At 66.5% G+C, this 922746-nt stretch carries 824 protein-coding genes, 7 tRNA genes, 2 other RNA genes and 7 pseudogenes (2 of these 840 cut by a window edge); 402 read left to right on the forward strand and 438 right to left on the reverse strand.

The genetic code is table 11. From position 1 onward, the window contains the following. Positions 1 to 195 carry the 5' portion of a helix-turn-helix transcriptional regulator gene (locus PBT88_RS10730; protein WP_270075343.1) on the reverse strand. 30 nt of this gene lie to the left of the window's left edge, so only the first 195 of its 225 coding nucleotides appear in the window; it begins with the start codon at positions 193 to 195; its stop codon lies off the left edge, out of view. A 286-nt stretch (positions 196 to 481) separates the two neighbouring features. Next, complete coding sequence (locus tag PBT88_RS10735) at positions 482 to 2014, reverse strand: FAD-dependent monooxygenase (RefSeq protein WP_270075344.1); 1533 nt, start codon at positions 2012 to 2014, stop codon at positions 482 to 484. A gap of 563 nt (positions 2015 to 2577) precedes the next feature. Between PBT88_RS10735 and PBT88_RS10740 the strand changes: the two genes are divergently transcribed. From PBT88_RS10740 to PBT88_RS10755, 4 genes are all read left to right on the forward strand, one after another. Then, positions 2578 to 3342 carry a response regulator transcription factor gene (locus PBT88_RS10740; RefSeq protein ID WP_270075345.1) on the forward strand — a complete coding sequence of 255 codons (765 nt, stop codon included), beginning with the start codon at positions 2578 to 2580 and terminating at the stop codon, positions 3340 to 3342. Beyond that, positions 3339 to 4775: a sensor histidine kinase gene (locus tag PBT88_RS10745; protein WP_270075346.1), complete on the forward strand. Its 1437-nt coding sequence runs from the start codon at positions 3339 to 3341 to the stop codon at positions 4773 to 4775. Before PBT88_RS10740 ends, PBT88_RS10745 begins: the two co-directional genes overlap by 4 nt. 69 nt (positions 4776 to 4844) lie before the next feature. Next, positions 4845 to 7076 carry a TonB-dependent receptor gene (locus tag PBT88_RS10750; RefSeq protein WP_270075347.1) on the forward strand — a complete coding sequence of 744 codons (2232 nt, stop codon included), beginning with the start codon at positions 4845 to 4847 and terminating at the stop codon, positions 7074 to 7076. Then, a complete protein-coding gene (locus PBT88_RS10755; RefSeq protein ID WP_270075348.1) occupies positions 7076 to 8287 on the forward strand; it encodes a histidine-type phosphatase in 1212 nt (403 codons plus the stop codon). Before PBT88_RS10750 ends, PBT88_RS10755 begins: the two co-directional genes overlap by 1 nt. Positions 8288 to 8525: 238 nt before the next feature. Here PBT88_RS10755 and PBT88_RS10760 read toward each other — a convergent pair whose 3' ends face one another. Both PBT88_RS10760 and PBT88_RS10765 read right to left on the reverse strand, forming a co-directional pair. Then, positions 8526 to 8795 carry a DUF3253 domain-containing protein gene (locus tag PBT88_RS10760; RefSeq protein ID WP_270075349.1) on the reverse strand — a complete coding sequence of 90 codons (270 nt, stop codon included), beginning with the start codon at positions 8793 to 8795 and terminating at the stop codon, positions 8526 to 8528. Beyond that, on the reverse strand, positions 8792 to 9064 hold the full coding sequence (locus tag PBT88_RS10765; protein ID WP_270079231.1) for a UvrB/UvrC motif-containing protein: 273 nt from the start codon (positions 9062 to 9064) through the stop codon (positions 8792 to 8794). Before PBT88_RS10765 ends, PBT88_RS10760 begins: the two co-directional genes overlap by 4 nt. A gap of 500 nt (positions 9065 to 9564) precedes the next feature. On the opposite strand from PBT88_RS10765, the gene PBT88_RS10770 reads away from it, so the two are divergent. The 5 genes from PBT88_RS10770 (at position 9565) to PBT88_RS10790 (ending at position 19725) form a co-directional block, all read left to right on the forward strand. After that, a complete protein-coding gene (locus tag PBT88_RS10770; protein WP_407696561.1) occupies positions 9565 to 11442 on the forward strand; it encodes an alpha-amylase family glycosyl hydrolase in 1878 nt (625 codons plus the stop codon). Between the two features lie 28 nt (positions 11443 to 11470). Then, positions 11471 to 12469, forward strand: coding sequence for a LacI family DNA-binding transcriptional regulator (locus PBT88_RS10775; protein ID WP_270075351.1), 999 nt, complete (start codon positions 11471 to 11473; stop codon positions 12467 to 12469). Positions 12470 to 12658: 189 nt separating this feature from the next. Then, entirely contained in the window at positions 12659 to 15070 is a 2412-nt protein-coding gene (locus PBT88_RS10780; protein WP_270079232.1) for a TIM-barrel domain-containing protein, read from the forward strand. A gap of 235 nt (positions 15071 to 15305) precedes the next feature. After that, positions 15306 to 18086 (forward strand): TonB-dependent receptor, encoded by a 2781-nt coding sequence (locus PBT88_RS10785; RefSeq protein ID WP_270075352.1) that lies wholly within the window; start codon positions 15306 to 15308, stop codon positions 18084 to 18086. Between the two features lie 121 nt (positions 18087 to 18207). Next, positions 18208 to 19725, forward strand: coding sequence for a tryptophan halogenase family protein (locus PBT88_RS10790; protein WP_270075353.1), 1518 nt, complete (start codon positions 18208 to 18210; stop codon positions 19723 to 19725). A 6-nt stretch (positions 19726 to 19731) separates the two neighbouring features. Here PBT88_RS10790 and PBT88_RS10795 read toward each other — a convergent pair whose 3' ends face one another. The 6 genes and pseudogenes from PBT88_RS10795 to PBT88_RS10820 all read right to left on the reverse strand — a co-directional run bounded on the left by PBT88_RS10795 (position 19732) and on the right by PBT88_RS10820 (position 31944). Then, complete coding sequence (locus tag PBT88_RS10795) at positions 19732 to 20415, reverse strand: DUF6445 family protein (RefSeq protein WP_270075354.1); 684 nt, start codon at positions 20413 to 20415, stop codon at positions 19732 to 19734. Positions 20416 to 20420: 5 nt separating this feature from the next. Further along, complete coding sequence (locus PBT88_RS10800; protein ID WP_407696454.1) at positions 20421 to 21935, reverse strand: tryptophan halogenase family protein; 1515 nt, start codon at positions 21933 to 21935, stop codon at positions 20421 to 20423. A 553-nt stretch (positions 21936 to 22488) separates the two neighbouring features. Continuing rightward, entirely contained in the window at positions 22489 to 29601 is a 7113-nt protein-coding gene (locus PBT88_RS10805; RefSeq protein WP_270075356.1) for an autotransporter outer membrane beta-barrel domain-containing protein, read from the reverse strand. A gap of 118 nt (positions 29602 to 29719) precedes the next feature. Beyond that, positions 29720 to 30173 (reverse strand): annotated as a pseudogene (locus tag PBT88_RS21295) (hypothetical protein); the annotation flags it as partial. A 160-nt stretch (positions 30174 to 30333) separates the two neighbouring features. Continuing rightward, a complete protein-coding gene (locus tag PBT88_RS10815; RefSeq protein WP_270075357.1) occupies positions 30334 to 31164 on the reverse strand; it encodes an alpha/beta fold hydrolase in 831 nt (276 codons plus the stop codon). A gap of 27 nt (positions 31165 to 31191) precedes the next feature. Next, positions 31192 to 31944: an SDR family oxidoreductase gene (locus PBT88_RS10820; RefSeq protein ID WP_270075358.1), complete on the reverse strand. Its 753-nt coding sequence runs from the start codon at positions 31942 to 31944 to the stop codon at positions 31192 to 31194. 107 nt (positions 31945 to 32051) lie between these two features. On the opposite strand from PBT88_RS10820, the gene PBT88_RS10825 reads away from it, so the two are divergent. Beyond that, positions 32052 to 32954 carry a LysR family transcriptional regulator gene (locus tag PBT88_RS10825; RefSeq protein WP_270075359.1) on the forward strand — a complete coding sequence of 301 codons (903 nt, stop codon included), beginning with the start codon at positions 32052 to 32054 and terminating at the stop codon, positions 32952 to 32954. Positions 32955 to 33150: 196 nt separating this feature from the next. On the opposite strand, the gene PBT88_RS10830 is transcribed toward PBT88_RS10825, so the two are convergent. Continuing rightward, entirely contained in the window at positions 33151 to 33732 is a 582-nt protein-coding gene (locus PBT88_RS10830; protein ID WP_270075360.1) for an FMN-dependent NADH-azoreductase, read from the reverse strand. A 135-nt stretch (positions 33733 to 33867) separates the two neighbouring features. Here PBT88_RS10830 and PBT88_RS10835 point away from each other — a divergent pair, with 135 nt between their 5' ends. Then, positions 33868 to 34215 (forward strand): winged helix-turn-helix transcriptional regulator, encoded by a 348-nt coding sequence (locus tag PBT88_RS10835; protein WP_326521537.1) that lies wholly within the window; start codon positions 33868 to 33870, stop codon positions 34213 to 34215. Positions 34216 to 34596: 381 nt separating this feature from the next. Continuing rightward, entirely contained in the window at positions 34597 to 35283 is a 687-nt protein-coding gene (locus PBT88_RS10840; protein ID WP_270075362.1) for a PilZ domain-containing protein, read from the forward strand. A gap of 84 nt (positions 35284 to 35367) precedes the next feature. Here PBT88_RS10840 and PBT88_RS10845 read toward each other — a convergent pair whose 3' ends face one another. Genes PBT88_RS10845 through PBT88_RS10870 form a run of 6 tightly spaced genes read right to left on the reverse strand, consistent with a single transcriptional unit; the run spans position 35368 to position 41768 of the window. Beyond that, positions 35368 to 35910, reverse strand: coding sequence for a chemotaxis protein CheD (locus tag PBT88_RS10845; RefSeq protein WP_270075363.1), 543 nt, complete (start codon positions 35908 to 35910; stop codon positions 35368 to 35370). Then, complete coding sequence (locus PBT88_RS10850) at positions 35907 to 36956, reverse strand: protein-glutamate methylesterase/protein-glutamine glutaminase (RefSeq protein WP_270075364.1); 1050 nt, start codon at positions 36954 to 36956, stop codon at positions 35907 to 35909. Before PBT88_RS10850 ends, PBT88_RS10845 begins: the two co-directional genes overlap by 4 nt. Then, the gene (locus PBT88_RS10855; protein ID WP_270075365.1) at positions 36953 to 37843 is read right to left on the reverse strand and encodes a CheR family methyltransferase; all 891 of its coding nucleotides are present in this window, start codon (positions 37841 to 37843) and stop codon (positions 36953 to 36955) included. Before PBT88_RS10855 ends, PBT88_RS10850 begins: the two co-directional genes overlap by 4 nt. Continuing rightward, positions 37840 to 39996, reverse strand: coding sequence for a chemotaxis protein CheA (locus PBT88_RS10860; RefSeq protein ID WP_270075366.1), 2157 nt, complete (start codon positions 39994 to 39996; stop codon positions 37840 to 37842). Before PBT88_RS10860 ends, PBT88_RS10855 begins: the two co-directional genes overlap by 4 nt. Before the next feature lie 13 nt (positions 39997 to 40009). Continuing rightward, positions 40010 to 40285, reverse strand: coding sequence for an STAS domain-containing protein (locus PBT88_RS10865; RefSeq protein ID WP_270075367.1), 276 nt, complete (start codon positions 40283 to 40285; stop codon positions 40010 to 40012). Between the two features lie 37 nt (positions 40286 to 40322). Further along, positions 40323 to 41768 carry a methyl-accepting chemotaxis protein gene (locus PBT88_RS10870; RefSeq protein WP_270075368.1) on the reverse strand — a complete coding sequence of 482 codons (1446 nt, stop codon included), beginning with the start codon at positions 41766 to 41768 and terminating at the stop codon, positions 40323 to 40325. A gap of 369 nt (positions 41769 to 42137) precedes the next feature. On the opposite strand from PBT88_RS10870, the gene PBT88_RS10875 reads away from it, so the two are divergent. The 7 genes and pseudogenes from PBT88_RS10875 (at position 42138) to PBT88_RS10905 (ending at position 47098) form a co-directional block, all read left to right on the forward strand. Further along, on the forward strand, positions 42138 to 42506 hold the full coding sequence (locus tag PBT88_RS10875; protein ID WP_270079233.1) for a response regulator: 369 nt from the start codon (positions 42138 to 42140) through the stop codon (positions 42504 to 42506). A gap of 18 nt (positions 42507 to 42524) precedes the next feature. Beyond that, positions 42525 to 42968, forward strand: coding sequence for a chemotaxis protein CheW (locus tag PBT88_RS10880; RefSeq protein WP_270075369.1), 444 nt, complete (start codon positions 42525 to 42527; stop codon positions 42966 to 42968). A gap of 30 nt (positions 42969 to 42998) precedes the next feature. Then, positions 42999 to 44012, forward strand: a complete 1014-nt coding sequence (locus PBT88_RS10885) for a chemotaxis protein CheB (protein WP_270075370.1) — start codon at positions 42999 to 43001, stop codon at positions 44010 to 44012. Then, positions 44009 to 44344, forward strand: coding sequence for a hypothetical protein (locus PBT88_RS10890; protein WP_270075371.1), 336 nt, complete (start codon positions 44009 to 44011; stop codon positions 44342 to 44344). The genes PBT88_RS10885 and PBT88_RS10890 overlap by 4 nt, the downstream gene beginning before the upstream one ends. A 572-nt stretch (positions 44345 to 44916) precedes the next feature. Beyond that, positions 44917 to 45045, forward strand: a pseudogene (locus tag PBT88_RS21230) (helix-turn-helix domain-containing protein); the annotation flags it as partial. A 99-nt stretch (positions 45046 to 45144) separates the two neighbouring features. Beyond that, a complete protein-coding gene (locus PBT88_RS10900) occupies positions 45145 to 45798 on the forward strand; it encodes a LysR substrate-binding domain-containing protein (protein ID WP_270075373.1) in 654 nt (217 codons plus the stop codon). Between the two features lie 118 nt (positions 45799 to 45916). Next, positions 45917 to 47098 carry an L-talarate/galactarate dehydratase gene (locus tag PBT88_RS10905; RefSeq protein ID WP_270075374.1) on the forward strand — a complete coding sequence of 394 codons (1182 nt, stop codon included), beginning with the start codon at positions 45917 to 45919 and terminating at the stop codon, positions 47096 to 47098. A gap of 85 nt (positions 47099 to 47183) precedes the next feature. On the opposite strand, the gene PBT88_RS10910 is transcribed toward PBT88_RS10905, so the two are convergent. From PBT88_RS10910 to kdgD, 4 genes are all read right to left on the reverse strand, one after another. Continuing rightward, positions 47184 to 48578 carry a carbohydrate porin gene (locus PBT88_RS10910; RefSeq protein ID WP_270075375.1) on the reverse strand — a complete coding sequence of 465 codons (1395 nt, stop codon included), beginning with the start codon at positions 48576 to 48578 and terminating at the stop codon, positions 47184 to 47186. Between the two features lie 112 nt (positions 48579 to 48690). Beyond that, on the reverse strand, positions 48691 to 50031 hold the full coding sequence (locus PBT88_RS10915) for an MFS transporter (RefSeq protein ID WP_270075376.1): 1341 nt from the start codon (positions 50029 to 50031) through the stop codon (positions 48691 to 48693). Between the two features lie 75 nt (positions 50032 to 50106). Continuing rightward, positions 50107 to 51717, reverse strand: coding sequence for an aldehyde dehydrogenase (NADP(+)) (locus PBT88_RS10920; protein WP_407696455.1), 1611 nt, complete (start codon positions 51715 to 51717; stop codon positions 50107 to 50109). Further along, the gene (kdgD, locus tag PBT88_RS10925) at positions 51692 to 52636 is read right to left on the reverse strand and encodes a 5-dehydro-4-deoxyglucarate dehydratase (RefSeq protein ID WP_270075377.1); all 945 of its coding nucleotides are present in this window, start codon (positions 52634 to 52636) and stop codon (positions 51692 to 51694) included. Before kdgD ends, PBT88_RS10920 begins: the two co-directional genes overlap by 26 nt. Before the next feature lie 213 nt (positions 52637 to 52849). On the opposite strand from kdgD, the gene PBT88_RS10930 reads away from it, so the two are divergent. The 4 genes from PBT88_RS10930 (at position 52850) to PBT88_RS10945 (ending at position 56032) form a co-directional block, all read left to right on the forward strand. Next, entirely contained in the window at positions 52850 to 53746 is an 897-nt protein-coding gene (locus PBT88_RS10930; protein WP_270075378.1) for a LysR family transcriptional regulator, read from the forward strand. Between the two features lie 179 nt (positions 53747 to 53925). Then, positions 53926 to 54912, forward strand: coding sequence for a hypothetical protein (locus PBT88_RS10935; RefSeq protein ID WP_270075379.1), 987 nt, complete (start codon positions 53926 to 53928; stop codon positions 54910 to 54912). After that, positions 54909 to 55634, forward strand: coding sequence for an ATP-binding cassette domain-containing protein (locus tag PBT88_RS10940; protein ID WP_270075380.1), 726 nt, complete (start codon positions 54909 to 54911; stop codon positions 55632 to 55634). Before PBT88_RS10935 ends, PBT88_RS10940 begins: the two co-directional genes overlap by 4 nt. A 143-nt stretch (positions 55635 to 55777) precedes the next feature. Continuing rightward, a complete protein-coding gene (locus PBT88_RS10945; RefSeq protein ID WP_270075381.1) occupies positions 55778 to 56032 on the forward strand; it encodes a hypothetical protein in 255 nt (84 codons plus the stop codon). A 202-nt stretch (positions 56033 to 56234) separates the two neighbouring features. On the opposite strand, the gene PBT88_RS10950 is transcribed toward PBT88_RS10945, so the two are convergent. Next, positions 56235 to 57353 carry an NADH:flavin oxidoreductase gene (locus PBT88_RS10950; RefSeq protein ID WP_270075382.1) on the reverse strand — a complete coding sequence of 373 codons (1119 nt, stop codon included), beginning with the start codon at positions 57351 to 57353 and terminating at the stop codon, positions 56235 to 56237. A 104-nt stretch (positions 57354 to 57457) separates the two neighbouring features. Between PBT88_RS10950 and PBT88_RS10955 the strand changes: the two genes are divergently transcribed. Continuing rightward, entirely contained in the window at positions 57458 to 57844 is a 387-nt protein-coding gene (locus PBT88_RS10955; protein ID WP_270079235.1) for a winged helix-turn-helix transcriptional regulator, read from the forward strand. A gap of 167 nt (positions 57845 to 58011) precedes the next feature. Here the strand turns inward: PBT88_RS10955 and PBT88_RS10960 are convergent, their stop codons facing one another. After that, a complete protein-coding gene (locus PBT88_RS10960) occupies positions 58012 to 58977 on the reverse strand; it encodes an alpha/beta hydrolase (RefSeq protein ID WP_270075383.1) in 966 nt (321 codons plus the stop codon). 103 nt (positions 58978 to 59080) lie between these two features. Next, positions 59081 to 59323, reverse strand: coding sequence for a GCG_CRPN prefix-to-repeats domain-containing protein (locus tag PBT88_RS10965; RefSeq protein ID WP_270075384.1), 243 nt, complete (start codon positions 59321 to 59323; stop codon positions 59081 to 59083). Between the two features lie 258 nt (positions 59324 to 59581). Between PBT88_RS10965 and PBT88_RS10970 the strand changes: the two genes are divergently transcribed. Together PBT88_RS10970 and PBT88_RS10975 are read left to right on the forward strand one after the other, a co-directional pair. Continuing rightward, positions 59582 to 60298, forward strand: coding sequence for a response regulator (locus PBT88_RS10970; RefSeq protein WP_270075385.1), 717 nt, complete (start codon positions 59582 to 59584; stop codon positions 60296 to 60298). Beyond that, on the forward strand, positions 60295 to 61644 hold the full coding sequence (locus PBT88_RS10975; RefSeq protein ID WP_270075386.1) for an ATP-binding protein: 1350 nt from the start codon (positions 60295 to 60297) through the stop codon (positions 61642 to 61644). The genes PBT88_RS10970 and PBT88_RS10975 overlap by 4 nt, the downstream gene beginning before the upstream one ends. A gap of 46 nt (positions 61645 to 61690) precedes the next feature. Here PBT88_RS10975 and PBT88_RS10980 read toward each other — a convergent pair whose 3' ends face one another. The 6 genes from PBT88_RS10980 to PBT88_RS11005 are packed head-to-tail and all read right to left on the reverse strand — an operon-like array spanning position 61691 to position 68535. Continuing rightward, positions 61691 to 62512 (reverse strand): HpcH/HpaI aldolase/citrate lyase family protein, encoded by an 822-nt coding sequence (locus PBT88_RS10980; RefSeq protein ID WP_270075387.1) that lies wholly within the window; start codon positions 62510 to 62512, stop codon positions 61691 to 61693. Further along, positions 62502 to 63650, reverse strand: a complete 1149-nt coding sequence (locus PBT88_RS10985) for a CaiB/BaiF CoA transferase family protein (RefSeq protein WP_270075388.1) — start codon at positions 63648 to 63650, stop codon at positions 62502 to 62504. The genes PBT88_RS10980 and PBT88_RS10985 overlap by 11 nt, the downstream gene beginning before the upstream one ends. A 55-nt stretch (positions 63651 to 63705) precedes the next feature. Continuing rightward, entirely contained in the window at positions 63706 to 65163 is a 1458-nt protein-coding gene (locus PBT88_RS10990) for an aldehyde dehydrogenase family protein (protein ID WP_270075389.1), read from the reverse strand. Positions 65164 to 65179: 16 nt separating this feature from the next. Continuing rightward, a complete protein-coding gene (locus PBT88_RS10995; protein WP_270075390.1) occupies positions 65180 to 66286 on the reverse strand; it encodes an NAD(P)-dependent alcohol dehydrogenase in 1107 nt (368 codons plus the stop codon). A 10-nt stretch (positions 66287 to 66296) separates the two neighbouring features. Further along, entirely contained in the window at positions 66297 to 67055 is a 759-nt protein-coding gene (locus PBT88_RS11000) for an SDR family oxidoreductase (protein WP_270075391.1), read from the reverse strand. 31 nt (positions 67056 to 67086) lie between these two features. Further along, positions 67087 to 68535 carry an aldehyde dehydrogenase family protein gene (locus tag PBT88_RS11005; RefSeq protein ID WP_270075392.1) on the reverse strand — a complete coding sequence of 483 codons (1449 nt, stop codon included), beginning with the start codon at positions 68533 to 68535 and terminating at the stop codon, positions 67087 to 67089. A 485-nt stretch (positions 68536 to 69020) separates the two neighbouring features. Between PBT88_RS11005 and PBT88_RS11010 the strand changes: the two genes are divergently transcribed. Beyond that, the gene (locus PBT88_RS11010) at positions 69021 to 69881 is read left to right on the forward strand and encodes a LysR family transcriptional regulator (protein ID WP_270075393.1); all 861 of its coding nucleotides are present in this window, start codon (positions 69021 to 69023) and stop codon (positions 69879 to 69881) included. 7 nt (positions 69882 to 69888) lie between these two features. Here PBT88_RS11010 and PBT88_RS11015 read toward each other — a convergent pair whose 3' ends face one another. Beyond that, positions 69889 to 71601 carry a GMC family oxidoreductase gene (locus PBT88_RS11015; RefSeq protein WP_270075394.1) on the reverse strand — a complete coding sequence of 571 codons (1713 nt, stop codon included), beginning with the start codon at positions 71599 to 71601 and terminating at the stop codon, positions 69889 to 69891. Positions 71602 to 71623: 22 nt separating this feature from the next. After that, positions 71624 to 72514 (reverse strand): transporter, encoded by an 891-nt coding sequence (locus PBT88_RS11020; RefSeq protein ID WP_270075395.1) that lies wholly within the window; start codon positions 72512 to 72514, stop codon positions 71624 to 71626. A gap of 132 nt (positions 72515 to 72646) precedes the next feature. Here PBT88_RS11020 and PBT88_RS11025 point away from each other — a divergent pair, with 132 nt between their 5' ends. After that, positions 72647 to 73588, forward strand: coding sequence for a LysR substrate-binding domain-containing protein (locus PBT88_RS11025; protein ID WP_270075396.1), 942 nt, complete (start codon positions 72647 to 72649; stop codon positions 73586 to 73588). A 27-nt stretch (positions 73589 to 73615) separates the two neighbouring features. Here PBT88_RS11025 and PBT88_RS11030 read toward each other — a convergent pair whose 3' ends face one another. Beyond that, positions 73616 to 75052: an aminotransferase-like domain-containing protein gene (locus PBT88_RS11030; RefSeq protein ID WP_270075397.1), complete on the reverse strand. Its 1437-nt coding sequence runs from the start codon at positions 75050 to 75052 to the stop codon at positions 73616 to 73618. Positions 75053 to 75162: 110 nt separating this feature from the next. On the opposite strand from PBT88_RS11030, the gene PBT88_RS11035 reads away from it, so the two are divergent. From PBT88_RS11035 to PBT88_RS11045, 3 genes are all read left to right on the forward strand, one after another. Then, entirely contained in the window at positions 75163 to 75507 is a 345-nt protein-coding gene (locus PBT88_RS11035) for a UrcA family protein (RefSeq protein ID WP_270075398.1), read from the forward strand. Then, positions 75507 to 76121, forward strand: a complete 615-nt coding sequence (locus tag PBT88_RS11040) for a LysE family translocator (RefSeq protein WP_270075399.1) — start codon at positions 75507 to 75509, stop codon at positions 76119 to 76121. Before PBT88_RS11035 ends, PBT88_RS11040 begins: the two co-directional genes overlap by 1 nt. Before the next feature lie 220 nt (positions 76122 to 76341). After that, entirely contained in the window at positions 76342 to 79005 is a 2664-nt protein-coding gene (locus PBT88_RS11045; RefSeq protein WP_270075400.1) for a TonB-dependent receptor plug domain-containing protein, read from the forward strand. 246 nt (positions 79006 to 79251) lie between these two features. Here the strand turns inward: PBT88_RS11045 and PBT88_RS11050 are convergent, their stop codons facing one another. Beyond that, positions 79252 to 80001: an SDR family oxidoreductase gene (locus PBT88_RS11050; protein WP_270075401.1), complete on the reverse strand. Its 750-nt coding sequence runs from the start codon at positions 79999 to 80001 to the stop codon at positions 79252 to 79254. Between the two features lie 111 nt (positions 80002 to 80112). Here PBT88_RS11050 and PBT88_RS11055 point away from each other — a divergent pair, with 111 nt between their 5' ends. After that, positions 80113 to 80667 (forward strand): TetR/AcrR family transcriptional regulator, encoded by a 555-nt coding sequence (locus PBT88_RS11055; RefSeq protein WP_270075402.1) that lies wholly within the window; start codon positions 80113 to 80115, stop codon positions 80665 to 80667. A gap of 100 nt (positions 80668 to 80767) precedes the next feature. Here the strand turns inward: PBT88_RS11055 and PBT88_RS11060 are convergent, their stop codons facing one another. From PBT88_RS11060 to PBT88_RS11070, 3 genes are all read right to left on the reverse strand, one after another. Next, positions 80768 to 81169, reverse strand: a complete 402-nt coding sequence (locus PBT88_RS11060; protein WP_270075403.1) for a GlcG/HbpS family heme-binding protein — start codon at positions 81167 to 81169, stop codon at positions 80768 to 80770. A gap of 216 nt (positions 81170 to 81385) precedes the next feature. Then, on the reverse strand, positions 81386 to 82423 hold the full coding sequence (locus tag PBT88_RS11065; RefSeq protein WP_270075404.1) for an aldo/keto reductase: 1038 nt from the start codon (positions 82421 to 82423) through the stop codon (positions 81386 to 81388). A gap of 40 nt (positions 82424 to 82463) precedes the next feature. Further along, complete coding sequence (locus PBT88_RS11070) at positions 82464 to 83195, reverse strand: SDR family NAD(P)-dependent oxidoreductase (RefSeq protein WP_270075405.1); 732 nt, start codon at positions 83193 to 83195, stop codon at positions 82464 to 82466. 135 nt (positions 83196 to 83330) lie between these two features. Between PBT88_RS11070 and PBT88_RS11075 the strand changes: the two genes are divergently transcribed. Together PBT88_RS11075 and PBT88_RS11080 are read left to right on the forward strand one after the other, a co-directional pair. Next, the gene (locus PBT88_RS11075) at positions 83331 to 83990 is read left to right on the forward strand and encodes a TetR/AcrR family transcriptional regulator (protein WP_270075406.1); all 660 of its coding nucleotides are present in this window, start codon (positions 83331 to 83333) and stop codon (positions 83988 to 83990) included. 160 nt (positions 83991 to 84150) lie between these two features. Beyond that, positions 84151 to 85047, forward strand: coding sequence for a LysR family transcriptional regulator (locus PBT88_RS11080; protein ID WP_270075407.1), 897 nt, complete (start codon positions 84151 to 84153; stop codon positions 85045 to 85047). Positions 85048 to 85081: 34 nt separating this feature from the next. Here the strand turns inward: PBT88_RS11080 and PBT88_RS11085 are convergent, their stop codons facing one another. The 9 genes from PBT88_RS11085 to PBT88_RS11125 all read right to left on the reverse strand — a co-directional run bounded on the left by PBT88_RS11085 (position 85082) and on the right by PBT88_RS11125 (position 96682). Then, positions 85082 to 85585 carry an SRPBCC domain-containing protein gene (locus tag PBT88_RS11085; protein ID WP_270075408.1) on the reverse strand — a complete coding sequence of 168 codons (504 nt, stop codon included), beginning with the start codon at positions 85583 to 85585 and terminating at the stop codon, positions 85082 to 85084. Between the two features lie 37 nt (positions 85586 to 85622). Then, positions 85623 to 86417 (reverse strand): SDR family NAD(P)-dependent oxidoreductase, encoded by a 795-nt coding sequence (locus PBT88_RS11090; protein WP_270075409.1) that lies wholly within the window; start codon positions 86415 to 86417, stop codon positions 85623 to 85625. Positions 86418 to 86488: 71 nt separating this feature from the next. Then, complete coding sequence (locus PBT88_RS11095) at positions 86489 to 86992, reverse strand: SRPBCC domain-containing protein (protein WP_270075410.1); 504 nt, start codon at positions 86990 to 86992, stop codon at positions 86489 to 86491. A gap of 3 nt (positions 86993 to 86995) precedes the next feature. Then, positions 86996 to 87598: an NADPH-dependent F420 reductase gene (locus tag PBT88_RS11100; protein ID WP_270075411.1), complete on the reverse strand. Its 603-nt coding sequence runs from the start codon at positions 87596 to 87598 to the stop codon at positions 86996 to 86998. 350 nt (positions 87599 to 87948) lie between these two features. Then, complete coding sequence (locus PBT88_RS11105) at positions 87949 to 89277, reverse strand: APC family permease (RefSeq protein WP_270075412.1); 1329 nt, start codon at positions 89275 to 89277, stop codon at positions 87949 to 87951. Then, positions 89274 to 90782, reverse strand: coding sequence for a S10 family serine carboxypeptidase-like protein (locus PBT88_RS11110; RefSeq protein ID WP_270075413.1), 1509 nt, complete (start codon positions 90780 to 90782; stop codon positions 89274 to 89276). The genes PBT88_RS11105 and PBT88_RS11110 overlap by 4 nt, the downstream gene beginning before the upstream one ends. A 4-nt stretch (positions 90783 to 90786) precedes the next feature. After that, entirely contained in the window at positions 90787 to 91902 is a 1116-nt protein-coding gene (locus PBT88_RS11115) for a pyridoxal phosphate-dependent aminotransferase (RefSeq protein ID WP_270075414.1), read from the reverse strand. A 169-nt stretch (positions 91903 to 92071) separates the two neighbouring features. Continuing rightward, positions 92072 to 95137: a TonB-dependent receptor domain-containing protein gene (locus tag PBT88_RS11120; RefSeq protein WP_270075415.1), complete on the reverse strand. Its 3066-nt coding sequence runs from the start codon at positions 95135 to 95137 to the stop codon at positions 92072 to 92074. A 144-nt stretch (positions 95138 to 95281) separates the two neighbouring features. After that, positions 95282 to 96682, reverse strand: coding sequence for a S10 family serine carboxypeptidase-like protein (locus tag PBT88_RS11125; protein WP_270075416.1), 1401 nt, complete (start codon positions 96680 to 96682; stop codon positions 95282 to 95284). Between the two features lie 259 nt (positions 96683 to 96941). On the opposite strand from PBT88_RS11125, the gene PBT88_RS11130 reads away from it, so the two are divergent. After that, positions 96942 to 98171, forward strand: a complete 1230-nt coding sequence (locus PBT88_RS11130) for an aminotransferase class V-fold PLP-dependent enzyme (protein ID WP_270075417.1) — start codon at positions 96942 to 96944, stop codon at positions 98169 to 98171. 20 nt (positions 98172 to 98191) lie between these two features. After that, complete coding sequence (locus PBT88_RS11135; RefSeq protein WP_270075418.1) at positions 98192 to 99709, forward strand: S10 family serine carboxypeptidase-like protein; 1518 nt, start codon at positions 98192 to 98194, stop codon at positions 99707 to 99709. Positions 99710 to 99754: 45 nt separating this feature from the next. On the opposite strand, the gene PBT88_RS11140 is transcribed toward PBT88_RS11135, so the two are convergent. Both PBT88_RS11140 and PBT88_RS11145 read right to left on the reverse strand, forming a co-directional pair. Beyond that, positions 99755 to 101842 (reverse strand): amidohydrolase family protein, encoded by a 2088-nt coding sequence (locus tag PBT88_RS11140; protein WP_270075419.1) that lies wholly within the window; start codon positions 101840 to 101842, stop codon positions 99755 to 99757. Further along, entirely contained in the window at positions 101842 to 102795 is a 954-nt protein-coding gene (locus tag PBT88_RS11145; RefSeq protein WP_270075420.1) for an ornithine cyclodeaminase family protein, read from the reverse strand. Before PBT88_RS11145 ends, PBT88_RS11140 begins: the two co-directional genes overlap by 1 nt. Positions 102796 to 102937: 142 nt before the next feature. Here PBT88_RS11145 and PBT88_RS11150 point away from each other — a divergent pair, with 142 nt between their 5' ends. After that, positions 102938 to 103411, forward strand: coding sequence for an Lrp/AsnC family transcriptional regulator (locus PBT88_RS11150; protein WP_270075421.1), 474 nt, complete (start codon positions 102938 to 102940; stop codon positions 103409 to 103411). On the opposite strand, the gene PBT88_RS11155 is transcribed toward PBT88_RS11150, so the two are convergent. After that, positions 103391 to 104320 (reverse strand): DMT family transporter, encoded by a 930-nt coding sequence (locus PBT88_RS11155; RefSeq protein ID WP_270075422.1) that lies wholly within the window; start codon positions 104318 to 104320, stop codon positions 103391 to 103393. The genes PBT88_RS11150 and PBT88_RS11155 overlap by 21 nt on opposite strands. Beyond that, the gene (locus tag PBT88_RS11160; protein WP_270075423.1) at positions 104317 to 105519 is read right to left on the reverse strand and encodes an amino acid aminotransferase; all 1203 of its coding nucleotides are present in this window, start codon (positions 105517 to 105519) and stop codon (positions 104317 to 104319) included. Before PBT88_RS11160 ends, PBT88_RS11155 begins: the two co-directional genes overlap by 4 nt. A gap of 135 nt (positions 105520 to 105654) precedes the next feature. On the opposite strand from PBT88_RS11160, the gene PBT88_RS11165 reads away from it, so the two are divergent. Together PBT88_RS11165 and PBT88_RS11170 are read left to right on the forward strand one after the other, a co-directional pair. After that, entirely contained in the window at positions 105655 to 106128 is a 474-nt protein-coding gene (locus tag PBT88_RS11165) for an Lrp/AsnC family transcriptional regulator (protein ID WP_270075424.1), read from the forward strand. Positions 106129 to 106241: 113 nt separating this feature from the next. Further along, positions 106242 to 108029: a peptidase M61 gene (locus PBT88_RS11170; RefSeq protein ID WP_270075425.1), complete on the forward strand. Its 1788-nt coding sequence runs from the start codon at positions 106242 to 106244 to the stop codon at positions 108027 to 108029. Between the two features lie 13 nt (positions 108030 to 108042). On the opposite strand, the gene PBT88_RS11175 is transcribed toward PBT88_RS11170, so the two are convergent. After that, positions 108043 to 108252, reverse strand: coding sequence for a hypothetical protein (locus tag PBT88_RS11175; RefSeq protein WP_270075426.1), 210 nt, complete (start codon positions 108250 to 108252; stop codon positions 108043 to 108045). Between the two features lie 400 nt (positions 108253 to 108652). Here PBT88_RS11175 and PBT88_RS11180 point away from each other — a divergent pair, with 400 nt between their 5' ends. From PBT88_RS11180 to PBT88_RS11195, 4 genes are all read left to right on the forward strand, one after another. After that, positions 108653 to 109594, forward strand: coding sequence for an LLM class flavin-dependent oxidoreductase (locus PBT88_RS11180; protein ID WP_270075427.1), 942 nt, complete (start codon positions 108653 to 108655; stop codon positions 109592 to 109594). Positions 109595 to 109861: 267 nt separating this feature from the next. After that, on the forward strand, positions 109862 to 111616 hold the full coding sequence (locus PBT88_RS11185; RefSeq protein WP_270075428.1) for a GGDEF domain-containing protein: 1755 nt from the start codon (positions 109862 to 109864) through the stop codon (positions 111614 to 111616). Positions 111617 to 111862: 246 nt separating this feature from the next. Continuing rightward, entirely contained in the window at positions 111863 to 112351 is a 489-nt protein-coding gene (locus tag PBT88_RS11190) for a methylated-DNA--[protein]-cysteine S-methyltransferase (protein WP_270075429.1), read from the forward strand. A 73-nt stretch (positions 112352 to 112424) separates the two neighbouring features. Continuing rightward, complete coding sequence (locus PBT88_RS11195) at positions 112425 to 114839, forward strand: DUF3772 domain-containing protein (protein ID WP_270075430.1); 2415 nt, start codon at positions 112425 to 112427, stop codon at positions 114837 to 114839. A 25-nt stretch (positions 114840 to 114864) separates the two neighbouring features. Here the strand turns inward: PBT88_RS11195 and PBT88_RS11200 are convergent, their stop codons facing one another. Together PBT88_RS11200 and PBT88_RS11205 are read right to left on the reverse strand one after the other, a co-directional pair. Continuing rightward, positions 114865 to 116052 carry a BaiN/RdsA family NAD(P)/FAD-dependent oxidoreductase gene (locus PBT88_RS11200; RefSeq protein WP_270075431.1) on the reverse strand — a complete coding sequence of 396 codons (1188 nt, stop codon included), beginning with the start codon at positions 116050 to 116052 and terminating at the stop codon, positions 114865 to 114867. A gap of 42 nt (positions 116053 to 116094) precedes the next feature. Then, a complete protein-coding gene (locus PBT88_RS11205) occupies positions 116095 to 117750 on the reverse strand; it encodes a S10 family peptidase (protein WP_270075432.1) in 1656 nt (551 codons plus the stop codon). Positions 117751 to 117841: 91 nt separating this feature from the next. On the opposite strand from PBT88_RS11205, the gene PBT88_RS11210 reads away from it, so the two are divergent. Both PBT88_RS11210 and ppk2 read left to right on the forward strand, forming a co-directional pair. Continuing rightward, a complete protein-coding gene (locus PBT88_RS11210; RefSeq protein ID WP_270075433.1) occupies positions 117842 to 119980 on the forward strand; it encodes a prolyl oligopeptidase family serine peptidase in 2139 nt (712 codons plus the stop codon). Positions 119981 to 120000: 20 nt separating this feature from the next. Then, positions 120001 to 120906, forward strand: a complete 906-nt coding sequence (gene ppk2, locus PBT88_RS11215; RefSeq protein WP_270075434.1) for a polyphosphate kinase 2 — start codon at positions 120001 to 120003, stop codon at positions 120904 to 120906. Positions 120907 to 120957: 51 nt separating this feature from the next. Here ppk2 and PBT88_RS11220 read toward each other — a convergent pair whose 3' ends face one another. The 6 genes from PBT88_RS11220 to PBT88_RS11245 all read right to left on the reverse strand — a co-directional run bounded on the left by PBT88_RS11220 (position 120958) and on the right by PBT88_RS11245 (position 130420). Then, a complete protein-coding gene (locus PBT88_RS11220) occupies positions 120958 to 121887 on the reverse strand; it encodes a glycine zipper 2TM domain-containing protein (RefSeq protein WP_270075435.1) in 930 nt (309 codons plus the stop codon). Positions 121888 to 121969: 82 nt separating this feature from the next. Beyond that, the gene (locus PBT88_RS11225) at positions 121970 to 122974 is read right to left on the reverse strand and encodes a CorA family divalent cation transporter (protein ID WP_270075436.1); all 1005 of its coding nucleotides are present in this window, start codon (positions 122972 to 122974) and stop codon (positions 121970 to 121972) included. 10 nt (positions 122975 to 122984) lie between these two features. Further along, on the reverse strand, positions 122985 to 124589 hold the full coding sequence (locus PBT88_RS11230; RefSeq protein ID WP_270075437.1) for an inorganic phosphate transporter: 1605 nt from the start codon (positions 124587 to 124589) through the stop codon (positions 122985 to 122987). Between the two features lie 84 nt (positions 124590 to 124673). Then, positions 124674 to 126077 carry an efflux transporter outer membrane subunit gene (locus PBT88_RS11235; protein ID WP_270075438.1) on the reverse strand — a complete coding sequence of 468 codons (1404 nt, stop codon included), beginning with the start codon at positions 126075 to 126077 and terminating at the stop codon, positions 124674 to 124676. After that, a complete protein-coding gene (locus PBT88_RS11240; protein WP_270075439.1) occupies positions 126064 to 127245 on the reverse strand; it encodes an efflux RND transporter periplasmic adaptor subunit in 1182 nt (393 codons plus the stop codon). Before PBT88_RS11240 ends, PBT88_RS11235 begins: the two co-directional genes overlap by 14 nt. Continuing rightward, the gene (locus PBT88_RS11245; RefSeq protein WP_270075440.1) at positions 127238 to 130420 is read right to left on the reverse strand and encodes an efflux RND transporter permease subunit; all 3183 of its coding nucleotides are present in this window, start codon (positions 130418 to 130420) and stop codon (positions 127238 to 127240) included. The genes PBT88_RS11240 and PBT88_RS11245 overlap by 8 nt, the downstream gene beginning before the upstream one ends. A 213-nt stretch (positions 130421 to 130633) precedes the next feature. Between PBT88_RS11245 and PBT88_RS11250 the strand changes: the two genes are divergently transcribed. After that, positions 130634 to 131494 carry a LysR substrate-binding domain-containing protein gene (locus tag PBT88_RS11250; RefSeq protein ID WP_270075441.1) on the forward strand — a complete coding sequence of 287 codons (861 nt, stop codon included), beginning with the start codon at positions 130634 to 130636 and terminating at the stop codon, positions 131492 to 131494. Between the two features lie 191 nt (positions 131495 to 131685). Here the strand turns inward: PBT88_RS11250 and fghA are convergent, their stop codons facing one another. From fghA to PBT88_RS11265, 3 genes are all read right to left on the reverse strand, one after another. Beyond that, positions 131686 to 132528 carry an S-formylglutathione hydrolase gene (fghA, locus tag PBT88_RS11255; RefSeq protein WP_270079236.1) on the reverse strand — a complete coding sequence of 281 codons (843 nt, stop codon included), beginning with the start codon at positions 132526 to 132528 and terminating at the stop codon, positions 131686 to 131688. 68 nt (positions 132529 to 132596) lie between these two features. Next, entirely contained in the window at positions 132597 to 132812 is a 216-nt protein-coding gene (locus PBT88_RS11260) for a hypothetical protein (RefSeq protein ID WP_270075442.1), read from the reverse strand. A 10-nt stretch (positions 132813 to 132822) separates the two neighbouring features. Continuing rightward, positions 132823 to 133164: a polyhydroxyalkanoic acid system family protein gene (locus PBT88_RS11265; RefSeq protein ID WP_270075443.1), complete on the reverse strand. Its 342-nt coding sequence runs from the start codon at positions 133162 to 133164 to the stop codon at positions 132823 to 132825. 82 nt (positions 133165 to 133246) lie between these two features. Between PBT88_RS11265 and PBT88_RS11270 the strand changes: the two genes are divergently transcribed. After that, complete coding sequence (locus PBT88_RS11270) at positions 133247 to 133477, forward strand: hypothetical protein (RefSeq protein WP_270075444.1); 231 nt, start codon at positions 133247 to 133249, stop codon at positions 133475 to 133477. Positions 133478 to 133564: 87 nt separating this feature from the next. Here the strand turns inward: PBT88_RS11270 and PBT88_RS11275 are convergent, their stop codons facing one another. Genes PBT88_RS11275 through PBT88_RS11290 form a run of 4 tightly spaced genes read right to left on the reverse strand, consistent with a single transcriptional unit; the run spans position 133565 to position 140388 of the window. Further along, positions 133565 to 135178 carry a family 43 glycosylhydrolase gene (locus PBT88_RS11275; RefSeq protein WP_270075445.1) on the reverse strand — a complete coding sequence of 538 codons (1614 nt, stop codon included), beginning with the start codon at positions 135176 to 135178 and terminating at the stop codon, positions 133565 to 133567. Between the two features lies 1 nt (position 135179). Continuing rightward, positions 135180 to 136964, reverse strand: a complete 1785-nt coding sequence (locus PBT88_RS11280; RefSeq protein ID WP_270075446.1) for a DUF885 domain-containing protein — start codon at positions 136962 to 136964, stop codon at positions 135180 to 135182. Further along, positions 136961 to 137986, reverse strand: coding sequence for an Ldh family oxidoreductase (locus PBT88_RS11285; RefSeq protein ID WP_270079237.1), 1026 nt, complete (start codon positions 137984 to 137986; stop codon positions 136961 to 136963). The genes PBT88_RS11280 and PBT88_RS11285 overlap by 4 nt, the downstream gene beginning before the upstream one ends. Before the next feature lie 17 nt (positions 137987 to 138003). Next, complete coding sequence (locus tag PBT88_RS11290) at positions 138004 to 140388, reverse strand: glycoside hydrolase family 127 protein (protein ID WP_270075447.1); 2385 nt, start codon at positions 140386 to 140388, stop codon at positions 138004 to 138006. 163 nt (positions 140389 to 140551) lie between these two features. Here PBT88_RS11290 and PBT88_RS11295 point away from each other — a divergent pair, with 163 nt between their 5' ends. Beyond that, positions 140552 to 142945, forward strand: coding sequence for a S9 family peptidase (locus tag PBT88_RS11295; RefSeq protein WP_270075448.1), 2394 nt, complete (start codon positions 140552 to 140554; stop codon positions 142943 to 142945). A gap of 22 nt (positions 142946 to 142967) precedes the next feature. Beyond that, positions 142968 to 145715, forward strand: a complete 2748-nt coding sequence (locus tag PBT88_RS11300) for a DUF5695 domain-containing protein (RefSeq protein ID WP_270075449.1) — start codon at positions 142968 to 142970, stop codon at positions 145713 to 145715. Positions 145716 to 145831: 116 nt separating this feature from the next. Here the strand turns inward: PBT88_RS11300 and thiD are convergent, their stop codons facing one another. From thiD to glmM, 3 genes are read right to left on the reverse strand one after another with little or no spacing between them, the layout of a single operon-like run. After that, complete coding sequence (gene thiD / locus PBT88_RS11305; protein ID WP_270075450.1) at positions 145832 to 146590, reverse strand: bifunctional hydroxymethylpyrimidine kinase/phosphomethylpyrimidine kinase; 759 nt, start codon at positions 146588 to 146590, stop codon at positions 145832 to 145834. After that, positions 146587 to 146811, reverse strand: coding sequence for a DUF1272 domain-containing protein (locus PBT88_RS11310; protein ID WP_270075451.1), 225 nt, complete (start codon positions 146809 to 146811; stop codon positions 146587 to 146589). The genes thiD and PBT88_RS11310 overlap by 4 nt, the downstream gene beginning before the upstream one ends. Then, the gene (glmM, locus tag PBT88_RS11315) at positions 146811 to 148148 is read right to left on the reverse strand and encodes a phosphoglucosamine mutase (RefSeq protein ID WP_270075452.1); all 1338 of its coding nucleotides are present in this window, start codon (positions 148146 to 148148) and stop codon (positions 146811 to 146813) included. Before glmM ends, PBT88_RS11310 begins: the two co-directional genes overlap by 1 nt. Positions 148149 to 148255: 107 nt before the next feature. On the opposite strand from glmM, the gene PBT88_RS11320 reads away from it, so the two are divergent. Then, complete coding sequence (locus PBT88_RS11320) at positions 148256 to 149185, forward strand: L-threonylcarbamoyladenylate synthase (protein WP_270075453.1); 930 nt, start codon at positions 148256 to 148258, stop codon at positions 149183 to 149185. 96 nt (positions 149186 to 149281) lie between these two features. Then, positions 149282 to 149491 (forward strand): hypothetical protein, encoded by a 210-nt coding sequence (locus PBT88_RS11325; RefSeq protein WP_270075454.1) that lies wholly within the window; start codon positions 149282 to 149284, stop codon positions 149489 to 149491. A 44-nt stretch (positions 149492 to 149535) separates the two neighbouring features. Here the strand turns inward: PBT88_RS11325 and PBT88_RS11330 are convergent, their stop codons facing one another. Both PBT88_RS11330 and PBT88_RS11335 read right to left on the reverse strand, forming a co-directional pair. After that, entirely contained in the window at positions 149536 to 150534 is a 999-nt protein-coding gene (locus tag PBT88_RS11330) for a M48 family metallopeptidase (RefSeq protein WP_270075455.1), read from the reverse strand. A 10-nt stretch (positions 150535 to 150544) separates the two neighbouring features. Beyond that, the gene (locus PBT88_RS11335; protein ID WP_270075456.1) at positions 150545 to 152347 is read right to left on the reverse strand and encodes a peptide MFS transporter; all 1803 of its coding nucleotides are present in this window, start codon (positions 152345 to 152347) and stop codon (positions 150545 to 150547) included. A gap of 172 nt (positions 152348 to 152519) precedes the next feature. On the opposite strand from PBT88_RS11335, the gene PBT88_RS11340 reads away from it, so the two are divergent. Together PBT88_RS11340 and PBT88_RS11345 are read left to right on the forward strand one after the other, a co-directional pair. Beyond that, a complete protein-coding gene (locus tag PBT88_RS11340) occupies positions 152520 to 153092 on the forward strand; it encodes a nitroreductase family protein (RefSeq protein ID WP_270075457.1) in 573 nt (190 codons plus the stop codon). Between the two features lie 49 nt (positions 153093 to 153141). Next, the gene (locus tag PBT88_RS11345; RefSeq protein WP_270079238.1) at positions 153142 to 153483 is read left to right on the forward strand and encodes a GntR family transcriptional regulator; all 342 of its coding nucleotides are present in this window, start codon (positions 153142 to 153144) and stop codon (positions 153481 to 153483) included. A 207-nt stretch (positions 153484 to 153690) separates the two neighbouring features. On the opposite strand, the gene PBT88_RS11350 is transcribed toward PBT88_RS11345, so the two are convergent. Beyond that, positions 153691 to 154995 (reverse strand): sugar transferase, encoded by a 1305-nt coding sequence (locus tag PBT88_RS11350; protein ID WP_270075458.1) that lies wholly within the window; start codon positions 154993 to 154995, stop codon positions 153691 to 153693. A gap of 474 nt (positions 154996 to 155469) precedes the next feature. Between PBT88_RS11350 and PBT88_RS11355 the strand changes: the two genes are divergently transcribed. The 3 genes from PBT88_RS11355 (at position 155470) to PBT88_RS11365 (ending at position 158443) form a co-directional block, all read left to right on the forward strand. Continuing rightward, positions 155470 to 156753 (forward strand): sugar transferase, encoded by a 1284-nt coding sequence (locus PBT88_RS11355; RefSeq protein ID WP_270079239.1) that lies wholly within the window; start codon positions 155470 to 155472, stop codon positions 156751 to 156753. Positions 156754 to 156877: 124 nt separating this feature from the next. Next, positions 156878 to 157654: a metallophosphoesterase gene (locus PBT88_RS11360; protein ID WP_270075459.1), complete on the forward strand. Its 777-nt coding sequence runs from the start codon at positions 156878 to 156880 to the stop codon at positions 157652 to 157654. Positions 157655 to 157873: 219 nt separating this feature from the next. Next, positions 157874 to 158443: a polysaccharide biosynthesis/export family protein gene (locus PBT88_RS11365; RefSeq protein ID WP_270075460.1), complete on the forward strand. Its 570-nt coding sequence runs from the start codon at positions 157874 to 157876 to the stop codon at positions 158441 to 158443. A 120-nt stretch (positions 158444 to 158563) separates the two neighbouring features. Here PBT88_RS11365 and PBT88_RS11370 read toward each other — a convergent pair whose 3' ends face one another. Continuing rightward, the gene (locus PBT88_RS11370) at positions 158564 to 158800 is read right to left on the reverse strand and encodes a hypothetical protein (protein WP_270075461.1); all 237 of its coding nucleotides are present in this window, start codon (positions 158798 to 158800) and stop codon (positions 158564 to 158566) included. 137 nt (positions 158801 to 158937) lie between these two features. On the opposite strand from PBT88_RS11370, the gene PBT88_RS11375 reads away from it, so the two are divergent. From PBT88_RS11375 to PBT88_RS11465, 19 genes are all read left to right on the forward strand, one after another. Continuing rightward, positions 158938 to 160347 carry an O-antigen ligase family protein gene (locus PBT88_RS11375; protein ID WP_270075462.1) on the forward strand — a complete coding sequence of 470 codons (1410 nt, stop codon included), beginning with the start codon at positions 158938 to 158940 and terminating at the stop codon, positions 160345 to 160347. Between the two features lie 127 nt (positions 160348 to 160474). After that, positions 160475 to 162745 carry a GumC family protein gene (locus tag PBT88_RS11380; RefSeq protein WP_270075463.1) on the forward strand — a complete coding sequence of 757 codons (2271 nt, stop codon included), beginning with the start codon at positions 160475 to 160477 and terminating at the stop codon, positions 162743 to 162745. Then, on the forward strand, positions 162745 to 163968 hold the full coding sequence (locus PBT88_RS11385; RefSeq protein ID WP_270075464.1) for a hypothetical protein: 1224 nt from the start codon (positions 162745 to 162747) through the stop codon (positions 163966 to 163968). Before PBT88_RS11380 ends, PBT88_RS11385 begins: the two co-directional genes overlap by 1 nt. A 21-nt stretch (positions 163969 to 163989) precedes the next feature. Next, positions 163990 to 165351 carry a lipopolysaccharide biosynthesis protein gene (locus PBT88_RS11390; protein ID WP_270075465.1) on the forward strand — a complete coding sequence of 454 codons (1362 nt, stop codon included), beginning with the start codon at positions 163990 to 163992 and terminating at the stop codon, positions 165349 to 165351. A gap of 19 nt (positions 165352 to 165370) precedes the next feature. Further along, positions 165371 to 166444 (forward strand): glycosyltransferase, encoded by a 1074-nt coding sequence (locus PBT88_RS11395; protein WP_270075466.1) that lies wholly within the window; start codon positions 165371 to 165373, stop codon positions 166442 to 166444. Beyond that, on the forward strand, positions 166441 to 167622 hold the full coding sequence (locus PBT88_RS11400; RefSeq protein WP_270075467.1) for a glycosyltransferase: 1182 nt from the start codon (positions 166441 to 166443) through the stop codon (positions 167620 to 167622). The genes PBT88_RS11395 and PBT88_RS11400 overlap by 4 nt, the downstream gene beginning before the upstream one ends. A gap of 34 nt (positions 167623 to 167656) precedes the next feature. After that, a complete protein-coding gene (locus PBT88_RS11405; RefSeq protein ID WP_270075468.1) occupies positions 167657 to 168886 on the forward strand; it encodes a 2-phospho-L-lactate transferase CofD family protein in 1230 nt (409 codons plus the stop codon). After that, positions 168873 to 169505: an HAD family hydrolase gene (locus PBT88_RS11410; protein WP_270075469.1), complete on the forward strand. Its 633-nt coding sequence runs from the start codon at positions 168873 to 168875 to the stop codon at positions 169503 to 169505. Before PBT88_RS11405 ends, PBT88_RS11410 begins: the two co-directional genes overlap by 14 nt. Next, positions 169502 to 170404: a glycosyltransferase gene (locus PBT88_RS11415; RefSeq protein WP_270075470.1), complete on the forward strand. Its 903-nt coding sequence runs from the start codon at positions 169502 to 169504 to the stop codon at positions 170402 to 170404. The genes PBT88_RS11410 and PBT88_RS11415 overlap by 4 nt, the downstream gene beginning before the upstream one ends. After that, entirely contained in the window at positions 170397 to 171119 is a 723-nt protein-coding gene (locus PBT88_RS11420) for an NTP transferase domain-containing protein (protein WP_270075471.1), read from the forward strand. The genes PBT88_RS11415 and PBT88_RS11420 overlap by 8 nt, the downstream gene beginning before the upstream one ends. A gap of 17 nt (positions 171120 to 171136) precedes the next feature. After that, a complete protein-coding gene (gene asnB / locus PBT88_RS11425) occupies positions 171137 to 173074 on the forward strand; it encodes an asparagine synthase (glutamine-hydrolyzing) (RefSeq protein ID WP_270075472.1) in 1938 nt (645 codons plus the stop codon). Beyond that, positions 173068 to 174168, forward strand: coding sequence for an EpsG family protein (locus PBT88_RS11430; RefSeq protein ID WP_270075473.1), 1101 nt, complete (start codon positions 173068 to 173070; stop codon positions 174166 to 174168). The genes asnB and PBT88_RS11430 overlap by 7 nt, the downstream gene beginning before the upstream one ends. 7 nt (positions 174169 to 174175) lie before the next feature. Beyond that, positions 174176 to 176059, forward strand: a complete 1884-nt coding sequence (locus PBT88_RS11435; protein ID WP_270075474.1) for an ABC transporter ATP-binding protein — start codon at positions 174176 to 174178, stop codon at positions 176057 to 176059. Next, on the forward strand, positions 176056 to 176994 hold the full coding sequence (locus tag PBT88_RS11440; protein ID WP_270075475.1) for a glycosyltransferase family 2 protein: 939 nt from the start codon (positions 176056 to 176058) through the stop codon (positions 176992 to 176994). Before PBT88_RS11435 ends, PBT88_RS11440 begins: the two co-directional genes overlap by 4 nt. Then, a complete protein-coding gene (locus PBT88_RS11445) occupies positions 176991 to 178124 on the forward strand; it encodes a glycosyltransferase family 4 protein (RefSeq protein ID WP_270075476.1) in 1134 nt (377 codons plus the stop codon). Before PBT88_RS11440 ends, PBT88_RS11445 begins: the two co-directional genes overlap by 4 nt. Then, positions 178121 to 179263 carry a glycosyltransferase family 4 protein gene (locus PBT88_RS11450; RefSeq protein ID WP_270075477.1) on the forward strand — a complete coding sequence of 381 codons (1143 nt, stop codon included), beginning with the start codon at positions 178121 to 178123 and terminating at the stop codon, positions 179261 to 179263. Before PBT88_RS11445 ends, PBT88_RS11450 begins: the two co-directional genes overlap by 4 nt. A gap of 72 nt (positions 179264 to 179335) precedes the next feature. Next, a complete protein-coding gene (locus PBT88_RS11455; RefSeq protein ID WP_270075478.1) occupies positions 179336 to 180448 on the forward strand; it encodes a glycosyltransferase in 1113 nt (370 codons plus the stop codon). After that, positions 180445 to 181323, forward strand: coding sequence for a sulfotransferase (locus PBT88_RS11460; protein ID WP_270075479.1), 879 nt, complete (start codon positions 180445 to 180447; stop codon positions 181321 to 181323). The genes PBT88_RS11455 and PBT88_RS11460 overlap by 4 nt, the downstream gene beginning before the upstream one ends. 45 nt (positions 181324 to 181368) lie before the next feature. Continuing rightward, a complete protein-coding gene (locus PBT88_RS11465) occupies positions 181369 to 182070 on the forward strand; it encodes an FkbM family methyltransferase (RefSeq protein WP_270075480.1) in 702 nt (233 codons plus the stop codon). A gap of 19 nt (positions 182071 to 182089) precedes the next feature. Here PBT88_RS11465 and PBT88_RS11470 read toward each other — a convergent pair whose 3' ends face one another. Continuing rightward, positions 182090 to 183007: a glycosyltransferase family 2 protein gene (locus tag PBT88_RS11470; RefSeq protein ID WP_270075481.1), complete on the reverse strand. Its 918-nt coding sequence runs from the start codon at positions 183005 to 183007 to the stop codon at positions 182090 to 182092. 131 nt (positions 183008 to 183138) lie between these two features. On the opposite strand from PBT88_RS11470, the gene PBT88_RS11475 reads away from it, so the two are divergent. Then, on the forward strand, positions 183139 to 185037 hold the full coding sequence (locus tag PBT88_RS11475; protein WP_270075482.1) for an acyltransferase family protein: 1899 nt from the start codon (positions 183139 to 183141) through the stop codon (positions 185035 to 185037). Positions 185038 to 185086: 49 nt separating this feature from the next. On the opposite strand, the gene PBT88_RS11480 is transcribed toward PBT88_RS11475, so the two are convergent. After that, positions 185087 to 186490, reverse strand: coding sequence for a glycoside hydrolase family protein (locus PBT88_RS11480; protein ID WP_270075483.1), 1404 nt, complete (start codon positions 186488 to 186490; stop codon positions 185087 to 185089). Between the two features lie 169 nt (positions 186491 to 186659). Between PBT88_RS11480 and PBT88_RS11485 the strand changes: the two genes are divergently transcribed. After that, positions 186660 to 187658, forward strand: a complete 999-nt coding sequence (locus PBT88_RS11485) for a GDP-mannose 4,6-dehydratase (RefSeq protein ID WP_270075484.1) — start codon at positions 186660 to 186662, stop codon at positions 187656 to 187658. Between the two features lie 15 nt (positions 187659 to 187673). Then, positions 187674 to 188942 carry a nucleotide sugar dehydrogenase gene (locus PBT88_RS11490; protein WP_270075485.1) on the forward strand — a complete coding sequence of 423 codons (1269 nt, stop codon included), beginning with the start codon at positions 187674 to 187676 and terminating at the stop codon, positions 188940 to 188942. A 10-nt stretch (positions 188943 to 188952) separates the two neighbouring features. Here the strand turns inward: PBT88_RS11490 and PBT88_RS11495 are convergent, their stop codons facing one another. Both PBT88_RS11495 and PBT88_RS11500 read right to left on the reverse strand, forming a co-directional pair. After that, a complete protein-coding gene (locus PBT88_RS11495) occupies positions 188953 to 189933 on the reverse strand; it encodes a DnaJ domain-containing protein (RefSeq protein ID WP_270075486.1) in 981 nt (326 codons plus the stop codon). A gap of 161 nt (positions 189934 to 190094) precedes the next feature. Beyond that, positions 190095 to 191015, reverse strand: coding sequence for a glycosyltransferase family 2 protein (locus tag PBT88_RS11500; protein ID WP_270075487.1), 921 nt, complete (start codon positions 191013 to 191015; stop codon positions 190095 to 190097). Between the two features lie 298 nt (positions 191016 to 191313). On the opposite strand from PBT88_RS11500, the gene PBT88_RS11505 reads away from it, so the two are divergent. Beyond that, on the forward strand, positions 191314 to 192390 hold the full coding sequence (locus tag PBT88_RS11505) for a glycosyltransferase family 4 protein (protein ID WP_270075488.1): 1077 nt from the start codon (positions 191314 to 191316) through the stop codon (positions 192388 to 192390). A 166-nt stretch (positions 192391 to 192556) separates the two neighbouring features. On the opposite strand, the gene PBT88_RS11510 is transcribed toward PBT88_RS11505, so the two are convergent. Together PBT88_RS11510 and PBT88_RS11515 are read right to left on the reverse strand one after the other, a co-directional pair. Then, complete coding sequence (locus PBT88_RS11510; RefSeq protein ID WP_270075489.1) at positions 192557 to 193426, reverse strand: hypothetical protein; 870 nt, start codon at positions 193424 to 193426, stop codon at positions 192557 to 192559. 54 nt (positions 193427 to 193480) lie between these two features. Beyond that, a complete protein-coding gene (locus tag PBT88_RS11515) occupies positions 193481 to 194971 on the reverse strand; it encodes an oligosaccharide flippase family protein (protein ID WP_270075490.1) in 1491 nt (496 codons plus the stop codon). A 418-nt stretch (positions 194972 to 195389) separates the two neighbouring features. On the opposite strand from PBT88_RS11515, the gene PBT88_RS11520 reads away from it, so the two are divergent. Genes PBT88_RS11520 through PBT88_RS11530 form a run of 3 tightly spaced genes read left to right on the forward strand, consistent with a single transcriptional unit; the run spans position 195390 to position 199460 of the window. Then, positions 195390 to 195968 (forward strand): polysaccharide biosynthesis/export family protein, encoded by a 579-nt coding sequence (locus tag PBT88_RS11520; RefSeq protein ID WP_270075491.1) that lies wholly within the window; start codon positions 195390 to 195392, stop codon positions 195966 to 195968. 31 nt (positions 195969 to 195999) lie between these two features. Continuing rightward, positions 196000 to 197277 carry an outer membrane beta-barrel protein gene (locus PBT88_RS11525; protein WP_270075492.1) on the forward strand — a complete coding sequence of 426 codons (1278 nt, stop codon included), beginning with the start codon at positions 196000 to 196002 and terminating at the stop codon, positions 197275 to 197277. Between the two features lie 50 nt (positions 197278 to 197327). Further along, positions 197328 to 199460 carry a GumC family protein gene (locus tag PBT88_RS11530; RefSeq protein ID WP_270075493.1) on the forward strand — a complete coding sequence of 711 codons (2133 nt, stop codon included), beginning with the start codon at positions 197328 to 197330 and terminating at the stop codon, positions 199458 to 199460. A 117-nt stretch (positions 199461 to 199577) separates the two neighbouring features. Here PBT88_RS11530 and PBT88_RS11535 read toward each other — a convergent pair whose 3' ends face one another. Beyond that, positions 199578 to 200489: a glucosamine inositolphosphorylceramide transferase family protein gene (locus PBT88_RS11535; protein ID WP_270075494.1), complete on the reverse strand. Its 912-nt coding sequence runs from the start codon at positions 200487 to 200489 to the stop codon at positions 199578 to 199580. 451 nt (positions 200490 to 200940) lie between these two features. Between PBT88_RS11535 and PBT88_RS11540 the strand changes: the two genes are divergently transcribed. The 4 genes from PBT88_RS11540 (at position 200941) to PBT88_RS11555 (ending at position 206117) form a co-directional block, all read left to right on the forward strand. Beyond that, entirely contained in the window at positions 200941 to 202251 is a 1311-nt protein-coding gene (locus PBT88_RS11540) for an O-antigen ligase family protein (protein ID WP_270075495.1), read from the forward strand. A gap of 7 nt (positions 202252 to 202258) precedes the next feature. Further along, positions 202259 to 203362, forward strand: a complete 1104-nt coding sequence (locus tag PBT88_RS11545; RefSeq protein ID WP_270075496.1) for a glycosyltransferase — start codon at positions 202259 to 202261, stop codon at positions 203360 to 203362. Positions 203363 to 203577: 215 nt separating this feature from the next. Continuing rightward, complete coding sequence (locus PBT88_RS11550; RefSeq protein WP_270075497.1) at positions 203578 to 204819, forward strand: hypothetical protein; 1242 nt, start codon at positions 203578 to 203580, stop codon at positions 204817 to 204819. A gap of 281 nt (positions 204820 to 205100) precedes the next feature. After that, positions 205101 to 206117 carry an acyltransferase family protein gene (locus PBT88_RS11555; RefSeq protein ID WP_270075498.1) on the forward strand — a complete coding sequence of 339 codons (1017 nt, stop codon included), beginning with the start codon at positions 205101 to 205103 and terminating at the stop codon, positions 206115 to 206117. A gap of 186 nt (positions 206118 to 206303) precedes the next feature. Here the strand turns inward: PBT88_RS11555 and PBT88_RS11560 are convergent, their stop codons facing one another. Continuing rightward, the gene (locus tag PBT88_RS11560; protein ID WP_270075499.1) at positions 206304 to 206795 is read right to left on the reverse strand and encodes an acyltransferase; all 492 of its coding nucleotides are present in this window, start codon (positions 206793 to 206795) and stop codon (positions 206304 to 206306) included. A 226-nt stretch (positions 206796 to 207021) separates the two neighbouring features. Here PBT88_RS11560 and PBT88_RS11565 point away from each other — a divergent pair, with 226 nt between their 5' ends. Both PBT88_RS11565 and PBT88_RS11570 read left to right on the forward strand, forming a co-directional pair. After that, positions 207022 to 208110, forward strand: a complete 1089-nt coding sequence (locus PBT88_RS11565; RefSeq protein ID WP_270075500.1) for a glycosyltransferase — start codon at positions 207022 to 207024, stop codon at positions 208108 to 208110. Then, positions 208103 to 208909 (forward strand): WecB/TagA/CpsF family glycosyltransferase, encoded by an 807-nt coding sequence (locus PBT88_RS11570; RefSeq protein ID WP_270075501.1) that lies wholly within the window; start codon positions 208103 to 208105, stop codon positions 208907 to 208909. Before PBT88_RS11565 ends, PBT88_RS11570 begins: the two co-directional genes overlap by 8 nt. A gap of 98 nt (positions 208910 to 209007) precedes the next feature. Here the strand turns inward: PBT88_RS11570 and PBT88_RS11575 are convergent, their stop codons facing one another. Beyond that, positions 209008 to 210126 (reverse strand): acyltransferase family protein, encoded by a 1119-nt coding sequence (locus PBT88_RS11575; RefSeq protein ID WP_270075502.1) that lies wholly within the window; start codon positions 210124 to 210126, stop codon positions 209008 to 209010. A 235-nt stretch (positions 210127 to 210361) separates the two neighbouring features. Continuing rightward, positions 210362 to 211375, reverse strand: coding sequence for a glycoside hydrolase family 5 protein (locus tag PBT88_RS11580; protein WP_270075503.1), 1014 nt, complete (start codon positions 211373 to 211375; stop codon positions 210362 to 210364). A 286-nt stretch (positions 211376 to 211661) separates the two neighbouring features. Between PBT88_RS11580 and PBT88_RS11585 the strand changes: the two genes are divergently transcribed. The 3 genes from PBT88_RS11585 to PBT88_RS11595 all read left to right on the forward strand — a co-directional run bounded on the left by PBT88_RS11585 (position 211662) and on the right by PBT88_RS11595 (position 213947). After that, positions 211662 to 212123 (forward strand): glycosyltransferase family protein, encoded by a 462-nt coding sequence (locus PBT88_RS11585; protein ID WP_270075504.1) that lies wholly within the window; start codon positions 211662 to 211664, stop codon positions 212121 to 212123. Then, the gene (locus PBT88_RS11590) at positions 212120 to 212614 is read left to right on the forward strand and encodes a glycosyltransferase (RefSeq protein WP_270075505.1); all 495 of its coding nucleotides are present in this window, start codon (positions 212120 to 212122) and stop codon (positions 212612 to 212614) included. The genes PBT88_RS11585 and PBT88_RS11590 overlap by 4 nt, the downstream gene beginning before the upstream one ends. Before the next feature lie 364 nt (positions 212615 to 212978). Then, a complete protein-coding gene (locus tag PBT88_RS11595; protein ID WP_270075506.1) occupies positions 212979 to 213947 on the forward strand; it encodes a glycosyltransferase in 969 nt (322 codons plus the stop codon). On the opposite strand, the gene PBT88_RS11600 is transcribed toward PBT88_RS11595, so the two are convergent. The 3 genes from PBT88_RS11600 to PBT88_RS11610 all read right to left on the reverse strand — a co-directional run bounded on the left by PBT88_RS11600 (position 213944) and on the right by PBT88_RS11610 (position 217409). Then, the gene (locus PBT88_RS11600) at positions 213944 to 215080 is read right to left on the reverse strand and encodes an acyltransferase family protein (protein ID WP_270075507.1); all 1137 of its coding nucleotides are present in this window, start codon (positions 215078 to 215080) and stop codon (positions 213944 to 213946) included. The two genes, PBT88_RS11595 and PBT88_RS11600, sit on opposite strands and share 4 nt — an antisense overlap. Before the next feature lie 63 nt (positions 215081 to 215143). Beyond that, positions 215144 to 216472: an oligosaccharide flippase family protein gene (locus PBT88_RS11605; RefSeq protein ID WP_270075508.1), complete on the reverse strand. Its 1329-nt coding sequence runs from the start codon at positions 216470 to 216472 to the stop codon at positions 215144 to 215146. Between the two features lie 151 nt (positions 216473 to 216623). Beyond that, a complete protein-coding gene (locus tag PBT88_RS11610) occupies positions 216624 to 217409 on the reverse strand; it encodes a hypothetical protein (protein WP_270075509.1) in 786 nt (261 codons plus the stop codon). 237 nt (positions 217410 to 217646) lie between these two features. On the opposite strand from PBT88_RS11610, the gene PBT88_RS11615 reads away from it, so the two are divergent. Continuing rightward, positions 217647 to 218387 (forward strand): metallophosphoesterase family protein, encoded by a 741-nt coding sequence (locus PBT88_RS11615; protein WP_270075510.1) that lies wholly within the window; start codon positions 217647 to 217649, stop codon positions 218385 to 218387. 3 nt (positions 218388 to 218390) lie between these two features. On the opposite strand, the gene PBT88_RS11620 is transcribed toward PBT88_RS11615, so the two are convergent. Further along, positions 218391 to 219185 (reverse strand): class I SAM-dependent methyltransferase, encoded by a 795-nt coding sequence (locus tag PBT88_RS11620; RefSeq protein ID WP_270075511.1) that lies wholly within the window; start codon positions 219183 to 219185, stop codon positions 218391 to 218393. Between the two features lie 102 nt (positions 219186 to 219287). Here PBT88_RS11620 and PBT88_RS11625 point away from each other — a divergent pair, with 102 nt between their 5' ends. Then, positions 219288 to 219593 (forward strand): hypothetical protein, encoded by a 306-nt coding sequence (locus PBT88_RS11625; protein ID WP_270075512.1) that lies wholly within the window; start codon positions 219288 to 219290, stop codon positions 219591 to 219593. Positions 219594 to 219694: 101 nt separating this feature from the next. Further along, the gene (locus PBT88_RS11630; RefSeq protein ID WP_270075513.1) at positions 219695 to 220531 is read left to right on the forward strand and encodes a metallophosphoesterase; all 837 of its coding nucleotides are present in this window, start codon (positions 219695 to 219697) and stop codon (positions 220529 to 220531) included. Positions 220532 to 220539: 8 nt separating this feature from the next. Here the strand turns inward: PBT88_RS11630 and PBT88_RS11635 are convergent, their stop codons facing one another. Then, on the reverse strand, positions 220540 to 221376 hold the full coding sequence (locus tag PBT88_RS11635) for an NAD(P)-dependent oxidoreductase (protein WP_326521538.1): 837 nt from the start codon (positions 221374 to 221376) through the stop codon (positions 220540 to 220542). A gap of 253 nt (positions 221377 to 221629) precedes the next feature. Between PBT88_RS11635 and PBT88_RS11640 the strand changes: the two genes are divergently transcribed. Then, positions 221630 to 222946, forward strand: coding sequence for a UDP-glucose dehydrogenase family protein (locus PBT88_RS11640; protein ID WP_270075514.1), 1317 nt, complete (start codon positions 221630 to 221632; stop codon positions 222944 to 222946). Between the two features lie 105 nt (positions 222947 to 223051). Here the strand turns inward: PBT88_RS11640 and galE are convergent, their stop codons facing one another. After that, a complete protein-coding gene (gene galE, locus PBT88_RS11645) occupies positions 223052 to 224062 on the reverse strand; it encodes a UDP-glucose 4-epimerase GalE (RefSeq protein WP_270075515.1) in 1011 nt (336 codons plus the stop codon). Between the two features lie 4 nt (positions 224063 to 224066). Next, entirely contained in the window at positions 224067 to 225998 is a 1932-nt protein-coding gene (locus tag PBT88_RS11650) for a S9 family peptidase (protein ID WP_270075516.1), read from the reverse strand. Positions 225999 to 226128: 130 nt separating this feature from the next. Here PBT88_RS11650 and acs point away from each other — a divergent pair, with 130 nt between their 5' ends. From acs to PBT88_RS11670, 4 genes are all read left to right on the forward strand, one after another. Continuing rightward, complete coding sequence (gene acs / locus PBT88_RS11655; RefSeq protein WP_270075517.1) at positions 226129 to 228009, forward strand: acetate--CoA ligase; 1881 nt, start codon at positions 226129 to 226131, stop codon at positions 228007 to 228009. A gap of 87 nt (positions 228010 to 228096) precedes the next feature. After that, positions 228097 to 228423, forward strand: coding sequence for a hypothetical protein (locus PBT88_RS11660; protein WP_270075518.1), 327 nt, complete (start codon positions 228097 to 228099; stop codon positions 228421 to 228423). Between the two features lie 155 nt (positions 228424 to 228578). Further along, positions 228579 to 228971: a hypothetical protein gene (locus tag PBT88_RS11665; RefSeq protein WP_270075519.1), complete on the forward strand. Its 393-nt coding sequence runs from the start codon at positions 228579 to 228581 to the stop codon at positions 228969 to 228971. Positions 228972 to 229231: 260 nt separating this feature from the next. Then, positions 229232 to 229855 carry a hypothetical protein gene (locus PBT88_RS11670; protein WP_270075520.1) on the forward strand — a complete coding sequence of 208 codons (624 nt, stop codon included), beginning with the start codon at positions 229232 to 229234 and terminating at the stop codon, positions 229853 to 229855. Between the two features lie 16 nt (positions 229856 to 229871). Here the strand turns inward: PBT88_RS11670 and PBT88_RS11675 are convergent, their stop codons facing one another. After that, positions 229872 to 231635 (reverse strand): retroviral-like aspartic protease family protein, encoded by a 1764-nt coding sequence (locus PBT88_RS11675; RefSeq protein WP_270075521.1) that lies wholly within the window; start codon positions 231633 to 231635, stop codon positions 229872 to 229874. 68 nt (positions 231636 to 231703) lie between these two features. Beyond that, a complete protein-coding gene (gene gor / locus PBT88_RS11680) occupies positions 231704 to 233050 on the reverse strand; it encodes a glutathione-disulfide reductase (protein WP_270075522.1) in 1347 nt (448 codons plus the stop codon). 227 nt (positions 233051 to 233277) lie between these two features. Between gor and lepB the strand changes: the two genes are divergently transcribed. The 9 genes from lepB to PBT88_RS11725 all read left to right on the forward strand — a co-directional run bounded on the left by lepB (position 233278) and on the right by PBT88_RS11725 (position 242009). Continuing rightward, positions 233278 to 234057 (forward strand): signal peptidase I, encoded by a 780-nt coding sequence (gene lepB / locus PBT88_RS11685; protein ID WP_270075523.1) that lies wholly within the window; start codon positions 233278 to 233280, stop codon positions 234055 to 234057. Beyond that, complete coding sequence (rnc, locus tag PBT88_RS11690; protein ID WP_270075524.1) at positions 234054 to 234719, forward strand: ribonuclease III; 666 nt, start codon at positions 234054 to 234056, stop codon at positions 234717 to 234719. The genes lepB and rnc overlap by 4 nt, the downstream gene beginning before the upstream one ends. Beyond that, entirely contained in the window at positions 234716 to 235639 is a 924-nt protein-coding gene (gene era / locus PBT88_RS11695) for a GTPase Era (RefSeq protein WP_270075525.1), read from the forward strand. Before rnc ends, era begins: the two co-directional genes overlap by 4 nt. Positions 235640 to 235709: 70 nt before the next feature. Beyond that, positions 235710 to 236390: a peptidylprolyl isomerase gene (locus PBT88_RS11700; RefSeq protein ID WP_270075526.1), complete on the forward strand. Its 681-nt coding sequence runs from the start codon at positions 235710 to 235712 to the stop codon at positions 236388 to 236390. A gap of 97 nt (positions 236391 to 236487) precedes the next feature. After that, complete coding sequence (locus PBT88_RS11705) at positions 236488 to 239250, forward strand: porin family protein (RefSeq protein WP_270075527.1); 2763 nt, start codon at positions 236488 to 236490, stop codon at positions 239248 to 239250. A 132-nt stretch (positions 239251 to 239382) separates the two neighbouring features. Further along, positions 239383 to 239826 carry a MarR family winged helix-turn-helix transcriptional regulator gene (locus PBT88_RS11710; RefSeq protein WP_270075528.1) on the forward strand — a complete coding sequence of 148 codons (444 nt, stop codon included), beginning with the start codon at positions 239383 to 239385 and terminating at the stop codon, positions 239824 to 239826. Positions 239827 to 239876: 50 nt separating this feature from the next. Beyond that, entirely contained in the window at positions 239877 to 240434 is a 558-nt protein-coding gene (locus PBT88_RS11715) for an isochorismatase family protein (RefSeq protein ID WP_270075529.1), read from the forward strand. 7 nt (positions 240435 to 240441) lie between these two features. Further along, a complete protein-coding gene (locus PBT88_RS11720; protein WP_270075530.1) occupies positions 240442 to 240771 on the forward strand; it encodes a hypothetical protein in 330 nt (109 codons plus the stop codon). Further along, positions 240768 to 242009, forward strand: coding sequence for an MFS transporter (locus PBT88_RS11725; protein WP_270075531.1), 1242 nt, complete (start codon positions 240768 to 240770; stop codon positions 242007 to 242009). The genes PBT88_RS11720 and PBT88_RS11725 overlap by 4 nt, the downstream gene beginning before the upstream one ends. Positions 242010 to 242026: 17 nt before the next feature. On the opposite strand, the gene PBT88_RS11730 is transcribed toward PBT88_RS11725, so the two are convergent. Continuing rightward, the gene (locus PBT88_RS11730; protein ID WP_270075532.1) at positions 242027 to 242923 is read right to left on the reverse strand and encodes a LysR family transcriptional regulator; all 897 of its coding nucleotides are present in this window, start codon (positions 242921 to 242923) and stop codon (positions 242027 to 242029) included. A gap of 100 nt (positions 242924 to 243023) precedes the next feature. Between PBT88_RS11730 and PBT88_RS11735 the strand changes: the two genes are divergently transcribed. Together PBT88_RS11735 and PBT88_RS11740 are read left to right on the forward strand one after the other, a co-directional pair. Further along, positions 243024 to 243782 carry an SDR family NAD(P)-dependent oxidoreductase gene (locus tag PBT88_RS11735; RefSeq protein ID WP_270075533.1) on the forward strand — a complete coding sequence of 253 codons (759 nt, stop codon included), beginning with the start codon at positions 243024 to 243026 and terminating at the stop codon, positions 243780 to 243782. A 101-nt stretch (positions 243783 to 243883) separates the two neighbouring features. Next, positions 243884 to 245920 carry a M13 family metallopeptidase gene (locus PBT88_RS11740; protein ID WP_270075534.1) on the forward strand — a complete coding sequence of 679 codons (2037 nt, stop codon included), beginning with the start codon at positions 243884 to 243886 and terminating at the stop codon, positions 245918 to 245920. 260 nt (positions 245921 to 246180) lie between these two features. Here PBT88_RS11740 and PBT88_RS11745 read toward each other — a convergent pair whose 3' ends face one another. Beyond that, positions 246181 to 246534, reverse strand: coding sequence for a hypothetical protein (locus tag PBT88_RS11745; protein WP_270075535.1), 354 nt, complete (start codon positions 246532 to 246534; stop codon positions 246181 to 246183). Between the two features lie 24 nt (positions 246535 to 246558). Between PBT88_RS11745 and PBT88_RS11750 the strand changes: the two genes are divergently transcribed. The 3 genes from PBT88_RS11750 to PBT88_RS11760 all read left to right on the forward strand — a co-directional run bounded on the left by PBT88_RS11750 (position 246559) and on the right by PBT88_RS11760 (position 248176). After that, positions 246559 to 246930, forward strand: coding sequence for a heme-binding protein (locus PBT88_RS11750; protein ID WP_270075536.1), 372 nt, complete (start codon positions 246559 to 246561; stop codon positions 246928 to 246930). A 117-nt stretch (positions 246931 to 247047) separates the two neighbouring features. Next, complete coding sequence (locus PBT88_RS11755) at positions 247048 to 247200, forward strand: hypothetical protein (RefSeq protein WP_270075537.1); 153 nt, start codon at positions 247048 to 247050, stop codon at positions 247198 to 247200. Positions 247201 to 247291: 91 nt separating this feature from the next. Continuing rightward, complete coding sequence (locus PBT88_RS11760; RefSeq protein WP_270075538.1) at positions 247292 to 248176, forward strand: diacylglycerol/lipid kinase family protein; 885 nt, start codon at positions 247292 to 247294, stop codon at positions 248174 to 248176. Here the strand turns inward: PBT88_RS11760 and PBT88_RS11765 are convergent. The 8 genes from PBT88_RS11765 to PBT88_RS11800 form a co-directional block, all read right to left on the reverse strand. Further along, positions 248173 to 250422, reverse strand: a complete 2250-nt coding sequence (locus tag PBT88_RS11765) for a glycoside hydrolase family 3 N-terminal domain-containing protein (RefSeq protein WP_407696562.1) — start codon at positions 250420 to 250422, stop codon at positions 248173 to 248175. The genes PBT88_RS11760 and PBT88_RS11765 overlap by 4 nt on opposite strands. A gap of 20 nt (positions 250423 to 250442) precedes the next feature. After that, a complete protein-coding gene (locus PBT88_RS11770) occupies positions 250443 to 251951 on the reverse strand; it encodes a glucoamylase family protein (RefSeq protein ID WP_270075539.1) in 1509 nt (502 codons plus the stop codon). Next, a complete protein-coding gene (locus tag PBT88_RS11775) occupies positions 251951 to 254866 on the reverse strand; it encodes a TonB-dependent receptor (protein ID WP_270075540.1) in 2916 nt (971 codons plus the stop codon). Before PBT88_RS11775 ends, PBT88_RS11770 begins: the two co-directional genes overlap by 1 nt. A gap of 168 nt (positions 254867 to 255034) precedes the next feature. Then, entirely contained in the window at positions 255035 to 255781 is a 747-nt protein-coding gene (locus PBT88_RS11780; RefSeq protein ID WP_270075541.1) for an NAD-dependent deacylase, read from the reverse strand. A gap of 70 nt (positions 255782 to 255851) precedes the next feature. Next, positions 255852 to 256019: a hypothetical protein gene (locus PBT88_RS11785; RefSeq protein ID WP_270075542.1), complete on the reverse strand. Its 168-nt coding sequence runs from the start codon at positions 256017 to 256019 to the stop codon at positions 255852 to 255854. A gap of 93 nt (positions 256020 to 256112) precedes the next feature. After that, entirely contained in the window at positions 256113 to 256436 is a 324-nt protein-coding gene (locus PBT88_RS11790) for a DUF962 domain-containing protein (RefSeq protein WP_270075543.1), read from the reverse strand. Continuing rightward, positions 256433 to 260005 carry a DNA polymerase III subunit alpha gene (dnaE, locus tag PBT88_RS11795; RefSeq protein WP_270075544.1) on the reverse strand — a complete coding sequence of 1191 codons (3573 nt, stop codon included), beginning with the start codon at positions 260003 to 260005 and terminating at the stop codon, positions 256433 to 256435. Before dnaE ends, PBT88_RS11790 begins: the two co-directional genes overlap by 4 nt. Before the next feature lie 76 nt (positions 260006 to 260081). After that, a complete protein-coding gene (locus PBT88_RS11800; RefSeq protein ID WP_270075545.1) occupies positions 260082 to 261095 on the reverse strand; it encodes a bile acid:sodium symporter family protein in 1014 nt (337 codons plus the stop codon). A 100-nt stretch (positions 261096 to 261195) separates the two neighbouring features. On the opposite strand from PBT88_RS11800, the gene PBT88_RS11805 reads away from it, so the two are divergent. Then, positions 261196 to 262056 (forward strand): LysR family transcriptional regulator, encoded by an 861-nt coding sequence (locus PBT88_RS11805; RefSeq protein WP_270075546.1) that lies wholly within the window; start codon positions 261196 to 261198, stop codon positions 262054 to 262056. A 33-nt stretch (positions 262057 to 262089) separates the two neighbouring features. Here the strand turns inward: PBT88_RS11805 and phhA are convergent, their stop codons facing one another. From phhA to PBT88_RS11820, 3 genes are all read right to left on the reverse strand, one after another. Beyond that, a complete protein-coding gene (gene phhA, locus PBT88_RS11810) occupies positions 262090 to 262956 on the reverse strand; it encodes a phenylalanine 4-monooxygenase (RefSeq protein ID WP_270075547.1) in 867 nt (288 codons plus the stop codon). 67 nt (positions 262957 to 263023) lie between these two features. Next, positions 263024 to 265141, reverse strand: coding sequence for an NAD-dependent DNA ligase LigA (ligA, locus tag PBT88_RS11815; protein ID WP_270075548.1), 2118 nt, complete (start codon positions 265139 to 265141; stop codon positions 263024 to 263026). A 73-nt stretch (positions 265142 to 265214) separates the two neighbouring features. Continuing rightward, a complete protein-coding gene (locus tag PBT88_RS11820) occupies positions 265215 to 265760 on the reverse strand; it encodes a MucR family transcriptional regulator (protein ID WP_407696456.1) in 546 nt (181 codons plus the stop codon). 267 nt (positions 265761 to 266027) lie between these two features. Between PBT88_RS11820 and PBT88_RS11825 the strand changes: the two genes are divergently transcribed. Together PBT88_RS11825 and PBT88_RS11830 are read left to right on the forward strand one after the other, a co-directional pair. Then, entirely contained in the window at positions 266028 to 266495 is a 468-nt protein-coding gene (locus PBT88_RS11825; protein ID WP_270075549.1) for a MarR family winged helix-turn-helix transcriptional regulator, read from the forward strand. A gap of 53 nt (positions 266496 to 266548) precedes the next feature. Beyond that, positions 266549 to 266878: a hypothetical protein gene (locus PBT88_RS11830; RefSeq protein ID WP_270075550.1), complete on the forward strand. Its 330-nt coding sequence runs from the start codon at positions 266549 to 266551 to the stop codon at positions 266876 to 266878. Between the two features lie 23 nt (positions 266879 to 266901). On the opposite strand, the gene PBT88_RS11835 is transcribed toward PBT88_RS11830, so the two are convergent. Next, positions 266902 to 267438 (reverse strand): GNAT family N-acetyltransferase, encoded by a 537-nt coding sequence (locus PBT88_RS11835; RefSeq protein WP_270075551.1) that lies wholly within the window; start codon positions 267436 to 267438, stop codon positions 266902 to 266904. 197 nt (positions 267439 to 267635) lie between these two features. On the opposite strand from PBT88_RS11835, the gene PBT88_RS11840 reads away from it, so the two are divergent. Further along, a complete protein-coding gene (locus PBT88_RS11840) occupies positions 267636 to 269486 on the forward strand; it encodes a M1 family metallopeptidase (RefSeq protein WP_270075552.1) in 1851 nt (616 codons plus the stop codon). A 46-nt stretch (positions 269487 to 269532) separates the two neighbouring features. Here PBT88_RS11840 and PBT88_RS11845 read toward each other — a convergent pair whose 3' ends face one another. Genes PBT88_RS11845 through metZ form a run of 3 tightly spaced genes read right to left on the reverse strand, consistent with a single transcriptional unit; the run spans position 269533 to position 271921 of the window. Continuing rightward, a complete protein-coding gene (locus PBT88_RS11845) occupies positions 269533 to 270321 on the reverse strand; it encodes a LysR family transcriptional regulator (RefSeq protein WP_270075553.1) in 789 nt (262 codons plus the stop codon). Then, positions 270318 to 270716 carry a Co2+/Mg2+ efflux protein ApaG gene (gene apaG / locus PBT88_RS11850; RefSeq protein ID WP_270075554.1) on the reverse strand — a complete coding sequence of 133 codons (399 nt, stop codon included), beginning with the start codon at positions 270714 to 270716 and terminating at the stop codon, positions 270318 to 270320. Before apaG ends, PBT88_RS11845 begins: the two co-directional genes overlap by 4 nt. Beyond that, positions 270713 to 271921 (reverse strand): O-succinylhomoserine sulfhydrylase, encoded by a 1209-nt coding sequence (gene metZ, locus PBT88_RS11855; protein WP_270075555.1) that lies wholly within the window; start codon positions 271919 to 271921, stop codon positions 270713 to 270715. Before metZ ends, apaG begins: the two co-directional genes overlap by 4 nt. A gap of 83 nt (positions 271922 to 272004) precedes the next feature. On the opposite strand from metZ, the gene PBT88_RS11860 reads away from it, so the two are divergent. Further along, positions 272005 to 272553, forward strand: coding sequence for a glutathione peroxidase (locus PBT88_RS11860; protein WP_270075556.1), 549 nt, complete (start codon positions 272005 to 272007; stop codon positions 272551 to 272553). 35 nt (positions 272554 to 272588) lie between these two features. Here the strand turns inward: PBT88_RS11860 and leuB are convergent, their stop codons facing one another. From leuB to PBT88_RS11920, 12 genes are all read right to left on the reverse strand, one after another. Next, the gene (gene leuB / locus PBT88_RS11865; RefSeq protein WP_270075557.1) at positions 272589 to 273632 is read right to left on the reverse strand and encodes a 3-isopropylmalate dehydrogenase; all 1044 of its coding nucleotides are present in this window, start codon (positions 273630 to 273632) and stop codon (positions 272589 to 272591) included. Between the two features lie 48 nt (positions 273633 to 273680). Then, complete coding sequence (gene recO, locus PBT88_RS11870) at positions 273681 to 274415, reverse strand: DNA repair protein RecO (protein ID WP_270075558.1); 735 nt, start codon at positions 274413 to 274415, stop codon at positions 273681 to 273683. 39 nt (positions 274416 to 274454) lie between these two features. Then, positions 274455 to 275471 (reverse strand): polysaccharide deacetylase family protein, encoded by a 1017-nt coding sequence (locus tag PBT88_RS11875; protein WP_270075559.1) that lies wholly within the window; start codon positions 275469 to 275471, stop codon positions 274455 to 274457. Between the two features lie 72 nt (positions 275472 to 275543). Beyond that, on the reverse strand, positions 275544 to 277460 hold the full coding sequence (uvrC, locus tag PBT88_RS11880) for an excinuclease ABC subunit UvrC (RefSeq protein ID WP_270075560.1): 1917 nt from the start codon (positions 277458 to 277460) through the stop codon (positions 275544 to 275546). 176 nt (positions 277461 to 277636) lie between these two features. Beyond that, positions 277637 to 278179 (reverse strand): F0F1 ATP synthase subunit B family protein, encoded by a 543-nt coding sequence (locus PBT88_RS11885; RefSeq protein WP_270075561.1) that lies wholly within the window; start codon positions 278177 to 278179, stop codon positions 277637 to 277639. Positions 278180 to 278189: 10 nt separating this feature from the next. Further along, on the reverse strand, positions 278190 to 278681 hold the full coding sequence (locus tag PBT88_RS11890; protein ID WP_270075562.1) for a F0F1 ATP synthase subunit B family protein: 492 nt from the start codon (positions 278679 to 278681) through the stop codon (positions 278190 to 278192). 55 nt (positions 278682 to 278736) lie between these two features. Further along, on the reverse strand, positions 278737 to 278970 hold the full coding sequence (locus tag PBT88_RS11895; RefSeq protein ID WP_270075563.1) for a F0F1 ATP synthase subunit C: 234 nt from the start codon (positions 278968 to 278970) through the stop codon (positions 278737 to 278739). A 43-nt stretch (positions 278971 to 279013) separates the two neighbouring features. Further along, positions 279014 to 279805 carry a F0F1 ATP synthase subunit A gene (locus PBT88_RS11900; RefSeq protein WP_270075564.1) on the reverse strand — a complete coding sequence of 264 codons (792 nt, stop codon included), beginning with the start codon at positions 279803 to 279805 and terminating at the stop codon, positions 279014 to 279016. 32 nt (positions 279806 to 279837) lie between these two features. Continuing rightward, entirely contained in the window at positions 279838 to 280158 is a 321-nt protein-coding gene (locus PBT88_RS11905; protein WP_270075565.1) for an AtpZ/AtpI family protein, read from the reverse strand. 107 nt (positions 280159 to 280265) lie between these two features. Further along, entirely contained in the window at positions 280266 to 280670 is a 405-nt protein-coding gene (locus PBT88_RS11910) for a YdbL family protein (protein WP_270075566.1), read from the reverse strand. Further along, positions 280667 to 280852: a YnbE family lipoprotein gene (locus tag PBT88_RS11915; RefSeq protein ID WP_270079243.1), complete on the reverse strand. Its 186-nt coding sequence runs from the start codon at positions 280850 to 280852 to the stop codon at positions 280667 to 280669. Before PBT88_RS11915 ends, PBT88_RS11910 begins: the two co-directional genes overlap by 4 nt. Positions 280853 to 280899: 47 nt before the next feature. Beyond that, a complete protein-coding gene (locus PBT88_RS11920; protein WP_270075567.1) occupies positions 280900 to 284055 on the reverse strand; it encodes a YdbH domain-containing protein in 3156 nt (1051 codons plus the stop codon). A 120-nt stretch (positions 284056 to 284175) separates the two neighbouring features. Here PBT88_RS11920 and PBT88_RS11925 point away from each other — a divergent pair, with 120 nt between their 5' ends. The 6 genes from PBT88_RS11925 to PBT88_RS11950 all read left to right on the forward strand — a co-directional run bounded on the left by PBT88_RS11925 (position 284176) and on the right by PBT88_RS11950 (position 289059). Beyond that, positions 284176 to 284754 carry a JAB domain-containing protein gene (locus PBT88_RS11925; protein ID WP_270075568.1) on the forward strand — a complete coding sequence of 193 codons (579 nt, stop codon included), beginning with the start codon at positions 284176 to 284178 and terminating at the stop codon, positions 284752 to 284754. A gap of 131 nt (positions 284755 to 284885) precedes the next feature. Next, positions 284886 to 286139 (forward strand): tyrosine-type recombinase/integrase, encoded by a 1254-nt coding sequence (locus tag PBT88_RS11930; RefSeq protein WP_270075569.1) that lies wholly within the window; start codon positions 284886 to 284888, stop codon positions 286137 to 286139. Beyond that, positions 286136 to 286555: a thermonuclease family protein gene (locus tag PBT88_RS11935; RefSeq protein ID WP_270075570.1), complete on the forward strand. Its 420-nt coding sequence runs from the start codon at positions 286136 to 286138 to the stop codon at positions 286553 to 286555. Before PBT88_RS11930 ends, PBT88_RS11935 begins: the two co-directional genes overlap by 4 nt. A 48-nt stretch (positions 286556 to 286603) precedes the next feature. After that, positions 286604 to 287377 (forward strand): PDDEXK nuclease domain-containing protein, encoded by a 774-nt coding sequence (locus PBT88_RS11940; protein WP_270075571.1) that lies wholly within the window; start codon positions 286604 to 286606, stop codon positions 287375 to 287377. Further along, complete coding sequence (locus PBT88_RS11945; RefSeq protein ID WP_270075572.1) at positions 287374 to 288336, forward strand: hypothetical protein; 963 nt, start codon at positions 287374 to 287376, stop codon at positions 288334 to 288336. Before PBT88_RS11940 ends, PBT88_RS11945 begins: the two co-directional genes overlap by 4 nt. A 6-nt stretch (positions 288337 to 288342) precedes the next feature. Then, positions 288343 to 289059: a hypothetical protein gene (locus PBT88_RS11950; protein ID WP_270075573.1), complete on the forward strand. Its 717-nt coding sequence runs from the start codon at positions 288343 to 288345 to the stop codon at positions 289057 to 289059. A 4-nt stretch (positions 289060 to 289063) separates the two neighbouring features. Here the strand turns inward: PBT88_RS11950 and qatD are convergent, their stop codons facing one another. Genes qatD through PBT88_RS11970 form a run of 4 tightly spaced genes read right to left on the reverse strand, consistent with a single transcriptional unit; the run spans position 289064 to position 293355 of the window. Next, positions 289064 to 289798: a Qat anti-phage system TatD family nuclease QatD gene (qatD, locus tag PBT88_RS11955; RefSeq protein WP_270075574.1), complete on the reverse strand. Its 735-nt coding sequence runs from the start codon at positions 289796 to 289798 to the stop codon at positions 289064 to 289066. Beyond that, positions 289798 to 290835, reverse strand: coding sequence for an aldo/keto reductase (locus tag PBT88_RS11960; RefSeq protein WP_270075575.1), 1038 nt, complete (start codon positions 290833 to 290835; stop codon positions 289798 to 289800). Before PBT88_RS11960 ends, qatD begins: the two co-directional genes overlap by 1 nt. A 23-nt stretch (positions 290836 to 290858) precedes the next feature. Beyond that, the gene (locus PBT88_RS11965; protein WP_270075576.1) at positions 290859 to 292145 is read right to left on the reverse strand and encodes an SGNH/GDSL hydrolase family protein; all 1287 of its coding nucleotides are present in this window, start codon (positions 292143 to 292145) and stop codon (positions 290859 to 290861) included. Further along, complete coding sequence (locus PBT88_RS11970; RefSeq protein WP_270075577.1) at positions 292135 to 293355, reverse strand: MFS transporter; 1221 nt, start codon at positions 293353 to 293355, stop codon at positions 292135 to 292137. The genes PBT88_RS11965 and PBT88_RS11970 overlap by 11 nt, the downstream gene beginning before the upstream one ends. A 79-nt stretch (positions 293356 to 293434) precedes the next feature. On the opposite strand from PBT88_RS11970, the gene PBT88_RS11975 reads away from it, so the two are divergent. The 3 genes and pseudogenes from PBT88_RS11975 to PBT88_RS11985 all read left to right on the forward strand — a co-directional run. Beyond that, positions 293435 to 294340 carry a LysR family transcriptional regulator gene (locus PBT88_RS11975; RefSeq protein ID WP_270075578.1) on the forward strand — a complete coding sequence of 302 codons (906 nt, stop codon included), beginning with the start codon at positions 293435 to 293437 and terminating at the stop codon, positions 294338 to 294340. Positions 294341 to 294728: 388 nt separating this feature from the next. After that, complete coding sequence (locus PBT88_RS11980) at positions 294729 to 294959, forward strand: helix-turn-helix transcriptional regulator (protein WP_270075579.1); 231 nt, start codon at positions 294729 to 294731, stop codon at positions 294957 to 294959. 108 nt (positions 294960 to 295067) lie between these two features. Next, positions 295068 to 295235, forward strand: a pseudogene (locus tag PBT88_RS11985) (JAB domain-containing protein); the annotation flags it as partial. Here the strand turns inward: PBT88_RS11985 and PBT88_RS11990 are convergent. After that, a complete protein-coding gene (locus PBT88_RS11990) occupies positions 295232 to 295720 on the reverse strand; it encodes an EF-hand domain-containing protein (RefSeq protein WP_270075580.1) in 489 nt (162 codons plus the stop codon). The pseudogene PBT88_RS11985 and the gene PBT88_RS11990 sit on opposite strands and share 4 nt — an antisense overlap. 153 nt (positions 295721 to 295873) lie before the next feature. On the opposite strand from PBT88_RS11990, the gene purB reads away from it, so the two are divergent. From purB to PBT88_RS12005, 3 genes are all read left to right on the forward strand, one after another. Further along, entirely contained in the window at positions 295874 to 297193 is a 1320-nt protein-coding gene (gene purB / locus PBT88_RS11995; protein WP_270075581.1) for an adenylosuccinate lyase, read from the forward strand. Then, on the forward strand, positions 297186 to 297743 hold the full coding sequence (locus PBT88_RS12000) for a biliverdin-producing heme oxygenase (protein WP_270075582.1): 558 nt from the start codon (positions 297186 to 297188) through the stop codon (positions 297741 to 297743). The genes purB and PBT88_RS12000 overlap by 8 nt, the downstream gene beginning before the upstream one ends. Positions 297744 to 297809: 66 nt before the next feature. Further along, positions 297810 to 300296 (forward strand): HWE histidine kinase domain-containing protein, encoded by a 2487-nt coding sequence (locus tag PBT88_RS12005; RefSeq protein ID WP_270075583.1) that lies wholly within the window; start codon positions 297810 to 297812, stop codon positions 300294 to 300296. A gap of 25 nt (positions 300297 to 300321) precedes the next feature. On the opposite strand, the gene fumC is transcribed toward PBT88_RS12005, so the two are convergent. The 3 genes from fumC to PBT88_RS12020 all read right to left on the reverse strand — a co-directional run bounded on the left by fumC (position 300322) and on the right by PBT88_RS12020 (position 302849). Next, positions 300322 to 301713, reverse strand: coding sequence for a class II fumarate hydratase (fumC, locus tag PBT88_RS12010; RefSeq protein ID WP_270079244.1), 1392 nt, complete (start codon positions 301711 to 301713; stop codon positions 300322 to 300324). 119 nt (positions 301714 to 301832) lie between these two features. After that, positions 301833 to 302288, reverse strand: a complete 456-nt coding sequence (locus PBT88_RS12015; protein ID WP_270075584.1) for a hypothetical protein — start codon at positions 302286 to 302288, stop codon at positions 301833 to 301835. Between the two features lie 81 nt (positions 302289 to 302369). After that, positions 302370 to 302849: an SspB family protein gene (locus PBT88_RS12020; RefSeq protein WP_270075585.1), complete on the reverse strand. Its 480-nt coding sequence runs from the start codon at positions 302847 to 302849 to the stop codon at positions 302370 to 302372. A 101-nt stretch (positions 302850 to 302950) separates the two neighbouring features. Between PBT88_RS12020 and hisB the strand changes: the two genes are divergently transcribed. The 8 genes and pseudogenes from hisB to PBT88_RS12060 all read left to right on the forward strand — a co-directional run bounded on the left by hisB (position 302951) and on the right by PBT88_RS12060 (position 308639). Then, entirely contained in the window at positions 302951 to 303571 is a 621-nt protein-coding gene (gene hisB, locus PBT88_RS12025; RefSeq protein WP_270075586.1) for an imidazoleglycerol-phosphate dehydratase HisB, read from the forward strand. Then, positions 303568 to 304191, forward strand: coding sequence for an imidazole glycerol phosphate synthase subunit HisH (gene hisH, locus PBT88_RS12030; RefSeq protein WP_270075587.1), 624 nt, complete (start codon positions 303568 to 303570; stop codon positions 304189 to 304191). Before hisB ends, hisH begins: the two co-directional genes overlap by 4 nt. After that, positions 304188 to 304937: a 1-(5-phosphoribosyl)-5-[(5-phosphoribosylamino)methylideneamino]imidazole-4-carboxamide isomerase gene (gene hisA / locus PBT88_RS12035; RefSeq protein ID WP_270075588.1), complete on the forward strand. Its 750-nt coding sequence runs from the start codon at positions 304188 to 304190 to the stop codon at positions 304935 to 304937. Before hisH ends, hisA begins: the two co-directional genes overlap by 4 nt. Then, positions 304934 to 305695, forward strand: coding sequence for an imidazole glycerol phosphate synthase subunit HisF (gene hisF / locus PBT88_RS12040; RefSeq protein ID WP_270075589.1), 762 nt, complete (start codon positions 304934 to 304936; stop codon positions 305693 to 305695). Before hisA ends, hisF begins: the two co-directional genes overlap by 4 nt. 124 nt (positions 305696 to 305819) lie before the next feature. Then, positions 305820 to 306116, forward strand: a complete 297-nt coding sequence (locus PBT88_RS12045; protein WP_270075590.1) for a PEP-CTERM sorting domain-containing protein — start codon at positions 305820 to 305822, stop codon at positions 306114 to 306116. A 50-nt stretch (positions 306117 to 306166) separates the two neighbouring features. After that, positions 306167 to 306475, forward strand: a pseudogene (locus PBT88_RS12050) (phosphoribosyl-ATP diphosphatase); the annotation flags it as partial. 107 nt (positions 306476 to 306582) lie between these two features. Further along, positions 306583 to 306963: a histidine triad nucleotide-binding protein gene (locus PBT88_RS12055; protein ID WP_270075591.1), complete on the forward strand. Its 381-nt coding sequence runs from the start codon at positions 306583 to 306585 to the stop codon at positions 306961 to 306963. 92 nt (positions 306964 to 307055) lie between these two features. Beyond that, a complete protein-coding gene (locus PBT88_RS12060) occupies positions 307056 to 308639 on the forward strand; it encodes an amino acid permease (protein WP_270075592.1) in 1584 nt (527 codons plus the stop codon). 69 nt (positions 308640 to 308708) lie between these two features. Here PBT88_RS12060 and PBT88_RS12065 read toward each other — a convergent pair whose 3' ends face one another. Then, a complete protein-coding gene (locus PBT88_RS12065; RefSeq protein WP_270075593.1) occupies positions 308709 to 309704 on the reverse strand; it encodes an adenosine kinase in 996 nt (331 codons plus the stop codon). 117 nt (positions 309705 to 309821) lie between these two features. On the opposite strand from PBT88_RS12065, the gene PBT88_RS12070 reads away from it, so the two are divergent. Beyond that, positions 309822 to 310199 (forward strand): hypothetical protein, encoded by a 378-nt coding sequence (locus PBT88_RS12070; protein ID WP_270075594.1) that lies wholly within the window; start codon positions 309822 to 309824, stop codon positions 310197 to 310199. On the opposite strand, the gene queG is transcribed toward PBT88_RS12070, so the two are convergent. From queG to PBT88_RS12090, 4 genes are read right to left on the reverse strand one after another with little or no spacing between them, the layout of a single operon-like run. Next, positions 310174 to 311304 (reverse strand): tRNA epoxyqueuosine(34) reductase QueG, encoded by a 1131-nt coding sequence (gene queG / locus PBT88_RS12075; protein ID WP_270075595.1) that lies wholly within the window; start codon positions 311302 to 311304, stop codon positions 310174 to 310176. The two genes, PBT88_RS12070 and queG, sit on opposite strands and share 26 nt — an antisense overlap. A gap of 30 nt (positions 311305 to 311334) precedes the next feature. Further along, positions 311335 to 311595: a hypothetical protein gene (locus PBT88_RS12080; protein ID WP_270075596.1), complete on the reverse strand. Its 261-nt coding sequence runs from the start codon at positions 311593 to 311595 to the stop codon at positions 311335 to 311337. A gap of 60 nt (positions 311596 to 311655) precedes the next feature. Then, the gene (locus PBT88_RS12085) at positions 311656 to 312120 is read right to left on the reverse strand and encodes a vgr related protein (RefSeq protein ID WP_407696457.1); all 465 of its coding nucleotides are present in this window, start codon (positions 312118 to 312120) and stop codon (positions 311656 to 311658) included. A gap of 25 nt (positions 312121 to 312145) precedes the next feature. Then, entirely contained in the window at positions 312146 to 312589 is a 444-nt protein-coding gene (locus PBT88_RS12090; protein WP_270075597.1) for a copper chaperone PCu(A)C, read from the reverse strand. A 166-nt stretch (positions 312590 to 312755) separates the two neighbouring features. Here PBT88_RS12090 and dnaK point away from each other — a divergent pair, with 166 nt between their 5' ends. Together dnaK and dnaJ are read left to right on the forward strand one after the other, a co-directional pair. Then, positions 312756 to 314648, forward strand: a complete 1893-nt coding sequence (gene dnaK, locus PBT88_RS12095) for a molecular chaperone DnaK (RefSeq protein ID WP_270075598.1) — start codon at positions 312756 to 312758, stop codon at positions 314646 to 314648. 157 nt (positions 314649 to 314805) lie between these two features. Beyond that, positions 314806 to 315921 carry a molecular chaperone DnaJ gene (gene dnaJ, locus PBT88_RS12100; RefSeq protein WP_270075599.1) on the forward strand — a complete coding sequence of 372 codons (1116 nt, stop codon included), beginning with the start codon at positions 314806 to 314808 and terminating at the stop codon, positions 315919 to 315921. A 183-nt stretch (positions 315922 to 316104) separates the two neighbouring features. Here dnaJ and PBT88_RS12105 read toward each other — a convergent pair whose 3' ends face one another. From PBT88_RS12105 to hrcA, 3 genes are all read right to left on the reverse strand, one after another. Continuing rightward, the gene (locus tag PBT88_RS12105) at positions 316105 to 316599 is read right to left on the reverse strand and encodes a hypothetical protein (RefSeq protein WP_270075600.1); all 495 of its coding nucleotides are present in this window, start codon (positions 316597 to 316599) and stop codon (positions 316105 to 316107) included. Positions 316600 to 316750: 151 nt separating this feature from the next. Continuing rightward, positions 316751 to 317311 carry a nucleotide exchange factor GrpE gene (grpE, locus tag PBT88_RS12110; RefSeq protein WP_270075601.1) on the reverse strand — a complete coding sequence of 187 codons (561 nt, stop codon included), beginning with the start codon at positions 317309 to 317311 and terminating at the stop codon, positions 316751 to 316753. Continuing rightward, the gene (gene hrcA / locus PBT88_RS12115; RefSeq protein ID WP_270079246.1) at positions 317308 to 318366 is read right to left on the reverse strand and encodes a heat-inducible transcriptional repressor HrcA; all 1059 of its coding nucleotides are present in this window, start codon (positions 318364 to 318366) and stop codon (positions 317308 to 317310) included. The genes grpE and hrcA overlap by 4 nt, the downstream gene beginning before the upstream one ends. A 127-nt stretch (positions 318367 to 318493) precedes the next feature. On the opposite strand from hrcA, the gene rph reads away from it, so the two are divergent. The 3 genes from rph to hemW are packed head-to-tail and all read left to right on the forward strand — an operon-like array spanning position 318494 to position 320969. Beyond that, on the forward strand, positions 318494 to 319210 hold the full coding sequence (rph, locus tag PBT88_RS12120; RefSeq protein WP_270075602.1) for a ribonuclease PH: 717 nt from the start codon (positions 318494 to 318496) through the stop codon (positions 319208 to 319210). Next, positions 319207 to 319809: an RdgB/HAM1 family non-canonical purine NTP pyrophosphatase gene (gene rdgB, locus PBT88_RS12125; RefSeq protein ID WP_270075603.1), complete on the forward strand. Its 603-nt coding sequence runs from the start codon at positions 319207 to 319209 to the stop codon at positions 319807 to 319809. Before rph ends, rdgB begins: the two co-directional genes overlap by 4 nt. 5 nt (positions 319810 to 319814) lie before the next feature. Further along, a complete protein-coding gene (gene hemW / locus PBT88_RS12130; RefSeq protein ID WP_270075604.1) occupies positions 319815 to 320969 on the forward strand; it encodes a radical SAM family heme chaperone HemW in 1155 nt (384 codons plus the stop codon). Positions 320970 to 320981: 12 nt separating this feature from the next. Here hemW and PBT88_RS12135 read toward each other — a convergent pair whose 3' ends face one another. Further along, positions 320982 to 322124 (reverse strand): penicillin-binding protein activator, encoded by a 1143-nt coding sequence (locus PBT88_RS12135; RefSeq protein WP_270075605.1) that lies wholly within the window; start codon positions 322122 to 322124, stop codon positions 320982 to 320984. A 58-nt stretch (positions 322125 to 322182) separates the two neighbouring features. Between PBT88_RS12135 and rsmI the strand changes: the two genes are divergently transcribed. The 3 genes from rsmI (at position 322183) to gshB (ending at position 324398) form a co-directional block, all read left to right on the forward strand. Continuing rightward, a complete protein-coding gene (gene rsmI, locus PBT88_RS12140; RefSeq protein ID WP_270075606.1) occupies positions 322183 to 323016 on the forward strand; it encodes a 16S rRNA (cytidine(1402)-2'-O)-methyltransferase in 834 nt (277 codons plus the stop codon). Next, a complete protein-coding gene (locus PBT88_RS12145) occupies positions 323013 to 323363 on the forward strand; it encodes a YraN family protein (RefSeq protein ID WP_270075607.1) in 351 nt (116 codons plus the stop codon). Before rsmI ends, PBT88_RS12145 begins: the two co-directional genes overlap by 4 nt. An 81-nt stretch (positions 323364 to 323444) precedes the next feature. Next, positions 323445 to 324398, forward strand: coding sequence for a glutathione synthase (gshB, locus tag PBT88_RS12150; RefSeq protein ID WP_270075608.1), 954 nt, complete (start codon positions 323445 to 323447; stop codon positions 324396 to 324398). Between the two features lie 22 nt (positions 324399 to 324420). On the opposite strand, the gene flgM is transcribed toward gshB, so the two are convergent. From flgM to PBT88_RS12175, 5 genes are all read right to left on the reverse strand, one after another. Continuing rightward, positions 324421 to 324720 (reverse strand): flagellar biosynthesis anti-sigma factor FlgM, encoded by a 300-nt coding sequence (gene flgM, locus PBT88_RS12155; RefSeq protein WP_270075609.1) that lies wholly within the window; start codon positions 324718 to 324720, stop codon positions 324421 to 324423. A gap of 94 nt (positions 324721 to 324814) precedes the next feature. Further along, on the reverse strand, positions 324815 to 325696 hold the full coding sequence (locus tag PBT88_RS12160) for a tyrosine recombinase XerC (protein WP_270079247.1): 882 nt from the start codon (positions 325694 to 325696) through the stop codon (positions 324815 to 324817). 32 nt (positions 325697 to 325728) lie between these two features. Next, positions 325729 to 326289: a DUF484 family protein gene (locus tag PBT88_RS12165; RefSeq protein WP_270075610.1), complete on the reverse strand. Its 561-nt coding sequence runs from the start codon at positions 326287 to 326289 to the stop codon at positions 325729 to 325731. A 55-nt stretch (positions 326290 to 326344) separates the two neighbouring features. Next, positions 326345 to 326683 (reverse strand): hypothetical protein, encoded by a 339-nt coding sequence (locus tag PBT88_RS12170; protein ID WP_270075611.1) that lies wholly within the window; start codon positions 326681 to 326683, stop codon positions 326345 to 326347. A 4-nt stretch (positions 326684 to 326687) separates the two neighbouring features. Beyond that, positions 326688 to 327188 (reverse strand): GNAT family N-acetyltransferase, encoded by a 501-nt coding sequence (locus PBT88_RS12175; protein ID WP_270075612.1) that lies wholly within the window; start codon positions 327186 to 327188, stop codon positions 326688 to 326690. Positions 327189 to 327224: 36 nt separating this feature from the next. On the opposite strand from PBT88_RS12175, the gene PBT88_RS12180 reads away from it, so the two are divergent. From PBT88_RS12180 to PBT88_RS12220, 9 genes are all read left to right on the forward strand, one after another. After that, the gene (locus PBT88_RS12180) at positions 327225 to 329393 is read left to right on the forward strand and encodes a primosomal protein N' (protein ID WP_270075613.1); all 2169 of its coding nucleotides are present in this window, start codon (positions 327225 to 327227) and stop codon (positions 329391 to 329393) included. 57 nt (positions 329394 to 329450) lie between these two features. Then, positions 329451 to 329972 (forward strand): EF-hand domain-containing protein, encoded by a 522-nt coding sequence (locus PBT88_RS12185; protein WP_270075614.1) that lies wholly within the window; start codon positions 329451 to 329453, stop codon positions 329970 to 329972. Positions 329973 to 330212: 240 nt separating this feature from the next. Continuing rightward, positions 330213 to 330767 carry a F0F1 ATP synthase subunit delta gene (locus PBT88_RS12190; protein WP_270075615.1) on the forward strand — a complete coding sequence of 185 codons (555 nt, stop codon included), beginning with the start codon at positions 330213 to 330215 and terminating at the stop codon, positions 330765 to 330767. Between the two features lie 2 nt (positions 330768 to 330769). Continuing rightward, positions 330770 to 332299: a F0F1 ATP synthase subunit alpha gene (gene atpA / locus PBT88_RS12195; RefSeq protein ID WP_270075616.1), complete on the forward strand. Its 1530-nt coding sequence runs from the start codon at positions 330770 to 330772 to the stop codon at positions 332297 to 332299. 21 nt (positions 332300 to 332320) lie between these two features. After that, complete coding sequence (locus PBT88_RS12200; protein ID WP_270075617.1) at positions 332321 to 333268, forward strand: F0F1 ATP synthase subunit gamma; 948 nt, start codon at positions 332321 to 332323, stop codon at positions 333266 to 333268. A gap of 17 nt (positions 333269 to 333285) precedes the next feature. Beyond that, a complete protein-coding gene (gene atpD / locus PBT88_RS12205; RefSeq protein ID WP_270075618.1) occupies positions 333286 to 334737 on the forward strand; it encodes a F0F1 ATP synthase subunit beta in 1452 nt (483 codons plus the stop codon). A 65-nt stretch (positions 334738 to 334802) separates the two neighbouring features. Continuing rightward, positions 334803 to 335105 carry an ATP synthase F1 subunit epsilon gene (locus PBT88_RS12210; RefSeq protein WP_270075619.1) on the forward strand — a complete coding sequence of 101 codons (303 nt, stop codon included), beginning with the start codon at positions 334803 to 334805 and terminating at the stop codon, positions 335103 to 335105. A gap of 240 nt (positions 335106 to 335345) precedes the next feature. After that, the gene (locus tag PBT88_RS12215; RefSeq protein ID WP_270075620.1) at positions 335346 to 336761 is read left to right on the forward strand and encodes an ArnT family glycosyltransferase; all 1416 of its coding nucleotides are present in this window, start codon (positions 335346 to 335348) and stop codon (positions 336759 to 336761) included. Positions 336762 to 336776: 15 nt separating this feature from the next. Beyond that, a complete protein-coding gene (locus PBT88_RS12220; RefSeq protein WP_270075621.1) occupies positions 336777 to 337904 on the forward strand; it encodes a glycosyltransferase in 1128 nt (375 codons plus the stop codon). Between the two features lie 154 nt (positions 337905 to 338058). Here PBT88_RS12220 and PBT88_RS12225 read toward each other — a convergent pair whose 3' ends face one another. Further along, on the reverse strand, positions 338059 to 338271 hold the full coding sequence (locus PBT88_RS12225; RefSeq protein WP_270075622.1) for a hypothetical protein: 213 nt from the start codon (positions 338269 to 338271) through the stop codon (positions 338059 to 338061). A 50-nt stretch (positions 338272 to 338321) separates the two neighbouring features. Here PBT88_RS12225 and PBT88_RS12230 point away from each other — a divergent pair, with 50 nt between their 5' ends. Then, positions 338322 to 338996, forward strand: a complete 675-nt coding sequence (locus PBT88_RS12230) for a Fe2+-dependent dioxygenase (protein WP_270075623.1) — start codon at positions 338322 to 338324, stop codon at positions 338994 to 338996. Positions 338997 to 339016: 20 nt separating this feature from the next. Beyond that, positions 339017 to 340177 carry an alpha-hydroxy acid oxidase gene (locus PBT88_RS12235; protein WP_270075624.1) on the forward strand — a complete coding sequence of 387 codons (1161 nt, stop codon included), beginning with the start codon at positions 339017 to 339019 and terminating at the stop codon, positions 340175 to 340177. A gap of 36 nt (positions 340178 to 340213) precedes the next feature. Here PBT88_RS12235 and PBT88_RS12240 read toward each other — a convergent pair whose 3' ends face one another. Further along, positions 340214 to 341023, reverse strand: a complete 810-nt coding sequence (locus PBT88_RS12240; RefSeq protein ID WP_270075625.1) for a DNA adenine methylase — start codon at positions 341021 to 341023, stop codon at positions 340214 to 340216. Between the two features lie 184 nt (positions 341024 to 341207). Here PBT88_RS12240 and PBT88_RS12245 point away from each other — a divergent pair, with 184 nt between their 5' ends. Genes PBT88_RS12245 through PBT88_RS12265 form a run of 5 tightly spaced genes read left to right on the forward strand, consistent with a single transcriptional unit; the run spans position 341208 to position 343124 of the window. After that, complete coding sequence (locus PBT88_RS12245) at positions 341208 to 341465, forward strand: hypothetical protein (protein ID WP_270075626.1); 258 nt, start codon at positions 341208 to 341210, stop codon at positions 341463 to 341465. Continuing rightward, on the forward strand, positions 341465 to 341917 hold the full coding sequence (locus PBT88_RS12250) for a hypothetical protein (RefSeq protein WP_270075627.1): 453 nt from the start codon (positions 341465 to 341467) through the stop codon (positions 341915 to 341917). The genes PBT88_RS12245 and PBT88_RS12250 overlap by 1 nt, the downstream gene beginning before the upstream one ends. Positions 341918 to 341921: 4 nt before the next feature. Continuing rightward, on the forward strand, positions 341922 to 342575 hold the full coding sequence (locus PBT88_RS12255) for an SOS response-associated peptidase family protein (protein WP_270075628.1): 654 nt from the start codon (positions 341922 to 341924) through the stop codon (positions 342573 to 342575). Continuing rightward, complete coding sequence (locus PBT88_RS12260) at positions 342572 to 342892, forward strand: hypothetical protein (RefSeq protein ID WP_270075629.1); 321 nt, start codon at positions 342572 to 342574, stop codon at positions 342890 to 342892. Before PBT88_RS12255 ends, PBT88_RS12260 begins: the two co-directional genes overlap by 4 nt. Positions 342893 to 342899: 7 nt before the next feature. Then, the gene (locus PBT88_RS12265; protein WP_270075630.1) at positions 342900 to 343124 is read left to right on the forward strand and encodes a hypothetical protein; all 225 of its coding nucleotides are present in this window, start codon (positions 342900 to 342902) and stop codon (positions 343122 to 343124) included. A 249-nt stretch (positions 343125 to 343373) separates the two neighbouring features. Here PBT88_RS12265 and PBT88_RS12270 read toward each other — a convergent pair whose 3' ends face one another. Together PBT88_RS12270 and PBT88_RS12275 are read right to left on the reverse strand one after the other, a co-directional pair. Beyond that, positions 343374 to 344705, reverse strand: coding sequence for a hypothetical protein (locus tag PBT88_RS12270; protein ID WP_270075631.1), 1332 nt, complete (start codon positions 344703 to 344705; stop codon positions 343374 to 343376). 282 nt (positions 344706 to 344987) lie between these two features. Further along, positions 344988 to 347030 (reverse strand): hypothetical protein, encoded by a 2043-nt coding sequence (locus PBT88_RS12275; protein WP_270075632.1) that lies wholly within the window; start codon positions 347028 to 347030, stop codon positions 344988 to 344990. A gap of 213 nt (positions 347031 to 347243) precedes the next feature. Here PBT88_RS12275 and PBT88_RS12280 point away from each other — a divergent pair, with 213 nt between their 5' ends. From PBT88_RS12280 to PBT88_RS12290, 3 genes are read left to right on the forward strand one after another with little or no spacing between them, the layout of a single operon-like run. Continuing rightward, positions 347244 to 348908, forward strand: a complete 1665-nt coding sequence (locus tag PBT88_RS12280; protein WP_270075633.1) for a phage tail tip lysozyme — start codon at positions 347244 to 347246, stop codon at positions 348906 to 348908. Positions 348909 to 348916: 8 nt separating this feature from the next. Next, positions 348917 to 350239, forward strand: a complete 1323-nt coding sequence (locus tag PBT88_RS12285) for a DNA circularization protein (protein WP_270075634.1) — start codon at positions 348917 to 348919, stop codon at positions 350237 to 350239. After that, positions 350239 to 351105 carry a phage baseplate assembly protein gene (locus tag PBT88_RS12290; protein WP_270075635.1) on the forward strand — a complete coding sequence of 289 codons (867 nt, stop codon included), beginning with the start codon at positions 350239 to 350241 and terminating at the stop codon, positions 351103 to 351105. The genes PBT88_RS12285 and PBT88_RS12290 overlap by 1 nt, the downstream gene beginning before the upstream one ends. Before the next feature lie 283 nt (positions 351106 to 351388). Here PBT88_RS12290 and PBT88_RS12295 read toward each other — a convergent pair whose 3' ends face one another. Further along, positions 351389 to 351559 carry a phage tail assembly protein gene (locus tag PBT88_RS12295; RefSeq protein WP_270075636.1) on the reverse strand — a complete coding sequence of 57 codons (171 nt, stop codon included), beginning with the start codon at positions 351557 to 351559 and terminating at the stop codon, positions 351389 to 351391. 80 nt (positions 351560 to 351639) lie between these two features. Between PBT88_RS12295 and PBT88_RS12300 the strand changes: the two genes are divergently transcribed. Further along, complete coding sequence (locus PBT88_RS12300; RefSeq protein ID WP_270075637.1) at positions 351640 to 353130, forward strand: ATP-binding protein; 1491 nt, start codon at positions 351640 to 351642, stop codon at positions 353128 to 353130. Beyond that, positions 353123 to 353461, forward strand: a complete 339-nt coding sequence (locus tag PBT88_RS12305; RefSeq protein ID WP_270075638.1) for a hypothetical protein — start codon at positions 353123 to 353125, stop codon at positions 353459 to 353461. The genes PBT88_RS12300 and PBT88_RS12305 overlap by 8 nt, the downstream gene beginning before the upstream one ends. Positions 353462 to 353472: 11 nt before the next feature. On the opposite strand, the gene PBT88_RS12310 is transcribed toward PBT88_RS12305, so the two are convergent. Beyond that, a complete protein-coding gene (locus PBT88_RS12310) occupies positions 353473 to 353796 on the reverse strand; it encodes a hypothetical protein (protein WP_270075639.1) in 324 nt (107 codons plus the stop codon). Positions 353797 to 353983: 187 nt separating this feature from the next. On the opposite strand from PBT88_RS12310, the gene PBT88_RS12315 reads away from it, so the two are divergent. Beyond that, the gene (locus PBT88_RS12315) at positions 353984 to 354220 is read left to right on the forward strand and encodes a helix-turn-helix transcriptional regulator (RefSeq protein WP_270079248.1); all 237 of its coding nucleotides are present in this window, start codon (positions 353984 to 353986) and stop codon (positions 354218 to 354220) included. Positions 354221 to 354385: 165 nt separating this feature from the next. On the opposite strand, the gene PBT88_RS12320 is transcribed toward PBT88_RS12315, so the two are convergent. The 7 genes from PBT88_RS12320 to PBT88_RS12350 all read right to left on the reverse strand — a co-directional run bounded on the left by PBT88_RS12320 (position 354386) and on the right by PBT88_RS12350 (position 361956). Next, a complete protein-coding gene (locus PBT88_RS12320; protein ID WP_270075640.1) occupies positions 354386 to 355309 on the reverse strand; it encodes a hypothetical protein in 924 nt (307 codons plus the stop codon). A gap of 6 nt (positions 355310 to 355315) precedes the next feature. Continuing rightward, positions 355316 to 356392 (reverse strand): DUF262 domain-containing protein, encoded by a 1077-nt coding sequence (locus PBT88_RS12325; RefSeq protein WP_270075641.1) that lies wholly within the window; start codon positions 356390 to 356392, stop codon positions 355316 to 355318. 122 nt (positions 356393 to 356514) lie between these two features. Further along, the gene (locus PBT88_RS12330; RefSeq protein ID WP_270075642.1) at positions 356515 to 357099 is read right to left on the reverse strand and encodes a hypothetical protein; all 585 of its coding nucleotides are present in this window, start codon (positions 357097 to 357099) and stop codon (positions 356515 to 356517) included. Between the two features lie 529 nt (positions 357100 to 357628). Beyond that, positions 357629 to 358951: a tyrosine-type recombinase/integrase gene (locus PBT88_RS12335; RefSeq protein ID WP_270075643.1), complete on the reverse strand. Its 1323-nt coding sequence runs from the start codon at positions 358949 to 358951 to the stop codon at positions 357629 to 357631. Between the two features lie 155 nt (positions 358952 to 359106). Then, positions 359107 to 359182, reverse strand: a tRNA-Ile gene (locus PBT88_RS12340). Positions 359183 to 359214: 32 nt separating this feature from the next. Continuing rightward, entirely contained in the window at positions 359215 to 360258 is a 1044-nt protein-coding gene (locus tag PBT88_RS12345; RefSeq protein ID WP_270075644.1) for a polysaccharide deacetylase family protein, read from the reverse strand. Positions 360259 to 360261: 3 nt separating this feature from the next. Next, positions 360262 to 361956: a sensor histidine kinase gene (locus PBT88_RS12350; RefSeq protein ID WP_270075645.1), complete on the reverse strand. Its 1695-nt coding sequence runs from the start codon at positions 361954 to 361956 to the stop codon at positions 360262 to 360264. A 190-nt stretch (positions 361957 to 362146) separates the two neighbouring features. Here PBT88_RS12350 and PBT88_RS12355 point away from each other — a divergent pair, with 190 nt between their 5' ends. Further along, the gene (locus PBT88_RS12355) at positions 362147 to 362626 is read left to right on the forward strand and encodes an Lrp/AsnC family transcriptional regulator (protein WP_270075646.1); all 480 of its coding nucleotides are present in this window, start codon (positions 362147 to 362149) and stop codon (positions 362624 to 362626) included. Between the two features lie 51 nt (positions 362627 to 362677). Here the strand turns inward: PBT88_RS12355 and PBT88_RS12360 are convergent, their stop codons facing one another. Next, positions 362678 to 363976, reverse strand: a complete 1299-nt coding sequence (locus PBT88_RS12360; RefSeq protein ID WP_270075647.1) for a tetratricopeptide repeat protein — start codon at positions 363974 to 363976, stop codon at positions 362678 to 362680. 167 nt (positions 363977 to 364143) lie between these two features. Between PBT88_RS12360 and yaaA the strand changes: the two genes are divergently transcribed. From yaaA to PBT88_RS12385, 5 genes are all read left to right on the forward strand, one after another. Next, the gene (gene yaaA / locus PBT88_RS12365) at positions 364144 to 364902 is read left to right on the forward strand and encodes a peroxide stress protein YaaA (protein ID WP_270075648.1); all 759 of its coding nucleotides are present in this window, start codon (positions 364144 to 364146) and stop codon (positions 364900 to 364902) included. 154 nt (positions 364903 to 365056) lie between these two features. Then, positions 365057 to 367864, forward strand: a complete 2808-nt coding sequence (gyrA, locus tag PBT88_RS12370; protein WP_270075649.1) for a DNA gyrase subunit A — start codon at positions 365057 to 365059, stop codon at positions 367862 to 367864. 45 nt (positions 367865 to 367909) lie between these two features. Continuing rightward, a complete protein-coding gene (locus PBT88_RS12375) occupies positions 367910 to 368035 on the forward strand; it encodes a hypothetical protein (RefSeq protein ID WP_270075650.1) in 126 nt (41 codons plus the stop codon). 97 nt (positions 368036 to 368132) lie between these two features. After that, positions 368133 to 369632 (forward strand): CpaF family protein, encoded by a 1500-nt coding sequence (locus PBT88_RS12380; RefSeq protein ID WP_270075651.1) that lies wholly within the window; start codon positions 368133 to 368135, stop codon positions 369630 to 369632. Positions 369633 to 369705: 73 nt separating this feature from the next. Further along, complete coding sequence (locus PBT88_RS12385; protein ID WP_270075652.1) at positions 369706 to 370704, forward strand: class I SAM-dependent methyltransferase; 999 nt, start codon at positions 369706 to 369708, stop codon at positions 370702 to 370704. Between the two features lie 143 nt (positions 370705 to 370847). On the opposite strand, the gene phaR is transcribed toward PBT88_RS12385, so the two are convergent. Beyond that, positions 370848 to 371408: a polyhydroxyalkanoate synthesis repressor PhaR gene (gene phaR, locus PBT88_RS12390; RefSeq protein ID WP_270075653.1), complete on the reverse strand. Its 561-nt coding sequence runs from the start codon at positions 371406 to 371408 to the stop codon at positions 370848 to 370850. 103 nt (positions 371409 to 371511) lie between these two features. Here phaR and PBT88_RS12395 point away from each other — a divergent pair, with 103 nt between their 5' ends. The 3 genes from PBT88_RS12395 to PBT88_RS12405 all read left to right on the forward strand — a co-directional run bounded on the left by PBT88_RS12395 (position 371512) and on the right by PBT88_RS12405 (position 374390). After that, positions 371512 to 372513, forward strand: coding sequence for an alpha/beta hydrolase (locus tag PBT88_RS12395; protein WP_270075654.1), 1002 nt, complete (start codon positions 371512 to 371514; stop codon positions 372511 to 372513). Between the two features lie 39 nt (positions 372514 to 372552). Then, positions 372553 to 373725, forward strand: coding sequence for an acetyl-CoA C-acetyltransferase (locus PBT88_RS12400; protein ID WP_270075655.1), 1173 nt, complete (start codon positions 372553 to 372555; stop codon positions 373723 to 373725). Between the two features lie 68 nt (positions 373726 to 373793). Beyond that, a complete protein-coding gene (locus tag PBT88_RS12405; RefSeq protein ID WP_270075656.1) occupies positions 373794 to 374390 on the forward strand; it encodes a HutD/Ves family protein in 597 nt (198 codons plus the stop codon). On the opposite strand, the gene PBT88_RS12410 is transcribed toward PBT88_RS12405, so the two are convergent. Continuing rightward, on the reverse strand, positions 374357 to 374905 hold the full coding sequence (locus PBT88_RS12410) for a hypothetical protein (protein ID WP_270075657.1): 549 nt from the start codon (positions 374903 to 374905) through the stop codon (positions 374357 to 374359). The genes PBT88_RS12405 and PBT88_RS12410 overlap by 34 nt on opposite strands. 150 nt (positions 374906 to 375055) lie before the next feature. Next, positions 375056 to 377254: an excinuclease ABC subunit UvrB gene (gene uvrB, locus PBT88_RS12415; RefSeq protein WP_270075658.1), complete on the reverse strand. Its 2199-nt coding sequence runs from the start codon at positions 377252 to 377254 to the stop codon at positions 375056 to 375058. A 108-nt stretch (positions 377255 to 377362) separates the two neighbouring features. Here uvrB and PBT88_RS12420 point away from each other — a divergent pair, with 108 nt between their 5' ends. Beyond that, on the forward strand, positions 377363 to 377824 hold the full coding sequence (locus PBT88_RS12420; RefSeq protein ID WP_270075659.1) for a DUF3617 domain-containing protein: 462 nt from the start codon (positions 377363 to 377365) through the stop codon (positions 377822 to 377824). Between the two features lie 74 nt (positions 377825 to 377898). Here the strand turns inward: PBT88_RS12420 and PBT88_RS12425 are convergent, their stop codons facing one another. The 4 genes from PBT88_RS12425 to PBT88_RS12440 form a co-directional block, all read right to left on the reverse strand. Further along, on the reverse strand, positions 377899 to 378570 hold the full coding sequence (locus PBT88_RS12425) for an outer membrane protein (protein ID WP_270075660.1): 672 nt from the start codon (positions 378568 to 378570) through the stop codon (positions 377899 to 377901). A gap of 203 nt (positions 378571 to 378773) precedes the next feature. Beyond that, positions 378774 to 380264, reverse strand: coding sequence for a hypothetical protein (locus PBT88_RS12430; RefSeq protein WP_270075661.1), 1491 nt, complete (start codon positions 380262 to 380264; stop codon positions 378774 to 378776). Between the two features lie 178 nt (positions 380265 to 380442). After that, positions 380443 to 381963 carry a fumarate hydratase gene (locus PBT88_RS12435; protein WP_270075662.1) on the reverse strand — a complete coding sequence of 507 codons (1521 nt, stop codon included), beginning with the start codon at positions 381961 to 381963 and terminating at the stop codon, positions 380443 to 380445. A 33-nt stretch (positions 381964 to 381996) separates the two neighbouring features. Beyond that, the gene (locus PBT88_RS12440) at positions 381997 to 383214 is read right to left on the reverse strand and encodes an MFS transporter (RefSeq protein WP_270075663.1); all 1218 of its coding nucleotides are present in this window, start codon (positions 383212 to 383214) and stop codon (positions 381997 to 381999) included. A gap of 120 nt (positions 383215 to 383334) precedes the next feature. Here PBT88_RS12440 and PBT88_RS12445 point away from each other — a divergent pair, with 120 nt between their 5' ends. Next, positions 383335 to 384963: an alpha-L-fucosidase gene (locus PBT88_RS12445; RefSeq protein ID WP_270075664.1), complete on the forward strand. Its 1629-nt coding sequence runs from the start codon at positions 383335 to 383337 to the stop codon at positions 384961 to 384963. Positions 384964 to 385117: 154 nt separating this feature from the next. Here PBT88_RS12445 and PBT88_RS12450 read toward each other — a convergent pair whose 3' ends face one another. The 3 genes from PBT88_RS12450 to PBT88_RS12460 form a co-directional block, all read right to left on the reverse strand. After that, positions 385118 to 387976: a TIM-barrel domain-containing protein gene (locus tag PBT88_RS12450; protein WP_270075665.1), complete on the reverse strand. Its 2859-nt coding sequence runs from the start codon at positions 387974 to 387976 to the stop codon at positions 385118 to 385120. An 18-nt stretch (positions 387977 to 387994) separates the two neighbouring features. Then, positions 387995 to 389587 (reverse strand): DUF5597 domain-containing protein, encoded by a 1593-nt coding sequence (locus PBT88_RS12455; RefSeq protein ID WP_270075666.1) that lies wholly within the window; start codon positions 389585 to 389587, stop codon positions 387995 to 387997. 172 nt (positions 389588 to 389759) lie between these two features. Further along, positions 389760 to 390815: a LacI family DNA-binding transcriptional regulator gene (locus PBT88_RS12460; RefSeq protein WP_270075667.1), complete on the reverse strand. Its 1056-nt coding sequence runs from the start codon at positions 390813 to 390815 to the stop codon at positions 389760 to 389762. A gap of 109 nt (positions 390816 to 390924) precedes the next feature. On the opposite strand from PBT88_RS12460, the gene PBT88_RS12465 reads away from it, so the two are divergent. Further along, positions 390925 to 391905 carry a heavy metal-binding domain-containing protein gene (locus tag PBT88_RS12465; RefSeq protein WP_270075668.1) on the forward strand — a complete coding sequence of 327 codons (981 nt, stop codon included), beginning with the start codon at positions 390925 to 390927 and terminating at the stop codon, positions 391903 to 391905. Next, positions 391905 to 392729: a heavy metal-binding domain-containing protein gene (locus PBT88_RS12470; protein ID WP_270075669.1), complete on the forward strand. Its 825-nt coding sequence runs from the start codon at positions 391905 to 391907 to the stop codon at positions 392727 to 392729. Before PBT88_RS12465 ends, PBT88_RS12470 begins: the two co-directional genes overlap by 1 nt. A gap of 30 nt (positions 392730 to 392759) precedes the next feature. Here the strand turns inward: PBT88_RS12470 and serB are convergent, their stop codons facing one another. Further along, positions 392760 to 393647, reverse strand: a complete 888-nt coding sequence (serB, locus tag PBT88_RS12475; protein WP_270075670.1) for a phosphoserine phosphatase SerB — start codon at positions 393645 to 393647, stop codon at positions 392760 to 392762. Between serB and miaA the strand changes: the two genes are divergently transcribed. The 8 genes from miaA (at position 393646) to PBT88_RS12515 (ending at position 401678) form a co-directional block, all read left to right on the forward strand. After that, positions 393646 to 394584: a tRNA (adenosine(37)-N6)-dimethylallyltransferase MiaA gene (miaA, locus tag PBT88_RS12480; protein ID WP_270079249.1), complete on the forward strand. Its 939-nt coding sequence runs from the start codon at positions 393646 to 393648 to the stop codon at positions 394582 to 394584. The two genes, serB and miaA, sit on opposite strands and share 2 nt — an antisense overlap. A gap of 74 nt (positions 394585 to 394658) precedes the next feature. Continuing rightward, entirely contained in the window at positions 394659 to 396407 is a 1749-nt protein-coding gene (locus PBT88_RS12485; RefSeq protein ID WP_270075671.1) for an acetolactate synthase 3 large subunit, read from the forward strand. Positions 396408 to 396435: 28 nt separating this feature from the next. Continuing rightward, entirely contained in the window at positions 396436 to 396771 is a 336-nt protein-coding gene (locus PBT88_RS12490) for a hypothetical protein (RefSeq protein ID WP_270075672.1), read from the forward strand. 5 nt (positions 396772 to 396776) lie between these two features. Beyond that, positions 396777 to 397292 (forward strand): acetolactate synthase small subunit, encoded by a 516-nt coding sequence (gene ilvN, locus PBT88_RS12495; protein WP_270075673.1) that lies wholly within the window; start codon positions 396777 to 396779, stop codon positions 397290 to 397292. Positions 397293 to 397340: 48 nt separating this feature from the next. After that, on the forward strand, positions 397341 to 398360 hold the full coding sequence (gene ilvC, locus PBT88_RS12500) for a ketol-acid reductoisomerase (RefSeq protein ID WP_270075674.1): 1020 nt from the start codon (positions 397341 to 397343) through the stop codon (positions 398358 to 398360). 171 nt (positions 398361 to 398531) lie between these two features. Continuing rightward, on the forward strand, positions 398532 to 399140 hold the full coding sequence (locus PBT88_RS12505) for a YceI family protein (RefSeq protein WP_270075675.1): 609 nt from the start codon (positions 398532 to 398534) through the stop codon (positions 399138 to 399140). An 86-nt stretch (positions 399141 to 399226) separates the two neighbouring features. After that, positions 399227 to 399853, forward strand: a complete 627-nt coding sequence (locus PBT88_RS12510) for a YceI family protein (protein ID WP_270075676.1) — start codon at positions 399227 to 399229, stop codon at positions 399851 to 399853. A gap of 286 nt (positions 399854 to 400139) precedes the next feature. After that, positions 400140 to 401678: a 2-isopropylmalate synthase gene (locus tag PBT88_RS12515; protein ID WP_270075677.1), complete on the forward strand. Its 1539-nt coding sequence runs from the start codon at positions 400140 to 400142 to the stop codon at positions 401676 to 401678. A gap of 57 nt (positions 401679 to 401735) precedes the next feature. Here PBT88_RS12515 and PBT88_RS12520 read toward each other — a convergent pair whose 3' ends face one another. From PBT88_RS12520 to PBT88_RS12530, 3 genes are all read right to left on the reverse strand, one after another. Continuing rightward, entirely contained in the window at positions 401736 to 402083 is a 348-nt protein-coding gene (locus PBT88_RS12520) for a glycine zipper 2TM domain-containing protein (RefSeq protein WP_270075678.1), read from the reverse strand. Positions 402084 to 402238: 155 nt separating this feature from the next. Next, positions 402239 to 404239, reverse strand: coding sequence for a TonB-dependent receptor (locus tag PBT88_RS12525; RefSeq protein WP_270075679.1), 2001 nt, complete (start codon positions 404237 to 404239; stop codon positions 402239 to 402241). A gap of 100 nt (positions 404240 to 404339) precedes the next feature. Next, complete coding sequence (locus tag PBT88_RS12530; RefSeq protein WP_270075680.1) at positions 404340 to 404753, reverse strand: hypothetical protein; 414 nt, start codon at positions 404751 to 404753, stop codon at positions 404340 to 404342. Positions 404754 to 405187: 434 nt separating this feature from the next. Between PBT88_RS12530 and PBT88_RS12535 the strand changes: the two genes are divergently transcribed. Together PBT88_RS12535 and PBT88_RS12540 are read left to right on the forward strand one after the other, a co-directional pair. After that, on the forward strand, positions 405188 to 405904 hold the full coding sequence (locus PBT88_RS12535) for a ZIP family metal transporter (protein WP_270075681.1): 717 nt from the start codon (positions 405188 to 405190) through the stop codon (positions 405902 to 405904). Between the two features lie 127 nt (positions 405905 to 406031). Continuing rightward, positions 406032 to 406277, forward strand: a complete 246-nt coding sequence (locus tag PBT88_RS12540) for a hypothetical protein (protein WP_270075682.1) — start codon at positions 406032 to 406034, stop codon at positions 406275 to 406277. 21 nt (positions 406278 to 406298) lie between these two features. Here PBT88_RS12540 and PBT88_RS12545 read toward each other — a convergent pair whose 3' ends face one another. Together PBT88_RS12545 and PBT88_RS12550 are read right to left on the reverse strand one after the other, a co-directional pair. Then, positions 406299 to 407159, reverse strand: a complete 861-nt coding sequence (locus tag PBT88_RS12545) for a hypothetical protein (protein WP_270075683.1) — start codon at positions 407157 to 407159, stop codon at positions 406299 to 406301. Then, a complete protein-coding gene (locus PBT88_RS12550) occupies positions 407156 to 407839 on the reverse strand; it encodes a nucleoside/nucleotide kinase family protein (RefSeq protein ID WP_270075684.1) in 684 nt (227 codons plus the stop codon). Before PBT88_RS12550 ends, PBT88_RS12545 begins: the two co-directional genes overlap by 4 nt. Positions 407840 to 408009: 170 nt before the next feature. Between PBT88_RS12550 and PBT88_RS12555 the strand changes: the two genes are divergently transcribed. Then, positions 408010 to 408930, forward strand: coding sequence for a nucleoside/nucleotide kinase family protein (locus PBT88_RS12555; RefSeq protein WP_270075685.1), 921 nt, complete (start codon positions 408010 to 408012; stop codon positions 408928 to 408930). 206 nt (positions 408931 to 409136) lie between these two features. Here PBT88_RS12555 and PBT88_RS12560 read toward each other — a convergent pair whose 3' ends face one another. Next, complete coding sequence (locus PBT88_RS12560) at positions 409137 to 410039, reverse strand: SDR family oxidoreductase (RefSeq protein WP_270075686.1); 903 nt, start codon at positions 410037 to 410039, stop codon at positions 409137 to 409139. Positions 410040 to 410136: 97 nt separating this feature from the next. Here PBT88_RS12560 and PBT88_RS12565 point away from each other — a divergent pair, with 97 nt between their 5' ends. Then, positions 410137 to 410985, forward strand: coding sequence for a helix-turn-helix transcriptional regulator (locus tag PBT88_RS12565; protein ID WP_270075687.1), 849 nt, complete (start codon positions 410137 to 410139; stop codon positions 410983 to 410985). Positions 410986 to 411061: 76 nt separating this feature from the next. Here PBT88_RS12565 and PBT88_RS12570 read toward each other — a convergent pair whose 3' ends face one another. Further along, positions 411062 to 411199, reverse strand: coding sequence for a hypothetical protein (locus PBT88_RS12570; RefSeq protein WP_270075688.1), 138 nt, complete (start codon positions 411197 to 411199; stop codon positions 411062 to 411064). Positions 411200 to 411429: 230 nt separating this feature from the next. Here PBT88_RS12570 and PBT88_RS12575 point away from each other — a divergent pair, with 230 nt between their 5' ends. Then, complete coding sequence (locus PBT88_RS12575; RefSeq protein WP_270075689.1) at positions 411430 to 412572, forward strand: hypothetical protein; 1143 nt, start codon at positions 411430 to 411432, stop codon at positions 412570 to 412572. Here PBT88_RS12575 and PBT88_RS12580 read toward each other — a convergent pair. From PBT88_RS12580 to PBT88_RS12590, 3 genes are all read right to left on the reverse strand, one after another. Then, a complete protein-coding gene (locus PBT88_RS12580) occupies positions 412569 to 414806 on the reverse strand; it encodes a GH92 family glycosyl hydrolase (protein ID WP_270075690.1) in 2238 nt (745 codons plus the stop codon). The genes PBT88_RS12575 and PBT88_RS12580 overlap by 4 nt on opposite strands. Then, on the reverse strand, positions 414803 to 416062 hold the full coding sequence (locus tag PBT88_RS12585; RefSeq protein ID WP_270075691.1) for a phosphatidylinositol-specific phospholipase C1-like protein: 1260 nt from the start codon (positions 416060 to 416062) through the stop codon (positions 414803 to 414805). Before PBT88_RS12585 ends, PBT88_RS12580 begins: the two co-directional genes overlap by 4 nt. A 198-nt stretch (positions 416063 to 416260) precedes the next feature. Continuing rightward, a complete protein-coding gene (locus PBT88_RS12590; RefSeq protein ID WP_270075692.1) occupies positions 416261 to 418747 on the reverse strand; it encodes a TonB-dependent receptor in 2487 nt (828 codons plus the stop codon). Positions 418748 to 418940: 193 nt separating this feature from the next. Here PBT88_RS12590 and PBT88_RS12595 point away from each other — a divergent pair, with 193 nt between their 5' ends. Further along, entirely contained in the window at positions 418941 to 419642 is a 702-nt protein-coding gene (locus PBT88_RS12595; RefSeq protein ID WP_270075693.1) for a TetR/AcrR family transcriptional regulator, read from the forward strand. Between the two features lie 103 nt (positions 419643 to 419745). Next, a complete protein-coding gene (locus PBT88_RS12600; protein ID WP_270075694.1) occupies positions 419746 to 421857 on the forward strand; it encodes a hybrid sensor histidine kinase/response regulator in 2112 nt (703 codons plus the stop codon). A gap of 166 nt (positions 421858 to 422023) precedes the next feature. Here PBT88_RS12600 and PBT88_RS12605 read toward each other — a convergent pair whose 3' ends face one another. From PBT88_RS12605 to cpdR, 3 genes are all read right to left on the reverse strand, one after another. Then, positions 422024 to 423892: an ATP-binding protein gene (locus PBT88_RS12605; RefSeq protein WP_270075695.1), complete on the reverse strand. Its 1869-nt coding sequence runs from the start codon at positions 423890 to 423892 to the stop codon at positions 422024 to 422026. Between the two features lie 206 nt (positions 423893 to 424098). Continuing rightward, positions 424099 to 424173: transfer RNA gene (locus PBT88_RS12610), tRNA-Val, on the reverse strand. 58 nt (positions 424174 to 424231) lie between these two features. Continuing rightward, on the reverse strand, positions 424232 to 424612 hold the full coding sequence (cpdR, locus tag PBT88_RS12615) for a cell cycle two-component system response regulator CpdR (RefSeq protein ID WP_270075696.1): 381 nt from the start codon (positions 424610 to 424612) through the stop codon (positions 424232 to 424234). 131 nt (positions 424613 to 424743) lie between these two features. On the opposite strand from cpdR, the gene PBT88_RS12620 reads away from it, so the two are divergent. Continuing rightward, entirely contained in the window at positions 424744 to 425616 is an 873-nt protein-coding gene (locus tag PBT88_RS12620; protein ID WP_270075697.1) for an N-formylglutamate amidohydrolase, read from the forward strand. Positions 425617 to 426027: 411 nt separating this feature from the next. On the opposite strand, the gene PBT88_RS12625 is transcribed toward PBT88_RS12620, so the two are convergent. After that, complete coding sequence (locus tag PBT88_RS12625; protein ID WP_270075698.1) at positions 426028 to 426804, reverse strand: SapC family protein; 777 nt, start codon at positions 426802 to 426804, stop codon at positions 426028 to 426030. A 62-nt stretch (positions 426805 to 426866) separates the two neighbouring features. Further along, complete coding sequence (locus tag PBT88_RS12630; protein ID WP_270075699.1) at positions 426867 to 428318, reverse strand: FAD-binding oxidoreductase; 1452 nt, start codon at positions 428316 to 428318, stop codon at positions 426867 to 426869. Positions 428319 to 428490: 172 nt separating this feature from the next. Here PBT88_RS12630 and PBT88_RS12635 point away from each other — a divergent pair, with 172 nt between their 5' ends. The 3 genes from PBT88_RS12635 to PBT88_RS12645 all read left to right on the forward strand — a co-directional run bounded on the left by PBT88_RS12635 (position 428491) and on the right by PBT88_RS12645 (position 431616). Further along, positions 428491 to 428961, forward strand: coding sequence for a hypothetical protein (locus PBT88_RS12635; protein WP_270075700.1), 471 nt, complete (start codon positions 428491 to 428493; stop codon positions 428959 to 428961). Between the two features lie 89 nt (positions 428962 to 429050). Next, entirely contained in the window at positions 429051 to 430502 is a 1452-nt protein-coding gene (locus tag PBT88_RS12640) for a DEAD/DEAH box helicase (RefSeq protein ID WP_270075701.1), read from the forward strand. A 109-nt stretch (positions 430503 to 430611) separates the two neighbouring features. After that, complete coding sequence (locus tag PBT88_RS12645; protein WP_270075702.1) at positions 430612 to 431616, forward strand: GGDEF domain-containing protein; 1005 nt, start codon at positions 430612 to 430614, stop codon at positions 431614 to 431616. Between the two features lie 550 nt (positions 431617 to 432166). On the opposite strand, the gene PBT88_RS12650 is transcribed toward PBT88_RS12645, so the two are convergent. Then, on the reverse strand, positions 432167 to 432733 hold the full coding sequence (locus PBT88_RS12650; RefSeq protein WP_270075703.1) for a TetR/AcrR family transcriptional regulator: 567 nt from the start codon (positions 432731 to 432733) through the stop codon (positions 432167 to 432169). Between the two features lie 89 nt (positions 432734 to 432822). Here PBT88_RS12650 and PBT88_RS12655 point away from each other — a divergent pair, with 89 nt between their 5' ends. After that, entirely contained in the window at positions 432823 to 433206 is a 384-nt protein-coding gene (locus PBT88_RS12655) for a hypothetical protein (RefSeq protein WP_270075704.1), read from the forward strand. 188 nt (positions 433207 to 433394) lie between these two features. Here PBT88_RS12655 and tgt read toward each other — a convergent pair whose 3' ends face one another. Continuing rightward, positions 433395 to 434519, reverse strand: coding sequence for a tRNA guanosine(34) transglycosylase Tgt (tgt, locus tag PBT88_RS12660; RefSeq protein ID WP_270075705.1), 1125 nt, complete (start codon positions 434517 to 434519; stop codon positions 433395 to 433397). Between the two features lie 69 nt (positions 434520 to 434588). After that, complete coding sequence (locus tag PBT88_RS12665) at positions 434589 to 436574, reverse strand: putative bifunctional diguanylate cyclase/phosphodiesterase (protein WP_270075706.1); 1986 nt, start codon at positions 436572 to 436574, stop codon at positions 434589 to 434591. 191 nt (positions 436575 to 436765) lie between these two features. On the opposite strand from PBT88_RS12665, the gene moaA reads away from it, so the two are divergent. From moaA to PBT88_RS12685, 4 genes are all read left to right on the forward strand, one after another. After that, entirely contained in the window at positions 436766 to 437779 is a 1014-nt protein-coding gene (gene moaA / locus PBT88_RS12670) for a GTP 3',8-cyclase MoaA (protein WP_270075707.1), read from the forward strand. A 27-nt stretch (positions 437780 to 437806) separates the two neighbouring features. Next, positions 437807 to 438610, forward strand: coding sequence for an NAD kinase (locus tag PBT88_RS12675; protein ID WP_270075708.1), 804 nt, complete (start codon positions 437807 to 437809; stop codon positions 438608 to 438610). A gap of 96 nt (positions 438611 to 438706) precedes the next feature. Then, positions 438707 to 438781, forward strand: a tRNA-Asn gene (locus tag PBT88_RS12680). A gap of 142 nt (positions 438782 to 438923) precedes the next feature. Beyond that, positions 438924 to 439466: a peroxiredoxin gene (locus tag PBT88_RS12685; protein WP_270075709.1), complete on the forward strand. Its 543-nt coding sequence runs from the start codon at positions 438924 to 438926 to the stop codon at positions 439464 to 439466. Between the two features lie 200 nt (positions 439467 to 439666). On the opposite strand, the gene PBT88_RS12690 is transcribed toward PBT88_RS12685, so the two are convergent. The 6 genes from PBT88_RS12690 to PBT88_RS12715 form a co-directional block, all read right to left on the reverse strand. After that, positions 439667 to 440146 (reverse strand): glutathione peroxidase, encoded by a 480-nt coding sequence (locus PBT88_RS12690; RefSeq protein WP_270075710.1) that lies wholly within the window; start codon positions 440144 to 440146, stop codon positions 439667 to 439669. Between the two features lie 21 nt (positions 440147 to 440167). Further along, complete coding sequence (gene cyoD / locus PBT88_RS12695) at positions 440168 to 440557, reverse strand: cytochrome o ubiquinol oxidase subunit IV (RefSeq protein ID WP_270075711.1); 390 nt, start codon at positions 440555 to 440557, stop codon at positions 440168 to 440170. Next, entirely contained in the window at positions 440554 to 441252 is a 699-nt protein-coding gene (gene cyoC / locus PBT88_RS12700) for a cytochrome o ubiquinol oxidase subunit III (RefSeq protein ID WP_270075712.1), read from the reverse strand. Before cyoC ends, cyoD begins: the two co-directional genes overlap by 4 nt. After that, the gene (cyoB, locus tag PBT88_RS12705; RefSeq protein WP_270075713.1) at positions 441249 to 443258 is read right to left on the reverse strand and encodes a cytochrome o ubiquinol oxidase subunit I; all 2010 of its coding nucleotides are present in this window, start codon (positions 443256 to 443258) and stop codon (positions 441249 to 441251) included. The genes cyoC and cyoB overlap by 4 nt, the downstream gene beginning before the upstream one ends. 1 nt (position 443259) lies before the next feature. After that, positions 443260 to 444147 carry a ubiquinol oxidase subunit II gene (gene cyoA / locus PBT88_RS12710; protein ID WP_270075714.1) on the reverse strand — a complete coding sequence of 296 codons (888 nt, stop codon included), beginning with the start codon at positions 444145 to 444147 and terminating at the stop codon, positions 443260 to 443262. Positions 444148 to 444275: 128 nt separating this feature from the next. Then, on the reverse strand, positions 444276 to 446516 hold the full coding sequence (locus PBT88_RS12715) for an FdhF/YdeP family oxidoreductase (RefSeq protein ID WP_270075715.1): 2241 nt from the start codon (positions 446514 to 446516) through the stop codon (positions 444276 to 444278). A 332-nt stretch (positions 446517 to 446848) separates the two neighbouring features. Here PBT88_RS12715 and PBT88_RS12720 point away from each other — a divergent pair, with 332 nt between their 5' ends. From PBT88_RS12720 to PBT88_RS12730, 3 genes are all read left to right on the forward strand, one after another. Next, positions 446849 to 449167 (forward strand): putative bifunctional diguanylate cyclase/phosphodiesterase, encoded by a 2319-nt coding sequence (locus tag PBT88_RS12720; RefSeq protein ID WP_270075716.1) that lies wholly within the window; start codon positions 446849 to 446851, stop codon positions 449165 to 449167. Positions 449168 to 449258: 91 nt separating this feature from the next. Further along, positions 449259 to 450278: a fumarylacetoacetate hydrolase family protein gene (locus PBT88_RS12725; RefSeq protein WP_270075717.1), complete on the forward strand. Its 1020-nt coding sequence runs from the start codon at positions 449259 to 449261 to the stop codon at positions 450276 to 450278. After that, positions 450275 to 450568: a 4a-hydroxytetrahydrobiopterin dehydratase gene (locus tag PBT88_RS12730; protein WP_270075718.1), complete on the forward strand. Its 294-nt coding sequence runs from the start codon at positions 450275 to 450277 to the stop codon at positions 450566 to 450568. The genes PBT88_RS12725 and PBT88_RS12730 overlap by 4 nt, the downstream gene beginning before the upstream one ends. 19 nt (positions 450569 to 450587) lie before the next feature. On the opposite strand, the gene PBT88_RS12735 is transcribed toward PBT88_RS12730, so the two are convergent. Beyond that, complete coding sequence (locus tag PBT88_RS12735; RefSeq protein WP_270075719.1) at positions 450588 to 451043, reverse strand: DUF1465 family protein; 456 nt, start codon at positions 451041 to 451043, stop codon at positions 450588 to 450590. Between the two features lie 204 nt (positions 451044 to 451247). On the opposite strand from PBT88_RS12735, the gene PBT88_RS12740 reads away from it, so the two are divergent. Beyond that, on the forward strand, positions 451248 to 451709 hold the full coding sequence (locus tag PBT88_RS12740; protein ID WP_270075720.1) for an Hsp20 family protein: 462 nt from the start codon (positions 451248 to 451250) through the stop codon (positions 451707 to 451709). Positions 451710 to 452027: 318 nt separating this feature from the next. Here the strand turns inward: PBT88_RS12740 and PBT88_RS12745 are convergent, their stop codons facing one another. Continuing rightward, the gene (locus PBT88_RS12745) at positions 452028 to 452225 is read right to left on the reverse strand and encodes a YdcH family protein (protein ID WP_270075721.1); all 198 of its coding nucleotides are present in this window, start codon (positions 452223 to 452225) and stop codon (positions 452028 to 452030) included. Between the two features lie 229 nt (positions 452226 to 452454). On the opposite strand from PBT88_RS12745, the gene PBT88_RS12750 reads away from it, so the two are divergent. Continuing rightward, entirely contained in the window at positions 452455 to 452607 is a 153-nt protein-coding gene (locus PBT88_RS12750; RefSeq protein WP_270075722.1) for a YdcH family protein, read from the forward strand. A gap of 426 nt (positions 452608 to 453033) precedes the next feature. On the opposite strand, the gene PBT88_RS12755 is transcribed toward PBT88_RS12750, so the two are convergent. Together PBT88_RS12755 and dksA are read right to left on the reverse strand one after the other, a co-directional pair. Further along, positions 453034 to 453390 carry a PilZ domain-containing protein gene (locus tag PBT88_RS12755; RefSeq protein WP_270075723.1) on the reverse strand — a complete coding sequence of 119 codons (357 nt, stop codon included), beginning with the start codon at positions 453388 to 453390 and terminating at the stop codon, positions 453034 to 453036. 123 nt (positions 453391 to 453513) lie between these two features. Then, positions 453514 to 453972, reverse strand: coding sequence for an RNA polymerase-binding protein DksA (gene dksA, locus PBT88_RS12760; RefSeq protein ID WP_270075724.1), 459 nt, complete (start codon positions 453970 to 453972; stop codon positions 453514 to 453516). 442 nt (positions 453973 to 454414) lie between these two features. On the opposite strand from dksA, the gene PBT88_RS12765 reads away from it, so the two are divergent. Continuing rightward, entirely contained in the window at positions 454415 to 455143 is a 729-nt protein-coding gene (locus PBT88_RS12765) for a hypothetical protein (protein ID WP_270075725.1), read from the forward strand. 104 nt (positions 455144 to 455247) lie between these two features. Here PBT88_RS12765 and PBT88_RS12770 read toward each other — a convergent pair whose 3' ends face one another. Continuing rightward, the gene (locus PBT88_RS12770; RefSeq protein ID WP_270075726.1) at positions 455248 to 455868 is read right to left on the reverse strand and encodes a hypothetical protein; all 621 of its coding nucleotides are present in this window, start codon (positions 455866 to 455868) and stop codon (positions 455248 to 455250) included. Positions 455869 to 455985: 117 nt separating this feature from the next. Further along, positions 455986 to 456426 (reverse strand): host attachment family protein, encoded by a 441-nt coding sequence (locus PBT88_RS12775; protein ID WP_270075727.1) that lies wholly within the window; start codon positions 456424 to 456426, stop codon positions 455986 to 455988. Positions 456427 to 456515: 89 nt separating this feature from the next. Between PBT88_RS12775 and serS the strand changes: the two genes are divergently transcribed. From serS to PBT88_RS12825, 10 genes are all read left to right on the forward strand, one after another. After that, positions 456516 to 457796, forward strand: coding sequence for a serine--tRNA ligase (gene serS, locus PBT88_RS12780; RefSeq protein ID WP_270075728.1), 1281 nt, complete (start codon positions 456516 to 456518; stop codon positions 457794 to 457796). Continuing rightward, positions 457796 to 458575 carry a 5'/3'-nucleotidase SurE gene (gene surE / locus PBT88_RS12785; protein ID WP_270075729.1) on the forward strand — a complete coding sequence of 260 codons (780 nt, stop codon included), beginning with the start codon at positions 457796 to 457798 and terminating at the stop codon, positions 458573 to 458575. The genes serS and surE overlap by 1 nt, the downstream gene beginning before the upstream one ends. Before the next feature lie 153 nt (positions 458576 to 458728). After that, positions 458729 to 459727 (forward strand): LysM peptidoglycan-binding domain-containing M23 family metallopeptidase, encoded by a 999-nt coding sequence (locus tag PBT88_RS12790; RefSeq protein WP_270075730.1) that lies wholly within the window; start codon positions 458729 to 458731, stop codon positions 459725 to 459727. Between the two features lie 9 nt (positions 459728 to 459736). Beyond that, positions 459737 to 460912 carry a GGDEF domain-containing protein gene (locus PBT88_RS12795; RefSeq protein WP_270075731.1) on the forward strand — a complete coding sequence of 392 codons (1176 nt, stop codon included), beginning with the start codon at positions 459737 to 459739 and terminating at the stop codon, positions 460910 to 460912. Positions 460913 to 460972: 60 nt separating this feature from the next. Further along, complete coding sequence (gene rimO / locus PBT88_RS12800) at positions 460973 to 462340, forward strand: 30S ribosomal protein S12 methylthiotransferase RimO (RefSeq protein ID WP_270075732.1); 1368 nt, start codon at positions 460973 to 460975, stop codon at positions 462338 to 462340. Between the two features lie 66 nt (positions 462341 to 462406). Next, positions 462407 to 463810, forward strand: a complete 1404-nt coding sequence (locus PBT88_RS12805; RefSeq protein WP_270075733.1) for a leucyl aminopeptidase family protein — start codon at positions 462407 to 462409, stop codon at positions 463808 to 463810. Between the two features lie 119 nt (positions 463811 to 463929). Next, positions 463930 to 464265 (forward strand): MarR family winged helix-turn-helix transcriptional regulator, encoded by a 336-nt coding sequence (locus PBT88_RS12810; RefSeq protein ID WP_270079250.1) that lies wholly within the window; start codon positions 463930 to 463932, stop codon positions 464263 to 464265. After that, positions 464186 to 465115 (forward strand): C40 family peptidase, encoded by a 930-nt coding sequence (locus tag PBT88_RS12815; protein WP_407696458.1) that lies wholly within the window; start codon positions 464186 to 464188, stop codon positions 465113 to 465115. Before PBT88_RS12810 ends, PBT88_RS12815 begins: the two co-directional genes overlap by 80 nt. 1 nt (position 465116) lies before the next feature. Then, complete coding sequence (gene argC / locus PBT88_RS12820; protein ID WP_270075735.1) at positions 465117 to 466058, forward strand: N-acetyl-gamma-glutamyl-phosphate reductase; 942 nt, start codon at positions 465117 to 465119, stop codon at positions 466056 to 466058. A 65-nt stretch (positions 466059 to 466123) separates the two neighbouring features. After that, complete coding sequence (locus tag PBT88_RS12825) at positions 466124 to 466549, forward strand: hypothetical protein (RefSeq protein ID WP_270075736.1); 426 nt, start codon at positions 466124 to 466126, stop codon at positions 466547 to 466549. Between the two features lies 1 nt (position 466550). Here the strand turns inward: PBT88_RS12825 and mltG are convergent, their stop codons facing one another. From mltG to PBT88_RS12840, 3 genes are all read right to left on the reverse strand, one after another. Beyond that, positions 466551 to 467510 carry an endolytic transglycosylase MltG gene (gene mltG / locus PBT88_RS12830; protein WP_270075737.1) on the reverse strand — a complete coding sequence of 320 codons (960 nt, stop codon included), beginning with the start codon at positions 467508 to 467510 and terminating at the stop codon, positions 466551 to 466553. 7 nt (positions 467511 to 467517) lie between these two features. Beyond that, positions 467518 to 468774, reverse strand: a complete 1257-nt coding sequence (fabF, locus tag PBT88_RS12835; RefSeq protein ID WP_270075738.1) for a beta-ketoacyl-ACP synthase II — start codon at positions 468772 to 468774, stop codon at positions 467518 to 467520. A 136-nt stretch (positions 468775 to 468910) separates the two neighbouring features. Continuing rightward, positions 468911 to 469147 (reverse strand): acyl carrier protein, encoded by a 237-nt coding sequence (locus PBT88_RS12840; RefSeq protein ID WP_270075739.1) that lies wholly within the window; start codon positions 469145 to 469147, stop codon positions 468911 to 468913. A gap of 123 nt (positions 469148 to 469270) precedes the next feature. Between PBT88_RS12840 and PBT88_RS12845 the strand changes: the two genes are divergently transcribed. Then, on the forward strand, positions 469271 to 470488 hold the full coding sequence (locus PBT88_RS12845; protein WP_270075740.1) for a glycosyltransferase family 87 protein: 1218 nt from the start codon (positions 469271 to 469273) through the stop codon (positions 470486 to 470488). 5 nt (positions 470489 to 470493) lie between these two features. Here PBT88_RS12845 and fabG read toward each other — a convergent pair whose 3' ends face one another. Both fabG and fabD read right to left on the reverse strand, forming a co-directional pair. Beyond that, positions 470494 to 471234 carry a 3-oxoacyl-[acyl-carrier-protein] reductase gene (fabG, locus tag PBT88_RS12850; protein ID WP_270075741.1) on the reverse strand — a complete coding sequence of 247 codons (741 nt, stop codon included), beginning with the start codon at positions 471232 to 471234 and terminating at the stop codon, positions 470494 to 470496. 14 nt (positions 471235 to 471248) lie between these two features. Next, positions 471249 to 472184 carry an ACP S-malonyltransferase gene (fabD, locus tag PBT88_RS12855; RefSeq protein WP_270075742.1) on the reverse strand — a complete coding sequence of 312 codons (936 nt, stop codon included), beginning with the start codon at positions 472182 to 472184 and terminating at the stop codon, positions 471249 to 471251. Positions 472185 to 472260: 76 nt separating this feature from the next. Between fabD and PBT88_RS12860 the strand changes: the two genes are divergently transcribed. The 5 genes from PBT88_RS12860 to rplI all read left to right on the forward strand — a co-directional run bounded on the left by PBT88_RS12860 (position 472261) and on the right by rplI (position 475424). After that, entirely contained in the window at positions 472261 to 473049 is a 789-nt protein-coding gene (locus PBT88_RS12860) for an acid phosphatase (protein ID WP_270075743.1), read from the forward strand. A 320-nt stretch (positions 473050 to 473369) separates the two neighbouring features. Continuing rightward, positions 473370 to 473945 carry a cell wall hydrolase gene (locus PBT88_RS12865; protein ID WP_270075744.1) on the forward strand — a complete coding sequence of 192 codons (576 nt, stop codon included), beginning with the start codon at positions 473370 to 473372 and terminating at the stop codon, positions 473943 to 473945. 190 nt (positions 473946 to 474135) lie between these two features. Then, positions 474136 to 474561: a 30S ribosomal protein S6 gene (gene rpsF, locus PBT88_RS12870; protein WP_270079251.1), complete on the forward strand. Its 426-nt coding sequence runs from the start codon at positions 474136 to 474138 to the stop codon at positions 474559 to 474561. 29 nt (positions 474562 to 474590) lie between these two features. Then, complete coding sequence (gene rpsR, locus PBT88_RS12875; protein WP_019833151.1) at positions 474591 to 474815, forward strand: 30S ribosomal protein S18; 225 nt, start codon at positions 474591 to 474593, stop codon at positions 474813 to 474815. A 12-nt stretch (positions 474816 to 474827) separates the two neighbouring features. Next, positions 474828 to 475424 (forward strand): 50S ribosomal protein L9, encoded by a 597-nt coding sequence (gene rplI, locus PBT88_RS12880; RefSeq protein ID WP_270075745.1) that lies wholly within the window; start codon positions 474828 to 474830, stop codon positions 475422 to 475424. 150 nt (positions 475425 to 475574) lie between these two features. On the opposite strand, the gene PBT88_RS12885 is transcribed toward rplI, so the two are convergent. The 8 genes from PBT88_RS12885 to PBT88_RS12920 form a co-directional block, all read right to left on the reverse strand. Continuing rightward, entirely contained in the window at positions 475575 to 476339 is a 765-nt protein-coding gene (locus tag PBT88_RS12885; protein WP_270075746.1) for a sterol desaturase family protein, read from the reverse strand. Between the two features lie 114 nt (positions 476340 to 476453). Continuing rightward, positions 476454 to 476864, reverse strand: coding sequence for a group II truncated hemoglobin (locus tag PBT88_RS12890; RefSeq protein WP_270075747.1), 411 nt, complete (start codon positions 476862 to 476864; stop codon positions 476454 to 476456). A 4-nt stretch (positions 476865 to 476868) separates the two neighbouring features. Then, positions 476869 to 478044 carry a 5-demethoxyubiquinol-8 5-hydroxylase UbiM gene (gene ubiM / locus PBT88_RS12895; protein ID WP_270075748.1) on the reverse strand — a complete coding sequence of 392 codons (1176 nt, stop codon included), beginning with the start codon at positions 478042 to 478044 and terminating at the stop codon, positions 476869 to 476871. Next, positions 478044 to 479477 (reverse strand): oxygen-independent coproporphyrinogen III oxidase, encoded by a 1434-nt coding sequence (gene hemN / locus PBT88_RS12900; RefSeq protein ID WP_326521539.1) that lies wholly within the window; start codon positions 479475 to 479477, stop codon positions 478044 to 478046. The genes ubiM and hemN overlap by 1 nt, the downstream gene beginning before the upstream one ends. Then, positions 479458 to 480171, reverse strand: a complete 714-nt coding sequence (locus tag PBT88_RS12905) for a Crp/Fnr family transcriptional regulator (RefSeq protein ID WP_270075749.1) — start codon at positions 480169 to 480171, stop codon at positions 479458 to 479460. Before PBT88_RS12905 ends, hemN begins: the two co-directional genes overlap by 20 nt. Positions 480172 to 480293: 122 nt before the next feature. Further along, positions 480294 to 480416, reverse strand: a complete 123-nt coding sequence (gene cydX, locus PBT88_RS12910) for a cytochrome bd-I oxidase subunit CydX (protein WP_270075750.1) — start codon at positions 480414 to 480416, stop codon at positions 480294 to 480296. 23 nt (positions 480417 to 480439) lie between these two features. Beyond that, on the reverse strand, positions 480440 to 481579 hold the full coding sequence (cydB, locus tag PBT88_RS12915) for a cytochrome d ubiquinol oxidase subunit II (RefSeq protein ID WP_270075751.1): 1140 nt from the start codon (positions 481577 to 481579) through the stop codon (positions 480440 to 480442). A gap of 25 nt (positions 481580 to 481604) precedes the next feature. After that, positions 481605 to 483218 carry a cytochrome ubiquinol oxidase subunit I gene (locus tag PBT88_RS12920; RefSeq protein WP_407696459.1) on the reverse strand — a complete coding sequence of 538 codons (1614 nt, stop codon included), beginning with the start codon at positions 483216 to 483218 and terminating at the stop codon, positions 481605 to 481607. 122 nt (positions 483219 to 483340) lie between these two features. Between PBT88_RS12920 and cydD the strand changes: the two genes are divergently transcribed. Genes cydD through kynU form a run of 4 tightly spaced genes read left to right on the forward strand, consistent with a single transcriptional unit; the run spans position 483341 to position 488742 of the window. Beyond that, a complete protein-coding gene (cydD, locus tag PBT88_RS12925; RefSeq protein WP_270075752.1) occupies positions 483341 to 485005 on the forward strand; it encodes a thiol reductant ABC exporter subunit CydD in 1665 nt (554 codons plus the stop codon). Further along, a complete protein-coding gene (locus PBT88_RS12930) occupies positions 485002 to 486633 on the forward strand; it encodes an amino acid ABC transporter ATP-binding/permease protein (RefSeq protein WP_270075753.1) in 1632 nt (543 codons plus the stop codon). Before cydD ends, PBT88_RS12930 begins: the two co-directional genes overlap by 4 nt. A 52-nt stretch (positions 486634 to 486685) precedes the next feature. Next, positions 486686 to 487495, forward strand: coding sequence for a tryptophan 2,3-dioxygenase (locus PBT88_RS12935; RefSeq protein ID WP_270075754.1), 810 nt, complete (start codon positions 486686 to 486688; stop codon positions 487493 to 487495). A gap of 32 nt (positions 487496 to 487527) precedes the next feature. Beyond that, positions 487528 to 488742: a kynureninase gene (kynU, locus tag PBT88_RS12940; protein ID WP_270079254.1), complete on the forward strand. Its 1215-nt coding sequence runs from the start codon at positions 487528 to 487530 to the stop codon at positions 488740 to 488742. A gap of 14 nt (positions 488743 to 488756) precedes the next feature. On the opposite strand, the gene PBT88_RS12945 is transcribed toward kynU, so the two are convergent. Further along, entirely contained in the window at positions 488757 to 489116 is a 360-nt protein-coding gene (locus PBT88_RS12945) for a GFA family protein (protein WP_270075755.1), read from the reverse strand. 191 nt (positions 489117 to 489307) lie between these two features. Between PBT88_RS12945 and PBT88_RS12950 the strand changes: the two genes are divergently transcribed. Continuing rightward, the gene (locus tag PBT88_RS12950; protein WP_270075756.1) at positions 489308 to 491236 is read left to right on the forward strand and encodes an NAD(P)/FAD-dependent oxidoreductase; all 1929 of its coding nucleotides are present in this window, start codon (positions 489308 to 489310) and stop codon (positions 491234 to 491236) included. 62 nt (positions 491237 to 491298) lie between these two features. Next, positions 491299 to 491916 carry a GntR family transcriptional regulator gene (locus PBT88_RS12955; RefSeq protein WP_270075757.1) on the forward strand — a complete coding sequence of 206 codons (618 nt, stop codon included), beginning with the start codon at positions 491299 to 491301 and terminating at the stop codon, positions 491914 to 491916. Positions 491917 to 491946: 30 nt separating this feature from the next. On the opposite strand, the gene PBT88_RS12960 is transcribed toward PBT88_RS12955, so the two are convergent. Further along, on the reverse strand, positions 491947 to 492627 hold the full coding sequence (locus tag PBT88_RS12960) for a PAS domain S-box protein (protein ID WP_270075758.1): 681 nt from the start codon (positions 492625 to 492627) through the stop codon (positions 491947 to 491949). Between the two features lie 217 nt (positions 492628 to 492844). On the opposite strand from PBT88_RS12960, the gene PBT88_RS12965 reads away from it, so the two are divergent. After that, the gene (locus PBT88_RS12965; RefSeq protein WP_270075759.1) at positions 492845 to 493180 is read left to right on the forward strand and encodes a hypothetical protein; all 336 of its coding nucleotides are present in this window, start codon (positions 492845 to 492847) and stop codon (positions 493178 to 493180) included. Between the two features lie 7 nt (positions 493181 to 493187). Here PBT88_RS12965 and PBT88_RS12970 read toward each other — a convergent pair whose 3' ends face one another. Then, positions 493188 to 494279 (reverse strand): ABC transporter substrate-binding protein, encoded by a 1092-nt coding sequence (locus PBT88_RS12970; protein ID WP_270075760.1) that lies wholly within the window; start codon positions 494277 to 494279, stop codon positions 493188 to 493190. A 74-nt stretch (positions 494280 to 494353) separates the two neighbouring features. On the opposite strand from PBT88_RS12970, the gene PBT88_RS12975 reads away from it, so the two are divergent. From PBT88_RS12975 to PBT88_RS13000, 6 genes are all read left to right on the forward strand, one after another. Then, positions 494354 to 495679 (forward strand): NAD(P)/FAD-dependent oxidoreductase, encoded by a 1326-nt coding sequence (locus tag PBT88_RS12975; protein ID WP_270075761.1) that lies wholly within the window; start codon positions 494354 to 494356, stop codon positions 495677 to 495679. A 133-nt stretch (positions 495680 to 495812) separates the two neighbouring features. Further along, positions 495813 to 498233 carry a TonB-dependent receptor gene (locus PBT88_RS12980; protein WP_270075762.1) on the forward strand — a complete coding sequence of 807 codons (2421 nt, stop codon included), beginning with the start codon at positions 495813 to 495815 and terminating at the stop codon, positions 498231 to 498233. Between the two features lie 130 nt (positions 498234 to 498363). Beyond that, positions 498364 to 499113, forward strand: coding sequence for a 4-hydroxy-tetrahydrodipicolinate reductase (gene dapB, locus PBT88_RS12985; RefSeq protein ID WP_270079255.1), 750 nt, complete (start codon positions 498364 to 498366; stop codon positions 499111 to 499113). Beyond that, positions 499110 to 499763 carry an endonuclease III gene (nth, locus tag PBT88_RS12990; RefSeq protein ID WP_270075763.1) on the forward strand — a complete coding sequence of 218 codons (654 nt, stop codon included), beginning with the start codon at positions 499110 to 499112 and terminating at the stop codon, positions 499761 to 499763. Before dapB ends, nth begins: the two co-directional genes overlap by 4 nt. A gap of 51 nt (positions 499764 to 499814) precedes the next feature. After that, complete coding sequence (locus PBT88_RS12995) at positions 499815 to 500195, forward strand: hypothetical protein (protein ID WP_270075764.1); 381 nt, start codon at positions 499815 to 499817, stop codon at positions 500193 to 500195. A gap of 53 nt (positions 500196 to 500248) precedes the next feature. Beyond that, positions 500249 to 500325: transfer RNA gene (locus PBT88_RS13000), tRNA-Arg, on the forward strand. Positions 500326 to 500380: 55 nt separating this feature from the next. Here the strand turns inward: PBT88_RS13000 and PBT88_RS13005 are convergent. After that, positions 500381 to 502765, reverse strand: coding sequence for a membrane-bound PQQ-dependent dehydrogenase, glucose/quinate/shikimate family (locus tag PBT88_RS13005; RefSeq protein ID WP_270075765.1), 2385 nt, complete (start codon positions 502763 to 502765; stop codon positions 500381 to 500383). A 294-nt stretch (positions 502766 to 503059) separates the two neighbouring features. Between PBT88_RS13005 and PBT88_RS13010 the strand changes: the two genes are divergently transcribed. Beyond that, the gene (locus PBT88_RS13010) at positions 503060 to 505618 is read left to right on the forward strand and encodes an HWE histidine kinase domain-containing protein (RefSeq protein ID WP_270075766.1); all 2559 of its coding nucleotides are present in this window, start codon (positions 503060 to 503062) and stop codon (positions 505616 to 505618) included. A 71-nt stretch (positions 505619 to 505689) separates the two neighbouring features. Further along, a complete protein-coding gene (locus PBT88_RS13015; protein ID WP_270075767.1) occupies positions 505690 to 506100 on the forward strand; it encodes a hypothetical protein in 411 nt (136 codons plus the stop codon). Between the two features lie 89 nt (positions 506101 to 506189). Here the strand turns inward: PBT88_RS13015 and PBT88_RS13020 are convergent. Then, positions 506190 to 506264: transfer RNA gene (locus PBT88_RS13020), tRNA-Gln, on the reverse strand. 69 nt (positions 506265 to 506333) lie between these two features. Beyond that, complete coding sequence (locus PBT88_RS13025) at positions 506334 to 507056, reverse strand: HAD family hydrolase (protein ID WP_270075768.1); 723 nt, start codon at positions 507054 to 507056, stop codon at positions 506334 to 506336. A 43-nt stretch (positions 507057 to 507099) separates the two neighbouring features. On the opposite strand from PBT88_RS13025, the gene PBT88_RS13030 reads away from it, so the two are divergent. Next, positions 507100 to 507588: a MarR family transcriptional regulator gene (locus PBT88_RS13030; RefSeq protein ID WP_270075769.1), complete on the forward strand. Its 489-nt coding sequence runs from the start codon at positions 507100 to 507102 to the stop codon at positions 507586 to 507588. Between the two features lie 43 nt (positions 507589 to 507631). Here the strand turns inward: PBT88_RS13030 and PBT88_RS13035 are convergent, their stop codons facing one another. From PBT88_RS13035 to PBT88_RS13070, 8 genes are all read right to left on the reverse strand, one after another. Beyond that, entirely contained in the window at positions 507632 to 508468 is an 837-nt protein-coding gene (locus PBT88_RS13035) for a pyrroline-5-carboxylate reductase family protein (protein ID WP_270075770.1), read from the reverse strand. Beyond that, the gene (locus PBT88_RS13040) at positions 508468 to 508980 is read right to left on the reverse strand and encodes a type III secretion system chaperone family protein (RefSeq protein ID WP_270075771.1); all 513 of its coding nucleotides are present in this window, start codon (positions 508978 to 508980) and stop codon (positions 508468 to 508470) included. The genes PBT88_RS13035 and PBT88_RS13040 overlap by 1 nt, the downstream gene beginning before the upstream one ends. 94 nt (positions 508981 to 509074) lie before the next feature. After that, positions 509075 to 509347, reverse strand: coding sequence for an accessory factor UbiK family protein (locus PBT88_RS13045; RefSeq protein ID WP_270075772.1), 273 nt, complete (start codon positions 509345 to 509347; stop codon positions 509075 to 509077). Between the two features lie 42 nt (positions 509348 to 509389). Beyond that, positions 509390 to 509944: a TspO/MBR family protein gene (locus PBT88_RS13050; RefSeq protein ID WP_270075773.1), complete on the reverse strand. Its 555-nt coding sequence runs from the start codon at positions 509942 to 509944 to the stop codon at positions 509390 to 509392. 63 nt (positions 509945 to 510007) lie between these two features. Next, the gene (locus PBT88_RS13055) at positions 510008 to 510763 is read right to left on the reverse strand and encodes a TlyA family RNA methyltransferase (RefSeq protein WP_270075774.1); all 756 of its coding nucleotides are present in this window, start codon (positions 510761 to 510763) and stop codon (positions 510008 to 510010) included. Between the two features lie 426 nt (positions 510764 to 511189). Further along, entirely contained in the window at positions 511190 to 513115 is a 1926-nt protein-coding gene (gene dxs / locus PBT88_RS13060; RefSeq protein ID WP_270075775.1) for a 1-deoxy-D-xylulose-5-phosphate synthase, read from the reverse strand. A 122-nt stretch (positions 513116 to 513237) separates the two neighbouring features. Continuing rightward, complete coding sequence (locus PBT88_RS13065) at positions 513238 to 513723, reverse strand: Fur family transcriptional regulator (protein WP_270075776.1); 486 nt, start codon at positions 513721 to 513723, stop codon at positions 513238 to 513240. Positions 513724 to 513733: 10 nt separating this feature from the next. Continuing rightward, positions 513734 to 514159: a MerC domain-containing protein gene (locus PBT88_RS13070; RefSeq protein WP_270075777.1), complete on the reverse strand. Its 426-nt coding sequence runs from the start codon at positions 514157 to 514159 to the stop codon at positions 513734 to 513736. Positions 514160 to 514292: 133 nt separating this feature from the next. Here PBT88_RS13070 and PBT88_RS13075 point away from each other — a divergent pair, with 133 nt between their 5' ends. The 4 genes and pseudogenes from PBT88_RS13075 to PBT88_RS13090 all read left to right on the forward strand — a co-directional run bounded on the left by PBT88_RS13075 (position 514293) and on the right by PBT88_RS13090 (position 517209). Then, entirely contained in the window at positions 514293 to 515414 is a 1122-nt protein-coding gene (locus PBT88_RS13075) for a COX15/CtaA family protein (protein WP_270075778.1), read from the forward strand. A gap of 176 nt (positions 515415 to 515590) precedes the next feature. Continuing rightward, positions 515591 to 516070, forward strand: a complete 480-nt coding sequence (gene rplM / locus PBT88_RS13080) for a 50S ribosomal protein L13 (protein ID WP_270075779.1) — start codon at positions 515591 to 515593, stop codon at positions 516068 to 516070. Continuing rightward, entirely contained in the window at positions 516070 to 516615 is a 546-nt protein-coding gene (gene rpsI / locus PBT88_RS13085; RefSeq protein WP_270075780.1) for a 30S ribosomal protein S9, read from the forward strand. The genes rplM and rpsI overlap by 1 nt, the downstream gene beginning before the upstream one ends. Positions 516616 to 516919: 304 nt before the next feature. Then, positions 516920 to 517209, forward strand: a pseudogene (locus PBT88_RS13090) (GIY-YIG nuclease family protein). A 681-nt stretch (positions 517210 to 517890) separates the two neighbouring features. Here PBT88_RS13090 and PBT88_RS13095 read toward each other — a convergent pair. From PBT88_RS13095 to PBT88_RS13115, 5 genes are all read right to left on the reverse strand, one after another. After that, entirely contained in the window at positions 517891 to 519465 is a 1575-nt protein-coding gene (locus PBT88_RS13095) for a peptide chain release factor 3 (protein ID WP_270075781.1), read from the reverse strand. 54 nt (positions 519466 to 519519) lie between these two features. After that, positions 519520 to 520446, reverse strand: a complete 927-nt coding sequence (locus tag PBT88_RS13100; RefSeq protein WP_270075782.1) for a hypothetical protein — start codon at positions 520444 to 520446, stop codon at positions 519520 to 519522. Continuing rightward, a complete protein-coding gene (locus tag PBT88_RS13105) occupies positions 520443 to 522401 on the reverse strand; it encodes a M1 family metallopeptidase (RefSeq protein WP_270075783.1) in 1959 nt (652 codons plus the stop codon). The genes PBT88_RS13100 and PBT88_RS13105 overlap by 4 nt, the downstream gene beginning before the upstream one ends. Positions 522402 to 522619: 218 nt before the next feature. Then, on the reverse strand, positions 522620 to 523369 hold the full coding sequence (locus tag PBT88_RS13110) for an HAD-IIB family hydrolase (RefSeq protein WP_270075784.1): 750 nt from the start codon (positions 523367 to 523369) through the stop codon (positions 522620 to 522622). A 26-nt stretch (positions 523370 to 523395) separates the two neighbouring features. After that, complete coding sequence (locus tag PBT88_RS13115; protein ID WP_270075785.1) at positions 523396 to 524169, reverse strand: class II aldolase/adducin family protein; 774 nt, start codon at positions 524167 to 524169, stop codon at positions 523396 to 523398. A gap of 145 nt (positions 524170 to 524314) precedes the next feature. Here PBT88_RS13115 and PBT88_RS13120 point away from each other — a divergent pair, with 145 nt between their 5' ends. Both PBT88_RS13120 and PBT88_RS13125 read left to right on the forward strand, forming a co-directional pair. Continuing rightward, positions 524315 to 525424, forward strand: a complete 1110-nt coding sequence (locus tag PBT88_RS13120; protein ID WP_270079256.1) for a DUF47 family protein — start codon at positions 524315 to 524317, stop codon at positions 525422 to 525424. 13 nt (positions 525425 to 525437) lie between these two features. Beyond that, positions 525438 to 526436 carry an inorganic phosphate transporter gene (locus PBT88_RS13125; protein ID WP_270075786.1) on the forward strand — a complete coding sequence of 333 codons (999 nt, stop codon included), beginning with the start codon at positions 525438 to 525440 and terminating at the stop codon, positions 526434 to 526436. A gap of 190 nt (positions 526437 to 526626) precedes the next feature. Here PBT88_RS13125 and PBT88_RS13130 read toward each other — a convergent pair whose 3' ends face one another. The 3 genes from PBT88_RS13130 to PBT88_RS13140 all read right to left on the reverse strand — a co-directional run bounded on the left by PBT88_RS13130 (position 526627) and on the right by PBT88_RS13140 (position 527454). Beyond that, on the reverse strand, positions 526627 to 527001 hold the full coding sequence (locus PBT88_RS13130) for a hypothetical protein (protein WP_270075787.1): 375 nt from the start codon (positions 526999 to 527001) through the stop codon (positions 526627 to 526629). A gap of 2 nt (positions 527002 to 527003) precedes the next feature. After that, on the reverse strand, positions 527004 to 527258 hold the full coding sequence (locus PBT88_RS13135; protein WP_270075788.1) for a hypothetical protein: 255 nt from the start codon (positions 527256 to 527258) through the stop codon (positions 527004 to 527006). A gap of 64 nt (positions 527259 to 527322) precedes the next feature. Beyond that, entirely contained in the window at positions 527323 to 527454 is a 132-nt protein-coding gene (locus tag PBT88_RS13140) for an aa3-type cytochrome c oxidase subunit IV (RefSeq protein ID WP_270075789.1), read from the reverse strand. Between the two features lie 162 nt (positions 527455 to 527616). On the opposite strand from PBT88_RS13140, the gene PBT88_RS13145 reads away from it, so the two are divergent. After that, a complete protein-coding gene (locus tag PBT88_RS13145; protein WP_270075790.1) occupies positions 527617 to 529047 on the forward strand; it encodes a sigma-54-dependent transcriptional regulator in 1431 nt (476 codons plus the stop codon). A 26-nt stretch (positions 529048 to 529073) separates the two neighbouring features. Here the strand turns inward: PBT88_RS13145 and PBT88_RS13150 are convergent, their stop codons facing one another. The 4 genes from PBT88_RS13150 to PBT88_RS13165 form a co-directional block, all read right to left on the reverse strand. Then, positions 529074 to 529502, reverse strand: a complete 429-nt coding sequence (locus tag PBT88_RS13150) for a response regulator (protein WP_270075791.1) — start codon at positions 529500 to 529502, stop codon at positions 529074 to 529076. A gap of 109 nt (positions 529503 to 529611) precedes the next feature. Then, a complete protein-coding gene (gene folP / locus PBT88_RS13155; RefSeq protein WP_270075792.1) occupies positions 529612 to 530739 on the reverse strand; it encodes a dihydropteroate synthase in 1128 nt (375 codons plus the stop codon). Between the two features lie 132 nt (positions 530740 to 530871). Then, on the reverse strand, positions 530872 to 532008 hold the full coding sequence (locus PBT88_RS13160) for a site-specific DNA-methyltransferase (RefSeq protein WP_270075793.1): 1137 nt from the start codon (positions 532006 to 532008) through the stop codon (positions 530872 to 530874). Positions 532009 to 532195: 187 nt separating this feature from the next. Beyond that, a complete protein-coding gene (locus PBT88_RS13165) occupies positions 532196 to 532795 on the reverse strand; it encodes a ribonuclease HII (protein ID WP_270075794.1) in 600 nt (199 codons plus the stop codon). Positions 532796 to 532898: 103 nt separating this feature from the next. On the opposite strand from PBT88_RS13165, the gene PBT88_RS13170 reads away from it, so the two are divergent. Next, complete coding sequence (locus tag PBT88_RS13170; RefSeq protein WP_270075795.1) at positions 532899 to 533066, forward strand: hypothetical protein; 168 nt, start codon at positions 532899 to 532901, stop codon at positions 533064 to 533066. 185 nt (positions 533067 to 533251) lie between these two features. Here PBT88_RS13170 and msrA read toward each other — a convergent pair whose 3' ends face one another. Next, positions 533252 to 533794: a peptide-methionine (S)-S-oxide reductase MsrA gene (msrA, locus tag PBT88_RS13175; RefSeq protein WP_270075796.1), complete on the reverse strand. Its 543-nt coding sequence runs from the start codon at positions 533792 to 533794 to the stop codon at positions 533252 to 533254. A gap of 193 nt (positions 533795 to 533987) precedes the next feature. Here msrA and PBT88_RS13180 point away from each other — a divergent pair, with 193 nt between their 5' ends. Continuing rightward, positions 533988 to 535301 carry a nucleotide sugar dehydrogenase gene (locus PBT88_RS13180; protein ID WP_270075797.1) on the forward strand — a complete coding sequence of 438 codons (1314 nt, stop codon included), beginning with the start codon at positions 533988 to 533990 and terminating at the stop codon, positions 535299 to 535301. 19 nt (positions 535302 to 535320) lie between these two features. On the opposite strand, the gene recG is transcribed toward PBT88_RS13180, so the two are convergent. After that, on the reverse strand, positions 535321 to 537381 hold the full coding sequence (recG, locus tag PBT88_RS13185; RefSeq protein WP_270075798.1) for an ATP-dependent DNA helicase RecG: 2061 nt from the start codon (positions 537379 to 537381) through the stop codon (positions 535321 to 535323). A gap of 73 nt (positions 537382 to 537454) precedes the next feature. Here recG and PBT88_RS13190 point away from each other — a divergent pair, with 73 nt between their 5' ends. The 3 genes from PBT88_RS13190 (at position 537455) to dcd (ending at position 542049) form a co-directional block, all read left to right on the forward strand. Next, positions 537455 to 537742, forward strand: coding sequence for an FAD assembly factor SdhE (locus PBT88_RS13190; RefSeq protein ID WP_270075799.1), 288 nt, complete (start codon positions 537455 to 537457; stop codon positions 537740 to 537742). A 142-nt stretch (positions 537743 to 537884) separates the two neighbouring features. After that, on the forward strand, positions 537885 to 541373 hold the full coding sequence (mfd, locus tag PBT88_RS13195; protein ID WP_270075800.1) for a transcription-repair coupling factor: 3489 nt from the start codon (positions 537885 to 537887) through the stop codon (positions 541371 to 541373). A 121-nt stretch (positions 541374 to 541494) separates the two neighbouring features. Then, positions 541495 to 542049, forward strand: a complete 555-nt coding sequence (dcd, locus tag PBT88_RS13200; protein ID WP_270075801.1) for a dCTP deaminase — start codon at positions 541495 to 541497, stop codon at positions 542047 to 542049. A 28-nt stretch (positions 542050 to 542077) separates the two neighbouring features. Here dcd and PBT88_RS13205 read toward each other — a convergent pair whose 3' ends face one another. After that, positions 542078 to 543181: an AI-2E family transporter gene (locus PBT88_RS13205; RefSeq protein ID WP_270075802.1), complete on the reverse strand. Its 1104-nt coding sequence runs from the start codon at positions 543179 to 543181 to the stop codon at positions 542078 to 542080. A 2-nt stretch (positions 543182 to 543183) separates the two neighbouring features. Then, positions 543184 to 545421, reverse strand: a complete 2238-nt coding sequence (locus PBT88_RS13210; protein ID WP_270075803.1) for a ribonuclease R family protein — start codon at positions 545419 to 545421, stop codon at positions 543184 to 543186. Between the two features lie 117 nt (positions 545422 to 545538). Between PBT88_RS13210 and PBT88_RS13215 the strand changes: the two genes are divergently transcribed. Then, complete coding sequence (locus tag PBT88_RS13215) at positions 545539 to 545724, forward strand: hypothetical protein (protein WP_270075804.1); 186 nt, start codon at positions 545539 to 545541, stop codon at positions 545722 to 545724. Positions 545725 to 545745: 21 nt separating this feature from the next. Here the strand turns inward: PBT88_RS13215 and PBT88_RS13220 are convergent, their stop codons facing one another. The 10 genes from PBT88_RS13220 to PBT88_RS13265 all read right to left on the reverse strand — a co-directional run bounded on the left by PBT88_RS13220 (position 545746) and on the right by PBT88_RS13265 (position 557049). Then, positions 545746 to 546783, reverse strand: coding sequence for an enoyl-CoA hydratase/isomerase family protein (locus tag PBT88_RS13220; RefSeq protein ID WP_270075805.1), 1038 nt, complete (start codon positions 546781 to 546783; stop codon positions 545746 to 545748). Beyond that, entirely contained in the window at positions 546780 to 547874 is a 1095-nt protein-coding gene (gene wecB, locus PBT88_RS13225; RefSeq protein ID WP_270075806.1) for a non-hydrolyzing UDP-N-acetylglucosamine 2-epimerase, read from the reverse strand. Before wecB ends, PBT88_RS13220 begins: the two co-directional genes overlap by 4 nt. Before the next feature lie 217 nt (positions 547875 to 548091). Beyond that, positions 548092 to 550086, reverse strand: coding sequence for an acetyl-CoA carboxylase biotin carboxylase subunit (locus PBT88_RS13230; RefSeq protein ID WP_270075807.1), 1995 nt, complete (start codon positions 550084 to 550086; stop codon positions 548092 to 548094). Next, complete coding sequence (locus PBT88_RS13235) at positions 550086 to 550322, reverse strand: hypothetical protein (RefSeq protein WP_270075808.1); 237 nt, start codon at positions 550320 to 550322, stop codon at positions 550086 to 550088. Before PBT88_RS13235 ends, PBT88_RS13230 begins: the two co-directional genes overlap by 1 nt. A gap of 28 nt (positions 550323 to 550350) precedes the next feature. After that, positions 550351 to 550701, reverse strand: a complete 351-nt coding sequence (locus PBT88_RS13240) for a lysozyme inhibitor LprI family protein (RefSeq protein WP_270075809.1) — start codon at positions 550699 to 550701, stop codon at positions 550351 to 550353. Beyond that, complete coding sequence (gene bioB, locus PBT88_RS13245; protein WP_270075810.1) at positions 550698 to 551684, reverse strand: biotin synthase BioB; 987 nt, start codon at positions 551682 to 551684, stop codon at positions 550698 to 550700. Before bioB ends, PBT88_RS13240 begins: the two co-directional genes overlap by 4 nt. Before the next feature lies 1 nt (position 551685). Then, positions 551686 to 553824, reverse strand: a complete 2139-nt coding sequence (scpA, locus tag PBT88_RS13250) for a methylmalonyl-CoA mutase (RefSeq protein WP_270075811.1) — start codon at positions 553822 to 553824, stop codon at positions 551686 to 551688. A gap of 87 nt (positions 553825 to 553911) precedes the next feature. Then, positions 553912 to 554334, reverse strand: a complete 423-nt coding sequence (gene mce, locus PBT88_RS13255) for a methylmalonyl-CoA epimerase (protein ID WP_270075812.1) — start codon at positions 554332 to 554334, stop codon at positions 553912 to 553914. Continuing rightward, positions 554334 to 555512 carry an acetyl-CoA C-acyltransferase gene (locus tag PBT88_RS13260; protein ID WP_270075813.1) on the reverse strand — a complete coding sequence of 393 codons (1179 nt, stop codon included), beginning with the start codon at positions 555510 to 555512 and terminating at the stop codon, positions 554334 to 554336. The genes mce and PBT88_RS13260 overlap by 1 nt, the downstream gene beginning before the upstream one ends. A 10-nt stretch (positions 555513 to 555522) precedes the next feature. Next, positions 555523 to 557049, reverse strand: a complete 1527-nt coding sequence (locus PBT88_RS13265; protein ID WP_270075814.1) for an acyl-CoA carboxylase subunit beta — start codon at positions 557047 to 557049, stop codon at positions 555523 to 555525. 113 nt (positions 557050 to 557162) lie between these two features. On the opposite strand from PBT88_RS13265, the gene PBT88_RS13270 reads away from it, so the two are divergent. Beyond that, positions 557163 to 558569, forward strand: a complete 1407-nt coding sequence (locus PBT88_RS13270) for a helix-turn-helix domain-containing protein (protein ID WP_270075815.1) — start codon at positions 557163 to 557165, stop codon at positions 558567 to 558569. Between the two features lie 6 nt (positions 558570 to 558575). Here the strand turns inward: PBT88_RS13270 and PBT88_RS13275 are convergent, their stop codons facing one another. Beyond that, on the reverse strand, positions 558576 to 558953 hold the full coding sequence (locus tag PBT88_RS13275) for a hypothetical protein (protein WP_270075816.1): 378 nt from the start codon (positions 558951 to 558953) through the stop codon (positions 558576 to 558578). Positions 558954 to 559074: 121 nt separating this feature from the next. Between PBT88_RS13275 and PBT88_RS13280 the strand changes: the two genes are divergently transcribed. The 3 genes from PBT88_RS13280 (at position 559075) to PBT88_RS13290 (ending at position 561205) form a co-directional block, all read left to right on the forward strand. After that, positions 559075 to 559677, forward strand: coding sequence for a TetR/AcrR family transcriptional regulator (locus PBT88_RS13280; RefSeq protein WP_270075817.1), 603 nt, complete (start codon positions 559075 to 559077; stop codon positions 559675 to 559677). Positions 559678 to 559797: 120 nt separating this feature from the next. Continuing rightward, positions 559798 to 560100, forward strand: coding sequence for a hypothetical protein (locus PBT88_RS13285; protein WP_270075818.1), 303 nt, complete (start codon positions 559798 to 559800; stop codon positions 560098 to 560100). Between the two features lie 295 nt (positions 560101 to 560395). Then, positions 560396 to 561205 carry a transglutaminase-like domain-containing protein gene (locus PBT88_RS13290; RefSeq protein WP_270075819.1) on the forward strand — a complete coding sequence of 270 codons (810 nt, stop codon included), beginning with the start codon at positions 560396 to 560398 and terminating at the stop codon, positions 561203 to 561205. 15 nt (positions 561206 to 561220) lie between these two features. Here PBT88_RS13290 and PBT88_RS13295 read toward each other — a convergent pair whose 3' ends face one another. Then, on the reverse strand, positions 561221 to 561703 hold the full coding sequence (locus PBT88_RS13295) for an Lrp/AsnC family transcriptional regulator (RefSeq protein ID WP_270075820.1): 483 nt from the start codon (positions 561701 to 561703) through the stop codon (positions 561221 to 561223). A gap of 132 nt (positions 561704 to 561835) precedes the next feature. On the opposite strand from PBT88_RS13295, the gene ald reads away from it, so the two are divergent. Further along, a complete protein-coding gene (ald, locus tag PBT88_RS13300; protein WP_270075821.1) occupies positions 561836 to 562921 on the forward strand; it encodes an alanine dehydrogenase in 1086 nt (361 codons plus the stop codon). Between the two features lie 54 nt (positions 562922 to 562975). On the opposite strand, the gene PBT88_RS13305 is transcribed toward ald, so the two are convergent. The 10 genes from PBT88_RS13305 to PBT88_RS13350 all read right to left on the reverse strand — a co-directional run bounded on the left by PBT88_RS13305 (position 562976) and on the right by PBT88_RS13350 (position 569000). Continuing rightward, positions 562976 to 563551: a nucleotidyltransferase family protein gene (locus PBT88_RS13305; protein WP_270075822.1), complete on the reverse strand. Its 576-nt coding sequence runs from the start codon at positions 563549 to 563551 to the stop codon at positions 562976 to 562978. Continuing rightward, on the reverse strand, positions 563548 to 564474 hold the full coding sequence (locus PBT88_RS13310; protein ID WP_270075823.1) for an XdhC family protein: 927 nt from the start codon (positions 564472 to 564474) through the stop codon (positions 563548 to 563550). The genes PBT88_RS13305 and PBT88_RS13310 overlap by 4 nt, the downstream gene beginning before the upstream one ends. A 309-nt stretch (positions 564475 to 564783) precedes the next feature. Beyond that, positions 564784 to 565395, reverse strand: a complete 612-nt coding sequence (gene folE / locus PBT88_RS13315) for a GTP cyclohydrolase I FolE (protein ID WP_270075824.1) — start codon at positions 565393 to 565395, stop codon at positions 564784 to 564786. Positions 565396 to 565488: 93 nt separating this feature from the next. Next, the gene (wrbA, locus tag PBT88_RS13320; protein ID WP_270075825.1) at positions 565489 to 566088 is read right to left on the reverse strand and encodes an NAD(P)H:quinone oxidoreductase; all 600 of its coding nucleotides are present in this window, start codon (positions 566086 to 566088) and stop codon (positions 565489 to 565491) included. Positions 566089 to 566240: 152 nt separating this feature from the next. After that, positions 566241 to 566489: a hypothetical protein gene (locus PBT88_RS13325; RefSeq protein ID WP_270075826.1), complete on the reverse strand. Its 249-nt coding sequence runs from the start codon at positions 566487 to 566489 to the stop codon at positions 566241 to 566243. A gap of 86 nt (positions 566490 to 566575) precedes the next feature. Beyond that, positions 566576 to 566652: transfer RNA gene (locus tag PBT88_RS13330), tRNA-Arg, on the reverse strand. A gap of 38 nt (positions 566653 to 566690) precedes the next feature. Beyond that, entirely contained in the window at positions 566691 to 567104 is a 414-nt protein-coding gene (locus PBT88_RS13335; protein ID WP_270075827.1) for a DUF1178 family protein, read from the reverse strand. Beyond that, complete coding sequence (locus PBT88_RS13340; RefSeq protein ID WP_270075828.1) at positions 567101 to 567928, reverse strand: carbon-nitrogen hydrolase family protein; 828 nt, start codon at positions 567926 to 567928, stop codon at positions 567101 to 567103. Before PBT88_RS13340 ends, PBT88_RS13335 begins: the two co-directional genes overlap by 4 nt. A 5-nt stretch (positions 567929 to 567933) precedes the next feature. Continuing rightward, positions 567934 to 568191: a glutaredoxin 3 gene (grxC, locus tag PBT88_RS13345; protein ID WP_270075829.1), complete on the reverse strand. Its 258-nt coding sequence runs from the start codon at positions 568189 to 568191 to the stop codon at positions 567934 to 567936. A gap of 50 nt (positions 568192 to 568241) precedes the next feature. After that, a complete protein-coding gene (locus PBT88_RS13350; RefSeq protein WP_270079257.1) occupies positions 568242 to 569000 on the reverse strand; it encodes a ComF family protein in 759 nt (252 codons plus the stop codon). A gap of 43 nt (positions 569001 to 569043) precedes the next feature. Between PBT88_RS13350 and PBT88_RS13355 the strand changes: the two genes are divergently transcribed. Next, positions 569044 to 569907 (forward strand): class I SAM-dependent methyltransferase, encoded by an 864-nt coding sequence (locus PBT88_RS13355; RefSeq protein ID WP_270075830.1) that lies wholly within the window; start codon positions 569044 to 569046, stop codon positions 569905 to 569907. 3 nt (positions 569908 to 569910) lie between these two features. On the opposite strand, the gene PBT88_RS13360 is transcribed toward PBT88_RS13355, so the two are convergent. Further along, a complete protein-coding gene (locus tag PBT88_RS13360; RefSeq protein ID WP_270075831.1) occupies positions 569911 to 570318 on the reverse strand; it encodes a (deoxy)nucleoside triphosphate pyrophosphohydrolase in 408 nt (135 codons plus the stop codon). Between the two features lie 70 nt (positions 570319 to 570388). Between PBT88_RS13360 and PBT88_RS13365 the strand changes: the two genes are divergently transcribed. Continuing rightward, complete coding sequence (locus tag PBT88_RS13365; RefSeq protein WP_270075832.1) at positions 570389 to 570565, forward strand: Flp family type IVb pilin; 177 nt, start codon at positions 570389 to 570391, stop codon at positions 570563 to 570565. Between the two features lie 129 nt (positions 570566 to 570694). Further along, entirely contained in the window at positions 570695 to 570856 is a 162-nt protein-coding gene (locus tag PBT88_RS13370) for a Flp family type IVb pilin (protein WP_270075833.1), read from the forward strand. A 112-nt stretch (positions 570857 to 570968) separates the two neighbouring features. Here PBT88_RS13370 and PBT88_RS13375 read toward each other — a convergent pair whose 3' ends face one another. The 4 genes from PBT88_RS13375 to PBT88_RS13390 are packed head-to-tail and all read right to left on the reverse strand — an operon-like array spanning position 570969 to position 574873. Then, on the reverse strand, positions 570969 to 571907 hold the full coding sequence (locus PBT88_RS13375) for an acetyl-CoA carboxylase carboxyltransferase subunit alpha (RefSeq protein ID WP_270075834.1): 939 nt from the start codon (positions 571905 to 571907) through the stop codon (positions 570969 to 570971). 11 nt (positions 571908 to 571918) lie between these two features. After that, complete coding sequence (locus PBT88_RS13380; RefSeq protein WP_270075835.1) at positions 571919 to 572869, reverse strand: tyrosine-type recombinase/integrase; 951 nt, start codon at positions 572867 to 572869, stop codon at positions 571919 to 571921. Further along, positions 572866 to 574740, reverse strand: a complete 1875-nt coding sequence (locus tag PBT88_RS13385) for a hypothetical protein (protein WP_270075836.1) — start codon at positions 574738 to 574740, stop codon at positions 572866 to 572868. Before PBT88_RS13385 ends, PBT88_RS13380 begins: the two co-directional genes overlap by 4 nt. After that, positions 574724 to 574873 (reverse strand): hypothetical protein, encoded by a 150-nt coding sequence (locus PBT88_RS13390; protein ID WP_270075837.1) that lies wholly within the window; start codon positions 574871 to 574873, stop codon positions 574724 to 574726. The genes PBT88_RS13385 and PBT88_RS13390 overlap by 17 nt, the downstream gene beginning before the upstream one ends. An 89-nt stretch (positions 574874 to 574962) precedes the next feature. Between PBT88_RS13390 and PBT88_RS13395 the strand changes: the two genes are divergently transcribed. Continuing rightward, the gene (locus PBT88_RS13395) at positions 574963 to 575517 is read left to right on the forward strand and encodes a shikimate kinase (protein WP_270075838.1); all 555 of its coding nucleotides are present in this window, start codon (positions 574963 to 574965) and stop codon (positions 575515 to 575517) included. After that, positions 575514 to 576629 (forward strand): 3-dehydroquinate synthase, encoded by a 1116-nt coding sequence (aroB, locus tag PBT88_RS13400; protein WP_270075839.1) that lies wholly within the window; start codon positions 575514 to 575516, stop codon positions 576627 to 576629. The genes PBT88_RS13395 and aroB overlap by 4 nt, the downstream gene beginning before the upstream one ends. A gap of 16 nt (positions 576630 to 576645) precedes the next feature. Here aroB and PBT88_RS13405 read toward each other — a convergent pair whose 3' ends face one another. From PBT88_RS13405 to PBT88_RS13420, 4 genes are all read right to left on the reverse strand, one after another. After that, a complete protein-coding gene (locus PBT88_RS13405) occupies positions 576646 to 577011 on the reverse strand; it encodes a DUF423 domain-containing protein (protein WP_270075840.1) in 366 nt (121 codons plus the stop codon). Further along, a complete protein-coding gene (locus PBT88_RS13410) occupies positions 577008 to 578795 on the reverse strand; it encodes a cation:proton antiporter domain-containing protein (protein ID WP_270075841.1) in 1788 nt (595 codons plus the stop codon). Before PBT88_RS13410 ends, PBT88_RS13405 begins: the two co-directional genes overlap by 4 nt. Next, positions 578792 to 579235: an iron-sulfur cluster assembly scaffold protein gene (locus PBT88_RS13415; RefSeq protein ID WP_270075842.1), complete on the reverse strand. Its 444-nt coding sequence runs from the start codon at positions 579233 to 579235 to the stop codon at positions 578792 to 578794. The genes PBT88_RS13410 and PBT88_RS13415 overlap by 4 nt, the downstream gene beginning before the upstream one ends. Positions 579236 to 579306: 71 nt before the next feature. Then, entirely contained in the window at positions 579307 to 579849 is a 543-nt protein-coding gene (locus PBT88_RS13420) for a CvpA family protein (RefSeq protein WP_270075843.1), read from the reverse strand. Positions 579850 to 580059: 210 nt separating this feature from the next. Here PBT88_RS13420 and PBT88_RS13425 point away from each other — a divergent pair, with 210 nt between their 5' ends. Further along, a complete protein-coding gene (locus PBT88_RS13425; protein WP_270075844.1) occupies positions 580060 to 580389 on the forward strand; it encodes a UrcA family protein in 330 nt (109 codons plus the stop codon). 47 nt (positions 580390 to 580436) lie between these two features. Here PBT88_RS13425 and rsmD read toward each other — a convergent pair whose 3' ends face one another. Both rsmD and PBT88_RS13435 read right to left on the reverse strand, forming a co-directional pair. Beyond that, positions 580437 to 580976 (reverse strand): 16S rRNA (guanine(966)-N(2))-methyltransferase RsmD, encoded by a 540-nt coding sequence (rsmD, locus tag PBT88_RS13430; RefSeq protein WP_270075845.1) that lies wholly within the window; start codon positions 580974 to 580976, stop codon positions 580437 to 580439. Between the two features lie 52 nt (positions 580977 to 581028). Beyond that, positions 581029 to 582279, reverse strand: a complete 1251-nt coding sequence (locus tag PBT88_RS13435) for a pseudouridine synthase (protein ID WP_407696563.1) — start codon at positions 582277 to 582279, stop codon at positions 581029 to 581031. A gap of 376 nt (positions 582280 to 582655) precedes the next feature. Here PBT88_RS13435 and PBT88_RS13440 point away from each other — a divergent pair, with 376 nt between their 5' ends. Then, complete coding sequence (locus PBT88_RS13440; protein WP_270075847.1) at positions 582656 to 583090, forward strand: response regulator; 435 nt, start codon at positions 582656 to 582658, stop codon at positions 583088 to 583090. Positions 583091 to 583182: 92 nt separating this feature from the next. After that, positions 583183 to 584841, forward strand: coding sequence for an AmpG family muropeptide MFS transporter (locus PBT88_RS13445; RefSeq protein WP_270075848.1), 1659 nt, complete (start codon positions 583183 to 583185; stop codon positions 584839 to 584841). A 2-nt stretch (positions 584842 to 584843) separates the two neighbouring features. Here PBT88_RS13445 and PBT88_RS13450 read toward each other — a convergent pair whose 3' ends face one another. The 5 genes from PBT88_RS13450 to PBT88_RS13470 are packed head-to-tail and all read right to left on the reverse strand — an operon-like array spanning position 584844 to position 589728. Further along, positions 584844 to 586172, reverse strand: coding sequence for a bifunctional folylpolyglutamate synthase/dihydrofolate synthase (locus tag PBT88_RS13450; RefSeq protein WP_270075849.1), 1329 nt, complete (start codon positions 586170 to 586172; stop codon positions 584844 to 584846). Positions 586173 to 586176: 4 nt separating this feature from the next. Continuing rightward, on the reverse strand, positions 586177 to 587031 hold the full coding sequence (accD, locus tag PBT88_RS13455) for an acetyl-CoA carboxylase, carboxyltransferase subunit beta (protein ID WP_270075850.1): 855 nt from the start codon (positions 587029 to 587031) through the stop codon (positions 586177 to 586179). Further along, positions 587028 to 587840: a tryptophan synthase subunit alpha gene (gene trpA / locus PBT88_RS13460; RefSeq protein WP_270075851.1), complete on the reverse strand. Its 813-nt coding sequence runs from the start codon at positions 587838 to 587840 to the stop codon at positions 587028 to 587030. Before trpA ends, accD begins: the two co-directional genes overlap by 4 nt. Further along, positions 587837 to 589099: a tryptophan synthase subunit beta gene (trpB, locus tag PBT88_RS13465; RefSeq protein WP_270075852.1), complete on the reverse strand. Its 1263-nt coding sequence runs from the start codon at positions 589097 to 589099 to the stop codon at positions 587837 to 587839. Before trpB ends, trpA begins: the two co-directional genes overlap by 4 nt. Then, on the reverse strand, positions 589096 to 589728 hold the full coding sequence (locus tag PBT88_RS13470) for a phosphoribosylanthranilate isomerase (protein ID WP_270075853.1): 633 nt from the start codon (positions 589726 to 589728) through the stop codon (positions 589096 to 589098). The genes trpB and PBT88_RS13470 overlap by 4 nt, the downstream gene beginning before the upstream one ends. A gap of 187 nt (positions 589729 to 589915) precedes the next feature. Here PBT88_RS13470 and PBT88_RS13475 point away from each other — a divergent pair, with 187 nt between their 5' ends. Next, positions 589916 to 590305 (forward strand): response regulator, encoded by a 390-nt coding sequence (locus PBT88_RS13475; RefSeq protein WP_270075854.1) that lies wholly within the window; start codon positions 589916 to 589918, stop codon positions 590303 to 590305. Between the two features lie 17 nt (positions 590306 to 590322). On the opposite strand, the gene PBT88_RS13480 is transcribed toward PBT88_RS13475, so the two are convergent. The 10 genes from PBT88_RS13480 to PBT88_RS13525 all read right to left on the reverse strand — a co-directional run bounded on the left by PBT88_RS13480 (position 590323) and on the right by PBT88_RS13525 (position 602136). After that, the gene (locus PBT88_RS13480) at positions 590323 to 591636 is read right to left on the reverse strand and encodes an aspartate aminotransferase family protein (protein ID WP_270075855.1); all 1314 of its coding nucleotides are present in this window, start codon (positions 591634 to 591636) and stop codon (positions 590323 to 590325) included. Between the two features lie 132 nt (positions 591637 to 591768). Beyond that, a complete protein-coding gene (locus tag PBT88_RS13485; protein ID WP_270075856.1) occupies positions 591769 to 593136 on the reverse strand; it encodes a glutamine synthetase family protein in 1368 nt (455 codons plus the stop codon). A 117-nt stretch (positions 593137 to 593253) separates the two neighbouring features. Continuing rightward, a complete protein-coding gene (locus PBT88_RS13490) occupies positions 593254 to 594669 on the reverse strand; it encodes an aminotransferase (protein WP_270075857.1) in 1416 nt (471 codons plus the stop codon). Continuing rightward, on the reverse strand, positions 594666 to 595499 hold the full coding sequence (locus PBT88_RS13495; RefSeq protein ID WP_270075858.1) for a gamma-glutamyl-gamma-aminobutyrate hydrolase family protein: 834 nt from the start codon (positions 595497 to 595499) through the stop codon (positions 594666 to 594668). The genes PBT88_RS13490 and PBT88_RS13495 overlap by 4 nt, the downstream gene beginning before the upstream one ends. A gap of 109 nt (positions 595500 to 595608) precedes the next feature. Continuing rightward, positions 595609 to 596727 carry an ABC transporter ATP-binding protein gene (locus PBT88_RS13500; RefSeq protein ID WP_270075859.1) on the reverse strand — a complete coding sequence of 373 codons (1119 nt, stop codon included), beginning with the start codon at positions 596725 to 596727 and terminating at the stop codon, positions 595609 to 595611. 1 nt (position 596728) lies between these two features. Then, complete coding sequence (locus PBT88_RS13505; protein WP_270075860.1) at positions 596729 to 597571, reverse strand: ABC transporter permease; 843 nt, start codon at positions 597569 to 597571, stop codon at positions 596729 to 596731. A 106-nt stretch (positions 597572 to 597677) separates the two neighbouring features. Then, complete coding sequence (locus tag PBT88_RS13510; RefSeq protein WP_270075861.1) at positions 597678 to 598541, reverse strand: ABC transporter permease; 864 nt, start codon at positions 598539 to 598541, stop codon at positions 597678 to 597680. Positions 598542 to 598652: 111 nt separating this feature from the next. Further along, positions 598653 to 600026, reverse strand: coding sequence for a glutamine synthetase family protein (locus PBT88_RS13515; protein WP_270075862.1), 1374 nt, complete (start codon positions 600024 to 600026; stop codon positions 598653 to 598655). Beyond that, positions 600023 to 601504: an aldehyde dehydrogenase gene (locus PBT88_RS13520; RefSeq protein WP_270075863.1), complete on the reverse strand. Its 1482-nt coding sequence runs from the start codon at positions 601502 to 601504 to the stop codon at positions 600023 to 600025. The genes PBT88_RS13515 and PBT88_RS13520 overlap by 4 nt, the downstream gene beginning before the upstream one ends. An 80-nt stretch (positions 601505 to 601584) precedes the next feature. Next, positions 601585 to 602136: a gamma carbonic anhydrase family protein gene (locus PBT88_RS13525; protein ID WP_270075864.1), complete on the reverse strand. Its 552-nt coding sequence runs from the start codon at positions 602134 to 602136 to the stop codon at positions 601585 to 601587. Between the two features lie 232 nt (positions 602137 to 602368). Between PBT88_RS13525 and PBT88_RS13530 the strand changes: the two genes are divergently transcribed. The 3 genes from PBT88_RS13530 to PBT88_RS13540 all read left to right on the forward strand — a co-directional run bounded on the left by PBT88_RS13530 (position 602369) and on the right by PBT88_RS13540 (position 608844). Further along, positions 602369 to 604888 carry a TonB-dependent receptor gene (locus PBT88_RS13530; protein ID WP_270075865.1) on the forward strand — a complete coding sequence of 840 codons (2520 nt, stop codon included), beginning with the start codon at positions 602369 to 602371 and terminating at the stop codon, positions 604886 to 604888. Positions 604889 to 604993: 105 nt separating this feature from the next. Beyond that, entirely contained in the window at positions 604994 to 606580 is a 1587-nt protein-coding gene (locus tag PBT88_RS13535) for a tryptophan halogenase family protein (RefSeq protein WP_270075866.1), read from the forward strand. A gap of 8 nt (positions 606581 to 606588) precedes the next feature. After that, entirely contained in the window at positions 606589 to 608844 is a 2256-nt protein-coding gene (locus PBT88_RS13540) for a beta-glucosidase (RefSeq protein ID WP_270075867.1), read from the forward strand. A gap of 202 nt (positions 608845 to 609046) precedes the next feature. Here the strand turns inward: PBT88_RS13540 and PBT88_RS13545 are convergent, their stop codons facing one another. Next, positions 609047 to 609487 (reverse strand): MarR family winged helix-turn-helix transcriptional regulator, encoded by a 441-nt coding sequence (locus PBT88_RS13545; protein WP_270075868.1) that lies wholly within the window; start codon positions 609485 to 609487, stop codon positions 609047 to 609049. Positions 609488 to 609621: 134 nt separating this feature from the next. Between PBT88_RS13545 and PBT88_RS13550 the strand changes: the two genes are divergently transcribed. Further along, positions 609622 to 610050 (forward strand): organic hydroperoxide resistance protein, encoded by a 429-nt coding sequence (locus PBT88_RS13550; RefSeq protein WP_270079258.1) that lies wholly within the window; start codon positions 609622 to 609624, stop codon positions 610048 to 610050. Positions 610051 to 610155: 105 nt separating this feature from the next. Here the strand turns inward: PBT88_RS13550 and glmS are convergent, their stop codons facing one another. Further along, the gene (gene glmS, locus PBT88_RS13555; RefSeq protein ID WP_270075869.1) at positions 610156 to 611994 is read right to left on the reverse strand and encodes a glutamine--fructose-6-phosphate transaminase (isomerizing); all 1839 of its coding nucleotides are present in this window, start codon (positions 611992 to 611994) and stop codon (positions 610156 to 610158) included. A gap of 260 nt (positions 611995 to 612254) precedes the next feature. On the opposite strand from glmS, the gene PBT88_RS13560 reads away from it, so the two are divergent. After that, positions 612255 to 613031, forward strand: a complete 777-nt coding sequence (locus PBT88_RS13560; protein WP_270075870.1) for an aspartyl/asparaginyl beta-hydroxylase domain-containing protein — start codon at positions 612255 to 612257, stop codon at positions 613029 to 613031. 33 nt (positions 613032 to 613064) lie between these two features. On the opposite strand, the gene glmU is transcribed toward PBT88_RS13560, so the two are convergent. Beyond that, positions 613065 to 614438, reverse strand: a complete 1374-nt coding sequence (gene glmU / locus PBT88_RS13565) for a bifunctional UDP-N-acetylglucosamine diphosphorylase/glucosamine-1-phosphate N-acetyltransferase GlmU (RefSeq protein WP_407696564.1) — start codon at positions 614436 to 614438, stop codon at positions 613065 to 613067. 56 nt (positions 614439 to 614494) lie between these two features. On the opposite strand from glmU, the gene gph reads away from it, so the two are divergent. Further along, complete coding sequence (gph, locus tag PBT88_RS13570; RefSeq protein ID WP_270075872.1) at positions 614495 to 615175, forward strand: phosphoglycolate phosphatase; 681 nt, start codon at positions 614495 to 614497, stop codon at positions 615173 to 615175. Between the two features lie 58 nt (positions 615176 to 615233). Here the strand turns inward: gph and PBT88_RS13575 are convergent, their stop codons facing one another. From PBT88_RS13575 to PBT88_RS13590, 4 genes are all read right to left on the reverse strand, one after another. After that, a complete protein-coding gene (locus tag PBT88_RS13575) occupies positions 615234 to 616247 on the reverse strand; it encodes a nucleotidyltransferase domain-containing protein (protein ID WP_270079259.1) in 1014 nt (337 codons plus the stop codon). A 142-nt stretch (positions 616248 to 616389) separates the two neighbouring features. Continuing rightward, positions 616390 to 617244 carry an HprK-related kinase A gene (locus PBT88_RS13580; protein ID WP_270075873.1) on the reverse strand — a complete coding sequence of 285 codons (855 nt, stop codon included), beginning with the start codon at positions 617242 to 617244 and terminating at the stop codon, positions 616390 to 616392. Next, positions 617241 to 617507 carry an HPr-rel-A system PqqD family peptide chaperone gene (locus PBT88_RS13585; RefSeq protein WP_270075874.1) on the reverse strand — a complete coding sequence of 89 codons (267 nt, stop codon included), beginning with the start codon at positions 617505 to 617507 and terminating at the stop codon, positions 617241 to 617243. Before PBT88_RS13585 ends, PBT88_RS13580 begins: the two co-directional genes overlap by 4 nt. 41 nt (positions 617508 to 617548) lie before the next feature. Then, complete coding sequence (locus PBT88_RS13590) at positions 617549 to 617977, reverse strand: hypothetical protein (RefSeq protein ID WP_407696461.1); 429 nt, start codon at positions 617975 to 617977, stop codon at positions 617549 to 617551. Positions 617978 to 618119: 142 nt separating this feature from the next. On the opposite strand from PBT88_RS13590, the gene PBT88_RS13595 reads away from it, so the two are divergent. From PBT88_RS13595 to phoB, 4 genes are all read left to right on the forward strand, one after another. Further along, positions 618120 to 619349, forward strand: coding sequence for an ATP-binding protein (locus PBT88_RS13595; protein ID WP_270075875.1), 1230 nt, complete (start codon positions 618120 to 618122; stop codon positions 619347 to 619349). 53 nt (positions 619350 to 619402) lie between these two features. Further along, a complete protein-coding gene (locus PBT88_RS13600) occupies positions 619403 to 619996 on the forward strand; it encodes a substrate-binding domain-containing protein (RefSeq protein ID WP_270075876.1) in 594 nt (197 codons plus the stop codon). A 123-nt stretch (positions 619997 to 620119) separates the two neighbouring features. Next, complete coding sequence (gene phoU / locus PBT88_RS13605) at positions 620120 to 620824, forward strand: phosphate signaling complex protein PhoU (RefSeq protein ID WP_270075877.1); 705 nt, start codon at positions 620120 to 620122, stop codon at positions 620822 to 620824. Positions 620825 to 620827: 3 nt separating this feature from the next. Further along, entirely contained in the window at positions 620828 to 621526 is a 699-nt protein-coding gene (gene phoB, locus PBT88_RS13610) for a phosphate regulon transcriptional regulator PhoB (protein ID WP_270075878.1), read from the forward strand. 105 nt (positions 621527 to 621631) lie between these two features. On the opposite strand, the gene pyrF is transcribed toward phoB, so the two are convergent. Genes pyrF through PBT88_RS13625 form a run of 3 tightly spaced genes read right to left on the reverse strand, consistent with a single transcriptional unit; the run spans position 621632 to position 624997 of the window. Next, positions 621632 to 622312 carry an orotidine-5'-phosphate decarboxylase gene (gene pyrF / locus PBT88_RS13615; protein WP_270075879.1) on the reverse strand — a complete coding sequence of 227 codons (681 nt, stop codon included), beginning with the start codon at positions 622310 to 622312 and terminating at the stop codon, positions 621632 to 621634. After that, positions 622309 to 622638: a hypothetical protein gene (locus PBT88_RS13620; protein WP_270075880.1), complete on the reverse strand. Its 330-nt coding sequence runs from the start codon at positions 622636 to 622638 to the stop codon at positions 622309 to 622311. The genes pyrF and PBT88_RS13620 overlap by 4 nt, the downstream gene beginning before the upstream one ends. 40 nt (positions 622639 to 622678) lie before the next feature. Continuing rightward, complete coding sequence (locus PBT88_RS13625; RefSeq protein WP_270079261.1) at positions 622679 to 624997, reverse strand: patatin-like protein; 2319 nt, start codon at positions 624995 to 624997, stop codon at positions 622679 to 622681. 131 nt (positions 624998 to 625128) lie between these two features. Here PBT88_RS13625 and PBT88_RS13630 point away from each other — a divergent pair, with 131 nt between their 5' ends. From PBT88_RS13630 to PBT88_RS13660, 7 genes are all read left to right on the forward strand, one after another. After that, complete coding sequence (locus PBT88_RS13630) at positions 625129 to 625632, forward strand: DUF4142 domain-containing protein (protein ID WP_270075881.1); 504 nt, start codon at positions 625129 to 625131, stop codon at positions 625630 to 625632. An 81-nt stretch (positions 625633 to 625713) separates the two neighbouring features. Beyond that, positions 625714 to 627087 carry a DNA repair protein RadA gene (radA, locus tag PBT88_RS13635; RefSeq protein ID WP_270075882.1) on the forward strand — a complete coding sequence of 458 codons (1374 nt, stop codon included), beginning with the start codon at positions 625714 to 625716 and terminating at the stop codon, positions 627085 to 627087. A gap of 251 nt (positions 627088 to 627338) precedes the next feature. Beyond that, the gene (locus tag PBT88_RS13640; protein WP_270075883.1) at positions 627339 to 629651 is read left to right on the forward strand and encodes an ATP-dependent helicase; all 2313 of its coding nucleotides are present in this window, start codon (positions 627339 to 627341) and stop codon (positions 629649 to 629651) included. 118 nt (positions 629652 to 629769) lie between these two features. Further along, positions 629770 to 630594: an alpha/beta fold hydrolase gene (locus PBT88_RS13645; RefSeq protein WP_270075884.1), complete on the forward strand. Its 825-nt coding sequence runs from the start codon at positions 629770 to 629772 to the stop codon at positions 630592 to 630594. A 93-nt stretch (positions 630595 to 630687) separates the two neighbouring features. Further along, a complete protein-coding gene (locus tag PBT88_RS13650) occupies positions 630688 to 631968 on the forward strand; it encodes an MFS transporter (protein WP_270075885.1) in 1281 nt (426 codons plus the stop codon). Further along, positions 631965 to 632885 carry a cysteine synthase A gene (gene cysK, locus PBT88_RS13655; RefSeq protein ID WP_270075886.1) on the forward strand — a complete coding sequence of 307 codons (921 nt, stop codon included), beginning with the start codon at positions 631965 to 631967 and terminating at the stop codon, positions 632883 to 632885. Before PBT88_RS13650 ends, cysK (PBT88_RS13655) begins: the two co-directional genes overlap by 4 nt. A 275-nt stretch (positions 632886 to 633160) precedes the next feature. Next, positions 633161 to 633406 (forward strand): GIY-YIG nuclease family protein, encoded by a 246-nt coding sequence (locus PBT88_RS13660; RefSeq protein WP_270075887.1) that lies wholly within the window; start codon positions 633161 to 633163, stop codon positions 633404 to 633406. 346 nt (positions 633407 to 633752) lie between these two features. On the opposite strand, the gene PBT88_RS13665 is transcribed toward PBT88_RS13660, so the two are convergent. Genes PBT88_RS13665 through hisI form a run of 3 tightly spaced genes read right to left on the reverse strand, consistent with a single transcriptional unit; the run spans position 633753 to position 636378 of the window. Further along, a complete protein-coding gene (locus PBT88_RS13665) occupies positions 633753 to 635543 on the reverse strand; it encodes an acyl-CoA dehydrogenase C-terminal domain-containing protein (protein ID WP_270075888.1) in 1791 nt (596 codons plus the stop codon). Between the two features lie 4 nt (positions 635544 to 635547). Then, positions 635548 to 635970, reverse strand: a complete 423-nt coding sequence (locus tag PBT88_RS13670) for a MerR family transcriptional regulator (RefSeq protein WP_270075889.1) — start codon at positions 635968 to 635970, stop codon at positions 635548 to 635550. A gap of 39 nt (positions 635971 to 636009) precedes the next feature. Then, positions 636010 to 636378, reverse strand: a complete 369-nt coding sequence (gene hisI, locus PBT88_RS13675; protein WP_270075890.1) for a phosphoribosyl-AMP cyclohydrolase — start codon at positions 636376 to 636378, stop codon at positions 636010 to 636012. A 98-nt stretch (positions 636379 to 636476) separates the two neighbouring features. Between hisI and purF the strand changes: the two genes are divergently transcribed. Then, on the forward strand, positions 636477 to 637934 hold the full coding sequence (gene purF / locus PBT88_RS13680) for an amidophosphoribosyltransferase (protein ID WP_270079262.1): 1458 nt from the start codon (positions 636477 to 636479) through the stop codon (positions 637932 to 637934). Positions 637935 to 638045: 111 nt separating this feature from the next. Further along, on the forward strand, positions 638046 to 638756 hold the full coding sequence (locus PBT88_RS13685; RefSeq protein WP_270075891.1) for an SDR family NAD(P)-dependent oxidoreductase: 711 nt from the start codon (positions 638046 to 638048) through the stop codon (positions 638754 to 638756). Between the two features lie 109 nt (positions 638757 to 638865). Here PBT88_RS13685 and PBT88_RS13690 read toward each other — a convergent pair whose 3' ends face one another. Further along, entirely contained in the window at positions 638866 to 640251 is a 1386-nt protein-coding gene (locus PBT88_RS13690) for a cryptochrome/photolyase family protein (protein WP_270075892.1), read from the reverse strand. Positions 640252 to 640272: 21 nt separating this feature from the next. Then, positions 640273 to 641190 carry a histone deacetylase family protein gene (locus PBT88_RS13695; RefSeq protein ID WP_270075893.1) on the reverse strand — a complete coding sequence of 306 codons (918 nt, stop codon included), beginning with the start codon at positions 641188 to 641190 and terminating at the stop codon, positions 640273 to 640275. Positions 641191 to 641325: 135 nt separating this feature from the next. On the opposite strand from PBT88_RS13695, the gene PBT88_RS13700 reads away from it, so the two are divergent. The 7 genes from PBT88_RS13700 to trmFO all read left to right on the forward strand — a co-directional run bounded on the left by PBT88_RS13700 (position 641326) and on the right by trmFO (position 648959). After that, positions 641326 to 642216: an alpha/beta hydrolase gene (locus PBT88_RS13700; protein WP_270079263.1), complete on the forward strand. Its 891-nt coding sequence runs from the start codon at positions 641326 to 641328 to the stop codon at positions 642214 to 642216. Continuing rightward, entirely contained in the window at positions 642213 to 642695 is a 483-nt protein-coding gene (locus PBT88_RS13705) for an RNA pyrophosphohydrolase (RefSeq protein WP_270075894.1), read from the forward strand. Before PBT88_RS13700 ends, PBT88_RS13705 begins: the two co-directional genes overlap by 4 nt. Positions 642696 to 642759: 64 nt before the next feature. Next, positions 642760 to 643794, forward strand: a complete 1035-nt coding sequence (locus PBT88_RS13710; RefSeq protein WP_270075895.1) for a DUF481 domain-containing protein — start codon at positions 642760 to 642762, stop codon at positions 643792 to 643794. Between the two features lie 223 nt (positions 643795 to 644017). Next, the gene (locus PBT88_RS13715) at positions 644018 to 645229 is read left to right on the forward strand and encodes a hydrolase (RefSeq protein ID WP_270075896.1); all 1212 of its coding nucleotides are present in this window, start codon (positions 644018 to 644020) and stop codon (positions 645227 to 645229) included. A gap of 53 nt (positions 645230 to 645282) precedes the next feature. After that, a complete protein-coding gene (locus PBT88_RS13720; RefSeq protein WP_270079264.1) occupies positions 645283 to 646242 on the forward strand; it encodes an arginine N-succinyltransferase in 960 nt (319 codons plus the stop codon). Positions 646243 to 646337: 95 nt separating this feature from the next. Further along, positions 646338 to 647588 (forward strand): N-succinylarginine dihydrolase, encoded by a 1251-nt coding sequence (locus tag PBT88_RS13725; protein WP_270079265.1) that lies wholly within the window; start codon positions 646338 to 646340, stop codon positions 647586 to 647588. 45 nt (positions 647589 to 647633) lie between these two features. Then, the gene (gene trmFO / locus PBT88_RS13730) at positions 647634 to 648959 is read left to right on the forward strand and encodes a methylenetetrahydrofolate--tRNA-(uracil(54)-C(5))-methyltransferase (FADH(2)-oxidizing) TrmFO (protein WP_270075897.1); all 1326 of its coding nucleotides are present in this window, start codon (positions 647634 to 647636) and stop codon (positions 648957 to 648959) included. A 119-nt stretch (positions 648960 to 649078) separates the two neighbouring features. On the opposite strand, the gene PBT88_RS13735 is transcribed toward trmFO, so the two are convergent. Next, complete coding sequence (locus tag PBT88_RS13735; RefSeq protein WP_270075898.1) at positions 649079 to 649570, reverse strand: EF-hand domain-containing protein; 492 nt, start codon at positions 649568 to 649570, stop codon at positions 649079 to 649081. 53 nt (positions 649571 to 649623) lie between these two features. After that, complete coding sequence (locus tag PBT88_RS13740; protein WP_270075899.1) at positions 649624 to 650304, reverse strand: squalene/phytoene synthase family protein; 681 nt, start codon at positions 650302 to 650304, stop codon at positions 649624 to 649626. A gap of 153 nt (positions 650305 to 650457) precedes the next feature. Between PBT88_RS13740 and PBT88_RS13745 the strand changes: the two genes are divergently transcribed. The 3 genes from PBT88_RS13745 to PBT88_RS13755 are packed head-to-tail and all read left to right on the forward strand — an operon-like array spanning position 650458 to position 653500. Further along, positions 650458 to 652230 (forward strand): TadE/TadG family type IV pilus assembly protein, encoded by a 1773-nt coding sequence (locus PBT88_RS13745; protein ID WP_270075900.1) that lies wholly within the window; start codon positions 650458 to 650460, stop codon positions 652228 to 652230. Further along, entirely contained in the window at positions 652227 to 652838 is a 612-nt protein-coding gene (locus PBT88_RS13750) for a TadE/TadG family type IV pilus assembly protein (RefSeq protein WP_270075901.1), read from the forward strand. The genes PBT88_RS13745 and PBT88_RS13750 overlap by 4 nt, the downstream gene beginning before the upstream one ends. Before the next feature lie 17 nt (positions 652839 to 652855). Further along, complete coding sequence (locus PBT88_RS13755; protein WP_270075902.1) at positions 652856 to 653500, forward strand: TadE/TadG family type IV pilus assembly protein; 645 nt, start codon at positions 652856 to 652858, stop codon at positions 653498 to 653500. A gap of 34 nt (positions 653501 to 653534) precedes the next feature. Here the strand turns inward: PBT88_RS13755 and PBT88_RS13760 are convergent, their stop codons facing one another. From PBT88_RS13760 to eno, 4 genes are all read right to left on the reverse strand, one after another. Further along, positions 653535 to 654953: a pyruvate dehydrogenase complex E1 component subunit beta gene (locus PBT88_RS13760; protein ID WP_270075903.1), complete on the reverse strand. Its 1419-nt coding sequence runs from the start codon at positions 654951 to 654953 to the stop codon at positions 653535 to 653537. 1 nt (position 654954) lies between these two features. After that, positions 654955 to 656016, reverse strand: a complete 1062-nt coding sequence (gene pdhA / locus PBT88_RS13765; protein ID WP_407696462.1) for a pyruvate dehydrogenase (acetyl-transferring) E1 component subunit alpha — start codon at positions 656014 to 656016, stop codon at positions 654955 to 654957. A gap of 113 nt (positions 656017 to 656129) precedes the next feature. Continuing rightward, positions 656130 to 656438 (reverse strand): FtsB family cell division protein, encoded by a 309-nt coding sequence (locus tag PBT88_RS13770; RefSeq protein ID WP_270075904.1) that lies wholly within the window; start codon positions 656436 to 656438, stop codon positions 656130 to 656132. A 53-nt stretch (positions 656439 to 656491) separates the two neighbouring features. Continuing rightward, complete coding sequence (eno, locus tag PBT88_RS13775) at positions 656492 to 657778, reverse strand: phosphopyruvate hydratase (protein WP_270075905.1); 1287 nt, start codon at positions 657776 to 657778, stop codon at positions 656492 to 656494. 160 nt (positions 657779 to 657938) lie between these two features. On the opposite strand from eno, the gene PBT88_RS13780 reads away from it, so the two are divergent. From PBT88_RS13780 to PBT88_RS13805, 6 genes are all read left to right on the forward strand, one after another. Further along, positions 657939 to 658523 (forward strand): hypothetical protein, encoded by a 585-nt coding sequence (locus PBT88_RS13780; RefSeq protein WP_270075906.1) that lies wholly within the window; start codon positions 657939 to 657941, stop codon positions 658521 to 658523. A 21-nt stretch (positions 658524 to 658544) separates the two neighbouring features. Continuing rightward, positions 658545 to 658880 carry a phage holin family protein gene (locus tag PBT88_RS13785; protein ID WP_270075907.1) on the forward strand — a complete coding sequence of 112 codons (336 nt, stop codon included), beginning with the start codon at positions 658545 to 658547 and terminating at the stop codon, positions 658878 to 658880. Continuing rightward, positions 658877 to 659269, forward strand: a complete 393-nt coding sequence (locus tag PBT88_RS13790; RefSeq protein ID WP_270075908.1) for a DUF3618 domain-containing protein — start codon at positions 658877 to 658879, stop codon at positions 659267 to 659269. The genes PBT88_RS13785 and PBT88_RS13790 overlap by 4 nt, the downstream gene beginning before the upstream one ends. A gap of 5 nt (positions 659270 to 659274) precedes the next feature. Beyond that, positions 659275 to 659841, forward strand: coding sequence for a hypothetical protein (locus PBT88_RS13795; RefSeq protein ID WP_270075909.1), 567 nt, complete (start codon positions 659275 to 659277; stop codon positions 659839 to 659841). Between the two features lie 102 nt (positions 659842 to 659943). Beyond that, the gene (locus PBT88_RS13800; protein WP_270075910.1) at positions 659944 to 660546 is read left to right on the forward strand and encodes an MlaC/ttg2D family ABC transporter substrate-binding protein; all 603 of its coding nucleotides are present in this window, start codon (positions 659944 to 659946) and stop codon (positions 660544 to 660546) included. A 91-nt stretch (positions 660547 to 660637) separates the two neighbouring features. Then, on the forward strand, positions 660638 to 660853 hold the full coding sequence (locus tag PBT88_RS13805; RefSeq protein WP_270075911.1) for a DUF4170 domain-containing protein: 216 nt from the start codon (positions 660638 to 660640) through the stop codon (positions 660851 to 660853). A gap of 4 nt (positions 660854 to 660857) precedes the next feature. Here the strand turns inward: PBT88_RS13805 and PBT88_RS13810 are convergent, their stop codons facing one another. The 5 genes and pseudogenes from PBT88_RS13810 to carA form a co-directional block, all read right to left on the reverse strand. After that, a complete protein-coding gene (locus PBT88_RS13810; protein ID WP_270075912.1) occupies positions 660858 to 661502 on the reverse strand; it encodes a rhomboid family intramembrane serine protease in 645 nt (214 codons plus the stop codon). Between the two features lie 26 nt (positions 661503 to 661528). Beyond that, a complete protein-coding gene (gene greA / locus PBT88_RS13815; protein ID WP_270075913.1) occupies positions 661529 to 662005 on the reverse strand; it encodes a transcription elongation factor GreA in 477 nt (158 codons plus the stop codon). Between the two features lie 97 nt (positions 662006 to 662102). After that, positions 662103 to 665453, reverse strand: coding sequence for a carbamoyl-phosphate synthase large subunit (gene carB, locus PBT88_RS13820; RefSeq protein ID WP_270075914.1), 3351 nt, complete (start codon positions 665451 to 665453; stop codon positions 662103 to 662105). Further along, entirely contained in the window at positions 665453 to 665836 is a 384-nt protein-coding gene (locus PBT88_RS13825) for a ribonuclease E inhibitor RraB (RefSeq protein ID WP_270075915.1), read from the reverse strand. Before PBT88_RS13825 ends, carB begins: the two co-directional genes overlap by 1 nt. Positions 665837 to 666168: 332 nt before the next feature. Beyond that, positions 666169 to 667338, reverse strand: a pseudogene (gene carA, locus PBT88_RS13830) (glutamine-hydrolyzing carbamoyl-phosphate synthase small subunit); the annotation flags it as partial. Positions 667339 to 667471: 133 nt separating this feature from the next. Between carA and PBT88_RS13835 the strand changes: the two are divergent. From PBT88_RS13835 to PBT88_RS13855, 5 genes are all read left to right on the forward strand, one after another. Continuing rightward, a complete protein-coding gene (locus tag PBT88_RS13835; RefSeq protein WP_270079267.1) occupies positions 667472 to 667927 on the forward strand; it encodes a GatB/YqeY domain-containing protein in 456 nt (151 codons plus the stop codon). Between the two features lie 128 nt (positions 667928 to 668055). Continuing rightward, entirely contained in the window at positions 668056 to 668406 is a 351-nt protein-coding gene (locus PBT88_RS13840) for a GIY-YIG nuclease family protein (protein WP_270075916.1), read from the forward strand. Then, a complete protein-coding gene (dnaG, locus tag PBT88_RS13845; protein ID WP_270075917.1) occupies positions 668403 to 670307 on the forward strand; it encodes a DNA primase in 1905 nt (634 codons plus the stop codon). The genes PBT88_RS13840 and dnaG overlap by 4 nt, the downstream gene beginning before the upstream one ends. Positions 670308 to 670315: 8 nt before the next feature. Further along, positions 670316 to 672352 carry an RNA polymerase sigma factor RpoD gene (rpoD, locus tag PBT88_RS13850; RefSeq protein WP_270075918.1) on the forward strand — a complete coding sequence of 679 codons (2037 nt, stop codon included), beginning with the start codon at positions 670316 to 670318 and terminating at the stop codon, positions 672350 to 672352. Positions 672353 to 672508: 156 nt separating this feature from the next. Beyond that, positions 672509 to 673174 carry a DUF6975 family protein gene (locus PBT88_RS13855; protein WP_270075919.1) on the forward strand — a complete coding sequence of 222 codons (666 nt, stop codon included), beginning with the start codon at positions 672509 to 672511 and terminating at the stop codon, positions 673172 to 673174. Positions 673175 to 673188: 14 nt separating this feature from the next. On the opposite strand, the gene PBT88_RS13860 is transcribed toward PBT88_RS13855, so the two are convergent. Continuing rightward, the gene (locus PBT88_RS13860; protein WP_270075920.1) at positions 673189 to 673479 is read right to left on the reverse strand and encodes a hypothetical protein; all 291 of its coding nucleotides are present in this window, start codon (positions 673477 to 673479) and stop codon (positions 673189 to 673191) included. Between the two features lie 12 nt (positions 673480 to 673491). Further along, complete coding sequence (locus tag PBT88_RS13865) at positions 673492 to 674577, reverse strand: anhydro-N-acetylmuramic acid kinase (RefSeq protein ID WP_270079268.1); 1086 nt, start codon at positions 674575 to 674577, stop codon at positions 673492 to 673494. A 47-nt stretch (positions 674578 to 674624) separates the two neighbouring features. Here PBT88_RS13865 and tyrS point away from each other — a divergent pair, with 47 nt between their 5' ends. Then, a complete protein-coding gene (gene tyrS / locus PBT88_RS13870) occupies positions 674625 to 675854 on the forward strand; it encodes a tyrosine--tRNA ligase (protein WP_270075921.1) in 1230 nt (409 codons plus the stop codon). Positions 675855 to 676031: 177 nt separating this feature from the next. After that, a complete protein-coding gene (locus PBT88_RS13875; RefSeq protein ID WP_270075922.1) occupies positions 676032 to 676364 on the forward strand; it encodes a PilZ domain-containing protein in 333 nt (110 codons plus the stop codon). A gap of 58 nt (positions 676365 to 676422) precedes the next feature. Here PBT88_RS13875 and PBT88_RS13880 read toward each other — a convergent pair whose 3' ends face one another. Then, entirely contained in the window at positions 676423 to 677484 is a 1062-nt protein-coding gene (locus PBT88_RS13880; protein ID WP_270075923.1) for an SDR family oxidoreductase, read from the reverse strand. A gap of 110 nt (positions 677485 to 677594) precedes the next feature. Between PBT88_RS13880 and PBT88_RS13885 the strand changes: the two genes are divergently transcribed. Then, the gene (locus PBT88_RS13885) at positions 677595 to 678038 is read left to right on the forward strand and encodes a winged helix-turn-helix transcriptional regulator (protein ID WP_270075924.1); all 444 of its coding nucleotides are present in this window, start codon (positions 677595 to 677597) and stop codon (positions 678036 to 678038) included. 172 nt (positions 678039 to 678210) lie between these two features. Next, positions 678211 to 680187, forward strand: coding sequence for a glycoside hydrolase family 97 protein (locus PBT88_RS13890; protein WP_270075925.1), 1977 nt, complete (start codon positions 678211 to 678213; stop codon positions 680185 to 680187). 489 nt (positions 680188 to 680676) lie between these two features. Here the strand turns inward: PBT88_RS13890 and PBT88_RS13895 are convergent, their stop codons facing one another. Both PBT88_RS13895 and PBT88_RS13900 read right to left on the reverse strand, forming a co-directional pair. Continuing rightward, the gene (locus PBT88_RS13895; protein WP_270075926.1) at positions 680677 to 682239 is read right to left on the reverse strand and encodes a tryptophan halogenase family protein; all 1563 of its coding nucleotides are present in this window, start codon (positions 682237 to 682239) and stop codon (positions 680677 to 680679) included. Between the two features lie 106 nt (positions 682240 to 682345). Then, on the reverse strand, positions 682346 to 685507 hold the full coding sequence (locus tag PBT88_RS13900; RefSeq protein WP_270075927.1) for a TonB-dependent receptor: 3162 nt from the start codon (positions 685505 to 685507) through the stop codon (positions 682346 to 682348). Positions 685508 to 685536: 29 nt separating this feature from the next. Here PBT88_RS13900 and PBT88_RS13905 point away from each other — a divergent pair, with 29 nt between their 5' ends. After that, a complete protein-coding gene (locus tag PBT88_RS13905) occupies positions 685537 to 685710 on the forward strand; it encodes a hypothetical protein (RefSeq protein WP_270075928.1) in 174 nt (57 codons plus the stop codon). Between the two features lie 8 nt (positions 685711 to 685718). Here the strand turns inward: PBT88_RS13905 and PBT88_RS13910 are convergent, their stop codons facing one another. After that, on the reverse strand, positions 685719 to 686642 hold the full coding sequence (locus tag PBT88_RS13910) for an ROK family protein (protein WP_270075929.1): 924 nt from the start codon (positions 686640 to 686642) through the stop codon (positions 685719 to 685721). Between the two features lie 241 nt (positions 686643 to 686883). Between PBT88_RS13910 and PBT88_RS13915 the strand changes: the two genes are divergently transcribed. Continuing rightward, complete coding sequence (locus tag PBT88_RS13915) at positions 686884 to 690327, forward strand: glycosyl hydrolase 2 galactose-binding domain-containing protein (RefSeq protein ID WP_270075930.1); 3444 nt, start codon at positions 686884 to 686886, stop codon at positions 690325 to 690327. A 48-nt stretch (positions 690328 to 690375) separates the two neighbouring features. Here the strand turns inward: PBT88_RS13915 and PBT88_RS13920 are convergent, their stop codons facing one another. Further along, positions 690376 to 691671, reverse strand: a complete 1296-nt coding sequence (locus PBT88_RS13920) for an MFS transporter (RefSeq protein WP_270075931.1) — start codon at positions 691669 to 691671, stop codon at positions 690376 to 690378. A 197-nt stretch (positions 691672 to 691868) separates the two neighbouring features. Here PBT88_RS13920 and PBT88_RS13925 point away from each other — a divergent pair, with 197 nt between their 5' ends. Further along, positions 691869 to 692630, forward strand: coding sequence for a GDSL-type esterase/lipase family protein (locus tag PBT88_RS13925; RefSeq protein WP_270075932.1), 762 nt, complete (start codon positions 691869 to 691871; stop codon positions 692628 to 692630). Continuing rightward, positions 692627 to 694105 (forward strand): carboxylesterase/lipase family protein, encoded by a 1479-nt coding sequence (locus PBT88_RS13930; protein WP_270075933.1) that lies wholly within the window; start codon positions 692627 to 692629, stop codon positions 694103 to 694105. The genes PBT88_RS13925 and PBT88_RS13930 overlap by 4 nt, the downstream gene beginning before the upstream one ends. Positions 694106 to 694113: 8 nt before the next feature. Here the strand turns inward: PBT88_RS13930 and PBT88_RS13935 are convergent, their stop codons facing one another. Then, positions 694114 to 695358, reverse strand: a complete 1245-nt coding sequence (locus PBT88_RS13935) for an ROK family transcriptional regulator (protein WP_270075934.1) — start codon at positions 695356 to 695358, stop codon at positions 694114 to 694116. 188 nt (positions 695359 to 695546) lie between these two features. Between PBT88_RS13935 and PBT88_RS13940 the strand changes: the two genes are divergently transcribed. Then, complete coding sequence (locus PBT88_RS13940; RefSeq protein ID WP_270075935.1) at positions 695547 to 697847, forward strand: beta-glucosidase; 2301 nt, start codon at positions 695547 to 695549, stop codon at positions 697845 to 697847. A 144-nt stretch (positions 697848 to 697991) separates the two neighbouring features. Here PBT88_RS13940 and PBT88_RS13945 read toward each other — a convergent pair whose 3' ends face one another. Further along, positions 697992 to 699035: a cupin-like domain-containing protein gene (locus PBT88_RS13945; RefSeq protein ID WP_270075936.1), complete on the reverse strand. Its 1044-nt coding sequence runs from the start codon at positions 699033 to 699035 to the stop codon at positions 697992 to 697994. A gap of 66 nt (positions 699036 to 699101) precedes the next feature. Between PBT88_RS13945 and PBT88_RS13950 the strand changes: the two genes are divergently transcribed. The 3 genes from PBT88_RS13950 to PBT88_RS13960 are packed head-to-tail and all read left to right on the forward strand — an operon-like array spanning position 699102 to position 703063. Next, a complete protein-coding gene (locus PBT88_RS13950; RefSeq protein ID WP_270075937.1) occupies positions 699102 to 700280 on the forward strand; it encodes an MFS transporter in 1179 nt (392 codons plus the stop codon). 30 nt (positions 700281 to 700310) lie between these two features. Beyond that, positions 700311 to 701234, forward strand: coding sequence for an acyl-CoA thioesterase (locus PBT88_RS13955; protein WP_270075938.1), 924 nt, complete (start codon positions 700311 to 700313; stop codon positions 701232 to 701234). Positions 701235 to 701293: 59 nt separating this feature from the next. Then, positions 701294 to 703063: an acyl-CoA dehydrogenase family protein gene (locus PBT88_RS13960; protein ID WP_270075939.1), complete on the forward strand. Its 1770-nt coding sequence runs from the start codon at positions 701294 to 701296 to the stop codon at positions 703061 to 703063. Positions 703064 to 703391: 328 nt separating this feature from the next. Here PBT88_RS13960 and PBT88_RS13965 read toward each other — a convergent pair whose 3' ends face one another. The 8 genes from PBT88_RS13965 to PBT88_RS14000 all read right to left on the reverse strand — a co-directional run bounded on the left by PBT88_RS13965 (position 703392) and on the right by PBT88_RS14000 (position 712340). Further along, positions 703392 to 704210 (reverse strand): HpcH/HpaI aldolase/citrate lyase family protein, encoded by an 819-nt coding sequence (locus PBT88_RS13965; protein WP_270075940.1) that lies wholly within the window; start codon positions 704208 to 704210, stop codon positions 703392 to 703394. 10 nt (positions 704211 to 704220) lie between these two features. Next, on the reverse strand, positions 704221 to 704970 hold the full coding sequence (locus tag PBT88_RS13970) for a GntR family transcriptional regulator (RefSeq protein ID WP_270075941.1): 750 nt from the start codon (positions 704968 to 704970) through the stop codon (positions 704221 to 704223). Between the two features lie 74 nt (positions 704971 to 705044). Then, positions 705045 to 706295, reverse strand: a complete 1251-nt coding sequence (locus PBT88_RS13975; RefSeq protein ID WP_270075942.1) for a CaiB/BaiF CoA transferase family protein — start codon at positions 706293 to 706295, stop codon at positions 705045 to 705047. Next, positions 706292 to 707464, reverse strand: coding sequence for an acyl-CoA dehydrogenase family protein (locus PBT88_RS13980; RefSeq protein WP_270079269.1), 1173 nt, complete (start codon positions 707462 to 707464; stop codon positions 706292 to 706294). Before PBT88_RS13980 ends, PBT88_RS13975 begins: the two co-directional genes overlap by 4 nt. 2 nt (positions 707465 to 707466) lie before the next feature. After that, entirely contained in the window at positions 707467 to 708867 is a 1401-nt protein-coding gene (locus tag PBT88_RS13985; RefSeq protein WP_270075943.1) for an MmgE/PrpD family protein, read from the reverse strand. Further along, on the reverse strand, positions 708867 to 710297 hold the full coding sequence (locus tag PBT88_RS13990) for an MFS transporter (RefSeq protein ID WP_270075944.1): 1431 nt from the start codon (positions 710295 to 710297) through the stop codon (positions 708867 to 708869). The genes PBT88_RS13985 and PBT88_RS13990 overlap by 1 nt, the downstream gene beginning before the upstream one ends. Positions 710298 to 710375: 78 nt before the next feature. Further along, positions 710376 to 710912, reverse strand: coding sequence for a MaoC family dehydratase (locus tag PBT88_RS13995; RefSeq protein WP_270075945.1), 537 nt, complete (start codon positions 710910 to 710912; stop codon positions 710376 to 710378). A 69-nt stretch (positions 710913 to 710981) separates the two neighbouring features. Further along, complete coding sequence (locus PBT88_RS14000; protein WP_270075946.1) at positions 710982 to 712340, reverse strand: carbohydrate porin; 1359 nt, start codon at positions 712338 to 712340, stop codon at positions 710982 to 710984. A 523-nt stretch (positions 712341 to 712863) separates the two neighbouring features. Here PBT88_RS14000 and PBT88_RS14005 point away from each other — a divergent pair. From PBT88_RS14005 to PBT88_RS14020, 4 genes are all read left to right on the forward strand, one after another. After that, a complete protein-coding gene (locus tag PBT88_RS14005) occupies positions 712864 to 714147 on the forward strand; it encodes a DEAD/DEAH box helicase (RefSeq protein WP_270075947.1) in 1284 nt (427 codons plus the stop codon). An 89-nt stretch (positions 714148 to 714236) separates the two neighbouring features. Next, complete coding sequence (locus PBT88_RS14010) at positions 714237 to 714986, forward strand: RNA polymerase sigma factor (protein ID WP_326521541.1); 750 nt, start codon at positions 714237 to 714239, stop codon at positions 714984 to 714986. Beyond that, entirely contained in the window at positions 714973 to 715968 is a 996-nt protein-coding gene (locus PBT88_RS14015) for a FecR family protein (RefSeq protein ID WP_270075948.1), read from the forward strand. The genes PBT88_RS14010 and PBT88_RS14015 overlap by 14 nt, the downstream gene beginning before the upstream one ends. A gap of 29 nt (positions 715969 to 715997) precedes the next feature. After that, positions 715998 to 718307 carry a TonB-dependent receptor gene (locus PBT88_RS14020; protein WP_270079271.1) on the forward strand — a complete coding sequence of 770 codons (2310 nt, stop codon included), beginning with the start codon at positions 715998 to 716000 and terminating at the stop codon, positions 718305 to 718307. Positions 718308 to 718364: 57 nt separating this feature from the next. Here the strand turns inward: PBT88_RS14020 and PBT88_RS14025 are convergent, their stop codons facing one another. Genes PBT88_RS14025 through PBT88_RS14050 form a run of 6 tightly spaced genes read right to left on the reverse strand, consistent with a single transcriptional unit; the run spans position 718365 to position 726865 of the window. Beyond that, positions 718365 to 719369, reverse strand: a complete 1005-nt coding sequence (locus tag PBT88_RS14025; RefSeq protein ID WP_270075949.1) for a YncE family protein — start codon at positions 719367 to 719369, stop codon at positions 718365 to 718367. A 27-nt stretch (positions 719370 to 719396) separates the two neighbouring features. Continuing rightward, positions 719397 to 722474 carry an efflux RND transporter permease subunit gene (locus PBT88_RS14030; RefSeq protein WP_270075950.1) on the reverse strand — a complete coding sequence of 1026 codons (3078 nt, stop codon included), beginning with the start codon at positions 722472 to 722474 and terminating at the stop codon, positions 719397 to 719399. Further along, positions 722474 to 723550 (reverse strand): efflux RND transporter periplasmic adaptor subunit, encoded by a 1077-nt coding sequence (locus PBT88_RS14035; protein ID WP_270075951.1) that lies wholly within the window; start codon positions 723548 to 723550, stop codon positions 722474 to 722476. Before PBT88_RS14035 ends, PBT88_RS14030 begins: the two co-directional genes overlap by 1 nt. Next, positions 723547 to 724866, reverse strand: a complete 1320-nt coding sequence (locus PBT88_RS14040) for a TolC family protein (protein ID WP_270075952.1) — start codon at positions 724864 to 724866, stop codon at positions 723547 to 723549. The genes PBT88_RS14035 and PBT88_RS14040 overlap by 4 nt, the downstream gene beginning before the upstream one ends. Continuing rightward, the gene (locus PBT88_RS14045; RefSeq protein ID WP_270075953.1) at positions 724863 to 726185 is read right to left on the reverse strand and encodes a sensor histidine kinase; all 1323 of its coding nucleotides are present in this window, start codon (positions 726183 to 726185) and stop codon (positions 724863 to 724865) included. Before PBT88_RS14045 ends, PBT88_RS14040 begins: the two co-directional genes overlap by 4 nt. Continuing rightward, positions 726182 to 726865 (reverse strand): response regulator transcription factor, encoded by a 684-nt coding sequence (locus PBT88_RS14050; protein ID WP_270075954.1) that lies wholly within the window; start codon positions 726863 to 726865, stop codon positions 726182 to 726184. Before PBT88_RS14050 ends, PBT88_RS14045 begins: the two co-directional genes overlap by 4 nt. Before the next feature lie 371 nt (positions 726866 to 727236). Between PBT88_RS14050 and PBT88_RS14055 the strand changes: the two genes are divergently transcribed. Beyond that, the gene (locus PBT88_RS14055; RefSeq protein ID WP_270075955.1) at positions 727237 to 727407 is read left to right on the forward strand and encodes a hypothetical protein; all 171 of its coding nucleotides are present in this window, start codon (positions 727237 to 727239) and stop codon (positions 727405 to 727407) included. A 370-nt stretch (positions 727408 to 727777) separates the two neighbouring features. On the opposite strand, the gene PBT88_RS14060 is transcribed toward PBT88_RS14055, so the two are convergent. Beyond that, a complete protein-coding gene (locus tag PBT88_RS14060; RefSeq protein ID WP_270075956.1) occupies positions 727778 to 728944 on the reverse strand; it encodes an L-dopachrome tautomerase-related protein in 1167 nt (388 codons plus the stop codon). Between the two features lie 366 nt (positions 728945 to 729310). Between PBT88_RS14060 and PBT88_RS14065 the strand changes: the two genes are divergently transcribed. Next, positions 729311 to 730447: an MFS transporter gene (locus tag PBT88_RS14065; RefSeq protein WP_270079272.1), complete on the forward strand. Its 1137-nt coding sequence runs from the start codon at positions 729311 to 729313 to the stop codon at positions 730445 to 730447. A gap of 20 nt (positions 730448 to 730467) precedes the next feature. Here PBT88_RS14065 and PBT88_RS14070 read toward each other — a convergent pair whose 3' ends face one another. The 6 genes from PBT88_RS14070 to PBT88_RS14095 form a co-directional block, all read right to left on the reverse strand. Further along, complete coding sequence (locus PBT88_RS14070) at positions 730468 to 731601, reverse strand: acetate/propionate family kinase (protein ID WP_270075957.1); 1134 nt, start codon at positions 731599 to 731601, stop codon at positions 730468 to 730470. Between the two features lie 2 nt (positions 731602 to 731603). Next, the gene (locus tag PBT88_RS14075; RefSeq protein WP_326521542.1) at positions 731604 to 734024 is read right to left on the reverse strand and encodes a phosphoketolase family protein; all 2421 of its coding nucleotides are present in this window, start codon (positions 734022 to 734024) and stop codon (positions 731604 to 731606) included. A 219-nt stretch (positions 734025 to 734243) separates the two neighbouring features. Further along, positions 734244 to 736478: a xanthine dehydrogenase family protein molybdopterin-binding subunit gene (locus PBT88_RS14080; RefSeq protein ID WP_270079274.1), complete on the reverse strand. Its 2235-nt coding sequence runs from the start codon at positions 736476 to 736478 to the stop codon at positions 734244 to 734246. A gap of 2 nt (positions 736479 to 736480) precedes the next feature. After that, positions 736481 to 737461: an FAD binding domain-containing protein gene (locus PBT88_RS14085; protein WP_270075958.1), complete on the reverse strand. Its 981-nt coding sequence runs from the start codon at positions 737459 to 737461 to the stop codon at positions 736481 to 736483. After that, positions 737458 to 738009 carry a 2Fe-2S iron-sulfur cluster-binding protein gene (locus PBT88_RS14090; RefSeq protein WP_270075959.1) on the reverse strand — a complete coding sequence of 184 codons (552 nt, stop codon included), beginning with the start codon at positions 738007 to 738009 and terminating at the stop codon, positions 737458 to 737460. The genes PBT88_RS14085 and PBT88_RS14090 overlap by 4 nt, the downstream gene beginning before the upstream one ends. A 278-nt stretch (positions 738010 to 738287) precedes the next feature. Beyond that, complete coding sequence (locus PBT88_RS14095; RefSeq protein ID WP_270075960.1) at positions 738288 to 738710, reverse strand: low affinity iron permease family protein; 423 nt, start codon at positions 738708 to 738710, stop codon at positions 738288 to 738290. Between the two features lie 375 nt (positions 738711 to 739085). Between PBT88_RS14095 and PBT88_RS14100 the strand changes: the two genes are divergently transcribed. The 7 genes from PBT88_RS14100 to PBT88_RS14130 all read left to right on the forward strand — a co-directional run bounded on the left by PBT88_RS14100 (position 739086) and on the right by PBT88_RS14130 (position 749632). After that, positions 739086 to 740408, forward strand: a complete 1323-nt coding sequence (locus tag PBT88_RS14100; protein ID WP_270075961.1) for an amidohydrolase family protein — start codon at positions 739086 to 739088, stop codon at positions 740406 to 740408. A gap of 77 nt (positions 740409 to 740485) precedes the next feature. Beyond that, positions 740486 to 741688 (forward strand): L-dopachrome tautomerase-related protein, encoded by a 1203-nt coding sequence (locus tag PBT88_RS14105; RefSeq protein WP_270075962.1) that lies wholly within the window; start codon positions 740486 to 740488, stop codon positions 741686 to 741688. A 127-nt stretch (positions 741689 to 741815) separates the two neighbouring features. After that, complete coding sequence (locus tag PBT88_RS14110; protein ID WP_270075963.1) at positions 741816 to 742811, forward strand: LacI family DNA-binding transcriptional regulator; 996 nt, start codon at positions 741816 to 741818, stop codon at positions 742809 to 742811. Between the two features lie 322 nt (positions 742812 to 743133). Continuing rightward, positions 743134 to 744069, forward strand: coding sequence for a YncE family protein (locus tag PBT88_RS14115; RefSeq protein ID WP_270075964.1), 936 nt, complete (start codon positions 743134 to 743136; stop codon positions 744067 to 744069). Between the two features lie 380 nt (positions 744070 to 744449). Further along, entirely contained in the window at positions 744450 to 745442 is a 993-nt protein-coding gene (locus PBT88_RS14120; protein ID WP_270075965.1) for a LacI family DNA-binding transcriptional regulator, read from the forward strand. Between the two features lie 137 nt (positions 745443 to 745579). Next, a complete protein-coding gene (locus tag PBT88_RS14125) occupies positions 745580 to 747979 on the forward strand; it encodes a glucose/quinate/shikimate family membrane-bound PQQ-dependent dehydrogenase (RefSeq protein ID WP_270075966.1) in 2400 nt (799 codons plus the stop codon). Between the two features lie 198 nt (positions 747980 to 748177). Next, positions 748178 to 749632 (forward strand): carbohydrate porin, encoded by a 1455-nt coding sequence (locus tag PBT88_RS14130; RefSeq protein WP_270075967.1) that lies wholly within the window; start codon positions 748178 to 748180, stop codon positions 749630 to 749632. A gap of 46 nt (positions 749633 to 749678) precedes the next feature. On the opposite strand, the gene PBT88_RS14135 is transcribed toward PBT88_RS14130, so the two are convergent. The 5 genes and pseudogenes from PBT88_RS14135 to PBT88_RS14155 form a co-directional block, all read right to left on the reverse strand. Further along, entirely contained in the window at positions 749679 to 750884 is a 1206-nt protein-coding gene (locus PBT88_RS14135) for an MFS transporter (RefSeq protein ID WP_270075968.1), read from the reverse strand. A 109-nt stretch (positions 750885 to 750993) separates the two neighbouring features. Continuing rightward, positions 750994 to 751944 (reverse strand): annotated as a pseudogene (locus PBT88_RS14140) (aldo/keto reductase); the annotation flags it as partial. A gap of 382 nt (positions 751945 to 752326) precedes the next feature. Further along, positions 752327 to 753745: a c-type cytochrome gene (locus PBT88_RS14145; protein WP_270075969.1), complete on the reverse strand. Its 1419-nt coding sequence runs from the start codon at positions 753743 to 753745 to the stop codon at positions 752327 to 752329. A gap of 2 nt (positions 753746 to 753747) precedes the next feature. Continuing rightward, entirely contained in the window at positions 753748 to 755340 is a 1593-nt protein-coding gene (locus PBT88_RS14150; RefSeq protein WP_270075970.1) for a GMC family oxidoreductase, read from the reverse strand. A 65-nt stretch (positions 755341 to 755405) separates the two neighbouring features. Continuing rightward, positions 755406 to 756056 carry a sugar dehydrogenase complex small subunit gene (locus tag PBT88_RS14155; RefSeq protein ID WP_270075971.1) on the reverse strand — a complete coding sequence of 217 codons (651 nt, stop codon included), beginning with the start codon at positions 756054 to 756056 and terminating at the stop codon, positions 755406 to 755408. Between PBT88_RS14155 and PBT88_RS14160 the strand changes: the two genes are divergently transcribed. Further along, a complete protein-coding gene (locus tag PBT88_RS14160; RefSeq protein ID WP_270075972.1) occupies positions 756049 to 756282 on the forward strand; it encodes a hypothetical protein in 234 nt (77 codons plus the stop codon). The two genes, PBT88_RS14155 and PBT88_RS14160, sit on opposite strands and share 8 nt — an antisense overlap. Before the next feature lie 262 nt (positions 756283 to 756544). Here PBT88_RS14160 and PBT88_RS14165 read toward each other — a convergent pair whose 3' ends face one another. Further along, positions 756545 to 757048 carry a GlcG/HbpS family heme-binding protein gene (locus PBT88_RS14165; protein WP_270075973.1) on the reverse strand — a complete coding sequence of 168 codons (504 nt, stop codon included), beginning with the start codon at positions 757046 to 757048 and terminating at the stop codon, positions 756545 to 756547. Between the two features lie 354 nt (positions 757049 to 757402). Between PBT88_RS14165 and PBT88_RS14170 the strand changes: the two genes are divergently transcribed. After that, a complete protein-coding gene (locus PBT88_RS14170; protein ID WP_270075974.1) occupies positions 757403 to 758113 on the forward strand; it encodes an IclR family transcriptional regulator in 711 nt (236 codons plus the stop codon). Between the two features lie 152 nt (positions 758114 to 758265). Here the strand turns inward: PBT88_RS14170 and PBT88_RS14175 are convergent, their stop codons facing one another. Further along, complete coding sequence (locus PBT88_RS14175; protein WP_270075975.1) at positions 758266 to 758811, reverse strand: TetR/AcrR family transcriptional regulator; 546 nt, start codon at positions 758809 to 758811, stop codon at positions 758266 to 758268. 171 nt (positions 758812 to 758982) lie between these two features. Between PBT88_RS14175 and PBT88_RS14180 the strand changes: the two genes are divergently transcribed. The 4 genes from PBT88_RS14180 to PBT88_RS14195 all read left to right on the forward strand — a co-directional run bounded on the left by PBT88_RS14180 (position 758983) and on the right by PBT88_RS14195 (position 763831). Further along, positions 758983 to 760074, forward strand: a complete 1092-nt coding sequence (locus PBT88_RS14180) for an alkene reductase (RefSeq protein ID WP_270075976.1) — start codon at positions 758983 to 758985, stop codon at positions 760072 to 760074. Positions 760075 to 760089: 15 nt separating this feature from the next. Beyond that, entirely contained in the window at positions 760090 to 761091 is a 1002-nt protein-coding gene (locus PBT88_RS14185) for an NADP-dependent oxidoreductase (RefSeq protein ID WP_270075977.1), read from the forward strand. A gap of 307 nt (positions 761092 to 761398) precedes the next feature. After that, positions 761399 to 762613, forward strand: coding sequence for an IS701 family transposase (locus PBT88_RS14190; RefSeq protein WP_270075978.1), 1215 nt, complete (start codon positions 761399 to 761401; stop codon positions 762611 to 762613). Positions 762614 to 762949: 336 nt separating this feature from the next. Then, on the forward strand, positions 762950 to 763831 hold the full coding sequence (locus tag PBT88_RS14195; RefSeq protein WP_270075979.1) for an alpha/beta hydrolase: 882 nt from the start codon (positions 762950 to 762952) through the stop codon (positions 763829 to 763831). Between the two features lie 261 nt (positions 763832 to 764092). Here PBT88_RS14195 and PBT88_RS14200 read toward each other — a convergent pair whose 3' ends face one another. Further along, complete coding sequence (locus PBT88_RS14200; protein ID WP_270075980.1) at positions 764093 to 765139, reverse strand: SMP-30/gluconolactonase/LRE family protein; 1047 nt, start codon at positions 765137 to 765139, stop codon at positions 764093 to 764095. Between the two features lie 693 nt (positions 765140 to 765832). Here PBT88_RS14200 and PBT88_RS14205 point away from each other — a divergent pair. Beyond that, a complete protein-coding gene (locus tag PBT88_RS14205; protein ID WP_270075981.1) occupies positions 765833 to 766468 on the forward strand; it encodes a TetR/AcrR family transcriptional regulator in 636 nt (211 codons plus the stop codon). A 19-nt stretch (positions 766469 to 766487) separates the two neighbouring features. Here the strand turns inward: PBT88_RS14205 and PBT88_RS14210 are convergent, their stop codons facing one another. From PBT88_RS14210 to PBT88_RS14240, 7 genes are all read right to left on the reverse strand, one after another. Beyond that, positions 766488 to 766847, reverse strand: a complete 360-nt coding sequence (locus PBT88_RS14210; RefSeq protein WP_270075982.1) for a carboxymuconolactone decarboxylase family protein — start codon at positions 766845 to 766847, stop codon at positions 766488 to 766490. Positions 766848 to 766927: 80 nt separating this feature from the next. Further along, positions 766928 to 767947 carry an SMP-30/gluconolactonase/LRE family protein gene (locus PBT88_RS14215; RefSeq protein WP_270075983.1) on the reverse strand — a complete coding sequence of 340 codons (1020 nt, stop codon included), beginning with the start codon at positions 767945 to 767947 and terminating at the stop codon, positions 766928 to 766930. A 29-nt stretch (positions 767948 to 767976) separates the two neighbouring features. Continuing rightward, positions 767977 to 769359 carry a tripartite tricarboxylate transporter permease gene (locus PBT88_RS14220; protein ID WP_270075984.1) on the reverse strand — a complete coding sequence of 461 codons (1383 nt, stop codon included), beginning with the start codon at positions 769357 to 769359 and terminating at the stop codon, positions 767977 to 767979. Position 769360: 1 nt separating this feature from the next. Beyond that, a complete protein-coding gene (locus tag PBT88_RS14225; protein WP_270075985.1) occupies positions 769361 to 769810 on the reverse strand; it encodes a hypothetical protein in 450 nt (149 codons plus the stop codon). Then, entirely contained in the window at positions 769800 to 770708 is a 909-nt protein-coding gene (locus PBT88_RS14230) for a transporter (RefSeq protein WP_270075986.1), read from the reverse strand. The genes PBT88_RS14225 and PBT88_RS14230 overlap by 11 nt, the downstream gene beginning before the upstream one ends. Before the next feature lie 119 nt (positions 770709 to 770827). Further along, complete coding sequence (locus PBT88_RS14235; protein WP_270075987.1) at positions 770828 to 771781, reverse strand: hydroxymethylglutaryl-CoA lyase; 954 nt, start codon at positions 771779 to 771781, stop codon at positions 770828 to 770830. Then, positions 771781 to 773526 carry a hydroxymethylglutaryl-CoA reductase, degradative gene (locus PBT88_RS14240; protein ID WP_270075988.1) on the reverse strand — a complete coding sequence of 582 codons (1746 nt, stop codon included), beginning with the start codon at positions 773524 to 773526 and terminating at the stop codon, positions 771781 to 771783. The genes PBT88_RS14235 and PBT88_RS14240 overlap by 1 nt, the downstream gene beginning before the upstream one ends. A gap of 155 nt (positions 773527 to 773681) precedes the next feature. Here PBT88_RS14240 and PBT88_RS14245 point away from each other — a divergent pair, with 155 nt between their 5' ends. Then, a complete protein-coding gene (locus PBT88_RS14245) occupies positions 773682 to 775016 on the forward strand; it encodes an aminotransferase-like domain-containing protein (protein WP_270075989.1) in 1335 nt (444 codons plus the stop codon). A gap of 63 nt (positions 775017 to 775079) precedes the next feature. Here the strand turns inward: PBT88_RS14245 and PBT88_RS14250 are convergent, their stop codons facing one another. Then, entirely contained in the window at positions 775080 to 775856 is a 777-nt protein-coding gene (locus PBT88_RS14250; protein ID WP_270075990.1) for a GntR family transcriptional regulator, read from the reverse strand. Between the two features lie 177 nt (positions 775857 to 776033). On the opposite strand from PBT88_RS14250, the gene PBT88_RS14255 reads away from it, so the two are divergent. The 6 genes from PBT88_RS14255 (at position 776034) to ada (ending at position 783287) form a co-directional block, all read left to right on the forward strand. After that, a complete protein-coding gene (locus PBT88_RS14255) occupies positions 776034 to 776996 on the forward strand; it encodes an alpha/beta hydrolase (protein ID WP_270075991.1) in 963 nt (320 codons plus the stop codon). 81 nt (positions 776997 to 777077) lie between these two features. Then, positions 777078 to 777590, forward strand: coding sequence for a sugar dehydrogenase complex small subunit (locus tag PBT88_RS14260; protein ID WP_270075992.1), 513 nt, complete (start codon positions 777078 to 777080; stop codon positions 777588 to 777590). A 51-nt stretch (positions 777591 to 777641) separates the two neighbouring features. Further along, complete coding sequence (locus tag PBT88_RS14265) at positions 777642 to 779237, forward strand: GMC family oxidoreductase (RefSeq protein ID WP_270075993.1); 1596 nt, start codon at positions 777642 to 777644, stop codon at positions 779235 to 779237. Positions 779238 to 779248: 11 nt separating this feature from the next. Next, positions 779249 to 780616: a cytochrome c gene (locus PBT88_RS14270; RefSeq protein WP_270075994.1), complete on the forward strand. Its 1368-nt coding sequence runs from the start codon at positions 779249 to 779251 to the stop codon at positions 780614 to 780616. Next, positions 780613 to 781965, forward strand: a complete 1353-nt coding sequence (locus PBT88_RS14275; protein WP_270075995.1) for a glycoside hydrolase family 28 protein — start codon at positions 780613 to 780615, stop codon at positions 781963 to 781965. Before PBT88_RS14270 ends, PBT88_RS14275 begins: the two co-directional genes overlap by 4 nt. Before the next feature lie 242 nt (positions 781966 to 782207). After that, positions 782208 to 783287, forward strand: coding sequence for a bifunctional DNA-binding transcriptional regulator/O6-methylguanine-DNA methyltransferase Ada (gene ada / locus PBT88_RS14280; protein ID WP_270075996.1), 1080 nt, complete (start codon positions 782208 to 782210; stop codon positions 783285 to 783287). Positions 783288 to 783334: 47 nt separating this feature from the next. Here ada and PBT88_RS14285 read toward each other — a convergent pair whose 3' ends face one another. The 4 genes from PBT88_RS14285 to PBT88_RS14300 are packed head-to-tail and all read right to left on the reverse strand — an operon-like array spanning position 783335 to position 786467. Continuing rightward, positions 783335 to 784219 carry a glyoxalase gene (locus PBT88_RS14285; RefSeq protein ID WP_270075997.1) on the reverse strand — a complete coding sequence of 295 codons (885 nt, stop codon included), beginning with the start codon at positions 784217 to 784219 and terminating at the stop codon, positions 783335 to 783337. Between the two features lie 21 nt (positions 784220 to 784240). Next, complete coding sequence (locus PBT88_RS14290; RefSeq protein WP_270075998.1) at positions 784241 to 784831, reverse strand: NADPH-dependent FMN reductase; 591 nt, start codon at positions 784829 to 784831, stop codon at positions 784241 to 784243. A 59-nt stretch (positions 784832 to 784890) separates the two neighbouring features. Then, positions 784891 to 785718, reverse strand: coding sequence for an alpha/beta fold hydrolase (locus PBT88_RS14295; protein ID WP_270075999.1), 828 nt, complete (start codon positions 785716 to 785718; stop codon positions 784891 to 784893). A 50-nt stretch (positions 785719 to 785768) separates the two neighbouring features. Next, positions 785769 to 786467: a pirin family protein gene (locus PBT88_RS14300; protein ID WP_270076000.1), complete on the reverse strand. Its 699-nt coding sequence runs from the start codon at positions 786465 to 786467 to the stop codon at positions 785769 to 785771. A 105-nt stretch (positions 786468 to 786572) separates the two neighbouring features. Between PBT88_RS14300 and PBT88_RS14305 the strand changes: the two genes are divergently transcribed. Beyond that, complete coding sequence (locus PBT88_RS14305) at positions 786573 to 787496, forward strand: LysR family transcriptional regulator (RefSeq protein WP_270076001.1); 924 nt, start codon at positions 786573 to 786575, stop codon at positions 787494 to 787496. Between the two features lie 88 nt (positions 787497 to 787584). After that, the gene (poxB, locus tag PBT88_RS14310; protein ID WP_270076002.1) at positions 787585 to 789309 is read left to right on the forward strand and encodes a ubiquinone-dependent pyruvate dehydrogenase; all 1725 of its coding nucleotides are present in this window, start codon (positions 787585 to 787587) and stop codon (positions 789307 to 789309) included. A gap of 146 nt (positions 789310 to 789455) precedes the next feature. Here poxB and cysK (PBT88_RS14315) read toward each other — a convergent pair whose 3' ends face one another. From cysK (PBT88_RS14315) to PBT88_RS14355, 9 genes are read right to left on the reverse strand one after another with little or no spacing between them, the layout of a single operon-like run. Then, positions 789456 to 790409 carry a cysteine synthase A gene (gene cysK / locus PBT88_RS14315; protein ID WP_270076003.1) on the reverse strand — a complete coding sequence of 318 codons (954 nt, stop codon included), beginning with the start codon at positions 790407 to 790409 and terminating at the stop codon, positions 789456 to 789458. Next, the gene (locus PBT88_RS14320; protein ID WP_270076004.1) at positions 790406 to 790999 is read right to left on the reverse strand and encodes an RBBP9/YdeN family alpha/beta hydrolase; all 594 of its coding nucleotides are present in this window, start codon (positions 790997 to 790999) and stop codon (positions 790406 to 790408) included. The genes cysK (PBT88_RS14315) and PBT88_RS14320 overlap by 4 nt, the downstream gene beginning before the upstream one ends. Continuing rightward, positions 790996 to 791805: an ABC transporter ATP-binding protein gene (locus PBT88_RS14325; RefSeq protein WP_270076005.1), complete on the reverse strand. Its 810-nt coding sequence runs from the start codon at positions 791803 to 791805 to the stop codon at positions 790996 to 790998. The genes PBT88_RS14320 and PBT88_RS14325 overlap by 4 nt, the downstream gene beginning before the upstream one ends. 23 nt (positions 791806 to 791828) lie before the next feature. Beyond that, positions 791829 to 792608 (reverse strand): ABC transporter permease, encoded by a 780-nt coding sequence (locus tag PBT88_RS14330; protein WP_270076006.1) that lies wholly within the window; start codon positions 792606 to 792608, stop codon positions 791829 to 791831. Next, complete coding sequence (locus tag PBT88_RS14335; RefSeq protein ID WP_270076007.1) at positions 792605 to 793462, reverse strand: ABC transporter permease; 858 nt, start codon at positions 793460 to 793462, stop codon at positions 792605 to 792607. The genes PBT88_RS14330 and PBT88_RS14335 overlap by 4 nt, the downstream gene beginning before the upstream one ends. Continuing rightward, on the reverse strand, positions 793459 to 794625 hold the full coding sequence (locus tag PBT88_RS14340) for an ABC transporter substrate-binding protein (protein ID WP_270076008.1): 1167 nt from the start codon (positions 794623 to 794625) through the stop codon (positions 793459 to 793461). The genes PBT88_RS14335 and PBT88_RS14340 overlap by 4 nt, the downstream gene beginning before the upstream one ends. Continuing rightward, entirely contained in the window at positions 794622 to 795392 is a 771-nt protein-coding gene (locus PBT88_RS14345) for a class II aldolase/adducin family protein (protein WP_270076009.1), read from the reverse strand. Before PBT88_RS14345 ends, PBT88_RS14340 begins: the two co-directional genes overlap by 4 nt. A 2-nt stretch (positions 795393 to 795394) precedes the next feature. Continuing rightward, on the reverse strand, positions 795395 to 796735 hold the full coding sequence (locus tag PBT88_RS14350; protein WP_270076010.1) for an NtaA/DmoA family FMN-dependent monooxygenase: 1341 nt from the start codon (positions 796733 to 796735) through the stop codon (positions 795395 to 795397). 20 nt (positions 796736 to 796755) lie between these two features. Further along, entirely contained in the window at positions 796756 to 798876 is a 2121-nt protein-coding gene (locus PBT88_RS14355) for a TonB-dependent receptor (RefSeq protein WP_270076011.1), read from the reverse strand. 299 nt (positions 798877 to 799175) lie between these two features. On the opposite strand from PBT88_RS14355, the gene PBT88_RS14360 reads away from it, so the two are divergent. Further along, a complete protein-coding gene (locus PBT88_RS14360; RefSeq protein ID WP_270076012.1) occupies positions 799176 to 800012 on the forward strand; it encodes a LysR substrate-binding domain-containing protein in 837 nt (278 codons plus the stop codon). Positions 800013 to 800232: 220 nt separating this feature from the next. On the opposite strand, the gene PBT88_RS14365 is transcribed toward PBT88_RS14360, so the two are convergent. The 3 genes from PBT88_RS14365 to PBT88_RS14375 form a co-directional block, all read right to left on the reverse strand. Continuing rightward, a complete protein-coding gene (locus tag PBT88_RS14365) occupies positions 800233 to 802326 on the reverse strand; it encodes a catalase (RefSeq protein WP_270076013.1) in 2094 nt (697 codons plus the stop codon). Positions 802327 to 802404: 78 nt separating this feature from the next. Next, a complete protein-coding gene (locus tag PBT88_RS14370) occupies positions 802405 to 803298 on the reverse strand; it encodes an SDR family oxidoreductase (protein ID WP_270076014.1) in 894 nt (297 codons plus the stop codon). A 42-nt stretch (positions 803299 to 803340) separates the two neighbouring features. Beyond that, positions 803341 to 804138 (reverse strand): SDR family NAD(P)-dependent oxidoreductase, encoded by a 798-nt coding sequence (locus tag PBT88_RS14375; protein ID WP_270076015.1) that lies wholly within the window; start codon positions 804136 to 804138, stop codon positions 803341 to 803343. Positions 804139 to 804264: 126 nt separating this feature from the next. Here PBT88_RS14375 and PBT88_RS14380 point away from each other — a divergent pair, with 126 nt between their 5' ends. Further along, positions 804265 to 805188, forward strand: a complete 924-nt coding sequence (locus PBT88_RS14380) for an alpha/beta hydrolase (protein ID WP_270076016.1) — start codon at positions 804265 to 804267, stop codon at positions 805186 to 805188. Here the strand turns inward: PBT88_RS14380 and PBT88_RS14385 are convergent. Next, positions 805180 to 806706, reverse strand: coding sequence for an FAD-dependent oxidoreductase (locus tag PBT88_RS14385; protein ID WP_270076017.1), 1527 nt, complete (start codon positions 806704 to 806706; stop codon positions 805180 to 805182). The two genes, PBT88_RS14380 and PBT88_RS14385, sit on opposite strands and share 9 nt — an antisense overlap. 512 nt (positions 806707 to 807218) lie before the next feature. Between PBT88_RS14385 and PBT88_RS14390 the strand changes: the two genes are divergently transcribed. Then, a complete protein-coding gene (locus PBT88_RS14390; protein WP_270079275.1) occupies positions 807219 to 808907 on the forward strand; it encodes a glycoside hydrolase family 15 protein in 1689 nt (562 codons plus the stop codon). A 56-nt stretch (positions 808908 to 808963) separates the two neighbouring features. Here PBT88_RS14390 and PBT88_RS14395 read toward each other — a convergent pair whose 3' ends face one another. The 9 genes from PBT88_RS14395 to PBT88_RS14435 form a co-directional block, all read right to left on the reverse strand. Then, complete coding sequence (locus tag PBT88_RS14395; protein WP_270076018.1) at positions 808964 to 810466, reverse strand: efflux transporter outer membrane subunit; 1503 nt, start codon at positions 810464 to 810466, stop codon at positions 808964 to 808966. Then, positions 810466 to 812091, reverse strand: a complete 1626-nt coding sequence (locus PBT88_RS14400) for a DHA2 family efflux MFS transporter permease subunit (protein ID WP_270076019.1) — start codon at positions 812089 to 812091, stop codon at positions 810466 to 810468. Before PBT88_RS14400 ends, PBT88_RS14395 begins: the two co-directional genes overlap by 1 nt. A gap of 2 nt (positions 812092 to 812093) precedes the next feature. Continuing rightward, positions 812094 to 813347 (reverse strand): HlyD family secretion protein, encoded by a 1254-nt coding sequence (locus PBT88_RS14405; RefSeq protein ID WP_270076020.1) that lies wholly within the window; start codon positions 813345 to 813347, stop codon positions 812094 to 812096. A 134-nt stretch (positions 813348 to 813481) separates the two neighbouring features. Continuing rightward, positions 813482 to 814915, reverse strand: coding sequence for a dihydrolipoyl dehydrogenase (locus tag PBT88_RS14410; protein WP_270076021.1), 1434 nt, complete (start codon positions 814913 to 814915; stop codon positions 813482 to 813484). Beyond that, positions 814912 to 815172, reverse strand: a complete 261-nt coding sequence (locus PBT88_RS14415; protein ID WP_270076022.1) for a ComEA family DNA-binding protein — start codon at positions 815170 to 815172, stop codon at positions 814912 to 814914. Before PBT88_RS14415 ends, PBT88_RS14410 begins: the two co-directional genes overlap by 4 nt. A gap of 3 nt (positions 815173 to 815175) precedes the next feature. Then, a complete protein-coding gene (locus tag PBT88_RS14420; protein WP_270076023.1) occupies positions 815176 to 815805 on the reverse strand; it encodes a glutathione S-transferase family protein in 630 nt (209 codons plus the stop codon). Between the two features lie 203 nt (positions 815806 to 816008). Further along, complete coding sequence (locus PBT88_RS14425) at positions 816009 to 817262, reverse strand: lanthionine synthetase LanC family protein (protein WP_270076024.1); 1254 nt, start codon at positions 817260 to 817262, stop codon at positions 816009 to 816011. A gap of 2 nt (positions 817263 to 817264) precedes the next feature. After that, positions 817265 to 818071: a T3SS effector HopA1 family protein gene (locus PBT88_RS14430; protein ID WP_270076025.1), complete on the reverse strand. Its 807-nt coding sequence runs from the start codon at positions 818069 to 818071 to the stop codon at positions 817265 to 817267. Next, the gene (locus tag PBT88_RS14435; RefSeq protein ID WP_270076026.1) at positions 818068 to 819102 is read right to left on the reverse strand and encodes an aminoglycoside phosphotransferase family protein; all 1035 of its coding nucleotides are present in this window, start codon (positions 819100 to 819102) and stop codon (positions 818068 to 818070) included. The genes PBT88_RS14430 and PBT88_RS14435 overlap by 4 nt, the downstream gene beginning before the upstream one ends. A gap of 162 nt (positions 819103 to 819264) precedes the next feature. On the opposite strand from PBT88_RS14435, the gene PBT88_RS14440 reads away from it, so the two are divergent. The 8 genes from PBT88_RS14440 (at position 819265) to PBT88_RS14475 (ending at position 828604) form a co-directional block, all read left to right on the forward strand. After that, complete coding sequence (locus tag PBT88_RS14440; protein ID WP_270076027.1) at positions 819265 to 820167, forward strand: ribosomal eL19 family protein; 903 nt, start codon at positions 819265 to 819267, stop codon at positions 820165 to 820167. A 170-nt stretch (positions 820168 to 820337) separates the two neighbouring features. After that, positions 820338 to 821672 carry a TULIP family P47-like protein gene (locus PBT88_RS14445; protein ID WP_270076028.1) on the forward strand — a complete coding sequence of 445 codons (1335 nt, stop codon included), beginning with the start codon at positions 820338 to 820340 and terminating at the stop codon, positions 821670 to 821672. Between the two features lie 91 nt (positions 821673 to 821763). Then, complete coding sequence (locus PBT88_RS14450; RefSeq protein WP_270076029.1) at positions 821764 to 823491, forward strand: TULIP family P47-like protein; 1728 nt, start codon at positions 821764 to 821766, stop codon at positions 823489 to 823491. After that, entirely contained in the window at positions 823488 to 824933 is a 1446-nt protein-coding gene (locus PBT88_RS14455; RefSeq protein WP_270076030.1) for a TULIP family P47-like protein, read from the forward strand. Before PBT88_RS14450 ends, PBT88_RS14455 begins: the two co-directional genes overlap by 4 nt. 8 nt (positions 824934 to 824941) lie before the next feature. Beyond that, complete coding sequence (locus PBT88_RS14460) at positions 824942 to 826573, forward strand: hypothetical protein (RefSeq protein ID WP_270076031.1); 1632 nt, start codon at positions 824942 to 824944, stop codon at positions 826571 to 826573. Between the two features lie 17 nt (positions 826574 to 826590). Further along, entirely contained in the window at positions 826591 to 826920 is a 330-nt protein-coding gene (locus PBT88_RS14465) for a hypothetical protein (protein ID WP_270076032.1), read from the forward strand. Next, positions 826917 to 827777: a hypothetical protein gene (locus PBT88_RS14470; RefSeq protein ID WP_270076033.1), complete on the forward strand. Its 861-nt coding sequence runs from the start codon at positions 826917 to 826919 to the stop codon at positions 827775 to 827777. Before PBT88_RS14465 ends, PBT88_RS14470 begins: the two co-directional genes overlap by 4 nt. Then, positions 827774 to 828604, forward strand: coding sequence for a hypothetical protein (locus tag PBT88_RS14475; RefSeq protein WP_270076034.1), 831 nt, complete (start codon positions 827774 to 827776; stop codon positions 828602 to 828604). The genes PBT88_RS14470 and PBT88_RS14475 overlap by 4 nt, the downstream gene beginning before the upstream one ends. Here the strand turns inward: PBT88_RS14475 and PBT88_RS14480 are convergent. Together PBT88_RS14480 and PBT88_RS14485 are read right to left on the reverse strand one after the other, a co-directional pair. Next, positions 828526 to 829533 (reverse strand): LLM class flavin-dependent oxidoreductase, encoded by a 1008-nt coding sequence (locus tag PBT88_RS14480; RefSeq protein WP_270076035.1) that lies wholly within the window; start codon positions 829531 to 829533, stop codon positions 828526 to 828528. The genes PBT88_RS14475 and PBT88_RS14480 overlap by 79 nt on opposite strands. A 77-nt stretch (positions 829534 to 829610) precedes the next feature. Next, a complete protein-coding gene (locus tag PBT88_RS14485; RefSeq protein WP_270076036.1) occupies positions 829611 to 831005 on the reverse strand; it encodes a glycoside hydrolase family 47 protein in 1395 nt (464 codons plus the stop codon). 218 nt (positions 831006 to 831223) lie between these two features. Between PBT88_RS14485 and PBT88_RS14490 the strand changes: the two genes are divergently transcribed. The 5 genes from PBT88_RS14490 to PBT88_RS14510 all read left to right on the forward strand — a co-directional run bounded on the left by PBT88_RS14490 (position 831224) and on the right by PBT88_RS14510 (position 837761). Beyond that, the gene (locus PBT88_RS14490) at positions 831224 to 831364 is read left to right on the forward strand and encodes a hypothetical protein (protein WP_270076037.1); all 141 of its coding nucleotides are present in this window, start codon (positions 831224 to 831226) and stop codon (positions 831362 to 831364) included. A gap of 191 nt (positions 831365 to 831555) precedes the next feature. Further along, positions 831556 to 831632 (forward strand) — tRNA-Arg (locus PBT88_RS14495). A 456-nt stretch (positions 831633 to 832088) separates the two neighbouring features. Continuing rightward, positions 832089 to 834410, forward strand: coding sequence for a putative bifunctional diguanylate cyclase/phosphodiesterase (locus PBT88_RS14500; protein ID WP_270076038.1), 2322 nt, complete (start codon positions 832089 to 832091; stop codon positions 834408 to 834410). A gap of 323 nt (positions 834411 to 834733) precedes the next feature. Further along, a complete protein-coding gene (locus PBT88_RS14505; RefSeq protein WP_270076039.1) occupies positions 834734 to 835135 on the forward strand; it encodes a Spy/CpxP family protein refolding chaperone in 402 nt (133 codons plus the stop codon). Between the two features lie 271 nt (positions 835136 to 835406). After that, positions 835407 to 837761, forward strand: coding sequence for a TonB-dependent receptor (locus PBT88_RS14510; RefSeq protein WP_270076040.1), 2355 nt, complete (start codon positions 835407 to 835409; stop codon positions 837759 to 837761). A gap of 27 nt (positions 837762 to 837788) precedes the next feature. On the opposite strand, the gene PBT88_RS14515 is transcribed toward PBT88_RS14510, so the two are convergent. The 5 genes from PBT88_RS14515 to PBT88_RS14535 all read right to left on the reverse strand — a co-directional run bounded on the left by PBT88_RS14515 (position 837789) and on the right by PBT88_RS14535 (position 845451). After that, positions 837789 to 838787, reverse strand: coding sequence for a zinc transporter ZntB (locus tag PBT88_RS14515; RefSeq protein ID WP_270076041.1), 999 nt, complete (start codon positions 838785 to 838787; stop codon positions 837789 to 837791). Positions 838788 to 838933: 146 nt separating this feature from the next. Beyond that, positions 838934 to 839455: a hypothetical protein gene (locus tag PBT88_RS14520; RefSeq protein WP_270076042.1), complete on the reverse strand. Its 522-nt coding sequence runs from the start codon at positions 839453 to 839455 to the stop codon at positions 838934 to 838936. A 76-nt stretch (positions 839456 to 839531) separates the two neighbouring features. Then, positions 839532 to 840992, reverse strand: a complete 1461-nt coding sequence (locus PBT88_RS14525) for an efflux transporter outer membrane subunit (protein ID WP_270076043.1) — start codon at positions 840990 to 840992, stop codon at positions 839532 to 839534. Positions 840993 to 841003: 11 nt separating this feature from the next. Beyond that, a complete protein-coding gene (locus PBT88_RS14530) occupies positions 841004 to 844189 on the reverse strand; it encodes an efflux RND transporter permease subunit (protein ID WP_270076044.1) in 3186 nt (1061 codons plus the stop codon). Beyond that, a complete protein-coding gene (locus PBT88_RS14535) occupies positions 844186 to 845451 on the reverse strand; it encodes an efflux RND transporter periplasmic adaptor subunit (protein WP_270076045.1) in 1266 nt (421 codons plus the stop codon). The genes PBT88_RS14530 and PBT88_RS14535 overlap by 4 nt, the downstream gene beginning before the upstream one ends. Before the next feature lie 139 nt (positions 845452 to 845590). On the opposite strand from PBT88_RS14535, the gene PBT88_RS14540 reads away from it, so the two are divergent. The 5 genes from PBT88_RS14540 to PBT88_RS14560 all read left to right on the forward strand — a co-directional run bounded on the left by PBT88_RS14540 (position 845591) and on the right by PBT88_RS14560 (position 853217). Continuing rightward, a complete protein-coding gene (locus PBT88_RS14540) occupies positions 845591 to 846262 on the forward strand; it encodes a response regulator transcription factor (protein WP_270076046.1) in 672 nt (223 codons plus the stop codon). Continuing rightward, positions 846259 to 847611 carry a sensor histidine kinase gene (locus PBT88_RS14545; RefSeq protein ID WP_270076047.1) on the forward strand — a complete coding sequence of 451 codons (1353 nt, stop codon included), beginning with the start codon at positions 846259 to 846261 and terminating at the stop codon, positions 847609 to 847611. Before PBT88_RS14540 ends, PBT88_RS14545 begins: the two co-directional genes overlap by 4 nt. A gap of 218 nt (positions 847612 to 847829) precedes the next feature. Beyond that, positions 847830 to 852017 carry a PAS domain S-box protein gene (locus PBT88_RS14550; RefSeq protein ID WP_270076048.1) on the forward strand — a complete coding sequence of 1396 codons (4188 nt, stop codon included), beginning with the start codon at positions 847830 to 847832 and terminating at the stop codon, positions 852015 to 852017. Positions 852018 to 852199: 182 nt separating this feature from the next. Then, a complete protein-coding gene (locus tag PBT88_RS14555; RefSeq protein ID WP_270076049.1) occupies positions 852200 to 852511 on the forward strand; it encodes a PilZ domain-containing protein in 312 nt (103 codons plus the stop codon). 151 nt (positions 852512 to 852662) lie between these two features. Beyond that, positions 852663 to 853217, forward strand: a complete 555-nt coding sequence (locus PBT88_RS14560; protein ID WP_270076050.1) for a hydrolase — start codon at positions 852663 to 852665, stop codon at positions 853215 to 853217. Between the two features lie 171 nt (positions 853218 to 853388). On the opposite strand, the gene secA is transcribed toward PBT88_RS14560, so the two are convergent. Both secA and PBT88_RS14570 read right to left on the reverse strand, forming a co-directional pair. Further along, the gene (gene secA / locus PBT88_RS14565) at positions 853389 to 856130 is read right to left on the reverse strand and encodes a preprotein translocase subunit SecA (RefSeq protein WP_270076051.1); all 2742 of its coding nucleotides are present in this window, start codon (positions 856128 to 856130) and stop codon (positions 853389 to 853391) included. A 103-nt stretch (positions 856131 to 856233) separates the two neighbouring features. After that, positions 856234 to 856896: an energy transducer TonB gene (locus PBT88_RS14570; protein WP_326521543.1), complete on the reverse strand. Its 663-nt coding sequence runs from the start codon at positions 856894 to 856896 to the stop codon at positions 856234 to 856236. 62 nt (positions 856897 to 856958) lie between these two features. Between PBT88_RS14570 and argJ the strand changes: the two genes are divergently transcribed. The 3 genes from argJ to PBT88_RS14585 are packed head-to-tail and all read left to right on the forward strand — an operon-like array spanning position 856959 to position 859416. Continuing rightward, a complete protein-coding gene (gene argJ / locus PBT88_RS14575) occupies positions 856959 to 858185 on the forward strand; it encodes a bifunctional glutamate N-acetyltransferase/amino-acid acetyltransferase ArgJ (protein WP_270076052.1) in 1227 nt (408 codons plus the stop codon). Between the two features lie 5 nt (positions 858186 to 858190). Continuing rightward, on the forward strand, positions 858191 to 858625 hold the full coding sequence (locus PBT88_RS14580) for a GFA family protein (protein ID WP_270076053.1): 435 nt from the start codon (positions 858191 to 858193) through the stop codon (positions 858623 to 858625). Next, complete coding sequence (locus tag PBT88_RS14585; RefSeq protein WP_270076054.1) at positions 858622 to 859416, forward strand: inositol monophosphatase family protein; 795 nt, start codon at positions 858622 to 858624, stop codon at positions 859414 to 859416. The genes PBT88_RS14580 and PBT88_RS14585 overlap by 4 nt, the downstream gene beginning before the upstream one ends. A gap of 19 nt (positions 859417 to 859435) precedes the next feature. On the opposite strand, the gene trxA is transcribed toward PBT88_RS14585, so the two are convergent. The 10 genes from trxA to PBT88_RS14635 form a co-directional block, all read right to left on the reverse strand. Further along, positions 859436 to 859756 (reverse strand): thioredoxin TrxA, encoded by a 321-nt coding sequence (gene trxA, locus PBT88_RS14590; RefSeq protein ID WP_270076055.1) that lies wholly within the window; start codon positions 859754 to 859756, stop codon positions 859436 to 859438. A gap of 55 nt (positions 859757 to 859811) precedes the next feature. Next, positions 859812 to 863222, reverse strand: coding sequence for a double-strand break repair helicase AddA (gene addA, locus PBT88_RS14595; protein WP_270076056.1), 3411 nt, complete (start codon positions 863220 to 863222; stop codon positions 859812 to 859814). After that, positions 863219 to 866173 (reverse strand): double-strand break repair protein AddB, encoded by a 2955-nt coding sequence (gene addB / locus PBT88_RS14600; protein ID WP_270076057.1) that lies wholly within the window; start codon positions 866171 to 866173, stop codon positions 863219 to 863221. Before addB ends, addA begins: the two co-directional genes overlap by 4 nt. Continuing rightward, complete coding sequence (locus PBT88_RS14605; protein ID WP_270079277.1) at positions 866166 to 866912, reverse strand: nucleotidyltransferase family protein; 747 nt, start codon at positions 866910 to 866912, stop codon at positions 866166 to 866168. Before PBT88_RS14605 ends, addB begins: the two co-directional genes overlap by 8 nt. Before the next feature lie 17 nt (positions 866913 to 866929). Then, a complete protein-coding gene (locus PBT88_RS14610; RefSeq protein WP_270076058.1) occupies positions 866930 to 867919 on the reverse strand; it encodes an aminoglycoside phosphotransferase family protein in 990 nt (329 codons plus the stop codon). Further along, the gene (tsaE, locus tag PBT88_RS14615) at positions 867916 to 868374 is read right to left on the reverse strand and encodes a tRNA (adenosine(37)-N6)-threonylcarbamoyltransferase complex ATPase subunit type 1 TsaE (RefSeq protein WP_270076059.1); all 459 of its coding nucleotides are present in this window, start codon (positions 868372 to 868374) and stop codon (positions 867916 to 867918) included. The genes PBT88_RS14610 and tsaE overlap by 4 nt, the downstream gene beginning before the upstream one ends. Next, complete coding sequence (locus PBT88_RS14620) at positions 868371 to 870668, reverse strand: PAS domain-containing sensor histidine kinase (protein WP_270079278.1); 2298 nt, start codon at positions 870666 to 870668, stop codon at positions 868371 to 868373. Before PBT88_RS14620 ends, tsaE begins: the two co-directional genes overlap by 4 nt. A 214-nt stretch (positions 870669 to 870882) precedes the next feature. After that, entirely contained in the window at positions 870883 to 873981 is a 3099-nt protein-coding gene (locus PBT88_RS14625; protein ID WP_270076060.1) for a TonB-dependent receptor domain-containing protein, read from the reverse strand. Positions 873982 to 874188: 207 nt separating this feature from the next. Next, entirely contained in the window at positions 874189 to 875610 is a 1422-nt protein-coding gene (ahcY, locus tag PBT88_RS14630; protein ID WP_270076061.1) for an adenosylhomocysteinase, read from the reverse strand. Positions 875611 to 875756: 146 nt separating this feature from the next. Continuing rightward, positions 875757 to 876317 (reverse strand): YqgE/AlgH family protein, encoded by a 561-nt coding sequence (locus PBT88_RS14635; RefSeq protein ID WP_270076062.1) that lies wholly within the window; start codon positions 876315 to 876317, stop codon positions 875757 to 875759. A gap of 103 nt (positions 876318 to 876420) precedes the next feature. Here PBT88_RS14635 and PBT88_RS14640 point away from each other — a divergent pair, with 103 nt between their 5' ends. After that, positions 876421 to 877374, forward strand: coding sequence for a glycosyltransferase family A protein (locus tag PBT88_RS14640; RefSeq protein ID WP_270076063.1), 954 nt, complete (start codon positions 876421 to 876423; stop codon positions 877372 to 877374). A 60-nt stretch (positions 877375 to 877434) separates the two neighbouring features. Beyond that, positions 877435 to 877911, forward strand: coding sequence for a peroxiredoxin (locus PBT88_RS14645; protein ID WP_270076064.1), 477 nt, complete (start codon positions 877435 to 877437; stop codon positions 877909 to 877911). Positions 877912 to 877945: 34 nt separating this feature from the next. Here PBT88_RS14645 and PBT88_RS14650 read toward each other — a convergent pair whose 3' ends face one another. From PBT88_RS14650 to PBT88_RS14660, 3 genes are all read right to left on the reverse strand, one after another. Then, positions 877946 to 879151 carry a GGDEF domain-containing protein gene (locus PBT88_RS14650; RefSeq protein ID WP_270076065.1) on the reverse strand — a complete coding sequence of 402 codons (1206 nt, stop codon included), beginning with the start codon at positions 879149 to 879151 and terminating at the stop codon, positions 877946 to 877948. 90 nt (positions 879152 to 879241) lie between these two features. Further along, on the reverse strand, positions 879242 to 880009 hold the full coding sequence (locus PBT88_RS14655; protein WP_270076066.1) for an alpha/beta fold hydrolase: 768 nt from the start codon (positions 880007 to 880009) through the stop codon (positions 879242 to 879244). Continuing rightward, positions 879990 to 880211, reverse strand: coding sequence for a hypothetical protein (locus tag PBT88_RS14660; protein ID WP_270076067.1), 222 nt, complete (start codon positions 880209 to 880211; stop codon positions 879990 to 879992). Before PBT88_RS14660 ends, PBT88_RS14655 begins: the two co-directional genes overlap by 20 nt. 298 nt (positions 880212 to 880509) lie before the next feature. Here PBT88_RS14660 and PBT88_RS14665 point away from each other — a divergent pair, with 298 nt between their 5' ends. Together PBT88_RS14665 and PBT88_RS14670 are read left to right on the forward strand one after the other, a co-directional pair. Continuing rightward, positions 880510 to 880806 (forward strand): PspC domain-containing protein, encoded by a 297-nt coding sequence (locus tag PBT88_RS14665; RefSeq protein WP_270076068.1) that lies wholly within the window; start codon positions 880510 to 880512, stop codon positions 880804 to 880806. A gap of 17 nt (positions 880807 to 880823) precedes the next feature. Further along, on the forward strand, positions 880824 to 881366 hold the full coding sequence (locus PBT88_RS14670; protein WP_270076069.1) for a DUF922 domain-containing protein: 543 nt from the start codon (positions 880824 to 880826) through the stop codon (positions 881364 to 881366). Between the two features lie 49 nt (positions 881367 to 881415). Here the strand turns inward: PBT88_RS14670 and PBT88_RS14675 are convergent, their stop codons facing one another. Both PBT88_RS14675 and PBT88_RS14680 read right to left on the reverse strand, forming a co-directional pair. Continuing rightward, positions 881416 to 882444: an aspartate-semialdehyde dehydrogenase gene (locus PBT88_RS14675; protein ID WP_270076070.1), complete on the reverse strand. Its 1029-nt coding sequence runs from the start codon at positions 882442 to 882444 to the stop codon at positions 881416 to 881418. A gap of 226 nt (positions 882445 to 882670) precedes the next feature. Then, complete coding sequence (locus tag PBT88_RS14680) at positions 882671 to 884914, reverse strand: S9 family peptidase (protein WP_270076071.1); 2244 nt, start codon at positions 884912 to 884914, stop codon at positions 882671 to 882673. Between the two features lie 102 nt (positions 884915 to 885016). Here PBT88_RS14680 and PBT88_RS14685 point away from each other — a divergent pair, with 102 nt between their 5' ends. After that, positions 885017 to 885907: an MBL fold metallo-hydrolase gene (locus PBT88_RS14685; protein WP_270076072.1), complete on the forward strand. Its 891-nt coding sequence runs from the start codon at positions 885017 to 885019 to the stop codon at positions 885905 to 885907. Between the two features lie 224 nt (positions 885908 to 886131). Here the strand turns inward: PBT88_RS14685 and rplS are convergent, their stop codons facing one another. From rplS to ffh, 6 genes are all read right to left on the reverse strand, one after another. Continuing rightward, a complete protein-coding gene (gene rplS, locus PBT88_RS14690; protein WP_270076073.1) occupies positions 886132 to 886512 on the reverse strand; it encodes a 50S ribosomal protein L19 in 381 nt (126 codons plus the stop codon). Continuing rightward, positions 886509 to 887255, reverse strand: a complete 747-nt coding sequence (gene trmD / locus PBT88_RS14695) for a tRNA (guanosine(37)-N1)-methyltransferase TrmD (protein ID WP_270076074.1) — start codon at positions 887253 to 887255, stop codon at positions 886509 to 886511. The genes rplS and trmD overlap by 4 nt, the downstream gene beginning before the upstream one ends. Further along, positions 887252 to 887581 carry a hypothetical protein gene (locus tag PBT88_RS14700; RefSeq protein WP_270076075.1) on the reverse strand — a complete coding sequence of 110 codons (330 nt, stop codon included), beginning with the start codon at positions 887579 to 887581 and terminating at the stop codon, positions 887252 to 887254. The genes trmD and PBT88_RS14700 overlap by 4 nt, the downstream gene beginning before the upstream one ends. Position 887582: 1 nt before the next feature. Then, positions 887583 to 888068 carry a ribosome maturation factor RimM gene (gene rimM / locus PBT88_RS14705; protein WP_270076076.1) on the reverse strand — a complete coding sequence of 162 codons (486 nt, stop codon included), beginning with the start codon at positions 888066 to 888068 and terminating at the stop codon, positions 887583 to 887585. Positions 888069 to 888208: 140 nt separating this feature from the next. Continuing rightward, positions 888209 to 888631, reverse strand: coding sequence for a 30S ribosomal protein S16 (gene rpsP / locus PBT88_RS14710; RefSeq protein WP_270076077.1), 423 nt, complete (start codon positions 888629 to 888631; stop codon positions 888209 to 888211). 127 nt (positions 888632 to 888758) lie between these two features. Continuing rightward, a complete protein-coding gene (gene ffh / locus PBT88_RS14715) occupies positions 888759 to 890252 on the reverse strand; it encodes a signal recognition particle protein (protein ID WP_270076078.1) in 1494 nt (497 codons plus the stop codon). A gap of 290 nt (positions 890253 to 890542) precedes the next feature. Here ffh and PBT88_RS14720 point away from each other — a divergent pair, with 290 nt between their 5' ends. The 5 genes from PBT88_RS14720 to PBT88_RS14740 all read left to right on the forward strand — a co-directional run bounded on the left by PBT88_RS14720 (position 890543) and on the right by PBT88_RS14740 (position 896069). Next, positions 890543 to 892186, forward strand: coding sequence for a putative bifunctional diguanylate cyclase/phosphodiesterase (locus PBT88_RS14720; protein ID WP_270076079.1), 1644 nt, complete (start codon positions 890543 to 890545; stop codon positions 892184 to 892186). A 48-nt stretch (positions 892187 to 892234) separates the two neighbouring features. After that, positions 892235 to 893065 (forward strand): diaminopimelate epimerase, encoded by an 831-nt coding sequence (gene dapF, locus PBT88_RS14725; protein WP_270076080.1) that lies wholly within the window; start codon positions 892235 to 892237, stop codon positions 893063 to 893065. Beyond that, entirely contained in the window at positions 893062 to 894324 is a 1263-nt protein-coding gene (gene mtaB, locus PBT88_RS14730) for a tRNA (N(6)-L-threonylcarbamoyladenosine(37)-C(2))-methylthiotransferase MtaB (RefSeq protein WP_270076081.1), read from the forward strand. Before dapF ends, mtaB begins: the two co-directional genes overlap by 4 nt. Next, the gene (gene ftsY, locus PBT88_RS14735; protein ID WP_270076082.1) at positions 894321 to 895265 is read left to right on the forward strand and encodes a signal recognition particle-docking protein FtsY; all 945 of its coding nucleotides are present in this window, start codon (positions 894321 to 894323) and stop codon (positions 895263 to 895265) included. Before mtaB ends, ftsY begins: the two co-directional genes overlap by 4 nt. 144 nt (positions 895266 to 895409) lie before the next feature. Continuing rightward, positions 895410 to 896069 (forward strand): inner membrane-spanning protein YciB, encoded by a 660-nt coding sequence (locus tag PBT88_RS14740; protein WP_270076083.1) that lies wholly within the window; start codon positions 895410 to 895412, stop codon positions 896067 to 896069. Positions 896070 to 896182: 113 nt separating this feature from the next. On the opposite strand, the gene PBT88_RS14745 is transcribed toward PBT88_RS14740, so the two are convergent. Beyond that, on the reverse strand, positions 896183 to 896809 hold the full coding sequence (locus PBT88_RS14745; protein ID WP_270076084.1) for a superoxide dismutase: 627 nt from the start codon (positions 896807 to 896809) through the stop codon (positions 896183 to 896185). A 222-nt stretch (positions 896810 to 897031) separates the two neighbouring features. After that, on the reverse strand, positions 897032 to 898057 hold the full coding sequence (gene pspF / locus PBT88_RS14750) for a phage shock protein operon transcriptional activator (RefSeq protein WP_270076085.1): 1026 nt from the start codon (positions 898055 to 898057) through the stop codon (positions 897032 to 897034). 373 nt (positions 898058 to 898430) lie between these two features. Here pspF and pspA point away from each other — a divergent pair, with 373 nt between their 5' ends. The 9 genes from pspA (at position 898431) to PBT88_RS14795 (ending at position 901981) form a co-directional block, all read left to right on the forward strand. Then, on the forward strand, positions 898431 to 899111 hold the full coding sequence (gene pspA / locus PBT88_RS14755) for a phage shock protein PspA (RefSeq protein WP_270076086.1): 681 nt from the start codon (positions 898431 to 898433) through the stop codon (positions 899109 to 899111). A 4-nt stretch (positions 899112 to 899115) separates the two neighbouring features. Next, the gene (pspB, locus tag PBT88_RS14760; protein ID WP_270076087.1) at positions 899116 to 899412 is read left to right on the forward strand and encodes an envelope stress response membrane protein PspB; all 297 of its coding nucleotides are present in this window, start codon (positions 899116 to 899118) and stop codon (positions 899410 to 899412) included. A 39-nt stretch (positions 899413 to 899451) separates the two neighbouring features. Continuing rightward, positions 899452 to 899835, forward strand: coding sequence for an envelope stress response membrane protein PspC (pspC, locus tag PBT88_RS14765; RefSeq protein ID WP_270076088.1), 384 nt, complete (start codon positions 899452 to 899454; stop codon positions 899833 to 899835). Between the two features lie 52 nt (positions 899836 to 899887). Next, positions 899888 to 900187 (forward strand): hypothetical protein, encoded by a 300-nt coding sequence (locus tag PBT88_RS14770; RefSeq protein ID WP_270079279.1) that lies wholly within the window; start codon positions 899888 to 899890, stop codon positions 900185 to 900187. Positions 900188 to 900198: 11 nt separating this feature from the next. Continuing rightward, positions 900199 to 900465, forward strand: coding sequence for a hypothetical protein (locus tag PBT88_RS14775; protein WP_270076089.1), 267 nt, complete (start codon positions 900199 to 900201; stop codon positions 900463 to 900465). Positions 900466 to 900507: 42 nt separating this feature from the next. Then, positions 900508 to 900798, forward strand: a complete 291-nt coding sequence (locus PBT88_RS14780) for a hypothetical protein (protein ID WP_270076090.1) — start codon at positions 900508 to 900510, stop codon at positions 900796 to 900798. Positions 900799 to 900832: 34 nt separating this feature from the next. Further along, a complete protein-coding gene (locus PBT88_RS14785; RefSeq protein ID WP_270076091.1) occupies positions 900833 to 901072 on the forward strand; it encodes a hypothetical protein in 240 nt (79 codons plus the stop codon). Positions 901073 to 901139: 67 nt separating this feature from the next. Next, the gene (locus PBT88_RS14790) at positions 901140 to 901553 is read left to right on the forward strand and encodes a SufE family protein (protein ID WP_270076092.1); all 414 of its coding nucleotides are present in this window, start codon (positions 901140 to 901142) and stop codon (positions 901551 to 901553) included. Then, positions 901550 to 901981: a hypothetical protein gene (locus tag PBT88_RS14795; RefSeq protein WP_270076093.1), complete on the forward strand. Its 432-nt coding sequence runs from the start codon at positions 901550 to 901552 to the stop codon at positions 901979 to 901981. The genes PBT88_RS14790 and PBT88_RS14795 overlap by 4 nt, the downstream gene beginning before the upstream one ends. Before the next feature lie 10 nt (positions 901982 to 901991). On the opposite strand, the gene PBT88_RS14800 is transcribed toward PBT88_RS14795, so the two are convergent. From PBT88_RS14800 to PBT88_RS14855, 12 genes are all read right to left on the reverse strand, one after another. After that, a complete protein-coding gene (locus tag PBT88_RS14800) occupies positions 901992 to 902303 on the reverse strand; it encodes a hypothetical protein (protein WP_270076094.1) in 312 nt (103 codons plus the stop codon). Continuing rightward, positions 902300 to 902836, reverse strand: a complete 537-nt coding sequence (locus tag PBT88_RS14805) for a J domain-containing protein (RefSeq protein ID WP_270076095.1) — start codon at positions 902834 to 902836, stop codon at positions 902300 to 902302. The genes PBT88_RS14800 and PBT88_RS14805 overlap by 4 nt, the downstream gene beginning before the upstream one ends. A 54-nt stretch (positions 902837 to 902890) precedes the next feature. Further along, complete coding sequence (locus tag PBT88_RS14810; RefSeq protein ID WP_270076096.1) at positions 902891 to 903544, reverse strand: YoaK family protein; 654 nt, start codon at positions 903542 to 903544, stop codon at positions 902891 to 902893. A 29-nt stretch (positions 903545 to 903573) separates the two neighbouring features. After that, an RNA gene (gene rnpB / locus PBT88_RS14815) (RNase P RNA component class A) lies at positions 903574 to 903937 on the reverse strand. Positions 903938 to 903991: 54 nt separating this feature from the next. Continuing rightward, positions 903992 to 904705 carry an N-acetylmuramoyl-L-alanine amidase gene (locus PBT88_RS14820; protein WP_270076097.1) on the reverse strand — a complete coding sequence of 238 codons (714 nt, stop codon included), beginning with the start codon at positions 904703 to 904705 and terminating at the stop codon, positions 903992 to 903994. Between the two features lie 54 nt (positions 904706 to 904759). Further along, on the reverse strand, positions 904760 to 905614 hold the full coding sequence (locus tag PBT88_RS14825) for a CheR family methyltransferase (RefSeq protein WP_270076098.1): 855 nt from the start codon (positions 905612 to 905614) through the stop codon (positions 904760 to 904762). Continuing rightward, positions 905605 to 906669 (reverse strand): chemotaxis protein CheB, encoded by a 1065-nt coding sequence (locus PBT88_RS14830; RefSeq protein ID WP_270076099.1) that lies wholly within the window; start codon positions 906667 to 906669, stop codon positions 905605 to 905607. The genes PBT88_RS14825 and PBT88_RS14830 overlap by 10 nt, the downstream gene beginning before the upstream one ends. A 63-nt stretch (positions 906670 to 906732) precedes the next feature. Continuing rightward, positions 906733 to 907098, reverse strand: coding sequence for a response regulator (locus PBT88_RS14835; RefSeq protein ID WP_270076100.1), 366 nt, complete (start codon positions 907096 to 907098; stop codon positions 906733 to 906735). A 76-nt stretch (positions 907099 to 907174) separates the two neighbouring features. Continuing rightward, entirely contained in the window at positions 907175 to 907612 is a 438-nt protein-coding gene (locus tag PBT88_RS14840) for a chemotaxis protein CheW (RefSeq protein WP_270076101.1), read from the reverse strand. 1 nt (position 907613) lies between these two features. Continuing rightward, positions 907614 to 909956: a chemotaxis protein CheA gene (locus PBT88_RS14845; protein WP_270076102.1), complete on the reverse strand. Its 2343-nt coding sequence runs from the start codon at positions 909954 to 909956 to the stop codon at positions 907614 to 907616. 101 nt (positions 909957 to 910057) lie between these two features. After that, positions 910058 to 910708, reverse strand: a complete 651-nt coding sequence (locus PBT88_RS14850) for a histidine phosphotransferase family protein (RefSeq protein ID WP_270076103.1) — start codon at positions 910706 to 910708, stop codon at positions 910058 to 910060. A 54-nt stretch (positions 910709 to 910762) separates the two neighbouring features. After that, entirely contained in the window at positions 910763 to 911353 is a 591-nt protein-coding gene (locus tag PBT88_RS14855; protein ID WP_326521544.1) for a M67 family metallopeptidase, read from the reverse strand. Positions 911354 to 911377: 24 nt separating this feature from the next. Between PBT88_RS14855 and PBT88_RS14860 the strand changes: the two genes are divergently transcribed. The 5 genes from PBT88_RS14860 (at position 911378) to PBT88_RS14880 (ending at position 916394) form a co-directional block, all read left to right on the forward strand. Continuing rightward, entirely contained in the window at positions 911378 to 912331 is a 954-nt protein-coding gene (locus PBT88_RS14860) for an RluA family pseudouridine synthase (protein WP_270076105.1), read from the forward strand. A gap of 58 nt (positions 912332 to 912389) precedes the next feature. Then, positions 912390 to 913295, forward strand: coding sequence for an RNA polymerase sigma factor RpoH (gene rpoH / locus PBT88_RS14865; protein ID WP_270076106.1), 906 nt, complete (start codon positions 912390 to 912392; stop codon positions 913293 to 913295). A 412-nt stretch (positions 913296 to 913707) separates the two neighbouring features. Next, on the forward strand, positions 913708 to 914481 hold the full coding sequence (locus PBT88_RS14870) for an SDR family oxidoreductase (protein WP_270079280.1): 774 nt from the start codon (positions 913708 to 913710) through the stop codon (positions 914479 to 914481). Between the two features lie 400 nt (positions 914482 to 914881). Next, complete coding sequence (gene mtgA / locus PBT88_RS14875) at positions 914882 to 915610, forward strand: monofunctional biosynthetic peptidoglycan transglycosylase (RefSeq protein WP_270076107.1); 729 nt, start codon at positions 914882 to 914884, stop codon at positions 915608 to 915610. A gap of 28 nt (positions 915611 to 915638) precedes the next feature. Next, the gene (locus PBT88_RS14880; protein WP_270076108.1) at positions 915639 to 916394 is read left to right on the forward strand and encodes a class I SAM-dependent methyltransferase; all 756 of its coding nucleotides are present in this window, start codon (positions 915639 to 915641) and stop codon (positions 916392 to 916394) included. Positions 916395 to 916414: 20 nt separating this feature from the next. Here the strand turns inward: PBT88_RS14880 and PBT88_RS14885 are convergent, their stop codons facing one another. The 3 genes from PBT88_RS14885 to ffs all read right to left on the reverse strand — a co-directional run bounded on the left by PBT88_RS14885 (position 916415) and on the right by ffs (position 918575). Next, positions 916415 to 916735: a YbaB/EbfC family nucleoid-associated protein gene (locus tag PBT88_RS14885; protein WP_270076109.1), complete on the reverse strand. Its 321-nt coding sequence runs from the start codon at positions 916733 to 916735 to the stop codon at positions 916415 to 916417. Next, the gene (locus PBT88_RS14890; protein WP_270076110.1) at positions 916732 to 918381 is read right to left on the reverse strand and encodes a DNA polymerase III subunit gamma/tau; all 1650 of its coding nucleotides are present in this window, start codon (positions 918379 to 918381) and stop codon (positions 916732 to 916734) included. Before PBT88_RS14890 ends, PBT88_RS14885 begins: the two co-directional genes overlap by 4 nt. 96 nt (positions 918382 to 918477) lie before the next feature. Then, an RNA gene (gene ffs / locus PBT88_RS14895) (signal recognition particle sRNA small type) lies at positions 918478 to 918575 on the reverse strand. Positions 918576 to 918649: 74 nt separating this feature from the next. On the opposite strand from ffs, the gene PBT88_RS14900 reads away from it, so the two are divergent. Then, the gene (locus tag PBT88_RS14900) at positions 918650 to 919048 is read left to right on the forward strand and encodes a GFA family protein (RefSeq protein WP_270076111.1); all 399 of its coding nucleotides are present in this window, start codon (positions 918650 to 918652) and stop codon (positions 919046 to 919048) included. Between the two features lie 17 nt (positions 919049 to 919065). Here PBT88_RS14900 and PBT88_RS14905 read toward each other — a convergent pair whose 3' ends face one another. Genes PBT88_RS14905 through PBT88_RS14915 form a run of 3 tightly spaced genes read right to left on the reverse strand, consistent with a single transcriptional unit; the run spans position 919066 to position 921601 of the window. After that, the gene (locus tag PBT88_RS14905; RefSeq protein ID WP_270076112.1) at positions 919066 to 919401 is read right to left on the reverse strand and encodes a 2Fe-2S iron-sulfur cluster-binding protein; all 336 of its coding nucleotides are present in this window, start codon (positions 919399 to 919401) and stop codon (positions 919066 to 919068) included. Beyond that, positions 919398 to 920519, reverse strand: a complete 1122-nt coding sequence (locus tag PBT88_RS14910) for a cysteine desulfurase family protein (protein WP_270076113.1) — start codon at positions 920517 to 920519, stop codon at positions 919398 to 919400. The genes PBT88_RS14905 and PBT88_RS14910 overlap by 4 nt, the downstream gene beginning before the upstream one ends. Further along, entirely contained in the window at positions 920516 to 921601 is a 1086-nt protein-coding gene (locus tag PBT88_RS14915) for a cysteine desulfurase family protein (RefSeq protein ID WP_270076114.1), read from the reverse strand. The genes PBT88_RS14910 and PBT88_RS14915 overlap by 4 nt, the downstream gene beginning before the upstream one ends. 101 nt (positions 921602 to 921702) lie before the next feature. On the opposite strand from PBT88_RS14915, the gene PBT88_RS14920 reads away from it, so the two are divergent. Beyond that, a complete protein-coding gene (locus PBT88_RS14920) occupies positions 921703 to 922341 on the forward strand; it encodes an alpha/beta hydrolase (protein WP_270076115.1) in 639 nt (212 codons plus the stop codon). A gap of 199 nt (positions 922342 to 922540) precedes the next feature. Here PBT88_RS14920 and PBT88_RS14925 read toward each other — a convergent pair whose 3' ends face one another. Further along, a protein-coding gene (locus tag PBT88_RS14925) for a threonine ammonia-lyase (protein ID WP_407696565.1) crosses the window boundary here: on the reverse strand, positions 922541 to 922746 show its 3' portion. Its footprint extends 718 nt past the window's final position; only the last 206 of its 924 coding nucleotides appear in the window; the start codon falls outside the window, past its right edge — the gene reads right to left on this strand; its stop codon occupies positions 922541 to 922543.

Genomic DNA, 922746 nt, shown 5'->3' on the forward strand with positions numbered 1-922746 from the left:
GGCAGCCTCATAGAAATACGGATTGGCAAGCCACTCGCCGACCGCCGCTTCGCGCCAACCCACGCAGCGTGTGCTGATGGCGATTTGGCGTGGGAAGGTCCCGGCTTCCATCTTCCTGTAGACCGTCGATCGCGTGAGGCCGGTTCGATCGAGCACGGCGCGGATCCGGAGGATGTGATCAGGTGGCTCTGCCATCGGCACTCATGCTGTCGAGAGGGGTGACACTACAGGAATGGAAAAAAATCCAGACCGCAAGAGAGCCGAAATCTGGGCCGCGACAAGAGAGTACAGCTGCACACAGCAACGTATCAAAAGCGATGGAAATATTTTTTCTACGCCCGACGACCGGATTGGCGAGAGCCATTCCAAGCGGTTTGTTACGCCGTTGTTGTGGGCCGCCGGGGAAAAACTGCCGGACGCCAGTGCGCCTGGCCCGAACATTCCAGGTCCGCGAAGCCCGTCCTGATGGCCGAAGGTCCGCTTAAGCAGAGTTTTCCGGTGCGCCGAACCAGCGCCTCATGACCTCCTGAACCTCGGCGCAGGAGGGGGCCTCCTCGCACGCCCAGGCGATGATGCCATCCGGCCGTATGAGCGCTGCTTGAATCCCCATGCGCTCGTGGGGCGTGGTGCTGACATAAGCAATCCGGTCGACCCACTCGCCGGGCAACCACTGCAGCACCGATCCGGCGCTGAAATCCAGAAGCAGTCCGCGTCCGGCCCTCAGATGCTCATTGACCCTGCTACCATCGGCAAACTCGAAATCCGGCGCACTGCGACCGGCGAGTGGATGGCTTTCACCCAAATCGTAACGGAGCCCCACGCCCCAGACGCGCTCGGCAAAATAGGTCGCACCATCGCCCGTGGCGATCACATCCCGAACGATGGCCTCCAGCGCGCGGGAACTGGCGCTGGGACGCATGAGCGCCACCTGCGCCCGCGACCAGTCGAGGATTTGTGCACCTACTGGCTGCCGTTCGCTCGCATAGGTGTCGAGCAGTGCGTCAGGGGCATCGCCTCGGATCGTGGCGGCCAGTTTCCAGCCCAGATTCATCGCGTCGCCGAGGCCGAGGTTCAGCCCCTGACCGCCCAGCGGCGAATGCACGTGCGCAGCATCGCCCGCCAGAAGCACCCTGTTTCGTCGATACATCGTCGCCTGATAGGCTCGGTCGGTCCATGTGGTGGCGATCTCAAGGCTGATGATCGACACGTCGGCGCTGGAGACCTTGCGCAGCACAGCTTCGATATGATCGCGGGACGGTATGATACGGTGGGAGACGCCGCCGTCGAAATCGACCATCGCGATCGTGCCTGGAGCAGCGTAGTTATACATGCCCGCAGGTGTGTAATGGCGACCGGGCGTCAGCACGCTCGGATCGGCCAGTACGACCTGCGCCGAATAGCCGGTGAACTCCGGATTGGTGCCGGTGAACGCGACCCCCGCCGCCTTGCGAACGGCGCTGCGCCCGCCGTCGCAGCCAACGAGCCAACGGCCTGCAAACATCTCGCCACCGGCACGGACGATGACGCCTGCATCCGATTCTTCGAAAGTCTCGAAGCCGCAGCTGCGACGGATTGTGGCGCCCAGCCTGGTCGCGCGTCGAGCCAATACGGCCTCGATACTGGCCATGTCCGCGGCCATGCTGCCGACGGCCCCGGGCAGGCGGTACGGCCACTGCGCGGTATCTATTTGATCGCAAAAGAATGGGATGCCGGCAAAGTGGCCGCCGGGCGCGCATTTCTGCTGCATCCAATGAGCGTTCGCAGGCGTCTCTCGCCGGGGAGAGCGTTCCTGTATCTCGTCGAGCAGATCGCGGCGATCGAGACTTTCGATGGTCGGGACCGACAGCCCGCGCAGCCCGAATGGCAAGCTTTTCAGCGCCGTATTCGGATGCTCAGCCTGTTCAAGCATCAGCACCGAGACGCCGGCGAGCCGTAGCTCGCCGGCAAGAAATAGTCCGACTGGACCAGCGCCAGCGATGATGACGTCGTAGAATGCGGTGTCGAGCGTGGGCATATACGGTCCTTGGTCGCTGTCCGACCGGAGCGTTTCTCGAGACCGAGCACCACGCGGACGAACCGTGAGCTGCCCAGGTGAGCATCCCATGTCCGTCGCGGGGATCTTCTGCACGAGGCCAAAGACCAGAGCCTTCGTTACCGAAGGGACTTGGGCTTACCAAACCAAGTCTGCCTTTTCCGACCTGCGAGTCATAGCCGCCTGGCGGCTCGCTTACAATGTCTCCTATGCGGATGGGTGGCGATCGGCCGCCCGCGTTCGAGACCTGCGGGCGAGGCCTCGGCCTTTTCGGAGAGGCGCCCATTGCCGGTCATGGAAACGCCTTGGGATGCGTCCCAATTGGCGACCGTCAGCTGCCCGAGGAGCTGGGCCACCGCCGCTCACTCGGAATGACTTCGGCTGGGACATGGCAGCTACCGACGAGCCAGAGTTGAAAGGCGGGTTCGGGAATAAGTGCCATGGCTGTGATACGACCGCTGCACCCCGGGACGAGCCGAGGCAGTCGAAGATGTTGAGAACCGCGTCCGGCGCCGAGCGAATATGATCATTCGAAAACGACGGCTGTGCGCGTCCGTATCTGCAAACTGTCACAACCCGTCGGTATCGGCGATCGTTTTCCGACGACCGACCAGGGATCGCCGCCGTTGCAACTGCTGCTTGTTGAAGATGATCCGCTGATCGCACGGGACTTGGCGGAAAAGCTCGGCGTGCTGGGGCATCAATGCCGGCATTGTGTCACCGGGGCCGAAGCCAGCGGCGTCTTCACCCAAGGCATGTTTGACGCGATCATTCTCGACCGGATGCTGCCCGATATCACAGGAACCGGACTGCTCCAGCTTCTGCGTGCGCAGGGCCCGCTGCCACCGGTCTTGATGCTTTCGGCACTCGGCAGCGCCAACGACAAGGTCGAAGGGCTCAATGCCGGCGCAGACGACTATCTTGCCAAGCCCTATAATGTCGGCGAGCTCAATGCGCGCCTGGCCGCGCTCGTCCGCCGCGGACCCCATGTCCAGGGCGACGTGATCAGCCTCTCGATCGGCCAGCTTCGTCTTGATGGCGCCACACATAAGGTTCGCTTCGGGGCCGAGCACGGGCATCTCAACCGGATCGAATTTTCGCTGCTGCTGTTCCTCATGCGTCATGCCGATCGACTGGTGACGCGCGCCATGCTGTTCGAAGGCGTGTGGACCCATTCCTTTCAGCCCGCCCCCAATCTGGTCGACAGCAATATCTCGCGGCTGCGTCGACGCCTCCTCGACCTGGGGTGCGATCCGATCGCGACCCGACGCGGCGAAGGTTATGTGCTGCTGACGGACCAATGCCTGTGACCGGCCCGCTGACCGGCGAGCGGCGGGGCGGCGAGCCGCGCATCGGCCGGCTTTCGCTGCGGATCGGGGCGGCGGTGGCGCTGGGGATGGTGGTGGCGGCGCTGATCGTGCTCGGTCTGACCAGCCTGCAATTTTCTCGCGAACTCGACGCGTCGCTGTACAAGGAGATGGGCAAGCTGATGCCGCCAGGCGCGCCGCGGGATACCGCCTCGGTCGCCGCGCGCGTGATCAAGCGCGCCGCATCCCGCTCGACGTCGATGAAGATCGCCCTTTTGTACGATGCATCGGGGCGCCGCATACTCGGCCGGGTGGATCTGCCGCTTCAGCGCGACGGGCTGGTGACGCTCAGCTATCGCGACGGCGATTCGAAGCCCAAGGACGGCCGCGCCTATACGATCCGACTGCGCGACGGGGCGCATCTGAGCGTCCTTCATCACGACGAGATGAAGGAAGTGGTGCGCGACATGCTGCCCGCGCTGATATTGTGCCTGGCGCTATCGGGCGCGCTGATGGGGATCTTGGCCAGCCGCGCGATGGCACGGATGATCGGGGTGCGCCTGGCGCTTACCCGCGCCACTGCCGACGCGATTGCGGCCGGGGATCTGTCGAAACGCATCCCTGTCGATGACAAGGAAGGGATCTTCGCGGCGCAGGCCGAAAGCTTCAACAGCATGATCGCGCGCATGGAGGAGATGGTCGAGGGGCAGCGCCATTTCGCCAGCCATCTGGCCCACGACCTGCGGACACCGCTGACGCGCCTGCGTGCGCTCCTGACCCGCGACGCCGCCGACCCTGCCGACTTTGCTCTCATGCGGTTCGCCGCCGAACGCGAATGCACGGCCATCATCGCCACCTTCGAGGCGCTGTTGCGGCTTTCCGAGATCAAGGCCGGGCGGCATGATGCGCCGCGCGCGCCGCTGATGCTGGCCGAACTGCTTGAAGACGTCGCCAATACGATGGAGCCGATGCTGGCCGAGGCCGGTTACGGGCTCGTTATCGGTCCATTCGCGCAGGCGGCCGTGATCGGTGATCGCGATCTGCTCCTCCAGCTTTTCATGAACCTGCTCGAAAACGTCGCGCTGCACACCAGCCCCGGCACCCATGCCCGGATCAGCATGCGCCACGAGAACGGAGAGGCGATCGTCATGCTGGCCGATGACGGGCCGGGTTTGCCCGAGGCCGACCGCGCGCGCGTGCTGCGTCCGTTCGAGCGAGGACAGGACAAGGGCGGCTCGCGCGGCAGCGGCCTCGGGCTCGCGATCGCCCAGGCGATCATGCGCTTTCATGATGGCAGCATCCAGTTGCGCGACGGCGCTCCGGGGATGATCGTGGAGATGCGTTTTCCCGCCTCGGCCAAAGAAACCATGCCTGTGCCGACGCACCTTGCAGCTTTGTCAGGTTCGGTCGAGCGATCTGTCATACCGGCTGCGTAGGCGCCCTCCCAATCGATTGATGGAAGGGTTCTACCGATGCGCTGTCCGACACTATTATGTGCCACTTCATTGTTCGCTTTGGCCACGCCCGCGCTGGCGGCGACCAACGCGTCCGACACGACGCGGGCCGATGTCACGGCCACCCAGGACATCACGGTGATCGCGCACGCGCTGCCGCTGGCGCCATCGTCGACGCCGCTGGACGTGACCCAGCCGACATCGGTCATCCAGTCCGGTTTCATCGCCAACAATATCGCGCCGCTGGCCAGCATCGACGATATCATCAAGTTCCAGCCCAGCGTGTGGAGCGAGAACCCCAACGGCCCCGGCATCGGCAAGGCTGAAACCATGGCGATCCGCGGTTTTCAGGATGGGCAGTATAACGTCACCTTCGACGGAATCCCCTTCGGTGACTCCCAGGATCTCCACCACACCACCTCGTCGCTGTTCATCGCTCACGCGCTACAGCAGGCACAGATCGATCGCGGGCCCGGCTCTGCAAGCACGATCGGCAAGGCGACCTTCGGGGGCACGGTGGGCTTCCTGTCGAAGGATCCGCTCGAGCATTTCGATATCGATACCTATGGCACGGTCGGCAGCTACGACACGCTGTCGGGCGGCGGCCGGGTCGATACCGGCAACATCGGCGGTTTCCGCATGTATGTCGAAGGCCAGCATGAGAAGACCGACGGCTATCTCACCGGGTCCAACGAGCATCGCGACAATCTGATCGGCAAGGCGATCTACGAGATCAGCCCGACGACCAAATTGACCGCGATGGCCAGTTGGAATCGCGAATATCAAAACACCACCCAGGGCGCCACGCTCCAGCAATATGCCCAATATGGCGACAATTACGGCCTCTGCGACAACAAGGCCGCGATGTGCTATTATGGCTATCAGCCGAGCCGCTATTCCACCGACTTCGAATATCTGCGTCTTCAGACCAGCGTCGGCCCGGTGCAGATCGACAACCAGGTCTACCATAACGGCTTCACGCACAAATATACCGAGTCGAGCGACGCTTCGGATGACAATATCGCCGACAATGGTGTGACGTTCTACAGCCCGACCACGATCGGCAAGAAGGTCGCTACCTATTCGAGCGACATCAAGGGCAAATACACCAATGCCGTCGTCAGCAGCTGGGGCGACACGCTGCGCTTCCAGGCGTCGACCGCATGGGCCGATATCAAATGGGGCGTGTGGTTCGATTCGCAGCATGACAGCCGTTATTCGGAAACGGTCGACATCACCCAGAGCAGTACGCCCGTCACCGGCAAGACCGGGACCGCTTATTCCTATAATTATGCCGATCTGGGAACGACCTGGCAGCCCTATCTCGAAGTCGATTTCCACCCGGTCAGTGGCCTCACGATCAATCCCGGCATCAAATATACCAACTACAAGCGTGACCTGCACGCGACGCTCAACAAGAAGGGCCCCAACGGCTATACCAGCATCGATTACGACGCCTGGCAGCCCTCGATTGCCGCCAATTATCGCATCACCAATGGCTGGTCGGCCTATGCGCAGGTGGCGCGCGGCTTCCTGGCGCCGCCGATCGCCGTCTTCCAGGTGGACGATCCCACCGAACTCAAGCCCGAACTGACGTGGAACTACCAGATCGGCACGGTCGTCCACGGTCGCCGCTGGAGCCTTTCGGCCGACGCTTATTATATCGATTTCTCGAACTCCCTCTCGGCCCAGACGACCATCGTCGACGGCACCTCGGAGAGCAGCTACGTCAATGCCGGCGGCGCGATCTACAAGGGGCTCGAATTCGAGGGCCAATATGTGCTGGCCAAGGGCCTGTCCCTCTACGGCAATGCCACGCTCAACTCGGCCAAATATAAGGACACCGGTGCCAGGCTCGAGGAGGCGCCCAAATGGACCGCCGCGACGGGCATCATCTACGAGGACAAGCACGGGCCCTTCGGATCGCTGATCGGCAAGTGGGTCGGGCCCCGCTATGGCAATGACAACGGCAATGTCGCGATGGGCGCCGGCTATCTCGACGGCAATGTCGCCGTTGCCGCCGGCACGATCGATGATCCGACCAGCCGCATCGGCACCACCTTCTCCGCCGATCTCGCCTTCGGCTGGCACTTCGAGCATGTTGCCGGACTGCTTCATCAGCTGACCGCGTCGGTCAAGATCGGCAATCTGTTCAACAGCCATGCCGTCACCGATTATGCCGGCACCCAATCGGCCGTGCAGTCGGGGCAGCAGGCGGCCTACAACCTCTACTGGCGCCAGCCGGGCCGCAGCGTGTTCTTCAACATCGAGACGCACTTCTGATGCGGCGCTTCGTACAGCGTTCGGTCGGCATGGTGACGGCGCTGGCGGCGCTGTCGTTGCCGGCGTCGGCGGCGATCGCCACGCCGGCCGGGGCGGCGCCGGGCTGGACACTCGATCGCGTCGTCGTGGTGATGCGCCACGGCGTGCGTCCGCCCACCAAGGCGGAGGCGTTGCCCGAAGGCCTGGCCTCCGCCCCATGGCCGGCCTGGGATGTGGGCTGGGGCGAGCTGAGCCATCATGGGGAGCAGGCCGTCGCGCTGCTCGGCACGTTCGACCGCGCCAGCTATGGCGGGCTGCTCGGATCGGGATGCCCGGCGGTTCGCGCCGTGGCGGATAGCGATCAACGGACGGTCCGCACCGCCGAAGTCTATGTCGCGGCGTTGCTGCCCGGCTGTACGGTCAGCGTGGACCACAAGGCGACGGGAGAAACCGATCCGCGTTTTTCGTCGGCGGGGGAAACGTCCTCCTTGTCGAGCGACCAGGCCCTGGCTGCGGCGAACGCCGCTCTGCCGCGGGGCGGCACGGCGCAACTCGACCATGATCTCTCCCCGGATTGGACCAGCATCGACCGCATTCTCGGTTGCCGCGCACCCGCCTGCATCGCCGCGCATCCGACGTCGCTGTCGACGACCGGCGGCAAGGTGAAGCTCGGCGGCGCGCTGGCGCTGGGGGGCAGTTTCTCGGAGACGCTGGCGCTCGAATATGCCGACGCTCAGCCGATGACGGACGTCGGCTGGGGGCGCGTCACCCGTGACGAGATCACCCGGTTGCTGGCGCTGCATTCCTGGGAGTTTGCCGTGAAGGCCCGGCCGCCGCTGATCGCGCGGGCAGGGGCCGCCGCACTGCTTGACCAGGTGGCGACGGCCTTGTCCGCGCCAGACGCCCCCGTCTTCAGCGTGTTTGTCGGCCACGATACCAATATGGCGTTGATCGGCGGCGCGTTGGGACTGCACTGGCATGCCCCGCAATTTGCGGTCGATGATCCCCCACCCGGGGGCGCGCTGATCTTCGAGCGCTGGCGAAGCGCGTCGGGCCGATATCGGCTCGTGCTTCGGTTCCGTAGCCAGTCCTTGGAGGAGATGCGCACCCTGGCGCCGCTGACCCCCGAAGCGCTACAACCCGTCATCTTCGCGCCATGCGATGACGGCATCGGGTGCGACGCCCCTGGCCTGCGCCAAGCTCTCTCTTCTGTAGAAGCGTCGCGGCGGTAGCGGCAGGAAAGCGCGGGATGGCGCGATCGGCCCGCTACACCTGTGAACGCAAACCGGGGGCAGGGCGCCGATCGGGTTATGACGTGCGACCGGCCGGTCGACAAAGGATCGCGCGTTCGCGTGGACCCCTGACCCTCGCCGAGGGTACAGAAATATGATTGCCCCGGCTCCCCGCTTATTGCGAGGAGCCGGATCGCAGGGCCGCCATGCCGGTCATTCGAGGTCGATCTCGACTGTCTCATAAGCTGCCGTTCGCGCGGGTAATCCGATACGGCCCGGATCGCGCCGATAGCGGCCTGCCTTTCCAGCTTAGTCCGATATCCTTCCGATTTACCAGATGATCGACCGCAGCATGGAAGATGGGCATCGCGGCGCGCCAATCCGCCTCGCCATTTGCGGACGCTTTTGCCGCTATCTTCCGTGCGACCTCGCTTGGGCATATCGTCGCGCTCGCCCCACGATCGGCAAGCAGGGTCAGCACGGTGGCACTTGCGACGTCGATCCTCATTTTGATTTTCGGCCGGACGTCATAAGATCGGGCTTGGGTGGCGGCTTCCACCCTGGCGGATGAACCGGCCGCTGCCGGCTTGTGCCAAGCCCCATGGCACCCGGCTGCTGGCGAACCAAATCCGACGTGTCGGCCTGTGCGGCCTCTGCAGCACTCGCTCCACCTCGCATCAAATTGATGCGGTCACGGAGGCGCCGCGCCTCCTCGAAATCCAGGGCGCTTGCCGCAGCATTCATCCTGCGTTGGAGATTCTCGATGGTGTCGGTCATCACCGCGCAACGCGCGACCGCGGCTTTGGGTGGCACCGCACCCTTTTCTGCCATGCCGACGATGCGACGTCGTTCCTAACCATCGACAGTCTGCGCCGCTCATGCGGATGCGAGTTCGGCGCTTCAAAAAGCGCTGGCCTTGGCAGGTTATAGAACGATGGCTCTGCGAAAACCGGGAAGCAACGTGTTCAGGCGGACATGGCGTGACCGAAGGCTCGATTGCTCGGTGCTCCGTCTCGTGAGCATCGACCATGTTCGACACCCCGTGGACGCAGCCACGGCATGCTGAATTGCCAAGAAAGAATTTATCCGGGACGATAGGCAGAGTCATCGAGCGACATCGGAAAGGCTCCCCTTGGCGCACTATCGGTGCAGGAATGACATGCGATGACGATTTGTCCCGCGCAAAAAAGACGCCGGCGCCGAGACATTGCAATCGTTTGCATTGCTGCGATAACGACAAGAAAAAAGGGGGGAGAGAGATGCGGTTCAACACGTTGATGGCTGCGCTGATATTGGCAACGGTGCCCGGCCTGGCTGTGGCTTCGCCGAGCAACTCCTCGCCTAATACCGCCACGTCCCATCTCGCCGGCCCTAATCTCGCCGCTCTGAGAGATCGCGCGCCCGAGGACGAAGTGGTCTATTTCCTGCTGCCGGACAGGTTCGCGAATGGCGATTCTGCGAATGATCGCGGCGGCGTCGCTGGCGATCGCATGCTGAACGGTTTCGATCCAAGCGATTCCGGTTTCTATCATGGTGGTGATCTCAAGGGCGCGATCGGGCGTCTCGATTACATCCAGTCTCTGGGGGCTACGGCGATCTGGATCGCGCCGATCTTCCGCAACAAGCCCGTGCAGGGATCGGGGGCACACGCTTCCGCCGCCTATCATGGCTATTGGATCACGGACTTCACCCACGTCGATCCGCATCTTGGAACCGACCAGGATTTCGCGGCCTTGGTCCAGGCTGCCCACGCGCGCGGCATGAAGGTGATCCTCGATGTCGTGATCAACCACACGGCCGATGTCATCCAGTATCGCGAATGCCCTCGACATCCCTGTCTCTATCGCAGCCGCGCCGACTTTCCCTATCAACGCCGGGGTGGCGTCGACGGCACGCCGATCAATACCGGCTTCGAGGGCGATGCGGTCGGCAGCATCGCCAATTTCGCGCGTCTGACGAGGCCGGATTACGCCTACACGCCCTATGTGCCCGCGGGCGAGGAGCATGAAAAGGCGCCCGAGTGGCTCAACGATCCCATCTATTATCACAATCGCGGCGACACGACTTTCTCGGGTGAAAGCGCGACGATGGGCGATTTCGGTGGCCTGGACGATCTTTTCACCGAAAATCCGCGCGTCATCCAGGGCTTCATCGATATCTACGGCGCCTGGATCGATCGATATGGCATCGACGGCTATCGCATCGATACGGCGCGGCATGTCGATCCCGCTTTCTGGAACGCCTTCGTACCCGCGATCCTGGCCCGCGCGAAAGCTGACGGGATCCCGAACTTCCACATCTTCGGCGAGGTCAATATCGATCGCATGGATCCGGGCTATCTTGCCCGATACACGCAGGTCGATCGGCTTCCGGCGGTGCTCGATTTCGCGTTCCGGCGCGCCGTGATCGACACGGTGGCAGACGGCAAGGGCACCGAAGAACTCGCCGAACTGTTCGCCGACGACGCGCTGTATCGCGGTGGTGAAAAGACTGCGCACCAGCTCACCACCTTCATCAGCAACCACGACAATGGTCGCTTTGCGTCGCTCGTGCTGAAAGCCCTTCCGGGAATTGCGGGGGACGAACTGATGCGCCGTGTGATCCTCGCTCATGCGATGCTCCTCACGCTACGCGGCGTTCCGGCCATCTATTATGGCGATGAGCAGGGTTTTTCCGGGGGCGAGGATCGCGCCGGTCGCGAGGACATGTTCGTGAGTGGGGTGGCCAGCTACAATGAAGAGCATCTGATCGGTAGCGGAGTTAGCGGACCAGGCGAGCATTTCGGAACGGACGGTCCCATGTTCCGGGCCATCGCGGAACTCGCACGTTTGCGCACCAGCCAAGCGGCGCTGACCAGGGGCCGCCAGATCACGCGGGCATCGCAGGATCAGCCAGGTATCTTCGCGGTATCCCGGTTCGATCCGGACAGCGATCGCGAGATCGTCATCGCATTCAACACCTCGACGGCGCCCATTCACCGCAATGTGCAGGTGAATGTGGGAAGCCGGGATTTCACGGCTCTGCACGGCGCATGCCCCGCAAAAGCGACGGCGCCGGGCAGCCTGACCATCGATCTGCCACCGCTGGGTTATATGGTTTGCGCCGCAGCACCCGCGGCACGGAACGGCTCGCGTTCCGCCGCCGGACCTGCGTAGAACAGCGGGCAAGAGAGGCGGCGCAGATATGAACAAGCCGGTTACGACCTTGGCCGACATCGCCGCGCTGGCGGGGGTGACGCCTGCGACGGTCTCGCGTGTGCTTTCGGGGCATCCACGGATCAGCGAGGCCACGCGCGGTCGGGTGATGGAGATTGCGACGCAGCATGATTTTCGTCCCAACCAGACGGCGCGCAATCTCAGGCTCGGGCGCACCCACGCGATTGCAGCCGTCGTGCCGCTGGGCCATCAGAGCGCCCAGCGTGTCTCGGACCCATTCTACACCACGCTGATCGGGCAATTGATGGACGAACTTGCCCGGCGCAACCATGCCATGCTCTTGTCAGCAGTGGCGCCATCCGATGGTGGCTGGCTTTCCGAGATCGCGCGGAGCGGTCGTGCTGACGGCATCATTGTGCTCTGTCAGTCCGACCAGGATGCGGTGCTGCGCGACGCGGCACGCACCTATCGTCCACTCGTCGTCTGGGGGGAAACCCAAGACGAGCCTTATTGCTGCGTCGGCACCGACAACCTGCTCGGTGGCAAGGCGAGCGCGCGCCATTTGCTCGAGGGCGGCAGGCGCTGCATCGCCTTCGCAGGCATGATGGATACGCCCGAACTGGTCGCGCGGTACGAGGGGTATCTCGAGGCGCATCGGGAATTTGACGTAGAGCCTGGTCCCCATATCCCCGTACCGTTCGCTTTCGAGGCGCAGGCGCGCGATCTCTATACCGCCCTGGATCGCTATCCCAGTATAGACGGCATCGTGGCCGCGTCAGACATGATTGCGATGAAGGCGCTGCACGAACTGTCGGAACGCGGCCGGAGCGTGCCGGGCGATGTCGCCGTGATCGGCTATGACGATGTCACGGTTGCCGCCCATACGGTGCCGCCGCTGACCACCATTCGCCAGGATCTTACGCTCGCGGCCTCGCTGATGGTCGATTTGCTGTTCCGTCGGATGCAGGGCGAAGACGCACCCTCGGTGCAGATTCAACCGACCGTCATCAAGCGCGAGTCGGCGTGACGGCTTGACGCGGAATTTTCGTGGCGCCACTGTGCAATCGATTGTTCAATAAAAAAACAACGTGGAGGGGTAGGGATGAGCATAGCCTTGGCTGGCCGTAAGGGGCTGGCTGCGATCCGAGCATGTTTGCTCGCGACGGCCCTGGCCATCCCTGCGATCGCTGCCGCTGCGCCCAGTTCGGACGTGACGATGGTTCCCGTGAGCGACGGCGTGGAGCTGCACCAGGGGCCGATCGTGATGAAGGTGACGGCGCTCACCAACGACATCGTTCGCGTGCGGATCGGCCGTAACGGCACGCTCCCCGAAGATGCGAGCTGGGCAGTGCCGGCGGATGTCCGTGGCGAACATGTTTCCGTGACCGCGGCGCCAGACGGTTTTGCCACTGCCGATCTCCGTGTCCGCTTCGATCCCGGCACCCTGCGGATGACGATGGTGACCGCCGACGGCCATGTCATCGTTCGCGACGCGCCGGATCCGGTGAGCTTCTCGGGTACATCCTTTACCCTGCGGCGTGAGGCACCTCAGGGCGAAAGCTATTTTGCGCTGGGCGACAAGACAGGGAGTTCGGCAGACCGGCGAGGACGTACCTTCGTCGACTGGAACACGGATGCTTTCGGTTTCTCGAGCAGCGACGATCCGATCTACAAATCGATACCGTTTTTCATCGGAGTCGGTGGAGACGGCGGCAGCTACGGTCTGTTCCTGGACAATACGTGGCGGTCTTGGTTCGACTTCGCGCATCTCGATCCCAAGACGCTCGTCATGGGCGCGCCGGACGGGCCGATCGACTATTATCTCATCGCTGGGCCTTCCACCGCGCAGGTCGTCCGTCGCTATACCGATCTGACCGGACGGACTCCGCTGCCGCCGATGTGGGCGCTGGGCTACCAGCAGTCGCGCTACAGCTACATGTCGGCGGACGAGGTGCGGCAGATTGCGCGGCGTCTGCGCGACGAGAAGATGCCGACCGACGTCATCTGGCTCGACATCGACTATCAGGATCGCAATCGTCCTTTCACGACCAACCCGACCACTTTCCCCGACCTCAAGAAACTGGTGGGCGATGTCGGAAAGGACGGCATCAGGCTCATCGCGATCACCGACCTGCACATCGCCAATCTCCCGAACCAGGGCTATGCGCCCTATGATAGCGGCACTGCCGGCAATCACTTCGTCCATCGCCCTGACGGCAGCGTCTATGTCGCGCCGGTCTGGCCAGGGCCGTCGGTGTTTCCTGACTTCACGACCGTCGCGGCGCGGCAATGGTGGGGCACGCTGTTTAAGGGACTAGCCAGCGACGGCATCGCCGGTTTCTGGAACGACATGAACGAACCGGCTGTCTTCGACACGCCCACCAAGACGATGCCGCTCGACAATGTCCACCGGATCGACGGCGACGGTTTCGCATCCCGCACGGCACCCCACACCGAAATCCACAATGTCTATGGCATGGAAAACGCCCGTGCGACGGTGGAAGGGCTGGAGACGTTGCGTCCCGACGAGCGACCGTTCGTCATGACGCGCGCCAGCTATGCCGGCGGCCAGCGCTACGGCGTCACCTGGACGGGCGATAACAGTTCGACCTGGGATCACCTGCGCCTGTCGGTGCATCAATTGCTCAATCTCGGCCTTTCCGGTTTCGCCTATAGCGGCTCCGATGTCGGCGGGTTCGCAGGTGGCCCGAGCGCCGATCTGCTCACCCGATGGTTCGAGATCGCCGCGTTTACGCCGATCTTCCGCGATCATTCCGCCAAGGATACGCCGCGTGCCGAGCCTTGGGTGGACGGGGCGGACCAGCTGGCGATCCGGCGCCGTTACGTCGAGGAGCGCTATCGTCTGCTCCCCTATATCTACGCCCTGGCCGATCAGAGCGCGCGGGTGGGCGATCCGCTGATGCGTCCGCTGTTCTACGATTATCCGAGCGCGATCCATGCCTCCTGCAATCAGGACATGACGTTCACCTTGGGCGGGAAGCTGCTGGTCGCGCCGCCCTCCAATCCCGAATCGCCCCAGCCCTATGACGTCTGCCTGCCGACCGGCGGGTGGTTCGACTATTGGACCGGGCTGCCCGTGCAGGGCGAAGCGAGCGTCAACGCCGATGCGCCGATCCAGTCTGCCACCCAAGCGGCGCTGCCGCGGCCGACGCAGGCGGAGGTGAAGATTCAGGAGGTGCCGCGGCTCGATCTGCTGCCGGTGTTCGTGCGGGCCGGTACGATCCTGCCGCGACAGCCTCTGGTGCAAAGCACGAGCGAAACGCCTGACGGCCCGCTCGAACTGGATGTCTATCCGGGCGATGGGTGCAGTGGCATGCTCTACCTCGATGACGGCCACAGCCTGGGCTATACGCGAGGTGATTTCCTGCGGCAGGAAGTTCGCTGCACCGTGACCCCGGACGGCGTTTCGCTACACTTTCTCGCCCGTGAAGGGCGCTACGCTCCGTGGTGGCACGCCATAGCGGTGACCCTGCATGGCTGGAAGGGGGGTGCCCATGTCATGGCCAATGGGAAGCAGGTCGCTGCCGAGACGAAATCCGGTGATCAATTGAGCTTCACAGTACCGGATAGCGAGAATGACAGCATTGTCACGGTGAACCGGCACTGAGCCATGTAACGGGCGTGGCTCGGGCCGTTGCACGAAGCACACATATCGAGATTTTTCTGCAAGGCCTCTTGCAAGGCCAAATTCGCCCAAGTAATCGATTGCACAACCATAAAGCGCGTAGAGCGCAATCGAGTTGGGGGAGAATGCGATGATCGACGCGTCCTGGGGTTCCCGTGTGTTCACGGGCCGTGGCAAGACTTTTCTGAAATCGGGTACGGCTATCCTCGCGGTTGCGATGGCGATCCCGGCTTTCGCGCAAAACGCCCAGCCGGCTCCGGAAAGCGGTACGGTCGCCATCGGCACGCCGGATGCGCCGGCAGCCGTGAGCGAAATCGTGGTGACCGGCTATGCGCGCTCGATCCAGCACGCGAACTCGATCAAGAAAGATTCTGTCAATATCATCGAGGCGATCTCGGCCGAAGACATCGGTAAGTTGCCGGACGTCTCGATCGCCGACTCGCTGTCGCGGCTGACCGGCGTTGCCGTGCAGGAAGCCGCCGGCCGCGCCAAATATATCTCCATCCGCGGCTTCGGGCCGGACTATACGACGACGACGCTCAACGGCCGCATGATTGCGACGGTCGATGATAATCGCCGGTTCGATTATGGCCAGTTCCCGGGCGATCTGTTCCAGCAGATCGAGGTCATCAAGACGCCCTCCGCCGATCTGCTGAACTTCGGCCTCGCTGGTACGGTCAATCTCCAGACCTATGATCCGCTGACCCAGAAGAACACGGTCGCGATCAACGCCCAGGGAGAGGTCGGTAAATATGGCTCGCTGAACCCCGACGGCACGAACAAGGGCTACAAGGTCTCCGCGATTCTGATGCACAAGTTTGCCGACGACACGCTGGGCGTCTCGCTCGGTTTCTCGGCGATCCAGGATCCGACACAGGATTATCACTGGGCGACCGGCGGTGGCAGCGGCAATTATTATGGCCCGACCAACCCGGATGCCGCGGGCAATATCGGCCCCGACGACATCCAGAATTATGTGAACACCAACACGCTCTACCGTCAGTCCGCCTTTGGCCATGTCGTGTGGAAGCCGAATGATCGCTTCGAGATGTCGGTGGACGGCCTCTACACGCAGAGCAAGATCAACGAGCTCTCGCGTGGCTGGGAAATGCCGCTGGCGAGCTGGAGCAAGGACACGCAGGTTCCGAACACGGAAACCTCGTCGGGCGGCTATGTCCAGTCCGAGCAGTGGATGGTCGATCCGGTGCTTCGCAACGACTATAATACGTCGCGCGCCAAGACGTTCGAGGTCGGCGCGAATATCAAATATGCGGTCACGGACAGCATCAAGCTGATGGTCGATGGCAGCTATTCGCACGCCAAGCGCCATGACAACACCTACGAGATCTACAGCGGCACGACGGATGGCGGCCTCGCGCTGGCGACGATCACGCGCAAGAATGACGGCACCTACGGGGTCGACATTTCGGGCAAGGATCTCGCCGATCCCGCCCAGGTGTCGCTCACCGATCCGCAGGGCTGGAACCAGGTTGGTTTCAACAACGTGCCTGACCTGAAGGACACGATGAAGCAGCTTCGGGCGGAGCTGAAGGGAGAGATTCACTCGGGTTTCTTCAAAAGCTGGCAGATCGGCGCCAATTATAGCGACGAGAAGAAGATCTCGAACTATTCGGGCTATTATATCTGCCTGCCCGGCGCGGCATCGGTGGCCGGCTGCGGAACCAATGACGGCGGTCAGGTCACCTACGTCACCATTCCCAGCTCCATCATCAAGGGCACCGTCGAACCTTATGCTGTGACGGGCACCCAGTTGATCGCGATCGATCCGGTTGCCGCGCAGGATCTCCTGCGGACCTCCGAGCAATCGGAGGCGAGCAACGTCGCGCGCGACTGGACGGTGCGCGAGAAGATCGTGACCGGCTATCTGCAGGCCAATTATGATACCGATCTGAGCGGCAAGCGCGTTTCGGGCAATATCGGTTTGCAGATCGTCCACACCGATCAGACATCGGTGGGCTATGGCGCGATCGACGCGACCAATGTCGCCGTCCAGCGCGGGGGTGACAGCTACACCGATTTCCTGCCCAGCGTGAACATGAACATCGAGATGGCGCATAACTTGCTGCTCCGCCTCGGCGCCAGCCGCACCCTGGCTCGCGCAACGATGGATGACGAGAATGCGTCTTATTCGGTGAGCTCCTGCGGCACGCAGGGATGCACCACCGTTCCGACGATCAACGGGAAGATTCCGGTCCTTCAGGCGCAGGGTGGCAACCCGGTGCTGCGGCCTTATTTCTCGAACAATGTCGATATCTCGCTCGAGAAGTATTTCGCGCATGATACCGGAAAGGTCTCGGCTGCGGTCTATTTCAAGGATATCAGCAACTTCACGACGCAGAACCTCAATCTGAACAGCGGCAACGTCAATAATGGCGGCCCCACGAGCAACACCACCGGGACGCAGGATTGCTCGGCATTTTCGGGCCTGCTGACGACGCCGCTCACACCCCAGCAGACATTGTCCTGCTACTCGACCGCGCCGACGAACGACGGCAAGGGCTATGTCTTCGGCTATGAGCTGAGCGCGACGTTCCCGCTCAAGACGCTTCTGCCGGCTCTGGATGGGTTCAGCGTCATTGGTCAGTACGCCCATACGGAAAGCGAGATCAAATTCAGCAACGGTTCGCGAATTACCTTGCCGGGCCTGTCCAAGAGCATCGTGCAGGCGCAGATCTTCTTCGAGAAGTGGGGTTTCAACGCGCGCGCGTCGCTGACCCATCGCTCGTCCTATCTCGGCGACTATCAGCTGTTCAACGCGCAGGTGACGGCCAACCTGACCAAGCCACAGACGACGCTGGATGCCCAAGTCGGCTATGATTTCCATTCGGGTGTGCTGAATGGTCTGTCGATCTACGTGCAGGGCCACAACCTGACGAACGCGAAGTCGGTCTCCTACGTCAACAACGACCCGAAGGAGGTCAACATCCGCGACCAATATGGTCCGACCTATCTGGCGGGGGCGACCTTCCGCTTTTGATCTCGGGCGAATTTTCAATGGCGGTCCGTCGTCACGGCGGGCCGCCACTTGTTTTTGCTCGGCGGGCCCCATTCCTGCAAGATAGGATGATGTTGAAGCGCCGGCCGGGCAGGAGATGGCAATGCGCGGAGATCGCGAAGTGAACGAAGGGCCGTTCCGCATCCTCATCGTCGGCGGGGGCACGGCGGGCTGGATGTCGGCCGCGATCATGGCCCGGCTTCTGCCCAAGCAGCATTATTCCATCACGTTGATCGAATCCGAGGAGATTGGGACGGTCGGGGTCGGCGAGGCGACCATCCCGCAGATCCAGCTGGTCAACGCCGTGCTTGGCATCGACGAAGACGATTTCATGCGGGCAACGCAGGGCACGTTCAAGCTCGGGATCGAATTCGTCGGCTGGGGAATCGCGGACAGCCGCTATATTCACGCCTTCGGCAACACCGGGCGGCCGATCGGGCGCACGCCCTTTCAGCATTTCTGGCTGCGCGGGCGAACGCTTGGCGAGCTTGCCACACTCGATAGCTACTGCCTCAATGCGGCTGCCGCCTATGCGGGCAAGTTTACGCGCGGCACGGATACACGATCCAAGACGCTGGGCGGCCTCGTCCATGCCTTTCATTTCGACGCGGGCTCTTATGCCCGCTTCCTCCGCCACTATGCGGAGCGCCACGGCGTTCGCCGCCTCGAGGGCCGGATCACGCATGCGACACGCGATGGCGACAGCGGCGACGTCGCGAGCGTCGCTTTGGGCGATGGCAGCCGCCAAGCGGCCGATCTGTATCTGGACTGTTCGGGTTTCCGAGGGCTCCTCATCGAGGAAGCGCTGCACACCGGCTATGAGGAGTGGACGCGCTGGCTGCCGTGCGATCGCGCGCTGGTGGTGCAGAGCGCAGGGGGCGCCGACATCACCCCCTATACCCGGGCAACGGCCAAGCAGGCCGGTTGGCAGTGGCGCATTCCGCTCCAGAACCGGATCGGTAATGGCCATGTCTATTGCTCGGGCGCCCTGGATGAGGACGAGGCCAGCTCTGTTTTGCTCGATGGCCTGGACAGCGCACCGTTGGGCGATCCGCGATCGCTCCGTTTCACCACCGGGCGCCGCAAGGCCTTCTGGAATCGCAATGTCGTCGCGCTCGGGCTCGCTGCGGGGTTCATGGAGCCGCTGGAATCGACCAGTATCCACCTCGTCCAGTCCGCCATCGAACGGATCCTGAAATTCCTTCCGAACGGCCCGATCCGCCCGGCCGATGTGGAGGCCTATAATGCCCAGACCATCTTCGAATGGGAGCGAGTGCGAGACTTCATCATCCTGCACTATCATGCCAATGCGCGGCCCGAGCCTTTCTGGCAGCAATGTGCGGCGATGCCGGTGCCGGACAGCCTGACCGCGAAGATCGATCTGTTCCGCGCCAATGGCCGCATCGAGCGCTTCCACGAGGAGCTTTTTTCCGAGGCCGGCTGGTTGCAGGTGATGGTGGGGCAGGGGATCGCGCCGCTGGGCTACGACCCGTTCGCCGATGGCCCAAGCGATGTCGAACTCCGCGAATTCCTGGCGCTTCTACGGCAGACGGTGAGCAGGAGCGTGGCGACCATGCCTGCCCATGCCGCATTTCTCGCCGAGCATTGTCGCGCTGCCTGAGAGCGCCTAGCTGCGCCCCATCAGAAAGGTATTGACGGTCAAGCGCGCCAACCGGGGATCAGGCGTGAAATCGAGATCGCCGGGCAGATCGGCACAATGGAGCAGATGGCCGCGATAGATCAGCGCGCGGTTCGGATGCGCCGCATAATGCCCTATCCGCTCGAACAGGGGCGTATTGCCCGAGATATAGGCGGGGCTTGGCAGGCCGTGCCGGGCCACGTCGCGATGAAGCGCCGCGTCATAATCGGCATGGCGGTCGGCCGAGATCGTTTCATAGCCGGTGCTTCGATGCCGGTAGAAAGCGGTGCCGCCCTTGTCGGCGCCGTCCAGATAATGCAGCAGCGCGATGCGCTCCGCTTCCCAACCGTCGAAATGCGGCAGGCGCTGGATCGGGGTGAGGTCCGCCGGCCGGGTCGTGACGATCGAATAGCCGGCTGAGATGATCTCGGGCGTGCGTGAATAGCCGAAGACATGGGAGATCAGGTCTTGCACGGGAGCGAGATAGGCCTCGATATCATGTGCCGGGACTTCGGCGCGGAGGCCGGGATAATGGCGACCCATCGGTCGATAATCCAAGGCTTCGGCCGCGGTGCGCATCCGATCGGGTTCGGGCACGAAATCGTCGATAATGATGATCGGCTGCCGTTCGCGGCCGATATGTTCGATTCGGATCGTGGGGGCGGTCGTCATGCGGATCAAGCGGGCTGCGCGCTGCCGACGAGACGACGGAGATAGTCCTCATGCGTCGGGAAGGTCTGTGCCGCGGCCTGCATCAATTCGCGCAACTTGCGTAACTGGGTCGGCGCATCGACGCCCGGTCGCGCGTCCGCAAGCCGATCGTAAGCGCGCGGGATCACGCCTTGTCCCAGATAGACCGCGAGCCAGCTCGGATTGCGGAACAACTCGTCATGGGGCGAGACCAAGCGGGCATCGGCGACGAAATGCTTGATCTTGTAGGCCAGTTCGTCCGGGATCGGGGCGTCGGCACATGCCTGCCAGAAGGGTTCCGGGCGCGAGTTCGCGTGATAATGCAGGATCAGGAAATCCCGGATCCGCTCCCACTCGGCGGCCGTGGCCCGATTGAACTCCTCGGCATGGAGCGGGGCGTGATGGCGATCGGGTAGCAGGCGCAGCAGGCGTTCGACGCCCATCTGGATCAGATGCAGGCTGGTCGATTCCAGCGGTTCCATGAATCCCGCCGAGAGCCCCAGGCTCACGCAATTATGGCTCCACGCCTGCCTGCGCCGGCCCGTCGTGAAGCGGAGCATGCGGGGCTCGGCCAACGGCTCGCCCTCGACATGACGCCGCAACACGGCCTGGGCCTCGTCGTCGCTGATGAAGCGTGAGCAATAGACCAGGCCATTGCCCTGACGATGCTGCAACGGAATGCGCCACTGCCAGCCCGCGCCGTGCGCCGTCGCCCGCGTATAGGGCGTAAGCGGCCCGTTATTGGCGCTCGGCATCGCGACCGCGCGATCGCAGGGCAACCAATGCGTCCAGTCTTCATAGGCGATGCCCAGCGCACCGCCGACCAGCAGCCCGGCAAAGCCCGAGCAGTCGACGAAGAAGTCGGCGGCGATCGCCCGTCCGTCGGCAAGCGACACTTGCGCGATATTGCCGTCGAGCGGATCCTGCGCGATCCCGGTTACGCGGCCTTCGTGGCGCACGACCCCACGGGCCTCCGCATGGCGGCGCATCAGCCGCGCATAGAGTCCCGCGTCGAAATGATAGGCATAAGCATGCGTCGACCGCACGTCGCGCATGTTGTCGAGCGGCGGTCCGAAACGATTTTCCTGCGCGAGCGCCTTGCACATCGAGTAATCGTCAAAGCGGGTGGTATCGCCCCGCAAATGCTCGCGGACCCAATAATGGTGCAGTCCCACACGATCGAAGTCGGCACCATGGGTGCCGAACGGGTGGAAATATCGATCCTGCGCCGTTCCCCAGCCGACGAACTCGATGCCGAGCTTGAACGTCGCCTTGGTCGCGGAAACGAACTCGGCTTCGTCGATGCCGAGGCTTGCGTTGAACGATTTGATCGGCGGGATCGTCGCCTCGCCGACGCCGACCGTGCCGATTTCGTCCGACTCCACGAGCGAAATCGCAATGGCCCCGTTGGTCGCATGGGCCAGCGCGGCCGCGGTCATCCACCCCGCAGATCCTCCGCCGATGATCGCGATGGAGCGAAGAGCGTCAGGGCGGTGCGTCATCTTGGTAATCCGCAAAATTCTGATGAGGGGAGGGATCGGAACACACTGATCGCTCTGTGGAATCGAGTGTAAATGTGGCCTCTGTCAGAGGCAAGCCGACGCACGCGACCCTGCCTGGAACGGCGAGCGCGCGATGGCCGATTTTCGCGTCGGCAACCAGATATATGAGCTGCTGTCATGTCCGCTCGCTCTGAGCTTCTGCCGGCTGGGTGGGCACCGGAACAGGATGATTTGATTTTGGCGACGATACAGCCTCGTCTTATTCGAGGGACGGTGCATGGGATAGGACATTGCCGTTTTGTTCGCCTATCGAGTGATGGGCTAGGTTGCGGGGGATGCCAGTGAGTGATTGACCGGTGACCTTTCCCCAGAGACGCTGGTCTGAAAACGTCCAAAGCCGGTCGATTAAACGTCAGCCGATCAAGCACGACCAGCCACCTGAACCCAAAGGCAGCTTCTCCACGGAGCCTGCCCGGAAGCTGCCTGTCGCACCAGCGTCCGGTATAGTATGACAGGTAGCCCGTCTTTAGGAGGCTGACTTCTATCCCAAGTCTCAGAACCGGAAACGTACACCGGCCGATGCCGACTCCTGATGGTCGTCGCTTCCGGTTTGCGACGCTGCATTGGCAAAAAAATCCAGACCACTTTCCAGGCGATAGTCGATGCCGCCGGACGCGGTGCCCACCAGCCGGGCGCGTGGGGCACCGGGCGCATCCAGGCCGAGACCGCCGCCGGCATACCCGGCCAGCGCATCGGTGTGAGCGCCCTCGATCTGGTAACGTACACCGAATGACACGAACGGACGGAACCGCGCAGCCGATGCCGCGCTGCGGCCGAATGAAACCGCGCCGTCTGTGAATCCTGCAACATGGCGGTCGTGCGAGACCGTCAGCGCAAAGGGGCTGCCACCAGTCTCGGACACGCCGCCGCGACTGGTACGGAGATAGGTCACGCCGAGCTGCGGGGTCACCGCCCAGTCACGTGGCAGGGCAATCTCGTAGCTCGCCTTCATGTCGCTGATCCAGCTGTGCAGGCCGTAGCGTCCCCTTGCCGAGCCCACCGGTAGGACGCGTGTCGTAGTCGCGCGGCTGCCGTCGTAGATGATCGCCGCGCTGAACCCAAAGCCGCTGGCCGTGTGCAGGCGGCCCTGCACACCCGCGACCGCGCCATTCGCCTTGGTGCGTGCCGCGAGCGCCCCGACCGTCTGGCGGTTGTTGATATAGCCGCCGAACGCACCCAAACTCCAGTTCGTGTCGCCATAGCCGATCCCGCTCAGGAAGCCGTATCCCTGGCTCCGCGCCGCCGATGTGCCGGCGCTTCGGTCTTCGTTGAGCTGGTGCCACTGCCCCAGCGTGGACGCCAACGTGTAGACATGCGCGCCCTCGCCGGTCGCAGCGAAGGATGGCCCGCGCGCCGCATCGACCAGGACCAGCGCGTTATCGACACCCATCTGGGTCGCCGAGGCATAGGCCTCCGGCGTCAGGCGGGCAAAGGCCTGCGGGTTGGAGGCGCCTGTGCTGGTCAGCAGGGCCGGCAGCGCGTCGAACAACGTGCTGGTCGAGGCCTGCGCTTCCAGCGTGGTGTTGGTATAGGCGATGCTGCGGCTGACCTGCGGGCCGAAGCCGCCGCTGTCGAGGAACTTGCCCAGCAGGTCGATTTCGTTGCCGCGCTGGACGACGAAGCCGAACAGGTCGGCCGGTTTGAGGACTGTCGTGTAGCCGCCGGTGATCCCGCCCGTCGCGGAGATCAGCGTGTATGCCGTGCCGGGCCGGAGCGTGCCGACCTCGACGAGCTGAAGCGTAGAGCCGGCGCCGATCGCAACGCTGCCGTTGACCATCAACTTGTCCGAAACGGCCGAAGACAGCTCGAACAGCGACGTGGAGCCGCTGGCGAGAGTGACGTTGCCGTTGACCGTCATCGTTCCCAGCGACGCACCCGGGCTGAGCGTGCCAGCGATGGTCACGTTGCCGTTGACGGTGCCCGCCGAGCCGAAGGTCGCGCCCTGGCTGACCTGGATTTGCGACGCGGTGATGATCGATCCAGCCTGGCCGACGAGGCGACCGCCCGTCAAGCCGAGCCCGGTGAACGCGGCGGTGCCGGAGATCTGCGCAGAGCCGGCTGACTGACTGTAGGTCTCGACATTGCTGATGTTGCCGAACATGACCGGCGCGCCATCGCTGCCCCCCGAAACGACGAGAATATCATTGCCCGCGCCGCCGTCCACCGAGCCATTGAAGCCGCCGGCGATGGTGAAGCGGTTGTCGCCCGCTCCGAATTGAACCTGATTCGCGGTCAACGAGCCGCCCGCCGCGACGACGATGTCGGTGTCGCTGGTGACGGTGCTGAAGGCCTGGGCGCCACTGAGCGTCAGCTGCCCGGTTCCTTCCGCCGCCAGCGTCTCGAAGCCGATGAGCGTGCCCGCAGCGAGTGTACGGCTGCCGGCGAGTTCGACGGTGGCGGTGTTAATGCCGGCTCCGCCATTGATTGTGCCGGCTAGCGTGCCGCCCGCGGCGAGCCAAAAATTGTCGTTGCCATCGCCAAGGTCGACTGCGCCAGCGAGCGTGCCGCCGTTCGCCACTGTCAACGATTGGTCGCCCGCGCCGAACGAGAGCGTCGTGCCGGGGCTGCCAAGCGTGCCGGTGACGGTGAGCGCATTGCCAGCCAGCAACACGGTCCCGAAATTGGTTGCCGTGCCCGACAGGCTGACCGGCGCTGTCGCCGTGAAGCGCAGCGTATTATTACCTGTCCCGCCGTCATAGCTTCCCGCCGCGTGCGTGGTGCCGAGCGCCAGCGTGTCGTCGCCGCCACCCAGCGAAACATTGGCGATGTCGCCGTCAACCACCAGCGTTTCGGCCGCGTCGGTTCCGGTCACGGTGCCGACGGAGTGGCCACCGAGCGAAAGGTTGAGGCTGTTGCCGCCCAGTGCGATCGACTGGAAGTTCTGGTCCAGCACCAGCGACAGCGTGCCGCTACCCTGCAGAGCGAGCCGCTCGAAGCCCGTGCGCTGGCCGATGCCGGTACGGTTGCCGGCCAGCACCACCGTGTAAAGATCATTGCCCGCGCCGCCGTCAACCGTGCCCGCGACGCTGCTGCCAACGCCCTCGACGAACTGATCGTCGCCATCTCCCAGCGAGACCGATCCCGAGATCGCGCCATTGTTGACCAGCAGGTCGTTGCCGCCGCCCAGCGCGACCGAGCCGGTAATAGTGCCATTGTTGACCACCGTCTCGGCCGCGTCGCTGCCAGTGATCGTGGTCGCGCCGTCACTGCCCAGCGTTTGACCGGCTGCGACAGTGAGGCTGCCGCCGGTGACGCCGATCGTGTCGGAATGAAAATTGCCGGTATAGATGACGTTGCCGTTGCCAACCTGATTGAAGCGCTGGAAATTGACGAACTGATCGCCGTTCACCGTGCCGCCGCCGGACGCATCGATGATCAGCGAGTTGAGCCCCTCGCCACCATCCACTGTGCCGGTAACGGTCGCGCTCGCCTGTTCCAGGAAGCTATCGTCGCCGGCGCCGAGGAAAACGTCGCCGGCGATCGTACCGCGGTTTTCGACCGTATCGTTACCGGCGCCGAGCGATATCGACCCGATGATGGTGCCGGTGTTGACGATCTTGTCCGCAGTATCGCCATAGCTCTGGATCGCGCCGGCGAGGTAGGTCGTGCCGTTCTGCACACCCAGATAGTCGTCATCGGCCAGTGTAGTACCGGTGCCGCCCCGGATCGTACCCGCATTGGTGAGGTCGAGCGCCATCCCGTTGGTGATGATCGCGGTGGACAGCGCCCCGGTCGCCTCGATCAAGCCGGTGCCAGCGTTGGCGATATGGGCGACGCCGTCACCATAGACGCCGATGGCTGAGGCCGGCACGGTAGAGGACGGAAAATAGGGGTTGCCCGGCTGGGGCGCGATGCCGCCAGCATTGGCACGGATCGTGCCAGAATTGGTAACGGTGACGCTGCTCTTGCCGACGCTGCCGTCGGTGACGGCGTCGTTGATGCCGATACTCACGGCTGTCCCGCCCGCAGTGCCCGTCTCGATCATGCCGCTATTGTCGAGCGTTACCGAGCTGGGCAGCAGTCCGGCATAATTGTTGATCGACAGCGACACCGCCGTGCCGCTCGCGGTGATCGTGCCCGTGTTGGTCATGGCGATGGACGGCGTCGCCATGACTGACGAGGACGCTGCGGGGCCAGCACTGCTGGTGTTGATTGCCGCATAGACCCCGCCACCTGTGATTTTCCCGTCGTTGGCGATCGCAATCTCGTCCTGCGTGTCCAGGTTGACCGTCAATTGGCTTCCGTCGTTCGCGATCGTTCCGCTGTTGGTAAATTCGAGCGCAGAACTCTGGCTGATCAAAATCGCGGAGTCCTCGAGCATATCTCCGCCAATCGTGCCGCTGTTGGCAAAGCGCTGGGTTGCGCCGAAAAAGCCGCCCGCGATCGTGCCTTGGTTCGTAAAGGCTGCCACCGCATAATCGTAGGTCGGAAGGATCGCACCCGAATAGGGAATGCCCGTCGTCACCATCCCATTGATCGTGGCCTGGTTGATGACACTGCCGTCGCCGCCGATGTAGACTCGGCCGGCAAAGGGATTCGTCGCGGTTATCATCGCGACGGTTCCGATCCCGGCGGCTTGGACCAGCGCGTCCTCGAAGTTGATGACGTTTGCTTCGCCGTCTAGCGCGACGATCCCGCTGCTGTTCAGAACATGGCCGAACGTGTCCTCACCGTCGCCGCCGTCTACTATACCAGAGACACCCGTCCCCGTACCGGTCTCCACGAATAGATCGGAAGCCGCCCCGAAGGTCACGTTGCCGGTGACCGTGCCGCCATCGGCGAGATAGGCCGTGTTGCCGTAGGAATATTGATAAGACGAGATATCGCCCACAATGGCGCCTCGGTTGATGATCGCCCCGCCCGACGAGACGTCGACCGCGGTGACGCCGCTGATCGTTCCAGTCGTCTCATTGGTCAGCGTCGCGCCATAGCCGCCCAACTGGACGGCGGTGGCTTGGCGGCTCTCAATCAACCCGCTGTTGACGATCGAGCCGGCCTGATAAAAAGCGCTCTGAACGGCGGTGCCGTCCACCTGGATCGTTCCGCTGTTCTGCAAGGTGTCGAAATAGGCCACGCCGACAGCACCGGAGCCCGGTGTATCGGTGATCGTACCCGCGTTGACGACATTTTGGGCATCGCTGATTCCGACACCGCCGCCCGCCAGCGTGATTGTTCCATTATTGGTGACGTTATGCCCGTTCAAGATGGCGATGGCCGGAAAATAGCTGCCTGCGGCGTTACTGGTCGCGATCGTGCCGTTATTGGTAACGTCAGCGGTTCCGGCGTTGATCGCGTAAAGTTGATTATAGCTGTAACCCTGCGCCCCGATTGTTAGGCTGAGCATACCATCGTTGACGATGGATAGTGCCTGAGCAGGCCCTGCAACACCCAGGGTCAGCTGATCCGCGGTCGGGATCGTCGCATCAATGAGCGTATGATCGCTGGTCGCGATGGAGCCGTTTAGCGTCACCGTGCCGTTGCCGGTCAGCCCGATCGCGGTGATGATCGGGGTGGGAGCGGTCAGTGTGAGTTGGGCATTGTTGTCGAGCTCGTAGGCGAGCGCCTCAAAGCTGGTTGGGAGCGTCAGGGCTGCGGCGGCATCGGCTTTCACGCGATAGCGTAACGTATTGTAGCCGGTGCCGGCATCGACTCCGCCCGTCGCCCCGGCGAAGGGTCGGCTCGAGTCGGTCCCGAGATTGACCACCAGCTGGTCGTCCCCTCCGCCCAAGCTGACGGCGCCGTTCACCGTGCCGCCCGCGTCGACGAAGATGTCATCGGACGAGTCGAAGCCGGACGTGGAGGCGAGATTGACGTCGCCGTTGATCGTGCCTGCGTTCACTACTCGAACTGAATATCCGACGTTGCCGACGCCGGTCCCGCCCGTGACTGTTCCGCCGGCGGCGTTGATCAGTGTTCCCGAATAGCCGAGCGCGACACCGGTTGCCCCGCCCGTGATCGTGCCGCTGTTGGTGAGCGTACCGGAAAGGTTCACACCCGTTGTCGCACCGCTGATCGTGCCGCTGTTGGTCGATGCGGCGTAATAATAGGAGCTATTGATCGCCGCGCCGATCCCGCCCGTCGAACCAATGACGCCGCTGTTGGCCAGGGTGCCATATGCCACCGTAGCAGCAGTCCCTGTAGCGGCGATGGTGCCGCTGTTCGTCAAGGTCGAGGCTGCCTGCGCCCCTGCACCGCCAATGGCTGTGATCGTCCCGATATTGATCAGCTCGGTGGGCGAACTCACCGCGAATTGGCTGGTCGCCGAGAGGTTGGCGGTGATGCTGGCCTGATTGGTGAAGGACAGGACCGAGCCGGTCGGCGTCGCGACCACGGCGGGTCCGTTTGTGGACAGGTTGGCCATGTTAACGACGCTACCATAGCCACTGAGCGCGATGCCGCCGGTACTGGCAAATGCAGGCGACAAGGTAATGGTTGCGTTGTTGCTGAGATCGACCCCCAGCAGCTCGAAGTTGGTTGGCAGCGCGACCGCGCCGAAGGTGGCGTCACTGCTGACGGCGATCGACAGCGTGTCCGTCCCCGCTCCCCCGTCAATGGCGCCCGTGATCGAGGAGATCCGGCCCGTGGCAGAGTCGAACGTCGCCAGCAACGTGTCATTGCCGGCGCCGAGCGTCAGATCGCCGTTGATCATGCCCTGGCGCGTGTCGATTACACTGTCCTGTCCAGCCGCTGCGGTCGATATAACCGACCCATTGATCGTGCCGGCATTGGTGAGCGATAGGGGGCCGCTCGTATTGATCGCTGTGCCGCCGCCGCCGAGGATGGCGCCGCCTGCATTGGTGACGTAAAGCGCGCCCGTCCCGCTCAGTGTGGCCGCCTGCCCGCTGGAGACGATCCGGCCCGTGTTGGCGATATACGCGCCAGATATGCTGGTCGCGATCGCAGCGTTGCCCCCGCCATCGACTGTGCCGGCGTTGTTGACCGCGCTTATGCCCCCCGACATGCCGCCGACGAACCCAGTTGCCTCGTTGGTGATCGACAGGAACCCGGCGAAGCCGCCGACCGGTACGGGAGCGACCAAGGCCGGCCCTGCCGTACCAGTCAGCGTTCCTGCATTGTCCATCGATACGCTGACATAGCCGTTGGGATTGCTCGGATCACGCGACACCGAAAGCGCCTGGGAACCCGTGACGGTGGCGCCGGCTGCGACGTTGATCGTCGCACTCGCGGAGGGATAGATGGTCATCGAGCTTCCGGGCGTGCAGTAGCTGACGGACGCGAACGCGTAGGGGTCGCAAGGCGCAGATGTCGGAGGCCCCGCTATCACCGCGATACCGGCTTTACCGGCGCCGTCGACCATACCGTCAATCGTCAAAACATCGTAGCTGGAGCTGACGGTAATGGCTGCCATGGCAGCCCCCGGATTCAAGGTCGCCCCCTGTGCCGCGACGACTTGTGTGTTGAACGTGTTCACGACCAGGCCGTTCGTATTGGTGCCGCTACAGTTGGTGGTCCCGTTTTCTTGGGTCGGATCCGGCGTGCACTGCGCGTGTGAAGCCGTCGGGAAGAAGAGTCCACATGCCAATGTGCTGGTGCCGATTGCGAGCGACAAACGGCAACGACGCACCGATGGCGTTAAACGGATCATATTGGCAGTCCCCTATTCCGGCCGGATGGCCGCCCCTACTTTTCCTCTGAGCAAATCCGATTGGGCTGTCCAGCACCGATCTTCGCCGGGCACGGCATGCAATCCGACTTATCGCCATCTATCGTCTTAAAATTGCCAAGCATTGATTGTAGGATTTTCGCACGGCGGCATCGTAAAAATCGGTCTCCGCGAACGGAGGTGTCTCAGTTTGAAATTGAAGGCGCCCGCTTCTTGCAAGGCCGCGCTTCGCGGGAGCCGGGGCTATCGCGTCAATCTTAGCGACGATACCCTCCATCGATCATAGGTGATCGGTGATCCCGGCCGCCATCGCGGGGGAGACGCGCAGCGTCTTATGGATGCGGCAAAAGTCGTAGAACGCGAAGTAAAGCGCCAACGCGCGGACGTGGTTTTCCAGCGTCTTGGAAAAACCGTTGGTAAGCCGGGGAAACCGACGCGTGACATCCGCGTGGTGAGGTTCTGGCGCTCAACATAGCTGGTCGAGGCGCGCGCGATATCGGGCTTGCCTTCACACGGATCATCATAGCGCCGATGCACGCGGCGGGGCTATGACGATCAGCTTCGTATCGACGTCCAGCACGGTCCACGTCCACACGTTGCCGGCGACTAACTTCACGACCCCGCGTTCGACAAGATTTTCCAAGCTGGAGGAATGACGCCGAGACAGTCGCCATCACCTCGGATGGTTGGAGGCACGGATTTGGGGGACGCAGGTCATCCTGCCGCTTCCTTGAAAAACATCAGGAGGTCGGCGGTCACGCGCTCGGCGTCGGTGATGATAATCGCGTGACCACTGTCGGCATATTCGATGTAGCGCGCCTGCGCGATCATGCGTGCGGCCGGGCGGCTGGTCGTGGCGGGTGCGACGTTCACGTCCTGCGCGCCGTGGAGGATCAGGGTCGGCACGGTGAAGGCGGCCATGTCGGCGCGGAAATCGGTTTCCGACCAGGCGCGCGCGCAGGCGATCGTCGCTCTGGGGGACGCCTGCATCGCCAGCTGGAGATACCAGTCGAGGATGCCCTGCGACACCGGGGGCTTGCCATTGCCGACGTTGAAGAAACCCTTGGCGAAATCGACGAGATAGCCCGGTCGGTCCTGCTCGATCCCGGCGACGAGTTCGTCGAACACGGCGCGATCGATGCCCTCGGGATTGTCCGCGGTCTTGAGTAGGATGGGGGTGACGGCGGCGACGAGCGCCGCCTGCGCGACCCGGGTTGTGCCGTGGCGGCTCAGATAGCGCGCGACCTCGCCGCCGCCCATCGAGAAGCCGACCAGCGTCGCGTCGTGGAGATCGAGATGATCGACCAGTTCCGCGATGTCGTCGGCGAGCCGGTCATAGTCATATCCGTCCCAGGGCTGGTCCGAGCGGCCGAAGCCGCGCTTGTCCGGCGCGATGACGCGGTAGCCGGCGGCGACCAGCGCGCTCGACTGATATTCCCAGAAAGCCGAGCTCAGTGGCCAGCCGTGGAGCAGCACGACCGGACGGCCCGTGCCCCAGTCGGTGTAGAATAGCGAAACGCCGTCCGATGTCGTGAAAGTGGGCATGGTCGTGATCCTGTTTATCGTGAAGTTTCAGCGGCCGCCCGAGACGGTCAGCATGGTGCCGGCGACGTAGGAGGCGGCAGGCGAGGCCAGCCAGGCGACCGCCTCGGCAACCTCCTGCGCCTCGCCCATCCGGCCCAGCGGCGTGCCGCTGCGAACCGATCGCTCGGCATCGGGCGAGGTCATGTCGGTGTGGATGACGCCGGGGGCGACGCCGACGACACGGATGCCTTCGCTCCCGACCTCGTTCGACAATCCCCGCACCAGCGTCTCGATCGCGCCCTTGCTCGCCGCATAAGCGACCAGTCCCGGCAATCCGCCGAGCCGCGCGGCGACCGAACCGAGCAGGACGATTGTGCCGCCTTTGCCGCCATGCCGCGTCGACAGGCGCCGAACCGCCTGCTGCGCGCAGAGCATCGTGCCGAGCACGTTGACGTCGAGCAGCCGGCGCAACGTCTCCGGTGTATGCTCGTCGATGCGGCGCTCTTCGCCGAGGATGCCGGCATTGGCGACGAGCAGCCGCAGCGGGCCGAACCGCGCGTCGGCCGCTTCGAACAGTGGCGGGATCGCGGCGGCATCGCCGATGTCGGCCTGGAAGGCGTCGGCCTGTCCGCCGGCGGCGCGGATCGCCGCGACCGTCTCGTTCGCGCCATCGGCGCCGTGGGTATAGCCGACCGCGACGGCATAGCCGTCCTGCGCGAGACGAAGGCAGGTCGCCCTGCCGATCCCGCGCGATCCGCCTGTCACCAGTGCCAGACCTGCGCCATTCTGCTGTCCCGCCACGATGCGTCTCCGTCAGCCGTTTCAATCGAGAATGATCTGGCCCAGCCGGGCCTGGAATATTAGATGGAAATGAGCGCAAAGCCTTTGAAGTAGGACTTCACAATCTGATGGCCGAGACCGACTTTCCCCAGTTCCTGCCGGCCTTCCTGGCGGTGGCCGAGACTGGCAGCTTTACCGCGGGGGCAGCCAGGCTGGGCCTGTCGCCGTCCGCCATCAGCCAGCAGATCCGGGCGCTGGAGCGCCAACTGGGTTGCGTGCTGTTCCAGCGCACCACCCGGAGCGTCCGGCCGACCGACGCGGGGCTGCAATATCGCGCGGCCGTCGCGCCTGCCGTGGCCGCGATCCGCGAGGCGGCCGAGGCTCTCGACCATCCGAATGCGGCGGCGCGCGGCAGGCTGCGCCTCACTCTGCCGCGTACCGCCTTCGAGACCGTGCTGCGACCAATCCTCGCCCGCTACAGCGCGCTTTACCCGCAGGTGACGGTGGAACTGTCGATCGATAATGCGCTCGTCGACATCGTGCGCGACGGCTTCGATGCCGGCATCCGCTTCGGCAATCTGATTGAGCAGGACATGGTCGCTGTGCGTGTCGCGCCCGACATGCGGATCGCGTTGCTCGCCTCACCCGCTTATCTCGATGCGCGCGGCCGCCCGACGCAGCCCCGGGATCTGGCGGAGCATGCCTGTATCGGCTTTCGCAGCGCGACCGCGGGCACGGTCGAGCCATGGCATTTGGCCAGGAAGGATAAGGCGGTGCGGCTCATTCCGAAGGGCCCTCTTGTCGTCAACAATACAGAGGCGCTGCTGGCGGCCGCCGAAGACGGCCTGGGCATCATCGAATTTGTAGAGGAACTGGCGCTGGACGGTATTGCCGCGGGCCGGCTCGAGAGCGTTTTGAAACCATGGTGCCCGATGCTGCCGGGATTCCATATTCATTATCCCGATCGACTTCGGACCAGCAGCGCGCTTCGCGCCCTGCTGGCGCTCTTGAAATCGGGTGCCGGGGGCTGAGCGCTGCCCCGTCCGTTGCGCGTATGGGCGATCGAGATGGTCGCCGGCGCGGTCGGTTCAAACACCTACTTCTATTATTCCAGCCGCGGGGTCACGCCGGCATGGGCATCGACGTGCCGCGCTGAAATTCCCTGCCGCAGGCCCGCTTCCTGGGTACACGGTTCGGGCTCCCAAGCGCGAACCGTGCACGTCGCGATCAGCCGACAGCGAGAGCGGCGGAAGAGGTGATCCGGCCGGCCTGTGCGAGCGCGCCGTCGATCGCATTGCGGCGCGCATCCTCGCCGCGGCCAATGCCTTCAGCGATGACGAATTCGACCTCCGCACCGACGAAGCTGAACACCGAGCGCAGCAGCGTCTCGGCATGCTCATAGGCGGCATAAGGCGAGTCCGCGCCATAGACATTGCCGCGCGCCAGCGCGACGATGACGCGCTTGCCCGACGCGAGCCCGACTGGACCGTTCTCACCATAGGTGAAGGTCTTGCCCTTTACCGCAATGTGATCGATCCACGACTTCAGCTGACTGGGGATCGAGAAATTGTAGAAGCCCGCGCCGATTACGACGACGTCGGCGTCGAGGAATTGCTGGACGTCCGTACCGCTCTCCAGCGCCTGGAACGCGGCGAGCGTCATATGTGGGATCGGCTCGGCGGCGAGATCGCGGTAGGTGATTTCGATGCTCGGATGCGCCACCTGGAGGCGCTCGACGATGGCCGCGGAAATAGCTCTGCTCGCGGAGCCTTCGCCGAGGATGCTGGAATCGAGATGCAACAATTTCATAGGAGATTCTCCGGTCTGGATTTGTGACCAAGAGCAGGTATGGGACCGGATGCGTGCCGCCAAGGACGCATATTTTCAGGACTAGGTCACATGGATATGCCTACTTCTCCAGGCGTGAGCGACAATTGCCGCAGGATGAGCAGCGTGCTCAGCCTCGTCGGCGACAAATGGACGGTGATGATCGTCATGGTGTTGGTTGAACGCCCGCGCCGTTTCAACGACATCAAGCGGACGATCGGCGGCATCTCGCAGCAGATGCTGACGCGCACTCTGAAGGCGCTCGATCGCGATGGCATGGTCAGTCGGACGGTCCATCCAACGGTGCCGCCGCAGGTCGAATATGCGCTGACCGGCCTGGGCCATTCGTTGGCCGAGCCGCTGCGTGCCTTGGGTGCCTGGGCGGGGGCGCATCTCGAGGAGATCGACGGCAACCGGCTGCGCTATGATCTGGTCAGGCGTGTCGCGCCCGACGCGGGGCGCTGACGGTCAGCGAACCCGCCGAGATCAGGAAATGGAAGGCATCGAACGCGGGATAAGGTGCGATGCCCTCACTCCGGCGCGCGTCCAGATATCGCGCAGGGCGTCCCATGGCGGATAGGCGACCCGCGTCACTGCGGCTCGTGGCGGTGCGCGTCGGGCGACCGTGGAAGCCAGCGCGCCCCTGAGCGCCGAGACCGCGAAGCGCAGATAATAAAGGTTGTGAGCCAGTCGCGGTTTGTATCCTGGGCTCCGATGGGAGGCGTCATGCTCGCAGCCTTCCTGATAACGCATGCGACTTTAGGCGTATCGCTCCGGCATTCTTTCGCGCCGATCCGAAATATTAACCGGCCTTTCCCTTAAATCTCGGGGAAAGCGCGAGGACGAATGAGACAAGCTGCAATCGACATGCCCGGCTCGGATACGCTGCTCGCGTGGTTCGATGTCAAGGAACGCATGATCCGGGTTACCGGCACGGGCATCTGGTCGATGGCGCTGCTCGATCGGCATATCGACCAGCTGAAGCGCCTCGTCGCGCGGTCGCGTGCCGGAGGAGGGGGGCTGCGGGTGCTGGTGGATCTCAGTGAGGCCGCCGTGCAGACCCCCGCCGTCGCCGCCCGCATCGCGCAGATGACCGACGAGATTTACGGCCCGGACGATCGGGTCGCCATCGTAGTCCCGTCCAGCCAGTTGAAAATCCGGATGCGCCATCTGGTACGCACGGCGCGCTCCAGGACGTTCCTCGCCCATGTGGTCGCGGAACAATGGCTCAGGGCTCATGACGAGGTCGCGCCGGCCCCTGTCGCGGCCGGCGACCGCGCGCGCCGGCGCCTGATCTCGCTGGTCACCACCATCGAGGCCGAAAGCGGTCGCCGGTTGGCCGTCCGCATCGTCAACATGTCCTCGACCGGACTTCTTCTCGACGGTCGCGCAAGCCTCCCGATCGGCGAACGGTTGCGGATCATCCTGCCCGATATCGGTGCCGTCGCCGGCCGCATCGTTCGGGTGCGCGACGATTTTGCCGGGGTGAAGCTCGACCAGTCGATCGCTGTGGAACGATTGCGGCTGGTTTAGACCGATCCCGATCGGACGGAAGAGGCGGCCCCGCATGCGCGGCCTTTCATCCCGGCTGAAGCAGAATGTCCGGTGCCGGCGATCCTAGAAGAACTGGACGTCACCGGTGGAGGCAGGCCTGGCGATCGGCGGCGCGACATAAGCCGTGTCGGCCACGTGGCGGCAGCGGGCGAGGCCGAGCGTCGGCCGGAACTCAATGCGCCGGGCGTTGCCGCCGCCGACATCCTCGCCGGTCAGGGCGATGCGTTCGTCGGCGAGGAAACGGCGTGCGAACCGGGCATTCTCGGCGCCGATGTCGCGAAACCCGTCGCGCATCGCCGCGCCGCCATAGAGCCGGGCGCGCAGCCGGCCACGCGCCGCGCCCAATTCCAGCATGGCATTGATGAGCACCTCCATCGCGTAGACGCCGTAGCGCAGCATCGATTTGGGATCGGTGGCACCGTCGCCGGGCTCGGCGAGCAGGAAGTGGTTGAGCCCGCCGACCTTCATCAGCGGATCGTAGAGGCAGGCGGCGATGCAGCTGCCGAGCACCGTCGTCAGCACGACATCCTCGGTCGACACGCGTGTCTCGCCCTGCAGGACGTTGATCCGGCGCAGCCCGTCGCGCGGCAGCGGCAGCGTCGTCATGCGCGGCACTCCACCAGCAGGCGCCGGGCGATCCGATCGAGCGGCAGTTCGAGGCCGACGGCACCGAGCGCCTTCGCCGCCGCCGGCATGCCGTAGACCACGCACGTCTCCTCATTCTGGGCGACGGTGAGCGCGCCGGCATCGCGCATCGCCTTCAGGCCGAGTGCGCCGTCGCCGCCCATGCCGGTGAGCAGTGCTGCCACCGCCGATCCGCCGACCGCCTTCGCCACGCTGCCGAACAGCCGGTCGACGGATGGGCGGTGGCCCGACACCTTGTCGCCCGCGACGAGGCGGCAGCGCCACGGCCCGTCGCCCGATATTTCGAGATGCCGCGCGCCGCCGGGCGCGAGATAGATCTGGCCCGCGACCAGCGGCGCGCCATGCGTCGCCAGCGCCACGCGGGGGCGCGACAGCCGGTCGAGCCTGGCCGCGAAGCTGGTCGTGAAACTCTCGGGCATATGCTGCACGATCACCGTTGGCGGGCACGCTTCCGGGAAGGTCGAGAGCAAGGCGATCAGCGCCTCGACGCCGCCGGTCGACGCGCCGACCGCGATGACCGCGTCGCCGCGCGGCCGATAGAGCGACGCCCGGGCGACGGGCACCGATGGCGCTTCGACGATGGCGCTACGCTGCCGCTGCCGCAGCCAAGGCAGCGCGCGTGCGGCGGCCTTCACCGTCTCGGCCAGCGCGGCCTGATAATCGGCGTTCATCGCGCCCGCGGCAGAGGGCTTGCCCATGCAATCGAACGCGCCGAGCTCCAGCGCGCGGATGCTGGCCTCGGCGCCCGTCTGGGTCAGCGTCGACAGCATGACCACCGGCGTCGGCCGCAGGCGCATGATCTTGTCGAGGAAATCGAGCCCGTTCATGCCCGGCATCTCGATGTCGAGCGTGACGACGTCCGGATCGAGTTCCCTGATGAGTCCGCGCGCCGACGCCGGGCCATCCGCGGTGCCGACCACTTCGATCTCCGGGTCGCGGGCGAGCGCGTGGGTGATGATCGCGCGCATCGCAGGGCTGTCATCGACGATCAGCGCGCGCACGCTCATTCGGTCACCTTGCGGAACATCGTCCGGCCGACGCATTCGAAGCGCGGCGCGACATTTGCCGCCAGCCGCTCGGAATGGCCGATATAGAGGAAGCCGCCGCGTTCGAGCGCATCGGCGAGCCGCGCCTGGAGCCGCGCCTTGGTCGCCGCGTCGAAATAGATCATCACGTTCCGGCAGAAGATGACGTCGAAACGCCGCCGGATCGGCCAGTCGCGCAGCAGGTTGAGCGCGCGGAACGCAACCGGCGCGCGCACGGCCTCCACGATCTCGATCCCGCCATCTTCGGCGGGGTGTGTCCAGAGCGCGCGCAGGCCGGCGGGGATCGTCCGGGCGGTGTCCTGCGCATACCATCCCTCCCGCGCGGCGGCGAGGCTGGACGCCGAAAGGTCGGTCGCCAGCAGACGGAAGTCGGTGCCGGCGAGGGTGCGCGCCGCCGCCCGGTCGAAGCCGAGCGCCGCCATCATCAGCGTATAGGGCTCCTCGCCCGAAGAACAGGCTGCGGACCAGACGCGCACCCGCCCGCCGCCGGCGAGCCGTTGTCGGAGCGCAGGCCATGCCTCGCCGGCGAAATGATCGATATGATGGTTTTCGCGGAAGAAGCTGGTGTGATTGGTGGTGAGCGCATCCACCGCCCGCGCCCGCTCCTCGGCATCGCTCTCGATCAGCGCGATATAGTCGGCGAAGTCGCGCAGGCCGCAGGCGCGCACGTGCCGGGCGAGCCGGCCGTAGACGAGCTGCGACTTGCTGGGGGCCAGGACGAGCCCCGCTTCCGCATAAGCCAGCTTCGCGATCGCCGCATGATCGGCCGTGCCGAACGCGATCTCCTCGTCGCGCAAGGACCGGGTTCCGCCGGCATCGCCGCCGACGCGCGCCGTCGCCGCGCTCATGCCGCGATCCGCATCGTGCGCCCGTCGCGCCGCCAGCGCCCGATGAGCGCATCGACATCGAGGATCAGCGCGACCCGGCCATTGCCGAGGATGGTGGCACCGGCAAGCCCCTGGATCGCCTGATAATTGGCCTCGAGGCTCTTCACGACGACCTGCCGCTGGTCCTGGATGGTATCGACCATCAGCACCGCCTGACCGGCATCGGATTCGACCACGATCAGCACCGCCTGCGTGGGATCGGTCTCGGCTTCCGTGACACCGAGCTGGTCGGCGACGCGATAGACCGGACACCATGTGCCCCGCACGTCGAACAAGGCGGATCGATCGCTCAGTCGCCGAACCGCGCCCTTGGCCGGGCGCAGGCTCTCGACGATGTGGCTGAGCGGGATGACGAAGGTCTGGTCGCCGACGGTCACGATCATGCCGTCGAGCACCGCGAGGGTCAGCGGCAGGCTGAGCGAGAAACTGGAGCCGCGCCCGAGTTCGGACTGGATGCCGATCCGGCCGCCGAGCGCCTGGACGTTCTTGCGCACCACGTCCATGCCGACGCCGCGCCCCGAGATGTTCGACACCGCCGTTGCCGTCGAGAAGCCCGGCGCGAAGATCAGGTTGTCGATATCCTCGTCGCCGAGCGTCGCTTCCGCCGCGATGATACCGCGCTCGATCGCCTTGGCGCGGACCTTGGCGCGATCGATGCCACGCCCGTCGTCGGTCACGGTGATGACGATGCGGCCCGAATGATGCACCGCGGACAGGCGGACGACACCTTCCTCGGGTTTCCCCGCCGCCAGCCGCTCGGCCGGCAGTTCGAGGCCGTGGTCGACTGCGTTGCGGATGAGGTGGGTCAGCGGCTCGCCGATGCGCTCGACAACGGTCTTGTCGACTTCGGTCATCTCGCCCTCGACATCCAGGCGGACGCGCTTGCCGGTCTCGGCCTCGAGTTCGCGGATGATGCGCGGCACCCGGCTGAACACCGTCTTCATCGGCTGCGCGCGGATCGCCATCGTGCTTTCCTGCAACTCGCGCGTCAGCAAGGCGAGGTCGTCCAGTTCGTCGATGCCGCCAAGCGCATGTTCGGACAGGCGCTGCGCCAGCATCGCCTGGGTGATGACGAGTTCGCCGACGAGGTTCACCAGCCGATCGAGCTTGTCGAGATCGACGCGGATGCTCTGGCCGGCAGCGGCCGCGCCACCGCGCGGCGATGCGGCGGCGGCCGGGTCCGAGCGCTGCACCGGGGGGAGCGGATCGGACGCTTCGGGCACGGCCGGGGCAACCGGCGCCGTGTCCGGAATGGGCCGATCGATGGCGACAGGCGGCGCCATGTCGTGCGGCGGCACCTCGTCCGGGGGAACCGCGATCGCCTCGCGCACGACGAGGAGTTCACCGCCGTCCATGAAGTCGAAAACGCCGCGGATATCCTCTTCCTCGACAGCCAGCGGCACGCGCGCCGTCCAGCCGACATGGCAAAGCTCGGGATCGAGCGCGGCGAGCCCGGGCAATGCCGCGCAGTCGGCGGTGATGAGGACACCGCCGAATGCCGCCAGTTCGCGCAACCAGAGCAGCGGCTCGGCGCCGTGATCGAGCGCGTCGGCGGCGGGGCGGAGGGTGACGCGCCAATAGCCTTCCGTCGGGATTTCGTCGGTGTCGTCCTGGTCGAGCAGCGTGTCGAAGCCATCGCCGATCAGGTCCAACAGGTCGTCGAAGCCGTCGCCTGCCTCTGCCGCGCCGTCGCCCGACGGTTCGTCGGCGGCGGCCGCGGGCATAGCTACGTATGCGGCCGGTACGCAGGCGCGCTGGAGCCGGTCGAGCATGGCGGCGTCGGCCGGCGGCGTGTCGGCGTCGCGGGCGGCGGCGACATGATCGGCGAGCATGTCGAACGCAGCCACGATCGCCGCGACGAGATCCGGCGTGAGCGGCAGCGTGCCGTTGCGGACGAGATCGAGCAGCGTCTCATAGGCATGGGTATAGGCCTGGAGCGGTTCGTGCCCGAACGCGCCGGCGCCGCCCTTGATCGAATGCACCGCGCGAAACACGGTGTTGATCACCTCGGCGTCGGGATCGTGGCCGCGAAACGCATCCAGGCTGCCCTCGATGGTCGCTAGGCCCTCTTCGCACTCCTGGAAGAAGATCTTCTGGATCTCGTCGAAGTCCATCTCGGCTGGTCCTTCAGTCGGCGGGCGCGAGCACGGCGTCGAGGCCGGCCAGCGTCGCCATATCGCGGAGCGGATCGCTGGGGTCGACGATCGCGAAGGCCAGGCCCTCGGCGGCGGCGGCGGCGCGCGCGGCGATCAGCACCTGAAGGCAGGCGAGCCCGATCCGCCTGACCTTGGCGCCGTCGAGCAGCAGCGGCGCGCCGCCTGTCAGCCTGCCGAGCAGCTCCTGCCGGAGTGGCGCGGCCGCGGCGGTATCGAGCGAGACGCCGAGCGCAAGGGATGTGGTCATGGTGCCGGCTTTCTGGTCTGAGGAATGACGGGGCGGCTCAGAAGGCCGACCAATCGTCCTCCGCCATCGCCACCGCCGCCCCACCGCGACGGCCGTTGCCGCCACTGCCGCTGGTCCGGGCGAGGCGCCGGCCCGCCTTGGCGGCGCGATCCTGCAGATGGTGGACAGGGCTGGCCGATTTCCCCACGGGCTCGACGCTGAGCGCGAACCGCGCGACCTGCCCGGCAAGAGCATCCGCCTCCGAAGACAGGGTGCGCGCCGCCGCGGTCGCCTGCTCCACCATCGCCGCATTCTGCTGCGTCACGCCATCCATTTCGGAGACGGCGGTGTTGACCTGCTGGAGCCCGGTCGCCTGATGCTCGGCCGACGACGCAATCGCGCCGACGAGCGTGCTGATCTCGCCGACCCGGGTGATGATCCGATCGAGCGCCTTGCCCGTTTCCGACACCAGGTCGACACCGACCTCGACCTGCCGGGACGAGGCGAGGATGCGCGTCTTGACGTCCTTGGCGGCCTCGGCCGAACGCTGCGCCAGCGCGCGCACTTCGGAGGCGACGACCGCGAAGCCCTTGCCGGCATCGCCCGCCCGCGCGGCCTCGACGCCGGCATTGAGGGCGAGCAGATTGGTCTGGAACGCGATGCCGTCGATCACCGTGATGATCTCGGAGATTTCGGCGGACGATCGCTCGATGCCGCCCATCGCCTCGACCGCGCGGCGGACGACCTCGCCGGATTGCTCGGCATCGTGGCGCGCCTCGCCGACGACGGTGTTGGCGCGATTGGCGCCTGCCGCCGTCTCGCGCACCGTGGAGGTGATCTCATCCATCGCTGCGGCGGTCTGCTCCAGGCTGGCCGCCTGCTGCTCGGTGCGCTGCGAGAGATCGTCCGAGGCCTGACGGATGTCGTGGGCGCCGTTCTTGATGCCCGACGCCGCCGCGACGACCGCCGACATCACTTCGGCAAAGGCCTCCATCGCAAAATTGAAATCGGTGCCGAGCGTTGCGAACGATCCCTCCAGCCGCGTCTCGATCCGCGCCGTCAGGTCTCCGCTGGCGAGGGCCGACAGGCCGGTGCCGACGCTCTCGACGATCATCGCCGCCTGCGCTTCCTTCTCGCGCTCCGCGATCTGCATACGCTGCGCATTTTCGCGGAACACGCTCATCGCCCGCGTCATGCGGCCCACGCAGTCCGCATAATCCGAGTAGCGGATCTCACCGTCGAGATCGCCGGCGGCGAGCGCCTCCATGCGGACCACGGTGTTGACATAGGGCGTGGAGATCAGCCGGCCGCTGATCAGCACGGTCAGCAGCGTGAAGAGAAGGAGCAATCCGGAGAAGCCGACATAGGCCATCGCCATATCCGGCGTCGCCTTGCTCGCGAGATAAGTGCTGCCGACGCCGAGCGCGGCGAAAAGCATGTGGAGGCACAAGAGCGCCTTGAACTTCGTTCGTATCGGCGCGCTTTTCTCGAACCAGCTCAGCATCGTGCAAACTCCGAAAAGCCATGAATAGACCGCTGCATGTCGTTACTATCGTGTAACGATATTGCATTATGGACGAATGTCGCGATTCGACGGCGTTAACGCGTCGATTTCCTGTCAAGCAAGCTATGAGCAACCTGCTAACCATTGCCTAATTCGATTTTAATACTTTGGTCTAATCGCGTTTTGTCGATAACCATTTCGATACCTGCGGCGACGATATCGAATATGGATCGTCAGGAATGGGGCGACGGACGAAGGTCGAACGGTTCGAATATCGGCGCCGAACATAAGCGGTGGCGCGGCGACGCCCGCATCGCGACACGCATCGGCTCGGAACTGGCGATCCGGCAGGAGTGGGCAGCGAGCATAATGACGACGAAGACGATCATGACAGTCGATGATTCGCCCAGCATGCGGATGCTGCTGCGGGCTGCCCTCAGCGATCTCGGCTATGCCGTGTCCGAGGCCGAGGACGGCGTCGCCGCGCTCGAGAAGTTCGAGCATGAGGCACCCGACCTGCTCATCACCGACATCAACATGCCGCGGCTGGACGGTTTCGGCCTGATCGAAGCGGTGCGCGACAAGCCGGATCTGCGCTGCCTCCCGATCCTGGTGCTGACCACCGAAGGTTCGACCGAGAAGAGGGCGCGCGCCCGCCAGGCGGGCGCGACCGGCTGGATCGTCAAACCCTTCCATCCCGAGAAACTCGCCGTGGCGATCCGCCGCGTTCTCCAGTGATCGACAGGAGCGCATGACATGATCCGGCAATTGATCACTTTCCAGCTCGGCGAGCAGATCCTCGGCGTCGACATCATGGCGATCCGGGAGATCCGCGCCTGGTCGCCGGCGACGCCGCTGCCCAATGTTCCCGCCTTCGTGCGCGGTGTCGTCAACCTGCGCGGCGTGGTATTGCCGGTGCTCGACCTGCGGCGCCGCCTCGGCTGGGGCGTGACCGAGCCGACGCCCCGCCATGTCATCATCGTGGTCAGCGTCGGCACGCAGCTGCACGGCCTGATCGTCGATGCCGTGAACGACATCGTCGCGCTCAATCCGGACGAGATGCAACCGCTGCCCGATGTCGGCGAGGCCGAGCCGTCCTTCCTCGAAGGGCTGGTCACGGTCGATGATCGCATGATCACGATCGTCGCGCTCGACCGTCTCGTCGATCCCGCGCCGCCGCCCGCCGCGATGGCGGCCTGATACGCACGCATTTATCGAAGGACAGCGGCGATGGCCGATACGAAAGTGCTGGTGGTCGACGATTCGCTGACGATGCGTGCCCTGATCTCGCGCGTCCTCGAGACGCTGCCGGGGATCAATGTGATCGGCACGGCGGACGGCGCGGCGGAGGCAAAAACCGAGGTGCTGCGGCTGAAACCGGACGTGATGACGCTCGATATCGAGATGCCGGGCATGAGCGGGATCGAATATCTCGCCGAACTCATGGAAGACCGGCCGATGCCGGTGATCATGTTCTCGACGCGCACCGAAGCGGGCGCCGCTTCGTCGATCGAGGCGCTGCGCCTCGGAGCGATCGACTGCTTTCCCAAGCCCAAGGCGGCGTCGCAGGCGGAGTTCGATGCGATCCTCTGCAAGCTCGGCACGCGCATCCGCACCGCGAAACATGCCGTGGTCAAGCCGACGAAATTGGCGGCTGTCCAGTCCTTCGATTGGAACGGCCGCATGCTGACCATCGGCATGGACGCCAGCGGCACGCGCAAATTATTCGAGCTGCTCGGCAGTTTTCCGGTCAATTGCCCGCCGACGCTCATCGTAGCGCATATCGCGCCGGAATTGATCGACGGTCTCGTCGAACGGCTGGACCGCCATGCCGCGGCAGCGGTGGTGAAAGCCGGCAACGGGATGCGGCCCGCGCAGGGCACCATCTACCTTACCCAGCCGGGACCGACCCATTTCGGCGTCGACCAATGGCCGGGCGGCCAGATCCGGCAACTGACGCGCGATCCGGTGTCCGGCGAGCGGCCGTCCATTTCCATCCTGTTCGCGGCGCAGGCCAAGGCCGCTGCCACCGATGCAGTGGGCCTGATGCTCACCGAGGCGGGCGAGGACGGCGTGGCGGGCCTCCGGGCGATCCAGCGGGTGGGCGGCCATGTCGTCGCACCGGCGCATCTGCTCGGCGGCGCGTCGGCAGACGGCGGCTATATTCTCCAAGGCGGCGATGCGCAGGAGCCCGTCGCGTGGGACAAGGTCGCCGCGACGATCCTCGGACTGTGCTCGCAATGAGCGTCACGGCGCCCGACGCGCCACGGTCGGCCGATCGCCGCTGCGCCAACCTGTCCGCCGACGCCGCCTCGGCGATCGCCGACGAGCTTGTCGGGCTGACCACCGCGCTTTCCGAACTGGCCTATGATCTTGGCAGCCATGGCGAGACCGTCCGCCGCCACATGGGCGCGCTCCAGTCCATCGATCTCATCACCCAAATCCACCTCAGTCTCGCAGATCTGCTTCGTTCGTCGGGGCCTTTCGAACAGCGCCTGGAGGGTGTCGTGGTCGAAGCGCTGGGGCAGAGGCTCCGCCAAAGCCTCGCGCAGGCTAAGCGTGGCGGCTCGCAATGACGATCGCCCGGAACCGAAATAACGGGCGGTTGCCGGCCTCCATCGCGTGAAAGGAGTCGATGCGGGACATCGATTCCGCGGGGCGGCTCGTCATCATCGAAAATAGGCCGGAGCCAGGGCGGATCGAGGTTCATCGGATCAGGCGAGGATCCGCGCCTGAAGCATGACGGTTGGAAACGAAACGATCACCCGATATCCTATCAATCCGAATGCCGATCCGGCGAAGCCCGCGTGACCACCGACAACCCGCTGGTTGCTTCGCTATATATATGCGGCCGAACCGGATGATCCCGGGCGAGCACGAGCGCAGCCGGGAAGCGTCTTACTTGTCGAAGGCGGCGACCTTTCCGGATATCCCAGCACATCGACCCAAATCCCGGGACAGCGATGTGCATTGTCCGGCAGGCCGTTCAATGGTCTTGCGGCATCGCGTCGACGTGGCCCAACGATGCTGAATGTTTTCGGCCTGACCGGATCGAGATGGCGCTCGCCTATGTCGACACCGAAGAGGTGAGGGCACATATCTCCGATCGAGATATAATCGCAGGCATCAGCGCGGCGGATCGTACAGAATGATATTCGACAGCCTCCAGCTCCAGTCATTCCTCCTGTTGGCGAGGGAGCGTCATTTCGGGCGGGCTGCGCGAAAGCTGTTTGTCACGCAGCCCGCGCTCAGCCGCCGTATCCAGCAACTCGAACTCAATTCCGGGGTCGCGCTCTTCAGGCGCGAGCGCAAACGCGTCGATCTGACCGCGGCCGGAGCCGCGTTCCTGCCGCATGTCGAAGCCATCGTCGAAGCGATGGAGGCCGCCCATCGGGCCGCGTTGAACGCCGCCGGCGCCCTGGCGGGTCGGGTCACGATCGGGTTCGACGGCGCGGGATCCTACACGCTCATTCCACGGTTGATCGAACAGGCCGCCCGGCTGATGCCCGAACTCGACATCGCATTCGTCGAGCTCAGTTCGATCGACCAGATGCGGGAGGTCGAGTTTCACCGGCTCGACATCGGGCTGGTCCGTCCGTTGCCGCACGACGCCGCGATCCTGACCGAGGCCGTGTTCAGCGAGCCGCTGGCGCTGGCGGTGCCGGCCGGCCACCGCCTTGCCGGACGGCGCTCTCCCAGGCTCTCGGATCTCGATGGCGAGCCGTTCGTCGCCTATTCCGAGGCCGGTCGCTATCTGCGCGATCTGATCGATGGCGAGTGTGCCGCCGCCGGCGCCACCCCGCATATCGTCCAGCGTATGTCGCGGACCCATTCGATCCTGGCGCTGGTCAGCACCGGACTTGGCGTCGCGATCGTCCCCGCGGGCAGTTCCGCCGCCGCGTTCGACAATATCCTGTTCAAGCCGCTGCCGATCGCGACCCGCGCCGAATGGCATGCGGCGTGGAGCCGCAAGGCGCCCGGAGCCCTGGTGCCCGCCGTGCTCGATCTGCTGCGCGGGCTCGATCGCTGATCGCCCGCCATCCATAATCGATGCGGAATGTGCATCGTCATCATGAAGATTCGCGTTTGGACCCGGCCCTCGGCGCGGGATAGCGCTCCCCCGTTACAGCCTGACTTGGGAGAGTCGTATGTTCGAGAAGCGCATCATTTCCGCCAATCCGCTGCAGGGCAATCTGCCCGCCGGGGAGGCCACGCTCGATCGGATCAGCAAGGTCACGGTCAGCCTCGCCTTCCTGCCGCTCAAGCGCCCGATCAGCGACGCCAAGGTGTTGACCGGCCGCCAGAAGCCGCTCACCGAAGTCGCCTTCGTCTTCGCTGAGATCGAGAGCGAGGGCGGCCTGCACGGTCTCGGCGTCACCTACTCCAAGCGCGCCGGCGGCCCCGGCCTCTATGCCCATGCCAAGGAGATCGCCGGCAACCTGATCGGCGAGGATCCGAACGACATTGCGCGGCTGTGGACCAAGCTGGTCTGGGCCGGCGCCTCGGTCGGCCGCAGCGGCCTCGCCACGCAGGCGATGGCGGCGTTCGACATCGGCCTGTGGGACATGAAGGCCAAGCGCGCCGGGCTGCCGCTCGCCAAGCTGATCGGCGCCCACAAGGACAGCGTCCGCACCTACAACACCTCGGGCGGCTTCCTGTCGTCGCCGATCGAGGAGGTGCTGGAGAATTGCGCGGCGTCGGTGGCAGACGGCATCGGCGGCATCAAGATCAAGGTCGGCCAGCCCGATCCGATGGCCGATCTGCGTCGCCTGGAAGCGGTGCGCAACCAGCTCGGCGACTTCCCGCTGATGGTCGACGCCAACCAGCAATGGGACCGGCCGACCGCCTTCCGCATCTGCCGGATCATGGAGCAGTTCAATCTCGTCTGGATCGAGGAGCCGCTCGACGCCTATGACGCCGTGGGCCACGCCCAGCTCGCCGCCGCCATGGATACGCCGATCGCGTCCGGCGAGATGCTGGCCAGCGCCGGCGAGCATCTCGAACTGATCCGGCTCGACTCGGTCGACTTCATCCAGCCCGATGCGCCGCGCGTCGGTGGCATCACCCAATTCCTCAAGATCATGACGATGGCCGAGCAGAAGCATATGAAGCTCGCGCCGCATTTCTTCATGGAACTGCACGTCCACCTCGCCGCCGCCTATCCGCACGACAGCTGGGTCGAGCATTTCGACTGGCTGGAGCCGTTGTTCAACGAGCGGATGGAGAAGCGCGACGGCCGCATGATCGTGCCGGCCCGCCCCGGCATCGGCATCAGCCTGAGCGATCAGGCCCGCGCCTGGACGGTGGCGACCGAGACCGTCACCAAATGAGCATCAGGCGGCCGCGGGACATCCTGCGGCCGCCGACCGCCCCACCGGCGCCGCCGACAGCGCCTGGGCCGCATAGGAGATAACGCTACAGCACGATGGCGGTCTTGAAGCCGGGCACGATGGCGTTGCGCCGATGGCGGTCACCACCCGGATCGAAGATGAACTGGATATCGGGCTGCAGGGTGAACCCGTGAACGATCGAGATCGCATAATAGCCCTCGATCACATATTCCCGCTTCCGCACCGCCACATCGCCGAGCCCATTATCGTCGACATAGCGCGCGGCATCGGTGATGCGGTGATTGAGCCGCGCGGTGCCGAAGGCGAGACCCAATTCGTCGCGCGGGCGGCCTGCGATCGGGCCGCTATAGTTGACGCCGAGGCTCAGCGCATTCTCGTTGTTCGGGCTCTGCGTCGACAGCACGGAGAGGTTGAGGAAGGCGGTGAGGCCGTGCGCGCCGTCCTTGCGCGGCTTGGTGAGCGGCTGGCGGACGTTGAAATAGCCACCCCATTCGGCATGGCGGACGAGCGCGCTGCCGCCGTGGAGCGAGCGGATCTCGCCGCGCGCATTGAGCACCGGATCATTCTGGTCGGCGTTGGAGAACAACATGCCGAGCGTATAGGTGCCGGTCAGCCCGTTGACCTTGGGCGTATAGACCAGTTCGGCCGGCAGCACGACGCCGGTCGCGCCCTTGAAGCCCACGTAGAAATTGCGCGTCATGTCGAGATTCTTGGGGTTATATTGGTAGACCCCGACCTTGAGCGTGAGGTTGCGCGCCACCTCCTCCTGCACGCGCACCGCCCATTGGCTGACCGGCGAGGTCGGCCACACCGTCGATGCGGCGCGGGTGTTGTTCCCCAGGCAGAAATAGCCGCTGATGAAATCGCAGCGCGCCTGGTTGAAGTCCTCGTTGAAATACATCCGGCCGAGCTTGACGTCGACGCCGCCCAAAATGCCGCCGCTGACCTTGGCGCGATACCAGAGCTGGCTGACCCGCCAGACCTCGCCACGGCCCTGGATCGATTGCGGCGTGACCAGCGTGTTGAGCCCGCTCTCGGCGTTGAAGCTGGTGCCGAAACGGCGGACGATGGTCGCCTGGAAGGTGCCCGGCAGGCCGAGCAGCGTCGGCAGGTCGGCGGTGACGCCGGCGGTGAACTGGCCGGCGGTGAGCGTCTTGTCGGTGGTGCCGCCGCGCACATTGCTGACGGTGTGGCTGACATAAGCGAGATTGGGGGTGAGGCCGATGTCTTCGAGACGATGGCGCAGCCCGCCCCAATCGCCCAGCAGATGCGCAGTGCTCGGCGCGTCCAACCGGGTGACCGGCGCATTCGGCGATTGGGTATCTTGCTGGGGACGCGCCATCGAGCCGTTCCGTCGCTTGTGCGGCGTGGGCACCGGCGGCGACGCGGCGGACGTGGCCGGCGCGACGACGATGGTCTGGGCGACAGGCACAGCTGTGCCGTCGGGTAAAATGAACATAAGCCCCTCCAGAGGAAGGCGGACCTTCGTGGGCCCGCTTCGTGTTTGACCCGGCGGCCGCTCGCCCCCGGTGCCGGCGGATGCCGGCCGTCATGCAGTCAGATGTGGATAGCTAGGCGGCGGTGGCGTCGCGCAGCGCGAAGCGCCGGATCGGGCCGACGATCATCGTGTAGCTGACGACGACCAGCAGCGCGTGGGCGGCGACGAAGGCGAGCGCGAGATCGAACGAGCCGGTCGTCGCGACGATGTAGCCGATCACGATCGGCGTCACGATGCCGGCGAGATTGCCGACCATGTTGAAGATCGAGCCCGACAGGCCGGTGACCTCGCGCGGTGCCGCGTCGGAGACGACCGCCCAGCCGAGCGCGCCAAGGCCCTTGCCGAAGAAGGATAGCGACATGATCGCGATCACCAGCGTCAGGCTGGTCACGAAATTGCACAGCACGATGGAGATCGCGCACAGCATGCCGATCACGATCGGCAATTTGCGGCTGAAGGTGAGGCTGTGGCCGCGCTTGATCAGCCGATCGGAGATGACCCCGCCGATGATCCCGCCGGCGACACCGGCGATCGCGGGCACCGCCGCGCCGAACCCGGCCTGCGTGTAGGACAGATGCTTGGCCTGAACGAGATAGACCGGGAACCAGGTGGTGAAGAAATAGGTCAGGCCGTTGACGCAATATTGGCCGATATAGATTCCGAGCAGCATCCGGTTGCCGAGCAGCTGGCGCACGATCGACCAGCTGAACGCAGTCTTCGGCGTCGCACTCGGCGCGTCGAGCTGGATCTGGGCGCCGCCGCGCATGATATGATCGAGCTCGCTTTGCGAGACATGCGGATGGCGGCGCGGCGCGTGGACAACCTTGGCGAAGATCGCGGCGCTGACGAAGCCGAGCGTGCCCATCACGAAGAAGACGTAATGCCAGCTGAAGCGATCGACGATCCAGCCCATCAGCGGCGCGAACAGGATCAGGGCTGCATATTGGGCGGAATTGAATATGGCGCTGGCGGTGCCGCGCTCGCTATCGGGAAACCAGGCGGCGACCAGCCGGGCATTGGCCGGGAAGGACGGTGCCTCGACGGCGCCGAGGCCGAGCCGGAGCATGAACAGCGCGATGACGGCAGAGGCTGGGGCCATGAAGGAGGCGAAGCCCGAGGCGAAGGTGCAGGCCGACCATCCGATGATCGAGGCGAGATAGACGGTCTTCGATCCATAGCGATCGAGCAGCGCGCCGCCGGGTATCTGTGCAAAGACGTAGCTCCAGCCGAAGGCGGAGAAGATGTAGCCCAGCGTCACCGGGCTGATCCCGAGCGCTGTCTTGATGGCCGATCCCGCGACCGATATCGCCGCGCGATCGGCAAAATTGATCGTGGTAAGAAGAAAGATGGTCGCCAATATCGCATAGCGCACATGGCTTTGCTGGACGATCGCCGGCTTCGCTTGCATTTCCATCAACCTCTCCTGGTCACCAATGTGATCCGCGTCGGCATTCTGCTGTGCCGCTCGAGGATCCGTTGTTTTTGTTCATCAATCCCGGCTCAGGGCACCATCCGTCATGCGCCACAGATGAAGGGGATTGCCGTCCCGCAAAGCGTCCGGCAGCAATGGTTGCGGCATATCCTGGTAACAGACCGGTCGCAGGAAGCGCCGGATCGCCAGCGTGCCGACGGAGGTGGTCCTGCCATCGGAGGTCGCCGGATAAGGGCCGCCATGGACCATCGCATGGGAAACCTCGACACCGGTGCCAAAGCCGTTGACGAGCAGGCGACCGGCCTTGATCTCCATGGTCGGCAGCAACTGCGCGACCGTTTCGCGGTCGCTGTCCTCCATATGGACGGAGACGGTCAGTTGCCCTTCGAGCGCCTCCAGCACATTCGCGAGCGCGGCGGCGTCCTTTACCCGGACGAGCAGCGACGCAGAGCCGAAAATCTCCGCTTGCAGCGCATGATCGCGCAGGAAGCGGTCCCCATCGGTAGCGAACAGCCGAGCGCTGGCCTGATAGCGACCGGTCGCCTCGGCACCGCGCGCTACGGTCGAAACCCCGTCGTGCCCGGCGAAGCTGGCGACACCCTGTTCGTAGGCAGCGTGGATGCCGGGGGTCAGCATCGTCTGCGGCGAAGCGCCTTCGATGCCCTCGGTCGCGCCCTTGACGAAAGCGGCCACGTCCGGCCCCTCGATCGCCAGGACGAGGCCGGGATTGGTGCAGAACTGGCCGGCACCGAGCTGGAGAGCGGCGGCGAAGCCCTGGCCGATCGCTTCGCCGCGCGCGGCCAGCGCTCCGGGCAGCAGGATCACCGGATTGATGCTCGACATCTCGGCATAGACCGGGATCGGCTCGCGCCGTTCGGCCGCCACCTTCATCAAGGCGAGGCCGCCGCTGCGTGAGCCGGTAAAGCCCACCGCCTTGATATGGGCATCGGCGACGAGGCCGGTGCCGATCTCGTTGCCAGCGCCATAGAGCATCGAAAAGACGCCCTCGGGCATCCCGCTCCTGGCCACCGCGGCGCGCACGGCCGAGGCAATCATCGCCGAGGTGCCGGGATGGGCATTGTGCGCCTTCACCACCACCGGGCAGCCGGCGGCGAGGGCGGAGGCGGTGTCGCCACCGGCGACGGAGAAGGCGAGCGGGAAATTGGAGGCACCGAACACGGCGACCGGGCCGATCGCGATATTGCGCAGCCGCAGATCGACGCGTGGTAGGGGCTGGCGATCGGGCATCGCCGGATCGATGCGGGCGTCGAGGAAATGGCCGGCGCGCACCACGTCGGCGAACAGCCTGAGCTGGCCGCAGGTCCGGCCGCGCTCGCCTTCCAGGCGTGGGCGTGGCAGGCCGCTTTCCCGCATCGCCCGCTCGATCAGCGCATCACCCAGCGCCACGATCTCGTCCGCGATCGTCTCGAGAAACGCGGCGCGCTGTTCGAGGCCGGTTTCGCGATAGGCCGGAAAGGCCGCCCAGGCGAGCGCACAGGCCTGCCCGACGTCCGTCGGCGTGGCACCGGGAAAGCCCGGCTCCAGACGCTCGCCGGTCGCGGGATCGACGGCGTGGATCATCGCCGCCGATCCGCGAACGGCATGGCCGCCGATCAGCATGTCGCCGGTCGGGCGGCCTTCCTCAAGCAGCACGACGGGCCTGCGCATAAGGCGCATTGGCCTTGGCGATCAGCGCGCTCAATTCGGCCTGCTCGGCTTCGCTGAGATCGGTGAGCGGCAGGCGCACCGGGCCGGCCGGGCGGCCGATCGCGGTGAGTCCGGCCTTGACGATCGACACCGCGTAACCGCGGCCCTTGTCGCGGATCTTGAGGTAGGGGAAGACGAAGTCGTTGAGCATCTTCACGACCGTCGGCTGATCCTTGGCGCGAACCGCCTTGTAGAAATCCACCGCCCATTCCGGCATGAAATTGTAGATCGCCGAGGAGTAGGTGGTGACGCCCATTTCGAGATAGGGCATCGCGAAGGTCTCGGCGGTCGGCAGCCCGCCGACATAGGTCAGCCGGTCGCCAAGCTTGGCGTAGACCTTCATCATCAGTTCGAGATCGCCGACGCCATCCTTGAAGCCGACAAGGTTGGGGCAGCGATCGGCGAGCTTCGCCAGCTCATCCTCATGGATCACGGCATTGGCGCGATTATACTGGATCACGCCGATCGACACCGACTTGCACACCGCCTCGATATGCGCGGCGAGGCCTTCCTGCTTGGCGCCCATCAGATAGGGCGGCAGCAGCAGGATGCCGTCGGCGCCGGCGCGCTCGGCGGCCTGGGCCAGTTCGATCGCCATCGCCGTGCCATAGCCTGCGCCCGCGATCACCGGCACGCGCCCGGCGGTCTCTTCGACTGCGGCGCGCACTACCTTGTCGACCTCGGCAGGGGTGAGCGAGAAGAATTCGCCGGTGCCGCCGGCGGCGAACAGGGCGGCGACATCGAAATCGAGCATCCACGCGCAATGCTCGCGGAACGGCGCCTCGGCGAAGCGATGCTCGGCATCGAAATGGGTGACCGGGAATGTCAGCAGGCCCTGGCCGATCGTCTGGGCCATTTCGCGCGGGGTCATCTTGGTCATCGTCATCCTCATTGCCACGGTGGCTGCGTCACGCGGCGGAGGGAGGTCCGGGAACGGGCATGAGGGGATATTCATCATATCATCCTCGATCCCGCGGGGCGGCTCCGGCCGTCCTCTTCCTGGAACGCCTTCCGCGCTCGACATCAGGGCTAGTCCTGCGGATCGATGTTGGCTAAGCCAAAGACTGTATCCGGCGATACAGGATTTGGATCGATGTTCGAGATGAGCCAGCTGCGCTGCTTCGTGGCCGTCGCCGAGCAGCTCCATTTCGGCCATGCCGCCGCCTCGCTCAACATGACCCAGCCACCGCTCAGCCGGCAGATCCAGCTGCTCGAACGCGCCGTCGGCGCACCGCTGCTCGAGCGCAGCAGCCGATCGGTCAGGCTGACCCCGGCAGGCCGCGTGTTCCTGCCCGAAGCGCGTCGCATCCTCCGCCTGAGCGAGAGCGCGATCCGATGGACCCAGCGCGTCTGGCGCGGTGAAGCCGGCACGCTGCGCATCGGCTTCACCGCTGCCTCTGGCTACGGCATGCTGCCCGACCTCATGTCGCGCATGCGCGACGCCATGCCCGATGTCGACGTGGTGCTGCGCGAGATGGTGACGAGCGCGCAGGTCGAGGCGCTCGCCGGTGGCATGCTCGACGTCGGCTTCGTCCGGCCGCCGGTCGATCTGCGTCGATTTTCGTCACGCACCTATCTCGTCGAGAAATTCGTGCTGGCCGTACCCGCCGGACATGCGCTGGACGGTCGCTCATCCGTCGATATCACGACCTTGCACGATCAGCCGTTCATCATGTTCTCGCCCGATGCGGCCCGCTATTTCCACGATATCCTCACCGATCTGTTCGATCGCACGCGGATACAGCCCCGGGTGGTCCATCAAGTGGGCCAAATGCACTCGATGCTGGGCCTCGTCGATGCCGGTTTTGGCGTCGCCATCCTCCCCGAAGCGGCGACACGTCTGCATTTTCGACATGTCGAGTACCGTCCCATCCACGCCGATGTGGAAATCGATGCCAGGCTCGAACTGATATGGATGGCCGATAATGACAATCCAGCTCTCGCCCGTTTCCTGGATATGACCGAAGCAGCATCTCCATCCGCCGAGTAACGCTGACCAAATCGGCCTTCCACCGAAATGCCGGCCGGGTTCCGCCGCAATCGATATCTTCAGGGGCAGGCCGTCGGCGGCCGCTCTGCTGTGCTCCCCTTTTCCGTCGCGCTCGTTCTGATCTCGATTGAACGGTTTGATTGATTGGCTAGTCTCGGGGCATGATCGCTTCCGATAGCTTGCGCAGTCGCTTGTTTCGCCATGACTACCGGATCGCGATCAACATCATTCGGGGCGCCTTTTCGGCATGGCATGACCGGCTATTGGCAGCGATCATGCTGATCATGGCACTGGCCGCGATCAGGTCATGGATCACGGATTGCCCGTGGACGATCGGCGCCTGGGCGGCTTTCGGTATGGGCATCATGGCAGGCGGCTTCGCGGGGCGCCTGATCGCGGCGCGTTCGGCCTTTCACGGCTTCGACGGCGTATTGGCGGCCGATGCTTTGCACCCGGCGACGCGCAGGCGTTACGCCGCCGCCTGGCACAGCATCGGCGTCGCGTTTCTGACAATGGTTGCGTTGATCGCACGGCCTTCGTTGCTGATCGTCAGTGTCGCCGCCTATGGCGCCGGGATGCTGTTGGCTGGCCTGATCGATGGCGTCCGCGGATCCCAAATCGACACTGGCCGGAAGAGGGCAGGGTGGATGCTTCGGTCATGGCTGCGGCGCCCGGTCGCCGGGATCGGAGGAGCGGGAATTCTGCTTGTCTTGCTGCCGCCGGCATCGATGCTCGGCAGGGGTGCGGCGATGGTGGTCGCCTGTATCGCGACGGTGTCGGTCGCGCTGTTGCTGACCCTCGTCGATGACGCCACCGTCCGCTTCATGACCCTTGCCGGTCATGGATCGCGGAGCCTTCTGGCCTATTACGGCAAGGCGATGGCGTCGTTCGTCGCCATCGCCGTACCCGGATCATGGCTCGTTCTCGGGTCGGTCGCGGCCGGCGCCGTCGCTGCGGCATCTGGCGCCATGCTGATCCTCCTGACCTTGCGGATCCTTGCCTATCGTCTTCACGGCAAACAATTCGCCGATTTCCTCGTTTCCGTCCTTGTGGGATTGCTCATGCTGACCGCCTCTTTCCTCCCCATCGCCTTGCCGGTCGTCGCCGCCCTCATCGTCTGGCACCTGCACGGCCGAGGGCGCGCGAAGACGTGGCTGGTGGCATGACCCCGGCCGTTCACCTCGTCGGCGCGACCGTCGCGCGAAGCGGACGAGTCGTCGTGCATGGTGTCGATCTGGCGATAGCGGGGGGATCGTGGTTCGGCCTTATCGGCGCGAACGGGTCAGGCAAGACCAGCCTGCTGCGGGCGCTCGCCGGACGGTTGCCTTTCGCCGGCGGATCGTGCCGCGTGAACGGCGATGAACTGGTCACGGATCGCGCCGCCCGCGCGTTGCGCGTCAGCTTCGCGCCGCCAGCCGACAAGCTTCCGGATGCCCTGCGCGCGCGCGATGTCCTCGAACTCGTTGGCGGGGCGATCGATGGCGTTCGCTCCCGCATCGCGGATTTGGAGGCCGCATTGGGGCTGGCCGAGCTGCTCGATCGCTGGATCGGGGACTGCTCGGCCGGCATGCGGCAACGCATTGCCATCGCCTCCGCGTTCGCGGGCGGTCACGCTGTGGTGGTTCTGGACGAGCCGTTCAACTGGCTCGATCCCGTGGCGATCTTCGATCTACGGCAGGCGATGCGCACCAGAGTCCATGGCGGCCTGACACTGATAACCGCGCTCCATGACCTCGGTACACTCGCAACCGCATGCGACACGGGCTTGATGCTCGCCGATGGGAAGGTCGCGATGACGCTGGACGAGCAGCGGCTGAAGGCGGCCGGCCACGATCCGCAAGCCTTCGAAATACAGACTATCGACCTTCTGCGATCGCGGACAGCCTAGCGATTGTCCGGCACCGTGGCGATGCCAACCAATCGCAGCCCGATTTCCCCTCTGGCCGATGCGGCCGGCCGCATCGAACTCACCGTTTCGAAAAGCGAGGCCCCGATGCATTCCGGTGAGAGGTCGCTATATGGATGCCCACCATGCCCAAGCACGACCTACCCGACGGCAACGAGGCCGGCAGCAATCTGATCGACTTTAGGGAACATCTGCGCAGGCGCACAGATCGTACCTTGCAAGACAATGGCGATCCGGAAACCGGGCCGTTGGATCGGGAAAGTTACCGGCTTGCGGAATATGGCGACGGGACGCCGCCACGCTTTCGTCACTACGGCCCGGTGTGGATCGCAATGGTCTTGGCTTTCGGCTGGATTATTTGGGTCATCATTCGTCGTTGAGATGGGCTGACATGGGACGTGCCGGTATATCCAGCACGGTCTTCTCACGAAGACGATGACCGATCGAACCTGTCATTCACTTCGCGGCGGTCCGATCGTCGATCGGGACGCTTCACGTCATCGATGCGATCCGCCAGAAACGCCTCCGGCTTATGGTCGCCGCAGCCGGAGCGTTGCGACGCGTCCGGCTGCGGTCGGCGGACTACACCAGTTCGCCGAGCGCGGCGGCGGTGAACCCCTTCAGGCGCGAAGCATCCCCTTCGCGAATATGCAGGGCCCATTCCGGGTCGCTGATCAACGCGCGGCCGACCGCGATCAGATCGAACTCGTCCTTCTCCATGCGCGTGATGAGCTGTTCGAGGCCGACGCTGGTCGAGGCTTCGCCACCAAACGCCGCCATGAAATCACCCGAGAGGCCGACCGAGCCGACGCTGATCGTCGCGGCGCCGGTCAGCTTCTTCGCCCAACCCGCGAAGTTCAGCCCGTGCTCGCCGTCGATCTCCGGAAATTCGGGCTCCCAGAAACGACGCTGCGAGCAGTGCAGCACATCGGCGCCGGCCTCGACCAGCGGACGGAGCCAGCTCTCCATCAGCTCCGGGGTCTCGGCGAGACGCGCTTTATAATCCTGCTGCTTCCATTGGCTGAGGCGGATGATGATCGGATAATCGGGGCCGACCGCGGTACGGACAGCGGCGATCACCTCGCCCGCGAGCCGGGCGCGTTCGCCGATCGTCGCGCCGCCATAGCGGTCCTCGCGCAAATTGGTGCTGGACCAGAAAAATTGATCGATCAGATAGCCATGCGCGCCATGGAGTTCGACCGTGTCGAAGCCCAGCCGCTTGGCGTCGGCGGCGGCGCTGGCGAAGGCCGCGACGGTGTCGGCGATCGCCTCCTCGCTCATCGTCTCGCCGCGCGCCACGTCGGGGGCATCATAGCCCGACGGGCTCTCGACCGGGGCGTCGGGCACCCACTCGGTCATGAAGCTCTTCACCGCGCCCGTATGCCAGATCTGCGGGCCCATGCGCCCGCCCGCCGCATGCACCGCATCGATCACGCCCTGCCAGCCGGCCAGCGCCTGATCGCCATGGAAGAAGGGGATGCCCGGATGGTTGCGCGAGGCCGGCCGGTCGATCACCGTGCCTTCGGACAGGATCAGCCCGACGCCGCCCGCAGCGCGGCGCCGGTAATAGGCCGCCTGCGCCTCGCCTGGAATGCCCTCGGCGGCGAACGAGCGCGTCATCGGGGCCATGACGATACGGTTGGCCAGTTCCAGCGACCCGATCTTGAAGGGACGGAACAGGGTGTCGGTGGGCGATGTCATTCCAAGCAGACTCCATTGCAACGGAGCCGCATAGGTATATCATGGATACCTAGCGTCAACGAGGCACCTCTAGTTGCCTAGGTATATGCGAGGAAACCTTGAACCTGCCGCCCGAATCCCCCTCTCGGCCCACATGCCAGCATTTTTCGGTCGATTGTCCCAGCCGCCTGCTGATCGATCAGATCGCCGACAAATGGTCGATGATGGTGCTGGTCGTGCTCGACGGCGGCCCGATGCGCTTCAACGCGATCAAGCGGCATCTGGAGGGCGTGACGCAGAAGGCGCTGACCCAATGCCTGCGTCGCCTGGAACGCAACGGCCTGCTGTTGCGGCGGGTCATCCCGATCTCGCCCGTCGCGGTAGAGTATGAGATCACGCCTCTCGGCCGATCGCTCCAGCCACCGTTCAAGGCGCTCTACGCGTGGAGCCTCGACAATTTCGATGAGGTCGAATCGGCCAGGAAAGCATTTGACGATCGATCTGCTGCTTGAGAAGCGGTCGGTTGCGATCCGTCGGATAAGTCGCCCCCGATGGCCATGCGGCGCGGGGCGACCAATGCCTATCGCCGAGGATGCGGATATTTCTGGACGGGAAGCGGAGGCATTGGCTGGCTCGTGACGAGCCGGAGGCAGCAGGATCCGCTTCTCGCCTCAGACGGTCAGGCGAGATTGCGGGACAGCCAGCTTTCATACCAGCTCGGCCATAGACCTGTCGGCGTGCCGGGTTGCCCCATCCCAAAACCATGGCCGCCGCTGGACAGGACATGTCGCTCCACGGGCACTCCGGCTCTCCGGTCGGCGTCCTCCAGGATGGCGGTGTTGGCGATGTTCGAGATAGGATCATCCTGTGCCTGAACGAGGAACATCGGCGGGCAGCCGCTCCGGATATGGCTCTCGACCGACCAATCGGCGCTGGCAGCGGGGCTCGGATGCTTGCCGACCAGCTCTATTCGGCTGGACGTATGATCATAAGGCGGCTCCAGCGTCACGATGGGATAAATCAACGCCGCTGCCATCGGCCGGGCGGAAAGTCCGTCGTATGAATCCATGGGCCGATAGGACTGGAAGGCTGAGCGCGCAGCCGTCATCCCCATCAGATGGCCGCCAGAGGAGAAGCCGAGGACGCCGATCCGGCCGGGGGCTATGCCGTATCGCGGAGCGCCTGCCTGGATGACGCGCAGGGCGCGCTGCGCGTCCTGGAGCGGGGCGAGGGGCCCATCATGCCAGCCCTCGCCCGGCAAGCGATAGCGCAACACGAACGCGGTCACGCCCCGTGCGGCCAGCCACCGTGCGGCGGGGCGGGATTCGGTGTCGACTTCGATCCTCTTGTACCCGCCGCCTGCCGCTACGAGCATCGCGGCACCCGTCGGCCGGGCAGGGCGATAGACTTCGAGAACGGGCATGGCGATGTTGCTGATCGCGCCTTTCGCGCCAATCGCGATATTGCCATGCGGGCCGCCTCCACCTGGCGGCCTGCCCGGCCAGAGCGAGACAATTTCGTCCGATCCAGAATCACCGGGCCCGGCGTTCTCGCCGGTACGGCCGGCATGGCCGCGCTTCGCCAAGGCGATCTGCGGCATGGCGAGGAGCCCGCCGGCGGCGATCATGAGGGTACGTCGGTTCATCATGGGGCGTTGTTCCTTGGCGCGATCGGTGGAGTGGCCGCACGCAGATCTGGTGCGGCCGGCTCCCGTTCAAACGGATAGGACGGGGTTTGCCAGGCTGGCGTCACCAGCCATAGCCCCACGGATGCCACCCCCAGTAACGGTGCGGACGGACGACGGCCGGATACACCACCGGGCGATAGCCGTAGGGAGCCGCAACGACGACCGGCGGCCGATAATTGGGGTGACAGCCGAACAGCGTCGGATGGTAGCCCCAGCCGCAACCGCCCGCGGCCTGGGCTGGAGCGGCGGTGATGCCGATGGCGCCGATCGACGCGATCGCGGCGGCGAGGGAAAGCAGACGCATGGAAACCTCCTATGTTTGAGCCATTCGCGCGCTGAGCCGCGAAGAAGGCCTGCGTACCGGGTCGAGCTTCCTGGGGGATTCCCGCGCCGGACAGTCCGCTTGTCGCTCGGAGTCGTCGCCGAATGATGCCGACCAGACCGAAAGATGTCGCCAGATGTGTCGGCTCGCCCGCCTGCGACAGGTTGCGACGATTTGGATCAGCGCGGACGCCGCGGGGATGGTATTGGCGCGGCTTCCCAAGGCAGATGCGGATCGAAAGTGGACAGTTCACATATCCTCGTGGTCGACGATCATCGCGATATCCGCGATCCGTTGGCAACTTATCTGCGCCGCTATGCCGAGAAGGTCAGCACCGCCGCCGATGCGGTGGCCGCGCGCAGGATTCTGGCGGGCGGCGCGATCGATCTCGTCATCCTCGACGTGATGATGCCGGGAGAAGACGGTCTGCTGCTCTGCCGCCACATCCGCGAAGCCTATGACGCGCCGGTGATCTTGCTGACCGCGATGACCGAGCAGACCGACAGGATCGTCGGATTGGAGATCGGGGCGGACGATTATGTGACCAAGCCGTTCGACCCGCGCGAGCTGCTCGCCCGGATCAAGAATGTGCTGCGCCGGACGCGGGCTTTGCCCCGATCCCGCGAGGCCGGGGCCGGCGAACGCTTTCGCTTCGATCGCTGGACCTTCGATACCGATCGTCGCGTCATCGAGGATGGCGAAGCGAGCGTAGCGCTCAGCACCGCCGAATTTCGGCTGCTGTCGGCGCTTGTTCGGCACCCCAGGATGGTCCTGTCGCGCGATCAGCTGCTCGACCTGACGAGTGGCCGGGTCGGCGATGGCTTCGATCGCAGCATCGACAATCAGGTCAGCCGGCTCCGGCGCAAGGTCGAACAGGCGCCGGACAATCCTGAAATCATCAAGACGGTCTGGGGCGGCGGCTATGTGCTGGCGGCCGATGTGGTACGGCTGGCATGACGATCTTGCCGCGGTCGCTGGCAGGCCGGCTCGCCTTCTTCTTCGTGGTGGCGGTAGCCTTCGCGCAACTCGTCGCGTTCCTGCTATTCACCCATGAAACGTCACGCCTCGATCGAGCAGCGGTGCGGACGCGGCTTGGCGATCAGGTCGAAACGCTGATCCGCCTGGTCGATGCGCTGACGCCCGACGACGCAGCCAAAGCCCTGGCGATCTACGATACGCCGCGGCATCGTTATGCCATCGGCAGGCAGGCGTCTGTCTCGATCGCCATGATCGAGCCCGAAACGGTCCCGCTGGGACGGAATATCAGTCGTCGCACGGGGGGGGCTGCCACGGAGGTTCGGCTCGCGCTCGGCGAAGCGGATGCGGGGACGCTCGACACTCCCTTGTCCAACGCGGCGCAGGGCGAGGCTCTGTTGATGTCGGCCCGGCTTCGCGACGGGCGCTGGATCAACGCGGCATTTCCTCCACGGGATCGGGCGCCTTCGTGGATGCGCATGGCGATTTATCAGATTGTGGCGAGCATCGTCGCCGTGCTCGTCGTCGCCGCCCTCTCCAGGCGCAGCATCGTGCGTCCGATGGCGGCGTTGGCCGATATGGCGCGCCGCATCGGTCAGGGTGCGACCGTACCCGTGCTTCCCGAAACGGGACCGGAGGAATTGCGGGTGCTGACCACCGCCTTCAATATGATGCAAGCGCGCCTCCATGCGTCGGTCGTGGATCGCACGCAGATGCTGGTCGCGATCGGCCACGATCTCAGGACGCCGATCGCCTCCCTGTGGCTGCGCGCGGAGATGATGGAGGAAACGGACCTGCGCGCGGCGATGATCGCGACCATCATTCAAATGCGGGACATGGTCGAAGCCGCCCTGAATTTCGCGAAGGCCGATGCGGGATCATATGTTTTTCAGGCGCTCGATCTCGTCGGGATCGTCGATTCCGTCGCAGGCGATTATCGCGCGCTCGGATTTGGCGTGACGTTGAATATGCCCGCGGCCGTCCCTTTTGTCGGCGACTCTGCCATGTTGCGGCGCGCGATCGACAATCTGGTCGGGAATGCCATCCGTTATGGCGAATCTGCGGAAGTGACGGTTTTCGAGGACGGGGATCGCGTCGTCATCCGGGTCGAGGACGACGGACCCGGTATTCCGGAAGCCCGGATGGAGGACGTATTCAAGCCATTCAATCGCCTGGAGGACTCACGGAGCGTGGATACGGGCGGGACGGGACTGGGGCTGGCGGTCGTCCGATCCGTCGTCCGTATTCACGGTGGCAGCATTGCCCTGAAGAACCGACAAAAGAACGGACTCTCCGCAGAAATTTCCGTCCCATATAGCGCAGGTTAGTCCAACCATGCCGGCGGTGTCGATGAGCGAACCTCCGGAGCTTCCGCTATAGCGATTTCGCGTCGGCGAGCAGGCGCTGCGCCTTGGCGACGAGCGGCTTGTCCACCATCTGCCCATCGAGCGCCACCGCCGCACCGCCGGAAGCCCGATCGGCCTCGATAATCCGCATTGCGCGCGCGATATCCTCGGCGCTCGGCGCCAGCGCTTGGCGCACGGCGGCCAGCTGGGCGGGATGGATGCAGAGCTTTGCGCCGAATCCGCGCGTTCGGGCGAGCTGCATCGCGTCTTGGACGAGCGCCGGATCCTTGAACCCGACGGTCACGCCGTCGATCGGCGAACTCAGGCCGGCGGCGCGCGACGCGACGACAAATTGCGTCCCGATCGTGACCAGAACCTCGTCGGATGTCGTGTCGAGGTCGAGCGCCAGGTCGATCGTGCCGAACGCCAGACGAACGACGCCGGATCGGCGGGCGATGGCCTGGATGTCGGCGACGCCGGCTGCGCTCTCGATCAGCGCGACGACAGGACTCATCGCCGCCACGCGATCGAGCGCCGATCCCACCTCGGCCTTCGGGAGCATGATCCCGAGCAGGCCAGAACAGGCCGACAGTGCGAGATCCTCCTCGAACCAGTCGCTGCCGCTCGCATTGATCCGGACGACGGCGCTGTTTCCCGCGCGGAGCCAGTCGCCGACGGCGTTGCGCGCCACATCCTTGGCCGCCGGTGTGACCGCATCTTCGAGATCGAGGATCACGATATCGGCCCCCGACGCGACCGCCTTGTCGAAGCGATCGGGCCTGTCGCCGGGTACGAAGAGGAAGGTGCGCGCGGCCGAGATGCGCGCCGATGCGCCGGATTCAGGCGACATGCGCGGCGGCTTCGGCGAGGCCCAGCTCCTTGAGGATCGCGTCGGTATGCGATCCGAGCGCGGGGATCGCGTCCATCCGCGCCGCGGTCTGCCCCGGTGGGAGCAAGGCGGGCACCGATCCGACCGGCGTTTCGACGTCGACCCAGCGATTGCGGGCGACGAGCTGGGGATGATGCCACAGGCCCGCCATGTCGTTGACGCTGGCGTTGGCGATCTTCGCCCTGTCGAGCCGCGCGATCACGGTGTCGCGATCGAGCGTGCCGAACACCCGCGCGATCAGAGCGCCGAGCTCGGCGCGGTTGGCCGAGCGCAGCGTATTGGTGACGAAGCGGGGATCGGTGGCGATCGCCGGATCCTCGAGAACGACCTGGCAGAAGGAGGCCCATTCGCGCTCGTTCTGAATGCCGAGCATGACGTCACCGTCGGCCGCCGGGAACGGCCCATAGGGAAAGATGGTGGCATGGCTGGCGCCGACGCGCGGTGCCTGCGGCGCGCCGTCATAGGCGTAGTACATCGGGAAGCTCATCCATTCGGCCATCGCCTCCAGCATCGAGACGTCGATATGCTTGCCGAGGCCGGTCTGCCCGCGCTCGATCAGCGCGGCGAGGATGTTCGAATAGGCGTACATGCCCGCCGCGATGTCGGCGATCGAGCAGCCGGCCTTGGCCATCTCATGCTCGGTTCCGGTCACCGACAGGAAGCCGCTCTCGCTCTGGATGAGCAGGTCGTAGGCCTTGCGGTCGCGATGCGGGCCGTCCTGGCCGTAGCCCGATATCTCGCAGACGATGAGCGCGGGATGCTTCTGTTTCAGGGTCTCGTAATCGAACCCCATCCGCGCGGTGGCGCCGGGTGCGAGATTTTGCACGAGCACGTCCGCCTTGGCGACCAGCCGGTTCAGCGCCTCGCGGCCGAGGTCGCTCTTGAGATCGAGCGCGAGGCTCTCCTTCGAGCGGTTGGTCCATACGAAATGCGACGACAGGCCGTCGACCCGCTCGTCATAACCGCGCGCGAAATCGCCCACGTCGGGTCGCTCGACCTTGATGACCCGCGCGCCGAGATCCGCGAGCTGGCGCGTCGCGAACGGCGCCGCGATCGCATGCTCCAGGCTGACGACGGTGATACCTTCCAGAGGCCGCATATCTTCTCCCTTCCCCCTAGGGAAAACCGGGGCGGCGATCGCCGCCCCCGGCCGATCATTTGTGGAACATCAGCGTCTTGGTGTTGGTGAACTCGGCCAAGCCCTCATGCCCGTTCTCGACCCCCATGCCCGACTGCTTGTGGCCGCCGAACGGGATGTCGATGCCGTGGATGTGGATCTCGTTGACCCACACCGTGCCGGTCTCGAGCCGCTTGGCGACCGCGATGGCCGCCTCGCGATCACGGCCCCAGACTGATCCGGCGAGCCCGTAGATCGTGGCATTGGCCTTTTCGACCACCTCGTCGACCGTATCGAAGGCGATGATCGGCAGGATCGGCCCGAACGGCTCTTCCTGCACGATGCGGCTGTCTTCGGGCGGATTGTCGACGATGGTGACGGGCACGAAATTGCCCGCAAGGCTCTCATCGATCGTGCCACCAAGCGGCACCTTGTAGCCCTGCGCCTTGGTGTCGGCGAACAGATCCTTCAGCTTGTCATATTGCATGCGGTTCTGGATCGGGCCGAGATCGGTGTTGGGATCCATGCCGTCACCGACGGTCTGCTGGCGCCCGAAGGCGACGAACGCCTCGACGAAAGCGGCATGGATGTCGCGATGGACGTAGAGCCGCTTGGAGGCGATGCACCACTGGCCGGAATTGCCGAACGCTGCCCAGAACAAAGTCGGGATCAGCGGCTCCCAATCGGCATCGGCGAGCACGATCGCGGCGTCGTTGCCCCCCAGTTCCAGCGTCACGCGCTTGAGCGTGCCGGCGCCCGATGCCATCACGCGCTTGCCGGTCGCGGTCGAGCCGGTGAAGCTGATTTTCGCGATGTCGGCATGTTCGGTCAGCTGCTGGCCGAGATCGTTGCCGCCCGACACGACGCTGAACACGCCAGCGGGAAACACGGTCTGCGCGATCTCGCCGAAGCGCAGGGTGCAGAGCGGCGTGTAGGGCGATGGCTTCATCACCATGGTGTTGCCCGTGACGAGGCAGGGCGCGACCTTCCACAGGCCGAGCAGGACGGGGAAGTTCCAGGGCGTGATCGCGCCGACGACGCCGAGCGGCGTGTGATGGACCTCGACGACATGATCGGCGGTATCTTCCAGCATCTCGATCGGCAAACGACGCTTGGCGACTTCGCGGACCCAGAAGATCGCGGCCTCGACCTCGCCCTTCGCCATCGAATGGCGTGGCTTACCCTGCTCCATGGTAAGCAGGGTGATCAGCTCTTCCTTGTGGGCCTCGAGCGCGTCGGCATAGGCCTCGACCAGCGCGCCGCGCTCGTCCCAGCTCAGCGCCGCCCATTTCGGGAAGGCGGCCTTGGCCGCGGCGATCGCCGCTTCCATATGCTCGGCCGTGCCCTCGGGTGCCTTGGCGAACACCGCGTTGGTCGCGGGATTGAGGACGTCGAAACTCTTGTTGGTCTCGACCATCCTGCCGTTGATGGTCAGCGCATAGGGGCCGTCGAAGTCGATCTTGGCGGCGGGCTTGAGTGCAGATGCCACGGTCATTTCATCTTCTCCGTTTTCAATGGGGACGCACGATGGGCTTCAGGACGCGCCCGGATTCGGAATCCGCGATGGCCTGATTGATGTCGGCGAGGTCGTAGAAGCGGACGAGCTTGTCGAAGGGGAATTTGCCCAGCCGCCACAGCTCGATCAGCTGAGGAATGAATATCTGGGGCACGCTATCGCCCTCGATGATGCCGCGGATCGTGCGGCCGAACAGCAGCGTGTTCATGTCGATGCTCGCCCGCACCCCCATCGCGGCCGCGCCGACCAGGCCGCAGGTGCCGGGAATGCGCAACGCGTCGACGGCCTGCACGAGCACCTTGTCGTTGCCGGTGCATTCCAGCGTGAAGTCGACCCCGCCGGTCTCGCTGATTTCGCGGATCCGCTCGACCGCGTCTTCCTTGCCGCCATTGATGACGTGGGTCGCGCCCAGCTCCCTGGCGAGCGTCAGACGATCGTCGTGGAGATCGATCATGATGATCTTCGCGCACCCGATCGCGGCGGCGGCCATCGCGGCGGACAGCCCGACCGAACCCGCGCCGAAGATCGCGATGCTCGACGCCGCATGCGGCTTGAGCGCATTGAGCACCGCGCCCGCGCCGGTCGAGACGCCGCAGCCGAGTGGCCCCATCAGTTCGAGCGGCACGTCCTTGCGGATCTTGATCGCGTTGCGCTCGGTCGCCATCGCGAAGGTGCCGAAGCTCGATTGCGCGAAGAAGGCGCTGCCCAGCGGATGGTCGTGCGCGTCGCAGATCGCCTGCGACCCGTCCATCCGCGCACCCTTGAAGTTGCGGTCGTAGAATTCCGCGCAATAGCCGGGCGCGCCCGACTTGCAGGCGTTGCAGGCGCCGCAATGGCCGAAGGCGAGGACGACGTGATCGCCGGGCGCGAGGGTCTTGACGTCGGCACCGACCTGTTCGACCACGCCTGCGCCCTCGTGCCCGAGCACCAGCGGGAGCGGCACCGGATAGCCCTGATCGCGCACCACCATGTCGGTGTGGCAGACGCCGGTGCCGACGATGCGCACGACGACTTCGTCGTGCCGGGGGGCGGCGAGTTTTACGTCCTCGATGACGAGCGGGCCGGCCTTGTCCCGGACCACCGCTGCTTTGCCTTCGAACATGATGCGCTCCTCAGATCACGCGGCCGCCGTCGACGGGGAGTTCGACCCCGGTGATGAACTCGGACGTGGCGAGATAGACGGCGGCGTCGGCGACATCGTCGGGCTCGCAGAACCGCCCCAGCGGGATCGACGACAGGAATTTGGCGCGGTTGTCCGGGGTATCCGGCATGCCCATGAAATCTTCGAGCATGCCGGTGACGCCCATCACCGGGCAGATCACGTTGACGCGGATCTTCCAGGGCGCCAGCTCGACCGCGAGCGACTTGGACAGCATGTTGGTCGCGCCCTTCGACCCGTTATACCAGGTCAGGCCGGGACGCGGGCGGATGCCGGCCACCGAGCCGACGTTGAGCATCACGCCGCCGCCATGATCGCGCATCATCGGCACGGCGGCCTGCACCATATGGTAGATCGCCTTGATGTTGACGTTGAGGATGCGATCGAAGGTCGCCTCGTCGACGTTCAGCAGCGGCTGGTTCTTGTGCGTGTAGCCGGCATTGTTGACGATGATGTCCGGCACGCCGAACGCCTCGACGGTCGCGGCGAGCGCCGCATCGATGTCGGCGCGCGAGGTCACGTCGGCGCGCACGCCGATCGCCCTCTCCACTCCAGTCGCCGCGCCGATCGCATCGGCGACCGCGTTGGCCTTCTCCTCGTTGAGGTCGACGATCACCACCTTGGCGCCGAGCCCGGCATAGCGATGCGCGATGGCTTCCCCGAAGCCGCTGGCGGCGCCCGTGATCAGAGCGACCTTGCCCGTCAAATCCATGTCCGAAATCCTCTCCTGAAGAAGCCGGCGATCAACCGTGGTTGATCACCATCGTTTTGGTCTTGCTGAAATCGTGGAGGGCAGCGAAGCCCTTCTCGCGACCATGGCCGCTCTTGCCCGAACCGCCGAATGGCAGCTCGATGCCGGCGCCCGCGCCGTAGCAGTTCACGAACACCTGGCCCGAGCGGATGCGCTTGACGAGCCGCATCTGGCGGGCGCCGTCGCGGGTCCAGACCGCCGCGACGAGACCATAGTCGGTGGCGTTGGCGAGGCGCACCGCGTCGGCCTCGTCCTCGAACGGCAGCACGGTGAGAACCGGGCCGAACACCTCCTCGGAGGCGATGACATTGGCCCTCGGCACGGGGCCGAAGACGGTCGGCTTCACATAATAGCCGTCGGCCGCAATGCCGTCGGCGAGTTGCCCCTCGGCGAGCACCGCGATGCCGTCCTCGCGCGCCCGATCGATGAAGCCCTGCACGCGCTTCTGCTGCTTGGCGGTGATGATCGGGCCGCAATCCAAATCCATCTCGGGGCTGCCGACGCGCACCTTGGCGAAGGCGTCAGCGAGGCGCGCCGCGAACTTGTCGTAGATCGCCTTCTCGACCAGCACGCGGCTGCCGGCCGAGCAGGTCTGGCCGCTGTTCTGGATGATCGCCTTGACGATGACGGGGATCGCCGCGTCGAGGTCGGCGTCGGCGAACACGAGATGCGGCGACTTGCCGCCGAGCTCGAGCGTGCAGCTGATATAATGGTCCGCGCACAATTTCTGGATGATCTGGCCGACCTCAGGCGATCCGGTGAACGACATGAAGTCGACGCCGTGGTGCGAGGCGAGCGCCGCGCCGGCGGTATGGCCCTTGCCGGTGACGACGTTGATCGAGCCTTCGGGGAAACCCGCTTCGGCCGCCAGCTCGACCAGCCGCAGCGACGACGCGCAGGCATCCTCGGCGGGCTTCAGGACGGTCGCATTGCCCACTGCCAGCGACGGCGCGAGCGTGCGGCCGAACATCTGCGCCGGGTAGTTCCAAGGCAGGATATGGCCGGTCACGCCATGCGGCTCGTGCAGCACGCCGACATGATAGCCGTTGAGATAGGGGATGACCTCGCCGTGGAGCTTGTCGGCGGCGCCGCCGTAAAATTCGAAATAGCGGGCCAGCGCGACGAAGTCGGCATCGGCGACGCTCTTGGGCTTGCCGGTGTCCTTCGCCTCGATCGCCGACAGCTCCGAGGCATTGCCCAGGATCAGTTCTGCGAACCGCGTGAGCATCCGGCCGCGCTCGGTCGCCGTCGTTCGCCCCCAGGCGCCGTCGTCATAAGCCTTGCGCGCAGCGACCACCGCGAGATCGACGTCGGCGATACCGCTGTCGGCGATGCTGCCGAACGGCTTGCCGGTCGCGGGTTCGTAGACGGGCATGGTCGCGCCCTCGACGGGATCGACCCAGGCACCGCCGATGAAGTTTCGCGTGAAGTCGATTTTCATGCCGTCTCTCCTGCTGGGCGCCCGGTGGGAACGAACTGCCGCGCAGTCGGGCTCGGCATCGCCGTTGATCGAAAAAGCCCGGGCAGCATGATGGTCCTCTCTCGTCGGGCGTCTTGGTCGCGCCGTGATGCGCCCGACTTAGGCCCGCCTCGCTATCCGGTCTAATAGCGGTTTGCGCGTATCTTCATTAGATCGAGATATCACGCAGGTGCAGCATCGCAGATGCGGCATTGTCGAATTCCTCTCGCTGCGGGACTTTTGATGCGTTCCCGGAAAACGCGTGCTGCAATGCAAAAATATGAGCCTTTTGGCGGCTCGCGTTAACCGGCTGCTTGTGCGCGCTGCCATGATCGACGGGCGAGGGGATCGCCCTGCGGCGAAAATCGTCAACAGCCGCCGCTCGACATCGGGATCATTCGCCGATTGCATGACATGCGCGATTTCGATTAAATCGGAATATGGAACTGCGACATTTACGCTACGCGTTGGCGATCGCCGAGGAGCGTCATTTCACCCGGGCCGCCAAGGTTCTTGGCATCGGACAACCGCCGCTGAGCCAGCAGATCAAGATCCTCGAGGACGAGCTTGGCGTCCGACTGTTCCACCGCCTCACCCGCGGGGTCGAGCTGACCGAGGCAGGGCGTGCGTTCATGCCGTTGGCGCAGGCCTCTGTCACCGCGGCCGAGCAGGCGGCCTATGCGGCGCAGCGTGCGGCGCGGGGCGAAATCGGCGGCCTCACGATCGGATTTACCAGCTCGGCGTCGTTCAATCCCCTGGTTCCGGGCATCATCGGCCGCTTTCGAGAGAATTTTCCCGGTCTGTCGATCGCGCTGGTCGAACAGACGACGGCGCGCCTGCTGAATAGCCTCGCCGACAACACGCTCGACATCGCCTTCCTGCGTCCGGCGCTGGGGGAGACGGACGATCTCGTGACGCGCCGCCTTCCCGACGAGGCGTTGTGGATCGCGCTGCCCGCGCGGCACCGTTTGGCAGGGCAGGGGTCGCTTGAACTGCTCGAGCTCGCGGGCGAACCCTTCATTCTCTATCCGCGTGCCAATGGCCGGCTGCTCTATGACAGCATCATCGCCGCCTGCCGCAACGCCGGCTTCTCGCCGCGCATCGCGCAGGAGGCGCCGCAGATGGCGTCGACGGTCAATCTGGTCGCAGCGGGCGTCGGTGTCGCGCTGGTGCCGGAATCGATGTGCCAGCTCCACGCACAGGGCGTGACCTATGCGCGGATCGCCGGCGACGGCCCGATGGCTCAACTCGTCGTCGCGCATCGGCGGGAGGGGCCCGTCCCCCCCGCCGTGCGCAACTTCATGAGCGTCCTGTCGTCGAAGACCTGAGCGCCGGTCAGGCGTTGGCGATGAACTTCGCCGCGCGCCAGCCGATCAGGATCGAGGGCGCATTGGTGTTGCAGGTGGTGATCGTCGGCATCACCGAGGCGTCCGCGACGCGCAGCCCCTCGACGCCGTAGACCTTCAGTCTGGGATCGACGACCGCCATCGCATCGGTGCCCATCTTGGCGGTGCCGACCGGGTGGAAATAGGTCGACACCGAATTTTTGAGGAACTCGCGATATTGCGCGGGATTGCTGGCGACCGCCTGGGTGGGCAGCAACTCGGCCTTGCGGATGTCGCGATAGGCGTCGGTATTGCCGATGTCGCGCGCGAGGTTGGTGGCGGCCCGCAGCGCGATGACGTCCTGCTCGACCTGGAGCCAGTTGGGATCGATCAGCGGCACAGCGCGGGGATCGGCCGAGGTAATCGTCACCGCACCGCGCGACTTGGGCCGCATCACGCCGGACAGGATGGCGTAGCCGTTGGTCTGCTGGAGGTTGAGCTCCTTGGTCGCGAACGGCAGGCTGACATAGAGCGCGTTGATGTCGGGCGCCGGCTGATCGGGCGACGACTTCCACCACATATAGACTTCGGAATGGTTGTAGTTGGTCGGCGGCAGCGGCCGCTTCGCCTCGAAGTTGACGCCCGCGCCGAGCACATGGTCCATCAGATTCTGGCCGACGCCCGGCAGGTCTGCGACCACCGGGATGCCGAGCCTGCGGAGCGTCGCGGCGTCGCCGATGCCCGACAGCGTCAGGATTTTGGGCGTCATCACCGCGCCAGCGGAGAGGATCACCTCCTTGCGCGCGCGCACCGTCGTCACCTGGCCGGCATGGAGATATTGGACGCCGACGCAGCGGCCCTTCTCGATCACCAGCTTGAGCACCGGCGCTTCGGTGAGCACGGTGAGCTTGGCGCCCTTCTCCAGCGCGGGGCGCAGGAAGGCGACGTCGGAATTCTGCCGGCGCCCGGCGTAGACTGTCATGTTGACCCACGCCGGCCCCTCGATCGCGGCCGCGTTGAAGTCCGGATTCTCCGCATAGCCGAGCGACTTCGCGCCTTCCATGAACGCACGCGCGCCCTCATGGCCCCTGGTCGGATTTGGCTGGGTGACATGGAGCGGGCCGCCTGCGCCGCGATAGTCGCTCGCGCCCCCCTGCCAATCCTCGAGTGCCTTGTAGTCGGGCAGGACCGACTTCCAGTCCCAACCCAGCGCGCCATTATAGGCCCAGTCGTCATAATCGAGCGGGCTGCCGCGGCCGTAGATCATGCAGTTGACGCTGCTGCACCCGCCCAGGCCCTCGCCGCGCGGATAGGGGATGACGCGGTCGTTGGCGTGGCGTTGCGGGGTGGTCGCATAGCCCTTGGTGAAAGCGGAGGCGAGCGCCTGCGGCCATTGCGACGGATTGTTGATGTCCTCGGCATCGTCCGAGATGCCGCCTTCGAGCACGAGCACGGACGCGCCGGTACGCAGCGCGAGCTGCCCGGCCGCGGTCGCGCCGGCCGAACCGGCACCGATGACGATATAGTCCGCGTCACGGGGCGCTGGTACGCTGCGGGTCGACTTCGCCCAGGCCGGCCCGGCCGCGAGGCCCAGCGCGTTGGCGACCGCAAAGCTTGCACCGGCGGCCATCGCCGACGTCAGGAACGCGCGGCGATCGAAGCGTCCGCGGTTGAGCCCGAGCAGCGCCTGGCCGAGCGCGCCCTCGTCGATATCCTTCGCCATAAACCTCTCCGAATTATCGTTCTTAGAGAATCTGGAGGAGGCGGACTTGGAACCGCATCCCCTCTTTGAAGCCGTTGCGGACGGAAATATCCTTGCCGCCTTGGATCATGATCTGATGATGTGCATCGAGCGACCGGCGCAACGTGCCGAGGAACGACCAGGTATGCGTCGAGTCATTCTGGCCGATGCCGTCCAGCGACGTGTCACCACCCGTCGTGTAGCTGACCCGCATGTTCACTTCGGTCTTGGGATCGAACAGGTAGCGCGCCCAGCCCTGGAACTCGAACATCTTGTGCTGTTTCAGGGGGCCATCCGGCGCTTTGTCATTGTCGCCGTAGAATGTCGCATCGGCGGCGCCTTCCGCGATCCAATGCTTGGTGATCTGCTGCGAGATCACCCCCTGCATTGCCCCTTTCCACCGGTTCTCACCGAGATTGAGGGCGCGCGTCGCCTTATAATTGCCGTCGGGAATGTAGAGATAGGGCGTGATGCCGACATAGGTGCCGCTCTGCGGCTTGTTGACCACCCACAATGTGCTGACCAGGATCGTATCGCCGACACCGCTCGTCGAGCCGAGACTGGCGGTAGAGCCGCTCGCGCGCAGCGATCCGAAGGGCTGGAGGATCTGATAATCGAAGGTCATGCCGGCGACCTTGCCGAAGCCGACATAGCGAAAAATGCCGACGTCGGTATCGAGGCGCGCCTTGTCGTCGATCTTGTGACCGTTCGCCCAGAGTGAGTCGGACGAGGCGTGCTGCATGTAGAGCAGCAGGAGGTTGGTCCCCGGCGGCGCGGGCACATAATCGCCGGCGTCGAACTTCACCGCGACGGCGGGTGCCGCCGCCAGCCCGGCCAGTCCTGCGATGATACCGAATTTCGTGAAAAGACGCCGCGACGTCCAGGCCTTCGCCATTACCCCCTCCATGTTCGCGATATGCGATTGCGTGTCTTGCGTGCACGCTGACATCGCTAAAACCACGGCTTCCGCTTGCGCGATATCGACATTATGCAAAGGGTGTCTTCGCAAGATGCGAAAGGAGGCCTCGTGTCTGATCTGACGTCGCTCAAATTGTTCGTTCGCGCGGCGGAATGTGGAAGCCTCAGCGAGGCCGCGCGGATGTCGAATCTGGCGATCGCCGCGGCCAGCCGCCGCATCGCCAATCTCGAGCATCGCTACAATGTGAAGCTCTTCCAGCGAAGCCGCCAGGGAATGGCGCTGACCGGGGCTGGCCAGGCATGCTTGGCCAACGCGCGCGCGGTTCTCGATCACGCGCAGGCGATGGATGCCGAGATGGCCGATTTTGCCGGCGGCGTGCGCGGCACCGTCCGCGTCCAGACCTGCCCATCGGCGATCATCCAGTTTCTACCCGCCGATCTCGCCGCCTATGCCGACGAACGTCCCGACGTGCGCCTCGATCTCGCCGAGAATGTCAGTAGCGATATCGTCGAGAACCTCATCTCCGAAAAGGGCGATCTCGGGATCATCATCGAGGGTACGCAGACCTATCAGCTGGAAACGCTGCCCTACCGGCATGATCGCCTTGCGCTGCTGGCGCCGCTTGGCACGCTCGGCGATCGCAAGAGCATCCTGTTCGCCGAAGTGCAGGATCGGGATTTCGTCGGCCTCCTGCAGGCGACCGCGCTGACCAGGACATTGATGACGGAGACTGCCAAGGCGGATCGCAAACTCCGCCTGCGCATGCAGGTCCGAAGCTTCGACGGGGTCTGCCGGATGGTCGAAGCCGGGTTCGGACTGGGCGTGTTGCCCGATATCGCCGCACGCGGGTTCGCGCGTTCAATGCGTCTCGACGTGGTGCCGCTCGCCGACGACTGGGCGCACCGCTCGATGCTGATCTGCTTTGCGCAGGGCGCGATGTCGTCGCGGATTACGAAGAGCTTGGCAGAGCATCTCAGTGCCTGCGCGGCCGACGGCATCTCTTCTTATCCTTGGCCGCAGGCTATGAGATCGCCGGTCGATCGAGCCTGATCTGCCAGCGCGTTGTCACCATTGGCTTCAATGATCGGAAGGAGGGATCGCAAGCCCCTGACCGCGACCGCAATGCGCCATCGCCGCTTCGAGAACTTCGAACACGCGATCATCCCCCATCCTCGCGACATTCAGGCGAAGGTAGCTGCCGGCACTCTGCGAGACGCTGAACACATTGCCCGGCGCCAGCACTATGTTGCTGCGCAGCGCATGGCGCGTGACCGCCACCGCATCCAGATCGTCCGGCAAACGAGCCCACAGGAACATGCCGCCGCTGGGCTCGATCCATGGCACGATTCCGATCTCCGCGAGGCGGGGAATGACGCGTGTCATCGTCTGTTCCAGCCGGCCCCGGATCTTTTCCATATGGCGGCGGTAGGCGCCATCGGTGAGCACGGTATGGACGAGCTCCGCCGAGATCGGGCTCGACGACATGCCGGTCGCGATCCGCAGATCGGCGAGGGCGGCAATCCAGTCTCGCCGCGCGGCGATATGGCCGCAGCGCACCGCGCTGGTCAGCGACTTCGAAAAGCTACCGACCCGAATAACCCGATCCAGGCCATCGAACGCCGCCAGTCGCGCGGATGGCACCGTCTCGAAATCGGCGAAGATATCGTCCTCGACGATCAGCAGGTCATGCGCCTCGGCCAGCTTCAGGAGGCGGTGCGCGACCGGTGCGGAGAGGCTGGCGCCGGTCGGGTTGTGGATGGCGGAATTGGTGATGTAGAGGCGTGGCAGATGCTCCTCCAGCGCCTGTTGGAAGGCCTCCACATCCGGCCCGTGCGGCGTGAACGGCACGCCGATCGGGCGCGCCCGGTGCGCGCGCAGCAGTGCTTGGAAATTGAAATAGCAGGGGTCGTCGATCAGCACGACGTCGCCCGGTTCGATCAGGAAGCGACAGATCAGATCGATTGCCTGGGTGCCGGAATCGGTCAGCAAGATCTGGTCGGTCGCGACGTCTACGCCCTGTTCGCCCATCCGTCGCGCGATCAGGCGGCGCACCGGTTCCGATCCCATCGCGGTGCTGTAGTTCGTCATGGAAGTCAGCGGCGCGGTGCGGGCGATGGTGCGGAGCCCCTTGCGCAGCAGCTCGACGGGAAGCCAGTCGTCGGGCAGGCAGCCGCCCCCCGCCAGGATCGCGCCGGGCCGTGGCGATAGCGACTCCCGCAGCATCCAGAGTGGATCGATCGCCAGATCGGCGCGGCTGTCGACCGCCGCGATCGTGAGCGGCGCGAGCGGGGCAGCGACGTAGAAGCCCGATCCCGGCCGTGCGCGGATCGCACCCTCGGCGACCAGCCGGTCATAGGCTTCGACGACGGTCGATTTCGAGACGCCGGCGGCCTCCGCCATCGCCCGCACGGAGGGCAGGCGCGCGCCCGACACCAACTGGCGTCGCTCGATGCGGGTGCGGACCAATGCCATCACCTGCTCGGTCAAGGTGCCGTCCGTCGCCTCCACCAGCATGACCGTATTGCTCCATCTGTCAGCACAGTTTGATCGAATTGTACTGCAAGTGTCTCTAGCGGTGCGCCGGCCTTCGAGCAAGACGGGCGGCGACCAAAAAGGAGGATATCATGTCGTTCAGGAACCATGCGACCGCGGTCGCTCTCGCCCTTTCCCTGGCCGCGCCGGTGACCGCTCGCGGCGTGGGCGACGACCTTACGACGAGCGTCGTGGTCAAGCGGATCGCCGTGCATTCGCCCGCCGATGCGCGCCGGCTCGAACGGCGCCTGGGTGAGGCGGCGCTGGCCGTCTGCGGCGCCGAGGGCCATGAACTGTCCGAATACCGCAACGCCATCCGCCGCTCCGCCTGCTATTCCGATGCCATGGCCGCCGCGCGCGCCAACGCCGGCATCGCCGACGCGAAGCGGAGCGCCATCGCGTTGGAGGCGCCGTCCGCTGCGAGCGGGAGGCCCTGATGCAGGCGGCCACGCTGATCACCTTGCTGTCCTTCTGCTTCGTGTCGTCGATCACCCCCGGGCCGAACAACATGATGCTGCTCTCCTCCGGCGCGACGTTCGGGTTGCGCCGGACAGTCCCTCACATCCTCGGCATTTCCGGCGGTTGCGCGGTCATGGTGCTGGTGCTCGGCTGGAGCGTCGCAGGCCTCTCCGATCGCCTGCCGTGGCTGTTTGTCAGCCTCCATATCGTGTCCACCGCTTATCTTCTGTGGTTGGCCTGGCGAATCGCGACGTCGACCGGTCTCCGCGAGGATGGCCGCCGCAGTCGCCCGCTGACGACGCTCGACGCGGCGGCCTTCCAGTGGGTGAACCCCAAGGCATGGGCGATGGTGCTGGGAGCGGTGGCGAGCTTCGCGCGAACCGATCACCTTGTGTCCGATGTGCCGCTGATCGCGCTCGTGCTGGCACTGGTCGGTTTGCCATGCATCGTGACATGGGCGGGATCGGGATCGATGCTCAAGGCATGGCTGTCGCGTCCGATCGTGCTGCGCCGCTTCAATGTCGCAATGGCGCTCCTGCTGGTCGCCTCGATCCTGCCCGGCATCTGGCAGGCGGTGACGCGAACCGCGTGAGGCTGCCCAGCCACGGATAAGCGCGGGCAAAGAACCACGCCATGCGCATCGATGCGCAACACTCTGGCTTGAGTGGCGAATAGGACACAATATTGCAAAAGGTTTCATGCGCCCGTCTATTATATTGACACATTCCCGCGCCCTCGTAACTTTTCGGAAACAAAGTGGAGAGGGTGCCCGAACCGTCGATCGGATTTCTTCGAGATCGGGGGGTATCGTCATGAATCATGCACGCAAGACGCTTGCAAGGGGGGCCTTGTTCGCCACTGTCGCAACCACATCGCTGATATTAGCCAATCAAGCCCGTGCTGCGCAGGCCGATGCGCCCGTTGCGGCGGCGTCCGCTGCGCCGGCCGTTGACGACACCATCATCGTCACCGGCACGCGCCGCACCGACCGGACGGTGACGGATTCGCCATCGCCGATCGATGTGATTACCGCCGCCGATCTGCGGACCCAGCCCACCGCCAATATCATCGACAGTCTCAAGAATATCATCCCGTCTTTCTTCGTCGGCCAGAATACGATCTCGGATGCGTCGAGCTTTGTACGGTCTCCCTCGCTGCGTGGTCTTCCCGGCGACGAGGTGCTGGTGCAGTTGAACGGCAAGCGATATAATCGCTCCTCTCTGGTCCAGGTCTATACCGGTGGCGATACCGGCCTTTCCTTCGGCGCGCAGGCGCCCGATATCTCGGCCATTCCTTCGATCGCGATCAGCAATGTCCAGGTGCTGCGCGACGGTGCGACCGCGCAATATGGCTCCGATGCGATCGGCGGCGTCATGAACTTCGGCCTGCGCAAGGATGCCGGTTTCGAGGTGCAGGGCCGCTGGGGCCAATATTATGCGGGTGACGGCGACAGCCGCCAGATCGCCGCGGATGGCGGCGTGAAGCTCGGCGAACGAGGATTCATCAACGTCGCCGGCGAATATAATGACGATCTCGGCACCAGCCGGGGCCATCAGCCGCCGGGTGCCTATTATCTTGCGCAAGCTCAACCGGGACTGGCCGATCAGATTCCCAACGCAGGCAAGGACAAGGCGCAAATCTGGGGTACGTCACCCTCGCACGGCTATAAAATCACCGTGAATGCCGGCTTCGACGTCACCTCGAACAGCGAATTATATGCTTTCGGCAACTTCGCCCGTACCCACACCGACGAGAGCTTCAACTATCGCCGTCCGGTCGCTTTCCCGTTGTCCGCAGGCGGCGCGCCGATCGACAACGGCACCGCCATCACCAACACCGGCATCAGCCGCAACGGCGCCTATGCCCCGGTCTATCTCACCCCTTGCCCGGCGGGCAGCGCCACCTGCCCGGCAGGCGGCTTCGTCGTCGACAGCAACACCTGGAGCGCCGCCACGCTCTATCCCGGCGGCTTCACGCCGCGCTTCGTCGGCGTGACCAAGGAGGCCTTCGGTACGGCCGGCTGGAAGGGCCATCTCGACGATGGCTTCACCTGGGATTTGTCAGGCTCGGTCAGCCGCCACGAACTCGCGCTGTCCATGTATGACTCGCTCAACTCGTCCTACGGCCCGCAGACCCAGACGAAATTCGATTTCGGCAGCTTCATCCAGAAGGAACAGGACGTCAATCTCGACCTGACCTATCCGCTGGAGGTCGGCTTCGCGAGCCCGATCACCATCTCCGGCGGCGGCGAATATCGTAACGAGACCTTCAGCGCGACGCCAGGCGACGAGCAGGGCTATGCGGCGGGCCCCTATGCCGCCCAGACGCTCTACACCCAGACCTCGCCAGGGGTCTATACGCGCAGCGGCACGGCGGCGCAGGGTGCCGGCGCAAGCGGTTATGCCGGCGGCAACCCGGCCTTCACCGGGTCGTGGAGCCAGAAGAGCTACGCCTTCTACGTCGGTGCCGAGACCGACATCACCCAGAAGCTCACCGTCGGTGCGATGGGGCGCTACGAACATTATAGCGATTTCGGCAGCGCCAAGGTCTGGAAGGCCAACGGCCTGTGGAAGGCGACGCCCTGGCTGTCGCTGCGCGGGACGGTCGGCACCGGTTTCCACGCGCCGACTCCCGGCCAGTCGCACGATGCGGTCGTGACCACCAGCTTCCTGGCCGGCAACGCGATCCAGCAGGGCACCTATCCCGTGGGCAGCGCACCCTCGCTCTATTTCGGATCGAAGCCGCTCAAGCCGGAGAAATCGACCAACTGGGGCGTCGGCGCGGTGCTGAAGCCGCTATCGCGGGTGACGCTGACCGTCGACTATTACAACATCAAGGTCAGAAACCGCATCTTCCTGTCGCAATCCTTCCCGGTTACGGCGGCCGACATCGCCATCCAGCCGGCGCTTGCGGCGGTGGGGGCCGGCGGCACGGTCCAATATTTCACCAACGCGCTCGATACGCTGACCCGTGGTATCGATGTCGTCGGCTCGTACCACACGCAAGTGCTCGGCGGGGCGCTCAACCTGACGCTCGCCTATAATTACAACAAGAGCACGGTCTCCAAATATGACGCCGCAGCGATCAGCAATGCGCAGATCATCGACATCAACAGCCTCGCGCCGAAGCATCGCATCATCACCTCGGCGGCGTGGTCGATCGGCGATTTCGCCATAAATGCGCGCGAGAATTTCTACAGTTCGTGGCGCGACGAGGTCGATTATCCCGGCCAGAAATTCGGGTCCAAATTTACGACCGATCTGGATCTGAGCTACACGGCGATGCAGCATTACACGCTGACCGTCGGCGCGAACAACCTGTTCAGCAACCATCCCGACAAGATCAAGGCGTCCTCCAGCAACCCGATCTACACCGCGACCAACAGCCTGCTCGACGGATCGGTCTATCCGCGCATCGGCGGTCCATTCGGCTTCAACGGCGGCTTCTACTATGTCCGCCTGCGCGTGAAATACTGAGCGCGGCCGACTGGATCCCGGTCTCCCGTCTTTCCGAAGGGGGCATGGCGGCCAGCATGGCCGCCATGCCCCCTCACTGACCGTTTCGACCCGGCAACCGAAGCGGCCCACATCCCACCTGTCAGGATCGCCGTCGACGCGTCCTGGTCGACACATGCTGACGTCTGCCCTCGGCATCGCCGCTGCCGTCATCCTCCGGCTCGACCGCGCTGCCCCGGGGCTGACTATGACGCCACGCTGATATGATCACGATCCCAGGAAAGCGCGCAAGGCACCATGGAGCCAAGGATAATGATCCTCGGCATGGGTGCTCAGCCTGGATTTGAGATCGCGTGTTTGATCGTCGGCCAGCACCTCGAGCGCTCCTGAGGCGATGCCATCATAAGCGAGGGAAACGACATGTTCCGGGCTGCTCTTCGGCACGTCATATTGACCGGACATCGGCGTGTCGATCATGCCGACCAGAAGCCCCACCACCTGGGTGCCTTGCCCCTCCAGCGCGAAGCGCAGACCATTGGTCGCCGACCATGCCGCGGCTTTCGAAGCGGCGTAGATCGTGGGCAGGCTGACCCACACTGACGACGACAAGATGTTCACCAGAGTGCCGCCGCCATGAGCGGCCAGCACCGGCGCGAAAGCGGTGGCGACGCGGAGTGTCCCAAAAAAATTGGTTTCGAAGATGCGACGGGCTTCGTCTTCCGGGCCGAAAAGCGTGTCTTCCGCCGGCGCGATCGCCGCGTTGTTGATGAGCATGTCGACATCGGCGGCCGCGGCGACCGCGCCAATAACGGCATCGGCATCGGTGATGTCGAGAGCCAGCGGCTGGATGCGCGGATCGCCCCAGCTTTTCGGCGTTCGTGCCGCCGCATACACCTTCGCAGCGCCGCGTTCGAGCGCCTGGTACACGAATTGCTCGCCCAGCCCGCCATTGGCCCCGGTAATCAGGACGGTTCGGCCGGCGAGAGTGGCGACCGGCTTGCTTGAGGACAGGTTCATGAGCTACTCCGAATTCAAGTGGGTGTATCCCCATATTTATCTGGGGAGTCACCCCATATAGTCAAGGGCGGAATGATGACTGTCGACCGAGGCTCGCCTGTGCCACGCCCCATGCGTGCCGATGCCCGCCGGAATCGCGATGCGATCCTCCGCGCGGCCCGCGACGTCTTCGAACTGGAGGGCGTGCTCGCCTCGATCGACAAGATCGCGATCCAGGCTGGTGTCGGGAACGCCACGCTCTACCGGAACTTCCCGACGCGGGAGGATCTGCTGGCGGCGGTCATGGGGGCGGACCTCGCCGAGGCGCAGGCGAAGGCCGATGCCTTGATGCAAGACGAACGCCCTCGTCAGGGGCTCGCCGAATGGTTGGCCTGGCTGACCTGGCGACTACGGATCTGGCACGATCTGCCGCAATGCGTCGCAGACGCGCAGGCTGCGCCGAACTCGTCAATGAACCCGGCCGTGTCCATGCTGGTGACCCAGACCGGCGCGTTGGCCGAGCGAGCGCGCCAGGCGGGGGATGCGATCGGTTCGGTCTCCGCGACCGAGCTGTTCGAATTGGTCACCGCGCTGTCGTGGGCAGTCGATCGCTTCGGCGATGACGAGACGGCGGCACGAAGGCGCGTCGAGGTCGCGACAGCCGGGCTTTTTACGCCGCGAAGCTAAGGCGGACGGCATCGGTCGAGATCGCGCGGCGCGAGCATGGTCCTGGCGACCGTGCCGGAAATACCGACTTCGCTCGGGCCATTGGAGAGCGCCCGCGGATTTACAGCCCGATGGCGGCCAGCCCCGCGGCGGCGACCTGTTCGTACTGTGGCGAAAGGCCGCCCGACACGCCGACCGCGCCGGCGCATCTGCCGTCTTTCATCGCCGGCAGCGCGCCCTGGAGAGGGAGGCGATCGGTCAGGGCCAGCATGGTCGGGCGGTCGGCGGCGAGTTTTTCGGCCGCGGCCGAGGGCGCACGGTTCATCGCCGATGTCTCCGCCTTGCGCAGCGCGACGTCGGCGGTCGCGTAGCCGGCCCCGTCCGACCGTACCAGACTGAGCAGCCGGCCGGCATCATCGACGACGGCGACGCTCATCGCCCATCCGTTCTTTTGCGCTTCCAGCTGACAGGCGGCGGTGATCGCAGCGGCATCGGCAGCATCGAGGACGGTCTTGGTGATCATGGGATCGATCCGATCTGTGGGTATCGAGATGAACCGCCGGGTCAGGCGGCCTGCGCGCCGAGCGCCTGCTCGAACTCCGCCGGCCGATATCGACGCGGCTGGTGCCGGCGGTCGGGGGCGTCTGCTGGATCCTCACGGTCTCCGGTTTTGGAGAGGGGGATCCGACACCGAGGCGCGGCGCCTCGGTGTCGGACATCCAGGGGAGCGAACTCGGTGTCAGGCGGCGCGGATGGGGGCCTTCTCGTTGAGGATCGGGAAGCCGCGCTGATGCCAGACCGGATAGGCGGCAGGCGCATCGCTGGCGGTGTCGAGCTTGGCGATCTGCTCGGCCGTCAGCGCCCAGCCGACCGCCCCGACATTCTCGATCAGTTGCTCCTCATTGCGGGCGCCGATGATGACATTGGCGACGGTCGGGCGCTGGAGCAGCCAGTTGAGCGCGATCTGCGGGATCGTCTTGCCGGTCTCGGCCGCGACCTCGTCGAGCGCATCGACGATCCTGAACAGCCGCTCTTCCTCGAAATGCGGACCGGTGCCGGCGATGTCATGGGCGCGGGTGCCGGGCTTGGCCGGCTGGTCGCGCCGGATCTTGCCGGTGAGCTTGCCCCAGCCGAGCGGGCTCCAGATCAGCGCGCCGACCCCCTGGTCGGCCCCGAGCGGCATCAGCTCCCACTCATAATCGCGGTTGAGCAGCGAGTAATAGACCTGGTCCGCGACATGGCGCGGATAGCCGTAACGATCCGAGGCACCGAGCGACTTCATCAGATGCCAGCCCGAGAAGTTCGACGCGCCAACATAACGGATCTTGCCGTCGCGGACGAGCTGATCGAGCGCCGACATCGTCTCCTCGACCGGCGTGTTATAATCCTGGCCGTGCAGCTGGAGGAGATCGATGTGATCGGTGCCCAGCCGCCCGAGCGCCTTCTCGACGGCTCCGATCAGGTGGAAGCGCGACGAGCCATAGTCATTGGGGCCGTCCCCGGTCGGGAAGGTGGCCTTGGTCGAGATCAGCACGCGATCGCGCTTGCCCTTGATCGCGCCGCCCAGGATCGTCTCGGCGAGGCCGCCGGAATAGACGTCCGCACTGTCGAACAAGGTGACGCCATGATCGAGGCAGACGTCGATCAGGCGGGAGGCACCGCCGGCATCCGTCGAGCCCCACGCCTTGAAGAAGTCGCCGGCGCCGCCGAAGGTGGCGGTGCCGAAGCTGAGGGCGGGAACACGAAGGCCTGAGGCGCCCAAGCGGCGATATTCCATGATGTCGTTCCTTTGATCGAAATGGAAGATGCGAACCTGTTCAGCTCATATACCAGCCGCCATTGACGTTGATCGTCTGGCCGGTGACGTAGCCATTGCCGGCGAGCATCACCGCGACCGAGGAGACCTCGTCGGGCTGGCCGAAGCGGCCGAGCGGTATCTTGTCCGGGGTAATCGCGTCATTGCCCTTGAGCATGTCGGTCTCGATCAGCGCGGGGGCGATCGCGTTGGCGGTGATGCCTTCCTGGGCGAGCTGGCTGGCATAGCCGTGCATCAGTCCGATCAGGCCGGCCTTGCTCGCCGCATAATGCGGCCCGATCACGCCCCCCAGCTGCGCCGCGACCGATGACAGGATGATGATCCGCCCGAAGCCTTGCGCCCGCATCGCCGGGAGAGCGGCCTGCGTCACGTAGAAGACCGAGCTCAGATTGACCCGGATCGTCTCGTCCCAGTCGGCGCTGGTGATCTGCGCGAGCGGCTTGCTGGGATTGATGCCGGCATTGTTGACGAGGATGTCGATCGTGCCCAGCGCCTCCGTGGCGGCACGAACAAGCCCCGCCGCGGCATCGGCATCGCCCAGATCGGCCGAAAGGGCTATAGATTTGCGGCCTCTGGCAACGATCTCGGCGGCCACCGCCGCCGCCGCCTCCCGGCCCTGGCGATAGCCGATCGCGACATGCGCGCCGGCTTCGGCAAGCGCGATCGCAATCTCCCGGCCGATCCCCCGCGATCCGCCCGTCACCAGCGCAACCCTGTCGGCAAGATGATCCATATGATGTCCTTCGGAATGCTGCCGCGTGGACGCCAGCCAATCTCCGCGGTTCGGTTGCGGCGACCGCTTGCTAGTGCTTAATGCACATTGCTGTGCAGAGTTGCAAGCTTTGGTGCAAAAGCTTATCGGGCTGGGATGGTCCAGACGCCGGAACGCTCGATCTTTGATATTCTTGCGACGACGCTGCCGGCGCCGTCGAAGCGCGACGCGATCCTTGCAGCTGCCAGCCTCGTCTTCATCGGGCAGGGCTATGAGGGGGCCAGCATGGAGCTGGTGGCGCAGAAGGCCGGCGCGGTTCGCCGCACGGTCTACAACCAGTTTCCCGAGGGCAAGAAACAGCTGTTCCATGCCGTGGCGGAAAGGATGTGGCGGTCGTTTCCGGTCATGGACATCGCGACCGACGAACAGGCGCTGGGTGATCCGGCCGAAGGGCTGCGCCGGATCGGCTACGGGATCGCGTCCTTCTGGGATCCACCGCTGGCCATCGAGTTCCTGCGCATGACGATCGGGGAATCCTCGCGCTTCCCGGAATTGATGCAGAGCTTCTTCGAAGTCGGGAAGACCCCGGCCGTCCGTGCCGTCACCGAATATATCACCACCCTGGGAGATCGCGGCGCGCTCACGATCGACGATCCGGACCTGGCTGCCCGCCATTTCCTCGGCCTGGTCGACGAGACCGTTCTATGGATGCGGGTGATGGGAAGTTCGGCGTCGCTGACGACGAGCGAGATCGAGCGCGTCGTCGAGCGGGCCGTTTCGATCTTCCTGGGTCATTACCAGGCTAAACCGACCTGAGCCTGCAGACCTCATAAGTCCGCAGCCAACGCCGCATGGAGGGCGCCGCGCCTCGATCCGCTCGGCGTATAGCGTCGTCGCCGGATCGAGACGTCGGCTACGCCTGGAATAGCCGGCTCATGCTCGAACTTCCGAACGCTATCGTGCATAGGCTGGTGTGATGACGAATTGGGACGATGTTCGCTATTTTCTGGCGGTCGCGCGCGGCGGATCGGTTCGGGCCGCAGCCGATCGGCTCAAGGTGACCCATTCCACGGTGATACGCCGCATCGGTCATCTCGAGGAACTGCTCGGCGCGCAGGTCTTCCAGAAACTGCCGTCCGGCTATCGCTTGACCGAGGCCGGCGAGGAAATCCTCGCGCTGGCGGAACTGATGGAAGGCGCGTCGCATCAGCTGGAAACCCGCGTGTTCGGTCGGGATCAAAATGTGCGCGGGCTGCTGCGCGTCGCCTTGCCGCCAACGGTCGCCACCCACTTGCTGATGCACGATTTCGCGGAGTTCTGCCGCCTGCACCCCGATATCGAATTACAGATCCTGTCGTCATCCGAGCTGGTCAATCTCACGACGCGCCAAGCCGACGTCGCGCTGCGCGTCGTATATGATCGCGATACCTTGCCCGCCCATCTGATCGGTCGGCAGCTCCGTGACGTTCACGGCGCGGTCTATATCGCTCGCGATCTGCTCGCAGCCCATCGCTCGGGCCGAGAGACGAAGGTCCGGTGGGTGTTGAAGCTGGAGGATGGCGGTGTCCCGGAATGGGCAAGGGAGAATGAGATCACCCCATCCGACGCTCCTGTCACGGTGACGGATTCCGAGGCGCAGATCATCGCGGTCAGGGCGGGCCTGGGCATGGCGCCCTTGTCCTGCTTCGTCGGCGATGTCGATCCGTCGCTCATACGGGTTCCGGGCGGTGCATTGCGCAAGCACGGCACCTTCTGGCTGCTGACGCACGGCGAGACCCGCAAGACGAAGCGCGTTCGGCTGTTTAGCGACTTCATCGCCCAGCGGTTCGACACCCACGCCACGCTTCTTGCGGGCCTGCTCGTGTCGGGGTGACCGGCAGAGCCTCGGCCATCCCGACCCGTGCCGCCTAAGCCGGCCTTCCTTGCGCGGCCTCGCGCTCGAGCGCGACCTTGGCGAGATCGTTCAGAAGCTTTTCGTGAGTGAGCCAGAACGCATCGGGCGCGGCCTTGGCCAGTTCGATCCAGTGCGGACCCCGCATGGTCTCCTCCGTCCAAAGATGGACGCCTCTTTCCGTGGGCGTGATGATCCATGCATGGTGGGCCTTCGATTCTGGGGAAACGAGCGGATGACCACCCCAAGCGATGCGGCTCATGGGCTCGAACTCCTGCACGGAGGCGAAGACGTCCTGGCCGGCCAGGTTCGTCTCGAAGCGCGTGCCGGATTGCAGGCTGCTATGCCCGTCCAGCAACCGGACGTGCTGGACACCGGGGTAAAAGCCGGGCCACGCGCCGGGATCGACGAGCAGGGACCAGATCGTCTCCGGCGATACAGCGACCTCCAGTTCGTTGGTGAAATGGATCGGGCACTGGCTCGGCGCCATGTCGGCGGGCCACTTTATGATCTCGAACATGAGCATCCTCTGACTTGAAGGAGGTGGGGAGGGGCTCTCAGGCGATCGATCGCAAGACGCCGCCATCGACCCGCAGAGCGGCGCCGGTGGTGCCGGAAGCCTGCTGCGAGCAGAGATAGACGACCATGTTCGCGACCTCTTCGGTCGAGGTGAACCGGTTGAGCAAGGTGGTCGGCCGCATCGTCTTCAGAAATTGCCGTTCGGCGTCCTCCTGGGTGATTCCCTGCTCTTCGGCGGTCTTCTTCATCCAGTTCGACAGGATCTCGGAGTTGGTCGGGCCGGGAAGGACGGAGTTGACGGTGACGCCGGTTCCGCCAACCAGTTCGGCAAGCCCCCGCGAGACGGCAAGCTGCGCGGTCTTCGTCATGCCATAGTCGATCATCTCTTTCGGGATGTTGATCGCGGATTCGCTGCTCAGGAACACCACGCGGCCCCAGCCGCGCGCCGTCATGCCCGGCACATAATGGCGTGCCGCGCGCACGCCGCTCATCACATTGGTCTGAAACAGGTCGAGCCATTCGCCGTCGTCCTGATCGAAGAAGCCGTTGGGCCGGGCCGTGCCCATGTTGTTGACGAGGATGTCGGCCTCCGGCGCCTGCGCCGCGAGGGTGGCGGAGCCTTTAGCGGTCGCCAGATCGGCGGCGACGCCGCTCAGCTCGGCATCTGGGAATTGGGCGCGCAACTCCCGCAGCGTGCTGGAGACCCTCTCCTGCGTCCGGCCGTTGATGACGACCGATGCACCCGCCCTGGCGAGTCCTTCGGCAATTGCGCGGCCGATACCTGCGGTCGAGCCGGTGACGATGGTGCGACGGCCCTTGAGGTCGATGTTCATGCTGGAATCCTTTGGCTCGTAGCGCGCCCGGCACAGAGGGTGCGGGCCGCGCTGAGGCATGGTGTCGGGGCTTATCCGGCGGTCTTGGCGACTTCGGCTTCCGCTGCACGCTTGAGTTCTTCGACCCAGCTTTGGTGGTAGCGGTAGAGCGCGCCGGGGTGCTTGCGGCCGAGTTCCTCGAGGAAGAACGGGCCCTGCTGGGTTTCCTCGGTCAGCAGATGGCAACCGGTGTCTGTCGGCGTGATGACCCAGCCATGATAGGCGCTCGATCCGGTCTCGTCGCCGTCGACGGTGGTCGACCAGGCGAGCCGGCGACCGGGCAGGCACTCGGTGACGACGAGGCTCATCGGGAAGCCGACGGTTACGCGGCTATATCGCGTGCCGAGCTGCAAGGCGGACTCGCCGCTCAGGATTTTCACCTGATCTTCGGGCGGGAAATAATCCAACCAATTCTCGGCATCGACGAGCAGTTTCCAGACGACTTCGGGGGGCGCTGCCACATCGATATCGTTGAGCGCGTAGATGGCCGATATTTTCGGGTCAAAAGCCTCGGGCCAGAGGACGTGATCATACATGGCTCAGCCTTCCTTCTTGAACAGATCCTGGAAAATCAGCGGTGCCCAGCTGGTGCCCCGCGCCTGGACGAGCATCCCGCCTTCGGCCAGCGCACCGAGTTTGACCGGCGCATAGCCAAGCTGTTCGACGAGCGCGGCCACGGCGTCGGTGGCGCCGTCTTCGTCGCCGGCGAGAAACGCCACGCGGCGTCCGCCCGCAACGGCGGGATCCTGGTCGAGAATCTTGGCGGGAAGGTGGTTGAACGCCTTGACGAGCTGGGCGCCGACGAAGGCCTTGGCGATCACCGCCGATGACGGAAGCTGCCCGAGATCCTCCGGCGGAACGGCATAGGCGTTGGTGACGTCGATGATGGTCTTGCCCTGCCAATCCGGCGCGGCCTTTGCGACCTCGGGGTGCGCCGGGAAGGGGACGGCCAGCAGGATGACATCGGCCTGAACGGCGTCACCGAGGGGCTCGGGAATGATGCCGGTGCCGATCGCAGCCGCCTGCGCCGCGATCGCATCGGGGGCACGCGTGGTCGCGACGACGACCTCGATGCCCTTTCGGGCGAACATCCTGGCCAGTGCCTGGCCGACGGGGCCGAAGCCGATAATCGCGTATTTCATGATCCATGTCCGATCGTTGTGCTCGGCGCCCTAAATGGGACCGACGCCAGTCGTTCGGGATTGGCCATTTGCGGACAGCGGTGGTGCATCCGCAGACCACTCCGGCGCCGACCTCCGTCCACCAGCTATTGTAGCGGGGACCACTGCGATGAGGCTGGCCAGGGTGCTTGGGCGCCGCCCGCCTGCGCCGACGGCAGTCGCTTTCGACAATCCGTCGGAAATGCCGCAATATGCCCCGCCATCGGCTCGCGATCCGTTCGCGCCCGGCGGCCCTATAAGGGTTTCCCGTGTAGCGTCCCCATGTCGGCGATGTTGGCCCTACAGCATCGTGCCGGCGCGAAAATATCGCGCTATCGGGGAAGATCGCCCATCGGCATATCGTGATCGCCCGAGGCCTGGCGGCTGAGCGCACGCATGGCGGCGCCCACGACGATCCACCCGCCGAGCAGGGCATAAGGCCGCCAGTCCGCTTCCAGCCCCACGAAGATCATCGCGAACGCGCAGAGCGCACCGGCATAGGCCAGCCCGCGCGTCCAGTGCTTGGAGAATTTGAAGGCCGCTTTGCCGTAGATATCCGGATGGCCTTCGGTAACTCGCGCGGCGACCAGGCAGATGCTGCCATATTTGAGAAGATTGGGGATGTTGACGGCAAGGAACAGGAAGGTCAGCTCCATCGGCAGCAGGAGACCGATGCAGGCGAGACCGAATACCGTGACGAGGGCGACATGGGGGGTCTGCCAGCGTGGATGGACCCGGCCGAGCGCCTTGGGCAACATGCCTGCCGCACCCATCGCATAGAGACTGCGCGAGAACATCGCGAAGAGCGCGTTAAGGGATTTTCCGATCGAAAGCACCGCGGCGAGCACGATCAGCGGCGTCGCCAGCGGCCCCATGAAGCGCTTTGCGGCATCGAGTATCGGGGCCTGGCTTGCCGCAAGACCGTCACCGCCGAGAATGGCGAGCGCGACGAAGCCGACCGCAAGGTAGAGCAAGGTGGCGGAGCCGATCGATACGGCGATGCCGATGGGGATGTTACGCTGACCATCATCCACCTCGGCTCCGGCCTCGGTCGCCGCTTCGATTCCGAAGAACAGCCCGGTCAGCAGCGGCGTCGCAGCGAGCATCCCGATAAAACCATGCGGAAGGAAGGGTTGCAGATGGGCCGTGTCGGCGGCGGTCGTGCCGCCCCAACCGACGAACAGCGCGAACAGGAGCAGCATGCCGGCGAGCAGGATCTTCTGGATCCGTGCCGCGATGTGGATGCCGAAGAGGTTGGCGAGCAGCGCGAGGCTGAAGAGGACCAGCATCGTCGGCTTGGTCGGCAGCGGCCACAGCATGGAAACATAGCGCACCAGCACCAGGGCGAGCACGACGATCGCCCCGACATTGGCGATGATCCGCACCCAGCCGATATAGAAACCCCAGACCGGGTGGAGGAAACGGGCCGGCCAGCTGAACGATGCGCCGGATACCGGTATGGCCGATCCCAGAAAGGCATAGCTCACCGCGATCAGATACATGGGCAGCGCCGCACACAGCGCGGACAGCAGCATCGCCGGCCCGGCAAGCTTCGCCGCCGGCCCGATCGCCGAAAAGATCGAGACGCCGACCGCCGTGCCGATGCCGAGCGCGACGACGCCCCACAGATCGATCCCCTTGGCGAGTTGCCGCTCGCTCAATGCTCGGCCCCGGCCAGGATGAAGCCGCGGAGGTCGGCCATCAGCTTGTGCCAGCTCGCATCGTCGGAATAGGCGACATGGCCCGCCGGATAATGTTCGCTGCGAAAGCGATCCGGGGGCAGGCTCGATTGCGCGAACAGATAATCCGTCGCGCCCACCGTCGTGGTCAGGTCATACAGGCCGCTGCCGACGAACAGCCGCAGCCGCGGCTCGGCCGTCATCACTTTCTCCAGCTGTGCCATGAACGGCCAGTCGTTGAACGGGGAATCGCCTTCGCCATAGGTCCAGGCGCCATCCACGGGAACGATCACCTTGTAGTGCGACGGGTCCGCGACGCCGAGCTGCTTGAGCTGCCCGAACACGGCCTTGCCGTAGAGATCGGACACCGCGGAGAACGGGTCGCCTCCCACGACCTCACCGGCGTTGGCCGGGCGAGGGGCGGTATAACGCGCGTCATAGCGGCCGAGCACCCGGCCTTCGCCGCGCAGCAGTTCGACCCGGAAACGCTCTTTCGAGATGCGCAGATCATGCGCGAGATAATAGCCTTTCGCGATGCCGGTCAGCTCCGAAAGCCTCGTCGCGATGCGGTCGCGCTCGGCCGGATCGAGGGCGCGGCCGCGATAGAGCGCATCCAGATAGGCAGGTCCGAACGCAGCGGCCTCGCGCGCGCTGCCGGCCGGATCGCAGGGCTGCGGCCGTTTGTGCTGATAGCAGGCGATCGCCGCCAGCGTGGGCAGCGCCAGGGGATAGGTGACGACATTGCCGGGACGTTGCGACGTCTCGATCATGTTGAGCGCTTGGCCGAGCAGCAGCACGCCGCGCAGTCTCAGACCCGGATCCTGCGCGTGCAGGGTGCCGGCCATCGTCGCGGCGCGGATGGTGCCGTAGCTTTCGCCCAGGATGAAGATCGGCGCGGCGGTGCGTCCATGCGCGGCCAACCATGCCCGGGCTAGCTGGGCGACGGCATCGGCGTCGCCGTTCACGGACTGGTAGAAGCCGCGATCCGCATCGGCCGCGATCGTCGAAAAGCCCGTGCCGGGCGGATCGAGGAACACCAGATCGGCGATGTCGAGCAGGGTTTCGCGATTTTCCACGACCGGGGCGTCGGACGGCAGCGCGGCGGCGGGATCCTGCGGAACTTCGGCACGCATGGGCCCCAGCGCGCCCATGTGGAGATAGGCGGAAGCCGCGCCGGGGCCGCCATTGAAGACGAACAGCACTGGACGATCCGTCCCGCCGGGACGGGTATAGGATATATACCCTGCGGTGGCGTCGAAATGCCCGGGCCTGCTGCGTACCGGCGCCAGGCCGACCTCGGCATCATAGCCCAGCGACTGGCGACCAGGGGCCTGCAGCGTCTGAGCGCTGCGGGCCTCGATGTGGAGCGGCGATAATGTCGGCTCGGTCTGCTGTGCCTTCAGCGCCGTCGGCCCATTGGCGCCAGCAAGCAATGCCGTGGCGGTCAGGATCGCGCGTAAGCATCCGGCTCCGGTTCGCCTTGTCATGCCGTCATACCCCCTTCGTCCCGGCCTGCTGCTCGCGGTAGCGCAGCAAACCGTCCGTCAACGCCTGCAAGCCATAATCAAGATCGGCCGGCGCGCGCGCAAAGCCGACGCGGATATGACCCGCCGCACCGAAATATTCGCCCGGTGCGACCACCACGCCACAGCGATCCGCCAGCCATTCGGAAAATGCGATGGTGTCGCTAATCCCGGTCAGCTTGGGGAAAGCGATGCAGCCGAAAAGGGGCAGCGCGCCGCTGACGAGATCCTCGTCGCGCCAAAAGCCGTGATAGGATTCGATGATCGGTCTTGCCCGGCGCATGATGTCGCTTCGATACGTCTCGATCGTGCGTGGGCGCTCCAGCACGAGGGCGGCGACGGCATGCGCCAGGTTCGATACTCCGAAATCGATCTCCTGCGCGAGGCTGCGGATGCGCCGCATCGTATCGGGCTCCGCCACGATCCAGCCGCAGCGCAGCGTGCTCAATCCATGCGATTTGGTCAGGCTGCTGACGCTGATGAGGGCGGGCGACAATTGGACGGCCGGGGCCGGGCGCAGTTCGGCATCGACATAATCGCCATAGACCTCGTCGACGATGACATGGATGCCACGGGCCTCGGCGATGGCGCCTATCGTGGCGAGCACGTCGGGTTCGGTCGACATGCCGGACGGGTTATGGAGGTTCGACAATATGATGAGCCGCGTCTGCGGGCCGATCGCCGCGGCCACCGCGTCCGGATCGATGGTGAAATGCTCGCCGCGTCGTTCGAAGCGGTCGACGCCGAAACCATGGGCTTCGGCGATCTTGTGGAACAGATCGAAACCGGGATTTTCAACAAGTATGCGATCGCCGGGCTGCATCAGCGCCCGGTAGACGAGCGAGAGCGCCCCGGTCGCGCCGGTGGTGCAGAGGATCTGCTCGGCCGGCAACGCATAGCGCCGGGCGAGCTGTTCGACGACATAGGGGTTCCCGCTGGCGAAGGCGCTGGTGTAGCGTGACGTGATCGGATCTGAGGAGAAACCCTCCAGCACGATCTGCCGCAGCAGCTCGAACGGCTCGGGAACCGAGCTGTCGAACAGGCTGACGAGCAGATTGCGCTCCGAACGGACGGCACGGATCACCTTTCGCACCCATCGCGAGTAGGAATCCGGATCCGGGACGGATGGAGGCTGTCCGCCCGCCGGGATGGGATGCAGGGACTTCGATCGGCTCATTGTTCGTTTCGTTTTCCGCGCGAAGCCAGGACTAGGAAAAACAGCTGCCCGGCGGTGAGGCCGGGCAGGGCCTTCTTCACCGCAGCTTGATGTTGGCACCGACGAAGAAGCGTCGGCCCAGGATGTCGCCATAGGCGATCTGGGGATAGGAGGGGCTCTTGTCGGTGAGATTGTCTACGCCGGCGCGCAGCGTGATCCGCCCGACGTCGAGCTGGGCCGAGATGTCATGGACGATGTTCGCCTTGAGGATGGGATCCGGCGTGGTCTCGATCGACACGTCCGAGCCGGAATGGGTCTTGGACAGATATTCGAGCTGATAGGTCAAGCGGAACGGGCCTTTGTCGTAGGCCAGATTGAAGCGGCCGTCCCATTTGGGAGACTGATAGGTGTCGTCAGTGCGCACGAAGGTCGCGCCGGTGACCGACGTGGTGAGCAATGTATTGTGGGTCAGCGCGGCGGTCAGCTGGAGATGACCGAGATCGCGACCGTGGAACAGGTCGCCGACCGCGAAGTGATAGTCGACCACGTAATTCTCGCCGTGATATTTGATCACGCCGGCGTTGAAGGTGGTCGTCGTTCCGGTGATGATCGTACCGCCGGGGCTGGTGCCGTCGCTGGAGGCAAGCCGCGTGAAGGCACCGCAAACCGCGGGATCCGGCTGGACATTGTCATAACATGCAGCGGTGAAGTCCTCGGTGGTGAAGGCCGAGAGGCCCTCCTTGAGATCGATCTCGATGCGGTCGGCGCTGATCGTCAGACCCGGCACGAAAGCGGGCTGCAGCACGATCCCATAGGTCCAGGTGTTGGAAATCTCGTTGTGGAGATTGGGGTTGCCACCCGTCGTCACGGTCGCACGCGCGAAATTCTCGGACGGATCCTGGAAATTGGCCAGCCGCTCCGCGGCGCTCAGCCCCGCGCCCGTCCCGTCGGCATCGACGCCATAGTTCGGATTGGCCTGGAAGGCGGCGAGGCAGTTCGCGCGCCGCACCGACGGATTGGGGCCGCCGTTGATGCGATCGGCGTCGCATGGATCATAGCCGGTCGAGGCAAGCCCGCTCGACGACGGTGCGAGCAGCTGGGTCAGCGTCGGAGCCCGGAAGTTGCGGCTGCGCGATCCGCGCAGCGTCACGCCCTTCACGACCTCCCAGCGCAATCCGAGATCCCAGACATTCTCGCGACCCGCATAGGAATTGTCGATGTGACGGAACGCGCCCTTGAACTCGAGCAGCTTGACCAGCGGCAACTGCCAGCTCTTGCCGATCAGCGGCACGATCATCTCGGCGGACAGCTCGTCGGTGTTGTACTGGCCGGACTGGGCGATTTCCGGTGTACCCGTGCCGAAAATTCCGAGGAGGTTCGCGGCCAGCGGATCGAAGCTCGCTTTCTCGTTGCGATGTTCATAGGCGACGTTGAAGTCGACGCTGCCGGACGGCAGCTTGACCACCGATCCGCCGAGAGTGGCAAGCAGATCGGCTTGTTCGTTCTTCCAGTCGAGACCGGCACGCGTGCTCACATAATTGCGTGCAGCGGTGCTCACATTGCCGTTGCCGAACGGATCGATCGGCGCGCAGGACGGATCGTCGTTGGTCGTATCGCTGTCGGCATTGATCGCGCAGACGATCTTGCCGTTGCTCGATACCGCATCGATCGCATTCTCGAACTTCGAATTGACGACCTGCCAACTGCGCTGATGGCCGTCGACCTGGGCGTAGCTGCCCGACACCGACCAGTAGAAATTATGGGTGCCGAGATTGAAGTCGCCCTCCAGCGTCAGCACCCCGCGATAGGTGTCGGTCGCGGTGGTCTGCACGTCGTTCGGCGTGAGATCGTAGAAATATTTGGACAGATAGAGCGGCGAGCCGGCGGCGAAGGCGGGGCTGGCGGCGCTCAGTACCGATCGGGCCTGGGTGGTCAGATAGGGATTGTCGACCGTGAAGCTGATCGGGCCGTCATAGCTGCCCGGATTGAGCACGGTATAGCTGTTGCCTTGCGGGATTTCGGTGCCGAGCGTGTGCGCATACATCAGCTCGGTCGAAATCTTGATATGATCGGTCAGATCATAATGGCCGAGCATGTTGGCGGTGTAGCGTTCGACGCCGGTGCGAAGCCCGGCCAGGTTCTGATATTTGAAGCCGTCGCCGCCCGATGCGAAGGGCACGCCCTGGAGGGTGCCGGTGTCGTAGGGGACGACGTTGCCGTCGCTGCCGAACTGGAGCGGGCTCCCGCCGCTTTTTGTGAGGAAGGCGCTGACGGGCGCGGCGCGGGTGAAGATCACGCCATTGGGATTAAATTCCCAGAACGTGCCGTTGAAGATCTCCTTGACCGACGGGATGCCGTCGTTCGGGCCGGTGTCGGCGCTGTTGCTTACCGTCAGGCGGCCGAGATTGGACAGCGGCCGCGCCGAGAACATCAGCGTCGGGGATTTCGAATAGCCGAGATCGATGGCGATGTTGCCGCGACCGTCGGAGAAGTTGGTGCCCGCGGTCAATCGCGCGCTGTGCGTGCCATAATCCCCGCGGCTCGATATGCCGTTCTGCACATCGACATCGAGACCGCTGAAATTCTGCTTGAGGACATAGTTGACCACGCCCGCGATCGCGTCCGAACCATAGACGGCGGCGCCGCCGCCTTGATAGACCTCGACACGATCGAGCAGGCCGAGCGGGATGATGTTGGAATCGACGGTCGCGTCGCCGACACCGTCCGAGGAGCCGATCCCCGACGAGCTGGTGACCATGCGGCGGCCGTTGACCAGGGTCAGTGTCCGCCCGACGCCGAGGTTGAACAGATTGGGGGCCTGATAGCCAGGGCCGCTCGAATTTCCGCTGCCGTCGGCCTGGTTGAGCACCGGCGCGTTCGACGGCAGGTTGTTGAGCGCGTCGGCCGCGCTGATGTAGCCGCGATCACTGATCGACTGGGCGGTGATCTCCGCGACGGGGGCGATGTTGTCCGCCTCGCTCCGGCGGATGCGCGAGCCCGTGACCACGATCATCCCGTCGCCATTGGCGGCGTCGGCGCTGGGCGTGGTCGATTGATCGATCGCCGGCGGCACCTCCTGCGCCATCGCCGGCGCCGCGCCGGCCGCTGCCAGCAGCGCGGTCGACAGCATCAATCTGCGGACGAATATGTGATTGTGAACCATGGAGCCCCCTTCGTTCCCCGAGCTATCTCGATCGAACCGATGGCGAGCATAACCGAGCGTGCCGGAATATTTTCGTCGTTGATGGGGCGGGGGGCGACCGGAAGCACAAATCCAAACCGGAAATTTGGGTCAGGCTTGCAAAATCTATGTGCGGGGATTCAGGAAGTCCGAGATTTCCTGCCCGAAATGGACGGTTTCGAGCGGATCCTGATACATCATGTGGCCGCCGGCGAAGCAGTGCAGCGCGATGCGCGCGCCGATCGACGCCGGCATCGCGGCCACGGTTGCCTCGTTGCCGGCGCAGCTGTTGAGGGAGTCATACATGCCGGCGGCCACCCACATCCGCAGGGCCGGGGCCTTTTCCATCGCGCGCAGCGCCCATGGCTGGGGCGGGCTCGGCGGCCCTTCGCCGGCCCGCGCACGGGCGAGCGATTCCGGCGTGATCGGGGACTGGTCATATTGCCAGCGATTGCCGGCATCGCTTTCCGGTGCGTCGATCCCGGCATAATGGCCATCGCGATAGCCGAGCGCGCCGCGATAATAATCGAGTATCCGTTGACCCTCGCCGGGATTCTCGTCGGCCTGGTCGGTGCGCCGCATGTCGAAGATTGCCAGCGTCTTGCCCTGATCGGCGAGCAGGCCGGTGCGGAAGTCGTGCGGCGAAACCCATAATGTCCGGGCGTCGATCGTCGCGGGATCGAGCCCCTGATAGCGGGCGAGCGTCGCGATCACCTCGGCCCGCTGCTGCTCCGTCAGTGCGGCGGGATCGGCCAGCGCCGGCGCATAGACGGTTTCCGCCCAATGCCGCGCTTCTGCGAGGGTTCGCGCCTGGTCGGCCAGCAGCGCCGGATCGAGCCGCCGCAAGGCGATGGCGGTGGCGACGCGGCTGTAGAGCGACAGCGCACGCATCCGATAGCGGTCCTGCGTATCGCCGAGCGGAATGCCGCCGGAGATGAGGGCGATGCCCGCGACCGGAATCTTCTGATCGATCAGGCGCTCGGCGACACCGGCGGCTCGCCATGTGCCGAAGCTTTCGCCGACGAGATAGAGCGGCGCCGAGCCGCGGCGATAGGCGATGCGGAAATCGCGCACGAAACCGGAGATGGCGGCGATATCGCCGTTGGTGCCATAAAAGTCGCTGGCATGATCCGTCGTGTCGGCCCGGCTGAAGCCGGTGCCGACCGGATCGACGAACACGAGATCGCTTGCCCCAAGCGGGCTGGTCGGGTTGTCGGCGAGCTTGCCGTCATGAAAGGTCTTGGGGCCCATGGCGTGGAATTGCAGCAGCCGAGAATCCGCGCCCGGCCCGCCGTTCCACACGAAGCTGAGCGGCCGCCCATGCGTGCCGGCCACGAGATAGGCGGTATAGAAGATCCGGCCATGCACCTCGTCCTTGAGATTGCGGGCCGGGAGCGTGCCGGCGCAAGCGACATAGCGGATCCGTCGGCCGGCAATGGTCGTCTCATGGCTGGTTTCGACAGCGTCGGGCGCGCAGCGTCGCGTCGTCGCGCCGCCTGGTCCGGCTGCCGCCAGAGCCATCACCATGGTTACGCCGCAAAACAATATCCGCTTTGGCATCGCATGCCCTCCCGACCGCATTGTTAGGTGCAAGGCCCAGGCATTTTTATGCGTAGATCGCCCGGCGCGGCCGCTCTTGATCGCGATTTGCGTTGTGGCATCGGGCAGATGCGGCAAAATCTGCAAAAACTATTCCGTCTCGCCGCGCTAAGCTGCCGCGAATGGCAAGGGGCGACATATGGGGCGAGGTCTGACACGACGGGGCATCTTGGCCGGGGCGGGGGCGATGCCGCTCGCGGCACGCGCCGCCGCGGCCGGACTGGGGGATGCCGGCGCCAGCCTGCCCGACGGTGCCAGTCTGCCCGACAGGGCCAGTTTCGCGGCCATGCCCGGCGTCTATCTCGACTCGGGCACGATGCACCCGATCCCGCTCGGGGCCCGCGACGCGGTGCGCGCCTATGTCGATCAGCGCGCGACGATGGACGGGCACTATCCGACCGACGCGGTCGAGCAGCGGGTGAAGGACAATTTCGCCAGGCTGATCAACGCGACGCCCGCAGAGATCGCGTTCGTCCAGAGCACCACCGCGGGCGAGCAATCGATCATCGATGCGCTCGGCTTTCCCTATCGGAAGGGCCGTATCGTCACCGATACGCTGCACTTCTTCGGCTCCTTCTATCTCTATGAGGAACTGGCCCGCCAGGGTGTCGATGTCGCATGGGTGCGGCCACGCACCGGTTCGGGCGTCGCGCGCATCGCGATGGACGATATCGAGCAGGCGATCACGCCGGGCACGCGGCTCGTCGCCTTGTCGCTGGTCTCGACCTATAACGGCTTCGAGCACGACCTGCAGCGGGTGTGCGAGATCGCCCATGCCCGGGGGGCGCTGGTCTATGCCGATATCGTCCATGCCGCCGGCACCGTGCCGATCGACGTGCGCGCGTCGAACGTCGATTTCGCGTCCTGTGCCAGCTACAAATGGCTGATGGGCGATTTCGGGCTGGGCCTGCTCTACGTCCGCGCCGACCTGCACGATCGGCTGCAGCGCACCCGGTTCGGCTATTACCAGCTCGAGGGTTTCGGCCCGCATGTCTATCCGTTCGATCCGCCCGCGACCAAGGCCGACTATCCGATCGCGGACGTCACGCCGCGGCCCGACATGGAAGGGCTGTTCGCCGGCGGCACCCACGCCCACACCGTCTCGGCGATGCTCGGCTGGTCGCTCGACTATATCCTCAAGCTCGGCGTCGACCGGATCGCGGAGCATCGCCAACCGCTGCTCCAACGTCTGCACGAAGGGCTGGCGACCCGCGGCTATGCGGTGGTGACGCCGCCCGAAAGCCGCACCCCGCTCGTCACCTGCGTGCTGGAAGGCGCGCATGACAGGCTCTCGGCGCCGTTGAAGGCCGCCAATGTGCAGATCACGCTGTCGCGCAACCGCTTCCGCGTCAGTCCGTCGGTGTTCAACGACATGGACGATATCGAACGCCTGCTCGCCGCGCTGCCGCGCGCCTGACCATCACAAGGGAAATGCCGATGCGCCCGACTGCCCTGATCTGCGCGATGCTGATCGCCGCCGCACCCGCCGCGCTGTTCGCCCAGGACGATAGCAAGGCGCCGATGTCGCCCGCCTTCCTGCGCGCGATGGAGCCGATGATCCCGCGCGATGCGGCGAACGACCGGGTGGTGACCACGCATCATGTCGTGAGCCTGGCCGGCAAGACGCTCGGCTACCGTGCGATCGTCACCGAACTGCCGATGCCCGGGCCGGACGGCGCGCCCGTCGCGGTCGGCGTCACCTTCGCCTATGTCGCGGACGAGGCGAAGGACGTTGTCGCCAGGCGACCGGTCATGTTCGTCTTCAATGGCGGCCCGGGCGCCTCCTCCTCGCCGCTGCATCTCCAGGCCTTCGGCCCGCGGCGCAGCGTCGGGGAGGGGGCCGCGGCGCATATGGAGGATAATCGCTTCACCCTGCTCGATGCCGCCGATCTCGTCTTCGTCGATCCGGTCGGCACCGGGGCCAGCATGCCGATCAAGGGCCAGGACGCCTCCGGCTATTGGGGTGTCGGCGGCGATGCGCGTGGCGTCGCGCTGATGATCGAGCGCTGGCTCGCCGCCCATGGGCGCACCGGCTCTCCGGTGATCCTCGTCGGCGAGAGCTACGGCACGTCGCGCGCGCTCGCCATCCTCCACGAAGACATGAAGGCGAAGACGGCGTTGCCCGATGGTGTGGTCCTGCTGTCGCTGGCGATCGGCGACAGCGACGGGCCGGTCATCTCCGACGCGGTGCTGCTGCCCACTTTGTCCAGCGTGGCTTGGTATCATCGCGCGATCGATCGCGGCGGCCGCAGCGTCGAGCAGCAGTTCGACGAGGCGCTGCATTTCGCGCAGACCGACTATGCGTCCGCGCTGATGCAGGGTCCGGCGCTCCCGGCCGCCGACAAGCGTCGCATCGCCGAGCGCATCTCCGCGATGATCGGTATTCCCGCCGCGACGATCGAGCATGATGATCTGCATCTCGATCGCCACGACTTCATGTTGCAGTTGCTGGCCGCCAAGGGACTGCGCACCGGCCAGCTCGACGGCCGGGCGACGCGGCTGATCTCCGAAAGCAACCAGCGTCCGCCGTTCGACGACCCCTCGATGTCGCTGGGTTCGGGGTCGGCCAGCACGGTCGAGACCTATCTCCGGGACGAACTGGGCTACACCGTGCCCAGCCCCTATCGCAGCCTGAATCTCGGCATCAATTTCAAGTGGAACTACGACAAGGACTATGGCGGCAGCTTCCGGGCGATGTCGCTGGCGCCCGATCTGAAGGACGCGATAGCCCTGAAGCCGACGCTGCGCGCGTTCACGGCCGGCGGCTATTACGACATCACCACGCCGGTCTATGCCGGCCAGTTCGCGCTCGAACAAAATGGCGTGCCGGCCGATCGCCTGGCGATCCACCGCTACAAGTCCGGCCATTCCGCTTTCGAGGATGCGGATGCGCTGGCCGCGCTCAGTGCCGATCTTCACCGCTTCGTCGCGCAGGTGGCGGCCGAGAAGAAGTAACGGGGCTCCCGCCGTCCCGGATCGTGCCGGGACGGCGGGACAGCATCAGTAGAGGAACTCGTCCATCGCGTCGTGCGACGGCCCCGATCCGGCGATCTTGGGCGCGGCGGGCGGTAGCGTCACCTTGGGCGCATCGGCGAAGGGCGTCACGCCGAACGCCGGGTAGATTTCCGACGGGAAATAGATGGTCCCGTCCTTCACCACCATCGCGATGCGGTGAAGCTCGCTCAGATTCTTGGTGGGATCGCCGGGGAGCAGGATGAAGTCGGCGATCTTGCCGCGCTCGATCGATCCCAATTCCTGGTCGCGACCCATATATTGCTCCGGCGCCAGGGTATCCATGCGCAGCACTTCGGGGATCGGGATGCCGGCCTCATGATAGATTTCCAGCTCGCGATGCACCGAGATGCCGGTCTGGTCGTCGGTGCCGGGCATCAGGCGGATGCCGCGATCGTGCAGCAGCTTGAGCGTCTCCTTCACCTTCTCGAACCCGCCGAGATAGCCCGCATCGTCTGCCGGGCTCGCGATCGGCGCGATCGCCTGGCGGCGGCGGCGCTGGAGGCCGATCGGCAGATGGTCGATATATTCGGCGACCGACGGCGATGGCTTGCCGTCGCGGCTCAGCATCAGCAGTTCGAGCGTGACCGCGGTCGGATCATGCGCGATCTTGCCCGCCACCATCATGTCGATCGTCTTTTGAACGCGCGGCGACTGGAGATCGAGCGTCGCGGTGCGCTTCATCGCCGTCAGCCGCAGCGGCGTGCGCGTATCCTCCTGGGGATCGAGCACCCATCCGAGCATCAACTGGTTGATGTGGGTCACCTCATCATAGCCGGCGCCGATCATCGCATCGGCATTCGTGAAGGCCGGGATATGTCCGGTCACGGTCATGCCCAGCGCGTGCGCTTCCTTGGCGATGGCAGGCACCCAGGCCGGGTTCATGCTGTTGTAGATCTTGATCTGCCAATAGCCGCGCGCGGCATACCAGCGAACCGCGTCGAGGGCCTTGTCCTGGCTGTCGACGACGATGCCGAGCCGGGCCGAATAGGGGCTGCGGCCTTCGAGGAAGCCGTTGGGCAGGATGCGCGGGCCGGCCACTTCTCCGGTGGCGATGCGATGCATCAGGTCGGGCAGGAAATTATTGTCGTTGCCCATATCGCGCACTTCGGTGACGCCCGCGGCGATATACAGCATCGCCGATTCCAGGCTGACATGCGCATGCATGTCGTGCAGCCCGGCCATCAGCGTGCCGCCCTGGCCATCGATCAGCGCCTCGCCGGGAGACGCGGGCGCGTCGAGCGGCTGGATGCCGCTGATCCGGCCATTGGCGAACACCACCGAGACGGGATCGCCGAGCTGGCCTGCGATCGGATCGAACACGCGCACGTTGCGGATGCGAACCGGCGCATCGATATTGTGGGCGAAGCGCTTCTGGAGCGTCGCATAGCGTTCGGCGGTCAGCCGGGTCGCCAGTTCGGCCAGCGCCGGAACGTCCGCCTCATGGCCTTCGCGCACGGTCGCGCCGCCGGTATCGAGAACGGCGAACAGGGCGCCCTGGCTGTCGAGCAGGATCATGGCGGGGGCCAGATCGATGCCGCTGATCGCGTAGGCCTGGTAGTGGCCCTTGCCGATCGATGCCGGCCCCAGCTTCTCGATGTGCAGCGTGCCGCCGGGCAGGGTCGTCAGTGTACCGTCGGGTGCCTTGAGCAATGCGCGGGCATAGAGGCCGAGCGCCCAGGGGCTCGCCGCCTGGCCGATATAGAGGCTGGCGCGGCTTGCCGGCACCTCGCGCGGACCCATCGAATCGCTCCAGCGTGCCGTCGTGCCGGTGCGCGCGAAGCTTTCATGGACATCACCGCCGAAGGTCGCCTTGCCATCCAGCTTCCAGGCCACCGGCAGGCCGTCCGGCCCGAGGTCTATCGCCTCGTCCATGGTCGGGCCGCGGCCGTTATTCTTCACGTCATAATGGATGGCGACATGGTTGCCGGTTTGGATCGCATCGACGAAACCGACCTTCTCTCCGTTGGCGACCACCGACAGCCGCTCCTGGTGGGATTGCGCGAAGGCGGGGCCTGACAGGCCGGCGAGCAGCGTGGATGCGGTCCATGCGGTGCGGATCAGGGAAAGCGCCATCAGCGATGCGAGCTCCGATAGAGATGGGCGGCCGCCGCCAGATCCTGCACCGCGTGGCCCAGGGATTTGTAGAGGGTGATATCCTGGTCGCCGGTTCGACCGGCGACGCGGCCGAGCAGCACGTCGCCGATCTCCGCGAGGATATGCCCGTCGGTGACGATGCCGGCGTCGCGAGCGACCAGGAACTCGGCGGCGGCATCGCGGGCCGAGGCGGTGCTGTCGGCGATATAGCGGCTCTTCGCGACCAGCGCGCTATCGACCTCGACCGGGCCGGGGCCACTCGATCCGACCAGGTTGACGTGCGTGCCGGGCTGCACCCAGTCGCCGAACAGGACCGGCTCGGAGGCCGTGGTGAGCGTGCAGATCACGTCCGCCTCGCGCGCGGCGGTTTCCAGATCGCCGGCACGCTCGGCGCCGAGATGGGCATATTGCTCTACCAGCGCATCGACCTTGGCGGGCGCGCGACCCCAGATCACTATGCGGGTGAAGTCACGCACCAGCGGCAGCGCCTTCAGATGGGTATGGGCCTGCCCGCCGGTGCCGACGATCAGCAGCGTGCGCGCATCCTTGCGGGCGAGCGCGTCGGTCGCGACGGCCGTCGCGGCGGCGGTGCGGATGTGGGTGATCTCCTCGGCATCGCAGACGGCCACCGGGCGTCCCTCATAGGGCTCGAACAGGACGACCAGCCCGCGATGCCGGCGCAATCCCGGCGACAGCGGATCGGCGAAGACGCTGATCGTCTTGGTGCCGAACATATCGTGGTCGCCCAACGCGCCGGGCATCTGTGCAAAGGTGCGGCCCGTGCCCAGCGAGATCATCGTGCGCAGCAACTGCCGTGTGGTGCCGGCGGACAAGGCCTGCATGACGTCACGTATCGCCTCGATGCAGTCGGCATAGCTCAATCCGTCGCGCACGGCCTGACTGTCAAAGATCGCGAGATCTTCCCGCTTCATCGTCTATTCCCCGCTGCCGAACTAGCCGTTTCGTCGAGATCGGAAGCTACGCTGCCCGGGCGGCGAAAACTTGTTGATTTTCGTACTCGCCGATATGCTTCGGCGGAGTTCAATTCACATAGCGAACGGATTGCGCATAAACATGGCTGATGATCTCGATCGCCTCGACATCAAAATCCTCGACCGGCTGCAGATCGATGCGTCGGAATCGTCCAGCGAGATCGCCGAGCGCGTCGGCCTGTCGCAATCGCCCTGCTGGCGCCGCATCCAGCGGCTCAAGGAGGAGGGGTACATCAAGTCGCAGGTCGCGGTGCTCGACCGCGAGAAGTTCGGCGAGAGCATGTACATCTTCGCCCAGCTCAAGATGGGGCGGCTCAATGACGAGGCCCGCGAACGCTTCATCCGTGCGATCGAGGGCATCCCGGAGATCACCGAAGCCTATACGCTGTTCGGCGAGATGGACGTGATGCTCAAGGTGCTCGCACCGAGCATGGCCTGGTATCAGAATTTCACCTTCCGCACGCTGTTGCGGCTTCCCGGCGTCGAGGACATCCGTTCGACCGCAACCCTTTCCGAGATGAAATGCACGCACCGGCTACCGCTGCCGTCGCCCTGACAGGAGGAAGCCGATGCCGACCAGCGCGAAGCCGCCGAGCTCGAACGGGCCGATGGCCTCGTGCAGCGCGAATGTGGCGAAGATCGTGCCGAATACCGGCATCAGGTAGAAGAACAGCCCGGCCCGGCCGGATCCGATCAGCGCGACGCCGCGATTGAACAGGAAGAAGGCGAGGACCGAGGGGCCGATCGCCAGATAGGCGAGCGCGGCCATGCCGCTACGGTCGTGCAGTGGCAGCGGCGCCCCTGCGAGCAACTGGAAGGGCAGCATCAGCGCGGCCGCGCCGGCGAAGGTCAGCAGCAGGAAGCTTGCCGGGTGCAGCCGCGGACGCCGCCGAAGCAGGGTTGCGTAGAGCGATTGCGACAGCATCGCGGCACCCGCCAGCAGCGTGCCCTGATCGAACGAGCCGGCGGCACCGGGCCGGCCCAGGATCACGGCGAGCACGCCGGACAAGGCAAAGCCGATCGCCATCAATTGGCGGCCGCTCACCCGGTCCCCGAACAACAGGAAGCCGCTGGCGACGATCGTGACCGGGATGGCGGACTGCACCAGCAGCGCCGAGGTCGCACTCGTCTGCCGCAATGCGAGATAGGCCAGCGTGTTGCTGCCGGCGAGGCCGAGTGCGGCAAGCGCCAGCAGCATCGGCCAGCCGCGGCGGATCTCGGGCCAGTCGCGACGCAGGTGCGGCAGCGCGAAGGGCAGGGCGAGCGGGATGGCAAACGTCCAGCGCCAGAAGGACAGGCTCACCGGCGGCAGATCGTGCGGCAGCGCGCGGCCGAGCACGAAGTTGCTTGCCCATAGCGAGGCGGCCAGCGTGAGCAGCAGATAAGGGCTGTTCCACAAGGACAGCCGGTCGCGGCGTGGCGATGCCGCGTCGCGCCATGGGCTCGAGCCTTGCGCAGCGGTCATGCGGCGACGTCCGCGTCGACGACGGCGTGCAGCGCGTCACAAAATCGTTCGATGCCGCCGATCCCGAAGCCCGCGATGTTGATGCGGCCGGAGCCGGCCATGTAGATGCCGTGCTCGCGCCGCAGATATTCGATCGGGCCGGGAGCGAGCGGCAGTGTCGCGAACAATCCCTTGCCCGTCGCGATCGGCGCCAGATCGAGATCGCCGATCCGGCCTTGCGCGCCAAGCTCGCCGCGCAGCGCGTGCAGCCGCCTGCGCATCGCCTCGCGTTCGTCCTGCCATAGCGCGGCGAGTTCGGGATCCTCGAGGATGATGCGCACCGTCGCCGCGCCATGATCGGGCGGCATCGACCAGTTGGCCCGCGCTAGGGCGAGCAGGTTCGATTGGACGACAGCGCCGGCTGCGGCATTGGGGGCCGTCGCCCACAGCGCCCCGACGCGCTCGCGATACAGGCCGAAATTCTTGTCGCACGAATAAGCAAGCAGGCCATAGCGGGATCGGCCAAGCACCAGCCGTGCGCCGGCGGCATCTTCGTCCCACCCGTCCCCCAGCCCCTGATAGGCGAGATCGACCAGCGGCAGCAGGTCGCGCTCCGCGACGACATCGGCGATCGCGCGCCACTGGGCGGGATCGGGATCGATCCCCATCGGATTGTGGCAACAACCGTGCAGCAGCACCGCATCGCCAGGCGCCGCCGCGCGCAGCGCATCCATCCAGGCCTCGGCATCGAACCGCTGCGCTGCCACATCAAAGGCATCGACCGCCATCGCCCTCAGCCCGGCCTGCGCGAAGATCGGGGCATGATTGGCCCAGCTCGGCGCCGCCAGCCAGATCCGTTCGACACCCGCCTGGACGAGAATTTCGGCGGCGAGGCGGAGCGCGCCGGTGCCGCCCGGGGTCTGGAGCCCCTGCCAGGGACGCATGAAATCCGCGCCGAATACGCGCGCGCCCAGCTCGGCGACGAACGCCTTGTCGCCGTCAGGCCCCAAATAGGCCTTGCTGGTCTGGCGGTCGAGCAGCCGCTGTTCGGCGCGCTTCACCGCCTCCAGCACCCGCGTTTCGCCCCGGTCGTCGCGGAACACGCCGACGCCCAGGTCGATCTTGTCGGACCGTAAATCGGCGGCATAGGCCGCGATGATCTTCAGCAGGGGGTCCGCAGGCTGGTCGCGAAGCAGGTCGAAGCGCATCTTGGTCCCCATCCGATGATCTGTACGGGCATGATCCTATGCGCATCGGGCGCCAAATATCGTGCGAATTGGAGATATTTTGCGCTATTTTCACACGGAATAAGCAGATTTCTGGACTATCGTGCATGAGCCGTGCATGATGCAGCGATGCCACACACGCTCGATCGATATGATGGCCGGATTCTCGAGGTCTGGCAGGCGCAGGGCGATATCGGCCCTGTCGAAATGGGCACGCGCGTGCATCTTTCGGCGTCGCAATGCTCGCGGCGGATGCAGCGGTTGCGCGCCGCGGGCTACGTGTCCCGCGTGGCGGCGGTGCTCGATGCCGACAAGCTCGGCATCGGGGTCAGCGCCTATGTGCTGATCACGTTGCGCTCGCACGATTCCGAATGGCTGGAAAAGTTCAACGCCCGGATCGCCGCGCTCGACGAAGTGCTCGAATGCCAGGCGCTGACCGGCGCGGCGGACATCATCCTCAAGGTCGCGACGCGCGATCTCGCCAGTTTCAACCGATTGCTGACGCGCGAACTCCTCACCGCCCCGGAAGTCGCCACCGCACGCTCGAGCATCGTGCTCGAAAATCTCAAGAGCACGACCAGCCTCCCGGTTCGTTATGCGTGATTTCGCGTTATTCCCGCATAGATCATGCGGGAAGAAGCGATCTGCACGCCCACTTTGCGGGGATTTCGCCCGGCGCGACGGCTAGGCTGACGGCGCACCGACGGAGAGATGTCATGGCTCGATATTTGTCGCGCGGCCGGGGACTTGCCCCTGTCGCCCTGATCCTGATCGGCGCGGCACCGGCCGCCCCCCGGCTGGCGATCGGGCTCGCCCCCGCCACGCCCGACGCCGCGCATCATATCCCTTATGTCGATGTCGTCGTGACCGCGCAGGATGTCCACGCCGCGCCGGGAGACCCGCTGTTTTCGCTGGCGCTGGTCGCCAATACCGTGACCACCAGCGCGAAAGACCTGACGCGGCTGGGCTTTGCCGATGAGGCCGGGCCGATCGGGGTGGCGGTGCGCGACGAGGCCGAGGACGGTTCGGACAGCCGGCGCGTCTGGCTTGCAAACCGTGCGGTGAACGGAACGGTCACGGTTCGCTATCGCGTGCCGATCGATAGCGCTGCACCGCCGCTCGCGCTGCCGCAATATGAGATGCGCACCGAAGGCGACACCTTTTCGGCGGCTGCCAACGCCTTCCTGCTGCTCCCCGACGATCAGCGTTCTCGTGTCGCCCAGGTTCGCTGGGATTTCGCCGCCTATGGGGCAGGCGGCGTCGGCGTCTCGAGTTTCGGCGTCGGCGATGCGACCAGCGCGGCGGCTCTGTCCACCGACCGCTTGAACTCGGTCTATTATATGGGCGGTCATCCCGGCACCTACCGGTCGAACGACGATGGTTTCTTCGCGGGCTGGCAGGGCCAGCCGCCGTTCGACATGGCACCGCTGATGTGCTGGGCAGGCGACCTCCACCGCTTCTATGGTCGCTTCTTCCGCTATGCCCCCGACAGCTTCGGGGTGTTCGGACGGACCAACAGCCGCAATCCGGGCAGCGGCATCGGCCTTGCCGACAGCTTCGCCTATACGTTCAACGATAGCTCGGTTCCCGCCGACCTGCGTACATTGCTGGCACATGAGATGCTGCACAGCTGGGTCAATTCGCTCGATGCCTCGATGGATAAGGCGGGCGGGCTCGACCGATCATGGTTCGGCGAAGGGCTGGCGGTGCATTACCAGCGCGCGCTGCCGTTCCGCGCCGGCATGATCTCGGCGCGCGATTTTCTGGCCGATGTCAACGAGACTGCCGGGCGTTATTATACCAACATCAAGATCGGCACGCCGAACGCCGACATCCCGGCCGGCTTCTGGCGCGACACCCGCGTCCGCGTGCTGCCTTATGATCGCGGATCGCTCTATTTCGACACCGTGGACGCGGAAATCCGGGCACGATCGAGGGGCGCCCGTTCGCTCGATGATATCGTCCGGACGATGCTGGCCGCGCGCCGGGCAGGAAAGCCGATGAACGAAGCCTTGTGGCGCAAACTGCTCAACGCCGAACTGGGTGCGCCGGGCGTTGTCGAGTTCGATGCGATGCTTGCGGGGCGGACGGTGATCCCGCCGTCCAATGCCTATGGACCCCAATTCCGCCGGGTCAGCCGGCCGCTGCGCCGCTTCGACCTGGGGTTCGATCCTGCATCGCTGCTGGCGCGACCCAGGATCGTCCAGGGCCTCGTCCCGGGCTCGCAGGCGGCGCTGGCGGGTCTGCGCGATGGCGACGAGATCCTCGACAGTTTCCCGCAGGATGCGCTCCAGGGCAACCAGCAGGCCTATCTGGCGATCGCGGTACGGCGCGGCGATCGATCGCTGGCCATCCGCTATCAGCCGCGCGGTGAGACGGTGTCGGCCTATCAGTGGGCATTGACCGGAGCCGGGCAGGGGCCGGCCCCGCAGCACGATCGGGCCAGTAGCTGCTCTGCGACAACAGGCGGTGATCGGCACGGCGACCGAATGGATCGAGACTAGCCGGCTTCGTGTTTCAGCGTCGGGCAGGGCTTTCCATCGGCTGCTGCGCGCAATTGGTCGCTGGGTCGGGCTGTACCGGGCGGCAATGGCGCTGCGCCCAGATCAGCAATCGGAGGACGCCGATCATGGGAATATCCCCGTCGCGGTGGATGCCCGCCGGCATCGGCGGCGCGGCCGGACGACCGGAGATCAGATCGCCATCGAGGGATGCGCTGGGCGTCATGCTGGAGAGACGCCGCAACAGGCGGAAATCCGCATCTCGTTAAACCCCGCCCAGATCGCGCCGGCCATATCTTCCCGGCCAGATCTTTTCGGGGTGGCACGTCGGGATATCCGACCCCATGCTCCGATCGCGACCTTCGCCAGCGGACCATGCTTCGCCAGCGGATCGTGCGAGATTATCGTGAGAGATTATAGAACAGCATATTCGATCTTATCATAATTTATCGGAATGCGGATCGAATCTAGGACCGATGCCACCATGCGGACGGACGCAGGCCGCCGATATTGGCATGGCCAGACCGCCCTCTCGAACGACGGATGACCCAATGAAGAAAATCGGTTTCCTTTCCTTCGGCCATTGGTCTCCCGCCCAGAATTCTGGGACGCGATCGGCCGCCGATGTGCTGCTGCAATCCATCGATCTGGCCGTGGCCGCCGAGGAACTGGGTGCGGATGGCGCCTATTTCCGCGTCCACCATTTCGCGCGCCAATTATCCTCGCCCTTTCCGCTGCTGGCGGCGATCGGCGCGCGGACCCGGCGTATCGAGATCGGCACCGGCGTCATCGACATGCGCTACGAGAATCCGTTCTACATGATCGAGGATGCGGGGTCGGCCGATCTCATTTCGGGTGGGCGTCTCCAGCTCGGCATCAGCCGCGGATCGCCGGAACAGGTGATCGAAGGATGGCGGCATTTCGGCTATGCCCCGCCGACCGGCGAAAGCGATGCCGACATGGGGCGCCGGCACGGAGAGCTGTTCTTCGAACTTCTGAAGGGGCGGGGATTCGCGCAGCCGAACCCGCAGCCGATGTTCGCCAATCCTCCGGGGCTGCTGCGTCTCGAGCCGCACGCCGAAGGGTTGCAGGACCGCATCTGGTGGGGCGCGGCCTCCGACGCGACGGCGGCCTGGGCCGCCAGGAAGGGCATGAACCTCCAAAGCTCGACCCTGAAGGCCGACGAGTCCGGTGAACCGTTCGATGTCCAGCAGGCACGGCAGATCCGCCGTTATCGGGAAGCGTGGAAAGAGGCGGGGCATGAGCGGCAGCCGCGGGTGTCGGTTTCGCGTTCGATCGTCGCGCTGATGAACGACACCGACCGTGCCTATTTCGGGCGCGGCGAGAGCAGCGACCAGATCGGTATCATCGACAATATGCGCGCCGTGTTCGGGCGCTCTTATGCGGCGGAACCGGATCGCCTGATCGATGAGCTGCGGGCCGACGAGGCGATCGCCGAGGCCGATACGCTCCTGCTGACGGTGCCGAACCAGCTCGGCGTGGCCTATAACGCGCATATCATCGAGGCCATTCTGAAGCATGTCGCCCCGGCACTCGGTTGGCGGTGAGGCCGGTCGCCGTCGGGACGGCGTGGCGTGGCGTGACGTGGCTGGTTCGCGGTTTGGGTTGACGGATTCGATGCAGGAATCCATGTCGCCATCGATATATCGAGCCTCAAGGGGCCGCTTCGCCTGACGTCCCCACCCACATCGAGGCGGGCGGCCGAGAGGACGACGGCACCGCCTGCGGAGGTGCGTAAACGGCGCGTTAGCTAATTCAGATTAGCGTGCCTCGAAGACAAATTGGATTGCTGGACGATGCGCCTTCCCCGGTATTTGGCCAGTACCGCCATCCTTGCCATCTCATATTTCCTGCTCGCCAGCGCCAGCATCCTGTTGACGCGGTTCGAGGGCGGCGCCGCCTTCCTCTGGCCCGCGACGGCGCCGCTGTTCGCCTTCCTCGTCATCCGGCATCCGCAGGAGTGGTTCTATCCCATCGCGGCCAGTGGGGCGGCGTCCTTTGCGGCGTCGTCCCTCTTTGGGCTCGGGCCGATCTTCGCCGTGCCCCTCGCCATCGCGATCGTCGCGGAGGCTGCGCTGCCGGCCTTGCTGTTGCGGAAGATCGATGCGGATCTGTCGTCGTTCGACAACATCCCGTCGCTGGTAAAATTCATTCTCGTGGCCGGCATCATCGGGCCGGCCGCCAGCGGTATCGTCGGAGCGGAGACGATCGCCCTTCGCGTCGGGCATGATTTCTGGCCGAACTGGCGGGCGTGGTTCGCCGCGCACAGCCTGGGCACCATCAGCATCGCGCCGCTGCTGCTGCTCGTCATGCAGGGCGACGGCCTGGCATGGCTGCGGGCCTCCAGCGTCCGCAACAAGATAGAAGCGATCGCCCTGCTGTTGCTGGTGGCGGCGACCTCGTTCGGCGTCTTCGAGCAACGGGAATATCCGCTGCTCTTCCTTCCCATGCTTCCCCTGATCATGACCACCTTCCGCCTCGGTCGCGTCGGGGCTGCTGGGGCGGTCGTGGTGCTGGCGACGATCGGCGGGGGCCTCACGCTTCTGGGGCACGGCCCGATCAGCCTCATGCACGGGTCGATCGGCGCACGGGCGCAGTTCTTCCAATTCTATCTGGCGATCGCCGTGTTGATGGTCCTGCCGGTCGCTGCCGAGCTTCGACGCCGGGAGGCACTGGTGCTGACGGTGCGGCAGACGGGCGCCGCCTATCGTCTGCTGGCCGAAAATCTCGGTGACACGCTGATCCATACCAGTCTCGACGGCGATGTTCGCTTCGCATCGCCCGCCATCCTCGAATTGACCGGCTACAAGGCCGCGGACGTGGTCGGCCGAAACTCACGAAATTTCGTCCTGGCGGAGGATTTTGCGGTGTTCTTTGCCGCCCGGGAGAAGGCCATCGCCGAGCCGGATCGGACCACGACCATCGAATATCGTGCGAAGGTGCGGGACGATGTCGTGATCTGGTGCGAAACGCGGATGCGAAGCTACACCAACGAGAAGGGGACGCCGATCGGCGTCATCCTGGTGGTTCGCGACGTGACCGCGCGCAAGGCGGCCGAGGCGGAACTCGCGCTGGAAGCGACGACCGACGCGTTGACCGGCCTTCCGAACCGCCGGGCGTTTTTCAGCCGGCTTCGCTACCTGCGGCAGGAGGTCGCATCCGGGCAGGGGGCCGGCTGCATCGCGATTTTCGATATCGACCATTTCAAGACGGTGAACGACACCCACGGCCACGCGTCCGGCGATCGGGTGCTCGCGACGGTCGCACATGTGGCGCAAGCGGCGATCCGAAGCGGCGATATGGTCGCCCGCATCGGCGGGGAGGAATTCGGCATGGTGCTGTGGGGCGCATCCATCGAGGCGGCGATGCAGACCTGCGAGCGAGTGCGCGCCGCCATAGCCCATGCGGCGGTATCGTCCGGCCCCGGCGCGAACATCCGCGTCACAGCCAGCTTCGGTGCAGCGGCGATCCGATCGGGCGCCGATGACGACGCGATCTACGATGCGGCGGACCAGGCCCTTTATGCGGCGAAGGCAAGCGGCCGGAACAGGCTTCGCGTCGCGAACTGAGCCATGGGATGCGGGCCGGACGGTTGCCCGATACTGAGTGCCGCTACCGCCTATCCTCGCTATCCAAAGCGGGAGGCGGAGCGACCCGGGAACGGCCAGGTCTTCGTTCCGGTTTTTCGCCTCGCCAGTCCGATAATATACATTATGTAAAATCGATGCGCCATCAGGGCCGGCGACGGTGGACGCTCCCTGCGATATCCGGCATCGCTACGCCAGCCGTCAGGAACACGCTGCAGAGACGATGTAATGGCCAATGCCTTCCGTACCATGCCTTCGCCCGTCGGCGTTCTCACTCTGGTGGCGAACGATACCGGGCTTGTCGCGATCCTGTGGGAGAATGATGCCCCCGATCGCGTCCGCCTCGGTGCCATGGTCGCGCAGACCGATCACCCGATCCTCGCCGAAACGGAACGCCAGCTCTCCGCCTATTTCGCCGGCACCCTGACCCGTTTCAGCATAGCACTCGATTTTCATGGCACCGAATTCCAGAAATCGGTGTGGGCGGCGCTGTTGACCATCCCGTTCGGAGAGACCCGCAGCTATGGCGAGATTGCGCGCCAGATCGGGCGACCGGGCGCGGTTCGGGCGGTCGGCGCCGCCAATGGGCGAAACCCGATCTCGATCATCGCGCCCTGCCATCGGGTGATCGGATCGAATGGCGCGTTGACCGGCTTTGCCGGCGGGCTCGAGGCCAAGGAGAGGTTGTTGGCGCTGGAGGGCGCCCGCCTGCTCTAGCGGCCATGCCTTATGGGCTGGGCAGCGCCTTATGGGCTGGGCGGCGCGACCGGCAGGCGCTAGGAAGCCGGTCATGAGGCTCCGCTTTTTTCTGCCGCTGCTCTGCCTGCTGGCGGTCACGTCCACGGCCACGCAGGTCGCCGCACAGGATGTCGATCCGATCGAAACGGCCACCACGGCGCTCGACAAGGCGTCGGACGAGTTCCGCGCGATCGACGCCGCCTATAACGACCGCACCGATGCCGCGCAGGCCCATGCCCTGCAAAATCGCGCGGCCGCAGTGAAGCAAAGCAGCGCCGATCAGGTCGCGGCGCTGTCGACCCAGTTGCAATTGATCGACGCGCGGGTCGCCCAGATCGGGCCGGTGACGCCGGGTCTGGTCGAGGCTCCGGACATCAGGGCGCAGCGCAAGTTGCTGGCCCAGCAGCGATCGACCGTCGACTCCGCGATCAAGCGCGGTAAGTTGCTCGGCACCGAGGCCGACCAGCTCGCGACCGAGATCAGCCAGGCCCAGGCCAATGCCTTTTCCGAGCGGATGTCGGTGCGGGTGCCGTCCCCGTTGACGAGCGGTTTCTGGGGGCCCTTTCTCGCCTCCTTTCCGCGCGACAGCAGCCTCCTGTCCGGCTTCCTGAAGACCGAGATCGATGCGATCGCAGGCGGCGCCCGCAGAGGCGGCCTGCTGCCGGCTCTGGCGGGGCTGATCATTGCGCTGGTGCTGATCGGCCCGGTTCGCATCAGCCTCCGCGCGGTCGGACGGCGTTATGTGATCGAACGGGCGCCGGGCAGCCGCATCCGGCGTTCGGGCCTGGCCCTGTGGCTGACGGTCGTGGGCACGCTGGTGCCGTGGCTGGCGGCGACCGTCTTCGTCAATGGCCTCCAGGCCGGCGAGATGATCGCGAAGGAGTGGGAGAAGCTGGCCGGCGGCTTCCAGATCGCCTGCCTGATCGCCGCGCTGATTTCCGCGCTGGGTGGCGCTCTGCTCCAGCGCCATCAGCCCTCGTGGCGGCTGATCGCGATTTCCGACGAGACCGCCAACCGGCTGCGGCCTTGGACCTTCGTCGCGTCCGGCGTCACCATGGTCAGCTTCGGATTGCTCGCGATCCGCGACGGCGTGAGCACGAGCTGGTCCGCGCAGGCGATGGCGGACGGGCTGTCGACGGCGCTCTATCTCGCATTGGTGCTGGGCATCCTGATCGGCGGCGCGCGCATCCGCGCCCAGATCATCCGCGCCGCCAGCGCCGAGGATGACACGCGCGGCGATCAGTCCGTCATCGCCTTCCTGTCACTGGCGACGTGGGCGATCGTGGCGGTGTCCCTGGTGTCGCTCGCCACGGGCTATGTCGCGTTCGGCCATTTCCTCTCGCGTATCATCGTGTGGGTGGCGGTCGTCGCCAGCACGCTCTATCTCGGGCTGGTCAGTGTCGACGATATCTTCTCCACCCTGTTCCGCCGCGATGGCAGGCTGGCCGACGCTTTCTATCATGGCTTCGGCGTCCGCCGCAGCCTGATCGATCAGTTCGGCGTGGCGCTCTCCGCCCTCATCCGCCTGATGCTGATCCTGATCGCTGCCGGTCTTGTTCTGTTCCCCTTCGGTTCGAACATTCCTTCGCTGTTCGGTCAGCTCGGCACGATCGCGAAGGGGGTGACGATCGGCCAGGTAACGGTCTCTCCCGGCGCGATCCTGCGCGCCGTTGCCGTGCTGCTCGTCGGCATGTCGGTGGTGCGCGGCTTCCAGAAGTGGCTGACCGGGCGCTATCTGCCTGCCACCGAACTGGATGCCGGCGCCCGCAATTCGATCGCGATGGTGGCGCGTTACACCGGCCTGATCCTCGCCGTGCTGTGGGCGATGGCCTCGCTCGGCATCGGCATCGAGCGGATCGCGCTGCTGCTCTCGGCGCTCTCGGTCGGCATCGGCTTCGGCCTCCAGGCGATCACGCAGAATTTCGTGTCGGGCCTGATCCTGCTCGCCGAACGGCCCGTCAAGATCGGCGATTGGGTGGTGATCGGCGATCAGGAGGGCGACGTGAAGAAGATCAGCGTGCGCGCCACGGAGATCCAGATCGCCGACCGATCGACCCTGATCGTGCCCAATTCCGAGCTGATCACCAAGAGCATCCTCAACAAGACGATGGCCGATGCGATCGGCCGCATCCAGCTGCAATTCTCGGTTCCGCTCGGCAGCGATATCAATCAGGTACGCGGCATCGTGATGGCGATCCATGAAGAACATCCGGCGGTGCTGGACGATCCCAAACCGAGCCTGTTCATCGATTCGATCGCGGACGGCCGGGTGAACTTCAACGGCTTCGCCTATGTGGCGTCCCCGCGCCTGGTCTATGGGACGCGCAGCGAAATCTGGTTCCGACTGCTGACCGATCTGCCGGATGCGGGGATCGAACTCGGCACCACGCCCCAGCAGGTCCAGTGGATCGGGGCACCGGCGACCGGTGCCGAAGGGGTGATCGGCACGTCGCCGCCTGCGGAATAACGGAATAACCGCCTGCGACGCGCTGCTAGAGTGCCCGTCCGGCCGCCCAGCCGCTCGCCCAGGCCCATTGGAAATTATAGCCGCCGAGCCAGCCGGTGACATCCACCGCCTCGCCGATCGCATACAGGCCGGGCAGCTTGCGCGCTTCCATCGTCTGCGACGACAGCTCGGTGGTGGCGATGCCGCCGACGGTCACCTCGGCCTTGGCGAAGCCCTCGGTGCCGTTGGGGCGGAAGCGCCAGTCTGCCAGCCGCCGCTCGGCCGCTTGCAGTGCCTTGTCGGAGAGATTGGCCATTTCGCCGGCCAGGGCCAGCCGCTCGGCGAGCGCTTCGGCCAGGCGATCGGGCAGCAGCGCGCCGAGCACGGATCGCGCGCCGGCCCGAGGTCGCGAGCGCTTGGCGTCACGGAACCAGCCATCCGGCTGGTCGGGCAGGAAATCGATACCGACATCCTCGCCATGCCGCCAGAAGGACGAAATCTGGAGGATCGCCGGCCCTGACAGCCCGCGATGGGTGAACAAAGCGGCCTCGCGGAACGCGGTCTTGCCGATCTTCGCCACCACATCGTGGGCGACGCCGGAGAGTTCCCGGAACAGCGCCTCGTCGGCGCCCAGCGTCAAGGGCACCAGCGCGGGGCGCGGATCGACCAGCTTGAGCCCGAAATGGCGCGCTATCTCGTAGGAGAAGCGGGTGGCGCCGAGCTTGGGGATGGAGGGGCCGCCGGTGGCGATCACCAGCGCGGGGGCGCTGGCGACGCGATCGCCATGGACGACGGTGAAGCGGCCATCGGCATGGGTGACGTCGCGCACGTCATGGCTGCAACGGATCGTGACGTCGCCCTGCCGGCACTCGTAGAGCAGCATCGCCACGATCTGGCGCGCCGATCCGTCGCAGAACAACTGGCCGAGCGTCTTCTCGTGCCAGGCGATGCTGTGGCGATCGACCATCTCGATGAAGTCGGCCGGCCGATAGCGGCCGAGCGCCGACTTGGCGAAATGCGGGTTGGCCGAGAGATAATGGGCCGGCCCCGCCCCGACATTGGTGAAATTGCAGCGGCCGCCGCCGGAGATCAGGATCTTCTTCCCCGGCTCGTCGGCATGATCGATCACCAGCACCCGCCGGCCGCGCTGGCCGGCGGTGGCGGCGGCCATCAGCCCCGCTCCGCCGGCCCCGAGGATGATCGCGTCGTAGGATTCGGGGGTGGGGCTCGTCATCCCCAGCCCCCTACCCTTCGATGGCCCGCACCTCCAGCCGGATCAGTTGGCGATATTGTCCGTCCGCCGGATGAAGCTCGCGACATTGTCATGCATCTGCTGGAGCGACTGCTGGTGCGCGTAGATCATGTGGCCGGACTCGTAATAATGATATTCGATGTTGTTCTGGAGGCTCGCCGGGATCGGCAGGTGATGCATCTCGTACCAGCCCTGATAATATGGCGTGGCGGCGTCATAATAGCCGCCATTCACCATCACCTTGAGCTGCGGATCGAATTTCATCGCCGCTGCGAGATCGGGCAGCACGCTGGTGCCGACCATCTTGAGCGCCGGCGCGCCGGGTGCCGCGTGGCTCCAGTCCCAATATCGGAAGACATCGGCCATCGGCTTGAACTGCTCGTCCTTGCCATAGCCGAGATCCTTGCGGGCATATTCGTTGAACGCCGAGATATAGGCCGAGCTCAGCGCCGCCGACTGCGGATCATAATCGGCATCCTTGGACAGCGGGTCCATGTCCGGCCCCGAGAAGCGGGTATCCAGTCGGCCGGTGGTCAGCCCGGATTCTTCCTGCAATTTCTTGGAGAAGGTCGGCCCGTCGATGCGGAGGTCTCCCTTCAGGATATAGTCGACCGGGAGGCCGGTATAATGCGCCAGCTTCTCGGCGACCTGCTGCTTGGTGGCCGGATCGATCTCGTCGCCCTGGGCCAGCGCAGACGCATAGTCGGTCGAGGCGAAATGCTCGACCTCCTTGAGGAAGGGCGCCAGCGCGGCCGGGCGACCGCCGGGGATGCGGTTATGATACCAGGCCGTCGCCGCATAGGTCGGCAGCTGGGTGACATAGCCCTCGACATTGCCCGGATTGCCGCCCTGCAGGCCGGCGAACAGGTTGAAGTCGAGGATCTGGGACAGCAGCACCACGCCGTTGAAATCGATATTGTCGTCGGTGGTCAGGCTGTTGATCAGCACCGCCGAGCGCGGCGTGCCATAGCTTTCGCCGAACAGATATTTGGGTGAGTTCCAGCGGCCATATTGGGTCAGGAAGCTCTTGATGAACTGATCGAAGGCATAGGCGTCCACGTCGATGCCGTAGAAGGCCTTTTCCTTGTCCTTGCCGGCGATACGGCTGAAGCCTGTGCCCGGCGCGTCGATGAACACCACGTCGGAGACATCGAGCAGGCTATAGTCGTTATTGACCAGCTGATAGGGCGCCGCCGGCGTGTGGCTGTCGTCTGCCGTCACCACCCGCTTGGGGCCGAATGCGCCCATATGGAGCCACACGGTCGAGGAACCGGGGCCGCCATTGTAGAGGAAGGTGATCGGCCGGTCGGCAGACGGCACGCCTTTCTTGAAATAGGCGGCGTAGAAGAGCGAGGCTTCGGGCTTGGCATTCTTCTTGTCGGCCCGATCGCTGTCCGACTGCTCCCGCCAGGCGGTATCGTCCCAGTCCTTGGGGTGGACGACGATCGTTCCGGCGACGGCATGATAGGCGATCGCCTTGCCGCCGACGGTGACGCTGCCGTCGCTGTCCGAGCGGGTCGGCGCGAAGAACAGCCCCGCACCCGGCACGACCGCCGGGCCGGCATCCTGCTTGCCATCCTGCTTCCGGGCATCGGGCGTGCCCTTAGCTGCTTCTGCGGCGTAGGCCGTGCCCCATGACAGCGATGCGACGGCGGCGAGCAACAGGCTTTTCGGAATCACGGCGTCCCTTTCGGTGTTTGATTTTGACAACACAGTAATCGCGATCCAATCTGGCCGACAAGGGGAAACCGGTTTCAGGGGATCATCGAACATGCGGATCGCTTTGGTGGCTGTTTCGGCGCTGGCGCTGGGCTTGGCAACGCAGGCCGCGGCGCAGGCCGCTGCATCCGATGACCCCTATGTCTGGCTGGAGGACAAGGACGGCGCGCGCGCGATGCAGTGGGTGGAAGCGCAGAACGCCAAGACCCTACCCCGACTGGACCATGATCCGCGCTACGCCGGCTTCTACAAAAGCGCCTATGCGATCTCGGCCGCGACCGATCGCATCCCCTATCCGGAACTGACCTATGGCCGGGTGCTCAATTTCTGGCGCGACGATGCCCATCCGCACGGCCTCTGGCGCTGGACGACGCCCGCCGACTACGCGACCAACAGCCCGCACTGGACGACGCTGATCGATATCGACGCGCTCAACAAGGCCGAGGGCAAGACCTGGGTGTGGAAGGGCGCGACCTGCATCAAGCCCGATCAGCGCCTCTGCATGGTCGCGCTTTCGGACGGCGGCGAGGATGCCGTCAGCTACCGCGAATATGATCTCCAGACCGGCGCGTTCGTGACCGACGGTTTCGCTCTGCCCAAATCGAAGCAGGACATATCCTGGCTCGACAAGGACACTCTGCTCGTCGCCCGCAATTGGGGCGCCGGCACGATGACGGCGTCGGGCTATCCGTTCGTGCTCAAGATATGGAAGCGCGGCCAGCCCCTCGATCAGGCGAAGGAGGTGTTCCGTGGCGCGGCGACCGATCAGGTCGGCAGCGGTGCCGGCGTGCTGTCGGACGCGCAGGGCCACCGCCTCACCCTGATCACGCGGGGCACAACCTTCTTCGGGCACCAGAGCTATGTGCTCGGCCCCAAGGGCGCCATCAAGCTGCCGATCCCCGACAAGGCCGACATCTTAGGGATGCTGGACGGCCATGTCGTGATCAGGACGAGCGAGGACTGGACCACGGCGGGCCAGACCATCCCGGCCGGCGCGCTGGTGACGGTCGACTATCGCCAACTCGATGGCGGCCCTCTCCATCCCAGCCTGCTGTTCCAGCCCACCGCCCGGCAGTCGATCAACGACGTCGCCGTCACCCGCGATCACGTCATCCTGACCATTCTGGACAATGTTCGCGGCCGGGCGATGATCCTGACGCCGGGTCGTGGCGGATGGACATCGCAACCGCTCGCGCTGCCCGATAATGCGACGATCAGCAATGCGACGTGGAACGAGAATGGCAACGACGCCTATCTCGAGGTGACCGGCTTCCTCACGCCGACGACGCTGTGGTCGCTGGATGCGGCGACCGGCAAGCTGGGCCAGGTCAAGGCGCTTCCGGCGCGCTTCGATGCGTCACAGGACGTCGTCGAGCAGTTCGAGGCGTCGTCCACCGACGGCACGAAAATCCCCTATTTCATCGTCCATCGGAAGGGCATCCCGCTCGACGGGACGACGCCGACGATCATGACCGCCTATGGCGGCTTCGAGATTTCGGAAACGCCTTATTATTCGGGCGCGATCGGCAAATTGTGGATCGAGCATGGCGGCAGCTTCGTGCTCGCCAACATCCGCGGCGGCGGCGAGTTCGGGCCGGCCTGGCACGAGGCCGGACGCAAGACCAAACGCCAGATCATCTATGACGACTTCGCCGCGGTGGCGAAGGACATCTTCGCGCGCAAGCTGTCCAGCCCGCCCAAATTCGGCATCTTCGGCGGGTCCAACGGTGGCCTGCTGATGGGCGTCGAGTTCAACCAGCATCCCGATCTGTGGCATGCCGTCACCATCGAGGTGCCGCTGCTCGACATGATCCGCTACGAGAAGATCGAGGCCGGTGCCTCCTGGGTGGACGAATATGGCAGCGTCTCGGTGCCCGCCGAAAAGGCCTTCCTCGAAACCATCTCTCCCTACGCCAATCTGAAGAAGGGCGGCGCCTATCCCGAGCCGTTCATCGTCACCACCACCAAGGACGATCGCGTCGGGCCGCAACATGCCCGCAAGTTCGCGGCGCGGATGCAGGAATATGGGCTGCCCTATCTGTTCTACGAGGATACGCTGGGCGGCCATTCGAGCGACGCCGATATCGCACAGGGCGCGCGGATGACGTCGCTGATGATGGTCTATTTCAGCCAGAAGCTGATGAACCCGATGGGATCGACGGAAGGATCGGCTGTCACAGCGACGAAATGATCGGAAGGTAGCGGTTGTTCATGACCCCATATCAGACCGATCTCGATCGCATCCGCGAGGAACTCACCGACAGCTTCGACGAGGAGCTGGAGATGGAGCTGGATGAGGCGCGCCTCGACAGCCTGCTCGAGGAAGGGCCGGGCGCGCGAGATTCGATCGATCGCCGCGTCTATTTCCGCGAGCTGTTCCGGCTCCAGCACGAACTGGTGCGGTTGCAGGATTGGGTGCAGAGCCAGGGCCTCAAGGTGGTCGTGCTGTTCGAGGGGCGCGACAGCGCCGGCAAGGGGGGCGCGATCAAGCGGATCACCCAGCGCCTCAATCCGCGCGTCTGCCGGGTGGCCGCCCTGCCCGCGCCCAACGAGCGCGAGCGCACCCAATGGTATTTCCAGCGCTATGTCGCGCACCTGCCGGCCGCGGGCGAGATCGTGCTGTTCGATCGCAGCTGGTATAATCGCGCGGGTGTCGAACGGGTGATGGGCTTCTGCACGCCTGAGGAATCCGAGGAATTCTATCGCTCGGTGCCGGAATTCGAACGGATGCTGATCCGTTCGGGCATCATCCTGCTGAAATATTGGTTCTCGATCACCGACGACGAGCAGCAGTTCCGCTTCGCGATGCGCATCCAGGATCCGCTCAAGCAGTGGAAGCTCTCCCCGATGGACGTGGAAAGCCGCCGTCGCTGGGAGGATTATACCCGCGCCAAGGAAGCGATGCTGGAGCATACCCACATCCCCGAGGCGCCGTGGTGGGTGGTGGAAGCGGTCGACAAGAAGCGGGCGCGGCTGAATTGCATCAGCCACCTGCTCGGCCAGATCCCCTATGACGACGTGCCGCGCGCCGAAGTCGTGCTCCCCGATCGCGTTCGGCACGAGGATTATGAGCGCCACCCCGTGCCGCGCGAGATGTACGTCCCCGAACTCTATTGAAGCCCAAACTTTATTGAAGCCCCCCTCCCTCGTCGGGAGGGGGACGTCCTCCTACCAGTGCCGGCCGCGATAGGGGCCATGTCCGTAATAGCCGCGATAGCCCCAGCGCGGGCCATAATGGCCGTAATACCAGACATGGTAGGGATAGGGGCGATACACCCAGGCGCCGCCATAATAGGCCCAGGGCCGATACCAGCCCGGCGCGGCATAGACATAGGGCGCCCCGGCATAGCCGCCATAGGAGAAGCTCGGCGCACCGCCGCGGACGACGAAGCCCGGCGGGCAGCCGGGGCTGGTCGCGTTGCTGCCGGAACTGTCGGCCACCACGGCGCCGCCCACCGCACCGACGGCGGCACCCGCCAGCGCACCTCCGCCATGATCATGGCGTCCGCCGATCACCGATCCCAGGATCGCGCCGGCGATCCCGCCGACAAGGGCACCCTGCCCGGCATCGCCATGCGCCTTGACGCAATAGGACTGCGCCCATTGCTGGGCATAAGCGGCATATTGCTGATCCGCGGCCTGCTGACGGGCGATGTCCGGCCCGGCCTGATAGCCCGGCGGCGGCGGCGGCGGCTGTGAACCATCATAACCGGCCGGCGGCGGCGGCGCATTGTCATAGCCCTGCCCCTGCTGGGGCGGCGGGCCGCCCTGATATCCCTGCGGCGGCGGTTGCGACGGGTCATAGCCCTGCTGCCGGTCGCCATAGCCCTGCGGCTGCTGGGAATAACCCTGCTGCTGGGGATAGCCCTGCTGCGGATACCCCTGCTGTTGGGGGTAGCCCTGCTGTTGGGAGTAATCTTGCTGCTGAGAATAGCCTTGCTGCTCGGGGTAGCCCTGTGCGGGCTGTTGATCGTCATAGCCGCCATTGGGGGGATAGGACTGATCCTGCGCTTGTGCGGCGCCGGCAAGGAGAGGCGTGAGGGCAAGCGACAGCGCGCTCGCCAAGAGGGTCGTTCTTCCCGGCATCGTCATGGACATGGTATCGATTCCGCAAAACAGAAATGAGCGCACCCTAGATGCGATGGGCCGTCTGAACGGCATGTGAGCAAATCCCTGCGACTTACTGTTTACGCACCAGACCCATCCAGCGCAGCAGCAGCCAGCTCGCCGCGGCGGAGAACAAGGCGACGCCGCTCGCCAGCAAGGTGCCATGGTCGCCCTGTGCGAACGGCAGCCCGCCGGTGTTCATCCCGAAGAAGCCCGTCACCAGGGTCGCCGGCATCATCAACGCAGTGAGGATCGAGAGCAGATAGACGTTCGCGTTGGTGCGCTGCGCCGCCTGGAGATCGAGTTCGTCGCGGAGCAGCTTGAGCTGGTTCTGCCCGGCCACGATATCGGCGTCCAGCGCGGACAGGCGCGGCTGGAAGCGCTGCGCGATCGGCGCCAGCCCTTCGGGCAAGGCCGGATGGCGTTCCATGCGTTGCAACGTCACCCGCGTACCGCCGATCATGCGGTGCAGCTGGGCCGATCGCCGACGTGCCGCGATCAGATCGCGGGTGTCCGGTGCCTCGTCGTCCACCAGCAGATTTTCTTCCGCCTCGAGCAGTTCGGTCGAGAGATCGAGCACCATCGAGGCGAGGCTGTCGGTCAGCACGCCCAGCACGAAATCCAGCGCGGTGGGCGTATCGGCCAGACGCTGGCCCTCCTCCAGCCGATTGCGGAACAGATCGGCGCTGTGGAGCGGGCGATAGCGGCCGGTGATGATCAGGCCGGGCTTCATGGCGATATGGAGGCCCCCGATCCGGCCGATCGACGACGGATCGAAGCCCCGCTCGAAATCATGGAGCACCAGCCCCACGGTATCGCCCTCGACCACCACGCGCTGGTGGCTGTCGCGGGTCAACAGCGCGGCGTGGACGGTGGCAGGAAGCCCCGCCTCCTCTTCCAGCCAGCGCAGGCTGCGCTGATCGGAAAGGTTGAGATGGATCCATCGGAAGCTGCAATCGGCCGGCGGGATCGCGGCCTGCAGCCCGCCATCCCCCTCATCCGTCAGATGATAACACCACACGAGGCCGGGTTGCCGGACCGTTTCCCGCAACTCGGCCTCACGATCGTCTGCCTTCAACCGCCTGTCCTTAGAAAATCCGCGACAGGATCAGATATAGCGTGCCCGAAAGCAGCATGGCGACAGGCAATGTGACGACCCACGCCGCGATCATGTTGCGGATCGTGGCCATCTGAAGGCCCGATCCGTTCGCTGCCATGGTTCCCGCCACGCCCGAGGAGAGGACGTGGGTGGTCGATACCGGCAGGCCGAAACCGTCGGCCAGGCCGATCGTCGCCATCGCCACCAGCTCGGCCGAGGCGCCCTGCGCATAAGTGAGGTGCGACTTGCCGATCTTCTCGCCGACCGTCACCACGATCCGCTTCCAGCCGACCATCGTGCCGAGGCCGAGCGCGAAGGCCACCGCGATCTTCACCCAGGTCGGGATGAAGCGCGTCGCCTTGTCGAGCGAGCCCTTATAGTCGGTCAGAGCCTTGGCCTCGTCGCCCTTGAAGGCGCTATCGTCCCCCGAGGTCAGGTGCTTGATCGCCTCGGAGGCGAGATACATGTCGTTGCGGACGTTCTTGGACGCCGCCGCCGGCACCTGCTTGATCGAGCCATAGGCGCTGATCTGGCGATCGATGTCGCCGACCAGCATGTCTAGCGCCGGCACGGTCTGCGGCGTCGCCTTCTTGTCCTCCAGATAGGTCGTCAGGGTCGCGCGCGCGTCGGTCGGCGCCGGCACGCCGTTTTCGTGCGCGATCAATGCCTTGTGGACCGATGCTGAGCCACTGTGGAACTGCTGCTCATATTGCGCGGGGACGGCGCGGTTGAGCGCATAGGCGGTCGGCACGGTGCCGATCAGGATCAGCATGATCAGGCCCATGCCCTTCTGGCCGTCGTTGGAACCGTGCGCGAAGCTCACCCCGGTGCAGGTGAACACCAGCAGGCCGCCGATCCACCACGGCGGCGGCAGGCCGTCCTTGGGTTCCTCGTAGAGTTTCTTGTTCTTGACCAGCACCCGCATCACCCAGAACAGCAAGGCCGAGAGGGTGAAGCCGATCAGCGGCGAGAAGAGCAGCGCCTCGCCGATGCTGGTCGCCTGCTTCCAGTCGACGCCGGACGTGCCCGAGCGGCCATGCAGCAGCGCGTTGCAGACGCCGACGCCGATGATCGAGCCGATCAGCGTATGCGAAGACGAGTTGGGGATGCCCCACCACCAGGTCGCGAGGTTCCAGATGATCGCCGCGATCAGCAGCGAGAACACCATCGCGAAGCCGGCATCCGATCCGACCTGCAGGATCAGTTCGACCGGCAGCAGCGAGACGATGCTGAACGCCACCGCGCCGGTGGAGAGCAGCACGCCGAGGAAGTTGAAGAAGCCGGACCAGACGACCGCGACATGGGCGGGCAGCGAATTGGTGTAGATCACCGTCGCGACCGCGTTGGCGGTGTCATGGAAGCCGTTCACGAACTCGAAGCCGAGCGCGATCAGCAGCGCGATGAACAGCAGGACGAAGGGCATGACCGCGCGGGCATGGACGCCGGCAGCCGCGGAATCGCTCCAGATGCTCCATGCGACGAACAGGATCGCGGCGATCACGGCGGCTGCAAAGCCCGCCAGCCCGGCCTTGCCGAACCCCTTGTCGAAATCGGGGCGCGAACTGCCCCCGATATTGCCTGCCACTGTCGCCATGACGCCATTCTCCCGATGCTGATCGGAAGGTTAATGACGGCCTGTGACAATTGTGGGTCCGGGGCGCTGCCCGAACCCGGCCTGCTACTTCACCACACCGCCCAGCGAATGCACCGTATCCACCGCCGTCGTCAGCTGGCGGGTGTGGAGATCGAGGAGCGATCGCTCGGCATCCAGCGCCGCGGTCTGCGCGGTGACGACCTCCAGATAATCGGAGGCACCGTCGCGATAACGGGTGAACGCCAGATCGCGCGTGGTCTCCGCCGCCTGGGCGGCATCCCGCTCGTCGCGTTCCTCCTGCACCAGGTCGCGGCCGGTGGCGAGATCGTCCTCCACTTCCTTGAACGCGGTGAGCACGGTCTGCTTGTAGTTGGCCGACGCCTCGGCAAATTCGGCGCGCGAAATCCGCACCCTGGCCGCGCGCGCGCCGCCATCGAACAGCGACAGCGCGAGGCTCGCCGGCCCCAGCGCCCAGAAATTGCTGGCTGCGCTGAGCAGGTTCGGCCCGGTCGTCTCATAGCCGCCACCGCCGCCCAGCGACAGCGACGGATAGAGCGCGGCCTTCGCGACGCCGATGCGGGCGTTGGCAGCATAGACGCGGCGTTCGGCGGCATCGATATCCGGCCGGCGCTGCAGCAGCGTGGAGGGCGTGCCCGTCGGGAACGACGGCGGCGTGTTCTGCTTGGGGTCGGCCGCCACCGAGAAAGTGGTCGCCGGCTCGCCGACCAGCACCGCAATGGCATGTTCGAACGCCGCGCGCTGGGCGTGGATGTCGATCAGCTCCGCTCGGGCGGATGCCAGCTGGGCCCGGGCGCGCGACGTATCGAGGCCGGAGGCGACGCCGCCCTGATGGCGGACGTCGGTCAGGTCATAGGCCTTCTGATAGGCCTCTACGGTCTGCTTCAGCAGGCCTTCGCGCGCATCGAGCCCGCGCATCCTGAAATAGGCCGTCGCCAGGCTGGTCTGAAGGCCGAGGCGCACGCCCGCAACATCCGCCGCGCTCGCCTGGGCCTCGCCCTTGTTCGCCTTGATCGAATTGCGGACGCGGCCGAACAGATCGATTTCCCAGTCGAACGAACCGCCGAGCTGATATTCATTGTAGGTTACCGAGCGGCCGGTGGTCGCCAGCGGCCGGTTGGCCGGCGCGCGATCCCGCTGGGCGCCGCCATTGGCGCTGATCTGCGGATAGAGATCCGCCTTGGCCTCGCGCAGCGCGCCGATCGCCTGGTCATAGCGGGCCACCGCAGCGGCGAGCGAGGGGCTTCCCGCCTCGATCCGCCCTTCGAGGCCGTTCAGCACCGGATCGCCGAACGCCTCCCACCAGGAGGCCGGCGAAGCATCGGCAGCGGGTGACGCCACCGTCCAGCCCGTCGGCACTTCCTTGTAGGCATCGGCGGCGGCGACCGCCGGGCGATGATAATCGGGCGCCAGGGAGCAGCCGGAAAGCAGCACCAGCGCGGCGGCGAGCGCCGGCTTACTGCTTCGCATTGGCGGCTCCGGGCTGGGCGACCTTCACGGTATCGCCGTTGGACAGCGCGTCCGGCGGGCTGTCGATCACCTTGTCGGTCTTGGTCAGGCCGGAGGTGACTTCCAGCGTATCGCCGGAGTCGCGACCGATCTTGATCGGATGGAGCACCGCCTTGTTGTCGGGGCCGACCGTCGCGACCAGCGTGCCGTCGCTACGATACAGCACCGCGCTCGCCGGAATGGTCACCGATCCGGCAATGCCGGTGATCGGGAACTTCACCTGCGCATAGGCACCCGGCTTGAGCGCCCCGTCGCCGTTGGCGACCTGCAATTCCACCAGCACGGTGCCGGACTGCTGATCCACCGCATCGGCGGTTCGGGTCAGCACCGCGTCGAAGGTCCGGCCGGGATATTCGGGCAGCGTGAGAGCGGCGTGGAGCCCCGGGTGGATCTCGGCCGAATAGACCTGCGGCACGCGGACGTAGATCCGCATCCGGCTGACGTCCGATACCGTGAACAGCGGCTGGGCCGCGGCGCTGCCCGAGGTGACGAGCTGGCCGATCTGGGTCGAGCGGCTGGTCACCACGCCTGCGAACGGCGCGATGATCCGGGAGAAGCCGGTCAGCGACGACAGCCGGCTGACATTCGCCGCGGCGGCGTTGGTCAGCGCCTTCTTGGCGGCCAGATCGCCCGACTTCTCGTCCGATTCCTGCTTGGAGACGGCGTCCTTCTGGAGCAAGGTCGTCCAGCGCGTCGCAGTGGTCGAGGCGAGCGCCTCATTGGCCTTCGCGGTCTGCAGGTCGGCGCGGGCGGCGACCAGTTGCTGGTCGACCTCGGGCGCGTCGATCGTCGCCATCAGCTGGCCGGACTTCACCGGCGAGCCGATATCGACATACCATTTGCTGACATAACCGTTGGTGCGCGCGTAGAGCGGCGCCGAGTTGAACGCCTGCACATTGCCCGGCAGCACCAGCGAATTGCCGCCGCCCGTTGCCGACGGGGTGACCACCGAGACCGACGGGATCGACTGGTCGTCGGTCCAGCTGCTGAGCTGGCTTTCCGAGCGATGGCGGGAGAATAGCCCCCACGCCACCACCAGCACGGCCACAATCACCGCGATGACGCCGATCTTCTTCAGCGTCCGGTTGTCCACCGACGGGGTATCCCCGTCGCCCGTGACGTCATGCATGCGCTTCCTCCAGGTGACCTGCGTTCGTCGGACGGCCCTTGCGGTGGGCCAGGCTGAACACGACAGGCACGAACATCAATGTAGCAAAGGTGGCAACGATCAGGCCGCCGATCACGGCCCGGCCCAGCGGCGCATTCTGCTCGCCGCCTTCGCCCAGCCCCATGGCCATCGGCAACATGCCGATGATCATGGCGAGGGCGGTCATCAGAACGGGGCGGAAACGGGTGACGCCGGCCTCGAACGCGGCCTTGGTGGCGTCGCCCAGCTCCTCCAGCTTCTCGCGCGCGAAGCTGATGACAAGGATCGAGTTGGCGGTGGCGACGCCCATGCACATCAGCGCGCCGATCAGGGCCGGCACGGACAGCGGCGTACCCGTCACGAACAGCATCCAGACGATGCCGGCGAGTGCGCCGGGCAGCGCGGTGACGATCACGAACGGATCGAGCCAGCTCTGGAAATTCACCACGATCAGCAGGTAGATCAGGATGATCGCGCCGATCAACCCGAAGAACAGCCCGGAGAATGCGACGTTCATCGTGGCATACTGGCCGCGCAGCGTCACCGTGACCCCCTTCGGTGCCTGCGCCTTGAGATCCTTCAGCACGGCGTTGATGTCGCCGGCGACCGCGCCGAGGTCGCGTCCGGCAGGGGTCGCGTAGATGTCGACCACCGGCAGGATGTTATAGTGGCTGACCACCGCACCGCTGACGCCGCGCTTGATGTTGGCGACGCCGCCCAGCACCTGGGTCGAGGTGGCGTTGGCCCCCGTCACCGGGACGTTGGTGAGCTCGTTGAGCGTGCGGATGCGATATTCCGGGGCCTGTGCGACCACCGAATATTGCACGCCGTTCTCGGGGTTCACGAAGTAGACCGGCGCGGTCTGCGAGGTGCCGGCGAGCGCGTTCGAGACCGACGTGGTGACGTCCTTCTCGGTCAGGCCATACTGGCCGATGCGGGAGCGGTCGGCGAGCACGTTCAGCGTCGGATAGCTGGCCGACTGCTGGATGCGTCCGTCGGCGGCACCCGGTATCGCCTTCAGGCGGCGCAGGATCTTTTCCGCATAGGCCATGTTGTCGGTGGCCTTCTTGCCGCTGATCTGGATGTCGATCGGCGCCGGCGCGCCGAAGTTCAGGATCTGGCTGGTGATGTCCGCCGGCAGGAAGGCGAAGTCGGTGCCCGGGAAGGCGTGCGGCAGCTGCTCGCGCATCGCGCGGATATAGTCCGCCGTCGGCTTGTGATCCTCGGACAGGGTGATCAGGATGTCACCGTCCTGCGGGCCGATCGTGCCGGAATTGTTGTAGGTCGTGTTGATGCCCGACACCGGCAGGCCGATATTGTCGACCATCGTCACCAGCTCGTGGCCCGGGATGATCTGGTGGATGCGCCGCTCGATCCGATCGAACTCCGCGGCGGTATCCTCGATGCGCGAGCCGACCGGCGCGCGCACGTGCATCGTGATCTGACCGGAGTCGACGGTCGGGAAGAAGTTGCGGCCAAGGAACGGAACGAGCAGGAAGCTCAGCACCACGACCACCAGAAAGCCGATCGTGAAGATCTTGCTCGCGCCCAGCGCCTTGCCCAGCAGTCCGCTATACCCCCGCCTGACCCGCTCGAACCGCGCCTCGAAGCCGCGCTGGAAGGTCACCAGCGGATTGCGCGACGCCGGGCGGGTGCCCTCACGATGCTCGTCGGTGTGCGGCTTGAGCAGGAACATCGCCAGCGTCGGCACCAGGGTGCGCGACAGGATGAACGAGCCGATCATCGCGAACACCACAGCGAGCGCCAGCGGCACGAACAGGAAGCCCGCAACGCCCGGCAGGAAGAACATCGGCACGAACACGATGCAGATGCACAGCAACGACACGAACGCCGGCGTCACGATCTGCGCAGCGCCGTCCAGGATCGCCTGGACGACGCCCTTGCCCTGCTCGAGATGGTAATTGATGTTCTCGATCGTCACCGTCGCGTCGTCGACCAGGATGCCGACCGCGAGGCTGAGCCCGCCCAGCGTCATGATGTTGAGCGTGTTGCCGGTGACGCCGAGGAAGATGATCGCGAACAGGATCGCGAGCGGGATCGAGATCGCGATGATCACGGTCGAACGCCACGAGCCGAGAAACAGCAGAATCATCACCGAGGTCAGCGCGGCGGCGATCACGCCTTCCTTGATCACGCCCGAAATGGCGGCGCGCACGAACAGCGACTGATCGCCGATCGCCATGACCTTCAGCTGCGGCGGCAGCGTCGAGGTGATGCTGGGGATCTTGGCCTTGACGCCCTCGACGATCGCGAGCGTCGACGCCTGGCCGTTCTTGAGCACGGTGAGCAGCACGGATCGCGTGCCGTCGACGTGGACGACGTTCTGCTGCGGCGCGAAGCCGTCGCGGACATGGGCCACGTCACGCATGTAGATGGTCGCGCCGTTGACGGTCTTGACCGGCAGGTCGTTGAACGCGTCGATCGAGTCCGGTGAGTTGTTGAGCGCGATATTATATTGGAACGTGCCGATCTTGGCGAAGCCGACCGGGTTGATCTGCTGCTGCGCGGCGATCGCATTGCCGACGTCCTGCGCCGACAGTCCCTTGGACTGGAGCGCCTGGGGATCGAGATCGATCTGCACCTGGCGCTGCTTGCCGCCCGACGGATAGGGCATCGCCGCGCCGGGAATGGTGACCAGCGACGGCCGGATCTGATTCTGGCCGATATCGAACAGCGTCTTCTCGGACAGCCCGCGACCAGACACGGCGAGCTGGAGGATCGGCACGGTCGAGGCATTGTAGTTCAGGATGAGCGGCGGGGTGATGCCTGGCGGCATCTGCTTCAGCACCGTCTGCGAGATCGACGTCACCTGCGCGGTGGCGGTGCGGATGTCGGCGGTCGGCTGGAAGTAGATCTTCACGACGCCGATGCCCTGCATCGACGTGCTCTCGATATGCTCGATGTCGTTGACCGTGGTGGTCAGGATGCGCTCGAACGGGGTGATGATGCGGCCGGACATGTCGTCGGGCGAGAGGCCGGCATATTGCCAGGCCGTCGCGATCACCGGAACGCCGATGTTGGGGAAGATGTCGACGGGGGTCCGCGCCGCCTGCAACACGCCGACGATGGCAATGAGAATCGACATGACAATGAAGGTCAGCGGTCGGGCCAACGCAATCCGGACGATCCCGTTCATCGTGCTCTATTACTCCGGGAGGCGCTTGCTGGGACGCAGGAAGGAAAAGTGCCGGACCTCACGCTCTCACCGCACGAGGGGGGGGTATGCGGGAACGCGAAGTCCGGACGCGACTGGCATTGCCCGCGCTGTCATGGCCAGTCCAGTATGGATTTGCAACTGATCAATATGTAAAAGCTATCAATCATGGAACTGCGCCATCTCCGATATTTCGTGAAAGTCGCCACCGAGCTGCACTTCGGCCGCGCCGCCGAGCAGCTCGGTATTTCGCAACCGCCGCTCAGCCAGCAGATCCGCCTGCTCGAACAGGAACTGGGCGTGCAGCTTTTCGAGCGATCGAGCCGCAAGGTCCGGCTGACCGTCGCGGGGCGATTGTTCCTGGACGAGGCGCAAGCGACACTGGCGCAGGCCGATCACGCGATCCGGATCACCCGCCGTGCGGCAGGCGGCGAGATCGGGGAGCTCACCATCGGGCTGGCCGCCTCGGCGCTGTTCGTGCCGCTGGTGTCCCATGCGATCAGCGCATTCCGTTCGAGCCATCCCGACGTCCACCTCGTCTTCACCGAATTGTCGATGCCCGCCCAGCGCGAACGGGTCGCGGCCGGCAGTCTCGACATTGGCTTCGTTCGCAGCGGCAACATACCGTTTCTTCCGAGCACTGTCATGGCCGAGCATCTGGTGACTGACAGAATGTTCGTGGCGATGAACAAAAAGCACCGGTTGGCGGCGGAAGACGGGCCGATCGCCGTCTCCGCACTCGCTGGCGAACCGCTGATCCATTACCCTTATGAGCGCGAAGGCTTCATGGACGACCTCCATCGGCTGTTCAGCAATGCCGGCATCCGCCCGGCGCTGGCGCTGGAGAGTACCGAAATGTCGACCTTGCTCGGGCTGGTCGCCGCCGGGCTGGGAATCTCCGTTCTGCCCGGTTCGCTGCTCAGGCTGGAGGTGGACACGCTCTGCTATCGCGAGATCGGCGACGACGACGCCCTCAGTTCGATGTGGCTGCTTCGCCGCGGCGCCCTCACCAACCCGGCCGCATGCGCCTTCATGGACCTGCTGGGATTGACCTAAAGCGGATCGACGTTCGGATTGGTGGGATATCGGGTGATCGTGTCGTTTCAGACCGTCATGCCGGACCCGTTTCAGCATCCCGCTTCCGCCGGGCGCTCGGCGCCAAGCTTTGCCGGGATCCTGAAACGAGTTCAGCATGACGATCGCTTCGGGCGCGGATCCGGGCCTGATCCGCCGCATGTCGATCGGCCCTAGACGCGGCGCAGCCGGGCGGCGTGCCAATGCAGCTGATCGGCCATGAAAGTGGAGATGGCATAATAGCTGTGGTCGTAGCCAGGCCGCATCCGCAGGGTGAGATCGATCCCGGCATCGGCGCAGGCCCGCGCCAGCAATTCGGGGCGAAGCTGGTCGGTGAGGAAGGCATCCCCCTCGCCCTGATCGACCAGCAATTCTGCCACCCGCGCGCCATCCTCGATCAGCGCGACCGCATCGTGGCGGCGCCAGGCCGAACGATCGACGCCGAGATAGCCGGTCAGCGCCTTCTCGCCCCACGGCACCTGGCTTGGCGCGACGATCGGCGCGAACGCCGAGATCGCCCGGTAGCGATCGGGCAAGCGCAGACCGATGGTCAGCGCCCCATGGCCGCCCATCGAATGCCCCATGATCGACTGACGCGCGAGGTCCACCGGGAAATACGCGGCGACCAGCGCCGGCAGCTCCTCGGTGACATAGCTCCACATCCGGTAGTTCGCAGCGAAGGGGGTTTCGGTCGCATCGACGTAGAAGCCCGCGCCGAGCCCGAAATCATAGCCGCCGGCCAGATCGTCGGGCACGCCCTCGCCGCGCGGCGAGGTGTCGGGCGCGACGAAGATCAGCCCGAGCTCGGCGCACGCTGCCCGGAACTCGCCCTTTTCGGTGACATTGGCATGAGTGCAGGTCAGACCCGACAGATACCACACCACCGGAAGACTGGCGCCGTCCTCATGCGGCGGAACATAGACCGAGAAGGTCATGTCGGTGCCGGTTGCCGAGGAAGCATGGCGATAGACGCCCTGGGTGCCGCCGAACGCCTTGTTGGTGGAGAGCGTCTCCAGCGCGGTTGCGTCGCGATTATCGTCCATGGGTGGGCCTTTTTGAGATCAGGTGACGCCGGCCGGGCGGATCAGCGGCTCAGATCGCCGATGAGATTGTCGAGCTGCCTGCGGGCGCCTTTGGCGTAGCCGGTGAACGTCGCCCGCTGCTCGCACGCATCGCGGGCGCTGCGATCGAGCGGATGATTCCAGCCGCACTGTTGGGGCGCAGACAGCGAGCGGTAATAGACATGGAAACCCGCTGCGCCGAGCAGCAGCCCCAATGCGAAGACGATCAGCACGCGCATCGCGGGCCTCTCAGGCCTTCGATCCGGGGGACACGCTATCGGAAGGCGCGGCCAGCATCTTTTCGGCACTGGTCTTCACGAAGCCGGAGATCGCCCCGGCCATCATGGACAGCATCAGCGGCACCGTGACACTCGCTTTTACCGACGTCTCCTCGATTTGCAGATCGGCGGAAACCTTCTGGCCCATCGCGGTGATGGCCAGCTTCACCCGATCCTCGTCGAGCCACGTCGCATCGACCTGGCCGCCGCCGGGAATATGGCGCTCCAGCTTCGGGATGCCGGCCTGGATACGGCGCCTGGCCTCGTCCTTGCCGAGCTGGTGGGGAATGTCGAACTGCAAGGGGGAAGCCATCGTCTAACCTGCCTAACCGCGGAGCGTCATCTCTAGGAGAGCACTGGCGGCTTGAGAAGCGATGATGTAGCCCGCGTCCCGCATGACCGGACCCGAACTTCGCGACACCCTGATCCGTGAGATCGTCAAGACTTATGGCGGCAGCGGCGCACGCTGGCGGCAGGCGGTAGGACAGATCAAGGTCTATTCCCGCGCCACCCACGCCCATTGTAACTGGGACGTGCGGGCCACCGGATCGCCGCGCCAGATCGAGATCGTCGAAAGTGCAGTCGACGCGATGCGGACCACCCTGCCCTTCGTCGAAGAATCCTGAGTCGAAGAATCCTGAAGAGCCCGTGGCGGCGGGGAGAAGTGTCGCCGGCAAGCGGCACCCCCTCCCCGTCACGTTAGATCACCGCCATCAGGGGGTGCTCGTGCAGGCCGGCGCGGCGTCACGCGCGGGCGTCGGCACATGTGCCGACGGCGCCAGCACCTGCCATTCGGGAACGCCGAACCCGGCATAATGGCCACCGGCCTGAGACGCCTGGAAGACCGCGCGCAGGCAGCGCGTGGTGATCGTCTTGAAGCGGGTCTCCTGCGGCGCATCGACCGCCGTGCCATAGCCCGAGGCGCCGGGAACGGGCTTCCACGCGCCATCCCAATATTGCAGCTGCCAGCTGGCCGGCGGTGCGACGCCCTCGCCCGATCCGGCCGGATGATCGCCCCAGAACCAGATGCGCGATCCGTTGATCGTCACCGGCTGCGGCCAGCGATATTCGATCCATTGCGACGCCGGATTGTGCGGAGACCAGCTGCCCCACATGTCGGGCGGCAAGGGGGCTTGGGGCACGATCCCGTCGTTCAGCGACTTGATCCAATATTGCGACGGCACCGGCATGTTGGAGGCGGCCGGCGTCGCCGCCATCGCGATGTTGCGGGTCGGCGCCGGCGCCGGCTGCGGCGCGCGCGTCGGAACCACCGGCAGGATCGCCGGCGGGCTCACGCTATCGTCGAAGTTCAGTTTGTCGAGCGCGACACTGCGCCGAAAATGGCCACCATTCTTCGCATCGGCCGTGTGATAAGCGAGATACCATTGGCCCTTGAATTCGACCGCACCCGAATGGGAGGTGGTGGACGACACCGGGCCGAGGAACACGCCGCGATAGGTCCACGGCCCCAGCGGCGACGAGGCCGTCCCATAGGCCAGGCAGGCATGATAGACGGCCGGTGTGCAATTCGATTGGGGGCCGGCATTGTTCGCCGCATAGAGCATGTAATAGGTGCCCTTGCGCTTCATCAGCCACGGCGCCTCGAAATATCCCTTGAGGCTATGGACCGGCACCTCTGGCCCCTTGGGGGTGATCATGTCGCGATCCAGCTCCATGCCACGCAGCTGGCCGAAGGTGCCCCAATAGATATAGGGGCGCCCGTCATCGTCGATCATGACGGTCGGATCGATATTCTGGATGTCGTTGGCGACGGGCACGCGCTCGGAGATGATCGGCCCCGAGGGGTGCGCATCGACCCACGGCCCTTCGGGCCTGTCCGCCACCGCGACGCCGATCGCGAAGCGATCCTGCGCGTCGCTGTCACGCTCCAGCACCGGCGCGTACATGTACAGGCGGCCATCCGGCCCCTTGACGATCTGACCGGCATAAGCGCGCCCGGCCTCCGCCCATTTGAACACCGTTTCAGGGCGCGCGATCGCCGGGTAATGGGTCCAGTCGCCCGAGGCCGGATCGGTGGTGGCGAGCAGCTGCCATTCGTTCATGATGAAGTCGTTGACGCCCACCGGTGCCTCGTCGCGCCCGGCGATGATCCACAGCGTGTCGCCCAGCACCACCGGCGCCGGATCGGTGGAATAATAGCGGCCGTCCGACAGGATCGGATTGCCGGCGCTGTGGAAATGCACGGGCGCCGAGGGCATGACGGTCGGCGCAGCCGCCACGGCAGCATCACCCGTTCCTGCCCAGCCAGCAGCGGGCAGCGCCGGCGCAGCCAGCGCCGCCGCCGCCAGGAACCACTTTTTCGTCATGTCATTCCTCGTCCGGATAGGGGCCCTTGCCGCCATCGGCGATGAGCTGGTCGATCCGGGCGTCGATCACCGGCAGCGGCACCGAACCGAGGGACAGCACGGCGTCGTGGAAGGCGCGGATGTTGAACTTCGGCCCCAGCGCCTTTTCGGCGCGGTGGCGCGCGTTCAGGATCGCCTGCTCGCCCATATAATAAGACAGGGCCTGCCCCGGCCAGGCGATGTAGCGGTCCACCTCGGTCTCGATCTCATGATCGGCCATGGCGGTGTTGTCGTGGAGATATTGCTGCGCCTGCTGGCGCGTCCAGCCCTCGGTGTGGATGCCGGTATCGACGACCAGACGCGCCGCGCGCCACATCTGGTAGCTGAGCATTCCGAAGCGATCATAGGGCGTGTCGTACATCCCCATATCCTCGCCGAGCGCCTCGCAATAGACCGCCCAGCCCTCGCCATAGGCCGAGAGATATTCGCTGCGACGGAAATCCGGGAGATCCTTGTTCTCGGCCGCCAGCGGCATCTGGAAGGCATGGCCGGGCGCGCTTTCGTGCAGCGTCAGCGCGGTCAGCGAATAAAGTGGGCGGGACGGCAGGTTGTAGGTGTTGACCAGATAGATGCCCGGCCCGCCGCGCCCGCCGGTATAGAAGGGGGCGAGGTCCGCCGGCACCGGCTTGATCGCGAAGCGGCTGCGCGGGAGATGCCCGAACCACTCGGAGGCCTTGCCGTCGAAGGTCTTGGCGATCCACGCGGCGCGATCGAGCAGATCCTGCGGGGTCTTGGCGTAGAAGCGCGGATCGGTGCGCAGGAAGGTCAGGAAAGCCGGCAGATCGCCCTGGAAGCCGACCTGCTTCATCACGTCGAGCATCTGCCCCCGGATCCGCGCGACTTCGGCGACGCCGAGCTGGTGGATTTCCTCGGGCGACTTGTCCTCGGTGACGAACTCGCGGATCTTGGAGCGGTAATAGGCCTTGCCGTCCGGCAGCGCATAGGCGTCGATGCTGGTCCTTGCCTTGGGGAAATATTCGTCGCGCATGAAATGCAGCAGCTTGGCGTGGGCCGGCACCACCGCATCGCCGATCGCCTGTAGCGCCTGCCGGCGCAGATCGGCCTGATCGGCCGCCGAGATCGTCGCCGGCCGCGTCTTGAACGGCGCATAGAAGGCCGAATCTTCCGGCGATTTCGTGTCCGCTACAGCCGCCAGGCCGACATCCCGGCCGACCAGCGTGATCTGCGGCGCGGTGAATCCGCGCGCGAGGCCGGCACGCATGTTGACGATCTGCTCGTCATAATAGCGCGGGATTTCGCGCAGCATCGCGATGTAGCTGCGATAATCCTCTTCCGTCTTGAACACGCCGCGCGGCCATTCGGCGATATCGCCCCAGAAGCTGCTGTCGGCGTTGAACGGCTTTTCGTAATCCCGATAACGCTGCGACGCGAGCAGCGCGTCGATCTGGCCCTGATAGACCGCGAAGTTGACGCGATCCTCGGTGCTCAGCTGGGATTGCGGAATGGCAGCGAGCTGTTGCGAAACCTGGGTCCAGCGCGCCAGTTTCTCGGCCTGCGCCTTCGGCCCCACGTCGGGCAGATGGAGCGGCGTGCCCTTGGGCGAATCCTCGTCCGGCGCCTGCATCGTCTGCCGCCAGCTATATTCGGCGCTTGCGATCGCCTTGAAACGTGCTGCGGCGGAACTCGACACCGTGGCGGCTTCGGCGGCCGTGGCGACGGGCAAAATCGGAACGGTGCCGGCCATCAGCAATCCCATCATCAGCGAAACACGTAATTGGGCGGTCATGCCTTTTTCCTCAATAATTCGATATCGGCGAGCAGCCGGGCCGAAACCCGGACGCCATCGCGCAGGCTGATCGCCCGCGCGGCATAGCGCCGCTGCGACGGAAGACGGGCGCCCTGCCCTTCGATCGCGGCAAACATCTTTTCCGCGCGTGCCAGATGCGTGCCGACCTCGTCGCCCAGGAAACCGGCGGGGTCGATCGCGATGATCAATTCGCCGCCGAGCGGTGATCCACCCCGGCCGGCATCATGCGCCATCGATTCCTGGCTGGTGAGATCGCCGATCAGCGGGCCAGCGAGCAATTCCACCATCGCGGCCAGCGCCGAGCCCTTGTGCCCCCCGAAGGTCCGCATCGCACCATCCAGCACCGCCTTGGCGTCGGTGCTGGGCTGGCCGTCGGCATCATAGCCCCAATCGTCAGGGATCGCCTTGCCGGCGCGGCGGTGCAGCTCGATCTCGCCGCGCGCCACCGCGCTGGTCGCGAAGTCGAACACGAACGGATCGCGGCCCGGGCGCGGCCAGCCAAAGGCGATCGGGTTGGTGCCGAACACCGGCTTGGTGCCGCCTGCCGGGGCGACCCAGCCATGGCTAGGGGTGAAGGCCAGGGCGACCAGCCCCTCGCCCGCCAGCGCCTCGACCTCGGGCCACAGCGCAGCGAAGTGGACGACATTGTTGAGCGCCAGCGCCGCGATGCCGAATTGGCGGGCGGCCGCGATCAGCGCCGGCTTGCCGGTCTCGAACGCCAGTTGAGCGAAGCCGCCCCCGCCATTGATCCGGACGATCGCCTTGCCGCTCGGTTCGGCCAAAGGCAGCGCGTTGGGCGCCACGACGCCCGCCGCCAGGCTCCGCGCCGCGACCAGCAACCGATAGAGACCGTGGGATGTGCAGCCGTCCCGCTCGCCGGCCACCATCGTCTCGGCCACCGCCTCGGCATGGTCGGCGGCGAGGCCCTGTTCGGTCAGGACGGCACGGGCGAGTGCCCGCACCTCGTCCAGCGTCATCGTCACGTCCGTATCGACCACCATCGCCGCTTCCGCCACCGTCACGCGGTCGCTCCCGGCTTCGCGGTGAACAGAACGACACCGAAGACCGGGCCCGCGGTGCTGCGATCATGCGGCAGGAACTTGACCCGCAGCACGCTCTTGCCCCGCGTCAGCGCCTCCGGCAGCGGATATTCGATGTCGAAGAACTTGCCTGGCTTGTCGTCGTGCAGCGTCTGGGTGGCGACCTTCACGTCATCGACCAGGATGTCGAACCGGTTGCCACGCTCACCACCCCAATAGGTCGCCTGCAAGATCAGCGGCCCGGGCTTGGTCTTCATTTCGAAGGCGAAATAGCCGCCCGAGCGGGCATCGCGCCCGTTCCGGCCGCGATAGGTGACCGGATAGGAGATGTCCGAGGTCAGCTTGTGGTCATGCTCCTGCTGCATCTCGCCGAGATGGACGGCATCGACCGACCGCGCGGCGATATCCTTGAGCCGCGCCTGATCGGCGACATAGGCGGCCTCCTCGGTCTTCCAGCTCGCCTCGGTGAAATGCTTGAAATAGACCGCGCTGCGCCGCTCATACTGGCGATAGAAGGGCACGAAGGTCAGGTCCGCCGGGCGGATCACGCCGTGCGTCGCATAGGTGCCGGCGGCCGCATCGGTCGCCGAGAAGGCGCTCAGCACATCGTCGCCGACCATCGCCGGATCGGGCTTGTTCCAGTCGCCGTCGGTGGTGCCGAGATCGGCAGCCAGCACCATCGGCCCGCGCAGGATCGCGATGGTGTCGGGGTCGCCGGCCGCGGCCTCCGTCCGCAGTTCGAGCGGCAGGTCGATGGTGACGACATCGCCCTGCTTCCACTTGCGCTCGAGGATCGCATAGCCCTGCGCGAACGTCGGCAGCACCGGCTTGCCGTTGACGGTGAGCACCGCCTTGCCGTTCGCCCAGCCCGGCACGCGCAGCGCGATCGGGAAGCGGCCGGGCTTGGCCAGCGTCGTCAGCGTCAGCCGCGATTGCGGCTCGAACGGGTAGCGGGTGTCCAGCACCAGATCGGCGCCCCGCGCCTTCCAGTGGACTTCCGACGGGATGTAAAGATTGACCAGCAGCGCGTTGCCGCCTTCCCAGAAGATCGCCGCGCCATGCTTGGAATGGCTCTCCATGCCGGTGCCGACGCAGCACCAGAAGGCATCGTCGTCCGGCGTCGAATAGCCGCGCACCGCGCCGGTCATCAGCGGGGTCATGTAGGTAAAGCCGGCGGTCTTGGGATCCTGCGCCGCCATGATGTGGTTGAGGTGGGTGCGCTCATAATAGTCGAACAGCGCGCCGTCCGGGTTCCAGCCGTAGAGATGCTCGGTGAGCTTGAGCATGTTATAGCTGTTGCAATGCTCGCAGGTCTGTTCGGTGATATGGTCGGCAATGGTGTCCGGCTCGGAGAAATATTCCCGATCCGCGTTGCCGCCGATCACATAGCTGTGATGCTGCGTCACCGCCTGCCAGAAGAAGCCGGCCCCGGCCTTGGGCGCGGGCTGGTTGGTCAGCTCGTAGATGCGGGCGAGCCCGATCAGCTTGGGCACCTGGGTGTTGGCGTGGAAATTGGCGAGCTTGTCCTGCCCGGCCTCCAGCGGATCGAGCACCTTGCGATCATAGATGCGCTGCGCGGTCGCCAGCCACTTGCGATCGCCGGTGCGGGCGTAGAGTTCGGCATAGCTCTCGTTGAGGCCGCCATATTCGCAGCTCAGCATCTCCTGCATCTGCGCATCGTCGAGCGCGGCGAACACCGGCTCGAAATAGCCGGCAAAGGCGATCAGCACCGCCAGCGCCTTGGGGTTGCCCCAGCTGCCATGGATATCGAGCAGGCCGGCATAGAGCTTGTGGACGGTGTAGAGCGGCGACCAGGCACCGTTGAGATCGAAGCCGCCCGACCGGATGTCGCCCTTCATGATCTCCGGGAAGATCTCGATCGCGTCGACGACGGTGGCGTCCTTCCGCTTGCGCTGCATCGCGCCGATATAGCCGTTGCCGCGCGCCTGCTGGGCGACGGCCAGCTCATCGACGATATAGTCCGCCCGCTTGCGGCAATCGGCGTCACCGGTCTGCTCGTACATCAGCACCAGCGCCGACATATAATGGCCGAGCGTATGGCCGGCGATGGTATCGCCCTCCCAGCCACCATAAATCTCCGCCTTGGGCTGGAGACCGGCATATTTGCGGAAATTGTGCAGCAGCCGGTCGGCGCTCAGTCGCAGCAGATAGGCGCGGTTGACCTCCACGGCGGTGGCATAATCCGATGGCCGCAGTCGCACTGCAGACAAGGGCAGCGGCTTGGCCGAACGAGGCAGCAACCCCGAAGAGGAAGAAGCGTTGGCCAATGCGTTGCCCGACGCCCCGGCAAGAGCGATGACCGCTCCACCCATCATCCATTCGCGGCGATTGCTCTCGATCATGTTCATCGTCCCAACTAGATACCGTATACGATTATGCAATTGGCGCCGGAAGGTCAATCCGACAATTCAAAGCGGGTTTGAAGCCATCCTCGAATAGAATTCAACACATAATATACCGTATAATATCCTTGACCAGTCCGGCGGCGACTGATGTAAGGCTGTCATGCGCACTCTCCATCACACCCCGTCCGATGTCGCGGCCAAGCGTGTTCGCCGCTTGGCATCGTCGTCGCTCGCCATCGCGCTGGCGATCGCCGGCTTCGGGGCGGGGGCGGCATCGGCGGCCGGCAGTGCGCCGGCGGCCCTGACGATGCTCGATCGCTACCATCTGGCCGACGCGTATCTCCATGGCATCACGACGGGGCTCGTTACCGATGCGGACCTGCGGGCCAGCTTCACGGCGGATGGCAAGGGCATCCTCTACCGTAGCGGCCCGGACGGCCATCGCATGATCCGCTATTTCGACATCGCCACGAACACCGGCAGCGCCATCATCGAGGACGGCAGGCTCGCCCAATTGCTGGCGCAGCAGCTCGGCCACCCCGTCCGCGCCACGGAATTCGCGCTCGACGATGCCAAGGTCGATCCCGCACGCGGCACCCTCACCTTCTCGTGGCAAAAGCATTGGACGCTGAGTCAGGGCAAGACCCTGACCGCCGGAGCGGATCTCGCCGCGGAGCCGGCCGACGGGCTTTCGCCCGATGGTCGCTATCGCATCGTCGCGCGCAACTTCAATCTCGTCGCGATCGATACGGCATCGGGCCGCGAGCTCCCCCTGACCACCGACGGCACGCGGGACCAGCCTTATGGCCGCAACATTTCCCAACTCGCCGATATCCTGAAGCAGGGCACCGAGGATCCGGTCCAGCCGGTCTCGCTCGCCTGGTCGCCGGACAGCAAGCGGATCTTCACCTGGCGGCTCGACACGCGCGAGGTGAAGCGGCTGACGATGACGCAGCAGAATCCACCGGGCAGCTTCTATCCGCGCAGCTTCAGCTACGTCTATCCGCTCGCCGGCGCCGAGAAACTGCCGATGGCGACCCGGCTGATCATCGATGTCCCCGCCGCCTTCGCGCGCGGCGCCGCCAAGATCGTCCCGGTCGCGATGCCGGCGGAAGCTTTGCTCTATCCGGCGGCGCCGGACATGGAATGGATCGGCGATCGCGCCCGCGCCAACTGGACCGCGCGTGGCTATGGCCAGATCGACGCCTATGACATCGATCCGGCGACCGGCGCCGCCAGGGTCGTGGCGCGCGAGACCGACAAGCCGCTGGTGACGATCACCGCGACCTCGCTCCAGCCCGCCCCCGAGCTGGGCGGCGAACTGGTGATCTCGGAGCGTTCGGGCTGGGCCCAGCTCTATCTGGTCAAGCCCGACGCGCCCGATGGCGGCACCGCGCTCACCCATGGCGCGTGGGAAGTCCGTTCGGTCGAACGGGTCGATGCCGACCGCCAGTCGATCCTGCTCACCGGCGCCGGCCGCGAGCCGGGCTGGAACCCCTATTGGCTCGGCCTGTACCGGATTTCGACCGAGGGCGGCACGCCGACCCTGCTGACCCCCGAACCGCTCGATCACCACGTCACTCTGTCGGACGACGGCCGCTGGGGCATCGACGTGATGTCGAGCCCGACCACGCCGCCCGAGACGGTGCTGCGCGACCTCAGCGACGGCCACATCGTCAGCCGGCTGGGCAAGGCCGATGCCCGCGCCCTGCTCGCCTCCGGTTTCACCCTGCCCGAGCCCTTCCAGGGCGTCGCCGCCGACGGCAAGACCCCGCTCTACGGCATGATCTTCCGCCCGGCCCATTTCGATCCGGCGCAGCATTATCCGATGATCGATGAGGTCTATACCGGCCCGACCATGTCGATCGTGCCGACCGGCTGGTCCCGCGCGATCCGGCAGGATGCCAACAGCGTCGCCCAGCTCGGCGCGATCGTGGTGATGATCGATGCGCGGGGCACCTCCGATCGCGGCCAGGCCTTCCGCCTTCCCGCCTATCGCAACATGGGCGAAGTCGGGCTCGACGATCATATCGCGATGATGCGCCAGATGGCGGCGCGCTATCCGTACATGGATACCGACAAGGCCGGCGTCTATGGCTGCTCGGCCGGCGGCTACGACGCCGCGCGCTTCATCCTGCGCCGCCCCGACTTCTTCAAGGTCGCGGTGGCGACGTCGGGCAATCAGGATCTCCGGCTCGACAAGGCCTGGTGGCCCGAGGTGACGATGGGCGATGCCGATCCGGCGACGTGGGATCGCGTGTCCAACATGTCGGTCGCCGGCCAGCTCAAGGGCAAGTTGATGATCGTCCACGGCGACATCGACGACAATGTGCCCGTCACCGAGGCCTATCGGCTGGAAAAGGCGCTGATCGATGCCGGCCGCGACGTCGATGTCGTGATCCTGCCCAATGCCAGCCATTGCGCGATGCCGCCCTATTTCTGGCGCAAGTTCAGAAATTATTTCGTCCAGAACCTGTTCGACGAGACGCCGCCGAGCCAGGCCGAGATCGACGCCGCGGGGCAGGCCGCCCCTTCTCCCACTTCCAATCGCTGAGATCACCATGTCCCCGCACAAGATGACATCCCGCGCGCTCTTCCCCATCGCCTTGGCGATCGCGACCGTCTCGACGCTGCCCGTCCTGCCGGCCGCCTCCGCGCAGGAGGCCCAGCCGAAGAAGCCGAGCTATCCCCCGATCCGGACGACATCGTTCAAGGTCGGCAATTTCGTTCTGGCCCTGCGGCAGGACACCCAGACGCTCGCGCGCCTGTCCCCCGCCGGCGAGCCCGCCTTCGATTTCGTGCCCGGCGCGCGCGAGGCGGAACGGCAGGCGGACGGCTATGTCCATATCGGCGATCTCAACCTGCGGCTGCGTACCGCCGGTGGCGACTGGCAGGATTTCGCCTCGGCCCATCTCCGCAAGCCGATCGCCGCCCTGAAGAGTGGTGGCAAGCTGCTCGCCGCCGCCGACATCACCGCCAGCATGGGCGCGGGCATCCCGCTCACCGTCGAGCGGCGCTGGGTCAACGAGGGCGGCGTGCCCGCCCTCCGCTTCACGCTGATCAACCGCTCCAAGGCGCCGGTCGAGATCGGCGCGCTCGGTATGCCGATGGTGTTCGACAACATCATCAGCGATCGCACACTGGAACAGGCCCACACCGAGGCGAGCTTCACCGATCCCTATATCGGCCGCGACGCCGGCTATCTCCAGGTTACGCGCCTCAACGGCAAGGGGCCGAGCCTGCTGGTGTTGCCGGAGAAGGACACCCCGCTCGAGGCCTATCGCCCGATCGACGTCGCCTATCGCGGCCATGCTCCCAACATTTTCTCCGATCGCAGCCCGCGCGACCAGACATCCGAAGGCTTCTACGACTGGACGGTGGCCAGCAAGGGCTTCGCCGACAAGGAGTGGAGCAAGGCCGGCGAGCAGTGGAACACACCGACCAGCTTCACCCTCGCGCCCGGCGAGCATCGCACCATCGGCCTGCGCTTCGTCCAGTCTCCCGCGATCGAAAAGATCGAGGATACACTGGTCGCGCAGAAGCGGCCGGTCGCAATCGGCATCCCCGGCTATGTCGTGCCGATGGACCTCGACGCGACTTTGTTCCTCAAGAGCCCGCAGCGCGTCGCCAGCATCGCCAGCTATCCCGATGGCGCGCTCGTCGCCACGGCGGACGGCAGCATCAACGGCTATGCCCGCTACAGCGTTCGCGGGCGGCAATGGGGGCGCTCGCGCCTAACCATCACCTACGTCGATGGTTCGGTGCAGACGATCAGCTACTTCGTCACCAAGCCGCTGGAGCAGACGATGGCCGATCTCGGCCATTTCGCCACGACCAAGCAATGGTATGACGACAAGAGCGATCCGTTTCACCGCTCGCCGGCGATCCTCACCTATGATCGCGACGCCGACAAGATCGTGACGCAGGAACCGCGCGTGTGGATCTCGGGGATGAGCGACGAAGGCGGCGCCGGCAGCTGGGTGGCGGCGATCTCCAAGCAGCTCGACAATCCCGATCCGGCCGAGGTCGCCAAGCTGGAACGACTGATCGACGAGACCGTGCTCGGCACGCTTCAGGTCAAGGATGGCGAGCATGCCGGCGGCGTGAAGAAGAGCATCTTCTATTACGAGCCCAGCGAGCATCCCGGCTATTACGACCCGACCGAGAATTGGAAGAACTGGACGAGCTGGTCCAAGAAGGATGCCGGCGATCTCGGCCGCGCCTACAACTATCCGCACGTCGCGATCGGCTATTGGGTGCTGTACCGCCTCGCCCGCAACCATCCGGGGCTGGTGACCGCGCATGATTGGCGCTGGTATCTCGACCATGCCACCATCACTGTCGATGCGATGATGCGCGATGCGCCTTATTACACCCAGTTCGGCCTGATGGAGGGCGACGTCTTCGTCGATATCCTGAAGGATCTGAAGCGCGAGGGGATGACCGGCGAGGCGACGAAGATGGAGGCCCAGATGAAGGGCCGCGCCGATCATTGGAAGACGCTGGCCTATCCGTTCGGCAGCGAGATGGCGTGGGATTCGACCGGCCAGCCCGAAGTCTATGCCTGGATGCGCTATTTCGGCTATGACAAGCAGGCCGACGAGACCCGCGACGCGATCCTCGGCTATGATCCGACGATCCCGAGCTGGGGCTATAATGGCGATGCCCGCCGCTATTGGGATTTCCTCTATGGCGGCAAGGTCTCGCGGATCGAGCGGCAGATCCACCATTATGGCTCGACCCTCAACGCCGTGCCCTTGTTCGACGCCTATCGCCACGATCCGGCCGATCTGCACCTGCTGCGCGTCGCCTATGGCGGAATGATGGGCGGGATCACCAATATCGACCAGAGCGGCTTCAGCTCGGCCGCTTTCCACAGCTGGCCCGACATGATGAAGTGGGACAGCTATACCGGCGATTACGGCATGGGCTTCTTCGGCCATGCCTATGCCGCCGCGACCTATCTGGTGAAGGATCCGACGCTCGGCTGGCTCGGCTTCGGCGGCAATCTCAGCGAGGCGACCGGCGTCGAGCATATCGTGCCCAAGGACGGCGCGCGCAGCCGGCTGTTCATCGCGCCGGCCGGGCTGTGGATCACGCTGGAAGCCGGCAAGATCGCCAGCGCCGACTATGCGCCGGCCACCGGCAAGATCATGCTGACGCTCGATCCTGCCGATGCCACGACGCCGCAGGCGCGCGTCTTCCTCGAAACCACCACGGCCGGTGCCAAGGCCTATGCGCTGCCGGGCGCAGCGCTGGAACGGGGCGGCTATTCTGTGCCGCTGTCGGGCCAGCCGACCACGATCGATCTTGTCGGCCAATAACGGATCGATCCGGCACGCCAACGAAAAGCCGGGCAATGTCATCGACATCGCCCGGCTTTTTACTCTTGCATGACAGAAATGCGGATCGATCGCCGGCGGCTGGCCGCGCCGCACTATCAGCGCTGCGGCATGCCAAGCGGGCCGCTGCCCCTCCCCAGCCCCGGTGCCGCGAGGATGGCCGCGCGAACATGCCGCCTCGCCGCCGCCACCGCCTGATCCAGCCCGTCCCCTTTGCCGAGGCCGGTCGCGATCGCGCTGGCCAAGGTGCAGCCCGTGCCATGGGTGTGGCGGGTCTCGATGCGATCGTCGATCCACGTCTCGGTCGATCCATCGGGGTGAACGAGGCGGTCGACGAGACGATCGCCCTCGCCATGACCGCCCTTGGCGAGCACCGCCGCCCCCGTTCGCGCCGCCAATGCCTCCGCCCCTTCCGGTGACAACAGGGCCAGTTCGGGCAGGTTGGGCGTGATCAGCGTCGCCATCGCCATCAGCCGCTCGAACGCGGCGATGGCGGCGTCATCGGCAAGCATCGCGCCACTGGTCGCGATCATCACCGGATCGAACACCAAAGGCATCCGCGCGTCGGCCATGGCGAGCCGATCGGCAACCGCCTCGGCGATCGGCGCCGATCCGATCATGCCGATCTTGATCGCATCGGCGCCGATGTCGGACAGCACCGCGTCGATCTGCGCCACCACTAGGGCAGGCTCCATCCGCTGCATGGCGGCCACGCCAAGCGTATTCTGCGCGGTGATCGCGGTGACAGCGGTCATCGCATGGCCACCAAAGGCGGTGATCGTCTTGATATCCGCCTGGATTCCCGCACCGCCGCTGCTGTCCGATCCGGCGATGACGAGAATGCGCGAGATGGTCACGCCGGATGCTGGCGGGCGGTGGAGGCGGGATAGGCCTTCAGCGTCTTGCCGACGCGGGTCGGCCGGTCGAGCAACTCGCCGCCGCAATTGGGGCAGCGTTCGTCCAGTGCTTCGGCGCAGGGGCTGCAAAAGGTGCATTCGAGCGAACAGATGAACGCACCGCCGTCGTCGGCGGGCAGGTCGATGCCGCAGCGTTCGCAATCGGGGCGCATCTCCAGCATCAGACAGCGCGCCGCACGGCTTCGCAGATATCCTCGACCACCAGCGCGACGAGCGCGGGATCTTCCCCTTCGGCCATCACCCGGATCAGCGGCTCGGTGCCCGACTTGCGGATGACCAGCCGACCGGTGCCGGCGAGCTTCTGCTCGGCCGCTGCGATCGCCGCCTTGACGCCGTCCGTCTCGAGCGGCTGTCCGCTCTTGAAGCGGACATTCTGGAGCTTCTGCGGCAAGGGCTCGAAACAGGCGAGCAGCCGGGACGCCGGCCGCCCGATCTCGACCAGCTCGGCCAGCACCTGCAAAGCGGCGAGCAACCCGTCCCCGGTGGTCGCATAATCCGAAAGGATCATATGCCCCGATTGCTCGCCGCCGACATTGAAGCCATCGCGGCGCATCGCCTCCAGCACATAGCGATCGCCGACGGCGGTGCGATGGAGGCTGAGGCCGGCGGCGGCCAGATAGCGCTCGAGACCGAGGTTGGACATCACCGTCGCCACGATGCCGCCGCCCTTCAGCAGGCCGCGGCGCTGCCAGCTGGTCGCGATCAGGGCCATGATCTGATCGCCGTCGATGATCTTGCCCTTCTCATCGACGATGATCAGCCGATCCGCATCGCCATCGAGCGCGATGCCGATATCGGCGCGCGTCTCCAACACCTTCTTCTGCAGGGCCTCGGGCGCGGTGGATCCCACGCCATCATTCACATTGGTGCCGTCCGGGGTGATACCGATCGCGATCACGTCGGCTCCCAGCTCCCACAGGGCGGCAGGAGCCACGCTGTAGGCCGCGCCGTTCGCGCAATCGACCACGACGCGGAGGCCGTCCAGTCGCAGATTTTCGGGGAAGGTCGCCTTCACCGCATGGATATAGCGGCCACGCGCGTCTTCGATGCGCTGGGCGCGGCCGATCTCCTCGGCCGAGGCGAGACGGGGCGGCTTGTCGAGCGCCTTCTCGATCGCCAGTTCGTCCTCGTCGGACAGCTTGTAGCCGTCCGGCCCGAACAGCTTGATGCCATTATCCTGATAGGGATTGTGGCTCGCCGAGATCATCACGCCGATATCCGCGCGCATCGCCTTGGCGAGCATCGCCACCGCCGGCGTCGGGATCGGGCCGAACAGGATGACGTCCATCCCGACCGAGGTGAACCCGGCGACCAGCGCCGATTCCATCATATAGCCGGACAGGCGGGTATCCTTGCCGATCACCACGCGATGGCGATGTTCGCCGCGCAGGAAATGCGCGCCCGCCGCCTGGCCGACCTTCATCGCCAGTTCCGCCGTCATCGGCGCTTCGTTGGTGCGCCCGCGAATGCCGTCCGTGCCGAAATATTTGCGCGCCATGCTCGCTCCTCGTCAATGGACGACCTCTTACACCGGCATCCGCTGCCCGTTCCACCCCCTCCAGCCGATCATTGCGGAGCGTCGGCGCGTGCGGTAGCGGGCAGGACATGATCCTGCCCATCGAAGACCGCGCCATCGCGCAGGCCGCGGCCCTGATCCGCGCCGGCCAATTGGTCGCGGTGCCGAGCGAGACCGTTTACGGCCTGGCCGCCGATGCCACCGATGGCGAGGCGGTCGCGCGCATCTATGCGGCCAAGGGGCGCCCCTCGTTCAATCCGCTGATCGTCCATGTCGGCAGCATGGCCGATGCCGATGCGTTCGCCATGCTCCCGCCGGCCGCCCACCGCCTGGCCAGGGCGTTCTGGCCCGGCCCGCTGACCATGGTGCTGCCGTCCCGCACCGGCTCGCCGATCGCCGCGCTGGTCATGGCCGGCCTTGCGACCATCGCGATCCGGATGCCCTCCCACCCGGCGATGCGGGCGTTGATCGAGGCGGCCGGCGTCCCGCTGGCCGCGCCGTCCGCCAATGCCAGCGGCAGGATCAGCGCGACGCGCGCGGAGCATGTCTCCGCCTCGCTGGGGGATCGGGTGCCCCTGATCCTCGACGGCGGGCCGACCCGGCACGGCCTCGAATCCACCATCGTCGCGGTCGAGCCCGAACGGCTGCGCCTGCTCCGCCCCGGCCCGATCGACGCCCCGGCACTCGAACAGGCATCGGGCCTGCCGGTGATGCTGGTGGAGAATGGCGCGATCGAGGCGCCCGGCCAGCTTTCCAGCCATTATGCGCCGGGCAAGCCAGTTCGCCTCGACGCCCGCGAGCGTCGCGCCGGGGAATGGCTAATCGGCTTCGGCGCCGTGGCCGGCGACGACACCCTGTCGGCGTCAGGCGATCTGGTGGAGGCTGCCGCCCGGCTGTTCGACGCGCTCCATCGCGCCGATGCCGTTTCCTCGACCGGCATCGCGATCGCGCCGATCCCGCACGGCGGCCTCGGCATGGCGATCAACGACCGGCTACGCCGCGCCGCTGCGCCGCGCTGACGTCAGATCGCGCAGGTCTTTGCCTGCATCTGGACCGTCTCTCCGTCGCATTCCGGCCATGGAACCGATGGCTTCGTGGTGCGATAACGTCCCGCGATGAAGACCAGCGACTCCAGCGAGGCTCCGCCGCCGACCGGCGATCTGGATATCCTCGTCGCGCGCATCCATCAGGATCTCCGCAAGGCGCGGGATGCGCGGGCGTGGCGGAGCCGGGCGCAATACCGCCACAAGATGCTGCTGGCGTTGCTGGTCGCTGCGGTGCCGATCGCGGAGTTCTTCTACCTGTGGTTCGACAGCGCTTTCTGACGGCCGGCGCCTCCCACGCACATAGGCCGGCGAGCAGGCGGATATCACCGCTTCCGCTGGTAATGCGGATCGAGCGGCTGTCCGGCGGCCCGCTTCGCATCGATCTCATCGGCGGCACGCTCCAGATCGCGCACCCGTGCGCCATTGCCGGGATGGGTGCCGTCGGAGAACAGCCCGCCCAGCGGATCGGCATGGGCCATCCGCTTCCAGAACCGGGCCGCCGCATGAGGATCATACCCGGCCCAGGCGGTCAGATAGACGCCGAAATAATCCGCCTGGCGCTCGGTGTCGCGGATCCGCGCGCCATTGCGCCCGATCCCGCGCAGCACGCCGTCGCTGACATGCGCGGTATCGAGAAAATCCCGGTGGCCGAGAATATTGTGGGACAGCTCATGACCGATCACGAAGGCCAGTTCGTCATCGTCGCGGGTGAAATCGAGCACGCCTTGCGAGACGCTGACGATGCGGCCGTCCGCGCTGGCGTTGCGGGCGCCGGACAGATCGAGCTGGACCGCCGATCGGCAGGCATCCGCCCCGTTCACCGTCACCGTCAGCGGCTGGCCGTCACGGCGTAGTTCCAGCGTCACCGGGCCTGCCGCAAACGCCGTGTCCAGCCTGTCGAGCAAGGCCGAGAAGCGGCTGCCATCGGCGCTGCGCTTCGTCACCCCGGGCAATTCGTCCGCGAGCCTCTGCCCGTTCATCAACAGGATCCCGTCGCCCACCTGGATGCCGGCCCCCGCACCGGCGCTGTCGGGCACCACCGCCGTCACCGTCGGCAGATCCGTCAGCCCGAAGAGCTGCGCCACCGCCGGGCGGAGATCCGCGCGATATTGCGAGGCATCCTGCACGACCAGCCCGGACAGGCGGGTGTGTCTGGGGCAATGCGCCCGCCCACCGGTCTGCAGCCGATAGGCGACCGTCGCCACCCGCAAATCCTTGGCCGCCAGGGCCTGTAGCGATGCGGCCAGTTCGGGATCGACCGGCATGGGCGGCATCGGCGGCGGCGGCGCGGCGGCGGCCAGAGCCCCCGCCGTGATCGCCATTCCGACCCTGTTAGGAAACGCCATGCATCAGGCGCTTGAGCACCGGCGTCAACGCCAACAGCAGGATGCCGGCACCGATCGTCAGTTCACCGCCGGTCAGGAAAGTGCCGAGATAGGTGTGCAGGCTGAGTTCCGGGTTGGTCACCTGCCCGCCGATGGTCTGCACCGATGCGGCCTGGGCGGCGGCGCCGGCCAGATATTCGCCGATCGAGATCGACAGGAACCACACGCCCATCATCATGCCTACCACCCGCGCGATCGACAGCTTGGTGATCATCGACAGCCCGACCGGCGAGATGAACAGCTCGGCGATCGAGTGGAGGAAATAGGTGAGCACCAGCCACCACAGCGACACCCGGAAATCATCGCCGGCGAAGGAACCGCTCGACGCCAGCACCACGAAGCCCAGCCCGACGAGGATCAGCGCCAGCCCGAACTTCACCTGGATCGAGGGCTCCCACCCCTTCTTCGCCAGGGCCAGCCATAGCCAGCTGACCACCGGCGCGAACAGGATGATCGTGATCGGATTGAACTGCTGCGTGTTCGGCGCCGAGATCGGGATACCGAACAGCTCCAGCGTGGTGTTGCGATCGGCGAACAGGGTGAGCGAGGACGCCGCCTGCTCGAACAGGGTCCAGAAGGTGACGTTGAACACGACGAGGATGATCGCCGCCACCATCATCTGGAACTCGGCGCGGGAACCGGCCTTCCAGGACCAGATCGGGATGCCGATCACGGCTGCCAGGAAGGTCGCGAACAGCACCTTGCCGAGGAACGGCGTCGCCACGACATAGCCCCACAGGCCACTGCCCGCGGCCGCCTCCGGCGTGTCCATCACATTGCTGAAGATCAGCCACACCAGCGGCGCCGCCACGATCGACAGAGCATAGATCAGCACCCGGCGATCCGGGCCCTCGTTCACCGGCGGTTCGCCATAGCCGGCAAGCCGGCCGCCATCGAACTGGATCATCGCATAGGCCACCAGAAGCCCGATCGAGACGGCGAGGAAACCCGCCCACCAGCCGAAATACTGGACCACGAACGGGCAGACCAGCTGGCCGCCGATCGAGCCGAGGTTGATGCCCCAGTAGAAGATGGTGAAGCCGGCATCGCGCCGGCGATCGCCCGGCCCGTAGAGGCTGCCGACGATGGTGGAGATATTGGGCTTGAAGAAGCCGTTGCCGATCACGACGAAACTGAGCGCGATCAGCATCACCGCGACGAAGAAGGGCGAGCGATCCGCGCCGGACCCGAAAGCGCCCTTGGCGATGGTGTCCGCGACATGGCCATCGGCGGCGAGCAACTGGACAGAGCCATCGGGAAGCCCGTGGATCACCAGGCGCTGGCCGTTGCGATCGATCGACTGCACGGCGTCGCCCGAATCGAGCACGGAGCCGCTCTGCTTCTGGATGACCTCGTAGCGGGTGCCGTCGATCGTCGCATAGGGCCTGGCCTGCTGCCCGCCGAAGCAGAGCAGGAAATAGCCGAACGCCATCACGATCGCGCCGAACTTCACCGATCGCTTCGACCCCAGATAGCGATCCGCCAGCCAGCCGCCGATCAGCGGCGTGAGGTAGACCAGGCTGAGATACCCCCCGACGATGCCGTTGGACTGGTGATCGCTGAGCAGGAAGAATTTGCTGAGATACAGCACCAGCAGCCCGCGCATCCCGTAGAATCCGAAGCGTTCCCACGCCTCGATCGAGAAGAGCCGGGCAAGCTGACGTGGGTGCCCCAACCATGAGCCGCCGTCCGTGCGGGCGACATCGGGGGATTGGGGTGCGAAGGTGGCGTCTGCGTCTGGAAGGACCATTGAGGCTCCGAAATAGCTGGCGGGCGGGCATCTCACGCCTCACCGATCATGGCGCGCAGACTAGCGATGGCGGCGGCGGCGGCAAGAGGTGCGAAAGAATATTGCGTTCCTCGGTCGGCGTTGTGGCGCCCCCGCTGTCGACGGCCGTCGTCCACTTTGCTAATCGGCTGCCATGCTCAACGATCTGTCCACGCCCGCCACGCTCGCTGCAACCCGCCGTTCGGGCAAGCCCCGCGAGATCGTCGCCCCCGGCCCGAACACGGCGCAGATGCAGCGCGTCCTCACCGCCGCAATGCGGGTGCCTGATCATGGCAAACTGGCGCCCTGGCGGTTCGTGGTGATCGGCGAGGACCGGCGCGATGCATTCGCCACTTTGCTGCAACAGGCGTGGCGCAGCGAACATGGCAGCGAGGATCGACCCGATGTCGAGGCGATCAACCAGTTCGCACGCCAGGCGCCCGCGCTGGTGGTGGTGATCTCGACGCCGATCCCCGGCAGCAAAATCCCGGTGTGGGAGCAGGAGCTTTCGGCCGGTGCGGCGTGCATGGCGATGCTGACCGCGGCCCATGCGGAAGGCTTCGTCGGCGGCTGGCTGAGCGGCTGGGCGGCCTATTCGCCTATGGTGGCCGAAGGGCTCGGCCATCCCGGCGGGCGGATTGCGGGCTTCCTCTTCCTCGGCACGGCCGGCAAGGATGCGGAAGAACGTCCCCGCCCGTCCTACGATAGTATCGTTTCGTGCTGGTGATGCCGAAAGCGGCTTGACCCGCCATGCTGTGTTACTACAGCACGTCGGCATGGCCCATGATGATCGCCCCGTCTATATCCGCCTGCGCGACGTGATCGCCGACGCGATCCTCGAGGGACGATATAAGGACGGTGACGCGTTGCCGTCCGTCCGGTCGCTGGCCGCCGAGCATGGCGCCAATCCGCTGACCGTCGCGAAGGCCTATCAGAGCTTCCAGGATGATGGGCTCGTCACCGTTCGCCGTGGCGTCGGCATGTTCGTCGCCCAAGGCGCCTCGGTTCGGCTCCGCCGTCGGGCTCGCGAGCAGTTCCTGCAGGTGGAGTGGCCAAGGATACGCGCGCAGATCGAGCGGCTTGATCTGAACATGACCGACCTGTTCGATATGGCCTGATCGCGAGCCGGCCCGATTTGGACCGCCGGCATTGCTTTCGGGAGGGTCGGGTTGGCCGCTCGCGGCAGATCCGCCTCAACCGATCGACATCCCGCGTCCGGATCGATCGATCGACGGCGACGCTTCCGCCCTAATACGCTCCGACCCCAATACCCTCCGACCCCAATACCCTCCGACAACGTCCCCAGCCTTGCCGGCCGAGGATGGTCAATAAGCGTTGCGATGGACGACCACACGCAGCGTGGCGATGAGGATCGAGATATCGCGCAGCACCGTCCAGCCGGTGACATATTCCAGATCGGACTGAAGGCGATTGATGAGATCGGACTGGAGCAAGGTGGCGCCGCGGAACCCACGGATCTGCGCCAGTCCGGTCAGTCCCGGCTTGCAGGCATGGCGATGCCAATAGCGCTCGTCGATTTCCCAGAACAGGCGATCGCCGGCGAGCGATCCCAGGGCGTGCGGGCGCGGGCCGACGAAGCTCATCTCGCCCCGCAGGATGTTCAGAAGCTGGGGCAGTTCATCGATGCTGGTGGCACGGATGATCCGCCCGACACGCGTGATCCGCTCGTCGTCCCGGCCGGTCGAGCGGTGCCCGCGTGCATCGAGGCTTTCCGATCGCATACTGCGGAATTTGTAGATGCCGAACAGACGGTTTCCTCGTCCGACGCGGGTCTGGACAAACAATATCGCACCTGCACTATCCAGCTTGATCGCGATCGCGACCAGCAGCAGCAGCGGCGACAGCAGGAGCAAGGCAGAGCCGGCAAGCGCCAGATCGAGCGCGCGCTTGAGCCCGCGCTGGCGCAGATCGAGCGGCCCAGCCGCGACCACGACCGTGGTATGATCCCCGAAACGCCCGGTTCCAAGCGGACCGATTTCGCCCAGCTCCGGGCTGACGATCTCGGCGTCGATATTCGCCCCCTTCAACACCATCGCCCATTTGCGACGCAATTCGGCGGGACAGGCGATCACCACCCGGTCGGCGGGCGCCAGCAGGCGCCCGATGCGATCGAGCATCAGAGGATCGGACAGGTCGCATCGCAGCCCCATCGACGCGGCATCGATGACGAATGCCCCCGGCGGCGAGGACAATTCGCATCCATCCACCACCAGGATTTCGCTATTAACCTGCGATCCGAAGCGATGGAGCACGGCGGTATGAAAGAGCACCCGCTCCACGCCGATGAAAAGACTTCCCAACATGCCGCCGATCAGCAGCATCATTCGCGAAACCTGCTCGCCGGCCTTGAGGAAGAACGCCGCCAGGACGACGCCCGCACATGCGATCAGCACCGATCGCACCGCCAGTTCGACGCCCTTCTTCCGCCTCGCCAACCCGTCCGAGCCGAACGCGCCGCTGTTCAGGCTGGCCAGCACATAGAAAAGGACGAAGGCATATATAATCGGCGCCGTGGTAGAGAATTCACGGTTTCCCGGCCAGGCGACACTGGCAATGACCGCCGCCGCGATCAGGCAGCCGATATCGAGCCCGAACAGCAGGATCTGCAATTGAAGCCGATGAATCAAGCGACGAGGGGGGAGCGCCAACTCCTGGAACGAAGGGTGCTTAATATCCTGTCGTGCCATATCCGAGTTGACCGTCACGACGCCCCCCGGCGAATTCCGACTCGATCCGTGGATGACGGATCTGCATTAAATTGCATTTAGCGAATTTTGTGCGGCACAGCAATTGATACGAACTCATTTCAAGTCGAAACGCATATTCCCTCAAATCGGCCTTTTCTGTCTTTCCAATAGGATGGGTCGCTTGTCCACCGGAATAGGTGGCTCGTCTCCCGCGATCTGGAGCGCGCCAATCCATCCGGCCATCGGCAAATCATTCCGCAACTAAAAATAGCAGGTAGACAGCGGCCGATATCAGCCAGATTATAGCCGAAAGTAGATCCTGGCTTTCCGATGGCGGGCCGTTGACACGATGAATGGATAAGCCGGGGGCTTCGTGAAGGGTAACGGTGCGTGCTGATGTTGCGCGATCCGGTCGTAGGGCGTTTGGGGAGCGTCATCGACAAGCTGAGAGTGCAACTCGCGCTCGGCCTGTTGGGTGGCGTATTGCTGCCGACTCTCATGCTGCTGCCCTATCTTGGCGACGAGACCCGTGCCGGTCGCGGCGTCACCTACAGCATCGTCGGGGGCACATTGGCGATTATCGCCGCGACACTGATCGTCCGCCGGGTATCCTCCTTTCCCGGAACCCGTGCATTCACCTATATTCTGCCGTCTTTCGCCAGCTGCTATGGGCTTGTACTGGCCGGGCTCTTTCTGGCGCGCCTCGAATATAACCGGCTGTTCCTGTCGGTTTCCTTTGCGCTCTCCTTGCTGATCGCGCTGGGCACCGCATTGCACATCGCGCGCACCGTGCGCCGCTGCTTCTGGCTGGTGCCGTTCGGCCGCACCGAGCGGATGCGCGAAGCCTCCCATGTCGACTGGGTCGTGCTGACCTCCCCGGTCGTGCCGAGCGATCCCAATGCGGTGATCGTCGCCGACCTCCAGCATGACCATGACGACGCCTGGGCCCATATGCTGGCGGTGGCGGCCGTCACCGGCCACGCCGTCTATCACACCAAGGTGTTGATGGAGTCGCTCACCGGACGGGTCTCGATGGACCATCTTTCCGAAAACAGCTTCGGCTCGCTCCTGCCGAATCTCGCTTACGTCCATATCAAGCGGACGATCGACTTGCTCGGCGTCGTGTTCCTCCTGCCCTTTCTTGTGATCCCCTTGCTGGTGATCGCGATGCTGGTGAAACTCAGCTCGCCGGGGCCTGTCTTCTTCGTCCAGGAGCGCATGGGGCATCGGGGCGTGCCGTTCCGAATGGTCAAGTTCCGGACCATGTATGTCCGCGCCAAATCCGGGTCCGAAGCCGCACGCGGCGATGCGATGACGGCAAACCGCGATCTGCGCGTCACCGCCATCGGCCATATTCTGCGCCGCAGCCGGCTGGACGAGCTGCCCCAGATCTGGAACATCGTCAAAGGCGAGATGAGCTGGATCGGCCCTCGCCCGGAAGCCATCCCTTTGTCACAGTGGTATCAAGGCGATATTCCTTTCTACCATTATCGCCACATCATCCGGCCCGGCATTTCGGGCTGGGCGCAGGTCAATCAGGGGCATGTCACCGATCTCGAAGCGGTTCGGGACAAGCTCAAATATGATTTCTATTACATCAAGAACTTCTCGGCGTGGCTCGATCTGCTGATCTCACTGAAGACGCTCAGGGTCATCTCAAACGGGTTCGGTGCCCGTTGAGGCCCCGCCGCCAGCCGCGCTTCATGGGGCTTGCCCGCGGCCACTTTCTTCCGTGGCGGAAAGGCCCTAAACGCGAACGCGAAGGACGGCACGTTTCGCCATCCTGAGCGTTCCGGACATCATAGTGCGCATACCATCATTTCTGCGCCGGAAAGCCGGCCATGTCGAACCGACAAGCGCGCCCGCCATTCCGCCCGGCGAGCGCGTCTATGCGATCGGCGATGTCCACGGCTGCGCCGACGAACTGGAACGCTTGCTCGATATGATCGCGCAGGACCATGCGGCTCGCGGCCCCGCCAGGCAGACGGTGATCCTGCTCGGCGATCTGGTCAATCGCGGCCCCGATTCCGCCCGTGCGGTCCAGGTGGCGCGAGACCTGCTGGCATCGGGCACGGGGCGCCTCGTGAAGGGCAATCATGAGGAGCTGTTCATCCTCGCCGGCCGCGGCGACCGCCGGGCGATCCGCACTCTTCTGGCGGTCGGCGGCCTCACCACTCTGGCCAGCTTCGGTTTGACCGACGAGGAGATCCATGGCGGAAACTATCACGACCTCGCGCTGCTGCTGAAGCAGAGGATTCCTCGCGACATATTGGCCTTTCTCGATGCCGCCGAACAGAAGATCGCGATCGGCGACTATCTGTTCGTCCATGCCGGCATTCGCCCCGGCGTCCCGATCACCGAGCAGAACAGCGCCGATCTCCGCTGGATTCGCGACGAATTCCTGACGAGTCAGGCCGCGCATGGCGCGATGGTGGTCCACGGCCACACGATCACCGAAACCGTCGCCGAGCGGGAAAATCGAATCGGTATCGATACGGGCGCGTATCAGAGCGGCATTTTGACTGCGATCGGGCTGGAGGGCAGCGCCCGCTGGTTCCTTTCAACGACTGCGAAACTCTAGGCCGATGGCTGCTCCGGTACTTGCCGGGCGATCGGGTTTGACCTAGACAAAAATCGGGGGCCGGAACTTATTCCAGGTCCGGGGCGTGGGGATTGGCGGTTGCGCGTAGGAACCCGATGGCTGGTGCAGTTGATGGCATTGGCGTTGTTGGCCGGCTGCGCCCAGCGCGACCGGCATATGGCCTATAATCCATCCAGTTTTACGGCACCTGATCCGGCCTTGAACACCGATTCGCTGACGACCTACCGCCTGGGAACGGACGACGTGGTCACGGTGACGGTGTTCGGCGTGGATTCGCTGACCGGCGACCGGACGGTCGATGCGGCGGGCAATCTCAGCATGCCGTTGATCGGATCGGTTCCCGCCGCGGACAAGACGGCAGCCGAACTGCAAGCCGAGCTCACCGCGAAACTCGGTGCGCGCTATCTTCAGAATCCGCAGGTCACCGTGGTCCTGAAAGCGGCGGCGGCGCGCGAAGTGACGGTCGACGGTTCGGTGAGCACGCCGGGGCTGTACCCGATCGGCAACAGGACGACGCTCCTCAAGACCATCGCGATGGCCCATGGCACCTCGCAAGGGGCCAATCCGAAGAAGGTCGTGGTGTTTCGCCAGATCAAGGGGGAGCGCAACGCCGCCGCCTTCGATCTGACGACGATCCGCAACGGCATCGATCCTGATCCGACGATCTATCCGAACGACATCGTCGTCGTCGATGGCAAGCAGACCAGCCTGTTCTGGACGACGCTGTTGCAGACAGTACCTCTGGCGGCGCTCTTCACGCGCTTCTGAGAATATATAATGGCGATCAAGTCCTGCGGGTCGCACAGTCAAGAGCAGTGTTGCAGCTTTAGTGTCGCCCTGTTAGGCTCGATCTGGGAACCGCTGCGGCGCGGTAGAATTTGAGGGGTTCTAATGGCTAAAATGATGATATTCGGGGCCGTTCTGGCTCTCGCGGCCAGTGGGCCGGCGATGGCGGCGCAGACGGGCGATTCTTCCGCGCCGTCGAATGCGACGAGCGGCACGGCCAAGGGTGGCGCCCAGCACGCGGGTGTCTTCCGCAGCCCCACCAATATTGCGATCGCTCTCGGCGGTCTCGCGGCGGTGGGCGTCGGCGTTGCCGTCGCGACGAGCGGCCATGACGGTCATCGCCCTACGAGCCCGTGACATCTGAACGGTATCGTTTTTACTGATTTCGATATTGCAGCGCTCCGCAGTCGATAGCGATCCTGCGGAGCGGCGTGCCGGCGTCGTTGCATTCCTGGATCAAGCCTGGAGCTTTATAGTTGTCGCGCGCGATCAGCCGATATCTGGCACCCATCTATCTGACGCTGTGTCTGCTGCTGGGAGGGGCTAGTGCGGCTGGCTTTCTGGCGAACTGCGCTCTGCAACTGATCGGGCTATTGTGCATCCTGACGGTGGTCCTGTCCGGCTCGTTGCCGGTGCTGCCGCGACCGGCCCGCCTTCTACTTTGCCTGTTCGGCGCGGCGGCGGCGTTGTTGCTGTTCGAGCTGCTGCCCTTGCCGCCTTTTCTCTGGCAGCTGCTGCCCGGGCGCGGCGTGGAGGCGCAGGGCTATGCACTGCTCGGCATGAGCGCACCGTGGCTGCCCGTCACGCTGTCGCCAGACGGCACGCTGTCCGCCCTCGCATCGCTGATCCCTCCCGTCGCCATGATTCTGCTGGTCTATGCGTCGTCCGGCTATGGGCGGCTGTTTTCCGTCTATGCGCTGGTCGCGATCGCGATCCTGTCGATCCTGCTCGGGCTGTTCCAGAGAATGCAGGGGCCCGACTCCCCTTATTATATCTATGAAGTGACCAATCTCGGCGGCGTCGTCGGCTTTTTCGCGAACCGCAATCACCTCGCCACATTGCTGCTGACGACGCTGCCGTTCGTGAGCGCGCTGGCGGTCAGTCCCAAGCGCAATGCCAAGCAGGATGAGTCGAAGGTCGGCCGCCTGATGATCACGTGCTGCATGGGCCTGCTCATCGCGGTCGGCATTCTGGTGGTGAAGTCCGCCGCAGGCTGGATGCTTCTTCCGCCCACCCTGTTCGCAGGCGTGGCGATCTTCCTGCGCGGCGAAAGCGGCGTGGTGCCCCGCCCGGTGTTGCAGATCGGCACGCTGCTGTGTGTGGTCTGTGTCATCGCGTCGATCGCGGTGCCGATCAAATCGAACGATCTCGGCGACAAGCTGAGCGGCATCGACCCCCATATGCGCAACCAGTCGATCCGCACGACGGCGGCCGCCTCGCTGCACTATCTGCCATTCGGATCGGGCGGCGGCACCTTCACCCGCGTCTATCCCGAATATGAGAATGCCGAAAACGCGTCGCTGGAATATCTCAATCATGCCCATGACGATTATGTCGAAGTCGCGCTGGAGCATGGCCTGCCCGGTATCGCGCTGATCGTCGCGGCATTCATTTTCTGGCTGACGCTGGTCCGCCAGGTCTGGGCTCGCGAACGGGGCGATGCCCTGGCCCGTGCCGGTTCGATCGCGGTCGGCCTCATTTTCGCGCATTCCATTGTCGATTACCCGCTGCGCACGGCGGCCATCGCGGCCGTCGCGGCGCTCGCCGCCTCACTGATGGTCGCGCCCGAGTCCGCGGAGATGCCGAACTGGCAATCCACGCGCCGGCAGAGGCGGAAGAGGGGCAAGAGCGCACGGACGATCGATATTTCGGTGACAAACCGATGACAGCTGATCGCGGCCCCGTTGCGCAGGGCTCGGCCTTGCCGCTTGCCATGCGGGGCGATGCCACTGCATCTTCGCCCATGCGATTGCCGATCGCGAGCAGCAGCCTTTTCCGGACAAACGCGATATCATGAACGACATCACAGCCACCTTCCCGCAGGATCGTCCGGAAGACCCGAAAGGGCCGCTGGCGCACAAGGGCACCACCGCCCTCGCCAACCCCATTCAGGTGGAAAAGCCACCTCATCATTTCGACGTCAACGAGGCGTGGCGCATCCTGATGAAGTGGCGCTGGCTGATCGTCGGCATCATGATCGCGTCGATCGCGGTGGCGATCATCGTCACCGTGCTGACGACGCCGATCTATCGTTCCACGGTGACGCTCCAGATCAATACCCAGCCGCTGCAGGTCATGCAGCAGCAGGAGAATACCGACGTTCAGCCGGTATCGCGCGACGAGGCGACGTTCCTCGCGACGCAGATCGGTCTGCTGAGCAGCCGGACGCTCGCCGAGCGGGTGATGCGGACGCTGAACCTGGCGGACAACAACGCCTTCGTGAAGGGCTATCCCAATCGGCAGGCCCGCGAAGGCGCGGTCATCGCCAAGCTCATGAAGAATCTCGAGGTGACACCGCTTCGCGGCAGCACCCTGATCATGATCGGCTATGACGATCCGGACCCGGCATTGGCGGCCCGCATCATCAACGCTTTCTCGCAGGGCTTCATCGATACCTCGCTTGAACGAGGCTATAACGCCACCGCGTTCGCCCGCCAGTTCCTGCAGAGCCGGCTCGACGCGACGCGCGGCAAGCTGGAGAGCAGCGAGCGTGCGCTCGTGGCCTATGCCCGTTCGCAGAATATCCTGTCGCTCGACGGCAGCGCCAGTGCCGCCGGCGGCAAGGACGGCGACAGCGCGTCCGCGCAGGACTCCCTGTCCGCCCAGTCGCTCGTCGCCTACAACGAAGCGCTGACAGCCGCGACGCGCGACCGCATCGCAGCGGAGGAGGCCTATCGCCAGGGCGATCCCGCAGCGAGCGCGGCGGCCGAGAGCAATCCGGCGGTGCAGCAGTTGCGGGGGCAGCTGGCCGGCGTTCAGGCCGATTATCAGCAGAAGCTCGGCACCTATCGCCCCGATTATCCCGAATTGGTTGCGCTGCGTCAGCGCATGGACTCGCTCAGCAGCGCGATCAGCAGCGAGACCCACAAGCTCGCCTCCGCGCAGCGTGATACGTTGCGCTCGGCCTATGTCTCCGCTCGTGGCCGCGAGCAGGAACTGCAGAGCCAGGTCAACACCTATCGCTCGAACGTGCTGGATCTCCGCAATCGCGGCATCCAATATAATATCCTGCAGCGCGATCTCGATACCAACCGCTCGATCTATGATGCGCTGCTCCAGCGCTTCAAGGAGATCGGCGCGGCCAGCGGTGTCGGAGAAAGCCAGGCCGCGATCGTCGACAACGGTGTTCGGCCGAGCACGCCTTATTATCCCAACGTCTTCGAGAATCTGGCGATCGGCCTGCTCGCCGGTCTCGTGATCGGCCTGGGCACCGCCTTCGCGATCGAATTCATCGACGACACGATCAAGACGCCGGACGATGTCATCAACAAGCTGAAGATCCCGGTGCTCGGCGTGGTGCCCAAGAACAGCAAGGGCATGACCTTCGTCGACGAGCTGAAGGACCAGCGTTCGGAGATCAGCGAAGCCTATTACACGGTGATGAGCTCGATCCAGTTCATCGCGGGCAGCAGTTTCCCGCGCACGGCGCTGGTGACGAGCACGCGGCCGAGCGAAGGCAAATCGTCGAGCTCGCTGGCCCTGGCGCAGAATCTCGCACGCACCGGCGCCAGCGTGGTGCTGGTCGATGCCGATATGCGCAAGCCTTCGTTCAAGACCAGCCTGCCCGAGGAAATGGGCCTGGCGACTTTGCTGCTGTCTAACGGCGACGTCATGGAGCATGTCGCCGCGACGTCCCTGGCCAACCTCTCGCTGCTGTCGAGCGGCCCGATCCCGCCCAATCCCGCGGAGCTGCTGGCGACGCCGCGGATCAACACGATCATTGCGGAGCTGTCGGCGCATTTCGACATCGTGCTGATCGATTCGCCGCCGGTGCTGGGTTTTGCCGACGTGCCGGTGCTGTCCGCAATCTGCGATGCGACGATCCTGGTGGTCGAAGCCGGTGCGGTTCGCCGTCCGTCGGTGCTGAGTTCGCTGCGCCGGATCATGGCCGCCAACGGCCATGTCGCCGGGGCGATCCTGACCAAATATAACCCCCGCAACGGTGGTTATGGATACGGTTATGGCTATGGCTATGGCTACGGTTATGGCTACGCCCCCGGCAGCTCGCCGCGCTACGGCCAGGATGCCGAGGTTCGTCAGCTCGATATCGACCGGATCGCGTGATGGCAGACGATGCCCGTTTCGTTCCCGGCCCGGTGGTGCGATGGTCGATGCTCGGCGCCGCGCTCCTGCTGGGCTGGATATCCGTCCGCGCCGGCGTGCAGGGCAATTTCCAGGAGAGCGACCCTGCGGTCGCCGTGCAGGCCTGGCCGGCGGGCGGCACCGCCCTGGAGGCGCTCGCCCGCGGGCGTGTGGCGGCGGCAAGCGGGGAGATCGACGACACCACCCGTTCGCTCTACCGCAGCGCGCTGACGCAGGAGCCGCTGCTTGCGAATCCGCTGGCGCTGGCCGCGCTCGATGCGGCCAATTCGGGCCATACCGACCGTGCCGAAAGGCTGATGCTGGCGGCGCGCGACCGCGACATCCGCATCCCGATGGTTCGCTTCTGGCTGTTCGATCATTTCGTGCGAACCGGCCAATATCCCCGCGCGCTCGATGAAGTCGGCCCGGCGATCCGGTTGCAGTCCGATTCCATCACCGCCATCATGACGGTGCTGGCGGCGATCGCCAGCACGCCGGACGGCAATAGCGCATTGGCGCACAAGCTCGCGTCGCATCCGTTCTGGGAGACGGACTTCTTCAACACCGCCAAGAACAGCACGCCGCCGGAAGCGTTGCTGACGCTGCTGTCCCGCCTGCCCAACCCCGCCCAGGCGCTGGACGAGCAGCGCGCGGTGTTCCTGGCGCTGATCGATGCCGGGGACGGCGCCCGCGCCTATCAGACGTGGCGTCAACTCGTGCCGGCGGTCTACCGCACGCAGATTCAGGGCGTCTATGATGGCAATTTCAGCCACTGGCCCGGTGCCGAGCCATTCAACTGGATGCTGACCAACGACAGCAACGGTACTGCCCGGATGGTGAGCGCGAGCGATCTGCCGCAATCCACGGCCCTCGACGTGCGCTATTTCGGAACCGACGCCACCATGCTGGCCGAGCAATATACCGATGCCGCGCCCGGTCTCTACAAGCTCGAACTGGCCGCCCGGCGGCGCAGCACCGCCGCCACCGGCGGGCGGCTCGCCATGGAGGTGCGCTGCATGCGGGGCGACCTGCTGGCGACCCTGCCGCTTGATCCGCTCGATCTGGAACTGCGCGCCTTCTCGATGCCGGTGACGGTGCCGGCAGGGTGCGGGCTGCTGCGGGTTCGGCTGGTGGGCGCACCCGGCGATCTGTTCAGCGAGGTCGAGGCCCAGATCACCGGCGTCACGCTGGTGCGTGGTGGCTGACCGAAGGACGGCGTCGACGCCATGATGCGCCTGCGCGCGCTGACCCGATCCGATCTGGGCCGGCGCCTTGCCCTTGCCACCGTGTCCAGCGGCATCATCTGGGCCGCCGGGACGGCCGCGACCTTCGCGGTGGGGGTGCTGCTGGCGCGCCGGCTGGGGCCGGCCGGCTATGGCGTCTATGGCACGGCGATCGCCATCGTCACGCTGCTCGCGGTGCCCGCCCAGTTCGGTCTGCCCCTGCTCTCGACACGGGAAGTGTCGGCGGCGCGCGTGCGCGGCCGGGCGGACGAGGTGGCGGCACTCGGCTGGTGGTTCGCCGCGATCGTCGCCGGCGCCTCCCTCTTCCTCGCGGGCGGGCTCCGGCTCGCGAACGATGTTCTGCCCCTCGCCCCGCCGATCCGGCCGGCGATCGCCGCGGCAGCTTTGCTGTTGCCGGCATTGGCCTTGTCCGGGCTGACCAGCGGACTGCTGCGGGGACGCGAGCGTGTGATCACCAGCCAGTTGCTCGATGTGCTGATACGACCGCTCGTCTTCGTCGCCGCATTGCTCGCATGGTCGCAGCCGCTGGGGCCATCGCAGGCGATCGGCGCACAGGTGGTGGCCGCAGGAACCATCGCGCTGATCGGCTTCGTGCTGTTCTTCCGCGGGCTGCCGCTCACCATGTCCGGTGGTGCCGTCCGTCTCCGCACCTGGTCTGCCGCGGCCTTTCCGATGACATTGATGGAGGCGATGCGCGCGCTCGAAGGCAGCTATGCCGTGCTGGTGGCGAGCTATGTCGCGAGTATCGCCGATGCCGGGCTGCTGCGGGTGGCGATCGCCAGTTCGGTGATCCTGCAATTGCCGATCTCGTTGCAGAACATCGTCACGGCCCCCTTCCTCGCCGGCGCCCACGCGGCGGGCGAGACCCGGCGCCTGGCCCAGATCGTGGCGGCATCGACATTGTTCATGACCGGCGGGGTGGCGGCGGTGCTGATCGTCCTCGCCGTCGCGGGACGATGGGCGCTCCCCTTCGCCTTCGGGCAGGGCTTTGCCGGCGCCTATGTGCCGCTGATGATCCTGGGCGGCAACCAGTTGCTCTCGGCCATGATCGGCCCGAACATCATGCTGCTGAGCATGACCGGGCATGAGCGTATCGTCGCCCAGGCATTCATCGCATCGGTGCTGGCGGGCGTGGCGACGGCGGCGGTCCTCACGCCGATATTCGGCGTCACCGGCACCGCCGCCTCGACCTGGGTGGTCACCGCGATCCGGGGCGTGCTGCTCAATCGCCACGCGCGACAAACGCTGGGTCTCTCGCCGTCGCTTCTTGCCGCGATCGGGCAGTTCAGCCGTCACGGTGGTTCGGCGCGTCCGGATGCGGCATCCGGGCGGGGTGGCCTGTGAACGCCCCGGCGCGCGTCTGATGGCCCGCATCGCCCTGCTGTTGCCGGACCTGCAAGTGGGTGGCGCCGAGCGCGTCACGCTGACTCTGGCCGCGGGCCTGCTCGCGCTCGGCGACGGGGTCGATCTGGTGGTGCTCCGCCGGGAAGGGCCGCTGCTCGATGAAATCCCCGCCGGCCTCCGGCTGATTTCGCTCGATGCGCCACGATTGCGGCAGGCGGCGCGCCCGCTCGCCGATTATTATGCCCGCGAACGGCCCGATGCGCTGCTCGCGCCGATGTGGCCGCTCAGCAGCATCGCGGTATGGGCCGCCCGCCGCAGCGATACGCGCGTGGTCGTGATCGAGCACAATATGCTGTCGGTCGAAGCCCGGACATGGCGGCTGGCCGCCCGCCTCCTGCTCCGGCCGGTCCTGCGCTGGACCCATCGCCGCGCGGCCGCCCGGATATCGGTGTCGCAGGGTGCGGCGGACGATCTGGCGAGGCTGAGCGGCTTGCCGGGAGATGCCGTAGAGGCAGTCTATAACCCCATCCCCCTGCCCATCCCCCCTGTCGAGGACGAACGGCTCGACTGGGGCGGAACCGGGCGGCGGATCCTGACCGTCGGCCGTCTCAAGGCCCAGAAGAACCATCGTCTGCTGGTCGAGGCGTTCGCCCGGATGAGCCGTCCGGAAGACCGGCTCGCGATCGTGGGAGAAGGCGAGGAGCGCGCCGAGATCGAAAGGATCGCCGCCGAGCTGGGTGTGGCGGACAGGCTGTTGCTGCCGGGCTTCATGGCCGATCCCGGTCGCTGGTATGCCTCGGCCGATCTGTTCGTGCTGTCGTCCGACTATGAAGGCTTCGCCAATGTCGTGGCCGAGGCGCTGGGCTACGGGCTGACCGTGGTGTCGACCGACTGCCCGAGTGGCCCTGCCGAAATCCTCGCCGGTCTCGGCCGGTTGGTGCCGGTCGGCGATGCCGCTGCGCTGGCGGCTGCGATGACCTCCGCACTGGATGCGCCGGACGCACCCGATGCCGCCCGAACGCGCGCGGAAGCCTTTGCGCCGCAATCGATCACCCGGCGCTATCGCGCGCTGTTGCTGGGTGATGCCGGATGACGATCCTCTACATCAGCCAGGACGGCATCGCCGATCATATCGGCCAGAGCCAGATCGCGCCCTATATTCTCGGGCTCGCCGCCCGCGGTCATGACATCCATCTGATCAGCGCCGAGAAGGACGGCATGGAACCCATCCTCGCCCGCTATCGCGCGCGTTTCGATGCGGCTGGCGTGCGCTGGACGGTGGTGCGCTACCATAAGCCGCTGCTCGGCACGCTGCGCGATCTTGTGGCGATGACACGCGCCGCGCGGCGCATCGCGCGGGTCGAACATATCAGCCTGATCCATTGCCGCAGCCATCCGACCATGCCCGTCGGCATGGCGGTGAAGCGCTGGACCGGCGCCAGGCTGCTCTTCGACTTTCGCGACTTCTGGGCGGACACCGGCATCGCCAAGGGCCGCTTCGTGCCGATCTACCGCTTCTTCAAGCGGCTGGAACGGCGCTTCATCGCGGCTGCCGATCACGTTAATTGCCTCACCGAGCGCGCGGCGGCGTATCTGCGCCGTGTCTATCCCGAACAGCAGGCCAGCTGGTCGGTGATCCCGTGCTGCGCCGATTTCGATCTGTTCCGGCTGGCCACCGATGCCGGTGCGACCCGCGCCGAACTGGCCATCGCCGGGGATGCGACGGTATTGCTCTATCTCGGCAGCATCGGCCCGGACTATCTGCTCGATCGGATGATGGCGCTGTTCGCGGCTTTGCGCGGCCTCCGCCCCGATGCGATATTCCTGTTCGTCGTCAACAATGCGGCCGAGACCGTCCATGCCGCCGCCGCCGCCGCCGGGCTGCCGCGCGAGGCGATCCGCGTCACTGGTGCCCCGCGCGAGCGCGTGCCGGCCTTGATCGGGGCGGCCAATCTCTCGGTGGTGTTCATCCGTGCCGATCTCTCGAAGATCGGCTGCTCGCCGACCAAGCTCGGCGAGACATTGGCCTGCGGCGTGCCGGTCGTGGCCAATGCCGGTGTCGGCGATCTCGACGCGCTGCTCGATCCCGCTGTCAATGGATCGCTCACCGTGACCGATTTCGCGCCGGCGACCTTGCGGGATGGGCTTGAACGGGTTTTGCATTCGTCCCTTTCCGGCGCAGAAATCCGCCAATCCGCTCTGGCGTTCAGCCTCGAATCCGGCATAAATGCCTATGCTTCGGTGTATGAGGCGCTCAGGGGGGGATCATGAGCCGGATGGATGCGTATCCCGTCTTGGAACGGCGATGCTGAACGTCGTCGTTTTGAACGGCGGCCGTGGCGCCGCGACGCTGCTGCCGTCGCTGCTCGATCTGCCGGGCGTCCGGCTGACCTCGATCGTCAACGCCTATGACGACGGCAAGTCGACCGGCGAGATCCGGCGTTTCTTCGGGATGCTGGGGCCGTCCGACCTCCGCAAGGTGCAGGCGCTGATGCTGCCGCAGGATGGCACCCAAGCCGCCGCCCGCGCGCTGTTCGATCATCGCTTCGCCGACGACATCGGCCATGCCGAGGCCTGGGCCACGCTCGCCCGGTTTCGTGACGGCGGCGATCTGCCGGCTGCGATCGGCGTGCTGCCGCTTCGGATCGCCAACGTGCTGCGTGGCTGGATCGATCGCTTCCTCGACGCGCTGCCGCTCGCGGAGACGGTGATCGGCCGCCGCTTTGCCTTCGGCGACTGCGCGATCATGAACATCCTCTACGCCGGCGCCTTCCTCGCCTGCGCGCGCGACATGGAGGAGACGGTGTCCGCCGTCGACCGGCTGTTCCGGCTGCGCGGCGTGGTGCTGCCCAACAGCTGCGACGATCGCTGGCTGGCCGCCGAGCGGGAGGACGGCACGATCCTGTCGACCGAGGCCGAGATCGTCGAATTGCGCTCGAACGACCGGCTCGCGCGGCTTTTCCTGCTGGAACGGCCGGTCGATGCGGAGGCGCTGGCGCGGCTCGATAGCGCCGACCGGGCGCGTTTTCTCGCTCAGCGCCACACGCCCGTCCGGCTGTCGGCCGGCGCGCGGCTGGCGATCGAGCAGGCCGATGCGATCATCTATTCGGCCGGCACCCAGCACAGCTCGCTATACCCGACCTATATGTCGCGCGGCATCGCCGCCGACATCGCGGCGAACAGCGGCGCCTTGAAGGTGTTCGTCACCAACATCGGCGCCGATTACGAGACGCCGCGCTATCGCACCTCCGATTTCGTGCAGGGCGCATTGCGCTTCCTCCGCCTCGGCGTGGAGCGCTTCATCGCCACCGAGGATCTGATCCACGTCGCGCTGATCAATTCCAGCCGGATCAAGCCCGACGAAACCTATGTCGACGACGATGCCGAGAATTTTGCCGATCTGCCGGTGATGCGGATCGTCGCCGATCTCGAATCCCGCGCGGCGCCGGGCAAGCATGATGGCGCGGCGATCGTGCGGTTGATCATGGAACAGCTCGATCGCCGCGAAGAGGCAAGGCGCCATGCACGGGCCTGAGCGGTTGCTGGCGGGGCGCCGGCTGTTCATCTTCGATCTCGACGGCACGCTGGCCGACAGCTCGCCGATCCATGCCGCCGCCTTCGCCACCGTGCTGGCGCCGCGCGGCATCGCCGTCGACTATCCCGCGATCGCCGGCATGGCGACCGCACCGGCGATGCGGCACCTGCTCGCCTTGGCCGGGCAGCAGCCCGACGACGCCGAACTCGCCGCGCTCGTCGCCGCGAAGCGGGCCGCCGCGCGACAGGCCCTCGTCGGGCTGCGCGAGATAGCAGGGGCCGGCGCCTTCGTCGCTTGTGCCGCCCGCCATCATCGGCTGGCGCTTTGCACCTCGGCGGCGCGCGTGACCGCCGACGCGACGCTCGCGGTGCTGGGGCTGGCGGATCGCTTCGAGACGATCGTTACCGCCGACGATGTCGCGAAGCCGAAGCCCGATGCCGAGGCGTTCCTGGCCGTCCTCGATCGTGCCGGGGTGGCCGCCGCCGATGCGCTGATATTCGAGGATAGCGAGGCCGGGCTTGCCGCCGCGCATGCCGCCGGGATCGATGCGATCCGGATCGGCGAAGGGGCCGCCGACTGGCCCCGCCTTACCCTGCTGCTGGATGGAGCGGCTGCGTGAAGATCCTCGCGGCGGTGGTCACGCATAACCGTTGCGTGCTGCTGGAACGCTGCGTCGATGCGATCCGCGCCCAGACCAGGCCGGCGGACGGCGTGGTCGTCATCAACAATGCCAGCACCGACGGCACCGTGGCGATGCTCGATGCCAAGGGCGTGGCCCATGTCGATCAGGCCAATCTCGGCTCGGCCGGCGGCTGGAACCGCGCCATCGCGGAGTGTCTCGCGGGGGGCTATGACGCCGTCTGGCTGATGGACGATGACGGCTATCCCGACGCCGATGCGCTGGCGGCCCTGGCCGGCAGCCTGACCGACGGCATCGCCTGCGTCTCGTCGGTGGTGCTGCGCGAGACCGAGCCGACCCATTTCGTCTTTCCCTTCCCGCTGCTCGATCGGGCCGGCCTGCCGGTGGTGATGGCCCGGCCACGCAAGCTGGCGACGCTCGCCGAACTGGACGGCATCGCGCAGGCCGGCAGCTATCCTTTCGCGCATCTGTTCAACGGCGCCCTCATCGCGCGGGCCGCGATCGACGCGGCCGGCACGGTCGATACCGGATTCTTCATGTTCGGCGACGAGGTCGATTATTTCTTCCGACTGCGCCAAGTGGGCGAAGTCCGTTCGGTGCTGGCCGCGCGTCATTATCATCCCGACGTCGCGCGCCGGCCGCTGACACCCGCCAAGCTCTATTATTATCTCAAGAATACGCTGATTTTGAACCGCCGTTACTTTGACAAGGTGGCGGTGCGTGATGCATTGACGCTCGGAGTGGGATTGGCGCGCTACGGCGCGCGCAATGGGTGGTATTCTCTCGTCATCATGCTGGTCTGGCGTCGGCGGCAATTGGTGCCGCGCGCCATATCTCGGGGTCTACGTGGAAAGGTAGGGCCCGACTTCAATGAGTGAACCCCGTGTGCTGATCGCCGCCGCCGGCGCGGGCGCGCGCGCCGGCCTGCCCTATCCCAAGACGCTGCATCCCGTGCAGGGCCGAGCGATCCTGGGCCGCCTGCTCGATGTGACGGCACGCCTCGATCCCAGCCCGACGATCATCGTCTCGCCGTCGGGACGTGCGCCGATCACCCAGTTTCTCGATAGCGAAGGCGCGCGCGCGCATCTGGTCGAACAGGCCTTGCCGACCGGTATGGGAGATGCGGTGCTGGCGTTCGAACGCTCGCCCGCCGCGGCCGGCGCGGATACCGTGGTGCTGGCGTGGGGGGACATCCCCTTCCTGTCCTCCGAGACCGTAGCGGCGACGCTCGCGCATCATCAGCGAACCGGCGCGGTGCTGACCTTCCCCTCGATCCGCGTCGACCGCGCCTACACGATCGTCTCGCGCGCTGCCGATGGCAGCGTCGCGGCGCTGGACGAGACCCGCCTGTCGGGCGCCGAACCCGGACCCGGCGAACGCGATATCGGCCTGTTCCTGTTTCGCGCCGCCCCGGTGCTGACCGCGCTGCGACAGTCGGCCGCCGAGCATGATCCGGCGCGGGGCGAGCATGGGTTCCTGCAGCTGATCCGGCGCCTGGTGGCCGCCGGGCATCGTGTCGAGGCCCCGCCGATCGCGACGGATCGCGAAACCATCTCCTTGAATGCCCTCAGCGATCTCGGGGCCGACGCCTGATGTGCGGCATTGCAGGAATGCTGACCATCGGGGCCGTCACCGAAACCGTGATGCGGGCCATGGCCGATGCGGTGGCGCATCGCGGCCCGGATGACGAGGGCGTGTGGATCGATGCCGGCGCAGGCATCGGCCTGGCCCACCGGCGGCTGTCGATCGTCGATCTCTCCGCGGCCGGGCACCAGCCCTTCCATTCGCGCTGTGGCCGCTTCGTGCTCAGCTACAATGGCGAGATCTACAACCATGCCGAACTGCGACGGACGATCGAGGAGAAGGGGCCGGTTCCGTGGCGTGGCCATTCGGATACCGAGACCCTGCTGGAAGCGATCGCGCTCTGGGGGCTGAGCGAGGCGCTCCAGCGTGCGAGCGGCATGTTCGCGCTGGCGCTATGGGATCGCGAGACCCGTGAACTCAGCCTCGCGCGCGATCGGGTGGGCGAGAAACCGCTTTATTATGGCTGGAGCGGCGATCGCCTGCTGTTCGGATCGAGCCTCGCCTCGTTCCGCGCGGTGCCGGGCTTCGCCGGCGAGGCCGATCCCGATGTCACCGCGCTCTATCTGCGGTTCAACTGCGTGCCGGCCCCCTATTCGATCTATCGCCGCGTCTACAAGGTGATGCCCGGTACGATCGTGACGATCGACCAGCGCGCCATCGGCCGGGCGCCGTCGCAGCCGCCGGCGGTGCCGTCCCGCCAGGTCGGGCTGTCCACCATGCGCTACTGGTCGCTCGCCACGGTGGCGAAGAACGGCGCGGGCCGAGCCGAGCATGATCCGGATCGTGCCCTCGCCACGCTCGAACAGCGGCTCACCACCGCCGTGGCGCAGCAGACCATGGGGGATGTGCCGATCGGCGCGTTCCTGTCCGGCGGGGTCGACAGTTCGCTCATCGTCGCCCTGATGCAGCGCGCGATCGGGGAACGGGTCCGCACCTTCACGCTCGGCTTCGACGATCCGTTGATGGACGAGGCCCCGCACGCCGCCGCCATCGCCCGCCACCTCGGCACCGAGCATCACGAACATTATATCACGCCGGCCGACGCGGCGGATGCCGTCGCCGCGATGCCGTCGATCTACGACGAACCCTTCGCCGACTCCTCCCAGATCGCGACCTATATCCTGAGCCGGGAGACGCGGCGCACGGTGACGGTGGCGTTGTCGGGCGACGGCGGCGACGAATTGTTCGGCGGCTATAACCGCTACATGATGACAAGCCGGATCTTCGATCGGCTTTCGATGCTGCCGGCCAGCGGGCGGCGGGGGCTCGGCCGGATGCTGGCCGGCATCTCGACCGACATGTGGGATCGGATGGGCGCGCTGCCCTTCGCCCCGAACGTGCCGATGCTCGGCAACAAGGCCCACAAGGTCGCCCGCGCAATGCGCTCCGGCGGTGGCTTGGACGAGATCTACGCGGCCTTCACCGAGGAATGGCATTCGGGCGTGCCCATTGCCCATGACAGGCGCATCGCCGCACCGGCCCTCGACGGCGCCTTCGAGGCCAAGACCCGCGAAGAGCAGATGATGTACTGGGACATGATGTCCTATTTGCCGGACGATATTCTGGCCAAGGTCGATCGCGCCTCCATGGCGGTAGGGCTCGAGGTGCGGGCACCGATGCTGGATCGCGATGTCGTCGCGGCCGCTTGGGAGACACCATTGTCGCTCAAAATTCGCGATGGCCAGAGCAAATGGTTGCTGCGCCAGCTTCTCTTCCGCTACGTGCCTCCTGTACTGATCGAAAGGCCGAAGACAGGGTTCGGCGTGCCGTTGGGTCGTTGGTTGCGTGGTCCGCTTCGGGATTGGGCCGAAAGCCTGCTCTCGACTGCCGCGCTGGATCGCGTCGCGGGTCTCGACGCGATCGCCGTGCAGCGTCGCTGGCAACAGCATCTGCGCGGGACACACGACTGGACGGCGGCCTTATGGTCCGTGCTCATGCTGATGGGGTGGCAAAGCGAGTGCTGATCTACTGGGCCTTCATGGGGTTCGCCTGCTTCATGGCGATGATCGAGCAGGGCGTCGAGCGGGTGAGCCACCGCGTCAACTTCATCTGGGTCATGTTCACGATCGCGCTTGCGCTGTTCATCGGCGGCCGATGGAAAACCGGCGGCGACTGGGGCAATTACTATGTGAACCTCGAGCCTTTCTATCAGATGCGGCTCGGAGAAGCGGCAGCGTCATCGAAGGATGTCGGCTTCACCCTGCTCGAGATCATCGCGGCCGAGTTCACCACCGGCATCGTCGTCATCACCATGTTCAGCGGCATCGTCATGGCGGTCGCGCTGCTGATCTTCTGTCTCCGGCAACCGCGGCCTTGGCTGTGCATGGCGGTGGCCTTTCCCTATCTCGTCGTCGTCTGCGGCATGGGCTATATCCGGCAGGGCATCGCCATCTCGTTCATCATGGTCGGCCTGACCGCCCTGGATCGCGACCGGATCGAACGCTATATCGGCTGGGTGATGGCCGGCGCGATGTTCCACGCGACCGCACTGGCGATGATCCCGCTCGGCGCCGTCGTCAGCAAGAAGAACCGGCTGCTGGTGATTGCGATGGTGGGCGCGATCACGCTTCTGGCTTATCATTACCTGATCGCCTCGCGCGCCGACAATCTGGTCACCAATTATGTCGATGTCGAAGCGGAATCGTCCGGCGCGCTCGTCCGTTCGCTGATGGGCGCCCTGCCCGGTGCGATATTCCTGGTGTTCCGCAAGAATTTCGGCCTGTCCGGCAGCGCGCTGCTCGCCTGGATGGCGCTGAGCGCCGCCGCGATCGCGACCGTGCCGGCGGTGCTGCTCTACCCGTCCTCCACCGTGGTCGACCGGCTCGGCCTGTACCTGCTGCCGGTGCAGTGCTTCGTCTATGCCCGCGCGCCCGATGCACTCGCCAGGAACGCGCAGCAGCGCCTGTTCTTCGCGATCGGCACGTTGTTGCTCTACATCGTCGTCTTCTTCACCTTCATCAATTACAGCGACCATGCCAAATCATGGGTGCCCTACCGCTTTTACCTGTTCGAGGATGGCATTTGCCTCGAATGCGGTGGCCCAGACCGGTCCTATTGACGTGTCGGTGACGACGCCCCCCGCGGCGGCCGCACCGGCACCATTGGTGGTGCTGACGCCGGTGAGCAAGACCGATCCGCGCGAGGCCAAAGCCAGCCGCGTGTCCGTGGCGATCGGCCGGCTGTTCGGCCAATTGTCCGCCCGGCGGCGGCGGCAGGCCGCGCGCATCTGGCTGTTCATGCTCGTCGGCGCCTTCGCCGAGATGATGAGCATCGGCGCGCTGCTGCCGTTCCTGACGTTGCTCGCCGCGCCCGAGCAGATGCAGCGCTATCCGCTGTTCACCGATCTGATCGCCTGGCTCGGCCTGCCCAAAGGCGGCCTGTTGCCGGTGGCGGCGACATTGTTCGTCACCACCGCCATCGTCTGCACGGCGATCCGTCTGCTGCTGCTGCGCTCCGCCCAGCGCTTCGTCTTCGCGGTCGGGCATGATCTCGGCATCAAGCTGTACGATCATCTGCTCCACCAGAGCTATCTGTACCATACGCTGCACAACAGCGCCGAGGTTCAGGCCGGCATCCAGAAGGTGAACAACATCACCAATCTGTTCCTGCAACCGCTGATGCAGGGCGTGATCTCGATCACCGTGATGATCTTCATCGTCGCGGCCTTGGCGTGGGCCGATCCGTTCCTGGCGGCGGTCGCGATCGGCGGGTTCGGCGGCGTGTATGTCGTGATCTCGTTCACCGTGCGGCGGGTTCTCCAACTCAACAGCGGCCGCCTGTCCTCGCTCGCGACGCAGCGCATCCAGGCCATTCAGGAGGGCATGGGCGCGATCCGCGACGTGCTGATCGAGCGCGCCCAGCCGCTCTATCTCGCCAAGTTCGCCAGGCTCGATCAATCCTTCCGCGACGCGCAATCGCTGACCACGCTGCTCGCCAATGCCCCCCGCTATCTGGTCGAGGGCATGGGGCTGGTGCTGATCGCGGTGCTGGCGATCGCGATGTCTCGGCAACCGGGCGGACTGCCCGCCGCCCTGCCGGTACTCGGCGCGCTGGCGGTCGGCGCGCAACGGCTGATGCCGCTGCTCCAGCAGGCCTATTTCGGCTGGTCGCAGATGATGACCAACTATGTGAACCTCACCAACGTGCTCGACGTACTCGACCAACCGGTCGAGCGCCCGGATCGCTCGGCGGCGCCCCTGCCCTTTTCGCGGGAGATCGCGCTGAGCGGTGTGAGTTTCGGTTATGGTGCGGCGGGGCAGGTGCTGCACGACGTCTCGCTCGCCATTCCCAGGGGCGCCCGGATCGGGCTGGTCGGGCGTACCGGCAGCGGCAAGAGCACGGTGCTCGATCTGCTGATGGGGCTGCTCCAGCCGCAGCAGGGCGCGATCACGGTGGACGGCGAGCCGCTCGCCGCCGCGCAGGATCGGTTCCGCTGGCAGGCCAATATCAATCATGTGCCGCAGGCGGTTTTCCTCTCGGACGACACGATCGCGGCCAACATCGCCTTCGGGCAGGAAGCCGGCGCGATCGACATGGCGCGGGTGCGCGCCGCCGCCGAAGCCGCCCATGCCACCGAGTTCATCGATGCTCTGCCCGATGGCTATGCCAGCACCGTCGGCGAGCAGGGCACGCGCCTGTCGGGCGGGCAGCGCCAGCGGATCGGCCTCGCCCGCGCGCTCTATGCCCGGCGCCCGGTGCTGGTGCTGGACGAAGCGACCAGCGCGCTCGACGCCGCCACCGAAGATGCCGTGATGGAGTCGATCCGCCGGCTGGACGAGGATCTGACGATTATCATCGTCGCCCATCGGCTCAGCACGCTGCGCCATTGCTCGACCATCATCCGCCTCGATGCCGGCCGGATCGCCGCGCAAGGCCCGTTTGCGGAGGTGATCGGCGCGGATGCGACCGCCCTCGCTTCGGAGAACCGCAGCCAACGGGCAGGAGCATGACCGAGGCGGGGGGCATATCGCCGGGTGCGGGGGCACAGGACGCCGACGCATCGGCGGCGCTGTCCGTCAGCATCGTCATCCCGACATGGAACAGCAGCGCCACCCTACCCCGCGCGCTCGCCTCGATCACCGATCCCGGCGCGGGAATAGAGATCATCGTCGTCGACGATCAGTCCGACGACCGGGCGTCGCTGCACGCCATCGTCGAGGCAGACGCGCGCGTCATCCTGATCGTCAAGCCCGAGCGGACCAATGCCGCGCACTCGCGGGCGATCGGGCTGGAACGGGCGACCGGCGATGTCGTGCTGTTCCTCGATTCCGACGATCATTATCTGCCTGGCCATATCGCACGGCGCCGTGCGCTCCACGCCGCGACCGGGGCGAGCGTCGTCGTCGGCCGGTTTCGTCTCAACGACGGTCGCCGCGAATGGGATGGCCCGATGAGCGCCTATGAGGGCGGCAGCATCGAGGCGTATCTGTTCGCCCGCGGCGGCGATGCTCGCTCCTCGACCCTCTCGGTCGCACGGGCGGCGCTGCGCGGGACGACCTTCGACGCGCGGCTCGCCAAGCATCAGGACTGGGGCTTCGCGCTCGCCGCCTGTCGCAACGGCGAACGGATCGCGTTCGATCCCGATGCGGGGGCCGTGATCAGTATCGCCGGCGGAGCCCGGATGAGCGCGCGCTCCCACGTCGAGGCGAGCCTCGGCTTCGCCCGCGATCATCTGACGCAGGAGGCCCATCGTCGCCGCTTCCTGATCGGACGCCTGCGCACCAGCCTGCGGCTGGGCGACATCGGCGCGGCGCGCCGGTTCCGGGCGGCGCTGATGCCCCTTCATCCCAGCCCCCGCGAACGCTGGGGCAGCGCCGCCATGATCGTGGCGGCCGGTCTCGGTATCGCCGCGCCCCTCCACCGTCTGTTGACGAGGCGACGGTGACGACGTCCGCTGCCTCCGAGCAGACGCGCGCACCGTCCCCCGGCGATCGGCACGGGGCATTGCCGCAGATCGTCCATGTCATTCCCTATGACGGCATCGGTGGGGTCGAGATCGCGGCCTCCAGCGTCGCGGCCGGCCCCTATCCGGGCTTCGTCTTTCGCAAGGTCTATATCGCCAGCAGGCGCGCTTCCATGCCGCGCGACCATATCTATGAATCCGGCGTGGGCGGGGAAAACAACCCGCTCGCCTTCCTCCGCACGATCGCCCATCTGCTGCGGGCACGTCCCGAAATCCTCGTCCTGTCGCTGTGGCGGTCGTGCATCGTGGGGATGGCCGTGAAACTGTTGCGGCCGCGCACCCGGCTGGTGCTTTTCCTCCATAACACCCGCCATTCCAACCCGGTGGATGCGCTCCTCACCCGCATGACGGCGCGGATCGCAGAAGCGATCTGGGCCGATTCCGCATCGACGGCGGCGCAGCGCCTCGGCCCCGCATGGGCATTGCGGGCGCGGCCGATCTCTTTCCTGACGGCGCGGATCCCGCGCGTCGCCGCCGAGCGGCCGGCGCCGCACTTCATCACCTGGGGCCGGCTGCATCCGCGCAAGCGGATCGAGTGGGCACTGGATTTCTTCGCATTGGTCCATGCCCGCCATGCCGATGCCCGCTTCACCATCATCGGCCCCGATCGGGGCGAAGGCGCGATGCTGGAGGCCAAGGTGGCAGCGCTGGGGCTGGCGGATGCCGTGCGCTTCCTCGGCGCAGCCGACATGCCGGACATCGCCCGTCACGCCGCGTCCGCCGCCTTCTTCGTCCAGACCAGCAAGTCCGAGGGAATGGGCATGGCGGTGGTGGAGGCGATGCAGATGGGGCTCGTTCCCGTCGTCACCCCGGTCGGCGAGATCGGCTCCTATGTCGAGAATATGCGCAACGGGGTCTGGTTCGCGACGTCCGAGGATGCCCTCGCCAAGGTCGAACGGCTGCTCGCCGATCCTGCCGCCTTCGCGAGGATGAGCGACGCCGCAGCGCTGACCTGGCGCGATCGCACGCTCTATGTCGACGAATTCGTGGCGGCCTGTACGCAGCTCGCCGCCCGTCCCGTCATCGCCGTTTCGCAAGAGGGACCGCGGTGAAGATCGTCGCCACGGTCAACGCCGCATGGAATCTCGTCAACTTCCGGATGGGCGTGCTGCGCGCGCTGATCGCGCAGGGCGACGAGGTCGTCGCGATCGCGCCGGAGGATGCGGGCTCGCGGGCGAGATTGGCGGAGGCCGGCATCCGGCTGGCGGCGCTGCCGATGGACAGCGCGGGATTGTCGCCGGCGCGCGATCTCGCCTTGCTCGCCGGTTTCCGCAGCCTGCTGGCCCGCGAACGGCCGGCGGCGATGCTCGGCTACACCATCAAGCCCAATGTCTACGGATCGCTCGCGGCGCGCAGCCTCGGCATCCCGACGCTCAACAACATCTCCGGCCTGGGCACCGGCTTCATGCGCGAAGGCCTGCTGAACCGGGTGGTGCGCGGCCTGTATCGCGTCGGGCTGAACGGCGCGCACACGGTCTTCTTCCAGAATGAGGACGATCGCGCGCAATTCGTGGCCTTGCGCCTCGTCCGGCCGCAGCAGACGGTGCTGTTGCCCGGATCGGGGATCGATCTCGATCGCTTCGCCGCCGCGCCCCCCAACGATCCATCCGGCGATGATCCGGCCTATCCGTTGCGGTTCCTGCTGGTCGCCCGAATGTTGTGGGACAAGGGCGTCGGCGAATATGTCGAGGCGGCGCGGATGGTGAAGGCGGACTATCCGCATGTCCGCTTCGGCCTGCTCGGCGGCCTCGGCGCCGAGAACCGTACCGCGATTCCCGCCGCGACGGTCGAACAATGGGTGCGCGAAGGCGTGGTCGATTACCATCCCGCCGTCGATGACGTGCGCAGGCCGATGGCCGGGGCGGACGTCATCGTGCTGCCCTCCTATCGCGAGGGCACGTCCCGCGTTCTGCTCGAAGCCTCCGCGCTCGGCCGGCCGATGATCACCACCGACGTGCCGGGCTGCCGCGATGTCGTGGAGGATGGCGTCGCTGGCCTGCTCGCCCGGGTGAAGGATGCCGGCTCGCTCGCCGATGCGATGCGCCGGATGATCCGGCTGGCCCCGGCGGCGCGGCACGCCATGGGCCGGTCGGCCCGCGCCCGCGTCGAGAGGGATTATGCCGAGCAGCGCGTGATCGACATCTATCTCGAACGCATCGGGATGGCGGTCGGATCGCGCGCTGTCTCTTGACAGGGTGCGCCTCCCCCTTGATCCCACGGATCGCGTCGTGACCATGGCTTTTTCCGATCCGGGCGGGGATGAATGAAGATCTGCATCGTCGTTGCCCGCTTCTCGTTCACAGGCGTGCCGCTTACCCAGATTCGTTTCGCCCGTGCCCTCGCCGCGCGGGGACATGACGTCGAGCTGGTCTTCGGCCATGTGCCGGCGAGCACCCACATGCCCGATATCGGCGCGGCGCGGCTGGTCGTACTGGGCCATGCGGCGGCGAGCGGCATGTTGCTGCCCTTCTGCCGCTACCTGCGCCGCAACCAGCCCGATATCGTCTTCTCGTCGCAGGACAATCTGAACGGCTTCGTGCTGCTGGCGGCGATCCTCACCAGATCGCAGGCGAAGATCAGCGGCTCTTCGCGGGTCAATCCCTTCTTCACCTATTCGAACCGCCCCTTCACCCGCAAATGGCTCTACAAGCAGGCGATGCGGATGGTGATGTGGCGGGCCGACGCGCTGACCTGCGTGTCGCAGGGGATGATCGGCGAATATCGCACGCTGTTCCGCAACCCGCCGCATGTCGTCGCCTATAATCTCGTCGACGATGCGCCTTCGCGGGCGCGGATCGACGAACCGATCGACCATCCCTGGTTCGTCGACAAGAGCGTGCCGATCGTGGTCAGCGCCGGCACGCTCTCGCCGCGCAAAGGCTATGCCGATCTCGTCGCCGCGTTCGGACAGTTGGTCGCCGGCGGCCGCGATGCCCGGCTGGTGATCTTCGGCGAAGGGCCGTCACGCCCCGATCTCGAACGGCAGGTCCGCGATCTCGGGCTGGAGGGCCGTGTCTCGCTGCCGGGCAATGTGCCCAACCCGCTGCGCTATTTCGCCCGTTCGGACGTGTTCGCGATGACCTCCTATTTCGAGGGCCTCGGCAATGTACTGATCGAGGCGATGATGTGCGGGTGCAGCCTCGTCGCGACCGATTGCCCCAGCGGCCCGGCCGAGATCCTCGATTTCGGCCGCTATGGCCGGGTCGTCCCGGTCGGCGATGTCGACGCGCTGGCGCAGGCGATCGCCGGGCAGCTCGATCACCCGACCGATCCCGCCTTGCTCGCAGAGGGTGTCCACCGGTTCGGCGAGGAGGCGGTGCTCGCCCGCCATTTCGAGCTGCTCGGCCTGCCCGGCCAGGAGCGCGGCGCGGCATGAACGCGAACCGCCCCGATTTCGTCTGCATCGGACCGAAGCGATCGGCGACGACTTGGCTGGCCGACCAGCTCAAGGCGCATCGCGATATCTGGCTGACCCCGATCCAGGAACTCAATTATCTCGATGGCGGCTTCGCCCAGCATCGCGACAAGCCCTATCTGCGGATGCGCTGGAGCATGTGGGAGAATGCCAAGCGGGTGATCCGCAACAAGGGGCCGGGGATCATCGCCGATCGCGCCTTCCTGCGCGTCGCCCGCCAGCTCGCCGCCGATCCGGCCTTCGATATCCCCGCCTATCGCGCGCTGTTTGCGCCGGCCGGCCGGCGGCTGTCCGGCGACATCTCGCCGATGTATGCCTCGATGACGGCCGCGCAGATCGAGCGGGCGCTGCCGGTGCTGGCGCGAAGCCATGTGATGCTGCTCGCGCGAGATCCGGTGCAGCGTTTCTGGTCCGAACTGTCGATGCACGCCCGCAAGCGCAGCTTCGGCAATGTCGATTATGGCTCGATCGCCGTGGTGCGATCCTTCTTCGAGGATCCGGAACGCCAACGGCAGCATCTGCTCAGCGACATCGTCACGCGCTGGCGGCAGGGCATCGGCGCGGATCGGTTGAGCATCCTGTTCTTCGACGATATCGCCACCGACCCGGAGGGCTCGCTCCGCCGGATCGTCCACGAAATCGGTGCCGACTGGAGCAAGCGCCTGCCGGGCGTCGCGCCGGGGCGGAACCGCAAGCGCGGCCGTGCCAGCCTCGCCCCCACGCTCGATGTCCGCGATGCGGTGGCCGGATGGTTCGGCGACGAACTCGATCGCTGCGCCGTTCTGTTCGGCCGGCACGGGGCCGAGTGGCGCGCCCGCCATGGCCAGCGACGCTGATGGAAGCCTCCCCCTCCAGACGTCCGATCTCCACGGAGAAGCCACGTGCGTAATCTCGACCGCATCATGCGCCGTCTCCGCAAGGAGTATCGCGCCTGGACCACCCCGAAGCGGGGGCGTGACGTCTGCGTCGATCTGGCCCGCGTCCTGAAGCCGGCGATGATCTTCGACGTGGGCGCGAATGTCGGCCAGTCGGCGGCGAAGTTCAAAAAACGCTTCCCGGCCGCGCACATCCATTGCTTCGAACCCTCGGCCGCCAGCGCCCGGCGCATCCGCGCCCGCAGGCTGGGCGGGGTCGAGGTGCATGAGATGGCGCTCGGCAGCGTAGCCGGCACGGCATCGCTCGCACGCGGCCATGACCCCGCGATCTTCCACATCGCCGAGCATGGCGCCACGGCGGGGGACGAGACCGTCGCCATCGAGACCGTCGATTCTTTCTGCGCCGCCGGTGGCATCGACCGGATCGACTTCATGAAGATCGACACCGAGGGCCATGATCTGGAGGTGCTCAAGGGCGCCGCGACGATGCTGGCGGCGGGCAGGATCGCCGCCGTGCAGGTCGAAGCCGGCATGAACCCGGAAAATGACTTCCACATTCCCTTCGAGGCGCTGAAATCCTTTCTGGAGGCCAGCGGCTACCGCCTGTTCGGCTTCTACGATCAGGTCAATGAATGGCCGACGAAGCAGCCGCACCTGCGCCGTGCCAACCCGCTGTTCGTCAGCCGCGAGATATACGCGCCGGCCTGATCGCGGGCGAGGCCGCCGGTCAGCCGCGCTCGCCCTGCATCAAGGCGCGCAAGCTGCGCCGGAGCCTCACGGGCGAGGCATAGAAATAGGCGAAGGCGAATAATTGCTTCGGGGTCGGCCTGCCATATCGCCGTGCGGCGGCGAGCAACGGTGCGAAACCGTCCCGCTGCCCGAAGGATGCCGCCATCTGGGCGGCGACGGTCAGGAAGAAGCCGCTCATCGCGCGCTCGGTCATGATCGCCCGCAGGCTCAGCGCCCAGCTGATCGAGCGGCGCCATGTGTGGGTGCGGCTGAGCGACAGGCGCGCGTCGGGGACATGATAGATCACCAGCGGTTCGGCGACGGTGACGAGGCGATGGCCATGCTGCTTGACCGCACGCACGACGAACTCCCAATCGTCATGCTGCTTCATGTCGGCGAAGCGGATCAGCCCGAACAGGGCGCGCGGCACCATCAGCGACGAGCTTTGCAGGAAGCTTTCCCCGCCCTTCGTCCAGGTCCGCCGGTCGAACAGCCACTCATCGACGGGGATGCGCTCGTCATAGGCCTCGCCCGGCCGGACGAAAGCCCCCGCCGTGCCGACGACGCGGGACAAGGTCATCAGCAGCGCCGGCTCGGCCGGCGCCGCGGCCAGCTGCGCGGCAAGCTTGTCCGGCAGCCATTCGTCATCGTCGTCGAGCAGCGCGATCCAGTCGCTCGCCGCCGCCGCCGCGCCGGTGTCGCGCGCCGCACCGGCGCCGCGATTGGCGGCATGTGCGATCACCCGCAGGCGCTCGTCCGGGATCGTTGCGAGCGCCCCACGCGTCGCCGGGTCGTCGCCGTCGACGACGACGATTACTTCTATGTCATGCACCGTCTGGGCAAGCGCGGTTCGCACCGCCCGGCAGACGAGCTCGGGCCGCCCAAAAGTCGGTATTACAACACTCACCAACGTCATGCCGGTCCCTCCCGCGCCTCCTTCTAGGGCGGGATCGCGCAACTCCCAAGCCGGGCAAACGCATTGAGATGCACCCAAAGCGGTGTTAGCGCTCGAAGGGTTCGATAGGGCGCCGGGGGACAGACAGAATCATGGATCGCGCGGAGCAGCGCCTGCCGGTTGTCGACGGGCTCCGTGCCTTTGCCGTGGTCGCCGTGGTGCTGTTCCACGGTTTTCCCGCGCTGGTCGGCGGCGGCTATATCGGCGTCGACATCTTCTTCGTGATCTCGGGGTTCGTGATCGCGCTGCGTTATCTGGAACCGATGATCGCGCGCGAGGTGGGCTACGGCCATTTCTTCCTGCGCCGTGTCCGCCGACTGGTGCCCGCCTATTTCGCGATGCTGATCGCCACCACCATCGCCGCCGCCTGCGTGATGGTGCCCAAGGATCTGATCAACTTCGCCACCAGCCTGATCGGGCAGGCGCTCTATCTCCAGAACATCGTCTTCTGGGTGCAGGGCGAATATTTCGATGCGGCGCTGCTGAAGCCGCTGCTGCACACATGGTCGCTGGCGATCGAGGAGCAATTCTACCTCTGCTTCCCGCTGCTGGTGCTGGCGCTGCGACGTTGCCCGCGCGGCACGATCGTCGCCTGCGTGATCCTGTCCCTGCTGGCGCTCGGCGTGGGCGCCTATGTCGAGCAGATCAGCCCGAAGACGACCTTCTACTGGCTTCCCTTCCGGGTCTGGGAGTTCTTTGCCGGGATCGGCGCCGCGATGCTGTTCCGGCGCGGCGTCGCCGATCGGCTGACGCCGCCGGCGGCGACGGTGATCGGTTTCCTTGCCCTGGCTGGCATCCTCGCTGCCGCTTTGCTGTTCGACAGCGACGATGCCAGCGTGCTGACCCAGGGCCTGCTCGCGGTCGTCGCCACCGCCGCGCTGTGCCTGGTCCAGCAGCGACTGGCACCGGGGCTGCGAACCCTGTTCACCAACCCGATCGCCCAGCATTTCGGGCGCATTTCCTACAGCTGGTATCTGTGGCACTGGCCGCCGCTGGTGCTCGCCTATCTGCTGCTCGGCCATGCCGCCACCGGCGGGATCGCGGTGGCACTGACATTGCTCGGCTATGGGCTGGGCGTCGCATCATGGCGACTGTTCGAACGCGGCGCCTCGCGCGCGGCATGGCTGGCGCCGCCGTCGCGGACGATCGCGCTGCTGCTCGTCTTCCTGCTGAGCGCGGCCGCGGCCGGCGCTGCGCTGATCGCCAGCAACGGCTTCCTCCAGCGCTATCCCGCCAACGAGCGGCCGCTGCTGCTGGCCGAGATGGATCGCCCCGATGGCCGCTGCACCTTCACCAGCCGGCTCGAGCATTGGCGCGGGCAGACCTGCCGGGTGAATGCCGTCGGCGGGCGCGGCGGCATCCTCTTCATCGGCGATTCGCATGTCGAGATGCAGAAGCATGCGCTGGCCGCACTCGGCGATCGCTATGGCGTCCCCGTCTTCATCACCAAGCAGAATTGCCGGGTCGTGGACTTCGGCGTCGATCGCAACTGCCACTGGCCGGTGTGGCGCGGCGTCGCGCGGGATATCCGGCGCGAGAAGATCAGCCGCGTCGTGGTGATCGCGCTATGGCCCGAGCCGTTCGATCCGGCGGCGTTCGACGCCGCCGTCTCGCGCATCCTCGCGACCGGGGCGAAGGTGGTGCTCGAACGCCCGACGCCACGCGACGAGCGGCTGGCACCGGCTTTCTATCTCGGCCATCCCGCGGACTGGGGCGATCAGAGCCTCTATCCCGCCGCCATGAACGAGGCTCGCCAGCGGCCCGTCAACGCGGCGATGACCGGCTGGGCAGCGCGCGACAGCCGCGTGAGCCTGCTCGATCCGGCCCCGTCCCTATGTCCGGGCGAACGCTGCCTGTTCGCGCAGGGCGGCGTGCCGCTTTATTCGGACACCCATCATCTGACATCGGCCGGCGTGCGGCTGATCGCCCCCATTTACGACCCGCTGTTCGCCGCCGCCGCCCGCGAACGTGCCGCCGCGCCGGGGAAATGACCGGCAGGGGCGACCGCCCCTGCCCGCGAACGGCCGGGCTTCAGCCCGTTCAGGCGCTCGGGCTCTTGGGGATCGCCCTGCCGTTCAGGGTCACCTGGCCTACGATCACCGACGCGCCCAGATCGACCGGCCCGCTGATGACGGTGCGTCCCTCGAACCGGCCCCGCGTGGCGGCCGGCTTGGGCGAGCGCTGGCTCATCGTGCAATCGCGGTAGATCACGCCCTCGCTGGTCGGTAGCACGCCGTCGCGGATCATCACGAAGCGGCAATGATCGAACAGCACGTTGTCGGCCTGGCCGAGCGGCGAGGCGACGCCCTTACGCAGGTTGAGCGCCCCGGTCGGCGACACCGCCGGATTGTCGGTGAACAGGCAGTTGGTGAATTGTGTCGCGCGCTTCGGATCGGGATCCGAGAAGGGATGCACCACATTGCCGGCGAAGGTGCAGCGATCGAAACGAAAGCCGGGCTTGTTCGGCCATACCGACCAATTGTCGGTGCCGACGAACACGCAGTCCGTGAAGGTCACGTCGGCGCTGTCGCCCGAATCCGCGACCATCGCGCAGCCGCGATTGTCGGCGAAATGACAGCCGACGAAGGCGAGATTGCGAACCGGCTTCTTGCGCTCCGCCTCGATATCGACGCCGGCGCTCGGCGCGCTCGCCACCGCGCCGCGCGCCGTCCGCGTAAAACTGGAATTCTCGATGCGGTAATCCTGCCCGCCGACGATGCTCATGCCCTGCCGGCCGTTGGTGTCCGCCTTGATCCCGGTGAACTGGCGGACTACGCCGGGGGTCGGATCGCGCGGCCCGTCGACATAGATGCCGTCATGCGGCTGGTGATGGGCGTTGACATTGACCAGGCGCTCCGGCCCCGGATTGTTGCGCAGCGCGACACCGATACAGCCGACCTGCCAACCCTTGTCGCCGTGCTTGCCGCCGAGGATCAGCGCGCCCGAATTGCCGTCCAGCTCGATATCCTGGATCAGGACGCCGCCGCTGCACAGGCTCGCCTCGATCATCGCGGCATAAGGCCGGGCCATGCCCTGCGGGCCCTTGCGGACGATTTCGGGATTGGCCGAGCCATCGGGCAGGAACATGCCGTAGCGCTGGCCTGGCGCGCACTTCATCGTTGCGCCATTGCCGCGGATCACCAGCGGGCGACGGCAATTCGCGAACGCCATCAGCCGCGCCTCGACGAATCCGTCCGGGCCATGCTGCTGGGTGCCGACCAGATAGGTCGTCCGCCTGAGCACCACCGTGCCGCCGCCGGCGGCGTTGACCGCATCGGACAGGCGCGCGAAGGCGTCGCTGTCATCGGTTCGGCCATCCCCCTTGGCGCCGAAACGCTCCGGCGTGAACGTCATTTCGGCCGCGATGGCGGGGCTGACACTGACGAATATTGCTGCGCCGGCGCTCAGCAGCATCCGGCGGCGATCGAGGACAGGTGCGGACATCGAAGCCTCCTCGGGTTTGTCTTGTCCTATCGTCTGCCGGAAGGCTTGTCGATGTGTCTGCTCTATGGCGATGCCGTCCTGAAGGGCTGCACACTATGTACGATTGCCCTTTCATCGGGATGACAGGAAGGCTAGCACCCGGCGCACACTGTGGGGAGCGAAGCCGGCTATGACGACACTCATCACCGGGGTGGCCGGCTTTATCGGAATGCACACGGCCGAGCGCATGTTGGCGCGCGGCGACACGATCGTCGGCATCGATATCGTCAACGATTATTACACGCCGCAGCTCAAGGAGGATCGCATAGCCTTGCTGCGCGAGCGGTTCGGCGATCGCTTCACCTTCATCCGGGTCGATTTCGCCGACATGCAGGCGCTCGACGCGGCGCTGAAACCCTATTCCTTCGATCGCATCATCCATCTCGGCGCGCAGGCCGGCGTGCGCTATTCGATCGAGAACCCGCACGCCTACGTCCAGTCGAACCTCGTCGGCCATCTCAACCTGCTCGAGATCGGCCGGCAGCGGAAAGTGGCGCATCTCGTCTATGCGTCGAGCTCGTCGGTCTATGGCGGCAATACCAGCCTCCCCTTCCGGGTCGAGGATCGCGTCGATCATCCGCTCTCGCTCTATGCCGCCACCAAGAAGGCGGACGAACTGATGAGCGAGACCTATGCCAATCTCTATCGCCTGCCGCTGACCGGGCTGCGCTTCTTCACCGTCTATGGCCCATGGGGGCGCCCCGACATGGCGATGTGGATCTTCGCCAAGGCGATCTTCGCCGGCGAGCCGATCCCGGTGTTCGGCGAAGGCCGGATGGAGCGCGATTTCACCTTCATCGACGATATCGTCTCGGGCGTGGTCGCCTGCCACGACAATCCTCCGCCCGACGATGGCGAGGAGAAGGCCGGCGGCAGCCGGGGGCCGCACCGGCTCTACAATATCGGCAACAACAACAGCGAGCAGCTTGGCCGCATGATCGCGCTGCTCGAACAGGCGTGCGGGCGCGAGGCGGTGAAGAACTATCTGCCGATGCAGCCGGGCGACGTGCGCGCGACCTATGCCGACATTTCGGCCATCCAGCGCGATCTCGGCTTCGCGCCGACCACGCCGATCGACAAGGGCATCCCCGCCTTCGTCGATTGGTATCGCCGTTACCACCAGATCTGATCGGGCGTCGGCAGCATGGATCAACCGCATATCGTCGTCGTCGGGCTCGGTTATGTCGGCCTGCCGCTCGCCGTCGCGCTCGCCCGCCACTTCCCGACCGTCGGCATCGACATCGATGCGACGCGCATCGCCGAACTGGAGCGGCATCACGACCGCACCAACGAGATCGATGCCGGCCGTCTCGCGGCGACCAGCCTGACGCTGACCAGCGACCCCGGAGCGGTTCCGCCGGCGGACATCTACATCGTCACCGTCCCCACCCCGGTCGACGCCGCCAATCGGCCGGACCTGTCGATCGTCGAGAGCGCATCGCGCATGGTCGGCCGGATGATGGCGGCCGAGCGCCGGCCGATCATCTGTTTCGAGAGCACCGTCTATCCCGGCGTCACCGAAGATGTCTGCGGGCCCATCCTCGAACAGGTGTCGGGGCTGAGGCGCGGCGCGGACTTCTTCCTCGGTTACTCGCCCGAGCGCATCAATCCCGGCGACCGCGAGCATACGATCGACCGCATCACCAAGGTCGTCGCCGGCGAGAATGCGGAGGTGACCGATCGCCTCGCCGCGATCTACGGCGCGGTGACGACCGGCGGCACGCACAAGGCGGAGTCGATCAAGGTGGCCGAGGCGGCCAAGGTGATCGAAAATGCGCAGCGCGACATCAACATCGCCTTCATGAACGAGATTACCCGCATCTTCTCGCTGATGGACATTTCGGTGTGGGAGGTGTTGCGCGCGGCCGGCACCAAATGGAATTTCCTGCCGTTCCAGCCCGGCCTGGTCGGCGGCCACTGCATCGGGGTGGACCCTTATTATCTCGCCCATGCGGCCGCCACCCTCGGCCACGATCCCGCGGTCATCCTGTCCGGCCGCGCGATCAACGACGGCATGGGCGCGTGGGTCGCAGACCAGCTCTCCGAACGATTGGCGCCAGCATCCGACGTGCTGGTGATGGGCCTCACCTTCAAGGAGGATGTGCCGGACCTCCGCAACAGCAAGGTGGTGGACGTCATCGCCCGGCTGAAGGCGCTTGGGCATCGCGTCGATGTCAGCGATCCGCGTGCCAATCCGGCCGAAGCGCAGCATGAATATGGCCTGGCGCTCGTCGCCAATCCCGGCATGGGCGCCTATGACAGCGTGCTGGTCGCCGTGCCCCACGCGCAATATCGCGCCGACGGTGCTGCGGGCATGGCACGCCATCTCAAGCCCGGCGGGGTGCTTGCGGATCTCAAGGGTCTGTTCGCTGGCCAGACGATGCCGGACGGCGTGACCTATTGGGGCCTCTGACCGCCGCGGATCAGAAATCGCCTGCCTGACGGTGCCCGGCTCGATCCTGCTTCGTGTCGGATGCGGCGAGAAATTCCCGCAGCGCGTCCGCGAACCGCCCGCCCCGCTTCGATATGCGGTGCAGCACGCCCTTGGGCGGTGCGTCGCCCTGTGCCGCGCGCAGCGTTGCCACCTGGCGCTGGATCTGCCCCAGCCGCCGGTCGATCGCATCAAGGCTGGAGATCCGCGTCACATAGAGATGCGCTGCACGATCGTGCCGGTCGACGAAATAGCCCGCGTCTCCGGACAGACCGCCTGGGCTCTTGGCGATCGCTGCGAACGCGGCCTGATCGAAGGCGACACAGAAATCGACGGCATCCCAGCCATCGGCATTGGCGGCCTGCGCATGGCATTGCTCGCTATACGCCCGCGCCCTGCCGAAATCACCGTCGGCGGCATAACGGTGATAGGCGCCGACACCCCGCGCCACGATCGCGCCGGACACCGAAGGCATGGCCTGCGCTTCCCGCGCCGTCGCGGCCGCGAGCAGCTGCACCGCGCGTTCCGCCGCGCCATCCGTATCATCGTCACTGGCCAGTGCCGCCGGCGACGCGTCTCCGCCGAGCAGGCGCTGTTCGATCTGCCAACTGCCAATGCCTGCCAAGCTCAGCACCGCGATCAGCGTCAGCCATGCATCATAGCGCCGGAACAAGGGGCGACGGCGACGGCGATGCACGACCAGTGCCCGGCTGCCGCTGCGGGATCGATCGAGGGCACGGACATTGACCACATCCCGCCGCCGCGCGGCCAGCCCCGCATCGTGCTGCGCCCGCAATTCCGGATCGGACAGATAATGGAAGGCCTCGTTGATCTCGGCGGCGCGCGCATGGGCCAGCGGCGAACGGCTACGATCGGGATGGTAGCGCTGGATCAGGCGCAGGTAATGCGCCTTGATCTTCTCCTGGCTGGCCGTGGCAGACACACCGAGCACGTCATAGTAGCTGCCTCGCACCCGCGCCTATGCCTCCAGCGGCTCACCAACCAGCATCAGTCCGCCACATGCCAACGCTATCCGAACATGTCAGGCGTTGGAAGGAACTTCCATCACGTTTCGAGAAGAAAAACCAATGCTAGAAACGTGCCGACGCGATATCGTCCGACTATTATTTCAGCTTATCCGGCGCTCGCCCCCTCGCGGTTGACGGATATCATCGCCGGATCGGAATTGCGGTCCCGAAGCGCAAGGAATGAGGTCGGCATGATCCGGCCTCGGCGCCGCGGCAGAAACGGGCCGATCATCATGCAGAGCGCCCGTATGAACGATGCTCGCGCGCGGACGACATCGCCTTTGAGAAGCGAAACCAACAGTCGGGCAACGGTCTTCAGCATCTGCCAGACATAGGTGAAATAATAACCGTGCTGGATCAGCACCGCGCCATTGCCCAACGAATAGAAGAAAGCCCGCTCCGCCCGATAATCGCCCGCGGTGTCCAATGGTGGATGGTCGATGAAAAACGAAGCCATCCTCCGCCCCTTGAAGCCATTCTTGAGAAGGCGATAGCCGAAATCGAATCCCTCGCTCGACCCGTGGATACAGGCGATCCCAAGTGTCGGATCAAACTGGGTCTGGACGAAGGCCTGGCGCCGCACCGTCAATCCCGGCTCCCACATGTGCGCGATGATGTTCCGTTCATCGAGCGGCGTGTCGGCGGAGAGACCTTCACCAGACATGACCGCGCCCGTCGAATGGATGTTGCAAGTCACGAAATCGAGATTTTCCGCATCCATCAGTTCCAGGACTTTTATGCCAAAATCATGATCGAGCGGAAAAGTATCGTCATCAAGGAAGCAGATCATATCCGAGCAAGCCGCCAGGCCGCCGATGTTGCGCTTCTCCGAAATGCTGATGAGACCGACCGGTATGACAATCACGCCGTCATAAGCAGGTACGTTCCCGAGATCGCACCCTTCCCAGACAAGAATGACTTCAAACTCTATGCCGATCTGTCGCCGCAGGTTCGCCAGCACCTCAGCCAGACGTTCGTCAGGTTTTTCCTTTTCAAAGGTGCAAACGACAAAGGAAATCGATCGCATTGGTGTTGCCTTCTGAATAAAATTTCGCCGCCGGCAACGCCTGAGCGCACCTGCTGCCGCGCTCAACGTATCGCTGCCGCATTCTCGTTGTATGTCGAGACGAGCAAATCGATATTTCCTAGCTTGATTTTACCGATAGCTGCCGCGTTCGGCCCGCGCAATCCTGCATGATGGGACAGCCGTAGACATGTCTACCCTACCCCCGTAAGCTTAGATGGGAACCACTCCCTAATCACTGCCCATTATGTCGGGTAGTTACCACGTCATTCGTCCCCTTGCCTCTTGCCGATGAAGACTGATGACACAGCCACGCGTAGTAATCTTACAAAATTATTATACCCCTTACCGGGCCGCGCTGTTCACAGAATTGAGAACGAAGAATCTACATCTGCGCGTCATCTATTATCAAATCCCCGAAAACGAAGGTCGAAAGTGGCGACCAGCGGAAGATTTGCCTTATGAATCGGCCCGTGTTCCTTCGCGCCAGTTTCGCAAGCTAGCCCTGTTCACGGTGCCGAAGGCGTTGTTCGCTGACGCAGACACCGTCATCCTGCTCGACGACAACCCTTCAAGTCTGTCGATGGCACTATTGGCGCTTCGATGCCGATTGCACGGCGTGCGCCGGCTCTTGTGGGTCGAGCATATTCCGGACAGCTTCAAGTCGCGCGCCAAGCGGCTCTACCAGAACCTATGCTCGCGCATGTTACTGATGCTCAGTGACGCGACGATCTGCTTTTCGCAGATGTCCGCAGCCTATGTGCGTGCGCTGGACAGGACGATCCCTATCAACCCAATGGTACAGGCCACGCCGGAGCCGAACCAACTCTCACCCCGTACTCCCGGTGAACCGATACGTCGCTTCGGCTATCTCGGCTCCGAAGGGCCGCGCAAGAATGTCGACACGCTGATTCGTGCTTTTTCTTCGCTAGCCGATCCGAACCTCGAATTACATCTGGCTGGCTTCAACGGTCACTCTGACGACCCGCGGGTGCATTGGCATGGCTATGTCGATGGCGATGCACGCGAAAGGTTCTTTGCCGGTATCGACATACTTGTCCTGCCATCGCAGGCCGACCCATGGGGCTTGGTGATCAATGAGGCGCTCCAGCGTGGCTGTCTCGCAATCGCGTCGAACCGGTGCGGAAGCTCGGAACTCGTGGCGATGATAGACGAACGCCTTGTCACCGGGACGGAACAAAACGAAATTGCCACGACGCTGGCCTACGCCCGCACACTTGATCGCGGGACTGTGATCAGATTGCACGCTCGGGCGTGCGCGGCCATGACAGGATATTCGATCGAGGCCGCCGCCACCGCGATGCACGACGCCATCGCACGAGGCCATAGGCCAGCCTTGGCACCGCTGGCGACGTGATAGCCGACAAATGCCCGTTCGCCGAGAAATCAGATAGATAAGCAAGGGTTCGCAAGCGCATGATAACGGAGTTTTCGCCTAAAAAGCGAAAATGACCTCGAATATATATCCACACCACCATTGCTAGCCAATCTCCGCGGCGTCTCCGGGCCAGAACGACACGGACTCAGGCGCTATTCCTCGTCCAACGATGATCGGCGCCCAGCTTGTGAACAAACGACTTTATGCGCGCGAGTACTCGTGCGCCTGCCGACGATGTCGGACGGTGCGTATAGCTCCATTGCACGGCCTCGGGCAGCGGCATGGCGCGGGCGCGATCAAGCAGCGCCGGAAGCGCCCCCAAAAACGGCTTGCGCAAATTATCATGCCAATAATGAAAGACGACATCATCGGCCTCAGAAAGTCGCCCGGCATGCATCACATGCCCAAGCGCAAATTGCTCGACAGTGTGAACACGCTGCTCATACTGCCAAATCTCGTCCATGAGATGCAAGGCCTCCCGCAACATGTGATGGTCGTCGGCGTGAACACCGATAATTCCCGAGTTCCACATGCTTTCGCCAGGATACAAAGCCACCGGCTTCCCATTCAGGTCACGGATCGCCCCCGTATCGAACAACTGCCCCAAAATGGCGCCGGCAGTACCCGTGCGCTGGGTCAACCGAATTTCCCGCATATGCAGACAGTGGCGGCCAGGGCCAACACGATCGAACAAAGCGGCCGGGTTTGACAGGAAATATGTGTCGCCGTCGGCAAGGATGACCTTCCCGCCTCGCTCCGTCAGAAAATCGAGAAGGCACGCCACCTTGCGCCGAAAGGGATAGGTTCCCGCACCCATCCACGAACCCAGAATATCGGGATTCAGAAATCTCGTCTCCACCCCCAGCCAGATAAATTCATCCGGCCTATCGGTATAAACAACGACGTCAACGCCATCCGATTCAGACAAAAAATAATTTGCCGACAGAATCGCGAACATCGCCTCCTGCTGGTAGCGGGATTTTCCGTAACAAAGATACAACAGTGTCTTGGTCATTGCGCCCATCACTTATTTTTATAGACGATGATTCAAGCAAAGCATTCCGACACCTCAACCACTCGCCTGCATACCCAACAGCATATAGCGGTCGACAGCCCCTCGGACACGCGCGGGCAGCGGCAGAGTGCCAATCACCGAATGCAGTTGCCGCCTGCAGAGCCAAAACACCATGCCAGCATAGACAAGACTGGCAACCACGCCCAGCAGCACGCCCGGGACGAGCCCGGACCGGACAGATGGAAGCAGCATTTTGATGACCAAGACCCCGGCCCCGACGGCCAAAGCGAGATAGCAGGGCAGCAACGCCTTCACGAACCGCCGTGGTGCCATGGTCGGATCAGCGCGGGTCAGGATCGCGAGCACGACTACTGCCACGACATATGCGCGCAGGCTGAACATGATGCCTAGGACCACCGGTCCATGTGTCGCACCGATCGAGAGGAAGATCATATTGGGAACGAGATCCACCACGGTAAGGATCAGTCCCATCCGTACCCAACCTTGGGATATGCTAAAGGTCTGGGACGATCCGATCACGGCATTGGTGGGATAGGCGACCGCCATCCATGCCAGCAATGGCCCTAAGGCAATCCACGCATGAGAGACGAACGTCGCGCTCACCGCTTCGGCACTGGCAAACAGCGCCAGAAAAGGAAAACTCAGAACCACGCAGGATATGAACATGATCTGCGCCAAAATTCCCGCCGCCCGTTGAGGGTCCGTGGCCAAGCGTGAGAAGATCGGCATCAGGACGCTTGTGAACGGCTGGTAGATCACGCTGATGACGAGATCGATGATCGTGCGCGCAATGCGAAACGTACCGGCGGTGGCGGGTCCAGCGAAGATGCCAATCGCCAGATCCGCCAGGCGCGTATTCGCCTGAACGCTCGCCTGGGCGAGACTGGTATAGCTTGCCATCCGCGCGAAGGCTCGAAGCTCTGCCCGATCGACGAAGAAACGAGGTCGAAATCCACTGCCAAAAAGTGCGACCGACGATGAAATGAGACTGGTCAGCAATGTGTTGGCGATCAGGCTCCAAGGTCCATAGCCGGCAAATGCCAAAAGGATGCAGAATGGCGCGGATCCAAACAATCCAGCCGTCCGGCGTATCGCCAACATCCGGAACTGGAATTTGCGGGTCAGCACCCCCTCGCCGACGACGCCCAACGACGTCGCCAGGGGCGCGAAGGCTGCCGGGACCATGTAGGACACAAGATTGGGCGCTTTGATCAAATGCGCGATCAACGGACTCAGCGCGATCGTGATCAAGGAGAAGACCACGCCTAGGCCGATCGCAAACCAAAACGCCGTGGCGAGAAAGTCGTCGGATGCCTCTTCGCGCTGGATGATGACCTGCACCGTGCCGTATAATGTCGCAACAAAAACCATCGGAAGCGAGATCGCAATCGCCGCGATGCCGAATTCAGCCGGACCAAGCAGCTTCGCTACAATGAAGAACAATGAAGCCTGAAGACCGCGCTCCACCAACATCTGACCGAGCGACCATGCGCTCCCACTCAAAGCGACCCGTGCAAAGCTCATCGTCTGCGATACTCGTCAGGAAAATGGAGACACAGCGACGAATGTTACAAGGTCCTCCGGTTCCCGTCCTGCTGGAAGAATGGGCATCCGACGTCTCTCGCCCATAAGAGCGGTCGTAGTATCAACATATTCGCCCTCTGCTCGTCAGCCAAGCGATATGTTTGGTGCGCCCACCAAGCGTATCGCAGACGGGGTAGCCATATCTGTTTCATCCTCGTTTCCGCAAAGAAGCCGCAGAGACGATAGTCGGATAGGATGTCGCCCTTAAAAACATGCCGGATAGTATATTCCATGGCGGACCAATCTCGTCATTCACCATGTGGTAGCCCGGCATTGAAGGCCTCGGTCACCTGCAGTTGCCACCATCAAGCGGTTATGCGACAAAGCCGACCTAAGCCCTTCTGGACTACGAATCCCCATGCAAATCCGTTCGATCCTTCTGCTCACGGTGCTGCTTGTCACCGCCGCTTGCGCTGAAAATGGCACAGGTCCTGTCATATCCAGTGGAGATCGGTATAGCTCCGCTGCCGCATCTGCGGCGGACTATCGCCTTGCTCCAGGCGATCGAATCAAGATCACGGTCTACAACGAGCCGAACCTAACGGGTGATTACGGCGTTTCCGCAGATGGGGCGGTTTCGTTGCCATTGATTGGCGATGTGCCCGCGACGGACCATACGGTGAATGAGGTGATTGCGGAGGCCACCACTCGCTACGCCGGGGGCTTCCTTCGCACACCGAAGCTTAGCGGCGAAGTCAGCATCTTTCGCCCTTTCTTCATACTTGGCGAAGTCGCGACACCGGGTAATTACCCGTATGTTGTCGGCATGACGGCGATGAACGCCATCGCTATCGCCAAAGGTTTCACCCCGCGCGCCAACCGTCGTATGGTATTCATCCGCCGTAAGGATGACGCCAAGGAGATCAGTTATCGCCTGACTCCGGAGCTGCGCGTTTATCCGGGGGATACGGTTCGCGTCGGAGAGCGCTACTTCTAAAGACGGGGTTGATTCGTTGGGGGTGGGGCAGATGATGACGCGCTGGAAGGCCTTGGCCTTGCCATCTGCCTTGCTTTTGGCAACGCCTGTTGTCGCGCAGGTCGAGGAAGGATTGATCGTCCAGCCGGCGATCCCGCAAAATTTCGGTCGAGACCGGAACGTCAGCGTGCAGCAGCAATCCCGCCCGGACTATGATCCGCTAGGCATACCGCTTGGTTCGCTGAACTTCTTCCCCGGTATCGAAATCGGCGGAGGTGGTGATTCGAACACCTATCTGACGGCAAAAAACCGGATCGCTTCGGCCTATCTCTATCAAGAGGCGTCGGCGCGTCTGATTTCAGGATGGTCGCGGCATTCGCTTCAGATCACGGGCTCTACGACGCAGCGAGAATATATCGGGCAATCCCAGCGAAACGAGGATCTTTGGACCATCGACGCTGACGGTCGTCTGGACATATATGATTCCCTGCAGGTCGAAGGGGATGCCAATATCTCACGCGGCTTCGAGAACATATTCTCGGGAGAAGTCACGCCGACAGTGGCGGCGCTTTCCCGGTATCGGCGCAATTTCGGCTCTATCAAGACCACCTACACGCAGGGCCGTATTCGCACCTTTCTGCTGTTGGATCATGCCGATTTCAATTTCGCCCCGGTGCCACTTCGTGCGGGCGGAGAGCAAAGCCAGAGCGAGCGCAACCGACAGATCACGCGGCTCACCGGCCAAATTGAGTATGCGCGAACCCCGTCGGTTTCCTTTTTCGCGCAGCTCGGCGGCAGTCGCACGAGCTTCAGCCAAGACCTGCCATCCGGCCTTCCCAATGTGGACTCGAAAGCGGTGCGGTTCCTCGGCGGCGTCAATGTGGATATCGCCCAGGGCATTCGCGGCACCGTCGGGCTAGGCTATAGCATTCGCAATTATGATGCGAGCGCCTATAAAACGGTGCGTGGTCTTTCGATCGAAACCCAGCTGCAAGCGTTCCCCACGTCGCGTTTGACCTTCGGATTGACTGCACAACGAACGATCGAAGATGCGACGATCGGTGGCTACGACCCCTTCCGGGATACCGCGTTGAGCGTGACTGCCGACTATGAAGTGCTGCGGAATCTGATCATCAGCGCCGCTGGCTATTATTCGCGGCAATCTTTTCTGGTCGAACACACTACCAGCAATGTTTACGGTGCCAGCGCGAGCGCACGCTTTCTGGTATCGCGACGCATCAGCCTTAGGGGGATACTGAACTATGGATCGTCTCCCTCCAATTCGGTGAGCCATACGACCATCGAAGTGGCCGCTGGATATCAATTGTAATATAATGCCATATGAATGGCGTTCGGTCGATCAACAGGGAATTCGGGGATATGGAAATCAGGCGCGAAGCGGATGAATACGAGGCTCGGCTTGCCGACGTCGTCAGTGTCGTTCGGGATACGGTTCGCCGGCGCTGGCTGACGTTGCTTGCAGTCACGGGCGTGGTGATGGTGCTGGGGTTCATCGTCGTCTCGCAAATGACACCAAAGTACGATGCGACTGCTAAGATAAGGCTGGATCCCGGCCGGAACCCCCTTAGCGGCAGCCAACAGCCGACAAGCGCCACCTTGTCCGATGATGCCATCGCAACCGAACTGACCGAAGCCCGTTCGCTCGAAGTCGCACGGGGCATCGTGCATTCGCAGGATCTGCTTTCCGATCCTGAATTCAATGGGGTTCTCGCTAAAGCGACCAACGCTACGGTGACCAATACCGATACCCGTGAGACGATCGTCGCCAACGAGTTGCTCCAACACGTCACGGTAACTCGCGAGAAGGATGCCTATGTTCTCGACATGACCGTGCGATCGATCGATCCGATCAAGGCGGCACGCTTGGCGAACTCTTTTGCCAAAGCTTATATCGATTATCGCACTGGCAAGAATGTCGGCACCGCGCGCCAGCAGACCGCTTGGTATCAGCAGCAATTGTCCGATCTCAATCATGATGCCACTCAGGCTGAGACACATGCGGCCGAGTATCGTGCCCGGGCCGGCATCCTCGAAGCCGGTGCAGATGGTAGCGGCGGCGGAACGATCGTGGACCAGCAGATTGCGCCCCTGGCGGGAATGCTGTCATCCGCGCAATCGGACGCTGCAACCGCGAACACGAATTTAGCGGAAGCGCAGGCGCAGGTTGCGCGTGGCGATTTCGCCAATGTCTCTTCGGTGCTCACCTCTCCGGTGATCCAGACGCTCCGCAATCAGCGCTCCCAACTGCTGCTGGCTCAGGGCGAAGTTGAAAAGCGTTATGGTGATCTGCATCCGGAAAGCATCCGCGTCCGGGACCAGGTCACAGCGGTCGATACGCAGATCAAGGCAGAAGCAAACCGAATCCTCGGCTCCCTGCGAGCCACTGCAGCCGCGTCACAGGCACGTGTTGGCAGCCTGAGAAAATCCCTCGACGAGCTCGAGCTGCAGCGGGAGCGCAGCGTTGAGGCATCCGCGGCCGCAGACGGGCTGCAGCATGAAGCGGATGCGAAACAGGCGCTCTACGACAAGATGTCGCAGATGTCCTTGGACAGCATGCAGGCCGCCGATTCGAAGATGGCCCTGGCCGAGGTGGTGGTTTCGGCTGAGCCGCCTGCCAAGCCGGTCGCTCCCAACAAGCCCCTCCTTTACGCCTTGTCGCTCATCGTTGCGCTTCTGGCCGGAGCCGCCACGATCACTGCCCTGGAGAAGCTGAGCAGCGGTTTCCGCTCGGTCGAGGATCTCGAACAGCAATTGGGGCTTCGCGTGCTGGCGGTCGTGCCGAAGGTGGCGAAGTCCGAAAATCCGGGCGAACTCATGCTCGATCGGCCGACGTCCATGTTTGCGGAATCGTTCCGCATCGCGCGCACCGCGATACTCGGGGCCCGCACCGACACGGACGTAAAGGTCATCGCGTTCACGTCCGCTTTGCCCGCGGAAGGCAAGACGACCTCCGCAGTCGCCTTCGCTCGAACCTTGGCGATCGCCAATGCGCGCGTGTTGCTGCTCGAGTGCGATGTCCGGCGCGCCGCCGTTCGGGAAATCGTCAGAAGCAATGCCCCCAAAGTGGGTCTGGTGGAACTGCTGCACGGCGAGATTTCGCTCGACGAAGCGATCAAGCCTGGTGACGTACCCAATCTCGATCAAATCCTGGTGGTAAGCCCATATTTTTCGGGCGAGAATCTGTTCGGCGAAGGCCGCATGGAGCAGCTGCTCAACGCCGTCCGTGATCGCTACGATTATATCGTACTCGATCTGCCGCCGCTTATGGGGTTGGCGGACGGGCGCTACCTGGCGGTATTTGCCGATGCTACGGCGCTCGTGGTGAAATGGAGCAGCACGCCGATCTCAGCCGCGACCTCGGCCGCAGGATGGTTGCGGAGCGATGGCAGCAAGCCGGTTGGCGTGATCTATACTCAGGTTGATCCGTCAGCCCATTCGGTCGGGGGCTTGTACTATTACTCGAAACAATATTCGGATTATTATCAAAGATGATCGCCGCCGCCGGGTTCGCTCGGCGGCGCTGGCGTTTTCCGGGCGGGTGGAAGTGGCCGCGGCTGCCGGGCGAGGAATGCACGGCCGGCAGCCTTGCAACGCGCTCCAGCTAGGGCGTCACAAGCCTGCAATCCTGTCAAGCGAGCGGCGCAGCTCGCGTAGCGGCCTCATCAGCAGCCCACGAGGCGAGACGATCGTTCGTTTGACGTCGATGAGGGTGACAGGCCCCGCCGCCGATAAAGTATGACACCCATCACGATAAGGCGCCGCGGCTGACGGAGCGTGCAAGATCCCGGCGGCCGAGAGGATGATGCTGTCGGGCTCCAACCGCTCGAAGCGGAGAAGACGCAACGCAGCGCCATACGTGCCTCGGCAGTCCTGGATAGGCAGATGCAGGACACCGCCTCGCCACAATGGGGTGCCTCCTGGGCGCGCCCCGTTTACATCTACGAGGACGGGGTTAGCGGGATGATCCGTCCACGGCCCTTCCAGCCGGTCTGCCCACGCCGCATGAAGATGAGACAGCCGCCCGCGCTCGGGAAAGGCAGGCGCATAGAATAGCCACCAGCGTGATCCGTCGTGAAAGGGGGTCGCGTCGAGCGGGATATGGCCGAGTTCGATCCGATGGGCCCGTTCCCACCGATATGGAAATGCCATCGCGCGATAAAGCCAGAGCCCGCCGGACTGAAATGCTTCGGGCAGGAGCCATGTTTCCCCGTCCGCCTCGAACACGAAGGGATAGGACAGATGCCATGGTTCTTGCAGCACCGATGTCTGCTCGACCAAAGCAAGGTCGCTATCAAAAACACTGACGGAAATGGTGCCGATCGCGTCGCGATAATCGAACTTCTCCGTAAAGACATAGAGCATGTTTCCACGCCAAAGGCCGAACGGATCAGCATGGTATCGCAGGTTTCCCGATCCGGGGATCCATGTCAGCGGCAGGTCGCCCAGCGATGCACGCGCAAGAATCTCGTCGACCGGTGCGGGCACGATCGCACATCGCCAGATATCCTTTCTCAACTGCACCGGAAAAACCGTGATGACGTTCCGCGTTCAGCGCGGCTGAGAGCATTGGCGATCGACGCCGGGGCAAGATCGCGTCCCATCCATCGCCGTCTGGCATATCGATGCGAATACGGAAACCATCTTCATCGATGACGGTCGATTAGGAGAAACCGCGCAAAAGGATGACGCCATTGCCGACATCACCAATCCCCCTCAAATGCACGCAACTACCGGCTGCACGATCGGTGGCCGCAGGCCAAGCAACAGGAACTATCATCAACCGCGGTTGAATGATCAACTCGTTGACGAAATGGATAATGCAACGCGCAGCATTGTCTCGGACAGCTTCGCTTGCGCCGCCCCTTCATGAGCCTTATCGCCGTGAAACAACAACGCCTGTCGGGATCGTGACCATCTCGTGAAACAATCCGCCGACGCTCCATCCTTCCGCCTGGCACGCATATCCCGCGCCATGACCCGTTCGCAGGAGATCGCGCCCAAGTGGAGCGAGTATCTCGCGATACTGACATTCGCGATGCTCATCGGGCTGACGCTGCTCGGTCCCTGGATGACGATCAGAAACGAGGCCGGACAGAATCTGATCCGCCAGGCCGGATACGGCACCATTTTGCTGCTCGCATTGGTGGCCATGCGTCCGTGGCGCCATCCGGAACGGTTGCTGGTCGTGCCCTGGCCAATCTTGCTGGCGCTGGTCTGGTGCTGGTTGACCTTGCTATGGGCGATCGACCCTGCGGTGGGGATGCGACGGCTCGTTCTCACGACGATCATCGCCTGGTCGCTGTTTGCGCTGGTGCGTCAGTTGGGCGCAGAACGGACGGTCGCGGTCCTGCGATTCATGCTCGTGGCGATGTTGGTGGTGAACTTTTTCGTCGTACTGGCCTATCCGACGATCGGCGTGCATCTGAACACCGACGGCGAAGGCTTCGGCGGAAAGTGGCGTGGGCTGATGGCTCATAAAAATTATGCCGGCATGGTCTGCGCGATAACGATCCTGTTCTTCGCGTTCGACGCAGCCGCCGTCCATCGCATGATCCGCATCATCGTCTGCGTCGCCGCCGCCGTGTTTCTCGTGATGAGCGATTCTCGCACGTCCATGGGAATCGGCGTGGCTGCCATCATGGCAGGCCTCCTCTTCACGTATCTTGCCGGCCGTAACGGGCAGCATCGCCTTGCGTCCCCGGCATTGGCATGGCTGCTGCTGATCATCCCGGCAGTGATTTTCGTCAGCATGGCGATCGATAATGCGCCCTACCTCCAGATGGTCAGCGATCCGTCCGGCTTCACCGGAAGGACGCAAATCTGGGCGGCGTTGATCAAGGCCTATGCCGATCATCCTTGGCTGGGCGTCGGCTACGGATCATTCTGGGATCTCGGTTCGGACGGCCCGATTTTTCGCTATGCGAGCGGCTGGGTCACGGACATGAGCGAAGGGCATAACGGCTATCTCGATCTCTTGGTGCAGACCGGGTGCATCGGCGCCGTACTGGTGCTATATGCCGTTCTGGTGTGGCCTGCCCGGCGATTGCTGCACGGCGGGAACCATCCCGCACGGGCGCTGGGCGCAGCGCTGGTGATATTTTGCGTTGGGCATAATTTCACGGAATCGCAGCTATTCGATCGCGACGCGCTGGCGCAGGTATTCCTCATGATCGCCATCGCTCTATTATGGGCAGTGACGGCAGCGCCCATTGGCGGGACGGCTATTTCCGTCCCTGACCGGCGCCATCGCCCCGTTCCGCCGCGCGCACCGCTTCGTCTCTGATCGCCTGATGGCGAAGACAGCATCGTCCGAGCGACGCATGATCATACTCGGCGGCTCGCGGCACCACCGCGGCGGTCTGGAGGCCTTTTGCGAACGCGCGGCGATTGCGCTGCCACGGCACGCCGCCAATTGGCAGGCGACCTGGTGGCCGACCGACACCGCTTATTTTTCGCTGAGGCATCTCGGCGCGCTCGTGCGGGCATGGCGACGACTGGGCCGGGTCAAGCCCCGGGAAGTCGATCTTATCTGGCTGCAATGGAGCACATTCGCGGACCTTTTATTCTTGCGTCGCGCACTGGCGCTGGGGATTCCCGTGATGGCGACGCCGCACCTTGGCGCCAATGCCCGGCTTCAGCGGGTGCCGGTGCTGCGTGCCCTCAGCACCAGGTTGCTCGCGCGTGCGGATCGGATTGCGCTGCTCTTCGCCGGGCAAGATACCGAAATCGCGCTTCCGTCTGGGGTGCCCCGAACAGTGACTGGATCCTTCCTTCCGGAGACGGCACTATCCGCCCGTCGCTCTATCGAGGGAACGGCGCCGCTAAAGCTGATCCATGCCAGCCGCCTGAGCCACGGCAAAGGCACGTTTCGGATGGTCGCGCTATGCGCCACGTTGCGCGCACAAGGCATCGCCTTCCACGCGCAAATCGCCGGGCGCGCCGATCCCGCAACGATGGCCGAACTGCGGCAGGCCATCGCCGATGCGGACCTGGGCGCTTCGCTCACCTTAACCGATTGGATGAATGAGGCCGCATTGATCGATGCCCTCGAACGGACAGATATATTGGTGCATTTGTCCGAGCTCGACAGCTTCCCCCTCATCGTCCTCGAAGCACTGGCGGCCGGGACCATGCCGATCGTCGCCGACATGACCGGGGCACGCGCCATGGCAGAGCGCTATGGCGGCTTCGTCGCCACGGGTACTGACGGCGGCGTGACAGCCGCCGCAGACTGGCTCGCGACGCAGGATCTGGCAGATCTGCGGCACAGAGCGGCCGATGTCGCCGCAGCGGTTCGCCGAGAACAGGCGTGGGAGAGTTGCGTGGGACGCGTCGTCGACGCCGCCAACACGACGATCGAAGGGCGGAACGCCAACCGAAGTCTTCGGGGTTGAAATATCGGTGGAAACCGGCAACGTCATCCTATGATGAAAACTTCGGTTTCAGGCGAAGACTTGGGCATCCCGGGTTGGCGGCACGTTCAGGGTAGATCGTAGATATGCAACGAAGGCGAAAAGCGAGTTCGGCCGAGGCTGGCGCCGGCGTCGATTACCCGTCGAAAGCGCTCGAAAGGCGCTCGTTTCGATGCTTTGTCGCCCTTGTCATATCCATGTTCCTGAACTTCGTTCTCGCAATCCTGAATCAACACGGGGTGGCGATGGACACCCAAAAAGTCACCATCATCCAGACCTTCGTCACGATCTGCTGCGGCAGCCTGCTATTTTCGCGATATACGAAAATAAGCGACACGTCGGTGATGGTATTGGCCGGGATATTCCTACTGCTTCTACTGACAAATTTCACCAATACACCTAATGTAAAAACATTTTACGACTGCCTCATTATCCCACTTTACATTGCGCTTGGTGCATCTGCTTTCGGCGTGAAAGAACGCTGGATGAATGGCCTGCTCTTGTTCGTTTCGCTGTTCGTAGGAATGGAGATCCTCGCTCCATCTTTGTATAGCTCGATGGTCAATCCGGGAGCCTACTTCACCGCAACGCGGGAGTGGGTCGGCGGGCAGACCGCAAACCATGCCATCGACGACGGCTTGTATATCGGTGCCTATAGAGGTGGCGGCTCGATATTCTCGCTTGCCGACCACCGTGTCTCGGGACCATTTCTGGAGCCCCTTTCGCTGGGATATTTCTCGATCATAATGGCCACCTATTTCGCGAGCATGTATCGTGGATCGCTATTGTATCGATTGATCGTAATCGGAATCTGCATCTTTCTATCACTACTATCCGATTCTCGTGCCGCTTCTGCAATTATTATTATTGGAACACCAATTTTACTTCTAAGGGTTAGGGTTCCGACGATAACTTCGTGGGCAGTCTCACCGATTATATTGTTGCTCTCCTGGTCTATATACTATTTTCAACCGCAATTTCTCACGGGAGATTATTTTTACAGGATCGGACTAACGTTCGAGGGCATGGATCAGATCACGATAGCAGATCTTGTTCTCGGAAGAGTGCCAATCGAGCACATGTTTGATAGCGGGTATTCCTACCTGCTCCATTGCGTGACTCCGCTGGGCGTGTTCCCGATCATTTGGTATTGTTGCGGCCTATTTACGCGACGTAGGAATTCCAACCCGACCATTTTTCTCATGCTATCGCTATATGCGACAACAACCCTGCTGCTGGGAGGCGCATTTTTCTCGATCAAAACCGCCAGCCTGCTCGGATACATTATCGGCATTGCGGGACTCGGCACCTCTCCACTGCAAGCTCTTAGACGTCTTCCGAAAAATCAGTTCACCTCACAGATACTGGCACCTGAGGAGATACCATCGGATGATGAAACACGCGCAATGCGAAGCGCGGCTACCCAGTTTTTTTCCTGACCATGTCGTTCACGGAATGACGTCATTGCCAATCAACGAGCTTCCCGATTTCACGTATAATAATTTAACTAACAGAATAAACTTGTTTAAATAATCAAATAAATGAGCATGCCACTTTGCTTCCAACGGTAAAGGCGGATCATGCATCGTCAGTTATGTTAACGGCGGCCTAGTATAACCATTTATTCTCCCCCAGTATTAACTGAACTGGCTAGAACTGAGTTTAGGGGATAGAAATGCGAAGTTCGGAGGCTAAACCACGATATGAGACACTCGATGCAATGCGTGGTTTTGCGGCACTTTTGGTTGCCACCTTTCATTTTAGCCGTCCGCTAGCCGAAAGCGGATATTTGGCCGTAGATTTCTTTTTAGCACTCTCGGGATTTGTGATCGCCAAAAATTACTCGGGACGTCTTCGGAACGATGCTGCGTTGAGCCTCGGGCGATTCATGGTGCTGCGCCTTATTCGGCTTTATCCACTTTTCTTTGCAGGATCACTCATTGGGATAGCGCACGAGATACAAAGCACTTGGCGGGGCGCAGGCATTCACCTTTCCTGGACGGCGCTACCCATGGCGTCCCTGCTAGATTTATTGATCTTGCCTTGGCCAGGTACGGACATGATGTATCCGATTAACGGAGTATTCTGGTCGATTGCCGGCGAGGTTATCGTCAATCTTCTTTTTGCGATCTGGCTGTTTAGGGCGTCCTCGCGGATCATCGCCGCGATCGTGGCCGTTCTGGCGCTATGCCTTTGCCTTTTTATCAAGGCTCCGAATTTTGCGGACAGCGGCGCTGTCTGGTCCCTTTCCTATTTGGCAGCCGCACGAACCATGTTTTCGTTCGCCGTCGGGGTGTTGATTGCGAGGTTCGAATTCTTTGCAAATCCCCGGTCCAGTTGGGCGTCTCTGGTCGTCATCCTAGGACTCGTTGCCATCCTGCTTGCGCCGATTGGCCTGGAGTGGCGACGCGCGTTCGATATCAGTGCGATCCTGATCGCCTTCCCGCTCCTGCTAATCGCGGGGACGAAACTCAACTTGCCACGCCCGCTGGTCGCGCCCGGCCTATTTCTGGCGGACATTTCATACGCGCTATATGCGATCCATCTGCCTATCACTAAAGTGGTAGCATATGTCCTCAAGGCCAAAAACATAGAGCCTTTGGAGGCGCTGCCATTGTTTTTGGCCGGTATAATCTTGATCTCGTTCTTGGCGGTCCATTTTTTTGACAAGCCGGCGCGAAAGTATCTGAGCGTCAAGTTTCACAGTCGGTTCTCCGCAAAGCCGCAAATGGTCTGAAGCGAACAACCAATTGACGAACAGCAAAAACCCGTAATAATCTTTAGTTTAATTGCGATAATTGTAAATAATTAGCTCATTTTTCACAGAAGGTATATTTCTATTATGCAACATTATTATTTTAATAACGAATATTTATTATTTAACAAAAAAATATAATTTTTAGGGATAATCCACAGGAGCGATCTAAATCTCGACAGGAAGTACTCGGATTAGTTTGGCTGGAATTCCCATATAAAGTCCGTTCGCTTCGGTAGTAGTCGTGATGACAGCTCCAGCACCAATGACGCACCCTTCCCGGATCGCGCACCCTGGTAGGATGATGCATCCAGCACCAAGCCAAACTCCATCTTCGATATGCACTGGCTGACTCTTGAGTTTTAAGCTGGCTCTTTTTTTCGGGTTTGAAGTTATATCGTGAGTACTGGTGATAATCGTAACACCCGGCCCAATACTCACGTCATTCCCAATCATAACCTCCCCTTCTCCGTTTGTTCGGAACCCTGTGTTGATAAAAGTGCGACTCCCAATCCGCACAGGTGCGATCGATAATTCGTTCGGGGTATCAATGAACGAATTTTCACCGAAATTTATTCCGACAGATTTCAATATTTTAATTCTAATAAACCATGGCACTATCCGTAAATTGTTGACCCCTAACATAACGTCACGGAGCATCCGATTAATCTTCCTCACGTAGCATCCCTTCATCGCAATTGCAGATTCGGCTTCACATCATAACCGATTGAGCTTGCCGGCAGGCAGAACTGGGTATCCTGCCGTCGACGCTAGAGCATTTTCACCAATCGGATCCACTTGCGCATGAACCGACCTGCACGGAATAGCCACCATCGCTGACCGGAATGGGACGACGCTCAACGCTTCGCGTTGCATCGCAACGCCTTTGCTGCAATGGCGGGCCGGAAATAGGGACGCTTTCAGGAGGCCGACGACATTGGTGATCGCTGTAGATCTTGTGTTGGCGACAAGGCCCAAAGCGTCGACCGGGATCGAGCGGTACGCCGTGAATCTCTTCAAGGCTCTGCGGGACATTTCACCCGAGACGATCGCGTTCGTCGACAGGCGCTCGACGGTTCTAGACGGGCCGGGCGTCATATCGATCGAAGGAGGCTTCAAAGGCTGGGCGCTGATGCCGTTCGCATCGTCCTATCGCGCCGCCAAATTCGACATCCTGCTGTGCCCCGCCTTCCCGCCCAGTCCTTTGGCGCTATTTTCGAAAACGCCGGTCAGCCGTATCATCCACGATGATTTCCCATGGACGCGCTCGGCGACCCTCAATGCCCGTGGTCGTTTTCTGTTCAGGGATGTCGAAACGCGAATGGCGCCCCGTTACAGGCCCTTGTTCGCGCCGACCGATCTGATGGCACGGAGTTTGGCCGGCATATTAGGCCGGGACGTCATCACGATCGGCAACGCCCCCGGGCTCGATCTCGACGCCGCGCCCCCGGTCGGCGAACGCCGCCCACAGCTCGTCGCCGTCGGCACGATAGAACCGCGCAAGAACTATGAAGCCGTGCTGGCCCTGACCACCCATCTGCCAAAATCCTGGTCGGTGGCGGTCGTCGGCCGCAAGGGATGGGGCGATGTCGCGACAGACTGGGATCGGCGCCTCGACGAAAAGGTGGGTTCGCTGACATGGCATGGCCATGCGTCGGACGCGGACTTGCTGGCGCTGTACCGGACGTCCAGCTGCTTTATCTCGATGTCGCTGGCTGAGGGTTTCAACATGCCGCTTGTCGAAGCGGGTAGTCTTGGCCTGCCGATCGTGTGCAGCGACATCGTAATCCATCGCACGGTGGCGCCGCCATGGGCGCACTTCGCCCCGCTCACAATATCCCCGGAACATCTGTCCGATATCGTCCTCCAGGCCTCCAGCGCCTTGCCCGCGGCGGCCGACGTGGCCGCCTACCGGCAACGGTTCAGCTGGAAGGCGATCGCGCACAAGCTTGAAAGAGACATCGCAGATGACTGATATGCGTCCTGCGGGTTCTCTACGGGCAAACCGCCGTTACGGTCTGAATTTCGAGCGCGCGACGTTCGAGCGGGTCGTCGAGATCGCGCTCGAACCTCGCGACGCGCCGCAGCTCTACTGCACCTGCAATTTGAATCATCTGCGCCTCTTGCAGACGGATGCCGAATTCCGCGACGCCTATCGCAAGGCCGGGGTGATCACCGTGGACAGCCGGCCGATCCAGTTGCTCGCGCGGTTGCAGTGCGCGGATTCGCTGCCGCTCGTCACCGGCTCCGATCTTTTCTCGGCACTTATTCCGAGACTCAGGCCAAGCGTGGATCGTCCCTTCTTCGTCACGAGTTCGATGGAAGCAGGCCATATCCTGGCGAGCCAACTGATGGATCAGGGCTTCGCGCCCGAGGCCATCGGCCATGTCAGCCCGCCCTTCGGCTTTCAGGACGACGAGCCTTATAGCGATCATCTCATCGAGCAGATCACGGCGCTGGGAACGACGCATCTCTTCATGGGTGTCGGCGCTCCCAAGTCCGAACGCTGGATTGCCCGGTATTTTGCCAAGTTGCCAGCGGCACACATCTTCTGCGTCGGCGCGGCGCTGGATTTCACGTCCGGCCTGAAGAATCGCGCTCCGTCATGGCTACGTCGCTTCAACCTCGAATGGCTGCACCGGATGCTCGGCGAACCGCGTCGGCTGGCCCCGCGATATCTGGGCGATGCCCTGTTCCTGGCACGGATTATCGGTGGGGGGCGGCTCGTCCAGGTCAGCCCTATGCCGCAAGATATAGGACATAATGTCGGATAGCGGCCGTGAAGCTCGTTCCAGATGCCCAGAGCGCTAACACGGAGCGCTCAAAACCTTAAAATCAGCACTGCATCGCCGTGATCAAAATAGCTTATCATTTAGGGTGCAGCTCGGCCCCACCTCGCCAAGCGGCACCGTAGCGGCGCATCATAAAAGCGGGCCAATCCCCAAGCCACGATCACTGCGCCTGCTATCGCCAATAGACCACTCCACGGCGCGAGGCTTTCCGCAGAAACGTGCCCTATTTTCACAAGCCGATCCCATGGCAATGTCGCATGGATGACATAGAGCGGATAAGAGACCAGCCCGAGCCATAGATAGGGCTTCGACCACCGCGGCTCGCTATGGAGCGCTGTGATGCACAGCAGCGGAAAGGCGAGCATCACGCACAGCGCATCCTTGATCCAGCCAAGCCAGGTGGGCAGCGCGAACAGCATGCTGGCGGCGATCAATATCAGCCACGGCGGCATCCGTATGTGCCACAACCGGCCAGCCGCGAGGAGCCGTGCCAACACTATCCCTGTGGAGAAACCTGCAGCGACCCGAAGCAGGCCGATTTCAGGCCGCTGCCAGTTCGAGCCGAAATCCAGCCCCCCCGCGTGCCACGCCGCGACGGCGAGCGCCGCCTGGGCGAGCATGGCCATGGCGATCACCATGCCGGGTTTCAGCCAGCGCAATGATAGTGCGTAGGCGAGGTTGATCAGCAATTCCCAAAACAGCGACCAGCACGGGATGTCGAGCGGATAAAGATCAGCGCGCGGCGCCGGGAAGAGATTAGGAAGTAGCAGCGCACCGCACAGCACGACGGGCAGCAGCGTGCCCCATGTCCACCCCGACCCGGCAAACAGCAGTCCGGTCATCGCGACAGCCGTCCCCACTCCCAGCCCCGCAAGATAGAGCGGCATGAGCCGGATTATCCGCTTGGCCATGAAATCCGAGACGGTCATGCCCTGTGCCAGCCTGTGCTCATAGGCGTGGGTGATAACGACACCGCTCATCAGAAAGAAGAGATCGACCGCGAGATAGGCGCTGCGGAACACAAATGGCCCGAGCATATCCTGATAATGGAAGGTCACCACCGCAAGCGCGGCAATTCCGCGAAGACCGTCCAGCGTGGCGAAATTGTGCGTGCGGCTTGGCTGCTTAGGGACTGCCGCGTTCGCTAAAGCTGCGGGCCGACCGAACCCCAATTCGGCCGCCTTCTCCTGCCCTGCCATCAAGAAGAGCCGGATAGCTGATATGTTGTTCGACCGTCGTCGCCGGCGAAACGAAACCATAGGATACCGACGGATTCAACTTGATCGGAGTCGCCTGAGCAGCGTCGCATTGTGATGTCAAAGAAACGACGCATAGTCTTTTTTCCTATCGCCCAGCCTGGCGCTTTGGGCACCCAAGCCGCCCAGGGCCATCACCTTCATCATGCTGAGATTCTCAGATCAGCACGTTATCATCTTAATATTTTCCGATAAAATGCCTCAGAACTGCCATTTGCGGCTTATCAACCGACCCTATCGGGTCGATGGTTTGGCTATTGTCTTTTCCCCAGACCCCGCCTCCAGCCCAGTAGGTGGCGCCGATAAAGACATCGTGATGGGACGTCATCACATCGACCATGTCTGTCAACTCGCGAAGCGAAGCGAGGCTAGGGCCGGTGCTGAACTCGCCGATAAATATTGTCCGCGAGTGGGATCGTGCCCAAGCGATGACGGGCAACAGAACCTTGGCGCCAATGCCAGGAATCGCGTCGGGACGAGAACCTCCGAACCCCTCGTCCAGATATTGGTGCATATCAAACCCAAAATTATCCGCCGGATCGACAGCACCAAGCATCACCGATCCGTTGCCGGAATCGATCCATGAATGCGCTCCGGTCCATGCAATGCCGGAAAACAAAACCTTTCCCCGACCACCATGATGCCTGATCGCCGCACAAGCGGCATTTTGCGCGGCCAGGTTCAAATGCGCATCCTGGTCATGAGGTTCGTTCATCAAACCATACCATATGCGCGGCTGTTTTCCGTAACGCAGGGCCAACCGCCCCCAAAAGTCGGCGAAGGCCGCGATCGTCGCGTCGTTATTGGCGGCCCCGATTACGCCCGTACCTCGACGCCCGTAATCATGCGCATCCAGCAGAATAGTTGCGCCTGCCTGGGTCACGACCTCAACAAGCCGATCGAGACCCGCCATCGCGGCAGGATCCAGCGGCGCGTTCAAGGTCGGCTGAAGCCGTGTCCATCGGAATGGCACGCGAAAGACATCGAATCCCTTGGACAGATAATATCGAAGATTGGATTCGTCCGGCCAATTCCACTGACCGCCGATCGCCTCAAATTCGGAACCCGCCAAATTCACGCCCATCAGGAATGGGGACCGATCTCGGATCGCGGCTTTACCGAAAACGGGGCCGGCGCAAAGAGGCAAGCCAGCCCCAAGGGCTACGGCCGCTCGGCGGGTCAGCATCTTCATAAAACAGGACTCCATCGATAGCGGCTGAGGCATCAACCCGCCGACGCCGGTTCGGCGGCAACGGCCTGTCCATGCGACGCCTAGCGCCTTCCACCGCACCTCGCCAAGCCGATCGCATCGCCATGTTCGGATGACGTCACGTGCCAGCGAACTCCGCCAATATGCCCGATCTGCGCGCTTGCGAAAACGGGTTTCATGGATTAGCCCGAGATCGGGTCACGACAATCTCACAGCTTTGCGGGAACGGAGCAATACAGGTGGGCAGTCGTTTTTTCGCCGGGGGAAAATGAGCGACCGTTCGCGCGATTTTACGGTGCTGGCAGTGTCGTCCGGTGGGGGTCATTGGGAGGAACTGTTGCTGTTGCGCCCGGCCTTTTCCGGCTTCAATCTGGTGTTTGCGACCACCAACGCGGAACTCGCCGAACGCGATCACATCGACCGCTTCCTCTTTCTTCCCGATGCCAATCGGGATGAGATATGGCGTTCTGTCCTGTGCTTTTTCGCGTCGATCCGGCTGATTATGCGTCTGCGCCCCAATGTCGTGATCACGACAGGCGCACTGCCGGGGTTGTTCTGCCTTATCGCTGCGCGGCTCACCCGCGCACATACTGTGTGGATCGACAGTATCGCCAATTCGGACAAACCGTCCTTGAGCGGCAGGGTTGCGCGCCCCTTCGCCCATGAATGGTTCACGCAATGGGCGCATCTGGCCACGCGAAGCCGGCGCTATGACGGGGCGCTGCTGTGATCCTGCTCACGGTCGGGACGCAATTGCCGTTCGACCGCCTCGTCACGATCGTTGACAGTCTCGCGCCGAGCCTACCCGAACGGGTTTTCGCGCAGATCGGGCATGGACATTACCGGCCTGAGCATATGGATTGGTGTCCCTTTGTCGGCCCGATCGAGTTCGAGCGACGCATCGAGGAATGCAGTTATCTGATCTCCCACGCCGGCGTCGGCACCTTGGTCATGGCCCAGAAACACGGCAAGCCGGTGATCTTGTTCCCGCGCCGCGCCGCGCTGAAAGAACATCGCAACGACCATCAACTCGCAACGGTTCGCGGGCTCGAAGGCCGACCAGGCGTTCAGATCGCCTATGACAAGGACGATCTGGCGAGGTTCATCGCTCAACCCAAACCCACGCCCGAGCGGCAGGACATCCTGCCGGAGCGCGATCGCCTGCGCCGCACGGTGGCAGACTTGATCGGCGCCGAACATCGGCGGCTGGCGGGATCGTAACCGGCCGACCGCCCCGCCCCCTCATTGGATTCCGGCCTCGCTCTTCAAGGCAGGTTTTGACATCGCCCCGTCTCGGACCCATCCATCCCCGAAATAGCCGCAGGCGACCGACATGAGCGACAAAAAGGCATTGCTGCTCGTGACCCACGTGCCGATCCGGAACGGGCCGCGAGGTCTCCAGATCGACGACCAGACGGCGGAGGGCATCGCGCAATGGTGCCGGCATTTCGATCGCGTAACCTATTATGGCATCGCGGATCCGTCGGGCGCCGCCGCTACGAGCTCGTCGTGGGTCGACACCGCCGATCGCTTCGCGGGGCGCGCCGACATCATCGCCCTTCCCCGCGCCTATCGGGTCGGTGCGATGCTGCGAGAATATGGGCGAGTTCGCAAGACGTTGCGCGAAGCCGTCGCCCAGCACGAACATCTGTGCTTTACCTTTGGTGGCATCATCGGCGACTGGCCGGCGCTCGCGGCACGAGAAGCGATCCGGCAAGATCGCCGATATGGTGCGTGGATCGACCGGGTCGAGGTCCCCATCATCCGCAACCGAATGGCTGGCGCTTCGCAAGGTCGGCGGCTCGCGGCTGCGATCGCGGCACCTCTGGGCGAGCACTATACGCGCCATCTTATCCGGCACAGCGCAGTGGCTCTGCTTCAAGGCGGCGACACGTTCCAACATTATGCGCGCTGGGCCTCTGCTCCCCACTGCACCTATGACACCCATACCCGCATTCACGACCGGATCGATGCCGCCACCGTCTCGGCCAAGCAAGCACGCCTTGTTGCCGGTGAACCTCTCCGGATCGTCTATGCCGGCCGCGCCGCCCCGATGAAAGGAACGGGCGACTGGCTGGATACGCTCGCCCTTCTTCACGCGCAGCAAATACCCTTTCGCGCCACCTGGATCGGGGATGGCCCCGATCTGGCGACGATGCGCGGACGGGTCGCGAGTGCCAGGCTGACCGGCCTGGTCGATCTTCCTGGCTTCGAGGGCGACCGCGATATTCTGCTCGACCGGATGCGGCAGAGCGACATGCTGCTCTTCTGCCACAAGACCCCGGAATCCGCGCGCTGCCTGATCGAAGCCCTCGTGTCAGGCTGTCCGCTCGTCGGCTATCGGTCGGCCTATGCGTATGGATTGGTCGCCACCCATGGCGGCGGAGCCTTCACTCCCCTGGACGATCCGAACGCCCTTGCCGTGCAGGTGGCAGAACTTCATCGCGATCGTGCCGGCTTCGCCAGGTTGATCGGCGATGCCGCAGCCAGCGGACGGCTCTATGACGAAGACGGCGTATACGCACACCGCGCCGAACTGATGCGTCGCGCCTAAGCTCGAGGGCCTGAGGCGGTGTCCCCTGCCGCTACGGCGTCCTTCACCGTGACCTCAGGCCGATGCCTTTGCAAACCGCCGAGCCAGCGGCGTACCGGCCGGTCGTAAAGCATGTCGACGAACTGGCAGAAGCAGAGCAGCAGGACCAGGAACGCCAGTCCGATCAACGAGGCCGATCGGCCCAGGACGTCCGCCGGCACAAATGCGTCGAGGAGATCGTGGCATGGCGTGTGGAGGACGTAGAGCGCGTAGGACAGGGTTCCGCCGAGAGCGAACAGGGTATTGATCCGCGTCGAGAAAGTGAGCGGCAACGCACAGCAGACGAGCAGCGGGAAGAGCAGCATCGCGCAGAGCAGATCGTAGAACGGATCCAGGCGTGGACCGGGGGCGATGCTCAGCGCCGCCCCGACCAGCAGCAGGATGCCCAGCGCCGTCGGCCAGCGTGGCAGCCGGGCGGTGAACCCTCCGGTCCACGATGACGTCCTGAAGATCAACACGCCTGCGAAAAAGGAAAAGCAGGTCCGCACCAGGCCGAACGGCATTTGCCGCGGCCGCCAGCCCAGATCGAGCGTGTGCATCAACATGCTGGAGAGGATCATGGCAGCGCCCGAAAGGGCCAGGATGATCGCGATCCGCCGATTGGTGAGCTGGCGGACGATCAGCGCATAGCCAAAATTGACGAGCAGCTCGAAGAAGAGCGACCAGGATGGCGCATTCAAGGGAAAGAGCAGCAGGTTCGGATCTCCCGCCACCGTCACCGACCAGAAGCGTGGGATCATCAGCGCGCCGGCCACGACGGCGAGTGGCAGGCCCATGCCATCAAGGCGATGGCCGGGGGCGATGAGCGCCGCGACGACCCCCATCGCCAGTCCCAGCAGGTAAAGCGGATATAACCGGACCAGCCGGACCCGCGCGAACGAGCGGAGATCCATCACACCTAATAACCGATGCTCATAGGCGTTGGCGACCACGACGCCGCTCAGCACGAAGAACATATCCACCGCCAGATAGCCCTTGGCCAGATGAAAACCGAACAGCTCTGGCGCATGGAATAGGACGACGGCGACGGCGGCGATCCAGCGAATGGCGTCGAGCAGCGGGAAGAAACCCCGGTCATGTCCTGTCTTCGTCAATACGCCCCCCTGCTGCCGCTCATCCTGCATCATCGCGCCATCGATCGACGCAGTTCGCTCGCATCACATAGGCGACATGCCTGCCCAGGGCACGCCAAAGCCCGCGCCGGCCCGTATCGCCAGCCATGCCGCCAGCACCAGCAGGAAGCCGAGCGTAAAAGCCGCATCCTGGCCGACGAAGCTGTTCGGCAGCTTCCGCTGCGCGATCCTGAGCACCCCATATCGCGCGAGTTCGCTCGCCGGCAGGGCGATCACGGCGCCCGGCAGGCCGAACAGAGCATAGCCCAGCGGCAGCACCGCCGCCATCACCAGCAGACGGATCACATTGGCGAAGCTGACGCTGCGCGGTTTTCCCTGGCCGAACATCGTGGCTTCGCCGAGCCATGCGAGCACCGCGATCCAGCTACTGGCGAGCAACACGAACAGGATCCAGCCCGCCTGCCGATAGCGAGGGTCGTAGAGCAGATCCACCACCCAGTCGGACCAGGCCATGACCGTGGCGATGCCGAACAGGAACAGCAGCAGGACATTGCGGCGTGCCCGCGCCAATTCGATCCTGACCAGGGGATCGGCAGCGATCCGGTCACGGGCCACGACGGGAAAGAGGATCTGCATCGCCAGGCGCGATGCCAGTGCGGACGGCACATCGGACAATGCCCTGGCCAGCCCGTAAATCCCCAGCACGGCCAGGCTCGCGATATGGCCAATCAACAGGCGATCGGCATAGACCGCGCCGAACAGCATCAGTGACGACAGCATCACCCATTTGCTGAAACCGAAGATCATCCGCCCAAAAGCGCGATCCACGCACAGGCGATGGCGCTGGTGCGGCAACGCGTAGCTCGCCGCCGATCGCAGCGCGATCGTTCCCAATATGCCCAGGATCGGCGCCCAGACATCGTGCAGCCACAGCACCAGTGCGATGTTGATGCCGAACCCGATCAGCTCGACCGAGAGCTCGAACAGGTTCTTCGACTTGATCTCGAAATGCCGGGCGAGGCTGAAGACCGAGGTCGAGGCCAGCGAGTTCAGGAAAGGCGCCGCGCTGATCGCGATCAGGACGGCGGTTTCGACGTGGTAAAAACGCGATACGGCGTAGGCCGCGAAGACGCTCACCATCGCGATCCCGGCGCCGCGCAGGAGTTGCAGCGTCCAGACGGTGTTCAGGAAACGCTCTTCATCCCCGTGGGGACTGTGGATGACATTCTGTTCCATGCCCATGTCGGTGAGCAACTCGGCGCCCGTGCGGATCGCCTGTGCGATCACCACCACGCCCAAGATATCCGGCGCCAGCAGATGCGACAGGACGACGCTCGTGAGGAAGCGGATGCCGGTCGAGACCGCATATCCCCCGATCGTCCACCAGCTTCGGGCGTTGATAGAGGCGCTCATTCCACCCACGCGGCTGGCACATTCGATCCCCGGAAAACGCGCGACGCTGCCATACCGCTATTGTGCAAAGGCAGACTGGGCAAAGGCAGGCAGGCTACATCGTCATGCTCGCGCCGGACAAGGCGAATGACGGCCATCCGGCGCACGGCCCTTATTTCATGACGACCTGCCAGCGGTTGACACGCAATTGTCCAAACCCCTGCACGGCTTCCGCGCCGAACGCCAGGCCGGGGAAGATATCGTCCCCACCGACCACGCCTTTGCTCCGCAACCACCGCAGCGCATGCAGCATATCCAGGCCGCCCGACGGAATATCCCGATAGCCGTCCGGTGCGAACATGCAAAAGGTGCCGCCCTTCCGAACCGTCCAGTGACGGCCACGATCATCGACATAATGGCCCACCAGCGGCACGCTTTCGAAGAAGCGACGGGTATTATCGGGAACATGCAGGAAGAAGCCGATTTCGACCTTGTGCGCGGTCACCGGAACCGTCGGCGGGTCGATATAGAATTCGGTCAATACATTGCCATCGCCGAACCGATTGGACATCGACCAATCGAAGCTCTGCGCCAGCGCCTTCAGATCCTTCACCTTGATGGGAACCACCGGCTGTTCGGGGCTGCTGCCATCATAATTTCCATAGCTCAGCGCGTCATAGGCCCAGACGCCGACATCGTTGCGCGGCGGGAACGGCGGCCAGCGCCAGGAAATCAGCGTGTTGGCCGGGAAATGCTTGAAATCGACGATCGCCGAATCCGCATTTCGGCTCCACATCCGGGTCGGGGCATAGCTTTCCCCGCCCCACGGCTGGACGTAAAGATAATATTGGCCCTTGGTAAATGGCGTTTTCGGAGGAACCTTCATCTGCCCCACACCGGCAGATGGCGTCGTACCCCAGAGCATTGCGGCGACCACGATCACGGCCGCCAATATCATGGCCGCACCTATCCGCAATATCCGCAACATTGATCTCCCGCCCTGTCGGGTCCGCCATAGCAATCATTCCGCACCTGCGAAACCATCGTTCGGATCGATAATCCCATCGGCGTGGTCGAATGGCGCCTCATGCCCCGCCCGCTCTTGTCCATCCGGGCGAGGCTGGCTAACGACGACGGCACGGTTCATAATTGTCGCTCAAACCATGAAGGCACTGTCCTGAAAGCCCTTCGGAACTTGTTCGGTCGCTCCGCGTCGCCCGCTACGGCAGTTGGCGATCGCGTCTACGCGATCGGCGACGTCCACGGCCGGGCCGATCTGCTCGAGCAGATGCTGGCGGCGATCGGCCAACATTCGGCCAAGCTTTCCGCGGCGCAGCGATTGCACATCATCTTCATCGGCGACATCATCGATCGCGGCCCGGATTCGCGGAAGGCTCTGGAGATACTCGACGAAGCCCGGCATCGGATGCCGGAGTTGCTGGTCCTGCTCGGCAATCACGAAGAGATGCTGCTGCGCGCACTCGCCGGAGACGAGTCAACAATCCGCGGCTGGATGCGCGTGGGTGGCGCGGAGACGGTGAAGAGCTTCGGCCTGGAACCGCTTCTCGAAGGCGAGGATGCGGTGCCCTGGGTCGCAGCCCTCCGCCGCGCCGTCCCCACGGCATGGGCAGAATGGATCGCCACCTGGCCGTTGACCGCGCGCTCCGGTGATTATCTCTTCGTCCATGCCGGCGTGCGGCCCGGCGTGCCGCTGAAGCGCCAGGTGCGGCCGCATTTCCTGTGGGGCCACGAAGCCTTTCTGGAAGACACGCGCGATCACGGCGCCGTGATCGTCCATGGCCATACAATCTTTCCTGAAGTCGACATCCGCCGAAACCGCATCGGCATCGACACCGGCGCCTATGGATCGAACCGGCTGAGCGCGATCTGCCTCGACGGCACGGACCAGACGGTGATAACGGTCAGCGGCGATTAGCGCTCAAACCGGTTCAAGTCGTACCGGATCATGGGGGGTCGCGACGAAGATCGTCTCGCCACGTTCCAGCCCGTAGCGGCTCACTTCCGGCTCCTCTGCCACATAGATCTCGTGGTCGAGGCCCGCGCGCGTCAATCGATCGAGAAAGTCGCGGCCATAGAGCCGCAGATGATCGTCCTTGTTGAAATGCAGATCCCGCTTCGCCTTCGTCACGATCGACGGGTCTTCATAGGTATGCGCCCACGCATCCACCAACGGCACCGTAAAGATGGTGCGGCCGCCCGGCTTGAGCACGCGCGCGATTTCGGCCAGCGCCTTATGGTCGTCGACCACATGCTCCAGCACATTGTGATGGATCACCGTGTCGAAGCTGTGGGCGGGAAACGGGATCGCCTGCATGTCGACCTGCATCTCGCCCTTGCGCGGAGCATAAGCGGCGCGGACATAGCGGCCGCCCGTGGCGTTGATCCGCTGCCGGTATCGCTGATCGAAACAGGCCTCCGGTGCGAAGTGCAGAACCTGCGCGCCATCGATCCAATCGGGATGACGACCGACCAGCAGTTCATGCTGGCGATGGCGCCCCACGGAACCGCATCGCGGGCACTCTCCGTCGAACACCATCGGCTGGCGCCCTTTGGCCCAGAAGTGACCCTGATAACCGCAGATCGGGCAGTCGCGGGGGTAGCGGCCCCGCACATCACGAAAGGCCTGGGCGCCGCGCTTCAAGAGCACATATTGGTCGGTGATCTTCCGTGGCAGCAGTGACTTCACCCAGCGCCGCACCCTCGCACTGTTCATCGATTCCCGTCCGTCCCTATCGAACGACGTGCATGGCCGATTTTTCCGGGCAAGTCATCGCGACATTCCACCGCGCGTTGCCGAAGGCGATGCCTCGTTGCTATGACATTGACGATGATGATGGTCGCCTTGCCCCCGACGGTGACGAGTGTCGGAGAGGCACCGGCCTCGAACAATCCCGATATCGTCGTGCGCGCCGTGCGCGGGCGATGCGAGATCGTCTACGCAGGTTCGACGCTGGACGGGCGCGGCCAACGGAAACTCGCGGGTGGCTGGCCTGCGGGCAAGCCGCTGCGGGTTCTCGAACCCCGTGGCGCCGATCGCCGATGCCTCGTCAAGATCACCTTGAGCCTCGCCGAACTCGGCTTCAACGATCTCGTCTTCGTTGATGCTCCGACACCGCCCTGAGACGCCATCTGCTCGACACTTGCGACGAAATGAAATCTCCGACTGCCCAGCCGGGTGATCGGCCTCGCCCGGCATCGTCGCCCCATGCTAGAGGCAGGAACATGAAGCGTCTGTTCGTTGCGTGCATGGCCACCATTCTCCTTCTGGCGGCCGGGATCGTCATCTGGGGCCATCTCAATTCCCGTCAGGCTCCGCTCGTCCATCGGGCGCGGATCGCATTGCCGAATTGGCCGCAGGGTGCGGCGCCGGTGCAGGTGCTGCTGATGAGCGACATCCATCTCGGCAATTGGAGCATGGACGTCTCGCGCCTGAACCGCATCGTGGATGCGGCCAACGCCCTTCATCCCGATCTCGTCCTCATCGCCGGCGATTTTCTGGCGGGCTACGATAACAGTCCCGAACGCGCGGGTCGGCTGGTCCTGCCGCTGTCGCGCCTTCATGCCCCTCTCGGCGTCATAGCGGCGATCGGCAACCATGATCGCAGCGGCGATCCGGCAGTCGTGCCGCAGGCATTGACGCGGGCCGGCCTGACCGTCCTGCTCGATCAGGCCGTCCGCCGCGGCCCGCTGGCGATCGGCGGCGCCGTCAACGGCTATGACGCCGCCCATCTGGTCGCGACGGCAGAGCAATTGCGTCTCGTCGGCGGCGCCCCCGTGCTGATCGCGCACGAGCCCGACGATGCCGCCAAACGCCCGCTGGACATGCCCTTGATGCTGGTCGGCCATACCCATTGCGGGCAGGTCGTGCTGCCGCTGATCGGGCCGCTGACGCCCGGCATCGTCAAGGATCAGCGGTACATGTGCGGCGCCGTCCGCGACGCGCCGGGGATGACCATCGTCACGGGTGGGCTGGGCACCAGCGACGCGCCGTTCCGCTTCGGCGCCGCGCCCGACATGTGGCTTCTCACCCTCGGCCCGTCTCTCGCGAAACGAAGCTAGCGGCGGCGCTACTGCGCGGACGCCCCTGTTACCGTCGCGGCGTTGGGCGTAGCGCTCTCGGAAACGTCGTCGGCGCCCCGCTCTCCGCCGACCAGCGGATCGAGCGGCCCACCCTTAGCAAGCACCATGCCGAGCGCCAGCGATGGCTCGCGAGACCGCGACATCCGCGTGCGGATGGCGGAGGCGATGATCATCGGAATGGCCCAGAACGGCCCGAACAGCAGCAACAGCAGCCTCAGGCACAATTTTCCGGCAGCAGCCGCCAGATCGGCCAATCCTCCGAGGAAATGAGCGATTTTCGACGCGGCTTTGCGCAATAATCCGGGGCCGGCATCCTCGGCTTTCTCTTTCGCTACGCGGGGCGCCTTGGCCGGGCGGATCTTTTTATCGGGCCGGACTTTTTTGGCGACGGCGCGGGCCGGTTCTTCGGCCGATATCCGAACGCCGGACGGGGCAATCTCGCTGTGCGTGGCGGCGAGGGCGGCGGGGGCGTCAGGCGTCTCCGGCCTGGCCCCGACATCGACAACCCTGTCCGCCCCCGCGACGGACGCGTGGCGTGGGGCCTTCCTGGGGCTGCCTTGCTCCACTGCCCTGGTCAGGATGATGTCACAGAGATCGGGCTGGTCGACGGCATAGACCAGAACGCCGCGCATCTTCATCCGCGACACCGCCGCCGGATCGTCGACGACGATCGCCAGCACGGCCTTCGAGCCCTCCGACACGATCCGCGCGCCCGCGCGCTCCAGCAGACGCCGCTGCTCGTCCGCGACCGGTCCTTCGCCCAGGAGGACCACCGGACGGCCACGGAGCCGCATGGTAAATGTCAGGCTATTACGATCGTCCACAATGCTTGCGCAAAGCCCCCCGGCATCGCTCGGCGACACCGCAGAGCAGGACCGAGTGTGGCGCACGCGACGCCGATCGGCAAGCCGGTCTGGCCCGGACGTCGAACGAGATCGATGGGGCAACCATTACACGAGGCAAGCGCCCGCCTCGTCCCCGCGACGCAACATAGCCCCTGTAAACGCGCACGGCCCCATGCTAGGCGAGCCCGCAAATCTCCTCAAAACTGCGGCCGGCAAGGGAAAACGAGCGGTTATGCGCATCACCATGATCGGCACAGGCTATGTCGGCCTCGTCTCCGGCGCCTGTTTCTCGGATTTCGGCCATGAGGTGATCTGCGTCGACAAGGATGCCAGCAAGATCGAGGCGCTCGAGCGCAATGTGATGCCGATCTTCGAGCCGGGGCTGGATGCTCTGGTCGACACCAATGTGAGGGCCGGCCGGCTGTCCTTCACCACCGATCTGGTTCAGGGTGTCAAAGGCGCGGACGCGGTGTTCATCGCCGTCGGCACGCCGTCGCGGCGGGGCGATGGCCATGCCGATCTCTCCTACGTGTTCGCCGCCGTCCGCGAGGTGGCCGAGGCGCTGGACGGCCCGGCCGTCATCATCACCAAGTCGACCGTGCCGGTCGGCACCGGCGACGAGGTCGAGCGGATCGTCGCCGAGGTGGCGCCGAACAAGGGCATCACCGTCGCCTCCAATCCCGAATTCCTGCGCGAAGGCGCCGCGATCGATGATTTCAAGCGGCCCGATCGGGTCGTCTGCGGCACCGACGACGAGGGCGCGCGCGCGGTGCTGTCGGGCATCTACCGGCCGCTTTCGCTCAACCAGTCGGCACCCGTGATGTTCACCGGCCGCCGCACCGCCGAGCTGATCAAATACGCCGCCAATGCCTTCCTCGCGACCAAGATCACCTTCATCAACGAGATCGCCGATCTGTGTGAGGTGGTCGGTGCCGACGTGCAGGAGGTGTCGCGCGGCATCGGGCTCGACAACCGCATCGGCCGCAAGTTCCTCCATGCCGGCCCCGGCTATGGCGGCTCCTGCTTCCCCAAGGATACGCTGGCGCTGCTCAAGACCGCCGACGACCATGAAAGCCCGCTGCGGATCGTCGCGGCCACCATCGCCGCGAACGATACGCGCAAGCGCGCGATGGGCCGCAAGGTGATCAAGGCGGTGGGTGGCGACGTGCGCGGCAAGACGATCGGCGTGCTCGGCCTCACCTTCAAGCCCAACACCGACGACATGCGCGATTCGCCCGCCATCGCGGTGATCCAGACGCTTCAGGATGCCGGCGCCAGGATCCGGGCGTTCGATCCGGAAGGCCATGAGCAGGCCAAGAAGGTGCTGACCGACGTGGACTTCATGGCCGGCGCCTATGATGTCGCGGACGGGGCGGATGCGCTCGTTCTCGTCACCGAGTGGGATGCCTTCCGGGCGCTCAACCTGAAGCGTATCGCCGGGATGCTGAAATCGCCGATCCTGGTCGATCTCCGCAACATCTATCCGCCGCAGGACGTGATCGATGCCGGGCTCCAATATACCGGCGTCGGCAAGCCCGCTTTCCTCTGACCGGCCGGCCTCTGCCCGGCCGGGCTTCCATCACGTCGCGGCGGCGATGGCCAAGCGCGCGCCCTGCCACCGCCGCCGCCAGCGGAATTGAGCCTGGGCCGGCGATCAGCGATCGCCGCGCCGCGCCTCCAGCCCTTTCTCCCATGCCAGCGCATGCGACACGATGGTATCGAGCCGGGCATAGCGCGGCTGCCAGCCGAACGTCTCGACGATGGCGTCATTCGCCGCCACCAGCGAGTCCGGATCGCCGGCGCGGCGTCCTTCCATCCGGCGCGCGATGGGCAGGCCGCTGATCGCCTCCACCGCGTCCAGCACTTCCAGCACCGAGAAGCCGCGGCCATAGCCGCAGTTCAGCGTCAGGCTGCGCTCGGGCTCCGCGATCAGCGCCTCGAGCGCCAGCACATGCGCGGCGGCGAGATCGGAGACATGGATATAGTCGCGCACGCCGGTGCCGTCCGGCGTCGCGAAATCACTGCCGAACACCGAGACATGGCTGCGCTTGCCGAGCGCGGCTTCTGTCGCGACCTTGATGAGATGCGTCGCGCCCTCGGTCGCCTGCCCGGCGCGCCCTTCGGGATCGGCGCCGGCGACGTTGAAATAGCGCAGCGCGCAATAGTTGATCGGATGCGCCGCGGCGGTGTCCTTCAGCATGATCTCGGTCATCAGCTTGGACATGCCATAGGGGTTGATCGGGATCGTCGGCGTGTCCTCCCGCACCGGGCTCACCGCAGGCACGCCATAGGTCGCCGCGGTGGACGAGAAGATCAGGTGCTTCACGCCGCCCGCCACCGCCTGCTCGATCAGGGTGCGGCTGTTGGCGGTGTTGTTGCCATAATATTTGAGCGGGTTGGATACCGACTCCGGCACCACCACCGACCCGGCGAAGTGCATGATCGCGCCGATGCCGAGCCCGGCGATGGTCCGCGCCAGGAAATCCGCATCGCCGATATCGCCTTCGACGAAGCTGGCGCGCGGATCGACCGCCCAGCGGAAGCCGGTGACGAGATTGTCGAGCACCACCACCGGCCAGCCGGCATCGGCCAGCGCCAGCACCGCATGGCTGCCGATATAGCCGGCACCGCCGGTGACGAGGACGGGAAAGGGCTTGGTCGTCATCGCGTCATTGTCCCTTCAGATAGCGATCGAACCACTCGATGATCCGATGCTGAAGATCGGCGACATGAGCGGGATCGCGGAAGCCATGGCCTTCGTCCGGATAGATGACGAGGCTGGTCGGCACGTCATGCGCCTTGAGCGCATTCCAATATTCGACCGACTGGGTCGGCGGCACCTCGATATCGCGCTCGCCGACCGCGATCAGCGTCGGCGTCTTCGCCTTGGCGATGAACTGGATCGCGGAGGCATCCCAATATACCTTGGGATCGTCGTACATCGTCTTGCCGAAGAACGGGATCATCCAGGTGTTGATGCCGTTGGTGCCGTAATAGCTGATCCAGTTGGATAGCCCGGCGCCCGCGTAGATCGCCTTGAACCGGCTGGTCTGGGTGTTGGTCCACATCGCCATGAACCCGCCATAACTGTGGCCCATCAGGCCCAGCCGATTGTCGTCGATCGGCGCGACCGCTTCGGCCGCATCGATACCGGCAAGGATATCCTTCAGATCGCCGCCGCCGAAATCGCGCTTGTTGGCGGCGGTGAACGCCTCGCCCTGCCCGTAGCTGCCGCGCGGATTGGGCAGGAACAGCCAGTAGCCGGCGCGGATCAGCGCGGCATTGTCCTTCTGCCAGACGAAGCCCGGCGTGGTCGCCGCCGACGGCCCGCCATGGACGACCGTGATCATCGGCGCCTTGCCGGCGGGAGCGTGGGTGAGGCGCGGGGCGAGCAGCCAGCCCTGTACGTCGTGGCCGCCGCTCTTCCAGGTGATGCTCTGCGCCTGAACGATGGCGGGATAGGCGTTGTTGTCGCTGGTGATCTGCGCCGGATGCGACACCGGCCCGGCGAAGATCGCGGGGCCATGCTCGAAATCCTGCGCGACCATCGCCATCGTGCCGCTGCGCGCAAACGCCACCCTGGCCCCTTCCGCCGCGATGCCGGCCTTGGCCGTCCACAGCGGCTCGGAGGCGCCCTTGGCCGGGTCGATCGGCACCACCGCCGCCTGATCGCCGAGCAGCGCGGTCCCGCGCAGGCCGCCTTCCCCCCAGGTCAGCGACGTAAAGGTGCCGCGATAGCCCGGCGTGACATCGGTCGCCGCCCCACCCGCGAACGGCACCGTCCAGACATCGCCGCCGACCGAGCCGAAATCGCTCATCAGCCCGCCGATGAAGGCGACCGTCTTTCCATCCGGCGACACGCGCGGAAAATTCACCTGCGTGGCGGGCGCCGTGATGGTACGCACCGCGCCGGTGGCCGCGTCGATCGCATCGATCGTCGCCACCCACCAATTGGCATCGCCATCGCCCTTCGCCGTCGTGGCGACGAAGCCCTGGCCGTCCGGCCTCCAGTCATATTCATAGACGAAGCGATCGGCCGGCGAGACGGTGCGCAGCGCGCCGCCGCCGGCCGGCACGATCGCGATCCGCTTCTCGTCGCTGGTCTCGCCGATCTCGCCGACCTGGCGGACGCCCGCCTGGGTCGCGCCGGTCTCCTTGCGGGCGCCGATCGTCACCAGCAGCGCGATCGATTGACCGTCCGGCGACCAGCGCGGGCTGGCCGCCAGGCCGTTGACCGTGGCGAGGCGCCGGGCACCCCGCGCGCCCTGCACCATCAGCGCGGAGGTGCCCGCCTTGCGATCACGCGCCACGAAGGTCAGCTGCCCATCAGGCCCGTAGGCAAGGCTGGAATAATTGCAGGTCTTGCAGGGATCGATCCGCGCCAGGATATGGCCGTCGGCGGTCGCGCGCACGACGATCACGCCGCGCGAGGCGCTTGAGGCATCCGGTTCGTCGGCGCTGTCCACCGTGGCGACCCGGTCGCCCGCCGGCGCGATCACCAGACCGTCGAAGGAATGGAGCGGTTGCGCCGCTGCCGACGAAGCGAGCGTCATGGCAATCACCGAAGCATAGCTGATCCGCACCGAATGTCCCTTGTTCATCGTCTTGTCCGTGGGGCACGCGATAGCACGTGCGGCACCGCGCGCAACGCGAGAAGCTGTTCTTCCAGCCACTTGCGCTGACCGGGCGGCGCCAGCACAAACCCATGCAGGATGAGGAGAGAGAGTCGATATGACCGACAGCCGTGGCGCGCAGCATCAGCGTTCGCTGGACGAACCCGACAGCTTCTGGCTGGAGCAGGCCGATCGGCTCGACTGGATCGAGACACCGACCCGCGCCGGCGACTGGTCGTTCGAGGAACAAGACTTCCATATCCGCTGGTTCGAGGATGGCGTCCTCAACGTCTCGGCCAATTGCATCGATCGCCATCTCGCCAGTCGCGGCGATACGATTGCCATCATCTGGGAGCCTGACGATCCCCAGGCCGAACCGCTGCGCTTCACCTATCGCGAGCTTCATGCCGAGGTCTGCCGCTTCGCCAATGTGCTGAAGGCGGAAGGGGTGAAGAAGGGCGATCGCGTCACCGTCTATATGCCGATGATCCCGGAGGCCGCCTTCGCGCTGCTCGCCTGCGCGCGGATCGGGGCGATCCATTCGGTCGTGTTCGGCGGCTTCTCCGCCGACGCGCTGGCCGGGCGCATGGCGGATTGCGGCAGCGCCTTCGTCATCACCGCCGACGAAGGCCGGCGCGGCGGCAAGCGCGTGCCGTTGAAGGCCTGCATCGACGAGGCGGCCGGCATCTTCCCCGGCATCGAAAAGGTTCTGGTCGTCCGCGCCACCGGCGGCGCGGTGACCATGCAGCCCGGCCGCGACATCTGGTATCACGAGGCCGCCGCCGGTGTGTCCGCGGATTGCCCGCCCGAGCCGATGAAGGCCGAAGACCCGCTCTTCATCCTCTACACCTCGGGTTCGACCGGCAAGCCCAAGGGCGTCGTCCACACCAGCGGCGGCTATCTGCTGTGGGCGTCGCTGACCTTCGCCACCACCTTCGGTTATCGGGCGCCCGAGGTGTTCTGGTGTACCGCCGATATCGGCTGGGTGACCGGGCACAGCTATATCGTCTATGGTCCGCTCGCCTGCGGGGCGACCACGCTGATGTTCGAGGGCGTGCCGAACTGGCCGACGCCGGCCCGCATCTGGCAGGTGGTGGATCGTCATCGGGTCGCGACGCTCTACACCGCACCGACCGCGCTGCGCTCGCTGATGAAGGAGGGCGACGATCCGGTGAAGGCGACGTCGCGCGACAGCCTCCGCCTGCTCGGCACCGTCGGCGAACCGATCAACCCCGAGGCGTGGCGCTGGTATCATGACGTCGTCGGCGACGGCCGCAGCCCGATCGTCGATACCTGGTGGCAGACCGAGACCGGCGGCCACATGATCACCCCCTTCCCCGACACCCCGACCAAGCCGGGATCGGCGACCTTGCCCTTCTATGGCGTCGAACCCCGGCTGCTCGACGGCGATGGCCATGAGTTGCATGGTGCGACCGAGGGCAACCTCGTGATCGCACGGGCATGGCCGGGCATGATGCGCGGCGTGTGGGGCGACGAGCAGCGTTTCTTCGATACCTATTTCCGCACCTTCCCCGGTGTCTACACCACGGGCGACGGCGCGCGGCGGGATGAGGACGGCTATTACTGGATCACCGGCCGCGTCGACGACGTGATCAACGTCTCCGGCCATCGCATGGGCACCGCGGAAGTGGAAAGCGCGCTGGTTCTCCATCATGATGTGGCGGAAGCCGCCGTCGTCGGCATGCCGCATGATGTAAAGGGTCAGGGCATCTATGCCTATGTGACGCTCAATTCGGGGATCGAACCGAACGATGCGCTGCGCAAGGCGCTGCGAGACTGGGTGCGCCGTGAAATCGGGCCGATCGCGACGCCCGACGCCGTCCAGTTCGCACCGGGTCTGCCCAAGACCCGTTCCGGCAAGATCATGCGCCGCATCCTCCGCAAGATCGCCGAGGGGGAGATCGCCGCGCTCGGCGACACCTCGACGCTCGCCGATCCGGCGGTGGTGGACGATCTCGTGAAAAACCGGGTGGGTTGAGCCGCAAACCACCCGCCGGTGCCGTCTTGCCATGATCCGGCGCCACCGCGATGATATGCCAAACAACGTGAAAGGCAGTGCATAGAGATGCGGATATTGATCGTCGGATGGGGCGCCCTCGCCGCCCTTTCGCTGGGCGCCGGGCCTGCGCTGGCGACCCATCACGGGAAGACCCATCATGCCAAGGCGCCAGCACATCATGCCGCTGCGGCCACGCATGGCTCTCATCATGGCAAGGCGAGCCGGAAGGCGACCACCCACAAGCCTGCGCTCGCGAAATCGGCTGCGTCCTCGGGCGCCACCACCGTGCCGAGCGGCGGTATCAAGCTCTTCTGCGGCCCCGGCAAGGGTCCGTTGATGGTCCGCAAGATGACCCAGGGCAGCGGCACGACCGTCACGGTGATCTGCCGATAGGAAATAGCGCGCCGCCGCGGCACGCCGATGCCGTTTGGCGAATGGACGGCATCGGCTCGACTGATCCGCGATGGGACAGGTGCCGCAGAGCGAGGGGAGCCGGTTCGATCCGCTTACGTTAGCACGCCATAGTCTCGTAGCATGGCGTAAGATGTATGGCGGATTTGCCGGTTTCCTGGATGTATCTCCTGTTCGTGGGCGGGTTCGCCATCTGCGGCGTGCAGGCCCTGTTGCGGGGGGACGCACCATGGACGCTTGCCCTGGGCATCGCCGTGCTGCTGTCGGCGGAGCGTGCCGGCATATCGCCGGCGATAGTGGCGTGGGGCATCGCCGGCTGGTTATTCTGTGCCGCCTTCCTGCTTCTCGTCCTGCTCGCGCGGATCTGGGACATACGGTTTTTGTCGGCTTTGAGCCTGATCGTCGGCGCGGCGCTGCTGACCGTTCCCGCCAGCGCGAGGAGCCGGCTCGCCGACGCATCGCTGCACGCCCCACCCGCAACCGCCGTGGCCTTCGAGTCGATCTTGCGGACGATGGTCGGCTTCCGATAGGGCCGCACAGGATGACGCGAGGTGCGGCGATGCGGACATGGCAAAACATCCCCGGCCGGATCGGGGATATCCATCGGCGAATCCGCTACCGTATCTGGTGGAGATGGTGGGCGTTCCGGATCGGCTCCGATGCGCTGGACGCATCCGGATATCCCCGCCCCGATGGGCCGAACGCCGCGCCGATCAGCCCCGATCCCGCGCGATTAGCGGACCAGTAGTCTTTGGCCTATACAGCAGGGCGTCCGTCTCGGAGGTCTGCTGTGTATCGCCCGCTTCTTGCCATCGTGCTTCTGCTGCCGGTCGCGGCCCAGGCCCAGGACGCCCCGGCGTCCGCCCCCACATCGGCGGTGGCACCGCGACAGATGCCGACCTATCAGGATAATGACGCCCAATGGCGCGGCGGAACGTCCGAAACCTATGGCACGGCCGACCTTCATCATCATGTCGACCAGACCCCGGCTCCGCCGCCGGTCCCGCAGGGTTATGGCTATGATCCTTATGGCGGCGGCTATGGCGGATCGGGCAACGAAGCCGGATCGCGGGCGGCGCCTGCCGATGGCGGGAAAAGCGCCAGACCTTATGCCCGTCAGGATCAGGTCGATCAGGGCAGCCCGAACGATGCCGCGCACCGTGCCGATCGTGCCCGTACTGCCGCTCTCAACCGCCAGATCCGGTCCGGCTACAACAACGTACCGCGCGCATCGAGCGGCGGCAGCTATGCGGCCGACCATGCCCGCTATCAGGCCGAACTCGCCCGCCACGCCCAAGACATGGCCCGATATCAGGACCGGCAGGCCGATTATGCCCAGCGCATCGCCGATTGGCAGGCGCGGACCTATGCCTGCGAACAGGGCGATGCGAGCGCCTGCGACGCGACGCGGTAAACACCCCTGCTGGTGATCAGGCCGTGATGCCGAAGCCCTTGGCGCGCTCGGGCAGCTTCGGCGCGAGCCGGATCGCGGCATCGATATCCGCCTTGCCGCCGGTGGCATCCCCGGTTCGCAGCTTGGCGATGCCGCGCCCATAAAGCGCCCATGCCATCCGGGGCGCATGGACGAGCCCGGCATCATAATCCTTGATCGCCCTGGCGAAATTGCCCTGTCGCAATGCGACGAGGCCACGGGTTGCAAGGAACTCGGGCACACCAGGGCGCGCCCGCAGCGCCGCGTTGCAATCCGCCATCGCGCTCGACAGATCCTGCCCGAGCAGCGCCCGCGATCGGCAGCGGCCGTTCAGGGCTTCCGGCCGGCGCTGATCGTCCGGATGCGCCTTGATCCACAGGGCGAACTGGGCGAGCGCCCTATCCGGCAGATCGATCTCATCGTAGAGCCACGCGATCGCGAGCCGTTCGTCCGCCGCCACCGGCAGGACATGGGCAGCGGCATCGAGATCGCTGGCCGCGTCGCCTGCGATACGCCCCTGACGAACCTTAAGCCCGGCCCGCAGCATCAAGGCAGGCACGTCGGTCAGCGACAGGGTGAGCGCCCGATCGAGATCGGCGCGGGCCTTCGCGGGCTGGTCCGCCTGCAGATAGGCCGTCGCCCGCTGGACGAGATAGCGTGGTTCGCTCGGCGCCAGATCGATCGCCCGGCCATAATCCGAGAGCGCCGCGGCGATATCATGCTGCGCCAGCGATACCGCGCCGCGCCGGCCGAAGCCTTCCGCATCGGTGGGCGTTGCCGCCATAGAATCCGGAGACGTCACGGTATCGCCCTGGCCGTCTTCATGCCGGGCCGTCAGATTGAACACCGGCCCGCCTTCATAACTGAGGAACAGGCGATGCTGGCTGTTCGAGACATAGACGCGGTGGGCGATGAAGAAATCCGCGCCCACCAGCATATCGGTGTCGGATTCGAGCTTGCCGATGCGGATACGCGACTTGCGAATCTCCTCGTCGCCGACCTTGAAACTGTCCACCGGCGCGATCCAGGTGCGGACGAGATTGCGGCCGGCACCGCCCATCATCCCGCCCGGCCGCACGCCGGGACTGTCGGGCCTGATCCCCGCCCGCGCCGCGGCATCGAGCGAGAGGATCGACACCGCCGCCCCGGTGTCGAAGGTGGCATGGACCTTGACGTTGTTGACCAGGACGGTGCCAACGGTGTGGGGGTTGGCCGGATTGCGCGCCGCGATCTCGACGACCGAATAGGGCTTGCCGTCCGTCCAATAGGCCATTCCAAGATCGCCGCAATTTTTGGCCTTCATCAGGCGGATCATGCCATGCGGCAGGTCATATTCGACGTCGCCGGCGGCGCCCCATATATTCTGCCCGAGCACGCCGGCGCCGCTTCCAACTTCGCTGCCGCCGACGATGAACTGGACGTTCGGGATATCGAGACCGGCAAGCGTGAAGCGCTTCACCTTGGTCAGCGAGATCGCGACATCGCCGTTGATCCCGCGCATCGTCACCCCCAGCGTACTGCCGACCGGAAGCCCCAAGCTGGCGGCGCTGCCCGGCGAGATGACGCTGAAGAAAGCGCCGCTGTCCGCAAGAAAGCGGGCGCTGGTGCCGTTGATCCCGACGCTCACCATCGGCCGGAGATCGTCCATCGTGACGGGCAGGTCGGCGACCTCGCCGATCGAGCATTTCACGGCTGCCGCAGCGGGATTCGCGACGACAGCGGGCACGACGAGCAGCACCCCGATCCAGGCCAGATAATGCACGGTCCCTCCGCTCTCTTCGAAGCGGAGGCAACCATAGTCCGCTGGCGCGCTCGCCGACCAGCGATATCCTATTTGAGGAGGACGAGCTCCTCCGCCATCGTCGGGTGCAGCGCCACGGTGTCGTCGAACTGCGCCTTGGTGAGCCCCGCCTTCACCGCGACCGCCGCCGCCTGGAGGATTTCCGGGGCATCCGGCCCGATCATGTGGAGGCCGAGCACCCGGCCGGTCGTATCGTCCACCACCATCTTGTAGAGCGACCGCTCGTTGCGGTTGGCCAGCACATTCTTCATCGGCCGAAAGTCCGACGAATAGACCTTCACGGTGCCATATTTGTTCTTCGCCTGCGCCTCGGTGAGGCCGACGGCGGCGATCGGCGGGTGGCTGAACACCGCCGACGGGATGCAGTCATAATCGACCCGGCGCGGATTGTTGCCGAACTGGGTATCGGCGAAGGCATGGCCCTCGCGGATTGCGACCGGCGTCAGCTGAACCCGATCGGTGACGTCGCCGACCGCGAAGATCGACGGCACCGCCGTGCGACTGTCCTCATCGACCTTGACCGCACCCTGCTCGCTGACCTCGACACCCAGCGCCTCCAGGCCCAGCCCCTCGCTGTTGGGACGGCGGCCGGTGGCGAACATCAGGCAATCGGCAACGATCGGCTCATGGCCTGCGGCATGGATGAGCAGCGTGCCATCCGCCTGCTTCTCCACCTTCTCGAAGGCGGCATTGAAGCGGAAATCGATCCCCTTCTTGATCGAGATCTGGAGCAACCGGTCGCGCACGCTCTCGTCATAGTGGCGCAGGATGTCGCCACCGCGGTTCACCACCGTCACATGCGCGCCGAACTCGTTGAAGATGCCGGCGAACTCGTTGGCGATATAGCCGCCGCCGCCGATCACGATCCGCTTCGGTATCGCGTCCAGATGAAAGGCCTCGTTCGAGGTGATGCCATATTCCGCGCCTTCACAGACCGGGATCGACGGACGCGCGCCGGTGGCGATCAGGATGATCCGCGCGGTCTTGCGCGTGCCGTCCGCCAGCTCGACCTCATGCGGCCCGACCACGGTGGCGCGCTGCCGGAAGGTCTCGACACCATGGCTGTCGAGCGTGTTCTGGTAGAGCCCCTCCAGCCGGTCGACATCGGCCAGCACATTGTCGCGCAGCACCGCCCAGTCGAAGTCGCAATCGGGCACCTGCCAGCCGAAACGCTTGGCGTCCTTCAGATCCTCGGCGAAATGGGCACCGTAGATCAGCAGCTTCTTGGGCACGCAGCCGCGGATCACGCAGGTGCCGCCGATCCGATACTCCTCGGCCATCGCCACTCTGGCGCCATGGGCGGCCGAAATCCGGGCCGCCCGCACGCCGCCGGAGCCACCGCCGATCACGAACAGGTCGAAATCATGATCGGACATGGAAGCTCCTTGGGACTGCGGGAATGAGCGCGATGTAGCGATCATGACCGCGTCCGCCAACGGCTTGTACCGATCACAGACATCGAACAGACAGCGATCCGTCTCCGAGGCCCTCTACACCGCTTGACCTCGGCGCGGCGCTTGCCCAAAGCCCGAACGTGCCCGTCACGCTATCGAATCCCGCAAAATCCGCCCGCCGCCGTTCCTCCGAAGGCTGGGGCGGCGCCGTGCGCTTCGTCCTTTCCGTCGCGCTGATGGGATTGGCGTTGCGCTGCTTCGTGATCATGCCACGCAGCATCCCGTCCGAATCGATGATGCCGCGGCTGCTCGTCGGCGATTATCTGATGGTGGCGAAGTGGCCCTACGGCTTCTCGCGCTTCAGCCTGCCCTGGGCGCCCGCCGGTCTGCACGGACGTCTGTTCGGCGCCTCGCCCGCGCGGGGCGACGTCGTCGTGTTCCGCGCGCCGCCGGACGATCATGCCGACTATATCAAGCGGCTGATCGGCCTGCCCGGCGACCGCATCCAGATGAAGGGCGGCGTGCTGTGGCTGAACGGCAAGGCCGTGCCCAAGGTCCGCGAGAGCGATTTCGTCATCCCGATGGCAGCCAACACCGAATGCAGCACCATCCCCAACGTCGAGACGCCTTACGGGCCGGGCGCGACGACGGAGGGCAAGCCCGACTGCCGCTTCGCGCGCTATCGCGAGACGCTGCCGGATGGCATCAGCTACGACGTGCTCGATCAGGGCGACACGCCGCAGGATGACACCCCGATATTCACCGTGCCGGCCGGCCATTATTTCATGATGGGCGACAATCGCGACATGTCGGCGGACAGCCGCTTTCCGGCGGTCGCCGGCGATGGCATCGGCATGGTGCCGGCGGAAAATCTCGAAGGCCGCGCGCTCTTCACGATCTGGTCCACCGATGGATCGGCCCATTGGCTGAACCCGGCGAGCTGGTGGCGGGCGCTTCGGTCCAACCGGATCGGGAGAGGGTTCCGATGACTGACCTGCCGCCACGCGAGGTGACACAGGCACTTGGCCACGAGCCGCGCGACCCTGCCCTGTTCCTGACCGCGCTCACCCACAGCAGCCATGCCGGCGACAGCTATCAGCGGCTGGAGTTTCTCGGCGACCGCGTACTCGGCCTGGTGATGGGCGAATGGCTGTTCGCCCTGTTCCCGGCCGAGCCCGAGGGCCAACTCTCCCGCCGCCTCAACGCGCTCGTCTCGGGCGAGACCTGCGCCGAGATCGCGCGCGATCTCGATCTCGGCCGGCATCTGCGCCTCGGCAAGCAGGCCCGCGACGACGGCGCGCAGTTCAGCACCTATGTGCTGGGCGATGTCGTCGAGGCGCTGATCGGCGCGTTGTTCCTCGAAGCCGGCATCGACGGCGCGCGCGCTTTCATCCGCAAGGCCTGGGGCGACCGGGTCCATGCCCAGGGCAAGGCGCCCAAGCATCCCAAGGCCGAGTTGCAGGAATATGTGGCCGCCAAGCAATGGCGCCCGCCGGTCTATGAGGTCACCCATCGCGGCGGCCCCCACCATGCGCCCGTGTTCACCATTACCGTCTCGATCCCCGGCCGCATGAGCGCCGAGGGCAAGGGCACCTCCAAGCAGGAGGCCGAAACCGAGGCCGCCCGCGCCATGCTCAAGGAACTGAAATGACCGACGCCACTCCCACGCCGAGCGGCCCGACGCGGTGCGGCCTGGTCGCCGTCGTCGGCGCCCCCAATGCGGGCAAGTCGACGCTGGTCAACGCGCTCGTCGGCCAGAAGGTCGCGATCGTCAGCCCCAAGGCGCAGACCACCCGCGTCCGGCTGATGGGCATTGCGATCGAGGGCCAGAGCCAGATCCTGCTGGTCGATACGCCGGGCATCTTCGATCCCAAGCGCCGGCTCGATCGCGCGATGGTCGCGGCCGCCTGGGGCGGCACCGAGGATGCCGACGTGATCGCGCTCGTCATCGATGCCAAGACTGGCCTCACCAAGCGCGTGCAGCCGCTGGTCGATACCCTCGCCAAGCGCGCCGAGCCGAAGATCGTCATCCTCAACAAGGTCGACGTCACCCCCAAGGAGAAGCTGCTCGCCACCGCGCAGGCGTTGCAGGAACAGCTTTCGCCCGAGGATATCCTGTTCGTCTCGGCGAGCAGCGGCGACGGCATCCCGCAGCTGAAGACGTTGCTCGCCAAGCGTGTCGCCGAAGGGCCGTGGCATTTCCCCGAGGATCAGGTCTCCGACGCCACCGACCGGATGCTGGCGGCGGAGGTGACGCGCGAGCAGCTCTATCTTCAGCTCCACGCCGAGCTGCCCTATGCCTGCGCCGTCGAGACCGAGAAATATGAGGAGCGTGGCGACGGATCGGTCGCGATCCACCAGCAGATCCTGGTCGAGCGCGACAGCCAGAAGGCGATCATCCTCGGCGCCCGTGGCGTCCGCCTGAAGGAAATCGGCAGCCGCGCGCGTACCGAGCTGATGACGGTGCTGGATCGCAAGAAGGTCCACCTCTTCCTCCATGTGAAGGTGAAGCCGGACTGGGAGGAGGATCGTGGCCTCTATCGCGAGATCGGGCTCGACTGGGTGGATTGATCGCCGCGTCGGCCATCGGGGTATATTCTGCGGTTTCGCGAGCGGAACGTGCTGGGTTAGGCTGATCGCCATGATCCGCAGATTCTCCCTCGCCTCCGCCCTTCCCGTCGCAATGCTGATCGCCGGCGCCGCCTTTGGCCAGGCCGTGCCGGCGCCCACGCCGCCACCCGCCGCGCCGCTGCCGGCGGCCACCGTGCAGGTGACGCTGACCACCAGCGCCGGCCCGATCATCCTCGCGCTGGAGAAGGACAAGGCGCCGATCACCACCGCCAACTTCCTCCATTATGTCGATGCCAAGCGGTTCGACGGCACGACATTCTATCGCAGAGTCAAGGTCGGGGACGGGTTCGGCCTCGTCCAGGGCGGCATCTCGCAAAATCCCAAGCTGGCCTTCCCGCCGATCAAGCATGAGCCGACCAGTCAGACCGGCCTGAGCCATGTCGATGGTGCGATCTCGATGGCGATGAACGCCCCCAACACGGCGCAGGGCGACTTCTTCATCATGGTCGGCGCCTCGCCCGGCATGGATGCCAATGCCAATCAGCCGGGTTACGCCGTGTTCGGCCATGTCGTGCAGGGCATGGATGTCGTCCGCCGGTTGCTGGACGCCCCGACCGATCCCGACAAGGGCGCGGGCATGATGAAGGGCCAGATGATCGCCGCCCCGGTCAAGATCCTCTCCGCACGCCGCACCACCACAGCGATCACGGCCCCCGACACCGCAGCGGCGCCGGCAGCGGCCACGCCCTGACATTTCCGATACGTTTCCGTTCCTCTTGCAGGGATGCAATCACGGCCGGGCGCAATTGTGCTAAACGCGGTTCGTTCAAGGGTGGGGAAATCCGGACGTGCGTAAAAATATGGGCCACGGACTCGTGGCGCTGGGGATGCTTGCCAACCTGATGCCGTGCGCGGCGATCGCCCAGAAGGAGGCACCGCCCGCACCGGCAGACAGCGACGAACCCCAGGATATCGTCGTCAACGGCGGCCATCAGGCCCAGCCCGGCGCAGTGGTCGGCGACATCCCGCCGGAACTGCAATATGGCCCGGCCGATATCCGCGCCTATGGCGTGAGTTCGGTCGCCGATCTGCTCAACGAGCTGGCGCCGCAGATCAGCTCGGCACGCGGCCGCGGCGGCGAGGCACCGGCAGTGCTGCTCAACGGCCGCCGCATCTCCAGCTTCTCCGAAATCCGCGACCTGCCGACCGAGGCGATCCTGCGCGTCGACATCCTGCCGGAAGAGGTCGCGCTCAAATATGGCTATTCGGCCGATCAGAAGGTCGTGAACATCGTGCTGCGCCGCCGCTTCCGGGCGGTGACGGCGCAGGGCGACGGGGCCACCACCACCGATGGCGGCGGCACCAACGGCCTCGGCGACTTCACCCTCACCCGCATCCATGGCGACGACCGGCTCAACATCGACGCCAAGGTGCAGGGCAGCGACAATCTGCGCGAGAGCGATCGCAATCTGATCTCGCGCTCGGCGGGCCGCGCTTATGATCGGGCCGGCAATGTCCAGGCGAGCGATGGCAGCCTCGATGCGCTGGGCGGGGCGACCATCGCCGGTGTCGGCGCTGGCGCCGCGACCGGTACGCCGACGCTGGGCGATTTCAACGCCGGCGTCGCCAACGTCACCGACGTCTCGCCCTATCGCACGCTCGCCCCCGCGACCAAGGAGGCAACGCTCAACGCCGTCTTGGCGCACCCCTTGTCCCGCACGGTGACGAGCACGCTCAACGGCACCTTCGATGCCACCCAGAGCGATACGTTGCTGGGCCTCGCCGGCTCCAATCTGCTCGTGCCCTCCAGCGATCCGTTCAACCCGTTCGGCGAGGATATCGCGCTCTACCGCTACCTCTCCAGCGATCCGTTGAAGCAGAGCGCGAAAACGATCACCGGCCATCTCGGCGCCACCGTCAACGCCGATGTCGCCAAGTGGCGGCTGTCGCTGACCGGCAATTATGATCATGCCGAAAGCCGCACCGTCACCCAGACCGGCCTCGATACCGCCGATCTGCAAACCGCGCTGGACGCCGGCGACGCCACGCTCAACCCGTTCGGCACGATCCCGGCGAGCCGGCTGGGCGGCACCCTGACCACCCGCGCCAAGGGCATCTCCAACAGCGGCAACGTCCAGTTCGTCGGCAATGGCCCGCTGTTCGACGTGCCGGCCGGTCCTTTCTCCACCACGGTCAAGATCGGCCTCACCGACACCGGCTTCGAGAGCAGCTCGACCCGCGCCGGGAGCACGCAGGACAGCAGCCTGTCGCGCCGCGATGCCAGCGGACAGCTCAATGTCGATCTGCCGCTGACCAGCCGCCGGCGCCATGTGCTCGGCGCGATCGGCGACATCACCGCTAATGCCAATGTCGCGATCGACCAGCTCTCCGATTTCGGCACGCTGTGGACGCTCGGCTATGGTGCGAACTGGACGCCGCGCGACGGCATCAGCGTCGTCGCGTCCGCCACCCATGATCGCGGCGCGCCGACCATCCAGCAGCTCGGCAATCCGGTGATCGTGACACCGGGCGCCCGGGTGTTCGACTATCGCACCGGGCAGACCGTCGACGTCACCCAGATCGCCGGCGGCAACCCCGATCTCCGGGCCGACAGCCGCCATGTCGAGAAGCTCGGCCTGAACCTGAAGCCCTTTTCGCAGACCGATCTGACGATCAGCGCGGATTATGTCCATTCGACCATCCGCAACGCGATCGCGGCGCTGCCTTCGCCGACCGCCGCGATCGAAGCCGCCTTTCCCGATCGCTTCACCCGCGATGAGGATGGCGATCTCACCACGATCGACGTCCGCCCGGTCAATCTCGCCCGCGAACGGCGGCAGGAACTGCGCTGGGGCTTCAACTATACGCGCAAGCTCAAGACGTCGCAGAAAGTGGTCGACGCCTTTCGGGCGTTGCGTGCGGCAGGCGGCTTCGGCCGTCCCCCAGGGGGCGGCCCGCCGCCGGGGGGCAACGCCGCACCGAACGGCGGCAACGCGGCGTCCGGCGGCGGCGATCGGAGCGCGGCGTCCGGCGGCGGCGGCGGCGGCGGCGGCGATCGCGGTGGCTTTGGCGGTGGTCCCGGCGGGGGCGGTGGTGGTGGTGGACGGGGCGGTTTTGGCGGCGGCGGTGGCCGGCTCCAATTCTCGGTCTATCATACCTGGTATTTCCGCGATGACATCCTCACCCGGGCCGGCGGGCCGACGCTCGACCTGCTCGACGGCGGCACCTCCGGGTCGGGCGGCGGGCAGCCGCGTCATGACGTCCAGGTCCAGCTCGGCGCCACCAACAACGGCATGGGCGTCCGGCTGACCGGCGAGTGGCAAAGCGGCACCACCGTCGATGGTGGCACCGACAGCGCCACCGGCAATCTGCATTTCTCGGACTTCGCCACCGTCAATCTGCGGCTGTTCGCCGATCTCGGCCAGAATCCCGCGCTGATGAAGCATGCCTGGGCGCGCGGGATGCGGGTCACCCTGGCGGTCACCAATATCCTCGACAGCCGCCAGCATGTCCGCGACGCCAATGGCGAGACGCCGATCAGCTATCAGCCCGCCTATCTCGATCCGACCGGGCGCTCGATCAAGATCAGCATCAGGAAGCTGTTTTTCTAACGGATCGTGCGAGCGGCACGGGTCCGACGGCGGATCGCCGTCCGATCTCGCGCGTGCTGGGGGCGCTCGCACCTTCTCGATATATGAAGTTTAGCTTTGCAGTTTTCCTGTCTATCTATATAGACGATTCCCATGAGCCATTCCTCTGTTGAACCGCCTGCGGCGACGCTGGCGCACCGCCTTCGCCGCATTGTCGGCAAGCTGAAACGCCGCCTGCGGGAGCAGGCCGACGTCGGCGATCTGACCCCGTCGCAGACGTCCGTGCTGCTGCGGCTGGAAAAAGACGGGCCGGCGACGACCTCCGGTCTCGCCCGGCTGGAAGGGATGCGCCCGCAATCGATGGGGGCGGTCGTCGCCGCGCTGGAGAGTGCCGGCCTGCTGCGCGGCGCGCCCGATCCGGCCGACCGCCGGCAGACCTTGCTGTCGCTGACCGATCAATGCCGGACGTGGATCAGCGAAGGTCGTGCGGCACGGCAGGACTGGCTCGCCCGTACCATCGGCGACCGGCTTTCTCCGTCCGAGCAGGCGCAGCTCCTCGCCGCGATCCCGCTGCTCGAACAGCTGGTGGACGAATGAGCATGTCCGCCCCCTGCCAGGACTCCCGCTGTACGTGGAAAGGATAAGCGATGCCGCTGACCACCCTCGATCCGGACACCGCTCTCGTCATCGTCGATCTCCAGAAGGGGCTTGCCGGCTTTCCCTTCATCCATCCGATCGCCGACGTCCTGGCCCGCAATCGCGCGCTCGCCGACGCCTTCCGGGCTGCCGGCCGGCCGGTCGTCCTCGTCAATGTCGCCGGCACCGCGCCGGGGCGAACGGAGCAGCCCCGGCGCCTCGCCGGCCCGCTGCCCGATGACTTTGCCGATCTCCTGCCCGAACTGGACCGGCAGCCCGGCGATATCGTCGTCACCAAGCGCTCATGGGGCGCCTTCGCGAACACCGATCTGGACACCCAGTTGAAGGCTGCCGGGGTCACCCAGGTCGTCGTCACCGGCGTCGCGACCGCGACCGGCGTGGAGTCGACGGCCCGCCAGGCCTATGAACTCGGCTTCAACGTGACGCTCGCCCTCGACGCGATGACCGATAGCCGGCCGGACGCGCATGACCATACGATCGCGAAGATCTTCCCGAGGCTCGGCGAAACAGGGTCGACCGCGGATATCCTCTCACTGCTGCAAGGATGATCCGGACATGGCGTGGTTCCCACTGCTTTCCTATGTCCTGGGCGGCGCGTGTCTGGCCAATGCCATCCCGCATGTCGCGAGCGGCATGATGGGGCGGCCTTTTCAGACCCCGTTCGCCAGACCACGTGGCGAAGGCCTGTCGTCGTCGACGGTGAACGTGGCGTGGGGCTTCGCCAACCTGCTGTTCGCCTATCTGCTGGTCTGCCACGTCGGCGATTTCGATCTGCACGACGGGTCGCAGGCGGCGGCGCTGGGGCTCGGCATGCTGCTGCTCGGCCTGTTCTGCGCCCGCCATTTCGGCCGCTTCCACGGCGGCAACACCCCGGAGCCGCTGTGAGCGCACCGGCGGCCGGCGCCTTCCGTTCGCTCCGAAGCCATAATTACCGGGTCTGGGCGGCGGGCGGCTTCGTCTCGAACATCGGCACATGGGTGCAGCGCACCGCGCAGGACTGGCTGGTGCTGACGATCCTCACCCATCACAGCGCATCGGCCGTCGGGATCGTCATGGCGCTGCAGTTCGGGCCGCAATTCCTGTTCCTGCCGTGGACCGGCTTTGCCGCCGATCATTTCAACCAACGCCGGCTGATGATGGCCACGCAGTCGGCGATGGCGTTGCTGGCGCTGCTGCTGGGGCTGCTCACCGTCACCGGCGTCGTGCAGCTCTGGCACGTCTATGTCTTCGCCTTCCTGTTCGGCACCGCCGCGGCATTCGACGCGCCGGTTCGCCAGACCTTCATCGCGGAGCTGGTCGGGGACGGCGATCTCGCCAATGCCGTGGCGCTCAACTCGACATCGTTCAACGCCGCCCGGCTGATCGGCCCGGCCATATCCGGCCTCATCATCGCGATGGTCGGAACCGGCTGGTCCTTCCTGCTCAATGGCGCGTCGTTCGTCGCCGTGCTGCTCTCGCTCGCCCTGCTCCGCACCGGCGAGCTTCACCCGCACCCGCGCGCGATCCGCACCAAGGGCAGCTTCACCGAGGGCTTCCGCTATGTGTGGGGCCGCCCCGATCTCCAGACGATCCTGATCATGCTGTTCGTGGTCGGCACCTTCGGCCTCAACTTCCCGATCTTCATCTCCACCATGGCGGTTCGCATCTTTCACGCGGATGCGCGCGGTTATGGCCTGCTGTCGTCGGCGATGGCGATCGGCACGGTAAGCGGCGCGCTGTTCAATGCCAGACGGGACAGGCCCCGCTTCGAATCGCTGCTGGGCGCCGCCTGCCTGTTCGGGATCGGCTGCACGTTGGCGGCCCTCGCCCCCGAATATTGGTCGTTCGCCGCGGCCCTGGTGATCATCGGCGTCGCCGCGCTGATCTTCACCAACAGCACCAACAGCCTGATGCAGCTTTCCACCGAGCCGGCGATGCGTGGCCGGGTGATGGCGCTGCGGGTCAGCGTCGCGCTCGGCGGCGCGCCGATCGGGGCGCCGATCGTCGGTTGGGTCGCCGATCATCTCGGCCCGCGCTGGGCGCTCGGTGTCGGCGCCGCATCGGGCTTCGCCGCCGCCGCCGTGGCCGTCTACGCGCTCACCAAGGGTGTCGGCCGCCACCGGACGCCCGCCCGGCAGACCTAGCGGCGGCGGCAGCCCGATCAGCCAGACTCGAAGTGCGGCGCGATCGTCTCCACCAGCCAATCGACGAAGACACGGACGCGCGGGGAAAGCTGGCGATTGCTCGGGTAGAGCACCGAGACCGGCGTCGGCGTCGGTAGGAAATCGGCCAGTATCTCGATGAGCGCCCCGCTCGCCAGATCGTCGGCGAAGCGATAAGCCGGCGCCTGGACGAGCCCCAGTCCGAGCCGGGCCGCCGTCGCGCTGCTGTCGGCGCCGTTCACCAGCACGCGGCTCGGCAGCGCCACCTCGATCACCTCCCCGTCGCGCGTGAACTCCAGCGGCAGCGTCTGACCGGTGCGTGAGGAAACGAAACCGATCATGACATGCCCGTCGAGATCGTCCGGCGTCGCCGGCACGCCATGGTCGGCGAGATAGCGCGGGCTGGCGACGGTGATCTCCTTCATCTCGCCGAGCCGCCGCACGACCATGTCGCTATCGGGCAGCGCACCGGCCCGCACGACGCAATCCACCCCCTCGCGGACCAGATCGACGAACCTTTCCCCCTCGCCGAGATGGACGGTCAGGGCCGGATGCCGCGCCAGCAAGGCGGGGAGCGCGGGCAGCAGCATCGTGCGGGCGAGGTAGCCGGCGACATCGACGCGGACCAGCCCGGCGACCGCGCCATTGCTCCCCCGATCGGCATCCTCGAGATCGGCCAGGATCGCGACGCAACGATGATAATAGGCCTCGCCCTCGACCGTCGGCTGGACATGGCGGGTCGAGCGTTGCAGCAGCCGGGTGCCGAGCCGCTGTTCCAGCGCCTTGATCGCGCCGGTCGCCACCGGGCGCGAGACGCCGCAATCCGCCGCCGCCGCGCTGAAGCTGCCCCGATCGACGATGCGGATGAAAAGCGCGAGGGTGGCGAGTCGATCCATGGCGATTATTCCATCCTGCAAAACAATGCTGGCAGAAACAGCCCTCTAATCATCCCGGCGAGGAACGCTAGATCAGCCTCCTCACCGAACGGAGGTTATCATGCCATCATATCCCATCGCGCTCGTCACCGGCGGCAGCCGTGGCCTCGGCCGCTCGACCGTGGAGGCGCTCGCCCGGCGCGGGGTCGCGTCGATCCTGACCTACAACAGCAACCGCGCCGCCGCCGACGAGGTGGTCGCAGCCGTCGAAGCGGCAGGCGCCAAGGCGATCGCGATCCGGCTCGATACCGGCGATACCGCCAGCTTTCCCGCTTTTGCCGATGCCGTCCGGCAGGCACTCGGCACGCTGGGCGCGGAGCGGTTCGACTATCTGGTCAACATGGCGGGCACGTCGCACAGCGGTTTGCTCGGCGATGTCACCGAGGAGGATTTCGATGCGGCCTATCGCGTCCACGTCAAAGGCCCGTTCTTTCTCACCCAGACGCTGCTGCCGCTGATCGCGGATGGCGGCCGGATCGTGAACATTTCCTCGGGCCTGACCCGCATCATCTATCCGGGCCGCATCGCTTATGGGGCGATGAAGGGCGCGGTGGAGGTGATGACCCGCTATATGGCCAAGGAACTCGGGCCTCGCCGCATCGCCGTCAACACGGTCGCGCCCGGCGCCATCCAGACCGACTTTTCCGGCGGTATGGTGCGCGACAATCCCGATGTGAGCCGCCACATCGCCGAAGCCACCGCCCTCGGCCGCCCCGGCCTTCCCGACGATATCGGCCCGATGATCGCATCGCTGTTGTCGGAGGATCATCGCTGGGTGAACGCGCAGCGGATCGAGGTGTCTGGCGGCCAGGCCATCTAGGCGACCACGCCCGGCCGGCGTGTTGCCCAGATAAGACATTGCCAAGAGGCCGAACGGCGGCCTAGCCTGCGACCATCCGTTCTTCGTGGAAGGTCAATCGAATGCGCCGTTCGGCCCTGCTCGCCGTCACCTGCCTCACCCTGTCTCCCGTCGCCTTGGCGACGCCGCTGGCGGCGCAGACGGCGGCTCCCAAATTCACGCCATGGGGCATCCGCCTGTCGGACATGGACACCGGCGTGAAGCCGGGCGACGATTTCTATCGCTACGCCAACGGCCACTGGCTCGACAGCACGACGATCGCGCCCGATCGCACCTCGGCGGGGATCGACGTCGTGCTGGCCGACGAGGCCGAGCAGCAGGTCCGCGCCATCGCCGAGGAGGGCGAGGCCAAGCCGGTCTCCGCCGCCGAGAAGCAGATTGGCGATCTCTACGCCAGCTGGATGGACGAGGCGGCGATCGAGAAGGCCGGCACTGCGCCGCTCAAGCCCTATCTCGCCCGCATCGCCGCGCTCAAGGACAGCCACGCGCTGGCGATGTTGACCGCCGAGACCGGCTATGCCGGCCCGACCGGGATCAGCATCTTCGCCGACGTCAATCGCCCCGGCCGCTACGGCGTCTATGTCGGCCAGGCCGGCCTCGGCATGCCGGGCCGGGACTATTATCTGCTCAAGGGTGAGAAATATGACGGCTTCCGCGCCGCCTATCGCGCTTATGCGATCACGCTGCTGACCCTCGCGGGCTTCAGCGACGCACCGGCGCGGGCCGATCGGATCATCGCGCTCGAAACCGCGATGGCGACCTCGCAATGGACGCCCGAGCGCGAGCGCGACATCCAGCAGACCAACAACCCGATGACGGTCGCCAAGCTCCAGGCACTGGCGCCGCAGTTCGACTGGCCGCAATTCCTCAAGACCTCCGGCATCTCCGCCACCGAGGTGATCGTCGGCGAGCCCACCGCCGTGCAGACCGCCGGCACGCTGCTCGCCTCGACCCCGCTCCAGACCTGGAAGGACTATCTCGCCTTCCACTTCATCAGCGATCACGCGCAATATCTGCCCAAGGCGTTCGACGACGCGCATTTCGATTTCTTCGGCAAGACGCTGAGCGGCCAGCCCCAGCAGCGGGCGCGCTGGAAGCGCGGCGTGCGTCTCGTCAACGGGATGCTCGGCGAGGCGGTCGGCAAAATCTATGTCGATCGCTATTATCCGCCCGAAAGCGATCGCCAGATGGGCGAACTGATCGCCAATCTGCGGGCCGCTTATGGCGACGAGCTCCAGCACCTCGCCTGGATGGACGACGCCACCCGCAAGCAGGCGCTGGAAAAGCTCGCCACCTTCGATCCGCGCACCGGCCATCCGGTGAAATATATCGATTATAGCGCCCTCACCCTGTCGCCGGGCGATCTGCTCGGCAATGCGATGCGATCCGAGAGGTTCGAGTGGAACCTGCTGCTCGCGCGCTACCCCAAGCCGGTCGACCGGAGCCTGTGGGACATGACGCCGCAGACGGTGAACGCTTATTATGATCCGACGGTCAACCAGATCACCTTCCCCGCCGCGATCCTCCAGGCGCCCTATTTCGATCCCAACGCCGATCCGGCGGTCAATTACGGCGCGATCGGCGCCACCATCGGCCACGAAATGGGCCATGGCTTCGACGATCAGGGCCGCCAGTTCGATGCCACCGGCAAGGTCCGCGACTGGTGGACCAAGACGTCCGCCGACAAGTTCAAGGTGCGGACCAGCATGCTCGGCAAGCAGTTCGACGGCTATGAGCCGGTGCCCGGCGTCCACATCAAGGGCGAGCTGACGATGGGCGAGAATGTCGGCGATCTCGGCGGGCTGGAAATGGCGTGGGGGGCGTGGCGGCGCTATGTGGCCGAACATGGCGATCCCGGCGTGAAGGGCGGCTACACCGCCGACCAGCGCTTCCTGATCGCCTACAGCTACTCGTGGCAGACCAAGCAGCGCGAGGATTCGATGCGCCAGCAACTGCTCACCAACGAGCACAGCCCGGCCGAATATCGCGTCAACGGCATCGTCCGCAATTTCGATCCCTGGTACAAGGCGTTCGACGTCAAGCCCGGCGACAAGCTCTACCTGCCGCCCGATCAGCGCGTCCATATCTGGGTGAACTGAACCTTGCGCCCTGTCGGACGAAAGCGGCCCCTGTGCTCGTCCGACAGGGCATATCGCAATGCCGGGCAAAACGGGTAGCGGGCATGACCCTGACTGCATGCCGCAGACCGGGGTTGTTTCATAGATACCGTCCTGGACCGGCGCGCCGAACCGACCCGACTGCAATGCGTCCCGCTTCTCCGGAATAGCCGGCACCGGACCTTTCGCATCTTCGGAAGGCTTTGTTGCCCAAACCGGAAAGGACCGTACCCATCACCGGATCAGCCCCATTTTCGGGGGCTTTTGAAACGGGTCGGTCGGGCCGGGCCGGCCGGCATCGCCGCCCATGACGGGTTGCATGATTGCATGCCCGAAACCCCGCTGGCATGAAGCACGCCGCGCGGCGCGAGACAGAATGCCCGACCGGAGAGGCCCACATCCGCAGCCGCATTCGGCCAATCTTTGGCCCGCGTGCAGCGCCAGCCCTGGGCGATGTTCGTTTCCGTCGCGCCCGCATTGACGTCAGACTCCAAGAAGGAAGCCAATCCATGCGCCATCGATCCGTTGGACGATTTCTCGCTTTTGCCGCGCTCGGCGGCCTTGCCTTCACGTCGGCCGCCCAGGCGGTCACTCACAGGCCCGTCCTCGAGGATGCCGACGTGCTCAAGCTCGCCAGCGTGGCGCGCGCGGAACTGGTGAAGGCACAGAGCACCGGTTGCATCGTCATCGCGGATCCCGACGGCCTTCCTCTGTATGTCGAGCGGCAGGCCAGCGCCTATCCGAACTGCCTGTCTGCGGCATTGGCCAAAGCCAAATCGGCCGCGCTGTTCGAGAAGGATACCAACGGCGACTACGAAGCCCTGAAAAAGGGCGATATGACGACGCTGGTGGTGCCGCACCTGTCGCCCAATCCGGGCGGCGTTCCGCTGCGTGCGGAAGGTTCGGTGATCGGATCGCTCGCGATCAGCACGGCGGATGGCGCCATCGACGAGAAGGTCGTCCGGGCGACGATCGCGACCTGGAATCACTGACCCGCGGCGTGCGGCCGTCGCAGCGATCCCTTCCATTGCGGCGGCCCAACTGCGTCGGCTAACGCGACGTTAACCCTTTGCGGCGCATGGCTGATCCCCGGACGGAGGAGACAGGCCATGCGCAGGATCGCCACATTCTATCGGGATCGCAGCGGGCTGGTCGGTGCGGATTTCGCGCTGATCATGCTGATGGTGCTGGCCGGCCGCTATGTCGCGATGACGCACGGCGATCAGATCGGCGCCTTGCTGGGTCCGCTGTTCAGCGCCTGAGGTCAACGCCGGAGCGCGCGCGACAAGCCGTTCCGCCCCCTTCGCATCGCCGCCGCGCCCTGCTACCCGTCCGCCAGCCATCCCGGCTGCCGTGAAAGGGACGATGCGCCAGCCGATCGTCGATATCGTCTATAATCCTGCTTCCGGTGGCTATGCGGCCGACCGGATCGATGCGTTGCGGGCAGCCTTTGCCGAGCGTGGCGCGGACGTCCGCCTGTCCGCCACCGGCCGTGACGGTGTGACGGTGAACCCCGAAGCCGATCATGTCTGCGTGGCCGGCGGCGACGGCACCGTTCGACAAGTCGTCGAGGCACTCCATCGCGCCGGGCTCGATCCGACGATCAGCATCTGCCCCACCGGCACGGTCAATCTGCTGATGCTGGAAACCGGGCAGGACGGCGCCCCGGAGGCCATCGCCGCGCGCGTCCTCGGCGGCGATGATATCCGCACCCATTATGGCGTGGCGGTCAACGACACCCTGTTCCTGGCGTGTGCCAATGTCGGGCCGGAGGCATGGGCCGTTGAGCGCGTATCGTCCGGGTTGAAACGGTGGATCGGGCGTTTCGCCTATGCCGTCGCGCTGTTGCCGCTGCTGATCCGCTGGCCGCGTACCCCGATCCGGCTCGCGGTGGACGCCCCCGCCGCAGGCCGCCGGACGATCGATTGCGAGGCCTTCTACGTCGCCAAGGGGCGCTATTTCGCCGGCCGTTGGCGCCTGTCGGCCGAGGCCAGCCTCCAGCGCCCGGACATCCGCGTCGTGGCGCTCGCGACGGCGCGGCGCATCGATATGGCGCGTTTCTGGTGCCGGCTCGCCCTGCATCGCCCGATCGAAACCATGCCGGGCGTCACCGCCTTCGCCTGCACCGCCCTGACCGCGACATCGGCCGTGCCGCTCGCCGTTCAGGCGGACGGGGATATCGCCACGACCCTGCCCGCCCGTTTCGAGATCATGGCGCAGCCGCTTCGCTTCGCCTAGACGAGTTCGAAGCTGCCCTTGAGCCCGGTTTCGGCAGAGGGCGCGATCCACAGATCGAAGGTGCCGGGCTCCACCACGGGCTTCAGATCCGGCCCCAGATGGCCGAGCATCGCGCGGCGGATGGTGAACCGGACCTCGCTCGATCCGCCCGGTGCGACCGCCACACGCTGCCAGTCGAGCAGGCGGCGCACCGGCTGGGTGATGGTGGCGACGCGGGCATGGACGTAGAGCTGCACCAGTTCGTCCGCGGCGCGATCGCCGCTGTTGCGGATGCGCGCCGAGACCGTGAGCCCCTCGTTCCCCGCAAGCCTGCCGCCGCCCATGTCGAGCCCGGCATAGTCGATCTTGCCGTAGGTCAGCCCGTGCCCGAACGGGAAGCGTGCGCCGTCGGGCGCGGTGCGGTACTGCGCCTTATAGGCCTGCTGCGGCCCCGGCGGGGCGGGCCGCCCGGTCGGCTTGTGATCATAATGCAGCGGTTCCTGCCCGCTTTCATAGGGGAAGCTGACCGGCAGCCGGCCCGAAGGACGGGCGACGCCGAACAGGATATCGGCGAGCGCATGGCCGGTCTCGCTGCCCAGAAACCATGTCACCAGGATCGCCGGCGCGGCCAGCACCGCACCCTCAAGCGCCAGCGCCCGGCCGTTCTTGATCAACACGATCATCGGCTTGCCGAGCGCCGCCACCGCCTCTGCCAATCGCATCTGCGGCTCCGGCACCACGATGGCGGTGCGCGACTGCGATTCGCCCGACATCTGCTGGCCTTCGCCGATCGCCAGCACCACGATGTCGGCCGCTCGCGCCGCCGCCACCGCCGCCGCGATGCCGCCGGGGATCGGCGTCTCGATATCCGATCCGGGGGCGACGCTCAGCCGCTCCGGATCGCGCATCGCCGCGCGCATCCCGGTCGCGAGGTCGATCGCCTGACGATCGTCGCCATAGACGTTCCACGGCCCGATCAGATCATGCTGGCCGGATGCGAAGGGGCCGATCAGCGCGATCTTCTCGGCGCCGTCGGCCTTCAGGGGCAGCAGGCCGCCGTCATTCTTCAGCAGGACCACCGAACGCTGCGCCGCTTCGCGGGCGAGATCGCGCGTCACCGGGGTTAGCACCCGCGCCTGCTCGCGACCGGGGCCGAGGCGGCGGAAGGGATCGTCGAACAGGCCCAGCCGCGCCTTGAGCGCCAGCACGCGCCGCACCGCCTCGTCCACCCGCGCCATCGACACGTCGCCGCTCTTCACCAGATCGGGCAGGTGCTTGAGGTAGAGGCCGCTCTCCATGCTCATGTCGACGCCGGCCAGGATCGCTTTCTTCGCGGCGTCGCGGCCATCCTTGGCGTAGCCCGCGGCGACCAGCTCCTCGTCGGCGGTATAGTCGGAGACGACGAGCCCCCGGAAATCCCATTTGCCGCGCAGCACGTCCGACATCAGCCAGTGATTGGCGGTGGCCGGCACGCCGTTGACCTCGTTGAACGACGCCATGACGCTGACCACGCCCGCACCGAGCGCGGACTGGAAGGGGGGAAAATAGGTCTCGCGCAGCGTGTGTTCCGAGATATCGACGCTGTTATATTCCATGCCGCCCTCGCCCGCGCCATAAGCGGCGAAATGCTTGGCGCAGGCGCCGACCGCATCGTCGCGAGCCACGTCGTCACCCTGGAAGCCCTCGACCCGCGCGGCGGCGAAGCGGGTGCCGACCAGCACGTCCTCCCCCGCCGATTCCACGCCTCGGCCCCAGCGCTGGTCGCGCGCAATATCCACCATCGGCGCGAAGGTGAGATCGATGCCGGCCGCCGATGCCTCCACCGCCGCCGCGCGCGCGGTACGCCGGGCCAGCTCGGGGTCGAAGCTCGCCGCCTCGCCGAGCGGCACCGGGAAGATCGTGCGGAAGCCGTGGATCACATCGGCGGCAAAGAACATCGGAATGCCGAGCCGGCTTTTCACCGCCTCCTGCTGGAGCTGGCGATGCCAGTCCGATCCGCGCCCGTTGAAGACCGACGAGACACGACCGGCACGCGCATCCGCCAGCTGCCCCCGGACATTCGGATTGCTGCCCGCCGGATTGAGCGCGGTCGCCGCCGTTCCGCCGATCGCCGACGCCATGATCGAAAGCTGGCCGGCCTTCTCCTCAATCGTCATCCGGTCGATCAGAGCATCGATGAACGCAGGTGTCGCCTTGCCCGCCGGGCCGAGTGCGAAGCCGACCGCCGGTCGCCCCGCCACCACCAGGGTGCCCGCGCCGGCCAGCATCGCCCTGCGCCCGATACCGCTCACGCCCCCTTCTCTGCCGAAGGATCGAGCCAGCCTCCCTTGAACCCGGCCTTGTCCAGCCCGGCCTTGATGTAGGGATTGCGGCTCATGATCTTCCAGATCAGGCCGGTGCGGTAATTCTCGATCATCGCCAGGATCGGCCCCTGGTCGATGCCGAGATAGACATTGTCGAACCAGCCCTTGCCGGGCACCAGCTTGCCCGTATCGATCTTGGTCTTCTGATCCTGGAAGGTCAGGTTGAAAGCGTCGAAGAAGCCATAGGTGCCATAGAGATCGTCGCCGTAGCGCTGGCGCATTCCCATCAGCGCCGGAATGCAGATTTCGGGCGCGAACGCGATCGAACCGCCGGCCGCGGTCGGCGCGATCGTGCCGTCGTCGATCGCCCCGACGCCGCGCGCCGCATAGCTGTGGAAGGCACGCTGCTCGCCCGCGATATCGAGCGTGACGTCGGCCGGGCCATCGCAGGCGGTGAGGCCGAACTGATCGGCGGCATAGCCGCGCCAGCCCATCGGATTGGCCAGCGCGTAATTGCGCTGGGCGATCGTCGCGCGGCGGCTATTCTCGAAATAATCGAGCCCCTTGGTGCGCATGAAATCATCCTGGATCTTGCGAAAATCGATCCAGATGTGGCTGTATTGATGGCCGAACATCGGCGGGAAGCGGAGCATCGACAGATCGCCGCTGTCGGTCCAGAAGGTCGCCAGTCGCTTGCTCCATGCGTCCCAGCTATCCTTGGGCAGGCCGTAGATCGGCGCGCCGAGCGCCAGGATATAGACCAGCATCCCTTCGTTATAGGCCACCCAGTCATAGGGGATGAACTCGCTCTCCGGCGTCCAGCCCAGCGCCACGACGGGGGCGCGGGTCATCGCCCAGCGCCAGTCGATCCGGGTGTAGAGCTTGTCCGCGAGGTCGCGGATCTCCTTTTCCTGCGGTTGGTCGTAATAGGTCTGGGCGAGCAGCACGCCGGCCATCAGCAGGGCGGTATCGACGGTCGAGATCTCCGACCCGCCGAACCGCACGCCGTCCTTCATGCCGAGGAAATGATAGAAGAAGCCCTGATAGCCGGTCATCCCCTCCGGCTTGGCGCCCTGCTCGGCACCGGCCAGGAAGCGCAGCATCGCCACCGTGCGCGCCGCCGCCTGCGCGCGCGGCACATAGCCCCGCTCCACCCCGATCACGAAGGCGGTGAGCGCGAAGCCCATCGCCGCGATGCTGGCAAAGTCCCCGGACGGAAAGCGATCCGGCGCGAGGCCCCGCTTGGGTTCCGTCGTCCACCAGAAATAGGCGAAGGTGCGCAGTTGCACGTCATCGAGAAACGCCTCCATCTGGGGCGTCATCTCCAGGGGCGGCAGGCCCGACGAGGCGGATCCCGAAGCAGATGCGATCGGAGATCGTATCTCGATCGGCGACTGGAACTTCACGCTGCTGCATCCCGCCAGCCCGGCCAGCCCGGCGCCCATCAGCACCCGCCGGCCGATCAGGCCGCTCTCGTTCTTGATATCATCCATCAGAAGGTGAAACGCGCACCGAACTGAAAGGTCCGCGGCGGGCCAGAAAGATCGTTCGGCGTACCGAAACTGGCGTTCGTGGTCGGCGAGTAGCCATCATAGCCACCAAAGTTAGCCCTGTTGAAAACATTGAACAATTCCGCGATCAGCTGGAAATCTGTCCGATCGTGGCCGAACAGGTGAATATCCTTGGTCAACCGGACGTCCACCTGCCTGAAATCCTTCGTGCGGCCCGTATTGGCGATCACCACGCCGGCGCCGGTGCCATTGCGGGTGTCGATCACCTGATAGGGTTGCCCGGAGCCGAATACCATCAGCGTGGAGATCTGGAAATCGAGCGGCAGCTGCGCCATGCCCGATACGACCACGCGATGCCGCTCGTCGCCGGCGTTGGGCAGATAGGGTTGCGCCGCCACATCGGGGTGATCGAAATTGAAATCATAGCCCCGTTCCTTGGAGAAGGAGAGCGTGTAGGCGATGTTGATCGACCAAGGCGAGGCCTTGGTGAACGGTTTGTCGATCGTCAGGTACATCCCGTCATATTTGCTGGCGCGCGCCTGCGTCATCGCGACGACGTTGGCGAAGCCGGTCACCGGGATGAAATCGTAGAAGCCGGTCGCATTGGGATTCACCGATCGGTTGACCGGATAATAGCCGATCTGATCCTGCGCCGAGACATGGTTGTAGCTGATTGAGGCGTTGAGCATCCGCCCGATCTTCTGGCGGACGCCGATGCTGAACTGATCGGTGCGCGGCGGCTTCACGTCGTTGCGGATGATGCGCAGCTCGCCGGCCGGCGCGTTGCTGCTGGCGATCAACTGGTCGAGCGCATCCTTGCTCATATAGCTGTCATTCCACTGGATGGTGTGCTGTCCGTTGCGATCGGCGCCGTCCTTGGAAAACTCGAAACTGCGCGAGGTATATTGGCGCAGCAGCTGCTCCTCGGCGGCGTTGCGGAACAGGGTGCGGTCATAATAGCGGCCCCAGCCGGCGAAGAAGACGGTGCGCTGGTCGCCGAACGCATCGAAGGACACGCCGACCCGCGGCTGGAAGGCCCCGAGGAACGGCTTCCGGTTCTTGCCGGTCGAGATATAGTCCGACGCGCGGAAGTCGCCGCCCTGCGCCGCCAGCGTGGTCTGCAGGGCATTGAGCGCCGCCACCGCATCGGGCGGGGTGACATAGCTGTTGTTCTTGGCGTTGGACTCATAATCCCAGCGCAGGCCGATGTTGAAGGTCACCTTGTCGGTCGCCTTCCAGTCGTCCTGCGCGAACAGGCCGACCTGGGTGTCCTTGGCATGGACGGTCGGATCGCCGACCCCGTAGAGCGCCTCGAACGGCTGGGTGAAATCCTCGTTCTGCGAGGGGTCGTTGTTATAGTTGAACACCGGATTGGCGTTGACCGCATCGTTCACCGTGTAATCGACGAAGGCGACCTTGCCGCCGAACTTGACGACATGGTTGCCGCCCAGGAAATCGATATTGGACAGCGTGACATTGTCGCGCAGCGTGAAGCCCTTCTGCACCACCTTCTGGCTGGTCGAGGCGCCACCGATGCGGATCGCATTATTATATTGCTGGCCGATCGTGTCGGGCTCGATCGGGGTCGGATCGAACTTGAAATAGAGATAGTCGACCGAGGCCTCGTTGAGGAAATCGCCCTTGTTGTGCTGCCAGCGCAGGCGCCCGGTATAGACCGTGTTCTTGATGTTCGATCCGGCCTCATAGGCGGTCTGCCCGCCAAATCCCTGCGTATCCTTCTCCTTGCGGATCGAGCCGGAGAGATCGATGGTGTCGGCCTCGGTGGCTTCGAGCGTCAGCTTGGCGAAGCCGAGATCCTCCCGGAACGGGCTGGTGAAGCTGCCCTCCTTGTCACCGAAGCGGGCAAGATTGTCCGGCGTGCGCTGGCCGAGCGTGACGCTCTCGACATTCCTCTGCTCATTGCCTTCATAGGCGACGAAGAAGTGCAGCCGGTCCTTGATGATCGGGCCGCCGAGCGAGGCGCCATATTGCTTCTGGCTGAACTTGCCGTCGTCGGCGACGCCGGCGGCCGCATTCTTCTTCTGGAAATAATCCTTGGAGCGCAGCGCGTCGATCTGGTCGAAGCCGAAGACCTCGCCGTGGAATTCGTTGCCGCCGGTCTTGGTCACCGCCGAGATCACGGTGGTGCCGGCATCCTCATATTCGGCCTTGTAGTTGGACGAGATGACCCGGAACTCCTGCACCGCCGCCTGCGGGAAAGGATTGCCCTTGGAGCTGTCGCCGCCGACGATGCCGCCCTGCTGGATGTCGGACTTGAGGCTGACGCCGTCGATGAAGACGTTGACCTGCGGCCCGCCCAGGCTCTCGCCGTTCGGGCTCTGGCTGACCCCCGATCCCGAGAAGGTCTTGCGGTTGGGATTGTTGCTCACCCGCACGCCCGGCGCGAGTTGCGCGAAGTTGAGGAAGTTGCGGCTTGCCTGCGGCAGGTTCTGGATCTGCTGGGTGGTGACGTTGGTGCCGACCTCGGAGGTACGCGTCTCGACCAGCCGGCGGCCGGTGACGACGATCTGCGGCCCCGAAAGCGCCGCCGCCACGGGCGGTGCGACATCGACATCCAGCGTCGAACTCTCGCCGACACCGACCGTCACCTGCTGCCTGGTCGTCGCAGCGCCGGCGGTGAAGGTGATCTCATAGGTGCCCGGCCGCAATCCGGGCAGCGCATAGCTGCCCTGCGCGTTGGCGGTCGCGCTTCTGCTGGCGCCGCTGTTGACGTCGACGGCGGTGATCGTCGCATTCGGCCCGTGCGCCACGGTGCCGCGGATCGAGGCGGTGACGGTCTGCGCCAAACCCGGTGTGGCGCAGGCCATCGCGGATGCCAGCAGGACGATACGAATGGAGGCGCGGCCGCACGGCGCGCGAGAAGCGGTATAGGACATCGGCATTCTCCCCTGTCGACCGGACGTATCGCCCTTATGGTCTTGGCGCCTGACGGCGGCGCTCGGGAGAAATCGGCTCGCGCGATGCTTTGTTCCGCCAAATGGCGGATTTAATGGCCCATTCGTCGCACGCGACGCTCAATTGCTACTAAAGTTGCAAAATCGCCGTCAGGCCGACGCTGCGCTACCCAGAATGTCATCGACCCAGGCTGGAACCAGCACGCCCGCCGTCCCCAGCCGGGTTTCGTGGAAATAGACGCTGCCAGCGGACGGCTCAAGGTTGAGCTCCAGCGTGTCGGCGCCGGCATGGCGCGCGGCCTGGACGAAACCGGCCGCAGGATAGACCGCGCCGGAGGTGCCGATCGAGACGAACAGATCGACAGCCATGATCGCCTCCTCGATACGTTCCATCCCATAGGGCATCTCGCCGAATAAGACGATGTCGGGGCGCAGTTCATCCTGCCCGCACGCCGCGCAGCGAGGACCGTCGTTCATCGCACCGGCGAACGCGGCGCGCGTACCGCAGGCGCTGCACAACGAGGACAGCAGCTCGCCATGCATGTGCAGCATCCGCTTCGCGCCGGCCCGCTCGTGCAGGTCATCGACATTCTGGGTGACGATCAGCAGCTCGCCCGGCCAGTGCGCATCCAGGAACGCCAGCGCCTTGTGCGCCGCATTGGGCGCGACAGAAGCGAGCCCGCGGCGGCGCTGGTCGTAGAAATCGAGAACCAGCGCGCGATCGATCGCCAGCGCCTCGAGCGTGCAGATCTCCTCGACCGCGCGCTTCTGGAGCACCCCGTCGGCATCGAGATATTCCCAATAGCTCACCGCGCCATGGGTACGGAAGGTCGGCACGCCGGACTCCGCCGACACGCCCGCCCCGGTCAGGATGACGATGTTCTGGATATCGCGCATCCCGCCATCATAATCCTTATGACCGGGGATCGCTATTGAGGAACGGGCGATGGAGCGCGTCGGACTTCGATCAGCGTGCCATGAACTCCACCGCCAGCGGCGCCGCGGCGAAGGCCTTCTGGAGCGCGATGATGTCGGCGTCCTCGCAATGCGCTTCCGGCGCGGGACCGGCCTCCGCCTCGATCTCGACGAGCGGCAGCCCCAGCCTCAGATGCAGCCAATGCGCGGTGGTGGTCATGTCGTGCGATCCCCTGCCACCAATCCGGCGGCCTCGATCTGGTTAACGACGGGCGCGCGGGAAGTTTTAGGGCTGTTTCGATCGAACCGTCGTTCAGCGCTCCGGCACGCCGGCCCGCGCCAGTTCACGGCCCAGTCGGCCGCTGATCCAGCAGCCATACATCACGAAATCCGCCGCGAGCGACCAGAGCGGATGCCGGAAGGTCGCCGGCCGGTTCCGCTCCACGCCGAAGTGCGCCACCCAGGCGAAGCCATAGCCCGCCACCGGCATCAGCCAGAACAACAGCGCGTGCCCGGTGATCATCCCGGCCAAACAACACAGGATCACCAGCGTCGTGCCGACATAATGAAGCGCGCGCGTCGCCGGTTTTGCATGTTCGCGGAGGTAGAAGGGCCAGAACTCCGCGAAGCTCTTCACCGCGACGCGACCAGTCTCGGTCGAGGCCGATCGACCCCCACCGGGGTCACGATCGGCGCCAGTCGGGCCGAGGCGATGCCTGGCAGCCGCTCGATCTGCGCGACCAGCTCGGCATCGAAGACATGGTCGTAGCCGACCCGCAGATGGGCGTGTCCGCCCTCCGGCAGCGCCGCCATGATATGCAGTTCGCCCTTGCCTTCGCGCGCGCCGGCGAGCGCCCGGGCCAGCGCCGCCACGCCCTCGGCACTATCGACCGTGACGTCCAGCCGCAGCCGCGTGGCCACCGTCATGCCCTCGAACGGGCGGATGTTGCGGATGGTGACGCGCGGCGTCTCCTCGCCCGGCTTGCGATCGAGCTCGACCGTCAGCAGCCCGCATCCACCCGCCTTGGCCGCCTCCTCGATCCTTTCCGACACATCGTCGTCGAAGCAGCTCGCCATGAACTGGCCGGAGGCATCCGAGCAGTTGATCATCAAATAGCGCCGGCCCCGCGCCGAGGTGCGCCAGCGGGCGTCCTCGATCAACGCCGACATCGTGGCCGTGGGCGCCTGCGGGCGGCGGCCGCGCTCGTCGGGCGCCTGTTCGGGCGGCGCCGGCATCGCGCACCATTCGGCGAAGCTGCGCGCGCCATGGGCCTGCGCGAGGTGGCGGTAGCTGTCGGTCGGGTGCGAGGAGAAATAATAGCCGAACGCCTCTTTCTCCGCCGCCATCGATTCGATCATCGACCAGCTCTTGCCGGCCGGCAGGCGGATCGGCGGCACCTCGATATCGTCGCCGCCGAACAGGCCGCCCTGCCCGCTGATGCGCGCGTCATGCGCCGCCTTGGCGTGGGCGAGGATGGTCTCGGCACCGGCCTGCACGGTCGCGCGATCGAGGCCGAGCGTCTCGAACGCGCCGCCCGCCGCCAAGCTTTCCAGCTGGCGCTGATTGAGCAGCCGCGGATCGATGCGATCGGCGAAATCCTCGAGCGACTTATACGGCCCGCTCTTGGCCCGCTCGACGCACAATTCCTCCATCGCCCGCTCGCCGACGCCCTTGAGCGCGCCCAACGCATAGCGCACCGACAGCACCTCGTCGGCGCCGACCTCGACCGAGAATTCGGCCTCGCTGTGGTTGATCGAGGGCGGCAGGCAGGCCACCTCCATCCGCCGCATATCCTCGGCGAAGATCGAGAGCTTGTCGGTCTGCGCCATGTCGAAGCACATCGAGGCGGCGAAGAATTCGGGCTTGTGGTGCGCCTTCAGCCACGCCGTCTGGTAGGCGACCAATGCGTAGGCGGCAGCGTGCGACTTGTTGAAGCCGTAGCCGGCGAACTTGTCGATCAAGTCGAACAGCTCATTGGCCTTCTGCGCCGGGATCTGGTTGTGCTCGGCGCAACCCTTCACGAAGATCTCGCGCTGCTGGTCCATCTCCGCCTTGATCTTCTTGCCCATCGCGCGGCGCAGCAGATCGGCGCCGCCGAGCGAATAGCCGGCGAGGATCTGCGCGGCCTGCATCACCTGTTCCTGATAGACGAAGATCCCATAGGTCTCCGACAGGATCGGCTCGAGCAGCGCATGGGGATATTCGACCACCTCGCGGCCATTCTTGCGCGCGCCGAACATCGGGATGTTGTCCATCGGGCCGGGCCGATAGAGCGAGACCAGCGCGATGATGTCCTCGAAGCAATCCGGGCGGACGGCGGACAGCGTGCGTCGCATCCCCTCCGATTCCAGCTGGAACACGCCGACGGTGTTGCCGCTCATCAGCAGCTCGAACACCTTGGGATCGTCCCAGGCGAGCTTGGACATGTCGACGCTGATCCCGCGCTTGGCCAGCATCTGCACCGCCTTGTGCAGCACCGACAGCGTCTTGAGGCCGAGAAAGTCGAACTTGACGAGGCCGGCATCCTCGACATGCTTCATGTCGAACTGGGTGACCGGCATGTCCGATCGCGGATCGCGATAGAGCGGCACCAGCTGGTCGAGCGGGCGATCGCCGATCACCACGCCGGCGGCGTGGGTGGAGGAGTGGCGTGGGAAGCCCTCCAACTGCTTGGCGAGATCGAGCAGCCGCTTCACCTCGGGCTCGCGCTCATATTCGTTGACCAGTTCGGCGACGCCGTTGAGCGAGCGCTCCAGCGTCCACGGATCGGTCGGGTGGTTGGGCACCAGCTTGGCGAGCCGATCGACCTGGCCATAGCTCATCTGGAGGACGCGGCCGGTATCCTTGAGCACCGCGCGCGCCTTCAGCCGCCCGAAGGTGATGATCTGCGCGACCTGGTCGCGGCCATATTTCTGCTGGACGTAGCGGATCACCTCGCCGCGACGGGTTTCGCAGAAATCGATGTCGAAGTCGGGCATCGACACGCGCTCGGGGTTGAGGAAGCGCTCGAACAGCAGCCCCAGCCGCAGCGGATCGAGATCGGTGATAGTCAGCGCCCAGGCGACCACCGAGCCGGCGCCCGATCCACGGCCGGGGCCGACCGGGATGTCGTGATCCTTGGCCCATTTGATGAAGTCGGCGACGATCAGGAAGTAGCCGGGGAAGCCCATCCCGATGATGATCTCGGTCTCGAACGCCAGCCGCTTGAAATAATCCGGATATTTCTCCTCGACCTCGGCCACCGATGCTTCCGCCAGCGCCTCGTCCGCGAAACGCAGCCGGTCCACCAGCCCGGCATGGGCGTCGGCGCGCAGCATCGCCGCCTCGCCTTCGCGATCGCCGGCGAGGCTGGGCAGGATCGGCTTGCGCTTGGGTGCCGCGAACGCCGTGCGCTGGGCGACGACCGCGGTGTTGAGGATCGCCTCCGGCAGATCCTCGAACATCCGCGCCATGTCGTCCGCCGGCTTCATCCACGCATCGGGCGAGGAGCGACGGCGATCGTCGCTGTCGACATAGGCGGAGTCCGCGATGCACAGCATGGCATCATGCGCCTCGTGGAAGCTGGCCTCGACGAAGCAGGCGGGGTTGGTCGCGACCAGCGGCCAGTCACGGGCATAGGCGAGCGCGACCAGCGGCTCCTCGGCGCGCTCCTCGATCGCATCGCCGCGCCGGGCGAGCTCGACATAGAGCCGATCGCCGAACAGCGCCGCCAGCCGATCGGCATAGAGCCCGGCATGGGCATCCTGCCCCTCGGCCAGCAACCGCGCCAGCGCGCCCTCGCCGGCACCGGTCAGCGCGATCAGCCCTTCGGTGCGCCCCTCCAGCGCCTGGAAGGGAACATGCGCGTCATCCTCGATCGGCCGATCGAGATGCGCCGCCGACACCAGCGCGCAGAGATTGTCGTAGCCGGTCGCATCCTGCGCGTAGAGCGGCAGCCAGTCGATCACCGGCGGTTTGCCGGGCTCGGCCCCGCCGCACTCCGCAGGCCGCGCCACCGCCAGCAGGGTGCCGACGATCGGCTGCACGCCCTCGCCCTTGGCCGCGCCCGAGAAGGCCATCGCCGCATAAAGCCCGTTGCGGTCACAGATCGCGGCGGCGGGAAAGCCGAGCTTCTTCGCCTGCTTGGCCAGCACCTTCGGATCGATCGCGCCTTCCAGCATCGTGTAGGCGGTGAAGACGCGCAGCGGGACGAAGGGGGTGATCATCGCGGGACTATGTGGTGCTTCGCCGAGTCGGTCCAACCCTCAGGCGCGATTATCCACAGCAAAGGGCAAGGCAGGATCAGGCCGCCCTCGCCAGCTCTGCCGCGGGCCGCCTCGTTGCCGCACGCTCCGCATAGCGCCGGGCCAGCGTCGCACAGACGAACAATTGGGCCTGGTGGAACAGCATCAGCGGCAGCACAATCAGCCCGATGGCGTGCCCCGGAAACAGGATCGCGGCCATCGGGATGCCTCCGGCCATGCTCTTCTTCGATCCGCAGAACACGATCGCGATCTCGTCCTCGGTCGAAAATCCAGCCCAGCGGCTGACGCGAGTGGTCGTCACGATCACCAGCGCGAGCATGGCGAGATCGATCAGCAGCACGACGCCGATGCTCGCCGGCGAAAGCTGGTGCCATATCCCTGCCACCATGCCGGCGCTGAACGCCGCGTAGACGACCACCAGCACCGATCCGCGATCCACCACCGAGGTCAGCAGCGGGTGCTGGAGCAGCCAGCCCCCGATCCACGGGCGCACGGCCTGCCCGACCACGAAGGGCAGCAGGATCTGGAGGGCGATATCCTCCAGCGCCTTGAGCGAGAAACCGCCGCTGGCGGCCGGCAGCAATTGCGATACCAGAATGGGCGTCAGGATCACGCCGAGCATGTTGGACAGCGATGCGCTGCACAGCGCCCCCGGCACATTGCCGCGCGCGATCGACGTGAAGGCGATCGAGGATTGCACCGTCGAGGGCAGCAGGCACAGGAACAGCAACCCGGTCAGGATGTCCTGCGGCAGATGCCCGCGCAGCAGCAGCGTGACGATTACGCCGATGACCGGGAAGAGGATGTAGGTGCTGGCGAAGATCAGTGCCTGCAACCGCCAATGCCCGAGCCCCGCCCAGATCGCTTCCGGTTTCAGCCGTGCGCCATAGAGCAGGAACAGCGCCGCAACCGCGAGATTGACGCCGATATCCACCACACCGGCGGACGCGCCGCGTGCAGGCAGGATCGCCGCCAGCGCGACCGTGGCGATCAGCAGCAGCAGATAGGGATCGAGACGCAGTCGCGAGCGGATCGTCTGGATAGCGGACATGGCGGCCTCCTTGCCGGTAGGGCCCTGAGCTAGGCGGCCGGCACGAGATAGACAATTCCGATAGCCAGGATAACAGTCATCACCTAGCATGATGACCGTCATGACAAATATGCTCATCCCGGCTGACCTGCTGCGAAGTTTCGTGGCCGTGATCGAGGCTGGCAGCTTTACGGGAGCGGCCCGACAGCTCGGCCTGCGCCAATCGACGATCAGCCAGCAGATCGGGCGGCTGGAGGGGCTCGCCGGACGCCGGCTGATCGACCGCGACACCCATCGCATGGCGTTGACCGTCGAGGGCGATCGGCTCCTCGATCATGCCCGCAAGATCCTCGACGCCCATGCCCGGCTCGAACAGAGTCTGTCCGACACGCCCCTTCGAGGCCGGCTGCGGATCGGCGCATCCGAGGATTTCGTGCTGTCGGCGCTGCCCGACGTGCTCGCCTCCTTCGCCAGACGCCATCCCGAAGTCGATCTCGAACTCAGCGCCGGGCTCAGCCACAATCTCTACGAGATGTTCGACAGCGGATCGCTCGACGTCATCCTCGTCAAGCGAAAGGCCGGCGATCGGCGTGGCATGACCGCGTGGCGGGAACCGATCCGCTGGGTCGGCCATTCCGAGTTCCGCGTCGATCCCGAGGCCCCGCTACCGCTGCTGCTCTACCCGCCGCCCAGCGTCACCCGCGCGCTCGCCCTGAAGGCGCTGGAGGCGGCGGCGCGGCGCTGGCGGGTGGCGTTCACCAGCGCCAGCCTGACCGGGCTGACGGCGGCGGCGCGGGCGGGCATCGGCATCATGCCGCACTCGGCGCGGCTGATGCCCGCCGGGCTCGTGGCCATCGCCGCGGATCGCGCCTTGCCCGCTCTGCCCGACGTCGAATTCACCGTGCTTGGCCCGGGCGCGGGGCATCCGGTCGCCGACGCCTTGATCGGCGCAATCCTGCACTGGGCCGCGGGCACGCGCTGATCACCAGGTCAGCCCTGTCGCACTATGCCCGGATCAGCCCCCGGCACGTTCGCTGGCATAGGTCTGGGTACCGCGGGTGATCAGCACGTCTCCCGGCAGCAGATCGGCCGGGCCGAGATCCGGTAACGCCGCCAGCCGCCCGTAAAGCGGCGCGAAATCCGTCTCGATCGTCTGGCGGAGCAGATCCTCGAAACTGTCGATGACGAAATAGACCTGCTGATAGTCGTCGATCCGATAGCGGGTCCGCATCACCCGTTCGAGATCGAACGCCACCCGATGGGGGCTCGGATCGTCGAGCGCGAAGCGGCTTTCGCCGTGGCTGGAGACGATGCCCGATCCGAACAGGCGGATGCCGCCTTCCTCGCGCACCAGCCCGAACTCGACCGTATACCAGTAGAGCCGGGCCAGCTTATCGAGCGCGCCGAAGCCCAGCGACCGCAACCCGCCCTCGCCATAAGCCTGCATGTAATCGGCGAACACCGGATCGGCGAGCATCGGCACATGGCCGAATACATCGTGGAAGACATCCGGCTCCTGCAGATAATCGAGCTGGTCGCGGCGGCGGATGAAGTTGCCGGCGACGAAGCGGCGATGGGCGAGATGATCGAAGAATACCTCGTCCGGCACCAGCCCCGGCACCGCCACCACCTGCCAGCCGGTCGCGGCATGGAGCCGGTCGTTCAGTTCGGCGAAGTCCGGGATACCGGGCTTCGAGAGACGCAGCACCTCCAACCCGCGCAGAAATGCCTTCGCCGCGCGGCCGGGCAATTGCTGCTGCTGGCGCGCGAACAGGATATCCCAGGTCTCGTGGTCCGCCGCGCTATAGGCCGACCAGTCCTGCGCGATGGTCCAGTCGGCGGCGGCGCCTTCGGGCGGGCGGTCGAGTACATGATCAGCCATGGCGAGAAGGTAACATCTGTTACGGATATTGCCAGAGGACTTGAGTCACGCCGCCATCGCCGGGCGATCAGCCCGCCGCCGCGACGATCGCCGCCCATTCCTCCTCGGTCGCCACCCGGATGCCGAGTTCCTGCGCCTTCTTGAGCTTGGAGCCCGCGTCCGCGCCGACCACGACGAGATCGGTCGCCTTGGACACAGAGCCGGCCGCCTTGGCGCCCAGCCGCTCCGCCTGTGCCTTGGCCTCGTCGCGCGACATGGTGAGCAGCTTGCCGGTGAACACCACCGTCTGGCCCGAAACCTCCGAAACCAGCGTCTCATGGACAAGGTCTTCGATGGTCAGTTCGGCGGCGAGATCGGCGACGACCTCCCGATTATGTGGCTCGGCGAAAAAATCGAGCAGCGCCTCGGCCACTTCCGGCCCGATCTCGCGGGTGGCGACGGATGCGACCAGTTCCTTGGCTCGGCGGATCTCGAACTTGCGGTCGGTCTCGCCGATCACCGGCGCCATCGCCGCGCGTACCGCCAGCGCGGACTCGATCATCGCCATGAAGCCGGCGAAGCTTCCATAGCGCCGCGCCAGCTCGCGCGCCGTCACCTCGCCGACATGGCGGATACCCAGCGCGAACAGGAAGCGATCGAGCGGGATGCGGCGCTTGGCCTCGATCGCCTCGAGCAAATTGTCGACCGAGACATCGGCCAGCCGCTCGCGGGCGATCAGCGTCTCGCGCTTGCTCCGCAACCGAAAGATGTCGGCGGGGGAGACGATCAGCCCGTCCCGGAAGAATTCTTCGACGCGGACCAGGCCCAATCCGCGGATATCGAAGGCATGGCGCGAGGCGAAGTGGATCAGCCGCTCGACCCGCTGCGCCGGGCAGATCAGTCCGCCGGTACAGCGGAAGATGACACCGCCCTCCTCGCGCTCCACCGCCGACCCGCATTCGGGGCATGTGCGCGGGAAGACGAAGGGCTCGTAAGCCGGATCGGGCGCCGCATCGCGGGTCAGCACCGCGACGATCTGCGGGATGACGTCGCCGGCGCGTTGCAGCACCACCCGGTCGCCCGGTCGCGCGCCGAGCCGCTCGATCTCGTCGGCGTTGTGGAGCGTCGCGTTGGTGACAACGACGCCCCCGACCGTCACCGGCTCCAGCCGCGCGACCGGGGTGATCGCGCCGGTGCGGCCAACCTGGATATCGATGCGCAGCAATGTCGTCTGCGCCTGCTCGGCCGGGAATTTATGCGCGATCGCCCAGCGCGGTGCCCGCGCCACCTGGCCCAGCCGCTGCTGCCAGTCGAGCCTGTCGACCTTATAGACCACGCCATCGATGTCGAAGGGCAGATCGGCGCGCTGCGCCTCGATGCTGCGATAATGCTGCAGGGCTTCGGCGGCAGAGGCGCAGCGGACAAGCTGCGCCGAAACCGGCAGGCCGAAGCCCCGGATCGCCTCCATCACCCCCATCTGCGTCGCCGCCGGAACGGACGAGACCTCTCCCCAGCCATGGGCGAGAAAGCGCAGCGGCCGCGAACGGGTGATCGCGGGGTCTTTCTGCCGCAGCGATCCCGCCGCGGCGTTGCGCGGGTTGGCGAACACCCGTTCGCCGGCCAGCTTCGCGTTGAGCGCGGCGAAATCGGCCTTGGCCATATAGACCTCGCCACGCACTTCGAAGATGGCCGGCGGATCGCCGTCCAGCACCTGCGGAATTTCCTGGATCGTGCGGACATTGGCGGTGACATCCTCGCCGATGCTGCCGTCGCCGCGCGTCGCCGCCTGCTCCAGCCGTCCGTCGACATAGCGCAGCGAGCAGGACAGGCCATCGATCTTGGGCTCGGCGGTCAGCGCCACCTCGGCATCGTCGGGCAATGCCAGAAACCGACGGACCCGGCTGACAAATTCGGTGATGTCCTCCTCCGCGAACCCATTGTCGAGGCTGAGCATCGGCCTGGCATGGGCGATCTTGGCGAGGTGGCCGCCATTCGGGCTGGCGCCGACCAGCGTGGCGGGCGAATCGGTCCGCACCAGATTCGGAAATGCGGCCTCCAGCGCGGCATTCTCGCGCATCAACGCATCATAGTCGGCGTCCGAAATCTCCGGCGCGTCCTGATCGTGATAAAGGCGGTTATGCCGCGCGATCTCGGCGGCGAGGAGGGCGAGGCGCTCGGCGGCCTGCATTTCGGTCTGGGCGATCATGGCGCGCTTTTGCCAAATGCAGGCGGCCATCGCCAGAGCGAAGGGGGCGGCCATAGGCCTGCCCCCGGATAGGTCAGCCCTGCTGCGGCTCCACGATCTTCTTCGGGCGCCCGCGCCTGGCTGGCACCTGCACCTCGGCGTCCGTCCCGAGATGCACGGCAGCCGCCGCCTTCGCCGCGAAGATACCGAGCGTCTTGCCCGCTTTCCTGACCGGCTCGACCATCGCCTCGGCTAAATCGCGCGGCTTGCGGCCAAGGCCGATCTTCACGGCCAGTTCCTTGCGCGTTTCGGCATAAGCCGGCGCGACCATCGGATAGTCGCGCGGAAGGCTCCATTTGGTGCGATATTCTTCGGGCGTCATCGCGAAATTGGTTCGCAGATAGCGCTTGAGCATCTTCAGTTTCTTGCCGTCTTCCAAGCAGACGATGTAATCATGTTTGATCGACGAACGGATCGGCACAGCAGGTTCCGGAGCGGCCGGCTCCACGACAGTCGGCATGTTCGTCTTGGCAAGAGCGTCATGCACGCTCTTGATCAGCGCGGGAAGTTCGGCCGCAGGAACATTGTTGTTCGTGACGTGCGCGGAAACAATGTCCGACGTCAGGCTGATCAGATCCAATTCGTTCGAGTCGGACACGCTGTGCTCCAGATATCGAGGATATCTGCGCTCTACGCCGATGTGACAGATTGTCGATATAAAATGGTCAGTTTTTCGAGGAATTTGTGACGCTGTGTTGATGAAGGACTGGGTGCGAGGGGATCGAAGTCGCAAAACGCCCGATGCAAATTGTGACGGCGTTTCTCGGCTCGGCGCCATATCGACGAACTAATCCATGATAGTCAATTTACTTGACTATCATGGATGCCGTGGAGTATCAGCTTCACCATGACAGACGAAACGCCATGGCATGATGCTTTGTCCCTTCCCGCCCTGCTGCGCCATGCGCGGAACACCTATGGCGTCGCCATGCGGGAGGCTCTGAACGCGGCAGGTTACGACGATATTCCCGGCAACGGCCTCTACATCCTTGGCGGACTGGCTCTCGGTGACGGCGGCGTGCCGATCGGCCAACTCTGCCGTGACCTGCGCATCACCAAGCAGGCCGCCGGCCAACTCGTCGATACGCTGGTGCTGCGCGGCTATCTCGATCGCACGACCGACGACGACGACCGGCGCAGGCTGATCGTGTCTCTCACCGCGCGCGGCCGGGCCGCCGCCAATGCACAGACCGAGGGTCGGAAAAAAGTGGATGCGGCCTTGCTCGCGGCCGTGGGCGACGAGGATGTCGCCCGCACCTGCCGCACGCTGGCGGCCTTGATCGTCATCGGCCGCGAAGACCCGAACCACGGCTGATAACCGTTTCGTCCTTCACGCTTTGTCAACGGACGGTGACTAAGCCGGTAACCATGTCGTCTGCCCTGTCCGCTCAGCCCGCTCTGCTCGAGAGTGCCCCGCAATCCGATCGACGCATCGCGGCGCGTTACGAGATCAGCATCGCCGTGCTGGTCTCGACCGTGGATGGCGTTCCGCTGTCTTCCGAAGTCACCAACATCTCGGCCTCCGGCTTCCGTGCCCATTCGGCGATGGCGCTCAAAAAGGGCAGCAAGGTGATCGTGCGCTTCGAAAACGGGATGCGGCGCCGCGCCCATGTGATGTGGCAGATCGGCGAGGACATCGGGTGCCGGCTGCTCCGCCCGCTGACGGCAGACGAACTGGCCGAAGTGCTGGCGGAATAAGTCCGGGGAATCAGACCACAGGATCAGGCCGGAGCGTGCGGGCCACGCTCGGGATGGCATAGCGCCATCAGCACCAGATCGACCCACGCCCCGTCGATGAACAAGGCGCGACGCAGCACGCCCTCCCGCTCGAAACCCATGCCGGTATAGAGCGCGATCGCCGCGTCATTATGGGCAAAGACGCTGAGCGAGATGCGGGACAGGTTGAGCTGCCGCCAGCAATAGGCGATGCCCATTTCCAGGGCCTCGCGGCCAAGCCCCCTGCCCCGATCGGCACGCTCGCCGATGCGAATGCCGATGCTCGCCGAACGGTGGATCGGGTCGATCTTCATGATCTGGATATAGCCGACGATATCCGCCGCCCCGGTCGCGCGGATCGCGAAGAAGACGCGGCTCGGATCATTCGCCGCATTGCTCCAGAAATCCTCCTGCGCCCGCCAATTGGGTGGCCGGTACGTCTCGTTGAGGGCAGCGGTCTCCGCATCGTCCGCCCAGCGATAGAGCGCGGGAACATCCACCGGCAGGGTCGGGCCGATCACGACCGAGCGACCGAAGATCATCGGCGTGGCGCGCCGGCGTATGGAAAGATAGCGATCATGCCCGTCTCGTGCTGCCAATATTCGGGATCCGTCCATGCCATGGGCCGGGCCGTGCCCGAAATGAACAAAGCGACACTTTTGCCGGTCGTCGCGACGCGCTTGCCCGGTCAGCCTCGCTGGCCTAGCCACATTTCATGTCGTTCACCGAAGGCTCCGTCATGCGTCGCACCCTGTCTGCCTCCCTCATCTCGCTGATCGCGGCGCCCGCCTTCGCGGCGGATCCGCCCTCGCCGATCCTGACGACGCCCGAAGCGCGCGACGTGCTGAGCTATGCCGATCCCAAGGTGGCGCGCGTCACCCATGTCGATCTCGATCTCGCCGCCGACTTCAAGTCGCATGTCATGTCGGGCACCGCGACGCTCGACATCCTCGCCGGCAAGAATGCCCGACAGATCATTCTTGACGACAAGAAGCTCGCCATCGCCAGCATCACCGATGGCGCCGGTCACGCCCTGACATGGTCGGTCGGCCCGACGGACGCCTATAAGGGCGCGCCGCTGACCGTGCAGATCGGCACTGCGCGCAAGATCGTGATCCGCTATGCGTCGAGCCCGGATGCCAGCGCGCTCCAGTGGCTGCCGCCCGAACTCACCGCCGGCAAGGCGAAGCCCTATCTGTTCAGCCAGGGCGAATCGATCAACAACCGCAGCTGGATCCCGACGCAGGACAGCCCCGGCATCCGCCAGAGCTGGTCGGCGAAGATCACCGTGCCCGATGGCCTGATGGCGGTGATGAGCGCCGAACGGCTGACCCCGAACGGCGAGCCGGCCGGTCCGGGCCGGCACAGCTATCGGTTCCGGATGGACCATAATGTCCCGCCCTATCTGATCGCGCTGGCGGTGGGCGATCTTGCCTTCCGGCCGCTCGGCCCGCGCACCGGCGTCTACACAGAGCCCGCGATGCTGGATAAAGCCGCGCGCGAGCTGTCCGACACCGAGAAGATGGTGGACGCTGCCGAGGCGCTCTACGGCCCCTATCGCTGGGGCCGCTACGATATCCTCGTGCTGCCGCCCTCCTTCCCGTTCGGCGGCATGGAGAATCCCACTCTCACCTTCGCCACGCCGACGATCATCACCGGCGACAAGTCCAATGTCGACGTGATCGCGCACGAGCTGGCGCACAGCTGGTCGGGCAATCTGGTCACCAATGCGACCTGGTCGGACAGCTGGCTCAACGAGGGCTTCACCACCTATTTCGAGAACCGCATCGACGAGGCGGTCTATGGCAAGGAGCGCGCGGCGACGCTCCCCGACCTCAGCTGGGACGATCTGCAGGACGAACTCAAGGAAAATCCGGCCCGCGCCTCGCGCCTGCATGGCGATCCGGAGGACGGCGCGGTCGACTACACCAAGGGCTCGACCTTCCTGCGGACGATCGAACAGGCGGTCGGCCGGCCGCGCTTCGACGCCTATCTGCGCTCCTATTTCGATCGCCACGCTTTCCAGCCGCAGACCACCGCCGGTTTCCTCGCCGATCTGCGCGCCAACCTGATCAAGGGCGATCATGCGCTGGAAGCAAAACTCCAGCTCGATACATGGGCCTATCGACCGGGGTTGCCGGGCAACGCCGTGCATGTCACCTCGGCGACGCTCGCGCGGGTGGATCAGGATCGCAAGCGCTTCGAGATGGGCGCTGCGGCCAGCTCGATCGACGTGAAGGGCTGGTCGACGCAGGAATGGCTGCGCTTCCTCAACGGTCTGCCGCGCCAGCAGCCCCCCGAGCGGCTGATCGAGATGGACAAGGCGTTCGGCCTCTCGGCATCGCCCAATGCCTATATCCGCTGCGCGTGGCTGGAGATCGCGATCGCCAACCATTTCGAGCCGGCGGTGCCGGCGCTGGAACAGCACCTGACGACGGTCGGCCGGATGCTGCTGGTGACGCCGCTCTACAAGGCGCTCAAGGCCCAGGGCGCATGGGGAATGCCGATCGCCAGCCGCATCTTCGCGAAGGCGAAACCGACCTACCATCCCGTCGCGCAGGCCGCGATCGAGCGGATCTTGGCCAACTGAGCCGGCCCGCGCTCCCCGTGAGAGGCGCGCGGGCCGGTCTGGCGGTTCAGGCGGTCAACGCCGTGACCAGCGAACGCACCTTCTTCTGCCGCCATTGCGGCAGCGGCGCGATCAGCCAGTAAGTCTCGTCCGACGCCTTCTCGCCGAAGCGGACCAGCCGCCCGCTCGCGAGATCGGCCTCCGCGAGCAGCGCCGGCACCGTCGCCCGGCCGAAGCCCGCTGCGGCGGCATCGAGCGCGAGCCCGGCATCGCCAACCGTCACGCCGGCCGCCTTGGCCTCCTCGCCGGGGCAGCCGGGCCAGGCGATGGTGGTATCGGCGCCGCCTTCGGCCCCCACCGTCAGAAACCCGGCCGCACCCAGCGCGACGCCCTCATGCTCGCCCTTGGCGCTCGACAGGCAGACTGCGAGATCGAGATTGGCCTGGGTGAAATCCAGCCCGTCATCGGACGAGAGCAGCACGAAGCGCAGGTCCGGATCGCTCCGGGCATAGTCGGCGAGCTTGGGCGCCAGCCATTTGGCGGAGAAATCCCGCGGTGCCGCGATCGTCAGCGTCTTGGACGACTGGCCCGCCTGCATCGCACGAACCGCCTCCTCGAACTGCAAAAAGCCTTGCCGCAGGGCATCGAGACCGGCCTCGCCCTCCGGCGTCAGTTCCAGACCGCGCGTCGTGCGGCGGAACAGGACGACGCCCAGCGTATCCTCCAGCGCCCGGATCTGCTGGCCGACCGCGGCCGGCGTCACCGCCAGCTCGTCGGCGGCGCGGGTAAAGCTCAGATGGCGCGCGGCGGCATCGAGCACGCGCAGGCCGTTGAGCGGGAGATGGGTCCGCTTCATCGCGCGGTCGCCGGTGCGTGGAGCGGGAACATCGGGATCGCGGCATCGAACGGCTCGCCATCCGCGCCGATCATGCCATAGCTCCCCTGCATCGATCCGGTCGGCGTCTTGAGCGGACAGCCCGAAACATAATCATAGCTCTCGCCCGGCTCGACGACCGGCTGATCGCCGACGACGCCCTCGCCGACCACTTCGGCGACGGCGCCGCGCCCATCGGTGATGATCCAGTGGCGAGTGAGCAATTGCACCGCCCGGTCGCCGCCATTCTCGATCCGGATATGATAGGACCAGAACCAGCGGCCATGCGCCGGCTCGGACTGTTCGGGCAGATAGCTCACCGACACGCGCACGGTCACGCTTCCCGTCACCGCTTCGAACGGGAAGAGCGCCTTCATAGCCCGACCACCTTCAACGCCCGGTCGAAATCCTCGATCACATCGTCGGGATCTTCGAGCCCGACCGAGAGGCGCAGCATCCCCTCGGTGATCCCCATCTCGGCCTTCACCTCCGGCGAAAGGCTGGCATGGGTGGTGGAGGCCGGATGCGTCATCAGGCTGCGCGAGTCGCCGATATTGTTGGAGATATCGACCAGCTGCAGCGCGTCGAGCAGGCCATGGGCCTGGCTGCGGCCGCCATCGAGGAACAAGGCGACGATCGTGCCGCCCGCCGACATCTGCCGCATCGCCAGTTCATGCTGGGGGTGCGAGGCCAGCGCCGGATAGAGCAGCTTGGGCACCCGCGTCTCGAGGAAGCTCGCCACCTTGAGCGCGTTCTCGCTCTGGCGATGGACGCGCAGATCGAGCGTCTCCAGTCCCTTCAGCACCACCCAGGCGTTGAACGCGCTGAGCGTCGGCCCGGTGTTGCGGGTGAAAGCGAGCAAGGTCTTCTCGATGAATTCCTCGCGCCCGGCGACGGCACCGGCGAGCACGCGGCCCTGCCCGTCCATCATCTTGGTGGCGGAATAAGCGACGACATCCGCGCCGAACTCCATCGGACGCTGGAGTACCGGCGAGGCGAAGGCATTGTCCACCACGGTGGTGATGCCGTGCGTCTTCGCGATGTCGCAGATCGCCTGGATATCGCAGATGTCGAGCGTCGGGTTGGCCGGCGTCTCGAAGAAGAACACCTTGGTCTCGGGCCGGATCGCCGCTTCCCACGCGGCAGGGTCGCGGCCGTCGACGATCGTCGTCTTGATCCCGAACTTGGGGAGCAGGGTGTCGGTCAGCCAGCGGCACGAGCCGAATGCCGCGCGCCCGCCGACCAGATGGTCGCCCGCTTCCAGCTGGCAGAGCAACGCCGCCGTCATCGCCGCCATGCCCGATGCCATGCAGCGCGCCGCCTCGGCGCCCTCGAGCAGGGCAATGCGCTGTTCCAGCATCTCCACCGTCGGGTTCTGGAGCCGCGAATAGGTCATGCCCTGCTGCTCGCCGGCGAAACGCGCCGCCGCGTCGCCCGCGCAGTCATAGGCGTAGCCGGAGGTCAGGAAGAGCGCCTCCGACGTCTCGCCGAATTCCGAGCGCGCGGTCCCGCCGCGGACTGCCTGTGTTGCCGGTCGCCAGCGCGTGGTGACGCTGCGATCCTGTCCCGTATACCTCTTCATGATGCGACGCTTTGCCGCGCCCTTGGCCTCCACGTCAATGCAGACCTATAAGGAGGACCGTCCGCGAGGAGAGGATAGACGCGATGACCGATCTTTTGGCGATCCCGATCAACACCATCGATGGCCACAAAACCACGCTCGGCGCCTATGCCGGCAACGTGTTGCTGGTGGTGAACACCGCCTCCAAATGCGGGCTGACCCCGCAATATGAGGGACTCGAGGCGCTCTACACCAAATATAAGGATGACGGCTTCGCCGTGCTCGGCTTCCCGGCCAATGATTTTGCTGGCCAGGAGCCCGGCAGCGACGAGGAGATCGCGACCTTCTGCACGACCAACTTCGCGGTCGATTTTCCGATGTTCTCCAAGATCACCGTGTCCGGCGTGGACCGCCACCCGCTCTATTCGGCGCTGATCCGCGCCGAGCCGATGGCGATCGGGACCAAGGATTTCCGCACCAAGCTCGTCGGCTACGGGATGACCCCGAACGCCGAGCCGGAAGTGCTGTGGAATTTCGAGAAGTTCCTGATCGGTCGCGATGGCACCGTCGTCGGCCGCTTCTCGCCCGACATGCTGCCGACCGACGACGTCATCGTCTCGGCGATCGAGCGGGAACTGCACCCGAGCGAATGACCTGTCTTCCCCTCCCCGTCGGGGAGGGGACAGCCTCAGAGCGCCGCGAGCACCGCGTCGGCCATGTCGCGCGTGGTCGTGGTGCCGCCGAGATCCGCCGTCCGATGGCCGGCTGCCAGCGCCGCCGCCACGGCGGCCTCGATGCGATCCGCCGCCGCATCCTTGCCGAGCGAATAGCGCAGCATCATCGCCGCCGAGAGGATCGTCGCCAGCGGATTGGCCTTGCCCTGCCCGGCAATATCCGGCGCCGAGCCGTGGATCGGCTCGTACAGGCCCTTCTGGTTCACATCGAGCGTCGCGGACGGCAGCATCCCGATCGATCCCGCGCACATGCTCGCCTGGTCGGAGAGGATGTCGCCGAACAGGTTGCCGGTGACGATCACGTCGAACTGGCCCGGATCGCGCACCAGCTGCATTGCGGCATTGTCGACATACATGTGGCTGAGTTCGATCTCGGGATAGTCGGCGGCGATCTCGATCACCACGTCGCGCCACAGCTGCGAGGTCTCCAGCACATTGGCCTTGTCGACCGAACAGAGCTTGCCGCGCCGGGCCTTGGCCGTCTCGAAGCCGACCCGGGCGATGCGCGCCACCTCGTCCTCGTCATAGCTCATGATGTCATAGCCCTGGCGGCGACCGGCCGGCGTGGTGCGGATGCCCTTCTCGCCGAAATAGACGTCGCCATTGGTTTCGCGGACGATCATCAGATCGATGGCCTTCGCTACCTCGGGCCGCAGCGCGGAAGCGTCCGCCAGTTCGGGGAAAAGCTTGGCGGGGCGCAGATTGGCGAACAGCGCCAGTTCCTTGCGCAGGCCGAGGATCGCCTGTTCGGGGCGCAGATGGCGCTCCAGCCCGTCGCACGACGGATCGCCGACCGCGCCGAACAGCACCGCATCCGCCCGCTTGGCCAGAGCGAGCGTCGCCGGCGGCAGCGGGTGCCCCTCCGCACGATAACCGGCCGCGCCGACCGGCGCCTCCTCATAGGCGAGCGCATCGCCGCACACCGCATCGAGCACGCGCCGGGCCTCGACGATCACTTCGGGTCCGATCCCGTCTCCGGGCAACAGCGCGATCAGCATGGGCAACATCCTCCAGTGCGGGAATTGCTGCAGCCCATGCCAGCAGGGTCAGCCCTCGGCAAGCCGCCTGACCCGGCCCAGCAGCCGCTCGCGCGCATCGAGCACCGATCGGCGAGGGCCGGACAACAGATCGCGTTCGAGGAAAAAGCCGGTCAGGCGCAGCGCCTGTCGCACATCGTCCCACCCCGCCTCGCCGCCCGCCAGCAGGAACCGCGGCAGCGGCAGCAGACGATCGGCATAGGGTGCCCCGGCTTCACGCGACACTGCCTGGCCGCTCTTGGGGCTGACCCACGCCAGATCCTCGACCGCGCCGCTCGCCGCACAGGATGCGAGATCGAGGCCGAAACCCAGCTCCGAAAGCAGCAACAGTTCGTAGCGCACCAGCGCGCCAGCCCAGCCGCGCGCCGAGGGCGCCGCCTCGATCGCCGAAAGCACGGCATCGAGCGCCGCGTGGAGGCGGGGATAGGACAAGCCTTCGGGCAGCGTCACCGCAGTCAGCGCCGTCACCCATTCGATCGCGGCCGCGGGCAGAGGTTCGGCGAACAGCCCTGCCCTGCTGTGGAGCAGTTCCACGGTCAGGGCGGCCAGCTGCTCCTCCGATCGCGCGCGATATTCCGCCGCGACGAGGTTGCCGGCCTGCAGCACCGGCCGCATCCGCCGCGCGTGGCCACCACGCACATAGCCCGGCAGGAGCCCGTCCTCCGGCGTCAGCAGGCGCGCGACGGCACCATGCTCGCCATGGGCACGAACGGCGCAGACGATGGCGGTGGCACGGATCAGCATCGCCCCCCGATGTGGGGAGCCCGGGGGGCGCTGTCGAGCCTAGAGGCGCCGCTCATAGCGGAGGTTCGACCAGCCCTGCACCGCCACCCGGCCCAGCTTGGTGGCATAGGATATCGGGCAGGGCGTTGCCGGGACATCGAGCCGCACGTCGATCAATTCTGCCGCGAAGCGGGTCGGGAAGCGATCGCGCATCGTGGCGAGCCAGCCACAGAGACCGTCGAAGCGATGGCGAACAATGTCATTGGCCCGCTCGCCATCCCGCGTCGCCAGCTCGAAACTGTGCCCGACCAGCGTTGCCAGCGGCGATCCCTCCGCCTCGGCGTGGATCAGCGCCGCGCGCATTTCGGCCAACGAGACCGCGCCGATCTGGAGATGCCGCAGCCTGCCCCCGCCCTCGTCGAGCAGGCCGACCGGCACCTCCACGATCGGCCCGGCGCTCAACGGGGCGACCGCGCTCGCCGGAAAGCCGGTTTCGCAGGGCCAGGGCATCAGGCTGCCATTATGGCTGCTGTCGATCCGCAGCCCCGCCCGCCGAACCGCCCGAAGAGTATCGGCATTCGCGGCGAAACTGCCCGCGCGAAAGGCGCTGGGATCGGGTGCGCCAGCCTGCCGGAGCAATTCGGCGGCACGCAGGATCAGCCCGCGCTGCTCATCTTCCGGAAACTGGGTCATCTCGAAGCGTATCGGCTGCTGCGGGGCAACGCCTTGCTCGGCGCGCTGGTCCGCCCGCTGGTCGGCCCGCTGCTCCGCCCGTCGCCCACCCCGTCGATCCGCCTGCAACCACATCGGATGGGCATGGAGCTGCACCTCCTGCCCGGCCTCCTGTATGCTCCCGACGATCCGACGGATCGGCTCGATCCCGAACAGCAGCGCGGGCAGCGGATCAACGAAGAAACAGGCCTTGAGCCCATGCTTCGCCAAGGTCGCCAGCTGATAGGCGATACCGACCCCGCCCGGCTCGATCGACCGGGCATAATTGTCCAGCCAGCTCGCCCCGTCCCGATGCGCGCGCCAGGTGAATTCGGTATCGATCGTCAGGAAAACGCCGGTCGCCATTCCGCCGGCCTACGGAAAAGCTCCCACTTTTCCGTAAAGATCGGCGGAGCCGCCTGGTGGTATCGGCGGCGATCAGCCGCGCGGATGGAAATGGTCGTGGATCGCCTGCGCCATCGCGCTCGAAATGCCCGGCGCCCGCTCCAGATCCTGCAACGCCGCGCCCCGCACCGCCTTGGCCGAGCCGAAATGCATCAGCAGCGCCTTCTTGCGCGCCGGGCCGATGCCGGGAACATCGTCGAGCGGGTTGGAGACGAAGCTCTTGGCCCGCTTGGTGCGATGCGCCCCGATCGCGAAGCGATGCGCCTCGTCGCGCAGCCGCTGGAGATAGAAGAGCAAGGGCGAGTTCAGCGGCAGCATCGATTCGCGACCATCCGGCAAATGGAAATGCTCGCGCCCGGCGTTGCGATCCGGCCCCTTGGAGATGCCGACGATCGGCACGTCCTCGACGCCCATCTCCTGCAGCGTCTCGCACACCGCCGAGACCTGGCCCTTGCCGCCGTCGATCAGCAGCAGATCGGGCCATTCGCCGGACTTGCGATCGGGATCCTCCTTCTCCAGTCGCGCGAAACGCCGCTCCAGCACCTCGCGCATCATCGCGAAATCGTCGCCGGGCGCGGTCTCCGGCCGCTTGATGTTGAACTTGCGATAGGCGCCCTTGCGCATCCCCTCCGGGCCCGCGACCACCATGCCACCGACCATGTCGGTGCCCATGATGTGGCTGTTGTCGTAGATCTCGATGCGGTTCGGCGGCCCGTCCAGCTCGAACAGCTCCGCCATCTCGCGCAGCAGCTTGCCCTGTGTGGTCGATTCGGCGAGGTGCCGGTCGAGCGCCTCCTCCGCGTTGCGGCTGGCCTGTTCGAGCAGGCGCCGCTGCTCGCCGCGCTGCGGGCGGCGGAGATCGATCTTGCGCCCGGCCCGCTCACCCAGCGCATCGGCGAGCAGCGCCTGCTCCTCCAGGTCGCGATCGATCAGCACCACCCGCGCCGGCGGCACCTCCTCGTAGAATTGGGCGAGGAAGCTCTGCAGCACCTCCGCCTCGGGCACGTCGGTGGTGTGCGCCGGGAAGAAGCTGCGATGCCCCCAATTCTGGCCGCCGCGGATGAAGAAGGCCTGGATGCACGCGGTCGCGCCCTTGGCATGGATCGCCCAGACGTCGGCATCCGACACGCCCTCGGCGTTGATCGCCTGGCTGCCCTGGATGAAAGTCAGCGCGCGCAGCCGATCGCGCAGCACCGCCGCCAGCTCGAAATCCATCGCTTCGGCCGCGATCGACATCTGATCGGCGAGCTTCTTCTGCACCTGGGTCGATTTGCCGGCGAGGAACGCCTTCGCATCGTCGACCAGCTCGGCATAATCCTCCTTGCCGATGCGATCCACGCACGGCGCCGAGCAGCGCTTGATCTGGTAGAGCAGGCAGGGCCGCGAGCGGTTCTGGAAGAAGCTGTCGGTGCAGGAGCGCAGCAGGAACAGTTTCTGGAGCGCGTTGAGCGTCCGCGTCACCGAGCCGGCGCTGGCGAAAGGGCCATAATATTGGCCCTTGGCGCGCCGTGCGCCGCGATGCTTCTGCACGCGCGGGAAGGCATGATCCTCGCGCAGCAGGATGAACGGGAAGCTTTTGTCGTCGCGCAGCAGGACGTTGTAAGGCGGCCGGAAGCGCTTGATCAGTTGCGCCTCGAGCAGCAGCGCCTCGGCCTCGGTATTGGTGGTGACGATCGTCATCGATCGCGTCTGCGAGACCATCCGTAGCAGCCGCTTGGGCAGGCGCGTGACCTGGGTGTAATTGGTCACGCGGTTGCGCAGTGCCCGCGCCTTGCCGACATAGAGCACGTCGCCCTTGGCATCCTGCATCCGATAGACGCCGGGGCGAACCGGCAGCGTCTTCAGCACGTTGCGGATCGCGGCGACGCCCGCTTCGAGATCGGGCTGATCCGATCCGCGGACGGTGAAGGCGGATTTCTCTTCGTTGAAGCGGTCGGTCGTCTCGGTCACGGCAGCGATGTAGGCGCGGGAGCGCCCGGGCGAAAGCCTCTCGCATCGCGCGCGCCGATCCTTTCGCCCGATCGCCCCGCGCGGTGCGGCCGCGGCCGATCGGAAGGCGCAAACGAAAAGGGCGCCGCCTCCCCTCGGAAGCGGCGCCCTTTTCGGATTCGGGATGAATCAGCCGATCAGTGGATACCGGCGATGGTCTGCGCGACCAGCAGCTTGTCGGTGCCGGCATCGTGCTTCTGCGCGATCAGGCTTGCGGCGGCAGTCGTGGCGGCGGCGGCCGTCCTGGCGCGCACGTCGGCGATCGCGGCACGCTCGGCAGCGGCGATCTTGTCCTCTGCCATCTTGGCACGGCGCACGATCAGTTCATCGGCGTCGAGCCGCGCCTGGGCGACCAACTGGTCGGCCTCGATCTTGGCATGGGCCAGGATCGTCTCGGCATCCTTGTGCGCCGCGGCGGCCTGGGCTTGGGCCTCGGCGCGCAGTGCCTCCGCCTCGGCCCGTAAGGCCGCGGCCTCGTCGAGCTGGCGGCGGATCGTCGCGATCCGGTTGTCGAGCCCCCGGCCCAGCGACTGGAAGCCGCCGGCCTTCCACACGATAACCAGCACCACCACCATGGACAGCGCCACGAAGAACGGCGCCGTCAGGCCGTGGAAGTTCATCTCATGCTCAAGGTCGACCTGCGCGACATGGGCCATCATGTTCGTGGACGAAACGCTCATAGCATGATCCTCAAGCGGCCAGGCTGGCGCGGACGGCGGAGAGCGCCTCGCCCTCCTCCACGCTGATGCCGGACAGGCGCACGACGATATCGCGCACCGCGTCCGCGGCGACATTCTCGATCTCACCGAGCGCGCGGCCGCGCGCCTCGGCGATGGCGAGTTCGGCATGGGCGACGCGGGCCGCCACCTCGTCGTGCGCCGCCTTCAGCTTCACCTCGGCGTCGCGGATCGCGACATCCTTGGCGGCCTGCACCGAATCATGGGCACCACGGTGTGCGGCGTCCATTTCGGCGACATAGCGATCCTGCGTCGCCGCGGCCTCATCGCGTGCCTTTTCGGCAGCGGTGAGATCGCCGGTGATCTTGTCGTTGCGGGCGTGGATGGTGCCTTCAATCTTGGGGAGCATGCCCCGGCCGATCACGAAATAGATGATGGCGAACACCACCAGCAGCCAGAGCAGCTGGGAAGCGTAGATCGAAGCGATCTGATCGATTTGAGGCATGTGTCTCCTCCGCCCGTCAGGGGGAAGCCGGACATCCGGTTCCCCCGACCAGGCGTCAGCCCTTGACGACGAACAGGATGAGGATCGCGACGACGAACGCGATCAGGCCGAGCAGTTCGGCGGCGGCGAAGCCGATGAACAGGCGGCCCTGCTGGCTGTCGGCAGCCGACGGGTTACGCAGTGCGCTCTCGAGGAACGAACCGAACACATTGCCGACGCCGAGTGCGGCCAGGCCCACGCCGATCGCCGCGAGGCCGGCACCGATCATCTTTGCAGCTGCGATATCCATTTTTATATTCCTTCAATTAAACCAGATGTTTGCGAAACAAATCTCAGTGCAGGTTGATCGCATCGTTGAGATAGAGCGAGGTCAACAGCGCGAAGACATAGGCCTGGATGGCCGCCACCAGCACCTCCAGGGCGGAGATGCCGACGATCATCACGAAGCTCAGGATCGAGACGACCGGCCCGATCGCCGTGCCCGAATTCAGCCCCTGGATCACGAAGCTGGCGAACACGTCGAGCAGGATATGACCGGCGGTCATCGCCACGAACAGTCGCAGCCCGAGCGAGAAGGGGCGGACCAGGAAGGAGACCAGCTCGATCAGGAAGATCAGCGGCACCAGCAGCGCCGGCGTCCCCTGCGGGATGAACAGCGAGAAGAAGCGCAGGCCATGCTTGGCGAAGCCGACGACCAGCACGATCGAGAAGCTCATGATCGCCAGCACCCCGGTGACGGTGATGTGGCTGGTCACGGTGAAGGCATGGGCGCCGGGGATCACCGCCAGCGGGAACAGCCCGATCAGGTTGGCGATCAGGATGAACATGAAGAGCGAGAAGACGTAGGGCGTGAAGTTCCTGCCCTTGGGTCCGATATTGCTCTCGATCATGTTGCCGACGAAGCTCGTCATCGTCTCGACCGCGGCCTGCCAGCGACCGGGCACCATCTGACGCTTCATGCCGCCGAGCATGAACACCCACAGCAGACCCAGAATGATCACCATGAAGGCGGCGCTGTTGGTGAAGGCGATGTTATGCCCACCCAGCATCCAATGTTCGCCAATCACCGGGTTCACCCGGAACTGGGACATCGGATCAATCGCGCCTGCGCTTTCAGCAGCCAACTTAAGACCCTCTTATGCTCGAAGCGCCCGAATCACTCCGGGCGCTCGTTAGAAATCCGATAGATGTTCCTGAAGGCGACGATGACCGCGAGGCCAATCATTGCCAATAGGAGCCAGGGTGAGGTTCCCAGCCAATGGTCCAAGACCCAGCCGATGATGCCCCCACCTGCAAGCGTCCCGATCAACTCGGTGAGCACCCGGCTCCCCTGCTTGTAGCCCGAACTGGGCTTGCGGGGAGCCTCGCTCGTCCGTGCGATCTCGGCGTTCCGGGCTGCTTTCAGCCGCTCTTCGAGCGACATCCCAATTCCCCCAATCCCGCCGTCCGGGACTTGCCGGGGATCGTCCTGTGTCATGCGGCCTCCTCATCCCGGAAGCCCATGCCACAGGTGAGCCCCCTAGGCGCGCTCCCCTTAGGTGGGGGGGCATCCCGAGTCAACTTTGGGGGGCCTCGTCCCCCCAGTCAGTTACCGCACTGGCTGGGCAAAGCGATCGGCGCGGCGCCCTTGGCCGCCCACACACCCTTGGCGATGCTGTAGACGCGGCCGGGCTTGAGATTGCCCAGCGTGTTGCATCCGATCGACACGGCGAACGCCTCGATCGGCACATTCTTGGTCTGCGCGACCTTGGTGTAGGCCTCGCGACGCTTGATGTTGATCGCATCGACCTTGGCCTTCAGCGTGCCGTCCGGCGCCTTGGCGAAGCCCAGATAGCCGTCGGCCTGCTCACCGACGCTGCCGGACGCCATCGCGCTCTCGACCTCGGAATCCATCTGCGCCAGCGCCGCCGTCGCACCGCCCAGCACCAGCGACAGGCCGGACAGGAGGATGGCGATCGTGCCGAGGGGCTTGGGGAAGCTGCGCGTCATTTCGGGAACAACTCCGGGTTGTTGGTGATGAGATCGGCGGCATCCTGCTTCAGGCTGACGACGACCTCCTGCTTGACGCTGATGTTGAGGTTGATCTCGATCGGCTTGTCCGGCGCCTTCACCGAAATGCACCCTGCCAGCATCGTGCCGCCAGCCAGCAGGGGAAGAACGGATCGCAGCATATCGAGAGGGCTGACACCCCAGCGCTTCATCGTCAATCTGATTGCGTTCATCGCACAGGCTCGCTTTCGGCAGGCTGAATGGTGGCGGGATGCGAAACCGACGCGGCCGCGTCGGCAGGCGGCGCGACCGGCACGCCATTCTGGAGCAGCACGGACGGATCGACGAAGGCCCGCGCCGATCCCATCAGCCCGCGGAACGGCGCCCTGATCCGGATGTTGAAGCGGAACGGCAGGTTGGCGATCATCCGCGCCGCGATCGATGTCTCGCCGGTCGCCTGCCGCACCCCGTCGAACGTCACGCCGCTGACGATCTCGCCATCGAGCCGGCCATCGAGGGTGATCGCCAGGCTCTGGTAGCGGATCTTCTTGAGCGCATCGAAGGCGAGCTTGCCCATCGTGCCGATCTGCGCACTCGACAATTCGCCGACATAGGCCAGTTGGCCGCCGCCCCGCCGCGCCTGGAGCACGCCGCCCGCGATCCGGCCGCCATTCTGGTCGAAGATCATCGGCAGCACGCCGTCGAAGGTGCCGGTGGCCGAGATGTTGGGAAAGGCGAGCTGCTGGACGAAGGCGGCTGCGTCGAGACTCTTCACCCGGAAGGTCAGATGCCGCTGCGCCGCCTGTTCGAAGCTGAGCAGGGTCGGCTCGAGATCGAGGGTGCCACCCGCGAACGGCCAATGGGCATCCTCCACCCTCACCCGCTGCTGAGGCAGCAGCTGGTAATGGACGACGCCGTTCGACACCGCGACGCCGGGATTGACCTCGGCGATGGTCACTGTCTGCCGCGGCGGCGTGGCCATGCCGAGCAGATCGGAGAAATGGATCGTGCCGGCGATCTTGCTGACCGGGCCGAAGGCGGCGGCGAGATCGGTGCCGTCGGTATGGAAATCGCCGGTGCTGGTGACGCCCTTCGCGGTCCAGTCGATCCGGCCGAGCCCCGCGACGGTGCCGTTCACGCTGGCGATCACGCCGAGCGTCAGCGGCGTCAGGGCTTCGGGTTGCAGCTTCTTGGGAATGAAGGTGATGCCCGGGACGTCGAGCGTCGCATGGCCGCTACCGTCTGCCAGATCGTGATGCACATCGACATGGGCGATCACCGCACTACTTTTCGGCTCGCGCAGCTCGGCGGTCGCATCGATATGGCCTTCACCGAAGCGCAGGGTGGCGTCATGCGCGATCAGCGGCACGAAGCGCGGCGCGGGCACGGCGTCGGAGATGGTGATCCCGCCGCTCAGCACCAGCGCACCGGCGGCGAACTCCCAGTCGCCCGCCATCTTGTCGAGCAGCAGCGGGACATGGCCGATCTGCGCCGAGGCGCCCTCGAACGGGCCGCTCAGCACGCCGCCCTTGTAACGGCCGTCCAGCGTATCGAGGTCGAGGCGGGTCAGCCCTTCCCCCTCGCCCAGCCGCACCGCCAGCTTGCGCACCGAAAGGCCCGCGGCGGATATCTCGGCCCGATCCGACGCGACCGACAGCGGCGCGGCCCCCGAATGGCCGGTAAGATGAAGGCCGGCGCCGATCGCCCCGTAGCGGAGCGGGCCGCCCGAGGGCTTCGAGACCAGCGGTGCGCCATCGATGCCGCACAGCCGCGCCCGGGCCGGATCGAGGCTCATGCCGCCGGCCCGGGCAGCCCTGAACGCCACCGGCACGCACCCCGCGCCGATTACGACGCCGCCGCGCGGATCGATCGTGCCCGAGACCGGCAGGACCAGTCCGCTGACCTGCCCGGACGGCAGCGGGCCATCGAAAGTGAGCACAGTATCGAAGCGCGTGCCCTTGCCGGAGACCGCGAAGCGCACCGGCGTCAGCGCCAGCCGCGCCGACCCGGCGGCATAAGGCTCCAGCCTCGCGACGCCGCTGACCGGCGCGCCGGCGACCGCCTGGTCGAGCCGGATGTCGAGCGCCGGGAGGCCGCCGCCGCCGGTCGTGACATGGCCGTCGACCCGCCACGCCCGGTCGCGCGCCTGCCAGCCGAAGCCGTCGCCATCCGCCATCCGCACGAAGCTGCCGCCCCGCCCGCCGAGCGCCAGCGTCCGGACGCTGATCGCCGTCCCCTCCGGCCCGCCGACGGTCAGCGCGACATGGCCGGCGGCATTGGCATCGGCGAGCAGGCGGTCGGCCGCGGCGCCGAACTTGCGCGCGAGCGGCTCCAACGGCGATCCGTCCATCGCGCCGAGACTGTCGTGCATGATCTTGCGGCGCGCGGCCGCGATCGCGGCGTCGGTCAACGAGGCGGTGCCCGAGAAGACCAGCCCGGCCGCGCCCGGCAGGAAGCGAAAACGGCCGTCCAGTGCCGTCTTGGCGGCGTGGCCGGCGGGCACCGCCAGGCCGGCGAGCGATACAACCGTGGCGCCGTCCCACCGCGTCCTGTCGCCCGAAGCCGTGATCAGGCCCGAAATCGCATCGAACCGCGCCGGCCCGATCGTGCCTCCGAAGCCGGCGAGCGACACCCCGCCCTCGCCCCGATCCAGCGACGTCGCCAGCCGCGCGTCGATCACCGCCCGGCCGGCGCCCAGCCGCAGCGCGGCGTCCGGGCAGGCCAGCGCCGCCAGATCGATCGGCCCGCCGAGCGTCGGCCGCTTGTCCCGGATGTGGACGGCGACATCCGCCGCCAGCCCGCGAATCGCGCAATGCCCGGCGGCGAGCAGCGGCGCGCGCGCCGTCATCCGGCCATGGAAGCCATCCTGGAGATTGCCGCTGCCCGCGATCACCGCGCCCACCGCGCCGGCCGGCGTATCCAGCGCGACCTGCGCGTCGGTAAGCGCCACCGCCATGTCCGGCAGGGCCAGCGGCGCGCTGCCGGATGTCTTCGGCAGCAGCCGGTCAATCGCGCCGAGCGAGACCTTGCCGTCCACCACGCGCGCCTTCAGCCGCACCCCGTCGGCGGTGACCGCATGGAGATAGGGGCCTCCCAGGCCATAGCCCAGTTCCAGTATGACACTCTTCGCCACCAGATCGGGCGCGCCGGGATCGCCGATCCGCACATTGTCGAGCCGTTGCACGAACGGCCCGATCGCGGTGAGCGTGTAGGAGGCGGGGACATGCGCCTCGGCCAGGCGGCGATCGACGAAGTGGGCGACGATCGGCTTGCGCTCGATCCAGCCGGCCAGCAGCCCGATGGCGGCCACTCCGCCCGCCAGCAGCGCAGCCATGGCGATCCGACGCCGCACCGGCACGGACTGTACGACCTCGTCCTCCTCCACGCCTGCTCCCACCCGGACCCTGATCCTGCATAGGGAAATGGCGGGCCGCTTGCCCAGCCCCGAACATCATCCGAAAACAGATAATTGCGCGGATCGCTCCGCCTGCTAGCAATTCCCGCGATGAGCGAGTCCCCGCCCGACGCCGCCGGACACCGCGCCCGCCTGCGCAGGCGGCTGCTCGACGCGCCGGATTCGCTGCAGGATTACGAGATCGTCGAATATCTGCTCGCGCTCGCCATTCCGCGCCGCGACACCAAGCCGCTCGCCAAGGCCTTGCTGCGCGAGTTCGGTGGTCTCGGCCCGCTGCTGTCGGCCGCGCCCGAACAGTTGATGCGGGTGAAGGGCATGGGCGACGGCGCGATCGCGGCGATCCGGATCGCCGGCGCGTCGGCGGTGCGCCTGCTCAAGACCAGGACCATAACCCAGCCGATCCTGTCCGGCTGGCAGGCGCTGCTCGATTATCTCCAGGCCGATATGGCGCATATCGGCATCGAGCGGGTCCGCGTGCTGCATCTGAACACCCGGAACATGCTGATCCGCGACGAGACGATCTCGGAGGGCACGATCGACCAGTCCGCCGTGCATATTCGGGCGGTGATCACGCGGGCTATGGAGCTGGGATCGGCGGCGATCATCCTCGTGCACAACCACCCCACTATCCCCTCGCAGATCACGTTCGATCACGCTCAGGCACATTGAAACACAAGCACCTTTTAGCTTGTCGAGGCGCCGGACACTGAGGCATATTGAGGGCGGTTATTGGGGGATCGGCGTATTCACCGACCTCAGTTGCCGACCGACTACCGCCCCCAGCTTTCGGGAGATGTGGCATGGGCAGCCTGACTGACGGCGCAATCCGGCGCAGCATCAAAGAGGTGGAGATGAGCGGCAGGCAGAAGTCGCTTGCCGACGGCGAGGGACGCGGTGTCGGTCGTTTGATCCTCGCCCTGCGACTGATGCCGAAGCGGGTCATCGCCGAGTGGATGGCCCAGCAGTGGCGCGACGGCAAACGGATCAAGGCGAAGCTCGGTGACTACCCCTCTATGTCGCTGTCCGGTGCGCGCGAGGTGTTCAAGCGCGACTATGCCGACGCAATCCAGAAGGGTCGCAGCATCAAGATCGCGACAGACACCCGGCCAGGAACGGTGGCCGACCTCTTCGAGGGGTACGTCACGGCCCTGAAGGAAGCCGGGAAGCCGTCCTGGAAGGAGACGGAGAAGGGACTTGAGAAGGTCGCCGACACGCTCGGCCGCAACCGCCTCGCACGCGAGATTGAGCCGGAGGAGATAACGGAGGTCCTGCGGCCCATCTTTGATCGGGGCTCGCGCGCGATGGCCGACCATGTCCGCTGCTACATCCGCGCCGCCTATAGCTGGGGCATGAAATCCGAGCTCGACTACCGCAACACGTCACCGCGACGCTTTCGGCTGCTCTTCAACCCCGCCGCGGGGATCCCGACTGAACCGAAGGTACAGGGCACACGCTGGCTGGACGAGGACGAGTATCTGCGCCTGTTCCGCTGGCTTGATTGTCCAGACGTGCCGGTACACCCCTCGTATCCGCGCGCCGTCCAGCTCATCATGCTGACTGGCCAGCGCGTCGAGGAGCTTGCGCGTTTGCATGTCGATCAATGGGATGCTTCCGAGCGGATCATCGACTGGTCGAAGACCAAAAACCTCCAGCCTCATGCGGTCCCGATGCCTTCGATCGCGGCGGAACTGATCGAATCCATCACGCCGAACGAGCACGGCTGGTTCTTCCCATCGGCGAAGGACCCATCCAAGCCGGTCAGCCACGGTACTCTATACAGCTTCGTCTGGCGCCAGCGTGACCGAGGCGTGATCCCCTCTGTGACAAACCGCGACCTACGGCGGACCTGGAAGACGCTCGCCGGCAAAGCCGGCGTGCCGAAGGAGATCCGCGACCGCATCCAGAACCACGCGCTTCAAGACGTCAGTTCGAAAAGTTACGACCGCTGGAACTACATGCCCGAGAAGCGCGCCGGCATGGCCCGGTGGGACAAGTTCGTGCGCGCGATGCTCGCCAAGAAGTCTGGCCGAAAGTCGCTGAAAGAAGCAGCATGATCGGGCGAGGCGCGATCGGCTGTGCGCTCCTTGCGGGCATCGGCGCAGCATCCCCTGCGCTTGCCGACCCGTGCACCTCTCCGCTGCCGTCGAGCGCGGGCCAGCGCTTCTCGGGATCGGTGCGCTACGTCGGGGACGGCGACAGCATGTGTATCGGCACGTCGGACGATCCACAAACCTGGATCGAGGTGCGCCTCGCCGACTTCGACGCACCGGAACTTCATGCTCCCTCAGGCATGGAGGCAAAAGCCGCGCTGACGACGATCGCTCTCGGCCATCCGGCGTCATGCACATCCATGCGAGGCCGCAGCGGGCGGGTCCGGGTCTATGACAGGGTCATCGCTGTTTGCACGATCCGTGGGCGATCGATCGGAACATTGCTCAGGCAGGCTGGTGTGCCCGAAGGCGGTCGGTAGATGCCAGATCGTGAAGCTTTTCAGGATCCATCCTGCTAGGGTTCAGGAATGACCACGCCTGTCCCCTTCCCGGACGGCGACGGCTACGCCTCTCTACTGGCCGAGCTTAAGGAGCGGATCCGAGCGGCCCGCCTGAAGGCCGCTGTCGCCGTCAATCAAGAACTGATCATGCTCTATTGGAGCATCGGTCGTGACATTCTCGGCCGGCAGTCGGCCGAGGGCTGGGGCGCCCGCGTCATCCAGCGCCTGGCCGACGACCTCCGGCGGGACTTCCCGGAAATGACGGGGCTATCGGCTCGAAACTTGAACTACATGCGGGCGCTATCCGCTGTGGACGATCAACTCCGCCATGAGGCGGATGCGCCGAGTATCGGGATCATCCTGTGCAAAGGGAAGAACGAGGTGGTTGTCGAATATGCGCTCCGAGACTCGGTCAAGCCGATGGGCGTCGCCGAGTATCGCGTATCGGCAGCCCTGCCCGAAACCCTCCAGGCCGAACTGCCGACCGTCGCCGAGTTTGCGCGCGACTTCCCGCTGATCTCGCTGGTGCAGCTGCGGATCGAAATCGAGCGCGAGCTTCGATCCATGGTGGACGGCGTTGACACATCCGAACGCCCTCTCACCATTGCAGCAAGCCTGCAGCAGTTGGACCGGCAGGGTCTCGCCCCGCCGAGCACCCGACGCTTTCACACTTCACTCCAAGCCCTCAATCGCGCAGCCCACGGCCTCGACATCGCCGAGGAAGCGGCAGTGGAGGCAGAAGCGATCGCATCGACCTTCCTCGCCGAGCTTCGCGCTATCCAGGCGGGAGACAGGCGATGACGATGGACGCAGGCGACAGCCTCGACACGACACCCGATGCCGACGCACGGCGCCTTGCCATCGAGGCGATCGCCAGCCTTGTCTACATCAAGAAGACCGCAGCCGAGCAGGTTCTCCGGCGCGCCGAGGTGCCCGAAGACCTCATCCGGCGGTTCCTGACCGAGCGCGATCCGGCGACCGGCGACAAGCGTTCGAAGCGCGATGCGGGAGCGGTCGTTCTCGATGCGCTGGCTCAGACCGGCCAGGACCATGCCGTCGTTCGCAACATCGTATCTCTCGCTGCCGATTGGACGGCGTTCCACCTTGCTCAGAACGAATATCAGGCACGCGCCGTGGTTCAGAAGGCTCGCGAGCTGCGTGGGGTATTGGCTGCGGCAGACGAGCGCGAGCGAAGCGAGGCCGAGGCGCGTCGGACAGCGGCGGCCCAGCAACGGAGCCGCGAGCAGGCGGACATGATGCGTCGCCAAAGCGCGTTGCTCCTCGCGCAGTTCGATCAGGCGGCGTCATCGGATGACCACCAGAAGCGAGGCTACCTTCTCGAAGATCTGCTGAACCGGACCTTCGATCTCCACGGAATCGCAGTCGTCCGTCCCTTTCGCCGGAACGGCGGTGCAGAGCAGATCGACGCCGCGTTCGAGCTGGACGGTTGGCATTACCTCGTCGAGTGCCGATGGCGCACGCGGCTGCCCGACATACGCCAATTGGACGGTTTGGCGGGCCAAGTCGCGCGGTCGGGGAGGCAGACCATGGGTCTCTTCCTTTCTGTGGAGGGCTGGTCCGAGCACGTCGTCCCCCTCCTGAAGCAGAGTCCCGACAAGGCTATCTTCCTGATGGAGGGGTTCGACCTTCGCTCGGTGCTGGATCAGCTAGTCGATCTGCGCCGGCTGCTTAAGGCGAAGATCTCGGCGTTGAACCTCGAGGCGGAGCCATACATGTCCGTTGCCCGTCTTCTCGCCTGATGCTCGATGAGCGACGATCCCTCAGTTCCGTCGGATGCCGCGCACGCTCCCGAGCCTGACCTCGCCACGCGCCTCGCCCGGCTCGACCGCTTCGAAGCCGAACTTATCAGGAAGGCCGCACCGCTGCTCGGCGCGACGACCGCGCTCTCGCATGCCGACTTCTTCGTGGTCGGAGCGACACGACGCACTCTCGCTCAAGCGCGAGGCTTCAAGCAGTTGATCGAAACACGCAACTTCCCCTGCGCCGCTGCCGTCCTGCGCATGCAAATCGACACTGCGATGCGGGTCAACGGCTTGTTCCTGGTCGACGACATGGTCGCGGCGTGCCGCTCGGTGCTCGACGGCGCTCGCTTCAACACCCTACGCGACCAAGCGGGAAACAAGCTGAGCGATGCCCACCTTCGTGCGGAACTCGCCAAGTCGAATCCGTGGATCAGCCCGGTCTACGAGAGAGCATCGGACTTCGTGCACCTGTCTGGCCGCCACTTCTACACGTCAATCGCGCACACCGATGATGCAACCCGCGTGGCAACATTTTCCATTAGCGGCGAAGACCCTCCCCGCCCGGAGGAAACTTATTATGAAGTCGTGGACAGCTTCTTCGAAGCGACGCGCTTGGTGGGGACGATGATTTTAGCGTATCTGAGCCTTCGCGCCGGTGTCGTGCAAACTGCCGCAGGCCACGCTCCAGCTGACACATCTCCCGCCCGGCCACCCAGCTAGCGCCTCAAGCGACGCCGGCCGCACGGCCGAGCGATGACAGGTTGGCCAGAAGCTGCCGCTCGGTATCCGCCCGAGACAAGCCCCAGATCGTGCCGAGGTCGGCAATGGCCTCCCCGACTTCCCAAGGCCATGCGGAGCGCCCAGCGACCTGGGCGAACGGACCATCTGACTCCGTCAGGAGACGGTCGCGCGGCATTTTGGCGGTCAGTTCACGTCCCTTTTCGCCCCGGAGCATGGCAGGGCCGACGCTGAACCAGCAGCCCAGATCGATCGCTCGTGCCAATTCGCGGTTCGAGCCGGAAAACCAATGCAGGATCGGTGTTCCAGCCCCGGAATGGTTTTCGAGCGCGTCCAGCACCGCCTTCGCCGCACGCCGGCTATGAAGCGACATGACCCTGCCTCCCGCCGCGCGGCATATGTTCAGGATGCGGGTGAAGACGGCGACCTGATCCTCCCAGTAGTGTTTGAACTCGGGTCCGCCGTCGAGTCCGACCTCCCCGACGTAGCGCGTCTCGCTGATCAAGCGCTCGAACTGCGGCAGTTCCCCCTTCCGATCGTGAACGAGCTGCGGGTGGAGGCCGAGGGCAGTGCGGATGCGGGTCTTACCTGCCGCCAAATGTTGCGCACGAGCTTCGCAAGCTGCTTCGGCAATCAATCGCGAGCCAAAAAGCAAAACCGCTTTCGTCAGCCGCGTCTGACACATCCGCGATGCCGATCTCCTCAACTCGGACTTTTCCATCATATTGCGATCGGCGGATTTAGGCGCGCAAAGCCTTCCTGACGCCGATAGGGAAAGTGCGGATATGGCGTGGTGACGGTGCTCGCCTCATCGAGCTTGGCGATCTGCTCGGGCGAAAGCGTCCAGCCGATCGCGCCGAGGTTTTGGCGGAGCTGTTCTTCGTTGCGCGCGCCGATGATGACTGATGACACGGTGGGCCGCTGAGTTAGCCAGTTGAGCGCCACCTGTGGCACGGTCTTCCCGGTTTCCGCCGCCACCAACTCCAGCGCATCGACGACACGGAACATGTGCTCGTCTTCCACGGGCGGTCCGAAGCTCGCCGTTGCGTGAAGACGGCTCCCCTCAGGCAGCGGCGCTCCACGTCTAATTTTTCCTGTCAGCCGGCCCCATCCAAGGGGCGACCAGACCATCGCGCCGAGGCCCTGATCGGCGCCGAGCGGCATCAGGTCCCACTCATAATCACGACCGATCAGCGAGTAATAGACCTGATTGGCGACATAACGGGGCCAGCCATGACGGTCGGCGACCGCCAGCGCTTTCATGATCTGCCAGCCGGAGAAGTTGGACACGCCGACGTAGCGCACCTTGCCGTCCCGCACGAGCACATCGAGCGTCGACAGAACCTCCTCCATCGGCGTGTTGGCGTCGAAGGCGTGTAATTGGAGGAGGTCGATATGGTCGGTCCCCAAGCGCCTCAACGCATCGTTGACGGAGCGGATCAATCGGAACCTTGAGGATCCAGCCTCATTCGGACCCTCCCCCATCGGCAGGCTGGTTTTGGTCGAGATCAGCACGCTGTCGCGCCGGCCCTTGAGGGCCGCGCCCAGAACCTCCTCGGATGCGCCATTGGAATAGACATCCGCAGTATCGAACAAGTTGACACCTGCTTCCAGGCAGACGTCGATCAGGCGTCGCGCCTCTTCTACATCCGTGGTGCCCCATGCCCCGAACAGTGGTCCCGTTCCGCCGAATGTGCCCGCGCCGAAACTCAGCACCGGAACCTTGAGACCTGATCGGCCGAGAAAACGATAGTCCATGACATGATCCTTTATGGTGAAAATCAGGGATGGCTGCCGAGCAGAACGCCGAGGTCGATAGCGCCCGCCATCGCCTTGTTGCCCGCGTCACCGGGATGAAGGTGGTCGCCGGAATCAAAGATCGGGGCGAGCCGTGCGGGATGCGCGGGATCACGAAGGAGCCGGTCGAAATCGATGACGCCATCGAACGCGCCGCTTTCTCTGATCCAGCGGTTGATTTCCAGACGAAGCGCGTCCTTGTCCGTGTTGTAGTAGTCGTCGAGCGGGGTGCCGGAGAGCGCACCTTCAAACGGCGTGAGGGTTGCGCCGATCACCCGGACGTTGCGGGCATGGGCGAGTGCGATGAACTGCCGATAGCCCGCGATCATCGCCTCGGCCGCGGGGCGGACTTGTTGACGCGCGAACGCCGTGCCGGGCCAGGCAATGTCGTTGATGCCGATCAGCAGGATGACGGCTCTGACGTTCGGCTGGGTGAGCACATCGCAGTCGAGCCGCGCGAGCGCGTTCACCCCCATCTTGTCTTGGAGCAGTCTGCCGCCCGAGATGCCGGCATTGAGCACCGCGATATGGTTCGGGGCAAAACGCATGGCGAGGAAATCCGGCCATCGCGTGTTGGCGTCGATGGTCGCGCCGTTACCATCGGTAATGGAATCGCCGACAGCAACTACGGCTCCCTCGTTTGTGGTATCGACAAGAACCTCGCTCAGCAGGATGCGCGCATCGGTCTTATCCTTTGCCGGGAAGGTCGTGGCGCGAGTGAGGTCGCCCTGTCCAAACCACGCCGTCGCACGGCCGTCCCAATGAAAAGTCTTGAGCGACGTTTTGTCGGGTAGCCAGGTCGAGACGACAAGTTGCGTGCCGTCCGCCACGGTCATGTCGAGCGGATCACTGACAGCCTGCGCACCGGGTAGGATGACTGTGCTTTCCTTTCCTCCGAACGACAGGCTTTGAACTGCTTGGATGGCGGAGGTCGCGTTTGGGCCGGCGATGGCGACGCTCGCAGCGCCGATCTTCATCGGCGCGTCTCCGTAAATGTTGGAGAAGACGAATCGAAAGCGGGGACCGCCAAGGCTGATCCTGATTACTTGCCGGAAAGTCTGGTTCTGGACAGCAGCGGGGATCTTAGTGGGAAAAGCGAAGTCAGCGCCCCACGTCGGCTGTGGGCTCGCCATCCATGTGCCAATCCAGTTTGTGTCCTGTGCCAATGCTGGTGTTTCGACGAACAGAGACGCGGCCAAAGCAAAGATGGAGAGCTGTTTCGCGAAGGCCGTTTTCGGGCGTGAACGCGCTCTTCGAGTTTCAATGGACATGGGTCTTTGATCCGGTTGCTTGATCGGTGAAGGCAGAGCGCGAAGCGCGACCGACCATCATCGCCGAGACGGCGACACCGACCGCCGCCGCCGGGAACAGGGCAGCGACGAGCGGCACGAAGCCGAGGCCGGGACCGTGGTCGATCACGACGCCGCCTGCCCAGGCGCCGATCGCGTTACCGAGATTGAAGGCCGCGATATTGAAGGAAGACGCCAAGCTCTGGCCGGCACCTTCCGCCTTGGACAAAACCCACATCTGGAGAGGCGCGACGGTGGAGAAACCCGCCGCGCCGAGCAGTCCGGTGAAGGCGACTGCGGAAACGGCGGAGCCAAGCCCGGCTGTCATCGCGGCCAGCACGAGCGCAAGCACGATCAGCGTGCCGATCACGGTGGGGAGAAGACTACGATCGGCGAGCTTGCCGCCTATCAGGTTGCCGACGACGAGACCGCCGCCGAAAACCAGCAGGATGGGCGAGACCGCCGCTTCCTGAAACCCGCTGATGCGGGTCAGCATCGGCGCAATATAGGTGAAGACGGCGAAGACGCCGGCATAGCCGAGGACGGTCGTGACCAGACCGAGCAGAACCGGACCGCGAAGGATGGTGGCGAGGTCCACCCGCCAGTCGCTTGTCTCCGGCGCGCCGCTGTCCTTAGGGACGAGCGCCGCGATGACGGCGAAGGCGATGAGCCCCACCAGTGTCACGGCGCCGAAGGTGGCCCGCCAGCCGAGATGCTGGCCGATCCATGTTCCGAATGGCACGCCGAGGATGTTGGCCACCGTCAACCCCGTGAACATCACGGCGATGGCGGACGCCTTGCGATTTTCGGCGACAAGACCCGTCGCAACCACCGATCCGACCCCGAAGAAGGTGCCATGCGCCAACGCCGTCAGCACGCGCGCCGCCATGAGGAAGTCGTAACTCGGCGCCAGCGCACAGGTGGCGTTCCCGGCGATGAAGATCGCCATCAGCGCCAGCAGCACGGTCTTGCGTGGCCATCGCGAGGTCAGGACGGTCAGGACCGGCGCACCGATCACCACACCGAGCGCATAACCGGAAATCAGAAGGCCCGCTGCTGCGATCGACACACCGAAATCGTAGCTTACGTCAAGCAGCAATCCCATTATGACGAATTCCGTGACGCCGATGCCGAAGGCTCCGGCCGTCAGGGCATAGAGCGCCAACGGCATGATCTGTCTCGCAACGTTCAAGTTCGAGACGAGACATAGACCCGCATCTGGGCATGATATAGTATGCCGGATGTAATATCACTTATGAATTGAAGGACCAATGGCGCGTTCTGAAATCAACCGGTCCGGCGAAATGGAAGTGTTTGTCTGCGTCGTGGAGCGCGGGGGCTTCTCGGCCGCCGCGCGCGTTTGCCGCATGACGCCCTCCGCAGTCAGCAAACTCGTCACCCGGCTCGAAGCGCGGCTTGGCGCGCGGCTGGTCAATCGTTCGACGCGAGCATTCCAGCTCACACCAGAAGGATGTGCATTCTACGAACGCGCAACGCGGATACTGGCGGACATTGCTGACGCAGAACGCGGCGTGGGAGCCGGAGAGCAGCCGGTGGGACGCATCCGCCTCAACACAAGTGCGTCATACGCCACCCACATACTGTCTCCGATCCTGCCGGAATTTTTGGATCTTTATCCGGGCGTCACGCTTGATCTGGTGCAAACCGACATGGTGGTCGATCTGTTAGCCGAGCGGACCGACGTGGCGGTGCGCGCCGGTCCCCTCAAAAGTTCCAGTCTTGTCGCACGCAAGCTCGGCGACACGGCATTGGTTATCGCCGCTGCACCCTCATACCTTGCGCGGCTAGGCGAGCCGAAGACGCTTGAAGACCTGGAACAGCACAACCGTCTCGGCTTCGGCTATGTTCGCACCGTCGACGGCTGGCCGATGAGGAAGGGAGCCGAGACCGTCATCATTCCTGCTGTGGGACGGGTTCAAGCCAGTGACGGCGAAGCATTGCGCCGATTGGCTTTGAACGGCGTAGGTCTGGCGCGCCTCGCAGCATTTACGGTTCACGAGGATCTCGCCGCTGGGCGTCTCGTGCGGGTTTTAGAACATCTGAATCCCGGCGATCGCGAAGCCTTCCATGCGATCTATATCGGGCAAGGTGGACCGCTTCCGTCGAGGGTGCGGGCGCTGCTCGACTTCCTTGCGGAGAAGGGACCCGTGGCTTGACGCCCCAAGTGCCTCTGCGCCTCTATGTGTGGGTTGCGCAGCGGCGGGAAGCGAAGGGCATATGCCCGGCGGCCGCAGACTGTTGATATCAAACATTCCTACGCGCGAGACTGATTGCGTGATCGCACGCATGTCCCATTTCGATCGGCTCGAGAAGAGGCAATGATGCCAAGAAGCTGGCGCACCCATCATGATTCGAACCTGAGACCTTCGCCTTCGGAGGGTAGGTCAGCGACCCCAGTCCAAACTGCCGTCAGCCGCCATAAGGGGGATAACATAAGCCCGCCGATGTGGCGCCGGGACTTTGCTAGAACACTACGCCCTTAGCTTCAGGGTTGATGACAGCGCCTGATTACGATTGCCTCTTGGGTACTGATATTGCCGGGAGATGATCGTGGGTGCCCAAAGATACCTTACGCCAGCTGAGGTCGCCGATCGATACCGAGGCGAAATTAGCCTTGGCACATTGCGGAACTGGCGGTCGGCCCGTGTTGGCCCTGGCTTCGTGAAGATCGGCAAGGCGGTCCTCTACCCCGTTGACCAGCTCGACGCTTGGGACGAGAAGAACCTCGTGGCTTGCCGTGCCTCGCACAGATCGCTCCTGATCGAGCCGGATTGAGCGTGATGATCACGTTGATGCACACCGTTCCGATCTCAATCGTCGCTCCCACCGACTCTTAACTAGCGCTTTTTGTGCAAGCGATTGAACCACTTAACCAGCATCAATGTGATGATCCACAATCACCCCAGCGGCGATCCCGCGCCGAGCCGGCAGGACATCGCGCTGACCAAGCAGATCATCGAGGCCGGGCGGCCATTGGGCCTGTCCGTCCACGATCACGTCATCATCGGCAGCAAGGGCCACGCCAGCATGAGGGCGCTGGGACTGATCTAATGCACCACCAGCGCCTCGAGAGGCTTTGCAGGAGCGGGCTTCGCGACGCCCGCCCTGGCGCGGGACAATGCGGTGGGCGTCGGTGGCGTCATCAGGAAGCGGGTCATCTCGTCGGGGGTGACACCGCCATCATGGTTGGCATCGGCGCGCGCGAAGGCGGTGGACGACGCATTCATCGCCGAGACCGGCGCAATGCCCTTGGCAGACGCGCCCTTCGCCCGGCCTCGCTGCTCGACCGATCCGCCGTGCGACCGCATCACCCAGGTGCTGAACTCGAGCGGGGTGAGCCGGCCCTTGTCGCCCTGATCATATGTCGACCATTCCGAGCGGACGGCGGCAAGCACCTGATCGCGGGTCGGCCGGGGCGCAGCGACGGGCGGTGAAGCCGCCGACTGGGCGACCGCCGCCTCCGGTGCCGGAGGACTGCGCGGCGGGGCAGCGGCCGCGGCGCCGGCTACCAGCAGTGCCCCCAGCAATATCGACATGGTCTCGACTCCTCGGATCGCGTCGATAGGCCGAATTTCGTTGCGCCGCGATGAACCGGACGGCGAGCCGCCCCGTGGCCGCGCCGTTTTGTTGCCGCCCTTCATCTGCTCTGCTAGGCGCGCGAGGATTTTCCCGCATTTCGAGGACTTGCCATGATCCCCCGCTATTCGCGCCCCGACATGGTCGCGATCTGGACACCCGAGAGCCGTTTCGCGATCTGGTTCGAGATCGAGGCCCATGCCACCGAGAAGCTGGGCGAGCTCGGCGTCGTGCCGCCGTCCGCCGCCAAGGCGCTGTGGGACTGGTGGGCGACCAAGCCCGTGATCGACGTCGCCGCGATCGACGCGATCGAGGCCGTCACCAAGCATGACGTCATCGCCTTCCTGACCTGGGTGGCCGAGCAGGTCGGCGACGAGGCGCGCTTCATGCACCAGGGCATGACCTCGTCCGACGTGCTCGACACCTGCCTCGCGGTGCAGCTGAAGCGCGCCGCCGACCTGCTGATCGCTGACGTCGACCGGCTGCTCGAGGTGCTGGAGCGCCGCGCGATCGAGCATAAGCTGACCCCCACGATCGGCCGCAGCCACGGCATCCATGCCGAGCCGGTGACCTTCGGCCTCAAGCTCGCGCAGGCGCATGTCGAATTCCAGCGCTGCCGCAAGCGCCTGGTCGATGCGCGCGAGGAGATCGCGACCTGCGCCATTTCGGGTGCGGTCGGCACCTTCGCCAATATCGATCCGCAGGTCGAGGAGCATGTCGCCGCCAAGCTCGGCCTGACGCCGGAGCCGGTCTCGACCCAGGTGATCCCGCGCGATCGCCATGCCATGTTCTTCGCGGTGCTGGGCGTCGTCGCCTCGTCGATCGAGCGGCTGGCGATCGAGGTCCGCCACCTCCAGCGCACCGAGGTGCTGGAGGCGGAGGAATATTTCTCGCCCGGCCAGAAGGGTTCGTCGGCGATGCCGCACAAGCGCAACCCGGTGCTGACCGAGAATCTCACCGGCCTCGCCCGCCTCGTCCGTTCGGCGGTGAACCCGGCGATGGAGAATGTCGCGCTGTGGCACGAGCGCGACATCTCGCACTCGTCGGTGGAACGCGGCATCGCCCCCGACGCGACGATCACGCTCGATTTCGCCCTGGCGCGCCTCACCGGGGTGATCGACAAGCTGCTGGTCTATCCGGTGCGGATGCAGAAGAATCTCGATAAGATGGGCGGCCTCGTCCATTCGCAGCGGGTGCTGCTGGCGCTGACCCAGGCCGGCGTGTCCCGCGAGGATGCCTATCGCCTCGTCCAGCGCAACGCGATGAAGGTGTGGGAGTCCGACGGCGAACTGTCGCTGCTCGAACTGCTCAAGGCCGATCCCGAGGTCACCGCGGCATTGAGCGTCAACGAGATGGAGGACAAGTTCGATCTCGGCTATCACTTCAAGCATGTCGACACGATCTTCCAGCGGGTGTTCGGCCGCTATGTCTGATGCCCGTGCCGCCTTGCGCCACGGCACGGCGGCCGATCACGAACGGCTGGACGCCCTGTTCGGGGCTTTCCGGCTGGACGATGCCGAGGAGTATCGTGCTTTTCTGACCGCCCATGCGATGGCCCTGGCGGCGATCGAGACGGCGCTGGACGAGGCCGGCTTCGATACCGTGCTGCCGGACTGGCCGGAACGGCGGCGCGGCCATGCCATCGCCGCCGATCTGGCCATGCTCGGCGCCACGGCGCCGGCCCCGCTGCCCGTGCCGGCGCTGGCGCTGGCGCTGGCGACGCCGGCGGCCTCATGGGGCGCCGCCTATGTCGTGGAAGGTTCGCGGCTCGGCGGTGCGGTGCTCGCCCGAGCCGTGCCGGACACGCTGCCGAAATCCTATCTCGGCACACCCCAATCCGCCGGGGCGTGGCGGAACTTCCTGCAAAGCCTCGACAAAGCGCTTACCCTCCCGCAAGACATCGCCGCCGCAACCGAAAGCGCCCGCGCCGCGTTCGTTATCTTCGAGCAAGCGGGCCTGCGGGTCAGGGGAAAGACGGACTAAGTGGGCGATATCAGGGAACAGGTCGATCTGAGCAATTGCGATCGCGAACCGATTCATATTCCGGGCTTGATCCAGCCTTTCGGTTTCCTGATCGCTTTGTCTTCCGATTGGCTGATCTCCCGCACCTCCGCCAATACCGGCGAATTCATCGGAAAACGCCCGGAAGAGCTGCTCGGCCGCCCGGTCGTCGACATCCTCGGGGGCGAGGCCGTCCACGCCATCCGCAACCGCGTATCGCTGCTGCGCGGCCATGACGCCACCGAGCGGGTGTTCGGCCTGAAACTCGCCGAAATCGAGCAGAGCTTCGACGTCGCCCTGCATCTGTCCGACGGCGGCATCGTGATCGAGGCCGAACTGAGCCAGCCCGAACTGGGGGACGGCGCAGGCACCATCCGATCGATGATGAGCCGGCTCGACCAGGCGACGAAGATGGACGCCTTTCTGCGCGAAGGCGCACGGCAGGTGCGCGCGCTCACCGGTTTCGATCGGGTGATGGTCTATCGCTTCGATCCGCAGGGCAATGGCGAGGTCGTCGCCGAGGCGGCACGGTCGGGGATCGGCAGCTTCCTGCATCTCCATTATCCGCACACCGATATTCCGGCGCAGGCGCGCGCGCTCTACCAGCGCAACCTGTTCCGGATCATCGCCGATGTCGGTGCCGTGCCGGTGCCGGTGCTGCCGACGCTCAACGAGCGCGGGCGACCGCTCGACCTCTCGCTGTCCGTATTGCGTGCGGTATCGCCGATCCACATCGAATATCTCACCAATATGGGCGTCGGCGCCTCGCTGTCGATCTCGATCGTGATCGAGGGGCGGCTGTGGGGCCTGTTCGCCTGCCACCATTATTCCCCGCGCTGTCCCGGGCTGGAGCGCAGATCGCTGGCCGAGCTGTTCGGCCAGATGTTCGCGATGAAACTCGAGGCGCTGGAACGGCGGGAGGCGGCAGCCTATTCCGCGCGTGCCCATGCGGTGAGCGAGCGTTTGCTCGTCCAGTTGGCCGGCGACGCATCCTTGCGGGACGATCCGGCGTGGCTCGCCGAAACGCTGGACGAGGCGATCCCCGCCGACGGCATCGGCGTCGTGATCAACGGCATGGTCGCCATTGCCGGGCTTGCCCCCGACGAGGACAGCTTCACCCGCCTGGTCCGCGAGCTCAACCGGGCCGAAGCCGGCAAGGTCTATGCGACCGATCATATCGCCGGCTTCTTCCCGGAGGCCGAGCGCTGGTCGGATATCGCCGCCGGGATGCTGGCATTGCCGATCTCGCGCTCGCCACGCGATTATGTCGTGCTGTTCCGGCAGGAGATCATCCGGACGGTGCGCTGGGCGGGCGATCCCTTCCTGCCCAAGCAGTTCGGCCCCAATGGTGACAGGCTCAGCCCGCGCAAGAGCTTCGATGCGTGGAGCGAAACGGTGCGCGGCCGATCGCAGCCCTTTACCGCCATGGAGCGGCAGGTGGCCGAATCGCTGCGGGCGACGCTGATCGAGGTCGTGCTCCGCATGTCCGACGAGGCGCATGTCGAACGCCAGCAGGCGGCCGAGCGGCAGGAATTGCTGATCGCCGAACTCAATCACCGGGTTCGCAACATCCTGTCGCTGATCCGCGGCCTCGTCCGCCAGTCACGCGGTTCGGGCTCGATCGACGAGTATGTCACCGAGCTGGACGGCCGCATCCATGCGCTGGCGCGCGCGCACAACCAGATCACCAGCGACAATTGGGGCCCCGCCCCGCTGCGCGGCCTGATCGAGACCGAAGCAGCCGCCTATCTGGCCGGCAAGGCCGATCGCGTCCGCACCGATGGCCCCGAGATACTGCTGCAACCCAATGCCTTCTCGACGCTGGCGCTGGTGATCCATGAGTTGATGACCAACAGCGCCAAATATGGCGGCCTTTCCGACAATGGCCATGTCGAGGTGCGTTGGTCGATCGACCGGCAGGGCTGCCTCGCGCTCGACTGGCAGGAGATCGGTGGCCCGGTCGTCCAGCCGCCGACCCGCCAGGGCTTCGGCAGCACCATCATCCGCCGCTCGATCCCCTATGATCTCGGTGGCGAGGCGAAGGTCGATTTCGCCCCGCTCGGCCTTTCGGCGCATTTCGTCATTCCGGAACGCCATGTCAGCCAGCGCATCGCCGCACGGCCGGCGATGGCAGTCGAAGCCGAGACACCACCGCCCGTGTTGACCGGCGGCCCGCTGCTGTCCGGCCCTGTCCTGCTGGTCGAAGACAGTTTGATCATCGCGATGGACGCGGAAGATATCCTCATCCGGCTCGGCGCAGACAGCGTCGCGACGGCATCCAACATCCCGCAGGCGATCGCCGAACTCGGGCGCACTCGGCCGACGGTGGCGATCCTGGATATCAATCTCGGCACCGAGACCAGCCTGCCGATCGCCGATCGGTTGAAGGCGCTGGGCATCCCCTTCCTCTTCGCAACCGGCTATGGCGAACAGGCCAGGCTTCCCGCGGCGCATGCGGACACGCCGGTGCTCCAGAAACCCTACACCATCGAAGGCGTGGCGCGGGAATTGGGGGCGTTGCTGAGCGCCGGCTGATCTCGCCTGCCCCCGGGCTTGGCCGTCAGCGCCCCAGCATCGTCTCGGGGATCACCACCCGATCGAACGTCTCGCCGTCGACGAGGCCGAGCGCCAGCCCGGCTTCCTTCAAGGTCAGGCCCTCATGGTGCGCGTGCTTGGCGATCTTCGCGGCATTGTCGTAGCCGATCTCCGGCGCGAGCGCAGTCACCAGCATCAGCGAACGATCGAGCAACTCGGCGATCCGGCGACGATCCGGCTCCAACCCCTCGACGCAGCGTTCGGCAAAACTCTCCATCGCCACGCTGAGCAGATCGATCGAGCGCAGCACATTGGCGCCGATCAGCGGCTTGAACACGTTGAGCTCCATATGCCCCTGAAGCCCGCCGATGGTGATCGCGACATGATTGCCCATCACCTGCGCCGCCACCATCGTCACCATCTCGCACTGGGTCGGGTTGACCTTGCCCGGCATGATCGAACTGCCCGGCTCATTCTCCGGCAGATGCAGTTCGCCGAGGCCGCAGCGTGGGCCTGACCCCAACAGCCTGATATCGTTGGCGATCTTGGAGAGTGACACCGCCAGCGTGTTGAGCGTGCCCGACAGATGGACGATCGGATCGTTGGAGGCGAGCGCCTCGAACTTGTTGTCGGCGGTGCGGAAGGGCAGCCCGGTGATATCGGCGATGGCGCGCGCGACCGCTGCGGCGAAGCCCGCCGGCGCGTTGAGCCCGGTGCCGACCGCGGTGCCACCCTGCGCCAAAGCCATCATGCCGTGCGTCACCGCCGGCTCGATCCGCTGGCGATCGCGGTAGAGCATATGGGCATAGCCGGAAAATTCGTCGCCGAGCGTCAGCGGCGTCGCGTCCTGCAAATGGGTGCGGCCGATCTTGACGATATCGTCCCAGGCCTGCGCCTTCCGGTCGAGCGCGGCGTGCAGGCGTTCCAGCGCCGGAAACAGGCGCTGCGTCACCGCCAGCGCCGCCGCGACGTGCAGCGCGGTCGGGAAGCTGTCGTTGGACGACTGGCTCTTGTTGACATGGTCATTGGGATGGACCGGCGCCTTGCCGCCGCGCTGGCCGGTCAGCGCCTCATTGGCGATGCCGGCGACGACCTCGTTGACGTTCATGTTGGATTGGGTGCCCGAGCCAGTCTGCCAGATCACCAGCGGAAACTGATCGTCATGATCGCCCGCCGCGACGGATGCGGCCGCTGCCTCGATCGCATCGGCGACGTCGCCGGGGAGGCCATGTCCACGGTTCACCCGTGCCGCCGCCTGCTTGACGATCGCCAGCGCGCGGACGATGCCGATCGGCATCCGCTCCTGCGATCCGAACGGGAAATTATGGATCGAGCGCTCGGTCTGCGCGCCCCAATAGGCCGACGCGGGCACCTCGATCGGTCCGAAGCTGTCGGTCTCGGTGCGGGTCTCGGTCATGTCGGGGCTCCTGATGCTCGCCCCCAAGCTGGCATCGTCGCCCGACAATGCAACCCATCGGAACACGCCATCGGGCAGGATGACGCCGGAAAGGAGGCACGCCCCCTCCCCGGTCATCCTCACTTCGCGAAGATCACCTCGCTCCAGAACCCGTCATCGAGGAACTGGCGATATTTCTCGTAGCCGGCGATCGCCACCTTGCCCTGCTCCTCCGGAAGCACCGCCTCCATCTCTTTCTCGATCGCCATATCGCGCGCCTTGTCGGGGCCGAGCAGCGCGAAATTGGGCAGGTGCGTCGCGATCAAGACATTCGGGTTGCCTTTGACGAAGCCGTTGCGGACGATGATCTTGTAGGCATCGATCAGGCCGCGCTTCTTCAGGATGTCGAACAGCGGGATCTGGGTGTGGTGCAGCCCGACCAGATAGTCGTCGATATGGTTGGGATCGACCTCGATCGCGTTGATCTCCCACACCCCCTGTTCGGGCGCGTAGTCGCTATACATCTTGGCGGAGGAAACCGTGGCGAGCGTCAGCGCCAGCACGGCGGCCGCGCCCATCATCATGGTGCGTATCATCTTTCTCGTCCCTGTTGGAGAAGACGCTACGCTACCTGAAGATCGGATCGCCGGATGGCCCACCGGGCCGGGAGAGACAGATCACTTCTTGCGGGTGAAATCCACCGAAACCACGTTCGAGCCATCCTCGCTGGTCGCGATCGGGGTGTCATTCTCGGGCTCGGCCGGCTCGGCGTCGCCATCCTCGGACTGGGCCTGGAACTGGAGCGCGAAATTCACCGCCGGATCGACGAAGCCCGTGACGGCCGCGAACGGCACGATCAGCTTGGCCGGCACCTGGTTGAACGACAGGCCGACCTCGAAGCCGTCCGGGTTGGCCTTGAGCTCCCAATAGCGGTTCTGGATGACGATCGTCATCTCGTCGGGAAAGCGCTGGCTGAGGTGGAGCGGAATGTCCACGCCCTGAGCCTGCGTCTTGAAGGTGATGTAGAAATGATGCTCGCCGGGCAGGCCGCCGGCACGCTCGACCTCGCCCAGCACACGGCCGACGACGGCGCGCAGTGCCTCCTGCACGATCTCGTCATAGGGAATCAGGCTGTCTGCTACGGTCGGTTCGGTCATGTGGCAGTAACTGAACGCGCCCGCCGCGACGGTCAAGGCGTTGCGTCGGGGAAGGACCACGCTATGAGGACCGCGCCTTTATTCAGCCGGGAAGACTGACGATGCGCCGCGCCACTGTCCGCCGCGAGACGACCGAGACGCAGATCGCGGTCACACTCGATCTCGACGGCACCGGAATCTACCGGATCTCGACCGGGATCGGTTTCCTCGATCACATGCTCGAACAATTGTCGCGTCACGCGCTGATCGACCTCACCGTCGAGGCGAAGGGCGACCTTCACATCGATCAGCACCACACGACCGAGGATTCGGCGCTGGCGATCGGCGAGGCGTTCAGCAAGGCGCTCGGCGATCGCAAGGGCATCCAGCGCTTCGGCTCGGCCTATGCGCCGATGGATGAGACGCTGACCCGTGCCGCGATCGACATCTCCGGCCGACCCTATCTGGTCTTCCGCACCGCCTTCAGCCAATCGAAGCTCGGCGATTTCGATACCGAATTGTTCGAGCACTGGTTCCACAGCTTCGCGCAGGCGGCCGGCATCACGCTGCACGTCGAGACGCTCTACGGCCGCAACAACCATCATATCGTGGAGAGCGCGTTCAAGGCACTCGCCCGCGCGCTCCGCGCCGCGATCGAGGTCGATCCGCGCAAGGCCGATCAGGTGCCGTCCACCAAGGGCACGCTGGGAGGCTCGGCCGGAGGCAGCGGCGACGCGCAATGACGCTGGCCCTGATCGATTATGGCGCGGGCAATCTGCGCTCGGTGGACAATGCCCTGCGGGCGGCCGGCGCGACGGACGTTGCGGTGACGGCCGATCCCGATCTAGTCCGTACCGCCGACCGGATCGTGCTGCCGGGCGTCGGCGCCTTCGGGGCCTGCATGGCGGCGCTGTCCGCGCTGCCGGGCATGATCGAGGCGATGAACGCGCGCGTCATCGACGGTGGCGTGCCCTTCCTGGGAATCTGCGTCGGCATGCAGCTGATGGCCAATGCCGGCGAGGAGATGGGCATCTTCCCCGGCCTCGGCTGGATCGACGGCACCGTCCGCCACCTGCCCGAGACCCCCGGCCTCAAGGTGCCCCATATGGGCTGGAACGACGTCGTGCCCCGGCGCGCGCATCCGCTGCTGGTGCCGGGCGAGGCCTATTTCCTGCACAGTTACGCCTTCGATCTCGCCGATCCGGCCGATCTGCCGGCCGATCTGATCGCGACGACCGATCATGGCGGCCAGGTGACCGCCGCGGTCGGCCGCGACAATATGCTCGGCGTCCAGTTCCATCCCGAGAAGAGCCAGGCCTATGGGCTCGCTCTGCTCAACCGTTTCCTGGAGTGGAAGCCATGACCGCGCCTCTGATCATCTTCCCGGCCATCGATCTCAAGGGCGGGCAGGTCGTCCGTCTCGCCGAGGGCGATATGGATCGCGCCACCGTCTATGGCGACGATCCCGCGCATCAGGCCCGGCTGTTCGCCGAAGCCGGGGCGACCCACCTCCATGTCGTCGATCTCGACGGCGCCTTCGCCGGCAAGGCCGTCAACGCCACCGCGGTCGAGGCGATCGTCGCGGCCTTCCCCGGCAAGGTCCAGCTCGGCGGCGGCATCCGTGACCGCGCTGCGGTGGATCGCTGGCTCGGCCTGGGCGTCGACCGGGTGGTGATCGGCACCGCCGCGCTCGACCATCCCGATTTCGTCGCGCAGGCGGCGCGCGATCTTCCCGGCCGCATCGTCGTCGCGGTCGATGCGCGGGACGGCTTCGTCGCCACCAAGGGCTGGGCCGACGTCTCCGAGGTCCGTGTCGTCGATCTCGCCGAGCGGTTCGCCGATGTCGGGGTGGCCGCCTTGCTGTTCACCGATGTCGGTCGCGACGGCCTGCTCAAGGGCTGCAACGTCGAGGCGACGCAGGCCCTCGCCCACGCCAGCGCCATTCCGGTGATCGCCAGCGGCGGCGTCGCCGGGATCGAGGATATCGAGGCGCTGATGATCGCGCGTTCGGGCATCGTGGAAGGCGGCATCGAGGGCGTGATCACCGGCCGGGCACTCTATGACGGCCGCCTCGATCTGGCCGACGCGCTGAGGATGGCGCAGGCATGACCGTCCGCGTCCGCGTCATCCCCTGCCTCGACGTGGCGGGCGGGCGTGTGGTCAAGGGCGTCAACTTCGTCGATCTCGCCGATGCCGGCGATCCGGTCGAGCAGGCGCGGATCTACGACGCCGCGCAGGCCGACGAACTCTGCTTCCTCGATATCACCGCCAGCCATGAGGAGCGCGGCACCATCCTCGACGTGGTGGCGCGCACCGCGTCGGTCTGCTTCATGCCGCTCACCGTCGGCGGCGGCGTGCGCCGGGTGGAGGACGCGCGCGCGCTGCTGCTCGCCGGCGCCGACAAGGTGGCGGTCAACTCCGCCGCCGTCGCGCGACCGGCGCTGGTCGGCGAGATGGCCGAGCGCTTCGGCGCGCAATGCGTCGTCGGCGCGATCGACGCGCGCCATGTCGGGCCGGGCCAGTGGGAGGTCTTCACCCATGGCGGGCGCAAGCCGACCGGGATCGACGCCATCGCCCATGCCCGCGATCTCGCCGCGCGCGGGGCCGGCGAATTGCTGATCACCTCGATGGATCGGGACGGCACGCGTGACGGCTATGATCTCGCGCTCACCCGCGCGATCTCCGATGCGGTTTCGGTGCCGGTGATCGCCAGCGGCGGCGTCGGCAATCTCGATCATCTGGTGGCGGGCGTCACCGAAGGCCATGCCTCGGCGGTGCTGGCGGCCTCGATCTTCCATTTCGGGCAGCACAGCGTCGCACAGGCGCGCGCGGCGCTGGCCGAAGCCGGGCTGCCCGTCCGCAGCTGACGTCCCAAAACGAAACAGGCGGCAGCAAAAACAACCATGCCGCATCGCACCCTCCTTATAGGATCGGCCCGTCGCAGGGCGTGATTCGCTCGCCAAGGCGACAATTCGGGTCGGGAGTGTCGACATGAAATTCGCCCATCTTCTTTTCGCGGCCGCGGCCGTCACTGCGATCTCCATCACGCCGGCGCAGGCCGGTGGCTCCTTCGGCGGGTCGTCGGGCGGCTGGGGCCATGGCTCCACCTCGTCCTCGTCCGGTGGGCACAGCTCCACCTCGTCGGGCGGGATGCCGAGTTCCAGCAGTTCGTCCTCGGGCGGCGCCACCTCGGTGCCGGAGCCCGGCGACGCGATCCTGCTGCTGATGGGCGCCGCCGGCGTCATCATCGGCCGCAAGTTCCATGCGCGCGCCAAGCGCCGCGGCTGAATGACGCCCGGCGATTGACCCGACCACCGGCCGCCCGATAAGGCGGCCGGATGGTCGATATGCTATCCAGGCTCGCCGCCACCATCGCCGCCCGCAAGGGCGCCGACGCCGGCGCCTCCTACACCGCCTCGTTGTTCGCCAAGGGCCTGCCCAAGATCGCGCAGAAGCTGGGCGAGGAAGCGGTGGAGACCGTGATCGCGGCAATGGCCGGCGATCCGAAGGCGGTCACCGGCGAAGCCGCCGATCTGCTCTTCCATCTCCTGGTCCTGCTCGAAGCCAGCGGGGTGCCGCTGGCCGACGTGCTGGCCGAACTCGATCGACGCGAAGGCGTCTCCGGGCTGGACGAGAAGGCCGCACGGGCGGTGCCCAAGCCGATCGCAGCCACGCCGCCCATCGACACCGGCCCCAGCCTCGCCATGGGCGAGGCCTCGGCCGATGACGACCGTCCACGTATCCGGAGGGGCTGATGCCGATCGACGCCACCCTGCCCTATGACGACGCCAACATCTTCGCCAGGATCCTACGCGGCGAGATCCCGTGCCAGAAGGTCTTCGAGGACGACTTCGCGCTCGCCTTCCACGATATCGCGCCGCAGGCGCCGATCCACATCCTGGTGATTCCCAAGGGGCGCTATGTCTCCTGGGACGATTTTTCGGCGACGGCGTCCGAGGCCGAGATCGCCGGCTTCGTCCGCGCCGTCGGCCAGGTCGCGCGGGACAACGGGTTGGTGGCGCCGGGATATCGGCTGCTCGCCAATATCGGCGCACATGGCCATCAGGAGGTGCCGCATCTCCATGTCCATCTGTTCGGCGGACGCCCGCTCGGCGCGATGCTGTCACGCGGCTGACGCATCGCCGCTTGCGCGATCCTGATCAGCCGCTAGGCTCCCGTCCCCATAAGACGGCGCGCCACAGGGCGAAGCCTCATGGGGAAAAATTGATGATCTTCGGCAGAGTAAAGTCTCTGGACGCGATCCTCGCGACCGCGGAAAAAAAATCGCTGCACCGTTCTTTGGGGGCTTTCCAGCTGACGTTGCTCGGCATCGGTGCCGTGATCGGCACGGGTATCTTCGTGCTGACGTCGGAGGCCGCGCAGAAGGCCGGGCCGGGCATGTTGCTGAGCTTCATCGTCGCCGGCTTCGTCTGCGCGGTGGCGGCACTCTGCTATTCCGAACTGGCCTCGATGGTGCCGGTGGCCGGCTCCGCTTATACCTATACCTATGCCGTGGTCGGCGAATTGCTGGCCTGGATGGTCGGCTGGGCGCTGATCCTCGAATATGCGGTGGGCGCGAGCGCGGTCGCGGTCGGCTGGTCCAACCATGCGGTCGGCCTGCTGAGCGCATCGGGCTTTCATTTCCCGGCGATCATCAGCAACGCCGATGCGCTGATGGCGCACATCCAGCTGGCGTTCGGCGCGGCCCCGTCGGTTGATCTGACCACGGCGGAGACGGTCGGCGGCTGGATCAATCTTCCCGCCGTCCTGATCTCGATCGCGGTGATGGGCCTGCTGGTGCTCGGCACCACCGAGAGCGCCTTCGTCAACGCCATTCTGGTCTGCATCAAGATCGCGGCGCTGTTGCTGTTCGTAGCGCTGACCTGGCCGGGGATGAACACCGCCCATTTCGAGCCCTTCCTGCCGACCGGATCGATCGGCGTGTTCGGCGCCGCCGCCTCGATCTTCTTCGCCTATGTGGGCTTCGACGCGGTCTCCACCGCGGCCGAGGAAACCAAGAACCCGCAGCGCAACGTGCCGATCGGCCTGATCGGCAGCCTCGTCGTCTGCACCATCTTCTATCTGCTGGTCGCCTCCGGCGCGATCGGCGCGATCGGCTCGCAGCCGGTGACCGGCGCCAATGGCGCGCTGCTCGAGCCCGGTTCGGCCGAGATGGCCGGCCGCTGCGCCGCGATCACGGCGAGCGGCGCGATCGAGCCGCTGGTCTGCTCCAAGGAGGCGCTGGTCCATGTCCTCCAGGTGATCGGCCATCCGATCTTCGGCTGGTTCGTCGGCCTCGCCGCCGTCCTTGCGCTGCCCTCGGTCGTGCTGATGATGATGTACGGCCAGACCCGCATTTTCTTCACCATGGCCCGTGACGGCCTGCTGCCCACCAAGCTGGCGAGCGTGCATCCGAAGTTCCGCACGCCGCACATCGTCACCTACGTCACCGGCGCCGCCGCGACGATCGCCGCCGCCTTCCTGCCGGTCGGCAAGCTGGCCGACTATTCGAACTCCGGCACGCTGTTCGCCTTCCTGATGGTGGCGGTATCGGTGATGGTGCTGCGCAAGACCGACCCGGCCCGCAAGCGGCCGTTCCGCACGCCGCTCGTCTGGATCGTGGCGCCGCTCGCGATCATCGGCTGCATCGCGCTCTATCTGTCGCTGCCGCTGACCGCGATCCTGGTGCTCCCGATCTGGGGCATACTCGGCCTGCTGGTCTATTTCCTCTACAGCCGCTCGCGCTCTTTTGTCGGCCGCGGCGTGATCGACGACAGCGGCGAAGCCGCGCCGGACGCCACCCACCGCTGATCGGGAACGGACGCAAAAAGGGGCGGGTGGCACCATCGCCACCCGCCCCTTTTTCATGCCTCCGGAAGATCAGCCGAGCTTGGCGGCGATCAACGCCTTGAGATCCTGCTCCGGCCGCGCGCCATAATGCGAGATCACCTCGGCCGCCGCGATCGCGCCCATCCGCAGGCAATCCTCGACCGGGCGTCCCTGCACATGGCCGACCAGATAGCCGGCCGAGAAAAGATCGCCCGCACCGGTGGTGTCGACCACGCGGTCGACCGGCTCGGCCGGCACATGGAAACGCTGGGTGCCCGATGCCGCCCAGGCGCCATCCTTGCCGCGCGTCGCGACGACCAGCGGCAGCTTCGCCGCCAGCGCATCCATCGCCGCGTCGAAATCCGCCGCGCCGGTCAGCGCCAGCAGCTCTTCCTCGTTGGCGAACAGGATATCGATGTCGCCCTGGTCGACCAGCGCCGTGAAGTCGGCGAGGTGGTTCATGATGCAGAACACGGCGGACACGCCGAGCGCGACCTGGCGGCCGGCCTTGCGCGCCATCTTGATCGCCGCCTGCATCGCCGCGCGCGGTTCGGCCGGATCCCACAGATAGCCTTCGAGCAGCAGCACCTTGGCCGAGGCCACCTGCGCCTCGTCGACCGCCGATGCCGGCAGGAACTGCGCCGCGCCGAGATAGGTGTTCATCGTCCGCTCGCCGCATTCGCCGACCAGGATCAGGCAGCGCCCAGTCGGGATGTCGGCATCGCGCGGGGCGACGGTGAAATCGATCCCCTGCGACTGCAGGTCATGGACGAAGACCTCGCCGAGCTGGTCCTTCGCGACCTGGCCGATGAAGGCGCAGCGCGCGCCCATCATCGCCGCACCGGCGACGGTATTGCCGGCCGAACCGCCCGAAATCTCCTTGCCCGGGCCCATGTGCGAATAGAGCGACGTCGCGCGATCGGCGTCGATCAGCTGCATGGCGCCCTTGGTAAGGCCCTGAGAGGCGAGGAAATCGTCTCCCGCCGGCGACAGCACGTCCACGAGGGCGTTGCCGATGGCGATGATGTCGAGCGTGGTATCGGTCACGAAATTCTCCGAAAAGGCGTCGGTCGGCGCCTAGCGACCGACGGGCCGGCGCGCAATCTTTGCGGCATGGCGCGCGAGCCTGTTTGCGGCGACCCACGGGCGTGGCAGGTGGGACGCATGATTCGCCGCCCGCTCCTCGCCCTGCTGCCGCCGCTGGCGCTCGCCGCCTGTACCGCCCCGACCGGGCAGGCCGGCCCCGCCCCCATGTCCGAGAAGCCCGCCAACATGCGCGAGGCCGGCCTGCAACGGGTCGTGGGCAAGACCGCGGCGCAGCTCGCCGCCCTGTTCGGCCCCGCCGATCTCGACGGACGCGAGGGCCAGGCGCGCAAGTTGCAGTTCGTCGGGCCGGCCTGCGTGCTCGATGCCTATCTGATCGCCGAAAAGACCGGCGCCGAGCCGGTGGTGACCTATATCGACGCGCGCCTGCCTTCGGGCGACGATATCGATCGCGCCTCCTGCATCGCGTCGCTCAGCCGGCGCGATGCGGCGCCCTGAGCGCGACGTCCCATTCCGACCTGACCTGCTCGTCCTCCTCGCCGTCCGCCCGTGCCGGATCGAGCATCCCCAGCCGGCCGAGCGCCCAGACGGCCGCGCCCCGCACCACCGGCGCCGGGTCGTCGAGCAGCGGCTCCAGCTGGGACGCCAGCCCGGCGTTGCCGCTGTTGCCGGCCACGATCGCGGCGTTGCGTACCATCCGGTCGCGCCCGATCCGCTTGATCGGCGAGCCCGAGAAGACCTGCCGGAAGCCCGCATCGTCCAGCGCCAGCAAATCGCCGACCTGCGGCGCCGCCAGTTCGGCGCGGGCCGCAAACGCCATGTTGGCGCGCGCCGAGACCGCGAACTTGTTCCACGGGCAGGCCGACAGGCAATCGTCGCAGCCATAGACATGATTGCCGATTCCCTCGCGCAGATCGTGCGGGATCGGGCCGGCATGTTCGATGGTGAGGTAGGAGATGCAGCGCCGCGCATCGATCTTATAGGGTGCGGGGAAGGCGTTGGTCGGGCACGCCACCTGGCAGGCATCGCACGACCCGCAACTGTCCCGCGAGGGTGGATCGGGATCGAGTTCCAGCTCGGTCATCACGCAGCCGAGCAGCAGCCAGCTGCCATGATCGCGGCTGACCAGATTGGTGTGCTTGCCCTGCCAGCCCAGCCCCGCCGCCATCGCCAGCGGCTTTTCCATCACCGGCGCGGTATCGACGAAGACCTTGAGCGCGCCGCCGCCCTCCACCACCAGCCAGCGGGCGAGCGCCTTCAGCGCCTTCTTGACGATATCGTGATAATCCTGCCCCTGGGCATAGACCGAGATGCGCGCCGTCTCGGGCTCGTCGGCCAGCCGCATCGGGTTTTCGGGCGGCGCATAGCTCATCCCCAGCGCGACCACGGACCGCACCTCGGGCCACAGCGCCTTCGGAGAACGCCGCCAGTCGGCGCGGGCCTCCATCCAGCCCATCTCGCCATGCGCGCCGTCCGCCAGCCATTCGGCGAGGCGTTCGCCTGGCAACGGGTCATCCACCGCCCGCGTCACCCCGCAGGCGACGAAGCCGAGGCGCAGCGCCTCCGCCTTCAGGCGTTCGGTCAGGGTCGTCGGCGGTAACATGTCATTCTCATAAGCGGGCGCGACGCCGAATCAACGCGGCCCGGCATAACCCTGCTGGTCCTCGCCCTGCGCGCGGTCGCGCTTGGCCTGCTTGCGCGCTTCCTTCTCGTCCCGCTTCTGCTGCTTGCGGACCTTGCGACCGAGGTTGCGATCCGCCTCCGAACGGCTGGTCGTGCTCCAGTCCACCACCTTGGACCCGACCCGCACCGGCGCGGTGGCGACGTCATAGGCGGTATGGACGACACAGCCGGACAGCAGCACGCAGGCGGCGATCAGAAACAGACGTGACATGGCGACCCCGATCCTCGATTGGACGCCATCCTGATCGGTCAGCGCGGCGGAATTGAGGCGTCAGGCGTGGCGGAAGGGCAGGATCGCTTCCAGCTCGCTCGCCGCCTTGCCGCCGCCGTGCCGCGCGAACCAAGCATGGCGAACGATTTCCGCCTGCTGCTCGATGCCGTAGCGGCGGAACGGCTTGCCGGGCTTGAGATGGTAGGAATAGCGGCAGAAGGGATGGCGCGCGAGCGGCAGATACCAGCGCCCGCCGCGCTGCGCCTGCCAGACATGGGTCATCTCGTGGATGAAGAGCCCCTGCATCGACAGGCTCGCCGAGGAAAAGTCACCACACCATGCCGAACTGCCCGCCGGTATCCAGATATCCCCGTCGGGCGCCATCACCGTCTCGCGCGGCTGAAAGGGAAACCAGCGGCGATGGTGCAGGCGCACCGCCGCATAATCGATCGCATCGCCGAATATCAGATGGGCCAGGGCGGTTTCGCCCAGCGTCAATCCGCGCCTGTCGTCCGTCATACCCATCCGTCATTATCAATAAGGCGCCGCATCAATAAGGCGCCGCGTCGCCAGCGCCGACCACCATCGCATCCACCGTCAACGACTGTCCCGTCGCGAACCGCAGGCTGAGCGGCATCCGGCCCTTCGCCTTCCACGCCGGGCTGAGCCCGAACAGCATGACGTGGCGGCCACCGGGCGCGAAGCGCAATTCGCCATGCGCCGGCACATCGACCCCGTCCAGCCGGGCCATGCCGGTCGCTCCGCCGCGGCCCGTCGCCATGCTCTCATGCAATTCGCTGGCCCCTGCCGCCTTGCTCTCCACGGCCAACAGCCGCGCGGGAACCGGCCCGCCATGGATCACCAGATAGGCCGCGCCCGGATGGCCCGGCACGGCCGGCAGCCGCACCCAGCCATGATCCGCCGACAGCGTCGCCTCATGATGGCAGGCCGCCAGAACCAGCAGCATCACCGGCGCGACATGGGCGAAACGCATCACGCAACTGTCCCCGATCGTTACGCCTTGCGGATTAGGGCCGCGACACGCTTGCAGCAAGCGCAGGGCTTCTTATATCGCCGCACGGAGCATTCCTCTCGTCCTTCGCTTGATGAGGGGGGACGAGAGGCTCGTCGACCATCGAGAGAGTTTACGGGGATATTGAATGGCTAAGGTTATCGGAATCGATCTGGGCACCACCAACAGCTGCGTCGCTGTGATGGAAGGTGGCAAGCCCAAGGTGATCGAGAATGCGGAGGGCGCGCGCACGACCCCCTCCATCGTCGCCTTCACCAAGGATGGCGAGCGGTTGATCGGCCAGCCGGCCAAGCGCCAGGCGGTCACCAACCCGACCAACACGATTTTCGCAGTGAAGCGCCTGATCGGCCGCCGCTTCGACGATCCCATCACCCGCAAGGACACCGAGCTGGTGCCCTACACGATCGTGAAGGGCCCGAACGGCGACGCCTGGGTCCAGGCCGGCGGCGAGGATTACTCGCCCTCGCAGGTCTCCGCCTTCACCCTGCAGAAGATGAAGGAAACCGCCGAATCCTATCTCGGCGAGACCGTCACCCAAGCCGTGATCACGGTGCCGGCCTATTTCAACGACGCCCAGCGCCAGGCGACCAAGGACGCCGGCAAGATCGCCGGCCTTGAGGTGCTGCGCATCATCAACGAGCCGACCGCGGCCGCGCTGGCCTATGGCCTCGAGAAGAATGACGGCAAGACCATCGCGGTCTACGATCTCGGCGGCGGCACCTTCGACATCTCGGTGCTCGAGATCGGCGACGGCGTGTTCGAGGTGAAGTCGACCAACGGCGACACCTTCCTGGGCGGCGAGGATTTCGACAACAAGATCGTCGAATATCTGGCCGAGGGTTTCAAGAAGGACGAGGGCATCGACCTCTCCAAGGACAAGCTCGCGCTGCAGCGTCTGAAGGAAGCCGCCGAGAAGGCGAAGATCGAGCTGTCGTCGGCGCAGTCGACCGAGGTCAACCTGCCCTTCATCACCGCAGATCAGAATGGCCCGAAGCATCTGGTCAAGACGATCACGCGCTCGGATCTCGAAAAGCTGGTCGAGGATCTGGTCCGTCGCACGATGGAGCCGGTCAAGAAGGCTCTGGCCGACGCCGGCCTCAAGGCCGATGCGATCGACGAGGTCGTCCTCGTCGGCGGCATGACGCGCATGCCGCGCGTCCGCCAGGCGGTGAAGGACTTCTTCGGCAAGGAGCCGCACACCGGCGTCAACCCGGATGAGGTCGTCGCGATCGGCGCGGCGGTGCAGGCCGGCGTGCTCCAGGGCGACGTCAAGGACGTGCTGCTGCTCGATGTGACCCCGCTGTCGCTGGGCATCGAGACGCTGGGCGGCGTGTTCACCCGGATGATCGACCGCAACACCACGATCCCGACCAAGAAGAGCCAGACCTACTCGACCGCGGAAGACAATCAGAATGCGGTGACGATCCGCGTCTTCCAGGGCGAGCGCGAGATGGCGGCCGACAACAAGATGCTCGGCAATTTCGATCTGGTCGGCATCCCGCCGGCGCCGCGCGGCGTGCCGCAGATCGAAGTGACCTTCGACATCGACGCCAATGGCATCGTCAACGTCTCGGCCAAGGATCGCGGCACCGGCAAGGAGCAGCAGATCAAGATCCAGGCCTCGGGCGGCCTCAGCGACGGCGACATCGACCAGATGGTCAAGGACGCCGAGAAGTTCGCCGAGGAGGACAAGAAGCGTCGCGAGGCGGCCGAGGCGAAGAACAACGCCGAAGGCCTGATCCACTCGACCGAGCGCCAGCTCGAGGAGCATGGCGACAAGATCGACGCGGCGCTCAAGGCCGAAATCGAGGCGGCAGTGGCCGAGGCCAAGACCGCGGTCGAGGGTGGCGAGCCCGCCGCGATGACCGAGAAGGCGCAGGCGCTCGCGCAGGTGTCGATGAAGCTCGGCCAGGCGATCTACGAGAAGGAGCAGGCCGCCGGCGCTACGCCGGGTGCGGAAGCGCCGAAGCAGGACGATGTGGTCGACGCCGAATTCTCGGAAGTCGACGACACCAAGTAAGCGGAAGGGCGAGGCGGGCGATATGCCCCCTCGCCCCTTTCGGTCATGTCGGCACGGGCCGGCATCTCGATCGGTGGAGCGCAGCGCCCACTTCGCGAGACCTGGCACCGGCCGGGATGACACGACAGGTGAGTGAGAGCGCTGCGCAGGGCCATTCATGACCGAAATCGATTTCTACGAACTGCTCGAGTGCGAGCGCACCGCCGACGACAAGGTGATCAAGTCGTCCTATCGGCGGCTGGCGATGATCCATCATCCGGACAAGAATCCGGGCAACGCCGCAGCGGAAGCCAAGTTCAAGGCCATCTCGGAAGCCTATGATTGCCTGAAGGATCCGCAGAAGCGCGCGGCCTATGATCGCTTCGGCCATGAGGCCTTCCGTAACGGCGGCGGCGGCGGTGGCGGCCAGCAGGGCTTCGAGGGCTTTTCCGACATCTTCGAGAGCGTGTTCGGCGATTTCATGGGCGGCGGCCGCCAGCAGCGCGGTGGCCCGCGTCGCGGCGCCGACCTGCGCTACGACATGGAAATCACGCTGGAAGATGCGTTCCACGGCAAGACCGCGTCGGTCACCGTCGATGTCGCCGCGAATTGCGACGTCTGCGCGGGCACCGGTGCCAAGCCCGGCACCTCGGCCAAGACCTGCCAGACCTGCGCCGGGCACGGCAAGGTGCGGGCCCAGCAGGGCTTCTTCGTGATCGAGCGCGCCTGCCCGACCTGCCATGGCGCCGGACAGGTGATCGCCGATCCCTGCAAGGCCTGCCGCGGCGAAGGGCGGGTCGACAAGGAGAAGACGCTGGAGGTGAAGATCCCCGCCGGCGTCGACGAGGGCACCCGCATCCGTATCACCGGCGAGGGCGAGGCCGGCGGCCCCGGCGCGCCTCCGGGCGATCTCTACATCTTCCTGCACGTCAAGCGACATGCGATCTTCCAGCGGGACGGCACCAATCTCGGCGCCCACTGCCCGATCAGCTTCACCACGGCGGCGCTCGGCGGCGAGATCGAGGTGCCGGGGCTCGACGGCGAGACCACGCTGATCAAGATCCCGGCCGGCATCCAGTCCGGCAAGCAATTGCGCCATCGCGGTTCGGGCATGCCCGTGCTCAACGGGCGCGGCCGTGGCGACCTCGTGATCGAGATCGCGGTCGAAACGCCCACCAAGCTGTCGGCCCGGCAGAAGGAACTGCTCCAGCAGTTCCGCGAGACCGAGACCGGCGAGGAATGCCCGGCCTCCACCGGCTTCTTCGACAAGCTCAAGGGCATGTTCGGGGAATAAGCCGAGGCACGCCGGATGGCCTGCACGGCCCATCCGGCGTGCCTTGCCGTGCCCTCGCCCCGCATTCACTTCCATCGCTTCGGCACGGACATGAAAAAGGCGACCTTGCGGCCGCCCCTCGTCATATCGTGATTGTCATATCGTCATTGGCCGGCCGAGCGCGACCGGATGCCGATCCGCGCTCTAATTGCAGCCCGGAACATAGCTGCTGAGCGACGGATCCCAGACCGGCGGACAGCCATCATAGCCGTCATAGCCATAGGCGTCGCCCCAGCCGTCGCCGCCATAATAGCCGCCCCAATCGTCATAACCGCCCCAACCGGGATAGCTGTCCCAACCATAGCCGAGCCCGAAGCCGATCGGATAGCCGTAATAGCCGCCCCAACCACCGCCCCAGCCGCGGCCATAATAGCCACCATGGCCGCCCCAGCCGCCATGGCCGCCCCAGCCACCACGGCCGCCGCCGCCATGCCAGCCGCCATTGCCGCCACCATGATAACCGCCGCCCTGGAAGCCGCCTCCCTGGAAACCGCCGCCGTGGAAGCCACCGCCACCACCGCCGCCACCATGAAAACCGCCGCCGCCGCCGCCGCCACCGTGCGGGCCGGCCATGGCAGGCGCCGCGACCATCAGCAGCGCGCCGCTTGCCGCGGCCATCAATCCGTGAATCATCTTCATAGCCAGCTCCAGTCGAAGGGTGGCCCCTCGCATCAACCCATGTGTTAATGTTCAGCCCGTCTTCAAGGTGTCACGCCCTGCTGAAAAAACTTTAACGCCAGTGCGCGCTTCGACAGCCCTTCGCGTCAGACAGTCCTATCAGGCGATCCTATCAGGCGGTCGTATCGACCCCGGCGGCATCCGGCGCCTTGGCGACCCCGACCATCGCCGCGCGCAGCAGCCGATCCTTGATCATCCAGCCGGTCTGCATCTCGTGGACGACGGTGCCCGGCGCGGCATCGGCCGATTCCATCTCCATGATCGCCTGATGCTTGTTCGGGTCGAGCGGCTGGCCGACCGCCTCGATGCGGGTGATGCCGTTGCGCTGGAACACCGATTCCAGCTCCTTGCCGGTCATCTCGATGCCGGTGACGAGCGGCTTCAGCTTGTCGTCGGAGCGCATCTCGGCCGGGATCGCGGCCAGTGCGCGGGTCAGATTGTCGGAGACCGACAGCAGATCGCGGGCGAAGCCGGACGTTGCATAGGCGCGGGCATCCGCCACCTCCTTCTCGGTGCGGCGGCGCAGATTCTGCATCTCGGCCTGCACATAGAGGGTCTGCTGCTTCGCCTCCTCGATCTCGGCGCGCAGCTTGTCGTGCTCGGCCACTTCGGGCGCGGCCTCGGCTGTCTCGGTGCGGAGGGTCTCTTCGGTATTCTTGATTTCTTCGGTCATGCCATCAGCCTGGAAAGTGCGTGTGCGGTGAAATCCACCATCGGTACGACACGCGCATAATTCAACCTCGTGGGCCCGATCACGCCGACCACGCCCACCACCCGGCCCTCACGGGCACGGTATGGCGCGGCGATAATCGAGGAACCGGATAACGCAAAGAGCTTGTTCTCCGATCCGATGAAGATCTTGGTCGCAGAGCCGTTGCGCGCGCCATCCAACAACCGGGCAATCTCCTCCTTGCCCTCCAGCTCGTCGAGCAGCTGGCGGACGCGATCGAGATCGTCGGTCACCGACGGATCGAGCAGATTGGCTTGGCCGCGCACGATCAGCACCGGACGATCGGCGCCGTCGATCGACCAGATCGCCAGGCCGCGCTCGACCAGATCGTGGCTGGCATGATCGAGGCGCGCACGGCCGAGGCCGATTTCCGCCGTCAGCCGGGCCTGCGCCTGGCTGAGGGTCAGCCCGGCCAGCTCGGCGCTGATATAATTGGCCGCTTCGGTGAGCGCGGCATGGGATGTGCCGGGCGGCAGATCGACGACCCGGTTCTCGACCGTCCCGTCGGCGCCGACCAGCACCGCCAGCGCCTGCTCGCGACTGAGCGACACGAAGGCGAACTGGCGCAGGATCGGCTCCTGCTTGGGCACCAGCACCAGCCCGGCGCAGGCCGACAGGCCGGACAGCACCGCCGACGCCGCTGCCAGCGCATCCTCGATCGGCCCGACCATGACGCCATGGGCACCGCCGATCCCCCGCTCGATCGCGGCGCGTTCGTCCTCGGACGGTTCGTCCGCCTGCATCATGCCGTCGACGAACAGGCGCAGCCCGGTCTCGGTCGGCATCCGCCCGGCCGAGATGTGCGGCGCGGCGAGCAGGCCCGCCTCCTCCAGATCCTGCATGACGTTGCGGATCGAGGCCGACGACAGGTTGAGGCCGGACAGTTGCGAAATGGTCCGCGATCCGACCGGCGCGCCCGAGCGGAGATAGGATTCCACCACCACGCGAAACACGCTGCGCGCACGATCGGACATTTCGAGGACGGCTGGACCCATCAGGCGAATGTAGGGACAAGGACGCCCCGTCTCAACCGATACATGCCCCACCGATACGCGCCCTCAACTGATACGTGGTAAGTCGCGCAGCGAGCCGCTACAGCGCCCGCATCTCATCACAGGAGTCCCCATGCGTCCCTCCGGCCGTGCGCCCGATCAAATGCGCGCCATCACCATCGCGCCCAACGCCACCCGCCATGCGGAAGGCAGCTGCATGGTCAGCTTCGGCGACACCAAGGTGCTGGTCACCGCCTCGATCGAGGAGCGCGTGCCGCCCTTCCTGCGCGGCAAGGGCCAGGGCTGGGTGACCGCCGAATATGGGATGCTCCCCCGCGCCACCCACACCCGCAGCAACCGCGAAGCGGCCAAGGGCAAGCAATCGGGCCGCACCCAGGAAATCCAGCGGCTGATCGGCCGTTCGCTGCGCTCGGTCTGCGACATGACGCTGCTCGGCGAGCGCCAGATCACGCTCGATTGCGACGTGATCCAGGCCGATGGCGGCACCCGCACCGCCTCGATCTCCGGCGCCTGGGTGGCGCTGCGCCTCGCGGTCGACACGCTGCTCGCCGAGGGCAAGCTGGAGAAAGACCCGATCACCGCGCAGGTCGCGGCCGTGTCGTGCGGTATCTACGAAGGGACGCCGGTGCTCGACCTCGATTATATCGAGGATTCGAACGCCCATGCCGACGGCAATTTCGTGCTGCTCTCCAACGGCAACATCGCCGAGGCGCAGGCGACCGCCGAAGGCGCGACCTATGACGAGGAGGCGCTGCTCCGCCTGCTCCGCCTTGCCCGCATCGGCTGCACCGAAATCTTCGCGGCGCAGCTGAAGGCCACCGGACGGTGAAGCGCCGGCTGGAGCCGGGGCGGCTGGTGATCGCCAGCCACAACAAGGGCAAGATCCCCGAGATCGCCGCCCTGCTCGGCCCCTATGGCATGGACATCGTCTCGGCCGGCGCACTTGACGTGCCCGAGCCCGAGGAGACCGGCACCAGCTTCGCCGCCAATGCGGAACTGAAGGCCCGCTTCTCCGCCGATCTCACCGGCCTCCCCGCGCTCGCCGACGATAGCGGCCTGTGCGTGGAGGCGCTCGGCGGCGATCCCGGCATCTTCTCGGCGCGCTGGGCGGGGCCGGGCAAGGATTTCGGCATGGCGATGGAGCTGGTCGAGAAGAATCTCGCCGCCAAGGGACCGGATGCGGGCCGCGACGCGCACTTCGTCTGCGCGCTGTCGCTGTGCTGGCCCGACGGGCATATCGTCACGGTTGAGGGTCGCGTCGATGGTCATCTCGTCTGGCCGCCGCGCGGGAACAAGGGCTTCGGCTACGACGCTCTGTTCCAGCCCTGGCACCATGACGTCACCTTCGGCGAAATGGACCCGGACCGGAAGCACGCCATGAGCCACCGTGCGGATGCGTTCCGCAAGCTGGTCGCGGCGGTGTTCTGACGCCGATGCCGGACACCGATGGGCGCGAGCCGCTGGCACTCTACGTCCACTGGCCGTTCTGCGTCTCCAAATGCCCTTATTGCGACTTCAACAGCCATGTCCGCGCCGAGATTGACGAGGCGGCGTGGCGGGACGCGCTGCTCGCCGATCTGGCCCATGAGGCGGCGCTGACGCCCGGCCGGCCGCTGGGATCGATCTTCTTCGGCGGCGGCACGCCCTCGCTGATGGCACCGGCGACGGTCGCCGCCGTGCTCGACGCCGCCGAACGCCATTGGGGTTTCACGCCCGGCATCGAGATCACGCTGGAGGCCAACCCGTCGTCGGTGGAAGCCGCCAACTTCCGGGCGCTGGCGTCCGCTGGCGTGAACCGGGTGTCGCTCGGCTTGCAGGCGCTGGACGACGAGACCCTGCATTTCCTCGGCCGCGCGCACAGCGTCACCGAGAGCCTGGCCGCGCTCGACACCGCGCAGGCCGCGTTCGGCCGGGTCAGCGTCGATCTGATCTATGCGCGGCCCAACCAGTCCGAAGCGCAATGGCTGGCCGAGCTGGATCGCGCGCTCGGCTTCGGCACCGAGCATCTCTCGCTCTACCAGCTCACCATCGAGCCGGGCACACGCTTCGCGGCGATGGCGGCCAAGGGCGAGCTGCCGACGCTCGATACCGACGAAGCCGCCCACCTGTTCGAACTGACCCGCGCCGTCACCGCGCAGGCCGGCATCCCGGCCTATGAGATTTCCAACCACGCACGGCCGGGTGCCGAGAGCCGCCACAATCTCACCTATTGGCGCTATCGCGACTATCTCGGCGTCGGCCCCGGCGCGCATGGCCGGCGCGGTGGTCTCGCCACGCTCCGCCGCAAGAAGCCGGAGAACTGGCTCGCCGCCGTCGCCCGCAACGGCCATGGCCTCGAAAGCGAGGAGCTGCTGGCGCCGACGATGCGCGCCGAGGAAGCCCTGCTGATGGGGCTGCGGCTCGGCGAAGGGATCGACCTCGCTCGCATCGCCGAGCGAACCGGCCTGGGCATCGATGCGATCATCGATACCCGCGCGATCGATCGCCTCGCCGGCTACGGCCTGATCGCGCGGACGGGCGACCGGCTCACCGTACAGGAGCCCGGCATGCTGCTGCTCGACGGCATCCTCGCGGAGATCGTCCGCTAGCCGCTCGCCGCGCTACTGGTCGCCGAAGCCCTGCGGTGCCGGCGAGATCACGGTCATCCCGTTCGCGCCGATCTGCTTCACCTCGAGCACGCGCTCGGCAATCCCGTCGCGATCGAAGCGGAAGGCGCCGTCGACGCCCGAGAACCCGCCCTTGTCGGTCAGCCGGTCGGCCGGGAATTCGCTGCCCGGCTTCCAATTGGCCGAGATGCGCACCGCGAGCAGCACCGAATCATAGCCCAGGCTGGACAGGCGGAACGGCCCCTTGCCGAAGCGCGCCCGATATTTCACCGCGAACTGGTTGTAGAGCCCGTCCGAAACCGCGGCGAACCACGCGCCGTTCATCGTCTTGCTGGCGGCCAGCTGCGGCTCGGTGTTCCAAAGCTCGGTGCCGAGCAAGCGTGCCGAGGAGCCGGACTTGCGGATCAGCGGCGCCGCGACCAGCGCGATGCGGCCCGAATCGGCGATCAGGATCGCATCATAGCCCTTGGGATCGCCGAATTTCCGGATCGCCGCCGCAAGCGAGGCGGGCGAGCGATCATAGCCCTGCATCGAGACGACGGTGGCATTCGCCTCTTCGGCGGCGCGCAGCATCGCGTTCGACGCCCGCCGGCCATAGACACCGTTCGGGACCAGCGCGCCGAGCCGGGTCAGCCCCCGCTGCTTGGCGAAATCGACCACGCGGTCGACCGATTCGGTCGGCGTGAAGCCGAGCAGATAGACGCCATTGCCGGCAATGCTGACATCGTTGGAGAAGGACAGCACCGGCACATGCTGGGCGGCGGCGATCGGCGCGACCGCGCGCACATCGTCCGCCAGCAACGGCCCGAGGATGAGCTTATTGCCCTCGGCCAACGCCTTCTGGGCCGCGACGCCCGCACCGGCGGCGGTGTCGTACATGGTGAGGCGCACGCCGGCGCCGCCCGAATCGATCAGCGCCATGTTGGCGGCATTGGCGATCGACTGGCCGATGCCCGCCTCCGGCCCGCTGAGCGGCACCAGCACCGCGACGCGATCGCGCAGATCCTCCGGCAGGCGACTGGGCTGGGCAGCCGGCCCCCTGGCGGGCGCCGGCGCGGCGGCGGGACGCGCCGTCTTCGGCACCACGCCGGCACAGCCGGCGAGCAGCATGGCGACCGTCAGGGCGCCGGCCCGCATCGCCCACGACCGCTTCGCCGGTTGCGATACGCATAACCACTCTGCCATGACATCCCCTATGATCGATCCACTTGCCCCAGGCCTCTACATCGTCGCGACCCCCATCGGCAATCTCGGCGACCTGACGCCCCGCGCTGCCGACGTCTTGAGCCGGGCCGATCTGATCGCCGCCGAGGATACCCGCGTCACCGCCAAGCTGCTCCGCCACATCGGTGCCGAGCGGCCGATGACCCCCTATCACGATCATAATGCCGACCGGATCAGGCCCGGACTGGTCGCCCGGCTGGGCAGCGAGGCGATCGCGCTGGTGTCGGATGCCGGCACGCCGATGATCTCGGACCCTGGCTTCAAGCTGGTCCGCGATGCGCGGGCGGCGGGCCATGCTATCGTCACCCTGCCCGGCCCCTGCGCGGCGGTGGCGGCGCTGACGCTGGCCGGGCTGCCGACCGATCGCTTCCTGTTCGTCGGCTTCCTGCCGAGCAAGGAAAAGGCCAAGGGCGACGCCATCGCCGAGGTGGCGGCGATCCGCGCCAGCCTGGTGATGTACGAGAGCGGGCCGCGGCTCGGCGCGACGCTGGCGGCACTGGCGAAGGGGCTGGGCGACCGCGACGCGGCGGTGGCGCGCGAGATCAGCAAGGCATTCGAGGAATGCGTGACCGGCACGCTCTCCGAACTGGCGGAACGCTATGCCGAGCAGGGGCCGAAGGGCGAGATCGTCATCGTCGTCGGCCCGCCGGGCGAGGCCGCCAGGCCGGAAGTGGAGGATCTCGACGCGCTGCTCCGCGAGGCGCTGGCGCGGCTGCCCGTCGCCAAGGCGGCCAAGGAGGTCGCGGCGACAACCGGGCTCGACCGCCACGATCTCTACGCCCGCGCGCTGGAACTGAAGGCATGACGCGACAGGCGGCGGAAGCGAGCGGCCGGATGGCCGAGACGATCGCCGCCCACTATCTCCGCCTCAAGGGCTGGACGATCCTCGACCGGCGGGTCCGCACGCCGGCGGGCGAAGTCGACATCGTGATGCGCAAGCCCGGCATCGTCGCCTTCGTCGAGGTCAAGAGCCGCAAGACTCAGGCGGCGCTGGACCTGGCGCTCGATCGGCAGCGGCTGGTGCGGGTCGCGGCGGCGGCGGAGCTGCTCATCCCGCGCTATGCCCAACCCGGCGACGATATCCGCATCGATGCGGTGCTGATCGCGCCCGGAAAGTTGCCGAAGCACCTCGAGCATGTCTGGCAGGGGTGACGCGGGCGCCTTCGCACCCTATTTGCGGCCGACACATTCTCGGGAGCGTAATGACATGGGTTTGATGATGGGCTTGATGACATGGGCTTGACCGTCGCCGTCCAGATGGACCCCATGGAGACCGTCAATATCGCCGGTGACTCGACCTTCGCGCTGATGCTGTCGGCGCAGGCGCGGGGCCACACCCTCTATCATTACACCGCCGGCGACCTCACCTATCGCGACGGCCGCGTCTATGCGCCGGCCCGCCCGGTGACGGTGCAGCGCGTCGCCGGCGATCATTTCAGCTTCGGCGCGCCCAAGCTGCTCGATCTGGGCGCCGAGACCGACGCGATCCTGATGCGGCAGGATCCGCCCTTCGACCTCGCCTATATCACCGCGACCCACCTGCTCGAACGCATCCAGCACGAGACGGTGGTGATCAACGATCCGGCCTCGGTCCGCAATGCTCCCGAAAAGCTGTTCGTGCTCGATTATGCGCAGTTCATGCCGCCGACGATGATCACCCGCAGCCTGGAGGAGGCGCGCGCCTTCCATGCCGCGCATGGCGAGGTGGTGGTGAAGCCGCTCTACGGCAATGCCGGCTCGGCCGTGTTCCATGTCGCGAAGAAGGACGCCAATCTCGCCGCGCTCACCGAATTGTTCGGCCAGGTCTGGCGCGAGCCGTTCATGGTGCAGGCTTTCCTGCCGGACGTGTCGAAGGGCGACAAGCGCATCGTCCTGGTCGACGGCAAGGCGGCCGGCGCGGTCAACCGCTTGCCCAAGGCCGGCGAGATCCGCTCCAACCTCGCGGTCGGCGGATCGGGCGCGCAGGCGGAACTCACCCCGCGCGAGATCGAGATCTGCGACGCGCTAGGCCCAGAGCTCGCCAAGCGGGGGCTGATCTTCGTCGGGATCGACGTGATCGCCGGCTACCTCACCGAGATCAACGTCACCTCGCCCACCGGGATCGTCGCCATCGACAAGTTCAACGGCACCGATACCCCGGCTCTCATATGGGAGGCGATCGAGGCCCGCGCTGCGGCGCGGGCCTGATTTCCTCGTCTTTCGTCGCCCTTCAGGCGTCGGCGCCGATGCCGCGCGTGGGAAAGTCGAGCGCCACCATCTTCTGCGCGATCGCCCGCGAGTCGATGGGATAGGCGCCTGACTGGATCAGAGATCGGATCGCCTGCACCTTCTTGCCGTCCACCGGCGGAGTTGCATCCGCCAGTGCCGAGAAGAGGTCGGAGATCGCACTCGGTAAGTCCGGCTTCGGCTGCGCGGTCGAAACCGCCGCCGGAGCCGGTGTGGTCTGGACCGACGACGGCCGCAGCCGCGAAACGTCGGTTGCTCCCCCTGCCTTGTCGATTCCGTCCATACCCGGTTTCCTGCCTAAGAGGTGTTCTCTGTCACCGGTAACGACGGCCGCACGCAAACTTTAAGAGAGCGTGAAAAGATTTTTCCTGAACATTTCAGGCGCGTGGGTGCGCCGCCCGGTAAACGTCCATCAGGTGCGCCGCATCGACCGCCGTGTAGATCTGGGTCGACGACAGGCTGGCATGGCCGAGCAGTTCCTGCAGCTGGCGCAGGTCTGCGCCGCGCCCCAGCAGATGGGTGGCGAAGCTGTGCCGCAGGGCATGGGGCGTGGTCTTCTCGGGCAACCCCAGGCGGACGCGGGCGGCGCGGACGGCACGGCGCACGATGGCCGAATCCAGCGGGCCGCCCTTCGCTCCACGGAACAGCGCCTGGCCCTTGCCCAGCGGCCAGGGACATAATTCGGAATAGCGGACGATCGCATCGCGCACGACGGGGAGCAGCGGCACCACCCGCTGCTTGCGGCCCTTGCCGGTGACGGTGATCGTCTCGCCGAGCGGCAGCGCCCCGGCATCGAGCGCCATCGCCTCGCCGACGCGCAGCCCCGCCCCGTAGAGCAGCAGCAGCACCGCGAGATCACGCGCGGCGAGCCAGGGGACGTCATGGGCGTCGGCGGCGTCCTCGGCGAGCGAGCGGGCGTCGGCCGGCGCGATCGGGCGTGGCACGCCGCGCTTGACCCGCGGCGCCTGGATGCGCGGCAGCGGCGCGTCGTCACCGACGACGAAGCCGAGGAATGTGCGCACCGCCGACAATTCGCGGGCCGCCGAGGCGTTGGTCAGTCCTTCGCTGCGCCGCCGGGCGAGAAAGGCGCGCAGGTCGCCGGGCTGCACCGTGCCGAGCATCGCGCCATCCACCGCTTCGCCGCGATGCTCGCCGAGAAAGGCGATCAGCCGATGCGCGGTGGCGGTGTAGGCCCGCACGGTATGGGCGGAGCGGAGGCGATCGCGGCGGAGATGATCGGCGAAGGCGGCGGCGGTCATCCGCGCCGGATGATCGTCAAGGCCTATCGGGGTCAGGGGAGCAGCCACCGCCCCACCATACGCGCGAGCGTCGCGCCGAGGAAGGCGAGGAGTTCGGAGCCGTGGCGGGTCTCGAAGCGCTGCTCGGCGCGCTGGCCGAGCGCGATCAGGCCGCAGGGCAGGGGCGACGGATTGTCGAGCCGCACCAGCGCTTCGGCGCGGATCAGCGAAGCCGCCGGGCCGAACAGCGGATGGCCGCGCTCGACGCCACGCAGTACCACCCCGTCGACGCCGCGCACCGTCCGCGCGATCACCCGGCGATCGACGAACTGGAGGCCGTCGGCATCGGCGCGCAGCCCGGTCTCGCCGACATGGAGCGCCAGCGCCACCGCATCGACGCCGAGCAGATCGGGCCAGACCTGGGTGACGACATGGATCAGGTGATCGAGCCCGTCGGCCTCGATCGCGGCGAGCACGGCGGCATGGATCTGGGCGACCGCGCCGGAATGACCCCGCGCGAAGGCGATGAGATCCTGGTTCGCCTCCTCGACCTCGGCGACGCGCGCGCGCAGCGTCGCCACCGCCCGGTCTTCGAAGTTGATCACGCTGCCCATGCGCGGGAGCTTAGCGCGACATGGTTAAAAGGAAATGGCCGGATGCGCCGAAAGTCTACCAGCCCTTTTTCTGGTCATTCTCGCGCCATTTCTTGATGTCGCAGCCGGTCGAACCGCTGGCGCCGACCGGGCTGCACGAGCCGCGCGTGAGATCCTGAGAGGCGCCGTCCCCGTCGATCAGCCGGTGCCGCTCGCGCGAGACGCTGTCCATCGTGCCGAGCGGATCGAAGCCATGATCTTCGCGCGGGATACGGAAACGCCGGTCCATCGCCTGCTTGTCCTTGCCGCACACCACGATGTCCCCGGCCCTGGGGTCGGCGGGGCAGGGATTGATCGCCTGCGCGATCGCGCTGTCGATATCGGGTGTGGCGAGCGCGAGGAGGAGGGCCAGCACCGGATCAGCCTTCCGCGAACAGCCGGCTCTCGCCGCCATGGGTGGGAAGCATGATCCGCCCGGTCTCCCGGAAGCCGAGCTTGACCAGCAGCCCCGCCGAGGCGGCGTTGGCGGGCGCGGTGATCGCCAGCAAGGGACCGATGCCGAGCGTCGCGCGGCCCCATGCCATCAGCGCGGTCGCCGCCTCATAGGCATAGCCCTTGCCGACATGCGCCTCCAGAAACGCGAAGCCGAGATCGGGCTTGTCGAGCCCGTCGCGCCGGACGAAACCTATCGTTCCAACACCTTCGTCACCGTCCTTCAGCGCCACCCGGAACATTCCGAAACCGTTCGCTGCGTAGGAGGCCAGCACGCGCTCGCGGATATAGGTCTCCGCGTCCTCGATTGTGCGGACGCCACGATCGCCTATGTTGGAGATGAACCCCGGATCATTGACCGAAGCCAGCATGAAGCCGGCGTCGTCCAGCCCGATCCGCCTGATTGTGAGCCGTTCCGTTTCGAGCATGAACTTCCCCGTATTAGCTGCATGGCACACTAGCATATGAGCCGCGCCCGAGTCCTCCTGCTCAACAGCGCGCTGGGGCCGCTCGATTACCGCGTGCCGCACGGCATGACGGTCGAGCCCGGATCGATCGTGCTCGCCCCGCTCGGGCCGCGCCAGATCGCCGGCGTGGTGTGGGAGGCCGAGCATATGCCGTCCGATGCCGAGGTCGGCGACAACCGGCTGCGCAACCTCGCCGCCGCCTACGATCTCCCGCCGATCGCGGCACCGCTGCGCCGGCTGATCGAGTGGACCGCCGGCTATTATCTGGCCCCGCCTGCCGCCGTGCTGCGCATGGCGCTGTCGTCGGCGAGCGCGCTCGATGGCGGGCGCACGGTGATCGAATATCGCGCGACCGGCCTGGCCCCGGATCGCCTGACACCGCAGCGGACCCAGGCGCTGGAGCGGATCGGCGAGCGGCAGGGGCTGATCCGCGAACTGGCCGCCATCGCCGATGTCACGGACGCGGTGATGCGGGGGCTGGTCAAGGCCGGCGCGATCGAGGCCGTCGAGGTGGCGGTCGATGCGCCTTATGCCGAACCCGATCCCGGCTTCGCGCCGCCTGCTCTGTCCGCCGATCAGCGCGCCGTGTCCGACACCATCGTCGCGGCGGTGCAGGCGAAGAGCTTCGATCCGATGCTGCTCGACGGCGTCACCGGATCGGGCAAGACCGAGGTCTATTTCGAGGGCATCGCCGCCGCGCTGCGGGAGGGGCGCCAGTCGCTCGTCCTGCTGCCCGAGATCGCGCTGACCGAGCCGTTCCTCAAGCGCTTCGAGGCGCGTTTCGGCCATCTCCCCGTGGCCTGGCATTCGGACCTGCGCCAGTCCCAGCGGCGGCGCGCGTGGCGGGCGATCGCCAGCGGCGAAGCCAAGGTGGTGTGCGGGGCGCGCTCCGCTCTATTCCTGCCCTATCGCGATCTCGGCCTGATCGTGGTCGACGAGGCGCACGAGACCAGCTTCAAGCAGGAGGAGGGCGTGATGTACCACGCCCGCGATGTGGCGGTGATGCGCGGCCGTTTCGAGCGCATACCGGTCGTCCTCGCCTCGGCCACGCCGGCGATCGAGACCCGCCAGATGGTCGAGATCGGCAAATATCGCGAATTGAAGCTGCCCGGCCGCTACGGTGTCGCCCAGATGCCGAAGATCGACATCATCGATCTGACCCAGGATCCGCCCCCCAAGCAGCGCTGGATCGCCCCCACTCTGGTCTCCGCGCTGCACGAGACGATCGAGCGCGGCGAGCAGGCGCTGCTGTTCCTCAACCGGCGCGGTTACGCCCCGCTGACCCTGTGCCGGACCTGCGGCCACCGCTTCCGCTGCCCGAACTGCACCGCCTGGATGGTCGAGCACCGGCTGACCGCGCGGCTCGCCTGCCATCATTGCGGCCATGTCATGCCGCCGCCCGCCGCCTGCCCCGAATGCCATGAGGAGGACAGCCTCGTCGCCTGCGGCCCCGGCGTCGAGCGGATCGCCGACGAGGTGGCGGCGATCCTGCCCGATGCCCGCACCGCGATCGTCACCTCGGACACGATGTGGTCGCCGGCCAAGGCGGCCGAGTTCGTCAACCGGATGGAAGCCGGCGATATCGACGTGGTGATCGGCACCCAGCTGATCACCAAGGGCTATCATTTCCCCAACCTGACTTTGGTCGGCGTCGTGGATGCCGATCTCGGCCTGCAGGGCGGCGACCTGCGCGCCGCCGAGCGCAGCTTCCAGCAGATCGCGCAGGTCGCCGGGCGCGCCGGACGCGGCGCCAAGCCGGGCCGCGTCTATCTCCAGACCCGCGAGCCCGGTGCGCCCGTCATCCAGGCGCTGGTGACCGGCGATGCGGAGAGCTTCTACGCGGCCGAAACCGAGAGCCGGCGCGAGGCCGGCGCGCCGCCCTTCGGCCGTTATGCCGCGATCATCGTCTCCTCCGAGAAGCTGGACGAGGCGGTCGATACGGCGCGGCTGATCGGGCACCACGCGCCCGAGGTGGAGGGGATGATGGTGTTCGGCCCCGCCCCCGCCCCGCTCGCCATGCTGCGCGGCCGCCACCGCCAGCGGCTGCTCGTCCATGCCCGCCGCGCGCTCGACGTGCAGGACGTGATCCGGGGCTGGCTCGGCGCGCTCGAATGGCCGAGAGGGGTGCGCGTCGCGGTGGACGTGGACCCATACAGCTTCCTGTAAGCGTTGGGCCGCCATCGCCCAGCACGATATGATGTGCGACATTGAGGAGAATTTACCGTGCGCCTTGCCCGAATTGCCACCGTCACGACCTTGATCGGGCTGACCCTCGCCTCCGGCGCCGTCGCCGCGATCGAGAAGCAGCCGGCCAAGCCGGCCGCCGCCAAGGCCGCCGCGACGCCCGCGAGCAGCGGCGACGTCACCCGCGCCCAGATGCAGGCGCAGATCAAGAAGACCTTTGACCTCGCCGATACCAATCACGACGGCTTCATGAGCCGCGCCGAGTTCGCCAAGCGGATGGGCGCGGTGATCAATCGCGACGCGCCGCCGACCAAGGCCGATGCGCAGCGGATGCTGGACGCCGCCAACCGCGCCTTCAACGATGTCGATACCAATCACGACGGCAAGCTCAGCCTTGCCGAAGCCAGCAAGCGCCCGCTCGCCGCCTTCGACATGATGGATACCAACCATGACGGCGTGCTGACCGTCGCCGAGAAGGCGGCCGCCCACAAGGAGGCGCCGGCCCTGCCCAGCACCCCCGCCGGCCCGAGCCAGGGCGAGATGCAGGGCCCCGGCCGCTGATGCGTCCCACGGCCGGGGCCGCGGTTATCCGGCGGCCCCGGCCGTCGGCTGCTGACGGCAGCGGTGCGACGCCGAAGCCAAATCGGCGTTGGCTTCGAAACCCGGTCGAAAGGCCAAGCCCGCCAGCCTTGCATCCTCATGCCTCCCCTGCTAACCGGCCGGCAACCCATGCGGGGACGCCTTGTGGGCGCCCCCTTTTTTTGTATGGGCCGAAGTTGATTTTACGGGGTGGGTTCGCGCGTGGATATTTCCAGCGGCATTCAGGCTAGCCTTAGCGGTCGTTATGCGATGGCGTTGTTCGAACTGGCGCGAGATGAGCGCGAGATCGAAACGGTTTCGGCGGATCTCGATTCCGTCATGGCGGCATTGGCAGACAACGCCGAGTTTCGGACGCTGACCGAAAGCCCGTTGATCGGGCGCGGTTCGGCGACGGCCGCGGTGCTGGCGGTCGCAAAGGCGATGGCGCTCGGCGATACGGTTTCGAACCTGCTCGGGCTGCTCGGCCATAATGGCCGGCTCGGCCAGCTGGCTGCGATCATTCGCAGCTTCAAGGCGCTCGCCGCCGCCCATCGCGGCGAGACGACCGCCCACATCACCTCCGCCCATCCGCTCGATGCCGAGCAGACCGCGGCACTCAAGGACAAGCTGCGCGAGCGCTTCGGCCGGGATGTCGCGATCGAGGCGAAGGTCGATCCCACTATTCTCGGCGGCCTGATCGTGAAGATGGGCTCGCAGCAGATCGATGGCTCGATCCGCACCCAATTGAACACTCTCGCGCACGCGATGAAAGGCTGAACATGGATATCCGCGCCGCAGAAATCTCCAAGGTCATCCGCGACCAGATCGCCAATTTCGGCGCCGAAGCCCAGGTTTCGGAAGTCGGCCAGGTGCTGAGCGTCGGTGACGGCATCGCGCGCATCTATGGCCTCGACAATGTCCAGGCCGGCGAGATGATCGAGTTCGCCAATGGCACCCAGGGCATGGCGCTCAACCTCGAAGCCGACAATGTCGGCGCCGTGATCTTCGGCTCGGACGCCCAGATCCGCGAAGGCGACACCGTCAAGCGCACCGGCACCATCGTCGACGTGCCGGTCGGCAAGGGCCTGCTCGGCCGCGTGGTCGATGGCCTCGGCAACCCGATCGACGGCAAGGGCCCGATCCAGTACGAGACCCGCGCCCGCGTCGAGAGCAAGGCGCCCGGCATCATTCCGCGCACCTCGGTCCACGAGCCGGTGCAGACCGGCCTCAAGGCGCTCGACGCGCTCGTCCCCGTCGGCCGCGGTCAGCGCGAGCTGATCATCGGCGATCGCCAGACCGGCAAGACCGCCGTCGCGATCGACGCCTTCATCAACCAGAAGACCGCCAATGCCGGCGACGACGAGAAGCAGAAGCTCTACTGCATCTACGTCGCGATCGGCCAGAAGCGCTCGACGGTGGCGCAGATCGTCCGCCAGCTCGAAGAGAATGGCGCGATGGAATATACCATCGTCGTCGCCGCGACCGCGTCCGATCCCGCCCCGCTCCAGTTCCTGGCGCCCTACACCGGCTGCACGATGGGCGAATATTTCCGCGACAACGGGATGCACGGTCTGATCGTCTATGACGATCTCTCCAAGCAGGCCGTGGCCTACCGTCAGATGTCGCTGCTGCTGCGCCGCCCGCCGGGCCGCGAAGCCTATCCGGGCGACGTGTTCTTCCTGCACTCGCGCCTGCTCGAGCGCGCCGCCAAGATGGCCGACACGCACGGCTCGGGCTCGCTCACCGCCCTGCCGATCATCGAGACCCAGGCCGGCGACGTCTCGGCCTATATCCCGACCAACGTGATCTCGATCACCGACGGCCAGATCTTCCTCGAGACGGATCTGTTCTATCAGGGCATCCGCCCGGCCATCAACGTCGGCCTCTCGGTCAGCCGCGTCGGCTCCGCCGCGCAGACCAAGGCGATGAAGAAGGTCGCCGGCTCGATCAAGCTCGAGCTCGCCCAGTATCGCGAGATGGCGGCGTTCGCGCAGTTCGGCTCGGACCTCGACGCCTCGACCCAGAAGCTGCTCAACCGCGGTGCCCGCCTGACCGAGCTGCTCAAGCAGGACCAGTTCCACCCGATGCCGTTCGAGGACCAGGTCGCCTCGATCTTTGCCGGCACCCAGGGCGCGCTCGACAAGATTCCGGTCGCCGACGTCACCCGCTTCGAGGCGGCGTTCCTGTCGGACCTCAAGAACAACCATCCGGGGATTCTGGAGACGATCCGCAAGACCAAGGATCTCGGCAACGACGTGAAGGGCGAGCTGAAGGCGGCGCTCGACGCCTTCGCCAAGACCTTCGGCTGATCCGGACGCTAAGGGAGCGCCATGCCCAGCCTTAAAGCCCTCAAAGGTCGCATCGGCTCGGTGAAGTCGACGCAGAAGATCACCAAGGCGATGAAGATGGTCGCCGCCGCCAAGCTGCGCCGCGCGCAGGAGGCGGCGGAGGCCGGCCGTCCTTATGCCGAGGAGATCACCAAGGTGATGGCACGCCTCGCCTCGGGCGTGACCGTCGGCCCCGAAAGCCCGCGCCTGCTTGCCGGCACCGGCAAGGACACCGCGCAGCTGTTCGTCGTCGCCACCTCGGAGCGCGGCCTTGCCGGCGCGTTCAACTCGAACATCGTGCGCCTCGCCGTCCGTAATGCGCGGGAAGCGATCGCGCAGGGCAAGACGGTGAAATTCTATCTGGTCGGCAAGAAGGGCCGTGCGGTCCTCGCCCGCCTCTTCCCCGGACAGATCGTCCACCAGGTCGACCAGACCCTCATCAAGATCGTCTCGTTCGACGACGCGCTCGAGGTGGCGAAGGATATCATGCACCGCTTCGAGGCGGGCGAATTCGATGTCGCGCGGCTCTATTACGCCAAGTTCCAGTCGGCGCTGGTGCAGGTGCCGACCGAGCAGCAGATCATCCCGGTCGAAATTCCCGGCATGGGTTCCGACAAGGGCGAGAAGCGCACCGAAACCTCCGAGGACGGCACCCACCAGCGCGCTACGTCGGAAAGCGGCGGCCCGGTCGCGGCATTCGAATATGAGCCCGACGAGGAGGAAATCCTCGCCACGCTGCTGCCGCGCAACATCGCCGTCCAGCTCTTCCGCGCCTTCCAGGAGAATGCCGCGTCGGAGCAGGGCAGCCGCATGACCGCGATGGACAATGCGACCCGCAACGCCGGCGACATGATCCGGAAGCTCACCATCCAGTATAACCGCTCGCGCCAGGCGGCGATCACGACCGAACTGATCGAGATCATCTCCGGCGCCGAAGCGCTCAAGGGCTAAGAAGGCAGGAAATCGTCATGGCAACCGCACCCGCACCCCACAATATCGGCCGTATCAGCCAGGTGATCGGCGCCGTCGTCGACGTCACGTTCGACGGCCCGCTGCCGATGATCCTCTCGGCGCTCGAAACCGACAACAACGGCGCCCGCCTCGTCCTCGAAGTGGCCCAGCATCTCGGCGAGAGCACCGTCCGCACGATCGCGATGGACGGCACCAACGGCCTGACCCGTGGGCAGGAAGTCCGCGACACCGGCGCGCAGATCACGGTGCCGGTCGGCCCGAAGACGCTCGGCCGCATCCTCAACGTGATCGGCGAGCCGATCGACGAGCGTGGCCCGGTGAACGCCGAGACCCACATGCCGATCCATGCCGAGGCTCCGTCCTTCGTCCAACAATCGACCGAGACCAGCATCCTCGTCACCGGCATCAAGGTGATCGATCTGCTCGCGCCCTATACCAAGGGCGGCAAGATCGGCCTGTTCGGCGGCGCCGGCGTCGGCAAGACCGTGCTGATCCAGGAGCTGATCAACAACATCGCCAAGGGCCATGGCGGCACCTCGGTGTTCGCCGGCGTCGGCGAGCGCACCCGCGAGGGGAATGATCTCTATCACGAGTTCCTCGATGCCGGCGTCATCGCCAAGGATGCCGACGGCAACCCGACCCCGGAAGGCTCCAAGGTCGCCCTGGTCTATGGCCAGATGAACGAGCCGCCGGGCGCCCGCGCCCGCGTCGCCCTGTCCGGCCTCGCCAATGCGGAATATTTCCGCGACGTCGAGGGCCAGGACGTGCTGTTCTTCGTCGACAACATCTTCCGCTTCACCCAGGCCGGCGCCGAAGTGTCGGCGCTGCTCGGCCGCATCCCGTCGGCGGTGGGCTATCAGCCGACCCTCGCCACCGACATGGGCATGCTGCAGGAGCGCATCACCTCCACCGACAAGGGCTCGATCACCTCGGTACAGGCAATCTACGTGCCGGCCGACGATCTCACCGATCCGGCCCCGGCCGCGTCGTTCGCCCATCTCGACGCGACGACCAACCTCAATCGCGCCATCTCCGAAATGGGCATCTATCCGGCAGTCGATCCGCTCGATTCGACCTCGCGCGCGCTGAGCCCCGCGATCGTCGGCCAGGATCATTACGACGTCGCCCGCTCGGTCCAGGAGACGCTCCAGAAGTACAAGTCGCTGCAGGACATCATCGCGATCCTCGGCATGGACGAGCTCAGCGAAGAGGATAAGCTCACCGTCAGCCGTGCGCGCAAGATCCAGCGTTTCCTGTCGCAGCCGTTCCACGTCGCCGAGGTCTTCACCGGCATCAGCGGCAAGTTCGTGCAGATCGAGGACACGGTGAAGTCGTTCAAGGCCGTCGTGAACGGCGAGTATGACCATCTGCCGGAGGCCGCCTTCTACATGGTCGGCGGCATCGAAGAGGCGGTCGAAAAGGGCAAGAAGCTGGCCGAAGCGGCCTAAGCGCCTTTCGCCTCTCCACGGAACCCACCCCTCCCGCCGATGCGGGAGGGGATCAGGATAAGATCATGGCCGACGTCCACTTCGAACTCGTCACCCCGGAAAAGAAGATCCTGTCGGAGGAGGCCTTCATGGTCGTCGTCCCCGGCACCGAGGGCGATTTCGGCGTGCTCGCCGGCCACGCCCCGATCATGGCGACGGTGCGCGACGGCGAAGTGCTGGTCTATTCCTCGATGGACGTGGTGCGCCAGCGCATCCGCGTCCAGGGCGGCTTCGCCGAGGTTACCGACAAGGGGCTGACGGTGCTCGCCGAACATGCCGAGGTGCTGGGTGGCGGTGATTCCGCGCGTTCGGCCCGCGCGGATCATTGAGTTCGCGCCATTTTGACGCCGGCTGACCGCAGCGGCGGTTAATCGTTTTATTACCATGGCTGGTCCATGTCGTTCCTACTGACGGGAGCGCATGGACCTATGGCGACTTTAGCGGCGGATTTCGCTGCGACATCGGGACCGGTGGTCCCGGCTGCGCAGGCGCGTTGGCAGCGCTGGGCGCCCTATGCCGCGATCTTCGCGACCGCCTTCCTCGTTCGCGCAATCACCTTCGGCAATCCAATGCTCGAGTTTGACGAGCAACTGTATCTGCTGATCGGCGATCGGCTGCTGCACGGCAGTCTGCCCTATGTCGAGCTGTGGGATCGCAAGCCGATCGGCCTATTCCTCTTCTATGCGGTCGTTCGGATGCTCGGCGGGACCGGCATCATCCAGTATCAGATCGCGGCCACGCTGTGCGTGGCGATCACCGGCAGCCTTATCTGGGCGATGGCGCGCCGCGCCGCGGGACCGATCGCCTCCTTCGGTGCGGCACTCTGCTATATCCTGCTCTTGATGACGTTCCACGGAACGGGCGGCCAATCTCCCGTCATCTACAATGTCCTGACCGCCATCGCGGCATGGTGCGCATTCCGATCGAACGATACCGATAGTCCCGCCCGGATTGCGCGCCTCGCCCTGATCGCGATGGCGATGATGGGGACCGCGATCCAGTTCAAATACACGCCGGTCGTCGAAGGCATGTTCTTCGGATGCTATTTTCTGTGGCGTTTCTGGCGGATCCACGCGCCAATCGCCTGGACGGTCAGCGTTGCCATGGCAATGATTCTGGTCGCGCTGCTGCCGACCATCGCCGCGATCGGCTTCTATGCGGCCACCGGGCATCTCGACGCTTTTTTTCAAGCCAATTTTCTGTCGATCTTTCAACGCCATCCATTCCCGGCACAGACCCGAGGGGGGCAGGAGACTCTGACAGTCACCAATGGCCTGTGGATCATCCTGCTCATCCCGGTCGCGATCGCCTGGCGGTGGTTCAAACGTCGCTCCGACGAAAAACCGGATTTCCCGCTCATTCTGGGGTGGATCGGAGCGGCGCTCGTGGGTTTCGGGCTGCTCGGCGATTTTTACGATTTCTATTTCATCACGGTACTGCTTCCAGCGTGCATCCTGATCGCTCCCCTGATGCGTCCCAGTCGCGTCGGCTTCGCGTTGGGATGCCTGCTGCTATTTTGGCCGATGCTGTCATTGCCGAGCTACGCCTTCAAAACAGGCTTATACCAGCGGGTTGCTGGCGACCTGACCACCGCGATACGACCGTACGTCCAGGATCGCTGTCTCTACGTCTATGACGGTCCGGCCGTGCTCTATCTGCTGACCAACAGCTGCGCGCCGACGCGCTTCATCTATCCGGACCATCTCACCAACCCGACCGAGGCGCCCGCGCTGGGCGTAGATCCTGCTGCCGAAGAAACACGTCTGCTGGCGACGCGGCCAGGGGCGATCGTCACCGCCAGCAGCCCGCCCATCCCGCACGTCAACCCGGCCACCCAGCAGCTCGTGCGGGCGGCCCTGGCTCGGGATTACGTCCTGGTGGCCCGCGTGCCGTCTCCCGACCGCATCTTTTACGTCTGGGCGCTCAGATCGCTCCACCCAGGCCCTTCGCCAATCCGCGGTGCCAGCCCCAACATGCCCTTTTGATCCGGAACAGATTCCATGCAGCACGCACCGCTCCGTATTTTCTCATCGCCGGTTCCGGCCGCCCTGCAACTTGCGGTGGTGGTGCCGACGCTCAACGAGCGCGAGAATGTCGCGCGCTTGCTTGAATTGCTGGCGCTCGCGCTCGCGGACATCGAGTGGGAAGCGGTGTTCGTCGACGATGGTTCGAGCGATGGCACGCCCGAGTATCTGACCGAGGTCAGCCGACGCGACCGGCGTGTGCGGCTGATTCGCCGCGTCGGCCGGCGCGGGCTGTCGTCGGCGGTGATGGAGGGCATGTTGGCCTCGACGGCGCCCGTGGTGGCGGTGATCGACGCCGACCTCCAGCATGACGAGCGCGTGCTGCCCGCACTCTATCGCGCGATCGCCGATGGCGAGGCCGATCTCGCGGTCGGTACCCGCTACGCCGATGGCGGGTCGACCGGCACATGGTCGGCACGGCGCCGGGCGATTAGCCGCCTCGCCACACGCCTCGCGGTCTCGATCGCCGGCACGCGCCTGAGTGATCCGATGAGCGGCTTCTTCGCGATCGACCGGGACTGCCTGCTCCGCGCCGCCCCCCGCGTGTCGGGCGTCGGGTACAAGCTGCTGCTGGACATCGCGGCCTCCTCGCCCACGCCCCTGCGCATCGCGGAACGCCCCTACACCTTTCGTACGCGCGACGCCGGCACCAGCAAGCTCGACAGCGCTATCGTGCTGCAATATTTCGAATTGCTGGCGGAAAAGAGCATCGGTCGCTGTATCCCGATCCGCTTCATCAAGTTTGCACTAGTCGGCCTTATCGGTGTGGCCGTCCATCTCGGCTTGCTCTCGCTCGCGCTGGATATCGCATCCCTGTCATTCCGTGCGAGCCAGATGATCGCGGTGCTGGGCGCGATCTGCTTCAATTTCTGGCTGAATAATCAGTTCACCTATCGCGACCGCCGCCTGCGGGGCCTGCGAATGGCCTCGGGGCTGGTCAGCTTTGCTTTGGTCTGTAGTCTGGGCGCGCTCGCCAATGTCGGGATCGGCGTGATGCTGTTCCGGGAACACAGCGCCTGGTGGCTGGCGGGCCTCGCCGGCGCGGCGGTCGGGTCGGTATGGAACTACACGATGGGAAACCTGCTCACCTGGCGCCGAGCCTGACGGCCAGGATCTCATTCCTTATCAGTCTGATCAGGCCCGGCTTCTGGCATGTCTGATGACGGGCGCCGACGATCATGACGAAGATGAGGCGATGGCGGGGTCCAGCCCCCGCTCTTTTCTATGCCACCTCGAGTAAAATTCACACCTTAAGTCGCTAATCCAGATCGATTTTCGCTGTCGTGTGCGGAGAGACGCCGGTGGTCGGGCCGGTTCGCCTTCGCGATCGTTGCCGGTCCGCGGCTTTCTGGTTGCGGATGAAAATGATTCGCAATAATGGCGCATGGATAGGGCTGTGGAAAGGAACGACGATATGCGCCACCGCGCAGGGCAGGCTTGTCTTCGAGACCGGCGTCGGTCGCGTCGCCATTCCGGCATCCTCTGTATTGCTTGGGACGATCAGCCGGCAAGGTCAGTGCAATGGCGATAGAAATCCCGGAATTGCTGAGCACCGCCGAGATCCGGGAGGTACGCGACCAGCTCGATGCCGCCGCATGGCAGGATGGCCGGCAGACCGCCGGGCATCGGGCGCGCTCGGTCAAGACCAATCTCCAGCTCGGGCTGGACGATCCCCTGGCCCAGCGCCTGGGCGACTTCCTGCTCGGCAAGCTCTCGCAATGCCCGCTGTTCATCGCGTCCGCCCTGCCGATGCGGATCGTGCCGCCGCGCTTCAACCGCTACGAAGGCGACGGCGCCTATGGCAGCCATGTCGACAATGCGATCTTCCCGGGGCCGCAGGGCCATGTCCGCAGCGATCTCTCGGCCACGATATTCCTGAACGATCCCGACGAATATGACGGCGGCGAATTGCTGATCGACGATCTGTTCGGCGAACATCGGGTCAAGCTCGCCGCCGGCCATATGATCCTCTATCCCGGCAGCAGCCTCCATCGCGTCACCCCGGTCACCCGGGGCGCCCGCTTCGCCGCCTTCTTCTGGGTGCAGAGCCTGGTGGCGCAGGATCAGCAGCGGCGGATGCTGTTCGAGCTGGACAGCGCGATCCAGGCGCTGACCGCCGATCATCCCGATCATGCCTCGCTCGATCCTCTGACCGGCGTCTATCATAATCTCCTCCGTCAGTGGTCGATCACGTGATGGAGGATCGTCCGGCCCCGTTGGCGCCACTTCGCGCGATCCCGCCCGATCTGCTGACCCTCGCCGACTATGAGGCGCGGGCCGCAACGCATCTGCCCGCCGCGTCGTGGCGCCATATCCAGGAGGGTGCCGGCGCCGAGCGCACCCTGCGCGACAATCGCACCGCCTTCGATCGCTGGCGGCTGCTACCCCGCGCGCTGGCCGATCTGCGCGATGGCGACACCGTCGTGGAATTGTTCGGGCAACGGCACATCGCGCCGATCCTGCTCGCCCCGCTGGCCTATCAGCGCATCGCGCACCCGGATGGCGAGCGGGCGACCGCATGCGCGTCGGCCGCGCTGGGCACCGGGATGGTGGTCAGTACGCTGTCGAGCGTCACGCTGGAGGATATCCTCGCGGCCCAGAGGAGCGCGGCGCAGGAACTCGGATCGGGCGACGCGCCGGCCTGGTTCCAGCTCTATCTCCAGCCCGAGCGGGCGGCGAACCTCGCCCTCGTCCGGCGCGCCGAAGCGGCCGGATATCAGGCGATCGTCCTGACCATCGACGCCGCGATCAAGCGATCCAGCTTTGCGCTGCCGGACGGCGTGGCAGCCGCCAATCTCGCCGGCATGGCGCCGCCACGGCAGGTCAGCATGGCGGGCGGCCCGATCCTGTTCGGCACCCCGCTCGCGGACGCGGCCCCGCGCTGGGACGATCTCGACTGGCTGCGGCAGGCGACCCGTCTGCCGATCATCCTCAAGGGCATGGTGCTTGGTAAGGATCTTGATCGCGCCCTGTCCCTAGGGATCGACGGGCTGATCCTCTCCAACCATGGCGGGCGGGTGCTCGATGGCCTGCCGTCCGCGCTCACCATGCTGCCCGGCGTGGTCGATCGGGTGGCGGGGCGGATTCCGGTGCTCCTCGATGGCGGCGTGAGGACCGGCACCGATATCGTCACCGCGATCGCGCTCGGTGCGCGCGCCGTGCTGATCGGCCGGCCACTGTTCCACGCGCTCGCCGTCGCCGGGATGATCGGCGTCGCGCACATGATCCATATCCTGCGAACCGAATTGGAGATGACGATGGCGCAGCTCGGCGCCCCTCGCCTGTCGTCGCTGAAGCGGGAGATGCTGGTGGGCCCGGCACCGCCCAGACTCGATGTCCTTGATGGCGGAAATCCGTGGGTGACGACGGCGCATTGATCGCCGATGCCCCCACGGATGCCCCCACGTGGTGAGCTATACCCTCGAAGTGACGATCAACTCCCCTGCCCGCTTCGCTCCGCCCGCGCTGGCGGTCGATAGCGACCAGGTCGTTTCCACCGCATCGATGGCGAATCGCGCGAACACTTCTCGCGCGCCGGGCGTGTCGTTGATCGACAAGATGAACCGGCCGCGGAGGCCGGCCAGCTGCTCGGCCAGTCGCTCGAAATCACCGCGCTCGAAGACGCCAGCGCCATAATCCGTCTCGGAATCCCAATATGGCGGGTCGAGGTAGAAAAGGGCGCCGGCGTGATCATAGCGCCGGATGAAGTCCCCATAGGGCAGCCGCTCGATCACGACGCCGGCCAGGCGCTCGTGGATCTCCGCCAGCATGGGCTCGAGGCGGCCAACATCAAACCGTCCCGGGTTTCGGGCATCAACCCCGAATGACCGCCCCTCAACCTTGCCGCCGAATGCGAGCCTCTGCAGATACAGGAAGCGCGCTGCTCGCTGCAGATCGGTCAGCCTGTCGGCGGGCAGCGCCATCAGCCGCTGAAACTCGGCCCGGCTCGTCACGCGCCAGCGCAGCATGTCGATGAAATAGGGATAGTGCTCCTGGAGCACGCGGAAGAAGGTAGCGACGTCGCCGCTGATATCGTTGATGGCCTCCGCGCGCGGCCGCGATCGCCGGCGGAGGAATATCCCGCCCATCCCGACGAACGGCTCGTAATAGCCGGCGTGCGGCACCGCCTCGATCAGCGCACAGATGCGGCGGGCGAGATTTCGTTTGCCGCCAAGATAGCCGGCGGCGGGACGCGTCGGCTGAACGGGTGTAAGGCTTTCCATGTAGGATTTCGTGCTCTCTATGCAGCCCGGCCCGAGCGATCGGGTGCGGGATGAAGCGGCTGGTCGGCCGCGCGTGACGGGAGAGCGCCCGTCGGTTGGTCGCGTTGGCGCGCGACGCCCCCGCCGGCCGAGGCCGGCGGGAATGCTATCAGGAGCGGGCGGCATCTTGCCCGATGTTCCCTTAATGTTCTACAGGATCGTTAACGCGCTGGCGGCGCGATTCGATTTTGACGGAGGACCACGCATGCAGCGCGACGAGCAGCTGCGCGCCGACGCGCGCGCATATTACAACGGACAACAACTATTCGCCGATGTGCCGCCGTTCAGTGAGGCCGAGCGCCTACGGACGCCGAGCTATCTGGCGGCGGTTGAGGTAGCGCAGCAGGATCGGCTGGCGATCGAGGAGATTGAGCTGCGCCGCTGTCAGCTCTCGCTTATCTGATGACCAGCGCTACAGCCGACGCCGAAGCGCTGCGCCGCGGAACCCGCGCGGCCTTCGAGGTACTCTTCCCGCATCTCGATTATGAGCGCGAGGAGCGTGAGGAATTTCCGAACTATCAGGCTGCACGCAAGATAGCGGCTGCGATCCTCGGCATCTCCGGAGCGGAAACCGATCGTGCGATCGTCTTGGATCGCGATCAAGTGGCGTTCGAGATTCGATACGCACTGCAACAGGCGAAGGCTCATCAATATCTCGGAGCAAAGGGCTCAAATCGCTTGGAGAGAGATGCGGCTCTGGAGCGACTGGTCGACGCCGTAATGGCAAGACTTGCCAGCCTTCGGATCGAACGTCCGATCAAGGCCGGTTCGATGCGCTCGCCCTTCGAACATATTGGGCAGCGCGGGGCGAATCGCGCGGCGCTGGACGGCGGGCCCACGCTCGGTCAGGAATAGCCTCATGTGTAACCGTGCAAGAATGCTGGGCGAACCCGAGACGATCCGCGAACGCTTCGGCGCGAAGTGGCTCGCCGATCGGCCGATGGATAACCGATTCGATCCGCAGGAGCTGGTGCCGTTCGGACGGGCCTATGTCGTCCGCGAGGACGATCGGGGCCGAGGCGTCGACGTGATGACGTGGGACGTCCTGGGCGGCCAAGCCAAGCGGCCCGCGAAGGTCGGCACGCCGCCGCGTCCGCTGGCGATGACGAATGTCCGCCAGCTCAACCTCCCACAATGGCGCCTGCTGGCCGACAAATCGGAAAACCGCTGCATCATCCCGCTCACCGAGTTTTGCGAATGGGGTCGGGACAAGGATCCGGAGATGGGGATCAAGGGCGAGATGTGGTTCGCGACGACCGATCAGCCCATCTTCGGTGTCGCCGGCTTCTGGCAGATGATCGGCGATAAGCCGGGCTTCTCGATGGTGACATGCGACGCGAACGAACTGGTGAAGCCGATCCATCCAAAGGCGATGATCACGATCCTGCCCGAGGACAAATGGGATCGCTGGCTGACCGGATCGTATGAGGAGGCAGTTGCGCTGCAGCGGCCCTACCCCGCCCATCTCATGACGGTGCGCGGGCCTGTGTTTCCGACGAGGACAGCAAAATGACCGAGGATGAGATCGCCGGGGCGGAAGCGCTACGCGACATGGTGATGGTCGTCATGGACGCCATTTCCCGCGGGCCGTCTACGCAGCTCGCCGGCACCGCGGTCGATGCCCAGCTGGCGATCGATGCATTTCACTATCTCGCCGCCGCGATGCTGGAGGCGCATCCTGCCACCGCCGCGCCCGGCGGGATGCAGGACGCCGCCAAAGCGCAATCGAAGCGGCTGCTGGCGTTCATGACTCGCTTCCGCGAAGAGTTCGAGAAGACCGGCGAGCACCCCTGGAACATGCTCAATGTCCCCCCTGAAAAGCTGCAGTAGGATAGGTATGCCAGACGGGCTCGGCCAGAACAGCATGGAGGAGCGTCTGGCGCGGGCGCGGTTTGAGCAGGCCGATAGCCGAGCCAGTCAACCAGACTATGAGCGAGAGATTCGCTGGGAAGTCGCCAAGTCGCTTTACATCGAAGACGCCCGCGCTGTGCTTGCCGTCGGCGTATTGATGTGCCTGACGGTCTTGGGGCTTGTCATGGCATTTTATGGGTGGATCGCTTAGCCGCGATTGATCACGGCAGGCTATCATACTCAGGCTTCCGCCACGCCCGCCCGCCGAAATAGACGTGATGCCCGTCCCACTCGATCGGATCGCCGGTCTGAGGCTGGGGCATCTGTGGATCGGCCCATATAGCCGTCATCGGGTATGCGACGCCCGCGCTTGCCTACGACTTGTCAACGGTCACCCGGAGCAGGTGTGCGCCTGACTCCGGATGCTCGACAAGGCCCGCGCTGATGACGCGGGCTTGGTTCACAGCGCTGCGACGAGCGCCGGCGCGGCAAGTGCCTCGACCCGGTCGACTACGAGCGTGGTGACGACCTTGAGACCGCCGGCGCTGGTGATCGATGCGGCGAGCGCGACGAGCCCGCTCTCGAGGTTCTTGAGCGTGGCACGATAAGCGGCCTGGGCGACATCGAGCGCGACCGCCTCGATGATGGCGACGTCCGCCTTGATGCCCTGCGCAGCGGCCGTCGCGACCAGCGCGTCGACGATCGCGAAGACCTTCTGCGATCCGGTCATGCCGGTCGTGTCGAGCGCCAGCTTCTGGGCGAGTTCCGTGGCGGCCGTGCCGAACGCATCGGCGATTTCCTGCTGGATCGCATGCGTGAGATCGGTCGTTGATGCCGATGCGCCGGGAATCAGGATCCCGGCGATGAAGCCGAGGGCCTTCTTGAGGGTCGAGGCAATGGACAGGGTGGTAATCTGCACATCGTCGAGGATGCGATCGTCATCGACGCCGTGCTGCCATGTCGGTCCCGCCATCGGCCGTGAGCCGCCATCGAACATCAGGGCGCGGCCGGGTGCGATCGGCGCCGTGGTGTACAGCGGACCGCTCTCGTAGCCGACCGACAAAGATTGACCGTGATATGGAAAGAAAATCAGCTTCGTGACGCCAGCCGGGACAGCGAACGCCGCGGTGCTGAACTGGCGGCGCTCCCGCACCCCGCCCGAAGCGTCCCGCCACCTGAGCAAAGGCGGGGAATAGGTCGGCGGCGACAGGATCGCCCCGACCGGTGCGGCGATCTTGATGTCCGCCGTACCGGTGTCGAGATAGATGCCGTCGGCGGCCACGAGAGGGCTGAACGCCGGCGCCGCTGACGACGCCTGGTAGACGAATCTCCCGTCCCGGTCGACCACCGCAAAGTTGCTGGCGCGCGACGGAAACGCGAGGAGCGTGGAGACCGATGGCGCGTAGATGGACCGCCCGTCCCGATCGATCACGGAAAAGCCGCGTGCGCGCGAAGGAAAAGCCAGCCGGCGGTCGAGCGAAGGCGCGGACGATCCGACCGACTGTCCGCCGGCCTTGGGGCTCGCGAGGATCGGATAGCCCAATTTATCGATCCACCCGTTGGCGTAGGGCGACCGTGCCGGGAAAGCCTGGATGATCGTCGAGATAATGCGGGGACTGTTTGCGGAGAGGTAGGCGAGACCGGTCCGCTCATCCGCGAGCATCATCACCTTTTCGGCCGTATCTTCGATCGTGTCGGCCGATTGCGTGCCGGTCTGCGTCGCGCGATCGCGCAGCTCGGCGTCCGTAGCCTGCGGCGCCCATGCGTCATTGCCCAGCCCGGCGCCGAGCACATAATCCCGATCGCCCTGCACCGACACGCGCATTCCCGCTTGGCGCAGATTGCCCGGTATCGCGTCGCGCGCGGCGACATCTGCGACCGAGTAACTGCCTCCGACCAGCCGTGACGCCGGCAGCGTGCCGGCAGCCAGCTCTTTCACGATCGAGGTGGCATCGCCACTGGCACCTGCGGCGAGCTGCTTTGTGAGCGTAGCGGCAGTCGCGGTCAGATCGGTCGTCGCCGCAATCAGATCGCTCACGTTGGCGACCAGTGTCTGCTCGTCGTCAGCCATGGCTTAATCTCCCGAGACGGCCGCGGCGCGTGCGCCGGCCGGATAGCGATAGTTGAGACCCGACGAGATCGCGGCGCCGGCAGCCTGCTCGGTCACCCCATCGGTCATGATCGTGGCGCCGGCGGCACCCGCGAGCAGAAACTGGGCACGCGGCACGCCACCGCCGTTCGAGGCCACCGATCGGTTGCCCTGAGCAATCACGCGCGTGGTCGCGATCGCATTCTGGACGGCGATCTCGTTATAGCTCGCGGATGCGCTGAGCATCTCGTTATGGAGGATGCGGACCAGCCCCGGGCCATGAGAGATGAAGGGGCCCCCGTTCGCATCCGCAGCCGGCAGTGAATCGCGGATGTCGATCGGCGTCATACCGTCAGTCGTCGTGTAGGCGTTGGAAACCCACGTGTTTCCCTTAATCAGCATGTCCTTCACCGGGACGAAGCTGACGATGAACTGGGCCCCGCCCTCAGCATCGATATCGGCGACGTGGAGACGGGTGAATCCCTCGGTCCTCAGATACTTCTGCCCGCCGATCGGCCCTTGCGGCTGCATGCGGATGATCGGGTAGCTGACCACGCCCGACAGGCTTTTCCGCACCTTGTGGCCGCGCAGCTCGAGCGATCCGCCCGCCCAGCTCTCGATCTCGAAGGGGATCGGCGCGTTGACGATCGTGTGATCCTCGATCCGGCAATTCCGGTTCGCCAGCTTCACCGCGCCGCTGTTGATCGCCGAGAGTGCGTAATAGATCCCGTAGGCGTTTTGCTGTTTCTCGGCCTCGTAGGCATAGCGCGAGTTGTGCGAGTACACATTATCGCCACCAAGGATGCGCAGACCGGACGAGAAATAAACGATGTCGTGATCGATGATCGTGACGTCGTTGCCATATTCCTCGCAATCGACCGCCCCATAAAAGGCTATCGCATTCTTTCTCGCGCGGATCTTGTTGTTGCGAACGACGACACTCTGGATGGGATAGATGTCCGGCCAGTCGAGCGAGATGCCGTTGGCTACGTCCGGCGTCGGCGCGCCCGGAACGTAGGCGGTGGTGCACATAAATGTCAGGATGCCGCTGTCACCGTCTAGGATCTGAACGTCTTCGACCAGCATGTCGGAGACGGTGCCGGGGTTCGACACGACGGTATTGCCCATGCCCATGGTCAGGCAAACCGGCTCGTAGGCGGCTGCGCCTGTGGCACCACCGGTCAGGGCAATTCCGATCACCGACGAACTTGAACCCATGACATGCAGCAGGTCGTATGATGCAGCTGGATCCGCCACGAAGAGATGCGACTTGTGGCGTGCTGCAGCGCGGATATGCACCGCTCGGTCGGACCGGCTGAGGCAGGTGGCCGTGACCGACATGTCATATCCCGGCAGGATCAACGCGGCACCATCCGGGATCGCCGCCATCGCCGCGTTGATCGGCACCTGGTTATCCGTGCGGATCGTGGTCGTTCCCCACCATTGGGCGAGGAAACGATTGTCCGTGACAACCCGGACCCAGGCGCCGTTGGTGGCGGGGATCGTCGCTGAGGCTGCATACAGGCCCTTGGTCGGGTCGAGCGCGACGTTGGCCGTCAAATCCAGCTGCCGCCACATCCAGAGACCGCCCATAACGGGATCCGTCACCTGGACCGGCTGGCCATCATAAGGGGCCGGGATCGCCGCCATCGCGGCGATCGTCGGTACGAGCGACACGTAGGTGCCCGAATAATCACCGCCAGCGGGAAGGGCTGCGCCCATAACCACGTTTTCGAGACGGACGAACTTCGTGGCGAGAGCCGAATATGGAACTGCGAGGTCGAGGACGAACTGCTGGATGGTCGCGAGGTATGACGAGGCAAGGCTCGCGCTGGCCGCCGCCTGGGCAGCCGCCACGAGCGTATCCGCGTTGGTGCCGGCCGCAGCTTCGTTCGCGAACGCAACGAGTTGAGCCAGCAGCATCCGCCGCTGAGCACCGTCCTGCCAGACCGGCAAGAGCTCACTGCCATCGGAGGCTCGGCCGAGGGGCGCATAGGATGCGATCGTGTTCGGAGGCGAGCTGGCCATCTATCGGATCCTCACTTGCCGACCGCGCGCCAGTCGAACCCCCTGGGTGCCGCTCTGCGATGTCCACTGCAGCCGCAGCACGCCGCCGATGAGCGACTTCGAGACGCGCTGGACCCAGGTGTCGTAGGAAGCTGCCGAGCGAAATCGCCGCTCACCCCTGGTCGACGCTTACGCGCTGGTCCGAATGGGCCGGCCTGATCTGAGGAGGCATCGATGGCCCAGCCCAACGCCACCTATGGGATCGCCATCACCGCGAGCGACAAGACGGCCAAGGGGCGCAAGTCGGCCGAGAAGAACCTCGGGCTCATCCCCAAGCGGGCGTCGGCGGTCAACCAGCGCTTCGCCGACCAGGCGGATCGCAGCCTCGTGCGCAGCTCGCGCGGGATCCTGCGCACCTTCGGCCAGGTCGAGCAGGCGAGCGCACGCGTGTTCGGCGGCCGGTCGATGACGTCCGGCATCACCAGCCGGCTGAGCGCGGTCCGCGAGGCGGCGTCGGCGGCCGGTACCGGCATGGGCGAGGCGGCGGTCGCCGGTGGCGCGCTCGAGGGCGCGATGGTTGCGCTGGGCGTTGCCGGCGCCGCGACGGTGGGTGTGCTCGCCGCCGCGGCCTACGGTGCATTCAAGCTGGCGGACGGCTGGGCGAAGGGCGCCGCGCAGATCGGGCGCACCGCCGACATCATCGGCGTTGCCACCAAGCAGCTGCAGGAGTTCAACGCCGCGGCTGAGCGGCAGGGCGTCGATAAGGGAACGGCGACCAGCGCGCTTGCCGGCCTCTCCGGCACGCTCAACGATGCGCGCTACGGGCGCAACAACGACGCGATCGCGCTGCTGAGCAGTCTCGGTCTCAAGATGCAGCTCAATTCCGACGGCACGGTGAACACGGGGGCGATGCTGCCGGGGATCGCCGACGCGATGGCAACGAAAAATTCTTCGGGCCGGCGTACGATCGCGAAGATCCTCGGTATTCCCGAGACCGCAATTCCAGCGTTTTCTCAGGGTGCGAAGGCGCTCGGCGCCGATATGTCGGATGCGGATCAGACCGCTTATATCGCCTCGCCCGGCGACATCGCGCGCGCCAAGCGGATCGGCCGCAAAGGCGCGATCGTCGACCAGATGAAGGATCGGGCCATCGCAGTCGCCGGCAGTGCCGCGGCCGATGTCGCTGAGCCCGGATATGACGCCGCGATCTCGGCGGGGCGCGGGATCATCGCCGGAACGGCCAGCTTCGGCGGGATCGTGCGCAACGCCTTCGCACCGGCGGCGACCAAGATCGAGCATGCGGCCGATACAATGCTCAGTGCGGCGCAGACCTGGAGCAAGGCCAAGATTACGCAGATGGCATCGGCTGCGCAGGGCTTGCTCCATGAATTCGAGGCGCGTGGTGCGACGCGCGGCGACGCCGCGGCGATCGCGGCCTCAGCGATGGCGGAGAGCGGGGGCAATCATCGCCGGCATCAGGTCGGCGGCCCGGCCTACGGCCTGATGCAGTGGGAAGGGCCGCGCCGCGCGCTGTTCAAGCAGCGGTACGGCAAGGATATGGGCCATGCGACCCGGGCGGAGCAGGAAGATTTCGCCATGTGGGAAATCTCACCGCAGGGGACCGAGGCGCGCGCGGGCATGAAGCTGCGCGACGCCGGATCGGCCTATGACAAGGGTGCTGCCTTCACACGATATTATGAGCGGCCGAAGAACACCGCGCGCGATTCCGCGAACCGCGCCGCGCTCGCTGACGAGATCGCGCGGCAGGCTGGCGCCCCCAATGCGCCGATGCCCGTCCATGTGAAGGTCGAACTGGTCAACGCGCCCAAGGGGACGAAGGCCACGGTGACTGCGGGCGGCAGCAACAAGCCTGCCGTCAGCCATTCGATGGCGTTTTAGGGGGTCCGATGACGCTGTTCGCCGAAGATCTCCTGCCGGCCTCGTTTCGTGGTGTGCCGTTCGCGGTGACCGGATCGGCGACGGCGACCGGCCGGCGTTCCGCTTTGCACGTCTATCCGGGTCGCGACGAACCCTGGGCCGAGGATATGGGTCGGGCGCCGCGCCGGTTTCGCTTGCGCGGCTTCCTCGTCACCGACGACCTTACCTATGCCGGCGGTCCGATCGCGCTGCAGCGCGCGCTCCTGACCGCGGCAGCGGAGAAAAAGGGTTCCGGAACGCTCATCCATCCGACCCTCGGCGTCCTGTCCGTCAACTGCCCCGATTTCTCGATCAGCGAGGATCTCGACGCTGGACGTTATAGCGAGGTCGAATTTGAGTTTGTCGAGAGCGGCAAGAAGAGCTTCCCGTCGCTGCTGACGAGCGGGACGGGGCTGCTCAGTGCCTCCGCCCTCTGCAACGTCGCCCTTGCGGTCGATGGCGCGCGGCTGATCGCCGCTGCGAGCGCGGGCGGTGGCACGCGCGACGATGCGACGCTCGCCGGTGCCACCTGGTCTGCCCAGATCAGCGCGAGCGGTGCGGACGCGACCGCCCTCTATCGCCTGGCGGCCCAGCTGCCAGGGACCTATGGACGCTACGCGGGCGGCGGAAACTCGGGCTTCGCCGGCACGCGGACCTCACCTTACTCTGCGTCCACGACCGTCGACGATTTGGTCGCGATCGCCTCGGTCGACCGCGCTACGATCGCGACGGCCGCCTCGACGCTCGCCGCCGCGATCATCGATGCCGACCTGTCCAGCGACGCCACGATTGCCGCGGCGGTCGTCGCCCTGGTCGCGGCACTCGCCGACGCATGCGCCGATCCTGCCGACACCCTTCGTCTCCTCGAAAATCTTGTCGACTATACCCCGACGGCCGCGTTCGCGGGATCGGCGATGGGCGAGGCGATCGCCGGCATGTTCCGCCGCGCTGCTGCCGCAGCGCTGGTGACCGCAGTCGGCAGCTACCAGCCGACGAGTGCCGATGACGCAGCGGCCGTCATGCAACAGCTCGCCCAGCTGCTCGACGATCTCGCGGTCGACGCCGCGGACGCGGGCGACGATGACAGTTACGACGCGCTGCGCGACGCCCGGGTCGCGATCGTCCAGGATCTGCGCGCACGCGGCGCCTCGCTCGCCCAGGTCACGACCTTCACCATCGGCCAGTCGATGCCGGCCCTGATCCTCGCACAGCGGCTCTACCGGGATCCGTCGCGGGCCGACCAGCTCGTGACGATCGTCGACCCGATCCACCCGCTGTTCATGCCGACCACTTTCGACGCGCTGGCAAGCTGATGGCGGACGACCTCATCCTCACCGCGAACGGTCGCGCTATTTCGGGTTGGGAGGAAATCTCGGTCAGGCTCAGCGCCGAGACCATGCCCAACAGCTTCGAAATCGCGCTGTCGGCCCTCGATCCCGCAACCGGGCTCGACCTGGTCGTGCGGCCCGGGGACAGCTGCGGGATCGCGCTCGGCGGCGATACGGTCGTCACCGGCTATATCGACAGCGTCACCAACAGCGGCAGCGCCGGAGGCCATGCCATCCGGGTGGCCGGCCGCGGCAAGTGCCAGGATCTGGTCGACTGCTCGGCAGAATGGGATGGCGGCCAGATTCGCGACGGCACCGCGCTCGACATCGCCACCAAGCTGGCCTCGCCCTACAAGATCGCCGTGGCGCTGGTGAACGGCGCGCAGGCTGGACCGCAGGTGCCGCAATTCGCATTGACCTACGGCGAGACGGCCGCGGACATCATCCAGCGGGTCGCGCGCAACGCCGGTCTGCTCGCCTACGAGACCACGGACGGGTCGCTCGCGCTGGCGGCTGTCGGATCAAAGGTGGCGGCGAGCGGCGCCATCTACGCTGTGGCGCCAACCCCCAATTCGATCGAGATCGAGATTTCAGGGATACCGGGCGCCGGCGCCACGACGAAAGCCGCCATCGCTGCGGCCGTCACGGGCGCGCTGCGCGCGTCGGGCGTTCCGGGCGGGATCACCAATATCTCGACGATCGAGGCGGCGATCGCGGCAGTGGCCGGCACCGCGGGCTTCGTCCTGACCGGCATCACCTGCTCGGCCGGGACGGTGGCGCCGGGCGCCGCGGGCAATATCACGTCGAATGCCGGCGCATTGCCGGTGCTCGGCACGGTCAGCTACGTCTGATGAGCCGCTTTTCCGCGCGCGATTACGCCAGCTGCATCATCGCTCTCCTGCCATTCGGCCGTGCTTGGCTTAAGGATATTGGGAGCGTCGCCCCAACGGCATCATCGAACAATGGGGGACGATCGCTGGTCGCACCAGCGAAGGTGATTTGACGATCACCTTTCCGGTCCCCTTCACCGACATCAATTCGATCAGCATCGCAGCGCTTGGCGTGAACACGGACGATTCGGGTTGCCGTACCGCTGGGCCAGCGCATCGAGCACCGGCCCCCAGTTCGGCGGCCTCAGGCCAAAAAAGACCCGATGAACCTCGCCGCCCTGTTGAAGTCGCGCGCGGTCATCTTGCCGACGACCTGTTCGGGCACGCCGGCGACGATCGCGATCGCCTTGCGATCGGCCGCGGTGCCCGAGAGGCTGTCCCACTGCATCATCTCATCGGCAGTCGGCTCCCGCACCGTAATCGCGGTGAGCGCGGATCCGGCGAAGTCGATCGGCTTGCGCAGCGTGATCGTCAGCTCGTCAGGCAGGGTAAGCGATGAGCAGCATCAAAGCCCTCCCCTTACCTGACAAGGCGCTCGAAGACTGCGGTGCGATTCTCGGCCGGCGCGGCGCAGGCAAATCTGCCACGGGCCGCGTGCTCCTAGAGCATGAGCTTCTCGCCGAGCATCGCTGCTGCGTGATCGATCCCAAGGGTGATTGGTTCGGGATAAGATTGAATGCCGATGGGTCGCCATCACCCTGGCAGATCCCCGTCTTCGGCGGGCAGCGCGGGGACGTCGCACTGACCGACGACATGGGCGCAGCGATCGCGCGCCTGGTCGCCGGCCATCACATGAGCTGCGTGGTCGACCTGTCCGAGCTTTCGGTCGCCGGCATGCGACGCTTCATGTCCGCCTTCGCTGAGACGCTGTTCCAGCTCAACCGGCGGGCGCTCACGCTCTTCGTCGACGAGGCCGACCAGCTCGCGCCGCAGCGCGTCGGCGCCGACCAGGGCAAGCTGCTCCACCACATGGAGAGCCTGATCCGTCAGGGTCGCCAGCGCGGCATCAGCATGTGGATGCTCACACAGCGGCCGCAGGTGCTCAACAAGAACCTGCTCAGCCAGGCCGAGACGCTGATCGCCATGAAGATGACCACGCCGCACGATCGCAAGGCGATCCGCGACTGGATGGAGGCGCATGATCCGGAGAAGGCTGCCGAGGTCATGGACACGCTGGCCGACCTGAAGGTGGGCGAGGCCTGGGCTTGGGTACCGGCGGCCGACTTCCTCGAGCGCGTCCAGTTTCCTCTCTTCGCGACCTATGACAGCGGCCGGGCGCCGAAGCATGGCGAGAAGGTCGCGGATGCCGAACTGCCGCCGATCGAGATCGGCGAGCTCGCGGCCGCGCTCGGAATCGAGGATGTGGAGGATCCGCGCGACGAAGAGCTCGAGCGGCTCCGCGCGGAGAATGGCCGGCTGCGGTCGAGCCTTGCCGCCGAGCGGGCGCGCGCTGCGCGGTACGAGGCGCAGGGCAACGTCTGGCTCGAGGTGATGGCGGAACTGCGCGGCCGCATCGGCGCCGCGATCGGGTCGCCGGAGATCGTGCCCCTGCCGCCGGAAGCCCGATACCAGGATTACGACATGCGCCTCGAGGGCGACGGCATCATCCGGCCGGTGCCACGCGAGCCGGACAGCGGTCCGCTGGTCGTCGACGCGCGGCGCCGCGTCGCCGCCGCGCCGCCGGTCGCAGCGCCCAAGACGAAGACCGACCTGCGCGCCGCGATCGCAGCCGCTGGCGTCACGCCGTCAAATGGTCATCTGGAGGGGTTGCCCCCGGCGCAGCGCCGGATCGTCGTCGCGATCGCGTCGGCCAAGGGCGAGCCCATGCCGAAAGCGCAGATCGCCGACCTCGCCGGCGTGTCGCCGACGTCGAGCCACATGGGTGTGGGGCTCAAGAGGCTCGCGGAGCGCGGCCTCATCATGGCGGTGGGCGAAGGGTTCGCCGCCACCGCCGCATCTCTTCCTCAGGGGATTGCTCATGCCTGACATGGACCTGCCGACCACCATCGCCGGCGTACCGGTGACGTGGCTGCGCGCCGCGACCGAGATCCCATACGGATCGCCGGTGCTCCCGGTCCACAGGGGTAAGGCCTGCGCGATCGCCTTCGACCTGGACAAGATGACCGGGGTAGCGCGCCGCGGCGGCGATTCGCCCTATGGCTATGCGCCGGGCGAAATGGTGCCGATCCAGACCGGTGGCGGGATCAAGGCGCAACTGGCAGTCGATACCGATCTCATGATCGGTGGCATCCAGCGACGGCTGCTCGCGAGCGAGCCGCACTACTTCCAGCTTGAGCGTGGAAGGATCGTGGGATGACGGTGCTTATTTCACCCCGCCCTCGCCATCGCCGCTATGAGATTGTGGAACTCGCTCGCCGTGTACTGGAACGGCGCCACGCGGCGATCGGGCAGCGTGATAAGATAGCGATGCCACTCATAGTCCGGCCGAAGGGCTATTCGGCTCGCCATCTGACGGAGCGACCCTTCGGCAACGATCATGCGATCGCCCGCGGTCGCGATGTTGATAATCGCCGCAGTTTCTTTCCAGGGCGGGCTAATCATTACGGTGCGATAATCACTGTAGCGGCGGAAAACGATAACATAGGTTTGCGTCGGCAGGCGCCCCGCTGGGTCCGCATATGAGCGTGCCATATACGCCACAATTCGTCGTTCGGCTGCTTCGGCTTATGCCGCCAAGGAGCCTCGCTTCGATCACGCCTGCGGACTTCCAGCGCTGGCCGGCGCCGAGTCCGCTTCCATCCAAGATCGGGCGCGAGCTCATCAACGCCGAGCGCGCGGCGCGCGGCAACCAATCGAGTGCAGGAGCGAGCAGGTGAACATGATGACGCAGATTGGGCCGGGCTCGCCGGCGGATAAAGACCGGCGGAAGGACAGCCTGCTCCGCATCGCCGACGTTAAGAAGCGCACCGGGCTATCGGTCGCGACGATCTATCGGCGGGAGGCGGAGGGCACATTCCCGGCGAAACAGCGGCTCGGCCCCCGGAGCGTGGCTTGGTACGAAAGCGACGTCGAGGATTTCGTGGCTGCCCCGACGATTTACCGGCGCACCGCTTGAACGCGCCCCGTGTCGCCTGCCTCCCCAAGGTTAAGGGCCACAGGAGGACTAGCGACAGAATAGACGGCAGCTAACGCCGCCCACTTGTGCTGGCCCTGAACCGGCTCAGATGAAACTGCTACCTCTCTGCGTTGCTCCAGGAGGCGCTGTTAACCTGATTCGCATTCACAGTATTGCCCAGACGACAGGTCTTCCCGACGTGTCGTGTTCGACCAGCACCGCGATCGAGCCGACGACTGGTCTCGGAACAAAGGCCTTCGCATCTGCGAACGTGTCGACGATCCTCATGGCGCGTGTAGCTCCCGGCTTGAGGAGCCGAAAGCGGCCATGATGAGGCTCGGTGAAGTAAAGGTTCACTGCATCTGACCATGCGAGTTCTCCACGAGCCCAACGTGCGGGGTCCGCTAAAGCTTGCTCCATAGATGCGGAAATCGAGACATCGAAGCACAAAGCAATGCAAAGCAGGTTCAACGGTAGCTCTACTATTTCGGTAGCCGTTGGAGAATAAGTGGACGAGTGAGCACTTCGGTGCCGCTTCCGGACCGTACTCTTTACGATTTCCTGTACGGATGGAACGCCGATCCCGGCGTGTCCTGCGAACACCCGAAAGGTGTTCCAACAGTTTTCAACCTGAAGGTTTGACAAGAGCTCTTTGAGTCCAGCATCTGAGAGGTTGCCCGTGTAATCACCCGACACAAATTTCGTGAACCTCAGCACAGTCCCATCGCCTGACGCCATCTTAGCGATCTCGGCTTTCAGCTCATATTCGTAATCATCATCCTGACGCTTCAACATTCGTGCAAAGCTTTGAAGATACGAAAGGGCGTTTAGCCTTGCAGCAGTTCTTAGCTTCTCAGGCAGCTCCTCGTATGAGCGTGGCCACCTCTCCAGTGTTCCCAGCGCCTCGACCGTCCTCTCTCTCACAAATGTTTCAAGGGCGATTAGCCCCGTCACCAAAATGCCCCGCCGTAGTACAAAGAGACTTGGAGGAATCCCAGTGCCAAGCGCACCTTTCGCCACCGCTTCCAAGTCAATGGCCTGAACTATGCCATCTAGGTTTCTGAGAAAATCACTGCGAGCGACGCTCATACTTGATTACGCTAGGCCAACGAGCATGTCATAGGTTTTCTCTATGCGAGACTTGATGCGAGAGGGCGTGTTCGTTCCGAGCCTAACGGCTTCCTCGAAGTCGGCATCCTCGAACAATTCCTTTGTGGCTTGCACAACTTTATCCTGATTTGCGGAGACGGTCAGGACCTGGGCATCGGTCAATCGAGAAGCTGCAATCATCTCCGCGTCATATAAGCCAGCGAGAGCTTGTTGCCGCCACCTCTCCCCGTCCCAACGTTGAAAAGCCGTATCTCCCCACAGGCTGTAGGCACGAGTAAGCGCGACCTCGAAAGGCCCGACTAGCGCTTGTGCTTCAACGTTGGTTACGTCGCGATTTGCGAGCATAAATTGGTCCATCGAGCGCGAAAGGCTTCCCGATGATTTCTCCCAAGTGCCCCCTAACGTAAGAAACCGAAGTACGTATTCGGCATCCTGCATTTGCTGATAAGCCGCTGATTTTGGCCCCTCAATCTTCAACGCCGCCTTAAGCAAGTCGTTTGTAGCCGCTTCATATATCGCGTCGTTAAGAGCTCCGCGGAAAGCGACATTGCGTATTTCTTGATTATTCAATCGAATTCCGCCGCGATTTAGCCTGATGAACACCTCATACTTTAGGCGAGGTGAAGACTGTTTTAGAAGCGTAATTACCCTCAAATACGGACGGACTTTCAGTGCGCTTTGTAGGCTTCTCGGAAGCTCACGGAATCGAGCACCATTCAAATCCGGGAACTGCTGCAGACCTTTGAGGGCGAAGGCGTTGTTGATATAGTCTGAAACGGCAGTTATGCGCTGCTTGCCATCAATGATGGAGTAAATACCATACTCCTCCTCCGCTAAATATATCGGAGGAACGGGTACATTTAGTAGGAACGACTCGATAAGCTCTGACTGCCGCTCGACTTCCCATCGCTCTCGACGCTGATATTTCGGCGCTAGATCTATGATCTCGCTGTCCACCATATCCTTCAAACCCTGGAGCGAAAAATCTGACGTTTGGAGCACCAGATCGTTTTGAGACTGATCGAAACGTCGCTCGATCTCGACGATATTTCCAAGCGCCACGTCTGTTTTCCCGAATCCATAAGGTCAGGCACTGGCATATGTTTGAGTTTGCGGCATAGCAAGGCCAGCCCACACGGCGAACGGCAGCTCCTAGGGCGCCCAGCCGTCGCGAGCCTAGCTTATCACGGATAGGTTGGCCCCGACCGTCTGACGACTTCGAGGAAGTGCTTTACGTCGGCGTTCGACAGCTTCAGCGAGCTTCGCCAGTGCGCTCCGGTCGGCCGCTTGCCCTGCCAGAACAGCTGTGGAGCGCGCTTGAAAACGCGCTCGCCCGTCGCCGCGTTGTCGTGCTTCAGGAGGTTGTTGACGTCATTGAGCAGGGTCAACCCGGTGCCGTCGACTGGATAGTCGAGCTTCCGCACGGCGCGGCGCAACTGCCGGAAGTCATGCTCGTCGCTAGCCGTCCAAGTACGCGCCGAGATCTCCCAAAGGTGAAAGATGCTTGTCACGAACGCTTGGCGGATTACTGTCTGAGCCTGCGACGCCTGCAGCACTTGCCAGCGTAGGTCGCCGCGCGTACTGCGGATGAGTGCGCCGTCCTCATCGTATTCGTCATCGTCCTCGCCGCTCTCCTCGTAGCGCTCTGACGCCTCCTCGGCGGCGCGATATGTTTGCTCCATTGCCGCGATGGACGCGTCGAACGCGGCCTCGATGCGTTCGAGGTCCATCGCGAACTGGAAGTGGCGGAAAAAGGGAAGCTCGACCATTTTGGCAGGCTAGTCTCCGTGCTTGCCAGCATCCAGCCCGATCACCGGTACGTCGACCGACGATTACCGTCCTTCCCTTCCCCTAAGTCGGCAGGCCCTTCGCACTCAACACGTCGATCAGCGCGAGATTAACGAGCGGCTCCTGTGGGGGGGGTACGAATGCAGCCGAACGACTGGTTCGGGATGGGAAGCCGCCGGGCGGCTCAATGAATCGGGAATGATCGGTTCGGGAAGCACCGGCCATTCTCGCACTAGCAGCGGAATGCCATGGTTTGGTCATGTGTGGTTAAAGTGCTCTTCGGAACCAAACCGGCCGCGTTATGCGGATCGATCAACAAGAGCCGAGGAACATCAACCATTCAGGGCCAATCACGAGCCAAATATGACGGGTGCCGAGCGTGCGATTTAGCCCATTGGCATGCTGGATCTCTCAGAGGAGACTTAGCTGGCGCGTCCGGGGGTCGCAGCCGGCTGTACCGTGGTCTTTGTGGCAACGAATTCGTTGCCCTCGCGCGTTACGGCAAGCCAGCTACGCAAGCGTAACCGACGAGACTACATCGAGCAGGGTCATCGGGTGGGCGAGTTCGGCGGTGATCAAGTCCGCCCATGCCTGCCCAATCTCCCGACGAGGGTCGAGATAGACCGCCCGGTTATATGCCCATTCTGATGCCGACATGCCTTGCGGCACATGCGCGAGCATCATGTCGATCATCATGCGATCGTTCGCGTGCTTCAGCCGTGCAGCCCGCTCGTTCATCAGCGTCGAGAAGGCCGATCGCCAGCCGTGCGGCACCATCCTGCCCTTGTACCGGCCGCCGGCTAGGCGCTTGTACATCGAGCTGACCGCCGAGTCGCTCATCGGCACGCGCCATGATTTACCACCTGGGAACAGCAGGTCATGCTTGCCGGTCCGAACGCGCAACGCGCGGAGGACCTCGACGGCCTGGCGCGACAGTGGGACGTCGTGACCGAAGGCCTCGCTGCCCTTGTCCTCAACCTCAAGCTTCATCCGCGCCGCCGGGATCGTCCAGACCGCGTCGGACGCCGCGGCGTCCGGATCATCCCAGTCTATCCCGGAGAACTCTCCCCACGTAGCGGTCCGCACGACACCGATTCGCTGCGATGTCAGCGCGACGAAGCGCGAGCAGAGTTTGGTTCGGGGATCGCAGGTCGAGCGATCGACGGCACGCTGAAACTCGAGCAGCTCGTCGACCTTGATCAGGGCCGGCTGCTTCGCGCCTGTCGGCGTGGGCTTGAGCGCGCCGGCGATCTCGCTGACGTCGAGCACCTGCTCCTGAGAGATGAGCCGCTCTGCCTTGGCTCGCTTGAACACCGAGACGATGTAGCCCTTCACCCGCTTCGCGGTCTCGATCGAGCCGCGCTTTTCGATCTTGCGCAGCTCGCGCAGCACCATCGATCCGGTGATATCGCCGATCGGCAGGCGGCCGAGGGCCGGATAGACGTCGCGGTCGAGCCGGAAGCAGACGCGCGCGGCATGGCTGGCTGACCAACCGGGCCGCTCATCCTCCTGCCAAGCATCGGCTAGCGACTTGAATGTCGCCTCGGACGAGACGACCAGCGCCGCCTTCCGCTTTTCCTCCTCGACCATCGGGTCGCGGCCGGCCTTGAGGATCGCGCGCGCCTCGTCGCGGCGCGCGCGGGCGTCGGCGAGCTTCACCTCGTCATAGAGGCCGAAGGTCAGACGCTTCTCCTTGCCGGCATAGCGATATTTGAACCGCCAGGACTTCGCGCCCTTGGTAGTGACGAACAGATAGAGCCCGCCAGAATCGCCGAGCTTGTAATCGCGCTCGGCGGGCTGGGCGTTTTTCACCTCTGCGTTGGTCAGCGCCACGATGCCCCCAATCTCGAACCGGATGTCCCCATCGATATCCCCACGTGCCCCCAGAAGTGGCACCGTCTTATGAGAAGATATGGAGGAACCCTATCGCGCGATGCCCCGTATTAACAAGGCTTATGCAGCTTTATGGCGGTGGTGCGGAAAAACGCTGGTGGGCCCGGCAGGACTCGAACCCGCAACCTAGCCGTTATGAGCGGCCAGCTCTAACCATTGAGCTACAGGCCCCGCCAGCGCCGTCGCGATAGCCCGAGCCGGGCTCAGCTGGCAAGCCGCAGACCGACATCCCGCGCGCGCCAGGCCGCGGCGATCAGCGCATCGGCGCCGATCGGCTCGATCCCCTTGCGCGCCAGCAGATCGAGCACCCCATCCCACCAGGCATAGAAGCCCCGCAGATCGGCCGCATCGCGCACATAAGGCGTGTGCCCCGGCACCACCGAGGGCGAGTGGAAGGAGATCGAGATCAGCTTCGTATCGTCGTCGATCAGGGTGTGGATCGCCCGCAGCGCCTCCGGCAGCGGCGTCCCCTCGGGCGTCAGCGCGATCCGTTCGAGCAGCCCCGATCGCGCGAGCAGGCCGCGCAGCCGCCCCACCCGCCCCGCAGCGGCGTAGAGCGGCCGGCCGAGGCGGCGGGCATGGCCGGTGAAGACCGCGGTGAGCGGCAATTCCATCAGCAACCGTTGCGGCCCCGCCCAGCTGGGCTGGCAATCGCGACGGGAGAAATCGGGGCCGCCCTCGTCCGAATAATCGAACAGCGCCCGCACCGAGACATCGAGGCGATAGCCCGCCTCCTCGAGCAGCCGCGCCGTATTCGGGCCGATGCCGTAGCGCCCCGCCCGATAGACCTGCGGCCGGCGCCCGAAGGCCTCGGTGATGCAGCGGGTCAGCGTCAGCAGCTTGGCGCGTTCCTGCGCTTCGGGCAGGTTGCCGCAGAAACTGTTGGCGACGGTCAGCGCCTCGTCGAAGGGCGGGTTGACCCAGGGGTGAAGCTGGGTGCCGATCGCGCATTCGCCGGCCTCCATCAGCGGGCGCAGCACCTCGACCGCCGCCGGCGCGAAGGCGACCGGATAATCGACCAGATAGGTGGGGCAGATGCCGAAGCCCGCCAGCCGCCGATGCGCTTCCGGCAGGGCGGCGATCGCGGTGGTGGCGGTGGCATCGCGGCGGCGCGGTGCCGTCCAGTCGAACTCCTCTTCGGTATCGACGAAGACGAGGAACCGGCGTCCCCATGCGACCGGCAGCGTCAGCGCGTCGGCCGGCGACGGTGCGCGATCGATTCGCCCCTCCTCGGCGCGAATCACCATCCGTCAGGCACCGGCACCGGCGTGGCTGGCCGATGCCGCGGCCGGCAATCGCAGCAGGAAGCAATCCTTCTCGACCAGCAGCGCACCGCCTGCCGCCGTCGCCAGACGACGCACCAGATGCAGCGAGAAACCGAGGCCGAGCAGCGGCGCATCGGGCGAGTCGCCCTCCACCCCATAGCCGGGATCGAGCAACGTCGCCTCGTCCTGCCCGATCAGCCGTTCCGGCCGCGAAACCCGCAATTCCAGCATCGCCGGCTGCCGTGCGACCAGCGCCACACGGACATTCTCGTCCGATGCCAGCGCCACGACCCCGGCCACCAGGCGTCCCAGCATCCGGCGCAGCGCGGCCGGATCGCCCGTGACCTGCGGCAGGCCCGGTTCGACATCGCAATCGAGCGTCGCGCCGTGCCGGCGGATGCTGTCCGCGTGATGGCTGCAGATCAGGCCGAGCATCGTCGCAAGATCGACGTCCACCCGCTGAAGATCAAGCCGCTGGGTTTCGAGCCGCGCCGCGACATCGAGATCGTCGACCGCCGCCAGCAGACGCCCCGCCTGTTCGGCGATCATCTGGGCGCGCTCGCGATAGACGGTGGAGACCGGGCCGCGCATCTGGCGGCGGATCATCTCGGCGAAGCCGCCGATCGCGTTCAGCGGCGTCCGCAGCTCGTGGACGAGCTGGCGCAGCGAATCCGCCTCCAGCCCCAGGCCATAGAGATCGAGCGAGGCCTCCGCCACGTCTTCGGGGCGCGGCCGGCGTGCGGTGCCGCGATAGCCCTGGAAGCGGCCCGTCTCCGGCGCGAAGACCGGAACGCCCGCGATCCGCCATTCGCCCGCCGCCTCGGAATCACCCGGAATCATCAACCGCGCATCCCGGAACGGGCTGCGGCGGCGGAAGGCGCCCGGTGCCTGCGCATCGACGCCGAACGTGCCGGACGCCGGCGTCGCGATGGTTTCGCCGATCAGCGGGCCGCGCGGCATCCCCTCCACCCAGCGGATGATGCCATCCGCGCCGGTTTCGAAGCGGAAGCTGCTGGCCAGCGCATAGCGTTCGTCGGCGGTCGCGATCGGCGGCAATTCGCCCATGCGAAAGCCGGCGATCCGGTTGATGATCGCCCGGATCTGGCCTTCGCCGGCGCCATGCTCGAGCGCCTGCACCGGCGGCACCGCGAGCGGCTCGGCGATCTCTTCGGTGTTCGCGATCGGCAGGACATTGCGCCGATCCTCGACCCCAGTCTGTTCACCAGCCGCCGAACCGCGGATGCCGTCCAGCGTCAGATCGGTGGCACCGAAACCGGCCAGCGCGCGCTCGACACGGATACCCAGATCGCGGCGATGGCGCAGCACCCCGCGTCCGGTCGGCGACAGGCGCGGCAGGACGGTCAGCCAGTCGCCTTCGGGAAGTTGAACATGGGAGAGCATCGCGCTCGCCACCACCGGTACGTCGGCGGCCAGGAACACCACCAGCGGCGCCGGGATCGCCCGCCCGGCGAAGGCCGAAGCGATTTCGCGCCGGATCGCCACGGGAACATCCGGCCGCAGCGCCTGGAGCCGCGCCAGCGCTTCGCGCGCGAGGCCGGGATCGGACCCGGGGCGATGCTGGGCGAGCAGGTCGAGCAGCTGGCGCCATTGTGCAACCCGGTCCACCGGCCTTTCGGCCGGCCGGGCAAGCACCGTCGCGAGCATATCGTCGAACCGCACCCACATCACTCCACGCGACCGGCCCATATGCCGGCGGACAAGGATATCCCCTTGCCCGATCAAGGTTGACTATCTGTTCCCATGCAGCGGCGCAAAGCGACATTTCTGCGATCGTTGCATAGTGGGACAATTGCCATCCGTCGTAATTTTCTTATAGGGCTAGGCCATATTCAAGAAAGGAAGCTTTGTGGTGGCCTCGCCGTTGTTGCTCGATTCGATCGACCGGACCATATTGTCGGAGCTTCAGGAAGACGGGCGCATCACCAATGTCGAACTGGCGCGTCGTGCGGGGCTGACGGCTCCGCCCTGCCTGCGCCGGGTCCGTTCGCTCGAAGAAGGGGGCGTCATCAATGGCTATCATGCGCGCCTCAATCCCGGCGCGCTCGGCTACGGCATCACGGTGTTCGCCCTGGTCAGCCTGCGCAGCCAGGCGGAGGACGATCTGCGCGAGTTCGAAACCCATGTCGCGACCCTGCCGGAAGTGCGGGAATGCCACATGCTCAACGGCGAGATCGACTTCATCCTGAAGATCGTCGCGCATGACCTCCAGAGCTTCCAGAGCTTCCTGACATCGCGGCTGACCACCGCGCCGCATGTCGCCAGCGTCAAGACCTCGCTGACCATCCGCACGTCGAAGGATCAGCCGGGCGTGCCCGTCGATCGGATCTGAGCGACCGAAGAACCGGCGCCTGCCCGGTGTCGGGCAGGCGCCGGTCGGAGCTTATTGCGCGGCCGGCGCGGCCGGCGCGGCCGGCGCCGCCGCCGGTGCGGAGCCCTTGGTGGCGAAGATCGCCCAATATTGCGCCAGCACCTGGTTCGGGCCGGTCACCGTGGCGAGGGCGGTTGCGGCGGCCGGGCCCTGCCCGCTCTGCGCCAGCGATTCACCCATGTGCAGGTTAACGAGATTGGCATCGACGCCGCCCTTCTGGAGCGCGATCTTGTAGAGCTCGACGGCCTGCGCATACTGGCCATAGCCCATATAGGCATCGCCGATCAGCAGCGCCTGCTTGCCATCGGCCGCCGCGCGCGCCTTCTTCTCGGACACCGGCAGATCCGCCTTGTCGGCCGCGATCTTGGGGCCGGCGACGGCCTTGATCTCGGCCAGCGCCTTGCTGGTGGCGAGCGCCTTGTTGTCGACCATGTTGGAGCTCATGCCCTGGTCGATCACGGCCTTGGCCTCACCCGGAAAGCCCTTGTTGAGCGCGGTGTTGGCATATTCGTAATAGTCGCGCTCGCCGGCCAGCGACTTGGTCGCCCGCATCAGGCGCAGGGCATCGAGATCGACCTGCGGATCGAGCGTGGTGGTGTCGCGATAGGTCTGCAACGCGATCCGCCAGATGTCGGCGCGCGGATAGGCATCGACCAGCTGCTGGCCATATTTGATCACGCCGGCCGGCTGCTTGCCGTCATAGGCGATCGACAGCGCGCGGCGATACCAATCCTCGTCGACCGGCTGGCCGGTCGCCTTCTTGGCCTGGATCGCCTGATCGACATATTGCAGCGCCGCCGGCGACTGGTTCTCGCGCGACTTGACCGCCGCCAGCGAGATCAGGACTTCCGGATCGTTCGGCTTGAGCGTGTTGACCTGGGTGAAGGCACGATCCGCGGCATCCAGCTTGCCATTGTTGAAGGCGTTCTGTGCCTGCACCGTGTACAGCTCGATCTGCAGCGGCGCCGGCGCCTTGCCGGTCGCCAGCATCGCGTCGGCCGCGGCCGAAACGCCGGCGCTGTCGTTGGTGCCCTGGGCGATCTGCAGCTGCATGGTGGCGACGGCATATTTGTCGTCGTCGGTGGTCGCGGCGGCCTGCGCGGCCGGCAGCGCGGCCTTGGCGGCGGCATAATCCTTCTTGGTGATCGCCTCCTGCAGCGCGGGCGCCGTCTTGCGGAAGCCGTCGCTGTAATTGGCCTTCGGAGCCGCCGCCGCATCGGCCTTCTTGGCAACCGCCGGGGTGACGCCCATCGCGGCCACCGCGCCGAGCGCGAGAGCCGTTGCCAGAGCCGTCGTGGATGCGAATTTCATGAAACTCTCCTCTGTCGGCACCGATGGGTGCGCCGCGGGCAGCGGTGCTAACCCCTGCCCGGCCCCTGTTCAAGGTCCGGGACGCCCGAAACACTGATGCCCGCCGACTGAACACCTGTTGAACCGGCTGGTTGCATGGCGTCGAGGTTCCAGTCTAGGCGCCGGCCATGCTTGCTCTGCTCTCCCCCGCCAAGACGCTCGATTTCGCGAGCCCGCTGCCGGCCATAGAGGCGACCGTGCCGCGCTTCGCCGACGAGGCCGCGCGGCTGGCGGCCCGCGCGGCGACGCTCTCGAAGCAGAAGCTCGGCGAGATCATGGCGATCTCCGACAAGCTCGCGACGCTCAACATCGAGCGTTACCGGGGGTTTCTCGACCAGCCCGAGCGCCCGGCGCTCTACGCCTTCGCCGGCGACGTCTATACCGGCTTGGAGGCACACAGCCTCGACGAGCCGGCGATCGCCTTCGCGCAGGATCATGTCCGCATCCTCTCCGGCCTCTACGGGCTGCTGCGCCCGCTCGACGCGATCCGCCCCTATCGGCTGGAGATGGGCACGCGCTGGGCGCCGGGCCGGGCCAAGAATCTCTATGGCCATTGGCAGGACCGCATCTCCGCCCTGCTCGCCGACGATCTGGCGGCCGACGGATCGGGGGTGATCGTCAATCTCGCCAGCAAGGAATATTGGGAAGCAGTGGAGCGGCATCCGGTGGAAGGCGCCCAAGTCTACACGATTGAGTTCATGGAAGAGCGCCCCAAGGGCCTCACCTTCAACAGCTTCGGCGCCAAGAAGGCGCGCGGCATGATGGCGCGCTTCCTGTGCGAGCATCGGCTGAGCGACGTCGAGGCGCTCAAGAGCTTCGATAGCGACGGCTATGCCTTCGATGCGGCCGGCTCGGGCGATCGCCGCTGGCTGTTCGTCAAGCGCTGACCGGCGCCGGCCTTCCCCGCCGCGCGCTTTACGAGGGGCGCGCTCGCGTGCGCGTATACGCGCGAGGGCTGGCGCCGCCCGTCCGGCTGGTCTAGGAGGATTTGATCGCCGCCACGTCGGCGTCATCGAACCATAACAGACCGGACACAGACACTTGGCCAGCGCCCCGCCGACCATCGAACCCTCGGACATTTCCCCCGTCTCCATCGTCGACGAGATGAAGACGAGCTATCTCGATTACGCGATGTCGGTGATCGTCAGCCGCGCGCTGCCCGACGTGCGCGACGGCCTGAAGCCGGTCCACCGCCGCATCCTCTACGGCGCGCAGGAAAGCGGCTTCGTCGCCGGGCGCCCCTATCGCAAGTCCGCCCGCCTGGTCGGTGACGTGATGGGTAAATATCACCCGCACGGCGACAGCTCGATCTACGACGCTCTGGCGCGCATGACCCAGGACTGGTCGATGCGGCTGCCGCTGATCGACGGCCAGGGCAATTTCGGATCGATGGATCCCGATCCGCCGGCCGCGATGCGCTACACCGAGGCGCGTCTCGCCCGCACCGCCAACGCGCTGCTCGACGATATCGACAAGGATACGGTCGACTTCCAGCCCAATTATGACGGTTCGGAGCGCGAGCCGGTGGTGCTGCCCGCCCGCTTCCCCAACCTGCTGGTCAACGGCGCCGGCGGCATCGCGGTCGGCATGGCGACCAACATCCCGCCGCACAATCTCGGCGAGGTGATCGCCGCCTGCAAGCTCTACATCGCGCAGGAGGTGCTGGGCGGCGAACTCGTCACCGTCGAGCAGCTGATGGAGATCGTGCCCGCCCCCGATTTCCCGACCGGCGGCCTGATCCTCGGCACCGGCGGCGCGCGCAACGCCTATCATACCGGCCGCGGCTCGATCATCATGCGCTCGCGCCACGAGGTCGAGGAGACCCGCGGCGAAAAGCGCCAGATCGTGCTCACCGAGATTCCCTTCCAGGTCGGCAAGTCCGGTCTGGTCGAGAAGATCGCCGAGGCCGCCAAGGAAAAGCGGATCGAGGGCGTCTCCGACATCCGCGACGAAAGCTCGCGCGAGGGCGTCCGCGTCGTCATCGAGCTGAAGCGCGATGCGACGCCCGACGTGGTGCTCAACCAGCTGTGGCGGCACACCCCGGCGCAGACCAGCTTCCCTGCCAACATGCTCGCCATCCGTGGCGGCCGGCCGGAGATCCTCGGTCTCAAGGAGATCATCCAGGCGTTCGTCACCTTCCGCGAGGAGGTGATCACCCGCCGCTCCAAATATGAGCTGCTCAAGGCCCGCGAGCGCGCCCACATCTTGCTCGGCCTGGTCGTCGCGGTGTCGAACCTCGACGAGGTGGTGCGGATCATCCGGGGCTCGTCCTCGCCGGCCGAGGCGCGCGCCCGCCTGCTCGCCCGCGAATGGCCGATCGGCGACATCGCGCAATATATCGCGCTGGTCGAAGCGGTGGAGAAGACCCACGCGGGCGACACCTACCAGCTCTCCGAAGTCCAGGTCCGCGCGATCCTCGACCTGCGCCTGCACCGCCTGACCGCGCTCGGCCGCGACGAGATCGGCGACGAGCTCAAGGAGCTGGCATCCTCGATCGGCGCGCTGCTCCACATCCTCGGCGACCGTGCCCGGCTCTACGAGGTGCTGGTCGAGGAGCTGAACAAGGTCTCCGCCGACTTCGCCACCCCGCGCCGTTCGACGATCATGCCCGCCGGCGACGATATCGACGACGAGGATCTGATCGAGCGCGAGGACATGGTCGTCACCGTCACCCATGGCGGCTACATCAAGCGCACCCCGCTCGAGGCGTTCCGCACCCAGGCCAAGGGCGGCAAGGGCCGCTCCGGCATGGCGACCAAGGACGAGGACGCGATCACCAAGCTGTTCGTCACCTCGACGCACACGCCGGTGCTGTTCTTCTCCACCGCCGGCAAGGTCTATCGCAAGAAGGTCTGGCGCCTGCCCGAAGGCGCCCCGCAGGCGCGCGGCCGGCCGATGATCAACCTGCTGCCGCTGGCCGATGGCGAGACGATCTCGACGGTGCTGACCCTGCCGGAGAACGAGGCGGAGTGGAGCAACCTCCACATCCTGTTCGCCACCGCCAAGGGGCTGGTCCGGCGCAACAGCATGGACCAGTTCACCCGCATCCCCACCGCCGGCAAGATCGCGATGCGTTTCTCCGAAAGCGATAGCAGCGATGGGGGCGATGATGAATCCGCAGAAACGACCACCGACCGGCTGATCGGCGTCACCCTGCTGACCGGCGACGACGACGTGCTGCTCGCCACCCGCAACGGCAAGGCGATCCGCTTCCGCGCGACCGACGTGCGCGAGTTCCAGAGCCGCACCTCGGCCGGCGTGCGTGGTGCCCGCCTGCTGAACGATGACGAGGTGATCTCGCTGTCGATCCTGCACGGCACGCCCTGGGATCAGGATACCGAGACCCGCGAGGCCTATCTCAAGGCCGCCCCGTGGAAGGAGGGCGATCGCGAACCGACGCTCGACGCCGCGACGATGCAGGCCATGGCCGACGCGGAGGAGTTCGTCATGACGGTCTGCGCCAACGGCTATGGCAAGCGCAGCTCGGCCTACGAATATCGCCGCATCGGGCGCGGCGGCCAGGGCATCACCAACATCGACAATCTCGCCCGCAACGGCCCGGTCGTCGCCAGCTTCCCGGCGCATAGCGGCGAGCAGCTGATGCTGGTCACCGATCAGGCCAAGCTGATCCGCATGTCGGTCGGCGATACCCGCGTGATCGGGCGCGGCAGCTCGGGCGTGATCCTGTTCCGCGTCGACAAGAACGAGCATGTCGTCTCGGCGGCACGGATCGAGGAAAGCGACGACGAAGCCGAAGCGCATCTCGGCGACGAGGGCATGGCGCCCGCCACCGATCCGCAGGGCGATGGCGACACCGGCGAAGATCTCGCCGATGGCGGCGAGGGCTGAGCCATCGCCGCCACGGCCCTCCTCCTCTCGCAACGGTGATCCCGGTTGGCTGACCCGCCACCGGGATCGCCGGGTCGCGAGGCGTTGATGGTCTGGCTGAAGCTGCTGGGGCTGCTGGCGATCGTCTTCGCCTTCGGGCTGATCGTGTTCGCGCTGCGGCGGGCGCTGTAGAGGCGCGGCGGACCTCGCTTCGCGCCGCAGAGGCTTAGCAATTCCTTAGCCATATCGGGCTATCCGAAGACCCAAGATTTTTGGGAACGGGTCAGCGATGAGCGCATTCGGCAAACGGAACGGCACTGGCGGTAGCGGGCAACGGCCCGCTTTCGGTGTGGCACGCCCGATGCACGGCCCGGAAACGGGCGGCGCCCAGTTTCCCCCGATCGATTCGGTGCCGCTGCCCGGTGCCTCGGATTCGTCGGGCGCGCCCGGTCTCGACGATGCGATGGCGCGGCTCACCAGCCGTCAGGATGGCTCGGGCGACGCCGCCTCGTCCAAGGTCGAGGGCTTCGAGGCCTCGGTCCACAAGATCAAGGAGCAGGTGCTTCCCCGCCTGCTCGAGCGCGTCGATCCCGAAGCCGCCGCCTCGCTGAGCAAGGACGAGCTGGCCGAGGAATTTCGCCCGATCATCGGCGAAGTGCTGGGCGAGCTGAAGATCAACCTCAACCGCCGCGAGCAGTTCGCGCTGGAAAAGGTGCTGGTCGACGAGCTGCTCGGCTACGGCCCGCTTGAGGAACTGCTGTCCGATCCCGACATCTCGGACATCATGGTCAACGGCCCCGAACAGACCTTCATCGAAAAGAAGGGCAAGCTGGTCATCGCCAACATCCAGTTCCGCGATGAACAGCATCTTTTCCAGATCGCCCAGCGCATCGTCAACAAGGTCGGCCGCCGCGTCGACCAGACCACGCCGCTCGCCGACGCCCGCCTCCCCGACGGTTCCCGCGTCAACGTCATCGTGCCGCCGCTGTCGCTGCGCGGCACCGCCATCTCGATCCGTAAATTCTCCGCCAAGCCGATCACGCTCGACATGATGGCGGGCTTCGGATCGATGAGCACGCAGATGGCCACCGCGCTCAAGATCGCGGGTGCCAGCCGCTTCAACATCGTCATCTCGGGCGGCACCGGCTCGGGCAAGACGACGATGCTGAACGCGCTGTCCAAGATGATCGATCCGGGCGAGCGCGTGCTGACGATCGAGGACGCGGCCGAACTCCGCCTGCAACAGCCGCACTGGCTGCCGCTCGAAACCCGCCCGCCGAACCTTGAGGGCCAGGGCGAAATCTCGATCCGCGATCTCGTCAAGAACTCGCTGCGTATGCGCCCGGATCGCATCATCCTGGGCGAAATTCGTGGATCGGAATGTTTCGATCTGCTCTCCGCGATGAACACCGGCCATGACGGCTCGATGTGTACGCTCCACTCCAACAGCCCGCGCGAATGCCTGGCGCGTATGGAGAACATGGTGATGATGGGCGACATCAAGATGCCCAAGGAGGCGATCTCGCGCCAGATCGCCGACTCGGTCGACATGATCGTCCAGGTCAAGCGCCTGCGCGACGGCTCGCGCCGCGTCACCAACATCACCGAGGTGATCGGCATGGAAGGCCCCGTCATCGTGACGCAGGAGCTGTTCAAGTTCGAATATCTGGACGAGGGTGCCGACGGCAAGATCCACGGCGAATATCGCTCGATGGGCCTGCGCCCCTACACGCTCGACAAGGCGCGCCAGTACGGCTTCGACCAGCCCTATCTGGAGGCCTGCCTCTAAGCGGCCCAACACCAGCCTTGTTTCCGGATCGGAAGCGCGCCAGCATCGGCGCCCCACGATCCGGAGTTTGCCTGTGCGCCGTCTGCTGCTTGCTGTTTCGCTCATCGCACTGAGCGGCGCCCCCCTCTCCGCCAAGACTGTCGCCAAGGCGGCGGCCAAGCCCGCCGCCAAATCGACGGCTACCAAAAAAGCCGCGCCGGCGGCGCCCCGCGCCGGCATCATGGTCGCGCCCGATATCCGCGAGGCGGTGGACGACAAGCGCCGCGATCCCAAGAATGTCGCGCGCGACATCTACCGCCATCCCGCCCAGACGCTCAGCTTCTTCGGCCTCAAGCCCGACATGACCGTGGTCGAGATGATCCCCGGCACCGGCTGGTACACCGAGATCCTCGCCCCCTATCTGGCGGCGAACGGCCATTATGTCGCGGCGGTCTCCGCCGGCCAGGAGAGCGACGAGTATCGCACCTTCCTCGCCACCGATCCCGATCGCTTCGGCAAGGTGCAGATGACGCCGTTCGATCCCGGCCAGATGAACGAATTCGTGCCGGCCGGCAGCGCCGACATGATCCTGACCTTCCGCAACATCCACAATCTGCTCGGCTCGCCGGACCAGCCGGGCGACGGCAATGCCGGCCAGGCCTTTGCCGACTGGTTCCGCGCCCTCAAGCCCGGCGGCGTGCTCGGCATCGTCGAACATCGCCTGCCCGAGAATATGGACAGCGCCCGCGAGAAGACGACCGGCTACGTCAAGCGCTCGACCGTGATCCGGCTGGCGATGGCGGCCGGCTTCCAGCTCGCGGCGGTGAGCGACGTCAATGCCAACCCGAAGGACGATCACGATCACCCCAAGGGCGTATGGACGCTGCCGCCGAGCTACGCCCTGGGCGATGAGGATAAGGCGAAATATGCCGCGATCGGCGAGAGCGACCGGATGACGCTGCGCTTCGTCAAGCCCGATCCCAACGCCGCCGCCGCCGACGCGAGCCCCGCGCCCGCCACCGACCCGGCCGTGACGACCGCGCCTGCGACCGACCCGGCAGCGCCCCCGGCACCGCAGGACACGCCCAAATGAACTGGCGGCGCCCTGCCCGGGATTGATCGCCACGGCCTCCTGGCGGCCGCCATGCTCACGATCCCGGCCTGCTGCCGTAGGGATGCACAGGGGGCGGAAGCCCGCGGCCTTGGCCGGTCAGCCGTGCCGGCGAGCCCGGCGGCTCACTTGGCCATCTTGTCGATCTTGTCCTGCAGGCTGGCAAGCTGGGCCTTGAGCGCAGCAATATCGTCGTCGCCGGACGCCGGCTCTGCCGCAGGGGCACCGGGGGCACCCGGCACGCCCGGCTTGAACGCCGTCGCCGCCGCCTCGAACATCGCCATGTTGCGCTTGGCGATCTCGGCGAAGGGGCCGCCCGAGAAGGCGCCTTCCATGGCGCTGCGGAACTGGAGCTGGTTGCGCCGGAACGCCTCCATCGAGGCTTCGAGATATTGCGGCACCATCGATTGCATCGAATCGCCGTAGAGCGCGATCAACTGGCGCAGAAAACTCACCGGCAGCAGCGCCTGGCCGGTGCTTTCCTCGTCCATGATGATCTGGGTGAGGACATTATGGGTGATGTCCTCTTCGCTGCGCGCATCGAGCACCTTGAAGTCACGGCCCTCGCGCGTCATCGCGGCGAGATGATCGAGCGTGATATAGCTCGACGTTTCGGTGTTATAGAGCCGCCTGTTGGCGTACTTCTTGATGATTACCGTATCGGAAGCGGAAGTGGATTTCGCCATGTCAGGCCCCTCTCAACCCGATTACGCATCGGGAGAGCATATGTTAGCATCGAATCATTCCGCACCGCAACACAGGCCGCGCCCACTCCCGCTGTTTCTCGAGATGCTGCGCCACGAGACCGACGGCGCACCGGATCGGAGGGCGGCGGCGCTCGCCGGATTGCGCGCCTACCAGTCCGCGGAGCGGCCTTCCGGGCCGCCTGCGGTGCCGATCGTCGCGCGGGCCGGGCGAGCGATGCTGCGCGATTATGGCGGCGCCGGGCGCCCGGTACTGTTCGTGCCGTCGTTGATCAACGCGCCCGATGTGCTCGATCTGCTGCCCGATATTTCGCTGATGCGGTGGCTGGCGACGCAGGGCGTGCGGCCGTTGCTGCTCGATTGGGGCATCCCCTCGCCGGACGAGCGCGACCTCGCCATCGCCGGCCATGTCGAGACGCTGCTGCTGCCGCTGCTCGAGGAGATCGGGCCGGACGCCGCGCTGGCCGGCTATTGCCTGGGCGGGACGATGGCGCTCGCCGCCGCCGCGATCCGGCCGCCGGCCTCGCTCACCCTGATCGCCTCGCCCTGGCATTTCTCGGGCTTCCCCGATGCCGCGCGGCACGGGCTCGGCGAATTATGGACGCAATCCCGGCCGATGGCGGACGCGATGGGCCATTTGCCGGTCGAGGTGTTGCAGACCGCCTTCTGGCGGCTCGATCCGCGCCGCACCGTGGAGAAGTTCATCACCTTCGGCAGCACGGCACGCGGCCCCGAGGCGACCCGCCTGTTCGTGGCGCTGGAGGATTGGGCCAATGGCGGCGCGCCGCTGACGCCCGCCGCCGGCCGCGAGCTGGCCGAGGATCTCTTCCGCGACGACCGGCCCGGCTCCGGCCGCTGGCAGGTTGCCGGGCGGCATATCGATCCCGCCGCACTCGCCTGCCCGTGGCTCGATATCGTCTCGACCACCGATCGCATCGTGCCGGCTGCCAGCGCGGTCAGCACCAGCGGCGCAGGCGAGACGCTGACACTGGCGCAGGGCCATGTCGGGATGATAGTCGGCGGGCGGGCACGCGAAAGCCTGTGGCGGCCCCTCGCGCAATGGCTCGCGCGCGCCCATATCCGCTGATAAGAGACCGGCAAACTTTCGAAGTTCAGGAGTGAAATCATGACCGACGTCGTCATCACTGCCGCCAAGCGCACGCCCGTGGGCAGCTTTTTGGGGGCTTTCGGGTCGACTCCTGCCCATGAACTGGGGCGGGTCGCGATCGAGGCCGCGCTGGCCCAGGCCGGCGTGAAGGGCGAGGAGGTGTCCGAAGTGATCCTCGGTCAGGTGCTGACCGCCGCGCAGGGCCAGAACCCGGCACGGCAGGCATCGATGGCGGCCGGCATTCCCAAGGAGGTGCCCGCCTGGGGCGTCAACCAGGTCTGCGGCTCGGGCCTGCGCGCGGTCGTGCTGGCGACGCAGGCGATCGCCAACGGCGATGCCACGATCATGGTCGCCGGCGGGCAGGAGAGCATGTCGCTCGCCAACCATGCGCAAAATCTGCGCGGCGGCACCAAGATGGGCAATCTCAGCCTGGTCGACACGATGATCGTCGACGGCCTGACCGACGCCTTCAACGCCTATCACATGGGCATCACCGCCGAGAATCTCGCCGAGAAATACCAGGTCACGCGCCAGGCGCAGGACGTCTTCTCGGTCGGATCGCAGAACAAGGCCGAGAAGGCGCGCGCCGAGGGCCGCTTCAAGGACGAGATCGCGCCGGTGACGGTCAAGGGCCGCAAGGGCGACACGATCGTCGCGGACGACGAATATATCCGCGCCGGCGCCACCATCGAGGCGATGGAGAAGCTCAAGCCCGCCTTCAAGAAGGACGGCACCGTCACCGCCGCCAACGCGTCGGGCCTCAACGACGGCGCCGCGGCGTTGGTGCTGATGTCGGCCGAGGAAGCGGCCAAGCGCGGCTCCAAGGTGCTGGCCACGGTGAAGAGCTGGGCGTCGGTCGGCGTCGATCCCGCCTATATGGGCATCGGCCCGGTGCCGGCTGTAAAGAAGGCGCTGGAGAAGGCCGGCTGGACGGTCGACGATCTCGACCTGATCGAGGCCAATGAGGCGTTCGCGTCGCAGGCGCTGTCGGTCTGCCAGGAGCTCGGCCTGCCGGCGGAGAAGGTCAACGTCAACGGCGGCGCGATCGCGATCGGCCATCCGATCGGCGCATCGGGCGCGCGCGTGCTCACCACCCTGCTCTACGAGATGGAGAAGCGCGACGCCAAGAGGGGCCTCGCGACGCTGTGCATCGGCGGCGGCATGGGCATCGCCATGTGCGTCGAGCGTTGATCCGATGAGGTCGGGGCGCTGCTATCTACGCGCGGCGCCCCGACGACGGACCTTGGGTTAAGCCCGCCATGGCCCGCCTCACCCTGCTCCGCGCCGCTGACCGTCTCGCGGTGCCATGGAAGAATGGCGGCGGCGTCACCCGCGAAGTCGCTGCCAGCCCGGACGGCGCCGGCTTCGATCGGTTCGACTGGCGGATCAGCATGGCCGAGGTCGCGTCGGACGGCCCCTTCTCGCTCTTCCCCGGCGTGGACCGGACACTCGCCATGCTGTCCGGGACGATGCGCCTCGCAATCGCGGGCGACGGGCAGAGCGCGGGTGTCCACGATCTCACCCCTTATGACCCGCCGCTGGCCTTCGCCGGCGACGTGCCGGTGATGGGCAGCCTGCCCGGTGGCCCGGCCAGCGATCTCAACCTCATGGTCCGTCGCGGCCGCTACCGCGCGGCGCTGCGCCGGCTGACGCTATCGGAGGCGGTGGCGATCGATGACGGCATGACCGCGATCGTCATCGCGACGGCGCCGACCGTGGTCCGGCTCGGTGAACAGACCATCGCGCTCGATGTGCTGGACGCGCTGCGCATCGACGGCGCCGGCCATTGCACGATCGCGGGCGACGCCCTGCTCGCGACGGTTCAGCGGCAATCCTCGATCACGCGCGCGACCTGAGGCCAGGCCGGCAGCACCAGCCGGGTCTGGCCGGGCGCATCGACGAGGAAACGCCCGCGGCTGAAGGCGAGCTGGTCCAGCCGGGGATCGCGCGCGCCGAGCTGGGCGACGATCGCGGGCGGCTGGCCGCCGCCATTGCCGGCGGCGAGCGCGAAGGCACCGAAGGAGCTGGTGAAGGTCAGCGCCGCCGACGAAGCGGCGAGCGCGCCGGCCCGCGAGAAGACGATATTGCGGCTGGCGAGATCGCAGCGCAACGCGAACACCGAGCCTTGCCCGGCGACGCCGAACTGCGCGATCGAGCTCTGCCCCGGCTGGCCCCGCCATGTCCAGTCGCCCGGCGTCAGCGGCACGTCGCGCCAATCCTGCTGCGGCGGCGCGGCCGGCAGCGCCGGTGGTGCAGGAGGCGGCGCCGGCCGCGCCACCGGCTTTTGCGGCGCCGCGACGCAGGAGGCCAAGGCCACCATCAGGAGAAGGATCGTGCCCTGCCGGGCCGTCGGGATACGCCACATCGTCATGACCCGCTGTGTGGCGGGGGATGACGGCAGGGGCAAGGGCTAAGCCCGCGGCGCTGCGGGAGAGAGGCCTGCCAATGCGGCAGAACGGCTCGACATCCCGCCTTTTCGCGCGCCTGCCTACGCAGGAGCGTGCGCCGGAGGGCTCCCCCCTCAGCTCCGCGATCGTTTCTCCATCCGCGCCTGCTTCTGCTTGCCGTAGCGGGTCTGCCGGGTGCCGGGCTTGCCGAGCGTCGAATGGCCGCGCGGCGCGGCGCGATGCTGCTCCACCGGCAGGCCGAGCTCTTCCTGTTCGAGCTTGCGGATCTCGTCGCGCAGCCGCCCGGCCTCCTCGAATTCGAGGTCGCCGGCCGCCTTGCGCATCCGCTTCTCGAGATCCTCGATATAGGCGCGCAGATTGTGGCCGACCATGTGCGGCGCATCCTCGATCCCGGTCTCCACCGTCACCTGGTCGCGGCTGGCGAGATGGCCGACGATATCGGTGACGTCCCGCTTGATGGTGGCGGGCGTGATGCCATGTTCGAGGTTATAGGCCTCCTGCTTCTCGCGGCGGCGCGAGGTCTCGGCCATGGCGCGTTCCATCGATCCGGTGATCCGGTCGGCATAGAGGATCACCTTGCCCTCGACGTTGCGCGCGGCGCGCCCGATCGTCTGGATCAGCGAGGTTTCGGAGCGCAGGAACCCTTCCTTGTCGGCATCGAGGATTGCGACCAGCCCGCATTCGGGGATGTCGAGCCCCTCGCGCAGCAGGTTGATGCCGACGAGGATGTCGTAGACGCCCAGCCGCAGGTCGCGGATCAGCTCGATACGCTCCAGCGTCTCGACGTCGCTGTGCATGTAGCGGACGCGCAGGCCGGCCTCGTGGAGATATTCGGTGAGATCCTCGGCCATCCGCTTGGTCAGCGTGGTGACGAGGCTGCGATAGCCCTTGGCGGCGGTATCGCGGCATTCCTGCACCAGATCGTCGACCTGATGCTCGACCGGGCGGACCTCGACCGGCGGATCGATCAGCCCGGTGGGGCGGATCACCTGCTCGGCGAAGACGCCGCCCGCCTCCTCCATCTCCCACGTCCCCGGCGTGGCGGAGACGGCGATGGTCTGCGGGCGCATCGCATCCCATTCGTTGAAGCGCAGCGGGCGGTTGTCGATGCAGGACGGCAGGCGGAAGCCATATTCGGCGAGCGTGATCTTGCGCCGGTGATCGCCCCGCGCCATGCCGCCGACCTGCGGCACGGTCTGGTGGCTCTCGTCGACGAACAGCAGCGCATTTTCGGGCAGATATTCGAACAAAGTCGGCGGCGGCTCGCCGGGCAGGCGTCCTGTCAGGAAGCGCGAATAATTCTCGATGCCCGCACAGCTGCCGGTCGCCGCGATCATCTCCAGGTCGAACTGGGTGCGCTGCTCGATCCGCTGCGCCTCGATCAGCTTGCCCTCGGACACCAGCTCCTTGAGTCGCTCGGCCAGCTCATGCTTGATCGCCTCGGTCGCCTGCTTGAGCGTCGGCCCCGGCGTCACATAATGCGAATTGGCGTAGACCTTCACATAATCGAGATTAGCCACCTTCTTGCCGGTGAGCGGATCGAACTCGGTGATGCTCTCGATCTCGTCGCCGAAGAAGGCGATGCGCCAGGCGGTGTCCTCATAATGGGAGGGGAACAGCTCGAGATTGTCGCCACGCACCCGGAAAGCACCGCGCTGGAAGGCGGCTTCGTTGCGCTTGTACTGGAGCGCGACCAGCTTGCGGATGATCTCGCGCTGGTCGGCGGTCTGGCCCTTCTTGAGCTGGAAGGTCATCGCCGAATAGGTCTCGACCGAACCGATGCCGTAGAGGCACGACACCGACGCGACGATCAGCACATCGTCGCGCTCGAGCAGCGATCGGGTCGCCGAATGGCGCATCCGGTCGATCGCCTCGTTCACCGAGCTTTCCTTCTCGATATAGGTATCGGAGCGCGGGACATAGGCCTCGGGCTGGTAATAGTCATAATAAGAGACGAAGAACTCCACCGCATTTTCGGGGAAGAACTGCTTGAACTCGCCATAGAGCTGGGCGGCGAGGATCTTGTTGGGGGCGAGGATCAGCGCCGGCCGCTGCAACTCCTCGATCACCTTGGCCATGGTGAAGGTCTTGCCCGATCCGGTGACGCCGAGCAGCACCTGGGTCCGCTCGCCGTCGCGCGCCGCCTGCGACAGTTCGGCGATCGCGGTCGGCTGGTCGCCCGAGGGGGAATAGTCCGAGACCAGCTTGAACGCCTTGCCGCCCTCGCTCTTCTCCGGCCGTTCGGGGCGGTGCGGCATGAACATGGGCTGCGCCTCGGGTTCGGCGAGGCTGGTGCGAATCTGGATGGCCATGGCGGAAATATGGGGACGAAAGGCGAACGCCGCAACGGCCTGTCGGCGTTCAGGCCGGTTCGCGTTCAGGCCTGTCTGCGTTCAGGAAAGTCCGGCTATAGAGGCGGGATGCATGTTCCCCGCCTGATCGCCGCCCTGCCCCTCCTCCTGGCTGCCGCGCCGGCCTTGCCGCTGACGCCCGGCGCGTGGGAGGAAACGCTCGTCTACGCGCTCGACAGCGTCAACGGATCGCAGCAGGCGGCGGCGCGCATGGCGAGCGCGCTGCCCGATCCCCAGCCCCGCCAGAGCTGCCTGAGCGCCAGCGACATCGCCCATCCGCAGACCCTCTTCCTCGCCGGCGCCGAGCAGAGCTGCCGCTTCGCCCGCTTCACGATGGCGGATGGCAAGATCGAGGCCGACGGCGAGTGCTCGGACGGTCACGGCCAGACCATGCACGTCAGCGGCACCGGCCGCTACAGCGCGACCAGCTATGATTTCAGCTTCACCGGCACCGGGCAGGCCGGCCGGCTCGCCCTCGCCTTCCGGGGCCGCGACAGCGGCCGGCGGATCGGGGTCTGCACCGCTTTCTAGGACCGATCGCTCCGCCTATGACAACGGCCCCGCCGGCCGAAGCCGACGGGGCCGCCATCATCGATCGTCAGAGATCAGAAGTGGACGCCGAAGCCGGCCAGCACCTGATTGCGATCGTAACGCAGGCTGGTGTCGGCGAAGCCGAGATCCTGCGCGTCGAAGCTCTTGAAGCGGGTATAATCATACTCCGCCTTCACATAGGCATGCTTGGTGACGGCATATTCCACGCCGGCACCGGCGCGCCAGCCATCGCGATTGGCGTGGCCGCGCACATAATCGCCCGCATCGTCGGCAACGGTGCCGCGGATCTGGCCGTTCACATAGGCGCCCTTGACGTAGACGAGCGACTTGGCGCCGAGACGATAGCCGACGCGCGCGCCGCCCTCGATCTCACGGCCGGCCTTGAGGCAGGCGATGCTGGTGGCGTCGTCCGCGCAGGTCTTGGCGGTCGACACGGCGTAGCTGCCGAGCACGCCGACCGTCATCTTGTCGCCGATCGGGTAATCGTAGCCGACCAGGCCGCCGCCGGTCCAGGCGGTCTTGTGGTCGTGGTTGGTGACGCGGGTCGTGCCGTCGTCGAAGCGCTCGCGCGTGCCGACGCGATCCCAGCCGCCGAAGATTTCCGCGCGCGGGCCGGTGAAGGTGGCGCTGTCGGAAGGAGCTGCGGTGGCGGTGCCGTCCTGAGCGAATGCGGGGGCGGCGGAAGCAACGAGCAGGGCGCCCGTCGCGAGGAGGAACATCTTCATAAAATAACCTTCGCAAAGCTACTGGTACAATGCGCCGCCGGGGGGCGTTGCGAGGTCTAGATGCCCGGACGAAGCTGAACGTTCCCGTGACAATCGCGTTACAGGTGGCGAAATTGCCCACTGTTGCGCGAAGGGCACGGTTTCTGTCGCCAGCATGAACGAATTGGGGCGGCGATACGGCGATGGCACGGATGATGCTAGCCTTATCGCCCCGGCTGGGCGGCCATGCGCCCGGGGATGATCCTGTAGAGCGCGTCGGTCGAATCAGCCCAGACCGGCTGGAGCCACGGCATTTGCGGGCGACTCCGGGCCGGCACCGCGATCAGCCACAACATGTCGAACTGGGTATGCGGGAACTGCGCGATCCGATCGTCCAACAACGGCTCGGGGCGTCGGCACTCCTTCAATCGCACCAGCTGGGACGGGCTCGACGCGAAGGCGGCCGGGATCGGCAGCCGGACACGGATCAGTTGCGCGCCGTCATCCGCCCACTGGTCGTTCACGAAGGCATCGCGGCGCACGATCGCCAGGCTGGGCAGATGATCGAGCCGGGGGCCGTCCCATCCCCGCTCGCACGGCGGCGCCACCAGGCTGTAGATGCGGGCGCCACGCGGAATATGGTCGATCGCGGCCAGATGCGCGCGATAATCCTGCGCATGGAGATACAGGCTGGCCGTCGCCGCCGCGATCCGGACCAGCAGGAACAGCGATGCGCCGCCCGCCAGCACCGCCTTGAACCGCCAGGGCAGCCAGGCGCGCGGCCGGATCGCCAGCAGCGCCATCGCCAGCAGATAGGGCGCCAGTCGCATGTCGGCATAGTCGGACCCGAGCAGCTCGCGCGGCAGGCCCAGATAGGCCAGCCCCAGCAGCACCGTCGCCAGCCCGAGCACCGGGTCGACGGCCATGACGCCGCACAGGCCGACGACGAGGAACGCCACCAGCAGCTCCACGCTGTCGCCGTCGAGCGCTTTCCAGTGATCGCGCAGCGCGCTCTCGATCCAGCCGACCTTGCCGCGCCAATCGAAGAAGCCGCTGGTTTCGGCCTGCACGCCGGATCGCCACAGCAGCATCAGCAGGATCGGCAAGCAGAGCGGCAGGCAGCGGATCGCGATCTGCCCGAACGCGGGGACGACCGCCCTGCGCTCCCGCACCACCTCCACCGTCTCGGCGGACAGGCACAGGATGCAGAGCACCGCCCAGCCATAGACATGGGCGATCCAGACGAGCGGCGCGATCAGCAGATACAGGCCCGCACGCAGCCCGAACCGGCGCTGCCGCCCCCAACGCAGCCACAGGCCGAACGCCAGGACGCACAAGGCCATCGACAGCGCGAAGTTCACGAAGCCGAACTGGAACGGATAACCGAGCGCCAGCGGCAGCGCGAGCGCGGCGGTCGGCGGCAGCGCGCCATGGCGTTCGCGCGCGACGAACAGCAGGCCCGCCGCGGTCAGCGCGGGGATCGCGCCGACGACGATCTTGGTGGCGATCTCGACGCCGAGCCCCTTCGCCAGCGGCAGCACCAGCAGATCGACGCCGAGATTGCCGATCAGCCGCCAGTCGACCGTCCACCAGCGCGACAGGAAGGGCGCGTGCGCACCGCCACTCTCGATCCGGTAGCGCCCCATATGGCCGGGCAGATCGAACAGCGGGATTACCGGCGGCGCCACGAACGGCACCAGCATGACCAGGATCAAGGCGAGCTGATAGCCCCTTCGGGACCACCAGGGCCTGTTGCCATCGCTATCCCGGTCGTCGCCCATGCCGTCACCGTAAGCGGCCCGGCACGATCAGGCGACACCGTGAATGCGGTTCAGGGGCGAAACCATTCCAATGCGGGACACCGGCGGGATTGCCGGTGTCCGCTGGAGCCGTTCAGGCGGTTTCGAGCAGGCCTTCCTTGCGGATCTTCTCGCGCCACACCAGCGGGCCGGTGTTGTGGACGCTGGTGCCTTCGGCATCGACGGCGACGGTGACGGGCATGTCCTTCACCTCGAACTCGTAGATCGCCTCCATGCCGAGATCGGCGAAGCCGACGACCTTGCTCGCCTTGATCGCCCGGCTGACCAGATAGGCGGCGCCGCCCACCGCCATCAGATAGGCCGACTTCGCCTCCTTGATCGCGGCGATCGCCGCCGGGCCGCGCTCCGCCTTGCCGACCATCGCCAGCAGGCCCTGATCGAGCATCATCTTGGTGAACTTGTCCATGCGGGTGGCAGTGGTCGGGCCGGCCGGGCCGACCACCTCGTCCCGCACCGGATCGACCGGGCCGACATAATAGATCACCCGGCCCTTGAAGGCGACCGGCAGCTCCTCGCCCTTGGCGAGCATGTCGGCGATGCGCTTGTGCGCGGCGTCGCGGCCGGTGAGCATCTTGCCGTTGAGCAGCAGGCGATCGCCCGGCTGCCAGCTCGCCACCACTTCCGGGGTCAGCGTGTCGAGATCGACGCGGATCGATTCCTTCGAGGGCTTCCACTCGACGTCCGGCCACTCGTTGAGATCCGGCGTCGGCAGATAGGCCGGGCCGGAGCCGTCGAGATGGAAATGGGCGTGGCGGGTCGCGGCGCAATTGGGGATCATCGCGATCGGCTTGGAGGCGGCGTGGGTCGGCCAGTCCATGATCTTGACGTCGAGGATGGTCGAGAGGCCGCCCAGCCCCTGCGCGCCGATGCCGAGCGCGTTGACCTTGTCGAAGATCTCGACGCGGAGCCTCTCGATATCGGTCTGCGGGCCGCGCTCCTTGAGCTGCGCCATGTCGATATCGCCCATCAGCGATTCCTTGGCCATGATCACCGCCTTCTCGGCGGTGCCGCCGATGCCGATGCCGAGCATGCCGGGCGGGCACCAGCCGGCGCCCATCTGCGGCAGCATCTCGAGCACCCAGTCGACGATCGAGTCGGACGGGTTGAGCATCTTGAACTTGGACTTGTTCTCGGAGCCGCCGCCCTTGGCCGCGACCTGCACGTCGACATGATGGCCGGGCACCATCTCGACATGCAGCACCGACGGCGTGTTGTCCTTGGTGTTGATCCGGCCGAAGGCGGGATCGCGCAGGATCGAGGCGCGCAGCCGGTTCTCCGGGTGGAGATAGGCGCGGCGGACGCCCTCATCGACGACCTCCTGAAGCGAGCGGTCCGAATCCAGCTGGCATTGCTGGCCCCATTTGACCAACACGGTGACGATGCCGGTATCCTGGCAGATCGGGCGATGCCCCTCCGCGCACATCCGCGAATTGGTCAGGATCTGCGCGATCGCGTCCTTGGCGGCGGGCGATTGCTCGGCCTGATAGGCCGCGCCGAGCGCGCGGATATAGTCCATCGGGTGATAGTAGGAGATGAACTGGAGGGCGTCGGCAACGCTATCGATCAGATCGGCTTCGCGGATGATGGTCGTCATAGACTCGTCCCACTTGCAAGGTTTGACGCCGCCTTAGTGGGCTTGGCCGCGTCGTTCCAGCCATTCGGTAGCGAACAGCAACGTGACAACGCTGCCCAGCACCGCCCCCGCGCCCATCGCGCCCCACCAGCCCGCCGCGTGATAGGCGAGCGTGGCGATCGCCGATCCGCTGGCGCCGAGCACGAACAGGATCGTCATGTAGACGGCGTTGACCCGCCCGCGATCCTCGCCCGGCAGCGAGAAGATCACCCGCTGGCCGAGCACCTGGTTGATCTGCGTCGCGCCATCGAGGGTCAGCGCGAACACCACCAGCAGCGCCAGCGAATGGATCGCACCGCTCCATCCGGCGAGCAGGCAGGAGACGGTGATGGTCAGCAGGGCGGCGGCGGTGCCGAGCCGGATATAGCCCTTGTCGCCCAGCCGCCCGGCGATCGGCGCGGTCAGCGCGCCCGCCGCGCCGGCCAGCGCGAACAGCGCGATGCCGGTCTGGTGGAAACCGAAGCGATCGGCGAGCAGCAGCGGCGCCGATGTCCAGAAGATGTTGAAGATCGCGAAGACGAAGCCCTGATAGGCCGCACGGCGCTGGAGCTTGCGTTCCCGCAGCAGGATATGCCCCATCGACCGCAGGATATGGCCATAACCCTGGCCGCTGGTCGGGCGCCGTTCGGGCAGCGCGCGCGCCAGCCACAGGCCGAGCACCACCATCAGCACCGCCGATACGCCGAACACGGCCCGCCACCCGGCGACCTCCGCGATCAGGCTGGCGACCGGGCGCGACAGCATGATCCCGGCCAGCAGACCCGACATCACATTGCCGATCGTCGCCCCGCGCGTCTCGTGGGGCGCGAGCGCGGCGGCGAAGGGCACCACGATCTGGCAGCCGGACGAACAGAAACCAACCAGCATCGCCGCGATCAGGAAGGCGACCGCGGAGGGTGCCGCGGCCAGCCCCGCCAGCGCCAGCGCGGTCGCCGCGATGGTCGCGAGGATCAGCCGGCGGTTTTCGATCCGATCGGCGAGCGGCACGATCAGCAGCAAGCCCGCCGCATAGCCGAACATCGTCAGCGTCACGATCAGGCCGCCGATATTGGCGCCGAGATGCAGTTCGGGCGCGATCAGCGCGATCAGCGGCTGGGCGTAATAGAGATTGGCGACGATCACGCCGCACGCCACCGCACAGGCGATGGTGACGGCCGGGGTGATGCCGCCGGATGCGGCGCGCGGCCCTGCTACTGGTCTGAGATCGTCCATCGCGCCTTCCCTATGTTGCACCGCACATAGGCGGTCACGCGCCGAAGTGCGACCCCTGCTCTGGCAACAGGGTGAGAGTGCTGGTAACGCTATCACAAACATGTGGGACGGGATGACGGGATGCTGACGAGGCGACATCTTCTGGGTGTGGGCGGGGCTGCGCTGCTGGGCGCCGGGGCCGCGCGCGCCATCGGCCCGGCGGCCGGCCCGGTGCAGGCGGACTGGACCTCGCTCGCCGGCGCGTGGCGCACCCCCGACTGGTTCCGCGACGCCAAGTTCGGCATCTGGGCGCATTGGGGCGCGCAGGCGGTGCCGGCCTTCGGCGACTGGTACGGCCGCCTGATGTATGTGCAGGGCGATCCCTTCTACGCCCACCATCTCGAACATTATGGTCATCCCAGCCGCACCGGCTTCCTGGAGATCGAGAATCTCTGGAAGGCGGAGCATTGGGAGCCGGAGACGCTGATCGGCCTCTACCAGAAAGCGGGCGCCCGCTATTTCACCGCGCTGGCCTGCCATCACGACAATCTCGATACCTTCGACAGCGCCCACCATAGCTGGAACACCCTTCGAGTAGGCCCGAAGCGCGATATCGTCGGCACCTGGGAGAAGGCGGCGCGCGGCGCCGGGCTGAAGTTCGGCGTCTCCAACCACAGCTCGCACAGCTGGCACTGGTGGCAGACCGCTTATGGCTATGATGCCGAAGGGCCGATGCGCGGCCAGCGCTACGACGCCTATCGTCTCCGCAAGCAGGACGGCATCGGGACATGGTGGGAGGGGCTCGACCCGCAGGAGCTGTATAACGGCCCCTATTACGCGCCGCCGGACGGCATCCGCGCGATCAAGGCGATGAACGACTGGCACGCCGCGCGCGACGGCGTGTGGATGGAATGGGCGCCGCCGGGACCGCGCGGCCGCGCCTATGCGGCGCAATGGCTGGCCCGCCAGACGGATCTGGTCGCCAAATATCGGCCGGACCTGGTCTATTTCGACGATTATGGCCTGCCGCTGGGCCAGGCCGGGATCGAGGCCGCCGCCGATTATTACAACCGCGCGATCGCATGGCATGGCACGCCCGATGTGGTGATGACCGGCAAGCAGCTCTCGCCCTATCAGCGCTACGGCATCGTCGAGGATGTCGAGCGTGGCTTCGCCGCCGATATCCGCCCCCATCCCTGGCAGACCGACACCTGCATCGGCAGCTGGTTCTACGATCGCCCGCTGGCCGAGCGCCATGGCTACAAGAGCGCCAAGCAGGTCGTGCAGCGGCTGTGCGACGTGGTGTCCAAGAATGGCAGCCTGCTGCTCTCGGTGCCGCTCAAGGCCGATGGCACCCATGACGAAGACGAGATGCAGATCCTGGCCGATCTCGCCGGCTGGTTCGCCGCCAATGGCGGCGGCATCTACGGCACGCGCCCGTGGCGGATGTTCGGCGAAGGCCCCAACGTGCCGCCGACGGGGATGCAGAGCGAGGCCGCAATGAAGCCCTATACCGCGCAGGACGTCCGCATCACGGCGGGCGGCGGCGGGCTCAACCTGTTCCTGCTCGATTGGCCGGACGGCGAGGCGCGGATCGCCTGCCTCGGCAGGCGCGCGACCGGCGGCGGCACGATCGAGCGGGTGACGCTCAATGGCGGCGACACGGTGGCGTTCGTCCAGGATGACGACGCCCTGCGCGTGACCCTGCCCCCGGCCCGGCCCGGCCAGTTCGTGCCGGGGCTGCGGATCGAGGGGCGCGGGCTGGCCTGACGCGTGACGGCGTGCGGAGCGCGGTCAGGTCACCCTGCTTCGCAAATCCGTTCGTGCTGAGCCTGTCGAAGCACTGTCCTTCTTCGCACACAAAGAGGAAGGACGGCCCTTCGACAGGCTCAGGGCGAACGGAGAGTGGGGATATCGAAACGCCCTAGCGGCGCTTCACCACCATCTCCGCGCCCGTATAGGTGACGGTGGCATCGGGCTTGTCGTCGAGGTCGAGCGCGCGCGGGGCGTTGGGGCCGATCCAGCGGATGCGGAACTCGCGGCTCGCCGGCATCCCCGGATAGCTGCCCTGGCGCGCGCCGATGGTCAGCGTGGCGCTCTTGTCGTCCCAGCGGAGGGGCACGCGTGCGAACGCCCCGGTCTGATATTGCAGGCTCACCCCGTCATCCTCGTAGAGCGAGAAGGCCCCGTCCGCGCCGGCATAGACGGTCAGCGTCAACGGGGCGTCCGGCTTCTGGCGGGTCCACTGGATGTCCGGCCCGGTCGGCAGGATCGCACCGGCGCGGACGAATACCGGAATCTGGTCGAGCGGTGCCGCCGCCTCCACCGTCTGCCCGCCCTGCTGGAAGCCGCCGGTGGCGAGATCGTACCAGCCGCTGCCCGCCGGCAGATAGACGGCGCGGCTCCGCGCCTTGAACGCCGTCACCGGCGCGACCATCAGCGCATGGCCGAACAGATATTGGTCGTCGATAGCCCACACATGGCGATCGGCCGGGAAGTCCATCACCAGCCCGCGCATGATCGTGCCGTCCTGCGCATAGGTGTCAGCCGCCAGCGTGTAGATATAGGGCATCAGGCGGTAACGGAGCTTATCGTAATAAACCAAGGCCTTGTAGATGTCCGAGCCTTCCGGCGCGATGTTCCAGATTTCGCGATAGGGGAACTCGCCGTGGCTGCGGAACAGCGGCGAGAAGGCGCCGAACTGGAACCAGCGCAGGTTCAGCTCGCGCCATTCGGGCACGTCCTTCTTGCGCTGGCTGGCATAGCGATCCTCCACCGCGAAGCCGCCAATGTCGTGCGTCCAGTTGGGCAGGCCCGACATTGAGAGGTTGACGCCTGCGGAGATCTGGTTGCGCAGGTCGTCCCACCGCGCCGCGACGTCGCCCGACCACACCGCCGCCCCCGTCCGCTGCAGGCCGGCGAAGCCCGAGCGGGTGAGGATGAAGGAGCGGGTATCCGGCTTGTCCTCGTGCCAGCCCTGCGCGACGCCCTCGGCATGGACCAGCGGGAAGCTGTTGAAGAAGGCGGCACCCGGCCCAAGCGCGGTCGGCCCCATCCGATAGGCGCGCTCGCCGATCGAGATGTTGGAGTGCATGTCGGGCTCGGACGCGTCCATCCACCACGCATCGACGCCGAGCGCGGCGAGATTGTCCTTCACCTGCCGCCAGTAGATCGCCCGGCCCCGCGGGTTGTAGGGATCATAATCGGTATTCTCATAGCCCTTGCCGACCCAGTCCTTGGCGTGCGCTTCCAGATTGCGCGTGTAGACGGCGCCGGCCGCCGCCAATTCCTTGTAATTGTCGGTGGTCGGATAGAATTTCGGCCAGATCGAGATCATGAAATGGGCGTTTTCGCCGTGGATCGTGTCGATCATCCCCTTGGGATCGGGGAAGCGCGTGGGATCGAATTTGTGGCTGCCCCAATCATCCTCGCGCCAGTAGAACCAGTCCTCCACGATATTGTCGAGCGGCAGGCCGCGCTTGCGATAGCCGCCCAGCGCATCGAGAATCTCGGTCTGCGACGTGTAGCGCTGGCGGCTCTGCCAGAAGCCATAGGCCCATTCGGGCAGCATGATCGCCTTGCCGGTCAACTGGCGATAGCCGGCGATCACCCCGTCCATATCCTGCCCGCCGACATAATAATAATCGACCGAATGGCCGATCTCGGAGGCGAAGCCGATCGAATGGGTATCGGCATCGGGCCGCGGATCATTGTGGAGCAGACCGATATAGCCGGCATTGGGCTCCCACTCGACACGGATCGAGACGGGTTCGCCCGCCTTCATCGGCAGATCGAAATTGCGATACCAGGGGTTCCAGTTCTGGCGCCACTGATCGACCAGCAGCTTGCCGTTGGCATAGACCTTCACATAGCTCGACGCATAGAGCCGGAACTTGTGGAGGCCGGCGGTGGTCGCGGTCAGGTCCGCGCTCCACATCACGCTCTGCTTCTGGGTCGCGTTGCCGGCGGTGTTCTGGCCCCCGCTCGCCGCCACCGTCCTGGACCTGGCGGCGGCCGGCCACTTCGCCTGATCCTCGATATATTGATAGTTGATGGTGGCTTCCTGCTGGGTCACCACCCGCTTGCCGTTGAGATAATAATGGGCGGTGAAGCCGGGCTGGCCGCCCACGCCGGTGACCTTCAGGTCGTCATAGCCGACCAGCGTATAGGCCTTGGGATCGCCGAAGCGGGTGATCGCATTATTGTCCCACAATATGCCGTAATTCTTCGTCGAGACGAGGAAGGGCACGGCGATGTCCATATTGTGCTGGGCGAGTTCGACGTCCTCGCCATTATAGTTCATCTGCCGGTTCTGGTGCTGGCCGAGGCCGTAGAGCCCCTCGTCGGTGCCGCGATTCCATTGCTGGGCGACCGCCAGGAAGGGTTCGTCCTCCGCGGTCGCCGGAGAGAAGCGCGCCGGGCCGCTTTCGGCCAGCGTCAGCCGCCCGGTGGCATCGTGGAAGCTGACCTCGCCGTCGGACAGGCTGACATCGGCGGTGAGCTTGGCCGTGGTCAGGATGACATGGCCGTCGCGCACCGATACCGCATAATTGTCGCCGGCCGGCTTGGCCGTCACCATCAGGCTCGCCGGCAGATCGAAATTGGCGGTCGGCACCTCGGTCACGCGGACGATCTGATCGCCATAGACCTGGAGGCGCACCGCCTTCGCCCCGCTGTCCGGCGACACCACGATGCCGTTGGCGGTGCGCGCATAGGTGCCGGCATGGGCTTGCGCGGCCAGGCTTCCCGCCAGAGCGAGCGCCGAGACGAGGCGAAGGGACATTGGGGGCGGCTCCGGGGATCAGCGATAGGTGGCGAGCCGGACCTTAAGCACCTGCGGGGCCGACGTGAAGTTGAGTCCGAAATCGGTCTGGTCGCCGTTCCACAGGCGATCGAACACCCACTGGCCCTGCGCGTCATAATGGCCTTCCTCGACGCGATCGAGGATCATGTGCTCGCCGGGCTTCGCAGCCGCGAGATCGAAGGTGACGCGGGCATGATAGCCGGTGACGAGATATTCGTTCGGCGAGAGTTCCGCGATGGCAACGCCCCCCGAAGGCTCGGCATTGCCCTTGGGCGCATCGGTGCCGAACTGGCCCTGGCCGAAGCCGAGGGTCGCCTTCCAGCGGCCCAATTCGAGCATCTGCATGTGGTTGGCGGCAGGATCGGTCGGCTCGGCGACGCCCCAGGTCTTGCCCTCGTAAGCAAGCTTGGCCCAGACCCGCTCCATCGGGCGGAACAGCCGGTAGTTGGCGGCGAAGGCGTCGACCGTCTCGGCATCGAGCTTGGCCGCGCCGAGCGGGAAGTTGACGAAGCCGGTCGAATCCATGCCGAACGGCGAGAAGCCGATGCCATGACGGCCCACCACCGGGAAGAAGAAGCGGGCATAATCCTTGGCATTGCCGGTTTCCGGCACGAACAGCGGATTGTCCGCGCGGCCGTAGAGCTCGAGATATTTCATGTAGGTCGCGAAATCGGACTTGTAGATGTCCGGCCCGAGCACGTCGATCGAGGGCGCCGCGACCTTCCACACGTCGATCACATGATGGGTCGGGCCGCCCGCCGCATAGGTCTTGGGATCCTGCGGCTTGAACGCATCGGACAGCGCGGCATTGGCGTACATCGGCAGCGGCTTCACCGCCTTGCCCGCCTTCGCCACCGCATCGACATAGCTGGCGATCGCCCAGGCGTGGAAATATTCGTCGGCATCCTTGCCGAACGCCTGCGCCCATGGCCCCGGCTTGCCGCCCATCCGCCTGACCAGCGCGGCGGGTGCCGGCGCGGCGAAAGCCTTGTCCGCCGCCGGCGAATGATCGCGCACGGTGCCATAGGTGCCGGTCTCGTTCTCGACCTGCATCATGATCACGGTGTTGTCCGGATCGGCCGCCTTCAGATGCGTCATCAGCGCGACGAACGCCTTGCGATCCGCATCGAGCGTGGTCTTGGCGAAGGGCGACAGCGCGTAGACCGTCTCCCCCTTCTCATCGATCATCCGCGGAAAGCGCTTATTGTCGAGCTTGACCCAGGCCGGGGCATAGCCCGGCGCGGTGTTCTTCCAGGTGCCGAACCACAGCAGCACCAGATGGACCTGGTGCGTGCGGGCCTGTGCCAGCAGCGTATCGAGGAAGGAGAAATCGAACTGGCCCTCGACAGGCTCGATCTGCTCCCAGGCGATCGGCACCTCCACCGTATTGGCGTGCAGCTGCTCGATCATCGGCCAGACCTTGGGCAGCATCGCCGGCCACGCGCTCGAATTGTTCACCTGCGCGCCGAGCATCAGATAGGGGGCGCCGTCGACGATCAGCGCCTGATGCCCCGGCTGGTTGACGATGCGCGGGAGTTCCCCGGCCATCGCCGGCGCGGAACCCGCTGCCAGGAGGGCCGCGCCCAGCATTCCAGCCTGCCACTTCGATCGCATTCCGCTCAATCCTCCCTGGCGGAACGACGGGCGACGCGCTGTCCGCGCCTTCCCCTTATTCGTTCCGCTTCTATTTCACTTCTATATGGTAGCGCTACAATCCGGCGTCGGCGCAACCGCGTCAAGCCGCATTCGTCCGGTCGCGCGATCAGCCGCGCGGCGCCCCATCCGACTGCCGGCGCACCAGCGCATGATCGAGCACCAGATGACGCCTGTCCTCCACCCGCCGGTTCCGCTTGGAGCGGATCTCGCGGACGAGCAGATCGACCGCCTCGCGCGACATGTCGGCGATCGGCTGATGGATGGTGGTCAGTTCCGGCCAGATCGTCGTCGCCAGCGCGGTGTCGTCGAAACCGCAGACGGTGAGATCGCGCGGCACATCCAGCCCGCGCCGGTGCGCGACCGCGACCACCGCGGCCGCCATGTCGTCGTTGCTGGCGAAGATCGCCGTCGGCGCGTCGGCGAGATCGAGCAGCGCCTCGGCCGCCTCCAGCCCGGATCGATAGGTGAACAGCCCCTGCCGGATCAGCGCCTCGTCGGCCGCCAGCCCGGCCTGCGCCAGCGCATCGCGGAAGCCGTTCAGGCGCTGCGCGCTGGCCGTCTGGTTCGGATTGCCGACGATGAAGCCGATCCGGCGATGCCCGAGCCCGGCGATGTGCCGCGCCATCTCGAACGCGGCGCGATGATCGTCGATACTGACCGCGCTGACCCGTTCGGCCGGTGCCCCGCTCGCCACCACCACCACCGGCGTCGCCGCGGCCGCCAGCACCGCGATCACGTCGGCGGCGTCGCACAGCGGCGGCGGCAGGATCACGCCGTCCACGCCGCTCGCCACCAGATGCCGCGCGGCCTCCACCTCATGCCCGTCGACATCGCATTTGTGGATGACCAGTTGCACGTCGGCCCGGCTCGCCTGCTCCAGCCCGCCGACCAGGAACTCGCTGAGATAGGCGGCGGACGGGTTGCTGTAGAGCAGGCCGATGCGGATCTGGTTGGCACCAGCGAGGCTGCGCGCCGCCGGGTTGGGCGCATAGTCCAGCTCGCTGATCGCCGCGTTCACCGCCTCGCGGGTCGCGTCGCGGACATTGGTTTCGCCGTTGATCACGCGCGAGACGGTCATCGGGGAAACCCCCGCGATCCGCGCGACATCGGCGATGGTGGGGGCGGTGCCCTGCTTGCGGGAGGATCGGCGCGTGGTGGTCATCTGGCCCCTGTCTACGCAAATCCAAGCGCCCTGCCTACGGGCTGACTGGCGGGGCTGACAGGCCGGTCATGCGTCGCTAGCATTTGCCGTGCCCCGATGGAGTCGGCTGATGGCGTTATTCTCGCGTGAGCCGTTGAAAACCCGCACCACCGAGGATCATGAGGCCCGTGCCCGTGCCTGGGAAGAGGCGCTCGACCGGCAGACCCTGCCCGCCTTCGTCACCGAGCGGCTGCAGAATGCCGCGATCGGCAGGCAGCCCTGGGTGGCGACGATGACGCCGGCCGAACTGCTGCTCGCCAAGAGCCACGGCGTGAAGCCGATCGCCACCGTCTCGGGCACCTGCTGGTTCCATTATGGCTGGAGCTGGACCGAGGGGCATGAGGAAGGCTGGCACCACGCGCTCAACCGGATCAAGCGCGAGGCCCACGCCGCCGGCGCCAATGCGGTGGTGGACGTGCGGATGCGGACGCTGCGCCACAGCGTCGGGCCGAGCATGGACTTCACCCTGATCGGCACCGCGATCCGCGTGGAGGGGCTGCCCGCCAGCCCCGATCCGGTCGTCGCGACCGTGCCCGCGCTCGAATTCGTGCGGCTGCTCGAGATGGGGATCGTGCCGGTCGGCATCGCGGTCGGCGCGCGCTACGACTGGCTCGGCAACGTGAACGGCAATGGCTGGGGCGGTTCCAACGGCTGGAGCGCGAACAGCTGGGGCGGCCAGACCACCCAATGGCAGACCGGCCTGTTCGCCGGCAACCAGCCGCTCACCGAACTCGGCCAGTTCTGGGAGGGCATCCGCCGCGATGCCCATGCCGCGCTGCGCAGCAACGCCGCGACGATGGGCAATGGCGTGCTCGCCCACACCCATTTCGGCCAGATCCTGCGGCGCGAGCAGGATAAGCAGCCGCCCGCCTATCTCGGCCGCCACATCGTCGTCGGCACCGTGGTCGACACCCCGCGCGGCGCCGGCGTGCCCCACGACGTCGAACCGGTCATCGACATGCGCGACGGGCTCAGCCCCTTGAAGCGCACCGGCGAGGTCCGCCACGCCGTCTACGATACCGACGCCCAAGAACAGGAAGGCAGCATCTGATGGCCGACGCGCACGGACAGGATATCCCCGAGCATGCGCTCGCCCGCCTCGCGGGGCTGCGCCGCGCCGGCCATCCTGACGGCATCTTCACCTCGGATTTCTCGGTCAACGAGTTCCTGCTGGTGCGCAAGGCCGGGTTCGAGCCGGTCGGGCTGTGCGTCGGCTCGTGCATCTATCATCTCGGCTTCCAGTTCGCCGCCTGGGGCTCGAACATGGAATTGGATGTGCTCTCCACCGCGATGTACGAGGCGCGCGCGCTGGCGATGGAGCGGATGCGGCTGGAGGCGGCGCAGATGGGCGCGGACGGCATCGTCGGCGTGCGGCTGACCGTGAAGCGCCTCGAATGGGACACGAAGGTGCTCGAATTCGTCGCGATCGGCACCGGCGTCGTCCACGCCAAGGGGCATCAGGGCTTCAAGGGGCCGAACGGCCAGCCCTTCACCTCGGCGCTGTCGGGGCAGGATTTCTGGACCCTCCTCGCCGCCGGCTATCGCCCGCTCGAGATGGTGATGGGCAGCTGCGTCTATCATGTCGCGCGGCGCGGCCCGATCGCGGCGCTCGGCAGCATCGGCCAGAATGTCGAGCTGACCAATTTCAGCCTCGCCCTCTACGAGGCGCGCGAGATCGCGATGGAGCGGATGCAGACCGAGGCCAGCCAGGCCGGCGCCGAGGGCGTCGTCGGCGCCGATCTCCACGAGGGCAGCCACAACTGGTCGCCGCATGTCATCGAATTCTTCGCGATCGGCACCGCCGTGCTGCCGATCGAGGGCCATGAGGCGGACGACATTCCCGATCCCAGGCTGGTGCTCTCGGTCAACAGCTGAGCGGCGCATCCCCTCGGACGATCGCCGCCCTTATTCCGTCACCCAATCCTTGCGGGCATAGCCCTGCGCCCACAGCAGGGCGGTCAGATCGCCATGATCGACGCGCGCCGCCGCCGCCGCCGCCGTCCTCGGCTTGGCATGGTAGGCGACGCCGAGCCCCGCCGCCTGGATCATCGGGATGTCGTTGGCGCCGTCGCCGACCGCCATCGTCGCGATCGTCTCCAGCCCGAGTGCCACCCGCTCCGCCTCGATCGTGGTGCGCTTGGTCGCCGCGTCGACGATCGGCCGCGCGACCAGCCCGTCGAGCTTGCCGTCGGCGATCCCCAGCCGGTTGGCGATGGCAACGTCGAAGCCGATCTCGGCGGCGACCGGATCGGCGAACACGGTGAACCCGCCCGACACCAGCACGGCACGGGCGCCGCGTGCCTTCATCGTGCGGACCAGCGCCTTGGCGCCCGGCATGATCGTCACCCGCTCCGCCCGGCAGCGATCGATCGCCGATGCGTCCAGATCGCGCAGCAGCGCGACGCGCGCGTCGAGCGCCTCGGCGAAATCGAGCTCGCCGCGCATCGCCGCCTCGGTGACTGCGGCGATCTGCGCCTTGATCCCGGCATAATCGGCCAGCTCGTCGATGCACTCGACGGTGATCATGGTCGAATCCATGTCGGCGACGAGCAGCGTCTTCTCGCGCGCATCGGATGGCTGGACGATCACGTCGAAGCCACTCGCCCGCGCCAGCGCCTCCAGCGCGGCCCGCGCCGCCTGCGGATCGGCAGCGAAGATCAGGTCGGCGGCGTCGCCCTCGTCGACCCATGCGCCCTGCGCCGGACGACAGCCCGCCTGATCGAGCGCATCGATGCCGCTCGAAATATCGCCGCGCTTGAGCTTTCCCGCTGCTATCAGCGTCGCCGTGAACATGCTTTCTCCCGATCTGCCGCCGCTGGCGCTCATCGCAGGGCCGACCGCGAGCGGCAAGAGCGCTCTCGCGCTCGCGCTCGCCGAACGCATCGGCGGCACCATCGTCAACGCCGATGCCAGCCAGGTCTATGCCGATCTCCGCATCCTCTCTGCCCGTCCCTCGGCGGCGGAGGAGGCACGCGCCCCGCACCGATTATTTGGCCATGTCGATGCCGCGATCGCCCACAACGCCGCCGCCTGGGCGAGCGAGGCCAAGGCCGCGATCGCCGAGATCCATGCGGCGGGCGGCACCCCGATCTTGGTCGGCGGCACCGGCCTCTATATCCGCACCCTGCTCGACGGCATCGCGCCGGTGCCCGAGATCGCCCCGGCGGTGCGCGCCGAGGTCCGCGCGCTGGCGACCGCCGATGCCTATGCCGCGCTCGTCCGCGAAGACCGCACGGCCGCCGAGCGCCTGCGCCCGAGCGACACCACCCGCGTCGCCCGCGCGCTGGAGGTGATCCGATCGACCGGCAGGCCACTTGCCGAATGGCAACAGGAGAAGGCGGGGGGGATCGCCGCCCATGTCCGGCTCTCGCCGCTGCTGCTGGTGCCGGACAGCCTGTGGCTCGCGGCCCGGATCGATGCCCGCTTCCTCGCGATGCTGGAGCAAGGCGGGATCGCGGAGGCCGATGCGCTGCTCGCCCGCGGGCTCGATCCGATGCTGCCGGCGATGCGCGCGATCGGCGTGCCGGATATCGCCGCGTGGCGGGCCGGTGAAGGCGACCGTGACGCCATGGTGGCGCGCGCCCAGGCCGCCAGCCGCCAATATGCCAAGCGCCAGCGAACATGGTTTCGCCACCAGCCCCCCGACAACTGGCCCCGCATCTTGCAATTTTATGACTCCCAAGATGTCCAGATAGACAGATTATTTCCAGATATCGTGTTGACACGCTAGTTTGTTACCGGTAGCTGCGCCCCTCCCGTGCATCTGTTAGGGCGCGCGGCAGTTTTTCAGAGTGAGTCCCGACGATGAGCGAACAGAGCGGAGCAGATATCCTCGTCCAGGCGCTGACCGATCTCGGTGTCGAGGTCGTGTTCGGCTATCCCGGCGGCGCGGTGCTTCCGATCTACGACGCGATCTTCAAGCAGAAGAAGATCCGGCACATTCTCGTCCGCCAGGAAGGCGGCGCGGCCCATGCCGCCGAGGGCTATGCGCGCTCCACCGGCAAGCCCGGCGTCGTGCTCGTTACCTCCGGCCCGGGTGCGACCAACGTCGTCACCGGGCTGGCCGATGCGCTGATGGATTCGATCCCGCTGGTCGTCATCACCGGCCAGGTGCCCACCCAGCTGATCGGCACCGATGCCTTCCAGGAGGCCGATACGGTCGGCATCACCCGCCACTGCACCAAGCATAATTATCTGGTGAAGGATCCGGCGAGCCTCGGTGCGATCGTCCACGAGGCGTTCCACATCGCGACGTCCGGCCGCCCCGGCCCGGTCGTCATCGATCTGCCCAAGGACGTCCAGATCGCGTCGGCGCGCTATACGAAGCCGACCGCCCCGCTCCAACACAAGACCTATCGCCCGCAGGTCAAGGCCGATGCGACGGCGATCGAGACCGCGGTCGAGATGCTCGCCGCAGCCGAGCGACCGATCCTCTACACGGGCGGCGGCATCATCAATGCCGGCCCGCAGGCGTCCGCGCTGCTGCGCGAATTGCAGGCGCTGACCGGCGCGCCGGTGACCTCGACGCTGATGGGCCTCGGCGCCTTCCCGGCCAGCCACGACGCATGGCTGGGAATGCTCGGGATGCACGGCACCTACGAAGCCAATATGGCGATGAACAAGGCCGACCTGATCCTCTGCCTCGGCGCCCGTTTCGACGATCGCGTGACCGGACGGCTGGATGCTTTCTCGCCCGATTCCCGTAAGATCCATGTCGATATTGACAGATCTTCGATCAACAAGAATGTCCGTGTCGATCTGCCGGTGGTGGCCGACGTCGGCTCGGCGATGGCCGACATGATCGCGGTGTGGAAGCAGCGCGGCCATGAGCCCGCCGATCTCGGCGAATGGAACGCCCGGATCACCGGCTGGCGCGCGCGCAACTCGCTCGCCTACCCGGCGTCCGATCACGAGATCATGCCCCAGCACGCGATCCGGCGGGTCTGGGAGATGACGCGCGCGCAGGATCCGATCGTCACCACCGAGGTCGGCCAGCACCAGATGTGGGCGGCCCAGCATTTCCATTTCGACGGGCCGAACCGCTGGCTGACCTCCGGCGGCCTCGGCACGATGGGCTATGGCCTGCCCGCGGCGATCGGCGCGCAGGTCGGCGATCTGGATCGGCTGGTGATCGGCCTGTCGGGCGATGCCTCGGTGCTGATGAACATCCAGGAGATGTCGACCGCCGCGCAATATCGCCTGCCGGTCAAGATCTTCATCCTCAACAACCAATATATGGGGATGGTCCGCCAGTGGCAGGAGCTGGTCTATGCGTCCCGTTATTCAGAGAGTTACAGCGAGGCCCTGCCAGACTTCGTGAAGCTGGCGGAAAGCTTCGGCTGGACCGGGATGCGGATCGAGCATCCGGCCGATCTGGATGACGGCATCGCGGCGATGCTGGCCACGCCCGGCCCGGTGATGGTCGATTGCCGCGTCGCCCAGCTCGCCAATTGCTTCCCGATGATCCCGTCGGGCGCCGCGCACACCGACATGATCCTCCATGCGGAGGAGGTGATCGGCGAAGCGAGCGACGAGGCGAAGGCGCTGGTCTGATGGCCGGCCGTCCGACGGAGGTCGTCTGATGCCGAAAATGCGTCTGATCGTGCATCTCGCCGAGCCGTTCGATTTCGGACGACTGAACGGCGGCAGTGCCGACCTCGAAGGCTGGACCGCCCAGGCAACCCCCGCCTTCTCGGACTGGGTGGTCCATCTCGATCGCCCGGCCCAGATCGGCGAGGAGGAATTCGACAAGGTCAAGATCACCTCGCGCTATGCCGGAGAAACCGTCTCCAAGGTATTGGAAGGGTTCGGTTTCACTGCCGTGAACATCCAATATCCGCGCCGCGAGGAGAATGGCCGCCTCTATTGGCATTTTGGCATGGTCGGCAACGTCCAGCTCGCACCCGAGAAAGAATAAGCGACATGCACATCACCCAGCAGGCCGCCGAGCGGCATACCCTGTCGATCGTCGTCGACAATGAGGCGGGCATCCTCGCGCGGATCGCCGGCATGTTCACCGCGCGCGGCTACAACATCGCGTCGCTGACCGTCGCCGACATCACCGAGGATCATGCGGTCAGCCGGATCACGATCGTGACCTACGGCTCGCCCGACGTCGTCGACCAGATCATCGCCCAGCTCGATCGGCTGGTGCCGGTCCACCGCGTCACCGACCTGTCGGACCTTGGGCCTCATATCGAGCGTGAGCTGGCGCTGGTGAAGGTGGCCGGCACCGGCGAGCATCGCATCGAGGCGCTGCGCCTGGCCGAGGTCTATCGGTGCCGCGTGGTCGATAGCACGACGTCGAGCTTCGTCTTCGAAGTTACCGGAAATCCAGATAAAATCGACAAATTCTGCGAACTGATGCGGGAACTCGGCCTGGTCGAGGTCGCCCGTACCGGTGTCGCGGCGATCGCTCGCGGACGAGAGGCCGCCTGAACCCCCATCCGGCCGATAGCGGCCCGTCCATTCGAAAGAGGAACGAACATGCGCGTTTATTATGATGCCGATGCCGATACCGGACTGATCAAGCAGAAGAAGGTCGCGATCGTCGGCTATGGCTCGCAGGGCCACGCCCATGCCCAGAATCTGCGCGACAGCGGCGTCCAGGATGTTGCGATCGCGCTGCGCGCCGGCTCGGCGACCGCCAAGAAGGCGCAGGATGCCGGCTTCCAGGTGATGACCACCGCCGAGGCCGCCGCCTGGGCGGACATCACCATGATCCTCGCCCCCGACGAGCATCAGGCCGCGATCTACGCCGCCGATCTGCACGACAACCTCAAGCAGGGCGCGACGATCGCCTTCGCCCACGGCCTCAACATCCATTTCGGCCTGATCGAGCCACGCGCCGATCTCGACGTGATCATGATCGCGCCGAAAGGCCCGGGCCATACCGTCCGCAGCGAATATGTCCGCGGCGGCGGCGTGCCCTGCCTCGTCGCCATCCACCAGGACAAAAGCGGCAACGCCCATGACATCGCGCTGGCTTATGCGTCCGGCGTCGGCGGCGGCCGTTCGGGCATCATCGAGACCAACTTCCGCGAGGAATGCGAGACCGATCTGTTCGGCGAGCAGGCCGTGCTGTGCGGCGGCACCACCGCGCTGGTCCAGGCCGGCTTCGAGACGCTGGTCGAGGCCGGCTACGCGCCGGAAATGGCCTATTTCGAGTGCCTGCACGAGCTCAAGCTGATCGTCGACCTGATGTATGAGGGCGGCATCGCCAACATGCGCTATTCGATCTCGAACACCGCCGAATATGGGGACATCAAGACCGGCCCGCGGATCATCACCGAAGAGACCAAGAAGGAAATGAAGCGCGTGCTCGCCGACATCCAGTCGGGCCGCTTCGTGAAGGACTTCGTGCTCGACAACCGCGCCGGCCAGCCCGAGCTGAAGGCGGCACGCGGCCTCGCCCAGCGTCATCCGATCGAGGAGACCGGCGCCAAGCTGCGCGCCATGATGCCGTGGATCGGCGCCAATGCGCTGGTCGACAAGGCCAAGAACTGATCCGGCGACGCCGCAGCCCCACGCCCGGGGCTGCGGCGTCCTCGTTCAAGGTCGCTCGGCGTTCGGGATCGTTCGAGAAAATCGAATGCTCATCACGACAAAGTCCCTCTAGCCAGAATAGCGCACGGCATTAGAACAATCGCTCCATTCCGCCGGAGGTTTTCCCCGACCATGCGCTTTCTCGCCCCAGCCCTCGCTCTGCTGCTCGCCGTCCCCGCCGTGGCGCAGGCCCCCGCCCTGCCCGGCGCGCCCGACACGAGCCGCCTCACCGCCGGCACCTATGCACTCGAGACCAACCACACCCAGGTGGTGTTCGCGGTCGATCATTTCGGCTTCTCGATCTTCCGGGGCTTCTTCTCGCAGGCCAGCGGTTCGCTGACGCTCGACCCGACCAGCCCGGACAAGACCGCGCTGACGGTGACCATCCCGATCGCCTCGGTCCACACCACCTCGGACAAGCTCAATGAGGAACTCGTCTCGGCCGACTGGTTCGATGCGGCGCAGTTCCCCAACGCCACCTTCGTCTCCACCGGCATCACCCCCGGCCCGCAGAACACCGCCGAAGTCGATGGCAAGCTGACCATCCACGGCGTCACCAAGCCGGCCAAGCTGCTCGTCCACTTCCACGGCGCCGGCACCAACCCGATGGACAAGGCCTTCACCGCCGGGTTCGACGGCCGCCTGTCGTTCAACCGCAGCGATTTCGGCGTCACCAAATATGTGCCCGTCGTTTCCGATCATGTCGAACTGACGATCACCGCGGCGTTCGAGAAGAAGTAATTCCGGCCCCATCCGGGCCCGCGATTTGACAGGAGGGGCGGAGCGCGCAAGCGTCCGCCCCTCTTCGTTTGTCGGGAGTCGATAGGATGCGCCGTCCCCTGCTTGTTGCCGCCCTGCTGATCGCTGCCCTGCCCGCCGCCGCGCAGGCCCCGATGAAACTGCCGAGCACGCCGCCCGGCGCGCCCGATCCCGCCCGCCTGGTCGCCGGCCATTATGCGATCGAGCCGGCGCACACCCAGGTGATGTTCACCCTCGATCATCTCGGCCTCTCGCTGTTCCGCGGCTTCTTTTCCGAAGCGTCCGGCACGCTCGACCTCGATCCCAAGACGCTGAGCGCCACGAAACTCAGCGTCTCCATCCCGATCGACTCGGTCTACACGACCAGCCGGAAGCTCAACGAGGAGCTGCTCAGCCCGCAATTCTTCGACGTGCAGCATTGGCCGAACGCCACCTTCACCTCGACCGACGTCATTCCCGGCACCGATGGCTGGGTGTTCGTGAACGGCGATCTCAGCCTCCATGGCCAGACCCGCCCGGTACAGATGCGGGTGCGACTCCACGGCGCCGGCAAGAGCATGATGGGCAAGGGCCAGGCCGTCGGCTTCGACGCGCGCCTCTCGCTCAACCGCAGCGAGTTCGGGATCGGGGGCGGCGTGCCGCTGGTCTCGGATCAGGTCCAGCTGTCGATCGCGGCCGCGTTCGAGCAGTCATGACAGCATCGGATACTTCCTGTCGCGCAATCGCACCGTCGCGACAGGAAACATGCCCGGCCATCGCCGGATAACTCACAAATTGCTGGACAGGCGCAGCCCGTTCGGCGACAGAGCATCCGTGACCGTGGCGATCCGCCTTCCCCTGCTTCGACTTACGCGCCCTTAGGCGCGCCGTTGTCGCGTGGGCGAAAGCCTGCGCCGCGCCTGAGGGGATGATCGCCGCCCGCCGAGCCGGGCCTCAGACGATATCCGCCCCGCCAAGAGCCGGGGCAGCGGAGTGCCACCCATGACCGATACGATCCTGATCTTCGATACCACCTTGCGCGACGGCGAGCAGTCTCCCGGCTGTTCGATGAATCTCGAGGAGAAACTGAAGGTCGCCGCCCAGCTCGAGACGATGGGCGTCGACATCATCGAGGCCGGCTTCGCGATCGCCTCGGAAGGCGATTTCGAGGCGGTGACCGAGGTCGCCAAGCAGGCCGACAAGGCGATCATCGCCAGCCTCGCGCGCGCCGCCGACGGCGACATCGATCGCGCCGGCGAGGCGGTGCGCCATGCCCGCCGCCCGCGCATCCACACCTTCATCGCCACCTCGCCGCTGCACATGCGGGTGAAGCTCAACAAGACGCCCGAGCAGGTGCTCGCCTCGATCGAGCGCTCGGTGAGCCGCGCGCGCAACCTCGTCGAGGATGTCGAATGGTCGGCCGAGGACGCCACCCGTTCCGATCCCGAATTCCTCGCCCGCTGCATCGAGACCGCGATCAAGGCCGGTGCGACCACGATCAACCTGCCCGATACCGTCGGCTATGCCACGCCCGAAACCTATGGCGCGCTGTTCCAGGACATGATGGCGCGGGTGCCCAATGCCGACCGGGCGATCTTCTCCACCCATTGCCACAATGATCTCGGCCTGGGCGTCGCCAACACGCTGGCGGCGGTGATGGCCGGCGCCCGCCAGGTCGAGTCCACGATCAACGGCATCGGCGAGCGCGCCGGCAATGCCGCGGTCGAGGAGATCGCGATGGCGATCAAGGTGCGCGGCGACATCATGCCGTTCCGCACCAACATCGTCTCGACCGAGATCACCAGATCGTCGCGCCTCGTTTCGGCGGTCACCGGCTTCCAGGTCCAGCCCAACAAGGCGATCGTCGGCGCCAACGCCTTTGCGCACGAGAGCGGCATCCACCAGGACGGGATGCTCAAGGACAGCTCGACCTACGAGATCATGACCCCGGAGAGCGTCGGCGTCTCGACCTCCAATCTGGTGATGGGCAAGCATTCGGGCCGCGCCGCCTTCCGCTCCAAGCTCGAGGCGATGGGCTATGAGCTGGGCGACAACGCCTTCCAGGATGCGTTCGTGCGCTTCAAGGCGCTCGCCGACGCCAAGAAGGCGGTGTTCGACGAGGATATCGTCGCGCTGGTCGACGACGAGGTGCTGCGCGGCCACGACTCGATCCAGGTCAAGGATGTCGAGATCCATTGCGGCACCGGCCCGGCCCGCGCGATCCTGACCCTCGAGGTCGATGGCGTCGAGAAGACCAGCGCGACGCGCGGCAACGGCCCGGTCGACGCGCTGTTCAACGCGATCCGCGAGATCGTGCCGCACGAGGCCTCGGCGATGGAGCGCTACGAAGTCCACGCCGTCACCGGCGGCACCGACGCGCAGGCCGAGGTCTCGGTGGTGCTCGCCGAGAATGGCCGCACCACGCGCGGCACCGGCACCCACCACGATACGATGGTGGCGAGCGTCCGCGCCTATGTGAACGCGCTCAACAAGCTGATGGTGAAGCGTGGCAAGCGCGCGCCGGACGCGATGGCGGGCTGAATCAGAAATGGCGCCGCGACAGGGTCGCGGCGCCGTTTCGATCAACCGATCGGCGGATCAGCAGCGGGTGCGATGGCGCCCGATCGCATTGCCGAGCAGCGCACCACCACCCGCACCGACGACGGTGCCGAGCGTCTTGTCGCCACGGCCGGCGATGGAATTACCCGCGAGACCACCCGCCAGCGCGCCGACGATGGCGCCGGTGCCGCCGCCGCGATGGCAGCGATAGCCCCGATCATAGCCGCCGCGATCGCCATAATAGCCACCATGGCGGCCATAGCCGCCGCGGTCGTAACCGCCATGATCATAGTAACCACCATGATGATGGTGCGCCTGCGCAGGGACGGCGACGCCCACCACGCCCATGCTCGCCAGTGCGGTGGCGGCGATGACTTTCTTGAACATGGACTCACTCCCGATGTCTGGACCGTGATCAGGTCTAGGCCATCGCGCTTGACCTGCGACTGAACCGCCCTGTCAGCATCGGTTCAGTCGCCATTCTTCGATCCGGGAGGAATTCCGGCCGCCGCGCGTCGCTGCGCAGGGCGGCCGGCGCGGCCTTATATCGCGAGCTTCACCACGAAGCGGACATTGCGGCCGGGCAGCACCACGTCGTCCTTGTTGAGCGAGGCCGCGTTGCGCTGGATGTCGTTGGTCAGATTATGGCCGACGATCGCCAGTTCGAGGCCCGGATGCTGCTCAAGCGGCCGCCAGGCGAGGTTCGCATCCAGCTCGACATAGCTGGGCGTCGCGGTGTCAAAGGCGCCGAAGCGGTTCTGCCGCCCATAATAAGTGAACAGGAAGCCGGCATCGACCGGCTTGCTCTCCCACGACAGGCCGCCGCCGACGCGATAGGGCGGGATGCGCGGCACATTGCCGTCATGGTTCAGCGTGGCGCGGGTATAGTCGCCGATCGCCTTGGCCTCCAGCGTGCCGCCCGACGCGGTCTTGACCAGCGCATAGGAGGCCTGCCCTTCGAGGCCGCGGAAATGCGCGCCCTGCTGGCGATAGTTGAGCTCCTTCAGATCGTCGCCATCGCCGACCACGCAATCGCCGTCATCGTCGCAGGTGCGGCCGGTGAGTTCGCCATAGATATAGTTGTGGAACCAGGTGCTGTAGACGCTGCCCTCGAAGCGGAAGCCGCCGGTGTTGACGCGGATCGTCCCTTCCAGCGAGTTGGCGCGCTCGATCTTGAGGTTGGGATCGCCGGTCTCGAAGGTGTCGGGGCCGTCATGGCCGCCGCGCGCGAACAATTCGGTCTGCGCCGGGGCGCGGCCGGTGCTGGAGAAGGTCAGGCCGAGCTTCACCGCCTTGTTGACGTCGAGCAGCGCGCCGATCGATCCGCTCGCCGGCGTGAAATTGTCCCTGGTGGGGACGTCGGAGCGCGGCGTGCCCTTGACGCTGACATGCTCGATACGGCCGCTCGCCTGGATCTTCAGCGCCGCAGTGATCGGCGCCTCGGTGAAGATATAGCCGGCCTCCGATTTGGTCAGGGTCGGGAAAAGATAGGAGCTGTCCTCGCCCAGCGCGGAGAATGTGCGATGCTGGACCTCGGCACCGAGCGCCGTGTTTTGCAGGAAGCCGATCGGGCCGAGCAGCAATTCGGCATGGCCGTCATATTCGCGGTTGCGGAAGGTGCTGTCGACGCTGCCGTCGGGTTCCTTTTCGCTATGCTGATATTTGGCATAGCTGCCGTCGAAGGTCAGCGTTCGGAACAGGCCGCTTCCGAGATCGAAGCTGTCGCGGGTCAGCAGCTTGGTCTGGTGCATGTCGATATAGGTGGTGTCGCTGGGGATGCCGTATTGCGCGTCATAATCCATGATCGCGATGCCGACATGGCTCGTCTTGCCCGGGCCGAAGAAATAGGAGGTGCCGACCGTCTCGCCATAGCCATGGAAGAAGCTGTTCTGCTGGGTGCCGAGCGGCGTGTCATAATCGTCGGCATGGCGGTAGAAGCCGTCGACATGCACGGCGAGATCGCCGACCTGCCCGTCCGCCATCAGCGAGCCCTGCCCGGTGTTGGAGACGGTATCGAAGCTGCCGTCCATCTCGGCCGACAGCGGCCTGGTCGGCAGGGTCATCGGCACGCGGTTGTTGAGCACGTTGACGACGCCGCCGATCGCCTGGCTGCCATAGCGCAGCGTGCCGGCGCCGCGCACCACCTCGATGCTCTGCGCGGACAGCGGATCGATCGGGACGCCGTGATCGGGGCCGATGTCCGACACGTCCGAGCTGCTCGAGCCATCCTCCAGGATGCGGACGCGGGTGGCGTCCATGCCGCGGATGATCGGGCGGCTGGCGCCGGAGGCAAAGGTCGTCGCCGCAATGCCGGGCACCTGGGCGAGCGCGTCGGCGATGCTGGCGCCGCCATTCTGCAGGATCGTCTCGCGATCGACCTTGGCGGCGATGGTCGGCGTATCGCTGCCGTCGGAGACGAAGGGCGAGGCGGTGACGATGATATCCTGCGCCTTCGTCGGGGCAGCGACAGGGGCCTGCTGCGCGGACACGGCGGCAGGGATGAGCGCGGCGGAGGCCACGCCCAGCAGGAAGAGGGTACGCATGGGAATTCACTCCAGAATCTGGGTGGCCGGGCGCACGCGCGCCGGCGGCGAGGAGAGGCGACGCGCCCCTCTCCCTTCGATGTCGTTCAGGTGATGTGGTTCAGGCGTGGGTGGGGGTCGGCGGCCCGCGACCACGCCATGCATGGGATCGCGCCTGCCCGGTCAGATCGGAGAGAATGACGAAGAGACGCCAGTAGATCGCGGCGATCGGCAGCGGAACGCGGATATCCGCCGACGAGACATAGGCGCCCGCCTGACGGGCATCGAAACAGATCGCGCAATCCGTCGGCTGGCCCGAGAAACGCCCCGCTGCCGAAACGACGGTGGGCGCCGCCGCCTGCGTCGCGACCGGACGGGATCGCACGGCCCGGTCGACATGGGTTTCGATCACGAAGCTTTGCCACAGCAGAGCGGCGAGCAAGGCGATCGTCAGCACGAGGCGATGCCCCGGCCGCAACCTCAGCCCCGGCCGACCGACGGCATCATCACCGGCGGACGCGGCGCGCGGTCGCAAGTCCGTCCTTCCCACCCTGCTGCGACATATGATCACGGTCCCACCTTTTCGCGACGCCTGGCGGCGCTCTGCGTTCAGGGATGAGATGTTATGATATCTCATCGGTGGTGGCAATGGCCTATCGATGCGGATCAGCGCGGTGGACCGCCATCCGCTTCCGGCGGCTCGCATCCTCAAAATATCTCGGAGTGTCGATGCGCCCCGTCCCCCCGATGGCCGCCCCGCGCCCCTCTACGCCGCCGAACCGCCGCTTTTCGCTGTCCGTTCACGATCCATCGTTTAATGTGATGGTATATCGTTCTATATTGTCGCATGGCCACCGTCAAACCAGCGAACGATAGCGATGCCATGATGACCATCCCCCGCTCCCGCGCCCCACGGCCGAGGCCGCCGATCCGGCCATGGCCCGCTGCCCGCCATCGGGAGGCCGGACGGTGACCGGTCCATCCGGCATGGCGCTGCTGCTCGGGATCGCGGCGAGCGGGGCGACGCTGATCGGCGGCACGCTCGCCTTGCGCTACCATCGCCGGCTCGGCGTGATCCTCGGCCTGGCGGCCGGCATGGTGATCGGCGTCGCCCTGTTCGATCTGCTTCCCGAAGCGCTGGCGCTGACCGGCACCCGCTTCGCCGATGGATCGGTGCTGACGATGACCGGGCTGGCGCTGATCGCCTATATGTTCGTCGATCGGCTGGCGGGGGGCGCAACATCCCTGTCGGGCCGTCTGCGCGCCCATCTCGCGCCGGCGAGCCTGACCCTCCACAGCTTCATCGACGGCACCGGGATCGGGCTGGCCTTCCAGCTGTCCCCGGCCGCAGGCGTGCTCGTCGCCACCGCCGTCATCGCCCATGATCTGGCCGATGGCGTGAACGCCGTCAGCCTCGCCCTCGCCACCGGGGATCGCGCCTCGGCGCGGCGCTGGCTCGCGCTCAACGCGGCCGCGCCGATCGCCGGCGTGCTGGCGGGAAGCGCGGTGCCGGTCTCGGCGCCAATCCTCGGCATGACGCTGGCGACCTTCGCCGGCGTCTTCCTTTATATCGGCGCGTCGCAACTGCTGCCGCGCAGCCATGCGCTCCGCCCCGCGCCGTCGACCAGCCTCGCCAGCCTGGCGGGCGCGCTGTTCATGCTGGTCGCGGTGCGGCTGGGCCACTGATCCGCGGCGCCAAGCCATTCCACCATGGCCAGGGGCGACGCGCCCGCGCCCGCCCGCGTCGATGGCGATCGTGCCGGGGGATCACGCAATGGGTTACAGCGGTCGCTGCGTCCGTTAAAGGGAGGCCATGAGGCAAGCATCCGGCACCATCGAACGCGCCTATCAACTGGCGGGCACAGGGCATTGTCGCACGATAGACGAGATCGTTCGACGCCTCACCGCCGAAGGCTATGACAGTCCGCAGGCGCATCTTGCCGGCAAGGGCCTCCGCCTCGAATTGCGCAAGCTGATCAAGGCGCGCGAAAATCCGTCCGCCGCCCGGCCGACCGGCACCGAGCCCGGCACCGAGCCCAACACCTCGGCAGCGGGCTGAGCGCCGGCTGACGACCACGCCTCAAGGGGAAGGATAGACTTCCAGCAGGGCCTTGATCCGCGCCTTTATCTCGGCGGGCAGCACGAAGCTTCGCCCATAGGACGCCCGATCCACCGCGCGCCGCTCGACCAATTGATCATGGAGATCGCCCATCAGGCCGTTGATCGCGCTGAGCGAGCGCGACATGTCGTATCGGTCCTGCGTCGGCTCGATCGTCCGCAGCGTATCCCAGAACGACACCTGCCGCCCGATCACCTTGCGGGTGACGTGAAACCGATGCCCCGTCACCATGTCGTCGGCCACCAGCGCGGCGAGCGAGCGGACGTCTTTCTCCAGCAACGCCCGGAACGCCGACGGGCTGGTCAGCAGCAGCCGATCGGCCTCCCGGTAGAGCCGGGCCAGCGGCAGCCGGGCCAGCAGCAGCCGAAGAATATAGGCCTCCCGCAGCACCGTGCCCCGCCGCTTGTTGCGATAGGCGTCCTGCAGATGGCCCATCGTGACCGTCACGCGGTTGAGCAGCCGCGGATAGGCATGGGGCGCGCCATAGAGCGCGTGCGCGTACCGGAAATGCTTGAACTTCGCGCGGATGTGCTTGAATCGCAGCCGATCCGCGGCATCCAGGTCGCGATCCCGCACCAGCCTGGCGATGAGCTGGCCGAGGCCGTCCCGGTCGAAGCCCGAATACCAGAGCTGTCGGCAGATCCGGAAACAGGCGGCCAGCTCGTCCTGGGCATAATCGAACCGAATCTCGGCCGGCAGCCGGGCGTCGGCGTCCAGCTCGTCGTCGATCAGCACGGCGGCGAACAGCGCATCGCATTGCGCGATCGGGAACGGGCCGGCGTCGAGCGCGGCGCGGTCCAGCGCGCGGGGTGCGTCGGTCATGCCGGCTGCCGTTCGAGCATGGCGGCGACCGCCGCCTTGGCCTCCGCGACGACGATCGCCAGCGGCTGGCTGGTATCGATATCGACGATGGGGACGGTCCCGCCAAAGCGCAGGTCCGAGATCCGGGCGATCTTCTTGGCCAGCGCGGCCGGATCATGATCCGGCTTGCGTAACATAGCCGTCTCGACATCGACATGAAGCCGGATCACGAGATCGGGCGCGTGCGCCGTCATCCATTCGAAATGCTTCTGCTCGCGCACCGCGAGCGTCCGGGCGATCCCGCGATCATGACGCACCTTGCCGAACCCGGGGCCATCGAGCCCGTCGGGCACGTCCAGTTGCGGAAAACGATCGGCCAGGATCGCGATACCCTGCCGGCGCATGGCGAGCATCCGCCGGAACCGCCGCAGGCGCCGCAACGAGAAGGCGTAGATGGCGAGCGCGGCGATCGGGCTCGGCCCCTTCCGGCTGCCCGCGTCCTTGACCGTCTTCTGGATCGTGCGGTCCATCCGGCGCCCGATCATCGGCATCCGCCCGATGGCGCGGCCGAGATTGCCCGACTGCTTGCCGAGATGACAGAGCATGGCGGGACGCTGTTCGCCCATCCATTCGAGCAAGGCCTGACCGACCGTCGATTTCCCCGATCCGTCCGAACCGACGATGGCGATCAATGGTGCCACGCGCACAAATCCTCGATCCGATGCCCGGAAAAGGGCCGACCGGGCCGGCAGATGCTGCCGCTCACCAAATATGTCAAATCGAATATTATTGATCTGGAACATTGCAGAATGATGACAAGATGATCATCTAGCGCGGCGGGAAGCGTTGATCGAATGTGTCGGAGTCTGCCGTGAAGAGCTGGGCCGTGAAGAGCTGGAACGTGGTGGCGGGGCATCGCTGGCTGAGCGTCGCCATCCTGCTGGTCCTGTGTCTGGTCGCGGCCGCACGCCTGACCCTGACCCATCGCGACGATATCGGCCTGATCGTCATCCTGTGCGCCATTGCCCTTATCGCGGATCGCTTCTGGCCGACGCTCGACTATCGGCTGACCGCCGCGCCGATGGCGCCGCTGGTCGCGTTCGTCGGCTGCGATGGATCGGGCAAGTCGACCCTGACCACCGATCTTTTCAAGGCGGTGAGCGACGTGCAGCCGACGGCGGTCAGCTATCTGGGCCTGGGCTCCGGGGCGATCGGCGAACGGATCAAGCGGCTGCCGATCATCGGCCGGCATGTCGAGCGCAGGCTCGCCCGGAAAGCCGCCCAGACCCGGACGAGGGGCGAGAAGATTCCCGGTCTCTTCACGGCGCTGGTCGTCTACATGTTCTCGCTCGCCCGTCTTCGCCGCTTCAACCAGATGCTCAAATTGCGCCGCGCCGGGGTCGTCATCCTGACCGACAGATATCCGCAGATCGAATATCCCGGCTTCTATGACGGCCCGGGGCTGTCCGCGGCATCGCCACGCAGCCGGCTGGTGTTCGCGCTCGCCCGGCAGGAGCGCCGCCTGTACGAATATATGACGAGCTTCCGCCCGGATGTCGTGGTCCGGCTGGATGTCGATGTCGACACCGCGCTGGCGCGCAAACCCGATCATCGCGCGGACCTGCTCCGCAAGAAGGTGGAGGTGACCCCGCTGCTGCGTTTTGCGGGCGCCCCGATCGTCGATCTGGACGCCACCCTGCCCTACACCGTGGTCTATCGTCAGGCCGCCCAGATCCTGGGCAGCACGATCGCGCGCCGGGCGGTCGATCGTCTGTCGGCGATCGCGGCCTGATCACGGCCCCCTCTCCGCCGAGCGGCACAGGGGAATGTTGGGGAATGGCGGGGAGAGGGGGAACGGCCGGGTGGTCGCGCCGACGCTCGATTGCCCGGCGGGCGCTCGCTCGGTCGACGATCCGATGGCGCCGGCGTTGCGCGACGGCGCAAAGCCGATCGCGGGCCCCCCTGCCGGCCGATCCGGCGCCATCGGCAGGCCGCCTGCTACATCTCCCGGATCGCACCGAAGTCCATGTTGCGCAGGTCGGTGAGGAGATCCGGCCCCGTCGGCTCCCAGCCCAGCATGGCGCGGGTCTTCGCGCTGGCGGCGGGCATGTCGAGATGGGCGAACATGGCGAACCAGCCGAAATGAGCGGCGGCCGCCTCGGCGGCCAAGGCGACGACCGGCAGGTTCAGGCCCGCCCCCAGCACCTCGGCGACGTGGCGGGCGGCCACCCCTTCCTCGGCCACGGCATGGTAGCGCGCACCTGGCTCCGCCCGGTCCAGCGCGAGCGCATAGAGCCTGGCGACGTCGACGACATGGGCGGCGGGCCAGCGGTTGAGCCCCTCGCCGACATAGGCGAACGCGCCTTTCGCGAGTGAAATCTGGATATAGGGCGAGATGAGGCCCTGCTTGACGGTGTCGTGGACCTGCGGGAGCCGCACCACCGACAGGTTGATGCCGTCCTCCAACAGCGTCTGCCCGGCCCGTTCGGATGCGATCCGCGGATTGGGGTGGTGCGGGTTGAAGACAGTCTCGACGGCGGGCCGGCCGTCGCCGGGATCGCCGATCCCGGTGCCCGACGTGATCAGCAGAGGCCGGTTCGAGCCCTTCAGCGCCGATCCCAGAGCCTCGATCACGCGGCGATCCTTCTCGCAATTCGCCGCGAAATTGGAGAAGTCATGGTCGAAGGCGGTGTGGATCACGCCATCGGCCTCGGCCGCCCCGGCGGCGATGCCGGCGGGATCCTCCAGCGTGGCGAAATGGGCGCGGGCACCGGCTGCGGCGAGCGCCCTCGCCCCCTCTTCCGATCGCGTCATGCCCACCACTTCATGGCCGGCAGCGAGCAATTCGGGGATGATGCGCGACCCGATGAAGCCGGTCGCACCTGTGAGGAATATACGCATGGACACTCTCCGTCATTGTTCGGAGGGCCAAGGTGGCCTATGGATTTTCCTGTTAAAGTAGTGACTTTATCATGGTATAAAAACCAACAGGCCCGCGATGCTCCTGCAAGAGACCACCCCGCTCGGCACCTTCCTGCGTGATCGCAGGATGCGGCTCGATCCCGCCACCTTCGGATTTTCGACCGGACGGCGCCGGACCCCGGGGCTGCGCCGGGAAGAGGTCGCCCAGCGCGCGAACATCAGCCCGACCTGGTACACCTGGCTCGAACAGGGCCGCGGCGGGGCGCCCTCGGCGGACGTGCTGGAGCGGATCGCGACCGGGCTGATGCTGACCGAACCCGAACGCGAGCATCTCCACATCCTCGCCTTCGGGCATCCGCCGGAAGCCCGATACCGGGAACCGGAGGGGATCACGCCACGCCTGCAGCGCGTTCTCGATGCCATCCCGGCCTGCCCCGCCATGATCCGCACCGCGACCTGGGATATCGTCGCCTGGAATCGCGCGGCGGCGCTCGTCCTGCTCGATTATGCGACGCTTCCCCGCCCGGCGCGCAACATCCTGCGGCTGATGTTCTCCGATTCCCGGGTGAAGGCGGTGCAGGAGGATTGGCGCAGCGTCGCGCGCTTCGTGGTCGGGGCGTTCCGCGCCGATGCCGCGCGCGCGGGTGCCGGTGACGAAATCCGGCAGCTCGTCGAAGAACTCTCCGCGATGAGCCCGGAGTTCGCTGCGATGTGGCGCGACAATGAGGTGGTCGGCCATGGCGAGGGCGTCAAGCGCCTGCACCATCCCGAACTCGGCCCCATCGAGCTCGAATTTTCCACCTTCGCGGTCGAGGGCCGCCCCGATCTCAACATGTTGGTCTATGCGCCGGCGACCGAGGACGTCGCCGCGCGCATCCAGGCCCTGGTCGCGGGCGGAGCGGCTGGGCAAGCCGCACCATCATGACGGCGGCCCGCGGTCACGCTTGCCGGGAGGGTGCGAACCCGCAGGCCGTCGCCTGCGAAAGCATCGTCCGATCCGCTCAGATCAGGATCAATTCCTCTTCGTCGATCCGCATCGCCAGCAGCCACGCCTCCCGATAGTCGAGCCGGTCGAGCGCCGCGTCGAGAGCGTCGCGCAATCGCTGCATCGCGTTTTCATGTCGTTGATCGTCGAACACCAAGCCCCTCCTGCACAATGGTCGGATAGGCCGAGATCGTTACCAGCCCGACACGAGGGCCGGTTAACATCGGTAAAGCAGACCTGCGTCTGGCGGCGATGTCGACGGCGACGGCCGGAGCGAACCGTCCACGCCGCCGATGGCGGCGGCGCGAACGCCGCGCGCGATGTCATCACGCTGCCATCGTCTTTCGCCATGGCGATCCGATCGCAATGCTCCAAAGCCAATCCGTGCCTATCAGCCGCCATTCGCTCGATACCCTCGCGGGCCTGTGGATCGGCGCCCTCGGCCTCGCATCGCTAGGTCTCCAGCCCCAGATTCTGCTGGCGTCGGTCACGACAAGCCTGACCGCGATGGAGGCCGGCCGCCTGGCGACGCTCGAGATCGGCGCGATGGCGATCGCCAGCGCGGTGGTCATATGCGGTGCGGCAGGCCCGTTTCGCAGTACCCTGTCCGGTCTCGGCTGCGCGCTGATGGCCGGTGGAAGTCTGCTCGCGGCCTGTTCGGCGAATATAGTCACGGCCTCCGCCGGGCGGGCGCTGGCCGGTATCGGCGAAGGCATATTGGCCTCGGCGGGCGTCGTCGCCGTTCTGGGCAGCGCCAGGCCCGTCCGCGCCAGCGCCGGCTTCGTCACCATCGCCGCCCTGCCCCCGCTTGCGGGTTCCGTCGTCCTGGCGCTGATCGGCCGGCAGATATGGGGCGGCAATGCGCCGCTGCTGCTGCTCGCCGCCGGTGGCCTGCTGGCCCTGATTCCGGTCCTTTTCCGGCGATCCCGCACGCCGGTGCCGCTCCCGAAGCCCCGCCCGCCCGCGATCGGATCGGTCATCGTCATCATGCTGCTATGGCTGCTGAACGCGATCGCCAGCGCCTGTTGGACCTATCTCGGGGCGCTGGGTGCCGAACAGGGCCTCGCGCCGCCGTTCGTCGCACACAGCCTCTCCGTCGGGCTTCTGGCGCAGATGGCGGCCAGCATTTTGCTGGCGTGGCGCGGGCCGGATGCTCGCCTCGCGCTTTTTCTCCTGATCGCCGTCGGCGCCGAGGGGGGTGGCGTCCTCCTCGCATCCGGGGCGGCGGGCCGGCCGACCGCCTATCTGGTCGCGACCGCGATCTTCGGCTTCGCCCTGCACGCCGCCTCTCCGCTGGTGACCGGCCTCTTCACCCAGTCCGATCCCACCCGCCGTTGCAGCTATCTGATCCTGCCGGTCACGCTTCTCGGCATCGCGACCGGCCCGGCCATGGCCTCGCTCTTTCCGGATCCGGCCTCCGCCTTCCTCGCCGGCGGCGGGCTGCTGATCGGGGTCGCCGTCGCGCTCGCGGTCTTCACGCAACGGCCCATGCCCTGGGCCAGGGAGTCCTTCATCGCGATGCCCTAGCCGGGGTGACCGGATGCCATGGCCAGGGTCGGCGCCGGCGGCGGTGCGGTCCCCCATGCGCCGGGCTTCGGCCCCATGTGCAGCACCAGCATCCCGCCATGGGCGATCTCTTCGTGGCGCAGCCACGCGCGATCGAGCGGACGCCCGTCGAGTTCTGCCGATTGCACGAACGGGTTCTCGCCGGTCGCGCCGAGCCCCGGCGCGCGAATGTGGAGGATATGGCCGCCGCCCAGATCGATGTCGCTGGCGGTGAATTCCGGCGACCCGATCAGATAGAGATCCTGCCCGGCCACCGGGAACAGCCCGAGCGACTGGAACACCAGCCAGCTCGACATCGCGCCGCTGTCGTCATTGGCGGGCAGGCCGCCGCGGCCGTCGAAGAAGCCCTTTTCGCGATAGTCGATCAGCCGCTCGACCGAGAGATCGGGCCGTCCGAGCCAGTGATAGAGCATCGGGATCAGGAAGCCCGGCTCGTTGGTGATGTCGAAATGGAGATGGTCGAACAGCGTATCGAGCCGCTTGCGGAACGCGTCGGCCCCGCCCGCCTTGGCGATGAGGCCGGGGATGTCCTGCGGCGCATAGAGCGAATAGGTCCAGATATCGCCTTCGTAGAGGAAATCCGGCCAGGTGCCGCGCGTGACGAGATAGGGATCGGCCCATGTCCCGTCGGGCTTGCGCGGGCGCAGGAAGCCCGAGACGCCCTCGCGGCTGAGTGCGGGATCCCACAGATGGGCCCAGTTGCCCGAGCGCTTCAGCGCCGCGCGCGCGATATCGGCGTGACCCAGACCGTTCGCCAGCTCGGCGATGGCGAAATCGTCATAGGCATATTCGACAGTGCGCGAGCCGGCCCGCGGGAAATCAGTGCTGACATAGCCCTTGGCGAGATAGTCGCTGATGCCGCCGCGGCCATATTGCTCGGGGCGGTCCGGCTCGACCGCGGCGTTCTTTTCCATGCCCTGGAGCGCGGTGGCATAGTCGATGCCGCGCAGGCCCTTCACATAGGCATCGGCGATCATCACGTCGGCGTTGCTGCCGCCCTGGGTGCGGCCGGTGCTGTTGCCGCTGCGGCCATCGGGCAGCCAGCCCTCATGGCGATAGATGTCGACCAGCGAGCGGACCAGATCGCGCTCGCGTTCCGGCGCGATCAGGGTGAGCAGCGGGGCGTTGGTGCGGAACGTGTCCCAGATCGTGTAATAATCGTCATAATAAGGTTCGCTCGACGACCATTTCGGATTCTCGCCGCTATGATCCGACGGCATCATCATGACGTGGTAGAGCGCGCTGTAGAATTGCCGCTGCTGGGAGGCGGTGCCGCCCGCAATCCGGATCGGGGACAGGGCGTGGCGCCATGCCTGCTCGCCGGCGGCGCGGGTCGCGTCGAAGCCGGCGGCGGCCAGCGCGTTCTGCCGGGCCTTGTCGACGCTGACGAACGAGATACCGACGCGCGCGGTGACGGTCTGGCCGGCACGACCGGGGAAATCGAGCGTGGCGCCGATCGGATGGTCGCCGTCCACGGACGCGGATGGCGCGGCGGACAGCGCCTCGCCGGTCCATGTCCGGGTGCCGGCCGCATCGCGATCGGCGATCAGCGCGAAATAGACGCGATATTCGTCGCCCATGTTCCAGCCGCCGGCATAGCGCCCCATGCCGTCAATCTCATGGGCCGAGCGCGCCGTGACATTGCCGCCGAGGAAACGCTGATCCTCCTTGCCGCCGCGCTTGTTGAGCATCTGGTCGAGCCGCACCGTGATGTGCGCGGCCTGCGCCGTGCGGAAGGTGTAGCGATGGACCCCGGCGCGGGCGCCGGCGGTGAGTTCGGCGCGGACAGCGGGGCGCACCAGCGTCGCCGCATAATAGCCGGGCCGCACCACCTCGTCGGTGCGCGGGCTGGCGACATCGGCGATGTCGAGCGCGCCGCTGGCGGGCATCACCCGGATATTGCCATATTTGCCGGCGGCGCCGCTCAGATGGAGATGGCTGAAGCCCAGCACATTGCCGTCGCGGCGATAGCCATATTTGGAGGCCACGCCATCGAAGCTCGCCATGTCGGGGCCGAGCTTGACCATCCCGAACGGCACCGTCGCGCCGACAAAGGTGTAGCCATACCAGTCGGTGCCGATCAGCGGATCGACCAGGGGCAGCGGATCGGCGGTCATCGCCGCCCGATCCGCTGCCAGCGCCGGAAAAGCGAGCGTCGCGAGCAGCAGGGCGATCGCGCGCGCCGGGCGGTTCATGGCTGCACGATCGCGTCGCGCGGCGCCGGCTGGCTGATCGGCGCGGCCTCGGCGCGCGCCCAGTCGGCGTCGCTCACCCGCTCGACCGGCAGTCCGCTGCACTGCGCGGCGGCCCGCACCGGGTTGCAGACCGCCGCGTCATGATCGGGCAGCCGCACCGCGAAGCCGCCGGGCAGGCGCGGATCGGGCCAGAGATAGTCGGTCGAGACGAATTGCGCGCCGGTCTTCAGCGCGAGATCGCGATGAGCGACGTCGTTGCGCCGCGCCTCCCAGGTGTTGTCGTCGGCGCGGGTGCGGACGAGGAAGCCGGCGCGGACGTCGTCGGCGATCCGCTGCCCCTGCTCGACCGGATGGTTGAGCGTCAGATAGGCGGCGGCGGGCGAATGCTCGTCGGTGTTGACGAAGGCGACCCGGCCCTCGAGCGAGGCGCGCCCCCCCCGATAGATCGCGACCTTCTCGGGGGTTTCGTCGAGCGCGAACAGGATCTTGCCGCGCGCCGCGCCGAGCGTCGGCCAATGGTCGGCGAGCACCGCCTCGCGCAGCGTCGGATAATGGCCCTGTACGTCATCGGGCGTGATCAGCTTCGACGGCGGCAGCACCGCGCGGATCTCCGCGTCGAAGGCATCGAAGGCGGCGGTGTCGAAGGACAGCAGCGGCACGCCGCCGGGCGCGGCCTTGCCGTCCTTGGCGTTGATCAGGATGGTGATCGGGGCGTGGCGCGGATGCGCGTCGGACCAGGCCTTCACCAGCCCGAGGCATTGCTTGAAGGTGACGCAGCTCGATCGGAAATCGACGTCGGGGATGTGCAGCACCTTGAAGCCGGGCTGCATCATCGTCGCGGTCCACGCCGGATCGAGCGCGGTGTGGGTCGCCTCGGCAATGTGCGGATGGGCGTAGCGGCCGCCCTGCGGATCATAGACCACATCGATCTCGATCTGCCGCATCCCGGCGTCGAGCTCGGCCGGCAGCGACTTGTGGGTGTAATCGAGCGACTGGGCGCCCTTGGCGGTGGCGGCGGCGATCAGGCGATAATCGGCCGGCGGGATCGCCTGCTTGTAGCTGTTGTGGGTGCCGACCGTCATCAGGTCGTTGAGCCTGAGGTGGCGATCCATCCAGGCCTCCGCGCAGCCGTCACCGGCCTGGCGCGCGTCCGCCGCGGCCAGGTGGCAGCCATGGCGCGCCGGCGGCGTCGCCGATGCGGCATGAGCGGACAGCCCTGCACCACCCAGCATCAGGATAGGGATCAACGCACGCATACGCACTTCCTTCATGGGGCGGCCACGGGTTGCTCTCGCCCCCTGCTCGCCGCGATATAGAACGGGTTTGTGAGGATCGCGGGACGGCGCGATGCCGAGCGCGGCTGCGATCGGAGCGGCAATCATCGGCACCTCGGTCAGTGTCCTGCGAATATGGGCGGCGGCCAAGGGGGGTAAGACCGCCGCCCCGGTTCACGATCAGAATTTGTAGCTGATCGCGCCCCGAACGCTGCGGCCGAAGATCGAGCGCGCCAGATAGGTGGCGGCCCCGGCCTCTGAATTGTCGATCGTGCCGGCGCGGGGATTGCCCTCGGTCAGGCCGATCGTGTTGGTGACATTGTCGACATAGAGGTTGAGCTCCAGGCGCTTGGTGACATCGAACTGCGCGTCGAGATCGAGCGTCGTGTAGGACGGCAGCTTGATCTGGTTGGCGACGTCCGAGAAGCGCTTGCCATAATAGGAGATGCCCGCCTCGATCCGCAGGCGTCGATCGAGCAGGTTGACCGCCGGCGTGATGCGGAACGAGTTCTTCGGCACGCGGATCAGATAATGGTTGGAATAGTCGGTCAGCACGCCGCTGCTGTTGGTATAGATGAACTTCGAGAAGCGCGGATCCTGCCAGGTATATTGCGCATGGAGATCGAACCAGGTGCGCGGGTGCCAGGTGCCTTCGAGCTCGACGCCCCAGGTCTTGGTGTTGCCGTACACGGTTCGCCCGCTATAGGCGCCATTGGTGAGGGTGTAGTCCGTGATCGCATAGCTCTTGTAGATCGAACGGAACGCCGTCGCGTAGAAGTCGAAGCTGTGCTTCGAGACCTTGAGGCCGCCTTCCAGGAAGTTCATCTTCTGGACGATCGGATTGTTGTTGGCGTTGCCGATGAAATCGCCGACGCTCGGCAGGCGGAAGGCGGAGGTGTAGCGCGCGAACAGGCCCAGGCCCGGCTGGAACTGGTAATTGGTGCCGAGTGTCCAGCCGGTGTGGCTGAAGCTGCGCGAGAATGGCGTGTAGACGCCCGAGCCGGTGAGCACGGCATTGTCCGCAATGGTGGCGGACTGGCCGAGATTGACCGTCTGCTTGCCTTCCACCGTGCCGCTGGTGTGGACATGCTCCCAGCGGAAGCCGCCATCGATCCGCAGCTTGTTGGTCACCTGCCATTCGTCGCTGCCGTAGATCGCGGCGGTATCGGACTGGCCGCGACCGTTCGCGAATTCGGCACCATAGCTGAGGATGCCATTCTCGGTGATCGACTGGGTGGGATTGCCGGCGGCATCGAGCGCATAGATGTCGAGCAACTGCGCCTGGTTCTTCACGTCGGTCAGCGCGGTGGCGGACGTCGAGTGATATTGTTCGGAGACATGCGCGAAATAGCCGCCCAGCGCGAAATCATGCTTCTGGCCGAAGATATAGGCGGTCTTCTGGAAGCGGCCGTCGTTGATGAACTCCTTCTCGGGGATGGTGAAGGAGCGGATCAGGTTGACCAGCGCCAGGCCGTTGCCGTTGCGCCCGGTCATGTCGATGGCCTGGGTCGGGTTGTCGGTATAGGCATAGCCGACGCTCGTTCCGCCATAGGCCGAGGCATATTTGCTGTAGGCCGACAGCAGGGTGGCCGCGTCATACACCGCATAGGGCGTCACCGCGTTGCGCTTGGTGAAGCTCGACCGGTAGCGCATATTGTCCTGGAAGGTCAGGCCTTCGGCGATGTTGAGCTTGAGCTCGCCGGTCAGCTGGGTGAGCTTCTCCGTGGTGCCGACGCCGTCGTCGAACCGGTAGGTGCTGCCGTCGGCCTGGCGGAAGTTGAAGTAGCGCGTGTCCGGCCCGGCGATGGTGTCGTAGAGCGCGTTGAAGCCGTTCACGCCGACCGGATTGCCGCTGCTGTCGTTGACGAAGGGCGAGACCATCGAATTGCCGATGCGCTCGTCGATCCGCTTGACGCCGAACATCAGCGAACCCCAGTCATAGCTGGCGTTCAGCGTGCCGCGGATCTGGCCGCCCTGGTCCTGGCGATAGCCGCTCTGCCGCTGGCCGTCGGAGAGGGTATAGAAGCCGCCGATCAGATAATGCCACGGCGTCGAACCGATCGGGCCGCCGATCCAGCCGTCGACGCGGTGGTCGTTATAGCTGCCGACCTCATATTTGGCGTAGCCCTCGAAATGATCGCCGCCCTTGCGGGTGATGAAATTGACCGTGGCGCCCGGCGCGTTCGAGGCGAAGATCGACGACGGGCCGCCGCGGACCACCTCGACCTGCTCGATGGTCGAATCCATGCGGAACGACTGATCCGCGTTGAGCCAGCCGAGGCCGCCATCATGCTGGGTGGTCAGCCCGTCTTCCTGCAAGGTGATGGTCGAATAGCCATCATTGGGAATGCCGCGGACGCGGATATTGCCGCTGGCCTCGCCCGACGAGCTTTCGATCCAGAAGCCGGGCACGTTCTTGAGCGCCTCGCCGACGCCGCGCGGCGACTTCATCTGGAGTTCGGCGGCGCTGATCGTGGAGATGGCGTAGCTCGCCTCGACCTTGCGGCGCGCGGTGTTGCCGGCGCGGCCGGTCACGATGATGTCATTGCCGCTCGACGTCGGATCGGCCTGTGCGGCGGAACTATCCTGATCCGTGTCCGGCTTGGCCGCATCCGCCGCGGCCGACGTCGCTGTCGCCGTCTCCGCGACGACCGGCGTCGCCAGCACGCACGCCATCATTAGCGCGGGCAGCGCCGCGCTATTCAAAAACCGAACTCGCATTGAAATGACCCCTAGCTGTCTCGTCTCGCCGGCCATATGATAGCGATAGATATCATTTTTATGACAGAGCTGTCATTATTTGGACGGGCGGACAAAATAGCGACCGCGGCATGGCGGGGGTCGGCGTGACGAGGATGGGATGGATGGACATGATCAAAGCGGTGAGACCGGCACGATGAGCAGCGAGGGCAAGCGTCAGCCCGTGAAGCCGAAGCAGGCACGCTCGCTGCTGACCCGTGCGCTGCTGCTGCGCGCCGCCGACGAGCTTCTGGCCGAGGTGGGCGTGGAGCGCATCTCCACCAATATGGTGTGCAAGCGCGCCGGCGTCTCCCCGCCCGCTTTATATCGATATTTCCAGGACAAATATGACATCATCGTCGCGCTCGCGGTCGAGATGATGGAGCGCAAGAGCCTCGTGGTCGATGCCTGGATCGCCCGCCACTCACCCGGCGGATTGCCGGCCATGTCCGCCCATGTCGAGGAATTGCTTCGGCAATTGACCGCCGCCCGGGAGGAGCAACCGGGCGCGGTATGGATCATGCGGAGTTTCCGCGCGATCCCGCAATTATTCACCATGCGCGAAGGCGCGCAGGTGCAGGCGACCGAACAGCTGGTCCGAATCTACCGGCCGTTCCTGCCCGATGTGCCCGAGGACATGCTGCGCGTCCGGGTCAGGCTGTCGGTCGAGTTCGGGATCGCCATCGACGAGCTGCTCGCAGACGGCGCGATGGACCGCGAACGGATTTTTTACGAGGGGGGCAGGATGCTCGGCTCGCTCTTCCAATTCGCCGAAGCGGCCAACATCGCCCCTCCGGGAAGCGAGCCTCGCTCGGGCAATTGATCGGCGACTGATCGACGACCGCCGGAGACAACCCTTTGCCACGCCCGATAGCATGCGGAAATGTCAAGGAAACGTGGTACAGTGAGCCATCGGAGATGATCCCATGGGTGACGCGTACCAGACGGCCGAAGGCGATTCGCGGCACCCGCAATTGTTCCTGATCGAGGCGAGCGAGCAGCTGGCGGCCGCCCGATCGATGGACGAAGTCGTCGAGGTGCTCCGGCGCACCGCCCGGACGGTGGTCGGCGCCGAGGGCATCGCCGTCGTCATTCGCGACGAGGGCCGCTGCTTCTACGTCGCGGAGGATGCGGTGGGTCCGCTGTGGTCCGGCAGCCGCTTCGATGAGAATATCTGCATTTCCGGCTGGGCGATGCAGCATCTCGAAACGGTTGCCATTGCCGATGTGCGGTGTGACGATCGGGTGCCGCAGGCGGCCTATGCGCCGACCTTCGTGCGCAGCCTGCTCATGGCGCCGATCGGCCGGCCGCAGGCGGTGGCGGCGCTCGGCGCCTATTGGTCGGACGTTCGCCTACATGATGTCGAGACGATCCGCCGGCTGGAAAGCCTCGCCCGGCTCGCGGCGATCGCGATCGAGAATGCCCGGCTGCTCCGCCAGGCGGAGGATAATGGCCGCCAGCGCAGCCTCATGGTCGCCGCCGGGCGCATGGGCATGTGGTCGTTCGACATCGCGACGGAAGTGCTCGAATCCTCCCCGATGTGCCGCGAGAATTTCGGCCGGGATCCACTGATCCCGTTCAGCTACGGCGATCTGCACGCCGCCATCCACGATGACGACAAGGCGCGCGTGCAGGACGCGATCGCGACGAGCATCCGCACCGGCGGCGACTATGACATCGAATATCGGGTGATCACGCCGACCGGCGACACCCGCTGGATCGGGATACGGGCGAAGCCGTCCTATGCGGCCGACGGCACGCCGCGTTCGCTCGACGGCCTGTCGATCGACATCACCGAGCGCAGGCGGATGGAAGAGGTGCTCCAGACCTCCGCCGCCACGCTGGAGCATCTCGTCGAGGAGCGGACCCGCGAACTCGTCGCGGCGCAGGAAGCCTTGCGTCAGGCGCAGAAACTCGAGGCGATGGGCCAATTGACCGGCGGGGTCGCGCACGACTTCAACAATCTCCTCACGCCGATCATCGGCAGCCTCGATCTGCTCCAGCGCCGCAAGATCGGTGGCGAGCGCGAACAGCGCATGATCACCGGCGCACTCCAGTCGGCCGATCGTGCCCGCACGCTGGTCCAGCGGCTGCTCGCCTTCGCCCGGCGCCAGCCCCTGAAACCGGAGCCGGTCGACGCCGCCGCGCTGATCATCGGGATGAGCGAGCTCGTCGCCACGACATGCGGGCCGCAGGTCGAGTTGCGGATCGATGTGCCCATCGGCCTGCCGCTCGCCGTCGCCGATCCGCACCAGATCGAGATGGCGATCCTGAATCTGGCGGTGAACGCCCGCGACGCCATGCCCCAGGGCGGGCGACTGACGCTATCGGCCGCCCGGCAAAGCCCCGGATCGGATCATCGCGACGTGGCGGCGGGGAGCTACATCGTCATCGCGGTGGCCGACACCGGCACCGGCATGGACGAGACCACCCGCCGCCGCGCGATCGAGCCATTTTACTCGACCAAGGGCATCGGTCGCGGCACCGGCCTCGGCCTCTCGATGGCCCATGGCCTCGCCTCGCAGCTCGGCGGCGCGCTGACGCTGGAGAGCGCCATCGGGGTCGGCACGACGGTACGCCTTTGGCTTCCGATCAGCGCCCAGACGCAGCCTCGGGCGACGACACCGGCGATCGAGGACATACCGATTGCCGGTGTCGCGCTGCTGGTGGACGACGAGGATTCCGTGCGGGCGAGCACCGCCGACATGCTCGCCGAGATCGGGTTCGAGGTGATCGAAGCCCGATCCGGTGCCGAGGCGCTCGCGCATCTGCGCCGGCGGGGGCCGGTGGACGTCCTCGTCACCGACCATCTGATGCCGCACATGACCGGCGTCGATCTGGCGCGGACGGCGGTCGTCGAGTGGCCCGGCCTGCCGGTGCTGGTCGTCTCCGGCTATTGCGACGCCATCGGGATCGACGCGGAGTTCCCGCGCCTCGAAAAGCCGTTCCGCCAGGCCGATCTGGCCGCATCCCTTGCCGCCGTGCTGTCGAAGGCGCCCGCCGCATCGGACGTGCCCATCATCATCACCGAATGGTGACGGCCGAACGCTGACGGCCGCATGGTGACGGCTGAATGGTGACGGCCGCAGGGTGACGAGGACCAGCCGCCTGCGATAATCCTGCATGGCCGGCGATTGGGTGATCGGCCGCCCGGTGTCGGTTCACCGCCGATCGAGCCGGGTCAGCGCCGCGATCCGGATATCGTCACCCGCGGGCGCGGCGGGCGTCGCGCAGGACACGCGAAAGCTCGTCGACGGAATATGGCTTGTGCAGCAGGGCGAAGCCATGCCCCGCATCCTCTGCCAGCACATGGCTGTAGCCGCTGGTCAGCACGATCGTCAGATCGGGCCAGCGCGCGCGGACCAGCCGGCCAAGCTCGACGCCATCGATCCCCGGCATCACGACGTCCGAGAACAGGATGTCGATCTCGTCATGCTGGTCTTCGAGTATCGCGATCGCCTCGTTCGCATTCGCCGCGCGGCGGGTGGCAAAGCCCAGATCGGTCAGCAGATGCGACGCGAACTCCCCGACCTGGTCATTATCCTCCACGATCAGGATGCTGGCCTCGCTGGCGACGATCCTGTCGCGAAACGCCATGTCGCCGGACGGCTTCGGCGCGGCGACGCGGGGCAGATAGAGGCTGAAGACCGTGCCTTCGCCGATCCGGCTGCGGACGTCGATCTCGCCGCCGGACTGTTTGGTGAAACCATAGACCTGGCTCAGCCCGAGGCCGGTCCCCTTGCCGACCTCCTTCGTGGTGAAGAACGGCTCGAAGATCCGCTCCAGCTGCTCGGGCGGCATGCCCGACCCGACGTCCGACACCGACAGCTTCACGAAGTCGCCCTTCGCGCCGGCATGGCCCCGCCGCGGAGGAATCGATCCGGCCGCCTCGATCGAGATTTCGATGCGGCCTTCGCCGTTCATCGCGTCACGGGCGTTCACCGCCATGTTCACGAGCGCGGTCTCGAACTGGCTCGCATCGACCTCGACGAAGCAGGACGAGCAGATCGGATCGACGGCCAGGGCGACCCGCGAACCGATCACCGTCCGCAGCATCTCCGCGACGCTGCCGACCTTGTCCGCGACGTTGAACACCTCCGGCTTGAGCGCCTGCCGCCGCGCGAAGGCGAGGAGCTGGCTCGTCAGCTTCGCGGCCCGGTCGGCCGTCTCCGAGATCGCGTCGATATAGCGGCGCTGCTTCTCGCGCGGGAGTTCGCGGCGGGCGAGAAGCTCGGCGGACGAGCGGATGATGGTGAGCAGATTGTTGAAGTCATGCGCGACGCCGCCGGTCAGCTGACCGATCGCCTCCATCTTCTGTAGCTGGCGCACCTGATCCTCGGACGCCAACAGCTCGCGCGATCGCTCTTCGACGCGGATCTCCAGCGTTTCATTGAGTTCGCGCAGCGCCTCCTCGGCGATCGTGCGCTCGAGAATGTCGGCGGCCTGTCGCGCGACGATGTCGAGCATCCGCAGATCGCGATCGGACGGTTCGTGGCGCGTGCTCCAATGCGTCGAGATCATGCCGAGCAGCTTGCCGCTGCGCGAGAGCAGCGGCGTGGTCTGGGCGGAGCGGATGCCGGCACGGCGGAACGCCTCGAGATCGGGCGTGCCCGCAATGTCGTCCCATTCCTCGAAATCGGGCACGATCGATCGCTGCCCGAACTTCAACGCCAGGGTGCAGCTGCTGAACGCCGCCGGATTGACCCATTGCCAGAAGCCGACCGCTTCCGGCGGAAGGCCGCGATGCGCCAGGAGCTGAAGTTCGCCGCCATGGCCCGAGGGATCGCCCGCCGGGCACAGCAGCTGCATCGTGCCGCACTGCGATCCCGTGATCGCCACGGCCGCCTCGACGATCTTGCCATAGAGTTCGTGGCGGTCCTGCTCGTTGATCAGTTCGACGCTGATCCGATGGAGCAGGCCGACGTCCGACATTTCGCCGTCCACCGTGACGATCGGATCGTGGAGCGACATGAGCCGCGGTCCGTGCTGCGATGTCTTCATGAAACTGCTATCCCCCGCGGCCGCCTGAACAGCGAAGCGCACCGTGTCGGTGAAACCGACCAACATCGTCATGGTTCCCCCACCGTTGCACGACAAGCCGTTGCAAGGTGAGCCGTTGCACGGCCCGCGCCGGCATGTTCAGCATGCTGTTCCAGCATCCCGGGAAGATGGAAGAAAGAGCAAGGATCGCGCCGAAATGCGCCGAATTCGCGCAATCGCCGCAGCCGATCGGGGCACGAAAAAGCCCCGGAAAACCGAACGTTTTCCGAGGCTTGATCTGGTGGGCGTGGCAAGGATTGAACTTGCGGCCACTGCGATGTCAACACAGTGCTCTACCACTGAGCTACACGCCCGTGGGGGGTGCCTCTAACCATGCGCCCCGGCGATGGCAAGCGACATTTTCCGCCTTTTTTAGAGATCCCCTCCGGCGACATTGCCGACGCCGAAGATGCGATCCACCTCGAGCACGAGATCGCGCAGATGGAAGGGCTTGGAGAGGACTTTCGCGTTCGGATGGGTGATGCCGCCCTTCAGCGCGACGGCGGCGAAGCCGGTGATGAACATCACCCGCATGTCGGGCGCGATCCGGGCGGCGCGCTGGGCCAGCTCGATGCCATCCATCTCGGGCATCACGATATCGGTCAGCAACAGGTCGAAATGTTCGGTCTCGAGCAGCGGCAGCGCCGCCGTGCCGCAATCGACCGCGGTGACGGCATAGCCGACCTTCTCCAGCGCGCGCGAAAGATATTCGCGCATCGACGTGTCGTCCTCAGCCAGCAAGATCCTGATCATTATGTTCCAAACGCCCCCGCCGGGTTCCTGATCCACCGGCGGAAACAGTCCGCCAGCGGCGCCTCGATCAGCGGTGTCCGGTCTATGCCGAACCGCTTGCCCGCGACGCTCCTGATGCCTAGCAGAATAGCATGGCCACGCATCTGCCGGAACCGAGCGCTTATGCCAGGTTGGGACAGGTCGCCGCACGCTCGCCGCTGGTCATCGCGGTGCCCCATGCCGGGCACCATTATCCCAAGACGATGCTCGCCGCGTCGCGCCTGCCGCCGGCGGCGCTGGAGACGATCGAGGATCGCCATGCCGACCTGCTGGTGAGCGATGCAGTGCAGGCCGGCGCGATCGCGATCGTCGCCCGCTATGCCCGCGCCTATGTCGACCTCAACCGGGACGAGCGCGAACTCGATCCGGCGCTGCTCGGCCGCCGCCCGCCGCCAGGCCTGCTGATCCATTCGGCGAAGGTGGCGGGCGGGCTGGGCGTGATCCCGAGCCGGATCGCCGCCGGTGGCGCGGTCTGGGCGCGGCCGCTCGGCGAGCAGGAGATCGAGACGCGGCTGGCGACCGCCTACCGGCCCTATCATGCCGCCATCGAAGCCGCGCTGGATGCCGCTTATGCCGCCCATGGCATCGCGATCCTGCTCGATTGCCATTCGATGCCGCCGCTGCCGTCTTCGCCGCACCACGGCATCGCGCCGCGCGTGGTGGTGGGAGACCGGCACGGCCGCTCCTCCGATTCGCGCTTCGTCGTGGCGATCATGGAGCGTGTGAAGCGGGCTGGATTCGCGGTGGCGCGCAACCATCCCTATGCGGGTGGCCACAGCCTCGATCGGCACGGCGCGCGCGCCGTCGGCCGGCACGCCATCCAGATCGAGGTCGATCGCAGCCTCTATCTGGACCAGGCCCAGCGCGATCCGGGCGACGGCCTGGCCGATACCCGCCGCCTGGTCGCCGCCATCGCCGCCGCACTGGAGGCGGAGTCCCGCAGCTATCCCCTTGCGGCGGAATAGGTTTTTCCGGCCATAAAAAAACCGCCCCGCGTTTTCACGCGGAGCGGCCAAGGTTCAGGGAGGGATGCGCCCGGAGGCGCATCGTGCGCGACCACGAAGGGGGGGACATGACCGCGCCCAACCCAAATAGGCCGGTGAGAATCTTATTCAAGCGCCGCAGTGCAAAAAAATCACGCTTTTCAAAAAAAAATCCGGCTTCGGCCAAATATTCTTGACTTATCCCGACCACGCCCTCCGCGATGTCCGATCGAGAACCCCGTCGCGATCCGGCAAGCGATGCTTCAGCGCAGCGGCGATGGCGAGGATGGGGACCGCGATCGCCCAGTGCGGCGTCACCGCACCCCGGTCGCGCCGGGTGCGCCGGCTTCGATCCCGGCGGTGGCCGGTGCGGTCCCCTCGCCTCTGCCGATATCAGCCGAGCAACGGCCCGTTGGGCGGCGGCAGCTTGCCCTGAATGCTCTGCCGACCGAAGATATCGGCCATCCGCTGCAAGGAGAAGAGGTGGGCGTAGATCAGCGGCATCAGGCCGTTCTGGAGCCACTTGCGGGCGACGTCGCCACGCAGATTCTTCACCGCATCCTCGGAGATGATCTGGAATCCGCGATAGATATAAGGCTGCGGCGCGCCGTTCGGCTGGGCGGTGAACTCACCGTCGGTCAGCAGCTTCTGCTCGCGAATGTCCTGGAAGAAGGCGTTGGTCAGCACGCTGGCTTGCTCGACCTGCTCGCAGAATTGCAGGATCGCGGTGGTCCGCTCGCTGGGCGCGCCATCGGTGAAGATCGCCTCGCCGTCCTCGAACGGGCCGATCGCCCCCGACGTCGGATCGAAGCATAGCGACAGATCGTCGCTGTCCGGGCGCAGACGCGCGAGCAGGAACGGGTAGCGGCGCACATAAGCAGGCACGTACCAATCGTCCGGGAACATGCCGCGCTCGTCGACGATGACGTTGACGCCTTCGTTCAGGCCCATCAGCGCGAGCGGCACGGGCGTATCGCCCAACGAGAAGACGATCGGATAGAAACGGCTCGCCTGGATGAACTCCTCGGCGAGAAGCGGCACCGCATGGGCGGTCTTGAGGAACTGCGCGCCTTCGATCGGACGGAATTTCCAGTCGCCATGCTCCTGGCTCGAGATCGGCGTCAGATCGTTGTAGAACAGCGGCAGGCCCTGCTGGGGTGCGCTCGCCATAACATGATACTCCTGAATATGCCCCGAAACGGCCCCCCGGCCGCCCGACGAAGCGTTGTCGTCTATTGAGGCTCGTCTTTTTCTGCAAGCGGCAGCAGCGCCCCGGGGTTCATGATTCCGGCCGGATCGAGCGCCGCCTTGATCGCCAGCATCGCCCGCATCCGGGCCGGATCGGTCAGCGCGACGAAATCGCCGCGCTTGAACCGCCCGATGCCATGTTCGGCCGACATCGTGCCCCCCGCCTCGGTCGCCAGGCCGTGGACGAAGCTCGAGACGGCCGACGCCTGCGCCGCGAACCAGGCCCTGTCGTCGCTGCCCGCCGGCGCGCGGACGTTGAAGTGGACATTGCCGTCGCCCAGATGTCCGAAGGCGATCGGCCGCGTGCCCGGAAAGCGCTCGACCACCGCCTGCGATGCACTCGCCATGAAGTCCGGCATCGCCGCGACCGGCACCGCGACGTCGTGCTTGGCCGCCATGCCATCGCGCGCTTCCGCTTCGGACAGGCTTTCGCGGAGTTTCCACAGCGCGTCGGCCTGCGCCTCGCTCGATGCGAAGGCGGCATCGCCCGCCGTGCCACGCGCGATCGCATCGATCAGCGCCACTTGCAGGCGGTCGGCGACGGCGCCGTCGCCCACCGCCTCGACCAGCACGTTCCACGGCCATGCCTCGCCGAGCGGTGCCCGGGTATCGGGGATATGGCGCAGCACCAGCGCCAGCCCCTCGGCGGGGACCAGCTCGAAACTCTCCACCGCCTCGCCGAGCCGATCTTCCAGGCCGCGCAGCAGGGTCAGCGCGTCGTGCGCAGAGCGCAGCCCGATCCACGCCACCGCCCGCGATTCGATCGCCGGCACCAACCGGAGCGTGGCCGCGGTGACGAGCCCGAGCGTCCCTTCCGCACCGATCAGCAACTGCTTGAGATCATAGCCCCGATTGTCCTTGCGCAGCGGCGCGAGGCCATGCAGCACCGATCCGTCCGGCCACACCGCCTCCAGCCCCAGCACCAGCGATCGCATCGGGCCGAAGCGCAGCACCTGCGTGCCCCCCGCATTGGTGGAGATCAGCCCGCCGACCGTCGCATTGCCCTTGGCCGCGAGCGACAGCGGGAAGCGGCGCCCCGCCCCGGCCACCGCCGCGTGCAGATCGGCCAGCACCACGCCGGCTTCCGCCACCACCGCATTGTCGCCGGCGGAGACCGACCGGATCGCCCGCATCCGCCGCATCGAGACGAGCAGCGCCCGCCCCTCCGCCGGCCCCGCCGGGGTCGCACCGCCGACCATCGAGCTATTGCCCCCCTGCGGCACGATCGCGATCCCGTCGGCCGCGGCCCGCGCCACCACGAACGCCGCCTCCTCGAGAGTCGCGGGCGAGACGAGCGCGGCAGCGGCCCCGGTCAGCCGCCGCCGCCAATCGGTGAGCCACGGCGCCAGATCGGCAGGATCGGTGGTGAGCCCCGCCGGCCCCAGTCGTTCGGCGAGATCGGCAAGGCAGCGGGCGGACGGTGCGGGATAGGCCATCGTCATTCCCTAGCGGCGCGGCCCGCATCGGCACAATCCGCCTCGCCTGCCCGCACCGGCCAAGAGGCGCGGCGGGCAACACGCATTTCAACACTGAAATTCATCTGGCGTTCAAGCCGGGCAAGTCAGCGTCGGTGATCGTCATGACAGAAAATTTCCAGGGTTTGCGCCGGTGATTACCCTCGCGCTGGCCGCCTATCTTTTCGGCACCACCGCAGCGCCCGCCTCCCCCTCGAAGGGAGCCGGCGCGGGCAGCGCCGAATTCGCGGAACTCAGGATCACCCAGTCGCTCGTCATCCGCGTCCCGGCGCGGCGCTCGCGCCGCTATGCCGGGCCGGACATGGCGCCGCCCCCGGCCGCCTTCAAGGAGCATAAGGGGCCGAAATGCATCGACGCGGCCACGATCGGCGGCGCAGCGGTGACGTCGCAGGATCGCGTCGATTTCATCCTGAAGGGCGGCAAGAGAGTGAGGGCGGTCCTGGAAAATGAATGCCCCGCGCTCGATTATTATTCGGGCTTCTACTTCCAGGCGCCGGCCGACGGGAAACTCTGCGCCGATCGCGATTCGATCCACACCCGCTCCGGCGGCGATTGCCAGATCGACAAGTTTCGCGCCCTGACCCCGATTTCGCCCGGCAAATAACCGCTTTGCCTTGACTTTGCGCGCCCAAACCTTAGGGCGGCGGCGTCTCCGCACGCACGCACGCGAGCGGGCAAATCCCGGACCCGTGCATGAACTTCGCCGACCTCGGCCTTTCCGACGAGACCCTCCGCGCCGTTACCGAAGCCGGCTATACCGAGCCGACCCCGGTCCAGGCCGCCGCGATCCAGCCCGTGCTGATGATGCGCGACCTCATCGCGATCGCGCAGACGGGCACCGGCAAGACCGCCTCGTTCGTGCTGCCGATGATCGACATCCTCGCCCATGGCCGCGCCCGCGCCCGGATGCCGCGCTCGCTGATCCTCGAGCCGACCCGCGAACTGGCCGCGCAGGTCGCCGAGAATTTCGAGAAATATGGCCAGTATCACAAGCTTTCGATGGCGTTGCTGATCGGCGGTGTGAACATGAGCGATCAGGTGGCGGCGCTCGAAAAGGGCGTCGACGTGCTGATCGCCACGCCCGGCCGGCTGATGGACCTGTTCCAGCGCGGCAAGATCCTGCTCACCGGCTGCTCGCTGCTCGTCATCGACGAGGCGGATCGGATGCTCGACATGGGCTTCATCCCCGATATCGAGGAAATCTGCACCAAGCTGCCGGCCAGCCGCCAGACCCTGCTCTTCTCCGCGACGATGCCGCCGCCGATCAAGAAGCTGGCCGACAAGTTCCTGAACAACCCCAAGCAGATCGAGGTCGCCCGCACCGGATCGACCAACGACTCGATCGAGCAGGCGCTGGTCGAGACCACGTCGCGCGGCAAGCGCGAGACGCTGCGCGGCCTGCTGCGCGCCGAGGACGTCAAGACCGCGATCATCTTCGCCAACCGCAAGACCACGGTGCGCGAGCTCAACCAGTCGCTCCAGCGCAACGGCTTCGCCTCGGGCGAGATTCATGGCGACATGGAGCAGTCCGCCCGGATCAAGGAGCTGGATCGGTTCAAGGCCGGCGCGATCAACATCCTCGTCGCCTCCGACGTCGCCGCGCGCGGGCTCGACATCAAGGGCGTCTCCCACGTCTTCAACTATGATGCGCCCTGGCACCCGGACGATTATGTCCACCGCATCGGCCGTACCGGCCGCGCCGGCGCGACCGGCAAGGCGTTCACGCTGATCACCGCCGAAGATGCCGAGAACATCGCCAATATCGAGAAGCTGACCAGCCAGAAGATTCCGCGCATCACCGGCGCCGCCAAGGCCCCGACCGAAGACGCGGCCGAACCGACCATCGACGCCGGCAGCGTGCGGGACGCCGAAGCCGGCGGCGACGAGCGCGTGGCCAAGCCCCGGCGTCGCCGCGGTGGCGAGCGCGCTGCCAAGCCGGAAGCCGCGCCCGAGCGTGCCGCCAAGCCGGAGCGCGCCGCACCGCCCCCGCGCGAGGCCTCCGAGACCCCGGCCCCACGCCCGGTCGCGCCCCAGCGTGCGCCCGCGCGCGCGCCGGAGCCTGTCGCCGAGCCGATCGCGGCGGATGCCGACATCAACTGGAACGGCCCGGTCCCGGCCTTCCTCAGCGCGCGCATTCCTGACTAAAGTCGAAAAGCTTCGGGCTTTATTTACGGATTTGCGGTAGACCGTTTCTGCGAACGGGTTTCAAAGCTACCGGGGGGTAGCGACCGTCGCGTGAGGGACAGCTCCGGCCGTGAGCGACAGCAGAGGCACCTTCGATCGGATTCGTGCCCTTCTGGAAGAGGGCGCGATCGCGCCCACCCCCTCCAACTATGAATTCCTCTATCGCTACGTCACCGGCGCGGACCCGCAGCTGGTGGAGGCGGTGGATGGCGCCCGCCGCGAACATGGCCAGCTCGCCGATCGCAACCTCGCCCATATCCGCCGCGATCTCTATGGCACCGGCCGCGCCGGCGTCGGCAAGGTGCTCGAAGACACCGAGCAGCAGCTCGCGCGGATGAACGACTATATCGAGCGGCAGGATGCCGGCGCGCGCGATTATGCGAGCAAGCTCAGCCGTTCGGACCTCGATGCCTCGGCGACGCTGGAGCGCCAGCGCCAGATGCTCGCCGACATGATCGAGGCGACCAACCAGATGCTCTCGACCACCGAGCAGCTGCAGGCCGAACTGGCCGCCTCGTCGCGCGAGATCGACATCCTCAAGGCCGATCTGGAGATCGCCCGCGTCGATGCGCGTTCGGACGCGCTGACCGGCCTGTCCAACCGCAAGGCGTGCTGCGACTATCTCGACGCCCAGCTCGATCGCGCCTTCGCCGAGGACCGCCCGCTCAGCCTGATCTTCCTCGACATCGATCACTTCAAGAAGTTCAACGACAATTTCGGCCATCGCATGGGCGACGAGGTGCTGCGGCTGGTCTCCGCCAGCCTCGAGCGCTTCTTCCACGGCCGCGGCTTCGTCGCGCGCTGGGGCGGCGAGGAATTCGTGATCGTGATGCCGATGCACGAGGCCGAGGACGCCACCCAGTTCGCCGAGCGCTTCCGCCAGCATATCGGCAGCCGCGCGGTGAAGGGCAGCCAGTCGGGCCGCGAGGTCGGCCGGGTGACGCTCTCGCTCGGCGTCGCCGGGCTGATCGCGGGCGACAGCGCCCAGACCCTGATCGACCGCGCCGACGCCGCGCTCTACGACGCCAAGGCCGATGGCCGCGACCGCGTGGTCTGCTGGAAGGCGGCGGCCTGAACCGGCATCATCATCCATCCTTGACAAATATAACCATTTAGGTTATCGACCTGTCTGTCCTTTGACCCCGAAGGCCACGGGCAAGAAGGACGGGAACCGATCGGCGCGGCGCGGGCGACCATGCGGCATCGATCGGGCGGCCGGCGCGGAGTCATCCGGTATCAAGCCGAAGCTTCGCGAAAGAACGTAACCCGTGGACCGTCGTGACATCCTGCCATGCCAACCGTGGGCAGGAGCTTCAGGTCCGCAAATACAAGTCTGGACGCGGCTGTTCTGGTTACCAACCGCACTTGGCGTACCCCAAGCCGTCCAGCACCGGGTGCCATTGGCGCAGGACGCGCCGGCCGTGAACTTCCCTCTGTCCTGATTTTGCGGGAGAATTGTGCCTGCATGATGTCGATGACGGCGATCGCCCATATCCAAGGCCCGGAAAGTGTCGATCAGCGGATATGACGGCGGCCTTTCACCAGGAGCGAAGTGGTGGCGTCCGCCACTATCCGCTCGCTCGGTGCTGACACGCCTTCCGGCTGTGAAGGGGGCGTCCGATCGACTAGCTCTCGCCAAGAACGACTGCGTATAATTCTGCCTGGCAGGCGTGAACATGACCGGCAAAATCCTGCGTCGAACAATCTCTGCTCCACCGGTCGATCGCGACCCGCCAGATTACGATGGAGGTCTCGGCGGCGATACGGGCTGCGGCCTGCGAAATTCCACGCGCGACGAGCACGGCGTGGATCGCAAGCGTGAGCGCGTGCATCTTCGCCAATTCGCGCTCCTGGAAATCGACATGCGCCGCGATGACGGCCTGCCGCACGAGGACGTCGGCCCGGTTCTCGTCAAAGAAACGCCCTGCGACTGCGAGCGCTGCGGTTGCGAGATCAAGCGGCCTGTCGCCTTCGGCCTTGTCGATCGCCGCGACGATATCGGCCTCCAATTCGCCGGCGCGCCAGAACAGCACCTCCGGCTTATCGACGAAGTAGCGAAAAAACGTGCGCTCCGTGAGGCCTGCGGCGGTGGCGATTTGGGGGATGGTGGTTTGCGAATAGCCCTGCGTGCGAAACAGCTCCATCGCCGCCCTTCCGAAGCGCTCGCGCGCATTTTCGATCCTGCGAACCATAATCCTCCATAAAGTCATTGGCAGCTCCTGCCAATACGCTTAGACATTGGCAGTGACTGCCAATCACGTTCATGACTAAGGAGACTGGTATGACTCGCATCCTCGTGATCGGTTTCGATCCCGAAAGCGTCGATTTCAGCGACCCGGGTTCGCCGCCGGGCCTGGACCCCGCCAAAATCTGGGAGGGCGTAAGGCGGAGTTTGGAGCGGATTGCCGAACATGGCTGGGAAGGCACCCAGTGCATGGTGAAGCCAGACGAGACGGCTGTCGCGACGGTCGAACAGGCCCTCGCCAACATGTCGTATGCATGCGTTGTGATCGGCGGGGGCGTGCGGCTCGCGCATAATAGCGTGCCGATCCTCGAGGCCATCGTTGATGCTGTTCGCCGGCTGGCTCCCGCCACCCCGATCGCCTTCAACGAAGGGCCGGAAAAAAGCCTCGAAGCTGCTCAGCGCTGGGTCAGGGGTGCCTGAACGTCGGGCGGTGCATCATGCCTCGCCCGACGGAGCCCGATATCCGGCGCAGAATATCCATTGATATCCACGCGTCTGATCGCGCCGAACGTCGAGGCTGCCGGCACCTTCCACGAAACCCTCACGGGCGCGACTAGACCGGACGATCCGCCCAGACCTGTCCGCCACCAACCCCGGCCCCGTCGCGCCTACCCCTTGCCACCCCGATAGCGTGCCCTGAACCCGTCGGCGAACGTGGTCAGCCGCCCCTCGGCGATGGCGTCGCGCAGGCCCTGCATCAGCTGCTGGTAGAACCACAGATTATGCTCGGTCATCAGCATCGCGCCGAGCATCTCGCCCGAGCGGACGAGGTGGTGGAGATAGGCCTTGCTCCACGCCGCGGTCGGGCTGGCGGGGTCGATCGGGGTCTGGTCCTCGGCGAATTTGGCGTTGCGGATGTTGATCGGGCCGTCCCAGGTGAAGGCCTGGCCGTTGCGCCCCGATCGCGTCGGCAGCACGCAGTCGAACATGTCGATGCCGCGCTCGACCGCGCCGACGATGTCGTCCGGCTTGCCGACCCCCATCAGGTAGCGGGGCTTGAGCGGATCGAGCTGGCCCGGCGCATAATCGAGGCAGCCGAACATCGCCTCCTGCCCCTCGCCGACCGCCAGCCCGCCGACCGCATAGCCGTCGAAGCCGATATCGAGCAGCGCGTCGGCCGAGGCCTTGCGCAGCCCTTCATCCAGCGCACCCTGCTGGATGCCGAACAGCGCGGCGCGCCCGGCATGATCGCCGCCCGCATCGAACGCGGCGCGCGATCGCCGCGCCCAGCGCATCGATCGCTCCATCGCGGCGGCCTGCACCTCGCGGGTCGAGGTGGTCGGCACCAGCTCGTCGAACGCCATCACGATGTCCGAGCCGAGCAGCCGCTGGATCTCCATCGAGCGTTCGGGCGAGAGCATGTGCCGCGATCCGTCGAGATGGCTGGCGAAGGCGACGCCCTCCTCCTTCACCTTGGTCAGCGCGGACAGCGACATCACCTGATAGCCGCCGCTGTCGGTGAGGATCGGGCGATCCCATTGCATGAAATTGTGCAGCCCGCCGAGCCGGTCCATCCGCTCGGCGCCGGGGCGCAGCATCAGATGATAGGTGTTGCCGAGGATGATGTCGGCGCCGGCGGCACGGACATCGGCCGGCTTCACCGCCTTCACGGTGGCGGCAGTGCCGACCGGCATGAACGCCGGCGTGCGGATCTCGCCGCGCTGCATCTGGATGCGCCCGGTGCGGGCCTTGCCGTCGGTCGCGGCGATCTCGAAAGAAAAACGGGATGTCATGGCCGCGGCATCTAGACGATTTCCCGCCGTCGCCAAAGCCCGCTCCCGAAGCCCGCGCCGATATCCGCCTCAGCCCTTGAGCAGCGCCTCCAGCGCGCGCGCGTCGATCGGGGGGGAGCAGAGGAAGCCCTGATAATAGTTGCAGCCCTCGCGCGCGAGCAGCACCAGTTGCTCGTCGGTTTCGACCCCCTCGGCGATCACGGTGAGATCGAGCGACCGCGCCATGTCGATCACCCCGCGCACGACGATGCGATCGCGGGCCGAGCCGGCGATGTCCTGCGCGAGCCGGCGGTCGATCTTGATGGTGTCGAGCGGCAGCGCCTTGAGATAGGCAAGGCTCGAATAGCCGGTGCCGAAATCGTCGATCGCCACCCTGAGCCCGCCCGAGCGCAGGCGGGCGAGCAGTTCGGCGGCGCGGCCGAGATCGGCCATCAGCCCACTTTCGGTGATCTCCACGGTGAGTCGCCCGATCAGGCCGTTCTCCGCCGCCATCGCCAGCATCCGCTCGGCGAAGTCGGGCTCGGCGACGTCGGCGGCGGTCACATTGATGGCGACGCGCAGAGCGGCGAGCGGCCCCTTCCAGGCGGCCACCGCCGCCATCGCCTTGACCTGCACATGGCGGGACAACTCGACCAGATAATCGGAGCGCTCGGCGGTGGCGAACAGCGCCTCGGCGCCGAGCTCGCCGAGCACCGGATGCCGCCATCGCGCCAGCGCCTCGACCCCGACGATGCGGCCGGTCGGCATCGCTACCTGCGGCTGCCAGAGGATCTCGATCCGGTCCTCGTCGAGCGCGAGGCGGAGATCGAGTTCGAGCCGGCGATCCTCGGCGCGGCGGCTGACATTGCCCTCCTCGAACACGCGGACGCGGGCCGGCTCGCCGTCGCGCGCATCGGCCAGAGCGAGGCTCGCGTCGCGCAGCAATTCGCCGGCATCGGGGTCGCCCGCCCGCGCCCCGGCAATGCCGACCCGCGCGGTGAGGTTGACGACATGCTCGCCGGCCACGAACGGCCGCGCGATCGCGGCGACCAGCTCGCCGGCCAGCATCTCGGCCTGTTCCAGCGTCGCCGGCGGCGACAGGCCGATGGCGAATTCGGCGCCGGCCAGCCGCGCGACCAGCCGCCGCCGCCCGCCGCCGCCGGCCAGCCGCTCGATCCGCCGCGCCACCGACCGGATAATCGTGTCGCCGACCAACCGGCCGAACGCGGCATTGACCATCTCGAAGCGCGACAGCCCGAGCACGATCAGGATCGGCGCCTGCCCCTGCGCGATCCGCCCCTCGATCCAGCGGCGCGCGCCATGGCCGTCGTCCAGCCCGGTGAGCGGATCGCGGGGCACCGCGTCGGTGGTCCGCATCCCGTCGAGCGGCTCGACATGGCCGACGACCATGCCGTCTTCCAGCATCAGATGATGGGCGATCCGCCGGCCGTCGAGCGCATTGTGCGCGAACGGCGCGACGCCGCCCTCGCCGCGCAGCCGCGCCACCGCATGGAGCGCCGCACGCAGGCCGCCGCGCCCGAGCAGCCGCTGCGCCACTCCACGCGGCATATCCGCCGTCCCCTCCGCCAAACCGCTCGCCTGGGCCAGGGCGGGGCTGAAAGCCAGCCGCGCGGGACGATCCGGCGACCAGCGCCACGTCATCGCCTCGCTCTCGATCAGCCGCGCCCGGCCCGCCGCCGCGCGATGCCCGCCGGCCAGCCGCTCGGCATGGCGCTGGGCGAAGCGGAGCGCCTGCGCGAATTCCCCTTCCGCGAACGGCATGGCGAGATAATGGGTGGCCCCCGCCTCGAACGCCGCCGCGACCGCCGAGGCCTCGCGCCGGCCGATCAGGAACAGCAGCGCCGCGCCATTGGCCTGCACGGTATCGGCGAGCTGGCGGGCCGCCGACAGCCCCTCGGCCAAGGTCGCCCGCGCATCGATCACGACCACCGACGCGCCGCTCGCCAGGAAGCGCCGCTCCAGCCCCTCGGATCGCCGCGCGGCGATCGCCGCCCAGCCGGCGCGCTCGGCCATATGGGCCAGCTCGTCCCGCTGCCGGAATGACAGCAGGAACAACGGCGCCGATCCCGCCGGATACTCGTCGCTGGCCGAAATACGCGCTCTCCCCCCGCCGGAACCTGCTGATCCGGAATGGGCGCACGCTAGCCGGGCGGCAGCCTGCCTCCAATGGCTTTCGTCGTTCCACCTGTCCCGCCTTGGGCGCGGCTGGCCTTGCCGATGGCCGGGACAAGCCCTAGCTGATGGCGATGACGATCGCGCCTCCCGTATCCGCGCCGCTCAGTGATGCCTTCGGCCGGCGGATCGATTATGTCCGCCTGTCCGTCACCGATCGCTGCGACCTGCGCTGCCGCTATTGCATGAGCGAGGCGATGAGCTTCCTGCCGCGCCAGGCGATCCTGTCGCTGGAGGAGCTGGCCGAACTGGCCGGAGCGTTCGTGGCGCGCGGCGTCAAGCGGATCCGGCTGACCGGCGGCGAACCGCTGGTGCGGCGCGGCATCGACGATCTCGCCCGTGCGATCGGCCGCCATCTCGGCCATGGGCTGGACGAACTGACGCTCACCACCAACGCGACGCGGCTGGCCGATCATGCCGCGGCGCTGGCCGATGCCGGCGTGCGGCGGATCAACGTCAGCCTCGACAGCCGCGATCCCGATCGCTTCCGCCACATCACCCGCACCGGCGACGTGGCCGAGGTGCTGGCCGGCATCGCTGCCGGCAAGGCGGCGGGCCTCGCGATCAAGATCAACATGGTGGCGCTCAAGGGCGTCAACGAGGACGAGATCGCGCCGATGCTGCGCTGGTGCGGCGAGCAGGGCTTCGACCTGACCCTGATCGAGACGATGCCGCTCGGCGTCGTCGAGGAGGATCGCACCGATCGCTATCTGCCGCTCGACGCGGTGCGCCGCGATCTGGAGCGGGATTTCACCCTCATCCCCGACATCCATCGAACCGGCGGCCCGGCCCGCTATGCCAAGGTCTCGCAAACCGGCGGCCGAATCGGCTTCATCACCCCGCTCACCCATAATTTCTGCGACGGCTGCAATCGCCTGCGCGTTACCGTGGAGGGCCGGCTTACCATGTGCCTGGGGCATGACGATCATGTCGATCTCAAGCAGGCGCTGCGCGAAGGCGGCCGCGATGCGCTCGACGCGGCGATCGACACGGCACTGCGGCTCAAGCCCGAGCGGCATCATTTCCGTATCGCCGGGCGCGGCGCGGCGCCTGCCGTCACCCGCCATATGAGCGTGACCGGCGGATGAGCGGCACCCTATCGAGCGCCCGCCGTCATGGCTGAGACACGCGGCCGGGACAGCCGGAACGAATTGCGCAAGATGGCGCTGGTCGCCTCGCCCGCGCCGGCCGCGCAGGCGGCGGAGGCGGAGCTGCGCCAGCGCTACGAATGGACCGATATCGGCGACGCCGACGTGATCATCGCGCTCGGCGGTGACGGCTTCATGCTCCAGACGCTGCACCTGATGCTCGATCGCCACCAGATCCGGCCGGTGTTCGGCATGAATCTCGGCACCGTCGGCTTCCTGATGAACGAGTGGCGGCTCGATGCGTTGTCCGATCGGCTGCAGCGCGCCCGCGCTTTCTCGGTGACGCCGCTGCGGATGGATGCCGAGACGATCGACGGCGAGCGCTATTCCTCGCCTGCGATCAACGAAATCTCGCTGCTGCGCGAAACCCGCCAGACGGCGTGGATCGAGGTCAGCGTCGATGGCCGGGTGGTGCTGCCCGAACTGGTCTGCGACGGCGTGATGGCGGCGACGGCGGCGGGATCGACCGCCTACAACCTGTCCGCGCAGGGGCCGATCCTGCCGCTCGGCTCCGGCCTGATCGCGCTCACCCCGATCAGCGCCTTCCGCCCGCGCCGCTGGCGGGGCGCGATCCTGCCCGAAACCGCGAAAATCTCGTTCCGCGTGGTCGATCCGGTCAAGCGCCCGGTGTCGGCGGTGGCGGACCAGCGCGAGATTCGCGACGTGTCGGTGGTGAACATCTCGATCGATCGCTCGATCGCGCTGACCCTGTTGTTCGATCCCGAGCATGCGCTCGACGACCGGATCACGATGGAGCAATTCGCGGTTTGAGCTTTGTTGTGGATGAATGTTCGAGGGGCTTGCAACGCAAACCAAGCTGATGCATAGGCGCGCCTCGCCCGGACAAACGGGCGACGAAATGGACATTCCTCGGTAGCTCAGCGGTAGAGCTCTCGACTGTTAATCGAGCGGCCGTAGGTTCGAATCCTACCCGGGGAGCCATTTCCTTCTACCCGCACCACCGGCCGCGCTACGGCTGGGGCGAGGCAGACATCCCCACCCCTATATCGCGACGGGCTGGCCCATACTGCCCGTTCATGCGTATCTGCTGCGATCCCTTCCGGGGCGAACCGTGGAGCGCTGCATGACCAAGGCCTTTTTCCCGTTCCTCGCCACGCTCGCGCTGGCCGGCTGCTCGCCCTCCTCGGCGGCGCTGCCGGTCGGCGCGCAGGCGCCGGACTTCACCACCCAGGCGACGCTGGCCGGCAAGCCCTTCGCCTTCCATCTCGCCGACGCGTTGAAGAAAGGCCCGGTGGTGCTCTATTTCTACCCCGCCGCCTTCACCAGCGGCTGCACCGTGGAGGCCCACGACTTCGCCGCGGCGACCGATCGCTTCCATGCGCTGGGCGCAACCGTGATCGGCGTCTCCCGCGATCCGATCGCCACGCTCAACCGCTTCTCCGTCACCGAATGCCGCAACAGGTTCGCGGTGGCGTCGGCCGACGGCAAGCTGGTCGATGCCTATCATGTGAAGCTGCCGCTGCTCGCCAAATCGAACCGCACCTCGTTCGTGATCGCGCCCGACGGCAAGATTCTGTTCGAATATAGCGCGCTCGATCCGGCCGGGCACGTCGACAAGACGATGGCGGCGGTGCAGCAATGGCGGGCGCAGCACCCGGCTGGCTGATCCGCCCTAGCGCGGATTGACATTCAGCGGATCGGGTGACGATCTACACCCGAAGCGATCGTCATCCTGAACGTGTTTCAGGATCCCATCGAAGCTTGGCGCTGAGCGCCCGGAGGAGGCGGGATGCCGAAACACGTTCAGCATGACGGTCTGCAACGAAACGATCGCCCATATTCAACCAATCCGAATGTCGATCGGCCCTAAAGCAGCCGCTCGATCGCCGGGCCGAGCGCTTCCGGCTTGGTGGTCGGCGCGTAACGCCGGACGGCATGGCCGTCGCGATCGACCAGGAATTTGGTGAAGTTCCACTTGATCCGCTCGCTGCCCAGCACGCCGCGCGCCGCCTTGCGGAGATAGGCGTAGAGCGGCGGCGCGTCCGGCCCGTTGACGTCGATCTTGGCGAACATCGGGAAATCGACATCATAGGTCAGCGAACAGAAGTTCGCGATCTCGGCGGCGTCGCCCGGCTCCTGCGCGCCGAACTGGTTGCACGGGAAACCGAGCACCACCAGCCCCTTGGGGCCATAGCTCTGGTGCAACGCCTCCAGCCCGGCATATTGCGGGGTGAAGCCGCACTGGCTGGCGGTGTTGACGATCAGCAGCGGCCGGCCGCGATAATCGGCCAGCGGCTTCTCCTCGCCGGAGAGTGTCCGCGCGGTGAAATCATAGACGCTCGTCATGCCTGTCCCTGTCGTTGGCGCCTAACGCTGGGTCTGGAGATTGCCCATCCCGGCCATCGGCAGCATGTTGTGGTTGAGGTTCGCCATGATCCACAGCGAGCCCGCCACCACCAGGAACACGATCAGCACGCCGAACGCCAGCGCCAGCACATTGTTGGTGTTGTCCGGCCCGCTGGTGACGTGGAGGAAGAAGACCAGGTGGATGCCCATCTGGGCAACCGCCAGCACGCACAGGCCGATCGGCACGCCCGGCCCCCACAAGGCATGGGTGGAGGCGACCCAGAAGGAGGTCGCGGTCAGCCCGGTCGCCAGCACCAGCCCGACCAGATAGCCGATGATGCCGGAGAGGACATGGCCATGCTCGTCGCCGGGCGCGGTATCGCCATGATGGCCATGCTCATGCTCGCTCATTGCCCTGCTCCCAGCAGATAGACGATCGTGAACAGCGCCACCCAGATGATGTCGAGCGCATGCCAGAACAGGCTGAAGCACAGCAGGCGCCGCAGGATCGCCGGCCGGAATCCCTTGCTCCACAGCTGGGCCATCATTGTGCCGAGCCATAGCAGGCCGACCGAGACGTGCAGCCCATGGCAGCCGACCAGGGTGAAGAAGGCGGAGAGGAAGGCCGATCGCTGCGGCCCCGCCCCCTGCCCGATCATCTCGGCGAACTCCTTGAGCTCCAGCCCGAGGAAGGCGGCGCCGAGCAGGCCGGTGACGACCAGGCCGATCTGGGTCCACAGCAGGTTGCGGACGTTCGCCGCGATCATCGCGAGGCCGCAGGCGAAGCTGGAGAGCAGCAGGCAGACCGTCTCGATCGCCACGTTGGAGAGATCGAACAGCTGGGCGCCGCCCGGCCCACCATTGGTCGCGCCCTGGAGCACCGCATAGGTGGCGAAGATCGCCGAGAACATGATGATGTCGGACAGCAGGAAGATCCAGAAGCCGTAGCCGACGATGATCCGCTTGCCGGCCGGGCCGCCCTCGCCCGATCCCGTGCCGTCATGATCGTGGCCGTGCCCGTGCCCGTGTCCGCCGGAACGATCGCCCGCCGCGCGGCCGAGCCGGTGCGGATCATGCGGGCTCTGGATGGCGTGGGCGTCGCTCATGCGGGCTTGCTCAGGCTGGGGAGGAGGACTTCGGTGCGGACCCGGCGGCGCTCGCGATCGATCCGCGCCACCTCATCGGCCGGGATTTCATATTCGTCCTCATCCCGCCACGCGAACCAGACGAACACGCCATAGGCCCCCACCAGCCCGAGGATCGCCATCCACCAGATATGCCAGATCAGCGCGAAGCCAATCATCGTCGTGAAGAAGGCGGTGATGACGCCGGTCGGCGAATTGTGCGGCATCTCGATCGGCCGGTAATCGGGCTCGGCGGCGAGCTGCTGCTCCGCGATGGCGCGCTGCTTGATCCCCCAATAGGCCTCCTCGCCCTCGACATTGGGCATCACCGCGAAGTTGAACACCGGCGGGGGCGAGGGTGTCGCCCATTCCAGGCTGCGCCCGTCCCAGGGATCGCCGGTGACGTCGCGCAGGCTCTCGCGCTGGCGGATCGAGACGACCAGCTGGACGATCTGGCAGACGATGCCGCACAGGATCATCCCCGCGCCGGCCAGCGCCCACAGCATATAGGGCTGCCAGGCGAGATCGTCATAATGCTGCATCCGCCGGGTCGCGCCCATCAGCCCGAGCCAGTAGAGCGGCATGAAGGCGAAATAGAAGCCGAACAGCCAGCACCAGAAGGCCGCCTTGCCCCAGCCGTCGTGCAGGCGGAAGCCGAACGCCTTGGGGAACCAGAAGGTGTATCCGGCGAAGAAGCCGAACACGACGCCGCCGATGATGACGTTGTGGAAATGGGCGATCAGGAACAGCGAATTGTGCAGCACGAAATCGGCCGGCGGCACCGCCAGCAGCACCCCGGTCATCCCGCCGATCACGAAGGTCACCATGAACCCCAGCGACCACAGGATCGGCACCTCGAAGCGCACCCGGCCGCCATACATGGTGAACAGCCAGTTGAAGATCTTCACCCCCGTTGGCACCGCGATGATCATCGTCGCGACCCCGAAGAAGCCGTTGACGTCGGCGCCGGCGCCCATCGTGAAGAAATGGTGCAGCCAGACGAGGAACGACAGGATGCAGATCGCCATCGTCGCCATGATCATCGAGCGGTAGCCGAACAGCGGCTTGCCGGAGAAGGTGGAGATCACCTCGGAGAACACGCCGAACGCCGGCAGGATCAGGATGTAGACCTCCGGATGGCCCCACACCCAGATCAGGTTGATGTACATCATGGCGTTGCCGCCGCCGTCGTTGGTGAAGAAGTGGAAGCCGAGATAGCGATCGAGCGACAGCATCGCGAAGGTCGCGGTCAGCACCGGAAAGGCCGCGACGATCAGCAGGTTGGAGGCGAGCGCCGTCCAGCAGAACACCGGCATCCGGGTATAGCTCATCCCCGGCGCGCGCATTTTGAGGATCGTTGTCACCAGGTTGATCCCGGAAAGCAGCGTCCCGACCCCCGAGATCTGGAGCGACCAGAGATAATAATCGACGCCGACGCCGGGCGAGAATCTGAGCTCGGAGAGCGGCGGATAGGCGAGCCATCCGGTGCGCGCGAACTCGCCGATGACGAGGCTCATATTGGTGAGCAGCACGCCCGAGGCGGTCAGCCACAGGCTCACCGAATTGAGCGTCGGGAAGGCGACGTCGCGCACGCCGAGCTGGAGCGGCACCGCGAAGTTCATCAGCCCGATCATGAACGGCATCGCGGTGAAGAAGATCATGATCGTCCCGTGCGCCGAGAAGATCTGGTCATAATGTTCGGGCGGCAGATAGCCCTGCGCGCCACCGGCGGCGAGCGCGAGCTGGCTGCGCATCATGATCGCGTCCGAGAAGCCGCGGATCAGCATCACCATGCCGAGCAGACAGTACATCACGCCGATCCGCTTGTGATCGACCGAGGTGATCCACTCGCGCCACAGATAGGGCCAGTGCCGCCCGATCGTGATCCACGCCAGCACCGCGACGATGACGATGCCGACGACCACCGAGGTCATCAGCGGGATCGGCTCGTCGAACGGGATCGCCGCCCAAGTCAGCTTGCCGAGCATGTCAGGACTCCGTCCGGGGCGAGACGGCGGCGTTGGGCCGCCCGTTATGCGGGGTTTCGGCGGGCGGCGCCTGTTGCTTGACGATGGTGTCGAACAGGCCCGGCATCACCGCGCGATAGGTGAAGGGGGCGACCTTCCGGCTCTCCTGCGCCAGCGCGGCATAGCCGCCGGCATCGAGCGTCGGCCCCTGTGCCTTCGCCTGCGCGACGAAGCTGTCGAACTGGGCGCGCGGCACCGCCTCCATCGTGAAGCGCATGTCCGAGAAGCCGTCGCCGCTGAACTGCGCCGAAAGCCCCGGATAGAGGCCGGGTTTGTCCGCCATCAGGTTCAGCCGCGTCGCCATGCCGGCCATGGTGTAGATTTGGCTGCCGAGCTGCGGCACGAAGAAGCTGTTCATGACGGTGGCGGAGGTCAGCCGGAAGCTCACCGGCGTGCCCGCCGGCACCACCAGCCGGTTGACGCTGGCGATGCCCTGGTCCGGATAGAGGAACAGCCATTTCCAGTCGAGCGAGACGATCTCGACATTCACCGCCTTCACCGGCGAGGCGAGCGGTTTGGGCGGATCGAGATCATGGCTGCCGACCCAGCCGATGCCGCCGAGCAGCAGCACCACCATCGCCGGGATCGCCCAGACCACCAGCTCGATCCGGCCGGAATATTCCCAGTCGGGCCGGTAGAGCGCCTGGCTGTTGGACGCCCGGAACCACCAGGCGACGGCCAGGATCGCGACGATGGTGGGAATGACGATCGCCAGCATGATGCCCAGCGAATTGAAGAGGATCAGCCGCTCCGCCGCGCCGATCGGCCCCTGCGGGTCGAGCACGCCGGCCGACGCGCAGCTGCACAGCGCGAGCGGCGCGGCCGCCACGGCGTTTCGCATCCTCGTCATGGTGTCGGCAAGCTCATGAGCCCGATCCCCACCCGGTCTTATTTTTTACGTCACTCTTTGCTGCGCAACGCCGGCGAGGCGGAAACGATCCCTTTCCTTTTCACGACAAGACAAGCCCGGCGGCGCGATCAGGCCGCCTTGCGCAGGCTCACCGCCACCGATTTGTAGGCCGGCGTGCCGCTCTCGCCATCATAATCGCCCAGCGCGATCAGGCAGTTCGCCTCCGGATAATAAGCGGCGAGCGAGCCGCGCGCGATGGCATGTTCCACCACCGTCTGCCCCGCCAGCACGCGCTCGCCGGCGATCACGTCGATCCGGTCGCCATGGGCGAGGCCGAGCGCGGCGAGATCTTCGGCATTGGCGAAGATCACGTCGCGCCGCCCGAAGATGCCGCGATAGCGATCGTCCAGCCCGTAGATGGTGGTGTTATACTGATCGTGGCTGCGGATCGTGGTGAGGGTCAGCGGGCCGTCGTCGCGCCCGTCATCCTCGTCGAGCGTGGGCGCGACGAGGAAATGGGCCTTGCCGTCCTTGCCGCCCCAATCGCGATCGGAGGCGCCGACGGTCAGGCGGAAGCCGCCCGGCTGGCGGATGCGGGCGTTGAAGTCGGCGAAGTCGGGGAAGACCTGCTCGATATGATCGCGGATGCGATCATAGTCGGCGACCATCCCCTCCCAGTCGATCGGCGAATCCGGGCGCGTGGCACGCGCCAGCCGCGCGACGATCATCGGTTCGGACAGGAGATCGGCCGCCACCGGCTTCAGCTTGCCGCGCGAGGCGTGGACCATCGACATCGAATCCTCGACCGTCACCGATTGCGGGCCGGTCGCCTGGATATCCAGCTCGGTGCGGCCGAGGCAGGGCAAGATGATCGTGTCCCGCTTCGCCGCGAGCAGGCAGGTGCGGTTGAACTTGGTGACGATCTGGACCGAGAGATCGAGATTGCGGAACGCCGCGAAGCACGCTTCGGGATCGGGCATGGCGATGGCGAGATTGCCACCGAGACCGACGAACGCCTTCGCCGCCCCGTCCCGCATCGCCGCCAGCGCCTCGACCGCATTGTGGCCATGATGGCGCGGGCTGGTGATGCCGAAGCTCCGGTCCAGCCGCGCCAGAAAGGCCTCGGTCGGGATCTCGGTGATGCCGACGGTGCGATCGCCCTGCACGTTGCTGTGGCCGCGCAGCGGGCAGATGCCGGCGCCGGGCTTGCCGATGTTGCCGCGCATCAGCAGCAGATTGGCGATCTGCTGGACATTCTCGGTGCCGTGCCGGTGCTGGGTGATGCCCATGCCGTAGCAGAGGATCACGCGATCGGCCGCCGCATAGGTATCCGCCATGCTCTCGATCGCGGCGCGGGTGAGGCCCGATCGACGCTCGATCTCGTCCCACGGCAGCGCCTCGATATCGGCGCGCAGCGTCTCGAAGCCGGTCGTCTCCGCCGCGATGAAATCATGGTCGATCGCGTCCAGCGCCAGCAGCCGCTTCATCATCCCCTTCAGCATCGCGGCATCGCCGCCGACCTTGACGAGATGATAGGCGGAAGCGAGCGGCGTCGATCCGGGCGTCAGCATTTCGGTGGGATGCTGGGGCGACTTGAAGCGCTCCAGCCCGCGCTCGCGCATCGGATTGGCGACCACGATCGGCACGCCGCGCCGCGAGGCGTCGCGCAGGGTGGAAAGCATCCGCGGATGGTTGGTGCCGGGGTTGTGGCCGATGCAGAAGATCGCATCGCACAGATCGAAATCCTCGAGCGTCACCGTGCCCTTGCCGACGCCGATCGACTGCGGCAGCCCGACCGAGGTCGCTTCGTGGCACATGTTCGAGCAATCGGGGAAATTGTTGGTGCCGAACTCGCGCGCATAGAGCTGGTAGAGGAAGGCCGCCTCATTGGAGGCGCGGCCCGACGTGTAGAATTCGGCCTGGTCCGGGTGATCGAGCGCCCGCATCCCCGCCCCGATCCGGGCGAAGGCATCGTCCCACGCGATCGGTACGAAATGGTCGCTCGCCGCATCGTAGCGCAGCGGATGGGTCAGCCGACCGGCATCCTCCAGCGCATGGTCGCTCCACGTCCACAATTCCGCCGCGCTGTGCCGGGCGAAGAAATCGGGATCGACGCGCTTGGCGGTCGCCTCCCAGGTCACCGCCTTGGCGCCATTCTCGCAAAATTCGAAGGAGGAGGCGTGCTTCGGATCGGGCCACGCGCAGCCGGGGCAATCGAAGCCGTCGGGCTGGTTCATCTGGAGCAGCGCGCGGGTGTCGCTGCTGACCCCCATCTGCCCGCGCACCGCCTGCGCCACGGCCTTCAGCGCCCCCCAGCCACCGGCGGGGCCATCATAATCCTCGACGCCTTCGAGCGAATTCTTGGTCATGTCTTCCTCGGCTCTGCTTACGCGCCAACCTAAGCCTGCCGCTGCCGCATGGCCAGCACCGCTCCATGACTTTTCGGACAGATACCATCCGGCGCGGCACCCCCGGAGCGCTCCAGCACGAGAAAGCTCCATTTTGAATATTTTGATGCTTGTTGCACGTCCGTAATAACAACCGACACAACTCGGCGCACATCAGGGGCAGTCGGTATCCGAAATGGTCCGCGGCCGGACAAGGTGGCTATCCCGTTTAACCCAATGGAAAGTTATCGGTGCATAGCAACAATTCGCCAGATTCAATGCGGTGATCCAGAATGCACTATCCCCCGGCAACCATGACCAAGAAACGTGGCCTTGTCGCGCACGAGGATGGCGGCGCCGTCCTTCGGGAAAGCCTGACGCCGCAGGGTCAGCTGCGTGCCAACCAGATCGAGGCGCTGGCCCAGTTCGCGCCGTTGCTGGCCGGCGCCGTCATGCTCAGCTGCTTCGTGCTGGCCGCCATCCTCTACGGCCGGATCTCGCCCGCCCATGTCGTCACATGGTCGCTGCTGGTCATCGCGAGCTGCTGGTTGATGATCCGGCGGATCGAAAACACCGCGCTCGTCTACGCACGGCGCGATCCGCCGACGCAGGCGCTGATCGAAGCCGCATTGCTGGTCGGGCTGGTCGCAGGGATGTGGGCCACCATCCCGGTCACCGTCTATCCCCGCGAGCCGAGCGATATCCAGACCGTGCTGGTCGGCGCGATCTACGCGATGATGTGCGGCGCCCTCGCGATCGCCGCGGTGCCCAGGGCCGCATTGATCTGGGCCGGCATCCTGGCCGGCAGCCTGGCCGTCGCCCTGCATCTCGATGGCGATCACTTTTCCCTGCCGCTGACCGCTCTGCTGCTCTTCCATTTCGGCTTCACCGTCGCGGTCATCAGCCGCAACGCAGCGATGCTCTCACGGCGCGCCGAGGAGCAGGCGCACGCGCAGAGCGAGATCGAATCGACCTCGCTGCTGATGCGCGAATATGAGGAGCGCGGCACCAGCTGCCTGTGGCAGACCGACGCCGCCCATATCCTGAGCTATGCCACCCCGGGCATCGGCGCCCTGCTCGGCCGGCCGGTCAACCAGCTGGTCGGGGCCTCGCTTCCGGTGCTGGTCGGCGGCAGCGGCGCGCTCGGTTCGGCGATGCTGCGGCGCGCCGACTTCAACGCCATCGAGGTCGAGTTCGGCGAGGGCCGCAGCCGGCGCTCGGTGGTGTTCTCCGGTACGCCGATCATGGATTCCGCGTCCGGCTTCCTGGGTTTTCGCGGCAGCTGCACCGATGTCACCGAGGCGCGAACCTCCGAACGGCGCCTGCGCCAGCTCGCCAGCCTCGATGTGCTGACCGAATTGCCCAACCGGATGCGGATGCGCGAGCTGCTGGGCGAGGCCCTGCTGTCGGCGCGCAGTTCGGGCCGGCCGTGCGGGATATTGCTGCTCGACCTGGACGGCTTCAAGCCGGTCAACGATACCTTCGGCCATCCCAAGGGCGACGCCGTGCTCAAGACCGTGGCCGAGCGACTCGTCGCCCGGATCACGGATCGCGGCATCGTCGGGCGCCTCGGCGGCGACGAGTTCGGCATCGTCCTGCACGACGCGCAGAACCGCAAGGCGATCGCCGAGCTGGCGGAGACGCTGATCGCGCAGATTTCCGAGCCCTATGTGCTGGATGGCGTATCGGTGCGGATCGGCGTGTCGATCGGCAGCGCCTTCGGCCCGATCGATGGCGACACGGTCGACGAACTGATCAAGAAATCGGACATGGCGCTCTATGAGGCCAAGGCGGCCGGTCGCGGCGTCTATCGCCAGTTCGAATGTGCGATGCAGAACGAAGCCGAGAACCGGATGCGGCTGGAGCATGATCTGCGCCTGGCGCTCCCGCTCAAGCAGTTCCGCCTCCATTATCAGCCGCTGATCGACTCCCACACGCAGGAAGTGAGAGGCTTCGAGGCGCTGATCCGCTGGCAGCATCCGGTGCGCGGCTTCGTCAGCCCCGCCGATTTCGTGCCGCTCGCCGAAGAGATCGGGCTGATCCACGAGATCGGCGAATGGGTCGCCAGCACCGCGATCAAGGATTGCGCGCAATGGCCCGCCTCGATCAGCGTCGCGGTCAACATCTCGCCGATCCAGCTGCTGTCGCCGGGCTTGCCGGCGATGATCTCCGATGCGCTGAGCCGCGCCAAGCTGCCGGCCAACCGGCTGGAACTGGAAGTGACCGAGAGCGTGTTCCTGCGCGACTCGAACGGATCGCTGGACGTGCTGCGGCGGCTGCGGGCGCTGGGCGTGCGGATCGCGCTGGACGATTTCGGCACCGGCTATTCCTCGCTCGGCTATCTCAACCGCACGATCTTCAACACGCTGAAGATCGACGGCAGCTTCGTGCGCGGCGCCTCGGTTCGCTCCGAGACGGTATCGATCATCCAGGCGATCGTGACGCTGGCCAATTGCTTCCAGATGACGATCATCGCCGAGGGCGTGGAGACCCAGGAGGATTACCGCCTGATGGTGGAACTGGGCTGCCACCAGATCCAGGGCTATCTGTTCGGCCGCCCCGTCCCCTTCGACCGCGCGACCGAGATGGTCGGCACCCGCTGGAGCGAAGCGCGGCGCCTCGCCAGCGTCTGACGCGCCGACGATCCGCTGGATACGAGGTTGCCGATCATGCCGCGACAGGGCAATAGTTGGTAACAATTGATATCAAGCGTCGGGAGAGATCATGAAGCTCGCATCGCTCAAAGGGGGGCTCACGGGCGCCCGTGACGGCCGCCTCGTCGTCGTGTCGGACGATCTCGCCTGGTGCGCGGACGCCGCCCATATCGCCCCCACCCTGCAGGCCGCGCTCGACGATTGGGGCCGGGCCGGCCCGGCGCTGGCGAGCCTCGCGGTCGATCTCCAGCATGAGGTGATCCCGATGATGCGCTTCCACGAGCGCGACGCCGCCTCGCCGCTGCCGCGCGCCTATCAGTGGGCGGATGGGTCGGCCTATGTGAACCATGTCGAGCTGGTCCGCCGCGCCCGCGGCGCCGAACTGCCCGAGAGCTTCTGGAGCGATCCGCTGATGTACCAGGGCGGCTCCGACGCCTTCCTCGCCCCGCGCGATCCGATCCCGCTCGCCGATCCGGCCTGGGGCTGCGACCTGGAGGGCGAGGTCGCGGTGATCGTCGACGACGTGCCGCAGGGCGCGAGCCGTGATCAGGCGCTGGCGGCGATCCGCCTCGTCTGCCTCGTCAACGACGTCTCGCTGCGCAACCTGATCCCGGCGGAACTGGCCAAGGGCTTCGGCTTCTTCCAGTCCAAGCCCGCCTCCACCCTGTCGCCGGTCGCGGTGACGCCCGATACGCTCGGCGCGGCCTGGCAGGATGGCAAGCTCCATTGGCCGCTGCTCATCACCGTCAACGGCCGGCCATTCGGCAAGGCCGATGCCGGCGTCGACATGACCTTCGATTTCGGCACGCTCGTCGCCCATGCCGCGAAGACCCGGTCGCTCGGCGCCGGCACGGTGATCGGATCGGGCACCGTCTCCAACCGCGATGCCGATGGCGGCCCCGGCAAGCCGATTGCCGAAGGCGGCCTCGGCTACAGCTGCATCGCCGAGATCCGCATGATCGAGACGATCCGCGACGGCCAGCCGGCCACCCCCTTCCTGCAGCCCGGCGACCGGGTGCGGATCGAGATGAAGGATGGTCAGGGCCACAGCCTGTTCGGCGCGATCGAGCAGGAGGTGGTGACGGCATGATCGCGAAACTGACCGATGGCGAACGATCGGACCTGCTGCCGACGCTCGACGGCTGGGCGCACGAGCCGCAGCGCGACGCCCTGACCAAGCGCTTCACCTTCGACGATTTCGTCGGCGCCTTCGGCTTCATGACGCAGGTCGCGCTGCTGGCGGAGAAGGCGGACCATCATCCCGAATGGTCGAACGTCTACAACCGCGTCGACATCCTGCTCACCACCCACGACGCCGGTGGATTGTCGCAGCGCGATATCGAGATGGCACGGCAGATCGACGCGGTGGCGAAGGGCTGAGTCTCTCTTTCCCAGCCTCCTAGAACGCCATCTCCAGACGGCGCAGCAGGCCCTGCGCCGGGCTGGAGAAGGGCACCGGCCGGCTCATCCCCGCATCGAGCCGCGCGACCCGCGCATAGAGGTCGCCGGTCGCCGCGATGATGTGCCGCGCCGTCTCGGGCAGGCCCGTCACCATCTCCGGATCATGGCCCTGCGCCCGGCCGAGCCGCCGCTCGGGCGCCGCCGCCTGTTCCGCGCTGATCTCGCCCGCGAACACCGCGCGTTGGGTCAGCAGCCAAGCGATGATGTGCATCAGCCGGGTCGTCACCCGCAGCGACTCGCAGGAGAAGCCGACCCGCTGCATCGGCGCCAGCGCATCGCGCTCGGCGCGGCCATGGGCATCGAAATAGCTGCGGGCTTCGTCCGCCAGCAGCATCGACTCGAGGTAGAGCGAGTCGACCAGCTTGCGGTTGAGGGCGAGGGGTGCGTGGATCATGGGCGCAGCCTGCCACCGCCGCCGGCCCGGCAATATGCGCTCCTGCGCGGCACCGTCCCAACCCAGCACAGCTCTTGAAAGAGATATCGCCGCCAACCATCTCAGCGGGGCCGCGGCGCTGCCCGATCGGGGGTGCCGAGGCTGGCCTGGCGGAATGCCCGCAGGCCGCACGAAATGGTCATTCGCTTTGAAAGGAAGAGACCCATGCGTACCCTGGATTTCGCACCGTTGCTGCGCTCGTCGATCGGCTTCGAGAATCTCAATCGGCTGGTCGATTTCGCCACCCGTGGCGAAGGCGACGCCTACCCCCCCTATAATATCGAGAAGCGCGCCGAAGATGCCTATCGCATCTCGATGGCGGTCGCCGGTTTCAGCCGCGACGAGCTGGAACTCACCGTGCAGGACAATGTGCTGATCGTGATCGGCAAGACCGATGCGGCCGGCGAACAGGCCGAGCGCCAGTTCCTCCACCGCGGCATCGCCAAGCGCGCCTTCGAGCGCCGCTTCCAGCTCGCCGACACGATCAAGGTGACCGGCGCCGGCTATAGCGACGGCCTGCTCAACATCGAGCTGAAGCGCGAAGTGCCCGAGCACAAGAAGCCGCGCCGCATCGCGATCGACGGCCAGTCCGACGAGGGCGAGGCCCCGATTCTCGCCGCCGCATAACAGCGGCGTTCGCGCCCCCGAAGGGTCGGGCCGGCACCGCCGGACCCGGCCCTTTTCTTTTGGCCGCCATTTTTGGACCATAGCCATTGCTGCGCCAGAGCGGTCCCGACGAAGACGTTGGGCGCTGTGGGAGATCGACATTCAGCGCATCAGGCTTGGATTCGCGCCTGAAGCGATCGTCATCCTGAACTTGTTTCAGGATCCCCGCTAAGCTGGGCGCTGAGCGCCCGGAGCAGGCGGGATGCTGAAACAAGTTCAGCATGACAGTGTGAAACGAAACGATCACCCGACATCCAACCCATCGGAAGTCGATCGGCGCTAGGCGATGATGTCGGGGATCAGTTCGTCGCCCAGTTGCGAGATCTCGTCCTTGATCCGCAGCTTGCGCTTCTTGAGTCGCGCGACCTGGAGCTGATCGGGCTGCGTCATCGAGGCGAGCGCGAAGATCGCCGCGTCGAGATCGCGGTGCTCGGTGCGCAGATGCGCGAGCCTGCGGCCGATATCATCGACGTCCATGCCAGCTGCCTCCAGCACGCGGCGGATCGGGACGATCCATCGATGCCGGTTAACGCGATGCCTCGCCCGAACCGGCGTGGCAAGCCCGGATTCGGATTGCCGCCCGAGCGTCAACGGATCGTCGCATTTAACCCCGCAGCCGACCGCTTTCGCTCTTTGTCTACGCGACACCGCCCGCGAATCATGATCTATTCGTCGGTGCTGACCAAAACCAAGGAGGAGATATCCTATGGACAAGCATTCCAGTGCTTTGGTTACTCGCCACGCGGGGCTCGACGCGCGGATCGCCGATGAGACACGGCGGCCGTCCCCCGATCAGCTGATCATCGCCAGCCTCAAGAAACAGAAGCTGCGGATCAAGGAAACCCTGTCGAGAATTTGAACGGGGCCAACCTGTGAACGGCGTAGCGGTCCCCAGCGTCATGCCGACGCTGCGGGCCGCACTGTTCACGCCGTGGATGGTTCAGCCCCCAGACGCTTGACTGCGCAGCCCCGCCATTCCGATGGGCACGCCATTCCCATAAGCGCGCCATTCCGACGAACACAGCCCCGGAACTGCGGTGATCGAGGCGCTGGTGTCGCGTCGACCTTATCTGCCCCGCATGATCCGTCGGCTTGGAGCCGATCGACATTCGGATGGGTGGGATATCGGGCGATCGTTTCGTTTCCGATCGTCACGCTGGACGTGTTTCAGCATCCCGCTGCCTCCGGCGCTCGTCGCCAAGTTTTGCTGAGATCCTGAAACATGTTCAGGATGACGATCGCTTCAGGCGCGGATCGTAATCCGATCCGCTGAACGTCGATCGGCTTAGCGCGATCCTGGCTTCAGGCCGGGGCGGCGGTGATCGAGCGGGGCCGGGCGGAACAGCTCGTCATCCTTGCTGGCCTTGGGCTTGCGCGCCCGCGTCTTGTCGATCGGATGGTCGAAGGCCACGCCGATCCGGCCGGCTTCCGCCCACGCCACCGATCCGCCGAGATCGCCAATCCCTTCCAGCGAAAGCTCGACTCGCATTCCCGGCCGATATTCGGCCGGCACGTCCGCCATCAGCCCGCCCGACGAGACATTGCGGACCCGCACCGAGATGCCGTCGCCGGCATCGCCCTCGATCTTGATACGGGCGAGCACGAACAGGCTGTCGCGCGCGTCCCGGCGCTGCGACTCCATGCTGCCTTCTGGCGAGTGATTGCCGATCGGAGTATCTTCCACTGTACCCAGTCCCGCGATGTTTACGCCAAGCCGCCCTTCCCCTGGAGCCGCCTAGCCTAACGCGCAACGGTGGCCAAAGCCTTAATCGTCGCGCGAGATTTTCTCGTTTCGTTCGTGGCGCTCCTGCGCCTCCACCGTCATCGTCGCGATCGGCCGCGCTTCCAGCCGGGCCAGCGAGATCGGCTCGCCGGTGACTTCGCAATAGCCATATTCGCCCTCCTCGATCCGGCGCAGCGCCGCGTCGATCTTGGAGATCAGCTTGCGCTGGCGATCGCGGGTGCGCAGTTCGATCGACCAGTCGGTCTCGCTCGACGCGCGATCGGTGATGTCCGGCTCGCGCATCGAATCGGTCTGCAACTGGACGAGCGTTTCCTTCGATTCTGCCAGGATCGATTCTTTCCAGAGCAACAGCTTGCCCCGAAAATAGCGTGCCTGCCTTGGCCCCATGAAGGGCTCGTCGGGCGACGGACGATAATCGTCCGGCAGCAGAACCTCATTGGTCCCGCTTTTGCCACCCAGCGTCTCAACCGCCGTAGCCATGCAACTCTCCGCTCCACAAAAGGAGCCGCGATCGGGCCGCCACACGCCTGCACCGCGATGCTCCTGTCCCCGGTGCGGGCCTATACCGGGCCGGCCAACGCCGCACAAGCGGCGCCGACAGCTTGATGCGCCGGAACCAACCGGGTTGCCGGACAAGTGCGGCATCGCCGACACGCTCCGCCCCGTCGATCGCGCGACGCGCATGCGACACGTTGCAATCTTGACGCAAAACGGGACATATTGACCCCATAGCCACGAAACCCGCTCTTTCCAACCGAAGCGGGACAGGCGAGGAAGAGTGCCTGAGCTTGCGATTAACTGATAATTTTGCATTGCCCGGCCAATAAGGCGCGCAATGTAGCAAGTCTGGGTGTGGCAACAGACCGGATGCCGCCGGGCGTCTGGCGATCGAGGGGCGAGAGACAAAGCGATGTCGGTAAGAATGGCCATCGCCAAATTGTGCGCCTGCGCATGCGGCGGCGCCGTCATCGGCGGCGGTGCCGTGCATTATGCCGAGCACCCGCATCGCGCCTTCCATCGGGTCGCCAAGCCGATGATGGTCCGCAAGGTCGCGGTTCGTCAGGCCCGGCGCACGGTAACCACCACCACGACCTGCACCCCGGGCGTCGTGACGCTCGCATCCGCGCCGGCCGCACCCGTTCCGTTCGAGGCCCCCTCTTATGGCGGCGGCGCAATCGCACCGGCGATCATCGGCGGTGGCGGCTTCGGGGGCGGTGGCTTCTTCGGCGGCGGCTTCTGGGGTGGCGGCGGCGGTGGATCGGGCGGCTGGTTCATTTCCTCGACCTCCTCGAGTTCGAGCAGCGGCGGCGGTAATGGCGGAAACGGCGGCGGCGGCGGAAACGGCGGCGGCGGCGGAAATGGCGGCGGCGGTGGTAACGGCGGCAATGGCGGTAACGGCGGCGGCGGCGGGAACGGCGGCGGCGGCGGGAACGGCGGCGGCGGCGGTTGGGGCCATGGTGGCGGCTGGGGTCATGGCGGCAGCGGCGGCCATGATGGCGGCTGGGGCCATAGCAGCGGCGGCGACGGTCACCACCCTCACCCGCCCGGCACGCCGACCGACGTTCCGGCGCCCCCGATGCTGCTGCTGTTCGGCGGCGCGGCCGCGGCGCTGGTGGCGCGGCGCAAGTTCGGCAAGCGCACGACCGCCTGAGCCCTATCTATCCGGCAACCTGCCGGGCGCGCCTCGACGAGCGCCCCAACAAAAGGGCCGCGACGCACCCGCGTCGCGGCCCTCTTCGTCAGCGAAACCGGGCGTTACTTGCCCGTGCTTCCGCCGCTGGCACCGGCCGCCGCGCCGAGCTGCTGGGCGGTCATCGCGATCTTGAGGCCACCATTGTCCCCGGCCGCGAATGCCGTGATCGGCAGACGCACCTTGGTGCCGGTGGCCAGCTGAACCGTCGCGAACTGCGCGTTTACCGCTGCGACGGTGCCCACCGCACCACCCTGCATATCGGAGACGGCAGCGCCCTGCGTGACGCTCGGCTTGTCGGCCGCAGCGGCCTTGGCCGGGGCAGCCTGCGCGGCCGCGGCATCGATCTGGGCCGCGGTCATCGCGATCACCGGACCATTCGGTCCCATTGCGAAGCTGCTCTTGGGCAACCGCACCTTGCTGTTGGTCGTCGCCAGCACGGCATAATCGCCGTCGACGCTCTCGATCGTTCCGACCGGGCCGCCCGACGTGTCGACGACCTTGGCGCCGGCGGCGAGCGTGGCGGAAGACGGTGCGGCCGGGGCGGCCGGGGCTGCCGCGGTTGCCGGCGTGGCAGGCTGCATCGCGGCCGCCGGAGCGGCCTGGGCCAGCGCCACCGCCGGAATCATCAACGCCGGCAACACCACACCGGCCCCCATCAACATCCCCATTTTAACGATCTTCATATGGAACCCTCCATCAAAAACATGCTTGGACGCGGGAGAGCAACGCACGCGACACCCGGATCGGCGACACCCGGATAGATGAACCGAGCCGCAAGAACGGCGAGTCGATCCCGATCTTCAATCCAGGTTCGTCAAAAGGCGCTCGATTTCACCAACCGGGTGTCCCGTGACATCCTTGGCGATTTCGCGCAGCAACCGCTTTTCGACCTGCGGGCCGATGCTCTTGCGCAATTTTCCCAGGGTTTTGGGCGGTGCCACCAGGATCAGCGCCTCATAGTCGCCGGCATCGGCGCCCCGGTTGAGCTCCTGCGCCGTCTCGACCGCGAAGCGCTGTTCTTCCACCTTATGGGCGTCCGACGACGGTATCGCGCCGCCGCCCGACACCGGCGACGACACCCGCCCGGCCGAATCGGTGACCTGATCGCGGGTCTTCGGGTTGAGATTCTCGGTCGCCGAGATCACCACCAGCGACGGTGCCAGCGCATCGCCTTCGTTGCGGAAGAACAGCCTTTTGCGCCCGTCGGTGACCAGCACCATCGACTGCGAGGGGATATGCATGGGCTTTCTCCTGAAGCGGGGTTTCGCTCCACCAACGCCATCGGCCCGAGACGGTTGCGAAAGCCGCGCCGCCCGGTCATAGCCCGGCCATGCATGATATCCGCCTGCTCCGCGATGATCCCGCCGCCTTCGCCGCCGCTCTCGCCCGGCGCGGCACGGCCTTCGATACCGAGGCTTTCGGGGCGCTCGACGCCGAACGCCGCAAGGCCGCGCAGGAGACCGAGGCGGCGCAGGCCGAGCGCAATCGACTGTCCAAGGATATCGGCAAGGCGTTCTCTTCGGGGGATCGCGCGGGCGGCGAAGCGATGCAGGCCGAGGTCGCGCGGCTGAAGCAGGTGATCGCCGATGGCGACGCCCGCGAGGCCGAGGTCGCCGCCGCGCTCAGCGCGCAGCTCGCCGAAATCCCCAACCTGCCTTATCCCGACGTGCCCGAGGGCGCCGACGAGGACGGCAACGTCATCGTCAAGCATTGGGGCGAACCGACCGCGTTCGCGTTTCCCGCCAAGGAGCATGACGAACTTGGCAAGCGGCTGGGCATGGACTTCGATGCGGCGGGCACCGTCTCCGGCGCGCGCTTCGTCTATCTGAAGGGCACGTTGGCGCGGCTCAACCGCGCGCTCGGCCAGTTCATGCTCGATCACCAGACCCAGGCGCAGGGCTATACCGAGGTGGTGCCGCCCGTGCTGGTCCGCGAGGAGGCATTGTTCGGGACCGGGCAGCTGCCCAAGTTCGCCGACGACCTGTTCCAGACCACCGACGGCCGCTGGCTGATCCCCACCGCCGAGGTGAGCCTCACCAACTATGTGCGCGAGCAAATCCTCGGCGAGGCCGAGTTGCCGCTGCGCTTCACCGCGCTGACCAACTGCTTCCGCGCCGAGGCCGGTGCCGCCGGCCGCGATACCCGCGGCATGATCCGCCAGCACCAGTTCGAGAAGGTCGAGATGGTCTCGATCGTCACCCCCGACCAGTCCGAGGCCGAGCATGAGCGGATGACGCTCGCCGCCGAGAGCGTGCTGGAGGCGCTCGGCCTGCCTTATCGCCGGATGCTGCTCTGCACCGGCGACATGGGCTTCACCGCCCGGCGCACCTTCGATCTGGAGGTCTGGCTTCCCGGCCAGCAGCGCTATCGCGAGATCAGCTCCTGCTCGACCTGCGGCGATTTCCAGGCGCGCCGGATGAACGCGCGCTACCGCCCCGCCGGCGAGACCAAGGGCACGAAATTCCTGCACACGCTGAACGGCTCCGGCCTCGCGGTCGGCCGCACCCTGGTGGCGGTGATGGAGAATTACCAGACCGCCGAGGGGGCGATCCGCATCCCCGAGGTGCTGCGCCCCTATCTGGGCGGCCTCGCGGCGATCGAGCCGGCCTGATGCGCATCCTGGTTACCAACGACGACGGCATCCACGCCCGCGGGCTGGCCGTCGCGGAGGCGATCGCGCGGCAGTTCAGCGACGATGTGTGGGTGGTGGCGCCGTCCGAGGAGCGATCGGGCGCCGGCCATTCGCTCACCCTCACCCGCCCGCTGCGGCTACGCCAGCATGGCGAGAAGCGCTTCTCGGTCAGCGGCACGCCGACCGACACGGTGATGATGGCGCTGCTCGAGGTGATGGACGGCAAGCCCGACCTGATCCTCTCCGGCGTCAATCGCGGCGCCAATCTGGGCGAGGACGCGACCTATTCGGGCACCATCTCGGCGGCGATGGAGGGCGCGCTCGCCGGCATCCGCGCAATCGCGCTGAGCCAGGTCTATGCCCGCGAGGGCGTCGGCGACCAGGTGCCCTTCGCCACCGCCGAGGCCTGGGGCGAGCGCGTGATCCGGCCGCTGCTGACCGCGGACTTCTCGCCCGGCATGCTGGTCAGCGTCAATTTCCCGGCGCTGCCGCCCGAGCAGGTGCAGGGCATCCGCGTCGTCCGGCAAGGGATACGCGATTATGGCCGCGCGAAGATGGTGAAGCAGACCGATCCGCGCGGCTTCCCTTATACTGGCTGTCCTTTCACGGCGTCGTCGAGACCGCCGCCGGGGACAGCGACCTGGCCGCAATCCGTTCCGGTTACGTCACGGTCACGCCGATGCATCTCGATCTCACCTATCGTGATGCGCTGGCGCCACTGGCCACGCTCTATTGATATGGCCCGCTTGGCACGGTGATCAACCAAGGTTAATGCACCTGCTCCGGGGGATCGAGCGGGGACGAGTATGACGTCGCGTATCGGGCGTTTGATGGCTGTTGTCGCGTGCTGCTCCACCGCGGGCTGCATTCCGCGCGTCGCGCCGCCCGAAGACTATAGCCGTCCTGCGACGATGCCCGGTTCCCGCCCGCTCTCGTCGGCGGTGCCCAATGTCCATGACGGCGCGATCCGCAACACCGACATTCCGAGCTCGGTTCGCCAGCCGACCCCCTCTTGGCTGACCCGCCCGGTTCCCGCCGATGCCGTGACGATCCCGGATTCCAGCTATGTCGTGAAGAGCGGCGAGACGATCCGCTCGATCGGCAACCGCACCGGCGCGGGATCGGAGGCGATCGCCAAGGCCAATAATATTCCGGTGCCGTTCATGGTCCGCACCGGGCAGCGCCTGCGGATTCCGGGCGGCCGCTATCATCTCGTGCGGGCCGGCCAGAGCGGCATCGCGATCGCGCGGGCCTATGGCCTCGAATGGTCGCGCATCGCCGATCTCAACAACCTCCAGCCGCCTTATGTGCTGCGCAACGGCCAGCGCCTGCTGCTGCCGAGCACCGCCGAGGCCGCCAGCATGACGCCCGAGCAGCGCTCGCGGGCGTTCAATCTCGATATCGACGATCTCGCCACCGGCTCGGAGCCCGCGCTGGCCGCCAATGCCGCGCCCAAGGCGCCGAATGCGACGCCGAAGAAACCGCTGCCGAAGGACCAGGCGGTGGCGACGCCCGCCACCTTCACCGGGCGTTTCCAGTGGCCATTGAACGGCGCGATCATCGGCAAGTTCGGGCCGGCCGGCGATGGCCGCCGCAACGACGGCATCAACATCGCGGCCGAGCGCGGCCAGGAGATCCACGCGGCGGCGGACGGCGTCGTCGCCTATGCCGGCTCGGCGATCGCCGTCTATGGCGGCCTGATCCTGATCAAGCATGGCGATGGCTGGATCACCGCTTATGGCCATGCCGAACAGATCCTCGTCACCCGCGGACAGACCGTCCGTCGCGGCGACGTGATCGCCCAGGCCGGCGCCACCGGATCGGTCAACAAGCCCCAGCTCCACTTCGAGATCCGCAACAAGCGCACCCCGGTCGATCCGCTGCGCTACTTGCCTCCCGGCCAGAATTAGGCGGCTTCAATGGGGGACATGGAAGCTTATGCGATCATCTCGGGGACGATGCTGTTCGTCAGCCTCATCCTCGCGACCGCGCTCGCCATCGCGTGGCGATCGCTGGGCCGGCCGCGCCATGCGCTGAGCTGGTCGATCGCCTATCTGATGTATGGCGGCGAAGTGCTGTTCCAGATCATCGAGGCGCTGAAACCGGCCAGCAACGCGGTGCTGGCCCCGATCGAACTGGTCTTCGTGCTGGCGCCCGGCACGCTGGTCGCGATCGGCGCCCGCCAGCGCGCCAACCTGCCGCCGCGGCACCGGCTGTTCGTCATCGCGACTGTGGCGGCGCTGTGCATCGGCGATCTGCCTTATGCCTTTCCGGGCCGGTTCGCCTGGACGTCGATGGTCGCGGGCAGCTTCACCACGATCATGCTGGGCGTGGCGATCGCGGCGATCCTGCCGCGCGGGCGCAAGGCCCAGCCCGCCGAATGGGCGACCATCGCTGCGCTCGCCATTTTCGCGATGTTCGAGATGATGATGGTGATCGCCGACGGCGTGCAGCAGACATCGAAGACCGTGCCCGATCACGACAAGCTGTTCGTGACCATCTATCTGGTCGCGCTGACCCCGGTGTTCGTCACCAACGGCATGGCGGCGATCCTGCTGCTCGCGTCCGATCTGGCGGCCAAGCTCCGCACGCTGGCGGTCAACGATCCGCTGACCGGCGTGCTCAACCGGCGCGGTTTCCATGAGGCCGCGCTGCGCGCCGTTTCCAACGGACGGCGCCAGCACCAGTCGATCACCGCCTGCATCGCCGATATCGACCATTTCAAGAGCATCAACGATCGCTTCGGCCATACCGCCGGGGACAACACGCTGAAATATATCTGCGACCGCCTGACCGAGGGGTTGCGCGGCGGCGATCTGGTCGGCCGCGTCGGCGGCGAGGAATTCGCGATGCTGCTGGTCAATTCCTCTGCCGAACAGGCGGCCGAGGCGATGGAGCGGATCCGCGCCGACATCGCCGCGGGCTATGCCGAGGACGGTGCGCCGACCCCGGTGACCGCCAGCTTCGGGGTCGCCCCGGTCGCGTTCGGCACCACCTCGCCCGAGCAGATGCTGCTCGACGCCTTCGATCAAGCCGATCGCGCACTTTATCGATCGAAGGTCGATGGCCGCAACCGAACCTCGATAGCCGCCTGAGCGCATCCTCCCGCGCCCTCTAGTAAAAATCCGCGCACTCCCTTATGTGCGCGCGTCCCCATGGCAACAACGCTCCCCTCCCCGCCCAAGGTCGGCATGGTTTCGCTCGGCTGTCCGAAGAACCTCGTCGACAGCGAACGCATCCTCACCAAGCTCCGCTCGGATGGCTATGCCATGTCCGCCGACTATGCCGGCGCCGACATCGTGCTGGTCAACACCTGCGGCTTCCTCGACTCCGCCAAGGAAGAGAGCCTCGAGGCGATCGGCGAGGCGATCGCGGAGAATGGCCGCGTCATCGTCACCGGCTGCATGGGCAAGGAAGCGGAGATGATCCGCGCGCGCTTCCCGGACGTGCTGGCCGTCACCGGCGCGCATCAATATGAGCAGGTCGTCGGCGCGGTCCACGAGGCGGCGCCAGTGACGCCCTCGGCCTATCTCGATCTGGTGCCGCAGGCGTCGCTGCCGGGCGGCGACCTCAAGCTGACCCCGCGCCACTACAGCTATCTGAAGATCTCGGAGGGCTGCAACCACCGCTGTTCCTTCTGCATCATCCCGAGCCTGCGCGGCGACCTCGTCAGCCGCCGCCCGGATGCGATCCTGCGCGAAGCCGAGAAACTGGTCGCGGCCGGCACGAAGGAATTGCTGGTCATCAGCCAGGACACCTCGGCCTATGGCGTCGACCTGCGCCACGCTTCCTATCCGCTGAAGGGCGGTGGCCCCCGCCGGGAGGCAACGGGAGAAGTGCGCGCCCACATGACCGATCTGGCGCGCGCTCTGGGCCAGCTCGGAGCGTGGGTGCGGCTGCATTATGTCTATCCCTATCCGCATGTCGATCAGGTGATCCCGCTGATGGCGGAGGGGCTGGTGACGCCCTATCTCGACATCCCGTTCCAGCATGCGGCCCCTGCCGTGCTGAAGCGCATGAAGCGCCCGGCCAACGAGGCCAAGGTGCTCGAGCGGATCAAGGGCTGGCGGGCGATCGCCCCCGACATCGCGATCCGATCGACCTTCGTGGTCGGCTTCCCCGGCGAGACCGAGGCCGATTTCCAGTATCTGCTCGACTGGCTGGACGAAGCCCAGCTCGATCGCGTCGGCGCCTTCCGCTTCGAGCCGGTCGAGGGCGCGGCCGCCAATGCGCTGTCCGATCCGGTGCCCGAGGAGGTGAAGGAAGAACGCTACCAGCGCATCATGGAGAAGACCGCCGCGATCTCGGCGGCCAAGCTCCAGGCCAAGATCGGCCGCACGCTGGACGTGATCATCGACGTGGTGGACGGCGAAGGCGCCACCGGCCGCTCGCAGGCCGACGCGCCGGAGATCGACGGCGAGGTCCATCTGCGCGACGCCGGGCATCTGGCGGCGGGCGACATCGTGCCGGTCACGATCGAGGATGCCGACGAGCATGACCTGTTCGGGGTGCCGCTGGCCTGAGGACCGCTTCTCCCCATTCTCATTTGAGGGTGACGAGGCGGCGCTATCCGCGTTAACATCCTCATCATGACCGATTTTGCCTCGCTACTCGTCCCCGATCGCGGCCAGCCCGCACATGTCCTCCACATCGTCCGCGCCGCCGGGTTCGACGAATGGCTGAACGCCCAGCCCGAACGGGTGCGCGCTGCCGTGGCGGCCGCCAGCTTCAAGGCCAAGCCGGGCGAGTTCGCGCTGATCCCCGGCAACAAGGCGGACGACTGGTCGGCGGCGCTCGGCGTCGGCGACACGGCGACCCCATGGGATCTCGCGCCCGCCGCGGCCCGGCTGCCCGAAGGCCATTATCGCCTGCCCGACGGCCACCCCGGCATCGCCGCGCTCGGCTGGCTGCTCGCCCAGCATCGCTTCGATCGCTACAAGCAGGCCGAGCCGATGCCCCAGCGGGTGCTGCTGAGCGGCGATCCGGCGCGCATCGAGGAGAGCGTGGCGCTCGCCCGGGCCGTCGCGATGGTCCGCGATCTGGTCGATACCCCGGCCAACGACATGGGGCCGGCCGAGCTTCAGGGCGCCGTCGAGGATGTCGCCAACCAGCATGGCGCCTCGACCCGCACCACGCGCGGCGACGGGCTGGAACAGGGCTTCCCGATGATCGCCGCCGTCGGCCGCGCGGCGGTGCCGGCGCGCGCGCCGCGCCTGGTCGAGCTGGAATGGGGCGATCCTGCGCACCCGCGCATCGCCATCGTCGGCAAGGGGGTGTGCTTCGATTCGGGCGGCCTCGACATCAAGCCCGGCTCCGGCATGAGGCTGATGAAGAAGGATATGGGCGGTGCCGCCCATGCGCTGGCGCTCGCCGACCTGATCATGGCCGCCCGCCTCCCCGTGCGGCTCCATCTGCTGATCCCGGCGGTGGAGAATGCGATCGCCGGCGATGCGATGCGGCCCGGTGACATCCTGCCTTCGCGCAAGGGGCTGAGCGTCGAGATCGCCAATACCGATGCCGAGGGCCGGCTGATCCTCGGCGATGCGCTGGCCAAGGCGGCCGAAGGCGATGGCGGCATCAGGCCCGAGCTGATCGTGGATTTCGCCACGCTGACCGGCGCCGCGCGGGTCGCGCTCGGGCCGGAGCTGCCGGCGCTGTTCGGCAATGACGAGGCGCTCGTCGCCGCCTTGCTCGCCGCCGGCCGCGAGGTCCGCGATCCGCTGTGGCAGCTGCCGCTGTGGCCGGGCTATCGCGACATGCTGAAATCCGATGTCGCCGATCTCAACAATGCGCCGGATGGGGGATTCGCGGGCTCGATCACGGCCGGGCTGTTTCTGGAGAAATTCGTCCCCGCCGATCTTCCCTGGCTGCACCTCGATACGTTCGCGTGGAATCCCTCGGCCAAACCGGGTCGTCCGAAAGGTGGCGCGGCGCTGGGTTTGCGGGCGGTATGGGCGATGCTGGAGAACCGTTACACGCCCGACCGAGATTAGCTTTTCATACGGTAAGGAAACGATCCGCGCTTTCGCGTGTTTCTCTAATGTCCAGCAGCAATGGCTGCGGCACATTAGTAGGATGTCGACGCGTGAAGAACGATATGCTCAGCACATGGATGGAAGCCTTGGTGGCATACGTCCGCTCGGGCCAGCCGGATCTTACCAACCGTCAAATGGCTCTATTGCTCCTCGTCTACCGGACCAACGGACCACATACGGTACGCGGGCTGGCCAGCACCCTCGGCGTATCGAAACCTGTCGTCACACGCGCCTTGAATACGCTGGGCCGTCTCGGCTATCTGCGCCGCGAACGCGACGAACGTGATCGTCGCAACATCTTCGTGACACGCACCAGCCGGGGAGCGGATTTTCTTGAAGGCTTCAAAGGCCTCATCGCCGGCAAGGAACGCCGCCGGCCCCAGGCCGTCCCCGCCCAGTCGGCCGTCGCCTGATCGTTTCAGCCTCGCGGGTCCGTCCGCGCGGTTGGACCCTCGCATCCATGCCGTCCGCAAGGACGTGGCGGACGTCGCGCTCGCCGATCGGGTGTTCGCCCCGCATTATGCGCTCCCATTGCTGCACAGCGGCCTCGAGGCCGTCACCCCGATGCGCGCCGCGCCGGCGCATGACGCAACGGCGGTATCCGAACTGCTCGGCGGCGAAGGCTTCGCCGTGGTCGATGCCAGTGGCGACTGGGCGTGGGGTTTCAGCAGCCATGACGGCTATGTCGGCTATGTCCCGGCGGACCTGCTCGGCCCGGTGGTGGCGTCGACCCACATGGTCACCCAGCCCGCCGCCTTGCTGTTCGCCGATCGCAGCATCAAGGCGCCGGTCCTCGCCCGCCTGCCCTGGGGCGTGCGGCTGGCGGCCACCGGCGACGACGGCAGCTTCCTCGAAACCGCCGAGGGCTTCGTCCACCACCGCCATCTGAGCGCGATCGGCGCGATCGAGCCGGATTATGTCGCCGCCGCCGCGCGGCTGGCCGGCGCGCCCTATCGCTGGGGTGGACGATCGGGCGACGGGATCGATTGCTCGGGCCTCGTCCAGCAGGCGCTCGCGCTGGCCGGGATCGAGGCGCCGCGCGACAGCGACCTCCAGCAGGGCCTCGGCACCGCGATCGCCGCAGGGGCGCCGCTGCGACGGGGCGATCTCGTCTTCCTGCCCGGCCATGTCGGAATCATGGCCGACGACACCCATATGCTGCACGCCAACGCCTTCTGGATGCGCGTCGTGACCGAGCCGCTCGCCGACATTCTCGCGCGCCAGCCCGAAGGCGGCGGCATCACCGCGTTGCGGAGATTATGATATGACCGTGAAGGTTTTCGTCGATGGGGGCGCCGGCACGACCGGCATCGAGATCGTCGATCGGCTGTCGCAGCGCGGCGACGTCGCGCTGACCCTGCTGAGCGACGCCCATCGCAAGGATAGCGCCGCCCGTGCCGATGCGCTGGCCGCCGCCGACATCGCCATCCTGTGCCTGCCCGACGACGCTGCCCGCGAAGCGGTGGCGCTCGCCGCCGATTGGCCGACCCGCTTCATCGACGCCTCCACCGCGCACCGCACCGCGACCGGCTGGACCTATGGCTTCGCCGAGATCGAGCCCGATCGCCGCGCGGAACTGGCGGAGGCCCGCACCGTCTCCAATCCCGGCTGCTACCCGACCGGCTTTCTGGCGCTGGTCCGCCCGCTGGTCCGGGCCGGGTTGCTGGCGGCGACCACGCCGCTCGTCACCCACGCCACCTCCGGTTACTCCGGCGGCGGCAAGGCGATGGTCGCCGAATATGAGAATGGCACGCCACCCACCGCCTTCCGCGGCTATGGCCTGTCGCTCGAACACAAGCATGTGCCGGAGATGCAGCGCCACGCCGGCCTCGCGGTGCCGCCGATCTTCGCGCCCGCCGTCGCCAACACCTATCGCGGGATGCTGGTCGAGGTGCCGCTGCACCTCTCGCAGCTGAGCGGTGGCACGACAGTCGCGCAGGTCCATGCCGCGCTGGCCGACGCCTATGCCGGTTCGCCGCTGGTCGAGGTCGTGTCGCTCGCTGACAGCGCCGCGCTGTCCGCGCTGACCGTCGAGGACGTCGCCGGCACCGACCGGCTGAAGCTGTACGTGTTCGCCAATCCCCGGACCGGCCATCTCCGCCTAGCCGCCACGCTCGACAATCTCGGCAAGGGCGCGAGCGGCGCGGCGGTGCAGAATCTCAATCTGATGGCCGGCCTGCCCGAAACCGAAGGACTGCGCCTCTAAAGGTCGTTGCGACTCGCCGGCGGCCGCCATAGCCTGCGGTTCGTCTGCTATACGGAGTCGCTCCGATGACGATGACTGCCCGGCTTGCCTGCCTTCTTCCCCTCGCGCTGGCCTCCGCCGGCTGCACGATGAGCCCGAGCCATGCGGTGATCGCCGCCGCCGAGCGGCCACAGGACGGGCAGCCCGGCATCTTCCGGCTGACCGTGCAGGCATCCGGCCGGCAGAACGACATGCTGTTCCTCAATTCCGAGCCCGACTATCGCGACCAGCGCAACGTCTCGGTGGCGTTGACCCGCCCGGCCGCGGCGGTGCTGGCAGCGCGCTACCATGCCGATCCCGGCGACTATCTGCTGGGCAAGCATCTGCACGTCTCGGGCGTCGCCCAGCGGGTCAGGATCTTCTTCCTCGCCGACGGCAAGCCGACCGACAAATATTATTACCAGACCCACATCGTCGTGCGCGATCCCGATCAGCTGACGATCGTCAGCTGATCTACATCTCGCCGCGGGCGTGGCGAATGGCGTACCATTTCTTCACATTGGCATTATGCTCGGCCAGCGTGTCCGCGAAGACGTGGCCGCCCTTGCCGTTCGCCACGAAATAGAGCGCCCGGCTCACCGCCGGATGCAGCACCGCATCGATCGAGGCGCGCCCGGGGTTGCAGATCGGCCCCCTGGGCAGCCCTGCTTCCGCATAGGTGTTGTAGCCGTTCTTCGCGTGCAGCTCGGATTCGAGGATGCGGCGGCCGAGCGGACGGCCCTGGGTGATCGGATAGATCACGGTCGGATCGGCCTGGAGCGCCATACCGAGCTTCAGCCGATTGCTGTAGACCGCCGCCACGGTGGCGCGCTCGGCGGCGAGGCCGGTCTCCTTCTCCACGATCGACGCGAGGATCAGCGCCTGCTGCGGCGTCGTGACGACCAGCCCCGGAGCCCGCCCAGCCCATTCGGCGGCGAGCGCCTTGTCCATCGCCTTCTGCATCCGCTGGACGACCGCCAGCCGCGCCTCGCCGTTGGAATAGGCATAGCTGTCGGGGAGCACCGTGCCTTCCGGCGGCACCGGCACCGTCCCGGTCAGCGCCGCCGTCGCCATCAGCCGATCATGCACGATCACCGAAGGCATGCCCTCCGGGATCGTCACCAGCTTGAGGGTCGGGCGCCCGTGCTGGAGCATGTCGAGGATCGCCTCGGCGCTGGCACGGGCCGGGATGCGGAACTCGCCGGCGCGGATCGGATCATGCGCGCCGAGCTTGCCGGCCAGGCCCCGGAACCATGTCGCGCTGCGGATGGCATGGGCATCGGCCAGCACCTTGCCGGCGGACGCGATCGTCGCGCCCTCCGGGATGCGGACGATCGCGGGCTTGGCCAGCGGCCCCGGCCCGCGCCACATCCACATCGGCACGCCGATCGCCAGCGCCGCGAGCGCCAGCACCAGGATGAGGAGCCGGCGCATCGCGGCCTCAGATCTTGCGCATCACCAGGCTGGCGTTGGTGCCGCCGAACCCGAAGCTGTTGTTGAGCACCGCGCGCACTTCGCGCTTCTTGGCGACATGCGGCACCAGATCGACGCCCTCGGTGCCCTCGTCGGGATTATCGAGGTTGAGCGTCGGCGGCACGATCTGGTCGCGCATCGCGAGGATGCAGAAGATCGCCTCGACCGCGCCGGCGCCGCCCAGCAGATGGCCGATCGCCGACTTGGTGCTGCTCATCGAGGCGCCCGACAGATCGTCGCCGAGCACGCGCTTCACCGCCGCCAGCTCGATCGTGTCGGCCATCGTCGAGGTGCCGTGCGCGTTGACATAGTCGATGTCGCCCGGGCCCATGCCGGCCTTGCGCAGCGCCATCCGCATCGACAGTTCGGCGCCCTTGCCTTCCGGGTGCGGCGCGGTGACGTGATAGGCGTCGCCCGACAGGCCATAGCCCACGACCTCGGCATAGATCTTGGCGCCGCGCGCCTTGGCATGCTCATATTCCTCGAGCACCAGCACGCCCGCGCCCTCGCCCATGACGAAGCCGTCGCGATCCTTGTCATAGGGCCGGCTCGCCTGCTCGGGGCGATCATTATAGCTGCAGTTGAGCGCGCGCGCCTGGGCGAAGCCGGCGACGCCGAGCGGGTTGATCGTGCTCTCCGCGCCGCCCGCCAGCATCACGTCGGCATCGTCGTCGCGGATCATCCGCGCCGCGTCGCCGATCGAGTGCGCGCCGGTCGAGCAGGCGGTGACGACCGCATGATTGGGGCCCATCAGGCCATATTTGATCGAGACCTGGCCCGAGATCAGGTTGATCAGCCGGCCATGGACGAAGTGCGGCGAGACGCGGCCCGGCCCCTTCTCGGCCAGCACGAGCGATTCCGCCTCGATCCCCGGCAGACCGCCAATGCCCGAGCCGATCGAGACGCCGGCGCGCAGCTTGAGATCCTCGTCCATGTCGACCAGCCCGGCATCCTCGAGCGCCTGGCCGGCGGCATCGATGCCATAGATGATGAAGGGATCGACCTGGCGCTGGACCTTGTGGTCGACGCGCTTGCCCGGATCGAAGCCATATTCATGCTCCGGCCCCTTCACCTCGCAGGCGATCTGGCACTTCTGGTTGGAGGCATCGAAGCGGGTGATCATGCCCGCGCCGGACTTGCCGGCCAGCAGATTGGCCCATGCCGTCTCGACATCGGCGCCCAACGGCGTGACGAGGCCCAGACCAGTGACGACTACGCGGCGCATCGACGCCTCCTTCCTTGCATCTCTTTCGGGCGCTCAGCCGGCGCCCCATAGCGAAACGGCCCCCCGGCCCCGATGATCCCGGGTCGGGGAGCCGTCAATCTCTCGGCTCCATGCGGAGCCTCGAAGCTGCCGTCGATCAGCCCTTGTGGCTGTCGATATAGGTGATCGCATCCTTGACGGTCGCGATCTTCTCGGCGGCATCGTCGGGGATCTCGACGCCGAATTCTTCCTCGAAAGCCATAACCAGCTCGACGATGTCGAGGGAGTCGGCACCAAGATCGTCGATGAAGGACGCGTCCTCGGTCACCTTCTCGGCTTCGACGCCGAGATGCTCGACGACGATCTTCTTCACGCGCTCGGCGGTCTCGCTCATGTCTTCTCTTCCCGTTCGCTAAAGGGGTATGTCGTTGGCCGAATGCCCTAGACGGGGCGACGAAGGCTGGCAAGAGGGGCTGCGTTCACCTTTTGCTAGCCGTGCGCTGCTACCGACCAGCGGATGCGGGACAAATGGGCAAGCGGTGACTGGGTGGATGCGCGGCGGGTGCAGCTGGTCTGCGCCCTGCTGCTGGCCGCCACGATCCTGTCCTATGCGATCCTGCTGCTGACCGGCCATGGTACGCTGGACAGCCGGGGGCGCCCGATCGGCACCGATTTCTCCGACGTCTATGCCGCCGGCTGGATGGCCGACCATGGCCGCGCCGCCGCCGCATGGATCTGGCCCGAACATTATAAGGTCCAGCAGGCGCTGCACCATTCCCCGGCGGTGCCCTTCTATGGCTGGCATTATCCGCCGCCCTTCCTGCTGATCGCCGGCGCGCTCGCCTGCTTTCCCTATCTGGTGTCGCTGGCGCTGTGGCAGGGCACGACGCTGGCCGCGGCGACCGTGGTGGCGCAGCGCATCGTGCCGGGGCGGGCCACGGTGCTGGCGGTGCTGGCGGCGCCGGCCAGCTTCCTCTGCATCGGCCACGGCCAGAACGCCTTCCTGACCGCAAGCCTGCTGGCCGGCGGGCTGGCGCTGCTCGATCGGCGCCCCTGGGCGGCGGGGCTGCTGCTCGGCTGCCTCGTCTACAAGCCGCAATTCGCGGTGCTGCTGCCCGTTGTGCTGATCGCGACCGGCAACCGCCGCGCCTTTCTGGGCGCCGCCATCGCGTCGCTGGGGCTGGTCGCGCTGACGCTGGCGATCTGGGGCTGGCCGGTAGGGGCCGCCTTCCACGAGTCGCTCGCCATCACCCGCACGATCGTGATCGAGAGCGGCCAAACCGGCTGGCAGAAGATCGTCACCAGCTTCGCCACGGCGCGGGCGCTCGGCGCGCCGATCCCGCTCGCTTATGCGGTGCAGGCGGTCTCGACGCTCATCGCGATCGGCGGGGCGGCGATCGCCGCGCGCTGGGCCAGCCCGGCGCTGCGCGGGGCGGCGACCTGCGCAGCGGCCCTGCTCTCGACACCCTACGCGCTGGATTATGATCTGGTGATCCTCGGCGCCGCGCTGTGCTTCCTGGTCGCCGATGCGCGGGTGCGCGGCTGGCTGAGCCACGAGAAGAACATCCTCGCGCTGGCCTATCTCACGCCCCTGTTCGGCCGCCAGATCGCGGCGGCGACATGGATCCCGGTCGACTGGATCGCGATCGTCGCCCTGTTCGCGGTGACGATGCGGCGGGCCTGGTCGCTCGACCTGCGCGGGCGCATCCCGAAGATACGCCCCGCGCAGGCCTGAGCGCCTCAGATCATCGCCATGCCGCCGTTGACGTGCAGCGTCTGGCCGGTGACGTAGCCCGCCTCGCGGCTCGCCAGATAGGCCACCGCCGCGCCGATATCCTCGCCCTGGCCGAGATCGCCGGCCGGGATGCGACCGAGGATCGCGCCCTTCTGCGTGTCGTTCAGCGCATCGGTCATCGCCGAGCGGATGAAGCCCGGCGCGACGCAGTTCACCGTGATGTTGCGGCTGGCCAGCTCCTGCGCGAGGCTCTTGGACATGCCGATCAGCCCGGCCTTCGAGGCGGCGTAGTTGGCCTGCCCCGGATTGCCGGTGACGCCGACCACCGAGGTGATCGAGATGATCCGCCCGAAGCGGGCCTTCATCATCGGCTTGGCCGCCGCGCGGATCAGCCGGAAGGCGGCCTCGAGATTGACCGAGAGCACCTGCGCCCACTCGTCGTCCTTCATCCGCATGACCAGATTGTCGCGGGTGATGCCGGCATTGTTGACGAGAATGTCGATCTTGCCGCCCAAAGCCTCCACTGCGCGCGGGATCAGGCCATCGACCTCGGCGCTGTCCGACAGGTTGCAGGTCAGCGTCACCGGATCGTGCGGCAGGCCGGCAGCGACCTCCGCCAGCACCGCCTCGCGCGTGCCGGAGAGCGCGACCTTCGCGCCCTGCGCCGCCAGCGCCTTGGCCGTCGCCGATCCGAGGCCACCCGAAGCGCCGGTCACCAGCGCGGTCATTCCTGTCAGGTCGAACATATTCCGTCCTCTTCTCAGAGCGTCTTCGCGAGCGCTTCGATGTCGGCCATCGACACGACGCTGGTGATGGTCGCGTCCGGCGCGATGCGCTTGACCATGCCGCCCAGCACCTTGCCGCCAAATTCCACGAAATCGGTGACCCCGGCCGCGAACATCGCCTCGATGCTCTCGCGCCAGCGTACCGTGCCGGTCACCTGCTCGACCAGCAGGGTGCGGATCGCGGCCGGATCGGCGACCGGGGCGGCGGTGACATTGGCGTAGACCGGCACCAGCGGCGCGCGCAGATCGGCGCCGGCCAGCGCCTTCTCCATGGCGCGGGCCGCGGGCTCCATCAGCGAGCAATGAAAGGGCGCGGAGACCGGCAGCAGCATCGCGCGCTTGCCGCCACGCACCTTGGCGAGCTCGACCGCGCGCTCGACGGCGGCCTTCGATCCCGAGACGACGACCTGGCCCGGCGCATTGTCGTTCGCCGCCTCGCACACCTCATTCTCGGCGGCGTCGGCGGCGATCTGCTTGGCGGCGGCGAAATCGAGGCCGAGCAGCGCCGCCATCGCGCCCTGCCCCACCGGCACCGCCGCCTGCATCGCCGCGCCGCGCACGCGCAGCAGCTTCGCGGTATCGGCCAGCCCCAGGGCCTCGGCGGCGCACAAGGCGGTATATTCGCCGAGGCTGTGCCCGGCGACGAACTCGGCCTTGTCGGCGAGGCGGATGCCGCCCTCGCGCTCGAGCACGCGCAGCGTCGCGATGGCGTTGGCCATGATCGCGGGCTGGGCATTTTCGGTGAGCATCAGCTCGTCGGCCGGGCCTTCGACCATCAGCTGGAAGAGATGCTGGCCCAGCGCATCATCCACCTCCTGAAACACCTCGCGCGCCGACACGCTGGCGGCGGCGAGCGCCTGGCCCATGCCGATGGCCTGGCTGCCCTGGCCCGGAAAGATGAATGCGCGCATGATCCTCTCCTTATGCGGAAGCGCGCCGCGATAGAAAGCTGGACGACGGAGCGCAACCCATGGCATCGGCCCGGCCATGCGCATCCTTCCCCTTGCCCGCCCGCTCCTGGCCCTCACTTTGGCCTCGGCCGCTCTCGCCACCACGCTCGGTGCCGAGAAACCCCATGGCTATCTGCCGGAGGGGGCGTTCGATCTGCTCCAGGTGCTGCCGCCGGCGCCGGTGAAGGGCGATGCCCGCTACAAGGCAGACCGGACCATCTTCAAGCAGACCCGCAAGATGATCGGCACGCCGCGCTACCAGCTCGCGACCAGCGACGTGAAGACCGACCAGCGCTCGCTGATGGCCGATTTCTCCTGTGCGGTCGGCGTGACGCTGACGCCCGAGAATGCGCCGCGCACCCAGGCGCTGGTCGCCCGCGCCCGCGTCGACACCAGCCGCCAGACCAATATCGCCAAGGATTTCTACAAGCGCCAGCGCCCCTTCCTGATCGATCATGGCGACATCTGCGAACCCAAGGCGGAGCTGATGGACAGCTACGACTATCCCTCGGGCCACACCACGCTCGGCTGGACGTGGGCGAGCGTGCTGTCCGATCTGGTGCCCGATCGCGCGACCCAGATCATGGCGCGCGGCCGCGCCTATGGCGACAGCCGCTTCATCTGCGGCGCCCATAATGAAAGCGCGGTCGAAGGCGGCAAGCTCTCGGCCGGCGCCACCATGTCGGTGGTCCGCACCACCGCCGCCTATCAGGCCGATGCCGCCGCCGCGCGGGCGGAACTGAACGCGCTGCGCCGCGCGCCCAACACGGAGAAGCCGACCGGCTGCGAGATGGAAACCGCCCTGGTCGCCCAGCGGGTCCAGTAACGGCGCCGGCCAACCCCGGCTGGCGCCCCCGCTGTCTCTTCCCCGCAGGTATCGTAGCGGACTGATTCACGGATACCGTTCGTGCTGAGCCTGTCGAAGCACCATCCCTGCCCGCCTCGAACGGCAGGCGAAGGGCGACATTTCGACGGCGCGCGGCGCGAACGGGCCGAAGAGCCATCCTGACCGTCGATCCGGCTTCGACCAATGTCCAAGCCCCGGATTAACCGCACCGAGACTCCGCCCCGCTAGGGACGACGCCTTCCAGGGGTTGTCGGAAACGGGGCATGATCGGTCGGACCAGCATCGGCCTTCTCTTATCGGTGTCGGGCGCCCTCTCGGCCGCCCCGTCGCTCGCCGACGCACCGGCACCGCGCCTGTCCTACACGCTGGTCGGGCTGGACAGCGCCGAGGCGTTGTCCTGGTCGCACGGCAGGGCCGCCGCGCCTTTCTCCGCCGCTGCCCCATCGCGAGCGCCTTCGCGCGCCGTCCGCGCCCCCACCGCGAGCGACGGCGACCTCGCCTGCCTCGCCACCGCCATCTATTATGAAGCCCGCTCCGAGGCCGAAGACGGCCAGCGTGCGGTCGCGCAGGTCGTGCTCAACCGGGTCAACCGGCCCTCGTTCGCCCGCAGCGTCTGCGGCGTCGTCCACCAGCGGGGGGCGACCGGATGCCAGTTCAAATTCTTCTGCGACGGCTCCTTGCGCGAGCCTCGGGAGAATCGCGCATGGTCCACCGCCCTGCGGATCGCGCGCTCGGCGCTGGGCGGCGACATCTTCCCGCGGATCGGCGCGGCCACCTTCTACCATACCGCCGCGGTATCGCCGGGCTGGTCCCAGCGCCTGACCCGCGTCGCGGTGATCGGCGCGCATATCTTCTATAGTGCCCGGATCGGTTGATCGGTTGATCGGCTGACCGGCGGATCGCGCGCCGCCATCCCGCTTGCCTTTCCCCACCGATTCGCGCATAGGCCGCGGCATCCGGGGTGCCGAGCATCGTCTCTGCGCCCTCGATTGCATTGAAAGACAGCCGGAGGGGCGTCCACGCTGGGTGGGCGTCAGCGATCGGCCAACATGGAAGGACGGCCACATGGCTCTGTACGAGCATGTGTTTCTCGCGCGTCAGGATCTCGCCCAGGCGCAGGTCGACGCAATGGTGGAAAACGCCACGCAGATCATCGAAGGACTTGGCGGCAAGATCGTCAAGAACGAAGCCTGGGGCCTGCGCGGCCTGGCTTACAAGATCGCCAAGAACCGCAAGGCGCATTATGTGATGCTCGAGATTGACGGCCCCTCCGCCGCGATCGCCGAGCTGGAGCGCCAGATCTCGATCAACGAGGACATCATCCGCTACATGACCGTCCGCGTGGACGAGCATGAGGCCGGCCCGTCGGCGATGATGCGCCGTAACGAGCGCGATCGCGGCGACCGTGGTGATCGTGGCAGCCGTGGTGGTGATCGTGGCGACCGTGGCCCCCGTCGCGACCGCGACGAAGCCCCGCGCGACGCCGCCTGAGCCCTCCAGAGAGATAGGAACCGATAGAAATGGCACGCCCATTCTTCCGCCGCCGCAAGAGCTGCCCCTTCTCCGCGAAGGACGCTCCCCGGATCGATTACAAGGACGTCCGTCTGCTCCAGGGCTTCGTGTCCGAGCGCGGCAAGATCGTCCCCAGCCGCATCACGGCTGTGTCCGCCAAGAAGCAGCGTGAGCTGGCCCGCGAGATCAAGCGCGCGCGCCACCTCGGCCTGCTCCCCTACGTCGTCAAGTAAGGAGACGCTCCCATGGAAGTGATTCTGCTGGAACGCGTCGAGAAGCTCGGCGCCATCGGCGACGTCGTCACCGTGAAGAACGGCTATGCCCGTAACTTCCTGCTGCCGAACAAGAAGGCGCTGCGCTCGAACAACGCCAACCGCAAGGTGTTCGAGGCGAACCGCGCGCACATCGAGGCTGAAAATGCCAAGAAGCGCGAAACCGCCGTCACCGAGTCGAAGGACATCGACGGCAAGACCCTGACGCTCATCCGTCAGGCGTCGAACGTCGGCCAGCTCTACGGGTCGGTTTCGGCCCGCGATCTCGCCGAGCTGCTGCACGCCGATGGCGCGCATGTCACCAAGGCACAGATCGTGCTGGACAAGCCGATCAAGTCGATCGGCCTGCACGACGTCCGCGTGACGCTGCACCCCGAGGTCTCGGTGACCGTCAAGGTCAACGTCGCCCGTTCGCCCGAGGAGGCCGAACTCCAGGCCCAGGGCGTCGACGTGATGACCGAGATGTTCGAGCGTGACGAAGCCGGCTTCACTGAGGATTACGATCCCAACGCCGAGCCGGGCGCCACCGCCGAAGTCAGCCGCGACGAGGACGAGCAGGCCGAAGCCTGATCGTTTCCGTCAGCCGGAACAGAAAGGGCCGTCCGCAGCGATGCGGGCGGCCCTTTTCTTATGGCTCTTCTCATATCGAGGCCGTGTCGGTTCCGGCCGCTCGCTTCGGGGGCCGCGTCGCGCCGCGGCCCCCGATGCACCACCGTCGCCTCAACGATGGCGGGGCCGCGCGCGACCGGCTGCGGCGCCGGTCGATCGGCGCGCCACCCAGGGATAGCGGCGGGCCATCTCGGCGGTATAGCCGAGGTTGAACACCGTCGCGCTCTTCGGCCGGTCGGCGCGCGCATAGAGCGTGCCGAACAGGCGGTCCCACGCGAAATTGGTGATGCCGAAATTGCCGTCCTCGTCGTGAAAATGATGTTCCACATGGCGGACCTTCATCACCGCCAGCCATTTCACCCGCGGCTTGTAGGCGAGGTGCTGGATGCAGTGGAAGAATTCGTAGAAGCAGGTGACGAGGATGCCGGTCGCGAAGCCCGCCGCCGCACCGCCGGTGCCGCCGATCAGATAGCCGGGCAGCGCCGACACGATCAGCAGGGTCGGCAGCGTCGTGTAGAGCGCGCCGAACAGCACTTCGAGATGATGCGGATCCTGGTGATGATCATAATGGATCCGCTTCCAGATGCCCGCGAGCGGCCGCACCTTGAACATCCAGTGGCAGTGCAGCAGCCAGCGGTGCAACGAATACCAGATCAGCGGATAGGCGAGCACGATCAGTGCGATCGTGGCGAGCGTCGCGCGCGGCGTCGCCGGCCGCCACAGGAAGATCGCGACGCAGGCGACCACCAGGCCGAGATAGGTCAGGATGCCAGGATATTGGAAATAGGCGACCACCAGATCGCGGAACGTCATCTTGTCGAGATGATGCGACCGCCGCCAGAAGCGCTCGCCATCTGCTTTTTCTACTCTGCTCATCGCGCACCTCTCATTCGCCCTTGGTCTCGGGGGCGGTTAGCGGTGCGCGTCTCGGCACGATTTGATGGCCGTCAAACGCGATCAGCGAGCGCTCGCCGGACGATCACCGGACGATCACCGGACGATCATCGCGCTGCCCATGCGGGTCATCGCCTGTTGCATCTGCTGGCCGAGGTCCGGCTCCACCGCGGTTTCGACCATCGCCCGGCTCATCGCATGAAGCCATTGCCGCGCCGTCTCGCGCGAGACGTCCATGCTGCGGTGGGCGGACATGATGCAGGCACCCGGCCGCTCCTCGAACCATGTCCGCGGGCCGCCCAGCCACGCCGACAGGAATTGCGTCAGCGATACCCGCATGGGCGCGAGGTCCGGCGCGTGCATCGCGCGCAGTTCGGCATATTCGGGCTGCTGCTCCATCAGATCGTAGAAGCGATCGGCCAACAGGCGGGCACCCGCCTCGCCGCCGATCCGATCGAACAGGCTGGGCGGCTTCGCGGCGGTGGCGGGCGGCGTGGTGGTCGTCATTCGATCAATCCTGCATCAGCAACTGGGTGATACCGCCGCGGACCAGCGGGAGGCGGTTGCCGGCGCGCAATACCATGTGGCGGGCCAGCCGGGCCGGCGACCGCTCGTCGGTGTAGAGGCGGACGAGCAGATTGGTGGCGGCATAAAGCGGGCGGCTCGCCAGCCGGTGCGCCACCTCGTAGCGGCGCAGCAGCCAGGGCGAGGCGATGTCCCCGCCCCGCCCCGCCGCATCGCGGACCAGCGTGGCCAGCGTCTTCTGCCCGCGCAGGCCGAGATTGAAGCCATGGGCGGTGACAGGGTGCATCCCCACCGCCGCATCGCCAATCAGCGCCGCGCGGGTCGCCGCGAAATGCCGCGCCCAGGTCGTCGCCAGCGGATAGACATGCGGCCCGTCGACCACCCGCATGGTCCCCAGCCGGGACTCGTAGCGGCGGGTGATCTCTCTCCCCAGGGTCTCGCGATCGAGCGTCTCGAGCATCCCGATCTCGTCGGCCGAGGCGGTCAGCACCGCCGACGAGGTGCGCCCGTTCAGCGGCAGCATCGCGATCGTCTGGCCATGGGCGAACCATTCGGTCGCGAGGCCCGCGTGATCGCGCTCATGATCGACACGACAGACCATCATCGAGCGCCCGAGCCGGTTGATCTCCGCGCCGATGCCGAGTGCGGTGCGGACTGCGGAAAAGCGGGAATCGGCGGCGACCAGCAGCCGGGATCGCCAGCGCCGGCCGTCGCTGAGCATGACGGTCACGCCGGTACGGCCGGCCTTGACCGAGATCACCCCGGTCCCGGCGAGGAAATGCAGCTGCGGCTGCTCCACCACGCTCCGGAACAGCGCCCGCCGGATATGGTGGTTGGAGACCAGCTGCCCCAATTCGCCACCGTCCTCCTCCGGATCGAACGACAGCGCGAAGGGTGAGCCGCCGTTCAGCACGCGGGCGCCGCGCAGCGGGGCGATGTCCGCCGGATCGATATGCTCCCATGCGCCGAGATCGCGCAGGATGCCGACCGAATGGTGGGTCAGCGCGATCTCGCGCCCGTCGCTCGCCGGATGCGCCAGGCCTGGCAGGCTCTGCCGCTCGATCAGCGCGACCGACAGGCCGCTCCCCGCGAGCGAGCGCGCAAAGGCGAGCCCGGCCGGCCCGGCGCCGGCGATGACGATGTCGCTTTCGATGGTCTTCATTATATTGCCTGGCTGAAACGCTGCCGATCCGGCTGCCGATAGATGTCGAAGGCGCTGGCGACGAGCCGCGCATAGGCCCGCGCATCGGGCGGCACGCTCACCCGCCAGCCCGACAGCGTCGCGACGCCGAGCCGGCCGAATTGCTGGAGCGCGGGCAACGCGCTGGCGAAGGCGCAGGGCTTCGCGCCATGCGCTATCGCGACCGCGGCGACGTCGACCGTCCCGTCGCACAGCAGCCGCTCGATGATCGTGCCGCGCAGCTGATCGTCGGCGGTGCGCACGATGCCGCGCACCCCGGCCAAGCCACCGGCACCGACGAGATCGCGATAATCGCCGACATGCTTCTCATTCTGCACCAGCAGGCCGTCGAACTGGCTGATCGCGGATGCACCGAGGCCGATGATCGCATCGGCCGGTTCATCGGTGAAGCCCTGGAAATTGCGGCGCAAATGCCCGGCTTCGGCGGCAATGGCGATGCTGTCCGTCGGCCGCGCGAAATGATCGAAGCCGATCGCGACATAGCCGGCCTGCCCGAGCCGATCGAATGCCAGCACGCTCTGGGTGAAGCGCGCCGCCGCATCGGGTAGCGCGGCGGTGTCGATCATCCGCTGGCGGCCGAGCAGGCGTGGCATATGCGCATAGCCGAACATCGCGACACGGCTGGGGGAGAGGCCGAGCGCGAGGTCCAGCGTCTCCCCGATGTCGCGCAGGGTCTGGCCGGGCAGGCCGTACATCAGATCGAAGTTGATCTCGGCGATGCCGGCCGCGCGCAGATCGGCCACCACCTGCGCCACCGCCTCATAAGGCTGGATGCGGTTGATCAGCGCCTGCACGCGCGGCGCGAAGGTCTGCACGCCGAGGCTGACGCGGGTGACGCCGGCCGCCGCCAGGGCCTCCGCATAGGCCCGGTCCATGTCGCGCGGGTCGAGCTCGACCGCGATCGTCGCGGTGGCCGCTCCACCGAAGTTCGCCCGAAGCGTAGCGACCAATGCCGCAAAGCCCGCCGGCGGCAGCGCATTGGGGCTGCCCCCGCCGAAATGGATGGTGACGACCTGCCCGCGCAACAGCGGCGCGACGGCCGCGATCTCCGCCTCCAGCGCGGCGAGATAGGCGGTCAGCCGCTGCCCGCGCCCGACCGGGCCGGTGTTGCAGCCGCAATACCAGCAGATCTGGCGGCAATAGGGGATGTGGACGTAGAGCGAGACCGGCGATCCGGGCGCGATCGCCGCGATCGCGTCGCGCTGCTGCGCGGCGCCGACATCGCCCCTGAACTCCGCCGCCGTGGGATAGCTGGTATAGCGCGGTACGGAGCGGCTCGCGAGATCGGGAATATAGCGCTGCATGGCGCTGTCTTCCGCCCGGATGCCCGCGCCGTCCTTGATCCCGATCAAAGCCAGCAGCGTCCCCCAGGGATCAGGACGCGGCCTCGGCACGCGCGCGCAGGGCGTCACGATCGCGCAGGGTGACCGCCCGCCCGCCCGGCAGGCTGATCACGCCGGCCGCCTTCAGCTTGGTCATCTGGCGGCTGACCGTCTCGATGGTCAGGCCCAGCACGTCCGCCACCTGGCCGCGGGTCAGCGGCAGATCGAAGGTCACGGGGCCGTCCGGCATCGCCCGGCAGCTGGCACTGCCCGCACGATCCGCCATGCCGAGCAGGAAGCTCGCCACCCGCTCCTCCGCCGAGCTGCGGGCCAGCATCAGCATTCGCGACCGCGCCTCGCCCAGCGCCGCGAAGGTCCGCTGGAGCAACAGCCGCTCCATCCGCACATGATCCTCGAGCAGACCCTCGAAGGTCTTGCGGGGGAACACGCACAATTCGGCATCGGTCAGCGCCGTGACGGTGAAATCGGCATCGTCGGCATAAGGCCGGCCGACGAAATCGGCGGGGTAGAGCAAGCCGACGATCTGCTCGCGGCCATCGGAACTCGACGCGCTGAGCTTGAGCACGCCTTCCAGCAAATTACCGCAGATGATGCTTTCGTCGCCTGCCCAGATCACCGTTTCGCCGCGGGCGATGGTCTGTCGTCGGCCCAGCCGGTTGAGCGCGCCCAACTCGGCATCGGTGAGGCTTCCGCACAGGGCCTGATCGCGCACGGCGCAATCCACACATATCTCGGTGACTGCCATGACCTTGGCTATAGACCGAGATGACCGATTTGTCAGACAGCAATTTGCTGCGGCGCAAACAATCGAGCGGGAGCGGCCGATCGATCCGTCGGCCGCTCCCGTGATGCCCGCGGGCTGGTGGTTCAGTGGTGGTCGGGCGCGTCACCGCCCTCTTCGGCCGGCTGATCGAATTCATACCAGATGCCGTTGAGGACACCGAAGCCGACGGCGAGGCCCAGGCCCAATATCCAGGTGAAATACCACATGGCAGGTGCTCCTTCGCGAGAGGTCAGTAGAAATCGGGGTTGGTGCGGACATCGTCGCTGGTGATCCGGCTCCACATCACCCTGAACGCCCAGGCGGTGTAGGCCAGCACGATCGGCAGCAGCACGACGGTCACGAACAGCATGATCCCCAGCGTCTTCTCGCTCGACGAGGCGTTCCAGACGGTCAGGCTGGAATGGGCGTCGATGCTCGACGGCAGGATGAACGGGAACATCGACAGGCCGACCGTCGCGATGATCCCCAGCGCCGAGGCGGACGATCCCGCCAGCGCCAGCGTCTCCTGCCGCCGGTTGATGCCGATCAGCGCGAACAGCGCGCCTGCGAAACCCAGCACCGGCGCGATCGTCATCCACCGATAGGTGCCGTAATTGGCGAGCCATGCCCCCGCGCTCGCCGCGCTGGTCGTCCGCATCGGATTGGACGGGCCGAACGGATCGACCGGGCCGGCGATCCGGAAGCCGAGATCGCCATAGGCGACGAACGCCCAGCCGATCGCGAACAGCAGGATCGAGGCGATCGCCGCGATCGTGCCGAAGCGGCGGGCGCGGTCATTGACCGGGCCATGCTCGGTACGGATCGCGATCCAGGCCGATCCATGCACCACCAGCATCGCTACCGAGAGCAGCCCGCACAGCAGGGTGAACGGCGTGAACAGCCCGAGGAAGCTGCCCTCGTAGAAGGTTCGCAGATCGCTATCGAGGCGGAAGGGCGCACCCGAGAGGACGTTGCCGACGGCGACGCCGAACACCAGCGCCGGCACGAAGCCGCCGACGAACAGCGCATAGTCCCAGCGGGTGCGCCATGCCGGATCGGGCCGCTTCGAGCGATATTTGAAGCCGACCGGCCGCAGGATGAAGGCGGCCAGCACCACGAACATGGCAAGGTAGAAGCCGGAGAAGCTGACCGCGTAGACGAACGGCCACGCCGCGAAGATCGCGCCGCCGCCGAGGATGAACCACACCTGGTTGCCCTCCCAATTGGGAGCGACGCTGTTGATCACCATCCGGCGCTCGGTGTCGGTGCGCGCCACCCAGGGCAGCAGCGCCGCGACGCCGAGATCATAGCCGTCGGTGAGGGCGAAGCCGATCAGCAGGACGCCGAGCAGCGCCCACCAGATCAGGCGAAGGACTTCATAGTCGAACATGATTCCTGTTCCTTGTCCGAAGGGCTCAGGCGGTGAGCGGCGTGACGGGCGGGCTGGCGGGCGGGCTGGCGGGCGGGATGCCGGGTCCGAACCCGCCATCCTCGGCATGGTCCTCCCCATGCTCGAACGGCCCCTTGCGGATCGACGCCAGCATCAGCCGCACCTCGATCACCGCCATCGTGCCGTACAGCGCGGTGAAGCCGACGATCGTCGTCCACAACATCCCGCGGGTGAGCGACGAACTCGCCAGGAAGGTCGGCAGCACGCCGTCGATCGCCCAGGGCTGGCGGCCGACCTCGGCCAGCACCCAGCCCAGTTCGATCGCCACCCAGGGCAGCGGCAACGAGAACAAAGCGAGCTTCAGGAACCAGCGGGTGCGGTCATGCCGGCGGGTGCTGGCCAGCACGAAGGCGGTGGCGAACAGCGCGATCATGTAGAAACCGATGAACGCCATGGTCCGGAACGCCCAGAACATCAGCGGCACGTTCGGCACCACGTCCCATGCGGTCGCGGCGATTAGCTGCGGGCTGGCCATGCGCGGATCGGCGACGTGGCGCTTGAGCAGCAGCGCATAGCCGAGATCGCGCTTGTGCAGCTCGAACCGGGCGCGCTCCGCGACATTGGCGGGATCGCGCTTGAGCTGCTGCACCGCATCATAGGCGATCACGCCCGAGCTGATCCGCTCCTGCGCCTTCAGCACCAGTTCGGACATGCCCGTCACCTCCTTGTCGAGGCTGCGGGTCGCGATCAGGCCGAGCACCCAGGGCACCTCCACCGAATAGCGGGTGGTGCGGGCATGGACGTCGGGCCAGCCGACCAGGGTGATGCCGGCCGGTGCCGGCGCGGTGTGCCAGGCCGCCTCGATCGCGGCGAGCTTCATCTTCTGGTTGTCGGTGAGCGCATAGCCGCTCTCGTCGCCGAGCACGACCACCGACAGCGAGGAGGCGAGGCCGAACGCGGCCGCCACCACCATCGAACGCCGGGCGACGTTCACCCAGCGGCCACGCAACAGATAGAAGGCGGAGATCGCCAGCACGAACACCGAGGCGCAGACATAGCCGGCGCTGACGGTGTGGACGAACTTGGCCTGCGCGATCGGGTTGAACAGCACCTGCCCGAAATCGCTCACCTCCATCCGCATGGTCTCGGGATTGAAGGTCGCGCCGACCGGATTCTGCATCCAGCCATTGGCGATCAGGATCCATACCGCCGACAAATTGGTGCCGAGCGCCACCAGGAAGGTGACGATCAGATGCGCGAGCTTGCTCATCCGGCCCCAGCCGAAGAACATCACGCCGACCATCGTCGCCTCCAGGAAGAAGGCCATCAGGCCCTCGATCGCCAGCGGCGCACCGAAGATGTCCCCGGCATAATGCGAGAAATAGGACCAGTTGGTGCCGAACTGGAATTCCATGGTCAGCCCGGTCGCGACGCCCAGCACGAAGTTGATGCCGAACAGCTTTCCCCAAAAGCGCGTGATGACGCGCCAGATCGGCCGATTGGTCATCACATACACCGACTCCATGATGACGAGCATGAAGCTCATCCCGAGCGTCAGCGGCACGAACAGGAAGTGATAGAGGGCGGTCAGCGCGAACTGGAGCCGCGACAGGTCGATGACACCTGCTTCAATGGGCATGGATAGTCTCCCCGGAGCCCGTTCATGGCTCCGTTTGCAGACGATTTCTTATGCGCGTGGCGCGTTTCCGACATTGACCATCGTCAAAGACGGGGCACGGGCGCATCAGCGAGACGTCGCCCATGAACGCCATCCCTCTCGACAAGCGCGCGGCCCGCGCCCGCACCCTCTGGCTGAAAACGGCAGCGGTTGGCGGCCGGACCCGCGGCACCGCCACGCTGCTGCTCGCCGACACCCTCGCCGCGATCGGCTTCGCCGCCGGACTGGCCACCGCGGTGGCACGGATTCCGCAGGGTTGGACGGCGTGCCTGCCCTGGGCCGGGCTGATGGTGGCGGCCGGTGGCGCGCGCGGCGTTTCGGCGATGATCGCGGTGCGGATCGGCGCGGCCGGTGCGGAAACCACCAAACGCGCCATGCGGGGCCGCGTGATCGAGGCCGCGCTCCACCGGGCGCCCGGATCGGAGATGACCGTCGGCGCGCTGATGACGGCGGCGGTCGACGAGGTCGATGCGCTCGACGGTCATGTGGCGCGCTTGCTGCCTGCCCGCCGCGCCGCCGCGCTGGCGCCGCTGCTGGTGATCGCCGCAACCGCGCCGGCCAGCCCGATCGCGGCCGGGATCATGATCGCCACGCTGGTTCCGTTCGTGCTCGCCATGGCGCTGGCAGGCGGCGCGGCGGCGGACGAATCGCGGCGGCAGTTCGATGCCCTGTCCCGCCTCTCCAGCCGCTTCGCCGACCGCATCCGGGCGCTGCCGATCCTGCTCGCTTATCGGGCCGAGGATCGCGAGGCGGCCGCGATCGGCCGGGCGGCCGACGAACTGGCCCGCCGCACGATGCGGGTATTGCGCGTCGCCTTCCTGTCGTCGGCCTCGCTCGAATTCTTCGCGGCGCTGTCAGTCGCGCTGGTCGCGGTCTATGCCGGGTTCAACCTGCTCCATCTGCTGCCCTTCCGCGTGTCTGAGCAGCTCGATCTCGGCCATGCCCTGTTCGTGCTGGCGCTGGCGCCGGAATTTTACGGGCCGATGCGGCGGCTGGCGGCGAGCTATCACGACAAGCAGGCAGCGGAGACGGCGGCCGATCGCCTCGCGCCGATCCTCGCCGAAATGCCCGCCGCATGTCCGCGCGCCACCCCCGCGCACGGGCCGATCCGCATCGATTATCGCGGCGTCACGATCCTCTATCCCGGCGAGGATCGCCCGGCGATCGAGCATCTGTATCTCGGTATCGCACCGGGCGAGACGGTGGCGCTGCTCGGCCCGTCCGGCAGCGGCAAGACCAGCCTGCTCCATCTGCTGCTCGGCCTCGCGCCGCTCAGCGCCGGCGATGTCGAGATCGACGGCACCAGCCTCGCCACCCTCGGCAGTGCCGCCGCCCTGGCGAGCTGGGCGGGCCAGCATCCGCTGCTCGTGCCCGGCACGATCCGCGACAATCTGCTGCTCGCCTGCCCGGACGCTCCCGGTGCCGCGATCGACAGGGCGGTGCGCGGGGCGGGGCTGGAAGCGACGCTGGCCCAGCGCGCGCAGGGGCTCGACACCCCGATCGACGCGCGGGGTAGCGGCCTTTCGGGCGGTGAACGCCGCCGGATCGCGCTCGCCCGCGCGCTGCTCAAGCCGGCGCCGCTGCTGCTGCTCGACGAGCCGACCGCCCATCTCGACGGCCCCGCCGAGGCCGCGCTGGTCGCCACCATCGCCCAGGCGCGCAACGGCCGCACCACGATCATCGCCACCCACAGCGCGACACTGGCGGCGATCGCCGATCGCGTGATCCGGCTGGGAGAGGCGGCATGACCGCCTTCGACACCCTGATCGTCGCCGAACAGCGCGCGCAGCGCCCGATGCTGCTGCGGGCCGCGGCGATGGCCGGTCTGGTCGCCGCCGCCTCGGTGCTGCTGCTCGGTCTGTCCGGCTGGTTCATCACCGCGGCGGCGCTGGCCGGCTCGGCCGGCATCGTCGCGGCGCAGGGCTTCAACTACATGCTGCCGAGCGCCACGATCCGGCTGCTCGCCATCGTCCGCACCGGCGCGCGCTACGGCGAGCGGCTGGCCAGCCATCACGCCGCCTTCGCCGCCCTCGCCCGCATCCGCCCGGCGCTGTTCCGCGCGATCGCCGGCAGCCCGGTCGCCGACGCGCTGGCGCTCGGCACCGGCGAGGCGACGGCGCGGATGGTGGGCGATGTCGATGCCATCGAAGCCCGCTTCGTCCGCCTCTCCACGCCATGGGGCGCTGCGGCGGCGCTGGTCGCCGGACTGTGCCTGGCGCTGATCGGTGGATGGCAGCCGGCGGTGGCGACCGGGCTGTGCGCCCTCCTGCTGCTCGTCGCGGGCGACCGGCTGTCGCGCCGCCTCGGCGCGCCCGCCCGTGACGTCCAGACCAGCACCGGCGCGCTGAAGCAGGAGGTCGCGATGCTGCTCGACGCGACCGCCGAACTGCGCTGCTTCGGCCTCGAAGGCTGGGCCGAGGCGCGCATCGCCGCCGCCAGCCGGATCGCGACGGAGGCCCAGCGCCGGCAGGCACGGGTATCGGGATGGTTCGAGCTGCTCCATGCCGGCGCCCTCGGGCTGGCGGCCGCCTCGGCGCTGATCCTGTCGATCCCGGCCGGGGCGCCGATCGCGGCGCTGGCGGCGCTCGCCGCCGCGATGACCATCGATGGCGCCGCGCCGCTGCTCCGCGCCGCCGCCGAACGCGGGCGGCTGATCGAGGCGGAGGCCCGGCTGGCGCCGATCTTCGCGACGGCGGCGGCCACCGCCCGGCCGGCCAGTTTCTCCTTCCTCGACGCCCCCGACATCGCGCTGCCCGGCCTCACCCCCGTCCTGCTGGAACCCGGCGAGCATGTCGCCCTGGTCGGCCCTTCGGGGGCAGGCAAGACGACATTGATCGAGACAATGGTCGGCCTGCGCGACGCGGCGCCAGGGGCGATCCTGATCGACGGCATGGACCTCGCCACCGCGCCGGCGGGCGCCGCGCGGTGCTGCTTCGCCTGGGTGCCGCAGGATGCCGCCTTGCTGTCGGGAACGGTGCGCCAGAACCTGCTGCTCGCCAACCCGGCCGCCACCGAGGAGGAATTGTGGGTCGCGCTCTACACCGCGGCGCTGGACGACCGGGTGCGGGAGTTCGCGCTCGGGCTGGACGACTGGATCGGGGAGAATGGCGCGCGCCTGTCCGGTGGCGAGCGTCGCCGCCTCGCCCTCGCCCGCGCCTATTGTTCGACGGCGCCGTGGCTGCTGCTCGACGAGCCGACGGAGGGGCTCGACCCCGGCACGGAAAGCCTCGTCATCGAACGCCTGTTCCGTCGCGTCCACCTCACCGGCCAGGGCGTGATCGCGATATCCCATCGCCCGCAGCTCGTCGCATCGGCCGGGCGGACCCTGGCGATCACGGCAGCGACGATCTGCGCCCGCCATCAGGAAGCCGCCTGAGCGCCGGCAGAATTCGAACGCATTTCGGGCCGGCAGCGGATAAGATGCCGCGATGGACCCTGCCGAACCGCCGACCGCAAAGATCACCTATCGCAGCTATCTGCGCCTGCCCGAGCTGCTCGATTGCCAGAGCCCGCTGTCGGACGCGCATGACGAGCTGCTGTTCATTGCGATCCACCAGTCGTCCGAGATCTGGATGAAGCTGTGCATCCACGAACTGGAGGCGGCGCGATCGCATATCGCCCGCGATGCGATTCCCCCCGCGCTCAAGATGCTGTCGCGCGTCTCGCGCATCCAGGCGCAGATGATCCAGTCCTGGGAGATACTGGCGACGATGACGCCGGTGGATTATGATCGGATGCGGGGCACGCTGGGCAGTTCGTCCGGCTTCCAGTCCGATCAATATCGGCGGATCGAGTTTCTGATGGGCAACAAGAACGCCCGGATGCTCGATGTCTTCGCCGACGAGCCCGCCGTCCATGCCAGCCTCGCCACCGCCCTGCACGAACCCAGCCTCTATGACGAGGCGCTGCGGCTGCTGGCGCGACGCGGCCTGCCGCTGTCGGAGGCGGTGCTGCGCCGCGACGTCAGCCAGCCCTATGTCCCTTCGCCGGAGGTCGAGGCCTGCTGGACGCGCGTCTATCAGCAGTCCGATACCTATTGGGATCTCTACGAGCTGGCCGAGAAGCTGGTCGATCTGGAATATCGCTTCCAGCTCTGGCGCTTCGGCCATCTCAAGACGGTGGAGCGGGTAATCGGCTTCAAGCGCGGCACCGGCGGCACGGCCGGCGTCGCCTATCTCGCCAAGGTGATCGAGCAGGTCTTCTTCCCCGAACTGCTCGCGGTGAGGACGACGCTGTGACCGCCGAACCGGCCTTCCCCTCGCTGGATGAAATGCACCGGCGCGACGCGGCGGACCCGCTGCGGCCGTTCCGCGCGCGCTTCGCGCTGCCCGACGGCATCCGCTATTTCGACGGCAATTCGCTGGGCGCGCTGCCTGTCGACACCGCCGCCGGCATCGCGCGCACTGTCACCGAGGAATGGGGCCAGGGCCTCGTCCGCAGCTGGAACGACGCCGACTGGATCGGCGCGCCGCAGCGGGTCGGCGCCAAGATCGCCCGGCTGATCGGTGCCCAAACGCATGAGGTGCTGGTGGCCGATTCGACCTCGGCCAATCTCTACAAGCTGCTCGTCGCCGCCGTGCGGGCACGGCCGGGGCGGCGCGTCATCCTCACCGAACCCGGCAATTTCCCGACCGACCTCTACATCGCGCAAGGGGTCGCCGATCTGCTGCCCGGTATCGAGGTGCGATCCGTCCCGCGCGAGCGAATCGCCGACGCCATCGACGCGACGACGGCGGTGCTGATGCTCACCCATGTCCACTACAAGAGCGGCGCGCGCTTCGACATGGCGGCGCTGACCCGGCGCGCCCATGATCATGGCGCACTGGCGCTCTGGGATCTCAGCCACAGCACCGGCGCGGTGGCGCTCGACCTGCGTGCCGATCAGGTCGATCTGGCGGTCGGCTGCGGCTATAAATATCTCAATGGCGGCCCCGGCGCGCCGGCCTTCCTCTATGTCGCCGAGCATCTTCAGGCGACGCTGTCCTCGCCGCTGACCGGATGGATGGGCCATGCCGCCGGCTTCCGCTTCGAGGATGACTATGCGCCGGCGCCGGGCGTCTCGCGCTTCCTGTGCGGCACGCCGCCGATCCTCGGCCTGTCCGCGCTCGAAACCGGCGTCGATCTGATGCTCGAGGCCGATCGGGCCGCGCTCTTCGCCAAATCGGAGGCGCTGACCACGCTGTTCATCGCTCTCGTCGAACAGCGCTGCGCCGGGCACGGGCTGGCGCTGGCGACGCCGCGCGATCCGGCCGCCCGGGGCAGCCATGTCTCGCTCCGCCACGCCGAGGCCCATGCGATCATGCAGGCGCTGATCGCGCGCGGCGTGATCGGGGATTTCCGCGCCCCCGATATCCTGCGCTTCGGCTTCACGCCGCTCTATGTCGGCTATGCCGACGTCTGGCACGGCGTCGATATCCTGCGCGACGTCCTGCAAACCGGCGAATGGCGGCAAGCACGCTTCCAGCAGCGCGCCGCGGTCACCTGAGCCGGATATGGTGCTCAGCCCGGATATACGCCGTCGAACTTGACGATGCTGGCGGTGAGGCCATGCCCTTCATCCAGGCAATGCCAGTGGATGCTGATCCCTTCCGGGTGCGAGCGCGGGCGATAGAAGCTCTTGATCCCGCATTGCTTGCAGAAGATGTGGCGCGCGCGGCCGGTGCCGAAGCGATAGGTGGTGGTGTCGCGCTGGCCCTCGGTGAGCTTGAAGCGGTCGTCCGGCACGATCAGGTGGAGATAGCCGGTCATCCGGCAAATCTCGCATTCGCAATCGAGCACCTCGACCTCGGGGCCATCCACCACCGCCTCGAAGCGAACCGTGCCGCAATGGCAGCCGCCTTCCACCTTGATCATCTTCATGTCGGCGACCTAGCCGAGCGGACGAGATCGTGAAACCCCCGACACCGCCTTACCCTCGTCTTCTGCACCGTTCGGGCTGAGGCCGTCGAAGCCCCCGCCCTTTCTTGGCGTAACGGTATCCAGCCCGTCGACGGGCTCATGGGAGCGGAAGAAGGAAGTCCGTTTGACAGGCCGCAAACTGTGATCTTAGATTGCGGGCGACAGTCCGGGATGGGGGCAGATATGCGCGGAACGATCACCCGGCGGACTTCGTCAACGGCGTCGCGGTCGGCACGGCAGGGATCACGGCGGCGGGCCTGGCGCCGGGCGGCGCGTCCGCCATCGCCGGCACCGGGACGGCATCGGCGGGCGGGATCGCCGCCACCTATCCGCCGCTGCACACCGGGATGCGGGGATCGCATCCCGGCGCGTTCGAGCAGGCCCATGTGCTGCGCGACGGCGGCCATCCCGGCCGGGGCGAGCCGGTCGATACCGGCGAGCGCTACGATCTGGTTGTCGTCGGCGGCGGGATCAGCGGACTGGCGGCGGCGCATTTCTTCCGCGAGGCCAAGCCCGGCGCCCGCATCCTGATCCTCGAAAACCATGACGATTTCGGCGGCCACGCCAAGCGCAACGAGTTCCGCCCGGCCGGTTCGCCGACTTTGCTCTGCAATGGCGGCACGCTCGGCATCGACAGCCCCCGCCCCTACAGCCCGCAAGCCGATGGGCTGCTCAAGGCGATCGGGCTGGACGTCGAGGCGATGAAGGGGATCGAGAAGGAGGGCGCTTACAGGTCGCGCGGGCTCGGCCACGCCGTCTTCTTCGACAAGGCGACCTTCGGCGCCGACTATCTGGCGACCGGCGCCGACCACAGGCCATGGCCCGAAGTGCTCGCCAAGGCGCCGCTGTCGGACAAGGCCAAGGCCGACATCGCCGCGATCGAAAGCGGCGGGGCGGACTGGATGCCGGGCATGACCTCGGCCGAGAAGAAGGACCGGCTCAGCCGCATCTCCTACAAGGCCTATCTCGCCGATTATGCGAAGGCCGATCCGGCGGCGCTGGCCTATTTCCAGCCGCGATCGCAGGGCTGGTGGGGGGTCGGCATCGACGGCATCACCGCGCTGGATGCGTGGGGCATGAACTTCCCCGGCTTCGCCGGGCTGAAGCTCGACAAGGGCAGCATCCCGCGCATGGGCTATACCCCGATGGGCTATGCCGACACCGGCGGCAGCTACGCGCTCCATTTCCCCGATGGCAACGCCACCATCGCGCGGCTGCTCGTCCGCGCGCTGATTCCCGAGGCGCTGCCCGGCCGGGACGCCGCCGACAGCGTGCTGGCGCAGGCCGATTACAGCCAGCTCGATCGGCCCGGCCAGCCGGTGCGCATCCGCCTCTCCTCGATCGCGCTCGCCGTCCACCATGTCGGAGATCCCGAGACCGCCAAGGCGGTGGCGATCACCTACGTCACCGGCATGGACCTGAAGACCGTCCACGCGGCGCGCGTGGTGATGGCCTCGTGGAACATGATGATCCCCTATATCGTGCCGGAACTGCCCGACGCGCAGCAGGCGGCGCTGCACGATCTGGTCAAGGCGCCTCTGGTCTACACCTCGGTCGAGTTGGCCAATCGGCAGGCGTTCGAGGCGCTCAAGATCTCGCGCGTCTATGCGCCGGGCTGCTTCTTCACCGATTACGGGCTCAACGAGGTGGTCGATGTCGGCGGCTATGCGACGCCGCGCGATCCGTCCATGCCGACGGTGGTGCGGATGGAGCATATCCCATGCGAGCCCGGCCTTCCCGAATTCGACCAGAACCGCGTCGGCCGCATGGCCCTGCTCCAGACCCCGTTCGAGACCTTCGAACGGCATGTCCGCGCCGAGATGGGCGCCGCGCTGGCCGGCGGCGGCTTCGATCCCGATCGCGACATCACCGGCATCACCGTCAACCGCTGGCCGCACGGCTATGCGCCGGAATTCAACCCGCTGTGGGAGCCGGTGCTGCCTGAGGACGAGCAGCCCCATGTCGTCGCCCGGAAAAGATTCGGCCGCATCGCGATCGCCAATGCGGATTCCGGTCGCGCCGCTTATACAAGCAGCGCAATCGACCAGGCGCACCGCGCCATCGGGGAGCTATTGAGCTGATCAAGACCGACGACTCCAGGACCGACCGGGCGCAGCAGGGTGAAGTCACGCTGCGTGCCGGCGTGTATGACGAGCTGCGCCACCGCCTGATCACCGGCCGGATCGCGCCCGGCGTCGGCATCTCGACGCGTGGGCTCGCCCAGCAGCTCGGCGTCAGCCAGATGCCGGTGCGCGACGCGCTCTCGCGCCTCGCCGCAGAGGGCGCGGTCGATATCCGCTCCAAGCGCAAGATCATGGTGCCGACGATGACCGCCGAGCGGCTGGAGGAGGTGATGCACTGCCGCCTGCTGCTCGAACCCGAGGCCGCCGCGCTGGCGCTCCCCGCGATCGACGCGAAGCTGACGCGCGCGCTCCATGCCGCCGACGCCGCGATCGACGCGGCGCTCGAGAGCGGCGACGTCAACGCCTATATGGAGAATAACTACGCCTTCCACTTCCTGATCTACCGCGCGCGCGGCGATGGCGTGCTGACCCGGATGATCGAGACCCTGTGGATGCGCTTCGGCCCGCTGATGCGGGTCGTCTATGGCCGGGTCGGCACCGCACGGCTGGTCGACCAGCACCAGCAGGCGATGGACGCGATCGCGCGCGGCGACGCCGAAGGGCTGCGCGAGGCGATCCGGGCCGACATCGCCGACGGACAGGGGCTGATCGACGTCGAGACCAGCCCGAGCGCCTGAGGCGCCCCGCAGCCGGCCGGGTTCAGGCGGTCATCGCTGGGATTGCAGATCGACGCGGGACAGATGATCCTCCAGCCGCGCGTGGATGGCGGCGGTCAGCCGGAAACTCTTCGGCGCATAGGCGTCGGCCCGCCGGGTCTCGATCTCGATCACGCCCTGCCGCAGCAGGATCGCGATCCAGCGCCCGGCCCGGACCGGCGAGATATCGAGCTGGGCGGACAGCGCCGCCACGTCGATCGAGCGCCCCTCGGCCTCTGCGATATAGGCGGCGAGCATGGCGTCCCACGCGGTATCGGGGAACAGCGAGACGTCGCAGATCGACGCGCGATCATTCTTGCAGGTCACCAGGAAATGCGCCGACGACAGCAAGCGGGCCGGCGCCCGATCCTCGCCGGTATCGACGATCGGATTGATCGTGGCGACGATCAGCGCGGGGCCGACCGCGCCTTCGATCATCGACACCGAATTGGCCACCCACACCAGCGATCCATCGTCGCGCAGGAAGCGCTTGGAGATCTGGAAAGGCTTGCGCGTGGCGCGTAGCCTGGCGATGGCGGCAGCGCATTCCTCGCGATCGGCCGGCGCCGTCACATCCTGGACGAGGCGACCGACGACCGAGGCCGGCTCTGCCCTCAGAATATCGCAAAAACCCTGGTCGCAACTGAGCAGATGCCCTTCGGCATCGATCAGGACATGGCCGGGAACCATCATCGGGCGAGCATACAACGGCAGAACGTTCATCGCCAGCGGCAAGCGCCCGATTAGACCATGCCCTGATCGCCGCGGGATAACTACGCTATCCAAAGCCCGAATCTTTGCTAACATGGTTAATAATCGGGCTGCGGACAGCTTTCACTGACGGAGAGCGCCGGAGATTGGTGTTGCGAGGAATGACGCACGATTCGGGTCGTGCCATCGGGAGTCTGCCATGGTCGGGAGCGTGCTGTCGGATATCTCGCTCCTCGCCATAAAACAGCAGATGCTCGGGATTCTCGGCCGACTCGATCATTATGGCGAGCATATCGCCGCCGCCCATCTCGTCGCCGCGCTGGATGCGCTGGACGATCGGCTGGAGGCCCGCCTCGGCGAGCAGCGCCCGGCATCGACGGAGGACCGGCCGCTCGATCATTTCGCACGCGCCATGATCGATCGGTTCGGCGATCGCGCAGAGGCGGTGGCGCGCGCCCAGCTCGTCGCGGCATCGGGCGACGCCATGCTCGCCTGGGCGACGATCATCGGCCATCTGGAAGCGCTCGTCGCCTGAGCCGCCGTCAGGCCGCGCGCACCCGTGTGATGATATCCTCATATTGGCGGGACAGCGCCTCGCCATTGTAGGTGGCGTAATCGCATTTCGAGAGGATCGACTGCGGCGGGAAGATCACCGGATTGTCGCGATAATCCGGGCCCATCAGCGCCTTGGCGGCGGCGTTGGGGGTCGGATAGCGGATCGTCTGCGAAATCTCCGCGCCGGCCTTGGCATCGAGCAGATAGTTGATGAACTCATGCGCCAGATCGGGGTTGGGTGCGCCCTTGGGAATGCACAGGCAATCGGACGAGATCTGGCTGCCCTGCCGGGGCACCACGAAATCGAGATCCTTGTCCTCCCGCATCACCTGCGCGATGTCGCCATTATATTCGATGACGATGTCGATATCGCCGGACAGCAGCAGATCCTGGCCATTATCGTCGTGGAACACGGCGATATTGGGCTTCTGCCGGATCAGCAGCTCCTCGACCTTCCTGAGCGCCACCGGATCGGCGGTGTTCATCGGGTAGCCGAGATATTGCAGCACCAGCCGCACCAGATCGCCGGCTTCCGAAAGCAGGCCGATGCGGCCCTTATATTGCGGCGAATCGAACACCCATTTCCAGTCGTCCGGCACGCCCTGGATCTTCAACTTGCGATAGCCGAGGCCGAGCACCAGCCAGGTGTAAGGCATCGACCATTTCCGCCCCAAATCGAACGGCGGATTCAGGAAGTCGGGCGCGATATTCTTCAGGTTGGGGATCTTGGCGTGATCGAGCGGCTCCAGCATGTTGGCCGCCGCCATGCGCTGGACGAAATCATTGGTCGGCACGATCACGTCATAGCCCTGGTTGCCGCCGCGCAGCTTGGCGAACAGCTCGTCATTGTTGGAGAACAGGCTCATGTCGACGGTGACGCCGCTCGCCGCCTTGAAATCCTGGAGCGTGGTCTTCCCGATATAGGTATCCCAATTGTAGAAATTGAGATGCTTGCCCGGCGGCGCGCGATGGCAGCCGGCGAGCCCGGTGAATGTCAGCCCGACCGCGGATGCCCCCACCCCGGCGAGGAAACCGCGCCGCGAGGGCGCGAAGGACGGCGGTGCGGCGGGCGGAGTCATGGCAGCGGGCTCCCGTATGAATATCTGCGATCGCAGGCTATGGTGCATCGGCGAAGCGGTCAACGGGAGGGCGTGTGCGGGCGAGCGATCGGATCAGCGACGATGCGGCGATATCGGCCAAGGGCCTCTATCCGCCGAGCTGGTACGCGGCGACCCGCGCCCCCGCGCCGGATGCACCACCGCTCGCCGGCGAGGCGGAGGCCGAGATCTGCGTCATCGGCGGCGGCTATGCCGGCCTGTCGGCGGCGCTGCATCTCGCCCGTGCCGGCCGCAAGGTCGTGCTGCTGGAGGCCGATCGGCTGGGCTGGGGCGCCTCCGGCCGCAATGGCGGCCAGGTCCATGTCGGGATGCGGCGCGAGCAGGAATGGCTGGAAAAGCATCTCGGCGCCGACGATGCCCACGCGCTGTGGCGGATGGCGCTCAATGCCCGCGCCCATCTCGATTGGCTGATCGCGGATCAGGGCGCCGCCTGCGATTTCACGCCCGGCTATCTCCACGTCGATCATCGCGCCGGCTATGTCCGCCACACCCACGCCCATGTCGATCATCTACGTGAGCGCTACGGCTATGAGCATGTTCGGGCGATCGATGCCGAGGAGGCGCGCCACCTCGTCGGCTCGGCCGGCTATCATGGCGGGATGCTCGACATGCGCGGCGGCCACCTGCACGCGCTGAACTTCGCGCTCGGCATCGCGCGCGCCGCCGCCTCGGCCGGCGCCATCCTGCACGAGCATTCCCCGGCGCTGTCGTTCGCCCGCAAAGGTGATCGCTGGCGGATCGAGACGCCGCGCGGCCGCGTGACCGCAGATCGGGTGCTGATCGCCTGCAACGGCTATCTGCGCGGCCTCGCCCCCCAGGTCGAGCAGCGGGTGATGCCGATCAACAATTATGTCGCGGTCACCGCTCCGCTCGGGGCCGAACGCGCCGCCGCCATCGTGCGCGACGGCTATGCGGTCTCCGATTCCCGCTTCGTCGTCTATTATTTCCGGATGACACCCGATCATCGCCTGCTGTTCGGCGGCGGCGAAAATTATTCGTGGCGCTTCCCCGCCGACATCCCCGGCTTCGTCCGCCGCCACATGCTCGCGGTCTTCCCCCAGCTTGCCGATGTCGCGATCGATCATGGCTGGGGCGGCACGCTGGCGATCACGCCCAACCGCCTGCCCTTCGTGCGCGAGATCGAGCCGGGGATGACCGCAATCGGCGGCTTCTCCGGGCTGGGGGTGGTGATGGCGCCCTATGTCGGCAAGCTGGTCGCCGATGCGATGACCGGCGACGACGCCGATTATGCCCGCCTCGCCCGCCTGCCGATCCCGCGCTTCCCCGGCGGCCGGCTGATGCGCTGGCCGACCCTGGTCGCGGCGATGTCCTTCCTGGCGCTGCGCGACCGCCTCTATTGACAGGCGCGCGAAATCTGTGATCACATCATGATAGGCGCACCAAGACGCCAATAGCAGGAGGCACCAACGAGGCGAAGACCAAGGGGGTTGGGGCATGATCGCGACACGACATATTGCACGCCATCATCCGGCCGTGCGCGGATTTTGGGCGTCCGGCGGCCTGCTGCTCGCTGCGCTGCCCGCACCTTCGATCGCGCAGGCGACCACCGCCGCGCCGCCTGCCGCTTCGGCCACGCCACCGCCCAAGGCCGGGCCGCCCGAACCGGCGCCGTTCGGCGAGATCGTCGTCACCGCGACCCGCACCGAACAATCGATCTCCAAGGTGCCGATCAGCATCAGCGCGTTCAACCAGCAGGCGCTCGACCTCAAGGGCGCCAAGACGCTGGCCGACGTCGCCCGCTTCACGCCGGGCCTCCAGTTCGACAACGGATCGAACCAGATCGCCATCCGCGGCATCTCGTCCAACGCCGGCGCCGGCACCACCGGCATCTATATCGACGACACGCCGATCCAGATCCGCAATCTCGGCTTCGATTCCGACGATACCCTGCCCGCCATCTTCGATCTCGATCGCGTCGAGGTGCTGCGCGGGCCGCAGGGCACGCTGTTCGGCGCCGGCTCGGAGGGCGGCACGGTGCGCTACATCACGCCGCAGCCGGGGCTCGACCAATATACCAGCTACAGCCGCGCCGAAGTCTCCAGCACCGCGCATGGCGGGATGAGCTGGGAGGTCGGCTCGGCGATCGGCGGCCCGATCGTGGACGACAAGCTCGGCTTCCGGATCAGCGCCTATCACCGCCACGACAGCGGCTGGATCGACAAGACCGACTATGACGGCAATGTGCTCGACAAGAACACGAATTACGCGAACGTCACCGTGATCCGCGGCGCGCTCACCTGGGCGCCGGCCGAGAATTTCAAGATCACCCCGTCGGTCCAGTATCAGCAGCGGCTCACTGCCGACGACGATTTCTACGTCGAGGGCCAGTCCGATCCCGGCCGGGGCGTGTTCAAGGATTCGAGCCCCGAATATCGCCGCAACCCCGATCATTTCGTGCTGCCGGCGCTCAAGCTCGACTGGAAGGCCGACGCTTTCGAGGTGGTCAGCAACAGCAGCTACTTCAAGCGCCGCAACGTCTCGGGCTATGACGGCACGGTCTACGACCTGTCCTACTACCAGACGCTCGACGGCCGGCTGCCCGACGCAAATGGCGACACCCCGCCCTTGCTGACCGCGAAAGGCATCGATCCCAGCGTCGATTATTATCTGAGCCCCAGCGTCGTCACCAACAAGCAGCGCATCTTCACCCAGGAGGTGCGTATCCAGTCGACCAATCCCGGCGCGCCGATCACCTGGGTCGCCGGCATCTTCTACCAAGACCAGCATCAGCTGAGCCGCGAGGAGCTGGTCGATCCCAAGGGCAACCAGTTGTTCGAGCAGCTGTTCGGCATGTCGCTGGAGGATTATTTCGGCGCCGCGGCGGACAATGACGGCCCGCTGCCGCTCTATGACGGGCGCGACAGCTACATCAACCAGTCGAAGAGCCGCGAGAAGCAGATCGCCGGTTTCGCCGATGTGACCTGGCACATCACCCCCACGCTCTCGGTCACCGGCGGCGGCCGCTTCGAGAAGGTGACCTACAGCTTCGTCAACTTCGCCGACGGCCCGCAGAATTACGGGCGCACCGATGCGTCGGGCCACACCAGCTCCACGCCGTTCCTGCCCAAGGCCAATATCTCGTGGCAGATCGACCGCGACGACCTGCTCTATGGCACCTATTCGCGCGGCTTCCGGCCCGGCGGCGCCAATGCGCCGGTGCCCTATGACGCCTGCTCGGACGATTTCGACGGGCTCGGCATCAAGGGCGCGCCGTCCTCCTACAAGTCCGACACGGTCGACAGCTTCGAGGTCGGCACCAAGAACAAGCTGTTCGATCGCAAGCTCTCGATCGAGGCGAGCGCCTTCACCATCCAGTGGAAGGGCATCCAGCAGTTCGTCACCCTGCCCGAATGCGCGATCATGTATATCGACAATCTCGGCAAGGCGCGGGCGCGCGGCTTCGACATCCAGCTGACCGGATCGCCGCTGCCCGGCGTCACCCTCGACATGGCGATGGGCTATACCGACAGCCGCTACACCAAGACCGCGCAATATGAATCGCCGACCTCGATCCTCGCGGTGAAGGGCGACAGCCTCGGCGGGGCACCGTGGACGGTCAGCCTCGGCGCGCAATATGATTTCCCGGCATTCGGCGAACGGGGCTATGCCCGCGTCGACTATCAATATGCCAGCCGCAGCAAGCGCACCAAGGAAATGGATCCGAACGCGATCGCCAGCTACGACCCCGGTATCGTCAGCTCGGACGCCACCCACTTCGTCGGCCTGCGCGCCGGCGCGCTCGTCGGCGGCATGAACATCTCGCTGTTCGTCGACAATCTGCTCGATTCGGCGCCTTTGCTCGATCGCACCCATCAGGGCATCGACACCCTGCTCTACACCGATCGCACCTGGCGCCCGCGCACGGTCGGCCTCACCGCCAGCTATCGGATGTAGCGGAACGAGCGGTTCCAAAGGGGGGCGCCGGATGGCATGAGGCGGGGATGACGATCCAGCCCCCCGCCCCGTCCGCAGCTGCCTTGCCACGCCCGTTCCGCGCGAGGATCCTCGCATGGCGGGTCTCGGCATGACCGCGATCGGCATCCTCGGCGGCACCGGCCGCATGGGCCGCGCGATCGCCGACGCGGCCACGGCAGCGGGCGTCGCGATCGCCGGAACGACCGCGCGGGACGGCACGACCAGCATCGCCACGCTCGCCGGGGCGGCCGACGTGCTGGTCGATTTCACCACGCCCGATGCCCTTGCCGGCCATCTCGACGCCGCCGTCGCGGCGGGCACCCCGCTCATCATCGGCACCACCGGCCTGCTGCCCGATCATCACGCGCTGATCGACGCGGCCGCGGCGCGCATCCCGCTGATCCAGACCTACAACACCTCGCTCGGCGTCAACCTGCTGCGCGGCCTGGTCGAGGAGGCGGCACGCCGGCTCGGGCCGGACTGGGACATCGACATCGTCGAGATGCACCATCGCCACAAGCTCGACACCCCATCGGGCACCGCGCTGCTGCTCGGCGCCTCGGCGAATATCGGGCGGGGTGCGGCGGACGGCCACGCGCTCAACCGCTTCGATCGGATGCAGGATGGCCCCCATGGCCGCGAGGAAGGCGGCATCTATTACGCCTCGCTGCGCGGCGGGTCGGTCGCCGGCGACCATCAGGTGATCTTCGCCACCGACGGCGAGCGGATCGAGCTCGGCCACCGCGCCGAAAGCCGTGCGATCTTCGCCAAGGGGGCGGTGAAGGCGGCGCTGTGGCTCGCCGAACCGGGCCGCGCGCCGGGCCGCTACACCATGGCCGACGTGCTGGGCCTCGCGTGAAGAAGGCCGACATCTTCGAATTCTACCGCCGCCTCGCCGAGCATGATCCGGCGCCGGAGACGGAGCTGCAATGGACCAACCCCTATACGCTGCTGGTCGCGGTGGCGCTGTCGGCGCAGGCGACCGATATCGGCGTCAACAAGGCCACCAGGCGGTTGTTCGCGGAGGTGGATACGCCGGCCGCGATGCTCGCACTCGGCGAAGCGGGCCTGAAGGCGCATATCAAGACGATCGGCCTGTTCAACACCAAGGCCAGGAACGTCATCGCCGCCGCACAGATGCTGGTCGATCGCCATGGCGGGGTGGTGCCCGAGGATCGCGCCGCGCTGGAGGCATTGCCCGGCGTCGGCCGCAAGACCGCCAATGTCGTGCTCAACGTCGCGTTCGGGCATGAGACGATCGCGGTCGACACCCATATCTTCCGCGTCGCCAACCGCACCGGCCTCGCCCCCGGCAAGGATGTCCGCACCGTGGAGGACAAGCTCGAGAAGGTGACGCCCCAGCCCTTCCGCTCGCACGCCCACCACTGGCTGATCCTGCACGGCCGCTACATCTGCAAGGCGCGAAAACCGGAATGCTGGCGCTGCCCGGTCGCCGACCTGTGCCGCTTCCGACCCCAGACGCCCCCGCCGGCGGCCGCGAAGGTATAGACCGGCCGACTGGTGCGTTATGGTCGTCTCGATCAGCCGGAGCCATTTGCCATGATCCGCCCCCTCGCCGCCGCCCTTATCCTCGTCGCGCTGGTCGGCCCCGCCGACGCCCGCCCGCTCAAGCCCGAGCAGGAGGCGAAGATCCAGCCGGCCGGCAAGGCGGTGAACTGCATCTCCGCCCACAGCATCCGCGAAACCCGCGTGCGCGACGACCGCACGATCGATTTCTACATGGCCGGCGGCAAGGTCTACCGCAACCGGCTGCCCAACAGCTGCCCCGAACTCGGCTTCGAGGAGCGGTTCGGCTACGAGACCAGTATCGACCAATTGTGCAATGTGGACATCATCCATGTCCTCCACGATGGCCCGTCGGCCGGGGGCGCGGCGTGCGGGCTCAGCCCGTTCCAGCCGATCTCGGGTGCGCCCCGCTGATTATCACGGAAGGGCTGGCGGTCGCGAAAAGCCTCTGCTAGGCGTCCGCGCAGGCACCCGTAGCTCAGCTGGATAGAGCGCTGCCCTCCGAAGGCAGAGGCCACTGGTTCGAATCCAGTCGGGTGCACCACTTCCCCTGATATGAGCGCCCCGGTTTTCCGGCCGCTTCCGCCCTCGCCACGCGATCAGCTCCGCTTGGGCAGGGCGAAGGCGATCGTCTCGTCGCCATAGCGCGTGCCCAGCGCACCGTGGCCGCCGGCGGTGATGACGACATATTGGCGGCCGTCGCTGGCGGTGTAGCTCATCGGTGTCGCCTGGGCGCCGGCCGGCAAGCGCGCCTTCCACAGCTCCTGGCCGCTCGCAATATCGTAGGCGCGCAGATATTGATCGGTGGTCGCACCGACGAACACGAGCCCGCCCGCGGTGATGATCGATCCGCCGAGGTTCGGCGTGCCGGTCTTGAGCGGCAGATTATATTTCAGGCCGAACACGTTGGTGTCGCGCGCGGTGCCGAACACCTTCTGCCACAGGATCTTGCGGGTCTTGAGATCGATGGCGACGAGCTTGCCCCACGGCGGCGCCACGCACGGCGTCATGAACGGGCTGAGCCACGCCCGCACGCCGCCAAGATAGGGCGTGCCACGTTGGGCATAGGCCTGCAACGCCGCGGCATTCTCGCCGCCGGTGGTGCCCTGCGCGGCGAGCTTCTTGCCCCACGCGGTCTTCTTGTCGATCAGTTGCGTGTAGAAGGGCATCTGCATCGTGTTGATCGTCATGACATGGCGATCGGTATCGATCGCGGCGCCGCCCCAGTCGGTCACGCCGTCGAAGGCCGGGTTGCCGATCGCCGGCGTCGGGCCGGTGGGCGTGAAGATGCCATCGTTGCGGGCCTTGGCGAACTCGACCCGGCACACCAGCATGTCGATCGGCGTGGCGCCCCAAATATCCTGCGGGGTGAGCTTGGCGGGCGTCAGGCTCGGCATACCGACCGAAAAAGGCTGGGTCGGCGATACGAATTCGCCCGGAGGTCCGCCGCGGGTGCTGACCGCGCGCTCCTGTACCGGGGCGATCGGCTTGCCAGTCACGCGGTTGAGCATGAACAGCTGGCCGGTCTTGGTGGTCTGGATCAGCGCGGGGGTGCCGTCCGGCATGTCGAACAGCGAGGGCGCGATCGGCAGATCGAAGTCCCACATGTCGTGGTGGACGGTCTGAAACGACCAGCGCAGCTTGCCGGTCGAGGCGTCGAGCGCGACGATCGACGAACCGAAGCGGTTGTCGAACGGCCGGCGCTGGGCGTTGTAATAGTCCGGGGTGGCGTTGCCGGTGCCGAAATAGACCATGTTGAGCTTGGCGTCGCCGGTGATCGCGCCCCAGCTGTTGGGCGTGCCGCGGGTGTAGACCTGCCCTGCCGGGAGCGTACCGGCAATGCCGTCCGGCGAACGGCCGATATCCCAGAACCAGATCTGGTGGCCGTCGATCGGACTATAGGCGCGCACCACGCCGGACGGCTCGTCGACCGACTCATTGTCGATGATGCGGCTGGCGACGATCACATTGCCGTTGACGATCGCCGGTGGCGACGTCTCGATCTGGTAGGCCGGCGGCGAGGCACCGGCATGATCGCGCAGGCTGATCGCGCCGTTGGTGCCGAACCCGGCGCAGACCTTGCCGGTGTCCGCGTCGAGCGCGATCAGTTCGGCGTTGAAGGTCGGCAGGAACAGGCGATGCTTGCAGGCCGTCGCGGCGGGGGTGGCGGTCGAGGCGTCGTAATAGGAAAGGCCACGGCAGACGAGATAGCCGTTGCCGGTCGGATCGAAATGCGGATCGAACTTCCATTTCACCCGGCCGGTGGTCGCATCGAGGGCGAGCGCGGTGGAATGTGGCGTGCAGGTGTAGAGGGTATCGCCGATCTTCAGTGGCGTCGCCTCGGAATGATATTCGCGGACATGCTTCTGTTCGGCGCTATCGGCCTTGTCGCCGGTATGCGCGACCCAGGCGAGCGTGAGCTGGCCGACATTGGCGGGGGTGATCTGGTTGACCAGCGCGTAGCGATCGCCGGCCGAGGTGTTGCCATAAGCGGGCCAGTCGGTCGGCTGGCCGGCCGCGATCGGCGGAATGGGGCCCTGCGCGATCGCACCCGGCGTGTGCAGCGCGAGCATCGCGGCACTCCCCGCGACCACGACGAGCGCGGCGCCGCCGGCATAGACGGCGCGGTCACGCGGGCCGCGCGGCGTGGTGCGGGCGGTTCGGCCGGGGCGGAACCAGGGGATCAGATAGAGCAGCATCAGCACCGACGGCGCGAACAGCCGCGCCTCCAGCTTCCAGACATCGCTGCCGGATTCGGCGATCGACCAGATCAGGGTGAAGAGCCACACCGCGCCGTAGATCCAGACACCGTGACGCCGGTCGCGGATCGTCTCGATCCCGGCGGCCACCATGCCGATACCGGCGATGACATAATAGACCGAGCCGCCCAGCAGCGCGAGTTCGCCCCCCTCGATCGCGAAGAACACGCCCAGCAAGGCGACGAGCAGGCCCAATAGACGGGCTGGCCAAGGTGCTACGTGCATAGGCGCGCAATCTCCGATCATCTCGTGCAGAGAGACGTTCATCGGAGAGAAAGGTTTCCTGATCGCAAGATCAGGATCGCGCTTCACTGCGGCACGCCCGAGATTGCGCCGTGAAACGGGTGCTGCGGCGCGGCGCGGCGCACTTTGACCAAGCCAGTCGCGACCTTGCCCGTCGATTGCGCATCTGCCTCAAAAAAGGCCTGAATTGACGCTTTACCAGGGTTGATCGGAACCTTGCGACGACGTTACGGTTCCCTACGCAAATTCTGCAATTCCGCACATGATGGGAACATAGTGGCCGACGTCGAACCCCAGGTTGATCTGACCAACTGCGATCGGGAACCCATCCATCTGCTTGGCGCGATCCAGCCGGTCGGGTTTCTCGTCGCCGTGAGCACCGACTGGATCGTGGCGCGGACCTCGGCCAATATCGGGAGATATCTCGGTCACGAACCCCAGGCGATGATCGGCAATCCGCTGGCCGACTTCGTGCCGCCGAAACTGCTTCACGACCTGCGCAACCGCCTCGCCTATCTGAACGCGCCGGACATGGTGGAACGGATCTTCGGCTGCCTGCTGCAGGAAGATGGCGGCCCGTTCGATATCGCCATCCATTTGTCGGGCAGCCAGATCATTCTCGAGGCCGAGCCCGGCACGCCCGAAAACGGTGACTCCAACGGATCGGTTCGGGCGATGATGGCGCGGCTGGACGGCCAGGCCGACATGCAGGGCTTCTACCGGGAGGGCGCGCGCCAGGTCCGGGCCTTGCTCGGCTATGATCGGGTCATGGTCTACAGGTTCGCGCCGGACGGCTCCGGCGAAGTCGTGGCCGAAGCCGCCAAACCCGGAATCGGCTCGTTCAAGGGGCTGCATTATCCGGCCAGCGACATCCCGCAACAGGCGCGGGCCCTCTACAAGCGCAATCTGATCCGGCTGATCCACAATGTGGACGCAGACCCCGTCGGCATCGTCCCCGCGCTCGACGAGAACCGCAAGCCCCTCGATCTGTCCTTGTCGGTGCTCCGGTCGGTGTCGCCGATCCATATCGAGTATCTCCGGAATATGGGCGTCGGGGCGTCGCTCTCGATCTCGATCATCGTCGACGGTGCGCTGTGGGGGCTGTTTTCATGCCACCATTATTCCCCCCGCTCGCCGACCATCGAGCGGCGTTCCACCGCGGAACTGTTCGCGCAGATGTTTTCCATGCGGCTCGAAAGCCGTGAACGCCGGGCGCTGGTCGAATATGAGCGGCGCGCGCGCGACATCTCGGACCAGCTGCTCGGCGCGGTCGCTTCGGACGAGACGCTGCTCAACGATCCCGACTGGCTGGCGGACATCCTCACCAGCACGATCCCGGCCGATGGCGTCGGCGTATGGATCAACGGCAATTACGCCTTCTCCGGCCGGACGCCGCCGACCGACGATTTCCGTCGGATCGTCCGGGCACTGAACGGCACCGCCGCCGGGCGCGTCTATGCGACCGATCATATCGGCTCGTTGGTCGAGCGGGCGGCCGCCTTCGCCAGCGAGGCGTCGGGGTTGCTGGCGATTCCGATCTCGCGCAGCCCGCGCGACTATGTCGTGCTGTTCCGCTCGGAGCTGCGCGAATCCGTGCGCTGGGCGGGCGATCCGCACAAGCCGCTGGAATATGGCCCGAACGGCCCTCGCCTGACGCCGCGCGAGAGCTTTGCCGAGTGGCAGGAGCAGGTCGAAGGCCATTCCAAGCCCTTCTCGCCGTCCGAACTCCGCGTCGCCGAAACGCTGCGCGCCACCCTGATCGAGGTGGTGTTGCGGCTGGCGGACGAGGCGGCGGCGCACCGTCATGCCGCCAATGCCCGCCAGGAATTGCTGATCGCCGAGCTCAACCACCGCGTGCGCAACATCCTCGGCGTCATTCGCGGGCTGATCCGCCAGTCACAGCCCGACGAGGCGGCGGTCAAGGGCTTCGTCAAGGTCGTCGACGGACGCATCCACGCGCTGGCGCGCGCGCACAACCAGATCACCGACGACCATTGGGGGCCTGCGCCGCTGCAGGCGCTGATCGACGCCGAAGCCGGCGCGTTCGCGCAGCACAAGGAGAGCGCGATCATCGCGGAAGGGCCTCCCGTCCTGCTCAACCCGCAAGCCTATTCGACGATGGCGCTGGTGCTGCACGAACTCGTCACCAACTCGACCAAATATGGCAGCCTGTCCGGCAATGGCGAAGTCCATATCCGCTGGCACCGCAACCACGCCGACGATCTCGAACTGAGTTGGCAGGAGAGCGGCGGCCCGCCCGTCCGCAAACCGACCCGCAAGGGGTTCGGCACGACGATCGTGGATCGCTCGGTGCCCTATGATCTCGGGGGGGCGGCCAGCATCGATTATGATCCGGCGGGCGTCCGCGCCAAATTCTCGATCCCGGCGCGCCATGTGTCCGAGCGCCGGGACCATAAGGGGCCGAGGATCCAGCTTCCCAGCTCCAAAAACCCCCATGCCGCCCCGGTGAAGCCGAACCTGCTCGAAGGCCGCTCGGTGATCCTGGTCGAGGACAGTCTCATCATCGCGCTGGACGCCGAGGATATCATCACGCGCTTCGGCGGCGAGATCATGACGGCGTCGACGCCCGAGGCCGCGCATGACATGCTCGATGCGACCAAGCCGGATTTCGCGATCCTCGACATCAATCTCGGCGACAAGACCAGCTTCGGGATCGCCAATCGGCTTCTGGACATGGGCGTGCCGTTCTTCTTTGCGTCCGGCTATGGCGAGCAGGCGAAGCTGCCCGACGAGCATCGCGGCCGGATCGTCGTGCAGAAGCCGTACACGACCCACAATATTGCCCGCGCGGTGGAGGATCTTCTGGACCTGTGACCCCGCTACGCCAGCAGGGATGAAATAACGAGATGGAGATAGATCCGATTTGGCTATCGCGGCAAAACGAGATGATCGAGCTTTGCCGATACTTCTTCCGCGCCAACGTCATGAAGAAACATCTCGATAAGATGGTGATGGATCACGACGGCATCGATGGCGCCATTGCAGAAGACTGGGACGCCTTTTGGGCCTATCACAATTTTTGGCTAGCTGGTCTGTGGGTGGCCTGTGAGGGATTTGACAGGTTGAAGCTTTCTGATGCCGAGATATGTAATCTTGCGAAAGCCACACGTTCTTACCTTCACCCGCTGCGTCAGGCCACATTCCATTTCAAAGCTGATGTGAGCCAGATGGCACGGTATTTTGACGGCCATCCGCATAACATCAACGCCGCCGCCCAGCTTCACGACGCGATGAAAAATTATCTCGGCACCTTTTTACAGACCCTTCCCGAAGGATTTGATCCTCAGCATCTGTGATGAATATGTAGAGAGAAGCCACACACGCCTGTCACACGTGGCCTGTGGATTTCCACCTAACACTTTGATTTAACCGTTGAATTTATAACTGGCTGGGGCGGCAGGATTCGAACCTGCGCATGGCGGCATCAAAAGCCGCTGCCTTACCGCTTGGCGACGCCCCAACGAGCGGGCTCCCTTAGCGGGCCGAAGCCGCAGAGGGAAGCCTGCTCATGCACCCGGTCGCACCAATTTCATGCCACGCCGGCGCTGGCCTCGATCAGCGCCGTCGCCGTCAGCAGATCGGGCAGCACGGCGTGGGCCAGCGCCGCCATGTCGGCGCTCGCGGCGATCAGATCGGGCACCAGCAGCGCCATCGTCCCCGCCGCCGCCGCCGCGCGCAGACCGTTGGGCGAATCCTCCAGCGCCACGCACTCGGCCGCCGGCACGCCGAGCCGCGCCGCCGCCAGCAGATAGGGCTCCGCGTGCGGCTTGGGCTGGGCGACGTCGCTGCGGGTCACGATCGCCGCGAAGAAATGCGCCAGCCCCGCCTCGGCGAGATGGCCCTGCGCCAGCGGCGAGACGGTCGAGGTGCAGATCGCCAGCGGCAGGCCCAGCGCCGACAGCCGTTCGAGCGTCTCGCGCGCGCCGGGGCGCAGCGGCGTGTCTTCGCGCCACAGCGCCAGGAAGCGCGCATCGGCGTCGGCATAGAAGGCGTCGGCCGGGAAGTCCGGGCCGAAATGGCCGAACAGCCGCTCGGTGTTGAGATCGCGATGGACGCCGACCATGTCGAACAGCAGCGCATCGGTGAAATCCAGCCCGAGCGCACGCCCGGCGGCCTGCATGGCGCTGAGATGGACGGATTCGGTATCGAGCAGGGTGCCGTCCATGTCGAAGATCACCGCGCGGGCGCGGCGCGGCAGCGGGGGAACGGATGCGGTCAGGGGAGTCTCCGGATGACGGGCGTGGCCGGACATGGCCGCTTGCGTCCGCCTAGGAGGCACGCCTAATCAGGTCAACATGGCCGCCCCGCAGAGCCCCGCCTCCCCGCTCTTCCTGCGCGAAGCCGAGATTCGGCGCGGGATCGAGCTGATGCATTTCGGCCATGGCCGGCTGTTCGACGCGCTCGATGCCCGGCTGGAGGCGCATGGGCTGGGCCGTGCCCATCATCGCGCGCTCTATTTCGTTGCCCGCCAGCCCGATCTGATGGTCAGCCGGCTGCTCACCCTGCTGGGCATCACCAAGCAGTCGCTCGGGCGGGTGATCAACGAGCTGGCGGCGCGCGACATGATCGAGACGCGGGTCGGCCGCGACGACCGGCGACAGAGATTGCTGCGGCTGAGCCCGGCCGGAATCGCGCTGGAGGGCGAATTGTTCGAGATCCTGCGCGCGCGCATGTCGGCCGCCTATGTCGATGCAGGGCCGGCGGCGGTGGCGGGATTCTGGCTGGTGCTGGAGGGGCTGGTGCCGGCCGCCGATCGGCCGATGCTGCACATGCTGCGCGGCTAGGACTGCCGGCCCGGCGCGCACCGGGGTTCAGCGCGCACCGAGTTCAGCGCGCGGCGGCCGCCATTTCCTCGTTGCGGCGCGCCGAGGCGGCCAGCACGTCGGCCATCAGCCGATCGAGCGCCTCGCCATCGTCGATCACGTTGAGCCCGGCCCGCGTCGATCCGCCCGGGCTGGCGACCCGATCGGCCAGCGTCGCGGGGCTCTCCTCCGATCCCGCCGCGAGCTGCGCCGCCCCCTGCACCGTCGCCAGCGCGAGCCGCGCCGCCTGATCGGGGGCGAGGCCCTGCCCCTCCCCGGCCCTGGCCATCGCGTCGATGAAGCGGAACAGGAAGGCGGGGCCGCAGCCCGACAGCGCCGAGGCGCGCCCGAACAGCGCCTCGTCATCGAACCATTCGCACAGGCCGAGCGGCGCCACCAAGGCCTCCGCATCGCCCTTCGCGGCGGCATCGGCGTCGGCGCCGGCATGGAGCAGCATCACGCCCTGGCCGATCCCGGACGGCGTATTGGGCATGACGCGGACGATCGCGCGATGCTGCGGGAAGCGCTTCGCCAGCGACGGCACCTCGACGCCGGCCAGCACCGATACGATCAGCGTCCCCTCCCCGGTCAGCGGCGCCAGCGCGGGCACCGCCTCGTCGAGCTTCTGGGGCTTCATCGCCAGCACCAGCACGGCCGGCATCTCGCCGTCGATCGGCGGCGCGGTCAGCACGGTAACGCCGGCGATCGGCGTGCCGGAGGGACGGATCACGGTGATGCGGGCGGGATCGATCCCGCCATCCAGCCAGCCGCGCAGCATCGCGCCGCCCATATTGCCGGCGCCGACCAGCCAGATCGGGCCATCGCCGGCAATCGTGCCGGCGATCTTCGAACTATCCGCCATCAGGCTTCTCCGCGCGTCTCGATCAGTGCCGAGGCGATCGCGTCGGCCGGTGCCTTGTCGCCCCACAGCACGAACTGGAAGACCGGGTAGAAGCGCTCGCACTCGTCGATCGCGGTCTCGATCAGGGTTTCGGCCTGGTCGAGGCTGAGCACGCTGTCGTCGTCCCCCTCGATCAGCGTCGCATTGCGGTACAGCGCGAGGCCGGAGGCCGCCCACAGCTCGAAATGGCCGAGCCAGAGCTGCTCGTTGATCAGGCCGATCGTCTCGTAGACGGTGATCCGCTTCTCGGCCGGCACGCGGATATCGGGCAGGCAGAGGAATTGGAGGACGCGATCCTCCGGGCGCCAGACGCCGCGCAGCTCATATTGCGTCCAGCTGCCCTGCACGGTGGCGACGATCTCGTCGTCGCCCATCCGCTCGCAGGTCCAGCCATGCGCCTGGAAATAGCTTTCGAGCATGTCGATCGGCGCGCTCGCATCGTTGCGCGCCTCTTCGAGATCGTCGAGGTTCATGAAACGCCCCCTACCGCACCCACAGCGGCGCGCCAAGCTGTGGCGCGCCCGCCGCCGGGCGGCAAGGCCGGGCGATGCGAAATCTGTGGAGGAATCAGGCGCCCTCGGCCGGCGTCGCGGCGCCGTTCAGGCGCGCCTCGATCGCATCGATCCGGGCCTTCAGCGCATCGGCCTCGTCACGCGCGGCGGCGGCCATCGCCTTCACCGCGTCGAATTCCTCGCGGCTGACGAAATCCATCCCGCCGAACAGGCCCTTGGCCTTCTCGCGCATCTGCGCCTCGGCCTCGCGCCCGGCGCCGGCGACGGTGCCGGCCAGGCCGTTCATCATCTTGGCGAAATCATCGAAGAAACGGTTTTCGGACTGCATGGCTCTGTTTCCCTGGCGACGCCCCTTGCGGCGATGCGCGTATCAGAGTTGCACTTGGGTGCTCGACGCCGTCGGTGCAAGCGTTTCCGCATTCGGGTTGAGCGCCTCGATCGCATGATTGAGGTACGCCGCAAAGCACAGCCACAGCAGATAGGGCAGCATCAGCACGGCCGCGCGGGAGCGGATGCGGGCAAAGGCCAGGATCGTCGCGATGGTCAGCAGGATCATCAGCAGGATGATCGCGAAGGCCACGCCCATCTTGTGGGCGGCGAAGAAGGTCGGCGACCAGGCGAGGTTCAGCACGAACTGCGCCACGAACAGGCCGATCGCGATACCGCGCCCGCCCGCCCCCTTCGCCCGGATCACCATCGCCAGCGCGAAGCCGATCAGGATGTAGAGGATCGTCCACGCCACCGGGAAGGCCCAGCCCGGTGGCATCGCCGCCGGCTTGGCCAGTGCCGCGAACCACGAATTGGAGAAACCGGAGCCGGCGGCCGCGCCGGATAGAATGCCAAGGAAGAGGATCAGCGGCACCGTCACCAGCGCGACGCGCAGGAACGACATCCGCAACTGCCCTTGTGATGCCAGTACGCTCATCTCATCACGCCCCAAGCCACCCCGAACCGATAGGTTAACGAGGTATAGGGTTGGTGCCTCGCGTCAACCGTTCGTAGCGGGCGACTGTTTCATTGCGGTAACGAGAAACTCGATATTGCCCTCCGGCCCCTTGATCGGACTGGTGGTGACGCCCTCCACCGCCCAGCCGATGGTGCCGAGCCAGGCGACCACATCGTCGCACACGCGCTGGTGGACGGCCGGATCGCGGACCACCCCGCCCTTGCCGACCTCGCCCTTGCCGGCCTCGAACTGCGGCTTGATCAGGGCCGCCAGCCGCGCCCCCTCGCGCGCCAGATCGAGCGCCGCGGGCAGCACCTTGGCGAGCGCGATGAAGCTCGCATCGCAGACCACCAGATCGATCGTGTCGGGCACCTGATCGCGGGTGAGATGGCGGGCATTGGTGCGTTCCAGCACGACGACGCGGGGATCCTCGCGCAATTTCCAGGCGAGCTGGCCATGGCCGACATCGACCGCATAGACCTTGGCGACGCCGCGCGTCAGCATCACGTCGGTGAAGCCGCCGGTCGAGGAACCGACGTCGATCGCGGTCAGCCCGGTGACGTCCCAGCCGAATTCGGCGAGCGCATGATCGAGCTTGAGGCCGCCGCGCGATACCCACGGATGATCCTTGCCCTTCACCTCGAGCGGCGCATCGGCCGGCAGCGCCTGCCCGGCCTTATCAACCTTGCGATCGCCGCTATAGACCAGACCCGCGAGAATCAGCGCCTGGGCGCGCGTCCGGCTTTCGGCGAGGCCACGATCGGCGAGCAGCTGATCGGCGCGAATCCCTTTACTCATGCTGCGTCCCGATATTGCAGTTTATGCAATCGCGCGATGATTACAAGCACTTGAAACATTATTTCGTCGCGCATATCTGACGTTTCGTCGCAGGGCAACGTCCGTCCCCCTCCCCTCAGGCGTTGCCCTGCGCGTTCACACAAGGAAACCAATATGCGGACCCTCGAGAACGTGGCCATGGCCGCGGCGATCCTCGGCGCCCAGTCGCTCGCCATCGCCACCATCCTGATCCACTAAGCGGAATGCGGCAAGCCGCCGCGTCCACCCGGCTTTCACACCGGATGTCCAAGCCGCCCAGGGCAACCTAGGCGGCTTCTTCATGTCCGGCGCAGGTCGGATCGCCAGAGCGCCTCTCCAACCGCCCCTCTCCGGCCGCCCTCTCCGGCCGCCCCTCTCCAGCCACGCCGAAAAGGGGCGGCCGCAGGATCAGGCCCGCGCGCCGCCGATGACGCCGACCGAATTGTGGCGCAGCGCCTTGAGCACCGCGTCGACGATGCCGTCGGCATCGAGGCCGGCCTCGGCATATTGCTTCTCGGGCTTGTCATGCGCCTGGAAGATATCGGGCAGGCGCAGCGTGCGGATCTTGAGCCCCGCATCGGTCAGCCCCTCGTCCGACGCCAGCGTCAGCACATGCGCGCCGAGACCGCCGACCGCTCCTTCCTCCACCGTCACCACGACCTCGTGGCTGGTGCAGAGCTTGCGGATCAGCGCCTCGTCGAGCGGCTTGGCGAAGCGGAGATCGGCGACGGTGGCGGACAGACCCTGCGCGTCGAGCCGGTCGGCCGCCTTGAGCGCCTCCTCCAGCCGGGTGCCGAGCGACAGGATCGCCACCTTCTTGCCGCTGCGGACGATCCGGCCCTTGCCGATCTCGAGCTGCTCGGGGGTTTCGGGCAGCGCCACGCCGACGCCGTTGCCGCGCGGATAGCGCAGCGCGATCGGGCCGGCATCGTAGAGCGCGGCGGTGTGGACCATGTGGACCAGTTCCGCCTCGTCGGCCGCCGCCATCACCACCATGTTCGGCAGGGTGGCGAGATAGGTGATGTCGAACGAACCCGCATGGGTCGATCCGTCGGCACCGACCAGCCCGGCGCGATCGATCGCGAAGCGCACCGGCAGGTTCTGGATCGCGACGTCGTGGACGACCTGGTCATAAGCGCGCTGGAGGAAGGTCGAGTAGATCGCGCAGAACGGCCGCATCCCCTGCGCCGCCAGGCCGGCAGCGAAGGTGACGGCGTGCTGCTCGGCGATGCCGACGTCGAAGATGCGATCGGGGAAGGCCTGCTGGAACTTGTCCAGCCCCGTCCCCGTCGGCATCGCCGCGGTGATCGCGCAGATCGTCGGATCGCGCTCGGCCTCCGCGACCAGCGCCTTGGCGAACACGCCGGTGTAGCTCGGCGGGCCGGGCTCGGGCTTGATCTGGCCGCCGGTCAGCACGTCGAACTTCTGCACCGCATGCAGCTTGTCCGCCGCCGCTTCCGCCGGGGCATAGCCATGCCCCTTCTTGGTGACGACGTGGATCAGGATCGGCCCCTGCGCGGCATCGCGCACATTCTCAAGCACCGGGATCAGGTGATCGAGATTATGGCCGTCGATCGGGCCGACATAATAGAAGCCGAGCTCCTCGAACAGCGTGCCGCCCATCGTCATGCCGCGGGCGAACTCGTCGGTCTTGCGGGCGGCGTCGGCGAGCGGGCGCGGCAGGCGGTTGGCGAAGCGCTTGAGCACCTCGCGCAGGCCGAGGAACGGCCCGCTCGACACCATCCGCGCCAGATAGGCGGACAGACCACCCACCGGCGGCGCGATCGACATGTCATTGTCGTTGAGGATCACGACCAGCCGGTTGCCGGCGATCTCGGCATTGTTCATCGCCTCATAGGCCATGCCCGCCGACATCGATCCGTCACCGATCACGGCGATACCCTTGCCGGGCTTGCCGGCGAGCTTGTTCGCCACCGCGAAGCCGATCGCGGCCGAGATCGAGGTGGACGAATGCGCCGCGCCGAACGGATCATATTCGCTCTCGGCACGCTGGGTGAAGCCGGACAGGCCGCCGGCCTGGCGGAGCGTGCGGATACGATCGCGGCGGCCGGTCAGGATCTTGTGGGGATAGGCCTGGTGGCCGACATCCCAGATCAGCTTGTCGTCGGGCGTATTGAACACATAGTGAATCGCGGTGGTCAGTTCGACAACGCCGAGCCCGGCACCGAGATGGCCACCCGTGACGGACACCGCGGACACCATCTCGGCGCGCAGTTCGTCCGCAAGCTGGGCCAGCTGCTCAGGCTTGAGCGTGCGCAGGTCGGCGGGGGTATCGATCTTGTCCAGAAGGGGGGTAACAGGACGTTCGGACACTCAGCATCTCCTTGGATCGCGCTGATTACGCCAAGCCATTCGCCCTGTCGAACGGTGAACATATCTTAATGCGCCACCCGACCCTCATGGCGCAGCTTTTCGGCAAAAATCGGGCACTCTTGTCAGGCGGCTGTGGCCTTTGAAGCACAGTCCGCGCACAATCCCTGGACCTCGATCACCGGGCGTTCGGGAACGAATCCGGCTTTCTCGGCCGCCTCGCGCACCTTCGCGGCGACCGCGTCGTTATCGACATGCGTGGCATGGCCGCAGCGATCGCAGACCAGGAAGATGCAATCGTGGCGGCAACCCGGATGCGGATTGGCGATGAAGGCGTTGGCGCTCTCGATCCGCTGGGCGAGGTTGCTCTGCACGAACAGGTCGAGAATCCGGTAGACGCTGTTGGCCGCGACCCGGCGCCCCTGCGCGGCGGAGAGCTGCTCGGTGATGTCATAGGCCGACGCCGGCCGATCGAAGCCGCTGAGGATATCGAAGACGGCCGAGCGCAGCGCCGTCCACTGCTCCCCTTTCGCCTCCAGAACGCCCTGGGCGGCGGCGACGAGTTCGGCACCATGATGGTGCGCATGGGCGTGTTTCGAGGCAGTGGCCATGCGCTCTCAACTAGGCGTGCCGATGCCCCCCCGCAAGGCCGCCGCGCGCGTTCAGACGATGCGCCGCCGCCAGCAGCACGACGCCGGCCATGGTCGCCAGGATCTCGGGCAGGCCTTCGGCGCGGATCAGGCCCATGCCCATCAGCGACAGCCCGGCAGCACCGATCGCCACCGGCCGCCAGTCGCGATGCATCGCATAGCCGCGCCCCAACGCCACCGCGCCGATCAGCATCGCGAGCGAGAAGCCGATCTCGTGCCACGCCGGATTGGCGAGCGCCGCGCCGGCCGAGGCCAGCGTCGCCGCCAGCAGCACCGTCGCGATGCAATGGACGAGGCACAGGCTCGACAGCCCGATCGCGATCCGGTCGAGCCGCCCGCCGGTCGGCGTTCGATCGCGGGCCCGCGGCGGCGGGGACTCGGGGAAATGGGTCGCCATCGGCGGGGCTATGCCATCGCCGATGACATGATACAATGTCTCATTTTGAAGGGCGATCGGGCGGCCGAAAGGTCACGGCGACGGAACGAGACCGGTTGTCGAGCAGCCCGGCGGCGCGCTACATCCGCGCGCCATGTCCGACCCCCTCGCCCCCGCCGACGCCGCCCCCGACCGGGCCCCCGCCATCCGGCTCCCCGGCCGCCCCGCCGCACCGCGCCCGGCGCCGCGCGCCCTCGGGCTGTGGCTGCTCGCGATCGCGGCGCTGGTGCTGGCGATCGTGGTCGTCGGCGGCATCACCCGACTCACCGAAAGCGGCCTCTCGATCGTCCAGTGGGATCCGATCCTCGGCGCGATCCCGCCGCTCACCCACGCCCAGTGGCAGGCGGCGTTCGATGGCTACAAGGCGATCCCCCAATATAAGGCCTTCAACACGGGGATGACGCTGGCCGGATTCCAGCACATCTATTTCTGGGAATTCCTCCACCGCCTGATCGCGCGCGGGATCGGCACCCTGCTGGCGGTGGTGCTGCTGGCCTTCTGGTGGCGCCGCGCGATCCCGGCCGGCTATGGCTGGCGCGGCCTGCTGACCCTCGCGCTGATCGGCTTCCAGGGCGTGATCGGCTGGTGGATGGTGTCGTCCGGCCTCGCCTACCGCACCGAGGTCAGCCACATCCGCCTCGCCATCCACCTGCTCTCGGCGCTGATGATCTACGGCTATGCGATCTGGACGGCGCTCGACCTGCTCGCCCTCGCCCGCGATCCGGCCGCCCGCCCTGCCCGGCTGGTCGCGCTGAGCACGGTCGCGATCGTCATCCTCGCGCTCCAGATCATGCTCGGCGCCTTCACCGCGGGCTTGCGCGCCGGCTATGCCTTCGCCAGCTGGCCGAAGATGGGCGACGACTGGTTCCCCGCCGGCGGCTGGGACCGGGACTGGTCGACGCTGCGCAACCTCGTCGACAACCCCATCGCGGTGCAGTTCGTGCATCGCTGGTGGGCGTGGGTCGCCCTCGTCGCCGTCGTCACCGTCGCGCGACTGGCGATGAAGGCCGGCCACCGCCCGGCCGCGATCGCGATCGTGGTCGCGGTGGTCGCCCAGATCCTGCTCGGCATCGCCACCCTACTCACCGGCGTCGATATTCCGATCGCGGTCGCGCACCAGGCGATGGCGACGATCCTGCTCGGCGCGCTGATCTGGGGCAGCCACGCCCTCGGCCGCGCCGGAGCCATCGCCCCTGCAAGCGACAAGCGCGGCTGAAACGCCCCTCCCGCACCCCGTCGCGCGCCGCGATTTTCGCCATGGTATTATAATACCTCTCACGAAACCGCCCGCATTGCTTGACTTTCCGGGGCCGAATCGTCATTGGGGCGGCCGTGGCGCGGCTCAGCGATGGGCCGCGCTCTTGCGTTTCTCGCATTTCGGAGTTTGGGGCCATGAAGGCGCTCATGAAGACCACCAAGTCGGCAACGCCGTTCACGGTGGAGAAGAAATGGCATCTGATCGATGCCGAAGGCCTCGTCGTCGGGCGTCTCGCCTCGCTCGTCGCCAATATCCTGCGCGGCAAGACCAAGCCGAGCTACACCCCGCACATCGATTGTGGTGACAATGTCATCATCATCAATGCCGCGAAGGTGCGTTTCACCGGCAAGAAGCTGACCGACAAGATCTACTACAAGCACACCGGCTATGCCGGCGGCATCAAGGAGATCACCGCGGGCAAGGTGCTCGAGGGTCGCTTCCCGGAGCGCGTTCTCGAGAAAGCCGTCGAGCGCATGATCCCGCGTGGCCCGCTGGGCCGCCAGCAGATGCGCAACCTGCGCATCTTCGCCGGTGCCGAGCATGATCACACCGCGCAGAACCCCGAAGTCCTCGATGTCGCGGCGATGAACCGCAAGAACAAGGTGGGCGCCTGATGTCCGACAATCGCCAGTCCCTTTCCGATCTCGCCACGCTGACGGGTGGCGAGGCTCCGGCCCCGGCCGCTGCGACGGATGCCGGCACCGAGGGTGGTTTCGCCCCGGTCCAGGCGCCGGTCTCGACCATGCCGCTGCGCGAGAAGATCATCGACGCCCAGGGCCGCGCCTATGCGACCGGCCGTCGTAAGGATGCGGTTGCCCGCGTCTGGATCAAGCCGGGCTCCGGCAAGATCACGGTCAACGGCCGTGACCAGGAGGTGTATTTCGCCCGCCCGACGCTGCGCCTCGTCATCAACCAGCCGTTCGGCGTGTCCGATCGCGAAGGCCAGTATGACGTGATCTGCACCGTCGCCGGTGGCGGTCTCTCGGGCCAGGCCGGTGCGGTCAAGCACGGCATCGCCCAGGCGCTGACCCGCTTCGAGCCGATCCTGCGCGCGCCCGTCAAGGCCGCCGGCTTCCTGACCCGCGACAGCCGCGCGGTCGAGCGCAAGAAGTACGGCAAGGCGAAGGCCCGCCGCAGCTTCCAGTTCTCGAAGCGCTAAGCTTCTCGAGCGAGCTTGCCGAAAGGGCGGTCCCGGACATCCGGGGCCGCCCTTTTGCTATGGTGCGAAGGGGATGGGGTGCGAAGGGGTGGAAAGCCGCTGCTCTTTGCCTGCCATCCTCTGATCGTCATCCCGGACTTGATCCGGGATCCAGAGCCGCCATCGCCGACGCCCGAGGCTCTGGATCCTGACTGTCGTCAGGATGACGGGACGTGGTGGACAGCGGTCGATCTCGGTCGCGTCACCCCGGGCTTGACCCGGGGTCCAGCTTGTCTTCGCTTTCCATGCGAGGATGGGAACGGATATGACGACCGGCGGCTGGGTCTACATCATGGCAGTCGTTATCGCGGCACGATCTACGTCGGCGTCACAGCCGACCTTCGTGCGCGGGTCGGCCAGCATCGTAGCGGTGACGGATCCGATTTTTGCAGACGCTACGACCTCACTCGCCTCGTCTGGGCCGAGCGTGGCGACGACATAATGGCCTGCATCGCACATGAGAAACGGCTGAAACGCTGGCGGCGAGACTGGAAGTTTGCATTGATCGAAAGCGGGAATCCAGACTGGCAAGATCTGTTCGCCACGCTCGCCTGAAAGCAGCTGGACCCCGGCTCAGGGCCGGGGTGACGAGATAATCAAATGTCCGCATCTGGGCGGAAGCCGTCATTCCATTGTTACGTCATCCCGGACTTGGTCCGGGATCCCGCTTCTTCCGCGTCCAGCGGAAATCCAAGGAGCTGGACCCCGGATCAAGTCCGGGGTGACGAGATAGGGCGAAAGGGCGCCTCTTGGGCGAAACCCGTCGTTCCGCAACCCCTCAAACCGTTCGGCCGTCGACAGGCGCAGGCCGAACGGTGAAAGAGGAACGAACCTCTCATCCATCTTGACAAATATCACCATATAGGTTACAGACCTTTCCGTCGCCCACACCCTTGATCAAGGCGCGCGGTGACAGGAGGGGATGGCGGCGGTTTCGGCCACCGTGCATCCAGCGGCCGGCGCGCCGGGCATCCGGGTGGATTCCCGCAACCCTACCGTCCACCAGGCCAGCGTGAAGCTCGCCGCGCCCGTGCCATGGGCGCGTCCGGCCCACGTCCGCCCCAACCGGGACTGCTCCACCCCAGCCGCGCAATGGCCGGGGAGTGGGAGCACAGGCCCTCGGAGGGTAACTGAGACACCTCCAAACCCCCGCGATGCAACGAGGCACGCGCGGGGCGCCGGCCGCCTTCCCTGCCCCCAAGCGGCGGGAGAATTGTGCCCGCAAATCCTACAGGATCAGCCCGACACCCGCTCCTTGATCGCCGAGAAGCGGACCTTGGGCGCGCGCTCAGCGACATAATTCACCTCCCACGCGTCGCGCGCGAGGAAGACGGGCGCGCCGTCGCGGTCCTCGGCCATGGCGCCGCCGCGGCCTTCCACGAACGCCTTGAGGTCGGCGGGGTCGTCGGCGGAGATCCAGCGCGCCGTCTCGAACGGCGCCGGCTCGAACTCGGCGGCGACGTTATATTCAGCCTGGAGGCGCGAGATCAGCACCTCCAATTGCAGCTGGCCGACCACGCCGACGATCCATTGCGAGCCGACCAGCGGCTTGAACAGCTGGGTGACGCCCTCCTCCGCCATGTCGACCAGCGCGGTGCGCAGCTGCTTGGTCTTGGTCGGGTCGAGCAGCCGGATCCGGCGCAGGATCTCCGGCGCGAAGTTGGGAATCCCGGTGAAGGTGATCGCCTCGCCCTCGCTCAGCGTGTCGCCGACGCGCAGCACGCCATGGTTGGGGATGCCGATGATGTCGCCGGGCAGCGCCGTCTCGGCCAGCTCGCGGTCCTGCGCGAAGAAGAAGATCGGCGAATTGATCGCGATCGTCTTGCCGGTCTGCACCTGCTTCAACTTCATGCCGCGCTTGAACTTGCCCGAGCAGACTCGCAGGAACGCGATGCGATCGCGATGCTGCGGGTTCATATTGGCCTGCACCTTGAAGATGAAGCCGGAGACGTTGGGCTCGTCGGGGGTGATCGCGCGCGGCTGGGCGGGCTGGGTGCGCGGCGGCGGGGCATAGTCGCCGATCGCGGTGATCAGCGCCTCGACGCCATATTCGCGCAGCGCCGAGCCGAAGAACACCGGGGTCTGGTCGCCATGGCGATAAGCGGTGAGGTCGAAATGGCCATAGCCGCCGAGCGCCAGTTCGGCCTCCTCGCGCAACCGCGCAGCCCCTTCGGGCGAGACCAGCGTGTCGAGCCGGGGATCGTCCAGCCCGTCGAGCTGCTCGTCGGGTTTGTCGGGCCGCGACAGGGTGTTGCGCTGGAAATCGAACAGGCCTTCGTAGAGCCCGCCCATGCCGACCGGCCAGTTCATCGGGGTGACGTCGAGGGCGAGCTTGTCGGCCACCTCGTCGATCAGCGCGAACGGATCGAGGCCCTCGCGATCGACCTTGTTGATGAAGGTGACGATCGGCACCGAGCGCAGCCGGCACACCTCGAACAGCTTGCGGGTCTGCGCCTCGATGCCCTTGGCGGCGTCGATCACCATCACCGCCGAATCGACCGCGGTCAGCGTGCGGTAGGTATCCTCGGAGAAATCCTCATGGCCCGGCGTATCGAGCAGGTTGAAGGTCAGCGGCTCGCCGGATCGGCCGGGCCGCTCGAAGGTCATCACCGAGGAGGTGACCGAGATGCCGCGCTGCTGCTCGATCTTCATCCAGTCGGAGCGCGCCCGCCGGTTGTTGCCGCGCGCACGCACCTCGCCGGCCTGGTGGATCGCGCCGCCGGCGAGCAGCAGCTTCTCCGTCAGCGTGGTCTTGCCCGCGTCCGGGTGGGAAATGATCGCGAAGGTGCGGCGGCTCTCGGAAGGATTCATGCCCGGCCCTGTAGCGTGTCGGCCCAAAAAAGCGAGAGAGGCGTGATCGGCGCCTCACGGCTGCTGGCAGACCAGCCCGATCTCGTTCGTCTCGCGATAGACGCTGATCTGCGGGCAGCGATCGAGCAGGTCGCGGCCGACGGCGATCGCCGCCCAGCGGAATTGCGGCGGCAGCGGGCGATGGCGCACGACGATATCGTCCTTGCCCGGCGCGGGGGATGGCGGCTGATCGGCATCCGGCAATTGGCTGTCGCCGGCATAATCCACGATCCGCACCGCGACATGGCTGAGCGGGAAGCCGAGCAGCGTGGCCGGCTGGGCCAGCGTCATGTCCCACACCGGGCGGGCGACGCCATAGGCGATCGGCAGCGTCCGCGCCTCCCGGCCGAGGCGGCCGCCATAGGCCTTGGACAGGATCGCGGCGGCGGCCGCCGTCGCCACCGTCTCCGGCGCATCGGGGGCGAGCAGGATGGCGATCCGCTGCCGGCCGACCTTCCACTCGAGATGGAAGCCGCTCTGCACGTCGTTGAGCGCCGGATAGCGATGCTCGCGGCTGCTCTCGCCGGTGCCGATGCGGACGATCGGCCAGGGCAGGTCGATCGCCCCGATCGTGCCGGACTGGCCGTTGCAGCAGGGCTGATCCTGCGTCCTGATCGTCATCGGCACGGCCACCCCCGCGATCGCGACCTCGCCATTGGCCTGACGATGCGGGATCACGACCCGCCCGATATATTCGCTGGGGCCGGGCTGCCAGGCGACGGGCAGACGGCCGGCCAGGTCCGGCGCGACGTCCAGCCCGTCATCCAGCGCCACGCCGATCGTGGCCAGTACGCCGGCGATCGTCGTCTCGACCACCGGATGCGCCCGGTCCAGCGTGATCGGGCCGAGGGCCGGCCCCGCGCTCCTGCGTGCATCGGCGGCCGAGGCGAGGCCGATCGCGGCCGCGCCCAGCAGCAGCAGGCGTCGCGCCGCGCCGCTCATCCGCCGATCGCGATCCGGTTGTTGCTGCGATCGCGATCGGGCAGGCGGTGATCGGGATCGAGCGTCGCCGCGACGACGTGCCGCCCCGCCGGAATCGCGATGTCGCCGGCCGTCTGGCGAATCCAGGTCTCGGCCGGCAGCCGGATATCCTCATGGCTCCCGTCGGCATAATCGACCCGCAGCGTCACCGGCATCACCAGCGGATCGCGATTTTCCACCGTGATCGCGGTGCCACCGTTGGGCGTGGCCGCGATCTTCGTCACCGCGACGTCATAGGTCGCGTTGGTCAGATACCAGCCGCGCCACCACCAGCTCAGATCCTCGCCGGCCTCGCTGTCCATGAACCGGAAGAAGTCGGAGGGCTTGGGATGCTTGAACGCCCACAGCGCGATGAAGCGGCGGAAGGCGGGATCGAAGCGCTCCGGCCCGAGGATCTCGTCGCGCAGCAGCACGAGGCCGAGCGCCGATTTGAAATAGGTGACGGGATGGCGATAGGTCTCGGTCACCGTATCGGCGCGGCTGAGGATCGGCGGCGCTTGCGGGTCGGCGAGGATCGGCAAGATCTCGTCGACCGGATTGCCGCCGCCGGGCGCGAACTCGCTGTCGCGCTTGGGGGCATATTCGCCGTGGTGGAAATCCTCGGACTCGAAGGTGTCGATGAAGGTGTTGAAGCCCTCGTCCATCCACGCATCGCGCCGCTCGTCGAAGCCGACGATCATCGGGAACCAGCTGTGGCCGATCTCGTGCGCGGTGATCCAGAACAGGGGCTTGCCCTTGTCGGTGATCCCGTCGAACACGATGCCCGGATATTCCATGCCCGATGCCGGCCCGGCGATGTTGATCGCCGCCGGCCACGGATAGGGATACCAGCGCTTCGACATGGTCTCGACCGTGTCCTTCACATATTGGGTCGAGCGATCCCAGGCCTGCGCGCCGGCGCTCTCGGCCGGGTAATAGGACATGGCGAGCGACGTCCTGCCGCCGGGCAGGGTGATCCGTGCTGCATCCCAGGCGAAGGCGTCGGAGGCCGAGAAGGCGACGTCGCGCGTATTCTCCATGCGATAATGCCAGGTCTTGGTGCCGGTGCCCGCCCTGGTGCGATCGCCTCCGATCTCGGCCGGCGCCACGATCTTCACGGTGCTGTCCGACGCGGCGGCCTGCGCCAGCCGGCTGCGCTCGGTCGCGGTCAGCACCTCCTGCGGATTCTGGAGCGCACCCGATCCGGCGACGATCATGTCCGCCGGCACCGTCACCCAATAATCGAAGTCGCCATAGTCGAGATAGAATTCCTGCGCGAGGTAAGGGAGCGTGTCCCACCCGCGCACATCGTCATAGACCGCCATGCGCGGATACCATTGGGCGAGATCGTAGATCGCCCCATCCTTCACCTTGCCCCACGCCATGCGCCCGCCGAAGGCGCCGGGAATGACGAAGCGGTAGCTGAGATGGACGGTGATCTTGCCGCCCTTCCCCGCCAGCGGCGCCGGCAGCCGGATCTGGAGGCGGGTGTCGCTCTCCACCGTCGGCACCGCCACGCGCCGGCCGCCCTGCTCCACCTCGACGCGCTCGATCGTGTAGCCGTCGGTCGATCCGTCGCCCCGGCGCGGCACGGCGCCGTCGGCGGCATGGCTGCGCGAATGGGGACGGTACATATTCTGGTCGAGCTGGAGCCACAGCACATCCAGCGTGTCCGGCGAATTGTTGGTGTAGCTGATCGCCTCCTCGCCCGAGAGGGCGTGCGCCGCCGTGTCGAGGGTGGCGTGGATCTGATAGTCGGCGCGGTTCTGCCACCAGGACGGGCCGGGCTGGCCGCTGCCCGAACGGACGGCGTTGATCGGCCCCGGCAGATCGAGCGGCGCGAACGCAGCACGCGGATCATAGGAAGGGGTGGCCGCGACGGCCGCGCTCCCCGTCATCAACAGCGCCGTCATTCCCGCCAGCCGCCCGATCCGCATTCGACACCTCCGCAACAGATGGTGGCGATCCTGCAACACTCTGCCGCCAGATGCGAGAGCGGGCGACGGCAAAACTTTTGCGACGCTCTGCAATGGCTGACAAGTTCGTGCTCCTGCGTAGGCAGGAGCCCAGGTGAGGAATTGCACCGCCTGGGGCTCTGGGCTCCTGCCTTCGCAGGAGCACCGAAGGGTCGGATGTCGAAAAGGGCGTGAGACGGTCAGCCCAGGCAGTAGATGATCGCCTGGATCGCGCGCTTGGTCTCGTCGATCGAGCCGACCGGGATGGTGTCCACCCCCGCCTTGGCCGGGACGGGATGATCGTTGCCGCCCGGATAGGTCGCATCGCCCATGAAGATCATGTCGGCGGTGGCGATGCCGGATTCCTTCGCCAGCCGCTCGATCCCATAGGCCTTGTCGACCCCTTCGCGGGTGACGTCGATCGAGGTCGATCCGCCGATGTTGACCGACAGGCCGGGCAGCTCGGCCTGCGCCGCCTGCTGCATCGCCTCGCGCTTCTTGCGATCGGGATCCCACGCCTTCTTGGCGTCGAGCGGCGCCTCCTGGCCGAGGCCGGAGAAGGTGATCTGGCTGCCGCGATCCTCGATCTGCGCGCCCCATATCTTCTCGCCGCGGAAGCCCGCGGCATCGACCGCCTTGTCGAGCGCGTCGAGGATATGGCGGCGCTCGTCCGCCGAGAAATCCTCCTTGTAGACCGCCTGCCAATGCCCGTCGGTGCAGCGGTACAGCTTGGTGCCCGAGGTCGGCATGATCCACAGATTGGCGCGAACCGCATGGCGCGGCAGCCGGCCGATCACCTGCTTCTCGAACTGCGGCCAGTCGCCGCCCGAGATCACGCAGACCTGCGCGACTTCGCTCAGCCCCGCCAGCAGATCGGCCATCTCGGCGTCGATCGCCGCCTTGCTCTCGGCCAATGTGCCATCGAGATCGAATGCCACGAGTTTCTTCATGCGCGCGCCCTTCACTGTCGAAGCCACTACTCGCGAAACGAGGGATCGATCCGATCGAGCTTACGCAAAAGCGCGGGCCACGCCAGCATGTCGGCACCGGCACGGGTGATGCTGGGATGGGTCTGCACCGCGACCTTCTCGGGCGTGCCCTGCGGCGGGGTGTTGAGATGCTCCCTGCCCGCGCTCAGCATGTGGACCTGCGCCTCGCAGGCCCGCTCCAGGAAATACATCCGCAGGAAGGCGTGGCCGACCGTCTCGCCCACCGTCAGCGTGCCATGGTTGCGCAGCAGCATGACGGTCTTCGCGCCGAGATCGGCGACCAGCCGCTCGCGCTCCTCCATGTCGGTCGCGATGCCCTCATAGTCGTGATAGGCCAGTTCGTGCGCGGCGATCATCGCGGTCTGGGTGTGGGGCAGCAGCCCGAAGTCCATCGCCGACACCGCCTGGCCATAGGGCGTGTGGAGATGCAGCACCGCCTTGGCATCGTCCCGCGCCATGTGGACCGCCGAGTGGATCACGAAGCCCGCCGCATTGACCATCGCCGGGGCGAGCACCGGCTTGCCGGCCGGATCGATCTTCACCAGCGACGAGGCGGTGATCTCCTCGAACATCAGATGATAGGGGTTGATCAGGAAGTGATGGTCCGGCCCCGGCACGCGGGCGGACAGATGGGTGAAGATCAGATCGTCCCACCCATAAAGCGCGACCAGCCGGTACGCGGCGGCCAGATCGACGCGGATCGCCCACTCCTCTGCCGAGACCTGATCTCGGATGGTCGGTTCTTGCGTGGCTGTTGCCATCATGCTCTCCTTTTTTAAGAGAATAGGCCTATCTGGTCTCCGGGCCAAGCAGCCGGATTCTGCCCCCGCCCCGCTTGCAATCATCGCGCGCTTGGTGTTGGAACGCGCTCCATTCAACGTCACAAATCTGTCATGGAGACGTCCCATCCGTCAGGTCGCTGCCCTTCCCTATCGCGTCGAGCCGGATGGCAGCATCCGCGTGATGCTGATCACCAGCCGCGAGACGCAACGCTGGGTGATTCCGAAGGGCAATCCGATCAAGGGTCTCAACGCGCATGAGGCTGCCGCGCAGGAGGCCTATGAGGAAGCCGGCGTGGAGGGCATCCCCTGCCCGACCGTGATCGGGGCCTATAGCTATCCCAAGCGCCGCAAGAACGGCGTGACGCGCACCATCATGGTGGATGTCTTCCCGTTCGCGGTCACCGGGCAGGCCGAGGAATGGCCCGAGCAGGACGAGCGCACGACCAACTGGTTCACCTTGCCCAACGCCGCCGCCGCCGTCGACGAGCCGGAGCTCAAGGGCATCATCGCCGGCTTCCGCGAGCCGCCGCCCACCCCCGGTCTGGCGGATCGCGTGCCGGCCATCGGCCAGGAAATCGGAAGGAAGATGCCGTTGCTGCGCTGGTTCCAATCGCTGATGCCCACCGGCGGCCGCTTCTTCGAGCTGTTCGAGGCGCACACCGCCACGCTCGTCGCCGGGGCCGACGCGCTCGCCCGGATGATGCAGGGCGGCCCGGAGCTCCACCAGCACATCCGCGAGATCGTGACGCAGGAGCAGACCGCCGACGATATCGCGCGCGAAGTGTTGCAGGATGTCCGCCGCACCTATGTCACGCCGTTCGATCGCTCGGCGATCACCGGCCTGATCGGGGTGATGGACGACGCCATCGACCAGATGAACCAGACCGCCAAGGCGGTGCAGCTGTTCGAGCTCCAGGAATTCACCCCCGAGATGCGCGACATGACCGGCATCATCGTCGAGGCGGCGCGGGTGACCGAGGAAGCGATCCCGCTGCTCCGCTCGCTCGCCAACAATGCGGGCCGCCTCCACACCCTGACCGCGCGGCTGGTCGAGCTGGAGGGCCATGCCGACGAGATCCACGACGCCGGGCTGAAGGCGCTGTTCCGGGCGAGCAAGGACAATCCGATGGAGTTCGTCGTCGGCCAGGAAATCTACGCGCATCTCGAGAAGATCACCGATCGGTTCGAGGATGTCGCGAACGAGATCCAGGGTCTCGTGATCGATCACGCCTGACGATCGCCCGACCATGGCCCATCTCGCTTTCCCGCTGCTCGCCGCGCTGATCGGCGTGGCGCTGCTGTTCGACTGGCTGAACGGCCTGCACGACGCCGCCAACTCGATCGCCACCATCGTCTCGACGCGCGTGCTCAAGCCGCATTACGCCGTCGCCTGGGCCGCCTTCTTCAACTTCATCGCCTTCCTGTTCTTCGGCACCCATGTCGCCTCGACCGTCGGCAAGGGCATCGTCGATGCCCATGTGATCGATGCCGGCGTGATCTTCGGGGCGCTGATGGGCGCGATCATGTGGAACGTGACGACCTGGGTGCTGGGCATCCCCTCCTCCTCGTCGCACGCGCTGGTCGGCGGGCTGATCGGCGCGGGCACGGCCAAGGCCGGCGTCTCGGCGGTGGTGTGGAGCGGCGTGATCAAGACTGCGCTCGCCATCGTGCTGTCGCCGACGCTCGGCCTGCTGCTGGCGCTGGTGCTGACCCTGATCGTCGCGTGGAGCTCGATCCGCTCGACCCCGCTCCAGGTCGATCGCCGCTTCCGCAAGCTCCAGCTGGTCTCGGCCTCGCTCTATTCGCTCGGCCATGGCGGCAACGACGCGCAGAAGACGATGGGGATCATCGCGGTGCTGCTCTATTCGCAGGGGCTGCTCGGCGGCGATTTCCACATCCCGCTGTGGGTGGTGCTGGCCTGCCAGACGGCGATGGGGCTCGGCACGCTGATGGGCGGCTGGAAGATCGTCCACACCATGGGATCGAAGATCACCCGCCTCACCCCGCCGCAAGGCTTCTGCGCCGAGACCGGCGGCGCGATCACCCTGTTCCTGGCGACGCTGGGCGGCATCCCGGTCTCGACCACCCATACCATCACCGGCGCGATCGTCGGCGTCGGCGCCTCGCGCCGGCTCTCGGCGGTGCGCTGGAACGTCGCGTCGAGCATCGTCGTCGCCTGGGTGGTGACGATCCCGGCCGCCGCGATCGTCGGCGCGCTGTTCTACTGGCTGACCTTGCTGTTCTAGCGCCGATCGACATTCGGATGGCTGGGATATCGGGTGATCATTTTGCTTCAAACCGTCATGCTGAACCTGTTTCAGCATCCCGCCTCTTCCGGGCGCTCAGCGCCAAGCTTTGCTGGGATCCTGAAATAAGTTCAGGATGACGATCGTTTCAGGCGCGGACGTCATCTGATCCGCGGAATGTCGATCCGCCCTAGTCGTCCTTGGCCTTCGCGTCCGCCTTGCCGACCACGCCGGCAGCGCAGGCTTCCAGCTGGGCGGTGCGGCAGCTTCCGGTCAGCGAGGTGAGCCGGTCGGGCGTGGTCATGTCCTCGGTCTTCTTCATGAGATCGACCGCATAGGTGAAGCGCTTGCCGTCCTCGCTCACCGGCCAGAGGACCGCCAGATAGAGATCGTCCGCGTCGTCGCCCGACCAGGGCTTCATATGCTTGGCCTTGGGGATCGCGTTGCGCAGCGCCTCGGCGAAGCGCTCGGTGAGCGGATCGGTCGCGTCGGACTTGACGTCGGTGGCGTGAACCACCGGCCCGTTGGCAGAGCCGGATGCGAGCAGGAGGGAAAGCAGCAGCATATTCATGTCGGAAACCTTGGATTGACGATCTGGCCACCCTGGGTCGGTCGGATCGCGTCACCGATCGCGGCCTCGATCCCCGGGCGCCCTTGCTCCTGACCCCGGAAGGCTGAAAGGAAGTTGAACGGCTTACGAGCGGACAGCACGGACGCGTCCACCGCGACCAGCGGCGGCCCGCCGCGATGGCCGACGATGGTGGCATCATGGCGCGCCGCGATCCCGCCTGCAACCGCTCCCTCGCCATGGCCACCGGCCACGGCCGCGCGATGCCGGGCCGCCCCTTCACCCGGGCCACGATCCGCGCCGCCGGGGCCGATGGTGTCAGGCGGCGATCAGATAGACGACGAGCGCCACAACGAGCAGGCTGGCGACGGTGGCGAACTGGAGCAGCCGGAGGAATGCCCCATAGGTCCGCTCATGCGTCGTCATGTCCATCGGAGAAGGGTCGGCCATATCCACTCCCTCGGTCGCTTATCGTTCCTCCCGGTTTCTGGCCCGTGCCGTCCCGCGCCGCAAGGGCTATCCTGTCCCGCAGAAAAGCGGCCATGCTTCCGCCGCCTTAAGTCGGTCTTTACCCGAGCGCGCTAGCAATCGCTGCGAAACCGAGGAAACGGAATGCCGCGAGACACCATCCGGAGCCTGCTGCTGATCGACGAGAATGCCGGGCAACGGCGTCTGGTGTCCGCCATCGCCGCGCGTGCCGGCTGGCGCACCGTCGTCGCCGACTCCAGCGCATCCGCGCTCAAGACGCTCCAATCGGCGCAGGGCCGCTCGATCGAGGCGGTGCTGATCGACCAGCAGGCGGATACGCCGGCGCTCGTCGCCGGTCTGCGCGCCGGCCACCCCGACAAGGCGGTGCATGTCCTCACCACGCTCGACGACCTCGCCGTCGCGATCGAGGCGATGCGGCATGGCGCCACCGATTATCTGGTCAAGCCGATCGCCCCCGATCGCCTGCTGGCCGCGCTCGATGCCGTCGCCAACCGCGAGGCGATCGAGGGCGAGTTGCGACCGATGGCCGAAAAGCTCTGGCAGCCGCTCAGCTTCGACGAGATCGTCGGCGCGGCCCCCGCCTTCCGCGCCACCGTCGCGATCGCCACCCGCGCCGCCGAGAGCCGCGTCCCGGTGCTGGTCGAGGGCGAGCGCGGCACCGGCAAGGAGATGTTCGCGGAGGCGATCCACGCCGCCAGCCCGCGTGCCCAGCGTCCGCTGATCGTGGTCGATTGCGGCGCCATCCCCGCCAACGTCATCGATTCCAGCCTGTTCGGCCACGAGCAGGGCGCCTTCGCCGGCGCCTTCGATCGCAATCCGGGGCGCTTCGTCGAGGCCGACGGCGGCACCCTGTTCCTGGACGACGTCGCCGCGCTGCCGCTCGACACCCAGGCGCGCCTGCTCGCAGTGCTGGAAAGCGGCCGGATCTGGCCGCTCGGCGCGCGCGGCTGTCGCGAGGTCGATGTCCGCGTCGTCGCCGCCAGCCGCGTGTCGCTCGCCGAGGAGGTCGTCGCCGGCCGCTTCCGCGAGGATCTGCTGTACCGCCTTGCCGGCGTCCATGTCGCCATTCCGCCGCTGCGCGAGCGGGTCTCCGATCTGCCGGCGCTGGCCCGCCATCTGCTCGACCGCATCGCCCGCCAGCCGGGCCTGCGCGACATCGACATCACCGACGATGCCCTCACCCTGCTCGGCAGCTATGACTGGCCGGGCAATATCCGCCAGCTCCAGAACGCCCTGTTCCGCGCCGCCGTGCTATGCGACGCGCCGACCCTCGCCACCGCCGATTTCCCGCAGATCGCGCAGGAGAGCTTCACCCGCCGCCGCAGCCCCAAGCTCGAACCCGGCCATCGCCTGCCGGCGGTCGCGACCGGCGGGGTGATGCTGTACACGCCGGAAGGGCATCTGCGCCCGCTGGAGGATATCGAGGGCGACGTGATCCGGCTCGCGATCAGCCATTATCGCGGGCGCATGAGCGAAGTGGCGCGGCGGCTCGGCATCGGTCGCTCGACCCTTTATCGCAAGCTCGGCGATCTCGGGATCGACAGCGCCGCCTGAAGCGGCCCGAGCGCCCTGACCGAAGCTCAGGCGAAGCGGCCCTTCGCCGAACCTATTTCCAGCCGATGCGCACGCCGGGCCACGACGGTGCCGAGCGTGCGCATGAACAGCCGGGAATCGGGCAGCAGCCGCCCCTTGTCGAAGCAGGCGTCGGCGCCATGCGCGATCGCCTCGACCACCGCGTCCGAGCCCCGATAGGTCGAGGCCGAGACGACGACGACGGCCGGATGGTCGAGCGCCTTGATCGCGTCGAGAAACTCCAGCCCGCTTTCGCCCGGCATGGCGAGATCCACCGTCACCACATCGGGCGCGCATCGCTGGATCAGGGGGCGGCCGGTTTCGAGATCGGGCGCCGACCCGACCAGATCGAAGCCGTCGGTATGGGCGACGATATGCTCGATTATCTGGCGAATGACAAAACTGTCATCGATCGCCAGAACACGCAGATTACCCAAGATCCCATCCTCGATATGTCCCGCATGGCTACAGCAAGGCGGCCAGGAAACATATTCAGACGTTGGTCGAAGTATGAAGCGATATCAACGCTTAACCCGGCATCGGCATTCAACCCGGCGTCAGCGCCTCGTCCCGCAGGCCGCGCCACACCCGGATCGCCTGCGCCGTTTCGAACACGTCATGGACCCGCAGCAGCTGCACGCCTGCCCTCGCCCCCGTCATCGCCAGGGTGATCGATCCGCCCAGCCGCTGCTCCACCGGCGCCTCGTTCGAAAGCGCGCCGATCGTCCGCTTGCGGCTCGCGCCGAGCAGGATCGGCAGGCCGAGGCCATGATAGAGCGCCAGCCCGTTGAGGATCGCCAGATTGTGGCGGAGCGACTTGCCAAAGCCGATGCCGGGATCGACGATGATGCGCTCGCGCGCCACACCGGCCGCCACCGCCGCGGCGATGCGCTGCTCGAGCCAGTCATAGACGTCGAGCAGGGCATCGCGGTAGCGCGGATCCTGCTGCATCGTCGTCGGGTTGCCCTGGAAATGCATCAGCACCACCGGGCAGGTCGAGGCCGCGGCGACGCGCAGCGCCTCGTCGTCCCAGGTCAGCGCGGCGACGTCGTTGATCAGGTGCGCGCCGGCGGCGAGCCCGGCCGCCATCACCGCGCCCTTGCGGGTGTCCAGCGAGAGCGCGACGCCGGCATGGCGCAGCCTTTCCAGCACCGGCACGACCCGCGCGATCTCGTCGCCCTCCCACACCGTCTTGGCGCCGGGCCGGGTCGACTCTCCACCGATGTCGATGATCGCGGCGCCCGCCTCGGCCATGCCGACCGCCCGCGCCGCCGCCTCGGCCGGATCGGCGGCCAGCCCCTTGCCGTCCGAGAAACTGTCCGGCGTGACGTTCAAGATGCCCATCACCTGCGGCTGATCGAGCCGCACGGTGCGCGCGCCCAGCGTCAGCGCGGCACGCGGCGCCACGATCCGATCGAGCTGGAGCCGGGCCATGCTCGCCTGCGGTTCGGGCAGGCTGGCGACGAAATCCTCGACCCGCTCGACCGGGATCAGCGCGCTGTCGAAGCGGCCCGACGCATCGGCCGCGATCGCCTCGACCATCGCGAACCAGATCAGTCCGCCGGCCAGCCGCATCGTCTGCCCGTCATAGCCGAACGGCGCATCGACGAAGCCGGTGGGGCGCAGATAGATTTTGGCGGAGCGTCCGCGGCGGGCGATTTCTGCGGAGATCATAGGCGGCGGTCTCCGGCTCTGAACAGGGGGCGGGGCGATCGATAGGACATGACCGCCATCTCTACCCGATCGCGCGTCATTACCCACCCCCCAACCGGCCGGAGGGGGCCGGCGGCGAACGAGGCGGGGCGGCTATGCGGCCGGCTGCATCGCCAGCCATTGCTGGCGCAGCGCATCGATCGGATCGAGCCGTCCTTCCCGCTCGATATGCCAGAAGGTCCAGCCGTTGCAGGACGGCGCGCCCTGCAATTCGGCGCCGAGCTTGTGGATCGAGCCCGACGCGGCATCGCAGGACAGCGAGCTGTCGGCGCGCACGCTGGCCTGCCAGCGCCGCTTGGAATCCATCAGCACCGCGCCCGGCGGGATCATCCCGGCCTCGACCAGCGCGCCGAACGGCACCCGCGGCGCCGCGCGCTTGGTGACCATCACCTGCATCGCGCTCTCGTCGAGCGGCAGAGCGGCGGCGATCCGCTCGCGCGCGACGCGGATGTAGCGGGGCTCGCGCTCGATCCCGATCCAGTGACGGCCGAGGCGCTTGGCGACCGCGCCGGTCGTGCCGGTGCCGAAGAAGGGATCGAGCACGACGTCGCCCTTCTTGGTGGTGGCGAGCAGCACGCGATAGAGCAATGCCTCGGGCTTCTGCGTCGGATGCGCCTTGGCGCCGCTGTCGTCCTTCAGCCGCTCGCCGCCCGAGCAGATCGGGAAGGTCCAGTCGCTGCGCATCTGGAGCTCGTCGTTGAGCGCCTTCATCGCCTGATAGTTGAAGGTGTAGCGCGCGCCCTCGGACTTCGACGCCCAGATCAGCGTCTCATGGGCGTTGGTGAAGCGCGTGCCCTTGAAATTGGGCATCGGATTGGCCTTGCGCCAGACGATGTCGTTGAGGATCCAGAAGCCCTCGTCCTGGATCGCGGCGCCGACGCGGAAGATGTTGTGGTAGCTGCCGATCACCCAGATCGTGCCATTGTCCTTCAGGATGCGGCGCGCCTGCGCCAGCCAGGCCTGGGTGAAGCGATCATAGCTCGCATAGCTGTCGAACTTGTCCCAGTCGTCGTCGACCGCATCGACCTGGCTGCCGTCGGGACGGAACAGGTCGCCGCCGAGCTGGAGATTATAGGGCGGATCGGCGAAGATGCAGTCGACCGACTTGTCGGGCAGCTGCGACATCGCATGGATGCAGTCATCGCGCAGGATCTGGTCGAGCGGCAGCACGCCGGCATCCGCCCGCGCCCGCGCGACCCGTGATCTCGTCCCTGTATCGACCTGCTGCATGACCCGCCCCGACTGTCTCTGAGGCGCTTCAAATGAGTCCCCGCGACTCGCCGGTCAAGCAAAAAACTCAGGATTCCCGGCGAGTCGCGGCGGCACATCGGCGAGAACGAAACAGGCCCCACACCGCATATGGAGTCGGCGCATCGCGTCGGACTCAACCCATGGTGGTGTCACCCAAAAGACTCGGTCAGACCGTAAGGCACAATTGCGCGACCGGCGCGAAGCTGCGGCGGTGATGCGGGGTCGCGCCGAACGCGATCAGCGCCGCCTTGTGGGCCGGGGTGCCGTAGCCCTTGTTCTGCCGCCAGCCATAATCGGGATGCTCGGCGTCGAGCGCATGCATGATCCGATCGCGCGTCACCTTGGCGACGATGGAGGCCGCCGCGATCGAACGGGACAGGGCATCGCCCGACACGATCGCGCGCGCCGGGTAGCGCCATTTGGGCAGGGCATTGCCATCGACCAGCACCATCCCCGGCTCGACCCCGAGCGCGTCGACCGCGCGCCGCATCGCCAGCATGGTGGCCTGGTAGATGTTGATCCGGTCGATATCCTCGACATCCACGATGCCGACGCCCCAGCCCGCCGTGGCGACGATCTTGGCATAGAGCGCTTCGCGGGCCGCCTCGCCCAGCTTCTTGGAGTCATCGATGCCGGACGGCACATGCCGCCGATCGAGGATCACCGCCGCCGCCACCACCGGGCCGGCCAGCGGCCCCCGCCCGGCCTCGTCGACACCAGCGCAAGGTGCGGGATGCTCCTGTTCAAAACGAAAACTCGGCAACATAAGAAACTCGTTAGACCAAAGTAGAAACCACAGAAGAAAACAATCCACATCTTTGCGGATACCCGCAATCGACAGCGCGTTAACTTCGCGATAATCGAAATCCATGTATGAAGGTCTCGATCAGGGCGACAACCTGGGACCAAGCGAGGATCTGGAGATGGTGCGCAAGGAAACCGACGTAATGCCCCGTTCGCTCGCGCTGACGATGATGGTCGGCGTCGTGTTCGGCTGCAGCTTCTGGACGGCCATACTCGCCCTCGTCATTCGATAAGCGTCATACGGCCAGCAACAGCCGATCATCCAGCCGCCGACCATCCCACGGCGCGCCGATCGCCCTGCCGCGCCATCCTGCCATATCATGACGCGTCGCGTCGGCCGGGCATCGCCGAAAGCCCGGCGATCGGCCCGCCCCTCCGCTTCGGCCTCCGCCCCGGCAAGCGCTAAGCGGAGACGTGCTCAAATCGCCTGCTTCTTCAACCTCGCGGCGTAGCTTTTGCGGAACTTCTGGAGCTTCGGCGCGACCACCGCCACGCAATAGGCATTTTCCGATCCCTGCCGCTCGAAATATTCCTGATGATAATCCTCGGCGGGATACCAGGGGGCTTCGGCCTCGATGGTGGTGACCACCGGATTTTCATGATCCGCCTGCGCGCGCTCGATCGCGGCGCGCGCCGAGGCTGCCTGCTCGGGCGAATGCGGGAAGATCGCCGATCGGTACTGGCTGCCGATATCGTTACCCTGCCGGTTCAGCTGGCTCGGATCATGGATGTGGAAGAAGATGTCGAGCAGTTCGTCGTAGGAGATTTCCTCGGACTCGAAGCTGATCTTCACCGCCTCCGCATGGCCGGTATCCCCTCCGCAGACCTGCTTGTAGCTGGGGCTTTCGACATGGCCACCGGTATAGCCGCTTTCCACCGCCGAGACTCCGACGACATCGTCGAACACCGCCTCGACGCACCAGAAGCAGCCCCCGGCGAGCGTCGCGATTTGCTGGGTCATGTCGTTACTCCGCGAAAGTCATGGGAGGCCGTGGGGGCCGATGGGAATTGGGCGGCAATGTCGTATCGCCGCCATCGCTTTTCAACGCCCTTGTGCGCACGGGAGTGGCGCGCCGGAAGCCGACGCGTGAACTAACGGAAATCCTTCGCCGAATTGACGAAGCCTTTACGGCCTGCGGCTATGCCACCGGACCATGGACGCACGCATCGCCGAACTCCGCTCCGCCACGGGCCAGGCCGATGCGCTCCCGCAATCGATCGTGGTGGTCGGCCTGGGCTATGTCGGCCTGCCGCTTGCGGTGGCGCTGGCGAAGAGCTTCCCGACCGTCGGGTTCGACATCGATGGCAGCCGGATCGCCGAACTGGAAAAGGGGCATGACCGCACCGACGAGATCGACCAGACCCGCCTCGCCGCCTCCGACCTGCGCTATGCCTCGAAGCCGGAAGCCTGCGCGCCGGCCGATGTCTATATCGTCACCGTCCCGACCCCGGTGGACGAACGCAACCGCCCGGATCTGCGCGCGCTGCTCGCGGCGTCCGAAACCGTCGGCCGGATGCTCGACGGCACCCGCCGCCCGCTCGTCATCTTCGAGAGCACGGTCTATCCCGGCGTGACCGAGGAATTGTGCGTGCCCGCGATGGAGCGGGTGTCGGGGCTGATCTGGAAGCAGGATTTCGTCGTCGGCTATTCGCCGGAGCGCATCAACCCCGGCGACCGCGAGCACACCGTCGACCGGATCGTGAAGGTCGTCTCCGGCGACTGCCCCGACACCACCGATCGCGTCGCCAACATCTACGAGCGCGTCACCACCGGCGGCACCTTCCGCGCCGCCTCGATCAAGGCGGCCGAGGGCGCCAAGGCGATCGAGAACGCCCAGCGCGACGTCAACATCGCCTTCATGAACGAGGTGACCCGGATCTTCTCCAAGCTCGACGTCAGCATCTGGGACGTGATCGACGCGGCGAAGACGAAATGGAACTTCCTGCCCTTCACCCCCGGCCTAGTCGGCGGCCACTGCATCGGCGTCGACCCTTATTATCTGTCCCACCGCGCGATCGAACTGGGCCACCTGCCGGAAGTCATCCCCGCCGCCCGCTCGGTCAATGACGACATGGCGCGCTGGATCGCCGACACGTTGCACCTCACACTCAAGCGCCGCGCGCTCCGCGTGCTGATCCTCGGCGTCACCTTCAAGGAGGACGTGCCCGATCTGCGCAACTCCAAGGTCGGCGATATCGTCAAGCGCTTCTGGTTTCACGGCCATTCGGTGACGGTCCACGATCCGCTGGCCGATCCGGCCGAGGCCGAGCGCGATTATGGCGTGCATCTCGATCCCGAGGCGCTCGACCAGCGCTATGATCTCGTCGTCTCGGCGGTCGCGCATCGCCATTATCGCGACATGGACGACGCCACGCTGGCCGCGCTGGTGGAGGAAGATGGCCTGTTCGCCGATGTGAAGGGCGTGTTCCGGGGCCGGGATTTCGGCCGCAAGCTCTGGACGCTCTGAGCGCGCCCGAACCAGCGACTTAGCCCGCCCGCAGCAAGCCCACCGCCGCATCGCGCTCGAACAGATAGAGCAGGGTCCGCGCCGCGATGCCGCGCGGCGCTTCCAGCCCGCCGTCGCGATCGGTGAGCAGGCGGGCGTCGGCATGGGCGGTCGGGATCAGCGCCGTCGTCTGCACCACGTCGGCCAAGCGGGCGCCCTGCTCGCCCGACTGACGGGTGCCGAGGATCTCGCCGCCGCCGCGCAGCTCCAGATCCTTTTCGGCGATCAGGAAGCCGTCATTGGTGTCGCGCATCAAGGCGAGGCGCGCGCGCGACGTCTCGCTGAGCGCCGATCCGCGAAGCAGCAGGCAGCGCGAATGCTGGCTGCCCCGCCCGACCCGCCCGCGCAACTGGTGCAACTGGGCGAGGCCGAAGCGCTCGGCCGCCTCGATCACGATCAGCGTCGCGTTGGGCACGTCGACGCCGACCTCGATCACCGTCGTCGCGACCAGCACCGAGATCGCATTCTGCTGGAAGGCGGCCATCACCGCATCCTTGTCCGGCCCCTTCATGCGGCCATGGACCAGCCCCACGCGATCGCCGAAGCGCAGCGCCAGCGCCGCCGCGCGCGCCTCGGCGGCGGCATCGTCGCCGCTCTCGCTCTCCTCGACCAGCGGGCACACCCAATAGGCCTGGCCGCCGGCTGCGACATGACGACCGAGCCCCGCGACCACCTCGTCCATCCGCTCGACCGCGATCACGCGGGTCTCGATCGGCTGGCGGCCCGGCGGCATCTCGTCCAGCCGGCTGACGTCCATCTCGCCATGGCTGGCGAGCAGCAGGGTGCGCGGGATCGGCGTCGCGGTCATCACCAGCAGGTGCGGCGGATGCGCGCCCTTCGACGCCAGCATCAGCCGCTGGGCGACGCCGAAGCGGTGCTGCTCGTCCACCACCACCAGCCCGAGCGCCTTGTAGCTCACCGTGTCCTGGAAGATCGCGTGGGTGCCGATCAGGATGTCGATCGATCCGTCCGCCAGCCCCATCAGCGTCGACTCGCGGAGCTTGCCCTTCTCGCGGCCGGTGAGGATGGCGACGTTGAGCCCGAGCGGCGACAGCTGGCGTTGCAGCGTGGCGAGATGCTGGCGAGCCAGGATCTCGGTCGGCGCCAGCAGCGCGCCCTGTGCGCCCGCCTCCACCGCCGCGATCAGCGCCATCGTCGCCACCAGGGTCTTGCCGGCGCCGACATCGCCCTGGAGCAGGCGCAGCATCGGCGTCTCCTGCACCATGTCGCCCTCGATCTCGGCGATCGCGCGGGCCTGCGCCCCGGTCGGCGCATAGGGCAGATCGAGCTTCGCCCGCAGCCGCCCGTCGCCGACCAGCGCCCGGCCCTTGCGGCGGCGGGTCGAGGCGCGGACCAGCATCAGGGCGAGCTGGTTGGCGAACACCTCGTCATAGGCCAGCCGCTCGCGCGCCTTCTCGTCGGCCGGATCGCCATGGGCGCGCTCCAGCGCCTCGGCGAAGCCCGGCCAGCCCTTGCTCGCCACCAGGCTCGGTTCGATCCACTCGGGCAGCCCCGGCACCCGCTCGAGCGCCTGCGCGACCAGCTGCCCCAGTCGCTTGGAGGTGATGCCGGCGGACAGCGGATAGACCGGCTCCCGCTCCACGATCTCGGCGGCTTCCGCCAGCGGCACCGATTCCGGGCGGACGATCTGAAGTTCCGGCCCGTAGAGATCGAGCCGACCCGCCACGACCCGCGGCTCATCGAGCGGGAATTGCTTGCGCGCCCAGCCCGATTTGCCGCCGAAGAAAACGAGGCTCACGGCATTCCCCTCGCCATCCACCGCCTGCACCCGGAACGGCCCGCGCGGAGAGGAGGAGCCCCGGTAGGAGACCGCCGTCAGCGTGACGATCACGCCCCGCCCGGCATCAGCCTCATCGAGTCGATCGACCTTGCGCCGCTCGACGACGCCCGTCGGCAGATGGAACAGCAGATCGACGACGCGCGCGATGCCGAGCTTCGCCAGCGGCTTGGCCAGCGTCGGGCCGATGCCCTTCAGCACTTCGACCTCGGCGAACAATGGATTGAGGATATCGGGTCGCATCACTAGATGGGCCTCTACCACAGCCGACGCGCGCGGAAAGCGCCCGCCGGCATTTCGTCATTTCGGAGTCCCCGTGGATCGCGATCATATCCTCAAGCGCCTGAGCTTCCGCGCCTGGCACCGCGGCACGCGCGAGGCCGATTATCTGATTGGCGGCTTCTTCGATGCGCGCTCCGCCGGCTGGTCCGATGACGAGATCGTCTGGTTCGAGCGCCTGCTGGACGAAGACGATGTCGATGTGATGGCCTGGGCGATCGGCACCCAGCCGGTGCCCGAGGCGTTTGCCGGGCCGATGATGCAGGCGATGCAGGGGCTGGATTATATCCCCAACCCCGGCACCGACAATTTCCGTTCGCATTGATGGCGGCCACTCACATTCCTGACCATTTCCCGTTCGTCCTGAGCCTGTCGAAGGACGTGCGACACGCGCCGCGCCTGAGGCACGCACTTCGACAGGCTCAGTGCGAACGGAAATCGGCATTCCTGATACGAACGGTGCAGCCTTGACCGATAACCTCTCCCGCATCCTCAAGGCCGAGCAGCCGCTCACCCTCTCGGCAGTGCCGCAGGGTTTCCTGCCCTGGCTGCTGGCGGACCTCGCCCGTGCCGGCGCGGGCAAGAGCCAGGGCGCGCGCGCCGTGTTCATCGCGGCGGACGATGTGCAGATGCGCGCGGTGGCCGATGCCGCCGGCTATTTCGCGCCCGAACTGGCCGTGCTCGCCTATCCGGCGTGGGATTGCCTGCCTTATGATCGCGCCTCGCCGTCGCTGCGCGCCTCGGCCGAGCGGTTGGCGACTTTGCACGCGCTCCAGAAGCCGGCGAAAGGCCCCGAGTTGCTGGTCACGACGGTCAACGCCGCGACCCAGCGCACGCTGACCCCGTTCCGCATCCGCCAGCTCGTCGCCAAGCTTGCGCCCGGCGAGCGGATCGATCGCGACAAGCTCGGCGCGCTGTTGCAGGCCAATGGCTATGTCCGCACCGATACCGTCGCCGATCCGGGCGAATATGCGGTGCGCGGCGGGCTGGTCGATCTGTGGCCGTCGGGCGAGACGATGGCGTTGCGGCTGGATTTCTTCGGCGACGAGATCGAGAGCGTCCGCCAGTTCGATCCCTCCGACCAACGCACTGTCGGCCGGCTCGACGGCTTCACGTTGCTCCCGGCCTCCGAGGCGCTGCTCGACGAGGACAGCATCAAGCGCTTCCGCTCGGGCTATCGCGAGCGCTTCGGCGCCACCGCCACCGGCGATCCGCTCTACCAGGCGGTGAGCGACGGCCGCCGCCTCGCCGGCATGGAGCATTGGCTGCCGCTGTTCGAGGAGAAGCTCGCGACGCTGTTCGATCATCTCGCCGCCGAGGACGTGATCGTCCGCGATGCCGGTGCGCCGGGCGCCGCCGAGGGCCGCTTCGAATCGATCGCCGATTATCACGAGAACCGGGTGCGGGCGCAGAAGTCCGATCCCGGCAGCTATCGGCCGCTCTCCACCGGCTCGCTCTACCTCGCCGTCGAGGAGTGGGACCGGCAGGTCGCCCACCGGCCGCTCCACATCGCCACTCCGTTCCGCGAGCCCGAGAGCGCGACCGTGCTCGACTTCGATGTGGACGGCCCGCGCGATTTCACGCCCGAGCGAACCGCGCAGGAGAATGTCTACGAGGCGGTCGCCGCGCACAGCCGCAAGCTGCATCGCGACAAGAAGAAGCTGATCCTCGCCAGCTACTCCAGGGGATCGCGCGAGCGGCTGGCCGGGTTGCTCGCCGATCACGGCCTCGATCATCTCGCCCTGGCCGACAGCTGGCAGGAAGGCCTCGGCCTCGCCAAGGCGACCGCCAAGGGCGCCGTCGCGCTCTGCGTGCTGCCGCTCGATCACGGTTTCACCACCCCCGATGTCGCGGTGCTCACCGAGCAGGACATGCTCGGCGATCGCCTCGTCCGTCGCCAGCGCCGCAAGAAATCGGCCGATGCCTTCATGCAGGAGCTGGCGACGCTCACGCCGGGCGATCTGGTGGTCCATGCCGATCACGGCATCGGCCGCTACGAGGGGCTGACCTCGATCCCGGTCGGCCAGGCGCCGCATGATTGCGTGCAGCTCACCTATGCGGGCGGCGACAAGCTGTTCGTGCCGGTCGAGAATATGGACGTGCTGTCGCGCTACGGATCGGACAGCGACGGGGTCGGGCTCGACAAGCTCGGCGGCGTCGCCTGGCAGGCCCGCAAGGCGCGGATGAAGGAGCGCATCCGCGAGATCGCCGGCGAGCTGATGGCCACCGCCGCCGCCCGCGCGCTGCGCCCCGCCGAGGTGCTGGAGCCGGACACCGCCTATCCGGAGTTCGTCAACCGGTTCCCCTATGAGGAGACCGAGGACCAGGATCGCGCCATCGCCGACGCGATCGAGGATCTCTCCGCGGGCAAGCCGATGGACCGCCTGATCGTCGGCGATGTCGGCTTCGGCAAGACCGAGGTGGCGTTGCGCGCGGCGTTCGTCGCGGCGATGGCGGGGCACCAGGTCGCGGTGGTGTGCCCGACGACGTTGCTCGCCCGCCAGCATTTCAACAATTTCGCCGCGCGCTTCGAGGGCTTCCCGCTCAAAGTCGGCCGCCTCTCCCGCCTCGTCGGCACCGCCGAGGCCAAGGCGACGCGCGAGGGCCTCGCCGACGGCACGATCGACGTGGTGGTCGGCACCCATGCGGTGTTCGCCAAGAGCATCGAGTTCAAGCGGCTCGGCCTCGTCATCGTCGACGAGGAGCAGCGCTTCGGCGTCACCCACAAGGAGCGGCTGAAGGCGATGAAGGCGGACGTCCACGTCCTCACCCTCACCGCCACGCCGATCCCGCGCACGCTCCAGATGGCAATGTCGGGCCTGCGCGAGCTGTCGGTGATCCAGACCCCGCCGGTCGATCGCCTCGCGGTGCGCACCTATGTGATGCCGTGGGATCCGGTGGTGCTGCGCGAGGCGCTGCTGCGCGAGCATTATCGCGGCGGCCAGGCCTATTTCGTCGCGCCCAAGATCAAGGATCTGCCCGACATCGAGAAATTCCTGCGCGAGGAGGTGCCCGAAGTCAGCTTCGTCACCGCGCACGGCCAGATGTCGGCGACCGAGGTCGAGGAGCGGATGTCCGCCTTCTACGATCGCAAATATGACGTACTGCTGTCGACCACGATCGTGGAGAGCGGGCTCGACATTCCGAGCGCCAACACCATCATCCTGCATCGCGCCGATCGCTTCGGCCTCGCCCAGCTCTACCAGCTGCGCGGGCGGGTCGGCCGTTCCAAGACGCGCGCCTACGCCTATTTCACCACCCCGCCGGGCCGGATCACCACCGAGGGCGCGGAGAAACGCCTCCAGGTGCTCGCCAATCTCGACAGCCTCGGCGCGGGCTTCCAGCTCGCCAGCCACGATCTCGACATCCGCGGCGCCGGCAATCTCGTCGGCGACGAGCAATCGGGCCATATCAAGGAGGTCGGCTTCGAGCTCTACCAGTCGATGCTGGAGGAGGCGATCATCATCGCCAAGGCCGGCGGCACCGACATCCCGGAGGCGCAGCAGGATTTCTCGCCGCAGATCACCGTCGACGCGCCGATCCTCATCCCCGAGGATTATGTCCTCGATCTCGATCTGCGCATGGGTCTCTATCGCCGCATCAACGAGATCGACGACAAGGCCGGCATCGAGGCGTTCGCCGCCGAGATGATCGATCGCTTCGGGCCACTGCCCGATGCCACGCGCAACCTGATCGACGTGATCGCGATCAAGATGGACTGCAAGAAGGCACGGATCGCCAAGCTCGACGTCGGCCCCAAGGGCGCGCTGGTGACCTTCGCGGAGGGGGGCTTCCCCCATGTGCCGGGGCTGTTCGCCTATATCGAACGGCTGAAGGAGACGGCGAAGCTCCGCCCCGACAGCAAGCTGGTCATCACCCGCGCCTGGGGCGATCCCAAGGCGCGGCTGCACGGCGCGAGCCAGCTGGCCAAGGGGCTGGCCAAGGCGGCGGGGTAAATCTCACCCCCGCCCCCGTGCTCCGGCGCACACGTCTGCCCCCTTGCCACCGGCCCCCTTGCCACCGCCCCCGCTTGCCGCGAAAGCAATCGGATCGTCACCGAGCCTTCAGGAACTGCCCATGTCCATCCTCTCCGACCGCTGGATCCGCGAACAGGCGCAGGCGCATGGCATGATCGAGCCGTTCGTCGAGGCACAGCGTCGCGAGGGCTGCATCAGCTACGGCCTGTCCAGCTACGGCTATGACGCGCGTGTGGCCGACGAGTTCAAGATCTTCACCAACATCGACAGCGCGGTGGTCGATCCCAAGGATTTCTCCTCGAACAGCTTCGTCGATCGCAAGACCGATTGCTGCATCATCCCGCCCAACAGCTTCGCGCTGGCCCGCACCGTCGAATATTTCCGGGTGCCGCGCGACGTGCTGGTGATCTGCCTCGGCAAGTCGACCTATGCACGTTGCGGGATCATCGTGAACGTCACCCCGCTCGAACCCGAGTGGGAGGGTCATGTCACGCTGGAATTCTCCAACACCACCCCGCTGCCGGCCAAGATCTACGCCAATGAGGGCGCCTGTCAGTTCCTCTTCCTCAAGGGCAACGAACCCTGCGAGACGAGCTATGCCGATCGCGCCGGCAAATATATGGGCCAGCGCGGGGTGACATTGCCGAGGCTGTAACGCCTCCCCTCCCTTTCAGGGAGGGGGATTACGCGGCCTCGGCGGTCTCCGGCTTGCGCTCGACGAACTCCCGCCACAGCATCACCAGCACCGCCATCGTCGCCGGCCCGACGAACAGGCCGAGCAGGCCGAGCGTCTCGACCCCGCCCAATATGCCGAGCAGCACCCACAGGAAGGGCAGCCGCGTCGCGCCGCCGATCAGCACCGGCCGGATGAAGTGATCGGCCACGCCGACCACCGCGAAGCCGATGACATTGACCAGGATCACGCCGGTGATCGAGCCCTGGGTGAGCAGCGCCAACGCCGCGATCTCGAACATCACCGCCGCGCCGAACGGGATCATCGCGGCAATGGCGGTGGCGATGCCGAGCAGGATCGGGTGCGGCACGCCGAGCAGCACATAGGCCACCGTCATCACCGCGCCCTCGCCGAAGCCGACCAGCACCAGCCCGTCGATCGTGCCGCGCACCGATTGCGCGACCTGGTTGCCGATCCGCTCGCCGGAGGGGCCGAACAGCCGCTGGCTCGCGGTGCGCAGCTGCGCGACGATCATCTCGCTGTCGCGCAGGATGAAGAACAGGGCGATCAGCGTGAAGGCGAAGATCACGCTCGAATGGACCACGATCCTGCCGACCATCTGGGTGTGACTGAACAATTGGCGGCGATCGAACCGCGCCAGCTCGGCCTGCGTCGCCTCGGGCGTGGCGAGATGCTGCTGCCACCAGTTGACCGCGCTATCCCGCTCGAACGGCAGCGAATACAGCCATTGCGGCACCGGGATGCCACTGTCGCGGGCGGTGGTGAACCAGTTGGTCAGATCGCGGATTTCGGCAATCGCGCGAAACAGGCCGAGGCCGACCGGAATGACCACGACCAGGCCGATGGCGAGCGTGAAGATCGCGGGCAGGATCGCGCCACGCCGGAATCGCGGCCAGCGCCGGCAGGCGCGTTCATACAAGGGCGAAAAGGCCATCGCCAGAATCGCCGCCCACAGCAACGCCGGCAGGAAGCCATGGATCAGCCACACGCCCAGCGCGACCAGCGCGAACGCCAGGATCAGCCGCGCGCGCCGATGCGAGGGCAAGGCTTCCTTCGTCGGCAGACCTTCATTCAACAGAACCTCGCCCGTCACGCTTATCGCCTCCCTTGATGCCGGATATTGCCCGGCCGTCCTCTTCGCCCTGCCACCCGAGCGCCATCGCGCCGACCGTCGCGGCGAACCGTCCGATGCGACGGCATGTGATTGGCGCCTTCGGGCAGCTCGAAGCGTAACGCACCGCTCGCGACATTGGCCTCGACCAGCCGCAGCGTGATGCGCTGGCCGATCGTGTAGCGCTCGCCGCTCTCCTCGCCGATCAGGCTGCGCGAGGGTTCGTCATGGTGGAAACGCTCGGCACCGAGCGTCGAGACCGGGACCAGCCCGTCGCCGCCCAGCCCCTCCACCGTGGCGAAGAAGCCGAAGCTCTGCACGCCGGTGATCCGCGTCTCGACCAGTTCGCCGACGCGGGTGGAGAGATAGGCGGCGACATAGCGATCGATCGTCTCGCGCTCGGCCTGCATCGCGCGGCGCTCGGCCTGACTGATCTGCTCGCCGAGATCCTGCATCCGGGCGGCATCCTCGCTGCCGAGCTTGGTCGCATCGGCGGCGGGGGAGAGCTTGTAGGCGCCGACCAGCGCGCGGTGGACGAGCAGATCGGCATAGCGCCGGATCGGCGAGGTGAAGTGGGCATAGCTGCCCAACGCGAGGCCGAAATGACCGATATTGTTGGGCGAATAGACCGCCTGCATCTGGGTGCGCAGCACCTGGGTCATGATCTCGGGCCGCTCGATCCGATCCTCGATCAGGTCGAGGATGTGGTTGAAGGTCTTCGGCCGTATCACCTGGCCGAGCGCGAGCGGGACGTCGAAGGTGGCGAGATACTCCTTGAGCGCGGTCAGCTTCTCGCGGCTTGGCGTCTCGTGGATGCGGTACATCACCGGCGCCTGCTTCTTCTCCAGCGCCTTGGCGGCCGCGACATTGGCGGCGATCATATAATCCTCGACCAGCCGGTGCGCGTCGAGCCGCTCGCGCGGCGCGACCGAGGCGATGCGGCCCTTCTCGTCCAGCATCACCCGTTGTTCGGGGAGATCGAGCTCCAGCGGCTCGCGCTTGTCCCGGGCGGCCTGAAGCGCCGCCCAGCAGCCCCAGAGCGGCGCCAGCACCGCGTCGCCGCCGGCATCATAGCGCGCCTGCGCGTCCTCATAGGCGATCACCGCCGCGATGCGGACCAGCGCGCGGGTGAAGCGGAAGGCGATGATGTCGCCCTTGGCGTCGATCGTGAGGTGGCAGGCGAGCGCCGCGCGATCCGCCCCCTCGCCGAGCGAGCAGACCTCGGCCGACAGGATCTCCGGCAGCATCGGCACGACCCGATCGGGGAAATAGACGCTGTTGCCGCGCTTGCGCGCCTCGCGATCGAGCGGGGTGCCGGGGCGGACATAATAAGAGACGTCGGCGATCGCGACGATCGCCTGCCAGCCGCCCGCATTCTTGGGGTCTTCGTCCGGCGCGGCCCAGATCGCGTCGTCATGATCGCGGGCATCGGCCGGATCGATCGCGACGATCGGCAGGTGCCGCAGATCCTCGCGGCCCTCGCCGAGCGCCTGCTGTGCCGAGGCCTCCGCGCCTTCCAGCACCGCATCCGAGAACACATCCGGTATGCCGAACTTGTGGATCGCGATCAGGCTGAAGCTGCGCGGCGCGAACGGATCGCCCAGCCGATCGGTGACCCGCGCGGTGATCCGCGGCGGCCGCCCGGCCTTCTCGGCGAGCACGAGATCGCCGACATCGGCATCACCGACATCCGAGATCGGCAGGTCGTAGCGCTCGCGCCGGTCGACCGGCTTGAGCCACAATTTGTCGCCTTCCTTGTGGACGACGCCGAGCAGTTGCTCCTCGCCCTTGGCGAGCTTCTTGAGCGGATGGGCGACATGGCCCTTCCCCGCCTCCTCGGTGCGCGCGAGGATGCGATCGCCGATGCCGAGCGCCGATTGGCGGCGGCCGCGCTCCATCACCCGCAAGCGCGGCGGCGGTACGCCCTCGGCTACCCAATTCTCCGGCACCGCGATCACATTGTCGCCGTCGATGTCGACGATGCGCAGCACCGTCACCTTGGGCACCCCGCCCATCTTGTGGAAGGCACGGCCGGGGCCGCCATCGATCAGCCCCTCGTCGGCCATGTCCTTGAGCAGGGCCTTGAGGCGGATCTTCTCATTCCCCTTCAAGCCGAAGGCGCGCGCGATTTCCCGCTTGCCGGCAGGCTGGTCGCTTTCGCTGATGAAGCGGAGGATCTGGTCGCGGCTGGGCAGGCCGGGGACGATGGTGGGTTTGGGCATGGCGGAGAAGCCTAGACGTCCCCGCGCCCCGCGTCACCTATGGGCAAGCGAAGCCTGAACGGGTATCGTCAGTTCCGGATGGGGGCAAACCCCACCGCTAACGACAGGAGGTAATGGATGCGTCTTCTCGCACTCGCCGCCGCCGCGACTTTGGTCGTCGCCGGCATCTCGGCCTCGCCCGCCGCCGCACGCCCCGGCTACCACCATGGCCACGGCCATGGCTGGCATCACGGCCAGCGCCGCCGCGTCTGCCGCACGGTCTGGCTTCACCATCATCGCGTGCGCCGCTGCACCTGGCGCTGACGCCCGCGAGGCGCCGTTCGGTCAGCGACCGAGCGGCGTCCACGCCTCGTCTTCGGGCAGCGGCGCGAAGATCGTATCGATCATGTGATCGGTGACCGCCTCCGGCGTCGCCGGATTCCATACCGGCCGGTTGTCCCGATCGACCAGCAGGGCGCGCACGCCCTCGGCGAAATCCGGCCGCTGGCAGACATGGGTGGCGATCCCGAACTCGGCCCGCATCTCGTCGGCGAAATCCATCCGTTCCCGCCCGTTCAGCACCAGCCGCAGGCTGACCTTGCAGGATTGCGGCGATTTCCTGCGCAGCGTCGCCAGCGTCGATTCCGCCCATGGCGACCGATCGCCTTCGAGCGCCGCCAGCACATCCTCGAACCGATCATGCGCGAACAGCGCGTCGATCTGCGGCCGGCGATCGAGCAGCCCTGCGGATGGCGGCGCCACCGATGCTTCCTCGAGCAGCCGCGCAGCCTCCTGCGGCTGTGCGGCGAGCGCCTGCTTGAGCGCGGGCAGCGCCGCGGACGGGACATAATGGGTGGCGAGGCCGAGCGCGAAGACCTCCGCCCCATCGAGCCGCGCCCCGGTCAGCGCCAGATATTCGCCCATCGCGCCGGGCAGCCGCGACAGATACCAGCCGCCGCCCACATCAGGAAACAGGCCGATCCCGGTTTCGGGCATCGCGAACAATGTGTTCTCGGTGGCGACGCGATAGCGGCACGGCTGCGATATGCCGACGCCGCCGCCCATCGTCACCCCGTCCATGAAGGCGACGGTCGGCTTGGCGTAGGTGAACAGCAGGTGGTTGAGGCGATATTCCTCATGGAAGAAGGCGCGCGCGGCGACCGCATCGGTGGAGGCCTGCACCACGTCACCGCCCGCGCAGAAGCCGCGCCCCTCGGCATGATCGATCAGCACGATCTCGACCGCCGGGTCGGCACGCCATGCCTGCAACGCCGCGATCATCGCGCCGCACATGGGCAGCGTCAGCGCATGGATCGCGCGCGGGCGGTTGAGCCGCAGCCGGCCGGCCTTGCCGTCGACCATGGTCAGCAGTTCGTCGGTCATGCCATGCGCCTCCGCAGATCGGCGACGCAGCGTTCCGCCGTGCGCCCGTCCCAATGATCCGGCCTTGCCCGCTCGGATCGCGGTTGCGCCAGCGCCTCGTCGAGCGCCGCGACCAGGTTCGAGGCGTTGACCAGCCGGTTTGTGCCCTGCGTGATCGTGATCGGTCGCTCGGTATTCTCGCGCAGCGTCAGGCACGGGATGCCGAGATAGGTGGTTTCCTCCTGGATGCCGCCCGAATCGGTGATCGCCGCGCTCGCGCCTGCCACCAGGCTCATGAAGCGTACATAAGGCAGCGGGCCAACCAGCAGCACGCCACCCGCCGCCAGCGCCGCATCCAGCCCCTCGGCCTTGAGCTTCTGCGCGGTACGCGGGTGGACCGGGAAGACCAGCGGCAGCCGCGTCTGCACCGCGAGCAGCGCCGCGACCAGATGGGTCAGCGTCTCCGGATCGTCGACGTTCGACGGGCGATGCAGCGTCACCACGCCATAGCCCTCCGGCAGGCCCAGCGCCGCCGGCTCGGCAGTCGCCTCGATCTTCGGGCGGACCATCTCGAAACTGTCGAGCATGATGTTGCCGACATTGGTGATCCGATCCGGCGAGCAGCCCTCGGACAGGAGGTTCTCGTCGCCGTCGGGCGATGGCGTCCACAGCACATCAGCAATGGCATCGACCGCGAGGCGGTTGATCTCCTCGGGCATGGCGCGATCGCGGCTGCGCAGCCCGGCCTCCAGATGCACGGTCGGGATACGCAGCTTGGCGCCGACCAGCCCGCAGGCCAGCGTCGAATTGACGTCGCCGACGATGATCAGCCAGTCGGGCCGTTCCGCCTGGGCGATCTTCTCATAGGCGATCATGACGTTGCCGGTCTGCTCGGCATGGCTGCCCGATCCGACGCCGAGATGATGATCGGGCTGCGGCAGCGACAGGTCGGCGAAGATCGCATCCGACATGTTGGCATCGTAATGCTGGCCGGTGTGGATCAGCACCGGCTCGAAATCCGGCGCGGCGGTGAGCGCGTGCCAGAGCGGCGCCACCTTCATGAAATTGGGGCGGGCGGCGGCGATCAGGTGGACGCGGGCTGGCTTGGTCATGCCAGCAAGTTTAGCCGCAAGCTGTGACATTGCCACTCTCTTCGGGTTGGACGAGGCAACCCACCCGGCTTGTCGAGCCAGCCCTCACCTCGCCGTTTATCCTGTGCTGTCCTCTCCGTTCGTCCTGAGCGAAGTCGAAGGACGTGCGGCAAGCGCCGCACTCGGGGCACGTCGTCCGACAGGCTCAGGACGAACGGGGTGAGTGTGTAGACGGCCCTCAGCCAAACTCCAGGATCACCTGGTCGATGGCGAGGCTCGCGCCTACCTCGGCGGCGACCCTGGCGACGGTGCCGGCCTTCTCGGCGCGGAGCATATTCTCCATCTTCATCGCCTCGACGGTGGCGAGCGGCTGGCCGGCCTCCACCCTGTCGCCCTCGGCAACCAGCAGGCGGGTGAGCAGGCCCGGCATCGGCGAGACGAGGAATTTCGACATGTCCGGCGGGATCTTGTCGATCATGTGGTGGCGCAGCGCCGCGACGGCGGGCCGCATCGCCTGCACCTTGCGCGCACGCCCGGCGGTAGTGATCATCGCATAGCCACGCTGGCGGGCGACCCTCAGCGCCAGCACCGCGCCGTTCACCTCGGCCTCGACCAGCGTCGCGCCGGGGCGATAGCCGAGCGACAGGCCGACGCGCACGCCGTCCACGACGGCGGCATCCGCCTCCAGCACGACGTCATGCTCCTCGCCGTCGATCCGCACGATCCAGTGGGCGGCCGGCTCCAGCGGCGTGCCGAGCTGGCCGTCGACGCGCAGCGCTCGCTCCGCATCGATCCCCGCCATCGCCGCCGCCACCGCCGCGACGGCCTGCGCCGCGACCGGCGTTTCGGGCGCGCCGTGGAAGCCCTCGGGATATTCCTCGGCGATGAACCCGGTCGTGATCTCGCCCGAGCGGAAGCGCTGATGCTGGGCGAGCGCCGAGAGGAAATCGAGATTGGTGCCGACGCCGGCGATCTCGTAGCGGTCGATCGCATCGATCTGGAGGTCGATCGCCGCCTCGCGGGTCGGCGCCCAGCTCACCAGCTTGGCGATCATCGGATCGTAGAAGATCGAGACCTCGCCGCCTTCCATCACGCCGGTATCGACGCGGACCACGGCGTCCGCCGAACGGCGCTCGGCCGGCGGTCGGTAGCGGGTCAGGCGGCCGGTGGAGGGCAGGAAGTTGCGGTACGGGTCTTCGGCATAGACCCGGCTCTCCATCGACCAGCCGTTCAGCCTCACCTCGTCCTGGGTGAAGCCGAGCGGTTCGCCGGCCGCGACGCGGATCATCTGCTCGACCAGATCGAGCCCGGTGATCTCCTCGGTGACGGGATGCTCGACCTGGAGCCGGGTGTTCATCTCGAGGAAGTAGAAGCCCTGCCCCGTCTTGTCCGCCCCCGACACGATCAGCTCGACGGTGCCGGCCGAATAATAGCCCACCGCGCGGGCCAGCGCGACCGCCTGCTCGCCCATCGCCTTGCGCATCGCGGGGGTGACGAAGGGCGATGGCGCCTCCTCGACGACCTTCTGGTGGCGGCGCTGGATCGAGCATTCGCGCTCGTTCAGATAGACGATGTTGCCATGCTGATCGCCGAGCAGCTGGATCTCGATATGGCGCGGGCTCTCGATGAACTTCTCGATGAACACCCGGTCGTCGCCGAAGGATGCGAGGCCCTCGCGCTTGGTCGCCTCGAACCCCTCGCGGACGTCCTGCTCGGACCAGGCGAGCCGCATCCCCTTGCCGCCGCCGCCGGCCGAGGCCTTCATCATCACCGGATAGCCGATGTCGGTGGCGATCTTCACCGCCTCGTCGGTATCCGCGATGGCGCCGAGATAGCCGGGGACGACATTGACGCCGGCCGCCTTGGCGAGCTTCTTGGATTCGATCTTGTCGCCCATCGCGGCGATCGCGTTGGCCGGCGGCCCGATGAAGGCGATGCCGGCGTCGGCCAGCGCCTTGGCGAAGCTCTCGCGCTCCGACAGGAAGCCATAGCCCGGATGCACCGCCTGCGCGCCCGTGGCCTGGCACGCCGCGATGATCTTGTCGGCGAGCAGATAGCTTTCGGCGGCCGGCGGCGGGCCGATATGCACCGCCTCGTCCGCCATCGTGACATGCGGCGCCAGCGCATCGGCATCGGAATAGACCGCGACCGTCCTGATCCCCATCTTCTTGGCGGTACGGATGACGCGGCAGGCGATCTCGCCGCGATTGGCGATCAGGATTTTGGTGAACATCAGGATTTTCTCAGCCTCTCCCAAAGCATCATCGCCAGCAAAAGAACGACGGCTGGCATCGCCGCCACGACGAAAATCCCCAGCGCCATCCTGTCGGCATCGGCCGCCATCCTGCCGTGCAACGGTTCGGTCACGGGAAGGATCGCGCTGGCCCGCGCATAGAGCGCGAGGCACATAGCGGCGGCGAGCCAGCCGGTGGCCAGCCCGCGCCACCATGCCCGCCGGGCGAGGTTCATCCGGCGATCGATCGGCGCGTCGACGCCATCAATGATCTTCGATCAGAGCGGCGAGATCCTTGGCGCGCTGCTCGGTCAGGTCGGCGTAACAGCCTGCCACCACCATCGGCTGCATCGTCCCGCCCTGATAGGCCTTGCCCCGCGCCGCGCATTCGGCGTCACGGAAGCGCAGCCAGATCCGCTGCGCCGTAAGCAGATCGGGCTTGAGCGCCGGCGATGCCGCTATCCGGCGTTTCCACGCCGCATTGAGCGCGGCGTCGGCGCGGCGGGCCCGCGCCGCCTCGCAGGCGTTCATATCCTGCTGGACCACCGCCCGCGCGCAATCGACCGGCGCGGCCTGCACCGGCACGGCCGCGAGCAAGGCGGCGGCGAGGATCACTCGGCCGCTTCCAGATGCGCGTGCTCGACCTGCATCGGCACGATGCCGAGCTTCGCGAACAGCGCCGCATCACGGCTGTCGCCCGCATTGCCGGTGGTCAGCAGCTTGTCACCGGTGAAGATCGAGTTGGCGCCCGCCATGAAGCACAGCGCCTGCGTGCTGTCGCTCATGCTCTCGCGGCCGGCCGAGAGGCGCACCATGCTCTCCGGCATGGTGATCCGCGCCACCGCGATGGTGCGGACGAACTCGATGTCGTCGATCTTGGCCGAGGGCACATCCTTCAGGATATCGCCCAGCACCGTGCCCGCCACCGGCACCAGCGCGTTGATCGGCACGCTTTCGGGATGCGCCGGCAGGGTCGCCAGCGAATGGAGGAAGCCGACCCGATCCGCGCGGGTCTCGCCCATGCCCATGATCCCGCCGCAGCACACGTTCATGCCGGCATCGCGCACCCGCTCCAGCGTATCGAGCCGATCCTGGAAGCTGCGCGTGGTGATGACGTTGCCGTAATTCTCCGGCGAGGTATCGATATTGTGGTTGTAGTAATCGAGGCCGGCATCGGCGAGGCGGCTGGCCTGGTCGCCTTCGAGCATCCCCAGCGTCATGCAGGTCTCGAGGCCGAGCGCCTTCACGCGCGACACCATGTCGATCAGCGCGGGCATGTCGCGCTCCTTCGGCTCGCGCCACGCAGCCCCCATGCAGAAGCGGCCGGAGCCTGCCGCCTTGGCTTCGGCGGCGGCCGCCACCACTTCGTCGGCTTCCATCAGCTTGGACGCCTTCAGGCCGGTCTCGTGATGCGCCGACTGCGAGCAATAGCCGCAATCCTCGGCGCAACCGCCGGTCTTGATCGACAGCAAGGTCGAAAGCTGCACCTCATTCTCGGGATGGAAGCGGACATGCACGTCATGCGCGCGCGCCACCAGATCGAGGAAGGGGAGGTCGAACAGCTCGGCGATCTCGTCGCGGGTCCAGTCGGTACGCATATCAGGCAGCTTTCTCGGAAGGTGGCATATTGTGACCGAGCAGCTTCAACACATCTGCGGCCGCATCTGCAAGGTTCGTTCCCGGCCCGAAGATCGCCGAGACGCCCGCATCGTACAATGCCTGATAGTCCTGCGCCGGGATCACGCCGCCCGCGATCACCTTGATATCGGAGCGTCCGCGTTCGCGCAGCAGGCCGATCAGCTCGGGAATCAGCGTCTTGTGGCCAGCCGCGAGGCTGGAGGCGCCGACGATATCGACATCCTCGGCGATCGCCACCTCAACCGCCTCCGCCGGGGTCTGGAACAGCGGCCCGGCGACGATATCGAAGCCGAGATCGCCGAACGCGGAGCTGACGAGGTTGGCGCCGCGATCATGCCCGTCCTGCCCCATCTTGGCGACGAACATCTTGGGGCGCCGGCCCTTGCGGCGTTCGACGGCGGCGACGCCCTCGATCAGCCCGATCCAGCGCGGATCGTCGCCATAGGCACCGCCATAGACGCCCTTCACCGGCGTCGGCGTGGTGCCGTAGCGGCCGAACACATCCTCCATGGCGAGGCTGATCTCGCCCAGCGTCGCACGGGCGCGGGCACAGTCGATCGCGAGGGCGAGCAGGTTTTCCTTGCCCCGCGCGCCCTCGCGTAACGCATCGAGCGCGGCCCGGCAGGCGGCTTCATCGCGCCCGGCCTTCACTTTTTCGATGCGGGCAATCTGCCCGGCGCGGACGGCGACATTGTCGACATCGAGGATGTCGATCGGGTCTTCCTGCGCCAGCCGATATTTGTTCACGCCGACGATCACGTCTTCCTGGCGATCGACCCGCGCCGCCCGTGCCGCCGACGCCTCCTCGATCATCGCCTTGGGCCAGCCGGCGGCGACCGCCTTGGCCATGCCGCCCTCGGCATCCACCTTCTCGATGATCGCCCAGGCCTGGTCGACGAGCTGTTGGGTGAGGCTCTCGACATAATAGGAGCCGCCGAGCGGATCGACGACGTTGCACATCCCGGTCTCCTCCTGGATCACGATCTGCGTGTTGCGCGCGATCCGGGCGGAGAAATCGGTCGGCAGCGCAATGGCTTCGTCGAGGGCGTTGGTATGGAGGCTCTGGGTGCCGCCGAGCATCGCCGCCATCGCCTCGATCGTGGTGCGCATGACGTTGTTGTAGGGATCCTGTTCGGTCAACGAGACGCCCGATGTCTGGCAATGGGTGCGCAGCATCTTGGAACGCTCGTCCTTCGCGCCGAGATCGGTCATCACCCGATGCCACAGCACGCGCGCCGCGCGCAGCTTGGCGATCTCCATGAAGAAGTTCATGCCGATCGCGAAGAAGAAGCTCAGCCGGCCGGCGAACCTGTCGATGTCGAGGCCTGAGGCGACGCCATATTTCACATAGTCGCGGCCATCGGCGATGGTGAAGGCGAGTTCCTGCACCTGCGTCGCCCCGGCCTCCTGCATATGGTAGCCGGAGATCGAGATACTGTTGAATTTCGGCATGTTGGCCGACGTGTATGCGAAAATGTCCGAGATGATCCGCATCGAGGGTTCGGGCGGATAGATATAGGTGTTGCGGACCATGAACTCCTTGAGGATGTCGTTCTGGATGGTGCCATCCAGCTGCGCCTGAGCGACGCCCTGCTCCTCGCCGGCGACGATGAAGAAGGCGAGGATCGGGATCACCGCGCCGTTCATCGTCATGCTGACCGACATCTGGTCGAGCGGGATGCCGTCGAACAGGATCTTCATGTCGTCGATCGTGTCGATCGCGACGCCGGCCTTGCCGACGTCACCGGTGACGCGCGGATGGTCGCTGTCATAGCCGCGATGGGTGGCAAGATCGAAGGCGACCGACAGCCCCTTCTGCCCGGCCTTCAGATTGCGGTGGTAGAAGGCGTTGGACTCCTCGGCGGTCGAGAAGCCGGCATATTGGCGGATCGTCCAGGGGCGACCGGCGTACATCGACGCGCGCACCCCGCGCGTGAACGGCGCGAAGCCGGGCAGGCCGGGATCGATGCCCTCGACATCCTCGGCCGTGTAGAGGGGCTTGACGTCGATCCCTTCCGGCGTGTGCCAGGTTAGATCCCTGCCCTTCACCTCCTTGGCGGCGGCGGCTGCCCAATCGGCGAGGGTTTTCTTGTCGGTCATCCCGCGGTGCTCCTGCGAACGCAGGAGCCCAGGGCGGCAAGCGCTGCACCCGGGGCTCTGGGCTCCTGCGTTCGCAGGAGCACGGCGTCAGTGACGATCGCCATGCGGCGTCTCCATGATCTCGGTCAGCACCCCGTTCATGTCCCTGGGGTGGACGAAGAAGATCGGCGTGCCATGCGCACCGATGCGCGGCTCGCCGAGCACTTTGGCGCCCTGGCGCTCGAACCAGGCCCTGGCCTCGTGGATGTCCGGCACCTCGTAGCACATATGATGCTGGCCACCCGCCGGGTTCTTGGCGAGGAAGCCGTGGATGGGGGAGTTTTCCCCCAGCGGCTCGATCAGTTCGACCTGGACGTTGGGCGCATCGACGAAGCAGACCGTCACGCCCTGCGCGGGCAGGTCGAACGGTTCGCCGATCGTTTCAGCGCCCATCACGTCGCGATAATAAGCGATCGATGCCGCGATCGACGGCGTCGCGACGCCGACATGATTGAGCCGCCCGAGCTTCATCAGACCAATTCCACCGCCATCGAGGTCGCCTCGCCGCCGCCGAGGCAGATCGATGCCAGCCCGCGCTTCAGGCCGTTGACCTGGAGGCCGTTGATCAGCGCGCCGAGGATGCGCGCGCCCGATGCGCCGACCGGATGGCCGAGCGCGCAGGCGCCGCCATGGATGTTGAGGATGTCGTGCGGGATGCCGAGATCGTGCATCGCGATCATCGCCACAGTGGCGAAGGCCTCGTTGACCTCGAACAGGTCGACATCCTTGGTCGTCCAGCCGGCCTTCTCCAGCGCGCGGCGCGACGAGCCGACCGGGGCGGTGGTGAAATATTGCGGGGCCTGCGCGAAGGCGGCGTGGCTGACGACGCGCGCGATCGGCGTCACGCCGAGCTTCTCGGCGACGCTCATCCGGGTCATCACCAGCGCCGCCGCGCCGTCCGAGATCGAGGAGGCGTTGGCGGCGGTGATCGTGCCGTCCTTGGCGAAGGCGGGCTTGAGCGTCGGGATCTTGGCGACGTCGGCGTTGCGCGGCTGCTCGTCGCTGTCGATCACCACCTCGCCCTTGCGGGTCTTGACGGTGACGGGCACGATCTCGTTGGCCAGCTTGTCGGCATGGTCGATCGCGCGAGTCAGCGAGGCGATCGCGAACTCGTCCTGCTTCTCGCGGGTGAACTGATATTCCTGCGCCACGTCCTCGGCGAAATTGCCCATCAGCTTGCCCTGCTCGTAGACATCCTCGAGCCCGTCCAGGAACATGTGATCGTAGAGCCTGTCATGGCCGATGCGCGCGCCGGCGCGATGCTTGAGGTTGAGGTAGGGCGCGTTGGTCATGCTCTCCATGCCGCCCGCGACGATGATATCGGCGGAACCGGCGGCCAGCGTGTCGGAGGCCATGATCGCCGCCTGCATCGCCGATCCGCACATCTTGTTGATGGTCGTCGCCTCGACGCTGTGGGGCAGCCCGCCATAGATCGCCGCCTGCCGTGCCGGCGCCTGGCCGAGCCCGGCCGGCAGCACGCAGCCCATGTAGCAGCGCTCGATCTGCTCGGGTGTCAGGCCCGACCGCGCCACCGCGCCACGCACTGCGACGGCGCCCAGCTCGGTCGCCTTGAGCGAGGCCAGCTCGCCCAGCATGCTGCCCATCGGCGTGCGGGCGAAGGACAGGAAAACGACGGGATCGGTGGACATGCGATCGACCTCAAAGGGGAATATTGTCGTGCTTCTTCCACGGATTTTCGAGGCTCTTGTTCCTCAATTTCCGCAGGCCGAGGGCGATCCTGCGGCGGGTGGAATGCGGCATGATGATCTCATCGACGAAGCCCTTGGAGGCGGCGACGAACGGATTGGCGAAGCGCCGCTCATATTCTGCGGTGCGCGCGGCGATCTCGTCGGCCGTCCTGCCGCGAAAGATGATCTCGACCGCGCCCTTGGCGCCCATCACCGCGATCTCGGCGGACGGCCAGGCATAGTTGAGATCGCCGCGCAGGTGCTTGGAGGCCATCACGTCATAGGCGCCGCCATAGGCCTTGCGGGTGATCACCGTGATCTTGGGCACCGTCGCTTCCCCGTAGGCGAAGAGCAATTTGGCGCCGTGGGTGATGATGCCGCCATGCTCCTGCGCGACGCCCGGCAGGAAGCCCGGCACGTCGACGAAGGTGACGATCGGGATCTCGAAAGCGTCGCAGAAGCGCACGAAGCGCGCCGCCTTGCGCGATGAAGCGATGTCGAGCACGCCGGCCAGCGCCATCGGCTGGTTGGCGACGATGCCGACGGTGCGGCCTTCGATGCGGCCGAAGCCGATGATGATGTTGCCCGCGAAATGCGGCTGGAGCTCGAAGAAATCGCCCTCGTCGACGGTCTTGGCGATCAGCTCGTGCATATCGTAAGGCAGGTTGGCCGACGCCGGGACCAGCGTGTCGAGGCTCGGCTCCAGCCGATCCCAGGGATCGTCGGTCGGCCGCTCTGGCGCGCCGGTGCGGTTGCTCTCGGGCAGGAAGTCGATGAAGTCGCGCGCCGCGAGTAGCGCCTCGACGTCATTCTCGAACGCGACGTCCGCCACGCCCGATTTGGTGGTGTGGGCGACCGCGCCGCCCAGTTCGTCCTGGGTCACCACCTCGTTGGTGACCGTCTTCACCACCTCCGGGCCGGTGATGAACATGTAGGACGAATCCTTCACCATGAAGATGAAGTCGGTCATCGCCGGCGAATAGACCGCGCCGCCCGCGCAGGGGCCCATGATCAGGCTGAGCTGCGGCACCACGCCCGAAGCCAGCACGTTGCGCTGGAACACCTCGGCATAGCCGCCGAGCGAGGCGACGCCCTCCTGGATGCGCGCGCCGCCGCTGTCGTTGAGGCCGATCACCGGCGCGCCGACCTTCAGCGCCATATCCATGATCTTGCAGATCTTCTGGGCGTGCCGTTCGGACAGCGAGCCACCGAACACGGTGAAATCCTGGCTGAACACGAAGACCAGCCGGCCGTTGATCGTGCCGGAGCCGGTGACCACCCCGTCGCCGGCGATGTGGGTCTCGTCCATACCGAAATCGACGCAATTATGCTCGACGAACATGTCGAGCTCCTCGAACGAATTCTCGTCGAGGAGAATGTCCAGCCGTTCCCGCGCGGTCAGCCTGCCCTTGGCATGCTGCGCATCGATCCGGCGCTGACCGCCGCCCAGCTTCGCCTCGGCACGTCTCTGTTCGAGCTTCTCGAGGATCGTAGGCATCGCTCTCCTTTCTGGGCGGCGGTGGTGAAACGGCCACTGCCCGGTCGCGCGACGGGAGGCAAATGTGGTTTTGTAAAGTTGCGAACACTCGATTTGTAAAATATGCGGAGACGATGCCCCGTTCCCTTCGCCCTCTTTATGCCGGAGCGCGCGTTCGCGAATTGCGCGGGCGGTTGCGGATCAGCCAATCGGCGATGGCGCAACGGCTCGGCATCTCGATCAGCTACCTCTCTCAGATCGAGACCGATGGTCGTCCGCTCACCGCGGCCGTATCGCTGGCGCTGGCTGCGGCCTTCCCGTCGGACTGGACCGGCGTCGATGAGGATGAGGGCGCCCGCTTGCTGGCAGGGCTGGCGGAAGCCGCCGCAGAGCCCCTTCTGCCCGAGCCGCCCCCCGAGCCCGAGGCGCTGGCCCGTGCCATCGAGCAGCAGCCCGCGCTCGCCCGCCGCTTCGTGGCACTGCACGCCGCCTGGCGCCGCGCCGAGGACCAATTGCAGCGGCTCGATGACGCGTATGACACCGGCACGGCGGCGGGCGGGCGACTGCCCTGGGACGAAGTGCGGGACTGGTTTCACGATGCCGGCAATTATGTCGACCTGATCGACGTGGCCGCAGAGACTATCGGCAACAGCCTCCAGCCTGGCGTCGAGGCGCTGGCCGAGCGGCTGCGCGATCGGCACCGCATCGAGCTGCGCGCGCAGACCGGCGATTCGTCGCCGCTGCGCGCTTATGATCCGGCACACCGCATCCTCACCCTCGATCCGGCACAGGTCGCCGAAAGCCGCGCTTTCCAGCTGGCCCACCAATTGGCCCGGATCGAATTGGCGGACGAGATCGGCCAGATCCTCGCCCGCGCCACCATGCCCTCGATCGAGGCGAGCCGGCTGCTCGGCATCGGCCTCGCCAATTATGCCGCGGGCGCGATCCTGATGCCCTATGAGGCGTTCCGCGGCGAGGCGCGCCGGCTCCGCCACGATATCGATCGCCTGCGCCGCCGTTTCGGGGTGAGCTTCGAGCAGGCCTGCCATCGCCTCTCGACCCTCCAGCGTCCCGATGCGCGCGGGCTGGCCTTCTTCTTCTGCCGGGTCGACATGGCGGGTAACATCACCAAGCGCCATTCCGCCACCCGCCTGCAATTCGCGCGCTTCGGCGGCGCCTGCCCGCTGTGGATCATGCACGAGGCGGTGGCGATTCCCGATCGCATCCTCACCCAGCTCGCCGAGATGCCCGAAGGCACGCGCTACGTCGCGATCGCCAAGGGGCTGGTGAAGGAGAGCGGCAGCTATGATCGCCTGCCGCGCCGCTATGCGGTGGCGTTGGGCTGCGAGATCGGCGAGGCGGCCGATTTCGTCTATGCCGACCATCTCGACCTAGACCGCGCCGATTCCGCCACGCCGATCGGCATCTCCTGCCGCATCTGCCCGCGCGAGGATTGCGATCAGCGCGCCTTCCCGCCGTCCGGCCGGGCGCTGCGGGTCGATCCGGAACGGCGCGAGGTGGTGCCCTATCGATTCGATTAGGGAGAATTAGAGAGCGATCGCCCGCAATTCGATCACGCGGATCTGGCCGATGCTGAAGCCGGCTTCACGCAATTCGCCGGTCTGGACATCGGGAAGATGATGACGATGGCGCGCCACGACGAAGGCGCGGCGCAGTGCCTCCAGCCGGGGATCGGCAAGCGCGCGCTGCTCCTTGTTCAGCCCGAACAACCGCGTGAACAGGCGCTCCACCCTGCCCGGCGCCTCGATGCTGCCAAGGCTGTCGGTGCGCGCGAGTGCCATCACCTGCTCTTCGAGCGCGCTGAACTCGGCCGGCTCGACCGATTTGAGACGAAACGGCTCGATCTCGACCGCCGAAAGCGCATCGGGCTCGATGTCGTCGCGGACGGATGCCCGATACGCCATATGTGCCTCCTCGTCCTCGTCCAAAAGATTCTATCCGTCGCCAGACGGACCATGCCGTCGCTCTTGACCCGCGTACCGATCGGTAACACGCTGTCAAGCGCGACGACCGGGGAAATGCGACGTGACGGGTGAACCCAGTATTGCTGAAACGCGGGATCGCAAAGATTGTGCGGCGCAACGTGTTTCCAAAACCGCGAAGCGCCTTTTCTACCAGCGCGGCATCCGCGCCGTCGGCGTCGAGGAGATCGTCAACCAGGCCGGCGTCACCAAGCCCAGCCTGTATCGCAGCTTCGGTTCCAAGGACGATCTGATCGTCAGGACGCTTGAGGAACGCTTCGACCACAGCCTGGCCTGGCTCGATGATCTCGAGGCGCGCCTGCCCGACGACCCGCTCGGTCAGCTCCGGGCGATCATTGCGGGAATCGCCGAACAGGCGACGAACCCACTCTATCGGGGCTGCCCGATCACCAATGCCGCCGTGGAATTTCCCGATGGCGACCATCCGGCCCGGCGGCTCGCGCTGCGATACAAGATCGCGATGCGGGCAAGACTGCTCCATATCGTCGAACGCCTGCCGGTGGACCAGCCTGACCTGCTGACGGACGGCCTGCTGTTGCTGTTCGAGGGCGCGCGGGCCAGCCGCCATACGTCCTGCGCCCGCGGGCCGGCCGCATCGCTGCGCCGGGTGGCAGAGGCGATGCTGGATTCCTTTCTGCCGGCCTGATCCGCCAGCCCCGTCCGCTATCGCCGCTACGCGATCCTTATGCGGATCGGCGGATCGGCCCCTCGAACCCTTACGGCCATCGGGTCCAGACGAACGGCTGGAAACCATCCCAACGAGGCCATGGTGAAACGGTTCGATTCCCGCGCCCTGCGGCTGATTCCGCATCTTGCCGGCTTGGTCGTCCTCGCTGCCGCCTGGGCCAGCGGACACGCTCTGGTGTCAGCGGGGATGGGTCATGCCGGGCACGAGCCCGCCCGCGTCTACATGCTCGCCCTGACGACCTTTCTGCTCGCGAGCGCGGGGGTTGCGCTGGCGACGATGGGGCAAGGGCTGTTCGGTCAGGTCGTGATATCCCGGCTGTGGCTTTCCTTTATACCGGCGGACTTCAAGGATGTGCGGCAACGCGATCAGGACGACGCCTGACCTTCGGCAAGGACCGCCCGAAAGCCGCCATCTGCGGCGCAGCCCCCGGGAAACGAAGCCTGTCCTCCGTGTGTCGCCCCTAGAAGAGTTCGATCTCGTCGTGAGCGAGCACGGGATGGCCTGTCGCGGCGCGCCACGATCGCCGATCGGCAGGAACGGGGAGCGCCTCTGCGGGTTTGTGACGATGACGGCCGGGGCTCTTCCCGGCCAAGCCGCTCGTTTTCCGCCGACCCCCCGGACGCGTCGTGTTTTTCGCCCCCTCATGACTCGCACTCCATCACGAAGGCCCTGCCCGATGCTGATCCGCGCCGGCTACGACATCCGATTCGAAGCCGATGGTCCGGTGCCGGTGCTGGCGCTGCTCAGCGTCCATCCATCGCGGCAGCGCGATCTGCGGACGACGCATCGCATCACCGCATCGCCCGACGTGCCGCTCTATGATTTCCTCGATGGCTTCGGAAATCTGTGTACCCGGATGACGATTCCCGCAGGCGGGATCGCTCTCTCCTGCGATATCCTGGTCGAGGATAGCGGCGAGCCCGACATCGTGGTGCCGGATGCGCCGCAGATGGCCATTGAGGATCTGCCGGACGAGGTGCTGCAATATCTCCTCGCCAGCCGCTACTGCGAGACCGACCGGCTGCTGGCCACCGCATGGTCGCTGTTCGGCAACACGCAGCCCGGCTGGGCGCGGGTGCAGGCGATCGTGGACTTCACCCACCATCATATCGCGTTCGGCTACCATCACGCCCGATCGAACAAGACGGCGTGGGATGCCTATCAGGAGCGCCAGGGCGTCTGCCGCGATTTCGCCCATCTCGCGATCACATTGTGCCGCTGCGTCAATATTCCGGCGCGCTACTGCACCGGCTATCTCGGCGACATCGGCATCCCGCCGATCGACGCGCCGATGGACTTTTCGGCCTGGTTCGAAGTGTATCTCGGCGGCCGCTGGTACACGTTCGATGCCCGCCACAACCGCCCGCGCATCGGTCGCATCCTGATGGCGCGCGGTCGGGATGCCACCGATGCCGCGCTGACCACCCACTTCGGCCCCGCTTTGCTCACCCGCTTCGACGTCCACACGGACGATGTTACTGGATAGCGAGGCAAAGCCCGCTCAGGGGATCAGCGACGGCGGCAGCCGTGGCTTGACCACCTGCTTCAGCACGAACCCCGATTCCATCCGCACCACGCCCGGCAGATGCGAAAGCTCGATCCGGTGGATCTCGGCGAAATGATCGAGCGATCGCGCCAGCACCGTCACCAGATAATCATCGGTTCCCGACATCAGATCGCACCGGACCACCGAGGGGCAGGCGCTCACCGCCTCCTCGAACGCCTGCAACGCCTCGGCCCGCTGGCTGCCCAATGCGATCTTGATGTGGACGATCGTGCCGTGGCCCAGCCGCCGCAGATCAAGCTTCGCCTCATAGCCGGCGATGACCCCGCTTTCCTCCATCGCCGCCTGCCGGCGCGCGATCGCGGTCGGCGAACGGCCGATGGCCTCGCCCAGCGCATTCTGGGTGATGCGCCCGTTGCGCGACAGTTCGGCCAGCAATTGCCAATCCAGCGGATCGAGCGACGGTTCGGATTCCTTCATGAAAACCGCCATCTACGATGCATAATGGCGACACCACAAAAATCTGCACCTGCTTTCGCCGAGAAACAGCGCGAATTTTGACATATCCTGCTCGCAATCCAACCTGCTCTGCACTCAACAAGGAGGCACCTCATGCTCGTCGGCGTTCCCAAGGAGATCAAGAATCACGAGTATCGCGTCGGGCTGACGCCGGGGGCGATCCGCGAATATGTCGCCCACGGGCATAGCGTGATCGTGGAGACCGGCGCGGGTGCCGGCATCGGTGCCTCCGATGATGTCTACCGCGCCGCCGGCGCCGAGATCGTCGCCACCGCCGCCGACGTGTTCGCCCGTGCCGCCGTGGTGGTGAAGGTCAAGGAGCCGCAACCCTCCGAATGGGTGCAGCTGCGCCCCGACCAAATCCTGTTCACCTATCTCCACCTCGCCCCCGATCCGGAGCAGGCCAAGGGTCTGATGGCATCGGGCTGCACCGCCGTCGCCTATGAGACCGTCACCGATGCGCTGGGCGGGCTCCCATTGCTCGCGCCGATGAGCGAAGTCGCCGGGCGGCTGTCGATCGAGGCGGCCGGCACAGCGCTCAAAGCGGTCTCCGGCGGGCGCGGCCTGCTGCTCGGCGGCGTGCCGGGCGTACCGGCTGCACGCGTGGTCGTGCTCGGCGGCGGCGTCGTCGGCACCCATGCGGCGCGCATGGCGGTCGGCCTCGGCGCCGAGGTGTCGATCGTCGATCGCTCGATCCCGCGCCTGCGCCAGCTCGACGAGCTGTTCGCCGGCCGGGTCCGCACCCGCGTCTCGACCATCGCCTCGATCGAGGAGGAAATCTCCGCCGCCGACGTGGTGATCGGCGCGGTGCTGGTGCCGGGCGCATCCGCCCCCAAGCTCGTCACCCGCGCCATGCTCGGCCTGATGAAGCCGCGCGCGGTGCTGGTCGACGTCGCCATCGACCAGGGCGGATGCTTCGAGACGAGCCATGCGACCACCCATGCCGATCCCACCTACGAGGTCGACGGCATCATCCATTATTGCGTGGCCAACATGCCCGGCGCGGTGCCGCTGACGTCGAGCCACGCGCTCAACAATGCGACGCTGCCTTACGGCCTCGCGCTGGCCAAGGACGGCGCCGCGGCGTTCGACACCAATCCGGGCCTCAAGGAAGGCCTGAACGTGCAGGGCGGCCGGATCGTCAACAAGGTGGTCGCCGACAGCCTCCACTTCGCCTGACGACCGAGCGGATGGGGCAGCCTCGGTTGCCCCGTCTGCCCGCCGACGAACCGATCAGGAAGATAGCCGCCGCGCCTCCGCAAGGTCCGCCTGCGTGTCCACGTCCATCAGCATGGCCGGCGGCCCTGAGATCAGCGTCGCCCGATCGAGCAAGGCACGCGCGCCTTTGTCCCCGGCCAGGATGCATAATGATTCGAAATGAACGCGGCCGAACAAGGCCGGCGGCATGGCGATGCCGCCATTGCTGGACGCGACGATGTCGGCCCCCTCTTCATAGCGCGCCAGCAACGCCTCGATATGGCTTGCGGTGACGCGGGGCATGTCGGCCAGCAGGATCAGGGCGGCATCGACGGCCTCGCCCACCGCCTCGACCCCGAGCCGGATCGATCGCGCTTGGCCCAGCGCAGGCTCGTCGTTGACGACGATCTCGAAGCCCAGCCCCCGATAATCCGGCGATCCCGCCGCGATCACTGCGACCCTTTGCACAAAGCGGAGTGGAGCAAGGCGGCGTGCGACCTGAAGACCGAGCGGTACAGCGTCGAGCAGGGCCGTCAGCTTGTCCGCCGAACCGAAGCGCGTCGATTGCCCTGCCGCGAGCAACACCAGCGCAACCCGGTTCGCCGCGATCATTCCGATGCCCGCGCCAGCGCCGACACCATTCCAGCCGCCACCGACAATGCGATCTCGGCAGCACCGATCGCGCCGATATCGATGCCGGCCGGCCCATCGATGCGATCGAGATCGGCTGCCGCCACGCCCAGCGCCGCCAGCCGCTCGCGCCGTGCCGCATGGCTGCGCCGCGAGCCCAAAGCCGCGACATAGCCGGTCGGCGCGGACAAGGCCGCGAACAGGGCGGGATCATCGATCTTGATGTCATGGCTGAGCGTCACCACCGCCGTCGCCGGATCCGGGCGGAACGCCGCGATCGCCTCATCCGGCCAACGATCGTCCAGATCGACATCGGGGAAACGCTCGGCGGTCAGGAAGCGGGCACGCGGATCGATCACCACCGGCCGGATGCCCAATGTTCGCGCGATCCCCACCAACGACTGGGCGATCTGGACCGCTCCCACGATCAGTAGCCGGCGCGGCGGCGGGTAGCGGTTGACGAAGGCATCGCCATCGGGTGCTTCGCCGATCATGCTCGCGCCACTGGCGAGATCGGTTCGCACCGGCAGCGATCGCCCCTCTGCCCGAGCCGTCTCAATCGCATCGAACAGCGCCGGCGGGAAACCAGCCTCGCCCACAGGCTGGACCAGCACCTCGATATCGCCGCCACATGGCAACCCGACTTGCCAAGCCGAATCGGCGGTCACGCCATAGCGATGGCGTTGCGGCCGACCGCTCGCGATCACCTCCGCCGCGACGGCCAGCACCTCGCCCTCGACACAGCCCCCCGACACCGATCCCTCCAGCCGCCCATCGGCGTGGACGAGCATGTGGCTGCCGCGCGGGCGCGGTGCGGACCCCCAGGTCGAGAGAACCGTGGCGATCGCCATCGGGCCGCCCTGCCAGTGATGATATGCGGAGAAGACGCTGTCGTTATCGGCCATGCCTATCAGATAGGCAGGAAAGACCGCCCCGCACAGGGGGTCGCGTCACGGCAGGTCCATCCCGTCGCTTTCGCCGCTGATCGGCGGGCCACCATTGCCGCCACCGGGATCAAGCAACCGGGGCGGGAGGCTCGCCGCCCAGGCCTGCTCGGCGCCATCGCCCCACCCCGCGCCGATGTCCCGTCACCACCATGAGCGCGGCCGTCGCGAGGGGCGCCGCGCTACGGCGTCGGTTCCAGCCGGCGCGCGACCTATGCCCCGGTGCGACAGGCGGCACGCCGCCTCAAAAACGGGCCGGTGCCCAGCCGCTCAATAGCCCATCAGGCTGAGCACTTCCTGGCGGCTGCGCTCATCGTCGCGGAATACGCCGAGCATCCGGCTGGTCACCATGCCGACGCCGGGCGTCCGCACCCCGCGCGCGGTCATGCAGGCGTGGCTTGCCTCGATCACCACCGCGACGCCGGCCGGCTGGAGCTTGTCCCAGATGCAGTCGGCGACCTGCGCGGTCAGCCGCTCCTGCACCTGGAGCCTGCGCGCGAACCCCTGGAGCACGCGCGCCAGCTTGGAGATGCCGACCACGCGGTCCTTGGGCAGATAGGCGATCGAGGCCTTGCCGATGATCGGCGCCATATGATGCTCGCAATGCGACTGAAACGGGATGTCCTTCAGCAGCACGACATCGTCGTAACCGCCCACCTCCTCGAACGTCCGGGACAGATGGTAGCCGGGATCATTGCCATAGCCCGAGCAATATTCCTTCCATGCGCGCGCCACCCGCTTGGGGGTATCGAGCAGGCCTTCGCGCGAGGGATCATCGCCGGCCCAGCGGATCAGCGTGCGGATCGCCTCCGCCACATCGTCCGGCACCGGCAGTTTGGGGGTTTCGGCGACCAGATCGCCATCCTCGGGGTGTTGCGTCATCCGGTTGCTGTGGGGACGGCAACACCGCTCTTCAAGCAAAAAAGGGCAGCGATCCCGAAGGATCGCCGCCCTTTACGCGAACGCTACAGGAACTTAGCCGAAGATCTTGATCGCCGTCTTCGCGACCAGCTCGCCCTGGTGGCGGGCGCCGTCGAGTTCGGTGGCGCTCGGCTGGCGCGAACCATCGCCTGCCGCGATCGTGGTGGCGCCATAAGGCGATCCGCCGGTCACTTCGTCGACCTTGAGCTGACCCTGGAAGCTGTAGGGTAGGCCGACGATGGTGAGGCCGAAATGCAGCAGGTTGGTGATGACCGAGAACAGCGTGGTCTCCTGCCCGCCATGCTGGCTGGCAGTCGAGACGAAGGCCGCGCCGACCTTGCCGTTGAGCGCGCCGCGTGCCCACAGGCCGCCGGCCTGATCGAGGAAGGTCGCCATCTGCGAGGGCATACGCCCGAAACGGGTGCCGACGCCGATGATGATCGCATCATAATCCTCGAGCTCCGCGACGGTCGCGATCTCGGCCTTCTGGTCGAGCTTGAAGTAGGACGCCTTGGCGACCTCTTCCGGCACGGTTTCGGGCACCCGACGGATCACCGCCTCGGCACCGCCGGCCCGCACGCCTTCCGCCATGGCTTCGGCCATCTGCTCGATATGCCCGTAAGCGGAATGATAGAGGACCAGAACCTTCGCCATAATCGTTCTCCCGAAAGCGGCGCCAGACGGCGGCGCTGAACTCGGCAGAAGACCTAGCGGCGCACGGGCATCGCAGCCACCGCCATAAATCAGGATCAATCGTTCGAATTTATCGAAAAGGCACCGATCGACGTCGTCCGGCGGCCGACGGTCTATTCGTCCCGCAGGAACTCGCCCGCGAGATGCCCCGCCAGCCGGTCGATCTCGTCCGGATTGAGCACCCAGGTCCGCGTCCTGCGGCCGGCACGTGCCGTGGGCTGGCTGAGCAGCACCCGGGCATCAGCCCGGGCGGCGGGCGTCAGCATCCGGAAATGCTTCGCGCAATCGCCGAGCGTGCCGATCAGCGGCGCGGTGCCGTCCAGGTCGATCAAGGTCGCGGGCTGTCCGAAATCGATGGTCATCAGCGGCTACTCCTCTTGTCGAGACCGACAGCCTCGCCACCATCGCCCTTCGACCAGCCAATTCGATCGATGGGCGGTAAGATGATTGGTGGTCCCGGAGGGACTCGAACCCCCGACGCCCACTTTAGGAAAGTGGCGCTCTATCCGGCTGAGCTACGGAACCGTTCCGATGCGGAGCGTTAGGCGAGGCTCTGTTCCCGGTCAATTGTCCCGCGCCGGATCGCGCACCGGAAAGGGCAGCGGCGCGACCGGCACGCCCTCTTCGACCAACATCTTCGCTTCGGTCGGCGTGGCCTGGCCGTGGATCACCCTATTCTCGGCATCACCGACATGGATGGCCCGTGCTTCGGCGGCGAATCGGGAGCCGACATCCTCGGAGCCGGCGAGCATCTTCGCCTGTGCCATCATCATCGCCTGCATCACGGCCCTCGCATCCGGCGCGCCTTTGCCGCCCGTCGAAATGCGCGGCGCCATCGGCGCCTTGCCCACATCCCCGTCCCCGCAGATCGGGCAGGAGACCAGGTGGCGCGCGTGTTGATCGTCATAGTCGGCCTGGCTACCGAACCACGCCTCGAACACATGACCGGACGAGCAAGCGAGATCGAAGACGATCATGCCTGCGCCACGTCGGGGATCGGCCGGCGATGCTTCAGTGCCGGAATCCGCGCGCGCACGTCGCGGAGGCGATCGAGGTCGATCTCGGCGAAGCCGACGCCGGTCGCCTCGTCCATGTCGAGCAAGACCTCGCCCCACGGATCGATCACCAGCGAGTGGCCATAAGTCAGACGGCCATCCTCATGCTCGCCCACCTGCGCGGCGGCGATCACGAAGCATCCCGCCTCGATCGCGCGAGCCCGCAACAGCACATGCCAATGCGCCTGACCGGTCGGCACCGTGAACGCAGCCGGCACGGCGAGAATCTCGGCACCGGCATTGCTGAGCGCGCGATAAAGATCGGGAAAACGCATATCGTAGCAGATCGAGAAACCCAGCTTCCCTGCCGGCGTCTCCGCCACCACCGCGCCGGCCCCCGGCGCATAGGCCGCGGATTCACGCCAGCTCTCGCCGGTCGCGAGATCGACGTCGAACAGATGGAGCTTGTCGTAGCGGGTGCGGATGTCGCCGCCGGCGTCGATCAGGAAGCCGCGATTGACGTAGCGGGTCTCGTCACCGCCCGGCCGCAGCGCCAGCGAACCGAGTTGCACCCACAGCCCGAGCCGCGCCGCCGCCGCGCGGGCCGCCGCGAGCACGACATCGTCCGCCTCGCCGACGATCGACGCCGCCCCGCGCCGGCGATCGCGATCCAGCAGACCGCTCATCTCCGGCGTGAACAGGATCGCGGCACCCCCCGCGGCCGCTTCGTCCATCGCGGACACGAGCGTGCGGGCATTGGCGGCGGGATCGATCCCGCTGGTCATCTGGAGGACGGCGATCCGCATGATCGTCAGGCGGCCAGCAGCCGATCCAACTCGCCCTTCGCGTCGAGCGCGGCGATATCGTCCGACCCGCCGACATGCTGGCCGTCGATGAAGATCGAGGGAACGGTGGTGTGCCCCGGTGCGCGCTCCAGCATCTCCTGCCGCTTCGGGCCACCCATGGTGATGTCGATCTCCTCATAGGCGGCGCCCTTGGACGCCAGCAGCTGCCGCGCCCGCGAGCAATAGGGGCAGCCCATCTTGGTATACATCTCGATTTTGGCCATGATGCGTGATCCTTTCGTTTCCAGAGACCTGTGGATGGCAGGCCGGATTGTCAACGCTGCGCCTCATCGTCGCGCAGGACGCGCGCCCAGCAGAGCAGCCGTATCTCGGCCGCGCCGGCCCGTCGCAGCACCTTGGCGCAGGCCCCGGCGGTGGCACCGCTGGTATAGACGTCATCGACCAGCAGCACAGCCCGCCCCTTCACCGCCCGCTTGCCGGCAATGGACATTGCAAAGACCCCCGCCACCGCCTTGGCACGATCCTTCCGGCCGAGGCCACGCAGCACCGGCGTCGCCCTTGCCCGGATCAACAGATCCGGGGCGCACTCCAGCCCCGCCCGGTCGGCGACGCCCCGCGCGATCAGCAGTGCCTGATTATAACCCCGCGACCATAGCCGCCAGCGATGCAGCGGCACCGGCACGACCAGAGTGTCCGGAGGAACCTCACCGACGAGCCGCGCCATCTGCTTCGCCATCATCCGCGCGACACCCGGCCGACCACCATATTTCAACCGCAAGGCGACCGTTCGCGCGACCTCGCCATAAGCGACGGCGGCCGCGGCGCGATCAAATGCGGGCGGATCGGCATGGCATGCGCCGCACATCGCATCGACGCCGAGATCGTGCGGAAGGGGCACGGCACAACGCATACAGGCGGGGCTGCCCAGAAATTCGAGCTTCTGCCAGCAATCGACGCAAAAGCGATGATCGCCGTCCACGATCAGGCCGCAGCCGGGGCAGCGCGGCGGCAAGATGACATCGAGCGTCGTCGAGCAGACGATGCGCAGCAGTCGGGCAGCGGAGGAAGCCATGTTCTGCTTGTCCGTCGGCAGGCGGCACGGCACAAGCCTCGCCATGGCATCCTCCCCTCCCGAGCCGTTCGATCGCCGCCGCCGCCGCGCCCGCCGCGATCGCGCCCTCGCGCGTTTCGAGGATCATGGATTCCTGACCCATCACATCGCCGACGAGTTGCTCGCCCGCCTGGAAGCGATCGACCGGACCTTCACGCGTGCGCTGGTGATCGGCGCCGGCGATGGCCGGATCGGCGAGGCCCTCCGCGCCAAGGGGCTGTGGGTGGTCATTGCCGATGCCGGCTTTGGAGCGGCCAGGGCGGCCAGCGGTGTCCAGTGCGACGAAGACCGCTTGCCCTTCGCCGATGGCGCGTTCGATCTGGTGATCTCGGCGGGCGTGCTGGATAGCGTCAATGACGTCCCCGGCGCGCTGCTGCTCGCCCGCCGCGTGCTGCGGCCGGACGGGCTGTTCATGGCCGGCTTCCTCGGCGCCGGCAGCCTGCCGCGCCTGCGCGCCGCGATGCTCCAGGCCGATTTCGCGGGCGGCGGCGGGGTAGCGCCGCGCATCCATCCGCAGATCGACGTGCGTTCGGCCGGCGACCTGCTGGCGCGAGCCGGCTTCGCGCTGCCGGTGTCGGACGGCGAAGCGCTCGACGCGCGTTATCGCGGCCTCGACGGGCTGCTGGCCGATCTCCGTTTCGGCGCGCAGGGCGGCGTGTTGGCCGGCGACCGCCAGCCGCTCGGCCGGATGCAGGCTGCCGCCGCGCATGGCGCCTTCCTGTCCGAAGCCGACGAGGATGGGCGCGTCACCGAGACGTTCGAGATTGTCTACCTGATCGGATGGGCTCCCGACGCCTCGCAACCCAAGCCGGCCCGGCGTGGCAGCGCGGTGGCCTCGCTGGCCAGCGCGCTGAAGACCAAGGGATAGACCCTAGACCAGCGCCTCGAGCAGCCCAATCAGCGGCCTGTCCGGTGCCGGCATGTCGAGCGCATGGAGTTCGACCGGCCTCACCCACCGCAGCGCCGACGCCTCCAGAGGTTGCGGGATTCCCTGCCACTTGCGGCAGACATGGAGCAGCAGGAGAAGATGGCGTGCGCCGAGCGGCTCGCTGGCAAAGGCGGCAGGCGCAAGACATGCCGCCTCCACATCGATGCCCAGTTCCTCATGCAGTTCGCGGACCAGCGCCCCGGCCGGCGTCTCGCCAGGCTCGATCTTGCCGCCTGGAAACTCCCATAGTCCCGCCAGCGCTCCCTGCGAACGCTGCTGGACCAGCACGCGTCCGTCCGCATCGATCAAGGCCGCCGCCGAAACCAGTAATAACCCGAAACATGGTTCCATGGGCGTAAATCTTCCTTAAGCCTAAACGAATATTCGGGAAATAGGGACGTGAGGATAACAGGGGACATGTGTGCGGAAAATCCGCGATTTTGTACGCGATGAACGCGGAGGGACGCTCATTGAATATGGGCTCATTCTCGCGCTGATCTTCGTCGTCATGCTGGTCGCGGTCCAGTCTCTCGCCGTCCATGTCACCGGCACGATCAATCACGTCAAAAACGATGTCCTCTCCTCAACAGATGCTTAACCCATTGTTTACGATAAGTTCTTCGGCTGGGATTTAAACATTTGGCAACCCCCTTCGACGTACATCGCTCCTTGCCAAGCCGAAGGGCGAAGCCGGGTAGTGTTACGGACGAGACGTAGGAGAAATTTCATGCGCAAGCTTCTGAAGAACAACAAGGGTGCCACCGCCATCGAGTACGGCCTGATCGCCGCTCTGATCGCCGTCGCCGCGATTTCCGCGATGAGCGCGCTCGGCTCGAATCTGAAGAACACCTTCAACAAGGTGTCGACGAACATGGCTTCGACCGGCTGATAACGGCTGATCGTCGCAACAGAAGAGCCGGCGGGACATTCCCGCCGGCTCTTTTCGTTTGAGCAGAGGCGCACAGATGGCGCGCAAGCAGCCTTCGCGAAGGCCGGCCGGCTCAGCCGATGGAGAGGAACTTGTCCCGGCGGCGCTGCCGAACTTCGGCCGCCGATAGAGGCGCAAGCGCATCCAGCTCTTCGCCGAGCGCTACGCCGAGTGCTGCGACCGCCGCCGCCCGATCGCGATGCGCACCGCCCACCGGTTCCGGCACGATCCGATCGACGACGCCGAGCTTTTCCAGATCCTGCGCGGTGATCTTCATCGCATCGGCGGCATCGGCGGCCTTCTCGGCCGTGCGCCACAGGATCGAGGCGCAGCCTTCGGGCGAGATCACCGAATACACCGCATGTTCGAACATCAAGACGCGGTTCGCCGCCGCCAGCGCGATCGCACCGCCGGAGCCGCCCTCGCCCACCACGGCCGATACCATCGGCACGCCGAGCGCCAGACAGGCCTCGGTGGAGCGCGCAATCGCTTCCGCCTGCCCGCGTTCTTCAGCCTGCACGCCGGGAAAGGCTCCCGAGGTGTCGACCAATGTCACCACCGGCAGCCCGAAGCGATCGGCCAGTTCGAGCAGCCGGATCGCCTTGCGATAGCCTTCGGGCTTGGCCATGCCGAAATTATGCTTGAGCCGGGTCGCGGTATCCTCGCCCTTCTCATGGCCGATCACCATCACCCGGCGCCCGCCGATCTGGCCGAAGCCGCCGATGATCGCCTGATCGTCGGAAAAGGCGCGGTCGCCAGCGAGCGGCATGAAATCGTCGACGAAACCGGCGATATAATCCTTGAGATGCGGGCGCTGCGGATGCCGCGCGACCTGGGTCTTCTGCCACGGCGTCAGCTTGGCATAGGTATCCCGCAGCATCTTGTCGGCCTTGGCCTCCAGCTTCTGCACCTCCTGCTCGATATCGAGCGAGCCCGAATCGGCGGTGTCACGCAGCTCCGCCACGCGGGTGCGCAGTTCGGCGATCGGCTTTTCGAAATCGAGAAACATCATGGATCGAGCGATTAGGCCGCCTGCTCCGGGTCGTCAACGGACGCCGATTCGGCCGCGCTGCCATCCGCCAGCGGATGGCGCTCGTTCACCAGCGCGATCAGCCTGCGATTATCGACATGGGTATAGATTTGCGTCGTCGCGATATCGGCATGACCGAGCATGGTCTGCAGGGCGCGCAGATCGGCACCGCCTTCCAGCAGATGCGTGGCGAAGGCGTGGCGCAGGACATGCGGGCTGATCCGATCGGGCGGGATGCCGGCCTCGGCGCCGAGCGCACGAATCAGCTGATAGAGCCTTACGCGGCTGAGATACGCCTTGCCGGAGGGAAAGAGCCATGGCTGCCCCGCCGGCACCAGCGCCCGCCACGCCTCCACTGCCGCCAGCGCACGCTCCGAGATCGGCGCCAGCCGTTCGCGCCCGCCCTTGCCCTTGAGGATCAGGAAGGGCTGGCCCGAACGGATCGCCGCCCGCGGCAGCGAGACCAGCTCGGTCGCGCGAAGCCCCGATCCGTAGAGCAGTTCGACCAGCGCGGCGGCGCGCAAATCCTCGGGCCTGCCAGGATCGGCCACCCGTTTTTCCAGTACCGCGAACAGCCGGTCGACATCGGCATGACTCAAAATCCGGGGCAGCGGACGTCGCACCTGTCCGCGCGGCAGTGCGACCGACGGATCGTCCGCCCGCTCGCCTTCATCCATCAGGAAGCGATAGAAACGGCGCAGTGCAGCCGATTTCCGTGCGATCGTCGCCCGGGCCAAACCCGACCATTGCTCGCCCAGCCTGCCGAGTTGGTCAGGGCCGGCAGTGCCGAGCGCTCCCTCCAACACGGCCGAGGCGCTACGCAGATCCGTCCCATAAGCCAGCAGCGTGTTGCGCGAAGCCCCGGCTTCGGCAGCCAACGCCTCCAGGAAGCGCTCGATGGCGCGTGCGTCCTCGCCCTGCGCGAACGCCGCGCCCGGCCTCATGTCCGCATCAGGGCTTCGGCCGCCACCATCCGCGCCTCCGGCTCGAAGCCGACGGCCCGCAGCGCCGCGATGATGTGATAGAGGAATACGGGCGACACCTGGCTCCAGTCCGTGGTCTGCATCCCCACCGCCGCCAGCAGCGCCACCGTCGCCGGTTCGCGCTTGGCGGCCGCCTGATCGATCGCCTGCGTCCATGCGTTGCGATCGCCCATGTTCACATGGAGCTTCTGCGCCAGCGCCTCGGCATCGCGGGGCGGGATGCGCCCGAGCGCCGCCAGACCGACATAGAGGAATTGCGCGCGCAGCAACGCCGATCCGCGACCGCCCGATCCGAAATCCGCAACGCGATCCGTATCGACATCGACCATCAGCCGCGGCGCGCCGACCGCCATCAGCGCCCAGGCCTCGTCGCCGGCCGTTCCCTTGGCGCCGCGCACGACGTCGGCCCAGCGCTGCGCCTGGATGTCGCACCCGGCCGACAGCATCGCCCCGATCAGCGCGGACGCATCCGCCGCATAATCGGATGATGGGTTGATCCGCGCCGCCGCACGCGCGGTGAGGATGCGCGAGGCATATTGATCGCGCTCGTCTTCGGGATTCGCCCACAGCGCCCGCAGTGCGGCGACGCGATCCGATTCGTCCTGCGCGGCATAAGCCTTGCGCAATCGACCGGCAGGCGTGTCGTCCATCGCATAGGGATCGCCGCTTTCCGCGACCTGCGACAGCGCATCGACCAGATCGGCCGACGACATCACCCCCAACGTCGCGGCGACCCGCATCGCCTTGAGCCGGCTCGCGACCGGCAGCATCGGCGCGCGCGCCCGCCAGCCCTGCATCGCCAGCCCGCCCTGATCGAGCAGATAATCGGGAATCGTCATGCCCAGCGCGCTGCCGAGGCCGAAGCGCCAGCTGGTCATGCTATTGACGCTGGTCCATTGCACGTCGGGGGCACGTCGCGCGCTGGTGCCGGAACCGACGACCCGCTCGGCCAGCGCCAGATCGATACCGCTCGCCGCGTTCGGCAGCGATCGCGCGCGATCGATCAGCGCGCTGGCCGTTCCGCCCTCATTCTGAAGCCCGGCGCACATCGCACGGGCCAGCGGCCAGGTCGCGCTCTGCAAGGCGCCGTCGGCCGGTTCCGCGACCGGGCACAGCGCACCGGGATCGGCGGTCGCCATCGCCGCTTCGAGCACTGCGTCATAATAACGTGGTGTCGCCTTGTCGGGATCGACGCGCTGGACCAGCAGCCGCGCCGCGTCGGCCTCACCCATGCGCGTGAGCAGCAAAGCGCGTTCCGCCACCCAGTCGGAGGCATTCACCCCGCCCGGCGTCTCGATATCGGTGGTCAGCACGCGCCGCAGCAGCATCGATACCCAGCGCGACGCGATCGGGGCATCCATCCGCGCCATCAGCGTCTTGAGATAGCGACCCGCCGTGTTGCCGAAGCCATCCTGCGGGATGCCGGTCACCGTTGGGCTGAGGAAGCCGATATGATCGGTCGACCGGCGCGCGAATTCCGGAATGTCCTGCTCACGCAGCAGCGCGGCCGCGGCCTTCGCCGCAGCGGTGGCCTTGTCCGCGTCGGCCTGTACGTCGGCGGCATCGGCCTGGTCCTGCGTCGGCGGCGCAAGCGACAGCGTCGGCAGTTCCTGCACGTCATCGCCCTCGTCGCCGGACGGAGCCGGAGACCTGGCAGGCGACGGGACCGGCGGGGCCGGTGGCGTCGGCGCGGCCGGCTGCGCCTTCGGCGCGGAGCCGAAGCCGGGCGGCAGCAGCGACTGCGGCGACTGCCCGAACGCCGCGGGAATCGCGACAGCCAGCAGAGCGGCACCGGCCAGCAGGCCGGCCGCCGCCTTAGTGCGCCGACGCATCCGCGGCGCCGTTCAGCGTCACCACCGTCTCGATATGATGCGGCGTCACATTGACGTTACGCCGGGACAGCCAGACGAGGCCGGCGACGATCAGGGCGACGATAACGATCAGAGTGATGCTGGCACGCGACATGTGTTTCCCGGCGCAAAAAGAAAAAGAAGGCACAAGCGAAGGAGCCGGCTTTTGCCCCATCCCGTAGCCCTGTGTATAGCCCCGGCGCCATGCCGCAAACCCCGCCCCCGCAACGCCCCGCCTCAGCGTCGCTGCCGAAACGCCGGCCCCTTGTGCTGGTGGGGCTGATGGGCGTCGGAAAATCCACCGTCGGCCGCCGGCTCGCGACGCGTTTGCACCTGCCGTTCATCGATGCAGACCGCGAAATCGAGCAGGCCGCCGGCCTCTCCATCCCCGACATTTTCGCGCGTTTCGGCGAGGAGGGCTTCCGGGACGGCGAACGCCGGGTGATCGCCCGGCTGATCGACGGTCATCCCAAGGTCATCGCCACCGGCGGCGGTGCGTTCATGAACGACGACACCCGCGCTCTCATCCTCGCGCGCGCCACCGCCATATGGCTGGATGCCGATATCGACGTCCTGGTCGAGCGGGTCAGCCGGCGCGACGACCGTCCCTTGCTGCGCGACCGCGATCCGAGGGAGGCGCTGATCGAGCTTTCGGCCAAGCGCAACCCGATCTACGCGCTTGCTCCCGTCCATATCCGTTCCGAACCGCTGCCGCATGACGCGACCGTGGATTCGATCCTGAAGGCGCTCGCGCTATGACCATCGTTCCCGTGTCCCTCGGTGATCGCAGCTACGAGGTTTCGATCGAGGCCGGCGCCATGGCACAGGCCGGCATGCGACTGGCCGGATATGCCCCGCGCGGGCGATTCGTGGTGGTGACGGACGAGAATGTCGCCGCAGCCCAGCTTCCGATCCTGCGGGCGTCGCTCGAAGCCGCCGGCCTGCTGGTCGAGCCGATTATCCTGCCGCCCGGCGAACCCACCAAGAGCTGGCCCCAGCTTGAAATGCTGTGCGATCGGCTGCTCGGTCTCGGCATCGAGCGCTCCGACAATGTGATCGCGCTCGGCGGCGGCGTGATCGGCGATCTGGTCGGCTTCGCCTGCGCGATCCTCAAGCGGGGCTGCGGCTTCGTCCAGGTGCCGACCACCCTGCTCGCCCAGGTCGATTCGTCGGTCGGCGGCAAGACCGCGATCAACACCCGCGCCGGCAAGAATCTGATCGGGGCGTTCCACCAGCCCTCCCACGTCCTGATCGATCCCGACACGCTCGACACACTGCCCGCTCGGCAGGTCGCCGCCGGCTATGCCGAGGTGGCGAAATATGGACTGATCGACGATCCTGCCTTCTTCGACTGGTGCGAGGCGAATGCCGCCGCCCTGCTCGCCGGCGACCCGACGGCGCGTACCCACGCGATTGCCACCAGCATCGCCGCCAAGGCCCGCATCGTCGCCGCCGACGAACGCGAGACGGGCGGCGTGCGCGCGCTGCTCAACCTCGGCCACACCTTCGGCCACGCCCTGGAAGCCGAGACCGGCTTCGGCGAGCGCCTGCTTCATGGCGAGGGCGTGGCCTGCGGCATGGCGCTGGCCTTCCGCTACTCGGCCCGTATCGGATTATGCCCGCCCGGCGATGCGGCACGGGTTTCGCGCCATCTCGCGATGGTCGGCCTGCCGACGACGCTGGCGGCTGCCGGTGTCGATACGACAGGCGACGCCCTCGTCGCACACATGCTCCACGACAAGAAGATGGCGGGCGGAAAGCTGCCCTTCCTGTTGGCCCGCGGGATCGGGCAGACCTTCCTCGACAAGAATGTCGATCTCGCCGAGGTCGCCCGCTTCCTGGACGACGAACGGACCGGCACCATCGCCTGATCGGGCGACGACGGACCTAGCGGGAACGCCCAGCCCCCACGGCCAGCGCCAGCCAGCCGATGATCAGTCCCATGCCGCCCAGCGGGGTGACGGCGCCGAGCCAGTGGGGCGCGCCGAAGGCCATCGCGTAGAGCGTCGCCGCGAACAGCCCGCCACCGCCGATGAAGCACCAGCCGGCCAAGCGCCCGGCCGGCCGGCCGATCGCCACCAGTGCCGCCACCGCGTGGATCAACTGATAATGCGATCCCGTCTTGAGCCATTCGGCGGCCACCCCGCTCGCGCCATGCGCGCCATAGGCACCGGCCACCACCGCCACCGCGCCGGACAAGCTCGCCAGCACACCGAGCGTGCGCCTCTCATGAGGGTCTGCCCCCACGCTCACGCCTTGGCGCTTTCTTCTAGGCTGTCGGTGGCATGCCCCGGTCGGTACATCAGGCCGAGTGCGGAGGTGACGCGGAGTTCACCCGCCTCATGCTGGGCGCGCAGGCGGCGCAGATCGCGCTCGCGATAATCCTCTTCGATGCGATGGATCTCCTCGGCATCGACGCCCATCGCATCGAGCGCCATCCGCCCCATCTTGATCGCGCTTTCAAATACCTCACGCACCCCGGACTTGGCCAGACCGACCTTCTTGAGCGCCAGCACGCCGCGCCGATCGAACACACGGATCAGCAGGCGTGCATGCGGGAAAGCAGCCTGGATAGCCTCGATGACCTCGACGTTCGGCTGCTCGCCATCGATGCAGAAGCAGATCATCTCGGCCTCGTCCGCTCCCGCCTGCCGCAGCAGATCGATGCGGGTGCCATCGCCATAATAGATCTTGATCTCCATGCGGTCGCCGATGTCGATGATCTCGCTGTCGAGATCGACGATGGTGAGCGACATGCCGTGGGCGAACAGCATCTGGGTGACGGTCTGGCCGAAACGGCCATAGCCGACCACGATCGCGCTCGCCTGCTCGGCCTCTTCCGGCCCGGCGATGCCGCGCAACTTGGCACCCGCCTCCTCGCCGCCGAAACGCCGGGCGAGCGACATCAGGAACGGCGTCGTCGCCATCGACAGCGTCACCACCGCCGACATCAGGCTCGCCGCTTCGGGGGCGATCAGATAGGCGGACTGCGCCTGCCCGAACAGCACGAAGCCGAATTCGCCGCCCTGGCTCAGCAGCAGCCCGAGCGCGAAGGCGGAGCGGCTCTCCATCTTCGCCAGCCGCGCGATGCCATAGAGCACGCCCGTCTTCACCACGATCAGCGCGGCGGCGATACCGAGCACGAACAGGGGGCGCGTCGCGATCGCGGTCAGATCGAGCAGCATTCCGACGGTGAGGAAGAACAGCCCGAGCAGGATCGAGCGGAACGGCTCGACATCCGCCTCCAGCTCATGCCGGTAGGGCGAGTCGGCCAGCATCACGCCCGCCACGAACGCACCGAGCGCGGTCGAAAGGTGCAGCCATTCCATCAGCGCGGATGCGGCCAGCACGGTGAACAGGCCGGTCGCCACGAACATCTCGCGCTCGCCGAGATTGCCGATCAGCTTGAGCACCGGCGTCAGCACGTAGCGACCGGCCAGCACCAGTGCGATGATCGCCCCAACCGTGTAGAGCCCCAGCAGCCAGCCCGGCGGCGCGTGGACGTCGGCAGGAGCGCGGCTCAGCGCAGCGATGATCGTGATCAGCGGGACGATCGAGAGATCCTGGAACAGCAGGATCGAGAAAGCGCGTTCACCGAACTGGGTATGGAGGCGCCCCTGCGAGCGCAGCAGCGGCAGCACCTGGGCGGTGGACGACAGCGCCAGCGGCAGGCCGATCGCCAGCGCGGCCTTGGGCGTGAAGCCGGCCAGCCCCCAGATCACGACCGTGATCGCCAGACCCGCCACCACCACCTGGGCCGTGCCGAAGCCGAAGATCTCGCGCTTGAGATCCCACAATCTTCGCGGATTGAGCTCCAGCCCGACGAGGAACAGCAGCAGCGTGATGCCGATCTCGGCGATCCCCATCTTGCCCTGCGCGTCGCCGACCAGATCGAGCATCTGCGGCCCGATCACCATACCGGCGACGAGATAACCGAGCACCGCGCCCAGGCCGAAGCGCCGGAACAGCAGCACGGCGGGCACCGCTGCGCCGAGCATGATCACGCCATCGCGCAGCAGATTGTCGGTCGGCGTCATGCCGCCGCCTGCCGTCGCGCGAGCGCGGTGCGGGCCGCATCGGCCACGGCCTCGAAGGCAAGACGGATCGACGGATGCCGTGCCGGATAATCGCGCGCCGGCAGGAAGATATCGAGGCCCGGCCAGTCGCCCGGATCGTCACGCTCTCCGGCGAGGAAGCCTGTCACGGCATCGCGCGCGGCATCGATTTCCTCCACCGACCGGCCGATGGCATGCGCCCCCATCAGCGCGGCCGAGGCCTGGCCCAATGCGCAGGCGCGCACCTCCTGCCCGATCGCCGAGACCCGGCCCCGTTCATCGAGCATGACATCCACCGTCACCCGGCTACCGCACACCGCCGAGCGCTTCTCGGATGACCCTTCCGCGTCGGCAAGCCGGACGTCATGGGGAATGGACGCGGCAAGCCGCAATATCGTGGGATTGTAGAGGGCAGCCGACATGGGCCGAGAGATAGGCGAGCGTTGCCGCGCCGTCACCCCTTCAGCATCGCAGAAGCTCGGCCCGATGCCCTTTAATTGGTCGGCCCGCTGACATTCTCCACGTCCGCATGTTCGCCGCGTCGCTTGGCGATCATGTCATCGATCGCGTGGCGGCTGGCCTGGAGCAGCGCGATGCTGCGCGCCTCGCGCACCCATTCCGGGCGGGGCGATGCCCCGCCATAGCCGATATCATAGACGAGGTTGCCGAACATGAAGAGCAGGGTGACGCCGATCAGCCCCTTCAGCGCGCCAAATCCCAGCCCCAGCGTGCGATCGATCGGGCCGAGGATCGAATCGCGCGTGCGCCGCCCGATCCGCTGCGCCACCATCCGGCCGCCGAAGAAGACGATCGCGAACACCAGCACGAAGGCGAGCAGCGAAGCTCCAGCCCTCATATGCATCCATGATCCGATGACCAAGGCAGCCGGCGTGTAGAACAGCTTCAACGCGATCACGGTCGCCACCCAGGCAAATAGCGACAGCACCTCGGTAACGAAGCCGCGCAGCACACCGAGAAGGGCGCCACCCCCGACGAAGAGCAGGACGATGATGTCTAGAAGGGTCAGCGCATGCATGGTCCGGCGGAGGTAGGCAGTCGCGTGGTGCGGGTCAACGGACGCCACGCCCCCCACCGGCTGTCATCGAAGCGACAGCCGACTCGTCACGATCGGAGCCTAGCGGGAAACCTACCGACCGGGACAGCCGGCGGTATCGCCCGGCGCCCCCGCGCGGCGGATGCGAACGAATATGTGCGCGTCAAACCGATCTCACGCAGGAGATTTTCGATGCCCCGTCTTTCTCACGTCGCCTTCGCGGCGATCGCCGTCGCTTGCCTGATGGCCGTCCCCCCCGCGCTCGCACAGACACGCGAGCCGGTCAGCGCCCGGATTTCCTATGCCGATCTCGACCTCGCCACCGCCAAAGGCCGGGCCACGCTCGCCCGGCGCCTGCATCGTATCGCCGCCGGCACCTGCACGAGCAGCCTCGGCGACATCGCCGGCGCGGTGGACCGCAGCCGCTGTCGGCAGGAGATGGAGGACAGCGGCACGCGGCAGATCACGGCCCTCATCCGCCAGCATGACGATGTGAGGCTCGCCGCCGCCGATCCCCGCTGACAGGAGCGAACCCGCAGGTGACGATCGCCTGCGGGTTCGTCTGGCGATCAGCCTTCGTAGCGCAGCAGAGTGAGCTTGGCCTTGCCATATTGCCGCTCCGTCTCGATCGCGAAGCCCTGCGGCGTCACGATCTCGGCGCGCTCCCCTTCCACGCTGGCCAGCGCGCCCGGCGCCAGCCAACCCAGCCGGGCCAGCCGCTCCAGCGTCGGCACGCCCGCCCGCATGTCATAGGGTGGGTCCATCATCATCAGATCATAGGGCCGCGGGCTCGGGCCCAGCGTGCCGACCGCCTGCGCCCGCACGTCAGCGCGGGCACCCAGGCTCGCGATATTGGCGCGCAGCGCGTCTAGCGCCGCCTTGTCCTGCTCCACGAAGGTGCAGGACGCCGCGCCACGGGACAAAGCCTCCAGCCCGAGTGCGCCGGTGCCCGCGAACAGATCGATCACGGCGAGATCCTCGAAACTGCCGAGCCGGCTCGCCAGCATCGAGAACAGGGCTTCGCGGGTGCGATCGGCCGACGGGCGCGTCTCGTCACCCTTCGGCGCCTTCAACGGTCGCCCGCGCCACTGGCCGGCAATGATTCTCATCGTCCGCCCTTCATCGTCCGCCCTTCATCGCCCAACCTTCATCGCCCAACCTTCATCGCAACGTCTTCCTGAACTCCTCGAGATCGTGCTGGCGCACCTCGACCACTTCGCCGGCCGGCAGATCGGCGAGGATGAACTCGCCATAAGCGACGCGGATCAGCCGCGAGACCTGGAGGCCCAGATATTCGAGCACGCGCCGCACCTCGCGGTTCTTGCCCTCGGTGATCTTGATCTCGATCCACACATTGGCACCGGTGCGACGCTCCAGATTGGCATCGATCGGGCCATAGCGGATGCCGTCGATGGTGATCCCTTCCATCAGCGACTCGAGCATCTCCTGTGTCACCTCGCCATAGGCACGGGCGCGATAGACGCGCGGGATGCCGGTGGAGGGCAATTCGAGCTTGCGCTTGAGCTCGCCGTCATTGGTGAGCAGCAACAGGCCCTCGGTATTGAGATCGAGCCGGCCGACCGGGATCACCCGCGGCAGGCCAGGCGGCAGGCGATCATAGATCGTCGCGCGGCCGGCGGGGTCATAAGCGGCGGTGATCAGTCCGGTCGGCTTGTGGAACAGGAAGAGTCGCGAGGCGTCGGCGGCCTCGACCGGATTGCCGTCGACGGTCACGCCCTGAAGCGAGGTCAGGATCGTGGCGGGTGTATCGAGCACCGTGCCGTCCAGCGCGATCCGTCCTTCGACGATCATCCGTTCGATCTCGCGGCGCGAGGCGATGCCGGCGCGGGCCAGCAGCTTGGCGATCCGCTGCGGCTCGAGCTTGGCATGGACGCTGGAGGCGTTGGCACGCGACGCGCGCGCATCGCGGCTGCCGGTCGCGACGCTGCCGTCCTTGCGAACGCGGCCTGCACGGGCCGGCTCTGCGACGGGCCTGCCGGCCGGGGCCACGGTCTCACGACGCCGTGGCGCAGCGCCCGCATCACCGGCGCGCCCGACACTCGTCCGCACCGGGCGGGAGCGATCCGGCCGATCAGCCGGCGGCCTCGCCGTGGAGCCCATGCCATCCCGTCGGACAGGTCCGCGTCCTTCGTCGCTCCGCGGACGGACGGGACGGGGCCGGTCCTCCGATGGCCGAAGAGAAGAGGAACGATCGCCTGCGGGGCGACCGAAAGACGGGCCAGCCGACGATGGGCGAGAAGTGGACGGGCGAGCCACGGACGTGCGATCGTCGCGGCGGCCGGATGCGCCGGATGCGCCGAAATCGTCCCGGCCGACAGGCGCCGAGCGGGAGCGATCCTGCCGTCCGCGTTCGTTCGCCGGCCGCGCGGGGGCATCGCCATCGCGCCGCATCGGCCGGGCGCGCGGATTTGCGCGCGGATTTGTAGGCCTGCCGGCATCCGGCGCGACGCCATCGGTGCGGGCCTGCCGGATATCGTTCCGCCCGCTCGCCACACTGCCGTCCTTGCGGATACGGGGGCCCTTGGCGGGGCGATCGCCCTCGCCATCGGCCGCCGGCTTGGCGTCGCGACGGGTGCGGTGCTTGGTGGGGCGCCCGCCTGCTTTGGGCTTGGCTTTGGCCCAGCCCGGCTTTTTGGCGCCGGGTCGGCCGTCATCGCCGGGGCGGCGGGGGGCGCTCACTTCATGTCTCCGCTTTAATGGGTGCGGAACCGCCTTCCGCGCTATTCGCTTGGGGGTCAAGCTGCGAGTCGCAGCCGAGGGAGGCACGATGTTCGGACGGGGACGGCAGGAACGCGACGGCGCTATCCGCCGCATCCTCGTGGTGGAGGACGATGCGCTGGTCGCCTTCGACAATGAATATGGACTTGGCGACGCGGGCTACACCGTGGTCGACACCATCGACAATGCGGCGGAGGCCAAGGCCCTGATCGCGAAGGGCGGCATCGATCTGGTCCTGTCGGACGTCAATCTGCGTGGCGCCGGCAGTGGCGTCGATGTCGCTCGTGCCGCGCATGAGGCCGGCATCCCGCTGCTGTTCGTGTCCGGCCAATGCCCTGTAGAGGCACAGAGCCTCGCCGCCGGCTGCCTCGCCAAGCCCTATTCGCAGCGCGACATGCTCGCCGCCATCGCCGCGCTCGATGCCAAGCGCGCCGGCCGCAAGCCCGGCCGGCTGCCGCGCGGGCTGACGCTGTACGAGGACTGACGGCGGCCGAAACGATTTCGGCGGAGGAAACTTCGCTCTAGGTATCGATCAATCGCCATCGTATGCCCGGCCTTCCTGAACGGGAGGGTATATTGGCAGTCGAGCGTCCCAAGGGTTTCCGGTTGCTGGCGGTGGCGTTGAAAACCCGCAAGTCGGCCTCGATGCTGGCCTTCGGCTTCTCGTCCGGCCTGCCCTATGCGCTGTTGATCGGCACGCTGAACGCGTGGCTCGGCGAGGTGAAGATCAGCCTCGCGACGATCGGCATCCTGTCGTGGATCGGCCTTGCCTATGCCTTCAAATTCCTGTGGTCGCCCGTCGTCGATCGACTCGTGCTGCCGGGCCTGGGTCGGCTCGGCCGCCGCAAGAGCTGGATCACGCTCTGCCAGATCGTGATGGTGTTCGCCTTCATCGGCCTCGCCTTCACCGATCCGGCGAAGGATATCGGCACCTTCGCGATCTTCGCGGTCATCGCCGCGCTGGGATCGGCGACGCAGGATGTCGCGGTCGATGCCTGGCGGATCGACGTCGCCGACGAGATGACGCCGGTCGAGCTGCTCTCGGCGATCTACCAGTTCGGCTATCGCATCGCGAGCATCGTCGGCGGCGCCTTCGCCTTGTTCCTGGCCGCCCGCATGTCGTGGACGCTCGTCTTCCTCATCATGGCCTGCTTCATCGCCCTGATGATCGGTGTCGCCCTGTTCGCCCCCGATACCGAGCGCCCGCCGGAAAGCCGTAACGGCGCGCTGTCCGACCATGAGCTGGCGCCGGGGCTGCGCTTCGCGGCGCTTGCCGTGGTGGGCATCAGCTGGATCTGGGCGATCGCGTCGATCGGGCATTTCATGGTGACGATGCTGATGCCGGTGCCGGCCGGCACCATTGCGCCTTCGGTCGCGGGCTTCATGAAGACGACCGGCCCGTGGATCATCATCGCCACCGTGCTGGTGCCGCTGATGGTGGCCGCCATGGTCAATCGCCTCAAGGACCGGATGACCGCCGATACCGCGCGATCGGTGGGTGGCGCGGCCGACCATCTCTACGGCGCCCTGATCAGCCCGCTGACCGAATTAACGGCGCGGCTGGGTTGGGGCGTGCTGGGGGTGATGGGGCTGATCCTCACCTACACCCTCTGCTACAATATCTGGGCCGCGTTCGCTTATCCCTTCTACCTGGATTTCCTTCATTATTCGAAGGACGAGGTGGCCTTTGCCTCGAAACTGTTCGGGATCGTGATGACCATCGTCGGCGTCGGCCTGGGTGGCATCCTGTTCGCGCGGCTGGGCCGTTTCCCGACCGTGCTGATCGGCGCGATCCTGCCGATCCTCGGCAATTTCCTCTATGCCGATCTCGCCGACGGCGCCGTCGGCATCGACGCCTTCGCGCACCTGCTGCGGCTCGACGCGCTGGCGGCCATGCTGGGCTCCGACGAACGGATGATGCGGCTGCTGATCGTGATCTCCGCCGAGAATGTCTCCACCGGCATCGCCGGCGCCGCGTTCGTCGCCTATGTGTCGGGCATCGTCGCCAAGCGCTACGCCGCCGTCCAATATTCGCTGCTGTCCTCGCTCACCTTCCTGATCGGGTCGCTGGCGCGCGGAGTCGCCGGCGAAGCGTTCGACCGGCTGGGCTACGCCACCGTGTTCCGCCAGACCGCACTGGTGGGCCTGCTCGCGATCCTGTTCGTGCTGGCCGAATGGTGGCGCTCATCGCGCCAGGCGCGGCGCGAAGCCGGCAACACCGGACTTGCCGCCTGAGCCTAGTCCGGCAACTGCCCGTTGGCGCGCAGCACCTCGCCGGCCAGATAGAGCGAGCCGAGGATCAGCACATATGGCGGCTCGGTGCAATCGGCATGGCGGCCGATCCAGCCGAGAGCATCGGCGACGCTCGCCGCCGGCATCGCGGTGAGGCCGGCATGCCTCGCGGCGGCCGCCAATTCCGCGGGCGCATGATGGTCGTGATGCGGCACCGGCACCGCATGAAGCGTCGCATGGCGGCCGGCGAAGGCCTTCAGCACCCCGGTCGCATCCTTATTGGCGAGCAGTCCCATGACGAGATGCAGCGGCTTGCCCGCCGGGACGACGGCGCGCAGATGATCCGCCACCACGCGCGCGGCAGCCGGGTTGTGCCCGCCATCGAGCCACAATTCGCCATTCTTGGGCAGCAGATCGCGCAGCGGGCCGGGCGCGAGCGGCTGCATCCGCGCTGGCCATTCCGCCCATCCCATCGCCGCACGCAGCGCCGATGCCGGCACCGGCAGCACCCTCTGGTGGCGCAGCATGGCGATGGCGAGGCCCGCATTCTGCGCCTGATAAGCGCCCGCGAGCCTCGGCAGCGGCAATGCGAACTGACCTTCGAGATCGCGATAATGGAGTTCGCCACGAGCAGACACGGCATCCCAGGATGCACCGCGCGGATAAAGCTCCGCCCCGACCACATTGGCCACCGCCGCCACGGCCTCGGCCATCTTGGCCGGATAGCGCTGGGTCAGCAGCGGCACGCCGGCCTTGGCGATGCCGGCCTTCTCGGCAGCGATCTGCTCGGGCTGGTCGCCGAGGAACGCCTGGTGATCCATACCGAGCTGGGTGATGCCGGTGACGATCGGAGCGGCGATCACATTGGTCGCGTCCAGCCGGCCGCCGAGGCCGACCTCGATCACGCAGGCATCCGCCGGAACCTCCGCGAAGGCCAACAGCGCGGCCGCCGTCGTCACCTCGAAGAAGCTGGGCACCATGTCGCCCGCAATATCCAGCACGCGCGCCAGATAGCCGGCGAGCGTCGGGTCGTCGATCAGTTGCCCGGCCAGCCGGATGCGCTCGTTGAAGCGGACGAGGTGCGGGCTGGTATAGACATGGACCTTATACCCCGCCGCCTCCAGCGCAGCACGCAGGAAGGCGCAGGTCGATCCCTTGCCGTTGGTGCCGGCGACATGGAACACCGGCGGCAGCGATCGCTCGGGATGGCCGAGCCGCGCCAGCAATTCGCTGATCCGCTCCAGCCCGAGAATATCGCGGCCGGGCGAGAGCGCATCGAGCCTGTCTAGCTGGCGCTGGACATCCGTGTCGTCGGATCGGGCATGATCCACCATGGCTTCACGCCGCCGCCTGCTCCGGAACGAGATAGGCGATCAGCCTGGCCAGCGTCTCGCGCAGCTTGTGCCGGTGGGTCACCATGTCGAGCATACCGTGGTCGAGCAGATATTCGGAGCGCTGGAAGCCTTCGGGCAGCTTCTCGCGGATGGTCTGCTCGATCACCCGCTGGCCGGCGAAACCAATGAGCGCGCCCGGCTCGGCGAGTTGGACATCGCCGAGCATCGCATAGGAAGCCGTGACGCCGCCCGTGGTCGGATCGGTCATCACCACGATGTAGGGCAGCCCCGCCTCGTGCAGCTTCTGGATTGCGACCGTGGTCTTGGGCATCTGCATGAGGCTGAGGATACCCTCCTGCATGCGGGCGCCGCCGGCCGCGGTGAACACGATGTACGGCGCCTTCTCGGCGATCGCCGCCTCGACGCCGGCGACGAACGCCGCACCGACCGCGAGGCCCATCGATCCGCCCATGAAGGCGAAATCCTGCACGCCGACGACGGCCTTGCGGCCCTCGATCTCGCCCTTGGCATTCAGGAAGGCGTCCGGTTCGCCGGTGGCGGTACGCGCCGCCTTGATGCGATCGGCATATTTCTTGGTGTCACGGAATTTGAGCGGGTCTTCGCGCACGGTCGGTGCCGGCAGTGGCGTGTGGACGCCGCTGTCGAAGATCAGGTCGAAGCGCTTGGCTGCGCCGATGCGGCCATGATGCTCGCACTTCGGGCAGACATTCTGGTTTTCCTCATATTCTTTGAGGAAGGTCATCGCGCCGCATTGCGGGCATTTGTGCCAGAGATTGTCCGGGGTCTCCCGCTTCACGATGAAGGGGATCGAGTTGCGGACCTTGTCGATCCAGCTCATGCGTTCACTCCTACGCGGGCGCTGCGCACCGCTTCTGCCAGTTGGGCGACGAGCGTGGCACCCGCCGCAGGATCGCCGCCGGCCTTGGCCAGTACGTCCACGATCGCCGATCCGACCACCACGCCATCGGCGATGCGCGCGATGGCGGCGGCCTGCTCCGGCGTGCGGACCCCGAAGCCGACCGCGACGGGCAGATCGGTGCCCATCTTCAGCCGCGCCACCGCCGCATCGATGCTGTCGGTCGCCGCCTGCTGGAGGCCGGTAATCCCGGCGACCGAGACATAATAGAGAAATCCGGAGGCGCCAGCCAGCACCGCCGGCAGGCGCCCGGCATCGGTGGTCGGCGTCGCAAGACGGACCAGATCGACGCCCTTGCCGCGCAGCGCCGGCCCGAGCGCGGCATCTTCTTCCGCCGGGATATCGACGCAGATCACGCCATCGACACCGGCATCATCGAGCGCCTGCGCGAACCATGCCGGCCCGCGTGACAGCATCGGATTGGCATAGCCCATCAGCACCAGCGGTGTCTCCGGATGACGCTCGCGGAAGCCCTTGGCGATGGCCAGGACGTCGGCAGTCTTGGTGCCGGCGGCGAGCGCGCGGATATTGGCTTCCTGGATCGCCGGGCCATCGGCCATCGGATCGGTGAAGGGCATACCGAGCTCGATCACGTCGGCGCCTGCCGCGACGATCGCATCGAGGATGGCAGGCGTGTGCGCGGGCGACGGATCGCCGGCGGTGACGAAGGCGATCAGCGCGGCCCGGTCCTCGGCGGCGAGGCGCGCGAAGGTGGTGGCGAGGCGGCTCATATCGTCACCCCCATCGCGTCGGCGACGGTGAAGATGTCCTTGTCGCCGCGGCCGGAGAGGTTGAGGACGACGATCTGGTCCTCGTCCATATCGCGCGCCTTGCGGACGATCGCGGCGATCGCGTGGGCGCTCTCCAGCGCCGGGATGATCCCCTCGGCGCGGCAGCAGAGCTGGAAGGCGTCCATCGCCTCCTGGTCGGTGACGCCTTCATAGACCACCCGGCCGCTCTCATGCAGCCAGCTATGCTCGGGGCCGATGCCCGGATAGTCGAGCCCCGCCGAGATCGAATGCGCCTCGGTGATCTGGCCGTCCTCGTCCTGCAGCAGATAGGTGCGGTTGCCGTGGAGGACGCCGGGGCGGCCGCCATTGAGGCTGGCGGCGTGCTTGTCGGTGTCCATGCCATGCCCGGCCGCCTCGATGCCGAGCATCGCCACTTGCGGATCGTCGAGGAAGGGATGGAAGAGGCCGATGGCGTTCGATCCGCCGCCCACCGCCGCGATCAGCAGATCCGGCAGGCGCCCCTCCGCCTCCAGGATCTGGGCGCGGGATTCGATACCGATCACCGACTGGAAGTCGCGCACCAACTCGGGATAGGGATGCGGGCCGGCGGCGGTGCCGATGATGTAGAAGGTGTCGTCGACGTTCGCGACCCAATCGCGCATCGCCTCGTTCATCGCATCCTTGAGCGTCTGCGCGCCGGAGGTGACCGAGCGGACCTCGGCGCCGAGCAGCTTCATGCGGAACACGTTGGGCTGCTGGCGGGCGACATCCACCGCGCCCATGAAGATCGTACAGGGCAGGCCGAAGCGCGCCGCGACGGTGGCGGTGGCGACGCCATGCTGGCCGGCGCCGGTCTCGGCGATGATCCGCGTCTTGCCCATGCGGATGGCGAGCAGGATCTGGCCGATGCAATTGTTGATCTTGTGCGCGCCGGTGTGGTTCAGATCCTCGCGCTTGAAATAGATCTTCGGGCCGCGCCTTTTCCCGTCTGGCCCGGCGGGCGCATCGCGGCGCAGCGCCTTGGTCAGTCCCTCGGCATAATAAAGCGGGCTCGGCCGGCCGACGAAATGCTTGAGCAGCCCGTCCAGCTCGGCATGGAATCCCTCGTCCACCTGCGCCGCGCGATATTCGCGCTCGAGGTCGAGGATCAGCGGCATCAGCGTCTCGGCGACGTAGCGGCCGCCAAATTCACCGAAATGGCCATCAGCATCGGGCTGGGCGCGGAGGGAGTTTGCCCCGTGGGGTGTCAGGCTCGTCATGATTGAGCCGTCGCTTGGAGGAAGGCGGCGATCTTGTCCACATCCTTGACGCCTGGCGCACGCTCCACGCCCGAGGAGACATCGACCAGCCGGGTTCCGGTGATCCGCACGGCCTCGGCAATATTAGCCACATCGAGACCGCCCGACAGCGCCCAGGGCAGCGGGTGGCCGAACCCTTCCAGCAGTTTCCAATCGAAGCGCAACCCCATGCCACCCGGCAGGGTGCCCTTGGGGGTCTTGGCGTCATAAAGGATGCGATCGGCGGCCCCCCGATACAGCTTCGCCGCGTCGAGATCGGCGCGGGTGCGCACCGGCACCGCCTTCCACACCTCGATGCCCAGCCGCGCCTTCACCGCCGCGACCCGTTCCGGACTCTCGTCACCGTGCAGCTGGACGCCGGTCAACCGCGCACCGCGCACCGCATGAAGAAGCAGCGCATCGTCGGGATCGACGAACACGCCGATCCGGCCCACTGCCTCCGGCGTGACCAGTTCACCGGCCTGTTCGGGCACGATGTCGCGCGGGCTCTTCGGGAAGAAGACGAAGCCGACATGACTGGCCCCGCCCCGCGTGGCGGCCGATACGGTCTCGGGTGTGGAAAGCCCGCAAATCTTGGCGAAGGTCGGCATGATGCCCGGGCATATAGGGATGCAGACCGTGAGTGGCGAGCCGGAACATGGCACCCGCCGTCGCGACGCTCCCGCGACGCCCGCTCGGCGCGATCATACTTTCGTCTAAAAATCCTTAATCCTACCCAGATTTAACTCTTTGTTTACCGCCTTCGCCGCCAAATTGCCGCTGGCAGGGAGGTGGTCCATGCATCACATCGTCGACAAGCGCGTCCTCATCGTTGAAGACAATAGCCTGATCGGCGAAGTGATCGCCGAGACGATCGCGGGGGCCGGCGGCTGGCCGATCGGGCCGGTACTGACCGAGATCGAAGCGCTCGACATGATCAATTACGATCACCACGCCCCCGATGCCGCGATCATCGATATCGGGCTCGACGGGCGCTCGTTCGGGGTCGCCAGCCGGTTACGGGAACTGGGCGTGCCGTTCGTCTTCGCGACCGGCTATGCCGAGGATATTCCGCCCGAATTCCATGACGCCCCGGTGTGCGAGAAGCCCTATACCCCCCGCGCGCTGCTCGTCTCCCTCTCGGCCGCGCTGCAATCGGTGATCATCCCGAAGGTCGCCGCCGCCTGATCGCGTGTGAATGGCCCTCAGGCCGCCGCGACGATCGCGGCGCGCAGCCTGTCCACAATCTCGCCGATCTCGGCCTCGCTGGCGATCAGCGGCGGCGACAGCGCGATGGTGTCAGCGGTGGCGCGGACCAGTAGGCCGTCGTCGAAGGCGCGGTGGAACACGGCCTTGCCGCGCGCGCCCGGTGCACCGGGCTTCGGCTTCATCTCCACGCCGGCGACGAAACCGCAGGTGCGGATATCGTGGATGACGTCGAGATCGCGCAGGCCGTGGATCGCGTCCGCCCAGACGTCGGTGAGCGCGGCGCTGCGCTCGAACAGGCCCTCGTCGGCATAGATGTCGAGCGTCGCCAGTCCGGCGGCGGCGGCGAGCGGATGGCCCGAATAGGTGTAGCCATGGGCCAGCTCGATCCCCGGCAGCGCGTTGTTCACGATGCCGTCGTGGACGAAGCCGACGGCGGCGACCGCGCCCATCGGCACCGCGCCGTTGGTCAGCCCCTTGGCCATGGTGATCAGGTCGGGCGTCACCCCGAACGCCTGCGCCGCGAATGGCGCGCCCAACCGGCCGAAGCCGGTGATCACCTCATCGAAGATCAGCAGGATGCCGTGCTTCGCGGTGATCGCGCGGAGCTTCTCCAGATAGCCGACCGGCGGGGGCAGCACCCCGGTCGATCCCGCCATCGGCTCGACGATCACCGCCGCGATCGTCTCGGCGCCGTGGAGCGCGACCAGCCCCTCCAACTCGTCGGCGAGGTGCGCGCCCCATGCGGGCTGACCGCGCGTGAACGCCTGGTGTTCGTGGCTATGGGTGTGGCGGAGATGATCGACGCCGGGCAGCGACAGGAATTGCCGCCGGTTGCCAACGATCCCGCCGACCGAGACGCCGCCGAAATTGACCCCGTGATAGCCGCGCTGGCGACCAATCAGCCGGGTCCGTGTCCCCTGCCCGATCGACCGCTGGTAGGCGAGCGCGATCTTGAGCGCGGTATCCACCGATTCAGAGCCCGAATTGGTGAAGAAGATATGGTCCAGCCCTTCGGGCGTGATCGCGGCGAGCCGGGTCGCCAGCCGGAACACCGACGGATGGGCGAGCTGGAAGGTCGGCGCGAAATCGAGCTCGCCGGCGGCCTGCGCGATCGCCTGGGTGATCGGCGCGCGGCAATGGCCGGCATTGACGCACCACAGCCCGCCGGTGCCGTCGAGCACCTGCCGCCCGTCGGGCGTCCAATAATGCATCCCCGCCGCCTTGGCGAACATCCGCGGCTCGGCCTTGTAGCCGCGATTGTCGGTGAACGGCATCCAGAAGGCGGAGAGGTCGTTGGGGATATTGGACATGCGCGTCTCCGGTCGTCTCGCATGGAATCCGTTCGCACTGAGCCTGTCGAAGTGCGTGCTACCGGCGTCGCGCCTGCGGCACATTCTTCGACAAGCTCAGGACGAACGAAGTATCTGCAATTATTTTGTGCATCACACCTTCAGCAGCAGATGGTCGCGCTCCCACGAGCTGATCACGCCTTCATAGGCGTTGAGCTCGTCGGACTTGATGCGGTGGAAGGCGCGGATGAAATCCTCGCCGAGGATCTCGATCACCTCCTTGCACTGGACCATGCGGAACAGCGCCTCGTCGAGATTGCGTGGCAGGGTGCGGGCATGGCGATAGGCGTTGCCCTCGACCATGGCCTCCGGCTTGATGCCGTCACGCACGCCGATATAGCCGCACACCAAAGACGCCGCGACCGCCAGATAGGCGTTGGCATCGGCGCCGGGCACGCGATTCTCGACACGGGTGTTGGGTAGATCGGTGATCGGCACGCGCAGGCCGCAGGATCGATTGTCATAGCCCCATTGCAGGTTGATCGGCGCCGAATGATCGGGCCGCATCCGCCGGAAGCTGTTGACGTTGGGGGCGAACAAGGGCGCCACCTCGGGCAGCAGGGTCTGCAGCCCGCCGACGAAGTGGCGGAAGGTCTTGGTCAGCCCCTCCTTGCCCTTGCCGGTGCCGAACAGGTTCTGGCCGGTCTTGGAATCCACCGCGGAGATATGCTGGTGCATCGCCGAGCCGGGCTGGTTCTCGTGCGGCTTGGCCATGAAGGTGGCGTAGACGCCGTGCTTGAGCGCGACCTGGCGGACGATACGCTTGAACAACGTCACCTGGTCGCACAGGTGGATGGGATCGCCATGGTTGAAGTTGATCTCGAGCTGGGCGGTGCCCGCCTCGTGGATCATCGTGTCGAGATGGAGCGAGGCCGTCTCGGCATATTCGTAGATGTCCTCGATCAGATCCTCATATTCGGTGACCGCTTCGAGGCCGTAGGGTTGCGGCGAGGTCTCGGCGCGGCCCGATCGACCGGCCGGCGGCTCCAGCGGCAGGTCGGGATCGGTGTTGACCTGGGTGAGGTAGAATTCGAGCTCGGGCGCGACCACGATCTTCCAGCCCATCTCGTCATAGAGGCTGAGCACCTTCTTCAGCACATGGCGCGGGCTGATCTCATAGGGTCCGCCACCCTTGTGATAGGCATCCGCGAAGACGAAGGCGGTCGGCGTCTTGAAGCCCGGCGCGACGCACAGCGTCGCCGGGTCCGGGTGGAGCGAGACGTCGCGATCGCTGAATGCCTCCTCGTCGCCCGGCTCGTCGGCATATTGGCCGGTGACAGTGACCGAGAAGACGCTCGACGGCAGGCGCAGCGAGTCGCTCTTCACCGAGGAGACGAACTTGCCGGCGGGCCACACCTTGCCGCGGATCACGCCGTTCATGTCGGGGACGAGGCATTCGACCTCGCTGATGCCCTTTTCCCGTATCCAGTTGGCGAAGGTGGCATCGATGTCGGGTTTCATGTCCGTTCCCATCTCAAGCGTCCGTTCGTGCCGTGCGCCATCGACGCGCAGCTACCGCGCAGCATAGCCTCCGAACGGGCTCAGGCCGAACGGATGTTGGTGCTGAGAGCGAATATCTCACAGCCCCTCGCCTGCCCCTTCGAGCAGCGGCAAGTCGAGCGCGCGCAGCGTCTCCGCCACCTGGTCGAGCGCGGCGGCGATGATCGCGACCATGCGGTCGATCTCCTCATGGGTGATGATGAAGGGCGGGCACATCACGATGCTGTCGCGCACCGCACGGACCATCAGCCCGCCGGCGATGCAGGCATCGCGGACCATCGGGCCGGCCATGCCCTCGCGGCCGCCGAAGCGCCGGTTGGTGCCCTTCTCGGCGACGATCTCGACCGCACCGATCAGCCCCAGCGAGCGCGCCTCGCCGACCAGCGGATGCGCCGCCAGCCGGGCGAGCGCGGCGGCGAAATAGGGGCCGACGTCCGAACGGACCCGATCGACCAGCTGCTCGCGCTCGATGATCTCGAGATTGCGCAGCGCCACCGCCGCCGCGACGGGATGGCCCGAATAGGTGTAGCCATGGACGAAATCATCGTCGACCGAGCGCAGCGTCTCGACGATGGCGCGGGAGACGGCGGTGGCCGAGATCGGCAGATAGCCCGACGACAGCCCCTTCGCCATCGAGACGATGTCGGGCGTCACCCCGAATTTCTGGAAGCCGAACCATTCGCCGAGCCGGCCGAAGCCGCAAATCACCTCGTCCAGGACCAGCAGGATGCCATATTTGCGGCAGATCGCCTCGACCTGCTGCCAATAGCCGTCCGGCGGGATGATGACGCCGCCGGCGCCCTGCACCGGCTCGCCGATGAATGCCGCGATCTTCTCCGGGCCGATGGCGAGGATGCGATCCTCGATATCCTGCGCGGCGCGCGCGCCGAACGCCACGGGATCCTCGCCGAAGCCGTCGCCGAACCAATAGGGCTGCATGACATGCTCGACGCCGGGGATCGGCAGATCGCCCTGCACATGCATGTAGCTCATGCCGCCGAGGCTGGCCGAGGCCACGGTCGAGCCATGATAGGCGTTGCGGCGGCTGATGAAGGTCTTGCGCTGCGGCTCGCCCTTGATGTCCCAATAGGTGCGGACCAGCCGGAACACGGTGTCGTTCGATTCCGAGCCCGACGAATTGAAGAAGATATGCTGGAGTTCGCCGCCGAGCAGCCCGGCGAGCTTGGTCGCCAGCGCAATCGGCGGCGGCGTCGCGGTGCGGAAGAAGGTGTTGTAGAAAGGCAGTTCGAGCATCTGCTCGCGCGCCACCTCGGCCAGTTCCGCACGGCCATAGCCGACATCGACGCACCAGAGGCCTGCCATGCCGTCGAGGATGGCATTGCCGTCGCCATCATAGATGGTCGATCCTTCTGCGCGCACGATGATCCGGCTGCCGCCGATGTCGCGCTGGAGCTTGTAGGAGGATTGCGCCGGCAGATGATGCGCGACGTCGAGGCGGCGCAGTTCGGCGATGTCGTGGTTGCGGCGGGTCATGCGGTTTCTTCCCGTTCGTCCCGAGCGCAGTCGGGGGACGTGGAGGCTGGGTGCTGCGTGTCTCGACTGCGCTCGACACGATCGGCGCTGATGGGGTCTTCCCCCCGCAACGCGCGGCCAAAGATGTGGAAGATGCCCTGCGAGGCGGCATCGCGGTCGGTCTGCCATTCGGGATGCCATTGGACGGCGAGGATCGGGGCGCGGTTGGGGCTGGCCGAGATCGCCTCGACCACCCCGTCGGGCGCTTGCGCCTCGATCGAAAGCCCCTCGCCGAGCCGGCCGACGCCCTGGAAATGCACCGAATTGACCGCGAGCCGCTCGCGCCCGAAGGCCCGCGCCAGCACCCCGCCGGGGGTGAGGATCACGTCATGCCGGTGGCCGAACATATCGGGCAGCGGGACGCCGTCGGGCGCATGATGGCTGAGCGGGCGCCCCTCCGCGCCGAGATCGCGTGCCAGCGTGCCGCCGAAGGCGACGTTCAGTTCCTGGAAGCCGCGGCAGATGCCGAGCACTGGGCGCGCGCGATCGATCATCGCCGCGATCAGCCGCGCGGTCATCTCGTCGCGGCCGGGATCGAAGGGGCCGTCGCCGTCGCTCGCATCGCCGTAGCGCGCCGGGGCGACATTGGACGGGCTGCCGGTGAGCAGCAGACCATCGAGCCGCGCGGCGACGGACTTCGCGTCGATCAGGTCGGGCCGCGCCGGGATCAGCACCGCATCGACACCGGCGTGGCGGATCACCGCCTCCATATAGCGCTCGATGACCAGCTGCGCCGTCTCCTCGCCATAGGCGCGGGTATCGGCCGAGATGCCGATCAGCGGGCGGGTCATCGCGGCACGCCTTTCCGTGCTCCTGCGAACGCAGGAGCCCAGAGCCACTGGCGCGGCACCCGCTGCCCTGGGCTCCTGCGTTCGCAGGAGCACGGCGGGGAAATATCGCTCACGACAGCAGCACCGCGGGCGACTGCGGCGACCAGCTCAGCCACACCGGCTGGTCGGTATCGAAGCCGCGATCCTCGTAGCGCCGCACGTTGGAGCGCAGCACCTTGACCATGCGGCCGCCCGCCACCTCGATCTCATAGACCGTCTCGCTGCCGAGATAGGAGAAATGCCTGACCGTGCCGGCGAGCAGGTTGGCGCCTTCGGGGGTGCCCGGCGCCAGCGCCGGTGGCGGCGCATCGGGTTCGCGGTGGGCGAGCTCGATCTTCTCGGGGCGCAGCGCCGCCCAGACCGTGCCGCCCTCCGCGCCGGTGACGCCATGATCGACCCAGACGCGCGCACCGTCCGCCTCGATCAGCGCCTGCGCGGCCAGATCCTGCACCAGCCGCCCCTCGAACAGGTTCACGCTGCCGATGAAATCGGCGACGAAGCGGTTGGCGGGATATTCGTAGAGATCGCTCGGGTTCGCGACCTGCTGGAGCACGCCCTTGTTCATCACCCCGCAGCGGCAGGCCATCGCCAGCGCCTCGTCCTGGTCGTGGGTCACCATCACGAAGGTGACGCCGACCTTGTCCTGAATGATCGCCAGCTCGGAGCGCATCGCCTCGCGCAGCTTGGCATCCAGCGCCGACAGCGGCTCGTCCAGCAACAGCACGCGCGGCCGCTTGACCAATGCGCGGGCGAGCGCGACGCGCTGGCGCTGGCCGCCGGACAGCTGATCGGGCTTGCGCGTCTCGAAGCCGTCGAGCTTGACCAGCGCCAACGCGTCGTGGACGCGGGTCCGCCGCTCCTTCTCCGGCACGCCGTCGATGCGCAGGCCATAGCCGACATTCTGTTCGACGGTCATGTGCGGGAACACCGCGTAGGACTGGAACACCATGTTGACCGGGCGCTTGTTCGGCCCGACCCCGGCCATGTCTTGACCGTCGATCAGGATGCGGCCTTCGGTCGGCACCTCCAGCCCGGCGAGCATCCGGAGCAAAGTCGTCTTGCCGCAGCCCGACGGCCCGAGCAGCGCGAAGAACTCGCCCTCGACGATATCCAGCGACACATCGTCGACCGCGGCGAAATCGCCGAAGCGCTTGGAAACGCCCTCGATCCGGATCAGCGGCTCGGCCAAATCACTGTCCCCCTTCCATCTTGGCGATATCCCGCCCCTGCATCCTGAGGCCGATCGCGGTCAGCACCACCGTCACCACGATCAGCAAAGTCGAGGCGGCGTTGACCTCTGGCGTCACCGAGAAGCGCACCATCGAATAGACCTTCACCGGGAAGGTCACCGTATCGGGCCCGGCGGTGAAGAAGGTGATGACGAAATCGTCGAGGCTGAGCGTGAAGGCGAGCAGCGCGCCCGCGATCAGCGCCGGCTTCATGTGCGGCACCAGCACATCCATGAAGGCGCGCCATTCCGAGGCGCCGAGATCCTTCGCTGCCTCCTCCAACTCGCGGTTGAACGAGGCGAGCCGCGCCCGCACGATCACCGCGACGAACGGAAAACTGAACGAGATGTGCGCGATGACGATCGCGCCGAGGCTGAACGGCCATGGCAGATCGGCCGGCCACGCCATGATCCGCGAGAAGAACACCAGCATGGCGACGCCCATGCAGATCTCCGGCACCACGATCGGCAACGCCAGCGCGCCCTCGAACGCCGGCTTCCACGGAAAGCGGAACCGCCAGCAGGCGACCGCGACCAGCGCGCCGAGCACCAGGCTGATCAGCGTGGAGAGCGCGGCGATGGTCAGCGAATTGCCAAACGCGACGAGCAGGTCGCTGTCGTTGAAGACGGCACCGTACCAGTCGAGTGTGAAGCCCTGCCAGACGATGTTGCGGCGGCTGTCGTTGAAGCTGAACACCACCAAAGTCAGCAGCGGCGCGTAGAGGAAGATAGTGACCAGCGCCAACCACAGCCGCAGCGGCCAGCGAGCGAGATAGTCGAGCGGTGCGGCCTTGCTGCGGCTCATATCCGCGCCCTCCCCCGTTCGTGTCGAGCGAAGTCGAGACACGCTTGCGCCGCGCCCGCTGCATGTCCCTCGACTGCGCTCGGGACGAACGGGGGAAGGCCCATGATCATCCCTCCAGCCCCTTCCGCCGCCGGGCGATCATCGCCTGCACCGCGATCGCGGCGAAGGTCAGGTACATCAGCACGAAGGACAAAGCCGCGCCGAACGGCCAGTCGTTGGCGCGCTTGAACTGGCGCTCGATAACGTTGGCGATCATCTGGCTGTCCGGCCCGCCGAGCAGGTCCGGCGTCAGGTAGGAGCCCATCGCCGGGATGAAGGTGATCAGGATGCCCGAGAGGATGCCGGGCAGCGCCAGCGGCACCACCACCGAAAAGATGGTACGGACATGCCCCGCGCCGAGATCGAGGCTCGCCTCCAGCAGCGAACGGTCGAGCCGGTCCAGCGCCGAATAGAGCGGCAGCACCAGAAAGGGCAGGTTGACGTAGACCAGCCCGACCACCACCGCGAAATTATTGTGGAGCAGCGGCCACGGCCCGAGCCCGACCCAGCCGATGATGTCGTTGATGAAGCCCTCGGTCCTGAGCACCGCCATCAGCGCATAGGTGCGGACCAGCAGGTTGGTCCAGAAGGGCAGCATGATCAGCAGCAGCAGCCACACCTTCGCCTTCGGCCCGGCGAAGGTGATCGCCAGCGCCACCGGAAAGCCGACGATCAGGCAGAGGAAAGTGGTGAGCGCCGCATAGCCCAACGACTTGACGAACACCTGGACGTAGACAGGATCGGCGATGCGCGCATAGTTGGAGAAGGTGCCGTCGATCGCGATGTCGGTGAGGCCCACGGTGCGACCGAAGCTGTACGCCCAGATCACCGCGAGCGGCACGAGGAAGAAGACGAACAGCCACAGCGCCGGCGCCGCGAACACCGCCGCGAACGGGCCTTTCGCCTGGCGCCAGGGCTGCTCGGTGCTCATGCGCCCATCCCCTCACCGCACCCGTTCGTGTCGAGCGAAGTCGAGACACGCCTGCATATCGCCCGCCTCGCATCCCTCGACTTCGCTCGGGACGAACGGAGGAGGAGAGGCTCACGCATTCTGGAGATACCAGTCGTAATCGAGCGAGGTCACCGCAGCGTTGAAGCGGGCCTGCTCGGTGCGTTTCACCGTGGCGTAGAGATCAACGAAGGCATCACCCAGATAGTCGCGCATCACGCTGGACGCCTCGAAGCGATCGATCGCCTTGAGCCAATCGGTCGGCAGCGGATCACCCGCCGCGACCGGCGCTGAATAGCCATCGCCCAGCGTCATCGCGCCCGGATCGATATTGTTCGTCAGGCCATGATGCGCCCCGGCCAGCACCACCGCCAGCGCCAGATAGGGGTTGGCGTCGGCCCCGGCGACGCGATGCTCGACCCGGCGCGAGGCGGCGGAGCCGGCCGGAATGCGCAGCGCCACGGTGCGGTTGTTGATCCCCCAGGTCGGCGACACCGGCGCGTAGCTGCGCGCGACATAGCGGCGGAAGCTGTTGGCGTTGGGCGCCAGCACGGCCATCGCGTCCGCCATCGTCTGCGCCATGCCGCCGATCGCGTGGGCGAGCGCGGGCGTGCCCTCCGCCGCCTCCGCCGCGAAGATGTTGGCGCCGGCCGCATCCAGCATCGACATGTGGATGTGCATGCCCGAGCCCGCGATCTCGGCGAAGGGCTTGGCCATGAAGGTCGCCTCGCAGCCGAGCGGGCGGGCGACGCCCTTGGCGATGCGCTTGAACAGGATGGCGTGATCGCCCGCCTTCAGCGCGTCGGCCTGGTGGTGGAGGGTCAGTTCGAGCTGGCCCGGCGACGCCTCTGAACTCGCCCCCTCGACCGGCACGCCCTGCGCGTCCGCCGCCCGCCACAGCGCGCGCAGGAAATCGGCGGCGTCCTCGGTCTCGGACAGGCCGTGCGCCTCGTTGGCGGCAGGCTTGCGCCGGGTGAAGGGCGAGCTGCGGAGCGACACCCTGCCCCGCCGGCTCTCGACCAGATAGAATTCCATCTCGCACGCCACCACCGGGGTCAGCCCGTCGGCGGCGAAGCGATCGAGCACCCGCGCCAGCACCGCGCGCGGATCGAACGGCGTGATCTCCCCGTCCAGATCGTGCAGCGAGCACATCACCTGCGCGACATCCTCGCCCAGCCACGGCGCGGGGACGAGCCCGCCCGGCACCGCGCGGGCGATGCGATCGGCGTCGCCGGTCTCCCACACCATGCCGGTGTCCTCGCAATCGGCGCCGAGGATATCCACCGCGACGATCGATCCGGGCAGAAAGGCCGATCCCTCATAAAGCTTCAGCAATTCCGAACGGCGCAGCCGCTTGCCACGCGGAACGCCGCCCAGCGAAGTGAAGAACATCTCGAAATATTCGATATCTGGATGCGCGGCCAGGAAGCCATGAGCTTCCTGCGGATCTGCCGCGAAGCCCTTCATCGCGCACCTGTGAAGCTGATCGAAACGGACTTCATGTCGGCATATTTCTCCAGCGCGTGCATCGATCGGTCGCGCCCGAAGCCCGATTGGCGGAAGCCGCCGAACGGCATGGTGATGTCGCAGGCATCCCAGCCATTGATCCACACCAGCCCCGCGCGGATCGCGCGCGCCGCACGGTGGGCGAGGTTCACGTCCGCCGTCCAGACGCCCGCCGCCAGCCCGTAGACGGTGCCGTTGGCGAGCCGGAACGCCTCCTCGGGCGTGTCGAAGCCGATCGCGCCGAGCACAGGGCCGAACACCTCCTCCTGCGCCAGCGCCGAGGCCGGATCGACATCGTCGAACACCGTCGGGGTGATGTAGAAGCCGCCGCTCTCCGCGCGCACCCGCTCGCCGCCAAGCAGCAGCGTCGCGCCATCGGCCTTGGCGCGATCGATGCGACGCAGCACGCTCTGCATCTGCTCCTCGCTGACCATCGCGCCGAAGCGGGTGGCGGGATCGAGCGGATCGCCCGGCACGATCCCCCTCGCGATCTCGACGACGCGCGCGACGAACTCCGCCTTGATGCTGTTCTGCACCAGCAGCCGCGATCCGGCGGTGCAGACCTCGCCCTGGTTGAAGAAGATCGCCCACGCCGCCGCCTGCGCTGCCGCCTCCCTGTCGGGGCAGTCCGCGAACACGATCTGCGGGGATTTGCCGCCGAGTTCGAGCGAGACGCGCTTGAGGTTGCTCTCGCCGGCATAGCGCATCAGCAGCCCGCCGACCGGGCCGGAGCCGGTGAAGGCGATCATGTCGACGTCCCGGTGTCGCGCCAGCGCCTGGCCAGTGACCTCGCCGGTGCCGGGGATGACGTTGAGCACGCCCGGCGGCAGCCCTGCCTCCAGCGCCAGTTCGCCGAGGCGGATCGCGGTGAGCGGCGATTGCTCGGCGGGCTTCAATATTACCGAATTGCCCATCGCCAGCGCCGGTGCGACCTTCCACGCCGCCATGTTGAGCGGGAAGTTCCACGGCACGATCGCCCCGACCACGCCCAGCGGCTCATGCACCACCCACGAGATGCGGCCGGGATGATGCGGGCCAACCTCGCCATAAAGCTTGTCGAGCGCCTCGGCATAATAACGGAAGGTCTTCGCCGATGCCGGGATGTCGAAGGCGCGCGCGTCGGCGATCGGCTTGCCCATGTCGAGGCTTTCCAGCGTCGCCAGCTCCTCGGCATGCGCGTCGATCAGGTCGGCGAGGCGGAACAGCACCGCCTTCTTGTCATTATAGGGCAGATCGCGCCACCGCCCGTCCTCGAAGGCGGCGCGCGCCGAGGCGACGGCGCGATCGACATCCGCCGGGCCGCACAGCGCCACCCGCCCGATCACGCTGCCGTCACGCGGCGTCACATTCTCGAAGGAGTGGGCGGGCATGAAGGGTGCGCCGTCGATGATCGCATCGGCGGGCATGGCGAGCCCTTCGATCGTCAGCACATCCGCCATATATCCCCCGAGCGTCGCATCACTGTGATCACAGCGTATCGCAAGTCGGCGAGGCCGCCAACCCCCGTGCCATCGGAAAGTCAGAGCGGCCGCAGATCCCGCAGGTAGCGCCGGGCATTCTCCGCATAGCGCATCGCCCCCTGCCGCATCTCGGCAATCTGCGCCTCGCTCAGAGTGCGGACGAACTTCGCCGGGCGCCCGGCCCATAATTCCCCTGCACCCACCGTCTTGCCGCCGGTCAGAAGCGCACCGGCGCCGAGCATCCCGTCGCTCTCCACCGTCGATCCGTTGAGCAAGGTCGCGCCCATGCCGACGAAGCCGCCGTCGGCGATGGTGCAGCCGTGGAGCATCGCCATGTGACCGACCAGCACATCGTCGCCGATCACCGTCGGCGCGCCGGGATCGGCATGGACGACGCTGCCATCCTGCACATTGCTGCGCGCGCCGATGCGGATCGCTTCGACGTCGGCGCGCAGCGTGCAGTTGAACCAGATGCTCGATCCCTCGCCGATCGCGACATCCCCGATGAGGACGCTACCCGGCGCGACGAATACCCCTTCCGCCAGTCGCGGCCGGAGGTCGCCCAAGGCGAATATCTTACCACCGGCAGGCTTCGCGGGAAGATTGGTCATCGCGCATTCCTCATGCTTCGCGTCCGCCCCTGACAGACGGGAACTCGGGGATCATCATAGCCGGAAGCCTGGAGACGCATAACGGGATCCTGCCACGCCAGCCGCGGTGTGGCGCAAGTGCCGCACCGCGCCCCCGACCAGACAACGATGTCAAAAACTTTTGACATCTATGTCAGCATCTGTTTGAAGGCCGGCAAGCTCATGAAACTGAGCGAGACACAGGGAGGATTCCATGACCCGGCATATTCTTGCCGCGAGCACTTCGCTTGCGGCCGCACTTTTTCTGACATCGACGGCGTTTGCACAGGATGCGGAGACCACGCCGCAGGCCGCGCCCGCCGTCACCGCCAGCACCAATTCCGCCAATGATCTGAGCCAGGTGCAAGAAATCGTCGTCACCGCGACCAAGCGTGAGACCAGCCTCGAAAAGACCCCGATCGCGATCACCGCGTTCAGCCAGGCCTCGCTCGACCGGGCGCAGGTGCAGGACGTGAAGGGCCTCGCCGATTTCGTGCCCAGCCTCCACTTCGCCCAGCAGGGCGACCAGGGCGGCATCCTGCTGACGATGCGCGGCATCGGCAACGACTCGGCCTATACCGAGGTCGCCGATCCCGAAGTCGCGATCTATGTCGACGGCATCTACAGCCCGCGCGCGCAGGGCGCCTCGGCGCTGATGTACGACATGGAGCGCGTCGAAGTGCTGCGCGGCCCGCAGGGCACGCTGTTCGGCCGCAACGCCACCGTCGGCGCGATCAGCCTGATCACCGCCAAGCCCACGCTCGATGGCTTCCACGCCAATGTCGAGGCGACCGGCGGCTCGTACAACCGCTTCGGCGTGAAGGGCATGGTCAACATCCCCGTCACCGACAATTTCGCGATCCGCGCGGCGTTCATCACCGATCGCCACGACGGCTATATCAGCTACCAGCAGGCACCTGACGTGCCCGGCATCAATCGCTCGGCCTATGTCACCAGCGGCAAGAAATATGATGCCGGCGACCAGAAGTCGGCCCGCCTCTCGGCCCGCTGGGATCTCAACCGGCTGCACTGGAACGTCTCGGGCGAATATTACAAGGATACCGGCTCGCCGATCCTGTCGCTGATGCAGACACCGCGCTCAGGCGAGAAATTCTGGTCGGCCGCGGTCGACACCGCGCCGCAGACCAACCGTTATTCGTGGGGCGTGCGCTCGAACCTGAGCTACGATGTCAGCGACAAGATCGAGGCGGTCTACATCTTCGGCTTCTCGCGGGTCGGCGGGACCGCCGATTCCGATGCCGATGCCGGCGCGCATCTGCCCTCGCTCGCCGCTGACGGCACCACCATCGTGCTGCCCAACGGCGCCTTCGGCGAGAACAACACTGCCTATTCGCGCTATGACTTCACCAGCCACGAAGTGCAGCTGAAGTCGACTGGCAAGAACACCATCGACTGGATTCTGGGTGGCTATTACAGCCACGAGGTCAACAAGATCCGCTTCGATATCGATCAGCGCAACGGCTATCGCGACGGCACCTTCAACTGGGCCGGCACCTTCATCCAAGCCGATCGCGAGATCGACTCGCGGGCCGCGTTCGGCCAGGCGGTGTGGCATGTGAACAACTGGATCAACCTGACCGGCGGCATCCGCTACACCAGCGACAAGAAGAAGGACGTCGGCGGCCGCAACATCACCTATTGCGGCGCGCCTAACAGCGCGAACCCCAATTGCTATGCGACGCCGACCCTGCCCGGCATCTTCGGCATCGACCTGAACGGCGCCGGCAATGCCCAGGATGTGGTCAACTCGCTCAATGCGGAGAGCAGCGCGCTCGGCTACGGCAATCTGTGGGGCATCTCGAACAACGACACCAAGGGCAAGTGGAACAAGGTGACCTGGCTGGCCCGCGCCGACGCCCAGGTGACCGACACCACATTAGTCTATGGCAGCGTCAGCACCGGCTTCAAATCGGGCAATATCGAGGATGGCGGCCTGCTCGCCGGCCCCGAGACGCTGACCAACTACGAAGTCGGCTCCAAGTCGCGCCTGTTCGGCGGACGGATGACGCTGAACCTTGCGGCCTATTATGAGGACTTCAAGGGCTATCAGGTCAATCAGGCGACGACCACGCGCAACGACGCCGGCAACATCACCGGCAGCCAGATCATCACCACCAATGCCAAGGGCGCCAAGGCCTATGGCTTCGAGGCGGAGCTGAGCGCGAACATCACCCGCAACGATCGCGTCAACCTGGCCGGCACCTATCAGCATACCCGCTTCGACTCGCTGATCACCGTCAACAACGGCATCTACAATGTCGATCCGGCGAACTTCGAGAACCTCAAGGGCAACGAGCTGCCGCACGCGCCGCATTTCTCGGCGACCGGCGTGTACGAGCATGACTTCAACCTGGATAATGGCGCGCGCATCACCCCGCGCTTCACCCTCCACTACGAGACGCGCAGCTGGCTGAGCTACTTCAACGGCGACGGCACCGCTGGCTACGACCCCGCGAACCTGGCCGGCAAGGGGCTGCTCGGCACCGACTATGACAAGCAGAAGGCCTATGCCAAGATCGACCTCGGCCTGACCTATTCCGCCCCCGGCGGCCGGTACGAGATCGAGGGCTTTGCGCTCAACGTGAACGACAAGCGCATCCGCACCAGCGCGGGTGTGTCCGGCTCGCCGGGCACCAACGGCCTCGCCACGGTGTTCCTGTCGAACTACGAACCGCCGCGCACCTGGGGTGTTCGCGTCCGCGCCAAATTCTGATCGTTTCCCCACCCCCGGCGCGTACCCTCGCGCCGGAACCTGCGGCCATCATCGGATTCGTCCGGCGATGGCCGCCATTATCCTGACCCGAAGATCGGGAACGCCATGACGACGAGGCGCATCATCATCGTGGGCGGGGGCACCGCCGGCTGGCTGACCGCCGCCTATCTGTCGCGCGCGCTTCCCGCCGGCGGGCAGCCCGACGGCTGGGCGATCACGCTGGTCGAATCCACCGAGATCGGCACGATCGGGGTCGGCGAGGGCAGCTTCCCGACTCTGCGCTCCACGCTCGCCACGCTCGGCCGCAGCGAAGCCGAGTTCCTGCGCGCCAGCGACGCCACCTTCAAGCAGGGCGTGCGCTTCACCGGCTGGGCGGGTGGCCCGACGCCGGGCCATGATGCCGACGACTATTTCCACCCCTTCAACCTGCCGTTCGGCGGCGACGAGCCGGGGCTGCTGCCCTATTGGCTGGACGGCGGCGGCGATCCGCAGCGCCCCTCCTATGCCGACGCCGTGACCGTGCAGGAGCGGCTGATCCGCGCCGGTCGCGGGCCGAAGCGGCGCGAGGATCCCGATTTCTCGGGGCCGATGAACTATGCCTATCATTTCGACGCGGCCAAGCTCGCCGTCTGGCTGCGCGACGTCGCCACCGCCAACGGCGTCGCCCGCATCGAAGGCACCGTCGCCACCGTCACCCGCGACGAGACCGGCGACATCGCCTCGCTCACCCTGGCTGACCGGCAGGCGTCCGATGGATCGGCGCCGATCGCGGGCGATATCTTCATCGATTGCTCGGGTTTCCGCGCGCTGCTGATCGGCGACACGCTCGGCGCGCCGTTCCGGTCGGTCGAGGATATCCTGTTCAACGATCGCGCGATCGCGATGCAGATCCCGGACGCGACGCCCGGCCAGCCGATCGCCCCCTATACCCACGCCACCGCGCACGAAGCGGGCTGGATCTGGGACATCGGCCTGCCGACGCGGCGCGGCACCGGCTGCGTCTATTCCAGCCGCCACATGTCCGACGACGCGGCCGAGGCGGTGATCCGCCGCTATGCCGGCCCGGCGGGCGAGGCCCTGAACATCCGCAAGCTCCAGTTCCGCACCGGCTACCGGACACGGCAATGGATCGGCAACACCATCGCGATCGGGCTCTCGGCGGGCTTTTTCGAGCCGCTGGAATCGACCGGGATCATGCTGATCGAGGTCGCCGCGCGGATGGTCGCGGACATGCTGCGCGGCCCGGTCGATCGCGCCGCGATCGACGCGGCGGCGCGCAACTTCAACCGCCAGATGCCCGCGCGCTTCGACGCGATCGTCGAGTTCCTCAAGCTCCATTATTGCGTCAGCCGTCGCACCGACACCGCCTATTGGCGCGACAATCGCGATCCGGCGAGCTGGCCCGAGGGGCTGCGCGACAAGATCGCGCAATGGCGCCGCCGGCTCCCGTCCCGCTTCGATTTCGTCATGGACGAGCAGACCTTCCTGCCGCCGAGCTGGGCGTTCATCCTGCACGGCATGGGCTTCGCCACCGAGGCCGGCACCGGCGCCTTCGCCGGCGTTTCGGCCGATAGCCAGGCCCAGGCCCGCGATGCCATGGCCGCCTTCGCGAAGGTCCGCCAGGCCGCGCCGCAGGCGGTGCAGGCGCTTCCTGATCATCGATCGCTGATCGATCACTATCACCGCAACTGAGAGGTTTTATGCGCGCGACCCGCTCTATCCTTCGATCCGTCCTGCTCGGCAGTGCCGCGCTCGCGCTCACCGCGCCGGTGCTGGCGGCCCCCGCCAAGCCGTGGCTGAACCTCAGCCTCTCGCCCGAAGCGCGTGCGCGGGCCATCGTCGGCCAGATGACGCAGGACGAGAAGCTCCAGATCGTCCGCACCTGGTTCCCGCCCTTCGCCACCGGCAAGCCCGGCGCGCCGACCGACATGATCCCATCGGCCGGCGAGATGGTCGGCATCCCCCGCCTCGGCATCCCGACGCTGCGGGAAAGCGACGCTAGCCTCGGCGTCGCCAACCAGGTCGAGCAGCGCAAGGGCGACGTCGCCACCGCGCTCCCCGCCAGCCTCGCCACCGCTGCCAGCTTCGATCCGCAGGTCGCCTATGAAGGCGGCGCGATGATCGGCGCCGAAGCGCGCGCCAAGCGCTTCAACGTGCTGTTGGCCGGCGGCGTCAACCTCACCCGCGATCCATGGGGCGGCCGCGATTTCGAATATCTGGGCGAAGACCCCTTGCTGTCCGGCCTGCTCGCCGGCGCCAGCATCAAGGGTGTCGAGAGCAACCATATCGTCTCGACGATCAAGCATTATGCGCTCAACGCGCAGGAAACCGGCCGCATGGTCTATGACGCGCGGATCGGGCAACCGGCGCTGCATGAAAGCGATCTGCTCGCCTTCCAGATCGGGATCGAGAAGGGGCAGCCCGGATCGGTGATGTGCTCCTACAACCTCGTCAATGGCGACCATAGCTGCGAGAGCCACGAGCTGCTGACCTCCGTGCTGCGCGGCGACTGGGGCTACAAGGGCTGGGTGATGTCCGATTGGGGCGCCGTCCACTCGACCGTCAAGGCGGCGAACGCCGGACTCGATCAGGATTCGGGCGCCGAACTCGACAGCGGCGATTTCTTCCGCGCCAAGCTGCGGGACGCGGTGGCCAAGGGCGACGTGCCGCAGGCCCGGCTCGATGCGATGGTCACCCACATCCTGACCGGCATCGTCTCGAGCGGCCTCTACGACCATCCGTCGCCCGCCGCGGTCGAGCCGATCGACTATGCCGCGCACGCGCTGGTCGCGCAGAAGGCCGCCGAGGAGGGCATCGTCCTGCTCCGTAACAAGGGCGGGCTGCTTCCGCTCGCGGCGACCGCCACGACGGTGGTGCTGATCGGCGGCCATGCCGATGTCGGCGTGCTGTCCGGCGGCGGATCGTCGCAGGTCCGCTCGGTCGGCGGCGTGCCGATCGAGATCCCGCTCAAGAGCGGCCCCGCCGCCTCCTTCGCGCGGACCACCTGGCATGGCTCCTCGCCGTTGAAGGCGATACGGGCGATGCTGCCCGGTGCCGACGTCCGCTATGTCGACGGCAGCGATCCCGCCGCCGCGGCCGCCGCCGCCAAGTCCGCCGACATCGCGCTGGTGTTCGCCACCCAGTGGCGGACCGAGGCGGAGGACGTCCATGATCTCGCGCTGCCCGACGGCCAGGACGCGCTGATCGCCGCCGTCGCCGCCGCCAACCCGAGGACCGCCGTGGTGCTGGAGACCGGCGGCCCGGTGACGATGCCGTGGCTCGACAAGGTGCCGGCGGTACTCGCCGCTTGGTATCCCGGCCAGCGCGGCGGCGAGGCGATCGCCAATATCCTGTTCGGCAAGGTCAATCCGTCGGGCCGCCTGCCGATCACCTTCCCGACGAGCGAGAGCCAGGCACCGCGCCCGGCGCCGGTCGGCCTCGCCATCGCCGCCCAGGACGATGCCGCCTCCAACGCCGGCGGCGCGCCCGGCACCGCCCATTCCTTCCCGGTCGAATATCCGGAGGGCGCCGATGTCGGCTATCGCTGGTATGCGAAGCAGGCACAGGCTCCGCTCTTCCCGTTCGGCTACGGCCTCTCCTACACCCAATTCGCCTACAGCCACTTGAAGGTGACCGGCGGCGCGGCGCTCACCGTGTCGTTCGACGTCACCAACAGCGGCCAGCTCGCCGGCGCCGACGTGCCGCAGCTTTATGTGACGCCGCCGGCCGGCGGTGCGGTCGCACGGCTCGCAGGCTTCGAGCGGGTGACGCTGAACCCCGGCGAGACTCGCCACGTCACGCTCACTGCCGAGCGCCGCACGCTCTCGACCTGGGACGAGGCCGCGCGCGGCTGGAACCTCGCTGGGGGCCGCTATGCGGTGGCGATCGGCCACCATGCCGGCGATGCCGCGCTCGAGGGCGATGCGACGCTGGCGGGCGCGGCGTTCAAACCCTGATCCGGAGACGCATCCCTCAGGGCCAAAGGCACCGTCCCCTGCTCCCCATAACCCGCTCGTCCTGAGCCTGTCGAAGCCTGTCCTGAGCGCCTGCAAGGCAGTCGAAAGGGACGTGCGACAGGCGCCGCGCTGGAGGCACGCACTTCGACAGGCTCAGTGCGAACGGGTGTAGCGGGTTTGGGGATGCGGGTCGGGGGAGGCCTTATCCCTCGGCCAGCGCGTCGCGCAGCGCCTTCACCTGCGTGTTCAGCTGCTGGAGATCGGGGATCGACAGCTGCGACTTCTCCAGCAGCGCCGCCGCGAGGCAGGTGCTGCGGGCCTGCATCGCCCGGCCGGCATCGGTCAGGCGGACGATCACCTGCCGCTCGTCGGCCGGATTGCGCTCGCGCGACAGCAGGCCCGCCGCTTCGAGCCGCTTGACCAGCGGCGTGATCGTGCTCGATTCGAGCGCCAGCCGCTCGGCGATCCCGCCGATCGTCTGCGCATCCTCCTCCCATAGCGTGATCAGCACGAGATATTGCGGATAGGTGATATCGAGCTGGTCGAGCAGCGGCCGATAGGCGCGGTTGATCGCGATCCCCGCCGAATAGATGGCGAAGCACAGATGATCGTCCAGCCCAAGCGGCGAAACCGTGTCAGCCATGGCCTGCCTCCCTCTTTCCAACATTTCTCACACGAATCCATATCGCGATAAATTTATCGCTTTACAAGTCGGCCGGGCGGGTCCATCTAGTAGTTATCGCGATAACAGTTACCGCGAGCAATATATCAAGGAGCATCGCCATGAGCATCCTGTACCGCGCCGAAGCCACCTCCACCGGCGGCCGCACCGGCACCTCGAAGACCTCCGACGGCCGGCTGTCGGTCACCCTGGACACGGTCAAGGAACTGGGCGGCGCCGGTGGCGACGGCACCAATCCCGAGCAGCTGTTCGCGGCGGGCTATTCGGCCTGCTTCCTCGGCGCGCTGAAATATGTCGCCGGCCAGAAGAAGGTGAAGATCGACGAGGCGACCACGGTCACCGCCTCGGTCGGCATCGGCCCGCGCGAGGACGGCAAGGGCTTCGGCCTCGACATCGCGCTGACGGTGTCGATCCCGGGCGTCGACCGTGACACCGCGACCGCGCTGGTCGCCGAGGCGGACATTGTCTGCCCCTACTCCCACCTCGCCCACAACGGTGCCAAGGTCGCGCTCTCGGTCGCGTGAGGCTGGCGGGGTTGGGGGCCCGGAACCGGCGCCCCAACCCCACCAGACCTCCACCCGTTCGCACCGAGCGCAGTCGAGGGGCCGAGCCGCACACATCCCGTCCGCCTATTCGACGGTGACGCTCTTCGCCAGGTTGCGCGGCTGGTCGACGTCGGTGCCCTTGGCGACCGCGACGTGATAGGCCAGCAGCTGCACCGGGATCGCATAGACCAGGGGCGCGATCAGCGGGTGGACCTTGGGCATCGTGATCGTCGCGATGCAGCCCTCGCCGGCCTGCTGCACGCCGTCATAATCCGAGATCAGCACCACCTGTCCGCCGCGCGCCTGCACCTCCTGCATGTTGGAGACGGTCTTCTCGAACAGCGGACCCGAAGGCGCGAGCACGATCACCGGCACATGCTCGTCGATCAGCGCGATCGGGCCGTGCTTCATCTCGCCGGCAGCATAGCCCTCGGCGTGGATGTAGCTGATCTCCTTGAGCTTCAGCGCGCCTTCCAGCGCCAGCGGATAATCCGGCCCGCGCCCGAGATACAGCACGTCGCGCGCCTTCGCGATGATGTGCGCGACCGCCTCGATCGCCTCGTCATAGGCGAGCGCGCCGTTGAGCGCGGCCGGCGCCTCCGCCAGATGGCGCACCAGCTCGCGCTCGGCCTCGCGGCTGAGGCGCCCCTTGGCCCGCGCCAGATTGGCCGCGAACGCCGCCAGCACGGCGAGCTGGCAGGAGAAGGCCTTGGTCGAGGCGACGCCGATCTCCGGCCCGGCATGGGTCGGCAGCAGCAGGTCTGCCTCGCGCGCCATCGTCGAGGTCGGCACGTTGACGACCACCGCGATCTTCTGGCCGGCGGCGCGGGCATGGCGCAGCGCCGCCAGCGTGTCCGCGGTCTCGCCCGATTGCGAGATGAACAGCGCGAGGCCGCCCTCCTCCATCACCGGCTCGCGATAGCGGAACTCGCTCGCCACATCGATGTCGACCGGCACGCGCGCGAACTGCTCGAACCAGTATTTGGCGACCATGCCGGCATAGAAGCTGGTGCCGCACGCCACGATAGTGACGCGCTTGACCGCCGAGAGATCGAAATCCTCGGCCGGCATTGCCAGCTCGCCGTCCAGCCGCCGGACATAGCTGCGCAGCGTCTGCGCCACCACGATCGGCTGCTCGTATATCTCCTTGAGCATGAAGTGGCGGTGATTGCCCTTGGAGATGGTGATGTCGCTGGCGCCGGAGATCACGATCGGGCGCTCGACCGGCTGATCGTCGCGGCCATAGACCTGGGTGCCGTCGCGGGTGAGGACGCACCAGTCGCCCTCCTCCAGATAGGCGATGCGCTGGGTCAGCGGGGCAAGTGCCAGCGCGTCGGAGCCGAGATAGGTCTCGACGCCGTCCGGCGTCTCCGGCCCGAAGCCGACGACCAGCGGCGAGCCCAGCCGCGCGCCGATCAGCAGATCGGGGTTGGAGCGGAACAGGATGGCAAGCGCAAAGGCGCCGTGCAGGCGCTTCAGCGTCACCCGCACCGCCTCGACCGGATCGAGCCCGTTCTCGACCTGCTCGGAGATCAGGTGGGCGACCACCTCGGTATCGGTCTGCGACAGGAACACCCGGCCGCGCGCCTGCAACTCCTCGCGCAGCGGCTTGAAATTCTCGATGATGCCGTTGTGGACGACCGCGACCTGATCGGTGGCGTGCGGATGGGCATTGTCCTCGGTCGGCGCGCCGTGCGTCGCCCAGCGGGTGTGGGCGATGCCGACGATGCCGGGCAGCGGATCGCCGTCCAGCACGCGGCCGAGATTGTCGAGCTTGCCCGCCGCGCGGCGGCGATCGATCACGGCGTCGTGGACGGTGGCGATGCCCGCCGAATCATAGCCGCGATATTCGAGCCTACGCAGCCCCTCCAAGAGACGCGGCGCGACGGGCTGCGTGCCGAGGATACCGATGATGCCGCACATGAAGATGCTCCTTTAGCTCGATCGTCCTCCTAACGCGGCGACGCGCCCTCTCCTAGTCGGTGCGGACGAATTTGCTCGATATCCGTGGTGGCGACGACCGGCTCGATTTTGCATCGGCCCGCCCTGCCGTATACGTAAGTCCTCAATAGCAACCCTTGCCCGTCAGCCGATTTTTTGACAATCGCGGAACGACAGGAAGGGACATGCATCCGGCTTCACCCTTCGCGGCATTCCGGATCGCGCGTAACAAAGGAGTGGTGATGAACTGGAATGACAAAGTGAACGCCCGTGGGCGGAAGCTGCCGTTCGTCGGCAAGTCGCTATTCCAGATCGGCAAGGAGCTGCGCCCCAAGATCGATCGCTTCATCATGCGTCGCTCGCTCATCCCCGATACGGCGCTGATCGACAAATCCGCCTTCGCCTGGATTCCCGCGCTCGAAAGCAACTGGCAGGCCATTCGCGACGAAGCCGTCCGGATCCGGACGGAGGATATTCCCTCGCTCGGCGACATCTCGTTCGATCATGGCCGGATCGCGGCAGACCGCCGTTGGAAATCCTTGTTCCTCAAGGGCTATGGCTATGAGATGACCAACAACTGCAAACGGGCGCCGATCACCACCGCGCTGCTCCGCAAGGTGCCCGGGCTAGTGACAGGCTGCTTCTCGGTGATGGAGGCCGGCGGCCATATCCCCCGTCATTGGGGGATGACCAAGGGCATGTTGACCTATCATCTCGCGCTCAAGGTGCCCGCCGATCGCGAGCAATGCCGGATCGCGATCGAGGATGGCGACACGACGCACGTCGTGCCATGGCAGGAGGGGCAGTCGTTCATCTTCGACGACATGCGGAACCACGAAGTGTGGAACGAGACGAGCGAGGATCGCTACATCCTGCTCATCCAGATCAAGCGACCCTGCAGCGGCCTCGCCAACATGCTCCAGAACCTGTTCCTGTTCTGCGTCGGCCGTTCGCGCTTCGTCCAGGACATCAGGCGCAACATCGACAAGCCGGTTCGGCCGGTCGCCACGCCGGCCTAAGCCGACGTCGCCACCGGCACGGGGCCGCGCCGATCAGCCCGCCGCCTTCTTCTCCGCAGAGCGCGCGCGAAAGCGGGCAGCCCAGCCGGGCTTCTCCTGCTGCTCGGGGCGGACCAGCGCCAGGGCGTCCGGCGCGACGTCGCGCGCGATCACCGATCCCGCCGCGACGATCGCCCCCTTGCCGATCGTCACCGGGGCGACGAGCGCGCTGTTCGATCCGACGAAGGCGCCCTCGCCCACGATCGTCCGATTCTTGAAGAAGCCGTCATAATTGCAGAAGATCGTGCCGGCACCGATATTGGCGCCTGCCCCGACCTCGCCGTCACCCAGATAGGCCAGGTGATTGGCCTTGGCGCCGGTGCCGACAGTGACGTTCTTCACCTCGACGAAATTGCCGATATGCGCCTTTTCGCCGATCTTGGCGCCGGGGCGCAGGCGCGCATAGGGGCCGACGAACGCGCCCTCGCCGACGCTCGCGCCCTCGAGATGGCTGAACGCGCGGATGATCGCGCCGTCGGCGACCGTCACCCCGGGGGCGAACACGACATTCTGTTCGATCGTCACGTCGCGGCCGATCACCGTGTCATGCGCGAACCATACCGTTTCGGGCGCGACCAGCGTGGCGCCGTCGGCCATCGCGGCGGCGCGGCGGCGCCCCTGCCACTCGGCCTCGACCCCGGCGAGTTCGGCGCGGCTGTTGACGCCCGCGACCTCCCACGCCTCGGTCTCGATGACCGCTGACTTGCGGCCATCAGCCTGCGCCAGATTGACGATATCGACGAGATAATATTCGCCCGCCGCATTATCGCTGCCGACGCGCGCCAGCAGCGGCCAGAGATCGGCGGCCCGCACCGCCATCAGCCCCGAATTGCACAGGGTCACGGCATATTCCTCGGGCGACGCGTCCTTGGCCTCGACCATCTTGGCGATGGTGCCGTCCGCGTCGGCGATCACGCGGCCATAGGCGCCGGCGACCGGCGGACGGAAGCCCAGCACGACGACGGCGGGCGCGTCTTCGGCATGGAGCCGTTCGAGCATCCGCGCCATCGTCGCGGTCGGCACCATCGGCACGTCGCCGTAGAGGATCAGGATGTCGCCGTCGAAGCCGGCCAGCGCCGCCTCCGCCTGCTGCACGGCATGGCCGGTGCCGAGCTGCGGCTCCTGCAACGCCACGCGGGCGCCGCGTGCGGCCACCGCCTTTTCGATCTGGTCACGACCATGGCCGGCCACCACCACTTCGGCGACCGGCCCCAGCGCCTCGACGCTCGCCAGCAGATGCGCCAGCATCGGCCGCCCGGCGATCGGATGCAGCACCTTGTGGGTGTCGGACTTCATGCGAGTCCCCTTGCCGGCGGCAAGAATCACGGCGGCGAACGGGCGGGGGGAGGATATCTCGGTCATGGCCATGCGAGATGCCACGACGCGCTTGCTTGTTCCAGCGCTAGTCGCCATCGCCTGCCCCTATGACCGCCGAAACCTTCGCCACCTCGCGCTTCCGCACCGTCGTCTTCGATCTCGACGGCACGCTGGCCGACACCGCCCCCGATCTTACCGCCGCGCTCAACCATGCGCTGACCGCGCTCGGCCGCCCGCCGATCCCGCCGGCGGATGTCCGCCACATGGTCGGGCATGGCGTGCGGGCGCTGCTGCAAAAGGGGCTGGCGGCAACCGGCGAGGTGACGGAAGCGTTGATCGATCAAGGCTTTCCGGTGTTCCTCGAATATTATGAGGCGCATGTCGCCGATCATTCCCACGCCTTCGAAGGCGTCGAGGCGACGCTCGACGCGCTGGTCGCGGACGGCGTGACGATCGCGATCTGCACCAACAAGCTGGAGGCGCTCACCCATCGCTTCCTGAAGGCGATCGGCTGGGAGAACCGCTTCGCCGTCGTCATCGGCGGCGACACGCTGCCGGTGCGCAAGCCCGATCCGGCGCCGCTGTTCGCCGCGATCGCACGTTCCGGCGGCGCGCTGCCGGCGGCGTTCATCGGCGACTCGATCACCGACACCGATACCGCGAAGGCGGCAGGCATCCCCTGCGTGGCGCTCAGCTTCGGCTTTCACGATCGCCCGCCCGAGCAACTTGGCGCCGACCGCCTGATCGACCATTGGAACCAGCTGATCCCGGCGCTGGCGAGTCTGTAGATCGTAGCCGGATCGGCCTCCCGTGCTCCTGTGAACGCAGGAACACGACAGAGACGCTTCACCCCTTCTTCGTCGCCTTGGTCCACAGGTGGCCGGCGAGCATCAACGGCGGCATGCGCAGCCAGTGCGAGCGGACGTAAAAGCCCAGCCGGGTGAAGCTGCGGCCCTGCCGCCCCCAGCCGTCGCGGACCAGCAGCCGGCGGCGATACAGCGGGTCGAGCGGATTGGCCCCACGCCAATCCGGCGAGATCGGCGTGCCATAGAGCGAGGCCGAGAGCCGCACCGCGCGCGCCACCTCGGTCGATAGCTGGTGGCGTCTGGCGCGCTCCCGCAGCGTGACCCAATAGGCCGGATCGTCCTGTTCGCGCAGCAGCCGGTCGATGTCCCACAGGTTGCGCAGCCCGCCGGCGAGGTCGCCGTCGGCGAACAGGTGCGCGGCGGCGTGGACCACGATGTCGGCCGGCGACAGCATCGCCAGCCCGCCATCCCCCAGCGGCACCGCATCGGCGAGCAGCGCGGCGGCATCCGGGGTCGGCCGCGCGGTCGGCGGCAGGATGGTGTGGTGGACGTCGATCATCCGATCGCGATCGCGGTGGATCAGCGGCGGCAGCTCGTGCATCCAGCGACGATAATAGGCGTCGTCATAGGCATCCTCCTTGATCGGCTCCCAGCCCGCAGCGCGCAACGCGCGCTCGGCCTCGTCGATCGCGGCGCGCGGCACGAGGATGTCGAGATCGCCGATCGAGCGTCCCTGCCCCGCATCCAGCCCCGCCGCCGCGAACGCCGTGCCCTTGAGCAGCACCAGCGGCAGCCCGAGCGGGGCCAGCGCGCGCCGGGCCATCTCCGCCTCCCACAGCGCGGCGCGGCGCTCCTCCACCGCCCCCTCGCGCGCATCGGCGAGGATGCGCGCGACGGCGGGCGGCACCGCGCGCATGTCGAGCCGGTAGGCCAGCGTGCCGATCAGCCGCTCCGCCCGTGCCGCGGTGAGCAGCATCGTCCAGTCGTCCGCCGAGAGCCCGGCGACGGTCGCCGGATCGCGCAGGGCGGACACGAGGAGGCGGGCGGCCTTCATCGTCACACCAGCCACGCCGCCGCCGAAGCTTTTCCCCCGTTCGTCCTGAGCGACGTCGAAGGACGTGCCACAGGCGCCGCGCCCACCGCACGCACTTCGACTTCGCTCAGTGCGAACGGATGAAAGGCGGACCGTAACGTCTTCACAATCCGCCCCACAGCGTCTCGACCAATCGCAGCCCGGCCTCGCCGTCCGGATAATCCACCGCCAGCGACGGCACGCCCTGCACCAGCCGGGTCAGCGCGGCGAAGCCCGCCTCGCCGAGCGCGACATAGTTGGTCGAAGCCTGGGTGAGCAGCATGAAGGTCTCGCTCGCCGCCAGCCGCTCGACCTGTTCGGGCCGGCCGAAGCGCGGGAACAGCAGCAGCGCGGGCGGAGCGGCCTCGGCCATGCGCGCGATCGCATCGACGGGCGGACGCCAATAGCCGATCGTCCCCTTGGGCGTGCCTGCAAGCACCGGGCCGACCATGCCGCCCGCCATCTGCACCGCCGCCACCGCCTCGTTCTTGAGGCTCGATGCACGGGGAAAGGGATGGATGCGGCCATCCTCCAGCGCCACGAAGGCGAACTCGTCGCCCAGGAAGCGCCAGCCGCGCATCGCCAGCAAGGTCGCCAGCGTCGACTTGCCCGATCCGCTCGCGCCCGACATCAGCAGCACGCGCCCGTCGCGCTCGACCGCCGAGCAATGCAGCAGCAGGTGCCGCCGCCAGCCGAGCGCGACCTGGAGGTTCATCCCCATCTCAGCGGCGAGCAGCCCTTGGGCGAGCGGCAGCGGCGCCGCATCGGGCAGCCAGAAATCGCCCGAGATCGCCACCGAGGGGCGCACGAACCGCCGCCAAGGCCGCTCGGCATAGAGGCGAACGGTCATGTCCGGCACGCCGCCATCCGGCGCGGGATAGCCCGCATAGAGCTGCCGCACCGCCGCGATCGGGCCGCCCCAGTCGGAACCGATACGGAAGCCGACCGGCCCCACTCTCAGCGCGATCTCATGCCTCATGTCCGCCAGGCGAGTCCGGCCAGCACCAGCTCGTCCATCCGTGCCGTGATCGCGTCGATCGCGGAATCGACCAGGTCGAACCGTTCGGACAGCCGCGCCAGCAGCCCGGCCGCGTCGCATGGGCCGCTGGCCAGCGCATCGAGCAACTCCGGCGCAGGCGATGCCAGCAGGTGCGTCGTGCCCGATGGCCGATGGAAGATCGCCACCATCTCGTCCAGCGCCACCAGCGATCGCGCCGCCGGCGGATCGGCCGCGTAGATCATGCCGGGCGGATCATGCTGGACGCCCCCATCGCGTCGCCGGCTCAGCGCCCCGGCATCTGCAACGAGGCGTAGCAGGTGAAGCCGCTGGTGCCATGCTGAAGCCGGCGGATATAATTGACATAGGCCTCGCGCGCGTTGGGATCGAAGCCCGGCGGGCTCTGGCCGTTGATCATCTTCTTCGCCTCGTCCCCGGTCACCGGGCGCGACGGCGGGCGGAACGCGCCGTCCGTTCCGGCCGCGACGAGCTTGCCGTCACGCGCGATATATTTGCCCGAGTCGGCGGGATCGGGGATCGGGATCTTGCAATTCAGCACCGAGGCGGCGGTGGAGGCCAGCGCCGGCCGGATCGTCACCACCGACGAAGCCGCGACCGCGCCGAGCATGAGCACGCCGCGCCGCCCGGTCGCCGCCAGGCGATCATTACCGGCATTACCGATGTTTCCGGCAGCGCCGCCGCTCCCTTTCGGCATGGCGGAACCCGATTTCTCAGGATTGTCACAATCGTCCGCCATCAAGCCCCCGGATGCGCTATTCGCCCTACCATAACCGTAAAAGAAGTGCGTCACAAAGAGCCGGTTCACATCGGCTGGCATAAAACGGGATCGAGTAAGGATGGAGCGTATCGGTATCGCGGGCGTCGTGGGTGTGCTGGCACTGGCCTGCGGCCTGGTCCTGGCCTTCGCCGCCACGGGCGAACCGACGGTGCTGACCGCGGGCATCCTGCTCGGCATCGGGATCATGCTGCTGCTGTGGGTCGCCCAGCGCTGGAGCCGCCCGCAGGAAGCGACGTCGGAACCGGCGCCGCCACCGGCCGCCCCCGAACCGAAGGTGGACGATCTGCTCGGCGCGGTGGACGATCCGCTGCTGCTGGTCGAGGGGCGTCGCGTCGTCCGCGCCAATGCCGCCGCCGTCTCCGTGCTCGGCGAGCATGTGCTGGGCGAGGATGTCCGCCTCGCCATCCGCCACCCGGCCGCCTCCGAACTGCTCACCGGCGATGGCAATGTCGGCGGCAATGTCGAACTGATCGGGCTCGGCGCCGCCGATCGCCACTGGATCCTCTCGACCCAGCCGCTCGGCGGCGGCACCCGGCTGGTCCGCCTGTCCGACCGTACCGCGACACGGGCGAGCGAACGTATCCGGGTCGATTTCGTCGCCAACGCCTCGCACGAACTGCGCACGCCCTTGGCCAGCCTGATCGGCTTCATCGAGACGCTGGAGGATGCCAACGGCCCCAATGAGGCATCGGTGCGCCAGCGCTTCCTCGGCATCATGGCCGGCGAGGCGCGGCGGATGCAGCGGCTGGTCGACGATCTCATCTCGCTGTCGCGGATCGAGGCGGACAAGCATCGCCTGCCTGCCGCCGCGATCGCCCTCGGCGCGCTCGCCCGCGAGACGGCGGACACGCTGCGCGGCGATCTCGCCGGCAAGCCGCGGGTCGAGCTGATGATCGAGGACGGGCTGCCGCCGGTGGTCGGCGATCGCGCCCAGCTGTCGCAGCTGCTCCACAATCTCGTCGGCAATGCGCTCAAATATGGCGATCCCAACAAGGCCGTGCGGGTGAAGATCGCGCGCAGCGGCGCGGCAATGCTCCGCCTCGCGGTGACGGACGAGGGCGAGGGCATCGCCCCCCAGCACCTGCCACGCCTCACCGAGCGCTTCTACCGCGTCGATGCCGGGCGCAGCCGCCAGGCGGGCGGCACCGGCCTCGGCCTCGCCATCGTCAAGCATATCGTCGAGCGTCATCGCGGCCGGCTCGACATCGCCAGCACGCAGGGCGTCGGCACCACGGTGACGGTGTTCCTGCCGGTGACGGCGGATCAGGTGGCAGCCGCGGCCGAATAACCATCTCTCTTTCGGGGCGGCACGGCGCGGACTACAAAGCGCCGATGAGGCGCATGCTCCTGCTGGCCATCCTTGTCTTCGGCGGCAGCGTCCTCGGCGGCTGCGCGAAGGCACCCGTCGCCCCCGCACCCCGCCAGATCCGCATCGTCGGATCGATCGCCGGCTTTCCCTTCACCACGCTCGCCGCCGAACGGCTGATGCGCGACGATGCCGATGCCATCGCGCCGCTGGTCCGCGCCGGCGGTGCCGGGGACGGCATAGCCCGCTTCTGCGGCGGCAGCGGCGAGCCCTATCCCGATCTCGTCCTCGCCAGCCGCGACATGAACCCGGCGGAAATCGGCCGCTGCGCCCACAACGGCGTGGGCGACGTCGTCCGCATCCCGATCGGCGAGGCGGCCTCGCCGCCCGCCGCCACCGGCTCATCCAGCGCGACGGCCGGACCCCAACCCCATTCCGGAGTCACGCCGCTGGTGCTGATGATCAAGGCCGACGACGTCACCGGCACCCCGGCGCTGGCACGCCTGCTCGGCGGCTTCGCCGATGCACTGGCACCGGCCGGCGCGTTCGAGCAGCGCGGCCTCATCCCGCTCCCCGATTATGGCCGGGCGGCGGCGATCGCCCGGCTCAGAAGCCTTGCAAACCGTTGAACTCCTGCATTACGCGGTATTGTAACAATAGACGTGCAGAGGCGGCGCAAGAGCATCCGCCCGTCTTTTAGCCGCACTTCCTGCGGACTATTGCGGCGCGCGACTGGGGACATGAGCATGGTGATGACCGGCCACACCGTTAAGGCGTTCGACAGCGATCTCGGGCAGATCCGGGGTCTCGTCTCTGAAATGGGCGGCCGCGCCGAAGCAGCGATCACGGCCAGCATCCAGGCGCTCGCCCGCATCGATCTCGAATCCGCCGCGATCGTGGTGGAAGAGGATCGCAAGATCGACGAGCTGGAGGCCGAGGTCGAGCGCCAGGTGATCCGCCTGATCGCGCTGCGTGCGCCGATGGCGGACGATCTGCGCGATGCCGTCGCCGCGCTCAAGATCTCCGGCGTGATCGAGCGCATCGGCGATTATGCCAAGAACATCGCCAAGCGCGTGCCCCTGCTCTCCGAAATGCGCTCGTCCGAGCCGATGGCGATCCTGCCGGCGATGGCGCGTTCGGTGTCCGACATGGTGCGCGGCGCGCTCGACGCCTATGCCGCGCGCGACGCCACCGCCGCCGTGATGGTGCAGGAGGCCGATCGCCACGTCGACGATTTCTACAACAGCCTGTTCCGCACCCTCCTCACCTACATGATGGAGAATCCGGCGAGCATCAGCGAATCGGCGCATCTGCTGTTCATCGCCAAGAATCTGGAGCGGATCGGCGATCACGCCACCAACATCGCCGAGATGGTGTTCTTCGCCGCCACCGGCGAGCAACTGATCGATCGCCCGCGTGGCGGCGATCCGTTCGCCATCCCGACCGAGGCCGAATAAGCCGTGCCGGGCCGGGTTCTGCTCGTCGAGGATGATGCCGCTCTCGCCGAGCTCGTCTCCTGGCATCTGGAGCGCGAGGGCTTCGACGTCGAGCGCACGCCGGACGGCGAGGAGGCGCTGCTGCTCGCCTCCGAGCACACCCCCGATCTCGTCCTGCTCGACTGGATGATCGAGGGCCTATCCGGCATCGAGGTCTGCCGCCGCCTGCGCCGCCGGCCCGAGACCGCCAACGTGCCGATCATCATGCTGACCGCGCGCGGCGAGGAGGAGGATCGCGTGCGCGGGCTCGAGACCGGCGCCGACGATTATGTCACCAAGCCGTTCAGCCCGCGCGAGCTGATCGCCCGCGTCGCCGCGGTGCTGCGCCGGGTCCGCCCCGCGCTCGCCGGCGAGCGGCTCGAATATGGCGGCATCGAGATGGATCTGGTCGGCCACAAGGTACGCCGCGACGGTTCCTCGATCGCACTCGGGCCGACCGAGTTCCGGCTGCTCCGCCACTTCCTCGAACATCCCGGCCGCGTCTTCTCGCGCGAGCGGCTGCTCGATTCGGTGTGGGGCCGCGAGGCGGACATCGAGCCGCGCACGGTCGACGTCCACATCCGCCGCCTGCGCAAGGCGATCAACAATGACGGCGCGATGTCCGACATCATCCGCACCGTCCGATCGGCCGGCTATGCACTGGATAGCGAAGGCACCGCTTGAGCGGCGAATGCCGGACGTGACGCGGATCGCCTGCTGAAAGGCGACAGATAGCAGGAATATCGGCGGGCACGGGCGGATCAACGCCGTCGCCCGCCGGCTGCCCGTTTACAGGGTCGCTTCGATCGCGCGCGCCGCGACGTCGGGGTCTTCGGCCTTGGTGATCGGACGACCGATGACCAGCACCGAGGCGCCATGATCGAGCGCCTGACGCGGCGTCACCACGCGCTTCTGGTCGCCGACCACCCCATCGACCGGACGCACGCCCGGGACGACGAAGAACCCGCCCGGCCAGATTTTCTTCGCGGCCCGCACCTCGACGCCCGAGCAGACCACGCCGTCCAGCCCGGCCTCGCGCGCCAGTTCGGTGAGGCGCACGACCTGCGCGTGGGAATCGCCCCGGAAGCCGACCGCCTCGATGTCGCTCTGGTCGAGCGAGGTCAGCATCGTCACGCCGACCACCTTGGTGCCGAGCGGCGCCGCTGCCTTGGCATCCTCCATCATCGCGCGCCCGCCCGAGGCATGGACGGTCACGATCGCCGGGTTGAGCGAGGCGAGCGCGTGCATCGCCTTGCCCACCGTGTTGGGGATGTCGTGGAGCTTCAGGTCGAGGAAGATCGGCAGGCCGAGCGCCGCCATCTCGCGCACGCCGGGCTTGCCGTTGGCGGCGAAGAATTCGAGGCCGAGCTTGATACCGCCGACATGGTGGCGGACCTTCTGCGCCAGCGCCTTGGCATGATCGACGTCGGTGGTGTCGAGGGCGACGAAGATGGGGGAATGGGTGGTCATGATTGCGCAGGCGGCTCCAGCGAGGACGGAGACGCCGGCGGGGGCGGCGGCGTCGGGACGGCCGCCATGTCGCCGATGCCGCGCATGTCCGCAAGGGCGCGCTCATGGCTTTCGAGCCGCCGCTGCATCTGCCAGCGCGAGGCGCGATACCAGCCGAAGGTCGGCAGGAAACCGATCAGGAAGGCGCCGAAGACCAGCACGGGGAGCTTGATATCCAGGACCAGCCCGCCCCAGAGCATGACCTTGGCCGATTCCCAGTTGTTCATCGCGAAGATCACCGCGACGATCGCCAGCACGACCCAGAAGAGTGTTTTCAGAAACTGCATGACGGCGAGACTATGCGGGATCGCCGGACGATGCGAGTCCTCAGCCGATTTCGCGCGCCAGCGCCTCGAACAATTCCGGCACATGCTCCAGCCGCCCGCGCTCCTCGGCGAGGATCGCGCGGAACAGATCGCGCTTCATGCCGGCGATCGCGCCCGGCCGCAGCGTGCGGCCCGCCGGCAGCGTCGAGGCGACGATGTCGATCAGCCGGTCGGCGCCGTGGAGCCGCCCCCACAGATAGTCGTTCTCGCGATAGGCGCGCGAGAAGAAGGCGCCGAAGCTGTTGAACTGGATGCCTTTCAGCGTCGCCTCCGCGCCCCCCGAACGGATCGCGCGGGCGTCTTCGGGGGCGATGCGATCGACCTTGACCGGATCGAACTCGTCGAGCCCATCGTCCTGCAACAGCGGCAGCACGGCGATGTCGTAGAAGGGGAAACCCAGATAGGCGAGCAGCATCTGCCGCCGTTCGGTCTTGGGCAGCGCGGTGAAGGCGGAGGCCAGCCGCGCGTCGGCGAGATTGTCGAGCTGCGCGAGGCCTCGTTTGTCCGCCACCCCGTCGAGCGCGGCGCCGGTCTGCTCCACGGCGATGCGGGCGGCGGCGCGGGCCGGTTCGTCGTAGAAATCGTCGGCCTGCCGCGCGAGATAGGGGGTGAGCGCGTCGAACAGCCCCTCGCGCATGGTCTGCGCGGCCTCGCGGGGCACCTCGCCGGCCTGCTCCATCGCCTCGATCCGCCGGGCGAGGAAGCGCAGCCGGCGGATGCGGAAGCGCAGATCATGGCGGCGGAAGAACAGCACCGCCGCATCGGACGCGCCATTGGCCGAGAGCGCATGAACCTCGCGCAGCCCCTGCTCCGTCACGTAAGCGGAGATCGCCTCGCGATAGCGGCCGAGCGGCGGGCGCGGCCCCGGCCCGGCGAGCGAATGGAGCAGGATCGCCAGCTCCTCGATCACCGCGGTCAGCTTGAGATGGCCGTAGGAGGCATAGGCATAGCCCGCGCCCTTGGTGGCGCGCTCATGGGCCTTGGCCCGCCACGCGACCAGCCGGGCCGGCGTCGGCGAATCGAGGAAGAAGGTCGAGCCGATCGCGTCCTCCACCGCCTTCTCCACCTCGGGGCGGATCGCATCGGTGATCGCGCGCATCCGCTCGATCCGCTGCGAGCGCGCATCGATCGCCTCGAGATTGTCGCGGATCGGCTGCTCGCGCGGAATGTCCGACATCGCGCCGAAGATGGTCTGGAAGAAGCCCGGCAGCGCCGCCTCGCCCTTGCCTGAAAGCCGCACGCTCTTCTGGCCGGGATGGGGATCGATATAGACGAAGCGCCGGTCGATCTCGCGCCGTGCGGGACGATTGCGCAGCGCGGCGACGGCGGGTCGGAACGGCGCGTTGGCGAGCACCGAGCCGTCGATCAGCGCCGCCGTCTCCGCCTGGCCGGCCGCCGCCTGCCGCGGCAAGGCACGGGCGAGGAAGGCATCGCGCCCTGGCCACGGCTGCCCGCGTTCGGCGAGCACGCCATCGAGTTCGCCGACGCTGAACGGCGGGAAGGCACCGGGGAAGCTGGCGGTGGCGCGGGCGGCGAAGGCCAGCTCGGCCGGATCGGCGATCAGCCGCGCGCCATCCTCGCGATGATGGCCGCGATCGGTGAAGGAGAGCGTCAGCCGATGCTCGGTCTCCATCACCTCGCCCGGCGAGTGGAGGCGGAGCCGTTCGGGATGACCGTGGAAATCGGTGACCGTCACCATCAGGTCGAGCGGCTGGCCCTCGGGCAGCAGCGGCGGGCCGGCCGGCCCCGCCGCCATCGCGTCCAGCGCATCGAGGATCAGGGTGGTGAAGCCGGCGCCGGCGAAGGGCGGCTCGAACCAGCGTCCGCGCACGAAGGCGCCGAGCTTGGTGCGCACCTCGGCGCGCGCGGCGGGCTCCACCGTCTCCTCCAGGCCGGACTGCCGGCTGGCCCAGGCCCAGGCGATCGGCGTCGCCCACATCTTGGAGAAGCGCGATCCGGCCCGTGCCTGCGGATCGACCAGCTGCTCGACATCCGCTTTCTCCAGCCAGAGCATGGTCAGCGGATCGAGCGTCTGCCCGCGCGAGATCGCCTGCGCCAGGAAGATGCCGTTGAGCCCGCCCGCGCTCGCGCCCGCGATGATGTCGACCAGCACCCGCAGATGGAGATCGGCCTCGCCGGCAATCTCCTCGAGCAGGCGGCGATAGACCGTCTCGCTCTCGGTTTCGCAATCGTCCCCGGCGGTGAAGGCGCGGCTCGCACGGGCGAGATGCCACACCTCCTTGGTGATGCCGTGCATATACACGGCAAGGCTGATTCCGCCGTAGCAGACCAGCGCCAGCCTCAGTTCCTTCTCCCGCATTGGCCATGCAGGTGGCACGCCGCCGCAGCCCCGGCAAGGGCGGAGCGCAGATCATACCGGCTTATCGAAATTGGCCGGACCCGCACCGCCGCTCGCGCGTTCGCTACCGCGATCGCTGTAGGAGAGATAGCATGACCGTTCGCCCCCTGATCGCCGCCGCCAGCCTGGCCGCCCTGTCTGCCCTGAATGCCCTGCCGGCCGCCGCCGCACCGCCGCTGTCCGCCAAGCAGTTCATCGCCAAGGCCGGCGCGAGTGACATGTGGGAACGCAAGGAGGCCGCGATCATGACGACCTCGTCCAACAGCGACGTCGCCGGCTTCGCCAAGCAGATGCTGGTCGATCACGCCAAGAGCACCGAGATGGTGAAGGCGGCCGCCGCGAAGGACGGCATCACGCCCGATGCGCCGGCGCTCTCGGCCAAGCAGAAGGCCGATTTCGGCGCCCTCTCCGCCTCCAAGGGCGCGGCGCGCGACAGCCTCTACATCACCCAGCAGAAAGCCGCCCATGCCGATGCGCTGGCGCTGATGCAGGGCTATGCCAAGTCCGGCCGGATGAAGAACCTCAAGGCGACGGCCGGCGAGATCGCGCCGGTGGTGCAGGGCCATATCGACATGCTCGGCAAGATCACGATGTAGAAACCGGATCGATCGAGACGGTTGCAGTGTAGGATTTGAGCGATTATGTTCCCGATTCGTTCAGGGTCGCACGGGGACATCATGGCCAAGATCACCAAGCGCTTCGTGTGTCAGGCGTGCGGCGGCGTGGCGACGCGCTGGCAGGGGCAGTGCGCCGATTGCGCGGAATGGAACACGCTGGTCGAGGAGGCGCCGGTCGTCGCCAGCGCCTTCGCCGCCAAGCACGACCTGCGGCGCGGCGGGCGCGCGGTCGAGCTGGTCGGGCTCGATGCCGAGATCGTGCTGCCCGAGCGGATGATGAGCGGCATCGCCGAGCTGGATCGCACGCTCGGCGGCGGCTTCGTGGCGGGATCGGCCACGCTGATCGCGGGCGATCCCGGCATCGGCAAATCGACGTTGCTGATCCAGGCCGCCGCCAAGCTCGCCACCGCCGGGATGGCGGTCGCCTATATCTCGGGCGAGGAGGCGGCCGACCAGGTGCGGTTGCGGGCCCGGCGGCTGGGGCTCGGCAGCGCGCCGGTGAAGCTCGCCTCGGCCACCTCGGTGCGCGACATCCTCGCCACGCTCGATATCGGGACGCCGCCTGCCCTGCTGGTGATCGACTCGATCCAGACCATGCATTCGGACACGATCGAGGGCGCGCCCGGCACGGTCAGCCAGGTCCGCGCCTCGGCGCAGGAGCTGATCCGCTACGCCAAGGAGACCGGCTGCGCGCTGATCCTGGTCGGCCACGTCACCAAGGACGGCGCGATCGCCGGGCCGCGCGTGCTCGAACATATGGTCGATACGGTGCTGAGCTTCGAGGGCGAGCGCAGCCATCAATATCGCATCCTGCGGGCGATCAAGAACCGCTTCGGCGGCACCGACGAGATCGGCGTGTTCGCGATGGACGACAAGGGCTTGGGCGAGGTCGCCAACCCCTCCTCGCTGTTCCTCACCCAGCGCGATGCCGACGTCGCCGGCGCGGTGGTGTTCCCGGCGCTGGAGGGCACGCGGCCGCTGCTCGTCGAGATCCAGGCGCTGACCGTGCGGCTCGCCTCGGGCGCGACCCCGCGCCGCGCCGTCGTCGGCTGGGATTCGGGGCGGCTGGCGATGATCCTCGCGGTGCTGGAGGCGCGCTGCGGGCTGAGCTTCTCGACCTCCGAAGTCTATCTCAACGTCGCGGGCGGCTATCGCATCACCGATCCCGCCGCCGATCTCGCGGTGGCGGCGGCGCTTGTCTCGGCGCTGGCCGAGCGCCCGGTGCCGGCCGACGCGGTGGCGTTCGGCGAGGTCGCGTTGTCGGGCGAGCTGCGCCCGGTCGCCCATGGCGCCATAAGGCTGCGCGAATCGGCCAAGCTCGGCTTCGAGCGCGCGCTGGTGCCGAGCACCGGCACGATCGAGGCCGGCAGCATCGCGCCGAGCCGCTTCCCGACCCTCGGCCGGCTGGTCGATCATCTGCTCGGGCGCGGATGAGGGATCAGCGGGGATCAATGTTCGAGCGAACGAGGCAGCGCCTGATCTTGAAATACACGTCATCCTGAACTTGTTTCAGGATCCCAGAGCCTCTTGGCTCTTCACGCCCGAAGGAAGCGGGATGCTGAAACAAGTTCAGCATGACGAATCAAAATGAAGCCAGATTCGATCGCTCGACAGTCCTCATGTCTATCCGCACCAGCCATCACGCACGGTTGCCCCAGCCCGCTTCGTTCCCTACCTGTTCGGCCGTGACTCACCTTGTACCCACTTCCGCCGGCCCGGCCTTTCCCGAGCCGGCCTATATCGCCGGGCTGAACGAGCCCCAGCGCGACGCCGTGCTCACCACCGAAGGCCCGGTGCTGGTGCTGGCCGGCGCCGGCACCGGCAAGACCGCGGCGCTGACCGCGCGGCTCGCCCATCTGATCGCGACGCGCAAGGCATGGCCGAGCGAGATCCTCGCCGTCACCTTCACCAACAAGGCGGCGCGCGAGATGCGCGAGCGGGTCGGCCGGATCATGGGTGCCGGAGCCGAGGGGGGCGTCGAGGGGCTGCCCTGGCTCGGCACCTTCCACTCGGTCGCCGCCAAGATGCTGCGCCGCCATGCCGAGCTGGTCGGGCTGCAGAGCAACTTCACCATCCTCGATACCGACGACCAGCTGCGCCTGCTCAAGCAGTTGATCGTGGCGGCCGATCTCGACGAGAAGCGCTGGCCCGCGCGCCAGCTCGCCGGGCTGATCGATCGCTGGAAGAATCGCGGCTGGGTGCCGGCCGACGTCGATGCCGGGGAGAGCGAGGCCTATGCGAACGGCCGAGGCGCCGAACTCTACGCCGCCTATCAGGCCCGGCTGAAGGCGGTGAACGCCTGCGATTTCGGCGATCTGCTGCTGCACATGCTGGTGATCCTGAAGACCCATCGCGACGTGCTGGAAGGCTATCAGCAGCGCTTTCGCTACATCATGGTGGACGAGTATCAGGATACCAACTCGTCGCAATATCTCTGGCTCAGGCTGCTCGCGCAGGCGCGCAAGAACATCTGCTGCGTCGGCGACGACGACCAGTCGATCTATTCGTGGCGCGGCGCCGAAGTGGCCAACATCCTGCGCTTCGAGCATGATTTTCCCGGCGCCAAGACGATCCGGCTGGAGCAGAATTACCGCTCCACCCCGCATATCCTCGCCGCCGCCAGCGAGGTGATCGCCAATAACGGCCAGCGGCTGGGCAAGACCCTGTGGACGGCGCTCGAAGCGGGTGAGAAGATCAATGTCGTCGGCGTGTGGGACGGCCCCGAGGAGGCGCGCCGCGTCGGTGACGAGATCGATGCGCACCGCCGCAACGGCGGCAGCTACGACGATGTCGCGATCCTCGTCCGCGCCCAGCACCAGACCCGCGAGTTCGAGGACCGTTTCATCGCGATCGGCCTGCCCTATCGCATCGTCGGCGGCTTCCGCTTCTACGAGCGCGCCGAGATCCGCGATGCGCTGGCTTATCTGCGCGCCGTCCACCAGCCGGCCGACGATCTCGCCTTCGAGCGCATCGTCAACACCCCCAAGCGCGGGCTCGGCGACAAGGCGGTGGCGAACATCCACCTGCTCGCCCGCGCCGAGGGCATCCCGCTGATGCTGGCGGCGGCGCGGCTGTGCGACACCGACGAGCTGACCGGCGCCGCCCGCAAGTCGCTGGGGCGGCTGGTCGGCGATATCGCGCGCTGGCGCGATCTCTCCAATTCGCTCGCCCATCCCGAGCTCTGCCGCCAGATCCTCGACGAGAGCGGCTATACCGCGATGCTCCAGGCCGATCGCTCGACCGAAAGCGCCGGGCGCCTGGAGAATCTCACCGAACTCGCCCGCGCGATGGAGGAATATGAGACGCTCGGCGCCTTCCTCGAACATGTCAGCCTGGTCATGGACAATGAGGGCAATGACGGCGGCGCGAAGGTGACGATCATGACCGTCCACGCCGCCAAGGGGCTGGAGTTCGACACCGTGTTCCTGGTCGGCTGGGAGGAAGGGCTGTTCCCCTCGCAGCGCGCGCTCGACGAGGGCGGCACCAAGAGCCTCGAGGAGGAGCGCCGCCTCGCTTATGTCGCGATCACCCGCGCCCGGCGGCGCTGCGTGATCATCCACGCTGCCAATCGCCGCATCTACGGCCAGTGGACCTCCTCGATCCCGTCGCGCTTCGTCGGCGAACTGCCGGACGAGCATATCGAGGCCGAGACCACCATGTCCGGCGGCGAATCGCTGTGGCGCGCGCAATGGAGCGAGCGCGCCGATCCGTTCGCGCATCTGGAACGCGGCACCGGGCGCGGCCCCGGCTGGCAGCGTGCCGCGGCGCTCGGCGAACCGGCGGCGCGTTCGGGCCATGGCGGGCGCATCCTGGAGGTCAAGGCGTCGGCCGCCTCCTATGCGGCCAAGCCGCGATCGGACGTCGCGATCGGCCAACGCGTGTTCCACACCAAGTTCGGCTACGGCACCGTCGAGGGGATCGAGGGCAACAAGCTCGCCATCGCGTTCGAGCAATCGGGCACCAAGCATGTGCTGGACAGCTTCGTCACCCCGGCCTGATCGCGGATATCGCACGCCAGAACGGCTTGATCCCACGCTGCGCCGCCCCGCGCCGGAAGGCGTGGAACCCGGCGCCGCCTGATCGCTTGTGGGGCTGAACCCCCGCGAGGAGATGATCATGCCCTATGTCACCACCAAGGACGGCACCGAACTCTACGTCAAGGATTGGGGCACCGGCCGCCCGGTGGTGCTGATCCATGGTTGGCCGCTCAACGCCGACAGCTGGGACGACGTCTCCTATGCGCTGGTCAACGCCGGCTACCGGGTGATCGCCTATGACCGGCGCGGCTTCGGACGCTCGTCGCAGCCCTGGTCCGGCTATGATTACGACACCTTCGCCGAGGATCTCGCCGCGGTGATGGAGGCCTCCGCCGCCACCTCGGCCACGCTGGTCGGCTTCTCGATGGGCGGCGGCGAGGTTGCCCGCTATATGAGCCGTTATGGCGGCAAGGGCGTCGCGCAAGCGGTGCTGGTCTCATCGGTGGTGCCCGGCGTGCTCAAATCCGATGCCAATCCCGATGGCGTGCCCGGTGCCATGCTGGAGCAGGTGAAGGCCGGTATCCTCAAGGATCGCCCCCAATTCTTCGCCGATTTCTTCCCGGGCTTCTACGGCAACGGCACGCTCAGCAAGACTGTCAGCCAGGCGGTGATCGACTGGACGATGCAGATGACGATGATGGCGAGCCTGAAGGCCACCGTCGCCTGCGTCGATGCCTGGGGCTATACCGATTTCACCGCCGATTTGCCCGCCTTCGCGGTGCCGACGCTGGTGATCCACGGCAACAAGGATGCGACGGTGCCGATCGCGGCGTCCGGCGAACGCGCCGCCCATGGCATAGCCGGAGCCCGGCTGCTCGAATATGACGGCGCGCCGCACGGCATCCCGGCCAGCCACAAGGACCGGCTGATCGAGGATCTGCTGGCCTTCCTCGCCACCGCCTGACATACCCTATCGCAGGAATAGAGTTTGGATTGTTGCCGCCGATGCCGTGCCCTAGTTGCACGGGCGGCGGCGGCGGTCCTAAGGACGATGGCGATGGACAAGGCCCCCCACCCCTTCACCTTCCGCGACTACCGATTCTATTGGGCGGCGCGGTTCATGTCGACGATCGCGCAGCTGTCGATGGTGATCGTGATCGGCTGGCAGGTCTACGACATCGCCCGCCGCACGATGGGGGTGCATGATGCGGCGCTCCAGCTCGGCTGGATCGGCCTCGCCCAGTTTCTGCCGCTGCTGGTGCTCACGCTGATCACCGGCTGGACCGCCGATCGCCTCGATCGCCGCTGGATCGCGCGCTCCACTGCACTGCTGGAGCTGAGCTGCGCCGCCGCGCTCGGCCTGCTGGCGTGGACCGGCACGACCACGCTGCCGGCGCTGTTCGGCATCGCCGCGCTGCTCGGCGTCGCCCGCGCCTTCGCCGGCCCGGCGCTCGGCGCGATCGCCCCCAATCTGGTGCCGGCGCCGGTGCTGCCGACCGCGATCGCGTTCAGCTCGATCAGCTGGCAGGCCGGATCGGTCGTCGGCCCCGCGCTCGGCGGCTATCTCTACGCGGTGGCGCCGTGGGTGCCGTTCGCGGTCTCCACCATCCTGTTCGCCGCCTGCTTCACCTGCCTGATGTTCATCCGCCCGCTGCCGCGCCGCGCGATCGGCGGATCGACCAATCCGTGGGCGCAGATGATCGACGGCCTCCATTATGTCCGCCGCAACCGGCTGGTGCTGGGCGCGATCTCGCTCGACCTGTTCGCGGTGCTGCTCGGCGGCGCGACCGCGATGCTGCCGGTCTATGCCCGCGACGTGCTGCATGTCGGCGCCGACGGGCTCGGCAATCTGCGGGCGGCACCGTCCTTCGGCTCGGCGATCACCGCGATCATCATCAGCATCCGGCCGTTGAAGAGCAATGTCGGCGTGAAGATGCTGTTCGCGGTCGGCGTGTTCGGCGCCGCGACGGTGGGCTTCGGCGTGTCGCGCTGGATGCCGCTGTCGCTGGCCTGCCTGGCGCTGCTCGGCGCCGCCGACATGATCTCGGTCTATGTCCGCCAGTCGCTGATCCAGCTGTGGACGCCGGACGACATGCGCGGCCGGGTCGGCGCGGTGTCGTCGCTGTTCATCTCCGGATCGAACGAGCTCGGCGAGGCCGAGAGCGGCTTCCTCGCCAGCCTGGTCGGCCCGGTGCCGGCGGTGATCGCGGGCGGCATCGGCGCGATGCTGGTGGCGCTGAGCTGGTCGTGGTGGTTCCCCGAGCTCAAGCGCGCCAAGACGTTCGATCCCCCGAAAACCCTGGAAGACATTCCCCTCGAAAAGGAAAAGGCAGCATGAAAGCCCAGAATATCCTGGAGACGATCGGCAACACGCCCCATGTCCGCTACGCCAAGCTGTTCCCGGATGCCGAGGTGTGGATCAAGTCCGAGCGGACCAATCCCGGCGGATCGATCAAGGACCGCATCGCGCTGGCGATGATCGAGGATGCCGAGCGGAGCGGCAAGCTCAAGCCCGGCGGCACGATCATCGAGCCGACCTCGGGCAACACCGGCATCGGCCTCGCGATGGTCGCCGCGGTGAAAGGCTACAAGCTGATCCTGGTGATGCCGGAGAGCATGTCGGTCGAGCGGCGCCGGCTGATGCTGGCCTATGGCGCGACCTTCGACCTCACCCCGCGCGAGAAGGGCATGAAGGGCGCGATCGAGCGCGCCGCCGAACTGGCCGACGGCATCGACGGCGCCTGGATCCCCAGCCAGTTCGAGAATCCGGCGAATGTCGACGTCCATGTCCGCACCACCGCCGAGGAGATCCTCGCCGATTTCGCCGACACCCCGCTCGACGTGATCGTCACCGGCGTCGGCACCGGCGGCCACATCACCGGCGTCGCCCAGCGGCTCAAGCAGGCGTGGCCGGCGCTCAAGGTGTTCGCGGTCGAGCCCACCTTGTCGCCGGTGATCTCGGGCGGCCAGCCCGGCCCGCATCCGATCCAGGGCATCGGCGCGGGCTTCGTGCCGACCAACCTCCACACCCAGCTCCTCGACGGCGTGATCAAGGTCGATCCCGCCGACGCCAAGCATCTGGCCCGCCAGTCCGCCACGCAGGAAGGCGTGCTGGTCGGCATCTCGTCGGGCGCGACGCTGGCGGCGATCCGGCAGAAGCTCGCCGAACTCGGCAACGGCGTGCGGGTGCTCGGCTTCAACTACGACACCGGCGAGCGCTATCTCTCGGTGCCGGACTTCCTGCCCGAGGCGTGATCGGGCTGCCAAGGCGGCGCCATGCCCGAGGCTGGCGCCGCCTTGGAGCGGGTGGGATCGATGATGAGCGATCGTGCGCCCCGTCGTCATCCCGGACCCGATCCGGGATCCCGCTTCTTCCTGCATCTCCGGCCTGTGGAAAGCTGGACCCGGCTCAAGCCCGGGGTGACGAGGGGCGGGGATTGATGGGAAGCGGTCGATCTCGGTCGCGTCACCCCGGGCTTGACCCGGGGTCCAGCTTGTCTTCGCTTTCCATGCGAAGGATGGGAACGGATATGACGACCGGCGGCTGGGTCTACATGATGGCAGGTCGTTATCGCGGCACGATCTACGTTGGCGTCACAGCCGACCTTCGTGCGCGGGTCGGCCAGCATCGCAGCGGTGACGGATCCGATTTTTGCAGACGCTACGACCTCACTCGCCTCGTCTGGGCCGAGCGTGGCGACGACATAATGGCCTGCATCGCACATGAGAAACGGCTGAAACGCTGGCGGCGAGACTGGAAGTTTGCATTGATCTAAAGCGGGAATCCAGACTGGCAAGATCTGTTCGCCACGCTCGCCTGAAAGCAGCTGGACCCCGGCTCAGGGCCGGGGTGACGATATAATCAAATGTCCGCCTCGTGGGCGATAGCCGCCGCGCGGCATGTTCATTATCAGGACGGATCGACGCTCGATACGACCGCACGAGGATCCAAGTGCGCACGTGCTCCTGCGAAGGCAGGAGCCCCGCGTTTCAGGCGCCGGGACTCTTCGCCTGGGCTCCCGCCTTCGCAGGAGCGCGGACGGTCCGAACTTCGCGCGTAGTCCGTGCGGCCGATAAACACCTCTCCCGCCTGCGGGAGAGGTGTTTAGGCCGTGACCGCCCTCAGAAGGCCTCGACCGGCAGCGCCATGATCGCCTCGGCGCCGCCCTCCAGCTTGCGGCGGAGCGCGCCGGCGTCGGGCAGGATGCGCTCGGCGTAGAAGCGCGCGGTGACCAGCTTCGCCTCGAGGAAGGCCCGATCGCCCTCGTCGGCATCGAGCTGCGCCTGCGCGGCGCGCGCGATCTTGAGCCACATCCAGCCGATCGCGACGATGCCCATCATCGTCATGAACGGATAGGCGGCGGCGCCGGCGTTGTTGGGATCCTTCATGCCGTTCTGCATCAGCCACATCGCGCCGGCCTGGAGCTGGCCGACCGCCTTTTCGAGCTGGCCGGCGAGCTCCGCCTGGGGGCCGTCCCTGGCTTCGGCGATGTCGGCGGCGACCAGTGCGAACAGCGCCATCGCCGCCTTGCCGCCGTGGCGCGGCAGCTTGCGGCCGACGAGGTCCATCGCCTGCACGCCGTTGGTGCCCTCGTAGATCATCGCGATGCGGGCATCGCGGACATATTGCTCCATGCCATATTCGCGGATGTAGCCATGGCCGCCGAACACCTGCTGGGCCTGGGTGGCGATCTGGTAGCCGAGGTCGGTCAGATGCCCCTTGATCACCGGGGTGAGCAGCCCGAGCAGTTCGTCGGCGGCGACGCGATCCTCTTCGCTGGCCGCATGGTGCGACAGGTCGTTCTGCAACGCCCCCCACAGCATGAGGGCGCGCGCGCCCTCCAGCGTCGCCTTGGCCTCCATCAGCATGCGGCGGACGTCGGGGTGGACGAACAGCGTGTCGGCGGGCTTGTCGGGCTCGGCCGGGCCGGTCAGCGCGCGGCCCTGGCGGCGGTCCTTGGCGTAGGCGACGGCGTTCTGGTAGGCGACCTCGCCGATGCCGAGCCCCTGCAGGCCGACGCCGAGCCGCGCCGCGTTCATCATGATGAACATCGCGGCGAGGCCCTTATTCTCCTCGCCGATCAGATAGCCGGTGGCGCCGTCATAGTTCATCACGCAGGTCGAATTGGCGTGGATGCCCATCTTCTCCTCGATCGACCCGCAGGCGACGCCGTTGCGCGCGCCGAGCCGGCCCTCGGCATCGACCAGGAACTTGGGGACGACGAACAGCGAGATGCCCTTCGATCCCTCGGGCGCGCCGGGCAGCTTGGCGAGCACGAGATGGATGATGTTCTCGGCGAGATCATGTTCGCCGGCCGAGATGAAGATCTTGGTGCCGGTGATCGCGAACGTCCCGTCGTCGTTGGGCACCGCGCGTGTCTTGATCAGGCCGAGATCGGTGCCGCAATGCGGCTCGGTCAGGTTCATCGTGCCGGTCCAGGTGCCGGCGACCATCTTGGGGAGATAGGCCGATTTCTGCTCGTCCGAGCCGACCGCGCTGATCGCCGCCATCGCGCCCTGGCTCAGGCCCGGATACATGGCGAAGGCAACGCCGGCCGAGATCAGATATTCCTCGAACGCGGTCGCCACGACATGGGGCAGCCCCTGCCCGCCATAGGCCTCCGGCGCGGCGAGGCCGATCCAGCCGCCCTCGGCGAGTTGCTGATAGGCGGCCTTGAAGCCGGTTGGCGTGGTGACGGAATGGTCGGCGTGCCGGGTGCAGCCCTCGGCATCGCCGGACTGGTTGAGCGGGAAGATCACGTCGGCGCAGAAGCGCCCCCCCTGATCCAGGATCGCCTCCACCATGTCCGGCGTGGCGGCTTCGAAGCCCGGCAGATTGGCATAGCGCTCCAGCCCGAGCACATGATCGAGCACGAAGCGGGTATCCGCCACCGGCGGGGTGTAGGTCGGCATCCTCTCAGACTCCTGATGGGGCGTCGGCGGCTCGTACCGTCTCGACGAACTCGGAAAGCTCGGTGATCGCGGCGTCGATATCGGCGCGCTGGCGATACAGGGTCGCGATGTGGGCCTCGCACTTGGCGATGGTGACGCGGCGCTGCTCGTGGCGATCGTCACCGACATCATAGAGATCGATCATCTCGCGGATGTCGGCGAGGCTGAAGCCCACCCGCTTGCCGCGCAGGATCCAGGCGAGCCGTGCCCGGTCGCGCTTGGAATAGATTCGCGTCAGGCCGATGCGCTGCGGCGCGATCAGGCCCTCATCCTCGTAGAAACGCAGCGCACGGGCGGTCACCCCGAACTCGTCGGCGAGATCGGTGATCGAATAATGATCCCGGTTATGGGCGTCGGGCATGTCGATCGTGGCCGGGCTACTGCTCATTCCACGACATCTAATTGACGTTTACGTCAAGGACAAGAGTCAGACGCGGACCAGCGCGTTCCCTTCCAGCCGCCGGTAGAAGCAGCTCGGCTCGCCGGTGTGGCAGGCCGGGCCGGCCGGATCGACGATCAGCCACAGCGCATCCTGATCGCAGTCGATCCGCATCTCGCGCACCCGCAGCACATGGCCGGACGATTCGCCCTTCTTCCACAACCGCCCACGCGATCGCGACCAGAACCAAGCCTCCCCGGTGGCGATCGTCTTCGCCAGCGCATCGGCATTCATGTGGGCGAGCATGAGCAGCTCGCCGGTCTGGAAATGGCTCGCCACCGCCGTAATCAGGCCGTTGGCATCATATTTCGGATCGAGCACCTGGCCCTGTTCGCGCTGTTCTTGAGGATCGTACATGCCCTTTCGCTACCCTTAAGCGAGGGGGGCGACAAGTCGGTGACAAGCCCCTATATGCGCGCCCAACCCCACCCGACACCATAGAAGACGGATGCATGATGCTCACGACTCATCCCTTCGATGACGACAAGCTGCGCGAGGAGTGCGGCGTTTTCGGTATCTACGGTGCCGATACCGCTGCCGCCGTCGTCGCGCTCGGCCTGCATGCGCTTCAGCATCGCGGCCAGGAAGCCGCCGGCATCACCACCTGGGACGGCCATGGCTTCCACACCCATCGCGCGATGGGCCATGTCGCCGGCAATTTCGACCGCGACGACGTGATCCGCAGCCTGCCCGGCAATGTCGCGATCGGCCATGTCCGCTACGCGACGACCGGCGACACTGCGCTGCGCAACGTCCAGCCGCTCTACGCCGATCTCGCCTCGGGCGGTTTCGCCGTCGCCCATAACGGCAACATCTCCAACGCGATGAAGCTCAAGCGCGATCTCGTCCGCCGCGGCTCGATCTTCCAGTCGACCAGCGACACCGAGGTGATCATCCACCTCGTCGCGACCTCGACCTATCGCACCCTGCTCGATCGCTTCATCGATGCGCTCAAGCGGGTCGAGGGGGCCTACAGCCTCGTCTGCCTGACCAGCGAGGGCATGATCGCCTGCCGCGATCCGCTCGGCATCCGCCCGCTGGTGATGGGCCGGGTCGGCGACGCCTATGTCTTCGCCTCGGAGACGGTGGCGCTCGACATGGTCGGCGCGACCTTCCTGCGCTCGGTCGAGCCCGGCGAGATCGTGATCGTCAGCGAGAAGGGGGTGCGCTCGCACCGCCCGTTCGCGCCGATCAGCCCGCGCCCCTGCATCTTCGAGCATGTCTATTTCTCGCGCCCCGATTCGATCGTGGACGGCACCTCGGTCTATTCGGTTCGCAAGCAGATCGGCGTCGAGCTCGCCCGCGAGAACCCGGTCGAGGCCGACTATGTCATCCCCGTGCCCGATTCGGGCACCCCGGCGGCGATCGGCTATGCCCAGCATTCGGGCATTCCGTTCGAGCTCGGCATCATCCGCTCGCATTATGTCGGCCGCACCTTCATCCAGCCGGGCGACGGCATCCGCCATCTCGGCGTCAAGCTGAAGCACAATGCCAACCGGGCGCTGATCGACGGCAAGAAGATCATCCTGATCGACGATTCGATCGTGCGCGGCACCACCAGCCTGAAGATCGTGCAGATGATGCGCGATGCCGGCGCCAAGGAGGTGCATATGCGCATCGCCTCGCCGCCGACCCGCCACAGCTGCTATTATGGCGTCGACACGCCGGAGCGCGCCAAGCTGCTCGCCGCCCAGATGTCGGTCGCCGAGATGGCGGATTACATCAAGGTCGACAGCCTCGCCTTCATCTCGATCGACGGCCTCTACCGCGCGCTCGGCGAAGAGGGCCGCGACGAGGCTCGGCCGAGCCATTGCGACGCCTGCTTCACCGGCGACTACCCCACCCACCTGACCGACCAGGAGGATGTCGCCCCGGCCGACCAGCTCTCGATGCTGGGCGAACGCGCGGCGTAGCCTTATCCGATCCCTACACCCGTTCGTGCCGAGCGAAGTCGAGGTACGGGCTGCAAGCGGGGCACCCGCCTCACGTCCCTCGACTTCGCTCGGGACGAACGGAGCAGTGAGATGAGCAACGCCCTCGCCGGACAACTCGCGCTCGTCACCGGCGCCTCGCGCGGGATCGGCGCGGCGACGGCCGAGGCGCTGGCGGCCCAGGGCGCGCATGTCGTGCTGACCGCGCGCACCAGCGGCGGGCTGGAGGAACTGGAGGAGCGCATCCACGCGGCCGGCGGCTCCGCGACGATCGCGCCGATGGACCTGACCGAGAGCGATTCGATCGCCCGCCTTGCCACCGCGATCGGCGGCCGCTGGGAGGCGCTCGACATCCTGGTGATGAACGCGGCGATGCTGGGCGATCTGGCCCCGGTGCCCTCGATCGACGGCAAGCAGTTCAACCGGCTGCTGACGCTGAACGTGCTGGCCAACCAGGCGCTGCTGGCGAATTTCGATCAGGCGCTGCGCAAGAGCCCGCGCGGCCGGGTGATCGCGATCACCTCCAGCGTCGGCGCCAGGCCGCGTGCCTATTGGGGCGCCTATGGCGCGTCCAAGGCGGCGCTGGAGACCCTGGTGCTGGCCTATGGCGACGAGGTGGCCAATATCGCCCCGATTCGCATCGCCATCGTCGATCCCGGCGCGACCGCCACCGGCATGCGCAAGAGCGCGTTTCCGGGCGAAGATCCCACGACGATCAAGTCGGCGGCCGAGACCGGCACAGCGATCGCCGCGCTGGTGGTCGATGATTTCGAGACCGGCCATCGGGTGCGGATCGGCGGCTGAGTCGCTTCACGTTTTTCCGTTCGTTCTGAGCGAAGTCGAAGGACGGGCCACAGGCGCCGCGCCTGGAGCACGCACTTCGACAGGCTCAGTGCGAACGGTTCGGTAAAGCTCACCCTTTCGTCGTCGCATAGGCGGCCAGCGCCCGTTCGCGCGCCTCGCGGTGGCCGATCAGCTTTCCCGGATAGCCCTCCGGCCGGCAGCCTGCCTCCTCCGGATCATGGATCGCCTTGTCGGGCAGGTCGCGCAGTTCGGGCACCCACTCGCGGATATAATCGGCCGCGTCGAACTTCTCGGACTGGCTGAGCGGCGCCATGATCCGCGGGAACATGTTGGAATCGACGCCGGTGCCCGCCGTCCACTGCCAGTTGACGCTGTTGTTGCCGTAATCGGCATCGAGCAGAGTATCCCAGAACCAGCGCTCGCCCTCGCGCCAGTCGATCAGCAGATGCTTGATGAGAAAGCTCGCCGCGATCATGCGGACGCGGTTGTGCATCCAGCCGGTCGCCCAGAGCTGGCGCATCCCAGCGTCGACGATCGGATAGCCGGTACGGCCCCGCTGCCATGCCCGGAGGTCCGCCTTCGCCGCCTTGCCGGTGCGCCACGGCATCGTGTCGAACTGTTCGCGGGTGCTGCGCAGGCCGACCCTGGGATATTGCAGCAGGATCGTCTGCGCATAATCGCGCCAGCCGATCTCGCCGAGGAAGGTGCGGCCCCCGCTGCTCCCGCCGCCGCCCTCGCCCGCCACGCGATGCCAGACCTGTCGCGGCGACACTTCGCCGAAATGGAGATGCGGGGACAGGCGCGAGCTGCCCTCCTCTGACGGCAGGTTTCGCTTCGCCTCATAGTCCGCCGCCTCGCCGATGAACTGGTCGAGCCGATGGTGCGCGCCGTCTTCGCCGGGTGTCCAATCCTCGAAGCCGGTCGCCCAGTCCGGCTTGGTCGGCAGCAAGTCCCACGACCCCAGCGTCTCGGTCTTCGGCCAGGCCGAGGGGGATGGAATCTTCGCGGGCGTGCGCAGCGGCTCGTCGGGCGGCATGTGGTGCGACAATGCCCGCCAGAACGGGGTGTAGATCTTGAACGGCTTGCCCGCCCCGGTGGTGATCGATTCGGGCGGCGCCAGCTGGTTGCCGTCATGGACGACCAGATCGAGCGTTCGGGCCAGCGCCTTTTCGGCCTCCACCCACCAGGGCTCATAGTGACGGATGGCGTGGACCGACACCGCCCCGGCCTCCTCGGCCAGCGCCGCGATCACCTGTTCCGCCCGGCCGCGCCGGAGGATCAGCCGCGATCCCTTGGCGTGCAGCGCCTCGCCCAGCGCGTGCAGGCTGTGATGCAGCCACCAGCGCGAGGCACCGCCCATCGCGTGCGGCCCCGGCGCCTCGTCATCGAGCACATAGAGCGGGATCACCGGCCCATCATGGCAGGCGGCGACAAGGGCGGGCTGATCGGCGAGGCGCAGATCCTGCCGGAGCCAGAGGATGACGGGTGCGGACATGGACGGGCTACGCTCCAGCCTTCACGACGTTCCGCCGACCGCCCGATCGAACTCGTCGGCGAGCGTCAGCATGGTGCGGGCATGGCGATGCGCCACCGCCATCCGGTCGTTCCCATATCCGCCGCCCAATACGCTCGCCAACGGAATGCCGGCATCGATTGCCGAACGCATCACGAATCGATCGCGCGCCTCCAGCCCCGCATCGCTGAGCGCGAGACGGCCGAGGCGATCGGCCTCGTGCGGATCGACGCCGGCCTGATAGAAGATCAGATCGGGCCGCACGCCGGCGATCAGCGCGGGCAGATGCGCCTGCAACGCAGCGAGATAGGCGTCGTCGCCGGTGCCGTCCGGCAGCGCCACGTCGAGGTCGGACACCGCCTTGCGGGCCGGGAAATTCTTGTCGCCATGAATCGAGAAGGTGATGATGTCCGTGCGCCCCGCCGTCAGCGCGGCGGTGCCGTCGCCCTGGTGGACGTCGAGGTCGACGATCAGGATGCGCCCGGCATCGCCTTCCGCGATCAGCCGATGGGCCGCCACCGCCAGATCGTTGAACACGCAATAGCCGGCGCCGGTATCGTAGAGCGCATGATGGCTGCCGCCCGCGCCGTTGGCGGCGAAGCCGTGGCGCAGCGCCAGCCGGGCGGCGAGCCACGTTCCGCCCGGCGACATCGCCGCCCGGCGCGCGACGCGGGGCGTGATCGGGAAGCCGATCCGCCGCTCCTTCTCGGGCGGCACCCGGCACGACAGCACCTCGTCGACATAATCGGGATCGTGGATCGCCTCGAGCCAGCCGCGCGGCATCGGCGCCGGCCGATACACCTCATAGGCCGCGCCGCGCTGGTCGAGCGCCATCGGCACGAGGCCATATTTGTCGAACAGCATCCCGGTTCCCGGCGCGCCGGGCGCGACATAATCGGGGTGGTGGACGAGGCGAAGCATTGGACCTCCCTAGCCTATCCCGCGCCGGCCCCGTAAGGGAGGCCGCGAAGCAGGAGAGCGCCCGTGACCGAGCCCAATGTCCGCCCGCCCTTTATCCGGCCAGATGTCGCCGCCTTCACCCACTATGCGAATGCCATGCCCGGCCCGAGGCTGCACGAGATGGACGCGCCGAGCGCGCGCGCGATGATGCGCGCGATGGCCGGCGTCGCCGATCTCGAGACCGGCCCGATCGCGGTGAAGCGCGATCTCACGATGCCGGGGCCGGACGGCCCAATCGGCTTGCGCCTCTACGATCGGCGCGAAAGCCGCGAGCCCGGGCCGGTGGTGGTCTTCTTCCACGGCGGCGGCTGGGTGGTCGGCGATCTCGACGGCTATGACTCGGCCTGCGCCGCCATCGCGCGCGGGCTCGATCTGCCTGTGGTCTCGGTCGATTACCGGCTGGCGCCCGAGCATCGCTGGCCGGCCGCGCCCGACGATTGCGAGGCGGCCGCGCGCTGGATCGCAGCCGCCCCGGCCGAACTCGGACTCACGCCGACCGGCCTCGTCCTCGCCGGCGACAGCGCCGGCGGCAACCTCACCATCGTCACCGCGCTGGCGCTGCGCGACACGCCCGCCGCGCTGCCGGTGCTGGCGCAATGGGCGCTCTACCCGGCCGCCGACATGGTCAACCACTACCCGTCCTACAAGAATCTCGGCGAAGGCTTCGTGCTGACCGAGGAGACGATGCGCTGGTTCAACGACCATTACCGGCCGGATGTCAGCCACTGGCGCGCCTCGCCGATGCAAGCGGACTTTGCCGGCCTGCCGCCGGCGCTGGTGACGACCGCCGGTCTCGATCCGCTGCGCGATCAGGGCCGCGCCTATGCCGCGGCGCTCGCCCAGGCCGGCGTGGCGGTGAGCTATCGCGAGGCGATCGGCAACGTCCACGGCTTCCTCAACCTGCGCCGCGCGATCCCGTCCTCGGTGAAGGACGTCCAGACCAGCCTGATCGCCCTCAAAAGCCTGATCGAAGAGGTGACTGCATGACCCACCCGAACCCCGCCGACCTGCCCTATCGCCCCGCCGCCGGCATCATGCTGCTCAACCATGAGGGCAAGGTGTTCGTCGGCCAGCGCCTCGATTCGAGCGTCGAGGCGTGGCAGATGCCGCAGGGCGGCATGGACCCCGGCGAGGATGCCGAAACCGCCGCGCTGCGTGAGCTGGAAGAAGAAACCGGCATCCCCGCCCGGCTGGTCGAGATCGTCGCGCGTGCCGCCGAGGATCTGGATTATGATCTTCCGGCCGATCTGGTCGGCAAATTGTGGAAGGGCAAATATCGCGGCCAGCGCCAGGCGTGGTTCCTGATGCGCTTCCTGGGCACTGACGACGATGTCGCGATCCAGACGGCGCATCCCGAGTTTCGGGCCTGGAAATGGGCCGAGCCGAATGAATTGCCGGACATGATCGTGCCGTTCAAGAAGACGCTCTACGAAAATGTGCTACGCGCCTTCGCGGATCGGCTCTGAACACGCCGAAGGGGGCTTTCCACATATGATCACGTACCGCCGTCTCCTCCTTCTGTGTCCCGCGATGATCGGGACCGCGGCCTCGGCGCAGGTCTTCGATCTGGACTCGCTCCACACCTTCGGGCCGCCGCCGCCGCCGGTCATCTGGCTGGCGCCACCACCGGCGAGCGGCTCGTTCGACACGCCGAACGGGCCGGCCATCGCGACCTTGCTGATCCCGCCGCCGCCGAGCCCGGACGCGGTGGCGTTGCCGCCCGCCGCCCGCGCGATCCTCGAACAGGCGATGAAGGAGGGCAATCCGGCCACCTTCGCCGCCGCCGAGAAGCTGGCGCGCGAGGAATATCCGGCAGGCAGCTCGCAGATCGACGCGATGGCCGCCAAGAATGCCGCGCAGATCGCCGAGAAGCAGGCGGCCGACGCCCGCGCCAAATCCGATGCGCTCGCCGCCGCGAGCTTCCTCGACAATTGGAAGGGCGAGGTCGATCTCGGCGGCTCCTACACCAAGGGCAATTCGGACGCGGTGTCGGTCTATGGCGCGTTCAAGCTCAACAAGGACGGGCTGCGCTGGCGCCATGTGCTGTCCGCCCGCGCCGATTACGCCAAGAGCGCCGGCGCGCTGTCCACCGACAAGGACACCGCCGCCTATCAGCCGCAATATAAGCTCGGCGACCGGCTCTACGCCTACGGCCTCGGCCAGTTCGACCGCGACGAGGTGCTCGGCATCCGCTATCGCTTCACCGAGAGCGCGGGCCTCGGCTACACGGTCGCGCGCGGCAATAATTTCAAGCTCGACGTCGAAGCCGGCCCCGCCGTGCGCGAGACCCGCTATAATGGCCAGCCTCGCGACACCAAGCCGGCCGCCCGTGGATCGGTCAATTTCGACTGGAAGCCCAATCCCAATATCGAGCTGAGCAACCAGTCGGCGATCTACCTCGAACATGCCGACACCAACATCACCTCGACGACGGCGCTGACCTCCAAGCTGTTCGGGCCGATCAAGGGCCAGCTATCCTACAACGTCACCTATGAAGACGATGTGCCCGGGCAGGCCAAGAGCTTCGACACGATCACGGCGGCGTCGCTGGTCTACAGTTTCTGAGGCTGACGCCGACCGGAGGCCCCGGAGGCATGGGCTGATCCCCCCCTGGATCCGTTAGTGCCGAGCGAAGTCTAGGTACGTGCCCCACGCGTGGCCTTTGCGGCCGGTCCCTCGACTTCGCCCCGGGGCGAACGGAAAGACGATAGTCGCCCATGGCCTGACCGCCTGAACGATCGAGCCTGCGGGTTTGCCCGCCGTCGCGCTTTCGGGCTAATGGTGGCCGATGTCACCCCTTCGCACCGAGCAGCACGCCGTCCTCGATCGCGCGGCGGATCAGCCGATGCTCGCCCAGACGCTCGACTGGGCGGCGATCAACAGCGGCACCGCCCATCTCGCCGGCCTGTCCGCGGTGGCCGGCAAGCTGGCCGACGCCTTTGCCGCGCTACCCGGCACGGTGTCGCTGCTGGATGCCGATCCGGTCGAATCGATCCTGCCGGATGGCGCCGTCCGCATCAGCGAACGCGGTCGCAACCTGCATGTCGCGGTGCGGCCGGAGGCCCCCGTCCAGCTGCTGCTGACCGGCCATATGGATACCGTGTTCGGCGTCGATCATGCCTTCCAGACGATCCGCACGCTCGACGATGGCCGCATCAACGGCCCCGGCGTCGCCGACATGAAGGGCGGCATCGCGATCATCCTCGCCACGCTCAAGGGGCTGGAGGCCAGCCCGCTCGCCGCCCGCATCGGCTATGAGGTGGTGATCAATTCGGACGAGGAGACCGGCTCGCACGGCTCGGCCGCGCTGATCGCCCGCGCCGCCCAGGGCAAGGCCGCGGCGCTGACCTACGAACCGGCGGCGACGCCAGAGGGTCTGCTGGCCGGCGCGCGTCCCGGCAGCGGCAATTTCTCGATCGTCGTCACCGGCCGCAGCGCCCATGCCGGCCGCAACCCTGAGGATGGCCGCAACGCCGTGCTCGCGGCCGCCGATCTCGCGCTCCGCCTCGCCCGCGCCAAAGGCCCGAACCTCTCGGTCAACGCCGCCAAGATCGAGGGCGGCGGGCCGAACAACGTCGTGCCCGATCATGCCGTGCTGCGCATCAACATGCGGCCCAGGACGCCCGAAGACGAGACGCGCGCGCGCAACCATATCGATGCCGCGATCGCAGCGGTCGCGATCGAACATGACGTCCATGTCCATCTGCACGGCGGCTTCGCCCGCCCGCCCAAGCCGCTGGACGCCGCCGCCGAACGGCTGTTCGGGCTGGTCCGCGATTGCGGCGCGCGGCTCGGCCAGACCATCGCCTGGGCGCCGTCCGGCGGCGTCTGCGACGGCAACAATATCGCGGCGCAGGGCGTCCCCGTGGTCGACACCATGGGCGTGCGCGGCGGTGCCATTCACTCAGGGGAGGAATTTCTGATCGTCGAGAGCCTGGCCGAACGCGCCCGCCTGTCCACCCTCGTGCTGCTCGAACTGGCCGAGCGGGGCCGCCCGTGAGCGGCTTCCGCATCCGCGCCTCGCGCCCCGAGGATCTCGAAAGCCTCTACGAGATGGCGAAGCTGACCGGCGGCGGCTTCACCAACCTGCCGCCCGATCGCGACGCGCTTTCCGCCAAGCTCGCCCGCTCCGCCGCCGCCTTCGGCAAGCAGGAGGAGAGCACCGGCGACGACGTGTATCTGCTGATGCTGGAGAAGGTCGAGACCGGCCAGGTGATCGGCACCGGGCAGGTCTTCTCGACGATCGGCAATCGCTGGCCCTTCTACAGCTATCGCACCGGCGTACTGAGCCAGTCGAGCCAGGAGCTCGGCCGCACCTTCCGCGCCGAGATGCTCAACCTCACCACCGATTATGAGGGCACCACCGAGGTCGGCGGCCTGTTCCTGCACCCGCGCGAACGCGCCGGCGGGCTCGGCCTGCTGCTCGCCCGCTCGCGCTACCTGTTCATCCGCCAGCACCGCCAGCGCTTCGCCGACCGGGTGATCGCCGAGCTGCGCGGGGTGATCGACGAGGCCGGCGGATCGCCCTTCTGGGATGGCCTCGCCGGCAAATTCTTCGGCATGAGCTTCCAGGAGGCGGACCAGTTCAACGCCGTCCACGGCAACCAGTTCATCGCCGATCTGATGCCCAAGCACCCGATCTACACCGCCATGCTGCCCGATACGGCCCGCGCCGTGATGGGGATGCCGCACCCGACCGGCCGCGCCGCGATGCGGATGCTGGAGAGCGAGGGCTTCCACCACGAGGGCTATATCGACATCTTCGACGGCGGCCCGACCATGGCAGCGGCGACCGACAGCATCCGATCGGTGCGCGACGCCAAGACGGCGACGCTGGCGGCCACCGATGCCAAGGGCGGCCAGCATGGCCTCGTCGCCAAGGGCCGGCTGACCGATTTCGTCTGCGTCAACGCGACGATCGAGCATCGCGGCGCCGACACCGCGATCGATGCGGCGAGCGCCGCACTGCTCGGCATCTCGCCCGGCCATGAGATCACCTATGTCGCGCGGTAATCTCGCCTCTCCGTTCGTGTCGAGCGAAGTCGAGACATGTTGCGCGTCACGTCCCTCGACTTCGCTCGGGACGAACGGGGGTATTTGTGGCTGATCTGATCGAAATCAATTTCGACGGCATCGTCGGGCCGACCCACAATTATGGCGGCCTCAGTCTCGGCAATCTCGCGTCGAAGAAGAATGCCGGCCAGACCTCCCGCCCCCGCGCCGCCGCGTTGCAGGGGCTGGCCAAGATGCGCGCCAACCTCGCGCTCGGGCTGACCCAGGGCATCCTGCTGCCGCATCGCCGACCCGACGGTGCGTGGCTCGATACGCTCGCCACCGACGCGGCCAGCGCCGGCCCGCTCTGGGCGGCCGCGACCTCGGCTTCGGCGATGTGGGCAGCCAACGCCGCGACCGTCTCGCCCGCGCCCGATGCCGCCGACGGCCGTTGCCACCTCAGCGTCGCCAATCTCGTCACCATGCCGCATCGCAGCCACGAATGGCCCGGCACGCTGGCGCAGCTTGAGATCGCCTTCGCCAACGACGCCTTCGCGGTCCACGGCCCCGTCCCCGCGCCATTCGGAGACGAGGGCGCGGCCAATCATATGCGCCTGTGCGACCATCATGGCGCGTCCGGCGTCGAGGTGTTCGTCTATGGCGAGGCGGGCGGCCCCTTCCCGGCCCGCCAGCACCTTCAGGCCAGCGCCGCCATCGCGCGACGCCATGGGCTCGCCGACGCCCTGTTCGTCCGCCAGTCCAATGAGGCGATCGCCGCCGGCGCCTTCCACAATGACGTCGTCGCCGTCGCCAACGAGCGCGTGCTGTTCGCCCACGAGCAGGCCTTCGCCGACAAGCACCGCTTCTTCGCCGATCTGCGCGCGCGCCTGCCCTCGGTCGAGATCGTGGAGGTGCCGGCAGACGCCGTCAGCCTCGAAGACGCCATCGCCAGCTATTTGTTCAACGCCCAGCTGGTTACGCTGCCCGCCAATGGACCCTATGGCGCCGGCATGGCGCTGATCCTGCCCAGCGAGGCGCAGGGCGTCGGCCGGGTCTGGGCATGGCTGGAGGCGCTGATCGCCGGGAATGGCCCGATCCGCCGCCTGATCCCGGTCGATGTGCGCGAGTCCATGGCCAATGGCGGCGGCCCCGCCTGCCTACGGCTCCGCGTGGTGTGCGATCCGGCGACGGTCGATCCGCGTTTCCTGGTGGACGACGCCAAGCTCGATCGGCTGGCCGCCGTGATCGAGGCGCATTGGCCCGAGCATGTCAGCCCCGAAGAGATCGCCACGCTCGGCCCATGGCCGGAAGCGGTCGCCGCACGCGTCGCCTTGCTGGACGCATTGGATCTCGCCGAACTGATCTGAAACAAAGCGGTCGCGGCACCGGGCGCTTGGCGCTATGGCCGCGCCATGCATGACATTCATATCATCGGCGGCGGCCTCGCCGGGTCCGAAGCCGCGTGGCAGCTCGCCGAAGCCGGCTTCAAGGTGCGCCTTTCCGAAATGCGCGGCGTCGAGGGCACGCCCGCCCACCATACCGACGATCTCGCCGAACTGGTCTGCTCGAACAGCTTCCGGTCGGACGACGCCGAGAAGAATGCGGTCGGCCTGCTCCATGAGGAGATGCGGACGCTGGGATCGCTGATCCTGCGCGAGGGCGATGCCCACCGCGTGCCCGCCGGATCGGCGCTGGCGATGGATCGCGACGGCTTCTCCGCCGGCGTCACCGCCGCGATCACCGCCCATCCCAACATCGAACTGGTCCGCGAGCGGATCGACGCGCTGCCGGACGGGCCAGCGATCATCGCCACCGGCCCGCTCACCGCCGCCAATCTCGCCGGCGCGATCGCCGCCGAGACCGGGCAGGACGCGCTCGCCTTCTTCGACGCCATCGCCCCGATCGTCCACCGCGACAGCATCGACATGGAAACCTGCTGGTTCCAGTCGCGCTGGAACAAGGGCGACGGCAAGGATTACATCAACTGCCCGATGAACCGGGAGGAGTATGACGCCTTCATCCAGGCGCTGCTCGACGGCGAGAAGACCGAGTTCAAGCAGTGGGAAAAGGACACCCCCTATTTCGACGGCTGCATGCCGATCGAGGTGATGGCGTCGCGCGGCAAGGAGACGCTGCGCCACGGCCCGATGAAGCCGGTCGGCCTCGACGATCCGCGCACCGGGCGCTGGCCCTGCGCCGTCGTCCAGCTGCGGCAGGATAATGCGCTGGGCACGCTGTGGAACATCGTCGGCTTCCAGACCAAGCTCAAGCATGCCGAGCAGGTCCGCATCTTCCGGATGATCCCCGGCCTCCAGAATGCCGAGTTCGCGCGGCTGGGCGGCCTGCATCGCAACACCTTCCTGCGCTCGCCGGTGCTGCTCGACGACACCTTCCGCCTGAAGAGCCGCCTCCATGTGCGCTTCGCGGGCCAGATCACCGGCTGCGAGGGCTATGTCGAGAGCGCCGCGATCGGGCTGCTGGCGGGGCGCTTCGCCGCCGCCGAGCTGGCCGGCCGCACGCTGGCGCCGCCCCCGCCGACGACGGCGCTGGGCGCGCTGCTCGGCCACATCACCGGGGGCGGCGAGGCCGACACCTATCAGCCGATGAACGTCAATTTCGGGCTGTTCCCGCCGTTCGAATCGCTGCCGCGCAAGGCCGATCGCAAGCTCGCCTACACCAATCGCGCCCGCGCCGATCTGGCGACGTGGCAGGAAGAGATCGCGGCAGTGCCCGCTTAAGCAAACTGTGCTCCTGCAAAAGCAGGAGCACAGAGCCTCAGGCGTGGCCGCTCCTCACCTGGGCTCCTGCCTCCGCAGGAGCACGGGAAGCCCAACATTCCACCGCATGCCGGCCCGCCCTAACCATTATCCTCCCCGCTATCCGTCGCCGCCGGCGCCGCCTGGCCGGCCGGCGGGCAGCGCGGCCTGGCCTTGCGGACCACCCGCGTCGTCGCGAACTCCTGGGGGTCGAGCGCGCCCGATCGGTCGGCGTCGGCGGCGGCGAACTTGGCCTCGCCCTTCACCGCATATTCGTCGAACGACAATTTGCCGTCGCCATTGCTATCGAGCTTGGCGAAGTTGCGGCGGCGGGCGGCGAGATATTCGTCGCGATCGATCTTGCCATCCTTGTTGTGATCGGATCGGCTGAACCGCTTCTGCTCGCGGGTCTGCTCGGTGGCCTGGGGCGCATCCACTGCCACCGGCGCGGTGGCGACCGGCGCGGCGAAAGCCTGGGCCAGTACCGGCGGCGGCGGAATATGCTCGTCCCGACTGGCGAGGCCGGTCCAGATCAGGAACCCGGCCGTCACCAGAAACAACGCCGATGCCACCCCCGCGAGATATCGCCACATCGCTCGACCTCCCCAGACCTCCCCCGATGCGGCGAGCCTAGCGCGCCATGACGTCAGCGGCCAGTCCAGCGATGCGCGAGCAGTCGGAGCAGCCGCCCGCGCGAGGCCGGCGGCCGCAGCGCCTCATGCCCGCGCCGCGCATCCTCCCGCGCCAGCACCGCCAACATGCCGAGCGGACGCAGAGCATTGGGCCAGCGCGTCGCCATCGCGCGGTCGAGCGGTGGCCGCGCAGCGCTTAACACGGCAACGACGCGGTCGCGCGTCGATAGATGGCGGGCGAGATCGGTCAGCGCCCAACCCGCGCCTGCGCCGGCCAGCCGCTGGGCATCGGCATCCCGGCTTCCCAGCAAGCCCCCGGCCAGAGCGAAAAGCGCAGCCCCACGCCGCTCGGCATGCCATGCGATGGTCGCGTCCGTCAGGTCCGGATCGTCAAGCAACACCTCCCAACCTTCGGTCAAATCCGCCAGCGCGGCGCCGGGCAGGCCCGATTGGGAGAGCGCCAGCAACAACGGCTCGGGCGGGACGCTGCCGCCGTCCAGCGCTGCCAGAGCATCGCGCCACCAGGTCAGCCGCAGGAGACCGATGGTGGGTTCGCGCGCCCGCGCCACCAGACTGCCGAGATGGGCATCGAGCTCGAAGAGACTGGCCACGCGCCGGCGCTTATTTTCCGGCAGATAGGCGAGCGCGATCTCGATTTCCGGCGGGAGCGGCGCCTCCCGGTCCACGTTCGTCATCGTAACCGCGTTCGCATGGGCATTGTCATCCGGCCATCTGCCTCTCGAAGCCATCTCCGTTCGCGCCGCGCCCGGCGCCCGTCAACGCCTTATTAGCGGTTGGACGCTATCCAGCAGGCGCGGGAAATCCCTTGTCCTGCGGAGGTCTACAGAATGCGGTCGCAGCGGATTGGCAATGTCTTCACCCTGTTCGCGCGCATGATGCGCGACAAGGGTGGCAACGTGCTCATGATCGCCGCAGCCGCGATGATCCCGCTGACCGGGATGGTGGGCGGCGCCATCGATCTCAGCCGACTCTATCTGGTCAAGGTCCGTCTCCAGCACGCTTGCGACGCCGGCGCGCTCGCCGGCCGCCGGTCGATGGCCGGCGGCGCATGGGGCGCCGACGATCTGTCCGTCGCCAATCAGTTCTTCACCGGCAATTTCCTGAACGGCGCCTACGGCACCGGCACGGTGACGACGGCCTTCACCCAGCCGACCGGAAGCACGACCGTGCATGGCGTCGCCTCGACGACCGTGCCGATGACGCTGATGCGGGTGTTCGCCATCCCCACCAAGACGGTGTCCGTCAGCTGCGATTCCGACATGCAGATGCCCAACACCGATGTGATGTTCGTGCTCGACAACACCGGCTCGATGTCGTGCGATCCCAATGGCAATAGCTGCTACTCGGGTTCGACGTCGAAGATCTACGGTCTCAAGAACGCGGTCAAATGCTTCTATGAGGTTCTGGCCCAGCTCAAAACGAACGGCAGCTGCACGAGCACGATCACCAATGCCGGTATAGCGAACGGAACCCAGCTGCGCTTTGGCTTCGTGCCCTACACGACCAACGTCAACCTCAAAAGCCTCCTGCTGCCGTCGAACTACTATGCGACGAGCTGGCCTTACCAGTCGCGTGAAGTCTACCAATATTGGGGCAACTGGTCTAACACCAACATATCCTGCAACAACGTCCCGCAGAACACATCCACCACGCAATATCAAAAGGTCACGACCAACAACTACGGATGGGGCGGCGGCACGAGCTGCACGGTCCAGTCGCGCACGCTCAGCAACGAATGGCATTATGGCCAGGTCAACCTCAACCTCAGCGGATTCAGCCCGTCGAGCAGCAGCGTTTCCCTGCCTATCGGAAACAATTACACCAACACTTCGGTGACATGGGATGGCTGCACCGAAGAGGCCGCGGCAACCACCGACATCAACTCGATGGCCGACGGCCAGCTCGCGCCGGCATTGCCCGACGCCATCTACCTGCGCGCTTCGGGAACGGGTTCGTTGAGCAGCAACAGCATGACGACCAGCGACCAGTATACGACCAGCAATTATTACAACAGCGTCCGCGCCAATTTCTATTTCTGTCCCACCGCGGCGCAGAAACTACAGACCTGGTCGACCTCCACGTTCGACAACTATGTCGATTCGCTGGTCGCGTCCGGCAACACCTATCACGATGTCGGGATGCTTTGGGGCGGCCGCCTGCTCTCGCCCGAAGGCATTTACAAGACGGATAACACCACCACCGCCACCGGCGGCCAGATCCAGCGGCACATGATCTTCATGACCGACGGCGATGCCCAGTCGTTCGCCTGCGATTATCAGCAGTTCGGCATCGCCTGGTGGGATCGGCGAACGGACAGCAATGTCGGCTCGGCCTCCAATTGCGCCGGCGTCAACTCCACGCTGTCCAACGACATCAACACGCGCCTCGCCGCGCTCTGCACCTCAGTGAAGGCCGAGCCCAACACGATCCTCTGGGTGATCTCCTTCGGGGGCACCGGGATCGCAAGCGATACCAAGCAGCGCCTGCAGACCTGCGCCACCGACAGTTCGCACTATTTCGATGCCACCTCCAACGCGAGCCTGCAGACGGCCTTCCAGACGATCGCTGCCAAAATCGCGCAGTTGAGGATCACAAAATGACGGCCGCCGTCCGGCTCGGCGATGTCGGTTCGAACGAATCCGGCGTCACGCTCGTCGAATTCGCCCTGCTCGCACCCGTCTTCATGATCCTGTTGATGGGCATGTTCGACGTCGCGCACACGCTCTACATGGAGGCCGCTCTGGAGGGCGTCGTGCAGAAGACGGCACGCGATTCCTCGATCCAGGACAACAACACCGCCGCTGGCCAAGCGGCGCTCGATGCGACGATCACGGCACAGGTGAAGAGGCTGGACAATGTCGCGGTCGTTACGCCCACGCGTCTGTATTATAAGGATTATGCTGACGCGGCCCGCCAATATGAGCCGTTCAGCGACGCCAATGGCGACGGCAAATGCGACAATAACGAATCCTATACCGACGAAAACGGCAACGGTGTCTGGGATGCGCAGCTCGGCACCAACTCGGGCGGCGCCCAGGACAAGACGCTCTACAAGGTCACCGTCACCTATCCACGGCTATTTCCGATGGCAGGCCTGATCGGTCTTCCCAAGACGGTGACGCTGATGGCGGAAACCGTCCTCGCCGTTCAGCCCTATGCCGACCAAGTGACCTATTCGAGCACGCCCCAGACCCTTCACTGCAGTTGAGCGCGAGCACCTCCACCATGTCCACCCTCTTCCGCCGATTGACCGCTGTGGGTCGCGATCACCACGCCGTCGCCCTCATCGAGTTCGCGCTCGTTCTGCCGCTCCTCGTCTTGCTCGGCCTCACGGGAGCGGAATATGCCAACTTCATCACCACCAAGATGCGGATCAGCCAGATCGCCCTGATGGTGGCCGACAATGGTTCACGCATGGGCAGCGACCAGAACGGTTCGACGGCGGTGAGCGAAACCGATATCCAGGATACATTCACCGGCGCACAGATCCAGTCGGCGGCATTGGACATGAAGACCAACGGCCGCATCATCCTGTCCCAGCTCGAGCCGGTCGCGAGCCCCAATACGACAGGGAAATACAAGATCACTTGGCAACGCTGCTATGGCGCCCAGACCCATGCTTCACTGTATGGCGTCCAGGGTGCGACGAACCTCGTGGGCATAGGCCCCGTCAACCAGCAGGTGACCGCCGCCGATTACAATGCGACGATGTTTGTCGAGGTCTATTACGCCTATAAGCCGCTCATTTCTGCGAAGCTGATCCCTCGTCTGCTTCTCGACGAGACGGCTTCGATGGCGGTACGCGACTCACGCTTGCTCGGCACACCGGTCGATCCCTCAAACGTCGGCACCGGCACCGCCTGCAGTTGAGCCCCGACCGGTCCACCAGCCGGGGCTCACATTCTCAGCTTTTGTAGCAGACCTTCTTCGCCGCAACGATCACGTCCTCGACCTTGATCATCGCAAGCTTTTCGAGGTTGGCGGCATAAGGCAGCGGCACGTCGACATTGGTGACGCGCAGCACCGGCGCATCGAGATCGTCGAAGCCCTGCTCCATCACCACCGCGGCGATCTCGGACGAGATCGAGCAGGTCGGCCAGCCCTCTTCCACCATCACCAGGCGGTTGGTCTTGGCCAGCGACTTGAGTACCGTCGCGGTGTCGAGCGGACGGATCGTGCGCAGATCGACCACTTCGGCGTCGATGCCCTCTTCGGCCAGCTTCGCCGCCGCCTGCAAGGCGACGCCGACGCCGATCGAGTAACTGACCAGGGTGACGTCCTTGCCTTCACGGGCGATGCGCGCCTTGCCGATCGGCAGCACGAAATCGTCCAGCTTGGGCACGTCGAAGCTCTGGCCATAGAGCAGCTCATTCTCGAGAAACACGACCGGATCTTCCGACCGGATCGCCGCCTTGAGCAGCCCCTTGGCATCGGCCGCGCTGTACGGCGCGATCACGATCAGGCCGGGCACCGCGGCATACCAGGGCGCATAGTTCTGCGAATGCTGCGCGCCGACGCGGGCGGCGGCACCGTTCGGACCACGGAACACCATCGGCGCGCGCATCTGGCCGCCGGACATATAGTTGGTCTTGGCGGCCGAGTTGATGATGTGGTCGATCGCCTGCATGGCGAAGTTGAACGTCATGAACTCCACGATCGGGCGCAGGCCCGCCATCGCCGCGCCGGTGCCGACGCCGGCGAAGCCATATTCGGTGATCGGCGTATCGATCACGCGGCGCGCGCCGAACTCCTCGAGCAGCCCCTGGGTCACCTTGTAGGCACCCTGATACTGCGCGACCTCCTCGCCCATCACGAACACGCGATCGTCGGTGCGCATCTCCTCGGCCATCGCGTCGCGCAGCGCTTCGCGAACCGTGGTCTTCACCATTTCGGTGCCTTCGGGGATTTCCGGATCGCGGGCGTCGATGCCGGCCTTCTCGGACTTCGCCACGTCGGCGACGAGATCGCGGGCGCCGGATTCCATCTGGTGCGGCGTGCTCGCATCGGGCAGCGGCGCCTCGACCTCATCGCTCTTGGGCGCTTCGGCCTTGGGTGCGGCCTTGACCGAGGCAGCATCCTCGTCCTCGCCCGCCAGCATCGCGATGGCGACACCGACCTTCACATTGTCGGTGCCCTCGGGCACCAGGATCTGGGCGATCGTGCCCTCGTCCACCGCCTCGAATTCCATCGTCGCCTTGTCGGTCTCGATCTCGGCGAGGATGTCGCCGGACTTCACGACGTCACCTTCCTTGACCAGCCACTTGGCCAGCGTGCCCTCTTCCATCGTGGGCGACAGCGCCGGCATCTTCAGTTCGATCGCCATCTCAGTACGTCCCCACCAGCACGTCGGTATAGAGTTCCTTCGGATCGGGCTCCGGCGACTGCTCGGCGAAGTCGGCCGCCTCCGCGACCTTCTGGCGGATATCCTTGTCGGTCTTCTTGAGGTCTTCCTCGGACACGCCGAGCGCTTCCAGCTCGCGCTTCACCGCGTCGATGCAGTCGGACGAATCCTTCATCGCCTGCACCTCCTCGCGCGTCCGGTACTTGGCCGGATCGGACATCGAGTGGCCGCGATAGCGATAGGTCTTGAGCTCCATCACGATCGGGCCCTTGCCCGCGCGCACCCACTTGAGCGCCTCCTCGATGGCGCCGCGCACCGCCAGCACGTCCATGCCGTCGACCTGCATGCCCGGCACGCGGAAGCTCTCGCCGCGGCGATAGAGCTGATCCTCGGACGACGAGCGGTTGACCGCGGTGCCCATGGCGTAGCCGTTATTCTCGATCACGAAGATGATCGGGAGCTTCCACAGCTCCGCCATGTTCATGCTCTCATAGACCTGGCCCTGGTTGGCCGCGCCGTCGCCGAAATAGGCGAGGCAGACACCGCCATCGTCGGCATATTTATGCTTGAAGGCGAGGCCGGTGCCGAGGCTGACCTGCGCGCCGACGATGCCGTGGCCGCCGTAGAATTTATGCTCGACGCTGAACATGTGCATCGAGCCGCCCTTGCCCTTCGAGATGCCGGCCTGGCGCCCCGTCAGCTCGGCCATGATGACCTTGGGATCGATGCCGTAGGCGAGCATGTGGCCATGGTCGCGATAGCCGGTGATAACGCTGTCTTTCTCGTTATCGAGAGCCGACTGCAAGCCAACGGCGACCGCCTCCTGGCCGATATAGAGATGGCAGAAGCCGCCGATCAGGCCGAGGCCATAGAGCTGCCCGGCGCGCTCTTCGAAGCGGCGGATCAGCGTCATCTGGCGGTAGAATTCGAGGAGTTCTTCCTTGGTCGCCTTGTAGCGATCGGGCTCGCCCGGGCGCTCGCGATTGGGAATCGGGTCGGCCTTGGGCGCTGCGGCCCCGGTCGTCTTCGTAGATGCTCTCGCCAAAGTTCAGGCCTCTCGCTGGGCGTTGGTTCCGCGGGGTATAGGCGCTTCCGACGGGAACACGCAACGGGAGCCGCTTGTTGCGTTTGCAGGTAACGCAGTTGCAAAAACTGCAATCAAGGCGCCTGGATGATCACTTCGTCCGGACGGGCGAGGCCCATGTCACGACGCACCAGCTCATCGGCCATGTCGGGATCGACATGGCGGGCGTCGAGCAGCGATACCTTGTGGGCCAGCGCGGCGCGCTGAGCCTCGACGGCCTTGAGCTGCGCCTGACGCTGGGCCAGCTGCGCCTTATAGTCGCCGAGCGCCATCAGGCCGTTCGGCCCGGCAATGGCGTAGCCCGCGAAATTGCCGATCACGAGCAACGCCAGAGCCGGCGCGATCGCGGCACGAATGATCGAGAAAGGACGCCCCCTACGCATAAGAGGCATCAATGAGTCAAATCGTGCCGCGACTCAAGGGATTTCCTTGAGATTCAACCCACTTTCGTCGCAAATGCAGACCGTCCTGCGTAGCGCGCCGTCGAGCCGAGCTCTTCCTCGATGCGGATCAGTTGGTTGTACTTGGCGAGCCGGTCCGACCGGGCGAGCGAGCCGGTCTTGATCTGGCCGCAGTTGGTGGCGACCGCGAGATCGGCGATGGTGGCATCCTCGGTCTCGCCCGAGCGATGCGACATCACGGCGGTGTAGCGCGCACGCTGCGCCATGTTCACCGCTTCCAGCGTCTCGGTCAGCGAGCCGATCTGGTTGACCTTGACCAGCAGCGAGTTGGCGATGCCCTCGCTGATGCCGCGCGCGAGGCGCTTGGGGTTGGTGACGAACAGATCGTCGCCGACGAGCTGGACCTTGTCGCCGATCTTGTCGGTCAGCGCCTTCCAGCCCTCCCAATCATCCTCGCCCATGCCGTCCTCGATCGACCAGATCGGGTAGCGCGCGGCGAGATCGGCGAGATAATCGACCATCTCCAGCGAGGAGAGCGTCTTGCCCTCGCCCGAGATCACGTAATTGCCGCCCTTGTAGAATTCGGTGGCGGCGCAATCGAGCGCCAGTGCGACCTGCTCGCCGGGCTTGTAGCCGGCCTTCTCGATCGACTTGAGGATGAACTCGATCGCCTCGTTGGTCGAACCGATATTGGGCGCGAAGCCGCCCTCGTCGCCGATGCCGGTGCTGAGCCCCGCCTCGGACAGCCCCTTCTTCAGCGTGTGGAAGATCTCCGAGCCCCAGCGCACCGCCTCGGCGATGGTGTCGGCGCCGTGGGGGACGATCATGAACTCCTGGAAGTCGATCGGGTTGTCGGCATGCTCGCCGCCATTGATGATGTTCATCATCGGCACCGGCAGGACATGCGCCGAAACACCGCCGACATAGCGATAGAGCGGCAGGCCGCGGCTGTCGGCGGCGGCCTTGGCGACCGCGAGGCTGACGCCCAAGATGGCGTTGGCGCCGAGCTTGGACTTGTTCTCGGTGCCGTCGAGCGCGATCATCGCGGCGTCGATCTCGGCCTGGTCCTCGGCTTCGTAATCGACCAGCGCCTTGGCGATCTTCTCGTTGACGGCCTTCACCGCCTTGAGCACGCCCTTGCCGCTGTAGCGGGACTTGTCGCCGTCGCGCTTCTCGACGGCTTCGTGCGCGCCGGTCGAGGCGCCGGAGGGCACGGCGGCACGGCCGAAGCTGCCATCCTCCAGCGTGACGTCGACTTCTACCGTCGGATTGCCGCGGCTATCGAGAATTTCGCGCGCATGGATGTCGATGATGGCGGTCATGAAGGCTCTCCAGTTGGGCTCGGGCCGGCTGTTAGCGGCGCAACGGCGGGGAGGCAATCGACTCGGCCGGACGCTTTCTACGGAACCGCCCAAGAGACGGCTGGTTTTGTGAGGGATGGCGCGGCTATGATCGCGCACGTAACGAACGAAGAGGTTCGCCATGGCCGATACGCTTCCCGAAGGCACCGATCACATCATTCCCGGTGCCGCCAACAATTCCACCCGCGACCGGCTGAAGGCGGACGCCGCCGATCTGCGCGACAAGGCCTCCGCCAAGGCGGCCGACCTCAAGGGCCAGGCCACCGACAAGGCCCGCGAATATGCCGACGAAGGCAAGGCGCGCGCGTCGGCAGGCCTCGATTCGGTCGCCAAGATGATCGGCGACAGCGCCGCGCAGATCGATGAGAAGCTCGGCTCGGCCTATGGCGATTATGCCCGCAAGGCCGGCGATGCCGTGGCCGGCTTCTCGGCCTCGCTGCGCGACAAGGATGTCGAGGAGCTGTTCGACGACGCCCGCAACCTCGTGCGCGGTTCGCCCGCGATCGCGATCGGTGCGGCCGCCGCGGCGGGCTTCGTGATCGCCCGGATTATCAAGGCCGGCAGCGAAGCGCTGGAAGAGACCGCGCAGGCGGCCGAGCCCAAGGCCCGCAAGGCCAAGGCCAAGGCCGACACGGTGGCGGAAGACGACGGCGCCCCCGCGCGCAAGACGGCCGCCAAGCGCAAGCCGCGCACGCCTGCGTCCTAAGACCGGACGAGAGGGGGCGCGATGCTCGGTCTGGGTGGCCTGATCAGCCAAGTCTGGGAGGATGGGCGCGCGCTCGTCCACGCAGAGGTGCGGCTGCTCAAGAGCAAGGCCTTCGCTATTATCCGGCGGTCGAGGGCCGCGATCATCCTGGTGCTGATCGCGGGCTGCTTTGCCCTGGCGTCGGTGATGGCGCTGATGCTGGGCCTCGTCCTGGCGCTGGCGCCGCTCGTCGGCGCGGCGCTGGCGGGCGTGATCCTGATGGCCGGCGGGCTGGTGCTGGCCGGCCTGCTGGTGTGGATCGCGATCCGCCTGATCGCCGGCCCGCCGCCCAAACCCGAAGTGGAGACGCCCGCATGAGCCTGCTCAAGCGCCTCTTTTCCAACGTGAACAATGTCGAGGCCGCGCAGGCCGAGGCCGATGCGGCGCGCGGGCGGCTGGTCGCGACGATCGAGGAAATCCACCTGCGGATCAGCCCCCGCAACCTGATGGACGAGGCGATGTCGCAGGTCCGCACCCGCTCGGCCGGGATCGCGCAGGGCGCCAGCGTGATCGTGCGGGAACGGCCGGCCACGGTGGCCGCCGGCGCCGGCGTGATCGCGCTGCTGCTGGCCGCCAAACCCCTGGCGCGGATCGCCGGAACTTTTCTGCACAAGCGTGCCGCGCCGCAGGAAACTCCAGCGCCCAAACTCCGTTCACCCCGCAAGCGCAAGATTGCCAAGACCGCGCAGCCCGCTTCAGAAGGATAAGGCCGATGACCGCAACCTCCGACGGCGAGAACGTCCCCGCCTCCACCCGCCAGGCCATTCGCGACGGCATCGACGATGCCTATGCCAAGGCCAACAAGGCCGCGCACGGCGCCGTGGAGCGCACCAAGGACGGGCTGGACCAGGCCAGGGGCAAGATGTCCGAAGCCTATGAGACGAGCCGCGAGAAGGCGTCCGAAGCCTATGCCGCCGCGCGCGAGAAGGCCCGGAGCGCCACCGAGGCTGCCAAGAAGTCCGCAGCGGACGGCCTCGATTCCAATCCGATCTCGGCGCTGCTCGGTGGCCTCGCCATCGGTGCGGTGATCGGCGCGCTGCTGCCTCGCACGGAACGCGAGGCCAAGGTGCTCGGCACGGTCGGCGAAAAGGTGCGCGGCGCCGCCGGCGAGGCGATCGAGGCGGCCAAGGGCGCCGGGCGCGACAAGCTCGACGAGCTCGGTCTCAACCGGGATCATGCACGCGAGGCGATGAAGTCGCTGCTCGATGGCGCCATCGCCGCGGTCGGCTCGGCCAGCACCGCCGCGATCGACAGCGCCAAGAAGAAAACCGGCGCCTGAACTTGTCATCGCAGCCTGCGTTCATCCCGGCACGGCTATAGAATCGCCCATCTTATCGAATCCGGACCCGTATTCGTCCGGATCATTGTCACGGAGTTTCGCATGCATTCTTTTCGCCTGATGTTCGGTGCCGCCCTGATCGGCATGGCCGGTGTCGCCGCCCCGATGATCGCCGCTCCCGCTGCCGCTGCCGCCGTCGACAACAGCGATCCGTCGCGCTTCGTCACCACGCTGTCGACGCAGGCCTTCGGCGTGCTGCATACCGGCAGCAAGGATGCCGCCCGCGCGCAGTTCCGCAGCCTGCTCGGCCAATATTTCGCGGTCGACGAGATCGGCGACCGCCTGATCCGCCGCTGGAAGCCGCAGATCACGCCGGCGCAGGACCAGGCCTACAAGGCCGCCCTGCCGGGCTTCATCATCAACACCTATGCCGATCGCCTGTTCGATTATGCCAATGCCCAGGTGAAGGTGGTTCGCGCCGTTCCCCGTGGCGACGGCGCCGCGGTGGTCACGCAGGTGATCCAGCCGGGCAGCAGCCCGATCACCGCGATCTGGACGGTCGAGAAGATCGGCGGCGGCTACAAGGTGTCGAACCTCACCGTCTCCGGGATCAACCTGGTGCTGACCCAGACCGCCGATTTCGACTCCTATGTGCAGAAGAACGGCTTCGACAAGCTGGTCACCTTCATGAAGTCCCGCGGATAAGCGGAATGCCGACGCTGTCGCGCCGCCCCTTGTGCGGCGCGACAAAGGCGCTTACGCGGCAGCCGCATCACTACAATCGGCAGGTGTCCTCATGAGCAAGCTCCACCTCGTTTTCGGCGGCCGCGTCACCGATCCCCAGGGCCTCGATTTCGAGGATCTCAAGGCGATCGATTTCGTCGGCCTGTTTCCCGATCTCGCCAGCGCCAAGGATGCATGGCGCAGCGCCTCGCAGCGTTCGATCGACGATGCCGAGATGAAATATGTGGTGGTGCATCTCCACCGCCTGCTCGAGCCCGAGCAGATCTGATCGCTCAGGCGTTGCGGTAGCGGAACAGGAGCAAGGGCCGGGCCAGCACAAGCCCGGCCAAGAATCCGCCGACATGCGCGGGCGTCGCGATGGCCCCGCCCGCCGGCACCCCGGGCACGCCCGCCGACGCGATGTCGAGCAGCGCCTGCAGGCCGACCCACGCCGCCGCCAGCCACAGAACCTGTAGCCATTGGCCGGAGATCGGCCCCCAGCCGGTCGTGCGCTTGGGGCTGTAGAGCAGCGCGTAAGCGCCGATCACCGCCGACCCCGCCCCGCTCGCACCGATCATCACATCGGCGCTGTGCGGCATATAGGCATATTGCGCGGCCGCCGAGGCATAGGCACCCGCCACATAGAGCAGGACGAGCGCGACAGGCCCGATCGAGGCCTCGACCAGCCGGCCGCAAAAGGCGATCATCAGCAGATTGAAGACGACATGCCAGACGCCGCCATGCACCAGCGTGGCGCTGAGCGGCGTCAGCCATGCCGGGGCGGCGCCGGCGACCGCCAGACCGTCGGAGAAACGCGCGGGGATGAACCCCGCCAGCATCGCGACGCGATCGAGCTGCCCGGCGAGCAGGGCCGCACAGAAAGCGAGGCCCGTGATCGCGCAGATCGCGATGGTCGCCCGTGCGGGCGGCAGCCGCATGATCGAGATCCCTTAAGGCTGTCGGATCAGATGAACTCGATCCGATCGACCGCATAATAGCGGTCGCCCGACGGCACCGTCACCTCGACATCCTCGCCCACCTTGCGCCCGATCAGCGCGCGGCCGAGCGGCGAATTGTAGGAGATCTTGCCCTGCTTGGCATCGGCCTCCATCTGGCCGACGATCTGATACGTCACCGGCTTGTCGTCCTCGTCCAGCAGGTGGACGGTCGCGCCGAACACGATCTTGTCGCCCGAGAGGTCGCGCGGGTCGATCACGACGGCGCGCGTCATGCGGTCTTCCAGATCGGCGATGCTCGCCTCGATCTGGCCCTGCCGCTCCTTGGCGGCATGATATTCCGCATTCTCGGAGAGATCGCCATGCGCGCGAGCTTCCTCGATCGCATCGATCACCTCCGGGCGCTCGAGCTTCAAGCGCTGAAGTTCGGCCGTGATGAGCTCGTAGCCCTCCTGGAGCATCGGCATCTTCTCAACGGTCGCCATCCTAGCCACTGCCTTTCGTCATAAAATACACCGCCCCTCGGCCCCTCCCTGCGGGCCGTTCAAAGCACTTCACTGGTAGGGGAGTAAAAAGCGGCAGCTAGTTATTGTAGGATTGGAGGGGCCGCACTTCAAGCGGACGATCCCGCAATGCGGCGATTGCGCGCGCCGCAGCCACGCTGGCCGCCGCGGTGGTGAAATAGGGGATCCGCCCCGACACCGCCGAGATGCGGATCGCACGGCTGTCCTGCAACGACTGCCAGCCCTCGGTGGTGTTGAAGATCAGGTCGATCCCGCCATCCTTGATGATGTCGACGATGTGCGGACGGCCCTGCGCCACCTTGTTGACGCGCTCGACCACAATGCCCTGCGCCGCGAGATAGTCGGCGGTGCCGCCGGTCGCGACGATGGTGAAGCCGATCGCCGACAACGCCTTCGCGCCGGGCAGGATATGCGCCTTGTCGCCATCCTTCACCGAGATGAAGACACGGCCGCTGGTCGGCAGCACGACGCCGCCACCAAGCTGCGACTTGAGGAAGGCCGCCTCGAAATTGGTATCGATTCCCATCACTTCGCCGGTGGACTTCATCTCCGGTGACAGCACCGGATCGACGCCGGGGAAGCGCGCCCAAGGGAATACTGCTTCCTTGATCGCGATATGATCGATCGTGCGCTCGACGCGCGGCAGATCGGCCAGCTTCTCGCCGGCCATGACGCGCGCGGCGATCTTGGCGACCGGCACGCCCACCGCCTTGGCGACGAACGGCACGGTGCGGCTGGCGCGCGGATTGACCTCGATCAGATAGACTTCGTCTTCCTTGGTGCCGTCCTCGCGGACGCTGGCCTTCACCGCGAACTGGATGTTCATCAGCCCCTTGACCATCAGCGCGCGGGCGAGCGCGTCGGCCTCGCGCTTGATCTCGGCGATGATCGCGTCGGAGAGGCTGTAGGGCGGCAAGGTGCAGGCGCTGTCGCCCGAATGGACGCCGGCCTCCTCGATATGCTGCATCACGCCTGCCACCACCACGTCGGTGCCGTCGGCGATCGCATCGACGTCGACCTCGATGGCGTCGCGCAGATACTGGTCGATCAGCACCGGCGAGTCGCCGGAGACCTGCACCGCGGTCTGGATGTAATTCTCCAGCTGCTCCTGGCTGTCGACGATCTCCATCGCGCGGCCGCCCAGCACGTAGCTTGGTCGCATCAGCACCGGGTAGCCGATACGGTCGGCGACCGCGATCGCCTCCTCGCGGCTGCGGGCGATGCCGTTGCGCGGCTGCTTGAGGCCGAGCCGCTCGACCAGCGCGGCGAAGCGCTCGCGATCCTCGGCGAGGTCGATCGCGTCGGGGGAGGTGCCGAGGATCGGGATGCCGGCGGCTTCCAGCTCGGCCGCCAGCTTGAGCGGGGTCTGCCCGCCGAACTGGACGATGACGCCATGGAGCGTGCCGTTCGACATCTCGACATGCAGGATCTCCAGCACGTCCTCGGCGGTCAGCGGCTCGAAATAGAGGCGGTCGGAGGTGTCATAGTCGGTGCTCACCGTCTCTGGATTGCAGTTGACCATGATCGTCTCATAGCCGGCGTCGCTGAGCGCGAAGCAGGCATGGCAACAGCAATAATCGAACTCGATGCCCTGCCCGATCCGGTTCGGACCACCGCCGAGGATGACGACCTTCTTGCGATCGGACGGCATCGCCTCATTCTCGGGCTCGCCGAAGGCCGGGGCCTCGTAGGTCGAGTACATGTAGGGCGTCTTGGCCTCGAACTCGGCCGCGCAGGTGTCGATGCGCTTGAACACCGGGCGCACGCCGAGCCGGTGGCGGAGTGCCCGCACCTCGGCTTCGGTGACGCCGCCGGTCATCGCGGTCAGCGCATCGTGGATCAGGCCGGAGCCGCGGGTCTGCATCCGCTCGGTGCCGGGGCGCAGATTGGCGCTCTCCAGCGCCAGCCAAGCGAGGCGGCGATCGGAGAAGCCCATCGCCTTCAGGCGGCGCATCCCCGCCGCATCGCGCGGCAGGCCATCGGCGCGAACCTCCTCCTCGGCGAGCACGATCTCGCGGATCCGCTCGAGGAACCACGGATCATATTTGGCGATCGCGTGGATTTCCTCGACGGTGAAGCCCTCGCGCATCGCCTGCGCCGCATAGAGCAACCGATCCGGCGTCGGGCGGGCCAGCGCCGCCTCCAGCTCGGAGCGCGGACGCCCCTTCAGCGCATCGACCGGGTTGAAGCCGCACAGGCCGGTCTCCAGGCCGCGCAGCGCCTTCTGCATCGATTCATGGATATTGCGCCCGATTGCCATGACTTCGCCGACGCTCTTCATCGCGGTGGTGAGCGTGTCGTCGCTGCCCTTGAACTTCTCGAAGGCGAAGCGCGGGATCTTGGTGACGACATAGTCGATCGTCGGCTCGAACGCCGCCGGGGTCGCCCCGGTGATGTCGTTCATGATCTCGTCGAGCGTGTAGCCGACCGCCAGCTTGGCCGCGACCTTGGCGATCGGGAAGCCGGTGGCCTTCGATGCCAGTGCGGACGAGCGCGAGACGCGCGGGTTCATCTCGATCACGATCAGCCGGCCATCCTTCGGATTGACCGCGAACTGTACGTTGGAACCGCCTGTTTCCACGCCGATTTCACGCAGCACCGCGATGCTCGCATTGCGCATGATCTGATATTCCTTGTCGGTCAGCGTCAGCGCCGGCGCGACGGTGATGGAGTCGCCGGTGTGGACGCCCATCGGATCGACATTCTCGATCGAGCAGATGATGATGCAATTGTCGTTGCGATCCCGCACGACCTCCATCTCATATTCTTTCCAACCGAGGAGCGACTCCTCGATCAGCACTTCGGTCGTCGGCGAGGCATCGAGGCCGCCGATGACGATGCGGATGAACTCTTCCTTGTTATAGGCGATGCCGCCGCCGGTGCCGCCCATCGTGAAGCTCGGCCGGATGATCGAGGGCAGCCCGGTATGCTCCAGCACCGCCAGCGCCTCGTCGAGCGTGTGGGCGACGCCCGAACGCGCAGACTCCAGGCCGATCTTGTCCATCGCATCGCGGAACTTGAGCCGATCCTCGGCCTTGTCGATCGCCTCGGCATCGGCGCCGATCATCGTCACGCCGAACTTCTCCAGCGTGCCGTCATGGAACAGCGCCAGCGCGGTGTTGAGCGCGGTCTGCCCGCCCATCGTCGGCAGGATCGCGTCGGGGCGCTCTTTCTCGATGATCTTGGCGACGATCTCCGGCGTGATCGGCTCGACATAGGTGGCGTCGGCCATGTCCGGGTCGGTCATGATCGTCGCCGGGTTCGAGTTGACGAGGACGATGCGATAGCCCTCCTCGCGCAGCGCCTTGATCGCCTGCGTGCCCGAATAATCGAACTCGCACGCCTGGCCGATCACGATCGGGCCGGCACCGATGACGAGAATGGAGGAGATGTCGGTACGCTTGGGCATTAGTCGTCGGCTCCGGTCACGGCCATGCAGCCCCAGCCATCATATTCGATGCCGGGGAAGGATGCTTCGATTTCAAGGCATTTGCGCGTCAGCGCGCGGATCGCGTCGGGCTCGATGGTCTGCTCGACATCGAGATCAAGGCGCCAGACATCGGGCTCGTCGCCCTCCTCGTCCGGCACCAGCTGGCCGAAGGCGAAGCCGTGGCTCTCGGCCGCCTCGGCGACCGGCTCCAGATCCTTCATGTCGCCGACGAAGCTGACATCGACCAGCCGCACGACCGAAGCGTCATCGCCATTGGTGGCGAGCTGGGCGAGCAGTTCCTGATCCTGCTCCCACTCCTGCTCGAAGCGCGCTTCGTCGATGGGGGTGTTGGCGTTGGGCATCAACGGATTTTCGGCTGAGTGTCGAAATTCAACGCGGTCGCGCCTGCGTTATGGAAAATCGAACAAATGACCTTTCCAGTAGATGCCACCCACGCCGCATCTGGCACCGCGATTGGAGCGTCTATACCGACGAATCCATCTTCTTTATCTTTGCCGATCCGATAGGCAGTCAGACCATTGGCCTCCGCCTCAGCTATCAAGCTGTTAATTTTTTGGGTTTTCCCGGTAACACGGATCACAACTCCACCATCAAAAAACTCTGGAGATTCGGCAATTTGTGCCGGAAGCTGGCTTATCAGTTGGCGGAGTTCGATAATGTTCATCCCTACGTCCTTCAACGCGCCCACGAACTGTTCGAATAAGTAGTGGCTATCCTGCGGGCCGGGGCTGGCTTCGGGGTGGTATTGCACCGAGAAGGCCGGCTTGTCGGTCAGCCGCAGGCCGGCCAGCGAGCCATCGAACAGCGAGACATGGGTCGCCTCGGCATTGGCCGGCAGCGAGTCCGCGTCCACCGCGAAGCCGTGGTTCATCGAGGTGATCTCGACGCGGCCGGCGCCCTCGACGCTGCCGACGCGCTTGACCGGATGGTTGGCGCCGCGATGGCCCTGGTGCATCTTGTAGGTCTTGGCGCCCACTGCGAGGCCGAGCATCTGGTGGCCGAGGCAGATGCCGAAGATCGGCTTGCCGACCTCCAGCAACTGCCGGATCACCGGCACCGCATAGGCGCCGGTCGCCGCCGGATCGCCGGGGCCGTTGGAGAGGAACACGCCGTCCGGCGCGTGCCGCATCACGTCCTCGAAGGTGGCGGTCGCCGGCACCACCGTCACGCGCGCACCGGCGGCGACCAGATTGCGCAGGATGTTGCGCTTGAGGCCATAGTCGATCGCGACGACATGGGGCGCGTCCGGCGCGGCGGCGTCGACCGCATAGCCTTCGCCCAGCGTCCACAGGCCGTCGCCCCACTGGTAGCTCTGGAGCGCGGAGACGTCCTTGGCGAGGTCCATGCCTTCCAGGCCGGGCCAGGCCCTGGCCTGCTCGATCAGCGCAGGGATGTCGAACTTGCCCTCGGGATCATGCGCGATGACGCCGTTGGGCGCGCCCTGCACGCGGATCATGCGGGTCAGCGCGCGCGTGTCGATGCCGGAGAGGCCGATGCGGCCATTCTGCTTCAGCCACTCATCGAACCGCTGGGCGGAGCGGAAGCTCGACGGCGCGGTGACGTCCTCGCGGACGATGCAGCCGAGCGCATGGGCGTTGGTCGCCTCGAGATCCTCGGCATTGGCACCGACATTGCCGATGTGCGGGAAGGTGAAGGTGATGATCTGCTTTTCGAAGGAGGGATCGGTCATCGCCTCCTGATAACCGGTCATGGCGGTGTGGAAGCAGACTTCGCCGACGGCGCTGCCCACGGCACCAAAGCCACGGCCGAACAGCACTTCGCCCGATGCCAGAACCAGAACGCCGGTCGCTCCCTCAGGGACGCGCGCGTTTGTATCGGCCATCGGCTGGCTCTCCTCTTGAATGGACAGGCGGGTAAACGGCCGGGTTGGTAGGAGCGTGCGGCCAACCGGTCAATCTAGTAAAATCGGTGCAGGGCCGCTACGTCTGCTCCTTTCCGGCAACCTGCGGGCTCCCATGATTCGAGATGACATCAAGACGGCCCTCGTCGTGGCCATGAAGGCGCGCGAGAGCGAGAAAACGGCCGCGATCCGGCTGATCCAGAGCGCGATCAAGAATCGCGACATCGAGGCACGCACCGGCAAGGCGCCGGACGACGACGATGCGCTGGTGGTCGAAGTGCTCAACAAGATGGCCAAGCAGCGCCGCGAATCGATCGAAATGTACGAAAAGGGCAACCGCCCCGAGCTGGCCGCCGCCGAGACGGCCGAGCTGGCAGTGATCGAGGGCTTCCTGCCGCAGCGAATGACCGAGGACGAGACCGTCGCCGCGATCGACGCGATCAAGGCCGAGCTCGGCGCCACCGGCCCCAAGGACATGGGCAAGGTGATGGCCGAGCTGAAGGCCCGCCACGCGACCAGCCTCGACATGAGCAAGGCCAGCGGCCTGGTGAAGGCGCGGTTGGCGGGGTGAATGGATAAAAGCCCCTCCCGCTCGAGGGAGGGGTTGGGGTGGCCCCGCTAACGGCGTGATAGCGACGCGAGACATACCCTACCCCGTTCGTCCCGAGCGAAGTCGAGGGACCGACACCGGGAGCGACGATGGCATTCTGGGTGTATATCCTGAGATGCTCTGACGGCCGATATTATACCGGCCACACGGACGATCTCGAACGGCGCCTCGCTCAGCATGAGCGCGGCGAAGGGGGGGCATTTACCTCGGCGAGACGTCCTGTCACTCTGATGTGGTGCGGCGATTCCGCGACGCGCGAGGAAGCGCTGGAAATGGAGCGACGACTGAAACCCTGGTCGCGCGCCAAGAAGGAAGCCTGGATCGCGGGCGATTTTGCGCGCCTCTCTCATTTCGCCAAGCCTCCTGCCGAACGTCCCTCGACTTCGCTCGGGACGAACGGAGAGGGGTTCTCGCCCATTCTCCGCGACGCGACCCCATGAGCCTCTCCCCCGCCTGGCTGGACGAGCTGCGCGCGCGCACCTTGTTGTCCGGGCTGATCGGCAAGTCTGTGAAGCTCCAGCGCGCCGGGCGCGAGTGGAAGGCGTGCTGCCCGTTCCACAACGAGAAATCACCGAGCTTCACGGTCAACGACGACAAGGGCTTCTACCATTGCTTCGGCTGCGGCGCGCATGGCGATGCGATCCGCTGGATGACCGACCAGCGCGGCCTGCCCTTCATCGATGCGGTCAAGGAGCTGGCGCAGGCCGCCGGGCTGGACGTGCCCCAACAGGATCCCCGTGCCCGCGAAAAGGCCGAACGCGCCTCCACCCTGCATGACGTGATGGCGCAGGCCGAGGCGTGGTATGTCGAGCAGCTCGGCCGCGCCGAGGGCGCCCATGCCCGCGCCTATCTCCAAAAGCGCGGCATATCGGAGGCGCTGGCCCGCACCTTCCGCATCGGCTTCGCGCCCGACAGCCGCACCGGGCTGCGATCGGCGCTCAAGGAGATCGGCGACGAGAAGATGGTCGAATGCGGCCTGCTGATCCAGCCGGAAGAAGGCAAACGCGATCCCTATGATCGCTTCCGCGGCCGACTGATGATCCCCATACGCGACGCGCGGGGGCGGACGATCGCGTTCGGCGGCCGCATCCTCGGCGAGGGCGAGCCCAAATATCTGAACTCGCCCGAGACCGTGCTGTTCGACAAGGGCCGCACCCTGTTCAACCTCGATCGCGCCGCCGCCGCCAGCCGCAAGGCCGATCGGGTGATCGTGGTCGAAGGCTATATGGACGTCATCGCGCTCGCAGGCGCCGGCATCGACGAGGCCGTCGCCCCGCTCGGCACCGCGCTCACCGAAGGGCAGCTCGAACGGCTGTGGCGGCTCGATCCGCGGCCGATCCTGTGCTTCGACGGCGACGGCGCCGGGCAGAAGGCCTCCGTGCGGGCGATCGGCCGCGCTTTGCCCTTTCTCGAGCCGGGGCGGACCCTGCGCTTTCTCACCCTGCCGCAGGGCCAGGATCCGGACGACCTGATCCGCACCGGCGGACGCGCCGCCATGGAAGCGCTGCTCGAAACCCCCGAGCCGCTGGTCGATCGGCTGTGGCGCCACGAAGAGGCCGCCCTCCCGCTCGACACGCCCGAGGCGCGCGCAGGCCTCAAGCAGCGGCTCGCCGAGCATAGCCGCGCGATCGCCGACAAGGACGTGTCGCATCAATATTTCCAGGAGTTCCGCCAGCGCGTCGACGAGAAGTTCGCGCCGCAGCGGCGTGAATGGCCGCCGCGCGGTGGTGCCGGGGGCGCCGGCGGCAACGGCGGCGGCTTCCGGCCCCGCAAGGTGCAGGACAAACGCGGCAATTGGGTCGCCGCCCCCGCGCCGCCGCTGCCGGGCACCCACGCGGTCAACCGCAGCGGCGTCGGCCCGATCGAGGCACGGGCGATCCTCGCCGGGCTGGTCCGCCTGCCAGACAGCATCGGCGCCCATGCCGAGCCCCTCTCCCACCTCCATTTCGCCGATCCTGCGATGGATCGCGTCCGCTCCGCGCTGGTCGAGGCGGCATGGCGCGGGGAAGCGCTTGAAGGCGACGGGATCAGCACCATATTGCTGCGAGTCGGTGCAATTGACCTATTACAGAAGGCTGGCCGTGCGAACGGGCTTGCCTTTTCCTTTCAGCGCGGCGATGCGGACCCTGAGCGCGCGCGTCGCGATCTGGGGGAAGTGATAGACGTGATGCTGAAGCGATCCGAGCTCGATGCTCAGATCGCTGCGGTCAATGCCAGCTTCCGCAATGGAAGCGACGGTCACGGATGGGAAGAAGCGATGGAGGAGCAGCAGCATCTCCAGCGCGAAAGATTGGAAACGGAACGGCGGCTCTCCGAGTTGAGGGAGCAGGCCGAACTCTGAGGGTAAGCATGGCGAAGACGAACGTGGCGGAAGCTTCTGCGAATGGTGCCGGTGGTGGTGACGGCGATGCGCCGCTCATCGACCTCAACGACGCTTCGCTCAAGAAGCTGATCGCCCGCGCCAAGAAGCGCGGCTACCTCACCTATGACGAGCTGAACGACGCGCTGCCGCAGGGCGAGATGTCGTCGGATCAGATCGAGGACATCACCTCCGCGCTGTCCGAGATGGGCATCAACATCGTCGAGAACGAGGAAGCCTCGGACGACGACAAGCGCGAGGAAGAGCCCGACGACGAAGAGGCCGCGCCCGAAGATGGCGCCGGCGAGGTCTTCCAGGTCCAGGCCAAGAAGGAGACGGTCGATCGCACCGACGATCCCGTCCGCATGTATCTGCGCGAGATGGGCGCCGTCGAGCTGCTCAGCCGCGAGGGCGAGATCGCCATCGCCAAGCGCATCGAGGCCGGTCGCGACACGATGATCCTCGGCCTGTGCGAAAGCCCGATCACCTTCAACGCCATCATCGACTGGTCCACCGCGCTCAACGAGGGCACGATGCAGCTGCGCGAGATCCTCGATCTCGACGCCATGCTGAACAAGGATCCCGCCCCCGAGGCGATGGCCGAGGATGGCGAAGAGGACGATAACGGCGAGATCAGCGAGAAGACCGCCGGCAAGTCCTTCAAGGAAGAGGAGGAGCCCGAGGAGGCTCCCGCCGACGAGGAAGACGAGGAGGGCGGCGAGCGCCGCACCCCGCGCCCGGTGGAGGAAGAGGAAGAGGACAACACCCTCAGCCTTGCCCAGATGGAGGAGCAGCTCAAGCCGATCGCGCTGGAGCGGTTCGCCACCATCACCAGCCTCTATCTGCAATTCTCCAAGATCCAGCTGAAGCGCGTCGATGCGATGAACTCGGGCGGCTTCCCGGAGCGCGAGGAGGCCAAGTATCAGGAACTGCGCGAGCAGCTGACCGCCGAGGTCGAGAGCGTCCAGTTCCACGGCGCCAAGATCGAGCATCTGGTCGATCAGCTCTATGCCTTCAACCGCCGCCTGACCGCGCTCGGCGGCCAGATGCTGCGCCTGGCCGAGCGCCACAAGGTGCCGCGCAAGGCCTTCCTCGATGCCTATATCGATCATGAGATCGAGGAGAATTGGCTCGATCGGGTCAAGGGCATCGACAAGAAGTTCGCCGCCTTCGCGGCGGCCGAGGGCGATGCCGTCGAGCGCATCCGCACCGAGATCAGCGAGATCGTGCAGGCGACCGGCATGGCGCTGCCCGAGTTCCGCCGCATCGTGAACATGGTGCAGAAGGGCGAGCGCGAGGCGCGGATCGCCAAGAAGGAGATGGTCGAGGCCAATCTCCGCCTCGTGATCTCGATCGCCAAGAAATACACCAACCGCGGCCTGCAATTCCTGGATCTGATCCAGGAGGGCAATATCGGCCTGATGAAGGCGGTCGATAAGTTCGAATATCGCCGCGGCTACAAATTCTCGACCTACGCGACCTGGTGGATCCGCCAGGCGATCACCCGCTCGATCGCGGATCAGGCGCGGACGATCCGCATCCCGGTCCACATGATCGAGACGATCAACAAGCTGGTCCGCACCAGCCGCCAGTTCCTCCACGAGACCGGCCGCGAGCCGACCCCGGAAGAACTGGCCGAGCGCCTCTCGATGCCGCTCGAGAAGGTCCGCAAGGTGATGAAGATCGCCAAGGAGCCGATCTCGCTCGAAACGCCGATCGGCGACGAGGAGGATTCGCATCTCGGCGACTTCATCGAGGACAAGAATGCGATCATCCCGGTCGATGCCGCGATCCAGCAGAACCTCAAGGAGACCGTCACGCGGGTGCTCGCCAGCCTCACGCCCCGCGAGGAGCGCGTGCTGCGGATGCGCTTCGGCATCGGCATGAACACCGATCACACGCTCGAGGAAGTCGGCCAGCAGTTCAGCGTGACCCGCGAGCGCATCCGCCAGATCGAGGCCAAGGCGCTGCGCAAGCTCAAGCACCCGTCGCGCAGCCGCAAGATGCGCAGCTTCCTCGATCAATAAGCCTATCCGATTGCTCTTCCTCGCTTTTGGGTGAGGAAGAGCATGAGTTTCTGATCGCCTGCTTCGTCGTAAACCCGGTCTTTACGCCTTTCGGCTAATCCCGTCTGACAGCGCGGTTTCTGGGCCGCGCGGTGAAACGTGGGCAAAGGGCACCGGATGGCATCGCAGGCGATCGACAGACAGCCGAACGGTGTCGGCGAGGTGCTTGCCGCGCTCGTCGCCGCCAATGGCAGCGCGAAACATCCCTATCTCGAATCCCCGGCGCTGATCGGCGACCATGCCGTGCGCAATCTCGCGGATATCGCCCATTTCATCTGCATGCTGCATGGCCGCTATCCGGGCGTGATCGATCATGCCGCGCAGCGCGTCGTCCATCCGGCCGCCCGGAGCTTTATCGCGCGCGCGGCCCCCGGCTTCGGCGCCGAACGCGCCTATCTGACCCGGCTCGTCGTCGCCGCCGGCCCGCTGCCCTCGACGCTCGGCCAGGCGCAGAGCGAGGCGGCAGTGACCAACCAGACCCACGCTCTCGCCACCCTCGCCCAATCCGAGCGCAACGGCACCGCGATCGGCGCCGCGATCGCGCTGGTGCTCGATTGGCGGCCGATCCGCCGGGTGCTGGACGCCGCCGCCCAGCGCTTCGGCCTCCAGCCGCCGCCGCTTGACCTGCCGGGCCTCACCGAGACGCTGGCGATGGCGGTCAGCGCGGCCGAGACGCCGGGGATAGAGCGCGCGATGGCGTTCGGTGCGCAGCAATTGCTGGTCCAGCATCGCGGGCTGTGGGATCTGCTCGAAAGCCGCGAAAGCGCCCGGCGCCAGGCCTGATCCCACCGGTCGCGTCAGGGCTGCGGCGTGCGACTCCACGCGCCGGCATCTCGGGTCTGCGCCATCTTCGTCCGCCGATCATAGAGGCACAGCATCGTGCCCGCCCGGCCCTTGTTGACGCGCGGCGGGTAGCGACCCGTCACCATCAGCACGTCCAGCGCGCTGCGATCGCTGAAATGCACCGGCGCCGATGTCGCCGCATCGTCCATGCCGCTCGCCTTGATGCAGGCATCGCGCGGCGTGCTGTCCGCATTCGGGCTGGCGGCCGCGATCAGCGCCAGCAACGGTAATCCCATCAGACGCATGGCAAGCCCCCCTTACGGGCGGCTCAGCCGCCCCCCGGTCAGCGGCGCGGGCACCCCGGTGGTGCCCGTGAAGCTGATCGGCAGCCCCTTGAGCGAGCGCACCGCCATGTAGGCGAAGCCTTCCGCCTCCGTGGCATCGCCATTCTGCCCGAGAGATTCGATCGGTTCTACAGGCATTTCGCAGGCATCGGCGAGCATCGCCATCATCGTCGCATTATGCCGGCCACCGCCCGCGACGATCAGTCGGGTCGGCCGTTCGGGCAGATGCGCGATCGCCAGCCCGACGGTCGCGGCGGTGAAGGCGGTCAGCGTCGCGGCACCGTCCGCCGGCGCCAGGCCCCGCACCGGCGCGATGGTGAAATCCGCCCGGTCGAGCGATTTGGGCGGCGACACCGCGAACCACGGATTGTCCAGCATCGCGGCCAGCACGGCGCGGTCGATCGTCCCGGTCGCGGCGAAGGCGCCGCCGGCGTCATAGGGCTTGCCGGCCTCCGCCGTCATCCAGTCGTCGACGAGGCCGTTGGCCGGCCCGGTGTCGAACGCCACCAGCGCGCCATCACGCCCGATGAAGGTGATGTTGCCGACCCCGCCGAGGTTGAGCACCGCCATCGGCAGCGTCGCGCCGGCCAGCAAGGCCCGATGATAGACCGGCAGCAGCGGCGCCCCCTGCCCGCCGGCCGCGACGTCGGCGCTGCGCAGGTCATGGACCACCGGCACGCCGAGCGCCGACGCCATCATCGCGCCGTCGCCGATCTGCCAGGTCCAGCCGCGATCGGGGCGGTGTGCGACCGTCTGGCCGTGGAAGCCGACGACATCGACCTCCTTCACGTCGCGCCCGGCCGTCGCCATCAGCTGGTGGACGAGGATCAGGTGACGGCGGGTCAGCATCTCGGTCGCCGCCGCGATCTCCGGGCTGAGGCGTGGCTTGTCGTAGGTCAGCGCCAGCGCGGTGACGTCGCGCAGCTGCTGGCGGCCGCTATCCGAATAGGGCTCCGACCGGAAGGCGATCGGGCGGACGAGGCCCTCGCCATCGGTTTCGATCAGCGCCGCGTCGATTCCATCGAGCGAGGTGCCGGACATCAGGCCGATCGCCAGCATCGTATCGCTACCCACGCCCATATCCCTTGTGCTAGTCAGCCGCCGCCATGACGACGAGCCATAAATCCGCCCTGCTGCGCCTACTGGAAGAGCGCGGCTATATCCACCAGCTGACCGACGCGGAAGGGCTGGACGCGCTGGCCGTGCGCCAGATCGTGCCCGGCTATATCGGCTTCGATCCGACCGCGCCGTCGCTGCATGTCGGCAGCCTCGTCCAGATCATGATGCTGCGCCGGCTCCAGCAGGCCGGCCACAAGCCGATCGTGGTGATGGGCGGCGGCACCGGCAAGATCGGCGATCCGAGCTTCAAGGACGAAGCCCGCAAGCTGATGACCGACGAGGTGATCGCCGGCAACATCGCCTCGATCAAGCGCGTGTTCGAGCGGTTCCTGACCTTCGGAGACGGGCCGACCGACGCGATCATGGTCGACAATGCCGAATGGCTCGACACGCTCGAATATATCCCCTTCCTGCGCGAGATCGGCCAGCATTTCTCGATCAACCGGATGCTCAGTTTCGATTCGGTGAAGCTGCGCCTCGATCGCGAGCAGTCGCTGAGCTTCCTCGAATTCAACTACATGATCCTCCAGGGCTATGATTTCCTGGAGCTCGCCCGCCGCGTCGATTGCCGTCTCCAGATGGGCGGCTCGGACCAGTGGGGCAACATCGTCAACGGCATCGAGCTGACCCGCCGCGTCGCCGGCGAGCAGGTGTTCGGCCTGACCACGCCGCTGATCACCACCGCCGACGGCGGCAAGATGGGCAAGACCGCCAAGGGCGCGGTCTGGCTCAATGCCGACCTGCTGCCGGCCTATGATTATTGGCAGTTCTGGCGGAACACGCAGGACGCCGATGTCGGCCGCTTCCTCAAGCTGTTCACCGACGTGCCGCTCGACGAGATCGCCCGGCTCGAGGCGCTGGAAGGCGCCGAGATCAACGCCGCCAAGATCGCGCTCGCCAATGCCGCGACCGCGCTGGCGCATGGCGAGGAGGCCGCGCGCGACGCCGCCGAAACCGCACGACGCACCTTCGAGGAGGGGGCGGCCGGCGGCGACCTGCCGACGCTGCGGGTCGACGGCGGATCGATCCCGATCATCCAGGCGCTGACCGTGCTCGGCTTCGCCGCCTCGAACGGCGAGGCGCGACGCAAGATCGGCGAAGGCGCCGTCCGCCTCAACGATCTCGCCATATCCGATCCGGCGTTCGAGATCGTGCTGGAGGATGTGCCGGTGAAGATCAGCCTCGGCAAGAAGCGGCACGGCATTCTGACGCGGTGATGCGGGGCCCGTCCGGCGGTGCGAACGGGCACCGCCGGACGGGCCATCGCCGGCCTCCCCGGCGCTGCGGGAATATGTTAGACGATTGTCGGTTAAAGCGTATTAAGCCTGACGGTTGACACTAACTTCATGCCGAAATCGCACTATCCTCTTCATATCTGGGGGATTAAGAACGCCATGGCCACCGCAGTATCCAGTATCGAGAGCCGCCGCGCCCCGCGCGATATCGTGTCGTTCCGCACCACCATCGATGGGCCGGCAACCGTCCGCACCTCCGCCCTGATGGTGGATATTTCCCCCTTCGGCTTCATGTCGCGCAGCGCAGCGCCGCTGTCGCCGGGCGAGCTCGTCTCGGTGAAGCTGCCGATGATCGGCTATCGCGCGGCCAAGATCGTCTGGTCGCTGGGCGGCCGGGTCGGCGGCGAATTCGTCGATTTCATCCCCGCCGATCTCTACGCGCGGATGCTCAAGGCCGCCCCCACCGACAAGCCGGCCTGGAACGAATTCTGATCGTCCTGCGCCGCCGGCCGCACCGGGCGATCCCGCCCGATGCGGCCGACGGGCAGTTTCAGGGGATCAGCCGGTTGGCGCGCAGCTGCTCGAACAGCGCAAAGAACGCCTCGTCCGTCGCCTGATAGGTGGTGAAACCCAGCCGCCGGCTCTTCGACATATCGGTGACGACCTCGATCGGCCGCCCGAGATCGGCATCGCTGTGCCAGGGCGACGCCAGGCGCTGGAGCGCCGGCTCCGCCAGGCCATGCCGCGCGGCGATATCCGCCCACAGCGCCGCATCGTCCGCCATCTGCGCTTCGAGCGGACGGACCACGCCGTCGAACGGCGCCGCCTCGATCCCGAACCAGTCGGCGATCCGCGACCACATCCAGCTCCACCGGAAGACATCGCCGTTGACGACGTTGAACGCCTCGTTCGCCGCTGCCGGCGTCTGCGTCGCCCACAGCATATGCCGGGCGAGCAGCCGCGCGTCGGTCATGTCGGTCAGGGCGTTCCACTGCATCGCGCTGCCCGGGAAGCGGAATGGCCGGCCGGTCTCGCGGCAGATCGTCGCATAGACGGCGAGCGTGGTGCCCATGTTCATGGCGTTGCCGACCGCCTGGCCGATGATGGTATGCGGCCGATGGACGCTCCACGCGAAGCCGTCGCTGGCGGCCGCCGCGAATACCTCGTCCTCCTGCGCATAATAGAAATTCTCGACGTCGAGCCGGCCCTGCTCCTCGCGGAACGGGGTCTGCGGCAGCACGCCCTGGCCATAAGCCTCGAACGGCCCGAGATAATGCTTCAGCCCGGTGACGAGCGCGACATGGCGCAGCGTGCCGGCCGGCCGCAGCGCGTCGAGCAGGTTGCGCACCATCGCGGCGTTGACCCGGATATTCTCGGCCTCGCTGGCCTGCCGCGACCAGGTGGTGATGAACAGGTGGCTCGGGCGGACGTCCGCAAGCGCCGTGGCGAGCGTCGCCGGATCCTGGAGGTCGGCGGCGATCGGCGTGACGCCCGGCTGATCGGCCGGCGTCCGCGCCAGCCCGGCCACCGGCCAGCCCTGCTCGACCAGCAACGCGGCAGTCGCGCTGCCGACGATGCCGCTGGCCCCCACGATCAAGGCGCTATTCGTCATATCTCGATATCTCCGTTCGTCCGGCTCATCTGTCCGGCCCATCTAGGCGCCCGCCCCGATCGCTTCTAGAAGGCACCCTTTGGGGACATAGGCACCACGAGGTATCCACGATGCAACCCGGCTCCCCGGATCATGAATGGCGCGAGGATTGCGCGCCGCGCCGCGTGCTGGAGATTTTCTCGACCAAATGGACGAGCATGGTCCTGCACGCGCTCGACGCCCGGCTGGGCGGGTGTGCGCGTACCGGCGTGCTGCATCGCAGCCTGCCCGGCATCTCCAAGAAGATGCTGACCCAGACGTTGCGCGAGATGGAAGCATCCGGCCTCGTCTCCCGCCGGGTCCACGGCACGGTGCCCCCGGCAGTCGATTACAGCATCACGCCGCTCGGCCTGCGTTTCGTGGAGCCGATCGAATTGCTGTACGACTGGGCGAGGCGAAATCCCGATGCGCTGGACATGCTGCGCCCGCGATCCGGGCCGAAACAGCCATCGCCATCCGACACCGAAAGCGCCGCACATGCGCCCGAACCGAAAATTGCAAATGAAGAGATTTAATCCTCGCCGAGCACGCATCATGCGGCATATGATCGGCCTTCGTCGGCCCTGATCGATCGCCTTTGCGGGAACCAGCCCGATGAAAGCGGCGTCATCCTGCCGGCATGGGAGGATGACAGGAATGAGGCGAGCAGCATTTCGTCCCGGCCGCAAGGCCATCTGGTTGCTGTTGATGACAGCGCCAGCCACCGCCCATGCGGCGGACAGGATGATCAGCTCGCCGGATGGCCGCGTCTCGGTCTCGGTCGGCCTCGGCGACCAGGCAGCTTTGACCTATCGCATCGCCTTCGACGGCAAGACCGTGATCGCCCCCTCGCCCGTCGGCCTCACGCTCGCGGGCGATCCCGCCACCCCCGAAGCGGGCCGTATCCTGAACGGGATGCACATCCTCTCCGTCGAACAGGGCCGGGGCCGCGACAGCTATGCGCCCGTCACCGGCAAGACCAGCCATGTCGATGACGGCTATGCCCAGATCATCGTCCATGCCGAGCAGCAGGGCGGCGGCCACCGCAAGCTCGATCTCGTCGTCCGCGCTTATGACACCGGGGCCGCCTTCCGGCTGGTGCTGCCCGCGCAGCCCGGACTCGCCGACGTCCGCATCGCCTCCGAGGAGACGCAGTTCAATTTCCCGGCCGACTATCCGTGCCTCGGCCTCAATCTCGGCCGCTATCATAATAGCCATGAGGGCGAGTTCGATCCGATCGATGCCCGGCATATCCGGCCCCACGCGCTCTACGATCTGCCGCTGGTGTGTCGCGCCGAGGGCGCGAGCTTGGCGCTGACCGAAAGCGATCTCGCCGACTATGCCGGCGCCTATCTTTCCGGTCGCGGCGATGGGGGACTGGGCGTGGCGATCAACCTGACGCCGCGTGTCGACGATCCCGCCGTGGCGGTGAGCACCCCAATGACAGCGGCCGGCGTCGCGACGCCGTGGCGCGTGGTGATGCTGGCCGAACGCCCGGAAACGCTGATCGAATCCAATCTGGTGGACGATCTCGCGGCGCCGTCGCGCATCGCCGACACGGATTGGATCGTGCCCGGCAAGGCGGCGTGGGACTGGTGGTCCGGGCCGCTGATCCCCGGCCTATCGCTCCCCGACACCGCCCACCCGCCGCATGACGACGCGACCTACCGGCGCTTCATCGATTTCGCCGGCCGCTTCCATCTGCCCTACATGCTGATCGACGAAGGCTGGGCAAAGGGGGCCGGTGGTGCCGGCGTGGTCCGGCCGGATTCGGACATCACGCGGACGGCACCGGGCGTGAACCTGCCGGCGCTGGTCGGCTATGCGAAGGCGCGCGGCGTCGGCCTGTGGCTGTGGGCCAATTGGCAGGCGCTCGACCGGCAGATGGATCAGGCGCTTCCGCTCTACGAAGCGCTCGGCATCAAGGGCATCAAGATCGATTTCATGGACCGCGAGGATCAGGACATGGTGGCCTTCACCCCCCGCCTGCTCGCCGCCGCCGCCGCGCATCATCTGATGGTCGATCTCCACGGCGCCTATGTGCCGCGCGGGCTGGAGCGCAGCTATCCGAACCTGATGACCCAGGAGGGCGTGATGGGCGCCGAATATAACAAATGGAGCCGGCGCGTCACCGCCACCCACAATGTCAGCCTCGCCTACACGCGCGGCCTGCTCGGGCCGATGGATTATACGCCGGGCGGCTTCCGTAACGTCACGCCCGCGCAGTTCGAGCCGCGCGATGTCGGCCCCGAGGTGATGACGACGCGGGCGCAGCAGCTGGCGCTCTACGTGGTCTACACCAGCCCGTTCGCCAGCCTCGCCGACGCGCCGAGCGCCTATGAGACGGCCGACCTCCAGCCCGTTCCGGGGGCCGATTTCCTCAAGGCGGTGCCGACATCATGGGACGAGACGCGCGCGCTGGCCGGCGATTTCGGCCATTATGTCGCGGTCGCGCGGCGCAAGGGGCGGCAATGGTATGTCGGCGCGATCAACGACGAGACCGCGCGCAGCATCACGCTGCCGCTCGGCTTCCTCGGCACCGGCACCTGGTCGCTCCAGCGTTGGACGGACGGCGAGACGCCGGCCCAGATCGTCACCGATCAGGCGAATGTCGATAGCAAGGGCACGCTGACGCTCGATCTGGCGTCGGGCGGCGGCGCAGCATTGGTGCTGACGCCGCGCTAGGCCGTGCAGGTCATTGCGGACGGTCGCCTATCGCCCCAAGAGGCGCCCCTTCGCCATAGCTCGTCACCCCGGACTTGATCCGGGGTCCAGTTCCTTGGATTTCGGGTGGACACGGAAGAAGCTGGATCCCGGATCAAGTCCGGGATGACGGAGAATGGAATGACTGCGTCCTCACCAGATGCGGACATTTGATTATATCGTCACCCCGGCCCTGAGCCGGGGTCCAGCTGCTTTCAGGCGAGCGTGGCGAACAGATCTTGCCAGTCTGGATTCCCGCTTTCGATCAATGCAACCTTCCAGTGATCGTGCCACGATAACGACCTGCCATCATGTAGATCCAGCCGCCGGTCATCAGATCCGTTCCCATCCTTCGCATGGAAAGCGAAGACAAGCTGGACCCCGGGTCAAGCCCGGGGTGACGCGACCGAGATCAATCGCTTCCCACCACTCCCGGCCATTTCACAATGGCCGCTCATTCGTCCACGCATCCTAGGCCCGGCTATTCCCCTGCGACGCGGCGGCGAAATGGGCGGCCGCATAATCGCGGTGGGTGGACGCGCTCGCGACCCCTTCGGCGATCTTCTCGCGGATGCGGTCGAAGGCGCCGGATATCTGATCGGGCGTGAAGAAATCGGCGAGTGGATCCCAGCGCTCCGGCAGCAGCCCCAGCCCGGCGAACAGCGACAGCCAGCTCGGATCCTGAAACGAATCCCATTCATACCGCACCATCCGGCCACGGCTGGTGAACATCCGGATCTTGTGGGCGAGCTTGTCGGGCAGCGGTGTATCGCGACAGCCCTGCCACAAGGGCTCGTTCGCCCGCTTATTGCCCCAATAATGCAGCAGCAGGAAATCGCGCACCCGCTCATATTCCAGCGTGCTGATGCGGTTGTAGTCCGCCGCCAGCGCGGGATCGAAATGGCGATCGGGGAAGAGCTGGAGCAGCCTTTCGATGCCCGAATGGATCAGCGTGATGCTGGTCGATTCCAGCGGCTCGAGGAACCCGGCGGACAGCCCGATCGCCACGCAATTGCCGCTCCAGAACTGGCGGCGATGGCCGGCGGTGAAGCGGATGAGGTTCGGTTCGGCCAGCGCCTCGCCCTCCAGCCGCCCGATCAGCGTCGCCACCGCCTCGTCGTCGGAGATATGCCGGCTCGCATAGACATAGCCATTGCCGACGCGATGCTGGAGCGGGATGCGCCATTGCCAGCCGGCCGCCAGCGCAGTCGAACGGGTGTAAGGCTCGAACCCGCCGCCCGGGGCATGGGCGCAGGGGATCGCCGCCGCCCGGTCGCAGGGCAGCAGGTCAGTCCAGTCGATGAAGGGCTCACCCAGCGCCTGGCCGAGCAGCAGCGAGCGGAATCCGCTGCAATCGACGAACAGATCGCCGCGGATCGCGCCGGCCTCCTCGGTATCGATCGCGGCGATGTGCCCGCTCTGGGGATCGCGGGTGACGGCGCGGACGCGGGCATCGACATGGCGGACGCCGCGCGCCATCGCCACCTCTGCGAGATAGCGGGCGTAAAGCCCGGCATCGAAATGCACCGCCCAATCGAAGAAGGCATAATCCGGCGCCGGGCGGGGCGGCGGCAGGAAACGATCGGCATAAGCGAGCTGGGTGGCGAGGCAATAATCGTCGATCGGCCGCAGATCGCCGCCGGCCCGCAGCTTGAGCCAATATTGGTGGAAGGCGACGCCGTTGGACGGGGTGCCGTAGAGACCGAAGGGGTGGAAGAAGCGGCTGCCCTCCCCCGCCCAGCCATCGAAGGCGATGCCGAGCTTGATGGTGGCGTGGCTCGCCCGCATCACCGCGGCCTCGTCCAGCCCGGCCTCGCGGAAATAATCGCGGATCGCCGGCGTCGTCGCCTCGCCGACGCCGATCGTGCCGATGCTGGAGGATTCGACCAGCGTGATCGCCACGCCCAGCCCCTCCAGCCGCTTGGCCATCAGCGCCGCCGTCATCCAGCCCGCCGTGCCGCCGCCGACGATCACCACCGAGCGGATCGGATCGCCCGATCGGCCCGCACCCGTCTCTGCGCTTACTTGCACCATCATCGTCTCCCGCACGCCGCATCGTCGCCCGGCACCACCGACAGAAAGCCCGCCCGTCTCCGCGGCGAAGCGGATCGGGGCGGGCCAGGCAGGGGAAGATTGCGCCTTAGAACTTCATCCGCGCGCCGAGCGTGTAGCGGCGCTCATAGATGTTGTTGTAGGCATGCTCGTCCGTCCAGGTGAGGTAATATTTCTCATATTCCCCCGTCAGGTTCGAGCCCTGGGCGTAGACCGTGAAGTGCGAATTCAGATCGTAGCTGATCGACGCATCGAGATAATTGGTCGGCTTCTGGTACAGCTCCAGCCCGACGAGACCGCCGAAGTCCTGCGAGACGGCGCGCTTGGAGCGGAAGTTCCAGGCGAGGCGGGCCTGGAAATGATTGTCCTGATAATAGCCGACCAGGTTGGTCTGGAGCTTGGAGTTATCCTGGAACGGGATGCTCTTGCCGGCCAAATCCTTCTGTCCCGAATTGGACGGCGAGAAGGTGATGTTGGTGTCGATGCCGAAATTGCGCAGGAAATGCGGCATGAAGGACAGATCGCCGAACGACTGCTTCCACTGGCCTTCCAGCCCCTTCAGCGTGCCGCCGTCACCCTGGATCGGGGTGCTGATCGACACCGAGCGGCCGCGCACCACGCCGTCATTGTCCGGCAGATCGGTGCGGATCACCGAGCCCTGCTGGATGAAGCTGTCGACCTTGATGTAGAAGGCGGCGACGCTCAGCAGGCTGGAGCGGCCGACATACCATTCGAGCGACGCATCGAAATTGTCCGCGCGCCACGGATCGAGATTGGGATTGCCCGTCGAATTGCCGCCGGTCACCCGGAACACCGGCGTCGCGCCGCTGGTGTCGATCGCATAGTTCGGCGTCAGGCCACCGCCCCACTGATCGAGGTTGAGCAGCGTCATCGTCCGGGTGAAGGCCAGGCGCAGCTTCAGCTTCTCGGTCAGGTCGAAGGCGGCGTTGAACGACGGCAGATAGTCGGTGAAGCTGCGCTTGGTCTGGGTCGTCCCCGCGACTTCGCCGGCGACACCATAAGGCTGCGGATTGCCGGTGATGTACTGGAGGATATCCAGCCGGGTGTTGATGATCTTGATGCCGGCATTGCCGGCGAACGGAATGCCGAACAGATCGCCCTTGAAGTCCATCTGCGTATAGCCGGTGATCTGCTTGACGCCGACGCGATAGGAGGCGCCGGGGTTCATCACCTCGACATTGCCCGGATAATATTGGTTCTGGAACTTCTCCGCATTGTCCTGCGCGGCCGGGTTCAGGACATAGACGCCGGGCAGGCCGTTGGCCGGCGGCTTCACCTGGATGATGGTGTTGCCGAAGGACGGATCGGTCGCCGGGCGGGTCAGCCCTGCGGTGTAATAGCCATCGGCGGCGCCGGCATTGCAGCTGTCGGCGTTGATCGGAACGTCGAAGCCCTTCCACTTGACCAGGCAGCCGCCCGGCTGGCTGGCATCGCCCGCATAGAGCGGCGCGGCGCGATCGAAGGCGAAATCGCTGTTGGAACGCTCGCTGTAGCGACCGCCGAACTCGAACTTCAGATTCTCGTTCGCTTCGTAGGAGGCATCGGCGCGGATGACCTTGAGATCACCCTTCTCGCGATAATTGCCTTCGGACGACATCGTCTTGAGCGCATAGTTGCTCGGATCGCCGAGCAGCGTGGTCAGCTGGGTCGGCAGGGTGAAGACTGGCTGGCTGCCCGAGAAATCGACGGTCGAGTGGAGCGAGTTGGCACCAGCGAGCGTGTCGACGGTGTAGCCACCCGGATTGAACGGCCGGTTGCCGCCGAGCGAAGCCGGATAGCGGCCAATACCGCCGGCTTCCCACTGGAGGCCGTTGGACGGGCTGAACTGGACATAGCTCTGATCGTAATTCTGGAAGGCCTTGCCGTAGATGCCGCGCAACGATGCCTTGAAGCGGCCGCCATTGTCATATTTCAGCTGGATATTATAATCCTGCGACTGCGACAGATAGCGGTTGTTCTGCGAATAAGACGAGAAATCGCCCAGATCGTAATTATAGACCTGGACCGTGTTGAGATGATAGCTGCCGCCATCGGGGCCGGTGACGATCGCGCCGGTATCGCGCGAGGCCCCCGGCACGAACTCGGCCGCCTGCCAGTTGATGTCCTGCTGCTGGACGCCGGCGATATGATCATGCTGATCCTGCCGCGTGAAGAAGCCGTCGGCGGTCAATTCCAGGGAATCGCTGATCCGCCATTGCGCCGAACCATTGATGCCGAGGCGCTGCCGCTCGGTGACGGTATTGAACGCCTCGAAGCCCTGCGGCACGATGAAGGCGTCATTGGCATCGCCATCGCCGTTGATGTCGATGCCACCGGCGACCGGCGTGCCGTGCGGCCGGTTCGACGGCGAGAAACCGCCGGTCGTCGTCGCGTCGGCGCCCTCGTCATGATAGGTCGCGCCGTAATTGCTGAGGATGCCGTTCTGCGAGTTGGACAGATGCTCGTCGGTATAGGCCGCCGACAGCAGGAAGCCGACCGACTCGCCATGCCAGGCGATCAGGCCGTTGACGCTCGGATCCTTCTTCTTGGTCTTGTCGCCATAGAGGCCCTCGGCGTCGATCGCGGCGGTGATCCCGCGCTTGAGATCGAACGGCCGGCGGGTGCGCAGATTGACCGTACCGGTGATGCCGGCATCGAGCAGATCGGCGGTCGAGGACTTGATGACGTCCGCGCCCGAGAAGAGCTGCGAGGGCACGTCGTTGAAGTTGGGCTGGACGCTGTTGATCGAATTGGCGCCGAGATATTGCTCGCCGTTCAGCAGCGTCGTCACTTCCGGCAGGCCGCGGATGTTGATCGACGAGCCCTCGCCCGCATCGCGCCGGATCTCGACGCCCGGGATGCGCTGGAGCGAGTCCGAGATGGTGACGTCGGGCAGCTTGCCGATGTCCTCCGCCGAGATCGAGTCGGTCACCGAGGTCGCATCGCGCTTCAGCATCACGGCGCGCTGCTGCGAGGCGCGGATGCCGGTGACGATGATCTCGCTCGTGGCGGTGGCGCCCGATCCCGGTTCGGCGACCGTCGGGGTGGCGGTGGGGTCCGGCGTCGCGCCGGTCGCGGGCGTGGTGGTCGCCGTCGGATCGGGCGTGGTCGCGTTGGCGGCGGCCGGATCGGCCGTGACCGGGCCGGCGGCAGCCGGCATGGCGGTCTGTGCGGCGGCGGCGCTCGCCAGACTGGCGGCGGATACGGCCGCCAGAAGTGCAAAGCGCGCAGAAACTGTGCTCTTGATCATGCTATCCCCTTCTCGCTGCCAGCGGCAGCTTGCTCGCCGATTTAGCGGGGATCGAGATCATGCCTGGACGCACATATGGCGTCTGGCCGCACCCTCCCCCCAACGTGCCGGACGGTTTCCCCGCCTCGATCAGCCTGGTCTTTTTGGCGGCGACTGTGCCGCCCGTCAATATTAAAAATAACAAATTTCTTAAAGCTGCCTGAACGAAGCGTCAGACGCCGGCGGGCGCCGCCTGTCCGGCCTTCGCTGCGTCGAGCGCCAGCGCGATCGCGCCCAGCGGGCCGGCCTGGTCGCCCAGCGCCGGGGACGCGATGAAGCGCTCGATCCGGCCGGTGACGGCGATCGCATCGCCATAGCCGGCCAGGCTGGCGACGAGCCTCTGTCGCACCATCGGCAGGATCTGCGGCTGCCGTGTCACCACGCCGCCGCCGATCAGGATGCGCTCCGGCACCGCCGTCATCACGAGATTGTGGCACATCCCCGCCAGCGTGTGCGCGACCGCCGCCCAGACCGGATCGTCGGCGGCGATCTCGGATGCCGGGCGGCCGCTGCGCTGCTCGATCGCGAAGCCCGAGGCGAGCCCCTCGACGCAATCGCCATGGAAGGTGCAGGCGCCGGGCCATGCGTCACCGGGCATCCGGGCGACATGCATGTGCCCCGCCTCGGGATGGCCGAGCCCGCGCACCGAACGCCCCCCGACGACGATGCCGGCGCCCACCCCCGTACCCACGGTGATGTAGGCGAACGACGACAGCCCCTTGGCGCCGCCCCAGCGGCCCTCGGCCAGCGCGGCGCCGGCCACGTCGGTGTCGATCGCGGTCGGCAGGCCGGTGCTGCGGGCGAAGCGCTGCGCGACGCTGGCATTCTTCCAGCCCGGCTTGGTCGTCGCGGTGATGTGGCCATAGGTCGGCGAGTCGGGATCGAGATCGATCGGGCCGAAGCTCGCCAGGCCGAGCGACACCGGGCGATGATCGGTCATCCAGTCATCGAGCACCCGTTCGATCGCACCCAGCGTCTCGCCCGGCTCGGTCGTCGGGATGCGGTGCTGAGCGATGATCGCGTCCGGCCCGGAGGCGAGCGTACACACGCATTTGGTGCCACCCAGCTCCACGCCGAGATAGGTGATGTCGGTCATCGCGCGAACGATCGGCTATGATGGTGAGACCCTGAAATCATCCTGCTCCCAGCCTTGCCCCGCACCCGGCGGCGGCCCCTTTTCCGCACACGATATTCCGGTGGCGGCGGTTTTTTCACTGACGGCACCTGTCGCGAAAAAAAATGAAGATTGGAAGAAGTATTTTTGGCATGATGCCTCCCATACGGATGTCGGTGCTCGCGCCGACGGCCGAAAAACAATAATTTCTGGGGAGTCCTGCATGTCGCCTGTCGGCCGTTCGCTATTCCGCATCGCAGCCCTGCTTGCCAGCACGGCGCCCATCGGTTGGGTCCAGGCGGCAACGCTGTCCGATCCCGCTCTGGTGGATGGGCGCGGACCCTATGACATCTCGATCCTCGCCGGCGGCATCGGCAGCGACGCCGCGCTGACCGGGCAGGCCCAGCTCGCCGCGACCGGCGATGTCTGGTCGATCAGCGGCTGGGTGCGGATCGACGTGCCGGCCAAGGGCGAGGTCACCATCGCCGCGATCGGTGATCCGGCGGGCCTGCGCCGCGCGATCGGGCTGGACGACGGCCATCTGAGTTTCCGCACCGCGGACGCCATGCTGCGAGCACCCGCCACGATCGCGCCCGCCCGCTGGACGCTGGTGGGGGCCAGTTCGGATGGCCACACCGTCTCGCTCTATGTCGATGGCCGGCTGGTGGCAGCCAAGGCGATGGCGGTGCCGGCCGTCGCCCCGCATCTCGCGCTCGCACCGGTCGTCGCCGGACACGCCCATTTCGGCGGCGCGCTGATCGGGCTGACGGTGCTGCCGCAGGCGATGCCGGCGCAGGCCTTCGCCGATGCCGCGCGCACGAAGCCCGATCCGTCGCTGGTCGCCTTCCAGAAGCCCGGCCAGGGCTGGGACTGGCAGGAGAAGAATTGGCGCGGCCTGTTCCAGCCGCAGGACGCCGCGACCTTGCCGACCGGCCACACCCCGCCATCGGCCCCGGTCGCGACCCCGCCCACCGACACCGCGCCGCTGACGAAGCTGGCCGAGGACCGCTGGCAGATCGGCGGCTGGAAGCTCGCCGCCGCGCCGGACGTGACCGGGGACGGCGCCGCGATCAGCCGCGACGGCTTCGACACCGCACATTGGTATGCCGCCACCGTGCCCGGCACGGTGCTGACCACGCTCGTCGCGCGCGGCGTCTATCCCGATCCCGGCTACGGCCTCAACAACCTCGCCATCCCCGAAAAGCTGAGCCGGCAGGATTGGTGGTATCGCACCGGCTTCGACCTGCCGGCGCAGGCCGGCGGCCGGCACCAGTATCTGCTGTTCAAGGGCATCAACTATGCCGCCCAGATCTGGGTGAACGGCCGGCAGGTCGGCCGGATCGAAGGGGCCTTCATCCGCGGCCGGTACGATGTGACCCCGTGGCTGGTCCCCGGCCACAATATCGTGGCGGTGAAGATCACCCCGCCGCCCCATCCCGGCATCCCGGACGAGGAATCGATCGCGCGCGGCCCCGGCAACAATGGCGGCCAGATGGCGCTCGACGGGCCGAGCTTCATGGCGACCGAAGGATGGGACTGGATTCCCGGTGTCCGCGATCGCGATATCGGCCTGTGGCAGCCGGTCGAACTGCTCTCCACCGGCAGCGTCCGCGTCGGCGATCCGCAGGTGGTGACCAAGCTCCCCCTGCCCGCCATCGACAGCGCCGACGTGACGATCCGCGTGCCGATATCGAACGATGGCGCCGCCCCCGTCTCCACCACTGTCACCGCCGCGTTCGAGGGGGTGAGCGTCTCGCGCACCGTCAGCGCGCCGCCGGGCGCGAGCGAGGTCGTGTTCGCGCCCGCCGATTTCGCGCAGCTCCACGTCGCCCAGCCGAAGCTCTGGTGGCCCAATGGCTATGGCGCGCAGAATCTCTACACGCTGACCGCCACCGCGAGCGTCGACGGCGCCGTCTCCGATCGCCAGCAGCGCCGCTTCGGGATGCGCGAGATGACCTACGGCCTCTCGCTGTTCGCGCCCGACGGCCAGCTGCGCCGGGTGGTGATCGATCCCACGATGGCGCACCAGCGCGGCGAGGATCTGGTCGCGCTGAAGCATCTCGACATCAAGCAGACGCCGACCGGCTGGGCGGAATCGCTGACGCCTGCCGGCGCCGTCTCGCCGGCGGTGCGGGATGTCCCCTCCGAAATGCCCGAGCCGCATCTGACGATCTACGTCAACGGCGTCCGCATCGCGGCGCGCGGCGGCAATTGGGGCATGGACGATTATATGAAGCGCGTCTCCCGCGCGCGGCTGGAACCCTATTTCCGCCTCCACAAGGAGGCCAATATCGACATCATCCGCAACTGGGTGGGCCAGAATACCGAGGACGTCTTCTACGATCTCGCCGACGAATATGGCATGCTGATCCTCAACGATTTCTGGGAATCGACGCAGGATTACCAGAATGAGGCCGAGAATCCCGATCTGCTGCTCAAGAATGCGGCGGACGTGATCGCGCGCTATCGCAACCATCCTTCGATCGCCCTGTGGTTCGGCCGCAACGAGGGCGTGCCGCAGCCGATCGTCAACGAAGGGCTGGACCATCTCGTCCAGACGCTCGACGGCACGCGCTATTATACCGGCAGCTCCAACCGGGTCGGGCTGCAGAATAGCGGGCCGTATAATTATCGCCCGCCCGTCGGCTATTTCACCGATCTCGCCACCGGCTTCTCGGTGGAGACCGGCACCCCCTCGCTGGCCACGCTGGAGGCGGTGCAGGCGATGGTGCCGCCCGCCGATCGCTGGCCGATCAGCGATACGCTGGCCTATCATGATTGGCACATCGGCGGGAACGGCGACGTGAAGACGTTCATGGACGCGCTGACCACGCAGCTCGGCGAGCCGACCAGCCTCGAGGATTTCGAGCGCAAGGCGCAGATGTTCAACTACGTCAATTATCGCGCGATCTTCGAAGGCTTCAACGCGCATCTGTGGACCAGGGACAGCGGCCGCCTGCTGTGGATGACCCAGCCCGCCTGGCCGTCCAACCACTGGCAGATCCTCAGCCATGATTATGACACGCAGGCGAGCTTCTACGGCGTGAAGACCGCGCTTCAGCCGGTCCATGTCCAGCTCAATCTGCCCGATTACGCGATCGCCATCGCCAACACGACGCGCGAGCCGGCCGATGGCCTGACGATGCGCGCGCAGGTGGTGGACGTCTCCGGCCGCAGCCTGCTCGATCGCAGCGAGACCGTCGCCGCGCCGGCCAACCAGACGACGACTCTGAAGCCGCTCGCCCTGCAGGCGCTGCTCGATACCCAGGGGCTGGTGCTGGTGGAATTGTCGCTCACCGATCGCGGCGGACACCAGATCAGCCGCAACGTCTATTGGCAGGGCAAGGACGATGCCGCCTATCGCGCGCTCTCGACCATGCCGCAGCAGGCGCTGACCGCCACCGCGCGGCGATCGGGTGACGGCATCGCGGTGGAGCTCACCAACCACGGCACCACGCCGCTGCTCGAAGCCAAGCTGACATTGGTGGATGCCAAGGGCGAGCGGGTGCTGCCCGCCTTCTACAGCGACAATTATGTCAGCCTGCTGCCCGGCGAGAGCCGCACCGTCACCATCACGACGATGGACGGCGTGCAACCGGCGGGCACCGCTGCGGCGGTGAATGTGCGGGGCTGGAACGTGACGCCGGCCAGCGTCCCGATCGGCTAGGGATGATCAGGGAGGGTCTGCCTGATCGGGCAGACCCTCTCCGAAGGCTCAATGCCCGGCGGGCATCGCCAGCGGCTTGTGGTCGGCGCCCTTCACCCGCGCGGCGGCGACCGCGAAGACCAAGATGCCGATATAGCCGATCACCGGCACGATGAAGGCCTCGCCGAAGCTGCCCGTCGCATCGGTGATCCGGCCGGCGATCCACGGCAGGATCGCGCCGCCCACGATCGCCACGCACAGCACGCCCGAGGTCGCGGACGGCGGCACCGACGAGCGCTGCATCGTCAGCGAGAACAAGGTCGGGAACATGATCGAGTTGAACAGGCCCATCGACAGCGCACACCAGGCGGCGGTCGGCCCGTGCAGCGTGAAGGCGGCGATCGCCAGCACCACATTGGCGGCGACCATGATGCTCAGCAGCACGCCGGCCGGCACCACGGTCAGCAGCGCGCTGCCGATGAAGCGGCCGACCAGCGCGCCGCCCCAGTAATAATAAGCGGTCATCGATCCGGCGACGGCGAGGCTGACGCCCAGCACCTCCGGCCGGTTGAGATAGTTGATCATCAGCGACCCGATCGTCACCTCGGAACCGACATAGAGGAACACCGCCGCCGCGCCCGACAGCGCCCAGCCCGAACGCAGCGCCGCGAACGGCGACACCGCATCGCCATTGGCGTTGCCGCCATGCGGCACGGCCTGCTCGATCCGGTTGCGCATCACGAAGATCAGCGCCAGCAGCGCCAGCAGGAATACCGCGATCACCAGGAAGGCGTGGTTGACCGCCGCCAGCCCCGCGAGGCGCGATGCCTCGTCGGTGATCGTCGCCCCGCCATGCTTGAACACGTCGCCGGACAGCATCACCCGCGCGCCGAGATCGACGCCGAGCACCACGCCGAGCGAATTGAACGCCTGCGCGAAGGTGAGTCGGAAATGCGCCTTTTCGGGCGCGCCCAATGCCACGGTGAGCGGGTTCGCCGCGACCTGCAGCGCGGTGATGCCGGCGGCCAGGGTGAACAGCGCCACCAGCACCAGCACATAGGTCTGCACCGCCGAGGCGACCAGCACGATCATGCAGCCGGCGATCATCACGCCCAGCGCCGCCATGATGGTGCGGCTCGGGCCGAGCCGGCCGAGCACGGCGGCGGCGGGCAGCGAGAAGACGCCATAGGCCAGGAAGAAGGCGAACTGGGTCAGCATCGCCTCGGCCGTCGTCAGGCTGTAGATGCCGCGCAGCGCCGCGATCAGCGGATCATTGTTGGAGGTGATGAACCCCCAGGCGAAAAACAGGCAGGTCACGGTGATGAAGGAGGGCAAGGTGCCCCTCGCCGAACGGCCACTGGTCATCGAAATCCTCTCCTTCACGCAATCTGGGGCGCGCTCGGGCCGGAATGCGCGAGCGATGACGTCGCTGTCAATCTTCCTCCCCCCATTTCCGCCGCCAAGTTCTGGTCCCGTACCCCTTAAAGAAATCGATTTGCATTTTTCGACGGGGCATGGTTGCTTGGCCGAATGGGGCGCCAGACCCCGATGGAGATGGTCCGATGCGTGCTGCCCCCCTCGCCCTGATCGCGCTCGCCGCTGCCAGCCCCCTTGCCGCCGCGCAGACACCCGCCGAAATCGCCGCCGGCAACGCCGCTGCCGAACAGCGGCTGCATGACGATTGGGCGTGGATGGACCGCTACAAAGCCGAGGACGCTGCGCTGCCGCCCCGATCGGACGCACCGCGCGTGGTGTTCATCGGCGATTCGATCACCCAGATGTGGCGGGATGCGCGACCCGCCTTCTTCGTCGCCGGCCGCATCGGGCGGGGCATTGGTGGCCAGACGACGCCGCAGATGCTGGTCCGTTTCCGGCAGGATGTGATCGCGCTCCACCCCGCCGTGGTCCAGATCATGGCCGGCACCAACGATATCGCCAGCAACACCGGCCCGATGACCGCCGAGGAGACCGAAGCCAATATCCGCACGATGACGGAGCTGGCCCAGGTCCATGGCATCCGGGTGATCCTCGGCTCGATCCCGCCGGCCTCGCATTTCGCCTGGCGCCCCGGGCTGGAAGTGACCCGCAAGATCGAGACGCTCGACGCCTGGCTGAAGGCCTATGCGGCACGGACGGGATCGGTCTATGCCGATTACTGGTCCGCCTTGCAGGATGGCCAGGGCGGGTTCCGCGCCGACTGGACGATCGACGGCGTCCATCCCAACCCGACCGGCTATGACCAGATGATCCCGGTGGCGCAAAGGGCGATCGCGGAGGCGTTGGCCAAGCCCGCCCCCGCCCCGCTGGCCATCGCCGACCAATGATCCCGGCGCTGCTCGGCCTTGCGCTATCGGCGGCGTCCGCGTCGGCGTCGGTCGTTCCCGTTGCGCCAGCCGTGATGACCAGCGAAGGCCCGCTCGTCGGCGCGCGCGAGGCAGATGGCAGCATCGCCTTCCGCGGCATACCCTATGCCCGGCCGCCGGTCGGCCCGCTGCGCTGGAAGCCGCCGCAGCCGATCCGCTGGTCCGCGCCGCGCGCCGCGATCAAGGCCGGATCGGCCTGCCCGCAAAGCGATTATGGAGTATGGAATCGCAAGGATGCGATCGCGGGCCGCGAGGATTGCCTGACGCTCGAACTGCGGACCCCAACGCTCACCCCGGCCCGTCCCCTACCGGTGATGGTGTGGATCCATGGCGGCGGCAATCGCGGCGGATCGGGGATGGGCAATATCGATTCCGATCTGGTCTCGCACGGCGTCGTGCTGGTCGATCTCAACTATCGGCTGGGCGCGCTGGGCTTCCTGTCGCACCCGGCGCTGAGCGCGGAATCGCCGCGCCGTGCCTCCGGCAATTACGGGCTGATGGACCAGCAGGCGGCGCTGCGCTGGGTGAAGGCCAATATCGCCCGCTTCGGCGGCGATCCGGCGCGGATCACGATCTTCGGGGAATCGGCGGGCGGGCAGGATGTCGGCATCCAGCGGCTGCTCCCCGCCAACCGGGGATTGTTCGCCGGCGCGATCGAGCAGAGCGGCTCCCCGGCCTTCGGCGTCCCCACGCGCAGCCTGGCGGAGGCCGAGGCACTGGGTGAGCGGCTCGCCCGCCTGGCCGGCGCGCCCGCCGATGCCGATGCCGCGACGATGCGCAGCCTGCCGGTCGCAGCCCTGCTCCGCGCCGGCGACGCCGTGCATGTCCCCAGCGTCGGCGACGACAGCTTCGTCTGGCTGCAGATGACGGTGGATGGCGTGGTGCTGCCCGATACCCCGTCCCGCCTGCTGGCCAAGGCGGCGAACCCGGCGCCGCTGATCATCGGCACCAACCTGCATGAATTCACCCCGACCGACATCAAGGGCGACGCGCGCGCCGTGATCCGCCAGCGCTTCGGAAAGGATGGCCCCACGGTCTTCGCGCATTACGGCCTGTCCAAGCCCGGCCCGGTGTCCGAGGACAGAGCGCTCGACATCGCGACCGACCTCATCTTCCGCTGTCCGTCCGAGGTGGTGGCGCGGACGCGAAGCGGCGGGCCGGCATGGATGTACCGCTTCGATCATGCCGATGCCGACGGCACGCCTGTCACCCATGGATCGGATATCGGATCGGTCATGCACCGGGGCACGGGGGGCGCCGCGACGATGCAGGATTATTGGCTGGCCTTCGCGCGCACCGGCCGCCCCGAGGCCGCCGGCCTGCCGGCATGGCCGCGCTTCGCCGCCAGCCGCCGCATGGTGCTGCACTTCGGCCAGGACGCCACCGCCGTGAGGGAGGCCACCGATCCGGTCTGCCCCCTGACCCGCACGCCCTGAAAGGCCGCTCAGTCGTGGCCGACCTTCATCAGGATATTGTCCGAGGGGAAGACCGCGTCGTTGAACGGCAGGATCGCCGCGCCCACCGCCGGTGCATCGGCGGCCAGATCGGCGCGGATCACCGGCGCGAGACTGGGCAGGCCCGCTCCTTCGGCCGCGAGCCGTTCGTTCACTGCCACGGCCAGCCGCTCGATCAGGTCGGCCGGCAGGCGTCCGCCGATCAGCACCGCCTCGGGGTTGACCAAGCAGTTCACCGCGGTCAGCGGCGCGACCAGATCGGTGGCGGCGCGATCGATCCAGCGATCGATCACCGTAGCGACGGGGGCGGTCGGCTGCTCCAGTTCGGCCGGCGACGCGATCGACAGCCCGTCCGCCTCCAGCATCGCATAGAGGGCGGAAAGCGACACGCTGTCCTGCAACATGTGTCCGCCGCTGCTCGGCAGGAAGCCGATCTCGCCGCTGCGCCCGGTGGCGCCGCGATAATAGCCGCCGTCGATCACCAGCCCGCCGCCGAGGCCCGCCGTCAGCAGCAGGTAGAAGAAGCTCGAATGGAGCAGACCGGCGCCAAATTGCGCCTCACCGATGGCCGCGGCGGCGGCGTCATTGTCGCAATAGACCGGCCACGGCATCACCGCCGCGAACAGCGCCACCACATCCACCTCGTTCCACAGCTCATAGCCTTCGGGGCGGTGCGGCAGCGCGACGCTGCCCAGCCCGTCCGGCAAAGCGACGCCGATGCCCAGCACGCGATCCGCATCGATCGCGCCGGAGGCGAGGATCGCGTCGACCACCTCGCGGACATGCGCCACTACCTGATCGGGCATCGGGAAGGCGATCTCGCGCGTCTCGCGGGCGCGGACATTGCCGGCGAGATCGAGCGCGACGACGCTGACATGATCGCGATCGATGTTCACGCCGATGCCGAAGCAGCCATCGGGGTTGATGGCGAAGCGCAATGCCGGCTGCCCGCGCCCGCCCACCCGCTTGCCGGCGTTCAGGATCAGGCCGCGATCGAGCAGGCGCTTGGTGATGTTGGCGATCGTCGGCACGGTCAGCCCGGTCTGCTCGACGATCTCGGCGCGGGTGATATGCTCGGAGATGCGAACCGCCTGCAACACGATACGCTGGTTATAGTCGCCCGCCCGCGCCAGATTGGTGCCGGACAGGCTGGTGGCCAGCCTCGCGCCGCGCTCTTCGCCCCGTTCGGCGCCATTCGAACCGGCGGCGCGATTGTTGCGATAATCGATCTTCATGCCGGAACGTCACTCCTTCGCCGGCCCCCATGTCGTCGCGGCCGGATGGCGCTGGCCACGTGGGGCGGCGGCGCCTGTGTCGCGCAAGCATCGCCTTTCCGCAATGGCACGCGCTCTTCGGATCGCCGCGAACCCCACGCCCCGCCATGCAGGCGCAACCGATATCATAAGACAGGGAGAGAGAAATCATGCCGCACGCCCGCCTGATCGCCGCGCTGATGCTGGGTGCCGCCTGCCCGGCGACGGCCGCGCCGCCGGTCCACTACGCCGCCGACGCCCGCCCCTGGATGAACGCCGCGCTCGCCACGCCCGACCGGGTCCGCCTGCTGCTCGCCGCGATGACCCAGGCGGAGAAGCTGACCCTCGTCACGGGCTGGTTCGGCACCGATCAGCCGGGCGACCATTTCAAGGCCGATCCGCTCGCCCGCTACGGATCGGCGGGCTTCGTCGCCGGTGTGCCGCGCCTCGGCATCCCGCCCCAGTGGCAGAGCGACGCGGGCGTCGGCGTCGCCACCCAGAATGTCGATCGCGAACATCCGCTCGAGCGCACCTCGCTCCCCTCCGGCATCGCGCTCGCCGCCAGCTGGAACCCGCGCCTCGCCTTCACCGGCGGCGCGATGATCGGATCGGAGGCGCGCGCCTCGGGCTTCGACGTGATGCTCACCGGCGGCGTCGATCTGGTCCGCGATCCGCGCGGCGGGCGGACCTTCGAATATGGCGGCGAAGACCCGCTGCTCGCCGGCACGATGGTCGGCGCCGCGGTGCAGGGCATCGAATCCAATCATATCGTCGCGACGATCAAGCATTATGCGTTTAACGATCAGGAGACCGGCCGCACCATCCTCGATGCGATCGTCGACAAGGATCAGGCGCGCATGTCCGATCTGCTCGCCTTCCAGATCGCGCTGGAGCGGTCGCAGGCGGGATCGGTGATGTGCTCCTACCAGCATCTCAACGGGGATTATGCCTGCGAGCATGACTGGCTGCTCACCGACGTGCTGAAGCGGGACTGGGGCTGGCAGGGCTTCGTCATGTCCGATTGGGGCGCCACCCACTCCACCGTGAAGGCCGCCAATGCCGGGCTCGATCAGGAGACCGGCTATACCGATCCCGCCAAGCCCTATTTCGGCGCCAAGCTCGCCGCCGCGATCAAGGCCGGCCAGGTGCCGCAGGCCCGGCTGGACGACATGGCCGGGCGCATCCTGTGGTCGCTGTTCGCCAAGGGGGTGATCGACGATCCGGTCGCGATATCGCCGATCGACTTCGCCGCCGATGCCGCCGTCAGCCGCGCCGCCGCCACCGAGGGCGCGGTGCTGCTCCGCAACGAGGGCGATGTGCTGCCGATCGCGGCGACGGCCAGGCGCATCGCGGTGATCGGCGGCCATGCCGATGCGGGCGTGCTATCCGGCGGCGGATCGGCGCAGGTCTATCCGCAGGGTGGCAATGCGGTGCCGGGGATCGCACCGACCTCGTGGCCGGGGCCGATCGTCTATCTCCCTTTCTCGCCGATGACGGCGATCCAGCGCAACGCCCCCAAGGCCGCGGTGAATTTCTCGGCCGGCACCGATCCGGCGGCCGCCGCGAAGCTGGCCAAGGACAGTGACGTCGCGGTCGTGTTCGTGACCCAGTGGATGGCGGAATCGCAGGATTTCCCCGTCGCCCTGTCGGATGAGCAGAATGCGCTGGTCGAGGCCGTCGCCGCCGCCAATCCGCGCACCGTCGTGGTGCTCGAAACCGGCGGCCCGGTGCTGATGCCGTGGGCGAACAAGGTCGCCGGGATATTGGAGGCCTGGTATCCCGGCACTAGCGGCGGCGAGGCGATCGCCGACCTGCTGTTCGGCCGCGCCAATCCGTCCGGCCGCCTGCCCGTCACCTTCATGGCCGGGACGGACCAGTTGCCGCGCCCGGTGCTGGACGGCATCGGCCTGCCCGAGACCCAGCCCTTCACCGTCGATTATGCCGAAGGCGCGGCGGTCGGCTATAAATGGTTCGACAAGAAGGGGCTGGCGCCGGCCTATCCGTTCGGCTTCGGCCTGTCCTACACCCACTTCACGATGACGCCCCCCAAGGCGACGCTGGACCGGGGCGAGCTGACGATCGGCTTCACCGTCACCAACAGCGGCGCGCGCGCCGGCATGGCGGTGCCGCAGCTCTATGTCGGCCCGGCGGATGGCGGCTGGGAAGCGCCGCGCCGGCTGGGCGGCTTCGCCAAGGTGGCGTTGCAACCGGGGCAAACCAGAAGCCTGACGCTCACCGTCGATCCGCGCCTGCTCGCCCGCTTCGATACGGCGAAGGGTGGCTGGACGCGGCCGGCCGGCACCTATCGCGTGTGGCTCGGCACCTCGTCGCGCGATCTGACGACACCGATCGACGTGCAGCTTCCCGCGCGGCTGCTGCCCGTCACCTATAAGCCCGACCATGCCGGCACCAGCCTGCCGGTCATGGGATCGCCCGGCACATCGGCCACGCCGGACAATCCCGCGCGCTAGGGCATGATGCCATAAGTTGAAATCGCCCCCCGTTCGTCCTGAGCTTGTCGAAGGACATGCCGCAAACATGGCGCTTGATGCACGCACTTCGACAGGCTCAGTGCGAACGGATCAGATTGAAGGCTTGGTGCCCCAAGCGGCCCGCTAAGCCTTCGCGCCTGCCGCGCCACGGGCATGGGGCGGCAGGTGATCGGCGGCGTGGGGGGCGCCGTCATCGAACACATAATGATCGAACCATGCCTTCCACGCGGCACGATGCGCGGGCTCGAGATCGCGCATCGCCCGGATCGCCTGGGTGAGCGTGGCGAGGGGCGAGGTCGCGTCCGGCTCCTCCCACCAATAGTTCATCATCACGTTGAACGGCCCCGGCGCCTGCACATTATGCCACCAGATTGGCGGGATGTAGAGCGCATCGCCCGGCCCGAGATCGGCGACCAGCGCGTGCCGCATCGCCTCGGCGAAGCGCGGATAGCGATCGAGATCGGGCGCGTTGAGATCGACCATGCTGACCGGCGGCCCCGCGATCGTCAGGTGGAACGGCCCGACATAGAGGTTCGGGAATTGCTCGGGCGGGAACAGGGTGAAGCGCCGCCGCCCGCCGATCACCACCGCGACATTGCTCGCCTCGTCGAAATGGGTGGAGACGTGGGAGGCGTTGCCGATCCAGATCCGCGCCTTCGCCGTTGGGAGATCGAAGCCCAGCGGATTCTCCCCGGTCCAGCCCGGCAGATGATCGCCCGCCGCCGCCGCGCCGGCATAGAGCGTGTCCGGCGCAGCCGTGCCGCGCAGATGCAGCAGCCGATCGAGCAGCGCGCTGATCGTGCCGCCGCGCTTCTGGAAATTGCAGCCGGTCAGCGCCTCGTTGTAGAAATAATGGCCGCCAATCTCGGGCGGGCCGACCAGCACCTCGACCGGGCGGCCGCTGTCGAAGCGCGCGACATAGGCGGCCAGCGCCTCGTCCGATCGCTGTGCCGCCTGCACCGCGGGCCATGCCGCGGCCTGCCCGCGCAGCACCACCGGCCGGTAGTGCGCGGTGATCTCGGCATGGAAGCGCGCCGGATCGACCGGGCCTCGCTCCTCCATCCGCGCTCCCGCCACGAGAGTGTCGCCCGTCGCCCCCATCCCATCGCTCTCCACCGCGTTGATCCGGTTGGTGATAGCATCGCGCCCGCCGCCCCCCAACAGCATTGGGCCTCGCCGTGGCGCGGGCGACGCTGCCATGGAATGTCCGTACAATTTGTGCGAGGGACGGCCATGACCTCCCATCGTCTCCGGGTCGCGATGCTCGCCGCCGGCCTCGCCACCTTCGCCTTGCTCTACGCTACCCAGCCGATCCTGCCGCAGCTGGCGCAGGATTTCCGGCTGAACGAGGCGCAGGCCAGCCTCGCCATCTCGCTCACCACCGGGCCGCTCGCCTTCGGGCTGGTCGCCGCCGGGCTGCTGTCGGATCGGCTCGGGCGGCGCGGCGTGATGATCGCCTCGCTGTTCGCCGCCTCGATCCTCACCTGTGCCTCGGCGATCGTATCGAGCTGGGGCTTTCTGCTGGCGAGCCGGTTGCTGATCGGCCTCGCACTCGCCGGCGTGCCGTCGGTGGCGATGGCCTATGTCGCGGAGGAAGCCGGCGCCGGCGCGATCGCCACGGTGATGGGGCTCTATGTCTCGGGCACGACGATCGGCGGCATGGCGGGCCGCGTCGGGGTCAGCGTGGTGGCGGACCATTTCGGCTGGCAGGCCGGGCTGGCGGCGATCGGCGGCGCCGGCCTGCTCGCCGCGCTGATCTTCTGCTGGGCGGCGCCGCCATCGCGCGGCTTCACCGCCCGTCACCATGACTGGCAATCGGTCGCCGCCGCGATCGGCCGGCTTCGCCGCGATGCCGCGATGCGCTGGCTCTATGCCGAAGCCTTCCTGCTGATGGGCGGCTTCGTCACCCTCTATAATTATGCCGGTTTCCACCTGCAGGAAGCCCCCTATGATCTCAGCCCGTCGGCGGTCGGCGCGCTGTTCCTGATCTATCTGGTCGGCACCGCCAGTTCCGCATGGTTCGGCCGGCTGGCCAGCCGGCGCGGCACCGCCACGATCTTCCCGATCCCGACCCTGCTCTTCCTCGCCGGCATCCTGCTCACCCTCGTGCCCGGCCTCGTCGCCTTCGTGATCGGGCTGGCGCTGGCGACCGGCGGCTTCTTCGGCGCCCATTCGATCGCATCGAGCTGGGTCAGCCACCGCGCCGGCGCCGATCGCGCCACCGCCGCCTCCTTCTACCTGTTCTTCTATTATATGGGATCGAGCGTGCTGGGATCGGTCGGCGGCCTCGCCTGGGGCCAGGCCGGCTGGCACGGGATCGTCGCTTATGCCGGACTGCTGGTGATCCTCGGCCTGCTGATCTCCGGCTATCTGCGGCACGTCGAACGGCCGACCGTCGCCGAAAGGGCTTGATCGACGCGCAAATTCGGTTAGCCAGAAGCCATGTCGACTTTGTCCGGACAATTTCATGAGGATCGCGTCGCCGACCTCGTCAACCTGCTCGATCTCGAACGGCTCGATCGCGATCTCTATCGCGGGCCGGTGAAGCCGGGCGCCAGCGGCCGCATCTTCGGCGGCCAGGTGGTGGCGCAGGCGTTCATGGCGGCGGAGCGATCGATCGGCGACGGCGACAAGATCGCGCACAGCCTCCACGCCTATTTCCTGCGCCCCGGCGACGAGACGCTGCCGGTGATCCTGCGCGTCGAACGCGATTTCGATGGCGGCAGCTTCGCCAGCCGGCGGGTGATCGCGATCCAGAATGGCGCCCCGCTGCTCAGCCTCACCGCCTCCTTCCAGCGGCTGGAAGAGGGCCTCAGCCACAGCGCGGCGATGCCCGCCGCGCCGCCGCCGGACAGCCTGCCGACGCTCGGCGACCTGGCCGATCATTATGGCGCGGACTGGCCGGAGACGGTGCAGCGCTATCTGCGCCACCCGTCCGCCTTCGAGATGCGGCCTGTCGGCGCGCCCTCCTTCCTCCAGCGCGACAAGGCCGAACCGCAGGCGATGATCTGGTTCCGGCTGCGCGCGCCGATCCCGGAAGACGCCGCGCTGCGCCGCGCGATCCTGGCCTATGTATCGGATTATGCGCTGCTCAGTTCGGCGCTGATCCCGCACGGCATCAGCATGTTCCGCACCAGTATGCAGACCGCGAGCCTCGATCATGCGGTGTGGTTCCACGACGATGCCCCGCTCGACCAGTGGCTGCTCTACGTCACCCGTAGCGACTGGGCCGGGCGCGGGCGCGGCCATGCGACGGGCACCATCTACAGCCAGGATGGCCGGATGATCGCGCGCACCGCGCAGGAGGGGCTGATGCGGCTGCGGCCCGATCGCCCCGCCGGGGGCACGATCCCGCACACGCCCTGATCCCTCTTATTCCCGATAGAATGACCCGCTAAGACGGGCCGATAAAGATGGAGAGCCCGATGCCTGTGACCGCGCCTGCCGAAGAGCAATTGTTCGCCCTTCAGACGAGCGGGATGCTCGATCGCCTCGCCCGCCTGCCCGGCTTCGAGGACGCGCAGGAGGAGATGGTCACGGCGATACTCGATGGCGCGAACGCGCTCGCCAACGACCGCTTCGCCGCGCTCCACGCCATCGGTGACACCGAGGGCGCGCGCTGGTCGACCGAGGGCGTGACGCTGCCCAAGGGCTTCGCCGCCGCCTACCAGGCCTATGTCGAAGGCGGCTGGGGCAGCCTGTCAGCCGCACCCGAAGCGGGCGGACAGGGCCTGCCGGCGGTGCTGGGCGTGGCGGTGCAGGAGCAGCTGGCGTCCGCCAACATGGCCTTCCAGCTCTGCATGATGCTGACGCTCGGCGGGATCGAGGCGCTGTCTGTGCATGGCAGCGACGACCAGAAGGCGCTCTACCTGCCGCGCATCGTCTCCGGCGAATGGACCGCGACGATGAACCTCACCGAGCCGCAGGCGGGATCGGACGTCGGCGCGGTCCGTACCAGCGCGACGCCGGCGGACGGCGATGCCTGGCACATCAAGGGCAGCAAGATCTTCATCACCTGGGGCGAGCATGATCTGGCGGCCAACATCGTCCATCTCGTCCTCGCCCGCACGCCGGACGCGCCGGCCGGCACCAAGGGGCTGAGCCTGTTCCTCGTGCCCAAATTCCTGCCCGACACCGACGGGACGCCCGGCGCGCGCAACGGCGTCGATTGCGCCGCGATCGAGCATAAGCTCGGCATCCATGCCTCGCCCACCTGCACGATGATCTTCGGCGAGGCGCAGCCCGCGATCGGCTGGCTGGTCGGCCCGCGCCACGGCGGCATCGCGGCGATGTTCACGATGATGAACCACGCCCGGCTCAATGTCGGGCTGGAAGGCGTCGCCATCGCCGAGCGCGCCTATCGCGATGCCCTCGCCTTCGCGCGCGAGCGGGTGCAGTCGGCCGGGTTCGATGCCAGCCGCGAGCCCCAGCCGATCCTCGCCCATGCCGATGTCCGCCGGATGTTGATGACGATGCGCGCCCGTGCCGAGGGTTGCCGCGCGCTGGTCTATCATGCCGTCGCCGCGCTCGACATCGCCCATGCCGATCCCGATCCGGCCGCGCGCGCCGACGCCAAGACGCTGGCCGATCTGCTCACCCCCATTGCCAAGGCCTTCGCCACCGACAGCGGCGTCGAGGCGGCCAGCCTCGGCATCCAGATCGGCGGCGGCATGGGCTATATCGAGGAGACCGGCCTCGCCCGCCATCTGCGCGACGCGCGGATCGCGCCGATCTATGAGGGCACCAACGGCATCCAGGCGCTCGATCTGGTCGGCCGCAAGCTGCGCATGGATGGCGGCGTCGGCTGGCGCGCCTTCATCGAGGAGATGGCGGCCGGGGCGATCGCCGACGGCGAACTGACCGCCGGCGCCAAGACGCTGGCCCGCGCCGTCGCGACGCTGCGCGAGACCGCCGGCAAACTCTACGCGATGGCGCCCGCCGAGGCCGCCGGTGGCGCCACGCCGTTCCTGCGCATGTTCGGCCTGACCGTCACCGCGCATCTGCTGCTCCAGCAGGCCAAGGTCGCCGCCACGCGGATCGGCGGCGGCGACGACACGCCGTTCCTGCGCGCCAAGATCGCCACCGCGCGCTTCGCCTGCGAGCAGTTGCTGCCCGAGATGTTCGGCCTCGTCCCCGCTGCGACGGGCGGCACCGCCTTGCTCTATCCGGAAGGCGATCCGCTGTTCGCCGGCTGAGGCGGGGCTGACCGGCCTTCCCACCACCCACACCAGAATGCGCGCGACGATGGCGATCAAGGACATCGCATAGACCATGCCGAATCTCCGGATAGTCTGGAACAGGGCGATCTTGTGAACCATTTTGGTTCAAATGTCAAGATTGTCTTTTCAGATACGGTTCCCGGACGATCAGCTTTTTAAGCAATCGGGGCCGGGTCCAGCCTCCGCCAAGATGCCGTCATCCTGAACTTGTTTCAGGATCCCAGCACCTCTTGGCCCTTCACGCCCAGAGGAAACGGGATGCTGAACCAAGTTCAGCATGACGAGCGAGGCTACCGTTCCTCCGCTAAGCCGCGATGCCGTAGCTTTCGTGGGCCGCCAGTACGAGGCGGGCACGGTCAACGATCGGCTTGTCGATCAGCTTGCCGTCGACCGCCACCGCGCCATGTCCGCCGGACAGCGCAACCATCACCCGCTCCGCCCATTCGACATCGGCGCGGCTCGGCGCGAACGCCGCGTTGACCACCGCCACCTGCCGCGGATGCACGCACAGCTTGCCGCCGAAGCCGAAGCGCCGCGAACGGCACGCATCGCGGGCGAGTGCTTCGTCATCGGAGAGATCGACCGAGACGCCATCGACCGGCGCCTCCAGCCCGGCCGCCTTCGAGTGCAGCACCATCATCGTGCGCACCGCATCCAGCTCCTCGCCATCGCCGTCGATCCCGGCCTCGACCTGAAAATCGACCGTGCCGAAGGACAGCCGCACCAGCCGCTCGGTCGCGCAGAGCGCCGACAGGCCGAGCACGCCACGCACCGTCTCGACCAGCGCGTGCAGCGGCACGCCCGCCCCCTGCATCGCTGCGAAATCCTCGGCCGCCTCGGCCTTGGGCAGCATCAGCCCGGCCAGTCCCGGCAGCCCCGCCAGCGCGCGGACATCCTCGCCATGCCAGTCGGTGCCCACGCTGTTGACCCGCACCACGAAGCGCGGCGCATCCAGCGCCGCCAGTGCCTCGTGGACGAGCGTGCGCGCCGCCGCCTTGCGGTCGATCAGCACCGCATCCTCCAGGTCGATCACCACCATGTCGGCCCCGCTCGCCGCCGCCTTGTCGAAGCGCTCGGGCCGGTCGCCGGGAACGAACAGGATGGAGCGGGCGGGAAGCGACATGGTGATCCTCTCAGGTGAGCGCGCCGCGATCGTCGCGACGGAAGGTCTGCGAATAGGAATAGCGATCGGCCGGGTGGATATTGATCGCCATCTCGACGATCTCGCCCCGGCGGTTGAGATAGAGGCGGGTGACGAGCAAGGCGGGCGATCCGCGCTTCACGCCCAGCAAGGGCGCCGATCGGGTGTCGATCGCCATGCCTTCGAGATGCTGGCGGACCTCGACGATCTGCTCGCCGAACTGCTGCTCGATGCGGGTGTAGATCGGGGTGTGATCGTCCGCGCCGCCGAACTCCAGCCCCCGGAAGGCCGGGTGGATGTAGATGCTGGACAGTGCGAGCGGCGTCTCGGTGCCCGTCCGCCGCAGCGCCTCGATCAGCAACCAGGCCTCGCCCGGCCGCGCGTGGAGGGCCTCGGCGACGTCGCCCGACACCTCCACCACCTCGCGCCGGAGGATGTCGAGCCGGGTCTCCGACGTGTAGCGATGAAGATCCGACAGACCCTCGATCACCTGGGTGTAGCCGGTCTCCTGCCGCGGCCCGATGACGCGGGTGCCGACGCCGGCCTGCCGCGTCACCATGCCGAGCTGGACCAGCCGCTTGATCGCCTCGCGCACCGTGAAGCGGCTCGCGCCGAACTGGTCGCACAGTTCATACTCCGTCGGGATCAGCCCGCCGACCGGATAGCGGCCGGATTCGATCTCCGCGATCAGCGTCTGGGCAAGCTGGAGATATCTCGGTTGCTGCTGGAGCGGCGGCGTCATCACTAGTCCCCTGGGCACGATCAAGATGTCCGGTTGTCCGGACATCCCCTCGTAGCCCAAGGGACAGCACAAAGTCAGCGGACGATCGCCTGTTCGCGCAGTGCCGCGATCTCGTGCGCGCCGAAGCCGAGCGAGGTCAGGATATCGGTGGTATCCTGCCCCAGCGTGGGCGCCGCCTTGGCCGGATGGGCCGCGCCGCCGGCGCGCACCGCCGAGGCGACACCGGGCAACGCACCATGCTCGGGATGGGCGAAATCGATGATCCGCCCCTGTTCGCGCACGAACGGATTGTCCAGCGCCTCGCCGACATCGAGCACGGGTGCTGCCGGCACCTTGCCCGCGAACAGCGCCATCCACTCGGCGGTGGTGCGCTTCGCGAGCACGGCATCGAGATCGGCGTTGAAGGCGCCGCGATTGGCGAACCGCGCCTGGAAGGTCGCGTAGCGCGGATCGCTCGCCCATTCGGGCTTGCCGATCAGCGGCGCCATCACCTGCCAGAACTTCTCCTTGTTGCACATGATGAAGATCCAGCCGTCAGCGGTGGTGTAGAGCTGGCTGGGGGTCAGCGAGGGATGGCCCGAGCGCGGCGTGCGGCCGATCGTGACCCCGCTGTTGAGATACCATTCCGCCACATAGTTGAGGTTGGACAATGCGACGTCGAACAGGCTGACGTCGTAATCGCGGCCGACGCCCTGCGCCCGCGCCGCGACCACGCCGGCCAGGATCGCCATCGCGGCGGTGGTGCCGGTCATGAAATCGATGATCGACAGGCCGAAGCGCGACGGTGGCGAGTCCGGCTCGCCGGTGAGCGACAGATAGCCGGCCTCGGCCTGCATCAGATAATCATAGCCCGGCCAGTTGGCGCGGCTGCCGGTGCGGCCATAGGCCGAGAGATGCGCGCAGACGATGCGCGGGTTGACCGCACCGAGCGTCGCATAATCGAGACCGAGCTTGGCCGGCAGATCGCCGCGCAGATTGTTGAACACCACGTCGGCCGAAGCGACCAGCTTTTCGAGGATGCCGCGCCCCTCCTCGCTCTTGAGATCGAGGCCGAGGCTCTTCTTGTTGCGGTTGAACGCCTCGTAGAAGTGGCTGTCTTCCGGCCCGAAGAAATGCGGGCCGACATGGCGGCCGACATCGCCGCCATCCTTGTGGTTCTCGATCTTGATGACCTCGGCGCCGAGATCGGCGAGCTGCTGGGTGCCGAACGGGCCAGCGCCATATTGCTCGACCGCGACGATCCGCAGCCCGGCGAGCGGCTGGATGGCAGCCTGTCCCGCTGCCGGAACAGGAGCGGCGGCAATGTCGGGGGTAAGTGCGTTCACGCCGGATTCCTCGCGATGATCTGCTTGGCGATGATGATGCGCTGGAGCTCGTTGGTGCCCTCGCCGATCGTCAGCAGCGGCGCGTCGCGGTAGAGCCGCTCGATCGGATATTCCTTCGAATAGCCGTAGCCGCCGAAGATGCGCATCGCCTCGGTGGCGTTTTCGAGCCCGGCCTCGGTGGCGTAATATTTCGCCATGCCGGCTTCCATGTCGCAGCGCTCGCCGCGGTCATAGGCCATCGCCGCGCTCTCGGTGAGCAGCCGCGCGGCGGCGACGCGCGTCGCCATCTCGCCCAATTTGAGCTGGATCGCCTGATGCTCGCAGATCGGCTTGCCGAACGTCTTGCGGGTCTGGGCGTAAGCGACCGACTCGTTGAGCGCCGCCTGCGCGATGCCGAGGCCGCGCGCCGCAACATTGATGCGGCCAAGCTCGAGCCCGCCGAGCACCTGCTTGAGGCCGATCCCCTCGACGCCACCGACCAGCCGGTCGACCGGCACGCGATAATCCTCGAACGCCAGCGCGCAGCTGTCGATGCCCTTGTAGCCGAGCTTTTCGAGCTTCTTCGAGACGACGAAGCCCGGGCCCTTCTCGGCGATCAGCAGGCTCATGCCCTTGTGGCGCGGCTCGGCGGTGGGGTCGGTCTTGACCAGCAGCAGGATGGTGTTGCCGCTGCCCGAATTGGTGATCCACATCTTGGTGCCGTTGACGACATACTCGTCGCCCTCGCGCTTCGCGGTGGTGCGGATCGCTTGCAGGTCGGTGCCTGCGTCGGGTTCGGTCAGGCCGATGCCGCCGCGCAGCTCGCCGGTGGCGAATTTGGGGAGGTAATGCGCCTTCTGCTCGGGCGTGCCGCAGCGCTGCACCGTCATCGCCATGATCATGTGGCTGTTGATGATGCCGCCGACCGACATCCACACCGCCGAGATCTTCTCGATGATCCGCGCATAGGTCAGCGTCGAGATGCCGAAGCCGCCATATTCGGGCGAAATCATCAGGCCGAAGAAGCCGAGCTCCTTCATCTTGTCGACGATCTCCTGCGGATAGATATCGTCATGTTCGAGATGCGCGACGTGCGGCTTGACGTCGGCTTCGAGGAACTTCTCGACGGTGTCGAGGATCATCTGTTCCTCTTCGTTGACCGCACCATTGGCGCTGATCGGGCTTTCCATGTTCACGCGGGAACTCCTTCCAGAATGGGGGCCGGCACAACGGCGGCGAGCAGGTCCGCAAGATCGGCGGCCGGCCGATCGGCGATGGTCAGCACGGCGTCGGCGATCGCATCGGCCTGCGCGCGGGGCAGGTGGCGTGCGGCATTGTCATCGAACTTGGCGCGGATCTCGTCATTGGTGATCGGCCGATCCGGCGCGCCGCGGTTGATCGCCTCGCGTCTGGCGATATGGCGGCCGTCGATCGTCTCGACGATCACCTCGCCGGTGAAGTGCGTGGGATAGTCGGTGGCCGGATCGATCGCGTAATCGACCTTCTGGGCGAGCGCGAGCACCTGCGCGTCGGCCAGCGCCGCCCCATCCAGCTCGTCGAGCGTGAAGCGCCCTTTCAGCAGCCCGGTGGCGACCACATAGGGGATCGAGAACTGCGCGTCATAGGCGGTCGCCGGCGCCTTCTTGGGCGCCGAGGGCTCGCAGACGATCGGCACCACGCCCTCCGGCACCAGCACCGTCACTTTGGCGATCTGATCGCCCGACAGGCCATGTTCGGCGCAGATCGCGGCCGCGGCATCGCCCGCAGCATGGGTCATGTGGCAGGCCGGCAGCGGCTTCACCGAGACCTCGGCAATCTCCCAGACCTCACCCAATCCTCGGGTCGCCTCCGCCAGCAGGGCGGGCGCGGCGTCGCGCAGATAGAGCGCGTAGAGGCCGAAGCGCCCCTCATAAGCGGCACGCGGGCCGACGAAGCCGTGCTTGGCCAGCGTCGCCGCCGTGAAGGCAGAACTCGCCGCCCAGCCGGGATGGATGCGCTTGGTCCAGGCGCCGTCCTCCAGAAATTCCAGGCTGCCGGCCGCCATCGACAGGACGATGCCCTGCGCCATCACCAGCTGCGTCTCGTCGAGGCCGAGCAGCAGCCCCGCCCCCACCGTCGCGCCGAACGCGCCGACCAGGCCGGTCGGGTGGAAGCCGTGACGGTGGAAGCCACCGGCGGCGACGCTCCCCACCCGCGTCGAGATTTCCATCGCGGCGATATAGGCGGTCAGCATGTCGGCGCCGCTCGCCGCCTTGTGATCGGCAGCGGCCAGTGCCGCCGGCAGGCTGGTGACGGTCGCATGGATCACGCCGCGCGAATGGGTGTCGTCATAATCGAGGCCGTGCATCAGCACGCCATTGACCAGCGCCGCCTCGCGCGGGCCGAGCGCCCGGCCGTGGCCGAGCGTGGCGGCCCGCCCCTGCCCCAGCTCCTGCGCGGCAGCGAAGGCGCGCTCGCCCCAGGTCTCGCCGAGCGCGGCGAGGCCGGTGCCGATCGCATCGAGCATCAGGTGGCAGGCGCGGGAGCGGATCGTATCGGGCACCGCATCGAGCGTCAGGCCGCACGCGAACGCGGCATAGTTGCGAGAAATCATCATCCCTCTCCCACCAGGCCGAGCGTCACCGTCTCGGGCAGCGCCTCGGCATTGTGCGCAATCTCGTCGAGCGAGGCGCCGCGTGTCTCGATCCGCACCGTGAGGATCGCGATCATCATCATCGCCAGCACCACGCCGACCATCGCCAGCACGCCCTCCAGCCCGAAGCGCTGGAACAGCGCGACCGTCAGGAACGGCGTCACCATCGAGGCGGCACGGGCGCACATGCCGGCGAAGCCGGTGCCGCGCAGGCGATAGGCGGTCGGGAACAGCTCCGGCACGTAGAGGAACAGCCCGATCGCGGTCAGCACATAGATGCTGGTGACGAGCAGGAAGCCGGTCACGGCCAGCGCCACCGCGCCCTCCGCATTGGGGTAGAGCGCGCCGAACAACAGGATCAGCACGCCGCTGCCGATCAGCGAGGTCCGCCGCGACACCTTGTCCGCGATGGCGACCGCGATCAGCGAGCCGACGATGCTGCCGAACGACATCATCGTGGTGAAGCCCAGCGACTGCACCATGGTCTGCCCCTTGCTGACCAGGAAGGTCGGCAGCCAAGCGACGAAGCCATAGACCGAGACGTTGATGCTGACCGCGGTCAGCGTCGCCGCGATCAGGCGCCCGCGCATACCGGCGGCGAACAGCCCAGACAGCGGCGCGCTGGTGAGCGGCGCCATCGGCGCGTCCACCGGGGCTGGCAGTGGCCCTTTCTCGGCCTCGACCTCCCGCTCGATCTCGCGCAGCAGCGCCTCCGCCTCGTCCAGCCGCCCGACCGATTCCAGCCAGCGCGGCGATTCCGGCATCTTCTTGCGGAGAACCCAGATCAGCAGCGCGCCGGCACCGGCGATCGCGAACATCACCCGCCAGCCGAGATTGGGGATCACCACGAAGCCGATCATCGTCGCCACCAGCAGGCCGGAGCCGATGATCGTGCCCATGATCGAGCCCCAGCGGCCGCGGTGACTGGGCGGGATGAACTCGCCGAGCGTGCCCGCCGCGACCACCAGTTCGGCACCGAGACCGACGCCCATCACGAAACGGCACAGGATCAGGAAGGGCATGGATGGCGCGAACACTGCCGCCACCGAGGCGAAGCCGAACAGCGCGAGGTTGAACTGATAGGAATAGCGCCGGCCCAGCCGATCGCCGAGATAGCCCGCGATCGCGGCACCGATCAGCATCCCGAGGAAGGTGGCGGACAGGAAGGTGGCGCATTGCGCCAAAGTCGCGAAGTGCGCGGCCTTCAGCGCCGCGATCACGCCGCCGGCCAGATAGACGTCGAACGCATCCAGAAACGCGCCGGCGCTGATCAGGCCGAGGATCCGCCAATGGAAGCGGGCGATCGGCAGGCGATCCAGCCGGGGTCCGGCGTTGACGCCGGGGGGCGCGCCGGAACGCGCACCGGACGGAATGGGGGTGACACTGGCCATCACGGGCATCTCTCCTCATCGCGGACGGCGGCGCCCCTTGCTGGGGTCTCGTGCGCCGCCCGCATCATTGATTACGGGTCACACGGTCTTGGCGTCGCCCGTCGGGGGCACGTCACCCGGCGCATGGCCACGCTTGTAGACCAGCGAGTTGCGGGTGAACTCCATGATCTGCTTGCCATGCTGGTTGAAGGCACGGGTGCGGGTGGTGACGATGCCCTGCGTCGGCCGCGATGCGGAGTCGCGCAGGTTCAGCACCTCGGATTCGGCATAGAGCGTGTCGCCGGCGAACACCGGATGGGTCAGCTTGATGCCGGTCCAGCCGAGATTGGCAGGCGACTTGCCGCTGACGTCGTTCACCGTCATGCCCAGCACGATCGCCAGCGTGAGGCCGCTGTTGACGAGCAGCCGGCCGAACTCGCTCTGCGCGGCGAAATGCGCGTCGCAGTGCATCGGGTGCGCGTTCATCGTCATCAGCGAGAACTGGATATTGTCCGCATCCGTGATCGTCCGGCCCGGGCGATGCTCGTAGATGTCGCCGACGTGGAATTCTTCGAGATAGCGGCCGTAACTGGCGCGATAGCGGTTCTCGCCGACCTTGATGGCGGATTGGGTCACCGACGACTCTCCATGTTTCTTTGTCCGTACAATACGCCAAGGCAAGGAAAGAGCAAGCCTTTCCGCACATCAGATGAAGAAGGTCAGGGTCAGATAGCCGTTCACCGCGGTGTCGAAGCGCGGGCTGTAGATGGGATGCACCACCGCGCCGATGCCGGGCTGGAAATAGAGGCCGGGAGTCAGGCGATAGGCATAGCTGGCAATCACCGAATAGGTCTGCTTGAAGTTGCCCTGCCCGGCGGCGGTGCGCGCGACGAGCCCTTGCTTGCTGTAGATATTGGCGTTGGCGACGATCGAGGCGAGATCGAAGGGCCGGCTCTTCACCAGGCCGACGCCGTAGATGCGGCCTTCATAATATTGCGAAATGAAATTCTGCTGCGGCGGCGCGTAGTTGACGGTGCCGCCGACATAGAGGCCGCGATTGGCCTTGCTGTCGTCGATCTGGAACAGCTGGTGATCGACCGCAATGTAGGTCGCCCAGTTATCCTTGCTCTGCCCACCTTGGAAGCGATTGAAATTGGTGCTGTTGTAGATGCCGCCAGCGCGCACCCAGGTGGCCAGCGTGCCCGGCTTGGCCGGCTGATCCCAGCCCACCTCGCCGATCGTCAGCAGGCCGGTGCCCGGTATGTGGAAGCGCAGGCCGGACGAATTGGCCGCCACTTCCGGCGTGGCGCCGCCCGGCGGCAGGCTGCGCTGGATGCCGAGCTTGGTATAGACATGATTCTTGAAGTTGATCCGGATATTGGCGGTCGGCGTCGAGAAGCCGGAATAGGACAGGCCGACCTCGTTGGGCACGCTCGCCTGCGGCCCCAGGGTGCCGCCGGCCAGGCTGCCGCCGGTCTGGGTGCCGAGAAATTCGAAGCCATTGTCGAAATAGCCGATCTTGAACTCGACCTTCTTGTTGAACAGCGACTGGTAATAGGCCAGCCGCCCGATGCGGGTGGCGTTCGGCCCGTCGACGCGGTTGAAGCTGTTCGACGTATAGAGCGCCGAGAAGATGAACTGGCCGTTGGTGATGCCGATCCGGCCGAGATCATAGGTCGCGAAGATCGCCGCATTGCTGACGTTGCGGGTCAATTTCTGGGCGTTGTAGAGCTGCCTGCCCTTATAGCCGCCATCATTTTGCAGGAAATTATACTGGATCGCGTTGCTGGCAAAACCGATGAAGCCGATCCCGGCATCCGCCAGCGCATCGCGAACGCCCAGCTTGTCGCCGAGCAGCGTGTCGCCGGATTTGGGCAGCGGCCGCTCCCACCCGCGCATCGCGAGCGCATCATAGGTCTGATAGGGGCCGGGCGTGGCATTGGCCGACTGGACCGGCAGCACCGGCGACGGGGTCGGCTGCACCGCGGCGGGTGCCTCGCTGGCCGACTGGTCGCGCTGGGATTGGGCGACGGCCGGCGCCGCCACGCATGACAGGGCAAGCATGGCGAGCCCGCTTGAGGCACATAAACGGCCCCTGTGGCGACGCGCGTGAAAGCTGATACCGGCGTGCGGCATGTCTGATTTCCTCTCCGGTTTTATGTTTTCGAAATGGCATGCGCGATCCGGCATCCACGATGCCGGACGTCTCCAAAGCGTTGTTGGCCCAAAGCGTTGTTGGCCCAAAGCCCTGTCGGCCCGATGCTCTATTGGCTTGGTCTTGGCCGCCATACGTCAACAAGGGTGGCGTGGCTGGCCCGCATCCCATCTCCTATCTGATTGCGGTCACCGTCTGATGCGGGGAGCCGTCGCCTCGTGATGGCCGATTCGGGATGATCCGTCAATTGTACGGACAAACATTATTTTATGCCCGGATGCCCCGATAGCGACGTCTGCGACCATGGGCGCCACCACCCCCGCCCCCTGCTTTCCACATTGACGCGATGCAGCATCGCTTCTAGACGCCCGCGCTTATCAACCGCTAAGCCCGATCAGGCGCAGCCTTGCTCAGCGCTGGAGGCGCCGCGTGATGACGAACACGACTTTCGCCAATCTTTCTCTGGCGCCGTTTTTGCTGCAGGCGCTCAGCGAAGAGGGCTATGTCAGCCCGACGCCGATCCAGGCCCAGTCGATCCCGATGCTGCTCGAGGGGCGCGACATGCTGGGCATGGCGCAGACCGGCACCGGCAAGACCGCGGCCTTCGCGCTGCCGCTGCTGCATCGCCTTGCTGCCGATCCCCGCCCCGCCCCCAAGGGCGGCGCCCGCGTGCTGGTCCTTGCCCCGACCCGCGAGCTGGTCTCCCAGATCGCCGCCGGCTTCGAGAGCTTCGGCCGCCATCTCAAGCCCAGCGTGACCACGATCTTCGGCGGCGTCAGCCAGTTCCACCAGGTCAATGCGCTCAAGGAGGGCGTGGACATCATCGTGGCGGCGCCGGGGCGCCTGCTCGACCTGATCGAGCAGGGTCTGTGCGACCTGTCCGCGCTCGAGGCGCTGGTGCTGGACGAGGCCGACCAGATGCTCGACATGGGCTTCGCCAAGCCGATCGAGCGCATCGTCGCGACGCTGCCTGCGGATCGCCACACCCTGCTGTTCTCGGCGACCATGCCGAAGTCGATCACCGCGCTCGCCGACAGCCTGCTGCGCGATCCCGCCAAGGTCGAGATCGCCCCGCCGTCGACCACGGTCGATCGCATCGACCAGTCGGTGATGTTCCTCAATGCGGCGAACAAGAAGGCGGCGCTGCTCGAACTGCTGCGGACGCCGGACATGGGCCAGGCGGTCGTCTTCACCCTGCAGAAGAACATCGCCAACGAGGTCTGCGCCTTCATCAGCGAGGCCGGGATCACCGCCGAGGCGCTGCACGGCAACAAGTCGCAGGGCCAGCGCGAGCGCGCGCTCGACGCCTTCCGCGCGGGTGACGTGCAGGTTCTGGTGGCAACCGACATCGCCGCGCGCGGCATCGACGTCGACACCGTCACCCATGTCTTCAATCACGACCTGCCGAGCCTGCCGGAGGCCTATGTCCACCGGATCGGCCGCACCGGGCGCGCCGGGCGCAGCGGCTATGCCGTGACCCTGTGCGATGCCGAACAGCGCGCCTGGCTGCATGATGTGGAACGGACCATCGGCCGGACGCTGACGGTCCAGCACGATCATCCCTGGCATTGCGAGGTGGCGCGGCACTCCACCCAACGCGCGCCGGTGCTGGGGGGCGGCCCGGCGAAGCAGATCAAACCGCAGAAAGTGCGGGAGCGCAGGGTCTGGACCGAGGAAGAGAAGCTCGCCGCGCGGATGGCGGCAAGCGCCGCCTGAAACAAACTCGACGAGGCCCGGCGGGATGGTGGATGCCTCCCGCCGCGGCGCCTCGCCCACGCCGGGCGATGGGAGTGCGGGTTTGCGGCGTGAACAACGTCCAGATACCGATGTCCCGCGCCATCTCCCCTTCCCTGACCGATCAGCCTGAGGCCGCGCCCGCGCGATCGCGCGCCGTGGCGAGAACAGGGCGAGCGCCATTGCCGTCGGAGACGGCGCTTCCCCGCTTTACCCACCTGCTTCATCCTGCTTATCGTCCGCCCGCCGAGTGCCGAGGACGGAGAATAGAAATGGCGGCTCCGCCGCTCGCCGAAACATTCATGACCGCCCGTCCGGCCCTGCTTCGTTATCTTCGAGCGCGCGGCGCAGGCGAAGCCGCGCAAGACCTCGTGCAGGAATTGTGGCTGAAACTCGGCTCCGTCTCGCTGTCCCAGGCGGACGATCCGCTCGCCTATCTGTATCGCATGGCCCATAATCTGATGCTGGACCGGCGGCGGAGCGACGTCCGGCGGAGTCATCGCGAGGCCAATTTTCAACAGGATATCGGCCCGATCGACGACACTCCGGATGCCGAGCATGTGCTGATCGCGCGCGAACGGTTGCGCCACGTCGATCGGGCGCTCGCGACGCTCGGCGCGCGATCCGAGCAGATTTTTCGTCGTTACCGGCTGGATGGCGTGAGCCAGCGCGACATCGCCCAGGATCTCGGCATCTCGCTGAGCGCCGTCGAAAAGCATCTGCAAAAGGCTTACCGTGCCGTAGCGAACGCTCAGGCGGCTTATGGTCGCAGCGACTCCACCCTCTACACCGATCCGGAGCCCGATGATGACGTCCGCTAGAGAGGTCGCCTGGTCGGAAGCCCTCGACTGGGTGCGTCGCATCCATGACCCCACCTTCACCGACTGGGAGGCGCATGTCGCGTGGCTCGAAGCCGATCCGCGACATGCCGCGCTGTTCGACGAAGCGTCGCTGCTGATCGAGCAGGGCACCGCCCATCTGGCGCCCCGATCGTCCCCCCAGCGGATCGCATCGCATGGGTCGGCGACGAACGACAATGACAACGAGGAGGATCGTCCACGAGCGACCCGGCGTCGGTGGCGCTGGGGTGCGGGCCTGGGGGGCGCCGTGGCGGCCGGCATCGTCGCGGCGATCGCGCTGCCGGCCCTGATCGGCAGTCACCCGCAATTCTATCGGATCGAGACGGCACCCGGCACGACCCGCGCGATCATGCTCGCGGACGGCAGCCGGATCGCACTCAACGGGGATAGCTCGGTCCAGTTGGATCGCGCCGATTCCCGCACCGCGACGGTCGAGCGGGGCGAGGCCTTCTTCAGCATCGTCCATGACGTCGCCCACCCCTTCGCCCTGCAGGCCGGCGGTGCCCGGTTCCAAGATATCGGCACGGCCTTCGACGTGATACGCTCGCCGCAAGGCACGCAGGTCGCCGTGCGGGAGGGCGCATTGATGTACGATCCGGGTGGGGCGGCCGTTCGGCTCGATCGCGGCGAGGCGATCACCGTCGGCGACGCCGTAAGCGGATCGAAGGCTGTGATCCGGCGGATCGATGCCGAGGCGGTCGGGCTCTGGCAGCAGGGCCGCCTGTCCTACCGCCAGGCCCCGCTGGCGCAGGTGGCGGACGATCTGTCGCGCTGCCTCGGCCAACCGGTGACGATCGATCCCGAACTGGCGCACCGCCAGTTCACGGGTGTCATCATCCTGGCCGCGGATCGGGCATTGATGCTGCGGCGGATCGCCGCCGTGATGAACGTCTCGATACGGCAGGACGGCGCCCGCGTGCGAATTCTTCCGCCCGCCCGGTGAGGCGGATCGGCGCGCTCGCCTTGGCGGGCATGGCTTGGACCGGTGTCGGTGCGATGGGCGTGGCTTCGACGGGCGGCGTGGCCATGGGCGGCGCGACGACGTACAACATCGCCGCTGGCCCGTTACGGACGGCGCTGGTCAATATCGGCGAAACCGCTGGCATCACGATCGGGCTTGCGGATTCCGCGCTGGGCGAGATTCGCGTTCACGCCGTGCATGGCCGGATGAGCACCGCCGCCGCGCTGAGCCATATGCTCGCAGGGACGCCTGCCTGGTTTCGACAGATCGATGCACAGACGTTTCTGGTCGTTCGCCGCTCCCCGCCTGCGCCGCTCCGCCATGCTGTACGCGCCACAATCCCGCCCCCAATCCCCGAGATCGTCGTCACCGGCAGCAAGCGATCGGCCGCGCTGTCGAACTATCCCGGCAGCGTCGCCATGCTCGATCCGTCCGATCTCAGCAGGGCCGAGGCAGCCAGAGGCAGCGACACACTGGTCGCCCTCCTGCCCATATTGTCGTCGACCCACCTCGGGCCGGGTCGCAACAAGCTGTTCATCCGGGGCATTGCCGATTCAAGCTTCAACGGGCCGACCGAAGCCACGGTCGGCCAGTATCTCGGCGACGTCCGGCTCAATTACAGCGCGCCGGATCCCGATCTCGCGCTCTATGACATCGGATCGGTCGAGGTGCTGGAGGGGCCACAAGGCACGCTCTATGGCGCCGGATCGCTCGGCGGCGTCATTCGCCTGCAACCGACCCCGCCCGATCTGACGCACTGGGCCGGGAGCCTGTCTGCCGGCATTGCGAACACCGCCCACGGCACCGCGAGCGGCGATGGCGCGATCATCCTCAACGTCCCGCTGATCGACGATCGGCTGGCGCTGCGGATGGTGGGCTATGGCAGCCTCGACGGCGGCTATATCGATGATCCGTCGCGCGGCAAATCGGCCATCAACCGGACCATCACGCGCGGCGGGCGGATGACGCTGCGCTTCGCCCCGGCCCCGGACTGGACGATCGATCTCGGCGGCGTCCGTCAGGATATCGACAGCCGCGACGGCCAATATGCCACGCGCGGCCTGCCCGCGCTCCAGCGCGCAAGCGTCATCGCCCAGCCGTTCGACAATGATTACTCGCTCGCCAGCCTGGAAATCCACCATCAGATGGGCACGGTATCGCTGATCTCCGCGACATCGGTCGTGGATCATGATGTCGGATCGACCTATGATGCCAGCCCCGCGATCGCCACGCCGACGCGCTATCACGAACAGCATGACATCATGCTCGTCACCAACGAGACCCGGCTGTCGCACAGGGCCGCGACCGGCGGCGGCTGGACGATCGGCATCGAATTGCTGCGCAGCGCCGATCGATTGCGCCGCACGCTCGGCCCGGCCGGCGCGGAGGCCAGCCTAGCCGGCACCAGCAACACGGTGGAAGAGGCATCGCTCTATGGCGAAGCGACCCTCGCACTGGGCTCGCGCTGGTTCGCGACCGCCGGAGGGCGGTTGAGTGTGACCCGCCAGGTCGGCGACGTGCTCGATCTGGCGAGCGGTGACGACGATCACGACCGCCATGCCCTTGCGGCCCTCCCGTCGATCGGCCTGACCTGGAAAGCGGCGCCGCGCCTGGCCTTCTATGCGCGGTATCAGGAGGGATTCCGGCCCGGCGGGATCGCCGTCCAGGCCGGCGCCGTCCAGCATTTCGAAGGAGACAGCGTCGCGACCTGGGAGGCGGGCCTGCGTTATGGTGCGGCCGGCGATCGGTTCAGTGCGGTAGCCGCCCTCTCCTATGCGCATTGGGAGGATATCCAGGCCGATCTCGTCGATGCGCAGGGCCTGCCCTACACCGCCAATATCGGATCGGGCCGGATCGCCGGCATCGAACTCAAATCGAGCTGGCGACCGACCGACACCCTCACGGTCGACGGCGCCCTCTTCGCCAATGAGAGCGACCTGTCGAAACCCGACCCCGCCTTCGCCGGCGAGAAGGACGCGTCGCTACCCAACATCGCCGATCTGACGCTCCGGCTGGGCTTCACCTATCATATGCAGTTCGCCGGCCGCCCGATCAGCCTGACAGGCTCGGCCGACTACGTCGGCCATTCACGGCTGGGCGTCGGCCCGTTGCTCGACCTGCACCAAGGTGGCTATGTCGAAACCCGGCTCGGGATGAGCGTGCCGGTCGGTCGCGTGACGCTGTCGCTGGCCGCCAACAATCTGCTCAACGCCCGGGGCAACATCTTTGCACTGGGCGATCCGTTCGGCGTCACCAACGCCGATCAGATTACGCCGATGCGGCCGCGTACCGTCCGCCTCGGCGCGACGGTCCCTTTCTAAACGCCGGGAGACGACGGTAGGAAGGCCGACGACGGCCCCCTTTTTTCTGCACGGCTGTCAGCCCGTCGTCGCCGGATTGACGACGAGGACATGGAAGGTGCCCGGCATGATCGGCGGACGCGCCTGCCCGGAGGCGGCCACGCCGAACGCCGCGGTCGGCAGATAGACGTGCCCGGTTCGCGGATCGAGGGCGCCGGTGCGCGCGCCGACCTCCGTCTTCAGCATGGCGACGACCCTGGGGCCGGCCGCGCCATCCAGCGCGATCCGGTCGATTTCACCGCTCTTGCCGCAGGGAATCCAGGCCAGGCGGCGCGCAGCATCCAGGATCACCGCATCCGGCCCCTGGCCGATATCGAGAAGCGCGACGAGCTTTCGCGCACGCGCGTCGATGATGGCGGCCTTGCCATTGTCGCAGGCCGAAATCAGCCGGCCGGTCTTCGCATCGTAAGCGAGCCCGCTCGGCGCCTCGCATCCCGGCAGCGCGATCGGGGCGCCCGCCTTCATCGTCCGGGTGTCGACGGTTTCGATCTCATTCTCATCCTCGTTGTTGACGAACAGCGTGCCCCTGTTGTCGAGCGCGGGGAATTCGAGGCCGGGCTTCAGCGCGACGGTGCCGATCATCTTGGCGGTCCTGGTGTCGATCACGTCGACGACGCCATCCTTTGCGGCCATGACATAGGCCTTGCCGGAAGCCGCATCGAACACGGCACCGTCCGGTTTCTGGCCGACGGCGATATGCGCCAGCTCCGTGCCGTCGGCCGCCCGCAAGATCCGCACGCTGTTATCGTCGCCACTGGTGAGGAGCAGGCGGTCGCCCGGCAGCGGCAAGACGGCATGGCCGTGCGCGATCGCGCCGATCGACCGCGCCTTGCCACCATCGGCCAGATCGAACGCCGTCACCGACGTGGCCCGCGCCACATAGAGCATGGCGTGCGCGGCATCGACACCGGCATAGTCCCATCCGCCATCGGGCCCCGGCAAAGTGGTCGTCACGGTCGATGCGGGTGCGGCGGCCAGCGTGGCACTGCTGAGCAGCAAGGGAACGAGAGCGGAAAGGCGCATGGTCATCTCCATCAGACGATAGGATTATCAGCCCGCCGTTGCGGGCACCGGATGTGCGGGGCGATGGCGATCGGCCCACTGGACCAGGATCGGCATCGCCAGCAGGACGAGCGGATATTGCAGCAGCAGCCCGGCGATGATCGCGATCGCGAGCGGCTGCTGGATGCCGGACCCCTGGCCGATGGCGAGCGCCAACGGCAGCAGCGTCAGGATCGCCGCCAGCGTCGTCATCGTGATCGGCCGCAACCGGTTGCCGCTCGCGGCGCGGGCGGCGGCGCGCGGCGGCATCCGCTCCGCCAGCTCGGCATATTCGGACATATAGAAGATCGCCATCTCGGTGCCGATGCCGATGATCATCGTCATCCCCATCAGCGCCGTGATGTTGAGTTCCACGCCGGTCAGCCACAGCGCCACGAAGACGGCGGTGGTCGAGAGCAGGGAGCAGCCGATGATGATCGCCGGGATCGCGAAGCGACGGTACAGCACCAGCAGCAGCACGAACTCCGCCACCAGCGCCGCGGCGAACACCTTGGCGAGCCCGGAAAAGGCGATCTGCTGCTGCTGATAGAGTCCGCCCAGTTCGTAGCGGATACCGGGCGGCAGCACGCCGGGCTTGTCGAGCGCGGTCTTCACGTCGCCGACCGCCGCGCCGATGCCACGGCCGACGATGCGCCCGGTGACGGCGACCATCGGCTCCAGATTCTCGCGTGCGATCTGCGGCTGGCCGGTGAGCACCGTGACGGTGGCGACGCGCGAAAGCGGGAAGATGTGACCGTCAGGCGCGCGGATCGGCAGCTGCGCGAGCTGCGCCTGGGTCAGGGTGAGCGCATCGGGCAGGCGGACGCGGACGTCGATCACCTTGTCGGTCTGCGGCAGCGAGGTCGCCACCGCGCCGGTCAGCGCGTCGCTCACCGCCGTCTCGATGTCGGCAGGCGCGGTCCCCTCGAAGCCGGCACGAACCGGATCGACCTTGACGTCGAGCGCGTCGCCGGCGAGCTGGAGCCCGCTCTTGACCTCCTCGACGCCGTCGATCTTGCCGATCAGCGCCGCGACCTTCTCCGCCACCGGCGCGATGCTGTTGGGATCGGACGAGAAGAGCTTGATCTCGATCGGCTGCGGCACCGCCGTCAGATCGCCGATCAGATCCTCCATCAGCTGCGCGACCTCGATATCGAGACCGGGCACCTGGGCGGTGATCGCGGCGGTGACGTCGGCCATCACCTCTTCGGTCGGCTTGGCATGGTTCGCCTTCAGCCGAACGAAATAGTCGCCATGATAGCTTTGGCCGAGATCGCCACCGAGCCCGGTGCCGAGCCGCCGCGAGAAGGTCTCGACGTCGGGATTGGCCTTCAGCAGCGCATCGACCTCAGCCATCTCGCGGCTCGTCTCGATCAGCGAGGTGCCTGGCCTGGAATAATAATCCATCACGAAGCCGCTCTCGTCGACCTGCGGCATGAAGCCGGTCGGCACCTGCGAATAGGCGAAATAGCCGACCGCCAGCAGCGGCACGAGCAGCACCGCCAGCACCCAGGGGCGACGCCCCAGGCCACCGAGCGCACGACCATGCACACGATCGAGCCGGCCTTCGCCGCCATGGCCCGGATCCTGCCACCGGCCGAAATCGACCAGCCGGCGGGCGAGCAAGGGCACCACGAACGCGGTCATCGCCCAGGAGATGGCCAGCGCCGCCGCCATCGTCACCGACAGCGCCTTGGAGAAGGCACCGGTCACGCCCGAGAGGAAGGACAGCGGCAGGAACACGATCAGCGTCGCGAGGCTGGAGCCGGTCAGCGGCGTCATAAACTCGCGCGCCGCGGGCAGCACCGCGGCATTGCCGACCGGCCCCGCGCCATCCTCGCGCAAGACGCCGGCGCGCCGCGCGATATGCTCGACCATCACGATCACGTCGTCGATCAGCAGGCCGACCGCGGCGGCGATGCCGCCCAGCGTCATGATGTTGAAGCTCATGCCGAGGATGCTGAGCACCAGCACCGTGGCCGCCAGCGTCGCCGGCACCACCATCACCGCGATCAGCGTCACCCGCCAGCTGCGCAGGAACAGCAGCAGCACCAGCGCCGCCAGCACCAGCCCGATCAGCACCGCGTCACGCACGCTCGCCACCGACTGGGTGACGAGCTGGCTCTGATCGTACCAGCAGACCAGCTTCACCCCGGGCGGCAGCTTGAACCGGGCCAGCTCTGCCGAGACGCTGTGCGCGATCTGCACGGCGTTGCCGTCGGGCTGTTCGTAGATGTTGAGCAAAACGGCGGGCTTGCCGTCCTCGACGATGCGCTGCCACACCGGCACCACCCCCGGCTGGACGGTGGCGACGTCGCGGACATGGATGACGCCCTGCGGCGTCGCTTTGATCACGATATCGCCGACCTGTGCCGGGGTGGCGATGCTGCGATCGGCGAGCACCAGCGAGAGCCGGCCGCGATCCTGCACCTGGCCGACCGCACTCAGCACATTGCCGTTGCGGATCGCGGTGGCGACGTCCGCCATCGCCAGGCCATAGCCGGCGAGCCGGTTGGGATCGGCCAGCACCTCGACCTCCGCGGTGTCGCCGCCCTGCACGTCGACCCGCGACAGGCCGGGGATGCCGGACAGCAGGGGCGTGATCTGGTAGGTGCCGAGATCCTTCAACGAGACCGCGTCGGCCTCGGGATGCTCCGAAACCAGCGCATAGGAGATGATCGGGAAGACCGTGGGGTCCATCCGGCGAACATTATAGGCGGTGCCGGCCGGCAGCGTCGGCAGCGCGCGGGCAATGGCGGCATCGACCAGCAGCGTGCTCGCCACCATGTCGCGGCCCCAGCCGAAGTCGATCGACACCTGCGCCGAGCCGCGCGTCGTCTCCGAACGCACGTCCTGCACGCCGGGGACGGTGCGCAGCACCTCCTCGACCGGACGGGTGACGAGGATCGCGGTCTGGTCCGCCGGGCGGCTGCCGGCGTCGAGATCGACGACCACGCGCGGGAAGGAGACCTGCGGGAACAGCCCGATCGGCAGAGTCAGCGCCGCCACGATGCCGGCCAGCGCCAAAGCGAAGGCGACGGCGAGAATCGCGCGCGACTGGCGCTCGATGAAGTCTGCGACCCCCATCAGCGGGTGCTGCGGACGGCATCGCCATCCGCCACCTGATAGGCACCGCCGACGATCAGCGGCCGGCGCGCATCGATCGCGCCGGAGACGACGTCCTGCCGGGCATCGGTCTGGATCAGCTGCACGGGCACCGCGTGCGCCTTGCCGGCGACGATCTGAAAAACGTTGGCGGAATCCTGTCCGCCGGTCACGACCGCGTCGTGGGGCACCACCCAGCCGCTATCCTGCCCGGCCGCGATATCGGCGCGCACCGCCTGGCCCGCGAGGATCGCACCGGCCGGGAAACGAAGATCGACATCGACCAGGCGGGTGGTCGGGTTGAGCTGACCATCGATCCGCAGGATACTGCCGGCGATCGGTGCGGCTGTGTCGGCCTGGTCGGCCAGCCCCGCCAGCCGTGCCGCCTGCCCGACCCGCAACGATGGCCGCAGCGCCGGATCGATGCCGACGGTGACGATGATCGCGCCCTTGCGCGCCACCGTGACCAGCGCCGCGCCGGCCAGCGTGCGATCGCCCTGCGCCACCGGAATGGCGGTGACGATGCCGTCGAACGGCGCGCGCAGGATATGAATACCCTGGCCGGCGCCTTCGCGACGCAGCGCGGTCAATGCGGCCTGGGCATCCGCCACCGCTTTCTCGGCCTGAGTGAGTTGATCGCGGGTGGCGAGCTGCTGGGCCAGCAATTGCGCGGTGGTGTCGCGCTGTTTGCTGGCGCTGGCCAATGTCGTGGCGGCGGCCTCGTAGCTTGCCAGCGTCGAGGGTGCGACCGCGAAGTGGAGCAGCTCCTGCCCGGCGGAGACCGACGCGCCCGGCGTCACCGCAAGGCTCGCCACCTGTCCGGGCTGGGCGACGCTCAGCGTCTGCGACCCGTCGAGCGAGGGCGTGGCGCTGCCATAGGCGGTCAGCCAGCGCGTGACCTGTCCCTGCCGCGGCGCAACCGTCGTCACCATCACGGTCGGTGCCGGCGCGGCGGCCTGATCACCCGAGCCGCAACCGGCGAGCAGCAACAGGCTCGCGCATGTGAAGGCGGCGGATGCCCCGGCCCCGATCGTCCGCCTTGTCCGCGGCGGGTTCATGGCGCAGGCTCCGTCATCGTCAGAAGATCGACCGTGGGCAGCCCCGCGCCGATCAAAGTCTGCAGCGCGACCTGCCGGTCCATGATCGCCAGCTCGAGCGTCATCACATCCTGTTCCTTGGTGAAGCGGGCGGTCAGCAGGCTGACATAGGCAGCCTCGTCGATCGCCGAGGCGCCGCGCGCGGCGACGGCACGGTCGGCGGCCCGCCGCACCGCCGGCAGGTCGGCCCGCTGCGCGGCGAGCTGGCGGCCCAGCTGCTCGATCTCGGTGAGCGCCGCCGCGACCTCGCCCGTGGCGGTCGCGAGACGCGCCGCATAATCGGCCCGGAGCTGCGCCCGCGTCGCCCGCGCGATCGCGATATTGCCCTGGCCGCGATCGAACACCGGCAGGCCGATCGTCGCCTGAGGACCAAGATTGACGACCTTGCTGGAGTCGCTGGATCCTGTCGCCCCCAGCACGAGATCGGGGAATTGGGAGAGGATCGCCTGTCGCACCGACTCCTCCTGCGCGGCATAGCCCAGACGCAACGCCAGCAGATCCGGGCGGCGCTGCGGCAATGTGACTAGGCTGGCTCGGATCGCGGCGGGATCGATCGGCGGCAGCTCCGCCGCCGGGGCCAGAAGGAGCGGCGCATCGGGCTCGAGACCGAGCAACGCGGCAAGCTGGTGGCGAAGCTGCAGTTCGCGCTGCTCGACCGCATCCCGGCTGGCTCGCGCCGCCTGCACCGCCGCGAGTGTGGGCGCGGCCAGCACCAGCGTCGTGTTGCCCGCCCGCAGCGCCGCGTCCATCGCGGCGTTGCGGGCGGACAGGATCGCGAAGGCCTGCTCCACGATCGGCAATTGCCGGCGCGTGCCGATCAGATCGACCGCCAGTTGCCGCGCCTGCCCCGCGACCTGCCATTCCTGCCACAGCAGATCGGCGGCGGCACGGCCCTGCACGTCCCGCCCGGCACGCCGCTTGGAACGGTAGGTGATCAGCGCCTTCACGTCCTGGGTCAGCCCGACATTCCACGCCGGTACGATACCGACGCCGGAGATCAGCGGCAGGATCGCGCCGGACAGCGACGGATTGGGCAGGATGCCGCTCTGGATCAGCTCGGCATCGGCGATCCCGCGCGCCGCGCGCGCCGTCTTGAGATCGGGATTGTCGCGCAACGCCAGCCGCACGACCGCATCGACCGTCAGCGGGGCCGTCTGCGCCGCCGGATCGACGGCGGGTGCCAAGAGGGCTGCCTCGGGAAGCGGCGCCGGGGCATAATGCTGGCACGCCGCCAACGGCAGCAGCGCGCCGAACGCGGCGGCACGAAACCGTCTCATGCGGTAAATTCCAGACTGATCGAAAGGCCGGGTCCGGCGTCGGTGAGGACCAGGGCAGCGCCGTGGATATGCGCGACCGCCGCGACGAGGCTCAGCCCTAGCCCGTGGCCCGGCGTGTTGCGACTGGCTTCCAGCCGGGCGAAACGGCGCGTCACCCGCCCGCGATCGGCAGCGGCGATCCCCGGACCATCATCGATGACGCCGAGCCGGCAGCCACCTGCGATCGGTTCCAACACCAACCGGATGCGCGTGCCGGGCGGCGTATGCGCCTGGGCATTGTCGAGCAGGTTGATCAACGCCTGCGCGATCAGCTCGCGATCGCCGCGGATCGGCGCGACGGCCGTGATCGCGCAATCCAGCGTGCGGCCGCGATCCTCGATCGCCGGGGCGTAGCTGTCGCAGATCTCGGCCGCCAGCCCCGAGAGATCGACCGGCCGGAAGGTCTCGCGCAGACGCCCCGCCTCGATTTCAGACAAACGCAGGATCGCGCCGAACAATGCCAGCACGTCGTCGCTCTGCTCGATCGCTCGCGCGATCGTGGCATTGCCCGGCGCCTCGGCGAGGCCATCCTCCAGATGATTGCGCAGCCGGGTCAGCGGCGTCCGCAGGTCATGCGCGATATCGCTCGAGACCTGGCGCAGCGTCTCGATCAGTGCGCCGATCCTGTCGAGCATCGCATTGAGCGCGCGCGACATCCGATCGAATTCGTCATCGCGCGGCCCGATCGGGATGCGCGTGTGCAGGTCGCCCGCGATGATGCCTTCGGCGGCGACGCTGATCGTCGACAACCGCCGACGCAGATAGGCGCCCAGCAACAACGCCCCCGCCGCGCCGATGCCGATCACCACCAGCAGCGCGATCAACAGCGAGCCCACAATGGCATGATCGATACCGTCGATCGCATCCCGGTCGGCCGCCACCACCAGCCGTTCGCGATTGGCCAGCACGATAGTCAGGGCGCGCGCCTTGTCCGCCCTGTCGTCGCCATCCTGAAACAGGATGGTCTGCCAGCCCGGTTGCGGCATCCCGGCGTTCAGCGTCCCGACGATCCGCCGGCCATCGGGCGCGTAAAGCGCGTAGCCGAGCGAGCGCGTCGCCTGTGCCGTGCCGCGCAGCAGGATCAGGCCGCGCAGGCTGCCCTCGCCCTCGCGATGATATTCGCTGAGCAGCGAACTGGTTTCCGCCGAGATGCGATCGTCCAGCTGGCCGCGCAGCGCGACATGGGCGGACAGATAGACGGCGCCGCCGAGCGCGACCATCGCCAGCGAAAAGGCCAGCGAATAGATGATCGAGATCCGATAGGCGGCGCTGCGCATCATGCCGGCTCGTCGCTCCGCAGCCGGTAGCCCGCGCCACGCACGGTCTCGATCGCATCGCGGACGCCGGCGAGGCCGAGCTTGGTGCGGAGCCGGCTCATATGGCTCTCGACGATATTGGTCTGCGGCTCGAAATGGAAATTCCACACCGCCTCGAGCAGCATCGAACGGGAGACGATGCGGCCGGCATTGCGCACCAACTCCTCCAGCAGGCGAAACTCGCGCGGTTGAAGCGGCACGAGGTCGCCATCGATCCGCAATTCCCGCCGCAGCAGATGGAGCATCATCCGGCCGCTCTGCACGGTCGCCACGTCGGGGCTGAGCCCGCGCCGCCGCACGATGGCGTGCAGCCGGGCAATCAGCTCGGACATCGCGAACGGCTTGGTCAGATAATCGTCGGCCCCGGCATCCAGCCCCTGGACGCGATCCTCAATGCTGCCGAGCGCGGTGAGCATCAGCATCGGCGTAGTGACGCCCGCGGCCCGCGCGCCCGCCAGCACGGAGACGCCGTCCATCCCGGGGATCATCCGATCGAGCACGACGACATCGAAGGCATCGCGCGTCAGCCGGTCCAGCGCCTCATGCCCCGTCGCGACGTGCGCGACGATATTGCGGCCATCGTCCAGACCCCGCACGATGAAGGCGGCCGCCACGGCGTCATCCTCGACAACCAGTATCTTCATGCGTCGCCCAGCCCGATCATCAGGGATGGTTCTAAGCCAAATCCCGCGAGCCGAACTTTAAAATGCCCCAATGTTCACAAAAATCCGAACAGGAGCGCTCGCATCGCCGTCGCCCCGTCTGGTGAAAGCCCTTCTCCACCCGTCGACATCTTGTCGATGCACAGCATCTCGAGCGCAGTCCCACGAGGCGGACGGGGATCGAGATTTTCCCTGTTCGCCGATCCGCCTCGGATCCGGCCATGCCGCTGAGTCGCCGGCCTTGATAATGAACCCGTAAACCTCATCGCCTGCCGCCCAATCATTTCGGTTCCCACGGCCAATCATCTATGAGCAATGGCGCAACCCGTTTGCTGCTTCCACTGGAGTTCATCATGCTGATCATGATCGCCGTGCTGATTGCGTTTTTGCTCATCGCTGCGATTTTGTGGACGGTGGACCTGTTGAAGGCCAGGCGAATACGTGCCGCCAAACGGTGGAGCCGCGAGAAGCAGATCGAGCGGCGGCAGCGCCAGGAAGATATCCAGCGCCGGGTCGACGAGTGACGGATCGGCGCGCCTGCCGCGCCATGAACATGTCGGGCACCCAGCAATGATTGGGTTTCCTCATCAGGATGATATCGATCACCGGCATCGCCGGGGCGGAATTGAGGCTGGTTTCACTGGCCTTCCTCCAGCGCTGAACTCCGGCAAAGGCGGCATGGCCTTCCCGCCGGCCGAGAGGCATCATCGCTACAACCTCATTCTCACCGTTCCGACAGATCCCGCCTTTCTCCGCCGCGCGGCGAGCGCCTGCACAGCCATCGGCGGGATCGGAGCGAAGGGGCGATCTCACAGGATCACGCGATCGGGCACCGGCCCAGATCGATGCCGAGTGGCGCCGCCCTACGGCGGAGCGGCCGGCGAATGGCGAGCGTCAGGCGGTTCGCCCATCCACCGCGTCGCCCAATAGGATCCCGCCAACTTCACGGGGTAGCGGCATGGACAGAACCAACCATGGCGCTCGTGTCGAATCCCGGCCGCCGGCGTTGGCGGCGATATTCTCCAGCTGTGCCGCCGGCACCAGCAGCCGTCGGTTCGAATCGATGAAGATGGCATCAGGACTGACGAGCCGATCGTCTTCGACCAGCGTCGCGCGCACGCCGCGCGGAGAAAGCACGGTGATCCGCCGGCGCTCGCCCTCGGACAAATAGATATTGCCCAGCGAGTCGATCGCGGTGCCGCCCACCGTCGGAATAAGCGCGACCGTCTGGATGGCAGCGGCGAGAGCCGCATCGTCTTTCGTGTCATCGCGCAGCAGGCGGGTCGGGATCCGGCGGATCGGCCCGGTCGGGGCGCACCAATAGAGCCATTGTCCCGCGGCATCGACCTCGATCACATCGCTGTGGGTCTCGGGCCGCTTGCCCGCGCCGTCCGCCAGCGGCCGGCCGTCTGTTCCCCTCTGCACCGCATCGCGCGGCTTGCGCAGGAGCGGCTGCTTCGACAGCCGACGCCATGTTCGCCCGGATACGAGATCATGGACGATGATCGCGCCGAGCCCGGAATCGGTAACATAGAGCGTCGAGCCGTGAATGCGCAGGTCGTTCATCGTCGCGCCGTCGGGCAGGATGGTCGCATCGAAGCGCAGCACCTTCAGCACCGCTCCCGTCCGGGCATCGAGCCGGACGATCTTCGGCTGCGGCAACGCGGGATCATGCTCTACGCTGCCTTGGTCGACCACCCACAGGCTGCCGTCTGCGAACACATGCACGGCGTTGACCATGACGAAGCGGTCGCGACCATCCTCACCCGGCTTCCAGCCGTTCCATGTGCCGCCCGGAAAGGCCCGCAACTGGCCATCGGCCTCGACCCTGGCGAGCGACGGCGTATCGATATGGCCGGCGAACCGCGGCAACCCCAGAAACATCCCGCCGTCGGCCGTCACCGCGACGCCGTTGCAAAGCCAGGGCGATCGCGCCGCCACGGCGAGGGCGGCGCTGCGCGAAGCGGCGGATCGGGCGACGGCAAGGCCAGGCCGGCAACATGCGGCAGCACCGGCGAGCGTCGCCAGGCTGGCACGACGGGAGAGAAGCGGTATCGGCATGGCCCTGCAACGCCGCGCGCGCCGTTTGGACGCTTCGTTTTTTCGGCAAGGTAGCGTGATGATTTGGGCAAGGATGGCGGCACGGAAGGCCCGAAGACTGGCGGACAATGCGATATAAGGGACGCCGACGCCCCTTCCCACCGGCGCCGGAGATACGATAAGCGGCACCGACACACGGGAACAGGTCCGGCCGATACTGGTTGCGCAGGTTCCACAGGAGAGCCGTCGACGCCCAGGCATAAGAACGCCGGGCCTACGGATTCGCATTTTCCGAGCCGTTATCGCTTTAAAGGGAGGCCGTCCTTGGCCACGAAAGACGGGACCGCGCGCGTCCACCATACCGGCCTGATCCTCTTCGCCCTGGCGATGGGCGGGTTCGCGATCGGCACGACCGAATTCGCCACGATGAGCCTGCTGCCGTTCATGGCGAAGGGATTGGGGATCGACGAACCGACCGCCGGCCATGTCGTTTCCGCTTATGCATTGGGGGTCGTCGTCGGCGCCCCGCTGCTCGCCGTGCTGTCGGCGAGGATACGCCGCGGCACGTTGCTGATCGCGCTGATGGTGCTGTTCGCGATCGGCAACGCCCTGTCCGCGCTCGCGCCGAGCTATGGCTGGATGCTGGCCTTCCGGTTCCTCAGCGGACTGCCGCACGGCGCCTATTTCGGGATCGCGGCGTTGGTCGCGGCCAGGCTGCTCGGCCCTGCACGCCGCACCACCGCCGTCGGCCTGGTCATGCTCGGCCTGACCATCGCCACCATCCTCGGGGTTCCCGCGGCCAATGAGCTCGGCCAGATCATCGGCTGGCGCTGGGGCTTCGGCGTGGTCGCCATCCTCGCGTTGATCACGGTCGCGCTGGTCGCCACGCTCGCCCCCAATGATGCTCCCCAAGAGGGCGCGAGCCCGCTGCGCGAACTCGGCGCGCTGCGCCGCCGCCAGGTCTGGCTTACCGTCGGCATCGGCGCGATCGGCTTCGGCGGCTTCTTCGCGGTCTATGCCTATCTCGCGTCGACGCTGGTGGCGGTCACCGGCATGGCCCCCAAGATGACTCCGATCGTCTTCGCCTGTTTCGGCGTAGGCATGACGCTGGGCACGATCATCGCCCCGCGCCTCGCCGACCGCCGGTTGATGCCGACGGTCGCCGGCCTGCTCATGCTGGAAGCGGCCGCGCTCGCGGTCTATCCGCTGGCCGCGCACAGTGCCTGGACGATCATGCTCGACGTCGCCCTGATCGGCATCGGCGGCTCGTTCGGAACGGCCTTGCAGACGCGGCTGATGGACGTGGCCGAAGACGCCCAGTCGCTTGCCGCCGCCCTCAACCAGTCGGCATTCAACGTCGCCAACGCCATCGGTCCATGGTTGGGAGGCCTTGCGATATCCGCCGGCTTTGGCTGGGCCTCGACGGGTCTGGTGGGGGCTGGGCTGGCGTTAGCCGGGCTGGTCGTCTGGTGTCTGGCCATGCTCGACGCACGCGCGCCGCTGCGCGAAATTCCCGCCGCCTGACCCGAACCGAGACGGCATTCTCACCCCATCAAGGCGTGGCAATGTCGCGCGATCATGCCTTCCTCGTCGGTGGGAATGACGTTGACGACGACCCTGCTCGTGGATGTCGAGATGGTCTCGCCATGTCGATCGTTGCAGGACGGCTCCAGGATCACGCCTTGCCATGCCAGTCTCTGTGCGATCGCCATTCGAACCGGCGCGGCATGCTCGCCAATCCCTCCGGTAAAGACGAGCCGATCGAGGCCGCCCAGGGTCGTGGCCAGCGCCATCGTTTCGCGCGCGATCGAGAAGGCGAACTGGTCCAGCGCCTCGCGCGCCTCCGGCCTGTCCGAAGCGAGCAGTTCCTCGACGTCGCTCGACAGGCCCGACACCCCCAGCAGCCCGCTCTCGTGATAGAGCAGCTGCTCCAGCCGATCGGCGTCATAGCCTTTCGCCTGCAGCAGATAGAGCAGGATGCCGGGATCGAGCGCGCCCGGTCGGGTGCCCATCATGATGCCGTCGAGCGCGGTGAAGCCCATTGTCGTATCCACGCTCTTGAGGTCGCGCATCGCGCAGAGGCTCGCCCCGCTACCGAGATGGGCGACGAGCACGCGCTGTCCGGCGGCGCCATCGTCGCGACGATGCAGGGCATGGGCGATCGCCTCGTAAGACAGGCCGTGAAAGCCGTAGCGCCGGATGCCGTCGGCCTCGAGCGCACGAGGCAGCGCGTAGCGACTGACGGGCGGCTGGAGGCGATGGTGAAAGGCGGTGTCGAAGCACGCAATCTGGAGAATGGCGGGACGTTCCCGGGCGATGCGGCGCATCGGCGCCAGGCTCGCGGGCTGGTGAAGCGGGGCGAGCGGAGTCAACGCGTCCAGTCGATCGATCACCTCAGCATCGACGCGCACGGGATCGGTAAAATCGCGTCCGCCATGGACGACGCGGTGGCCGATCGCGTCGATATCCGTGTCGCCGATCTGCGGCCCGATCCAGTCGAGCAGCTTAAGCGTCAGCGCTTCGGCCGTGTCGTCCGGCCATTCCTCCTCGACGTCGCCCGCTTTCAGCCTGGGTGCCTCGCCGATGCCGGAGACATGGCCCGCCAGACGCCGCGCCTCGCCCTCGAACACCGCGAATTTCAGGCTGGACGAGCCAGCATTGAGGGCGAGCACCGCCATCGTCAGTCGCGCCCCTCCTCGGTCGCGCCCGCATAGGGCCAGCTCCAGCCGGCGATGTCCGGCAGATCCTCGCCATGGGTGGTGACGTAGCGATGATGCTCGATCAGGCCGTTGCGGAAATGCTGCTTCGCCTCGACGGCGCGCACAGCGAGGCCCGGCACACGGTCGATCGCATCGATGGCGAGATGGAAGCGATCGAGCTCGTTGCGCACGACCATGTCGAACGGCGTGGTCGTCGTGCCCTCCTCCATGAATCCGTGGACATGCAGGTTGCGGTGGTTGGTGCGATTGTAGGTGAGCCGGTGGATCAGATGCGGATAGCCATGATAGGCGAAGATCACGGGCTTGTCGGTGGTGAACAGCGCGTCGAAATCGGCATCGGCGATGCCATGGGGATGGTCGCTCCGGGGCTGGAGCGTCATCAGGTCGACGACGTTGACGACCCTGACCTTCAGCTCCGGCAGATGCTGGCGCAACAGATCGACCGCCGCCATCGTCTCCATCGTCGGCACGTCGCCCGCGCAGGCCATGACGACATCGGGTTCTCCGCCGGCCTCTTGATTGCCCGCCCAGGTCCACACGCCGAGCCCTGCCGCACAATGATATTCCGCGGCATCGGCCGACAGCCACTGCGGCGCCGGCTGCTTGCCGGCGACGATCACGTTGATGCGGTCATAGGTGCCCAGGCAGTGATCGAGCGTGCGCAGCAGCGTGTTGGCGTCGGGCGGCAGATAGACGCGCACGATGTCGGCCTTCTTGTTCACGACATGGTCGATGAAACCCGGATCCTGATGGCTGAAGCCATTATGATCCTGCCGCCAGACATGGCTGGAAAGCAGATAGTTGAACGAGGAGACCGGCCGCCGCCAATCGAGATCGCGGCTGACCTTCAGCCATTTGGCATGTTGGTTGAACATCGAATCGACGATGTGGACGAAGGCCTCGTAGCAGTTGAACAGGCCGTGCCGCCCGGTCAGCGTATAGCCCTCGAGCCAGCCTTGGCAGAGATGCTCGGAGAGCACTTCCATCACCCGGCCATCGGTGGCCAAATCCTCGTCATAGCTTTCGATGGGCTCCTGCCAAACGCGATCGGTCTGTTCGAAGACGGCCTGGAGCCGGTTCGAATTGGTCTCGTCCGGTCCCATGATGCGGAAGTTGCGGCGGTCGGCGTTGAGCCGGATCAGTTCGGCGAGATAGCGACCGGCGGCCTTGGTCGCCTCGCCCTGCTCCTGGCCGTGAACCTTGGCGGTAGGCGCGAAATCGCGCCAGTCCGGACGGCGCAGCTCGGCACGCAGCCGCCCGCCATTGGCAAAGGGCGTCGATCCCATCCGCTTGTCGCCCTGGGGCGCCAGCGCGCGCAATTCGGGCACCAGCGCGCCATCCTCGTCGAACAGCTCTTCGGGCTTGTAGCCACGCATCCACTGTTCGAGCAGTGCGCGGTGCCCTTCGTCGGTACGCGCCGCGTCGATCGGAACCTGGTGGGCACGCCAGAATCCCTCGACCCTCTTCCCGTCGACCTCCTTGGGCCCGGTCCACCCCTTCGGGCTGCGCATCACGATCATCGGCCAGCGGGGCATACCGGCATGCCCCGCCTCGCGCGCGTCGCGCTGGATCGCGCGGATCTCGTCGAAGGCGGCATCGCAGGCGGCGGCCATGGCCTTATGCGCGGCGATCCGGTCATCGCTGGCGTCGATCACCACGAATATAGGCCGATAACCGAAGCCTTCGAACAGCTTGGCGAGATCGGCATCGTCCATCCGGCCAAAGATCGTGGGATTGGCGATCTTATAGCCGTTGAGATGCAGGATCGGCAGCACCGCACCGTCATGGACCGGGTTGAGAAACACGTTGCCGTGCCACGACGCCGCGAGCGGGCCGGTTTCAGACTCGCCGTCGCCGACGACGCAGGCCACGACGAGATCGGGATTGTCGAACGCCGCGCCATAAGCGTGAACCAGCGCATAGCCGAGTTCGCCGCCCTCATGGATCGAGCCCGGCGTCTCAGGCGCCGCATGGCTCGGTATGCCACCCGGAAAAGAGAATTGCCGGAAGAGTTTCCCCATCCCTTCGGCATCTTGCGGGATGGACGGGTAGATTTCCGAATAACTGCCCTCGAGCCAGGTGTTGGCGACCATGCCAGGGCCGCCATGCCCCGGACCACAGACATACAGGACGTCGGCATCGCGTTCGCGGATGATCCGGTTCAGGTGCGCGTAAATGAAATTCAGCCCAGGGGTCGTGCCCCAATGCCCGAGCAGGCGCGGCTTGACCTGCTCAGCGGCCAGAGGTTCGCGCAACAGCGGATTGGCCATGAGATAGATCTGCCCGACGGACAGATAGTTGGCCGCCAGGAAGTAGCGATCGATGAGCGCGGCATCCTCGTCCGTCAGCACGGCGGCATGGTCGGCGATCGGCATATCCATATGCACTCCAATGGCTCGATTCGGTGGCAGCGATGACAGGCCGAAGCGATCGCTTCGATGACGCAGGTCAAAACGCTTCGATCGCCCGGCGGCCCCGCGCCGGATCGCGGCAATCCACCGGGATGCGACGACATGCCTCCCGCCCCGGACGGGCCGGAATCGCTTGGCGACAGGTCGCGCCGTCGGCTCCCGGCCAAGATCGGCCCGATGAGCGACCCGTCAGCCCATGTCGGGAAGGCCCGGCAAAAGCTTGTCGAGAGTTACCGGGAAATCCCGCACCCGGACGGCGCACGCATTGTAGATTGCGTTCGCCACCGCCGCGCCGGCGCCCGATATGCCGAGTTCGCCGATGCCCTTGGCATGGATCGGATTGGCATGGATGTCGCGCTCGGGCAGGAAGTGGACTTCGAGTTGCGGTACGTCCGCATTCACCGGCACATGATATTCGGCGAGGTCGCGGTTCACGAGCTTGCCGTTGCGTGCGTCGTGATACAGTTCCTCGGTCAGCGCCGTGCCGATACCGAAGGTCATGCCGCCTAGGCATTGCGAGCGGGCGGTCTTCGCATTGAGAACCCGCCCGGCGGCGAAAACGCCCAGCATACGCCGAACGCGGACTTCGCCGGTGACTGCATTGACGCCGACCTCGGCGAAGTGCGCGCCGAAAGACGCCTGGCTGGTCTCCTTTTCCTGCTTGCCGGGCTTGATATGACCGATCGCCTCGAATCCCTGGCCGACGAGCTCGCCGATCGGGATCGAGCGGTTGGCGGCGATCGCCATGCCGTCCTTGAGGGTTAGCGCCTCTTCGTCGACGCCCATGGCCTTCGCCAGTTTGCGTTGCAGCATTTCGCAGGCGAGATAGACCGCCGAACCCGCCGAACCCGCCCCCCAGGATCCGCCGGAGCCGGCGGCGGGCGGATCATGGGTGTCGCCCAGCGCCATGCCGATACGATCGACGGGAATGCCGAGGATCTCGGACGCGATCTGCGCCAGAATAGTATAGCTGCCCGTGCCGATGTCGGTCATCGCCGACGAGACCGTCGCCGAGCCATCGGCATGAAGCTCCACCTTGGCCGACGATTCCATGAGCATGTTTCCGCGAACGGCCGAGGCCATCCCCATGCCGATCAGCCATTCGCCCTCGCGACGGGCGCCGGGCAGGCCGCGCTTCGCCCATCCGAAGCGCTCCGCGCCCTCGTCGAGCGCTGCCGTCAGGCTACGCGAGGAGAAGGGGACATTCTTCTCCGGATCCAGCGACGTGTCATTGATCTTGCGAAGTTCGATGGGATCGAGGCCGAGCGTCTCGGCAAGCTCATCCATCGCGCATTCCAGTCCAATCATGCCGACCGCCTCGCCCGGCGCGCGCATCGAGCCGGATAGGACGAGATTGAGCGGGATTTGCCGATGGCTGATCAACCGGTTCTCGCCGGCATAGAGCATGTGCGTCCCGATCCCGACCGGCTCGAAGAAATCTTCGCCCGGCTGATTGGAGACCAGGCTCTCCTGCCCGATCGCGGTCAGTCTACCGTCGCGCGTTGCGGCCAGCCGCATATGCTGTTCGGTGTTGGAACGGCGCACGGTCGCCTCGAAGACCTGCTGGCGGGCCATGACCGCCTTGACCGGCCGCCCCACCTGTTTGGCGGCGATTGCCGCGGCGACGCTTTCGGGCGCGACGCCCAGCTTCGACCCGAAGCCGCCGCCGATGTAGCGCGATATGATCCGGACCTTTTTGGCCGACAGCCCCAGGGATTTGGCGAGCTGCGACGCATCGGACGTCGGCATCTGGTAGGCGCCGTACAGGGTGAGGGAGCCATCCTCTTCCCACACGGCGGTCGAGGCGTGCGGTTCCATCGCCGCCGAATTCTGGCTGGGCGTGATATAGGTCACATCGACGGTGACGGGCGCCTCCGCCATCGCCCTATCGACATCACCTTGCGCGAAATGGCTGGGCGTAACCCCGTCGGGGGGCGAATACGCCTCGGCTCTGTGGGCCTCGAACCCATAGGCGCCCTCGCCGGCTTCATACGCGACCGGAAGCTGCAGCGCCGCGTCACGGGCGGCTTCATAGCTTTCGGCGACCACGATCGCGACGATCTCGCCCATGAAGGCGATGTCCTTCACGCCCTGCGTCGGCGCCTTAGTCTCGCCGCCCTGGCCCGAGACGCGGACGAAGCGATCGAAGTCGGTGACGACGTCGATAACGCCCGGCAACGACCGGACCGCCTCGGCATCGATCGACACGACCTTGCCGGCCCCGATCCGCGCGCTGACGAGGAAACCGTAGGCCAGATGGTCGAAGGCATATTCGGCCGCGTAGGTCGCCGCGCCGGAAACCTTCTTGGGACCATCGACACGATCGAAGGGCCGGCTGATCGAGCCCTGCACGCCGGTATCGAGAAGGCTGTGCGGATGGGGCTTGTCCATCGTCAGGCTGTTGGTGGTGCCGAAACCGAACATCGTCATGCTCCCGTCAGGTCGCGCAGCGTCGCGATCAGCGTGCGGCGGGCCAAAGCTATCTTGAAATCGTTGGAACCGGAGCCCTTGGCCTCGGCGACGAGCGCGTCGGCCGCTGCCGCGAACACGTCCGGGGCCGGGGCCTGGCCGACGAGGGCGGCTTCCACCGTGGCGTCTTTCCAGGGCATCGGCCCCAGCCCGCCAAATGCCAACGACGCGCTGGCGATCTTGCCATCCTCGATGGCGACGACCGCTGCGACCGACACGAGCGCGAAGGCATAGGACGCCCGATCCCTGACCTTGCGATAGGCCTGCTTGCCGACCGGCGGCTTGGGCAGTTCGACGTGGGTGATCAGTTCGCCCTGCCGGAGCACCGTTTCGATATGAGGCGTGCTGCCCGGCAGCCGGTAGAAATCGTGGATCGAGATTCGACGCCGATCCCCGTCGCGATTGAGCGTGACGATCGTCGCGTCGAGCGCCCGCATCGCCACCGCCATGTCGCTCGGATGGGTCGCGATACATTGATCGCTGGTGCCCAGGACGGCGAGGATTCGATTGACGCCGCCGATCGCATCGCAGCCGCTGCCGGGTGAGCGCTTGTTGCAGCGGGAGGCGGTGTCATAGAAATAATAGCAGCGCGTCCGCTGGAGCAGATTGCCACCGGTCGAGGCCTTGTTGCGCAACTGGCCCGATGCGCCTGCCAGCAAAGCCCGGCTGAGCACCTCGTACCCGTCGATGATGCGCGGGTCGGCGGCGAGATCGCTGTTCGGCACCATCGCGCCGATCGTGAGGCCGCCATCGTCCCGCGTCTCGATCGACGCCAGATCGAGCCGGCTGATGTCGATCAGCTTGGCCGGGGTTTCGACCTGCAGCTTCATCAGATCGAGCAGGTTGGTGCCGCCGGCGATGAAGCGGGCATCCTCGCCATCGATATCGCGCACCGCCGCCTCGGGGCTATCCGCTTTTTCATAGACGAAGGTCTTCATGCCACGACCTCCCCGACCATCGCAGCGTCCTTTTCATCGGCGGTACGGCCATCCGGTTCGGCGTCGCCGACCTCGCGGATCGCATCGACGATGTTGGGATAGGCCGCACACCGGCAAAGATTGCCGCTCATGCGTTCCGAAATTTCGCCGTCGTCGAACGCCGGCTTCCGCAAGTCGGCGGTCACATGGCTCGGCCAACCTTGGCGAACCTCATCCAACATGGCGACGGCCGAGCAGATCTGGCCCGGCGTGCAGTAGCCGCACTGATATCCGTCGTGGCGAACGAATGCCTGCTGGAGCGGGTGCAGGGCACCGACCTGGCCCAGCCCCTCGATCGTGGTGATCTCATCGTCCTGATGCATGACCGCGAGCGTCAGACAGCCGTTCACGCGCCGGCCGTTGATGAGCAGGGTGCATGCCCCGCATTGTCCGTGGTCGCAGCCTTTCTTGGCGCCCGTCAGGCCGAGATGCTCGCGACAAAGGTCCAGTATCGAGGTGCGGACATCGATATCGGCTTCGTAAGCGCGACCGTTGATGGTGAAATGCATTGGCCTGTCCCCATGGTTCGTACTGCCAGAACGCAAGGCTTTCCAATGGTGTCCAGGTGCGAATCATCCGCATCTTGCTCACGGGGCGAAATTGCGAACTGCCGGGACGAGCGGCTTTGGAAACAGCCGCGATCGCTGACCGGCAGCGGCGTCGGCGCCCCGTTCAAAAATCGAGAATTGGCGACTTCAACGAGCGCGCGCATGACGAAATGGGGAGATCGATCGCAAATTTTGAGAAGGCATGACGGCATTCGGAAGGAGCGATATGGCGATGCCGGTCAATAACGCGACAACAGACGGTCGACACTGTTCGTCACCGTCGCGCGCTTGCCTTCATATTTTTCCGGCTCCTTCTTGCAGTCCGCCTCAAGGGCCGCCCGGATTTCTGCAATCTGCCGGTCTGTCAGATGTTCTATCCCGATGAACGTGCCACGCGCATTGTCCAGCGCCCGGATAAGCTCATCGAGCTTGGCCTGCATCGCGGCGCCGTCCCGATTCTGGCTGTTCTGAATGAGGAACACCATCAGAAAGGTGACGATCGTCGTCGCGGTGTTCACGACCAACTGCCATGTATCGGAATAATGGAATATCGGCCCGGTCACGGCCCAAATCATGATGAGCGCGAGAGCGATGACGAAGGCCAGAGGCTGCCCCGCGAAGGCCGCCATACCACCGGCCATTTTCGTAAAGAACCGATCCATTGCGATGCTTTCTTACGGAACCTCAACGACTGGACCCTGGCGGGCAGAACGACAGGCGACCGAAATCGGGCCCAGGAAAGTTTTCCGAAGCGCGGTGATCGCCGCGACGAGGCGAACGATGGCGGACAGCGCGAAAAAGGCATTGGTCGTCGGCGTACCGGGAAGCGTCATTGAAGCAGCGCCCAAGGGGCGGCCCATTCTCTTGTGACAGGTCGCACGGGCAAGCTGTCGACGGCCAAAAGCCTCATACTTGCATCGCGATGCAACCTCTGAAAACATGCCGCGTTACCGGAACCAGGACAGCGATGCGGCGTGCGCGGCGATCGCCCCATTCAGAGCCGGCCAGCATAACCCCCTTCCCGTGAGGTGCGTATCGTGAAAGCCCTTTTTGCCATTGCCCTGCTCGGCGTAGCGCCCGCCACGGCAGCCCCCACCGCGCTCACCCACGTCAGGCTGATCGACGGCAGCGGGTCGCCGCCGATCGAGGATGCCACAATCCTGTTCGACGGCGATCGGATCATCGCGGCCGGTCGTAACGTCACGATCCCGGCCGGAGCGCATATCCTCGATCGGACGGGGACGAGCATACTCCCCGGCCTGATCTCCGACCATGTCCATGTCGGCCAGGTCGGCGGCACGACCAGCGGTGCGCAAAATTATACGCGGGGCAACATCACCGCGGCGCTCGCCCAATATCGCCGCTACGGCATCACCACCGTCACCGCGCTCGGCAACAATGGCCCGCTGTTCGATCCGATGCGGCTGGACGCCCATGCCGGCCGGCTGCCGGCCGACCTGTTCGGGGTCGATCAGGGCATCGGCGTTCCCAATGGCGCGCCGCCCGCCAAGATGATCAACGTCGCGCCCGACCAGCTTTTCCGGCCATCGACGCCCGCCGCAGCGCGCAAGGCCGTCGATACGATGGCGGACGAGCATACCGATCTCGTCAAGATTTGGGTGGACGACTTCGCCGGCACCATGCCCGTCAAGATGGACCCCGCGATCGTCCGCGCGGTCGTGGCGGAAAGCCATGCCCGGGGCTTGCGCGTCGCGGCGCATATCCATGATCTGGCGGACGCCGAGATGGTGATCGCGGCCGGCGCCGACATTCTCGCGCACGGCGTTCGCGACAAGCCCGTCCCCGCCGCCTTCGTCGCGACGCTGAAAAGCCGGGGCATCTGGTATATCGCGACGCTCGAACTCGACGAGGCGACGGTCGCCTGGGCCGATCATGCCCCGTGGACGCAAACCCCCTTCGCACAGGCAGCGCTCTCGCCCGCGCTCAAGATGGAGGTCGACGATCCGGCATGGGACGCCAAGACCCGCAGCGGCAAGCAGGCCGACGAGGCCCGCGCGTCGCTGGCGATGAACCTGCGCAACCTCAAGACGCTCTATGATGCCGGCGTGAAGATCGGATTCGGCACCGATAGCGGCGCGACCGCGCTTCGCGTGCCCGGCATCGCCGAGCATCGCGAGCTGGCGCTCAGCGTACAGGCCGGGCTCAGCCCGTTGCAGGCGATCACGCTGGCGACGCGCAATGCGGCGGCATTGCTGGAGCTTCGGGATCGTGGCGTCATCGCGCCGGGCAAGCGCGCGGATCTGCTGGTGGTCGACGGCGATCCCGCGCGCGACATCGCGGCCGCCGACCATATCGTCGAAACCTGGTCGAACGGCGAGGCTGTCGCAGGGCCGCGCTAGGCGCTCCGCCCTGGCCGAGCCGTCGTCCACCCGGACTCTCTTCTGAAATCCCCGCAACTCGAAAGGACAGCAACGTCATGCGATTTGCAGCGACCCTCCTGGCATTGGGCCTCGCCGGCAGCGCGAGCGCGCAGACACCCACAATCTCCGACAATCATGATCCCGCCTTCGGTGCCACGGGCGAAGTGCGGATCGTCGCCAGCATTCCCGGTCCCGATCCGTCGGGCATCGTCGTGATCGGCGGCCGCATGTTTCTGAGCTTCCCCAAGCATGACGGCGACCATGCCGGGCCGACGCTCGGCGAATGGAAGGATGGCCGGCTCGTCCCCTTCCCCTCCGCGGCGATGGCAGGGGCAGTGGCGTCCGATCGGCCGCCGGGCGAGCGGCTCGTCTCGGTCCACGGCATCACCACGGATACCCAAGGGCGCCTATGGGTGATCGACGACGGCAAGGTGAAGGGCCAGCCGATCGCGCCGGGCGGCGCCAAGATCGTCGGCTTCGATCCGGCAACCGGCCAGATCGTCGCTAAGATACTGCTCGCCGACGCACTGCTGCCCGGCAGCCACATGAACGATCTGCGTGTCGACCTGACCCATGGGCGCGCGGGTACGGCCTATGTCAGCGACAGTTCGTTCGACGGCCACCCCGCGCTGGTGGTGGTCGACCTCGCGACCGGCGCGCAGCGCCGGGTGTTGGCGGACGACAAATCGATCAAGGCCGATCCGGGCTTCATGACCATGCTCGACGGCCGCGTCCTGAAAGCCGATCCGCAACATCCGACCTTCCCCGGTGGCGGCGTCGATGGGTTGGCGCTCAACAAGGATGCGAGCCGCCTCTATTATGCGCCGCTATCCAGCCACCGGCTCTACAGCCTGCCCACCGCTCTCCTCGCGGACCCGTCCAAGGACGACGCCCAATTGGCCTCGGCTGTCGTGGACGAGGGCGAAAAAGGGGCAGCGGATGGCTTGGCCAGCGATGCCTGGGGGCGGCTTTATACCACCGCCTCCGATCATGATGCGGTGTTTCGCCGCAATCTCGACGGCGGATTCGATCTGATCGCACGCGATCCGCGCTTCGTCTGGCCGGACGGCATCTTCGCCGATGATCGGTTCGTCTATGTCGTTCTCGGCCAATGGACGCGGCTGCCGCGTTTCCATGGCGGCCAGGATCTGCGCAAGCCGCCGTTCCTGATCGCCAGGATGCCGATCTCGCCGCCGAGACCTGACGCCACGCGCCCGTCGCCGGCTCCGTCTCCGCCCTCCCGTGGCCATGCGATATGACCAATCCCATGCCGGGTGACAGGATCTGCCTTGGGGATAGGAATGGGCACCCCTATTCCGTCACCCTGGCCGCGCCGGTCGGGAGTGCTGAGACGGATATGCCCACACGCCTTCCGGGCAGGGCAGCATGATCTTCGACGGCGCCGAACGGCCGGTGACATCGCATGACGTCGCGCGCGCCGCAGGCGTATCGCAATCGGCCGTATCGCGTGCCTTTACGGCGGGCGCCAGCATCTCGCCGGTGATGCGCGACAAGGTTCGCTCGGCTGCGGCCCTGCTCGGTTATCAGCCCAACCTCTTGCCGCGCATGATGCTGCACGGCCGATCGGGCTTCATCGCCTTGGTCGTCGGCGGAGCCTATAACCCGTTCCATGCCGCCACGCTCGAGGCGTTCAGCCGCGCGCTGCAGGAGGCGGGCAAGAAGATCTTGCTCCTTCAGGTGGACGACGACCGTGCGCTCGATGCCGTCGTGAATGATCTCGCCGGCTACCGTGTCGACGGCGTGGTGAGCGCGCTCTCCATTCTCGGTGAGGAAGCCGCGGCGGCGATCTCCGCCCATCGCATCCCGGTGGTCCTGCTCAATTCCGGGCTGAGTTCCGAGTGGATCCGCGTGGTCGAGACCGACAATCATGGAGCCGGCCGTGCGGCGGCGCGGCTGATGGCGCGCGGTGGCGGCACCCGCTTTGCCTATGTCGGGGCACCGAGTGTCGCGTCCGCAGCGCGTAAGGCCGGATTTCAGCACGAGCTCGCGAAGATCGGCATGGCACCGCCATTGTGCCTCGAAGGCAATCTCGATCATGATGGCGGCTATGCGGCGGCCCGCGCGATGCTGGCCGCCCCGATGCGGCCCGATGCGATCTTCTGCGTCAACGACCTGACCGCAATCGGCGTCGCCGATGCCTGGCGGATCGAGGGCGGCCTCGACGTACCACGCGATGCCCAGTTGGTGGGCTTCGACAACATCGCCGCATCGGCGTGGCCGGCGTATCGGCTGACGACCTTCGATCAGAATGTCGATCGCATGGCTGCGGAAGCGGTTCGGCTCCTCGTGTCGCCCGCCCCTGCCACCGAACGCTCCTGTGTCGGGTTCACGCTCATCGAGCGGCACAGCACCGCACGCTGACAGATCGCCATTCGGCCTGATGGCTCGGGCGCCGGCCGCCATGGGGCCATCATCGGCAGGTCGCGCGCCCATGCACCGCGTCGGCGCCCTACGATGGCCGGGTCGTGCGGCTTCACCGCTTCGATCCGGCCTATCTGCATTTCGTCGCAGGCCGAGGCGGTACGCAACATGGCGGATGGCTGCCATGTGCGCGGAGCGAGCGGCGGCGACATCGCCGTGTCGATCACCGCCCTTCCGATTTAGGCAAGACAGTATCGCATCACCGGCGAGCCCGAATGTCGATGTCACGGGTTCTCGAACCAGATCAGCCTGGAGACGCACCATGATGTTCGACCCACGCGGCATCGTCGCCGTCGACAAACGCGGCGACCGCGTCCTGTTCCTCGATGCGGACACCCTCGCCATAGTCGGCGAGCTTCGCGACATGCCGGCACTCCCGCACGAACTCGCCATCTCGCCCGATCGCGCCTTCGCCTATGTGCCCGCTTATGGCGATGGCGCGCATGGCGACAATCCGCACCCCAATCATCGTCTGTCGGTCATCGATCTCGCACGACGCACACGCTTGTGCGACATCGATCTCCATCCGCTCGAGGCACCGCATACGCTGCGTTTCGGGCCTGACGGCAATCTGTATGTCGCCTGCGAGAATAGCGCGGCGATCGCCGTGATCGATGGCCGCGACCATCGGCTGATCGACAAGATCGACACCGGCTCCGCCAACAGCCATCGCCTCGCCATCCTCGACGATCCGGCGCTGATCTGCACGGACAATGAGGAGGATGCCAGCATCTCGATCCTCGACCTCGCCGAGCGCCGACGGATCGCGACGATAAGCCTCGCGACGCCGATCGCGGGCATAGAGATCGTGCCGGCGGAAGCTCGGCTCTATTGCAGCGACGCCGCGGCGCCCCGCCTGCTGCCGATCTCGCTCGCCTCGCTGCAGGCCGAGCCGGCGATCCCGCTCGAAGGGCATCGCAAGCCCTGCCAGGTGGTGCGGCTGAGCCCGGATGGCCGCCAGTTGATCGTGATCGGCGATCATGAACCGGTGGTGTCGTTGATCGACCTCGAGAGCCGGGCGCAACGCGCGATCGGCGTCGGAGCCAAGCCGATGGACGGCGGGTTCCACCCGGACGGCCGCACCTTCCTGCTCGCCAATGAGGAAGACGGCACGGTGTCGGAGATCGATCTCGCAGCCGGCCTCGTCCGGCGGACGGTGCGCGTCGGCGAAGGCTGCGAGACGCTCGCCTATTTCTAGGCGGGATCGGCATCCGGCCATGTCCGGTGGCCAGACCATCGATTGTCAGGCCATAGGCTGATGAGCGCGAAGTCACAGTGGGACTGAAGCGAAATCGGGCCATGGCGAGGACGTTCGCGGCGACCTCGTCCTAACGGGTCGCGATGACGGAAGTATATCGGCCGGGCGAGAGACTCGCATCATCTTCTCGTTGCATATGTATGCACCTCAATATACCAAGGCTTCGATTCGGCGCATGGGTCAATCATTCCAACGTGCTTGCGGCCCTGAGCGTGCGGCCGTGAGGAAATCACGAAAGCGCGAGATGGCAGCGATGGATAGTGCGAAGGGTCCGGTCAGTGGCGCGGGACGGTAAGGCTCCCCGCGCTCTGCATCGGGGCGTGCGTCCGCCATCCTCGACCGATGTCGCGCGCCTGGCGGGTGTTTCGCAGTCCGCGGTTTCCCGCACCTTCACGCCCGGCGCCAGCGTGTCCCCCGAGACGAAGACCAGGATCCTCGCCGCCGCCGAAGAGCTCGGCTATACGCCGACCGCGCTGCCCCGGATCATGCAGACCGGCCGTTCCTCGATCGTCGCGATCGTCGTCGGTGGCCTGTACAATCCCTATTTCATGATGGCGCTCGATGCGTTTTCGACATCGTTTCAGGCGGCCGGCAACCATGTCATGATCGTGCGCGCCGAAAGCGATTCGGCGCTCGACGACATCGTCGGCGATCTCGCCCGCTACCGGGTCGATGCCGTGGTCAGCGCCTTGTCGATCCGCTCGCAGGCGGTGGCCGACACGCTGACGAACTTCAAGATCCCCGTGGTCACGCTGAATTCGGGCATCACCAGCGAGACGATCAGCACGGTCTCCTCCGACAATCATGGGGCGGGCGAACTGGCCGCGCGCCTGTTCACCGAGCGGGGCCGCCGCCGCCTCGGCTATCTCGCCGGCCATGACAGCCGGCCGCAGACGGATCGCGAGGCCGGGTTCTTCGCCGGCGCCGAAGCGCTGGGACAGCCCGCGCCGCTGCGCGCCGTCGCCGGTTTCGATTATGCCGATGGCCGGGCCGGTGCCCTGGCTCTGTTCGGCGGCCCCGACCGGCCGGACGCGCTGTTCTGCGTCAACGATCTCGTCGCCTGCGGCGCCATCGATGCGCTGCGGGACGAGCTGGGATTGCGCGTGCCCGAGGACGTCTGCGTCATCGGATATGACGATATCGCGATGGCGTCCTGGGGGGCGTACCGGCTGACCTCGTTCAATCAGGACATCCCGGCGCTGCTGCGCGGCGTCGAAGCGATCCTGGCGGGAACGGTCAGCGAGCGCGCCATTCTGGTGCCGCCGCGCCTGATCGAACGCGCGACGGCCGGATGGCCGCCACCGCCGTCCTGAATATCCTCGCGCCGAGGCTCGGGCCGCGCGATCCGTCGCGCGGGCTTCAGTCCCGGCAGCGAAACCAACAAGCAATGCATGGGAGATCGCTCTTGGAAACAGCATCTCCGTCGATGTGACAAGGGGTCAAAACCAGCATGACAGTCTCAAGCGATTTATCACGACGTGGGGAAAGGCCGGGATTCTGGCTCCGCCTGACCGCGCTGATCTTCCTGCTCGTCGGCATCGCCGCCTTCGCCGGTGGCGGCTGGCTGGCGGTGCTGGGCGGCTCCCCTTATTATGTCGTCCTCGGCGTGGCGATGCTCGTCGAAGCCTGGCTGCTCTGGCGCGGCCACCGTCTCGCCTACCCGCTCTACGCCGCGGTGATCGTCGCGACGCTGCTTTGGGCGATCTGGGAAGTCGGCGTCGACTTCTGGCTGCTCGTCCCGCGCGGCGACATCTTGGCCCCGCTGGGCCTCTGGCTGCTGATGCCCTGGGTGGTTCGTTCCCACCCGAACGGCGTCAAGCCCCGCCGGCTGCCCGTGGCGGTTGCGGTCGTGGCGGCGCTCGCCGTGCTCGCCGTGTCCTTCACGCGTGATCCGAGCACGATCGACGGCATTCTCCCCGGCACCTCCGGCCAGACCGTCGCCAGCGACGTGCCGGACGACGAATGGCAGGCCTATGGCCGCACGAACGCCGGCCTCCATTTCTCGCCGCTGAAGCAGATCACGCCGGCCAATGTCGACAAGCTCCAGGTCGCCTGGACCTTCCGCACCGGCGACAATCCCGACATCCACGGCAAGGATCCGCTCGAGAGCACCTTCGAGGTGACGCCGCTCAAGATCGGGCACATGGTCTATCTGTGTTCGCCGCACCAGCGCGTGTTCGCGCTCGATGCCACGACCGGCAAGAAGGTCTGGATGTTCGATCCCCAGGTCCAGGACGACCCGACCTATCAGCATCTGACCTGCCGCGGCGTGTCCTACCATGCGACGCCGGCCGGCGCGCTGACCAGCGACGGCAAGCCGGCCCCGGCCGATTGCCCGCAGCGCCTGCTCCTGCCGACCAATGACGGCCGGATGATCGCGATCGACGCCGCCACCGGCAAGCTCTGCCCGAGCTTCGGCGTCCACGGTCAGATCGACCTCAAGGACGGCATGACGATGAAGCGCAAGGGCTTCTACGAGGGTACGTCGCCCCCGGTCGTGACCAAGCAGATGATCATCATGGCCGGTGCCGTCACCGACAATTACTCGACCAACGAGCCGTCGGGCGTGGTGCGCGGCTTCGACGTCTATACGGGCAAGCTCGTCTGGGCGTGGGATGCCGGTGCGATCGACGAGAATGCGCTGCCGTTGGCCACCCACCATTATACGCCGAACTCGCCCAACTCCTGGACGTTGTCGGCCGCCGACGAGAAGCTCGGCCTCGTCTATGTGCCGGTCGGCATGTCGACGCCCGACATCTGGGGCGGCAACCGCACCAAGCTCGGCGAGCGTTATACGAGCTCGCTGGTCGCGCTCGACATCGCGACGGGCAAGCGCGTCTGGTCCTATCAGACCGTCCATCACGATCTGTGGGACATGGATCTGCCGTCGCAGCCCAGCCTCGTCGATCTCCACACCAAGAACGGCATCGTCCCGGCCATCTATGCGCCGGCCAAGACCGGCAACATCTTTGTGCTCGATCGCCGCACCGGCAAGCTGATCGTCCCGGCGCCGGAAACCCCCGTGCCCCAGGGCGCGATGGCCGGGGACTGGACGTCGCCCACCCAGCCTTATTCGCAGCTGTCCTTCCAGCCGCGCGCGAAGCTGACCGACGCCAGCATGTGGGGGGCGACGATGTTCGATCAGCTCGCCTGCCGCATCATGTTCAAGCAGATGAAGTATGACGGCCCGTTCACGCCGCCGACGACCAAGGGGACGGTGGTCTTCCCCGGCGATGTCGGCATGTTCGAATGGGGCGGTATCGCCATCGATCCCGCGCGCCAGATCGCGATCGCCAATCCGATGGCCTTCCCGTTCGTCTCGAAGCTGATCCCGCGCGGGCCGAACAACCCGGCCCAACCCAATGCCCAGCATCCGTCGGGCAGCGAGATCGGCGTGCAGCCGATGTACGGCACGCCCTATGGCGTCGATCTCCATCCCTTCCTGTCGCCGATCGGCCTGCCCTGCCCGTCGCCGCCCTGGGGCTATATGGCCGGCATCGACCTGAAGACCCACAAAGTGCTGTGGAAGCACAAGGTCGGCACGACGCGGGATTCCTCGCCCGTCCCGATCGGCCTCAAGATCGGCGTGCCGATGCTCGGCGGCCCGATGGTGACCGCAGGCGGCGTCGCCTTCCTGACCGCCACGATCGACGACTATATCCGGGCGTTCGACGTGACCACCGGCAAGATGATCTGGCAGGCCCGCCTGCCGGCAGGCGGCCAGTCCACGCCGATGAGCTATGCCGAGGGCGGCCGGCAATATGTCGTGACCGCAGCCGGCGGGCATGGCTCGTTCGGAACCAAGATGGGCGATTATGTCATCGCCTACACGCTCCCGAACGGGGCCTGATCGAAGCCCCCGACCGACCGTCGAAGGCCGTTCCGCCCGGCCCATGCCCTTCGGCATGGGCCGGGCACCGGAATGGCCTGACAGCCACATCCGAGATTTCCGCGACGTCTCCCCTCGTGCGGCCACGCTTCCATCGAGCGCGGCCGCATCGAGGCGTCGCTCCGTGCGCGCGCCCCAATGCCAGGAAAGGCCATCGCGATGCCCCACACGCTCCACGCCCCCCGCGCCCGCGCCGCCGCCATGGCGAAGCGCATGACCGATGCCGCGCGCGCGTTCCCCCTCGCCTGCCGGATGCCCGCGGCGGTGCGGTGGCGGCCTTTCCTCGTCGGCGGCTCGGTGCTGGTATCATGGTCCGCCACCGCCTCCGCGTCCGTCGCGGAGACGGTCGCGACCAACCCGCCGGGCATCGATGACGCCACTCCGCCCGCGGCCGTGCCCCCGGCCGACCGCCAGCCGGCCCGGTTCGACATCCGCTCGGCGCGCAAGCGGCTGGAGGACGACGGCTTCAAGTTCCAGCTCAACTATACCAGCGAGGTTGCCGGCAACCTCACGGGCGGCGCGCACCGCGACACGACCGAGGCGGGCCAGTTCGTCTTCGGCGCCACCGTCGACACCGACAAGGCGTTCGGCTGGAAGGGCGGCACGTTCCAGTTCACGATCTCGCGCCGGCGCGGCGTCAATCTGAGCGACAAGGCCGGCCTGGACACGCTGTTCGCACCCCAAGAGGTCTATGGACGCGGCAGCACCTTCCGGCTGACCGAATTCTACCTGCGCCAGAATTTCGGCATCGTCGACGTCGAAGCGGGCCGCCTCACGATGAGCGAGCTGTTCGGCACATTGCCCTGCGAGTTCGAGAACCTGTCCTTTTGCGGCAATCAGCCGGGCGATATGGTCGGCGACTATTGGTATAATTATCCGATCGGCCAATGGGGTGCCTGGGCCAAGATCCATCCCGGATCGGTGTATCTGGCCGTCGGCGCCTATGCCTATAATCCGAACGACCTGAAGCGGGGCATCGCGCTCAGCCACGGCGGCACACAGGGCGTCACCACGCCCGTCGAGTTCGGATGGACGCCCCGGCTCGGGCCGAGCGGCCTGCCGGGTCTCTACCGGATCGGCGCCTGGTACAGCACCGCCCATGGCGACGACGTTCTGGACGGCGAGGACGGTCGGCCGATCGGGATCAGCGGCCTGCCTGCCGAGCGCCGGTCGGGCCGCTACGGGGGATATGTGCTGCTGACCCAGCAGTTGACCGGCCGTTTCACCATAGATGCGAACGGCACGGCGCACACCACGCAGGGCCTCAAGATCCAGGCGAACTTCACGCAGATGGATCGGCGGACGGCGCGGCTCAACAGCCAGCTCGCATTATGGACGACCTTCGTCGGCCCCATCAAGGCGCGACCGCTGGACGAGATCGGCTTCGCCATCGGCCGCAACGGGCTCAACCGCCGCGCGACCGAGGAGACCGCGCTGGAGACCCCGGGGACGAAGCGGCCCAGGGCCGAATATCCGATGGAGCTCTTCTATGCGGTGCGGCTCGCGCCCTGGCTCTCGGTCAGCCCCAACGTCCAGTATATCGTCGATCCCGGTGGCTATGAGCAGGCCAGGAACGTCGCCGTCCTCGGCCTCAAGACCGGCCTGAGCCTCTAAGGCGCCCCCTTGCGGGGCAGCGTGCGCGGATCGGTGGTCGATCCGCTCACGATCCCGACGCGGCAGGCGCGATCGACGCGCGGCCGAACCACGTCAGCAGCAGGCCGATCAGCGCCAGCACGCCCCCGGCGACCGGTATCGCCGCATAGCCCATGCCGAGGCTGAGCGTGACGCCGCCCACCGCCGCGCCCAGCGCATTGCCGAGATTGAAGGCGCCGATGTTGAGCGACGAGGCGAGGCCCGGCGCGCCGGACGCCGCCTGCATGACGCGCGTCTGCACGGACGGCACGAAGGCGAAGGCGACGACGCCCCAGAGCAGCAGGCCGATCGCCGCGCCGATCGTCGATGCGAGCAGCAGCGGCAGCACGAACATCACGATCGCCAGCGCGGCGAGGACGATCTTGGTCGCGCCATCCAGCGACCAGTCGGACAGCCGGCCGCCGAGGCTGGCGCCGATGGTGAAGCCGATCCCGATCAGCGCGAGGGCCAGCGTCTCGAACCCGTCCGACGCCTTGGTGATGGCGCTGAGCGCGGGGGCGACATAGGTGTAGACGGTGAACATCGCGCCGGCGCCCATCACGGTCGTCCCCATGGCGAGCAGGACGGCGGGCTGGGTCATCACCTTGAGTTCGGCGCGGACGTCGGGTGCCCCGGCCGGGGCGATGGGCGGCAACGCCCGCCACAAGGCGGCGATGGCGACGAGGCCGATCGCCGCCGTCCCGGCGAAGGCGGCGCGCCAGCCGACATGCTGACCGAGCCAGGTCGCGGCGGGAACGCCGCCGATATTGGCGATCGTCAGCCCCATGAACATCGTCGCCACCGCGCGCGAGCGCTTCTCCTTCGACACCACGCTTGCGGCGACGAGAGAGCCGAGCCCGAAAAACGCCCCGTGGCTGAGACTGGTGACGAGACGCGCCAGCAGCAGCGTGACATAATCGGGCGAGAGCGCCGACAGCAGGTTTCCCAGCGCGAAGATGGCCATCAGCAGCATCAGCGCCGTGCGCCGGCCGAAGCGGGCGAAGGCCAGCGTCATCACCGGCGCGCCGACCATGACGCCCACCGCATAGACGCTGACCAGCGCCCCCGCGGACGGGATCGACACGTCGACGCCCTTGGCGATGACCGGCAGCAGGCCCATCGGCGCGAATTCGGTCGTGCCGATGCCGAAGGCGCCGATCGCCAGCGCCAGCAATGGCCCCTTGGAGCGACCATCCGATCGCTCGTCCGTTTTCTCCGGCGAGGTGGTGCTCATGCGTGTCCCTTGTCGTGTCCGTGGTGTCCGTGGCGTCGCATCATTCCCCCTTCGCTTTCCTGAAATCGGCAAGGCGGCCCGCCAAGGACGAGCCTCGGCGGGCCGTCCGTCACGTGCGCGCTTTCATCACGCGCGCGCTCTCGACGAGGAACGGCGCCTCCGCCGGATCGATGCGGTCCATCGCCGCGGTGATGCGGTGCCAGTAGGGATAGCGCGGCGCCTGCGCCGAGACGGTCTCGATCCGGTGCTTCTGCGTGTTGGTCAGCACGAGGTCGAGCGCGGCGAGATTGTCGCGGACATGATCCTCGCTCTTGACGCCGACGATGAGCGAGGTGACGCCGGGGCGGTCCTTGAGCCAGGCCAGGCAGACCTGCGCCGCCGACACGCCATGCTCCTGACCGATCGCGACCAGAACGTCGATGATGTCATAGGCGCGTTCCATGTCGTGGACATAGGGCTCGGGCCAGGAGTCCTCGGACTGGCGGGAGTCGCTCGGGATCGGCTGGCCGCGCCGGACGTCGCCGGCGAGGAGCCCCTCGCCGAGCGGCCCCCACACCAGCGTCCCGACATTCTGGTCGATCGCGACGGGGAGGATCTCATATTCCGCGTCGCGGTTTTCGGGCGTGTAGTTGATCTGTTGCGCGATCGGCCGCGCCAGCCCCAGAGCGTCCGCCGCGCCGAGCGTCTTCATCATCTGCCAGCCGGTATAATTGGAGGTGCCGGCATAACAGATCTTGCCCGAGCGGATGAGTTCGGTGAGCGCCTCGAGCGTTTCCTCGATCGGGGTCACGCCGTCCCAATTATGCATCTGGTAGAGGTCGATATAGTCGGTTCCGAGCCGCTTCAGGCTCGCCTCGCAGGCGCGGATGAGATTGTAGCGCGACGCGCCGCTCTCATTGGGGCCGTCCGCCGACGGGCTGCGCGCTTTCGAGGCGAGGATGATATCCTTGCGCTTGACGCCCAGCGCCTTGCCCAGCACGATCTCGGCTTCGCCGTCGGCATAGATGTTGGCGGTGTCGACGATGTTGACGCCTGCCTCGAAAGCGATGTCGAGCAACCGGCGGGCATCGTCCGGCTACAGATCGCCCAGGAATTTCTTGTCGGCGCCATTGCCGAAGGTGATGGTGCCCACCGTGAGTTCGGAGACGAGCAATCCGGAATGGCCTAGAGGGCGGTAACGCATAATCGTCCTTTCGTCTGATCCGTCTGTCGGTTCCCGATCCTTGAAAGGCCGGGCGGTGGCGGGCGACACGGGTCGCCACGCCCGACCGGCGCAGATCGCTTCGCCGGTCGACCGATCAGTCCGGTCGATCGAGCGCCTGCCCGGTCCTGCGACAGTCAATGCCTCGATCGTCCATTCGTTGCATATATATGCAAAAACAGTCCGATCAGGGCAAGTCCCGGACAGGGGGCATCCGATTCCGGCGCGGAAGCCCTTTCGATCAGCCTGTAGAGACGTGACGCCGGGCCGACCGGCGACGGATCATCCGACGCACGGCCAGAAACAGAAGCACGGCGATCAGCGCGATGGCGATATAGGCCAGCAGCGCCGCCCTGGCGAAGAGCCAGTTGGTCGGCGTCTTGCCGGCGATCACCTGGGCGACGTCGGCTTCGGTGACGTCGCTCCGGTCGATATTGCCGAAATGGCTCCTCACATAATTGGCGACCGCCGCGATCTGGGCCGGCGTCATCGATGCGGCGAAACCGGGCATCGCGGCATGGCCCGAGGGCGTCTGGATCTGGATGCCATGATAGATCGTCAGGATCAGGTTGTTGGGCTTGTAGGAGCGCGCGGTGTCGCTTTGGACCAGCGACGGGAAGGCCCCGTCCGAAGAGCCGCCGCCATCCTGGCCGTGACAACTCGCGCAGCCGCCCTGATACAGCACCGCGCCGTCGGTTACGGCCGCGAAATCGGGCTTCTTGACACCAGCCAGCGCCGCCGCCTCGATCTGCGCGACATCGGTCGGCTTGGCGGCGCCGACCGGACTACGCGCCGGCTTGCCATCCACCGGCGGCAGCTTGCGCAGATAGGCGATCATCGCATCCAGATCGGAATCGGGGAGCTGGCTGAAGCTGCGCTCGACCGCCAGCCCCATATCGCCGCCCGCGACATGATTGCGGACATGGCCGGTCTTGAGGAACGTCCTGAGATCCGCGTCGCTCCAATCGCCGATGCCCTCCGGCGACGGGGTGATATTCGGCGCGATCCACGTGCCGACGAAACCGCCCGCCATGTGCTGGCTTCCGATCTCCCCCATCAGCAGCCCGCGTGGCGTGTGGCAGGTCGAACAATGCGCCAGCGTTTCGACCAGATAGCGGCCTCGCTTCTCCGCGTCGGTTTGCACCGGCACCGCGCCCGCGACCTTGCCGACATGGAGGTTGAACAGGTTCCAGGCGACCATCGCCGGGCGCCAGAAGGGAAACGGCAGGTGGGTGGCCGGCACCGTCTTGGGCTGCGGCGCGACCGCGAGATGATAATAAGCGTAGAGCGCCTTCACGTCGTCGTCGCTCAGCCCCGTGAACGACGGATAGGGCATTGCCGGGTAGAGCCAGCCCTTGTCCGGCGACCGGCCCTTGCGCAGCGCATCGGCGAACTGCGGCTCGGTCCATCGGCCGATCCCGTTCGTCGTGTCGGGGGTGATGTTGCTGGCGTAGATCGCGCCCATCGGGCTCTGAATGGCGAGGCCGCCCGCCCCGGACGGCCCGTGGCAGGCGGAGCAGTCACCGGCGACCGCGAGGGCATGACCGCGCTCGATGAGGCTCCGGTCCGCTGCGCTGCGGTCCTGCGCGCCGGCAAGCGTCGGCACCCCCGACAGCAAGACGGCCGAGACGACGGCCAGCATGGCTTTGAGGCGTGTCATCATCAGACCTCCCCGGCGATATGACGGCCCGCCCGGATCGCCAGGGCGATACCCGTCAGGGTTGGATTGACGCAGGAGGCCGACGGGAAGACACCCGTGGTGACGAGGAAGAGATTGTCATGATCGTGGCTGCGCAGATCGGCATCGACGATCGACGTGTCCGGATCGTCCCCCATGATCGTCGTCCCCATGATGTGATGCTGCACCGTCCACTGGCCGGGAACCTGCCTGGGCGTACCGCCCATCGCCTGGACCCAATTGGCATAGTCCGCGATCGTCCGCGGCAGGGCGGCCTTCGCATAATCCGGAATCCGGTAGCGAAGCCTGAGGCCGGGCAGCCCCAGCCGGTCCTTCCAGCCCGGATTGAGCGCGATCCCATTGTCGGGAACGGGAAGATCCTCGAGCAGGATCTGGATATTGATCACCTGCGACGCGCGACGACGCAGCTCCTCGTCGAATGCCGCGCCGACGAGCCTGCCCTCCTTGAGAATGTCGGCGGCGACGTCGGCGACCGGGCTGCTGTTGACGAACTGGTAGAAACCGCCGGCGGTCTCGCCGCGATCTTTCATCAGCCGGCGTTGCACCATCGCGCCATGGACGGCCTGACCGCGACCGGTCCAGACCGGCTCGTCGGCGAAGAAGCTCATGTTCAGGCTGGGATGGATCATCATGTTGCGCCCGAGCAGGCCGGTGCGGCCGGCGAGGCCGTTCATCATCAGCAGCTTGGGTGTTTCGAAGCCATGGCCGGCGATCACATAGCGGCGGGCGGTCAGCGTCGACCGAACCCCCGTCGGGCTTTGATAGGAGATGGAGGTGATCCGGCCTCGGCCATCGACGGCGATTGTGTCGACGATCGCATCGTGGCGCAGCTGCGCGCCCGCCTTGACCGCCCGCTCCACCGCCTTCTGCCCGGAATATTTGGCGCCGATCGGGCAGTTCGGATTGCAGATATTGTTGCCGATGCAGGCCGGCCGCCCGTCATACGGCTCGGTCACGCGGGCGCCCGGCATCTGCTGCGTGATGTAGCCGCGCGCCGCCGTGCGCATCTGGAACCGCTGGATGAAATAGGGCTTGGCCTCGGGCGGCAGCGGATAGGGTTTCGAGCGCGGCGGATAGGTATGGCCGAGATTGCGCCCGGAATCGTCATTCTCGGTCAGGCCCGCGACGCCGATCTGATAGTCGGCAGCGGTGTAGAAGGGTTCGAGCACGTCGTAGCCGAACGGCCAGTCGCGCCCCACCCCGAAGGTGCTGCGCATCTTCATCTCTTCGGGCAACAGCCGCCAGGCCACGCCGGTCCAGTGGCGTGCGGTGCCGCCGACCGAGCGGATCGTGCCCGGTATCGTATCGGCGTCGATGTCGGCACTGACATAGCCCGGCGTCCACGAATTCGGCGCATAGTCCAGGCTGCCGAACGGGTCGCTCAGATTGTCCTTGCGCGGGCTGACCCGGAAATTTTCGGTCAGCCGCCAATCGGGCGTGTTGGGGCCTGCCTCCAGGATGATCACGGATTTGCCCGCATGGGCGATCTCATAGGCCACCTGCGCACCCAGCGCACCCGAGCCGACCACCACGACGTCGGCGTCAAAGTCCGGCATGACGATATCCCCTCGAACGCCCTGAATCGGGCTGGTCGTTCTCCTGCCGCGCGGCACCGCTCCGCTCAGGCCGCATCGGGGCGCGCCTTTCGGGCAGCGTCGACGTCGACATGGCTGGCCTTTACATAGGACAGCCAGGCGGGAGCGGGATCGAGGATCTCGGCCGCTCGGCCGGGCGGATGGAACGACCATTCGGCGACCCCGGTCGGCATTTCGGGCGCGGTCACGCCGTCGGGGACCGCGCTCCACCAACCGGCCGATCCCGGCGGAAAGCTCGGCCTCGGGACTTCACGCAGCAGTTTCTGGTAGCTCTGCGCCTCGAGATAGGTCGCAAATTCGGCGTCGTCCTCGAGAAAGCTGTTGGACGGCGTGCCGAGGTAGCCGACATACCATGGCTTCGCGATCTCGATCGCGAACCGCAGATTGTCGGGATCGAGACGGCCGAGCGCGCTCGCCCGATCCTCGCCCTGCAACAGCAGGGCGGACAGTTTCTGGAGGCGGCCGGCGAATTGGTGGTCGCGCTTGGCCATGAGGGACTCGACCCTGTCGGCCACGCCCTGGGTCAGCGCGTCCGTCGCGGTGATGATGCGGCTGACCTGGAGGAAGCTGGTCGCCGCATTCGTCTCCTGCGCCAGAATCGCAGGGGGCAGGAAGGCGGTGAGCGGCGGCGCGGCCAGAAGGGCGATCAGCGTGCGCCTGTCGACTATCATGTTCATCAATGTCTCCCGAGAGCGAGCCCGCAGCGCCGCGCGCGGCTGGGCCGTGGCCGGATGGCCGGTCGTCGACGCTTCTGTTACGGTCGACGGCTATCGAGAGGGATTGTTAGGGAGACGAGATGGCGAAGGCGGGAGGCCCCGCAAGTCGCAAAGCCTGTCGCGCGGCCACGAAGAGACTGGCAACGCCATTGAATCGCAACGCCGACATTCGTGGGATCAACCCTGAACCGTTCTCATCGTCCTCGTCATGTTTCACGATCATCTCCGCTATTATTATATAATTTTTCGACGCATCTGCCCCTGTCGAGAGGCGGCCGCGCGCGGATCTTGGAGCGGGCATCGGGCGCGATATCGTGATCGAGCGAACGACGCCTCTGCTCCAAGTCCGACTAACTGACTGTGTTTGATGGGATAGGTAAGGGAATGCCGATCCGGTAGGGGCGGCGGGCACAACCCTTAAATGTTCAACATCGATGAACTCGTCGCGCCTATCGCAACCCGGCGACACCGGCCTGGGCGACGATCGTGTCCTGCGAACCGTCTCCCCCGCTGACGCCGATCGCGCCGATCACCCTGCCCGCCTCGATGAGCGGGAAACCGCCTTCGGCCGGGGTCACGCCGAGCGCCAGCGGGATGGAGTGGCCCCCTTCCAGCAGATCCTGGAATGCCTTGGTCGGCCGGCGGAAATTCGCGGCGGTGACGGCCTTGCCCTCGGCGACCTTGGAGGCCCCCAGCATCGTCCCGTCCATCTTCTCGATCAGAACGGGTTCGCCCGCCGGGCCGACGACGACGATGGTGTCCTTCCAGCCGCGCCTCTTCGCTTCGGCCTCCGCGGCCGTGGCCACCGCCTTTGCGGCGTCCAGCGAAATGGATGCGCCATAAGGGATGTCGAACGGAATGGCCGCGGGGACAGACGGCGCCTGCGCGAAAGCCGCCCCGCCCATCGTCATGGCGAGAGCGGTGATCGTGAGAGACGCGACACGTTTCGACATGCGGTATTCCTTAGATGATTGATGAGCCGCGGATCGATCCGGAAGCATGGACGATCCGCCGGCTACGACGCTCGACAGTCTATGGCGTCGAGGGCGAGGTCGGTAGCGCCTTGGAAACAAACCCTAAAAAGTTCAACATCGCTGGACGATACGCTTCGTGCGGTCTCAGGGATGCCGAGACGGTAATGCCCGATCGCCGACGGGTGGCGGACAAGAGGAGCGGCACTTCCGAAAGCGCAGATTCTCCGGGGCTTGCCGGGCCTATCGTGGGTGGCGTGATCCGACGCCGTTTCGGTCTGGATGAAATCCCCCGCCCGATCTATCGCCGGATCCTATCACCCTTCAGGGCCTGCCATGTCCGCAAAGCACATTCAGTCGATCGAGCGCGCCATGGCGATCCTGGAGACCGTCGCGCGCGATGGGGGATCTGCGAAGCTGTCGAGAATCGCGGAGGAGACCGGGCTCGGCAAGACGACCGCGCACAACATCCTCACCACGCTCGGCGCGCTCGGCTATGTGCGCCGCCGGGTCGGCGACACCCGCTATCATCTGGGCGGCCGCATCATGAACCTGGCGCGCATCACGGGAGACGATAGCAGCCTGCGTCATCGGCTGAGGCCGGCGCTCGAAGCCATTGCCGCGCGATCGGGCGAGACCGTCTATCTCGGCGTACCGAGCGGCGACGAGGTCTATTATCTCGACATGGCCGGCACGCCGCCAGTGCCGGAGGCCTATAACGCCCCGGGCGCGCGCGACCATCTCGAGGGATCTGCGATCGGCCTCGTCTTTCTCGCCTTCATGCCCGGATTGAGGGAGCGCGTCCTGCTGTCGCGGGCCGACGCCCTTCCCCCGCTGGTCGAGCGCGACATCGCGGAGGTCGAGCGGCTCGGCTTCGGTCTCGACCTCGAATCGCATCGCTCCGGCCTCCATTGCGTCGCGATTCCCTGGCGCGAGGAGGGGGAAGTTCGCGCCAGCCTCGGCCTGTGCGGGCCAGCGGCCAGATTGCCCAAGGCCAAGCTCGCGGAATTGGCCTGGATGATGGTGAGGGAGATCGAGAAGGTCTGACGCATCGTCGCGTCATCGCTTCCAGCAGAACGGCCTTTCGGCAGCGTTCCCCCGAAACCGTGCTTTGCCGCAGCCGCAACGACCGATTGGCCAATCCTGCGGCCTGGCGTGCTGTTGTCGTGCGTCCATTGCGCAGCACTGTCTCAGGCGCGTCAGGTCATGTTCGCGATCCACGCGCGCGTCCCGGTCAGCACTTCCTCGGCCAGCGCCGCATCGTCGACCGAGCGGGACAGGATGACCGCGCCCACCATCGCCGCCCATGTCCCGATCGCCTCCCGTCGCCGCGCGACCGCGTCGCCCTCGGGCAAGGCGGCCGCGAGCCGGCCGAGCTGCGCCGCGAGCCCGTCCGCCATCGCGGCCCGCGCCTCGCAAGTCTGACCGCGCATCAGCCCGGCGAGGCTCGCGGTCGGGCATCCCTGCGCCGGCGCGTCGCGATGGGGAGGAGACAGATAGGTGTCGATCCACGCCTCGAGCCCCGCCGCGACCGAACCCTCGCCGTGCAGCAGGTGGATCATGGTCTGCGCGACCAGTTCGTCCTTGGAGGCGAAATGCCCGTAGAAGCCGCCATGCGTCTGGCCCGCCGCCTTCATGATATCCGACACCGTCACGGCGTCGAAGCCATGCTGCCGAAACAGCCGGCCCGCCTCGTCGAGGATACGGGCCCGATTGGCCTTCATCTGCTCCCGACTGACCTTCACGCGAAAATCCTGCCCTGCCCGTTGACACATTCATGATGGCCATCACATATAAGCACAATGATGATCATTGTCATGATTATAGTGGCAGGGCCGACGGGATGACGCGATGATCGAGGCCGCCATTCCCGTGACGCTCCACCGCCGACCATCTTTGCATGCGAGGAACGACCGATGACCGACACCAGCCTCTTTTCGTCCTATGCGCTGGGCGACCTCACGCTCGCGAACCGCGTCGTGATGGCGCCCTTGACCCGCAACCGCGCGGGCGCCGGGTTCGTGCCGACGGCGCTGATGGCGGACTATTATGCCCAGCGCGCCTCGGCCGGGCTCATCATCAGCGAAGCGACGCAGATCTCGCAGCAGGGCCAGGGCTATCAGGACACGCCGGGCATCTACACGCCCGAGCAGATCGCCGGCTGGCGTGCGGTGACGGACGCCGTCCACGCCAAGGGTGGGCGCATCATTCTTCAGCTCTGGCATGTCGGCCGCGTCAGCCATGTCGATCTGCAGCCGGGCGGCGCGGCCCCCGTCGCGCCGTCGGCGATCCGCGCGGAGACCAAGACCTTCGTCAACAACGGCTTTGCCGACGTCTCCGAACCGCGTGCGCTCGCGCTGGACGAGCTTCCCGGCATCGTCGAGGATTTCCGCCGCGGGGCCGCCAACGCGATCGCGGCGGGTTTCGACGGCGTCGAGATCCACGGCGCCAACGGCTATCTGCTCGACCAGTTCGCCAAGGACGGCGCCAACCATCGGAGCGACGCCTATGGCGGCTCGGTCGAGAACCGCGCGCGCCTGATGATCGAGGTGGCCGCCGCGGTCGCCAACGAGGTGGGGCCGCAGCGAACGGGCATCCGCCTTTCCCCGGTGTCGCCCGCCAACGGCGTCGCGACGAGCGATCCGCAAGCCCAGTTCGACCATATCGCCCGCGAGTTGAAGAAGCTCGACCTCGCCTTCATCCATGTCGTCGAGGGGGCGACCGGAGGCCCGCGCGATATCGCGCCGTTCGACTATGCCGCGCTGCGCACGGCGTTCGGCAACAGCTATATCGCCAATAACGGCTATGACCGCGATCTCGCGGAGGCGCGTCTGGCCGACGGGAGCGCGGATCTGATCGCGTTCGGCCGCCCGTTCATCGCCAATCCCGATCTGGTCGAGCGGTTGAAGGCGGGCATCCCCCTCGCCCAGATCGACCCGACGACGCTCTATGGCGGCGGGGCCAAGGGCTATACCGATTATCCCGCCGCCCCGACCCCGGACGCCTGAGCGGGGCCGGCCGAGATGCAAGCCCATATCCTCGACCGCTACGGCAAGGGCCAGACACTGCGCCTCGGCGACTGGCCCGATCCCGTGCCCGCCGCCGACGAGGTGCTGGTCGAGGTCCACGCGGCGGGGCTCAACCCGCTCGACGGCAAGATCCGCGACGGCGCTTTCAAGCCGATCCTGCCCTATAAGCCGCCGTTCCTGCTCGGCCACGATCTCGCCGGGATCGTCGTTTCGGTCGGCGCGAATGTCCGACGGTTCCAGCGCGGCGATGCGGTCTATGCGCGGGCACGCGACGGCCATATCGGCAGCTTCGCCGAGCGGATCGCGGTCAACGAATCCGATCTGGCGATGAAGCCCGCCAGCCTGTCGATGGCCGAAGCCGCAGCTATCCCCTTGGCCGGCCTGACCGCGTGGCAGGCCCTGGTCGAACGCGCCGCGCTCAAGCAGGGGCAGAAGATCCTGATCCATGCCGGATCGGGCGGCGTCGGGGTGATGGCGATCCAGCTCGCCAAGCATCTCGGCGCGACCGTCGCGACGACCACGAGCGCCGCCAATGCCGATCTGGTCCGCAGCCTCGGCGCGGATATCGTCATCGACTACAGGTCGCAGGATTTCACCACGCTGCTGTCCGACTACGACGTCGTGCTGAACAGCCTGGATGCGGCGACGCTCGAACGATCCCTCGCGGTCCTCAAGCCCGGTGGCCGGCTGATCTCGATCTCCGGTCCACCCGACCCGGCCTTCGCCAGGACGCAGGGCCTCAACGCCGTGCTGGGGATGCTGCTGCGCCTGATGAGCGCCCGCATCCGTCGCAAGGCGAAACGTGCCGGTGTCGCTTATTCGTTCCTGTTCATGCGGGCCGACGGCGCGCAACTCGCCCGACTGAGCGAGTTGATCGAGGGTGGCTCGCTTCGTCCGGTGGTCGATCGAACCGTCCCGTTCGCGCAATTGAACGACGCGCTGGCCTATGTCGACACCGGTCGCGCCAAGGGCAAGGTCGTCGTCGGCATCCGGTGACGACCGGCGCGCCGATGCCGCCGTTCAGGGCAATCGAACGGCTCGCCGATCGCCGCGGTTGGCCTGGAGCCGATCGACATTCGGATTGGTGGAATATCGGGTGATCGTTTCGTTTCAAACCGTCATGCTGAACTTGTTTCAGCATCCCGCCTCTTCCGGGCGCTCAGCGCCAAGTTTCGCTGGGATCCCGAAACAAGTTCAGGATGACGATTGCTTCGGGTGTAGATCGCCACCCGATCCGCTGAATGTCGATCCGCGCTAGCATTACAGTTGCATATCAAGCGGAACTCTGAATCAATAGGTCTCCATGGTAAGGAGGCCGTGGATGACGGGTGCATCGATAGAAGCGACACTGGAGTTGTGGGCGTCCTCGCTGCGGGACGTGAAGAGCCGTATGCGCGGGTTGTTCACGCAGGAGCGCGTTGCGGCGTCTGCGAACCTGTTTCTGGACGGCTTGCTGAGTGACGAGCGCCGCAAGACGGGTTGGATGCGCGCCGAGGCTGCAGGGGATCCGGGGCCTTGGCGGCAACAGGCTATTTTGGGCCGCGGGCGATGGGAGGCAGACGAGCTTCGCGACATCGTACGAGACTATGTTGTTGAGAGCCTTGCGACCGACGAGGCAGTCCTGGTCATCGACGAGACCGGTTTCCTCAAGCAAGGCAAGGCTTCCTGTGGCGTTGCGCGTCAATATACCGGATCGGCTGGCAAGATCACGAACTGCCAGATCGGTGTATTCGTGGCCTATGTATCGGCTCGCGGGCACGCGTTTATCGATCGCGCTTTGTATCTTCCAAAGAGCTGGACGGGTGATCCCGCACGACTTGCCGCAACCCATGTCCCTGAAGCGTTAGCCTTCGCCACCAAGCCGGCTTTGGCTGTTCAGATGATACAGCGGGCTTTGGCGGCCAAGGTCCCATTTTCATGGGTCGCGGCGGACGCCGTATATGGGGTCGGTGACGTCGAGCAGGCCCTGCGTCGAGCCTGCAAGGGCTACGTTCTCGGCGTGAAGTCGGATCACTATTTTGGCTCTTGGGGCGACAAGCCCCCGGTCGCAGGCAAGGCGGAGGAGATCGCACAAGACCTCGATGCAGACGCATGGAAACGCCTGTCCGCTGGTGAGGGCACAAAGGGCGCCCGTCTTCATGACTGGGCATATTGCGAGCTCGCCGATCTCGATGCCGATGAATATGACGAGACGAAATCAGGCGTGTGGACCCGGGGCCTGCTGATCCGCCGTAACATCAGCGACGGTGACCTGGCCTACTTCACGACCTGGTGCCCGGCCGGCACCAACATCCAGACACTCGTCGCTGTCGAAGGCCGTCGTTGGGCGATTGAAGATAGCTTCGAGACCACCAAAAACGAACTCGGCCTCGATCATAACGAAAGCCGTTCGTGGCATGGCTGGCATCGCCACGTCTCTCTGGTCATGCTCGCCTTCGCCATGATGGCGGTGATCCGATACCGCGCCAATGCCGTGACGCCCCCAAAAAGATCGAGGACGCGGACCGTCAGGATCTGATCCGCTGGTCGATCCAGGAAGTTCGGCGGATCGCCAACAAGCTCGCTCAGCGCCGCATACGGCCCGCGTACATCATCGCCTGGTCATGCTGGCGACGCGCGCACCAAGCCGCTGCCAGACGAGCTCATCTCAAAACTAGAATGCAACTGTAATGCTAAGCGCGGCCGATCGATCCGGCGGGCGCACCATGCGCGGCCCCCGGTGGCTTTTCGTGACGGCCAGCCCCACCGTACCTTGAACGTCGCGGGTATGGCGTCCGTCAATCACGGGAGAACCGTGCCTGTCATCCGACACGCGAGGCGGGTTACTCACCGCCGCGAACATTTTGGAGGTTGCATGCCGAGTAAAGAGATGGAGGCGGTGATCGCATCCCTCACCGATTTCCCGTTGGACGTCGCAGGGCAGCGCGACCATTATCGCAAGGTCTGGAACAGCGTGCCGGTGGATCCGGACATCCATGCCAAGCCGGCGGCGTGCGGACATATCGGCTCCGGGGATTCGGAATGGGTCTGGAGCGACCATGCCGATCCCGAGCGCGTCTTCATCTATTTCCACGGCGGCGGCTATGTCTGCGGCGATCCCTGGATGTGGCGCCAGTTCAACGGCCTGCTGTCGAAGGCGTCGGGCTTTTACGGGCTCGGCTTCGGATATCGCCTGGCGCCCGAACACCCCTTCCCCGCCGCGATCGAAGACTCGCTCCAAGGTTATCAATGGCTGCTCGATACCGGGATCAAGCCGAGCAACATCATTCTCGTCGGCGATTCCGCCGGGGGCGGCCTGGTCCTTTCGGTGATGATGGCGGCGCGCGATCGCGGCGTTCCCCTGCCCGCGGGCGGCATCGCCCTGTCCCCCTGGACCGACCTCGAACTGTCCGGCGAGACGATCACGCTGAAGACCGATCCGCTGACGACGGTGGAATCCGCCACGGGCATGGCGAAGCGGTTTCTCGGCGAGGCCGACGCGAGAAATCCGCTGGCGTCCGTCCTGTACGGGGATTTCAGCGGCCTTCCGCCGCTCCACCTGGAAGCGGGCGAAAACGACCTGCTGTTCAGCGACTCGACGCGCCTGGTGCGGCGGCTCGAGGACTATGCCGTCCCCGTCGACTTCCACGCGACGCCGGGCGCCATTCACTCCTTCCCGGCGCTTGCCAGCGCGACGCCCGAAGGCCAGGCGGCGATCGCCCGCATGGCCGCCTTCATGCGCACCCGCCTGGGATAAGGTCTGCGCGACAGGCGCGGCAGGCGGGCTCCGGCCCGGCCTGCCCCCGCCGCCCTGCCCGTCGCCTGGCGGCAGGACCGGGGTCATCGCGATCGAAGGGAGTCTTCGACGGCCAGTGCCGCGCGCCAGGCGGCCCGCCCGAAGCCCCTTCGGTCCACGACGTCGGATCGCAAGCCCGACGCCGCCCCGAATGCAAAGGACCGGCCTGACGAATCCCGCGATATCGTCAGGCCGATCTTGCCATGCTTCGGGAGCCGCCGATCAGCCGGTGATCGGGAAGATCGCGATGTCGTCGTCCTTGAAGGACGTCACCCAAAGCTCCTTGTTCAGATCGATCGCGCCGGTTCCCGCGCTCATCCCCTGGTAGGTGCCCGCCGGCACGACGACCGACATCGTCATCGTCTTCGGATCGAGCAGGTTGATCTGGAACTTGATCGTCTTGCAGCCGGGGAACGGCGCGGCGTAGCATTTGAACATGGTATCCAGGGATTCGGCCTGGCCACCGACGTAAATCGCCGTGCCCCGGCTGTTCCAGCGGATATTGTCCGCCAGATAGGGGACGCTGGCGAGCCTGACCGTGGCATGGCCCCCCGACAGGTCGACCCGGGCAACCTGCTTGCCGGCATAGAGATTGACGTAGATCGTCTTGCCGTCACGGGTCGCCAGGACGCCGTTCGGCCCCGAGAAGTCTGCCGTGCCGGGCACCGTCGACCAGCCGGCCACGGGCGACCATTTGAACACGCCCCCCAGGGGCGCGGCCGCCTTCATCTTGTCGTTCCGCGTGGGATCGTTCGGATTCCACAGGCTCGTGACGATCATCCCGCCGTCCGCGAGGCCGGCAACCGCGTCCGGATAGGTATTCGCCGGGGCGACGGCACAACCGACCCAGGTGAAATGCGGCTTTCCGCCCGTGAGCGCCACGTCGAACACCTCGACCGATTCACGGCCGCCATGGTTGACCAGGTAGAGCCGCTTCCGCTCGGGGTAATAATCGACTCCGTGCGTCGAAAGCGTCTTGAAGTCGGGCGCGCCCGGGCAGGTCGGGAACGCCTTCCTGTCGAACCGCGACGCTATGCCGCCCTTGATCGTCTCGAACGCCTTCGTCCGGGCATTGAACAGATAGAAGCCGGTCGGCGCGTTCGTCATCGAGTAGCTGCTTCCCACCACCCAATCATCATTGATGGCGACGGCATCCTCGACGCTGACCAGCTTCGAGATGATATGCGGGTGCGCCAGATCGACGGTCTCCGCATGGACGGCAGGCACGGCCAGCGCGGCCAGGAACAGGCCGCAGGTTCGCTTCAACACTTTACATCTCCTTGGGGAAAAATGGGACGCGGCAGCATCGACGCACGGCCGGAACGCAGCCTGTCCATGATGATGTCCGCGATGGATCGGGGAGCAGGACTTCGAAGTGGCCCGAGCAGGCGCGATCCGCCTGCTCCGCCCGCGGTCATCTTGGGCCGGGCGAGATCGCCACGAGCACGATCGACTGCGCCCGCAGACCGCCCTGTTCGCTGCCGGACCCGAAGGACGGGCCGATGCGCGCTATCTGGAACATGGCGGTGCCGCCCCTAACCGGCGGCGGCGCGGCGGCGCCGCGGCGGGAGCAACCCGCGGAACCCGACGGCCGCTGCCGCACCGCGCCGCAACGCGCTGGGCGCGAACATCGCTCGATGCCGCCTTTTCCGTCACGTCCGATCTTCGGCGATAGTCATGCCGTGCCATCCTACTCCTCCTGTCCCGCCCGTGGGAGGGACAATCATCGCCTGATTCCCGAAGGCCGTGCCCCTTGACGGAGAGGTACGCCGCGAAAGTCGCGACCAGAAAGACCGACCTCCCGTCGCCGCCGGTCATCGCGAGCGCCGCCCCGTGCGCGGGCCACGCCGCGCCCCGCACGCGCTCTGTCCATCGCTCCAAAGCGGGCCTACGGTCACCCCCGGGAAAGGCCGCTGGCTCTACGCCGCAGCGGATCGGAATATGGGCTGAAGGAGGCCGTCGATGGGGCGCAATCTGGGTTTCGTGAGGGATGATGCCCTCGAGGCCGCGATGCGCGTTTTTTGGGAAAAGGGCTATGAGGGCGCCAGTCTCGACTGCCTCACCCTGGCGATGGGCATCAACCGGCCCAGCCTCTACCGCACCTTCGGCAATAAGGACCGGCTCTTCCGGCTGGCCATGCGACGCTACGAGATCACGAAGCTCGGCTTCGCCTGGCGCGCGCTGCGCATGCCGACGGCATTGGGCGTCTGCGAAAGCTTCCTGTCCGGCTTCATCGCCCTGATCCTCGATCCCGCCGTGCCCGACGGTCTGCTCGGGATCCATGGCGCGATCGCCTGCTCGTCGGTGGCCGAGCCCATTCGGGATCTGCTGAACCATCGCCGCGAAATCTACATCTACGCCCTGAAACGCAGGCTGCGCGAAGCCCGCCGTGACGGCGACCTCGGTGTCGACGTCGATCCGAGCCATTTCGCCCGTTACATCGTCGCCATCGTCGGCGCGCTGTCGTTGCAGGGCAAAGCCGGCGACGGCCGTGCCCAACTGGATTCGACCGCCTATTTTGCGCTCTACGCGCTTCGGCAGGCGGGCGCGGAAGAAACCGGATGCCACGACGTCCCTCTGTCGAACGCGGTGGGGTGACGCTCTCGTCCCGCGGGCCTTATCGGTCTGCGAACTCCCCGTGAAAATAACTCACGGGATCGCTGCCGCTCTCGCGTTCCCTCCACGTCTCGCGCAACACCCGCATCCCCTCCAGCGCCGCCGGAAAGCCGCAATAGACCGCGGCGTGCAGGATCATCTCGCGCAATTCGTCGATCGACAGGCCATTGTTGAGCGCACCGATCACATGCGCTTTGAGCTCGGCCGATCGATTGAGCGCGAGGAGCATCCCGATCGTCATGATCGAGCGGGATCGGCGGTCCAGCCCCTCGCGCGTCCAGACGTCCCCCCACGCGACCTCCGTGACCAATGTCTGGAGGTCGTGCGCGATGTCTCCGGCAGCGGTGGCGGACGCGGCCACGCGCGCCTCCCCCATCACCTCTCGGCGGATTTGCTGTCCACGCTGAAAGCGATCATCTGCGCGCAATCTCGTCTCCTTTATCAAGGGTGGGCGAATGTCGAGGCGCCCTTTGCGAACGCCGTCACATGATAGATGCTGCACCCCTGTCCCCCTTGGGCGTCGCTCGCGAGGATCAGAAGCTCATTGGTGCCGGGCCGAAAGGCCATGCTCGTCGAGCGGAGATTGTGACCCGTTTCTCGGCCTGGGATCAGAATCTGCCCGATCGGAATGCCCGTCGAATTGAAGACCAGAATTCGGCCCTGCCCGTAGATCGCGACATAGACATTGCCGTCCGAATCCACCCGCATCGAGTCAGGCGCAGGGCCGATGAAGTGGTAGGGAATGGAGGTGCCGAACGGCGCAATGGTCGTTGCATCGCTGAGTTCGACCTTGTGCAGCGCGCCTGCGCTCAATTCATCGGCCCAGAGCGTCTTTCCGTCAGGACCAATTGCCACACCATTGGCAACGGCCAAGTTGGGGAGCACCGGCGTGATCGTCTTGCCGTCAGGTGACACGTACAACACGCCGCCCTTCGGATCACTGGTGTTGCCGCGGAAATCGGTGAAGTAAAATCCACCCTTGGCGTCAAAGTCCAGATCATCGACGAGAAAGCCTGCGCTCGGCGGAATGATCGTTTCGACGTCCGAACCATCGGCTTTGGTCGCGATTATCCCGCCGCTATCCTTGAAGTTGCCAAGGCCCGCGATGAACAGGCGCCCGTCTTTATGCACGGCAAGGCCCGCAGGCGCGAACCCCGGCGGGGTGGCGAAGCTTGTGAGCTTGAGGTCGCGTGTCAGACGATAGACGCGATCGCCGAATACGTCGACGAAGCGCAAATCGCCTTGGAGATCGAACACGGCCCCCTCAAGCTGCAGCCCCTTGTCCGAAACCTTGAAATAAGGCTGGGCCGTGATCGTCTGGAGTGTCCGCTCCGACGGCGGGATGGGAACGGGGCCCTTAGTTTCGGTGGTGTAGGAAAGCGCGGGGAGCGATGCGGAATAGGACGGGGCGACAGACCCCATTCCAGCCGCAAATGCGAGCAGATAAAATACCTTGATCATGGATCCCTCCGAATTTTCGCCGAATTTTTTCATGCGAATAGCTTGAGAATTGCAGGCACTGTCAGGACGGCCGCATAATATCCCATGAATTGCACGCCCGTATTGAACCCGAAGGCACGGTAGAGCAGACCGCCCAAAAGGCCGATCACGACGATCACGAGCAACCCCAGAAGTGCGCCCTCCCAAAGACCGATCACGAGAACCAGCCCGACGAAGGTGGCGATGATCGCCTCATGACTGATATGGCGGGACACGAATACTGCCGCCGAGCGGGCATAATTCATCGCCAAAGGATAAGCGACGATCGCTGCCAGCAGGACCGAAAGCAGCCCGTAGAACAAGAATTGCGACGGGCTCATCATCGTGTGCAGATTCACGATGTGGGATCCCGCCGCATCGACGAAGAAGCGGGGGGGCGCATTGAACAGCGGCGCGGCCGGCCCCGCCGCGACAGGGCTGAGCGGAATTCCCAGCGCAACCAGCGGAATGATCGCTTCGGCGATATAGGTCGATTCCGTCACCCCGTTGCGCACGCTGAGCACGGTCGTGAGGCGGTGATAAGGATGCTTGATCCGGGCCGCGACCGCCTCGCCGAGCACGACGGTCATCGCCACCGGAGAAAAGACAAAGGTCGCGCTGGAGATCGCAGCCGTCGCCGCGACCGCGCGAAGTTGAACCGGGTCGAGGATCTTGAAGGGGTTCGGAAAATAGCCTTTCCAGCCCTTCACGTCTGGCGCGATCGAAACACGCCGCGGCTCGCTGCGCGCCATCCGCGCGCGTTCCGTCGGCGAGGCGACACTGAACAGATCGGCAATCAGGGGGCCGACCGCGATACCGAGAAAATAGCTTACGCTCAGCTTCACGTCGTGGGCGGCGGTAAAGGCCTGAAGCGCCAGAATGACGGCCACGAAAGGAACCAGCAGCATCACCGACGCCCATCGGCCGGGCGAGAAACGCGCGATCAACACCGAGGCTGCGAGAAACAGCCATGGCGACGCCGCAACGATCTTTTGCCCGACGGGCGCGATGATCACCGCGAAAAGCACCGAAAGCGGCACCGCAATGATCGCGGAGATGAGCGCCGCCGAGACCATCTTCCGAAGCGCGATGTGCGGAACCCCCAATCGGCGGAGGTCGGTCGCCTGCTGCATGAGCGGGACGGCCATGGTATCGCCGGGAATGCCCAGCAAGGCGGTGGGGATCGCGTGCGTCATATGCTTGGAGACAGCCGCGGACAGCCAGAAGGTGAAGACCCCCACGGGCGGCACGCCCAACAGGACGACCAATAATGTGATCGGAGCGATCGTCGTTGTTTCGTCCGTACCGGACACCAGCCCCACTGCCGAGAAAACGATGGAACCCAGCAGCCCCATCGCGATGGCAACAAGCAAGTCGTGGAGAAGCCCGTGCATGTCAGGCCTCCCGAACCGTAGGACCGTGCCGCCGGCCATCCGATGATTGCGAACCCTGTTCCTGCTCGTCCAAGGGCAGCATGTCGTAAAGTCCCAATGCCTTCAGCTCTTCGACCACGGCCGGGGGCAGGCTCTCATTCCGATCTTCGGCGCTCTTCATGATGGCTGCGACTGCCTCCTTGCGGGCTTGTTCATCATGGCCGCTCTCGATGAGAATGCGTTTGGGCGGAAATAGCCGTGCGCATACCGCGCAGCTGAGAAGACAACCGCCGAGCCCGACGAGCATCGCATAGGTCTTGCTGACCGACGCATCGCTTCCCAAGATGCTGAAGAGGTGTATCGCACCGAAGTAGGCAAGAAGGCTGATCGTGGCACCGATCGCGATCGAGGCCCGCAGATGCCGTGTATCGACGATATCGCCCCATACCTCGGCAAGGTGATCAGAAGACATAAACGATCCTTCCGCTCAGGCCGGCATCCTGACGGAAGCCCCCCGATGTCCTGGTCTGATGATTGGCTTCAGCGAGCAGCTGGAGCTTCGGGGTGACGCTCTTCGCCACGACGAACCGGATCTCGTCATAATCCGTTTTCACGCCGTTGCGGACGTCATCGAGCCGCTGCACGCCGCCGCGAAAGCCTTGGTAGCCGACCGATGTCGACAGGCCTTTGGCCCATGCATAGTTGAGAAAGGCCTGCCATTGTGTCGAGACCCGCTGGGTCAGGCGCTGGTCGAGCGCATTGGCTTTCCCGTTCACGCCGTAGAAGAAAATGTCGGCCCCGAGATCCATCGACCATTTGCCGGCGATCTTCTGGTCGAGCGACATTCCCGGGTTCGAAACGAACCGATGACCACCGAGATTGACGCTGCGGCTCTTGTCATATTCGCCGGTCGGCAGTGTCAGATAATGGGCAACGGCAAAATAGGTGCCGTGAACGTCATCGCTGATCGGCCAGTAGACACTGCCTATGAGCGTGTCGCCAAACCCCCTGTCATGTCCGAGCGATGTATCGCCGATCCGGGCATGATCCAGGGAGCCGCCGATCTGCACGACGCTGAGCAACGCGCGGTGATCGCCGACATTGAAATAGTCTGCGATCTTCAGCACGCCGGTTTGCGTGCGGAAGTTGGCGTTCTGGGTCACGCCATTCTGCCCCGAAGCCTGGTAATCCGAATGATGCCCGTAATAGCCGTACAAGACCCCGATCAGGGTATTCTCCGGGAGCGTCACATATTCATAGGGCTCAATTTCCACGGCTTCGGCCTTTGTCGTTACGCCGCTCGCCAAAAAGAGAGCAAAACGAAGCAATATCGAACGCCAAGCGACGCGCCGCGTCTTCGGCACTTTCATAGCATCTGTCCCCTTGGTCAGGCCCCGCTGGGGGGCATGTCGGTCGCTGAGGCAGCGATGCCCCGCTCCGATCGTTTTCCCGACAATGAGGCAGCCCGGAATGGACTGCCATGTATCCGTCATGAGGCGAGTTTGATCTCGCTCTTACCGTTACGCCGATCCCGATCGCCGCCCCGATCGGAGCGACGTGCCGCGAACAATTTGGAGCGAGGTGCGATACGCAGATCGTCCGCAATATAGGTCACCGCATCGAGCAGACGTTCAAGGTCCACGCCCGTGGCGATCCCCAGCCCGTCCAGCATGTAGAGAAGATCCTCGGTCGCCAGGTTGCCGCTGGCACCTGCCGCATAGGGACATCCACCCAGCCCGCCGGCCGCGCTGTCGACGACAGCAATCCCGGTTTCCAGGCAGGCAAGCACGTTGGCCAGGGCCTGACCATATGTATCATGGAAGTGGATCGCGAGATTCTTCGTGGGAATCGAGCCGGATACGCATTCGACCATGGCCCGGGCCTTGCCGGGTGTGCCGACGCCGATCGTGTCGCCGAGCGATATCTCGTAGCAACCGAGCTCGATCAGCCGTTCAGCGACCGACACCACCGATGCCAACGCCACTTCGCCCTCATAGGGACAACCCAGGACGCACGAGACATATCCGCGAACCGCAATCCCATTGGCCTTCGCCATCTGGACTACCGGTGCGACGCGCTCGAACGATTCATCGATCGAGCAGTTGATGTTCTTCCGGCTGAAGCTCTCCGATGCCGCCAGGAAAAGCGCTATTTCACGCGCTCCTGCCGCCATCGCATCTTCCAACCCACGCAGATTGGGGACCAGAACGGGGTAGCTAATGCCCGGCCGCGGCGGCAGCCCGCGCAACACGTCGCCTGAGCCCGCCATTTGGGGAACCCATTTCGGCGACACGAAGCTGCCCGCTTCCACTGTCTCGAGGCCACTCGAGACAAGCGCCTCGATCAAGGCGATGCGCTGCGAGGGCGTGACCACGCTGGCTTCGTTTTGGAGGCCGTCCCGCGGCCCGACCTCCACGATCCGGACTGTGCTCGACGCGGCCATCAGGCGCCCCGTATCTCGGCAAGCAGCTTGTCCGCCGTGTCCGTGTTGATCGACTTGCTCTCGATCAGGCGGCGGGCGACCTCGGCCACCTCTTCACCCGTCGCGCCTACGGTTATCGCCACATTCTGCGCATGAAGCGCCATATGGCCCTTTTGAATCCCGTCGGTTGCGAGGGCCTTCATCGCGCCAAAATTCTGCGCCAGGCCGACGGCCGCGATGATCCGCGCGAGATGTTCGGCAGAGTCGACATCGAGGATCGCCAAAGCCGCACGCGCGGTCGGATGAATCTTCGTGGCGCCGCCGATCAGCCCTACCGCCATGGGCATTTCGAGAACGCCCGAGAGATCGCCGTTCTTGGTGACCTCCCAACGGCTGAGGCTGCGATACCAGCCATCCTTGGCAGCGTAGGCATGGGCACCTGCCTCGACGGCCCGCGTGTCGTTTCCGGTCGCCAGCACCACGGCCGATACGCCGTTCATGATGCCCTTATTGTGGGTGGCAGCGCGATAGGGGTCGGTATCGGCGAATTCATATGCCGCGATCATCGCGTCGCGAACCGCTTCGCCGCCGATGTCCTCGCAGCGCCATGTGGCCCGCGCGCGCGCCACGCGGCGATCGGCCAAATTGGAGAGAATGCGCAGCAAAGGGCGGCCGCCAGTCCATTCGGCGAGCTGCGGCGCGAGCCGCTCTGCCATCGTGTTGACGGCATTGGCGCCCATCGCATCCTTCGTATCGATGACAATGTGGGTGATCACCATCGTTCCGGAAGGCGCCTCGATCAACCGCACCTCGAGATCGCGGAAGCCACCACCGAAACGCACCAGAAGCGGGTCGCACTCGTTGCAGATCACCTCGATCTCGGAGCGGCGTTCGAGAATCGCGACGCGAGCCGTCGCAGGGTCCGTCAGATCGAGCAGCTGGATCTGGGCGATCATCTGCGTGCCCGACATCGAGGTGGTGAACCCACCATTCTCATAACATTGACGCGAAGAGTTGCCGACTGCGGCGATCACCGACGACTCTTCGGTCGCCATGGGCACCAGCAAGTCCCGACCATCGATCTTCATGTTGGTTGCGACGCCGACCGGAATGGCGATCGTCGAAATCATGTTTTCGATCATGTGATCGGCGAGATGCGCATCGATATTCGACGACGCCGACAGTTGATCGACATGCACCTGGTCGAGGGTGGCAAATTCGGACACCTTCTTCAGGCGTTCCGCGATCTCGAGTTTATGAAAGCCGGAAATACGTGACGTTTTGGGGCTCGTTTCCTGCAGCACTCTTACTCTCCGAGATGAAATCCGTGACCCTGCAAGAGGTCCGAAGGCGAGAATAAGGGGTCTCTCTCCGGTGCCTCTCTTGGGCCTTTGATCCTGGATAATCCTGCTGATGGGATTTTGGGAGGTACGGATCGGCGCTATCTGAGCGGAACTGTACCGCCTTCGACGAGGTGACGGTGTGGAATACGGTCCAGAATGGTGGTTTAGCCGACTTCCAAGACAGGACACGAAGGAACGCGAATGCGTGGCGTGGACCTGCCATGCAAGCGTGAAGGACCAACCGCGCGGGAAGAGACCGATATCGATGATTGGGTGGCAAGCCCTCACGACCCTGCACATGAGGCCGTCTGTTACGCGACGATTGGCCGGCGAAATCCGATGACGACGCGCGTCGTCATCCGATGCGTTCCCTGAATATTCGGTCGCGACCCATTGTGCATGGCTGCGAGGCGGATCGGCCAAAGAGCAGCTCTTGCGCCTCCTACTGGGGACGGATAACGCTCGGCCGGAGTATTTAGCAGGAACAGTTCCTAACAATCCGACCGGAACCGTGCCCTCGCCAGCAAAGGTACAAAATGCCTTCCGCCCCGCACAAAATCGAGTTCGTGATAGATGGCGTGTTGGGACAGCTGCGCGCCGGCCTCCTGAAGCCGGGTGAGCGCCTGCCGTCCATTCGGCAAGAATCCGAGCGGCTCGGGGTGGGAAAGAATACCGTCGTAGAAGCCTATCTGAGGCTTGTTGGCCAAGGCTTTCTGCAAGCCAAACCGGGATCCGGCTATTTCGTCGTCCGCTCTCCGCCCCGAGCACTGGAGGATAGGCCACCGCCGATCGTGGCGGCAACGGATCGCGCCGCCCTGCTGACAGAGCAGCTCGAAAGGCGGCTGCCGATTCGGCCCGGTGACGGCAGACCACCGCCGGGATGGCTGGATGCCTCCGAACTCAAGCGCTATCTGTCCTTCCAGCGCTTCCAAGATGCCGACGCATATAATTCGGCCTGGGGTTATCTGCCGCTAAGGGAACGACTCTGCGGCGCGTTGGGCGAGCGCGGGATTGCCTGCAGCGCCAATCAGATGCTGATGACGCACGGCGCCAATCACGCGCTGGATTTGATCATCCGCCGCTATGTCCGCGCCGGCGACAGCGTGCTCGTGGACGACCCCGGCTATTATCCTCTCATCGCGAAATTGGCATTGGCCGGTGTCCGGGCGGTCGGGGTCAGGCGCCTTCACGAAGGGCCGGATGCGCAAGATCTCGAATTGAAAGTACGTGAGAGCGGCGCCAGGATGTTCTTCACGCAATCCCTCGCCCATAATCCGACCGGCGGGTCGATCACGCCGGGCAATGCCTACGCCGTCCTCAAAATCGCGACGGCGCATGATCTGACGGTGATCGAGGACGATCCATTCGCCGACGTGCTGCCATATGCGCTGCCGCGCTTGGCGTCGCTCGATCAACTGGATCGAGTCATTTACGTCGGTACATTCTCCAAGACTCTCGCTGCCAGCTTTCGCGTGGGGTATATCGCCGCCAACGCGACCATCGCCTCCGAAATCAATGAATTGAAGGTCGTCACGACCGTCTCGACATCTGCCCATGACGAGCGGCTCATCTTCGAGCTGATCGATAAAGGTCATTATCTCAAACATTTACGGAGGCTCCGCGCGAGGGCCAGTCGCGCGACCGAGGAAACCGTGACAGGACTTGAAGCCGCCGGTTATTCCGTTCGTCGTCCCCTGGGCGGCGGTTTTTATCTTTGGATCGATTTGCCCGAGCACCTTGCCGGCGCGCCGATCGCCGAAAGTGCGGCCGAACGCGGCATCTTTATCGCCCCATCTCCCACATTCAGCACCACCAAGGATCCGAAGCCGGCGATGCGGGTCAATGTTGCCTATGGCGCAGATCCCGTTTTTCTGGACTGGATGCGCGAACTTGCGGCGTCGCCTGCAAAATAGAGTATCGCCCCCGATGGCCCCGGGGCGATTCACCGAACATTCGCCGCCACCCGAAAGATTTTCCTACCGCGGTGCGCCGTTTGCGTGAAACAGCTGCGGGTAGGCCTCGCGGACATCGCCCAGCGCGCCCAGAATTTCCCGCAAATGCGCATCGAGCGCCACGACTGCCGCTTCGGAATTGCGGGCACGCAGCGCAGCAACGAGCGCCGCATGTTCGCTGACCACGATCATCATCCGCCCGGGGATCGGGAGCGTGAGCCGGCGGAAACGGCCGAGGTTGAGTTTGACGCGGTCCAGCAGCGCCCACGACGCCGGCTTCCCGGCGATTTCGCCGAGGCGTCGATGAAAAATCTCGTCCTGGCGGTGAAAATTCGCGCGATCATCATTTTGGGCATAGGTGGTCTGGATCGCCAGCAGCGCATCGAGGCCCGCAATATCCGCCGCGCTGGCACGCTCGACGGCGGCACGCACGATCGCCCCTTCGAGGAGCAGGCGTATCTCCACCATCTCGGGTAATTCCGCCAGCGGGATACGGGCGACGCGCGTGCCCGCCTGGGGCGCGACATCCACCAATCCCTCATCCGCGAGCCGGAGGATCGCTTCTCGTACCGGGGTCCGGCTGACGCCAAAAGCGGCGGCGATCTCCGCTTCGGACAAGGCAGCGCCGGGCATTCGGACGAGCGAGGCGATTTCCTCCCGCAATGCAGCGTAGATCTGCGCCGAGGCGCTCAGCCGGCGCAGCCCCGCCCCGGCAGCGTCCAACGGCGCGAACATCTCGACACCATAGATACTGACGGGCTTCGCATCCTCGGCATCCGACGTTTGCATGGCGGGCTTCATGGCGGAATTCTTCGGCATCTCCCCATCGGCGTAAGCCAGGGCAAGGCCATTGCCAACTTGGGATTGCCCGAATACTAATATATTAGTATGCGTAGCGTGATGAAATATGCGAACCTTCGCCCATCCTGTTTCGGCGTTTCCCGCCTGCTGATCCCCGCCGGCATCGCCATTGCGGCAATGGCCAGCACAGCGGCATCCGCCTCACCGCCGCCCGCGGGCTGGGCGAGCGACCCCGGCGTATCGGCGCCGCTGCGGCATGTTCGTGCGATCATCGCCGATCATCTGACGCACGGCCCCACCGACCCGACGCTGGCCCAGCGCCGCGCCTGGCGCGACGCGCTCTATGATGCGATCGCGCTTCCCCCCGATGTCGTCAGCACGCCGGTGCGGGACGGCGCGGTTCGTGGCCTGTGGCAGAGCTCGCCCGGCGCGCGGCACGACCATGTGCTGCTCTACATCCATGGCGGCGGCTACGAGATCGGCAGCGTCCGGTCGTGGCGCGTGATCAGCGCGGTGCTGGCGCGCCGCATGGGCGTGCGCGCCTTCTCGGTCGATTACCCGCTCGCCCCGGAAGCGCATTTCCCGGCGCCGGTCGACAATGTGGTCGCGGCCTATCGCTGGCTTCTGGCCCAGGGCATCGGCGCGCACGATATCGTGTTCGCCGGCGACTCCTCGGGTGGCGGACTGACCGCCGCGGCCCTGCTGCAGCTGCGGATGCTCGGCCTGCCAGAACCGGCCGGCGCCCTGCTGATCTCGCCATGGCTCGACCTGACCAACAGCGGCAAGAGCATCGACGATCCGCCGGGCTATGACCCGTTCAACCCGCGCGCCGGCCTCGAGAGCTTCGCGCATGACTATCTCGCCGGCCATCCGGCAACCGATCCGCTGGCCTCGCCGCTGTTCGGCGATCTCCACGGTCTGCCGCCGCTGCTGATCCAGGTCGGCGGCGACGAGGCGCTGCTCGACGACAGCGTGCGCTTCGCGCGGCGGGCCGGATCGGAACAGGTGGCCGTGACGATGCAGGTGTGGCCGCACATGTTCCACGAATTCCAGGCGTGGGCGCCCGATCTTCCGGCCGCATCGGCGGCGATGGACGATGCCGCGACCTTCCTCGACCGCGCTCTGGCGGACGCACGGTGAGGCCGCCCCGCCCGGCGCTCCACGGGCGTTCGTCGCCGGGCCACGCGTTCCCCGCCCCTCTGCGCGCTGAAGGCACGATCCATGGCTGATCCTTCCGAAACCACCGCGACCACCCGCCGTGCGGTGCTCACCGGCGCCGCCATCGCGACCGTCGTCGCCGCGATCCCGTCGCTTGCGCGCAGCGACGCCACCGCGCCGGCGACCGACGAGAGCGAGGCCGACTTCGCCCAAATCTCGCGTTTCCTCACCGGCAAGCCGGATCTCGACGGCGACATCCAGCGCCGGCTGCTTGGCGCCTTCCTGAGCCGCGACGCGGCGTTTGCGCAGAAGCTCCGCGCGCTCGCCCCCTTCACCCGGCAAGCCGGCCAGACGCCGCAGACGCTGCCGGCGAGGCTGGTGGCGGAGGCCGCCGACCTCGCCGATCTGCCCGCCCAGATCCTCGGTGGCTGGTATCTCGGTATCGTCGGTGCGGGGAAGGACGCGCTGTGCGTCACCTACACCGGCGCGCTCGCCAACCGGGCCGTCGCCGACGTCCTCGCGCCGCCGAGCTATGCCTATGGCGTCTACGGCAGCTGGCAGGTCCGGCCGGAATGACCGCCCCGCTTCCCGCATCAACCGCCGCCAGTCTTCATCGCTAGGACCATCATGCCGGACACTCTCTCCGCCGACGTCGTCGTCATCGGCTCGGGCATTTGCGGCGCGCTCGCTGCGCGCAAGCTCGCGCAGGCCGGCGCCTCGGTCCTGATGCTGGAGGCCGGGCCGCGCGTATCGCGCGCGCAGCTGGTCCACAATTTCCGCCGATCGGCGCGCAAGTCCGATCTGGTCGCCGCCTATCCCTATTCGCCGCTCGCGCCGCACCCCGATTACCAGCCCGCCGACAATGGCTATCTCGTCCAGGCCGGCCCCTATCCCTACAAGCCCGAATATCTCCGCGTCGTCGGCGGGACGAGCTGGCACTGGGCGGCGCAGGCGTGGCGGCTGATGCCGAACGACTTCCGGCTGGCGAGCCTTTATGGCGTCGGACGCGACTGGCCGATCGGCTATGACGATCTCGAGCCGCATTATTTCGAGGCGGAGACGATCATGGGCGTGTCCGGCCCGATCGACAACGGCTCGCCCCGCACCAGGCCCTTTCCGATGGACCCGGTCGAGCCCTCCTGGCTGGAACAGCGGTTCCGCGATCGGCTCGCACCCGAATTTCACATGATCACCAACACCACGGCGCGCAACAGCCGCAGCTATGACGGGCGCCCGGCCTGCTGCGGCAACAATAATTGCATGCCGATCTGCCCGATCGATGCGCAATATCATGGCGGCCTCGCCGCCGAGAGCGCCGAACGGAGCGGCGTGCGGCTGATCCCGCAGGCAGTCGTCTATCAGCTGGAGCATGATGCGGCGGGGCGGATCGTCGCCGCGCGCTATTATGACTGGGACAAGGTCTCCCACCGCGTGACGGCGAAGAGCTTCGTCCTGGCCGCCAATGCCATCGAGACGCCGAAGCTGCTATTTCTGTCGGCGAGCGGCAAATATCCCGATGGACTGGCCAACCGCTCGGGCACGCTCGGTCGTCATCTGATGGACCATCCGTCGAGCGCGATCACCTTCGAGGTCGACGAGCCGCTCTGGCCGGGGCGCGGCCCGGTCAGCCCCTGCTCGATCCAGCAGTTCCGCGACGGCGATTTCCGCGCCGACCATGCCGGCTTTCGCGTCGATCTCTCGAACGGCTCGCGCGTCGCCTCGATTGCCGCCGATCTGATCAAGGCCGGCGTCTCGGGCACGGATCTCGATGCCCGGATCCGCCACCGTGCCGCCCGCGAGGTCAGCATCAAGAACGTCCTCGAACAATTGCCCGATCCCGACAACCGCGTGACGCTGAGCGACCGGAAGGATGCGCTCGGCCTGCCCACCCCGCGGCTGAGCTATTCGTTCGACGATTATGTCCATCGCGGCATGGCCGCCGCCAAGCAGGTCTATACGCGGATCGCCGAGCGGATGGGCGGCACCAACATCCGCTTCAGCCCGGACGGCCAATATTCGAACAACCAGCACATCACCGGCACGCTCTCGATGGGCCACGATCCGGCCACCAGCGTCACCGACGCGGTCGGCCGCGCCCATGACCATGCCAATCTCTGGATGGTCGGCACCGGCGTGATGCCGACGGTCGCCACCTGCAACTCGACCCTGACCGCAGTCGCCCTCGCGCTCCGCAGCGTCGACGCGATGCTGAAATCCGCGTGAGGAGCGTCGCGATGGCCCGATTTCCCCTGCTCGCCGCCGCGCTCGGCCTGGCCGCCCTGCTCGTCACCGGCCGGGCCAGTGCCGACGATCTCGTCGCCAGAGGCGCCTATCTCGCCACCGCGGCCGACTGCGGCGCATGCCACACCGCGCCCGGCGGCGCGCCCTTTGCCGGCGGCCTGCCGCTCGCGACACCGCTCGGCAAGATCATCGCGACCAACATCACGCCGTCCAAGGACCATGGCATCGGCAACTATACGCTGGCGCAATTCACGCGCGCGCTTCGCGAGGGCGTGCGCGGCGATGGTGCGCGGCTGTATCCGGCGATGCCGTACACGGCCTATTCCGGCCTGAGCGACGACGACGTGCGCGCGCTCTATGCCTATTTCACCCGCGCGGTGAAGCCGGTCGAACGCTCCCCCGCAGCGACCGCCTTGCCCTTCCCCTTCAACATCCGCGCCTCGATGATCGGCTGGAACCTGCTGTTCCTCAACGGCAAACGGTTTCAGCCATCGCCGCACGCGAGCACGAGCTGGAACCGGGGCGCCTATCTCGCGCAGACGCTCGCCCATTGCAGCACCTGCCACACGCCGCGCAACCTGCTGATGGCGGAGGAGAGCGACCACCCCCTCGCCGGCGGATCGCTCGGCGCTTGGTATGCCCCCAACATCACGCCCGACAGGACCGCCGGCATCGGTGCGTGGAGCGACGCCGAACTTGCCCGCTATCTCTCGACCGGGGCGAACGACCATGCCCAGGCCGGCGGCCCGATGCGCGAGGCGATCGACAAGAGCCTGCGCCATCTCGACGCGGCCGATATCGCCGCGCTCGTCACCTATATCCGCAGCGTGCCCCCCTCATCGGCCGGTGCGCCGGCGATGGATCGAGCGCCGTCGCCGATCACGTCCGACATCGACGTACTTAGCGACGACCGGGACGACGGCGCGCAACTCTGTGCGGACAATTGCGCGAGTTGCCATCAGGCCTCCGGCCTCGGCACGCGCGGCCTGCCCTCGCTGGTCGGCAATGCCGCGTTCCGCCTGCCCAGCGCCGACAATGTCGCCTCGGCGATCCTCGCGGGAATCTGGCCGGCGACGGGCCAGGCGATGCCCGCATTCGCCCACGCGCTGACCGACCGGCAGGTCGCCGATCTGACCAGCTTTCTGTTCCGGCAGTTCGGCGGCAGCCGGGTCACGATCACCGCCGCGCGCGTGGCGGCGCTGCGATCCGGTGGTGGCGGATCCTGGCTGCCGGCCGTCGCCCAGACCGCCATCGCCGCCGGCTGCGCGGTGACGGCGGCGGGGATCGCGCTGCTGGCATGGCGCAGGCGTCGGCGTATCCCCGGCCAGGCCGCCGAATCAGGTCGGGAGCGCGGTCGATGACCGATGGCCGCAGCCTCGTCCGTTGCCCCGCATGGGCGTCCGCGGCGATCGCGATCGGCCTGCTCGCCGGACCATCGCGCGCGACGCCCGCACAACCGGCGACGCCTCGTCTTTGCGCCATTCTCGCGGCACCGGCCGATGGCGTGGATGCGACCACGCTCGTCCAGCGCGCGATCGAGTCCTGCGCGAAGCGCCATGGCGGACGGGTGACGCTGGGCGCCGGGCGCTTCGTCGTCGGCCCGCTCCGACTGGCCTCGCGGATCGACCTGCACCTCGATCGGGGCGCACGGCTCGAAGGGTCGACCGACCATGCCCGCTATCGCGCCGCCTATGTGAACTGGGCGTTCCGGCCGAACGAGGCGCTGATTTCGGCTGTCGGCACGCATGATGTGGCAATCACCGGAGATGGCACGATCGACGGCCGGGGCGATACATGGTGGCCCGAGGCGAGCGCCGATCGCGAGGCGGGCAATCCGAAGACGATCGCCGCCGGGATGCCGGCGAGCAACGGCCTGCCCCGGCCATCGCTGATCGAGGCCTATGGCGCGTCCCGGATCACGATCCGCGACGTCCATATCGTGCGCTCGCCGATGTGGACGATCGCGCTGCGCTACACGCAGGGCGCCACGATCGGCCATGTCGACATCGAGAACCCGGCCGACTCCCCCAACACCGACGGCATCGATATCGTCGCCTCGCGCAACGTCACCGTGCGCGGGACGACGATCTCCACCGGAGACGATTGCATCGCCATCAAGTCGGGCCTGACCGGCAGCCATCTGCCGCCGGTCGCGACCGACCTTGTCCGGCTCAGCGACCTGCATCTGCGGAGGGGACATGGCCTGTCGATCGGCAGCGAGACGCTGTTCGGAATCCGCAACGTCACCGCCGACCATATCGATTTCGACGGCACCGATAACGGTCTGCGGATCAAGTCGGGGCGCGATCGCGGCAATCGGCTCGAGCATTTCCACTTCAGCGATATCTCCATGCGCGGCGTCGGAACGACGATCTCGATCAGCGCTTATTATCCGAAACCCGGACCTGAAGACGATCCACGCCAGCCGGTGACCGCCACGACGCCGTTCATCCGGGACGTCACGATCCGTCACCTGCGCGCACGGGAAAGCCACGCCGCCGGCATCATGATCGGCCTGCCCGAATCGCCGCTGCGATCCGTCGTCCTGCGCGACGTGGCGATCCAGGCCGATCGCCCGCTCCAGATCCGCAACGCCGAGGTTGCACTCTGCCATGTCCATATCGTGGGGCGGAACGGCGTCGCCGATGTGGAGCATGGCGGCCATGTGGCGGAAGCCTGCGATCCGACAAGAGACGCCAACAAAGGGTAGAGGAGCCACGGCCAGACGCCCTTGATGTCTCTGCGGTCGCCAAGCTGCGGCAGGGCAAGTCATGAAAGATCATGCGCGGCAAGCGACGGAGCGCGAGGGGAGATGGCGTTTTCTCGCTTCCCCATATCGCAACCCTGAATGTCAGGCAGAACAATCTTCGATTCGAGAGCAAGAGCCGGAGTGCGGGGACGGGGCATAGTGACCAGGTTCGTGGCATAGCGACACCAGAGGGAAGATCGACCATGGACAAGCCCGCGAAGGACAGGACCGCGCCCCACCCGACCGCCACCGATCCGCGTTGGCGGCATGTGCTGGCACGCGACAAGACCGCCGACGGGGCGTTTTGGTATTCGGTCGCCACGACCGGCATCTATTGCCGCCCGTCCTGCCCATCGCGCGCGGCCAATCCGGACCATGTGACCCTCCACGACTCGCTCGACGACGCCAGGGCAACCGGATTTCGCGCCTGCAAGCGTTGCAACCCCGAGGGTCTGTCGGCCGACGCCAGCCATGCCGCGATCATCGCGAAGGCCTGCCGCCTGATCGAACACAGCGAAACATCGCTCTCGCTGGCCGATCTGGCAGACGCCGTCGAACTGAGTCCCAGCTATTTCCACCGCCTGTTCAAAAGCACGACCGGCGTCACACCCAAGGCCTATGCGGCAGCTCATCGCGTCGCTCGGCTTCGCGATGGCCTGGATAAGGCGGGCAGCGTCACCCAGGCGATCTACGCGGCCGGCTTCAACTCGAACGGCCGCTTCTACGAGCAGGCGAGCGATATCCTCGGCATGACCCCGACGCGATACAAAGCGGGCGGCCGCGATGAGGAGATATGCTTCGCGATCGCGCAATGCTCGCTCGGGGCGATCCTCGTCGCCTCCAGTGCGAAGGGCGTCGTCTCGATCCTCCTTGGCGACGACGCGAACGCGCTGGCGGAGGATTTGCAGGATCGCTTCCCACAGGCGCACCTGGTGGGCGGCGATGCGGACTATGACCGGCTCGTCGCACGTGTCGTCGGCTTGGTCGAGGCGCCGAAGCTCGGCCTGGACCTGCCACTCGACGTTCGGGGCACGGCGTTCCAGCAGCGCGTCTGGCAGGCGCTCCGCGACATCCCGGCCGGACGCACCCTGTCTTACCGGGATATCGCCGAGCGGATCGGCGCGCCCAAAGCGGTGCGTGCGGTCGCGGGTGCCTGCGCGGCGAACCACATCGCGATCGCGATCCCCTGCCATCGGGTCGTCCGCAACGATGGCGCGCTGTCAGGCTATGCGTGGGGTGTCGAACGCAAGCGCGAACTGCTCCGGCGAGAGGATGCGGCGTGAGCGGGCGAACGGAATGAACGACCCCATCCGGCCGGACTTCAGTCCGTTTAGGAAGGCCCGTGGATTTCCGCGATATACCCGCCGGGGAACCGGACCATCGCCGAGCGCCGGTCCCCGTCCGCATGGTCGGCTACCAGCACCTCGGCGCCCGCCGCCCGCGCTTTGGCCAGTGTCGCCGCGAGATCCGGCACGGCATAACCGGTCAGTTCCCGGCCATAGGGCCACGGCAAAGCGCCATCGCTGACCAGCAGCAACATCTCGCCATAACCCGAGTGGAGGTGGAGACGGCGATAGGCCGTTCCCGGTTTACCAATCTCGTCGCCCGATGCCGCCCTGTCGTCCGACACGATCTTGCCATGCGAGAAAGCCAACCAGGCCGCCACGAACCTGTCGGCGGCATCGGCGGTGAGATAGATCCGGTTCTCGGGCACGGTCGTGAGCGGCGCGTAATGCGGCGTGATCCCATGCCAATAAAGTTGCATGTTCACACCGCCCGGCCACTGGATCAGCACATCGCGGCCGATCGGATCGGGGAAGGTTTCCACCAGCCCGATCGCCCCGGCCTTTCGCGCGGCGGCAACGGCCGCATCGATATCCGTTACGAGATAGCCGGTTCGTTCGAGCCCGAACGGGTAAGGGATCGGCGTTTTGAACCCGAAGACCGACACCATCCCGGCGGGAGACATCGCCACCTGCGAGATCGTCTCGCTCGGCGTCGGCGTGACCTGAAACACGCCCTGCTTTCCCGCCGTGCCGCCGAAGGTCGCGACGAAGCCCGCCACGAAGCGATCGACATCCTCGGGAGCGACATAGACATGCGTGGAATCATATTGCGGCCCGACCGCGAAGTCGGCGGCCGCCTTGGCCTCGGCCCCTGCCGCCATCGACGCGGACAGCGAAGCCGCGACAAGCCAGAACGAAACGCGCTTCATCGGATGATCCTTTCGGAATGATCAATAGGGTGGGGTCGTCTTCGCGCGTTGCGCACGAGCGGCCTCCGTCCACCAGGCGAGGTCTTCGGCGAAGCGCGGGAACGCGCGCGCCAGCGCCGTGCCGCCTTCGCCGGTCGGTTCCGCCGCCGCATCGAGGGCCTGGCCTATGCCGCCGACCGCGAGGGGGGTGGAGGTGACGACCATGCCCATTTCCGACAGTGTGCCGTGCCAGGCGAGGCCGGCCCTGAGGCCGGCGAAGCGGCCTGCGGAATAGCTCGCGATCGCGGCAGGCCGCCAGGCCCACTCGGCGAGGAAATGGTCGGTCAGGTTCTTGAGCCCGGGCTGGATGCCCCAATTATATTCGCCCGCAACGAACACGAAGGCGTCCGCAGACCGGATCTTGCCCGCCAGTGCCTCCAGCGCGTCGGGGGCCTCGCCCGGCGCATAGTCCATGTAGCGCTTGTCGAGCATCGGCAGGTCGATCGCCTTCGCGTCGATCAGTTCCGGGCTGGCGCCGCGGTCAGCGAATGCACGGACGAGATAATCCGCCAGGCGGATGCCGACGCGATGCGATCGGTAGGAACCGTAGAAGATCAGAATGCGGTCGCTCATGGTAATCCTCGCAATGGAGAGGCCGCGCGCAGCCGCTTCGCCCCGCGCGGCCTCCTCGGTCAGCGCGCGATGAAGGCGAGCAGATCGGCGTTGATCTGCGCGCCATGCGTCGTCGGCATGCCGTGCGGATAGCCCGGATAGGTCTTGTATTCGGCGCCGGGGATCAGCTTGGCGGAAAGGTCGCCCGAGATCGCGATCGGCACGATCTGGTCGTCCTCGCCGTGCAGCACCAGCGTCGGCACGGTGATCGCCTTGAGGTCGGCGGTGAAGTCGGTCTCGGAGAAGGCCGCGATGCCGAGCACATGGGCGAGCGCGCCGCCGCTCATCCCCTGCCGCCACCAATTGAGCCGCACGCCCTCCTTCACCACCGCGCCGTCGCGGTTGAAGCCGTAGAAGGGCAAGGTGAAGTCGTAATAATATTGGGCACGGTCGGCGGCGGTCTGCGCGCGGATATCGTCGAACACCGCCATCGGCACGCCGTTGGGATTGTCGGGCGTCTGCACCATCAGCGGCGGCACCGCGCTGATCAGCACCGCCTTGGCGACGCGGCCGGGCTTGGCGTGCGCGACGTAGCGCGCCACCTCGCCGCCGCCGGTCGAATGGCCGATGTGGATCGCGTTCCGGAGATCGAGCGCGTCGGTGAGCGCGACGACGTCGGCGACATAGCTGTCCATGTCGTGCCCGGTCGCCGACTGGGTCGAGCGGCCATGGCCGCGCCGATCGTGCGCGATCACGCGATAGCCCTTCTCCAGGAAGAACATCATCTGCCCGTCCCAATCGTCGGAACTCAGCGGCCAGCCGTGATGGAACATGATCGGCTGGGCATCCTTCGAGCCCCAATCCTTGTAGAAGATTTCGGTGCCGTCGGTGGTGGTGATCGTGGTCATGGAAGGTCTCCCTGTGCGTACTGCTCGATGATAGCGAATGTGGATGAAGGTCAGGCGGCGTCGACGAGGACGAGCTCGGCGTCGTTGATCGCGGTGACGCGCAGCACGGCCTCGTCGGAGATCGCCGCACCGTCGCGCGCCTCGAGCCGGACGCCGTTGATCTCGATCGTGCCGCTGGCGGGGACGAGATAGCCATGGCGATCGGCGCCCAGCGGATATTCGGCGGTCTCGCCGGCTTTCAGCGTGGCGCCGACGATCCGCGCGTCGGTGCGGATCGGCAACGCCTCGGCGTCTTCGGCAAAGCCGCTGGCCAGCGTGACGAAGCGCCCCGATCGATCGCCCTTGGGAAAGGGCTTGGCACCCCAGCTCGGCTTTTCGCCCCGCGTCTTCGGCTCGATCCAGATCTGGAAGATCTTCGTCGTGCCCTCCTCGCGGTTATACTCCGAGTGGCGGACGCCCGATCCGGCGCTCATCACCTGCACGTCGCCCGCCTCGGTGCGGCCGATATTGCCCAGACTATCCTGATGCGTGATCGCGCCCTCGCGGACGTAGGTGACGATTTCCATGTCGGCATGGGGGTGCGGCGGGAAACCGGTGCCAGCGGCGATCGTATCGTCGTTCCACACCCGGATCGGGCCCCAGCCCATCCGCGACGGCTCGTAATAGCCGGCAAAGGAGAAGTGGTGCTTGGCATCCAGCCAGCCATGGTTGGCGGCGCCAAGTTCAGCAAAAGGGCGGCGTTCGATCATCGTTCTGGTCCTCGTAAGAGCGAGCCGTTCGGCTCCGACCGCCAAGGAATGCGGCAGGTCGGCCCTTGACGAAATAGAAGCGTTGGCATCACATCGTTTCCGAAAATGCCAAGACGACTTCCCGATCTCGAAGCCTGGGCGATCTTCGCCAAGGTCGCCGAACGCGGCTCCTTCTCCGGGGCTGCGAGCGAACTCGGCCTGTCCAACCCGACCGTATCCAAGGCGATCGGCCGGCTGGAGGCGCGGCTCGGCTTCGCGCTTCTCGCCCGCACCTCGCGGCGTCTGTCCCTCACCGAGGCAGGCCGGTCCTCACTGGAACGCGCATCGCACATCCTGAGCGAGGGCGAGACATTGGAGGACGAGGCGGTCGATCAATCGCGGACACCACGCGGACTGGTGCGGGTGAGCGCGCCGCTGTCGTTCGGCACCGCCTATTTCGGCGCGGTGTTGCCCGCTTTCCTGGAGGCGTATCCGGAGATCACGCTCGACGTCGCGCTCAGCGATCGCCGCGTCGATCTGGTCGCCGAGGGATTCGATTTCGCGTTGCGCATCGCCAGCCTGGAGGATTCCTCGCTCCTGTCCCGCCGGCTGTGCGCCGTCCGGCGGCTGCTGGTCGGCGCGCCAGCCTATTTCGACATGCGAGGCCGGCCTACCCATCCGGCCGAGCTGATGCGCCATGCCGCACTCGCCTACACCGGCAGCGCGGAACGCGGCGTGTGGCGCTTCAGTCATCCGCAGTTCGGCGAAGAGCTGATCGAGCCTGCTGTCCGCATCTGGACGGACAATGCCGACATGCTGAACCCGGTGCTGATCGCAGGACAGGGCGTCGCCCTACAGCCGGAATTCCTGGTGTGGCGCGAATTGCGCGACGGCGTGCTTGAAATCGCGATGTCCGATTGGTCGGTGAAGCCGCTCGGCCTGCACCTCGTCATGCCGCCCAGCCCGCTGCGGCCGCAGCGCGTCCAGCTCCTGATCGACTATCTCGCCAGTGCGCTCGCCGATCCTCCCCGGGCGCAGCACGCCCGCTGAATATCTCGGCAATACGGATTCCCAGAATGGCGGGAATGGCCCATGCTAGGCGAAGCTCTGTCATATCCGTTTCCCGGAGGACCACCCGATGGTACAGACGATCGCCGACCTGATCACCGCAACCCTCGCCGACGCCGGCGTCAAGCGGATCTGGGGGGTCACAGGCGACAGCCTCAACGCGATCAACGACAGCCTGCGCCGTCTGGGTTCGATCCAATGGATGCACGTCCGCCACGAGGAAACGGGTGCGTTCGCGGCCGGCGCCGAGGCCGCCGCGACAGGCGAGCTGGCCGTCTGCGCAGGAAGCTGCGGACCAGGCAATCTGCACCTCATCAACGGCCTGTTCGATTGCCAGCGCAACCGCGTGCCGGTCCTCGCCATCGCCAGTCATATCCCGTCCTCGGAAATCGGCCTCGGCTATTTCCAGGAAACGCATCCGACCGAGCTGTTCCGCGAATGCAGCCATTTTTGCGAACTGGTGACAAACCCGGCACAAATGCCGGAATTGCTTCACCGTGCGATGCGAACCGCGATCGGCAAGCGCGGCGTGGCGGTGCTCGTCGTGCCCGGCGACGTCTCGCTCCTGACGATGCCGAAGGGCACGCCGACCCGCTTCGCGCCCGTCGTCGCCCCCCGCCTCGTCCCTGACTCCGGCGAAATCGGCAAGCTCGCCACGTTGCTGAACAACTCCAAGACGGTCACCATGCTGTGCGGTTCGGGATGCGCCGGCGCGCATAACGAGGTGATCGCGCTTGCCGATGCGCTTCAGGCGCCGATCGTCCATGCCTTTCGCGGCAAGGAACATCTCGAGTGGGACAACCCGTTCGATGTCGGAATGACGGGCTTTCTGGGCTTCTCGTCGGGCTACCACGCGATGAAGGAGTGCGACACGCTGCTCATGCTGGGGACCGATTTCCCCTACCGCAATTTCTATCCGAACAACGCCCGGGTCGCCCAGGTCGATCGCGATCCGGCATCGCTGGGACGGCGCGTGCCGATCGAACTCGGTCTGCTGGGCGATGTCCGGGAGACGATTACCGCGCTGCTGCCGCACCTGTCGGGCGAACGATCGGGCAAATTCCTGGAGGCGGCACGTCGGCACTATGCCAGTAGCCGCGCCAAGCTCGACGATCTGGCCACGCCGCGCAGCGCGGGAAAGCCTCTCCATCCCCAATTTATCGCCCGCACGCTCAGCGCGGTGGCCGCGGAAGACGCCATCTTCACCGCGGATGTCGGCACACCCGTCATCTGGACGGCGCGTTACGTCCGGACCAACGGAAAGCGTCGCATCATCGGGTCTTTCAACCATGGCTCGATGGCGAATGCGATGCCGCAGGCGCTCGGCGCGCAGGCGGCCTTCCCGGGCCGGCAGGTGGTTTCGCTATCGGGTGATGGCGGCTTCACGATGCTGATGGGCGACATGCTGTCGGCCGTCCAACTGCAACTGCCGATCAAGATCGTGGTACTGAACAACGGCACGCTCGGTTACGTCGCGATGGAGATGAAGGCCGGCGGTTATCTCGATACCAATGTCGACCTGAAGAACCCGAATTTCGCGGAGATGGCCTCGATAGCCGGCTTCAAGGGCATCCGTGTCGAGAACTCGGACGCGCTGGAGGGCGCGTTGCGCGACGCTTTCGCGCATCCGGGGCCGGCGCTCGTCGATGTGGTGACGGCCACCCAGGAACTGTCCATGCCGCCGACCATCGGGCTGGAGCAGGCGAAAGGCTTCAGCCTCTACATGCTGAAGGCGATCATTTCCGGACGCGGCGACGAGGTGCTCGAACTGGGAACAACCAACGTTTTGCGCTAGGCTGGAGCAACCGTCAGCGCGGCGGCCAGGCGCCCGGCCCGTAAACCGCCCGGCAGGCGCGACGCCCTTCCCGCCCTGCGTCTGCCGGCATGGTCGAGCCGGATACAGCGATCTGGAGGGACTGGCGACAAAAGTCCGCCGGGCGGTCACGACAAGTCCTCGAACAGCGCGGTTGTGCCATATCGCTCGGCAAAGTCCGGTATCAGGACGACGATCGTCCGGCCTTCCGATTCCGGTCGCCGGGCGACCCGGATCGCGGCCGAAAGGGCGGCGCCCGCGCTGATACCGACAGGCACACCATCGGTGCGCGCAACCTCTCTCGCCAGCCCGATCGCGTCGTCGTCCTCGACCGTCAGAATCTCGTCGACCACCGCGAGATCGAGGATGCTGGAGAGGAAGCCCGAGCCGATGCCCTGGATCTTGTGCGGCCCCGCTTTGCCGCCGGACAGCACCGCACTTCCGGCAGGCTCGACGGCGACGACGCGGATATCGGGCTTCTTCTCCTTCAGCACCTTGCCGACGCCGGTGATCGTGCCGCCCGTGCCGATCCCGGACACGAAGATATCGATCTCGCCCGCCGTATCGTCCCAAATCTCCAGCGCCGTAGTGACCTGGTGGATCGCAGGATTGGCGGGATTGTCGAACTGGCGAACCAGGAATGCGCCGGCTATCTCCTCCGCCAGAGCGTGCGCCCGGCGGATGGCGCCGCCCATACCCTCGCCGGCGGGCGTGAGCTCGATCCGCGCGCCGAGCAGGCGGAGCATCCGGCGGCGCTCCGCCGACATGCTTTCCGGCATGGTGAGGATCAGCCTGTACCCCTTGGCGGCGGCGGCAAAGGCGAGGCCGATGCCGGTATTGCCCGACGTCGCCTCGATCAGCGTCGCGCCCGGCCCGATGCGGCCGGTTCGTTCGGCATCCTCAATCATCGCGACGCCGATCCGGTCTTTCACGGAGGCCAGCGGGTTGAAGAATTCGAGCTTGCCGATCAGCCGCGCCTTCAGCCCATAGGCCACCTCCAGCCTAGCCAGCCGGACCAGCGGCGTCGCGCCGACCGTCTGGGTGATGTCATCGTAAACCTTGCCGCGAGACGTATGGCTCATCGCAACCCTCCCACCAGTTCGCCGAGCCAGAGCAGCCCCTGTGGCCAGATTCCGAGCTTCGTCGCCGATCCGATGTGGCCGAGGGCGCCGGCGTCGATGAAGCGCGAGCCCCAGGCGTCCGCGAAGGCCCGCGAACGCTCGATGGTGCAGCGTGGATCGTCGCTGCTGGCGACCACGATCGAGGGAAAGGGCAAGGGCGCGAGCAGCATCGGGGCGAAGCCCTGCGGTTCGGCCGGGTCAGATTCCCAGCGATCCCTGTCCGTCGTGGCGACGAGCAGAGCGCCGGCCACGCCTGCCCCACCGGTTTCGATCGCCCAGCGCGTAACCAGCGACGTGCCAAGGCTGTGGGCGATCAGGATCACCGGGCGGCCCCGGCCCGCCACCGCCTCGCTGAGGCGCGGCGCCCAGTCACGATAATGCGGGCTGTCCCAGTCGTCCTGGCCGACACGCTCGGCGTAGGGCAACGCCGCTTCCCAATGTGTCTGCCAATGATCCTCACCCGAGCCGTGCCAACCCGGCAGGGTCAAGAGATCATAGTCGCGGATATCAGCGGCACGCGCCTGCGTGGCCGGTGCGAGAATGGTGCTCATCGGCCACCTCCCACACCGACGAGGCGCAGTTCGGGCTGATCCCGTTCGCCGGAGGCACCGGTCAGTTCGGCGAGCACCTCCTCCCTCTGCCGCGCGAAAGCCGCGTCGGTGCGGTGGCGGGGGCGCGGCAGCGCGATGTCGGCGATCGACCGGATGCGACCCGGGCGCGGCTCCATCACCACCACGCGGTCGCTGAGATAGACGGCCTCCTCAACATCGTGGGTGACGAATATGGCGGTCACCTTCTGCCGCTCCCAGATATCGAGCAACTGATCCTGGAGATGCGCGCGGGTCAGCGCGTCGAGCGCGCCGAAGGGCTCGTCGAGCAGCAGCAGGCGCGGCTGGTTGACCAGCGCGCGGGCGATCGCGACGCGTTGCGCCATGCCGCCCGAAAGCTGGCGGGGAAGCGCCTTCTCGAAACCGGAAAGGCGCACCAGCGCGATATGCTCGGCCACCCTGTTCTGCTTCTCGGCGTCGGGGATCGGCGTATTGGCGAGGCCGAAGGCGATGTTCTGCTCCACCGTCAGCCAGGGCAGCAGGCGCGGCTCCTGAAAGACGATGCCACGATCAAGGCTTGGCCCCGTCACCGGCGCACCATCGATCGTGATCGTTCCTGAAAAACCGGGGTCCAGCCCGATCAACAGCCGCAGCAGGGTCGATTTGCCGCAACCGCTCGCACCGACGAGGCTGACGAACTCGCCCGCCCGTACCGAAAGCGATATGTCGCTCAGCGCCGTGAGCGGACGCCCGTCCACCGCGAAGGTCTTTCCTACATGGTCCAGCGTCAGCGCTGCCTGTCCGGTCACAAGCGAATCTCCTTCGAAATTGGTCACAGGATGCGGATTTCGGTGACGGTCCCGCGCCAGGCGAGCGCACGACGCTCTATGGCGTCCGCGATGGCGTGGATCAGATAGCCGACGATGCCGACGACGATGGCCCCCACCAACACCTGGTCCATCCGGAAATTCTCGCGGCCGTCGAACAACAGGTGGCCCAGCCCGCGCGTCGAGGTGAGCATATATTCGGCGCCCAGCGTCACCATCCAGGCCATTACCAGCCCGACATAGAGACCGGTAAAGATCGACGGCAAAGCGGCGGGAAGGATCAGCCGGCGCACGGTCTGCCAGAGGTTCAATCCATAGACCGCCGGCAGTTCGCGCAGCTCGCGCGGGATGGCGGCGATGCCCTCCAGCGTGTTGAACAGCACCGGGAACCAGACCGAGAAGGCGATCACGAACAGACGCGCGCCCTCGCCCAGCCCGAACCAGATCGAGATCAGCGGCACCCAGGCAAAGATCGACACCTGCTTGAGCGCGTTGATGCCGGGCAACAGCAGATCCCTGGTCAGGCGGGAGAGGCTGAGCAGCACGCCGCCTGCCACGCCGACGGTCGCGCCGATGGCATAACCCAGCAGATCGCGGCCGAGGCTTGCGCCCAGGTCCACCAAGAGATCGCCGCTGCCCGCCGAAGCGGCGAAATAGCGCCACACCGCGGCCGGGGATGCGACCAACCGGGCATCGGCGATGCCCAGCGAGCAGACCGCCTGCCACACGACCAGCAGGACCGCCGGCAAGACGAGGCCTCGCAGCAGCTTGCGGGGGATCGTCATGCCGCTACCTCCGGCGCGTCGCGCCATCTGAGGACATGTTTCTCGATCGCCTCCAGCCCACGATCGAGCCCGAAGCCGACGAGGCCGATCGCCACCACTGACACGAACATCACGTCCAGCTGGTAGAGGCTGCGGGCGTTGACCATCATGAAACCCAAGCCCTCGGTCGACGCGAGCAGCTCGACCGCGACCAGCGCCAGCCAGGCCTTGGTGAGGCCGAAGCGAATGCCGCTCCAGATCGACGGAAAGGCATGGGGCAAGATGATATGGCGCAGCATCTGGCGGCGGCTCAGCCCCGTTACCCGGCCAAGCTCGATCAGCTTGGCAGGGACGGAACGGATGCCGTCATGCGTGTTGAACACGATCGGCGAGAGCGTCGCCTGCGCCACCAGCACCACCTTCAGCGCATCGCCGACGCCGAGCAGAACCAGCCACAGCGGCAACCAACCGAGCACCGGCACATAGGCGATCGCCTTGAAGCTCGGATAAATATAGTCCGATGCGGTCTGAGAAAGGCCGATCAGGATACCGATGGCAAGCGCCAGCACCGCCCCCACGGCATAACCCTCCAGCAACCACATCAGGGTCTTGGCGAGATTGGTCTGGAGATCGCCGGAAGCGATCGAATCCCGGATCGCCTGCAGCACCGCATGGGGGGATGGCATGATCTGGGGCGGCAACCAGTCCAACCGTGCGCTCAGCTGCCAGAGGAGCAAGAGCGCGAGCGGAACCAGCCACGGCAACAGCCTGACGGCCATGCGATCCGCCCGTGGTGCTCGCCGACGCCCCGGCGATGCCGCCGCCGGTGCCTCGGTCGGTGCGGCAAAGTGGGAGACGGGTGCGATCGCCGTCATCGATCATTATCCTGCGACTGGAACTGGGCCGCCCCGCCATGCGGGCGCCCCTGCGGATCGAAGCGCGGCCAGAAATTCTCCAGCCCCTGCCGGCGGAGCGCGCGATCGAGGAAAGTGGTGTCGATCCACCCGCCGAGATCGACCGGGTTACGTTGCAGCTTGGCTTGCTGCGCGAAGGCCTGCGTATTGCGATATTGCGAGAGTACGAAAGGATCGATCAGCGGACTGGTCCGCGCGGTGAGCGGGCCCGGGCCGAGATCCTCCTTGACGTTGGCGAGCGAGCGGTCGGTGCCATAGACCCACAGCGAGATCAGTTCCTCGCGATGGCGCGGATCGGCCGCGCAGCGCGCCGCCTGCACCATGGCATCGACCACCTTCTGCGTGGTGCCGGGATAGCGACGCGCAAACGCATCGCTGACGATCAGCCCCGTCTGCGCCGTCTCGCGCGGTTCGTTGCGCGTGGAATAGGCGATGCGCCCGACGCCCCTGTCCCGCATCGGCAAAGCGAGCTGGCCGCCGACGAAGGTGCCGTCGATGCCCCCCGATGCCATCACCGTCGCGGCGCTCGCCGGATCGAGATTGACCGGCACGATGTCCTTCTCGCTCAGGCCGTGATCGGCGAGGATCCGCAGCGTCTGGATGTGAATATAGGCACCGCGCATAAACGCGATCCGCTTGCCGCGGATATCCTCGACGCGGTGGATCGGCGAGCCGACCGGCACGACGAGATAGGCATTCTCGCCTCGGCTGACCGGCATGATCACCCGCGTGCGCGTGCCCGCCGAGCGCGAAAGGAGCGCGATCAGCTCGCCCTGTCCTGCGAAATCGATCTCGCCCGATGCCAGCGCCTCACCGACCATCGGCACGGTGGTGAAGCCGATGAACTGCAGCCTGGTGCCCGTGCCGGCGAAGGCCTTGTCGAGGAAGCCCTTGGTCCGTGCGACCTCGAGCAGCCCCCACATCTTCTGATTCTGTTTGTATGCGCCGGGGCCACCGAACCGGATCACCGGGGGCGGCACCTCGACGCCACCGGTCGCTTGCGCGGCCTCGAACACGCGCTGCGGAATCAGGACGGAAAGGCCGAGCGCGGCGAGAAGCAGCGCCGCCACACCCAGTATCACCCAGGAGCGCGGCCGTGCGGCGGGCAAAGCGAGGCTGCTCATTCGGCGAGGTCCGGCTGTTCACGCAGGATGGTTTCGAACGCCGGCTGGAAGTTGAGCCATCCGCTATAGGCACTGAAACGATCCGAGATCAGGCGCGCCTGCTCTTCGGGGACGTGTTGCGGCCGCAGCCCCTCGACCCGCAACTGCTCGGCGCAGACCTTCTCCAGCGAGGCGAACAGATAGGCGGTTTCATCGATGCTCTCGCCGACCGTCAGGATGCCGTGGCTCTTCATGATGACGGCACGATTGCCGTTTGCCGCGGCGGCCAGCGCCGCACCCTCCCCATGGGCGAAACTGTCGTAGATGCCGTGCCGCCCGAAGAACACCGCCGCCTCCGTCGAGATCGGTTCGATCAGGCGGCCGAGTGTCGACCAAGCCTTGCCCGCCGGCGAATGGGTGTGGGCAATCGCCATCACTTCGGGCCGATCGCGATAGATCGCCGAATGGAGCGGCACCCCGCCGATATGCGGGAAGCCATCGCCCGCGATCACCGCGCCGTCGAGGCCGATGCACATCAGGTCGCTGGTGCGGATCAGGCCGAGCGAGAGGCCGAACGGGTTCAGCCAGAAGCGATCCGGGAATTCGGGATCGCGGAAGGAGAGATGGCCCATCACCCCTTCGTCGAAACCGAGCTTCCAGAACAATCGATAGGCGGCGACCAGACGGACCTGGCTGTCGCGCCGCTCCTCGGCGAAGCTGGCGAAGGCGGGTTTCGGCGGCAGACGCGGCGGTTGCGTCGGCGGGATGGCGGGAGCGGCGGTGGCCATGCCTATTCCGCCGCCAGCGCCGGTTCTGCGCGCGCCGCCGTATAGCGGTTCACCGGATATTCGAGGCCGAGATTGCCGCGCAGCGTGGCGCTCTCATACTCGTCGCGGAACAGCCCGCGCTCGCGCAGGATCGGGAGCACCCGCGCGTTGAAGGTGCCGATATGGGCGTGGGTGCCGAAGATGATGAAGCCGTCCACCGCCCTCTCCTCGAAGGCGCGCTGGATCTTGTCGGCGACGAAGCCCGGCGTGCCGACGAAGCCGCCCTTGGGATTGGATGCGCGGTAAGCCAGCTGGCGCAGCGTCAGTTTCTCCTCGCGGGCGATGCGCAGATAATATTCGGCGGTCGACTTGAAGCTGTTGGCGCCGATATCGCCCAGCTCGGGCAGCGGCTCGTCGAGCGGGAACTGCCCGAAATCGAAGAAGCTGAAATAGCGGCTGAGATATTTCACCGCATGGTGCGCATCGACATAGGCGGCCTCCCGCTCGTAGAGCGCGTCCGCCTCTTCCTGGGTATCAGCGACGATCGGGCCGATCGACGGGAAGATCAGGATGTCGTCGGGCGAGCGGCCATGGGCGATGGCCCGGCTTTTGATGTCGCGATAATAGGCCTTGCCGAGTTCCAGATCGTCCGATTCGGCGAAGGCGGAGAAGATCGCGTCGGCATGCTTGGCGGCGAGATCGCGGCCGTCTTCCGAAGCGCCCGCCTGGAACATGATCGGGCGCCCCTGCGGCGAACGCTCCATGTTGAGCGGGCCCTGCACCTGGAAGAATTCGCCGACATGGTCGAGCGCGTGCATCTTGTCCCAGTCGAGATAGACGTCGTTCGCCTTGTCGCGAGTGAAGGCATCGTCCTCGAAGCTGTCCCACAGCCCTTTTACGACATCGATATATTCGTCCGCGATCCGGTAGCGAAGCGCATGGTCGTGCAGCTTGTCGCCATTATAGTTGCGGGCCACGCCCTCCAGCGCGGAGGTGACGGCGTTCCAGCCGGCGCGCCCCTCGCTGATCTTGTCGAGCGAGGCGAGCTGCCGCGCGGTAGTGAAGGGATAGCTGTAGGACGTCGTGAAGGTGCCGACGAGGCCGAGATGGGTGGTGACGGCCGACAGGGCGGACAGCGCCGCCAGCGGCTCGAGCCGGCTCAGGAACGGCCAGGTGGAATCGCGGGTGATGTAGGCGCTGTCGGCGATGAAGCCGAAATCATATTTTCCCGCCTCGCCCAGCCGGCCATATTCGCGATAGCTGGCGAACTCCGCCGCCGCGCCGGACGACACCGTCGGATCGCGCCAATGCCCCCCGCCGCCCTGGAGACCGATACCGAGCCTAAGTTTGCCGTCACGCGCCATGGGAAATCTCCTCGTCGCTGTCAGAAGCTGTAGGTGGCGCCGCCCTCGACAGTGCGGGGCGGATTGTAGGTGGTGGCGAGCACGCCCGGGATCGTCGGGGTGATCGGGATGCCACCGATCGCGTAGGTCTTGTCGAGCAGGTTTCTGGCCCGCACGAAGATCTGCCAATGCTTGTTCGCGGTCGTGAAGTTCGCGTCGAGATTGACGTAGGTCTGCTTCGGCAGGACCGTGACGTTGGTGAGATCGGCGTAGCCGCGCGATGTGTACTTCACCTCGCCGCGTAGCTTGACATCACCCAGCTCGCCGATCGGCAATGTGTAAGCCGCGCTCGCGCCGAGATTATATTTGGACGCGTAAGGCAGCTGGTTGCCGGTGTAGGAGCCGCTGCCGAATGCGGTCTGATAGGTGAAGCGGGTGAACTTGGCGCTGAGTGCGGTTCCGTTCACCCGCAGCTCCAGGGCCTTGACGGGATGCAGGATCGTTTCGACCTCGACGCCGTAAGTCCGCGACTTCTGGGCGTTGAACGCCACCGATCCGTTGACCAATATGCCGTTCAGCAAGACGTTGGACAGGTTCGTCTGATAGTCGCGGAAATCGTTGTAGAAGCCGCTGATGTTGAATTGGACGGGCGCGCGGCCCGATCCGATCTTCAGGCCGGCTTCATAGGTGGTGACCTTCTCCGGCTTGATCGCGATCGCCGCGATGACGGCGGCCGCCGCCACTGGATTGTAGCCGCCGGATTTCTGGCCCTTGGTGTAGCTCGCATAGGCGAACAGGCTGCTGGAGAATTTATAGTCGATCCCGACTTTCGGGGTCAGCCCGTGGGTGGTCTGCTTGAGGCCGGTCAGCGAATAGGTGGTCGCGATGGGCTGGAAATCGGCGTTCGACGTGTAGCCGCTGTTATCATAATCGTCCCACTGGCGATAATAACGCAGTCCCGCCGTCACCCCGAACCGAGGCGTGATCGCATAATGGCCCTGGGTATAGATACCGACGCTGTCGGTGACGGTCTTGCTGATCGCGCCGCCACGCACGCCGAAGGTGACGTTGGGCCGATCGGCGATGAAATGCTCGTGATAGTAGATCGCGCCCGAACTGAATGTCAGCCGTCCATAATCGCCGAGCAGCTGAAGCTCCTGCGAAAATTGCCGCTGATGGAGATTCAGTTGCCATTCGAACGTATCGGTGGCGAGGCCGTCCTGCGACCAGGGGTCGGGCGAATCGTCGAACCAGCGATACCCGGTGATCGACTTCGCGGTCAGATGGTCGTCGAGCTTCTGCGCGACCGACAGCGAGCCGAGATAATTGTTGTTGTGGATGCGCAGATCGAGATTTTCGTAGGTCACGCGCGGATTCGGATCGGCGACGTTGAGCGGCGAGAGCGCGGCGTTGTCGGATCGGTCGCGCAGGAAATAGAAGGAGGCGTTCACATCGGGGCCTGCATCGCCGGCCGGCGTGAAATGGAGCTTCACCCGCCCCTGATCGGTGTGGACCCGATTGACCTTCTTGCCGAGCGTGACGTTCTCGGTGAACCCGCCGGTTTCGTCATGGGCATAGGCGAAACTCGCGGACAGCACGTCCGTCACGATCGGGCCCGACACATAAGCGCTGCCATCGAGTTGCTTCAGATTGCCCGCAGCAAGCGAGAAGGAGCCGGTGAAATCATTGCCGGGCGTCTTCGAGACGATCTTGATCGCGCCCGCGCTGGTATTCTGACCGTACAGCGTGCCCTGCGGCCCGCGCAGCACCTCGATCCGCTCGATGTCCGGCAGGCCGAAGATGCCGCTGTTGATGACACGCGCCTGATAGACGTCATCCACATAGATGCCGACCGCGCCGCTATAGGTCGGCGAGATCGTGCCGATGCCGCGAATGAACAGATACGAAAGGCTGGGCGTCGCGGCCGCCGGCACCTGGAGGCCAGCCACCGAACTGGACAGGTCGCGCAGCTGCACGAGTTTCTGTTCCTGGATATCCTTGCCGCTCAGCACGCCGACCGAAAGCGGTGTCGTCTGGAGCGGCGTGGTACGCCGCTCTGCCGTCACGACGATCTCCCCACCCGATTTGTCAGGCGCGGTGGCCACATCCTCGGCAAGCACCGGCGTACCGCCGATGAGCATCGTGAGGCCCACAAGCCCCACGCCGATTTCCGGAACACCCCGGAATCCCTTCCGCCCTGCCCGATCCCATTTCTGCTTCCCCCGCATGCGTCATTTCGCCTCTGTTTGTGTCGAGGCGTTTGCTAACCGGATAGAAGTCTACCCCAAACATAGGGTTTATTCCCTATCAGATAGGTAGGATTTTTCGAAGTTTCCGATATGAGCTTCGGGATTTTCGGAGCGTCGATGGCGGATCGTGCTGGCGCTGGCGATGGCAGGAAGATTGTATCGTCGAGGCCCGGCGTCCATGTGTGGCTGGAGATTCCCGCCCGCGAGGTGCCATGTCCGTAAATCTGTCGACCGCCCTCCTCCGCAGCTTCGTGGCGATCGTGGATTGCGGATCGTTGCTGAACGCGTCGCACCAGGTCATGCTGTCGCAATCAACCCTGAGCTCCCAGGTCAAGAATCTGGAAAGCCAGTTGCGACAGCCTCTCTTCCAGCGCGACGGGCGGCGCCTCGTTCTCACCGCCGCCGGGCAGTCGCTGCTCTCCTACGCGCGCAAGATATTGGCGCTGCACGACGAGGCCGTCAGCGCCATCAGCAGCAACGCCCTCTCAGGCCCCATCCGCATCGGGATCGTTCAAGATTTCTCGGATGCGTTTCTGCGGGGGCTGCTCAGCGACTTTTCCGACCAATTTCCCGAGACCCAGATTTATGTAAAAGTTGCGCGGACGGTGCAGCTCAAGAAACTGGTCGCCGAGGGAGAGCTCGATATCGTGATCGGAATGGGCGATGTCGCCGAAGAGGCAGTCGTCGCGGCCCAGCCAATGTGCTGGTTCGGCCGGCAGACAGCTTTGAAGAACAACGTCCTTTCGCTTGCTTTGCTGGAGGCCCCTTGCCGCTTCCGCGATGCGGCTCTTTCGGCCCTGAATGCGTCGGGCCGTGATTATCGCATAGCGATCGAGGCTCCCAACCTGTCCACGTTGAAAGCCGCGGTCGATGCGGGGCTGGGCATCACTTGCCGCACCGCGCTTTTTGCGGAAGCAGACCAGGTGCTGAAGGCGAAATCCTTGCCGGCGCTACCCGACATCGGGTTCGTCCTGCATAGCATACTCACTCTTTCTCCCGCCGCGGGCCATTTCCGCAGCGCAGCCGCGGATGCTCTCACAAAACTGTGAGAGCGGGTGATGCCGACTGGCGTCTCACGACCTTGGCGGACAACCCGATTAGTGGCTGCATCCCGTCGAAAGGCAGCGCCAAGCGACCGATCCCACTCCCTCTCCACAGCGCCGGAAGATCGACGTCATCGCCACGATCCGCGATCCGCGCGGCCATATATGCCGGGACTGGCCGGCATGCCGATAGCCGACCAGTCCCTGTGCCGCTGTCGGTTGGCCGTCAGGCCAGCAGACGCACCTGTGGCTCGCGATCGTAGAAGCGCTTGGCTGCGGCCTTGAGGAAGTCTGCGCCCAGACCGGTCACGCCCTCGTCGGCTTCGACGCCGGCCTTGTCGAGCAGCGGTTGCGCGGCATCGGAGGCGCCGATCGCCTTGAGATGGCCGAACGCATCCATTGTGAACTGGATCGCCGCCGCCTGCTTGACGAGCGCCGCGCAGCCCTCCTCGGACAGGATGATCGCCACCGCGTCGAAAATCTGCGACGGCGAGCCCGCCAACTGACCGTCCGCCTTCAGCGTCTTGCCGTCGGACAGCACCGCGCCGCCGATCTTGGGCGAGACGATCACGGCCTTGCCGCCGGCCTGTTCCACGCCCTTCTTCACGCTCGCGACCTCGGCCGCATCGGATCCGTCGGCGATCAGGATGCCGATGCTGCGGCCTTCGAGGCTCTCCTTCATGTTCTTCTGGATCGAGAGCGCCGGGCTCGGCGCCATATCGATCGGATCGCGCGCCGCATCGGCCTTCTCCGGCAGGTCGATGCCGAGGCCGTCGGCGACCCGCTGGGCCAGTTCCTCGTCCACATTCCGCAGATTGGCGACGAGACGCGACGGCACCTGCTCCAGCCCGACCTTCGACAGCTCGAAGGTGAAGGAGGAGGCGATATGCGCTCGCTCGCTGTCCGTCACCGAGGTCCAGAACAGCCGCGCCTGGCTGTAATGATCCGCGAACAATTCGGCGCGCACGCGCAGCTTGTCGCCCTGCTCGTCACCGCCCTCGGCGCTCGGGAAGGTCTTGAAGCCGGTCATCGGGCATTCGCGCGGGCCGCCCTCCTCGCCATGCGCGGCCAGGCTGTTGGGTTCGTAATTGGCGCGGCCCTTGGGCACGGTCATCTGCATCTGCCCGTCGCGCTGGAAGTTCATCACCGGGCATTTCGGCGCGTTGATCGGCAATTGGTGGAAGTTCGCCGTGCCGAGCCGCGATTTCTGGGTGTCGAGATAGGAGAAGAGCCGCCCCTGGAGCAGCGGATCGTTGGAGAAATCGATGCCGGGCACGATGTTCGCCGGGCAATAGGCGACCTGTTCGGTCTCGGCGAAGAAATTGTCCGGGTTCCGATCCAGCACCATCCGGCCGATGATCCGCACCGGGATCACCTCCTCGGGAATGATCTTGGTGGCGTCGAGCACATCATAAGGCTGCGCATCGGCAAAGGCCTGGTCGAACGCCTGGATGCCGAGTTCCCATTCGGGATAGCTGCCGGTGTCGATCGCCTCGTAGAGATCGCGGCGGTGATAGTCGTTGTCGGCCGCCTGGAGCTTCATCGCCTCGTCCCACACGGTCGATTGGACGCCGAGCCTGGGCTTCCAGTGGAACTTCACGAAGGTGGATTGGCCCTCGGCATTGACCAGCCGGAAGGTGTGGATGCCGAACCCCTCGATCATCCGCAACGAGCGCGGGATGGTGCGATCGGACATCGCCCACATCAGCATGTGCGTGGTTTCGGGCATCAGGCTGGCCCAATCCCAGAAGGTGTCGTGCGCCGAACCGGCCTGCGGATAGGCCTTGTCCGCCTCCATCTTCACCGCATGGACCAGATCGGGGAACTTGATCGCGTCCTGGATGAAGAACACCGGAATATTGTTGCCGACGAGATCCCAATTGCCCTCGCTGGTGTAGAATTTCACCGCGAAGCCGCGCACGTCGCGCGGGGTGTCGACCGATCCGGCACCACCGGCGACCGTCGAGAAGCGGGTGAAGACCGGGGTCTTTTCGCCTTTCTTGAACAACGCCGCCTTGGAGAGATCGGAGATATCGTCGGTGGCCTCGAAATAGCCGTGCGCCGCCGATCCCCGCGCGTGGACGATCCGTTCGGGAATGCGCTCATGATCAAAGTGGAAGATCTTCTCGCGCAGCACGAAATCCTCGAGCAGCGTCGGCCCGCGCGCGCCGCTCTTCAGGCTGTTCTGGTTGTCCGAGACCCGGATGCCCTGATTGGTGGTCAGATGGGCTTCGGCGCTGCCATGCGGCCCCTTTTCGGGCACGTGCTGGTGGGTTTCGCCGCCCTGCCCGCGATCGGTGTCAAATGCCTTGTCGCTCATCATGCGTCTCCCGCGTCGTCGTCATGTCGGGGCCGGACAGGCTTGCCCGGCCCCCTTGGAGGATCAGCCGGCCAATAGTCAGGCGATGCCGGCGCCGCCGGTCACGCCATAGACTTCACCGTTGATGAAGCTGCCCTCCTGCGAGGCGAGCAGCACATAGACCGGCGCGATCTCGACCGGCTGGCCGGGGCGGCCATATGCGCTCTCCTCGCCGAACTTCGTGACCGCCTCCGGCGGCTGGCCACCGCTCGACTGGAGCGCCGTCCAGAACGGCCCTGGCGCCACGACATTGGCGCGGATGCCCTTCTCCAGGAGCTGCTTCGCCAGCGCCTTGGTGTAGGCGACGATGCCCGCCTTGGTGGTCGCATAGTCGAGCAGGATCGCCGACGGGTCATAGGCCTGGACCGACGCGGTGGTGATCACCGACGCGCCGGCCGGCAGGTGCGGCACGGCGGCCTGGGCGATCCAGTGCATCGCGTAGAGATTGGTCTTCATCGTCCGGTCGAAATCGTCCGACGTGACCTCGGCGATCGACTGGCGGTTCTGCTGGTGGCCGGCGTTGATCACCAGCAGATCCAGACCACCCAGCCCGGCCACCGTCTGCTCGACCAGGGTGCGGCACCATGCTTCATCAGTCACGTCGCCGGGGAGCGCGACGGCCGTCCGACCCTCCGCCTCGATCAGCACCACGACCTCCTTGGCATCGGCCTCCTCGTCGGCGAGATAGGCGATGGCGACATCGGCGCCTTCGCGCGCGAAGGCAATGGCCGCGGCCCGGCCGATGCCGGAGTCACCGCCCGTCACCAACGCCTTGCGGCCGGTCAGCTTGCCGGAGCCCTTGTAGCTGGTCTCGCCGTGATCGGGCTGCGGGTCCATCTTGCCGGCAAGACCGGGAACCGGCTGCGGCTGGCGCGGAAACGGCGGCTGCGGATATTGGGCGCGGGGATCCTGCATGGTCAGGCGATCGGTCATGATAGCATCTCCTTGAATGGGAATATGGGATTGGCCGGGGCGTCAGATCGTCATCACCGAGCCGGAATCGACCCGCATGTTGCTGCCGTTGATGAAGCTGGCGCGCTCCGAGCAGAGGAAGACGATCATGTCGGCGACCTCCTGCGGGGTGCCGCGCCGCTTGAGCGCCATGCCGGGGCGTTCCTCGGCGAGGAAGCTCGTCACCGCCTCATCGAAATCGACGCCTTTTTCCTCGGCGCGCTTCTGCATCATCTTGTCGGTCATCGGCGTCGCGATGAAGGCCGGCGACACCGTGTTCACCAGCACATTGTCGCCGCCATAGGCCTTGGACAGACCCTTGGCCAAATTGATGATCCCGGCCTTGGAGGCGCAATAGGCCAGTTCATCGATGTAAGGCTGCACGCCGTCTTCGGAGCCGATCAGCACGATGCGCCCCCACTGCTTGGCACGCATCGCCGGGATCGCCTCGCGCGCCATGCGGACAGCGCCCATCAGATTGATGTTCAGCGTCTCGAGCCACCCGGCATCGTCGACCTCGACAAAATCCCCGGTGGCGCCGGTGACGCCGGCGGCATTGACGAGAATGTCGGGATCGCCGAGCGCCTCGCGAACCTTGCCGTACAGCGCTTGCACGCTGTCCAGCTTGGTGACGTCCGCCTCGAAGGCGACCACCTCGCCCAGTGGCTTCAACGTGGCCAGGCTCTTGTCCAGCTGGCCGCCCGGCTGGTCGCTGATCGCGACGCGCACCCCTTCTTCCAGCAGCTTACGCGCCGTTTCCTGGCCGATGCCACTGTCCGCACCCGTGACGAGCGCGATCCTGCCTGCGATATCCAGCTTCATGCCGTGCGTCTCCGATTTGGGATAGGGACTCAAGCGTTCGGCGGCCTCGTGGTTCCCTGCCCGGCGACGATGGAACCGCTTTTCTTCGGCAGACTTGATGGAGATCAGCAACCAGAGGATGCGAGCATGGATCGGCAGGCGACACAGATACTCGAGGCTCTCGCCCAGCGTGCGCCGGAGCGCCCGAAAGATGCCGACGATGCCCGCTGGCTCGCCGATTTCCGCTATCAGACGGCGCTGCTGCACGATTGCGGCGGCCCGCCGCAGCCGCTCCACGCCATCAGCCATCTCATGCTGGCGGACGGGCCGGAACCGCTGGCCGTGCGCCTCTACCGACCGGCAGCAGGCCGCCTGCCGCTGCTGCTGCATATGCACGGCGGCGGCGCGATCGCCGGATCGGTCGACGGGCATGATCCGTGCCTGCGCGCGCTGGCGCATCGCACCGGCTGGATCGTCGCGGCGCCGCTCTATCGGCGGGCGCCGGAGCACCGCTTCCCGGCGCAACTGGATGACGGCTGGCGCGCGCTGCTCGGCGTGGCCGGCAGAGCGGACGAACTGGGTGTCGATGCGGCCCGCATCGTCGTCTCGGGAGACAGCATCGGCGGCACCTTCGCCACGGCGCTGGCGGTGCGGTCGCGAGACCAGGGCGGGCCGGCGCTCGCCGGCCAATTACTGCTCTATCCCAACACCGACCTGCGCCGGGGAGCGGCTTATCCCTCCCGGCAAAGCGAGGACGGCAACATCATCGCGCTGGACGATCTGGAGAGGCAGATCGATCTCCACCTCGCCTGCGAGGCGGATCGAAGCCTGCCCGCCGCTTCTCCCCTGTTGATGCCCGATCTGCACGGCCTGCCCCGGACCTTGCTCGTCACCTGCGGCGCCGATCCGCTGAGAGACGAAGGCGAAGCCTATGGCGAACGGCTGGAGGAGGCCGGCGTCGATCTCCGCCATCATCGCTTCGAAGGCATGATCCATGGCTTCCTGCAGATGGGCGGGCATATCGGTACCAGCACCCATCTGCTCGATCTGATCGCGACGTGGCTAGGCTGAGGCGGGACGGTCCCATGCTGCCTCGACGTCCAGCGCCTCGATATCGCGCTTGCCGGTGAGGAGCGCCTGCTCCTCGCCATCCTCGCGGAAGAATATCGCGAATTCGCCCTGCTCCACCGCCCCCTCGACCCGCCGGTCGTCCGGCGAGGCGACATGGCCGACATAGCGCAGGCTGACATCATAATGGCCCGACCAGAAGAACGGCGTATCGCCGAAGCCCTCATTCGTTTCGCCGAGCAGGCGACGGGCGAGATACTGGCCCTGCCGCTGGGCATGGACCCAATGTTCGACACGGATGCGATGGCCGAGCCGCGGATCGGGATAATTCGCCACGTCGCCGATCGCGAAGATGGTTTCCGCGGAGGTCGCCATCGTCTCATCGACGCGGATTCCGCCGCCTTCCTCCTCGGTCGCCAACACAATGCCGGCCTTCTCGGCGAGATCGACGCGCGGCTCCACGCCCACGCCGATCACCAGCAGATCGGCCTCCACCGTCGATCCGTCGTCGAGCGTGGCGACGGTGCCGTCATAGCGTGCGATCGTCCGGCCGAGCTGGAAGCGCACGCCTTTGTCCTCGTGGAGCGACTGGACGAAACGCCCCGCCTCCGGCCCCAGTATGGCGGCCAGCGGGATGTCGTCCTGCGCGATGACGGTGACCGACAGCTTGCGCTGCACCAAGGATGCCGCGACCTCCAACCCGATGAAGCTCGCGCCCATGATGGCGACATGTTTTGCCGTATCCGCCGCGGCGATCAAGCCATCGGCATCCGCAAGCGTCCGCAGCAGGCGGGCATTCGGGTGGTCCAGTCCCTCGATATCGGGCCGTGTCGGCTCGGCGCCGGTCGCCAAGATCAGCGTGTCGTAGGCAATATCCTCGCCATCGCCGGTCGTGACGATGCGACGCTCCAGATCGATGCTGGCGACCTCCACGCCGGTGCGGATCGCAACCGGCGCCCCCTCTCCCTGACCGGGCTCCGGCAGCAGGCAATCGGCCCGCTCCTTCTTGCCGGCCAGATACTGCTTGGAACAGAAGGTCCGGTCATAAGGGGCGTCCCGATCGGCGCTGAGCAGCGTCACCCGTCCGCCTTGCCCGGCCCGTGCCAGCATGTCCGCGCAGGCGTGGCCCGCCGCACCGCCGCCGACGATCAGGATCGGGCCGCCGCGGGACTGGACCTCCTCCGGCTGCCGTACCCCGCGTTTGCCGGTGACGCGCACGGTGCCATCCTCCTCGACCACGTCATAGCAAGACAGCGGCTCCATCGCCGGCGCGCCGACCGCTTCGCCGGTTGCCAGCGCGAAGCGGGCATGGTGCCAGGGGCAGCGCAATTCCCCCGATGCGACGATGCCGGTTTCGAGCGGCGCCCCGAGATGGGTACATTCACCAGATACGGCGCAGACCTTGCCCTGATGACGAACCAGGACGACCGCCTCGCCATCCACGGTGCCGGCGACGATCGCGCCCTGATCGAGCGCGGCCGCCGGAATCCCGGCGGAGAAATCGGGTTTTTGATCGGCCATGTGATCATCCTTTCGGGAAAGCGCAGCACGCGGGGGCACGGGTCGGGCCACAGGTCGGGCCACGGGTCGGGTTTGGCGGCGAGGGCGATCCCCGTGCGGACCAGCGGCGCGGCAGCGCCGATGGCCCGACAGTGTGGCGATGCCGTTGTCGCGACGGAAGATTCCGTTCCTCTACGAGTTGCGGGACCGGCTGGTTCCTTTGGAGAACGACTCTCAACAAGCCTTGCCGCCATCGGCACGGCCGCAGAGGGAGTGCAACGGCCCCGGATGCCGCCGCCCCACGCGTTCCGGTCCCTCGTGCAACCGCCGCGGGACGCGCGCGTTGGCCGGTCACACTTCGCAGGCCGCGGGTATCTTCCCGCCATTGCCCGAATGGGATGCTTATTTTGACGACCGAATCCGGCCAGACACCCCATTTCGACGCCCCCCCACCCAGCCGCGACGAAGCCGGATATATTCCGCTCGAGGGCTATGGCGCGCTCGGCGACGGGCGCTCGATCGCGCTGAGCGGGATGGATGGATCGATCGACTGGTGGTGCGTTCCCAATCTCGATTCCCCGCCTCTGTTCGATCGGATGCTGGATCCCGAATGCGGCGGCTATTTTGCGGTCGCGCCGAATGCGCCGTTTCGGATCGATCGCCAGTATCGCGCCGACAGCAATGTGCTGGAAACGATCTTCACGACGGCAACGGGCCGCGCCAGACTGACGGAGTCGATGAACAGCGGCACCGCGGGCCGACTGCCCTGGACCGAGCTCGCCCGGCGCATCGACGGGCTGGACGGCCATGTGACGTTCGACATCCATGTGCGCTTCGGCAGGCGTGCTGAGACGATCAATCCCTATGTGTCGGCGGTCGGGGACCAGTCCGTCTTCCACGCCGGCCATGTCCTCGGCCTGTTTCGGACCAGCGACGGGATCACGGTGCGCCGTCTGGACGATGCCGGTCTCGAAGCCGGCCTGTCGGTCGGGCCCGGCGATCGGGAAACCATCGCCATCGTCGCCGGCGAGGACGAACCGCTGGTGGTGCCGACGATCGAGGATATCGACGGCCGCATTGATGGCTCCGATGCCGAATGGAAGCAGTGGGCCGGCAAGCTGCGATATGATGGCGTCCACCGGGACGCGCTGGTGCGTTCCGCCCTCGCCCTCAAATTGCTGCTGTTTTCGCCGAGCGGTGCGATCGCCGCCGCCGCGACCACCTCACTCCCGGAACGGATCGGCGGCACCAAGAATTACGATTATCGCTACGCGTGGGTGCGCGACGCCGGCTATACCATCAAGGCGTTCCTGGCCGTCGATGCACAGGCCGAGGCCAAGGCCGCCTTCACCTGGCTGCTGCGACGCCTGAAGGAGCATGGCGCCCAGGTCTGCTATACGCTCGACGGCGGTCTCGTGCCGGAGGCGCGGGAGATCGCCCTGCCCGGCTATCGCGGGTCGACGCCCGTTCTGGTCGGCAATGCCGCCACCGATCAGCATCAGCATGGCGTCTATGGCGACATCTTCGGCACCGCCGCCCATTTCGTCAGCGCCGGGCATATTCTGGACGCAAGCAGCGCGGAGACCCTCGCCCATCTCGCCGACGAATGCGCCGATCGCTGGCGCCAGCCGGATTCGGGCATCTGGGAGCTGCCCGACGCCCGCCATTACACCATGTCCAAGATCAGCTGCTGGCAGGCGCTGGCACGGGCCGCCGAACTGGCCAGCGCGGGCCAGCTGCCGACCACCTGCCGGGATCGCTGGATTCGCGAGCGCGACAGGATCGCCGCCTGGATCGACGAGCATTGCTGGTCCGACGAGATCGGCAGCTACCTCTTCTATCCCGGGGCCGATGGGGTGGACGCCGCGATCGCGCTGGCCGTGCCCTTCGGCTTTCCCAACCCATCCCGGCTTCGGCAGTCACTCGATGCGATCGACCGCACATTGGGCGCAGGCCCCTATCATTATCGCTACCACGGTGCATCGCGGGAGGAAGGCTGCTTCCTGGCGTGCAGCCTGTGGATGGTCGAGGCGCGCGCCCTGCTCGGCCAGCAGGACGAGGCGGAGCGGGCGTATGAACGGCTGATCGCCGCCATGGATCGCGGCGTCGGCATCTATGCGGAAATGGCCGATCCGGGTGACGGACATTATCTCGGCAATGTGCCGCAGGGGCTGACCCATCTGGCGCTGGTGATGGCGATCACCAGCCTCGCCCACCGATGAACAATGCGCGCGACCATGATGGGACCGTGCAGGCCTGAACCGGCATCAGCACCGGATCAGCGTTTCGGTGCATCCTGTATCTCGGGGCGATCCGGCGGCAGGTCCGCCTGCGACCAGCCGCCGCCGACCGCCTTGTAGAAGGACGCGACATCCTCCCGCAGCCGGACGTCGCTCTGGGACAGGCTGTTCTGCGCCTGGAGAAGCTGCTGCTGGCCATCCAGCACCGGCGTATAATCCTGCAGGCCGACCTGGAACTGTGCCTGCACCGTGGCCAGCGCCCGCCGGGCATCGTCCACGCCGCCCCGCAGTTCGGCGTTGCTCCTCTGCTCGGCATCGAGACGGACCAGCGCGTCCTCGACATCGCGCAGCGCCCCCAGCACGGTCTGACGCCATTGGATATAGGCCTGTTCGCGCTGCTCCTTGCGCTCGTTGATGACGGCGCGGCGGCGGCCGAAATCGAAGATCGGGAAGCTCGCCTGCCCCTGCGCGGTCAATTGGAAGGTCTTGCCGAGAAAGAAGCCGCCGAGCCACGCGGTCGCCAGCTGCGGCATCGCGGTCAGCGCGATCTTGGGATAGAGATCGGCGACCGCCACGCCGATATCCGCCGTCGATGCGGCCAGTTGGCGTTCCGCCGCCCGCACGTCGGGCCGGCGCCGGATCAGATCGACGGGAAGCCCCGGCGGGATGACGGGCGGCACGGCGGGCAGCGGCTGCGCCGTCGAAAGCTCGCTGATCAATGTCTCGGGCTGCTCGCCGACGAGCACCGCCAAGGCGTGCATCTGGGTGCGGGCCTGCGCCTCCAGCGGCGCGATCTGCGCCTTGGCCTGGGCGAGCTGGGTCCGCTGGCGGATCGCATTGCCCTGCGGCACCAGCCCGACCTGCGCGGTGTGGCTCAGAATGTCGAGCGACCGCTGCTGACGATCCACCTCCGACTGGGCGATCCGCTGCTGCTCCTGATAGCCCCGCATCTGGAGGTAATCGGCGGCGATCTCGGCCGCCAGGCTGACCCGCGCATCGCGGGCGTTCCATTCAGTCGCCTCGGCCTGGGCGCGGGCCGCCTCGACCTGTCGGCGGACGCCGCCGAAGATATCCAGTTCCCAGCTCGCATCGAAGCCGGCGGAGAAGGTGTGGAAGCTGGTCGGGATCGACGGCGTGCCGGTCGAGCCGGTCGAGCCGCCCGATCCTTGGGTGACGCTGTCGACCAGATCGCTTACGTCCGATCGGCCGATCCGCTGGAATTTGAGATATTCGGCATTGCCCGCGCCGTCGATCGACGGCAGCCCGGCGGCACGCGCCTGCACCACCGCATAGCGCGCCTCGCGCACCCGCGATTCCGCGGTTTGCAGATCGGGCGCCTGCTTCAGGCCGATCTCGATCAGCCGGGTGAGTTCTGGATCGCCGAACGCCTGCCACCAATGCGCGAGATCGACCGCCTCGGCATTGCCGTTGCCCGCTGGCCCGGCGAAGGCGGGCGGCGCGGGTGGTGTCGGCGCGCGATAGTTCGGGCCGACGGTGCAGCCGCCGGCGAGCAGCAGCGCGAGGAGCGACAGACGACGCATCAATGTCCTCCCGCCCCGCCCTTGACCGGCCGCAGCAGGATCGCCAGCGGCGCGATGCAGAACACGAAGATCATGAGGGTGTGGTACACATCGATATAGGACAATATCGCCGCCTGTTTGGTCACCATTTGATAAAGCGCCGCCAATTGCGAGGTTGTGGCATCCTCGACCGCGCCGCCGAGCGTGCCGCCGATCTGCTTCAGGCCCTCGATGTAGCTCGGATTGAGCGGGTTGAGCCCCTCCACGATCCGCGCCTGATGGAATTGCTCGCGCTGTTCGAGCAGCGCCTGCGCCGACGAGATGCCGATCGATCCGCCGAGGTTGCGCGCCACGTTGAGCAGCGCCGAGGCCTGGTTGAACTGCTTGGGATCGAGGCCGGCATAGGCCTGCGCGTTGATCGGCACGAACAGGAAGGGCAGCGCCATCGCCTGATAGACGCGCGCGATCGCGATATGGTTGAAGCTGACATCGGCGTTCATGCCGCTGAGATGCCCCAAGGCCAGTGCCTGCACCGTGAAGGCGCCGCCCAGCAGGATGCGGGTCTGCACCCGCCCGGTGAGCAACCCGGTGAACGGCATCGCCACCAGCGCCGCCAGCCCGCCGGTGGTGAGCGCGAGGCCGGCATCGGTGGCGGTGTAGCCGAACACCTCCTGCAACATCTGCGGGATCAGCTGGGTCGATCCGAACAGGATGACGCCGACGGTCAGCATCATCAGCACGCACACGCCGAAATTGCGGTTGCCGAGCAGGCGGATGTTGACGATCGGATCCTTGCGGTTGAGCTCCCACACCACCAGCAGGATCAGCGACAGCACCGCGGTGATCGCCATCGCGGTGATGAAGCCCGATCCGAACCAGTCGTCGCGCTGGCCACGATCCAGCGTAACCTCCAGACAGCCCAGCCCCAGCGCCACCAGCGCGAAGCCGACACCATCGACCTTCAGGCCCTTCTTCAGCTTCTTGCGGCGATCGCGCTCCAGCGCCTCCGGTTCGTCGACCAGGAAATGGACGAGGATCAGCGAGATGATGCCGACCGGCACGTTGATCAGGAATATCCAGTGCCAGCTGATATTGTCGGTGATGTAGCCGCCGAGCGACGGCCCGATCACCGGCGCCACGATCACCACCACGCCGTAAGCGGCGAACGCCATGCCGCGCTTGGAGGGCGGGAAGGTATCGGCGAGGAAGCTCTGCTCGGACGTCGCGAGGCCGCCGCCGCCGAGCCCCTGGAAGATGCGCGACAGGATCAGGAAGGACAGGCTCGGCGCCAGCCCGCACATCAGCGACGAGACGGTGAACAGAAAGACCGAGATCATGTAGAAGCGCTTGCGGCCGAGCACGTCGGACAGCCATCCCGAGATCGGCACGATCACCGCATTGGCGACGAGATAGCTGGTCAGCACCCAGGTCACCTCGTCCAGCGAGACGGCGAGCGAGCCGGCGATATGGGTCAGCGAGACATTGGCGATGGCGGTGTCCAGCACCTCCATGAAGGTGGCGAGGCTGATGACGATCACGATCAGCCAGGGGTTGCGCCCCCGCGCGGCCGAGCGCTCGTCCGACCAGCCCGCGTCCGGATCGGCGCCGCCCTTGGCACCCCCCTTCGCCCCCTTCGCCGCGGCCACGCTCAGCGGACCCTGACCGTCGGCACCACCGACATGCCCGGCCCGATTGCATAATGGTGCAGATCGGGATCGTTCCGGTTGCGCCGGTCGAACAGGATGCGAACCGGCACGCGCTGGACCACCTTCACATAATTGCCGGTGGCGTTCTGCGGCGGCAGCAGCGCGAAGGCCTGACCGGCGCCGCGCTGGATCGAATCGACATGCCCCACGAAATGCACGTCGGGAAAGGCATCGACGCTGATATCCACCGGCTGTCCCAGCCGCATGAGGGCGAGCTGGGTTTCCTTGAAATTGGCGGTCACCCACATCCGATCGGGCACGATCGCCATCAACTGGCTGCCGGCCTGCACATAGCTGCCGACATTGACGCTGCGATTGACGACCTGCCCGGCCACCGGCGCGCGGATATCGAGATGGCCATAGGTCACCTTGGCGGAGTCGATCTGCGCCTGCGCGCCGGCCTTCTGCGCCTGCGCCGACTTCACCTGCTTCTCGGCGACGGCGATCTGGGCATCGGCATTGTCGATCGCGCGCCGGGCGGCCGCCGCCTGCCCGGCGCTGCTGTCGGCCTGCGCGCGGGCCTGATCGATCTGGGTGCCGGCAACGGCCGCGGCATCGATCTGGCGGAGCGCCACATAGCGCTTCAGATCGGCCTGCGCCTTGGCGGCCTGCGCTTCGGGCTGGACCGCCTCGGCGACGGCCTGCGCGCGTTGCGCCTGCGCGGACGTCACCTGCGCGCGCGCCTGCTCGATCTGCGCCTCGGCCTGAAGCCATTGCGCGCGCGCCTGCTCGACGGTCGCCTGGGTCGCATCGGTCTCGATGGTCGCGAGCAGCGCGCCGGCTTCGACATGCCGATTGTCCACATTGGCCACGGCGGTGAGCTGGCCGGACACCTGCGCCGCGAGCCGCACGACATGGGCGTCGACAAAGGCGTCGTCGGTGGATTCGAACTTGCGCGCGTGCAGCCAGAACAGCAGGCCGCCGACGATCAGCACGATCGCCACCACGCCGAAGATCAGCCAGAAGAGCGGACGCTTGTAGAGCGGCGGCCGACCGTCGTGATCGTCCTGATCCTCGTCGCCGTCATCATCGTCATCATCGTCGTCGCGCTTGCCCTTATCCTCGTCGGGCTCACGGTCATCATGGTCATGCCCGTCATCGCCATGGGCGGAACGAGGCCTGGTATCGGGACGATCTTCGCCGTCGTTCCTGCCGTCGTCGTCCGACGCACGGTCTTGATCGCGATCCGCTGTCATTGGCTGGCCATACCCCCGATTATCCGGGAGTCGCGGCCCCCATTCGAGAGTCCGTGACGCGGCAGGCGCGATTTCGTTCCCACCCATCGCACCCGACTCGCCGAAACGCCCCGTCGCCGTGCCGGCGGCTGCGGTCAGCCGCCGGGCGGGGCGCCGTCATCGCGATCGCTCGGCAGAGCGGAATGGACCGTGTCGCAGATCTGGCGCAGCGCCGATTTCACCCCTTCCTCGAAGGTCGGGTGATAGAAAGGCAGGCGGAGCAAGGCCGTCGCCGTCTCGCCACGCTCGATCGCCCAGGCGAACAGATGGCCGATATGATCCATTCCGGGGCCGACCAGGCACGCGCCGGTCAGGCGGCCGTCGGTCGGCGTGGCGTAGATCCGAACCAGACCCGCATTGCGGCCTTCGACCTTTGCCCGGCCCTGATCGGCGTAGGAACTGCAACCGATCACGGGGCGCTCGGCGCCGGCTTCGCCGAGCTGCTTGCCGAGCTGTTTGCCGACGATGGCCACGGGGGGATCGGTGAACATGATCGAGAAGGCGACGCCCCGATCGGCCGGCGTGAGCGTCGGATAGCAAGCCGCATGACGTCCGGCGATCGCCCCTTCGGCGGATGCCTCGTGGAGCACCGGCCGATCGGCATCGGCATCGCCCGCCAGGAAGATCGCACTCTCGCCGCAGCGCATCGTCCGCCTGTCGAACAGCGGGACGCCATGCTCGTCGAGCGACAGGCCGGTATCGCCCAGCCCCAGATCGTCCAGGGCCGGCGGTCGTCCCGCCGCGACGAGGACATAGTCGAAGGCTTGCGAGCCCTGCGTCGGGCCAGACCAGTCGAGCCGCGCCTGGCCATCGTCCAGCGAGGCGACGAGTTCGACGCCGAGATGGAACGGCAATTCCCGCGACAGGATGTCACGCAACGCCGCCTCCACGGCATCGTCCTGCAAGCCGGCGATCGCCTCCTTCTGATCGAAGACGACCACCGCCACGCCGAGGCGGACCAGCGCCTGTGCCAGTTCGAGCCCCAATATCCCGCTGCCGACCACCGCGATCGAGGCCGGAAGCGTGCCGAGCTCGAACAGCGTCTCGTTGGTCAGCACCCGATCACCCAGCACGCGGAACATCTCGGGGACGTGCGGCCGCGATCCGGTCGCGATGACGATCGCCCTGGCGGCCACCGACGTACCGTCGTCCAGCGCCAGCGTGGAAGCGTCGCGGAACCGCGCCCGGCCCTGCCGCCGGATGCCCTCGGGGATCGCATCGATCGTCTCGATCGTGGCCGCGACGAAAGCGTCGCGCTGCGCGCGCACCCGCCGCATCACCGCCGCGCCATCGATCGCGGGCGGCGGCGCGTCGATCCCGAAGGTGCCGGCCGTGCGGACGGCATGGGCGGCATGGCCGGCCGCGATCAACAGCTTCGAGGGCATGCAGCCGACCGTCGCGCAGGTCGTCCCCGCGAAGCGATCGTCGATCAGGATGGTCGTGGCGCCGGCTTTCCGGGCGGCCCGCTCCGCGGCGAGGCCGGCCGTTCCCGCGCCGATGATCGCCACGTCGCGCTCGATCCGGCTCATGCGTGATTCCCGTCGCCGGAGCCTGCCGACCCGCTGCTCACCGACTCTTGGCTGACCGACCCTTGGCCCACCGACAAGGCGGCGCGCTGCTCGGCAGACAGCTTGCCGGCACAGCCGGGCACTTCATCGAGCTGGCGGACATCGGTGAAGCGGCCCCGCTCCGCCCGATAGCGCACGATTTCCGGGCCGTGGCCGCGCAGGCCATCGACGGCGTCGAGCTCGGCCGCGCTGGCATGGTTGATATCGACCGTCGTCATGGCTCAGTTCCGCTCCGGCGGCGTCATCGGGCCGCCGCGTGCCAGCGCCTTCACCATCGCGGGCTGCGCCTCCAGCCGTTCGAGATAGGCGAGGATCGCCGGATGATCCTGGAGCAGCCCGGCGTGGCGCGCCGCAGCCAGCAGATAGCTCATCTGGATATCCGCCAGCGTGAGGCGCTCCCCCATCAGGAACGGACGATCGCGCACGCCGGCATCGATATAGTCGAGCGTCTTGCGCAGTTCGGGCCTGGCGAAACGGGACAGGCCCTCGGGCAAGCCGCCGGTCATGCCGCCCAGCAGCACGAGCATGATCGGCAGCCCGGCCGAGCTTTCGACGAAATCGAGCCATTCGTCATGGATCGCCCGATCGGCGGTGCCCGGCGCCGGCACCAGCCGGCCATCGCCATATTTCTGTTCGAGATAGCGCAGGATCGTGCCCGACTCCGCCAGGGTCAGCGCGTCGTCGATCAGGATCGGCGCCTTGCCGAGCGGGTGGATCGCCTTGAGCGCATCGGGCGCCCGCGAGTGCCGATCACGCGCATGGGTGACCAGCTCGTAGTCGAGCCCCAATTCCTCCAGAAGCCAGAGGATACGTGTCGACCGCGAGAAATTCAGATGGTGGAGCGTGATCATGGGGCGCCTTCCAGATTCGCGGAATGAACATCCCGCGCCCGAGCCTCGCACATCCGGGCCGGGGGTCCGGCATCCAAGCGAACCGGGCCACGCAGAGTTCCGGCCGGGGCGGCCATGATCCGGGGTCGCCCCGTTTTCGCGTCATGGCGACGCAACGCGCCCTTTGCCCTTCCCACGTCGGCCCCGCCCCGATCACGCCCCGGTCACGGCCCGGTCACACCCCCGCGCGTGAGGATTTGGGCGCCGGGCAACAGGATGGACCCGCATGCGGGATCGGCGACGCGCAGGAACAGCCAGCCGATCCCCGCATGGCCGAGCATCACGCCGCTGACCGCCTCGCGCGTCGGCAACCCCGATGGCCATGGCGCCTCGCCGATGTGGAAGTTCGTGATCGCGCTCTCCAGAATGGCCGCCAGCGGGCCGGGGTCACGCCCCGCTCGCGCCGCATCCAGCAGCGCATCGGCAAGGCCGAGCAGGCCATGGCACAATGTCAGGTCGCTGCCGGGCAGCCCGAGCATCCGCGTTGCCTCGCGGGCCGTCGCGTCCAGTGCAGCGTCGAGTGCGCCCGCCATGCCAAGCCCGCGCCCGGCCGCCGCCAGGCGCATCTGGGCGATCCCCGCCGCGCCATGGCACCAGGCCGTGGGATAAAAAGCTCGATCGGGCGGATAGCCCGGCAGCAGACGATCGTCCGGCCAGCCGCGCTGTTCGGGGCTATAGGCCCGCTCCTCATAAGCGAGGGCCGCGATCGCCGCGCTCCGCAACATTGCATCCGGGAGCAGCGCATCGACGACGAGCAAGGCATGGGCGATCCCGCCGGTGCCGTGGGCGAAGCCCGTCAGATGGGCCCGCGTGCCCGGCATGGTCGGCCAGGACAACACGCCATCCCGTTCGCGCACGCCCAGCCCGACCAGCGTCCTCGCCACGCAAGCCGCACGCGCGACGAGGTTCGGCGCCGCCAGCACGTCGCCGGCGATCGCCAGCGCGAGCGCCGTGCCCGCCAATCCCGAGATCAGATCGGTCTGGTCCGGCGCATGACCATCCAGCGGCAACGCGTCCAGGAGCCGGCGGCCGGCCACCATCGCCTCGTCGTCGTCCAGCGCCTGCCCCGCCAGCAGGAGCCCCACTCCGACGCCGGCACGGCCGCCATAAAAGCCATGGGGACCGATCAGCGACGGATCATCCGCCCGCGCGGCACTCTGCCGCAGGGCAGCCCGCGCGGTGTCGCGCAGCAGGCGATCGGGCACGCGGGCGGCGAGTTCGGCCAGGAACCAGCCGATGCCGCCGGTGCCGCCATAGAGATCCGGCCCGCACGATCGGCTGATGGCGGGGTTCTGCCCCGGCAGGGCCGGCACTGCATCCAGCCAGGTGCATCGATCGCCGCTGCGGATCGCACGGCGCGCGATTCCGAATCCGATCTGCGCCGCCACCTCGATCGCGATCGTTCGATCCGGCAGCATGCTCATACCCCGAACGCTGCGAAGTCGTAGGGGAAACAGGTCGCCGGATTGCGGTCCAGCCGGTCGGCTGGCAGGCCATAGCCAGCCAGCCGCGCCGCCATCGCCTCCACCGGCAGGGTGCCAGCGGACTGCGCGGCGATCAGCCCCTCGGCCAACAGCCGGCTGCGCTGCAGGCCGAAGCTCTCTCCGCTCTGCGGGCTTTCGGCGAAGCCCAGTCCCGCCGCCAGCCGTCGCACGAAGAGCGGGACGTCGGGACGCAAGGCGGTGCCCAGCGCGATATGCACGGCCTCGATGACGTCGATGGCGGCCGCGACGTCTTCGGCCGCGCAATAAAGCACGCCGGTATCGGCGCGATCATAGCCGGCGATCGAGACCGGCACCTTGAGCTGGAAGGGAATGCGGCGGCGCTCCAGCCCCGCGCCCAGCGCCTGAAGAAGGTACGGGGCGCCGTGCGACGTGATGTTCCAATAGAACCGCACCTGCCGCCCGGCCGCCGCCTCCGCCACGGGGCGGCCGACGACGAAATAATGCCCTTCGCTCCGCAGTTCGCGCACCCCGCCGTCCCGCATCGCCACCGGGTTGGCGACACGCAGGTCCGCGAGGAACCGGGCGTCGTCGCCGGCCGCGGCCGAGTCCGGCTGCCCGGGGCGGCAATAATGGCGACCATAGATTGCCTCGCTCAATCCGGCGGTGGGCTGATCCGGCCGCCCGAACGCGAAGCGCGCGCCCGACGACAGGCTCGCCAGCCCCGCGCCGACGATCCGCACATCCGCCGCAACGCCCCGCAGAACATCCTCCAGCGCGCTCATGCCGGCCAATGCCAGCGCTGCCGCGCCGTCACGGGATCGGTCATCAGGGCGGCCGCCATCTCCAGCATCGCCGGGATGCCGGGCGCTACGACGCCGTGATGGGCGCTCTCGAGGCAGGTCTGGAGGATGCGGGCACCGGCCATGGCCAGCAGCATCGACGGCGCATCGCCCGCGCGCGGCCACGGCGCCGCCACGATATAGCTCCGCCACAGCGCTTCGGCGATCGGCCGCACCCGCGCCTGGGCGACGTCGAGCGGCTCGGGCAGCCCGCCCGGATTGGGGACGAGCATCGAATGGATCAGGCCGGCAACGTCCCAGAGCCCATCGCCGAGGGTCACGATCTCCCAATCGATGATCCGCGCCGTCCCGTCGGTCGCGACGAGCAGGTTGGGCGCCTTGACGTCGCCGTGGATGATCTGATCGGCGCGCCATGCCGCGCGCAGCCGTTGCAGCGCCGCCCCGGCCCCGGGCCATGCCATCAGCTGCTGCAAGACGGTCGCCGAGGCCGGGGTGAGCGGCACATAGCGCGCCTCGGCGGTGCCGATCGTCAGCACCCAGGGCATCAGCGCCGCGAACAGCCGCCGGCTCGGCGCCCCCGCCGTCGCCTGCGACACCGGACCATGCAGCGTCGCCAGCGCGCGCCCGACATCCTCGACCAGCGGCACGGACAGGCCCGCGCCCAGCAAGCCATCGGCGAACGATCCGGCCGCGACGATATAGTCGATCGTCAATATCCGCTGCCGCTCGTCATAATGCCGGAAGCGTGGCATCCACGGCGCCAGCGGCGCGAACAGCGGATCGTGGGTGGCGAGCCAGAACAGCGAGGCCTCGGCCCACATCGTCGCCGCATCGGCGGTCGTGCGATCCTTGGGCTGCTTCACGATCGCGCCACCGCCCGGCCATTCGACCCGGACGAGATGATTGCGCGAACTGAGCGAGGCGACCGAGACGTCTGATGACACCAGATGTGCCGGTGAGATCACGCCGATCCGCAACAGATGCTGCACCGATTCCCAATGATCCAGACCCATGGCCGCACTTCTAGGCCAAAATCCCGACGAGCATGATCGGAAATCGAACCATTATGGACAAGACTACCCCGTCACCCTCCATATCATTATTCCAAAATATCTCCATGCTTGGCCACAACACAAGATCGACTCGGTAATATTATTGTCATCGGGAGAGTGATCATGACCAGCAAAGGCGAACACGCGGTAACATTCGACGATTTCATCGATAAAGTACATCTCGACCCGGCCCGACCCGAGCCACGCAAGCTGATCAGCGGCTTCGTCGGCCGCGGCGCGACCGAGGACAGCATCCGCGTCTATTCGGATCCCAGCCTGAGCCAGTGGGTCGAGGCCTCCACCGCCGATGTGCTGCACAGCCAGCCGATCGCGGACTCGCCGCTCGGCGGCTCCCATCTCTGGCTGGCCGGGCATGCCGAGCTGAAACCGGGCTCCGTCTCGGTCAACGCGCCGCCGGCCGTCCCGCTCGGCGGGCTCGGCGTCGATACCGGCGTGTTCAACCCGTTCACGACGATCCACCCGACGATCTGGACCCAGCTGGGGACATGCAGCACCCATACGCTGGGCTTCGCCTGCACCCATGTCACCTGTCCGCCCGTCAACGGCACGCTGGCGACGCTGTGTACGCATGTCGGCACCTGCGGCGCCGCGCCGACCCACGCGCCCGGCTGCCCCAATACGGTCACCTGCACGCCGACCCACGCGCTCGGTTGCCCCAACACGATATCCTGTCCGCCGGTCCATCCCAATACGGCGGCGACCCTGTGTACCCAGGTCGGCATCTGCGCCACGGCACCGACGCATGGCCTGGGCTGCCCCAATACCATCACCTGCACACCCACCCACGCGATAGGCTGCCCCGGCACCGTCACCTGCACGCCCACCCATGCGGTGGGCTGTCCCAATACCGTCACCTGCCCCCCGATCCACACGCTGGCCTGCGGCGGCACGGTGGCAGGGGCATTCCCTGCGGCGGCGGCGGTGGTCGCGCCGACCGTCGGCTTCACCTGCATCCCGACACTGCCGCCGCAGTGCCTGCCGATAACGCTGCCACATATCTGCTGAACGCCAGGCCCCATGCCATCCGGCATGGGGCCACCCACGACGCGTATCGGGAGAGTCGGTATCATGGATACCCATGGCTGGCGATAACGCTGCCACATATCTGCTGAACGCCAGGCCCCATGCCATCCGGCATGGGGCCACCCACGACGCGTATCGGGAGAGTCGGTATCATGGATACCCATGGCTGGGATGTGATTTCGGCGAGCAATATCGCCACGGTGAACAGCGTGCTCTCCCGCTCGATGACCGCCCTTCTGGCGACCTTCGACTTCTCCAACACCGCGATGGACATCACGCTGAGCGGCCAGTTCGATCCTTGGACGATCCAGCCGGGCGGCTCCGCCAATCGCATCAAGCTGATGATGCCGATCGCCCACGGGACGCTGACCGCGCCGCCATTTCGCCAGCCGATCGATCTCGCCGGCGTCCAGCCGGTGCTCAATCTGGAACTGGCGATCGTACAGGGCGCGAGCGCGGGATCGCAGTCGGTCGCCTTCTCGCTGCACACCAACTCGCCGACCCCGACCGACGACGGCGGTGCCGTCTACGTCGCCAACCCGGATGCGAGCGGTCTGCTGAACCAGCGCGATCCGACCAAGCAGGCGGCGGCGATCATCAACGACTGGTTCGGCGAAATACTGGTCCAGAACAGCGCCAAGATCTCATTCGTATTCGCCACGATCGTCACCAATCCGCAAGGCCAGCCATGGCTCGCCCCCAAGGCCACGTCGGTCTCCTATTTCGAGTCGGTCGACGGGCAGACCCAGGCGCTCGCGATCCAGTCGCTGACCCAGGCCCCCTGGGGGCCGGACATCCTGGCCACCGCGGTCGACCCGTCGCTGCTGGCCGCCGGCGATGCCTATTTCTTCGCGATGGCGCCGGCGGTGTTCCTGCGCAACCTGCTGATGCCCAATGTCGCGTCCGCGCTCCATGTCCCGGCGTCGGCATTGCAGTTCAACCCGCCGAGCGCGCCGAACCAGCCGCTGAGCTGCTCGATCACCAACACCCAGAGCATCTCGATGGGATCGGTACGCAGCGGCGCGATCGACTATTATCCGGAATTGACCAGCTATGCGGTCGCGATCAGCGGCTCGCAGATCCTGACCAGCGCCAGCGGTCAGTTCGACATCAGCGGCCTGCACGACGCCTATGTGACGTTCGACAATCTCAATGTCGTGATGGACGTCGGCTATGACCAGGCGACCAGATCGGCGACCTTCACCGTGGTGAGCCGCTCGTCGCCCAGCACCGACGAGCATATCCCGTGGTACGAGAAGGAGCTTACCTGGATCGTGCCGGTGGTGGGCCTGGTCGTGAACATCGTGATGGATGCGGTGGTCGCGGCGATCGAGAACGCCGTCACCGACTCGCTGACCAGTTCCGGCCAGCTGTCGATCGGTGCCATTCCCGTCGCCAGCGCGGTCTGGACCGGCCTGAGCCAGTTCAACACCACCGACGCGGAACTCGCCGATGCCTTCGTGATCCGCGCGTCGGGCGCGTCCTGAAGCGCCGCGTCGCGGTCGCCACGATCCGATCATCCGCCCGCTTCTTCCGCTTCGACCAGGATCTTCTGCTTCGACCAGGAAAGGAACCACCATGGCCACCAATGCCCCGCCCGCCCCCGCTGCGACCGTCCCCGCCGCGCCCGTCACGCCGGGCGGCAGCGGCAATATCGACCTGATGGGCTGGGATACGGTCTTCGCGCTCGAATTGCCGGCGCTGAACGCCTCGATCGTCGCGCAGAACACCACGCCGGCCAGCTTCGCGGGCACCGATCCGCAGGGCGGCGCCGTCATCAGCGGCAGCTGGGACGCGTGGAGCGTGACCGGCGGGGAAGGCAATGGCATCATCCTGAATTGCCCGATCAAGGCCGGCACCGTGACGCTGCCGGGCGCCGCCCCGGTGAAACTCGACGGCAGCGTCGTGACGGTGATGATCACGCTCACCCAGACCAGCGCCGCGCAGCAATTGCCCGACAACAGCGCCAAGGACGGCACCGGCAAAACCCTGCATTTCACCGCCAACCAGACCAGCGAGGCGTTCCAGCGCCCCGTGGTGCAGGGCATCACCGGCCTCAGCGGCTATGCCTTCTACGGCGCCGAAGGCGGGTTCAACGACTATTACCAGAACAACCTCGCCGCCTTCGACGCGGTGTTCGCCGCCATTCGGCTCGAAGAGGAGGCGATCGAGGCGGACAAGCAGTGGCTGAAACCGGCCTATTCGCTCTATGGCTTGGCTTCGGCGGGCTCGGCCGGAACCAGTGGCGCCACCGCCGGCACGACATCGGCGTTCGCGCTGCTCAGCCTCGTCACCCCACCGAGCGGTGCGATCCCACAGCAGAATTTCGATATCCGCATGTTCGACGTGTTCGCCACGACGACTACACCGACCAATTCGGTGTTTGCCGTCTCGGCGCCGCTGGCGATGCAGAACATCGTCCGGCAGGCCGCGAAGCATTGCGTGATGGGCGCCACCGACGATGATTTCGAGGTCACCAACAACGGCATCACCGTCACCAACAAGAATGTGCTGAACTGGGGCAATTTCCAGCTCCAGAAGGACGATCCGACCAGCATCGTCGTGCCGGCGATCCAGCCCGGCGATTTCGAGCTGACGCTGGACGGCATGGAATTCCATCTCAGCATCTCGCAGGCAGCCTTCACCACGCCGGACGGTACGGCGGACGTGAAGCTCACCGCCGATCAATATTTCAACATCGAGGCGGCCAAGCTGTCGAACGGCAGCTATTATCTCCTGCCCTCGCCCGGCCTCGGCACCAATTCGATCCGCGCCGACGTGACCCCGAACAAGGGCTTCGAGATCGCGATGATCATCGAGTCCATCGCGGTGTCGCTGATCTTCGCCTTTCTCGGCGCGTCGCTGGGTGAAGCGCTCAGCCCGGCGGTGTCGACCGCGACCGAGGAGGGCGCCGGCGTCGTCTCCGCGTCGGCGGAATCGCTGGAGGACGAGGTCGGCAATCTGTCGGACGGCGAATTGTCCGATGCGGAGGATGCCGGCGCCGAGGATGCCGGCGAATCGATCGGCTCCGACGGCGAGAATAATGGCGGCAAGACCGGCATGTTCGCCAACAAGTACAAGGTCTGGGGCGGCGTGATCGGCGGCCTGTTCGGCGTCCCGGTCGGGTTGCTCCCGCAGATCATGCAGCTGATCTGGAGCGACCGGATCACCGAGGGCCATGTGCCGACGATCGACCAGTTCGCGACCAATTTCTCGCAGGCAATCCAGTGGCCCTACGTCAAGAGCTGGCAGGTCACCGGCGGTACCTTCCGCGCCGCCTTCCTGCTCGGCGGCAGCGCGCAATGACCCTTCCGGCCATCCGTGCCGCAGACCCGCCGCAGGGCGAGATCTCGACCTTCGGCTGGGACACCGCCTTCGCCGTCCGGATCGAGAACGTCAACGCCGCGATCCGGGCGCGCAAGGCGTCGCCGGCGAGCTTCCATTATGCCGATCCGGTCGATCCGAAACTGGTCTGCCAAGGGCAGTTCGGGGACTGGCAGCTGGTCCGCGGCGGTGATGGTGATGGGGTCAATGTCCTGCTGCCGTTGCAGAATGTGACCGGCGTGGCGGCCGACCAGGCCAGCTATACCGATTATCGCTGGGCCGGCGGATCGCTCACCTTCACGGTGCGGCTGCATTTCTTCGAGGGCCCCGAGACCAGCAGCCGCCACCTCAAGATCAAGCCGACGAGCGACGAACCGAGCGTGCCCGTGGTGCAATATTATGCCACCGACGAGACCGTCGCGCCGAGCCCGGCCTGGGCGATCTACGCGATCCAGGCCGCGCTGGAGGGGTGGTGTACCCAGAATCTGGCCGATTTCGCCTATATATTCTCGGTCGCCGATCTCAACGAGGAGGCGGACAAGGGCGCCTGGTCGTTCCTCAAGCCGAGCTATGTCAGCTATTCCTATGTCGACGGCCCGAGCGACGCGGACGCCTTCCTCGGCGTGCTGGCGATGACCAACGGCCGCGCCCCCGGCAGCCTCCAGCAGGTCATCGACAAGCGCATCGTGCCGCCCGGTGTGGAGGGCGCCTTCTGCATCTCGCGCGCGCTGATGCTGCTCGATCTGGTCGTCCCCCAGCTGATGACGATGTGGCCGAACCTGACCATGGCCGATCTGATCATCGGCGATCAGACCATCACCCTCACCGCGGATGCCGCCATCGACCTCCCCCAGGTCCAGGAACAGGGCGACTGGTACACGCCGGTGCTGAAACAGTTCACCTTCGCCATCGAAGGGCCGCAAATCTCGATCGACGCCTATACCGAGACGGACGTACAGGCCGGCGTCACCGCCTGGTGCCGCACCACCTCCTGCTACACGATCGTCAAGGGCACCAACAAAGCCGGGCAGACCACGCTGGCCTATCGCCAGCTCGGCGATCCCATCCAGAGCCACGGCAACATCGTGGCGGAATGGGTCAAGATCACCGACGCGATCGTCGCGGCGATCCTCGCCATCGCGCTGGTCGTGCTGGCGGTGGTGACGGGCGGGGCGGCGGCCCCGGTGATCGTGGTGCTCGGCGCGCTGCTGGTCGGTGCGGTCGGCTTCTCGGCCGAGATCGCCGGGCTGATCGCCAATGACGACGCCCCCGCCATCGATCTGCTGCAGGACAATATCTATGCGCCGATCGTGTGGACCGACAGCCAGGATTTCGCGGTGTCCGACGTGATGCTCGACGGCTCGCTGCGGCTGGTCGGCGCACTCGGCTTCGCCAGCACCGTCGCCAGCCCTTCAGCCCCATGAGGACGAACATGCTCGACACCTTCGGATGGGATCTGGTCTTCGCCACCACCCTCTCGGCCTATGACGCCGCGATGCAGGCCGGGGGCCATATCCCCGCGAGCTTCGCCACCGCCACCGCGGCAGGCACGTGGGGCGCCTGGCACCTGATCGGCGGCGCGCCGTCCAACCGGCAGCTGCTGCGCTGCACGATCGCCAGCGGCACGGTGACGGTGGATGGCGCGGCCGTCGACATCGCCGGCGCGACCGCCACCGCGATGATCATGCTGGCGGTCGGAGCCGATGGCGTCATCGCGCCGCTCGGCGGTGCGGCGGTGATCCTCGACACCTACACGCTGCCGAGCGGGATGGCCGAGGCCGACGTCTATCCGATCGTTGCGGCGCTGACCGACATGCTGCGCGCGGCGGTGCCCGGCCTCGCCGGCGCGTTCGGATCGGTGCAGCTCGCACCCGTCACGGCGGACGACGGCGCCCCGCTTTGGCTGCGCCCCACCGCCGCGGCGTTCGCGTCGCAGCCGCTGCCCGCCAACGACGCGCGCGGCGCGATCGTCGCCGTGCTGGCGACCACGGAAGGGCGGAGCGACGCCGCGTTGCAGCCCGCCGTCGATGCCCGCCTGTTCGACGGCGCCCCGGCCGATGCCGATCGGGCGATCGTGATCGGCACCGGGCTGGTGACCGCGCAGCTCATCGCGCCGTCGCTGCCGGCCGTAGTGCAGGGTTCGACCATGGCCGACTTCGCGATCAGCCCGACCGGGACGGTCTATAATGCCGCGACCATGACCTGGGGGAGCTTTGCCTTCGCCACAGCTGGCGACAGCACATCGGTGATCACGCCGGTCATCCCGCAGGGCAATCTGCAACTGACGCTGAACGGCGCGACCGCGCATCTGTCGATGTCGAACGTCCACTTCCCCTATCCCGACTGGCCCGGCCCCGGCGACATCACCGTCTCGCTCGACGCCGAGCAATATGCCGATCTCGGCATCGTCCCGCGCAGCGACGGCGCGCTGGTGCTGAGTCAGGTCGGCACGGCGAAGCGCACCACCCGCGTCACCGTGATCCCCAGCGAGACGACCCAAATCTACCAGATCGCGCTCAACACCGCGCTCCAGGTGTTGTTCGCGGTGATCGGCGGCGCGCTGGATCAGGCGTTGGGTGCGGCGGAAGGGGCTGCGGCGGAATCGATCGAGGACGGCGCCGAGGACTCCCTCGTGTCTTCCTTGTCGGACAGCGAATTGGAGCCGCTGCTCGGCGAGCATGCCGATGCCGAGGAGATCGAGGCGGCGGAGGAAGAGGCCGCCGAAGGTGCCGGCGATGCGCTGGCCCATGCCGGCCAGCCGGCCTGGTTGCAGAGCTTCAAGGCGACGATCATGGCCAATTGGTACAAGATCCTGCTCAAGATCATCGAAAAGGCCGTCGAGATCCCGGCCAGCGAACTGACCGCGCTCGGCGTGGCGCTGGCCAAGCGCGATTATGATCATCTGCCGACGATCAACACCATCGCCGAGAATGCCTCGGCGGCGATGACCTGGGTGGATGGCGGCGCGATCGCCTGCATCGACGGCAAGGTCGATCAGGCGCTGCTATTCTGGGCGAAACACGCCCCCGACTCCGCCCCCGATCCCACCACGCCATCAGCCTGAAACCCGGGAGAGACGCCATGGCCAGCCCGATCGCCATCACCATCCGCTTCGCCGTCGCCGAGGGCCGCGCCGATGCGGCGGGCCGGGCCTGCGCCAGCCTCATCGACGCGATGCGATCCACGCCAGGGGTTTCCGCCCACATCCATGGACACGACGGGACGCGGCTCGACCTTGTTCTCGCGATCGACGATCAGGCGGCGGTCGATCGCCATCTCGCCGCCCATGGGCCGCTCTACGCAATATTTGAAGATGTCGCCCGCGTGGCCCTGATCCGGGTGAAGGGCGCGGTCGATCCGCAGACGATCGCCGTCCTGAAGCGCCTGACCGATCATGTCGAGATCGCATGAATCCCGGCGACGTCGCCCTCGTCACCTTCAACGCCGTGCCGCGCCACCAGGAGAGCCTGAAATATGCGCGACTGGGCGCCATCGGCGTCGCGGCGACGCGCGCCTTCGCGGCGCGCCATGGCCATCACTTCTACGGGACGATGCCAGACGTCGGCGATCGCCCGGCCTGCTGGGCCAAGATTCCCGCGCTGCGGGCGGCGCTGCGCCATCATCGCTGGGCGATCTGGGTCGACGCCGATGCGGTCGCGCTGCATCCCGCATCGGTGCTGCCGCTGCTCGACACCGATGCCGATCTGGTCTGCGAGCGGCCCGATTCCTTTTTCCGCTGGCTCGGCCTCGATCCGGCGCTGGGTCGCGCAGCCCAGCCTGTGCAGAGCGCCGTGTTCGCGCTGCGTGCCTCGCCATGGACGATGCAATTGCTTGATGCAGCGTGGGACCGCACCGAATTCATCACCCCGCCGACGCGATGGAACGGCATCGGCGAACAGGAGGCCATCAACGCCGTGTTGAAGCGTCGCCCCGCGGCGGATCGCGACCGCATGCAATATGTGCAGGGCCTGCAGGCGCCCCCCGCCCTCGCCGCCGCGGACACCCGCTTCGTGCATTTCTATGGCGATCGGGCGCACCCGATCCTGCCCGCCACGGTCTGTGCGGCGGTGCTCGATCGGTTCGCCGATGCGGTCGAGGCAGGAGACGGGCACGCCATGCCGCTCGCGCTGGTGCATTGGAGCGCCATCCAGCGCGTCACAGCAGGAGCAGAGGCCGGGGCCGATGCCCGCCGCAGCCCCGCATGCTTCGGCTATGACCGGGCCATGCTGGTCCGCGCGGCGGCGCCGTGGATGCGGCGGGCCGGGTGATCGCCTGTCACGAGATCACCCGGGGCACCGCGCAGGGCCCGGCCATGCTGTTCCTCCATGGGCTGGACGGCGATCCGATCGCGACATGGGGAGTGGCCGGGGCCGGTGCGGTCTTTCCCCGCCGGCTGGCGGCCGCGCTTCCGGCGGCACGCATCCTTTCGCTCGGCTATCCGGCCGCGCTCGCTGTCTACCGCCAGCGGCCGGAATTGAGCCTCGCGATCGTCGCTGAGGCGCTCGCCGAACGCCTCGCGCCGATCCTGTCGCATCGCCCGGCGCTCGGCATCGTCGGCTATTGCCTGGGCGGGCTGGTCGCCGCGATGGCGCTGCGGCGGCTGGCGGGCACGATGACGCTACCGCCCACCCTGCTCTGCCTCATGGACGCGCCATTGCGCCTGCCGGGTGAGGAAGACCCTTTCCCGCAGGTCGGCGCCGCGCTCCGCCTCAGCGGTACGGAGCTCGCGGACATCACCGACTGGCTGCACCTGTCCTACCGGCCGGGGGCGTTCGAGATGGTGTCCATGCTGAGCAGCGCGCCGGGCTGGCTGGCGCCTTACGCGCGCGACGCCCTGTCACCGCCCGCACCGCTGGTCCGGCTGCCCGGCGATCATCTGGCGCTGGCCATGGCGCCGGAGACCGGCGATTTCGCCCCGCTACGCTGCGTGATCGCCGCCTGGCGGGCGTCCGGCCTCGATCCGGGTGGGCGGCCCAGCAGGCCGGCCGCCCCGCACCTCGCCAGCCCCACCGCCGCTCAGGCGGCGACCGCCGTCGCCGGGATCGCGCCCGCCACCTCGGCGATGATCTCGAAGGAGCGCAGCCGCGCCTCGTGATCGAAGATGTCGGAGACGATCATCAGTTCGTCCGCCTGGGTCTCGGCAATCAGCGCGGCCAGCCCGGCTTGCACCGTCTCTGCCGATCCGATGATCGAGCGTGCCAGCATCCGCTGCGCCTGCGCCTTTTCCATCGGCGACCAATAGCTCTCGATATCGTCGATCGGCGGCCGGCTCAGCCCGCGGGTGCCGCGGAACATGTCGGTGAACGACATTTGCTGGGTGGTGGCGAGGCGCCGCGCCTCGGCGTCGCTCGCCGCGGCGACGATGTTCACGCCGACCATCGCGTGCGGGCGATCCAGCTGCTGCGACGGCTTGAAGCGACCACGATAGATGTCCAGTGCGGCGCCGAGCATGTCGGGCGCGAAATGCGAGGCAAAGCCGTAGGGCAGGCCGAGCTCCGCGGCAAGCTGGGCACCGAAGGTGCTCGACCCCAATATCCACAACGGCACCTCGGTGCCCGCCGCCGGCACCGCCTGGAGCCGCTGCCCTTCTTCTGCGGGGGTGAAATAATGTTGGAGTTCCAACACATCCTGCGGGAAATTATCGCTATTCTCGATCGACCGGCGCAGCGCCCGCACCGTCATCTGGTCGGTGCCCGGCGCGCGGCCGAGCCCCAGGTCGATGCGTCCCGGGAAGAGCCGGGCCAGCGTGCCGAACTGTTCGGCGATCACATAGGGCGCGTGGTTGGGCAGCATCACCCCGCCCGCCCCGACCCGGATGGTCCGGGTGCCGGCAGCGATATGACCGATCACCACCGCGGTCGCAGGACTCGCGATGCCGGGCATATTATGGTGCTCGGCCACCCAGAACCGGCGATATCCCCAGTCCTCGGCATGGGCGGCGAGATCGCGCGCATGGTCGAACGCCGTCTTGGCGTCCGATCCTTCCCGGATGCGGACGAGATCCAGGATCGACAATTCAGGCATGGCAGGCTCCTTCCCCCCGGATTTAGGATGCCGGGGGGGCGGCACAAGGCCCGCATGCGCAAACCACGCCCCGGCGATCACCCATCCGCGCCGTGGCGGAAGCCGAGCAGGACATTGCCTTCGGTCGACAGATAATTGGTCCGGTAATCGAAGCGCGGGGTGTCGGCGAACAGCAGATAATAATATTTCATCTGCTCGGACCACCAATAGCCCGGGCAATGATCCGCCTGCCGCTTGGGCACCGACGTCACGTCGGCCAGATCGGTATAGCCATAAGCGGCCTTGTTCCAGCGCTTCATCGCCAGGAAATGGTCGCGACCGATCTCCCGCCAGCGCTCGTCACGATCGAGCAGCCACAGGTTGAAGGCGGCGTCGGCCAGCTCGGGGCGGAGCGCGTTGGTCGGCTGGGCGGCCGCGCCGGTGGCATAGTCATAGCCCTCCGGCAAAACCCCGAAGCGGGCCTGCACCCCGGCCCAGCTTTCGGTATAGGCGGCGCCCTCGCGCATCGCTCCGCCCTGCCCGAGCAGGCCGCCATAGAAGGAGGCGAGTTCGTCCTGCACCGTCGAGACGGTCGCCCCGGTCTCGAAATCGACGTCGGCGAACCAGAGGCGGCCGCGCTGCCAGCGCGGCTGATGCCGGAGAATGGCGGCGGTGCAGATGTCGTACATGCGCTTGCATTCGGCATCGCCGAACAGCTGCCAGCCATCCCAGAGATATTCGAAGAAGCTGTCGCAATAGGAACCGACGGTGGCGGTTCGCGAGCGCCACGCCCCGGTCAGCACGTCGATCTGCGTCGCCACCATGTCGAGGCGCGAGCGCCGGGCGAACAGCGCGGCAGTCGCCTTGCGCGCCGCCTCGGCATAGCGCGGATCGCCGGTCAAGCGGCTGAGCGTGCCCCATTCGGGCAGATAGGTGGCGATGTCGGCCGGGCTGGTGACGCTCTCGCGCCCGACGCCGGTCTTCAGATTGACGAAGCGCCAGGGCATGGCGGTCGGCGTCTGGAACGCCGGGAGCAGGCGATCGGCCAGATCCTTGGCCTTGGCGAGCAGCACCGGATCGCCGCAGGCATGATGCGCGGAGAGCAGCCCGCCGACGAAGCGGATCGAGGTCTCGAACACCGAGACATCGCCGTCGACATCGAAGTCCAGCTCCGCCTTCACCCAGTCCACGCCCTGCTGGAAACGCTCGTCCAGCCCCATCACCCACAAGGTATCGAGCGCCTCCACGATGGTGAGGCCGAGATGGTGGGTCTTGAGCGGGAAGCTGGAGAAGCTGCCGCTGACCGGCCGTATCTCGTCCTTGCCCCAGGCCTGTCGACGATAGGCGTCCCACGCCCAGGCCATCTCCGCCTTCACGTCCTGCGCCAGCGCGTGCCAATCCGCCTCGCGCCGCCGCGCCGCCCCGATCGGAAAGGGCGCCGCCCCGCACAGCGCGGTCGCGCCCAGCATCATGCCCCGTCGGCCCATCCGCATGATCGAGAGTCTCCTGTGATTGCGGGACGACCTAACGCCGAGTCCGGGTGGATTGCAAAGGGGCCTCTGCGATCTTCGCCCGGCGCGGCGGCCGAAGGCGGAGTCGCCCAGCTACACGACGCCGCGGCTGGAATCGGCTCGCCGACGGCCGCTATGCGGGCCGGATCGGCACCCTGCCCGATCGTGGGCCGAACGATGTCGGCACCGTCGTCGGCACGATGAACCATCGCAACCGGATCAACCATTTCACGATCCGCTTCACCGCTTATGCCGGCACCGCCGATCTGCCGCAGGCGACCGCTGCGACCAACCTGGCCGGCACCACGCTCTGCGAGAAGCGGGAAGCGAAGCACGGGTAATCGACGGCTCCCCTTCGACGCCTCGCTCAACGGCGCGCATGGCAGCATCATCAGCGATCATGTCGTCCTCGTCTACCGGCTGACGCTGCCGCCATCGCGCCCCGTCCGATCCGATAGCGGTGCCGAAGCGCGCTCGGCCAGAAAGCCTGTTGCCAAGCCCGGGACGATTGGCTAGTGGCCCGCCTCCCAACGCGCCCGTAGCTCAGCTGGATAGAGCATCAGACTACGAATCTGAGGGTCGGACGTTCGAATCGTTCCGGGCGCACCACTTCCCCATGACAGCAGCAGCGCGGCTCGCTCAGCCCGCCGGCGCGACATCGCGCCGGCCTCATGCGCCGGGATCGGCCTGTCGACGCGTGGACAGCACAGCCACGCCGCCGACCGCGCTTTCCACATCAGCACACATCGCGCACCCGGCCGACGAATAGCCAACTCTCGACACATTGCCGGCAAATCCACGTCCGTTAACCCGTAAGCCATTGGCAGATCACCAACTGGTCCATCATTCCGGGTCGAACCGCGGCAAAGATATCGACCAAAGTATAGCAGTTAACCATATAAAACGAAATTACCGTTCCCATTTTTCGCAACGATCATTAACAGCATCTGCAATACACTGAAATTCAGTTCATTAACCATGCTTTGAGGTCAACGATGACGGCCTATTCGACTTCGAGCGAAAAGCCGGGAGAAACCGGCTCGATTCATTGTCGATCGTAAAATGATGCCAGCCTTGCAATTCACATCGCTGAAGCTCCGGATCGCGTTCATTTACGCCAGCCTCTTGGGGATCACTCTCGCTTGTGTGGTGCTGGTCGCCGACCGGGGGATTGATCGCTATGGCGAACAAGCCTCGATCACCGAAATGGCGGTGAATGCCCATGTCTTCGACCAGCTTCTCAATCTGAGGGTGCGCCGTCTCGAGGATTCGGCACGGGTTCTGTCGCATGATTTCGGATTCCGTTCGGCCGTGGCCACGCAGGACCGCCCGACGATCACCTCCGTGCTGGACAATCTCGCCTCGCGGGCCGACGCCGAATATGCCTTCGCGATCAATACCGACGGCAGCGCCACCGGCGCACGCGGCGTCCATTATCCGATCGCGGCACGCCTGATTCCGGCGATCCTGCGCGGCGATCGCCACGGCCTCATCCGCGTCGACGGGCAATTGGCGATGGCCGTCGCCGAGCCCATCAAGGCGCCGAACCTGATCGGCTGGCTGATCCTCGCCCATCCGCTCAATGGCCGCGAATTGGGCGCACTGGCGGGCCTTGCCCCATCCCAGCTGATCGCATCGGTCCTGCCGACGCCGGATATGCCGGCGGACATGATCGACCAGCCGCCCCGCACCGCCCGCCTGCTCCACCGGGACGGCGACGCGATCCTGACATGGCACGCGCCGCTTCCGGCGCTCCAGCAGGGCCTCCAGACCGAGCTGATCCTCCAGCGGCCGCTCAAGCCGCTGCTGGCGAATTACGCGACCCTCAAGCACCTGCTGGTCGTGATCGCGCTCGCCGGGATGCTGATCGTCACCGCGGTGAGCTGGCGCCTGGCCTTCACGATCACCCGGCCGCTGCGCCGGCTGGAAGAGGCCGCCCGGCAATTCGGCCGGGGCATATCGATCAAGGTTCCCGTGGAATCGGTCGACGAGGTCGGCCGGCTCGCCGAAACCTATAACAGCATGGTCGCCGCCATCGAGGATCGGGAGCAGAAGATCCTCGATGCGATGCACGATCCGCTCACATTGCTGCCCAACCGCCGCCTCTTCCTCCAGCGCCTGAAGCAGGAGGTCGCGGCGATGGCACCCGGCGACGTCGTGATCCTGATCCTCGCCGATATCGACGACTTCAAGAATGTGAACGATACACTCGGCCATCCGGGCGGCGACGCGCTGCTGTGCGAGATCGGCGCACGGCTGGCCACGCAGTTCGGCGACAGCCAGATTGCCCGGCTGGGCGGCGACGAATTCGCGATCCTGCTGCCCGGCAAGGCCAACGCCGTCGCCATGACCGAATTGGGCGAACAGGTCGTGGCCTGCCTGAACCAGGAGATGATGATCGCCGGCGATGTCGTCATCCCGTCCGGCAGCGTCGGCATTGCGGCGACGATGTCGCATCAGGATCATGACACGATCCTGCTGATGAAGCGCGCCGATCTGGCGCTGTACGCGGCCAAGGGTGCCGGCAAGAATTGCGCACACCTGTTCGATTCCGTGCTCGACGAAGCCTCCCGCCAGCAGCGCGCGCTGGAGCTCGACCTGCGGCGCGCGATCCGCGATCGGGAATTCCGGTTCGTGTTCCAGCCGATCTACAGCCTTGGGGACAACCGTCTGACCGGTTTCGAGGCGCTGATGCGCTGGCGACGGCAGGATGGCCAGGATGTCAGTCCCGCCCTGTTCATCCCCGCAGCGGAGAAATCCGGCCAGATCAACGCGCTCGGCGAATGGGCCATCGCGGAAGCCTGTCGCTGCGCGACCCAGTGGGATCATGACGCGACGGTCTCGGTCAACGTCTCGCCGCGCCAGTTGATGAACCCGGCGCTGTTCGGATCGGTGGTGGATGCCCTGGTGGGAAGCCATCTCGCGCCCCGCCGCCTGATCATCGAGATCACCGAAAGCGTGTTTATCGAGAATATGTCGGTCGCGCTGCAGACCCTGCGCAAGCTCCAGACGATCGGGGTGCGCATCGCGCTCGACGATTTCGGCACCGGCTATTCCTCGCTGAATTTCCTCCGCTCCTTCCCGTTCGATCGGGTGAAGATCGACAAATGCTTCGTCGACAACCTCGCGCCCGACAGCAGCGCCAACGCGGTGATCCGCGCGATCCTCACCTTGGCCGACGCCCTGGGAATCGAGACCGTCGCCGAAGGCGTCGAAACTGCGACCCAGCTCGATGTCCTGCGCCGAGAAGGCTGCGCGCAGGTGCAGGGATATTTTCTGAGCCGCCCCGTCGAACTCGATCGGATCCCGCTGCTGAATGCGACATTGCCGACGCCGGGCGCGGAAACCGTCGTCGATCTGAATGCGGCCCGCAAGTCCGGCCGATGACCCGGCGGAACGATCGCGCACGATGATCGCGCGCGTCTGACGCCCGGTCGTCGCCCTCGATCGCGGCGAAATATTGCCGCCATGCTGCGAAGATTTCAGCGCCGCCCGCCGATGGGACATTCGCTCGACACGCCCGTGCGCCAACGCCTGTCGCGATAATCCCATGGGAGTCGATGATGCACAAATATTGGATGACGTTCCTTGCGACGGCCTCGATCGGTGGCGCGGCCCTCGCGGCGGATCAGCCCCCGCCCTCCCCGCACGGAGGCTGGGCCGACATCGAACAGATGCACGCCCAAAGGGAAGCACACCGGGCTGACGACATGGCCGTCCTCCTCGGGCTGCGGCCGGACCAGAGGCCGGCGCTGGACAATTTCCTGCAATCCATGCGCCCGCCGCACGGCGAAGCACATGATCGCCCACATCGCGCCGGGCCGGATGATGCCGGACCCGACGCCACCGCGGCGACCTTTCCCGCCCGCCTCGACGCCATGGCAGCGGCGGCCAGGCGGCATGACGATGGGGTCAGGCAGAAGATCGCGTCGGCCCGCTCCTTCTATGCCAGCCTGACATCCGAACAGCAGCAGCGCTTCGATGCGCTCGATGATCTGCGCCACGATCACGGCCCCGGCCACGATCATGGCCGTCGCGGTGACGGTCGCTGGCCGCATGGCGGCATGGGCGGCTTCCCGCCTCCGCCGGCGGGACAGCCCGGCGAGGGCTGACACCGATCGCGACGGGTTCTGGCCGATCGGCGCGGCGGGACGATGCGTGCCCGCCGCGCCCGAACATGACAAAAACTTAGTCTGACACTCAGACTCCCGCCATCCACCGTGGCGCCATGCCCGCCCGATTGGGCTGCCGTGGTCGCTTCCGGGCACGCGAAGAACGATGAGTACGGTAAGGCGGAGCTACGGAAAAATGCGTTGTGTGCGGCGACCGGCGGCGATGACCGCGCGGCCCTCCTCTTTTGTCCGTGGCGCTGCCATGCTCGCCATGGGGGGACTCTCCGCCACCCCGCTGCTGGCGCAGAGCGCGCCTCCCAGCACCGCGACCCCCAGCACCGTCACGCCAGCCCATTCGCTCACGACCCAGGATGCGGCCGAAGCCAAGGCCTCCGCCCAGGACGAGATATTGGTCACCGCGCATCGCCAACATGGTGCGGTCGCCACCGACATCCCGCCGCAGGTCACGCTCAATTCGGCTGCGATCGGCGCCTTGGGGGCGGCCGATCTGCATGAGGTGTTCGAGGATCTCGCGCCTGAATTCAAGACCGGCGAGAGCGAGCCGGGCAAGGACGCGCAGACCCCCGTCGTGCTCGTCAACGGCCAGAGGATCGCCGGCTTCTCGTCGATCCGCGATCTGCCACCCGAAGCGGTGCGCCGGATCGAGGTTTTTCCCGAGAAGGTCGCGCTGCAATATGGCTATGGTGCCGACCAGAAGGTCGTCAACGTCGTCCTGCGGAGCAATTATCACGCGCTCACATTGCTCGGCCGCTACACCGCCGCCCCGGAGAATTGGCGCGGAATCTACCGGGCCAAGGCCGATCTGCTGCGGATCGGGGAGCATTCCCACTGGAATATCGATCTCGATTATAGCCATATCGATCCGCTCTTCGCCGGCACGACGCTGGCCGATCCGGCGACGGGCGCCACGTCGACGCCCGTCCCCGCGCATACGCTGGCCACGCAGAATGACGATCTCACCGTCAGCGGCGATCTGACCCGCGATTTCGGCCCGCTCACCGCGGATTTCGCCAGCCGGCTCGAACTCGGCACGCTGCAAAGCCGGCTCGGCCTGGCCGACGAGGATGGCGACCTGCTGAGCCAGCAGGGCTCCCCCGGCCTCATCAGCGGCCCGCGCTATCGATCCGACCAGCATGTCGATGCCCAGACGAGCCTGACCCTGAACGGCCATCTCGATAGCTGGCGCTGGTCGTTCATCGGCAAGCTCGACGACACCGCGCATGTCATCCGCACGCAGGATTCCGCGTCCGGCGGCCATTTCGACACGGTCACGATACCCTCGCCGGCGCTGCTCGATCAGCGCTGCGAGGGGATGGCGAACCTGGATTGCGTCGCCACCGAGACGCGCACCGCGAGCGGCGATGCCTTCCTCAACGGCAAGCTGCTGCCGCTGCCGGCCGGATCGATCAGCGCCTCGCTCCGCGCGGGCTTCGCCTTCTCCGGCATCCGCAGCGAGTCTCCCGCCGCAGGACAGCAGCAGGATCGCGACCGCAACGAAGGCAATATCCAGGGCAATTTCGATATCCCGATCACATCGGCCCACTCGCCGGTGGGCAAGCTGTCGATCGGGCTGAACGGCGAGGCCCGCCAGCTTTCCGATTTCGGCACGCTCTCGACCTTCGGCTCGACGCTGCAATGGGCGCCGATCAAGCCTGTCGAGATCATCGCCTCGGTACGCAGCGAGCAGCAGGCGCCGACCCTCGAACAGCTCGCCAACGGCATCCTCGACACGCCCGACCTGCGCGAATTCGATTTCGTCACCGGCGAAACCTCGATCGTGCGGCGGCTCGAGGGTGGCAACAGCGCGCTCACGCCGTCCAGGGCGCGGATCGGGAACCTGCGGATCCAGGTCAATCCGCTGCGATCGACCGATCTCCAGCTTTCGGCCGAATATACCATCACCCACACCCATGATCCGATCGTCGCCATCACGGCGGCGACGACGGCCGCAATGGCTGCCTTCCCGGAGATGTTCACCCGCAACCAGGATGGCTATCTGACCGGGCAGGATACGAGCCCGGTCAATCTGGCGAGCCGCGATCAGCAGCAGATCCGCTGGGGGCTGAACTATTCCACCGCGTTCGGCGCCTCGCTGCCCGGCGCGCCCGGCAAGGCCCCGACGCGCGATCAATTCCAGATCGCCCTCTATGATACCTGGCGCCTTCAGGATGATGTCGTGCTGCGCGACGGCCTGCCCCGGCTCGATCTGCTCGACGGCGGTTTTCTGAGCGACATGGGCGGCACGCCGCGCCACGAGATCGAGCTCCAGACGACGATCGCGACACGCACCTGGAGTGCCGACATCAATGCGCGGTGGCAGACCCCGACGACGACGCAAAGCGGCCTGGCCGGCAACGACCGCCTGACCTTCTCCCAGGGCGTCACCGTCAATCTGCGCCTCCAGATCAATCTGGCCGAGCAGCATTGGCTGGTCCACGCGCTGCCCTTCCTGCGCGGCAAGCTCAACCTGTCCGCCGACAATGTGCTGGGCGCGCACACCACGGTGCATGACGGCAACAACAGCGTGCCGCTGGCCTATAGCGAAGCCTATCTCAACCCGACCGGACGGACCTTCCGGATCACGCTGCGCAAGCGCTTCCACTGATCGCCCGGAATGTCGGCGGATCGCCGCCTACAGCCATTTCAGCTTTCGGAAGGTGAAGAGCTGGAGCGCGGCGAGGATCGCCATTCCGGCGCAGGTGATCCAGAAGGCGGCATGCGACGATGTGCCGGGCAAGCCGCCCACATTCATGCCCAGCAGCCCGGTGAGAAAGCCGAGCGGCAGGAAGATCGCCGCGACGATCGACAGCAGATAGGATGTCTTGTTGGTCTGCGCCGTCGCACGATTGTTGAGGTCGTCCTGCAGCACGATGGCGCTCTCCATCGAGACGTCGATATCCTCGAGATAATGATGGAGCTGGTCGATCGTCTCGCGGATGGCGGCGCGGTTATCGGCGGTGAGCCAGTCCGGCGCATCGCGGGCGATGTGGATCAGCGCCTCGTGCTGGGGCGACATGTGGCGCTTCAGCGACAGGCATTTGCGCCGGATGCGCGCGATGGCGGTCAGCACGTCCTCGACCACGGTCTGCTCGCATTGCCGCTCCAGCTCGTCGATCCGGTCGTTCATGTCGAGCACGACGCCGCCGATCCGGCTGACGGTCTGTTCGACCAGGCGGGTGACGAGATCGCCGACGGTGACGGCATTGCCGGCATTGGCCTCGATCTCGGCCAGCACGTCCTTGGGGGCCTGCAATCGCCGCCGGCGCAGCGTCACGACATGGCTGGCATCGGCCCAGATCTGGATCGCCACCATGTTTTCGGGATCGTCATGGTCGTCGCTGTTGATGCCGCGCAGGATCGTCGCCAGCGCATTGCCCTCGCGAAAGGCGCGCGGCCGGTTCTGGTTGGAGGTGATCGCATCGACGGTGGCGGGCGACAGGCCGAGATCGTGCCGCAGCCAAGCATCCACGCCAGCGGCGTTGCGATCGAGATGGACCCAGATCAGATCGCCGGCCTGCGCCGGGCGCCAGCCCCGGACATGATCCCAACCCAGCGACCGCATCGTGCCATCGGCCGCGATTTCCCGCGCGAAGATGACCGGGCCGTCGGCGTTGCTCGTCTCGTGTGTCAAACAACCTCTCCCGCGCGGCATCGCCGCAGATCGGCAAAGGATAGAGGCCCGCCATCGTCGGCACCACCCATCGGCCCGTCCAGAACAGCCTTAAACTTCGGTCATGAACGAGACGCCATCCACACGCCCGCCCGCCTTCAACAAGATCAGCAAGGCCGGAGCGCCTCCCGCCCGTCGGCCAGTCGGTAGAGGGTCTGGAAATCGCCCGCCATCGGCCTTTCCCTGAACATCACCACGAGCCTGCCGCGTCGCCATGTCCAGATCTGAAGCGATGGGCCGGCGTCGATCGACGCCGGTGCCCCCACGGGTCGGGCGACCGACGGCCGTTGAACGAGGCGGGACGCCGGGCGGCCGAATTCGCCGATCAGCGCCCTCAGCTCCGGTTCCGCACGCGCACCCTCGATGTCGACCCCGCAGACCTGCCTGCGATCGGGATCGAGATCGACCGAAACCTGGACGGGATTGTCATATTGGATGAAGAATTGGGCCATGCGGAAATGATGGGAGAGCGCATGGAAGGTCTGTCGGGAATCCTCGAACAGCCGGCTGCCGAGTTCCTCGGCGGGCGTCCCCGCCTCGATTCCGTTCCACAGCACCGGCTCCGCGCCCACCGCCGATGCGCTTATCAACGACAGGCCGAGGCCGATCAGGGCTCGCCACACCCTCATCGGGACAGGCGCCGCGTTCCGGCGATCCGAGGCGTATCGCTGCCAGCCGGCCATGTCGCGTCCATCCCGCCCCCTCCTATCGGCCGATCGCCGACACGCCGCCTCCGACCGCCTGAATCAGGGCCACCGTATCGCTGAGGCGCGCCGTTCTCGCCTGGATCTGCTGCGAGTGGGCCTGCGCGTCCGCCGCGGAGGCATTGAGCAAGCCCAGCGTGCCGACGCTGCCCAGTTCGAGCTGCCGATGCACGAAGAGGAGATTCTGGTCAGCCGCCGCCATCGCCCGTGCCGCGGCATCGAGCGCCTGCGCGTCCGTCCGCAGGCCCGAGAGCGCATCGTTCACGTCCCCGAACGCCTGCAGCACCGCCGCCCGATATCCGGCCTTGGCGCCATCCAGCGCCGCTTCCGCCGCATGCTGCTGGTGAAGCAACTGGCCGCCATGGAAGATCGGCTGGGCCACCCCGCCGATCAGCGACCAGAAGGGATTGCCGCTGGCGAACATCGACGCGAAGGCGGCCGCCTCGCCCCCGAACGAACCGCTGAGCGTGATGCTCGGCAGCCGCGCCGCGATCGCGGTGCCGACATCGGCGCCGGCCCCGCGCATCTGGGCTTCGGCTGCCCGCACGTCGGGGCGGTGGGCGACGATCGCGCTCGGCATGCTCAGCGGCAAGGAGGCCGGCAGGCTGAGTTCCTCGAGCCCCGGCATGGCCGGGAGGGCCGAACCGGGCGCCACGCCGATCAGCGTCGCGATCAGGCCTTCCTCATGGTCATATTGCTTCTGGAGCGTCGGCAGCACGCCTTCCGCCGTTGCCAGCGCCGTCTGCTGGCTCGCGACATCGGCCGCGCCGACATCGCCGATCAGCTGGCGCTTGCGGAGCAGATCCAGCATCGTGCGATTGTCGCGGATGGCGCTCTGCGCGGCCTCGATCTGGGCGCCCAGCGATGCCCGCTGGATCACCGCCAGGACGAGGTTGGAGATCACCGTCAACCGGGCCGCTTCGAACTTGTCCGCTGCAACTTCGCCGGCGGCACGGGCCGATTTGATCCGGCTGCGACCGCCGCCGAAGACATCGAGCGGATACGCGACCGTCACCTGCGCAGTGTGCAGGGTGTAAAGATAGTCATCGGGATCCTGAAGCGGATTGGAGAGCGTCCGCGATGACCGGATACGCTGCGCCTGATAGCCCGCATCGACCTGCGGGAGAGCCGCACCGCTGGCCGCCGCGGCTTGCTGGCGCGCCTGGCGGAGAGCGGCGTCCGCGCTCGCCAGATCGTTATTCGCCGCCAGCGCACGATCGACCAGCGCATCGAGCGCCGGGCTGCCGAACTGCCGCCACCAATCGGCGGCGGGCTCGCCGCCGGCCTGGAACTGTTGCGCGGGGCCTGCCGCAGGCGCGATCGTGAACGACGGCACCGCCGGCGCCAGCGACAACGGCGTCGTCGGATGCTGCGGGCCGACGGAGCAGCCGGTGACCGCGCCGAACAGGCCGAGGAGGCAGAGCCCCTTGATGCTGGGCCGCGTCAGATCGGGCCGTGTCATATCGGGCCGCATCATGCCGGGTCCGCCTCCGGCCGGTGGCTCGGTTCATGGCCGACGAAGCGATCATGCGCGCCGCGATCATGGACGCCGACATGGCGGGAGAAGCGCTCGATCAGCGCCGGCAGAACCAGCAGGATCAGCAGCGGGGCCAGCGTCATCCCGCCGACCACGACCAGCGCGAGCGGCTTCTGCACCTGGCTGCCGATGCCGTTCGACAGCGCCGCCGGGAACAGGCCGATCGCCGCCGCGAGGCAGGTCATGACGACGGGGCGCAGGCTCTTGTCGACCATGATCGCGATCGCCTCCCGGCGAGACGCGCCATCGTCGATACTCTGGTTGAAGGTCGTCACCATCAGAATGCCATCCATCACCGAAATGCCGAACAGCGCGACGAACCCGATCGCCGCCGAGATCGAGAAGGGCGTGCCGCTCAGCGCCAGCATCAGCACGCCGCCGATGATCGCCATCGGGATCACGCTGAACGCCAGCAACGTATCGGTCAGCGACGAGAAGTTGGCGTAGAGCAGGATCAGGATCAGGCCGAGGCTGATCGGCACGACGATCTCCAGACGATGCACCGCGCTCGTCAGATTGGCGAGCTCGCCCGCCCATTCGAGATGATAGCCGGGCGGCAGCTGGACGTTGCGCGCGACCCGCGCCTGCGCCTCGCCCACCGCACCGCCGAGATCGCGATCCCGCACGCTGAACTTGATCGGAACATAGCGTTCCTGATGCTCGCGGTAGATGAAGGACGCACCCGAGGTCAGACGGATGTCGGCCAGCTGCGACAGCGGCACCTGGATCTGGCCTTGCCCGCTCGCCGCGGGCGCCGCGACGGTGATCCGGCGGATCGCCTCCAGGCTGTCCCGCTCGGACGGCGCGAGCCGCACCACGATCGGGAAATGCCGGTCGGTGTTGGGCTCATACAGGTCGCCGGGGCTCTGGCCGCCAACCGCCGCCGCGATCGTCGTGTTGATATCGTCCGGGGTCAGGTTGTAGCGCGCCGCCGCCTCGCGGTTGATGTCGATGCGGACGGTCGGCTGGCCGAGCGATTGCGACGCACCGAGATCGGCGATCCCGCGCACCTTGGACATCTCGGCCTGGATCTGGTCCGACAGCCTGTCGAGAACGGTCAGATCCGGCCCGAAGACCTTCACCGAGTTCGCGCCTTTGACGCCCGACGCGGCTTCATCGACATTGTCCTCGATATATTGCGAGAATTCGAAGTCGACGCCGGGATAGCGGGCCTTGAGCCGTTGCTGGATCTCGGCCGTCAGCTTCTCCTTGTCGACGCCGCTCGGCCACTCGTCGAATGGCTTCAGCGGCGTGTAGAATTCGGCGTTGAAGAAGCCGGTCGCGTCGGTGCCGTCGTCGGGCCGGCCGTGGGTCGAGATCACGCGCTCGACCTCGGGATAGCTCGCGATGATGTTGCGGATGCCGTTGACCACGGGCTGGCCGGCCTCGAGCGAGATCGACCCCGGCAGGGTCGCCCGGACGTAGAGATTGCCCTCTTCCAGATGCGGCAGGAACTCGACGCCCAGCGATCGCATCGCGATCAGCGCGGCCAGGGTCAGCACGATCACGCCGGTGAAGGTGATGATCCGGTTCGCCAGCGCGAAGGCGGCCGCCGGCCGATAGAGGCTGCGCATCCGGCGCACGATCCATGTCTCCACCTCGCTCAGCCGATCCGGCAGCAGCAGCGCGGACAGCACGGGCGAGATGGTGAAGGTCGCGATCAGGCCGCCGGCGATGGCGTAGGCATAGGTTTCCGCCATGGGGCCGAAGATGTGGCCTTCGACGCCGGTCAGCGTGAACAGCGGGATGAAGCTGGCGATGATGATCGCGGCGGCGAAGAAGATGCCGCGGCTGACTTCATGGCTGGCATGAAGGATCGACGAGAAGCGGCTGGCATGGGTGGCATGGCCCCGCCCGGCGAGGATATGCTCGGATCGCTCGGCCATGTGGCGGTAGATATTCTCGACCAGGATCACGCTGGCATCGACCACCAGCCCGAAATCGAGCGCGCCGACCGACAGCAGGTTGGCACTCTCCCCCTTGATGGTCAGGATCAGCACCGCGAAGGCGAGCGCGAAGGGGATGGTGGCGGCGACGATCAGCGCGCTGCGCAGATCCCCCAGGAAGATCCACTGGAGCAGAAAGATCAGCACGATGCCTTCGAGCAGGCTGTGCATGACCGTGTGCGTGGTGAGCGAGATCAGGCTGGAGCGATCGTAGATCGGCACCAGTTGTACGCCCGGCGGCAGCACGCCGGTCGTGTTGATCGTCTCGACCTCCTTCTTCACCGCCTGGATGGTCGGCAGCGATTGCGCGCCGCGCTGCATCAGCACGATGCCCATCACGATATCGTCGTCCTTGCCTTCGCCGGCGATGCCCAGACGCGGCTCGTTGCCGATCTTGAGGTTGGCGACATCCTTGACCAGCACCGGGGTGCCGCCATTGGTGGTGACGAGGACATTCTCGATCTGGCCGGCGTCCTGGATCAGGCCGACACCGCGCACGATCGCAGCCTGCGGCCCGAAATTCACGGTCTGGCCGCCGACATTGCCGTCCGACTTGCCGATCGCCTGGATGACCTGGCCGATCGACACGCCGTGGGCGAGCAGGCGGTCATTGTCGATGACGACCTCGTAGCTGCGCAGCTTGCCGCCCCAGCCGGTGACGTCGATCACCCCCGGTATGCCCTTGAAGCGACGCTGGAGCACCCAATCCTGGAGCGTCTTCAGATCCATCACCGAATAGCCGGTCGGGGCCGAAAGCCGGTAGCGGTAGATCTCGCCGATCGGGCTGGTCGGTGAGATCTGCGCCTGCGCGCCGCCGGGCAGATTGCCGAGCTGGGAGAGGCGGCCGAGCACCATCTGCTCGGCCTGCATGAACGCCACGTCGTAGCTGAACTGGATCTTCACGTCGGACAGGCCGAACAGCGAGATCGAGCGGACGGTGGTGATGTGCGGCAATCCCGCAACCTGCATCTCGATCGGGGTGGTGATATTGCGTTCCACCTCCTCGGCCGAAATGCCGGCGCTCTGGGTCACCACTTCCACCATCGGCGGCACCGGATCGGGATAGGCCTCGATATTGAGGTTCATGAAGGCAAAGGCGCCGGCGCCGACCAGGCCGACCAGCAGCACGATCATCAGATAGCGCTGGCGCAGCGCGAACTCGACGACGCGGTTCACGAACCGAGCCCCGCTTCGTTGACGAAGATCGCGCCCGATGTGACGATCCGTTCGCCCGGATTCAGCCCGCTGCTGACCTTCACCATGCCATTGGCACTATCGGAGATGGTCACCGTGCGGGCGCGCAGCAGCCCATCCGCACCGGCCACCCACACCCGCGCGGAATCGCCCTCGTGGATGACGGCTTCGGCGGGGATCAGGATCGCCGACTGGCCCGTGCCGCGCTGAATCGAGAAGGATGCGAACATGTCGGGCTTCAGGGCCTCATTCTCGTTGGCCACGGTCGCGCGCACCGGCAGGCGATGCGTATCGGGATCGAGGGCGGCGCCGACATTGTCGATCACCGCGTGGAAGACATGGCCCGGATAGGCCGGTGTCGTCACCTCGATCCGGTCGCCGAGATGGACCTTGGCGGCGTCGCTCTGATCGACCTGCGCGACCAGCCAGACATGCGCCATATCCGCAATCACGATCACGGGCTTGTCGCCGCCCGAGGAAATATATTGGCCGGGCGCGACGTTGCGCGCCACGATCACGCCCGATGATGGCGCGTGGAACGTCGTCTGGGCGTAGATGCCGGCCACTTCGCCGGCTTTCTCCAGCCGGTCGATCTCCGGGCCGCTCTTGCCGAGCAGGGTCAGCTTGTCCCGCGCCGCGCCGAGCGCGGAGTCCGCCGTCCGCATCGCCGATTGCGCCGTCACCAGATCGCTCTCGGCCTGCCGATAATCCTTCAGCGCGCCACCCGCACTCTGATAGATCGCCGCCTGGCGTGTCGCGTTGTCCTGCGCCGTCTTGAACTGGGCCGCCGCCGCGGCGCGCTGGGCGTTGGCCGCGAACAGGGCATTGCGGGCATCCACGAAATCGCCCGACGCGATCTGGAGGATCGGCTGGCCCTTGGTGACATGCTGGCCCGCCTGCACGAAGATCTCGCCGACCTGCCCCGAATAGGGCAGCACGACCGGCGTGCTGTGATCCTCATCGACCGAGATCGTGCCCGTCGCGACGATGCTGGCCGGATCGGCCCCCGTGCCGACCGACACGGTACGCAGCTGCGCCATCTGGCTCGCCGTCGGCCGGAAGCTGCCCGGCGGTGTGGCCACGGGCGCAGCCGGCACCGCCGCGGGCGTCAGCAAGTGGATGGCGACGATCACGACCAGGACGACGCCGGCCGCCGCCGATCCGATCAGCAGCCAGCGCAATTGCGCGGCGCGGGACAGCGTGGGTGCCGGCGGCAGATCTGGCGAAGAAGGGGCATGAGACATGGACCGGTTCAGTTCCCTAACTTGTCGCACTAGAAGCCACGGTCCATTAGGTGGCACGGCTTACACGAGACTTACAACCAGCCCCGTCGCCCCACCCCCGGGCACCACCCCCGGCACCACCCCTTCGCGAAGGCTTCCGATGCGCTTGTTGATTGTCGAGGATGACCTGGAGCTCGCGGAGGCCGTCAAGGCCGGGCTGGGGCGACGCGGGCTGTCGCTCGATCATGCGCCGTCCTGCGGCGATGCCGAGGCGATGCTGGGGGCGATGACCTATGGCGCGATCGTCCTCGATCTCGGCCTGTCCGATGGTGACGGCCTCGATCTGCTGCGCAAGGTCCGGGCCGGCGAACACAGCGTTCCGATCATGATCCTGTCTGCCCGCGGCGACATTCCCGATCGGCTCTCCGGGCTGAACGCCGGTGCGGACGATTATCTGGTCAAGCCGTTCGACATGGATGAGCTGGCCGCCAGGCTCCGCGCGCTGCTCCGGCGGGGCGCGTTGCAGGAAAGCCAGCTGACGATCGGCAATCTCCAGTTCGACCGATTTTCGCGCGAGCTGAGCATCGACGGCGTGTCCGTCGGGCTGTCGGCGCGGGAAGGCGAGATCATGGAATTGCTGCTCCGCCGCCCCGAGCGCGTCGTGACCAAGCGCTATGTCGAGGATCAGCTGTTCGGCATGGATGAGGGCCTCGGTTCCAATGCCGTGGAAGTCTATATCCATCGGCTCCGCAGGAAGCTGGAAAAGCGGGAGGCCACCGCGCATATCGAAACGATCCGCGGGGTGGGCTACATCCTGCGGCGCGTCGAATGAGGATCAGGCCTCCGCGATCGCTGATCGCGCGCATCCTGCTGGCGGAAATCGCCATCATCCTGCTTGCCGCCCTGCTGCTCTGGCAGGTGACGGCCGAGCTGCTCGACAGAACGGTCGACCGTTTCCAGGAGCGCGGCCTCTCGGAGCAGGCATTCGCCGTCCTCCATGCCGCGTCGATCGATCGCCGCGGCCGATGGTTCGTGCAGCTTCCCGTCCAGCTGCAACCGATCTACAGCACCGGCTATGACGGGCGCGGCTATATGCTGCTCGATCCCGCCGGTCGGCAGCTCACCTCCAGCCGGTTCAGCCAGCCCCAGATCGCCCTGAGCGCCCCCCGCCCCGGCCATCAATCGCTATTCCATCGTGGCGAGATCACCGGCCTCAGCCTTCCCGCCGTCATCGCCGGGCGGCAGGTCTGGATCGTGGTCACGCTCAACGAACAGGGCCCGGGCGCGATCATCGATGACGTCGTCCGGGCATTCCTGCTCGACTATGTCGGCATCCTGTTCGGGCTCCTGCTCCTGCTCCTGACCGTGAACGGACTGGTCCTGACGCGCATGGTCCGCGCGGTCACCCTCGTCTCCACGGCCGCCAAGGGGATCGGCACGCGCGCGCTCGATCGGCGGTTGGACGAAAGCGGCGTCCCGCTGGAAATCGCGCCGCTGGTGCGGGCGACCAACGATCTGGTCGACAGGCTGGAGGCGAGCTTCCGGCTGCATACCGAATTCAGCGCCAATCTCGCACATGAGCTGCGCACCCCGCTGGCCACGCTCAAGGCCCAGCTCGACGGCATCGAAGACCCCCAGCTGAAGATACGGACCGGCCTCCAGATCGATCGCATCGCGCACATTTTGTCGCAGCTGCGCGATCTGGCGGCGCTCGAGGATATGGGCCCCAACCAGACCGACAGCATCGATCTTGCCGCGATCGCGATCGAGGTGATCGCCCGGATCGCGCCGCGCGCGATGATGGACGGCCATAATCTGGCGTTCGTGGGGGACGCCAAGGTGATCGTGCAGGGCAATGCGATGCTGGTCGATCTGGCGCTCACCAACCTTGTCGACAATGCGATCAAGCACACGCCGGGCGGCACGCTGATCACGGTGGAGGCGCGGCAGGCAACCGTCTCGGTGAGCGACAACGGGCCGGGAGTCTCGGTCGCGCAGGCCGATCTCTTGACCCGCCGCTACTGGCGGGCCGATTGGGAACGAACCGACAGCGCCGGCCTCGGTCTCTCGATCGTCCAGCGGATCATGGACGTGCATGGCGGAAAACTCGATCTGGAACTGTTGCCCGTGGGCGCCCTGTTCCGCCTGGACTTCCCACCGCCGGTGACAGGCCGGCCCTGACCGCGCCCCGAGCACGGGCAGGACACCGGAACGCGCACGCACGCAACGGCCGAACGCAAATTCGTCCGCCGACGCTTCTCAAGGCGAGACGAAACCTGCAAGAGTTTCAAATGTTAATGGGTGACACCTGACCGTTCCTAGGTATGCAAGCCAGATGCCCGCCGCCCCAGCCCTGCCCACCGCTTTGACCCGACCGCCCATCGATCGCGCCGGGCATCATGGCGCCGCGCAGCAAGCAGGATGGTCTCCGCGTGGCTGAACCGGACTGGACCGAGATCGAGCGGCTCGCCGCCCTGCGCCGCTATGACATTCTCGACACCCCGCCGGAGCCGGAGTTCGACGATAGCGTAGCGTTGTTGAAGACGATCTGCGAGGTTCCGATCGCGCTGGTCAGCCTGGTCGACGACTGTCGCCAGTGGTTCAAGGCAAAGGTCGGCACCGACGCCCAGCAGACCGATATCGACACGTCGGTCTGCGCGCTCGCCATCCAGCAGAGCGGCACGTTCGTGATCGAGGATCTTTCCGCCGATCCACGAACCGCCCACATGTCGCTCGTCACCGACGATCCGAAGATCCGTTTCTACGCGGGCACGCCGTTGATCACATCCGAGGGTTTTCCGCTGGGAAGCCTGTGCGCGATCGACATCGTGCCCCGCCCAGGCGGCCTGACCCCGGCACAGGACGTGGCGCTCCGGGCGCTCGGCCGGCAGGTCGTCGCGCAGATCGAACTCCGCAGCGCGATCACGTCGCGCGACCGGGCGATCGCCGAGCAGGAACGGCGGCAGGATCAGGCCACGCGCGATTCCGCCATTCTGCACACCATGCTGCAGGCGCAACAGCGCGTCCTCCATGCCGGCGGCGATTTCGATACCGTACTGCAGGCGCTGGTCGACGCCGCATTGGCGGCGGTTCGGCCGGCCCAGGGCGTTGTCGTCGAGATGCGGGATGGCGACGATCTGGTCTATCGCGCGGCAGCGGGCAGCGCGTCCGGGCGGCTGGGCCTGCGCATCCCGATCGCCGGATCGTTCGCCGGACGGGCCCTGATCGAGGAAACCGCGCTGGTCAGCGCCGATGCGCCCCATGACGGGCGCGGCAATCGCGAAGCGATCGAAGAACTCGGCATCGCGTCGCTGGTGGTCGTGCCGATGTCGCGTCACGGCGAGACCTTCGGCGTGCTCAAATTTCATTCGGCCAAGGCCAACGCCTTCAAATCCCGCCACGTGCTGATCGGCCAGATGCTCGCCGGGCTGATCGCCGCGAGCTTTTCCGAGAGCGCCGAGGCCGACGCGTGGCGGGCCGCGGAGAAGAGTGAGGAAAGCTATCGCCACATCGTGGATTCGGCGATCGACAGCGCCATCATCAGCACCGATGCCGAGGGCCTGATCACCAGCTGGAGCCGGGGGGCGGAGACGATCATGGGCTGGAGCGAGAGCGAGATGCTCGGCCAGCCGCTCGCCCGGATCTTCACGCCCGAGGACAATGCCCTGGGCCGGCCGCAGCGCGAGATGGCGCTTGCCAAGCGCGAGGGTCGCGCCTCGGACGAGCGCTGGCATATCCGCAAGGATGGCAGCCGCTATTATGCGCATGGCGCCGTGACCCCGCTGCTCGGCGGCCCCGGCAAGGGGTTCGTGAAGAGCCTGCGCGACGTGACCGCCGAGCATGAGACCAGAACGGCGCTGGAGAGCAGCCGCCTGCGCCTCGAGACCGCGCTGGAGACCGGACTGATCGGTTTCTTTCATTGGGACGTACCGTCCCGCGTCGTCAGCGGCGACAGCCGCTTCGCCGAATTCTTCGATCTGGACCGCGACGCGGCCCAGAGCGGCGTGCCCGTCGATAGCGCCTTCCACAATATCCTGCCCGCGGATCGCGACGAGGTGAACGCGCTTTTCCTCGAACAGAGCGAGGTCTGCGCCGATTATTCGCAAAGCTACCGCACCTATCGCAAGGATGGACGAATCCGCTGGCTGCGCGTTCGCGGCCGCTGCGTCGAGAAGGACGGGACCAGGCCCCTCGTCTATGTCGGAACCGCCGTCGATGTGACGCAGCAGCGCGAAGCGGAGGAGCGGTTGCGCTTCAGCGGCGAGCGCCTCGAACTCGCGACGCGGGCGGCACGGCTCGGCAGTTTCGACTATCTGCCGCAGTCCGACCAGCTGGACTGGGACGATCGCTGCCGCGAGCTGTTCGGCCTCTCGCCGGGCGCGCCGGTCAGCTATGAGACCGCCTTTCTGGCCGGCCTCCATCCCGACGATCGCGACGCCACGGATGCCGCCGTGCTTGCATCGCTGGACCCGGCCGGCAGCGGGATGTTCGACGTCGAATATCGCACCATCGGGATCGAGGACGGCATCGAGCGATCGATCCTGGCCCGCGGCCTCGCCACTTTCATCGACGATAGGCCGGTGCGCCTGATCGGCACCGTGCAGGATGTCACCGCCGATCGCGAGGCCCGCGCCCAATTGCGGGACGCCGAAGAGCGTTTCCGGCTCGCCATCCGCGCGACCAACGATGCGATCTGGGACTGGGATCTGCACCGCGATCACATCCGGTGGAACGAGGCTCTCCATGCCGGCTATGGCCACACGCCGGAGACGGTGGAGCCGACCGAGGGCTGGTGGCTGGATCATATCCACCCGGATGATCGCGATCGGGTCTCCGACGGCATTCATGCCCTCATCCGGGGTTCGGACAATGATTGGGCGGACGAATATCGCTTTCGCCGCGCCGATGGCAGCCATGCCGATGTCCATGATCGCGGCTATCTGATCCGCAACGAGCAGGGCCAGGCGATTCGGATGATCGGCGCGTTGCACGACCAGAGCGAACGCAAGCAGATCGAACGCGCGCTGACCGCCATCAACGAGGATCTGGAAGCGGCCGTCGCCGAACGCACCGAGGAACTGAACAGGCTGTGGGAGACCTCCCCCGACCTGCTCCTCATGCTCGCCTTCGATGGCACGATCCGTCGGGCGAACCCGGCCTGGCGGACCCATCTGGGCTATGAACCACGCGATCTGCTGGGCCGGGATATCATGAGCCTGGTCTATCCGGACGATGTCGCGATCACGATCAGGGCGCTTGGCGACGCTGCCGAAGGCCCTCTGCCGACCGTCGAGAATCGCTACGTCCACAAGGATGGCTCGCTCCGCTGGTTCGCCTGGGTCGCGGCGCCGACCGGGCGCGAAATCTACGCGACCGGCCGCCACATCACCGCCGAAAAGGAAGCCGAGGCCCAGCTCCGCAGCACCGAAGAGCAGTTGCGGCAGTCCCAGAAGGTCGAGGCGATCGGTCAGCTGACCGGCGGCGTGGCGCATGACTTCAACAATCTGCTGACGGTCATCCGCGGATCGACCGACCTGCTGCGTCTGCCCAACCTCTCCGAAGACAAGCGCAAACGCTATATCGATGCGATCTCCGACACCGCCGATCGCGCCACCAAGCTGACGGCGCAGTTGCTCGCCTTTGCGCGCCGCTCGTCGCTCCAGCCCGAGATATTCGAGGTCGGCGCCGCGATCCGTTCGCTTCAGGAGATGATGGGCACGCTCGCCGGATCGTTGATCGAGGTGGACGTGCAGATTCCGGCCGAGCCCTGCTATATCGACGCCGATCTCAGCCAGTTCGACACGGCGATCGTCAACATGGCGGTGAATGCCCGCGACGCGATGGACCGCAAGGGTCGGCTGACGATCGACGTGCGGCCGGTCGGGATCGTTCCGGCGGCGCGCACCCATGGCCGGCTGACCGGCGATTTCATCGCGGTGTCGATCACCGACACCGGCATGGGCATCCCCTCGCACATCATCGACCGGATCTTCGAGCCGTTCTACACGTCCAAGGATGTCGGCGAAGGCACCGGCCTGGGCCTGTCGCAGGTGTTCGGCTTCGCCAAGCAATCAGGCGGCGAGATTCTCGTCGATAGCGCACCGGGCCAGGGCGCCACCTTCACCCTCTATCTTCCGCGCGCCGCTGCCGCCGGGAAGAGCGAGAAACCGCCAGCCGCCATTGCGGCGCCCTATCGAAAGGGACTGCGCATCCTCGTCGTCGAGGACAATGCCGACGTCAACGCCTTCGCCACCGCCGCCCTCGCCGAGATCGGGCATTTCACGGTGCATGTCGTCAATGGCGAAGAGGCGCTGGCCACGCTCGGCACCAGCGCGGCCTCGTTCGATGTGGTGTTCTCCGATGTCGTCATGCCCGGCATGAGCGGCATCGAACTGGCCCAGGAAATAGAGCGCCTCTACCCGCGCCTCCCGGTGCTGCTCGCCTCGGGCTACAGCAGCGTGCTGGCGGTCGAGGGAAGCCATGGCTTTCCCCTGCTCCACAAGCCCTATTCGATCGAAAGCCTGTCCAGGGCCCTGGCGACGCTCATCAACGACGCACAGGCGGCGGAAGCGACGATGACCCGATGATCGGGCCGGCATCACCCTGCTGACGGCTTTCCCGAAAATCGGGCGCAGGGCTGGCCCGGTTAGCGAACCGACGCATTCCGGCACCGGCCCTGGATCGATGCGATCGGCGCCGATCCGAACAGCGTTTACCCGCCCTTAGGACTCTTCATGTCATGCCACGCGCGGTTTTCAGGGAGGCGGGCATGGCCGTATCGGCGTTCGAACTGCCGCAGGACAAGCGGGACAACAAGCGGTCACGGCTATTGCTCAAGGCGCTCATGGAGTGCGAGCGCGGCCAGATCGAGGTCCACCTGCTCAATATCTCGCACAGCGGCGCCAAGCTGGATGCCGAGACGCCACCGGCGCGCGGCGAGGCCGTCACGCTGATCCACGGCGATCTCACCGTCTCCGGCAAGGTGGCATGGGTCGAGGAAAACCGCTTCGGCGTTGCCTTCGACACGTCGATCGACGAGCGCTTCCTCGTCACCCGGGGACAGCAGCACCTGCACGGTTGATCCCGGGCGGCGCGCGGCCCGATCCTCGCCGCCTCGTTCTTCTTCTTCTTCGGACGCTCGATCGCCGCGCATGCGGCCACCGGCGGTGCTTGCGCGACCGGCCGCGGCGCGCCAAGCCGGCGACAGGCGTTGTGCTGCCGAAGGAGACCCCATGCCCGCGTTCGACCCCAAGACCACCGCCCTCATCCTCATCGATCTCCAGAAGGGGATCGTCGCGATGGACCTCGCGCCCCGCACCGGCGCCGAGATCGTGACCACCTCGCACGCGCTCGCCGCCCGCTTCCGCGAAGCCGGCGCGCCTGTGATCCTCGTCCATGTCGATTTCCAGCCCGGCGAGGCCCCGTCTCAGGCGGTCGACGCGCCGATGGGCGGCGGCGAGCGCCCGGCCGACTGGGCCGAGCTGGTCGAAGGCGTCCGCCACGACGGCGACGTCATCGTGCTCAAGCATCATTGGGGCGCCTTCACCGGCACCGACCTCGACCTGCAACTGCGCCGGCGCGGGGTGAAGACCGTGCTGATCGGCGGCATCGCCACCAATTTCGGCGTCGAATCGACCGCGCGATCGGCATGGGAACACAGCTACGACGTCGTGATCGTCGAGGACGCCTGCACCTCCGCCAAGGCCGAGCTGCACGATTTCGCGGTGAAGGCGATCTTCCCGCGGATCAGCCGCGTCGTGACGACCGACGCGATCCACTTCGGCTGAGCCGGCGGATCGTGGAGCGCTCAGGGCGCTCCCCGATCCGTTTCATCCTTGCCTCAAACCAACCCGTTCGTCCCGAGCGAAGTCGAGGGACCGTTCGCGCACCATGTGAAGCCCGTGCCTCGACTTCGCTCGGCACGAACGGATGGAACTCGTCCTATGCCATCCCCGCCCCTACAGGGCGCCGTGGCAGTGCTTGTACTTGTTGCCCGATCCGCACGGACATGGCGCATTGCGGCTGATCTGGTCGTCCCAGGTCGATGGGTCCGTGCCGAGATTGCTCTCGGGCATTTCCGGCTGCGGAATCTGCATCGGCGCGATGCGGGTGGTGACGAAGCCATGATCATAGCCATCGCGATCGGCGGTATCGTCGGTCGCGGTGAAGGGATCCAGATGGGTGGTCAGGAATTCCGGCAGCTCGGGCAGTTCCGGCGGCGCCTGGAAATGGACCTGGGCCAGGATGCGGGTGACGTCCTCGCGGATGGTCTCGAGCATCCGCTCGAACATCGCGAAGGCTTCCTGCTTATATTCGTTGATCGGCGTCTTCTGCGCATAGGCGCGCAGATGGATGACCTGGCGCAACGCATCGAGCCGCGACAGATGGTCCTTCCAATGCTCGTCCAGCGACTGGAGCAGCACGCTCTTCTCGATGCCGCGCCAGGAATCGACGGTGATCTCGGCGATCTTCGCCTCGATCTGGGCATCGGCCTGCGCCTTGATCCGCTCGGCCAGGATTTCCGGCTCGATGCCCTCCTCGGCCACCCATTCCAGGATCGGCAGATCGACCGCGAAGATCTCGAGCACCCGCGCGTGCAGGCCTTCGCCGTCCCACTGCTCCGGATAGGAGCCGATCGGGCAGGCATCGCCGACCAGCGCCGAGACGGTCTCGCCGCGCATCTCGTCGGTCACGTCGTCAACGGTGGCGGCGTCCATGATGTCGGAGCGCTGCTCATAGATGATCTTGCGCTGGTCGTTCATCACGTCGTCATATTCGACGACCTGCTTGCGGACGTCGTAATTGCGCGCCTCGACCTTCTTCTGCGCGGTCTCGATCGCCTTGGTGATCCACGGCGAGATGATCGCCTCGCCATCCTCGAGATTCTTGTTCATCATCCGTGCGAACAGGGTCTGCGGGCCGAAGATGCGCAGCAGATCGTCGTCGAGGCTGAGGTAGAAGCGGCTGAGGCCGGGATCGCCCTGGCGGCCCGAGCGGCCGCGCAGCTGGTTGTCGATACGGCGGCTTTCGTGGCGCTCGGTGCCGAGCACGAACAGCCCGCCATGGGCGAGCACCGAGGCCTTCTCGGCCTCGATCTCGATGCGGATCGCGGCGGCGCGCGCCTCATATTCGGGCGTACCCTCGACCAGATCGGGATGCTCGTCGAGCATCCGGAATTCGAGATTGCCGCCGAGCTGGATGTCGGTGCCGCGCCCCGCCATGTTGGTGGCGATGGTGACGGCGCCGATGCGCCCCGCCTGCGCGACGATATGCGCCTCGCTCTCGTGATGGCGCGCGTTCAGCACCTTATGGGCGACCTGCTCCTTCTGGAGGAACTCGCTCAGCAGTTCAGACTTCTCGATCGAGACGGTGCCGACGAGGATCGGCTGGCCGCCGGTCTCCTGCTTCTGCCGGATCGCCTTGGCGATGGCGCCGAACTTGTCGTGTATGCTCTTGTAGAATTCGTCGTCGTCGTCCTGGCGCTGCACCGGCACGTTGGTCGGGATGGTGACCACGTTCATCTTGTAGATTTCGAAGAATTCGGAGGCTTCGGTCGACGCGGTGCCGGTCATGCCGCCGAGCTTCGGGTACATGCGGAAATAATTCTGGAAGGTGATCGAGGCGAGCGTCTGGTTCTCCGGCTCGATCTTGACGCCTTCCTTGGCCTCCACCGCCTGGTGAAGCCCGTCCGACCAGCGCCGGCCGTCCATCATGCGGCCGGTGAACTCGTCGATGATGATGACCTTGTCGTCCTTGACGATATAGTCGATGTCGCGCTTGAACACGGCATTGGCCTTCAAGGCCTGGTTCAGATGGTGAACCACCTGGGTGTTCTCATAGTCGTAGAGATTGTCGCCCTCGAGCAGACCGGCGGTTTCCAGCATCCGCTCGATCTTCTCGGTGCCGTCCTCGGTGAGGATCACCGAGCGCGCCTTCTCGTCCAGCTCATAATCGTCGGGGGTCAGGTTCTTCACCACCGCGTCGACGCTCATATAGAGCTCGGACTTGTCGTCGGTCGGGCCGGAGATGATCAGCGGGGTGCGCGCCTCGTCGATCAGGATCGAGTCCACCTCGTCCACGATCGCGAAATTGAACGGCCGCTGCACCATCTGCGAGCGATCATATTTCATGTTGTCGCGCAGATAATCAAAGCCGAACTCGTTGTTCGTGCCGTAGGTAATGTCGGCATGATAGGCGGCGCGCCGCTCATGATCGGGCACGTTGGGCACGATCACGCCGGTGGTCAGCCCCATGAACCGATAGACCTGGCCCATCCAGCCCGCATCGCGGCTGGCAAGATAGTCGTTCACGGTGATGACGTGGACGCCCTTGCCGGTGAGCGCGTTCAGGTAGGTGGCGAGCGTCGCCACCAGCGTCTTGCCCTCGCCGGTGCGCATCTCGGCGATCTCGCCGCGGTGGAGCACCATGCCGCCGATCATCTGGACGTCGTAATGGCGCTGGCCGAGCACGCGCTTGGCGGCTTCGCGGATCGTGGCGAAGGCTTCGGGGAGCAGATCGTCGAGCGTCTCGCCCTGCTCCATGCGGGCACGGAACAGCACCGTCTGGTTGGCGAGCGCGGCGTCGTCCAGCGCGGCGATGGCGGGCTCCAGCGCCGCGATCTTGGCGACGGTGGCGCGCAGCGACTTGACGTAACGGTCGTTGGACGAACCGAAGATGGACTTGGCGAGGCCGCCGAACATGCGCGTTCCTAAACGTGAGTGACGGCGGGGAACGGACACGGAAAACCGCGCCCGGAACACCCGCGCGAGCAGGCGGTTGATCTAGGGACGGGGCAAGGGGGTGTCAATTCGGGCGGGGTGGAGAAGATGCTGTCTTCGCATCCCCGATCGTCACGATCGTCCGGGTCGTCACATGCCGTCTGCCGGATAGAGAGTCCATTTCGGGAGGCAGAGCGACCTTCGTGCCGGCGAACATGGTACAGAGCGCAGCGATACCCGCCGTCATCGCCGACGATCCCTGGGCGGTCATCGTCGTCGTGCAATTGCTGACCACGCCCTGCGGATCGACATCGAAAGACACCTGGATATCGACGGGTGCGATCGGTATCGGCGCCGGCTGGGGAATCTGCCAGCGCACCGAACTGCTATAGGTCGCGGCGATCGGATGGCCGGATGCATCCATCGCCGGACTGAAACGCGCGCGCCGCACCAGAAGCTCGCAGGCAGTCTGGTCCAGTTCGTCGCTGCCGCTCGTGGCCGTGACCGTACAGCGGGCCACCGCACCGTCCGCGTCGATGTCGAGCCGAAAGCCGGTCGCGCCTTCCACCTTCAGCCTGATCGCATCGGCAGGATAATCCTCGGAGGTGATCCAATCGCCGGGATAACCCAGCGGCCTCGCGAATTTTGCCTTCGATGCCGCATTCCCGTGAAGCGACAGGTCGATCGGCGCACCGATGCCGGTCCCGGACACGGTTCCCAACATGAGCAGCAACAAAAGCATGGACATCCCACTCTCCGCCCGCCACCGAGCCTAGCCGACCATCCCGCCCCAAATCCAGAGGCCAGCCGATGTCCGACGCCGTCTCCCCGCTCGCCACGCCCTTCCCTGCCATGCCCGCGATCGCCGGCGTCCGCACCGCGACGGTGCGCGCCGGCTACAAGGCGTGGGACCGCACCGATTTGACGCTCGCGCTGTTCGACGAGGGCACGGCGGTCGCCGGCGTCACCACCCAGTCCAGATGCCCCTCGCCCGAGGTCGAATGGTGCCGCGCCGCGCTGCCGCTCGGCCGGGTGCGGGCGCTGGTGGTGAATGCCGGCAACAGCAACGCCTTCACCGGCCATCGCGGCCGCGCCGCGGTGGAGGCGATCGCGGCACGGGTGGCGGCGAGCATCGGCTGCCAGCCCTCCGACGTGTTCGTCGCCTCGACCGGAGTGATCGGCGTGCCGCTCCCGATCCCGACCGCGGAAGCCGGGGTCGATGCCGCGCTGGTCGCGCCCGAGACCGGCTGGGAGGCAGTCGCGGCCGCCATCTCCACCACCGATACCTTCCCCAAGGGCGCGATCGCGCGCGCCGTGATCGGCGACCGGACGGTCAACATCGTCGGCGTCATCAAGGGATCGGGCATGATCGCGCCGGACATGGCGACGATGCTCGGCTTCATCTTCACCGACGCGGCGATCGATCCGCTCTTCCTCCAGCAGATGCTCAACGCCGCCAACGGCCGGAGTTTCTCCTGCATCACCGTGGACGGCGACACCTCGACCTCCGACACGGTGCTGGCCTTCGCCACCGGCAAGGCCGGCAACGCCCCGCTCGCCTCTCATGACGATGCCGGCGCCGACGCCTTCGCCGCCGCACTGGCGGACGTCTGCCTGCAACTCGCGCAGTTGGTGGTCCGCGATGGCGAGGGCGCGTCCAAGTTCATCGAGATCGAAGTGGCCGGGGCGGAGAGCGACGACAGTGCGCGGACGATCGCGCTTTCGATCGCCAACTCGCCGCTGGTCAAGACCGCCATCGCCGGCGAGGACGCCAATTGGGGCCGCGTCGTCATGGCGGTCGGCAAGGCGGGCGAGCCGGCCGAGCGCGACCGCCTCGCGATCCGCTTCGGCGATACCCAGGTCGCTGCCGGCGGGCTGGCGGTGGAGGGCTATGACGAGGCGCCGGTCGCCGCCCATCTGAAGGGGCAGGATGTGCGGATCGGCGTCGATCTCGGCCTCGGCGAGGGTCATGCGACGGTGTGGACCTGCGATCTCACCCATGGCTACATCTCGATCAACGCCGATTACCGGAGCTGACGGCCATGCTGACCGGCGGATGTGCATGCGGCACGATACGCTATCGGATCGCCGGGCCGGCCTATGATACCGGCTGGTGCCATTGCCGCCTGTGCCAGAAGAGTTCGGGCGCACCGGCGATGGTGTTCACCACCTGCGCGCTGAACGATTTCGTGGTCGAACAGGGCGGCGACGCGCTCGGCACCGTCCGGCTGGTGGACTATGGCGAACGCGGCTTCTGCACGCGCTGCGGCACCTCGCTGACCGTCCATGTCGATTACCAGAAGCACGAGATCGACGTCGCCTGCGCCAGCCTCGACGATCCGGAGGCGGTGACGCCCGGCTTCCACATCTTCCACGACCAGAAGATCGGCTGGGTGAAGCTCGCCGATGGACTGCCCACCTATGATGGCTTCGGCGTCGACGGACGCGGCCTGATGCCCGGAGATCGCCCGCAATGAGCCCCTACCACGCCGCCGTCGATGGCCTGATGCGCAAAATCGGGCGCGACGTCGTGATGGCCCGCTTCCGCAATCTCGGCGCCGCCGACATCGAGGAGAAGGCCAAGGACGATTACGTCACCGTCGCCGACAAGGAATCGGAGGCCAGGCTCACCGAAGGGCTGATGGCGATCCTGCCCGGCAGCCATGTCGTCGGCGAGGAAGCGGTCGCCGCCGATCCCGCCGTGGTGGAGCGGATCACCGAGGGGCGTGCCTGGATCGTCGATCCGATCGACGGCACCGGCAATTATGCTGCCGGCCGCACCCCGTTCGCGATCATGGTCGCGTTGGCCGAAGACGGCGTGGTGCAGGCTGGCTGGATCCTCGATCCGTCGACCGGGCGGATGTGCCATGCCGCACGCGGCCAGGGCACCTTCATCGACAATCACCGCTTCATGGCGCGGGCGAGCGGCGCGCCGCTGCCGATCGCCGCGCTGGCGACCCGCTACCTGCCGGCAGAGGTCCGCACCGACGTCGAGCGCCGTGCCGACGGGCATCTGACCATCGCCGACGCTCCGCATTGCGCGGGCGAGCAATATCCGCGGGTCATGATGGGCCAGAATGACGTGGCGCTGTTCTGGCGCGCGATGCCGTGGGACCATGCCCCCGGCGCGCTGATCCTCGAGGAGGCCGGCGGCCGCGTCGCGCGCCTCGACGGCACGCCCTACAGGCTGGGCGACGACAGGAGCGGAATATTGATCGCCGCCTCGCCCCGGCTGTGGGACGAGACGGCGAGCTTGCTGTTCGGCTAAGCCTTACAGCGCCGGAAGCTTACAGCGATTCTTCGATGAACGCCTTGAGCCGGCTCTTCGGCGCGGCTCCCACCTGGGTCGCCGCCGGCGCGCCGCCCTTGAACAGGATCATCGTCGGGATGCCGCGCACGCCATATTTGCCCGGCGCATCCGGATTCTCGTCGATGTTGAGCTTGGCGATCGTCACCTTCTCGCCGAGTTCGTCGGACAACTCCTCGAGCGCCGGCCCGATCATCTTGCAGGGGCCGCACCATTCCGCCCAGAAATCGACCAGCACGGGGCCGTCGGCGGAGAGAACGTCGGCCTGGAAGCTGGCGTCGGTGATCGTCTTGGTAGCCATGGAACAATACTCCTGTTCGCTTTGATGTCCGATGTAGGCGGCCGGGCGCCTGACCTCAACCGACCAATCCCAAGCTTTGCTCCCTGCCATCATAGTCCGGCTTGTGCGTGGCGAGTATATCGGCCGGCAGCGGGATCAACGTAGGGCCGGCGGTGTAGAGCAAAGCCGCCGCGATTGCGCGGCCGGGGAAGATCACCGCGAGCGCAGCCGCATAGGCGCCCATCTGCTCCAGATGATGCCGGGGCACGCGCTCGATCCGATCCGGCGGGCGCGTGCCGGTCTTGAAATCGACCAGTGTCACCGCGTCGGGTGTGACCAGCAGGCGATCGACGGTGCCGGCGATCACCCGCCCCTCGACCACCGCCGCGATCGGCGCTTCGGCCAGTGCGGCAGCCGAGAAGATCGCGGCAAAGCGCGGATCGTCGATCACCGCGCCGGCATCGGCGATCAAGGCCGCCCGCATCGCCGGATCGGCCACGCCGGCCGACTGTTCCAGCCAGCGATCGGCGGCCGCCTGACGACGATCCGCTGCAAGCCCCGGAAGTCGCTCGAACAATGCATGGAGCAGGCGTCCACGCTCCGCGGCGTCACGCATCGCCGGCCCGGGCGGCGGGCTGGCGACGGTATCGCTGCCGATCGCGGACGGTGCCAGCGGGCGCGGCGGACGGCTCTCTTCGGGCGCAGGGGCATGGAGCCAGTCCGGCAGCGGCGACTCCGGTGCCGGCGGACGCACCGCCCGTGCCACGCCACGCTCGCCTTCGGCCGCATAGATGCGGGCCTCGCCCCACAGCGGATCATCCGCCTGTTCGGCACCGAGACTGTCGAGCGAGGCCGCCAGCGCCGCATACCAGCTGCGTTCGGGGATCACGCCGCGCGCCGCCGGGCCGAGCGCGCCGCCGATCGCCAGCCACTCCTCGGCACGGGTGGCCGCCACATAGAGCAGCCGCCAATGCTCCTCCCTATCGCGTGCCTCGGCCTGTTCGATCATCTCGGCGAAGGGAGCGAAGCGCTCCTCCTTCTTCGGCCGGATCACCGGCACCGGATCGTCGCCCTCCTCGGCCGACCAGCCGATGTTGCCGCCGGGCGAGCGATCGGGATCGCCGGTCGCGTCCGCCAGCACCACCAGCGGCGCCTGCAAGCCCTTGGAGCCATGCGCGGTCATCACCCGCACCGCGTCGAGCGGCGCGGACGGGTCGCGCTTGATCTGCACCTCGCCGCGATCGAACCAGTCGAGGAACAGCTGGAGCGAGGGCGTGCCATTCTCCTCGAACAGCAGGGCGGCGTTCAACAATTCCTCGATCGGGTCGCGCGCTTCCTCGCCCAGCCGGCCGAGCAGCTTGCGCCGGCCATCGAGCGGGCCGGACAATATCTCCTCGAAGAAGCGATAGGGGGTGACGAGATCGGCGGCGGCGAGGATGCGGCCGAGTTCGCGCCGCGCCTCGCCCTCGGGCAGCGCCGGCCACAGGCCACCGTTGCGGCCATATGCCACGTCATAGAGCTGCTGCTGGGTCCAGCCGAACAGCGGCGAGACGAGCAGCGCGCCGAGATTGAGATCGTCGGCCGGTTGCAGCGCGAAGCGTGCGGCGGCGAGCAGATCCTTGACGACCAGCGGCGCATCCAGCCGCAGCCGATCGACTCCCGCCACCGGCACGCCATGCGCGTGCAGCCGCGCAACCAGCAGCGAGGCGAGATCACCCCGCTTGCGGACGAGGATCATCACATCCTCGGGACGCAGCGCCCGGCCGCGCGTGGACATCCACGGCGCGGCATCGATCCACGCCTTCACCTGCCGGGCGAGCCGATCGGCGAACAGGCGGGTGGCATCGTCGAGCCAGCCCTCCTCGCCGGTCGCGACCTCGTCGGCCTCGATCGCGGAGATTGGCGGCCACAGCATGATCCGCCCCGGCCCCTTGCGCGCCGCCTCGTGCGGCGGCACCGCGTCGAACAGCCCGAAGGCATCGGCGCCCAGATGCGCGATCAGCCGATCGACCACCGCCAGCACCGGCGGCGTCGACCGGAAGGAGCGATCGAGCGACAGCGCGTCGAAATGCCGCTCGCCCGCCTCCGCATAGGCCGCGAAGCGCCGCGCCGCCGCCTCGAAGAACACCGGGTTCGTGCCCTGGAATCCGAAGATCGCCTGCTTGAAGTCGCCGACCGTGAACAGGGTGCGCAGCCGTTCACCGGGCTCGGCTTCGGTGCGCCAGAACTCGCCGGCCAGCGCCTCGGCGATCGCCCATTGGCGCGCATTGGTGTCCTGCGCCTCGTCGATCAGGATATGATCGGTGCGCTGGTCGAGCTTGTAGCGCACCCACTCGCCCATGCCCTCGGTGTTGAGCAGCTTGACGGCGGTGCGGATCAGATCGTCGAAATCGACCGCGCCGGCCGCGCGCTTGGCCTCGGCATAGGCGCGGGCATAGGCCTGGCCCGCGCGCAGCCCCGCCGCCAAGATCGCCGCAAACGCCGCCTTGGTGCGCAGGTCCAGCAGCGCGCGGCAGGCATCCCCCAGCCGCATCGCCAGATCGGCATAGGCCGGATCGGCGGCGATCAGCTTGGGCGAATATTTGCGCGGCTCGCCCTTGGCGGTGTGGAAGACCGAGACCAGATGATCGAGCGTGGTCGCGCGCGCACCCGGCGCGGCGGCGCGCCAGGCCGCGATCTTGTCGGCATCGGCCAGCCCGGTCGCGGTGCCCCAGGCGGCGTTCGCGGCGGCGATTTGGGCCAGCCCGGCACCATCGAAGCGATCGTCCGCGCAGGCCTCCGCGATCGCCTCCTCGACATCGCCGTCAGGCACGCCCATCGCACGGCGCAGCTTGGCCTCGATGCCGGAGCCGAGCGCCGCCATCGCATCGGGGACGCGCGCGCACTGGCGCAGGAAGCTTTCGGCGCCCTGCTCGCCCAGCCGGCGGCTCAGCGCCTGCACGTCGCGGACCAGCGGCAGATCGCCGCCGCGCTCGGCCTCGACCAGCAATTGCGCGAGCGTGGCGTAACCAAGCGCCTGCTCCTCGCGCTCTTCCAGCGGCCGGAAGCCGGGGACGAGACCGGCCTCAGCGGGAAAGCCGGCGAGCAAGGTCTGGCAGAAGGCATGGATGGTCTGGATGCGCAGTCCCCCGCCGGTCGCCTCCAGCACGCGCGCGAACAGGGTGCGGGCGGCCGCCACGGCGTCATCGTCATGCGCCTCGCCGAGCGCGAACAATTCCTTGCGGAGCAGAACGTCCTTCATCCGCACCCAGCTGGCGAGGCGCGCATGGATGCGATCCGCCATCTCGGCCGCGCCCGCCTTGGTGAAGGTGAGGCAGAGGATCGCGGCGGGATCATTGCCGGCCAGCAGCAGCCGGATCACGCGCGCGGTCAAGACATGGGTCTTGCCGGTGCCCGCCGAGGCCGACAGCCAGACCAACCGGCCCGGATCGGAGGCGAGCGCCTGCGCGCCCTCCAGCGGCTTCAGCAGCGAGGGACGGCGGCTCATGCCGGTTCACTCCCCGGTGCCGGGCCTTCCTGGCGGCCATACCATTCGTCCAGCCGCATCAGCTGGTCATAGTCGCCATAGGGCGCGAGTTCGGGATGCAGCCGCGCCACGAACGGCTCCTCGCCGGTCAGCCATTTCGCCGCCGCCTCACGGAAGTTGCGGTAGGCGAGCGCAGTGAAATCGTCCGGATCGAGGCCAGATTTCTTGCCCGTCGCCGGCGACACGAAGCCGAGCCGGCCGTCCTTCTGCGCCAGCGACCAATATTCGAACGCCCCAGCCATGCCCTCGATCCCCTCGAACCCGCCTTTTTCGGCGATCAGGCCGAGCAGTCCGAGCTGCATCGCGAAGCCCGCTGCCACCTGCTTGGTGGCAGGCGGCTGGCCGGTCTTGTAGTCGATGATCGCGAGGCTGCCGTCGGCCAGCCGATCGATGCGATCGACCTTGCCGTAGAGCGTGATGCCCTCGAGGATCGCCTTGCCGAACTCCTCGGCGAGGATCGGCGTGCGCCCTTCCGCCATCAGCGCCAGCATCTGGTCGGCGATCCAGCCGATCGCCTCGCGCAGGCGCGGTGCCCACAGCGCGCGGAGCACCGGATGCGCCGCGATGCCGTCGAGCATCGCCTCGGCCCGCGCCGCAAGCTTCGAGGGATCGCAGCGATCCTCCTTCGCCCACGCCTCCAGCACCGCATGGACGGCATTGCCACGCCACGCCGGGCTGGGCTCGGCATCGACCGGATCGAGCCCGCTGAGCTTCAGCATCTCCTGCGCGTAAAAGGCATAGGGGTCCGCCTTCAATCGATCGAGCCGGGTCACCGCCAGCCTGTCGGGCCGGTCGGCGACCGGCGGCGACGGGCGCGGGCGATCGGCCGGCAGGACATCGGCGGGACGATCGATCGCGGTCGTCCAGCGGCGATATTCCGGCGCACGGGCGATGCCGCCGGTCATCGCCTCCAGCCGCAGCCAGAAGCGCGAGGCGACGGCCGGCGCGCGGGCGTCTCGCCGGGCGCGGGTGACGAGGATCTTGGGCGAGCCCAGCACGCCGACGAAGTCATGCGCGGCCTGGCCGATGCGCCGTTCGAGCCCCGGCAGGCCGAGCGCCATGCGAACACGCGGAGAAAGCCACGGATCGGGGCTGGGCAAAGCCGGCCACACGCCCTCGTTGAGTCCCGCTGCGATCACCAGATCGGCGTGCTGGAGCCGTTGCTCGATCAAGCCCCAGATGAACACGCGCGGATGGCCGCCCTGCGGCGGGCGTACCGCGATCTCGTCCATCAGCCGGGTGAGCAAAGGCGCCACGGCAGACGGCGCCAGCGCGCCCGGCCCGAGCGGCGCCGCCGCCTCGATCGCGGCCAGCAACTCGGCGGCGGCGCGCCCGGAGGGGCCTGCCCAAGCAGCATGGCCGGTCAGCACCGACGCCTGCTCGCGGAGCACCGCCAGCACATCCGACAGGGCGACATCACCGGCGAAAATCGCCTCCAGCGGCGCCAGCGCCTCGGCGACATCGCCCCACCACCCTTGAACGGCCTTGGTATCGCCGCGCAATTCACGCAGCCGCGTGCCAATGCCCGCCAGCCCCGGCGCCGGACGCGGGCCACGCAGCCCGAGATCGAGCCGGCGCACCCCGTCCAGCCACGCCAGCCGCTCGTCACCGGCCTTGACCAGCGGATGCTTGAGCAGAGTCAGCAACTCCACCGGCGCGAAGCCGCTCGCCGCCACTTCGGCGAGCGCCGTGATCAAGGTGCCGGGCGGCGTCGCGGAGAGCGGCCGGCCGGCGGAATCGTCGGCCGCGATCCCCCAGCGTGCGAGATGCGCCGAGACCCGCCGCGCGAGCGCGCGATCGGGCGTGACCAGCGCAGCGGTGGCGCCGGGCTGCTCGATCCGGCGGCGGATGGCGATGGCGATCGCCTGCGCCTCCTCGGCCGGGGTCGCGCACTCGATCGCGCGGATGCCCGAGAGGCGGCGCTCGGCCGGCGGCAGTTCCTGCCACTTGCCGGTGAAGCGCGCCGGCGCCATCGCGTTGGCGACCGCCCGGCCGCGGACGGCAGGCGCGGCCGGCGCACCCCGCCCGCCCCAGCGCCACCGCCCGACCTCGCCGCGCGCGACGCCCATGCGGTGCAGCAACAGCTTGAGATGATATTGCGGATGGGTCTCGATGCCGCGCCCTTCCTCGTCGGGGCCGAGCGCGTCCCACTCCGCCTGCGGCATGGCGAGATCAAGCGCCGGGAGCAGCACCATGCCGCCCGGCAGCCGGGAAATGCTGCGCAGCAATCGGGCGACCGCAGGCGCCGTATCGCTGATCCCGGCCGCCACCACGAACGAGGCCGGCGCCCGCTCCGCCCACATCGCCGCCGCGCGATCGAGCAGGCGGTTGCGGCGTTCGCCCGGATCGAGCCGGCCCATCCGGGCCAGTTCCCCGGGCCAGCGCGCCAGCACCGCGACCAGCACGCCGAGCGCGCGCTGCCAATGTTCGGAAAGCTCGGGCGCCACCTCCAGTTCGGCGAGCGCGCGCGTCGGCACCTCTTCCACCGCCATCTGGTCGAGCGTGCGGGCGAGCGCCTGTGCCAGCCGCACCGCTTCGGCAGCATCGATCGGTTCGCCCGCCTGGCGCCGCTCCTCCTCGATCAGACGGGCGAGCGTCATGCGGCGGACCATCGGATCGATCGCGGGCGGCACCGGCTCGGCGTCGGCGGGATCGAGCAACTGGCCCAGCGCCTCGTCGGGATCGAAGGCGCCGATCGCGACCAGTCGGGGCAGCAGCAGCCCGCCTTCGGCCCGGCGCACGAAGGCGTCGGTCATCGCACGGGCGGCGCGGTTGTTGGGGACGAGGATCAGCCCCCGGGCCAGCGCCATCGGATCGCCACCGGCCCGCGCGATCAGCCCATCGGCCAGCGCATCGGCGAACGGCCGGTGGGCCGGAACGGTGAAGACGGCGGGGCCGACGCCCTCAGCCATCCTTGAGCATATCTTCGGCGATCGGGATCGCGGCGGGCGTGCCGACATCGCACCATAGGCCCTGATGGACCACGCCATAGGCGCGGCCGGCCGCGATCGCCCGGTCCCACAGCATACCGGTCGAGAAAGCGCCCTCCGGCGCATCCGCGAACAGGCGCGGCGACACCAGCTGCACGCCGGTATAGACGAAAGGCGCGACGCGGCGCGGCTCGCGGCGGCGAAGATGGCCCAGCGCATCCATGTGGAAATCGCCGCGGCCGCCATGGGCCGTCGCGCGCGCCAGCGGCACGACCAGCAGCAGCGCATCCATCGTCGCATCGTCCCAGCGGTTGGCGAGCAGCCGGAGCGTGTCGATCGGGCCGTCGACCCAGATATTGTCGGTGTTGATCGCGAAGAAGGGCCTGTCGCCGAGCAGCGGCAACGCCTTCACCACGCCGCCCCCAGTTTCGAGCAACTGCCCGCGCTCATCGGAGATGGCGACGTCGAGATCGGGGGTGTGGCGGCGGATATGCGCCTCGAGCGCATCGGCCAGATAATGGACGTTGATCACCACCCGCCGGATTCCACCGGCACGGACGTGATCGAGCACATGGTCGATGATCGCCTGGCCGCGCACTTCCACCAGCGGCTTGGGGCGCGTCGCGGTCAGCGGGCGCATCCGCTTGCCGAGGCCGGCCGCCAGCAGAATCGCGGTATTGGGCGCGCCCTGCATGGAATGGGAAGCGGGGGGGAGCGCCATCGGCCCGACGGATGGGGTCATGCCGGCTCGCCCGCCCAATAGGCGGCGCGCGCTTCGGCGGGCACATTGGCCGCAAACCACGCCGCCACTGGTGCCAGGGCAGGGTGCCGCAGATTGCGCTCCAGATAGCCCCACACGCGTGGCTGGTGCGCCAGATAGGTGCGCTTGCCGTCCCGCTTCCACAACCGCGTAAAGATGCCGAGAATCTTGGTGTTCCGCTGCGCGCCGAGGATTTCATAATCGGCGCGGAAGACGTCCATGTCCGCAATGCCGGCTTCCGCCGCATAGGCTGCCAGCATCTCCGCCTCCAGTTCAGGCGACACGTCGCGCCGCGCATCCTGGAGCAGCGAGACGAGATCATAAGCGGGGTGTCCCGCCAGCGCGTCCTGGAAATCGAGCAGCCCCAGCCGCCGCAGCCCCTCGCGATCGAGCAGCACGATATTATCGACATGATAGTCACGCAGCACCAGCACCGGCGGCCGACGATCGGCGACACGCGGCAGCACCGCCTCCCACGCGCGTGCCCAACCGTCACGATCCACATCGAGGCCGAGCGCCGGCGCATACCATTCGGGAAACAGCCCGATCTCGCGGCGCAGCACCGCCATATCATAGGGCGGCAGCGTCGCGGGCACGGGCTGCTCGGCGAGCCGCGCCAGCAGCGTCACCGCATCGCGATAGATCCGCGTCTCGTCGCCCTTGCCCGCGCGCAACAACGGCCCGACCAGGTCGTCGCCGAAATCCTCCAGCAGCAGCAGGCCGCCGGCCCGGTCCACGCCATAATTTTGTGGCGAGGACAGGCCGAGCGTCGCCAGATGATCGGCGATGGCGAGGAACGGCCCCATATCCTCATGCTCGGGCGGCGCATCCATCAGCACGGCGGTGCGATCGGCATCGACGACGCGGAAATAGCGGCGGAACGAGGCATCGCCCGCCAATGGACGAATCTCCGCCCCTGCCCAGCCATGGGCGGCAAGGAAAGCGGGGGCGTGGGCGGGCGGAATCATCGGGGCGGCCATCGCCCTTCCCATGCCGCCGGCGCGGCCCAAGTCAAGCGCCGGCCGCCCGCCGCATCGGGCTGGATCGTCAACCGGAGCGCCTGGGGCCACAGGCCGTCACCGAGCCGCTCGGGCCACTCGACCAGCAGGGCGCCATCCTCCAGCAGTTCGTCGAGGCCCAGTTCCACCGCATCGTCAGGATCATCGATCCGATAGAGATCGACATGCGCGACCGGCAACGATACCTCCGGCGGCGCATAAGGCTGGACGATCGCGAAGGTCGGGCTGGGCGCCTCTTCGGCCAACCCCAGCGCCGCCAGCGCACCGCGTGCGAGACTGGTCTTGCCGGCGCCCAGATCGCCGTACAGCGCGACGACATCGCCCGTGCGCAGAAGCTTCCCAAGCTTACGACCCAGCGCCTCCGTCGCCGCAGCGTCAGGCAGTGGAATATGATCCTCACTCATGCCCGCACCCTGGGCAGGCGGATCGAGATGGTGGTGCCCTGCCCGCGCTCCGATTCCAGCCAGACCTGCCCACCATGCGCCTCGACATAATGGCGGGTCAGCGGCAGGCCGAGACCGATCGACCCTTCCCGCCGATCGCTGCGATCGCTGGTGCGGTGGAAAGGATCGAACAGCTTCTCGCGATCCTCCGCGGCGATGCCCGGACCATTGTCGGACACGATGATCGTGGCCTGCTCGACATCGCCCGAGGCGTGGAAGAAGATCCGGCCATGCTCCGGCGTGTAGTCGACGGCATTGCGCAGCACATTTTCCACCGCCTGCCGCAAGCGACGGACGTCGCCCGTCACCACGCCCGACGACGGCTCGATCGCGACGATCAGCTCGAGCTGCCGCTCGCGCGCCTGCTCGGAAAGCTCGTCGGCGACCCCCTTGCAGAGCGTTTCCAGCTCGATCGGCACATGCTCGAGATCGAGATGGCCGGCGGCACTGCGGGTGAGATCGAGCACCTCGTCGATCAATTGCCCGAGCTTGGCGGAGGCGCTCAGGATCGAGCGGACATAATCCTCGCCGCGTATCGTCAGCGGGCCGGCGAAGCCCGCCGCCAGCATCTCGGCGAAGCCGCCGATCGAGGTCAGCGGCGTCCGCAATTCGTAGCTCATCGTCGCCACGAACGCCGATTTGACGCGGTCGCCCTCTTCCAGCGCCGCCGCCCGATCGCGCAGCGCCTGTTCGGCACGGCGGCTATCGGTCACGTCGAGCAGGGTGAACAGCGCATTGCCATCCGGCAGCGGAACCGCGGCGAACTGGAAATGCCGGCCATCGGCAAAGGCGATCCGCCCGGTGCGCCGCTGCCGCTCGATGGTAGCGAGCCGCACCAGCTCGCGGATCAGCCCGGCGCGCGCCGGGTTGGCCAGGCGCGGCGCCACCATCCCGACGAACGCATCGACACGCGGGTGCCGGGCCAATTCCTCCTCGGTCAGCTCCCACACGTCCGCGAAGCGATTATTCCACAGATGCAGGCGGCCATCGGCGGCGAACACCCCGACCGCCTCGTTCATATTGTTGAACGTGGCGGTTCGCACCCGCAGCAGGGTATCGGCCTCCGAACGCAACCGCACCTGCTCGGTGCGATCCTCGAAGATCATCAGCATCCCGCCATCCGGCAAGGGCTGCGCGACGACGCGCAAATGGGTGCCGGCGGGCAATTGCCACGCCTCCTCCTGCGCCTCTTCGGAGAGGAACCAGCGCCGCCGCTCGCGCTTCCAACCCGGAAAGTCCCGGCTTTCGGGCAGGCGATCGGCCTCCCGCATCCGTTCCAGCACGCGATCGAACTCGGGCCGATCGGCCAGCCATTCCGGCAGCATCGCGAACAGCCGCAGGAAGGCCGAATTGGAGAAGACCAGATGCCGATCCGCCCCGAACTGGGCGACACCCGCCGACAGCCGATCGAGCATGTCGCGCTGGGCATCGGCGAAACGGACCAGATCCTGCCTGGCCTGCTCCACCTCTTCGACATCGATCGCATAGCCGGCAATGCCGGTGACGCCGAGCGGCACATCGACCACCCGCAGGGTACGCCGTTCGCCGCCGATCGTGGCCGGCACGGTGCGCACCGACATCTCGCCTTCGTCGCGCGCCGCAGCAGCGGTGGCGATCGGGCTGCCCGGCCCCTGCCCCTCGATCAATTCGAGCCCGCGCTCGATCACGTCATGGGCATTTTCGCCGTCGACCGCCCGCGTATAGGCCGAATTGACCAGGCTCAGCCGCAGATCGGGGCTGCGATGCCACATCGGGATCGGTGCGGCCTCGATCAGGCCGGCGAGCGCATCCAGCGCGCCGGCCAACCGATCGCGTTCGGTCTCCAGCCGCCGTATCTCCTGCTCGCTTTCGGTCGCGTCGAACAGCCAGAGCAGCGCCGCCCCTTCGCCAAGCGACGCTGCCGCCGGGCGCCCCCGGACCATCAGCACCTTGCCGGCGCCGACCGGGCGCAGCGCCCGCACGAAACTGGCGCCACCGCGCTGCGTCGCCTCGACATCGCGCGCCAAGGCCGCCGCATCATCGGGATCGAGCCGGGCCGAGATATCGCCAAGCACCCGCGGCGCACGTTCGAGCCCGAACCAATCGGCCACCCGCTCATGCGCCCGCATCCTGCCATCGGAGGCGACGAGGATGGGCAGCGCCGGCGCGCCCGTCAGCATCATCCGCAATCGCGCAAGCTCGGCGATGCTGGCCCTGGCCGCATGATGCCGCCGCCAGCCAAGCGTCACCGTCACCACGGCGGCGGCCAGCCACATCGCCAGGATCAGCCCGGCCAGCGTCGCGTGCAGGGGATCGAGGGTGATCACCTCAAGCCAATTCCCGAAATCTGCTCGCCTGCCATCATCCTGGCCTGTCTACGGCGAGCGGGGGGTAAGCGAAAGCTTCTCGGTGATTCCAGAACGAAAAAGGCGGCGGGATCGCTCCCGCCGCCAATCTGACGAGCCGCCCTGCAACAGGCCGGATCAGGATTTACATGTTGATTTTGAAGCCAGCATAGAAGAATCGGCCGATATTGTCATAGATCGAGCTACCGTCGCCAACGCCCAGACCGCCATAAGGCGGCAGCCTGTCGGTGAGATTGTCGACACCAACATAGAATTGGTAGTTCTTTCCGACATTATAGCTGACCTTGACGTCATGATACCACGACACCGGATATTTTTTGGCAAGATTATATTCCGGCTCCTGCGGATCTTCGCCATTGAGCGAGTAATAGTTCGCATAATCGCCAAGATACATGTGACCGATAAAATGCAGATTATAGTGCAGCGAAATCGCGCCATGCTGGTAGTCAAAATTGCCCACGGCCTCCCACTTCGGATCGCCGAGATTGCTCAACTGGCGGCTGACGCGGTTCGGGTCGGTGACGTCGAGATAATTGTCACGACGCAATACCAGCGCGCCATTTGCCTGGACACCCAGCGTATCGCCATTCCCGAAATGGTGGGTATAGGCCATGTTCACATCGATACCCGCCGTCTTCTGACGCGCGAAGTTCACCGGGCCGGCAAGAACCGCCGGATCCTGGAACAGATGCGTCGTCGGATCACGAAACACGAGCGAGCAATAGGGATTGCTGAGCGACGAGCTGTCATAGCAATTGTCCACGATCTGCTGCGCATCGATAGTTGCGATGAGCTTGTTCACGGTGATCTTGTAATAATCAATCGACACCGAGAAGCCAGGCAGCCAGCGCGGCGTGACGATCCCACCAATGGTGTAAGAGTCGGATGTTTCCGGCTTCAGATTGGGATTGCCGCCCTGAAGATAGGACAAGGTCGCATCGCGAGACGGCTGGTTGATGAAGCCCTCGCCGATCCCCGCCGCCGTACAATTCGCGTCACGGGTTGCAGCACCGGTATTGCGATTCTGTGCATCGCATGGATCGGAGATAGAACCGAAATTCTGCGATGGCGTCGAGTACAGATCCGACTGTGTCGGCGTGCGGATCGATCGCGCATAATTAAACCGGATCTTGATGTCCTGGGTGGGCGCATAGACCGCCCCACCATTATAGGACCAGACCGATCCGGCTGTGTTGTAATGCGAGAAACGCCCCGCACCGTTGATCGACAGCTCCTTCATGAAGGGCTTGTCCTTCACGATCGGAAGACTGATCTCCGCGAAGACCTCCTTCGAATTCAACGCTGGCGGATCGAAATCCTGAAGCGCATTGAGGAAGGTCGCGCCCGACTTCGTCAGCGCATCCCAGCCCGAAAACGCCGTTTCGCGACGATATTCGGCACCGATGTTGAACGCGAGCGAACCCCCGCCCCACGTCGTGAACCAATGCGAGAAATCGCCACCCAGATTGGCCGTGACGTCGAGCTCTGACGCACGCTGCCGGTTGTAGGAGGTGGTGTTGATGTATTTCAGCGCAGCTGGCGTCAGCGTCGCATTGTGCGCGCCGAACAGGCTGATCGGGACGCAGGAAGGATCGTCATTGGTCGGATCGGCGTCGGCGTTGATACCACAGACAATCTGCCCGGAAGCATTCCGAACCGCATCAATCGCATTATAGAAACCGGCATAGTTCTGGCCATCCTGCGTATAGAGCAGCAGGTTGTTCAGCGACTTGGTGCTGCCATGGAACTCGCCATAGTTTGCGGCCACCTCATAGTGCCACGTGTCCATGAAGTTACCACGGACACCAGCGACGACACGGTAGGTATCGCGCTTCTCAAGCTCGCCACGGCCGCCGAAATCGACGTTAAAGCGGCTGATGGCGATCGATCCGGTCGCCGGATTCGCGCAACGACCGATCGATTGCAACGTGGCAAGTGCCTGGCTCGTCACGAACGGATTGTCGCAGGCGATGGACAAGCCTTGCACGAAGCTGGGCTGCCCTTCCTGATTGGCGCGGACCCGGACATATTTCGCTTCCACGAACGGCGTGAACGCATCCGACACGTCATAATGGGCCAGCAGGTTGACCGAGAGGCGCGTCAACTTCGGATCGAGCTGCCCGGTATTCTCCAGCGTCGAACCAAGGCCACCGACGGTGTTGGAGCTACCGCCAGCGGTGATGTCCCGAAAATCAAGAGTGGGGTTGCTCATGATCAGGCTACCGTCCTGCTGGAACATGTAGCGCTGCGCGTAACCACTCGCACGGCAACGGCTGAGATCGTTGCGAGACGCCGCATTACAAACTGCGGTCAGCGTACTGCCATCCGAGATGCTGCCATTGCGAACACCGGTATAATAGCCAAAATCCGATATTCCGTCGGAGAGATTGGCGACTTTGCTCAAATCTTCCTGTCGATTCAGCTGATTGCGGCCACTATACGCACCGGTCATGCTGTCACGGTCGGTGTTGTAAATGGCGTTGGAGCGCGAATATTCGACTGCGCCGGCGATGTTGCCGCGGCCTTCCGAAAAATTTTTGCCGTAGACGACGCTGCCATAATAGCTGCCGCGATCGCCACGGCTGGAGATGCCGCCCTGGCCCGAGACCTTGAGGCCATCGAAATTCTGCTTGAGGACGAAGTTCACCACACCTGCAATCGCGTCGGTGCCGTACACAGCCGAGCTACCGCCAGTGATGATATCGACCCGCTCGAGCAGATCGTCTGGGATGGTGTTGGTATCGACCAGATAGTCACCGGGCGACGACGTGACGTGGCGCCGGCCATCGACCAGCACCAGCGTGCGGGACGTACCGAGCCCGCGCAGATCGAGGAAGTTCACGCCCGACGTGCCGATGAATCGGGTCGAGTTCGCTTGGCTGAACGTGCCGCGCAGCGCGGGCAGATCATTCAGCGCATCGCCGAGGCTGAGATTTCCGGTCGCCAGCAGGGTCGCGGCGCTGATTGACGTCACAGGCACCGGCGAGGACAGGTTCGGCTGGCGGATATTGGTGCCCGTGACGATGATTTCGCCCGATTTTTCCGAAGGCACAATCTTGCCTTCCGATGCCGTGGCCGCGCATCCCGTCAATGACGGATCATGCGCGCAATCATCCGATGTCGGCGGCGTAATCTGCGCATAAGCAGGCGCCGCAGCGCAAATCCCGGCCAGCGTACAGGCACCAGCCAGCAAGCCGGCGCGCAGCCGTGCTGAAAACTCCATGAAAGACTCCCTTACCCCAAGCCGGCCCCGGACCGGCTGACACAAGACAGCAACATTCAGACATGAACGGTCAAGAAGAGAGAAAACGAACCTTACATTTTGTTCATGTTTGGTGCATTAATGCCACAACCAGGCCCGCAAAAAAGCAACGGCCCGAGCGCGCAAGCGCCCGGGCCGTGCCCATCTCAATCTTGAAACAGATTGCGATCAGTAGCGGTAATGATCCGGCTTGAACGGCCCCTCGGTGCTGACGCCGATGTAGCTGGCCTGCTTGTCGGTCAGCTTGGAGAGCGACACGCCGAGCTTGGCGAGGTGCAGCATCGCCACCTTCTCGTCGAGATGCTTCGGCAGGACATAGACCTTGTTCTCATATTTGGTCGCGCCGGTGAACAGCTCGATCTGGGCGAGCGTCTGGTTGGTGAAGCTCGCCGACATCACGAACGAGGGGTGGCCGGTCGCGCAGCCGAGGTTCACCAGGCGGCCCTTGGCGAGGATCAGGATCTGCTTGCCGTCCGGGAAGCGAACCAGATCGGTGCCGGGCTTGACCTCGGTCCACTCATAGTTGCTGAGCGCCGCGATCTGGATCTCGCTGTCGAAGTGGCCGATGTTGCAGACGATGCTCATCGGCTTCATCGCTGCCATGTGCGCGGCGGTGATCACGTCGGCATTGCCGGTCGCGGTGACGAAGATGTCGGCACGCTCGACGGCCTCTTCCATCGTCACGACCTCGAAGCCCTCCATCGCCGCCTGCAGCGCGCAGATCGGATCGACTTCGGTGACCATCACGCGCGCGCCGCCGTTGCGGAGCGACTGCGCCGAGCCCTTGCCGACATCGCCGAAGCCGGCGACGCAGGCGACCTTGCCGGCGAGCATCACGTCGGTGGCGCGACGGATCGCGTCGACCAGCGATTCCTTGCAGCCATAGAGATTGTCGAACTTCGACTTGGTGACGCTGTCGTTGACGTTGATCGCCGGGAACGGCAGCTCGCCCTTCTTGGCGATCTCGTATAGGCGGTGGACGCCGGTGGTGGTCTCTTCCGACACGCCCTTGAGGTTGCGGACGGTCGCGGTCAGGTAGCCGGGCTTGCGGGCGACGAACGCCTTGAGCGCGCGCTGGAACTCGACCTCTTCGTCATTTTCGGGCTCGGGCAGGATCGCGCCGGCCTCGATCTTGGCGCCCCACAGCGCGAACATGGTGGCGTCGCCGCCGTCGTCGAGGATGATGTTGGCGGTCTGGCCGTCGCCATTCACGTCCCAATCGAAGATCGAGCCGACATAGTCCCAGTAATCGGCGAGGCTCTCGCCCTTGATCGCGAACACGGGAACGCCCGACGCGGCGATCGCGGCAGCGGCATGGTCCTGGGTCGAGAAGATGTTGCAGGTCGCCCAGCGCAGTTCGGCGCCGAGCGCCGCCAGCGTCTCGATCAGCACGGCGGTCTGGATCGTCATGTGCAGCGAGCCGGTGATGCGCGCGCCCTTGAGCGGCTGCGATGCGCCATATTCCTCGCGCAGCGCCATCAGGCCGGGCATTTCGGTCTCGGCGATCTCGATCTCCTTGCGGCCGAAACCGGCGAGAGAGATATCGGCGACGACATAGTCGGTGTCGGGAAGAACGGAGGCAGTGGCCACGCGAGGCGCTCCTGATGCTTGACGCCGACCCAGCGACATGCGGCCGGCATAGGCCCCGCGCCCTAGCGCGAGAGGGTCGATAACGCAAATATAAAGATGTCTTTATATGTGTCGCGAAACCGTCATGCGCGATCGGTCGGCCCGGATCAGGCGTGTCCGCTGCTGGCGGAAAGCAGGCGGACATCGATGCCGCCGGACGCGAAGGCGGCCGACCAGCGATGGCCCGCCTCGCGGCCGAACAGCAGTTCGCTGCTGCCCGGCACGCAGAACCAGCCATTGGCCGCCATCTCGCCATCGAGCTGCCCGGCGCTCCAGCCAGCATAGCCCAATGCCGCGATCCAGCGGCTCGGCCCCTGCCCTTCCGCGATCGCCCGCAGCACATCCAGCGTGGAGGTCAGCCGCCAGAGCCCCTCCACGTCGATGCTGCCCTCGCCGTCCCAATCGCTCGAGTGGAGGACGAAGCCGCGATGCGGCTCCACCGGCCCGCCGACATGAAGCGGCGCGTCGGGCGCCACCCCGGGATCGATATCGAGTTGCCGCATCAGGGTATGCAGGGTGATGCCAGCAACATGCTGGCCGACGCCGATGCCGAGCGCGCCCTGCTCGTCATGATTGCACATCGCGATCACCGCGCGTTCAAACCGCGGATCGCCGATGCCAGGCATTGCGAGCAGCATCTGCCCGGTGAGGAAGCCCGTGCTGTCCATGCCTCCGCTCTAACCTGATGTCATACGATGGTCCACATCACCCTCGAAGATGGCGTTTCGTTCATGAGTTAGTAGCCACCACCGCTGCTATATGGCGGCCAACATGAGCGCGTCCCCAGCCGTATCCGTCATCGTGCCCGCCTGGGGCGTTGCCCATCTCGTCGGCGAGGCGCTGGAATCCTTACGCGCGCAGACCTTCACCGATTGGGAAGCGATCGTGGTCGATGATGGCGCGGCCGACATCGCCGATGCCGTCGCCCCCTATGCGGCGGCGGACCCGCGCATCCGTTTCTTCTCCACGCCGCGCGGCGGGGTCTCCTGTGCCCGCAACCATGCCGTCCGCCACGCCCGCGCGCCCTTGCTGTCGCTGCTCGACGGAGACGATATTTACGGGCCGGGCTATCTGGCGGCGATGGTGGCGGCGATCGCGGCCGATCCGGCGCTGGGCATGGTGACCTGCGATGCCACCTTCATCGGCCAGACCTCGCGCGCCGGCCACCGCTTTTCCGACTATCTGCCGCAAACGGGCGAGCGCACGCTCGATGCCGTGATCGGGCGCCGCTTCAACGTCTTCATCGGATCGATCATCCGGCGCGACGTGTTCGATGCGGTCGGCGGTTTCGATGAGGATCTGCCGGCGGCGGAAGATCTCGATCTGTGGATACGGATCGTGGAGCGCGGCTGGCCGATCGGCCATGTCGCGGAGCCGCTGGTGCTCTACCGGCGGCGGCCGGGCTCGCTGTCCTCCTCCGCGCTCAACCTGCGGCGCGCCGCCGCCAGGATGTACGCCAAGGCGGCGATCCGACTCGCCGGGCGTCCCGAGGCGGCCACCGCCGCCCTGTTCGCCGATCGGATGCGGGATGAGGCCGGCTGGGTCGAAGGCGAGGATCTGGTGATCGCCGGGCAGACCCGCGCCGGAATCCAGTTGCTGCGGCGCTCCCACGCTGAACGGCGATCCCGTCGCTGGCGGCTGATGATGCCCCTGTTCACCGCCCTGCCGTCGCTCGCCCGCCCGCTGCTGACCCGCCGCAGACGGCAGGAAGCCGCGGAGGCCTGAAGGCTTGGCGTTCGTGGGGGTGCTGGGCTAGGCCGTCCTTCCCACAAAAGGACTTCAGCCATGACCATCAAGATCGGCGACACGATCCCCGACGTCACCTTCACGACCATGACCGAGAACGGCCCCGAGCCGGTGGGCAAGGATTTCTTCGCCGGCAAGACCGTCGCGCTGTTCGCGGTGCCCGGCGCCTTCACGCCGACCTGCTCGGCCAAGCATCTGCCCGGTTTCATCGACAAGACGGCCGCCCTGCGGGAGAAGGGCGTCGATGCGATCGCCTGCACGTCCGTCAACGACGTGTTCGTGATGGGCGCCTGGGCCAAATCGGCCGGCGCCGGCGATGTCCTCATGCTGGCCGATGGCAATGCCGCCTTCGCCGACGCGGTGGGCCTCACCATGGACGGCGCCAAATATGGCATGGGCACCCGCAGCCAGCGTTACTCGATGCTGATCGAGGATGGCGTGGTGAAGCAGCTCAATGTCGAGGCACCGGGCGAATTCAAGGTCAGCACGGCCGACTACCTGCTCGGCCAGCTCTGACGATCGGGCGGCCGGGTCGATCGATCCGGCCGCTTCAGCCCGCGGTCCGACGCACCACGTTCATATAGTCGAACTCGGGCTCATCCTCGGCAAGCAGCCCGGATTCGCCATCCAGAGTGGCAGGCGCCAGCGTGATTCGATCGCGCCCCTCCACCTTCGAGCGATAGAGTGCGGCATCCGCCCGCTGCATCATATCCCCCAGCGTCTCGTGACGCCCCACGATCACCGCGATGCCGAAACTGGCCGTGATCGCGCAGGACGGATCGAGTTCGGGCACGGCGGTCGCCAACCCGGCGCGGACCCGCTCCATCGCCTCCACCGCCGCTTGGTCGCCGGTATCCGGCAGTACCAGCACGAACTCCTCGCCCCCCAGCCGCCCGAACAGATCGCAGCCCCGGATCGTCCCGCCGATATAGGCGGAGAAACGCTGGAGCACGATATCGCCGAGATGGTGCCCGAAGCGATCGTTGAAGGCCTTGAAGCAATCGATGTCGGCGATCACCACCGCGAGCGGTTGCGAACGCCGGATGCTCTGCGCGACGAGGGGGAGCGCCGCCTGCTCAAAGCCGCGCCGGTTGAGGATGCCCGTCAGCGGATCGCTGCCGGCGAGCTGGCTCATCCCCTCGGCCAGATCGGCCGCGAGCAGGAACATCGCGAACAGGCCGACACCGAACAGGCCGGTCGGCACGCCCATCAGCATCATCAGGCGATAGATTTCATATCCCGCATTGTGCGTCCCCGGTGGCGAGCAGAGCGCCAGCACGCCCAGCGCGATCGTATAGACGGCGAACAGCGCCAGCATCCAGAAGGCCGCCCCGCCGGTCGCCAGCCGGCCATCGCCTCGTTTCGTCCGCAACGACATGGCCGAGACGACCAGCATCGCCGAGCAGAACAGCACGATCAGCGCGCGAGTCCAATTGTCCGCATTCGAACGCAGCAGCGCCGTCGTCGAGAAGATGATCGTGACGCACGCCGCCGCCACGATCGCATCCCACCGCAAGGGCAGCCCCGCACGCCTGCGAAAGCCGAGCGCGATCAGCGCGAAGCTGCCGACCGAGCAGACCACGGAGATCAAGGTCAGTCCGGAATCGGCTGGCAGCAGCCACAGCTTGAGCAGGTTCGCGGCCCAATTCGCCGCCGACAATCCATAGGCCAGCGACCATAAGGCGGCATGGGCCTCGCGGCCGAAGCGTCGCCACGCCGCCGCCAGCGCGATGCTGAGCAACAGGCTCGTCGCCACCAGGCCAAAAAGGACGATCGCCGTCGATTCCATCGACGCTCTATTCCGCCGACGCGATGAAGGAATTGCTAAATTTCCCCGGCAAAGCCGTCAATCGGCGAGAAACCGCGCGATCGATTCGCCCAGCCCCTTGTGGGTCACCGCACTCATGTGATTGCCGGCGATGATAGCGTGAACGCCATGGGGAAGAGCCGCCGCCAGTTCCGCCGCCGATCCGTTGTCGTCATCGTCCTTGCCGGCGACGACCAGCACCGGCATCGCGCATGTCTCCACGACGTCCAGCGGCGTGTCGGTGAAGGTGTCGAGGACGTGCAGCAGCGCGATCGGATCGCCGCCCACCGTCTTGAGGAAAGCCTCCGCCATCCATTCGGGCGATCCGCGCTCGAAGCCGCCGAGGTTGGTGAGGATCGTCCGGAAATGGCCGCCACGCCCGGCGGTGTGGACGATCCCCTCCAGCCCCATGCCGCCGACGATCGCCTTGCCCGGGGTCGCGCCGCGCGCGAGCATCCGCATCGTCGTCCGCCCGCCCAGCGAATAGCCGCCGAGATCATAGTCGATGAGCCCCAGATGGGCGATCAGCGCGAGCCCGTCGTCGGCGAGTGCATCCCTGGGATAGGCGGCGGGATCGTGCGACTTGGTGCTATCGCCGTGGCCACGCAGATCCGGCATGATCACCCGGAAGCCTTCGGCGGCAACGCGCGCCGCATGGCCATAACGCACCCAGTTGACCATCGCGGTCGAGAAGAAGCCGTGGATCAGGATCACCGGCCGGCCTTCGCCGATCTCCCGATAGGCGATCTCCTCGCCGTCGAAGCTGGTGAAACGGTGGACGGGCAGATCAGTCGGGGAGCTTGCCAAGGGCGTTCATCCAGCGATCGACGGCCGGCGCATGGTGATCGAGGCGGCGGGCCGGCAGATGGGACACATCCATCCACGCCTCCAACGCGGTCTCGATCGAGACGTTGGAGGCAGGACGGAAACGGGTGGGCTCGTCGAACGAGCCGACGGTCAGGTCCATATTCGCGCCGCCGAGGAATTGGAAGCCGAGCGCGGGCCGCATGGCGCCCAGAAAGGCCTTTTCGCGATTGGCGTTTGGCGACCGGCGTTTGGAGATCGGGGCAGGACGGGCACCACCCATCCTGTCGCGATGCCGCTCACGTTGACGCGGCGCGGAAGCGAGCAGAGAGGCGATGACATTATGGCCGATGGCGCCACTGCTTGGCGGATTTCACCAACCGCAAATTCGGGTCGCGACCGAGAAACCGCGGAACCTGGGCTTTCCGGCATTTGGCACGCCCCCTGCAATATCGGAGGCATGACAGCGGGCAAGCCCCCGCACGAAAGACGGAGCACCCACGATGTCCCACAGCGCAGCCCCCGAAACCGCCGCCAAGAAAGACAATCTGCTCGGCATCTGCCACGCCATCGGCGAGGATTTCGGCTTCAATCCCTTCCTGCTGCGCGTGTCGCTCGCGGTGGCGATCATCTTCAGCCCCGAATGGACGCTCGCCGCCTATGCCGCGATGGGCGTCGCGGTGCTCGCGAGCCGCCTGCTGGTCCGGACGCCCCGCAAGGCCAAGCCGCAGCCGAGCGCCGCCACGGCCGTCATCCCGGTGCCGATCGAGGATGGACGGGAATTGGCTCTGGCCGCGTGAACCGCTAGCGGGGCGCCATGCTCCCGCTGATCGCCGCGCTGCTGCTTTCGTCGTCCGTCGATCCTCTCGCCGGGATCGATGGACTGCACATCGCCTATTACGACGTGCGAGGAAACAGCTGGCCGGCGATCGGCCGCTCCATCGCCACGCAAGGCATGGGCCGCGCCGGAGGCCTGGAAATCGCGGCGCGCACGAGCTGGCGAGTGCGCTGGCAGGCCGATTCGCTGGTGTCGGGCAAGAGCTGCCGCGTCGTCGGCGCCAAGCTCGATTATGCGATCACCGTCATGCTGCCGCGCCTGCGCGATCAGGACCGCCTCGATCCCGCGCTCCGCCGGCGCTGGCAGACCTATCTCGGCGAGTTGAAGGCGCATGAGGCGGGCCATGCCCGCTACGCCTCGCTCCATATCGACGACGTGAAGCGCGCGGTGCTGGCCAGCGACTGCGCGCATGTCCGCCAGAATGGGCAGCACGCGATCGATGCGATCAACCGCTGGGAAACCCGCTACGACATGCTGACCCGGCACGGCGCGATGCAATCCAAGGCACCGCCCGTCCGATAACGCCGGCCGGCGGAACGATGCCGCCCGAAGCCGGCATCGTTCCGTTCGATCAGGCCGCCTTCTTGAGGTGGCGGCGGCCGAGCAGTTCGGCGATCTGCACCGCGTTGAGCGCCGCGCCCTTGCGGAGATTGTCGCTGACGCACCACAGCACGAGCCCGTTCTCGACGGTGGGATCCTCGCGCACGCGGCTGACGAAGGTGGCGAAATCGCCGACGCACTCGACCGGCGTGATATAGCCACCATCCTCGCGCTTATCGATCAGCATGATGCCCGGCGCCTCGCGCAGGATCTTCTGCGCGTCGGTGGCGGAGAGCTCATTCTCCATCTCGATGGTGATCGCCTCGGAATGGCCGACGAACACCGGCACGCGCACGCAGGTGGCGACCACCTTGATCTTGGGATCGAGGATCTTCTTGGTCTCGACCACCATCTTCCACTCTTCCTTGGTGAAGCCGTCATCCAGGAAGCTGTCGATGTGGGGGATCACGTTGAACGCGATCTGCTTGGTGAACTTGTGCGGCTCGGCGGAGTCGCCGACGAAGATGTTGCGGCTCTGCGAGAACAGCTCGTCCATCCCCGCCTTGCCGGCGCCCGACACCGACTGGTAGGTCGAGACGACGACGCGGGTGATCTTGGCGGCATCGTGGATCGGCTTCAGCGCCACCACCATCTGCGCGGTCGAGCAGTTCGGGTTGGCGATGATGTTCTTCTTGGCATAGCCGTCGATCGCCTCGGGGTTCACCTCGGGCACGATCAGCGGCACGTCGGGGTCCATGCGGTAGAGCGACGAATTGTCGATCACCGTGCAGCCGGCGGCGGCGAAGCGCGGCGCGTGGATCTTAGTCGCTTCCGAGCCGATCGCGAACAGCGCCATGTCCCAACCGGTCGGATCGAAATGCTCGATATTCTTGATGGTGAGCATCTTGCCGGTGTCGCCGAACTCGACCTGATTGCCCTGCGAACGGGACGATGCGACCACCGCGATCTCGTCGATCGGGAACTCGCGCTCGGCGAGAATGGCGAGCATTTCACGCCCGACATTGCCGGTAGCACCCGCGACAACGACACGGTAACCCATCTCAGTCCTTTCGATAATCCGATGTGCAAATGTTGCGCGCGGTCCCTTAGGCCCTTTGCGCTTATTGTCCAAGCCTTGCCGGCTTGGGCGCGCCTTAGCTGGGCTTTCGCGCGGCTGGAGGGCTGGCCCCAATCTGCTTCGTTCGGGACAGTATCCGACGTAACGCCATCTCGGCTCAGCCGCCTTCCGGCATCCCAGCGAAAGCCAGGACGAGGGCTAGGAGCGATCAAGGCACCGGCGTGGTGTGCAGCACCTTCTCGTCCAGGAAGCGCTCCATCGTCTTCTGGACGTGCGCCTGCCTGCCCTCGCCCGCAATATGGTGGGTCTGGCCGACATAGAGCATCATGTCGAACGGCGTGTCGGTCTCCTGCAATCGATTGATCAGCGCGGCGGAGTTTTCGAACACGACATTGTCGTCGCTCAGCCCGTGCATCAGCAGCATCGGCGTGGCGATCTTCGGCGCGTCGGCCATCGCGTCCGAGCCTGCATAGACCTTCGGATCGGTCGCCGGATTGCCGAGATAGCGCTCGGTATAATGGGTGTCGTACAATTCCCACTTCGTCACCGGCGCGCCGGCGATGCCGGCCGCATAGAGCCCCGGCGGCGCCTTCTCGAGCATTTTGAGCGTCATGTAGCCGCCATAGGACCAGCCCGAGATCGCGATCTTGGCGGGATCGACATAGGCCTGCTTCTGCAACCAGCGCGCGGCGGTGGCCTGGTCCTCGACCTCGACGCTGCCCATCGCGTGATATATCTGGTTCTCGAACGCGGTGCCGCGGTTGGGCGAGCCGCGATTGTCGATCTGGAAGTAGATCCAGCCCTTCGACACCCAATATTGCGGCATCGGCCCCATCCAGCTGCGCTTGACCTGCTGCGCGCCCGGGCCGCCATAATGCTCGAAGAACACCGGATAATGCTGGCCCGGCTGGAGCACCGGCGTGATCATCTCATAGTGCAGCACCGATCCATCGGCCGCGGTCAGCGTGCCGTAGGAAACCGGCCGGTGCGCGGCGAGATAGGGGGCATAAGGATGGCTCGCGTCCAGCCGGTTCTCCTCGATCCAGGCGATCCTCTTTCCCGCCGTGTCGGCGAGATAGACCTGCGCCGGCTGGCTCGGCGAGGATCGGGTGACGAGCATGTGGGTGCCCGCCTTGTCCATTACCGCCTCGTTCCAGTAGCCGCGCTCGGTCAACCGCTGCGGCTCGCCGGGATGGAGATAGTCGATCGTGTAGAGCTGGCTTTCCAGCACATCGTCCTTGTTGGCGAGAAAGAACAGCCGATGGCTGGCCTCGTCGACGCCGACCAGCCCGGTATGGGCAGACTGGCCGTTCATCTCGACCGACCAGTCGCCATGGGTCAGCGGCGTCCATTTCCCGTCGGCGAAGCGATAGAGATGGAGGAAGCCCGAGCGCGCCGAGCCCCAGATCAGGCTGCCGTCCTTCAGCGGGCGGAAATCGTCGTTGAGGTTCACCCAGGTCTTGGATCGCTCGGTGAACAGGATCTTCGCGGCGCCGGTTGCCGGATCGACGGCGAGCATGTCGAGCGTCTTCTGGTCGCGGCTCTGGCGCTGGACGTAGAGCGTGCGGCCATCCTCGGACCAGTCGACGCGGCCGACATAGATGTCCGGATCGGCGCCGAGATCGACCTTGACGCGATGCGATCCGTCCGCCGCCGTCACCGACAGCGAGACGGTGACGTTGGGGGTGCCGGCGGCGGGGTAGCGCTGGTCGAAGGTCTTGGTGCCGTCGGCGCCGATCGCGGCGCGGGTGACGGTGTTGAGCTTCGCCTCGTCATAGCATTCGACCGCGACATGCGCGTCGCCCGGCGCCCACCAGGTGCCGGTGTCGCGATCCATCTCCTCTTGCGCGACGAACTCGGCGGTGCCGCAGGTGACGGTGCCGCCGCCCTCCTGGGTGAGCTGCCGCTCGCGGCCGGAGGCGAGATCGATCGCGAACAGATTCTGGTCGCGCACGAAGCTGACGAAGCGGCCACCTTCGGAGACATGGGCGTCGATCTCGGACTGCGGCGTGTCGGTCAGCCGTCGCACGCTGCCGTCGAGCTTCGCCAGATAGAGATCGCCGTCGATCGGCACGAGCACCGACTTGCCGTCGGGCGCCCAGTCATATTCGACGATGCCCTTGGTGCCGCCGACGCGGGCGCGTTCGCGGCGCATCTTCTCGGCCTCGCTGAGCACAGCACCCGAGCCGACCTTCTTGCTGTCGACCAGCATCCGCTCGGCGCCGGTGGTGGTATCCACCGCCCACAGATCATAGCGCTCGCGATCGTCGGTGCGCGGCTTGAGCAGGGTCGCCAGCTTGCCGTCCGGCGACAGGCGGACGGCGCGTGGCGTCGGCCCGGACAGCGACGGACTGGCGAAGATCCGGTCGATGGTCAGCGGCTGCTGGGGGACGGCCGGGATCGGCGCGGCGGCGAGGAGCAGCGGCAGGGCCGCAAAGGCAAGGAAACGCATGGCGCTTCTTGGGCCATGCGACGCCCCGCAGCAAGACATCTGGTCGAGAGGCCCGTTGCTGGGTTAGCATCGGGCGAACCGGCACGGCACAAGGATATGAGCATGGCCCACCGCACCCTGATCGCCACCACGGCGGCTGCGATCGTACCGGCCGCGCTGATGGCCGCGCCGACCTTCGCGAAACCGTCACCCGCTACCCCGACCGCAACCGCGTTCAAGATCGGAGCATTCACGGCCTATGCCCTGCGCGACATGCTGAACGTCGTGCCCAATGACGGCAGCGTGCTCGGCGTCGGCCAGCCAGTTCCGGCCATCTCCCAAATACTCGCCGACGCCCATGCGCCGACCGACCAGATCGCGCTCGGCGTCGATGCGCTGCTGGTTGAGATGCCAGGGCATGTCGTGCTGCTCGATACCGGCCTCGGCCCCAAGGTGGGCGGCGTGCTGCCGCTCAGCCTGCTCGACGCGCATGTCGAGCCCGGCCAGGTGACGGACGTGCTGATCACCCATTCCCACCCCGACCATATCGGCGGGCTGGTGACCAAGGAGGGCGGCCTCGCCTTCCCCAATGCGACGATCCGCATGTCGGCGCCGGAATGGGCGTTCCTGCAATCGAAGGGCGGCGCGATCGCGACGGTCATCGCCACCAAGGTGCGGACCTTCGCGCCCGGCGCCGAAGTGATCCCCGGTATCCGTTCGGTGCCGCTGCCCGGCCATACGCCGGGCCATTCGGGCTATGAGATCAGCTCCGGCAAGACCCGGCTGCTCGATATCGGGGATACCGCGCACAGCGCCATCGTGTCGCTCGCCAAGCCCGGCTGGACGATCGCCTACGATACCGACGCGGCCGAGGGACGCGCCACCCGCGAGGCGGAACTCGCCCGCCTCGCCGCCAGCCACGAGCGCATCTTCGCGCCGCACTTCCCGTTTCCGGGTGTCGGGTTCGTGGTAAAGGCCGGCGATGGCTATAGCTGGGTGCCTAAGCTGCCCTGAGAGACGGCGGGGGAGCGCAACTCGCCTCGCCTCTTCTCGATCTCCATTCGCAACACCCGTTCAGCCTGAGCGCCGTCGAAGGCCATGCCCCCATAGCTGCACTTCGACTTCGCTCGGCGCGAACGGAGGACGAAGGAAGTGCCCCATCACGCAGTCGGCGCAAACAGAAAGGGCGCCGGCAGTATCCTGCCGACGCCCTTTCCGAAACTCTCGCGGAGTAAGGCTCAGGCCTTGGTCTTCTCGCGATTGTCCTTGCGCTCGGCGATACGTGCCGACTTGCCGGTGCGGCCACGCAGATAATAGAGCTTCGCGCGACGCACGACACCGCGACGCACGACCTCGATCGAGTCGACGTTGGGCGAGTAAAGCGGGAAGACGCGCTCGACACCCTCGCCGAACGAGATCTTGCGGACGGTGAAGCTCGAACCCATGCCCTTGTTGGCGCGGGCGATGCACACGCCTTCGAAATTCTGGACACGGGTGCGTTCGCCTTCGACGACGCGCACGCCGACGCGCAGCGTGTCACCCGGGCGGAACACCGGAATCTTCTTGGTCTCGTTGAAGTGCGCGATGGCCTCGGCCTCGAGCGTCTGGATCAGGTTCATGACTTGTCAGTCCCGTCTTTGTGCCGCGCGCCAGAGGGCGACTGGATCCGAACGCCCTCGTGGCGCTCCCAAAGATCCGGCCGCCTTAGCCGTGTGATGGTCTCGGCCTCGCGCTTCCGCCAGGCGTCGATCCTCGCATGATCCCCCGATCGCAGCACTTCGGGGATCGTGCGCCCCTCCCACTCGGTGGGACGGGTATAATGTGGATATTCGAGCAGCCCCGTTTCGAAGCTCTCATCGTCTCCGCTCGAAGCGGCGCCCATTACGCCGGGAAGCAGCCGGATGCAAGCGTCGAGCAGCGTCAATGCCGCCATTTCGCCGCCCGAGAGGATATAGTCGCCGATCGAGACCTCCTCGATGGCGCGGGCATCGAACAGGCGCTGGTCGATTCCCTCGAACCGGCCGCACAGGATGATCGCGCCGGGACCGTCCGCCAGCGCACGGACGCGCCCCTGGGTGAGCGGGGCGCCGCGCGGCGTCATCGCGAGGACCGGCACGCCCGGATAGCGCGCGGTGGTCGCATCGAGCGCGCTCGCCAGCACATCGGCGCGCATCACCATGCCCGCGCCGCCGCCGGATGGCGTATCGTCCACCGACCGGTGCCGGTCGGTCGCGAAATCGCGGATCTGCACGGCGTCGAGCGACCATTTCCCCTCGGCCATCGCCCGGCCGGCCAGGCTGATGCCGAGCGGCCCGGGGAACATCTCCGGATACAGGGTCAGGATCGTCGCCGCGAAGCTCATCGGCGGCGGAAGACGAGGCGGATGAGCATCCCTGCGAACAGCAGCCCGATCAGCCACAGCACCGCATAGGCGATCGCGAAACGCCCGATCGGCAGGAGCATACTCGCTTTGAACGGCATGCCGGTGTCGTGCAGGAACTGCACATAGGTGCCGACGAACGCATAGACGACCAGCAGGAAGAACAGGATCGGCACCGGCGCCGGGGCGATCCAGCGATAGAGCCGCAGCCTTGCCGGGAAACGGCGGCCGACAAGCAGGATCAGCCCAGCGGTGAAGGCCGCCTGCAACGCCAGCACGATCAGGAAATAGGAGGTGGCTGGATTCATCTCAGGCTTCCACGAATTCGGCATGGACGCGGATCGGCGGGCCGAGATCGTCCACCCCGGCCTTGATCGGCACGAGGAAGCGCTTGCCGTCCGGCCGCTCGATCTCGATCAGATCACCGGCGCCGTAATCGACCACGTCGACGATCCGACCGAGTTCGTCCCCCGCGGTGGAGACGGCGGGTTCGCCGATCAGATCGGCATGATAATATTCGTCGTCGCCCAGATCGGGCAGCGACGCGCGCGGCACAGCGATCTGGGTGCCACGCATCGCTTCCGCGGCGTTGCGATCGGTGACTTCCGCGAAGCGCGCGACCGCGCCGTTCGGGCCGGGGCGCACCGACTTGAGCGTCAGCGGACGCCCATTGCCGGTCAGCGCGGGATAGCGCGCGAGATCGTCGGTAAAGAGCTTGAGGCGAACCTCACCCGTGATCCCATGCGCGCCGACCACGGCAGCGAGGATGACCAGTTTCTCAGAGTTTTCAGCCACTCAGGGCTCCGTTCGTGCTGAGCCTGTCGAAGCACGTGCCCCACACCCAGCGATGGCTGCACGTCCTTCGACAGGCTCAGGACGAACGGTGGGAAAGGAAAGCGCCCGCCACCCTATCGAGATGACGGGCGCCCGAAGCATCACGCCTCGGTGGTTTCCTCGGCAGCAACCTCGGCAGCCGGCTCTTCCTTCGGCTTGGCAGCCTCGGCAGCGGCTTCGGCGGCGGCAGCGGCCTTCGAGGCACGCTCCTCGGCGCGCTCCTTGGCCTTCTCGCCCTGCTCGCCCTTCTTCGGGTTGTTGCGCGCGGCACGCTCGAGAACGCCAGCGGCGTCGAGGAAGCGGGCGACACGATCGGTCGGCTGCGCGCCCACCGAGATCCAGTGCTTGGCACGCTCGGTGTCAAGCACCACGCGCTTCTCGTCATCCTTGGCGAGCATCGGGTTGTAGGTGCCGATCTTCTCCAGGAAGTGGCCGTCGCGCGGCGCCGTCGAGTTGGCGACGACGATACGGTAATAAGGGCGCTTCTTGGAGCCACCACGCGACAGACGGATCGAAACGGACATTTGGGTCTTCCTTCTTGCTATCTTAATCCGTCATCCCGGACTTGATCCGGGATCAGGGGCTTCGGGCGATGACGCCTGCGGCTCCGGATCCTGACTTTCGTCAGGATGACGATGGGTTTGGTTTAACTCATTTCTTCTTCATGAAATTCTGAAAGCCGGGGGGCAGTTGCTGGCCACCGGGAAGGCCGGGCAGACCACCGCCGCCGCCGCCGCCGCCGCCGAAGCCGGGAGGCAGGTCGCCACCGGGTCCGCCGGCACCGCCGAGGCCACCCATGCCGCCGCCACCCTTGCCGAACATGGCCGCGAGCCCCTTGAGGCCGCCCATCTTCTTCATCTTCTTCATCATCGTCGCCATTTCCTGATGCATCTTCAGGATCTTGTTGACCTCCTGCACGGTGGTGCCGGAGCCCTTGGCGACGCGGATCTTGCGCTTGGCGTTGAGCAGCTCGGGCTTGGCGCGCTCCTTGGGCGTCATCGAGCCGATGATCGCGTCCATGTGAACCAAGACCTTGTCGTCGACCTGGCCGTTGGCCATCGCGTTCTTCACCTTGGCGATGCCCGGCAGCATCGAGGCGAGCGCGCCGAGGCCGCCCATCTTGCGCATCTGGTTGAGCTGGCCACGCAGGTCGTTGAGATCGAACTGCCCCTTGGCCATGCGCTCGGCGAGCTTCTCGGCATCCTCCTGCTTGATCGTCTCCGCGGCGCGCTCGACCAGCGACACGACGTCGCCCATGCCGAGGATGCGGCCGGCGACACGGCCCGGCTGGAACAGCTCGAGCCCGTCGAGCTTCTCGCCGGTGCCGACGAACTTGATCGGCTTGCCAGTGACGGCACGCATCGACAGCGCCGCGCCGCCGCGGGCATCGCCGTCCATGCGGGTGAGCACCACGCCGGTCAGCGGCACCTGCTCGGAAAAGCTTTTCGCGACGTTGACGGCGTCCTGGCCGGTCAGCGAGTCGACCACCAGCAGGATCTCGTTGGGGGTCGCGACGTCGGCGACCGCCTTCATCTCGTCCATCAGCGCCTGGTCGACGTGGAGACGGCCGGCAGTGTCGAGCATCAGCACGTCGAAGCCCTGGAGCTTCGCGGCGTTGAGCGCGCGGCGGGCGATGTCGACCGGCTGCTGGCCCTGCACGATCGGCAGCGTGGCGACGTCCGCCTGGGTGCCGAGCACCGCCAGCTGCTCCTGCGCGGCCGGGCGATTGACGTCGAGCGACGCCATCAGCACCTTCTTGGCGCCCTTCTGCTTCAGGCGCCGCGCGATCTTGGCGGTGCTGGTGGTCTTGCCCGAGCCCTGCAGGCCGACCATCATCACGATCGCGGGCGGCGTCACGCCGAGTTCGAGATCGGAGGCTTCCGAACCCAGCATCTCGGTGAGCGCGTCGTTGACGATCTTGACGACCTGCTGGCCCGGCGTGATCGACTTCAGCACCGACTGGCCGACGGCCGCCTCGGTCACCTTGTCGATGAAATCGCGCACCACCGGCAGCGCGACGTCGGCCTCGAGCAACGCAATGCGAACCTCGCGCATCGCCTGGCGCACATCGGCCTCGTTGAGCGCACCACGACCACGCAGGCGATCGAAAACGCCACCCAGCCTTTCGCTCAGACTCTCGAACATGCGCCACACTCCATAGCCGCTCGGATGTCGCGATAGCCTCAACGCACAAAGCGCCGGCGGGCGAAACTCGCCGGCCGGCGGGCACGACCCTCAAAAGGATCGGTGCTGGAGCCATCACGATCCTTGCGGAACGATCGCGGCGGCAGTTAGCCGAGCGCGCGTCCAAACGCAAGCCGAAGTCGAGCGCGGGCGTATCGGCCCGGCGAATGCGGCGATCTTTACGGCTTCTACACGCTTTACGACGAAGACGGACCTTGCCGAAACAGGGAATTGGCAGGGATTTGGCAGGGATGGCGAAGCGACGGGCCGACGATAATTACGCCGCAAGGGCGGTGAGCCGGGCTCGGCGCGATCTCGTCACCGGCGGAATCGTGCTGGCGGGCATCGTCATATTTGCGGGCAGCGGCTGGCATTATGTCGGCTCGCTGGAGAATCTGCTCGGCCGCACCAGCCACGCACGGGATATCGGCTCGAGCGATCGCATGCTGATCGCGGGGATGCTGCTGAACCTCGCGCTGATCCTGTTCGGCTGGCGCCGCTATCGCGATCTCGTCACCACCAGCAGCCAGCGCGACGAGGCCGAGGCCCGCGCGACCACGCTCGCGCGCACCGATGACCTGACCGGCTTCCTCAACCGCCGGTCGCTTGCTGAGGAAGGCGCCGCGATGATCGCGCAGGCGATGCGGCGTGACAAGGCGGTGGCATTGCTGATCGTCGATCTGGATCATTTCAAGACCGTCAACGAGATGCACGGCCATCTCGCAGGCGACACCATCCTGCGCGCAGCGGCCGACATCATCCGCAAGGCCCTGCCCGCATCCGCGGTTTCCGGCCGGCTCGATGGCGACGAGTTCGCGGTGCTGCTGCCATTCGATGCGCGCCACACCAGTACGGTCGATTCGATCGCCGACTATATCGTCGGCGCACTCGGCCAGCCGCTCATCACCAAGACCGTCACCGCTCATATCGGCGCCTCGATCGGCATCGCCCGTTCCGAATCCGATTGCCACTCGGTCGAAGCGCTGCTGCGCCGCGCCAACATCGCCATGCACGCCGCCAAGGGCGCCGGACGGGGCCGCCACGCCTGGTTCGATGCGACGATGGAGCGCGAGCTGGTCAGCCGCAACGCGGTCGAGGCGGGCCTGCGCGAAGGCATCCCGCTCGGCCAGTTCGTGCCCTATTACGAACCGCAGATCGATCTCGAAACCGGCAAGATCATCGGCTTCGAGGTACTCGCCCGCTGGGAGCATCCGACCCGCGGCGTGATCCCGCCCGACAATTTCATTCCCGTGGCCGAGGAATGCGGGCTGATCGCGGACATGTCCGTCTCGGTGATGCGCCGCGCCTTCCTGGAGGCGCGTGACTGGGATCCCAGCATCACCCTGTCGGTGAACATCGCGCCGGCCCAGCTGAAAGACCCGTGGCTGGCGCAGAAGATCGTCAAGCTGCTGGTCGAGACCGGCTATCCTGCCAACCGGCTGGAGATCGAGATCACCGAAAGCTCGCTGTTCCAGAATCTCAGTCTCGCTCAGTCGATCGTCGGCAGCCTTAAGAATCAGGGCATCCGCCTCGCGCTGGACGATTTCGGCACCGGCTATTCCTCGCTCGCCCATCTGCGCGCGCTGCCCTTCGATCGCATCAAGATCGACAAGAGCTTCGTGACGGCGATGAACAAGGATCCGGAATCGGCCGCGATCGTCAACGCCATCTCGCGGCTCGGCGAAAGCCTCAACCTGCCGATCACGGCAGAGGGCATCGAGGACCAGGGCATCTACGACAGCCTGCGCAAGATGGGCTGCAACAAGGGCCAGGGCTGGCATTTCGGCAAGCCGATGGCGATCGCCGCCACCCGCCGCCTGTTGGCGGAAGCCGGCCTGCTGCCGAGCGCGCGCGGCCCGCTGCCCGACGAAGGGCTCGCCCAGAAGCGCGCCTGACCGTCCGCACTGGTGGACTTGGCCCCCGCCCTTCCCTAGATCGCGCGCATGGCGCAACGCTTTCACAAGATGCACGGGCTGGGCAACGACTTCGTCGTGTTCGACGCGCGCGTCGCGCCGGTCGAGATCACGCCGGCCCGCGCCCATGCGATCGCCGATCGCCACACCGGCATCGGCTGCGACCAATTGATCGTCATCGAGCCTTCCACGGTGGCCACCGCGCGGATGCGGATCTGGAACGGCGACGGCAGCGAGGTGGAAAGCTGCGGCAACGCCACCCGCTGCGTGGCGATGCTGCTCGGCGACGGCGCGACCATCGAGACGCTGGGCGGCATCCTCGACGCGACGATCACGAAAATCGGCACCACCGGCGCCGCCAGCGTCGACATGGGGGCGCCCCGTTTCGACTGGGATGCGGTGCCGCTCGACTATCCGATGGACACGATGGCGCTGCCATTGGCGTGGGACGGGCTGGCCCCGATCGCCCCGCCGATCGCGCTGAGCGTCGGCAACCCGCATGTCATCTTCTTCGTGCCCGACACCGATGCGGTCGATCTCGAAGCGGCGGGCCGCCCGATCGAGCATGATCCGGTGTTCCCGGAACGGATCAACGTCAACGTCGCCACCATCGAGAGCCGCAGCCGCATCCGGCTGCGCGTGTGGGAGCGCGGCGCCGGCGCGACGCTCGCCTGCGGCACCGGCGCCTGCGCCACCGCCGTCGCCGCGATCCGCTCGGGCCGCGTCGACAGCGGCGTCACGGTGGCGCTGCCCGGCGGCGAACTGGTGATCGACTGGCAACCGGGCGGCACGATCCGCATGACCGGCCCCGCCACCCATGTCTTCACCGGCGAACTGGACATGGACGCCTTCCCGGCATGACCGAGATCGTCACCCTCGGCTGCCGCCTGAACGCCGCCGAAAGCGAGGCGATGCGCGCGCTGGCCGGCGACCAGGACGATCTCGTCATCGTCAACAGCTGCGCGGTGACGGCCGAGGCGGTCAAGCAGGCCCGCAAGGAGATCAAGCGCGCCGCCAAGCGCCGGCCCGGCGCCCGCATCCTCGTGACCGGCTGCGCGGCGCAGGTCGAGCCGCAGAGCTTCGCGGCGATGCCCGAGGTCACGGCGGTGATCGGCAATGGCGAGAAGCGGACGGCGGCAAACTTCCTCCCCTCGCCGCTCCAGGTTCGCGTGTCCGACATCATGGCGGTGCGCGAGACGGCGCCGCATCTCGCCGCCGGCTTCGGCGATCGCGCGCGCGCCTTCGTCGAGGTGCAGAATGGCTGCGACCATCGCTGCACCTTCTGCATCATCCCCTATGGCCGTGGCCCGTCCCGCTCGGTTCCGGCCGGCGCCATCGTCGACCGCATCAAGGCGCTGGTCGACGAGGGCTATAACGAGGTGGTGCTGACCGGCGTCGACACCACCAGCTACGGGCCGGACCTGCCCGGCGCGCCCACGCTCGGGCATCTCGTCGAGCGGGTGCTGACGCTGGTGCCCGGCCTCGCCCGGCTGCGCCTGTCCTCGCTGGATTCGGTCGAGATCGATGAGCGGCTGTTCGCGCTGGTGACCGGGGAGAGCCGCGTCCAGCCACATCTCCACCTTTCCCTGCAAGCCGGCGACGACATGATCCTCAAGCGCATGAAGCGCCGCCACAGCCGCGCCGAGGCGATCGGCATGGTCGAGCGCCTCAAGGCCCGCCGCCCCGAGATCAGCATCGGCGCCGACCTGATCGCCGGCTTCCCGACCGAGACCGAGGCGCAGGCGCAGAACAGCCTCGCCCTGCTGGAAGAGTGCGACATCGTCCACGCCCATGTCTTCCCCTTCTCGGCCCGCACCGGCACGCCTGCCGCGCGGATGCCGCAGCTCGACCCCATGCTCGTCACGGCGCGCGCGCGCCGGTTGCGCGAGGCGGCCGCGCTGCGTCGCCGGCATTGGCTCCGCACGCTGGTCGGCACCGATCAGTCGCTGCTGGTCGAGCGGCTCGACGGGCGCGGCCACACCGCCTGCTACGCGCCGGCCCGCCTCGCTTCGGGCGCCGCGCCGCGCGGGGCCGCCACCAACGCCATCCGGCGCGGCGATGTCGTCGCGATCCGCATCACCCATATCGAGGACGACATGCTCGTCGGAGACGCCCTTTGAGCGATACCCCCGCAATACCGTGGCACGACAAGCTGGCCGCCGGCTTCCGCCGCACCTCCGAGCGGCTGGGCGGCAATCTCTCCGGATTGTTCACCAAGGAAAAACTGGATCGCCAGACGCTCGACGAGATCGAGGAGGCGCTGATCGCCTCCGATCTCGGCCCGGTCACCGCGATGCGCATCCGCGACCGGCTGGAGAGCGAACGCTACGACAAGGGCCTGGACGAGGCCGGCCTGCGCCAGATCGTCGCCGACGAGGTGGCCAAGGTGCTCCGCCCGGTCGCCAAGCCGCTGGAGATCGAGGCGTTCCCGCGGCCGCAGGTAATCCTGGTGATCGGCGTCAACGGATCGGGCAAGACCACCACCATCGCCAAGCTCGCCCACCTGCTGCAGGAGCAGGACTATCAGGTGATGCTGGTCGCCGGCGACACCTTCCGCGCCGCCGCGATCGGCCAGCTGAAGGTGTGGGCCGAGCGCATCGGCGTGCCGATCATCACCGGCAAGGAGGGCGGCGACGCCGCCAGCCTGGTGTGGGAAGGCGTGAAGCAGGGCACCGCGATCGGCACCGACGTGCTGATCGTCGACACCGCCGGCCGCCTCCAGAACAAGGCCGGGCTGATGGACGAGCTCAGCAAGATCCGCCGCGTGCTGGGTCGGCTCAACCCGGCGGCGCCGCATGACGTGGTGCTGGTGCTGGACGCCACCACCGGCCAGAACGCGATCAGCCAGATCGAGATCTTCGGCCGCGACGCCGGCGTCACCGGCCTCGTCATGACCAAGCTCGACGGCACCGCCAAGGGCGGCGTGCTGGTTGCGGCGGCGGAGAAGTTCGGCCTGCCGATCCACGCGATCGGCGTCGGCGAGACGCTCGACGACTTCAAGCCCTTCGATCCCGACGAGGTGGCCGGGCTGATCGCGGGATCGCGGACGACGGTGAAGTAAGGCGGCCTGCAAGTAAGCGCCGGTTCACACCCCGATGCTAGATTTCTCGTTCGTCCCGAGCGCAGTCGAGGGACGTTGCGCACGCCGCAGAGGCGTGCCTCGACGGCGCTCGGCAAGAACGGTTGAGTTGTGGAGAAGATTGTCTTGAGTTCCACCACCATCGCCAAGCCCGAACCCGGGCCGTTGCTCCGCCTCGCCCTCGATCTCGGGCCGCTGGTGGTCTATTTCGTCGGCTATGCGCTGTTGAAGCATGTCTATCCGAGCGCGCCCGGCACCGCCGCCGATCCGCGGGTGATCTACGCATCGACCGGCCTGTTCATGGCCGCGACCCTGGTCGCGATGCTGTTCTCCTTCGTCCGGCTCGGCCACGTCTCGCCGATGCAATGGTTTTCCGCGGCGATGGTGCTGGTGCTCGGCGGGCTGACGCTGGCGTTCCAGAAGCCGTGGTTCATCCAGGTCAAGCCGACGCTCTATTATCTGATGGTCTCGGGCATCCTGTGGTTCGGGCTGTGGACCGGCAAGCCGACGCTCAAGCTCGCGCTGGGCAGCGCCTATCCGGGGCTCGACGCACGCGGCTGGATGCTGCTGTCTCGCAACTGGGCGATCTTCTTCATCGCGATGGCGGTCGCCAACGAATTCGTCTGGCGCCATTTCAGCTTCGATTTCTGGATCGGCTACAAATTATGGGGTGCGATCCCGGCGACGATGATCTTCGCGATGGCGAACCTGCCGATGCTGCTCAAGCATGGCCTCGGCGCCGAGACGCCCGCCGAGGTGATCGCGGATCGGCCGCCGGTGGAGTGAGAAGCGTGGCGGTTGGATGGCCCCACTTTTCCCACGTCCGTTCGGTCGATCCCGCAAACACAAAAAAGGGGCCGCGCGTCGGATGACGCGCGGCCCCTTTGTGCTGACCGGGGTCAGGCGCCCGGCTGGTCGGCGCGGCTGGCGCCCTCGCCGTCGAGATTCTGGGCGACGAAATCCCAGTTGATCACGTTCTTCAGCACCTTCTCGGCGAAGTCCGGCCGCGCGTTGCGGTAATCGATGTAATAGGCGTGCTCCCACACATCGAGGGTGAGCAGCGGCTTCATGCCCTCATGCACCACCGGGGTGTCGGCATCGTGGAGCGACGTCACCTTGAGCGCGCCGCCGTCGAGCACCAGCCAGGCCCAGCCCGAAGCGAAGTGGCCGACGGCCTCTTCCTTCAGCTTGGCGATCAGCGCGTCCTGGCCACCGAAATCCTCGATCAGGCCGGCGAGCTTGCCCTCGGGCTTGGTCGAACCGGCCGGTGCGAGGCACTGCCAGAAGAAGCTGTGGTTCCAGATCTGGGCAGCATTGTTGAACAGGCCCTTGTCGCCCTTGTCCTTGGCGAGCCTGGTGACCTCGAGCAGGCTCTTGCCGGCGAGGCCCTTCTCCTCCTCCCAGCCATTGACCTTCTGGACATAGGCATTGTGATGCTTGCCATGGTGATAATCGAAGGTCTCGGCCGACATGATCGGATCGAGCGCAGTCTTCTCGAAAGGCAGCGGGGGAAGGATGAAGGCCATCGGGCGTCTCCTGGTATCTTGAGGGGAATCCGTTCGCCGTCCCTAACGCCTCCCAACCCAAAAAGTGCAGCAAAAAAGGCTGTTGCGAGCCATTCTCACAGAACGGAGGCGAAACGGATCGAGGTTCCCGGCGGGTGACTCCGTCTATGGCATGAGAGCGGGGGATTGGTTCTTCCATCCCTCAACATCCGGAAGTCCCCCCACCGATTCCCCGCTCTCACCTCAACTGGCGCGTTCCAGCAGATCGTGGCGCCGCAGCGCATGGCGCAACTGGTCGTAGGTCAGCGACAACGCCGCCGCCGTCGTCCGCTGGTTGAAACGACAGCGCTTGAGCGCCGCTTCGAGCAATTTCCGCTCATAGGCCTCGCAGGCCGCCTTGAAGTCGTTGATCTCGGGCTCCTCGACCACCGCGACGGGCCGAGCCGGGCCGGGCTCCGCCGTCATCGCCGGCTTGGCGGCAGCGCCCTGCGGCCGCCATGGCGAAGCGAAGGGGTCGAATTCGATCGCGTCGATCGGCCGATCGAGATCGGTCCAGCGATAGACCGCACGTTCGATCACGTTGCGCAGTTCACGGACATTGCCCGGCCATTCATAGCCGACCAGCGTCGCCATCGCCTTGGCGCCGAAGCCGGGAAAGCGCGGCCAGTCGAGCTCGGCGGCCATCCGCCGGCCGAAATGTTCGGCCAGCACCGGAATGTCGCCCTCGCGATGGCGCAGCGGCGGCAGCGTCACCACCTCGAACGAGAGCCGATCGAGCAGATCCGCGCGGAACCGCCCCTGCTCCACCAGCGCCGGCAGATGCTCGTTGGTCGCCGCCACGATGCGGACATCCACCCGGATCGCGCGAGAAGAACCGATCCGCGTCACCTCGCCATATTCGACCGCGCGCAGCAGCCGCTCCTGCGCGCCCGACGAGAGCGTCGCCAGCTCGTCGAGGAACAATGTGCCGCCGTCGGCCTCCTCGAAGCGCCCCGCCCGCGCCTTGGTGGCGCCGGTGAAGGCGCCCGCCTCATGCCCGAACAATTCCGCCTCAATCAGCGTCTCGGGCAGCGCCGCGCAGTTGAGCGTCACCAGCGACCCAGCCCAGCGCGGCGAGAGATGGTGGAGACGCTCGGCGATCAGCTCCTTGCCGGTGCCGCGTTCGCCGATCACCAGCACCGGCCGGTTCAGCGTCGCGGCGCGGCTGGCACGCTCGACGGCGTCGAGAAAGGCGGTCGATTCGCCGATGAACTTGGTGTCGCGATCCATGGCCGCGGAGTTGGGACAATTCGCCAACACTTGGCAAGAGGCGCGACGTGCCTTGCCGTTATAAGACAGCAGAAAATGGCAGAAAATCGGGCTTTCCAAAAATTGGCACGCTCTCTGCAAAGCTGTTTCCATCACCGCCTCGGCGCGGTTCACGAGATCGGATTTGGAGACGCGACATGTTCACCTTCGATGCCACCGAGCGCAGCCGGATCAGCGTCGCGCTCCTCACCCTGGTCGCGACGGCCGCAGCGAGCTTCGTCTGCGTCGCCGCCGCCGTCGGTCCGGCGCTCGCCTGACCGATGCAGGCCGGGCGGGACATGTCCCCGTTCCGTCCGGCCACCCCTTCCGAGAATTTCTAGCAGGAGTACCAGATATGGGAATTTTCTCCCGCACTCGCGACATCATCGCCGCCAACGTCACCGACCTGCTCGACAAGGCCGAGGATCCGGCGAAGATGATCCGCATGATCATCATGGAGATGGAAGAGACGCTGATCGAGGTCCGCGCCTCGGCCGCCCGCACCATCGCCGACCAGAAGGAGATGCGCCGCCACATCGCCAAGCTCGACAAGCTCCAGGAGAGCTGGACCGAGAAGGCCGAGCTGGCGCTGAGCAAGGGCCGCGAGGATCTCGCCAAGGCCGCGCTGCTCGAGAAGCAGAAGGCCGGCGATATGGCCGACCGCCTGAAGGAGGAGATCGCCGTGCTCGACGAGGCGCTCCAGTCGTCCGAGGCCGACATCGCCAAGCTCCAGAACAAGCTGCGCGAGGCACGCGCCCGCCAGACCTCGATCGTCGCCCGGCTGGAAAGCGCCCACAATCGCTACAAGCTGCGCGAGATGACCAACGGCCCCAAGATCGACGAGGCGTTCGCCCGCTTCGAGACGCTGGAACGCCGCGTCGATTTCGCCGAGGGCCGCGCCGACGCCGCCGGCATGGGCGCCGCGCCCAAGACGCTGGACGAGGAGATCGCCGAGCTGCGCTCGTCCGAGAAGGTCGATGCCGAGCTCGAGGCGCTGAAGGCCCGCATGGGCAAGACCGTCGGCCAGGAGGGCTGATCCGATGGAGGATACGCTCGTCCCGATCGTCGTCTGCGGCATTCTCTTCCTCGGCCTGCCCTGGATCATCTTCCACTATGTCACCCAGTGGAAGCGTGCCCGCGGCCTTTCGATCGAGGACGAGAATCTGCTCGACGGCCTGCACGATCTCGCAAGGCGGCTCGAAGAGCGCCTCGCCACGATCGAGCGGATCGTCGCCGCCGACAATCCCAACTGGCGCCCGTCGGTCCCCGATCGCAACGAGCGCAGCGGCCCTCGCGAAGTCCATCGCGATACCGACGACTGGCAGGGCCGCGCCTGACCGCGCCGACACCGACACGATAGAAGAGGGAGATTCCCGATGTCCGCTCGCTACACCAAATTCTATCTCGACAAGCGCAACGCCAAATGGCTCGGCGTCTGCTCCGGGATCGCCGATTATACCGGCCTCGACATCACCTTGGTCCGCGTCGCCGCGGTGATCCTCACCCTGATCGGCGGCTTCCCGTGGACGCTGATCGCCTATTGGGTGACGGCATGGCTCGCCTCCGACAAGCCGCTCGAGTTCGAGAGCATGAGCCGCGAGGATCAGCGCTTCTGGCAGAAGGCGCGGGTGACGCCGGGCAACAGCGTCCGCGACGTCCGCTCCAGCTTCCGCGACATCGATCGCCGGCTGAGCGACCTCGAAGTCTATTACACCAGCCACAATCGTCGCCTGGCCGACGAGATCGACAGCCTGCGCTGAGGCGCGAGGAACAAGGGGAGCAGACATGGACGTCGCCGCCATCGACCAGTTGATGCGACTGAGCGCGCCGACCGTGGTCGTCATCGCCATCGGGGTCACCGGATGGGTATTCACCACCTGGCTCAGGATCAAGAACGGCTATCCGCTGGAGAATGGCTGGGGCCGATCGGTCTATCCGCAGAAGAACGCGGAGACCGAGGAGCGGGTCAAACTGCTCACCCAGGAAAATGCCCAGCTGCGCGCCGAGATCGGCTCGGTCAAGGATCGCCTCGTCACCGTCGAGCGGATCGTCACCGACGGCGCCTACCGCCTCGACCGCGAGATCGAGACGCTGCGCGGCCCGGCCAACTGAAAGGACGCGCCATGAGCATGGTAGGATTGGTCGCGATTTCCGTCCCCGTGGTCGCCATCGTCGGCGGCGTAGTGGGCGAAATGTTCAAGCGCTGGGTGAAGTTCAAGGAGCGTGCGCTGGAGCTGACGACGGCGCAGGCAGCCGAGAAGGCCGCGCAATATGCCGCCAAGACCGAGCGGCTCGAGCAGCGGGTGGCGGTGCTCGAACGCATTCTGACCGACCGCTCTTCCAACCTCGCCGACGAGATCGACCGGCTGCGCGACAGCCCGCTCAACTAGGCCGATCGCCGAACGCAAACCTCTCCAGCAGGGAGACAGACGATGAACCATGGTGAATGGATGGTGGTGGTGATCGTGGGCATGGTGCTCGCCGCCCGCATCTACCGCGACCGCTGCGGGGGCATCCGCCAGACCCGCCGCGACACGTTCGGCGACACGCCCCGGCCACAACGCTTCGCCGATCCGGGCGCCCGCGACGACGACGCCGAGAATCGGCGCCTGCGCGAGGAGGTCCGTGCGCTCAAGGACCGCATCGCGGTGCTCGAACGGATCGCCACCGACAGTTCCACCCATCTCGATCGCGAGATCGAAGCCCTCCGCAACCGGCCCTGAGCCGGGCTGCTCCCCCCATCCAAGGAGTGATGCGATGACCGAGACCGTCTCCATCGTCACCCAGTCCCTCGCCGCCCTCACCGGGCTGGCGATGGTCACCATGGCCGCGCTCGCCGGCTGGCGCGGCTGGCTGGACCTTCAGCGCACCACGCTCACCATCGAACAGCATGCCATCGCCCCCGCCGAGCCGACCGCCGGCGCCCGCATCGAACTCGCCGATCTGCGCGAGCGCGTCCGCAAGCTCGAAGCGATCGCCGCCGGCATCGACCTGTGATCGGCGCGAGGGGTTCGGCCGGGTAGAGGCTTTTCGCCGCCCGGCCACGCTGCTACCGCGCCCTCCCATGACCAGCACCCTCGACGACATTCGCGACGAATATGAATTTCTCGACGCCGACGATCGCTACCGGCTGCTGATCGATCTCGGTCGCGCGCTGGAACCGATGCCGGAGGCGCTCAAGACCGACGCGACGCTGGTGCGGGGCTGTTCGGCCTCGGTATGGGTCTATCCCACCCAGCCGGACGGGGATCGCCTGCATTTCCTGGCCGATTCCAACGCCGCGATCACCAAGGGCATCATCGCGCTGGTGCTGCTGACCGTGCAGGACAAGCCCGCGGCGGACATCGCCCAAGCCGATATCGAAGCCGCGCTGGCGCCGTTCGATCTCAAGAATCAGCTCAGCTCGAACCGCACCCAGGGCATCCCCAACATGATCGCCCTTATCCGCGAGACCGCAACGCGCTATGCGGGGGCATGAGCGTGGCTAAGCGCAGGATCGTCCGACTCGGGGTCGCCATGGGGCTGGCATTGCTGCTCGCCGGCAGCGCCGTCGCCGCGGCCGTGAAGCCCGCCAAGACCTACCCCACCGGGCCGTTCGTGGTCGCCGGCCATGCACTCGCCGCCACCGACATCCTCGACGCGCGCGCGATCCCGGATATGGCGGGCAAGCCGTCGCTGATGATCACGCTGACGCCCGCTGCGGCCGCCGCGATCGGTGGTGCGGCGGGATCGAAGCTGCCCTGCACGCTCGACGCCAAGCCGCTCGGCACCAGCCCGGCCGATGCGCTGGCCGCGGATCATATTGTCGCGCTGTCCGGCGATTTCGGCGATTATGATGCGGTGTCGGCGCTGGCCCGCCGCATCTCCGGCCGCGACCCGCTGCCCGATTCGGAAGGCGACGACTAAAAGCCGGCGGTCAGGCTTCGGCCACCGACCCCAGCCCCAGCCGCTCGGCGACATCCTCCACCGGCGTCCCCTCTTCCACCAGCAGCCATTTGCCGGGATGCGCGGCATCGATCACGGTCACCGCGCCCTTGGGGCAGATGCCGAGGCAGCGCGTCTCGATCACGCCGAACGAGGATTTGCGCTTCTTGCCGCCGCCGAGCTTGCGGAGCAGCTTGGCGAGCGGTGCCCGCTTCTTCTCGCCGAAGCCGCCGCCCAGCTTCTTCGAGCATTTGGCGCAGACCAGTATCGTCGCCGACCAGTTGGAGCGGATGGTCGACTTCACGCCTGCCCCTGCCGGCGCTCGTCCGCGCTTCTCAGCACGTCCCAGGCCGCCTGGACCTGCCGGAAACGCTCCGCGGCGGCGGCGTCGCCGGGCTTCACATCGGGGTGATTGGCCTTGGCGAGCCGGCGCCATGCCGCCTTCGCCTCGTCCATCCCGGCGTCATTCTCCAGCCCCAGCGTCTCGAGCGCCCGCAGTTCGTCGCGCGAGAGGCGGCCATCGCCCGGCCCGGCCCAGCTATTATAGGAAGATTCGGCATAGCCGTCCGAAGTCCGCCGCTCGTTGCGCTCGCGCTCGGCGGCCTCCTCGGCGGAGAGGCCCTGAAAATAGTCCCAGTTGCGGTTATATTCGCCAGCATGTTCCTCGCAGAAATACCAGCGTTCGGGGCTGTTGGGGGATTTGGGAGCCGGGCGATCGCCGGGGCGATCGCAGCCGTGCCGATCGCACATGCGGACCTGGGTCGCGCCGCGCTCGCTGCCATAGCTGCGCCAGCGGGGGAAACCCCAGTCATCCGATCGAGTCTGCCGTCTTGCCATTCGGGTGTATCTAGGGATGCCGACGGCGTAACGCGACCGCGAAAACGCGAAAAATCAGACGGCCCTGCGTCGCGACAGCAGGAGGTCCACCACCCCCAGCACCAACAACAATCCAGCCGCCGCCAGCAGCGTGTCCATGCCGAAACGCAGCCGGCCGAAGGCGCCGAGAATACCGCCGACCAGCAGAGCGATCCACATTGCCAGCTGGAAGCCGAGATCGCCGGCCCTGGCATCCCTGCCGGCGCCGGCGAGCAGGATGCCGAGCTTCACCAGCGCCCCGGTGGCGTGGGTGGCGCCGGGCTGAGCCGATCCGGCATGAAGCGTCACGATGTTGGCGAGGCCCATGCCGACCGGCAGCAGGATCAGGCCGATGCCGGACCAGGGCGACTGGAACCCCCATGCGGCGACAGCGAGCACTATCGCCTCGACCAGCAGCAACATCCCACCTGCGAGCCTGCCGCCCACCTTCTCGGCGATCAGCGTGCCGATCGTGCAGCCGGCAACGAACAAAGCGATCAGCCCCAACGGCATGCCGACGCTCGCATAATCGCGATAAGCCAGATGCAGCGCCATCTGGGTGGTGTTGCCGGACATGAAGGAGACGAAATAACGCCCCGTCTCGGCGAGCCCTACGGCGTCGACGCAGCCGGCAATGGCAAGCAGCAACAGGACGGTGGCCTTGCGGTCAGGCGTCGAGACGTCAATCATCGACGCCTTGCTAGGGCTTCTGAACGGAAATCGCCAGAGGGTCTGTAAGCCGGGTTCTGTCCACCGATAAAATCGGATGGGCGACCATTCCTCTAGGGCCGGGATTGCTCCCGGCCTCCAGCAACCAACCCGGATCGCGAGGCGGAAGCGGCCCCATATGCGATCCCTATTCGGTCTTGCTCCCGGTGGGGTTTGCCATGCCGCCCCTGTTACCAGGGGCGCGGTGCGCTCTTACCGCACCGTTTCGCCCTTACCCCGTCGAAACGGGGCGGTCTGTTTTCTGTGGCACTTTCCCTAGGGTCACCCCCGCCGGGCGTTACCCGGCACCGTGCATTCCGTGGAGCCCGGACTTTCCTCGCCGTGCAAGCACGCCGCGGCCGCCCGACCCTCTGGCGAACGGCGCCCTAGCGGCTTGCGAACCGTCACGAAAGCGAAATCCGTGCAGGATCAGATCGGGGTGCCCGCCCGCATCGCCGCGCCCTTGTCGCCGCCGGTCAGCAGCGAGAGCAGGATCGCCCGGCACTGGCCGTCGATCACGCCATCCAGCGTCTCGGGCCGGAAGCGCCGCTGGAACGCCCGCACCGCCGCCGCCTGATCCACGATGTCATAGCCGAATCGCTCGAGCGCGAGCAGGAACCCTGCGTCGGTCCAATGCGGATCGGTGAGATATTGGGTCGGCCGCGGCAGCGCGAGCCGGAGCTTCGCCAGCCGCTCCCAATCGAACAATTCGCCCGGATCCTCCTTGCGGGCGGGGGCGATGTCGGAATGGCCGACGATGTTGCCGCGGGTGATGCCGTAGCGCGGCACCATCCCCATCATCAGCGTGACCAGCGCGGCCATCTGCGGCTCGGGAAAGGCGCGATAGCCGAATTCATGGCCGGGATTGACCATCTCGATGCCGATGCTCGCCGAATTGATGTCGGTCACGCCGCGCCAATAGCTCTTGCCGGCATGCCAGGCGCGCTTGTCCTCCTCGACCAGCCGGACGACCTGCCCGTCCTCGGTGATGAGATAGTGGGAGGAGACCTTCGCCTCCGGATCGGTCAGCCGGCGCAGCGCCTCGGCGCCGCTCGCCATGCCGGTATAGTGGATCACGACGATCGACACGGGCAGCGTCCGCTCGTCGAAATTGGGCGAGGGACATTCGATGATGGCAGCCATGACGCCAGACCTCGCCCTCCGGCGGTCGCACGTCAAGCGTTCAGCATGGGCCGTTCAGCGCCGGGATGCCGTCATCGTCGGCGACTGCGCGATGTCGACCCGCTTGCGATAGAGGCCGCGCGCCTCGAAATCGGAAACGAACGCGTCGGTCTGGCCCATCACCGTCTCGCCGGCACCGAGCATCAGCAGGCCGTCCGGCGCCATCGCGCTCGCGATCCGGCCGAAGACGAGGCTGCGCACGTCGGACGAGAAATAGAGCAGCACATTGCGACACAGCACCACGTCGAACAGGCCGACCGGCGGCGCCGCGAGCAGATTATGGGTGCGGAAGCGCACGGCCTGGCGCAGCGGCGCGGTAGCCTGCCAATATTCGCCATCCTGATCGAAGCGCCGCAACATCTGATTGACCGGCAGGCCGCGCTGGATCTCGAACTGCGAATAGCGCCCGAGCCGCGCCCGTTCGACCGCGACGGGCGAGAGATCGGTGCCGAGGATATCGATCGTCCAGCCGCGCCAGCGATCCGGCTGATCGGCGATCATCATCGCCAGCGTGTAGGCCTCCTGCCCGGTCGAACAGCCGGCCGACCAGATCCGCAACCGCCGCGACGCGGCACGCGCCGCCTGCAACCGCACCAGCCCCTGTTCGTCGAGCAGGCGGAAGGCGTTCAGATCGCGGTAGAAGAATGTCTCGTGATTGAGCAGCGCCTCGATCGCCTCATCGACCAGCGCCGCGTTGCGTCCCGCCGCCAGCCGATGGACCAGTTCGTCCAGCGAGGGCACGCCATGTTTCGCGATCAGCGGCCGCAGGGCCATGTCGATCCGCCAGCGACGGCCGATGGCCAGCTGCTGCCCGGTCCTCGCCTCCAGCAAACCGGCGAGAATGCGGATCGCGCTGTCGCTTATCTCCATAACGGCGACCGGCGCTGACTGCGCCCTTCGATCCGGTCGGCGATGCGCCGCGCGATGACGGCAGGGCGCGCGATCGTGGCGGCGAGCCCGGCCATCGCAATGCTGCCCGGCATCCCCCAGACCACCGAGCTGGCGCGGTCCTGCGCGGCCAGTTCGCCGCCGGTCGCGACGATGTCCCGCGCGCCGATCGAGCCGTCCCGGCCCATGCCAGTGAGGATCACGCCGAACGCGCGCTCCCGGAAATGCCGCGCCACCGCCTCCAGCATCGGATCCACCGAGGGCATGCAGGCCGAAGGCGCCGGATCGCGATTGAGGAAGATGCGCGGCAAGCCGCCGATCGACCGCAATCCGATATGGGCATCGCCCGGCGCCACCAGGATCTGCCCGCGCAGCAGGCTGACCCCGTCGCGGGCCACCGTGGCCGGACGGCCGGCGATATCGGTCATCTGGGCGGCAAAATAGGGCATGAAGCTGGCCGGCAGATGCTGGGTGATCAGGATCGGCATGTCGCAGCTGGCCGGCAACGCGCTGAAGAATTCGAGCAGGGCGTGCAGTCCGCCGGTCGACGCGCCGATGGCGAGACAATCGACCGGCCCGGACACCGGCCCGCGCAATACGTCCGGAGCCGGCGGCGGCACCGACGGCAGCTCGCGGCTCTCGTCGCGTTCGGCCGGCCGGCTCTCGCCGATGCGGCGCAGCTTTTCGACCAGCGAGGAGGCGAAATGATCGCGATAGGTGCCGGCCGTCGGCTTCTCCAGCGTATCGGACGCGCCCAACGTCAGCGCGCGGATGCAGGCATCGGCGCCCTCGCCGGCCGACGTCGATACGATGAGAACGCGCGCGCCGCGCCCGCGCGCGATGATCTCGGGCAGCGCGGTGAAGGGATCCATCCCCGGCATGGCCAGATCGAGCAACACGATATCGACGCGGGTGGAATCGAGCCGCGCCAGCGCCTGGTCCGCCGTACTGGCGGTCGCGACGATCTCGAATTCGGAATATTCGGCGATGATCGTCTGGAACACCGACCGCGCGACGATCGAATCGTCCACGATCATCAGCCTGATCGGCCGAAGATCCGCCTTACGCCCGTAGAGAGACGAACCGGGCATCGCGCCGGATCAGGCGACGCCGACCAGCTGAAACTTGCTCTCGAGCGTCTCGCGGTCGAACGGTTTCATGACATATTCGTCGGCACCGGCATCGATCGCGGCGCGGATATGGGCAATGCCGTTCTCGGTGGTGCAGAAGATCACCTTGGGGCGGGTGGTGAACTCTTCCTGGCCGAGCGCGCGGAGAAATTCGATCCCGCTCATCACCGGCATGTTCCAGTCGAGCAGCACGACGTCGGGCAGCGAGGCACGGCAGCTGTCCAGCGCTTCCTGGCCGTCACCCGCTTCACTCACGGTGAAATCGAGCGTCTCGAGGATATGGCGGGCGACCTTGCGGATCACCTTCGAGTCGTCGACAACCAAGCAGGTCTTCATCACTTCACCCTCGATGCAAGCACTTGTGCTGAAATGGTCTAGCCCAGAGTCCGTAAGGACAGGGTTAACGCGCCCCTCAGGCTGCCGCAGCCACCGGCGGCCCCGCCACGATCCGCGCCGGATCGAGCAGCAGCAGCGCGCGCTCCTGATGCTCGACGATGCCGAGCCCGGCATTGGCCCAGCCTCGTGACAGGCCGGCATGGAGCGGCAGGGGATCGCCGGTGATCGCCGCGACGTCGACCACCTCGTCCACCAGCAGGCCGTAGAGATGGTGGTCGATCGTCACCACCACCGCCTGGACGATGCCGTCCCGCGGGCTGACGCCGATTTCCAGCGCCGCATAGGTATCGATGATGGTCAGCACCCGGCTGCGCAGCGCGGCGAGGCCCGCAATATGGACCCCGGCGAGCGGCACCGGCGTGATCGCCTCGATCTCGACCACCGATTCGACCGCGTCGGCGGCCAGCGCGATCTCCTGCCCGGCGATGCGTGCGATGAGTTTCAGATCTTCCATCTCAGCGCCCTCCCTGGGCGGCGGCCAGGGCCGCGATCAGGCCGGAGCGGTCGTAGCGATAGATGCTGCCGGCCTCGGCGGCCGTCTCGTCGGCAGTGGCGCGCAGGCGGATGACGGACGCCGCCGGGAGCCCCTGCGCCGGCGCATGATCGACCGAGAAGATCGCGACCGCGGCCTCCTCGCCCGCCTCGCCGCTCCAGCCGACCCGATAGCCGGCCTGTTCCACGATCGGGCGCAATACGTCGCGCATCCATGGATCATTGCCATCGAGCACGCAGAGCGGGCGCTCGGCCCGCGCGACCGGGTTGGCGCCCGCCTGCCCGAACAGCCAGAAGCAGTCGATCAGTTCGACCTGATCATCGCCGACCAGCATCACGCCCGCGACCGGGCCGGGTTCGGCGACCGGCTGGACATCGGGGGCAAGCGCATGGATGTCGATCACCTCGCCGATGGCATAGCCGATCTCGTTGGCGCCGTCGCCGAGCAGCAGCACGCGGATGCGGCCATTCCTGTCGGGCAGCTGATCGTCGCAGCCGAACAGGGGCAGGATGCGCCCGTCATGGCTGAGCCGGAGCCGCCCGCCGACTCGCGCCACGGCGGACGCCGCGACATCCTCGATCCGCTCGACCAGGCTCAGCCGGATCGCGCGCACCGCCCCGTCGCAAGCGCGGAACAGCAGCGTCGGCACCGTCTCGACGCGGACGTCATCGGCATCGTTCTTGGCCGGCAACGCCGCCTCGGGCGCGCGCACGCCGGCGATCTGGGCGACGCCGGCCGGGTTGATCAGCAGCATCGGGCGGCCATTGTCGGGCAGCGTCGTGCCGGCATAGACGCCGGTCGCCATGATCGCGGGCGCAGCGGGCTTCACCACCAGTTCCTCATGATCCTGCACGCTATCGACCGACAAGGCATAGCGCTCGCCGCCCGACGCGCGAACGACGACGAGGATCGAGCGGCCGGGCGCGGCGTAGCTGGCGACCCCGAGCAGCTTGGCGAGATCGACCACCGGCACGCGCTCGCCACGAATGCGGGCGACCGGCGCCGAGCCGACCATCTCGACCTGCACCGAACCGCCATAGGAACGGACGATCTCGTCGACCGCGCCGCGTGGGATGGCGAACAGCTCGGAGCCGACCGCGAAGGTCAGCGCCGGGATGATGGTGAGCGTCATCGGCACGCGCAGCGTCAGCCGGCAGCCGCGACCGATCGCGGTATCGATCTCGACGGTGCCGCCGATCCGCTCGACGTTGGCGCGGACCACGTCCATGCCGACGCCGCGGCCGGAAATGGCGGTGACCGCATCGGCAGTGGAAAGCCCGGCGGCGAAGATCAGCTCCAGCCGCTCCTGCCGGCCCATCTGGCGGGCGCGGTCGGGGGTGACGATGCCGGCGGCGAGCGCCTTGGCGAGCAGGCGCTCATCATCGATGCCGCGCCCGTCGTCGGCGACCTCGATCAGGATCTGGTTGCCCGACTGGCGCGCATCGACGCGCAGCGTGCCGACCAGCGGCTTGCCGGCCTGCGCACGCGCCGCCGGCAGCTCGATGCCGTGATCGATCGAATTGCGGACGATATGGGTCAGCGGATCGCGGATCATCTCGATCATCTCGCGATCGAGCTCGACGTCGCCGCCGTCGATGACGAGGTGGATCTGCTTGTTCAGTTCGGCGGACAGATCGCGGACCATGCGCGGCAGGGCCGAGAACAGCCCGTCGATGCGCTGCATCCGGGTCCGCGTGATCGATTCGCGCATCTCGGCCACGCAGGCGGAGAGCCGCTCGAAGGCGGTGTCGACGATCGCGTCGCCGCCACGCTCGCGCAGCCGGCGGGAAAGTTCGTTGCGGGCCAGCACCATGTCCGACACGCCCGCCATCATGCGATCGAGCAGTTCGACCGGCAGGCGGATCGAGCGGGCCGGCGCGCGCGGCGCCGATTGCTGCTGGGCGACGACCGCGGCGGTCGGCTCGGCCGCCTCCACCTCATTATCCTCCAGTGCGAGGATCAGCGCGTCGTCACCGCCTTCGGGATAGGTTGCGCCGGCGGCCAGCGCCTCGACCTGCTCGCCGATGCGATCGATGATCGCGAGCACGGCGTTGACCAGCTTGCGATCGGCCGAGCGGTCGCCCGAGCGGACCTCGGCCAGCGCGCTTTCCGCGGCGTGGCTCAGTCGCTCGAGGCGCGGGAGATCGAGGAAGCCGCAGCTGCCCTTCACGGTATGGACGAAGCGGAAGATCGAATCGAGCCGCGCCCGATCGGCGGGGTCCGCTTCCCACGCGACGATCTCGCCGGCCAGCGGCTCCAGCGTCTCGCGCGTTTCCGCGATGAATTCGCCCAGAAGTTCTTCCATCGGCCCCGCTCACAAAGATACGGGGACCGCTATCGTCCGGCGATGGTAAAGAAGGCGTTAGCTTCGCGCCGGAGGACGGGCGGCGCGGCGGCCGTTCGGGCTCAGCTGCCGTGCGGGATCGCGCAGCCGACCATCAGCACGCCGTCCTGCGGCTCGGAGATCATCACCTCGCCGCCGCGCTCGTTGGCCAGATGCCAGACCAGCCATGCCGCCGAGGCGCGCGGGGTCAGCGCTTCCTGCGCGGTGCCGCCGGTCAGCGCGGTGCGCAGCTCGGGATCGAGCACGATACGCGGCCCTTCGGAGCGAATCACGATCTCGGTGGCGGTGGCGCCATTCTCCACGCCGATGTCGAGGCGGCCGCCCCGCACCAGCGCATCGCCGGCGATCAGCGCCAGGTTGAGCAGGATCTTGATCGGCCCCTTGCCGAGCGAGGCATCGCCGACCATCCAGCCGACCTGGATCCGCCGATCGCCGCCGAACAGCCCCTCGATTGCGGCGCGCACCTCACGGGTGTCGACCGAATCGCCGAAGCCGCCGGCCGCCCCAAAGGCGAGACGGAAGAATTTCAGCTTGTTGGCCGAGGCACGGGCGCTCTCCGCGAGCAGATCGAGGCAGCGCGCGCGCATTTCGGGGTCATGCTCGTCGGCGAGCAGCTCGATGCCGTTGTTCAGCGCCCCGACCGGCGACAGCAGATCGTGACACAGCCGGGAGCAGAGCAGGCTCGCAAACTCGATGCCGTCTCCAGCCGCCATGACATGTCCTCCCAACGCTTTCGTGAATCGCCGCCCTTGTGGCGATTGCGCCCCTCAAGCGCAACCGTCCTCGGCACCATTGATGAGGAGTTCGACCGGCGCGAACGCACCTTGCACCGCACCGCCCGGCGTCTCGCACCACAGACGCGCCGCGCCGGCCGCGACGATCAGCCACAGCCGGCCGGGACTCGTCGCCATCAGCGCGTCGCGGGCAGACGGCGTGGCGAGGCCGTTGGGGTGCGAATGATAATGGCCGATCAGACGATCCCCCCCCGTCCGCTCGGCCCGAAGCGCGGCGAACAGCGCGGCCGGATCGATCTCAAACGAGTCGGCGGGATGGGCGGCAACATTGGTGGTGCTCAGGACGGTCGCAATCCGTGCCACCGCCCTACCCCCGTTCGCCCCGAGCGCAGTCGAGGGGCCGGGCCGGGCGGAGATGCGGGCCGTCTCGGCCGCGCTCGACGGGGTGCCTCGACGGCGCTCGGGGCGAACGGATGCAGGATGGACGGATGCGGATCGGGCCGGCTTGGACGGGACAGCGGCGCCGAAATCTGAAGCCCCCAGCAGCAACCCGCACACCTCGCGCAGCGGGTCGCTTGCCGCATCCGCGAGCACCCGGTCGATCAATTCTCTTGAAATCGCCACGCGCATCCCCACATCCGCTAGCGGATGATCACGGGGGTTTCCAATATCGAAGCGCAGGTGCCGGCGGATTCCGACGGCTGGCGGCTGGATCGTGCGCTCGCCGCGGCGATTCCGTCGCTCTCGCGCGAGCGACTCAAGGTGCTGATCGCGTCCGGCGCGGTCAGCAATGACGGCCTGCTGGTGCGCGATCCGGCGATCAAGACGAAGAGCGGCACGACCTTCCTCGTCGCCGTGCCCGATCCGGCGCCGGCGCACAACGAAGCGCAGGCCATCCCGCTGGTGATCGCCTATGAGGACGAGCATCTGATCGTGGTCGACAAGCCGGCCGGCCTCGTCGTCCATCCGGCCGCCGGCAATTTCGACGGCACGCTGGTCAACGCCCTGCTCCACCATTGCGCGGGGCAGCTGTCCGGGATCGGCGGCGTGGCCCGTCCGGGCATCGTCCATCGCATCGACAAGGATACGTCCGGGCTGATCGTCGCCGCCAAGCATGATCGCGCGCATGTCGGCCTCGCCGCCCAGTTCGCCAAGCACAGCATCGATCGGCGCTACAAGGCGATCGTCAACGCCGTGCCGCTCCGGCTGGCCGGCAAGGTGGACGCCGCGCTGGCGCGATCGCCGACCGATCGCAAGAAGGTGGCGATCAGCGATGCCCCTCAGGCCAAGCGGGCTGTAACCCACTGGCAGTTGGAAACGAAATTGAAGGATGCGGCGCTCATAGAATGTCGGCTGGAGACCGGCCGGACTCATCAGGTCCGCGTCCACATGGCTTCGATCGGCCACCCGCTTCTCGGCGATCCGGTCTATGGACGCGCCGGGACGCGGCACGCCAAACTGTTGAAGGAGTTGGGGTTTCAAAGGCAGGCGTTGCACGCGGCGGTGCTCGGTTTCATCCACCCGATCACAAGCGCGTCTATCACACTGATCAGTAAAATTCCTGACGATATGCAGCGCCTGTTCAGCGAGCTTGCGTTATAAAGGTTTCAAGTCGGGACTGATCATCGAGTCGGCCCGTTCAGGTTAGGGAGACATGATTATGGCCAATGGCAAAGTCCCCGCGACCATCCCCGCATTGGGTGGTGAGCAGAGCCTCAACCGCTATATGTCGGAGATCCGCCGCTTTCCGATCCTCGCGCCCGAGGAAGAATATATGCTCGCCAAGCGCTTCCAGGAGCATGGCGATACCGAGGCCGCGTCCAAGCTGGTCACCTCGCATCTGCGCCTCGTGGCGAAGATCGCGATGGGCTATCGCGGCTATGGCCTGCCCGCGTCCGAGCTGATCTCGGAGGGCAATATCGGCCTGATGCAGGGCGTGAAGAAGTTCGAGCCCGAGCGCGGCTTCCGCCTCGCCACCTATGCGATGTGGTGGATCCGCGCCTCGATCCAGGAATATATCCTGCGTTCGTGGAGCCTGGTGAAGATGGGCACCACCGCCGCCCAGAAGAAGCTGTTCTTCAACCTGCGGCGGATGAAGTCCAAGCTCGACGCCTTCGAGGAGGGCGATCTCAACCCCGAGCATCTCGCCAAGATCGCCAAGGATCTCGGCGTGACCGAGGACGAGGTCAACTCGATGAACCGTCGCATGTCGATGGGCGGCGACTCGTCGCTCAACGCGCCGATGCGGGAGGATGGCGAGGGCAGCTGGCAGGATTGGCTGGTCGACAATGACCCGCTCCAGGACGAGCGGCTGGCCGAGAGCGAGGAGAAGACCGTCCGCCACGACCTGCTGGTCGAGGCGATGGACGATCTCAACGATCGCGAGAAGCACATCCTGGCGGAGCGCCGGCTGGCCGACGACCCCAAGACGCTGGAAGAGCTCTCCCAGGTCTATGGCGTCTCGCGCGAGCGGGTCCGCCAGATCGAGGTCCGCGCGTTCGACAAGCTCCAGAAGGCGATGATCCGGCTGGCCGGCGGCAAGGGACTGCTGCCCGCAATGGCCTGATCCAGCCATCGGTATGGACGATGCAAAAGGGCGTCCCGCGACAAGCGGGGCGCCCTTTTCTCTTGGCCCGGCTATTGGGCTGCCATTGGCATGAACGCACCACTCTTTGATCGTCATCCCGAACTTGATCCGGGATCCAGAGCTACCATCGCCGGTGCCCGAGGCTCTGGATCCTGACTGTCGTCAGGATGATGGGAAGTGGTGGAGAGGCGATAGTCAGGTCTCGGGGCAGCAAGAGCTATAGCTGCCGTCCCGAAAACGATGCAGTATCGGGAATTGCAACCATCGGCCGGTTGCCGTAGAATGATCATGTTCTCGGGAGTTTTTCGAAATGATCCAGCGTCACCGCTAAAGCGGGAGGGCACACGCGAGCGGAGTGATCCGCCGACTGGACTCTGGTTTCGAGAACATCATGCAAAGATTGAATAACAAGACGTGCGTCGTCACTGGCGCGGCGCGTGGCATCGGCCGCGCTATTGCGGCCCGCTTCCATGACGAAGGCGCCATCGTCACCGACATAGATGAAGCGACAGGGGCGGCTACTGCGGCCGAGATCGGGTGTCGGTTCGAACCACTCGACGTGCGCGAGGAAGACCATTGGGTTCGGTTGGCCGGCGTCGTTCCGGTTGCCGACGTGGTGGTGAACAATGCCGGCGTGACCGGCTTTGAGACGGGCATGACTCCGCACGATCCGGAACACGCCAGCCTGGCGGATTGGCGCGAGGTCCACCGCGTCAACCTCGACGGAACGTTCCTCGGCTGTCGCTATGCCATCGGCGCGATGAAGAACGCAGGAAATGGCTCGATAATCAACATATCGTCGCGCTCGGGCTTGGTCGGCATCCCCGGCGCGGCAGCCTATGCTTCGTCCAAGGCAGCGATCCGTAACCACAGCAAAACGGTCGCGCTTTACTGCGCGCAGCAAGGTTGGAGGATACGCTGCAACTCGATCCACCCGGCGGCGATCCTCACGCCGATCTGGGAGCCGATGTTAGGAACTGGTCCCGATCGGGACGCCAAGGTTCAGGCGCTCGTCGCGGACACACCGCTCAAGCGGTTCGGGATGCCTGATGAAGTCGCGGCCATTGCCGTAACCCTTGCCTCGGACGAAGCGACCTATGTCACCGGCACGGAGGTCAACATCGACGGCGGGTTGCTTGCCGGGTCTGCTGCTTCACCCGGTTAAGCTCATTGGTGGCCATGGTCGATCACGCCCACCGCCCTTCCCGGAAAGAACGCCCGGCGGGAAGTGCGGACCGGGACTGCTACAAGTGCCCGAACCGACCGGTTTCGGGGAGCTGTCGCCATCCGCTGAGCGGCCGAGAATGGGGCGAAACCCGTCATCCGGCTTTCCATCGAGGCAGATAATCTCCGCCACTGCGGGGCCGGATCCGTTCGATCGTTCGCTGGCCGGCGACAAGGCCGCCGAACACGCCACCCCCGCCAGCCCTCTTCCAAAGTAGGATTTCGTCTGTCACGGTCCTGGTGAGTGGGGATGCGACCGGTGCAGGCCTCGCCGTCGCAGGAGTTATTTTCTTGGCTTTTCCGTTGTCGATTTCGCCCACTTCGCACGGCGGACGCTGACCATGGACGGCGCACCTGTCAGCACCAGCCCCGCCCCGCCCCGCCGCCGCGTCACCCTCGGCCGCCTGGTCCGCTGGCTGTTCAAGGCGCTCCTGTGGTTCGTCGGGCTGTCGGTGCTGTGGGTCGCGATCTACCGCTTCGTGCCGCCGCCCGTCACCGTCACCATGCTGACCAACGCGCTCGACGGGCGCGGGATCAGCAAGGACTGGATGCCGCTCGCCAGGATCGATCCCAACATGGCGCGGGCCGCGATCGGCGCCGAGGATTCGCGCTTCTGCTATCATCACGGCTTCGATTTCACCGCGATCCAGAAGGCGATGGCGCATAATGAGGACAGCAAGCGCATCCGCGGCGGATCGACGATCAGCCAGCAGACCGCCAAGAACGTCTTCCTCTGGCAGGGCCGCTCCTATGTCCGCAAGGGGCTGGAGGCGTGGTTCACCGTCCTGATCGAGGCGATCTGGGGCAAGCACCGGATCATGGAGATGTATCTGAACGTCGCCGAGACCGGGATCGGCACCTATGGCGTCAATGCCGGTTCGATGCGCTATTTCCACCATGACGCGAGCCATATGTCGGCCACCGAGGCCGCGCGGATCGCCGCCATCCTACCGCTGCCCAAGGTGCGTGGCGCGGTGGCGCCGGTCGGCTATGTCCGCCGCTACGGCAACCGTATCGCGGCGCGCATCGCTACGGTAAGATCGGGCGGATATGATAGCTGCCTGCGCTAGACGGGCAGCGACACTTGGGAGAAGAGCCGTGAAACCTCGTCACCTTCTGCTCGCGACCCTGGCCACGCTGATGCTGCCGGCGGCCACGCTGTCGACGCCACCGCTCTATCTCGCGGCCGTCTCCGATCCGGGCCGCCCGGCCGCGGACAAGGCCCGCGATGCCGACCGCAAGCCCGCCGACATGCTCGCCTTCGCCAAGGTGAGGCCGGGGCAGACCGTGGTCGATTACATCCCGAGCAAGGGCTATTTCACCCGCCTGTTCAGTGCCGCCGTCGGCCCCAAAGGCAAGGTCTATGCGGTGACGCCGCAGCTGATGCTCGATCTGTTCGCCAAGGGCGGCCATCCGGCGCCGCCGTCGGTCACCACCGAACCGGGGCGCGGCAATGTTCAGGATGCGGTGGCCAAGGATGGTTCGCTCGGCGTGCCCGACGCCACCGTCGATCTCGTCTGGACCGCGCAGAATTACCACGACATCCACATCTTCGCCGGGGCGGACGGCGCGGCGCAGCTCAACAAGGCGGCGTTCGCGGCGCTGAAGCCCGGCGGGCTGTACGTGGTGCTCGATCACGCCGCCCAGCCCGGCCTCGACGATGCCGGCATGAAGACGCTGCACCGGATCGACGAGGCGCTGGTGAAGAAGGAGGTGCTGGCCGCCGGTTTCGTCGCCGATGGCGAAAGCGATGCCCTGCGCAACCCGGCCGATCCGCACAGCGCCAACGTGTTCGATCCGTCGATCCGGGGAAAGACGGACCAGTTCATCCTGCGCTTCAGAAAACCGAAATAAGCACCTGAATCAGCAGGAGATCAGAAGGGTAGCTTGAAGCCGGGCGGGAGCGGCATACCGGCGGTCATCTTGCCCATCTCCTGCTGGCTGACGACATCCGCCTTGGTGCGGGCATCGTTGAAGGCGGCGGCGATCAGGTCTTCGAGCATCTGTTTCTCGGACGGATTCAGCAGGCTCTCGTCGATGTCGATGCCGGTGACGCGACCCTTGGCGGTGGCCTGGACCTTGACCAGCCCGCCGCCGGCCGCACCTTCGACCTGGACCTGATCCAGCGTGTCCTGCGCCTTGCTCAGCTGGTCCTGCACATTCTGCGCGGCCTTCATGAGTTCTTCGATGTTCATGCGATACTCCGTTGATCGTCTTCGATAAGTTCGGCGCCGGGGAAGGCGGCGAACACCGCCGCGACCACCGGGCTCTCGCGAATGGCGCGATCCTCGTCCGCCTTGGCGGCGAGTTCCTGCTCGCGCAAGGTTGGCGCGCCGGGCTGGTCGCTCATCACCACCTTCCAGCCGATCGGCGCGATATCGTCCAGCGCCTTGGCGACATGGCCGTCGATCGGGCGGCGGGGGCACAGCTCCAGCTCGGGCGGCGCGTAACGGATCACGCTGGCATAATCGTGGAGCTGCTGCGCGAGATGGGCATGGCGGCCGGACACCGCCTCCACCAAAGCGGCGAAGCTCTCGGGCGCACGCACGACGGGGGGAGCCGGCGCAACCGCTACCACGCTCGCGCTCGGGCCTGACCCGCCGGCCGCCGGCGCCACCGGCGGCGCGGCATCCAGCGCCGGCATCGGCTCGCCCGATTGCAGGCGCCGCAGCAACTCGCCGGGATCGGGCAGCGAACTGGCATGGACGACGCGGAGCAGCGCCATCTCGGCGGCCTCCATCGGCATCGCCGTGGTCTCGACCTCGCTCAGCCCCTTGAGCAGCAGCTGCCACAGCCGGTGGAGCGTCGCATGGCCGAGCTTGCCGGCCCATGCGTCCAGCGCCTGCCGTTCCTCGACCGACTGCGCCGGATCGGGCACGCCGCCGGCCTTGGCCCGCGTGATGCCATGGACCGCCTCCAGCAGCCCGCGGAACAGCGCAGCGGGCTCGACGCCCAGCACATGTTGCTCGGCCAGCGCCGCCAGCACCGCCGGGGCATCGCCGGACAGCAGCAGCGCGAACAGCCGCCGCACCGCGCCGCGGTCGGACAGGCCGAGCATCTCGCGCACCTGCGCGGCCGAGACGCCGGAGGCCTCGGCGCCGGCGTGGGCGATGGCCTGATCGAGGATCGACAGCCCGTCGCGCGCGCTCCCTTCGGCGGCGCGTGCGATCAGCGCCAGCGCCTCGGGCTCGGCCGCAACCTCCTCCGCTTCCACGACATGGGCGAAATGCTGGGCGAGCAGCTCCGCCGAGATCCGCCGCAGGTCGAAGCGCTGGCAGCGCGACAGCACCGTGATCGGCACCTTGTTCACTTCGGTGGTCGCGAACAAAAACTTAACGTGCGCAGGGGGTTCCTCGAGCGTCTTCAAAAGCGCGTTGAACGCATTCTTCGACAGCATGTGGACTTCGTCGATGATGTAGATCTTGTAGCGCGCCGAGACCGCCGCATAGCGCACCGCCTCGATGATCTCGCGCACGTCATCGACGCCGGTGTGGGAGGCGGCGTCCATCTCGACCACGTCGATATGGCGCCCCTCGGCGATCGCCTTGCACGGCTCGCAGACGCCGCAGGGATCGATCGTCGGGCCGCCCTGCCCGTCCTCGCCGATGCAGTTCAGCGCCTTGGCGATCAGCCGCGCGGTGGAGGTCTTCCCCACCCCGCGCACGCCGGTCATCAGAAAGGCATGGGCCAGCCGCCCGCGCCGGATCGCATTGCCCAGCGTCTGCACCATCGCATCCTGCCCGATGAGCTGGTCGAAACGCTGCGGCCGGTATTTGCGCGCGAGCACGCGATAGGGTGCGGATTCTGTCATCGCCGCCAATCTAGTCGCCGACCTCGCCACATGCCAGCCGGCGAATCCGTTCCGGCATCACGCGCCACGCGAAATCCACCGCCATTCCCGGACAGGAGGACGGATAAGGATGCTGCGGACTATGGTGAGGGTGGGAGCCGGAACGACCCGACGAGAAATCGTTGTGGCTGCTTCCTTCCGGACCTGACCAAGTTGGCGACGACGTCGTCCGCCCGACTCCCGGCGCGCCCAATAAGCGAGGCGGGGCGGGCTGGCAAGGGTCTGGCAGCGGAGTGCCGCGCGGCCTATCGTGGCGGCCATGACCCGCCGCATCGCATCCTGCTCCTGTGGAGCGCTGACCGTCGCCTGCGAGGGCGAGCCGGTCCGGGTGTCGGTGTGCCATTGCCTCCACTGCCAGCGCCGTTCGGGCAGCAGCTTCGCGGCGCAGGCGCGCTTCGACGAGGCGCACGTCGCGTTCGCCGGGCCGTGGCGTGAATGGGTGCGCACCAACGACGATGGCGGCCATGCCCGCCATCGCTTCTGCCCCGATTGCGGATCGACCGTGGCCTATACACTCGATCGCGATCCGGGCGTGGTGGCGATCGCGATCGGTGCGTTCGCCGACCCGGCTTTTCCGGCGCCGGAATATTCGGTCTACGAAGAGCGCAAGCATCGCTGGGTGGCGACCCTCGGCGAGAGCATCGATCACTTCGACTGAACGGTTCGCAATGGGGCTCAGCGCCCGGTCATGTTCCGCGCCGCGCCCGGCATCCGCACCGTCAGGCTGCCCAGCGCATCGGTCAGCCAGATCTGGCAGGCGAGACGCGAGGTGCGGGTGACGTGCGCGGCGAGATCGAGCAGGTCTTCTTCCATCTCGGAGGCGGGTGGCAGCTGCGCGAAATCCTCCGCCGCCACCACGACATGGCAGGTCGAGCAGGCCATCTGGCCCTCGCACGTCCCTTCGAGCGGCTGGTCGGCCGCCTGGGCCACGTCGAGCAGACGCTCGCCGGCCGGCGCTTCGACCTCGGCCGAGAGGTCGCCAGCCGCATCGAGAAAGCGGACGCGGGTCATGGCAGCGCGCGCTGGCGGTCGGCCGCTTCACAGATCATCGTCATCGCCGTCTCGATCTCCCCTGATGTCGTATAGCGGCCGAAGCCGAGCCTGATGCTGGACCGGGCCTCGGCAGACGCCAGCCCGATCGCCTCCAGCACATGGCTCGGCCGCCCCGATCCGCTGGCACAGGCGGAGCCGGCCGAAAAGGCGATATCGCGCAGATCGGCCATCAGCCGCGATACGTCGAGGCCCTCGCGGCGGACGTTAAGGTTGCCGTGCCAGCGTTGATCCGCCGATCCGTTCAGCATCCAACCATCGAGCAGGCCCCTCGCCTGATGCCACAAGGTTTCGACATGCGCCGCATCGGCCGCGATCCGATCGAACGCCAGCGCTGCCGCCGCACCGAATCCGGCACAGAGCGCCGGCGCCAGCGTGCCGGAACGCAGTCCGCCCTCCTGCCCGCCGCCGTGCATCAGCGGCGCCGGCACGATGCCGTCGCGCAGCCACAGCGCGCCTATGCCCTTCGGCCCGTGGATCTTGTGCGCCGAGATCGCGACCAGGTCGCAGGCCTCGACCGGCAGCGGCACCCGGCCATAGCCCTGCACCGCATCGCAGATCATCACCGCCCCCGCCGCCCGCGCCAGCGCGCCGAGTTCGGCGATCGGCTGGATCGTGCCGATCTCGTTGTTGACCAGCATCGCCGCGACCAGCGCGGTATCGCCGTCGATCATTGCGCGCGCGGCATCGAGATCGACGATCCCGTCGCGCGTCACCGTCAGGATGACCACCTCATGCCCCTGCCGGCCCAGCCAGGCGACCGTATCGAGCACCGCGGCATGTTCGATCGCGGTGGTGACGATACGGCGACGCGGGCTGGCTTCGGCCCCGATTGTCTCCACGATGCCCTTGATCGCCCAGTTGAGCGCCTCGGTGGCGCCGCCGGTGAACAGCAGTCGCCCGCCGGGGCCGAACGGTGCCGCGATCCGGTCGCGCGCATACTCCACCGCCGCCCGCGCGGCGCGGCCCATGCGATGCGGCGAATGGGGATTGCCGAAGCCCTCCTCCCACAGCGGCCGCATCGCGGCGAGCGCCTCGGGGGCGAGCGGCGTGGTCGCCTGATAATCGAGATAGATCATGCCGCGCGGGACCGGGCATCGGCGGCGATCGCCCGCCACTGGTCGGCGAAGCGCCAGACGTCTTCGCGCCGCGTGGTGCGGCCGAAGCTCACCCGGATCACCTCGGACGCCGCCTGCGGGTCCAGGCCCATCGCGGCGAGGACGTGGCTGGGCTTGAGACTGCCCGACGAGCAGGCGCTGCCCGCCGACACCGCGAAGCCGGCGCTGTCGAAGCGGATCAGCTGCGCCGCCGCTGCCATGCCCGGCATCCGGTAGGAGGCGATGGTCGGCAGCCGCGGCGCGCCGCGCGCGACGATCTCGCCGCCCTCCTCCTCGATCACGCCATCCAGGTGCGCGCGCAATTCGGTGACCCGCTCCATCCAGCCCGGCCCTTCCGCCAGCGCTGCCGCCATGCCGGCGATCGACGGCATATCCTCGGTGCCGCCGCGATAGCCCTGTTCCTGCCCGCCGGACGGCGCCAGCGTCGCCAGATCGCGCACCAGCAGCGCACCGACGCCCGGCGGCCCGCCGAATTTGTGCGCCGAGAAGGCCAGGAAATCGGCATCCGGCAGCGTCATCTTGCCGACCGCCTGGGTGGCATCGCACAGCCACAGCCCGCCGGCCTGGCGCACCGTCTCGCCGATCATCCGGGCGGGCTGGATCACGCCGGTCTCGCTGTTGACCAGCTGCACCGCGACCAGCGGCGCATGGCCGGGCCGTTCGCCGGCCTGTTCGAGCGCCAGCGCGAGCCCGACATCGGTGACGCGCCCGTCGCTCCCCACCGGCAACGCGATCGCCCCCTCGCTCACCCGGCGCACCGCGTCATGCTCGACCGTCGAGACGATCCGGCGTGCCGTTTTCGCCCGCGCCATCACCATGGCGATGCCCTCGCTCGCGCCGCTGGTGAACAGGATCGCGCCGCGCCAGCCCAGCGCTTCGGCGATCCGCACCCGCGCCGCCTCCAGCGCGGCACGCGCCGCCCGGCCCTCGGCATGGGGCGAGGACGGGTTCGCCCAATGCCCATAGGCCTCCATCATCGCGGCACGGGCGACGGGGCGCAGCGGGGTGGTCGCGGCATGATCGAGATAGACGCGGGGTGGCATCTGCGGGGAACGGCTCCAGATTCGTTGCTTTGACAAGCCCCCTTTCTATATAGGACGCGGTTCGCGCGGCCAGTGCCGCCCCCTCAGGTTCGTCAGGTCCCATGCCCGAAGTCATCTTTCCCGGCCCCGAAGGCCGCCTCGAAGGTCGTTTCACCCCCGGTCCGCGTCCGCGCGCACCCGTCGCGCTGATCCTCCATCCGCACCCGCAGGCGGGTGGCACGATGAACAACGCGATCGTCCAGGCCCTGTTCAAGACCTATGTGCGCCGCGGCTTCGCCACGTTGCGCTTCAATTTCCGTGGCGTCGGCAAGTCGCAGGGCGTGTTCGACAATGGCATCGGCGAGCTGTCCGATGCGGCGAGCGCGCTCGACTGGGTGCAGTCGATCCACCCGGAAGCCTCGCAGACCTGGATCGCCGGCTACAGCTTCGGCGCCTGGATCGGCATGCAGCTGCTGATGCGCCGCCCGGAAGTGCGCGGCTTCATCTCGATCGCACCGCCGGCGAGCATGTATGATTTCAGCTTCCTCGCCCCCTGCCCGTCGTCCGGCATCCTGATCCAGGGCGACGCCGACGAGGTGGCGACACCGGCCGCGACCCAGAAGCTGGTCGACAAGCTGCGCACCCAGAAGCACATCACCATCCACCACGACACCATCCCGCAGGCGAACCATTTCTTCGCGAACGAGATGGAGCCGCTGATGAAGTCGGTGGACGGCTATCTGGACATGCGGCTGAAGTGAGGCCGCAACCCGTTCGGGCTCGGCCTGAACGGGTTTCCCCTGTCAGGATCGGGGCCGGACCTGCGCTGCGCGTCGCGCTGCGTAGGTCCGGCCCCCGTTCATCCCGAGCGACGTCGAGGGACATCGTGCGAGTACGGCGTCTCAAGCAGGTGCCTCGACTTCGCTCGGCACGAACGGTTCCAGTTGCACGCGTGCGCCTCTAACTCGCCAGCCGGCGGAAGGTCGCCGGATCGACATTGCCGCCCGAGACCAGCAGCACGGTGCCGGCCAGCGACACCTTGCCCGCCAGCGCCGCCGCCAGCGCCACCGCGCCGCCCGGCTCCGCCACGATCTTGAGCCGCTCGAAGGCGAAGCGCATCGCCTCTGCCACCTCGGCCTCGCTCACCGCCACCCCGGTCGCACCGC

Source organism: Sphingomonas abietis (genome assembly GCF_027625475.1).
Lineage (GTDB): Bacteria > Pseudomonadota > Alphaproteobacteria > Sphingomonadales > Sphingomonadaceae > Solisphingomonas > Solisphingomonas abietis.

Coding starts and splice junctions, on each gene's coding strand:
- PBT88_RS10735 (WP_270075344.1), bottom strand. CDS start 2,014: ATGCCCACGCTCGACACCGCATTCTACGACGTCATCATCGCTGGCGCT.
- PBT88_RS10755 (WP_270075348.1), top strand. CDS start 7,076: ATGCGGCGCTTCGTACAGCGTTCGGTCGGCATGGTGACGGCGCTGGCG.
- PBT88_RS10760 (WP_270075349.1), bottom strand. CDS start 8,795: ATGAGGATCGACGTCGCAAGTGCCACCGTGCTGACCCTGCTTGCCGAT.
- PBT88_RS10765 (WP_270079231.1), bottom strand. CDS start 9,064: ATGACCGACACCATCGAGAATCTCCAACGCAGGATGAATGCTGCGGCA.
- PBT88_RS10770 (WP_407696561.1), top strand. CDS start 9,565: ATGGCTGCGCTGATATTGGCAACGGTGCCCGGCCTGGCTGTGGCTTCG.
- PBT88_RS10775 (WP_270075351.1), top strand. CDS start 11,471: ATGAACAAGCCGGTTACGACCTTGGCCGACATCGCCGCGCTGGCGGGG.
- PBT88_RS10780 (WP_270079232.1), top strand. CDS start 12,659: ATGGTTCCCGTGAGCGACGGCGTGGAGCTGCACCAGGGGCCGATCGTG.
- PBT88_RS10785 (WP_270075352.1), top strand. CDS start 15,306: ATGGCGATCCCGGCTTTCGCGCAAAACGCCCAGCCGGCTCCGGAAAGC.
- PBT88_RS10790 (WP_270075353.1), top strand. CDS start 18,208: ATGCGCGGAGATCGCGAAGTGAACGAAGGGCCGTTCCGCATCCTCATC.
- PBT88_RS10795 (WP_270075354.1), bottom strand. CDS start 20,415: ATGACGACCGCCCCCACGATCCGAATCGAACATATCGGCCGCGAACGG.
- PBT88_RS10800 (WP_407696454.1), bottom strand. CDS start 21,935: ATGACGCACCGCCCTGACGCTCTTCGCTCCATCGCGATCATCGGCGGA.
- PBT88_RS10805 (WP_270075356.1), bottom strand. CDS start 29,601: ATGATCCGTTTAACGCCATCGGTGCGTCGTTGCCGTTTGTCGCTCGCA.
- PBT88_RS10815 (WP_270075357.1), bottom strand. CDS start 31,164: ATGCCCACTTTCACGACATCGGACGGCGTTTCGCTATTCTACACCGAC.
- PBT88_RS10825 (WP_270075359.1), top strand. CDS start 32,052: ATGGCCGAGACCGACTTTCCCCAGTTCCTGCCGGCCTTCCTGGCGGTG.
- PBT88_RS10830 (WP_270075360.1), bottom strand. CDS start 33,732: ATGAAATTGTTGCATCTCGATTCCAGCATCCTCGGCGAAGGCTCCGCG.
- PBT88_RS10835 (WP_326521537.1), top strand. CDS start 33,868: ATGAGCAGCGTGCTCAGCCTCGTCGGCGACAAATGGACGGTGATGATC.
- PBT88_RS10840 (WP_270075362.1), top strand. CDS start 34,597: ATGAGACAAGCTGCAATCGACATGCCCGGCTCGGATACGCTGCTCGCG.
- PBT88_RS10845 (WP_270075363.1), bottom strand. CDS start 35,910: ATGACGACGCTGCCGCTGCCGCGCGACGGGCTGCGCCGGATCAACGTC.
- PBT88_RS10850 (WP_270075364.1), bottom strand. CDS start 36,956: ATGAGCGTGCGCGCGCTGATCGTCGATGACAGCCCTGCGATGCGCGCG.
- PBT88_RS10855 (WP_270075365.1), bottom strand. CDS start 37,843: ATGAGCGCGGCGACGGCGCGCGTCGGCGGCGATGCCGGCGGAACCCGG.
- PBT88_RS10860 (WP_270075366.1), bottom strand. CDS start 39,996: ATGGACTTCGACGAGATCCAGAAGATCTTCTTCCAGGAGTGCGAAGAG.
- PBT88_RS10865 (WP_270075367.1), bottom strand. CDS start 40,285: ATGACCACATCCCTTGCGCTCGGCGTCTCGCTCGATACCGCCGCGGCC.
- PBT88_RS10870 (WP_270075368.1), bottom strand. CDS start 41,768: ATGCTGAGCTGGTTCGAGAAAAGCGCGCCGATACGAACGAAGTTCAAG.
- PBT88_RS10875 (WP_270079233.1), top strand. CDS start 42,138: ATGACGACGAAGACGATCATGACAGTCGATGATTCGCCCAGCATGCGG.
- PBT88_RS10880 (WP_270075369.1), top strand. CDS start 42,525: ATGATCCGGCAATTGATCACTTTCCAGCTCGGCGAGCAGATCCTCGGC.
- PBT88_RS10885 (WP_270075370.1), top strand. CDS start 42,999: ATGGCCGATACGAAAGTGCTGGTGGTCGACGATTCGCTGACGATGCGT.
- PBT88_RS10890 (WP_270075371.1), top strand. CDS start 44,009: ATGAGCGTCACGGCGCCCGACGCGCCACGGTCGGCCGATCGCCGCTGC.
- PBT88_RS10900 (WP_270075373.1), top strand. CDS start 45,145: ATGGAGGCCGCCCATCGGGCCGCGTTGAACGCCGCCGGCGCCCTGGCG.
- PBT88_RS10905 (WP_270075374.1), top strand. CDS start 45,917: ATGTTCGAGAAGCGCATCATTTCCGCCAATCCGCTGCAGGGCAATCTG.
- PBT88_RS10910 (WP_270075375.1), bottom strand. CDS start 48,578: ATGTTCATTTTACCCGACGGCACAGCTGTGCCTGTCGCCCAGACCATC.
- PBT88_RS10915 (WP_270075376.1), bottom strand. CDS start 50,031: ATGGAAATGCAAGCGAAGCCGGCGATCGTCCAGCAAAGCCATGTGCGC.
- PBT88_RS10920 (WP_407696455.1), bottom strand. CDS start 51,717: ATGCGCAGGCCCGTCGTGCTGCTTGAGGAAGGCCGCCCGACCGGCGAC.
- kdgD (WP_270075377.1), bottom strand. CDS start 52,636: ATGACCAAGATGACCCCGCGCGAAATGGCCCAGACGATCGGCCAGGGC.
- PBT88_RS10930 (WP_270075378.1), top strand. CDS start 52,850: ATGTTCGAGATGAGCCAGCTGCGCTGCTTCGTGGCCGTCGCCGAGCAG.
- PBT88_RS10940 (WP_270075380.1), top strand. CDS start 54,909: ATGACCCCGGCCGTTCACCTCGTCGGCGCGACCGTCGCGCGAAGCGGA.
- PBT88_RS10945 (WP_270075381.1), top strand. CDS start 55,778: ATGCCCAAGCACGACCTACCCGACGGCAACGAGGCCGGCAGCAATCTG.
- PBT88_RS10950 (WP_270075382.1), bottom strand. CDS start 57,353: ATGACATCGCCCACCGACACCCTGTTCCGTCCCTTCAAGATCGGGTCG.
- PBT88_RS10960 (WP_270075383.1), bottom strand. CDS start 58,977: ATGAACCGACGTACCCTCATGATCGCCGCCGGCGGGCTCCTCGCCATG.
- PBT88_RS10965 (WP_270075384.1), bottom strand. CDS start 59,323: ATGCGTCTGCTTTCCCTCGCCGCCGCGATCGCGTCGATCGGCGCCATC.
- PBT88_RS10975 (WP_270075386.1), top strand. CDS start 60,295: ATGACGATCTTGCCGCGGTCGCTGGCAGGCCGGCTCGCCTTCTTCTTC.
- PBT88_RS10980 (WP_270075387.1), bottom strand. CDS start 62,512: ATGTCGCCTGAATCCGGCGCATCGGCGCGCATCTCGGCCGCGCGCACC.
- PBT88_RS10985 (WP_270075388.1), bottom strand. CDS start 63,650: ATGCGGCCTCTGGAAGGTATCACCGTCGTCAGCCTGGAGCATGCGATC.
- PBT88_RS10990 (WP_270075389.1), bottom strand. CDS start 65,163: ATGACCGTGGCATCTGCACTCAAGCCCGCCGCCAAGATCGACTTCGAC.
- PBT88_RS10995 (WP_270075390.1), bottom strand. CDS start 66,286: ATGTTCGAAGGCAAAGCAGCGGTGGTCCGGGACAAGGCCGGCCCGCTC.
- PBT88_RS11000 (WP_270075391.1), bottom strand. CDS start 67,055: ATGGATTTGACGGGCAAGGTCGCTCTGATCACGGGCGCCGCCAGCGGC.
- PBT88_RS11005 (WP_270075392.1), bottom strand. CDS start 68,535: ATGAAAATCGACTTCACGCGAAACTTCATCGGCGGTGCCTGGGTCGAT.
- PBT88_RS11015 (WP_270075394.1), bottom strand. CDS start 71,601: ATGGCGAAGGATATCGACGAGGGCGCGCTCGGCCAGGCGCTGCTCGGG.
- PBT88_RS11020 (WP_270075395.1), bottom strand. CDS start 72,514: ATGGCGAAGGCCTGGACGTCGCGGCGTCTTTTCACGAAATTCGGTATC.
- PBT88_RS11030 (WP_270075397.1), bottom strand. CDS start 75,052: ATGCTGGTGGAGGCGACGGACGGCACCTTGACCGAGCAGGTGATGGCA.
- PBT88_RS11035 (WP_270075398.1), top strand. CDS start 75,163: ATGTCGTTCAGGAACCATGCGACCGCGGTCGCTCTCGCCCTTTCCCTG.
- PBT88_RS11040 (WP_270075399.1), top strand. CDS start 75,507: ATGCAGGCGGCCACGCTGATCACCTTGCTGTCCTTCTGCTTCGTGTCG.
- PBT88_RS11045 (WP_270075400.1), top strand. CDS start 76,342: ATGAATCATGCACGCAAGACGCTTGCAAGGGGGGCCTTGTTCGCCACT.
- PBT88_RS11050 (WP_270075401.1), bottom strand. CDS start 80,001: ATGAACCTGTCCTCAAGCAAGCCGGTCGCCACTCTCGCCGGCCGAACC.
- PBT88_RS11055 (WP_270075402.1), top strand. CDS start 80,113: ATGCGTGCCGATGCCCGCCGGAATCGCGATGCGATCCTCCGCGCGGCC.
- PBT88_RS11060 (WP_270075403.1), bottom strand. CDS start 81,169: ATGATCACCAAGACCGTCCTCGATGCTGCCGATGCCGCTGCGATCACC.
- PBT88_RS11065 (WP_270075404.1), bottom strand. CDS start 82,423: ATGGAATATCGCCGCTTGGGCGCCTCAGGCCTTCGTGTTCCCGCCCTC.
- PBT88_RS11070 (WP_270075405.1), bottom strand. CDS start 83,195: ATGGATCATCTTGCCGACAGGGTTGCGCTGGTGACGGGCGGATCGCGG.
- PBT88_RS11075 (WP_270075406.1), top strand. CDS start 83,331: ATGGTCCAGACGCCGGAACGCTCGATCTTTGATATTCTTGCGACGACG.
- PBT88_RS11080 (WP_270075407.1), top strand. CDS start 84,151: ATGACGAATTGGGACGATGTTCGCTATTTTCTGGCGGTCGCGCGCGGC.
- PBT88_RS11085 (WP_270075408.1), bottom strand. CDS start 85,585: ATGTTCGAGATCATAAAGTGGCCCGCCGACATGGCGCCGAGCCAGTGC.
- PBT88_RS11090 (WP_270075409.1), bottom strand. CDS start 86,417: ATGAACATCGACCTCAAGGGCCGTCGCACCATCGTCACCGGCTCGACC.
- PBT88_RS11095 (WP_270075410.1), bottom strand. CDS start 86,992: ATGTATGATCACGTCCTCTGGCCCGAGGCTTTTGACCCGAAAATATCG.
- PBT88_RS11100 (WP_270075411.1), bottom strand. CDS start 87,598: ATGAAATACGCGATTATCGGCTTCGGCCCCGTCGGCCAGGCACTGGCC.
- PBT88_RS11110 (WP_270075413.1), bottom strand. CDS start 90,782: ATGACAAGGCGAACCGGAGCCGGATGCTTACGCGCGATCCTGACCGCC.
- PBT88_RS11120 (WP_270075415.1), bottom strand. CDS start 95,137: ATGGTTCACAATCACATATTCGTCCGCAGATTGATGCTGTCGACCGCG.
- PBT88_RS11125 (WP_270075416.1), bottom strand. CDS start 96,682: ATGGTGATGGCTCTGGCGGCAGCCGGACCAGGCGGCGCGACGACGCGA.
- PBT88_RS11130 (WP_270075417.1), top strand. CDS start 96,942: ATGCCGCTCGCGGCACGCGCCGCCGCGGCCGGACTGGGGGATGCCGGC.
- PBT88_RS11135 (WP_270075418.1), top strand. CDS start 98,192: ATGCGCCCGACTGCCCTGATCTGCGCGATGCTGATCGCCGCCGCACCC.
- PBT88_RS11140 (WP_270075419.1), bottom strand. CDS start 101,842: ATGGCGCTTTCCCTGATCCGCACCGCATGGACCGCATCCACGCTGCTC.
- PBT88_RS11145 (WP_270075420.1), bottom strand. CDS start 102,795: ATGAAGCGGGAAGATCTCGCGATCTTTGACAGTCAGGCCGTGCGCGAC.
- PBT88_RS11150 (WP_270075421.1), top strand. CDS start 102,938: ATGGCTGATGATCTCGATCGCCTCGACATCAAAATCCTCGACCGGCTG.
- PBT88_RS11155 (WP_270075422.1), bottom strand. CDS start 104,320: ATGACCGCTGCGCAAGGCTCGAGCCCATGGCGCGACGCGGCATCGCCA.
- PBT88_RS11160 (WP_270075423.1), bottom strand. CDS start 105,519: ATGGGGACCAAGATGCGCTTCGACCTGCTTCGCGACCAGCCTGCGGAC.
- PBT88_RS11165 (WP_270075424.1), top strand. CDS start 105,655: ATGCCACACACGCTCGATCGATATGATGGCCGGATTCTCGAGGTCTGG.
- PBT88_RS11170 (WP_270075425.1), top strand. CDS start 106,242: ATGGCTCGATATTTGTCGCGCGGCCGGGGACTTGCCCCTGTCGCCCTG.
- PBT88_RS11175 (WP_270075426.1), bottom strand. CDS start 108,252: ATGACGCCCAGCGCATCCCTCGATGGCGATCTGATCTCCGGTCGTCCG.
- PBT88_RS11190 (WP_270075429.1), top strand. CDS start 111,863: ATGGCCAATGCCTTCCGTACCATGCCTTCGCCCGTCGGCGTTCTCACT.
- PBT88_RS11195 (WP_270075430.1), top strand. CDS start 112,425: ATGAGGCTCCGCTTTTTTCTGCCGCTGCTCTGCCTGCTGGCGGTCACG.
- PBT88_RS11200 (WP_270075431.1), bottom strand. CDS start 116,052: ATGACGAGCCCCACCCCCGAATCCTACGACGCGATCATCCTCGGGGCC.
- PBT88_RS11210 (WP_270075433.1), top strand. CDS start 117,842: ATGCGGATCGCTTTGGTGGCTGTTTCGGCGCTGGCGCTGGGCTTGGCA.
- ppk2 (WP_270075434.1), top strand. CDS start 120,001: ATGACCCCATATCAGACCGATCTCGATCGCATCCGCGAGGAACTCACC.
- PBT88_RS11220 (WP_270075435.1), bottom strand. CDS start 121,887: ATGTCCATGACGATGCCGGGAAGAACGACCCTCTTGGCGAGCGCGCTG.
- PBT88_RS11230 (WP_270075437.1), bottom strand. CDS start 124,589: ATGGCGACAGTGGCAGGCAATATCGGGGGCAGTTCGCGCCCCGATTTC.
- PBT88_RS11235 (WP_270075438.1), bottom strand. CDS start 126,077: ATGCGAAGCAGTAAGCCGGCGCTCGCCGCCGCGCTGGTGCTGCTTTCC.
- PBT88_RS11240 (WP_270075439.1), bottom strand. CDS start 127,245: ATGCATGACGTCACGGGCGACGGGGATACCCCGTCGGTGGACAACCGG.
- PBT88_RS11245 (WP_270075440.1), bottom strand. CDS start 130,420: ATGAACGGGATCGTCCGGATTGCGTTGGCCCGACCGCTGACCTTCATT.
- PBT88_RS11260 (WP_270075442.1), bottom strand. CDS start 132,812: ATGCGCGTGCTGATCGTCTTCGCATTGGGGCTGCTGCTCGGCGCAGCG.
- PBT88_RS11265 (WP_270075443.1), bottom strand. CDS start 133,164: ATGGCTTCCCCCTTGCAGTTCGACATTCCCCACCAGCTCGGCAAGGAC.
- PBT88_RS11270 (WP_270075444.1), top strand. CDS start 133,247: ATGACCGGACCCGAACTTCGCGACACCCTGATCCGTGAGATCGTCAAG.
- PBT88_RS11275 (WP_270075445.1), bottom strand. CDS start 135,178: ATGACGAAAAAGTGGTTCCTGGCGGCGGCGGCGCTGGCTGCGCCGGCG.
- PBT88_RS11280 (WP_270075446.1), bottom strand. CDS start 136,964: ATGACCGCCCAATTACGTGTTTCGCTGATGATGGGATTGCTGATGGCC.
- PBT88_RS11285 (WP_270079237.1), bottom strand. CDS start 137,986: ATGGTGGTCGATACGGACGTGACGATGACGCTGGACGAGGTGCGGGCA.
- PBT88_RS11290 (WP_270075447.1), bottom strand. CDS start 140,388: ATGATCGAGAGCAATCGCCGCGAATGGATGATGGGTGGAGCGGTCATC.
- PBT88_RS11295 (WP_270075448.1), top strand. CDS start 140,552: ATGCGCACTCTCCATCACACCCCGTCCGATGTCGCGGCCAAGCGTGTT.
- PBT88_RS11300 (WP_270075449.1), top strand. CDS start 142,968: ATGACATCCCGCGCGCTCTTCCCCATCGCCTTGGCGATCGCGACCGTC.
- PBT88_RS11310 (WP_270075451.1), bottom strand. CDS start 146,811: ATGCTGGAGATGCGCCCCGATTGCGAACGCTGCGGCATCGACCTGCCC.
- glmM (WP_270075452.1), bottom strand. CDS start 148,148: ATGGCGCGCAAATATTTCGGCACGGACGGCATTCGCGGGCGCACCAAC.
- PBT88_RS11320 (WP_270075453.1), top strand. CDS start 148,256: ATGATCCTGCCCATCGAAGACCGCGCCATCGCGCAGGCCGCGGCCCTG.
- PBT88_RS11325 (WP_270075454.1), top strand. CDS start 149,282: ATGAAGACCAGCGACTCCAGCGAGGCTCCGCCGCCGACCGGCGATCTG.
- PBT88_RS11330 (WP_270075455.1), bottom strand. CDS start 150,534: ATGGCGATCACGGCGGGGGCTCTGGCCGCCGCCGCGCCGCCGCCGCCG.
- PBT88_RS11335 (WP_270075456.1), bottom strand. CDS start 152,347: ATGGTCCTTCCAGACGCAGACGCCACCTTCGCACCCCAATCCCCCGAT.
- PBT88_RS11340 (WP_270075457.1), top strand. CDS start 152,520: ATGCTCAACGATCTGTCCACGCCCGCCACGCTCGCTGCAACCCGCCGT.
- PBT88_RS11345 (WP_270079238.1), top strand. CDS start 153,142: ATGGCCCATGATGATCGCCCCGTCTATATCCGCCTGCGCGACGTGATC.
- PBT88_RS11355 (WP_270079239.1), top strand. CDS start 155,470: ATGTTGCGCGATCCGGTCGTAGGGCGTTTGGGGAGCGTCATCGACAAG.
- PBT88_RS11370 (WP_270075461.1), bottom strand. CDS start 158,800: ATGACCGTCATGGCCGCTCGTCGCGACGGCAACGCCGACGCCCACCGC.
- PBT88_RS11380 (WP_270075463.1), top strand. CDS start 160,475: ATGAACGACATCACAGCCACCTTCCCGCAGGATCGTCCGGAAGACCCG.
- PBT88_RS11385 (WP_270075464.1), top strand. CDS start 162,745: ATGGCAGACGATGCCCGTTTCGTTCCCGGCCCGGTGGTGCGATGGTCG.
- PBT88_RS11390 (WP_270075465.1), top strand. CDS start 163,990: ATGATGCGCCTGCGCGCGCTGACCCGATCCGATCTGGGCCGGCGCCTT.
- PBT88_RS11395 (WP_270075466.1), top strand. CDS start 165,371: ATGGCCCGCATCGCCCTGCTGTTGCCGGACCTGCAAGTGGGTGGCGCC.
- PBT88_RS11400 (WP_270075467.1), top strand. CDS start 166,441: ATGACGATCCTCTACATCAGCCAGGACGGCATCGCCGATCATATCGGC.
- PBT88_RS11405 (WP_270075468.1), top strand. CDS start 167,657: ATGCTGAACGTCGTCGTTTTGAACGGCGGCCGTGGCGCCGCGACGCTG.
- PBT88_RS11410 (WP_270075469.1), top strand. CDS start 168,873: ATGCACGGGCCTGAGCGGTTGCTGGCGGGGCGCCGGCTGTTCATCTTC.
- PBT88_RS11420 (WP_270075471.1), top strand. CDS start 170,397: ATGAGTGAACCCCGTGTGCTGATCGCCGCCGCCGGCGCGGGCGCGCGC.
- asnB (WP_270075472.1), top strand. CDS start 171,137: ATGCTGACCATCGGGGCCGTCACCGAAACCGTGATGCGGGCCATGGCC.
- PBT88_RS11440 (WP_270075475.1), top strand. CDS start 176,056: ATGACCGAGGCGGGGGGCATATCGCCGGGTGCGGGGGCACAGGACGCC.
- PBT88_RS11455 (WP_270075478.1), top strand. CDS start 179,336: ATGAAGATCTGCATCGTCGTTGCCCGCTTCTCGTTCACAGGCGTGCCG.
- PBT88_RS11460 (WP_270075479.1), top strand. CDS start 180,445: ATGAACGCGAACCGCCCCGATTTCGTCTGCATCGGACCGAAGCGATCG.
- PBT88_RS11470 (WP_270075481.1), bottom strand. CDS start 183,007: ATGACGTTGGTGAGTGTTGTAATACCGACTTTTGGGCGGCCCGAGCTC.
- PBT88_RS11475 (WP_270075482.1), top strand. CDS start 183,139: ATGGATCGCGCGGAGCAGCGCCTGCCGGTTGTCGACGGGCTCCGTGCC.
- PBT88_RS11480 (WP_270075483.1), bottom strand. CDS start 186,490: ATGTCCGCACCTGTCCTCGATCGCCGCCGGATGCTGCTGAGCGCCGGC.
- PBT88_RS11485 (WP_270075484.1), top strand. CDS start 186,660: ATGACGACACTCATCACCGGGGTGGCCGGCTTTATCGGAATGCACACG.
- PBT88_RS11490 (WP_270075485.1), top strand. CDS start 187,674: ATGGATCAACCGCATATCGTCGTCGTCGGGCTCGGTTATGTCGGCCTG.
- PBT88_RS11500 (WP_270075487.1), bottom strand. CDS start 191,015: ATGCGATCGATTTCCTTTGTCGTTTGCACCTTTGAAAAGGAAAAACCT.
- PBT88_RS11505 (WP_270075488.1), top strand. CDS start 191,314: ATGACACAGCCACGCGTAGTAATCTTACAAAATTATTATACCCCTTAC.
- PBT88_RS11510 (WP_270075489.1), bottom strand. CDS start 193,426: ATGACCAAGACACTGTTGTATCTTTGTTACGGAAAATCCCGCTACCAG.
- PBT88_RS11515 (WP_270075490.1), bottom strand. CDS start 194,971: ATGAGCTTTGCACGGGTCGCTTTGAGTGGGAGCGCATGGTCGCTCGGT.
- PBT88_RS11520 (WP_270075491.1), top strand. CDS start 195,390: ATGCAAATCCGTTCGATCCTTCTGCTCACGGTGCTGCTTGTCACCGCC.
- PBT88_RS11525 (WP_270075492.1), top strand. CDS start 196,000: ATGATGACGCGCTGGAAGGCCTTGGCCTTGCCATCTGCCTTGCTTTTG.
- PBT88_RS11530 (WP_270075493.1), top strand. CDS start 197,328: ATGGAAATCAGGCGCGAAGCGGATGAATACGAGGCTCGGCTTGCCGAC.
- PBT88_RS11540 (WP_270075495.1), top strand. CDS start 200,941: ATGACCCGTTCGCAGGAGATCGCGCCCAAGTGGAGCGAGTATCTCGCG.
- PBT88_RS11545 (WP_270075496.1), top strand. CDS start 202,259: ATGGCGAAGACAGCATCGTCCGAGCGACGCATGATCATACTCGGCGGC.
- PBT88_RS11550 (WP_270075497.1), top strand. CDS start 203,578: ATGTTCCTGAACTTCGTTCTCGCAATCCTGAATCAACACGGGGTGGCG.
- PBT88_RS11555 (WP_270075498.1), top strand. CDS start 205,101: ATGCGTGGTTTTGCGGCACTTTTGGTTGCCACCTTTCATTTTAGCCGT.
- PBT88_RS11560 (WP_270075499.1), bottom strand. CDS start 206,795: ATGCTCCGTGACGTTATGTTAGGGGTCAACAATTTACGGATAGTGCCA.
- PBT88_RS11570 (WP_270075501.1), top strand. CDS start 208,103: ATGACTGATATGCGTCCTGCGGGTTCTCTACGGGCAAACCGCCGTTAC.
- PBT88_RS11575 (WP_270075502.1), bottom strand. CDS start 210,126: ATGGCAGGGCAGGAGAAGGCGGCCGAATTGGGGTTCGGTCGGCCCGCA.
- PBT88_RS11580 (WP_270075503.1), bottom strand. CDS start 211,375: ATGAAGATGCTGACCCGCCGAGCGGCCGTAGCCCTTGGGGCTGGCTTG.
- PBT88_RS11585 (WP_270075504.1), top strand. CDS start 211,662: ATGAGCGACCGTTCGCGCGATTTTACGGTGCTGGCAGTGTCGTCCGGT.
- PBT88_RS11595 (WP_270075506.1), top strand. CDS start 212,979: ATGCTGCGAGAATATGGGCGAGTTCGCAAGACGTTGCGCGAAGCCGTC.
- PBT88_RS11605 (WP_270075508.1), bottom strand. CDS start 216,472: ATGAGCGCCTCTATCAACGCCCGAAGCTGGTGGACGATCGGGGGATAT.
- PBT88_RS11610 (WP_270075509.1), bottom strand. CDS start 217,409: ATGATATTGGCGGCCGTGATCGTGGTCGCCGCAATGCTCTGGGGTACG.
- PBT88_RS11620 (WP_270075511.1), bottom strand. CDS start 219,185: ATGAACAGTGCGAGGGTGCGGCGCTGGGTGAAGTCACTGCTGCCACGG.
- PBT88_RS11625 (WP_270075512.1), top strand. CDS start 219,288: ATGACATTGACGATGATGATGGTCGCCTTGCCCCCGACGGTGACGAGT.
- PBT88_RS11630 (WP_270075513.1), top strand. CDS start 219,695: ATGAAGCGTCTGTTCGTTGCGTGCATGGCCACCATTCTCCTTCTGGCG.
- PBT88_RS11640 (WP_270075514.1), top strand. CDS start 221,630: ATGCGCATCACCATGATCGGCACAGGCTATGTCGGCCTCGTCTCCGGC.
- galE (WP_270075515.1), bottom strand. CDS start 224,062: ATGACGACCAAGCCCTTTCCCGTCCTCGTCACCGGCGGTGCCGGCTAT.
- PBT88_RS11650 (WP_270075516.1), bottom strand. CDS start 225,998: ATGAACAAGGGACATTCGGTGCGGATCAGCTATGCTTCGGTGATTGCC.
- acs (WP_270075517.1), top strand. CDS start 226,129: ATGACCGACAGCCGTGGCGCGCAGCATCAGCGTTCGCTGGACGAACCC.
- PBT88_RS11660 (WP_270075518.1), top strand. CDS start 228,097: ATGCGGATATTGATCGTCGGATGGGGCGCCCTCGCCGCCCTTTCGCTG.
- PBT88_RS11665 (WP_270075519.1), top strand. CDS start 228,579: ATGGCGGATTTGCCGGTTTCCTGGATGTATCTCCTGTTCGTGGGCGGG.
- gor (WP_270075522.1), bottom strand. CDS start 233,050: ATGTCCGATCATGATTTCGACCTGTTCGTGATCGGCGGTGGCTCCGGC.
- rnc (WP_270075524.1), top strand. CDS start 234,054: ATGACTGACCTGCCGCCACGCGAGGTGACACAGGCACTTGGCCACGAG.
- era (WP_270075525.1), top strand. CDS start 234,716: ATGACCGACGCCACTCCCACGCCGAGCGGCCCGACGCGGTGCGGCCTG.
- PBT88_RS11700 (WP_270075526.1), top strand. CDS start 235,710: ATGATCCGCAGATTCTCCCTCGCCTCCGCCCTTCCCGTCGCAATGCTG.
- PBT88_RS11710 (WP_270075528.1), top strand. CDS start 239,383: ATGAGCCATTCCTCTGTTGAACCGCCTGCGGCGACGCTGGCGCACCGC.
- PBT88_RS11715 (WP_270075529.1), top strand. CDS start 239,877: ATGCCGCTGACCACCCTCGATCCGGACACCGCTCTCGTCATCGTCGAT.
- PBT88_RS11720 (WP_270075530.1), top strand. CDS start 240,442: ATGGCGTGGTTCCCACTGCTTTCCTATGTCCTGGGCGGCGCGTGTCTG.
- PBT88_RS11730 (WP_270075532.1), bottom strand. CDS start 242,923: ATGGATCGACTCGCCACCCTCGCGCTTTTCATCCGCATCGTCGATCGG.
- PBT88_RS11735 (WP_270075533.1), top strand. CDS start 243,024: ATGCCATCATATCCCATCGCGCTCGTCACCGGCGGCAGCCGTGGCCTC.
- PBT88_RS11740 (WP_270075534.1), top strand. CDS start 243,884: ATGCGCCGTTCGGCCCTGCTCGCCGTCACCTGCCTCACCCTGTCTCCC.
- PBT88_RS11755 (WP_270075537.1), top strand. CDS start 247,048: ATGCGCAGGATCGCCACATTCTATCGGGATCGCAGCGGGCTGGTCGGT.
- PBT88_RS11765 (WP_407696562.1), bottom strand. CDS start 250,422: ATGCTGGCCGGCGCGGGCACCCTGGTGGTGGCGGGGCGACCGGCGGTC.
- PBT88_RS11770 (WP_270075539.1), bottom strand. CDS start 251,951: ATGGATGATATCAAGAACGAGAGCGGCCTGATCGGCCGGCGGGTGCTG.
- PBT88_RS11775 (WP_270075540.1), bottom strand. CDS start 254,866: ATGTCCTATACCGCTTCTCGCGCGCCGTGCGGCCGCGCCTCCATTCGT.
- PBT88_RS11780 (WP_270075541.1), bottom strand. CDS start 255,781: ATGCGCGATATCCAGAACATCGTCATCCTGACCGGGGCGGGCGTGTCG.
- PBT88_RS11785 (WP_270075542.1), bottom strand. CDS start 256,019: ATGACCACCACCGCGCATTGGCTGCATCTGAGGCTGGGGCTGCCGCTC.
- dnaE (WP_270075544.1), bottom strand. CDS start 260,005: ATGATCACCCCCTTCGTCCCGCTGCGCGTCTTCACCGCCTACACGATG.
- PBT88_RS11800 (WP_270075545.1), bottom strand. CDS start 261,095: ATGTCCGCTATCCAGACGATCCGCTCGCGACTGCGTCTCGATCCCTAT.
- PBT88_RS11805 (WP_270075546.1), top strand. CDS start 261,196: ATGACAAATATGCTCATCCCGGCTGACCTGCTGCGAAGTTTCGTGGCC.
- phhA (WP_270075547.1), bottom strand. CDS start 262,956: ATGGCTGATCATGTACTCGACCGCCCGCCCGAAGGCGCCGCCGCCGAC.
- ligA (WP_270075548.1), bottom strand. CDS start 265,141: ATGATCGCCCAGACCGAAATGCAGGCCGCCGAGCGCCTCGCCCTCCTC.
- PBT88_RS11825 (WP_270075549.1), top strand. CDS start 266,028: ATGACAGACGAAACGCCATGGCATGATGCTTTGTCCCTTCCCGCCCTG.
- PBT88_RS11830 (WP_270075550.1), top strand. CDS start 266,549: ATGTCGTCTGCCCTGTCCGCTCAGCCCGCTCTGCTCGAGAGTGCCCCG.
- PBT88_RS11835 (WP_270075551.1), bottom strand. CDS start 267,438: ATGATCTTCGGTCGCTCGGTCGTGATCGGCCCGACCCTGCCGGTGGAT.
- PBT88_RS11840 (WP_270075552.1), top strand. CDS start 267,636: ATGCGTCGCACCCTGTCTGCCTCCCTCATCTCGCTGATCGCGGCGCCC.
- PBT88_RS11845 (WP_270075553.1), bottom strand. CDS start 270,321: ATGAAGCGGACCCATCTCCCGCTCAACGGCCTGCGCGTGCTCGATGCC.
- apaG (WP_270075554.1), bottom strand. CDS start 270,716: ATGAAGGCGCTCTTCCCGTTCGAAGCGGTGACGGGAAGCGTGACCGTG.
- metZ (WP_270075555.1), bottom strand. CDS start 271,921: ATGAAGAGGTATACGGGACAGGATCGCAGCGTCACCACGCGCTGGCGA.
- PBT88_RS11860 (WP_270075556.1), top strand. CDS start 272,005: ATGACCGATCTTTTGGCGATCCCGATCAACACCATCGATGGCCACAAA.
- leuB (WP_270075557.1), bottom strand. CDS start 273,632: ATGCTGATCGCGCTGTTGCCCGGAGACGGGATCGGACCCGAAGTGATC.
- recO (WP_270075558.1), bottom strand. CDS start 274,415: ATGCTGATCCGTGCCACCGCCATCGTCTGCGCCGTTCGTGCCCATGGC.
- PBT88_RS11875 (WP_270075559.1), bottom strand. CDS start 275,471: ATGGCGACCGGCGTTTTCCTGACGATCGATACCGAATTCACCTGGCGC.
- PBT88_RS11885 (WP_270075561.1), bottom strand. CDS start 278,179: ATGAGCGTTTCGTCCACGAACATGATGGCCCATGTCGCGCAGGTCGAC.
- PBT88_RS11890 (WP_270075562.1), bottom strand. CDS start 278,681: ATGCCTCAAATCGATCAGATCGCTTCGATCTACGCTTCCCAGCTGCTC.
- PBT88_RS11895 (WP_270075563.1), bottom strand. CDS start 278,970: ATGGATATCGCAGCTGCAAAGATGATCGGTGCCGGCCTCGCGGCGATC.
- PBT88_RS11905 (WP_270075565.1), bottom strand. CDS start 280,158: ATGACACAGGACGATCCCCGGCAAGTCCCGGACGGCGGGATTGGGGGA.
- PBT88_RS11910 (WP_270075566.1), bottom strand. CDS start 280,670: ATGACGCGCAGCTTCCCCAAGCCCCTCGGCACGATCGCCATCCTCCTG.
- PBT88_RS11915 (WP_270079243.1), bottom strand. CDS start 280,852: ATGCTGCGATCCGTTCTTCCCCTGCTGGCTGGCGGCACGATGCTGGCA.
- PBT88_RS11925 (WP_270075568.1), top strand. CDS start 284,176: ATGAGCGAGTCCCCGCCCGACGCCGCCGGACACCGCGCCCGCCTGCGC.
- PBT88_RS11930 (WP_270075569.1), top strand. CDS start 284,886: ATGGGCAGCCTGACTGACGGCGCAATCCGGCGCAGCATCAAAGAGGTG.
- PBT88_RS11935 (WP_270075570.1), top strand. CDS start 286,136: ATGATCGGGCGAGGCGCGATCGGCTGTGCGCTCCTTGCGGGCATCGGC.
- PBT88_RS11940 (WP_270075571.1), top strand. CDS start 286,604: ATGACCACGCCTGTCCCCTTCCCGGACGGCGACGGCTACGCCTCTCTA.
- PBT88_RS11945 (WP_270075572.1), top strand. CDS start 287,374: ATGACGATGGACGCAGGCGACAGCCTCGACACGACACCCGATGCCGAC.
- PBT88_RS11950 (WP_270075573.1), top strand. CDS start 288,343: ATGAGCGACGATCCCTCAGTTCCGTCGGATGCCGCGCACGCTCCCGAG.
- qatD (WP_270075574.1), bottom strand. CDS start 289,798: ATGGAAAAGTCCGAGTTGAGGAGATCGGCATCGCGGATGTGTCAGACG.
- PBT88_RS11960 (WP_270075575.1), bottom strand. CDS start 290,835: ATGGACTATCGTTTTCTCGGCCGATCAGGTCTCAAGGTTCCGGTGCTG.
- PBT88_RS11965 (WP_270075576.1), bottom strand. CDS start 292,145: ATGTCCATTGAAACTCGAAGAGCGCGTTCACGCCCGAAAACGGCCTTC.
- PBT88_RS11975 (WP_270075578.1), top strand. CDS start 293,435: ATGGCGCGTTCTGAAATCAACCGGTCCGGCGAAATGGAAGTGTTTGTC.
- PBT88_RS11980 (WP_270075579.1), top strand. CDS start 294,729: ATGATCGTGGGTGCCCAAAGATACCTTACGCCAGCTGAGGTCGCCGAT.
- PBT88_RS11990 (WP_270075580.1), bottom strand. CDS start 295,720: ATGTCGATATTGCTGGGGGCACTGCTGGTAGCCGGCGCCGCGGCCGCT.
- purB (WP_270075581.1), top strand. CDS start 295,874: ATGATCCCCCGCTATTCGCGCCCCGACATGGTCGCGATCTGGACACCC.
- PBT88_RS12000 (WP_270075582.1), top strand. CDS start 297,186: ATGTCTGATGCCCGTGCCGCCTTGCGCCACGGCACGGCGGCCGATCAC.
- fumC (WP_270079244.1), bottom strand. CDS start 301,713: ATGACCGAGACCCGCACCGAGACCGACAGCTTCGGACCGATCGAGGTG.
- PBT88_RS12015 (WP_270075584.1), bottom strand. CDS start 302,288: ATGATACGCACCATGATGATGGGCGCGGCCGCCGTGCTGGCGCTGACG.
- PBT88_RS12020 (WP_270075585.1), bottom strand. CDS start 302,849: ATGACCGAACCGACCGTAGCAGACAGCCTGATTCCCTATGACGAGATC.
- hisB (WP_270075586.1), top strand. CDS start 302,951: ATGCGCCGCGCCACTGTCCGCCGCGAGACGACCGAGACGCAGATCGCG.
- hisH (WP_270075587.1), top strand. CDS start 303,568: ATGACGCTGGCCCTGATCGATTATGGCGCGGGCAATCTGCGCTCGGTG.
- hisA (WP_270075588.1), top strand. CDS start 304,188: ATGACCGCGCCTCTGATCATCTTCCCGGCCATCGATCTCAAGGGCGGG.
- hisF (WP_270075589.1), top strand. CDS start 304,934: ATGACCGTCCGCGTCCGCGTCATCCCCTGCCTCGACGTGGCGGGCGGG.
- PBT88_RS12045 (WP_270075590.1), top strand. CDS start 305,820: ATGAAATTCGCCCATCTTCTTTTCGCGGCCGCGGCCGTCACTGCGATC.
- PBT88_RS12055 (WP_270075591.1), top strand. CDS start 306,583: ATGCCGATCGACGCCACCCTGCCCTATGACGACGCCAACATCTTCGCC.
- PBT88_RS12060 (WP_270075592.1), top strand. CDS start 307,056: ATGATCTTCGGCAGAGTAAAGTCTCTGGACGCGATCCTCGCGACCGCG.
- PBT88_RS12070 (WP_270075594.1), top strand. CDS start 309,822: ATGATTCGCCGCCCGCTCCTCGCCCTGCTGCCGCCGCTGGCGCTCGCC.
- queG (WP_270075595.1), bottom strand. CDS start 311,304: ATGTTACCGCCGACGACCCTGACCGAACGCCTGAAGGCGGAGGCGCTG.
- PBT88_RS12080 (WP_270075596.1), bottom strand. CDS start 311,595: ATGTCACGTCTGTTTCTGATCGCCGCCTGCGTGCTGCTGTCCGGCTGT.
- PBT88_RS12085 (WP_407696457.1), bottom strand. CDS start 312,120: ATGGGTATGACGGACGACAGGCGCGGATTGACGCTGGGCGAAACCGCC.
- PBT88_RS12090 (WP_270075597.1), bottom strand. CDS start 312,589: ATGCGTTTCGCCCATGTCGCGCCGGTGATGCTGCTGGTTCTGGCGGCC.
- dnaK (WP_270075598.1), top strand. CDS start 312,756: ATGGCTAAGGTTATCGGAATCGATCTGGGCACCACCAACAGCTGCGTC.
- dnaJ (WP_270075599.1), top strand. CDS start 314,806: ATGACCGAAATCGATTTCTACGAACTGCTCGAGTGCGAGCGCACCGCC.
- PBT88_RS12105 (WP_270075600.1), bottom strand. CDS start 316,599: ATGAAGATGATTCACGGATTGATGGCCGCGGCAAGCGGCGCGCTGCTG.
- grpE (WP_270075601.1), bottom strand. CDS start 317,311: ATGACCGAAGAAATCAAGAATACCGAAGAGACCCTCCGCACCGAGACA.
- rph (WP_270075602.1), top strand. CDS start 318,494: ATGCGTCCCTCCGGCCGTGCGCCCGATCAAATGCGCGCCATCACCATC.
- hemW (WP_270075604.1), top strand. CDS start 319,815: ATGCCGGACACCGATGGGCGCGAGCCGCTGGCACTCTACGTCCACTGG.
- PBT88_RS12135 (WP_270075605.1), bottom strand. CDS start 322,124: ATGCGGGCCGGCGCCCTGACGGTCGCCATGCTGCTCGCCGGCTGTGCC.
- rsmI (WP_270075606.1), top strand. CDS start 322,183: ATGATCGATCCACTTGCCCCAGGCCTCTACATCGTCGCGACCCCCATC.
- PBT88_RS12145 (WP_270075607.1), top strand. CDS start 323,013: ATGACGCGACAGGCGGCGGAAGCGAGCGGCCGGATGGCCGAGACGATC.
- gshB (WP_270075608.1), top strand. CDS start 323,445: ATGGGCTTGACCGTCGCCGTCCAGATGGACCCCATGGAGACCGTCAAT.
- flgM (WP_270075609.1), bottom strand. CDS start 324,720: ATGGACGGAATCGACAAGGCAGGGGGAGCAACCGACGTTTCGCGGCTG.
- PBT88_RS12160 (WP_270079247.1), bottom strand. CDS start 325,696: ATGACCGCCGCCGCCTTCGCCGATCATCTCCGCCGCGATCGCCTCCGC.
- PBT88_RS12165 (WP_270075610.1), bottom strand. CDS start 326,289: ATGGGCAGCGTGATCAACTTCGAAGACCGGGCGGTGGCGACGCTGCGC.
- PBT88_RS12175 (WP_270075612.1), bottom strand. CDS start 327,188: ATGCTCGAAACGGAACGGCTCACAATCAGGCGGATCGGGCTGGACGAC.
- PBT88_RS12180 (WP_270075613.1), top strand. CDS start 327,225: ATGAGCCGCGCCCGAGTCCTCCTGCTCAACAGCGCGCTGGGGCCGCTC.
- atpA (WP_270075616.1), top strand. CDS start 330,770: ATGGATATCCGCGCCGCAGAAATCTCCAAGGTCATCCGCGACCAGATC.
- PBT88_RS12200 (WP_270075617.1), top strand. CDS start 332,321: ATGCCCAGCCTTAAAGCCCTCAAAGGTCGCATCGGCTCGGTGAAGTCG.
- atpD (WP_270075618.1), top strand. CDS start 333,286: ATGGCAACCGCACCCGCACCCCACAATATCGGCCGTATCAGCCAGGTG.
- PBT88_RS12210 (WP_270075619.1), top strand. CDS start 334,803: ATGGCCGACGTCCACTTCGAACTCGTCACCCCGGAAAAGAAGATCCTG.
- PBT88_RS12215 (WP_270075620.1), top strand. CDS start 335,346: ATGCTCGAGTTTGACGAGCAACTGTATCTGCTGATCGGCGATCGGCTG.
- PBT88_RS12220 (WP_270075621.1), top strand. CDS start 336,777: ATGCAGCACGCACCGCTCCGTATTTTCTCATCGCCGGTTCCGGCCGCC.
- PBT88_RS12225 (WP_270075622.1), bottom strand. CDS start 338,271: ATGGCGACGCGACCGACGCCGGTCTCGAAGACAAGCCTGCCCTGCGCG.
- PBT88_RS12230 (WP_270075623.1), top strand. CDS start 338,322: ATGGCGATAGAAATCCCGGAATTGCTGAGCACCGCCGAGATCCGGGAG.
- PBT88_RS12240 (WP_270075625.1), bottom strand. CDS start 341,023: ATGGAAAGCCTTACACCCGTTCAGCCGACGCGTCCCGCCGCCGGCTAT.
- PBT88_RS12245 (WP_270075626.1), top strand. CDS start 341,208: ATGTTCTACAGGATCGTTAACGCGCTGGCGGCGCGATTCGATTTTGAC.
- PBT88_RS12250 (WP_270075627.1), top strand. CDS start 341,465: ATGACCAGCGCTACAGCCGACGCCGAAGCGCTGCGCCGCGGAACCCGC.
- PBT88_RS12255 (WP_270075628.1), top strand. CDS start 341,922: ATGTGTAACCGTGCAAGAATGCTGGGCGAACCCGAGACGATCCGCGAA.
- PBT88_RS12260 (WP_270075629.1), top strand. CDS start 342,572: ATGACCGAGGATGAGATCGCCGGGGCGGAAGCGCTACGCGACATGGTG.
- PBT88_RS12265 (WP_270075630.1), top strand. CDS start 342,900: ATGCCAGACGGGCTCGGCCAGAACAGCATGGAGGAGCGTCTGGCGCGG.
- PBT88_RS12275 (WP_270075632.1), bottom strand. CDS start 347,030: ATGGCCAGCTCGCCTCCGAACACGATCGCATCCTATGCGCCCCTCGGC.
- PBT88_RS12280 (WP_270075633.1), top strand. CDS start 347,244: ATGGCCCAGCCCAACGCCACCTATGGGATCGCCATCACCGCGAGCGAC.
- PBT88_RS12285 (WP_270075634.1), top strand. CDS start 348,917: ATGACGCTGTTCGCCGAAGATCTCCTGCCGGCCTCGTTTCGTGGTGTG.
- PBT88_RS12290 (WP_270075635.1), top strand. CDS start 350,239: ATGGCGGACGACCTCATCCTCACCGCGAACGGTCGCGCTATTTCGGGT.
- PBT88_RS12300 (WP_270075637.1), top strand. CDS start 351,640: ATGAGCAGCATCAAAGCCCTCCCCTTACCTGACAAGGCGCTCGAAGAC.
- PBT88_RS12305 (WP_270075638.1), top strand. CDS start 353,123: ATGCCTGACATGGACCTGCCGACCACCATCGCCGGCGTACCGGTGACG.
- PBT88_RS12310 (WP_270075639.1), bottom strand. CDS start 353,796: ATGGCACGCTCATATGCGGACCCAGCGGGGCGCCTGCCGACGCAAACC.
- PBT88_RS12315 (WP_270079248.1), top strand. CDS start 353,984: ATGATGACGCAGATTGGGCCGGGCTCGCCGGCGGATAAAGACCGGCGG.
- PBT88_RS12320 (WP_270075640.1), bottom strand. CDS start 355,309: ATGAGCGTCGCTCGCAGTGATTTTCTCAGAAACCTAGATGGCATAGTT.
- PBT88_RS12330 (WP_270075642.1), bottom strand. CDS start 357,099: ATGGTCGAGCTTCCCTTTTTCCGCCACTTCCAGTTCGCGATGGACCTC.
- PBT88_RS12345 (WP_270075644.1), bottom strand. CDS start 360,258: ATGGTGATTCGCGCCGAGGAGGGGCGAATCGATCGCGCACCGTCGCCG.
- PBT88_RS12360 (WP_270075647.1), bottom strand. CDS start 363,976: ATGAAATTCGCATCCACGACGGCTCTGGCAACGGCTCTCGCGCTCGGC.
- yaaA (WP_270075648.1), top strand. CDS start 364,144: ATGCTTGCTCTGCTCTCCCCCGCCAAGACGCTCGATTTCGCGAGCCCG.
- PBT88_RS12380 (WP_270075651.1), top strand. CDS start 368,133: ATGAGCGCATTCGGCAAACGGAACGGCACTGGCGGTAGCGGGCAACGG.
- phaR (WP_270075653.1), bottom strand. CDS start 371,408: ATGGCGAAATCCACTTCCGCTTCCGATACGGTAATCATCAAGAAGTAC.
- PBT88_RS12395 (WP_270075654.1), top strand. CDS start 371,512: ATGCTGCGCCACGAGACCGACGGCGCACCGGATCGGAGGGCGGCGGCG.
- PBT88_RS12400 (WP_270075655.1), top strand. CDS start 372,553: ATGACCGACGTCGTCATCACTGCCGCCAAGCGCACGCCCGTGGGCAGC.
- PBT88_RS12405 (WP_270075656.1), top strand. CDS start 373,794: ATGGCCCGCCTCACCCTGCTCCGCGCCGCTGACCGTCTCGCGGTGCCA.
- PBT88_RS12410 (WP_270075657.1), bottom strand. CDS start 374,905: ATGACGATGTGGCGTATCCCGACGGCCCGGCAGGGCACGATCCTTCTC.
- uvrB (WP_270075658.1), bottom strand. CDS start 377,254: ATGGCCATCCAGATTCGCACCAGCCTCGCCGAACCCGAGGCGCAGCCC.
- PBT88_RS12420 (WP_270075659.1), top strand. CDS start 377,363: ATGCATGTTCCCCGCCTGATCGCCGCCCTGCCCCTCCTCCTGGCTGCC.
- PBT88_RS12425 (WP_270075660.1), bottom strand. CDS start 378,570: ATGAAGATGTTCCTCCTCGCGACGGGCGCCCTGCTCGTTGCTTCCGCC.
- PBT88_RS12435 (WP_270075662.1), bottom strand. CDS start 381,963: ATGACGACCATCATCCGCGAAGCCGATCTGATCGATAGCGTTGCCGAC.
- PBT88_RS12440 (WP_270075663.1), bottom strand. CDS start 383,214: ATGGACGATCTCAGACCAGTAGCAGGGCCGCGCGCCGCATCCGGCGGC.
- PBT88_RS12445 (WP_270075664.1), top strand. CDS start 383,335: ATGCTGACGAGGCGACATCTTCTGGGTGTGGGCGGGGCTGCGCTGCTG.
- PBT88_RS12450 (WP_270075665.1), bottom strand. CDS start 387,976: ATGTCCCTTCGCCTCGTCTCGGCGCTCGCTCTGGCGGGAAGCCTGGCC.
- PBT88_RS12455 (WP_270075666.1), bottom strand. CDS start 389,587: ATGCTGGGCGCGGCCCTCCTGGCAGCGGGTTCCGCGCCGGCGATGGCC.
- PBT88_RS12460 (WP_270075667.1), bottom strand. CDS start 390,815: ATGACCACCACGCGCCGATCCTCCCGCAAGCAGGGCACCGCCCCCACC.
- PBT88_RS12465 (WP_270075668.1), top strand. CDS start 390,925: ATGGCGTTATTCTCGCGTGAGCCGTTGAAAACCCGCACCACCGAGGAT.
- PBT88_RS12470 (WP_270075669.1), top strand. CDS start 391,905: ATGGCCGACGCGCACGGACAGGATATCCCCGAGCATGCGCTCGCCCGC.
- miaA (WP_270079249.1), top strand. CDS start 393,646: ATGCTTTCTCCCGATCTGCCGCCGCTGGCGCTCATCGCAGGGCCGACC.
- serB (WP_270075670.1), bottom strand. CDS start 393,647: ATGTTCACGGCGACGCTGATAGCAGCGGGAAAGCTCAAGCGCGGCGAT.
- PBT88_RS12485 (WP_270075671.1), top strand. CDS start 394,659: ATGAGCGAACAGAGCGGAGCAGATATCCTCGTCCAGGCGCTGACCGAT.
- PBT88_RS12490 (WP_270075672.1), top strand. CDS start 396,436: ATGCCGAAAATGCGTCTGATCGTGCATCTCGCCGAGCCGTTCGATTTC.
- ilvN (WP_270075673.1), top strand. CDS start 396,777: ATGCACATCACCCAGCAGGCCGCCGAGCGGCATACCCTGTCGATCGTC.
- ilvC (WP_270075674.1), top strand. CDS start 397,341: ATGCGCGTTTATTATGATGCCGATGCCGATACCGGACTGATCAAGCAG.
- PBT88_RS12505 (WP_270075675.1), top strand. CDS start 398,532: ATGCGCTTTCTCGCCCCAGCCCTCGCTCTGCTGCTCGCCGTCCCCGCC.
- PBT88_RS12510 (WP_270075676.1), top strand. CDS start 399,227: ATGCGCCGTCCCCTGCTTGTTGCCGCCCTGCTGATCGCTGCCCTGCCC.
- PBT88_RS12515 (WP_270075677.1), top strand. CDS start 400,140: ATGACCGATACGATCCTGATCTTCGATACCACCTTGCGCGACGGCGAG.
- PBT88_RS12520 (WP_270075678.1), bottom strand. CDS start 402,083: ATGTTCAAGAAAGTCATCGCCGCCACCGCACTGGCGAGCATGGGCGTG.
- PBT88_RS12525 (WP_270075679.1), bottom strand. CDS start 404,239: ATGCGTACCCTCTTCCTGCTGGGCGTGGCCTCCGCCGCGCTCATCCCT.
- PBT88_RS12540 (WP_270075682.1), top strand. CDS start 406,032: ATGAGGCAAGCATCCGGCACCATCGAACGCGCCTATCAACTGGCGGGC.
- PBT88_RS12545 (WP_270075683.1), bottom strand. CDS start 407,159: ATGACCGACGCACCCCGCGCGCTGGACCGCGCCGCGCTCGACGCCGGC.
- PBT88_RS12560 (WP_270075686.1), bottom strand. CDS start 410,039: ATGCGTATATTCCTCACAGGTGCGACCGGCTTCATCGGGTCGCGCATC.
- PBT88_RS12565 (WP_270075687.1), top strand. CDS start 410,137: ATGCTCCTGCAAGAGACCACCCCGCTCGGCACCTTCCTGCGTGATCGC.
- PBT88_RS12580 (WP_270075690.1), bottom strand. CDS start 414,806: ATGAACCGCCCGGCGCGCGCGATCGCCCTGCTGCTCGCGACGCTCGCT.
- PBT88_RS12585 (WP_270075691.1), bottom strand. CDS start 416,062: ATGCGTGCGTTGATCCCTATCCTGATGCTGGGTGGTGCAGGGCTGTCC.
- PBT88_RS12595 (WP_270075693.1), top strand. CDS start 418,941: ATGGATGGACATGATCAAAGCGGTGAGACCGGCACGATGAGCAGCGAG.
- PBT88_RS12600 (WP_270075694.1), top strand. CDS start 419,746: ATGGGTGACGCGTACCAGACGGCCGAAGGCGATTCGCGGCACCCGCAA.
- PBT88_RS12605 (WP_270075695.1), bottom strand. CDS start 423,892: ATGACGATGTTGGTCGGTTTCACCGACACGGTGCGCTTCGCTGTTCAG.
- cpdR (WP_270075696.1), bottom strand. CDS start 424,612: ATGATCAGGATCTTGCTGGCTGAGGACGACACGTCGATGCGCGAATAT.
- PBT88_RS12620 (WP_270075697.1), top strand. CDS start 424,744: ATGGCCACGCATCTGCCGGAACCGAGCGCTTATGCCAGGTTGGGACAG.
- PBT88_RS12625 (WP_270075698.1), bottom strand. CDS start 426,804: ATGGCGAGCGCACCCCAGCAGGGCCTGCCGCTGTTCTACAACGATCTG.
- PBT88_RS12630 (WP_270075699.1), bottom strand. CDS start 428,318: ATGGCCTATCCCGCACCGTCCGCCCGCTGCCTTGCCGATCTCGCCGAA.
- PBT88_RS12640 (WP_270075701.1), top strand. CDS start 429,051: ATGAACTTCGCCGACCTCGGCCTTTCCGACGAGACCCTCCGCGCCGTT.
- PBT88_RS12650 (WP_270075703.1), bottom strand. CDS start 432,733: ATGGTTCGCAGGATCGAAAATGCGCGCGAGCGCTTCGGAAGGGCGGCG.
- PBT88_RS12655 (WP_270075704.1), top strand. CDS start 432,823: ATGACTCGCATCCTCGTGATCGGTTTCGATCCCGAAAGCGTCGATTTC.
- tgt (WP_270075705.1), bottom strand. CDS start 434,519: ATGACATCCCGTTTTTCTTTCGAGATCGCCGCGACCGACGGCAAGGCC.
- moaA (WP_270075707.1), top strand. CDS start 436,766: ATGACGATCGCGCCTCCCGTATCCGCGCCGCTCAGTGATGCCTTCGGC.
- PBT88_RS12675 (WP_270075708.1), top strand. CDS start 437,807: ATGGCTGAGACACGCGGCCGGGACAGCCGGAACGAATTGCGCAAGATG.
- PBT88_RS12685 (WP_270075709.1), top strand. CDS start 438,924: ATGACCAAGGCCTTTTTCCCGTTCCTCGCCACGCTCGCGCTGGCCGGC.
- PBT88_RS12690 (WP_270075710.1), bottom strand. CDS start 440,146: ATGACGAGCGTCTATGATTTCACCGCGCGGACACTCTCCGGCGAGGAG.
- cyoD (WP_270075711.1), bottom strand. CDS start 440,557: ATGAGCGAGCATGAGCATGGCCATCATGGCGATACCGCGCCCGGCGAC.
- cyoC (WP_270075712.1), bottom strand. CDS start 441,252: ATGAGCGACGCCCACGCCATCCAGAGCCCGCATGATCCGCACCGGCTC.
- cyoB (WP_270075713.1), bottom strand. CDS start 443,258: ATGCTCGGCAAGCTGACTTGGGCGGCGATCCCGTTCGACGAGCCGATC.
- cyoA (WP_270075714.1), bottom strand. CDS start 444,147: ATGACGAGGATGCGAAACGCCGTGGCGGCCGCGCCGCTCGCGCTGTGC.
- PBT88_RS12715 (WP_270075715.1), bottom strand. CDS start 446,516: ATGACCAAGAATTCGCTCGAAGGCGTCGAGGATTATGATGGCCCCGCC.
- PBT88_RS12720 (WP_270075716.1), top strand. CDS start 446,849: ATGACCAAGAAACGTGGCCTTGTCGCGCACGAGGATGGCGGCGCCGTC.
- PBT88_RS12725 (WP_270075717.1), top strand. CDS start 449,259: ATGAAGCTCGCATCGCTCAAAGGGGGGCTCACGGGCGCCCGTGACGGC.
- PBT88_RS12730 (WP_270075718.1), top strand. CDS start 450,275: ATGATCGCGAAACTGACCGATGGCGAACGATCGGACCTGCTGCCGACG.
- PBT88_RS12735 (WP_270075719.1), bottom strand. CDS start 451,043: ATGATCCACGCACCCCTCGCCCTCAACCGCAAGCTGGTCGACTCGCTC.
- PBT88_RS12740 (WP_270075720.1), top strand. CDS start 451,248: ATGCGTACCCTGGATTTCGCACCGTTGCTGCGCTCGTCGATCGGCTTC.
- PBT88_RS12745 (WP_270075721.1), bottom strand. CDS start 452,225: ATGGACGTCGATGATATCGGCCGCAGGCTCGCGCATCTGCGCACCGAG.
- PBT88_RS12750 (WP_270075722.1), top strand. CDS start 452,455: ATGGACAAGCATTCCAGTGCTTTGGTTACTCGCCACGCGGGGCTCGAC.
- PBT88_RS12755 (WP_270075723.1), bottom strand. CDS start 453,390: ATGGAGTCGCAGCGCCGGGACGCGCGCGACAGCCTGTTCGTGCTCGCC.
- dksA (WP_270075724.1), bottom strand. CDS start 453,972: ATGGCTACGGCGGTTGAGACGCTGGGTGGCAAAAGCGGGACCAATGAG.
- PBT88_RS12765 (WP_270075725.1), top strand. CDS start 454,415: ATGGCCATCGCCAAATTGTGCGCCTGCGCATGCGGCGGCGCCGTCATC.
- PBT88_RS12770 (WP_270075726.1), bottom strand. CDS start 455,868: ATGAAGATCGTTAAAATGGGGATGTTGATGGGGGCCGGTGTGGTGTTG.
- PBT88_RS12775 (WP_270075727.1), bottom strand. CDS start 456,426: ATGCATATCCCCTCGCAGTCGATGGTGCTGGTCACCGACGGGCGCAAA.
- serS (WP_270075728.1), top strand. CDS start 456,516: ATGCATGATATCCGCCTGCTCCGCGATGATCCCGCCGCCTTCGCCGCC.
- surE (WP_270075729.1), top strand. CDS start 457,796: ATGCGCATCCTGGTTACCAACGACGACGGCATCCACGCCCGCGGGCTG.
- PBT88_RS12790 (WP_270075730.1), top strand. CDS start 458,729: ATGCCCGGTTCCCGCCCGCTCTCGTCGGCGGTGCCCAATGTCCATGAC.
- PBT88_RS12795 (WP_270075731.1), top strand. CDS start 459,737: ATGGGGGACATGGAAGCTTATGCGATCATCTCGGGGACGATGCTGTTC.
- rimO (WP_270075732.1), top strand. CDS start 460,973: ATGGCAACAACGCTCCCCTCCCCGCCCAAGGTCGGCATGGTTTCGCTC.
- PBT88_RS12805 (WP_270075733.1), top strand. CDS start 462,407: ATGACCGATTTTGCCTCGCTACTCGTCCCCGATCGCGGCCAGCCCGCA.
- PBT88_RS12810 (WP_270079250.1), top strand. CDS start 463,930: ATGGAAGCCTTGGTGGCATACGTCCGCTCGGGCCAGCCGGATCTTACC.
- argC (WP_270075735.1), top strand. CDS start 465,117: ATGACCGTGAAGGTTTTCGTCGATGGGGGCGCCGGCACGACCGGCATC.
- PBT88_RS12825 (WP_270075736.1), top strand. CDS start 466,124: ATGACGATGACTGCCCGGCTTGCCTGCCTTCTTCCCCTCGCGCTGGCC.
- mltG (WP_270075737.1), bottom strand. CDS start 467,510: ATGCGCCGGCTCCTCATCCTGGTGCTGGCGCTCGCGGCGCTGGCGATC.
- fabF (WP_270075738.1), bottom strand. CDS start 468,774: ATGCGCCGCGTAGTCGTCACTGGTCTGGGCCTCGTCACGCCGTTGGGC.
- PBT88_RS12840 (WP_270075739.1), bottom strand. CDS start 469,147: ATGAGCGAGACCGCCGAGCGCGTGAAGAAGATCGTCGTCGAGCATCTC.
- PBT88_RS12845 (WP_270075740.1), top strand. CDS start 469,271: ATGCGGGACAAATGGGCAAGCGGTGACTGGGTGGATGCGCGGCGGGTG.
- fabG (WP_270075741.1), bottom strand. CDS start 471,234: ATGTTCGACCTGACAGGAATGACCGCGCTGGTGACCGGCGCTTCGGGT.
- fabD (WP_270075742.1), bottom strand. CDS start 472,184: ATGCGCGCATTCATCTTTCCGGGCCAGGGCAGCCAGGCCATCGGCATG.
- PBT88_RS12860 (WP_270075743.1), top strand. CDS start 472,261: ATGCGCATCCTTCCCCTTGCCCGCCCGCTCCTGGCCCTCACTTTGGCC.
- rpsF (WP_270079251.1), top strand. CDS start 474,136: ATGGCTCTGTACGAGCATGTGTTTCTCGCGCGTCAGGATCTCGCCCAG.
- rpsR (WP_019833151.1), top strand. CDS start 474,591: ATGGCACGCCCATTCTTCCGCCGCCGCAAGAGCTGCCCCTTCTCCGCG.
- rplI (WP_270075745.1), top strand. CDS start 474,828: ATGGAAGTGATTCTGCTGGAACGCGTCGAGAAGCTCGGCGCCATCGGC.
- PBT88_RS12885 (WP_270075746.1), bottom strand. CDS start 476,339: ATGAGCAGAGTAGAAAAAGCAGATGGCGAGCGCTTCTGGCGGCGGTCG.
- PBT88_RS12890 (WP_270075747.1), bottom strand. CDS start 476,864: ATGACGACCACCACGCCGCCCGCCACCGCCGCGAAGCCGCCCAGCCTG.
- ubiM (WP_270075748.1), bottom strand. CDS start 478,044: ATGAAGACCATCGAAAGCGACATCGTCATCGCCGGCGCCGGGCCGGCC.
- PBT88_RS12905 (WP_270075749.1), bottom strand. CDS start 480,171: ATGGCAGTCACCGAGATATGTGTGGATTGCGCCGTGCGCGATCAGGCC.
- cydX (WP_270075750.1), bottom strand. CDS start 480,416: ATGTGGTATTTCACCTGGATATTGGGCCTGGGCCTCGCCGTCGGCTTC.
- cydB (WP_270075751.1), bottom strand. CDS start 481,579: ATGTTCGACTATGAAGTCCTTCGCCTGATCTGGTGGGCGCTGCTCGGC.
- PBT88_RS12920 (WP_407696459.1), bottom strand. CDS start 483,218: ATGCCCATTGAAGCAGGTGTCATCGACCTGTCGCGGCTCCAGTTCGCG.
- cydD (WP_270075752.1), top strand. CDS start 483,341: ATGAACGCCATCCCTCTCGACAAGCGCGCGGCCCGCGCCCGCACCCTC.
- PBT88_RS12930 (WP_270075753.1), top strand. CDS start 485,002: ATGACCGCCTTCGACACCCTGATCGTCGCCGAACAGCGCGCGCAGCGC.
- PBT88_RS12935 (WP_270075754.1), top strand. CDS start 486,686: ATGGACCCTGCCGAACCGCCGACCGCAAAGATCACCTATCGCAGCTAT.
- kynU (WP_270079254.1), top strand. CDS start 487,528: ATGCACCGGCGCGACGCGGCGGACCCGCTGCGGCCGTTCCGCGCGCGC.
- PBT88_RS12945 (WP_270075755.1), bottom strand. CDS start 489,116: ATGAAGATGATCAAGGTGGAAGGCGGCTGCCATTGCGGCACGGTTCGC.
- PBT88_RS12960 (WP_270075758.1), bottom strand. CDS start 492,627: ATGATGGTTCCCGGCCATGTCCTGATCGATGCCGAAGGGCATCTGCTC.
- PBT88_RS12965 (WP_270075759.1), top strand. CDS start 492,845: ATGGTCGGGAGCGTGCTGTCGGATATCTCGCTCCTCGCCATAAAACAG.
- PBT88_RS12970 (WP_270075760.1), bottom strand. CDS start 494,279: ATGACTCCGCCCGCCGCACCGCCGTCCTTCGCGCCCTCGCGGCGCGGT.
- dapB (WP_270079255.1), top strand. CDS start 498,364: ATGACCGCGATCGGCATCCTCGGCGGCACCGGCCGCATGGGCCGCGCG.
- PBT88_RS12995 (WP_270075764.1), top strand. CDS start 499,815: ATGATCCGCCCCCTCGCCGCCGCCCTTATCCTCGTCGCGCTGGTCGGC.
- PBT88_RS13005 (WP_270075765.1), bottom strand. CDS start 502,765: ATGCACGTAGCACCTTGGCCAGCCCGTCTATTGGGCCTGCTCGTCGCC.
- PBT88_RS13015 (WP_270075767.1), top strand. CDS start 505,690: ATGATCGAGCTTTGCCGATACTTCTTCCGCGCCAACGTCATGAAGAAA.
- PBT88_RS13025 (WP_270075768.1), bottom strand. CDS start 507,056: ATGTCCGGCCACGCCCGTCATCCGGAGACTCCCCTGACCGCATCCGTT.
- PBT88_RS13030 (WP_270075769.1), top strand. CDS start 507,100: ATGGCCGCCCCGCAGAGCCCCGCCTCCCCGCTCTTCCTGCGCGAAGCC.
- PBT88_RS13035 (WP_270075770.1), bottom strand. CDS start 508,468: ATGGCGGATAGTTCGAAGATCGCCGGCACGATTGCCGGCGATGGCCCG.
- PBT88_RS13040 (WP_270075771.1), bottom strand. CDS start 508,980: ATGAACCTCGACGATCTCGAAGAGGCGCGCAACGATGCGAGCGCGCCG.
- PBT88_RS13045 (WP_270075772.1), bottom strand. CDS start 509,347: ATGCAGTCCGAAAACCGTTTCTTCGATGATTTCGCCAAGATGATGAAC.
- PBT88_RS13050 (WP_270075773.1), bottom strand. CDS start 509,944: ATGAGCGTACTGGCATCACAAGGGCAGTTGCGGATGTCGTTCCTGCGC.
- PBT88_RS13055 (WP_270075774.1), bottom strand. CDS start 510,763: ATGAGTAAAGGGATTCGCGCCGATCAGCTGCTCGCCGATCGTGGCCTC.
- PBT88_RS13065 (WP_270075776.1), bottom strand. CDS start 513,723: ATGGCCACTGCCTCGAAACACGCCCATGCGCACCATCATGGTGCCGAA.
- PBT88_RS13070 (WP_270075777.1), bottom strand. CDS start 514,159: ATGGCGACCCATTTCCCCGAGTCCCCGCCGCCGCGGGCCCGCGATCGA.
- PBT88_RS13075 (WP_270075778.1), top strand. CDS start 514,293: ATGTCCGACCCCCTCGCCCCCGCCGACGCCGCCCCCGACCGGGCCCCC.
- rplM (WP_270075779.1), top strand. CDS start 515,591: ATGAAGGCGCTCATGAAGACCACCAAGTCGGCAACGCCGTTCACGGTG.
- rpsI (WP_270075780.1), top strand. CDS start 516,070: ATGTCCGACAATCGCCAGTCCCTTTCCGATCTCGCCACGCTGACGGGT.
- PBT88_RS13095 (WP_270075781.1), bottom strand. CDS start 519,465: ATGAATCCTTCCGAGAGCCGCCGCACCTTCGCGATCATTTCCCACCCG.
- PBT88_RS13100 (WP_270075782.1), bottom strand. CDS start 520,446: ATGAGCGGCGCGGCGCGACGCCTGCTGCTGCTGGGCGCGGCCGCGATC.
- PBT88_RS13105 (WP_270075783.1), bottom strand. CDS start 522,401: ATGCGGATCGGGCGGCTGGCGGGAATGACGGCGCTGTTGATGACGGGG.
- PBT88_RS13110 (WP_270075784.1), bottom strand. CDS start 523,369: ATGAAGAAACTCGTGGCATTCGATCTCGATGGCACATTGGCCGAGAGC.
- PBT88_RS13115 (WP_270075785.1), bottom strand. CDS start 524,169: ATGGCAACAGCCACGCAAGAACCGACCATCCGAGATCAGGTCTCGGCA.
- PBT88_RS13125 (WP_270075786.1), top strand. CDS start 525,438: ATGGCCCATCTCGCTTTCCCGCTGCTCGCCGCGCTGATCGGCGTGGCG.
- PBT88_RS13130 (WP_270075787.1), bottom strand. CDS start 527,001: ATGCTGCTGCTTTCCCTCCTGCTCGCATCCGGCTCTGCCAACGGGCCG.
- PBT88_RS13140 (WP_270075789.1), bottom strand. CDS start 527,454: ATGGCCGACCCTTCTCCGATGGACATGACGACGCATGAGCGGACCTAT.
- PBT88_RS13145 (WP_270075790.1), top strand. CDS start 527,617: ATGCCGCGAGACACCATCCGGAGCCTGCTGCTGATCGACGAGAATGCC.
- folP (WP_270075792.1), bottom strand. CDS start 530,739: ATGATCTCCGCAGAAATCGCCCGCCGCGGACGCTCCGCCAAAATCTAT.
- PBT88_RS13160 (WP_270075793.1), bottom strand. CDS start 532,008: ATGCAGCAGGTCGATACAGGGACGAGATCACGGGTCGCGCGGGCGCGG.
- PBT88_RS13165 (WP_270075794.1), bottom strand. CDS start 532,795: ATGTTGCCGAGTTTTCGTTTTGAACAGGAGCATCCCGCACCTTGCGCT.
- PBT88_RS13170 (WP_270075795.1), top strand. CDS start 532,899: ATGTATGAAGGTCTCGATCAGGGCGACAACCTGGGACCAAGCGAGGAT.
- msrA (WP_270075796.1), bottom strand. CDS start 533,794: ATGACCCAGCAAATCGCGACGCTCGCCGGGGGCTGCTTCTGGTGCGTC.
- PBT88_RS13180 (WP_270075797.1), top strand. CDS start 533,988: ATGGACGCACGCATCGCCGAACTCCGCTCCGCCACGGGCCAGGCCGAT.
- recG (WP_270075798.1), bottom strand. CDS start 537,381: ATGCGACCCGATATCCTCAATCCATTGTTCGCCGAGGTCGAAGTGCTG.
- dcd (WP_270075801.1), top strand. CDS start 541,495: ATGTCCATCCTCTCCGACCGCTGGATCCGCGAACAGGCGCAGGCGCAT.
- PBT88_RS13210 (WP_270075803.1), bottom strand. CDS start 545,421: ATGCCCAAACCCACCATCGTCCCCGGCCTGCCCAGCCGCGACCAGATC.
- PBT88_RS13215 (WP_270075804.1), top strand. CDS start 545,539: ATGCGTCTTCTCGCACTCGCCGCCGCCGCGACTTTGGTCGTCGCCGGC.
- PBT88_RS13220 (WP_270075805.1), bottom strand. CDS start 546,783: ATGACCGACGAACTGCTGACCATGGTCGACGGCAAGGCCGGCCGGCTG.
- wecB (WP_270075806.1), bottom strand. CDS start 547,874: ATGACCAAGCCAGCCCGCGTCCACCTGATCGCCGCCGCCCGCCCCAAT.
- PBT88_RS13230 (WP_270075807.1), bottom strand. CDS start 550,086: ATGTTCACCAAAATCCTGATCGCCAATCGCGGCGAGATCGCCTGCCGC.
- PBT88_RS13235 (WP_270075808.1), bottom strand. CDS start 550,322: ATGAACCTCGCCCGGCGGGCATGGTGGCGCGGGCTGGCCACCGGCTGG.
- bioB (WP_270075810.1), bottom strand. CDS start 551,684: ATGCGTACCGACTGGACCCGCGACGAGATCGCCGAGCTGTTCGACCTC.
- scpA (WP_270075811.1), bottom strand. CDS start 553,824: ATGACCGACAAGAAAACCCTCGCCGATTGGGCAGCCGCCGCCGCCAAG.
- mce (WP_270075812.1), bottom strand. CDS start 554,334: ATGAAGCTCGGGCGGCTCAATCATGTCGGCGTCGCGACGCCGTCGATC.
- PBT88_RS13260 (WP_270075813.1), bottom strand. CDS start 555,512: ATGTCCACCGATCCCGTCGTTTTCCTGTCCTTCGCCCGCACGCCGATG.
- PBT88_RS13265 (WP_270075814.1), bottom strand. CDS start 557,049: ATGCCTACGATCCTCGAGAAGCTCGAACAGAGACGTGCCGAGGCGAAG.
- PBT88_RS13270 (WP_270075815.1), top strand. CDS start 557,163: ATGCCCCGTTCCCTTCGCCCTCTTTATGCCGGAGCGCGCGTTCGCGAA.
- PBT88_RS13275 (WP_270075816.1), bottom strand. CDS start 558,953: ATGGCGTATCGGGCATCCGTCCGCGACGACATCGAGCCCGATGCGCTT.
- PBT88_RS13285 (WP_270075818.1), top strand. CDS start 559,798: ATGGTGAAACGGTTCGATTCCCGCGCCCTGCGGCTGATTCCGCATCTT.
- PBT88_RS13290 (WP_270075819.1), top strand. CDS start 560,396: ATGCTGATCCGCGCCGGCTACGACATCCGATTCGAAGCCGATGGTCCG.
- PBT88_RS13295 (WP_270075820.1), bottom strand. CDS start 561,703: ATGAAGGAATCCGAACCGTCGCTCGATCCGCTGGATTGGCAATTGCTG.
- ald (WP_270075821.1), top strand. CDS start 561,836: ATGCTCGTCGGCGTTCCCAAGGAGATCAAGAATCACGAGTATCGCGTC.
- PBT88_RS13305 (WP_270075822.1), bottom strand. CDS start 563,551: ATGATCGCGGCGAACCGGGTTGCGCTGGTGTTGCTCGCGGCAGGGCAA.
- PBT88_RS13310 (WP_270075823.1), bottom strand. CDS start 564,474: ATGGCCGATAACGACAGCGTCTTCTCCGCATATCATCACTGGCAGGGC.
- folE (WP_270075824.1), bottom strand. CDS start 565,395: ATGACGCAACACCCCGAGGATGGCGATCTGGTCGCCGAAACCCCCAAA.
- wrbA (WP_270075825.1), bottom strand. CDS start 566,088: ATGGCGAAGGTTCTGGTCCTCTATCATTCCGCTTACGGGCATATCGAG.
- PBT88_RS13325 (WP_270075826.1), bottom strand. CDS start 566,489: ATGACCATCGATTTCGGACAGCCCGCGACCTTGATCGACCTGGACGGC.
- PBT88_RS13335 (WP_270075827.1), bottom strand. CDS start 567,104: ATGATCGTCTTCGATCTCGCTTGCTCGTCCGGTCATGTGTTCGAGGCG.
- PBT88_RS13340 (WP_270075828.1), bottom strand. CDS start 567,928: ATGCGGATCGCCGTCCTCCAGATGACCAGCGGGATCGATCCCGCCGCC.
- grxC (WP_270075829.1), bottom strand. CDS start 568,191: ATGGCCAAAATCGAGATGTATACCAAGATGGGCTGCCCCTATTGCTCG.
- PBT88_RS13350 (WP_270079257.1), bottom strand. CDS start 569,000: ATGGCTTCCTCCGCTGCCCGACTGCTGCGCATCGTCTGCTCGACGACG.
- PBT88_RS13355 (WP_270075830.1), top strand. CDS start 569,044: ATGGCATCCTCCCCTCCCGAGCCGTTCGATCGCCGCCGCCGCCGCGCC.
- PBT88_RS13360 (WP_270075831.1), bottom strand. CDS start 570,318: ATGGAACCATGTTTCGGGTTATTACTGGTTTCGGCGGCGGCCTTGATC.
- PBT88_RS13370 (WP_270075833.1), top strand. CDS start 570,695: ATGCGCAAGCTTCTGAAGAACAACAAGGGTGCCACCGCCATCGAGTAC.
- PBT88_RS13375 (WP_270075834.1), bottom strand. CDS start 571,907: ATGATGTTTCTCGATTTCGAAAAGCCGATCGCCGAACTGCGCACCCGC.
- PBT88_RS13380 (WP_270075835.1), bottom strand. CDS start 572,869: ATGAGGCCGGGCGCGGCGTTCGCGCAGGGCGAGGACGCACGCGCCATC.
- PBT88_RS13385 (WP_270075836.1), bottom strand. CDS start 574,740: ATGCGTCGGCGCACTAAGGCGGCGGCCGGCCTGCTGGCCGGTGCCGCT.
- PBT88_RS13390 (WP_270075837.1), bottom strand. CDS start 574,873: ATGTCGCGTGCCAGCATCACTCTGATCGTTATCGTCGCCCTGATCGTC.
- PBT88_RS13395 (WP_270075838.1), top strand. CDS start 574,963: ATGCCGCAAACCCCGCCCCCGCAACGCCCCGCCTCAGCGTCGCTGCCG.
- aroB (WP_270075839.1), top strand. CDS start 575,514: ATGACCATCGTTCCCGTGTCCCTCGGTGATCGCAGCTACGAGGTTTCG.
- PBT88_RS13410 (WP_270075841.1), bottom strand. CDS start 578,795: ATGACGCCGACCGACAATCTGCTGCGCGATGGCGTGATCATGCTCGGC.
- PBT88_RS13415 (WP_270075842.1), bottom strand. CDS start 579,235: ATGTCGGCTGCCCTCTACAATCCCACGATATTGCGGCTTGCCGCGTCC.
- PBT88_RS13420 (WP_270075843.1), bottom strand. CDS start 579,849: ATGCATGCGCTGACCCTTCTAGACATCATCGTCCTGCTCTTCGTCGGG.
- PBT88_RS13425 (WP_270075844.1), top strand. CDS start 580,060: ATGCCCCGTCTTTCTCACGTCGCCTTCGCGGCGATCGCCGTCGCTTGC.
- rsmD (WP_270075845.1), bottom strand. CDS start 580,976: ATGAGAATCATTGCCGGCCAGTGGCGCGGGCGACCGTTGAAGGCGCCG.
- PBT88_RS13435 (WP_407696563.1), bottom strand. CDS start 582,279: ATGCGGCGCGATGGCGATGCCCCCGCGCGGCCGGCGAACGAACGCGGA.
- PBT88_RS13440 (WP_270075847.1), top strand. CDS start 582,656: ATGTTCGGACGGGGACGGCAGGAACGCGACGGCGCTATCCGCCGCATC.
- PBT88_RS13450 (WP_270075849.1), bottom strand. CDS start 586,172: ATGGTGGATCATGCCCGATCCGACGACACGGATGTCCAGCGCCAGCTA.
- accD (WP_270075850.1), bottom strand. CDS start 587,031: ATGAGCTGGATCGACAAGGTCCGCAACTCGATCCCCTTCATCGTGAAG.
- trpA (WP_270075851.1), bottom strand. CDS start 587,840: ATGAGCCGCCTCGCCACCACCTTCGCGCGCCTCGCCGCCGAGGACCGG.
- trpB (WP_270075852.1), bottom strand. CDS start 589,099: ATGACGAGCCTGACACCCCACGGGGCAAACTCCCTCCGCGCCCAGCCC.
- PBT88_RS13470 (WP_270075853.1), bottom strand. CDS start 589,728: ATGCCGACCTTCGCCAAGATTTGCGGGCTTTCCACACCCGAGACCGTA.
- PBT88_RS13475 (WP_270075854.1), top strand. CDS start 589,916: ATGCATCACATCGTCGACAAGCGCGTCCTCATCGTTGAAGACAATAGC.
- PBT88_RS13480 (WP_270075855.1), bottom strand. CDS start 591,636: ATGTCCAATATCCCCAACGACCTCTCCGCCTTCTGGATGCCGTTCACC.
- PBT88_RS13485 (WP_270075856.1), bottom strand. CDS start 593,136: ATGAAACCCGACATCGATGCCACCTTCGCCAACTGGATACGGGAAAAG.
- PBT88_RS13490 (WP_270075857.1), bottom strand. CDS start 594,669: ATGACCCGCCGCAACCACGACATCGCCGAACTGCGCCGCCTCGACGTC.
- PBT88_RS13495 (WP_270075858.1), bottom strand. CDS start 595,499: ATGACCCGCCCGCTGATCGGCATCTCGGCCGATACCCGCGCCTATGGC.
- PBT88_RS13505 (WP_270075860.1), bottom strand. CDS start 597,571: ATGAGCCGCAGCAAGGCCGCACCGCTCGACTATCTCGCTCGCTGGCCG.
- PBT88_RS13510 (WP_270075861.1), bottom strand. CDS start 598,541: ATGAGCACCGAGCAGCCCTGGCGCCAGGCGAAAGGCCCGTTCGCGGCG.
- PBT88_RS13515 (WP_270075862.1), bottom strand. CDS start 600,026: ATGAAGGGCTTCGCGGCAGATCCGCAGGAAGCTCATGGCTTCCTGGCC.
- PBT88_RS13520 (WP_270075863.1), bottom strand. CDS start 601,504: ATGGCGGATGTGCTGACGATCGAAGGGCTCGCCATGCCCGCCGATGCG.
- PBT88_RS13525 (WP_270075864.1), bottom strand. CDS start 602,136: ATGACCAATCTTCCCGCGAAGCCTGCCGGTGGTAAGATATTCGCCTTG.
- PBT88_RS13530 (WP_270075865.1), top strand. CDS start 602,369: ATGACCCGGCATATTCTTGCCGCGAGCACTTCGCTTGCGGCCGCACTT.
- PBT88_RS13535 (WP_270075866.1), top strand. CDS start 604,994: ATGACGACGAGGCGCATCATCATCGTGGGCGGGGGCACCGCCGGCTGG.
- PBT88_RS13540 (WP_270075867.1), top strand. CDS start 606,589: ATGCGCGCGACCCGCTCTATCCTTCGATCCGTCCTGCTCGGCAGTGCC.
- PBT88_RS13545 (WP_270075868.1), bottom strand. CDS start 609,487: ATGGCTGACACGGTTTCGCCGCTTGGGCTGGACGATCATCTGTGCTTC.
- glmS (WP_270075869.1), bottom strand. CDS start 611,994: ATGTGCGGCATCATCGGTATCCTCGGCACGCAGCCCGTCGCGCCGCGT.
- PBT88_RS13560 (WP_270075870.1), top strand. CDS start 612,255: ATGAACTGGAATGACAAAGTGAACGCCCGTGGGCGGAAGCTGCCGTTC.
- glmU (WP_407696564.1), bottom strand. CDS start 614,438: ATGGCCATGACCGAGATATCCTCCCCCCGCCCGTTCGCCGCCGTGATT.
- gph (WP_270075872.1), top strand. CDS start 614,495: ATGACCGCCGAAACCTTCGCCACCTCGCGCTTCCGCACCGTCGTCTTC.
- PBT88_RS13575 (WP_270079259.1), bottom strand. CDS start 616,247: ATGAAGGCCGCCCGCCTCCTCGTGTCCGCCCTGCGCGATCCGGCGACC.
- PBT88_RS13580 (WP_270075873.1), bottom strand. CDS start 617,244: ATGAGGCATGAGATCGCGCTGAGAGTGGGGCCGGTCGGCTTCCGTATC.
- PBT88_RS13585 (WP_270075874.1), bottom strand. CDS start 617,507: ATGATCTACGCGGCCGATCCGCCGGCGGCGCGATCGCTGGTGGCGCTG.
- PBT88_RS13590 (WP_407696461.1), bottom strand. CDS start 617,977: ATGCCGAAAGGGAGCGGCGGCGCTGCCGGAAACATCGGTAATGCCGGT.
- PBT88_RS13595 (WP_270075875.1), top strand. CDS start 618,120: ATGGAGCGTATCGGTATCGCGGGCGTCGTGGGTGTGCTGGCACTGGCC.
- PBT88_RS13600 (WP_270075876.1), top strand. CDS start 619,403: ATGCTCCTGCTGGCCATCCTTGTCTTCGGCGGCAGCGTCCTCGGCGGC.
- phoU (WP_270075877.1), top strand. CDS start 620,120: ATGACCGGCCACACCGTTAAGGCGTTCGACAGCGATCTCGGGCAGATC.
- pyrF (WP_270075879.1), bottom strand. CDS start 622,312: ATGACCACCCATTCCCCCATCTTCGTCGCCCTCGACACCACCGACGTC.
- PBT88_RS13620 (WP_270075880.1), bottom strand. CDS start 622,638: ATGCAGTTTCTGAAAACACTCTTCTGGGTCGTGCTGGCGATCGTCGCG.
- PBT88_RS13625 (WP_270079261.1), bottom strand. CDS start 624,997: ATGCGGGAGAAGGAACTGAGGCTGGCGCTGGTCTGCTACGGCGGAATC.
- PBT88_RS13630 (WP_270075881.1), top strand. CDS start 625,129: ATGACCGTTCGCCCCCTGATCGCCGCCGCCAGCCTGGCCGCCCTGTCT.
- radA (WP_270075882.1), top strand. CDS start 625,714: ATGGCCAAGATCACCAAGCGCTTCGTGTGTCAGGCGTGCGGCGGCGTG.
- PBT88_RS13645 (WP_270075884.1), top strand. CDS start 629,770: ATGCCCTATGTCACCACCAAGGACGGCACCGAACTCTACGTCAAGGAT.
- PBT88_RS13650 (WP_270075885.1), top strand. CDS start 630,688: ATGGACAAGGCCCCCCACCCCTTCACCTTCCGCGACTACCGATTCTAT.
- cysK (WP_270075886.1), top strand. CDS start 631,965: ATGAAAGCCCAGAATATCCTGGAGACGATCGGCAACACGCCCCATGTC.
- PBT88_RS13660 (WP_270075887.1), top strand. CDS start 633,161: ATGACGACCGGCGGCTGGGTCTACATGATGGCAGGTCGTTATCGCGGC.
- PBT88_RS13665 (WP_270075888.1), bottom strand. CDS start 635,543: ATGCCGACCTACACCCCGCCGGTGGCGGATACCCGCTTCGTGCTCGAT.
- PBT88_RS13670 (WP_270075889.1), bottom strand. CDS start 635,970: ATGAGCAGTAGCCCGGCCACGATCGACATGCCCGACGCCCATAACCGG.
- hisI (WP_270075890.1), bottom strand. CDS start 636,378: ATGTACGATCCTCAAGAACAGCGCGAACAGGGCCAGGTGCTCGATCCG.
- purF (WP_270079262.1), top strand. CDS start 636,477: ATGCTCACGACTCATCCCTTCGATGACGACAAGCTGCGCGAGGAGTGC.
- PBT88_RS13685 (WP_270075891.1), top strand. CDS start 638,046: ATGAGCAACGCCCTCGCCGGACAACTCGCGCTCGTCACCGGCGCCTCG.
- PBT88_RS13690 (WP_270075892.1), bottom strand. CDS start 640,251: ATGTCCGCACCCGTCATCCTCTGGCTCCGGCAGGATCTGCGCCTCGCC.
- PBT88_RS13695 (WP_270075893.1), bottom strand. CDS start 641,190: ATGCTTCGCCTCGTCCACCACCCCGATTATGTCGCGCCCGGCGCGCCG.
- PBT88_RS13700 (WP_270079263.1), top strand. CDS start 641,326: ATGCCCGGCCCGAGGCTGCACGAGATGGACGCGCCGAGCGCGCGCGCG.
- PBT88_RS13705 (WP_270075894.1), top strand. CDS start 642,213: ATGACCCACCCGAACCCCGCCGACCTGCCCTATCGCCCCGCCGCCGGC.
- PBT88_RS13710 (WP_270075895.1), top strand. CDS start 642,760: ATGATCGGGACCGCGGCCTCGGCGCAGGTCTTCGATCTGGACTCGCTC.
- PBT88_RS13715 (WP_270075896.1), top strand. CDS start 644,018: ATGTCACCCCTTCGCACCGAGCAGCACGCCGTCCTCGATCGCGCGGCG.
- PBT88_RS13720 (WP_270079264.1), top strand. CDS start 645,283: ATGGCGAAGCTGACCGGCGGCGGCTTCACCAACCTGCCGCCCGATCGC.
- trmFO (WP_270075897.1), top strand. CDS start 647,634: ATGCATGACATTCATATCATCGGCGGCGGCCTCGCCGGGTCCGAAGCC.
- PBT88_RS13735 (WP_270075898.1), bottom strand. CDS start 649,570: ATGTGGCGATATCTCGCGGGGGTGGCATCGGCGTTGTTTCTGGTGACG.
- PBT88_RS13740 (WP_270075899.1), bottom strand. CDS start 650,304: ATGACGAACGTGGACCGGGAGGCGCCGCTCCCGCCGGAAATCGAGATC.
- PBT88_RS13745 (WP_270075900.1), top strand. CDS start 650,458: ATGCGGTCGCAGCGGATTGGCAATGTCTTCACCCTGTTCGCGCGCATG.
- PBT88_RS13750 (WP_270075901.1), top strand. CDS start 652,227: ATGACGGCCGCCGTCCGGCTCGGCGATGTCGGTTCGAACGAATCCGGC.
- PBT88_RS13755 (WP_270075902.1), top strand. CDS start 652,856: ATGTCCACCCTCTTCCGCCGATTGACCGCTGTGGGTCGCGATCACCAC.
- PBT88_RS13760 (WP_270075903.1), bottom strand. CDS start 654,953: ATGGCGATCGAACTGAAGATGCCGGCGCTGTCGCCCACGATGGAAGAG.
- PBT88_RS13770 (WP_270075904.1), bottom strand. CDS start 656,438: ATGCGTAGGGGGCGTCCTTTCTCGATCATTCGTGCCGCGATCGCGCCG.
- eno (WP_270075905.1), bottom strand. CDS start 657,778: ATGACCGCCATCATCGACATCCATGCGCGCGAAATTCTCGATAGCCGC.
- PBT88_RS13780 (WP_270075906.1), top strand. CDS start 657,939: ATGGCCGATACGCTTCCCGAAGGCACCGATCACATCATTCCCGGTGCC.
- PBT88_RS13785 (WP_270075907.1), top strand. CDS start 658,545: ATGCTCGGTCTGGGTGGCCTGATCAGCCAAGTCTGGGAGGATGGGCGC.
- PBT88_RS13790 (WP_270075908.1), top strand. CDS start 658,877: ATGAGCCTGCTCAAGCGCCTCTTTTCCAACGTGAACAATGTCGAGGCC.
- PBT88_RS13795 (WP_270075909.1), top strand. CDS start 659,275: ATGACCGCAACCTCCGACGGCGAGAACGTCCCCGCCTCCACCCGCCAG.
- PBT88_RS13800 (WP_270075910.1), top strand. CDS start 659,944: ATGCATTCTTTTCGCCTGATGTTCGGTGCCGCCCTGATCGGCATGGCC.
- PBT88_RS13805 (WP_270075911.1), top strand. CDS start 660,638: ATGAGCAAGCTCCACCTCGTTTTCGGCGGCCGCGTCACCGATCCCCAG.
- PBT88_RS13810 (WP_270075912.1), bottom strand. CDS start 661,502: ATGCGGCTGCCGCCCGCACGGGCGACCATCGCGATCTGCGCGATCACG.
- greA (WP_270075913.1), bottom strand. CDS start 662,005: ATGGCGACCGTTGAGAAGATGCCGATGCTCCAGGAGGGCTACGAGCTC.
- carB (WP_270075914.1), bottom strand. CDS start 665,453: ATGCCCAAGCGTACCGACATCTCCTCCATTCTCGTCATCGGTGCCGGC.
- PBT88_RS13825 (WP_270075915.1), bottom strand. CDS start 665,836: ATGCCCAACGCCAACACCCCCATCGACGAAGCGCGCTTCGAGCAGGAG.
- PBT88_RS13835 (WP_270079267.1), top strand. CDS start 667,472: ATGATTCGAGATGACATCAAGACGGCCCTCGTCGTGGCCATGAAGGCG.
- PBT88_RS13840 (WP_270075916.1), top strand. CDS start 668,056: ATGGCATTCTGGGTGTATATCCTGAGATGCTCTGACGGCCGATATTAT.
- dnaG (WP_270075917.1), top strand. CDS start 668,403: ATGAGCCTCTCCCCCGCCTGGCTGGACGAGCTGCGCGCGCGCACCTTG.
- rpoD (WP_270075918.1), top strand. CDS start 670,316: ATGGCGAAGACGAACGTGGCGGAAGCTTCTGCGAATGGTGCCGGTGGT.
- PBT88_RS13855 (WP_270075919.1), top strand. CDS start 672,509: ATGGCATCGCAGGCGATCGACAGACAGCCGAACGGTGTCGGCGAGGTG.
- PBT88_RS13860 (WP_270075920.1), bottom strand. CDS start 673,479: ATGCGTCTGATGGGATTACCGTTGCTGGCGCTGATCGCGGCCGCCAGC.
- PBT88_RS13865 (WP_270079268.1), bottom strand. CDS start 674,577: ATGCTGGCGATCGGCCTGATGTCCGGCACCTCGCTCGATGGAATCGAC.
- tyrS (WP_270075921.1), top strand. CDS start 674,625: ATGACGACGAGCCATAAATCCGCCCTGCTGCGCCTACTGGAAGAGCGC.
- PBT88_RS13875 (WP_270075922.1), top strand. CDS start 676,032: ATGGCCACCGCAGTATCCAGTATCGAGAGCCGCCGCGCCCCGCGCGAT.
- PBT88_RS13880 (WP_270075923.1), bottom strand. CDS start 677,484: ATGACGAATAGCGCCTTGATCGTGGGGGCCAGCGGCATCGTCGGCAGC.
- PBT88_RS13885 (WP_270075924.1), top strand. CDS start 677,595: ATGCAACCCGGCTCCCCGGATCATGAATGGCGCGAGGATTGCGCGCCG.
- PBT88_RS13890 (WP_270075925.1), top strand. CDS start 678,211: ATGACAGCGCCAGCCACCGCCCATGCGGCGGACAGGATGATCAGCTCG.
- PBT88_RS13895 (WP_270075926.1), bottom strand. CDS start 682,239: ATGGTGCAAGTAAGCGCAGAGACGGGTGCGGGCCGATCGGGCGATCCG.
- PBT88_RS13900 (WP_270075927.1), bottom strand. CDS start 685,507: ATGATCAAGAGCACAGTTTCTGCGCGCTTTGCACTTCTGGCGGCCGTA.
- PBT88_RS13910 (WP_270075929.1), bottom strand. CDS start 686,642: ATGACCGACATCACCTATCTCGGCGTGGAGCTGGGTGGCACCAAATGC.
- PBT88_RS13915 (WP_270075930.1), top strand. CDS start 686,884: ATGTCGCCTGTCGGCCGTTCGCTATTCCGCATCGCAGCCCTGCTTGCC.
- PBT88_RS13920 (WP_270075931.1), bottom strand. CDS start 691,671: ATGACCAGTGGCCGTTCGGCGAGGGGCACCTTGCCCTCCTTCATCACC.
- PBT88_RS13925 (WP_270075932.1), top strand. CDS start 691,869: ATGCGTGCTGCCCCCCTCGCCCTGATCGCGCTCGCCGCTGCCAGCCCC.
- PBT88_RS13930 (WP_270075933.1), top strand. CDS start 692,627: ATGATCCCGGCGCTGCTCGGCCTTGCGCTATCGGCGGCGTCCGCGTCG.
- PBT88_RS13935 (WP_270075934.1), bottom strand. CDS start 695,358: ATGAAGATCGATTATCGCAACAATCGCGCCGCCGGTTCGAATGGCGCC.
- PBT88_RS13940 (WP_270075935.1), top strand. CDS start 695,547: ATGCCGCACGCCCGCCTGATCGCCGCGCTGATGCTGGGTGCCGCCTGC.
- PBT88_RS13945 (WP_270075936.1), bottom strand. CDS start 699,035: ATGCTGTTGGGGGGCGGCGGGCGCGATGCTATCACCAACCGGATCAAC.
- PBT88_RS13950 (WP_270075937.1), top strand. CDS start 699,102: ATGACCTCCCATCGTCTCCGGGTCGCGATGCTCGCCGCCGGCCTCGCC.
- PBT88_RS13955 (WP_270075938.1), top strand. CDS start 700,311: ATGTCGACTTTGTCCGGACAATTTCATGAGGATCGCGTCGCCGACCTC.
- PBT88_RS13960 (WP_270075939.1), top strand. CDS start 701,294: ATGCCTGTGACCGCGCCTGCCGAAGAGCAATTGTTCGCCCTTCAGACG.
- PBT88_RS13965 (WP_270075940.1), bottom strand. CDS start 704,210: ATGTCGCTTCCCGCCCGCTCCATCCTGTTCGTTCCCGGCGACCGGCCC.
- PBT88_RS13970 (WP_270075941.1), bottom strand. CDS start 704,970: ATGACGCCGCCGCTCCAGCAGCAACCGAGATATCTCCAGCTTGCCCAG.
- PBT88_RS13980 (WP_270079269.1), bottom strand. CDS start 707,464: ATGGAAAGCCCGATCAGCGCCAATGGTGCGGTCAACGAAGAGGAACAG.
- PBT88_RS13985 (WP_270075943.1), bottom strand. CDS start 708,867: ATGATTTCTCGCAACTATGCCGCGTTCGCGTGCGGCCTGACGCTCGAT.
- PBT88_RS13990 (WP_270075944.1), bottom strand. CDS start 710,297: ATGGCCAGTGTCACCCCCATTCCGTCCGGTGCGCGTTCCGGCGCGCCC.
- PBT88_RS14000 (WP_270075946.1), bottom strand. CDS start 712,340: ATGCTTGCCCTGTCATGCGTGGCGGCGCCGGCCGTCGCCCAATCCCAG.
- PBT88_RS14005 (WP_270075947.1), top strand. CDS start 712,864: ATGACGAACACGACTTTCGCCAATCTTTCTCTGGCGCCGTTTTTGCTG.
- PBT88_RS14015 (WP_270075948.1), top strand. CDS start 714,973: ATGACGTCCGCTAGAGAGGTCGCCTGGTCGGAAGCCCTCGACTGGGTG.
- PBT88_RS14020 (WP_270079271.1), top strand. CDS start 715,998: ATGGCTTGGACCGGTGTCGGTGCGATGGGCGTGGCTTCGACGGGCGGC.
- PBT88_RS14025 (WP_270075949.1), bottom strand. CDS start 719,369: ATGCGCCTTTCCGCTCTCGTTCCCTTGCTGCTCAGCAGTGCCACGCTG.
- PBT88_RS14030 (WP_270075950.1), bottom strand. CDS start 722,474: ATGGGGGTCGCAGACTTCATCGAGCGCCAGTCGCGCGCGATTCTCGCC.
- PBT88_RS14035 (WP_270075951.1), bottom strand. CDS start 723,550: ATGAACCCGCCGCGGACAAGGCGGACGATCGGGGCCGGGGCATCCGCC.
- PBT88_RS14040 (WP_270075952.1), bottom strand. CDS start 724,866: ATGAGACGGTTTCGTGCCGCCGCGTTCGGCGCGCTGCTGCCGTTGGCG.
- PBT88_RS14045 (WP_270075953.1), bottom strand. CDS start 726,185: ATGATGCGCAGCGCCGCCTATCGGATCTCGATCATCTATTCGCTGGCC.
- PBT88_RS14050 (WP_270075954.1), bottom strand. CDS start 726,865: ATGAAGATACTGGTTGTCGAGGATGACGCCGTGGCGGCCGCCTTCATC.
- PBT88_RS14055 (WP_270075955.1), top strand. CDS start 727,237: ATGCTGATCATGATCGCCGTGCTGATTGCGTTTTTGCTCATCGCTGCG.
- PBT88_RS14060 (WP_270075956.1), bottom strand. CDS start 728,944: ATGCCGATACCGCTTCTCTCCCGTCGTGCCAGCCTGGCGACGCTCGCC.
- PBT88_RS14065 (WP_270079272.1), top strand. CDS start 729,311: ATGGGCGGGTTCGCGATCGGCACGACCGAATTCGCCACGATGAGCCTG.
- PBT88_RS14070 (WP_270075957.1), bottom strand. CDS start 731,601: ATGGCGGTGCTCGCCCTCAATGCTGGCTCGTCCAGCCTGAAATTCGCG.
- PBT88_RS14075 (WP_326521542.1), bottom strand. CDS start 734,024: ATGGATATGCCGATCGCCGACCATGCCGCCGTGCTGACGGACGAGGAT.
- PBT88_RS14080 (WP_270079274.1), bottom strand. CDS start 736,478: ATGTTCGGTTTCGGCACCACCAACAGCCTGACGATGGACAAGCCCCAT.
- PBT88_RS14085 (WP_270075958.1), bottom strand. CDS start 737,461: ATGAAGACCTTCGTCTATGAAAAAGCGGATAGCCCCGAGGCGGCGGTG.
- PBT88_RS14090 (WP_270075959.1), bottom strand. CDS start 738,009: ATGCATTTCACCATCAACGGTCGCGCTTACGAAGCCGATATCGATGTC.
- PBT88_RS14095 (WP_270075960.1), bottom strand. CDS start 738,710: ATGGATCGGTTCTTTACGAAAATGGCCGGTGGTATGGCGGCCTTCGCG.
- PBT88_RS14105 (WP_270075962.1), top strand. CDS start 740,486: ATGCGATTTGCAGCGACCCTCCTGGCATTGGGCCTCGCCGGCAGCGCG.
- PBT88_RS14110 (WP_270075963.1), top strand. CDS start 741,816: ATGATCTTCGACGGCGCCGAACGGCCGGTGACATCGCATGACGTCGCG.
- PBT88_RS14115 (WP_270075964.1), top strand. CDS start 743,134: ATGATGTTCGACCCACGCGGCATCGTCGCCGTCGACAAACGCGGCGAC.
- PBT88_RS14125 (WP_270075966.1), top strand. CDS start 745,580: ATGACAGTCTCAAGCGATTTATCACGACGTGGGGAAAGGCCGGGATTC.
- PBT88_RS14130 (WP_270075967.1), top strand. CDS start 748,178: ATGCCCCACACGCTCCACGCCCCCCGCGCCCGCGCCGCCGCCATGGCG.
- PBT88_RS14135 (WP_270075968.1), bottom strand. CDS start 750,884: ATGAGCACCACCTCGCCGGAGAAAACGGACGAGCGATCGGATGGTCGC.
- PBT88_RS14145 (WP_270075969.1), bottom strand. CDS start 753,745: ATGACACGCCTCAAAGCCATGCTGGCCGTCGTCTCGGCCGTCTTGCTG.
- PBT88_RS14150 (WP_270075970.1), bottom strand. CDS start 755,340: ATGCCGGACTTTGACGCCGACGTCGTGGTGGTCGGCTCGGGTGCGCTG.
- PBT88_RS14160 (WP_270075972.1), top strand. CDS start 756,049: ATGTTCATCAATGTCTCCCGAGAGCGAGCCCGCAGCGCCGCGCGCGGC.
- PBT88_RS14155 (WP_270075971.1), bottom strand. CDS start 756,056: ATGAACATGATAGTCGACAGGCGCACGCTGATCGCCCTTCTGGCCGCG.
- PBT88_RS14165 (WP_270075973.1), bottom strand. CDS start 757,048: ATGTCGAAACGTGTCGCGTCTCTCACGATCACCGCTCTCGCCATGACG.
- PBT88_RS14170 (WP_270075974.1), top strand. CDS start 757,403: ATGTCCGCAAAGCACATTCAGTCGATCGAGCGCGCCATGGCGATCCTG.
- PBT88_RS14180 (WP_270075976.1), top strand. CDS start 758,983: ATGACCGACACCAGCCTCTTTTCGTCCTATGCGCTGGGCGACCTCACG.
- PBT88_RS14185 (WP_270075977.1), top strand. CDS start 760,090: ATGCAAGCCCATATCCTCGACCGCTACGGCAAGGGCCAGACACTGCGC.
- PBT88_RS14190 (WP_270075978.1), top strand. CDS start 761,399: ATGGTAAGGAGGCCGTGGATGACGGGTGCATCGATAGAAGCGACACTG.
- PBT88_RS14195 (WP_270075979.1), top strand. CDS start 762,950: ATGCCGAGTAAAGAGATGGAGGCGGTGATCGCATCCCTCACCGATTTC.
- PBT88_RS14205 (WP_270075981.1), top strand. CDS start 765,833: ATGGGGCGCAATCTGGGTTTCGTGAGGGATGATGCCCTCGAGGCCGCG.
- PBT88_RS14215 (WP_270075983.1), bottom strand. CDS start 767,947: ATGATCAAGGTATTTTATCTGCTCGCATTTGCGGCTGGAATGGGGTCT.
- PBT88_RS14220 (WP_270075984.1), bottom strand. CDS start 769,359: ATGCACGGGCTTCTCCACGACTTGCTTGTTGCCATCGCGATGGGGCTG.
- PBT88_RS14225 (WP_270075985.1), bottom strand. CDS start 769,810: ATGTCTTCTGATCACCTTGCCGAGGTATGGGGCGATATCGTCGATACA.
- PBT88_RS14230 (WP_270075986.1), bottom strand. CDS start 770,708: ATGAAAGTGCCGAAGACGCGGCGCGTCGCTTGGCGTTCGATATTGCTT.
- PBT88_RS14235 (WP_270075987.1), bottom strand. CDS start 771,781: ATGGCCGCGTCGAGCACAGTCCGGATCGTGGAGGTCGGGCCGCGGGAC.
- PBT88_RS14250 (WP_270075990.1), bottom strand. CDS start 775,856: ATGAAGCCCGCCATGCAAACGTCGGATGCCGAGGATGCGAAGCCCGTC.
- PBT88_RS14255 (WP_270075991.1), top strand. CDS start 776,034: ATGGCCAGCACAGCGGCATCCGCCTCACCGCCGCCCGCGGGCTGGGCG.
- PBT88_RS14260 (WP_270075992.1), top strand. CDS start 777,078: ATGGCTGATCCTTCCGAAACCACCGCGACCACCCGCCGTGCGGTGCTC.
- PBT88_RS14265 (WP_270075993.1), top strand. CDS start 777,642: ATGCCGGACACTCTCTCCGCCGACGTCGTCGTCATCGGCTCGGGCATT.
- PBT88_RS14270 (WP_270075994.1), top strand. CDS start 779,249: ATGGCCCGATTTCCCCTGCTCGCCGCCGCGCTCGGCCTGGCCGCCCTG.
- PBT88_RS14275 (WP_270075995.1), top strand. CDS start 780,613: ATGACCGATGGCCGCAGCCTCGTCCGTTGCCCCGCATGGGCGTCCGCG.
- ada (WP_270075996.1), top strand. CDS start 782,208: ATGGACAAGCCCGCGAAGGACAGGACCGCGCCCCACCCGACCGCCACC.
- PBT88_RS14285 (WP_270075997.1), bottom strand. CDS start 784,219: ATGAAGCGCGTTTCGTTCTGGCTTGTCGCGGCTTCGCTGTCCGCGTCG.
- PBT88_RS14290 (WP_270075998.1), bottom strand. CDS start 784,831: ATGAGCGACCGCATTCTGATCTTCTACGGTTCCTACCGATCGCATCGC.
- PBT88_RS14295 (WP_270075999.1), bottom strand. CDS start 785,718: ATGACCACGATCACCACCACCGACGGCACCGAAATCTTCTACAAGGAT.
- PBT88_RS14300 (WP_270076000.1), bottom strand. CDS start 786,467: ATGATCGAACGCCGCCCTTTTGCTGAACTTGGCGCCGCCAACCATGGC.
- PBT88_RS14305 (WP_270076001.1), top strand. CDS start 786,573: ATGCCAAGACGACTTCCCGATCTCGAAGCCTGGGCGATCTTCGCCAAG.
- poxB (WP_270076002.1), top strand. CDS start 787,585: ATGGTACAGACGATCGCCGACCTGATCACCGCAACCCTCGCCGACGCC.
- cysK (WP_270076003.1), bottom strand. CDS start 790,409: ATGAGCCATACGTCTCGCGGCAAGGTTTACGATGACATCACCCAGACG.
- PBT88_RS14320 (WP_270076004.1), bottom strand. CDS start 790,999: ATGAGCACCATTCTCGCACCGGCCACGCAGGCGCGTGCCGCTGATATC.
- PBT88_RS14330 (WP_270076006.1), bottom strand. CDS start 792,608: ATGACGATCCCCCGCAAGCTGCTGCGAGGCCTCGTCTTGCCGGCGGTC.
- PBT88_RS14335 (WP_270076007.1), bottom strand. CDS start 793,462: ATGACGGCGATCGCACCCGTCTCCCACTTTGCCGCACCGACCGAGGCA.
- PBT88_RS14340 (WP_270076008.1), bottom strand. CDS start 794,625: ATGAGCAGCCTCGCTTTGCCCGCCGCACGGCCGCGCTCCTGGGTGATA.
- PBT88_RS14345 (WP_270076009.1), bottom strand. CDS start 795,392: ATGGCCACCGCCGCTCCCGCCATCCCGCCGACGCAACCGCCGCGTCTG.
- PBT88_RS14350 (WP_270076010.1), bottom strand. CDS start 796,735: ATGGCGCGTGACGGCAAACTTAGGCTCGGTATCGGTCTCCAGGGCGGC.
- PBT88_RS14360 (WP_270076012.1), top strand. CDS start 799,176: ATGTCCGTAAATCTGTCGACCGCCCTCCTCCGCAGCTTCGTGGCGATC.
- PBT88_RS14365 (WP_270076013.1), bottom strand. CDS start 802,326: ATGAGCGACAAGGCATTTGACACCGATCGCGGGCAGGGCGGCGAAACC.
- PBT88_RS14370 (WP_270076014.1), bottom strand. CDS start 803,298: ATGACCGATCGCCTGACCATGCAGGATCCCCGCGCCCAATATCCGCAG.
- PBT88_RS14375 (WP_270076015.1), bottom strand. CDS start 804,138: ATGAAGCTGGATATCGCAGGCAGGATCGCGCTCGTCACGGGTGCGGAC.
- PBT88_RS14380 (WP_270076016.1), top strand. CDS start 804,265: ATGGATCGGCAGGCGACACAGATACTCGAGGCTCTCGCCCAGCGTGCG.
- PBT88_RS14385 (WP_270076017.1), bottom strand. CDS start 806,706: ATGGCCGATCAAAAACCCGATTTCTCCGCCGGGATTCCGGCGGCCGCG.
- PBT88_RS14390 (WP_270079275.1), top strand. CDS start 807,219: ATGGATGGATCGATCGACTGGTGGTGCGTTCCCAATCTCGATTCCCCG.
- PBT88_RS14395 (WP_270076018.1), bottom strand. CDS start 810,466: ATGCGTCGTCTGTCGCTCCTCGCGCTGCTGCTCGCCGGCGGCTGCACC.
- PBT88_RS14405 (WP_270076020.1), bottom strand. CDS start 813,347: ATGACAGCGGATCGCGATCAAGACCGTGCGTCGGACGACGACGGCAGG.
- PBT88_RS14410 (WP_270076021.1), bottom strand. CDS start 814,915: ATGAGCCGGATCGAGCGCGACGTGGCGATCATCGGCGCGGGAACGGCC.
- PBT88_RS14415 (WP_270076022.1), bottom strand. CDS start 815,172: ATGACGACGGTCGATATCAACCATGCCAGCGCGGCCGAGCTCGACGCC.
- PBT88_RS14420 (WP_270076023.1), bottom strand. CDS start 815,805: ATGATCACGCTCCACCATCTGAATTTCTCGCGGTCGACACGTATCCTC.
- PBT88_RS14425 (WP_270076024.1), bottom strand. CDS start 817,262: ATGCTGCCGGATCGAACGATCGCGATCGAGGTGGCGGCGCAGATCGGA.
- PBT88_RS14430 (WP_270076025.1), bottom strand. CDS start 818,071: ATGAGCGCGCTGGAGGATGTTCTGCGGGGCGTTGCGGCGGATGTGCGG.
- PBT88_RS14435 (WP_270076026.1), bottom strand. CDS start 819,102: ATGGGTCTGGATCATTGGGAATCGGTGCAGCATCTGTTGCGGATCGGC.
- PBT88_RS14440 (WP_270076027.1), top strand. CDS start 819,265: ATGACCAGCAAAGGCGAACACGCGGTAACATTCGACGATTTCATCGAT.
- PBT88_RS14445 (WP_270076028.1), top strand. CDS start 820,338: ATGGATACCCATGGCTGGGATGTGATTTCGGCGAGCAATATCGCCACG.
- PBT88_RS14450 (WP_270076029.1), top strand. CDS start 821,764: ATGGCCACCAATGCCCCGCCCGCCCCCGCTGCGACCGTCCCCGCCGCG.
- PBT88_RS14455 (WP_270076030.1), top strand. CDS start 823,488: ATGACCCTTCCGGCCATCCGTGCCGCAGACCCGCCGCAGGGCGAGATC.
- PBT88_RS14460 (WP_270076031.1), top strand. CDS start 824,942: ATGCTCGACACCTTCGGATGGGATCTGGTCTTCGCCACCACCCTCTCG.
- PBT88_RS14465 (WP_270076032.1), top strand. CDS start 826,591: ATGGCCAGCCCGATCGCCATCACCATCCGCTTCGCCGTCGCCGAGGGC.
- PBT88_RS14470 (WP_270076033.1), top strand. CDS start 826,917: ATGAATCCCGGCGACGTCGCCCTCGTCACCTTCAACGCCGTGCCGCGC.
- PBT88_RS14480 (WP_270076035.1), bottom strand. CDS start 829,533: ATGCCTGAATTGTCGATCCTGGATCTCGTCCGCATCCGGGAAGGATCG.
- PBT88_RS14485 (WP_270076036.1), bottom strand. CDS start 831,005: ATGCGGATGGGCCGACGGGGCATGATGCTGGGCGCGACCGCGCTGTGC.
- PBT88_RS14490 (WP_270076037.1), top strand. CDS start 831,224: ATGAACCATCGCAACCGGATCAACCATTTCACGATCCGCTTCACCGCT.
- PBT88_RS14500 (WP_270076038.1), top strand. CDS start 832,089: ATGCCAGCCTTGCAATTCACATCGCTGAAGCTCCGGATCGCGTTCATT.
- PBT88_RS14505 (WP_270076039.1), top strand. CDS start 834,734: ATGGCCGTCCTCCTCGGGCTGCGGCCGGACCAGAGGCCGGCGCTGGAC.
- PBT88_RS14510 (WP_270076040.1), top strand. CDS start 835,407: ATGGGGGGACTCTCCGCCACCCCGCTGCTGGCGCAGAGCGCGCCTCCC.
- PBT88_RS14520 (WP_270076042.1), bottom strand. CDS start 839,455: ATGAGGGTGTGGCGAGCCCTGATCGGCCTCGGCCTGTCGTTGATAAGC.
- PBT88_RS14525 (WP_270076043.1), bottom strand. CDS start 840,992: ATGACACGGCCCGATCTGACGCGGCCCAGCATCAAGGGGCTCTGCCTC.
- PBT88_RS14535 (WP_270076045.1), bottom strand. CDS start 845,451: ATGTCTCATGCCCCTTCTTCGCCAGATCTGCCGCCGGCACCCACGCTG.
- PBT88_RS14540 (WP_270076046.1), top strand. CDS start 845,591: ATGCGCTTGTTGATTGTCGAGGATGACCTGGAGCTCGCGGAGGCCGTC.
- PBT88_RS14545 (WP_270076047.1), top strand. CDS start 846,259: ATGAGGATCAGGCCTCCGCGATCGCTGATCGCGCGCATCCTGCTGGCG.
- PBT88_RS14550 (WP_270076048.1), top strand. CDS start 847,830: ATGGCGCCGCGCAGCAAGCAGGATGGTCTCCGCGTGGCTGAACCGGAC.
- PBT88_RS14555 (WP_270076049.1), top strand. CDS start 852,200: ATGGCCGTATCGGCGTTCGAACTGCCGCAGGACAAGCGGGACAACAAG.
- PBT88_RS14560 (WP_270076050.1), top strand. CDS start 852,663: ATGCCCGCGTTCGACCCCAAGACCACCGCCCTCATCCTCATCGATCTC.
- secA (WP_270076051.1), bottom strand. CDS start 856,130: ATGTTCGGCGGCCTCGCCAAGTCCATCTTCGGTTCGTCCAACGACCGT.
- PBT88_RS14570 (WP_326521543.1), bottom strand. CDS start 856,896: ATGTCCATGCTTTTGTTGCTGCTCATGTTGGGAACCGTGTCCGGGACC.
- argJ (WP_270076052.1), top strand. CDS start 856,959: ATGTCCGACGCCGTCTCCCCGCTCGCCACGCCCTTCCCTGCCATGCCC.
- PBT88_RS14580 (WP_270076053.1), top strand. CDS start 858,191: ATGCTGACCGGCGGATGTGCATGCGGCACGATACGCTATCGGATCGCC.
- PBT88_RS14585 (WP_270076054.1), top strand. CDS start 858,622: ATGAGCCCCTACCACGCCGCCGTCGATGGCCTGATGCGCAAAATCGGG.
- trxA (WP_270076055.1), bottom strand. CDS start 859,756: ATGGCTACCAAGACGATCACCGACGCCAGCTTCCAGGCCGACGTTCTC.
- addA (WP_270076056.1), bottom strand. CDS start 863,222: ATGAGCCGCCGTCCCTCGCTGCTGAAGCCGCTGGAGGGCGCGCAGGCG.
- addB (WP_270076057.1), bottom strand. CDS start 866,173: ATGGCTGAGGGCGTCGGCCCCGCCGTCTTCACCGTTCCGGCCCACCGG.
- PBT88_RS14605 (WP_270079277.1), bottom strand. CDS start 866,912: ATGGCGCTCCCCCCCGCTTCCCATTCCATGCAGGGCGCGCCCAATACC.
- PBT88_RS14610 (WP_270076058.1), bottom strand. CDS start 867,919: ATGATTCCGCCCGCCCACGCCCCCGCTTTCCTTGCCGCCCATGGCTGG.
- tsaE (WP_270076059.1), bottom strand. CDS start 868,374: ATGAGTGAGGATCATATTCCACTGCCTGACGCTGCGGCGACGGAGGCG.
- PBT88_RS14620 (WP_270079278.1), bottom strand. CDS start 870,668: ATGTGGCTGGCCGCCGCCGTGGTGACGGTGACGCTTGGCTGGCGGCGG.
- PBT88_RS14625 (WP_270076060.1), bottom strand. CDS start 873,981: ATGGAGTTTTCAGCACGGCTGCGCGCCGGCTTGCTGGCTGGTGCCTGT.
- PBT88_RS14635 (WP_270076062.1), bottom strand. CDS start 876,317: ATGGACAGCACGGGCTTCCTCACCGGGCAGATGCTGCTCGCAATGCCT.
- PBT88_RS14640 (WP_270076063.1), top strand. CDS start 876,421: ATGAGCGCGTCCCCAGCCGTATCCGTCATCGTGCCCGCCTGGGGCGTT.
- PBT88_RS14645 (WP_270076064.1), top strand. CDS start 877,435: ATGACCATCAAGATCGGCGACACGATCCCCGACGTCACCTTCACGACC.
- PBT88_RS14660 (WP_270076067.1), bottom strand. CDS start 880,211: ATGCGGCCCGCGCTCGGCTTCCAATTCCTCGGCGGCGCGAATATGGAC.
- PBT88_RS14665 (WP_270076068.1), top strand. CDS start 880,510: ATGTCCCACAGCGCAGCCCCCGAAACCGCCGCCAAGAAAGACAATCTG.
- PBT88_RS14670 (WP_270076069.1), top strand. CDS start 880,824: ATGCTCCCGCTGATCGCCGCGCTGCTGCTTTCGTCGTCCGTCGATCCT.
- PBT88_RS14675 (WP_270076070.1), bottom strand. CDS start 882,444: ATGGGTTACCGTGTCGTTGTCGCGGGTGCTACCGGCAATGTCGGGCGT.
- PBT88_RS14680 (WP_270076071.1), bottom strand. CDS start 884,914: ATGCGTTTCCTTGCCTTTGCGGCCCTGCCGCTGCTCCTCGCCGCCGCG.
- PBT88_RS14685 (WP_270076072.1), top strand. CDS start 885,017: ATGGCCCACCGCACCCTGATCGCCACCACGGCGGCTGCGATCGTACCG.
- rplS (WP_270076073.1), bottom strand. CDS start 886,512: ATGAACCTGATCCAGACGCTCGAGGCCGAGGCCATCGCGCACTTCAAC.
- trmD (WP_270076074.1), bottom strand. CDS start 887,255: ATGAGCTTCGCGGCGACGATCCTGACCCTGTATCCGGAGATGTTCCCC.
- PBT88_RS14700 (WP_270076075.1), bottom strand. CDS start 887,581: ATGAATCCAGCCACCTCCTATTTCCTGATCGTGCTGGCGTTGCAGGCG.
- rpsP (WP_270076077.1), bottom strand. CDS start 888,631: ATGTCCGTTTCGATCCGTCTGTCGCGTGGTGGCTCCAAGAAGCGCCCT.
- ffh (WP_270076078.1), bottom strand. CDS start 890,252: ATGTTCGAGAGTCTGAGCGAAAGGCTGGGTGGCGTTTTCGATCGCCTG.
- PBT88_RS14720 (WP_270076079.1), top strand. CDS start 890,543: ATGGCGAAGCGACGGGCCGACGATAATTACGCCGCAAGGGCGGTGAGC.
- dapF (WP_270076080.1), top strand. CDS start 892,235: ATGGCGCAACGCTTTCACAAGATGCACGGGCTGGGCAACGACTTCGTC.
- mtaB (WP_270076081.1), top strand. CDS start 893,062: ATGACCGAGATCGTCACCCTCGGCTGCCGCCTGAACGCCGCCGAAAGC.
- PBT88_RS14745 (WP_270076084.1), bottom strand. CDS start 896,809: ATGGCCTTCATCCTTCCCCCGCTGCCTTTCGAGAAGACTGCGCTCGAT.
- pspF (WP_270076085.1), bottom strand. CDS start 898,057: ATGGATCGCGACACCAAGTTCATCGGCGAATCGACCGCCTTTCTCGAC.
- pspA (WP_270076086.1), top strand. CDS start 898,431: ATGGGAATTTTCTCCCGCACTCGCGACATCATCGCCGCCAACGTCACC.
- pspB (WP_270076087.1), top strand. CDS start 899,116: ATGGAGGATACGCTCGTCCCGATCGTCGTCTGCGGCATTCTCTTCCTC.
- pspC (WP_270076088.1), top strand. CDS start 899,452: ATGTCCGCTCGCTACACCAAATTCTATCTCGACAAGCGCAACGCCAAA.
- PBT88_RS14770 (WP_270079279.1), top strand. CDS start 899,888: ATGCGACTGAGCGCGCCGACCGTGGTCGTCATCGCCATCGGGGTCACC.
- PBT88_RS14775 (WP_270076089.1), top strand. CDS start 900,199: ATGAGCATGGTAGGATTGGTCGCGATTTCCGTCCCCGTGGTCGCCATC.
- PBT88_RS14780 (WP_270076090.1), top strand. CDS start 900,508: ATGAACCATGGTGAATGGATGGTGGTGGTGATCGTGGGCATGGTGCTC.
- PBT88_RS14785 (WP_270076091.1), top strand. CDS start 900,833: ATGACCGAGACCGTCTCCATCGTCACCCAGTCCCTCGCCGCCCTCACC.
- PBT88_RS14790 (WP_270076092.1), top strand. CDS start 901,140: ATGACCAGCACCCTCGACGACATTCGCGACGAATATGAATTTCTCGAC.
- PBT88_RS14795 (WP_270076093.1), top strand. CDS start 901,550: ATGAGCGTGGCTAAGCGCAGGATCGTCCGACTCGGGGTCGCCATGGGG.
- PBT88_RS14805 (WP_270076095.1), bottom strand. CDS start 902,836: ATGGCAAGACGGCAGACTCGATCGGATGACTGGGGTTTCCCCCGCTGG.
- PBT88_RS14810 (WP_270076096.1), bottom strand. CDS start 903,544: ATGATTGACGTCTCGACGCCTGACCGCAAGGCCACCGTCCTGTTGCTG.
- PBT88_RS14820 (WP_270076097.1), bottom strand. CDS start 904,705: ATGGCTGCCATCATCGAATGTCCCTCGCCCAATTTCGACGAGCGGACG.
- PBT88_RS14825 (WP_270076098.1), bottom strand. CDS start 905,614: ATGGAGATAAGCGACAGCGCGATCCGCATTCTCGCCGGTTTGCTGGAG.
- PBT88_RS14830 (WP_270076099.1), bottom strand. CDS start 906,669: ATGATCGTGGACGATTCGATCGTCGCGCGGTCGGTGTTCCAGACGATC.
- PBT88_RS14835 (WP_270076100.1), bottom strand. CDS start 907,098: ATGAAGACCTGCTTGGTTGTCGACGACTCGAAGGTGATCCGCAAGGTC.
- PBT88_RS14840 (WP_270076101.1), bottom strand. CDS start 907,612: ATGGAAGATCTGAAACTCATCGCACGCATCGCCGGGCAGGAGATCGCG.
- PBT88_RS14845 (WP_270076102.1), bottom strand. CDS start 909,956: ATGGAAGAACTTCTGGGCGAATTCATCGCGGAAACGCGCGAGACGCTG.
- PBT88_RS14850 (WP_270076103.1), bottom strand. CDS start 910,708: ATGGCGGCTGGAGACGGCATCGAGTTTGCGAGCCTGCTCTGCTCCCGG.
- PBT88_RS14860 (WP_270076105.1), top strand. CDS start 911,378: ATGATCACGGGGGTTTCCAATATCGAAGCGCAGGTGCCGGCGGATTCC.
- rpoH (WP_270076106.1), top strand. CDS start 912,390: ATGGCCAATGGCAAAGTCCCCGCGACCATCCCCGCATTGGGTGGTGAG.
- PBT88_RS14870 (WP_270079280.1), top strand. CDS start 913,708: ATGCAAAGATTGAATAACAAGACGTGCGTCGTCACTGGCGCGGCGCGT.
- mtgA (WP_270076107.1), top strand. CDS start 914,882: ATGGACGGCGCACCTGTCAGCACCAGCCCCGCCCCGCCCCGCCGCCGC.
- PBT88_RS14885 (WP_270076109.1), bottom strand. CDS start 916,735: ATGAACATCGAAGAACTCATGAAGGCCGCGCAGAATGTGCAGGACCAG.
- PBT88_RS14900 (WP_270076111.1), top strand. CDS start 918,650: ATGACCCGCCGCATCGCATCCTGCTCCTGTGGAGCGCTGACCGTCGCC.
- PBT88_RS14905 (WP_270076112.1), bottom strand. CDS start 919,401: ATGACCCGCGTCCGCTTTCTCGATGCGGCTGGCGACCTCTCGGCCGAG.
- PBT88_RS14910 (WP_270076113.1), bottom strand. CDS start 920,519: ATGATCTATCTCGATTATCAGGCGACCACGCCGCTCGCCCCCGAGGCG.
- PBT88_RS14915 (WP_270076114.1), bottom strand. CDS start 921,601: ATGCCACCCCGCGTCTATCTCGATCATGCCGCGACCACCCCGCTGCGC.
- PBT88_RS14920 (WP_270076115.1), top strand. CDS start 921,703: ATGCCCGAAGTCATCTTTCCCGGCCCCGAAGGCCGCCTCGAAGGTCGT.